Below are 922,746 nucleotides of genomic sequence, written 5' to 3'. Positions count from 1 at the left end.
TGATGCAATAAGTGTGTTGCTGTGTGATTACATTCTGTTCTATGACGTTGTTTAGAATCTACAACGGCTTTTAAAGTTTCATTTAAATGTTTTGGTAAATTTTTAGTAAAATGGATGACCACATTATTTTCTTTCTTAGTATCCAAAATATATACCACATCACCACGCACATCTTCCAAATAACCTTTATCGCCTACCTGTCCGCCACCTTCTGCATAAAAAGGTGTTAAATTAAAAACCAATTGATACATTTCACCGTCCTTTTTAGAGGTTACTTTTCTATACCTGGTAATTTTTACATTAGATTCTAATGTATCATAGCCTACAAATTCTTGTTCGGCATCTTCAATTAAAACAGTCCAATCATCAGATTTTAAGGCAGAAGATTCTCTACCACGACTTTTTTGTTTTTCAAGCTCAGCATTAAATGCTTCTACATTATAAGTATATCCTTTTTCACGAAGAATAAGATCTGTTAAATCTTCAGGGAAACCGTAGGTATCTTTTAATTCAAAAACCTTAGCACCTAAAACTTCTTTCCCTTTTGTTGTTTCTACAATGCGGTCCAATAACAACAACCCTTGATCTAAAGTTCTTAAAAAAGACGCTTCCTCTTCTTTAATTACATTTTCAATCAATTGCTTTTGTGTCTTTAATTCTGGAAATGCCGTTCCCATCTTCTTAGCCAAAACATCAACTAATCTGTAAATAAAGGGTTCTTTTTTATCTAAAAAGGTAAAACCATAACGTACTGCCCGACGTAAAATTCTTCTAATCACATAACCTGCCCCTGTATTACTTGGCAATTGTCCATCGGCAATAGAAAATGCTACTGCACGCACATGATCACAAATCACACGAATGGCGATATCTATTTTCTCTCCCGAAGCCCCAGAAGCGCCGTACTGTTTATCTGTAATGGTTTCAACCTCACGAATAATAGGGGTGAAAACATCGGTGTCATAGTTAGATTTCACATCCTGTAAGACCATACACAAGCGTTCAAAGCCCATTCCAGTATCGATGTGTTTATTGGGTAGGTTTTCAAGAGAACCATCTGCTTTTCGATTGTATTGCATGAATACTAAATTCCAAACTTCCACCACTTGTGGATGATCCATATTCACCAAATCCTTTCCAGGAACCTTAGCTTTTTCTTCTGGAGTACGAATATCGACGTGAATTTCACTACAAGGTCCGCAAGGGCCCTGCTCTCCCATTTCCCAGAAATTATCTTTTTTATTTCCTTTTAAAATGCGATCTTCACTGATGTACTGTTTCCATATATTATAAGCTTCATCATCCATTTCAAGCTTATCGGCATCATCACTCCCCTCAAAAACACTAACATAAAGAATATCTTTGTCAATTTTATAGACCTCCGTTAGTAATTCCCAGGCCCAAGCGATTGCTTCGGTTTTAAAATAATCACCAAAAGACCAATTTCCTAACATTTCGAATAATGTATGGTGGTAGGTATCATAACCAACCTCCTCTAAATCGTTATGTTTCCCTGAAACTCTTAAGCATTTTTGAGAGTCTGTTAAGCGATTATTTTTTGGTTCGGCATTACCCAAAAAGAATTCCTTAAATGGTGCCATTCCTGAATTTACAAACATTAAAGTAGGGTCATCCTTTAGTACCATTGGCGCAGAAGGAACGATGCTGTGTTGCTTATTTTCAAAAAAACTTAAAAATGTTGAGCGAATATCTTGAGATTTCATTTATTATTTTTTTATTTTTAGTATCAGATGACATTCACCTGTGAACATTTTAGTTAAGATTAACGTCATTGTTCTGGTGCATTTGATAGCGTATTGTTTATAATCTTGTTTCAGCTAATATTGAGCGTTAAAAAACAATTTATATATTTGTTTTACGTTTTTTGTTCATGTCGCTACTTTTTTAAGCTACATTTAACTGCAAAAATAGTATAAATTAGATAATGAGTAAGGTAAAATATTATTATGATTCAGATACGTTGTCGTATCGAAAGATAACACGAAAAAAACGCCGTACGTTTAAATACCTAATTGCGTTCTTATTCTCCACAGCTCTGTTTGCGATGCTTGCCGTTTTTATAGCCAGTCAGTTTTTAGAATCACCTAAAGAAAAAGCCTTGAAGCGGGAGTTAAGTAATATGGAGTTACAGTTTGAGCTGCTTAATAAAAAAATGGAGGAAGCTGAAGCTGTGTTGACCAATGTAGAAGATCGTGATAACAATATTTATCGTTTGTATTTTGAGTCAAACCCTATTCCTGAAGAACAGCGTAAAGCTGGATTTGGCGGAATAAACAGATACAGAACCTTTGAAGGTTTTGATAATTCAAAACTCATAATTGAGAGTAATAAACGTATTGATATACTACAAAAACGTATCGTAGTACAATCTAAATCTTTGGATGAAATCGCCATTTTAGCTAAAGAAAAAGAGAAATTACTGGCCTCTATTCCTGCCATACAACCCGTTACTAATGAGGATTTAACACGAATGGCCTCAGGTTACGGCATGCGAACAGACCCCTTTAATAAGACTAGAAAAATGCATTGGGGCATGGACTTTACCGCTCCTCGTGGAACCCCAATTTATGCAGCAGGTGATGGCGTTGTTTTACGTGCAGATAGTAACTCAACTGGCTATGGAAACCACATACGTATTGATCATGGCTATGGTTACATATCCTTGTATGCCCACCTTTACAAATACAATGTAGGTAAAAACCAAAAAGTAAAACGTGGTGATCTCATTGGGTTTGTTGGTAGCACAGGGCGCTCTGAAGCACCACATTTGCATTACGAAATTTTTAAAGATGGTGATCGCATAAATCCTATAAACTTCTATTACGGCAGTTTAACCGCTGAAGAGTTTAGTAAGTTATTGGACCGTTCATCTATAGAAAATCAATCTTTAGATTAATGCAAATCGAACTTCCAGAAAAACGGTATTATGCCATTGGTGAAGTTGCTAAAGCTTTCGATGTTAATACGTCATTAATACGTTTTTGGGAAAAAGAATTTGATGTTTTAAAGCCTAAAAAAAATGCCAAAGGCAACCGCAAGTTCACACCCGAAGATATAAATAATCTCAAGTTTATCTACCATTTAGTCAAAGAACGTGGCTTTACTTTAGAAGGTGCAAAAACACATTTAAAAGAAGAAAAAAAGAAAAGCCTTACTAATTTTGAAATTATTAGTAAATTAGAAGGTGTGAAAGCAGAACTTATAAAATTAAAAGATCAACTATAAAAATTACCTATTATGAAAAAATGGATTGTACCTATATTATTAGTATTTCTTTTTGCGTTGTTTGGAATGAAAGTATACAACTCAACGATTAGGCTAGATGAAGCTGTAAATGAAGCCTGGGGACAAGTAGAGAGCTCATATCAGAGAAGAAATGATCTTATTGGTAACTTAGTAAAGACCGTTCAAGGTGCAGCAGATTTTGAAAAAGGGACCTTAGAATCTGTTATTAAAGCAAGAGCACAAGCCACAGCTGTAACTATAGACCCCTCGAATATCACTCCAGAGCAATTACAAGAGTTTAACAAAGCACAAGGTAATGTATCGAGCGCGCTATCAAGACTTTTGGTTACCGTTGAACGTTATCCTGAATTAAAAGCAAACCAGAATTTCTTAGAATTACAGTCGCAATTAGAAGGTACTGAAAACCGAATTATGGTTGCCAGAAATCGTTTTAACATGGCAGTAAAGCCTTATAACGAACACATTCGGAAATTTCCAAATAATTTATTAGCTGGTCTATTTGGCTTTGATAAAAGAGTCTATTTTGAATCTGATGAAGGTAGTGAGAAAGCACCTGACGTTGAGTTTGATTTCCAATAAAATGACACAGAATCCTGTTGAAACATTTTTAACGCCTACTGAAGAACAAGCGGTTTTAACTGCCATACGTAAAGCAGAAAGCCATACCTCTGGTGAAATTAGGGTACATATTGAGAATACTTCTAATACACCAATTGATACCCGTGTATTAGACGTTTTTTCTATTTTAAAAATGCATAATACCGAATTGCATAATGCCGTTTTAATTTACGTTGCTATTCAAGATAAAACTTTTGCTATATATGGAGACAAAGGTATTAATGCTGTAGTTTCTGACACTTTTTGGGATGAAACGAAAAACACCATCCAAGCACATTTTAAACAAGGGCATTTTAAACAAGGTTTGGTTGATGGTATTTTATCAGCTGGACAACAATTGAAAACTTATTTTCCATACAAAGCCACAGATACAGACGAATTACCTAACACCATATCAAAAGGATGAAAACAAGGGTCTTCAGTCGTAGTCGTCCTTTTCAATGTTTACTTGGACTAAAAAAAACGGCACTCATTTTATTATTTGGTGGTTTCTTTTTAATTGGTCATTTTTCTTTTGCACAGTATAACATTCCAGAGAAACCTTCAAAAGCAGCTGGAGGGCAAACCAGTGTTTATGATTATATTAATCTGCTTTCTAAAACACAAAAGCAGACCCTTGAGAATAAACTTATTAAATACTCTGACACAACCTCAACACAAATTGTAGTCGCCATTATTAATTCTACCAATGGCGAATACATCAACTATTTAGGGACCCAATGGGCCGATAAATGGGGAATTGGAGATAAAGATAAAGACAATGGCATCTTTATTCTTCTCGCCAAAGACGATAGAAAAATAAATATCAGTACAGGTTATGGTACAGAACACTTAATGACTGATGCTATGTCTCGTCGCATTATTGAGCGTGATATCATCCCCTACTTCAAGCAAAATGATTATTATGGAGGACTCAATCGCGGTGCAGATGCCGTTTTTGAAGTCATGCAAGGCGAATACAAAGGCAGTAAGCCATCTAATAGCGGAAATACCTTTCCATTTGGATTCCTCTTTTTCCTATTTATTGTTTTTATTATTATTCTTATTTCTATTTCGAAAAAGAGAGGTGGCGGCGGTAATAATGGTCGTGGTTTTAGACAGAATTCTACTGCTGAAAGCATTTTACAAGCAATTATTTTGAGTAGTATAGGACGCGGTAGCTATAGCAGTGGTTCTGGAAGTTTTGGAGGCGGTTCTAGTGGCGGCGGATTTGGTGGTGGTTTTGGCGGAGGCGGTTTTGGCGGCGGTGGTGCCTCAGGCAGTTGGTGATACGGTTTTAAATCACATTTCTTAGTGCTTACTCTAGCAAAATAAATCACACAAACCGTTTTATTCTTTTAGTTTAAAATGAAAAACCTTTTAATCTTACTTGTCGTTTTTCTTTGTTTTGCTTGTAAAAACGAGAATTCAAAAATGGCCCTTTCTCAAGCAGTTGTTCAAGACTACAGCAATTTATTTGATGAAATAGCAATAGAAAAGCTTACAGAAAAAATAATTGCTTACGAACAAAAAACAAGCAATCAAATTTGTATTTATACTATAGATTCGCTTCCTAACAATGAAAATATGTTAGATAAGGCAACAACAATAGCTAATACACTTGGAGTTGGAACTGAAGATAAATCCAATGGTCTATTAATACTCATTTCTAATTACGATAGAAGAATTGCTATCGCCACTGGTTACGGCACAGAAAAAATAATTACTGATTCTATTGCTCAAGCTATTATAAGTACTACACTAATTCCTAAGTTTAAAAACGCGCTTTATTTTGAGGGAATTGATAATGCATTAGATTCTCTTTTTGTGAAGTGGAATTAATGGAATCGCATACTGCCGCCATTACTTTCACCTTTAGAGCCTAGACTATTAAACTTCCAGCTCAGGCTTAACATGAAGTATTGCCTTAAAACAGTACTTTGAGAATCTTCAATATAATCTTGTGTAGCATTACGAACTGCATTCGTATTTTGATTTAACAAATCATATACTTTTAAAGTTATTGCACCTTGATCTTTTAACACAGAATACGCCAGTGTAGCATTCCAAAACCATGCACTATTTTGAAAACCCTCTGCAACATCGGGGTTATAATTAAAACTAATATCGTTACGCCATTCTAGATTTTTAGGCATAAAAGTAGCCGTTCTTACACCAGCTGCATGCCTTGTAAATTTTCTGTCTTCAAACGCATTAATGTCATAGGCGTTATTGGTAAAAGTCACTCTATAATAGGGCTTAAATTCAAAGACCTTATCCCATATAAAATCGACCCCAACGTTTGGTGTTAATGAGCTAACATTACTAGCGTATTTTACATCATTATTAAAGTTGATGGTTTTAGCAAAACTAGATGATCCGCCTACATTCACCTTAATATTTCTAAGTGAATCTATTTTAAAATTTTTGGTATAATTCCCAGAAACACTATAGTTATAATTACCATTAACATTAACATAAGTGGTTGTTCGTTTTAAGGTTTCAGGATCAACAATAGATTTTGATACTATTTGATTGTTAGTAACATTTGCATTGATATTTACATAAACGCCTGTTCGTTTTTGCCAATCGAAACCATTATAGCCAGCATACAACAAATGCCTGTTCGATGGGACTAAATCAGAGTTTCCAGTAACCGTATTTAAAGGATTAGAAACATCTGCAAAAGCCTGTAACTGCCTTAAGGGCGGCGTGTCATTACTCAACCTATAGCCCATGTATATTGAAGATTTTGGACTAAACATGTAGTTCAGGTTGTAACGCATTTGAATATTTTTAAAATCACGTTCTACATTAAATTGAGGTCTTAATAAATCTTCGTTTTTTAGTGTTCTAAAATTATAACTAAGGTTAAAACGAGTAGACCATTTTTCACCTCTGTAAGTCAAACCTATTCCTGGGGTAACCTGCGAATCTGTATACTCAAAATCTGTGCTTAACTCGGTATTGAAGTCTGTAAATGTTTGTTCTGTAGTATTAAAATCGAATGTACTTTGTCTATTTTCATTTTCATTTAAGGCATATTCATACTCAAAATTAAGGAATAATTTATTTGCAACTATAGGTAAACGGTAGGTTATTTCAGAGTTTAATCCGTTTCTTGCATTATCACCAATGGTGAGTTGATCTCTATTTATGGTTTCAGGAGATGTACCAAAGATTTCGGTAACAGAATTTAAAAAATCTTCCTTTTCATCATGACTCGTGTTGTTTTTTAATTCTAAACGTAAAAAAGAACCTTTACTCCCAAAACGTTTGGTTAAGTTTATTTCGTTCGTGAATTCTTTAGCAAAACTCTCAACATTAGACCCCACAGACGATTGATTTGTTAACATACGTGCTTCGTCTAAAGTTTCAATATTATTATTAAAAATGGTGTTTGATTTTGAATAGCTAAATGACGGCTCTATATTTATTTGCAATGTGGAATCAATCTCTATCTGAAACTCTACATTGGCTTGATGGCTCTCGGTATCATTAGTTGACTGCGATTTGGAATTGGTAAAAAAACGAGCATCTGATAATATGGTTTCCCGTTGAGAAGACGCTTCGTTTTCTGAATTACTTGACGCATAGAAGTAGTCGCCTGAAACGTCTGTAACTTCACCTATTTTATCGGCATAATTAACACCTGCATTTTCAGAAGTTGTAATCCCCTGCCCGGCACCAAACGAACGTCCTCCAATTGAAAAAGACCCATTACTATTAAAATTCATTCCGCCGCCTCTTCCAAACATTTCAGAAATTTCTCCAAAACTAAATCCAGGGGAATTTGTATTATTACCTCCAGCCAGAAGACTTACACGTTGGTCATTATCAAACACGTTTAACATGCCAGCAAACTCATAGCGTTCGTTGGTTCCTGCTCCTGCAGAGACCCGCCCAAAAACACCTTTATTGTTTTCTTCTTTAATCGTTAAATTAATGGTCTTATTTTCTTTATCTCCAACTTCACCTGTAAAAGCTTCAGATTTTGTTTTAGTATCAACAATTTGAACTTTTTCAATAATGTCTTTGGTTAGATTCTTTGTTGTAATAGTAGGATCATTTCCGAAAAATGGCTTTCCATTTACCAAAATTTTATTCACCTCTTTACCATTTATTGTAATCTTGCCTTCTGCATTTATTTCAACACCGGGTAATTCTTTTAACAAATCTTCAACGTTCGCATCTTTACGGGTTTTAAAGGAACTTACATTAAATTCTAAAGTATCTTTCTTAATCGTTACTGGCGCTGTAGATTGCAATATAACTTCACCCAACACATTTGAATTTATTTCTAATGGAAGAGTCTCGAGATTAATTTCAGTCTCATCTATTTTTAATTTTTTGAAATAGGTTTTATAACCAACATACGAAACAAATAGATTTAAGTATTCATCTCCTGTTTCACCTGCTAAAGAAAATACGCCCGTTCTATCAGAAATTGTGTAAGTCACTAATGAACTATCTTTTACGCGCTGTACATAAACCGTTGCTGCTTCAAGTGGCACCTTATCCACCTCATCTATTAATTTACCAGTTACTTTGAATTCTTTAACTTGAGAAAAGGATAAGGAAATACATAAAAGCGTAACGAAAAATAATAATTGGCGCATAATAGTGGGTTAATTTGAAGTCTTAGTCTAGCGTATTTTATAAAAGAACGAAAATAGGTTCTCAAACCCACGCTTTTTTTAAAATAATTATAAAATTTATAGGATTATTATTAATTACGTTTTGAGGTAAAGTGACGTTTAATAGGCTATCTCCTATTTAGAAAAATGGTAAATCAATACCTTGAAGCTGGTGAATTTTAGCCATTATATGTTACACCCCTAGGTTCTTATGATAGAGTATTGCCCTCACAAATTTGAATCACGCTTCCCAGACAATAATCGCCAGCTTGATTTGTAACCATAGAAGGTGGATTTTTTTTGAGCGGTCCTATAAAAACAGTTGCTATAAAAACCAGGACTATTATTACTAATTTATGGTGCATAAAAACAAGTGCTTTTATGACTACTTCTTGATTGCCCACCTGCCCTTTAAAACAATAGCATGAGTATTGTGTTCTTACAATACTCATGCTATTAAAAAAAAACTCGCTAATTTTAGAACCTTACTTTTTACGCATGTAAACACTAACGGGCACGCCATTAAAGTCAAAAAGATCTCTTAATTTGTTTTCTAAGAAACGTTTGTAAGGGTCCCGGACGTATTGCGGAAGATTACAAAAGAATGCAAATTGTGGTTGCGGTGTAGGCAACTGCATGATGTACTTAATCTTTACAAACTTACCTTTATATGCTGGTGGCGGATAATTTTCAATAATTGGTAACATCGTGTCATTGAGGACACTTGTTTTAATTTTCTTACTTCTATTTTTATAGACTTCAACAGCCGTTTCCATTGCTTTGTATATACGTTGTTTTGTCAACGCCGAAATAAACACAATAGGCACATCTGTAAAAGGCTCCATTTGAGACCTAATCTGTTTCTCAAACTCAATAGTCGTTTTATGATCTTTCTCTACTAAATCCCATTTATTAACTAATATCACGATGCCTTTACGGTTTCTTTCCGCTAACCAAAAGATGTTTTGCACTTGTCCGTCGAAACCTCGATTTGCATCAAGCACTATTAAACAGACATCACTGTGTTCAATGGCACGAACACTTCGCATTACAGAATAAAATTCTAAATCTTCTTTTACTTTAGATTTTTTACGAATTCCTGCAGTATCCACCAGGTTAAAATCAAAACCAAAACGATTGTATTTTGTATCAATCGAATCTCTTGTTGTACCAGCAATATCAGTAACAATGTATCTATCTTTCCCTATAAGCGCATTAATAAAAGAGGACTTTCCCGCATTTGGACGTCCCACTACTGCGAAGCGTGGTAATATCTCTTCTTCTTCATCACGTGCCACCACCTCGGGTAAGGCTTTAACTAATGCATCCAATAGGTCTCCTGTTCCACTTCCATTAATACTGGCGATTGTGAAATAATCACCTAAACCTAGGTTATAAAATTCAACAGCATCTTCTTCTCGTTTACCGTTATCCACTTTATTAACGACTAAAAACACAGGTTTTGTCACCTTTCTTAGTAATCTTGCTACATCTTCATCCATTCCTGTAACGCCATCTTCAACATTAACCATAAAAATGATGGCATCTGCCTCTTCAATAGCTAATACTACTTGCTTGTCGATTTCTGCTTCAAAAACATCATCACTCCCTTTTACATAACCTCCAGTGTCAATTAAGGAGAACTCTCTACCATTCCAATCGCTTTTACCATAATGACGATCACGCGTTACTCCACTAACGGCGTCCACTATGGCCTCTCTACGTTGAATTAAACGGTTAAAAAATGTTGATTTTCCTACATTAGGTCTTCCTACTATGGCTACTATACTATTCATATCTTATTATTTATCTGCTTTACATATCCTGTAAGCGCGCGCAAAGGTAGTGTTTAGTTTGAGAAAAAATAGTATTTTACATTCATTATGAGTTAATTATGAATGAAATGCTAAATGACGTTGTACTACGTCCCCGATTTAAAATAGAATTAAACAAAAAAAGCCAATCGGTTTTAAATGCTTTTGAGATAAAAAAACAGAATCAAAAACAGTTTATAGTCTCAAGAGTTGATGATCATATTTTTATAAAATTACCAAAAAACAAACAACAATTCTGGTCTCCTCAATTGCATTTAGAAATTAATGAAACTGAAGACAATAAAAGTATGCTTTATGGTTTATTTGGTCCTAGCCCAACCGTCTGGACCCTTTTTATTTTTCTTCATTTTGCTGTTGCTGGACTATTCATCGCTTTCGCGATTTGGGCCTATTCCAATTGGACTCTAAAAGCAGCTTACAATCTGCAAATTTGGGGAATGGTATTTATGCTTATCCTGTGGATTGTATTATATATTTCAGGTCGCGTGAGCAAGACCTCTAACCAACAAGAAATGCAAGATTTACATGATTTTATGACTACTGTTATAAAGGAGTAATACATGCTATAAAAGGAGTAATAGTATTACTGGTTGTACCCAAAACGTCTTAACTGACGTTGATCGCTTCGCCAGTTCTTATTCACTTTTACGTATAGTTCTAAATGAATTTGCTTACCAAAGAATTTCTCTAAATCTTTTCTTGCTTCAACGCCTACACGCTTTAAGGCACTGCCTTTATGACCAATTATTATGCCTTTTTGTGTTTCACGCTCCACCATAATAACCGACCGTATTCTGATAATTTCTGCTTCTTCAAAAAACTCTTCAGTATCTATTTCTACAGCATAAGGAATTTCCTTTTTGTAGTGCATTAATATTTTTTCGCGTATGGTTTCGTTTATAAAAAAACGCTCTGGCTTATCTGTAAGCTGGTCTTTAGGATAATACGCTGGAGATTCTGGCAAAAGTTCTATGATTTTTTCAAAGACTTCTTTTACATTAAATCCTTCTAAAGCAGAAATGGCTATAATTTCGGCATTTGGCACTTTTTCTGCCCACCACTGCACTTGCTCTTCCAGTTGCTCTTGATTAGATTTATCAATTTTATTTAGTAGTAATAAAACGGGAATTTTAGCATTGGTGATTTTTTTAAAAAACGCCTCGTCTTTCAATTCCTTCTCCCCTATTTCAACCATGTAAATAAGCACATCTGCATCATCAAAAGCCGATTTTACAAAATCCATCATTGAGGCTTGCAATTCGTATGCTGGTTTTATAATGCCTGGTGTGTCACTTAAAATAACCTGAAAGTCTTCACCATTTACAATTCCTAATATACGATGACGGGTGGTTTGTGCTTTTGATGTGATAATCGATAATTTTTCACCAACAAAGGCATTCATCAATGTTGATTTACCAACATTTGGATTCCCTATTATATTTACAAAACCTGCTTTATGAGCCATCTTCAACTTTTTTATAGTGCAAATTTACAATCTTAATCACTAAGTAAGAGATTATTCATTAACAATGTTGTAACTCCTAATAATAAAATGGATTTTACTACCTGTAGAAAAGTTTGATTTATAAAAATTAGTATTGGACTATGTGGCCCAATACTAATCATTTAAAAGGACTTAAAACCTCTTTAATTTAAGCCTTTTTGCCGCCCAAAAAACTGGAAATAAGCGCAACTAAACCCAAGCCTATTATGATATAAGCATTTGTGTTGTCTTGTGCTTCCATACTTAACGAACCTATACTTACTGAAGCCTCAGGCGCTATTAAGGTATACACTCCATATCCTAATAGAACAATTCCGGCTATTAAAAGGACACTTTTTATTGTTTTATTCATCGTTCAATTAATTGGTTTATATAAATGTAAGCATTAATTATGACCAGTATTCACAAAAACGGCCGGTATTTAACAAACTTTTAAAAAAAGAAAATAAACTAATATCTATCTTTACATTATAATTAAAACCAATGATAAACATAAGTATTACTGCTGAGAATACTGCCGATACAGTTAAACAACTACAAGAAGTAATTGGTGGACAAATTGTAGAACGTTGGGGTGTGTTTACTTTAAGTGTCGATAATGACATGGCTAAAGGGACTATTCGGTTTATTACTTTTGACTGGGGAGGAAGTCTTTTAGATTATGATATTATATTTTTTGAAGAGATCATTTTAAAAATGGATACCTCGCAATATAATCCCATTCGTTTTACTTATTGTTTAAATGGTTATTGCGAGCATAGGTTTGAACTGCAGAACCAAAAAAAGCGCTTGGAGCAGTTTCAATCTGTAATTATTACCAGCAAAGATGGTGGCCATAATTATGATTACTTTCCAAAAGGTATTAAATTAGAAATTAATGTCATTCAAATTAGCAGAATTAAATTCATTAACAAACGCTTAAATGATGCTTCTCAACTAAACAAAAAATTATATGAGGTTTTTCATGACACAACTCATGAAAATACATTTTCTTATTTTGGCACTTATAATTTGAAACTAGCCGATAGAATTTCTGCCCTAAGAAAGGTTAAGCAAAAAGGTATGATGCGGTTGTTATTAATCGAAGGCCAAGTGTATCAAATTTTAGCGCTACACATGTCTCAACATAATAAAGATATTAGTAACGAAAAACATAAAACGTCACTATCAAAAAGAGAGTTAAATACCATTAGAACCATTGCGAAAAACATTTCAAATCATGTTTCAAAAGATTACAGCTTAGATGATATATCATCTGCGTCTGGTTTATCTCAAGCAAAGCTTCAAGAAGGATTTAAACTACTCTACGCCAGAACAGTTACAGAATATATAAGACATACTAGATTAGAAGAAGCCAGAGATTTAATGAATACAAGCGATATGAATATCTCTGAAATTGTCTACACCATAGGGTTTAGTAGTAGAAGTTATTTTTCTAAAATATTCAAGAAAAAATATAAGATAAGCCCTAGTAAATATTTAAAAAACAAACAACCTAGTTTTAAGCTAGAACCACCTGCATTTCTCTAGAATTTAAAGCATTATTATTTAAAAATATTTTAATATCCTTTTCCGCTGTACTATTATTTAACCAAGCGTCAAAAAGGTTCTTTTTCAATGTTATTGGTGCGCTATCATCCAGGTTTTTAATGCTATTATCATTATTCCATTTTTTGTTAGTAATTATAGAACAGGTAATAAAACCATCTTTAGTTGTGTTGTAAATCCCAGCAATATAGAGCAAAGTGTTGTCTATGTTTTTTACAAGACAGGATTTTAACTTGCCATTGTCTAGATATGAGGTATAAAATCCAGTTGCCAAAATGATACAACGCCTCTCTTTTATAGCTTCTTCATACAAAATATGATCATAGAGGTTATTAACTTTTACCGTAAGGGTATTAACCCTTTTTTGAAACTTTGACCATTTACCTTTATAATTATTAGGTAATATTCCCCAAATAGCCTGACTTATTTCCGAATTATTTCCCATCGTAACAATAGGAATTGAGGTTTCCTTCAAGCCATCAATTATAGGTTTAGGCTTATACAAATGTGGATATTTAAATTTAAGATTTAACGCTTTCTGTATCGTTGCTTGACTAGCAGTATTTGAAAGTCTATAATTCATAACCCGTTTTTTACAAAGCTAATTTTTACTTTCTTAGTACATGTGTTCAAATGCAATTCTCATTGACTTAGATAATAAAAAATGCACATTATAAACGTTTATTGACAAACAACTAACACTGTGTTTTCTGTTAAATTAACTTAAACCTAAGATTACGTTTGTTAAAAACTCATAAATTTATTTTGCATTTATCAAATGAGTTAAGCCGCTTTGCTTTTGAGCCAAATTAAAACCTCTTCTCTTTGTAGTTTTGTACTAAACATATTAAAAATCTCCTATCTGGAGTATTTCAGTTTTCTGAAATTTTATTAACTTAAAACTATAGACATGAAAAATTTATTATACACACTTGCAATATTATTAGGAACAGTAGCATACGCTCAGGACAGCGACGCTCCTGTAGATAATATGGAAAGCACAAAAGTGAAAACCAAAACGGTAAAAAAGAATGGAGAGATGACGGAAACGAAAGTAAAAGTTATCACGAATAAAGAACAGGAAGTTAAAACCGATCCAGATCAAGCAGACCAGTATAATGCCAATCAAATTGTTCCACCTACAAAAGTAACTAAAACAATTATGGTAGATAGTGACAAAGATGCCGCTTATGAGACTAAAAGTGTCATTTCTTATTATACTTATAATGATATGAAATACGCCTTTAAAACTGGCAGAAATGGCTTTGTGGTTTATACTGTGGATGGAGACAAAGAAATCATACTTGGTACCGCTATAAAATCATCAAAAGAAGATTTATACATTTTTACGACCTCAACCTATTCAGGCGTTGGGTATTTTGACAACAATCATTTTGTAGTCGAGTATTACAACAAGGAAGACAATGTATTAATGACTCAAAAATTTAAACAAACTAAGTTCTAATACTTATTTGATGAACTAAAAAACCTATCAATGATTTGATAGGTTTTTTTTGTGCAAGCAATAAGCCTTTCAATTCTTGAACTGAAAGGCTTTTACTAGTTATAATTACACCATTTACCAAAACATACTGTCTAATCTATGCCATTATTAGAAAATCTGGAACTATATAAAATTTCTAAGGATTCGTTTCTAAAGGCTAGTCTTCTTTAATTTCACCGGATTGATTCATCATCATGTCGTGATCGTATTTACAACAGCCTGGTAAATTCTCATAGGCTGCTTCATTTCCTGAGACTTTTGAAGTATCATAACCTGATGCAGCAATAGCGTTATGAATAGCCATGGCATCTGTTTTGCTATCGTCAAAAGACACGTCAATTTTCTTTTTGTCGACATCCCAAGTTGCACTAGCAACACCTTCAACGCCATTAGCGGCTTTTTCGATGGTATTTTTACACATGCCACAATTACCTCTTACTCCAAAAGACACCTCTGTTACCGTAACTTCTTTGGACATTTCAGTTTGCGGGGTTTCTGTTTCTTGTTTGGATTCGTTTTTACAACTTGTCAAACCAATCACTGCAATTACAGCGACACATAAAATTACATGCTTCATTATTTTAAAAATTTAATTGTTATTATTCTATTACTTGTTTTACTTCGCCACAGGTTAACATGGCATCACCAAAATAGGGATTGATTACTTTTTCTTCTTTACTCAACCAATACGCACCCTTATTATTATCTGCCATAGGACAAAATTGATGGTAGACCTTTTCATTGATACCAAATACTTCTAAAGCATTCGCGATATTTGACGATAATTTCTTAAAATAGTTTCTTTGTGCTTTGATATTAGCCGTTTTTGAAATTGAAGTTGCTGCTGCTTTTATCTCTTTTTCTAAGGACATCCAATGGCTGTGTGCTTCTGTACCTGATAATTGTTTCATATCAACTTTAGACAAACTAGCTACTAGTCTTTTTGATTCTGCCTTTACATTTTTTGAATCATCTTTTACTAGAGCATCTTTCAATTTGATATAATCATAAAAAACAGTTTTTAACTGATTTTGAAAGTCCTTTGACACTTTCACTCTTTCATTCATATTAAAAGGACTGTCGTTGCTTGCTGAAGCCGTTTCTTCCATTCCAAGATGACCCTCGTGACCCGATGTTGTTTTGTCACCTCCTTTATTCATCATTGATTTTTTACCATTTAATTGCGCTGCTGCATCAACTGTAAATGTGCCATTAGTAACTATTTCATTGCCAACAAATAAGCCTTCCAAAACTTCATATGCTTCACCTACTTGATTTCCTAAAACGATCTCTCGCATTTCAAAAACAGGTTGGTCTGGATTCGTTTTTAAATACACCACAGAGCGTTCACCCGTCCATAATACAGCTGATGATGGGATGGTTAATACTTTTTCTTTACGTGAAGGAATTCCCTGTATTTCTCCTTCAACAAACATTCCTGGTTTAAACACATTGTTTTGATTATTCAATACCACGCGTAAGGTTACCGTACGTGTTTTTGTGTTTAATACAGGATCTATAAAATCTACTTTTCCCTTAAATTCCTTATTGGGATAAGCATTTGTAGTCACAATAACGGCTTGTCCTTTTTTAAAACGGTCTATTTGATTTTCGTAAACATCAAAATTTCCCCAAACCGTATTCAGATTGGCAATTTTTAATAAAGGTTGCCCTTGTTTTATATAATCTCCTTGTGCTACTAATTTTTCGGTCACTGTCCCTGAAACGGTTGCGTATACAGGAAAGTTTTCTTTTACTTTACCCGAGATTTCAATTTGATTGATTTGATTTTCAGAGAGCTTCCATAATTTCAATTTATTACGTACCGCTTTGTATAATGCAGGTTGTGATTCTTTTAAAGACGCAGCTGTAATCAATTCTTGCTGTGCGGCATATAATTCTGGCGAATAAATGCTTGCTAATAATTGCCCTTTGCGCACTTCCTCGCCTGTAAAACTCACGTTCAATTGTTCTAAACGCCCTGAAAAATAACTCACTTGTACCGCATTAGATTTTTCATTTACAGCAATCTTCCCAGATAATGTGGTACCATTTTCTTCTACCATACCCTTACCTACAATCGTCGTTTGAATATTGGCTAATGCCATTGCATTTTCTGTTAGCTTAAATTGATCGGCTAATAAACCATCACTACCACTTTCAGCAGGAATTAGTTCCATACCGCAAATAGGACAATCGCCAGCTTGGGGTTGCATAATCTGTGGGTGCATAGAGCAGGTCCACATTTGATTAGTTTCTGTTACTGCCTCGTGATTGTGTTCTAATGCTTTCGTTGCTGAACCACCAAAGAGTAACCAGCCTAGAAGTAGTCCTAGAGCTAATACTCCTATATAAATTATGTGTTTTTTCATCGTTATTTTTTAATATTTAAAACCTACACGAAAAACCTCTTGCATAGACCATACCTAGTCATAAGTCAACTGTTTATTTTTCATTTTCCAATCGTTTAATCATGGCTTTCATTTCTCCAATTTCTTTTCGTTGTGCTTCAATAATCGCTTGTGCTAATTTTTTAACTTCCGGATCTTCAATATCTGCTCTTTCACTGGTTAATATCGCGATTGAATGGTGAGGTATCATTGCTTTCATCCATAGTACATCGCCTATAATTGGGCTTTGTGCTCTCACCAAACCTAAAGCACTAACAAAAAGCACAAAACTACCAATAAAGATGGCCCTATTTTTCTTTTTATTTTTATACATTTTTAGCATAAACAATAACATAATTACAGCCATCGCCGAAATACCCAAACAGGTCATATAAAAACGGGTTAAACTAAAATACACGTGGTCTATGGCATAAGTATTTAAATACATCGTAATGTACATGGTGACAAATGAGCAACCGAGCATTAAAAAGAATGTTTTGTAGTTTTTACTTTGTGAATGTTGGTTTGAATCTTCCATAATTGATTTGCTATTTAATATTAAACTTTAGTTGTTCTTAATCGCAAGGCATTGGCAATAACCGAAACCGAACTGAAACTCATCGCTAAGGCTGCAATCATAGGTGATAGTAATAATCCAAAAAACGGAAACAACACTCCCGCAGCAATAGGCACACCAAGCGTATTATAAACAAGTGCAAAAAACAGGTTTTGCTTAATATTTTTCATCACCGCATGACTTAAATTTCGTGCTTTTACTATGCCGTGTAAATCGCCTTTTACCAAGGTTATCATTGCGCTTTCAATAGCCACGTCTGTTCCAGTTCCCATGGCAATACCAACATCGCTTTTTGCCAATGCAGGCGCATCATTAATTCCATCGCCTGCCATCGCCACCACCTTTCCTTGATCTTGCAGTTTCTCTACTTCCTTCATTTTGTCTTCAGGCAACATGCTTGCTTTAAAATCTGCAAGCTTAAGTTCTGCTGCTACCGCTTGCGCCGTGTCGTGATTATCACCAGTTAACATGATCACCGCAATGCCCTTATCCTGAAGCTCTTTAATGGCTTTCGCACTGGTTGCCTTGATTTTATCACCAATGACTACGTAACCCACCACTGTTTTATCTACTGATAGATAGGATACTGTCTTCCCTTGTTTTTGATAGGTTTTAGCTTCTTCTTCCATTGGTGAAGTGATGGTTGCATTGGCATATTCCATCATTTTAGGATTTCCTAATGCTACTTTTTTGCTATTAATAGTCGCTTCTACACCTTTACCGGTAACGGCACTAAATGCGTCTGATTTTATAATTTTAGTATCGTGCTCTTTACCATATTTAACCGTTGCTTCGGCTAATGGATGTTCGCTATTACTATTTAATGATACGATGTATTGCAACACTTCGTTTTCACTAAAACTTACTTTGTCTTCAGGCAGGCCATCATTGAAAGCCCCTATTTTTTCTACAGTTGGTTTTCCTTCGGTAATCGTGCCTGTTTTATCAATGATAAGAATATCTACCTTATCTAATTTTTCAAGTGCTTCGGCATTTTTAATCAATACGCCATTTTGAGCTCCTTTACCCACGCCAACCATTACAGACATGGGTGTTGCCAATCCTAAGGCGCACGGACACGCAATAATCAATACAGCAATAGCATTTACAAAGGCATACACATAAACCGGTTCTGGCCCCCAAATAGCCCAAATTATAAAAGTTATTAAAGAAATTAGGACCACCACAGGCACAAAGTAACCCGATACTTTGTCTGCTAAATTTTGGATGGGTGCACGACTTCGGCTAGCATTGTTTACCATATGAATGATTTGAGAGAGTAAGGTATCGCTACCTACCTTTTCTGCTTTCATTAAAAAAGACTGGTTACCATTAATAGTACCACTACTCACTTTATCGTCTTTCGATTTGTTTACTGGAATGGGCTCTCCAGTAATCATCGATTCATCAATAGTTGTATCACCTTCGGTTATCACGCCATCTACAGGGATTTTATCGCCTGGTTTAACCCTTAGAATGTCATTTAATACGATCTTATCAATACTAACTTCCACTTCTTCACCATCTACTATTTTTATGGCCTTATTAGGCGCTAACTTTAGCAACTCTTTTACTGCAGAATTAGTTTTACTATGTGCACGCGCTTCTAAAAGCTGCCCTAAAAGCACTAGCGTAAGGATAACTGTTGCTGCTTCGAAATAAACGTGCACTGCGCCCGATTCTGTTTTGAATTGGTCTGGAAAAATATCTGGAAAGAACATCCCAAACACACTAAATAACCAAGCCACACCCGAACCAATACCTATGAGGGTAAACATATTGAGGTTCCATGTTTTGATACTTTTGTAGGCACGCTCAAAAAATATCCAAGTAGCATAAAACACAACTGGAATAGATAACGCAAATTGGATCCAATTCCACTGTTTTTGTTCTAAGATATCGTATAGCGGATTGTTAGAAAGCATTTCGCTCATTGCGATTAGGAATATTGGCAATGTGAAGACTACCGCAATCTTAAACTTTTTTAATAGTTTTTTATAGGTCTTCTCTTCTGCTGAACTATCGGGTTGCATGGGCACTAAATCCATCCCACATATAGGGCAGCTTCCTGGCTCATCCCTTACAATTTCTGGATGCATTGGGCAGGTCCATTGTTCTGTAGTAACATGTGATAGGTTTTGCTCTTCAACTAAATCCATACCGCAAACAGGACAGTCGCCAGGTTTATTATAAGTTTTATCGCCTTCGCAGTGCATTGGACAGTAAAAGGTTCCGGTGCCTTTTCCTTTTGTTTGTTCTTCTTTCTTTTCTGTTGAATGATGGTGTTCTCCCTGTTTATGGATACTATAGGTTCCACCGTCCTTTTTCAAAGTTTCTTGAAATTTATCAATAGGAATATGGGTTTCCATTGTAATACTTGCTTCAGCCTTTTCTAAATCGACCGTTACTTTTGAAACGCCTGCTACTTTAGAAAGTGTCTCTTCTACGTGACTGCGACAACCATTGCAGGTCATTCCGTGTATGTGATACGTATGTTTCATAGGTTTTTCTTCTTTTTCAGATTTAGAATGGTTCTGCTGCTCACTTAATTTATGAATACTATAGCGCCCACCATCTTTTTTCAATGCTTCTTGAAATTCTTCAATAGGCATATGAGATTCCATTACGATAGTAGCTTCAGCCTTTTCTAAATCGACAGTAACTTTTGAAACGCCTGCTACTTTAGAAAGTGTCTCTTCTAAGTGACTACGACAACCATTGCAGGTCATACCGTGTATGTGATACGTATGTTTCATTTTTAAAGAATAAAGAATTTAACCATTAATCCGCCACCAAGCCAAACGTAACACACTAAAGCAGCATACTTCAAAACATTTTCTAACAATTGACTTTTTGGTGCCATTTCCTTCATTTGTTTTACCGCTGTGCTTTTGAAAAATCCGAGATAAATTAAAAACCCTGAAAGTGCTAAAAAGGCTATGTTTAAAAAGAAAGTGTAATCAATCTTGAAATAGTCACTATCCTGAATTTTCACCTGTGACGGGTCGGGTAAAATATTCAAAAAATCAAAAGAATAATGTAAAATTAAAGAGGTGCCTATTAGAGCAGTAAATAATAAAAAGACGATAAATAATGACATTTTCCAACCATAGTATTTTGCATTGATACGCAGTACTGGAAAAACGACTAAATCACTAAATATAAATGCCATAACACCTGCAAAACTTACGCCTTTACCAAACAGCAGCGCAGCCAAAGGAATGTTTCCCATGGAGCCAATAAAGGTCATAAAGGCAGCAACTGGCCCAACAATAATATGCTCTAGGATTTCAAAAAATGTAAAATCGGTGTTTCCGTTGCCACTATTAATAAACAAGGTTTGAAAGAATGCATCGGGTACAAAGGCAGCGACGATTCCTGCTATTGTAAAACCTACGGTTACGTCTTTCCATACCATTTTCCACTCCATTCCGTATTGTTTGGACACTTTTGCCCAACCTTTTTCGGATTGTATTTTCTTTTTCCAAGATTTCGAAGTGTCCATATCATCATCGTCTTGGTTCTTTAAGTTTTTCCGGGCATTTTCAATGAGTTTCTTGGGGTTTATCAATCGGATTAAAATCCAAGAAATCAAAATTAATAATAGGCCTCCAACATATTCACCAACGACAAATTGCCAGCCGAGGAAAATGGAAATGATGATTCCAAGCTCGATGACCAAATTGGTGGATGCCAACAAAAAGGCAATCGACGAGATAAAACTTGCTCCTTTTTTAAATAAGGATTTTGTAGATGCCAAAGCGGCAAAACTGCAGGAACTGCTGATAAACCCAAAAAACGTACCGAGTAAAACACCTTTGCCCTCATTTTTACCCATGGTTTCCTGCATCTTTTTTTCGGTTACAAAAACCTGTATCATACTGCTTATGATATAGCCGAGTGCAAATGCCCAAAGCGCCATCCAGAAAAATCCAGTGGTCGTAAAGGCTGCTTCGGACCATTGTTTTAGAAAGTTGTTCATATTAAGCGGTGTTTAATTCAATTAAAGCCCTTCTATTATTGCCTTAAGTTTATCTGTAATCTCCTCTGCAATTTCTTTTAATTCCGTATTATTAACTGCTTGCATTGATGCCATCGGGTTTACTGCCGCGACCTCAATGACCCCAGCTTCAATTTCCTGTAAAATAACATTACATGGCAACATGGTTCCAATTTTATCTTCTGCCTGCAAAGCTTTATAGGCATAAGGCGGATTGCAGGCACCCAGAATTTTGTACTTCTTAAAATCCACATCAAGTTTCTTTTTCATGGTTTCTTTAACATCAATCTCAGTGAGAATACCAAAACCCTCATCTTTTAATCCTTCTGTGACCCTTTCAATAACCGCTTCAAAAGTGCCTTTTATTGTTTTATTAAAATAATAGTCCATCGTTTTTGAATTTAAATTAATACTCGTTTTTACTTTTTTCAAATACCAGAGTGCCCAGAATAAAATTAGAACTGATACAATCCATAATTATAACATAGTTGCTTCATTTTAATGTTCGCATTCGTTTGATTTCTAATTATGCATGCCTCCCATATTCATTCCTTTATCGTCCATCATCTTCATACTGGATTGCATACAATCGTTACTCATCATGCCTTCATTATGCATCATTTGCATCATGTGATTCATCATTTTACCGTCCTTCATTATTGAATGCATCATATCCATTCTCATCGTACTATCTTTCATCATGCTCATACGCTCGCCATGCATCATATCCATCATATGTTTATTACCTCGCATCATTTGCATTGCATTATTATTGTTTTGCATGTTCTCCATAAATTCATCCATGTAATTTTGATCATTGGCAATTGTTTGCATAATCTCATTTCTTGTTTCTGTGTTTTCAAGCATTTCAGGCACGTTTGTTTCTTGCTGACAGCTGTTTAGTGCCATTAAGCCCACTACTGAAAAAATAATTCCTAATGTTCTCATAATATTTAATTTAATTATTAATAAATTATTGAATTTTAGTTTGTTATGTAATTGATTATTGCCGTTTGCACATAATAGGTTTTCACCGATTCGATTTGGTTCATTTGAAATTTCAATTGTAATTCCTGTATGTCTAACACATCATTAAAATCAATCGTTCCGGTTTCATAGCTTCTAATTAAAATGTTTTCTGCATCTTGAGCTTGCTTTAAGTTTTTTGATTGTGTTACATAACTTATTCTTGCAGAAACCCTCTCGTTAATGGCTTTATCTAAAAGCGTTTCTAAGGTATTTAAGCGTTCTTGCTTTTGTGCTACAACCTCTTGTTTTTGCAGCTCATTTTGCTTTGTTTGTGATTTGTATTTATTATTAAATATGGGAATGGAGACGGATACCATGGGCATAATAATGTCTTTTCCGTTATCACTAAAAATCATATTTGGTCGCCTTTCAACATTGATATAGTCCAATCCAAATCCAATCATTGGACTGTTTTCTTTTTGGTTCAATACTTCCGATTGTTCTACAGATTGATAGAGTTTCTCGTATTTAATTAACTCCGGATGTAATGCTAAATTTTTAGTGTTTATTTCCGTTTCTTCTAAAGGAATCATCAAATCGTCTACACTAGTTACCACAATATCCTTCTCGCGATTTAAAAGCTTATTAAAAGTAGTCTGTTCTGTTAGATAGTGTTGACCCAAAACCTCTTTTAATTGTTGCATTTCATTTTGGCGCATTTGTAAACGCAACACATCTACAGCAGATGCTTTACCTACCTCAACAGATGTTAGTGCCAAGGTTTCGTAGGTTTCTAATAGTTTGATGTTTTCGGTTAGCACCTCTTGTTTAGCTTTGTTGGCGTATAAATTATAATAGGATTGTGATACCGAAGCCATCAATTTTCGCTTTGCGATAACAATGTCCTCGTATTTAGCATCGGCCAACGAACTCACATAATTTTCTCTTGATGTAATGGTCCCAAACCACGGTAACATTTGTTTAGCCGATACTTTAAAACGTTGCGCTCCTGTTCGTGTTTCTGGCTCACTCACAAAGTAACCGACACCAAATTCGGTGTTAGGCAAGGTGTTGACTTCATTCACTTTTTCGGAAGCAATACCGTATTGTAATTCAAACTTTTGAAGTTCTGGATTATTTGTTAATGCTTCATCAATAAGGGTTCCCAATTGCTGTGCATTGCCATTAAGAACAAAGAGAAAAGCACAAAGAAAAACCCCTTCTTTTATATTCAATTTAATATGTTTCATTTTGCTGCTCTTTTAAGTTGAAATTCCTGTTTCCAGCTATACAATACAGGAACCAAAAAATAGGACGTCACATCTATAATCATGCCTCCGAAAATAGGTATAGACATGGGTATCATAATATCACTCCCCTTGCCTGTAGAGGTTAATACTGGTAGTAATGCCAAAGTAGTGGTTACCGTTGTCATTAAACAGGGTCTTATACGTTTTGAAGCAGCTTCTACCACAGACTTTCGTATGCCCAGTTTACTTTCTGGTTTGTTTTTATCAAAGACTTGATTGAGGTAGGTTGCCATAATCACACCATCATCTGTAGAAATACCAAACAACGCAATAAACCCAACCCAAACAGCAACACTTAAGTTTACGGTACGGATTTGAAATAAATCACGCAGGTTTTCTCCAAACACATTAAAGTTTAAAAACCAATCCTGACCATATAACCAAATCATAATAAACCCACCTGCAAAAGCCACTGTAATACCTGTAAACACCATAAATGATGTCGCCACAGAACGGAACTGAAAATACAAAATCAAGAAAATAATAAACAGTGCTAAGGGCACTACAACAGACAAGGTTTTTTCTGCCCGTAATTGATTTTCATAGGTTCCTGTAAAGGTATAGTTCATGCCTTTTGGCACTACTAATTCGCCTGAATCTATTTTTTGTTGAATAAGCGCTTGTGCATTTTCAACGACATTTACTTCTGCAAAGCCATCCAATTTATCGAACAACACATAACCAACTAAAAAAGTGTCTTCACTTTTAATCACTTGAGGTCCTTTTTCATAGCGAATGCTTGCCAATTCACTTAAGGGTACGGGACTGCCTTTTGAAACCGGAATATAAATTTGCTTTAAATCGGTTGGATTGGCTCTTAATTCTCTTGGGTAACGTACACGTACACCATAACGTTCTCGACCTTCAACCGTTTGCGTTAACACCATGCCTCCAACAGCAATTTTTAACACCTCTTGCACATCTTGTATAGAGATACCATAACGTGCAATTTTTTCGCGATCAATATCAATTAGCAAATACGGCTTACCTACAATACGGTCTGCAAAAACAGCCTCTTTTTTTACGCCTTCCGCTTGTTTTATAATATTTTCTAATTGGATACCAAACGCTTCTATTTGCTTTAAATCTTGTCCTTTCACCTTTATACCCATTGGTGCGCGCATGCCCGTTTGTAGCATGACCAATCGGGTTTCAATAGGCTGTAGTTTAGGGGCTGATGTGACACCAGGTAATTTGGTGACGCGTACAATTTCATTCCAAATATCGTCAGGTGATTGTATTTCTGGTCGCCAATTACGGTAAAACTCACCATCATTGTCTGGAATGAGTTGTTCTTTTGCATTTAGAGATTGCCAAGCTTCACGCTGTTCTGCTCGCAATGCCATTCCATTTTTTAGCACATATTCACCATCAGTATTTACTTTATAGCGCTGGCGTTCGCGGTTTTCATTCAGCATATATTCTGGTTTATACTGAATGATATTCTCATACATTGATAATGGTGCAGGATCTAAAGCCGATTCTGTTCTACCAGCCTTTCCCACAACCGTTTTAATTTCTGGAATACTCGCTACCGCCATATCCAACTGCTGTAATACCCGTTTATTCTCTTCAACGCCAGAATGTGGCATTGAGGTAGGCATTAAAAGAAACGAACCTTCATTTAAAGCAGGCATAAATTCTTTACCTGTGTTTTTCATGATGACAAAACCAAGTACAACGAGTGTTGTTGGTATAATTAAGAATACTAGTTTATGAGCTAAAGCCCATTGCAAGATCTTACTATAGAATTTTCTTAATAATGAAAAAACTCCTAATAAGCCAAAACAAATAACACTCACAAAAATGAGATTCCAAAAGATATTTTTATCGACTCCTAGAGGCCTCCAATATTCAGCTAAAAAAAATACGATTGTAAATGCTGAAATGATAATATTGATTGCGTTTTTTGAAAGCGAATAGTGAAAAGCAGCTAGTGCTATGTTGATCTCGGATTTTTCGAAATAAAGACTCCATAGTGACAATGCTCCAAATGCTATTACAATGAATCCTAACCAAAACCCATATAAAATCGCAGTGACACCCAATCCTATTAAAACTAAATTTAAAATATAGTTGAAACTCTTTTTAAGCGTTCTTTTTCTAAATAAATAGGCAGCAAAAGGGGGGATTAAGAACAAGGCAATCACTAAGGAAGCCGCTAAAGCAAAGGTTTTTGTAAAGGCTAATGGTCTGAATAATTTGCCTTCTGCACCAATCATCGTAAATACAGGAATGAAACTTATTATTGTTGTCATCACTGCAGTTACGATTGCACCAGACACTTCGGCTGTTGCGTTATAAACGATTTGATTAGTTGTTAGTTGTTGGTTGTTAGTTGTTGATTGTTGTTCTTCTTCATCAAGGTGCCTAATAATATTTTCTGAAAGTATGACGCCCACGTCAACCATGGTACCAATCGCAATAGCGATACCTGACAATGCTACGATATTAGCATCAACACCAAATAGTTTCATTGCTATGAATACCATTACTATAGCTACAGGTAATAACCCAGAAATTAATAAGGACGCGCGAAGATTAAATACCATAATGATAATAACGAGAATGGTTATTAAAATTTCTAAGGTTAAAGCTTCGTTTAGTGTACTTAATGTTTCTTCAATGAGTTCTGTTCTGTCGTAAAAAGGAACAATGGTTACCTGTGACCTTCTACCATCTGCCAACACTTTTGATGGTAATCCTGCGCTTAGTTCTTTAATTTTTTCTTTAACGTTGGTAATCACTTCCATAGGGTTTGCACCATATCTTGCCACCACGACAGCACCAACAACTTCAGCACCTTCTTTATCTAAAATACCTCTACGTGCTGCAGGTCCTAATGAGACTTTACCAATATCTTTAATTTTTATTGACGTATAATCTTCGGAAGTGACTACCGCATTTTCAATGTCTTCGATAGACTTCACATAGCCTAAACCACGCACTAAATATTCGGCTTGATTAATTTCCAACGTTTGTGCACCTATATCTTTATTGCTTTCCTTGACTGCTTTTACGACTTCATTTAAACCAATATTGTATTGTCGCATCAATTCTGGATTAACATCCACTTGATATTCCTGAACATAACCACCAATAGAGGCTACTTCAGAAACGCCACTTGCAGAGGATAGCGCATATTTTACGTAATAGTCTTGAATGCTCCGTAATTCTTGTAAATCCCAACCACCGGTTACATTCCCTTTGTCGTCACGCCCTTCTAAGGTATACCAAAATATTTGCCCTAAACCTGTAGCATCTGGACCTAAAGTTGGGTTAACATCTTCCGGAAGTAAACCGCTTGGTAATGAGTTTAATTTTTCTAGGATGCGACTGCGACTCCAATAGAACTCAATGTTTTCTTCAAAAATGATATAGATACTTGAAAAACCAAACATTGAAGAGCTGCGAATGGTTTTTACACCTGGAATACCTAATAAAGAAGTGGTTAGCGGGTAGGTGACTTGATCTTCAATGTCTTGTGGTGAACGTCCCTCCCATTTAGTAAATACAATCTGTTGGTTTTCTCCAATATCTGGAATAGCATCTACCGCTACAGGGTTACTTGGTAAAAATCCTGTATCCCAATTAAAAGGCGCATTAACGGTTCCCCATCCTACAAAAAGGACGAGTAGTAGTACCGCTACGAGTTTATTCTCGATAAGGAATTTAATAGCTTTATTAAGCATATAATTTGATTATTAAACAGTTATAAAAGGATTGAACTTCTGAAAAACAGAAAAACAAACACAACATAAAACGCAACACATTGAGCCCAAAACGATAGTTATCGAAGGGCTTCGTTAATAGTGTTTAAAAATCAAATTAAATAGGTCTCGTCCATCTTGAAGATTTGCCTTATGACGAGTGGTGGTTTATAGTCTTTGTAAGAAGCTACATTTGCATTTAAGCCTTTAAAAAGATTACTATAGGTGTGAACAAATAAAGTTATAAAAAGATGTTGTTCAAAAGAAATCGTTTCAAAGGATAGTTGTAATTCATCCTGACCATCAATCACTAATTGTTTATCCTCGCAGCAATTTTTTTTTGTAATGTCACAGCCTTTGGCGACAGAATTCCCCATTTCCATCCCGCAGCCTTTTACTTTGCGAAATACAACCGTTTCTACCAAGGTATTACCACAATAATGCTTATTCACAGTGAAGGATAATGTAGAGCATAACACTACAAAAACCATTACCATTGCCATTATTTTATGGAATACTTGTTTCATGCTAATTGCTAAGTTACACAATTTTGAAATACGATTAATTAAAAGGCCTTCAGAAGTTGAAAACCCATAAAAAATAAATGCTTATTTTTAATAAGAAGCTTTCTAAAATTTCTTCCATAAATCTTTAGAACATCAAAATGTAGCATTATTAGTTGTTATAATTAACCATCCATCCAATGCCATACTTATCTGTGCAACGCCCAAAATAACCCCAATCTCTCTCTCGATATTCATGATATACTTGACCGCCGTGAGCAAGTTTCTCAAAAAGTTCTTTCCCTTCATTTTTACTGGAAACGTCAACACTCATATTAATTTGATTGCCGTTATTGAGCGGTGTGTCGGGAGAAACGTCGTAAGCCATAAAGTGAATACCCTCCCCCTTTAACTCAGCATGCTGTAATTTACCTCTATATGAAGAAGGAACATCTATTTTTTTATCTTCATAGGTTTGACGGTTGATAACCTTGGCGTTAAAGAGATCGCTATAATAATGTAATGCCTCCTGACAATTTCCATTAAATGATAAATAGGCTTGTACTTTCATATTTTTACTTTTTTTTTAAATTCAACAATTAATAGGTATAAATGTATACTAATCAACTATTAAACTTTAGCTTATTTAATTTTTTTCATAGCTCTATTCCGAATTCTGATACTCCAATGCTGTTGAAGATCATTTAGTTTATCGATTACACCCATAACCAAGTTAAACATGGTCTCAGTAAAAACCTGGCATAAACCTAATCTTCTAAAACGCTAAATTCCTGTTTCATATAATGACTTTCCAGAATGGCTGTTGTTAGCATTTATTGCGGTATTGCTGTCTGTTAGAATATTGGGCTTTTTATTGTGCTCTTCAAAGTGTTCTAAGAACTCAAACCCGCATTTTTTAGGTCAGAGATGCCAATAATTTTATTTAATCTCTTTAGAATCAGCAGCATTTACAAAAAGCACGTTCCCAACATTGTCATAACCATCAAAGGCTTTGGCACCTAGGTGCTCAACGACCTTTTCAATCAACCCAACAATCGTTAAATCGGCATCTTTCGATTTCTCATTGATTATATGTTTGGTACTCAAGGCCGCTTTTTGGGAGATAAACTCGATGTTTTTTGGCGAAATTGGCAATTGCCCTGTTTGTATCAAAAGTAATAGCCGTTGTCGTTCCTCATCAATAGAATCTTCAGGAAAGATGGCGTAAATATTTATTGTCGCTTCTTTCCAGTCGGGATGCCCCATTAAAATATAGGCAAGTAAAATCATAAGATTGGCGTTTTGAAAATCATAAGGTGAAATCCAAAGGTGAATCTGCTTCTTTAAACCAAAGCCCCTTTCTGAACTGGCCAGTATAATAAGGTCAAAATCAACAGATTTAATAAGCCCCATATTATCAACTATGTCCAGAAGGTTGTCTGGATGGTTTTTGTGATACTCGAAAAGAAGGAGATTATTTTCTTTACCTGCAATACCCGGCAACTGGATAATCTGTGCAACGGTAGAGGTAAATGATGGCGAGACTAATGTATCGATAAAAACATTGCTTTTACTGGCATCTGCCATGGCTATCAACTGCTTCTTACAGCGGGTAGCCTCCAAGTTAGTCTCTTTGGATAAGTAGCCCTTAATATAATGAATGTAGGTACCAAAACCATAGCGATGTGCTATCCAACTTAATAACTGGAACGCGGAGAATCGTTTAAAACTATCTTCTGAAATGGCAATGGTTGAAGGTCTCCAGCTTTGTGATTGTTCTTTTTCCGATTTTTGAAGAAAAATCTGCAATTGCCGACTTACCTGAAAAATAGCCCCTTGAAATATAACGGCGAGGTTTCTTTTTTCCTTATTATAGTGCGCCACCCAAGCAAACAATACCAAAATCATAATGATTGCCGAAACAGCATAGGCAGCATTCATAAAAAACATAAGGGCGAAGCAACTTATGGCGCCAAATAAGGACAAATACCAACGGGATTTAAATTTAGGGCGGTACGAAGGGTCAGCGGCAAAATGGTTAAGAAAGGAAATCAGGCATAGCGAACCATAGGTTACCATAAAAAACATAGAAATAATCTGTGCAACACTATCTAGGGCACCCATAAGGATAAATACACCAGCAATTACTATTGTTATTACGGAGGCATTATAGGGCTCATCTTCAGCGCCCTTTCCTTTTGATAACCAGATGTTGAATTTTGGAGTGGGAAAAATCCCGTCTCGCGCAATAGCCTGCAGTGTGCGGGGAGCAACCATAATACTTCCCAAAGCTGATGATATTGTCGCTGCGGCCAAGCCTAAAGGAATTATCCACCAACCTTGCCAGGCAATATCTGCCATGACCAATCGTGAGGTATCTGCTAAGGCTTCTGGTGGTGCGGATATGGACAGCTTCCATGCAATTAAAAAGTACATAAACATTCCGCAGAGCGTTCCCGCCAATGTGCCCAGCGGTATGGATTTACCTGGGTTTTTAAGATTACCGGACAACCCCACACCTGCAGTCATCCCCGTAAATGCCGGGAATATAATGGAAAAAACAATAAAAAAACCGATCGCTTCAGGAAGGCCGTTATCAGTTTCAGTGGTTGCTTCTTGCGAAATTTTTGGCTGCTTGTCTTTATTGGATATATCCCCTACCGAAAGACTGTCGGACCCATACCCAGCATCTTCCGCCACTATGAACCTGTCCTCTTCGATCATCACGGATTCTTCTTTTACATCGTACAAGGTTTCAAAAGGCGAAAAATCATGAGTTTTGCTGTATTCTGTTGTTCCTATAAAGAATGCACCTAACGAAAGGGCAAGAACAGCAACAACAGTGTAGAGAACTTTGACTCCCAAGTCCGCACCCTTGGTCAACATGACATAAGTAAGCAATAGCAAACCAGGGATTCCGATGGTTTGTTTCTGACTAAACAACCACACGAGCCAGTCTGGCATAGACAAGCTAGCAATTAACCAATCAATTAAGATCGTGAAGGCTTCCGAAAAAGCCATCACGTAAAAAGCGATACTGATAGCTTGTGAAAAATATAAGGCAATACCAATGGTCGAGCCTATAACCAGTCCAAAGGAACGAGAAATAATATAGTACTCTCCTCCACCCTCTACTTTTTGGTTGGTCGCAATTTCTGCGATGGCCATTGCAGTAGGAATAGTGACCGCATGACCAATGACAATAATGGCTATAGCTCCCATAAACCCTACCTGCCCTACCGCAAAACCAAACCGCAGAAACATGATAGCACCTAAAATCGTGGCTATTGAAGTGAAAAAAACAGGAGTAGCTCCAAAAGTGCGGGCTTGATTGACAAAGTTCTGCGGCATATTGTTTTTATTTAGACTTTATAATTAGGGTACCAAATACAAGTTTTCCATTCATTATTAATTTTATATAAATAGCATGCTCTAGTGCTTATTTTAATGAACTATTATTTTGAAACAGTCAATTATTTATATCCAAGTTTAAGGTTTTATTCCATATAACGTTCCATAAACTAAACCTGTGCATTTTCCTTGCCTGAATCCAGAGTTAAGAGAAATGAAGTCCTAAAAAGCTTTACTTCTTCCATCATTGCGGCTATGTTTATCTCCTTTCGTGTAGGAAATATATTGATATCCGGTTGCGGTACCAAATCCCATTTGTCGATAGCATCGGGATCTACAACATAGGCGTTGGTCTCTTTTGGCAAACGGACAAAGGAAATAATCTTCTCAAGTTCCCTCATCGCACTTTTATCTTTGGTTTCCCGTTTCTCAAGAATTATGTTTAAAGTGCCTTTCCAATTTTCATGTAATAATAGAGCCGTCAAAATGGCTAAATCATTATTACCCAACTCTACTTTTTCAACCCAGTCATCAGGCACATCTCTCAGCCACAAATTGATGGTTCTTTCAAGGCCAGTCCCGACTCTGGCAAATGGCATATAAACCAGAGCGCCCCATTGATTTTTATCGGCAGTGTTGAGTATATCTTCATAATCTTCAGGATTATTGACTGTGGTGTCCAACTTTAAAAATATGGTGTTTGGACTAAAGTGAGCAGCCCCCAGTGCTTCGGTGCTTATTTTGACACTATTACCAAAATTATTGTTTTCTACCAGTGAAAAACTAATGGTGTTTTTTGCTTTCTCAAATGCTGCAACAACATCTGGGAGATACTTTTTAAGCCTCATCAGCTTTTTACCAGTGCCAATTCCGAGAATTTTAATCGACCCTTTTGGGTGCACCAGCGAATGTAATAACTTGTAGCAGGCCCTAACTTCTCTCACATGGGCAATAGGAAACAACAAATCGGGTTGCCAAGCTCTGGGTTCATTTTCCTTGGTGAGATTTTTAGATTTTTTGGTCGCCCACTGCGCCATGGCCGTGAATAAGCCACTTCTGGCATAACCATCATCAGAGACGATATGTCGTTGACTAAAGAAAATGTAAAGTGCAATGGCGCCTATAATCGCTACGATTGAAAAAGTAGGATTTACGATAAACATAACAAAGAGACAACTCAAAGACCCTATTAGCGGGATATAAATAGGTATTTTAAATGTTGGCCTGAAACTAGGAAGTGATAAACTTTGCTCAATTAATACCACTAAATTAATCATGGCATAGGTTATCAGGAAAAACATGGTTATTAAGGGAGCAATCACATTTAGTTCCCGTAATAATATGGCAGAAATAACGATGACACCGGTAAACCATATGGATGCTAACGGTTCTCCCCTATTATTAGTAGTGCCAAGCCGTTTACTATATGGTATAATTTCTTTTTCTGCTATGGCATAAAGCACTCTTGGAGCACCCACAAATGAGGTAAGTGCCGATGAGAACGTTGCACCAAGAACGCCTGCAAGTACTAACTCGGGTAAAAAAGAGTTGTCTATAAAAAACGTATAGTTATTAAGCAATTGATCGGGTGTTCCTAAATAGCCGGCAATAACGGCAAGGCCAATATAAACCAACGTGGTGATTCCCACCGCCCAAAGGGTGCCTTTAGGAATGCTCTTTCTGGGATTTTTTAATTCCCCCGACATATTTAAACCTCCCATAATGCCTGTTACAGCAGGAAAAAAAACGGCAAAAACAACCCAAAACTGTGCGCCAATCAGTTCACCCTCTTTCGCCTTCACAAATTCACCAATAACCTGAGGATGAAAAAAATATTCTGTTGCAAAAAGCCCAAAAACAATGGAACCTATTGCTATCACTACAATCAATAAGATAAAATATTGAACCTTAAAGGCGAGGTTTGTGCTAATTATCGCAAAAAGAAACACAATACCAAAAGTCAAAAGGTCAACGATAATGGCCGAATGATCAGGGAATATCCATAACCATCCCTCTCTAAAACCAAAGATATACATAGCAACAGCTATAGCTTGTGATAAATAAAGAGGAATACCGATGCTCCCCCCTATTTCAAGCCCTAAAGATCTGGAAATAATAGAGAAGGCGCCCCCAGCACCTATCCTGATATTTGTTATAATCGAGGAGAGCGAGAGACTTGTAATAAGAGTGATCCCAGCAGAAACCAGGATGATAATAATAGCGCCACCAACACCTGCATTACCAACAACCCAGGGCAACCTCAAGAAGAGTATGATACCTAAAATTGTAAGAAAAGTTGGAACAAATACACCTTTAAAAGTACCGAAGAATGTTTTACTTGACTTCATCTCATAAAGTTTAATGTCAGTTCAAAGTTAACAGGTCAATTGTAAGCTATTCATAGGTTACCAGAAACAGCCATTGATAATACCAGACATAAGCTTCAAACCATTGCATTTAAGAGTTTATGTAATTCATTACGCTCCTTGATTTAGCAATTCAATAGTCATTAACTATGTTTTCTCCAAATTTTGAAACTATCAACGGATGATGCGAGCCCTTTTTTTTCTAATTTCTTCTAATATTTTGAAGATTTGTTTTGGATGATTTTCTTTCCGACCTGATTATTATTCTTTCTTTTTATTAGTGCTTGGCTTTAATACTACCCCCAAAATCCTAATACTATCAAATTTAATAAATCCATATTTGTATTCCTACTGTATTAGCGTTCAATTGAGTAGACAATTGAATTTAAGTCATTATTTTTATTTTGCTCTCTCTTGACCCAACGAGTGAACTAAACAAAAAATAGGAAACGGCCGTTTTCAAAACAATGCGACAGCTAAAACTCTCTTAATAGGGATTCCATTCATTCCTATAGAAATAAATAAGATTTAAACATTAAAAACTAGGATTTAGCACAAAATTTAAAGGTGGCTAAGGCTATAAAATAATATAACGTGAATTTGTATCCGTCAAAAATATATTTATATCAGCTAACCCAATTTTACTAAAAAATTAACTTTGTAACCTACTAATAATCATTAAACTAAAAATTTAAAAATTATGGAAACAATTTATACGCATGTAGAAACAGCAAAAAACAGATTCTCTAGAATATCTTGGGGAGGCGTAATTGCTGGTGCATTAGTCGCTATTACAATTTCATTTCTTCTTAATTTATTGGGGATTGGAATTGGTCTAACCTCAATAGATCCCGTAACCGATAGTCAACCTTTTGACGGATTAGCGACGGGAACAATTATATGGTGGATACTATCCAATTTAGCAGCATTGTATGTGGGTGGTCTTGTAGCTGCTAGAGCTTCAGGATTAACAAGTGCCACAGATGGTGGTATTCATGGATTTTTAGCTTGGGGGCTTTATTTAATGATTTCCATCCTATTGATAACGTCAATTACTGGAAGTGTTTTTTCAGGAATGGGTACTTTAGTCTCTTCAGTATTTGAAGGAGATGACTCGAAAGAAGTCGTAATAAATTTAGAAAACGCTAAAAAAGGTATTGAACAAGATAGTAAGACAACTATTGAAGGCATCAAAAACGAAATGTTTGAAATTATTGAAACTGCCGAAACTTACAATATCCTACCTAATGACAGTGAACAAAGCGTTAGACAAACGCTTAATAAGGTTGAGAATAGTACTACGAAAGCAATCAAGCAACTGAATTTAAAGAATGCTGTCTCAGAATTTGTAAACGACCTATCTGTTGATCTCGATGAAAATGGAGATTTAGATATTAGTGTAAAAGGTAATAAAGACTACATTAATGAAGCCAAATTAAAAGTTTATTTAACTGAGAACACAGCGTTAACTGAAGAAGAAATTAATGGCGTAATAACCAAATGGAATACTAAAATTGATGAGGCTATTAAAGCTCTTGAACAAACCTACATTGAGGCAAAACAAGAGGCTTTAAAAGCAAGTGAGGCCATTTCAGATAATTTAGGCCAAGCAAGCATTTATCTCTTTTTAATATTACTTCTAGGAGCACTTGCAGCATCTTTTGGTGGTACAACAGGTGTACCAGCTTTAAGTGTTAGCGAAGAACATAATAGAGATTTAGCTAACGAAAATAAATAATAATAATAAACTAAAATTATAAACTATGTCAATACTTACCATTATACTTAGCATATTACTTCCACCAGTAGCTGTTTTTATGAAAAGAGGATTAGGGGGTGCGTTTTTACTAAACATATTACTAACTCTAATAGGATGGCTTCCAGGTGTTATCCATGCTTTAATCGTAAATGATAATTAGCCCCATTCACCTTTTAATATTAAATGGTCGATGCTTAAGATTAACTAAATCTAGTATCGACCATAATTTTTTTGAAGTGTTTTGGAAATTACTTTTGATACTTTATAAGAGCATAGCAACTCATTTCATCAACCAAAGCTAAACCCTCAATAATCTTTTAGTAACAAAACAACGGTTTTATAAGCGCGTTAATAGCCATTAAAAATAAAGTCGTTTTTCTATAGAGGTCTAACCTCTTTTTTTTTACAAAAGAGCACCAAAGCGAGTGTGATGCATCCTGATATTGAAGTGACCACTAATTTTATAACATAAACTTAAATTAGTTAAAACCTATAAAATTGATGTCTCAAGCAATTAGCTCACAAAAATTGTTGAACCATTTCACTTCGCTCGTGTCAAGCAGATTTTTGATTCAGTTTGTATTTACTAAATTTGCTGCACGATATAAAAAATGGCTCTCGTTGGTATTATATTAAGTAAGGAGAGCTTCAAGCACTACTTTTCAATTTTGCCCAGTATCAATTGTAAAGACTAAGGATTTATATATAGAGCGGCGTCGAGAGCCGTTTAAATAAAGAAGAAGCAAAAGATGAAAAATGAAGCGGCTCGCTGGACAATTTGTCAAGAATGCCAGGGACAAGGCAAAAAAAGCCGGAAGCACGCCAAGAAAGTTCGACGCCGCTACCAGATTGCATTAGATGAATTTAAAAAAAAGAAGGACAAAGGCACAGCCCCAGTCCTTCTTAAGAGACCGTTACATCCATGCTTGAACTGTGGTGGCACTGGTTTACTTCATGCTGTTAGCCATCCAATAGCAGATAAGGCAAACTACCCACACGTTGCTATTATTGGTGGCGGTATAGGAGGAGTCGCTCTGGCTGTAGGCTGTTTGCACCGTGGCATCCCTTTTACCCTATATGAACGTGATAGCGGCTTCGATGAGCGCTCTCAGGGCTATGGACTCACTTTGCAACAAGGGAATAAAGCGATAGAGGGATTGGGTATTTTGTCGTTAGAAAAAGGGGTGATTTCAACAAGGCATTTGGTTCATACTACAACTGGAAAAGTGATTGGGGAATGGGGCATGCGCAAATGGAAACCTTCAGAGGCCAAAACCTCACAGAAACGCACAAATGTACATATTGCACGACAATCTATGCGTTTGGCACTGCTTGAGCAACTTGGTGGACACGATGTGGTGCAGTGGGGACACCAATTGGTAGGATTTAAGTCATGTGAAGGTGACGGCGTTGCTCTGAGCTTTCAAGTAAATGGAGCCCTAAAAAGCGTCACCGCAGATCTTGTAGTTGGAGCAGATGGTATTCGAAGTACTCTACGAAAGTTTCTAATTGGTGAAAACCTTACCCCTTTACGTTACCTAGGCTGTATTGTAATATTGGGCATTTGTCCTTTAAAAGCTCTCGAGGATCTTGATAGTTCTTTACTTGACTCGGCAACAGTATTTCAGACCGCCAATGGCAATGAGCGAATATACGTGATGCCGTATGCATCAGACGCGGTGATGTGGCAACTTAGTTTCACTTTGCCAGAAAATGAAGCTAAGTTACTAAGTGATCAAGGCCCGAAAGCACTCAAGGAAGAAGCGTGTCGTAGAACGCAGTGGCACACTCCAATTCCTCAGATTTTAGCAGCGACCCTAGAAGCTCAGGTTTCTGGTTATCCCGTATATGACCGAGAATTACTCAAATCAGAATTATTAGAGAAAGCAGGGCAAGTGACTTTGATTGGAGATGCGGCGCACCCTATGAGTCCATTTAAAGGACAGGGCGCCAATCAAGCCCTGTTAGATGCGCTAGCCCTGGCTAGAGGTATCTCAATAGGATGTAGACCCAAATCTCAATGGAGAGAAGCTGGAATCAGAGCACGCGTGCTCACTGGGTTTGAATCAGAAATGCTGGAACGCAGCGCTTCAAAAGTAAAAGATTCGGAAAAGGCAGCACACTTACTACATTCTAAAATTATACTCCATGAGGGTGACGCGCCGAGAGGGCGGTATGTAAAAAAGGAAAAGGCATAACTAAGTATTGAGATTAGGAACGCATATAATGCATTGAGAATTAAATGAAATCAAAAGAACACCCTGCTTTATATTATTTTAAATACTGTTTTAGTATTTTTTTAAGAAGCGCAACGTCTTTAGCCTTATCGCGACTTAAATTCTTTTTAGTATCGGTTTCAAATAAAGAATAATCAATTTCAATTAAATTGATATCCTTTTTTTGAAGCACCTCTCTGCGTCTTTTGTTGTACTTTATTATCTGTTCTTTTCTCGATGTGTCGACTACTGTCGCATCATCCGTTTTGTCTATATGCTGTGCTGTGTAATTCTGTTTTTCTAAAAACTCAATCACTAAATTAACGTCTTCATAAAAAGCCGCTAAAGGTAATTTTGTTCTTGTTTTTCCTTTTTTATGCATATCCCCTAGCAAAAAAGAAAAGGTATGTTTACGTGATGCTTTTTCTTTAAGCAATTCGTCGCAAAGATCTAAAATATAGAATTCATCACTGTTTTCTCTTATTGCTTTCGTGCGTTCCTTCTTTGAAACAGTACTTATAGGTTCAATTGGTGTGAACTTAGCGCCTTCCCTAACCAAATACCAATAAACAGCAGTTTCTGTACGTTCAGTGTGCACAGATGGTACGGTCTTTAGTAGATTCTCTTTATCAAGAGCGCGTAATACTTTTCGAAGGGGTAAACCTTTTTTTTGATCCTTTGTAAAAACCCCCGCTTTTATCAAATCTGGCATAATGTCCTTTGCTGGAATCCAATCTTTATCTGTATTTGTACTAAAGTAATTTTCTATTACTTCATTTATTTGCGCTACTTTATCTTTGCTATTATTATTCTCCATGATTATGCGTTCTAAATATTACTTGCATGTACTACAACTAAAACGCTGCAAGATAAGTCAATATTATTATGAAATAATTATACTCCCTGATTTAATTAATGACTAAATATTAAAGGCACTTTTTGATATTACCCCGTTCTTGTATTATTTACAATTTAAATTGTTACCAAAAGAAAAGGGGCTTGATTTCTCAAGTAGCTTTTTAGTAGCGGGAACTAGACTCCCTTCGACTGCGCTCAGGATAAAGGTCTCGTCCACTATCATTTAAGTTTACTGCAAAAAAAAAGAGTAACCATTTCTGATTACTCTTACTTAGTAGCGGGAACTGGACTCGAACCAGTGACCTTCGGGTTATGAGCCCGACGAGCTACCTACTGCTCTATCCCGCGATTTAATATCTAAATACTCTTTTTAGCTTTTAACTATTGGCTCATAATACCAATCTGATTATTTAGGACTGCAAATATACGATGCTTTTTATATATTACAAGTATTTATTTATAAAAAATTATTGTTCATTATTTAAAGCCTCAAAACCAAAGAGTTCCGCATCTTCAAAATGTGGTGATACCTGTATAGGATTGCAACAAACCTCACAATCTTCAACATAGGTTTGCTTATTTACGCTTGGATCTAATAACATAGAAATGGTTTCCCAACAATAAGGACATTGGAAAAAATGCTCAAACATCTTTTAAATTTTTATGAAAATAAAAAAAGCCAACCTAAAGTTGACTGTTTTATCTAAAATATTTTACTTTTATTTTAATCTCTTTGCACAACATAGGTATCATTGTAAGTTGTTATCATTTGTTTAATATAAGCATTATCATCAACCACAGTAACATACTCTGAATCCATGTTATTATCACTCACCATTAAAGTGCTCAACTTAGATAATTTGCTAAACTGTAGTGGCAAATTACCCGTAAGTTTATTTTCTGATAAAATGAGCTCTTCTAAATTAGACAACTCACTTAACTCTACAGGTATAATACCTTCGAATTTATTATCAATTAAACTTAATTTCTTAAGTTTTGTAAGTGCCATAATTTCATTTGGAATAGTACCCGTTAAAAAGTTACTTCCTAATTGTAGTATTTCCAGATTATCTAAAGTCATTAATTCTACCGGAATCGGACCAGAAAAAGCATTACTATACAGTGATAACGTTTCTAGATTTTTAAGTTCTGCTACAAAAATAGGAATAGTACCACTAAAATGATTTAAAAACAATTCTAACGACGTTAGCGACTGCAACTTAGACAAGGTCTCAGGAATTTTTCCTTCTAACTTATTTAATCCTAAATTAAGTTCACGTAAATGTGTTAAATTTCCTAATTCCTGTGGTAATGTACCTCTCAAATTGTTGAATGACAAATCGATTGCAACAACATTATTATTCTCTAATGTAATACCATACCAGGTATCAACAGGTTTCGTAATATCCCATGTTGTGTTCCAGTCTGAACCATTAGTCGCACTATGTAATGCAATTAAAGCAGATTTTTCTGTGTCGGAAACTTGAGCAAAGCTAAAAAGCGTTGTGAATAAGCAAACAAAAGTAGTTTTCAAAATGTTCATGTAGGTTCAGTTTTAGTCATTTACAATGTAAACCTAAACTTTATTAGGTTAAAATGCAAAAATTTTCGACGAACGACAATCATTAAATATTGATTTTATCTAAAAAACCCCGTATTTACTACATTCATCGATAAACGGTCTTAATTTTATTTTTTATTAAAAAATATCTAAAACTGAACATTTAACAACTCACCCGCTAATTGCAACACTATAAGTTCTGACAACTTAGCGTCATACTTTGCTTGATTCCTACTTAATTCAGCATTGATTAAGTTTAGTTGTGCTTGTCTGAATTCTATCGAGTTAACCTGACCAATTTTAAATTGCTCCTGAGATCTATCAAAATTGCTTTGTGCAGTTTTAATATTCTTTTCCTGTACTCTAAAAATGGTTAATTTATTTTGATAATCATCCCAGGCGTTTTCAAAATCGCGTTCCACTGAAATCAATAGCTGCTCTTTTTGTAATTGCTGATTTTCTAGATTTATTTTCGCATTACGAACACGGGTTAACGTACTTCCACCATCAAATAAGTTCCATGTAAGATTAATACCAGCAGATAGCCCCGTATTCGTTGAAACAGCCACAAAAGATGCCGCATTGTTATTATTTTCATTCCATCCATAGGAGCCCGTTAAGCCCAGTGTAGGAAGATAGGCTGATTTGCCTGTCTTTATATCTAATTCACTAATTTGTATATTTTTATTGACTTGTAATAATGAGACATTTCTAGCTTTAGCCTTCTCATACAATTCTTCTCTATTTAAATTTAAAACAAAGTCAATATCAGTATTTACCTTAAAATTATGATCTATAGCATTCCCTAAAACCACATTTAAGTCTCGGGAAGTATTTTTTAATTCTTGTTCAATACTTATTAAATTAATACTGTCATTATTAATATCTACTTCAGCATTTAATACCGCTAATTTTGTGCTTTGCCCATAATCAAATTGATATCCAGCACGTGTTAGTCTATCTTTTGAAATAACGAGAGTTTGTTCCAATACCTCTGTATTTTCTGTAAGTTGGGCCACCGTATAATAAATAGAAAACAATTGAATGATTGTTGTCTCTATCGTTTCACGGACTTGCAATTCAGAGAGTTGATACTCTTCTTTCAGACGTTTATAATTATAATGTCTTCCTAATCCATCAAATAAAACATAATTAACATTTATTGAGGCATTGTAACGATTACTTTTTGCTCCGTTTAATACAGCATCAGGCCTACTATCTGAAAATTCAACTTCTGTATTATCCAAATTATAAGTTGCACCCGCATTACCAGTAAGCGTTGGCAGGTATCCTGAATTTAAAACACTCGTATTGTTTTCAGCAACTTCATTATTTTTATTGGCTATTTTAATACCATAATTATTCTCTAAGGCCAGTGCAACCGCCTCTTCTGGTGTTAAAATTTGCTGAGCTGTCAAGCATTGCAATCCTACAAAAACACTAAAAAGAATACTATATTTAATCTTCATTTTCTTCATTTTGTTCTTTAATAGCGCGTTCTACTTCTTCTTTAGTCACTTTTTTTCCAGTATATAACCATTTGGTGTTTTTCTTAATATCATTACTAAATGCTAAAAAAAGCGGTAATACTAAAAGCGTTAAAATGGTAGCGTAAGCAATACCAAAGGATATGGAAATGGCCATAGGCTTTAAAAATTGGGCTTGCCTGCTTTTCTCCATTAACAATGGGGCTAAACCAGCAACGGTCGTTAATGAGGTCAAAAATATCGCTCTAAAACGTGATCTGCCAGCTTCAGACAAGGCTATATCGAAGGTCATGCCTTCTTTTAGGTTACTATTAAACTTACCTATCAATACTAAGCCATCATTTACCATAATACCAATGAGCGCAATAATACCGAGGAGCGATAATACATTAACTGGAAAACCAAGTAACCAATGCCCCCAAGCTACGGCCGTTAAACTAAATGGCACTAAAAGAATTAAAAGTAACGGTTGGGAATAACTTCGAAAGGTAAATGCTATTGTTATGTAAATAAGTATTAAAATTGGAATTCCGGCTGCACCTAGCGACCCTACTAATTTATCTTTCTCTCTATTCTGGCCTTCAAAAGCGACTGAAATGGTTGGGTATTTAGATTGCAATTCTGGAATCGTGACTGTTTTAATGTCCTCTAAAATATCTGTTGCACTTGTGCTCGGATTTTTTAAATCTGCAGACACTTTAATCTCGCGCTGTCCTTCCAAGTGATTTATGGCTACATCACCCCGCGCTATAGAATACACGGCTATATCTTTTAAAGTGACCCGTTGCCCTGTTGGTGTCACAATTCGCATATCGTCCAAATCATTAATTGAGGCCCGGTTACTCTTATCGTAACGCACCCAAACGCGTATTTCATCCTGCCCACGTTGAAAACGTTGTGCCTGAACTCCAAAAAACCCAGAACGCACTTGACTCATAACCGTTCTTAAATCTAGACCTAATAAATACGCACTTTCTTTAAGTTTTATTCGGATTTCTTTAATTCCAGCAGGGTCATTATCTTCAATGTCTTTTAATAAGGGATTCGATTCTAAGATTTGTTTTAAATCTATTTTGGCGGCTTTTAATTCTTCTATATTATTGCCTAAAAGCGCTACAGCAACCGGGCTACCTCCAAAATTACCTCCAGATCCAAAAATCAAACGCTCGGTTCCTATTACCGGCCCCACCAACTCTCTTAATCTATTGGCAACTAATGACGATTGAATGGCGTCTGGCCGTTCTTCACCTGGCAACATATTAATACGTAATCTGGCACTTGAACTGCTGTTAAGTGTTAAGATTGTATTTTCAAAAAGCTGTTTATCACTATCTTTAAAATATGTCTCACTAAACTCTTTATTAACAATCAATGCTTTTTCTTCAATCATTGAAATAATAGAATCTGTCACTCTTACATTAGTACCATTAGGCATATCCAGTTCAATTGAAACCGTATCACTAGCAATGGAAGGAAATAAGGTCACCCCTATTACACCACCCCCAATGGCTCCAAAAGTTAATACCAGCAAGGCCACAAAGATACCAAGAGACAACATTTTAAATTTGAGGACAAACCTTATGGCGGGTGTATACACTTTATCTCTTAAGTAGATCATAAAATTATCACCAGCCTTATTTACAATACGCATTTTAGAAAAGAATTGCTTCATTTTCGAGGGATTCTCCTCTACAACTTGTGGTCTTAAGGCTTTAGAATGTGCTAAATGCGCTGGTAGAATAATAAGTGCTTCTATTAGTGACACTACTAGTGTTAAGATTACAATTACTGACACCTCACTAAAAAACTCACCAATACGACTGTCTAAAAACAGAAACAAGGAGAAGGCCAGTAGCGTGGTAATAATAGCAGAAACCACTGGAGGAATCACTTCCATGGTTCCATCTATAGCTGCTTGTTTTGGTGTTTTTCCTTTTTCGTAATGTTGGTAGATGTTTTCAGCAATGACAATACCATCATCTACCAGAATACCTATAACGATGATCATTCCGAACAATGACAAGACATTAATGGTAACATCAAACTGACCTGCAAAAATAAACATCCCTAAAAAAGAAATAGGCAAACCAAAAGCAACCCAGAATGCCAAACGTGTATTTAAGAATAACGAAAGAAAAATCAATACTAAACCAATACCTGCTGCGGCATTCCAAAGTAACAATTCTGTACGTTGATTAAGCGTGATTGATAAATCTCTCACCACATCTAACCGAACATTATTATATTTCTCATTATAGTCTTCTATATAGGCTTTTACCTTATCTGCGGAAGAAATTAAATCTTCATTATTGGTACTGGTAACCGTGATATCAAGAGATAACTTCTGATTAAAATACGTGGCATTTGGTGTTTCAGAAAAGCGATCACGAATAATCGCTACATCTTTTAACCGCACCGTTTTTCCATCATTGGAAGCTCTAATGATAATATTGGACAACTCATCGCCATAATACGCACGGTTGTTTGCTCTAATTAAAAATTCTTCAGCCTCCGTTTTAATGGTTCCACCTGTGACTAATATATTGGCTGCACTTACGGCTTGAGCCACTTCATTAAAAGTAAGATTGTAAGCTAATAAATTAGCCTCATTCACTGCAATCTCAATTTCTTCAGCAGGATAACCAGACACTTCTATTTGAGAAATACCATCAATACGACGTAGGTCGTTTTCTACCTGTCGCCCAATTTGCTTTAAAGTCGCCAGCGGTATGTCATCACCACTCAAAGCAAAAGAAATGGTCTGACGTATTTCTTCTTGCTTAGCCACGATTAGCGGCTCCATTCCTGTAGGAAAGGAAGGCACGCGATCTACAGCGTTTTTAACTTCAAGTAACATAAAGTCGATATTCTCTCCTTTTTCAATCTCTACGGTAATCGTTCCACTATTTTCTCGCGAGACTGAAGTTACCCGGTCAATCCCTCTTAATCCTTTTAAATTATCTTCAATTTGAAGTACAATCCCTTCTTCAATTTCTTGTGGAGAAGCACCAGGGTAAGTAATATTTACATTTATAATTTTGGAATCTACTAACGGAAAAAAAGACGATTTTAAAGACAACACGCCGATAATACCAAAAGCGAAAAACGCCAAAATAAAAACATTGACCGCGACGTGGTATTTAATGAAGTAAGCAATTAGTTTTCTCATGATTACTTTTTAGCCTTTGATTCTTCTGTTTGTTTTTCTTCAAAACCCTTTACCAACATTCCAGAATACGCACCGGGCACTGGACGCTTAAGAATTACGGTTCCGTTTGGCACTGTTTTTAAAACGACTTTCGTGTCAGAAAAATAAACTGGCTTTACATCTATAACATCCAGTATGCTATCCTTAACCACAAAAATTTGCTGGTTCTCTAATAATAAATTCCGGTCTATTTCAATGGCATCTGTTTCTTGTTTGGCGTCTAATTGTGCTTCTAAATACATTCCTTCTTTAAGCGCCTCATTTTTCACTTCAATGTAAGCGGTAATGGTTTGTGTCGTGGCATCAATACTCCCGTTAACTCTTGAGATTGTTCCGGTATAGGTTTCTGTACCGTTTAGATTATTAAGGACCACGGCTTCCCCTTCTTTAAGTAAACCAGCATAGGTTTTACTTAGTGCCACCTCCATTTCGTAAATGGATGGATCTATAAACTCACCTAGTTTTTGTCCGCTTCTAATTAAGGAACCCTCAGTTACCAAAGCTTCGGTTAAAATCCCTGTGAAGGGTGCATTGATGTTATATTTTGAAAGGCGTTGTTCTAAATTCTTAACATTGTAGTAGTTTGTAACAATACCTCTACCGGTAATAAAATAATTTTCCTTTTCGGAAGTCATTTCTGGCAACTTAGGTGTTGTTTTATTTAAATCGAAACCATTGAGATAGTTTTGCCATTTACCAAAGACCTCTGGAAAATCTAAGCGTAAATCTGGCATTATAGCAGCAAGAGCATTGTAGAGGTTGCTTTTTGCAGATTGCACACTGGCATAATATTCGGCTGCATCTATTCGAATGAGTGTTTGTCCTGCACTATATCTTTGCCCTGGCTTAAAGAGTTTGCTGCCGTTTCTAAAAACACCCTGAACTTCAGCATATAATTCTACGCGGCGCTTGGCTGTTAAACTTCCATTTGCAGGTATAATTATTGGTATGGTTGCGTTTTGTACAGTATCTGTAAATACTGTTTTAACTACTTTTGCCTGTACAGGTTTTGGTTTGTTTTTATTGGCTATAAGACTTTTAGCTATAAAAAAAGAAGCTACAATAAGTAAAACCCCTAAAATGGAAAGTATAATTTTGCGCATTAAACTGTTTTTGATTGAAAAACAACAAAATTAACGCTTAGTTTAGCGGCTATACGTTAAAAAAAACTTAAAACTATTAAGCGTAATCTTCTAATTCTAAGGTAATCTCTTCCCATTTCTCCATTAAACGCTCCAACTCCTTTTTCTTTTTCTGGTAATTAGCAAAAAAGTTTTCCTTAGCAACAGCAATATCGTAATTTGTAGCTAATTCTACATCAATCTCCTTAATTTCCTTTTCTAACTGATTAATTTTAGATTCTGTATTACTGAGTTTATTATTTAAAGATTTTAATTTTTTCTGGTCTTCGTAGGACTGTTTATTTTTTTCTTTAGGCGCATCTTTTATTACTGTGCGTTTTTCGACTTCACGAAGATTTTCAACCTGACGTTGTTCTAAATAATAATCTACATCTCCTAAATACTTCTTTATTTTCTCATCTTTAAATTCGTAAACAGTAGAGGTTAATCCTTGTAAAAAATCACGATCATGAGACACTAGAATAAGTGTGCCTTCAAAACGTTTCAAGGCGTCTTTTAAAACGTTTTTAGACTTTATATCTAGATGGTTTGTGGGCTCATCCATAATAAGCACATTAAACGGCTGCAACATTAATTTAGCCAACGCTAAACGGTTTCGTTCTCCACCAGAGAGTACTCTAACATACTTTTCTGCTTCATCGCCTCTAAATAAAAACGATCCTAAAATATCACGGACCTTGCTTCTATTAGTTTCATTGGCTGCGTCTATCATCGTGTCTAAAACGGTTTTGCTGCCGTCCAGATATTCTGCTTGGTTTTGAGCAAAATAACCAATTTGAACATTGTGTCCTAACTTTAAATGACCGTCATGCTTCAAGTCGCCCACTAAAATTTTTGCTAAAGTCGATTTCCCTTGTCCGTTTTGTCCAACAAACGCGGTTTTTGCATCCCGTTCAATTAATAAATCGATGTTAGATAACACTTGATTGTCTCCATAATTTTTAGAAACGCCATTGGTTTCTACCACTATTTTACCTGGAGTAATAGATACAGGAAAATTTAAAGTCATCACACTATTGTCATCTTCATCAACTTCAATACGATCTATTTTGTCTAATTTTTTAATAAGTGATTGAGCCATGGTTGCCTTGCTCGCTTTGGCTCTAAACTTTTCTATGAGTTTTTCGGTCTGTTCAATTTGCTTCTGCTGGTTTTTCTGAGAAGCCAATTGTTGAGTTCTCAATTCTTCTCGAAGAACCAGATATTTTGTATAAGGTTTAGGGTAATCATAAATTCGTCCTAATGAAATTTCAATCGTACGATTCGTCACGTTATCTAAAAACATTTTATCGTGTGACACAATCACTACCGCACCAAAATAATTCTTCAAAAAGCCTTCCAACCAGATAATCGATTCAATATCCAGGTGGTTTGTAGGCTCATCCAGTAATAGTACATCATTATTTTGTAATAATAATTTTGCTAGCTCAATACGCATACGCCAACCACCAGAAAAGGTATCGGTTAAATTATTAAACTGTTCGCGTTTAAAACCTAAACCTTGTAGTATTTTTTCTGTTTCTCCTTTGTAATTATAACCACCTACAATCTCATATTGGTGCTGTACCTCATTGAGGTCAATCATTAATTGATTATACCCTTCACTTTCGTAATCTGTGCGCTCGGCCAATTGGTGATTAATAGTATCCATTTGTGCTTCAAGGGCCTTTATTTCGGTAAAAGCCTGATAAGACTCGTCTAAAACAGTACGTCCTAAAACAAAATCGATATCTTGTTTAAGAAATCCGATTTTCAATTCTTTATCCGAAGCAATTTGCCCTGTATCTGGTTCTAATTCCTTAGAAAGGATTTTTAACATCGTCGATTTTCCAGCGCCGTTTTTACCTATAAGACCAATACGGTCACCATTACCTAACTTGAATGTGATGTCTTCAAATAAAAATTCGCCTTGAAAGGAAATGGATAAATTATGAATGTTAAGCATAGAAAGGTGACTAATGTTATTAAGTTTTAAACTATTAAAACTTATTTTTGTATCTTATTATAAAATGCAAAAGTACATTAAATTATATGTTTAAAAAAGGCTCAAAATTATATAGTATAATTACAGGTGTTTGTCCTAAATGCCATGAAGAATCTATGTACATTAATAAAAACCCATTTGCACTGTCTCAGCTTTTTGAAATGCATGAACGTTGCTCTAATTGCAATACGAAATATAAAATAGAACCTTCGTTTTTCTATGGCTCAATGTATGTGAGTTATGGTGTTGGCATTGCTTTCGCTGTTGCGGCCTTTGTTATTAGTTATTTCTTTATTGGGAGCACACTCACCGTTGGTTTTATTTCTATTGTTACGGTGATGCTTATTTTCTACCCAATAATTGTTAGAATTTCACGTAATATCTGGATTAATCTTTTTATTAACTACGATAAATCTAGGGCAAAACCTTAGATTATTTTGGTGTCACCTGCAAGTCAGCCTTTACACTGTATCTTTTTTTCACCTAAGCCGCGCACAAAAAAATACCTTTTTCATCCTTAACTATAAACGACCTCTGCTTTGCTTGAGAAAGCAGTCCGTCTTATAAGGGAACATTAAACTTAAAGGCTATCGAAACGATTGCTGTCAATATCAGCTTCTATTGGTGTATTATGTTCAACTAACTCATAGAGTTGTTTCGCAACATATGGTGCAATCATTACCCCACGAGTACCTAAGCCATTGAGCACGTGATATTTTTTATAATTTTGATGTGTTCCTACTAACGCTCTCCTGTCTTTAACTGTTGGCCGTATGCCAGCAACTTGATTGACCACCTCAAATTCGCAATCTATAAAGGTTTTAAGCTTCTTCAATAACTGTTCTCTTGCTTCTGTTGAAATAGTGTTGGTTTTATCTTTATGCTCGTAAGTGGATCCTATTCTATATAAATCATTTCCTAAGGGAATTACAAACACACTTGATTTTAATACAAAATCTAATTTTAGATGGGGTGCATGAATGGTAATAAGCTCCCCTTTGGTACCTTCGAGTGGCAAATGATTAAAATACGGATTCTTATTTATACCAAAGCCTTCAGCAAAGATGAGATGCCTCGCTTCAAAATTCTTATATTTTATTATAGGGTCTTCAGGAGCTAGAGTATCATACTCAAAAGCTTCTTCTACCAGTAGCCCCTGCTGCTTTAAAAAGACTTTATATTCTGAGATCAATAGCTTAGTATCTATTCTTCCTGTTTGCAGGACTTCGCCGAAACCGTATGTTGCATCAATACACGCATTAGTGTTCTTCTGGATCGTAGTAGACAAATACTCTTCAAGACCTATTTTATCTGAAGCTAAAAACCAGTTGTTCTGTTCTTCTAATGAGGTAAACCGTCTTAAAACTGGAATTTTATAATCTAATGTGACCTTTAAACGTTCTTCTATTTTTTTATAAGTCGCTAACGCAATTTCCAGTTGTTCTTTACTCCTCCATACTGGTGTAAAGCGCTTTAAAGTCACAGGGTTATATAGCCCGCCTGCTACCGTGGACGATTGCTGAGAGTTATTATCAAAAACAACAAACGTTTTTTTATTAGCTAATAATTGCTCGCAAAAAGCAATTCCTGCTAAACCACTGCCCACTATGATATAATCAACCCTTCTAAATCCTCCCGAGGAGGCAACTGTGTTCAACTTACTCATTATATTTATTTAATTTGCTAAGGTAGTAGATTCCAGCATTTTTTATTGATCCTCATTTTAAATAATGATATCCCTAAAATTAGTATTTCAAAAGAATGACAGTAAAATGATACCCATTGGAGTACTCCATATAAAAAAAAACGCCCACTTAAAAAGTGAGCGTTTAAAATATACTATCATTTTAAATTAATATGACCACATATCTAATTCAAAGTTTCTAATTTTATCTTTGATACGTCTAGACTCTAAGAGTTGCATCAATGCATTTTCAGCAATATATTCTTCAACTTTACGGTCACCGTATACGTTTTCTTCTCTTGTAATGATTCCATTAAAACGTCTTGAGTTTAAAATGTGATCGAATGAAAATGGAACGGCACTGTTTTTAGAGTTAAACGATTTAGCATCATGTAATACTTGTCTAGCATCTGGATAGAACACCCAAAATAATGCATTAGGTTTTCTGTTGGCCTCATCTTTAGAATCAATAAAGTTAACATCTGGTGCAGCTGGTGCAATACCTAATAGACGGTACTTTAATTCTCCTTGACGTTTATCAAAATACCACATCCCTTTAATTAAGTAGGCGCTAATATCATAAGAAGCAATTTTCCGAGTAGTAATATACTCTGGATCTACAAAACCATCTGCATTAAATTGGTCGTAACCAATATCTAAAGTATCTATTTTAGTTGTGATGTCTGCTAATTCTACAGCGGTACGTTTACCAGTAAAATAAGAATCGTTATAAACGTTTTCTATTTTACCTTCGACAATTGCTTTTGTCAATACATCGTATAATGAACGTCTGTTATTTCCAATATTATTAGTATCCACAGGATAATATAATGGAAAGTTAACACGTTCATCTAAAATCACTTTTTCCCAAGTCATTTTAGCAAACATGATATCTCTATCATCAACATACCCATATTCTAGGGGTTTATCGTTATCTAAAGCTTTTTGTTGGTCAGTTCTCACGCCAATCTCTTTTGGAGTTTTAGCATTTAGAATGTTAGCCTGAGCAAAGGTAGTAGAAGTAAATACTACACCACATACGATTGCTAATAAAGATTTATAGTTCATTTTACTGTGTTTTTTTAAATTTAATTAATTACAAAGTGATTAGTTAGACAACTCTATAACTATTGGGGCAGCTGGCTTAATTCTAGGTCCATTAGACTTAGACTTAATATCAAATATTTGAATAGAAGACCCTCTTTTAGCCTTACCAATAGCAGCTTTAGCTTGACTATTCATTCTGTTACCAGAAACACTTACACTTGGTAATCCTTCAACTTTCATTTTAAATCCAGTTACTGTTAGTGGTAAATCAAAATCAAATTCTTCTAAAACGGCCTCTACTTTACCAATTTCCACATTGTTTCTTGGTAATGTAGCTGTTCCTATTTGACCAGCAATTTGACCTGATGGTTTAGGTATGTCTTTAATTCTAAAACTAGCTTTATCATTAACTTTAGAACCGTCATCTAATGTAGCAGTTACACTAATAGTCACTTCTCTACCTGAACCTGGCACCATAGAATATTGACCAGTTTTACTTCCTTTTTTTAAGCCTGGAGCACTAGCAGATACCTTATTATCTGGTACACCAGCAAAAGAAATTGTCATTGGATTTGAAACACCACGGTATACAACGTTCATTTTATCTGCAGAAATAGTTGCAGAGTTAGGTCTTGGCACTACAACGTAGTTAGCTACGATTGGAATTTCTAGCGGCTTACCGTCTTCTAAGAAAGTAAACTTACCTTCAATCTGATGCTCACCAACATTTCCAACATTAAAATCTAAATTAGCAGCTCCTGTAGAATCAATGGCTTCTGAAATATCAATTTCTTTCCCTTGAACTGTTAATTTTGTTGGCGTTACGTTTGCATATTTACCTAATACAACGCGTCCTTGAAATTTTTCACCTGCAAAAAATGCAGATTTATCAGCTAATACGATTGCCTTAAACTTATTTAGTGATACTGCAGCATCTAAGGTATTCCCTAAAAACAGGTTGAACATATTTGCTTCAGTAACCATAACGTCATTTTGCATCGCAGTTAACTTTGTGTATGATGCAATTGCTGGGAATCCTTGATAATGGTAATTTAACCAATCGATTTTCTTACCATCATTATTAACTACTTTATCAGTATCAAAACGCTTTTTAAAACTCGCTATTGCTGTCTGGTATTTAACGTCTGTTCCTAAAATATCAAGTATATCTTTTTTATACTGTTCAATTTTAGCCATGACCTCTTTACCGTCTTTAGTTAAATCATCTCCTGTAAACCATTTTTCATCAAGAATATCAGTCTTGTCCATCTCTTCGAATGGTAATTTACCAGTCTTAGGATCTACTTTATAATCTCCAGACTTTAACAACTCCACTTTTATAGTTTCGATGTATTTAAAAAATCGTTCTGAAACTATATTTACCTGTTTAGCTTTTTCCGCTGGAACAGCAAAATCTTCTGGTTTTTCTTCAGCCTTAACTAACAAGTTTGCTAATAGTGCTTCATTTTTTGCTTCAGTATCTTCGTTTGCATTAGCAAACTTCACTTCCATAAGTCCAAATGCCGATAGCACTTCTTTTGACATATTCATAGCCATCATTGCGATGAATACTAAATACATCAAGTTAATCATTTTCTGCCTTGCAGATGCTTTTCCTCCTGCCATATCTAATTAGTTTTTAAGTTATTAATTATACTAATTACTAATTAGTTTTTGTTCATTGCAGATAACATGCCACCATATACTCCATTTAATGAAGATAAATTAGACGCTAAAGATTGCATTTGTTCTTTTAATTTAGTTGCATTTTCAACTGACTCTTCATTAATAAGAGACTGACGATTAACGCTTTCCATTTGCACTTTGTACAAGCTATTTAATGATTCCATTTGTGCAGCAGCTAATGATAGTTCTTCACCATATCGCTTTTGTGCAGCCATAGAATCTACAGTTGGAGAAATGCCTTTTGCAGCCCCTTCAAAGTTTTTGATACTAGTACCTAAGCTTGCCATTAATTCACCATCGATCTTAGCTTCTTTTAATAAGCTATCTAATTTTTTAGATAACATGCCTTCAGCATCTTGAGGTTCTTCTTTTACACCTTTTTTAGTCAATGCACCACCAGCTAATTCCGGGTATACTAATGACCAATCTAAATCTGAATTTTGTTTTTCGAATGCAGAGTAAGTAAATACTAGAGCTTCTACAATCATACCTAATGTTAAAATCTCTGAAGCCAGTGGCCAGTGTTGTATTTTGAATAATGCACCTACGATTACGATTGCTGCTCCTAATCCGTAGATCATATTAGTTATTGTCATTTTTCCTTGTTGTGCCATAATTTCTTAGTTTTACGTAGTTAATTTATTTTTTAAGTAGGGTTTATAATTTAATATTTTATTTATCTTCTTGCATTAGAGGTTACTTCTGTTCCCATATAATCTTGTACTGTTCTGAAACCTATATAACTTCTTGCAGAATCTGCATATTCATAATCTCTTGAACTTACTTGTAAGAAATAGGCAACATCTTTCCAAGAACCACCTCTAACCACTTTTCGTTGGTTGTTTTCATCGTTAACACTTGGATTTATAGTTGACACAAACTCATATGAACCTGGATCGTAAGACCCATTCACCCATTCTGAGACATTACCAGCCATATTATATAGGTTATAATCATTAGGCTCGTAAGCGTCCGCTTCTACAGTATATAATGCTTGATCTGCGGCATAATCACCACGTAATGGTTTAAAATTCGCCATAAAACAACCTCTGTCATTCTTAGCATACGGTCCGCCCCAAGGGAAGGTTGCCGCTTGTAAGCCACCTCTTGCTGCATACTCCCATTCTGCCTCACTAGGTAAACGGTAAGAATTCACATAATGTCTCTTACGCTCTTTTCTATACGTATTGTGATGCTGTGTTCTCCATTGGCAAAATGCTTTTGCCTGTTTCCAAGACACTCCAACTACTGGATAATCACTGTAAGCGTCATGCCAGAAATAATCATTATGCATTGGCTCATTATAAGAGTACGCAAAATCACGAATCCATGCTGTAGTATCAGGATAGATCGCTACTTCTTCTTTATGGATAACATCTTTACGACGTAAATTTTTATTTTTTGCCGCTTTAGCTATGTCCATGTAGGTGAATTGGAACTTAAACTTTGTGACATCCCAAGTACGTTGGCCGTTATAAGACTCTTCGATAGGCAAGTACATCGTATCCATAACTTCTACATAGTACTCATCTGGGTAGTCAGCCGTATCGAAAACCAAGTCAATATCTCTATTTAACTTTCTTCCTTCGTAACCTGTTTCACCGAGACCACTATAGTTATCAATCATATACTTTTCGTAAGCAGACATATTAGAAGAATCGGCATCTTTAAATGCAAATTCACCAATCCCTCCGTTACCTGGAACTTCTCCCACTTCATCCGCTAAGATTGCGAGTTTTGTTCTAATGGTTGAATCTCTCACCCATTCTACGAACTGGCGATACTCACTGTTTGTGATTTCTGTTTCATCCATATAGAATGCTCTAACAGTAACCGTTTTTGCAGGCGCATCTTGAATTCCAGCTAAATCATCATCAGCTTTACCCATAATAAATGCACCTCCTGGTACTAATGTCATACCATAAGGTTTTTCTGGATGCCATTTTTTACCTTTAACACCTACTAATTGTCCCTTGTCCTTAGACCCGCAACTAAGTAAAAGTGCTAAAACTGCCGTTAATACTATAAATTTCTTCATATTCATTGTAAAACTCGAGGTTAATTTTATACTCTTGATTTTTTTAAGACCGTAAACATATTTATATATTTCCTAAAAAACAACTTTTTAACTAAAAAATTTACGTTTCATCGTAAAAAAAACGCTTTTTAACGATAAATATTATGTTAAAATCGATAGTTGTTCAATTACTAGACACTATTTTTCTGATATGCCTTATACCATCTATTTGGAATTTCACCGTCACATGCATCAAGATAGTCTTTTTGCGTGCAAGGTAATAACGTATGCTTCTTTAATTTATTATTAACATTTACTAAAAAAGGTATTTCTATCCACCAACGTCCTGTTTTAGTGCTTTTATAAAATATTAATTCTTCTGAATCTGCTAATGTAGTAAATTTCTGATGACTATCATCGTTCAGAAAATCATCATCCTTTATTCTACAATTAACACCTTCAACGAAATACCATAGCATTTGCGAGATTAACATCGCAGTGACTTCGTCGTCATAAGAGGGCTTGTATTCAAAAATCCCAAAAGCAGATACTTTGTTACTAATCCCTGCGTAACGCGCAACTGCACAAATTTCTTTTCCATCCAGACCATTGGGAGACACCCGTTGCTTTAAGCTAACTTCACTTGCTTTAACAGCACCTAAATCGATACTTACAATATTAGCATCACGCATCACTGGCTCAACTAAAGTAATATCATTAGAAACCTCACCTAAGCGATAGGCTTCAAAATATAAGCGCTCCATTAAGTCTATTTCTTCCTGAGAATTAAAATAGGTTTGATAACCAACAGTTGCATAATTGAATAAATTATAAGGTTGATCTAATATCACCTTACCCACAAAGCTGTTATTCTTAATTGGTTTTGTAGAATCTCCTAGATCGAAACACGAATCGACATTCACAATATTTACCATTGGCATTAAATGATCGTAAGCACGATACATTGCGTAAGTTAAATCCTGGCTACCACCCAATACAATAGGGATGATTTTTTTTTGAACTAAAATCGAAACTGTAGTTTTAAGCGCAAAGTAGGTATCTTCAACAGACTCTCCTTTGTTTATATCACCTAAATCGGCAATAGTGGTATTCCAACTCCCGGGAAATAAGGCATAGAAAGATTTTCTAACTTCATTAAGCTGAAATGTCTCCCCTATATAATTTATGTCATTACGATTTTCTAATACGCCAATAATAGCAATAGAAACACCTTCTAAATCTGGCATGCCATTATGTTGCGAATGAATTTTTAATTTCCTCCCCAACGCTTGCATGGATAACAACTCATTATGAGCCAATACTGCATCTTGAACAGGCGATAAAAAATTAAAATTCATAACTTATTTCTTTTTAGTTGCCGTTTTCTTTTTAGCAGCTGGTTTTTTCTTTGCTGCCTTTTTCTTTGGTGCATTTTTTTCTATGATACCCTTCACTTCATCCAAAGTCAATGCTGCTGCATCTACTGTTTTTGGTAGTTCAATTTTCACCTTACCTTTTAAGATGTTGAATCTCCCCCAACGGGCTTTCTCCACACGAATACCTTCTTCTTCCCAATTGTGAATAACCTTATCTATTTCCTTCTGAATCTTCGTTTCAATCAATTCAACTAGTTCTGCTTCAGATAAATTATCCCAATCGTATTTTTTATTCACGTTAATAAACATACCATCCCATTTAATGAATGGTCCAAATCGTCCTTTTCCTTTGGTTACCCCTTTACCTTTATAAGTATAAATAGGTGCATCTGCGATTTCTTTTTCTTTAATCAACGCAATCGCTTCCTCTTTTTCTATACTTAGTGGATCTTGACCTGGTGCTAAAGAAATAAATTTCTCCCCATATTTTACATAAGGTCCAAATCGGCCATTGTTTACTTCAACTGGCTCGCCTTTATACTCTCCTAATTGTTTCGGAAGTTTAAACAAGTCCATAGCCTCTTCGAAAGTAATACTCCCTAGTTGTTGCTCTGGGCCTAAACTTGCAAACGTTGGTTTTTCTTCATCATCTACAGTTCCCATTTGGACCATTGGTCCAAATTTACCTAAACGAACACTTACCCGTTTTCCTGTTTTTGGATCTTCTCCTAGAATACGTTCTCCAGACTCACGCTCAGCATTTTCTTGTACATCCACAACTTTAGGATGAAAGTCCTTATAGAATGCCTTCATAACATTCTTCCAGTCTGCTTTACCTTCTGCGATATCATCAAACTGATCTTCTACATTTGCAGTAAAACTGTAATCTAAGATACTCTCAAAATGATTTACCAAGAAATCAGTCACAATCATTCCAATATCTGTAGGCACAAGTTTACCTTTATCTGAACCAACTTTTTCGGTTAGTAGATTGTCTTTTACTTTATCATGCTTTAAAACGAGTTGTGTATACTCCCGCTCTTTACCATCAATGGTTCCCTTTTCAACATAATTTCTGTTCTGAATGGTAGAAATAGTTGGCGCATAAGTAGACGGTCGACCAATACCTAATTCTTCTAATTTTTTCACCAAAGAAGCTTCAGTATATCTATATGGTGGTCTTGAATAACGCTCTGTTGCATTAATGTAATTATTAAGTAAAGTTTCGTTTACTTTCATGGCTGGCAACATGCCTTCCTGCTCAACATCTTCATCATCGGTGCCTTCTAAATACACTTTTAAAAAGCCATCAAAAGTAATAACCTCTCCGTTTGCTGTGAAGGTTTCATTATGTGCTGCTGCGTTTATTTTTACATTGGTACGCTCTAGTTTTGCTTCACTCATTTGTGAGGCAATGGCACGTTTCCAAATTAAATCGTATAATCTTGCCTGGTCTCTGTCTATAGCAACAGAATGTACTGAAAAATCTGTAGGACGAATGGCTTCGTGGGCTTCTTGTGCGCCCTTAGACTTACCTTTATATTTACGCTCTTTTGAATACTCTTTTCCGTAAGCCGCTGTAATTTCTTTCTCTGCTCCTTTTCTAGCTTCATCACTTAAGTTTACACTATCGGTTCTCATATAAGTTATTAAACCGGCTTCGTATAAACGCTGTGCCATGTTCATGGTTTTACTTACTGAAAAATACAATTTTCGTGAGGCTTCCTGTTGTAATGTAGACGTTGTAAATGGTGCAGCAGGTGCTTTTTTAGCTGGTTTTTTTTCTAAATCGGAAACCTTAAATGTAGTGTTTGCATTTTGCTCTAAGAATTTTAAAGCCTGTGCTTTCGTTTTTATGGTCTTAGGAAGCTTGGCTTTAAAAGACTGGCCTTCTTCATTTGAAAATTCAGCATCAACTCTATAAGACGCTTCAGGTTCGAAATCATTTATCTCACGTTCGCGCTCAACAATTAAACGTACAGAGACAGACTGTACACGTCCAGCAGACAAACCGCCTTTTACTTTACGCCATAATACAGGAGACAATTCATAACCTACAATTCTATCTAATACACGACGTGCTTGTTGCGCATCGACTAAATCGTAATCTATTTGCCTTGGGTTCTCTACCGCTTTCTGGATTGCGGCTTTTGTAATCTCATGAAATACAATTCGCTTTGTTTTGTTTTTATCCAGACCTAAAGATTCTGCTAAATGCCATGCAATAGCTTCTCCTTCTCGATCTTCATCACTAGCTAACCAAACCATTTCTGCCTTCTTAGCCAAATCTTTTAGCTTTTTAACTACGGCTTTCTTATCTGTAGAAACTTCATATTTTGGATCGAAATCACCTTCTACATCTACTCCTAATTCTTTAGAAGGCAAGTCGGATATATGTCCGTAACTTGACTCAACTTTAAAGTCTTTTCCTAAAAATTTTTCAATTGTTTTAGCCTTTGCAGGTGACTCAACTATAACTAAATTCTTCGCCATTCTTCGATTTTTTGAAGCTACAAAGGTATATGAAAAAAAATTTATCAACCTAATTTAATCTGTTTTAGCATAATTTAACACACTGTCATATTGTCATAACACATAAAATAATATATCTTTGCATACTTATTGAATGATAGACTTTTCAGGACATCTATGGAAAAAACAATTGACGAAAGCAAACAAGGAAACGCACTTGTTTTAAAGGAGAAGGAGAAAAACACCAAAAAACTTTTTATAGAAAGCTATGGCTGTGCTATGAATTTTAGTGACAGTGAAATTGTCGCTTCCATTTTAGACAAAGAAGGCTATAACACGACCAATAATCTTGAAGAAGCCGATTTAGTTTTAGTTAATACCTGTTCTATTAGAGACAAAGCAGAACAAACCGTTCGTAAGCGCTTAGAAAAATATAATGCGGTAAAGCGTATAAATTCGAAAATGAAAGTTGGGGTTTTAGGCTGTATGGCAGAACGTTTGAAAAGCAAATTTTTAGAAGAAGAAAAAATTGTTGATCTGGTTGTAGGACCAGATGCTTATAAGGATTTACCTAATTTATTAGCTGAAATTGAAGATGGCCGCGATGCCATTAATGTGATTTTATCTAAGGATGAAACCTATGGCGATATTTCTCCGGTGCGCTTAAATAGTAATGGCGTTACCGCCCTTGTTTCTATTACTCGTGGTTGTGATAACATGTGCACGTTTTGCGTCGTACCTTTTACCAGAGGCCGTGAACGTAGTCGTGACCCACAAAGCATAATAGAAGAGGTTAACGATTTATGGCTGAGAGGGTTTAAAGAAATCACCTTGCTCGGGCAGAATGTTGACAGTTACCTTTGGTATGGTGGCGGAATGAAGAAAGACTTTGTTAAAGCGTCAGAAATACAAAAGGCAACTGCTGTAGATTTTTCAAAATTATTACAAATATGTGCTGAAACTCAGCCCAAGATGCGCATTCGTTTTTCGACTTCAAATCCTCAGGATATGAGTTTAGAGGTGATACGTACCATGGCGAAGTATGATAACATTTGTAATCACATTCATCTCCCTGTACAAAGTGGAAGTAACCGTATTTTGAAAGAAATGAATAGACTACACACCCGAGAGGAGTATTTTACTTTGATCGATAATATTCGTGAGATTATTCCTGGTTGTTCTATAAGTCAAGACATGATCGCTGGTTTCCCTACTGAAACTGAAGAAGACCATCAAGACACCTGCTCTTTAATGTCTTACGTAAAATATAATTTTGGTTATATGTTTACCTATTCTGAAAGACCAGGAACGCTAGCAGAACGCAAACTAGAAGACGATATTCCTGAAACGGTAAAGAGTAGACGATTAAGTGAAATTATTGCTCTTCAACTTAAGCATAGTGAATTTAGAACCCGTGAGCATTTAGGCAAAACCGTAGAGATTCTTATTGAAAAAGAATCTAAAAAATCTAAAGACCAATGGTCTGGACGCAGCGAACATAATATTGTTTGTGTATTTCCAAAAGAAAATTACACTATTGGAGATTTTGTTAATGTGAAAGTAACAGATTGTACTAAAGCGACACTAATAGGTGAAGCAATTAGTTTAAGTAAAAACAATTAATTTTATGGAATCCATTCAAGCAACAAAACAACGATTCGGGATTATAGGCAATAGCGCTGCATTAAATCGCGCTGTTGAAAAAGCAATCCAAGTGTCGCCAACAGACATTTCTGTTTTAGTCACAGGAGAGAGTGGTGTTGGTAAAGAGAGTATTCCTAAGATTATTCATCAACTCTCTCATAGAAAACACAATAAATATATAGCGGTTAACTGCGGGGCCATACCAGAAGGCACCATTGACAGTGAACTTTTCGGACATGAAAAAGGGTCGTTTACTGGTGCAACGGCAACCAGAAATGGTTACTTTGAAGTTGCCGATGGCGGGACTATTTTTTTAGATGAAGTAGGCGAATTACCCTTAACTACGCAAGTACGCTTGCTACGTGTCCTTGAAAATGGTGAGTTTTTAAAAGTGGGGTCAAGTAAAGTTCAAAAAACGAATGTACGCATCGTCGCAGCTACAAACGTTAATATGTTTGACGCCATTAAAAAGGATCAGTTTCGCGAAGACTTATACTATAGATTAAGTACCGTAGATATTAATTTACCGCCTTTACGTGAGCGACAAGAAGACATTCATTTGTTATTTAGAAAATTTGCCAGTGATTTTGCGTTGAAGTACAAAATGCCTACCATTAAATTAACTGATGAAGCCATTCCTGTTTTACTTAAATTTCGTTGGAGTGGAAACATAAGACAATTACGAAATGTAGCAGAACAGATCTCCGTTTTAGAGCAAAACAGAATGATTTCTGCAGATACACTAAGAGGCTATCTGCCATCTGGTAGTTCTAATTTACCCGCTGTAATTAAAACTTCCAAATCTGAAAGCGATTTTAGTAGCGAACGCGAAATTCTATACAAAGTCTTGTTTGATATGAAAGCCGATTTAAATGATTTAAAGAAGCTCACCATGGAATTAATGAAAAGCGGAAATACAAAAGATGTTGAAAAAGACAACGAAAGTTTAATTGAGAAAATTTATGGTGACAATACTAACGATTCCGATTATGAAGATGCGATAGAGGATTTACAGGTACTGTCTATTCCGCAAAATGCAGAGCCAGCAAAAACATATCCTACAGAAACTAACGACAAGTATCATTTCGCTGAAGAAATTGAAGAAGAGGAAACGCTTTCGCTCCATGATAAAGAGTTAGAACTCATTAAGAAATCGCTAGAACGCCACCAAGGCAAACGCAAGTTAGCAGCAGATGAATTAGGTATTAGTGAGCGTACCTTGTACCGAAAGATTAAACAATTTGATTTGTGATTATACGTTAATACCAAAAAGACTTTCGCTCCCGAAGTTACGGGGCAAGAAATGACAAAAAATAGTTAATGAAATACATTAAAACCCTTTTCCTTCTAGCAATAGTAACTACAGTTTTAGGCTGTGGTGCTTATTCATTAAGTGGAACCAACATAGATTCTTCAGTAAAAACCTATCAAGTTAATTACTTTCAAAACAATGCACAGTTAATTGAGCCCGGCTTGGACCGAGATTTTACTAACGCTCTTGCAGATTTAATTCAGAATCAAACCAATTTAGAGTTAGTTACCTCAAATGGTGACCTGGTTTACGAAGGAGAAATTACAGAATATCGTATTTCGCCAACTACAGCTACCGCAAATAATACCGCTGCACAAAACCGATTAACCATTGGTATTTTAGTGCGTTTTTATAATAAGCAAAATGAAGAAGACGATTTTGAGAAAACCTTTTCTTTCTTTTACGATTACGAAGGAAGTTCTCAATTATCTGGTAGTATAAAAGCGACAGCATTCGAAGAAATTTTCGATCGTATTACACAAGATGTTTTTAATGACTCACTAGCTAAATGGTAAGTTAATGAATAAGGCTACCTATATAGAATTACTGCGCGAACCCAAACGGGTGACTCAATCTCAAACGGAAGACTTAAAAACCGTTATGGAGGCGTTTCCGTATTTTCAATCGGCAAGAGCCTTATACCTTAAAGGTCTAAAAAACACAGAGAGCTTCAAATATAATCAAGCCCTAAAAACCACCGCTGCCTATACCACAGATCGCAGTATTTTGTTTGATTTTATTACCTCAGAAAGCTTTCAACAAAACGAAATATCACAGTATATAAAACAAAACACCTCGCATGCTTTAGACCTTGAAGTCGCTTCAGAAGATATTTCTGCTAGCAAAAAGAGGACTATTGATGCTATGTTAAAGCAACATCTGGAAGACACAAAAAAAACATTAGATCCCGAATTATTTCAACCAAAAATCAAGATTAAGGAAGTCGCTAATTTTGACTTAGATACTTCTGAAAAGCCTTTAGAAAAAACCGAGCTTTTAAAACCAAAATCACAATCTGCTGAACAGGTCTTAAACCTGGGAAAGCCTTTAGATTTTGACAAATCAGAAACACATTCCTTTAACGAATGGCTAAGTTTAACCTGTTTTAAACCTATTGATCGCGAAGAAAATAGAACGAAAAACACTTCCGAAGAAAGCAAAGAAGAAGAAGAAGAAGGCAAAGAAAATACTGGGTTAACTAAAGCAAAAAAGTTTGCTCTGATAGAGAGATTTATAGAAAAAAACCCAAAATTAGAAGCAAAAAGAACCTCAGCTTCAAAGCACAATATTGCTAAGGCTCAAATGATACAACCCGAAGCCTTGATGACAGAGACTTTAGCACGCATTTATGTAGAGCAGAAAAACTACACTAAGGCAATTCAATCTTACAAGATTTTAATTTTGAAATATCCAGAAAAAAGTGGTTTCTTTGCAGACCAAATTAAAGCAATAAAACAATTACAAGAATAAATTAAAGAATAATGGGACAGTTTACAATATTTTTAGCACTCATCGTAGTAGTCGCTTTTTTACTAATAGTTGTAATTATGGTACAAAACCCTAAAGGAGGCGGACTATCTTCTTCTTTTGGTGGTGGCGGAACACAACAATTAGGTGGTGTAAAGAAAACGACAGACTTTTTAGACAAAAGCACATGGACGTTAAGTACTATTTTAGTTGTCTTGATTTTATTATCTAGTTTAGCGATACCAAGAGCCGGAATTGCTCAGGAAGATTCAACAGCTTTAGATCCAGATGCTCTTGAAGCTCCTGCTCCAGTAAATACTACTCCAAGCGCTAACGATACAGCAAAACCCGCAGATAGCACAAAATAAAACGAGTACTACTAACAACTATACAAAATGCCAACGCTACCGTTGGCATTTTTTTGTTTCTACCCTTTCCGTTAGGCAGGTCTGTAAGTTTGTCAGGAACCTGCTATTGGCACATTTTTAGCTTCCTCTTAAAGTATTAAACAATCTTAATTAATAAAAACTTATAATAATGAGTAAAATAAACATTAAACCATTAGCAGACCGAGTGCTTATCGAGCCTCTACCAGCAGAAACGCAAACAGCTTCTGGATTATTCATTCCTGATAGCGCTCAAGAAAAACAACATAAAGGAACAGTTATGGCAGTTGGCAAAGGTAAAAAAGACGAACCAATGACTGTTAAAGTTGGAGACACTGTCCTTTACGGAAAATATTCTGGATCAGAATTAAAATTAGAAGGTACAGAGTACTTAATGATGCGCGAAGAAGACATCATGGCTGTTATCTAGCCAAAAATTTCAAAAACAAAAAAACAAATTACATAATGTCACACCGAGTGTTCCCAAAATATCATGAGAAGCACTTAGTAAAATGACATTGTATTAATACGTTTTCCGCTTCTGCGGAAACACTAAAATTAAAATCTTAAAGATGGCAAAAGACATAAAGTTTGATATAGAAGCACGTGACGGATTAAAACGTGGCGTTGATGCATTGGCAAATGCAGTAAAAGTAACATTAGGCCCTAAAGGTAGAAACGTTATTATTGGTCGTTCTTTTGGAGCACCAATAGTAACAAAAGATGGTGTTAGTGTTGCTAAAGAAATAGAATTAGAAAACCCATTAGAAAACATGGGCGCACAAATGGTTAAAGAAGTAGCCTCTAAAACCAACGATTTAGCTGGTGATGGTACTACTACTGCAACTGTTTTAGCTCAGGCTATTGTAAAAGAAGGCTTAAAAAATGTTGCTGCGGGTGCAAACCCAATGGATTTAAAGCGCGGTATTGACAAAGCGGTTAAAGCGATTGTTGAAGACTTAGGAAAGCAAGCTAAAGAGGTTAAAAACTCTTCTGATATGATTAAGCAAGTCGCTTCAATTTCTGCAAATAACGATGAGCTAATTGGAGATTTAATAGCCAAAGCTTTTGGGAAAGTTGGAAAAGAAGGAGTGATTACTGTTGAAGAATCTAAAGGCACAGATACCTACGTAGATGTTGTTGAAGGGATGCAGTTTGACAGAGGTTACTTATCGCCATACTTTGTTACCGATAGCGAAAAAATGATTTCAGACTTAGAAAATCCTTATGTGTTATTATATGACAAAAAGATTTCTACGATGAAGGATTTATTACCCATTTTAGAGCCAGTAGCTCAAACTGGAAAACCTTTATTAATTATTGCAGAAGATGTAGATAGTGAAGCATTAGCAACTCTAGTGGTGAACAAATTACGTGGTTCTCTTAAAATTGCTGCTGTAAAAGCGCCTGGTTTTGGAGACAGACGTAAGGCCATGTTAGAAGATATTGCTATTTTAACTGGTGGTACAGTAATTTCTGAAGAACGCGGTTTTACACTTGAGAATACCACTTTAGAAATGCTTGGTACTGCTGAACGTATTTCTATTGACAAAGACAACACGACCGTTGTAAATGGTGCTGGAGATAAGAGCTTAATTAAGAATAGAGTCAACCAGATTAAATCTCAAATTGAATCGACGACTAGCGATTATGATAAAGAAAAACTTCAAGAACGCTTAGCAAAATTAGCTGGCGGAGTAGCTGTACTATATGTAGGAGCTGCCAGTGAAGTAGAAATGAAAGAAAAGAAAGACCGTGTTGACGATGCTTTAAATGCTACAAGAGCAGCTGTAGAAGAAGGTATTGTTGCTGGTGGTGGTGTCGCCTTCATAAGAGCTAAATCTGTTTTAGAAAAGATTGCTACTGAAAACATGGACGAAACTACAGGTATTCAAATTGTAGCAAGAGCTATAGAAGCACCTTTAAGAACGATTGTTGAAAATGCAGGTGGTGAAGGAAGTGTTGTGGTTAACAAAGTATCAGAAGGCAAAAAAGATTTTGGTTATGATGCCAAAACGGAAACCTATGTAGATATGCTGAAAGCTGGAATTATAGACCCTAAAAAAGTAACACGTATCGCATTAGAAAATGCAGCTTCTGTAGCTGGCATGATTCTAACTACGGAGTGTGCTTTAATAGATATTAAAGAAGATGCTCCTTCAGGTATGCCAGGAGGCATGGGTGGCGGTATGCCAGGCATGATGTAATCATTCTTAAAATAAATAAAAAGAGCCTCATTCTAAACTTATAGAATGAGGCTTTTTCAATTTAGCTTGTTATTATTAAAAGTATTAAAAGATACTTAATCCTTATGCGCTTCCTTAACAGCTTCCTCTCTATACTTGCAACATGGATGTACCGTAGCATAAGCGGCATCAGTTGCTTTTAATTCTTTGGTATCATGGCCAACAGCAGTAATGCCTTTCTGAATGGTTTCAAGTGTCGTTTTACGTGCATCAAAAATTAATTTCAACTCATGCGTTTCCACATTCCAAATTGCCGATTTCACGCCTTTAGTATTTAAACTTGCCTTTTCAATACGTTTTTTACACATCAGGCAAACACCATCGACTTCAATAGACGCTTTGGCGTTTTTATCTTGAGCAAAAGCCGTTGCACTCATAAATGTTACTAATAGTACTACTACTAATTTTTTCATATTATATTATTTTATTTTAAATCTTAATCCTGTATAATAATTTGCTCCAAAAATTGGACCATATACAAACGTAGTATCAAAACTTGAACCAAACGGATCATTTGCAGCTAAAATAGGATTATTTTGTTTTGTATTTGTAATGTTTTCTGCCCCTATATAAACTTCGAATTTTGGAGAGAACACTCTTGTTATCTGTGTATTTAAAGTACCCACGCTTGGCGAATAGTCTGGTAATTGATATGGCAATGGATTACCACGTGTTGAAGAAAAGCGTTGTTCACCCAACCAATTAAATGTGGCATCAAATTTCCATTTTGAGTTATTATTCACCTGTGTTTCATAAGAAACATTGGCAAAAAACCGATGCTTCGGCGTTAAGGGCTTTTCCAATTTCCCAGAATTATACTGTGTATTTACATCATAATTTTTATACGCTAGTCTTACATCAAATTGATCAAAAGGCTCATAATTCACTTCAATTTGAAAACTATTTGCATAACTATCCCCTTTTAAATTATAGAAATTTACTTCCTGCGGATTTTCGTAATCAACAACCACCTGATTTTTAAAATCGGTTCTGTAATAATCCAGTGTCACGTCTCCTTTTCTATCAAATAATCTAAAGCCCTGCAAAAAAGACACGCCATAATTCCATGCTATTTCTGGATTAAGCCCATAAATCTTCCCATTAGAGTCTACAATGTTTATTGCACGTGCCGTGGCAAATAACTTTTGATTTTCAGCAAAAATATTAGCACTACGCTTACCTCTACCAAACGAGGCTCTAAACACTCCTTTTTCCCAGGCTGTATAGCGCAAATGGAAACGAGGTGTCACAAATGTCCCTAGCAAATTATGATGATCTACACGTAAACCTGCCGTAAGATTTAATTTTTCTAAACTATCATAATTGTATTCGAAAAAAGCACCAATTGAATTTTCTGTTCTTTCAAACGCCTCAGCATCCACAACTTCATCATAATGATCATAAGTATAGCTTAATCCTGTTTTAATTTTGTGCCTAGAATCGCTAATTATGCTGTTATAAATCGCATTTGTATACAAACTATTATGATTAATATCATACACGTTTAAACCAAAATAGGAGTTTTGTTCATGGCCACTAAAAGCCGTTTGGAAGCCTATCGTTTGCCAAGGCAACTCAGCATTTACATACCCTAATTTTGCTGAAATCTCATACCGTTCCGTATCTATTTCACTTCCCCAATTATTAATGGTTAATTTATCGGTTTCTGGATTAAAATTAGTTTGTCCTGTTTGCTTTTGATCGTTTAAATATTTAAAATTAATAAAACTAACCAATCCTTTTTCTTGGTTTGTATACTGCCAGCGATTCATCACATTAACTTGTTTTGCCAATGGCATATCTAAAAAAGAATCGTCATTTCCATCAAATTTTTCATGCCTCGAATTGCCATGTAAATACAAACCTGTCTGCCATTTATCACTCACTTTTGTGTTAAAATGTGTATTTAACTCTAATCTCCCATTGGCAGCACCGTAGGCATTAACAAAAAACTTATTGTCGGTGGTTGGTTTTACCAACTCGGTATTAATTTGACCTGCGATACTTTCGTAACCATTAACCACACTACCAGCGCCTTTTGTAATTTGAATACTTTCTACCCAGGTTCCTGGTATAAAACTGAGACCAAAGGCTTGCGATGCACCACGAATAGATGGCATATTTTCTGTGGCAATTAATATATACGGACTGGTTAACCCCAACATTTTTATTTCTCGCGTACCAGTAACGGCATCAGCAAAATTAACATCAATGGACGGATTGGTTTCAAAACTTTCAGCCAGGTTACAACAGGCCGCTTTTAATAATTCATCGCTACTCACAGTCAATATGTTTTGTGATTGTAAATAGGATTTTGCTGTTGCTTTACTCCTCGCCGAAATGTTAACTTCATCCAACGCGCTTGTTGCCTTCAAAATATGTTTAATATACTTTGGCGTATTGACTGTAATCGTGTCGGTTTTATAACCTACATAACTAACTATTAGTTTTGAATACGCGTTCTTATATTCAAGAGAAAACTTACCATTAAAATCGGTTACCGTTCCAACATTAGTGTTTAACCAATAGACATTAGCACCTACTAAAGCAGAAATCTCGTTACTAGAATCAAGCTCAGTAATAATGCCGCTTACCTCATTTTGAGAAAACATAAAAACAGGTAATAAAACAAATATGATTAGTAACTTTTTCATAAGCTAAACGTTTTTAGTAACATGAGTATCGCCATGATAATCATAATTGTGTTTTCAATAAAAGTAGCTTTAGTCATAGGCAATTTTAAGGCCGTACCTAAACAGGCACATTGCATCGATTGCTTACTCAATAGTGCTTTTGAAACTCCAAAAGTGGTAATGCCTAAAATAACAATAGTTGCAATTAAAGCTAGTGGAATTTGAAGCCGCATTAAGAAGGACAGTCCTAAAACCAGTTCCACAAAAGGGTACACTTTGGCATAAGCAGGAATTGCTTTTGCCAAAGGGTCGTACATTTTAAAAGATTCTGGGAATCCTTTTAAATCTAAAATTTTAAAGAAGCTAAAAACGATATAAAATAGTCCCATAAAATCGAGCATAAAGCTAGCCCAATCCCAAGCCTTATAATGCATTAATATTGAGGCGATAGTAATATAACCAAAGATTAAAAATAATGGTTTTAATTGTTGAAGGTCGCTTTTATCGTCTTCTGTTTCTGATGTTTTAGAGCCCTTTTGAACTGGCTTTTTGGAAATTAAATAGGTCTTAGGTAATGCGTCCTCTAATTCTTTTATTGAAATAGGTTCAGACATTTCTATCGTTGCTTGAGCACTGTCTAAATCTACAAAAGCATTTTTTACGTTTGGTAATGCATTCAGGTGTTTTTCAACTGAAGCTTTACAGCCATTACAGGTCATGCCTGTAACGGTATAGGTATGTATCATTTTAAAATAGTTGATTATTAAATATTCTTTTTCATTTCCGAGAAGGCGAAAATATTATAATAAGAAGCTATTTAATCAAATCAGGAAAGTACCATCTAAAACAGTGATATCGTAAATAAGATTGGGTGGCGTGTAATGTTCATGAGGAATGGTTTGCTTTGGCAAGCTTTCAAAAAAACTATTATTTACCAAAACAAAAGCCAGTAAAATAGTGTGTTGGTCAAAATCTAAAGTATCAAAACTACTGCGTTTTAATTCATCTTGACCTTTTAGAACCTCTACTTTATCATGACAACATCCTTTTTTTATGGGTGTTTTAGCTGACGTTTCTATACCACCACAGCTTTTAACCTTTGTAAAAACAGCAGTATCTACCAAACGGCTACCACAGTAATGAGATTCAACAGTAAAAGATAGCGTTGAAAACAATACGGCGAAAGCCATAACGAAAGAGAGCACTTTATGTAGAGACTTTTGTTTCACGCTACAAAGGTAATAAAAACCAAAAATCACAAAGCCCCTTTGCACAAATTTAACAGTAACTACACTGTTTTTCTGTTGTAATAAAATGCTGGTAGTAAAAGCAACAACAACAACGGCTGAATTAAAAAACGACGAATATTAAAAAACGTAACATAATCTTCCTGTTTAGGGTTGGTTACAAAATAAAGAAACAGCAAAATAAGTACGACATAGCTAAAACCATAAACTAAAACTGAAAATTTAATAATGGTCCAATCTTTAAAAAACACATATAAAATAGCTAACGAAACCACTGTATTTATCAAAAACCGAAGCGTAGTATAAAGCGTCAGCTTAAATACTTCACGGCGTGGAGAATCGATGTAGAGATAGTCACTTTGAAAAAACGTTAAGTACGGGTCGTAAAACAATTCATTTTCAAAGGCACGCACCAAAACGAGCAAACCGACTAAGAAAAACAATCCTATGTATTTTTTAGAAATCATCACTTAGTTGTCCCTATGTTAGAAAATTTATTAACCCATAGCATCCATAATACAAAAACAAACCCATAAATAAGGGCTGGAAAAATCACAACATGTAGTATTTCGCTGCGCTCAGGATAATGGTATAACCCAATGGAAAGCACAACTATCCTTAACACATTTACAATGTAAATGATAAGACTTCCAAAGATTAAAAAGAGTGCTGTTGTTTTAAATCTACCTGAAAATGCCACGATAAAAGAAATAAAGAGAACAATTACGCTTAACGCATTACAACCTTCCACCACTCTCGCTAGATATTTACCACGAATTATTAATTTCATGGAAAGTTCTTCGGGATGCTTAACAACTTCCGCCTTATACCCTATTGCGTTTAAAAGTAATTCTGACTGTTTAGCGACCTGATGCGTTACGTAATCTGGATAATATGAAGAATCTTCAGAAGCATTTAAATACCATCTATACCCAAAAGACAAAACAATATAGACCACCAAAAAGGTGAGAATAAACTTAATTACAGACTTGTATTTTAAAATGAGGGCTTTCAATAAATTTTTATTAATATTTATAGATTTTGAAAGGTTGAAATTAAGCCTTTTTAAATACTTTTACCAAAATTTTTATCACAATGACTTTTGACACATTAAAACTACAAGCTGAAACTATTCTTTCCAATACCGAAAAAACAGTCAATCAACGTTTAATGCAAATCTGCGAACTTCTTGAAGCCAATATAGAGCATTATAATTGGGTGGGCTTTTATTTTAAGAATGGTGATAAAAATGAATTAAAATTAGGGCCTTATGTAGGCGAGCCTACAGATCACACCATTATTCCGTTTGGAAAGGGTATTTGCGGGCAAGTAGCGCTTAGTAATAAGAATTTTGTTGTCCCAGACGTTGCAGCGCAAGACAACTATATCGCCTGTAGTATTACTGTGAAGGCAGAAATAGTGATCCCTATTTTTGTTAATGGAGAAAATATTGGACAAATCGATATTGATTCGAACACACCAGACCCTTTTACTGAAGCCGATGAGCGCTTCTTAGAGTTTGTTTGTGAAAAGGTTTCTGAAATAATTTAGTCCCTTTTTAATTCCCTTTTAAAGAAAGCCGAAAAGAAAAGGAATAAAAAAACAACAAGAATAAATAACTTGAAATAACCAATAATCAGATAATTCACCTCATCAGTATTATCATACAAAAAAACTATTCCCAAAGAAGTAATAAAAACTCCTGATAAGGTTCTATTTGTTATTTTTTTACAAAGTAAAAGGATTAAAGTCCCTTTAAAATAAACCACTAAAGTGTAATAGGTTAAGATAACATCTATAGACGTTAGAAGACACTTCCATCCTAGAGTTCTATTTATTAAAATAAGTATAAACTCCGTTAGCAAAAACAAAATTAACAGCACTACATAAGCATGGAATAGCCTATTGTCTATGTACTACCCCAAAGTTCTTTTCTACTTAAGTCCCATGCTCTAAAATATAGAGTGTTTTTTAAGTATTGACAACTCTTGTTAATAACTCCCACTTTTAGTTAAAAAGACATTACCATTTTTTAAAAAAACTACTTCCTTTTGCGTAAATTTGACGGCTTATTAACACAACTACTAATGAGCAATAACAAAACAATTAAATCTGCATTAATTTCTGTATTTAGCAAAGAAGGCTTAGCACCAATTGTTAAAGAACTAGACCAACAAGGCGTTACTATCTATTCTACTGGTGGCACCGAAAAATTCATTAATGATCTAGGAATCAAAGTCGTTCCTGTTGAAGAAGTAACCTCGTATCCTTCTATTCTTGGCGGCCGTGTAAAAACATTACACCCTAAAGTATTTGGAGGTATTCTCAACCGGCAGAATCACGACGGCGATGTTACAGAGATGAAAGAATATAACATACCGCAAATTGATGTGGTGATTGTAGATTTATACCCTTTTGAAAAAACAGTGGCTTCTGGAGCAAGTAACCAAGATATTATTGAAAAAATAGACATTGGCGGTATTTCATTAATTCGTGCAGCGGCTAAAAACTATGCAGATGTTATTTGCGTCTCTTCTGTTAATGATTATGCTCAGTTTTTAGAATTAATTACAGACAAAAAAGGCAATTTATCTGAAGACGACAGAAAAACATTTGCAGCAAAAGCCTTTAATGTGTCGTCACATTATGACTCGGCAATCTTTAATTACTTCAATAAAAACCAAGAGATTCCAACTTTAAAAATTTCTGAAACCGACGGAAAAGTATTACGCTATGGTGAAAACCCACATCAACGTGGTTTTTTCTTTGGCGATTTTGAGGCCATGTTCACACAACTTCATGGTAAAGAATTAAGCTATAACAACCTTTTAGATGTTGATGCCGCTGTGAATTTAATGGACGAATTTAAAAATGACGCACCAACTTTTGCTATTTTAAAACATAACAATGCCTGTGGTTTAGCACAACGCGACACTTTGCACCAAGCTTATGTTGATGCTTTAGCTGGCGATCCTGTTTCTGCGTTTGGTGGTGTTTTAATTGCAAATTCTGAAATTGATGCCGCTACAGCAGAAGACATTCATAACTTATTTTGTGAAGTGGTTATTGCACCTTCATTTTCAACTGAAGCTGAAACAATCCTAAAAGGAAAAAAGAATCGTATTCTTTTAGTTTTAAAAGAGGCAGCATTAGCACAAACAACCGTAAGAACCTGTTTGAACGGTGTCTTAGTTCAAGATAGAAATACGGTCACAGACCAAAAAGAAAACACTACAAAAGCAACAGAAAAAGCGCCCACATCTGCAGAGTTAGATGATTTAATTTTTGCTTCAAAAATTTGTAAACATACGAAGTCGAATACGATTGTTTTAGTGAAAGACAAACAATTATGTGCTAGTGGCACCGGACAAACCAGTCGTGTAGACGCCTTAAATCAAGCCATTCACAAAGCACAAGCTTTCAATTTTGATTTAAAAGGCAGTGTGATGGCGAGTGATGCTTTTTTTCCGTTTCCTGACTGTGTTGAAATTGCCGATAAGGCTGGCATTACCTCTGTTATTCAACCTGGTGGTTCAATAAAAGATCAATTGAGTATCGATTATTGTAATGATAATGGCGTATCTATGGTATTCACAGGAACGAGACATTTTAAGCACTAAACAAAAAAAGTAGTATTCATTATTATAAATTCATTAAAGCTTCAGCTAAAACTGAGGCTTTTTTTATTCAGTTTCCCCCTTTAAAGTATACGGTAATTTTAAAAAATTATATCTTTATAAATTATTTATACAACAAAGTGTAATAAACTGTATTTTTTTGCTCAATTTTATTACTTTTACACATACTTTTTTTTAACCCAAATAATTACACGAACATATGGGATTTTTTGACTTCTTAACTGAGGAAATCGCTATAGATTTAGGAACGGCAAACACGCTAATAATTCATAATGATAAAGTGGTTGTTGACGCGCCGTCTATTGTTGCTCGTGATCGTATTTCGGGAAAAATTATTGCTGTCGGCCAGCAAGCCAATATGATGCAAGGTAAAACGCATGAAAACATTAAGACGATTAGACCATTAAAAGATGGTGTTATTGCCGATTTTGATGCTTCGGAGCAAATGATTAGCATGTTTATAAAAAACATTCCTGCTTTAAAAAAGAAATTATTTACACCCGCATTACGTATGGTTATTTGTATTCCTTCTGGAATTACAGAAGTAGAAATGCGTGCGGTGAAAGAAAGTGCTGAACGTGTAAATGGTAAAGAAGTCTACCTCATTCACGAACCTATGGCCGCTGCTATTGGTATTGGCATCGATATTATGCAGCCTAAAGGAAATATGATTGTAGACATTGGAGGTGGAACCACAGAAATTGCAGTAATCGCCTTAGGTGGAATTGTATGTGACAAGTCGGTGAAGATTGCAGGCGACGTTTTCACTAATGATATCATTTATTACATGCGTACACAGCACAACTTATATGTTGGTGAACGTACTGCTGAAAAAATAAAAATTCAGATTGGAGCAGCTACTGAAGATTTAGATCTTCCTCCTGAAGACATGAGCGTTCAAGGTCGTGATTTATTAACAGGAAAGCCTAAACAGGTACAAATTTCTTATCGTGAAATTGCAAAAGCTCTAGATAAATCTATATTGCGAGTAGAAGATGCGGTAATGGAAACCTTATCTCAAACACCTCCTGAATTAGCAGCAGACATTTACAACACAGGTATTTATTTAGCGGGTGGTGGCTCAATGCTTCGTGGTTTAGATAAGCGTTTGTCTCAAAAAACAGATTTACCCGTTTACATTGCGGAAGACCCTTTACGTGCTGTAGTGCGTGGAACAGGAATAACACTTAAAAACATACCAAAATACAAGAGTGTATTGATAAAATAAATCTCCCCAATTAAATGCAACAAATAGTAAACTTCATACTGCGAAACAAAACGTTTCTGTTGTTTGCATTTTTATTGTTTATTGCCGTCACACTCACCATTCAGTCTCATAGTTACCATAAAAGCAGATTTATTAGCTCTGCAAATTTTTTAAGTGGTGGTATTTATGATGTTTCGAATAATATTAGTGCTTATTTTGGGCTAAGAGAACAAAACCTATTGCTTCAGGAAGAAAACAACAGACTTAGATCTGCTCTTTTTAATGCAGAGATCCTTTCTGATTCAACCACTATAGACAGCCTGCATTTTGCTAAAAATTATAAATTCACCGAAGCATTGGTTATTAGAAATAACTACGCTTTTACAAATAACGTTCTTTTAATAAATAAAGGTAAGAAAGACAGTGTTAAGCAAGATTTAGGGGTCGTCTCTTCAAAGGGTATTGTTGGTATTATAGAAAACACAAATAAAAATTATGCCACTGTAATTTCGGTTTTAAATACTACAAATCGTATTAGTGCACAGCTCAAAAAAACAAATCACTTTGGATCGTTGCACTGGAATGCTAAATCCCCCAAATTTATTCAGCTCACAGAAATTCCCAAAATCGCTCCCGTAGTTAAAGGGGATACTATTATTACATCAGGTCGTTCGACCATTTTTCCAAAAGGGATTCTAATTGGCACAGTGTCTTCATTTAAATTAGATGTCGCTGAGAATTATTATGAAATTGAAATCGCCCTTTTTAACGACATGACCAACGTAGAGCATGTTTATGTAATAGAAAACAAAGACAAAGTAGCGATTGAAACACTTTTAGAAACGACAGATGAATAGTATATTGTCAACACATATTGTCCGTTTTATAGTGCTACTGCTGGTGCAAGTCTTGGTATTGAGCCAAATCAATTTTATGGGTTTTATAAATCCCTATTTATATATTTTATTTATCATTTTGTACCCTATAAAAAACAACAGGATGTTATTTATTCTATTGAGTTTTTTACTAGGCTTACTTGTAGATATGTTTTTAGACTCTGGAGGTATTCACGCAGCAGCTTCGGTAACTATTGCTTTTATAAGACCCGCTGCTTTAAAAACAAGCTTTGGCGCCGTATATGAATATCAGGCGGTAAAGTTTAACACTGCGAGCATTGGTCAACGTATCACCTATATAACCATTTTAACTTTTATCCATCATCTTTTATTATTCTCGCTTGAATTTTTTAACTTATCAAAAATACTATTAGTCCTAAAAAATACGTTATTCTCTAGTATCTTTACTATTATTTTATGTGTTTTAGTGACTATAATTTTTAGTAGGACAAATAAAAGATGAGACAATTATTACTTTTTCTTACTGTTATTTTCGTTGGTCTTGTATTTACAGGACGGTTATTCTATTTACAAATATATCAGTCAAACCCTGATAGTTTATACGAAGACAATGCTATTAGAAAGGTCTATGACTACCCAAAGCGCGGTTATGTGTACGACAGGGACGGCAAGCTTTTAGTAGCTAATCAACCTTCATACGATGTCATGGTAATACCCCGTGAGGTAGAGCCCTTAGACACCTTAGAATTTTGCTCACTTTTGAAAATAGATAAAACACGCTTTCTAACTCAATTTGAAAAAGCAAAGCATTATTCGCAGAGGTTACCATCGGTTTTTGTATCACACCTCTCTAAAGAAGATTATGCAGTATTACAAGAAAAAATGCGCAAATATGAGGGTTTTTATATTCAAAAACGTTCATTAAGACAATACGAAACGACTATTGGAGCAAATGTTTTAGGAGATATTGGAGAGGTTAACCAAGCATTGCTAAACGAAGATGCCTATTATAAAAGCGGTGATTTAATAGGCAAACAAGGAATAGAAGTCTCCTATGAAAAAATATTAAGAGGTCAAAAAGGGATTAAATTCATTCAGAAAGACAGATTTAATCGTAACATTGGCCCTTATAAAGATGGGGATTATGATACCTTGCCAATCCCTGGTAAAGACATTAAAATAACTATTGATTCAGAGTTGCAAGCTTATGGCGAATGGTTGATGCAAAATAAACGCGGTGGTATTATTGCTATTGAACCAAGTACAGGTGAGATTTTAGCAATGATTTCCGCACCAACTTACGACCCTAATAACCTGGTGGGCAGAATACGCTCTAAAAATTTCAATAAACTATTGAGAGACACCATAGCAAAACCATTATTTAACAGAAGTTTACAAGGCGTTTACGAGCCAGGATCTCCTTTTAAGTTGATGAATGCTTTGGTAGGATTACAAGAAGGCGTTATTGGTACAGAAGAAAAAATAACCTGCTATGGTGGCTATAAATATGCAAATCGTTTTATGAAATGTCACTGTAATTACGGTGCCCGTAATGACTTAGTTCGTGGTATAGAACAATCTTGTAACGCATACTTTGCAACAACTTACAGACGTATTTTAGACAAAACAGGAAATGCCTCAGTTGGTATTGATACTTGGAGTAATCATGTTCAAAGCTTTGGTATGGGCAACTATTTACATAATGATTTAGCCGTAGGACAAAAAGGGCGCATTCCAGATAGAGCCTATTATAAAAGTATTTACCCGAATACCTTTTATTCTACCTATACTATTTCTAATGCTATTGGCCAAGGTGAAGTGGCAACAACACCTATTCAATTAGCAAACATGGTTGCAGCTATTGCTAATCGCGGCTATTATTTTACACCTCACATTATAAAATCTATTGAAAATGAAACGCTACCGTTGGAATTTACAACCCCAAAATACACCACGATAGATAAAAAACACTTTGAGCCTGTGATTGAAGGCATGCATCAAGTGTATAAAAAAGGAACTGCACAATACCTACAAGTAAAAGACCTTGAGATTTGTGGAAAAACAGGTACTGTAGAGAATTTTATAAATATCGATAGTACTCGAGTACAATTGACCGATCATTCTATTTTTGTTGCTTTTGCACCAAAAGACAACCCAAAAATCGCCATAGCTGTTTTTGTTGAAAACGGTTATTTTGGAAGTCGTTTTGCTGGAAAAGTTGCGAGTTTAATGATTGAAAAATACGTAAACGGGACGATCACACGTAAAGATCTAGAGCGTTGGTTATTGAGTCATAGTTTAGAAGATGAATACGCGAAGCCCTATTCCGGAAAACCCTTTAAGATAAATAGAGAAGCCCAATTACAAGTCATTCCACTCCCTACAGATTATGAGACAGACTGATAGATATTATAAATTTGACTGGATCACTATTCTCCTGTTCTTTTTATTGGTTGGTTTTGGATGGTTAAACATCTTATCAGCTTCGCAAACTGGTGAAACTATAGACTATTTCAGTTTTAGTAATTCTTATGGGAAACAACTTATTTTTATTATACTCTCATTAGTACTTATCATATTTATATTATCGATTGATTCTAAGTTTTACGAACGGTTTACTAGTATCATCTATCTGGTATCCATGCTGTCCTTAGTAGGACTCTTTATTTTTGGAAAAAATATTAACGGAGCTACTTCATGGTATGATTTAGGCGGTATAACTTTACAACCCAGTGAATTTGCTAAAGTGGCAACAGCCTTGGCCGTTGCGAAATATGTTAGTGATTTACAAACCGATATTAAATACTTTAAAGACCAATTACGGTTGTTTGGTATCATCTTACTTCCTGCTTTTTTGATTTTACTACAAAAAGATGCAGGAAGCACTTTGGTTTACGGGGCTTTCTTTTTTGTACTCTATCGTGAAGGCTTACCAAAAATCTATTTAATTATTGGTTCATTATTGATCATTTTGTCAGTAGCCGCATTAAAATTTGGCGTGACAGTAACGATGTTAACTGGCGCACTTATTGTTTTTGGTTACTATTTTACCCGAAGAAAGAAGCCTCCTTTTTACAAACCCATTTTCGCTTTAATTATTGGACTAGGACTGGCTTTTCTTGTTCGTTATGTCTATGAAAATCAGTTGCCTTTTCATCAAAAAGATCGTATTACCATTTGGTTGAGTTTAGAAAAAGATGCCGCTACACTTGAAAGCATGAAAAAGAAAGCCGCTTATAACCTCTTAGAAAGTGAAAAAGCCATTAGCTCAGGTGGATTTACAGGCAAAGGGTTCTTGGAAGGCACACGTACAACAGGTAAGTTTGTACCCGAGCAACACACCGATTACATTTTTAGTACGGTTGGTGAAGAATGGGGGTTTATAGGTAGTTTTGGAGTGGTACTGGTTTTCGTTTTGCTTATTTTACGACTACTTCATCTTGCTGAATTACAAAAGTCTCAATTCAGCCGCGTCTATGGCTACTCTGTCGCTGCTATCTTTTTTCTACACTTTCTAATTAATATAGGCATGGTAATGGGTTTAATACCAACTATTGGTATTCCGTTACCCTTTTTTAGTTATGGGGGCTCAGGACTCTGGGGATTCACCATTCTACTCTTTATTTTTATTAAGCTGGATTCTAATCGTATTAATCAATGGTAGTTTGCGTTTAATGCTTTTTTTTTAAAAATTACTAAAAAAGACAGGATTAAGACAACTCGCTCGAAGCTTTTGATCTAATTACCAAGAGCGTTAAAAACATTAAAAAAGCCTTTTCAAAGGCATTGAAAAGACTTTTTTATAAGTATTCATTAGTAAAATTAATCCAAATCTATTCGCACTCCCAAAGACACATTATTTTGTTTAAACGTGTTATTTCTAAAGGTGTCTGATAAATCATATTTGGCATACAAACTAATATCACCAACACCAACATAGGCGCCTACTCCATAAACAAAAGGGTTTACATTATAATCCTTTTTTATTTTTTGCTTTACACGGTCTCCATCTTCTTCGTACAACAGCTTTTGTTTAGCACCTATGTTAAAGCCACCGTAGCCACCAATGCCAAACTTAAAGTGATCATCCGTGAAATAACGAATTCTATCTTTTTTCTCTACTCTTTTTGATGGACCAAACTCAAAATACAATGGAAACACCAAATTAGTAGTTCTAAATTTTGCTTGTTTTAAATCTGAAGGAAAAGTTTCGATAGTCGTCGTATTACCCGTTTGAACAAAGAATTTATTATCCTTTAAATCATACTTATTCCATTGAAAAGAAAAACCATATTTAACTCTAGCAAAATTGGAGTCTCTAAATAGTCTCGTTTTCCAGTTCCATCCTAATTCAACAAAACCAGACCCCCCTAGCTTATACGGAGAATCACTTAAACTTTGCCCATCTATTATAGCATTGTTAATGCCTGCTGCAAAAACAAAATCGTTAGACGTACGAATGTCATATTTTACTGGTTCTTGTTTGCCTTTAATACCAAAATCTTTCTTTCCAGCACCTATTGTTATTAAAAACCTGTTATCTTCTTCGGTTCCAATAGCTTCGTCATAGCCATTACGCCTTACTAAATCGATATGATTTGCAATTATTATTTGACGACTTTCTATGTTTAACGCCCGCTTTTTAGCAACTTCCTGCTTTAAATTTTCTGCTTCTTCATAAGTGATTTCTTTTGCCTCCACACGTTTATTAATCGCAGCTACTTCTTCTTTTAAAAATGCTTTTTCTTCGGTTTCAACCTCCAGTTTTAAGGCTTCCAAATCAGCAATTTGCTTCTCTTTTGGTTGCTCTTGAATGGTATCCTGTGCCACCGATTGCGTAACATAAAATCCTAAAATAATAGCTAATAAATACCTCGTAATTGTTTGCATAACTGTTCGTTTTTTGCCTCTCTGGTGTTTTTCTATATTGAAAAACCCAAAGAGATTTGTTTATAATTGATTTTAATTGATGATTGTATTAATTGTTACGATCTGCGATTTCCTCTCTAATAGAACTGTAACCTTTACGTACCGTTTTGAGTAATTTATCCCTGAAGGTTTCCTCCAAATCGTCTTCCACATCCTGAAGTAATGCATTATGATCTATTGGTACGTTTGTGTTTTTAATTAATGTACTCATGGCTATCTCTCGTCTCGCATTTGAGAGTAATGAATCTATGGTATTATCCTTGTTTTTAATATGCTCCTGTTTTGTATTTAAAACTAAAATATGATCTGCTGCTTTTTTACTTTGCGCTATTAAAAGAGTGTTTTCAATTAAACTCACTCCATTTATAGTAATACTAGCCAATACTTCCTTATTTTGTTTACTAGAGGTATTAGCTAGATTGCGCTGGTTATCCTCTTTTAAACTATTTGTTGTTTTATCTTCTGCTTTTTCAATAGCATTATTAACTAATACGCTCTTTGCTTGTTCCTCCTTTATTTTAGAAGGCACGGTAATCTTCTCTTCTATTTTGTTCGGCTTGTTTTTGTTATCTATAACAAGCGTTGGTGATTGCGGGTTTGTGACATCGTTCTTAACAAACGGATAACCAACTAATAGCAAACCAATAACACTTGCAGCTATAGCTAACCACCAAAACCCTGTTTTGCTTTCTTTTTGCTCTTCGGCATCTAAACGGCTTGACAAAGTTTCCCATGCTTGCTCTGATGGATTAATCAATCGTTTGTTAAGCGTATCCTTTAAGTCTTCTTCAAATTTAATTGGTGCCATAACTTGATGTATTTAATTTACTGACCTGGTCTTGAAGTAGTCTTCTTGCTTTAAATAATTGTGATTTTGAAGTGCCCTCGCTTATCTTTAAAATCTCGGCAATTTCCTGATGTTTATAACCTTCAATAGCATACATATTGAACACTATTTTGTAGCCTTCTGGTAGTGCGTCAATTATTTTTTGAAGGTGATCTACTTCAATCTCCGTTTGAATATTATTTGCGTACTCTTGATGCACTTCTACGTCATCTGTAGCAAATGCAATTTGCTTTTTTTGTCTTAAAAATGAAATCGCTTCCCTAACCATTATGCGTCTTATCCAACCTTCAAAACTACCTTCTCCCTTAAAGGTTTTAATATGTGTAAAGACTTTAAAGAATCCATTGAGCATTGCTTCCTCAGCTTGCTGCACATCTTTAATATAGTAACGGCAAACGCTTAACATTTTTGGCGCATGAAGCTCATACAACACGTGTTGTGCCCCACGATTGTTCTTTTGCGCTCGTTTGATGAGCTTCGTTTCGTTTTTATAGATTTGGATAACTTTCAAAATCTGTAGTTAGTTTTAGTCTTCATTTATAAAGACGCAAAAGTGTTGTAAAAGGTTGCCTAAGTAGTAAAAAAAAGTTTATTTTTTTCTTTCAATCACATAATTCACCATTAATTCTAAGGAAGATTTATAGTTAGATTCTGGGTAGTTTTGTAGTATTTGCATGGCTTCAGCTTGAAAGGCTTTCATTTTAGTCACAGCATAATCTAATCCGCCCTTATTTTTAACAAAAGCAATAACGTCGTCTACACGTTTTTTATCTTTATTGTGATTTTTAATAGAATTAATGAGCCACTTCTTTTCCTTTTTAGTACAGGTATTTAGAACATGAATTAAAGGCAAGGTCATTTTTTGTTCTTTAATATCAATACCAATAGGCTTGCCTATACTTTTGGAACCATAGTCGAACAAGTCATCTTTTATTTGAAACGCCATACCAATAAGTTCCCCAAACTTACGCATCGTTTCTACATCTGTTGCTTCAGGTTTAACAGACGCTGCACCTAAACTACAACAGGCAGCAATGAGTGTTGCTGTTTTTTGTCTAATAATTTCGTAATAAACGGCTTCTGTAATATCTAGTTTACGGGCTTTTTCAATTTGGAGTAATTCGCCTTCACTCATTTCCCGGACGGCTACTGAAATAATCTTTAACAAATCGAAATCATTGTTATCTATAGAGAGTAATAAGCCTTTAGACAGTAGATAATCACCTATAAGAACGGCAATTTTATTTTTCCACAGTGCATTAATAGAAAAGAAACCACGACGTTTATTACTATCGTCAACCACATCGTCGTGAACTAATGTCGCTGTATGTATCAATTCTATAACGGAAGCGCCACGATAGGTACGATCAAAAACCTCTCCATTAGAAACCATTTTAGCAACGAGAAAAACAAACATGGGTCGCATTTGTTTGCCTTTTCTATTCACTATATAGTGAGTAATACGATTAAGCAACGCCACTTTAGAAGCCATAGCTAAACGAAACTTTTGTTCGAAAAGCTCCATTTCGTAAGCAATGGGTTCTTTTATTTGTTCGGTTATTTTCACAGGTTACTAAAGATAGAACTTCACTAAATGATATTTAAAATTTTAACTTTTATTTGCCAATTGCCCACAGGCTGCATCAATATCTTTACCACGACTTCTGCGTACATTAACCACAATATTATTACGTTCTAAAACACGAATATAATCCTCTATCGCCTGATTTGATGCTTGTTGAAATGCGCCATCATCAATAGGATTATACTCTATAATATTCACTTTACATGGTACGTACTTACAAAACTTCACTAAGGCCTCTATATCTTTAAGGCTATCATTTATACCTTTCCAAACTATATACTCGTAGGTAATGGCCTTTTTTGTTTTCTCATACCAATATTCTAATGCTTCTTGTAAATCTTTAAGCGGAAAGGTTTCATTAAATGGCATAATAGAGGTTCTCACTTCATCTATTGCTGAGTGTAAAGAAACTGCTAAGTTAAATTTCACCTCATCATCTGCCATTTTTTTAATCATCTTTGGCACACCCGAAGTTGAGACCACAATCCGCTTTGGTGACATGCCTAGACCTTCTGGCGAGGTGATTTTATCTATGGCTTTTATCACATTATTATAGTTCATGAGTGGTTCCCCCATGCCCATAAATACGATATTACTTAATGGCCTATTAAAATAAAGTCTACTTTCGTTATCTATGGCGACTACCTGATCATAAATCTCATCTGGATTTAAGTTTCGCATCCGTTTTAAACGTGATGTTGCACAAAATGAGCAGTCTAAACTGCAACCAACTTGGCTAGAAACACAAGCTGTTGTTCGTGTTGGTGTTGGAATTAGAACAGATTCCACAATTAAGCCATCATGCAATCGTACGGCATTCTTAACCGTTCCATCGCTACTGCGTTGCATTGTATCAACTTTAATGTGATTAATCACAAAATTGTCTTCCAACATTTGTCGCGTTTCTTTAGAGATATTAGTCATATCCTCAAATGAATACGCGCTTTTACTCCATAACCATTCGTAAACCTGATTACCACGAAAGGCTTCATCGCCTTCTTTAATGAAGAAATCGCGTAGTTGCTCTTTGGTTAATGCTCTTATGTCTTTTTTCTTAACGTCCATTGTAGTGCAAAAATAGTGAAAGCATTAAAGAATTACGATTTTTGAATTGCGAATAATAAAAAAGCCTCAACTTTTAAAAAAAGAAGAGGCTAATAATTGCTTTTTAGTTTGGAATAAAATCTCAATAATTTTAAGAGATTCTCAATTTAATTGCGGGTTATATAATTAACATCGCATCTCCATAACTGTAAAACTTATACTTTTCTTTTACTGCTTCTTCGTAGGCACGCTTAATAAAATCGTGTCCAGCAAATGCTGAAGCCATCATTAATAATGTTGATTTTGGCGTATGAAAGTTAGTAATCATCGCGTTTGCAATACTAAAGTCGTACGGTGGGAAAATGAATTTGTTGGTCCAACCATCAATTTCATTAAGTGTATGACTAGAAGACACTGCGCTTTCTACAGCACGCATAGCAGTAGTACCTACGGCACAAATACGACGTCTTTCTTTTAAAGCTGTGTTAATTTGCTCGACTGCTTTTGGTTTAATAGTAACCTCTTCACTATCCATTTTATGTTTAGATAAATCTTCTACTTCTACTGGATTAAAAGTCCCTAAACCAACATGTAGTGTTACCTTTGCGAAATCAACACCTTTTATTTCTAAACGCTTTAATAGGTGTTTAGAAAAATGTAAGCCCGCAGTTGGGGCTGCTACTGCTCCTTCATTTTCAGCAAAAATAGTTTGATAACGTTCTTCATCTTCTGCTTCTACGCCTCGTTTAATATACTTTGGCAATGGGGTTTCACCGAGTTGCGTTAATTTCGTGCGAAATTCTTTATAAGAACCATCGTATAGAAAACGTAATGTTCTACCACGCGATGTTGTATTGTCTATAACCTCAGCGACTAATGTTTCATCATCACCAAAATAAAGCTTATTTCCTATTCTTATTTTACGAGCAGGATCTACTAAAACATCCCAAAGACGTTGTTCTTCGTTTAACTCACGTAATAAAAACACTTCGATTCTTGCTCCTGTTTTTTCTTTATTACCATAAAGACGCGCAGGAAAAACCTTTGTATCATTAAGAATCATTACATCTTTCTCATCAAAATAATCAATGATGTCTTTAAACATTTTGTGCTCGATGGTTTGCTCTTTACGGTTTAAAACCATTAATCGAGACTCATCTCTATTTTCGGCTGGATACTCTGCCAATAATTCCTCAGGCAATTCAAAGTTGAAGTGCGATAATTTCATTTTTACGTCTATCATATCTTATTTTGAAAGCTACAAATATACAATCTCGAGATAGGCCTTGTCAAGTAAATGACTGATTATTATTTATAATACCCAATATATCTTAACATAATTGATGAAATTTGTTCTTATTTTAGCTCCATTTCAATAAAAAAAGAGAGCCGTAACCGTTACTAAGCTTTAATTTTAGTCTACAATAGTGAGTACACGACCCTTCGATTTCAATCTTATCTAAAAAACATATAATTGCAATAATGTATTCTTTCTTTTAACTTTATTAGGCATTAAACTCAAAACCGATGGCTTTTAAATCGTCCCAAAATGTTGGATATGATTTTGAAACCACTCCTGCATCTTCAATTTCCAATGGTACTTTTATTGCTAAGGGCGCAAAGGCCATAGCCATTCTATGATCGTTATACGTAGCAATAGCTATATTTTTATTTATCTTATGCGAAGCCGAAAGACTAAGCGAGTCCTTTGTAATTTGAACGCTACCTCCTAATTTTTCAATTTCAGTTTTTAGAGCTTCTAGCCGATCTGTTTCTTTAATTTTTAAGGTATGCAGGCCTGTTAAGTGGCATTCTAAGCCTAAACCAAAAGCCGAAACAGTTATAGTTTGTGCGATATCTGGTGCATTTGCTAAATCGAAATTGATTTTAATATCCTGATTAATGGTCTTAGATTTACGAAGTATTATTGAGTGATTTTTAAAAGTGGTCTCTACTCCAAAAGCTTTATAAATCTTAGCTAAGGCCGAATCACCTTGTAAACTGTTTTCTTTATAAGCCGATAATGTAATGCTTGTTCCCAGGTCTGAAAGTGCTACGATACTATAATAATAAGAGGCTGAAGACCAATCTGACTCAACTGTTACCTGGTTTTTAGCTATTTCCTTTTTACTGTTCGCTATTACAGAAATTGTATTATTTTCAAATTTAGTTTCTACACCAATCTCATTTAATAAACTTAAAGTCATGTTTATGTAGGGTACCGATGTAATTTTTCCTTTCAGCGTTAACTCCAACCCGTTTTCTAATGTTGAAGCGATTAGCAATAATGCTGAAATGTATTGACTACTCACATTAGCTTCTAATGCCACTTCATTTTTTGTTAGCTTCGTTCCTTCAATAATTAGCGGCGGAAAACCGTCGTTTTCCTTATAACTTATTTTCGCTCCCAACTGATTTAAAGCATCGACCAAAATTTTTATGGGACGCTCTTTCATGCGTTTTGAACCCGTTAATTCTATTGTTCTACCCTCTTGTGTTGCAAAAAAAGCAGTTAAAAAGCGCATGGCTGTTCCGGCGTGATGAATATCGATAAGCTCACTTTTTGACGCTAATGCTTTCGTCATTAATTGTGAATCATCACTATTGGAAACATTTTCTATTCCTATCTCAGGAAAAAGTGCTTGTAGTAGTAATAATCGGTTAGACTCGCTTTTTGAACCCGTAATTTGAATGGTTGATTGTTGGTTTATTGTTGCTTTTTTGAGATGTAAATTCATAATGTAAAGATTTCCGCCTTCATGGAAATGAAAAAAATCTATTTGAGTTTTTCGTTATTATGGTGTCTGTCGTGATCGCGCTTAGTTTTGAAGTCTAATTTCTTATCAAACGCCTCTTGTAAATCCACGCCTGTTTGGTTTGCTAAGCATAAAACGACAAACATAACGTCTGCTAATTCTTCACCAAGGTCTTTGTTTTTATCACTTTCTTTTTCACTTTGTTCGCCATAGCGTCTGGCAATAATTCTGGCGACTTCCCCAACCTCTTCTGTTAGTTGTGCCATATTAGTGAGCTCATTAAAATAACGAACACCATGTGTTTTTATCCAATCATCAACGTCTTGTTGTGCATTTTTTATATTCATTGTTTTCGCTTTAAGAGATACAAAAATACTAAAACCAAGACGCATGGAATAGCAATATATTTTAATTCGCTAATAATCACTTGAAATCCCCAATTAGAGAAAAATTTACTCATACCAATTGGTGACACTTTTATTGGTCTGAACGGGAAAAAGAAACGCTCCATATTAAAGGGAATAAAAAAACCAACACCCCGACCACCAGTCGTTAAAGCATCAAGAATACCGTGCGATACGGTTGCAAAAAAGAGGGTTACAAAAAACAAGGGTTTTCTGCTTTTATCAACAGTTAAAGCCAACACTCCTGCCCAAAGTAATGCAAACACAATGGAATGTGTAAATCCACGATGACCAAAGGGATGCGAATAGGGAATACTAAAATTAAAAGCCAAGACATCGATATCTGGCAAAATGGCTGAACCTATTGCAAGAAGTACTAATAACCTATTAGATTTATTGTCTGCAATTTTAGAAAGTGTATAACCCAATAAACCATGACCGAAGAGTGATGCCATTGCTAATTTTACTGTTTTTTGGCTAGAACTATTTGCTCAGATTGCTTTTCAAAAGATAACGCAAAAAACGCTTTAAATTGATTGTACTCCATTGGTGAAATTATTGTCTTATTTAGGTTGAAATCAACTATTAATTGTATCGAATTTACATTCCCTTTTATTATATATGTGAACTCACCTTCACTCCCATTAAGTAAAAATTTTGCATTCTCTGGCAAGGATTCAATTTCATATCCTTCTGGCAGATTAATACTTATTCTGTATTTTGATGCTTGAGGATATATAAAATCTATTGGATATATGCGTTCTTCTTGTATGAATGGATTAGACTCTGAGTTTAAAAACAATAACGGAGAAAAATATAATTTATCTCCAATTGCTTCTATAGCATTTTCTGTAATGAAATCGTATGTTAATACAATTGGTTTCGCTACATCTTTACTATTCTTTACATCTAGGCCTTCAATAATTAAATCTCCTTTATCTTTTTCTAATTCTGAAATGATAGTTTCCGTGGTTGACTTCGCATATTTTTCTCTATAGTTTAATGCTAAATGATTAGAAAGAATTTCTCTTAGTTTTCCTTTGATTGAAAAATCATTTTGAATATTAATATTCAATTGTATTTTTTTACTTGATATCGTTGAAGGTTTTAAACTTACCCAATCTGAAGCACCTTGCTCATTAACGACTCTTCCTTGCCAATTTAGAGCTCTTTTAGGTAATATGTTTAATCCTGCAAATGGATCACTGGCATCTAAAAGAATTTCTTCTCCATCAATACTTACACGGGCAATAACATAATTAAACCCTTTAGAAGTTGCAATGATGGGAACACCATGATCTCTAGTACTCACTAAAACTGGGTTTGCATTTAAGCCGGCATATCTTAACATCGATACTAACATTAAATTTATATCTGCAATATTACCTGCCCCTGTTTTGTAGGCTTCCTTTACACCTGATTCTGAATAGTAACCAATAAAATTATTCCATTTAACTTTTGATTTCACAAAATTGAATAGCTTATTAAGCTTGATCTTTGAATCTTCTACCCCTAGTAACAATGCATCTACATCATTTTTAAAATAATTCTTTTTATCCAACTGTCCTCCAAAATTTGAGCTTTTAAAAATACGAGATACAATATCTTCCCAAGTGTTATTGAAAAATTGTACATCTCCATTTTGCCCAACTGCATTAGCAAATTCAAAAGTTATTTTAGCTCTGTAATTATTTATATTATCTACATAGGCTTCGTTTTTCAATGCTGGTATATTAGTATCCTCAGTTATTGTAATCCTTTCTAAAATATCTTTATAGGTTTGTTTCTTATTTGTTCCCGTCTGGAAACCACTACCACCACTACTAATACTAACTTGACTATTTGTAAATTCCAGTTTTCTGTTTACAGTAGTCTCTGTGAATTTTGGTTGATAAATGGCTTTTGGGTTTAATATTTTATTAAAGGTAAAACGATCTGGAATTTTTAATTTGATCGTTTGTTTTTTTACAGGAATATCATATTGCAAATCTATATCATCAATTGTCATAAAAGGAGATTCTATTCTATAAGTGTATTCTATTACCGAGCCTGCCTTAACATTAGGTAGAATAAACTTATGTTCTTTCCAATATTTATTCGTTTCAACCTCAAAAACCCCATCCTTTTTTAACTTAAAATCTTTAATTTTGTTATTCTCTAAATTATAAGTGTAAGCCTTTAAACCCTGAATGTGTTCCTCTGTCTCTCCGTTTTGATTATATAATTTATTCTCAACGGTAGCCCAGTTAAAGCCATTATTATTGTAGATTTTTATGCGCTCAAAAACTTCTGTTGTCCTAATAAAACCCTCACCCTGTCTAAATGGGTAATGTGTTGAATATTCCCTATATAGCACCACTGCATTTGCAGTACTATCTTCTTCGTAAAATTGCTCTTCAAGCTCCTCTTTACTAACTTTACCAAACTTGATATTTTGAGCGCTAATGCCCGTAACAAAGCACAATAGTAATATTAAGATTTTTTCTTTCATTATCTTATAATTGTTTTAATACTAATTTAGAATTATCATTTTTGACGATTTGAGAATTAAAATCTCTAAAAGCCTTGTAATCTTCTTTTGAATAATTTCCTTTATTGATAATTAGCTTTCTCTTGTATATAAAAGTCTGCTCTGAAAGTTTTTCGAAAGTGACCGTGTATTCTCCAAATTTATTATTGATTGAAACATTATCTTGTAAGGCTTCTATTTTTAGATTACTAGATAAGGTAAGTTCATACTCATCAACATCTGTATATCCTCTATCTATTTCAACATTTAAATTTCGATTAGGATATCTAGGAGGCACGCTTGTTTTTCTATTGAACATATTTGGTTTCAACAACAATCTTGTTCCTGCTTTTGCACCATATTTAGTAGCTGACAAATTGATACTTTCTTTAAAAACAATTTCATTTTTATCATTTTCAAAATCCATAGATTCTATGCTTAAATTATTTATGTTATCTAAATAATTTTTATAATAAAGCTTTCGACTTTTTTCTGTTTCGTTTTCAATTCGAGAGCTGTGATAAGCATACTGAGTCCCTTTTGATACAATACTAATCTTGGCTTTAAAATTCCCGCTTTCATCAAAAGACACGAATGCTTTTGTCGTTTGCAAATTATCCTTGGTTTCATAAGCTCTTGTATGCACAATCTCTCCGCCTTCAGGCTTAACAATTAACACATCTCTATCATCTGTAAAGTTAGCTATGTATCCGAATGGATCGGTTTGACTAGTGCATTCTAAAAAAATCAAGTCGCCTTGAATAGGAACCGCTAAAATAGCATGATTGCCTTGCTGAGAAGAAAAATCCTTGTCAATATTTTGAATATCACGACCGCCATAAATCAAAGTATAATAGGATTCTAAACCAACTGCTTTGAGCAATGATTTTGTATAATTAGACAACGCCTTACAATCTCCATACCCCAACCTATCTACATCTCCTGCCAACATGGGTTTCCATCCACCAATGCCAACCTGAACACTGATATAGCGTGTTTTATTTTGCATAAACTCATAAACAATTTTAGCCTTTTCATAATCCGTTTTGGCGTCTACCGTTAGTCTTTTAACTTCTTCAATAACTGCCTCAGGTAACTCTTGTGTATCACTAATTAGGCTTTCTCCTACCCACTTTCCAAAATTCTTCCAACTTGTATTAGTCCCTTTTACACCTTTCATATCGAACTCTTGTAAGGCAAACTTTAGATGAGGTGCAAAAGAAGTAAAGGATGGTGCGTAGGCTTCGTATCTAATAGCTGGAATATTTTCTGCCGAATAATAAAATTCAGAATGTTTAGAAATATTGAATCCTTCAAATCCTGAAGCTTTAGATACTAGTGTAATACCCGATTCATTATTAACCTTAATACTAGACCCTTCTGTACTTACATAATAGCCTTCTAAAGGATACCATTGTTGAATAAATGCTGTAGTAGACTGAATAGTTTCTTCAAAATACGCAACAGTATAAGGATATTGCGTAGCGGTGTAATTTATGTGTTTAATTCTGTCGTCAGTAAATATCGAGAAGCCATCATAAACACTAACGTCTTCAAAATCTTTTTTTCTGAACTTTTTAATTTCATCTCCTAAAAGATTATAGACAACTGCTTCAAGCTTTTTAATATTAACCGATTTGTCATACCTAATACTTGCATCAATATAACGTTCTCCTTCTTTATTAAGCACCGTCACTACTCTATGCTTTTTGACAATCATTTTATCGTATGACAAAATATCAATTTCAGTTTCATTTAGCCTTACTACAGCATTTGCATCTTTAGTAAGTTCCTCTTTCAAGGTTAATGAAGACAAATAATTTTGTGAAAAAACGGTAAGTGAACATAGTATTAAAGTAATACTGAATATACATTTGAGGCGCATTAGAATAATTTAGGGGCTCAAATATAAGACTTATCAGTACAAAAAGGGGTGAAAAAAGTTAATTACTAAACCCTGTCTTTAGAATCTACAATAATAGTAACGGGTCCATCATTTAATAATTCTACTTTCATATCTGCTCCAAACTGTCCCGTTTGAACTGGTTTATTTAAAACAGCTTCAGAAGCTTTAATAAATGCGTCATAAAGCGTAATAGCCGTTTCTGGTTTTGCCGCTTTACTGTAACTAGGCCTATTCCCTTTTTTAGTGCTGGCATGCAAAGTAAATTGGCTCACAACAATGAGGTCACCATTAGTTTCTATAAGCGATTGATTCATGATGCCATTTTGGTCAGAAAAAATACGAAGATTAGTGATTTTATTAACGAGCCAGTTAACATCTTCTTGTGTATCCTCAGAAACAATTCCTAATAAAACAAGCAAACCATTTTCAATTGAAGCTACTTTATCGTCTTCAATAGTAACGCTTGCTTTTAACACTCTTTGAATGACTACTTTCATCTATTCCTGATTCCAGATATCTGTTCTATAGTGCTGGTCGTCTCCTTCTATAATTTGCACATAACTTCTGTAACGTGACGCCGAAATTTCATCCTTTTCTAAAGCTTCTTTTACGGCACATTTAGGTTCTTCGATATGCAAGCAATTATTGAATTTACAGTCTTGTTTTAACTTAAAAAATTCTGGAAAGTAATCACTTATTTCTTCCTTTTCCATATCTACAACACCAAACCCTTTAATACCTGGTGTATCTATAATTTTTGCATTGAAGCTTAAATCAAACATTTCAGCAAAAGTCGTGGTATGCTGCCCTTGCATGTGTTGCGTTGAAATGGCTTTTGTTTTTAAGTCCAAGGTAGGTTCTATAGCATTAACTAGAGTCGATTTTCCAACTCCCGAATGCCCCGTAAACATGCTTACCTTGCCCTCCATTAGCGCTTTCACCTTTTCAATATTCTGTCCTGTTTTAGCTGAGATCTCAATACACTCATAGCCTATTTCCCGATACACGTGTGCTAAATATTTTACTTCTAAAATGGTGTCTTCATTATAGGTATCCATTTTATTAAACAATAAAACGGCTTTTATAGCATAAGCCTCTGCTGTGACTAAAAAGCGGTCTATGAAACTGGTAAATGTTGGGGGATTATCTATAGTTACCAATAAAAAAACCTGATCGATATTGGAGGCTATAATATGGGTTTGCTTAGACAGGTTTACCGATTTACGAACAATATAATTTTTGCGATCATGAATATTAGAAATAACACCAGTTTCTTGATCACTCTTTGTGTCTAATTCAAAATCTACATAATCTCCAACCGCAATGGGATTAGTGCTTTTTATACCCTGCAAACGGAATTTTCCTTTGATACGGCATTCATAAGTGGTTCCTAATTGGTTTTTAACCGTGTACCAACTTCCTGTAGATTTATATACTAGTCCTGTCATTTATACAAAGATGCCATTATTAATTAATGTTTTAATCTGTTTAGCTACCCTTTTATTACTTTTTCCTGATGATTAATAGATTCCTGGTGAATGGCTTTAAATAATTTTAAAATAAACTCTTCACTTAAGCCTTTGGTTTCTCCTTCTAACACCATTTTACCTAAAATCTCATTCCAACGTTTGCTTTGTAAAACGGCAACATTTTTCTCCTTTTTAAGTTCTCCAATACCATCTGCAACTTTCATACGCTTGCCTAATAATTCAATCACTTGATTATCTACAACGTCTATTTGGGCTCTTAAGTTAGCTAGCTCACTATTATATTCTGCTTCAGGATCACTTTCTTTTCTAATTTTTAAATCCTTCATCATTTGAATCAAAGCAGTAGGCGTTACTTGTTGAGCGGCATCACTCCAGGCATTATCCGGATCAAAATGTGTTTCTACCATTAATCCGTCAAAATTAAGATCTAAGGCCGTTTGAGAGACATCAAATACCATATCACGCTTTCCTGTGATGTGTGACGGATCATTAATTAACGGTAAATCTGGAAATCTATTTTGAAATTCGATAGCTATTTGCCATTCTGGAATATTTCTATATTTTGTTTTCTCATAGGTTGAAAACCCTCTATGTATCGCCCCTAAGTTTTTAATACCCGCAGTATATAATCTTTCTATACCCCCTAACCATAAGGCTAAATCTGGGTTTACTGGATTTTTAACCAGAACTATCTTATCTGTTCCAGCTAAAGCATCAGCTAATTCCTGCATGATAAAAGGGCTTACTGTTGAGCGTGCTCCAATCCAAAGTAAATCGACATCATTTTCTATCGCTAGCTTTACATGGGCTGCATTCGCCACCTCTGTACAGGTTTTCATTCCTGTTTCGGCTTTTACTTTCTTCAACCAATTTAAGCCTAAAGCGCCAACGCCTTCAAACATTCCTGGTCGTGTTCTAGGTTTCCAAATCCCAGCTCTAAAGTAGCTTACATCTGTTTCTTTTAGTTCATGTGCTATTCGCAACACTTGCTCTTCTGTCTCTGCACTACAAGGTCCAGCGATGACTAATGGATGCTCCAAATTCATAGCATCCAACCAGTTTCTCATTTCTTTTTTATTTTCCATATCCTTACTATATTGCACCTGTCAGGTTAAAAACCCTATTGGCTATTACTGTATTCCGTTTAATATTTGTTTGATGTAATTTGTATCTTTCATTTCATTAAAAACACCTTCAAAATCATCATTCACAATAAGGTCTTTAAATTGTGTGAGATTCTTTATATAATCCTCAAGGGTCTCTATAACGTTGTCTTTATTTTGTTTAAAAATTGGGGTCCACATCGCTGGTGAGCTTTTTGCCAAACGCACGGTACTTTCAAAACCAGAACCGGCCATATCGAAAATATCACGTTCGTTCTTTTCTTTTTCAATCACCGTTTTGCCAAGCATAAACGCACTAATATGAGATAAATGCGACATATAAGCGATGTGTTTGTCGTGTGATTCGGGGTTCATATAACGCATGCGCATGCCTATTTGAGCAAAAAGATTTAATGCTTTCTCCTGTAATTTAAAAGCTGTTTTCTCTACTTCACAAATGATATTTGTTTTATGCTGAAATAAATTGTGAATAGCGGCCTTAGGGCCTGAAAATTCAGTTCCCGCTATGGGATGCATGGCCAGAAAATTCCGGCGTTTAGGATGTGCTTCAACGGCTTTGCAAATGTCTTTCTTTGTGGAACCCACATCGACTACTAAGCCAAAATCTGAAACCGCATCCAGCACTCCTGGCAAAATTGTTACAGTAGCATCAACAGGAATCGCCAAAATCACTAAATCGGCTTTATCTAAAGCTTCAAAGCTTGCTTTTATATCTATTACACCTAATTCTAAAGCCATCGTTAGATTTTCTTCTGAATTATCTATCCCAAAAATAGTCGCATCTGGTCTTTTTGCTTTAATGTCTAAAGCCAAGCTCCCGCCTATTAATCCAACGCCTATTATGTATATATTATTTATCATACTCTCGAGATTGCTTCTTCAATAACTTCGTTTCCTGCGCATAGAGAAAACCGCACATACCCTTCGCCTTGTGAGCCAAAAACGGTTCCTGGTGTAATAAAAATGTGCTTTTCTTGTAGTAATTTATCTATAAAGGCTTCCGATTCAAAAGATGGTGGCAACTTTGCCCAAACGAATAAACCTACAGCGTTTTTATCGAAAGTACAATTAAGTCGTGTTGCTAATTCCCAAACCAGTTTGCGACGTTCCTCATACACACTATTTAGACTAGCAAACCAGAATTTCGAGCAGTTTAAAGCTTCAATAGCTCCTTTTTGTATACCATAAAACATTCCAGAATCCATATTACTTTTTACTTTAAGAATAGCATTTATAAACGCCGCTTTTCCTAAAACCATACCTACACGCCACCCTGCCATATTAAAGGTTTTACTTAATGAATTAAGCTCTAAACACACGTCTTTAGCGCCGTCAATGCTTAAAATACTCAATGGCTCTTCATTTAAAATAAAACTGTACGGATTGTCATTAACTAATAAAATATGGTGTCGTTTTGCAAAAGCAATAAGCGCTTTAAATGTCTCCTTAGTTGCCTTTGCTCCTGTTGGCATATGCGGATAGCTTAACCACATTAGCTTTACTTTACTTAAATCTGATTTTTCTAAGGCCGCTATATCTGGACACCAGTTGTTATTTTCTTCCAAATTATAAAATACAGGTTTAGCATGTAATAATTTTGTTACTGAAGTATAGGTTGGATATCCTGGATTAGGAATCAAAACTTCATCGCCCTCATCTAAAAAGGCCATAGCAATATGCATGATACCTTCTTTACTTCCCATTAATGGCAGCACTTCGGTATCCTTATTTACGAAAACATTAAAATGTGTACGATAAAAACCTGAAATCGCTTCACGTAACTCTGGTAAACCTTGGTAACTTTGGTATTTATGTGCATTCTCATCTTTAAAACTATCCGTAATGGCTTTTACTACTTTATCAGGCGGTTGTAAATCTGGACTACCAATACCTAAATTAATAATTGGCTTACCACTGGCTTTTAGGACATTCACTTCCTTTAACTTTTTAGAAAAGTAGTATTCTTCAACGCTATGTAATCTTTTTGAAACCTCCATTAGTGTTTTGCGTTTTTATATTCCCCCAATATTTTAAAATGTGTAGCCATAATTTTCATAATGGATTTTGCTTTTTCAAAATCTGAATAGTTCTCAAAAGTAACATCTACAAAAAAAGCGTACAACCATGGGGTTTCTATTTTTGGAAGTGATTGAATTTTGGTTAAATTCAACTTACAGTCACTCATCACATTCAAAATAGTCGCCAGGCTTCCACGCTTGTGATCGAGTTCAAACTTTACAGACGCCTTGTTAATTTCTTCTTTTGGAATTTCAGAATTACTTCTTTTTACGATTGCGAATCGTGTTTCATTATGCTTTATGGTTTGAATGCTTTCCGCGAGAATGGTTAAATCAAATAATTGAGAAGCCAATTTACTAGCTATTGCAGCAATACCTTTTATCTTTTGCTTACTTATACGTTTAGCAACTTCAGCGGTATCTTTAGCTTCAACTAACTTAATGTGTGGATAGTTTTTTAAAAACGTCTTACACTGTAATAAAGCCATAGGGTGTGAATGCACTTCTTTTATCGCTTCAATAGCCTGATTTGGCAATGCCATTAAATGATGCTGAATGTCTAAATAATACTCCCCTACAATGTGTAGGCTATTATTATCAATCAACGCATAATTTGGGATAATTGAACCTGCAATAGAGTTCTCTAAGGCCATAATAGCGGCTTCTGTTTTCCTACTTAAAAGCGCGTCTACAGTATCGTCAAAGGATAAACATTCGTTCACCTGCATGTTTTCTCCAAAATAGTCTTGCGACACAATATGGTGAAACGACCCTTTTACGCCTTGTATAGCTACTGATTTTATCACAATTTTATTGTTATTTACCCAACTTTCGATTGGATTAGTTAGCAAAATTTAATTTTAAAAAGTTTAAATTCTGGAAATAAAAAAAGTCCCGATATAATTATCGAGACTTGGTTTTAAATATATGTTTTTACAATTACATATATAGCGTCTCGTTCTCTTTGTTAAAAAAGAAATAAAACCAGCTATAATATGTGTTGTTTGCTATTTTCATAATGTAATACACTGCTAAAGTAAATAATAATTCGATATAACAAAATACTAAAGACTAATTTTTAGTGTTTTACTCGAAGATTTAAAGATTTGTCTACAAACCTTTATTTAAATTGCAGAATGATTATTTTTGAAGAAAGAATTAAAGATGTCTATAAAAGTTGAAAACATATCGAAGACTTACGGCGAACAAAAAGCCTTAAACAATATCTCTTTTGAAATTAAAAAACCAGAGATTGTCGGTTTTTTGGGTCCGAATGGTGCTGGGAAATCTACAATGATGAAAATTTTAACCACTTTTATTAGCCCAACAGCAGGTGAAGCTAAAGTAAATAACTATTCTATAAATACTGAAGCCAAGCAAGTACAGCAAAGTGTTGGGTATTTACCAGAACACAATCCGTTATATCTTGAGCAATATGTTCGCGAATATTTAGCGTTTAACGCCAATATCTTTAAGGTGAGTCAATCCCGTATTGAAGAAGTCATAACACTTACTGGTTTAACTCCTGAGTCTCACAAAAAAATTGGTCAGCTTTCTAAGGGTTTCAGACAACGTGTTGGTTTAGCCAATGCTTTATTACATAATCCTGATGTTTTAATTCTTGATGAACCTACAACTGGTTTAGATCCAAATCAATTAGTAGATATTAGAAACCTCATTAAATCTATAGGAAAAGAAAAAACGGTATTTCTTTCTACACACATTATGCAAGAGGTGGAAGCGATGTGTGATCGTGTGATTATTATTAATAAAGGCGAAATAGTAGCAAATAAAAAATTGAAAGAACTTCGTGAAGGGCAAGCGCAAATTGTTATTGTGGAATTTGATTATCGTGTGGAAGATGCTTTTTTACAAAAATTACCTCATGTTGAAAGTGTGAAAAATACGCATGATTTTGTATACGAAATTACATTTTCTACCCAAGAAGACATGCGTTCTCACGTGTTTGATTTTACTCATGATAATGCGTTGAAAATTTTGCAACTAAATCAAAAAAATGCTAGTTTAGAGAGTCTATTTAGGGATTTAACGGTTTAATTCAATTTGTAAAATTTTACCGCCACGAAATTTCTGCCTTCTCAGAAATAAAAAAACCAATTACTCAAAAATAACGCGACCGGTATATTGTTCTTGTACATCAACTATTGGTGGCGTATTAACCACAATAACATCTCCTGTACCCACTAAATTAGCTGTTAGAGATACTTGAGGGTTTATAGTAATATCATTCGACCCACGGTGATAGATATTTATATTTTGAGCGATTAAATTCCTGCCTTCAAAACGGGCATCTCCAGAGAAAAACTGGATATTTAAGTTTTCCACACTCCCTTCAATACTAGAAGTAGACAAATTATTTACTATTACCTTAAGAGTATTGCAATTAACTTGCAAGCGGAACAAGCCATCTGTATGATATGCTTCACTAAAATCTTCTGAAATCAATAAGAGACTCGGGTACGTTAAAACACCGTCACTACTCGTTTGCAACCCAGTACTACTGCGGATTTCAGTAAGATTTGGAGCCGTAATATAAATCTTAGTTATCCCAAAATCTCTGGTTAAATTGCAACCGTTATTATTATTTAACAGCAATTTTCCATTTTCTACTTTAACGTCAATTTCATCCATTAAAAACTCTCCAGTTTCGACAATGACTTCATGAACCGGTCCTTCTTTTACTATCAATTCAATACGCTCAAACACTGTTACTTTAGTGAATTCCTGAACTTCAAAAGTTTTAGTAATAACATCTCCAGAATTTTGGAAACAATCTGGCGCATTCTCACTATTACAGCTTACCAGAATGATCACACTTAATAGGTATATTATTTTTTTCATCTGTTCATGTTTATTTTTTTTCAAAGTGTAAATGGAATCGCCAATAATTACATCATTTGATATCTACCTAATTATTATGCCTTATTTATTGATTAATTATAAGCGGACACCAATTCCAAACTCTACACCTTCTGCTTTCGCGGCATGGGATTTTAATGTAATTGCAGCAAAATATTTATCTCCAAAATAACGTTTTAAGCCAATTCGATTATAGATACGACCTTCAAAATCATAGGGATAGTATACATAATAACCTAGCTGTGTGATAAAAGACATTTTATTAATAAATAACTCGTGCCCCACAAAAACACCTACTCGTTTATAATCTTCATTTCCCGAAACATTATCTTCAGGAAAAGCTACAGCATAGTATTTAATCAATTCTTTTAAAAAGGTAGAAAAGAAAATATCTGTTCCTACATGAACTGCTGTTTTTCTATTTAATCGTTTATCTGCATAAGCTGAAACAATATAGAAGGGATATTGTCCAGAATTATTGACATCACTCTCATTAATACCTGTCCTAAACGCAAGGTTATATTTTATTTTTTCTTTAAAATAGCGTTCTTCAGTTGAAGCAATATAGTCGGGCTGTGTATCGTAACCAAACATGTAGGTTGCACCTATATTAAACGTAAAGGTATTTGTTGAATTATTAGGTGCACGAAAATTCGCATTAGAATAATGAATGATAGAAACACCGCCTTGCAAACCAAAGCCCTTATAAATATTTTGCTTGTCGTAATTCAACTGTAAGTAGGTAGAACTCAGCAAATCTGAACCATAGGCGTTATTTCTATAGTTATTCACTTTATCGTATGGGTTAGTAGTATAGGCGATACCTTGCGCGATTCTAAATTTTAAGTTTCGGTTGAGAAAATAAAAATTAAAATGGGCATATAATCCGTAATTCTCGCCAAGAAATTCATTTTTCATGTCCTGGTAAAGAAAAGACGCACCATAATCTGGATAGTTAAACCTACTCTCCCATGCATTCTTACCAAAGGTTTTCTGATTAAAACTTAGAATAACTCCTGTTTGATGCTCTGTAATTAAATGCGCGATATCTGGGTTATGTTCCAGGATTGTGCCGTAGAAATAGTTGGCATCTATAGTAAATGGGCTCTTTTCCTCTTGCGCACTAATACACGTGAAACACAAAAAGGTTAAGTAGTAAAAAAAACACTTCATTAATTCGCTTTATTTGGCTGCAAAAGTAACTAAATTAAACAAAGCATAGCCCGCTTAAAACAGAATTACTATTCAAATAAATTTGAAGATAAATAGCGATCTCCTCGGTCACAAACGATGGCTACTACAACCCCTTTTTCTATAGTTTCAATGAGCTTTAAAGCTGATGCGATACAACCACCACTGCTCATACCTGCAAAAACACCTTCTTCTAGTGCCAGCCGTCGCGTCATGTTTTTAGCTTCGGTTTCACTAACTTCTATAATTTGATCCACCTTTGAAGAGTTAAAAATTTTAGGCACATACTCTGGTGACCATTTTCTAATGCCTGGAATACTAGAGCCCTCTTCTGGCTGAGCACCAACAATTTTAATAGCCTTATTTTTTTCTTTTAAAAAAGTAGAGGTTCCCATTATTGTACCAGTGGTTCCCATGGCTGCAACAAAATGAGTGACTGCTCCCTTTGTATCTCTCCAAATTTCTGGCCCTGTGGTTTTATAATGGGCTTTCCAGTTGTCATCGTTTTCAAACTGGTTTAATAAGAGGTAGCCTTTTTCATCTCTCATTTTAAAGGCCAGATCTCTGGAACCTTCAATACCTTCATTTGAAGCTGTTAAAACCACTTCCGCTCCATAAGCTCGCATTGTTTTCACACGCTCTTCGGTAGAATTTTCAGGCATTATTAAAGAGATTTTTAAGCCAAACAAACGCGCAACATAAGCCAATGCAATCCCTGTATTTCCACTTGTAGCTTCAACTAAATGCCCCCCTTTTTTTATATCACCTCGCTTTACTGCTTCGGCAATCATATTATAAGCCGGTCTATCTTTAAGGCTTCCGCCAGGGTTATTGCCTTCCAATTTAAAAAACAACCGTACCCCTTTTTTAGTAATCAAATTAACCGATTCAATTAAAGGTGTATTACCTACTTGACTTAAAATTCCTTTTCCTAACTCCATTATTTTCTAACACTTATTTTTATTTCAGATTGATAGGTAACCAGAGCATTTTCTGGAACAGACTGGGTTATCCAAACATTGGCACCAATAATACTATGAGCACCAATAACAATATCGCCTCCTAAAATAGTCGCGTTTGCATATATGATAACATCGTTTTCAATTGTTGGATGTCGTTTTGTTGCAGACATGCTTTTCTTGACTTGAATACCGCCTAAGGTAACCCCCTGAAAAATCTTTACTCTATCCTTTATAATAGATGTTTCACCAATGACGATTCCTGTTCCGTGGTCTATGAAAAAAGAATCTCCAATAGTAGCGCCTGGATGAATATCGATGCCCGTTACCCCATGAATATACTCACTCATCATTCTCGAAATAACGAAGCAATTCAACTTATAAAGCTCATGACTTAACCTGTAAATGGCAATGGCATGAAACCCCGGACTGGCTAGATAAACTTCTTCCAAGCTCTTAGTTGCAGGATCGTTTTTCTCCATTGCTAAAGCATCTAAATCTAATTTCTTTCTAATATTAGGAAATTCCTTTTTAAACAGATCCCAGATGTCCTGACCTTTATCATCGTGCAGTCTTTTAAAAATACTTAAAAAAGCATCTTCTATTGACACTATATTTTTCTCGTAGTACACGGCATCAAACAACGAATAAAATAGTCCTTTGGTAAAGCCTTTAACCGTACCCTTTAAGCAAACCTTATAACTTTTAAAAACAGTCTCATTTTCTGAAATCATACCAAATATTTTAACAGTAGTAGTTAACGACTCATTAATCTTACAATTTTAACCCGTTTTATACAAATTTAAGTCATTCAGTATTATTAACAGATCTTATTTTAAACGATGGCTTTCACCACTGCTTTTTCAGCCTCTTTTCGTGAACCATCAAACCCATCAATACCACTTACCGTTGTATATTTTAAAACAAACTTTTTGCCTGGATTTAATAGTCTATAAGCAGATTGACACATTAATGTCGCTTCATGAAAACCACAAAGAATAAGTTTCAATTTACCCTCATAAGTATTAACATCTCCAATCGCAAAGATGCCAGGAATGTTAGTTTGGTAATCTACCGTATTTACTTTTATTGCATTTTTCTCAATGTCTAACCCCCAATTTCCAATCGGTCCGAGTTTAGGCGATAAACCAAAAAGTGGGATAAAATAATCAGCCTCTAAAACGCGTTCAACACCTTCTTTTTCTATCTTAACGGCTTCTAAATGCGCCTCGCCTAATAATCCTGTCACTTCTGCAGGTGTGATTAAATTTATTTTACTCAGTAGTTTTAACTCCTGTACTTTCTCTACTGAATCTAAGGCGCCTCTAAATTCATTTCGTCTATGAATTAATGTAACTTCGGAAGCAATACCGCTTAAAAAAATACTCCAGTCTAATGCAGAATCTCCACCACCTGCAATCACCACTTTCTTATTACGATACACTTCTGGGTCTTTAATAAAATAAGAAACGCCTCTATCCTCATACTTTTCAATATTCAATACTTGTGGCTTTCTAGGTTCAAAACTCCCTAATCCACCGGCGATTGCTATAATAGGCGCGTGGTGTTTTGTACCTTTATTGGTTGTTACTATAAAACTCCCATCTTCTAATTTATCTATGGTTTCTGCACGTTCACCAAGCGTAAATCCCGGTTGAAACTGCTTCCCTTGCTCTAAAAGATTCGCGGTTAAATCTCCTGCTAAAATTTCGGGAAAACCAGGAATATCATAAATGGGTTTTTTGGGATATAATTCCGAACATTGACCACCCGCCTGAGGTAGCGCATCAATTAAATGGCACTTTAGTTTTAATAAGCCTGCCTCGAATACTGTAAATAACCCTGTTGGTCCTGCCCCAATTATTAGAATGTCTGTTTTTATCATTGTATTATACTTTTTCTACTAAACCTTTAGTGAATTCATTTAAAATTTCGACTTTTTGTTCAAAATTTCCTTTTATTTTTTTTCGGTAAACATTTAAATTTTTAACCAAATAATCTATGTTTTCTGGAATAACATCTTCAAAAAACTGTCGTAATCTTTTGGCTGTTGTTGGTGATTTGCCGTTTGTGGAAATGGCAACCTTTACATTCCCTTTTGTTACGATACCTCCCATATAAAAATCACAATAGGGTGGATTATCTGCAACATTAACCAATTTACTTTGTGCGCGACAGTCGTGATATACTTGTATGTTAACTTCAGGACTGTCTGTTGTTGCAACAACCATATGTTTCCCTTCTAAATACTTAATATTGTAGCTGTCTTCTATCCTTTTTACGTGTCCTGTTTCAGCAATTGCAAGCGTTCCTTTTCGAAATAACGGTGAAACCATGGTCACGTTCGCATCTGGGCTTGATTTTAATAAAAACGTTAGCTTTTCTTCAGCGACAAAGCCCCCGCCTATAATGAGAACTTCAAGGTTCCTGACTTTTAAGAACACTGGATATAAATTATTTCTTTCCATTGGTTTTAGGCTGAAATAGGTTTTGTAAACACCTCATGACTAATGGCATTAAGCAGGACACGTTGCTTTACTACATCACCGATAATGATTATTGCTGGCGATGACAGTTGTTTTTGGGTTACAATATGCTCAATGGTTCTAATCGTTCCTATGCCGACTTTTTCATCGGTTCTTGTGCCATTTTGAATGATTGCAATAGCGGTTTCCGCTTTTCCCTCTTTAGAAAAAACCTGAACAATTTCCGATAATTTCCCCATGCCCATTAAAATAACGACAGTAGCTGTCGATTGTGCTGCTAATGCAATATCACTTGAAATTTGATGCGCTTTAGTAGTGCCCGTTATCACCCAAAAACTTTCTGAAGCGCCACGCTTGGTTAAAGGAATCCCCTGATAAGCTGGCACAGCGGCCGATGATGATATTCCTGGCACAACCTGCGTTGCAATGCCAAACGGTTGCACATATTCTAATTCCTCTGCACCTCGTCCAAAAATAAAAGGATCGCCTCCTTTTAAACGTACCACATGACCGTATTTTAGGGCTCTCTTTACAATGAGTTCATTAATTTGCTCCTGTTGGTAGGCATAACATCCTTTTCGTTTACCCACAAATATTAATTCTGCATGTGGTGAAGCATACGCTAACAATACCTCATTAACTAAAGCATCGTACAAAATAACATTTGCAGAAGCTATTGCTTTAATTGCTTTTAAAGTAATTAAATCTGGATCCCCTGGTCCTGCGCCTACGACTGATAATTGTGGTTGTATCATAACTTCACTATTTTATTTTGCATTTTGGGTCATTTGCTTTGCTCTATACGCGCGCACGACTGTTAAAAATGCTTCTGCTGCATCAATATAATTTTTGGCGAAGCCTTCAGTTGGTGCCTGTTCTTTTATTTGGTAAATTAAATCTGAAAAAGAATGTCCTAATGCAATCTTTTTTGTTTCAACAAATAGTTCATCAAACTGACTTATTATTCCTGCTTGCGTATTGGTGCTAACCGCTTCTGAAAGCAAAATGGCTTTGGCTGAATTTACCATAGAACGATAGGCTTCGTAAATAGCTCCAGAATACACTTTGTTTTGAAAAGCAACTTTAGCGTCTTCAATCTTTTCGTCACTTTCTAAAAATAAAGTCGCTATTAAATCGATAACGACACCCGCACATTCTCCAATTCCAATGGCCTTTACGTAGACTTCCTGTGTTCCCCAGTCAATAAAATCTTCTGGTGTAAGAGTATCTACCCGCGACAAGTCTGTTAGTAAGTTGTAAAAGTACTTTTCTCCTTTTTCTTGATAATACGCTGCGAAAAGCTCCCCTTTTGCATTCGCTTCATAATCATTAAGAACCCGTCGTAATGCCTCGGGTCCTCTTCTGCTCGGAACCTTCACGACTTTATCTGCGAAAGCAGCACTCCCATTACCCTTATTCCCACCTCCTAAAAGGACTTGTAAAGCTGGCGCAACCAACTTATCTTTAGTACGAATAGACATGCCTTGAAAACCAATATTTGCCATATTATGCTGTCCGCAGGCATTCATACAACCACTTATTTTAATGACTAAATCTTCGTTTTCTAAATAGTGAGGGTATTCGGTTTTTATCACGCGTTCCAGTTCTTCAGCAATGCCTGTACTACTTGCTATGCCCAAATTACACGTATCGGTTCCTGGACAGGCCGTAATGTCTACCGCTTTATTATATCCAGGTTCAGCGAAACCTAATTTTTCCAATTCCTGATAAAAAAACGGAATCAAATCCGTTTTCACGAAAGGGATTAATATATTCTGTCTTAAGCTTAACCTTATTTCTCCTGCAGCATATTTTTCAACTAAATCAGCCAGCAAACGTGCTTTATCTGTGTAAAAATCACCCAACAACACTTTAATGCCAATAGCGAAATAGTCCTTTTGCTTTTGAGGTATGACATTTGTAGCTTTCCAAAGCTTGAAAGCCTCTTGATTTTTAATGTCTACTTGCGGCGCTTCAATAGTTACAGGAATGGAAGTGGAATACTTTGCTTCATCTATAATCACTGTTTTAAATGCTATCGCCTTTTGTTCAGCCTCAACTAAATTTTTAAAAGTTTCTAATCCAAAGTCTTTAATTAAGAATTTCATTCTTGCTTTCGCTCTGCTTTTACGTTCACCATAACGATCAAACACTCTTAAAACACCTTCCATTAATGGAATTATTTTATCTGAAGCTAAAAATGAATAAAACACATCAGCATGTCTTGGTTGTGATCCTAATCCGCCACCCAGCATTACTTTAAAACCTTTTACACCATTTTCAATTTTGGCAATAAAACCCAAATCATGCATATAAGACAATCCTGTATCTTGAGCTGTATTCGAAAATGACACTTTAAATTTCCGTCCCATTTCCTGACAAATAGGATTTCGTAAAAAGAACTTAAACACCGCATCTGCATAAGGCGATACATCGAAAATTTCATGAACATCAATACCTGAAGTTTCACTTGCGGTCACATTTCTTACCGTATTACCACAAGCTTCTCTTAAGGTTACTTGGTCGCGCTCTAGTTCTGCCCAAAGTTCAGGTGTACGATTTAAATCGACATAATGAATTTGAATGTCCTGGCGTGTTGTAATATGTAACCGACTTCTAGAATACTCGTCTGAAACCTCAGCGATACGACGTAATTGATGACTTGACACCTTCCCGTAAGGCAGTTTAATACGAATCATTTGTACCCCTTCCTGGCGTTGCCCGTAGACACCTCTTGCCAATCGTAAACTGCGAAACTTCTCTTCGTCGATTTGTCCTTTGTGAAAAAGTTCGATTTTATTAGCTAATTCTATGATATCCTTTTCTACTACAGGATTTTCAATTTCTGTTCTAAAACTTTGCATAACCTTGGTTACCTCCTCAAAAAAGAAAGGCTTTTATTGATTAATTTTATTGAATGAATCCTGCGCCAACCGTATTATTAGATTGTGAATCGATGAGAATAAAAGACCCGTTGGTTCTATGATTCTTAAACGCATCGTAAAAAATAGGTTTGTTCAATTTGAAAGACACCGTTGCAATGTCATTCATCCCTAAAGCATCAACAGTATCCTCTGTTCCAGAGTAATCTGGATTTATTTTATTGTGAATACACGCGACTTTTGCTAGCACTTTATTAACGCCGTGTTGCACAATATAGCGACTTGATGCTGTTAATTTTTGGTCATCCATCCAGGATATAATGGCTGTGAATTGTTTGTCTATGGTTGGTAAATCGTTTGCCTTAACAATCATATCACCCCGACTAATATTGACATCATCTTCCAGCGTTATTAAAACCGAAGAACGTCTCGAAGCGGTTTCCACGTTCTCATCGTGGAAATAAATTGCTTTGATTTTAGATTTTGTTTGTGAAGGTAGCACTACAACCTCATCACCAACACTTAATTCGCCGCCATATACTTTTCCAGCATAGCCTCTAAAATCATGAAAATCTTCTGTTTTAGGACGAATAACATATTGCACTGGAAATCTTGGCGCTCCCACATTATAGATGTCTTGCACCGCTATACTTTCTAAGTTTTCTAATAAGGTTTTACCTGTATACCAAGGCATTTTTTCTGACTTATTAACGACATTATCACCTTTTAAGGCACTAACAGGAACAAAAGAAATCTTTTGATCTTGATAATCTCTTTTACCCATTAACGTCTCAAAATCAGATTTAATAGTATTGTAGCGTTCTTCAGAAAAAGCAACCAAATCCATTTTGTTGATCGCTACAATAACTGTTTTGATACGCAATAAATTATTGATAAAAAAATGACGATTGGTTTGCTCAATCACCCCTTTTCTGGCATCTATTAAGATAATAGCTGCTTGAGAGGTTGATGCGCCAGTGACCATATTTCTGGTATATTCGACATGGCCAGGTGTATCTGCGATAATGTAACTTTTATTGGCTGTAGAAAAATAAATATGAGCCACGTCTATAGTAATACCTTGCTCCCGTTCTGCTACCAAACCATCTGTTGCCAATGAGAAATCCAAATAGTCATAGCCTAATTGCTTACTCTTTTTTTCTATGGCTTCTAACTTATCTGTAGTGAGTGATTTTGTATCGTACAAAAGTCTTCCTATTAATGTACTCTTACCATCATCTACACTTCCTGCTGTTGCTATTTTTAAAACTTCCATCTTTATTATTATTGGTTGCTGGTGTGTTGGTTGTTGGTTCTCTTCGAGAACCCTAAAACACACAACAACTTAAATTTTATTATTTTTTTGAAATATCTTATGACGCTGTTTTTACCAAAAACCAGTAACTAACAACTATTAACCATTTTAGAAATACCCTTGTTGCTTGCGTTTTTCCATGGCGGCTTCAGAACGTTTATCGTCTATTCGCGCACCGCGTTCTGAAATTGAAGATGCTCTAATCTCTTCAACAACTTTAGAAATTGTTGTTGCTCCAGACAACACAGCTGCCGTACAACTCATATCACCAACGGTTCTAAAACGAACTAATCTTTCTTCTACGACCTCATCTTCTTCTCTATAAACTACAGCATCTTCGGCTGACCATATTAGTCCGTCACGTAAAAAAGTGGCTCTAGTATGTGCGAAATAAATGGAAGGAATTTCAATTTGTTCTCTTTGTATGTATGACCACACATCTAATTCTGTCCAATTTGAAATAGGAAACACCCGTACATTTTGCCCTAATTCTATATTCCCATTTAACATATCGAACAATTCTGGTCTCTGGTTTTTCTCATCCCATTGCCCGAAATCATCACGTACAGAAAAGATACGTTCTTTAGCTCTTGCTTTTTCTTCATCACGTCTTGCACCACCAATACAGGCATCAAACTTGAATTCTTCAATAGCATCTAAAAGCGTTGTGGTTTGCAATACATTCCGACTAGCATATTTCCCAGACTCTTCTCTTACTTTTCCTTCATCTATAGCGTCCTGAACATGTCTAACAATAAGTTCTAAGCCTAATTCATTAACCAAGCGGTCTCTAAACGCTATGGTTTCAGGAAAGTTATGACCGGTATCTATATGCATGAGTGGAAATGGAATTTTCGCTGGATAGAAGGCTTTCTGGGCCAATCGCACCAAGGTTATCGAATCTTTTCCTCCTGAAAATAATAGCACAGGCTTTTCAAATTGCGCTGCCACTTCTCTAAAAATATAAATAGCCTCATTTTCCAAAGGGTTTACTTGTGATGTGTTCTTCATATCTAATAATTTAAGCGTGTAAGCCACACTCTCTATTTTCTAATTGTTTGGTTGGATCGAAATAGTTAAACTCATTTGGAAGTTTGTGTTCTTCCAAATAGGTATCTAATTTTTCATCTGAATGATAATAAAACGGACTAACTTTTAAAATGCCATCTGCTCCTTTTGAAACGATATCAATGCTGTTTCTAAAAGCCGTTTGCCCTTGACGTAAATTAGTAAACCATAAGTCTGGCTGATGCGCTGCCATAGCCCGTTTAAAGGGCTCCAATTTAACTTGCTCTGTAAACAGTTTATGATTAGGATCATTAACATCTGGCAGCCCTAAAACGACATCGCGATGGGCTGCTGTTTGCTTCGGAACGTATAACTGGATGTTAAGATTAAGCAGCGTAATTAATGCTTCGGCATGCTTATAGGTCTTTATTGTATTATAACCCGTATCACACCAAATCACATTTATATCACTTTTCTCTTTTGTAACCACGTGTAAAATAGCCGATTCATAAGGCCTGAAATTAGTGGTTATTACCGGTTTTACTGAAACGCCAAGTGCCCATTTCACAATCTCCGAAGGTGATTTAGTTTTTAATTGTTTGTTTATTTCTATTAAATTCAATTCCATTTTATTTTCCCCATTTTATATTATTCCAAGCACGTTCATGAAAAAAGTACAAGATCATTTTAGATACAAATTCGAAACTCCCAATAGACAAAGCCATTGCGATAGTGCCGGTTACTAAATAAGACACCAAAACAGTATCTAATGTTCCAATAACTCTCCAGCTAATTGTTTTAAGCAAGCTTCTTTTCACGTTTTCTTTAGAAGCACAAGCTACTTTTTCATAAGGAGCCCCTTGTTTCTTATCCGTATCTGTGTACGCTTTCTTATAGATAACATCTAACATAATTAATAAATAACTTTTACCCTATAGACTTAGTAGACTATTATGCAAACGTAAAGATTATATTGTTATAAATCAAACATAATAATTAAAAAATAAGGGGTTTAAATTGCGAATGTGTTAGTTTGCCAAATCTGCTAGGGCTGTATTTCTAAAAATTTCTAAAGTACTATCTCTTACCTTTAGCATGATTTTATGTACGGCACAAGCGTCTTCATCTGGGCAATCATCGCATTTTTCATAAAAATTCAAACTGACGCAAGGCACCATTGCTATTGGACCTTCTAAAGCGCGCATTACAGCAGTCATTGAAATTTCTTTCGGGTCTTTTAATAAATAATAACCACCACCCTTTCCTTTTTTCGAACCCAAAAAACCATTTTTACGCAGTGTTAATAAGATACTTTCCAAAAACTTGAGTGAAATGTTTTCACTTTCTGATATCGTAGCAATCTGTACAGGTATATTTCTATCTTGTCTAGCTAAATAAGTTAAAGCTTTAATCCCGTATTTTGTTTTCTTTGAAAGCATTACACAAATGTAATTATTTTCCAATTAAAACACTTGACTGGCGATATTCTTTATATTATCACTTTTTCCCATAGAGTAATAATGTAACACAGGAACATTTGCTTGCTTAAGCGCTTTCGATTGTTGTATCGCCCATTCAATACCAACCTGTCTTATCTCACTATTATTTTTACACGCTTCTACAGCTTTAATTAAATCTTCAGGTAAATCTATTTTAAAAACCTGTGGTAATACTTGTAAATGCCGTTTAATTGCTATGGGTTTAATGCCTGGAATAATAGGCACGTCTATTCCAATAGCTTTTGCAGCGTCTACAAATTCAAAATACTTTGCATTATCAAAAAACATTTGAGTCACCACATAGTCCGCACCTGCATCTACCTTTTCTTTTAATCGTTTTAAATCGGTTTGTAAAGAAGGTGCTTCGATATGTTTCTCTGGATACCCCGCAACGCCAATACAAAAATCAGATTTATCATCTGCTTCAATAACGTCATGCAAATATTTTCCTCTATTTAAATTTTGAATTTGAACAACCAATTCTTTTGCAAATTGATGTCCGCCTTGTGCGGCTTCAAAATATTTTTGATGACTCATGGCATCCCCTCTTAAAGCCATTACATTTTCAATGCCTAAATAATGACAATCCACTAACAGGTATTCTGTTTCCTCCTTTGAAAACCCACCACATAAAACATGCGGAACGGTATCAACATCGTATTTATGTTTTATGGCTGCACAAATGCCAACCGTTCCCGGGCGCATTCTGGTTATTTTCCGGTCTAATAAGCCCTCTTTTTCGATATATACATATTCTTCTCTGGAAGTCGTGACATCTATAAATGGCGGATTAAATTCCATTAAAGGATTGATATTACCATATAACTCCTCTATGTTTTTTCCTTTTTTAGGTGGAATGATTTCAAACGAAAACAATGTTTTACCCTTGGCTTTTTGTATGTGTTCTGTTATTTTCATAGCACTTCCTGCGTAAGCAGGACTTTTATTTATTGTTGTTTGGTTGTTATTATATGATCCCTTTTTTGTTTTTTCGTGCTTTTAGAGGCCTCACTGGTTTTAAAACCTGTGAGGTCTGTTTGCACTTATAAAAGTTAATCTGCTAAATTTGGATTCAACCATTTTCGCGCTTCTTCTTCTGGTATCTTTCTTCTTTTGGCGTAATCCTTTAATTGATCTTCAGTGATTTTCCCTAATCCAAAGTACTTCGCTTCTTTGTTTCCAAAATAATAACCACTTACACTTGCGGCTGGCCACATCGCTATGCTTTCGGTTAATTTCACACCTATTTGTTCTTCAACATCCAGTAGCTTCCAGATGGTTTGTTTCTCTAAATGATCGGGGCAGGCAGGATATCCCGGAGCTGGACGAATACCTTTATAACTTTCTTTTATTAGATCTTGGTTTGAAAGCGTTTCGTTTTCAGCATATCCCCAATATTTAGTCCTTACTTCTTTATGTAAATATTCGGCAAAAGCTTCGGCTAATCTGTCTGCTAAAGCTTTAATCATAATGGCATTATAATCGTCATTATCCGCCTCGAATTGTGCTGCTAATGCTGCGGTTCCAAAACCAGTAGAGACACAAAACGCACCTATATAATCTTGAATCCCTGTGTCTTTCGGCGCAATGAAATCGGCTAAAGCATGGTTTGGAATGCCTTCCCTTTTTTTAAGTTGTTGACGAAGTGTAAGGAAGGTTATATTTTCTGTAGGCATATTACCCAACTCTTTTTTAGAGGCTTCAAAAAGCTCAGCCTGACCTCTAGTTGTCACTTCAATATCATCCTCATTTACAGTATTTGCAGGAAACAGCCCAAAAATGGCTTTGGCTTTCAATAATTTGTCATTAAAAACACGTTTCAACAAGACTTGTGCATCAGCAAATAACTCAGTGGCTTGCTCACCCACAATAGTATCCGTTAGAATTTCTGGATATTTCCCATGTAAATCCCAACTCCTAAAAAACGGAGACCAATCGATATAGGCTTCTAATTTTGAAATATCAAAGTCCTGAATGTTTTGGATGCCTAATGCTTTAGGCTTTACAATTTCTGAAGACTCCCAATCTATTTTATACTTTCTATTTCTGGCTTGTTCAATAGTGATGTATTCCTTTTGTTTGGTTCTATTTAAAAATTGCTCCCGAAATTTATCATACTCTTCACGGATGCCTTCTTTAAAAATCTGATTATCTTTTTTTAATAAATTACCAACAACAGTCACTGCTCGAGAGGCATCATGAATATGCACCACAGTATTATTATAATGCGGCGCAATCTTAACAGAAGTATGCGCTTTTGAGGTGGTTGCGCCACCAATAATTAATGGAATATTAAAGTTTTGCTTTTCCATTTCTTTAGAGACATACACCATTTCATCCAGAGATGGGGTGATTAATCCGCTTAATCCAATTACATCTACCTGCTCCCGTTTTGCGACTTCAATAATTTTTTCTGGTGGTACCATCACGCCTAAATCGACAATCTCGTAGTTATTACAGCCTAAAACAACACTCACAATATTTTTACCAATATCATGTACATCACCTTTTACGGTGGCCATTAAAATCTTTCCTGCGAATTCCTGTTTGCCATCTTTTTCTGCTTCAATAAAGGGTTGTAAATAAGCAACGGCTTTTTTCATGACTCTAGCCGATTTTACTACTTGTGGTAAAAACATTTTCCCACTACCAAACAAATCGCCAACCACATTCATCCCAATCATTAAATGCCCCTCAATTACTTCAATAGGTCTGTTTGCTTCTTGCCTGGCTTCTTCAACATCTTCAAGGATAAACGCATCAATCCCTTTAACTAAACTATGGGTAATGCGTACTTGCAAAGGTGTACTTCGCCATTCTTGAATGGTAACCTGTTCTTCTTTTACATGACCCTTTACCGTTTCAGCATAAGTTATTAGACGTTCTGTTGCTTCATCATGTTTATCGAATAGAACATCTTCAACTAGCCTTAATAATTCAGGATTGATTTCATCATAAATTTCCAACATCGTAGGATTAACGATCCCTATATTCATGCCATTTTTAATAGCATGGTATAAAAAGGCAGAATGCATTGCTTCACGTACCGTATCATTACCCCGGAAAGAAAAAGACACATTACTCACACCGCCAGAGACATTAGCATAAGGTAAATTTTCTCGGATCCATTTTGTAGCCTTAAAGAAATCTAAAGCATTTTTTCGATGCTCGTCCATACCTGTAGCCACAGGAAAAATATTAGGATCGAAGATGATATCCTGTGGTTTAAATTTCACTTCATTTACCAAAATATAGTAGGAACGTTTACAAATATCTATGCGCCTTTGATACGTATCGGCTTGCCCATCTTCATCAAAAGCCATAACAATTACAGCTGCCCCATAGCGTCTTACTAATTTCGCCTGACGCTTAAATTCGGTTTCCCCTTCTTTTAAACTTATAGAATTTACAACGCATTTACCTTGCACGACTTGCAATCCCGCTTCAATAATTTCCCATTTTGAGCTGTCAATCATAATAGGAACTCTAGCAATATCTGGCTCAGACGCAATAAGATTTAAAAAGGTAGTCATGGCGTAAACACCATCAAGCATCCCTTCATCCATATTCACATCGATAATTTGTGCACCACCTTCAACCTGATCTCTCGCAACAGCTAATGCTTCTTCGTATTTTTCTTCTTTGATAAGTCGCAGAAATTTTCGAGAACCTGTTACATTGGTGCGTTCTCCAACATTTATAAAATTACTTTCTGGAGTAACTATCAAAGGTTCCAGTCCAGATAAGGTTAAATATCTTTCCTGGTCGTTAGTTATTGGTTGTTGGTTGTTGGTTTTTTTAGTCATCATAATTTTTTATAATAATTGATAAAACCATTTAATAGTTTTTTATTTGAAGTAAGTTTTTCAGAAATGTATCCAATGTCAAAAGATAAATATAGTTGTGTTTCTACTTCATTTAAAAAGCCCTTAGCGATATACAGAAAATGAATCGTTTCTTTATTGGAATGTCTACCAACGCCTTCTGCAATGTTTGAAGGCACGGAAACCGCACTTCGTCTCATCTGATTTGTTAATCCGTAAATTTCATCGTTAGGAAACGATTTTGTCAATAAGTAAACCAACTTAACTAAATCTCTTGAAAATTTCCAAACCTCTAATGCTGTATAATTCATGTTTATTTTCTTCTCTATTAACCGAAAACTAATAACTAACAACTAATTGTCTTGGTTTATATTTTTTTACTACTTCAGCAATGGCTTTAATATGCTCAGGACTTGTACCGCAACAGCCTCCAATAATATTTATTAAATCGTCTTTAAGATAAGCTTCTATATAGCCTTGCATTTCTTTTGGCGACTCATCGTATTCACCAAAAGCATTTGGTAAGCCTGCATTAGGATGTGCCGAAGTGTAAAATTTTGTTTCGTGTGCCAAGCGTTTTAAATACGGTTGTAATTGCTGCGCGCCAAGCGCACAATTAAAACCAACACTCAATAATTCGATATGGGAAATTGACGTTAAAAAGGCTTCCACCGTTTGGCCTGATAATGTCCGTCCCGAAGCGTCTGTAATCGTTCCAGAAATCATAATTGGAATGTTTAAATCGCGTTCTTCTTTAACTTCTTCTATTGCAAATAATGCTGCTTTTGCATTTAGCGTATCGAAAATTGTTTCTACTAGCAACACATCTACTCCGCCATCAATTAATGCCTCTACTTGTTGTTTGTAGGCTTTCCTTAATGCCTCAAAAGTTATGGCACGATATTCTGGCCTATTAACATCTGGCGATAAACTTGCCGTTCTGTTCGTTGGCCCAATACTCCCCGCTACAAAACGTGGTTTATTAGGTTCTTTATTCGTAAATTCCTGAGCAACTTGCTTTGCTATTTTAGCCGATTCATAATTGAGTTCGTACACCAGATCTTCCATGTTATAGTCTGCCATCGCAATCGTTGTTCCTGAAAAGGTATTCGTTTCTACGATATCTGCTCCTGCTTCAAAATACTTACGATGTATGTCGGCTATCGCGCTAGGCTGTGTAAGCGACAATAAGTCGTTATTACCTTTTAAGGATGAAGGATATGCTTTAAAACGTTCACCACGAAAATCGGCTTCAGAAAAATTGTACTGCTGAAGCATGGTACCCATAGCCCCATCTAGCACGAGAATTCTTTTTTGTATTTCATCTTTAATACTTGCCATTATTTAGTGCTTGGTTTATATCATTAATAATATCTTCTATATGCTCCAATCCAACAGAAATGCGTACCAAACCAGGAGTAATACCAGCATCGGCTCTTTCCTCTTCAGATACTTTTGCATGTGTTGTAGAGGCTGGATGCGTCACAATTGTTCTGGTATCGCCTAAGTTTGCCGACAACGATAATAGTTTGATCGCATTTAAAAAATTGCGGCCCGCCTCTATACCGCCTTCAATTTCGAAAGCGACAACATTACCTCCTGCTTTCATTTGCTTTTTTGCCAATGCGTATTGTGGGTGTGATTTTAAAAAAGGGTACTTTACGAATTTAACGTTAGGTTGACTTTCTAAAAACTCAGCGACGTTTAGCGCATTTTCACAATGTCTATCCACTCTTACCGCTAAGGTTTCTAAACTTTTAGATAACACCCAGGCATTAAAAGGAGATAATGCTGGGCCCGTATTTCTGGAAAACAAATAGATTTGTTTAATCAAATCTGCTTTTCCTACAGTGACACCACCTAGTACGCGACCTTGTCCATCGATTAATTTTGTTGCAGAATGGATGACTAAATCTGCTCCAAATGCCATGGGTTGTTGAAGATAGGGTGTCGCAAAACAATTGTCTATTATTAAAAGCAGCTGGTGTTTTTTCGCGATTTGACCCAATCGTTCTAAATCTAAAATATCAACGGTTGGATTTGTAGGGCTTTCGGCATAAATGAATTTCGTGTTGGGCTGAATGAGACTTTCTATTAGGTCTATTTCAGTAATTTTAAAATAACTAGTGGAGATGTTCCATTTTGGTAAAATATTTTTACATAGGGTTTGTGTAGAACCAAAAATACTCCGTGAAGACACAATATGATCGCCTGCATTAAGTAAAGCCGCAAATGTAGAAAAGACCGCAGACATACCACTTGCAAAAGCATAACCACCTTCTGCACCTTCCATTTTACAGATTTTATCTATAAATTCTGTGCTATTTGGATTAGAATACCTGCTATAAATATTACGCTGCTTTTCATCGGCAAAGGAAGCACGCATATCTTCAGCATCTTCAAAAAGATAACTTGAGGTAAGATATAATGGTGTGGAGTGTTCTAAAAACTGAGACCGCTCAGTTTGTATTCGTATCGCTTCTGTTTCTATATGTTTACTGCTCATTTTAAAACTAGTTGTTTTTTTCTGTTAACCTCAATATATCACCAAATACGCCTCTGGCTGTAACAGATGCACCTGCACCTGCGCCTTGAATAACAATCGGATTTTCGCCATAGCTTTCCGTATAAATTTCAAAAATAGAATCGGCTCCTTTTAATGCGCCTAAAGGTGATTGTTTAGGCACAGAGACTAATTTCACGTCCAACTTAGCACCATTTTCGTTGGCTAAATCACCATGTAAATCACCAATATACCTTAACACATGATCTCCTTCTTGAGCTTCTTTTTTCTTTTGAAACACGGCGTCCATCTCATCAAATCGTTTTAGAAAATTAGCCGTATCTATTTCTCTTAGCTGTTCTGGAATGAGATTTTCAATGTTGACATCGCTTAATTCATTGTGTAAATCTAACTCACGAGCCAGAATTAATAATTTTCTAGCGACATCATTCCCACTTAGATCTTCCCTAGGATTTGGTTCTGTATACCCCTTGTTTAAAGCCTCTTCTAATAGGCTTGAAAATGGTAGGGCCTCAGAAGAAAACCGATTGAACAAATAACTTAAAGAACCCGAAAAAACACCTCTAATTCTTACAATATTTTCGCCTGACAAATGCAATAATTTAATCGTATCAATTAATGGCAAACCTGCACCAACGTTGGTTTCATACAAATAGGTTTTTTGATGTTTCGCTAAGGCCTCACGTAAAGTAGCATAGAATTCTAAAGCGATAGTATTTGCAATTTTATTAGACGACACTAGATCAAAACCTGATGCTACCAACTTGATGTAATTGGACACAAAATCAATACTCGCTGTATTATCAATGGCAATTAAATTCTCTAAATGCTGTGTTTCTGCAAAATCGAAAACATCTTTTATAGTATAGTCTTTTCCTTCTTTTGAAAGTGTTGCTTTCCAATTTTTATCGACACCGTTTCTTTTGAATAGTGCCTTTTTAGAATTAGCAATTACGAAAATATTTAGCTTTACACCTTTCCGCTTTTCAATATCTTTAGCTGATGCAATAATTTGGTCAATGAGTGCACTCCCCACCAAACCGTGACCAAAAATGGCAAGGTTTATCTTTTTTGAAATTCCGAAAATTTCACCGTGAATAACATTTAGAGCCTTATGTAATTGTGATTTTTTAACCACAACGCTCACATTTTCACCTGTAATGGTGTTATTAAATAGTATTGGGATTATTTGATTTTTAATGAGCGCATTAAAGGGTTTATGAAAGGCGCTTAAATCTTGTCCAATGATAGATATAACAGCAACATTATCAACAACACTAATTTTATTAATGTCTTGAGAATAAAAATCGTTTTCAAATTCACGTTCTAAAGCGATGACTGCTTTACTTGCCTTTTCAGCATTAATTACCAGACCTATACCGCGCTCTGAAGAGCCTTGAGAAATAATACTAACACTAATGCTCTCTTGACTTAGTGCTTTAAAAATCCTTGCATCTACGCCAACTTTACCTAACAATCCACGCCCTTCGATATTTACCAAAGCCATATGGTCTAAAACGGACAATGAACGAATACCCTTTTTACTGGATTTTGAAGTAATAACGGTTCCTTTATCTTCTAGATTAAAAGTGTTTAAAATACGCAAAGGAATATTCTTTTCAATTAACGGGATGATGGTCTTTGCATGTAAAATGGTCGTTCCAAAGTTAGCTAGTTCATTAGCTTCAGTAAATGAGAGTTCCTCTATTTTCTTCGCATCTGCCACCAATTCTGGGTTTGCTGTATAAATACCATTAACATGCGTATAATTTTGTAATTCTTCGGCGTCTAGATAGTTGGCTAATAAAGAGGCTGTATAATTACTTCCATTTCTTCCTAAAGTTGTTGTTCTATTCTCATTATTTGAGGCAATAAAACCTGTCACAATATTTACAGTTGTACCATTATTTTGTTTAAAATACGCGATAACGTTCTTTTTAGATAAAGCATCGATTGGTTTTGCATTTCCATAAGTATTATCGGTCTTTATTAGCGTTCTGGCATCTGCTGTTTTTGCGTTAATATGTTTTTCTTTTAGCAAATATGAAATGAGTTTTGCCGACATTAATTCGCCTTGCGCCAAGACTTCGTCTTTAATTTTTTGACTGTAATCTCCCAATAAATTCACCCCTTCAAAAAGACTATCCAGTCTTGAAAATTCTTCTGAAAAGTCAGCACTATTTAATGCGTTTTGATAGTTTTTAAAAGTCGCTAACTGCTCTTGGTAACTTTCATTTTTAACTGCTTTTTCTAAGATTTCTTCGAGTTCATTTGTTGTGTTTCCTCTTGCAGAAACCACGACTACAATTTTCTCTTCAGCTTCCACTTTACTTTCTATAATAGAAATAACACGACTTAAGCCTTCTCCGTTAGCCAGAGATTTCCCTCCAAACTTCAATATTTTCATTCTTTTTTCTTCAGTATTAGGCTTAAAAACGCCTTTAATAATAGTTTCGAGTTGTTCAAATTCTATTAAAAACGCATCATGACCATGTATGGAATTAATTTCATTATAAGTTACATTTGGATGTGTTAGTGCTAATTGCTTTTGAGTTTCTCTGTTTTCTTCAGCTGTAAAAAACAAATCAGAATCTACCGCAACAATGGTAATCTTAGACTTAATAGTATCAAGAATGTTTGCGACATTCTCTTTCCCTTTAGTAACATCAATCGTTCGCAATAACTGATTCATTAATTTATAGGCAGACAACTGAAAACGCTCCTGTAATTTATTACCATGATGCAGCAACCAGCTCTCAACATTAAACAACTCTAATTCTTCATTTTTTGAGCGCTGAAAACGTTCCTTAAATGATTCTGGCGTACGATAACATAGCATGGCATGCATACGTGCATCATGCACAGGATTGCTAGAATTCACTAAAAACTGCTCTTGAATCTGGCAATTTGCCATCAACCAATCAGTCGATTTCCAGTCGGTTGCTACAGGAATTAAATGCTCAGCTAAATCTGGCTTTAAAACAGCCATTTCCCATGCGATACCTCCTCCTAATGAGCCACCAATTATAGCGAATAACTTTTCTATTCTTAGTTTTTCTAAACCAATTAAAAACAGTTTTGCTATATCTCTTGCCACAAAGTCTTTATAATTTTCAATACTGGTACCGTCGTATCCATTTCCTGGAATATTAAATGCTACAACAGTATATTTATTAGTGTCTATAACCTTAGCATCGCCAACGATTTCTTTCCACCATCCATTGTCTCCTGTAACATTACTGTTTCCTGTAAGGGCATGATTTACTAACACGACTGGCGCTGTATTTAATGCTTGGCCAAAGATTTGATAAGACAGTTTCAAGTTTGCCGCCTTCCCTCCATGGTTTACGTAATTTATAATGCTTAAGTATTGTAAGTCTTTCATTTTAATATATTAGAAATTCACTCCGCATCATTTATTGCTATAAGATGCGGAGCTGTTTCAATTAAATAACTAAAATTATTTTTAAGCTAAAACGGTCTTTTTAACGACTTCAAAGGCTTCTTTTAAATCTGCTTTTAAATCTTCGATATTTTCAATACCTACAGACAAACGAATTAAATCTTTAGTAACACCAGTACTCTCCTGTGCTTCATCGCTTAATTGTTGATGTGTTGTACTTGCTGGATGAATGATTAATGATTTGGTATCGCCTATATTCGCTAATAATGAAAACAATTTTGTGGTGTCTGCAATGGTTTTAGCCGATTCGTAGCCACCCGCTACTCCAAAAGTAACAATACCACTTTGACCATTTGGCAAATATCGATCTGCCAATTTCTTGTATTTACTGTCTTCTAAACCTGGATAATTTACCCAGGTGACTTCTGGCTGTTCTTGTAACCATTTAGCCAGCGCTAATGCATTACTACTATGTTTTAAGATACGCAGTTCTAAAGTTTCTAAACCTTGAATGATTTGAAACGCATTAAAGGGGCTCAATGCACCACCATAATCACGCAGCCCTTCAATTCTTATTTTTGCAATAAATGCCGCTGGGCCAATAGCTTCACTGTATACCAAACCATGATACCCTGCAGATGGCTCTGTGAATTCCGGGAATTTACCATTAGTCCAATCAAAAGTTCCAGCATCAACGATAATACCGCCAAGCGAGGTCCCGTTTCCGTTAATGTATTTTGTTAAAGAATGAATAACAATGTCTGCACCATACGCAATAGGGTTTAATAAGTAGGGCGTCGCCACTGTATTATCAACAATAAAAGGCACTTTGTGCGCTTTAGCTTGTTTAGCAATGGCTTCAATATCTAATACATCTAATTTAGGATTCCCTAAAGACTCCACAAAAATAGCGCGTGTATTTTCTTGGGCTGCTTTACTAAAATTTTCTGGATCTGATGGATCTACAAACGTGGTTGTAATTCCATGTCTAGGCAGGGTGACACTTAATAAATTGTACGTCCCGCCATACAAACTACTAGACGCTACAATATGATCACCCGCTTTTAAAAGCGTGAGCAATGTTGTTGAAATTGCTGCCGTACCAGAGGCCGTTGCCACTGCTGCAATACCCCCTTCTAAAGTGGCAATACGCTGTTCTAAAACAGCGTTTGTAGGATTGTTTAATCTGGTGTAAATAAAGCCTGGAATCGAGAGGTTAAAACGTCCTGCTGCATCATCGGAATCATCAAAAACATAAGCTGTAGATTGATAAATTGGCACTGCTCTGGTGCCTCCATTTTTAGTTGTGTCGTGTCCTGCGTGCAACGCTTTAGTTGCGAATTTTTGTGTACTCATCTTTCTAATTTTTTGAGTTAATAAATGGGTGCTAGTGAAAGCACGATTAAAACAAAAGTCAAATGCGTCATCACTGACGTATTTAATAGAAAAATGTTAAAAAGAAAATAATAACCACAGAGGAGTGATTACGTTTTGGTTATCTATCCAATTCGGCGATAAATGAATCGCGTCTTTAAGTAGAATTTAGCACCTTCTTTAATAAATTTAAAGGGTTGCTAAGGCTTCAATGGGTCTAATCCCTCGGCCTTTCTTGATAACATTTCAATAAATAATTGAACTTTGTGAGTGCAAATATTGCATCACAAAAAGTTATTATCCAAATATTTTTTGATAAACTTTTCAAAATAAATAATTACCGACTAGCAAACTCGGCCAAATACTTCTCTCTAATTACTTGATTAACAGGCTTATTGTCAATCTTACTTTCCAACCATGAAATAACGTCTAAATATAAAAATGCACGTCCCTCAAACGGATGGTCTTCATAGACTTTTAATTTTTTATGCAGTTCTATGAATGCTTTTTTAAGATCCTGGGGATAAATATCTTGTAATCCTCTAATGAACTTTATCATTTCTTTTTGAACTTCATGAAGGTCATTCATTTTAATTAAAAAAGTATAGGTGCTTTTTAATAAAGTTTCTAAATGAAAATCTAAACTGGCTTCATAATGCGCCACTAAATTTAATACGCGAGAAAAACACAATAAATCTTCTCTAATGGTCAAGGTTTTATTTGAGATGATTTTATCTAAATACGTGATGGCCTTTTTATTATTTCCAGCACCAAAATGTAAACTGGCAAATTTATAATAAAAGGTCATTTCATGATGCTCGTCTATTCGGTTTTTATACTGAATTAAATTAGATTCGATCTTCGGGATTAAAGACAAGCCGTCTTCAAAGGAGCCATCAATAAAATGTATATTAATTTTATTCAAATTAATATACAAAAACGCTAAAGACTCTACATTTTCATCTTTTGGAAAGGTTTTATTTGCAACAATAGTTTCAAATTTATTTAGAAATTCTTCAAATTTAGTTCTGTTTTTTAGAAAAAATAACGCTTCTAATAAATAGTTATTTCCCTTTAAAAAGAACACAGGATTCAACTGAATCATATTTGGGTTATCATAAAATAAGCTCACCCATTTTAAGGCATATTTATAACAGTTCAAAAAATCCTGCATCAAAAAACTATACCACAAATGCGCTTTGTAAAGCCATAATTTTTCTCTAAATCCTAATTTCTGAATGTCGTACTTAGGAAGCTTATCTTCAAAATAGTCACTTATCCATTTACTTTCTTCCTCACTTCTTACATAACCTGTTCTTAAAAAAATACTATACAATTGTAGCGATAAGTTTGACAACTTACTGGTTATCACATTGGCTTCACTTAATGCTTTGGCTTGTGTGGTCAACTCATCTGCACGCGTACTAATACTTCTGGTAATGTATTGTGATTCGATAACTTTTTCCAGTTCTACAATTTCGTAGGCGAGGTTTTTTTCTTCGTTAATAATGGCAATCTCTTTTGCTTTATCAAGAATTTTTAAGCTTTGTTTATAGAGCCCTTTATGATATAAAATAGAAGCAAAATCCAGTTGTTCTCTAATTTGAGAACGCACGTTTTGATGTGATGGATTTAATTTCAAGCTAATTAAAATCTGCTTATACAAATGTGCTTTTACATTTGCTAATTGCTGCTTTTTAACATTGGTGGTCTTTAAAATAGCGGCCTCATCATACACACTCATTTTATCTAAAACATTAAAAACGCTTAGAAATTTGGAGTCGGCATTGACATCCAATCGTCCCACGTACAATTTAAATTGTCGCTTTTCAGATTTAGTCAAGGACTTAACCAATAAAAACAAATTATCTTTTTGATCTCTAGTCATCAATCGAAAATGAGGTTATATATCTGATTATCAAGTGTTTTGATCCACTTTATTTAGTTGAACATCGTAAGAAACAAAAAACGAGCGCTTCTAAACTTTCAACCAAAGTATAACTTAGTACTACAATACAAAAATAATTTTTACAAAATGTCGAAAGAACACATCCAAATATTTGATACAACCCTTCGTGATGGTGAACAGGTTCCTGGTTGTAAATTAAATACAGAGCAAAAAGTCGTCATCGCAAAACAACTTGATCTGTTGGGTGTAGATGTAATAGAAGCGGGTTTCCCCGTCTCTAGTCCAGGAGATTTTAAATCGGTAGAAGCCATTGCTAAAATAATGAAACATGCTACCGTTTGCGGACTAACACGTGCCGTGAAAAATGACATAAAAGTTGCTGCGGAAGCCCTTCGATTTGCAAAAAAACCTAGAATACATACTGGAATTGGCACTTCAGACTCACATATTAAATTCAAATTCAAATCGAATAAAGAAGACATCATCAAACGTGCTTATGATGCTGTGGCTTATGCAAAATCTTTTGTCGAGGACGTAGAATTTTATGCCGAAGATGCTGGACGTACAGACAATGAATATCTTGCTCGCGTATGCGAAGCCGCTATAAAAGCTGGTGCTACGGTTTTAAATATTCCAGACACTACTGGTTATTGCTTACCCAGTGAATACGGTGCAAAAATGAAGTACCTCATGGAAAACGTGAAAGGTATAGAGAAAGCGATTTTATCCTGTCATTGCCATAACGATTTAGGTTTGGCCACCGCTAATTCTATTGAAGGTGTTATTAATGGTGCCCGACAAATTGAATGTACGATTAATGGTATTGGTGAACGTGCCGGTAATACGGCTTTAGAAGAAGTGGTTATGGTACTAAAGCAACACCCTTATTTGGATTTAGAAACGAATATAAATACCCAAATGCTTTATGGCTTAAGCCAATTAGTGAGTGAAAGTATGGCCATTTATACACAGCCAAATAAAGCTATTGTTGGTGCAAACGCGTTTGCTCATAGTTCTGGAATTCATCAAGATGGTATGATTAAAAATCGTGACACATATGAAATCATAAATCCAAAAGATGTAGGCGTTACAGACTCTGCAATAGTATTAACGGCGCGAAGCGGAAGAGCTGCTTTAGCCTACCGTGCAAAAAATGTAGGTTATGAATTAACCAAATTGCAATTAGATGATGTCTACGCGAATTTCCTTTATTTTGCTGATAAGAAAAAGGAAATTAACGATAATGATATTCATCAAATTATTGAGACGAGTACGGTTTACAGAGAAATTATTTCTGCATAAAAACTAAGATTACTCCTCTGAAATTCAAGAGAAAAATATAAGATTCCCGCACTCTTCCGTAAACTTCGGGATTGGGCTCGAGAGCAATAAAAAAAAATAAACAAATTGAAAAAAACACTTTTTGATAAAGTTTGGGATGCGCACGTAGTAGATACTATTGATAATGGTCCGCAAGTGCTTTATATAGATAAGCACTTAATTCACGAGGTGACAAGTCCGCAAGCTTTTAATGAATTAGAACAACGTCACATTCCTGTCTTTCGTCCTAATCAAATTGTGGCTACTGCAGACCACAATACGCCTACACAAGATCAACATTTACCAGTTAAAGATGCGCTGTCCAGAAACCAACTGAGGCAACTTTCTGAAAACTGCAAAAAAAATAATATTACCTTATACGAATTAGGTCATAAATACAATGGCATCGTTCACGTTATGGCTCCTGAATTAGGCATCACCCAACCAGGGATGACTATTGTTTGTGGTGACTCACACACCTCAACACACGGGGCTTTTGGCAGCATTGCTTTTGGTATTGGAACGAGTCAAGTCGCTCAAGTTTTTGCCAGCCAATGTTTATTATTATCAAAACCGAAAAGTTTGAGAGTATCGGTTAATGGTAAATTAAAGAACGGGGTTTTACCTAAAGATGTCATTCTTTATATTATAGCAAAATTAGGTACCAATGCAGGTACAGGCTATTTCTGCGAATATGCCGGAGAGGTGTTTGAAAACATGTCGATGGAAGGCAGAATGACCGTTTGTAATATGAGTATTGAAATGGGAGCACGTGGTGGCATGATAGCACCAGATAAAACTACTTATGAGTATGTAAAAGATCGAAAATTCGCTCCTAAAGGTGCTGCTTTCGATAAAAAAGTAGCCTATTGGAAAACCTTGCCAACTGATGAAGGTGCGACTTTTGATCAGGAATACAGCTTTGATGCTGAAGCTATCGAACCTATGGTAACGTATGGCACCAATCCAGGGATGGGTATAAAAATAACTGAAAATATTCCGACTTTAAATGATGCCTCTTTTGAAAAATCTTTAGCGTATATGGATTTCAAGAAAGGAGAATCTTTAATTGACAAACCTATTAATTTTGTGTTTATAGGCAGTTGTACTAATTCAAGAATCGAAGATTTTAGAGTCGCTGCCAACTACGTTAAAGGCAAACAAAAAGCTAACAACGTAACGGCTTGGTTAGTACCAGGAAGCAAACAAGTGGAAGCTCAAATTATTGAAGAGGGGTTGAAAGACATTTTTGATGCCGCTGGTTTTGAATTACGCCAACCAGGGTGTAGTGCTTGTTTAGCGATGAATGATGATAAAATTCCGCAAGGAGAATATTGCGTGTCAACATCTAATAGAAATTTTGAAGGACGTCAAGGTCAAGGGTCTCGTACTATTTTAGCGAGTCCGTTGGTGGCTGCTGCTACTGCAGTTGAAGGCAGGATTGTAGATATCATGAAACAATTAAATTAAGATGCGGATTCCCACTTTCGCAGGCATGATAAAAACGAATAAATGTCACACTGAGCTTGTCGAAGTGAATGTCACACTAAGCTTGTCGAAGTGAATGTCACACTGAGCTCGCCTGTATTGAGCGCAGTCGAAGTATATTTAAAAATTGAAGTATAATCAAACAGATTCCCACTGTGACGGGAACAAAGAATGGAAAAATTTACAACATTACAATCAAGAGCTATCCCATTAGCCATTGAAAACATCGATACAGATCAAATTATCCCTGCGCGCTTTTTAAAAGCAACAGATCGAAAAGGTTTTGGCGATAACCTTTTTAGAGATTGGCGTTATGATAAGGATGGCTCTGAAAACGAAAATTTTACTTTAAATAACCCGAAATACTCAGGCCGTATTTTAGTCGCTGGCGATAATTTTGGTTGCGGTTCTAGTAGAGAACATGCGGCTTGGGCTTTGAGTGATTTTGGCTTTAAAGTGATTGTGTCTAGTTTTTTTGCAGATATTTTTAAAGGCAATGCCCTAAATAATGGCTTGTTGCCTGTTCAGGTGTCACCAGAGTTCTTGAAGGTATTATTAGCCGAAGTAACAGAAAAACCAGACACTATTTTAGAGGTGAATTTGGAAGCACAGACCCTTTCTGTTAAGGGCACTTCTTTTAAAGAAACCTTCGATATTGATGCTTACAAGAAAACCTGTATGATCAATGGGTATGATGATATTGACTATTTATTAAGTAAAAAAGACAGCATTACTGCTTTTGAAAAAAAACGGAGTTATTAGTCTGCAGGAAAGATTAAGTCTGGAACATCAAGATTGCAGTGCCTTGAAAAGAGCGCCTGTGAAAAGCACCACTTTACGTGATCCTATTTCAGAAACTTCGGGATTAAAAACCTGACAGACAAGCGTAAAAGGTCATACAAAAAAGAATTAAAATATAAACTAAAAAAGATTCCCACTGTCGTGGGAATGACAAAAGAGATTACCTATGAAATTAAATATAGCTGTTTTATCAGGAGATGGCATTGGTCCAGAAGTCACTGACCAGGCCATAAAAGTATTAAAAGCGATTGCTTTAGAATTTGACCACGCTTTTTTATTTAAAGAGGCGTTAGTTGGCGCGGTTGCTATTGACGCACATAATAATCCGTTACCAGATGCTACATTAGATTTATGTAAATCGAGTGATGCCATTTTGTTTGGTGCCATTGGCGACCCAAAATATGACAATAATCCAAGTGCTTTGGTACGACCTGAACAAGGTTTGTTGAAATTACGAAAAGAATTAGGCCTATTTGCAAACATAAGACCTGTAAGGGCTTACGATACGCTTTTAGATAAATCGCCGCTAAAAGCAGAGATTATTGCCGATACAGATATTAGTATTTATAGGGAGTTAACAGGAGGTATTTATTTTGGTGAAAAGAAGTTAAGCGATGATGGCAATACGGCTTCCGATTTATGCGAATATTCGCGTTACGAAATAGAGCGTATAGCTCACTTGGCTTTTAAAGCAGCGCAAACACGACGCCATAAAGTCACTTTAGTAGACAAAGCAAACGTACTAGAAACGTCGCGTTTGTGGCGTAAAGTGGTTACTGAGTTAAAAAGTGAGTATCCAGATGTTGCACTCGACTTTTTATTTGTAGATAACGCAGCCATGCAAATGATTTTAAACCCAAGACAGTTTGATGTTATATTAACTGAAAACTTATTTGGTGATGTTATTAGTGACGAAGCGAGTGTGATTGGTGGCTCGATTGGCCTATTGGCCTCGGCATCGGTTGGAGACAAATATGCGCTATTTGAACCTATTCATGGGTCTTACCCGCAAGCAACAGGAAAAGGCATAGCTAATCCTATCGCTTCTATATTAAGTGCTGCCATGTTATTAGAACATTTTGAATTGCATGATGAAGCAGAAATGATAAGAACTGGTGTGGAAAAATCGTTAAAATTAAATATTACCACTCCCGATTTAAACAGCATTTATGACAATGTAACAACCTCAAAAGTCGGTGATTTTATTGCTGATTTTATTAGTAACCCAAATGATACGAGTATTAATTTTAGTAATATTCATTTAGGACAATCTACAATTATTTGATACTAGTCTATTGTATAAAAAAAGCACCTCTAGGCGAGGTGCTTTTTATTAACGTTATTGGGTCTTCATGTAGTGCCCCTATTTGAACGATAAGGGTATCATTTTAACACATAAATAGTATTTCAAACTCACATGCTTTCGGTTTTTATTTACTTTCCGTGATATTCCATATTTGGTAAAACTGCATCTGCCTTCAAAAATCTATCAAACCAGCTAATCACATCTTCATTCACCTCTTCTTTATATTCAGTAATTCCATGATCTCCCCCGTCAAAAATTGTTAGCCGATAGGGAATTCTATATTTCTCAAACTCAAAAGCCAATTTCAAAGAATTGGTGGACTTCACTCTCCAATCAGCATTACCATGAAGCACTAAAATTGGGGTGTTTTTCGGGAATTGATCAACCCATTTTATCGCAGATCTTTTTTCTAATTCAACAATTTTATTTTCTTTGTAATTGGGAATTAATTCTGCGTATACACCGCTTTCCATTTTCGGGCGATCTATAACTGTCAAGTCAGAAAGACCGCCGCCAACAACAGCTGCTTTAATTTTATTGGTTTTAGTGAGTGCTATATAGGTCATCATCCCTCCTCGACTCCAGCCATACATTCCAATATTATTGGTGTCTGCACCGTCTATTTCCTTAAGCACCTCTGTTAAAATGACAACATCGTTTACATCTTTACCACCAAACTCCTCTTGACCTTCACTGCCTCCATTACCTCTGTACTGACTGGCAATAACAACATAACCTTCTTTCGCAATTTGTCCCAAGGTGAGTATGCCATGAGCGATTTTAAGAGCACCAAAATCCCGGTTTCCTCCCCTATTATATATTACACATGGGTAATTTCCTTCTTTCTTTGGTTTCACCAATAATCCATTTACTTTGAGACCATCACTTAAATAAGTGATGCTATAAACTTCTATACTATCTATATATTTAAGCTGTTCTTTCCACTGAACTGCACCTCCAATATTTTCTGTTAATCTTGAATAAATAGGCGTTTCTGAAAAATTGGATATTAGTTTTTTCTTGATAAGAAGATTTGAATCTTGCGCTAGACCAGTTGAAAAGGTTAATATTGATATGAGAAATACGATAACTTGGTTTTTCATAAATAGCTTGGTTTTTTAAAATGGTTGTACTCTATGTTATTAAGACGACGCCGTTGCTGTTTTGTTACAAACCCCCTAACATGAACACTGAAAATCACAAAATGTCAATTCCAATTAAACTAAAGAGGAAACTTGGCTCTTATCTCCTCCAAACACAAATTACCAATACTACCAACATGGGTGTGTTGCTTTGAGGTATCTGGTGTGTACGTTCCTTTTTGGACCTCGCTTCCAATTTTTTGATACGCTTCTCTAAAAGACATCCCTTGCGCTACCAATGTATTAATATTATCCACAGTAAACAGATATTGATATTTGGCATCGTGTAAATCAATGTCATTGACTTCCACTTGCTGTATGGCGTAATTAAAAATCTCTAAAAGGTCTTTGACATCTTCAATCGCAGCAATCATGTTTTCTTTTAATAATTGATAATCTCTATGATAACCACTGGGCAGGTTATTGGTTATCAAAACCATTTCTGTGTGAAGCGCTTGAATTTTATTTGCCTTGCCACGAATCAATTCAAAAACATCGGGATTCTTTTTATGTGGCATGATACTACTGCCTGTCGTCAATTGATCTGGGAAAGAAATAAATCCAAAATTCTGACTGTTATACAAACAAATATCCATGGCAAAACGCGCCAGTGTATTACATAAACTCCCTAAAGCTAAAGCAATCGTTCGCTCGCTTTTTCCACGACTCATTTGCGCCGCCACCACATTATATTTTAAGGTTGAAAAGCCCAATTCCTGAGTAGTGAATGCTCTATCAATAGGAAATGAGCTACCATACCCCGCAGCTGAACCTAAGGGGTTTTGATCTACCGTTTTTAATGCTGCGTCTAGTAAATAGACATCGTCAATTAATACTTCGGCATAAGCGGAAAACCACAATCCAAAAGACGAGGGCATCGCGACTTGTAAATGTGTGTATCCAGGAAGCAAGCTCCCTTTATGCGTTTCGGCTAAATCTAAAAGGGTCTCAAAAAACGTCTTTGTTTTGTTCTGAATCTCCCTTAAACTGTCTTTGTAAAATAATTGAAGCGCCACTAAAACCTGATCGTTTCTCGAGCGTGCAGTATGAATTTTTTTACCCACTTCTCCCAAGGCTTTAGTCAGTTCGAATTCAATCTTTGAATGTACATCTTCAAATTGAGCCTCGATTTTAAACGTACGCGCTATAATTTGCTTTCCCAAGACCTCCAAGCCTTTTTCTAATTGCAACACTTCTTCTTTGGTTAATATTCCTATTTTATGCAACATTTTAGCATGCGCTAATGAGGCTTGCACATCGTATTTTGCAATATGTAAATCGATTTCCCTATCGTTACCCACAGTAAATTGTTCTATTTTTTTATCGATACTAATACCTTTGTCCCAAAGTTTCATCTTTTTCTTTTTTTTGTTTTTCCCGTGAAGGCGGGAATCTCTTTTAAATCTTACTTGTTTTTATGGATTCCTACTTTCGCAGGAATGACTAAACGTTTACAATACTTTTTCTAACAATTCAACATATATTTTTATACCTTCTTCAATCTCATGGATATAAATAAATTCATCTGCCGAATGTGAACGCGTGCTGTCGCCTGGTCCTAATTTTAAAGACGGACAACTCAAACAGGCCTGATCTGATAAGGTTGGTGAACCGTAAGTACTTCGCCCCATTTCCATTCCAGCAACTACTAAGGGATGCGCTATAGGAATAGACGATGCGTTCAGTTTCAAACTTCTTGGTATTATACTATGACAAGGCGCTTCTTTTTGAAGAATATTTACAATCTCTTGATTGGTATACCTATCATTCACACGCACATCAATCACTAGTTTCACTTCTGAAGGCACTGCATTATGTTGCTTACCCGCATTAATTTGAGTAACAGTGAGTTTAACCTCACCTAAGGTTTGAGATGTTTTTTCAAAGACATAGTCTTTAAACCATTGCAAAACAGTAATGGTATTATAAATGGCATTGTCCGTATTGGGATGTGCTGCATGACTTGGCGTGCCTTTTACTTCAGCATCCAAAACCACTAAACCTTTTTCAGCGATTGCTAAATGCATTAATGTGGGCTCTCCAACGATAGCCACATCAATTTTTGGAAGGAGGGACAACATACTATTCAATCCATAATCACCACTACTCTCTTCTTCTGCTGAAGCCACAATAACTAAATTGAACTTCAAATTTTTACGTGAATAGAAATGTGTAAATGTAGCCATTAGTGACACCAAGCAACCACCAGCGTCGTTGCTTCCTAAACCATAAAGTTTCCCGTCTTCAATAAGCGCTTTAAAAGGTGCTTTAGTATACCCATTATTTGGTTTTACGGTGTCGTGATGTGAGTTTAGAAGCAGCGTTGGTTTTGATGCCTCAAAATATTTATTGGTAGCCCAAACATTATTAACTGTTCTTTGACACGGAATATCATGCTCCTGAAACCAGTGTTCAATAAGCGTAGCTGTTTCAGCTTCTTCCGAAGAAAAAGACGGCGTTTCTATAAGCTGTTTTAATAAATTAATCGCTTGTGTGGTTAGTCTTTCTATCATTTTTGAATGGTTGTGTATTTTATTTGCGTATTAAAAAGCATGTCTGTTTTACCAATACAAACTTTGTTGACTTTGTGTTTAATAGCATGAAAACAATTGTTTAATTTTGGCAACATGCCCTCTGAAATACTATCAGTATCTATTAAATTTTGATAGGTTTTAACATCTATATTTTCAATCACAGAATCATCATTATTTACATCCAATAAAACCCCGTTTTTCTCGAAACAGTAATACAATTCTGTTTTATATTTTGACGCAAAACCTATCGCTAATTCTGAAGCAATGGTATCTGCATTCGTATTTAATAGCTGCCCATTCCCGTCATGTGTAATCGCACAAAAAACAGGTGTTGTATTCGTTTTAAGAAGTACTTCTAATAATGCTGTATTCACTTTTTTTACATCTCCGGCAAAACCATAATCAATGGTGTTAACGGCTCTTTTTTCTGAAACAATCGTGTTGCCATCTGCTCCAGTAAAACCCATAGCATTGCAATGATATGCTTGTAATTTAGCGACTATATTTTTATTGATTTTACCAGCATATACCATTGTAATAATATCTAAAGTTGCTTGATTTGTAATGCGTCTGCCTTCAATGACATTCACTTCAACCCCCATTTGTTCTGCCAGTTTTGTTGCCAGTTTCCCACCACCATGAACCAGAATTTTGGGTGCTTTTAAGCTTGCAAAACCCTTTAGAAATTGATTTAAAGCATTGTCATCATCGATGATATTGCCGCCTATTTTTATAACTTTTAGTGTTGTCATTGTTCTGTTCTTATAGCCTTAAAAGCTTTTTAAAACCTATTAAGGCTCCAATACTCGTTTATAAACCCTCTAAAATTTGTTTCAGTACCATCTGCGCTGCAAACGTTCGGTTATTCGCTTGCTCAATTACTACAGAATTCTTACTATCCAAGACTGCATCTTCAACGACTACATTTCGTCTTACTGGCAAGCAATGCATGAATTTCGCCTGACCTAATTTGGCCTGAGTCATCATCCAATTTGGATCCTGACTTAAAATTTTTCCGTAGTTATTATAACTACTCCAATTTTTAACATAAACAAAATCAGCTCCTTTTAAAGCGTCTTCCTGATTATAATTAATGCTTACTTCTTTTGTGATTTCAGGATTTAGCGCATACCCTTTTGGATGCGTAATCGTCAAATCGACTTCCAGATGTTGCATCATTTCTACAAAAGAGTTGGCAACGGCTTGCGGCAATGCTTTTGGGTGTGGCGCCCAGGACAGCACGACTTTAGCCCTCTTTTTTTCTGTTAATTCTGAAATCGTAATAGCATCCGCCAAAGCCTGTAAAGGATGCGCTGTAGCACTTTCCATATTTACAATGGGTACTGTTGCGTATTTCACGAAACTATTTAAGACTACTTCAGATTCATCTTTTTGCTTATCCGTCAACCCTGGAAATGCTCTTACAGCAATAATGTCTGCATATTGCGAAATCACCTGCGCTGCTTCTTTAATATGTTCCGAGGTATTCCCATTCATAATCGTTCCATCTCCAAACTCTAGTTGCCACGCCTCATTAACGTTTAGTACCATAACCGCCATTCCTAAATTTTTCGCCGCTTTTTCTGTACTTAGCCGTGTACGTAAACTGGCATTAAAGAATAGCATCACTAAGGTTTTATTTTTTCCTAAGTCTGAGTATTCAAAAGGATTCATTTTTAATAAAATGGCTTCTTTAATAGTTTCTGTAACGTTCGATAGGTCTTTTATTTCAGTGTATTTTTTCATGGAAAATTAAATTTTATTCGGCGTTCTTTATTTGAAAACTTACAAGGTTTTAAAACCTTCTAGACTAGTAAAAATGGCAAGTTCTTTCTCTAATGCTTCAAAAAACACATCTAGGTGGCTTTTTTTAATGGTTAATGGCGGAAGAATTCTAATTAAATTAGGATTTTTAGCATTTCCGGTAAATATGTGATGCGTATTAATGAGTGTTTTTCGTAATTGAGCAATAGGAAAATCAAATTCCAATCCCAACATCAACCCACGTCCTTTAACACGTTTTAAATTGGGTAATCCTTTCGCTTTTTCAATAAAATAGGCAGACATTTCTTTAGCATTTTGCATCAGATTCTCTTCCTCCAAAACTTCTAAAACAGCTAATGAGGCAATACAAGCCAAATGATTTCCACCAAAAGTGGTGCCTAGCAAACCAAAAGACGCTTCGATTGCAGGATGAATTAAAATCCCTCCAACGGGGAAGCCATTACCCATACCTTTTGCTATGGAAATAATATCTGGTGACAAGTTATGTTTTTGAAAGGCAAAAAAATCGCCTGTTCTACCAAAGCCAGATTGTACCTCATCTGCAATTAAAATGGTCTTGTACTGTTTGCAAAGTTTTTCTAAACCTTGATAAAAATCGGTTGTGCTTTCGTCTAATCCGCCAACACCTTGAATGCATTCAATAATCACTGCACAGGTTTTGTTTTCTTTTAAGATGCTTTCAACTGAAATTAAATCTCCTAAGGCTACAAAATCTACCGTTTGCTGAGCATTGATTGGCGCCACAATTTTAGCGTTATCAGTAGCCGCTACTGCTGCTGAAGTTCTCCCGTGAAATGCATTTTTAAAGGCGAGCACTTTATGCTTTCCATTGTGAAAAGATGCCAATTTCAAAGCATTTTCATTCGCTTCTGCCCCAGAACTGCATAAAAACAACTGGTAGTCTTTACAACCGGAAACGGCTTCTATCCTGTCTGCTAATGCGACCTGTAACGGATTTTGAATGGCATTACTATAAAAGCCTATTTTAGACACTTGATTAGAAATAGCAGTAACATATTTTGGGTGTGAATGCCCGATAGAAATTACGGCATGACCGCCGTATAAATCTAAGTATTCAGTATTGTTTTCATCATACACATAAACATCTTTTGCACTTATGGGTGTGATATCAAACAGTGGATAAACATTAAATAAACTCATATTTTAATTTTTAATCCTGCAAGGTCTCAAAAGCCTTGTAGGTGTTTTAAATGTAAAATCAGATCTTTCAGGATATAGAAAATCGTTTAACTCGGTTAAATTTGTTCCTTTTTAATGGTACTAATTTTATTGAAAGACGCCACCATGCCTTGAATTAAAGAAGAGCTGAGTCCTTTATGTTCCATTTCGTTTAAACCTTCAATAGTACAGCCTTTTGGCGTTGTTACTCTATCTATTTCCTGTTCTGGATGATTGCCATTTGCTATCAATAAATGTGCAGCTCCTTCACTAGTATACATGGCTAATTCCTGCGCTTCTTTAGCATCGAATCCCAATTGAATTGCGGCTTGTGTGGTGGCACGAATAAGTCGCATCCAAAAGGCAATTCCGCTGGCACAAACCACTGTCGCTGCTTGCATTTGAGATTCTGGGATAGCCAACGTGTGGCCGAGCCTATTAAAAATCGCTTCGGCTACTTTTATTCGTTTAGCGCCTTGTAGATTACTACACAAACAGGTCATGGATTTTCCAACCGCAATCGCCGTATTTGGCATGGCTCTAATGATAAACCGATGGGCTCCTACAAGCGCTTCAATTTTAGGAATTGTAAATCCTGTGATGGTTGAAATAATAATATGGTTTTCATTTAAATGAGGCGCAATAGCCTTTAAAACCAATTCAAAATGGGCAGGTTGCACTGCGAAAATCAAAATATCTGATTTTTGAACAGCCTCTAAGTTATCTGTAGTTAATATTACATTTTTATAACCCTCAAATTCTGCAATGGATTCTAAATTTCTTTTGGTTAGCACCAACGTTGTAATCGAATTGTTGGTAATTAATCCTTTCGCTATGGATTTACCTAAGTTCCCTGTTCCTATAATAGCTATTTTCATTTGTTCTTTTTTATTCTAGACTTGTCAGGCCTGAGTATTAGTTAAAAATAATTTGCTTTAAGCTGTAACCCTTCGGTTTCTTCAAATCCAAACATTAAGTTCATGTTTTGAACCGCTTGACCTGAAGCGCCTTTTAATAAATTATCGATAATACTTGTGATGATTAATTTGTTATTGTGCTTCTGTAAATAAAGAATGCATTTATTCGTGTTTACCACTTGCTTTAAATGAATAACGTCATCTGAAACAAACGTAAAAGCGGCCGCTTTATAATAGTTTTTATAGACTGTTTTTGCTTCTTCTAGACTACCGTCAAATTTTGTATAAACGGATGCGAAAATACCTCTTGAAAAATCACCTCGATTGGGAATGAAATTGATCTCAGAAGAGAAATCATTTTGCAATGCTTTTACAGATTGATAGATCTCATCTAAATGTTGATGGTTAAACACTTTGTAAGAAGAAAAATTATTATCGCGCCATGCAAAATGAGTGGTTTCAGACAATGCTGTTCCTGCACCCGTAGCTCCAGTTACTGCATTAACATGGAGGTCATTAGATAATAACCCGGAATTTGCTAAGGGCAGAATCGCTAACTGAATGGCGGTTGCAAAACAACCGGGATTAGCAATGTATTTGGCTTTTGAAATCGCTTCTTTTTGTAATTCTGGTAATCCGTAAACAAAGGTTTTTCTGTTAAATACTTTCGTTTTATCTAGTCTAAAATCATGACTCAAATCAATGATTTTTGTTTTTGCTTCAAACGTATATTGCTCTAAAAAGGCCGTAGAATTCCCATGCCCTAAACACAGAAACAACACCTCTATTTCAGGATTGATTTTACCGGTAAATTCTAAATCTGTAGCGCCCAACAAATCCTGATGTACTTTACTTATTTTATTTCCAGCATTAGAGGTACTAAACACAAAATTGATAGTGGTTTTTTTATGATTCAACAACAGCCTAATTAATTCACCAGCAGTATAGCCTGCGCCTCCAATAATACCAACTTCTAGTTTCATAATTCTGAATTTACTTGGTGATAAATCATATTCTGATTGCCTACAATTTTAATGAATCCTTTAGCTTCATCTGCGGTCCAGCCTTTGTTCATTTCTCCATAACTTCCAAATTTTGCATTCATTAAATCGTGGTCTGATACAATGCCATCTAAAGAAAAATGATACGGTTTTAATGTGACTATAACTGTTCCAGAAACCTGCTCCTGACTACTTTGTAAAAAAGCCTCAATATTTCGCATCACGGGATCTAAATATTGACCTTCGTGCAAATGCATGCCATAAAAACTAGACAAATATTCTTTGTGTTGTAATTGCCATTTGGTAAGCGTGTGTTTTTCTAATAAATGATGTGCTTTTATCGTTATTAAAGCTGCAGCAGCTTCAAAACCAACACGCCCTTTAATTCCTACAATAGTGTCTCCTACGTGAATATCTCTACCAATAGCATAAGCAGAGGCAATCGCATTTAATAATTCGATATTTTTTTCTGGAGTCTGTTCTATACCATTAAAAGCAACAAATTCTCCTTTCTTAAACCTTAGTTTTACTTTCTCTTGCTTATTCTTTGTTAATTGCGAAGGATATGCGGCTTCTGGTAGTGGTTTTTCTGAAGTCAAGGTCTCTTCTCCACCAACACTGGTTCCCCAAAGGCCTTTATTGAAAGAGTATTTTGCTTTATCCCAGGACATATCGATATTATTTGCTTTTAAATAATCGATTTCTTCCTGTCTTGATAATTTGTTATCTCTAATAGGTGTGATGATTTCAATGTCTGGAGCCAAGGTTTGAAAAATCATATCAAAACGAACCTGGTCATTTCCTGCACCTGTGCTTCCATGTGCAATACAATCTGCTTGGATACTTTTTGCATATTCAATAATTTCAATGGCTTGAATAATGCGCTCTGCGCTCACAGATAAAGGATAACTGTTATTTTTAAGCACATTACCAAAAATCAAATACTTTATCACTTTGTTATAATATGAAGCAACAGCATCTCTGTTTTTATAAGTTGTTACACCCATTTTATAAGCGTTAGATGCTATGCTTTTTAGTTCCTCCGAACTAAACCCGCCGGTATTGACGCTTAGAGCATGTACTTCGTACCCTGCTTTTGATAAACTAACTGCACAATATGAGGTATCTAACCCGCCACTATATGCTAAAACTAATGTCTTGCTCATTTTTTTTCTTTTTTTAAAAACATAGATTGTTTTATATTTCTTAATCTTGTCCACACTTTCTTATCGTAATCATGATTATGTGTTTTAGATTTTTCGATTTTATTTGGGTCGTAAAGCATTCCTGTGCACAGGCACATTTTTTGCTCGGTACGCTGTAATACATCATAGTTTTTACAGGTTTGACAACCATTCCAAAAGGTTTGATCTGTTGTCAATTCTGAAAAGGTGACTGGCTTATACCCCAATTCACTATTCATTTTCATGACGGCTAAACCTGTTGTAATACTGAATATCTTGGCCTCGGGAAATTTAGCTCGAGAATGCTCAAAAACTTTTGCTTTTATCTGTTTTGCCAGTCCTAGATTTCTATAATCTGGATGAACAATTAAACCAGAATTGGCAACGAATTTACCATGACTCCAGGCTTCTATGTAACAAAAACCGGCAAATGCATCTCCTTCTAAAGCGATAACAGCATTGCCATTTTCCATTTTAGTAATGATATATTCTGGTTTGCGCTTTGCAATACCAGTACCCCTAACCTGGGCAGCTTCTGCAATAGTTTCACAAATAATAGCTGCGTAAATACTATGCGATTTATTAGCAATAACAATTTCCATTGTAATTGATTTTGAATTAAAGAATGTGATAATTTATAGTTTTGAAAAGCAGAACCGGACGCACCTAAGTTCTATAAATAGAAGTACACCCTACGGGCGGCGACGGAAAAGTGGACGCAAGTAACTTTTGTTATTATATCTAATAACTAAATTCTGGAAGTATACTATGTGTTGTGAAAGATTCAATGTTAAATATAAAAATAGAAGTTAACTAAATGGCTTGAAGTTATAAGCATTAGCGACGTCGTCTGCGCGCTGGCAAACTTATGGGTCTTTCTATTCTCTTTTTATTGTTTTGACTTAACATAGGTTAAAAGTAAAAATTAATTTGATACAGCGGTTTATAAATTAGACTTATTTAATTATTTTTATCAAATTAATAGTGTAAAGTGCTGAAATTCAGAATAACACATTATAACACTGGCTTTATCTGTGAATAAAAACCTTTGGAATGGTTCTCTTGCTATTAAGCAGATTAGATTAAAAACTGAAACAACTCAGGCTTATCATTCAGGTAATCGCCATAAAAATTATTAAGCTTCATTTTAGTAATTAATGGTTCTAAATGTGCCGGCGATTTTAATTCTAAACCAACAACTGCAACATCATTTTCGCGATTGACTTTTTTGGTATATTCAAAGTGCGTAATATCATCTGTTGGTCCTAAAATATCAACTACAAATTCACGTAAAGCGCCAGCACGTTGTGGAAATTTTATAATAAAATAGTGTTTTAAATTCGCATAAAGCAATGCGCGTTCTTTTATTTCGGCCGTTCTGGTAATGTCATTATTACTTCCACTAACAATACACACCACGTTTTTACCTTTTATTTCTTCAGCATAAAAATCTAATGCCGCAATACTTAAAGCGCCTGCAGGCTCCACAACAATAGCATCTTTATTATATAAATCTAAAATAGTCTGACACACTTTACCTTCAGGTACCGTAATCATATCGGCTAAATACTCTTTACAAATCGCGAAATTTAAATCGCCAACACGCTGCACTGCCGCACCGTCTACAAATTTCTCAATGTATTTTAATTCGGTGTTTTTATTATTGCGAATTGAAGTGGTCATCGAAGGCGCACCTTCTGGCTCAACACCAATAACCTTGGTATGGGGTGATCTATTTTTGAAAATAGTAGACAACCCAGAGGATAGACCTCCGCCACCAACAGCAACAAATAGGTAATCAATTGGTAAATTGGTTTGATTTAATATTTCTAAGCCAACGGTTGCCTGCCCTTCAATCACTTTTTTGTCATTAAAAGGATGAATAAACGTTTTGTTTAATCGTTCGCATTCTATCATAGCCACGTGATACGAGTCATCGTAAGTATCTCCTTCTAAAATGATATTTATATAGTCTTCTCCAAACATTTTCACCTGCTCTATCTTTTGATTAGGTGTTGGCGCAGGCATATAAATAGTGCCTTGTATTTTTAATAATTTACAAGATAGCGCCACCCCTTGCGCGTGATTTCCAGCACTTGAGCATACAATTCCGTTTTCTATTTCGGTTGCTGTTAGTGAGGCCATTTTATTGTATGCGCCGCGAATTTTGTAAGAACGTACCACTTGTAAATCTTCGCGTTTAAAGAACACATTACAATCAAAGGCTTTCGAATACTGAAGGTTTTTAGTCAAAGGAGTAATTGAAGCGACCCCTTTTAATTTTTTGGCGGCAGCTTCAATGGCTTCTTGTGTTGGGAAATATGTGGTTTGAACTTCCATGAATTCCTGTGTCGGCAGGAATCTCATCCTGACTTTTTATAGTGTTGTTTTTTATTGACTTCTAGATACAATCCTCTTGCGCGGAATCACTCGACGTGACGTGACGCTCACTTAATAGTTATGCGAGCACTGAATCTTCAGTCTTTACCGCTTCTGATCTTATAATTTTCATTGCTGTCATTGCAGCTCTTAAGCGTTTTCCTACGGCTTCAATGGGGTGATTTCTAATCGCATCATTCACTGCAATTAACGCTATATTGTCCACAGCATTTGAACTTGAAAAGGGCTTACCAATAACATCTGTTTTCACCGTTTTCATAAAATTGTTTAATAAGGGTTTACAGGCATGATCGAATAAATAACAACCGTATTCTGCGGTGTCAGAAATAACTCTGTTCATTTCAAACAATTTCTTTCTGGCAATGGTATTTGCTATTAAGGGTAATTCGTGAAGAGATTCATAATAGGCAGAATCTTCTATAATTCCAGCACTTACCATGGTTTCGAACGCTAATTCTACTCCAGATTTAACAAAAGCAACTAACAATACCCCATGATCAAAATATTCTTGTTCCGAAATGTGTTTGGTTGTTAAAGGTGTTTTTTCAAAAGCAGTTTCGCCAGTTGCCGCTCTCCATTTTAATAAGTTTTCATCATCATTAGCCCAATCTTCCATCATTGTTTTTGAGAAATGACCAGAAATAATATCGTCCATATGCTTTTCAAACAAGGGTCTCATGATACCTTTTAATGCTTCAGACAATTCAAATGCTTTTATTTTTGCCGGATTAGATAATCGATCCATCATATTCGTGATTCCCCCATGCTTTAACGCTTCGGTTATTGTTTCCCAACCAAACTGAATTAGTTTTGCGGCATAACCTGATTCAATACCCTCTGCCACCATTTTATCGAAAGACAAAATCGCTCCAGTCTGCAATAAACCACACAAAATGGTTTGCTCTCCCATTAAATCACTTTTCACCTCCGCAATAAAAGACGATTCTAAAACACCTGCCTTATGGCCGCCAGTGGCTACTGCATAAGCCTTAGCTTGTGTCCAACCTTTATTTTCCGGATCATTTTCAGGATGTACCGCAATTAATGTAGGCACTCCAAAACCACGTTTGTATTCTTCGCGCACTTCAGTACCAGGACATTTAGGCGCTACCATAATTACGGTAATGTCTTTACGTATTTGCGCCCCTTCTTCAACAATATTAAAGCCGTGTGAGTAAGACAAGGTTGCGCCTTTTTTCATTAAAGGCATGACTGTTTTAACAACATCTGTATGTTGTTTATCTGGCGTTAAATTTAAAACCAAATCTGCTGCTGGAATTAAGTCTTCGTAAGTCCCAACATTAAAATCATTATCTGTTGCATTTATATAAGACGCTCTTTTCTCCTCTATTGCTTTTTGGCGTAGCGCATAAGAAATATTTAATCCAGAATCTCTCATGTTTAATCCTTGGTTTAAACCTTGTGCACCACAACCTACAATAACGATTTTTTTATCTTTTAATGCCTTTACGCCCTCTTCAAATTCTGAAGCGTCCATAAAACGACATTTTCCTAATTGTTCTAATTGATTTCTTAATGGTAATGTGTTAAAGTAATTTGCCATTTTTGATGTATTTAGTAGTTAAATGCTTCCAGCATTTTTGAAATTTCCATGGGTTCCTTTGTAACTGAAATACGCCCAGATCTTGTAAACTGAAGGATTCCAAAAGGTTTTAATTCTCTATATAACAATTCAATTTCTTCTCGTCTTCCTGACTTTTCAAGCACGAAAAAATTTTTGTTTACTGTAACTATTCTTGCATTGCTGTCTTTAATTATATTTTGAATCTGAGGCTCGTTGAATAGTAGTTCAGATTTAATTTTAAATATGCAAGATTCCTGATAAATGGTTTCTTCATCGGTATGATAGTAGGCTTTTATAACCTCCACTTGCTTTTCTATCTGCCCAATGATTTTTTTCATGTGTTCTTCGGAAAGATTGACAACGATAGTAAATCTTGACACCCCTTCTATTTCTGAAACCGAAGAATTAATACTCTCTATATTAATATGTCTACGCTGAAAAATAGCCGAAATACGATTGAGTAATCCGATATTATTTTCTGTATACACTGAAATGGTATATTGTTGTTCTTCCTGACTCATTTTTATTAATCTTTTAGCCTTTACTTTTTTCCTTTCTCTTTTGTCAACCTTACCAGAAGGTCTTTTAGCAGGTAACACCTTGCAGGCGTTATTCTAACCTAATATCTGAAACACTTGCTCCCGAAGGAATCATAGGGAATACATTAGCTTCTTTTTCTACTTTAACCTCTAAGAAATACGCCGCTTTCGATTCCATCATTTCCTTAACAGCATCCGCCAAATCTTCTCTTTTAGATACTTTTTTTGCTTCAATAGCATAACCCTTTGCAATGGCTACAAAATCTGGATTTTGGATTTCAGTAGATGCATAGCGTTTATCAAAAAAAAGCTGTTGCCATTGGCGCACCATGCCTAAGAAATCATTGTTTAAAACCACAATTTTAACGGGTACTTTAGTCTGAAAAATAGTTCCCAATTCCTGAATGGTCATCTGGTAACCTCCATCACCAATAATAGCGACAACCTCTCGGTCTGGAGCTGCCATTTTTGCACCAATTGCCGCTGGTAAAGCAAAACCCATAGTCCCTAAACCACCAGAAGTAATGTTGCTTTTGGTTTGATTAAACTCTGCATAACGGCATGCAATCATTTGATGTTGCCCCACATCACTCACTATGGCTGCTTGTCCCTTACTCTGTTTGTTTATTTCTTTTAAAACCTCTCCCATAGTCAAGCCTTCCTTGGTTGGGTACAAGTCATCGTTAATGACTTTCTCTACTTCAATTTTTAATAAATCTTTGAATTTTTGATGCCAATCGGCGTGTGAATTTTTATTTAATAAAGGAAGCATAGCTGCTAAACTTTCTTTAGCATTTCCTAAAACAGCCACATCCGTTTTTACATTTTTGTCGACCTCTGCCGGATCAATTTCAAAATGTATAATTTTTGCTTGCTTAGCATAGGTGTTTAAACTTCCCGTAACACGATCGTCAAAACGCATGCCTATTGCTATTAAAACATCACATTGATTCGTTAACATATTTGGTGCATAATTACCGTGCATTCCTACCATACCCACATTTAAGGGATGGCTAGTCGCAATGGCCGAAGCACCTAAAATGGTCCATGCAGCGGGTATCCCTGCTTTTTCTATCACCGCTTTAAATTCGGCTTCAGCTTCAGCTAAAATCACGCCTTGTCCCCAAACAACTAATGGTTGTTTGGCTTCGTTAATTAATTTTGCCGCTTGTATTAATGATTCTGGATCTGTTTCAGGCACTGGAATATAACTGCGTACGCCTTTGCATTTTTCATAAGCAAAATCAAATTCCTCAAACTGAGCATCTTTAGTAATATCTACTAATACCGGGCCTGGTCTTCCACTTTTAGCAATATAAAAGGCTTTTGCAATAGCTTCAGGAATTTGAGAGGCTTTAGTTACCTGGCAATTCCACTTCGTTACTGGTGTAGAAATACCTACGATATCTGTTTCCTGAAAGGCATCACTTCCTAATAAATTTGAGGCCACTTGACCTGTAATGCAAACCATTGGTGTAGAATCAATTTGCGCATCTGCAATGCCTGTAATTAAATTGGTTGCTCCAGGACCAGAAGTCGCCATGGCCACGCCAACTTTGCCAGAAATTCTAGCATAGCCTTGTGCGGCGTGTGTTGCTCCTTGTTCATGACGCACCAAGACGTGATGAATGTGATCTTGAAATTTATATAATTCATCATAAACTGGCATGATTGCGCCTCCTGGATAACCATAAAGAATATCAACTCCTTCAGCCATTAAACATCTTACGACTGCCTCACTACCAGTGATTCGGATTGTCTTTTTTGTATCTGAAGAATTTATTTTCACTGTTTCTGTATTCATATTTAATCTTGTTAGGATTATATTTTATTCTGAGATGCTTTCACTTATACTAGCACTCATTTTCTTTTGTTTAGAATTCATCGGTCACGCAGCCTTTAGAAGCCGATGAAACGGTTTTAGCATATTTGTATAAGACACCCCGTTTAAATTTTAACGCTGGTGCTGTCCATTGCGCTTTTCTTTTCTTTAATTCTGCTTCTGAAACCTCTAGAATAATAGAATTTGTTTCGGCATCAATAGTGATGATATCTCCATTTTTAACTAAAGCAATAGCACCACCTTCCTGTGCTTCTGGTGTGATATGCCCAACAACAAACCCATGTGTCCCACCAGAAAACCGTCCATCTGTTATTAAAGCAACCTCTTTACCTAAACCCGCCCCCATAATAGCTGCCGTTGGCTTTAACATTTCTGGCATGCCAGGACCTCCTTTTGGACCTTCGTAGCGAATAACAATAACATCTCCCTTTTCTACTTTTCCATCTCTAATGCCATCATTTGCATCATATTCTCCCTCAAACACTTTTGCTTTCCCTGAAAATTTTAAACCTTCTTTTCCTGTGATTTTAGCAACACTTCCGTCTTCCGCCAAGTTGCCATATAACATACGTAGGTGTCCAGAAATTTTAATTGGATTTTCGATAGGTTTGATAACGTCTTGACCTTCCGTTAAATCGGGAACATCCAATAAATTTTCAGCAATGGTCTTCCCTGTGACTGTTAAACAATCGCCATGAATCAATCCTTTCTTTAGTAAATATTTTAATACAGCAGGAATCCCTCCTACGGCATGCACATCTTCCATAAGGTATTTCCCACTAGGTTTTAAATCGGCTAAAAATGGCGTGGTATCACTTATTTTTTGAAAATCTTTGAGTGTAAAATCGATATCTGCTGCTCTGGCAATTGCTAAAAAATGCAATACTGCATTGGTAGAACCTCCTAAAATAGTCACCAACCGTATGGCATTTTCTAGTGATTTTCGAGTAATAACATCTGAAGGTTTAATATCTTTTTCGAGAAGCAATCGCATCGCTTCACCTGCTTTTACAGACTCTTTCTTTTTTGCATCACTTAGTGCTGGATTTGAAGAATTAAAAGGCAAGGTCATGCCCAAGGCTTCGATTGCAGAAGCCATTGTATTTGCAGTATACATACCACCACAAGCGCCAGCTCCCGGACAGGCTTTTTCAACGATGTTTTGATATTCATTTTCGGACATGGTGCCAGCAACTTTACTTCCCCAAGCTTCAAATGCAGATACAACATCTAATTTTTTACCATTATGACAGCCAGAATCGATAGTCCCGCCATAGACCAAAATTGAAGGACGGTTTAAACGTATCATTGCGATTAAAGCACCGGGCATATTTTTATCACAACCCACCACCGTAATTAAACCATCATAACTCATGGCCTGAACTACTGTTTCCATTGAATCTGCAATAATATCACGAGATGGTAATGAGTAACGCATGCCTGGAGTCCCCATAGAAATACCATCGCTTACGCCAATAGTATTAAAAATTAGTCCGACAATATCTTCATTTTTAGTGCCCTCTTTAGTTAATTTCGCTAAGTCATTTAGGTGCATATTACATGGGTTTCCTTCGTAACCTGTACTTGCAATACCTATGATTGGCTTGTAAAAATCTGCTTTTGTTAATCCAATCGCATGTAACATAGCTTGTGCAGCTGGTTGCGTAGGATCTTGAGTAACTGTTTTACTGTACTTATTTAATTCCATTTATGAATTTTCTGCTTTGTTCTTCGAAATTAAAAGTTTTATAGCCTTTTATTGTTTTAACACCTTACACACTCTTAAACTCAAAGCGCGTGTTAACTATTTAATTTACTGATTTTCAATTAATTATATTTAATTTAATGGTACAGTCAAGACCCCTTCTTTTTTGAATAAAATGACCTTTAAAATTAAAATCCACTAATTAGTCTTTCATTTTTAGAAAGGTAAATTAGTGGATTTCGCTATGTATCAATACTCATAAAACGCTACACTCTCGGCAGGTCACCTTCTCCTTTTAGTGGTAAATTAGAATGGCCCATTAAATATTTATCGACATGATGTGCTGCTTGACGTCCTTCTGAAATTGCCCAAACAATTAAGGATTGGCCGCGACGCATATCTCCAGCAGTAAAAATACCAGGCACATTTGTAGCATAGTCTTTTTCGGTTGCTTTAATATTGGTTCTAAAATCCATTTCGATCCCAAATTGTTCAGCTAAGGTTTTTTCTGAACCTGTAAAACCTAGTGCTAAAAGCACTAAATCGCAGTCCCACATTTTTTCTGTACCTGGAACTTCTTTTAATTCTGGCCGTTCTCCTTTTTTAAAAATCCATTCTACCTCAACTGTTTTTAAGCCTATTAAATCTCCATTTTTATTGCCCAAAAACTCTTTAGTAGAAATACTAAAAAAACGTTCTACACCTTCTTTATGCGACGAGCTCGTTCTTAACCTCATCGGCCAATAAGGCCAAGGCTGATGTGCTGGTCGCCCTTTAGAAGGCTTGCTTAAAATCTCGAAATTGGTAACCGATTTTGCGCCTTGACGATTTGAAGTTCCTATACAATCTGAACCTGTATCTCCCCCACCAATGACAATCACGTTTTTGTCTGTTGCTAAAATGTCTTCTTTAAAACCAGTAATGCCATCTACACGCTGGTTGTTTTGCTTTAAAAAATCCATAGCTTGTACTACGCCTTTTAAATGCGCCCCTTTTATAGGAATACCTCTTCTAACCGTTGCTCCGCCGCACAAGGCGATAGCATCAAAGTCACTTTTTAAAGTTTCAACGCTTGTATTTTTACCAACATGAGCGTCGGTTTTAAATTCAATTCCCTCTTCTACCAGGACCCTTACTCTTCGCGCTATAATCTCTTTTTCAAGTTTAAAATCTGGAATACCATAGCGTAATAATCCACCAACTTTAGCATCTCTTTCAAAAACAGTTACTAAATGTCCTGCGCGATTTAACTGCTGTGCCGCCGCTAATCCCGAAGGTCCAGAACCTACAACCGCGACTTTTTTTCCCGTTCTTACTTTTGGTGGTTTCGCAATAATCCAACCTTCTTTAAAAGCCGTTTCAACTATGTTTTTTTCGATGTTCTCTATCGCTACTGGATCTTCGTTAATACCTAAGACACAAGATTCTTCACAAGGGGCTGGGCACAAACGTCCAGTAAATTCTGGAAAATTATTAGTTGCATGCAATACTTTTGCCGCTTCTTTCCAACGTCCTTTATAAACATGATCGTTAAAATCAGGAATGAGGTTGCCGAGCGGACAGCCGCTTTGGCAAAACGGAACACCACAATCCATACATCTTGCACCTTGATCTTTAAGTGCTTTTTCTTTCATTGGAATTGTAAATTCCTTGTAGTTTTTCAGTCGGTTTTCAACGGTATCATAAGCTTCAACCTGTCTTTCAATTTCTAAAAATCCTGTTATCTTTCCCATCGTCTTAGGCTTTAATATTTTGTTCCTCTTCTAATCGCTTTAAGGCTTGCTTGTATTCTTCAGGCAAAACCTTGATGAATTTTGGCAATTCTTTTTCCCAATTTTCTAAAATACGCTGTGCCTGAGAACTTAAGGTTGCATTGTAATGGTTTTCAACTAATGCTTTTAATTCTAAAACATCTTTGGTTTCGGTAACTGGATCTAAGTTTAATCCCTCCTTATTACAATGCTTCTCAAACGTATTTTTTGTATCGTACACGTAGGCAACACCACCACTCATTCCTGCTCCAAAATTACGTCCTACTTCGCCTAAAATGACCGCAATTCCTCCGGTCATGTACTCACAACCGTGATCTCCAATACCCTCAACCACAGCTAATGCACCAGAGTTTCTTACACAAAACCGCTCACCCGCCTTTCCGTTTATATACGCCTCTCCAGACGTTGCACCATACAAGGCTACATTCCCGATAATGACATTATCTTCTGGAACAATGGTAGCTTCATCTGGTACTTTTACTGCTACTTTAGCTCCAGACAAGCCTTTTCCTAAGTAATCATTTGCATTCCCATTAATCACGAGATTCAGACCTTTTGTCGCAAATGCAGCAAAACTTTGCCCTGCAGAACCTGTGAAGTTGATTTTTAAAGTATTATCAGGCAAACCTTGAGCGCCATAAATTTTAGAAATCTCGTTACTAATAATCGCACCAAATGCACGATCCATATTATTGATTTTAGCATCAATCACTGTTCTCTCCTTGCGGAATAAAGCGGGATGTGCTTGTTTGATGATTTTAAAATCTAAGGCTTTTTCTAAATTGTGATCCTGCTTTTCCGTATTGTATAATTTGGTGCCTTCTGAAACGGCAACTTTATGTAAAATTGGAGATAAATCTAAACCGTTAGACTTATAGAAATCAATCGTTTTATTTCGGTTTAATTTTTGTGCCTGACCAACCATTTCATTAACCGTTCTAAATCCAAGTTGTGCCATTATTTCTCTTAATTCTTGTGCTACGAAATACATGAAGTTAACCACATGCTCGGGTTTTCCATTGAATTTTTTACGCAGTTCTGGGTTTTGGGTGGCAATACCTACGGGACAGGTATTTAGGTGACACACCCGCATCATAATACAACCCGAAGCGACTAATGGCGCTGTGGCAAAACCAAATTCCTCAGCACCTAATAGACAGGCGATGGCAACATCACGCCCCGTTTTTAGTTGTCCGTCACACTCCAAAACCACACGGTTTCTTAAATTATTCATAACCAACGTTTGCTGTGCTTCCGCCAACCCCAACTCCCACGGCAAACCTGCATGTTTTAAAGAGGTTAGTGGTGAAGCTCCTGTACCACCATCGTGACCAGAAATTAAAATAACATCGCCTTTTGCTTTAGCAACACCAGCAGCTACTGTACCAATGCCTACTTCGGAAACGAGCTTCACATTAATTCTAGCAGCTCTATTTGCTGATTTTAAATCGTATATCAATTGTGATAAATCTTCAATAGAATAAATATCGTGATGTGGTGGTGGCGAAATTAAACCAACATAAGGTGTGGAATTTCTGGTTTTTGCGATATCTGGATTTACTTTAGGACCAGGTAACTGACCACCTTCACCAGGTTTAGCACCTTGCGCCATTTTTATTTGAATCTCAGAAGCATTCGTCAAATAATTTGACGTAACACCAAATCGCCCTGAGGCTACTTGTTTGATTGCCGAGTTTTTCCAATCGCCATTTGGATCCTTATAAAAACGTTCTTCATCCTCACCGCCTTCACCAGAGTTACTCTTTCCTCCAATACGATTCATCGCAATTGCTAAATTCTCGTGCGCCTCTTTACTAATAGACCCATAAGACATGGCGCCTGTTTTAAAACGCTTTACGATTGCCGTCCAAGGCTCAACTTCTTCTATAGGAATTGGATCAAAATTGGTAAACTCAAACAAGCCACGAATGGTCATTAATTGTTTGGTCTGTTCGTTTATTAAATTGGAATATTCTTTATATGAACTGTGTTTATTACTCCTAACAGATTCTTGCAATTTTGAAATGCTTAAGGGATTAAATAAGTGTTTTTCTCCATCTCGCCTCCATTTGTATTGTCCGCCAAAATCTAAACTTAAATCAGCTTCCACCACTTCTGTTTTATAGGCTCTTTTATGGCGTTTATAGATTTCTTTTTCGATTTCACGCAAACCAATACCTTGAATTCTGGTCACTGTATTTGGGAAATAATCATTAACAACTTTTGTGTTTAATCCAATACATTCGAACAACTGCGAACCTCTGTAAGAATTTAATGTAGAAATTCCGATTTTGTTCATCACTTTAAGGATTCCCATGCCAACAGCTTTGTTGTAATTTTTAATAGCCGTTAAATAACTTAAGTCTTCAATATCTTTAGCCTGTACTTGATCATAAACAATTTCGTTTACGATATAGGGATTAATGGCACTAGCACCATAACCAAACAGTAATGCAAAATGATGTACTTCACGTGGCTCTGCAGACTCGATAATCAAACTAACTTTAGCACGCTTGCCTATTTTGTATAACTCGTGATTCACATACGAACAGGCTAAGAGCGCTGGAATTGGCGCAAGGTTTTTACTCACCCCTCGATCGGACAAAATGATAATATTTCCACCTTCATCTATAGCTTTAGACGCTTGCTTTACTAAATGCTCAAGTGCACTTTCTAATTCGTTTAACCCCTTATCGACTTCATATAAAATAGGAATTGTGGTTACGACGAAGTCTGGATTAGATTTGTAATTTTTTATCTTATCTAAATCGTGTTTTGAAATCACAGGATTTTGAATTTTCAATTTCCTACACTGGTCTTCGTTTATTTTAAATAGGTTCGTATCACTTCCTAAAGTCAAACTAATATCTGTAATTAATTGTTCACGAATACCGTCTAGAGGCGGATTAGTCACTTGCGCAAATAATTGCTTGAAATAATTATAAATGAGCTGCGGCCGCTCTGACAAAATCGCAATTGGCGTATCATTACCCATCGATCCGATAGGTTCTTTTCCCAATTGCGCCATAGGCTGAATAAGGACACGTAAATCTTCTTCGGTATAGCCAAATACCACTTGACGCGTTAGTAAATCGTCTTCTTTATGCTTAATCTCTCCTTTTTTTGCTGGAATATCACGAAGATGCACCAAGTTTTTATCTAACCATTCTTTATAAGGCTGTTTAGACACAATAGCCTCTTTAATTTCCTCATCATTAATAATTCGACCCTGATTCATGTCTACTAAAAACATCTTTCCAGGTTCTAATCGGCCGTGTTTTTCAATGTTTTTGGGATCAATTTCTATAACTCCTGTTTCTGAAGACATAATAACAAAACCATCTTTCGTAACCGAGTATCTTGATGGGCGTAATCCATTTCGGTCCAAAACGGCACCTATATAATTGCCGTCTGTAAAAGGAATTGAAGCCGGACCATCCCATGGCTCCATAATACACGAATTATACTCGTAGAATGCACGTTTAGCTTCAGACATATCTGGGTTTTTTTCCCAAGCTTCAGGCACCAAAATCATCATCACTTCTGGGAGCGATCGCCCAGTCATTAATAACAACTCGACCACCATATCCATTTGAGCAGAATCTGATTTTCCTGGCAATATAACTGGAAAAATACTTTTTATGTCTTCACCAAACCAGTCACTCTCCATTAACTCCTGACGTGAAAGCGTGCGTGACACATTTCCGCGGAGTGTATTAATTTCTCCATTATGACACATGTATCTAAAGGGTTGTGCTAAATCCCAAGTTGGAAAAGTATTGGTTGAAAAACGCTGATGCACCAAAGCCAATCGGGTTACTAAAGAAGGATCTTGTAAGTCTGTATAATACAGTTTAATATCTTCAGGAATCAAAAGCCCTTTAAAAATGATGATTTTTGTAGATAAACTAGGCACGTAAAAGCGAGCGCTTTCAGATAGTTTTGAATTATATATGTGATGTTCAGCTTGTTTTCTAGCCGTAAATAATTTTAAATTGAAGGTGAAATCTGTTTGTTCTTTATCAGACTTACCAATAAATAGTTGTTTTATAAACGGTTCTGTTTCTGCTGCAATTTCACCAATAACCAAGGAATCTACTGGCACATTTCTCCAACCCAAAATTTCTAACCCCTGACCTACGATATAAGACTCAAATTTTTCGATGCAATACTTCCGTTGATTCTCCCGCTTTGGCAAAAACACATTACTAACAGCATACGCTCCAAATTGAGGTAAATTAAAATCACAGTTTTTTACAAAAAACTCATGCGGAATATCTATTAAAATACCTGCGCCATCCCCTGTTTTGCCGTCGCTACTTACCGCACCACGATGCTCTAACTTTTCTAAAATTTCGAGTGCTTTATGAATGATATTATTAGACTTATTTCCTTTTAGACTGCATATAAATCCTGCACCACAATTATCGTGTTCAAATTCTGGTAAATACAAGCCTTGTTTTTTAAGCATAATGTTGAAATTTAAGAGATTATTTCTTGTCAGATTATCACTAATGTATAATGAAGAAATTGAACAAAAAAATATAAGATTCATTATTCCGAAATCAAAAATTTCAAGCCTTATAAACAACAATCCTTCAATTTAATCTTTATTAAATTGACAAATTTCTAACCCCCATTTAAACTGCAAGTCTTAAATACCTGAATTTAATTCAAAAATAACAGCAAATAGGTTCATAAAATTTATTGAAAATCAAATTTAACTAAGAATATTTCAATTTAAGCATTATGAAAATCTTAACATTTATACGTTTAAAATATTATACCCTATTTTTTTTAGGGTTAAAAATCTCATAATCGTAAAAATGAGTTTTATACCCTATAATTTTATGGGTTGTAAATACTTTTTGCATAGTTTTGATTTGCAAATCAATAAAAAACCAGCTTTATATGAAACCATTAAATTACATTCTAATTTTATTCTTGTCAACCAGTTTATTTGCTCAAGAAACAGCACCAGAACCTACAGAGAAAAAATTTAGTTTTGAAGGCAGTGTGGACGTCTATTATAGAGCCAATATTACTGCCCCAAATGACACCAATCAAATTGCACCCGGAACGTCTTTTGCCGACACCGCTGGGTTTTCTCTAGGCATGGGAAATCTCATTGCTTCCTACGAAAAGGGTAAGGTAGGCGCTGTTGCAGATCTAGTCTTTGGTCCCCGAGGAGAAGCAGCCAGTGCGACTGTATTGAATCAACTCTATGCTTTTTGGAATGTGAGTGAATCTACAAAGATAACCTTTGGTAAATTCAATACGTTTTTAGGCTACGAAGTCATCTCTCCTGTAGGGAATTTTAACTACAGCACCTCTTACCTGTTTTCTAATGGGCCTTTTTCGCATACGGGCGTTAAAGCTGATTTTTCATTATCAGAAGACCTTAGCTTAATGTTAGGTGTTTTTAACCAAACGGATGTCACAGAATTCAATCCAGACGGAAGCTATGCGGTTGGTGCACAAATGGGTTATTCAGGTCAGTATTTAAATCTTTTATACGATAAAGCTGGCTTAGGTTACGAAGTGGATTATACTGGTGGCTTTGATGCTACAGAAGATTTCTTTATTGGAATTAATGCTGCTTATACAGATAATGAAGGTGACGGTTTTTATGGCGCGGCACTTTACCCACAATACACTTTAAATAACGCTTTTGCTATAGGCTTACGTGGCGAATATTTTGCGACACAAAGCGATTTAGTGAGCGATGACCCCAGCGTTTTAGCAATCACTCTAACAGGAAGTTATAGTGTTGAAGATTTAATTATTAAACCAGAATTACGCTTAGACAATGGTTCAGAAGACATTTTTATAGACACCGATTTAATGCCTACAAAAAGCTTGGCCTCGTTTGTAATGGCAGCGATCTATAAATTTTAACTAACAACAAATTACTAAACACGTTTTTTATGAAAAAAGTAGAAGCAATTATTAGAAAATCTAAATTTTCTATAGTAAAAACAGCACTACATGAAGTAGGCATAAACTTTTTCTCTTACTGGGATGTTACTGGTCTTGGCAACGAAAAAACAGGACATGTATATAGAGGAGTCTCATACAGCACCAGCGATATCGAGCGTCGCTATTTATCAATTATTGTAAATGATGATTTTGAAGACATTGTTATAAAAACCATTATGGAATCTGCTAAAACAGGAGACGTTGGCGATGGTAAAATTTTTGTATCTGACATTAAAGAAGTCTACAGAATTAGAACTGGCGAAAAGGGCGGAGAAACTTTAAAATAAACTAACTCATTAATAAATTATTATGGAATTATTAACTATAAATAATGTATGGATGATGATCTGTACAGCACTTGTTTTCTTTATGCACTTAGGATTCTCTTTCCTAGAAATTGGTCTAACAAGACAAAAGAATACAATAAATATTTTATTTAAAAACACATTTATCATTTGCGTTGGTTTACTACTCTATTGTCTGGTAGGCTTTAATTTAATGTACCCTGGTTTTGCCGAAGGTTCGTCTGGAATATTTGGGTTCGCAGGTTTTGGATTAGACTCGCCGCAAGCCGCAGAAGGTGGATTAGACTTGGCTTATAATGAAGGCTACACCTATTGGACAGACTTCTTATTCCAAGGCATGTTTGCCGCTACAGCAGCTACTATTGTTTCTGGAGCAGTAGCTGAACGTGTAAAAATAGGACCGTTCATGATTTTTACTATTATTTATGTTGGCGTGGTATACCCAATTGCAGGTTCTTGGAAATGGGGCGCAGGTTGGTTAGACCAATTAGGGTTTTACGATTTTGCCGGATCTACGCTAGTACATTCTGTAGGTGGCTGGGCGGCTTTAGTGGCCGTATGGTTACTTGGCTCGCGTATTGGAAAATTCAAAGAAGGTAAATCGTTTGCTATTTTAGGACATAATATTCCCTTAGCCACCGCGGGTGTTCTCATTTTATGGCTAGGTTGGTTTGGCTTTAATGGTGGCTCTGTATTATCTGCAGACCCAGCATTAACGTCGCTAACCCTAGTAACAACTTCTTTAGCCGCTGCCGCCGGTGGTGTTAGCGCATTTATTATCTCAACTTTAGCGCATAAAAATTATGATTTAACCATGTTTTTAAATGGTATTTTAGGCGGCCTTGTTGGCATTACTGCTGGTGCGGATCAAATGTCACCAACAGATGCTATTCTAATAGGCCTTATTGCTGGTGGTATTATTGTAGCCGCTGTAGCCTTAATTGATAAATTGCGTTTAGATGATCCTGTAGGAGCCATAGCCGTACATTTAATTTGTGGTATTTGGGGAACCTTAGCTGTAGGTCTTTTTGGAAAAATGGCTGGTACAACTCAATTTTTACACCAATTAACTGGCGTAGGCGCTTATGCCGTATTCTGTATTACCACCTCTTTTATTATATTATTCATACTTAAGAAAACAGTAGGTATTCGCGTTAGTGAAAAAGAAGAATTAGAAGGCCTTGATGCTCATGAACATGGAATGGATGCCTATCCAGACTTTAGATTGAATGAACGTTAAGAACATGTTGTTTAGTTAGCAGAAACCTCGAAGTATTAAATAAGCTTCGAGGTTTTTTTATGATGACCATATTTTAAACAAGAAATAGTTATGATTCAAGAAGTACTGCCTCATAACCTTCTCACAAAAACACTAAAGTTATGCCGAATTACGGCTCGCATTAATATTACCAAACAAAGAGCGTGTGACCAGCTTCTCAAACACAGCAATACGGGCTGCATCACGCACCTCAGCTTTTTCTAATTCCTGAATCTGCTTTAATGCAAATTGCTGAATGGTTAATAAAGGCAACACAATAGACTCACGAACACTAATAGACGCCTTTCCTGTAGGCTCCTCTTCCATCAACTCTTGATAATCTGTTAGCTTTAAAATGAGACGCTTAGTCGTATTATATTCTGAATAAATCACATTCCAAAACGCGCCATATTCTTCATCTTCACTCATGTATTTCGTTAAATCAAAAAAGGACTTAGAGAGAGACATCATACTATTCTCTATTAGCGTCTTAAAAAAACTTGAGGTTTTAAATAACTGCTTTACTTTTTCAAACTCTCCCACATCTTCATAATACTTCAACGCCGTACCCACACCAAAAAACCCAGGAACATTTTGTTTTAATTGACTCCAAGACCCTACAAACGGAATCGCTCTTAAATCTTCAAAAACCAAACCTTCAGCCTTTCCTCTTTTCGAAGGGCGACTACCAATATTAGTTTTTGCGTAATATTTTAAAGTACTCATATGTTCTAAATACGGAATAAATTTTGGATGATTTTTAAAGTCTACATAGGCTTCATAACTCAACTTAGCCAAATTATCCATAACCACTCTGTTTTCTGGAATCATACGTAAATCGGAATCACTTAAGCTATTATGAATACCTGAACTAATCAATTGCTCTAAGTTATATTGTGAAGAATCCAATGTCCCAAAGTTGGAGCTAATGGTTTGTCCTTGAATGGTTAGCTGCACTTCTTTGTCTTCAATTGTTGGACCAAGCGAGGCATAGAAATTATGCGTTTTTCCACCACCTCTTGCTGGTGGTCCGCCACGACCATCAAAGAAAATAACAGTGATATCATATTTTCTTGAGATTGCCGTAAGACGCTCTTTTGCTTTATAAATCGCCCAATTCGCCATTAAATACCCCCCATCTTTTGTGCCATCGCTAAAACCAAGCATGATGGTTTGTTTGTTTCCCCGTTTCTTTAAATGCGCTGCGTATTGTGGATTTGTATACAAGTCTTCCATAACTTTATGCGATACTTCTAGATCTTTTATTGTTTCAAAAAGTGGCCCAATATCTACTGTTAAATCGTCTTGAAATGCCACTAATTTTAACATGGCAAACAACTGCATGACATTCAATGTGGTTTGATTGTTACTAATGATGTACCGGTTTGCTGCACGCTCACCATTAGACTGCTGAATGGTTTTTATAGCCTCCATAGTACGTAAAGCCTTGAGTGTTTCTTCATCTTTAATTAACGACAAATCTACTTTTCCTTTTACTTTTGAAAGCAGCTGTACCTGCTCCTGCTCTGAAAGGGCGTTATAATTTTTTGGGAAAATAGTGCTTCCGCTCTCAATCATAACATTTACCATGTCTGTAAACACTTTAGCATGCGCCCTGCTATCTTGACGAATATCGAGTGTAGAAAAATGAAATCCAAAAAGATGTATTTTATTAATTATGCTTGTTATTTCTGAAACATAAAGCGATTGGTGCTTCTCTATAATGAGTTCTTTTATCGACTTTAATTCCTGAGCAAAAGACTCTAGGCTTAAGTCTGAGCTCTCATGAAGCACAATCTTGTAAAGTTCTTTTTCAAGAAAAACTACGCGCTCCTCCACACCTTGAAACGTTAATTTTCGACTTAACTTTCTAATATCTCTATAGTAGTTTTTTATAATCGTTTCTCGCAATCTAGCTGCCACTTTCAGGGTGATTTCTGGTGTCACAAAGGGATTTCCATCTCTATCTCCACCTGGCCAGAACCCCACATTTATAATATCGTTAGCAATAGACTTCCCCTCAAAAATATTTTGCTGAATGTAATCGTAAATCTTTCCGAAGGATTGATAAAACACATTTTCTAAGTACCATATTAAACTTACCGCTTCATCATAAGGCGTTGGTTTTTCGTGCTTAAAAAATGGTGTTTTTCCCAGTTGCGCCAACAAATCATTTATTCGAAGTAAATCGTTATCCTTTAACGCTTCTGTTAAATCGGTGATAATGCCTAAAACGGCACCAGGATAGAATTGCGTAGGATGTGCGGTAAGTACGATTCGGACTTTAAATTCTTCTAAATACTCACGCAATTTATCTAATTTCCCTTCGGCAGACGCGCTTTCTTTTAAACTACGCAGTGTACCAATACCATCCATATTATTTACAATCGGAAAAGCAGCATCTTCAATAGCATCAAACAAAACTACTTGACGTTCAATATATTGAATAAAGCGGAATAATAAATTAATTTGACTTTCATCACCACGTCTCGCTTGGTATTTCTTAAAGAAACTAGCTACAATTGCCGTAGGGTTATCTCCGTTCTCAAAACCTTTTTTACAAGTTTCATGAAATAGCGGCAAAAGCACACCAGTTTTTGAAATAGTATCAAAAGGCAGGGTCATGAAAATACCATTATAAATTTGATATTTTGACAAAACATTTTGATTAAAACGCGTTAATTTTGGCTGTAATGGCATAATTTCTTTTTAGTTTAACCGATAGATAAAGTTACTAAAGAACAGCTTACTTATAACAGTCTCTAAAGAGATTTTATTAAAAATATCCTTAATTGGTTTTCTAATTAAGAATATTTGAATATAAGCGTCTTTTTTTGGTTTATATGAATTTATAAAAATGCCCTTCTCTGGATTTTAACGATTTTTAACTGACTCAAACTTTTTAAACTCCATTATTTTGTTACTTTTGTATTTCGAAAATTAAAGAGGACGGATTTGACTGATTGCAACCTCTTCAAACTGATAAATTACGGATGCAATAGATTCCAAATCAAGTTTGAAATTAAATGCTAAAGGCAGTGTAAACTTCCTTGGACGCTCTCGTCAAATCACAAGAAAACTTAATAAAAAAATATGGCGTATTTATTTACATCAGAAAGTGTGTCTGAAGGTCATCCAGACAAAGTAGCAGATCAAATTAGTGATGCCTTAATCGATAACTTTTTAGCATTCGACAAGGACTCGAAAGTTGCTTGTGAAACTTTAGTAACTACCGGCCAAGTCGTACTTGCAGGTGAAGTAAAGTCTAATACTTATTTAGATGTACAAAAGATTGCTAGAGATACGATAAACAAAATTGGATATACCAAAGGCGAATACATGTTTGACGGTAACTCATGCGGTGTTTTTAGTGCGATACATGAACAGTCAGACGATATTAATCGCGGTGTTGACAGAGCAAGCAAAGAAGAGCAAGGTGCGGGAGATCAAGGGATGATGTTTGGTTATGCGACTCGCGAAACTGAGAACTATATGCCTTTGGCTTTAGATTTGTCTCATAAAATTTTAATAGAATTAGCCGAATTACGTCGTGAAAACAAAGACATTACTTATTTAAGACCAGACTCTAAAAGTCAGGTGACTATAGAATATAGTGATGACAATGTCCCACAGCGTATTGATGCTATAGTAGTTTCTACACAACATGATGATTTTGATGCTGACGAGACTATGTTAGCCAAAATTAGAAAAGATATTGTTGACCTTTTAATTCCAAGAGTAGTTGCTAAATTACCGGAAGATTTAAAGCCGCTGTTTAATAATGATATAAAATACCACATTAACCCTACAGGAAAATTTGTTATTGGTGGACCTCATGGCGATACCGGATTAACAGGGCGTAAAATTATTGTAGATACTTATGGCGGAAAAGGGGCTCATGGTGGTGGTGCCTTCTCAGGAAAAGACCCAAGTAAAGTAGATAGAAGTGCCGCTTATGCGACAAGACACATTGCTAAAAACTTAGTTGCTGCAGGGGTTTGCGATGAAATCTTAGTACAAGTAAGTTATGCTATTGGTGTTGTTGAGCCTATGGGTATTTTTGTAGATACTTATGGCACTTGCCCATTTAATATGACCGATGGTGAAATTGCTGAAAAAATATCTAAAATATTCGATATGCGTCCAGCTTCAATTGAAGACCGTTTAAAACTAAGAAACCCAATTTATAGCGAAACTGCTGCTTATGGGCATATGGGAAGACAAAATGAAACGGTTACTAAAACCTTTTCTCAACCTAATGGTAATGATATTACTTTAGATGTCGAGCTATTTACCTGGGAGAAACTGGATTACGTAGATAAGGTGATAGCTGAATTTGGCATATAAATAAATTAAAAAAATCTTTGCGCAAACATAAAACAGGCTTATATTTGCGTTCAGTTTTGGGGAGATACTCAAGCGGCCAACGAGGGCAGACTGTAAATCTGCTGACTACGTCTTCGCAGGTTCGAATCCTGCTCTCCCCACTTTAACTCGAAAAGTTCAAACGCAAGTTTGGACTTTTTTTATTCTAAAAAACGAGCAAAGTTTACTTTAGCGAAGTATTTTAGAATAAAAAAAGAAGCTGCGTTAGCAGATTGACTTTTCATTTTCACGAAGTGGCAGCAAGGATCTGTAATCCTGCTCTCCCCACTTTAACTCGAAAAGAGCTAGTCTAATAAATCTTGAAAACTATTCGTTTGGGCGTAGTCGGAAACATTAATAATTTGATTTTAAATGCATTTCGACTGAGCTAAATGTGACAAAATAGCTCATTTTTGACTTTTCAGATACCCACTTTTTTTAGTGAGCTTGCTCAAAAGCAGGGATGCTAAATAAAATTACCGTTTCAAAGTAAAATGGCCGCGATACTGCTTACCATTTTGTCTGTTAACTACAAACCAATAGTCTGAGGTTGGTAATGGATTTCCATTAAATGTCCCATCCCAGCCATTACCCCCTGGATTTATTTGAGTGAGTAATTTTCCGTATCTGTCGTAGATGTAGGTTACATTATTTGGTTCTTTATCTGAATTAAAAATTTGCCAGGTCTCGTGTACGCCATCACCATTTGGAGTAAAGTAACTAGGATAGTATAACAAATACACTTCTTCTTCAGAAATGCCACAACCATTTTTATCTCGTACATAAACCGTATAATCATCTATACTTAGATTAGTAAATTGATTACTGTCTTGATAATTAAATCCATCAATAGAATATTCATAATCTCCATCACCTTCAACATTCACAATTATAGCATTATCATTTTGTGTCCAATCAATAGTTTCAATATCTGCTATGATTGCAATACTAGATTCAATAACACTTACTGTTTTGCTAGTCTCACAAATTAAACCGCCATAAGTGTTTGAAGCGGTAACAGTATAAGTTCCTGGATTTTCGACTGTAATAATTCTCGTTGTTTCTCCTGTTGCCCAGAAATAATTATCATAGCCTTCATCTGCTATTATTTCTACAGATTCATTTGCACAAATTGTCCATTGGTCAGACATATTTAAAACAGGCTGTTCATTTACAATTAATTCAAAAGACGTTGTTGCGAAACAGTTTGAATTATTAATATTCTCTACTCTTGCATATATGGTTTGCGCATTCGAGATATTAGTGTACGACGGATTCAATGCGTTTATATTAGCTTCTGCATCTACTTGAGACAAATGATAAGTAATTACATTTTCGGTACTTGATTGACCGTTTAAAATGGTTGTGTTTTGAATGCTTAAATCAAAAATTTCAAACCCATCATTCGTCGAATCATCACATAGGCTTATATTTTCCGGTTGCATTGCTGTTGGCGAATAGCTTACACCTATTTGAAACGAAGTGGTATCAAAACAAGTGGTATTGTTATTATTTTCAATTCTAACATAAATAGTTTCTGAAGTAACTGTACTTAAATAAGCATTTGGTAAGGGACTCGCATTTAAATCTGCATCCATTTGTGACCCATGATATGAAATATTGAATACGGTATTTAATTGACCGTTTAATACGTCAATATTATAATCTGATAGATTAAATACATGTTCTCCATCATTTGAAACATCGTCGCAAACAATAGCATCTTGAACTGTATTTGCGATAGGCTGAGGGTTTACAATAAAATTAATAGCCGTTTCAGCAAAACATAGTGGATTTAATGGGTTAATAACTGTAGCCGTTATTGTTTGTGTATTGGTAACAAATGGATTTGGTAACGGACTCGACAAAACAGTTCCGCTCCCGTCTCTATAACTAACCTCTGCACCTGTTTGCCCATTTAAAATGGTTGATGCGACACCAGAAGTATCAAAAGCAAATTGCCCATCGTTATTGTCATCACATACATTAAAGTCTGGAACGGCATTAGCAATCACTCCTGGATCTACAATAATATCAATAGTTGTCCAAACCGAACACGCGCCATCCAGATCTAACGATGTTGTATTAGTCATGGTTGCTGTTATCGATTGTGTGCCTGTTACTAATGGGTTTGGTAGCGGGTTAGACAACACTGTGCCATTAGCATCTGTAAATACGATTGAAACGTCTGTTTGGCCTTGAAGCAATTCTGCATTAATCGTAGAGGTATCTATTTCCTCTGTCCCATCATTTCCTATGTCACATTGCTGGATAATTATTGGTCCTGTAGCAAATGGCATTGCTTCTACATGCAAGGTAATATGTTGTCCTAAACCTAAACAATCGTTATTAACGGCGCTATCCACTCTTATAAAAATGTCTTGTGTGTTTGGATAGCCTATATTACTATAGTTCGAAATATCCAGTATAGGATCATTCTCTGCTAAAGCATCTGCCTGATTTCTATAATAATTGATAATAAGCTGTTGCCCGACAGGAAATAGTGCTTGAATTTCTGTATTTACGGTACTAAAATCAAATGTTGCAACGCCATCATAACCATCTATACCATCATCACACGCGTAGAAATCTCTGGTAAATGTTAATGGAATTTGAGTAGTAGAGACGAATAAATTTATTTGCGCTGTTCTAAAACAACCATTCGTGTTTTCTATTCTGGCAAACACAACATCAGCACTTACTAACTGATTGCTGTAAGTAGTCGTATTTGTTATTGTATTAATGCTATTTTCTGCTTCTGCTAGCGTTTCATGAAAGGTAATCGTTTCGCTAACTGCATTGGTGGTAATTTCATTAACAACCTCATTTAAATTAAAAGCACTAAAGCCGTCTAAATCATCATCACATTGGCTTAATAAAGCAGTAGGATTTACGACTGGCAATGCAAATACTTCAATATTGAATGCCGTTTGCGCTTCACACAACATGTTATTATTGTTTACGACTTGCATATAAATCGTTTCTGAAGTATTAGTATTTTGATAATTGCTTGGATTAGTTATTTGATTCATTAATGCAGCATCTGTATAATAACTTACTGTAAAAGCTGAAGCTGACTGCCCGTTTAAAATTGCTGTTTCATTTTGCGTTAAATCAAATAAAATGATACCATCTGTATCTGTACCAAAACTGGTATTATCACAAAATTCTAAAGCAGTTACATTTTGGTTTGGCGTTGCACTATCAAAAACCTGAATATTAAAACTGGTTGACGCTTCACAGTCTGGATTATTTATATTTCTAACACTTACAATAATGGTTTGGTTTGCATAAGCCGTTGTATTTGTATACGCCAATGGATTTGTTATTGGGTTCTCATTAGTGTAATCTGTTGCACTTGAATAATACAAGACTTCAAAATCTGTATTAGATTGCCCGTTTAAAATGGCTATGTCTTGATTAGTTAAATTAAAGGTATACAAGCCATCGTTATTGTTGTCACATATTAAAAGATCTTGCGGCTGTGTGGCTGTTGGTTGCTCGTAAATAGTTACGGTTGCAGTCGATGTTGCTGTTTGTGTACCTACTGTAACCGTTACAGAGACGTCATACGTTCCAGCTCCTGTAAAAACATGTGTTGGATTTAAACCTGTAGCTGTGTTATTTGTACCTGACGCTGAGTTACCAAAATTCCATACTGCCGCATCTACTGTATTGGATAGTGAAAACTGCGTTGTATCTCCATTACATACGTTTTCGAATTGAACGTCGTCTATTTGTAAAAAGCTTTGAATGAATGGTGGTAAACCTCTTTTAGATTGCTTACCATTTAAATACAAGCCTTCAAATTGATAATTACACGCCGCTCCCAGTGCATTTGGATTGTCAATATAATCTATATAAAAACGACTGGATTTTGCAACATATATTTTACCGTCTGAAGCTAATTGGAGTGCAGAATAGGGATGTGCTTGTGGTGATACTAAAATTTGCGAAGCAATAATAGCACCCACAGAACCTGCCTCAAGATCGTATTGATAAACACCTATTCCAGTTATAGACGCATAAAGCCGCTTACTGTTGGGAGAAAACTCTACACCATAAACAAATTCATCTGTAATATTAACATTTAAAACGGTTAAAGGATTGGAAACCACACCTGAGGTAGCATCAAAATCAAAGACTTGGACTTCAGATATTTCTCTTCTGGCAACAGCCAATTTTGTGCCATCTGGAGATACTTTTATTTGACCTATAGTAGCAAAATCATCACCATCAACGTAAGTCCCACTAGCACTAATTACCGGTATCATATTGATACCTATATCAGAAACATTATAAGCCACAAATTCGTCACTCTCCCATTTATGGCTGATTACCCAATATTCGTTTGCTATAGGATTTTTAATGGCTGTTAATTTCTCTGTGGTAGGTGTGATTAATAAGATATTTTTGTTACTTGTTACACCTCCTAAACCACCATCAAGAGTCATATCTACTTCAGAATATTGCAAACCATCTGCTCCAGCCTGAGCGTCTACCGTGAAAATATAATAAACGTTTGGATCATTTGGTTTAGGCACTATTAATGCAGAATGCGTACTCGAAAAATCCCCGTTTAATCCAGTACCATTAAGCATTACGGCATGTGTATTATTCCAAACTGTAACGCCATCTGTGTAAAACAGCAAATTGCCTGAAGCATTAGAAATGGTAGCACAGCCTTCGTCTGTGTTTAATTCTCCATCTAACAAAGGTACTGGAGCACCACTATTAAAATCTAAGCCTGCATTTACACCAAAATACCAAATATTGGTTTCGTTTTGAGCGAAACCAACACTTAAGGTTAAAAACAGTAGAAAAATTAAAGCTTGTTTCATGCTTTGTTTTTGGACTAAAAATAGATTTTAATTACCAATTGACTAATAATTCATATTCCAAATCAATATCTGCTTCATTAACTAGTATTGAGTTTGGCTGTGTATTGATGTAATCTAAGATTGGAACCACACGCTCAAATGGTGGGCCCAGCATTAAATCCTGACCAATATTATTTCCATCGTCATCTCCAAATCCAATAAATGGCATTAACTGGTTTAAATTAATGAGTAAGTTTTCATTTTGCATATCCCAGGTTAAATTAGTTTCATTAGCTCTAATTTCTGATCTATACCATACAGAATATATATTACTTCTTTCTCCGGTATACACATTTAATCTCCGTTTTAACAAGGCAAAAACAACATCTGCTAAACGTTGTGGGTTTGTGCTACCAAATTCATCATCCCAGGTACCACCCATATTAAAAAAGGAATTAAGTTGTAAGCTTTGTACTTGCACGGCATTGCCTCTTTCTACATCTATAGTTACTATGGTGTCTACAGTATCTCCAACCGCATTTTTAACTCTAAAAACTACTGTTTTAGTACCTACGCTCTCAAAATCCAAATATAAATTTGCTGTAGTACCAAAATCTGAGCCGTAGCTACTGGGAAAAGTAAGGCCTCCATCTTTAGAAAAGCTTATCTCATTAATAATTTCATTAGCTGTAGCCGTTAAAGTAACTATTTCGTCTATACCAACTGTTGTTGCATCTTGAGTCACTGAGACTTGTAAAGTTGACACTTCTGAATTATTGGTATCTGAATCATCAGAAGAACAACAAGCAAGACTTAATATTAAGAAAAGTAATACTATTTTTTTCATATTTATTTTTTTATTTAATTTATTATGAAAACATTAAATTTTCAGGTTTTTATATCATTTATTCTTTACCCATTTTATAAAACACATACCTTTTTTAATTTCCATTCTAGAAATTTGATTTCCTAACAAATATTAAGTGAATAAACTGGACACTTCATTTTGTTTATAAAATATCATTACAGCAAAAATATTATTTAGTATTTCAACAAATAAATTGAGTCTTGAATATAAACCCCAAAACTTAGATTTAAATCTGTAGGTATTAAAATAAAATTAGGCTCTAACCCAGGAAACCAATTCTCATCTAATTCCGAAACGATTATTTCTTTAGAAATCCTTCTTACTAATCTTTTATCAATTTTATTTTTTCCAATAGTTATGTATCTATTATAGATTAAATAGTACTCAATTTCTGGAAGGCTTTTAGAATAATCAAAATCTAAACTAACAGCACTGCCAATATTTTTAAACAATTCATAAATAAATTTCTCTGAAATATTTAAAATCTTATTGATAACTTCATTGTCATCAATTTTTTCTCCTAATAATACCATATTGATTCTTTTAATAAAATATATGTCCAGTTGTGTTACCATTATACCATTTAATATGGAATAAATCATGATATCCACCTTCTAAACCTTGCTGATGTACTTCGAAACCTTTTTTATATTTATTATTATACCTTGCATGATTTTTGTACCTATTCATATTACCCATCATATCTTTTAACAAACGATCTGCATCTGCCTTAGAACCAACTCTAGTTTGAAATCTCTGTCCTTTTTTCATAAAATCTACATTTTTAACCTGATCAACAATTGTATTCCATGTTTTTGTATTAGGCTTTGTTATTAACATACTCGATGCCTTTCTATTCAATTGCCCTTTTATGAGATTACAAGTATTATGTACTAAGACTCCTAAATTACTTACATAATAATTATGCAACCCTTCTACTTCGAAGTTGTATACTTTAACGTTTTTTTGAACTATTCTAATCTCGTTTATCGGTGATTTCTTACCACTTATTAAAGTTACTATATCACCTTGTTTTAAGTTTTTAGCAGCTAGCCATTTATTATTTATATAAAATGGATGTTCATCTGTAGTTTCCACAATTGTATTACCAATTTTCAATACATAAATGGTTTCTTTCTCTCTTATAAAAGTACGAACAACTTTTCGTAGCTCATTCTTTTTTGTGCTTTCATTATATGCCCAAACTTTATCGCCTACCTTTATGTTTTCAATAGCTTTATCTCCTTCAACAGTTTTCACGAGTGTACCTTCAACAAAACATGCACTTTTCTTAAGCGCTCCTTTTGCGATTGCCTTAGCACCTTGCTTGATTCCTGTTTTTATAGCTCCTTTCACCAAAGAAGCAGTTCCTAAAGTGGCAACATCAAGCGCTAACCCACCAACACCAGCGGCAAGTTGCCACCAATTTCCATCTCTAACGCCTTGGTAAATATCTTTTGCACTGCCAACTATGGGTATAAAATCTGTAACCGTATCTACTACATCTCCTGCTGTAATGCCTTCATCACCACCGCCATCTACAGCATTGCCGTTTGATAAGTTATTAAAAATAGCGCTAGTAATTGCTGCCGCTTGAGCTGTAGCTGCATTTATAGGTTGATTTTCAGCTTGCAAAGACATTGCCTGATATACGCCAATAGGCTTATCTAGTTTATAATCTAAACCATATGGCGTGACCCCGGAGGTGATTTCCTGAGAATTGTTCTGACTTGCAGATGAAATAGGGTTAGAAGGGCTAGATCCTGAACCACTGGATTGATCGTTTAAATTCTTAATTAATGCATAGGTACCGACAGTCGCAGAAGCCGTGACAGCAATTATGGCCACAATAACTAAAAATGAAAACGGCTCAATAACCTCACCCGTAGGGTCCGTATTAGATAGTGGATTATTTAAAACATAACCATACCTATTGAAGTTTTGAGTATTAGTGACATCTTGAATATAATTATCTGGTGCTAAAAAACGTCTTAATTTAGGGTCGTATAAACGCCCGTTCATGTGAATTAAACTAACACCTTGCAAATGTTCATGACCTGTGTAACCGCGATCTATAAACTCTAATTTTTCTAGAGTATTATTATTACCATCTGCTACTCTAACTATATTTCCCCAGGCATCGAAATGGCGTTTTTCTTCTACATTTCCATCTTTATCAGATATCATTAAAATACTCCCTAAGTAGTCACGGTGCAAAAAATAGAAATCATTAGTAGGTGATGAACCTTGTATTTCTGATCTCCATATAGCAGGTGCGGTATAGGCGTCACCACCAATATAAGTGACAAAAATTGTTTTATCTGTAACCGTGTCAAAATTAATCTCCATACTGCCTTCGTAAGAGTAATGTTTACGGTTTCTACGTTGTAAAACATCGTCTTGGTTATCGCCATAAAACATATGGGAGCGTCCCATAAACGCATTGTATTGAAACCCTACTTTCTCCTTTCCAATCTCGCTGATTTCAGTGGGTTTTTTAAAGGCATTGTATTTAACTACCTGCATCCTGTTTTGTTGATAGTATAAATCACCTTGGTTGTTTAAATCAACATTTCCTAACTGGTATGAATTGCCTGTATAATTATAATCGCCTATTGTATTATTTGAAACAATTCTACCACGAGAATCGTAGGTGTGCCCATTATTTCCGTTATTATCATTAAACGTTACTAATCTATCTAAATTATCGTACCCAAAAGTTTCAGACCAGGAAAACAAAGTATTGGTCCTGCTATTTAACAACCCTTTTTGAGTATCGAAATTAAAATTGAGCTTCATTATTTCTTCTGGAGCAGTAAGCGCATTCTTGTTAACCTTGGTCTCTGTTAAATAACCATACGAATTGTAAGTGTTTTGTTCTTTAATATTATTCCCCATAGTTGCAGAGGTTAACTGCCCTCTTGCATTAACAGCATCTATGTTCCATATTGTCTCATTGGTCACAAAATCTTTTATTGCTTTAATTTCACCGTATTGATAAACATTTCGAATTTTCTTTATGCTACTAGTATTATTTGCTAATAATCTAGCGTAGTATTCTTCAGTATCTATTCTCCCAAAACTATCATAAGTAAACGCTTTGGTAAACTCAGCATAAGTATTGTTTTCTGCTATATTGGTTACTCTATAGTAATTATCATAGGTATAGTTATACGTGCTATTGTTTCCATCGGCATTACTTAAAGTAACTGAGTTAAGAAACTTACTCGTTGAATCGTAGGCATATTGAATAGCCATATTTGTTTGATCTCCAGACACATTTTTCTCTAATAGTTTTCCTACAGGAGAGTATACATAGTCTGTTTCACCTTTGGGAGTGGTTTCATTTATTATCTCTCCAAAACCATTATAAGAATATTCAAAAACACCTGCCGAAGGGTCTGTTAACTTCTTTTTTCGGCCCCAACCATCTTGTTCTACAGATACGACAACTCCATTATAGTTTGAAGTTTTTAAATTTCCATTACCATAATAGGTGTAGTTTATTGTTCCACCTGGATCTGTAACAGAAACCTTATTACCCATGGCATCCAAATTAGTCGTTACGACTTTTGTGCCATCGTTAACCGACATTGACAATCCATTATACGAATAATTGATAACTCTACCGGTATACAGTGTTTTCGTAATTGGCCTACCATAAAAATCGTATTTTGTTTCATTCCATTGAGACGCAGATGCCCCAGTATATGGTTCACTTTCTTTCCATATACGATCGAATTTGTCATATAAATAACTAACGCTTACCCACTGACCAAGTATATTTTTTTCCTTAATGGTTGCTAATCTTCCTAAAGGATCAAATATTTTTATAGTGCTGCTGCCATCATCGGAAACATCTGTGACGGTATAAGAATAATTGGTCTCTACGAAATTGTTTGTTAGTTCATTACCTAAATAGTCTATTAATTTTATGGGTCTAAACCAAGAATCGTATTCATAACTGGTTTCCTGTCCAAATGGATTCGTCTCTTTCGTTAAGTTTCCAGTATTAACATTGTATTCGTAATTTATTTCTAATCCTTCAACATTTATCATCTTAGAAAGAAAACGACCAGAAGGATCATATTCAAGATTAATCTCTCGCGGTGTCGTATTATTAGGTATTGTTCTTTTTTTAGTAACGTTACCAAATACATCATATTCAAAAGTTTCTCTGTCAAAAGGTGTCCCATTACCTCTGGTCTTCTGTTCCGTTAATAGATAACCTGAATATATGTATTGCCTCTCTATACTAAATGTTTCCCCGCTTATTGTTTTAGTTTCGATCTCATTAATAGTCCTGCCAACGTAATAGTCTGTTCCTAGATTATTTTCATAAGTAATATCTACTACACTAGTTCCAGCTCCTAGATAATTCTTTGTTATTTTCGTTGGATTATTATAACTATCATATTGAAAAGTAGTATTCGTATTTGTTCCCGCTAGAGCATTCTGCGTTAAAATTGATGTCTCCCATAATTTGAATACTTTAGTTGCAGATAAAGAGAAGGCATTATTATAATTGGTTTTAATAATGTAATTAGATGTAGGCTCATTAAATGAAAAATTGTAATTTGTTGAATACTCTACAATTTTAGCTCCTCTTAACATTGGGTCATATTTTGAAACAGTATAAATGATATCACTAGTATTTGTATACCAATTACTTTCTGCCATCCCTTGAAAACCTAAAAAGCCTAAACCTTGAACATTATACACCGCACCTTGATAAAAATATACTTTCTTTAAGGTTTCTGTATTAGAACAGACTCGTTTTATCAGTGTGACGACATTAGTATCAGAATCGACTTGAACGTTAATATTTGGATAGTCTTCATTATAATTAGACGTGTAAATTGGATTATAATTGGCACCTGTATTATTATATTGCGACGGATCTAGAGTATTATAGTCTATTCTATAGGTAACTGCATTATTGACTACAGATTCTAATAACACATCTTGTCTATGATCCATATTAAAAGCGAATTTAGTAACCCATTTATTACTTATGGATGCAAATTCTAAACTTTTAGTTGGCTGATCTGAATTTAAAAATACTGGTATAGGGTAGTTTTCAAGGTTTCCCGATCTCGTTGCAGAACCACCAAATTCAAAATACGGGCTCCTAACACTTGATACGGAATGCATACCCTTATTTTTATATACTTTTACCGTTTGGCTACCATTTGAGTTTTTGGTAGATGTAATAGTACTATAATCAATAATATCTGTTCTACCATCGCCATTAATATCGGCAGCAACTAGATTATAACCATTAAATGTAGTACTGAAACCTGTTGGAAAATTTGAGACATTGCTTGTAGTTAACTCTCTGTAAACAAATGGAAAAGTATTATTTTGGGACTGTTTATGAAAACCAACTCCATTAGACATATAAGTATTAAACTTATTACTCCCATTTCCTACAGGATCCATAAAATCTGTTTTGCCATCACCATTAAAATCTCCTAATAAAAGATTTTGTCCTGGCTGGATTGAGGCATCATTTGTGATTTGCCATAATAAAGTTAAATAGCCACTGTCATTTAAACTAGATACAAAAAGCTTACCATCTGTTACATGCATGATATCTGTTTTTCCATCTCCATTGAAATCTCCTGTATATATCTTATCAGTATCTTTTACGACTTGTTGCATAAAGCCAGCGGCACCAGAGCCTCCTGAATTGACATCTTGTTTAAGATCAATAAAATAGACACCATTAAAGTTTACAGTATAATCATTGGAACAACTGTAACACGTACCTCCATCTGGATCATCATCTGGATCCAGATCAGGTATTTTATTACTCACATCACCAGTATTCTTGCATTCATATGAATAACAATATCTATTTTGATATGGTTTACCAATAGCAATAACATCTGTTAAGCCATCTCCGTTAAAATCGCCAGAAATATATTTTTTCGGAATTTTCTTCCGAACTGTCTTTGTAGGCGAAATAGCGTAATTATATGTTGGTGCATTCCATGTTTTTGTATATTGGAGATATATGGGCTGCACTGTACCATTAGCATACACCTTAAATTTAACATTATCGATATCTGTTTCTTGTACTACAGCTAGACCTTGACCACCATAATATTTATTATTTGAATTAATCCAGTTTACAGGAAAGATCTCTTCAAATGCTCCTGTATTTATTTCATAAGGTACATTATTTGTTGAAGGATCTAAATCTTTAAATAGCCAAAACTTATTTTTACTATTCGGCGTTACGAAAAAATCCATTCTCCCATTACCTGTAAGATCTAATGAGGTGACTGTCGAATTTCCCTGATTAATGTTTATTAGCCCTAAATTTGTTGTTATATCATCAGCCGTAACAGTTTCTGCTGTATTTGAGTAATTAAAATAAACAGGGCTGTGACTTAGAGTTCCATCTCCACTAAATTCTTTAATATTTGCTACTCTTGAATAACTAAGCTTGCTAAAATTATATGAGATCTCATACCTCCTATAAAGAATATTATTACTTTTTACTAATATAGTATTTATTCTACCTGCGGAGCGAAAAACTTTATCTTTAATGTAAGCCTCCTCTGGTCTACCGCTGGGTTCATAACGAAACTCAATCTCATTATTACTAGATCCGTTTAATAGACCTCCATAGTTGATTTTTCTTAAATACAAGGTGTTAGTACCACCATATTCATAGTTAATCCTAATCCCTTGAGGATCTTGCCAATAAGTCAATGCATATTTAGTTGGAGAACTTGAATTACTTGTAGCTCCATAATACCCAATAGACCCATTAGGATAATTAACAACAAAGTATGAAGGCCCGTATTCAGATCCCAATGAAGATACTCCGTATGAGGTTATCTTTAAATTTGAATATGTTTCGGTTTCATAAACTGCTCCGTTGGCGCCATAGGTGCCACTTTTTAATACAAGACGATTTCCATCTAAGGCAAAACGATCTAAATTATCAAAATCTACTTCATCTACTTCACCATCATGAAAAGTAGTTGAAGGTATTCTTCCAATGGATGAGACGCCATTAATACTCCAACCATATCCTACTATTCCATTACCTCTTTGACTATTATAAGTTAAGGAAACATCTGGCACTACTCCTTTAATTCCAGCGGGAACTGCAATAGGTAGATTATATACTGCCGCTCCTGTAGATGAAACCGATAATTCTCCTAAAGTTTCCCCAATGCCAGAATCTGAGTTCTTACTGGCTACAATTTCTTGATTCCCTTTTGTTTCTTTATTGTTAGAAATTCCTGAAAGCGTAAAACTCTCCTGTTTTCTTTCTAAAATATCTATTTTTTTATACGTGAAACTATCTCTGTCTGAGTTCATTTTAGATTTTGCTTTATCTTGAGCAAAGCCAATAATTACTGAAAATACTATTGCAAAAAGTGATATAATTTTTTTCATTTGATTCAAATTTTATTTTAAAAACGAACAGGTTTACTCTTTAATTATTTTTTTGGTTACACTTTCACTGCCATCATTAAAATGAATGTGAACAAAATATAAACCTGTGGGCTTTCCAGACAAATCAATCTGTAATTCGCCTTTTGAATCTTTAAATTTCACTTCTTGTATAAGCGATGAGTTTGCGTTATATATTTTGATAAATTCTACTTTAGATAATAATTTTGATTCTATGTTAATGGTTACTAATCCTTTTGTTGGATTTGGGTGTAAAACAATTTTAGCTATTGCATTATTATCCTCCATTGCGTCTTCTACCTGTCTAATTTCTTTTGCGAATTCTTCTTTATCTGGCTCAGCCATTTTACTTATAAAACAATCCCCATTTGGACAGTAATATCTTGTTTTTTGATTTCCAGCAGTGTCATATTCAAATTTTATTCTAGAGTTTTGATTGATGCTTCGCAATTGATTAATATTTGGAATAATAGTACTAGTATTAAATGTACCACCATCAATTCTTGGCTCACAAAAATATTGTCTATCATAAACATTTGAATCATAGTATAAATAAGAACGGTGGTACACATTGGTAGCCGTATTTTTAAATTTAAAATCTTTAACGACTATATTCGTATCTTCTCCAGTGACGCCATCATAAATTCTACCTAGATTAACCGTAGAACTATAATTACTCCCATGTATATAACCAACAATTAAATACCACCTGTCTAGTTTTGGTAAGTCGCCAACCCAAAAATAAGGATTGCCGTCTATTGTATTGTCCAATCTTAAAATACTGTTGTTAGAAGTTCTACAGCCTAAGTATGAGTGCCCGTCATTTGAATTCGTTTTCTTGAGCCACACTGAAAATCTATAGGTTTTAGTATGGTCTATGTTTATATAAGACGTATTCCATCCGCCACTAGCAGCCCCATCCGAGGTTGGGGAGGCTTTCCAAAGTACAACCTGCTCTCCAATGTGATTATAACCTAACTCTCTACTATTTTCTATAGTAGGACCATTTTGAGCAAAACCTGGAGCAGAACCAGATCCGACAGTCCAAGTAGCGTCGTTCAATAAATTTTGAGATGAAGCGATTGTTGTACATAATATACAGGTAAAGTATATTAAATTTCTGGTTGAAAAATTTAATTTCATAGAGGAATAGATTAATTAGTTAGTTCTTTTAAATTTATATATTTATTCTCGTAACGATTATAACACGTTGCTTTCTTATTTTTTTGATTCCAAAAACATGATTTCCTTTCCTTCTCTATAAATTTAAAATGAATACACCCTAATTTTTAATGAGCAATTCATATTTATTCCAAAAAAAGCGCAAACATCGATTATTCATTAATAATCTTCAAAACATTTCAGTCAAACGACTTGATTACTCGTTTAAATAATAGTTATGGTCACTTGTTATTCATCTTCTACAAATGTTACCCTTGTTATATATAAAAAGTTTAAACATTATAGCCTTTAAATTCACAGCAAACATAAATGAAGTCTATAATAAAAAACAAATGAAATATGTCGAAATTCATGAATTTCGACATATTAAAAAGAACAAAACCTTGGTATAATCAAGTGATTCAACACATAATATAGATAAATAAAACACTTTGTGACTATGCACTAAATAGCAATAATAAGTACTCGTATAGATATTTTTTACATGAAGACCTGTCAATTTGTAAAAATACGATAAACACTATGTGCTATTATTTACTCCTTTTCAAACATCAAAAATTTTGAAAAAATAACCTACATCTATAAAAATAAAAAAACGCTCTTTTTAAAGAACGTTTTTATCTGCGTTAGAGATGAAGGTCATGTCGAAACTTATTTGTTATATCGACTACCGAGAGCCCGACCTTTAGGTAGCACTCTAATTACAAACTATAAATCACTCTAAACGTTAAAAAGCGCGGCTGAATAAAATACTCTGTTGCACTCACTGAAAAATTACCAACATTAGTATTATTCTGTGATTGTGCGTTTAGCAAATTGGTTGCTTTTAGTTGATATTCGAACTTACTATCTTCATTTTTTCTGTACGCTAAAGACGCATTCCAAAATTCATAAGTATTAATAGAGGCTTCTTCGTTTCGGTAATCATTAAACGAGTAGTCGGTTCTAAAAGTAAACACTTTTAATAATAAAGCATCCATTTCTATGGATGGTGCATGCGTATAGAACTTAGAACTGTTACCACCCTGTTGGTTATCGTTAATGCTATAATCATATTTCACATCAAAATTAGGTGCTGTTTTAAAATTAGACCGCAAACCTATTTGATAATTTTGCGTATAATTATTATTAATTGAGACTCTTTCATTTATTATTTGATTAAATTTTGAATAATTAAATGTTCCTCTTGCTGAAGCTCTCAACTTTCCGAAAGCACGTTCAAACCGACCAAAAGCGGTGACACTTTCATCAGCAAAATTGGAATTGAAGGGCGAACTAAAATTAATGACACTTCCAGGCTCAAATTGAGAAGCACTTCTTATCCGGTCTATGTTTTTAGTATAAGAGACATTACCTACAACGTTAGTATAATTGAACATATTAAAGCTGAAATACGTTAAATTTAAATTATGGGCTATTGCGCTTTCCAACTCAGGGTTACCAGATGAAAATCTATTATAACTATCTAAAACCAAGCCTTTCGCCAAATTAGTAACGTCTGTAAATTGCGTTTGCATGCGATAATTAAATCGTAATGTTTCACTCTTTTTCAACTGCATGATCATATTAAAATCTGGTAATAGTCTGAAGAAATTATCTTTAAACTCGGTCCCAAATTGTGTGTTTTTAGAACTATAAGCATGGGCTGAAACACCGGGTGTTATGGTAAAAATACCCGTTTTAAATCGATAATGCATTCCTAAATACACATCGCTAAAATGATAAGCTGTATTATTCGTATCTAAGCCATCGTTTACTAATGGTGTTGGATTAAAACGTGCACCATTATCTAAAAACTGAAATATTTCTGAGTCAAAATCCTGACTACTTAAAATAGTCCCTAAGGTGAAATTAATATTACTTTTTGCGTTTAATACATTCCAGTAATCGAGTTTGGTATCTAACTGATTAGATTGCACGCGTTTTTCCTGATTAACGTTATAGCCTAACTGCGCTCCATTTAAGCCTAAACCAGCTGCTGTGTTATCATAAGGATCTCTCGTGTTTTCTGGAATATCATCATTATTGGATGGATCATTTCCTAATAATGCATTGTAAAACGGATCTTCATCTTGCAATTTATGCTGTGCCTGAAAAGCAAAAATATTGTTTTCGTCTGCCGTATAATAATAATTAACATCCTGATAAACACTATACGGATTGGTCTCTTCATTTTGTAAAACACCTCCTAAAACACTAGAAAAGGTACTGTTGCGTTGACTTTCTTTAGACACCCTTCCCAGGACTTCATAATCTAATTGATTGTCACCATTTGGTTTATACTTAGCCGTTAGTTTAAGCATCCCTAAATCACTAGATTGCTTTGTATTATCAAGGGTTATTTCATCTGGAATATTAAAATCCGGATCTGTATATTCAACACTTCTGTTCTCTTGCAATTCTATTCTTGAGTTTGAAAAAATAGCAAAACCGCCAAAATCTAGTGCTTTATTAGGTGCATAACTAAAATTAGCTGCACCAAATTTTGAATTTATATCTTTTGCTCTGTCATTCGTTAAGTTTGCAAAATTTAATCCATTACTACCTAAATTAATATTGGTACCGCTTTGCTGACTCGGGTTATTAAAACCACCTGAAAAATTAAAATAGTCACGGCGCGAAAAAGCAACTTCGCCAATGTTATTTAAATCTCCGATGGTATTGATGCTATACTTAGGGCTATAATAAAAGAGCTTAGGCTGTACTAAATACAAATTTTGACTTGTTGATTGTCCGCCACCAGCAGTCACCGTTCCAAACCAAAAATTCTTCTTCCCTTCTTTGAGCTTAATATTAATCGCTATATTATCTTGATTATTAGTAACACCTCCTAGTTGTCCAACTTCACTGTGATTTTTTAATACCTGAACTTTATCTACTGCATCAGCTGGAATATTCTCAGTTGCAATTTTAGAATCGCCATCGAAAAAATCCTTCCCTTCCACCATCACCTTTGTAACCACCTTGCCTTCTACCTCTATTTGGCCATCGGTATTAATTTGAACCCCTGGCAAATTTCTAAGAACATCTCCCAACTTGCGCTCGGTACCAGTTTTAAACGAGTCTGCATTATAAACAATAGTATCACCTTTTATGGTTACAGGCATTTCATACGACAACTCAACTTCATCTAATGCATTGTCTAACGTAAGCACAAAGTCTTTACTTAAGTCCGCTTCCTTAACCTCAATTGTTTCTTCGGCTGTTTTAAAACCAATATAACTTACTGAAATTTTATAAGTCGTGTTCTTACCTATATTTAACTTATAACGACCAGCATCATTTGTTACGGCATAGGATTCTAAAATTTTCGATTCTTGGTTAATAGCGACAACATTAGCAAACTCTAAAGGATTGCCTATACTATCTTTTACTACGCCTTCAAATTTAATTTGGGCAGTAGCCGTAGTTGTTACTACTAAAAGTAACAGTGTAAAAATGTGCTTCATGTGGTTTTTAGTTGGATTTTTATACGGGAACTATTTATTACCTTCTCCCATCGCGACCACGACCTCTTCCACCGTACATTTCTCGCATTTCTTCCATTTTATTTTTAACAATGTCGTTATATTCTTTTTTAGTCACTTCCTTGCCTTTAGTTGGCATTTTAATATCATTTTTCTCCGCAGGATTCATTACGATCTTTGAACAGAGTAATGTTGTTCTACCAGAACTCACTTCTAAAATCAATCCTGGTAATCCCCAGAATTCTCCAGGCCCGTTGTTTACTGGAATTTGCATCGTGTACCAAGCAACAACTTCTACTTCCTTCGGGATTTCAATATTCGCCATTGGATCATTAGCCTGCTCTTTATTTGATGCGACTACTGAAGAATCTTTTGCTTCTTCAGCTTTCTCTTCTGTTTTTTCAAAAGCATCTACGCTTCTATCTTTCTTTTCTTCTTCTTTTTTCTTATCCTCATCATTTTCGCCACGTTTTCTTCGCATGTTTGTCCAGTCAAATTCATCTACTTTTTTCATTGCAGTCGCTTTCATTGCTGTGTACTGACCAATTTGCCTGGTCTCTCCTGTCATCTTCCACTCCAACTTTTCTAAGTCATCTTTGATTAAAAATTGCTTTCCGAAGAATTCCTGATCTTGAATAAGCTTACCCTCCTTAATGTTCTTGTATTGCTCACCAGCTGTAAAGCTACTCATCATACCGCCCATCATACCGCCACCAGCACCTGGCGCTTCCAGTTTCTCATCTTCCTTATAGGTAGATTCTGTTCTATTAAAGGTAAGAATGTATGTTTTCTCGAACATGTTCTTCATTCTATCCATAATCATCTTTTTACGCTCTGGACTCATCTCTCGTCCTCCCCAATTATCCATATCTACAGTCGTTTTCGACATGTATGTGGCGACGCCTTGAAAATCATCTTGTGCAAAAGTAAGTGAAGTTGCGAATAGTGAAATACAAGTAAAAATGGCATTAATTGAAAATAGCTTCATTATGTGATGGTTTTAGTTTTAATAAAAATACAGTTTAATATTACTGTTAGACTCACAAAGACCTAAAACGTTTAACTTTCAAGTGTTAATTTTTTCACAAAAAAATGATGCTCCAATATTAACACTCTTTATGGCATTGAATTAAAATTAGGTCTGTAAAAATGGATTGATTTTTGTACTTTTCCACTTCATATGAAATACTTTTTTTGCCTTTTTTACTTTATCATTTGCTCAATATCTGCTCAGGAGACTATTGAAGCAAAACTGCTTTCAAAAATTGAAGTAAAAGCAGATTCAATAATAGGCATAGACAGTTTTAAAACGCTGTTTTTTATTAAAAACAACACCTTAATTAAACAACGAGAAGCCGTTAATCTTAAATACAGCAATCTACAGTTAGGAAATATCACTTCAGCCAATACTTTTAATCCTTTAAAAATCAACCTGTTTTACAAGGCTTTTAATACCGTAATTATTCTTGACAATCGTTTAGCTGAAATTTTTAAGATAGATTTCAACACGCTTCAAGCGTATAAAAATGTGACGCATGTGGCTACAGGAAGTGATAATACTATTTGGATTTTTAATCAGAATTTACAACAACTGGAATTATATGATTATAAAGCTAATAACATTCGCGCCAAAAGCTTACCTATTTCAAGCGAGGTTATAGACCTAACAAGCAATTACAATTCTTGCTGGTTACTAACCAAAGATTTTATCTATCAATACAACTATACTGGAAGCTTGATTTCTAAAATTGAAAATATAGGGTTTTCGTCTATTAAAGAAAGTGACGAAAATATTATATTAAAAAAAGAAAACACACTTTATCTCATTCCTGAAAAATCTAAAAAGATTCAAAAAATAGACCTCCCTAATTTGTTAATAAATCAGTTTTTAGTAACCAACCAAATCCTGTATATTTACACCGATGAAATGCTTCATCAATACCAACTAAAACCCAAATAATATGCATGTTGCCATTGCCGGAAACATTGGAGCTGGAAAAACTACGCTCACCAAATTACTTGCTAAACATTATAAATGGGAAGCACAATTAGAAGACGTAGTAGATAATCCATATCTGGATGATTTCTATAACCAAATGGAACGTTGGAGCTTTAACTTACAGGTTTACTTTTTAAATAGTCGCTTTCGCCAAATCGCTCAAATTCGCGAAAGTGGTAAAGACATTATTCAAGATCGCACCATTTACGAAGATGCTCATATTTTCGCACCCAATTTACACGCCATGGGCTTGATGACCAATCGTGATTTTGAAAACTACAAATCTCTTTTTGATTTGATGGAGAGTTTTGTTCAAGGTCCAGATTTACTTATTTACCTCCGCAGTTCTATTTCTAATCTAGTGGCTCAAATTCACAAACGCGGGCGTGATTATGAAAACTCAATTAGCATTGATTACCTCAGTAGATTAAACGAACGTTACGAGGCTTTTGTTCATGGTTATGATAAAGGAAAATTACTAATTATTGATGTTGATAATTTAGACTTTGTTGATAAACCTGAAGATTTAGGTGTCATATTAAATAAAATTGATGCTGAAATCAATGGTTTGTTTTAAACTTAACATTTTTCTCACATCCTTTTATTTTAAATCCTGTTCTTTTGTATTAAAAACTAATGGCAGCTCTTTATAATACTAAATATTTTCATCGCGACTTATCTTGGCTTCGTTTTAATCATCGGGTATTACAAGAGGCAGGAGATGAGCGTAACCTATTATACGAACGTATTAAGTTCTTAGCCATTTTTTCTTCTAACTTAGATGAGTTTTTTAAAGTGCGCGTATCTGATATTCGCCAAATAAAAGACATTGAAAAACCGCTTCGTAAAAAACTAATTACTAAACCTAATAAGGTTTTAAAGGAAATTAGGAAGCAGGTGCATTTGCAACAAGAGGCCTTTGGACGTATTTTTATTGGTGAGATTATTCCAGCATTAAAAAAGGAAAATATTCATTTAATTAATGTTGACGCCTTTTCTGAACGTCAAAGACAAATTGCAAAAGACTACTTCGATAAATCGTTGAAATCTAATATAGATTCAGACCTTTATACTATCCATGACAACAAATCTGTATTTGTAGAAAACGAAGCGCTGTACCTTGCTGCTTTGATTAATGATGAACAATTCGAAATTGTTTCAATACCTTCAGAACATGATCGCTTTTTTGTTTTTCCAACGGAAGACAACAAACATTATATCACTTTTATAGACGATATTATAAAATACAATTTCAGATTAAAACAGGCTAAGCCCGCTTTAAATTATTATGAATTAAAAGTATCACGTGATGCTGAGCTGTATATTGAAGATGAATTTTCGGGGAATTTGATGCAAAAAATAAAAGAAGCATTACCTAAACGGGAAACGGGTCAGGCCACACGAATTTTGTTAGACTCTAAGACACCTGAAGCACTTCAAAACCATTTAAAAAAAGCTTTAGATGTGTCTAATGCAGATATTATTTTAGGAGGACCACATCATAACTTTAAAGATTTTTTTGAATTTCCAAATCCAACCAACAAGCAACTATTAAATGCCGAATTAGCGCCTAAGCCACATCTTTTATTAAGTGAATACGACTCTATGTTCACCGCTATAGCTGCCAAAGACCAATTAATACATTACCCGTATCAATCTTTTGAGCCTGTTATTAGATTACTTGAAGAAGCTGCTAATGATGAACAAATCACCACAATAAAAATGACTTTATATCGTGTCGCAAAGACTTCGAGGTTAAATGATGCTATTGCTTTAGCCGCTAAAAAAGGAAAGACAGTGGTTATTTTTATTGAGGCAAAAGCACGATTTGATGAAGAAAACAATCTTAAATGGGGGAAAATATTTAAAGAGAATGGGGCTAAAGTTATTTATAGCTACCCAGGCATAAAGGTGCATTCCAAAATTCTTTACATAGAAAGAGAACTTAAAAACACCACGGAACGGTATTGCTATATTGGCACAGGAAACTTTAATGAGAACACCGCCAAACTCTATACAGATTTTGGTTTAATGACGACGAATAAAAAAATAACGAAAGAGCTTAACCGCGTATTTTTAGTTTTAGAAGGGGTGTTAATTGTACCAAAGGCCAAAAAATTATTAATTTCTCCTTTCACTTCACGCCATAAATTTTCAGTAATGGTTGAACGTGAAATCGCTTTTGCACATGCAGGGAAACAAGGGTTGATTATATTAAAAATGAATAGCCTTCAGGATAATAATATGATTAAGCTCTTGTATAAGGCGAGTAATGCTGGTGTAAAAATTAGGTTGCTCATTCGTGGTATTTGTTGTTTGGTTCCCGGCATAAAAGGACAAAGCGAAAACATTACAGTTACAAGTATTGTAGACCGTTTCTTAGAACATGGTCGCGTCTATTTATTTGGAAATAATGGTGATGAAAAACTCTTTATTGGGTCTGCAGATTGGATGACTCGTAATTTAAGTCACCGTATAGAAGTTATTGCGCCCATTCTAGATCCTGATAATTTTAAAATAATAAAAGAGGTGTTAGAATTACAATTAGAAGATAATGTAAAAGCTAGAATTATTGATGCCGAGCAAAAGAACGACTACGTAAAAAACAATAAAAAACCGTTACAGTCTCAATTAGCCACTTATAACTATTTCTAATAATGAAGTATGAAAAACTAATATCAAAAGGCTTTATAGCCGCTGGGCTTTCAAATGTAATTGGCGTTCCTTTATTTTCTAAACTTTTCACTAATGCTGTTATAACAACAATACAACCTGAGGTCATGTCTAACTTTGGTTTGTTAATGATTCTTGTTTGGGGATTAGCCTATATTGCCGTAAGCCAAAACTTTAAACATGTCAAATGGTTAATAGCCGTTTTTGCCATCGAAAAAATAATTTATGCTATAGTATGGCTACAGTGGCTATTAAAAAACGAATTAAGTAGGGTATTTGAGCAAGACACTCTAACCGGTATATTCTACTCTATTTATGGGATAAACGATTTCTTGTTTTTTATATTTTTTAGCATTGTTTTTTATAAACTTACTAAGCAATAAATCCATTTTGTCTTGCATGCACAATAGCCTCTTCACTACTTTCAACTAATAAGGCAGGCGTTGTTTTATAGTTTTCAAGCAAGCCTTTTACACGTATAATTTTCTTTTCGTGCTTTACGCTTCGTAAATAGATGGCTTTAATTCTCTCTGGATATAGTTCTGCTATCTCAATATAAATATCAGGGTCATGTTCACCGCTATCCCCTATTAAAATAAAGGGTAACTCTGGATAGGTTTTTAAAAGGTTAAGAATCTCTTTTTGCTTTTGAGGCTTCTCTCCCTGTGGTTTTTTGCGAATAAAATTACCTAAATTACGCAATAAAATGGGTCCTTTTGGAAAATTGTTCTGCCGTAAAAAAAGTTCAAGATACCGGTATAAATTCCATGGGCTATGACTCACATAAAAAATAGGGTTCGCATTCTTTCCAGATGCACCGCGATGCAGCATGTGGTAAAACTCTGCAGCCCCTTCTAAAGGCAATCTACTTTTAGCGTTTTTAAATAGGGAGTTATAAATTACGCGCCATTTTAAGGTGGATACTACTCCTGTATGTAAAATAGTATCATCAATATCACTTGCAACACCAAACTGGGCGCTCTTTGCGGGAATTAATAACTCACCGGGAAATCTGTTATCGTTTGTTATTTTTCTTTCTATAGTAACATCGTCATAAGACAATACAAAGGGAACCCATCCTTCGGAATTACATAAAGTGCTTAGATCTATTACGTTTTCTTCAATTTTAAAATAGCCGCGACTATCTGTCGTTGCCTTAATAATCGTATTATTTGGCAATTTAATCCTGATGGCAACATTAGCAATTTCGTCAGATTCAAAACGTTTCCAAGAATTAACAATTAAATGCAACATTTTTTGGGATTCTAAATCAATAGATTCATCTTCCAAAGCTCTTCCTCTGGCATAAAAATGTGTATTGGTTCCATAGCTTTGAAAGGCTATAATTTGTAAAGGGTCTTTTTTAAACATGTTATGTTTTTAGAAATGCCAAGATTCTGGCCAAAGCCACATAATTAATAATCCCGCTGTAATAATTACTCCAAAAGAAATAATAATCCATTTCGCAAGTGCTTTTGCGCCAAGGACCATTGCCATAACTCCTTTAAAGAGCATATTTGATAATCCTGCTAACAAAATTAATTTCCATCCAAATGTTGCTTTTAGGTTACCTTCTTTAATTAATTGAGACAAAGATAAGGTAATGGCATCAACATCTGTTAAACCACTAATTATAGAAACGATATAGAGTGCATTATTTCCAAATTTCTCTTTGGAAAATGCAACAGCTAGTAATATAATACCGTAAAGTAACCCAAAGATTAAGGCGCTTTTAAACTGCGCGGGATTTTCAGGCTCTGGCATTTCCTCACTCTTCGAAAGATCCTTATTAATAAAATAAAACAAGACCACGCAAGTCAATATCATAATTAAAATTAACGCTCCAATAGGCATTGCAATGATCGCTAACTGATTTGGAATAATGACACCTACTTCAAATAAAACCCTAAAAAAGGACACTGTGGACGCGATAGTAATAACAAAAGCAGCCAATTTACTAATGGATGCTGCCCCTGTAGTTTTACGAGCATAACTAATAGTAGTTGCTGTACTACTAATTAAACCGCCCAGAATACCGTTTGAAATAATTCCAACCTTTTTTCCAACAAATTTATAGATAAAGTAACCAAAAACGCTAATCCCAACAATTAAGGTTATCATCAACCAAATATTCCTTGGGTTTAAAACCTTAAAAGGGCCGTAGGCTTCATCAGGGAGTATGGGTAAAATCACCAAACTAATCCCTGTTAAAGTCATGATAGCGGACAAATCTTTAGACTTTAATTTGTCTATAAAATTGTGTAAGTGTTCTTTTAGATACAATAAAATGGCCATAGAAGCTCCAACCAAAACACCTATTAATTGACTTCCAAGCACAAGATAGGCACCAATAGCAAACATGAGTAATGCTGCTACTTCAGTGGTTTGACCAACATCTGCTTCTTCAAATTTTTTATACTTAATAACATTAGCCATTAATAACATTGCTGTTATTGCCAACCCTAGAACAGGTAGTATAAACGGATTGTCATAAGCTCGTGTTAAGAAACCAGCCATCACACCCAATATAGAAATAAGAGTAAATGTTCTAACGCCTGCCATATGATTATTAGTCTTTTCACGCTGCATCCCAACGAGAAGTCCTAAACCAAAAGCAATACCCAATGTGGTTAGATCGTCATAATTCATAAGGTATAAAGATAGAAAATTTAACAAAAAAAAACCACGATAAACGTGGCTTCTTTATGGTTTTGTGTTAAAACTATTATTTAATAACCTGTATTTTTTTGATCACTTTTTTAGTATCACCTTCATTTGTTGCGACCGACACTTCAAACGCTTTTAATTTGGCTTCAACTTCTGCTTGCGTTCCTAAAAATGTTTCTTCTTTAGTTACTTCTTGTCCATTTTCTATGGTTGCATAGGTAATCGTTGCCTCAGCTAAATCTTTGGAAGAATCGACAATAATTTCAACCTCTTGATTATTATTTGCCATACCTTCTTCAATATGCCCTCCTAAAATTGGCGCAATCACTAGTCCGATAAGACAGGTTAATTTAATCAATATATTCATTGAAGGACCAGACGTATCTTTAAAAGGATCACCAACAGTATCACCAGTTACTGCTGCTTTGTGCGCATCACTTCCTTTATAAGTCATTTCTCCGTTAATTTCAACACCTGCTTCAAAAGATTTTTTAGCATTATCCCAAGCACCACCAGCGTTGTTCTGGAAAATAGCCCAAAGTACACCAGATACAGTTACACCTGCCATATAACCCCCTAACATTTCAGCAATAGCCAGGTTATTCATTCCAAAAAGCATTGGAATAAATGCAATTACTAATGGAAATCCAATAGTTAGTAAACCTGGTAACATCATTTCTTTAAGTGACGCTTTTGTAGAAATGGCGACACACTTATCATATTCAGGTTTTCCTGTACCTTCCATAATCCCGGGAATTTCTCTAAACTGACGACGCACTTCTTCTACCATTTCCATAGCAGCCTTACCAACAGCATTCATTGCTAAAGCAGAAAATACCACTGGCACCATACCACCTACAAATAACATGGCTAATACGGGTGCTTTAAAGATATTAATACCATCAATTCCTGTAAAGGTTACATAAGCTGCAAATAAAGCTAATGACGTTAATGCTGCAGATGCAATAGCAAAACCTTTTCCTGTAGCTGCTGTAGTATTTCCAACAGAATCTAAGATATCTGTACGTTCTCTTACGATTGGGTCTTGTTCACTCATTTCAGCAATACCACCTGCATTATCAGATATAGGTCCGAAAGCATCGATCGCTAACTGCATCGCTGTTGTTGCCATCATTGCAGAAGCGGCTAATGCTACACCATAAAATCCTGCAAATGCGTAAGATGCCCATATTGCTCCAGCAAATAATAATACTGAAGGAAATGTAGAAATCATCCCTGTTGCTAAACCAGCGATAATGTTTGTTCCTGCTCCAGTACTCGATTGTTGAACAATTTTTAAGATTGGGCCTTTTCCTAATCCTGTATAATATTCAGTTACTGAAGAAATTCCTGCACCAACAAATAAACCAACAAGTGTGGCATAAAATACACGCATCGAAGAAATTTCTTGTAAGCCTTCACCAAAGAAGTTCATTTGCATGGTTTCTGGTAACATCCAAGTCACTAAACCAAAACATGAGAGCGCCACTAAACCTATAGACACCCAATTACCAACATTTAAAGCGCCCATGACATGAGATTCTTTAGCGTCGTTACTTTTTATTTTTACTAATAGGGTTCCAATTAAAGAAATAATAATCCCTACACCAGCTATGGACATAGGCAATAATATTGGCCCAATACCACCAAAGGCATCAGCAATGTTTCCCCCCATATCTTTAATCACATAGTTACCAAGAACCATTGCGGCTAATACAGTTGCTACGTAAGAACCAAATAAATCGGCTCCCATACCAGCAACATCCCCTACATTATCTCCAACATTATCTGCAATAGTGGCCGGATTACGAGGATCATCTTCCGGAATACCGGCTTCGACTTTACCTACTAAATCAGCGCCAACATCGGCTGCTTTGGTGTATATACCACCACCAACACGCGCAAATAATGCGATGGACTCAGCACCTAACGAGAATCCTGCTAGTGTTTCTAAGACAATAGTCATGTCCATTGTATTTGTCCATTCGCTTCCCATAAAGAACCAAAAGAAAAAGATAAAGAAACTTGTTAAGCCTAATACCGCTAAACCTGCAACACCAAGCCCCATTACAGTTCCTCCTCCAAAAGAGACTTTTAGTGCGTTTGGTAAACTCGTACGCGCAGCTTGCGTTGTTCTAACGTTGGTTTTAGTTGCTATTTTCATCCCCATGTTTCCTGCCCAAGCAGAAAAGAAAGCTCCAAAAATAAATGCTATTACAATTAACCAATGTGTTGTAGGTACAACAAATGAAACTATGGTTAATAAAACACTGACTATAACCACAAAGATGGCGAGTAATCTGTATTCAGCATTTAAAAAAGCTAGTGCGCCTTCGTAAATATGATCTGAAATTTCTTTCATTTTACCATCTCCAGCATCTTGTTTCATAACCCATGATTTTTTTATAACCATGTAAATTAATCCTATAAGCGCCAAAGCTATTGGCATGTAAATCATCATTGATTCCATATTAAATTTTTGTTTGATTAGTTTTTAATGTTCGCTAATGTAATAAAATCAAAACGAAGTAAAAAATATTTTAAAAATCACATATTTTTAACAGAAAACTAATGATATCATAAGTAAAATCCTTTTGACTACTGAAACAGAACACGTTATCTCTCTACTTCCAAAGAATGCTAATATCACCCTTAAACTTTCCTTGTTTTTTCACTAAAAAAAAAAGCCTATTCTTGCGAATAGGCTTTGTAAAGGATTTAAAAAACGATTCTTTAGTCTTTCGTTTTATTTTTAAATTTATCAAAATCAGACTCTTGTGTTTCTTGCGGCCAAGAATTATTAGAGGTATCGACATCTGCTGTTTCTAAATTTGGATCGACAGTAATTTTTACAATTTCTTTATCTGAAGCAATAGATTTACTCACTTCTTTGTCATTCAATCTCCAAATTTGTGCTGGATAGGTTTCGGTTTTCGAAGTGCCATCTTTATAAGTATACTCAACAATAATAGGCATTACTAATCCGCCTGGCTTTTCAAAACTTACACTATAAAAATACTTTGGCGCTTTCATTGTCGCTCTTTCTGCTGGTGTAAAATTATCCATAACATATTGTTTTAATGTTTTAGATTTCTCCATGATATCTTCATCTTTCATACCTGGTTTATCTTCTTCACTTCCTTCTTCAACAAAGTAGACACCATCTTTTGTATCCATCCCAAAACGGTTTGCCATAGCAGTTCCTTCTTTATTTGGAGTAGCAGTCACGTAATATTTTTTCACCTCTTTTACTCCAATATCAACGTAGTCTGTAGTATAGAACCAACCTCTCCAAAACCAATCTAAATCCATTGCAGACGCATCTTCCATCGTACGGAAAAAATCTTCTGGTGTAGGGTGTTTAAACATCCAACGATTAGAATACTCTCTAAACGCATAGTCAAAAAGCTCTTCTCCCATAACTGTTTCTCTTAAAATATTAAGTGCAGTTCCTGGTTTTCCGTAGGCATTATTTCCAAATTGATAGGTGTTTAAGCCTTTAGTCATGATTGGTGCAATATAGTTTTGATCACCGCCCATGTATCTTGTAATATTAGCAGCTGGTCCACGACGAGAAGGATAAGTACTTTGCCCTGGAGATAAGGCATCTGGATACCACTTACCAAAATCTTGCTCTGCCACATACTGTACAAAGGTGTTTAATCCTTCATCCATCCAAGTCCATTGACGCTCATCACTATTTACAATCATTGGAAAGAAATTATGTCCAACTTCATGAATAATTACAGACATCATACCAAATTTTACACGATCACTATATTTTCCATCTTTATCTGGTCGTCCATAATTCCAACAAATCATTGGGTACTCCATACCTTGATTTTTGGCATGAACTGAAATGGCTTTATGATATGGGTAATCGAAAGTCATACGAGAGTATGATTTTAAAGTACTGGCAACCGCTTTTGTAGACCATTGTTCCCAAAGCGGATTTCCTTCTTTTGGATACATTGACACGGCCATAACATCCTTATCTCCAATTTTCACAGCCATCATGTCCCAAATAAAACGTCTTGAGGTAGCAAAACCGAAATCACGTACATTTTCAGCATATAATTTCCAGGTTTTCTTATCTTTTGATTTTGATTTTTCTAATTTTTCAACTTCAGCTTGTGTTACAATGACTACAGGCTTATCGTAAGATTTCTTTGCTTCTTCGTAGCGTTTCATCATGTCTTTAGAAAAGACTTCTTTTCTATTCATTAACTTTCCTGTACCATCTAAAATATGATCAGCTGGCACGGTTATATTCACTTCAAAGTTTCCAAAAGGCAATGCAAATTCATCACGCCCCCAAAATTGAGAGTTTTGCCATCCTTCAACATCATTATATACCGCCATTCTTGGATAGAATTGTGCAATAACGTATGCTCTGTTGTCGTCCTCTGCGAAATATTCATAACCAGAACGCCCTCTACCATTTACATGATCATTAATGTTATACCACCATTTAATAGAAAAAGAAAATTGTCCTCCAGCAGCTAATGGTTTTGGCATTTCTACACGCATCATCGTACGATTAATCATATGCTGCAATGGGTTTCCGTTTTCGTCCTTAACAGCTTCTATTTTAAAACCACCATCAAAACCTTCACTCATATAATCATTGGCAAAAGAAGACACTTGTGCCGCAGGTCTTACACCGCTACCTTCAATTAAAGGTGATTTAGAATCTCTGGCACGCACGTTTTGATCTAATTGCACCCATAAGTATTTTAAAACATCTGGTGAATTATTAGTGTAGGTAATAGTCTCATATCCAGACAATCTTGCCTTTTCATCATCCAGTTCTAAGTCCATTTTATAATCTGCTTGCTGCTGATAATAAGCTGAACCCGGAGCTCCTGATGCTGCACGGTACCTGTTTGGTGTTGAAAACTCTTCGTAGAGTTGTTTGAATTTATTTTCGTTGGTGTGACCTTGTTGCGGCTCCCTCTTTTCTTGGTTCTGTTGGGCAAAAGCGCCAGCAGTAACAAAAAGGGCTAACAAGAAATAGTACTTTAAATTATTCATTATAAATTGTTGTTTGAGTATTGAGGCTGAAATTAACAATTTTTAACGTCTTCTAAATCCTTTTATTAGAAATTTAACATTCCTTTATCGTTTTGCGGAATTAGAATGAAAGACTTGTGTTTTGAATTAATATAGGTTCTCACCACATTTTTTTGCTCTTCAAATTGATCAAAAAGAACTTTATTGGTTATTTCAAAGGTCTGGATGTTTTCAATGTCTTTAATCTCAATAAAACACTGTACAATATCTTCGTCATATTCTTTGCCTAAAAAGGTATAATCAACGGCCTTACCATTTATCGAAATCTTGAGTTTTGATTTAATATACGTTTCAATATACTTATCAATGTGTTTTTCATCCTTGTTTGAAGCTAAAGTGATGGTCTGATCAAAACGCTCTCGCAGTAATTTTTCAAAATCATCTATAAAAATTCGTGTGGTAATTTGAACTGCTTTTTTCTCTTTAACATATTCAACTTGCGTGACACTTACATAATATTTATGTAGGACAGATGCAGACAGCATTAAAAAAAAACACGGTATTATTAAATAATTTACAGCTTTCATTCTTTTATATTTCGGATTCAAAACTAAAGGAATTGATTCAAAAAGTATTCCAAATCAAAATTAATCTTTAGATATTATATTTTTTTGATAGTTTTCGTATTTTTCTTTCATAAAATCCAAAGCTTCTAAATCGCTATTTTTGCAGCGTTTAGTAAAGTTTTCATCTTCTGCACAAAAGTAAAAAAAGTCCATTCTCAAGTCTTCTTTTAGAGGATTGTTCTTAAAAAAAGTTTCAGAGAGTCTTCCTTTGATGGCATACATTAATACCGTATTAGCTTCTAGTGCTACTTGTTTTTTAAGTGCTTTTGTTCTACCAGAAATGGCATTTAATAGGGGGTCAAACGGCATTGAGCCAGCAAGAAGACCAAGTAACATAATAGGTTTAAAATCACCAGCTGTTTGCAATTGTCTTTCACTTTTAGTCTTCCGTTTGCCTTTATATCCAGGAATACCCACATCATAGAAGTTAAGAGCTGGCTTAGCATCAGAATTCATAACATCTTTAGTTAAATCACCCGTTAACGTAAATCCAATGACCGCTTCTGGAAGCTCGTTAACTTGCTCTTCTAATAGAACATTAAGCGTTTTATTCTTTATGTTTTCTTTAGAGACCAGGACTGTTTGTAGTTTATATTGCACTGCTGAAAAAACGATAGTATCACCAGCTTTAGCGTCGACTTCAAAGGTACCAGAGACATCAGTCGTTGTAAATATGCTTTGTGATTTATTGATGACATGAATACTTTCTATGCTTGCGCCCTCTAAATCAACACTTGATACTTCACCAGAGAGTGTTGTGTTTTGAGAGTACCCGATACTTAAAATCAAGTATACTAGAAGTATGAGGCTATTCTTTTTCATTTACAGTCTTTAAAAACAGTTTGCTTTGTTGAAAAAAATATTCAATTAATTCAAGTTCTTTGTCTTCCTGTAATAGGCTAGTGTCAAAATTTTTCCCTTCTAAATAACTTATAAAAGGAAGTACTTGCTCTTTTGGAATACTAAAATACTTTACAAAATAATCTGCTTCAAATTTTTCAGACAATACAGAAATAGGTGTTTCAAATGCATCTCCAATTTTATTTTTAAAATCTTCTCCTTTCTTTCTTTTTTTCTCTTTTGTTTTAAAAATGGCATTTATTAGTCCACCAATAATTGCGGCGCCATTTAATTGATACCCAATACGATCGTTTTGTGAACCAACAGCGATATTATCTACTTTAGAATGCTGATCATCTGCAAATGCGAAATTCTCAAAACTTCCAAAAGAAAACACAAGAGGCTTAAAAACCTTAGCACTATCAATATCTGTTTGTAAATCACCTGTGAGTCCGTATTGTAAAAGCACCACTTCATCTAAACTATTGATGCGCTCGGATAAAAAAATATTTAGGTTTTCATTATCTAAAACGGGTTGTGTCACTTTTGTCTTAAAGGGAATAATTTGTAATGCAGACACCCGAATCTCGTCGTATAAACCGACTTCTATTTTAAATTCACCTTCTGCGTTAGTAATAGTCCCTTTGTTTGAAGAAGCATTGTAAATGGTTACATTTTCAAGATCATCAACAGCCACAAAAATCTTCCCTGAAACCTCAATACGCTTCTTATCCTGAGCATGAGTAAAAGAAAAGATTAGTGAAAATAAAATAAAGGTTAGTTTGTGTTTCAAGCGGGATTGGTTTATAGGGTATAAATAACGTTTTAAAACTCTTAATTAAAATCTAAAAGTCTTTTAAACTTTTGTTAAAACAAGAGTAGCATAAGCCCATCAACTAAAGTTTAACAAAAGGCACGCCTCTTCAAAAGCATAAATCAAACCCGCTTTAGTTTTTAATTCCGTAAGTCTTTTAGGTTCTTTAGTACTAGAAGAAATAATATTGACAAAATCTATCTCTGAAATTGGATCCCCGAAACTCCCAAATGAGTCACTTGATTTTGAAGATAAATCTCATAATGACACTCGACGTTTTTATTTCAATGTTATAACCTTCTAAATACCCTTTACCAGCATGAACCCCTTAAGTTCTAAAAAGGCCGACATTTGAATACTCGATTCACCCGAATTTATCTGGACAACGCTGTGTTTAGTAATACCCAATGATTAATATTATATAAGGATAGTAAGACTATTCTCTTTCATCTATCATCTTTAAAAACACCTTACTTTGTTGATGAAGATATTCAATTAATTCAAGTTCTTTGTCTTCTTTAAGGAGACTAGTATCAAAATCACTTTCTTCTATAAAAGCTATAAATGCTAGTATTTGGTCTTTTGGTATATTAAAATTCTTGATAAAATAATCTTCCGCAAATTTTTGAGATAAAACAGAAATAGGCGTTTCAAATTCCTCTCCAATTTTGTTTTTAAACTCTTCTCGTTGTTTTCTTTTTTCCTCTTTAGTTTTAAAAAGTGTATTTATTAATCCAACAATAATAGCTGTCCCATTTAATTGATAACGAATACGATCATTTTGTGAACCAACAGCTATATTGTCTACTCCTGTTTGATAATCATCTGCTAATTCGAAATTCTCGATACTCTCAAACGAAAATTCAAAAGGCTTAAATACTCTTGTGCTATCAATATCCGTTTTTAACTTGCCTGTTAAACCATATTGTAAAATCACAACTTCATTAAGACTGTTAATACGTTCTGAAAGAAAAATACTTAATCTTTTATTATCTAAAACGGGCTGTGTCACTTTTGTCGTAAACGGAATTAACTGCACTGCAGATACTTGAATTTCATCATTCAAGCCTACTTCAATTTTAAATTCACCCTCTGCATCGGTAATTGTGCCTTTATTTGAAGAGGTGTTGTAAATGGTTACATTTTCAAGATCATCGACAGCAACAAATATTTTACCTGAAACCTCCACACGCTTCTTATCCTGAGCTTGCGTAAAACAAAAGACCATTATAAATAGAAAAAAGGTTAGATTATATTTCATCATAGTTTAGTTTAATTAGTAGATTATAAATATCGGCTTAAAAGACCTAATTAAAAATCAAAAGCTGTGTAAACTTTTGTAAAAAACAAAGTTTACATAAATTTACAACAAATTCATGAATTCAAGTTTAACTAAAAGCTACTCGTTTTCTCGAGCATAAAATGAAAAATATTATTATCGCAAGTACTTCAACTGTCTTTGGAGGCAAACCTTTAGACTACTTATTAGAAGCGCTTAAGGTTTTATTTCAGGATACTTCAGACATTCTATTTATTCCTTATGCCAGACCTGGTGGCATTTCCCATGACGACTACACCAGTCGTATGGCAACGGTTTTTAGTACCATCAATAAAACCCTTAAAGGGATTCATGAGTTTAAAAATGCTTCGGAAGCTATAAAACAAGCTAAAGGTATTTTTATTGGTGGTGGCAACACCTTCGTTTTAGTGAGTCAGTTATATAAAAACGATTGCATCAATAGTTTAAAAACGGCTATTAATAATGGAATTCCCTATTTAGGCACGAGTGCTGGTAGTAATATTTGTGGCTTAACAATGAGTACCACTAACGACATGCCAGTGGTATATCCGCCAAGTTTTAAAACCTTAGGTTTTGTGCCTTTTAATATTAACCCGCATTACCTAGACCCCATTGAGAACAGTAAACATATGGGGGAAACGCGGGAAACGCGTATTAATGAGTTTCATCATTACAATACACAACCTGTAATTGGATTGCGAGAAGGGAGTTGGATTCAGGTAAAAGGCAATGAAATACAACTAAAAGGCACTTTAAAAGCACGTGTTTTTGAATATGAGCAGGATGCTTATGAGATTGAGACCAATACATTCTTAAATGAGTTGAAATAAAAAAAGCATCATCGGTTAGATGAAGCGCTTTGAGCGAGAGACCGGGTTTGCTTCGGCTATGCTCAGCATAAACTTCTCACCCTAAATAGTTAATTCTATTAAAGTAAAGGCATAAAAAAAAAGCCTCATCGGTTAGATGAAGCGCTTTGAGCGAGAGACCGGGTTTGCTTCGGCTATGCTCAGCATAAACTTCTCACCCTAAATAGTTAATTCTATTAAAGTAAAGGCATAAAAAAAAGCCTCATCGGTTAGATGAAGCGCTTTGAGCGAGAGACCGGGTTTGCTTCGGCTATGCTCAGCATAAACTTCTCACCCTAAATAGTTAATTCTATTAAAGTAAAGGCATAAAAAAAAAGCCTCATCGGTTAGATGAAGCGCTTTGAGCGAGAGACCGGGTTTGCTTCGGCTATGCTCAGCATAAACTTCTCACCCTAAATAGTTAATTCTATTAAAGTAAAGGCATAAAAAAAAGCCTCATCGGTTAGATGAAGCTCTTTGAGCGAGAGACCGGGTTCGAACCGGCGACATTCAGCTTGGAAGGCTGACGCTCTACCAACTGAGCTACTCTCGCATTTCTGATGGCAAATATATAAAGTATTCTACTTTCTACAATAAAAATTATAATGTTTTATAAAAATGATAGCCATAAATGTCATAACCCTCATTATAATAAAATTTATGCGACGGATAATTTTGTACGTAAGTATTTAATTCTGAAGTAGTACAGCCTTTACTTTTTGCATAATCATACAACCATTTAAAAAATTGTTTCCCTAAACCTTTGCTCTGATATTCCGGTTCAATATAAACATGATCGACTTCCATAGATTTTCCAGCATAATGCCTGGTTTGAAACCATAACCCACTAATACCTATTAATTTATCACCATCAAAAACACCTGCGCACTCATAATTTTCAGTAATCATTTGTGTGAAACGTTCTTTTAAAATACTATCCGAATTCTTATTATTCGTCAACTTTTGCACTAAAGGAATGATAGAATGGATCTCTTTTTTATCAATTATTTTAAAGCTGAAAGGCATACTCTTTTCTTTCAGTAAATTTAACTAAATTTGAAACACTTCAAAGACATTAAATGAAAATCAATAGCAACACTACTGATATACGCATTAAACGTATTTCAGCCTTAGAAACCTATCCTGTACGACATCCAGTTTTGCGCGAAGGCAGGCCTATTGACACCTGTAAAATGGAGGCGGATGACTTAGAAACCACCTTTCATTTTGGACTGATTTATAACGACAACCTTGTTGGTGTCGCAACATTTATGATTGATAAAAACCTACAGTTTACTGAAGAAAAGCAATACAGACTAAGAGGTATGGCTGTACTAAAAGCACATCAAGGGCATCACTTTGGCAAACAGCTATTACAGTTTGGAGAGTACTATTTAAAATCGAACAACGTGGAGCGTGTTTGGTTTAATGCCCGTATAAACGCTGTAAACTTTTATAAAAACAATGGTTATAAAACTTATGGTGCTATTTTTGATATTCCTGATATAGGATCACACTACATTATGAGTAAAACACTATGAAAAGAAAATACTTTATAAACTATTTAAGTCTGGCAAGTTTTTTCTTGTTAGCGTTTACACCATTCGCTTTTTCACAAAACAGTATTTCTTCGGAAGAACTAATAGGTAAAGGCTCGCCAACACTTTTTGGTGAGGGTTACAACCTCCGAGAAGAAGCACATTTGGCTTTTTTAAAGATGAAAGCGGAAGCTGAAAAAGAAGGTATTAACCTTGCTGCAGTTTCAAGTTACAGGAGTTACAGCCACCAAAAACGCATCTGGGAACGTAAATTCAAAATGTTTAAATCACAGGGGCTTTCAACAGAAAACAGCATTAACAAAATAATAGAATATTCAACAATTCCTGGAACTTCCAGACACCATTGGGGAACAGATATTGACATTTATGATGCTAATAAAAAACATTCCGGAGGCATTTTACAACCGGAAAACTATCATGGTAACGGTCCATTTTGCAAGCTTAAAGAATGGATGGATACGCATGCAAACACGTATGGTTTTTATTTAGTTTACACAGACAATGCGAATAGAAAAGGCTTTAATTATGAACCTTGGCATTATAGCTATAAAGCCCTTTCTTACGATTATTTAAAAGCATACAAAACACTTGATATTGCAGAAATATTGAGAAAAGACCAACTTTCTGGAAGTGCGCATTTTTCTAAAGCCTTTATCAAAAGCTATACAGACCAAAATATTTTAGATATTAATCCCGCGCTTTTATAACTTTAAATAGAAACGGCGGCAACTAGATCTTACCGAGTTCCAGAATTACAAAACGCAGCTCCAGCTCCTGAAGGCCCTATGGAATCCTTTAGAGAAAGGATAACTAGTTATAAATTCAACGCAATCGATTGCGCTTAATTATAGTAAAAATACCTATGTTTCAGGGCTATTGTTTTTATATTTGTTAAACGAAATATGCTTAAAATGAACAAAAAAGTCATCTTAATGATACTTGATGGTTGGGGTAAAAGCCCAGATCCTAAAGTATCTGCCATAGACCATGCAAAAACGCCTTTTATAGACAGTTTATATACTAAATATCCAAACGCACAATTGCGAACAGACGGCTTACATGTGGGTTTACCAGAAGGTCAAATGGGCAATAGCGAAGTAGGACACATGAATTTAGGTGCTGGACGTATTGTTTACCAAGACCTCGCCAAAATTAATCTAGCGGTTTACAACAAATCACTTTCAAAAGAACCTGTTTTAGAAAATGCCTTTCAATACGCTAAAAAGAATAAAAAAGCCGTTCATTTTTTGGGTCTACTAAGCAATGGCGGTGTACATTCTCATATTGATCATTTAAAAGGGTTAATAGAAGCCGCTGAAGCTGTTGGTATAGAACAGTCTTACATACATGGCTTTACTGATGGACGTGATGTCGATCCGCATTCTGGGAAATCCTTTATTCAGGATTTGGAAGATTTTAATGCAAATAAAAACAGTCAGATAGCATCAATTACAGGTCGGTATTATGCCATGGATCGCGATAAGCGCTGGGAACGTGTTAAGTTGGCCTATGATGGGATTGTAAAAGGTAAAGGCGAGTTATCTCGAAATCTTACAAAGAGCATACAAGACAAGTATGATGCAGGTATTACCGATGAATTTATTCAACCAATTATTAAAGTAGACGGTTACGGACTTCCGTTAGCCACAATAAAAGAGGATGATGTAGTTGTCTTTTTTAACTTTAGAACAGACCGGGGACGCCAGCTAACTGATGCTTTAACACAGCAGGATTTTCCTGAATATGACATGAAAAAATTAGATTTATATTATGTTACAATGACTAATTATGATGAAAAATTTAAAAATCTACATGTTGTTTTCAATAAGGATAATATCACTGAAACTTTAGGTGAAGTTTTGGAAAAAAATAATAAAATGCAAATTAGAATCGCAGAGACTGAAAAATATCCTCACGTCACTTTTTTCTTTTCTGGCGGAAGAGAGGAACCTTTTATAGGTGAATCACGGCTCTTAAAAAACTCGCCTAAAGTAGCCACTTACGACTTAAAGCCAGAAATGAGTGCCTTCGAATTAACCGATGCACTAGTCCCTGAATTACAAAAAGGCGCCGTCGATTTCGTCTGTTTAAATTTTGCCAATGGCGATATGGTTGGTCACACAGGCTCAATGCCTGCCGCCATAAAAGCATGTGAAGCAGTTGATACCTGCGTTGAAAAAGTAGTTTCAACGGCATTAGAAAATGGGTATACTACGCTGCTTATTGCAGATCACGGTAACTGTGAAACAATGATCAATCCGGACGGGTCACCCAATACAGCACACACCACAAATCCTGTCCCTATTATTTTAATTGACAAAACCTTAAAACATATTAAAGATGGCGTACTTGGCGATATCGCTCCTACTATTTTAATGTTAATGGGAATTGAACAACCTAAGGTAATGACCTGTGAGAGTTTGATATAAAAAATTGTATTTTTGCACTCAATTGTTTTTAAATGAATATTTCCAAAGGACTTATTATCGCTGTAGATTTCGATGGTACCATTGTAGAAGATAGCTACCCTGGTATTGGAGATGAGCGTATATTTGCTTTTGAAACGTTAAAACGTTTGCAGGCAGATGGTCACAGACTTATTTTGTGGACGTACAGACAAGGCAAAAAACTGGAAGAAGCTGTTGCTTATTGTAAAGCCAATGATCTTGAGTTTTATGCTGTTAACAAAAGTTTTCCAGAAGAAGACCTAACAGAAGACGTGAGTAGAAAAATTCATGCCGATTTATTTATAGACGACAGAAATATTGGGGGCATCCTGGGTTGGGGAGAGATATACCAGATGCTAACTAATGAAGCCCCGAAACGCCCCAAAGACAAAAAGAAAAAAGGTTTTTTTAGATTCTAAATTCACACTATGATTATAGCAAAAACAAGAGAAGAAATTGAATTAATGCGTGAAGCGGCACTTGTTGTTTCAAAAACATTAGGCGAAGTTGCAAAAGCGGTAAAGCCTGGTGTGACCACACTTCAATTAGATAAAATTGCAGAAGCTTGTATTCGTGACCAAGGTGCTATTCCTGGCTTTTTAGGCTTGTACGATTTTCCAAATACGCTTTGTATGAGTCCAAATTCTCAAGTGGTACATGGAATTCCGAATAACACACCATTAGTTGAAGGCGATATTATTTCTATAGATTGTGGGGCTATAAAACACGGATTTTATGGTGATCACGCGTATACTTTTGCTATAGGAGAAATAGATGTCGAAACTGAAAAACTACTACAGGTTACAAAAGAGTCTCTGTATGTTGGTATAAAAGAATTTAAAATCGGAAATCGTGTTGGAGATGTTGGCTATGCCATTCAGAAATATTGTGAAGACCATGGTTACGGTGTGGTTAGAGAATTAGTTGGCCATGGCTTAGGTCGCGTGATGCATGAAGATCCTGAAATGCCAAACTACGGTAAACGTGGGCGTGGTAAAAAATTCATTGAAGGGATGGTAGTGGCTATTGAGCCTATGATAAATATGGGAACACAACGCATAAAACAACATAAAGATGGCTGGACTATTACCACTTTAGACGGAAAACCTAGTGCACATTTTGAACATGATGTTGCTATTTTAGATGGTAAACCAGAGATATTATCGACGTTTGCCTATGTCTATGAGGCTTTAGGAATAACGTCTACAGAAGAGGACGCGTTTAGACAGAAAGCATTGGTATTATAAGTATGAACTATTTTTTATTAATTATCTATCTCTTTTCAATTTCCCTTATTAGTCAAAATAAAATTAAAAAAACTGAAAACCCACCAGGAACCATTCGCTTAAATGACAGCTTGTTTATCGATGTTGCACCCATCGACAACATAATGTATAAAGAGTTTTTAGATCGTTCCGATACCATTATGACATCGGAAGTTCCTGAAAAACTAAAAAAAGACAAGCTAAATATCATTTTTTTAGACGCAACTAATAACTATTCAAATAATCCTGCTTATTCTAACTACCCTGTTATTAATATTACTAAAAAGCAAGCTGAGATATATTGTACATGGCGAACACACATGGTTAAATTAGTCTGGTCCATGCAGTCTAAAAGCAAAGGAAAAAGGGTGAATTACCCAAAAAATATTAGTTACAGACTACCTAAGTTAGATGAGTTTAAGCAGGCTGTAAGCCTTTTTGGTTTCTCTAAAAAGAAACTACATCCCTATGATAAAAAACCGATATATCCTTATAGATTAAACTATTATAAGAGAGTAAAAAAAGCTGTATTCTTAAAAAATAATCTTTCAGAATACACATTAGACACTATACCTTTCGGATCAAATTGGAAAAAAGCATCCACTTTTAATGAATTCAATGACTATACTGGTTTTAGATGTGTTTGTGAAGTTGAAAATAAATGAAAAAAATATTCAAAATAATTCTAAATACCATTCCTAGACCCTTATTAATCAGGTTAAGCTACCTTGCACGCCCTATTTTAGCATTCTTTTTAAAAGGCAATAAATACACAGACCCCATAGATGGTAAAAGTTTCAAAACCTTTTTGCCATACGGTTACGGTACGCAGCGTACTAATGTGCTCTCGCCTTCTACCCTTTCTTTAGAGCGGCACCGCTTATTATGGCTCTATTTACAAAATGAAACAGACTTCTTTTCTGCTGAAAAAAAAGTGCTTCATTTCGCTCCAGAACAAGCGTTTTACAAACGTTTTAGACACCTAAAGCATCTCGATTACACAACTACAGACTTATTATCACCGCTTGCCGATATTAAAGCAGACATCTGCAATCTTCCCTTTGAAGATAATACATACGATATCATACTCTGTAATCATGTCTTAGAACACATTCCAGATGATACCAAAGCCATGCAAGAACTCTTTCGGGTTTTAAAGCCTAAAGGCATGGCCATACTTCAAATTCCACAGGATTTAAATCGTAACACGACTTTTGAAGACAATTCAATTACAGATAAAAAAGAGCGGGCTGAAATTTTTGGGCAATACGATCACGTACGTATTTATGGGCGCGACTATTTCGATAAATTGAGAGACATTGGTTTTAATGTTGAAGCTGTAGATTATACGGCCTCACTTTCAAAAGAAGAAATCATTACATATTGTTTAGCAGAAGGTGAGATTATACCTGTGGTTTACAAATCTTAGTTAACAGGAAAATTATTAAGTGACAAAGTCTCTAACTCTTGCTTTTCATTTTCAAAAATAAGATAAGCTTTTAACTCCTGATGATTGGATAAAAATTGTTTCACTTTATCAATGCCCATAGCCTGAAACGCAGTTGCATAACCATCTGCAAGCATACAGTTTTCTGCGATAACTGAAACACTTAGAATATTAGTTTTTGTTGGGTAACCGGTTTTAGTGTCTATAATATGCGCATAGCGATTGCCGCTTTCATCTAATTTGAATTTCCTATACGTTCCTGAGGTTGCCATCGCTTCATCTTTAAGTACAAAGACCTTGTCATAACTTTGAGAACCATCAAAGTTAGGATTTTCAATACCTACAGTCCAGCCCGATTGCTTTTCAAAATTCTCGCCTTTTGCACGTAATTCACCACCAATATTAACCATATAATTGCTAATGTTTTGTTGCTCCAAAAAAATACTAATAACATCTACGGCATAACCCTTAGCAATAGCATTAAAATCTATATAAGGTTTTGGCGTGGTTTTAATAAGCGTATTATTCTTTAGTCCTATTTTATCAAAACCAACAAACTGCATCAAGCTATCCACCTTAACACTATCCAGTTTTGTTTTATTCTGTTCTGAACCAAAATTCCAAGCATTCACGAGTTTTCCAATTGTAGGATCAAACACACCCTCTGTTTCATCATAGATTTGTTTTGAAATGTTAAAGACGGTCACGAAATGGGTATCAACCACTTCTAATTCGTGCCTATTAACTTTTGAAATATCAGAATTAGCTTGATAATTAGACATCGATTTATTGATAATATAAAACAGACTGTCTATTTGTTTTGTATAATTTGGGTTACTCTCAGAATAGTAAGTAATATCATAAAATGTGCCGAAAACCGGACCTGTAAGTTTCGTGTTTTGGGGTTTTTGTTTGCAAGCAACAAGAGAAAGGACAAGTAATAAGAGTACTATAGATTTCTTCATATTTACATTTAATTCGTTGTCTTAAACAGATTACTGGTTCTTGGTCTTCGCAATGACCTGCTAATTTAAATTAGTTTCTAATACCTGAATTCCATTGTATTCAATGAGATACTCTTCATTTAAAAAAATAGGCAACCCTTCACCATTAGGATTTCCTAAACCAACACCTGCATATAATACTTTAGCATCCTGTTCTCTTGCATGCGCTTTAAAGGACTCCATCCAAACGACGTCATAATTATTAGCATTTTCAGGAAGCAGGACGGCTTTAACAATCACAAAGAAATACTGTTTATTAGCATCCATACACACAAATTGCGGGTGTTTTTTCAATTTACTGTTTATCGCTATGAATTCGAATCCACGTTTTTCAAGATCCTTGCCAACGTGATTCATAGCTAAGTTATGAAGTTCTTGTTTTGTAAGTGCTTTACTCATTTTAATTCCGCGAAAGCGGTAACCTTTTTAATTCATGCAAAAATACAAAAAACTTTATCTCAAACCTGTCCGGTTTTTAAAACCAAGCAAAACTATTTAAATCTCACAACACTTGACCGACTAAAGGTGTAATTTGACACTGGAATAACAGCATCCATTTTTTAAATTATACCAAGGTGAGATCGCAGTATCTTCTAAATTCTTGACTAAATGAACACGCTGCGCTGGTGTATTACCTTGAAACAAAAGAAATCGTTTTTCGCCATTCCTATTAATAGCTTCATCTGCAATCATTACAATATGCCCTAGTGTTCCCCCACGAATAAGCATGTCTCCTATTTTTAAATTTTTACCCGCTTTCACTTTTTCTAATGCATTAAATAGTGACAACGTCCCAGAATACATGTAAATTAAATTCAAATAGTTATAAAAATTTTCTTTTGAATGATTGGCTCCAGTTGTTTTATTAAATACAACTTTATTACCGTTAATTTTTGGCCTGTAACCTTCTGCATATTTTATCCATGAGCAATAATGCCCTGAGGTAAAATTAAAGCCTATGCCATCTTTTCTATTAGCATTCCACAGGTATATCACTTCGCACTCTAATTAATGCGTCTGCACACTGTTGTAATCCGTTTTGAGGTACTGAAATATCAAAGATGCCAATACGGACCTTGTTGCCAATAGTATTCGCTATTATCATAATTTATAATTTTACTTCCGAAAGGTTTCAATGCATAGTTTCGTAAATAATCTTCAAAAGACCCCTCTGGATAAATCGCTCTTTCAAAACCTTCAGGAAGATTTACTCTAGATTTAATCGTGAGACTGTCTTTATTTATACCTTTAGATTTAGGTATAGCTACTGCTGTAGTAATTGTGTGTTATTCTAATATAAACGGATAAGTTAAAGCAATAATACTTCCAAGGAAAAAAACAAAGCACAGCATTTTTTTCAAACCAAGTAAGCTTAAATTAAAAGTCGTTTAACTAATAAAACATCCTTTTAAAGAAAATATTATCTGCCTGACCATTATTATTTGTAACTTAATACTGTAAAAATAATGCCCTATGAAACCCTCTCAACGTCTTGAATTCGCTTTAATTAAGTTATATAAAGCTTTTCATAATAATGAACTTCACCCAGAAATTTGTACAAAATGTGCCGTAGGCAATATTTGTAACAATTCTGATTCATGGCAATATCTTACCGACTTTCATGGGTCTGTGGTTCTAAACTATGTTGGCTTAGTAAATCAAAATTTCAATAGAAAATTTCACGGCTATTCACCTTTAGAGTTACTTAAAATTGAAGCGCACTTTTTAGCGGGCTGCGGTTATGAATTACCACTAAACGGAAAAAATAAAAAACCTAAAAACCCAAAAGATAAAGCCGTTTTATTTAATGGCCTTTGTGAAGTTGTGCGTTTCTTATGTGAATTGGATAATGTCCCAAATGTTATGGATTACACCCGGTTATTTGAGTATAAAGATGAAAAACCTAAGTATGCTTTAAGCAGTTTTCATTAACAACAAACCCTGTAAAACTAAAAAAACCAGAACTTTTAAGTTCTGGTTTTTTTTTAACTGTCTCCAGTAAAGAAAGACTTGTCTTAGCAAGACTATAATCTTAAATCGCTTATAGCTTATCCTCCAAAGTCATCAAATCTAATATGTTCATCTGGAATCCCAAAGTCTTCTCCCATTTTCTGAACCGCTTGATTCATTAAAGGTGGGCCACAGAAATACAATTCTATATCTTCTGGAGTTTCATGATGATTTAAATAGTTATCGATGACACAATTGTGAACAAAGCCAACAAAACCATCTCCCGGAGCATCAATATCTTCTTTTACTTTCCAGTTATCTTCTGGTAAAGGCTCAGATAATGCTAAGTAAAATTTAAAATTAGGGAAATCTTTCTCTAACTGATAGAAGTGATCCAAGTAAAATAACTCACGCTTAGAACGGCCGCCGTACCAATATGTTACTTTTCTACCTGTTTTCAAGGTTTTGAATAAGTGATACAAGTGAGAACGCATTGGCGCCATACCTGCTCCACCACCAACATAAAGCATTTCTGAATCAGATTCATTGATAAAGAACTCACCATAAGGTCCAGAGATAACCACTTTATCTCCTGGTTTTTGGTTAAATATATAAGACGAAGCAACTCCTGGATTTACATCCATCCAATCGCCTTTAGCGCGATCAAAGGGTGGTGTTGCAATACGTACATTTAGCATAATCTCACGACCTTCAGCAGGATAAGAAGCCATTGAATAGGCTCTTTCAACTGTCTCCGTGTTTTTCATTACCAAGGGCCATAATTTAAATTTATCCCATTCTGCCTGAAATTTATCTGGAGTTTCATGCTCTTCTGGGTGTGCAGTAATATCCATATCTTCAAACTTTACTGTACATTCTGGAATTTCAATTTGGATGTATCCACCAGCTTTATATCCCATATCTTCAGGGATTTCTACCACAAATTCCTTAATAAAAGAAGCCACATTATAATTACGTACAACAGTAGCGTCCCATTTTTTGATTCCAAACACTTCTTCAGGAATGGTAATTTCCATGTCTTGTTTTACTTTTACCTGACAAGATAAACGGGCGCCATGTGCCAATTCTTTTCTTGAAAAGTGAGGTGTTTCTGTTGGCAATGCTTCTCCTCCACCCGATAATACGTGGCATTCACACTGAATACATGTTCCACCACCACCGCAAGCAGATGGTAAAAATATTTTATTGCTTCCTAAGGTAGATAACAAGGTTCCACCAGAAGACACTTCTATTTCTCTTTCACCATTAATTAAGATCTTTACAGGACCTGATGGCGATAATTTTTGTTTTACAAATAATAATAAACTCACTAATATTAAAGCAATTAATAAAAATGAAACGACTGTTACTATTACAGTTCCTAATGTTCCTGCTGCTAAAATCATCTACTCTACAGTTTTAGTGTTATCCGCTAATTCCTTAGCCTTTTCTGTTTTTGCTTGTTCAACCTTCGCCGTTGGCTCTGTTGTTACTGCTCCATCTTCACCCCCAGTTAACATACCACCAAAACTTAAGAAACCAATGCCCATTAATCCGGTAATAATAAATGTTATGCCCAGACCTCTAAGTGGTGCTGGCACATTAGAGTATCTAATTTTTTCACGAATAGCGGCAATCGCTAAAATAGCTAAAAACCATCCTATTCCTGAAGATACTCCATAATTAAAGGCTAAACCTAAACTTTCTATTTCACGAGATTGCATGAATAGTGAGCCTCCTAAAATCGCACAGTTTACAGCGATAAGTGGTAAGAAAATACCAAGAGAATTATACAATGCTGGTGAGAATTTCTCTACCACAATTTCTACTAACTGCACCATGGTTGCAATAGTTGCTATAAACATAATAAACGATAAAAAACTTAAATCGTAATCTGCATACTCAGCACCTAACCACGATAAAGCGCCCGGTTGCAATAAATACTGGTCTAACAACCAGTTTAATGGTACTGTAATCGCTAATACAAATATTACCGCTGCACCAAGACCAACTGCTGTTGCTACTTTTTTAGATACCGCTAAGTACGAGCACATACCTAAAAATACCGCAAACACCATATTATCAATAAAAATTGACTTGAAAAATAATTCGATGTGTTCTATCATTGTCTTTTATTTTTTAATGCTTTAAAAGAAAAACTCAAGAGGATTTTTAGTCCTCGATTAATGCTTTGTTTCTACTACGTTGTACCCAAATAATAAGTCCAACAATAATTAATGCCATTGGCGGCATTAACATAAAACCGTTGTTTTCATAACCTATTGAATACACACCACTTTTTTCGATTGGATCGCCTAGTACTGGAACTCCGAAAAGTGTTCCAGAGCCAAGCAGTTCTCTAAAGAAACCTACTATTACTAGAATCACGGCATATCCTAAAGCGTTCCCAATACCATCTAAAAATGATTTCCACGGACCATTACCTAAGGCAAACGCCTCAAAACGTCCCATAATAATACAGTTTGTAATAATCAATCCAACAAATACTGAAAGTGTTTTACTCAATTCGTATGCGAAAGCCTTTAATACCTGATCAACTATAATTACTAAAGCAGCAACTACAATTAACTGAACTATAATTCTGATTTTTGAAGGAATAATATTTCGCATTAAAGAAATCACGACGTTACCAATACCTAGTACAAAAAGTACCGCCACACCCATTACTAATGAGGCTTTTAATTCTGCAGTAATTGCTAAAGCAGAACATATTCCTAATACTTGAATAGTAATTGGGTTATTATCTGCTAACGGATCTGTAATTAACTTACTGTCTTTTTTTGAAAGTAGTCTCATATTAGTTAGTTTGTGTTTTTAAATTTTGAAAGTATGGTAAATACAATTTTAAATCTTTCTTTATCATTGCAGATACACCATCACCAGTAATCGTTGCTCCAGCTAAGGCATCAACTTCATTATCGTCTTTTATTTCATTTTTAGGATCATTATTTCCTTTAGCGACTGTAATTCCTTTAAACACTCCTGCTTCAGTTAATAAACGTTCGCCATAAAAATCGTCCATAAAGTAACGCTGTTTAATGTTTGCTCCTAATCCTGGTGTTTCACCCGCATGATCAAAGAATGTCCCTCGAACAACCATATCTTCATCTACAGCTACATAACCCCAAATAGCATCCCACAGCCCTTTACCGCGAATGGGTGCAACATATACTTTTTCACCTTCTTTACTAGTCCCAACAAATAAGGGTAAAAATCTAGCTTCACCATTTTTGGCTTTGGTTTGTTCCTTTTTAATATCGATTAAATAAGGTTCATTACCATTATTAGCATCCATAAATTGCTGACGCGTCATTTCCTTTAAAATCTTGCCATCCTTTACTTCTAATACAATTTGCTCTGTCACTTTAGCAGAAAATTTCTCTTGCACTTTATCTGTTCCCACAAAAACAATATCAGAATCTCCATTTTCATTTATACCCATGGCATAAAGAATATTCTGTTGTTTTTCCATTCGCTTATTTTCAGTAATGGTTGGCTTTAAATAAGATGCTGTAAATGCCAGTACAGAACCAACAACTAAAACCATTGCTATAGCAAAGATTATAGTATATAAATTTTTATCTGTTCTATTTTCCATAGTTATGCTGTTTTAACTTTTAAACGTTTCATTCTACGCTTAATATTCCCTTGAATAACATAATGATCAATTGTTGGTGCGAACACGTTCATTAATAAAATCGCTAAAAACACACCTTCAGGATACGCTGGATTAAAGACACGAATCATTATGGAAATAAATCCAATTAAGAAACCGTAAATCCACTTCCCTTTATTGGTTTGCGAGGCCGTTACCGGATCTGTTGCCATATACACGGCTCCAAATAAGATACTTCCTATAATTAAATGTTGCCAAAACGGCACATTCATTAATCCGTAGAATTTACTTGATTCACCAATCCAACCCGCATCTACAACACCATTAAATATTAATCCCATGGCTAAAGCGCCAATAAGCGTCGAAAAAATAATTCTCCAGCTTCCAACCTTCGAAAAGATAAGTAACCCAGCACCTACTAAAATTAATAATTTTGATGTTTCTCCAACTGATCCCGGAATATACCCAAAGAACATATCCATATAATCAATACCTGCCAAAGAACTGTTTTGCGCATAAGCACCTAACAGTGTCTCGCCAGAAATCGCATCTGGTGTTCCAGCTAGTTCCGTAGCTTGGTGCACCCAAACCTTATCTCCAGACATCCATGTTGGGTAGGCGAAGAATAAAAATGCACGTATGGTTAAAGCAGGATTTAAAATGTTCATTCCTGTTCCACCAAACACCTCTTTACCTATTACCACACCAAAGATCACTGCCACTGCAAGCATCCATAATGGGATATCTACAGGCACAATTAATGGCACTAGCATTCCAGTTACCAAATAACCTTCTTCGACTTCATGACCTTTAATTACTGCGAAAATAAATTCAACAATTAGTCCAACACCATAAGACACAATAACTAATGGCAACACAGTCCATGCGCCAATTACAAAATTGTCCCATGTTAGGAAGTTTCCAAACAAGGACGCTTCACGAATGGTACCCGCTGCAGCATCTATAGCCGCATAGTGTTGGTAACCCGCGTTAAAAATTCCGAAGATTAAACAGGGTACCAATGCCATAATCACAATGTTCATGGTACGTTTTAAATCATCGGCTGCCTTAATATGAGTTCCACCATGGGTTGTCTCATTTGGCAAATATAAAAAAGTATGAATCGCATTAAATGCTGGTGCCATCTTGGTCCCTTTATACTTCTCTTTTAATTTATGTAAATTACTTTTTAAACCCATCTTGTGTATTTTTCATTTTACGTCGTGCAATGAATAATCTTGTTTATTTTAAAATTTGCTACTCAATTTGAATAATCTATCCGATTTCTTGTAGCATTAAATCTAAACCTTTTCTAATGATTTCTTGATGTGGCTGCTTAGACACACATACAAATTCTGTTAAGGCGAAATCTTCTGGCGCTACTTCATACATTCCTAAAGCTTCCATTTCATCTAAATCCTGATACATACAGGCTTTTAAAATTTGCATTGGATAAATATCTAAAGGAAACACTTCTTCGTAAGTGCCGGTAATTACAAAAGCTCTGTGCTCACCGTTTGTATTTGTATTTAAATCGAACTTTTTATTTGGTGTTAACCAAGAAAAAGTAAAAGCTCTTGATGTTGATACTTTATTAAAAATCGGTTTATTCCAACCAAAAAACTCATAATCATCACCTTCAGGAATTACAGAAATTACATTGCTGTAATAATCTAAATTACCATCTGGCTTTACTTGCTTTCCAGTCAATACATTTCCAGAAATAATACGATCGTTTCCATCTTTATCTACACCATTATCGTAAACCATAGTCGCGATTTCACTACCAATAACCGTTTTGAAATAGCGTGGCTTTTTAACAGAAGAACCTACTAATGCCACTGTACGTTGTGCATTGAATTTTCCAGTTAACAGCAACTCGCCAATAATCACTAAATCTTGTGCAGCAATGGTCCAAACGGTTTCTCCTTTATTAACAGGATCAATTTTATTAATTTGCGTACCAACATTTCCAGAAGGATGCGGACCAGACACTTTATGAATGGTAGCATTTGTTAAACCTGCTAAAGGTGAATTACCATTCTTGGCAATACTTACGTGCACTTGACCTAAAGTTAATTTAGACAACGCTGTAATTGCAGCTTGTAATTCTGCTTCCTTACCTTTTAGAACGTAATCTAAATCCGCAGCTAAAGGTGCACTTGCGTATGCCGAAATAAAAATAGCTTTAGGCGAATACTCAGGATTTGCAATAACATCGTAAGGACGTTGCTTTACAAAAGGCCAACATCCAGAGGCTAATAACTTCGCTTTAATATCTTCAGCTTTTGCAGACTCTACGGTCAAAGCACCAAAGTCATGATGCTCTTGCGCTTTGTCTGCTTGAATCTTTACTGCAAGAATTTTACGTTTTTCACCACGTGCAATTTCAATAACTTCGCCAGAAACTGGTGAAGCAAACTTTACGTTTTCGTTGGATTTATCAAAAAAGAGCGCTTGTCCAGCTTTTACTTTTTCTCCAACTTTTACTGATAATTTAGGAATTACACTGTGAAAGTCTTCTGGTCTAACTGTATAAAAGTTGCTTACAATTGCGTTTTCAGTCGCTAATTCTGCTGCACCTTTCAACTTTATATCTAGACCTTTTTTAATCTTAATGTCGTTTGACATGTGTATAAATCTATTTGTTAATAGTTTAGTGAACCGATTTTATGAGGGTAAAAAATCGGTGCAAAAATACGAATTAATAATAAAGATTTCACATAATTTCAATAGATTTTTGGTTAGTTATTTTGAGTTAGAGAGATAGGCATAGATTTTGTTTATCTTTACATGACTAAAACACCTCTAGATGCAAATTAGCCTTAAACACTTTTTACTATTCATTTTATACCCTTGTTTTGTTTTTTCTCAAGTTGAAGAAATAAATCCTCTAAAAGAAATAAAAACCATCACCTTTAAAGGGAATACTCCTGAAAGTCAGCTACCTGTTTTAAGATTAGGAGAGCAGCTTGTTTTAGAGTTTGATGTTTTAAATGGGAACGAAGATGATTATTACTATGAAATAAAACATTATAATTTTGACTGGACCCCCTCTGTACTCATGCAAGCAGAATACTTAAAAGGCTTTAACGAGCAGCGCATCAGACAGTGGGACAATTCATTCAACACCTATCAAATTTATTCGCATTACACACTAACCATCCCTAATGAACAAACGCAAGCCTTAACGAAATCTGGCAACTACCTCATCACTATTTATAATGAATATGATGAAATAGAATTTACCCGAAAGTTTATGATTTATGAAGACATTGCTGATGTAGGCGTTGCCATTAAACGCTCAAGGGACGTTGAGAATATTGAAGAGTTACAATCTGTTGACATTGTTATTAGCTCAAATAAACTCCAGTTTATTAACCCGAAGCAAACGATTAAAACGGTTGTCGTTCAAAATAATAACTTAAATACTGCCATTACAGATTTAGAACCGCAGTATATTTTAGGTAACGAATTACAATACCGATACGTTAAAGAATCTAATTTTTTTGGCGGAAATGAATACCGCTATTTCGAAAACAAAGATTTAAGAGGCGCAAATACTGGGGTTCAATTTATTAGATTAAAAGAACTATACAATAGCTATCTCTATTTGGATATTCCACGTGCAGAGGAGATTTACACGTATAACCCTGATATAAACGGCAATTTTTTAATCACCGCTTTAGATACTGATGCGCCTGAAATTTATGCCGATTACGCAAAAGTTCATTTTAGTTTAAAACTAAATAAATTTAAAAATGGACAAACGGTTCATGTCTATGGTAATTTTAACAACTATGCCGTTGATAAAAGTAACGAAATGATTTATAACGATGAAGCGCAGCTTTATGAAATACCCTTACTTTTAAAACAAGGTTTTTATAGCTATAAGTACGTTGTAAAAGACAAAAATGGTATTGTTGACGAAAATGTTATTGATGGAAATTTTTATCAAACTGAAAATAATTATAAAGTTTTAGTTTATTATAGAAACCTTGGCGCACGTTACGATAGAATTATAGGTGTTGGTGAAGGGAACTCTGTAAATATTACCAATTAATACCGACTAAAAGGTTAATTTTAAACACAATACGCTCTTAAGTTTTATAATAAGTTTATAAAATTTAGTACTTTAGCGCTAGATTACAAGAAAACAAATGGTTCAACAAGTTACACAAGGCATAAAGATTTCTGTAGAAACTAATTTTGAAGGCACATTTTATAAGAACTATAAAATACATTATGCTTTTGGATATCGGGTGACTATTGAAAACCAAAGTAAAGACTCTGTGCAGCTCAATGCAAGACAGTGGACGATTCTTGATGCGTTAAACAATGTTGAAACTGTTAGTGGCGAAGGGGTTATAGGTAAGAAGCCTGTTTTAAAACCCGGTGAATCCCATAGCTATAGTTCTGGATGCTTATTAACGTCCCCTTTCGGGGCCATGCAAGGTTTCTACAGCATGATAAATTTTACTACCACTAAAAAGTTTAATGTTACGATACCCACTTTTAAGTTGAGTGCTCCTTTTGCTATAAATTAATTCGATTTTCTTTCAAAACGAAACACGTTATTGTTTTGTTTAACATGAAAGAAATTACAATTTGAATAATGTACTATGTCATAGGCTTGTTCATAATCAAAATTATTTTCCTGACTTATAAAAAGCGCGTCACAATCTATATTACCATACGGCGAAATACGCCTGTATCTGAATTCTCTTGGCTTTTGCGTTTTATGCAATTCATACCAAGCGCCTGCCGCAATGCCAGACAGCCATTGTGCCTTTTCATGAAGCCCCTCAACACTTCTAGGCTCTAAAGTACCAACATAATTAGGCTTGTGCTCCTTTAATCTATCTAAAAAACATTTAAAATTCTCACTTTGTTGTGTGCCTTTAAATTCTGAAATCACACCTTCTTCAGAGACTTCAAAAGGATAGCTCCCTGTGCATGCCAATAACACATTACCAACCGTGCTTGGTGTAAACCATTTAGATTTTTTAAGAGCTTTCTTTATTTTAACATCATTTACAGAAGCAATTAAACTATCTGTCACAAAGCGGGCACAATTACTTGCTTCTTTTTTAAAAGCAGCATAATAAATAAATTCACGGCTTTGCATCATCGTGATATAGGTTCTGGCTTTTTTATAATCAATGCTATCACAAACAGAAGCCACTAATCTCCCATCACCATGTGTTAGTTTAGGGTGCGTGGCTAAACATCTTAAAATAGCCTCAAGATTTACAATTTTGTTGTTCTTAATCTCCGCTACTATTGGAAAAGCCAATTCATTATCTGTATGACTTCCGCGCACTCTCCCATTAGGCGCTGTAGTAATATAACGTCCGAAATCATGGTATTCCAACACCCCTGTTTCTTTACTAATTAAAACAAGAGCGGCATGACCAGCACGCACGTTTGTTTTACTCCCAATACCTATATATTTTAAATAGGGTGAGTACCATTCTTCAGCATGAGAAACAATAGTGTCTGGATACGCTAGCGTTAAAATAAAAGCGGTATTATTCATCAATAGTTTCTTGTAGATTCAACAATTGAACAGAAGTTTCTAATGTATTTAGGTTACTGAAACGCATTTCGATAACCTTACCAGTTTTTTCAATTTGTGTGATACTTGTGGTTTTTACAAATCCACGATTCATGACAACACCATAATCGTCATTGCCTTTACCCGCGGTTTTATGGAACTCTAAAAGTGTTTTAGACGATAATTTGTGTTTCGATGCAAAGGTTTCAAACCATTTGCGTCTTGCTTGTTTTTTTTCTTCGGTATACAATGTAGAGGATGACCATATTTTAGTTGCTAAAGGTAATTTTTCAAAATGCACACTGGCACCATCCCAAACCAACTCGTAGAAGTATAACTGTGTATTCCAATCTGCTATAACTAGTGTAAAGGGCTCGATGTCATTAAAATTATAGGATTGGATAGCAGATTCGATCGCTTTAGCCGATAGTAAATCTTTAACTACTACTCCGCGACTCTGTCTGTATTCAGCTTTTCTGTTATGGATTTCAAATCCGCCATTCAACAAACAAACGACTCTATTTTTATTGCTAGCTCCAATCCAACTGCCTCCAGACTGTTCGTCTTTAGGTAAAAGCACTTCGGTATCGTTTATGGTATAAAAATCTGGAGCCAAAGCAGTTCGATTTGGCGCTTCGTCTCTGTTTGAGGTGAGCACAAAATCTGTATTGCCTTTATAAAAAATAGTTACTGTACACATAGGTATGGTAGTCCTGAAATGGAGTGGCAACTTACAAAAAAATAGTAAATTATAACAATTGTTTCACAACTCCCCTGTCTAAAAATTCGTTAAATTTTACGTAACTTTGATTTTTTAAAATTCATCTTCGTTTAAGTGAAGATGAACATCAAAATTTACAAATAAAAAAACGCAAACTAAAATGGGAAAAGGATTTTTCAATGTGCCAATCGCCGTTAATGAACCTGTAAGAGCTTATGCTCCTGGAAGTGAACACCGCGAAGCGATTGCTAAGGCTTACAAAGACATGTACAACAGCAAATTAGATGTGCCAATGTATATTAATGGTAAGGACGTAACAACCGGTAACACGAAGCCAATGTCCCCTCCACATGATCATAAACACGTGATTGGGCAGTACCATTTAGCTGAAAAGTCTCATGTAGAAGATGCTATTTCCACTGCTTTGGAAGCACGTAAAACATGGTCTCAAATGCCATGGGAACACAGAGCTGGAATCTTTTTAAAAGCTGCTGAATTAATTGCTGGACCCTACAGATCTAGAATTAATGCGGCGACTATGATGGCGCAATCTAAAACCATTTATCAAGCTGAAATTGATTCGGCCTGTGAATTAATTGACTTTTTACGATTTAATGTCCAGTTCATGACAGAGATGTATCATGACCAACCAGAAAGCACAAGTGATGCCTGGAATCGTTTAGAATACAGACCCCTGGAAGGTTTTGTTTACGCAGTCTCTCCTTTTAACTTTACAGCGATTGCTGGAAACCTACCTTCTTGTATGGCATTGATGGGTAACGTTGTGGTTTGGAAACCTAGTGATTCTCAAATCTATTCTGCAAAAGTCATTATGGATGTTTTTGAAGAAGCAGGTGTGCCGCCAGGCGTTATTAACGTTGTTTTTGGTGATCCAAAAATGATTACTGATACTGTTTTGGCTAGTCCAGATTTTTCTGGCTTACACTTTACGGGTTCTACAGATGTTTTTAAAGCATTATGGAAACAAATAGGAAACAACATTGACAAGTATAAAACCTACCCAAAAATTGTAGGTGAAACGGGTGGAAAAGATTTTATCGTTGCTCATAAAACAGCGAATCCAATACAAGTGGCGACGGCTATTGCGCGTGGTGCTTTTGAGTTCCAAGGTCAAAAGTGTAGTGCTGCTTCTCGTGCTTATATTTCTAAAAGCATCTGGGAAGACGTGAAAGCGCAATTGGTTAAAGACGTTAAGTCTTTTAAAATGGGAGCTCCAGATAATATGGAAAACTTTATCACAGCTGTCATTCACGAAGGTTCTTTTGATAAGTTAGCAAAATATATTGATCAGGCAAAAGCAGATAAAAATGCTGAGATTATTGTTGGTGGTGGTTATGATAAAAGTAAAGGCTATTTTATTGAGCCTACAGTCATTCTAACTGATGATCCAAAATACACCACCATGTGTGACGAACTTTTTGGACCAGTTATTACCATTTACTTATATGATGACGCTAAATTTTCTGAAACATTAAAATTAGTAGATACAACTAGTGACTATGCATTAACAGGAGCTATAATAGCTGCAGATCGTTATGCCATTATTGAAGCAACACAAGCGCTACAAAACGCTGCGGGTAACTTCTATATTAATGATAAGCCAACTGGAGCTGTTGTTGGACAACAACCCTTTGGTGGCGCTCGTGGTAGTGGAACCAATGATAAAGCGGGAAGTATAATAAACTTACAACGTTGGGTATCTCCAAGAATGATTAAAGAAACTTTTGTAACGCCTACAGATTATCGCTATCCTTTTTTAGGGGAATAGTATTATATACTTAAAAATTTACTAAAAAACCTCAAGTAATTCTTGAGGTTTTTTTTTTGTCAATTATCTTGTACTCAAATAAAGTTATCACAAAGGATAAAACTATATTTTTGTTATCATAACACCTTCCATTCATTATAAAAACCACAAAAATTAAAGAACAGTGTATGAACAAAATAAGAATCATAGGAATAGTCATGTTAGCCATTGGAATTGTTTTTCATTTTACATTAAAAACTGAAGCAACAGATTTTCTTACAGGTATTTTAATGGGTATTGGCATTGGGTTACTTCTAACGGGGAGAATAGGTAAATCAGGCCAGTAATAAAATGCTACCAAACAGTTTCTAGCATCACATCTAAACAGAATGAATAAACCCTACGCCGTTATATTTTTTGGATTTTTAGCAGTATTAATGGGAATTGGAAAAGAGCAATCTGAACTCATTCCATCTGAACTAAAACTGAGCATTGGAATTTCACTTATTGCCTACGGTGTTTATTTGATTTACAAACCGACCAGTAAAAAGTCGGAGAATCAAATTCAGACTAAAAAACAACCGAAAAAAGGACGTTCATATATTTATTTGACTCTTGGAGTTTTATTGTTAAAATCACCTGATTTATTTACCCCAAACCATCCTTATGAAAATGAAATGAATCTGATAGAAATACTGGTCTTTGTTTTCGGATTTGGATTTGTGATTTATGGTCTGAACCTATTCTTTAAAGAAAAACGAAAGAAACGGGAAAGTGGCTCGATTGAATAATCACAACCTGAATTGAAGGCACCCATTTTATGCTTTATTTTTTCAATCTCACTGTATTATCTATCTAATAATACAATCGCTAAAACTAGTGAATCGAATCTAAAAAAAGCCGCAACCAATAAAAAGCCAAGCATTACCCTTTTAATAAACAGCTATCATATTTTTTTAACGTAAAACTTTTTTACTATTGAATTTATCTCAATATTTTTTATATTAGTTGTAATGAATTTAATAAATTAATGATACATCCTAAAACAGAATTACAGTACATAAATGACGCTATGGGCTACGGTGTTGTGGCTACAGAATTCATTCCAGCCGGAACAATAACCTGGGTTCTAGATAAATTAGACCGAGAATTTACGCCTAAAGATTTTAAATTGATGGCCCCTGCTTATCAAGACGTCTTAGACACCTATTGTTATAGAAATAATAAAGGAAATTTTGTGCTTTGTTGGGATCATGGTAAATATGTGAATCATAGTTTCAATTCAAATTGCCTTACAACCGCTTATGACTTTGAAATAGCAATAAGAGACATTCATCCCGGAGAACAATTAACCGATGATTATGGTTATTTAAATATCTGCGCTCCCTTTGAAGGCGTAGATGAGGGTACCGAACGAAAAGTTGTGTATCCCGATGATTTAGTGAAATATCATAAGGTATGGGATGAAAAAATTCTAAAGGTTTTTGGAAAAATAAATACTTTAGAACAACCTTTAAAAACCATGATTGAAAAAGAATTATGGAATAAAATACATCGTATCGCCGACGGAAAAGAGCAAATGGATTCTATCTTAAAGAATTATTATAATGAAAATAATCATGCAACAGTAATCAAGTAAATTACCACAATGGAAATTAGAACGCTATAAAAGCACTCTTTTATTACCCTACGATTATTCTTAACTATTAAAAATAAAGACCGCTTTAAGCGAGACCTATGTTATGATGACGCAGTCATTTATAACATTTTTAATGTGTTAATCTCCTGCTCTGTTAATAATTTCCAGTTTCCTCTTGGAATGTCTTTTTTAGTTAAGTGTGCAATTTGTACGCAGTCTATTCTAACCAGTTCATATTTTAAATAATCGAATATCGTATGTAAGATTGTGTTACCGGTATTTTTGATTTTTATACCCACTTCATTTTTCTTATTGTCTACATAATCCACCTCTTCAACATTTACCATTTTGCCTTCTATTTTAAAGCCTTCTCGGATTTTTTTCAAATCTTCCAACTTTAAATTTTTATCTAATTCTAAATGAAATAAACGCTCAACGCCTTTATTTGAATTCGTAAAACGTTCTACAATTTTTTCATCGTTAGTAAACAGCAATAAACCGGTAGAGTTTCTCCCTAAACGTCCAATAGGCTTAATACGAGATGGTGTGGCGTTAGCAACTAAATCCATAACTGTGCGTCCTTTGTATTCACTTGTTGTTGTTGCAAAACCTTTAGGTTTATTTAATAAGACATACTCTTTTTTCTCAGGATTTATACGTGCTCCATCGTAACGCACTTCGTCTTCCATCTTTACTTTGTACCCCATTTCGGTGACCACTTTACCATTTACGGTAACTAAGCCCGTTGCAATATGTACATCTGCATCACGACGCGAGCAAATACCAGAATTTGCTACGTATTTATTTAAACGAATTGCGTCTGAATTTGATGCCTTTTTAGGAGTCGCCGACGTCTTTTTAGAAGTCGTTGCTGTCTTTTTAGAAGTCGTCGCTTGCTTTTTTATTGGCGCATTTCCTCTTGCATAACTTTTAGATTTACTAGTGTTATTGCCTCGACCTGAAGTCTTTCCTTTATCGTTTCCGCCTTGTCTGCTCATTGTTTTAATTTTATATCCTCAACTATTTTTAAGGGTGCAAAGATAGCTTTTAATTTACGATTGATGATTTTTGATTACCAAATTGTTTTAATTATCAAATACTACGGTAGATTGTCTTTCTCTATTGACTGTTAATTTCGTCACATCTGGACGTGAATAATGTCCAACAGGATCAAAATTCTGCCGCTCTTCATACACCCGATTAAAATCTATAGTTTGCATAATTAACCCTTCTTTATGTAACACCGGTTCAATAATCCATTCACCATCTGGTCCCGCAATGCAACTTCCGCCATTGGCTAAAACCTCTGGACACTGTTCTAAAATCTTATCTAAATGTGGTGTCTCTTTTGGAAATAGGGCTTTGGTCATTATACAGGACACAGAAACCACGAACGACCGTGATTCTCTTGCAATAAATCGGGTGATATCCTTGGTGTTATGATCACTTCCCGGCCAAACAGCAATATGCAAATTTTCTCCCAGACCGTATAACGCAGTCCTGGGTAAAGGCATCCAATTTTCCCAACAGTTTAGTCCGCCTACAGTAAATTGTTTAAGCGTATGTACTTGTAAACCGTTACCATCACCGGGTGACCAGGTGAGTCTCTCATCATAAGTAGGTTGCAGTTTTCTGTGCACCGATTTAATTTCGCCACCAGCATTTATATAAACTAAAGACGCATAAATAGAATGTCCGCCACGATTTTTTGCCCGCTCTATAATGCCCAAATAAATAGCTATTTGATATTTATTTGCCAGTTTACAAACCGAATTTAATTCTCCCGCTTCAATTTGAATAGCATTTCTAACATATTCTGCATGCAACTCTTTATTAACTTTGGTATTCCATTCTGAACCTCCAGCTAAGGCTAACCAAAACGGATAACCTGGCACTAAAGCTTCACCAAAAACGATAAGTTCACAGCCACTTTCACCTGCTTCGATGATAGCTTGTTCTACTTTTTTAAGTGTTTCCGTTTTATTCAACAACACAGGAGAAATTTGTGCCATTGCTATTTTAAGCGTGTTTTCCATTTATAGAATGCGTTTTAAAACCAAGTCAATATCTATCAACAAGATACTAAAAACACCGGCTACAATGATGAACTTTAAAATATTATGTAGAATAAGATATTGTTTTTTTGTTTTAGATTTCCAAAGTAAAACTAAGAATACAAGGAGCAAAAAAGTACTTAAGAAAAAGTAGCCATTCATCTGTCCAATATCATAACGTTGTACTAACAAATAAGAGGGTATTAAAGTTACTGCCACTAAAAAGCTAATCATTTTCTTTGAGACTTTTTCACCATATTGAATGGGAATGGTATGATAATCTAAAGCCAAATCTCCTTTTAAATTCTCTAAATCTTTAGTTAGTTCCCGAATGGTAATAATCAAAAATAAAAACGTCGCATGCACAAAAATAACAGTATCGAAATTCTTGTAGTAAATGAAAATAATAAAAAAAGGAGTAATTGTTAGCAATGCCGAAGTGATGTTACCCACTATTTGCAGTTTTTTCAATTTATGTGAATAAAACCAAATACCAAAAATGTAAGCTGAAAAGAATACGACCGCATTAAATGACACGTAACTTGCCATAATAATGGCAGAAAAGTTGAGCACAAAATAAAAAGATAATTTGGTATTCTGACTCACTAATTTATCTAACATCGACTTGTTAGGCCTGTTAATTAAATCTTTTTCTGAATCGTAAAAATTATTAATAATATAACCGCCGGCAACGACCGCTGCTGACGCTAAAACAAGCATTAACAGATTAAGGTCGAATAACACGTTTCGCAACGGTTTTTCTGGCGCAAAAATATAAATTGAGGTTAGGTACTGTGCTATTACAATAACCAAGATATTATAGCCTCTTACCACAGAAAACATACTAAAAAACTTGAGTAGAATGAGTTTCTGTTTACGAGAGAACATAAGACTAGTTTAGAAATTATAAACGACTTCTAATTTGTAATCTTTTAGTGCTTTTTCAGCTTTATTTAAATCTTCTGTAAACCCTAAAATATAGCCACCACCACCAGAACCGCAAAGTTTAAGGTAGTAATCGTTAGTGTCTAAGCCATTTTTCCAGAGCGCATGAAACTGCTTCGGGATCATGGGTTTAAAGTGCTGCAAAACCGTTTTAGATAGTTTTTTTGTATTGCTAAACAACGATTTTATATCGCCTTTTAAAAAATCATCAACACAAGCATCAGTATGCTTTATAAATTGATTTTTAAGCATGTTGCGAAAACCCTCCTGCTTCATGTTTTCCATAAAAATACTTACCATTGGTGCGGTTTCACCAGTAACACCACTATCTAGTAAAAATACGGCGCCTTTGCCAGAAGTACTTTGTGTTGGAATACCAGTCGCTTCAATATTGTCTTGCGAATTGATAAGAATTGGCAAACTTAAGTAGCTATTTAATGGATCGAGACCTGAAGATTTGCCATGAAAAAACGATTCCATTTCAGCAAAAATAACTTTAAGTCTTAATAGTTTTTCGCGTGTTAAATTTTCAAGGACTGTAATTTTATTCGTAGCGTATTTATCATAGATTGCTGCGACTAATGCGCCACTACTACCAACCCCATAACCCTGTGGAATAGAAGAATCGAAATACATGCCAGATTCGACATCTGCCAACAATTTTTCAACTTCAAAAACGACTAGATCATTACTTATATTAGATAAATACTTTGCAAATCTTTTTAAGCTTTCGTTAGACTTTTTAGTATCTTCTAATAGATTTTCATCCATTTTTAAAGCACCGTTGTAAAAATTATAGGGTATAGATAATCCTTTAGAGTCTTTAATGATTCCGTACTCTCCGAAGAGTAAGATTTTTGAATAGAAAAGTGGGCCTTTCATAATATAGTATCCAGTGTTCGTTCTGCAGTTAGCAGTGTATTAGTTTAAATATACATCAATTTTACAACTTTTGAGCACCAAAACCAATTTGATCACAAATATAGTGACCGTTTTGACAATATGCAACTAACTCAGTCTTAATGAAATTGTAAATTTCTTCAGTTTCATTTTCAGGATACAAAACATGTACATTGGCTCCTGCATCTAGGGTAAAACTAATGTGTAAACCCGTTTCTTTTCTAAAACTCCAAATCTTATTAATTATTTCCAAGGTATTGGGTTTCATTAAAATAAAATAGGGCATGCTTGTCATCATCATCGCATGTAGCGTTAGCGCCTCACTTTCAATCAATGCAATAAACGCCTCTAAATCGCCAGATTTTAATATGGCTTTTAGTTTGGTGATATTTTCTTCCGCCTGCTTAAATCGCGTTTTAGCAAAAGGATGACTGTGCATCAAATTATGACCAACAGTACTACTCACTTGCTTTTCTCCTTTATCCACTAGTAAAATAGTATCGTTGTAGTTCTTGAAATTGTCATGTACTTCGTATGGGTATTTTATTCCAAATAAATCACTACTACCTTCAATAGCATTATGTTTTCCCCAAACGATTAAATCGCCTTCAATACTTCTACTTGCACTTCCAGATCCTAATCGTGCTAAAAACGATGCTTTTTTATTGAAATATTCCTGAGACATTTCTGGATTCATCAACTTTTCAACGCTCATTAAGCACAATGCCAAAGCACTCATGCCAGATGCCGAAGAAGCAATACCCGAACTGTGCGGAAACGTATTTGAAGTTTCAATCTTAAAATGATAGCTTTTAAGAAATGGTAAATAGGCTTCAATTCGGTTAAAAAAAGTATTTATTTTAGGCTTAAAATCAGGCTTGTTTTCGCCATCCAGCAAGATCTCAAAAGAGTAATTTTCATCGCTTGTATCTCGTTTTGAAAAATATAATTTTGTAATCGTTTTACAGGTATCGAGTGTAAAGCTAATGGATTGATTTTCTGGAATTTGATTTTCTTTTTTTCCCCAATACTTTACAAGAGCGATGTTACTTGGAGCACTCCAACTCACCACTCCAACAGGAATGCTACTTAATTTTAAATCGGGAATAAATTCGTTTTCAATCATTTAGATAAAAATTTTAGCAAATATAATCTTAATTATATGATTTTTTTTTACTTTAGCGATCAATTAGAATGTGTATTCGGTTCAGTGATGTTTATCGGATGTCTAGTAATTACTAGAAACATTTTAATTACTATTAAAAAACAACTAACTAAACATCGAGAGCCCTTAAACTTCCCTCATATTCTCTATGTTACAATGTTACAAACAGCCCTTATTTGGGTAGTTGATAAAATGGATAAAAAGAAAAGAATTATTCTTACTATGCTAGAACTAGTGGTTGAGCAAGGTGTGCATGCCACTCCCATGTCTCAAGTCGCTAAAGAAGCAGGCGTCGCCGTAGGCACTATTTACCATTACTTTAAGAATAAAGAAGAAATTATTGAAGAAATATACATCATGATCTGTCAGGATTTTGGGATTGTTTTAATTGCGAATGTGCCTAATGATGGTTTTAAAGAACAGTTTGCTGTTATTTGGCATAACCTTTATAATTACTTTATTGGTAACCCGATGGCTTTTAAGTTTATGGAATTTGTTGGTGTCCCTCCAATTATTAATGCTGAAATAAGATTAAAAAGCGTTAAACATTTCACTAATATTAGAGATTTGTTTCTCGCTGCAATTATAAAAAAAGAAATAAAGGATGCCAATTTAAGATTGGTTTTGCAAATGAGTTTTGGCAATGTCATCTCTGCTGCAAGATTAAAATTTAAAGAAGAGTTACCTATGAATGAGGAGCAAATAGAAGATGCTTTACAAATGTCTTGGAACTGTATTAAAGCTTAGTTTCAGACAACTCCAATAGCTTAATCATCGTTTTATAATTTCTTGTAGTCGCAGTAACCTTAAGTTTTCGTTCTATAAAATTAGTGTTACACTTTGCCTTCCCGTATCCCTTTTCTGAAAAAAAATACACCACATTTCGCGTTGCTACGATTTCTTCGTCATCAAAAGCAACAGTATTTAGACTGTCAATTAACTCTTTTTCAGGAGCTGAATTGAGCAATGTAAAATAGCTACTGACTTTCTTTTTTTCTGAGAAAGGACAGGCTCTAAATATGGCTTTCATTTCAAGATTTGTTTTTACTAAAACGGGCACTTCAAACCCAAACTGCTTCTTAATACTACTGAAAATTTTCACTTCTAAAATAGAGGTGTCTTTTTCCGAAGATTCAAAAACCACATTACCACTTTGAATATACGTGTGAATATTCTTAAAGGCTAAAGCGCTTAATGCTACTCGTAATTCTGCCATCGGAACTTTTTTTTGTCCGCCAACATTAATTCCTCTCAATAATGCGATGTAGCTTATCATTCTGAAATATTTTGTGCTAAGATGTAAGCACTTGTCCAGGCATTTTGAAAATTAAATCCTCCAGTTACCGCATCTATATTTAATACTTCGCCTGTAAAATAAAGATTTTCATGAAGCTTACTCTCAAAATTTTTAAAATTGACTTCCTTTAAATTAACACCTCCTGCGGTTACAAATTCTTCTTTAAAAGTACTTTTTCCATCCACTTTAAAAACCGCTTTTGTTAACTGGTTTGCTAACGCTTCTAACTGATTTTTGTTAAGGTCAGCCCAGCGCATTTCTGCGGTCATACCTGCTGCTAAAACAAGCTGTTGCCACAAGCGTTTTGGTAAATCGAATTGCGTATAATTGCTAACTGTTTTTTTAGATAATTCCTGTTTTAATTCTTTTAAGCGTGCTATTGCGACCTCACATTCTAAGGCTATAAAATTGATTTCAATTTCAAACTTATACTCTAATTTCGCAAACTCTAAGGCGCCAAAGGCAGAAAGCTTTAAAATGGAAGGCGCACTCATTCCCCAGTGCGTTATGAGTAACGGACCATGAGATTCTAGAGCCGTTCCTAACACTTTTATTTCTACATGTTGAGCCACTACTCCTGGTATGTCTTTTATACGGCTGTCTTGTATGTTAAACGTAAATAGTGAAGGTACTGGAGCCGCAACAGTATGGTCAATATTCTCTATTAACTTCCATATTTTAGGATTACTGCCCGTAGCAATAATTAATTTTTTACAACGAAAAACGTCTGATTTCGTTTCTACTTCCCAGTATTCATTTCGCTTTTCAAATTTAGTTACCGATTGATTGCGCAGGACCTCAACACCTTGTTTTTCTATTTCTGATAGAAAACAATCAATTATAGTCTGTGAAGAATTAGACACTGGAAACATTCTGCCATCCTCCTCTATTTTCAATGCCACGCCTCTGTTTTCAAACCATGCTATAGTATCTCCTGTCATAAAACTATGAAAAGGGCCTAAAAGTTCTTTTTCACCTCGTGGGTAGTTTTGTACTAATTCCTGCGGAATAAACTCGGCATGTGTAACATTACAGCGTCCGCCACCAGAGACTTTCACTTTAGTTAACACCTCTTTTCCACGTTCTAAAATAGCAACCTTAAACTCAGGATGCTTTTCTGCTATGTTAATCGCTGCAAAAAAACCTGCTGCACCACCGCCAACAATTATAATATCTTTTTCAATCATATTCTATCTGGAAAATCACTAATAATACCATCCACTTTATAGTGAACCATCCGCTCGATGTCTTTATATTCATTTACTGTCCATGCATACACCTTATAGCCTTCGGCCTTTATCTGAGCCACATTTTCTTTAGTTAACATGGTGAAATCTGGGTGTATTGCCGTTGCTTTTAATTCTTTAGCCACGTCTATGGCTTCCTTTAAATTAGTCTCTGTTAAGATTCCCAATGGCACTTCTTGATTTCTCTCGCGAAGTGTTGCCAATAAATTGTGCTGAAAACTTGAAACTAAAATATTTTTATAAGTCCACCTTTTAGTGTTCACATACGCCTCTATAATTTTGGCGACACCGTCTACGGTATCAATACCTTTTAATTCTATATTTAGCAGGCATTTGTCATGAACCAAATCTAACACTTCCACTAAAGTAGGGATTTCGTAAGCCCCTTTTAATTTGAGTGCTTTTAATTCTGAAAGCGTAAAATTAGTAATGTCTCCTTGACCATTGGACAACCTGTCTAAAGTAAAATCATGAAAAACCACCAATTCCCCTGTTTTGCAACGATGAATATCTATTTCAAGACCGTCAACATCCAAATCCATTGCTTTTTGAATGGAAGCAAGGGTGTTTTCGGTGACATGTCCTTTGGCCCCACGGTGTCCTATTTTTAACAGGTCTTCTTTCATACTATTACGCATTCTTATTACTTAGACGGTATCGGCAAATTTAGCACATAAAATACAAACTATAGAGTTGCATACGCTAAGTTTTAAGCATTATAATACTGTTGTTTTCTGATTTGAAGCCTATGGTCACGGAGCTCACAGAAGTGATTCTTTTGGGGCTTAAAAAGCTTTTATCTATAAAAAATAGTGCGCCTAAGAAAAGTGACGCTAACAATAAAAGCTAAGTTGTCAAGTTAGGCCTTATTTTCAATATACCCTTTAAGTCTATTCATAAAATAACTCCAACCTTGCTCACAACTTTCTCTTGAAAATTCAGGAATAGTGTCTGGAAATGTTTCTAAGCCAGTACAGGTAATTTTCAATGTAGATTGATTCTTATCCTCAGAAATTTCAAAGCTTGAGATTGATTTACCTGAGTACTCTTTATATTGCCATGTATAAGCTATTTTCTTATTAGGCATTACTTCAGTAACTTTCCAAAGGTGTGTGAAATCTCTTTCTTCTGAAGACACCAAAAAAGCAGTCTCAAAACCTACCTTAGGCTTAAATTCTGTAATATTATTAAAAACCACTGAATCATTTCATCCTTTTGGGTAATAGCACTCCAAAGCTGTTTTGTGGAGACGCTAAATACCTGCTCAATTATTATGGCGACCTTTCTATTATCCATTGTTTTTTTAAAAGCTCATTCCAAATCCAAAAGAAAACCGCAAACCTTCCGTGCTATTAAAGAAATTAAAAGTTCCTTGAATGGAATCTGCTGCAGACACCCAGAAACCACCGCCGTAATCGTTATGCCATTTATTTGAAAAATCGTCTTTAGTCCAAACGCGTCCAACATCTCCTCCAGCAAAAATACCTATTTGTAATGGTAAGGTATTTGTTCTGAATGATTTAAAACTATAGCGAACATCTGCACTACCAACTAATGAGTGATTACCCGTAAAACGCTCGGTCCTATACCCTCGCAATCCATTATCTCCCCCAATATTTGCTGCCTGATAAAAAACTAAATCATCACCAATTCTTACCTGACCTCTTAAATCTGTTTTCAGGACTAATTTTCTATTGGTAATTAATGCATTATAAAAACCTAAGCTGGAATTAAGATAACCATATGTGTTTTTAGTTTCTTCTGGTTCTGTTTTTATTCCGGTGTTTAATTTAAAAGTCATGCCTCGCGTAGGCACAATTTTATTATCGAAACTGGCATAATTATAATTCGCTTCTACAGCAGTAAAAAAACGTCTAGTATAAAAATCATTATCTAAAATGGAAGGCATAAAAGCGCCGACAAAACGATCTGGTGTTTCCCCTAGTTCTATGCCTTCTACAAGAAATCTAAAACCATAATCACTACCAAAACTTCCTTTTTTGAGTATGCCTATACTGGCTTTATAAATACTGGTTTTCACTCTATTAAAATCCAGACCTAAAGCATCATCGTTATTTTCAGTTTCATTCCCATAACCAAAGAAATTATTTGTAAAGTTTTCACTGGTAAGCTGGCCTGCAACATGTAGGTTCCATTCTTGAAAAAGATTAGCAAACTCTCCATTATAATCTATGCTAAAACCATTGGTGGCAAAAAAAAACCCCCCTTTAAACCGGTGCTGTTGTGAAAACGGATTACGTTGAAATCCTTTAGTTGTTTTAACCAGTGACACTCCTAAAGCGATGCCATCATCTGGATTAAACCCTACACTTGGAGTAATAGTGCTCGTTTTAACGATACCCTTATTAAAATCGAATAAGTTATTATTATAAATATCTGTAAAATTTATTTTTGCACCTTTATTTTCCTGAATGGTATTGGGTTTAGATTTGTGATCATAAACGCGAACACGTCTTCCCTTTTTTATGATGTAGGTATCGTTATTTTGACCTCCAATAATTCTTGTGAATATAAGATTATTAGCTTTACCTGTGACTTCAAAAACATCGTCATCATCCAAACCATAAACCCATAATTCCTTAGTGACATCTTTATTGAACGTTCTGTCAACTAAGACCTCTCCTTTTTTACCATCTATTATTCGTGAGATTTTAATGTTGGTCTCGTTATCACCACTGCGATTAATTTCAAAATAATCATCCTTATCAGTTCCTGTTATGATAACTAATTCATTTAAATAGTTATAATACCGTTCAGCGATATCTAACATATTAGAACGTCTCCCTTTCAAAAGTTCTTGGATTTCAGCAAGGGTTTTATCCTGTGCTTCCACTGGTACTTTTGAAAACGCTTTAGTAATGACTTCATCTGTGATGTTATCCTGTAGGTATTTAGCCTGCTTCATCCAAGCGGCCTTATCTGAATCTTGTATTAATACTCTATCCAGTTTAATCCCAGCACTATTCATCCACTCTATGTCTTTTAATTCACTGTCATAAACCTGTAATTGCTTGGTTGACCCAGAAAGTAATTTCATAATGTCTAATAAAGCACCATCAAAGTTAGAAAACACCTGATCGCGATCTCTTGGAATGGGCTTAAACAATTTATCTCCGTTTTCCTGATTAAATTGCGCCCAACGCCATTGGTCTTGGTGTCTGTCCCAATCGCCTATAAGCATATCAAACAAACGTGCTCTTATGTATGAGTTTTCATCTATTTTATATTTCTCGTCCTCTCTTACTTTCTGTATAATATCATGCGTACTTTCTATATCATCTGCATAACCAAAATTTCTTTCGTCAGTATAATTTTCTTCAGGACGCTCTTCTATCATATAAAGCTCGCCGCCATACGCTGCATTGTAATCGCCTAAATATTTGTGCTTAGGAATATAATATAATTTTGGATTGGTATGATAGACTTCTGCCGCATCAGACAAATCTGGAACTACAAAAAAAGCATAGGGATGTGCTGCAGTATAAAAATCAAGGACTAAATTTTCAATTTTTGTTTTTTCAAAATCATTTTCAACATAGGTTTCTTTAAACAATACTGTTTGCAAGTATTGGGTGGCACTTTTTCTTAAAGCACGCATATTTAGTTCCCGACCATCTTTAGTTTTTAATCTTAACGAACGTGTTTGGTGCCCACCTCCTGCTCTTACTATTTCTAAACCGCCGTAAAGTGTATCTAAAGTTGCAACTTGCGCTTTGATTTTCTTACTATATAAGTCTCTATATCTATCTCCCAACAATGTCTCATATACGCTAGATTTATCTGTTTCCAGTTTTGTATAAATAGAAGCATCTACAGTTGCTGGAAAGGTATCTGGCAAGTTTTCTGTATCAAAAACATCCTTTGTTTTTGGTAATACTTCCTTAGTATACATTAATTTTGGGTTCCCATCTTCTGAAATATAAAAGCTTACCCATGTACTTCCATCTTTAAAAACAGTAAGCTCAGCAAAGCCTTTCTTACCAACTGAAAAAAGACCGCTATGACTTAAAGTAGCAGCCGATGTTTTAGAACCAGAACCAGATACTATTTGCTTAATCCCGCCACTTTCTATGTATTGTAAAGAGTGTTCATGACCAGAAGCAAACACGATATTATCATATTCTAAAGCCATGGTTTCAATGCGATTCATGAGTTCGTTATAACGCTGATTATATCTGTCTTGAATAGAGACGCCACCTTGCGTTCTTACTTGCTTTATTAATGACGCTAAAACAGGAACGGGAATGTCTGATTGTGTTGGAAAAAGATGTTTACTGGCATCAAAAAATCCGCCATGGGTTCCATTGGTATACATAGGATGATGCATTGCAAAAACGACCCTTTTGTTTTGCGCTTTTTTTAATTCTCCTTCGAGTTCCTGAAAAAAACGCTCTCGTGTTTTAATTTCACACTCGTCGTTAATCGTGGGGTAATGGTTCCAATTTTCTAAATACCACTGTGTGTCGACAACTATGAGTTGTATTTTATCACCAATCTCTATGCTTTCCAGCGGACAACCATTTTCAGGCTGGAATGAATTTTCACCAAGTGCTTCTTCTATATACTTTTCTTCTCTTTTAAGACCTTTTACACCATCTGTATACCAATCATGGTTTCCAGGAATCATTACAGTGTTTCCTTTAAAATTTTTTACAGCATTTATTTGTGCGTTAAGTGCGTTTTCAGCGTTTTCTCTACCATTCCGCTCTTTTCTAACTAAGCCATCGGGATAAACATTATCCCCAAGAAAAACAACATAATCCTTTTCGGTATTTGTATTCGCAACATGTTTTTCAAAGGCCATTAAACCAAGAGACATACCATCCTTAGGAGACTTTCCTGCATCACCAATAAGATAAAATTTGCGATTAACTTCTTTTTCTGGAAGCGGTGTAAGCGCTTTTTCTACGTCTCTGTACTGTGCCTTAAAAGTAGTACAACTTGAAAAAATCAATAAAGTTATAAACGTTAGAATTATGTTATTTTTACTCATAGAGTCAATTGATTGATTTAATTTTTAGTAATTTGCTTCTCTTAAACAGATTTTATTTTATGGCTAACATTATTGAAAAGACGGATGCATTTGTGCTAGAGCTTTTAAAGGATAAACTGAGTAACAACATAGTATATCACAACTACACTCATGCCAAAAGAGTATTCAAAAGTACAAAAGAAATTATTGAAAATTCTGAAATTAATGTTAACGAGTCAGAAATATTATTATTAGCAGCGTTATTACACGATGTGGGTTATATAGAAAAGCGAGAAGGTCACGAAGAGGTAAGCGCGAGAATAGCCACAGACTTTCTAACAGCCGAAGAAGTAGACCCCAAAACGATTGAAGCTGTAAGCACTTGTATTAAGGCTACTAAATTTGACTCTGAACCTCAAAACAATCTGGAAGAAATAATTCGTGATGCTGACTCTTCTCATTTTGCTAAAGACTACTTTCAAGAAGCCAGTGAATTTTTACGTAAAGAATATGAATTGTGTGAAGTAAAAAACTTCACATCGAAAGAATGGCTAAATGAGAATATCGAGGTACTCTCAAAGAAACATAGATATTACACTGAATATGCAATAAAGAACTGGAAATCTAAAAAAGATAAAAACTTAGCCAAGCTAATAAAAACGAAAAAAAAGAAAAAGGCTAAAGACAATAAAGAAAAGCTAAAAGCAAAATACAAAGCCCAATACAAAAATGAGAGCCCAGAACGGGGGATACAAACGTTTTATCGTGTTGCCTTAAGAAACCATATAAAACTAAGTGATATCGCAGATACAAAAGCCAACATCTTACTCTCTGTAAACGCTATTATTATTTCTGTGGTTTTAGCAAATTTAATATCAAAGTTAGACACCAATCCTTATTTAACATGGCCAACAGTTATATTCACACTCTTTAGTGTTATCTCTATGATTATGTCTATTATTGCCACCCGCCCAAATGTGACCAGTGGGGAATTCACAAAAGAAGATGTTGAAAACAAAGAAGTGAATTTAACATTCTTTGGAAATTTCCATAAAATGGAATTAAAGGAATATGAATGGGCTGTAGAAGAACTCCTTAAAGACAAAGACTATGTTTACAAATCACTAACTAAAGATTTATATTTTTTAGGTGTCGTATTAAACAGAAAGTACAAAATATTACGCATTACCTATACTGTGTTTATGACTGGCATTATAGTCTCTGTATTTGCTTTTGGTATTGCGATTAAGAACAATCCAGGTGAAAATATTCAAGATGTTTTAGAACCTGATTCAAATGTTAGCACTGAAAATCGAACGATAAAAAGCATGTTTCTCTCTGAAAATAAAGCAACTTATATTGTCGCTAAACGTTAAGCTCTTTCATTAAATCGTCGTAGGTATAAAATTCCTTTTTCTCTTTTTTGTTATTCTTATATAATAAATTGACACGAATCGCTTTTAAACCTGTAATCCCTTGTAAATCTTGTAGCTCTAGAATTTCGACCGTATCACCTAAAACCTTTTTAGACTGAAGAAACTTTACATATTGTAAATACTCTATTTCATCTTCTTTTTGAGAATATACAATCGTTATTTTTCCCTGTGTAGTAGCACGTTCTTCTGTGCCTTTTATATTTGCTTTATCCACTCGCTTTTTAACAACTTCGTAGCGTGCATTGTAAGTTCCATCTACATCAAAAAGCTTTTCATCCATTCTAAAACGTATGGACAGTGGCTGATTGAACACTAAAATCATAGAAGCTACATCAAGCGATAGTGGATATTTATCACGATTGGTATAAAATTCATTCTCCATTTTACACATCACCTGTAACTGCCACAATCTCAAATTGTACAAATAAATCACATTAAAAGAATCTTCTTTTGTAATTGATTCACCGATGTAAATATTATGCTCTACACCGTCGGTTTTAAAACGCTCGAAGAAATGCGGGTACATTTTTTGAGCCTTTGTTTGCTCCTTATCAATAACACTTGACATGTTCTTATTAATGAGCATGATGGTATCATCGTAATTTTTTCTATAATAGTATATAAGACCTAAATTCCCATCAATTTTAGAATGGTAATCTTCAATAAGCGCTTTTAAATCTAATTTATTCTCAAGCTGAAATTTAAAAAGTGGTGCGATCTCATTTCTAAAAAAAGAAGTCGCTCTTTGCTCACTATCTACCTTGAAATTATTATTTATTTCTTCTGAAAGGTTATCGATTTCAAATTTCAGTTTTTCAAAAATCGGCAGTTTTTCAGTTTCAAATCCTTTTTTAATTATTTTTTCAATAAGCATGAGCTGAAGCGCCAAATCCTTCTGCGTGGCGTGATTTCTAGCATCTGAAGAGCCTTTGACATCTATTTGACCAAATAATGGATAAACGTCTCTAAATATTATTTTGCCAAAAGAAGCCTCTTCGCCATGTTCTTGTTGATCGATTAAAAACGTACGCGCTGCTGCTTCAAATTTCCACTTTACACTGGTATGGATTGCTGTACATTCCCGTTGAATAACCGCCTCAATTAAATGTTCTTCATCTTGACGAGAGCGCTTAACAGCAGCAGCTATATAAGGCATGACGTCTACTAGTTTATTGGCAACCACACTGTTTAAAGCGCGTTTCTTTTTTGATACTAATTCCAGCACACCCATTAAATCATCTCCATCTGCTATTGGTGCCAAAATCATACTCTTGTAGCCATTTCCACCTAGTATTGTAATTTGTGATGGGTGACCTTCAGCCTTTGCATTAAAACTATCAATATCTGAAACAGAATAGAATGTTTTATCCTTAAATAATGTTTTATATGACTCCCGACAAAATATTTTCTTACAGTCTTTAGCTTTGGCATTTGTTTCTAGTAAAAAACTATCGACTCCTGCATCGTAAACAGGCATCAATTCATCCGCTCTTTGATTATAGATAGAAAAACCGACCTCCAAGTCATTCATTCCTAAAAAAGATTGAAAAATAGATTTGAAATTAGACATGAACCGTTCGTCTTTCCGCTTCTCTTTCGCTATTAAGCTCGATTTTATATTTGAAATAGACTGATCTGCGGTTATGTCGAATATATTAGAAATAACAAAGCCATTAAAGTCATAACTTCCTGGAGGAAATTTTTCTTTCCATAAATTAATATTATCAAAATTATCCAGTAATTCTTTATAATCCGCCTTGGTTATTGATTTGGTATTTTTGTTGGGTGTTATCTCTATAAAATCTGCATTGTATAGGATTTTATACGTTTTTACAATCCCAGAAGCATCCGGAATTTCGTAATACAACGGCCGTGTATGGTTTGCTTTAAAATTATAACAATAGTCTAAAATAATAGTACAGGCAATGATGTATCTAGAATCATCCGGCATGTTCCGTATTTGTAATTCAAAATCTTTACCTGCTGCATTTAAGATATTTCGAAACCGTTCTGAAGAATTAAAAACAATGTTATGAAAAGGAACCGAAGCGGTTTTAATTTCATTTTTTGTCAATATTTCGCTAAAAGAATCCTGCAAAATAATATCAATCTCTTTTTGGTATTTACTAAGATTTGAGATTTGAGTAAAACCATTTCGTAATATTGGGATATTCTTTTGCACTTTCAATACCCTTCTTGCTTTTGCCGCAAGAAACTCATCATCACTTTCTGACAAGGTCTCATAGTAAGACAGCAGTTTATTAAAACCGATCTTAATCACGAATGGTAATTCTATATTATCATTAATATCTGCCATGGTACTTAAAATTACATAAAATTAATGAAACCCAATTTAAATATAATGGTTTTAACACTAAATTAAGCAGGCTAAAAAACAACTGTTTTAATCTGTTAACCTCTATATTTTATTGGTAAGTGCACCACTTTTTTAGTCTCATAAAAAGCTTCGTCATAAAAATCAGAAATGGCATAGATTTTTGCTGTTTCATAAGCTTGTAGCTCCTCAGTCAAATCACCGCCTTTTAAATAGAGAATCCCGTTTTTAAGTTCGTGATTTTGATCTTTAGCCACTTTTCCTTTTATCCAGTGCACAAAAGTTGGCATGGCTGCAACCGCTCTACTTATAATAAAATCATAATAGGCATCATTAATCTCTTCTACCCGAGAATGAGTTGTTTCCACATTATCAAGCTTTAAACCCTCAACAACTTCATTGACTACTTTTAATTTTTTAGCGATGCTGTCTACCAAATGGAAGTCACATTCTGGAAATAAAATAGCCAAAGGAATCCCTGGAAAACCACCACCCGTGCCTACATCCATAATTTTAGCCCCATTTTTAAAGGTGATTACTTTTGCGATGGCTAATGAATGCAATACATGACGCAGGTATAGCTCATCAATATCTTTACGTGACACAACATTTATTTTAAGATTCCAATCGTGATATAACGCAGATAACTTAGAAAACTTATCTATCTGGTCTTCAGTAAGGTTAGGGAAATATTTTAAAATGAGCTCCATTATTTATTTTTTTTGCAAAAATAAGACTTTTAGAAGCATAATTTTATGATTTTCTATATAAGTTGGCACGTTTTAATTAATTATCTTTGACGCAAATATGATTGGCATCATTTGTGCACTATCATACAAAACACATATTATGACAAGACAAACATTATCGTTCTCTAGAACAGATTCTGCAAAGTTTTTTAGAACACTTAATAAACGTGTGAATTCTTACTTTAAAGACAACGATATAAAACGAACTGGTAATTGGAAAATATGGCTTAAAACCATAGTAATGTTTACTTTGTTTTTAGCCCCTTATTTTTTAATACTAACTTTAAATATTCCTGGCTGGGCACAATTACTATTAACTATAATTATGGGAGTTGGCATGGCTGGTGTAGGCATGAATGTAATGCATGATGGTAACCATGGTTCGTTTTCTAATAAAGAATGGATTAACCGTTTAATGGGAAGTAGCATTTACATATTAGCTGGAAACGTTTATAATTGGAAAGTACAACATAACGTGCTACACCATACCTACACCAATATTCATGGTCACGATGAAGATTTAGAAGCTGGACGTGTTTTGCGTTTTTCACAGCACACTAAATGGCGTAAACACCATAAATTCCAACATTATTACTCGGTGTTATTATACGGGTTATTAACTATAAATTGGGCTATTACTACAGATTGGCAACAAATGAAACGCTTTATGAAACGTAAGTTATCATATGGTGAATTTCCCAATCCTGTTGCGAACTGGAGTAAATTAGTGATTTCTAAAATCATCTACATCGCGATGTGGATTGTATTACCAATGTTAATTTTAGATATGGCTTGGTGGAAAATCTTATTAGGATTCTTTATCATGCATTATACCGCTGGGCTTATTTTAAGTGTTGTGTTTCAATTGGCACACGTTATGGATGAAGCCGAGATGCCATTGCCAGAAGTAAATGGCACCATGAAAAACACTTGGGCCATTCACCAATTAAAAACAACTGTTAATTTTGGTGCAAAAAGCAAGATCGTTAACTGGTTTACAGGTGGCTTGAATCACCAAGTAGAACATCACATTTTCCCACATATTAGCCATGTTCATTATGGTAAAATTTCAGAAATTGTAAGAGAAACTGCAAAAGAATTTAACTTACCATATAACGAATATAAAACAACACGTAAAGCCATTATCGCCCATTTTAGATACTTAAGAGATATGGGAATGAAACCTGCTTTACAAGCATAACTACTACATTTTAATGAGCCAACCACTTTCTGAACGTATACTAAATATGTCCACGTCTGCCACTTTAGCTATGGCAGCAAAAACAAGAGAACTTAGAGCCGAAGGCAAAGATATTATTGGATTAAGTCTGGGTGAACCAGACTTTAATACTCCAGACTTTATTAAGGGCGCAGCAATTCAAGCGATTAATGACGATTATAATTCGTACTCACCAGTAGATGGGTATGTAGAATTAAAAGAGGCCGTTATCACTAAATTTAAGCGTGACAATGGCTTAACCTATACGTTACCACAAGTTGTGGTTTCCACTGGCGCTAAACAATCGTTGTATAACGTAGCGCAGGTCATGCTAAACAAAGGTGATGAAGTTATTTTACCTTGTCCGTATTGGGTAAGTTATAGTGACATTGTTAAGGTAGCAGAAGGCGTTCCTGTAGAAGTGCAAACCGCTATAGACAATGATTTTAAAATGACCGCCGCTCAATTAGAAGCTGCCATTACTCCAAAAACAAAAATGCTTTGGTTTAGTTCTCCTTGTAATCCTAGTGGTTCTATATATAGTAAAGAAGAACTAGAAGCCTTAGCGCAAGTGTTAAGAAAACATCCAAACATTTACGTCGTATCAGATGAGATCTATGAACACATCAACTATACAGAAAAACCACATGCAAGCATGGCTAGTATAGCAGGTATGTTTGATCGTACTATTACCGTTAATGGCGTCTCTAAAGCGTTTGCAATGACGGGATGGCGTGTTGGCTATATTGGTGCTCCAGACTGGATTGCACGTGCTTGTAACAAAATGCAAGGGCAAATTACCAGCGGAACAAATTGTATTGCACAACGTGCAGTGATCACCGCATTAAATGCTGAGCCAAGTACTGTAAAATATATGATTGACGAATTTAAAGAGCGTCGTGATTTAGTACTTGAGTTATTAAATGATATCGAAGGGTTTCAAACCAATATTCCGGAAGGTGCTTTTTATGTATTTCCAAATGTTTCTTCTTTCTTTGGAAAGACCTTACGGGGAAAAACAATAAATAATGCTAACGATTTTTCTTTGTATTTATTAGAAGAAGCTTTAGTAGCTACTGTTACTGGTGATGCATTTGGAAACCCCAACTGTATTCGCATAAGTTATGCTGCTTCACAAGAGCAAATTAAGGAAGCCGTAAAGCGTGTAAAAGAAGTATTGCGTTAATCACAGTGTAGAAAAATACACCTAAAACAAAAGTCCTATTGAAAACTATTAATAGGACTTTTTTGATTAAAAAATAGCGCGTGTTGTGCAAGCGACATCTTTTAATTAAAATAAAAAAGTAGGGTCACTAATAGACTGCCTACTACTCCAATCGCTACCAGTCGTTTTAACCTTCTACTTTTATTTTCTCTTTGGAGGGTCTCGCGAATTCCCTGAAGTGTTTCAGCTGTTGCCTTAGGCAAGTCATACTCGGCTTTTTCTGTGCTGGTATGCACAAAACTTAGTTCTTTCTCCCGTCGTTTCGATAACATACTCTTATTAGTTCGAATAACCGTTATCATAGCTAATGCTCCCATAATTTCTTAGATTTATACCGAATAATTTCGGAATTAAACATGTAATGAATTGAATAGAGACTCCAATTAAGAACTTGCAAATTCTTAGTGTCTCATTAGTTTCAACTGAATTGTAAATGCCTCAGTTAAAAAAAGAAAAGCTGCTTTATATATAGGTAGCATACATCTATAAAATGTTACAGATTTTAAACAAAATTAACGTCCTCCCTACTACATATGATAATGTTAGCTAAAATTTACTACATTTATATTACGCTAACTTAATAGCAAACATGACTGATAAAATATTCAACCTACTGCTAATCACCGGAGCTGTACATGGTATACTTTTCAATTGTATCACATTAACGTATCGTCGTCAAAAAAAAATAAGCAAAGCCATACTTTTTTTAAACCTTGTCGTTTTAAGCATCTCGTTAAATAACCTACAGGCCTGGTTAATTGCAAAAGGCTATTCATCCTCATGGTATTTTATAAAATATTTAGAAGTGCCGTGGTATGTTTTTATTGTACCTACATTTTACAGTTTTCTAATTCATTTTTTATTAATTGAAAAAAAATATAAGAACTATATTAAGAGTGTCTGTTATTTGTTTTTGGTAGAAATTATAATCAGACTCACGCTAATCACCTTCTGTTACTTAAACGAAACGAACGCGAACATAATAAATAGCTACACAAGATTTGAAGAAATAACAAATGCTTTAGTAGCCTTCTATATATTTTATAAATCATACAATATTATCTATAAGGAACGCTACAACTATAAATACGCCTTATCATTCGATGACACTAAGTGGTTGCAACAGTTTATGGTTTTAGGTAGTCTGGTTTTAATTTTCTGGCTCATTGCAATATTTTCAAATTTCTATCTCGAGATACCTCAAAAAAACTTTTACTATCCTTTAAGAGTGGGCAGCTCCCTGTTACTGTATTGGATTGGCTACCAAGGTTTTTTACGTTATAACATTATGACAGATAGGATCCAGCTTAGAAAAGAGATCCTTGTTAATAAGACAAATATAAACACTGATAAAACAAGTGATACAACTACCCATAAAACAGACTCCCAATCTAAGCTTTTTGATGACATTTGTTTACATATTGAAGCTAACAAGCTCTATTTAAATGAAAATTTGTCTCTTGACGAGGTTTCTAAAACTATGAATATTAGTACTAGTCATTTATCTAAGGTCATCAACACTCATGAAAATATAAACTTCACGAACCTCATCAACGAATACCGTGTCAATTATGCCAAAGCGGTATTAACGGATGCTCAATTTGCTCATTATACTATAATCGCAATAGGATTAGAGAGTGGCTTTAAATCGAAATCCAGTTTTTATAGTGCTTTTAAAAAATTCACGAATCAGACACCTTCTGAGTATCGGGCAGAACACAGCACATCATAACTTAATGTGTCCTATTATCAGCACTTTGCTGTTTTCAGGACATTTCTTTTTAAAAATCTAGTGATATTTAAATTCACTAAACTTTTTAATTATGAAAATCAGAGTTCTATGCGCCTGCCTCTTTATTTGTGTTTTCGCTTATTCACAAGAATCAGATTCTAAACTAGCATTTTACAGTATTTCGTTTTCTCCTATTAACATCTATTTTGATCATCATACAAGTGGTCTCGCAGCAAGTCTTGATATTAGTTTAAAAAAGGACAAGGATATATATAAACTTTTTGGTTTGACAGGAAGTGAATTTGTAGTTTCAGTATTGGGTCCTTCTAAAGTAGAAAGTTTTCATGAAATAGATATACTTTATGGTAAAGAACTAAGAGAGGGTAAATGGCTTTATTTCGATTTCTATAGTGGATTGAGCTATTTTTCTCATACTATAAATACTCCCGAAAAAATACCTGGATCAGGAACGAATAGTGGCGGGTTTTCATTTACAACATATGAATATAGCTACAATGAAGACAAGAACAACACCATTGGCTTAGTCCTACAAAGTAATATTCGATTTAGAACTGGAAAGCGTTTTTCAATGGGGCTTCAATTCCACTCCAATATAAATACTGTAAACACAATATTTAGTACTGGGCTTTTGTTACATTGGAAACTTGGAAGAAAATCAAAATTAGACTGAGTGTTTTTACATGCTGTTTATAACTCGTGGATATAAGCATTGAACTAAATAAAATGATCATTTTTAAAGCCTTTTCTTATGGTTATGGCTTTTGATTCGTTTTTTTATTCATCTTCAAATTTATAATCAAACAATCCGCATTTTCTCTTATACTTACCTTTAACTACTTCTGAATTTATGATAGTTCTTATAATAGTGTTTAGTTCTTTTTTCTCAACTTTACCAATAGCGGTGTGTGGATCCTTTTGTAGACTTTCTTCTATTGTCTGCTTCTCTATATTGTGTATTTCTGAACAGTCAACATAGGAATCGGTTAAAAGATATTCCTTTCCTTCACATTCTAAAGGTATTTGGTGCGATTGTAACTCTGAGTTATAATTTACATTTAGATTTAGTTCGGAATTAATTAATACAGAAGCTAACGTTATGTTGTCCTCATTAAAACCAATAACAATAAATCTTTTTATTTTTGGAGGGTTCGTAAAATCAACAAAAGCCCTTAAAACAGTACCAAGTACAATTCCCTCTGGTAGTAAAAGAGATTTTTTTTCTTTTTTTGAAAAATAATCTCCTAACCTCACTAAAACCTAATGTTTTTCAATTCGTCTTTGGAAGCAATATAGCTCAGCATGGATTCATCAGCACCTCCTGCTTTTGCAATTTCTAATTTATCCATATAATGGAATGCATTATCCCAAGCAGAATCGTGTGATTTATCGGTTAATTGTTTAAAGTTTAATTCAATATTATCTTCAAAAGATGCGTCTAAGCATTTCATTTCAGAATCCGATAACCATTCATTATCTGCTTCGTTTGTAGCTGTTACTTTATAACCACTAACTGATATTAATTTTGAAGCTTCAATTATTGACTCATCTAAAAAGGAATCTCCTTTACAACAATTAATGATATTAAAGGCGTTAGAAGGTACTGGTCCAAATTTCATAGCTACATAACTATCATCTGTAATTGGTTTTCCAAATAAAGATAAATGTTTTCTTTCAGCGAAATAAAGAATTTTGAACAACTGATGAGTATCTGTTGTTCTGTCGTCTATCTTATTAAGAATATATAAGAGACTATTTATAATAATTGCAATATTATCTTTCATATTAAAGGCTGTGCAAAGGTACATTATTCTGTTAAACTACAAAAATAATACCACTTAACTATGTAATTTAACACTTTAAGGTCAATTATTAGCAAGTCTCTTATAACTCATAACTCAATATACTTTCTACGTCCACTAAAAACTTATCAAAACGTTCATGTCTTGATAAATGACGAGTATTAAATCTCGTTGCATATTCATCTAAATAACGGCTTATATGTTTATCACTCACTTGGTGATATATTCCATATAATCCACGCTTTAAAACACTCCAATAGTTCTCAATAGTATTAATGTGTAATTTCCATCTACATAAATACTGAGTGCTTAACGTTATCATGTGTATACGTTTTATGCAGTTTACTATAGACTGTTGTTTCATCACTATAAATAGTTGACCCTTTAAGAACGTTCTTTTCAATAAATAAAACCATATTATCGGTATGAGCTCTGGGCACATGCTTTAAAACTACGTTTCCGTTTCGCTAGATAAGCCCTACGATTACTTTTTTATCTTTAAAGGGTTTACCATGGTTCATAATAGTTTAGTCCTTAGACGAACGCTTTTTGTTTAAAGACCTGTTCCCTTTTTTACCACCAACATAAGCTTCGTCAACTACTACCATATTGTTTTCGCCCAACATTTGTGATGTTTTGTCTTTCAGCATTTCTCTAATTCTATGTAATACAAACCATTCAGTTTTTTGAGTGACTACTAAAGCAATTGCTAATTGTACAGATGAAACACCTTTTTTGTGAGAAGTTTCTAACCAAATAGAAGCAAACCAGATTCTAAAAGGAATTTTAAAGTTTTCAAATATAGTCCCAACTTTTACAGATAATTTCTTATAACATTCGCTGTTAGCGCATTTATTACATCTATTAATTTTATATGTACGCTCACTACCACAACGAGGACAAACAACGTTACCATGCCAACGTGTTCGCTAACAGTAAGCTATACAAGTCTTTTCGTCCTTAAAATAGTCTAATAACTGTGGAGTGATTTAAAATTTATAATCTTATTATTAATTATAATACAATTATATCCGAATATATTGGTACATGCAAATAATTTCGAATATTTTTGTAGATTTGTATTATGACTACATATAAAGAAAGAAAAGAAAACCAATATAATTTCGTTTTAGTTAAAAACGATTTAGTATTAGGTACGTTTGGTAATCTAAGAAAGATTACAGAGTTCATAAATTATGATGGATTCCCTAGTTATTGGACATTAATAAGAAAGAAAAAATTTCCTATAAAAGCAGGAAATCACATGATATTTAAAGTTAAACACTACTGATTCAACTCAGTAAGACACAAAAGATATTAACATCTTGTTTTTTTAATAATTCATAATTAATCTAAATAATCGATTAAGTGCCTTAAAAAACAAATAAAAACCTCGAAATTATGCTTTTTAAATGATTTTAAATGCATTTGTACTACTTATTGTTAATAAGTCGGTTTTTTGTTTGTTTTTTATTTGTGTAAAACTCATTCATTTGATTACCTTTACAAATAATCTAGATTTAAATAAACAGATAATGCACACAACAAGAGCTCTTATATATGAATTAATTTCAGCAAAAGATAGCCTTATCGATCTAAGAAACATATTAAATAAGAAAATAACTAATATAATAGATGTTATTGAAGAACAGGGCTATGATGACAAAGGGAATAATATTGGGCATGCAAAAGAATTAAATGTTATTGATGTTGTAAGTGATACTGAAGTCTGGGCAAATTTCCCAAGACTTGCTAAGACTGATAAACAATTGCTTTGGTTATTTGAAAATTACTTTAAAAAAGGAGTTAAATTCTCAGAAATACAAAATGAATTTAACATGTTTGTAGGCAAAAAGCAAAGAGTAGACAATATTGCAAGAAGGCTAAAGAGAGAAGGAAAACTTGTAGTTGTTAAATACAATAACTCTAATAAGTTGAGTTATTGGGGATTGCCAAGCTGGATTAATGAGTTAAATAATGATTTTACACAAATAAACACACCAAGCAAAGAGAAGCTACCTCATGATATTTACGAAAAAAAAGTAGTAAGAAATTAAAAAAATAAGGAGATGCTTGAACATCTCCTTATTGCGGATTAGGATAGTCCTAATCTCTAAATTGTTTAACTTAATACCACGTCACATGGCCAAAGTTGTTAGAACAATTCGTGTAGTTCGTCGTCCTATTAGGATCACTACTACTCGTACGATTCGAGTTACAACGCGTATAATACGCAAGTAACTCTATTTTTTTAGTGGAGCTGAATAATAGTAAACTCCTCTATTTATTTTCAAGATTGTAATAATGGGAGGTTGAAGCCAGTCTCATTAGCTGAAAGAAGGTCTCATTAGCCTTGCTTAAGCCGAGTTTGATATACTCAATTCCATTATTTCAATTTTTATTACCAAACGTCGAAGTTCACACCTTCGGCGTTTTTTGCAATACAAATATACAATAAAAATTGATTTAACCAATAATTATTGCAAATATAATATATATGACTATATTTGATCATATATACTATATATGCATATTGGAAACAGCAACATAAGCAATCTATTTATTGTTATTCATCAAAATAAGGTTTTATTTATAAAGTCTTCTTTGGTTGATTTCGTTACTGAAATGAAAAAACACGAGCCTACTATAAAAAACAGAAATTACTTCACTAATTATTTTAGAGACTTCAACATTTACTATTACCAAAACCCAAAAACTGGTAAGCAATATACTTTTGAGAAAATAATAAACACTAAAGAATGAAAGATTTTAAAAGAGACAATCGCTTTTGGTGGGTAAACAACCCAGTAACTAAATGGATCATTAGGGTTTTTCTACTTATAGTCTTAGTCTCTGCTATTCTAAAATATTTTAATATTATTAATTAGGTTATTCTATTTCATTAACTTGTTGTTCATTACTTAAAAAAAATAAAACGTATGAGAACAATTGAGTTAACAGGTTCTAACGAACAAAAAATTACCTTTTTTATAGACAAGATTGAGTTTGTTTCTGATAGGATAGACGAAGGGGGTAACACAGTCATTCAAATATCATCAAAAACTATTCGTGTATTGGAAAGCTACAAAGATGTATTGTATTTAATTAATGCTTGATTGATTATCTAAATTTACCAAAATAAAGTTTAAAAGACTCGTTTACAGAGGCCAGTGTGAACTAGCTATTACAGGAATTGGCGGGCAATCCACAACCTATAAATGGCTCACAAAGTTCGAGTAGCGAATTTTTAAGTGGCCCAAACACCTTAAATGAGTGCCAAACTAGACAATATACCGCACCTTTCGTTCACAAAGTAAATGACTATGTATGGACCTTATCTGGTGATAATAGCGGGTATTGTGATTGGGAAATTGTTAGTGGCCAAGGGTCAAGAATTGTCACCATTAGATCTGGTGTTGGCTTTGGTATATTGACGTGCAGACCTCGAAATAGTTGTGGAAATGGCACAATGTTCTACAAGAATTTACATGGAAACGAAGTAACAGAGAGTAATTGTGGTCCACAATTAAGAATAAGTCCAAACCCTAATAAAGGAGAAACCATTTCAATTGCATTAAAGCTGCCTCCAAATGATCCTTGCAACCAGTTTAGAAGTGACACAGAGACTCTTGATTTTAGCAACTATATAGGTAAAAACCTATGGATTTATAACTTTTATGGCAATTTAATATATGAGAGTCTGGAAACCTCAAAAGAGACTCATATAAGAAGTCTTAATCTAACTGCTGGAATGTACGTGATAAAAAGATTAGACGCCTATGGCAAGCTGCATATTGGTAAATTAATAATAGAATAGATAAAAGAAATTAATAAAAATCCACTACCCTAATAGTTAGTGGATTTTCCATGTTTCCAATTAAACGGTTTTAGTCTTACTGTAGCAATCCTTTTCAAACAAAAGAGAAATAAGCTCTAATTGAATGCAATAATAAACGCTACTATAAACAACGTAACTTTTAAAGCGGTTTCAATACTGCTAGAGGTTTGAAATTGATTACTTCTTATGCGCTGTTTTAAGCTAAACAGAGAATTGCTTTTTAAATCTTTTAAATTTTGTTTTACAATGGCCTTGTAATTAGAATTTAAAAGGCCTGAGTACGATTTGTGATCTTGATTTGTGATGATTGATTCCATAATGATTGATTTTGTGGTTATACAAATACAACGATTCAAATCGAATTTTGTAACAACACGCTAACAAGCCAAAGCACTAAAAACCAACACAAAAGCGCTCAAACCTCAAGCGAAATCTATAAAAATATAAAGCTAAAAATAATTGAAAAATTATCGATTACGCCAAAAGAAAGGGGTGAATAAAATTAAAACCGTGAACAATTCTAAACGTCCAATAAGCATTAAAAAAGCAGACCACCACTTACCAACATCTGGTAAGGCATCATAGTTATTTACCGGTCCGAAATCTCCTAAAGCTGGCCCAACATTTCCTAGACTGGAAGCCGATAAACCAATGGCAGATACAAAATCAATTTGCATCATTGAAAACCCTAGAGTACCAATAATAAATGTTAAAAGATAGAGGATAAAAAATCCTAAAATATTAAATACAATCTCTCCTGAAACCGACCGTCTATTATAGCGCACGGGTAAAATAGCACTGGGGTGTAATGTGCGCTTAAATTCTAAAAACCCATTTTTAATGGTAATCAGGTGTCGCATTATTTTAATACCTCCAGAGGTACTTCCTGCAGAACCTCCTAAAAACATCATCCCAAAGAAAAATAGCGTTAAAAACGGCGTCCACAGGGTATAATCTGCACTTACAAATCCTGTAGTAGTCACAATAGTCAACACTTGAAATAAAGCATGCCTAAAAGCACTTTCACCCTCTCCCAACACCATTGGATGCTCAATAGATGAGAGGCTTGGATCTGCATTAAAATAAATGATAAGTGCGGCGATTATAGTAAACCCAGCAATAAATTTAAAATACAGTCTAAACTCTTCATCCTGAAATACTTTTTGTACTTTTCCTTTAAAAGCAAAGTAACTTAATACAAAGTTGGTTCCCGCTAAAAACATAAAAACCATAATGATGTATTGAATCATTGGCGCATCATTCCAAAACGCAACACTTGAATTTTTGGTTGAAAACCCTCCTGTTGACAAGGTGGTCATCGAATGATTTATAGCATCAAAAAAGGACATCCCTGCTACTTTAAGTAAAATCGTTTCAGCAGCGGTATAAGCAAAATAAATTAACCATAAACGCTTGGCGGTATCTGTAATACGGGGATGTAATTTATCTGCACTTGGGCCAGGGGCCTCTGCCGCAAATAACTGCATCCCACCAATGCCTAACAAGGGTAAAATGGCTACTGCCAGTACAATAATACCCATTCCACCAATCCAATGTGTTAAACTTCTCCAGAACAAGATCCCTTCTGGCATGATTTCAATATCATTCAAAATAGTAGCGCCAGTAGTGGTAAAACCAGACATGGTTTCAAAAAAAGCGTCTGTAAAACTAGGTATAGATTCCGTTAAAAGGTAAGGTAAGGTTCCAGACAAAGCCATAACTATCCAACCAAAAGAAACAACAATATAACCTTCGCGCTTATTCATTTCCTTTTCATGATCTTTGGTAGCATACATTGCAAAACCGCCGATAAGCACCGTAACAAGCCCTGATAAAAATAAATTTAGCGTAACCCCATCGTTATACGTTAAGCTTACTAAAGTAGCAAGCAACATAAAACCGCCATTAAACAGGAATAATAGCCCAAAAAAATGGAAAATAATTTTAAAATTGAGTTTTAATCTTTTACGCATTATAGGAAAAGTTTCTCTACTTCTTTTATAGATCTGGGTAAACAACAAACAACAATATAATCGCCTTCTTCGATTTTAAAACCACCTAATGCAATTAAGCCTGCGCCATCTCTAATGACACCTCCAATAATTGCAGAACGTGGAAACTGAATGTCTTTTATCTGCTTATTACAAATTTTAGAATCAGATTTGACTCTAAATTCTAATAATTCGGCATGTATGTTGTTCAATTTGGTCATAGCGACCACTTCACCTTTTCTAATGTATCTAAAAATATTATTTGCAGCTAGTAGTTTCTTATTCACTAAAGTATCAATACCTATAGACTGTGATAGCTCAAAATAATCCATATTTTCAACTAAAGCGATAGTTTTCTTTACGCCTTTAGACTTCGCAACAAGACAGGACATAATATTGGTTTCAGAATTTCCTGTTACCGCTATAAAAGCATCCATATCCTTTATATTTTCTTCTTCCAGAAGCTCCACATTCCTACCATCTCCATTAATAATCAACACATTAGATAAGCGATCTGCTAAATCCATCGCTTCCTCTCTGTTTTTCTCAATGAGTTTGACATTAAAATGTTTTGCACTTAAATCTCTAGCCGTTTTATAACCAATTTTACTACCACCAAGAATCATAACATCTTTGATAGCGGTATTTGCTCTACCAGTCATTTTACACAATTCCTGACCACCGCCTTCACTAGTAATAAAGACCACAGTATCGCCTTCTTTAAACTGTGTATCGCCCCTAGGTATAATAGTATATTGGGTACCAAAACGCTGCACTGCAATAGGCACAAAATGAATTTCACTAAACAGTTCCGCTGCTTCCTTTACTGTTCTACCAACAAAGGATGCCGTTCTAGACAAATTTAAACTTACCATGGTTAAAGCGCCTTCTTCAAACTCATAACTTTCATTAAAAGCAGACTGACTTAACAATAATTGAATTTCAGATGCCGCTAAAGACTCTGGCGAAATCAGTTCATCTATACCAAAGCGTGTAAAACCTACTTCATCTTTATGTGTAATAAACTCTGTGTTCGAAATTCTTGCTATCGTACGCTTGGCACCAAGTTGTTTTGCCAAGACACATACCGTAATATTTGTAGTTTCTGAAGCAGTAACACCTATAACCAAATCACTCTGTTCTACCCTAGCCTCTTTTAAAATAGCAATAGACGTGGCATCTCCCTTTATAACCCTAATATCTAAATGAGTGTCTGCATACGAAAGGCTCTCGCGATTCGTATCAATAAGTGTAATTTCCTGTGATTCGTACGACAGTAATTTAGCCAAATGAAATCCAACTTCACCAGCTCCAGCAATAATAATTTTCATTCTTTATTTTTCTGAAAAGTGATACAAAGATAACCAAAAAGATAACCAATTTATAATTTAAATACATTGAAAATGTTACACATTATATGCTTTTGACTTGTACATATATAAATTTTGAATTAATAATATCCCATCTTCAACTCCTATTAGTGTAAATTAAAGAAATCGCCTTAAATTTGTAAAAAAAATATTTTGGCAAAAGTAAAACCTTACAAAGACAGCGACCTTGGTAAAAAAGAACAGGTAACACAAATGTTCGATACGATTTCTGGTGATTATGATGGTTTAAATCGTGTTATTTCATTTGGTATTGATATCAAATGGAGAAAAAAAGTAGTGGCTATAGTAAAAGAAGCACAACCAAAAACGATTCTTGATATTGCGACCGGTACTGGTGATCTCGCTATTAATTTAGCTGAAACCAATGCCGAAAAAATAGTAGGTCTAGACATTAGTCGTGGAATGCTTGACATTGGAAAAGAAAAAATAAAGAAAAAAAACCTTTCTGCTAAAATAGAAATGATTTTAGGTGATAGCGAAAACATGCCTTTTGATGAGAATAGCTTTGATGCTATTACCGTCGCTTTTGGTGTGCGAAATTTTGAAACACTAGAAAATGGCTTAAAAGAAATCCTTCGCGTTCTCAAACCTGGCGGCACTTTTGTTATTCTAGAAACATCAATGCCAGATAAAACACCTTACAAACAAGGCTATAATTTTTACACTAAAAACATACTACCGCTAATAGGAAGAATCTTTTCTAAAGACAAAACAGCCTATAAATATTTGTGTGAATCTGCCTCACAATTTCCATATGGAGAAGCGTTGAACAATATTTTACGTAATATTGGGTTTATAAATGTTAAAGATTTGCCACAAACTTTTGGCGTGGCTACCATTTATAAAGCATCAAAACAATAAAATGACGCAAGCATTGCAAAAACGTATTAATTCTTTTAATATTAATAGCAAACTGCATGTGACCGTTTTAAGAAATATGTATTAGCACATGAAAAATATATTTGCCCTAATAACTTTACTATTTGTAGTATCTACAAGTTCTGCACAGCTATTTACTAAGAAAAAAGTGCAAAACAACCCAAATATGGATAAACAAATCCTGAGTTGGGGCTACTACTTTGGTGTAAATAATTTAGACTACAAAATAGATTACAAGACTAATGCCGAAGAGATTCAAACAGAAAAAACATTTGGTTTTAATGTGGGTTTAGTTGGTGATCTTCGCGTTAACGATTATATTAATTTAAGATTGGAACCAGGTTTAGTTATTGCTGGGAGAAATTTAATGTATCCTGAGAGCTACTTTGACGGTATCGATGATACTAACAAATCTGATTTCATACGAGAGGTTAAATCAACCTATGTTTACTTTCCCTTACTAGTGCGTTTTTCAACGCAAAGAATTAATAACTTTAAGCCGTTTATCACTTTTGGTGTCGCGACTTCCATCAATTTATCAAGTAACGAGAAAAACCCTGAAGACAACAGCGGAGGTGAATTCAGAACCACAACAAGTACGCAGTTTTTCGATATTGGTTTTGGTATTGATTTCTATTTATACTGGTTCAAATTCACACCATCCATAAGAGGTGTTTTTGCCATTAATGATGAGTTGGTACGTGATGTGGATCCTAACAGTCCATGGACCGGAAATATAAATTCCATGAAGACACGTGGTGTTTTTATAAACCTAACGTTTAGGTAGCCTTCAGGATTTCGTTTCCAGTTGCAGTTGCTCTTACCCACCTAAGCAAATAGGACAAAAAAGGTATTCCGTCTCAGATTTCAGCAAGAGTTCTTATAAAAAGGCCTATTGTTAAAGTTCCTTTACGTTTTAAGAAATGACGAATTCAGCTTTTTTTTACTGAAATAAAAGAAGGGTTACATAAAAACCTTGTGGCATTACCCCCTCTTAAATTCACTCAACAAAATAGCAGTGGCCGTAGCAACATTCAAACTTTCTGTAGCTTGTACGTCGCCAAACCGAGGAATTGCAATGCGTTGTGTGATTCGTTTTTCTATTGCTTCAGAAATTCCATTGGCTTCATTTCCCATAACGAGAATCCCTTTTTTAGGCAAGACACTTGTATAAACATTCTCGCCATCCATATAGGCACCAAATACTGGCACGTTGGTTTCCTTTAAAAATGTTTCTAAATCGGTATAAGTTACATTCACTCGCGTTATAGAGCCCATTGTAGCTTGTATTACTTTGGAATTATAACATTCTACCGTAGCTTCACTACACACCAATTCTTTAACACCAAACCAATCGCATAACCTAATAATCGTCCCCAAGTTTCCAGGATCTCTCACCGCATCTAAAGCGACAATAAGTCCCGTGTTTAAGATGGGCTTCGGTTCTGGAATTTTAAAAACCGCAAGCACTGTGTTTGGTGCTTTTAAACTACTAATTTTTTTTAGCTCAGCTTCAGAAATAATGGTTTGCTTTTCGGCATAACTATTGAAGCTATTGGTAGAGAATACATGATGAAGTTCTAAAGAAGACTCTAAAAGTTCGTTAACCGTTTTTAAACCTTCGGCTATAAAAAGACCTTCTTGTACTCTATATTTTTTTTGCTTTAATCGCGTTATAAATTTTATTTGGCTTTTTGATAGCATTTAAAAAATGTATTTTTGAATCCGATGTCATTTAAATTATAAACAACTTTAAAAATTAACCTTTTTAATCTTCAGCTATTTGAAACAGCAGTCTTCAAAAATACTATTATTAATTGTAATTATTGTTTTTTTTAGCTCTTGTAATTCGGTAAAAAGAGTAGCAGAAAACGAATATTTACTTACTAAAAACTCACTTACTGTAAATAATGAAAATGAAGACAGTGAAACGATTACTAACTTAATTTATCAGAAACCAAACAGCACTTTACCCCTTATTGGTACACCTTTAAGGTTGCATATCTATAATTTAGCAAGACCCAATATTGATTCTATTTTAAAAGCAAGGGCTAAAAGAAATCCAAAACGCCACAAACGCTGGGAGCATTTTTTATCTAAAAAACAACAAAATAAATATTATAAGTCACGATTGAGCTTTAATGATTGGATAAAGGAAACTGGTGAAGCTCCCGTTATTATTAATGATACACTCTCCAAAAAATCTATTAAACGTTTAAAAGATTACTATTTTAATTATGGCTGGTTTGATGTTAAAGCAGACTATGAAACCATAAGAGACAGCAACCAAAGAGGTCGCGTGGACTATAAGGTAACTACTGGAAAACCGTACATTATAGATTCAATATCTACAAGAATTTCAACACCCATAATAGATTCATTATACAAACTATCAGAAGACCAATCTTTAATAAAACTTAACAAACAGTATAAATCTATAGATGCCGTTAATGAGCGAGAGCGCATTAACGACTTCATGCTAAATTCAGGCGTGTACCATTTTTCTCAAGATCATATTTATCTAGAGTATGACACGATTGGTAAGACGAAAAAAGTAAAACTAGAAATTCAAATAAGCGATAGACAGATACGTTTTGAAGACACCACCTTAACCGAACCCTTTAAAATCTATAAGGTAAAGGATGTTAATATTTTTACAGATTCTGGTTATGAAAATCGAAATAAAGCCATTTCAGACTCTACAACTTATAACGGTATAAACATTTACAGTAAAGACCCATTACGTTACAGCCCAAAAACCTTAACTGATGTGGTTTTCATGAAACCTAACACCCTTTTTAAAGACAAACACAAGCCTCAAACATCACGTCGTATTAGCAATTTACGCACCTTTAAATACCCAAAAATTGATTATATTGAGAATGAGGCAGACACGACATTAACCACTAATATTTACCTCACGCCTTTAAAACGATTCTCTCTAGGTTTCAGTGCAGAAGCCTCCCAAAGTAACATTCAACGTATTGGGTTTGCATTAAATCCCAGCTTACTAATGCGTAATGTTTTTAAAGGAGCAGAAACACTAGAATTATCGGGTATTACTTCTATTGGCGCTTCAAAAGATGGCGCCAATGACCGCGATCAGTTTTTTGATATTAATGAAATTGGTGCCGACTTAAAATTAACCATCCCAAGACTATTCTCACCTTTTAATACAGAAAAAATTATTCCCTCGTATATGTTTCCCAGTACGAGAATTAGCCTTGCAGCAACAAGTCAAACTAACGTAGGTTTAGACAAACAAACCTTTACAGGTGTCTATAATTACAAATGGTTTCCTAATGACAAAGTCACCAATCGTTTAGACGTATTTAATATTCAGTTTGTACAAAATTTAAATACTGCCAATTATTTTAAAACCTATCAAGCTTCTTTTAATGCTTTAAATACTATTGCAATAAATTCTGGATATATAGATGAAAACCAAGCACTAAGCATTCCTAGTGGGGCAAATGCATTTATAGCAGAAGCTACTAGCGGAAGTTTAGGCGCTGCGATTTCCTCAAATGATTTACGAGCAATAAATGCTATAGAAGAAAGAAAGGATAGGTTAACTGAAGACAACCTTATTTTATCTTCAAGTTTTAATTATGTAAGAGATAGAAGAGATAATTTATTTGATAACGATTTTTCTATTTTAAGATTAAGACTAGAATTAGCAGGTAATGTACTGTCTACAGCTTCTGATATTTTTGGGTTACAAAAAAACACAAATAATAAATATGAAGTATTTAATGTCGCTTTTTCACAATATGTAAAAACGGAGTTAGACTATGTAAAATATTGGAATTTAGGAAATAAAAATGTTGTTGCAGTACGGTCTTATTTTGGTATTGCAATACCGTACGGTAATTCAACAAGTATTCCGTTTTTAAAAAGTTTTTTTGGTGGTGGCGCTAATGATATTAGGGCTTGGTCAGCCTACAATTTAGGCCCAGGTAGCTCGCAATCAACCAATGAGTTTAATGAAGCCAATATGAAAATCACATTAAGTGCTGAAAATCGTTTTAATGTTTTTGGTGCATTAAATGGCGCTGTTTTTATTGATGCTGGAAACATTTGGAATGTGTTAGATGAAATCAATGACGATGCCGCCACTTTTAATTCATTCTCCTCATTAAAAGATATAGCAATTGGCTCTGGTTTTGGACTGCGTTATGACTTTAATTTCTTTATCCTCAGAGGTGATATCGGTTTTAAAACCTATGACCCCTCGTACAGTTTGGGCAACCGCTGGTTTAATGACTATAACTTTAACAACGCGGTTTATAACATAGGAATTAACTATCCTTTTTAGATCTGAAATCTAAAAAAGCACTACAACGATTTCGGTGTTTTATCCATACTTTTCTTAGCCAATACTCAAAAATTGATTACTTTTGATATTCAATTCTTCAACTAAAAACATATTAAAATGGCACACCAAATAAAACCAGGAGTAGCAACAGGAAAAGAAGTACAAGCGATCTTTAAGTTAGCAAAAGAAAAAGGCTTTGCCCTACCAGCAGTTAACGTGATTGGATCTAATTCTATTAATGGGGTCTTAGAAACCGCAAAAGCGTTAAATGCGCCTGTAATTATCCAGTTTTCTAATGGCGGTGCAGTTTTTAATGCCGGAAAAAGTTTGAGCAATGAAAATCAAAAAGCGGCCATTGCAGGCAGTATAGCTGGTGCGAAACATGTACACTTAATGGCTGAAGCGTATGGTGTTCCTGTGATATTACACACAGACCATTGTGCTAAAGCGTTATTACCCTGGATAGATGGTTTACTAGAGGCCAGTGAGCAGCATTTTAAAGAAACAGGAAAGTCGCTTTACAGCTCTCACATGATTGATTTAAGTGAAGAGCCTCTTGAAGAAAACATAGAAATTTGTAAATCATATCTTAAGCGTATGAGCAAAATGGGGATGACTTTAGAGATCGAATTAGGTATTACTGGAGGTGAAGAAGATGGTGTTGACAATAGTGATGTAGACGAATCAAAACTTTACACACAGCCAGAAGAAGTGGCCTATGCCTACGAAGAATTAAGTAAAATAAGTGACCAGTTTACCATAGCAGCAGCTTTTGGGAATGTTCATGGGGTTTACAAACCTGGAAATGTAAAATTGACTCCGAAAATTTTAAAGAATTCTCAAGAATACATCACAAAAAAATATAATGTCCCGCACAATCATATTGATTTTGTTTTTCACGGTGGCTCTGGTTCAACCGAAGCCGAAATACAAGAAGCTATTGGCTATGGTGTGATTAAAATGAACATTGATACAGACATGCAATATGCCTTTACGAGCGGTGTACGAGATTATATGGGAGAAAAAGCAGACTATCTAAAATCTCAAATAGGAAGTCCTGATGGGCCAGAATCTCCAAATAAAAAGCATTATGATCCAAGAGTTTGGTTACGTAAAGGAGAAACTACTTTTGTTGAGCGACTTAAAAAAGCATTTGAAGATTTAAATAATGTTAACACGCTTTAAGCGTAACAGTCTTTAAATTAAGCAACTCTTATAATTTATAATCCCATTGTAACATCGTTTAGAATGGGATTCGTTTTTTTAAATCATCCTTGAAAAGAGATAGCCCCAACAAATTTTGAGTTTGAGTAATAAAAACAGTAATTTTGTACGCTTTATTAAAGCAAAAACAGAACTAATTAATAGCAACGATTGAGGCTTAGACCACTAATCTTCAATCAGATCTCCCAAAACTTTGGGATAAAATATAGAATCAATATGGCTTGGTTTAAAAGAAAAGAAAAAGGTATTACCACTTCTACAGAAGAAAAAAAGGACATCCCTAAAGGTCTTTGGTACAAATCTCCTACCGGAAAAATAGTAGACTCTAAAGAACTTGAAAAAAACTTCTATGTGAGTCCTGAAGATGATTACCATGTAAGAATTGGTAGTAAAGAATACTTCGAAATATTATTTGACGATAATGAATTTGAAGAATTAGACGCTAAATTAACGTCTAAAGATCCTTTAAAATTTGAGGATACAAAAAAATACCCAGACCGATTAAAAGCCGCACAAGACAAAACAAATTTAGTAGATGCTGTGCGTTGTGCTGTTGGTAAGTCTAAAGGAAAAGAACTCGTTATAGCCGCAATGGATTTTGCGTTTATTGGTGGTTCAATGGGTAGTGTTGTGGGTGAAAAAATTGCTCGTGCCGCAGATTACGCCTTAAAAAACAAGCTACCATTTATGATTATTTCAAAATCTGGTGGTGCACGAATGATGGAAGCGGCTTTATCTTTAATGCAACTGGCAAAAACCTCGGTTAAACTGGCACAATTAGCAGAAGCGAAATTACCATACATTTCGTTATGTACAGATCCAACCACTGGCGGAACAACAGCCTCTTTTGCGATGTTAGGCGATATTAATATTGCAGAACCAGGTGCTTTAATTGGATTTGCAGGACCAAGAATTGTTAGAGATACCACAGGAAAAGAATTACCAGACGGATTTCAAACTTCTGAGTTTTTATTAGAACATGGTTTCTTAGATTTTATTACCCATAGAAAAGCACTTAAAAATAAGGTGAATTTATATATCGATTTGATTACCAATCAACCCTTGAGAGCCTAATTATAAAAGGCTATTATGGGACTTTTTGTACCAATATAAAGCAATACGCATTTTGAAATAAAAATATTTGAAAATCAATTAAAAAGCGTATATTTGCCGCTTGAAAGATAAGCTTTCATATACATAACAATCATTTACAACAATATTAGAATGTATCTAACAAAAGAAGAAAAAGCAAAACTTTTTGCTAAACACGGTAAAGCTAAAAACGATACTGGTTCTGCAGAAGGACAAATTGCATTATTCACTCACAGAATTAAGCACTTAACAGAACACTTAAAAACCAATCGTAAAGATTATAATACAGAGCGTTCTTTAGTCATGTTAGTAGGTAAAAGAAGAAGCCTACTAGATTACTTAACTAAGAAAGATGTCTTAAGATATCGTGCAATAGTAAAGGAATTAGGATTAAGAAAATAATCTCAATAAAAAGACCACGCCTTCCAGCGTGGTTTTTTGGTATATAACAACTCGCTTTGGAAGAGTCTAAACTCCAAAATTGAAGAAGCTAATTATAGTTTTTCATTGGTCACAACTACTACTACACAACACAACTACCAATGTTTAATTAGTATTAAAACTTATTTATGATTCCAAAAGTTTTTAGAGAGGTCATTGACCTAGGTGATGGAAGAGAAATTTCTATCGAAACCGGAAAATTAGCAAAACAGGCACATGGTTCTGTTGTTGTACAGTCAGGAAAATGTATGTTATTATGTACAGTGGTTTCCAATTACGAACAAAAAGATCTTAATTTCCTACCCTTAACGGTAGACTACAGAGAGAAATTTGCAGCTGCAGGTCGTTATCCAGGTGGTTTCTTCAAGAGAGAAGCGAGACCAAGTGATGGCGAAGTACTAACCATGCGTTTAGTGGATCGTGTATTACGTCCATTATTCCCAAAAGATTATCATTCTGAAACACAGGTGATGATTCAATTAATGTCTCATGATGACGATGTTATGCCAGATGCAATGGCAGGTTTAGCCGCTTCGGCAGCTATTCAATTATCAGATTTCCCTTTTGAATGCCCAATTTCTGAAGCTAGAGTTGGTCGTGTTAATGGCGAGTTCATTATTAACCCAACACGTGCGCAATTATTAGAATCCGATTTAGATATGATGATTGGTGCTTCTGCAGATTCAGTAATGATGGTAGAAGGTGAAATGGATGAAATTTCTGAAGAAGAAATGGCAGACGCTATTAAATTTGCTCATGAAGCCATTAAAATACAATGTGCTGCACAGGTAAGATTAGCTGAAGCCTTTGGAAAAAAAGAGGTTCGTGAATATGAAGGTGAAAAAGAAGATGAAGCTTTAGAAAAGAAGGTGCATGATATGGCTTACGATAAAGTGTATGCTATTGCAAAAGCAGGCTCTGCTAAACACGAAAGAAGTGCTGCCTTCCAACAAATAAAAGAAGATATTAAAGCCACGTTTTCTGAAGAAGAATTAGAAGATTATGGCGGTTTAGTCTCTGATTATTATCGTAAAGCTGAAAAAGCGGCTATTCGTGATTTAACCTTAAATGAAGGGTTGCGTTTAGACGGTCGTAAGACAGACGAAATTAGACCCATTTGGTGTGAGGTAGATTACTTACCATCAACACATGGTTCTTCTATTTTTACACGTGGAGAAACACAAGCTTTAGCAACGGTAACTTTAGGAACCTCAAGAGATGCAAATCAATTAGATATGCCATCGTTTGAAGGTGAAGAGCGTTTCTATTTGCATTATAACTTCCCTCCTTTTTGTACTGGAGAGGCAAGACCAATTCGTGGAACCTCTCGTAGAGAAGTAGGTCACGGTAACTTAGCACAACGTGCTTTAAAAGGTATGATTCCTGCAGATTGCCCTTACACAGTAAGAGTTGTTTCTGAAGTGTTAGAATCTAACGGTTCGTCTTCTATGGCAACAGTTTGTTCTGGAACTATGGCGCTAATGGATGCTGGTGTGCAAATGATTAAGCCTGTTTCTGGTATTGCAATGGGATTAATTTCTGATGCAGCTTCAGGAAAATACGCTGTATTATCTGATATCTTAGGTGATGAAGATCATTTAGGAGATATGGACTTTAAAGTAACAGGTACTGCTGATGGTATTACCGCTTGCCAAATGGATATTAAAGTAAAAGGATTAAGCTACGAGATTTTAGTGAATGCACTAAAACAAGCGCGTGCAGGTCGTTTACATATATTAGAGAAGTTGGTTGAAACGATTGCTAAACCAAATGCAGAAGTTAAAGAGCATGCTCCTACAATGGTAACAAGACGTGTGCCTAACGAATTTATTGGCGCATTAATTGGCCCTGGTGGAAAAGTGATTCAGGAAATGCAAAAAGAAACGGATACGACTATCGTTATTAACGAAGATCCAGTAACCGAAGAAGGCATTGTTGAAATATTAGGTGTTGGAAAGAAAGGTATTGATGCTGTTATGGCAAAAATCGATGCTATTTTATTTAAGCCAACAGTTGGTAGCGTATATGAAGTGAAAGTAATTAAAATGTTAGATTTTGGTGCTGTTGTAGAATATTTAGATGCACCAGGAAACGAAGTGTTATTACACGTTAGTGAATTAGCATGGGAACGCACAGAAAACGTTAGTGACGTTGTAAATATGGGTGACGTTTTTGATGTGAAGTATTTTGGTCTGGATCCAAGAACTCGTAAAGAAAAAGTCTCTCGTAAAGCTATTTTACCAAAACCAGAAGGTTATGTTGCGAGACCACCAAGAGAAAGTAACGATCGTGGTGGACGCGACAATAAAGGGAGAGATAATCGCGGACGTGATAATCGTCGTGACGATAGAAAACCAAGAGAAGATAAAAAAGAAGAGTAATTCTTTTCGTTCTTAATATGTTTAAAAGCCCATCAACTATTTGATGGGCTTTTTTGTATTAAATTAATGCCAGATCCAGACCGCATCAATACTTTCTTAAAATCGTAACTTCCAAAAATCAAAGGAACTCCAATGATCCTTAACTATCTAACATTGTAATCTACTATTTCCATCATTTATTTTCGTATCTTAATCCTCTAACCATAACACAGGCTTTTCAATTGCGTTTACAATCTTAAATTATATGCGCAGCCCTGTTTTAGGATTTAAAGGTTATTTAACATAGAATACTTGAATTTACAATTTGCCAACATCTTTAATTTGAGCAAAAAAGAAAATATTAAACAAGTACTATCATAGCCTTCTTTATTTTTTACTAGCTCTAATACCGCCAATTTGTCATAAAACACAGAGACATATTCTCATGGAGAATTAAAGAATATATGGCTAAGACCCCTCATTTTTTCATAAATCATGAACAAAGTGACGTAAAATTATCAAATTGATGATTTTTAGAAAAAAACAAATAATCACCTCCTTCTGCATAATACTTGCACTAAAGAGGGTATAATAATATTAAAATCAACACCTTAATTAAATGAGAGTATTAGTAATTGGAGCAGGAAATATGGGTTTAACGTATGCTGAAGGTATGGCACAATCACCATTATTGAGCAAACACAATTTAAGAATTTATGATACCGATCCAAAAAAAATAAAAAAACTAAGCAAGTTGCCGTATTTCAATGTTTTTGATAACTTAGAAGACTGCCTACCAAAGGCCGATATTGTTTTCTTAGCGGTAAAACCTTACCACTGTGAAGCCTTATTTGAAACGATGAAACCAATGACTAATGACCACCAAATTTTCGTGTCATTAATGGCTGGTGTTACGTTAGATACCATTAAAGAACAGTTAGACAAGAAAAAAGTCATTAGAACCATGCCTAATTTACCTGCTAAAGTAGGTAAAGGGGTGACATCATATACAGAATCTAAAGCCGTTTCTAAAATAGAACTTATCATGGTTCGTAATCTTTTAGACACAACCGGGACTTCAATTCATGTAGAAAATGAAAATTTTATTGATGCTTCTACAGGAATTTCTGGAAGTGGTCCTGCCTATGTGTTCTATTTTATGCAATCGATGCTAGAGGCCGCAAAAAAAATGGGCTTTTCGGAGCACGACTCCAAAGTCCTAGTCAGCAGCACTTTCGAAGGCGCAATAGAACTATTCAACCAATCAGATATTTCACCAAAAACATGGATAGAACGGGTGGCTTCAAAAGGCGGAACAACGCAAGCAGCAATTGATTCTATGGATGATAATAATGTAAAACAGCTTATTGAAGATGCCGCTTATGCCGCTTTTGATAGAGCTATTGAATTGGGTAAAAAATAAATATGGACATTAAAAGAGTTGTAGTAAAGGTAGGTACAAATGTGCTAACGAATAAGGACAATCGTATTGTGGGTCCTGTACTAAAGGAATTAGTGAGGCAAATTGCAGAACTGTATGAGCGTGACATTATGGTGATTTTGGTGTCTTCAGGGTCTGCTATCGCTGGTAAAGAAGTTTTAGGCGATACAAGTATCACCGATAAATCTATAAGAAGACAAGTCTATTCTGCAGTTGGACAGCCAAGAATGATGCGGCATTATTATAGTTTATTTCACGACTATGGTATGCGATGTGCCCAAGTTTTGGCTACGAAAAGAGATTTTGATATGGGAAAGCATCGTGAAAATATGATTAACTGTTACGAAGGCTTATTATCTGAAGGTGTTATTCCTATTGCTAATGAAGACGATGCGGTTTCTTTAACCATGTCAATGTTCTCTGATAATGATGAACTTGCCAGTTTAGTTGCTGAGTTATTAGATGTAGATCGGTTGATTATATTATCTGATACCGATGGTCTTTACACAGGACACCCGGACGATGACGACTCAGTGAAATTAAATGAGGTTAAAGGCGATCAGAATGTAGAAAAATACGTTCAGGCCTCAGAAAAACAAGAAGGTGAAGGTCGCGGTGGAATGGCTTCGAAATTAAAAATAGCAAAAGGTACTGCCAAAAAAGACATCCCAACCTACATAGCCAATGGGAAACGTAAAAATGTTATAGTCGATATCATTGACAACAAACCAATAGGAACAAAATTTATTAATTAAAAACACAAAAACATGAAACTTTTAAGTTCAGATATAAAGAATAAGGTATTGAGTACCATGATGAAAATTCTGGATAGAGAACGAGATACTATTATTAAAGAGAACCAATTAGATTTAAAGGCTTTTGACAAAGAAGATCAAGCGCTATATGACAGATTGGTAGTCAATGAGGCTAAGGTAAATGGCATGATACAGGCCATTAAGGAAGTGCAAGCACAGGACGATCCCGTAGGACAAGAAATCTCAAACATTACCTTAGATAGCGGTCTAAACATTATCAATAAGACGGCTCCTTTTGGCACCATCATGATTATTTATGAATCACGGCCTGATGTCACGATTGAAGCAGCTGTAGTTGCCTTTAAAGCCAATAACAAGATATTATTAAAAGGAGGTAAGGAAGCTATAAACTCTAACTTGATTTTAGAGAAATGCTGGCATGAAGCACTTTTAGAAAACGGGCTGTCTAGAGATTGGATTAAGTTATTGCACTTAAAAAGAGAAGAAACCCAGGAATTCCTAAAAAATCCAACTGAAAAGTTAGATTTAATTGTGCCCCGAGGTGGCGAACGCCTTATAAAATTCGTGAAAGACAATGCATCTTGTGCTGTATTAATTAGCGGTCGTGGTAACAATTTTTTATATGTCGCTGAAGATGCCGACTGGAAAAAAACAGTAAAAGTCATCGTAAATGCTAAAACAGATAAAATTTCAGGATGTAATGCACTAGACAAAGTTTTGGTTGATAAAAACATCCCTGATTACGAAGCTAAAATCAAGGAGCTACAAACCATCTTGGAAAAATTAGAGGTCGACATATTAGTTGATGAGTCGCTGTCTAAAGTATTACCAGAGAAAACGAAGACCACCGATGAAAACGTTTGGCATGAAGAGTTTTTGGCTATGAAAATTTTACTTGGTGAGGTAGGAGATATAACACAAGCTATTGATATAATCAACAAGTACTCCGGCGGACATTCCTCAACAATCATGACTGAAGATAAAAACAATGCTACTTTATTTATGGAGCAGGTAGATAATGCGGCAGTATATCACAACGCCTCTACACGATTTACAGATGGTGGCCAAATGGGCGTTGGCGCAGAATTAGCCATAAGCACCGACAAGTTGCACCATAGAGGTCCATTAGGATTAAAACAATTGGTAACCAACAAATATTATGTGTTTGGTGATGGCCATATTAGAGAATAAACACAATCAAAAGCATCTTCAGATTACATTTGAAGATGCTTTTGTTTTAATATAGCAACCGTGATTCTCATTATAAATTAGAGAACTAAGGCATATAGTGAGGCTTTATCAAGAGTCGTAGTGCCACTTTCTTATTTAAATTTTTTGTAGTAAATACCTAAAAACCTGTGTTTTGCGTTCTAAAAGTGGTATCTTTTATGTTTTTTGCAAAAAAATATTCTTTTTGTTGTAACAAAATGTAACCTATTTACGTATAACTACTGATAGCAAATTATTCACTCCCGAAGTTCGGGATAAAAATCACACTTTTTAAATGAGACAACTTAAAATTACCAAGCAGGTTACCAACCGTGAGACCGCATCATTAGATAAATATCTACAGGAAATTGGAAAAGTTGACTTAATTACCGCAGACGAAGAAGTAGAATTAGCACAACGTATCAAGGCTGGCGATCAGTTAGCACTTGAGAAATTAACGAAGGCTAATTTACGTTTCGTAGTATCGGTAGCTAAGCAATACCAAAATCAAGGATTGACCCTACCCGATTTAATTAACGAAGGTAACTTAGGTTTAATTAAAGCTGCACAACGTTTTGATGAAACACGTGGTTTTAAATTTATCTCATATGCTGTATGGTGGATTCGTCAATCGATTTTACAAGCGTTAGCTGAGCAATCTCGTATTGTACGTTTACCGCTTAACAAAATTGGTTCTATCAACAAAATAAATAAAACCTTTGCTTTCTTAGAACAAGCACATGAGCGTCCGCCAAGTGCTGAAGAAATTGCAAAAGAATTAGATATGACTATTAACGACGTCAAGGAATCTATGAAGAATTCTGGACGTCACGTGAGTATGGATGCGCCTTTAGTTGAAGGTGAAGATTCTAACCTTTACGATGTATTAAATTCTGGTGAGTCACCAAATCCAGATCGTGAGTTATTACACGAATCTTTACGTACCGAAATAGAGCGTGCTTTAGAGACCTTAACCCCTCGTGAAGCAGATGTTATTCGTTTGTATTTTGGCTTAGGAAATCAGCACCCAATGACCTTAGAAGAAATAGGGGAAACGTTCGACTTAACCCGTGAGCGTGTAAGACAAATTAAAGAAAAGGCGATTCGTAGATTAAAACATACCTCTCGCAGTAAAATATTAAAAACATACTTAGGCTAAAACCTAAGTTACAGTAACAAACAGTTTATCATAACTGTTCGTTTTTTGATTGATGAAGAACCCGCGGCTGATTACCGCGGGTTCACTCATTTAAAACCTATTGTAAATCCTTTTTAGAAAAAAATTACTACCTTTATGTAGCTATTACTACTAATATCTGTTGTTAAATCATTTATAATGTTAAAGGCAATCTGTTATATTAGTACTATAAAAAGTAAAACATCCCAAGAGGATTTAGATAATTTATCTTATTTCGTATCCTCTAAAAACAACGAACTTGATATAACAGGCATTCTTATCATACAACAGGGGCATTTTTTTCAAATCATGGAGGGCGTTCAAACTAAAGTTGAAACCATATTTGATAAAATAAAAAAAGATTCACGTCATAGCGGCTTAATAAAGCTACTTGAAACCAAAATAGATTATCGCATATTTGAAGATTATGAAAGTGGAAATTTTTCTGTTATCAAAGATTTTTCAAATCTGAAAAAGTTACGCATTTACTTTAATTGGATTAAAGAAGCTAACATTTTAGAAGTTGACGAATTAATAACACTCACCAATACGTTCCTTAATTATAACCAGAGACTTTAAAAAGAAATCCAACTCAAATCCTCCCTTCTCATTTACAATTACATGCTAATATAATAGTTCGTATTTTATCAATTGTTAATCCCCAAGCAGTAGCATATGCTCAGCTATTAATGCTATTGCGTCTAATCTTACTCGCTAAAATCTGTAGTTTTAAATAATTAGTTATATTTGATGTAACCTTCAATTAATCAACTATGTATAAAACTGTTTGCTATCTCAGCACACCAAGCAGAAACCTGTCCATTTTAGACTACGAGAACCTATTCTTCACCACCAAACAGAATAATGACCGACTAAATATTTTTGGTGCCTTAATTAAAACCCAAGACGTTTTTTTTCAAATTATTGAAGGAGAAACACCAATTATTGATGCGCTTTATAATAAAATAAAAACGGACTCAAGACATAATCATGTTATTGAAATGCTCAATCAGCCCATTGAAAGCCCTACATTTTCCAATTTTGGTGCTGGCTACGCGATAATTAATAATGAAGACGCCATAAGAGCATTATACAATTATATCAACACCTTAGAAAGCAAAAACACAAAAAGCGATTCTCTTTTTCGTAATATTATTTCAAAACTAATAAATGTTGACGCTTAAAAATGTTAGTTTTGCAGAAACAACACAAACTACAATATTCATGTCTTCAAAATTAATTGCACCTTCCATGCTTGCTGCCGATTTTGGCAACCTACAACGGGATACAGAAATGGTTAATAATAGTGATGCCGATTGGTTTCACATAGATGTCATGGACGGACACTTCGTTCCCAACATTTCTTACGGGATGCCAGTAATTGCAGCTATTAAAAAGCACGCCACTAAGCCCTTAGATGTGCATTTAATGATTGAAAAGCCAGAACGCTACATTGAAGAATTCGCAAAAGTTGGTGCAGATATTATTACTGTGCATCATGAGTCCACGGTACACTTACATCGCACACTACGACAAATTAAAGACGCAGGTTGTAAAGCTGGAGTTGTTTTAAACATTTCGACACCAGTGTCTGTACTCGAAGATATATTACCAGAATGTTATATGGTTTTATTAATGTCTATTAATCCCGGTTTTGGCGGACAAAAATTTGAGGAAGTTACCTACGAACGTGTAAAAAAACTTCGAAAAATGATTGACGAGCAAGGCTTAGACACCCTTATAGAAATAGATGGAGGCGTTACAGATAAAAACATTAAACAACTGGTAGATGCTGGCGCTAATGCTTTTGTTGCTGGAAGTCATATCTTTAAAAGTGATGATCCTATTAAAACAACAGCTAAGCTTAAAGCTTTGGCTAACCAATAAAGCGGACTCATTTTTTAGCCTCTCCTAATTTACCAAGGTAAAAAGTAAACGAGCGAGGGGTTAATAACCCGCAAAATCGAAATTCAACATTTGTTTAACGTGTTTGTAAACGTTTGGATAACGACTTCTAAACTCGAGAGGTGTTTCAATAAAATTTTCGATGATTACCGCCGTAAATTCAAAATCGTTTTCAAAAGCGTAGTTTCTAAAATAGGCCGATTTTTGCATGTGTAACTTAAAATTTACTTTTGAATCTATATATTCATGTAATGCTTCTAAGCTGCTAATAAATATATGTGCACTAATATCGTTAGTTCGCTTGGAGCTCAAATAACTTAAGTGTAAAGCATGAACAAATTCGTGAATGCCTAAGTTTAAATTATCATCTTCAACTTTATGTCCATGTATAAAATCTTTCCATGATAATAATATGGCTCTATAACCTGGGTTAAAATGACCTTTATGATAATTTCTATCTAGCGTGGAGTAGAAAATCGAAGGATAAATTAAAATTTTATCTATTAAATTAATGGCATAATCTCTAAAACCAAAGGTGAGCATGATAGCCGTTGCTGCCACTAGAATTTTCTTTTCATCGTCTATTACTAAACCTTCTTTCCCTGTAAATTCTACTTGAGATAGGAATTTAAAAACACGATGTCTAAAATATTTCTGTTGCTTAACATCTAATCGCTTATAGAATTTAAAATCATTCTCCAATAATTTCTTTTGGCTTGGACTCAACTCTTTAGTCACTAGATAAAAATGTCTGAATAGCGGTTTTTTTGCTATAAAATCTATATAGAACCCTTCTATAAACTTAAAAACACCTATACCAATTATAAAAAGACCACAAGTGATTAGCACTACAGAAATGGTATTTAAAAAGGCTGGGTTTTCTGATTTGTTTTGGAGTAAAAAAAGGAAGTTAATCATAAATCATTGGGAGTGTATGTGTTAGCTATGTTACAACTTCAATATTTGCGTAACATGCTTATAGCCCTTTGGAAAATGAAGTAAAAAAAACATAAGCGCAGGCATAGTAAATATAGATTACGGGGCTTACTAAAGTATGAAAAATAAAAATAGCATTACTTAAAATTAAATTTTGTGTCGCATTACTATTGTATTAGTAGTATAAGTTGACGACTTAGCTTTGCTAGAGGCTCCACAGAGTTCATACCAAGCTTAGGGATTCAAAATTAAAAAGACTATACTTACAAATTCAAGCCCGCTTGATTTATACTATACTTTAAAAGGATTACTACGCTGCGCTACGTCATCCTCATAGCTCCGCTTTGATAAAAGAAAAGACTATACTTACAAATTCAAGCTCGCTTAATTGTTCCCATAGATTAAAAGGATTACTACGCTGCGCTACGTCATCCTCAAAGCTCCGCTTTGATAAAAGAAAAGACTAAAAAAATAAATTTCAAGCAAGCTTGATTTATTTTTTTAGTCTTTTCTTTTCATTCGTGACCGCGAGAGGATTCGAACCTCCAACCCTCAGAGCCGAAATCTGATATTCTATCCAGTTGAACTACGCAGCCATTTTATTCCCATGAAAGTGGGAATCTCAATATTTATAATCTCTTACCCTAATTTAGCTTTTACTATATTCGAAATGGTTTTCCCGTCTGCCCTTCCAGCAACTTCCGCACTTACCATCCCCATTACTTTACCCATATCTTTCATGCCTTCTGCTCCTGTTTTAGCAATAACAGTATCAACCAACTTGGCAACCGCGTCTTCACTCATGGCTTCTGGCAAAAACTGTTCTATAACTTTAGCTTCTGCTAATTCTGGAGTAGCTAAATCTTCTCTACCTTGCTCTAAAAAAATAGCGGCACTATCTTTTCTTTGCTTGACTTGTTTTTGAAGAATTTTTAATTCTTGTTCTTCAGTTAACGCTTCTTTTGCTCCATTTTCAGTTTGTGCTAATAATATTTCAGCCTTCACTGCTCGTAACGCTGCTAACGCCAAGGTGTCTTTACTTTTCATAGCCTCTTTTAAGGCCGTCATTATGTTAGCTGATAAACTCATTTTATATTCCTTTTTTCAAGTACGAAGATAGGAAATTCTAACAGGATTAAACCGCTCTACTTTGAAACTTCTGAACAGAAACAGGACTATTTTCAAAATCGATGAAAATTGATAACATTTGAATCCACTTAGAAACAAGCAAACCAATTAAAATCCAAAAAGTTATAGAACGCTCTGGATTTAATTTGATTAAAATTATCTACTTGCTATTAATCTACATTATCGTGCAAAAAAGAATTATTATTTCTTAATTGAATGTCGTCGTTATCATCTATACTTAGACTGGTTTTAGACACATTTGTTGCTGAAGAAGAATGTTTCGTTTCATCTAAAGTTGTTCCCTGTCTCTTGTAAGCCGGAATTTTCTCTATATCCTCAATTTTAGAGGTATTAAATTTATAGTTAAAATTCTTCATCTTTTCTCTTCTATCATCTGCACGCTCTTTTAAAATATCTGAAATCGAACAATTCATAGGATCAAAATCGCCCTCTGGCCTTGCCTGTTCTTCTTCTTTAGCTAATACTTTCTTTTCAAAAACAATTTCTGTGTCTATAAATTCCTGAACTTGAGTTTTCGTGTTTTTATTTAGTGCCGAATTTACTTCGGTATAATCGTCTAAAGCATAACGTACTTCTTCATGCTCTCTTATTTCAGTAACTGGAATCAATTCAACATGATCATTAACTTCATAGTCTTTTATCTCACTTGTTAAATCATGAATAATAGGCGTTTCAGTTTTAGATGTTTCTTCCACTGTTGGCTCATTAATAGGCAAGTCGAAACTCAATGTAATTTGCTTTCTTTCTTCCGCTTCTACTACTTCAGTATTTTCCGTTTTTGTTTCAGATGGTGTTATAACAAACTCTTCTTCATTTTCAAAATTTACAACAACTTCATCATATACAACATCCATGTTTCTGAGGCTTTCTGTCGTTGGAATCAATCCGAAATCTTCATAAACCACACTACGCTGTTTGTTCACTTGTTCCATTTCAAACTTGCTTAACGTATCTTCAGTATCGGCTTCAATATCTAAAGTGTGTTTTACAACTGGTATTTCTTTCTTTACTTCCAACGCTATAGCCGGAGTAGTATTAGCTGGTTTGCGCTCCTCTGAAGTTAAATCCTTCTCAAGACTCTGGTCTTCTTCCAAAGCATGTATTACTTTTTTTGCTTCCGTATTAGAAATCTCATCTTGCTGCTCTACATTAAAACCTGTAGCAATAATAGTAACTGCAATTGACTCTTCTAATGATTCATCTTCACCAACACCCATAATAATATTTGCACCATGGCCTGCTTCTATCTGAATGTGATCGTTAATTTCACCTATCTCATCAATAGTAATTTCCTGAGAACCAGAAACGATTAGCAACAATACGTTTTTAGCTCCTGTAATTTTATTATCGTTCAACAATGGTGAATCTAATGCTTTAGAAATGGCTTGCTGCGCACGGTTTTGACCAGCCGCAGTTGCAGAACCCATAATGGCTGTACCGCTATTGCTTAACACCGTTTTTGCATCACGTAAATCGATGTTTTGTGTATAGTGATGCGTTATTACTTCGGCTATACCACGAGACGCCGTTGATAACACCTCATCTGCTTTAGAAAACCCTGCTTTAAAACCAAGGTTACCATAAACCTCACGTAATTTATTATTATTAATAACAATTAATGAATCGACTTCTCCACGGAGTTTTTCAATACCAATTTGAGCTTGCTCGTTACGCATTTTTCCTTCAAACTGAAAGGGCATCGTCACAATTCCAACGGTTAAAATATCCATTTCTTTAGCCATTTTGGCTATTATTGGCGCTGCTCCTGTTCCTGTTCCTCCACCCATACCAGCAGTGATAAATACCATTTTAGTATTCGTCCCTAACATTTGCTGAATGTCTGAAAAACTCTCAACAGCAGATTGCATACCTACATCTGGATTGGCACCGGCGCCAAGACCTTCAGTTAAATTTACACCTAACTGAATTTTGTTTGGAACCCCACTGTTTTGTAATGCCTGCGCATCGGTATTACAAATAACAAAATCGACACCCTTGATGCCTTGCTGGAACATGTGATTAATAGCGTTACTCCCACCTCCTCCTACACCAATAACTTTGATGACATTGGATTGATTTTTAGGTAAATCAAAAGTGAAATTTTCGAATTCATTGTTGCTCATAAAATTCTATTTATTTAAATCAATTATTTTAGACGTTGCAATGCAACGTTTTTTATCTTTATTCGTTTAGACGCTGCACTACAACGTCTTTTTATTGTTTATAGTTGCTGTGCAAGCGTTATTCAGCATTATCAAGGAAATCCTTAACACGCTCAGTTAACGCATCTAAAAAAGAGCGCTTTTGTTTTTTTGGCAGTTCAACTGCTACGTCTTCTTCTTCTATCGTTTCATCATTTTCTATAGCCGCTACAAGCTCTTCTTCAATTTTTTCTGCTTTTATGCGTTCTTGGCGTTTTAAACCATCCATAACCAAACCAACTGCTGTAGCGAACAATGGACTGGTAACAGCATCATCGCTATCTCCAGCTAAATGCTCGTTTGGATACCCTACTCTAGTATCCATTCCTGTAATGTATTCTACTAATTGTTTGAGATGTTTTAACTGGCTACCACCACCAGTTAAAACAATTCCTGCAATTAATTTCTTCTTTTGTTCTTCGTGACCATAGTTTTTAATTTCTACGTAAACCTGTTCAACAATTTCCACCACTCTGGCATGAATAATTTTTGATAGGTTTTTAAGTGTTATTTCTTTTGGATCACGACCACGTAAGCCTGGAATAGATACAATCTCATTGTCTTTATTTTCTCCTGGCCATGCTGAACCAAATTTTATTTTTAATAACTCCGCTTGCTTTTCAATAATAGAACAGCCTTCTTTTATATCTTCTGTAATCACATTTCCACCAAACGGAATAACTGCTGTATGGCGAATAATTCCGTCTCTAAAAATGGCCAAATCTGTAGTTCCACCACCAATATCAATTAAGGCAACACCGGCTTCTTTTTCCTCCTGGCTTAATACCGCGTTTGCAGATGCAAGCGGCTCTAACGTGATCCCCTCTAATTCTAAACCTGCACTTTTAACACAGCGGCCAATGTTTCTAATAGAAGACACCTGACCCACAACGACATGAAAATTGGCTTCTAATCGACCACCATACATTCCTATTGGTTCTTTTATTTCAGCCTGACCATCAACCTTATATTCCTGCGGTAGAACATGAATGATTTCTTCTCCCGGCAGCATCACTAATTTATGAACTTGATTGACTAAACGTTCAATATCGTACTCATCAATTACAGTTTCAGAATCTGGTCGTGTAATGTAATCACTATGCTGTAAACTGCGAATATGCTGACCCGCTATTCCTACAGTCACCCCTTCAATTTTTAAAGCTGCAGCAGCTTCAGCCTCTTGGATAGCTAATTGAATAGATTGAATCGTTTGTGTTATATTATTAACCACACCACGATGCACACCTAAACTCTTAGACTTTCCAATGCCCAAAATCTCCACCTTTCCATACTCATTTTTGCGACCTATCATTGCCACAATCTTTGTGGTTCCGATGTCTAATCCTACTGCTAAATTCTGTTCCATAATTTATACTTTAGTACAAACAACTTGGTTTTCAAATTGCAAATTCACTTTGCTATATTTTTTTAAACTCTTATCCTTAATCGCTTTATTATAAAACGCCTTAAGGTTGTTTATTTTTTTATCTAAATAATTCAAGCTACCTAACTGCACCGTGAATTGACATTGCCTTAATTTTAAATCTATAGATTTATCATTATTCTGATGAATCTCAACCACGTTGGTTTTTAAAAACTCATCATTCATAATTCTGCTAGCAATGGTGTAAACCACTGCTAAATCATTTTGTTTTACATGACCGGTAACCATTGGTACACGTGCTGTATAATTTGTTGACAAAGGCATGTAACCACCTTTACTGTCTATGTAATAAGCACTTGGACTACTGACTCTTGCGATTGGCATTTTCTGTTTTATTTTCACTGAAAACCCACCATTTACTCGCAAAAAAACCTCAGCACTTTCAATCATTTTATGAGCATTTAGGGCCTGCTCTAAACCATTCAAATCTAAAGTTTCTTTGGGCACACTCGTAACAGGTCGTTGATTTTGTATTAACAATTTACTAACAGTCGCGTGCGTGACAAATGGTTTCTGATCATCAACAAATGTCACAATAGGCTCAGCGACCTTTCGCCTGTTATTTCGTTTTGAAGTAAAGGCATACAAAAACACTACAATCGCCAATAACCCTATGATCTTTATGTAGTTCCAATTAATTCTCATCAATTAAAGCGGCTTTAATATGTTTAACTTCTTCACCAATATCTCCTGCTCCAAGAGTGAGGATGATTCTGGCTTTACTTTCTTTTATTTTTGAAATGATCTGTTTTTTCTGAATTAATTCTTTCTTAGAGTTAATAATTTGGCCTAACAACCATTGTGAATCTATCCCTTCAATTGGTAATTCTCTTGCGGGGTAAATATCTAACAATAATAACTCATCAAATTGAGATAAACTTTTAGCAAAATCAGCTCCAAAGTCACGGGTTCGGCTAAATAAATGTGGCTGAAAAATGACCAAGACCTGATCTTTTGGATACATCTCTCTTACTGCTTGATGTGCTGCATCAATCTCTGTTGGATGATGTGCATAATCATCGATAAACACCAGATCATCTGTTTTAATGTGATAGGTAAAACGACGTTTAACCCCCTTATAAGATGCTAAAGCCATAGCGAGCTGCGGTTTGGGAAGGCCATATTCTACAGCCATCGCTAAAGCTATTAGTGCATTCGACAAATTATGTCTACCAGGTAGGTTAAATTGAACTTGTTTTAGCACCTCTTTTGGTGTTTTTACATCAAAACTATAAGTACCGTTATTTATTGTTATGTTTTGAGCTGAATAATCAGAGTCATCTTCTATCCCGTAAGTTATCCCTTTTAAAGGCAAGCCGTTTCTAACAAATAATTTTCCGTTCGGTTTAATTTTTTTTGAAAATGCCTCAAAGGACTCATGTAATGCCAAAGCATCACCATAGATATCTAAATGATCTGCATCCATTGAAGTTATACAAGCTAAATCTGGTGATAAGGTTAAAAACGAACGATCAAACTCATCAGCCTCTACAACACTTACTTCATCACCATTTTCAATTAAATTCGAATTATGGTTTTCACTAATGCCGCCTAAAAAAGCCGTTAGCTTTACATCACATTCATACAATAAATGTCCTAAAATACTAGAGGTCGTTGTTTTTCCATGTGTTCCTGCCACAGCTAAACAAAAAGTATTTTTTGTAATCAACCCTAACACCTCTGAACGTTTTAAAACAGCAAAACTATGGTCCCTAAAATAGGCTAACTCTTTATGATCTTTTGGTACCGCTGGTGTATAAACTACTAAAGTGTTTTCAGGATTTAAAAATGGACCATCGATAGCCTTGACCGCATCCTCATAATGAATGCTAATACCTAAACCCTCCAAAACTTCTGTAATTTCAGTTTGTGTTTTATCATAACCAGCCACAGCTTTTCCGTTCGCAATAAAATACCGTGCCAATGCAGACATACCAATCCCTCCAACACCAATAAAATAGACGTTATGTAACTTGTTTAGGTTCATTTATTTTTTTTGTTCAATGTGATACTACAGTACTCGTAAGCGCATCAAAATGACGTTGTTCTTATTTATATATTTTATTATTTTTTTAGAAGTTTTTCAACTTCATCAACTATTTCTTTTGTAGCATTTTCTAATGCTAGTTTTTTAATATTACTACTTAATTCATTTTGCCTTTCTACTGAAGCAACTAACTGTGAAAACTTATTCTCAAAATCTACATTCAAATCTTCCTGAGCAATCATCATTGCAGCATTTTCTTTAACCACAGCCATTGCATTTTTAGTTTGATGATCTTCTGCTACATAAGGAGAAGGCACAAAAATGACCGGTTTTCCAACGATACATAATTCTGAAACAGAGCCTGCTCCTGCGCGAGAAATAATAAAATCTGCCGCGGCATAAGCATAATCCATTTTATTTATAAAGGCATGTACCTGGACATTTTTTGTATGACCAACAATTTTGTAATCGTCGTAATACAATTTCCCGCATTGCCAAATGATTTGTAAATTCTGCATTTGCAGAAACTCTATTTCATTTTTTATTAATTCATTTATCGCTTTTGCCCCCAGACTTCCTCCTAGCACTAACAGTGTTTTTTTATCTTCAACTAAGTTGAAATGTTTTAAAGCTTCTGATTTTTTAGAATTAATATCTAATAAATCCTGTCGTACCGGATTTCCTGTTTTGATAATTTTATTCTTAGGGAAAAAACGCTCTAAACCATCATAAGCCACACAAATTTTCTGTACTTTTTTTGATAATAATTTGTTTGTGATTCCCGGATAGGAATTCTGCTCTTGTATTAAGCTTGGTATCCCTTTTAAAGCAGCCACATGTAATAACGGACCACTAGCAAACCCGCCTGTTCCAATCGCTACATCTGGCTTGAAATTGTTAACAATTTTTCTGGCATTCCAAAGGCTATTCACTAATTTAAAAGGAAACATCATGTTCTTCACCGTTAGTTTTCTTTGAATACCTGAAATCCACAAGCCTTTAATTTCATAACCTGCCTGTGGTACTTTCTCCATTTCCATACGGTCTTTTGCACCTACAAATAAAAATTCAGCGTCAGGAAAACGCGATTTCAATTCGTTCGCTATAGCTATTGCAGGATAGATGTGGCCACCAGTTCCGCCTCCAGATAATATGATTTTATAAGTGTTCATTATATTGCTTCCGAAAGAATTTCTAACGGATTATCTTCTGTATTTTCTTGTTCTTTAATTTCTTCTCTTTTCGCACTTACACTAAGAATGATTCCTATGGCTAAACAGGTCATCCAAATAGAGGTTCCCCCACTACTTACCAATGGTAAGGTTTGACCAGTTACTGGAAATAACTCTACAGCTACAGCCATATTTATCATGGCTTGAAATACGATTGGTAAACCAACCCCTAGTACTAATAATTTACCAAAAATAGTATCTGCTTTTTGTGAGACTATGACTATTCTAAATAACAACCACATATACATGGTCATTAAAAATATGCCCCCTATCAACCCAAACTCTTCAATAATAATCGCAAAAATAAAATCGGAAGAGGATTGTGGTAAAAAGTTTTTCTGCGTGCTTTTCCCAGGACCAACACCTGTAATATAGCCTGAGGCAATGGCTATTTTTGCTTTTTCTATTTGATAATCTGCCTCTGTATCTCCTTCATCTGTGAAGCTTTCTATACGACTCATCCAGGTATCAATCCTGTTTGGCATAGCCTCTGGGAATGCCTTAGCAACAACTACAAATAAAGCTAACCCTAAGATGCCTGCGCCAACAATAGCGACCAAATAACGAATAGGATACCCCCCTAAAAAAACCAGTATTACAACCATTAAAAAGATAAGCGCCGTTGTAGAAAAGTTAGACGGTAGTATTAATGCTAGCATTAAAAACACGGGCAACCAAAGGGGTAAAATAGAGTCTTTAAAAGTGATTTGTTCATCTTTCATTTTAGACATGTATCGCGCCACATACACCATGAGTACAACGGATGCCAAAGTAGAAGTTTGAAAAGACATATTAACAAAAGGGATACGAATCCAGCGACTAGCATTGGCGCCCGCAATTGTTGTGCCTTGCAAAACGGTAACCACTAATAAAATCAAAACAATAGGAATCATAACCATCGACAAGCCACGGAAATAACGATATGGTATTTTATGTACGCCGTACATAATTGAAAACCCTAAAAACAAATGCATAAAGTGCTTTACAAAAAAAGAAAAGGTATTTGTACTACCACCAACATATGCCAAATTACTCGCAGCACTGTACACAGGTAAAAATGAGAAAATAGCAAGTAAGGCTGCTATTGCCCAAATTAATCGGTCTCCTTTTATATTTTTGAATAGTTTTTGCATTCCCATTTGTACTTCAAACCTCTTAACGCACGCGTTATTAATTTATTTTTTTATTCGTTGATCTTCCATTTCTTAAAGGGAAGACTTATTTAATGTTAATTATATCATTCCTCAATTTCCTCATTAATGCATTCCCCTTAGAAAGAATGAAAAGGGGCTATAAATTTCTTACCGCATCTTTAAATTGACGCCCACGATCTTCATAGTTTTCAAATAAATCGAAACTTGCACAAGCAGGTGATAATAAAACGTTATCTCCAGCTTCAGCAATTCTATAGGCTATTTTCACCGCCTCACTCATAAACTGAGTTTCCACAATAATATCTACCATGTTACCGAAATTTTCCAAGAGCTTATCATTATCAACCCCTAAACAGATAATCGCTTTTACCTTTTCATTTACAAATGGAAATAACTCTGTATATTCATTCCCTTTATCTGTACCACCAACAATCCAAACGGTTGGCGCATCCATACTCTCTAAAGCATAATAGGTCGCATTAACATTTGTGGCCTTAGAGTCATTAATGTATTGTACTTTATTAATTTTAAGCACTTGCTCTAAACGATGCTCAACACCATGGAAATTCTCTAAGCTTTCACGAATGGTTTGCTTTCTAATTTTTAGCAAATGCGCTACCGTTGAGGCAGCCATTGCATTTTTTATATTGTGTTTTCCTTCTAAGGCTAAATCGTTTGTTGGCATAATTATCTGGTCGTTATTTATTGTTATTTTTATATTCTTTTTATCTAAATAAGCCCCATTTTCAATGGTTTTAACCAAAGAAAAGGGCAGTAATGTGGATTGAATGTCGTTTTCATCGAGCCACTTTTTAATGACCTCATCATCTGCATCATAAATTAAATAGTCGTCTTTGGTTTGATTTAGAGCAATTCTGAATTTTGAATTGATATAATTTTCAAACTTATACTCGTAGCGATCTAAATGATCTGGCGTAATATTGGTTAAGACAGCTATTTTTGGTTTAAAATCTACAATCCCATCTAACTGAAAACTACTAATCTCTAAGACGTAGTTTTCAAAATCAAAGTCTAAAATCTGTTTTGCAAAACTGTCACCAATATTCCCAGCCAAGCCTACATTTAATTCTTGTTTTAAAATATGATGTGTTAATGATGCGGTTGTTGTTTTTCCATTGCTTCCCGTAACCCCAATCAAAGTGGCATTCGTGTATTTTGAAGCAAATTCAATTTCAGAAATTACTGGGATTTCTTTTTTTATAAGCTGCTGCACTAAGGCAACGCTATCTGGAATCCCCGGACTCTTCATCACCACATCTGCATTTAAAATTTTAGCAGCGGTATGCTGTTCTTCTTCCCATTCAATCTCATGATGTCTAAGAACTTCTTTGTACTTTTCTTTTATCATTCCTTTATCCGAAACAAAAACCTCATACCCTTTTGCTACTCCTAAAAGCGCTGTACCTACTCCGCTTTCGCCTCCTCCTAATATGACTAACCTCTGTTTTTTCATTTCTAAAACGAAGCGTTTCAACTATGCTTCGTGTACTATTTAATTATCTTAATTTCAATGTCACTATTGACAGTATTGCTAGTAATATGCCTACAATCCAAAAGCGTGTTACTATTTTACTTTCATGATAGCCACCCTTTTGATAGTGGTGATGCAGTGGCGCCATTTTAAAAATACGCCGTCCTTCTCCAAGTTTCTTTTTCGTGTATTTAAACCATGTTACCTGTAAAATAACGGACAATGATTCCGCGAAAAAAATCCCACACAATAATGGAATTAGTAATTCTTTTCTAACAGCAATTGCGATTACTGCAATCACACCTCCAATAGTTAAACTACCTGTGTCTCCCATAAATACTTGTGCTGGATACGTATTGTACCACAGAAAACCGATAAGCGCACCAACAAATGCCGCTATAAACACTACTAATTCACCCAGTCGTGGAATAAACATCACATTGAGATAATCTGAAAAGACGAAGTTTCCTGAAATGAAAGCAAAAATGGCTAGCGCAAAGACAATTATGGCGGAACTCCCTGCTGCTAAGCCATCAATGCCATCAGTTAAATTAGCACCGTTGGATACTGCTGTAACGATGAATATAACAATTGGAATAAAAATTAACCAAGCATATTTACCAGTAGCGTCACCAAACCACGATGTAATTTGAGCATAATCGAACTCATTATCTTTTACAAAAGGAATGGTGGTTTTAAGCGATTGTTCCTCCGCTCTAAACTCTGCCTCAGAATTTTGTGTTATTCTTTCAGTTTCATAAACAGGATTTGTTTTTTCCTGTCTAATGGTTACATGGGGATGGAAATACATAATAGAACCCACAAAAACACCTAAACCAACTTGACCTAAAACTTTAAACTTACCACTTAAGCCTGCCTTATCTTTTTTGAATACTTTTATATAGTCGTCAGCAAAACCTACTAAGCCCATCCAAACCGTGGTAACGATTAGCAGAATAACATAAATATTGTCCAACTTTGCTAATAACAACACTGGTATCAACGTTGAAAAAATGATGATTAAGCCTCCCATTGTTGGGGTTCCAGCTTTTTCAACCTGCCCGTCTAAACCTAAATCTCTTACTGATTCTCCTACTTGTTTTTTCTGTAATAAGCGTATAATTTTCTTTCCGAAAATCGTAGAAAACAGCAACGACAGGATGATAGCCAAAGCAGCACGAAAGGTGATGAATTGAAACACACTCGCCCCTGTTAACTGAAATTCTTTTTCTAAATATTCGAATAGATAGTACAACATGTTATTTCTGTAATTGCTTTAATAATTCTTCTACTATTTGGTAATCATCAAAATCCGTACGCTTTCCATTTATTTCTTGGTAGGTTTCATGACCTTTACCAGCGATCAAAATAATATCACCTGACTCTGCTAATTGGCAAGCCGTTTTTATCGCTTGTTTCCTATCAACAATCGATAAGGTCTTTTTAAAATTCTCAGAGGCAACACCTTTTTCTATGTCCGCTATAATCACTTCAGGAACTTCTGTTCTTGGATTATCACTTGTAAAAATGACTTTCGTACTTAATGCCGAAGCAATGTGTCCCATTTTAGGTCGCTTGGTTGTATCACGATCCCCACCACAGCCTACAACAGTAATTAGCTTTTCGTTTTTAGTGCGAATGGCATTAATAGTTTCCAGTACATTTTTTAGCGCATCTGGTGTATGTGCATAATCTACAATAGCTGTAATTTTCTCATCGGAAACGAGATACTGAAAGCGCCCACTAACACTTTCCAATTCACTAATTAATCTTAAAATTTCTTCCGTTTTTAATCCCAATAATTCCGCAGTAGCATAAATAGCTAAGACATTGTATGCATTAAAATTCCCAATTAATCGGGTCCATACTTCATTATCATTTAGCTTTAACAACATGCCGCTAAACGAATTCTCTAAAATCTGAGCCTTATAATCTGCGTAACTTTTTAATGCATATTTATAGGCTTTAGCCTTAGTGTTCTGAAGCATTACTGCGCCATTTTTATCATCGGCATTTACCAACACGAACGCTTTTGAACTTAAATGATCAAAGAAGTACTTTTTAACATCACGATACTCAGCAAAGTTGTCGTGATAATCTAAATGATCATGGGATAGGTTTGTAAAAATACCCCCAGCGAATGCTAACCCTTCTGTTCTATTTTGATGAATACCGTGTGAGCTCACTTCCATAAAGCAAAACTCAACCCCTTCATCATTCATCTCTTTTAAATACCGATTAATGGTTAGAGAATCTGGTGTGGTATGCGTTGCCTTATAGTCCTTATCATTGACTTTTATAATAACCGTAGACAACAACCCTACTTTGTACCCTGCTTTTTTAAATAACTGATAAAGTAAGGTTGCAATTGTAGTCTTTCCATTTGTTCCAGTGACCCCTACTAATCTTAAATTAGACGACGGATTACCATAATAATTAGACGCCATTATAGCCAACGCTTTGCTCGAGTTATCTACAACAATATAACTTACACCTTCTTGTAACACCTTTGGTAAATGTTCACAGATTACAACCAATGCACCTTGCTGCACGGCATTTTCAATGTAATTATGACCATCTGAAACACTTCCTTTTATCGCCACGAATACATCATTTAACCCAATACTTTTTGAGTTAAAATGAATGTCGCGAACAGAAACAGTGGTGCTTCCAACCACTTTATTTATGGTCACTTTATATAATATGTCGATTAATGAGTTCACTAGATTTCTAAAACTATTATTTGATTTTTTTTAACTTTATCTCCTTTAGGTATGGATTGCGACTTCACAACACCCACACCAGCCATTTTTACTTTCAAACCCATATTTTCACATAAGGCCACAGCATCCATCGTTGGCAAACCAATAACATTTGGCATGATTGTTAAATAGACTTTTTCTGTCTTATAAAACTGCTGAAATTCTTTTTTTACTGAAACATTCGCCACTTCCAGTGACTCAATTTCATCAATAATCGGTGTGTCTGTAAAAATCTTTTGAGCAATACGTTTAAACACTGGACCCGTAACATCAGCACCATAATACCCGACCTCAATACTTGGCTTATGAATCACCACAATGCAGGAATATTTAGGATTTTCAACTGGAAAATACCCTACAAATGAAGAAATATATTTCTTATCCTTTTTCCATTCCTCAAAATTGCTATAATCCGTTCTAACCGTTCCTGTTTTTCCAGCCATAGAAAAATACTCCGAATACAAACTTCTACCTGTACCCTGAAGCACAACATTTTCCATCATTTTTTGAGCCTTCTCAATTGTTTCTTTAGAACAGATTTGTTTTACTCTTACTTCTTTTTTAAAGGTTTCGATCTCCCTGTCTAACTCTTTTACCTCTCTTAGAAATCGAGGTTTCACCATTTCACCTCCATTGGCAACAGCATTATAAAAGGTTAAGGTTTGTAATGGTGTTAACCTTAAATTATAACCATAAGCCATTGATGGTAGCGCATTGCGACTCCAGTTATTATCTCCTGGTCTTGGAATATTTGGCTTCCCTTCTCCTAGTATAGGAAGGCCTAATGTCTCATTCAGCCTCCATTTATCTAATATTTTGATAAACTTCATAGGGTTTTTAGAATAATGGTCATCTATTATTGTAGCCAAACCAATGTTTGAAGACTTTTCAAAAGCTTGGGCAGCAGATATTTTCCCATAACCTCGCGTATCTGTAATTGAGCGTCCATAAAAACGCTTAGATCCCATATGCGTATCAACAACCGTAGCGGTGTCAATAACTTTATCTTCTAAAGCCGCCATAATGGCCATTAGTTTGAAAGTAGAACCGGGCTCATGAGATTCCCAAACCGCATAATTCCGTTTTTCATAATAGGTTCCAGCTTTACTTTTTCCTAAGTTAGAAATGGCGCGAATCTCTCCTGTTTTTACTTCCATTACCACAACACAACCATGCTCTGCATCATACATTTCTAACTGCTCCAATAAAGCATGATGCGCAATGTCTTGCACATTCACATCGATAGTCGTGTATACATCATAACCATCTTCTGGCTCCACCTGATTATAATCTACGATAGGCTTCCATTGCCCTTTACCAATTTTTTGTTTCCAGCGTTGGCCGTCTTTTCCACGTAAATACTTAGCGCCAAAAGCACCATCGATACCTGCTCGTGTAATATTACCATCTTCATCTTCTCTCTCGTAGCCAATGGTTCGCATTGAGATGCCTCCCATTGGATGCTCACGTTTTGTATTTTGCTCAACAATTAATCCACCTTTAAAAGCACCCAATTCCAACAAAGGAAAGTTGCGTAGTCTTAAATAATCTGAATACCCTATATCCCGAGCCAACAAATAATATCTGTTTTCTTTTGCTTGCGCTTTTCTTAATTCTTCTCTGTGGTAACTTGAAGATTTTCCTGAAAAATTAGATAAGGAATCACAAAGCGGTCCTAGATTTTTTTGCCAAACGCTTTTCTTTGGTGCCTTTGTATCGATTCTAATATCGTATTTAGGAATAGAAGTCGCTAATAAGTTTCCGTTTACAGAATACACATTACCACGATTTGAAGGAATGGTAACGTTTTTAACCGTGCGCTCTTCTGCCAAAGCACGATAATCATCTCCATTAATAAATTGGATGGTTAATAATTTTACAACCACAGCCAAGCCGAAGATGAACATACATCCAGCTACAAAATACAATCGGTTTAATATGTTCGTTTCGTTTACTGCCACGAGTGAACTTAGTTTTGTTGTGGTTTAACTTTTATTTTTTGAGGCGGAACCTCTGAGGTTTTTAAGCCTTTCGCTTTCATTTTTTGAGAGACCACTGATTCTTTTTTCAATTCCATCAACCGCCCTCTACCATCTATAAAAGCACTTCTCAATTCTTTTGCCTCATTACCTAATCTTGCAATATCATACACTTTTTTATCGGCGCTATGCGAACTAGCAATCATCACTATAGCCAATACAGAAACAAAGAGGATCATTCTCCAATTCTTAAAGGAGTCGTCACTCACCAGAAAAGTTCCTCTTAATATGCTATAGATGTTTTTTTTCATACCTTCTCTCGCTTTGCGACATCCTCCCTAAAGAGACCAATTAATAATTATTAAAGCTTTTCAGCAATGCGCAACTTCGCACTTCTTGCTCTATTGTTCATTTTTATTTCTTCAGAAGAAGGAACTATCAAACCACCAACTTTTTTAAGTGGCACTTCAAAATTGCCAAACATGTCGCGCTCGGGTTCTCCTTCAAACAATCCATTTCTTATAAATCGTTTTACTAATCGATCTTCTAAAGAGTGGTAGCTTATTAAGCTCACTCGCCCTTTAGGCTTAAGTATTTCTGGTGTTTGTTGCAAAAACTCTTTTAAAGCTTCTATTTCCTGATTCACCTCAATTCGAATGGCTTGGTATATCTGAGCCAATATTTTGTTCTCGTATTTTGGAGATAAAAATGATTTCAAAACGCTTTTAAGTTGATCACTGGTTTTTATCACTTCGGTTTCGCGATACTCTACTATCATTTTTGCCATTGCAGGCGCAGCTCTTAACTCCCCATATTGCAATAAAACCTGCTTAATCTGAGCTTCATCGTATTCATTTATTACATGGTAAGCAGATAATTGATTGTTTTGATTCATTCGCATATCTAACTCTGCTTCAAAACGGGTTGAAAAACCACGTGACGCAACATCAAATTGATGTGATGAGACTCCAAAATCAGCTAAGATGCCATCCACTTCTTTAACACCATGAAATCTTAAAAAACGCTTAATGTATCTAAAATTCTCATGTATAAGGGTAAATCTGGAATCGTCAATTGTATTTTCTAGCGCATCTACATCTTGGTCAAACGCAAATAATCTCCCTTTATCACCAAGTCGCTTTAATATTTCTTTACTGTGCCCGCCACCACCAAAAGTAACATCCACATAAACGCCGGCTTCTTTAATATTTAAACCATCAACAGTTTCTTTTAATAATACTGGGTTATGATATTCCATCGTCGCTTTCATCTTGGCCCATAACTTCTTCAGCTAAATCTGCAAAATCTACAGTCGCATCATCTATGGCTTGTTCATACTTTTCTTTATCCCAAATCTCTACTATGTTAACCGCTGAAGACACTACAATATCTTTGGAAATAGCAGCGAAATTGATTAAGTCTTTCGGAATTAACAATCTCCCATTAGTATCAACCTCAACCATTTTTACACCTGCCGTAAAACGACGAATAAAATCGTTATTTTTCTTTTTGAATCGGTTGAGCTTATTCACTTTTTGCATCAACAGTTCCCACTCCGCCATTGGATACAATTCCAAACAAGGCTGAAAAACAGCACGCTTTAATACAAACCCATTTTGCAACACAGGCGTCAACTGCTTTTTAAGCGCAGCAGGCAGCATTAACCTTCCTTTGGCATCTGCTTTACATTCGTATGTTCCTATTAATGAGTTCAAAACGTATTTTTGAGTCGTTGAGATTTTAAATTCAAATATATCGAAATTTTACCACTATTTACCACATTTTACCACTTTGTTGATAAATAGTCTTTAGAGTAATACTTTTTAAAAGAGATTTCGCACGCTTTTAAAGCTTAAAACGATAGTTTTCAGGCGATTAAAAAGCGTGCGAAATACCAATGAACACTTGTTAATATGTCTGCAAAATTCATTTTTTTAAGTATCTAAAGATTACTATCATTTTTTAAAGGAATTACCTATATTTGCTTTCAACTGATTGACTAAAAACTGAATGTCTCACACACTTAAAACCGAAGGAAGGTACAACTACATCGAAGCTGGAGAAGGCACACCAATTATAGTATTACATGGCTTAATGGGTGGTTTAAGCAATTTTGATGCGGTGATTGATTACTTTAGTGATAAAGGCTATAAAGTCATTATTCCCGAGCTTCCTGTTTATTCAATGTCGCTTATTAAAACCAATGTTAAAGCCTTTGCTAAATATTTGGGTGAATTCATAACTTTTAAGGGTTATGACAAAGTGATTCTGTTAGGAAATTCTCTAGGCGGACATATTGGTTTATACTACACAAAGTTAAACCCGGAGAATGTTAAAGCTTTAATTATCACTGGCAGTTCTGGCTTATACGAAAGCGCCTTGGGTGGCGGCTATACAAAACGTAGCGATTACGAAGTGATTAAGAAAAAAGCGCAAGACGTTTTTTATGATCCCGCCGTAGCCACTAAAGAAATAGTTGATGAAGTCTATGATACGGTAAACGACAGAAGTAAACTTATAAAAACCTTAGCCATTGCAAAAAGTGCCATTAGGCATAATATGGCGAAAGATTTACCAGACATGCATACTCCTACTTGTATTGTCTGGGGAAAAAATGATGCCGTTACACCTCCTGAGGTTGCCGATGAATTTAACAGACTGCTCCCAAATTCTGATTTATTTTGGATTGACAAATGCGGCCATGCCGCAATGATGGAACATCCTCAAGAGTTCAATCAAATTCTTCATGAGTGGTTTAAGAGCAGAGGACTTTAGTTTTCTAATCTTAGCTTAAAATTCTGTATCTCCCATTTTAAATTTCGAAATTAACTACTATTCCAGTAATTCTTGGGTTATTTAAGCGAGTGACTTTTTGCTTTTAATTACTTACTCTTGTTTGCTTACTCTTAACTGCTTACTTTTGTGGCTTAGTTTTTTTGGCTTAGTCTATTAATAAGTCTGATTATTGCTGAAAAAAAATAGTTTAATTAAAAAAATTCCTGCCCTAGTAGGAATGACAAGATGAAGATAAAATCTGCAGAGTTTGTAATCAGTAATTCCGATGTGGAACGCTGTCCTAAAGGAAAAATCCCCGAATATGCTTTTATAGGCAGAAGTAACGTTGGGAAATCATCATTAATTAATATGTTAACCAGCAAAAAGAGTTTAGCAAAAACTTCTGGAAGGCCGGGAAAAACACAACTTATCAATCATTTTATTATAAACCAAGAATGGTATTTGGTAGATTTACCAGGGTATGGTTACGCGAAAGTTTCTAAGAGTGCAAAGAAAGTGTTTCAGAAGTTTATTACGCAGTATTTTAAGTTTAGAGAACAATTAGTTTGTGCATTTGTTTTAGTCGATATTCGTCACGAGCCACAGCCTATAGACTTGGAATTCATGCAGTATTTAGGTGAAAATGGCGTTCCTTTTTGTATTATTTTCACCAAGGCCGACAAGTTAAAGCCTAAAGCGATAGAAAAGCATGTGGAAGACTATAAATCTGTTCTTTTAGAAACCTGGGAAGACATGCCTCAGTATTTTATCACCTCTTCTTCTAAAGACATAGGCAAAGATGAAGTGCTTGATTTTATTGGAGAATTGAATAGCAATATGATTATTGATTAATTCTAAAATACGCCCTGGTTTTGCAATGCTTTAAATACCAGAAACAAGAAATACTATAGCTACAATTTAATAACTACAGGAATGACAAAATTTTTAATAGAATATAACTTATACTTTATACTTCTTGCTGTAGTTACTATTATAATTGTGGGTTTTGTTTTTGTAAAAAAACTAAATACTGAAAAAGATAGAAAGCTTGAACTCATTATTGGAATCACTGCAGGAGTATCAATAATAATGGTCATGTATAATCTCATATTAAATACCCATTCAAACAATCGTATTGAAGAAAACAGAACGGCACATATTACTTTAGAAAACATCCAAAGAAATTGGCTTTCACCTCAAATTGAACTCTCTCAAGCCTATCCTGAAGGATTCTTTCTTTTTAAATCGATGACTCCAGATCTTAGTCATGATCGCTTTGAACCTGCTGATTATGACCCTGCAAAAAGAAATCAAATTGAAATTGTTAGTTCTATAAGGGTTTTTCAGGCTATGGAAGATTTTTTAACTATTGGCTCTCATGATCTCACTGGAAGTAATGTGTGGATTAATAATTTTTTAATGTGGCTACAATCTCCAATATTACAGAAAAACTGGAAGGCGCTGTCTTTTAATTATTCAAAAGATACGCGAGAAATGATTGCGCGTTTAATTTTAGAAAGTGACAAATTAGTGTTGAAAAGGCTGAAAAAAGGCCATTTAACAAACCAAGACTATGATGAAGTGTCTGAAAACTTTAAAGTTATATTTCGTTAATTAAGCGCTAAAAAAAAAATCAACTCTTTACATCTAGAGCATCACGAAGCGCGTTTCCAATTAACATGAAAGCCATTACTAAGGTCATAATACACAAGCCTGGAATAATGGCTAAATAAGGCTTTCCTAAAATAATATAATTATAGTGGTCTTTTATCATCGCTCCCCAACTCGCCATTGGTGGCTGTGCGCCAATACCTAAAAAACTTAAACCAGATTCTATTAAAATTGCTGCTGCAAAATTAGCTGCACAAATAACAATAACTGGTGCCATAATATTAGGTAAAATATGCTTGGTGATAATGCGGTAATTATTATAACCCAAAGCGCGTGCTGCAGTAACATACTGCAACTCTTTAGCACTTATGATTTGTCCACGAACGACTCTGGCGACTTCCACCCACATCGTTAAACCCACTGCAATAAACACTTGCCAAAACCCTTTTCCCAAAGCTAAGGTGATTGCAATAACCAACAATAATGTTGGAATCGACCAGGTGACGTTAATAATCCACATAATGAACGCGTCTGCCTTGCCACCAAAGTAACCTGCAATACTTCCCATGAATATTCCAATAACTAAAGAAATAAATACAGCCACAAAACCTATAAAAAAGGAAATACGCGCACCAACTAAGACACGACTTAATAAATCACGACCATATTTATCGGTTCCTAGGTAGAATGTTTTTTCTGTAATTAAAGTTTCTGGTGGTTGAGCTGTTTTAGTTAAATACGTTTTGTCTAAACCTTCCATCCCATCTGCAGCATATTCGGTATAGTTGATCGTTTGGCCCTGAATTTCATAATTTGAAATAGGTATTTCGGTTTCCGTATTTACGGTTCCAAAGAAGAGCTTGTCAAAGACATTTTGCTGGTTTTTTATTTCTGAAGGTTGCGTAAGCATTGTCACCTTAAAACCAGGTCTTTTCGAATGAATAGACACATGCATTTGGTTGGCATTCTGCGAATTATCAGGTGCAAATACGTAAGCAAAAACAGAGACACTCCCAATAAATACGATAAACCAAAAACTAAAAACGCCCCAAAAATTCCTTTTGAATTTTTGGAGCGCTAATGTGCTTAATGAGTTCGTACTTGCACTCATTCTTATTTTAGTTTTTTAAGGTCGCTACTTTCTTTATTTCGTAAGTCATTTTTAAATCGTTAAGCACATTTAATGCTTCATCCATATAAACATCCTGACTTAAACTTTCATGCCAGCGCACACGCTTTTCCTTTAAAACAGTGTCTTTTTTAAAAAGTTGTTTTTCGTATGGTAGTGATTCAAATGTTAAATTAGTTTTATACTTACCAATCGCATCATACTCTTCTGCTTCTTTCTCATTTGCTTTTTGTTCCGCCTTATAAATAGCATAGTTAAGTGAGTATGTATTATCATCCATTTGTGTTTTTATCCACCTAGCATTTTTCTCAATTAATTTTAACTGTTCATTATTAGCCATTCGTGCTTTACTGTTACTTATGGTTGTGTCATAATCGAAATAACTATTCCAGAAATCATAATCTACTGCCTCAATCTTATCCCAAGGCAATGGGTTATGCTGGTCGCGTTCTCCAATCTCTACAAAACTGTAGCGATCTGGAACAACAACATCACTCTTTACACCTTCTAATTGTGTAGAACCTCCATTTATTCTATAAAACTTCTGCCTTGTAATTTTAATGGCGCCTAAATCGCCATGGGAACTGTTTCTCACCATTCGATTTAAATCTAAAATATTTTGAACGGTTCCTTTACCATAGGTTTGCTTACTTCCAATAATAATGGCGCGTTTGTAATCCTGCATTGCTGCCGCCAAAATCTCTGAAGCAGAAGCTGATAACTCATTAACTAGAATTACTAATGGGCCGTCCCAAACAATTGATTCGTCTTCATCTTCCAATACTTCTTTTGGTTCATTTGTAGAACGCACCTGAACAATTGGTCCGTCTTTTATAAATAATCCAGCAATATCTACAACTGTTTTTAATGAGCCCCCTCCATTGTTTCTTAGGTCTAAAACTAAACCTTCAATGTTTTGCTCCTTTAGTCTTTCAATTTCCTGCCTAACATCTGAAGCCGAATTACGCTTATTATAATCTTCAAAATCGATATAGAATTTTGGGAGATTAATAACGCCAAAGTTTTTTCCATCTTTTACAACAGTTGAAGACTTAGCATAGGTTTCTTCTAACTCTACTAAGTCACGGGTGATGGTAATATCTTTAATCGTACCATCCACTTTTTTAACGGTTAAGATGACTTTCGTTCCTTTTGGTCCTTTTATTAATTTAATAGCGTCATCAATACGCATCCCAACAATACTCACTGCTGCTGCCTCTCCTTCTTGTCTCACTTTTAAAATAATGTCACCTACTTCTAGCTGCTGACCTCTCCAGGCTGGACCACCAGAAATAACCTCAACTATTTTAGTATAGTCCATACGTTTTTGAAGCCTTGCGCCAATCCCTTCTAATTTCCCAGACATTTGCTGATCAAAACGATCTTTATCCACTGGTGCTAAATATGAGGTATGCGGGTCAAATTCTTCAACGATAACATTCACATACATAGAAAACCAATCTTTTCGCTCCATGTCATTAATGTAATCTGTATAATAAACATCAAGATTCTTTAATGTTTCGCCTCTAGCCTCTACTTCTATTTCTTTAAATGATTTTTTAGCTTTTAATGCCTTACCATCAACTTTTATAGTATCTGTTTCCTGTTGTGTGATTAATTCATCATAACTGGCAATAGTACTAAACTTTAACAGCTTTCTCCAGCGCTCTTTTAATTGCTTTTTAGTTTTTACATACTCATGGTTTTCATAATCTGTATCAAAATCTTCACTAGCAGTAAAATCAAAAGGTTCTTCCAAGACCTCCTTGTAATAGGTTTGAGCTTCCAGCATTCTTTGAACTAAGCGTTCATGTGTAATATTGAAAAACGTAATTTCATAGTCACGAAGTTGATTATCAATCATCAACTCATATTTTTGAAATTCTTCTATATCTGATTTTAAGAAAAATCGTTTTAAAGGGTCAAGTCTTTCTAAGTATGTCTTGTAAACATCTTTTGAGAAATCGTTATTAAAATCTTTTGGCTGAAAATGTAACTGCGCTAAAGCCATCGTTACAATTTGAATTAAAAGTTTATCTTTATTTGGGTCGTTATCAACTTTGGCTGTAAAACTACATGAACCAAATGCCAGTAAAAGTACCAGCATGAGAATTTTATATTTCCTTTTCATAAGCGTTCTTAATCTTTTGTTTCGTTATTCTAAACGTAAAGTTTTACTAAAATAGTAGAAAAAACCGTGCCAACAATTTAATGATGCGCTAATTTTTTGTTAAACCACTTAAAATTAAAGATTCCTTAAGAAATTATGTATTTTTGCTAATAATTTAAGGCCTTTTAATGACTAAAAAACCGCTTATTTTAGTAACCAATGATGATGGCATTACTGCCCCAGGAATTGTGACATTAGTGGCTATCATGAAAACACTTGGAGATGTTCTCGTTGTAGCTCCCGATAGTCCTCAAAGTGGCATGGGACATGCCATTACTTTAAACTCAACGTTACATATTGAAAAGATCAGAGTTGCCAAGGGTGACTATGAAGCTTACAGTTGCTCTGGCACACCGGCAGACTGTGTAAAAATTGCTGTTAATGAAATTTTAGACAGAAAGCCAGATTTATGTGTTTCTGGCATTAACCATGGTTCAAATTCTTCTATAAATGTTATTTATTCTGGAACGATGAGCGCCGCTATAGAAGCAGGAATTGAAAGCATTCCTGCTATTGGCTTTTCGTTATTGGATTATAGTTGGAACGCCAATTTTGAAGCGTCAAAAAACTATGTCAGACAAATAGCAAAACATGTTTTAGAAAAAGGCATCGCAAAAAATACAGTGCTTAACGTTAATATTCCTAAATTAGAAAAAGAGGCTATAAAAGGCGTGAAGATCTGCAGACAAGCACGTGCTAATTGGGAAGAGAAATTTGATAAACGCCAAACACCGTATGGTAAAGACTATTATTGGCTAACTGGCACCTTTGTAAATTACGATGAAGGCACAGATACAGACGAATGGGCTTTAGAAAACGGTTATATTTCTGTAGTGCCTGTACAATTTGATTTGACCGCACACCATGCGATACAACAACTAAATACCTGGGAATTTAATGATTAATAAACAGATCATTATAGGATTAGTCATTGGTTTAATTACTACTTTTATTGGCATCACCATGTACACTCTTTTTATTGGTTTCCAATTAAATTTAAGTACAGACCAAATCATTAATAAAATAGTATCTCCCAGCGTTTTGGGCAAACGCGCAAGTATTGGAGTGCTTTTAAATATTCCCGTTTTTTATTTATTTTTAAATAAAAAAAAGGAAGCGCATGCAAAAGGCATACTCCTTGGTATTATTATTGTAGCCCTTATATTTATGATCGATAAATTTTAACTAATGAAGTACTACATCATTTCTGGAGAAGCCTCAGGCGATTTGCATGGCTCGAACCTTATGAAAGCCATACAACGTGAAGATGTTGAAGCTGATTTTAGGTTTTGGGGAGGTGATTTAATGCAAGCTGTTGGCGGGACACTAGTTAAGCATTATCGCGATTTAGCTTTTATGGGCTTTATAGAAGTGGTTCAAAATTTAAGAACCATCGCTAAAAACTTGTCTTTTTGTAAAGAAGATATCAAAGCCTACAACCCTGATGTTATTATTTACATCGATTATCCTGGTTTTAATTTACGTATTGCCAAATGGGCAAAACAAAAAGGTTTAAAAAACCATTATTACATTTCGCCTCAAATCTGGGCGTGGAAAGAAAACCGGATCAAAGCCATTAAAAATGACATTGATGCGATGTATGTGATTTTACCTTTTGAAAAAACGTTTTATGAAAACAAGCATCATTTTCCAGTACAATTTGTTGGCCATCCTTTAATTGATGCCATTGGAGATAGACATCAGGTCGATGAATACACCTTTAGAGCTGAAAACGGATTAAGCGAAAAACCAATTATTGCGCTATTACCAGGAAGCCGAAAACAAGAGATCACCAAAATCCTTTCTATAATGCTAAGCGTTGTCGATGACTACGCAGACTATCAATTTGTTATAGCAGGAGCACCAAGTCAAGATTATACGTTTTACGAGCAATTTATAAAAAAAGCGAACGTGCATTTTCTATCTAATAAAACCTACGATTTATTAAGTGTTTCAACTGCCGCTTTAGTTACCTCTGGAACAGCCACTTTAGAAACTGGATTGTTTAAAGTACCACAAGTCGTTTGCTACAAAGGCAGTTGGATTTCTTATCAGATTGGGAAACGTGTGGTGAATTTAGATTACATTTCTTTAGTTAATTTAATTTTGAATAAAGAAGCCGTAACCGAATTAATTCAAGACGATTTTAATACGAAAAACCTAAAAAAAGAGTTAAATAGAATCCTAGACCCTTATGAACGGACCAAATTTTTTATCAATTATTACGATTTAGAAAAAGCTTTGGGCGGAAAAGGTGCTAGTGAAAATACTGCTAAACTCATTTATGATTCAATAAAAGCTTAAACTTAAGATGAGACAGATTGCCCTAATGTTACTTATCGTTTTTTCACTTTCTTCTTGCGGAAGTGCAAAAAACAGGCGGGTCATTACAACGAAATCAAAGACCACAAAAGCAACACGACCTGTTAAAAGAACACAAACGGTTGTGAGATCTGCTACTCTAGAGCTACCTTTAGCTAAGGACATTATTAAAAATGCTGAGAAGTATGAAGGGACGCGTTATAAATATGGTGGCACCACTAAGAAAGGTATGGACTGCTCAGGATTAATCTATACTGCTTTTAAAGAAGAAAATATTACTATTCCACGCGTGTCTCATGCTATGGCAACATCTGGCGACTGGATAGATTTAAAAGAAGTGCAAAAAGGGGACTTGCTTTTTTTCGCCACTAAAAAAAACAATAGAAGTGTTAACCATGTAGGATTGGTGACTGCTATCAAAGATGATGACGTAGAATTTATTCACGCCACAACTAGTAGAGGCGTTATTACTTCAAAACTCAAAGAAAAATACTGGTATTTTGCGTTTGTACAGGCCCGACGTGTATTATAATATAAATTTTTCGTATCTTCAATAGGTGAAACCCCCAAAATTCACTGTTATAGAACTAATGGCTTGCCTAGTTTTAGGAATATTGATTGCTTATTTTTTTGCTATTCCTACTGCGATTTCTTTGTATGCCACAGTTTTTCATATCGCTGCTTTAGCCACACTCTTTTATTTTTATAAACAAAAAAAAATAACATCGATTCGGCTTGTGATTTTTAGCTTTTTGTCAATACTTTTTATTGATGGGTTAACTACGGGTTTTCATCAAGAAAAACATATGCCTACAGTTGCTCTTGCTCTAATTAAAAACGCTGAAAAATACGAGGGCACACGTTATAAACATGGTGGTACCACAAAAAAAGGTATGGATTGTTCTGGTTTAATTCGCACCGTATTTAAGGAAGAGAATATTCCGTTACCGCGTGCTTCGCATGAGATGGCAAAAACGGGTGAATGGATCGCTTTAAAAGAAATAAAAGTTGGTGATTTGTTATTTTTTACTACTAAAAAAAGAAATCCGCGCATTAACCATGTTGGCTTGGTCACCACTATAAAAGGTGATACTATAGCATTTATTCACGCCACCACGAGTCAAGGGGTTATTACCTCTAAATTGACAGAAAAATACTGGCTTTTTGCGTTTGTGCAGGCGCGACGCGTATTGTAGAATTTTTTTTACTATCTTCAAGGAGTGAAACTCCTAAACTTCACTATAATTAAGCTCACTGCTTGCTTAGTTTTAGGAATATTAATTGCTCATTTTTTTGCTATTCCTTTAGCTTGGTCTCTGTATGCAACGGTTTTTTTCATCGCCATTTTAGGTGTTATTTATTTTATATCGAAACAAAATAAATTAAAAACAATTTGGTTTGGTATGTTTAGCTTTCTCACCATGATTTCAATTGGTGTATTAACCACAAATAGTCATGAAGAACAGCAAGGTCCTTTACATTATACCGCTATAAATTCTGCAGAAAATCAAATTACATTTAGAATCCGAAAACGGTTAAAGTCTGGTCATTATAATGATAAATATATTGTTGATATTTTAAAAATAAATGCGGTTATGACCTCTGGCAAAGCTTTATTAAATGTTTCAAAAGACAGTTTGACAGAACACTTAAAAGTGGATGATGTATTGATTACCTCAGAAAATTTTAAAGAGATTACTGGTATTATCAATCCGCATCAATTTAATTATAAAAGCTACTTAGAAAAACAATACGTTTATAAACAGTTAACGGTAAACCCTGAACGCCTTTTTAGTGTAAGCAATAAAAAACACACCATTTATGGTTACGCTGATGCCGTTCGAGAACAAATTAACACCAAACTTAAAAACTACAACTTTCCACCAGATGTTTTAGCAATTCTCAATGCGTTGATTTTAGGCCAAAGACAAGATTTAAGTAAAGATATTTATGAGAATTATACAGATGCAGGTGCGATACATATTCTGGCCGTTTCAGGACTTCATGTTGCCCTCATTTTAGTGCTACTAAATACGCTATTTAAACCATTAAAGCGCTTTAAATATGGGAGACAAACTACCATCGCCTTACTAGTTCTTCTCATGTGGTGTTTTGCAGTAATTGCGGGCTTAACAGCTTCAGTAACACGTGCGGTAACCATGTTTAGCATTATTGCTATTGGCATGCACTTAAAGCGCCCAACGAACATTTACAATACCTTAGCAATTTCTGTATTTGTATTATTACTGTTTAAACCCTTATTTTTATTTGACGTCGGCTTTCAATTAAGTTATTTAGCGGTAATAGCCATTGTTGCCATACAACCAAAACTAGTTAAGCTATGGCAACCTAAAAATTATGTCTTATCAAAGCTATGGATTTACTTTACGGTTGGACTCGCGGCTCAATTGGGTGTTTTACCCGTTAGCCTCTATTACTTTCATCAATTTCCTGGCTTATTTTTTGTCGCTAATATTGTTATCATTCCTTTTTTGGGGATTATTCTGGGTGTTGGCATTTTAGTTATTGTACTTGCTTTGCTTAACGTTTTACCCGAATGGTTAGTAGAGGTATTCAGTTTAATTATATCTGGCATGAATAGTCTCATGAAATGGCTATCACTCCAAGAATCTTTTTTATTTAAGGATATTTCATTTACCCTGTTTCAGTTGTTTGCGGCTTATTTACTAATTATAGCGGCAGTCCAATTTGCGATGAAGCCTAACTATAAATGGTTGCGCTTCACCTTAGTTACCGTTCTATTATTTCAAGGGACTTATCTATTTTCAAAACTAAAAAACAGCTCACGTGAATTCGCCATTTTTCATAAAACGAGATATACTATTATTGGAGAAAAAACAGCTAATGCTTTTAAGGTCTATTCTAATTTGGATAGTCTTCAGCAGTTTTATAATTTGAAAGATTATAGCGTAGGAAACAACATTAAAAGTATTCAGAAAAACACCTTACCTTCCGTTTTAAAACTTAGTAAAAAACAACATTTACTAATTATCGATAGTCTGGGAGCGTATCAAATTAAAGGTTTTAAAGTAGATTACATATTACTTACACAATCCCCAAAATTGAATATGATTCGCCTGATTGATTCTCTTCAACCTAAAATGATTATTGCAGATGGGAGTAATTATAAGTCTTACATTTCACGCTGGAAGACGACTTGCATAAAACAAAACACCCCTTTTCACTATACTGGTGAAAGGGGTGCTTTTGTACTACCTATAGATTGAGTGTATTACTCTGAAAATTCTGCCGTAAAGTTTTTGGCGTACTCACCAAATTTGGCTTGCGTATCCATTGCTAAGTGGTCATCTTTTTTAAACATTTTTAAATACAACTCTAATTGCTTTGGTGTTTTATACCCAGAAATTGGTGCTATAAACTCTGCTTTTTCATCTAAAAACACTAATGTTGGGTAGGCACGCACGCTAAAGAAACGTGACAATTCATGCCCTGAATTTCTGCTTTTAGCTTTCGCAGGATTATAGCTTGGATTACCAAAGGTTTTATCCTTAAATTTTACTGTGTCGTTACCTTCTGCGTTGAATTTTACAGCATAATAATGTTTGTTAACATAGGTTGCAACATCTTTATTACTAAACGTATTACGATCGAGCATTTTACAGGGACCACACCAAACGGTATACATGTCCATCATAATTTTTTTAGGATTCTTCTTTTGAAGCTCAACAGCTTTTTCTAGTGTCACCCAATTGATTTCTTGTGCAACTAATGTTGCTGTTGCAAAAAAACCAATAAAAGCTAAAACAATGTATTTTTTCATTTCTATATATTTTATAAACCTAATTGCAAATAGTGTTCCAAAGTTACAAAAATACAAAACGCCCCAAAGAGGCGTTTTGTTAAATTTTGTATTGTACTGTTTTATTTTATACCATGCATCATTTTTAATAATGTACGATTAAGAGCTAACATTATCAAAGCCGCAACTATTGGTATTATAGTAAATATTAAAAAGAAAGTAGACAACCCATGCTCTTCAGAAATTGGATCAATATAACTTCCCGTAACACCACCTAAAAGATTTGCAAAGAAATTAGCTGTGAACCAAATTCCAAACATAAGACTTACAAATTTCACTGGTGCTAATTTACTAACATAGCTTAATCCCACTGGTGAAACGCATAGTTCCCCCATGGTATGAAGAAAATATGCAATAACCAAGAAAACTAAACTAACAGATGCCGTTTTAGCACCATCTGGTATTCCTGAAGCTCCATAAGCCAAAGCTGCAAACCCTAGACCTACTAAAAACAATCCGATGGCGAATTTAACTGGTCCTGAAGGATTGAATTTACTTTCCCATACCTTAGAAAATAAAGGAGCAAATAAAATAATAAATAAAGAGTTTAAGACTGAGAACCATGAAGCAGGAACTTCTGTAGTATCTGATTGAAACTCTCTATTTAACATCCAAATCACAATGCCCCAAATTATAACAAAACTAAATCCTAAGATAATATTAGCAAGGGCATATTTGCTGAAAGTTTGTTTAAACAACATAGCTAAAACCCATGTAATAACCAACATAGGAATAACAGTTATTATTGTATTTATAATTTTAAATGATGTAGCAGCACTACCTTCTAGAGCCCTGTCTGTATAGTCTGCAGCAAAAACGGTCATAGAACCACCTGCTTGCTCGAAGGCCCACCAAAAGAACACTACGAATAATGATAAAACACCAATAACAATCATTCTGTCTCTCACAACTTTAGAATTTTCTACACCTTCTACCACAGCTTCAATATCCTCTCCTATTTTTTCTACACTGTCTTCTATTACCTCATCAACAGCTCCAGTTTTAACAGGTGTTAATCCTATTTTACCAAATATTTTTTGAGAGAAATAAAATTGTAACATTCCGAAAAACATAAACACACCAGCGAGACCAAAACCATAATGCCAATTAACATTTTCTCCTATATATCCGCACAAAAGAATACCTAAAAAAGCGCCAGCATTAATACCCATATAAAAAATGGTGTACCCAGCATCTTTCTCTTTTCCTTGTGATTTATATAGTTGCCCAACCATTGAAGAAATATTCGGCTTAAATAAGCCATTACCAATAATTAAAAAAGTTAAACCTGCATAAAAGAAAACAGAAGTTATTCCTTCTAAAGCCATAGATGCGTGCCCAAGTGTCATAATAAATGCACCTAAAATAATTGCCTTTCTATAGCCCATAAATTTATCAGCAATAAAACCACCAATAATTGGTGTTAAATAAACCAATCCAGTATACCAACCATATAGTACTAAAGCATCAGCTCTATCCCATTCCCAGCCACCATCTATTAAAGTCGAGACTAAAAATAATACTAAAAGTGCGCGCATACCGTAGTAAGAAAAGCGTTCCCACATTTCTGTAAAAAACAACACAAATAATCCTGACGGATGACCTAATACTGTTTTTTGATTGGTTTCTGAACCTCCAAATTTAAATTCCATGTTTATAAATAATTTAATAGTTAGTTTATCCTTTAACTTTTACTGCTTCCATTTTTACGCTTGTGGTGCCTATTTTATCACCTAATGTGCGATCAATAAAATTAGTCATCTTTTTATATAAGTGTAAGCGCGTGTTGCCACCATAAATACCGTGATTTTTATCTGGATAAATCATCCATTCAAACTGCTTATCGGCTTGAATTAAAGCCTCAACCATACGCATTGTGTTTTGTACATGTACATTATCATCACCCGTGCCATGAATTAATAAGAAATCGCCTTTTAATTTATCGACATGATTAATGGGTGAATTGTCATCATAACCACTTGCGTTTTCCTGCGGTGTAGTCATGTAACGTTCTGTATAAATAGAATCATAAAATCTCCAACTGGTCACTGGTGCAACTGCAATGGCCATTTTAAAGACGTCATTTCCTTTAAATAAGGCATTACTACTCATAAACCCACCATAACTCCATCCCCAAATACCAATGCGCGCTTCATCTATGTACGGGCGTTGTCCTAATTGTTTTGCCGCTTCGATTTGATCTTCTAATTCGTATTTACCTAGTTCGTTTTGTGTTACTTTTTTGAAGTCCGCGCCTTTTAACCCCGTACCTCTTCCATCTACGCAGGCTACTATATAGCCTTTTTGCGCTAACATTTGGTACCAATAATCGTTTGCAACATTCCAGCGATTAGCCACTTGTTGTGATCCTGGTCCTGAATATTGATACATGAATAAAGGATATTCTTTATTGGCATCAAAATCAGCAGGCTTTATCGTCCACATGTTCAAATCATTACCATTAACACGAATAGTAGAAAATTCTTTTGGTACTATTTTATATTCTGAAACAACCTCTAAAACTTCAGCGTTATCTTTTATGGTTTTTATTACATCACCATTTGAAGCGTCATTTAATGTGTACAAAGGAGGTGTTGTAGCACTTGAATACGTGTTGATAAAGTAGGTGAAATCAGCACTAAAGTCGGCATTATTTGTACCTTGAGCTTTAGACAATCGTTGCTTATCTGTACCATCCAATTTTATAGAATACACATCACGATTTATAGAGCCATTCTCTACAGATTGATAATATATTTTATCTGTTTCTTCATCGTAGCCATAATAATTAGTCACTTCCCAATTACCTTTGGTCACTTGATTAATGAGTTTTCCTTTTTTAGTATAATGGTAGATATGGTTATAGCCGTCCTTTTCACTGGTCCAGATAATGCTGTTATCTTTTAGAAAGGTTAAATTGTCTGTTACATCAACATAGGCTTTATCTGTTTCTGCGATCGTCAAGGTCGCTTCCTTAGTCTTTGCATTAACCAACCATAAATCTAAGGCGTCCTGATGACGATTCATGTATTGTGCACTTAAGACCTCTGGATCATTAGTCCATTCAATTCTTGGAATATAAAAATCGCTGTAGGTTTTATCGACCGTTACTGCTTGCGTTTCATTTTTCTTCAAATCGTAAACATGCAGTGATACTATGGCATTCGCTTCACCGGCTTTTGGATATTTAAAAACGTTTTGGGTTTGGTATAAATCCTTACCATATACATCCATTGAAAATTCTGGCACAGCAGTTTCATCAAAACGAATAAATGCAATTTTATCGCTATCTGCATTCCACTCGAAGGCACGAACAAAACCAAATTCTTCTTCGTAAACCCAATCTGTAATGCCATTAATGATTTTATTCTTTACACCATCAGCAGTTACTTGTGTGGTTTTTCCTGAGGCTAAGTCTTTAATGTATAGATTATTGTTTAAACCATAAGCAACCATTTTTCCATTAGGAGAAAAGGTTGGCTCTTGTATTTTGTCTTCAGCAACTAATAGTAATGTCTCAGATTTAACATTGTAAACGTAGTATTTCGCTAACGTAGAACGCCTAAAAATAGCGGCTTCCTCTGTTGCTAAAAGCACCTGATTTTCATCGTCACTAAACGTATAGTTTGTAAAATAGTTTAAGTCTTTAATCGCCGAAGAATTCACCAATGTTTTTACCTTCTCTAGTGTTTTATAATCATAAACATCTATAGTAGTCATCCCGTTATCTCTATCAAGGTTCAAAACGGAGTATTCTTGTCCGTTATTCATAGAGTGCAGCGCATCTAGTCTTTCGGTTCTAAAAGTACCATCATTCCAGATGTCTTCTAATGTAATTAATTTGTTTTGTGCTGAGGATAAAGCGCTTGCTAAAAAGCAGAAAAGTAGTAAATATTTATAATATTGCATTCAGAATATTTTTATCTTAAAAGAATGCCAAGTTTACTAAAAAATAAGCAAAAAACCCTATTTATTAACAGTTAAATATGCAAACTACATTTCATATTCGAAATATGATTATGAGAACAGTATCTTTGCAAACATAATACCTATTGAATGAGCACATCAATTTCTGGCTTTTCTAAGCTTACAAAATCTGAAAAAATAGATTGGATTGTCACCAATTACCTTTCTAATTCAAGCACAGCAAAAGAAACTATAGTACAATACTTTAATGAAGATAAAAAACTTCAGCAATTACATGATGAGTTTATAGAAAATACGATTTCTAATTACTACTTACCCTTTGGAGTGGCACCAAACTTTTTAATCAATGGCAAGACCTACGCGATACCGATGGCCATTGAAGAAAGTTCTGTAGTCGCCGCTGCCAGTAAAGCGGCAAAGTTTTGGATGGATCGTGGTGGGTTTAAAACCACTGTTATTTCCACTACTAAAATTGGGCAAGTTCATTTTATATATGCTGGTGATTTTAATGTGTTGACTGCTTTTTTTAAAAACGTAAAATCACAATTAATTGCTGATGCAAAGCCTATTACCAGAAACATGGAAAAACGTGGCGGTGGTATTCTAGATATTGAATTACGAAATAAAACTGAAGCAATAAATGGGTATTACCAGCTGCATGCTACCTTTGAAACACTGGATGCCATGGGAGCGAATTTTATAAACTCTTGTTTAGAGCAATTTGCAAAAACGTTTAAAACTGAAGCAAAAAAACAACGCAATGTTTCTATAGAAATTATTATGAGTATTCTCTCTAACTACGTTCCCGATTGTTTGGTTAGAGCAGAAGTATCGTGTAAAGTTGAAGCATTAAAAGACAAGCATATCCCGGCTGAAACATTTGCCCAAAAGTTTGTACAAGCCGTAGCCATTGCCGAAGTTGAGCCCTATAGAGCGGTCACTCATAATAAAGGCATTATGAATGGTATTGACGCTGTCGTTTTAGCGACTGGCAATGATTTTAGAGCGGTTGAAGCCGGAGTACACGCCTATGCTTCTAAAGATGGAAAATACACAAGCTTAACGCATGCAAAAATTGAAAACGGCATTTTCACTTTTTGGATGGAAATTCCATTAGCACTTGGAACCGTTGGCGGATTGACCAATTTACATCCTTTAGTGAAAGTCGCATTAGATATTTTAGGAAAACCAACAGCGAAAGAACTCATGCAAATTGTAGCGGTTGCTGGTCTGGCTCAAAATTTTGGCGCTCTGCGTTCATTAACAACAACAGGGATTCAAGAGGGCCACATGAAAATGCATTTGATGAATATTTTAAACCAGTTTGAAGCCACAACTACTGAAAAAGAGACCATTGTTAATCATTTTAAAACCAATATAGTGACCCATAGCGCTGTTGTTTCTGAAATTGAAAAACTAAGACGCTAATGGAAAGGTTCTACAGCCACGGTAAATTGTTGCTTACTGGAGAATATGTGGTTCTTGATGGCGCAAAAGCCTTAGCTTTACCTACAACATTCGGGCAAACATTAACGGTAGAAGGTATTGATGAACCCAAATTGAGTTGGCGAAGTTTAGATGAAAAAGGGGCCGTTTGGTTTGAAGATGAATTTGCTCTTCTTAACGAACAGTTTGCCAGGCTGCTCACGACTCAAAATGATAACCCAGTATCAAAACGGTTGATTAACATATTGCACGCTGCTAAAAAGCTAAATCCGGAATTTCTGAGCACTAAAAAAGGGTACAGTGTCACTTCTAAATTAGAGTTTCCTAATGATTGGGGATTGGGGTCTTCATCCACATTACTCAATAATATAGCCCAGTGGGCAAAAATTGATGCCTTCGCATTGTCGCATGCCACTTTTGGTGGTAGTGGGTACGACATTGCCTGTGCGCAACATGATTCGGCAATTGTTTATGAATTAAATAAAACAATATCAAAAATCACACCTGTTGCTTTTAATAAAGCCTTTGAAAATAAGTTGTTTTTTATTCATTTAAATCAAAAACAAAACAGTCGTGAGGCTATAAAAACCTATCAAGAAAATAAAAAAAATAGTAAAGCAATCATTGTTAAAATAAATGCTCTCACTCAGCAAATTTTGGAATGTGATTCACTAAAGGCGTTTGAACTACTTATTGATGCACATGAAACCTTAATTGGAACAATCACGAATCAAACCCCAGTTAAGCAGCGCCTCTTTGATGATTATAAATATGCCATTAAAAGCCTTGGAGGTTGGGGAGGCGATTTTATCTTAGCAACAGGCACAAAAAATGAGGTTAGCACTTATTTTAAAGGCAAAGGCTACCACACTATTATTCCTTTTACAGAAATGATTCTAGAATCGCATTAACTTCTTATCAAATAGAAAGGTCTCGCAATGCGAGACCTTTCTATTTGATAAGAAGTATTAGTTAGCTTTAATTATCTTCACTAAACATATATTCTATTTCTAGGATCTGACCTTGTTCTGTTACACTAAAATTTTGAGACTTCACAATGTTATCAATGTCTAGAATTTTCAAAGTTGCTTCGTAAGGCTGAAAAGGCATAGGACTTATATCTACGTATTCTAATTTAAACACAGTTTGCAAGCTCACCACGATGTTTTCATAAGATTTAGAGAAGTTAGCAGTACTTGACAATTCCAAAACCTCAACATCATTAATCGTTGTTGTAATATTAGCATCTCTTACCGTTGTTAAATCAACTTCAAATTTCATCGTAGTTGTTTTAGGAAATGGAGAATCTGTAGTTGCTGTATCATCATCTTTTGAGCAACTAAATGCCAAAACGAGGAAACAAAGTAATAATAATTTTTTCATAACACTATTTTTATTGAACCGTATTCGCCCTATTATCCTCAATTTCTGCCGATACTTTTAAAGCATTATATAGCCTCGTATTGATTTCAGTGGCCTTTTTAGTGGATACTTGATTAGCGAATGACTGGTAATTATCTAATTTAGTTGCTGGTGTCTTTTTTATTAATTTCACCATATAAACACCCTTATTTCCTGTGATTAATCTGGAAGTTTTCCCTTCTTTTAATCCAAAAGCAGTACCTACTACTACAGGTTCTAATCCTGCTCCAGCAACTGTTGGGTTCTTCATATTAATGGCTAAAGCAGATTTAATAGCTTGTTTTTCAGCAGCAGCTAAATCTGTTATATTCGTTGCACTAACTCTGTCTTTAATCAACTTCGCTTTTTTCTCTTTTCTAATTTCTGGTAATGCCGTTACAGAAGCATCTTCAACATTCATTAAACCAGCTTCGTTCTTCTTTGTTAATTGTGCAACAATATAACCATCAGTTGTTTTAAAACGCTTCACATCGCCAACCTCTGTTCCGTCTTCAAACATCCAACGCACAAGACCTCTTTGTGGGCCTGCACCTGGAATGTTTTCGTCTAAAACTTTTACGGTATTTACAGGATTCACTTTTAAGTTTTCAGCCTTAGCAGCCTCTTGAAAATCTTTATCGCCAACCAAAACCTCAAAATTAGAAGCTTCTCTAAATATAGCATCTTCCGTTTCTATTGATGGTTCGATTTTTCGTTCAATAGTTGCTAGTTTGTAAGCCTCTTTTGGAGATTTTCTATCCAATAATTCCATGATATGAAATCCAAACTGTGTTTTTACAACACCTAAATCACCTACATTCTTAGTTATTTCAAAGGCGTTAAATTCTTCAACCATTGTTCCTTCTGGATGCCAATCATAAACACCTTCATTAGCCAAGCTCCCTTGATCTGAAGACATGGTTTGAACTAATTCTGAGAATTTAGAGTTATCCTTTTTCACTATAGCTAATATACTATCTGCTGTTTTTTCAGCTTGCAGTTCTGTTTTAACAACTCCAGGCGCAGGATTTAATGAATCTTTAAAAGGTATTAATATGTGTCTTACCTTTAAAGAATCGTATGCTTTTTTAACAGCTAGTAATTTTGTAACCTTAAGGCTTTGAGCGTCTTTATAAGGCCCATAAACAGCCCCTACCTTTAAGCTTGTTATACTGTCCTTAAGATTAGGAGAAAGATTGTTTACAAACACAAACCTGTCTTGATACTTAACCGCTGCATCAGAATTCTCATTAACAAAATCTTCAGCATTTTCTACAGAAACAGCCGCAAAACCTGGGGCTTTCTCAGTTTCTTTAGTAGCCTCATTGTATACCTCACGACCTTTAATTAATGTTATTAAAGCATCTTGAATCTCATCTTCGTCTTTTTTAGAAGCGACTTCTTCAAACTTTACATATTGAAAATTTCTAGAAGCTTCAACTTCGTATTTTGAACTGTTTTTTGTCATATAATCTTTAATTTCAGATTTAGACACAGACACCGTACTGTCTGGTATAGAAGCAAAGGGAATTTGGACGAATTGAATATCTACTTTATCATTCTCTAACTTATATTCTAGTTCACCTTCTGCTACAGTAGCTGTTGTAGCACCTTTAATCATGTTTATGTAATTTTGCTGCATAGCATTTGCCGCTATTTCCTTTTCTCCTTCAATCCATCTTTGATAAAACTGTGGTGATGATTTTTTTAAATCGGCAATGTATTGGTTCATTAGAGACTCATCAAAAACGCCCTCTGCATTTAAAAACTGAGGACTGTTAGCATAACGTTGCTTTAGCAAATCACGCATTTGCTCTCTACCCACTTTTAATCCTAATTTATCATATTGCGCTTCCATGACCGCTTTTCTAACCATTGCATCAAATACTTGATTCATGATTTGAGATTGTGTTGCGTTTGGGTTTTGTCTTGCTTCCACCTGAGCCATAAATTGCTCGCGAGAAATATCTTTACCATTAACAGTAACTACTGTGTTTGGTGACTTAGAGAACAAAACATCTTTGTTATCTAAAAGCCCTGATAATATAAACGCAAATAATGCTAATGCGATTACTAAAATAAGTACGACTGTTTTTTCTCTAATTTTATTTAAAATTGCCATTTTTAGTATTGATTTTAGGTAATATAGTGGGCGAAAATACCATTTTCTGTTTAATAAAAAAAGTAGAAAATCGCATTAATTATAATTATTTAAAATTGGGTAGCATTTTTAATAAAAATACTCCATAAACTCACGATATAGTGGTTAATCGTCTGTTTTAATTTTGAGTGAGACTAAATCTATTTTGGTGTTTGAAACTTCTAAGATTTTAAACTGAAATTTATCCATTATAACAATTTCATTTTGCTGCGGAATTTCTTCCGTAAAATCGACTATCATACCTCCAAGTGTTTCATAATTCTCACCTTCAGGTAAATTCAATTTATAGGTTTCGTTTATATAATCTACTTCTAATCGCGCTGAAAACGTATAGTTCTCCTCATCTACTCTTTCTTCTATTAATATGACGGTATCATGTTCATCATGAATTTCACCAAAGAGTTCTTCAACAATATCTTCAACCGTCATTATACCAGAAGTTCCGCCGTACTCATCTAAAACTACAGCAATACTTTTACGTTTTTTAATAAGTGCGTTTAGAATATCATTTGCCAGCATGGTCTCGGGCACAAACTCAACAGGCAAAATCATCGATTTGATGGTTTTTGGAGTTTTAAACAGTTCGAAAGCGTGCGCATAACCTACAATATCATCTATAGTTTCTTTATAAATCAATATTTTTGACATCCCTGTTTCTGTAAACAACGCACTTAGGTTAGCTACAGAATCATTAAGTTCTAAAGCCACTATTTCTGTTCGCGGAATCATGACCTCTCTCGCTTTGACCTCTGCAAACTCTAGCGCATTCTGAAAAATTTGAATCTCGGTATCAATATCATCGTGTGACTCAATAGATTCCATTTGTTCACTAATGTAATTTCCCAATTCTACTTTAGTAAACGCGAGTTGTACCTGATCACCTTCTGTTTTAAAAAAACGCTTCAGTACAAAGTCTGAAATCCAAAGCACAAACCATGATATATGCCAAAATGCTAAATAAAACACATAGGCAGGAAAGGCAAATATCTTTATAAATGTGTTACTATAAATTTGAAAGAATACTTTAGGCAGGAATTCCGCAGTAAATAAAATCACTAAGGTCGAAATGATCGTTTGTGAGAGTAAATCAAAATCGGTAAATAAAACATCTATAAAACCAAATCCCGTAGGCACTATTGTTTTAAACCAATTCATGAGTAAATCTCCCATAAAAAAACCATAGATCACCAGGGCTATGTTATTGCCAATAAGCATTGTGGCAATAAATTTTGAGGGTTTTGCGGTTAACCTAGACAAAATTTTGGCTAAAAAATCGCCTTGCTTCTTTTCAATTTCAATGTGAATTTTATTAGCAGAAACATACGCTATTTCCATTCCTGAAAAGAAAGCAGATAATAGTAAGGATACTATAATAACGATAATTGCCGTTATAGACATCTATTGTTTTTTGTTTTTGTCTTCATATTTTTTATGAAAACGCCTCCTAAAGAAAAACATAAAAGCGGCTAAAATGCATAGAAACAAAGATAGATAGGCGTGATTTCTATCGCTATTCCAAGTCACTATGGCATCGTATAAAAAAAACACACCTGCTACAAGGTAGATGTATTGAAAGATCTTTAAATATTTTAACATGTAAAATGATTTGTGCTGTAAAGATATATAAAAAATAATACAGAAGCTAAACCAATAGTTCTCTAATCTTCCTGAACCGCAAAAAGACCACTAATTTCAAGAACTTCGGCCTTTTTAAAATCCCTATCCGAATCAAAACCACTCCCTTTAGTGAGGTAGTCTTTAGATTTATAAGTCACAGGTAAATTGGTAAATAACCATTGCTTGTTTTGGTCAAAGTACAATTGCTCTGCAAATAAAGAATCTTTTTCAGAAGAGGCGACGATAACATTGCCTTGTAAGTCTACTAAATCTGTAGCGCTATAGATAATGGCATAATCTGCAATAACCCTGGTTTTTTGATTGTTTTCATCAAAAATATCTAAAACAACACCCTGTGGACATTCTGAATACCCAAACTTTCGGTTTTCAAAATCCAGCATTTTTGGAGTCATCAAATTAGCCACTACACGACCAGAGTCTGTACGTTTGGCGTTAATATCGATACCAACCCCTTGAGGCTCATTTTCTGAAACACCAATGTTTTTAATCTCTTGAAAGTTGTTTTTACAAGAAAAAAACAAAGTCATAGCTAATGCTATGACTCCGTTTTTGAATATATATTGTTTATTAATAATCATTAGTTAGGCACTGTTACACTTCTTTGAATCCAACATCCTATTTTTATTGTTTTACCACTCATGTTTTTATCAAAAATATCAACCTTGGTTGGTGCATAACCTCTATATGAAGCCGCTGCAGATGCGCTTCCTCCTTTATCTGCTTCTTGTGCAGCTAACCAATACACTGCTCTTTGATTAAAAGCATCAGAACCACAATCTTTAGCGCTACTTGCATACATGTTTGCTATTTGTAAGTATGGCTTTCTATTAGAAGGGTTTAGTTCAACAGATTTCATATAGTAATTTCTCGCTTGACTATAATTCCCTTTAGACTTATAATCATTAGCCTGTTGGTAATACAACTTCGCTTTTTTAATTGGATTTTTTTCTAGTCTAAACGTTTCGTCTAAATATTTTTGTTCTCCAGTAATTACGTATAAATAACGGGCGGTATCTGCATTTGGCTCTAAAGAATACTTTTGTTTTACAATTTTCACAAACATTGGATCTTCTTTACAATCTTTAGCATACAACTTGTTCATTGCTCTTTGTAACCATTGTGCGTCATTTTTCTTAGACTCATAGTCTTTTTGATACAATGGAATTAAGTTTTCACAATTGGCTCTATCTCCTAATTCTTGATCTACGCTACCAGAAATCTTATCTAAAACTTCTATCATTCGCTCATAAAAGGGCTTGTACTGCTTATCCTTTTTTGTTAACGGTGTTCCTGCCTCTTCTTTAGCCACTAACTTATTCAGCTCAGAAGCATTTTCAGCAACTTCAGTTTCTATTTTATCTACAACATCATCATATTTATCAAATAATTGTTGTGGTGTTTTCTTTCCAGCATCATAAAGGTTTACCATCATTTTAAAGTAAACATATAATCCCTTTGGACTGCTAAAGTTTTTTAAATCTGAAGTGTATACCGCATCAAATTCATTATAAATTTGTTCGTCTGTTAAACCTAACAATTCTCTGTTATCATATTTCAACTCAGCAATTTTTGAACCGTACTTCCCTTTAGGAGATTTACTGGCATAATTTACCATTCTTGATTCCCACAGACTAATTAACTCATTAATGTACTTCTTTTTTGCCTCTCCAGAAGACTCATCAATACAAAGTTCAAACATATCTTCTCCATATTTATATATGGCAGATTGATTATACTTTGGACAATCTTTTATTGCTTTTTGATAATAAGGATAAGCTTCTTTACAATTTTTTCCTTTTACCGCCTCTGTAAACAACGACAAGTTATTATTACACGCTTCATTGTCCTGAGCGAAACTTGTTGTTAGACCTAAAAATAAAAAGGCTATAAGTAGTGTCATGTTAGTTTTCATAATCTTTAATTTTAATGTTTTGTTAGTCGTATTTTCTTTTATCAAACCATCTATCGTTTAACGACAGACTCAATTGGACTTTTATAAAATTCTCTTGAATAAGATTCGCATTTGTTGTACCGCGTTGTCCTATTTCAAAACCTATATTGGCGTTAGAGAATGGATTTCTAATTGTACCAACTGGTATACCTATTCCAAAAGCTATGCCAAACTCTTTAATAGATTCGTTTTCTATTTTCAAACCGGTGTTCTCAAAGCGCAGGCCACCTCTATAAACTACTCTTTTCCAATAGCTTGTAAACGAATTGTATTCTGGAATATAAAATCCGCCGATAGACAAGGTTGAAGCATCTTCAAAAGTAGATCCTGTGTTTTGGTATAAGACATTTGAAAACTCACTTGTATTTTGCGCTGTATATTCTAAGCCAGCAAACCATTTTCTTGGTTCTCCTATTCCAGCTCCAAACGAGACTCTTGAAGGTAAGGTTAAGCTAGTTTCTTCTAAACCAGATGCTGCTAAATCACCTTCCATAGTTTCTATAGGACTTTCAGCTCCTGTTGTAGGATTAATAATGATACTTGAAAATGAGCGCTCATTTTTAGAATTTAAATCACTTGAAGGCGCATAGGTAAATGAAGATTGCAGCTCTAATTTATTAGTTATCATACGTTGGTAATGCAATCCAATATTAAGACTGAGACCACTTAAATCTGATCTGTTATTCTCACGAGACTGCGTTTGCAGCGGTTCATTTTGAGCATTATAATTAAACTGTATGGTACTATTTTGAATGTTTCCAAAATTATAATTAGCATCAATACCAGCACTTAATTCATCAGTAATTTGATATCCTGCAGATAAAAAGGCCTTGTTCAACCCGCCTTCTCCTCTAAACCTTGTATCAATATTTCCAACATCATTATTGGTCTCTAAGCGATAGCCAACAGCTGTATAGGGCAATAAACCAAAGCCGAAACCTAGTTTTCCCACCGGAATAGACAATGCTAAATAATCAAACGTCGAGGCTTTTACGCGATCGCTACCAAAATTACTTTCTAGTTCAGTTGATGTATGGCTACCGCCTACAGTAAACGTCACAGGGCGACTTTCGTTTTTAAAGGACTGAATATTTAAGCCACCGTAAGTTGCAGGATTTCTAAAATTAATATGAATACTGTCTTTATAGATGCTCAAGCCACCCATACTCTTATTTTCTACAGATCCTTTAAATTTTAAGGTTCCTATACCATAAAATGAATACGGTGAAGCAGTAGTTTCTTGGGCGTAACTTTGAATTGCGAAAAGTGCAATAAAAACTAATACAAGTTTTTTTATCATTAGTGTGAGTTATATTGTAAAATAAAATTTAATCCTTTTAAAAGGAAATCCGAGTCCGCAAATATGCTACTTTTAAATTGTTTAGACAACATTTTAGTATCTCCTCCTGTTAAAATTACTGTTAAATCTGAATATTTTTCGAGATACCTTTCAATATTCCCGTCTATTTCACTTATGACTCCATAAAAAACACCAGAATGCATAGATGTTGCTGTAGAATTACCAATAATATGATTTGGAATTCCGGTATCTAATAACGGTAAATTAGCCGTTTGATTGTGCATCGCTTTGTAACGCATACGAATGCCAGGTGATATTGCACCACCAAGATATTCATTTTCTGCAGTTATAAAATCGAAAGTGATACAGGTTCCAGCATCAATAATTAATACGTTTCTATCTGGAAATTGTTTTACAGCAGCACAAACCAAGGCCATACGATCGATACCTAATGTTTTTGGTGTCGCATATAAATTCTTAAATGGTAAATTAGTTTCGTGCGTTAAAATTTGTAGCTGAAACGCTTTTTTTAAAAAATTTATAGCCGTTTCATCTAGTTTTCCTACCGAAGAAACGATTGCAAACTCAAAATTCTCATAAATGTTCTGAAGTTTTTTTATTTCTTTTACACAATCTTCTGTTTCAATACGCACTTTGAGTAACATGCTACTCTGCTCAAAAACAGCTAGTTTAGTAAAACTATTACCAACATCAACGATTAAATTCATAGTTCAATTTAAAAAATGTAAATTTAGTAAATGAAATTTTATAAATTTTCTTTTGCAAGTATTAAAATTGAAACTATATTTGCACTCGCAATTTAATGCAACTGGTGCCTTAGCTCAGTTGGTAGAGCAAAGGACTGAAAATCCTTGTGTCCCTGGTTCGATTCCTGGAGGCACCACCACTAAAAACCCAATCTGAAAAGATTGGGTTTTTTGGTTTGTATGATTTTGTTTAAAAATCTATATTGAATTCTCACAACTTTTGAAATTGATCTTTGATCCGTTTTGGGCAAATAACAAAAGTAAATTACTCCTTTTTAACCGTGATAGGAATACTAGTTTGAGAGCCGTAAAGCTTAATTTCTGTAATATCAGCAGGCATGTTCAATCCGTTTTTCAAAATAACTTGCTTGACATTTTTAATCACATCGCTACGCACTTCTAAAGCTACACGCCTATATTCCTTGGTTTTAGTCCAGAATAATATTTTAAGATTCACAGTGCTTACCCCTAAAGAGTCTACAGTTACAAAACACTCATGTGTCTCTGTGTTAATAACCCCTTCAGATTTAAGAACAGCATCAAGGATGACTTGTTTTGCAATATCAATATCATCATCATAATCAATACCCACAATAAAATCTAGCCTGAAAAAACCATCTTCTGTGTAATTAAATACCGCTTTTTTGATGATGTCACTGTTTGGGATATACACGTCTCTACCATCAAAGGTTTTGAGTTTGGTATAACGAAATTGCATGGTCTTTACCTTACCAAAAATATCATCTATTTTAACAGTATCATTTAAGTTAAAAGGCCTATTAAATGATAATATAATTCCTGCAATGAAGTTTTCTCCTATATCCTTAAAAGCGAACCCAATCACAATAGCAGATGCTCCGGCCGCTGTTAAAAGCCCTGTCGCTATACCACCTAAACCTGCAATATTAAGAGCCAATAAAATAACTAAAATAATAAGGCCAAGTTTTATGGTTTTAGCCAGGAAATTAGTCATGAGTGGATCTTGCGTCCTTGCAGCTATAATTTTTTTAAAAAAGAGCGCTACACTATTAGAAAGTAAAAACCCAAAGGTTACGATTAATATTGCTATTATAATGTTTGGAACCTGATAAATAAAATCGTTCCAGTGCTCCAGTAATGAATCTTTCAATTTAGAAAGCGTCGTGTTATTATCCATATGTTTTAGTTTAAATCAAGGCCCTTTTTTTTCCTGATATTAACCAATTTTATAAGAACTCAAAGATAAAAGAGGTTAATAAGTTCAAATAAAATTTTGGCAACACCACTATGCTTCTTATTTTTTGACCTTTACACCAGCGACTAGACTTTAAAGATTTAGAAACAGTAGCTAATTTAAACATTTATATAATTTCAGACACTATTTCTTCATCCTATCATACATTCTAAAAAATATAGTTAAGGTAAAATCACTTTTAATACTAGATAAAATTAAATAATAAATTTAAACTAAAATAACCGAAATAGAAACATTTATAGGGCAACACATTGTTAACTAAGTACTATCTAATTATTTTAGACAACTCTGATTTCGCTTGATGTTGTTACCACAAACAAGTACAATTATAACTGCTTTTAACCCAAGAACATTACAGAATAAAAACTAGTAAAACACACTAAAATTAAGGGAAATAATAAATTATATAGGTTTAAACAATTTGGCTATAAAATAGTTTTATGATTTTCTTAGCATAATTTTATAGGTGTTTAATTATTTTTATGAAAATTTAAACAAAATTAACTATGGATTTATTATTAGAAGCTGAGAAGTTTGAAAAAGCTAAAATGAGTCATATGTCTACAAGTGATCGCGTTGTAGCCTCGAGAAAAGCTAAAAAATTAATTTTAGCAATAAATGAAGTTTATAAAAAGACCAAAGACGCTCACTTAATGGATGTTATGAAAGTCTTAACAGAGAAAAAACGTAAAATCGAAAAACGAATAAAAGGTGTTCCCCGAGTTTAAGGGCGCTTTTAAAACATTACCTATAATGGATTTGATTTTTTAATACTGAAAATCAAATCCATTCTTATTATAAGTGAATTATGAAAAAAAAACCTGATAATATAGTTTTTGATGAGGCTTCCCAAAAGTATAACGCGTCACTAAAGCCCTATGCTACAAATGTTGGAGCTCCAGCCATAATAGCAACAGATAATATCACTTGGAAAAACAAAAACATACTAAAAGCCAATAAACAAATTGAGGCAAAATACTTAGAATTAAAAGCCGAATATGATAAAATGATGGAAGAACTAGAATATAACAATTTGGTTTATAACGCTAAGTTTAATTTCGAACCCATTATTGGCCAGACCTATCATCTTTACAGAGACAACTCTCAAAATCCATTTTTATCTATCATTGCGCCTGATGAATGCAATTTTGATTTTATCGGGAGTTTCTATTTAAATTCAGAACAAATATGGAAAAAAACGAGTAATAAACACTCTAATGTACCTCGCGCTAAATAAGCAGATTTGTTATCATTTCTTGGTATTAATAAAACTTTTAGAGCACCTTTGTTAATCTGTAATTTAATAAATTTGTAGATTATTAGTGTTGCTATTGGAAAACAAAAAAGATAAAATACCTAAATCTAAAAAGAAGGTCAACCGCATTTTAAAGGTCATAGGAAAGATTTTTCTTAGCCTTTTGCTTCTTTTCATTATCCTTATACTATTCATTCGCAGTCCTTTTGGTCAAAACATAATAGTTAATAAGGCTATTTCCTATGTATCAAACAAAACCAAGACTAAGATCGAGATAAAAAAGCTCTTCGTTACTTTTGATGGTGATATTCAATTGGATGGTCTCTACCTTGAAGACAAAAAGGGGGACACCTTAATTTATTCGAAAACCTTAGAAGCCAACGTACCGTTATGGTCAATGATTAAAGGGAATGGTGTTGGAGTTGATGACTTACAGGTGCAAGGGCTTCGCGCCAATATTATAAGAAAAGACACGATTAACGGATTTAACTTTCAGTTTTTAATTGATGCCTTTGCGACTAAACCTGATACCATACAAACCCAAACCGCTAAGCCTTTAAATCTAATCATTGGCCAGTTGGATTTTAAAAACATTGCTATTCTTTACGATGACGCTGTTTCCGGTATAGATAGTCGCTTTGATATAGGAAAACTCCAATTAGAAATGGATCAAATAAATCTGGAGGCCATGGATTTTAAAGCTTCGGAAATTGAATTGTCCAATGCGAAAATTAGATTCTTTCAAAGTCCTGTGCCCAGAGACCCTAACGCAGAAAACATACCTTTACCTAAACTCTCCACAGAAAAATTAACACTAAAAAACGTCTTTGCGAACTATAAATCGCAAGCGGATAGAATTACTGTAAATGTAGATGTTGCCGATTTCTATGCTGAAATTCCAACCGCTAATCTCCCAGATAATACCTTTGAAATTAACACTCTAGATTTAAGAAATTCAGTCATTACCGTTTATACAGAAACAGAAGACAATGCTATAACAGAAAAGGTTAAAGAAGTTTCAGAAGGCATCAAAAAAGACATCAAAAATTTCGAATGGCCAGATTTAAGAGTTTCTATTGGAAGCATTAATTTGGAGAACGATAACTTCAGTTATTTTGTTGGTAACGCTAAACCAAGCAAAAAGCAATTCAATCCGAATGCTATCGTATTAAAAACCATAAACTTAGAAGGACATTCTATTTTTCTAAAAGAAAAAAAAGGCAGATTAAACCTAGAGGCTTTAAGTTTTAACGAAACTTCAGGTTTAAACTTAAAGGATTTAGCGCTTAATTTTAATATTTCAGATCAAGAACTAAAGATAGATGGTCTAAAATTAAAATTGAATAACAATGCTCTTAATGGGACACTTAAATTGGATTACAACTCGTTAAAAGCCTTAATAGAAAAACCAGAAAACGCAAAAATCGCTGTAGACTTTCCCAGCTTTAATTTGGATTTAAATGAACTGTTTAAATTTCAACCAGCACTTGAGCAAAACGCGTATTTAAAAAAATTAAGCAAAAAACCTCTAACTGGACATCTTCAAGCTTCAGGGTATTTATCAAATGTTTCTATTCCAAAAGTATTAGTTAACTGGGGTAAAACAACTCGAATTTCTGCCAGCGGAACCCTTAAAAACACAACAGATCCTGACAATCTTCAATTTAATATTCCAAAATTTTCAGCAGAAACGATTAAAAAAGACCTCGTAACCTTTGTCGATGAAACCGCATTAGGTGTTTCTCTTCCAGAAAACATAAAGATAGCGGGAACTGTTAAAGGTAATTTAAAAAACATATATACAAACTCTAAAATCACCACTTCTCAAGGCATCGCTACGATAGCTGGTCGCTTTAATAGTGAAAACACCATTGCTTTTGATGCAACCTTAAAAGTGGAAGATTACAAACTAAGTGAACTCCTAAAAAATAAAACTTTAGGGGAAGTAAGTCTTACAATTAAGGCCAACGGCAAAGGCCAAACGATTAACACACTTGACGCAAGAGCAGAAGCCACCATTTCTAGTTTTAACTACGATACCTATGCTATAAAAGACCTTAAAATTCTTGGGGACATTAAAAATGGGAAAGGGACTATTACCTCACAATACAAAGACGAGAATCTTAATTTAGAGCTCAACACTTTTGTTATACTGGATTCTATTGCACCTGAGGCTAAGGTAAATCTAAACGTCATTGGTGCAAATATAAAAGGCCTTGGCTTAATGCAGCGCGACGTTAGAACAGGCTTAAAACTAAAGGCCGATTTTAAAGGTAATGCCGAAAAATATACCTTTGATGCTCAAATTGATGATGGCGTTGTTGTGTACGACAATAAAACCTATCTCCTGGGACGTATTGATGCTAAAGGTTTAGTAAGGCAAGACACCACTTCGGTACGTTTTGAAAATAAATTGGTCGACTTAGATCTACAGTCTAATACAGACCCAAAAACCTTTGGTGTTGCTATTAAAGCGCATTTGTATAGCTATTTCTATAAAGATGAAGTGATTCAAGACAGTATTAATGATGTACAATTAAAATTAAGAGGTCATATCGCGCAATCCCCTTTACTTAATGAAGTATTTTTGGTTAATGTAAAAGATTTAGACACCATTGCTATTTCTGTTGATTTTAAACAAAAAGAACGCCAGTTATCGGCAAACATTACTGCCCCGCATATTAATTATAGTGGCAATGAATTAGACAGTTTAGCTTTTACCTTAAACACTACCAAAAACGATTTAAATTTTGATTTAAGTTTTAAGGCCCTAAAGGCTGGCCCCATTGCTATTCAAAAAACCATGATTTCTGGTGCTCAGAAAAATAACGAAATGGCACTTAACATTACTGCCTATAACGACGATAAAAAACTCATTAATGTATTATCCCAAATTACAGGCTCACGAGATGAATTACGGTATCATGTGCTTCAAAAAGACTTGATATTTAATGAAGAGTCTTGGATCACACCTGAGAATAACGAAATTATATACACCACAGGTAAACTTGAATTTAATAATTTTAGTATTAGTAATGGCACACAACAAGTAAGGATTACCGATAAATTACCAAACATTAGCAAAGCACATGTCGCTTTGGATTTTAATAATTTTAGATTAGACGATTTTCTAAGTTATTTTAATGCAGATAAAACCTTAGCCTCCGGAAAAATTAATGGTGAGTTTGTTATAGAAGACCCTTTTAAAGATACTGGAATCATAGCCGATGTTACTATATCTGAGTTAGAAATTCTAAAATCAAAATTAGGCACATTCACCCTTGATGCCAAGTCTTTAGGTGGTAACAGTTATGATTTTAATGCTAAACTAAAAGAGGGGGCCATAGATCTTGATCTAACAGGTGATTATTTAGCTAATGAGAATGGTGCGAATCTCGATTTGGATTTAAAGCTAAATAGCTTTAAAATGAAAGCTTTAGAAAATTTTTCACAAGGGCTATTAAAAGAAACTAGCGGGAGCTTCTCTGGTCGTTTTAAAGTAAATGGTACTACTGCATCGCCGCAGTATAAAGGCCAACTTAATTTCAATAATGCCGCTTTTAATATCAGCATGTTTAACGCTGCTTTTATGTTAGAGAATGAAGACTTAAGCATTGACAATAAAGGCATAACATTATCTAACTTCACTATTCGTGATAAAAACAAAAACAGTCTCATCGTTTCAGGAGCGCTATTTACTAAAAATATTTTTAATCCCAAATTTGATTTAAAACTAAATGCTAAAAACTTTCAGTTTCTAAATGCGACTAAGAAAGATAATAATTTCCTTTATGGCGTAGCTAGTTTTGATGCTGATGCTAATTTAAATGGCGATTTACAAATCCCGAAATTAGATGCAAATATAAGTCTTAGTGAAAATACAGATGTTACTTACGTGATGCCTTCAGCGGCTGTAAATGTTGAACAGCGCGACGGCGTCGTTATATTTGTCAATCGCGAAAACCCCGATGCCATTCTAACACAAACAGAAGAAGCTACAGCAACGATTAAAGGTTTCGATATTAAAAGCTTTTTAAAAGTTGGAAAGAAAGCAACCGTTACCATTATTATTGATGAGGAGACCGGCGATTATTTTAAAGTATCTGGTCATGGTGATTTTAACTTTACTATGAAACCAAACGGGCGTATGAATTTGGTAGGAACCTATAATGTTGATGCTGGGTTATATGAATTAAACCTTTACAACTTAGTTAACAGAAAGTTTGAATTGGCTCCTGGAAGCAAAGTCAGCTGGTCTGGCGATCCGTTTGATGCTAAGTTAGATGTGCGTGCTATCTATAACCTAAAAGCTTCAGCTTCTCCGCTTATGGCGGCACAAACTTCTGGAGCAGACCCCGCTATACAAAGTAAATACAGACAAGTCTTACCTTTTTATGTGTACTTAAACATTAATGGCGAATTACTTCAGCCTAAAATTTCATTTAAATTAGACATGCCAGAAAATGAGCAAGGTGCTATTGGTGGTCAGGTTTATGGGCGTGTGCAACAGGTAAACCAGCAAGAAGGTGAATTAAACAGACAGGTGTTTTCTTTATTAGTATTAAATCGATTTTACCCAGAACCTGGAAGTGATGGCAGCAAAGGTGGTTTTGCCACAGTTGCCAGAAGCAATTTAAACGATGCGGTGTCCGACCAATTGAACGTTTTTTCAAATAAATTTTTAGAAGACACCGGCTTTGAACTTGATTTTGGTTTAGACAGTTATACAGACTACCAAGGTGACGCACCACAAGACCGCACACAACTTAATATTGCCGCACAAAAACGTTTGTTTGATGACCGATTGATTGTTCGTGTTGGTAGCGAAGTAGACATACAAGGCAGTAGCTCAACTGGCGAGGCAACTCCTTTAATTGGGAATGTGAGTCTAGAATATTTATTGACTGAAAACGGACGCTATAAGCTAAAAGGTTTTAGAAGGAATGAGTTTGAAAATGTTATTGACGGTCAAACCATCGTTAGTGGGATTGGACTTATATTTACTCAAGAATTCAATAAATTTAAGGAGCTTTGGGATGCTGTTTTTTATAATGAAACCAAAGAAGAGAAATCAGAAAGAGAGCGTTTAAAAGCTCAACAGAAGCAAAAAGACAAGGAAAAAATTGATCCTGAAAACGAAGAAATAAATAACAAGTAGTGACTTATCAATCTAGAAATCTCAGAAGTATTTTTATGCTCTTCAGCATTAGTTTTGCAATTTTCATTGCACAATCCTGTGCTGTAAAAAAATACATTCCAGAAGGTGCGTTATTATATACTGGAGCCACTATTGAAGTTAATGCCGATAGTCTGGTAGAAAATCCTTCCGATTTAAAAACTGAATTAGAAACCATTTTGCGCCCAGAACCCAATTCAAAATTTCTGGGTCTGCGACCTGGTTTACATTATTACTATAAAGTGCAACAAGAAAAACCGGGATTTCTCAATAAATGGTTGTACAAACAGTTTGGCGAAGAACCCGTGTACCAAAGTGATGTTAAACCTTATGAAATAGAAGACATCCTTGTCAATAAACTAGAAAATAATGGGTTTTTCTACAGTCTTGCAACCTCATCCTTCACCGAAGATCAAGAGGCAAAAGAAGCTGCTATAACTTATACCGTGCAAGTCCCTACACCGTATAAAATTGAAACCTATCAAATAGATTCTGTGCCTTCCCCTTTATATGAAGCATTGAAAGCTAGCGTTGCCGAATCAAATTTTAAAAAAGACATTCGTTTTGATTTAAAGGCTATGAAGTTAGAGCGTGAACGCCTGGATGCGATGCTAAAACGCAAAGGCTATTATAATTTTAATTCTGATTTTTTAATTTTTGAAGCAGACAGTAATCGTTACGATAATAAGCGTATTGATTTGTTTTTGAAGCTGAAAGCCGAAGTACCACAAAAAGCTATTATCCCCTATCGTTTAGAGCGGGTGACTATTTATCCTGACTATGATTTAACAAAAGATTCAAAAATTTCTGATGATGAACGCTATAATAATAAAACGTACATACAAGATTCTGTTTTTTTCAAACCAGAACATTTAGATCCTTTTATTACATTAAAAGAAGGGCAATTATATAGCCCGGTAACCTCAAAAAATACCGCTAGACGTTTATCATCTATAGGGGCATACAAATTTGTAAACATCCAATATAAAGAAACAGATTCTTTAGCTGAAAATGGCCTAGGACTTTTAGAAGCAAATATCTATCTCTCTCCATTAAACAAACGGGCCATTAGAGCAGAATTACGGGCGGTAACAAAATCTAATAATTTTGCAGGTCCCGCATTGGTTTTAACTTATAGTAATCGGAATTTATTTAAAGGTGGTGAAACATTAAATATAAGCACAAAGGCAGGCTATGAAACTCAAATTGCCAGTGGCAATCAAGCTGGATTAAGTAGTTTGGAATTGGGCTTGGAAGGCGAATTAATTTTTCCAAGAGTTATTTCGCCATTCAAAATTAGTGCAGATTTTTTCGAATACTCCATTCCTAAAACCATAACATCTCTAGGTTTCGATTATTTAAACCGAAGTAAATTGTACACGCTCTTGTCTGCTAACACACTGTTTGGCTATGTATGGGATGCCAATCGTTTTGTAACCCATAAAGTCAATCCTATTTCTGTTTACTATACCCGTCTTTCTAACACGACTCCAGAATTTCAAAAGATATTAGACGACAACCCGTTTTTACAACGCAGTTTTGATCAGGAGTTTATCTCTGGGCTTACCTACTCTTTTACTTACAACGGGTTAGTTGATGCTGGTAAAACACATAACTTTTATGCCAATTTTACTTTTGATATTGCCGGAAATTCCGTTAGTTTACTAGGCAAAGAAAAAGAGCCTGGTACACCCAAGGAATTTTTAGGTTTAGAATACGCGCAATATGCAAAAGCAGATATCGATTTACGCTATCACTTTAATTTTGGAAAAGAGCAAACAGTCGCCACGAGATTGTTTGCAGGCTACGGCCTGGCTTATGGCAATTCAGACGTTTTACCATTTACAAAACAATATTATTCTGGCGGCCCTTACAGCGTGCGTGCCTTTAGAATTCGCTCCTTGGGTCCTGGAACTTATAACGAGCAAGGCACAGAAGAAGGTGCGTTTTTTGACCAGACTGGAAACATCCGCTTGGAAGCGAATATAGAGTACCGTTTTCCTATTTTCGGTTTCTTTAAAGGCGCCGTATTTACAGATGCTGGTAATATTTGGAACTCAGAGGAAAATCCTGCTTTACCAGGCGGTAAATTTTCTGGAGACTTTTTAAGCGAATTAGGAATGGGAGCTGGAGTTGGTTTACGGGTAGATGTCCAGGGTTTTGTTATCCGTTTAGATTTAGCCGCACCATTTCATGATCCTGCTCAACCAAAAGGACAACGTTTTGATTTTGAAGCAGACGAGCCTATTCTAAATTTTGCTATTGGTTATCCGTTTTAGCGTATTTCAATTCAATTTTCTTCACCAATTTACCAACGGTTAAGCCTTGAACCAAGATAGAGAACACGACTACAATATAAGTAACCACCAAAAATAAATCCCGATGCATGGCCTCTGTTAAACCTAATGCCAAGGCAATAGAGATACCCCCACGCAAGCCTCCCCAGGTCATAATCAGATTAGTTTTTGGAACAAAATTTAATTTCTTTTTGAAAAAATTGATGGGTAGTAATAAAGATGCGTAACGGCATAATAATACTATTGGAATTGCTAATAAACCTGCTAAAATATATTTTCCTTCTAAAGCCAGAACCAACATTTCCATACCTATTAAAACAAATAGAATCGTATTTAATAAAATGTCTATTAATTCCCAGAACTTATCTACATAGGTTTCTGTAGTTGCAGACATGGCACTACTTCTAACCGTATCGTTTCCAATAATTAAACCCGCTGTAACCACTGCTAGTGGTGCAGAAACATGAAATTCGTGCGCTAGTAATGTACCACCCATAACCGCAGCTAGTGTGATGATGACTTCTATATCATAATCATCTATAGACCGCATTAATCTAAAAGTAATCCAACCTAAAGCACCACCTAAAAGAATCCCACCGATTACTTCCTGAACAAAAAGTTTAGCAACATCTAGGGTTTCAATATTGGCAATACCTAAATCGGCAATCTGAAAAATGGTTAAAAAGATAACAACACCAACACCATCATTAAAAAGAGATTCCCCTACAATTTTGGTTTCCAATTTTTTTGGAACCCCCGCTTTTTTTAGGATTCCTAAAACAGCGATAGGATCTGTAGGTGAAATTAATGCTCCAAATAAAAGACAGTAGATAAATTGCACTTGTAACCCAATAATTTGCAGCATGAAATACACAACTGTACCCACTAAAAATGTTGACACTAATACCCCTAAAGTTGAGAATACCAATACCGGCCAACGTTGTACTTTTAGCTGTTCAAAATTGGTATGTAAGGCTCCTGCAAACAGTAAAAAACTCAACATAATATCTAACAAAACACTCTTGAAATCAATTTGTCTAATAATGTAGCGTTCGGCATCTAAAAGTGTAGAATCAAAATAACTTATTGCAAAAATACCTAAGGTAAAAAGAATCGTAATCAACATTAAACCAATGGCATTTGGCAGCTTAAAAAAGCGCACATTTATATAACCAAAAGCTGCTGCTAATATTACAAGTATAGCTATTATAAAAAAGTAATCATTCATGATAAAACTGTTTATTGTGCTAATTTAAAATATATATGGGAATATTTGTTATGAACGATTTCTATTTCCGACTTTAGACATTAGATTTATATCTTAGCTAAAATTTTATTAACATGCAGAAAACATATTATGATCCGGCTGACCTTAGAAAATTTGGAAAAATAAGCGAATGGAATCAGGAATTAGGCGATAAATTTTTCGATTATTACGGGAAAGTCTTTGAAGAAGGGGCACTTACAGCACGAGAAAAATCGTTAATAGCCCTAGCGGTGGCACATACAGAACAGTGCCCGTATTGCATTGACGCCTATACAAAAGACGGTTTACAACGCGGCATTACTAAGGAAGAAATGATGGAAGCCTTACATGTGGGTGCTGCTATTAAAAGTGGTGCCACATTAGTACACGGGGTACAAATGATGAATAAAGTTAATAAACTTGAAATGTAAGCGCCCTATAGTTTTTAACGAATAAATAGGTTTTCACTAAGTTGAATACCCAAAAATAGTCCCGAAAACAAAACTTACTTTACAAATTTTACGTAAAGATTATGTAAAACATAATTAATGACGAAAGTAAAAACACAATCACTACACAAAAGAGATAGTGATTTAGCAAATAGTAATAGACAATTGGAAATACTCTCTAATGGTATTTTTCAAAGTGGTGAATTACCTAAGTTTAAAGATAAAATTTCTGAAACCAACCAGTTTCCTTTAAAAGCAAAAAAGCTTGAAATTCTACAAATCAATGTTGGTTATATGTGTAATCAAGTATGTGAACATTGTCATGTAGATGCCGGTCCAGACAGAAAAGAGATCATGACAAGGGAAACCATGCAGCAAATTCTCGAGGTTATTAAAACAACAGGCGCTCATACCCTGGATTTAACGGGTGGCGCTCCTGAAATGAATCCGCACTTTAGGTGGTTTGTAGAAGAAGCGTCCAAAGTTGGCGTTAAAGATTTTATTGTACGCTCTAACTTAACTATTATTCGCGCCAATAAAAAATATTACGACCTACCCGATTTCTTTAAAAAACACAACATACACGTGGTGTCGTCTATGCCACACTGGACCAGGGGCAAAACCGACAAACAAAGAGGCGAAGGGGTTTTTGACTTATCTATTAAAGCCCTACAAGAATTAAATGCCAGAGGCTATGGCATGCCGGACAGTGATTTAAAACTCGACTTAGTTTACAATCCAAATGGCGCCTATTTACCAGGAAATCAGGCCACCATGGAAAAAGATTTCAAAAAAGCCCTGAAAGAAGATTTTGATATTCAATTTCATAATTTATTTGCCATCACCAATTTACCAATTGCTCGTTTTTTGGATTATTTAATTGCATCAGAAAATTATGAAGATTATATGCACGCCCTAGTAGACGCTTACAATCCCGCTGCTGTAAAAAACGTGATGTGCACCAATACACTTTCAGTAAGTTGGGACGGTTATTTATATGATTGTGATTTTAACCAGATGTTAGCGCTACCAGTGAATAGCAAATCAAAACACATTTCGCAATACCAAGAAGATTTATTAGAAGGTAGAAACATCGTCATTTCCCAACACTGCTATGGGTGTACAGCGGGCGCAGGAAGCAGTTGTCAAGGTGTTGTAACAGATTAATATAAGTACTTAAACTTCAAAGTAGCTCATGAAACACCTCTTTTTGTTATTATTTAGTTTTATCTCTGTGGAAGCGATTGCACAAAAAACACTCGATGCCTTACTAAAACAACACAATACTAATGAGGTGCCTTATATATCGGTTGAAGCGTTAGCCATGCCTAAAACCAAAGCTATTATTTTTGATTCCCGTGAGCCGCAAGAATATGCTGTAAGCCATTTAAAAGAGGCCGTTTTTGTTGGTTATAATACATTTAACATTGATTCAATTCAAGAAAAATATCCAGATAAAAATGAAAAAATAGTAGTGTATTGTTCTCTCGGTATTCGTTCTGAAACTACTGGTAAAAAATTAAAAAAGGCAGGTTACACTAATGTTTATAATCTTTACGGCGGTATTTTTGAATGGAAGAATAAAGGCTTTAGTCTCATAGATTCGGAAGCGAAAGAAACCGAGAAAGTACATACTTTTAATAAAGCATGGAGCAAATGGCTGAAAAACGGTGAGAAAATTTATGAAACTGAAGACACTAAAAAATAAATTCACAGTCTCGGTATCCTTTACAATACACTCAAATAAATAAAACGAATTGAATTCAAGAAATCTTATCATAACATTCACTCGAAATCCAGAGTTAGGCAAATGTAAAACACGTTTGGCTAAAACAGTTGGAGATGCAGCTGCTTTGCGTGTTTATAAGTATTTGCTACAACATACCAAACAGGTAATCAAACAAATTGACGCAGATAAGGCCGTGTACTATTCTATTAAAGTTAGAGAGAATGACATTTGGGATGGGTCGGCTTTTCAAAAGTACCAACAAGTTGGAGACGACTTAGGTGAACGCATGCAAAAAGCATTTGAGGACGGTTTTAATAAAGGTTATGAGAAAATAGTAATTGTTGGTAGTGATTTGTTTCATCTTCAACCAAACCATATTAATGAAGCCTTTATAGCTTTAGATGAAAATGACGTGGTCATTGGACCTGCAGAAGATGGAGGCTATTATTTATTAGGCATGAAAACGATGCACGCTTCCATATTTAAAAATAAAAACTGGGGCACTGAAACCGTTTTTAATGACACAATTGTAAATTTAAAACAAAATAAAATCCGATTGCTTGAGATCTTAAATGATATTGATTTATACGAAGACTTGGAGTATATTGAACCTTTGCAAAATATTATAAAACAGAATGATTAATTACATTAATAAAACAGTCGAGTATTTACAAAATAAAGGCTTTGAGAAACCTGAAATTGGAATTATTCTAGGAACTGGATTAGGTCAATTTACTAATGAAATTGAAGTTATTGAACAAGTAAGCTATAACGATATTCCACATTTTCCTACGGCAACAGTGGAGTTCCATAAAGGAAAATTAATCTACGGAACCTTAGAAGGTAAAACCGTAATTGTTATGCAAGGCCGTTTTCATTTATACGAAGGTTATACGCTTCAAGACGTTACCTATCCTGTGCGTGTTATGGAAAAATTGGGCATTAAAACGTTGTTAGTTTCTAATGCCGCCGGGGCAATAAATCTCAATTTCAAGAAAGGAGAATTGATGCTCATAGACGACCATATTAATCTACAAGGCAATTCCCCATTAGCTTTTAAAGGAGTTGAAGCTTTAGGCGAACGTTTTACAGATATGAGTGCACCTTATGACATGAGTATAAACACCAAATTTGAAACCATAGCAAAAGCAAATAACATCACATTGCACAAAGGCGTATATGCTAGCGTTTTTGGACCCCAACTTGAAACAAGGGCAGAGTACCGAATGCTAAAAATTATTGGTGCAGATGCTGTGGGGATGAGCACCGTACCTGAAATTATAGTCGCCAATCATCTCAATTTAAAAGTGGCTGCTGTGTCTGTTTTAACAGATGAATGCGACCCAGAGCATCTAAAACCTGTAGATATTGCTGAAATTATTGCTATGGCGGCAAAAGCAGAACCTAATATGATTACCCTTTTTAAAGAATTAATAAAAACAATTTAAAACTAGTAAGCAGTCTTCAATAAGCAATTTTCAGTCACACTGAAACTGTAAACTGAAAACTTAACATTTCAAACTAAAAAATATGAGTTACTTAGACGCAACAAACGATTTATATAAAGAAGCAGCATTAACCCCAGACGTTGGTCTATGCTGTACAACCAATCCTATCTGGGAGTTACCTGGTTTAAAAATTCCGCGTATCATGCAGGAAATGAACTATGGTTGTGGGAGTACAGTGAATGCTCGCGATTTAACTAACAATCCTAAAATGTTATATGTTGGCGTTGGTGGTGGTATGGAACTGTTACAATTCGCCTATTTTAATCGTCAAAAAGGTGGTGTCATTGGTATTGATGTGGTTGATGAGATGTTGGAGGCCTCACGTAAAAACTTTATCGAAGCAGAGGCTCAAAATGATTGGTTTAAAAGTGACTTTGTAGATCTTATAAAAGGAGACGCTTTAAACCTTAATGTAGAAGACAACTCTATTGATGTTGCTGCACAAAACTGTTTATTCAACATTTTTAAAGCTGAAGATTTAAAGAAAGCCATCGAAGAAATGTACCGTGTTTTGAAACCACATGGTAAATTAGTAATGAGTGATCCTACTTGTGAACAAGAAATGAATGACACTTTACGTAACGATGATAGATTGCGTGCCCTATGTTTAAGTGGCAGTCTACCAATAGCAGAATACGTAAAAGCATTAACCGATGCTGGTTTTGGTACTATTGAAATTCGAGCTAGAAAACCATACAGAATCTTAGATCCTAAAAATTATCCAACTGAAGAACTCATTTATATTGAATCTATAGAAGTAGCTGCTATTAAAGATCCAATGCCAGAAGATGGGCCTTGTGTTTTTACAGGGAAAGCCGCTATTTATTATGGTAATCAGGATTTTTTCGATGATAATAAAGGCCACATCTTACTAAAAAACCAACCTATCGCTATTTGCGATAAAACAGCTGGAGCTCTTTCTGATTTAGGAAGAGATGATATTTTTATTAGCGAATCGACTTTCCATTACGATGGTGGTGGATGTTGCTAGACCATAATCCTAATTTATTTTTTTATCATTAGTATAGAAGGAACAACGATCTATAAAAAACAAAAGCCCTAACTATGATTTTAATTTTACTGTTTATTTCTGCATGTTTCTTAGCATATAGTAATGGGGCTAATGATAATTTCAAGGGTGTAGCAACGCTCTTTGGAAGTGGTACAACTAATTATAAAAAAGCAATAAATTGGGCTACTGTTACAACCTTCACTGGATCTGTAACTGCCATTTTTTTTGCTAACGCATTAGTTAAAAACTTTTCTGGTAAAGGACTAGTGCCAAATGAATTAATAACCATGCCTATTTTTGCAATTTCTATTGCATTTGGTGCTGCTTTAACTGTATTTATTGCAACTAAAATAGGCATGCCTATTTCTACAACTCACAGTTTGGTTGGCGCTTTATTTGGCGCAGGTATTATGGCTGTTGGCTCGCAATTTAATTTCGTAAAATTAGGTGGCACTTTTTTAATGCCGTTAATTGTAAGCCCCTTAATGGCTGCCTTAGTTAGTTTTATTGCTTACCTTATTTTTAGATTTTTTAGAAAAAAACTACACATTACAAAAAAGACAAACCTTAATATTCATGAAAAACACACGCCTGAAATTGCGTCTTATAACATGGATAATACCGCGACTTTAAAAACGAATACAACAATAGAAGCCTCCATAAATAACAAAACAGAAACTTATGATGGCCTAATTTTTGGACTAAGCGCTCAAAAAGTACTAGATACACTTCATTACTTAAGTGCTGGAATTGTTAGTTTCGCCCGTGGCTTAAACGATACTCCGAAAATTGTAGGTTTACTATTAATAATCAATGCTATGGATATTAAATGGAGTATGATTATCATTGCGCTTGTTATGGCTGTTGGTGGATTACTTAATTCAAAAAAAGTAGGCGTAACCATGAGCAAAAAAATAACCCCTATGAATTCTGGTCAGGGATTTACTGCAAATATGGTTACTGGTTTATTAGTAACAACTGCAAGTATTCATGGTATGCCAGTTTCTACAACACATGTATCTGTAGGCTCAATTTTTGGAATTGGAACCGTGACTAAAAAAGCCGATTATAGAATGATTGGTAAAATATTATTATCTTGGTTACTAACACTTCCAATGGCAGCTATTGTAAGTGGCTTACTATTTAAAGTATTAGAAACACTGTCTTAATCTTGAACCCTATCGAAAAATATTTAGATATCATTAAAAATGCGTATTCTGGTTACTGGAATTATCTCAAAAATGAGATTATCACTATTAACCATTGGGATAACTATTTTTATGGCTTGATTGCCATTTCTCTTTTCGTTTGGATTCTTGAAATCATTTTCCCTTGGCGAAAACAACAGTCCATATTTAGAAAAGATTTTTGGTTGGACACCTTTTATATGTTCTTTAATTTCTTTTTACTGAATTTAATGATACTCATTGCATTATCAGAAACAGCCTCTGAATTTTTTAATGATATCCTTGGACTCGTTGGACTCTCAGTATCAAATTTTCAACTATTCGATGTCGATAAACTCCCACTTTGGCTAGGCTTGCTTATCTTTTTTATTGTTAGCGATTTTACACAATGGAACACGCACAGGTTATTACATCGTATACCTTTTCTATGGAATTTTCACAAAGTACATCATAGTGTTAAAGAAATGGGGTTTGCCGCGCATTTGCGCTACCATTGGATGGAGCCTATCGTTTATAAGTCCCTTCTTTACATTCCAATCGCTATAATTGGCGGTTTTGATGCGCAACATGTTGCCATCGTACATTTTTTTAGTATTGCTATTGGACATTTAAATCATGCAAATCTGGGCTGGGATTATGGTGTTTTAAAGTATGTATTTAATAATCCAAAAATGCACATTTGGCATCACGCTAAAAAATTACCTGAAAAAGCAAAATATGGAGTGAATTTTGGCTTAACATTAAGTGTTTGGGATTTTATATTTAACACCAATCACGTACCTTACAATGGCAAAACTATTGAACTGGGATTTAGTGGCGACGAAGATTTCCCGAAAAATTTTATTCATCAAGAACTGTATCCTTTAAAATTTAAAAAATAATTAGACTTCCAACTTCACCGAAATGATAAAGCCATTTGCAATGAAAAAAATACTAATAGTATCCGTTATCGTTATAACCCTTAATAGCTGTTTTTCGGCCAAAGGATTACCTGTAAAAACAGTTAATGAAAGTGATGAAACGGCTATGCCAAAACAAACAAACACTTCAAATTTAGACCATTCTACTTGGGATAGTTTACTAAAAAAATACGTCGCTACAAATGGAGACGTGGATTATAAAGGCCTTAAAAATGATGCTAATAAGCTAAACGAATACATTAGCTATTTAGAACAGCAAGTACCTAAAGACGACTGGAGTATTAACACACAATTAGCTTACTTTATAAATGTTTATAATGCCAATACCATTAAATTAATATTGGAAAATTACCCAGTAAAAAGCATAAAAGACATTTACAATCCGTGGTTAAAAAATCGTTTTATAATTGGTGGAAAAGCCTTTTCACTAGCAGGATTAGAAAACGGGATATTACGTAAGATGAACGAACCTAGAATTCATTTTGCCATTAATTGTGCATCAGTATCATGTCCTAAATTATTAAATGAAGCCTACACTGAAAAAAATGTCATGGCATTAATGGAACGTGCGACCAAGGGTTTTATTAATAATTCTAAGAAGAATGAATTAGGCATAAACAAAGCAAAAGTGTCCGAAATTTTTAAATGGTATAAAGGCGATTTCAAGGAAGATGGCAGTATCATTGACTATATTAACATGTATAGCGATGTTAAGGTTAGCGCAACTACTGAAATACAATATTTAGAGTACGACTGGAGTTTAAATAAACAAAATTAACTAACCGATTTTCGCACACCATTCTATGATTAGCATTGTTATTCCCATTATTAATGAAGCAAAAACTATTGAATCTTTATTGTTTCATTTAATAGATCATGCAACGCTACAAAACATTTCTGAAATCATTGTGGTTGATGGTGGTAGTACCGATGGCTCTCAGGACATCATAAAAAAACTAGGCCTTAATATTAATTTGTTGTCGTCCAAAAAGGGCAGAGCCAAACAAATGAATACCGGAGCAAAAGCGGCAAAGGGGCACATTCTTTATTTTCTGCATGCCGATTCTTTTCCGCCTTTAAACTACGACCAGCTTATTATTGATGAAGTTAAAAAAGGAAATTCCGCAGGTTGTTTCAGACTAAAATTTGACACTAATCACTGGTGGTTATGTCTTACCAGTTGGTTAACACAATTTTCCTGGCGCGCCTGTCGCGGTGGTGATCAAAGTCAGTTTATCACCAAGGCACTGTTTGAAGATATTGGTGGTTTTGATGAAACCTATACGATTTATGAGGATAATATTTTAATTAATGAGCTCTATAAACGCAACGAATTTGTCGTAATTAATGAAAAGCTTAAAACCTCAGCGCGCCGTTACGAACGTCATGGCATCTGGAAATTACAATATTATTTTTGCATGATTTATATAAAGCAATGGTTTGGTGCTAGTGCAGACGACCTCTATTCTTACTACAAAAAAAACATAAACTAATCTGCTTGGTACTAGTGTCTATAATTTGTTTAACTATTATAAGAAGCACCTTACTAAATGGGTGTTTTTAACTCTTGTTTCTTCCTAATTCCTCTGGATACAAATCCTTTAAAGTATCACTTTGGAAGACCTCCTTTGTTTCAATATCTATAGCAGATAATTTACCAGTAAAGGCCGCTCCAGTATCTACATTCCAAACATTTACAGCATGCATCGGTTTCACCTTAGAATAATTAATAGTTGGTGTATGACCAATGTAAATCTCTTTATAATGTTTCAATCGGTTAGGATATAATTCTGAATCTTTTTTTATTCGTTTATCCATTATTAAGGCCATTTCCCAAAGGGTTCTGTCAAAATAAAAATTTCTTGTAGAATACTCATATTCAACACCATGAACCGAAGTAAAACCTGCATGAACAAACAAGCGTTTTTCAGTATCAATATAATACAAACGCATGGCTTCAAAAAAGTTAAGATGTTGTTTCTTTTCAGCTTCGGAAAACAACTTATAACTATCAACCGTTCCCTTACCCCCATGCTCCAACCAAACGGAGTCACATTCATGAGTTCTTAACCAATCTTCACACCAGACATCATGATTTCCTTTGATAAAAACACAGGTGTACGTTTTAGACAATTCCATTAAATACTGAATCACTTGTGCAGACTCACTCCAACCATCAATATAATCCCCTAAAAAAATGAGTGTATCCTGTTTTGTGATTTTCAGCCGCTCTATAAGCTGAATTAAGGCTTTTAACCCACCGTGAATGTCTCCAATTGCTAGTGTCTTCATAACGTCATGCTCTAAAAACTATAAATTTATAAGGTAAAAATCAGATAACCAAATACCATTATCTAAACAGAAAATAAATGCTGTACTCCTAAAATCCCCTCTGTTTTTTTATATCATTAACTTTTAGGGACTAGACACTTCAGCTATACTTTTTAAATTTCTATTTAATTAAAGATACTGTGTTTGGTTATCATTTGTAACTCTTTTTTTAGAACACAAAAAAAAAGGAACATCCTTAATAGAAGCTAGTTAAAATAAAAAAGGCGCATTTAAAAAATGCGCCTTTTTTTATTCGTTTTGTAAGATTAAAGTTTTGTAAGTGTAAAACTTTGATTCGCAAATGGTGAATCATAAAAATCAGAACAAGACCCATAAGCATCATCTATAACATAAACCGTTATTGAGGTATCATCGTTTATATCGTAAGATGAAGGCCTGTTGAAGTCGTTATCTATTGTTAACAATCTAAGACCATCACAACTTAATTCAGTAGCTACTGGATTGATAAGTGAGGCTTGGCCACAAGTTAAAATGATTTCAAATTGATAAGGACCGTTAAATCCATCACAAGAACCAGGGGCATAAGAAGCTTGAAAAATGCGTGAGTTAGATAAGCTCCCTTCAGTAACTTCTACATTTACTCCGTCTCCAATAAAAGAAGGCTGAGGATCTGTACACCATATATTTGCCAAAGGACTGGTTAACACATACGTTCCTGTCATATATGTTTCCGGAATTGTACAGGCACTTACAAAAACATTTGTACTTGTAATTTTAGAATTATCACTAATTCCAATGGAAAAAGCGCCATCATTAGTTCCTACTAAATTAACTTTAAATACATATTCACTATCGCTCTCTGCTATATTTAATTTAATAATCCCTAAATCTGCTCCTGCTTCAATAAGTATACTTCCATTAGTGATATCTTGAAAATTACTAGGTAACGCGCCACTAACAACCTCAATAGCATATGTTACTGCTACGCCGTTAGGGTTAGTAGAAGTATTTAAATTTACTGGTAATTCAAGAATTCCACTGGCCTGAATGAATTCGTTCTCGGTTTCTAAAGCAACATACCCTGACTTTGGATTATTACCCCCAAAAGTATCATCTTCATTACAAGCCAAGGCAGTAATTAGAAGAATAAAAACACTAAAAATCGGTATTAGTTTGTTATATATTTTCATGATTTATAATTTTGTTAAGGTAAAACTTTGGTTTTCAAAAGGAACACTATTACAAGATCCATTGATGTCATCAATAACATTAATGGTTATTGATGTATCATCATTAATATCATACGTGGAAGGTCTGTTAGGGTCATTTACTACAGTAATATTAGTAATACCATTACAGCTTAAATCTGTAATCACTTGATTTGAAAGCAATGCAGTTCCACCACAAGATAAGTCAATAACAAATTCGAAAGGCCCATTAAAACCATCACAAGAACCTGGAGCATAGCGCGCTTCAAAAACACGTTTAGATTGAGACTCTCCTATAGACACTTCTACTTCTACATTATCTCCAATAAAAGATGGAAGTGGACCTCCACAAGAGATATTAGCAAGAGGACTGTTTAATAAATAGGTTCCCACTAAATAATTCTCAGGAATGGGACATATTTGTATGATTTTAAGGGTATGCGTTTGATCTACAATGCTAATGTTATCAAAACTTGCTGAAGTGATTTCAAATTGCACCGTAAGTGTTTCATCGCTTTCCAAGCCTGAAGAATCTATAGTAAAAGTAAGATTACCTTTAAGTTCATTAGCTGGAATAGTAACGACCCCATTAAAGCTATACTGATTTGGATTAGCAGGTGTTAGGTTAGTCCCTGTGATAGGAGTTACCTCAACATTTACTGTTCTATCTGAAGGCGCATAAGTACTTACACTTAAAGGTATTTCAATAACAGCTTGTCCCCCGTCTGAGAGTTCTAATATCGATATATTAGATTCAAATTGGATTAAGGATTGACTATTATTCACGTCATATTGTGGTGTTTCTTGTTCTCCGCAAGAAGCGATAAGCAAACAAGAAATAATGATAAAAGCTATTTTTTTCATTTTATAATTGGATTTAAAATATTAATATCCCGGATTTTGTTGACCACTAATTGCTGAGTTACCAGCGATTTCCGATTGTGGTATTGGGAAAGTATATTTATAAAATTCATTAGTATTAAGCGTACAAGCATTAAGAGGTAGACAATCTACTGGATCTCTGTCTATGCCAGACGGTGATAGTCTTTTAAGATCTAAATATCTGTGCCCTTCAAAAGCAAGCTCTATACGTCTTTCTTTTAAAACGGCTGTTAAAGCTTCTTCACTATTAGCATATGTATCTAATACCGTAGTATTTAAAGATCTAGCATCTCTTAGTTCTTTTAATGTCTGTGCTGCAGTAGTGAAATCTGTTCTTGCTTGCGCTTCTGCTTTAATAAGGTACATTTCTGATATTCTAAAATACTTGTAATCATTAACTGTAGAACCATCAGACCCTGGATATTTTCCAATTAACAAAATGTCATTAACACCACCATTAGTATCATAAGAAGGATCGATTTCAGATTGAAATTGCACAATCATATTGTATCTTATATCTGTTGGGTCTAATTGGTTAAATAATGCGCGTCCTAGTTCCATAAATGGACCTCCATTAATACCTGGGCTAGAAAAATAAAAATTACCACTAATAGCTGCACCATTACTTATGTTACGATCTCCAGTAAAAATCGATTCAATTCTATTGGCATCTTGAAAAAACTCAAAGTATTCTATTCTAGAAGCTAAAGGAAACACATCTATTAATGCTTGTGCTTTGGTATTCGACAAAGGATAGTCGCCTCTATACAATGCCATTCTTGCTTCTAAAGCAGTAATAAAATAGCTCGTGATATATATGGAATTGGTTCTCGTTGCATCTAAATTCTCTTTAGCAAAACTAAGATCACTATTTATAAAATCGAAAATCTCTCCATTAGAAACTCTAGGGAATTCTTCAGATGTTGAAGGCACACGATCAATTTTCATGACTCCTAATGCATTATCATCTGTAAGATCTGTAGAAAAATAGCTAAGGAGCTCAAAATATTCTGCTGCTCTAATAGTATATAATTGAGCTAAAATATCATTAAATTCAGCTTCTTCTTCTTCTGTAACTGTTAAAAGGTTTCCAGCTTCAATAATTCTGTTAACTCTATTAATAGTTCTGTAATTGTTAAGCCATAAATTGGTAGGAATTTCACTAACTGCGTTTAATTGAAATTGTAATAATTCTACATTTTGCCCTCCGTTTTCAAAACCTAATGCCGTTTCGTCTGTGAAAAAACTACTTATTTGTATAGCTTCATCTGTATTTAGGCCATAATAAACATCATTTAAGCCCAACTGTAAGTCAGCGACACTATTAAATGTGTTTTCTGCAGGTATTTCACCTGGTTGCTCAAAGTTTACTGAATCCTCACAGGATACAATTGTAAGACTAAAGAGTATTATAAATAAATTATATATTGTTTTCATTTTATTTTTTTTATAATTTAACATCAAGTCCGAAAGTTATTATTCGAGGCGTAGGATAATTAGCAAAATCAAATCTTCTACCAATATTTGACTCGACGTCTAAAGCTTGCCATTTTGACCATGTTATTAAATTTTCGCCTTGCAAATACAAGCGTAAGCCTTTTAAACGGACTTCTTTAAGATATTTTTCTGGTAAATTATACCCAATAGATAAGTACCTCAACCTAACATAAGAGGCATCATGTAAAAACTTATCAGATCCAAAATTATTTTGCTTACTATTTAAACCTTCCACAGTTGTGATTGCGTTTTCTGGAGTCCAAGCTTGGTTGTAATTAGCAGAGACATTAAAATTTTGTGCCTGCAAAGGACTTTGTTGGAAGAATCGCTGTTGGTCATTATATCTTTTGTAATTACCTACAAAAGAAAAGTTAGACTGTAAGAAAAAACCTTTGTAACCTAAGTCGAAACCAAAGCCACCTTGAATTTTAGGAAGGGCATCATCATTAATAACACGATCACTAGAATTAAATTCTTCAGTAATATTTCCTTCTTTATCTCTATATAATGCATTACCATTTGCTGGATTCACACCAACGTAAGGCACTAAGTAATGTGCCCCTACTGGGTGACCTACAGCATTTATGGTTGCTCCAAAATCCTGATCTCCTGATTCAAGAGAAAGAATTTCATTTTCATTATAAGAGACATTCCCTCTAAGTGTAAGGGTTACTTTCTTACCAGAAATGACATCATATTCCGTGTTAAATTCAACCCCTCTGTTTCTTAATTCACCGCCATTGGTATTGATTGCATATTGACCATTAGCCGCAGAAATATTACTAGCGGTAAAGAGGTCTTCAGTATTTTTACTGTAAACATCTAAAGCGCCGCGAAACCTGTTATTGAATAAGCCGTAATCGATTCCTATGTTCGTTTGTTTAATTGTTTCCCATTTAGTATCTGGAGAACCTAAAGAAAGGAAATTATAACTAACGGTGTTGTTGTAACCATTACCAGTATCATAAAGTGTTCTTGTAACGTCTGCTTGTCCTAAAATATCAGAGCCTCCAATTCTTTCATTACCACTACTACCGTAAGACGCTCTTAATTTTAGGTCACTTATGATAGACTCAGGACCTATAAAAGTCTCTCTTCCAATGTTCCATCTAGCAGATACCGAATAAAAAGTCCCCCATTTGTTATCTCCTACAAACCTAAATGAAGCATCTCTTCTTAAGTTTGCAAAAATTCCAAAGCGATTATCAAAATCGTATTCTACAAGTGCAAAATAAGAGTATAACCCTGATTTGTTTTTTCCAGAATTCACTAGAGGTATGTAAGGATAAATTCCATTTTCTTCTCTATCGCCGTTAACAAAACTATTACCGTCACCAGGAGAAAAATTTATAGCATTAAGTCCAAATTGTGTAAAACCAAAGCTTTTTCTAGAAAAATTATAGTTTTCGAAGAAAACAGACGTTTCTAATTCGTGTTTCCCAAAACGTTTATTATAAACAAGAGAAAGGTTGGTATTAACCCCTAAATCTCTGGCGAAAGATTCTCCTTGTTTTCCTTGAATATCTGCGCCTCCAATATAGAAACGGCTGTTAGAAGATTCTGGGTGTACAACATCAAGAGATTCTGTCTGATTATAATCTGCTCCTATATTGGCATTGAATGTTAAATCTTTTAATAATTTATAGCTAATATTAGCATTGATAACGGTTTTTAAGTTTTTATTAAAAACACCATTTTTATAGCGTATACTATTAAGAATCACATAAGGTGACAATGAAAATGGATAGGCAGCATCGCTATCAATGGAGTCATCATTAATACTCCCATCTAGACGATAAGGGTTTAAATACGGTTGTCCAAATATAGCTCCTACAATAGGATTTGAAAAAACTGAACCACTACCAATATCTGTAGCTGTATCAGACTCAGACAACGCTGTACTAGCGTGTATCGCATAGCTAAATTTATCGTTTTCATTTTTACCACTTAAGTTCGCTCTAAAGGTATAGCGCTCTAAGCCAGTTCCTCTGATAATCCCTTCTTGTTTTGAGTACCCAAGAGAAACATACGATTTATGGTTTTCGCCTCCTGTGGTAATGCCTATTTGATGATTTGCGGTCTCCCCTTCCTGAAAAATAAAATCGGTCCAGTCTGTATTGTTTTGATTTGCTAAAATGTCTATTTCAGCAGCTGTAAGTTCTGAACCTGTACCAATATTAAGCCTTTTTTGAAAATTCAATAAATCTCTAGAATTCATTAAATTAAAATTGTTTTTTTGCTTAAATGACTTACCAAAAGAAGTAGAATAATCAACCTGTAAACCGGTTTCATATTTTCCATTTTTAGTGGTTATAATGATAACACCATTGGCGCCTCTATTTCCATAAGCAGCAGCAGAGGCGGCATCTTTTAAAACAGTAACACTTTCCACATCGTTAGGGTTTATTCCTGAAAAACTAAAAGAATCTACAGGAACACCATCGATAACAAATAAGGGTCTTAAGTTTCCACTTAAAGAACCTACGCCTCTAATAATAACCGAAGGAGAAGCACCTGGCTGACCAGACCCGCTACTCACATTTAATCCAGAAACTTTTGCCTGTAATGCGTTTAACACTAAAATATTTGGTTTGTTCTCTATTTCAGATGACGATACGGTTGCAATCGCTGATGTATTTTTTGAAGTTGTCGTGTTTCGATACGCCTGAACAACCACCTCTTCTAATTGCTCTAATCGTTCTTCTAATTCAACAACAATGTTTTGTCGGTCAAAAACGGTTCTTTCTATAGTTACATAGCCCATGTACGAAAACACAAGTACATTATCAGACGTAGCTTCTATTTCAAAGCCCCCATCAAAACCTGTTGTTACACCCATATCGGTGCCTTTAATTAAAACAGCAACACCTACTAATGGCATGCCATTAGTATCGGTCACCTTACCGCTTACTTGTCTTTGTACACTATAAGTTTGCATCTGATAAGTAGTTTGTAAAACAGAAGCATAAACTATTGTTTTGTTTTTTAAAGCAAAACTATTGTCCGTCTGACCAAATAGGGTGACAAACAAAAAAATACTAATAGATTTAGTTTTTAAATCTAATTTGAAGAACACGGAGTTTTTCCCTATTCCTTCAAGAAGGTTTTTCATAATTTTAAGTATTATTGGAGTGAATGGTTTTTAATATTTTATTTAAATGGTTAAGTAAGGTATCCTTTACTCTTGTTAATAGTGTTTATTAATAATTCGAATTTGACTGTTCTTTTTTTAAAAACTAAATAGGTATGTAGTTCTTGAAGAAAAAATTCAGCGTGCGAAATTACATGTTTTTTTTAATGATTTAGTAAACAAGCCGACAGCCACGTCTGTTAGAAGTAATCCTGAAAAGATGTTAATTAATTAATTAATTCTAACTAGGAACTTATTTTTTTACTAAAAAACACGTGTTTTTAACTAAAAAACAACTGAATAACTCTAGAAAAGTGTGTTAATTAAATAAGTGAAAAAGATCAAAAACCATGACTAATAATCAATAATTCGTGGGTTTATACCACGAAAAGCATTAGTATATACGAGTTGTAAAAGCTAAGCTTACCTGTTTATCTATATTTGTGTTAAAATTATTGGAATTATGTTAATTCGATGATAAGTAACATCTGAACGACAAATAGACACATGTCTCGAAACTCAATAGCATAGGTCTCTCCAATTTCAAACATCGGCTAAAAAACTTTCGCCCTTTTTGGTAACCGATTTATGCTAAAAAAGCATAACTCCTCCATTGAAAAAAGAATATTAAAAAAAATCAAATAAATACTATTAAAGTAATTTATTGTAACGAAAAGATTTTAAACCAGGCACAGAATTAGGAGTTAATCCCATTTAAAAATGGGAACCACCACAAAAAATTAAATCATGAATAGATTATAAGGTCACTCCGAATAATAAAAAATAATTTTTGTAAGACTTTAAGAGACACTTTCTTAAACTAACATCACTTAAAGCTATGATGACTCCTAGTATATTAATCATACTTCCTTTAGTTTAAAATATAGTAATCTTTTATTACTTTCTCAACCGGTTTATTTTGCGGTGTAAATTGTGAATTACTTTGACCTCCGCTGGATTGATGATCATGAAACCACTTCCAAACAAATCCGCCAGCAAACCAATCTTCTTTCCAAAAAGTTTCAAATAATGCTTTTGTGGTGTTGGTTTGTGCTTCTAAATTTACGTTAGTCATACTACGATCAAATTTCCAAGGTTCCTTTCCCGTAAAATCAACACTTCTATAGCCAAACTCTGTAAAAACTACAGGTTTTTTATAGCGATCTGATACGTCTTTTATCGCTACTTTATGTGTTTTCCAACCTTCTAAACACTCAGCAACTGTTGGCGTTTTACTATTGCTCACTGGAAAATAGGCATCTATGCCAATATAATCTAAGGTCGACCAAAACGGAGTACGTTTATATTCATCCCAATTGGCAGCATAAGTAAGTTTGCCTTTATATATTTTCTTAACATTAGTTATTAACTTTGTCCAATACCCCGGTCTATTCTCCACAAATTGCTCTAATTCTGTTCCAATACAAAAACTTTCTGCTTTAATTTCTTGAGCTAAATCTGCATATTCTAAAATAAAAACTGAATAGGAATCTTCTAGTGTTTTCCAATGCGCTTCAGTATCCATTTTAATATACCCCGTAAATTCACCATGAGAAACCCAAATTTGAGGTTTTAACATTATTTTAATGCCCTTAGCTTTTAGGCTTTCAGCATATTGTTTGGCTCCCGCTCTCGTTTCTCCATACCATTGTCTTTCGGTATTATGAATAATTTCTGGGTTTTTTAGGTCTTTTATAAACCCGAAAGGCATGATTGCGGCATAATTGGCATTAACAGACACGACTGGGTTAATGTGTTCCTCTGTCACAGGGATTCTTGAAGCTACAAAACTAACTCCATTAATTTTTGATGTTTGTGCAGTACAGGATTGTGCCAAACAAAAAAAGAATAAAAAAAGGCGTTTGACGTATTTCATACAGAATAAAATTTCTCTAAAGATACTAAAAGATCTCACTAAAAAAGGGGCTCAATTCAATGAATCATTGTGTATTGTTTTGTGTGCTTCCGTTTCATAAATCAACGAGAAAATCTTGGCTGGATATTTACAACTAATGCTGACTAGCCTAGATGACAATGCATTAGGGCAACTACAGGCTGTAATAAACTATCGTTTTAAAAAGCTGTATTTAATTTACTCTCACTTAATTAAAAGTACTAAATACTTATCATAAAGAAAGGTCGTTTTCAAGAACCTGCTACGCTTATTTTAATTAGCAAAACCTAAGGTTATTTTTGTTTGTTTAGGCTCCAGTTATAAGTAAAATAGGTGAGTGTATAGTCTGTTGGAATTTTTTTTGTGCGATAGGTATTTATAAAATCTATTTCTGTTAGCCCATTCCTAGTAAAATCTGTTTTGTACCATTTTAATAGTTCTGAACCTTCTACCTTTTTGTTCGCAGTATCTACTTTTAAAAAACGGCCATTTAAAGCCAATCTGGTTTGTGTTTCTAACTGCAATTCTAAAGTGTCTGGTAAATAAGCCTTACTAATTAACGGCGGACAACCCAAAGCCCCGCAAACCAACACAAAATGGAACCTTGGGTCTTTAAAATTTTCTCTTAACAGCTTATTTTCAATAGCATTAAGGGTAACGGCCATTCCACCTAAATTATAGGTCGTTTTGTCAAAAAATCCTTTATGATCTAAAGGGGAGTTTATAGGGTAGTTATCAACAATGCCTTTAATTACAGATAGATTATAGGCATTAATCCAAAAGGCCTGATAATTTGCTGCCGCCCCTTTTTGGACTGAGATGCCTTCCGCTATTTTTAGCACTTCATTTAAAGCCGTTTGATCTTTTTTAATCGCATCATAAGCTACTTTACCATTAATTACATTGGCTTTAAAAAAAGCCTCTGTCTTATTAAAAAAGCGGTCTAAATTTTGTGCCTGGACAGAAAAATCCCCCAAGAAAAGCACGACCATCACTATTGCTATTTTTTTCATATCCATTTCCCGAAAAAGCGACTATTTATTTAATATTGTTATAAACAAAAGGCTCAATTATTAAACCCTTTTAATCTTTGTTAACTTCGGCTTCAGTCTGAATTTCTGCTGTAAACTTTCAAAAAAAAGAGGATATCTTTTCTAGTGATGTCTAATCGCTGAAAGCTTACAAAACAATCTTAATTTATAAGCATTCTAAATATCTTACTAATCATTAAGTTCTTATCTTTAAACACGACAGATTGACAATACAGATTCAAAAATCAAACCAAATATATGGAACACGTTGTTATTATAGGAAATGGAATTTCTGGTGTAACCCTTGCACGACACATTAGAAAGCTATCTGACAAAAAGATTACAATCGTTTCTGCTGAAAGTGACTATTTCTTCTCAAGAACAGCCCTCATGTACATCTATATGGGACACATGAAGTTTAAACACACGCAACCTTACGAAAATTGGTTTTGGGAAAAGAATAGAATCGTACTTAAAAAGGGCTATGTCAAAACAATTGAAACAGCCTCTAAAACACTTCATTTTGCAGCAGGCGATTCACTAAAATATGACAAATTAGTCATTGCCACTGGTAGTAAACCGAATAAATTTGGTTGGCCGGGTCAAGATTTAGAGGGCGTTCAAGGTTTATACAGCAAACAGGATTTAGAAACCTTAGAGCTTAATGCCCCAAATAATGAAGTTTGTAAGCGTGCGGTAATCGTTGGTGGTGGATTAATAGGTATTGAATTAGCCGAAATGCTGGTTAGCCGAAACATTCCCGTGACCTTTCTAGTGCGTGAGTCGAGTTTTTGGAACACGATCTTACCTCAAGGTGAAAGCGAAATGATTAATAGGCACATTAAAAGTCATCATATCGATTTACGATTATCTACCAATTTAAAAGAAATCAAGTCTGACGAAAATGGGCGTGCAAAATCCATAATTATTGAAGAAACTGGCGAAGAAATTGAATGTAATGTTGTGGGTTTAACAGCTGGTGTGTCGCCAAATATTGATTTTATAAAAGACTCAGACATTGAAACCGATAAAGGCGTATTAGTCAATCGTTTTTTAGAAACTAATAGTAAAGATATTTATGCCATAGGAGATTGCGCGCAACAACGTGACCCTATTGGGCAGCGCAGACCTATTGAAGCGGTTTGGTACACAGGTCGTATGATGGGTGAAGTTTTAGCACAAACCATTTGCGATAACAAAATGCAATATAATCCAGGCCATTGGTTTAACAGCGCTAAATTTTTAGATATAGAATATCAAACGTATGGTTGGGTTTTTGGAGAAAACGGCAGACCAGATTATGAGCAGCACTTTCATTGGAAACATGAAGATGACACCAAATGTATTACCATTGCTTTTGATAAAAACACCAATATTTTTTTAGGAATAAACACCTTTGGAATTAGAATGCGTCATGAGGTCTGTGACCGCTGGCTGACAGAAAAACGAACTATAGATTATGTCATGAATCATTTAACTGAAGCCAATTTCGATCCGGAGCTTTATAGCCATTTTGAGAAAGACATCCTTAAAACTTACAGGACCCAATTTCAAACCGTGTAAATTACTTAACAGGTTTAAAAAAAAATCTAACATAAACCAATGGGTTCTTAAAACCACGCTGGTTAAAACAACAAAGATGAGTAATAAATTAAATCATAACATGTCTTTAGCTAATGCTAAGGACCTCTCTGCGAAACAAAAATTAGCTTCTGGAATAGGCCTTGTTGGCTTATTTATTCTGGTCCTCGCTACATTTAATGTCAATTTTGGTAATAAAACACTTTGGCTCACTATAGCCTTACTACTTATTTTTGCAGGTACGGTATGGTTTGCCAATATCGCCTACTTAAACAAAAGTAAAGGCATTAAAAATGATGGAGTATGGTTTAAATCCCTGTCATCCCGAGGCTTAATAGGCTGGCTTACTGGTTTGGCCCTTACCGGTTTTTATATCGTGCTATATTTTAAACCGGTTTGGTTAGGATTGGGCGTAGATGGGGCTGAAAACACTGGTTTAGTCGCGCTTTTCGATCCTTTGAGTCAACTCCTTAGCGGACGTCCAGCCAGCCAATGGTTTGTTTACGGGACATTGTATACCATGGCTATACTGGCCTTTGGCTATAAATTCATGTTAAAATACCGTCATAATCGTTACGAGCAAATTCGTACCGTTTCTGTGATGTTCTTTCAATTAGCCTTTGCCTTTTTAATCCCTGAATTCATGTATGTTATGAACTCAGACTTACCGTATTACGATTTAAAAAGTATTTGGCCTTTAAACTATTATAATTTTCAGCAATATCGTGTTGATGCGTTTATAGATGCTGGAACCATAGGCGTGGCCATGATTATATTTGGTGTGGTTTCTATTTTTATTATCACACCCATCCTCACCTTTAAATACGGGAAACGCTGGTATTGCTCATGGGTTTGTGGCTGTGGTGGCCTTGCAGAAACGGCGGGAGATTCTTTTAGACATTTAAGTGACAAGTCTCAAGCCGCATGGAAAGTAGAACGTTGGGTCGTGCATAGTGTTGTTGTTTTTGTGGTACTTATGACGACCGCAGTAATTTATTCTTATTTAGGTGATGATTCCAGTAAATACTGGTTAACAAAAAGCACTTTTTTATATAGCGTTGCAGGTTTACTTACCTTGGTTTTTGCTTTGACTATGATTTTTAAACGCGATGCATTAGCTAAAGACGCCAAATTTGGAGCAGTAGGCTACTTCGTTATCATACTCGCATTAATAGGTTTCCACATCTTTAGTGGTGATGGTAAAATATTTCTTTTTAATGCGGCAACATTACGCAGTAGTTATGGTTTTTTAATTGGTTCAATATTCTCTGGTGTCATTGGCACTGGCTTCTACCCTATTTTTGGTAATCGTGTGTGGTGTCGTTTTGGCTGCCCTATGGCTGCTATTTTAGGTTTTCAGCAGCGTTTGTTTTCAAGATTTAGAATTACTACCAATGGGGGACAATGTATTTCTTGCGGCAATTGTTCAACGTATTGCGAAATGGGAATCGATGTACGGGCGTATGCTCAAAAAGGTGAAAACATTGTGCGCTCAAGTTGTGTGGGTTGCGGCATTTGCGCTGCGGTTTGTCCGCGCGGTGTTTTAAAATTAGAAAACGATAGTATGGATGGGAGAATTAATGCGAAAGAAGTGTTATTAGGAAACGATGTAGATCTCATGGATTTATTAAATAAAAAGTAGCATTCAGTCGCCGTATTAGTGTCCAGTTCTACTAAAATTAAACAAAGTTAAGTCTGAGCACGACAAAAAAAGGAAAGCCATCTTTATGGTAAAGCAGCTGATTGTCTGAAATTTTATTTTCATATTGGAAAACTCGAAAAAGAAAGTACATTTGCAATAAATAAACCTACGGATTACTACGACGTTATAACCAGCATTGAACAGCGGAAAAAGACGGTTGTTTTGTCAACGGTAAAACAAGTCATCGGTAATTATTTTATGATACCGTGTAACAAATGAGTCAGGCGTACCCCAAAAAAGAAATCAAAAACGCTTATTATTTATCCTATGACAATGAGACATTAATTTCTTTTACTACGTATTCCGAAGAAAAAAAATAAAAGATGGACAGCTTTAGCGCCATTCAAAAAAGAAAATAAATTGAGCGCCCCTAAATGACCAAAATAAAAGTCATCATCCCTGCCTACAATGAGCAAGATTCTATTGCGCTTGTTATTCATGACATTCCAGAAATCGTTGATGAAATTATTGTAGTCAATAACAATTCTACAGACAACACGGTAGAACATGCTAAAAATGCTGGAGCAACGGTACTTACAGAAAATCGCAAAGGCTACGGCTATGCCTGTTTAAAAGGTATGGATTACCTCTCTAAACACTCTCAAAAACCTGATATTATTGTTTTTTTAGATGGCGATTATAGCGATTACCCTGAAGAATTAACAAAATTAATAGCGCCGATTATAAATAAAAACATCGATTTTGTAATTGGCGCCAGAGTAAAAAGACTGCGCGAAAGTGGTTCGATGACCCCACAACAAGTCTTTGGTAATTGGCTGGCTACGTTTCTAATGAAATTGCTCTTTAGTGCTGAATTCACAGACTTAGGCCCTTTTAGAGCTATTAAATACGATAAGCTATTAGGCTTAAATATGGAAGACAAAACCTACGGCTGGACTGTAGAAATGCAGCTTAAAGCTTTGAAACAGAAACTATCATATATAGAAGTACCCGTAAAATATAAACAAAGAATTGGCGTAAGTAAGGTGTCTGGCACAATAAAAGGAACTATATTTGCAGGCTTTAAGATATTAGGTTGGATCTTTAAATACAGTTTTAAAAAGTGATTATAGAAATTAGCATTATAGTAATTTACACGATAGCATTAATACTCATATTTATGTATTCGTTGGCGCAGCTTAACTTACTATTTAATTATCTCGGTGCGCAAAAGAAAAATAAAAAAACACCCTTTATGGATTTTAATAATCCTGATGAAGTGCCTTACGTTACCATTCAACTTCCCGTATTTAATGAGTTGTATGTTATGGAGCGGCTTTTAGAAAATATTGCACGCATTGATTATCCAAAAAACAAGCTAGAAATACAGGTTTTAGATGATTCTACAGACGAAACAGTGAAAACGACTTTCGATCAAATAGAAGGTTTAAAGACGCAAGGTTTAGACATTGTACACATTTGCAGATCAAATCGTGAAGGTTTTAAAGCCGGAGCATTAAAAGAAGGTTTAAAAATTGCCAAAGGTGAGTTTATCGCCATTTTTGATGCCGATTTCCTACCCAAAGAAGATTGGTTAAAGCGCACGATTCCGCATTTTGTAAATCGTAATGTTGGCGTGGTACAAACCCGTTGGGGACATATCAATCGTGATTATTCAACATTAACAAAAATTCAGGCCTTCGCACTCGATGCGCATTTTACTTTAGAGCAAGTGGGAAGAAATAGTAAAGGTCATTTTATCAATTTTAACGGTACAGCAGGCATTTGGCGTAAGCAATGCATCTTAGACGCTGGCAATTGGGAAGGCGACACATTAACTGAAGATTTGGATCTTAGCTACCGTGCACAATTAAAAAACTGGAAATTCAAGTATCTTGAAGATGTAGAAACGCCTGCCGAATTACCTGTCGTTATTAGTGCAGCACGTTCTCAGCAATTTCGCTGGAATAAAGGAGGTGCAGAAAACTTTAGAAAAATGATGTGGAAAGTTCTTAAAAGCAAGAACATCTCCAAAAAGACAAAACTACATGGTATCATGCATTTATTAAACAGCACGATGTTTTTGAATGTGTTAATCGTTGGTGTGTTAAGCATCCCAATGTTATATATTAAAAACGAATATGCGCATTTGAAACCCTATTTCTATATCATGAGTTTCTTTGTCATTAGCACCATTATCTTCTTTATCTGTTATTGGTTTATGTACAAACGCACCTATGGTAGCGGCCTCAAAAATTTCGCGCAGTACATCGTACTCTTTTTTACTTTTTTCTCAATAGCCATGGGCTTTTCATTACACAATTCTATAGCGGTATTAGAAGGTCACGTAGGAAAACGTAGTGAATTTGTACGCACACCAAAATTCAATATCAGCACCTTAAAAGACAGCTGGAAAGGCAATAAGTATTTAAAGAATAACATCTCAATCAACGTGATTTTTGAAGGTTTATTAATGCTTTATTTCGCTTTTGGAATGTACAGTGCTTTTGTGGTTGGTGATCAAGGTGGCGATTTCGGACTGTTTCCATTTCACCTCATGTTGTTTTTAGGTTTTGGTTATGTATTCTTCAAATCCTTAACTTCGAAAGTATAAATTTTAATTTTTTTAAAACTTAAACCGCTATAAGTGGGGCGTTTCTTTTTGTTTGCCTACTAGGTTTGCCAAAACCTTGCAAGCAAACAAAAAGTCGCGCTTTCACTACTCGCTCTCTGCGAGGAGCTCAAACAGACCGCTCAATCGCTAACGCGGTCCAGCCAATGTTTTAATCTTTAAATTATCCTTATTTTTACACGATACGATAAAGGACCTCACCCGTTTTGAAAACCCGTGCGATCTTAAACAAAATAAACCGTGCGCCATTTTTCCTTACTAAGAACAAACAAGCTACCGCTTCTACTCACTGTTATTAGTGTGCTGCTTTACGTTACTTTTGCATACGATTTAATGCGAACAGACTACATAAAGCTCATGTCGCTTTATGTTGCTTTATTTTTTATATTTTATAAACTCATACAATTAGAAAAGTACAATACGCGTTTTTTAACAGCCATTGCCTTTATATTCAGAGCGGTTTTTATTTTTTCTATTCCCAATCTCTCACAAGATTTTTACCGCTTTATTTGGGATGGGCGTATGCTTTTGGAAGGCTTCAACCCTTATTTGTATACCCCAGAATCGTTTATTTTAAAGGGAGCGTTCCCCGTGGCCCAAACACAGGAATTGTACCTTGGCATGGGAGAACTTAATGCCAGTCACTTTACTAACTATCCGCCAGTAAATCAATTATGCTTTGTAATTGCGGGCTTTTTTGCAGGCAAAAGTATTCTTGGCTCAGTATTCGTCTTACGGCTGCTAATTATTGCCGCAGATTTTGGTACCCTATACTTTGGTAAAAAACTACTGAAAAAGCTGAAGCTGCCAGTTCACAACCTCTTTTTTTACATCTTAAATCCGTTTATAATTATAGAGCTTACAGGAAACCTCCATTTTGAAGGGGTTATGGTATTCTTCCTAGTCTGGAGTTTGTATTTATTGCATGCTGGACAATGGAAGTTTGCCGCAGTGATTTTTGCACTCTCCATTGCTACAAAGTTAATTCCGCTACTATTTTTACCACTGTTTTTTGGGTGGTTTTTAAAGCGTACTGTCTTTGCGCGTACTGCACAACAATCTGTTAAACAGGCTGAGATTGCTAGGTCACATAAAGGGACTCACATTGCCTTTTGGAAAAGGATAAGAACACTGTTAGTTTTCTATGTAATCGTTGGGCTTACAACACTACTCCTATTCGCACCCTTTTTATCCATACAATTTATAGAACTCTATTTTAAAACCGTTGGCCTATGGTTTAGTGATTTTGAATTTAATGCCAGCATGTACTATATCTTTCGTGAGATTGGTTATTTGTTTAGAGGCTGGAATGAGATTGGTGTTATTGGAAGCCTACTCCCTGTTCTCGTTCTGCTATTCGTGTTATACTTGTCTTTTTTCAAGAAAAACAGAACAACAAAACAGCTTCTTGTTGCTATGCTTTTCGCATTCACCTTTTACCTGTTTGCAAGCACGACCGTACACCCATGGTATTTGGCTACTTTATTATTTTTAAGTGTCTTTACCAACTATAAATTTCCATTGGTTTGGAGTTTCATAATTATAATAAGCTACCTCGCTTATGCAAATACAGATAATACCGAGAATCTCTGGATTATTGCTTTGGAGTATGTAGTCGTTTATGGGTTTTTAATTTGGGAGCTTTTTATAAAACAAAAAAGATTGGAAAGCTCAGATTTGTAATTTGTATCAAAGTCTAACACTCAATACTATTGTGCCTGTTTCTTTAAGACGGTCTTTATTACCCGTACTGAGTCTTATACAGACCATTCGTATATTCGAGTTTTAAGTTTATGGTTTAATGATAGCCCTTAGTTCATTTTTAGAGTGCCTATTTTTTTTAAAAGAAGTTTTAAAAAAATTGAAACTACAGCATTTAAAAACGAACCGTTTGTTTAATATCTAGAGGGTTTATTAATACCTCTGGATATTTGAAACCTTGCATCTCAGAAAGTTGATTTAACAATACTTCATATACTTTTTCCGAATGAATTCCAGAGCTCACTTGCGCGAGATAGGTGTCGCAAAACTCCTTTTCAATATGTTTTGCTTGTTCAATAATACTTATTGGATTATGCACCACAACCATTGCTTTTAAATCGAACCATAATCTGGAAATACCTCCAGAAACCGTGCCTTGTTCCAAGGGTTGAATCTTCATTTCTTTTAGGAGGCTAACAACGGTTAATGAAAACTCGTTGATTATATTAATTTTTTTAATCAGGTAGTGTTTTGTAACCTCATCTGTTGATTTTTCTAATAACTGCTCATAGGCAGCGCCCGAATCATAAATAGCTCTAAGCGCATTTTGTAATGCTTCTGCTCCGACTTCGTAAGTGATTATATTACCCATAATTAATAACTTTAATGTGATATACTAAATTTACAACAGTGCTATGAACTATTCTCTTAACAAGTATACAATTATGACGTATTTAACATAGCAAACTTTATTACCTGCCCTTGTTATTGGATAAAAAAACAGCGTATGAGATAGTCTATAACATACTTAGCATAATTATTTTACCATCTTTAAGACACTATGCTCTCAGACATGTCACCCTGATTACATATATCGTTATCTGTGATTCTGGGTATTAAAAAAAGCTCATAAAAAAGGTCAAATTTACCGTGGTAAAAATGACCTTTTAAAAGCTTTTGATAAAATTAATTAAAAAACCGCCACTAATTTTGTGATGGTTTTAGTTTCTACTTCTTCTTCAAAATCATTCTCATCCATAATGGTTTCTGTAGTTATGGTATAGGTTACGTTAAAATGCCCACCAATTAAATCCTCAGATTCCAAATCGTGAGCCTTAAGTACGTCTGCTTCTGCTATTTGAAAAGTCATCGTCCGTTCTTTACCATCGCTAAGTTTATAAATAAAATTGTACCCATAATCTTCATGACCGTCATAGACGCCAGTGATTGTCTTTTCTTCTTGATTTTTAGTATTCATTACGCCATCCTTTGGTGTAGTAAAACTGGATAAGCCAAAAAAAGATAAAACAAAGACAAACACTCCTATTTTTAATATTGCTTTCATAATGTTATTTATTTAATTAGTGCTACTTATTTTCCGGAAACGTTTTTAACCATAAGTCCGAAGGCTTTTAGTCCCTTTATTCCTAAAGTTACTGGTTATCTCTTATAAAACTATATACGCTTTAACATGGTCTTTAGACTAAAACAATTTAAGCATTAACATGTCGAAAACCTCAATAATAATTAAAATTATAATAATCCACTCTAATCTACTGCTTTCCTTATGATCCATAATATCCTTAAAGAGCTCTAAATTTTCCTTTATGATGTCTATTCGATCATGAATAATGCGGTAACGGTCTTTTAAATCAAATACATTTTTAAGTTCAATGTTTAGTTTATTTAAAATTTCATTCTCCCAGGTAATATCTGGTGAGTCGAAGATATAAAGATTCTCTGAAATCTTGTTTTTAATATTTAAAATTTTACCAATAAAACGCTTTAACTTGTTCCCTGAAATATTAATTCGACCATATTTTTCAAGAAATAAGGTGTGTCTGTTCGTTTCGATGATTAGGTTTTCTGTAATTTCTGAATACCGATCTAATGCCACAGACTGTGAGGCGTTCAGCATGACCAATCGAATCATCTCTTGGTCTAATTCTGGTAAAACAATAAGATTAAATTGAACATTTAATTTATTGGGTTCAATTTTAATATCTACGTTTTCTGAAAAATTTTCAGTAAAATAGTCACTGCAAAACGGTTTTATTTGCGCTAACAGGGTATTTATTTCTTCCGTTTTTAAATTAAAGAAACTCACCATTCCATATTGAAACAAGTACAGAAAGGCATGCTCTGAAATCTGGTAATACAATTCGTCACTATCCTGAAAAAGCAATTGCCAAGGCAATTGCTTTTTACTTTCTTTTAGGTTAATAGTGCCTGCAACTTGATAAGCTACAACGTTATACATTAGAAATCGTCTTCTTCACTTTCACTTTCTTCTAGCATTGGATCTTGAATTGCTTCTGGATCATCATCTTCAAATGCTTCATAATCATCTTCATCATAATTTTCCATCGTCATTTCTAATTTCGTACTCACTTTAACAAGATACTTTGTATCCTCTGTAATAATTTCTACAGCTTCAATAAGTTCGTTTTTAGCATTTTTAAAAGAAATAATATGACGGTCATCATAACCATCAGGAAATTTTTCTACCAACATGGCTAAAATTTCTGGTGTTAACTTTTTGAAGTCAACTATCACTCGTTTTAAATTGTCCTTTTTCCTTTCCATAACTTCGTTTTATAAGCCTAATAAATAGGCGAAAATTAATGGTGCCACAATAGTAGCATCACTTTCAATAATAAATTTAGGTGTATCAATATCTAGTTTTCCCCAAGTGATTTTTTCATTAGGCACTGCCCCCGAATAAGAACCATAACTGGTTGTAGAATCACTTATCTGGCAGAAATAGCTCCAAAAAGGCGTGTCTGTTCGCTCCATATCCTGATATAACATAGGCACTACGCAAATTGGAAAATCACCAGCAATACCACCACCAATTTGGAAGAAACCAATACCTTTAGAGGCGTTATTGGTATACCAGTCTGCTAAAAAGGTCATGTATTCAATCCCAGATTTCATGGTCGTTGCTTTTAGTTCGCCTTTAAGAACATAGCTGGCAAAAATATTTCCCATCGTGCTGTCTTCCCAACCTGGGCAAACAATTGGTAAATTCTTTTCAGCAGCAGCATACATCCATGAATCTTTTAAATCGATTTCATAGTACTGTTCTAAAACACCAGACAATAACATTTTGTACATGTACTCATGTGGTAAATAGCGTTCGCCATTTGCTTCAGCATCTTTCCATAATTTAACAATATGCTCTTGTAAGCGTCTAAACGCCTCTTCTTCAGGAATGCAGGTATCTGTTACACGGTTTAACCCTTTTTCAAGTAACTCCCACTCATCTTTAGGCGTTAAATCGCGATAATTTGGCACCCGTTTATAATGTGAATGTGCTACCAAATTCATAATATCCTCTTCTAAATTGGCACCAGTACATGAAATGATTTGCACTTTATCCTGGCGAATCATTTCAGCAAAACTCTTGCCTAATTCTGCCGTACTCATTGCCCCTGCTAAAGACACTAACATTTTAGCTCCAGAAGCTAATTGTGCTTCATACCCTTTTGCTGCATCTACTAAAGCGGCTGCATTAAAATGCAAGTAATGTTTTTCTATAAATTGAGAAATTGGTCCTTTAGTACTCATCTTCTTCTTCTTTAAATTTAGAATTATTGTTTTTAGATTTTGATGACTCATACATGTTGTCAAAATCATCGGCCGCAGCCGCATTTTTAAATTTATAACTTAGCATTTTATAATACAACTTAGCGGCAAGAAAATCTGAAGACTTTTCCTTTGGATTAGGACATAATTCTACGATATCAAAACCTACCACATTTTTCTCTTCAAACACTTGTTTTAGAAACTCTAATGTTTCATACCAAAGCAAGCCCCCTGGTTCTGGAGTACCGGTACTTGGCATAATTGAATGATCGAAAGCATCTAAGTCTATGGTAATAAATACATTATTTGTCATCTGGTCAATAGCAGAATCCATCCAAGTATCATCTAGTGCCATCTCATGTGCAAAATACGTTTTCTCTTTATCCATGACTGTGGTTTCTATCACATCCATAGAACGAATACCCACTTGAATTAAATTCGTTGTCTGGCTCGCTTCATAAACAGCACAGGCATGATTGCATTTTGACCCCTGATACTCTTTTCTTAAATCGGCATGCGCATCTAATTGCAGTACGGTTAAGCTGGTGTAATAATCTCTAAAGGCACGAATAGTTCCAATAGAAATGGAGTGTTCACCACCAAAAATAGTTACAAACTTGTTCTTTTTAATATAACGTTTTGTCGCTTGGTGTACGGCATCCACCATGGCTTCTGGCGAACTTGCTTCGGTAACAGCATCAGCTAAAAAGATGCCTTGTTTGTAGACTTCCGTTTCTGTTTCAATATCGTATAACTCCATGTTTTCTGAGGCATGTAAAAAAGCCTCAGGCCCTTTATCTGCCCCTTTTTGAAAGGTACTTGTACCATCGTAAGGCACAGGAATTAATACAATTTTTGATGTTTCTAATTTCGAGAATTCGTCTGGAATTCCAGCATAAGTTTTAGTTTGCATAGCCTAAAATTTTAAGTAAGTCTTCACTTTTTTGTTGTTCACTAAATAATTTTGTTGTCAAGTTGCCGTCTTCATCTCTATCAATTAAAATATGCTTTGGCGACGGTATTAAACAGTGTTGTAAACCACCAAACCCTCCTATGGTTTCTTGGTACGCTCCTGTATTAAAAAAGCCAATATATAAAGGTTTGTCTCTGTTGTATTTTGGTAAATAAATGGCATTCATATGTTGCTCACTATTGTAATAATCATCACTATCGCAAGTTAAACCACCCAGTAAAACGCGTTCATAAGAGTCGTTCCAACGGTTTATTGGCAACATGATAAAACGCTTATTAATTGCCCAGGTATCTGGTAATGTGGTAATAAACGACGAGTTAATCATATTCCACTTTTCACGATCGTTTTGTTGTTTTTGGTAAAGCACTTCATAAATGGCACCACCACTTTCGCCAACAGTAAAGCTACCAAACTCTGTAAAAATGTTTGGCACTGCAACATCTTCTGCCTCACAGGTTGTTTTAATTTGATGTACAATTTCATCAATCATGTATTCATAATCAAAGTCAAAGGCTAATGAATTTTTAATTGGAAATCCGCCACCAATGTTTAAGCTATCTAAGCTAGGACATATTTTCTTTAAACTCGTATAAACCTTTAAACATTTGTGCAACTCATTCCAGTAATAGGCATTATCACGAATTCCTGTATTAATAAAAAAGTGTAACATTTTAAGTTTTACTTTCTTATTACCTTTCACTAGTTTATTGTAAAAAGGAACAATATTTTTATAACCAATACCTAAGCGCGAGGTATAAAACTCGAATTTTGGTTCTTCTTCTGAAGCGATACGAATCCCAATATTAAACTTACCCTTTACCTCCTCTGAAAGCAAATCGATTTCTTCGTAATTGTCTATTATAGGGATACAGTTTTTATGGCCTTCATTTATTAATCTGGCAATATTGGTGACATATTGCGCACGCTTAAAACCGTTACTTATCACATAAGTATCGTTTGTAATTTTGCCTTCTGCTTTTAGATTTTCTACAATATCAATATCAAAAGCCGAAGAGGTCTCGATATGAATGTCATTTTTTAATGCTTCATTTAACACATGTTTAAAATGTGAGCTTTTGGTACAGTAGCAGTAATTGTATTTCCCTTTATAATTGTTTTTTTCTATAGCATCAGCAAACCATTGTTTTGCACGGTTGATGTTATTAGAAATTTGAGGGAGATAGGTGAATTTCAAAGGACCGCCATATTCTTCGACTAAGCCCATTAAATCAATGTCGTGAAAACTTAATTTGTTATTATCGACTTTAAATTCTTCTTGAGGGAAATCGAATGTTTGACTAATTAAATCTATGTATTTTGTATTCATTTATTATGTTTAATAGTAGTATGAGTGAGATTTAGAAGCTAAAAGCGCTCCAGTATAAACAATAATAGTGGAAAATCAAACTTGAATTTGATTTTCTGTCGTAGCTACAAACCCATAGTGATGCTGACTCGCAACAATAGATGCAAAAGCAGAAGTTAATTTTAAAATTCGGTCACTTAAACGATAAGCAGCTTTTGAATATGACTTCTTAGCGTTCAAAAGCCCGAACACAGAAACGGGTTTCAAATTGTCCAACTATTATAATATGTTATAAAAATAAGCATAAAATTTTAAAGGCAAATGAAATACATTTTTTTCAATTAAAAATTAATTTAATATGATTTTTTTTAATGGCATTCAGGCTAAAATTAAATCTGTAAGTTTATTGCTACGACTCACTTCCCCATTGTAAAGTTATAACAATTGAATCCTAGAGAAAACCAGTACATTCTTGTCGTTTTTAAATCTCATAAAACGGCTATCGTACTAAAAAACCGTAATCTTTTTATTATAAATACCTTAGATTTGTATATATAAAAGAGATAATGAACCTAATGTTCATTATACTGCTGTTAGGTGCAAGCTGAAAAGTCCAACGCACAGTCAAGCACATTGTATTTTTCTCGTGCCTTAAAAAACAAAAAGAGCTTGCCTTTTCCCACCACACAATCCGAAAAATAATCCGAATTAAATCTTGGAAATTCAAAATGTTTTTATAAATTTGGACAATATTTGTCTAAAACAATTTTGACCAATGAAAACATTAGGCGACACTTTAAAATGTGCCAGAGAGGAAAAAGAATTGATACTGCGAAAAGTTGCGGCTGAAGTAGATATTGACCAATCTCTGATTAGTAAATTCGAGAAAAACGAAAGAAAACCGACAATGGAACAAATCGTAAGACTTGCAAAGTTTTACGGACTTCCCGAAAGTGAACTGATAATAAATTGGTACTCTGAAAAAATTGCGGAAGAATTAAAATACACAGAATCTACTTCCGAGATTCTGAAAGTAGCAGAAGAAAAAATCAACTATTATAAAGCTCAAGAAAATGGAAAATAAGAAAATGAAAGTTGCTGAATTATTTGCAGGAGTTGGAGGATTTCGTCTTGGACTTGAAAAAAGCAATTACGAAGTGGTTTGGAGCAACCAATGGGAACCGTCAACCAAATTGCAGCACGCTTCCAAAGTTTATGAAGAGAGGTTCGGAAAAGAAAATCACTCAAACGAAGATATTAATGAAGTTGTAACGAGAAACGTAGAAGAAATTCCTGATCACGATTTATTGGTTGGTGGATTTCCTTGTCAAGATTATTCTGTGGCAACCACATTGCATAACTCAAAAGGTTTAAAAGGTAAAAAAGGTGTTCTTTGGTGGTCAATTCACCAAATTTTAGAAAACAAAAAAAACAAACCGAAATACTTGTTTTTAGAAAATGTTGATAGACTTTTAAAATCGCCAGCAAAACAAAGAGGTCGCGATTTTGCAGTTATGCTACAAAGTTTAAATGATTTAGGTTACGCAGTAGAGTGGCGTGTAATAAATGCAGCGGAATATGGAATGCCACAAAGAAGAAGACGTGTTTTCTTTATTGGCTATCATAAATCCACAGACGTTTACAAAAGACTTCAAAAAGCTAAAAAAATAAATTGGCTAACAGAAGAAGGAACTATTGCAAATGCTTTTCCTGTAGTTAAAACAGATTCAATTCAAGAAGTTGAATTAACAGGAGATTTAGTAGAAATAACTAACGATTTCAATAAAAACGGAAAATTATCACCTTTTCAAAATACTGGTTTACTTATAAAAGGTAAAGTTTATACAACTAAAACAGTCCCAAATTATGACGGAGAAAAAACTGTTTTAGGAGATGTTTTACAAAATGGAGAAGTAACTTCTGAATTTTTCATAGATGAAAAAGATAAAGATAAGTGGGAATATCTAAAAGGTGCTAAAACCATAGAGCGTAAATCACCAGATGGTTTTGTTTACAAATATTCAGAAGGCGGAATGATTTATCCAGACGCTTTAGATAATGCGTCAAGAACTATTATAACTGGAGAAGGTGGAAAATCAGCTTCAAGATTTAAACACGTAATTGTTTCTGATCGAGGTTTGCGAAGATTAACACCAATAGAATTGGAAAGATTAAATATGTTTCCAGATAATCACACAAAACTTGAAGGAATTACAGATACAAAACGTGCATTTTTTATGGGAAATGCTTTAGTTGTTGGAGTAATTGAAAAAATTGGAGAAGAACTTTATAAACAGATAAATCAATTTAAGTATGTATAATGTAAATTCAGCAGATTCAATTATAGATTTTGCTAAATTACTAAAAGACCAAACTTTAAGACAAGCTTGTGGAGTAGAAATTGAGAAACACGGATATAAAGGAAAAGGGAACTTTGGTCAGATATTAGAAAAATTTTATTTTGGATACGAACCAAATTCAGATGCTGAACCCGATTTTAAAGAAGTTGGAATGGAACTTAAGACAAGTCCATTGAAAACTTTGAAAAACGGAGAATTCCGTTCTAAAGAAAGACTTGTTTTAAACATTATAAATTATTTAGAAGTTCATAAAGAAGATTTTGAAACGAGTTCATTTTGGAAGAAAAATGCTCATTTGCTTTTAGTTTTCTATTTACACGACAGAGATTTAGATTTACTTGATTACGTCATTAAATTAGTTAACGGTTGGAAATACCCAAATGAAGATTTAAAAATTATAAAACAAGATTGGCAATTTATCAATCAGAAAATAAAAGATGGAAAAGCTCACGAATTATCAGAAGGAGATACATTTTATCTTGGAGCTTGTACAAAAGGTTCTACTGCTCTAAAATCATTTAGAAACCAACCTTTTAACGAAGAACAAGCAAAACAAAGAGCTTATTCTTTAAAACAAGGTTATGTAAATCACATAATTGCAAATATTGCTCAAGAAGAAACTGCGATTTATGGAAAAATAATTGAACGACCAGAAATTTTAGATAAAGTTCAATCATTAGAAGAAATAGTAATATTAAAGTTCCACCCATTTTATGGAAAATCCGCAAATCAAATTGAACAAGAATTAGGTTTAGACTTAAATAAAAATGCAAAAAGCTATTTTGCTAACCTAACAAATGCAATTTTAGGACTTAAACTCGGTCAAAAAATAGAGGAATTTGAAAAAGCAGATATTCGAGTAAAAACCATTAGGCTTAAAGAAAATAATTTACCAAAAGAAGATATTTCATTTCCGACATTTGAATATCAAGAACTTGTTGAAACGGACTGGGAAGATTCAGATTTTAAAAATATTTTAGAAAGTAAATTTTTCTTTGTGTTTTATCAATTTGAGGGAGAGAATTTGATTTTGCGAAAAGTAAAGTTTTGGAATATGCCTTATTCTGATATTCTTGAGGCAAAAAATGTTTGGGAAGAAATGGTTAAAACTGTTTCAAAAGGAGAAATCGTAAAAGAAGTAACCAACAAAGGAATACGAAAAACATTTTTTCCAAAGAAAACTGAAAATAGAATCAGTCACGTTAGACCACACGCAAGAAATGCAGAAGACACTTATGAATTACCTGTTGCGGATAAATTGACTAGACTAGCTGAATATACTAAACATTGTTTTTGGCTAAACGCAAGTTATGTGAAAGATGAAATATACCTGAAATAAGCCAACGCTAAAAGCCATATACATTTACAATTCGCTTCAGCCACACCATAACCCCATACGAATTTTGCTCCGCCAGTTCGCTTCGCTCGGGGCTATTCGGTTTCTATTTACTAAATTAGCGCTTTAACCTGTAGCCCTATTTAAGGACAAGCCCCCTACATAAATAATGAACAACGAAAATACAGAGCTCCACTTTTTTTGGGAGCATACCACCCTTTAAAACGCCATTAACTTAAACTGCACAGATCTTATTTTAATTAAACATCTATTAATGCAAAGTCTATAAATAAATGTGGCTCTACTTGTGGCCATCCATTAAATCCAATAAAAAAAGCAATTGGATCTACACCTAAGCCATCAGGACCAAAAAGTTTTTGTAATACACTTTTTGGTGCATCTGTTGTACATGCTAATACAATATGTCCGGTCATAATATTTTGAGATACATCGTACCATCGTGCAGGTAGTGTATACATAAACGTTCCTGCTAAAGCATCCAATTTACAAATTGGACCATTATACGTATAATCCATACCACAATCTACTGTATGTTTAGCAGCAAAAAGTGCTTGATAAAATATTATGGACCACGCATTTGCGCCTGCAACAATAAATTCTGATGGTAAAGCAGTTTTCTTCGTAGCAAAAAATTCAGTTCCAAAAGCATGTTCTGGTAAATAATGTCGTGCTATAGCGTCCTCTGCAAATGTGTTTAACTTGCCCCAATTACTAGCTATATTTTTATACATCATAGCCGAAGAATCTATTAGACCAACCAAACTGTCCGATAGCTTATTCGCCATTTCTGAGACAGTAGATTTTATTGGTTCATTTGGATCACCTAATTTTCCCTTATATTTTGCAACATTCCAACCCGAATTTATAGCTGCAGCAATTGGAGGTCCAATATCTGGAATTGCACCAATTAACGAATTTATAATAGAAAAAATAAGACCTAAGGTCGTTTCTACACTTCTACCTGTATCAATAGACATTTCACTACTAGCTGCTTCTAAATTAAGTGACGAAACCAATGCAATTTCCCTTATCAACACATCAAAATGACCATCGTCTGCATACCAATCATTTAAATACCCAAAGCTAGAACAGACAGTTCCTAAATGTGTTTTTACTTTTAAGAATATTTTTTCTGAAAACGGTTGGTCTCCAGAAGGCATACTAATGTTATGTATTGTAGAAGGATGTACCGTATTATCTTTTGGTACTTTGCCTCCAGAAATCTGAGAAAGGATATAAGCATAAGCACTGGCTTCTTCTCCTACATAATGATCTTCTGGCCAATCTAAATCATAGGTGTTAGTAAACAATAAATCATTTAACCATTTTGCTAATGGTGTTTCCACTGTAAATTCATTACTTTTTGAAAGATTAATAGATACTGAACCATCTGTAATTTGTGGTATGGCTACACTAGGCTTTGGAAAACTAGAATTTACAGCATAGTGCCTCTCATAATTTGTATTTTTAAAACGAAAAACACCAGTACTTTTTTGAAATACATACGTTAATTTATTAGACGAAGTAAACGATTCTTGAGGTTTTACCGTATTTTTTAGATTAAAATAAGAGTCCGAATAATAAGCATCTTTAGCATCTTTATTTAATACAGACATAGCGGTCTTCATTTTTGGACTCGTTGCTGCTTTACATAACGAATCATTAGGCGCTGTTGTATTAGAAGTATCCAACTTCATCTCAAGAAACGTCTGCATAGGCATGGCATCCATTAAACACAGATTTTTATTAGTAGTATTTTGCTTACCAAAACTCATCGCAGCCTTAGCACATGTTGCCTGTAATAGGTATAAACTTGAAAATTCATCATGTGCTTCAAAATCTACTTTTGCATGTTCTTTTATAGCATCTGCAGATACTTTAGCCAATTGGCTAAATGCTGTTTGCAAAGGATCATGACCAATACAAATACAGTAGTTAAATGCGTTTACTGTTGTATTTACAGCTATATCACTTACTGGACGAATTTGTATTTTAAAATGGTTTTTATAATCTTTAACATAAGACTCTAAAGCTGTTGTTGCATCTGTTTTAAGAATAACAAGTGCACAATACTCTTGACCTAACGGAAATACAGCATCACTTATAATGGTAATTGCTGCGTTGCCTTTTTGTTTTAAAAATTGCTTTAAAAGCACTAAGCGTTGGTTGTTTATGTCTTTCTTTTTAAGCTGTAAAAGCAAAAGAAAGGTGTTGTCTTTAAGTGGTGAAGCCATATCTATAATTGGTTTAATTGAACATGAATGATACAGATAGTGACGTAATCTTACTACACATCTGATGATAACAACAAGATACATAGATTTTTATGTTATAAACTAGGTAGAACTACCTGAATAAAACATTAGTAATACTACCCATTGATTTTTGAAAAAATTATCAAACTTCGGTAACTGTTGATATAAAATATTAAAACGATTCCATATCAACTTTACATTAGCCACAATTCTTCCTTTTTCGGGAGAAAAGAATTATGCTATGGTTACGTTTAGTTTGCCAAGAAAAGACAAAAAAAGCGCTAAAAACAAGAATTTTAAACTATGATTTTCAGAACATTATAAAACGTTACTTAGAACTTGAGAAATGACGTTCCCAATAATAAATATATCGACTGAAAAATGGAATGATAACGATATTCTTGATTACATTTTATTCAGTAATCTGATATACACAGACAAAAAATCAATCTGTAACACGTATTATCGGAATAAAATGTTTTGTAATTACAATGGAAACGTCTTTAAAGCAAGTGGACTTGAAAAACCGATAGAAAAATGGCGGAATTGGTTAAAATTTTATCGAGAATTAATAAGTGTAAAATTAAATTTGAACCAACTCAAAGGGAAATGACTGTGACTGAATTGCGGAACTATTACGTAAATGGAATTTCCAACTTAACAAAAAATGAGTACACAGAAGAATGGATTTCGGACATAAAAAATGCTAAAATCGCTCTGAATTAATTAATGGAAAAAAAAGTTGCTAACACCATATAAAATATATGGCTAGTACTAGCCTACTTACGAAAACCCAAACGAATGTTGCTTCGCCAGTTCGTTTCGCTCGCGTCTATTCGGTTTCTATTTACTAAATTAGCGGTTTAACCTTTAGCCCTATTTAAGGACAAGCCCCCAACAAAAATAATGAACAACGAAAAAACTGCAATACAAACAACCTATTTCAGCATCATTGGAAATATTGCCTTAGCCTTGATAAAAGGACTTGCCGGATTTTTTGGAAATTCTTATGCTTTAATTGCAGATGCCATTGAATCGACAACTGATATTTTTGCTTCATTTTTAGTTTTATTAGGATTTAAATATGCCAAACGACCCGCCGACGAAAACCACCCGTATGGGCACGGAAAAATTGAACCCTTAATTACATTCGGAGTTGTGGCTTTTCTTGTTGTTTCTGCTACAATTATTGCATATGAAAGTATCCAAAACATTCAAACCCCTCATAAAATTCCGAAATCATGGACTTTGATTGTTTTGGGTCTCATAATCGTTTGGAAAGAAATATCATTTCAAATCGTAATCAAGAAAAGTAAACAAACCAATAGTTCTTCTCTAAAAGCAGATGCTTGGCATCATAGAAGTGATGCTATAACTTCGATAATGGCATTTATTGGAATTTCAATAGCAGTATTATTTGGAAAAGGTTTTGAAACTGCTGATGATTGGGCAGCACTATTTGCTTCTGCGTTTATCTTATATAACAGTTATTTAATATTACGGCCAGCATTAGGAGAAGTTATGGACGAACAACTTTATGACGACTTAATACTTCAAATTAGAGAAAAATCAACAGAAGTTACAGGTGTTCTAGACACAGAGAAATGTTTTATTAGAAAATCCGGAATGAAATTCCACGTTGATTTACACGCCATTGTCAATAGTGAAATTACAGTAAAATCCGGTCACGACATTGCCCATAAATTAAAAGACTATTTACGAAAAGAAATACCAAATTTAGGACATGTACTCATTCATATTGAACCGCATGAAGAACAAGTACAACACCGGACAAAGAACTGAGTTAAAAAACAAGCCATTTTAACTAATGTTTAAACAAAAGCGGAAAACGCTATTACGTTTCATCAATTTAGAAAAACAATTCATCACGTTATTGCTCCTATAATTATTGGTTTATATACTGTTGGATTTTATATGATTACACCTGAATTTAGTTTATACATAGCGTTTTGAACTTTAGTTTTATTCGATGTTTCGTATGTAACTATTGGAATAATCCTTTTTATTATAATTAGGAAAAGCGTCAAAAAAGAGATGCAAAAACTGAAAGATAGTGTGACCTTAAAAAACGATATAACCGCTTAAAATAGTAAAAACGAAAGGCCAACTTAAGAAGTATATCATGTATTACTGGTTCTAGTTTACTTACAAAAATTGCTTACACCAGTAAACTGCCCATGTCTTTCTCAGGTGCAATATTCGGTTTATATTTCCTAAATTAGTACCTTAACTAACTTGGTACCTTCCAAACATTGAAAACACTATCATGAAAAAATGGAATTTTAAATCAAAAAGTAATCCTAAAGTAATTAGTAAACGTTTAGAAGCCGCCGTTGGACCTGTTAACGGGTTTGTATTTAATATGAACCACGAAAAAAACAATTTCATAACTTTTAAAATGCGTAAACGTATTCTATATGCGTGGTACTTGTTCTTTTTAAACAGCATTGTTGTACATGGAAAACTATCACAAACAGATATTGAAAATGAAACCGATGTAGAAATTTCTTTTAATCAACACTTTTTGTGGAAATTAGTAATAGTTACAAATATAATTGCGGGTTTCAGCATTCTAATTGCCGTATTCTCTAGAGAAAATAGCAGTGTGTACATGTATTTAATTGGAGCCATACTTTTAGCCATTGGTCTTTTGTTGTGGATTAGAGTACAGAAAAAATACGAAAGAAATATTCAAGAATATCAGATCCTGATTTCTGAAATATTAGAGGCTTAAGCCGCAATTACCCCCTACGATTATTTCTCATGAATTTTTATTTTACAAATACACTGAGATTCAATAAAATATAATGTAATACGCGATGACAAATATTCATAAAATATCGTTTGGTAATTTCTACACAGGACTACATATAAACAAAAATGAGAATAAAACAGATAAATCTATTGAGACTAAAGACCTCGTAAAATAGCCAGAGTTCCTCATATAAATACCCTTAGGTTTCAAGAAATAATGGATTTACGCAATCTATATGCATCGATTAAAACAGGAATGGGTTCTAATGGATGGAGAACAATTATTTACTTGTGATTTACTATTCCTCCCTAGGCGAATTTTAATTTAACAAATTCTAAATTAGCTGGATATGAAGAATTAGCTAATTGTTTCCAACCATAGTTCAGAAAATAATTATTTTTTTTAGCTTAACTTATAATAAATAAATAAGATTCCCCAAACCAACAACACCTGTTAAACAACCCAAAATAAAATTCATTTTAGTTGCTATAAAAGTTAATTTGTGTTCAATTTTACTAGCGCCTATGGCATACAAGGCATATAAGGAAAATGAGCCCATGGTAGAACCTATTGAAAAATAAAAACCATTTAGGACAGAATACTCAAAATAATCTAGGCCTATTAGCAAAGAAATAGACGTGAAATAAAATGGAATAGCAAATGTGTTGAGTAAGGCCATACCAACACCATGTAAATAGGCTTTCGACTTATCAATTTTGGTTTTCTTTTTTTGTATTTTCAAAGTGAAATGCAATCTAAAAAAATGAATAGCCAAAAGAATAAGAATTCCTGTTCCCACTTTTTGAATGAGTGTAATGTATTCTGAATTTTTCATCAAAACACTCGATAGATAAGCACCAATATTGGCATGAAAAAACAACACGGTAGCAAAACCTCCTATCAAAAAAAAAGCCGCTTTTCTGCCACTTTTTAAACTAAATTTAACAACGGTTAAATTTAAAAAACTTGGTGTAATACTACCAAGAAAGGCAACAGTAAATCCCAAAAGAACACAAGTAAAAACGCTCATAAATTATTTCTAAGTACAAATAAACAACTTAAAGCGCTAACATATTGCTGCGTTTCGTCTTTAATTTAATCCGAAAAGATTTGCTTGTGTTAGGCATACATTTACCAAATAACATTTTAGAGACCTAATATAAGCCACACCTTTTAATAAGGTCTATTGAATCCTCCAGGTGGTGCTCGACCCTTTTCTCATTCCCATAATGTCTTGAAATTTTCGCTGCGTTAGATTTTTATAACTATTTTTTTTCTACCCATAAGTCCAACAAAATTCTAAAAACAGCACCAAAGCCATGCAGGGAAATCGCTTCACAGTCCCCCATATACTTTAGCGTTCACCTTAAAAGACATGAGGTATAATTTTTAGCTTTAACAACTTATGAATCTTACTGGCGAACTATTTTGTTTTGCGAAAAACAATATTTAGCGAACGTTCGCTTGTTTTATTAAAAAGTTTGTTTTAATATTGTACTATAAAATTACAACAATATGGGAACCACACTTTTAAAACTACCTAAAATCACGTTTTCTAGAGAAGTAAATAATTACTATCCAGAAATACTTACAGATGAAGCCTTCAATTTTTTAACAGCACTTCATGAAAAATTTAACGCCCCGCGTTTAGCCTTGTTAGAAAAAAGAGAACAACAACAAAAGGTGTTTGATGAAGGTAAATTTCCAGAATTCCCAAAAGAAACTAAAGCCATTAGAGCGGGCGATTGGAAAGCTGGAAGTATCCCACATGACTTGCAAGACAGACGTGTAGAAATAACAGGACCTGTAGATAGGAAAATGATTATTAACGCGCTTAATTCTGGCACCAAAACCTTTATGGCCGACTTAGAAGACAGTAATTCTCCTACCTGGAAAAATGCCATTGAAGGCCAACAAAATTTAATAGATGCCAATACTAAAACCATCTCATTAACAGATACTAAACGCAATAAATCATACAAACTAAATCCTGAAACTGCCGTATTACTTGTTAGACCAAGAGGCTTACATTTAAACGAAAGACATCTTCTTATTAATAATGAAGAAAGCTCTGGTAGCCTAGTTGATTTTGGTTTATATGCCTTCCATAATACAAAAACAATGATGGAAAATGGTACAGCACCTTATTTCTACTTGCCAAAATTAGAACACTATTTAGAAGCGCGCTGGTGGAATGACGTCTTTACTTTTGCCCAAGACTATTTAGAAGTTCCTAAGGGCACTTTTAAAGCGACTGTTTTAATAGAAACAATTACTGCAAGTTTTCAGCTAGATGAAATCATCTACGAACTTAAAGACCATATTGTGGGATTAAATTGCGGGCGCTGGGATTACATTTTCTCTTATATTAAAAAATTTAGAAATCATCCTAATTTTGTAGTGCCAAACCGTGATCAAGTCACCATGACCACTCCTTTTATGGATGCGTATTCAAAATTGGTGATACAACGTTGCCACAAAAGAGGCATTTTAGCCATTGGCGGAATGGCAGCGCAAATTCCTATTAAAAATGACGAAGCTGCAAATGCAGTCGCTCTAGAAAAAGTGCGAAAAGATAAAGAACGTGAAGCAAAAAACGGACATGATGGTACTTGGGTGGCACACCCAGCTTTAGTAGAGGTTGCCATGGCAGAATTTAACAAATACATGCCAACACCAAACCAAATGCATGTTACACGTAACGATATAAACATAACCGAACAAGATTTAGTAGAACTACCAAAAGGTACGGTAACAGAAGCCGGCATAAGAAAAAACATTAATGTTGGTATTTTATATACCGAAGCTTGGCTAAGAGGTCATGGCGCTGTAGCTCTTTACAATTTAATGGAAGATGCCGCTACTGCCGAAATTTCAAGAACTCAAGTATGGCAATGGTTAAAAAACGAAGTCGTCCTTGAGGATGGAAGAACATTCAACAATGAATTGTACACGGAATTATTTGATGACGAAGTAGAAAAAATCATTTCAGAATTTGGCGAAAACAACCTGAAGAACAGCAAGTTCGAATTAGCCATAGATTTATTTAATACCCTAGTAATTTCAGAAAAATTCGAAGAGTTTTTAACCCTTCCAGCATACCAATACATATAAAAAAAACAATCCTGCGCTTGCGACAACAAACAACAGGATCTAATTATTAATACTAAATAACGTAGCCCAAAATTATGAAAAATTTATCACAATCAAATTATAGCTCTGCATTAGAGACCGTAAGAAACCTAAAAGCAAAGTATGGAAAAACTTGGAACGCAATAAATCCAGAAAGTGCAGCAAGAATGGTTACTCAAAACCGTTTTAAAACAGGTTTAGATATCGCTAGATATACGGCTGGTATCATGAGAGAAGATATGGCAGCATACGATGCAGATGCTTCAAACTATACACAATCACTAGGTTGCTGGCATGGTTTTGTGGCACAGCAAAAAATGATTGCAGTTAAAAAACACCACAAAACAACTAGCAAAAGATATTTATACCTTTCAGGTTGGATGGTAGCGGCATTACGTTCAGAATTTGGACCATTACCAGACCAATCAATGCACGAAAAAACAGCGGTTCCTAGTCTTATCGCAGAAATCTATGATTTTCTACGTCAAGCAGATGCTATAGAGTTAAATGATTTGTTTAAAAGACTTGAAAAAGGAGAAGATGTACAAGATCAAATTGACAACTTTGAAACACATATCGTTCCAATTATTGCTGATATTGATGCTGGTTTTGGTAATGAAGAGGCCACTTATTTATTAACAAAAAAAATGATTGAAGCTGGCGCTTGCGCTATTCAGATAGAAAACCAAGTTTCTGATGCTAAGCAATGTGGTCACCAAGACGGAAAGGTAACCGTACCTCATGAAGATTTTATTGCTAAATTAAATGCCATTCGTTATGCGTTTTTAGAATTAGGAGTAGATGACGGTATTATCGTTGCCAGAACAGATTCTGAAGGTGCTGGATTAACTCAAAAATTACCAGTGAGTCAAGAACCTGGAGATTTAGCTTCTCAGTACTTAGCGTTTGTAGAGGCCGAAGAAATAGCTATTACTGATGCCCAAGAAGACGATGTACTTCTTAAACGAGATGGTAAATTAGTGCGTCCTGTAAGATTAGCAAATGGTTTATATAAATTTAAAGAGGGTTCTAATATAGATCGCGTTGTTTTAGATTGCGTTACTAGTCTTCAAAATGGTGCAGACCTATTATGGATTGAAACACCAACACCAAATGTGAAGCAAATTGCGCATATGGTAAATAGAGTTAAAGAAGTGATACCAAATGCTAAACTTGTTTACAATAACTCACCATCGTTTAACTGGACTTTAAACTTCCGTAACCAAGCGTATGAAGAAATGCTTGCAGAAGGTGAAAACATGACCGCTTACGATAGAAATAATTTAATGGCTGTAGAATATGACAATTCAGAATTGTGCCATCGTGCAGATGAAAAAATTAAAACCTTCCAAATAGATGGTGCAAGAGAAGCGGGTATTTTTCATCACTTAATAACCTTACCAACGTATCATACAACAGCCCTTCATATGAATGATTTAACTGAAGGCTATTTTGGTGAAGAAGGTATGTTAGCTTACGTAAAAGGGGTGCAAAGACAAGAAATTCGCAAAGGTGTTTCTTGTGTAAAACACCAAAGAATGGCAGGATCTGACTTAGGGGATGACCATAAGACATTCTTTGCAGGAGAAAAAGCTTTAAAAGCTGGAGGTGAAAATAACACTTCAAACCAGTTTGAAGTTAAAATAAATGAGCCAAAACGAGAGCTTGTTCTAGACAAATAATTGGTATTTCAATATTTCAAAAAAGGCAACGTGTTACATGTTGCCTTTTTACTATTACCACTTAAAGCAACCTATTTAAATAAACCCTATAACCATGTTTACAACAGCAGATCTTTGGGATGCCCACCACGAACAACTGAGTTGTGTTGCTCCTATTTTTAATTCGTTTGGGGCTAAAAAGGCGTTTTCAGGAAAAATAACAACACTAAAGTTATTTGAAGACAATACCCTAGTTAGAAAGCAATTAGAATCCGACGGAAAAGGCAAAGTACTCGTTATTGATGGCGGCGCCTCATTACGCTGCGCCTTAGTAGGCGATCAATTAGCAGCATTAGCCATACAAAACAATTGGAAAGGCATTGTAGTAAACGGTTGTATTCGCGATAGTGATCTTATTAATACTATGAATATTGGCATAAGAGCATTAAACACCTCTCCTGTTAAAAGTATTAAACAAAATATAGGAGCGGTTGATGTACCAGTTAAATTTGGAGGTGTTACCTTTATTCCTCATGATTATATTTATGTAGATTTAGATGGCATACTTATAAGCAAAATTAATTTGGTTAACTAATATAAAAAATAATGAAAGGCAGAAAATTACTTATGATCCCTGGTCCTATTGAGTTTGAGCCAGACGTATTACACGCGATGAGCATCCCTACAACAAGTCATGTTGCTCCAGATTTTATTGCTGTTTTTGCAAACAGCCTTGAGCTAATGAGAACCGTATGGAAATCGCCTAAAGGACAACCTTTTATCGTTTCAGGAACAGGCACATTGGCTATGGATATGGCTGCTGCCAATCTTATAGAGACAGACGATGATGTCTTGGTCATTTCTTCAGGATACTTTGGCAAACGGTTTAAGGATATCTTAGAGCGTTATGGTGCAAATACAACGCTTTTAGAAGCGCCTCTTGGCGAGGTTGTAAGTCCTGAAGCCATTGAAAAAGAATTAAAAACAAGAGCTTATAAAGCCTTAACATTTACTCATGTAGACACCTCTACAGGACTTTTAGTAGACCCAAAACCCATAGCCCATTTAGCCAAAAAATATAATGTTTTAAGCATTTTAGATGGCGTATGCTCGGTTGCAGGAGAAGAAATAAATCAAGACGAATGGGAACTTGACGTGGTCTTAACAGCCTCTCAAAAAGCCATTGGTGTGCCTCCAGGACTTGCGCTCTTAATGGCATCGCAAAGTGCAATACAGGTTTGGGAAAACAGAAAAACACCTGTAAGTAATTACTACGCAGATTGGACTAATTGGCTACCCATAATGACCGCTTATGAAGCCAGACGACCTTCGTATTTTGGAACACCTGCCGTTAACTTGATTGTAGCCTTAGAAACTAGCCTGAAAATAATAGTTCAAGAAGGCATGGACACGCGCATAAAAAGGCATCAAAATTTAGCAAAGGCCTTTAGAGCAGGAATAGCCGCATTAAACCTAGAGATTTTACCAAAAACAAATGCAATAGCAGCCAATACTTTATCAGCAGTGTACTATCCTAAAGGCATAGACGGCGGTGCATTGAGTGCTAAAATGGTGGCTAATAATGTGATTATTGCCGGAGGTTTGCTTCCAGAAATAAAAGCCGATTATTTTAGAATCGGCCACATGGGCTCAGTCTCAGCAAACGATCTTATCGCTGTATTGAGCACTTTAGAGCGTGCTTTGATAGCCTTAGAGCATTCTGTGGTCCCTGGAAAAAGCTTACAAGCATTTCAAAATGAGCTTTTAAAAATGAATTAGTTAGACCAGGTTAGTAAAACAAGTCAAAATATGTAAGTATGACCAGAGTAAAGAACATCCTACCCTTCTTATTTGATAAATTGCTTTCTGAGGTGACGCGTAGAAAAATTGAAAAGAACATTCTCTACATTGCCATCATTAGTTTTTTTATTCACTTATTGGTTATTTACCTATTGAAATTCGGTTTTATAGACCTACCGTCAGACCCAGAATTATTAAACAATCCTATATCTGCAATTTACACCCCCTTTTCTTTTATTCTAATTTATGAAGTTTATCTCTTAGTTTACTATTTACCCAAATCGTTTACAAATTATATAATAAAGCAGTATGAAATTATCACACTTATTATTATTCGTAAATTGTTTAAAGACTTATCGTCTTTAGAACTGTCATCTCACTGGTTCGAAATAAAAGAAGACCTTCAATTTACTTACGACTTGGTAGGATCACTTTTGCTTTTCTATTTAATATTTCAATTTCAAAAACAAGGCAAACTAAAATTCGAACAAAAAGTAGATTTAAAGCCTATACTTAAAAGGTTTATAAGAAAGAAAAAAATAATTGCGATTATTTTGGTGCCATTGTTCTCATGCATGGCCATATACACGCTCTTAGATTGGTTTCAAGAAATGTCTCTATCTTCCGAAAAATTCCCAGGATTTGATAGTATTAACAATCTCTTTTTCGATCAAATCTTTACGGTATTAATCCTTGTTGACGTCGTATTGCTTTTAATTACCTTTTTCTATACCGATCAATTTCATAAAATTATAAGGAACTCTGGTTTTATAATTTCAACGATTTTAATCCGAATTTCATTTGGTGTTAGTGGTATCGTTAATACGATACTTATTATAGTCGCTGTTCTTTTTGGACTCGCAATAATTACCATTCACAACAAATACGAAAGAGATAATTTACCCAATAAGGCTACAAAAAATAGTGGCGGACGCTTCTAACAATAGAAAATACGACCATTAACACAGCAGCATCACTCCTTTCTTTTAATCAAATAAGCATAGGCTTCCATGCCTTTGGTATGTTCGAATATTACTTTTAATACTCCAATAATGGGGAGGGCGATAATAGCACCCACTGTACCCCAAAGCATACTAAAAAGAATAATACCAAACACCGTAATAAACGGATTCAAGTCTGTTTCATCACCAAGAATCCAAGGCGTAAGAATGTAATTTTCTAGCAGCTGCGCTGCAGAAATCACTCCAATCACAATAAGTGCTGGAGTGCTGCCGGCGTACAAATAGGACAAAACCACAGCAATACCACCACCAATAATATTTCCAACATAAGGAATAATTGAAAAAAGCGCCGCAAACACTGCCAAAAATAAGGCATACGGTACGGAGCCAATAGTAAAACCAAGATAATAGATCGCGAACAAAAAAAACATAATCTTACTTTTTCCAAAAAGATAACTCCTAATAATGCTTGAAGACGCACTTAAAAGAGAAGACATTGCAGCCGTATTAGCCGTGATTTTTTTAAAGAAATTGATGAACATTTGTTTCTGCATCAATAAAAGAACAATGTACACAAAAATGATAAGAGATTGCGACAGCAAATTCATTATTGACGAAACAAAAGCCTGTGCCAAACCCTCAATCTTTTCAACCAAGCGTTTGTTATTGTCTACATAATCCTTATAGTCCCAATTCAAATTCTGGTTAGCCCATTCAGTCAAGTTGTTCAATTTTACTGTTGCCTTTTCCTTAATTGTTGGCCAATCGCCTGCCATGGTGTTTATCTGTGAACTAACCAACCAGGTTAGCAGCAGAAAAATCACCACCATTAAAAGAATAGACAACGTTATGGCTAGCCAATTGGGCAGGCCCCACTGCTGCATTTTTTGGGTAGGCTGGTCTAATAGCAGCGCAATAATAGCCGCAACCACTAAAGGCAACAACAGGTTAGACCCCATGTAGAGAAGCGTCAAAACACCTCCAACAATAAGGAGCATTTTTATTAAATAACTCCCAGAAATTTCGATTTTAGAGTGGCTCATAAGTTCGTCTTTTGTTAAAACATTGGTCTTCTTGGAAAGACACGCGATGTAAAGTTAGAATATTTTTTTTTACGCTTCGGTTTTGCTGTTTATTTTGAAGGCTTTACCTGTTTTAAAAACATAACAGTAGAGGCTTTTTTCTGTTAAGACCATACCTTTTAAAAAAGAATGAATAGGGCATACTATTTTACTAAATCAGGAAGAGCGGCTTTAAAACCAAGTGCTTTAGGTGATTTGGAAACAAATTTTTACACCCATTAAAAGAAATAGCCTTTGCTAAATAAATTTAAGCAAAGGCTATCAGGTAATTTTAAAATAAGTAATATATCTTGTAATCTCTATCTATTTAATGTCTACCACTTCAAGATCAAAAATAAGGTCTTTTCCCGCTAATGGATGATTTCCGTCTACGACAATACTTTCTTCGCTAACTTCAACCACACGTAAATTCATTTCTTGTCCATCTGGAGATTTAGAAACTAGTCCCATCCCAACTTCTGGCTTAATATCTTCAGGAAGTTCGGTTTTTTTAACTTCTTGTCTTAGTTGCTCATTAATGTCTCCGTACGCTTCCTCTTTAGCTATTGTAATGGTCTTTTTTTCATTTAACTTCATATCAATTAACCCTTTTTCAAAACCAGGTATAATCTGTCCTTGTCCTAAAGTAAATTCTAATGGTTCTTTTCCTTCAGAACTGTCAAAAACTTGTCCGTCAGCTAATTTACCTGTGTAATTTACTTTTACCGTGTTGTTCTCTTTAACTTGCGTCATACTATACTTTTTAATTTTAAAAAATACTTTTTGCATAATTCTTACGCAGCAAATATTTTAGTTTAAACTTATGCCACCATAGCCGCCAAAACCACGCCAAAACCAAAAAAAATTGCAACGGATAATTATAAACAAATAAATTTATAATGCCAATAGCGTTGTATTCCTCTATTGGCAACAGAACTCAACTTTAAAACCTTTTTCAAAATCAATCTCAAGAAAATTAAATTCATCTGCAAATCTGTCAGTTAATGATGAAAATCATGATAAATTTACATCCATTTCCTAAACCAAATAAACGCTAGTTAATTTATAAATGGTTCCTCAGGGCTAAAAACATAACTATGCAAACACATTTCGCTATTTAAAACCAGAAGCCTGCTCTGTTTTTGTATGGCCGTGGAAATTTTAATAAATACCTATCATCTCTTTTTATTACCAATTATCAGCATAGATTTTGGTGAATATTTCAACTAATTTATCTTCTTCTATAGGCTTAACAACATATCCGGTTAACTCTTTAAATTGTGCCGCTCGTTGCACGTCCTCTTCTCTTGAAGAGGAACTAACCATATAGATGTTTATTTTTTTATGAATTTTGGATTTTAATTTTTTAAATTCCGCCAAAAACCCCCAACCATCTAAAAAAGGCATGTTGATATCTAGAAAAATGACTTCTGGTAGTTTTATATCTTCTTCTGTACACCGCTCTAAAAATTTAACAGCTTGCTCCCCATCAGTAAAGGAACTCACTTCCAATTCACTGGAAAGCGCACTAATTATTTTATTCATGATAAAAAGATATACTTTATCGTCATCTACTAGCAGTATATTAGACTTTTTCATAATAATTAAAATTGTATTTTAAAGGTGGTCCCTTTATTTTCTTCGCTTTCAACAGTGATGGTTGCGTTCAAGGTCTCTAATTGCGATTTTACCAAAAATAATCCAACCCCATTTCCTGAAATGTCTCTATGAAATCTTTTATAAAGTTTAAAAATATTCTCTCCGTGCTTTTCAAGATTGATCCCTATTCCATTGTCCTTGACTAACAATACTTTGTTCTGACCCTCAAATGCGGTCTCAAAATGAATAAAAGAAGTGACATCGCTACGTCTGTATTTTATGGCATTAGAAAGTAGATTTTGTAAGATACTTTGCATATAAAATTTAGAAAACACAACCTCCTGCCAAGCTTTAAAATCAACGGACACTTTAAAATCCACAGCATCTAATAGCGTTTCAAAGCATTCCTTTTTTACTTGATTGATGAGCTTGCTAAGCTCTACCTCCTCTACTTTTAAGTTTTTTTCGTTTAACACAGACACATAATTGCCCATATCTTTTGTCAGGTCACTTATACTTTCTGCTACTTGACTTAGCTTAGGTAGGAGTTCATTTATTTTTTCTTGTTCCTGCTCTTTTTCAATCATAGAAACAATTACAGACATACTTGATACTGGAGCCTTAAGATTATGTGAAACCAGATAATTAAATTCATTTAACTGTTTATTTCTGATTTCTAATCGCCGATTAATTTTTGAAATTTGCTTATTATTATTTTGTAACTGAATACTTTTTTGAGAGAGTATTGCATTATTCGCTTCCATTTCTTTAAAGTACCTTTCCTTTTCTATTCTATTCTTTATAAAAAAATATGCCACCGTCATGAGTAAGGCTATAGCTAACACATTAAAAACGCCAACACTAAAATAAAGCAGCATTAAACTGGAATGTAAAAATTTTGGAGGTAACTCTTGAACCACAGCCCAATTAGCAGGTGTTACTATTTCTATTGGAGATCTAGAACCAAAATCAGATGTCAGATCGGGCCCATTTAAATTTAAGGTTTTTATAGACCAGATATGGTTGTTCTTAAAAAAGGTTGTGTCTTTCTTAAATACGGCTTCGGAAAGCCCATACTTCTTATTCAAAGGAACCACTGAGTCCGATATTTCAAATGGAATATGTTCTCTATCCGTATTGGATGTAATAATATTTAGGTTGTCATCTACTAAATAAAAATTATTATCAACGATGTTAGATTTTAATCGATTAAGGATGCGCTCCATCTTAAAATTTATAACGACTACTCCAATCTTCTTTTTATCAATATCAAAAACAGGAGCAACGACTCGCAACACAGGCTTATAAGGCCTTTCGATATAACCATACTCTCTATTTAAATTAATTTGAGACAAGTAAAGCTTACCAGAGCTCAACTCGACACCCTCTTTAAAATAGCGCCGATTGTGTTTATCCTGCAAGTCTTCTAACACTATTGAATCAATCCCTTTCCGTTCTGCTCGAAAAATCTCCTTTCCACTCAAGTCTATAAATCGAAACTGATCATAATCTGTAACACCTTTAATAATTTCGATATAAGGCTTCATGAAAACGGCATGGGTATTCAACGGATCAAATCCCCTTGGGTATTGCAATTTTGACCAGTAATTGGCATTTTGAATAGGTGTGCGGAAAAGATCTATAAAAAACTCTTTCTTAATTCTGGTTTCACGCTTTTGTAACTGCGAGAAATATTTTATTTGTTCTCTTTTTTGAGAAACAAAAAAAACTAGAGATAATATAAAAAGTGGGAGATAAAGTATTACAAAACATTTAAAAATCCTTTTCCACATAAAAAATCACCCATTAGTTGTTACAAAGTATAAGAATAATCACTCTTAAATTTTTACAGCCCCACTCTTAAGCTAATTTATAAAAAAAAAAGTTAGAGTACTCTCATTTGAGAACAAAACATTACTATAATAATAGCTTAAAACGACACGACTTTCCATCAACAAACAAAATAACATTTTTTAATAGTACAGAAGAATTTGACTCAAAATTCTTGGTCTTTAAAGTAGCTCCAGTTCCTATTTGGTATAATACCCTATTGTACCTCAACACCTAATTCTTCCTCTCAGATTAGATTTAAACTAGAACATGCAGATCCCCAAGAGCGAAAATTCAGGAAAACCATACGGGATTGATTCATTTTATTTAATTTTAAAAAAACAGGCATACCTTCTTTGCTCTTTTTACTGAACGGTAAAATTAATCTTATAAAAATCCAATACCTCTGCACATATGCCAGTTAAAGCTAAATTTATGAGAGTGTTACACAGACCTGAATAAAAAATAGAGGGTATTAAACTCACTATTGGTATCTGTATTAAAAAAATGAACCGACATTATTTAACGGAAGAGTACCGGAAAAACATTTATATTTTATGCTTAATTTGTAACACAGATCAAAAATAATAGTCTCTATTACTAAAGAACAACATGAATAAACCACTGAAGTTTTTACTACCTATTCTAGTCACACTATTAGTGACCACTAAAGTTAGTGCTCAAAGTTCGTTTAAACTGGAATCTATAGATCCGATTGAAAAAAAATTTTCAAAAGCAAAACTCGATTCATTAGGCCTTTTTTTGGAACAAGCGGGCTCTTCTTCCCTCATGATTTTAGTCGATGGAAAAATAGTTTATCAATGGGGAAACACGCACGAAAAACTGTTGGTGCATTCTATAAGAAAAGCGCTCTTAAATTCCCTCTACGGCATTTATACAAACAACGGAACGATTGACACAACTTGGACATTAAAAGATCTAGGCATTAAAGATATTGCTCCTGAGTTAAGTTCTTTAGAAAAATCTGCTACAATCGCCGATTTATTAAAATCAAGATCAGGAATCTATCATAATGCTGCAGCGGTTTCAGAAGGCATGGTAAAAAACAGACCAGAAAGAGGCCTTCATAGGCCCAATGAATTTTATTACTATAACAATTGGGACTTTAACACCTTAGGTTATATTCTAGAAAAATGTTCTGGCGAAACCATTTACAATCTGTTTTACAAACACATAGCACAGCCTTTAGGAATGGCTTATGATAACAAATACATAACAGTAACAGACCCAGGCGAGAACTGGGAAATCCCAGATGTCGATGGTTTTTATCAATATGAAACCAGCAAATCTAGATTTCCTGCGTATCACTTTCGATTATCGACAAGAGATTTAGCCTTATATGGTGAACTGTATCTAAACAAAGGCAAATGGGGAGACGAACAAATTGTTCCTGAACAATGGATAGAACAATCTACAAAGCCATATTCCCTTACTAACAAGTTCTACGGTATTGCCTATGGTATGCTTTGGAATGTGTTAATTCCAAATGAAAACAGACAAACAAAATCCTTTTATCATACAGGTACAGGTGTCCATATGTTAGGGATTTATCCAGGGTCCAAATTGGTTTTAATACATAGAGTAAATACCGAAAAGCACTATACGTTTAATAAAGATGACTTTTATAAAATGATTGCCATGGTTTGGGACTCCAAGGAGGATTAAAGCGTAAGGACGTTACCATTCTTACTAAATAATTTTTAGAATCTCCCCACACAACCCAAGGCAATAGGATTTGTAAATACTTTTTTTGTAGCTTAGTGCCTCCCTATTTCTTTAGAGCCTTTTTACTATAAACTAAAAAACACATGATGTAAAACATATGAATACTACAGATTGGACTGGTTTTATTGGCGTTTTCCTTATACTTCTTGCTTATATATTAAATGTCATTGGTACATTAACAAATAAAGATTTACCGTTTATTTTACTCAATTTCATTGGAGCTGGCTTGGCCTGTTTTGCTTCTATACTAATGAAATATCTTCCCTTTATCATATTAGAAGGCGTATGGGCTTTTGTATCCCTTATATCTTTATTAAGATATAAAAAAACCTCACACTAATTAAAATGTGAGGCTAAAAGCTAATTAATGGTTGGCATTAATTAGATACTAATATTTTATATTCCCAAGGTTTTAGAGCCAGGGCGACTCCTTTTAATTCTATAGGCTCTCCAGAAAAATAGTCTGTATATTTTCCAGTTGCAGGCGTGTTTGTTTTTAAAGGGGCATCAGTAACGTTTGCTAAAAAAACAACCTTATTATTTCCTTTTGTTCTACTAAACGCAATCACGTCTTTGCTGTCACTCAGGTTTTTATAAGCCGCTGCATTTTTTCCACCGTTTAGCGCTTCATTTTCGACCTTTAGCTGACCTAACTTTTCTAATATTTTCCACATGTTTCCTTTCGTATGTGGAAACGAATCTTTTTCAAAAAACAACAATCTGTGGTCTAAATCGTATTCCTGACCAGAATAAATTAAAGGCATTCCAGGTGTCATATAACTTAAAGCTGTCATGACTTCACTTGCTTTACCCATACGTTCTTTGATGGTGCCATTCCATGAGTTTTCATCGTGATTAGTCACAAAGTTCATCAAGATATCATTCGCTTCATAACGTGCACTATCTTGCGCTATAACTGCATGCCAAGCTGTGGCCTCTTGTTCTCCTTTAGCTATCGCATTCATTATGTGATGGCGATCCCAAGCATAGCCCATATCAAACAAACCGTCTTTTAATAATTCTGGCTCCCAAGCTTCGGCCAGCATAAAAATATCTTTTTGTGCTCTTAATTTCGGGATGGCTTGTTCCCAAAAATCAGTAGGTACTGAGCTGGCAACATCACATCTAAAGCCATCAACATTTTCTTTAGTTATCCAATAACTCATCGCATCAATCATGGCATTCCGCATGTTTTGATTCTCGTAATTTAAATCGGCAACATCGCTCCAATCCGTGTCTTTTGGATGAATAACCTCGCCCTTCTCATTTTGCGTATAATATTCTGGATGCTCTTTCAACCAAATATGATCCCAACCGGTATGGTTTGGCACCCAATCTAAAATTACATAAATGTTATTCTCATGCGCTGTTTTTACCAAAGTTCTAAAGTCTTCAATGGTTCCGAATTCTGGGTTTATTTTTGTGAAATCTGATACGGCATAGTAACTACCTAGGTATTTAGATTGTTCGGCTTCTGGAAATTCGGATGCAAATTTACTATCGGCGCCTCCAGTTGCTTTACGTTTCGTTTCTGAAATAGGAAATACAGGCATTAACCAAATGGTATTAACACCTAATGTTTTTAACTGCGGAATGTCTTTTGTAAATGCCTTAAAAGTACCTTCAGGTGAATATTGACGAATATTAGCTTCGTAAATAATCCCAGTCTCCATCATTTCGGGAGATACTGGCGCTAAGGTTTTAACAGTAGCGGTTTCCATTATTTGTGTTTGTGTTTCTTCCCTACATCCTAAAAATGACACCACCGCAAGTAATACTATGATTTGTTTGTTCATGTAAATTTGTTTTTATTCTATGATCCCGAAGCTGCGCTAGGAAATCTATTGTTATTTCTTTTCTAATAATACGAGGTTGAATGCTGAAGAGAAGGTTGCTTTACCGTCTACCACTTCAATCACTTGCTTTGAATAAGCATCATGCAATAGGTCTCCATTTTTAAAAACGGCAGACAGGTTTATTTCTTTTTCTCCTAGGTTTAAATCTAATCCAACCACTACTACATCCTTATAATTGTCTTTTGAAAACTGTCTTGAAAACACATAAGGCTGTTCACTAATCATTTGATGTATTCCTGCGCCAACTGCCGGGTGATTTGCTCTAAATTGCCCTAGTTTTTGCCAATGCTTTAATACCTTTTGGGTTTCAGGATTGGTTTTAATCTCCTCCCAATTCATGAATGAACGTAAGGTAGCATCTCCAACGGTTCCATCAATAACTAAAGAACGTGCAGACTCATCGCCATAATATATTTGTGAAGCCCCTGGTGTTAACAGCAACATGGTTGCCGTTTCGTATGGTTTTTCGCGATTAGGATCGAAAGGTTGCCCGTCGTCATGTGAACTCATATAGTTTAAGGTTCCGAAGCCTTTTAAATCACTACTTAGCATGTTTGAATACCGACTAAAAACAGTCTCTTTACTTTGCTGCTTGACATTCCATTTCAATTCAAAATTAATGAGTTGATGGAAAGCCTCGTCAAAATAATTTACCTTTTTATCACCCATATCAAACGCTGTTCCAGAGGAAATGCCATAGTTATAAACTTCACCAACTAAATAAAACCCTGTCGTGTCTAAAATAGCCTCTGGATTATTCTCCTTCCATTCCGCGAAAGCGAAATCACATTGATCCTTAAATTCTTGCCACACATATTCTTCGGTATGCTTTACGGTATCTGCTCTATAACCATCAATACCAAAATCTAAAATATAATCCGTGAGCCATTTCATAATATAAAATCGTGGTGCTCGTGGATGTCCTGTTCGTTTAAAAAAAGCATTCAACTCTGCAACTTCTTGATCGTATCTTCCTTCGGCTTTCCATTTTGCAACCAATTGGGGTGGTAATGCTACATTCTCGTTACTTTCGGTTTTTATGTCTGGTAAATTTTTAACTAAAGTACAAGTAATCGTATTTTCGTAATTCGTGTATGTACATTCTGGGCCAGTTCTCACCCATTCATCAGGCCACACCGGATCTTTTTCCGTTACTGGTCCTGTATGATTAATAACTGCATCTAAAACCACGCGAATACCTTTAGCATGCGCAGAGGCTATAAGCAGTTTTAAATCTTCACGAGTTCCAAAATTAGCATCTAAGGCCGTCCAATCTTTAGTCCAATAGCCATGATAGCCATACGTTTTTCCTGTACCTTCATCTGTGCCCCCATGAATTTGTTCGAAAATGGGCGACATCCATATGGCGTTAACACCTAAATTTGTAAAATACCCTTCGTTAATTTTTTGTGTTATCCCTTTTAAATCTCCGCCTTCAAAACCGCGTAACTTCCCCGTTTTATCTGTACGGTTATAATTAATATCATTACTGGAATCCCCATTATTAAAACGGTCAGTCAATAAAAAATATAAGTTTGCGCCTTCCCATACAAAAGGTGTTTTTTCGACTATAGGTTTTACTGGTTGCGCGTCTGCATTTTTGGAATTGTCTTTTGATTTACATCCCAAAATGGCCATTATAGTTATTAAAGTAAGTAGCGTTTTTTTCATGTGTTTAATGATAGAAGTAGATTCCTAGGTAGCAGGAACGACACGTGTTTTAAAATCTGATTTTAGTTTCTAGTTCTTTTGTCGTATGCCATGTTATCGGAAAAGTGAGGGTCTTAGATGATGCCTCATAATTAAACGCAAGCTTTTTTCTATGACTTTTAATGCGTTTTGGTTGTTTTGGAAAATTATGAACAATAACGTTTATCGCCTTCGTTGATTCCGAATAATGTTCACCTAGTTCTGCTTCAAATTCTAGCTCTAAAACTCTTTTTTTAGTTTCGGCTTCAAAGGTCATACGCTCATAATTCCCTTTTTGAAATGCATTTCTGGTTTTACCATCATCATTATATAATTCCCTTTCACTTTCTTTGACTGAGGCGTCAAAATAATAATGTAAATCGAAGGTATTGCCGTCATACTCATTTGTACTTTGCATTGGTTTTGCTGTTGGTATAAATGCACCTCCGCGAACAAAAGTAGGAATTGTGTTTTCTTTAGTTTTAATTGTTTTTGTTTGTCCTCCAGACACTTTTTCATCTGTATAAAAATTGAACCAATTACTGGTACTTGGAAAATACATGTCTACAGACGCAAGCCCTTTTTGCGTTATTGGCGTTACCAAAAAATCCTGCCCCCATAAATAGGTTGAAGCGTTTGTTAATACTTGCCGATTATCGGCTTCTTCAAAAAACAATGGACGCATTAATGGTTCGCCGGTTTGTGAATTATAAAAGGCTAATGTGTAATTATAGGGCAATAATTTATAACGTAACATGATGGCTTCTTTAGCTAATGCTTTTGCCTTTGGGGCTCTAAACACGGGCTCGGCTGCCACTTCCTCTTGCCCGTGTGGCCTATAAATAGGCTGAAAAACGCCATATTGTAACCAACGAGTGTAGAGGGCGTCATCAAGATTCGCACCAGCAAAACCTCCTAAATCGCTATGCATATAAGCCAAACCCTGCATTCCCATTTGTAATGCGATTTCAGTTTGACTTTGTAAGCCACCCCATGTTCTATTGACATCACCAGACCATGGTATCATACCAAAACGTTGTGAACCAGCAGCACCAGAACGCATTAAGATAAAAGGTCTTTGGTTTGGATATGCTTTGGCATAAAATTCTTGCACTAAACCCGCCCAATCGTGACCGTAGGTATTATGAACCTCATCGGCAGTGCCTGTAGCGTGTAATAGGTTGGACGGATGCACTTCGGGTTCTCCTAAATCTCCCCACACACCAGAAACACCTAAAGCAGCCATTTCTTTATATATGTTTTGAAACCACGCTTTGCCTTTTGGGTTATAGATATCTATTAAACCTGTGTTTCCGAAGTAAAAATCATATCGGTAGGGGTTTCCAATAGCGTCTTTTGCTAAAACAGCTTGATCTACAGCTTCCTGCCAACGCTTTGACGTGGTTAAAATAAAAGGCTCTGTTATCGTGATGGTCTTGACGCCTTGCTGTTTTAGCCTAGAGGTCATTGCTTTAAAATCTGGAAAGGAATCTTTGTGAACCTGTAGATTTCCCATCGTGCCTTTAATCTCTTTTCCAAACCAATATAAATCCAAAATAACAGCATCTACGGGAATTTGGTCTTCTTTAAACTTCGCAATAGTTGCTTCGGTTTCAGCTTGTGAATGGTACCCAAATCGACTTGCAAAATTACCTAAGGCCCAACGTGGCGGCAAGGGTTGTCGCCCTGTTAAACTGGTATAATTCTCTAGTAGGTCTAACCATGAATCACCCACAATAACCTGATACGTTTTTCTGCCAGAAATCGTTTCATAGCTTAGGGTGTTATCGTTATGACTATCTAAATCTAAAAAACCAATGGGTGCGTTATCAAAATGCATCATGTATTTATTAGACGATAGTACAATTGGCAATGTAAAGTTCATTAACTCACTTCGGTTTTCGTAACCGTAATGGGCTTTATTGTATAATTGTAATCTATGCCCACGACGATTCATCCCTAAAGCTCGGGCACCACCACCATATAAAATTTCATCACTTTTTAAATTGAAACTTATGGTTTCCAGGCTGTCGTTTTTTATGTAGCCTCCTTTTTCTGAAATAATTGGTTTCCCTTTATAACTATAAGAAATTTTAAAAGGTTCTTTTTGAATGGTTAATTTAATTCCATCGGTAATGATATAAACATTTTGACCATCTTCTCTGGATATCGTATTACTATTATCTCCTTTTAGCACTACTGCATGAGATTTATTATTGTATGTTTCTCCTTTAGGAATAAAAGTTGTTTCTAAAATTTTAGCGGAATACCTAACTATTCTATAGGTTCCATCACTCACCGTTATTTGAAAAAATCCTGGTTTTTCCTCAAAATTTTTATAGGTTCTTTTTTCATTTTGTGCGAATGAAAAAAATGAAGCCATCAAAATATAGACCAGAACTATTTCAGGTTTTTTAATTTTTAAAAAAGGCTTCATTTTTCTCAAAACAACAATTACTTACCGAGTAAAAAAGTTAATGGTATATCAAATCGCTTTTGCCACGCGTTTTCGCTATGATCGGCCCCTTCAAATTTTACATTTCTAAAATTTGAATAGTCATAACCTGCATCAGTAAATATTTTTGTTACTGTGTCTTCATATTGCGGATAATATTGATCCATGGTTTTGGTACCAAAGTCAAAATAAAATTTATGGTCTTTAGGGCTCGGCAAACTTTTAGATAAATAAGCAAAAATAGCTTTTGGAACAGGGTTATCTTTTTCAGGTGTGGTTCCAGTCCAATGTGTTGACAAACAAGCCGCGCCTGCAAATACTTTAGGGTACTCACAAACGGCATAGGCAGCCATTAGTCCACCCATACCTGATCCAGAAACAAAGGTGTTAGCTTGATCTTTTTTTGTTGAATACGTGGCGTCTATAAAAGGTTTCACTTCGCCTACCATAAATTTTAAGTAGTCGTCCCCTTTTAATTTGGCGTCAACATTTGCATTTATTGCTACTTGAAAAATTGAATCATTCACTCCCGCTTTGAGATACCCTAAAGCTTTTTCTGGAAACAAATCCCTCCAACGTGTTTTCGCAATACTATGTACCCCCACCACTATAAAATCTTTCACATTATTATCATCCATTAACTTTGTAGCAACCTCATCAACCATCCACTCTTGTTGGTTCTCTGTGGTATTAGAATCAAATAAATTTTGACCGTCGTGCATGTATAAAACGCTATATTTTTTATCTTCAGAATAATTTCTAGGCAACCAAACATCAACGGGTCTTGGTGTGGTATATACAGAAGGAAAATTATCAATTCTCTCTATTTCTCCTCCTGCGATAACAGCAGTTTTAAGTGTCTCCGCCTTAATGTTTGAAAGATTATTTTCTGCTCTATTTTGTTTAGAGACGGTCTCTTGATCGAATGGTTTACACGATGCCAATAGGATAGCGATAACGAGTATTAAGTAGTTTTTTTTCATTATTTTTCTATTTTAGTTAAAGGGTTAAAATGAAGCTGCCTTTCTGAGTTAATTTTAAAGTATCATTCCAAAATATTGGTTCGTCAGTTATGACTTTTTTAAAAGTTTTTACTTGTGATTTTAACTCTTTAGAACGATTTAAATCTAATGTTTCTTTTTCATTTTTACCCAAAATAATTACTACTATTTCATTTTTAATAGTCTAAACGTGAGCCTCTATTACTTTTTTTTCAGTATCAAACCCACTAATATTCTCTTTACTTGACTTACTTAAAAGCATAATATAATTTTAAAGAAACCGATAAACGAGACCTCTTTAGTGTTTTAAATCAACTATACCGTTGTTAGATTATTAGGAACTAATTTTAGCGCTTTTCCATTAACTACAATGCCTAATTCCTGAGTTCCATCAAGCTCAAAAGTGGTTTTCTTTTGATTAACCTTTACTCTAATCACTTGATTTCTAAAATTCACTTTAAACGAATAGCCTTCCCATTGCTTAGGGATTTTTGGCTCAAAGGACAGGGTGTTTTCTTTAATACGCATTCCTCCAAAACCTTCTACAATACTCATCCAGGTTCCTGCCATAGACGTAATATGTAAGCCTTCTTCTACTTCATGGTTGTAATCGTCTAAATCTAAGCGAGACGTACGCAAATAGAAGGTATACGCCTGTTCCATTCGCCCAAGTTTAGCAGCTTGTATACTATGAACACATGGCGACAACGAACTTTCGTGTACTGTAAATGGCTCATAAAAATCAAAGTGTCGTTTTAATACTTCCATTGAAAAATCGTCTTCAAAAAAGTAGAACCCTTGTAAGGTGTCTGCCTGTTTTATGTATGGTGAACGCAAGATCCTGTCCCAAGACCATTTCTGATTTATTGGCCTTTCTTCATTAGGTAAATCGGCAACGGTTACAAGTTCTTTGTCTAAAAACCCATCTTGCTGAAGATAAATCTGATGTTTTTCAGAATAAGGAAAATACATCCCATCTGCTACCTTTTTCCATTGTAGTAGTTCCTGATCTGAAATTTTAGTTTTTCCTTCTATTCTTTTGAAATCTTCTGGATACCCTTCTTTTACTTTTTCAATACTTTCTAAAGCGTAATTAATACACCATTTTGCTATGTAATTGGTATACCAATTGTTATTGACGTTGTTTTCATATTCATTAGGGCCTGTAACGCCTAAAATAACATAATGCTCTTTTAGTGTTGAAAAGGTAGCACGTTGCTGCCAAAAACGAGCGATACCAATAAGTACTTCTAAGCCCATTTCTGGGATATAAGAAAAATCACCGGTGTAACGATAGTAATTAAAAATAGCAAACGCGATGGCTCCATTTCTATGAATCTCTTCAAAAGTAATTTCCCATTCGTTATGGCTTTCTTCACCATTCATAGTTACCATGGGATACAGTGCCGCTCCATTTGAAAACCCTAACTTCTGAGCATTTTCAATCGCTTTTTCTAAATGATGGTAACGGTATTCTAAAAGATTTCTGGCGACATCTTGGTCTTTGGTTGCCATGTAAAATGGGATACAATAGGCTTCGGTATCCCAATAGGTACTTCCGCCATACTTTTCACCCGTAAAACCTTTTGGTCCAATATTTAAGGTCGCATCTTTACCCGAATAGGTCTGATTTAAATGAAAGATATTAAAACGAATGCCTTGTTGTGCTTTAACATCCCCTTGAATAGTAATATCTGCCATATTCCAGATTTTAGCCCACGCTTGTTTTTGCTTGTCTAAAAGTCCGTGAAAGCCTAATTCTTTTACTTTTTCAAGTGCGTTTTTTGACGCTGAAACCAATGCGTTCTTATCATGGTTTCTATCTACAGTATAGCCACCAAATTTATGAATAGTATAGGTATCTCCTTCTTTTACCGCATAGTCATAACTAAAAGAAGCATAAGTAGCGTCTGCATTTATATTGGGCTCTATTAACACCAAATTTCCATTTATAAATACTTGAGACTCCATAAAAGTACAGGTGTAAAAATCGGTCTTCATGGTTTTCGCCTGAATAAATGCCTGGTGATTTTCATGACTTACATGTATAGTATCCCAAAACTTATCATCCCAATTCGTATCTTCATTGGTAATCCCAGAGTCTAAATAGGGTAGAAATGAAATTTCAGCATTACTATTTAATGGGGTAATGGCATAATTTATAGCGCCTACTTCATCAATATCTAAACTTAAAAAACGTTTGGCCTCCACTTTAATAGCCATGTCATTTTGAAGTGTCGCTATAAAACTTCTGGATAACCACCCTTCTTTCATATTTAACTCACGACGAAAATGTTCTACTTTTTTGCAGGTGAATAAATCTAGCTTTTCCTTGTTTATAATCACATTAATCCCAATCCAATTGGGCGCATTTAGAACTTTGGCGAAGTATTCCGGATAGCCGTTTTTCCACCAGCCTACTCTGGTTTTATCTGGATAATATACGCCGGCAATATAACTGCCTTGAAAGCTAGGACCTGAATAATCTTCTTCAAAATTAGCACGCTGTCCCATGGCTCCGTTTCCAATACTAAACAAGCTCTCTGAAGATTTTACACGGTCGGTATTAAAGCCTTCTTCTATAATTGACCAGTGGTCGGTTTTTATATAATCTAAATTCATTGTTTTAAAGATAATTGAGCTAAGACCCTAAAGCGTTTCGCATCTAGAGGACCCAAGCTCTTGAATTTATTATTTTCTATTTATTAGGTTTGTTAAAAATTCCCGAGATATTTCTGTGAAATCATTGTATATAAAGTGGGCTTCGTGAAGCACACTTTTTTCACCTATCCCTATAGCTATCATTCCAGCAGTATTCGCTGCCTGTACTCCTGCTACTGAATCCTCAAATACGATACAGTCTTCTGGTTTTATTTTAAGTTGTTTTGCGGCCATTAAAAACACCTCTGGATCTGGTTTTGCTTTAGAAACGTCATTACCATCTACAATGGCCTCAAACTTTTCTAAAAGCTTTACTTTTTTAAGTATTTCTCTTGCATTTTTACTTGCAGAACCAAGGGCTATTGACTGTTTTTGATCTATTAAAAAATCTAATATTTTTGGCACATCTGGTAAAATTTCTGAGGCGTCCATTTTAGAAATATATCCCAGATACTCCTCATTCTTTTTTGCCATGAGTGCCCTAAATTGATCTTCTGAAATCGCTTTATTACTCCAGCTTAATATTTTCTCTAAAGATTTTACACGACTCACGCCTTTAAGTTGTTCGTTTTGTAGGTGCGTAAAATCGATACCAATACTATTGGCTAATTTTTTCCATGCCAAAAAATGATATTTCGCCGTATCTACGATAACACCATCTAAATCAAATATGAATCCTTTTTTAGTCATTTTTATAGTACTTCGGGTTGATAGGTAATGGCATTTTTATTTGTAATTAATAAATTACAAAGGCCAGCAATTATTAAACTTATTCCAGCTACGGTCATCGCATTAATGGTTTCATCTCCTAGTAATCCAGAGATAAAATTAATCCCTCCTAATGCAGCAATAATTTGAGGAATGACAATAAACATGTTAAATATTCCCATGATCACTCCCATTTTCTTTGGATCTACTGAACTTGACAGCATGGCATAAGGCATTGACAGAATACTTCCCCAAGCAAAACCGATAAGAATGAAACAATATTTTAAATACTCGGGTGATGTGTAATTCATTAGTATAAACCCAAAGCCTCCTAAAACTAATGAAAACATATGCACTAGTTTTCTATTAATTCTTCTTTTAGCGGTGTATAATACCAAAAGGAGTGCAAATGCCATAGATGACAAACCATAAACACCCATTGCCGATCCTACTAAATTTGAAGATTTTTGAAAAGCGGTATTCGCAACGCTAAACGCTTCCGCTTGCGCTGAGACCGTCATATCATAAGCTGACTCTATTGGCGCAGGGGTATTAAAAACATGTTCTGTTAAGGCAGGATTTGCTAAACTCCACATAGTAAAAAATGCAAACCATGAAAAGAACTGAATAACCCCTAACTTTTTCATCGTTAGTGGCATATTGCCAATATTGTTTAAAATATCTGGTATGAAGTTGTTTTTTTTAGCTTTTTCTTTTTCAAACGCCTCCATATCCTCTGGAGGGTATTCACTTGTTGTAAAAACCGTATAAAGTATACTTAATAAAAACACAAAAGCACCAATAGCAAAGGCTATTTTAACAGACATAGGAACAACGCCTAGCGCTGCAGAATCACTTACTCCAAGCTTAGAAACTAACCATGGTAAATTACTGGCTACCCAGGTGCCTATTCCAATAATTAAGGTTTGGATAACGAACCCATATGACCGTTGAGATTCAGGTAATTTATCTGCCACTAGAGCCCTAAAGGGCTCCATTGAAATATTAATTGAAGCATCTAAAATCCATAAAAAGCCTGCTGCCATCCAGAGTATTGGAGAGTAAGGCACAAAAAACAAAGCGATGGAACTCAAAATGGCTCCCAAAAGAAAGTAAGGTCTTCGTCTTCCCCATTTTGGACTCCATGTTCGGTCACTCAAATAACCAATAATAGGCTGAACCAACAAACCTGTTAAAGGTGCAGCAATCCACAACAGAGGAATAGCCTCTTTTTCTGCTCCTAGTGTTTGAAATATTCGGGACATAAAGCCTCCCTGTAGTGCAAAACCAAATTGAATTCCGAGAAAACCGAAACTCATATTCCAGATTTCCCAGAAACCTAGCGTGCGTTTTTTCATTATAGTATGTTTAAATTTATACTATTTGATAAGCGAAAAAACTTATCAAAACTATTTTCGTTGAGAAGTGAAAATATTTGTTTTGATCTGCCGTAAAGATATAAAAGATTTTAAAATACCTGCGAAAAATTTCTATTTTGTTGAATCACGTTCAATTAATTCGGTCTCTATAACCACAGTTTGATAGGTTTCCTCCTCTTCTTCTACCTCTAAATTATCTATGAGTAGTTGCGCCGCTTTCTCTCCCATTTCTTGGGCGTGCTGACTCACCGTTGTTAAACTTGGACTTGCATGTTTTGAGAGTACACCATCTGTAAACCCAACGACTTGTATGTCTTCAGGGATATTACGCTTTAATTTTTTGGCCACTTTCATGGCAGAGATGGCATACAATTCATTAACCGCAAAAATACCATCTATCTTAGGATTGTTTTTTAACATGTGTTCAATCTCCTGCTCTAATACTTCTAAATTCTCATCTGAAACCAAGTTGTCATCCACTTTAAGAATTAAATCTGCTTTTGGTTTTATATTATGCGCTTCTAATGCCTCTAAATAGCCTTGTGTTCTTAGCTTTCCTACACTTACATAATCTTTAGTGGTAATAATCGCTATAGTTGTACAACCATTTTCCACTAATTTATTCACCACCTTTTTAGAGCCCTTTAAATCATCTACAATCACTTTATCACAGTTAATTTCATTAACAACACGATCAAACATCACAATGGGCATCCCTTGATTAATGGTTTCTGTAAAATGATGGTAATCTTGAAGTTTAAGGGTTTCCTTAGAAACCGATAAGATAAAACCATCGATACTACCATTCGCCAACATTTCCATATTTATCACCTCCTTTGAAAAAGACTCATTAGATAAACCTACAATAACATTATACCCTCTTTTATTTGCGACCAGCTCTATGCCCCTAATCACCTTAGAGAAGAAATGGTGTACTATTTCTGGGATAATAATTCCTATTGTTTTTGTTTTCCTGTTTTTTAAACTCAGTGCAATATTATTAGGCCTGTAATTATATAGTTTAGCAAAGGCTTGAACCTTCTCTCTTGTGTCTTCACTAATTTCAACACTATTTCTAAGCGCTTTAGATACTGTAGATATTGAAACATCTAGTTCTCTGGCTATTTGTTTAAGGGTAACTTTTCGTTTCATTTTTAAGTAAATAAGTGTAGATATGCTCAAAAATACAAGCTTTTATTGCTCAATTCCTAAAATCACAGCTTAAAGTTGCAAAAAATCAAAAAAAGAATGCCAAAAATTGTTAAAAACACAGCAATCAGAAAAAGTTGTCAACACGAAAACGTTTGCGTTGCTTGTTATTACTGGGGGAACTCTTTTTTTAACATAAAATTTACATAGATTTAACACCGAGAAGTGAAAGTATAAACTATAAATTTTAGAAACTAACGCAATAGTATTTATGAAAACAATTTTTAATTGTCTACTGTTTGTCTTATTAATTTTGCCCACCTATTTGATGGCGCAAAATACAATTACGGGTACAGTAACAGAACAATCTTCAGGCCTATCCTTACCTGGCGTAAATGTGATTGTTAAAGACTCAAATAAAGGGACATCAACAGATTTTGACGGAAATTATGAAATTACTGCTTACTCTGGTAATGTTTTAGAATTCTCTTATATAGGTTATGTCACGCAAAGCATTACCTATACAGGCCAACCGACTCTTAACATTGCACTTGTTGATGATGCTTCACAATTAGAGGAGGTCGTTATTATTGGTTACGGTAGCGTTAAAAAAGAGGACTTAACAGGCTCTGTAGATGTTGTTAGTAGCAAGGATTTTAATAAAGGCGCTATAACTTCAACAGACCAATTGCTTCGTGGTAAAGCTGCTGGTGTTAGAATAACAGATAGTGGCGGATCTCCAGATTCTGCTCCTAATATTAGAATTAGAGGTGGCGCATCCTTGAATGCTGATAGTAGTCCGTTAATTGTAATTGACGGTGTGCCTATTGGAAATCAAAATCCTGCTGGTGTAAGCAACCCACTAACGTTAGTAAATCCTAATGATGTAGCGAGTTTTACCATTTTAAAAGATGCTTCTGCAACAGCTATTTATGGTTCTCGAGCCTCAAACGGTGTTATTATTATTACCACTAAAAGAGGGACTTCTGGTGAAGCACAATATAATTTTTCAACTTCTGTGACTTCAAATACTCCAGGCAATGGTCTAGACATGATGACCAGTGATGAGTATGTTCGTTTTATTAAACAATACCATCCCAATTTAGAAGAAAATTTAGGGGTCGAAATTGGTTCTGTGGTTACTAGTGAACCTTCAACCATAATTCAGGTAAATAGTTATGACACTGACGGAAACATAACGGGAACAGAAAATAGAGAAATCTACGATACCAATTGGAGAGATGCCATTTTAAGAACGGCTATTACCTCTAATACCAATTTTTCTGTACGCGCCAATTTAGGAGAGAATCTACCATTTAGAGCCTCTTTAGGTTACAGTAATTCTGAGGGCGTGGTTAGAACAGATGATTACGAACGTATAAGTGCTTCATTTAAATTATCTCCCACGTTTTTAGAGGATAACTTAAAAGTAGATACTAATGCTAAAATTACGCTTGCAGATAAAAATGCAGCAGATGCCGGAGGCGCGCTCGGTGGTGCACTCGTTTTCGATCCTACAAAGCCTGTTTATAATGAAGCTGGTATTTTTGGCGGATTTTACACAAACACGAATGGAAACTTAATTGATGGACAGTTTAATCCGTTAGCTTTATTAGAGCAAAGAGAACGTCCAGAACAAGCGTTCAGATTTTTAGGTAATATTGAGTTAGATTATACCATGCCGTTTTTACCTGAACTTAAAGCAGTCGTTAATTTAGGCTTAGACGCTTCACGTTCTAAAATTGAAGAAACCTTTAGTAATAATGCTTTAGCAACTTACCGATTAGATGCCAATGGCGGTTATTTATTTAATTCAGGATTAAATTATGCTGAAAGACAACACATTACCAATACTACTTTTGATGCGTATTTACAATATGCTAAAAGCCTAGAAGATAATTTTGTTACCAGTTATGATTTACAATTAGGATATGCTTACCAAAATTTTAAAACGGATGGTAACAAAGAAAATTTTGTCTATTATGTTCAAGATAATGACGATACTACAGATGATGAAGCTTTAGTAGGTACAAGAGTCGTTAACTTTAATCCTAATAACCCAAATAACAGATATTTTAATAGCCAAAACTTACAATCCTTTTTTGGGCGTTCAAATATTAATTTAAATGATAAATACTTATTGACCTTGTCTTTAAGAGCAGATGCTTCTTCTTTATTCGTATCTGATGATATTTGGGGCGATGGCGTTTGGGGATTTTTTCCAGCTGCTGCTTTAGCTTGGAAAGTTAAAGACGAGTCTTTCTTAAAAAATGTAAATTTTATAGACGACTTAAAAATACGTGTTGGTTGGGGTAAAACTGGACAACAAAACGTGACTAGTGCTGCTGGTTTTTATCCAACAAGCCCTTTATTTGTAATAGGAGATCAAAACAGTCAATACTTACCTGGTGTGAATTTGTATTCAGCCAGTCCTTTTCAAACAGGATTAACTTGGGAAAAAACCACCACATATAACGCGGGGATCGATTTTGCTTTTTTTAAAAGCAGAATACTTACAGGTTCTTTTGACATCTTTAGAAGAGAAACCAGAGACTTATTAACACAAATAGACCTTCCTCCTGGACAAGAATTAAGAAACAATTTTATTGCTAATAGAGGTTCTACAGATAGTGAAGGATTTGAATTCTCATTAAACCTTAATCCTATTAGGAATGAAAATTTCAATCTAAGTCTTAACGGTAATATCGCTTATGCTCAAACAGAAGTAACAGATTTAGGTGGCATTAACAGACTCCCTATTGGTGGTCAGCTTCTAGGAACGGGTTCTAATTTATTATTCAATATATTAGGTGAAGAACCATACCAAGCGGGTGTGTTCAAGCAGATTTATGATACTGAAGGTAATCCAATACCAAATGCCTTTGTAGACATAAATGGTGATAGTCAAATCACTGAAGATGATAAGTACTATCAGTCTTTGAGACCGAATTGGAATTTTGGTTTTGGCTTTAATGTTGACTATAAAAACTGGGACTTAGGCGCTAGTTTTAGAGGTCAATTAGATGGTAAAGTTTACGATTTAAATGAATTACGCTTTGGAAACATTGAGAGCGCTGCGCCAACTAATAATACAAGTAGCACCAACGTCTTAAATTTTTATAACGGTGCTGCTAATCCAGTCTTCGATGACGCCAATGGTAATATTCAGTTTTCCGATTACTTCCTTAGAAATGCTAGTTTCATGAGATGTGAAAACATTGTGCTGGGTTATCGTTTGCCACAAAATTTTATCCCAAACACGAACATGAGATTATACGCTTCGGTTAACAATCCTTTTATCATTACAGAATATGAAGGACAAGATCCAGAAAATTTTGGCGGTATCGATGGGGCTTTTTACCCAAGACCACAGGCCTATACTTTTGGAGTAAATATTGATTTTTAAAATATGACTATGAAAAAAATAATTTTAACATTTTTTGGTTTGGCGTTATTAACTACGCTATCGTCATGTGTCAATGATTTAGACACAGAACCAAAAGTGGAGTTAACACTCCAACAATTACTTGAGCAAGATCCAAATGCTATTGAAGGTATTTTATCACGGCTATACGCATCCTTTGCTCTTTCAGGCCCAAGCGGACCAGGAAGCTCAGACATCTCAGATGATCCCGGTGAATCCCCTTTTCTTAGAGGAATTATAAACCTGCAGGATTTTACTGCAGACGGCATGAAAAACCGCTGGGGTGATGATGGTTTAGACCAGTTAACAACTACCTCGCAATGGGATAGTAATAACAAATTTTTTAGATACCTTTATAACAGAGCCTATTACACTATCCCACAGTGTAATAACTTATTAAATGTATTGCCTAATGCTGGAGTGGCAATTCCAGAATCTATTGAAAGTGAAGTTCGGTTTTTAAGAGCTTTAGCCTATTTCTATGTGATTGATGCATTTGGAAAGGGTGTTTTAGCTACTGATGAAAATTTTGGAACTTCTGAATTCTTACCAGAAGCTTCCAGAGAAGAGTTATTTAGTTATGTGGAAACAGAATTATTAGCTATCGAACCAACCATAGGTGATAATAATGGTTATGGTAGAGCAAACACCTATGTTGTAGATATGCTTTTAAGTAAATTATATCTTAATGCTGAAGTATACACTGGAACACCAAGATATAATGCTGCCGTTACTTACTTAAATAAAGTAATTACTGAAGGTGGCTATTCCCTAGAAGGTAATTTTCTTCAAAATTTTTCTGGAGACAATGATAGCTCTTCTGAGATAATCTACCCTCTAATTGCCGATCCTGTAGTGAGCCAAAGTTTTGGTAATACCACCTATATCGTAAACGGAAATTTAAGTCCAGATACCATACCTATTTTAGAATTTGGTGCTGCTGAAGGTTGGCAAGGACATCGCGCAACAAGCGCTTGGTATGGCTTATTTGGAGACTTAAGCACCTCTAATGATCAAAGAGCAAGTTTATTCTGGACAGAAGGACACAGCTATGTAATGACAGATTACAGAGAATGGACCGATGGTTACCCTTCAATTAAATTTAGAAATAACGATTTGAATGAAACACCAATGAGCGGGACTACCTTTTCAGGAACAGATTTCCCATTATACCGTCTTGCTGATGCTTATTTAATGTATGCTGAATGCGCTATAAATAGTGCGCCAAATGCCAATATGAACGATGCTTTAACCTATGTGAATTTGGTGCGAACGCGATCAAACGCAGATCCTATTATACTCTCTGAGTTAGATTTAGATTTTATAATGGATGAAAGAGGCCGTGAATTAAATCTAGAAGGTCATAGAAGAACTGACCTTATTCGTTTTAATAAATTCACTGGAGGGAACTACTTGTGGCCCTGGAAAGGAGGAACTGCAAATGGCTCATCAATTCCTGATACTTACAAAGTATTCCCTATTCCACAATCTGCATTGGATGCAAATACCAATTTAACACAAAACCCAGGTTACTAATTAAAAAATACATAATCATGAAAAGAATACAAATTTTAACGCTTGCTCTTTTTGCCTTTTTAGGTTTCAATTCGTGCAGTGAAGATGATGAAAAATTCACAATAAGTGCAGCAGGTGCAACAGAGGCCGTCTTACAACTGCCTACTAGCGGTACAGCCATTGTTTTGGATATTGCCAGCCCGCAAGCTATAGCAACGACACTTGTGTGGGATGCTGCAAGTTACGAATTACCTACGGAAATAACTTATACCGTACAATTAGCAAATTCAGGAACCGAATTTGCTAACCCTGTTGATGCTAGCGTAACTAGTGATACTTTTTTAGCATGGACTAATACTGCACTTAATGGCATCGCTTTATCTAGTCTTTCCCTTACCCCGTTTACGCCTGGTGATGTGGATATAAGAATAAAATCAACGACGGGTAGTACAGGGGCAGAAGCTACTTTTTCTGAGCCAGTTACTGTTTCAATAACGCCATATACCACCGAAAATCCAAAAGTATACGTCGTGGGTAACTTTTTAGGTGCTAGTGGCTATGGAAATGACTGGACGCCTGCAGATGCTGTAGCTCTTGAAGCTTCTGGTTTTGGTGAAACAGATTTTGAAGGTTATGTTTATCTAAACGTCACTAGCCCTGAATTTAAAATTCTACCAACAAATGAAAGTTTTGATGGCGATTATGGTGATGATGGTACTTTTTCAGGAACTTTAGTACAAGAAGGTGAATCCAATATTTTATTAGCTAATTCAGGTTACTATTGGATTAAAGCAAATACTGATCCGTTGGTATCAACCTATAGCGCACAGCAAACCCGTTGGGCGATTACCGGTAGTGCAACACCAGCAGGATGGCCAAGCGCGACTGCTGAAGACCAAGACATGACTTACAATGCTACTACGAAAAAATGGGAAATTACTATTGATTTAACAGCTAATCCAGATGATGCTTTCAAATTTAGAGCTAATGATGATTGGGCCATCAATTACGGGGATGCAGGCTCAGATGGTACTCTAGATTTTAACGATGGTACGAATATGACGGTAACAACATCAGGAACCTATTTTGTTGAAGTGGATTTTAGTAATCCAAGAGCATATACCTACACAGCCACGCTACTGTAGATTTCTAGATTAAAAAAGCTGGTTCTATTTTTAAAAACCAACTTTTTAATTTCAATGCTTATTAAACGCTCATTTAAACTAACATTTTAATATGAAAAAAAAGATACTCAGTCTTAGCTGTATACTCACCGCTTTATTTTTTGTAAGCCTTCTAAGTGCTCAAATTTCTATTTCACCAGATCCATTTCAAGTGGATGCATCCATTACTATAACAGTAGATATTAATAGTGGTGCTTCTAATTGTAATAGCTTGTCAAATCCAACAAAGGTATACATGCATTCAGGGATAGGCGATAATACAAATGCTTTTGGGTTTAGTGTTGTCGGGAACTATGGTCAAGACGATGGTGTCGGACAAATGACCAATAATGGCAATGGTATTTACAGTATTACCATTGTACCAGAAACGTATTATTCTTTAACAGCTACTCAAGCGGCTGACGCTACTAAGCTGGGAATGGTTATTAGAAACGAAGACGGGTCTCAGGAATTAAAAGCCAGTGGTTGTAGTGACTTTATATTTAATGTTGGCGTTTTCCAAGCGACGGTAACCAATCCAACAGCGACTACCACTATTTTAAATAGTGGCGAAGATTTAATAATCAACGCCAATAATACCAATGGCTTAGCAGACTATAGTTTAAAAGCTAATGGTGCAGTAATTAACAGCAATACTAATGTGTCTACATACGCTTATACAGATGCTAACATAACAGAAAATAAAAATTATGCGTTAGAGATTACGCAATCTGGAACAACAATCACTAAAACGTTTTCAGTTTTGGTTAATCCAGGAGTCATAGTACAGCAAATACCAGCCAACTTAGTGAATGGTATAAATTATGATGCTTCAGACCCAACCAAAGTTGTTCTCGTATTAGATGCACCACTAAAAGATTTTATATATGTCGCAGGAAGTTTTAATAATTGGAATCCGGATTCTAGTTATTCTATGAAAAAAGATGCTACTGCAGGTTCAACAAAATTTTGGTTAGAATTAACTGGTTTAACAGCTGGACAAATTGAAACGTTTCAATATTGGGTGGTAGATCAAACACCCGCTGCAAACTCACCAATGATGGTAAAAACAGCAGATCCCTATTCAACATTAGTGTTATCACCCTTTGACGATCCTTTTATCCCTGCGAATACCTATCCAAACTTACCCGCTTATCCTGCTGGACAAGAACGCGAGGTTACGGTCTTACAAACGGGACAAGCAGACTACCAATGGCAAGTGACCAACTTTCAAAAACCAAAAAAAGAAGATCTGATAATCTACGAAGTGTTAGTTAGAGATTTTGACGGTGATAGAAATTTTCAAGATTTAATAGATAAAATAGATTATTTCAAGAACTTAAACGTCAACGCCATCCAACTGATGCCGGTTATGGAATTTGAAGGCAATGAAAGTTGGGGTTATAACACGTCATATCATATGGCTTTAGATAAATTTTATGGTACAGAAGCTAAGTTAAAAGAGTTTGTAGATGTGTGTCATCAAAATGGTATTGCAGTCATTTTAGATGTGGCTTTAAATCATGCTTTCGGGAGAAACCCAATGGTTCGTATGTGGATGGATGATCCAGATAATGATGGTTGGGGAGAACCAAGTAGCGAAAACCCTTATTTTAACCAAGTCGCCACACATAGTTACAGTGTCGGCTCCGATTTTAATCATTCCAATGCCATTACTAAGGCTTATGTAAAACAGGTGGTTGCTCACTGGGTTAACGCCTTTAAGATTGATGGTTTCCGCTGGGACTTAACTAAAGGGTTTACTCAAAACTGTACGGCTAGTGATGAAAACTGTACTAATGTTTATCAAGCTGATCGCGTCGCTGTACTAAAAGAATACGCAGATTATTCGTGGAGTTTAGATGCTCAACACTATGTGATTTTTGAACACCTTGGAGGTAATCAGGAAGAAAAAGAATGGGCAGATTATCGGGTTTCTGGTCAGGCTGATGGTATTTCAAAAGGCATTATGCTTTGGGGAAAAATGACAGGTTCTTACGCAGAACTATCAAAAGGCTACGCAGCACAAGGGGATATTTCTGGAGTAGGTCATAATAGTCGTAATTTTAATGCAAAGCGTCTTATTGGATATGCCGAGAGTCATGATGAGGAACGCATTATGTATACCACGCAAACCGAAGGTAATACCGCAGTTCAAAATGCAACCCTCTTACCCTCCGCCTTACTTAGAGCCTCTACAGTGGCTGCAACATTAATAACAGTGCCAGGACCTAAAATGATTTGGCATTTTGGCGCTTTAGGCATGAACAATTCAATATTTACCTGCAGTGACGGTTCTGTAAACTTACCAGGAGGCGGTAACGGCGATTGCAAATTAGATACGAAGCCGCAACCACAATGGACGCAAAACTGGCTTGCAGACGCTAATAGGTCACAGGTATATAATGACTATGCGCGTATAAATGCTTTAAAAATAAATGAACCAGTCTTTGAAGGCGACTATGAAATACTTCCCGATGGCAACAATATTAGACAACGAATATATGTTTGGGATGATACCTTACCAGCAGCAACACTAAAGAACGTTGTTGTATTAGCAAACTTTTCAGTAGCAAATTTATCGATAGTTCCAAATTTTCCGTACACAGGAAGATGGTACGATTTAATGGATCCTACTGGTAATACTTTTGTTGACGTTACTAATACTAGTGATCCAATTAATGTGTCTGCCGGACAGTTCAAAATGTATGGCAATGCACAACCTCAAACGCTAAGTACAACTGCGTTTGCTTCTAATGACAATGTGGCTTTATATCCAAATCCTGCACAAACCGCTTTCTCAATAAATAAGGACGTAAAAAAACTATCTATTTATGATGTTTCAGGAAAATTGATTAAAACATTTAAAGGCAATTTCACAAAAGCATCGGCTTTTAATATTGAAAATATTTCAAAAGGTCTGTACTTAGTACAGATAGAAAACGAATTAGGAGCAACGACCACCACTAAACTTATTAAGTTGTAATCCCTTTTTAATTGGCCTTCTGAAAAATAAAAGCTTCCGCATTGTCGGAAGCTTTTTGTTTTTTTAAGTGTCTGGTTTTAACTTTATTATTTTTTAGGCGTTTCGAAGTTTGCCACTTAAAAAACAAAATATTATGCACCCTAAATATTAGAAAATTCTTTACTCTACGGAGTCAAAGACTTCTCAGAGCAGAAATAAACTGCGCTCTTCGAAGTATATATAAAACTTAATATAAAAAACCCTCGCTCCCGTTAGTTTCCAAAACTCGTGGCATTACGAGTAACTATAGTTTAGTAGCTGTACGTCCACTAAGCGCAGCTTAGCGGTAGCGAGGAAAGCCATCGTATATTTCCAAGAGTTGAAATACGTGTAAAGACTAAAAAAATAGGCTGTCTAAAAAGACTTTCAAATTCACTTTGTCAGGTTGAGCCTGTCGAAACTAAACTTGATTATCAAAAGCTTAAACTATTTCGACAGGCTCAATATGACTATGAACGAGTCTTTTTAGACAGCCTCTTTATCTCATATCGTACGGGCGAAGAGACTTACTTCGGCTGCGCTCAGCATAAACTTCTCGTCTCTCCCCAAAATCAAGATAGTATAAAACCAAAAAAGCTAACCGCTTAAAGTTAGCTTTTGTCTTTGTTAGTACGGGCGGAGAGACTTACTTCGGCTACGCTCAGCATAAACTTCTCGTCTCTCCCCAAAATCAAGATAGTATAAAACCAAAAAAGCTAACCGGTTAAAGTTAGCTTTTGTCTTTGTTAGTACGGGCGGAGAGACTTACTTCGGCTACGCTCAGCATAAACTTCTCGTCTCTCCCCAAAATCAAGATAGTATAAAACCAAAAAAGCTAACCGGTTAAAGTTAGCTTTTGTCTTTGTTAGTACGGGCGGAGAGACTTACTTCGGCTACGCTCAGCATAAACTTCTCGTCTCTCCCCAAAATCAAGATAGTATAAAACCAAAAAAGCTAACCGGTTAAAGTTAGCTTTTGTCTTTGTTAGTACGGGCGGAGAGACTCGAACTCTCACACCTCGCGGCACTAGATCCTAAGTCTAGCGTGTCTACCAATTCCACCACGCCCGCAAAAGAAGTGCAAATATACAAATAGTTTCAACATTCAAACAATTCTTTTATAGAAAAAGTTTATGTCTTTTTGTACTTTTACTCAAATTCAAAAAAAGACGATGCAAAATATCCAATCTTACATTCAAGAACACCAAGACAGATTTTTAAACGAACTTATAGAATTACTTAAAATTCCATCGATTAGCGCCGACTCAGCCTATAAAAAAGAGGTGATTAAAACGGCCGAAGTTGTTATGGACAGCTTAAAAAAGGCGGGTTGTGATACCGTTGAACTTTGTGAAACCAATGGCTATCCCATTATTTACGGTGAAAAAATAATCGATAAAAACCTGCCAACCGTTCTCGTTTACGGACATTACGATGTACAACCACCAGATCCTATTAATTTATGGAATTCTCCACCTTTTGAGCCTGTAATAAAAAAGACAGAATTGCATCCGGAAGGTGCTATTTTCGCACGTGGTGCTTGTGATGACAAGGGACAAATGTACATGCATGTCAAAGCTCTAGAGTTTATGACCACCCAAAACCAATTACCGTGTAACGTTAAATTCATGATTGAAGGAGAAGAGGAAGTTGGTAGTGTGAATTTAGCCAAATACGTAAAAGAAAATCAAGAAAAATTAAGTAACGATGTTATTTTAATTAGTGACACCGGTATGATTGCTAAAGACGTGCCATCGATTACTACTGGTTTACGCGGCTTGAGTTATGTTGAAGTTGAAGTTACTGGACCCAATCGTGATTTACACTCCGGTTTATATGGAGGTGCCGTTGCAAATCCTATAAATGTACTAACCAAAATGATTGCCTCGCTTCATGATGAAAACAATCACATTACCATTCCTGGTTTTTATGATCAGGTAGAAGAACTATCCAAAGAAGAGCGTGAACAAATGGCAAAAGCACCGTTTTCATTAGACAATTATAAAAAAGCATTAGATATTGATGCCGTTTATGGCGAAGCAGAATACACCACAAACGAGCGTAACTCTATTAGACCAACACTAGACGTTAATGGTATTTGGGGCGGCTATACTGGAGAAGGTGCAAAAACCGTTATTGCAAGTAAAGCCTATGCTAAAATCTCAATGCGTTTGGTGCCCAATCAAGATTGGGAAACCATTACAGCGTTGTTTAAAAAACACTTTGAAAGTATTGCGCCTAAAGGGGTTAAAGTAAAGGTGAATCCGCACCACGGTGGTCAAGGTTATGTCACACCAATAGATAGTATAGGCTATGAAGCCGCAAGTAAAGCTTATGAAGATACGTTTGGCAAAACACCTATTCCACAACGTAGCGGTGGTAGTATTCCTATTGTCTCCTTATTTGAACAGGAATTAAAAAGCAAGACTATTTTAATGGGCTTTGGTTTAGATAGCGATGCTATTCATTCGCCAAACGAGCATTTTGGAATTTGGAATTACCTAAAGGGCATCGAAACCATTCCAGGGTTTTACAAACATTTTACAGAACTTTTTAAATAATAGTTGGGCGATCCCTACTTATACTTTCTGTATTAAAGTATAAGTAGGGCGCGTCTTCCACTGTATCTTTTTTGCGTCACACTTACAAATTAGGCTTGGCATTTTATTAAACAGTTACTTGTTTAAAATAATTTCAAATCATCAGAACTTCACAAAAAAGGATGCCGTTACAACCGCTATCGCAAAACAGAACTACATGAAAAACCAACACCTTAAGCATGTTTTAGAATTAACGCTTGCGACGCTTTTAATAAGTACCTCTGGCGCTTTAGGCAGGTATATAGACATGCCAGCACCAGTAACTATTTGGTGGCGCAGTGCTTTGGCGATGGTTATTTTACTCCTTTTTTGTAAATTCAAAAATATAAATCTAAAGATTCAATCTAAAAAAGACTTCGGTGCATTTATACTAAGCGCCCTGTTTATGGCATCGCATTGGATTACCTATTTTTATGCGCTGCAACTCTCCAGCGTAGCTATTGGTATGCTATCATTGTTCACGTTTCCAATTATGACCGCATTATTAGAACCCTTTTTCTTAAGAACCAAGTTAGATTACATGCACCTGGTTTTAGGGTTGATGGTGCTTTTAGGCATCTACATCCTCTCTCCCGAATTAAATTTTGAGAGTGACGCCGTAAGAGGCATACTATTTGGTTTGTTTTCTGCCTTGTGTTATGCCTTACGTATTTTAATACTCAAACAATACGTTTCAAGGTATCATGGCAGTAGTTTAATGTTCTATCAATTGCTAATTATGAGTATTGTTTTAATTCCTGCGTTGTTTCTTTTAGATACCTCGAATATTACAACACAATTCCCCTATGTTATTCTCTTAGCACTAGTCACTACCGCTATTGGGCATACGCTTTTTGTTCAAAGTTTAAAACATTTTAAAGTGAGTACTGCAAGTATTATAGGAAGTACACAACCCATTTTTGGTATCATCATCGCCTTTTTCTTTTTAAATGAAATCCCCACCTGGAACACCTTTTTTGGCGGGTTATTAATCCTTTCCACAGTGGTTATTGAGAGTTTGCGCTCAAGAAAACTGAAATAGCAGGAGACCTTTCTGGGCAATCATTTAAATCATAAACCAAGGTTATAAGCGCAATACCCACATGGTTTTAATAATCTTGCAGGATAAACTTTGATTAAAAAATTTAAAAAAAACGTCTCTATGTTTGTAGAATCGAATTTTTATTCTACATTTGTAGAGAACGCTCTAAAAGTGTAGACTATGAAATTATCAAAAACTGAAGAAGAATTAATGAGTCACCTCTGGAAACTAGAGCGTGCGTTTATGAAAGACCTGCTCGACGCCTATCCAGAGCCTAAGCCAGCAAATACAACTGTAGCTACCCTTTTAAAACGTATGGCTGACAAAGGTTTTATAGACCATAAAAAATACGGTAATTCACGCGAATATTTCCCTTTGGTTAAAAAGAAAGACTATTTCTCGAAGCACGTTAACGGGCTCATAAAAAACTTTTTTAATGACAGCAGTTCACAATTTGCTTCCTTTTTCACTAAAGAAACCAATTTAACCAAAGCAGAATTGGAAGATTTACAAGCCATTATTGCTAACGAAATTAAAAATAAGTAATTATGCTATTGATCCTTTTAAAATCGACTGCTTGTCTCGCTATTTTTATTGTGTTTTATAAGCTACTGCTCGAACGCGAAAAAATGCATCACTTTAAACGTTATTATTTATTAGCGGCATTAGTCGTTTCCTTTGCGATTCCGTTTATCACCTTTATAAAATATGTAGAACCAACAATCGCTGTGAGCTATTTTCAAGTAGACGATTCTGTTGCCTTAAACCTTGAACCAGTCGATGCACCTGCTCAAGCACCAATTAACTATTTACCAACCCTACTATGGAGTCTATACGGTTTGGGTGTTTTATTGTTTGGAATAAAATTCGGACTTAATCTCTTCAGAATATTTTCAAAAATCAACAAAAACGAAAAGCAAAATTACGGAAATTTTATTACGGTTCTATTACAAGATTTGGTATCTCCGCATACATTTTTCAGTTACATCTTTTTAAATAAGACTAAGTTTGAAACTAAGGCCATTCCGCAGGAAGTATTATTACACGAAGCAACACACGCCAGACAGAAACACAGTTTAGATGTGTTATTTATAGAGCTATTACAAGTACTCTTTTGGTTTAATCCACTACTGTATTTCATTAAAAAAGACATTAGACTAAACCACGAGTTTTTAGCAGACGAAGCGGTTTTAAAACAAGGTACAGACTCATCAACTTACCAAAACATGCTATTGGCATTCTCATCACATGCCACAGAACCAGAATTGGCAAATGCCATAAATTATTCATTAATCAAAAAACGATTTACAATTATGAAAACAAAAACCTCAAGAAAAGCCATCTGGCTTAGAAGTTTATTATTGCTGCCGCTATTGGGTGGATTGCTTTTTAGTTTCAGCAGTACAAAAGAAGTGGAGAAAGATGTTTTACCTGAAGTTAAAATTGACACAACTCAAGAACTTTTAGACTCGGAAAAACAACAAAGTAACAGATTAAATACATTAACCGATGCAGAAAATGAGTTAGAGAAGATTAATAATTTGAGAGTAGAATACACAACACCGCAAAGAAAAAAACCCTCAAAAGCTCAATTTGAAGGTTGGAAAAATGAAACTCTATTTGCACTTTGGCTGGATGGTAAACACATTAAAAACAGTGAATTAAATAAGCTTACTAATCACGATATAGTATATTACAATGGTTTATTGATAAAGCCAGATGCCAAAAATGAAAAATTTCCACAACATTATTATACATATCTCTATACAGAAATAGGCTTTGAAAATGCATATTCTAAATCAAATGTTGGAAAAGAAGCTGAATTTCAAAACATCGTTAATGACATTTTGGAAAGAGATATTAAAGAAAAATCTTCAAATCAAGATGGTGCTACACAAAAACAAATAGCAGAATACAATAAACTGGCAAAAAAATATAATACTATGTCTCAGGATGATATGAGAGTACGATCTAAAGATGTAGAAAGATTGGAATACCTTTATCGTATTATGACTGTCAAACAACGCAAAAATGCTGAACCATATCCAGTATTCCCTCCACCACCGCCTGCTCCTCCTGCTCCAAAAGTGCTTAGGGGCCAAAACTCAAATATTCCACCACCACCTGCTCCAGGGGTACCAGACTATCCTAAGGTGAAAAAAGGTGAGGCGTCTAATATTCCACCCCCGCCACCACCAACTCGAATGAATCCAACAGAACATATTGTATACATGACGAACAAAGGAGCTGCCTTTTACTACAATGGTGATAAAATCACATCAGACCAAGCGATTGAATTAGTGAAGGAAAATCCAAAACTGAATATTTCATCACAAAGTAATAATGGTGTATCTACTGTTCATTTGTCCAACAAAGGAATAAAAACGGTTAATGGGAAATTAATCAAACAATCTGCCTCTGCAGAAAAGTCTAAAAATCCATAGGGTATTCAAACTGCTGTAATGGAAATCCCGAAAGGAGAGACTCATCCTGTTAAATATGAAAACAACAAAGAGCTACTAAAAGACTTTTCAAAGAAAGGCGCTACTTTATATTTTCAAAATGAAAAAATTAATTTAGAAACGGCCTTAAGCTATGTTGATAAATACAAAAATCTACATATTTCTACTTCACATTACAGTACTCCTAATCCAATAGTCAACCTTTATGAAAATAAGGCTGTCGCATACCCTAAAAATTAAGCGATATATAAGTACAAAAACTATTAGAGCCTCCGAAAGGAGGCTTTTTTATGTTAAATAATGTAACAAAACACCCCCTTTAGCGTTCTAACAGTCACATCATCAATCAAATCTATTCTAATTATGCTAAAACAATTCTTCATTATTTGCTCTGGCGCAGATACCGATATACTAAAAAACAGCGCCATAGGCGAACAAAATAAATATGCAGGCATTGGCGCTACGGTTTTTTTTACCGCCTTAATGGCTTTTATTGCTTCTAGCTACGCGCTGTACACCGTTTTTGATAATCTCTTTGCTTCCATTGGTTTTGGATTTGTTTGGGGCTTACTCATTTTTAATTTAGACCGCTTTATTGTGTCCACCATAAAAAAAAGAGACCATTTTGTAGACGAAATTATTCAGGCCACTCCAAGATTGCTATTAGCACTTATTATCGCTGTGGTGATTTCAAAGCCCTTAGAACTAAAGATTTTTGAAAAAGAAATCAATCAGGTTTTACTGGAACAAAAAAACGAGTTAACACTGGCTAATCAGGATCAAATTGCGCTTCAATTTACACCTAAAACAGAAGCGCTTGAACAGGATATTACAACACTTAAAAATGAAATACTCACGAAAGAGGCAGAAGTAAATGCGCTTTACGGCACGTACATTAAAGAAGCTGAAGGCACAGCGGGCACAAAGCGACTAGGAAAAGGGCCCGTTTACAAAGAAAAGCGTGATAAGCACGATGCCGCTTTAGCCGAACTACAAACGCTAAAAGAAGCTAACGCAGCTAAAATAGCAACTACTGAAACAGCGCTAGCACAACTTAAGGCAAATTATGATGCACAAGTCACCACGACGCAACCTATTATTGATGGTTTTGATGGGTTAATGGCTAGAGTTACTGCTTTAGGAACATTACCCTGGTTGCCCTCGTTCTTTATTTTCCTATTATTCTTAGCCATTGAAACCTCTCCTATTTTTGCCAAACTATTATCCCCTAAGGGTGAATATGATTTTAAATTAGAAGATCAGGAAACGGCCATAAAAAGTTTAGTAGAGCAAAAAGTGCAAGAACGTAAATTAGCGATTAAAGCAGACTTTACTATTAATGACCGGGTATACACCAATCTTGCTGAAGAAGATGAATTATACGAGTACAAACGTAAAAAAGCTCGTGAACTCATGCAATTACAAGCGGATGCCTTTTATAAAGCGCAGCAGAAATTATTCTAGTTAAAAGACTCTGTCTGGATGAAACGGCTGTAGATTTAAACTCGGTTTTTTATCTGAAATTATTTCAGAAACTAAAAGCCCTGTCGCTGGTCCTAAACTCCAACCCATCATGGCATGCCCGGTAGCCACCGTCAGGTTTTTACATTTTGAAGATTTACCAATGTATGGCAATCCGTCTGGTGAACAGGGTCTTAAACCTACATTGGCTTTCGCTTTGTCTTCATTTGAAATAATTAAGCCTTTGTAATACGATGCACTAGCATTGGCAATCGCTGCTACCCGTAAAGGATTTATAGTGTTATTAATACCACCAATTTCCATGGTGCCAGCAAAACGCGTGAAGCCATCCATTGGTGTTACAGCAACTTTTGCTTCACATAAAATAGCTGGAATAGTAATGTTTGTTACGTTTTCTGTATTAATACTATAGCCTTTTCCCGCTTGAATTGGTATTTTTAATCCTAATTTTTTGGTTAATAACGGACTCCAAGTACCTGCCGCTAAAACAACTTCATCTGCAGTTAGTTCTTGTTTATTAGTAATGACCTTAGTAATAACGCCATTAGAAAACACAATATCTTTTACGGTTTCATCATTAAAAAAAGTAACTCCTATAGCCTTTAGATATTTTGTCATTTCTAACATGAAACTATTTGGTGTCATGTGAGCATCTGAGTCGTAGTAAACAGCGCCTTTTATATCTAAATTTGCAAGGGGTTCCATTAGGTTTACGTCTTCCTGAGATAAATGTTTTACGCCTAAGCCTTCTTCTATACCGCGTTTACCAATACGCCATTCCGCTTCACCTGCGCGATCTGTTTTATAACACATAAGCAGCCCTTTCCTTTGGTAGTGAAAATCAAAATCATTTGACGCTTTTAAGGTTTCATATAAATGCCTGCTCAATAAATTAATATCCTTTATTACCGGAATGGCTTGCTCTACTTTTTTCGCTGTTGCGGCTTTTTTGAAGGCCCAACTCCATTTTAGAAAATCGGAATCCAAACGCGGTTTTACGTAGAACGGACTAGACGCATCAAACATCCATTTGATGCCTTTTGTAATTATACCAGGTGCTGCCAAAGAAATAAAATGACTCGGTGTAATGTAACCCGCATTCACATAAGAAGCCCCTTCAGGGCGATTCGATTTATCGATAATCGTCACGTGATGTCCCGCTTTTTTAAGATAATACGCGGTGCATACCCCTATAATCCCACCTCCTATTATTACAACAGTCTTACTCATTCTTTTTAGAATTATTTAATTTTAAAAGATTCGCAATCAAATGACCTGAAAGCCAAAAGCGTAAGGGTCATCCTTAGGATCGATTGTTATTGTATTGTGACCATAAATTTTAGCCCAACCTTTAATACTAGGCACAATCGCTACTTTATCTTTTATCATAACCACTTCCTCAACGCGTCCTGTAAATTTACTCCCAATAAAACTCTCATGTATAAAGTCTTCGCCAATTTTCAATTTTCCTTTAGCAAATAATTGTGCCAAACGCGCAGAGGTTCCTGTTCCACACGGACTTCTGTCTATTGCTTTATCGCCATAAAATACAGCATTTCTCCCTGAAGATGTTGGATCTATAGGGTTCCCCGTCCACAATAGATGTGTGACATCACGAATGGTTTCATTGTCAGGATGCACGAATGCATTAGGATATTTCTCGTTAATACGTTGCCTAAGCACTTGTGAATAGTGAACAATTTGTCCAGCAGAAAAGTCATGTACTCCAGAAAAATTAGTTTGTGGGTCTACTATTGCATAATAGTTACCTCCATAAGCAACATCAAAAGTAAGCGTTCCTAATGTTGGGCAATCGACCGTTAAACCTTCTGCAGCTAAATAACTTCTAACATTAGTGAACTTCACCCAATCTACTTTATTTCCCGTTTGCTGGTATTCAATATGTACCAAGCCTGCAGGTGCTTCCATTTTAATTTCTCCTGGCGTTTTAGGTTTAATTAATCCTTCCTCTATAGCAATGGTAATGGTTCCAATGGTTCCATGACCGCACATAGGCAAACAACCTGAAGTTTCAATAAATAAGATGGCAAAATCATTTTCTGGATCGTGTGGTGGATACAAAATGCTTCCACTCATCATATCATGGCCTCGAGGTTCAAACATTAAGCCTTTTCGAATCCAATCGTATTCTCTTAAAAAGTGCTGCCGTTTTTCACTCATAGAATTTCCAACCAAATTTGGACCACCTGTTTTAATTACTCTTACAGGGTTGCCACAAGTATGTGCGTCTATGCAAACAAAAGTGTGTTTCATTTTATTTGATCTCTGGTTTGCTGCCCATCTATTACTCTATTAATACTAAGCGGGTTTTCATTTTTAAGTGCCTCTGGAAGCAAGGCGTTTGGCCAGTCTTGATAACTAAACGGGCGTACCCAGCGTTTTATGGAATGAATCCCGATTGCCGTAAAACGACTGTCGGTTGATGCTGGGTAAGGTCCGCCGTGAGTCATAGCCGCGCAAACCTCAACCCCTGTTGGCACTCCATTAAAAATCAAGCGCCCGACTCTATTTTGTAGTGCTGCGATGACTTCAGGATATGTTGAAGCCTCTTGATTATCTGCAATTACAGTAGCTGTTAGTTGTCCTTCTAATTTTGAAATAATGCGTTCCAGTTGTTTTGCGTTTGCACATTGTACCACTATAGAATAAGGCCCAAAAACCTCTTGATGTAAGCTTTGGTTTTCTAAAAAAGTTTGACCTTCAACTGTTGTAATTGTTTGTCTTGCATAGTTAGCGTTTACTTTAGTAGTATAGGCTGCAGTAACGGTAATTCCGCTTTGCGCTACTGCTTTTTCTTTTTTATTCTCATAAGCTTCAACAATATTGGGATGCAACATGCATGAGGGCTCTACCTTTACAATTTCATTGGAAAGCTCTTGAATAAAACTGCTTAGCGCTTCAGATTTAATTGCTAACAGCAGTCCTGGATTCGTACAAAACTGTCCCGTACCTACTGTAATTGAACCCGCATAAGTTTTAGCAAGTGCTTTACCTCTGTTTTTTAAAGCTTCGGGTAGAATCACTACTGGATTTATGCTCCCCATTTCTGCAAAGACTGGAATGGGTTCCTCTCGTTTTGCTGCTAAATCATACAACGCGCGCCCCCCTTTAATACTTCCTGTAAAACCAACGGCCTTTACCCCTGGATGTTTTACTAACTGTGACCCCACTTCGATACCACTGCTGTTTAAATTGGAAAATACGCCGTTTGGCATCCCCGTCTTTTTAGCGGCTTGTAGTATTGCTGAAGCTACTAATTCTCCTGTACCTGAATGCATAGGGTGCGACTTCACGATTACCGGACATCCAGCGGCTAATGCAGCGGCAGTATCACCACCAGCCGTTGAGAATGCTAAGGGGAAGTTACTCGCTCCAAAAACAACAACCGGACCAAGGGGTACTAATAATTTACGTAGGTCTGGTTTTGGTTGTGGTTCTCTATTTGGCTGAGCAGTGTCTATAGTCGCTTCAACCCAAGACCCCTCTAATAGTAGTTTTGCAAAACTTTGAAGTTGCCCCACTGTTCGCCCTCTTTCCCCAATTGCGCGACCTTCTGGGAGACCAGACTCTTTACAATAGGTTTTAATAAGCGCCTCTCCCAACACCAAAATCTCATCTGCTATCGCATTTAAAAACGCCGCCTTTTTTACTCCAGAGACATTTCTAAAAGCAATAAAAGCTTCTGATGCCAGCTGAACAGCTTCCTTAATTTCTTCTGATGTGGCTTCTATGAAAACAGTCTCATTCTCAATATTTAATTGCGGATTAAATGTTTTATAGGTAGTACTTCCCTTTGCTGAAAGCTGGTTTCCAATGTAGTTTTTTCCTGTTATCATGTGACTTATTTAACACCTCCAAAGGAGGCAAATTCTTAGTTAAGTTTATAAATTCTTATACTCTGGCAATGTCGGTCTGAGCTTCAGGGCATTTTCTATGATGTTTATCACCTGCTGCCGTTCTTCACCATACAAGGGTAATCGCGGTTCACGCACTTGTTCTGATCCAATTTTTGTATAGACCTCAGCTAATTTAATGTTCTGAACTAATTTAGGGTTTATATCTAACTCCAACAATGGTAAAAACCATCTAAAAATGGCTATGGCTTCTTTTATGCGTCCTACCCTTTGCAACTCATAAATAGCTACGGTTTCTGCAGGAAATGCACACACCAAACCAGCAATCCATCCATCTGCTCCCATGATTAAACTTTCTAGCGCAATCGTATCTACACCTGTCATAATTTTCAAGCGATCCCCAAAACGATTTTTAATGCGCGTCACATTAGTAATGTCGCGGGTCGATTCTTTTACGGCCTCTATATTTTTACAGGCCATTAATTCTTCAAACATATCTAGGTTGACTTCAATTTTATAATCTACAGGGTTGTTGTAAATCATAATTGGCAATGTCGTACTATTAGCAACTGTTTTAAAATATGCTACGGTTTCTCTATCGCATGATTTATAGCGCATGGGCGGCAACATCATTAGACCGTTTGCCCCATCTTCCTCTGCATATTGTGCCGCTAAAATAGCCCCTTTCGTGGTTTGCTCAGCAATATTCATTAGCACTGGTACTTTACCTTTTACCATAGCCACGGTTTCTTTTGTTAAAACGCGCTTTTCGGTTTCTGATAAAGTACTTGCTTCTCCTAAACTGCCCCCTAAAACCAAACCATGAACACCTTCATCTAATTGTGCTTGTATATTTACTTTAAAGAGGTCTATATCTAAAGTGTCTTCCGTCGTAAATTTTGTTGTAACTGCTGGCATGACACCTTTCCATTCTAAACTCATAATTCTATTTTTTTATAAAGTAAATTTACCTCACTACAGATGGTATAAATGATGCTTTTTTATCTTAATTTGATACTATATTATCCTATTTAAAGCTTAGTATACATATTATGAATATTATTTGCGTTACTTTAGGCTATAATTATGAAAGTATTTCCCTTTAAAATACCAAAACCCGAACAAAACGCTTTAGTCTTTCAAGAAGATTACGACCTTGCCTTTTACGACAAACTTCACCAGCATGAAGACATACAACTCAGTTATATTGTTGAAGGCGAAGGCACCTTAATTGTGGGCGATACCGTAAATGATTATAAGACTGGTGATGTTTTAGTTATAGGCAGTCATTTACCTCATGTTTTTAAAAGTGACAGGCAAGCTAGCGAACACTCACATATGCTAACGTTATTCTTTACTAAAACCTCCTTTGGTAAAGACTTTTTTGAATTAGAAGCACTTAATGAGTTAAAGGTGTTTTTTAAACGCTCAATAAACGGGTTTAAAATGACCGCTCATCAAAACGCAATGCAGGACTATTTTTTTCAGTTGAAAACGGCTTCAAAATTATCACAATTTATTATTTTTTTAGAATTGTTGAAAACAGCGTCTAAAGGAAACTACAAGAGTCTCTCCTCTTTTGTTTATGATAAAAAATATACTGATATCGAAGGGAAGCGCTTAGCCCAAGTCTTTGAGTATACCCTGTCTAATTTTGAGAACGAAATTATGCTGAACCAAATAGCTGATGTTGCCAATATGACCAAAAATGCCTTTTGTAAATACTTTAAAAAAAGAACGAACAAAACCTATGTTCGGTTTTTAAATGAACTCCGTATTGAACAAGCTTGTAAATTAATGCGTGCTTCTAGTGAATTAATAATTTGTGATATTGCTTATCAGTCCGGTTTTAACAACTTATCTAATTTTAACCGACAGTTTAAAGCTATTAAATCGATAAGTCCTTCGGACTATAGGAAACGATTATAAATTAAATATCACAGTTATGTAGTCGTCCCAATTTTTTTTATAAAAATAAGTTTTACTTTAGATGAAAATTTAACGTATTAAGTAATGATCCATAAAAACAAACCCTCAACACGCTTTAGCTGCCAATTTCTATTGCTTCTTTTTATTCTTTTATTTTCAAAACATATAAATGCTCAACAAACCATCAACGGTACTTTGATGCACGGTGGCATACAGAGGAGTTATATCCTTTATGTGCCTCAAGCTTACAACCCAACAATTCCTGCACCATTAGTATTTAATTTCCACGGCTATACGTCTAGTGCTGAAGTTCAAATAAACTATGGTGACTTCCGACCAATGGCAGATCTGGATGGGTTTTTACTAGTCGTACCACAAGGAACGGTAGATGGTGCAGGAAACACGCATTTTAATGTTGGTTGGGGAACAAGTACTGTTGACGATGTTGGCTTTATTAATGCATTATTAGATGACCTTGCGACTCAGTATACTATAAATCAAGACCGGATTTATAGTGCTGGCATGTCTAACGGCGGCTTTATGAGTTACCGACTGGCTTGTGAATTAAGCGAACGTATTGCAGCGATAGCTTCTGTTACTGGCTCAATGACCTTGGGCACTGTAAGCACTTGTAGTCCATCGCACCCTACTCCAGTATTAGAAATTCATGGCACATCAGATGGTACTGTGAATTATAATGGAAGTAATTTTGCTACTGCAATTCCAGATGTTTTAACCTATTGGTCCGAATATAATAATACTGATGTCACTCCATCAGTAACGAGCTTACCAGACACAAATACTACCGATGGTTCAACAGTAGAACATATTGTATACGCTAATGGCGATAATAATGTAACCGTGGAACACTTTAAAGTTATTGGAGGAGGTCATACTTGGCCAGGCAATAGTTTTGCCCCAGCAAATCAAGATATTAATGCGTCTCAGGAAATATGGAATTTCTTTTCCAGATATGATATTAATGGTGAGATAAATGCTTTGTCAAATGAAACATTTGAAAGATCCAACATTAAAATTTATCCTAATCCGGCTGTTTCAGAATTGGTAATATCAAATAAGAATTTCACAACTCATTTAGATTACAAAATTATATCCTTACCAGGTCATTTACTCAACATTGGAAAAATTACCTCTAATAATCAAACCATTGATATCTCTTATCTACCTGGGGGTTTATATTTTTTAATGATAGAAAATACGATCTATAAAATTTTAAAAACAAACTAAACCCTATTTTTAAAATTTATCTTACAAAGAAAAAGCCTTAATTAATATACTAATTAAGGCTTTTTGTATTTTTATAATTTGTTTCTTAGCTATTATAACTTTTTAACATACTCGGTAATAATTACGATTTGCGTTGGTCCTACTTTACCTTCAATATAGGTCGCATTTTCACGATCTAAACGTATGTTCCTAACTGGAGTTCCTTGCTTTGCGACCATACTAGACCCTTTTACCTTTAAATCTTTTACTAACACCACAGAATCTCCGTTTTCTAAAATAACACCATTTACATCTCTATGTATGATTTTTTCAGATTCATCTTTATGTTCTCCCGTTGCTCTTGCTAAAGCTAATGCTTCATCCTCTAAATACATCATGTCTAATAAATCTTTAGGCCAACCTTCACCACGCAATCTTTGTAGCATACGCCAAGCCATAATTTGTACCGCTACGTGCTCACTCCACATGCTATCGTTAAGACACCTCCAGTGGTTAGCATCCATTTCAGTATTTCCTTCAATTTGATCATGACAGTTCGCACAAACCAACAGGCTGTTGTCAACCGTTTCGGTTAAAGCTGGTGGAATGTTATATTGTCTTATGTCTGTAGTAGAGGTGCATAACTCGCAGGCAGCATTACTTCTGTCTTCTAGCATTTGTAATAGGCTCATAATAGTTGCTTTTTAGTCTGCTGCAATATTACATTTAATTATAAGCTTATGCAAGATTACCTTAAAGTGTTACGTAGCTTTTTAGTCATACTCTCAACAACCATAGCATAAGAATGGTCAATGAGTGCTCTAATAAATGTGGGTGGTAGTTCTCCTAGGTAAATATAGATAGAATTCCAATGGTTTTTATTCATGTGAAAACCGGGTTGAATACTTTCGTACGCTCCTCTAAGTTCTAAGGCATACTCAGGATTAGCTTTTAAATTTACTGAAGCCAAACCTTTTTCCCATTGGTCTAATGGCACTAAAGCAAACATTTTCCCTGCAACTTTAAATACTAGCGTATTTTGATCAAACGGAAAATCTTCTGTAGTATGTGGTTTGCTTAAACAGTAATCACGAAGTTCTTCAATATTCATAGGGGATGACATTGAGAAAACTAATCTTTTTCGTTTAGTTGATTTTCGTTTTTATTGTTTGACTTATGTCGTCTTTGTTTTAAAGTGTTTTCTTTACTTATGACTGGAATATCCAGACTTTCAAGAACTTCATTGAGGTAATTTACTATGATATTCATGCTCCGTACTTTTTTTGATTCAATCAAATAACAATTCTAACGCGTTCTATCTAGGGAGACTTAAATTTAAAAAACAAATAAGAAAGCACACAAATTAATCGCTGAAACGCTTATATTTTGCTTAAAGCTACTCATTTGATAATTTATTTATTTCACTTTCTTCTATTTTTAATGCGGTGTAGTCTAATTTCCAGCCAATCGTTTGCACAATGCCTTCTATAAGTAGTACAGATTCTAAAGCTTCTTTTTGAGCAATTAGAAACAAGCCACTTGCTGGCACTTTTTCTCTAATATGTGATTTAGCTTCATTGTGTAATGCCGTTAAATCGTGCGCTTCAAACTTATTAAACAGGCCATCTTTTTTATCGTAATATTTAAGATTTGTTTCAATAGACAATATTTCAGGTTTTGGAAAATGATTTAAAACAACTGTTTTTGTAATGGCATTAGCAGTCATATCAATTTTTGCTAAATCGAAACCCACGTAAGCTTTTGCATCGATAATAACTAAGGCGCGCTTTCGGCTTGATACTAATTTTAAAAAACGTTCTTTGACGTTTTCATAGTGATAGATTTCAGCAAAATCACCTTCAACAGTAATAAACTTGCAGACTTTTTTAATCTTGTCTAATAGAATAACAGATTGCGATTGTGCTAATTTTTTAGTCTCAATATGTTTTACATAAGTGGTCACTCCCAAAGAAGCTATAATCCCAAAAATGATTGCAAATATAATATCCATTATTCTTTTTTTCTTTACTGCTCTAAATGCGTATTGTAAAAACTATCAGCATATTTTAACCCAAAGCCAAACATTCTATCCATAGCAGCATGCGTAAACAAAATGATCCCAATCAACTCAACGACGCCTATATCTATGTAAATACCTATAAGCCAAAACACTATAGCAACCGCTTTATTGTGCATGAAATTATAGGTAACTGCTCCAATTTTTGAATTTATAATATAGCCTATCATCCCAATATCTGGCAGCAAAATTAGAACTAAAAACCACCACCATTGATAATCTAAAACACTAAAAAAGTAAATCCCTAATATAAACTGTAAGAGTTCTTCAATTCGCAACGTATTTTTCATTACTCTATCTTATATAAAATAGGTTTGCTAGGGGTGGCATCATTTTCGAATGGCGCAATTTGCAAGTTCAAAATATAACTGCCATCTTTCACTTTATTAGGCACATAAATAAATTCTGTTATCGTCGCTTCGGTTCGTATTTTACCTTTAACATCCCAAAAAGCATTGTGTGCTAACAGTTGTCCCTTATCTTTTTCTTTATCAACACTTGGTAAATCTATAAGTAAATGCTGAATGCCTTTCTCGCGGATGAAAATAGCGGCTTCTTCGGTTAAATACGGCCAATTCGTATTAGAATACTGTCTTGATTTCTTTTCTTTTGTATTAGGCATGCTTCTAATAACTAAAGCTTCTGGTGTTTTTCGTTTTAATAAAAATTGAATTTGTTTTTTAGAAATCACCTGGTCTTCACCAATAAATTCAGGCGCGACACTTATCACCTCGGCAGTAAACATAAAACGCTTTAAGCTTTTATTAATACTATAAGCTTTTTCTGTAATATGCCCCACACACTCTGTGTGCGTGCCGTGCGCATGAGGATTAAAAACAATGGTATTAAAGTTTACCGAAGCTCCTTTATCTACGCTTGCAATCCATTTACCCAAGACTACGGGTTCTATTTTTGGCTCCTCTATGTACCATGCATTGGTGTTCGATTTTGATGCACGAAGTGGCATTGAAATATCTAAAGGTTTAGAAAAATCGATTTTGTGTTTTTTGTTGTCAAATTGTATTACTGTAATCAAGCTATATTAATTTTAAATAAATCTGAAGCGATGCCATCGCTCAGAAACTTTCCTTTTTTAGTGACTAATAACGTTCCATCTTCAATATACAACAATTGTTCCTTTATGTACTTTTGAGAGTGTTCTAAAATATAGTTTTCAAAGGTCGCTCCAAATTCTGTTCTTACTTTCTCTATCGAAACACCCCATACCGTTCGTAAACCGGTCATAACATACTCATTGTATTGATCGGTTTTTGTTAATTTTTCAATTTCCAAGGGTAACTCATTAGTCTCAATTGCCTTTATATATTTTGAATTATTCCGCACATTCCAACCGCGCTGTTTCCCATCAAAAGAATGCGCTGAAGGACCAATACCTATATAAGGTTTACCTTGCCAATAGGCAGAATTATTTCTGCTAAAATAACCTTCTTTTCCAAAATTTGAAAGCTCATAATGCACAAAATTATGCGCTACCAAGGTATCAATCAAAATATGAAATTGTTGTTCTGCTAAGTCATCATCTACAGCATCAATTATTCCTTTTGCTATAAAAGCAGCTAAAGCTGTTTTGGGTTCTACAGTAAGTGCATAACTAGAAATATGATTGACTCCAAAACCTAAAGCGATAGCAATATTCTCTTCCCATTCTTTGGTTGATGTGCCAGGAATCCCATAGATTAAATCGACTGAAATATTATCAAAATACTTGGTTGCCGCTTCTAAACAGGCCTTTGCTTCGTTTGCATTGTGCGCACGATTCATGAGTTTTAAGTCTTTTTCAAAGAAAGATTGAATACCAATAGATAAGCGATTGATTCCTATCGCCTTGTAAGATTTAAAAACTGAATTCGATTGTCTGTCTCCAGAGGTTTCGGGAGCACGCAATGCTCCCTTCTCATTTGCCTGGATTAAATCGTCTGGATTCGCCTCTAAAGTGATTTCTGGATTATTTGAAACTTTATAATTTTTGTAAACAGCATCTATGATCTGTTTTAACTCTTTGGCAGATAAAAGACTTGGTGTACCACCTCCAAAGTAAATGGTTTCTACAGTAATATTTTCAAACTCCTTTTTTCGTAATTCAATTTCTAAAATTAAGGCCCCAATTAGCTCTTCTTTCTTTTTTAAAGACGTAGAAAAATGAAAGTCACAGTAGTGACAGGCTTGTTTGCAGAATGGTATGTGGATGTAGATGCCGCTCAAATTAGTATTCAGTTTTTGGTGGCAGTATGCAATACATACTATCAATTTTAAGAATAAGACTCGTTTTAAAACACATTTTATATCTATTTTTTATGAATTAACCAAAGGTTGCGACTGAGAAGGACTGTGACTAAAACTACCTACTTCTTCACCCGCTTCTCATTCTGCTTTACAAAAGCACTCCAACCCGTATAATTTTTACCAACCTCCACACGACCTTGGTTATAAAAATGACAAACGGCAGCAGCCAAACCATCCATAGAATCTAAGTTTTTTGGTAATGTTTTTAAGCCTAGCATGCTTTGTAACATCTTCGCCACTTGCTCTTTGCTAGCATTACCATTGCCTGTAATAGCCATTTTTATTTTTTTAGGCGCATACTCCGTAATTGGGATTTCACGTGATAATCCTGCAGCCATAGCCACGCCTTGCGCGCGCCCTAATTTGAGCATGCTCTGTACGTTCTTTCCAAAAAACGGTGCTTCTATAGCGATTTCATCAGGGTGATGCGTATCTATCAATTCTATAGTCCGCTCAAAAATGAGCTTTAACTTTAAATAATGGTCGTCATATTTTTTTAGATCGAGTTCATTAAGCTGCAGAAAATGCATCTTTTTCTTTACCACTTTTATGAGACCGAAACCCATAATCGTCGTACCAGGATCAATACCTAAAATAATTTTGTCCTCTGTCATTTAGTTACAATATGCGCATCCACTTAACGAAACCGACACACCAACAGTCGCTGTAAATAAATTACCATTAAATGATCCAAAACCCTCTGATATGGGATCAAATGCTTTTCCAAAACCTAAAATATAAGAGCCGTCAAAAAATACAGACACCGTTCTAGATAGCGTTTTATGCAATTCTACTCCACCCATAACATTTAAAAAAGCCGTTTTATTCTCTTTATAAAACCCTAAGGGCTTAATACTGGAATACCCAGGACCTGCATGAAAAACCAAGCCCATTCCCATTGGTAAAAACGTAAAATCTGACGTGCTATCGTAAACCAATTGTGCGTTAATGCGGGTGTAGTTGATTTTAAATTCTGGCGAATTATCTGCACTAGAAAAACGGTTATATCCAAAATCAAGTTTAACCCCTAACTTCCTTTTCAGCATGAGTTGCACGCCTAAAGAAATGGTTGGGAAATTGATGGTATTGGCAACGAAAGGTTCTACTAATCCGTCTTGTGCCGGTCCATTTACACCAACAGCAAATAGTGCTTTCCATTTACTCTGTTCACTTTGAGCATTACTTTGATTCACAACAAAGAATAATAGGCTAAAAAAAGTAAGATATTTAATTAAGGCTTTCATTATCTAATATTTGGTTTAATTTGCGTTGTAAAAAAACCTAATACTTGTACAACGCTGTATCCTACAAAACTAAACAATTCTTTTTTGTACTTATTAAATTAAGTCTAGTTGTTGTTGCCTTTTATTTTATCTACCACAAATTAGTAAATAATGGCACACTTGATTTTAATGATTTTATTCAGTTTTTAAATAACAATCGGGTTTTTTCAATTAAAAACAGTCTGTTTTTACTAGTTTTAACCCTAATAAACTGGTTTTTTGAAATTCTAAAATGGAAAACCTTAGTCTCTTCTGTTAAAACGATCACTTTTTTTGAAGCACTCCAGCAAAACTTAGGAGCACTAACGGCATCACTTTTTACACCAAACCGTATAGGTGAATACGGTGCAAAAGCAATCTATTACGCCAAGCCATATCGTAAGAAAGTATTACTATTAAACTTAATTAGTAATGTCATGCAAATGGGAATAACAGTGCTTTTGGGCTGTATTGGGTTTTGGTTATTCACTTCTAAATACGCTCTAAACATTGACTATCTTAAAGCCTTAAGACTTATCATTATTTGTCTTGTTATTTCTTTCCTATTTGTTTTCGGACTCAAAAAAATCCGTTATAAAATAAAAGGGTTTCCTATTGAAAAAATTAAAGTTTTCCTGAAAAATCTGAGCTTAAAGCTCAAAGTTTTAGGGGTTTTATTTTCCTTTATCCGTTATGCAGTATTCTCGTTTCAGTTTTATTTTTTATTGACCCTTTTTGGGGTGCCATTAGCCTATTACGACGCGATGATTATTGTTACCACACTCTATTTATTAGCTTCAGTAATACCCTCCCTATTTTTATTAGATGTCGTAATAAAAGGTAGTGTCGCTGTTTATTTGTTTTCTTTTACTGGCGTTAATGAATTCACTGTACTCTGTGTAATTACCTTGATGTGGTTACTAAATTTTGTGATTCCAAGTTTATTTGGCAGCTATTATGTGCTTCGTTTTAACTTACCAAAACAGGACGATCCATGTTGAATTTAACTTTTATTGTCATAACCGTCTTATACTTTGTTTTGATCCTAAGCTTTGTTTATGGTTTTAGTAAAGTAAAAACGTTTAAGCGGAAAGGCACCAAGCAAAAAACAACATTCTCTGTGGTTATTCCGTTTAGAAATGAAGCTGAAAACTTAGAAGCCTTATTAGCTTCTATTTTATCGCTTCGTTACGATAAAGCGCAGTATGAAGTGATTTTAATTAACGATGAGTCTGAAGATGATTCGGTTGCCATTATAGAAAACCTTCTCAATGCTTCCGAGGTTTCACAACAGAATACCGTTGGAATCACTCAAACCGACATCACAATTATTCAAAACAACAGAACCTCAAACGCGCCTAAAAAGGACGCCATCACCTCGGCCATTTCCATTGCTAAACACGACTGGATCGTTACCACAGATGCCGATTGTATTATACCAAACTATTGGCTCTCCGATTTTGATGCCTTCATTCAGGAACATGAGCCTAAAATGATTGTTGCTCCGGTTAGCTACAATACAATGACTTCTTTTTTAAAACGCTTTCAATTACTGGATTTTTTAAGTCTCATTGGCGCGACTATTGGTGGGTTTGGCATGCAGAGGCCCTTTTTATGTAATGGTGCGAATTTGGCGTATCACAAATCGCTTTTTAAAGCGTTAAAGGGTTTTGATGGCAATACCAATATTGCCAGTGGTGATGATATTTTTTTAATGGAAAAGGCTTTAAAAGCAGACAAGAACAGTGTGCATTATTTAAAATCTGAATCTGCAATTATACTCACAAAGCCACAACCAAATTGGAAAAGTCTTGTATCACAACGTAAACGTTGGGCAGCAAAAACATCAAACTACCAGTCTGCCTTTGGCAAATTAACGGGCTTGATTGTTTTGTTTATGAATGCTTCACTAATTATTAGCTTGATTTTAGCAGTGATAACAGTAGGCAATTGGCCTACTTTTTTACTTATTTTTCTTTTAAAAATAACAGCAGATTTTCTGTTATTATATAAAACCAGTGCGTTTTTTAGTCAGACCCGCTATCTCGCTTCATTTCCAGTTTCGGCTTTAATTTACCCCTTTTTTAGTGTCTATATTGCTATGAGTTCATTGTTTACGAGCTATAAGTGGAAAGAAAGACGTTTTAAGAAATAGTTCATTATTCGGCTAAAATTTTTACATTTACAATCAATCCAAATCTAGGTTATAATGAAAAAATTAGTTCTTATTTTAATTTGCATGGCCTCTAGCAGTTTTGCATTTGCCCAACAAACCTACACCGTTAATAACGAAACGCTTGCATTAAAAACGGAAGTTGAAGGTACATTAGATTTACTTTGGAATACATTTGATGGTACTTATCGCTACTTCATTAAAAACGCTGATGACTCTATTATTGAGCTAAAGAACACCAAGGGTAGTGACAATAAATTTCAGAATGATTATCAAACGACATTAAGTCGCTTGACCAATACCGATGCGTCTCAAGTAAAGTTAACGACCTACAGCTTGAAACAGTTTATTAACAACTATAATGCTCAGGAAGATTCCAATTATATCATTTCAGATTCTAGAAGCAAACTTAAACTGCGTTTAGGTGTTTTTGGCGGCCTCACTAACAACCCCTTTGTTGAGAACCCTAATAATGAAACCGTTCCTTTCTTTGGTTCGGAATTAGAAATGGCATCTGATAATATGTCTTCAAGGCATGCTGGTTTTTTAAGTGTAAAGTATGGTACAGAAAGTGATGCCTTTAAGTACTCTGCTACGCAAATTGCTTTAGGTTATCGCTATAGATTTGTTAACACAGCAGGTTTTAATCTATACGGACAAACAAAATTTGCCACGTTTACATTATCTAAGGTAACAGTTGCCTCTATTACTTCTGCTGAAGGCGAACCAGTAATCATTCAAACAGAAGCGGTTTCTAGTTCCGCTTTCGATACACCTTTAATCTTTGGTTTAGGAGCAGATATTAAACTTGGTAATGGTTATTTATCCTTCGTTTACGATTCGCTTGTTGCTGTGTTTATTGATAATCAAGGGAATTTTCCTGTAGATTTCGCCGTTGGTTATAAATTTAACTTGTAAACGCTTGTGTTTTGTAAAACACTCAGTGTTTAAATTAACTCTTAAAAGTTCTAAGAAAGATGATATCATATCAACAAAAGAGTGGTAGGTCGTATTAAATCTGCAGAAGACAGGTGAAAAAGAATCGTTTTATAAAACCACGCCAACTACTCACTTTAGCCTCAATTAACCTCGATAACAATTGGTAGGGTGAATGCAGATTTTACAGGTTGATCACGTTTAATGGCTGGTAATAACGCAGGCAAATTGCTTAAACTATGAGTCAAAATAGTTTCTATATTAGGAATTGCTTCTTTTGTTTTATCGTTTGCTGAAATGTTTTTAAGTCGCAGGACGCCCTTATCAGAAATTAAGAACTCTAGATTAATAGTATCGTTTAGGTCTTCGTGTACAACAATTGTTTCTTGCGCCAACGCATTAGAAATATGATTAGACAAGGTCGTTTCGAAACAGGTTTTCAATAGCTCCTTTGAGGCTTCTGCATCACAGGTTTCAAACACGGGATAGATATCGATAGCATTCCAATTAAACGTCTTAAGCTCTTCTTCTAAAATAGTTTCTGAAGCTATTTTTTTAGCATTAAAATACTCACACGATGTGAGCGTTGTTAGCAATATGACAAGTAATACGTTTCGCATAGGGTAATTAGATGCTGAAAAGTACAATATTTTATTCACTTTTTATCGCCTTCGTCAGACATGAATTTTTCAGTTTTTAAACGGGTAAGAGCATCTTCTGCCCATTTTGTATACTGGCTACCTGGATCCGTTTTAAGATACGCTTCATATAATTTAATTCTCGCTTCTATATCTTTGTAATAACTGTCCTTAGTTATCACTAAAGAAAACCGTGTGTTTTCATTTTCAGGATTTTCCTTCAATGCTTTTTTATAATAGGCAACAGCTTCCTCTGGCCTCTTTAAGTAGTTATAAATACTTGCTAATCTGTTATATTCTTTATCTAAAGGCGTGTCTTGAAGTTCTAAGGCATATTTTATATATTTTTCTGCATTTACGTAATCTTCCGCTTTAAAATAGAGATCACCCAATTTGTATACATTAGAGGCGTTCTTAGGCTCTAATTTAAGCACTTCTTCTAAATTAGAAATTGCTTTTTCGTATTCTAGCTCCCTAGCATAGGCAACACTCAATTTTTCATAAATAAAGGAACTCCTTTCTCCTAATGCAATGAGCTTTTCGAACCAAACAATGGCTTGATTAAAATACATGCTATTGTAAAAACTTTGTGCTTTCAAACTGATTAATAAGGTATTCCTTGGATAGGATTTAAGACCAACATCCACCAGACGAATGACCGCTTCATGCTGCCCTTTTTTAAGTTGGAATCTCGCCAATCTGTAAATCGCTTTTTGATGGGTAGAATCTATTATAAAAGCCTTTTCAAAATGCTCTTGAGCCGCTTGTTCCTCATCTATAGCATCCAAATTTACACCAAGCTCGTAATGATAATTTGAATTTAAAGAGTCTGCATTTACTAATACTCTAAACAGTTTTGAAGCCTTTCTATATTGCTTCGTTTTGCCTAATAATTTCCCGTAATCATAGGCTAAAAGCCTATTATCCTGATCACTATCAAGCGCTTTATCGTAATGAGTTAAAGCCGCGTCGTAATGACCTATGGCATGATAGGCTTTTGCTAATTTATAGTAGACTTCGTTTTGGTTGCTGTGTGTTTGTAAAATGGTAATCGCTTTGGCATAATTACCATACGCTAGCAAACTGTCTCCAATAGTTAAAACCGAAGACTGTGCTTCGGCTTTAAAAATTATTACAAGTACTAGTACTAGAAATTTATTCTTCAATGTTGAAATTTATTGGTAAAAAGAAAGTCACGTTTACTGGTTTGCCGTCTTTTGTTCCTGGATTAGGCTTTGGCAAAGCTCTTATAACCCGGTATGCTTCTCTTTCTAATGACGGATGCGGTGCTCTTACTTTAATATTTGCTATTTCACCGGTGGCTGTTATAGTAAAGAAGGCACTTATTCTCTGTTCACCTACTAACCCCGTTTTTTTACCTGAAGTGCTATCAAAGTTTGTGGCAACAAATTTATTTACAGACTTACTAAAGCAGTCCTTCTTTTCTTCGTTACTTGAAAGGCCTTCACATTCTAAGTATGCTGGCACATTTTCAACCACCGCAAAAGAGATGGCATCATCAAAATTTAAAGCCGAGGTCTCATTTTCTTGTTTTACTTCTGTTTTATTATGCCTAAAACCGTCGGAAATGATTAACGTATTGTAGTACTCGTCAGTATGTAATAGACTTGTAAGACTGTCAATAATTTTCTGCTCTTCAGCAGTTATATTATCTAAATCAGCAACATGTTTTCTAAGTTGAAAACTTTTCGACCAGTTTTCCCAGTTTTTAATGGCTTCTGGTTTTTTCTTCGCTTCTAAATAATCCTGATAACTTTCATTTGTAATGTTACCAAGTACATCTTCTTTAAACTTCTTTTTTTGTTCTTTCTTATCTTCCCCCTCAAAGTTTCTTTTGATCATGTCATTACATCTAACTATCCTTTGCGCTTTATTACGAATGTATTTGTCTCGTTTTTGAATATAATCTTCCGTTTCTTGAAATTCTGAGTAATGAGCAATTTTATCAGGGCCAGAAAGGCCTCCCACTTTTGCGTCAATATCCATTACCTCTTGTACATACTTTTGTAATAAAGCTTCTTCAGTAAGATCAGAAGTCGCAACTTTCGATTCGTTTATATCACTCTCTGATAGTTGTGAATCACAAGACGTGTATATCAGCATCCCCGTGATTAAAGGGATTAATAAGGCATACTTTAATAAATGGATTTGTTTTGATTTGTTTTTACTTAACATAATGATTCGTTTTTTGATTAATGATTCTTTAAAAAATGGATTGATGAAGGATACCGTTTTGGTATCAAAAACTTGAGCGAGTAGATTCTCGTAATATGATTTTTTATTATGGTATTTAATGGCTTCGGCATCTGCAATAAATTCATGCACAATAGATATTCGTTTTTGGTAAAAATAGATAAGCGGGTTGAACCAGAAAAGAATTCGGAGCAGTTCAAAAAACAATAAATCCAAGCTATGTCTTTGAATCACATGTACTTGTTCATGTGCGATAATAGCCTGTTTTTCTGCTGCAGCAATCTTATCTCCTAGAAAAATAAAGTTAAAAAAAGAAAATGCTGAATTACTATTTTTAAGCACTACAATGGATATGTTTTCATGCCTATGCTTTGGGCTTTTGTAAAACAGTACTATGATTTTACACAATTTAAAAAGAAAAAGCAATAAGGCTGCTACACAGCCTACGTAAATGAGGTGATTCCAAGACCATGACCAGGTATTCGCCGCTTCAGCTGCTTGAGTCATTGCTGAAGCCGTTTCTTTGGTATTTCCAATAAAAACTTCAGGCAAAGTAAATATATATTGTTGTGGCACAACCTCCTTAAAACTATTAATTTTTATAAATGGAAGCGCTAGGGATAATAGGGCGGATATTAGTAAATACGCTCTATTATAATTAAAAAAAGTTTCTTTTTTAAGAAAAAGATCAAAAATGCACAGAAATAATAACTGAAACGCTAAAGTTTGAAGGATATAATGTATCATAACTATTCTTTTTTATTAATATCTTTTAAAATGGACTCCATCTCGTTTAAACTAATGTCATTCTTTTTCATAAAAAATGAGACCATACTTTTAAAAGACCCTTGAAAATAATTATCTACTAACTTATTAATAGATTGATTACTATAGACTTCTTTTTTTAACAATGGGAAATAAATATGACCCTTACCTTGTTTTTTATAGTCTACAAAACCTTTACTTTCCAAAATTCTAACAATAGTTGATACCGTATTATAGGCTGGTTTAGGTTCTGGAAGCTGCTCTATTATTTGTTTCACATTAGCCGCGTCCAATTGCCACAATACGTGCATGATGTCCTCTTCTGCCTTTGTCAATTGTTTCATACGATTATATTTAAAATTTGAGCTTTTAGCCACATTACTAAATTCAAATATAACTAAAATTTTAGTTCAAACTAATTTTATAGTTTAAAAATGTCGCTTTTTTTTAGCGTACTCACCATATTGATTGAATTTAGCGGCGTAAATTTCGCAGAGCATATTACTTTTAATTCCAGTATGTTAACCTCTTAGAAGCAATATCATTGAGTTATCACACCAGAAGTAAAGGCGTTTAAATAAATTACATAACAACGCTAAAATTACCATTAGACGCTTCTTTTGGTATTAATATGAGAAGCTTTAATACAATCCACTGTTTCCATTGGAATTATTACCTGCTACTTTTGGCAGTATTGCTAAGCTCTGGCCTGAACTGATTTATTCTAAAAAGAAGAAACCTTATGGATTTCGAGCGAAAACCATAAGGTTAGTGTAAATGTGCTATTACCAACTAAATCCTAATTTGAATTTAGCTAATGATTGTTGATACTTCAAATATACTAAACGAAATATAGTGCTTTACGGAAAAAACCGTAAGTGTTTTACGGAAAAAACCGTAGATATTAATAAAGACAAGGCTTTTCTACCAATAAAAAAAACAGAAATAATTAAAACTTTAACATTTCGACTATTTTTTATGCCAATCTAGCTAATAAATCCTTTACTTTTTGCTTCTTCCATTAAGGTTTCATCTTTTCCATCATCGACAGCAAAAATAATTTTAAGCTGCTTTTTTCGTTTTTCGACAGCACTTAAAGACATATTTACGTGCTTAGCAATATCTTTTGTTTTAATACCCGTAGAAATAAGGTATAAAATTTCATGATTGATACTATCAATATCAATTTTGTAGGGCTGCATTTTTCTAATTGTTGTGTTTACAGTGCTACTATAAAAAACTTCATGGTTTAATACCCGCTGAAAAGCACTCGACAGTTCGCTTGCTGTTAAATCACTTTTTATTAAAAAGCCTTCTGGATTAATTTCGTTTAAAATTTTAGTAATTCTGTACGCTTCCTCAAACATCGTCAGAATAATCACTTTAGATTGCGGTGAACGGTCATTTACATACGCTGCTAAATCAATTCCTGATTGATAGCGACCATCACTAGAGGCTGGAATGCTAACATCAAAAAAGTAAATATCGTATGGCTTTTTAGTATCTATAGAGTATTTAATGGCTTTAATAGATTCGTCTGCATTTGATGCAACATCAATAATAAGGTTTTGAGACTCTTTTTTAGTGGCAAGTAAGGTGTTTTGATAACCTTCTATAATCATTGGATGATCGTCGGTCATTAAAATTCTAATGGTTCTTTGCTCCATGTTGTGAGGGATTTATAAGGGCTTATTATATAGGTATTTCTATTTCAACGGTGGTTCCTTCGTTTTTAGTTGTTTTTATATTGAATTTAGCGTTAATTTCTTGTACTCTAGATTTGATGTTTTTTAGGCCAATACCGTCTTTAATTTTATCACTTTCGAAGCCCTTCCCATCATCACTAATAGCTAAAGATAATGAATTATTATCTTCATCAATTGTTATAGAAACTAAACTTGCCTCGGCATGTTTATAAATGTTTTGCAGTGACTCCTGCGTAATTCTATAGATGTGCACTTTTGTTTTATTAGAAACCAGTTCCCAATTAATAGAATTTGCAATGGAAATGGCATATTCTAGACCGTAAGCGTCGCACTGGTTTTCTACCAATGTTTTAATAATTCCAGAGAAGCTAGAATTAGTGACAAAATCTGTATTTAAGTCGTGCGATACTTTACGAATATCAAATTCAATCTCTTTAAGTTCATTAATATAATTACTACGCCTAGTAATCCCATCATCTGTTTTTATGAAGTTTAAATTATCTAAATTGAGTCGCACGCCAAACAATCGCCCTAAAATACCGTCGTGAATGTCCTGAGAAATTCGCTTTTTTTCAACCGCTCTGGCCTCATCCATTTTATCCTGTTGCGAGAGCATGAGGTTGTAAATTTCTTCGTTTGCCTGTTGTTGTTGCTGTGCTAATTGTAATTCTTTTATTTTCTCACGTCTTGTTTTAATGACGTATAACAAAAGTAAGGTAATCGCTAATATTGAGGAGGCAATAATTAATAAGATGTTTTGCCTTGAGACGATCTCTTTTTGCTGTTTAAACGCTTCTGTCTCGTAATCTATTCTAGCAAATTTATTACGAATGGAACGTTCTGCCAAAACCAAACTATCGCTAAGTTTTATGTGCTCCATTAGAAACTGCTGTGACGAATCTTTAGCTAAAGAGGCCTTTAAAATTAAACTTTCTAATAATACATCATTAGTTTTAGTAGCCTTAGCTATATCGTAAGCTTTATTAATATATTTTTTAGCTGAATCGCTTTGCTTAATAGCCTCAAAATATTTGCTTAAATAGAGATATGTATATATTTCAATTACGTTATTATTTATATCTTTAGCTATATGCATAGCCTCTCTATATGGTTTCTCTATCTCAACCCTGTTTTTAATACCGCTTAAGAATTTAGCATAAGCGATATTGGAAATAGTGCTAGCATATGATGCAGAATCATAAGTAATAAGATTTTTATTTTCTAGTATCTCGTTATATTTATCGACAGCTACATTATACTGTGCTTTCTTTCTATAGATTGATGCTATATTACTAGAAGTTGTAATTTTATAATAATAACCGTTTGTCATTTTACTAGCAAACTTATACGCCAGAGCGTGATACTCTAAAGCCTTATCATACAATTTAAGCTTTCCAGAAACAACACCCAACAGATTATGTATTAACCACAAAGTATCCAGGTTATAGTTGGTTTCTGGAAGCTGTTCAATTAGTTTTTTAGCTTCAATGGCATTAATTTCACTACCTATATAATCTCTTTCTATATTTTGAATATTTGCCATATTCAAGATTACTTCACCCGACTTTGTGTTATTATTTAGCTTTTTATAAACTTTAGCCGCTCTAAAATAGTGATAATAAGCGCTATCATACTTTACCTCTTCCTCGTATGCATAACCCAATATATAATCTGCATTAGCCATAACTAAAGAATCTTTTAAAGCTTTCGCTAATTCAAAATTCTCAAGACTGATCTCTTTTAACTCATACATTTCCCCACTTTCAAGGTATAGAGATGATAATGCTCTCTTACTACCTAATAATGTAGAATCATATCCAGTTTTTTTTGATAATTCAATTGCATTTTTCGCATAATCAATTCTCTTGTTTATTTCAAACTTATCAACCTTAGATAGGTTTCTTAGCTTATAAATAGAGTCAAGTAGTTTTGTATCATTTCTATTTTGACAAAAAACAGAAGTAATAGAGAAAAAAAATAAAACAATAAAATGTTTGTACAATGTCTATTCTAATTTATTTAAATCAAATTTATAATAAATATTCTATCCAGAAATTATTTTACAAATTCAGAGGTGCTTATAGGGTAAAATTAAGATATTTCTTTTTAAGCACCACTCGGTCTCTTACCATTTGTAATTTCAATCATGGCCGTTAAATCAATAGCTGGCTTAGAAATCTCATGATTCATAGATTCCACTGTCGGTTCTATACTATCTGATGGTAATACTGCTGTTAATAATCCGATTGAAAAAAGGGCTACTGCTGTAATTTTAAGGGTTTTCATAAGGGTGTGTTTTAAATTGTTGCTATTAATTTTAATAAGAATATTGATCATTTCACAAACGGCGACATGCTTGTAAACCATCATTGCGTGGTTACTTTTTAAGCACCACTCGGTCTCTTACCATTTGTAATTTCAATCATGGCCGTTAAATCAATAGCTGGCTTAGAAATCTCATGATTCGAAGATTCCACTGTCGGCTCTATACTATCTGATGGTAATACTGCTGTTAATAATCCGATTGAAAAAAGGGCTACTGCTGTAATTTTAAGGGTTTTCATAAGGGTGTGTTTTAAATTGTTGCTATTAATTTTAATAAGAATATTGATCATTTCACAAACGGCGACATGCTTGTAAACCATCATTGCGTGGTTACTTTTTAAGCACCACTCGGTCTCTTACCATTTGTAATTTCAATCATGGCCGTTAAATCAATAGCTGGCTTAGAAATCTCATGATTCGAAGATTCCACTGTCGGTTCTATACTATCTGATGGTAATACTGCTGTTAATAATCCGATTGAAAAAAGGGCTATTGCTGTAATTTTAAGGGTTTTCATAAGGGTGTGTTTTAAATTGTTGCTATTAATTTTAATAAGAATATTGATCATTTCACAAACAGCGACATGCTTGTAAAACATCATTGCGTGGTTACTTTTTAAGCACCACTCGGTCTCTTACCATTTGTAATTTCAATCATGGCCGTTAAATCAATAGCTGGCTTAGAAATCTCATGATTCGAAGATTCCACTGTCGGCTCTATACTATCCGATGGTAATACTGCTGTTAATAATCCAATTGAAAAAAGTGCTACTGCTGTAATTTTAAGGGTTTTCATAAGGGTGTGTTTTAAATTGTTGCTATTAATTTTTAGTAATTGTAATTTATTGTTTTTGTATGCTTCAACCTAACGCTTAGCTATCCAAAGTTTATCGTAGGGTTTAAAACTTGTTACTTAGAAAAGTCATGATTTGGGGTTGTGATAAACTCAGTTCTCAAGAAGGTAATACTGTCGTTTATGACGCAATTTTTCAAATTGCTGCTAATTTAAGTTTGAGGGGTTTCATAATTATTATTTTTATGGATTACTATTAATTTAATACAAAGTTAACGAAATACCTCACAAAATGTTTGTTTTAGCACTCGAAAACGTAGATTTTGGCAGAAATGAAACGAGAATTCCGCGCAATTACCAGTGCTTAAAGACAAATCGCTGACCATGCAATATAATAAGATAATCTAATATATCTTAATGATTATCAAGTAATTGAAAAAATCAGCAAACTACACGTATCCTGTGTTTTTAGACTGGCTCCCAATTATTGGCAGATAAAAAGGATGTAAAACAAAAAAGCATCCCAATTTTCTTGTCCGAAAAACGGAAGAAAAAAGGAAAGCTTTCCATCGGTTTAAGCTATTTAACTAGCTCTCTACCAGTTTGATGGACTACTACATCCATCAAAACAACACAACTAAATTTTATTGCCAAAAAAAGCTTCAACAGAGTTGAAGCTTTTAGCAATTTTGCGGTCTGGACGGGAAGACATCAGTCTTAATATTCCGCCCTATATCTTATACATAATTTCAAAAGCTACAAGTATTAAAGGGGTTTTTACAGGGGTGCTTTCTGTAAAAATTATTTCTTTAAGCGGAAGCAAATATACAATCAATTTTTAATTAAACAAGCAAAAAATATAAATTTAGTTTCACTCATTTTAAAGGACTAAATTTTAACGATTATCTTTCATAAGAACACTTTTACTTTATTATGATTTAAGTTCAAAAAACAAACACTAAAATCAGTTTTTAAGCCATTAACGATTCAACTTTCATTTTCTACTTATTACTTTTCGTCGCTGGCTAAAAAAATATTACTCTTCTTTATCTTTAACTCATCTATTAGCTTATAAGGTCAACATTCATATAACTTATATTAAATACTCCTATATGTTATTACATTTATCTACTTGTCATTTTCATAATAGTTATATGTCCAATATTTATGTTTACTTGTTAATTCATTTATATTATTATATGTGATACCTTTATTTAGGGTTTAGATTACTCTTATTATATAACTAGCTATTTCCTGCAAACGAAAAATAATTTTTCTAATAGTTTTTGACGAAATATGTCCTCATAATTTTGCCTATCTTCTATTAAGTGTTTTTCATAAATACCATTATATTTTTTTCTACACTTAGTCCTTTTTTTAGGGTTTAAAGTTTCTATCAATAATCGTGTTTTTTCTATACCAATAGCTTTTATTCCTTTGTATATTAAAAATTCTGACATTTCAGTAATTGCACCACCTCTAAGATTTATATAAGCTTCTGGCGATATAACATCTATAAATTCGACTTTGTCAAGTGTCATAATCAAATTGTCTCCTAAGTACTTCCAGTTGTTTTTTACCTTTAATAGAGTATCTACTTTATTTTTAAACATCTTCATGCCGCTTACTTTATGACCTTGTATCTCATATCTAAACAAAAAATTGTTTTTTGTTATTTTATCGTAAGACCGTTCCAACTTGTCTTTATCGTTGTAAATCTCCCTAATTTTATCATAAAAAATTACATGATAATTTTTCCCTTTAAACTTTACACCTTTGTCTTCATAAGTATTCTTTTTAAAGTTCTTATATCGAGACACACAAAGTGCAATACCCTCAAACTCTTTTGTAAACCTAATTGTTACACCTGTTTCTAATTTTGTTATCTCTGCATTCCATAAAATATTTTCTTCTATTTCTAATCTTTTACTCAAAAGACTAATACATTGGCAAAAATCTTTGTAATTAAAATCTCTGATATTATATTTTCCGTAATACCATTTTCTAATACTGCCCTCTATATATAATTTATGATTTCCGTGTTTTGTATCATAAGCTAATGTCAACTTTAAAGAATGTTTTTTGTTTTTCTTGCATAAGTTTTCCTCTCTTGTCAAATATTTAACCAATACATTAATTTCTGGGTTAAATCTTGACTTTCCAAATTTCCTATAAGAATTACGCATTTCTTCATTAACAGGGTAGTTTCTTAATAAGAATTTTATTTTATCTATCATAATTATCCATTTAAAAAGCTTACTAATTCATTTCTTTCTACAAGGATTTTTCCATTCCTTTTTGGTTGAGAAACTTTTAAACCTTTTTCTCTTAACCTATCAAATGTTTTACGACTAATATTAAAGTCTTTAACAACTTCGTTTACTGTAAGCCAGTCTTTTTTATTGTTATTTTCTTCAATGAGTTTTTGTAAAGATTTTAATTTCTTAATCGTATAAACTTTTAGCTTGTGTATTTCAACATCTCTTTTCATAATAAGTAAGTATTAAATTAATAGGAATATTCCATACTATACTAATACCTCCAAACGTCTTTTTTGTTCGCAAGAACGTGTTAATATTTTGTTAAACTTTCACTTTTAAGCATAAAAAAACAACCTATTATGGTTGTGAATTATTTAAGATTTGATTAAAATTTAATTATAAAAAGGAATTGTCTCTAACCTCAAAACTATCATTATTAATATTACTTTTTTGTATTATTTCCGTGAATGTTAAACTCAAATCAATCTTGTAATTTTCAAAACTGTTATATAGAAACTCTCTACTATCCATAGTTTTGAATAACTTATTAATGACCTTATAATCATTCTTTTGTTTCTTAAATTCCTTTAACATTAAATTTATGTAATCTTCTTCAATAAATTGATTAAAAAAAACCTGAGAACTACTATTTAAGTATTGTAAAGAATTCAACTGATGCACATCTTCAACAGAATCAGTTGAGATACAATTGTTATTATCACTTTTTCCATAATTATACTCTTTGGTATCATAGTAACAAATCATTAGTCTAGGATGTATAGGATAAAATATTTGAAGTCCTTTCGACACTAAAGCAGTAGCTCCATTGTACTGATTAGTTTTTTCCTTGAATTGATTGTAAAATATTACTGGTGCATCAGATGTTATGAATGGTAAATATGAGAGGTTAACTAAAAACTTACAAGAAAGAAATCCTAATAAATGTTCCTTATCAGAAGAATGTAATAATGCAGTCAAAACTGGATCAGAATTGACTAATTTACTTTCTTTTATTTTTTCCCATATTTTTGGGTAATATTTCTTGGCTATAACTCTAAAAGTATCATTTATTGTTATATTTAATAAATCTCCAGCTCTTGGAGTTCTAAAATACTGATAAAGTATAAACCTCTTTAACAACTTATCAGCATTTGTATTTTCATTAGGTGGGACGAGAATTTTCTCATTAGTCCAAAAATGAAATAGTTTAGAAATTTTGCTTTCAAGTTTAGATAGATATAATTCCACCTCATCATCTTTACCATATAGATAATTTTTAGCAGCTTGATGCTTTATAGGTGCTCGCCTTACAAAAACATCATTTTGATGGTTAAATACACCTATGTGTAGACCTTTCTCCTCAAATGAAAATCTTTTGAGATAAAATCGAGGTACATAATGATGTTTTTTATATTGACCCAAAATTAACTAAGAAATTACATCATCTATCAAACCATACTTATAACCTCTTGTACCATCTCCGTCGAATTGAATAACTATATCTGATTCTTTTACATCTTCTGTATAGTCATTATTTATAACAAATAGCTGCATTTGATCTTTATATTTTTCAGAAAACTCTACTAAGTATTTAAATACAGATTTGAATATTTTAGTATCTCTAAATTCATCATCTCCATCCTCAACCTCTCGTGTTCCAAGGTTTTTACCAACTGTATCAAGTAGCAAAAGCTTTGGGTGATACGACTTTTTTAGTTCTAAACTTAATTCCAAAATAGATAAAAAGTACGCAATATTCACTAAAGTAACAGCACCTAAACTTCCTATTTCATCGTACTTTGTACCTCTTACATATGGCAAATAGTTTTTCTCACTTATATAAGCATTATTCAATTTTGGGAATTCAAAATTTTTCAAGATGTTACTAAACCTTTTACTTAATCTATTAACGATATTTGAAAAATCAGTGCTATCATTTTCTATATCAGAAATTTGCACACGAATATCATTAAGCTTATTCTCATTTTTCTGTATATTATCAGACAAGGTGGTTAATTCTTCTTGAACATTAGTACTTAACTCCAAGTTTTCAATCTTTTTATCTAATTCTCCAATACTTCTGTTTAACAACTCTATTTTCTCAATAAAAGGGCTAATATATTGTTTCTGTATAGTGTTAATTTTATCCTCAATCTCGTAAATTTCTCTTTTCCTTTTTTCTTTTAGCTTACTCTTGTCATAGAGTAATTCATTTTGTTCTTCAATGAAATCTTTAAGGGAATTCAGCCTCATATTTAATCTTTTCCTTTCTAATTTTATAGCTTTTTCTTCTTCTTCATTGTATTCAGTTAGAATATTTCCGCATAAATCACAATTATTATGCGCTTTTTTATCTATTTCACTACTGCATGAAGGGCATGAAGAAAATTCTATACTTTGTAATTTTCCATTAGATAATATTAAATAATCCAATTTAATAATCTCATTAGAATACTGATTTAACAACAAATTAAGTTTAGTTATATATTTCCTAATCTCATTTTCTTCTTCACTAAGGCTTTCAATTCTATCCCTTAATTTAAATAATTGAAACTCTAAAGATTTTGTGTTGTCATTTTTAAGTTTTCCATTGTTTTTTACTTCAATCAATTCAGATAAATGCTCAGTCCTTTTTATTATTAATGCCGCTTTTCTATCTTCATTTTGAGATTTTGTAGAAAATAATTCTACATCTCTAAGAAACTTAACAATAGCTTCTTTTCTATCTAACAATTCATTAATTAATTGTGATTGTTCCTTTTTATCATTTTTTAATTCATTAAGTAGTTGATTTAAAGAATTAAGTATAATTTCTAAGGTTGGCTTCCTTTTAAAAGCTTTAACATAATTTTTCTCATCCAATATATTTTCACTATCAATGTTAGTTTGCGAAACATAGGAGTACTTAAATAAATCTCTAAAACTAAATGTTTGCCCTGATAGTTTCATTTCAGGTATTTCAAGTTTGTCCTGTAAAAACCTTGCTAATGAGTTTTCTTCCTTAGGCATTGTAACAATAAAGAAATCGAAGTCATCCTCAAAACTATTACTTTCTTCATTCCAATTATAAATCTTAACTGGTAAGTCAAAAGAAAATAGTGGTCGTTCAATTAAAAATCTCTGATTATTTAGATAAAGGTCTAAAGCAACATATTTACATTTTAATCTAACCTCTTCATAATTTTTATGGCGTTTTTTTCCAAGACAATAATCAATTAGTTCAAGAATTGTAGATTTTCCTGTAGATATTGGACCAGTAATAAAGTTTAAACCGTTTTTAAACTTAACCTCGTAGTGCTTATCGTCGCCAATCAATAATAATTTATTTAACCTTAACCTCATAAAAGATGTATGTTATTTAGACTTTTAGAATTAATTTCTTCTTTTATTTTTGTTTCACTCATTTTAGAAATATTCTTTTTAATTAGTAGTGCATTAGCTCTCATTCTAAGAGAAAATGGGTTTTGTATATCATTAACAACATCAATTCCACTATCACTTATTTTGTAAATAAAAGAAGAATTTAAAATCTCCTTAGAAACAAGATTTTTAGATAAAATAAAATTTAATATTCTATGGTAATTATCTCTATCAGGATGAGCGTGAAAAAAAGAATATAACTCTTCAAAATCAAAATTTGACATATCATCCCCCTCTCTTATCATAGTTTGGGGAAACTTCATATAAAAATCGAACAAGATGATTTTATCAAATGTCATTTGATATGTTTTGTTTTTTTTAAAAGCTTCAAGTAAGGTCAAAACTCTCATTGAACTTATTACAAGCTCATATTTTTCTCCAATAGCTATCATTTGTTTTCTTCTAAAAATTCAATTAGTCTATTTTTATAATTCCTCACCCAACCAATTGTACATTCATCAGCAAGCTGATGTAGAATTCCTTTTTTTTCAGAAGAACTAACTTCAAGATTGGTTTTTAGAGTGTCAGTACCATTTAAATCTTCAATTCTTTTGTTCACCATAGCTAAAAGCCTATTGCCATCAAATACATCATCATACAACATATACTGGGTTAGCCAAACTTCATTTAATACTGATTTTAAACTTTTTAATTCTTTTAGTTCATTTTCAATATTTCGACTTTCAACTTCTTTTGTCAAAATTTCAGCATTAAAAAACTGCTTATTAAAAACATCTAAATGTTCATTAATCTTAGCTGATTTAAGCTTTAAAGTAAATAGTTTATCAGAAAAATCCATTTCAATAGGAATATCAAAAATCTCTTTTAAACTTTGCTTTTTACTCGCTAATTCTTCTAATATTTGATTAAGCATTATCAGCTCTTCCTCATCAAATAATTCTAAATGTAAATCATGCTTTTTTATGAGGTTTAAAAGTTTAACGCTATCCATTAAACCTACCTCTACCTTAAATTTTTTTTCCTTTCTTTTTTTCCAATTACTCCACCATTTAGCCTCATCAATTGTTAAACTTTTAGGCACACATAAAAACCACTTTTTTAGTTTGTATTTTTTAGATTCAATTGCTTTTTTAAAAGAAGCATTAATTTGATTAATTTGACTATCTCCAATCTCATAGAAAAAACATTTACATTGGTAAACAACTATTTCATCTGAAAAATCACCAACGAAAACATCAATACCTTCATCTCCAGGATTACATTCTATAGGATAAGCATCTTCAAATTCTTTTGAAAACGCTTTTGCACAAGAATCTTCAAAAACCTGTCTTGAACCCTCTCGACCGTGCTTCTTTAATAAATAATCAAAGTCTCTTGCCATTTTACAGTAATAATTAAACTTTGAATTTACAAATTATCAATATGTTAAACTAAAGATTTTTATTTAAAACTGTTTAAAGATTATCTTACCATAAACAAAAATGAGCTTGGAGAAAATATAACTTAACTCCAAACTCATCTTAAATCAAAGAAAAACAATTAAATCAATGCGTTTCTATACGTTCAAATATTTACTCGCTTGATGAAAATCTTCTTTCCATAATTTTTCATATTCTCTTTTAAGAATTTTATAAACTTTCTTTTCTTGTGCATTTTTGATATTTAAATCCTCAGATTGATAAAATCCTAATTTTAATTCATAATTATTATCCCAAGGTAAAAAAGTATCCAAGTAATAAATCTTGTTTTTAAATGAATTTTGAAAAGGACTGTAATGAAGTCCTGAATGTAAATCCCCATAACAAGTGGGATAAAATTCGTCAATGGAAGTAATCGTTTTATTATCAAAATCACAAGTTTTATTACCTATTTTACTAATAAAATCCGCCTTAATATATTTAGAATTAATTTTTTTATTTTTTAATAAATCTAATATTTCTAAACTGACCCCTACATAGCCTTTAAACTCTTTTTCTACAAGAACCAACTCAATACCTCTAATAAATTTTGATGTGTAAAATTTGCCGCCTTCTTTTCTTTTAAACACAGGACAAGGGGTGTCTTCCCAACTAAGATTTGAAAATGTATAAAGTAGCTTAAAAGCTTCGCTAAATTCTGGATAAGTAAAGTTCATAACTTAATAATTATTTAATTAATTATCTCAAAACAAGCTCATTGTACAATTAAAAACAAATTTTCAAAAGATTATTTTTTTTGATTTAGAGGCAGTTTATATTCAATCTAAATAATATTAAGTGAATTTTTAAAAAATAAAAAAATTAATACTCAAATATTAAAACAGTTGATGATGAGTTATTTGTCGTATTTTTTTTCCATTTGTATTTTTTAGCTAGGCTTAACGAATGCTGAGTTAGACAGGGATTTGTAGTTGTAGTACCTTTCGTAATTTTAGCACCTTCATAATTACCCTCATTATTTATCAAGACTGATAATACAATTTTACCTTTTTCACCACAACGGTTACCATTATCCTTTGGCTTATAAACTATTTCTCTAACGCTTTTTTCATTCATTAATCTACCTCCACCTGAACCAACACTTATTTTATTATTTTCTATAACATTTTCAACTATTTTATCTTTTGCAGGCTCAATAATTTCTTCATCTGTTGTCATATAGTCAAAACTTACATCATTCCCTAATATATCGATATTTGCGTCTACCAATTCTGGTGTAGAATATTCAATGCTCAAAGTATCTGTTTTACTCACTAAAAGAGCTGTTTCATTCTCACTATCACACTTACTGGATTTGTAAAGTTTTCCTTTTATGTATAACTCAATATAACAATCCCAATTTTCATAAACTTTCAAATTAAAAGTCCCTAAGTCATCTTCTTCTATTCCTTTAATATTCCACTTTTGATTTACACGAATATTATCGCTTTTTATAGTGCTTTCAGATTTACTATTATTACTTTTTTCAGCGTAAAGAATAAAATCATCCTTATACATAACTGTAATTTTATACAGCCCTATAGCTTTTTTATGAAAATCTCTTTCAATAAACAACATTCTATTTCCATCTTCATATAGCTTTTTTCCGTCTTCATTACCAACCTCAAAAAATTCTTTAGCTGACAAACTCTTTTCAATTCGGTCTAAAAAAGATAAATCATCGGAGATAAAAGTTGTACTTCTTATTTTATAAGCAGTATTTAAATCCATATTAATAACTCGTTTTAAAACTTGTTTTTTCTGATTGTAGTTGTAAGTAAAAGTATGAGTAGAAATAGCTCTTCCATTTTCTATAGTTTCTGTAGGTTGATGTAATTCCCAATTTACCTCTAAGTATTTTGTTAAAACAAATTCTGGAAGTTCAGATAAATCAAGAAATTCGGTTAAATTATTTACTTGAGAATTACTTTTTTGAACAAAAAATACTGTAGATAACAGTATTAAAATAAGGTGTTTTTTCATTGTTAGTTTTATAAACTCTATCAGTTCCGAAAAGAGTGTTAACAATAAAAAAATAAGCGTGGAACTGTAGCTTATCGATAGAGAGGTACTGGAATACCCATATGCAAACAAACTAAGCCCACGCCATAGCGTGAGCATTAATCTATTCTTCCTGCATATGATAAATTTCCAGTTTTCTCTATCAGTGAATAGCTAACGCTAACTTATATGTATTTTCTTCTTTTTTTATTTCATGTCGCCAATTTACAAATTTTAAGTATCAGTTTCTAAAATTATCTAAAACTAACCATTTGCATAGTTTCTTTTAACGTATTTACATCAGTATTTACATAGATAGCTGATGTACTAATCTTTTTATGTCCCATTAATTTCATTATAGTAAAAGCGTTTTGGTCTTTTCCTAATATCGTTCCAAACGTATGTCGAGCAAGATGAAAGGACACATTTTTATCGACTTCTGCCAAATCAGCTATATCTTTAAGTATATAATTAGTTTTCTGATTGCTAACCACTTTAAAAACAGTATTTCGCTCTCGTTTCATCTTAACATTTTTAGCAATAATTCTTTTTGCTTCTTTATTTAGCGGTATCTGAACAGGGTTTTTAGTTTTCTCTTGTATTATTTGCATTACGCCATTTTTAATATCTCCCCATTTTAAATTCATTACATCTCCAAACCGTAAACCTGTATAACAAGCAAACAAAAATTTATCTTTAGTTTCATCTAATCTCTTATTAAAGCTAACATCTAAATCCACAATAGCGTTTAATTCTTGTTTTGTTAAAGCCTCATTTTTAGATTTTGGTTTATCTAATTTAAAATTTCTGTATGGATAGTCATCAATTAGTTTTAAATCATAGGCTAATTTTAAAGTCGTTCTAAAATTCTTATGTCTATTCCAAACCCCACCTTTTCCAGTCTTTTTATCAACTAGTAGAAAATAATTAAAATCTTGTATTAGCTTTAAATCTATATCACTTAACCTTAAATTAGGCTTAAATTCTTTTAATCGCTTTCTTAACAATAGATAACTTTCTTTAGTGTACTGGGAGATTTCGGTAAACTTATTTTTACAGAAAACCTCATCGAAATACTTGTAATAACATTCGGTATCTTCTTTTTTAAACAGACTTACAATTTCATCACGAGAAACTGCTTTACCTCTTGCTTTCTTATCGCTAATTAAATCCTCTATTTCTAAAACAGAGCGATTTAAATGGGCGTTAAATGTTCCATAACCCTTACCAATAGCTTTTTGGTGTTTACTATCCCAATGTTCTTTGTTAATACTTTCTCCCATAGACAGCTTTACTAAAGGCTTGCCATTTAAGGTTATTTTTAAATACAAAGGACAAGTGTTGTCATTTCTTATTTTATCCTTTCTAATAACTATCCTTACATTGTAATTTAATTTCATAATATTAAGTTTTTACGTTCTACTATATAATATCCAGTAGGAAAATTTTTGTAGCTAAGTTCTATGTCCTTTTTGTAAAATCAATGAGAAAGTCAATAATAATAAGTCTTTCAAAAAATGTTAAAATTTAAAGAATAGAAAAAACCTAAGTAATCTACACTCTTTTTTAGGGAGTAAACAAGAAAATAAAATAGAGGGGTTCTATAAGGGGTTTATATTTTGTCGAACTATGACTAAAGGTGACGAAATAAGGTTTTTCAAACAAATCAATATTTATAAGAGATTAACAAGCGAAGCACCTAATAAATCTAACTTTTAGGCATAAAAAAAGCCTTAAATTTCTTTAAGGCTTTAAACAATTTGCGGTCTGGACGGGACTCGAACCCGCGACCTTCGCCGTGACAGGGCGACATTCTAACCAACTGAACTACCAGACCGTTGCATATTGCGAGGGCAAATATACACCCCTATTTTAATATGACAAACCTTTTTCAAGGTTTTTTTATAAAAAAATGACTAAATAAATTTTTGCCGCTCCAACATGTAACTTGTTAAAATGGCATCAAAATTGGTATTAATGTCAGCCTCAACGTATTTGATTCGGTTTTGACCACACTTTACACGCAATTCATCAAAATAATTTCCAACCAATTTTTCGTAATTATCTTTAACTTGATCGCTATATAAGTTAATATGCTCTCCCGTTTCGACATCTACAAACCGTTTTGGGGTATTTTTAAAATCAAAACTAAGCTCCTTAGAGCGATCAAAAACATGAAACAATACTACCTCATGCTTATTGTGCTTTAAATGCCTTAAGGCTTCAAACAACTTAACCTCATCGGTACTCGTTTGAAACATATCGGTAAACACAAAAATCAATGAGCGCCTATGAATTTTTTCTGCTATTTGATGCAAATAGGCATAAGTTTCCGTTTGTTTATGCTTGGGGGTCTCTAAAACGGCATTGCTTAATTGCGCTAACAACATTTGATGGTGTCGTTCGCTACCTTTTTCTGAAGCATAAAAATCGTAAGCGTCACTATAGATACTTAATCCAACAGCATCACGTTGCTTTTTTAAAATATGCATTAAAGCAGCAGCAGCCAAGGCAGAAAAGCCAATCTTATTTAAATGGTCTATCGCGAAATTACTCATTTCAGGATAGTGCATCGAGCTACTATTGTCTAAAATAATATGACAGCGTAAGTTGGTTTCGTCATCATAACGTTTGGTATACAGTTTATCTGTTTTTGCAAAGAGTTTCCAATCTATGTGACGTGTGCTCTCCCCTTGATTGTAAATTTTATGTTCTGCAAATTCTGCTGAAAACCCATGAAACGGACTCTTGTGCATGCCAGAAATAAAACCCTCAACCACTTGTTTTGCCAAGTGCTCGAGGTTTTTAAATCCGCCAGCTTTATTAAGTTCGTCTTGTAAATTCATTTATTCTAAAACACCATCTACAATACCATAGGCTTTAGATTCATCTGCTCCCATCCAATGGTCACGGTTAAAATCTTTCATTACTTTATCGTAATCTTGCCCACAGTTTTCGGCTAGTATTTTTGCACTTAATTCTTTAGTTTTTATAATTTCCTGAGCCGTAATTTCAATATCACTGGCTTGTCCACGTGCACCCCCGCTTGGCTGATGAATCATGACACGTGCATGTGGTTGAATAAAACGTTTTCCTTTAGTTCCTACAGATAAAAGTATAGATCCCATAGAGGCTGCCAAACCTGTACAAACGGTAGACACATCACTTTTTAAGGACTTAATGGTATCGTAAATAGCGAACCCTGCAGTAACATAACCCCCAGGACTATTAATATACAAGGTAATATCTTTAGTTTCTAGACTATCTAAATAGAGCAACCTGTCAATAACATGTTTTGCACTCTTGTCTTCTACCATTCCCCAAAGAAATACCTTTCTTTCGTCTAATAACTTACTATCTATTGCGTCTTGCGCTTTTGTTGTTTTACTCATTATCATTTACTTTTTTACTAAAATAAATAAAGGTTTACCATAAAAGCAAACCTTTATCAATTCTTTATGAAATATATTTCTAATTTCTATAATAAAGCGTCAATCGCTTCTGAATATGCGTTCTTAGGTGCTACTCCTACTTGTCTGCCAACAACTTCTCCGTTTTGAAACACTAACACAGTAGGGATATTTCTCACCCCGTATTTCGCTGCAAATTCTTGGTTTGCATCTACATCTAATTTTCCAACAATGGCTTTACCATCATACTCTTCACTAATTTGGTCAATGATTGGCCCAACCATTCTACAAGGTCCACACCAAGCTGCCCAAAAGTCTACCATCACTGGCTTATCGCTTTTTAATACTGTTTCTTCAAAATTTGCGTCTGTGATTTCTAATGCCATAATATTATTCTTTAATTGTGTTTTATTCACTGTTAAGATACAAAATTACTCAAAAATTTTGCCAAAGCTTGCAAACTTATTATTTGTTTAACTTATGGCAGTATTGGCATGACTTATTTTCATTTATATGGCCAAGAACCAGACCTTCCTCATTCTCTTTTTGCTTTTAATGATAAAAAAAGCACTTTAACTAAATTTAAAGGATGTTATAAGGGTGAAGACTTTATCTTCAATTCACTTATAAAATGTAGTTAGTTTGCTAAGATTCCTGCCTTCGTAGGAACTTATTAATTCAACTTATAATAAACCTGTTGTTCCTCCAACTCTCCTAGTAATTCCTGACTTACTTTAATCTTTTGTCTTCGGCTTGACATTTCAAGTTTAATTTGCTCACGGTTATCATAAACCACAAAATCGAGTAAATGGCTTCCCGGATGCATCGCAATTAAGTCTTTTAAACCTCGAATTTTATCAGATTCCAATTCTTTGATATTCAATTGTATTGAAAGTTTTCGCACATACTTATCCATCACATCATGCAATAATTGAAAACTATTAAATTGCAATCGCGGATCACTCTTTTTACCAGTATCCCTGTTGACCCAGCCTTCTCTAACAAAGGTTTTAACATGCACAAAATTATTCTTCATTAAAAAGTGACGGTGCTTTAAATACTCCTCACCAAAAATGTGAAATTCAAAGGTATCGGTATAATCTTCAACAGTAAATAAGGCCCAACCTTTACCTTGTTTACTCACACGGTGTTGCACATCGGTCACCACCCCTCCAAAAGTTATTTCTTTATTAACGTGAGGATATAAATCATTAAAATAAGCGATGGTTCCAGTACAGAAACTCTTCATTTCTGTTCTAAAATCGTCTAATGGATGCCCAGAAATATAAACGCCAACCACTTCGCGTTCTTGAGCCAGCTTTTCCATCGTTCCCCAAGTCTCACAAGGCGGCACTAAAGGCTCTGCAATTTGAATATCGCTGGCAGCACCAAACAAACTTACCTGTGATGAGTTTTCATTCTCCTGGTGTTTTGCCCCATACTTTATAGCCTTTTCTAAAAACGTGGAATCACCCCCTTCTTTTTGAAAATACTGCGCTCTATGTGTATCTTCAAAACAATCAAAACCTCCCGCCAAGGCTAAATTTTCAAAGGCTTTTTTGTTAGCGGCACGCAAATCAATACGTTTAGCCAAATCGAAAATGGATTTGTAGTGCCCGTCTTTTTTTCGGTTTTCAACAATAGTCATTACTGCACCATGACCAACACCTTTAATGGCTCCCATACCAAAACGAACCGCATTGTCTTTATTTACAGAAAACTTGTAGTAGGATTCATTAACATCCGGACCAAGAACAGGTAGCTTCATACGCTTACATTCCTCCATAAAGAAAGTTACCTGCTTGATGTCATTCATATTATTTGACAGCACAGAAGCCATATATTCGGCTGGATAATGTGCTTTTAAATACGCTGTTTGATAGGCGATCCACGCATAACAAGTAGAGTGTGATTTATTAAACGCATAACTCGCAAAAGCTTCCCAATCTTTCCAGATTTTTTCTAATTTCTTAGCATCATGACCTTTGGCACTCGCTTGCTCGATAAATTTTGGTTTCATTTTATCGAGTACCGCAATCTGCTTTTTCCCCATGGCTTTACGCAACACATCGGCTTCACCTTTGGTGAAATCTGCAAGCTTTTGTGAGAGTAACATCACTTGCTCTTGATAAACCGTAATACCATAAGTCTCCTGCAGGTATTCTTCCATGGCAGGTAAATCGTACTCAATATCTTCATCCCCATGTTTCCGGCGAACGAAACTCGGAATGTATTCCATTGGCCCGGGACGATAGAGTGCATTCATAGCAATTAAATCGTCAAAAACTGTAGGCTTTAAATCTTTTAAATGCTTTTGCATTCCAGGTGATTCATATTGAAACACCCCAACGGTTTCTCCTCTTTGGAAAAGCGCATAAGTCTTTTCATCATCAAGCGGAAAACTATCTGGATCTAATAGGATATCATGCTTGGCTTTTACAATTTTTACGGTGTCTTTAATTAGCGTTAACGTTTTTAAACCCAAGAAATCCATTTTCAGCAAGCCTGCATCTTCTACTACCGAATTATCAAATTGTGTAACATATAAATCAGAATCCTTCGCCGTAGATACCGGTACGAACTTCGTAATATCGTCTGGCGTAATAATCACACCACACGCATGAATACCAGTGTTTCTCACCGATCCCTCTAAAATCCTTGCCAGGTTAACGGTTTCGGCTTGGAGATCTTCACCTTCAGAAATGTTCAACAATTCGTTGACTTTTTCTAAATCTTCAGCTCTAAATTTAGACGCTAATTCTTTTTCACTTAAACCAAAGATCTTACTCAACTTAGACATCGTTGGGATTAACTTGGCTATCCTATCGGCATCAAATAATGGTAAGTCTAAAACACGAGCTGTATCTCGAATGGATGACTTTGCTGCCATCGTACCGTAAGTAATAATTTGCGCAACCTGATTACTTCCGTATTTTTCAATCACATAATCCATAACGCGACTTCGCCCTTCATCATCAAAATCGATATCAATATCTGGCATGCTTACACGATCCGGATTTAAAAAACGCTCAAAAAGTAAGTTATACTTTAAGGGATCTATATTGGTAATCCATAAGCAATAGGCTACCACTGATCCTGCAGCCGAACCCCGTCCTGGCCCAACCGAAACGTCCATATTTCGTGCTTCACGAATAAAATCTTCTACAATTAAAAAATAACCAGGATAGCCCGTGTTTTCAATAACACTTAGTTCAAAATCCAAACGCTCTGTAACCTCGTCACTGAGTACTTCTCCATAGCGTTTCTTTGCACCTTCAAAAGTTAAATGTCGTAAATAGGCATTCTCTCCTCTTTTACCGCCACCGTTTTCATCTTCTTTATTTATAAATTCTTGAGGAATATCAAAGGCTGGCAATAAGACATCTCGTGCGAGTTGAAATCCTTCAATTTTATCGACCACTTCTTGTACATTACTAATCGCTTCCGGCACATCTTTAAAGATGTTTTTCATGGCCGCTGCCGATTTGAAATAGTACTCTTGGTTTGGCATACCGTAACGATAACCGCGCCCTCTTCCTATAGGTGTTGCCTGCTTTTCACCATCCTTTACACATAATAAAATATCATGCGCGTTGGCATCTTCTTTTTTAGCGTAATAGGTATTGTTTGTTGCAACCAGCTTAATATTATGCCTTTCAGAAAATTTAATAAGCGTTGGATTAACACGGTTTTCGTCTTCCTGATTGTGACGCATTAATTCAATATACAGATCCTCTTGAAATTGTTCTTTCCACCAAAGCAAGGCTTCTTCCGCTTGATTTTCACCAACATTTAAAACTTTACTGGGCACTTCCCCATATAAGTTTCCTGTTAAACAAATTAAATCGGCTTTATACTCCTGGATTAGTTTTTTATCAATTCTCGGTAAATAGTAAAAGCCATTAACAAAGGCATGTGAAGATAATTTTGCCAAATTATGGTAGCCCTTTTTATTTTTTGCAATTAAAACAATCTGGTAACCATTATCCTTTCTGGTTTTATCTAAATGGTCTTCACAAACAAAAAACTCACAACCAATGATTGGCTTAATCATTTTTGCAGTTGTTGTTTTTCCTTCAGCTTCTGCCGCTTCAATCTTTGCTTTAACACCACTGTTATGCTTATTTACAGCGTTCACAAAGTGGAAAGCCCCCATCATATTAGCATGATCGGTTAACGCAACCGCAGGCATATTGTTTTCGGCAGCAACCTCTACAATAGCTGCAACACTCATTGTGGATTGTAATACAGAAAATTGGGAGTGGTTATGCAAATGCACAAAATCTACCTCCTGTAATTCCTTTATGTTTTCTTTTATTTCTTCGGAAGAAATATCAGTTGCTTCAGCTTTTTGCAATCTGGCATTAATTCTAGCACTTTCCTGTTTGAGATTGATGTGCTTTAAGCCGATTAGTTTTATGGGCTGCGGATTGGCTTCAGAAAAATTCTCGAAATAATCTGGCTGAACGTCTAATTGTTCTTTGGTGAATTCTTTTCTTCGAATGAGCTCTAAAAAACAACGTGTCGTTGCTTCAACATCAGCAGTTGCATTGTGTGCTTCAGCGAATGGCTGATTGAATAAATACTGATGCAACTCGGTTAATGTCGGCAGTTTAAACTTCCCGTAACGACCACCCGTTATTTGGCACAATGCTGCGGTATGCTCAGTACAGGTATCTAAAACGGGTAACTCCTGAAGTTGATTTGCGATGTCTTCACGCACAAACTCAGCCCCCATAATGTTTAGGTCAAACTTAACATTTTGTCCAACGACAAATTTTGTTTTGCTTAAAGCAATATTAAACTTCTCTAAAACTTCGGCTAGTGCTATCCCCTGTTCCTGAGCTAATCCGGTAGAAATACCATGAATTTTTTCAGCATCATAAGGTATATTAAACCCCTCTGGTTTAACCAAATAATCCTGACTTTCGATACAGTTACCCATCGCATCATGTAATTGCCATGCGATTTGAATACATCTAGGCCAATTATCGGTATCGGTAATTGGCGCATCCCAGCGTTTTGGCAAACCTGTAGTTTCTGTATCGAAAATTAAGTACATTCTTTGTGTTTAGAGTATTGTTTTTCAGTCGTTTATAAATATCAAACGCAGCTCATAAAAATAGGAAAAATTGACGCCTTGTAAAAGCTAAAGTTATAAACAGTTGTAAACAAAAAGAAAGTCAATGTAAAACATTGACTTTCTTTCTTTTCATAACAATTTTAGTATTATGACACTAGCTCTAATTTAGCTTTCTCAGTGTTAATTGAGGCCTGTATTGCGTTTCTGTGCTTCGCAATCAAACTATCTATAGTTGGTGGCAAATTCTTCTCGGTTAACAAGTCGTTATATTCTTCAAGACTTGCTTCCTCACCTCTAATAGCTTCCTCTAAAATGGCTTCATCATCGTTTGAGGTAAAAGTCGCTTTCAAGTTCATCCAATTCCTATGCATGGTCCCTTTAAAAGAACCAGAATCTTCTGGAATCTCCCCGTATTGTAAGATTTCTGTTCTCAGTTCTTTTGCAAAATCACTTCTCTCGGAAGCTCTTCTTTTAAAAAACATTTTCAAATCATTACTTTCTACGTTTTTATAAGCATCAATATAGCCCTTTTCAGCGTCATAATTTTTAATTAATAATTTGTTTAATTTGTTTGAAATTTCTTCTGTGTACTTCATAATATCCTTTTCATTTTTAAATTTCAATACTTTTTTTTATGATGCGTATTGTTTCACATCAACACCTTCAATATAATAGAAATGAGAGGCCATGTCAAGTGATTTAACACACTTTGTGAGTGTTTTCTTCCAGTTTAAGAGTATTTAACAAAAAACAAGGAGTAAACCCAATGCCAAAGCATCTATAGCGGGAGTTATAATCTATAAGTTGTGAGTAATGAATAACGCTTAGGCGCATTAAAACGCACCAAATAAGCAGCGGCTCATAGATTAATCGCTATAAGCTTTAACCCTATTCCTAACTATTGTGCATGTGCAGAACCAAATTAAAGTGAGGAGATTTGCTACTTATAATTGGAGCACTTTATAATGGTACTTTAAAAAATATGCCTTCGTTAAAAGTAACAGCCGTTAAGCCATAGCTATTGAATGCATAAAAACTAAAAGCCCCTGAAACATAACCTGCTTCGGTATTGACATCTTTTAATTCGATTATTCCATCTGCAGGATACAATTGAACACTTGGATCTGGCATATTATTAGTTGAAAATTCAAGGTCATTAATATCCAATAATGCTCCAGATGAAGTTGTTTCCAAAATATCATGAATTCCTAATTCTGTATTATTTACAACTAAGGTTACTGTCTCTAAATTATTAGACCCAATAATAGTAAGTGCGCCACCAGCATCAATACTTGCAGTAAAAGTTACCGCTTCCCATAAATTTCTATCTTTTTTTGCTTGAAAAGAAGGGCTGTTAAATGCCACATCGTCACTACACCCTAAAAGCGCAAAAAAGGTAAGTATTAAAACAATAATTTTTTTCATAATACAGGTGCTACTAAGATTCAAAAATAAAACAAAAATGCGCAATGCGATAGATTCGAACTAAAAACTTGTTATTTAAATAAATATTGTATCTTTGCAGACTTATTAATAATAGAGGTCGCGTACCTCACAAATTAATTTTTATGCCTGTAAAAATAAGATTACAAAGACACGGTAAAAAAGGAAAACCTTATTACTGGATCGTAGCAGCTGATGCTCGCGCGACAAGAGATGGTAAATACCTAGAAAAATTAGGTGCTTACAATCCAAATACTAACCCAGCAACAATCGAATTAGATGTTGATGGCGCAGTAAAATGGCTACAGAATGGTGCACAACCAACTGATACTGCCAAAGCATTATTATCTTACAAAGGCGCTTTATTGAAAAATCACCTTGCTGGTGGTGTTCGTAAAGGGGCTTTAACTGAAGAGCAAGCTGAGAAGAAATTCGCAACTTGGTTAGAGGAAAAAACTGGAAAGGTAGACGCTAAAAAAGAAGGCTTAACTAAAGCAGAAGCGGAAGCTAAAGCTAAAGCATTTGAAGCTGAAAAAGCAGCAAATGAAGCAAGAATTGCAGCAGCCGCACCAGTTGTTGAAGAAGAAGCAGTTGCAGATGAAGCTCCGGCTGAAGCAGCAGCGACAAACGAAGAAGAATAGAAAATTAATTTTTTATACTTTTAAACTCCGATAACACGTTATCGGAGTTTTTTTATGTTAAATAGTATTCTACTAATAAAACAAAATACATAATTGAAAACATTCGGTTAAAGAATGTGATCTACATTTAAATATTAATGAGATTTCCGTTTTCACGGAAACCACAAAATAATTTTTTCCGATGACTAAAGAAGAATGCTTTTTTTTAGGTAAAATTGTAAAAAAATACAGTTTTAAAGGTGAACTTTTAATTAAGTTAGATACAGACGAACCAGATTTGTACGAAAATCTGGACTCTATTTTTATCGATTTGCGTGGCAATCTTATTCCCTTTTTCTTGGAAAGTTCTCAATTACACAAAAGTGAATTACTTCGTGTAAAGTTTGAAGATGTTGAAACCGAAGCTGATGCTGATGCTTTGATTAAGAGCGACTGTTATTTGCCTTTATCTTTTTTACCAGAATTAGAAGACGACAAGTTTTACTTTCATGAAATAATCGGTTATAAAGTTGAAGACAAAAATTTTGGCTCTGTTGGCATTATTACAGGGGTAAATGACACTACCGCTCAATCTCTTTTTGAAATTGATAGAGATGGTGTTCAAATTTTAATACCAATGAATGACGCGTTTATTTCGAAAGTAGATAAAAAAAATAAGACCATTTTTGTTGATACGCCTGAAGGCCTTATAGATTTATATTTAGAAGAATAAGGCTTATCATTGGTGTAACGGTAGAGGCTCTAAAAACAATTTCTAACTTAAACTGAATTTCTGGCTCCATAGGAAAGACAACACATGAGTAATCAAACATTTAAATTCAAACAGTTCGAGGTTAACCAAGACCAATGTGCCATGAAAATAGGTACCGATGGCGTTTTACTTGGCGCTTGGGCTAGCATTGAAAAACAACCTTTTGCCATTTTAGATATTGGTTCTGGTACTGGTGTTTTATCTTTGATGCTTGCGCAACGCAGTAGTGCTGAAGTTCTTGATGCTTTAGAAATTGATGCTATGGCTTATGAACAATGCGTCGATAATTTTGAAGGGTCTCCATGGGGTGACAGATTATTTTGTTATCATGCCGATTTAGCTGAATTTACAGAAGAAATTGATGATCAGTATGACTTAATTGTCTGCAATCCACCATTCTATTCTGAAGATTATAAAACCGAAAACACCCAACGCGACTTAGCGCGTTTTCAAGAGGCCATGCCTTTCGAACATCTTATTGAGAGTGTTTCAAAATTATTAATGAAAGATGGTGTCTTTTGTACCATTATTCCCTTTAAAGAAGAAGACCAATTTATAGCCTTGGCTTCCGCTCTAAATCTAAAAGTAGATAAACGCACGCGTGTTAGAGGCACTATAAATTCTGAAATAAAGCGTTCATTACTAGAAATGTCTTTCTGCGAACCTGCCCGTTCGGACGACAAGAACGTTATAAACACTACAGAACTTATTATTGAAACCACAAGACACAACTACACAGAGGACTACATTAATTTGACGAAAGACTTTTATGTGAAAATGTAAACTTATTTCAGTTTAAAAATTGGGCAATGCTTTAGTTTTCGTTATTTTTGTGACACTTATAAAATAAGGTCTTCTATTTTGAGGATTTCTCAAATTCGAAGGCAGAATACGGATAGATCAACCATCCATAATTGAAATTTAGTCATTAAATGGATGCGAGATGTGGCCATTAAAAAAATAATAAAGAGCAATACATGAAACCAGATTTATTTGAAGCACCAGATTATTATAATCTAGACGAACTTTTAACCGAAGAACATAAATTAGTGCGTAATGCAGCCAGAGAATGGGTAAAGCGTGACGTGTCGCCCATTATAGAAGAAGCTGCACAAAAAGCAGAATTTCCTAAACAAATAATTAAAGGCTTAGCAGAAATTGGTGCCTTTGGACCTTATATTCCAGAGGAATATGGCGGTGCTGGTTTAGACCAAATTTCTTATGGCTTAATCATGCAGGAAATTGAGCGTGGTGATTCTGGTGTTCGTAGTACAGCTTCGGTCCAATCGTCTTTAGTTATGTATCCGATATGGAAATATGGAAACGAAGCACAACGCCATAAATACTTACCCAAATTAGCCAGTGGTGAATGGATTGGTAGTTTTGGTTTAACGGAGCCAGATCATGGGTCTAATCCTGCAGGCATGGTTACCAATTTTAAAGATATGGGAGACCATTACCTTTTGAATGGTGCAAAAATGTGGATTTCAAATTCGCCCTTTTGCAATGTAGCTGTTGTTTGGGCTAAAAATGAAGAAGGACGTATTCATGGTTTAATTGTAGAACGCGGTATGGAAGGCTTTACTACACCAGAGACACATAACAAATGGTCCCTTCGTGCTAGTGCTACTGGCGAACTTATTTTTGACAATGTAAAAGTGCCTAAGGAAAACTTATTACCTAACAAATCTGGTTTAGGTGCGCCACTAGGCTGTTTAGATTCTGCCCGATTTGGTATCGCTTGGGGAGCAATAGGAGCAGCAATGGATTGTTACGATACGGCTTTAAGATATAGCAAAGAGCGCATGCAATTTGGAAAACCCATTGGACAGTTTCAATTACAACAAAAGAAATTAGCCGAAATGATTACCGAAATCACAAAAGCACAGCTTTTAGCTTGGCGTTTAGGAGTCATGCGTGAAAATGGCACTGCAACCTCAGCACAGATTTCTATGGCAAAACGCAATAACGTGGATATGGCACTTACCATTGCTCGTGACGCCAGACAAATGCTTGGCGGTATGGGTATTAGCGGCGAATATTCTATTATGAGACACATGATGAACCTTGAAAGTGTCGTGACCTATGAAGGAACTCATGACATTCACTTATTAATTACAGGTTTAGATGTGACTGGACTTAACGCCTTCAAATAAGTCACTAAGCGACATTTGAAAACTTATTCTAGCATATTTAATTATAACTTTAAAATTAAAAAAAAGCACTTCAGGGTTGAAGTGCTTTTTTTATTTCTGCTATTAGCCAGTATCTTTAATACTGTGAAAAAGATAATTTTATTAAGACTCTGGTGCCAACTCCACCTCTAAACCTTCCATTTCTGGAGTCATTTGTATCTGGCAACCTAAACGGGAATTCTCTTTAACATGAAAAGCCTCTGAAAGCATGGCTTCTTCATCGTCTTGCATTTCTGGCAACTCCGTAGTACTTGTTACGTAACATTGACAAGAGGCGCACATCGCCATGCCGCCGCAAACACCGATAGTCCCTTCTTCAGCAAGCTCATAGGAGCGTACCACTTCCATTAAATTCATGGCCATATCTGTTGGTGCCAGAATTTTATGAATAGTGCCTTGTCTGTCTGTAATTGTTATGTTTATGTCCTGTTCCAAATGGCATCTGTTTTTTGACCTGCAAGGTTTCTAAAACCATGTAGGTATTAAATCAAAGTACAAATTACGTCTTTTTCTTATTTTGATCCCTGCGAGATTTTATAATCTTGCGGGATAGCCTAAATTTATTCTATTTTTTTTACCACCGCTTTTGGCGCTTCTTTTCTTGTCCCATCAAAACCATCAACACCAGAGACTGTTGTATATTTCATAACATAGCGTTTTCCTGGGTTTATAATTTGATAAGCCGACTGGCACATTAATGTCGCTTCATGAAAGCCACAAAGAATTAATTTTAGCTTTCCAGGATAGGTGTTGACGTCTCCAATCGCAAAAATACCTGGAATATTGGTTTGATAATCTAAACTATTATCCACTTTAATGGCATTTTTCTCAATCTCTAATCCCCAATTTGCTATTGGACCCAGTTTTGGAGATAGGCCAAATAATGGAATAAAATGGTCACATTCTAACTCGTATTCCTTTTCTATGTGAATGTCATCTGACTCTTTAACCACCACTGCTTTTAGCTCATAATCACCTACAATCCCCATGACTTCAGCTGGAGTTATCAACTTAATTTTACCCGCATTTTTTAATTCTTGCACTTTATCTACAGAATCTAAATGGCCTCGAAATTCATTTCGTCTGTGAATTAAGGTGACTTGTTTGGCAACATCACTTAAGAAAATACTCCAATCTAATGCCGAGTCACCGCCACCAGCGATAACCACTTTTTTATTCCTATAAATTTCAGGGTCTTTAATAATATATTCGACCCCTTTATCTTCAAAATCCTTAATGTTATGAATTAAAGGTTTTCTTGGTTCAAAACTTCCAAGTCCGCCCGCAATTGCAACTACTGGCGCTTGATGTTTGGTTCCTTTATTAGTGGTTACAATGAAACTTCCATCCTCTTGTTTTTCAATCGTTTCTGCACGTTCTCCTAAGGTAAAACCAGGTTCAAACTGTTTACATTGTTCTAAAAGTCTTTCGGTGAGATCCCCCGCTAGAATTTCAGGATACGCTGGAATGTCATAAATGGGTTTTTTAGGGTAAATTTCTGAGCATTGTCCGCCAGGCTGCGGCAAAGCGTCAATTAAATGGCATTTTAATTTTAATAAACCAGCTTCAAATACTGTAAATAAGCCTGTTGGGCCGGCTCCAATAATTAGTATATCTGTTGTAATCATCTTGTTCCTGTAAAAGCAGTTTCTAAACCTCGGGGTAATTGATAACTGCTTTGGTTTTAAATTTCACTTTAAAACCTACAAGGTTTTAAAAACCCTGCAGGTTGTCTTTATGTTTTTATTTGCGTGAAGGATGGAGGCTTTGTTGGAGCTCCTCGAAGAGAGCGACTGCCGAGAGCCTGACCTTTAGGTCACGCCCTAGTTCTAATTTTCAATGTTTATAACTTGCTCTATTTGAGGCGCGTACTTTTTAATCGTCATTTCAACACCAGATTTTAAGGTCATCTGGTTAACACTACAACCAACACAAGCCCCTTCTAACTGCACTCTCACCAATTTATCATCTTCAATAGACAATAATGAGATGTCTCCACCATCACTTTGTAAAAACGGACGAATTTCATCGAGCGCTTTTTCTACATTTAGTCTTAGTTCTTCTGTTGTCATCTCTTATTTTTTAACGGCTGAACAACCAGCCATTGTTGTAATTTTTATTGCCTCTGTAGGCGGTAAGTCAGTGTTACGGTTTACCACTTCTTGCACTATATTTTGTGTCAGTTTCTCAAAGGCTTTCTCCAAAGGTGTTCCGGTTTGCATCGCTGCAGGTCGACCAATATCCCCTGCCTCACGAATGCTTTGTACTAAGGGTATTTCTCCTAAAAGCGGCACATTTAAATCTTCAGCTAAATGCTTAGCACCTTCTTTTCCGAAGATATAATATTTATTATCTGGTAATTCTTCTGGTGTAAAGTAAGCCATGTTCTCTATAATTCCTAAAACGGGAACGTTAATACTTTCTTGTTGAAACATAGAAACGCCTTTTTTAGCATCAGCTAAAGCTACATTTTGCGGTGTGCTTACGACAACAGCGCCAGTAATTGGTAAGGCTTGCATAATACTCAGGTGAATATCTCCTGTTCCAGGAGGCAAATCAATTAACAAGAAATCGAGTGTTCCCCAAGCCGCATCAAAAATCATTTGATTTAGTGCTTTTGATGCCATTGGACCTCGCCAAACAACGGCTTGATCTGGTTTTGTAAAGAAACCAATAGAGAGTATTTTAACGCCGTAATTTTCAACAGGTTTCATTTTAGATTTTCCATCGACTGTCACAGATAGTGGTTTTTCCATTTCCACATCGAACATAATTGGCATAGACGGCCCGTAAATATCGGCATCAAGAACCCCAACTTTAAAACCCATTTTAGCCAAAGTAACAGCTAAGTTTGCGGTGACTGTAGATTTACCCACACCGCCTTTTCCTGAAGCAACTGCTACAATATTCTGTATGCCAGGTATGTTTTTACCCTTTATCTGGTTCGTTTCAGTTTTTGCCGGCGCATTAACAGTCATATTAACTTTTACCTGCGCTTTATTATATACTTTTTCGTGAATGACTTGAAGTATTTCAACTTCTGTTTTTTTACGTGCCTGCAATGCCGGATTCGTAATCGTAATATCAACAATTACCTCATCTGCAAAAGTGACTACGTTTTTAACAGCACCACTTTCAACCATATTTCGTCCTTCGCCAGGTACTGTTATTGTTTCGAGTGCTTTTAATATGTCTTGCTTTGTAAATTTCATAAACTTTCCTTAAAAAAAGGAATATCCTTTAAATTATTAAATCAGTTTCAGAGCGCCCTATTTATTCAAGGCCATTAGTTCAATTACCGCCTTTTAATACGCTTCGCATTAAAAAGAGGCAGCTTACTAATTTAGATTTATTCTAAAGTGCAAATATACTACATAAACCTTGAAGAATGAAGTGCGTAGTTTTAAGTTTTTTTATGCAACTATTTGCAAAATTTATAGCGCTTTTGCCGGATCCCAATAGACCGATTCCAAATCCTGAATTTGATTATCAATGATAACGATACCTTCACTCTCCAAAAGCTGTTGCATTAAATTTGTACCCTCAAAATGATGCTTCCCGGTTAGCAAGCCTTTTCTATTCACTACCCGATGTGCAGGAATATCTTTACCGTGAGACCCGTTCATGGCATAGCCTACCATTCTTGCACTTCTTGGCGCTCCAAGGTAGTTTCCTATGGCACCATAACTTGTGACTTTCCCAAAAGGTATTTGTTTAGCTACTGCATAAACTTTTTCGAAGAAATTGAGGGTTTCTGCTTTCATTTGATCACTCTTACTGTATTCTATTTGCCAGTTGGTGTCGTCTTACTTTTCAAAATTTAATTTTAAATCCTTGAGCAATAATGACTCCTACTACCATTCTTTTATAATATTGATTAAGGTAAAAACAGCAATGATTCCCGTAATTATTCCAATACTATAATTGATGTTTTTTTGAGATCTAAGCTTTTTATTCTTTATGCGTTTAAAAAAGAAAATATAAATATAGAGCATAACAAAAGTACCTGTTGCTGCTCCTGCCACATAAGAAAAAATACTCGTTTTATTTAAGACCAATAAACCGGCTGTCGCTAAAGTTGTTCCCATATAGGCTTGATATGGAATTGGAAACACATTTAAACTCGACAAAAGCATCCCTTGAAAAAAAAGCCCCCGCTTACTCTTCACGATAGGGTCTAGATCCTGCGTTGTTTGCTTGTTTGCTAGTACTAAAAAATAAATAGTCAATAAAACAAAAATAACAAAAGCGACACGCTGAAGAATATCTGTAATATCTGGATGATTTGTTAAATAACTAGCAAATAGCAGGGCTATTAAAGTTTGAACGACGACTATAGTACATACACCAACAGAAAACATAAGCGCCCTAACATAACCATCTTTTATGCTAACTTTTACTGCAGTCATGTTTAATAAGCCTGGAGGAATAACACCAAGTAATGCTATCACTAATCCGAGTCCAAAGGTGATTGTAATTTCCACTATTACTTGATTTTAAATCTAATATACGTAATTGGTTTGTTTTGTTCTAAATAGATGCTTTCGTAATGGGTTTGAATACTGGTAACCTCTTCTGGAGACCCCTCTTGTTTGTAGACGTTATGGTTCGCGTATAAGACTTCATGACCTTCACCATGTAACAAGCCTAGTGTGTAACCGTGCATAAATTCACTGTCTGTTTTTAGGTTCATTATACCCTCTGGTTTTAGAATGGTTTTATACCGTTTTAAAAACTCAGAATTTGTCATTCTGTGTTTGGTACGCTTATATTTTATTTGTGGGTCAGGAAAGGTGATCCATATTTCATCAACCTCATTCTCTGCAAAAGCATGATCTACGAGTTCAATTTGTGTTCGCAAAAAAGCAACATTTGAAATGTTTTCTTCGATAGCCGTTTTTGCGCCTCTCCAAAATCGCGCGCCTTTTATATCAATACCAATAAAGTTTTTATTAGGATATTTTTTAGCCAGTTCTACGGAGTACTCTCCTTTCCCACATCCTAATTCCAGAACTAACGGATTGCTATTTTTAAAATAGTGTTTATTCCAATTCCCTTTGAGCTTGTATTGTGCATCAACTAATTCATTTCTTTTTGGTTGAAATACATTTTCGAAGGTATCATTTTCGTTAAATCGCTTAAGCTTATTCTTACTTCCCACTACTTTAATTTAAATTTTTGGTAAAATTAAGGAAATATACGAGAGTGCAATTATGATTACCTTTGAAATTAGGACTTTAAATGCTAACTTTTGAAAAAACGAATTCTAATTGCTCCACTAAATTGGGGTTTAGGCCATGCCACGCGTTGCATCCCGATAATACATGCACTTTTAGGACATGGCTTTACACCAGTTATTGCCAGTGATGGAGCTGCTTTAGTTTTACTAAAAAAAGAATTCCCAGATTTAGTTTTTGATGAACTACCAGGATATAATGTCACGTATTCTGCAAAAGCAAGTCAATTTAGGTGGAAACTCTTTAAGGAGTCTCCTAAACTGTTAAGGGCCATTACTGCAGAAAAAAAAGCGACACAGTTTTTAGTTGATACTTATAAAATTGATGGCATTATCTCAGACAATAGACTTGGCGTGTACTGCAAAAAAGTGCCCTGTGTTTTTATAACTCATCAATTAAATGTGCTAAGCGGTAACACAACCTGGTTTAGTACTAAAATTCATCAAAACATAATAAAAAAATTTGATGAATGTTGGATTCCAGATCATGAGTTTGAACCTAATTTAAGCGGAAAATTAGGTCATGAGGATAACACGCGTATTGTAAAAAAATATTTAGGTCCATTAAGTCGGTTAAAAAAACAAAAACAAGACAACCAATATGATGTAATGGTTTTATTATCTGGCCCTGAACCACAGCGTACACTTCTGGAAAAAAAAATAATAAATGAATTAAAAGCCTATAACGGAAAAGTGCTTTTTGTTAAAGGCATTATGGAAAAAGAACAAACCATTACTCGCGTTGGATTAGTTTGTTATTATAATTTTATGCAAAGTCACCAACTCGAAAAAGCGATAAACAGTAGCTCTGTTGTACTCTCCCGATCGGGCTATACAACTGTTATGGATTTAGCTAAAATTGGCAAAAAAGCCTTCTTCATCCCTACGCCTGGACAATTTGAACAGGAATATCTCGCGAAACGTTTTGAGGATTTAAAAATGGTCCCTACTTGTAATCAAGTGGATTTTAAAATTGAAATGCTTGAGCAGGTTAAAAAATATTCTGGATTAGAGATTAATAGTGTGTCCTTAAATTTTAGCACCCTATTTCGCCTTTTCCAGAGTGAATGAGAATTCACTACCCACACCAAATTCACTTTCAATATATATTTTTTCGTCGTGCGCCTCTATAATATGCTTTACAATAGCCAGACCCAATCCAGAGCCGCCTTCTTTTCTTGATCCGCTTTTATCAACCCGAAAGAAGCGTTCAAATAACCTTGGAATATTCTTCTTCTCTATACCTTCTCCATTGTCTGTTATGCGAACAATGACTTTGTTTTTGATTAAGTTTTCTATACTTACTTCTGTTGTTCCTTTTTCTCTCCCATATTTAATAGAATTTACGATAAGGTTTGTTAATACTTGTTGTATTTTATCCTTATCGCCTTTCACCATTATGGGTTGCGTATAATCAATATCAAACGCTAAAGAAATTCGCTTTTTATGGGCTTTCATCTCAAACAAATCAAACACATTTTCTATTAGTTCAACAATATCAAAACGCTCCAACTCCATACTTAAATTCCCCACCTCTAAGCTTGTAATCATATCTAAATCTTTAACAATATAGATTAGTCTTTCAACCCCTTTATTGGCCCGGTCTAGATATTTGTCACGTATTTTTTTATCTTTCGCGGCACCATCAATCAATGTTTCTAAATACCCCTGAACGGTAAATAATGGTGTTTTTAATTCGTGAGAAACGTTTCCTAAAAATTCTTTTCTATACTCTTCTCTTACCTTTAACGTTTCAATTTCTATTTTTTTATCTCTTGCATATTTATCAATTTCCTGTGTTAGCGTCGCCATATCTGTAGTAATTCGTTCCTTCTTAAAAGAAGTAGACTCTAATAATTTCAAGTCATCGTATATTTTTTTAACCCGTTTATAGATAAAGTTCTGAACACGATATTGAATGACAAAAAAGGAGATAAGGTAACAGAGTATTCCAAAAGCCAGTAGTGGCAACCATTTTACCTCATAAAAAACAGCTAAAAAAACGCCCAAAATGAGCGTCAATAATAGTGTAATTAAAAACGTGGTTTTTAAAGCAAATTTATATGATTTTTTTATTTGCATTACTCTACAAACTTATAGCCAACACCTTTTGTTGTTTTTAAATAGTGATCCCCAATTTTTTCTCTTAATTTCCTAATATGAACATCTATAGTCCGCCCTCCAACAATTACTTCGTTACCCCAAACAGCATCCAAAATATCCCCTCTTTTAAATACTTTTCCTGGTTTTGAGGCCAATAAAGATAACAGTTCAAACTCTTTTCTTGGCAATATTAATTCTTTGCCTTTTAAAACAACCTTATACTCTTCTCTATTAATTACTATGTCTCCTATCCTAACTTCTGCAACAGCCGCATCTTCTGCTTTTAAGCGTCTTAATAATGCTTTGACTTTGCTTACTAAAACTTTTGGTTTAATAGGCTTGGTAATATAATCATCTGCACCGGCATCAAAACCAGCTACCTGAGAATAATCTTCACCTCTGGCGGTTAAAAAAGTGATAATGGTATTTTTTAGCTCTGGAATTTTTCTAATTTGCTCACAGGCTTCTATACCATCCATTTCTGGCATCATAACATCAAGTATGATAAGTTCGGGTTTTTCTTTCTTCGCTTTTTTAACGCCTTCTATGCCGTTACTTGCTGTAATTACTCTATAACCTTCCGATGACAAATTATAAGACACTATTTCTAGTATATCTGGCTCGTCATCTACTAATAAAATGGTAATGTCTTTTTTGTTCATCTTAAGACTGATTTTTTATGGTAAAGATAAAACTAATAACATAATAACTAAAAGAACCTGTATTGATAACAATATGTTAACATTGAAGCCCCGAATGGAACTTACAAAAGGGAAATCATGAACTATAGATAAATTATGAATGGTAAGATGTTATGTTATCGTTAAAAACCAGCCAGACAACTATTAAAAGAGATTCCATTTGTATAATATTAGTATTTTTACAGTCTAATTTAAAATCTATAATTATGAAGAAAATTTACTTTTTATTATTATCCATTTTTTCATTGTCTTTAGTTTCTGCTCAAGGCACTGAGAATTTCGCAAACTCTAACGCTACGACGAGTTATGCTAATGGTAGTTTCGTTGGCGCCGCAGGAATAACGTGGACATATGTTGCCTCTAGAGATGCAAATGGGGACGCAAACGGTTCTGGAATCAATTTACCTGCATTAATGCTTAGAAGAGTCTCAGACGGAAGTAAAATTACATCTAGCTCTATTTCTGGTGGTATATCTGATTTTTCAGTAAAACTTTACAAAGGTTTTACAGGAGGTGGCAACCGACAAGTTGAATTATTTGTTAATGGCGTGTCTCGTGGACTGTCAACACCTTTTGATAATTTTACAGAACAAACCTTTACTGTAACTGGAATTAACGTTGCTGGAAATATAACCATTGAACTAGTAAACACAACTTCAACTCAAGTTATAATTGACGATATTACATGGACAGGTTTTTCTACTTCATGCGGTGTTGTACTAGGACAACCTTCATATTCATGTTTATCTAACACTGTTGGAGACAACAACGATACTGTGACAGTTAATATACCTTATACTGGTTTTGATGCTGGCATAACATCTGTAACAACAAGTTCAGGAGGTACGGTTCAAGGCGACGATCCTTCTACCACACCAAATGGTATAATTACCGTTACTGGACTAACAGAAGGAGATGCTTGGGATATAGTATTAAACGGTGGGGACTGCGACACTTTTACTTCTAATGGAACTGTTGCTCCAGCAGAATGTGATCCTATTCCTAACACCTGTTTTGATTTAAGTAATGGGACTGAAACTTTCGAAATAGTAACCGTTACTCCTAACACAGCTGGAGATGAGTGGACTTTAAACTCGGGAACTTACAGTCTAAATGCTTTTTGTGGTAGTGGCTGTCAAGAAGCTATCGATGCCTGGATGGTTTTTGGACCTTTAGACATGACAGGAGTAACAGATTTAAGTTTAGCGCTTAATGCTGCTGAAAATTTTGGTGTAACAGATTTAAATATTAATTATACAAGTGCTTACACAGGGTGTCCTTCTTCAACATCATGGACTACTGCTCAAACCTTAACAGATGCAGGGTCTTATAACATAGATTTGTCTACTGCCACAGGAACAGAAGTATTTATTGGCGTGCAATATAGTGATGATGGTGTAGATGGTTATTCTGGATGGGAGTTGTCTGACGTAAACTTAAATGCTTTTAACGCTTGCCCTTCACTTGGAATGCGACCAACTTCAGACTGTGCTATTTGTGATGTAATTTTACAAACCGAATCTTACGTTTGTGCGACAAATACAGAGGGAGATAACAATGACCAAGTAACAATTAATATCCCGTACACAGGTAGTGATAATACTATTACTTCTGTTACAACTACAACAACAGCAACCATAAGTGGAGATGATCCTGCAACAACTGTTGGTGGAACAATAATATTAACCGGATTAGGTGAAGGTGACTCTTGGAATATTACTTTAAATGGTGGTGATTGTGATGGTACATCCTTATCTGGAACTGTTCCTGCGGCAAATTGTGATCCTGTATTTTTAATTATTAACGAAATTCATGCAGATCCAGATGCTACCAACGGAGATGCTAATGGCGATGGTACTGTAAACACTTCTGACGATGAATTTATTGAAATCTATAATTCTGGTACAGTTGCTATTGACCTAAGTGACTATGTGATAGCAGACGCTGTTTCAGACAGACATACTTTCCCTTCAGGAACTATTTTACCTCCTAATAATTTTATTACTGTTTTTGGTGGAGGAACGCCAACAGGAATTGATTTTATAGCTCAAACAGCATCTACTACAGGCTTAGGCCTTAATAATGGCGGTGATACTGTTACAATTAGAGATAATAATGGTGTAAACTTAATTGTTGAAACTTATGGAGCTGCAGGAAACAATCAATCTATTGCTCGTAACCCTGATTTCACTGGTGTATTTGTAGATCATAGTACCATTGCATCAAACCCTGTGTTGTTTTCTCCTGGAGCTAAGAATGATGGAACAACTCTTTCTACCAAAGGATTTAATATCACAAACTTTTCTATCTACCCTAATCCAGTTTCTAACGGTACGGTAACTATTAAAACAACTGCTAACGATGTTGTTACTGTAAACGTATTTAATGTATTGGGTAAACGAGTTATTTCTAAAGCATTAACAAATGACACTTTAGATGTGTCTCAATTAAGTACAGGCCTTTATTTAATTAAATTAACTCAAAATGGAGCGTCTACCACTAAAAAATTAGTAGTAGAGTAATACAAACCATTTATAATTTTTAAAAGAGCGTTACCAATGGTAACGCTCTTTTTTATTTTATTTACTTTTGCTAAACAATGATGGATTCCAAAGCTATTTTTAATATAAAAACTGAAGCTGAGTTTAACACTTTAGCCTTAGAAGTTTTTAAATTTCAGTTTGAAAATAATTTGGTATATCGTTCCTTTTGCGATTTGTTATATAAGCATCCCAGTGATGTAAAACACATTGAAGACATTCCCTTTTTACCCATTCAGTTTTTTAAGTCCCATCAAATTTTAAGCAGTTCAGAAGCCGTTGAACAAACCTTTACTAGTAGTGGCACTACAGGAGCTAAAACAAGCAAACATCATGTCACTAATTTAAAAATTTATGAAAACAGTTTCAAAAAAGCGTTTAACCACTTTTATGGCGCTATTGAAGACGCTGTTGTTCTTGCTTTATTGCCTAGCTATTTAGAGCGTGATGGCTCTTCTTTAATATACATGGTTGATGCCTTGATAAAAACATCACAGCATCCAGAAAGCGGTTTCTACTTAGATAATCTTGATGCTTTAAGTAAAACACTCAACAAATTAGATGCTGATGGTAAAAAAGTATTACTAATTGGTGTCTCCTTTGCGCTTTTAAACTTAGTTGAAGCACACACGTTTAACCTCAATAACACGATTATTATGGAAACTGGCGGGATGAAGGGCAGGCGTAAAGAACTCATTAGAGAAGAACTACACCAGATTCTTAAAACGGGCTTTGGTGTTGAAAGTATTCACAGTGAATATGGGATGACCGAGTTACTTAGTCAAGCCTATTCTAAAGGACAGGGTGTTTTTGAATGCCCGCGTTGGATGAAAATCTTAACCCGAGAAACTGAAGATGCTTTAACCATTCAAGCTAAAGGTAAAACAGGCGGTATAAATATTATTGATCTTGCAAATGTTAACTCCTGCTCTTTTATTGCTACTCAGGATTTAGGGCGGGTACTTTCGGAAAGTACTTTTGAAATCATTGGACGCTTCGACACCAGTGATATTCGTGGTTGTAACTTAATGGTGCTTTAAAAATTAATATTTAAAACCAAATTCGTAATCTTTTCTCATCTATAACGACAAACTGGTTATGAAACCATTCGTTTATATTTTTATTTTCTTCGGAATAGTCGCTGTACAGGCACAAACAGATTACAATACTAAAAAAGGGTATGCTGCCGAAGGTTATGACGTTGTTTCCTATTTTGATAATAAAGCAGAAGCTGGTAATAAACAATTTACCACAATGCATGATGGTGTAAATTATGCGTTTGTCTCTCAAAAGCATTTAAAGGCATTCAAAACAAACCCAAAACAATACCTACCACAATACGGCGGGTATTGTGCTTATGCCATAGCAGAAAAAGGTAAAAAGGTCTCAATAGATCCTGAAACGTTCGAAATACGCGATGGAAAACTCTATTTATTCTATAATTCTTGGGGCATAAACACCTTAAAATTATGGAAAAAAGAAGATGTGAAAGGTTTGCAACAAAAAGCCGACCAAAATTGGAGATTGATTAGAAAAAAAGATTGATTAAGTGTTATGTTAGAGAAAAATTAGTTTTAGTTGGTTGACTAATTTTTAGAAGTCCGTTTGCAGATTTGCAAGCGGGCTTCTTGTTTTACAGATGCCCCACTTTGGAAGTCCTTTGCTATAAATATATGATGATCTAGTTAAAAAACCAATAGACCTCACAGGTTTCTCAATGCTGTGAGGTCTAATCGCATGTTTACAACTCTTTTATACTACTTTAATAATATAAGTATTCTTCTTGCCTTTATTCAAAACAATATATTTATCGTTAATTAAGTCTGTAGCAGTAATTTTATAATCTTCTTTTACCTTCTCTTTATTTACCGACACTGCATTCTCTTTCAATGCTCGTCTTGCTTCAGAGTTACTGGCTAAAAAATTGGTTTTATCGGCAAGTGCTGCTATCATATCTAATCCTTCGGCTAAATCTGCTTTAGAAACCTCGGCTTGTGACACCCCTTCAAAAACATCTAAAAAGAGTTTCTCATCCAGTGTTCTAATCTCTTCATTAAAGTTTTTACTAAACAAAATGTTAGACGCTTTTTGGGCGTTATTAAAATCGTCTTTAGAATGAACCATTACTGTAATCTCTTCGGCTAACCGCTTTTGTAAAACTCTTAAATGTGGTGCTTCAGCATGCTCTTTTATAATAGTTTTAATGTCTTCCTCTGTTAAAAAAGTAAAGATCTTAATGTATTTCTCAGCATCTTCATCACTAGAATTCAACCAATATTGATAAAACTTGTATGGTGATGTTCTATTGGCATCTAACCAGACATTACCACCTTCACTTTTACCAAATTTAGAACCATCACTTTTAGTAATTAAAGGACAGGTAATAGCATACCCTTTACCTTGGTCGATACGACGAATAAGTTCTGTGCCTGTTGTTATATTTCCCCATTGGTCGCTGCCTCCCATTTGTAAGGTACAGTCGTGTTCTTTATATAAATGTAAAAAATCATAACCTTGAACAAGCTGGTAAGTAAACTCTGTAAAACTCATGCCATCTGTTGACTCTGAAGAAATTCTGTTTTTTACAGAATCTTTTGCCATCATGTAGTTTACCGTGATATGTTTTCCAACATCACGAATGAATTCTAAAAACGAAAAGTCCTTCATCCAGTCGTAGTTGTTCACTAAAACGGCTGCATTTTTTACATCACTTTTAAAGTCTAAAAAGTGCGCCAACTGTGTTTTTATAGCTTCCTGATTATGTCTTAAAGTCGCCTCATTTAGTAAATTACGTTCTGACGATTTCCCTGAAGGGTCACCAATCATACCTGTTGCACCACCCACTAATGCTACTGGTTTGTGACCGCAACGTTGGTAATGTGCCAAGAGCATAATAGGCACTAAGTTTCCTATATGTAAAGAATCTGCAGTTGGATCAAACCCAACATACGCACTTCTCATTGCTTCGTTTAAATGCGCTTCTGTTCCAGGCATTTCAGTATGCAACATCCCTCTCCAACGTAATTCTTCTACAAATGTATTTGCCATTTTTTCTCTGCTTTTGTGTATAGATGCGCAAAGATAAAAATAGCTGTATAATTAAGATACAATATTGAATATTTCTTAACTTGGACGCATGATATTAATTACAGGTGGTACAGGATTTCTAGGTGCTCATTTACTATTTAAGTTGTTAAATGAAAAACAAAGCGTTCGGGCGATATACCGAAATGAAAAAAAACTAGAACATGTAAAACATATCTTTTCCTATTATACTGAAGATGCTGATGCTCTTTTTAATGCTATCGATTGGGTGAAAGCAGATTTGAACGACATACCCTCTTTAAGTGAAGCCTTCAAATCTATAACCCATGTTTATCACTGTGCCGCTTTTGTTTCTTTTGAGCCTGACAAATTTGATAGACTTCAAAAAACGAATATTGAAGGTACTGCTAATATTGTGAATTTATGTATATCAGAAAATATAAAAAAACTGTGTTATGTAAGTTCTATAGCAGCTATTGGCGCGTCTAAACTAGGAATTATAGCTACCGAAGAAACCGAGTGGAACCCTGAAGCAGATAATAGCGTATATGCCATTACCAAATATGGAGCAGAGCTTGAAGTGTGGCGTGGCACTCAAGAGGGTGTAGATGCTGTAATCGTTAATCCCGGTGTGATTATAGGTCCTGGAATCTGGGCCTATGGCAGCGGCTCAATTTTCAAAACGATTTACAAAGGCGCAACGTATTATACCTCAGGAACAATTGCTTTGGTCGCTGTTGATGATGTGGTAAAAAGCATGATGCAACTGATGAAAAGTAAGCTAATAAATGAACGCTTTATACTTGTTGCCGAGAATTGGACTTATAAGAAATTTATGAAAACGATTGCAGACGCTCTAAACACGCAACCCCCAGAAAAAGAGGCTAAAATATGGCTATTACAACTGGGCTGGAGACTCGATTGGTTAACATACCAGCTTTTTGGAAAACGCAGAAAACTCACCAAACAACTTGCCCATTCTTTAGTTTCTAAGACAGAGTATAGCAGCTCTAAATTAAAAACACATTTAAAAACCCAATTTGCATCCATTCATGAAAGCATAAGAGAAACCGCATCTTTGTTTTTAAAGGATAAAACTAATTAGATTTTAAGGGATTGAGCTGACCGTTTATAATAGGCTTTGCTTTTTTAGTCGGGCTACCTTGCTCATATTTTAAATTCTTTTCAGAGGCTATTTTAGCCCGCTTAACAGAATCTACTTTTTCTTTTTCCTTTTTCTCTTTAGTTTCAATAGCCTTGTATTTGTCTCTTAAAACTGTTAAACTGTCTTTTACTTTTGTATAAATAACATCGTAGGTTTTAATATCGAAGGCATAGTAAGCATTACTTTCTGAAAAAATGGTACTGTCTATATTGTGTCTTTCATAAATATAGTCCTCTGGAACAACACCATTCATTTCTAATTTCTTTTTATTCACCCCTTTAGCCGAAGACATAATCGCCATATCTACCAAAACAGCCACCATTTTATCTTTAGGGATTAAATTAGCGGGTTTCTTAGGTTTCTTTACGTCGTAACAAGCAACCAAAAGCAAACTCATTAAAAGAACTATAATTAGCTTTTTTTTCATCTGTCGAATGTTAACTGTTTTGCATATTTATTATCGTAAAACTTAAAGTTTTTATAGGCTAACCCACCATTAACAAAAGTATGTGAGATTCTTGATTTGAAAGTAGTCCCTTCAAATGGAGACCAGCCACATTTGTATAAAATATTATCTTTATTTACGGTCCAAGGATTATTTAAATCTACAACCACTAAATCTGCATAATAGCCTTCCTTTACATAGCCTCTTTTTTCTATTTCAAACAAAATCGCTGGATTATGACATAATTTTTCCACTATTTTTTCAATAGAAATTTTTCCTTGGTGATGCATTTCCAATAAAGCAGGCAAAGCATGCTGCACTAATGGTCCGCCTGATGGTGCTTTAGTATACACATTTTGTTTTTCTTCTAATGTATGCGGTGCATGATCTGTAGCGATAACATCTATTCTATCATCCAGTAAAGCTTCTAGCAATTGTGCTCTATCTTTTTCGGTTTTAACCGCTGGATTCCATTTTATTAGCGTGCCTTTTTCGTCGTAGTCTTTATCGCTAAACCACAAATGATGAATGCAAACCTCTGCCGTTATTTTTTTGTCTTTTAAAGGCATCTTATTGCTAAACAATTTAGTTTCTTTACCTGTAGACAAATGAAACACGTGTAAACGTGCCCCTGTTTTCTTTGCTAATTCTATAGCTTTTGAAGAGGAAATATAACAGGCTTCTTCACTCCGAATAATAGGATGTAAATTTAAAGGAATGTCATCACCGTAGCGTTCTTTATAAATTGCTGTGTTTTTTCTAATCGTGGCTTCATCTTCACAATGAACAGCGATTAATAACTTAGTACTAGCAAATATTTTCTCTAAAACTTCAGGATTATCAACCAACATATTTCCTGTTGAAGACCCTAAAAACAATTTTAAAGCAGCCACTTGTTTTGGGTCTAATTTTAAAATTTCGTCTAAATTATCATTAGTCCCACCAAACATAAAAGAGTAATTCGCATACGAGGTGGCTTTGGCGATGGCAAATTTATCATTTAGTTTTTCTATGGTTGTGGTCTGCGGGTTTGTGTTTGGCATTTCAATAAAGGAAGTAATCCCGCCAGCAATAGCTGCACGAGATTCGGTTTCAATATTGGCTTTATGCGTTAAACCTGGTTCTCGAAAATGTACTTGATCGTCTATTGCTCCAGGTAAGACATATTTACCTTCTACATCGAACACGTTAACATCGGCTGACTTCGCACTAATTGAGGTATCGATTTTAATAATTTTTTCGCCCTCAATTAAAATATCACCATTAAAAATAGTGCCCTCGTTTACAATCTTCGCATTTTTTATAAGTGTTATTCTATTGTTCATCTAGCGTTCTTTGTTAAATATACTTTTTATTTTCATGGTAATAACACCAAAAATGGCCTCAGAGATGATACTTGAGCTCAATTTAGATTTACCTTTAATTCTGTCGATAAAAATAACAGGAACTTCGACTATTTTAAAATGCATTAAATGCGCTTTAAATTTCATTTCAATTTGAAACGCATACCCTATAAACTTTATACTATCAAGGTTTATTGCTTCTAGGACTTTTCGTTTGTAACATACAAAACCGGCTGTCGCATCCTGAATACGCATCCCTGTTATCAGCTTTACATAAATAGAAGCACCATAAGACAATATGATACGGCCTAAGGGCCAGTTTACGACATTTACCCCTTTAACATAGCGAGAACCTATACTCACATCTGCTCCTCCTTTTTGGCAAGTCTCATACAATCTGATTAAGTCTTTTGGATTGTGAGAGAAATCGGCATCCATTTCAAAAATAAAGTCATAATGCCGCTCTAAACTCCATTTAAAGCCGTGAATATAGGCGGTACCTAAGCCTAATTTTTCTTGCCTTACTTCCAAAAATAACCGATTCTTGTACTCTTGCTGAAGTAAGCTTACCTTTTCTGCTGTTTTGTCTGGTGAATTATCATCAACGACCAAAATATCATACGCTTTATCTAGTGCAAAGACAGCTTTAATAATAGCTTCAATGTTTTCGATTTCGTTGTATGTTGGAATAATAACTACAGCGTCTTGCATTAACTCATTTTCATTTATAAGGCAAATGTACATATTTGAAGGCTACTTTTTTCTAAATATTTCTTAATAATGATGCTTCATCTCTAATTTTTTATAATAATTTTACAACATGCTTAGAGAAACGATATCAACCGAAATTTATACTGTTTTATTAGTGGTTTGTTTACTACTCGTTAGTGTCACTAAGTTGTTATTCCCAAAACGGTTTTATGACTTTGCTTCTATCTTGCTTAATTATAGATACTTAAAAATTTATGCCCGCGACCAGAAATTCTTAGACACTTTTGAAGGGCTTCTGTTTTCCAATCTAATAATTGGCCTTTCTATTTTAGGCTTTATTAGTTATAATTTGAGCAGTCATATTGATAGCAGCTCACAAATAACTTTATATAAACTGGGGTTTGCAATCACTATCATTATTATTATAAAAATCTTAATTGAACGCCTTGTAAGTAGTATTCTAAAAATTGACAGCATCATAAGCGAATATTTACTTATGAAAACCAGCTACAAAAATTTTTTAGGCCTATTATTGATTCCTATAAACGCCTTGCTTATCTATACTCTTAATGTCTCACAGGCTATTATTATAGTTTTTGTAAGCCTTTTACTTTTAATTAATTTGATAGGTGTTTTAATCTTTATTAAAGATAATCTTAGACTCATAAAAAACAACTTCTTTTATTTTATTTTGTATCTTTGCACACTTGAAATTTCACCTTATTTCATTTTGTATAAATTAATCACAAAATGAGTGAGTTAAACAAAACTAAAAAAAATATGAAAGTGAAAACAATTTTAGTCTCGCAACCAGAACCTAAAATAGAAAATTCGCCATATTTCGATTTGTCTGAAAGACAGAAGGTTAAAATAGACTTTAGACCTTTTATTCACGTAGAAGGGGTACCTTCGAAAGAAATCAGACAACAAAAAATTGACCTCTCTAAATTTACGGCTATTGTTTTAACCAGCAGAAATGCTGTAGATCATTATTTTAGAGTAGCAGAAGAAATGCGCTTTAAAGTACCTGATAGTATGAAGTATTTTTGCCAGAGTGAAGCTGTTGCTTATTATCTTCAAAAGTACGTTGTTTATAGAAAGCGTAAAATTTATGTAGGAAAGAGAACTTTTGAAGAATTATCCCCTTTAATAAAAAAGTATAAAGACGAAGTGTTTTTATTACCTACTACAGATAAATTAAAACCAGAAGTTCCTGAAGTTTTAAACGCTTTAGATGTAAAGTGGAAAGAAGCCGTTTTTTATAGAACGGTAATAAGTGATTTATCGGACTTAGAAAATGTAACGTATGACATTTTGGTGTTTTTTAGTCCAAGTGGTATAGATTCTTTATTCCATAATTTCCCTGATTTTAAACAAAACGATACCCGCATTGCTGTTTTTGGTAATTCTACCATAAAAGCGGTTGAAGCTAAAGGCTTAAGAGTAGATATTTCTGCTCCAACACCAGAGACCCCTTCAATGACGATGGCTTTAAAGAAATATATAGATTCGGTTAACAAAAAATAACTCGAATTAAAGACCTAAAAAAAGCGACCAATTGGTCGCTTTTTTTTAGGTTTACTTGTATATAATTAATAGGAATAACGCTGTGGTCCGCCTCTTCTTATTTCTTCGCTAGCGTTTTCTTCAAATTTATTAAAATTTTCTCTAAACGCATTAGCCAATTTAAATGCCGTATCGTAATAGGCTTTATCATTATTCCATGTTGTTCTTGGACTCAATACTTCAGATGGAACGCCAGGACAAGACCTTGGTTGCGCCACTCCAAATACAGAGTGAATGTGATAATCGTCGTAATTATACAGCCCTAAATCACCATTTAATACTGCAGTTATCATGGCACGTGTGTATTTTAGTTTCATACGACTTCCTACACCGTAAGATCCACCAGACCATCCCGTATTTACTAACCATACATTTACATTAGAATCTTTCATTTTCTTACTTAACATCTCGGCGTATTTTGTGGGATGTAAAGGCATAAATGGTGCCCCAAAACATGCTGAAAACGACGGCTGTGGTTCTACTATACCCGCTTCTGTTCCTGCTACTTTAGCCGTATAACCAGAGATAAAGTGGTAGGCTGCTTGTGCTGGTGTTAACTTAGAAATTGGAGGCAATACACCAAACGCATCTGCTGTTAAAAAGAAGATGTTCTTTGGGTTTTCACCTATAGATGGCACTCTAATGTTTTCGATGTAATCAATAGGATAGCTTACACGTGTATTCTCCGTAATCGAGGTATCTTCAAAATCAACCGCTCCCTTATCATTTAAAATAACGTTTTCAAGAATGGCCCCTTTTTTAATCGCATCATAAATTTCTGGCTCTTGTTCACGAGATAAGTTTATAACCTTAGCATAACAACCCCCTTCAAAATTAAATACTGTATTTTCTTTTGTCCAACCATGCTCGTCATCACCAATTAAACTTCTATCTGGATCTGTTGACAAGGTTGTTTTTCCTGTACCAGATAAACCAAAGAAAATAGCTGTATCACCATCTTTTCCAACATTTGCACTACAGTGCATTGGCAACGTTTCTTTAAATACTGGTAAAATAAAATTAAGTGCAGAAAAAATACCTTTCTTAATTTCTCCTGTATAACCAGTTCCTCCAATTAAGGCGATTTTTTTTGTAAAGTTTAGAATAGCAAAATTATGCTGGCGCGTACCATCTTCTTCCGGATTTGCCATAAAACCAGGCGCATTTACAACAGTCCATTCTGGAGAGAAGTTTTGTAACTCAGCTTCAGTTGGGCGTAAAAACATGTTGTAAGCGAACATGTTACTCCAAGGATACTCGTTAATTACACGAATGTTTAATTTATAGTTCTCATCTGCGCAAGCATAACTATCTCTAACGAACACCTCTTTTTCTGATAAGTAAGTCGTTACTTTATCGTAAAGCTTATCAAATTTATCCGAATCAAAAGGAATATTTATATTACTCCACCACACGCGGTCTTTTGTAATATCATCCTTTACAATAAAGCGGTCTTTAGGAGAACGGCCTGTAAATTCTCCAGTGTTAACCGCTAAGGCGCCGGAGGAAGCCGCGACACCTTGGCCCTTTTCTATTGTAATCTCCTGTAGATCTTTAGGTGATAATTGATATCGAATAGTAGCATTCTTAATACCGTATTGTTCTAACGAAATCGATTTCGCAGAGTCTGTATGGTTTACCATAATTTAGTTTGTTGTTTAAGAGACAAAATTAATGATTATTATAAAAAAAGCGACGTTAAATTAAAGATTAATTCATTTTAAAATTTTTAAACTTAAAAAACCCGATAATCATTGCTATCCAGGCACCTACTAAAAAAAGTCCTCCTATTGGGGTAATAAAAGCTATTGTTTTAAAATCGAAACCTGATAATGTATTCGTTGCTAAGCCATAAATAGAACCTGAAAAGCAAAGGATACCGACAATCACTAAATAGAAAATAGTTTTTTTAACTTTTAAGGAAAGCATAGAAGACCCTCCAACGTATAATAATAGTAAGGCATGATACATCTGGTAACGCACGCCCGTTTCAAAAGATTGTATCGCCTCGATGGAGATTATAGATTTTAATCCATGGGCTGCAAAAGCACCAATTAAAACGGCTAATATACCAAGAACCCCTCCTGAAATCAGTACTTTTTTATTCATATTTTTTTTGTGTTTGAGTTTTAATAACGTTTCAATTTTACTACATTCGCCATCTCACTGCAATGCATTTTATGTATTCATAGAATTAAATTACTAAACGCAAAACTACTCAACAATTCTCATTATGCGAAAGATTTTGGTCATAGGTTCGGGAAAATCCACTTCCTATTTAATTAAATATTTATTAGAAAAATCTAAAAGTGAAGCCCTTCATATTACTGTTGGTGATTTAGATATTGCCACTGCTTTAAAACTAATAAACAATCACGAAAATGCAACGGCCATTACTTTAGATGTTTTTAATAAAAAATCTAGAGCAGAAGCCGTGCAAAATGCAGACCTCGTTATTTCAATGCTGCCTGCTCGTTTTCATATTGAAGTAGCTAAAGACTGCATCACCTATGATAAAAATATGGTGACCGCTTCCTATGTGAGTGACGAAATGCAGGCTTTAGACACACAAGTAAAGAAAAAAGGCTTAGTATTTATGAACGAGATTGGTGTAGATCCTGGTATTGACCATATGAGTGCGATGCAGGTCATAGATCGTATTAGAGATAAAGGTGGTAAAATAATTTTATTCGAATCGTTTACTGGTGGTTTAGTCGCACCAGAAAGCGACAACAACCTATGGAATTATAAATTTACCTGGAACCCAAGAAATGTTGTGGTTGCAGGACAAGGTAGTGCTGCTAAATTTCTGCAGGAAGGCACTTATAAGTACATACCTTATAATCGCTTATTTAGACGAACAGAATTTTTAGATGTTGAAGGTTTTGGACGTTTTGAAGGCTATGCTAACCGTGATTCGCTAAAATACCAGAGTATTTATGCCCTCGATAATGTAAAGACACTCTACCGCGGTACGATTCGTCGTGTTGGCTTTAGCCGGGCATGGAATATATTTGTCGCACTTGGTCTCACCGATGACAGCTACACTATAGACGATAGTGAAAACATGAGTTATCGTGATTTTGTGAACTCTTTTTTAGCCTATAGCCCAACAGACTCTGTAGAATTAAAATTCAGACATGCCTTAAAAATCGATCAGGACGATATTATTTGGGACAAATTTGAAGAGTTGGATATTTTTAGTTCTACAAAAATGGTAGGTCTTAAAAAAGCAACGCCAGCACAAATCTTACAAAAGATTTTAATGGATAGCTGGACTTTAGATAAAACGGACAAAGATATGATTGTCATGTATCACAAATTTGGCTATGAATTAAACGGCGAAAAACATCAAATTGACTCAACAATGGTCACTTTAGGAGAAGACCAAACCTATACTGCTATGGCAAAAACGGTAGGTTTACCGGTGGCTATTGCAGCTTTAGCTATTTTGAACAAAAAAATAACAATACCTGGTGTTCTAAGACCCATCAACAAAGAGGTTTACAATCCTATTTTAAAAGAATTAGAAACTTATGGTATTGCTTTTAAAGAGAAAGAGGTACCGTATTTAGGATACAATCCTTTAAACGCTTAAAATTAAGGCGCCTGCCTGACGGTCGTTAGGCTACCACACAGCCTCAACACGATTTTTAAAATTGCGTTGAGGTTTTTTTAGATTGGGGCTGTACACGATATATTTTTCCTTTTTAGTATAAAAATGGAAGCCATTTCCATTCCTGAAGGGAAATGTCATTTCAAATTAAAATCATTTGATTACTTTTATGTTTTAGATTAAAGCATCATTCGCTTTAATTATAACAAATTAAAACTTAATCATTTTCTGCCGTCGCAGAAAGGATAAAAGACTCATATGAAAGTTATAAACCAAAACATACACATAGACGGTATCGATAAAAAGATACTGCGCGCGTTAATGCAAGATGCCAGAACTTCCGTTTTAGAAATAGCGCGTCAAGTTGGTATCTCGGGAGCAGCGATACATCAACGTCTAAGAAAGCTTGAAAAATCTAATTTAATTGCAGGTTCTAAATTTGTAATCAATCCCAAAGTTCTGGGCTATACAACGATGGCTTTTGTTGGTATTTATCTGGATAAAGCCATGAGTAATCCTGAAGCTGTAAAACAGCTTAAAAAAATTCCCGAAGTTTTAGAATGTCATTACACAACTGGAAACTGGAGTATTCTTATCAAAATGTTATGTAAGGACAATGCCCATTTAATGCATTTATTAAATAGTGAGATTCAATCTATAGCGGGTGTATCACGCACTGAAACGTTTATTTCTTTAGACCAGCAGATTGAGCGGCAAATTAAAATTTAATAGGCCTTAATTTATTGAAAAAATCAAATGCCTCTTGATAAACTATTTAATCTATTTACCTTGTAGGCTGAATACTCAAGACAAAAACATCTGTAGATTTATTTTTTTTTTAAAGAATATAGCATAAATTAGTCTCCTTTTTTTATTGAAATTAAGCCATTAAAACAGACCCAAATCAAAACATCAAGTAGCTACAAAAGAACATACTTCTCACTGACACGTAACTTAAACCCCAAAAACATGAAAAACCTTCGTCTTTTCTCTTTATTATTTTTATCTATTATCACACTATCATGCAATAAGGATGATGATGATGCTATTGACAACACTCCTGCACAAGAAGCTGCATTTCAAGCCGTAATTAATGGCGGTGCGTATTCCGACTATTCATATATAGTAGGCGTTTATAACATTACAAAAGGAACAAATGGCAACACCTTAAGCATTGATATTGCAGATATTAACGGAGAAATGATTACACTGTTTTTAAATGGAACAGGGGGTTTTAGCGCTGGTACTATTAAAGAAATGGGAAATATAGATTCAAATAGTTTTACGACCTACACCCTGATAAGACAGCAACAACCTCAGATTTCATATTTTTCAACAAGCGGTAGCGCCACTATTACTAATAATAGACAACACCCAACAGCACCTGGACATCGTTTAATTTCAGGACATTTTAGTATTACCGCTTCCTCTATAGATGGCAATAATACCACAGCAATGACCGGCTCTTTTACAGAGTTGGATTATGTTGATTAAACGTCCAAAGACAACACTATTTTTATTAAAAAACAAAGCGTGAATTCTATAAAGAATTCACGCTTTTTATATAAACTACTTATTAAGTTACTTTTTTATAATTAATTTTTTGCTAGCTATATTAGAACGATCCGTCGCTTTAACAAGATACAAGCCTTCACTTAACTCTCCAATAAAAACCGTAGTCTCTACATTGGCTTTAACTCTAAATGCTTTTACCTTTTGGCCTAGTAAATTAACAATTTCAAAAGTACCACCAATAGTAGACTTAATTTTCACCTGTTCATTACTAGGGTTTGGATACATAGAAAATTTAGATTCTACGTCAAAGGTATCGAGACCTAATGTCGTTACTGAAATACATGCTGATTCAACAACACAATTCCCATTGGTTACCACCACTTTGTAATCACCAAGGGCAGGCGCTGTAAAACTCTGGCTAATCTCTCCCGATAATAAAGTGTTGGGGCACTCGTACCACTGGTACGTGGCTCCAGCTTGATTCGCTGTTAACACATCAACAACTTGAGAAACCGTATTGTCTGCATTTAATACTTCAATATCATCAGAAGCAGCATTTGTACAACCGTTACCATTTGTAAAGGTATACGTTAGGGTATGTACACCAACACCAGCTGCTGCTGGATCGAAAGAATAGGTTGTTCCATTTCCATCATCAGTAACACCTGTTCCTGAATATACACCGCCTGTAGCTGTTCCGCCACCTAAACCAGGTTGAACACCAGCATCAACACATAAATCTGCAGGTGCAGTAAATGTTACGGTTGGTAAAGCGAATACTTCTACAGCATCAGAAGCTGCGTTTGTACAACCGTTAGCATTTGTAAAGGTATACGTTAGGGTATGTACACCAACACCAGCTGCTGCGGGATCGAAAGAATAGGTTGTTCCGTTACCATCATCAGTAACACCTGTTCCAGAATAGACACCACCTGTAGCTGTTCCGCCACCTAAACCAGCTTGAACACCAGCATCGAGACATAAATCGGCAAGTGCAGTATAGTTTACTGTTGGCAAGCCATTAACCGTTACACTCACATTAGATGAATTCGGGCAAGTTCCAGAAGTCGTATAAGTAACCGTATACGTTCCAGGTGTTGATGCTGAAACATCAATAACTCCTGTACCCGCATTAATAGAAAGACCAGCAGTAGATGTAAATGTACCGCCAGCTAAACCTGTAATCGTTGGTGTTGAATCTGTAGCGTTTGAGCAATACGCTGCTGCTGAATAACTAAATGAAGCATTGTCTAACCCATTAATTGTTACGCTTACGCCAGATGAATTCGGGCAAGTTCCAGAAGTCGTATAAGTAACTGTATACGTTCCAGGTGTTGATGCTGAAACATCAATAACTCCTGTACCCGCATTAATAGAAAGACCAGCAGTAGATGTAAATGTACCGCCAGCTAAACCTGTAACCGTTGGTGTTGGATCTGTAGCGTTTGAGCAATACGCTGCTGCTGAATAACTAAATGAAGCATTGTCTAACCCATTAATTGTTACGCTTACGCCAGATGAATTCGGGCAAGTTCCAGAAGTCGTATAAGTAACCGTATACGTTCCAGGTGTTGATGCTGAAACATCAATAACTCCTGTACCCGCATTAATAGAAAGACCAGCAGTAGATGTAAATGTACCGCCAGCTAAACCTGTAACCGTTGGTGTTGGATCTATAGCGTTTGAGCAATACGCTGCTGCTGAATAACTAAATGAAGCATTGTCTAACCCATTAATCGTTACGCTTACGCCAGATGAATTCGGGCAAGTTCCAGAAGTCGTATAAGTAACCGTATACGTTCCAGGTGTTGATGCTGAAACATCAATAACTCCTGTACCCGCATTAATAGAAAGACCAGCAGTAGATGAGAATGTACCACCAGCTAAACCAGTAACCGTTGGCGTTGGATCTGTAGCGTTTGAGCAATACGCTGCTGCTGAATAACTAAATGAAGCATCGTCTAAAGCATTAATTGTTACGCTTACGCCAGATGAATTCGGACAAGTGCCTGAAGTCGTATAAGTAACCGTATACGTTCCAGGTGTTGATGCCGAAACATCAATAACTCCTGTACCCGCATTAATAGAAAGACCAGCAGTAGATGTAAATGTACCGCCAGCTAAACCTGTAATCGTTGGTGTTGGATCTGTAGCGTTTGAGCAATACGCTGCTGCTGAATAACTAAATGAAGCATTGTCTAACCCATTAATTGTTACGCTTACGCCAGATGAATTCGGGCAAGTTCCAGAAGTCGTATAAGTAACCGTATACGTTCCAGGTGTTGATGCTGAAACATCAATAACTCCTGTACCCGCATTAATAGAAAGACCAGCAGTAGATGAGAATGTACCACCAGTTAAACCTGTAATCGTTGGCGTTGGATCTGTAGCGTTTGAGCAATACGCTGCTGCTGAATAACTAAATGAAGCATCGTCTAAAGCATTAATTGTTACGCTTACGCCAGATGAATTCGGACAAGTGCCTGAAGTTGTATAAGTAACGGTATATGTACTAGGCGTTGAAGCCGAAACATCAATAACTCCTGTACCCGCATTAATAGAAAGACCAGCAGTAGATGTAAATGTACCGCCAGCTAAACCAGTAATCGTTGGTGTTGGATCTGTAGCGTTTGAGCAGTACGCTGCTGCTGAATAACTAAATGAAGCATTGTCTAACCCATTAATCGTTACGCTTACGCCAGATGAATTCGGGCAAGTTCCAGAAGTCGTATAAGTAACCGTATACGTTCCAGGTGTTGACGCTGAAACATCAATAACTCCTGTACCCGAATTAATAGAAAGACCAGCAGTAGATGAGAATGTACCACCAGCTAAACCAGTAACCGTTGGCGTTGGATCTGTAGCGTTTGAGCAATACGCAGCAGCGCTATAACTAAAGCTTGCATCGTCTAAGGTTGTTGTCACTGTGACTGAACCACAACTACCTGCGGATTCATCCACACATCCAGCACCATCTTCACCTCTTACATAGTAAGTCGTTGCTCCTGTTGGAGGCGTAACCACAAATGAAGAAGTAGTGGTGGTTCCCACTATTGTGCCGCCACATGAACCTGTATAAATAGCCCATTCTGTGGCATCATTAAGAGTGCCTGAAATAGTTAAGGTCGTAGAGCTTCCTGCGCAAACAGTTGTTGGTGTATAAGTGACCGTTGGCACCGTTGGATCTGTACAAGCTGCAGCACAGGTTACTGAAACTCCAGTATAACCAGAACTAGAATTAATATCATATGCTGGATCAATATTTACATCCCAATTTGATGGGTCATTTATAGCCGCTCTTAAAGCTGTTGATGTTCCTGTAAGCGTTCCTGTATATTTAAAATTATCAGATTCAGTTGTTGCCCCTGAACCAAAATCAAATGAAAGACAATTAGTACCATTCGTTAAGCCAGGAGGCAAAGCACTCTCTGAAGTGCTAGATACTACTGCTGAATTTGTCCAGCCAGTGGTCCCATCGACATCCACTGGCTCATAATTAGTATGTATACCTGTGATAAATGTTACATCTCCAGGAGTTGCGGGAGCTGCAGTTGCAGATTGATACGCCAACATCTGGTCTCCAGGACCATGATTAATAATAGGTACTGCACCTGAACCTGAAATCCAAGTCATTGAAGCGCCAGAAACCCCAGAAATAGTGTAAGTATCTGGTGCTCCTTCTATCATTGAAATTACCGTACCACAAGATATAGCCGCACCAGATGGTGCCGTAAAACGCCAAACTTCTTCAGAAGCTAGGCTCCAATTCGATGAATCCACTACACCCCTATCGGTGAAATAAATAATTTCACCAGCAGGGATTTCTGTTAAAGTTATAAAAGAAAAACCTTCTGGGCCATCTGTGTTAAAGCCAACAAAGGCAATATCCCCTGCAGCCAATTGTGCAAAAGATTTAGGAATATAAAGCATTCCTATAAGGGTTAAAAAAAGTAGTAGTCTTTTCATATTAAATTAATTAAAGATTAGTATCTATTGATATTGCTTTTTTAAGTGATAATCAATGACATAAATAAGAGTTGTGCCACCCATTTCCTTCTTTTTTACTTAAATAATCAATAGCAATGGTTTGTTTTAATTCTTCTAAACAATCAAATTTATAAGTATTATTTACCCAATTAAGGTTCCATAAATACTGCTTAACAACTGTTCTATTATTCTTATGGATAGCATTATTTAATTCCCCCCTAGGACCAATGATGCTTTCACTAGAGAACGCGTTCTTGTTTTTTAAATAATTATAAATTAATAATCCGTTTTCGTAGCCAAGCACAGAAAATACACTTGGTGTTTTATTATATTTTTGTTGATACTCCTGTATGAATTTTTTGTTTTCTTTTGTTTCTAAATCAATAAACCAAGAAGAGATGCATTTTGTATTATTAAAAATTTCAGGAAATTTAGCTAAAATTTTATCATCTACAGAAAAAGGTAAGGTATAAAGAGGCGTTTGGCTATTTATTTTATTTTCACTTAAAAAAGTAGCATGCTCTTCTGCATAGATTCCATTATGAAAAGCAAACAATGCATCTGGTTTCGTTTCAGATACAAATTGTGACATCAGTTCTGATTCATTATCTCTAGGATGTAAAGGTGTTATAAAGTGACCTGAAAACTTACCCGCTTTATCTTTTTCTAAAGCATTTTCCATGGCCTCTATAAATCCATAGCCAGATTCGTAATAACATGTAGAGGTCCCAATATTAAAGATGCCATTGTCTAAAAAATATTTTCCGAGCGTTCTGGTAGCATCATACAGGTTGAGAGAATTACAATAAATATTTTCTCTTTTAGAGAGATCTAAAGGGCATGTCGCTCCAAAATCTGAATAAATAAACGGTTCTTCAATGCCTTCAATAAAATCCAATATATCGTCAAGTCCTTTATGCCCCATTAAGCCTGTGGTAAGATGGACATCTTCTTGATTAACAAATTTCTGAATAGCGTTGATAATATGTTCTGGATCATTACCAAATCCAATGCCTTCAACAACTAAACTGTAATCCGCATTAGGTAAGGTTAATTTAAGCCCATTCATAAACTCTTTGCCCATGGTGGGATATTCTTTAGATTGCGGGAGTAAAACGCCTATTTTTTTCAAAATTTTTGTTTTTTAAGATAAAAGGAGCCATATAAAATAGCTCCTTAACAATGATTTTTAAACTAGCTTCTAGATGGAAAAATACCCTCCATGGCGATACATACATTTATTCCTAAAAAAGGATTCCTACTTTCCATTGGCATGCTCCCTCCAGACGCTGTTGTTGTTCCAGAAATATTGACGCCTCCAAGCTTATCGGCCGTAGTTGGTGACTCGCGAAAAATGTCGGGCATTTCTGTTCCTGTACCTAATGCATTTGCTCCCCCATCAGTATCTGCTGTCGCACTTGCACTGTCTGTTGTAAAAATATCAACATTGGCTGTACCATTAACTAATGCATGTGCATGTGAAGGCATATTTGCTTGTGTCATGTAAAGTTGCTCGACTCCTCCTTTTTCTCCCCAAGATATATTAGAGAGTCCAGGACCGTTGCCTATATGTACAATGCTTCTTCCTCTTAAATCAGGAAGACCGAAAGTTGTTCTGCCATCTCCTCCGTAGGTTGTTCCTAATAAGGAAAATAATGCACTATAAGATGATATTGCTAGTAATTGTCCGTCACATTTTGACCAACCCCGAGGATTAAAGTTAAAACCGAAGGGTTGTATTTGTCCTATAAATGGATCCATAATGATGCTTTTTATTTATTTAAAAAAATACTTTGTTTGCTTTTGACAAATTCTTCTCAAAAGCGATTTAAATTAACTTCTTGAAGGAAAAATACCTACCTGCGCAATACATACATTTATTCCTAAAAAAGGATTTCTGCTTTGCATTGGAATGCTCCCTCCAGAGGCCGTTGTTGTTCCAGAAATATTAACACCTCCAAGCTTATCGGCCGAAGTTGGTGACTCACGAAAAATATCGGGCATTTCTGTTCCTGTACCTAATGCATTTGCTCCCCCATCAGTATCTGCTGTCGCGCTTGCACTGTCTGTTGTAAAAACATCAACATTAGCTGTGCCATTAACTAATGCATGTGAATGTGAAGGCATATTTGCCTGTGTAATATTAAGTTGCTCAACACCTCCTTTTTCTCCCCAAGTCACCGTTGAGAGTCCAGGGCCATGCCCAATATGGACGATACTTCTTCCACGTAAATCCGGAAGGGCAAAAGTTGTTCTACCATCACCTCCAAATGTTGCTCCTAATAAAGAAAATAAAGCGGTATTGCTACTAATAGCAATTAGTGTTCCGTCGCATTTTGCCCAACCACGCGGTGCAAAATTAAAACCGAACGGTTGAATTTGTCCTATAAATGGATCCATAATTTTTGGTTTTTTTAATGATTAATAAGTTAATTTTATTTAATTAGATTCTATTATAAATTCTGGTAATGCTATTGGTATTATTGACCCATTACTGGTCGTTAATGTACAGGTTCCAAGGTTATCAAATGTTGCGGTAAGCGCACCACTACCCTCATATCTGTAATACGCTTCAATATTACTATAGCGTACTAATACCCCCCATGTTTCTTTAGGCATGGGAAATCCTGGTAATTTTTTGTCCCCTAAATCGATAAAATTCATGTCTACCATCCCTGGAATAGTTAAAACTAGTGACCCTCGGTCCTTAAAGATATGATTTTTATTTTTAGAAATGGTCACACCGTTAGAAGCAGCAATATTTTGAATATAATTATTAGTTACTGTAAGGGTATACATAAGTTGTTGACATTTATTGACTTCACAAAGCTATAGCAAACATTCCATTTCCATTAACGTAAAATCACGGCGTATTAAAATCCAGTAGAAACCCCTGTTTTTACGAATAGTGTTTTTTATGTGAATTAGTATGCCTAGCTTTATCTCTTATTAATTAAAACCAAAATTTATGAGTAAGAATGAAGTAAAACTAAAGCCCGCTAAAAATTGGGCTAAAAATTGGCAACAGAAATATAAAAAGGAATGCAAGGCCTTTTTAATGCCAGCAATAGATTTAATAGAGGCACTCGAAGAAATGAACGTGCTGGTAAAACAAAAAGATGGTCACTACAGTATTCAAAATGTTGATTCTTCGGGCGTTCGTGCCTACATGGCCATTGATGAAGACATACAGGAAGGTAGAGGTGAAAAATTACTAATTGTTGGTACTAAAGTAGATTGTAAAGGCATTCATAGGGACATTATTGAGGGTGAGAAACCTACTGGTTGTGACGCATGCGAAGTAGATGCCACTGTAGCTGAATTGGAAGGTAGTGGTATTTTTGATTTTACAGACCCTTGTCCTAACACTTGTGATCCAAACAGTCCGTTATTCAATCCATAATATTCAAAACATCAAATGATGGAGGTAAAAGATTACCAACTGTTTTTTTCTAATCTTAGTAAATTATTATTATTTATTAATGCCATTCTATTTTTTAAATACTACATAAAACAAAAGAAAGTGTTTAAAATTTTTACTTGGTATTTACTTTTCATCTTTATACTACAAATTATATCATTTATATTTTGGTATAAAGGTAAAAATAATCTTTACCTCTCTCATTTCTATTTTATTATACAGTTTCTTTTCTTAAGTCTCTTTTATGCGACGCTTTTTAAAAGTAAAAAGCAAAAGATAACTGTTTTACTATCAGCTACCGTAGTGATATTGATAATTACAGTTCAATATGTTCAAACCCCTTCACTCTACCATAAATTTAACTTGTTAGAAATAGTATTAACCTCTTTAGTTATCGTTTCTTTCAGCGTCATTCATTTTTATAATTCTTTAACAGAAAAAACTGATTTCATTTATATCAACTCAGGAATTTTTATTTATCTTTTAAGTAGCACATTAATATTTTGTTCTGGTAATTTTGTAAACGAATCTAATGCTAGTTTGAACAAGTTTTTATGGTTATTTAATTCCATTCTTTTTGTTTTATATCAAGTGTTAATTTTTACCGAATGGTTCAAAAGCTATAGAAATAAGTAAAAATACAACCATTGAACGACAACACATTTATAAGTATAATTGGAATAAGTATTAGTTTACTTATTATCATGGCTGTTACACTCATTGCTTTTTTCCACCATACCAAAAAAAAGATTATTGAAAAGGAACAAGAAAAAGCCAGTTTAAAAATAACGCACCAACAAAAAATCTTACAAACTGCTATTGCTATTCAAGAGCGGGAGCGTAAGCGCATTGCTCAAGATTTACACGATGCCATTAGTTCTAAACTAAATATCATAAGCCTGTGCACAAACGTTTTACTTATAGATAAAACCATTAACGATAAACAAAAAACAGCCTTAGAACAAATACTAAACATCACCACGGGTACTTTAGAAAGCGCTCGTAAAATAGCGCATGACCTCTTACCTCCCATTTTAAATGAATTTGGTCTAAAAGCAGCTTTACAAGAATTGTTCGAAGACTGTTCTAAGCACACCAAAATAGCGATTGAAGATGATATTGAAGCCTTAACACGGCTCTCAAAAAACAATCAATTACATGTGTTTAGAATCGTCCAAGAACTCATTAACAATTCGGTAAGACATGGCAAAGCCAATGAGTTAGTGGTGTATATGGAGCAAAATGAGACCGGTTTTGTACTGCGTTATCAAGACAATGGTAAAGGGTTTGACGTTGATAAAATTAACGGAAATTCCGGTATCGGGCTACAAAACATAAAAAGTAGAATTAAGATTTTAAACGGCACTTTAAAAATAGAAAGCACGCCTAATAAAGGAAGCCAATTTATGATACGTTGCAATTATGACAAATAAAATAAAAATAGCATTAGCAGATGACGAACTTTTGTTTAGACAAGGTCTAAAAGCCATTTTAGAAAGCAATGAAACAATAGAAGTACTTTTTGATGTTGAAAACGGCGAGTACCTGATAAAAGAATTGCGCACTACGGAAATCTTGCCTGAGATCGTAATTACCGACCTTAAAATGCCGGAGCTTAATGGCGTAGAAGTCACTAAATTGATTAAAAAAGAGTTCCCAGAAATAAAAGTCATTGCGTTAACCAGTTACTTTAGTAAACCCTTTATTTTAAATATGATTTCTATTGGTGCGGTCGCTTACTTAGCAAAAAACAGCACGCCTGCTTTAATGATAAAGACTATTGAAGAGGTTGCAACCAAGGGGTTTTACTACGACGAACAGGTCATGCAATACATTCATGAAAGCATTGTTAATCCTGCAGATAAAAAAGTAAAGTCTAGTTTTGACACCACCTATTTCACCAAGCGTGAGACTGAAGTATTGACACTTATATGCAAACAATTAACCACTGGTGATATTGCTGAAAAACTGTTTATTAGTCCCAGAACAGTAGAGGGACACCGCAATAATTTACTGCTAAAAACAGAATCTAAAAACGTTGCTGGCCTGGTTATTTATGCGCTTAAAAATAAATTGGTGTCTTTAGAAAGTGATCGCTTTGATTAGACTGGTCTAGCTATAAACAATCAATACCATTTAATTAAATTTGCCATAGTAAAAAGGCCGACTAAAAATTACTTTTTAATCAACCTCTGTGATATAATACGGGCTTACTCTGCTTAACCTTAATTGAAAAAGTCAATCACCTAAAGCTTTAAAATAAAATAGTTGAGCTCCCCTAGTTATTGTTTTTAATATTACGGAGTGGATACTGGACTGTTTTAATCACAGGTCGTAGGACAAGGCGCCGTAAAATCTAAAACAGGACTGTCATCGGTCTTAGAAGACAACAATGCTCCTGCTCTATTTTTACCATAAAAAACGGTAGTCATTTTATTTTCCTTATTTAATCCCAATACCAGAGCAACACTTGCTACATTATCGTTATTTATTAAATAGGCTATCGCTTCTTGACCTATGGTAAAATGCTTTATACGCGTCCCGTCGTAAGACACTTTATCTTCTAAAGTAGCGCTGTCATTAATTGCTACTTCCCAATTTTTAAGGTAATCTGTTGCTGCACTTTTGTCTAAAATATGTTTCCTTACTGCTGCACTTTTAACACTCGTGATATCAAAAGCAGATTTACTATTGGTTTCTTCTTTAAGATTAAAACTACATACCTGCTGCTCCCCTTTTTGTAAGGCATCTACTGTCTGTCTTTCTTTTGTAAGACCTGAACAATAGATTTCTAATGTATTATTTTGAACACCTAAGAAAAAACGAAAAAAAGCAGTCTCTTCATTGTTTATAAGCTGTTGTAATACTTCTTTATCAAACGTATAAGAATACATTTTCTGTTCAGCATTAGAAAATAATGTTTTCAAATCTGCACTTTGCCAAGCCTCGTATTGATTAAGTATTTCTGTATTGGAAATTGGCACAGCAACTTCTTGTACGGTATCTTTAGAATCATCAGATGTTGAGCTACAGCCAAACAAGGCTAGGACAACAGAGGTTAATATTACTGGAATTAATTTTTTAATAAGGTTTACGTTTAATTGGTTTATGATTAAGTAACCAAAGAAAACGAAAACATTTCAATTCTTTAAACTAATTCTTAAATAATACAAAAGCTCCTGAGCGTATCAGGAGCCTTTGTGTTCTTATATATAAAGAGTTTTAGTTTCTAGACATAAAAATTCTTAATATATACCAGAATAGCAGCATTAACGAAGCAAATAAGCCCAATGCAGCGGGAATGTAATCGTCTTCGGTATATTTATTAATCATATTAGAGGTTTGATACAAGATACTGCCACCAGCCAGTAAACACATGCCTACTGAAAACCATAATCCCATATTAAATCCGAATAGACTACCAGCGACAATCAAACCTAAAGCAATAAAAAAACCAATGGTTAGTCCTGTTTTCAAAAAAGAAAAGTCCTTTTTGGTCACAAACACTACGGCAGATAAGCCTGCAAACAACCCCAAGGTTACAATTGCGGCCTGCTGCAAAATTTCAGTGCCTTGATCCATATAATAAGCCGCAACATAGATCATGGGTATAAAAATAAAAGCTTCTGCCAATATATACAGCCCGAAAGCTAAGTATTGTTTGTTTTTATCGGCTGTTCGCATGGCCATGCCTTCAGCATAATTAGTAATTAGCATAAAACCGCCAAGCATTAATAGCCATTTTATGCCTTCGGTCATTGAAAGCGCAAACTTCACAATCATGTCACTTTGCAATAACATATATTCAAAAACAATAAAGGCTAAAACACCAAAAGCAACATGGGTATAGGTTTTTTTATAAAAAGCAACGCGATCTTGTTCCGCCAAGGCGCTAACCGCCACTTTTGTTTGCGGCACATGATTTTCAAAAGAATTATCCATAAAATAGGTTTTTTAGATTTAGGGTTTAAATATAAAAAAAAAGAAACCGAATCATTTATAAACGATTCGGTTTTAGATTTAATAAATACACATTTCTATATACTTAGGTTTGGTATTGGCTTAAAATACTAAGACCAGCTTCCAGAACCACCACCTATACCAGCGACCGTACTTACAGCGCCTGCTTGAAACGTTCCTAGCACATTGCTATTACCATCAAAAAATATAAGGCTTGTATACACTGGTGTCGCATTAAACTGAAAGCTTTTAGTGTCTTTATACAAGCGATTAATATCACTCGTATACACATCTCCTATTAAAGCACCGCCTCCAGGAGTAGATGCGCCTCCAGCATTACCATTAAATGATTTTCCTCCAGTGACATTTACTTGAAACTTCAAGTAAAAAATAAAACTTGCCACGCTGCCATTCGCCGGATAAGATTGTGTAGTAGCTGTAATCGATTCTACTGCAGCATCAATTTTTTTCTGATCTAAAACACCTGTGTTTTTAGTCATAAAGTCGTGAGCAATGAGGGTGCTCATTTGTTCTTGTGTTGTTTCCATAATTCAATGTTTAAATGATTAATATGAAAACAAAGTTGCAAAGAAATAAAGTGCATTTTCAGCGTAGTTTCCCTGAAAGTTAAAACCAGGTATAATTCCGTAGTTGCTCATTATTCTAAGGAAAACAAATTGTATTCCACCCAAAGCAAAACCCTATTTTAAACATTAGTCTCTGCCACCAAAAACCTGCAACGCCCAAAATAATAATGAAGCAATGGCACCAATGGCTGCAACTAAATACGTTCTTGCCGCCCATTTTAAAGCGTCTTCAGACCCTTTATATTCTTCTGGTGTTACCATATTCTTGTTTTTCAACCAAGCTAAGGCTCTATGACTTGCGTCATATTCCACAGGCAATGTAATGACACTAAATAAGGTCGCAAAGCCCATCATTATTAATCCGGCAATGGCGATGTATTGTCCGGTGCCGCCCAGCATATTAGTCGCCATCAATATAATACCACCAATAATAACAAATTGAGACATGCTAGATGTTATTTGCACGACAGGAACTAATTTTGAGCGCATGGTTAACCACTGGTAAGCCGTAGCATGTTGTACGGCATGGCCACATTCGTGAGCTGCAACCGCTGCAGCTGCTGCATTCTTTTGATTGTAAACCGCTTCACTTAAATTCACTGTTTTATTCACTGGATTATAGTGATCTGTTAATCGACCCGGTGTAGAAATCACCTCGACATTACGAATACCGTGATCTGCGAGCATTTTTCTTGCTATTTCTGCGCCACTCATACCATTGCGTAAATGCACTTTAGAGTACTTGGCAAACTTTTTCTTCAATTGATTACTCACCAGCCAGCTCACCAAAGAAATAGCGCCAATTAGAATGTAGTAACCCATATATCCTGAAATCATAATTTTAGTTTTAAATTCTATATAAATATAGCAAAAAGCAAGCCATTCTTTAACAGGAAATTTTGTCAGTTTTAGGGTCTTAATTGGTTAAAATATTAGGCGATTATCAGGCTTTCTATGGTGCTTTAGTGTCAGTACTACGTGTGAAAAGGATATGCAAAGCTTAGGGTTTTTTACAAAAAAATCAATGCTTCTCTTTCAAAAGGTTTTAATAAGAAAAAAGCGCAGTAATCTTTTGAAATTTAGTTTATTACAAAAAGATTACTGCGCTTATTATTCGCTCGCAATGCCGTTAAATTAATGTTTTACTCAACAATATTTACAATCTTACCAGGAACCACAATTACTTTTTTAGGGCTACGCCCTTCTAATTGGGCAATGGTTTTCTCGTGAGCGAGTACTGTTTTTTCAATCTCGTCTTTACTCATATCTAATGGCAACTCTAGGGTAAAACGCATTTTACCATTAAAAGAAATGGGATAATTTTTACTGCTTTCTACTAAATGACTTGGGTCAAATTTTGGAAAAGGAGCTGTTGCTATCGATTCCGAATTTCCTAGCATGTTATATAATTCCTCAGCAATATGAGGCGCATAAGGCGAAATCAACACCAATAAAGGTTCTAATATGTCCTTGCTTGTACACTTTTGTGCCGTTAACTCATTTACAGCAATCATAAAGGTAGACACCGAGGTGTTAAAAGAGAAATGCTCAATATCTTCTTGTACTTTTTTGATGGTTTTGTGTAATGTTTTTAGGTTGTCTTTTGTGGCTTCTGCGTTGTTTACATTGACACCATTTTCACCAACATAGAGTTTCCATAGCTTTTTAAGAAAACTGTGTACGCCTGTGATACCAGCCGTATTCCATGGTTTGTATTGCTCTAATGGCCCCAAAAACATTTCGTAGAGCCTAAGGCTGTCTGCGCCATAATCGACACAAATCTGGTCTGGATTGACTACGTTGTATTTGGATTTAGACATTTTTTCGACGTCTCTTCCAACTTTATAAACGCTATCTTCTAAAATGAATTCTGCTTTTGCATAATCTTCACCAAATTCACTATCATTTTTTAGTCCTTCAATATCTAATTCATCTGATGCATTGACATATTTAACTTTAACATGAATATGCAATACTTTTCTACCTTCGGTTAAACCTTTAGAAAAATATTTGTTAGTGTTTTCTTCTCTATATACAAAAGCACTAGTCCCCAAAATCATACCTTGATTAATCAACTTCTTAAAAGGTTCTTCAACGTTTACAAATCCGCGATCTTTTAGTAATTTCACCCAAAAACGGGAGTATAATAAATGCCCTGTAGCATGCTCTGCACCGCCAATATATAAATCGACGTTTTCCCAGTATTTTAGAGCATCTTCGCTTGCAAAAACAGCATCTCTTTTGCTTTCTGCACCTGTCGTTTGACCAGGTTCCATATAACGGAAAAAGTACCACGAACTTCCTGCCCAACCCGGCATGGTGTTTAGTTCTAAGGGGTGAATGCTTGTATTATTTATTTTATCGTTGCTAACGACTGTATTACTTTCGGTATCCCAAGCCCAAACATCGGCACGACCTAAAGGTGGCTCGCCTGCTTCGGTTGGTAAATATTTTTCTACTTCTGGCAAAGTGATTGGCAAATGTTGTTTGGCAATCATTTGTGGCATGCCGTTAACATAATACACAGGAAAAGGTTCTCCCCAATACCGTTGTCTTGAAAACACGGCATCACGCAAACGGTAATTGGTTTTACCTTCGCCCTGACCTAATTGTTCTAATTCAAAAATAGCACGCTTTGTGGCTTTTTTATAGTTCATGCCATTAAGGAAATCGCTATTTCCAATCACCGTTTTCTCTTTGTCTGCAAAGGCTGCTTCGCTAATGTCTACCCCTTCAAAAATATTAGGGATTTCTATATTAAAATGTTTTGCAAAATCGTAGTCCCTTTGGTCACCACAGGGCACAGACATTACGGCTCCAGTGCCGTAACCCGCTAACACATAGTCCCCAATCCAAATGGGAATGGGTTCTTTTGTAAAAGGATGTTCTGCGTAAGCTCCTGTGAAGACTCCCGAGATTGTTTTTACATCGGCCATGCGTTCGCGTTCGCTACGTTTGGCTGTTTTTTCTATATACGCTTCAACTTCGGCTTTTTGTTCTACTGTTGTGATTTTAGATACCAGTTCGTGTTCTGGTGCAAGCGTCATGAAAGACACACCAAAGATCGTGTCTGGACGGGTCGTAAATACTTCTATTTTGTGAGGTGCTTCGACAGGCTCAGCATGACTTTTGGTTTCACTCGCAAAGACGTTAAAAGTAACACTGGCCCCTACTGATTTCCCAATCCAGTTACGCTGTGTTTCCTTAAGAGAATCTGTCCAATCGAGGCCTTCTAAGCCTTGAAGTAAACGCTCTGCATACGCAGAAATACGCATGCTCCATTGGGTCATTTTTTTACGTACTACCGTATGCCCGCCACGTTCAGACACTCCATTTACAATTTCATCATTCGCTAAAACGGTTCCTAAAGCCGGACACCAATTAACTTCAGTTTCAGCTAAATAGGTTAATCTATATTTTAAAAGAATTTCTTGTTTCTTTTCAGATGAAAAACCTTTCCAGTCTTCAGCAGTAAATGTTTCCACGTCATCATCACAAGCGACATTAACTTCTGCGGTACCATTTAAAGAAAACACATAGATTAGTTCGTTGATGTGCTTTGCTTTATTATCATTATAGCAATAATACGATTCGAATAATTGAATAAAAATCCATTGGGTCCATTTATAGTATTCCGGACTTGAGGTACGTACTTCTCTACTCCAATCGAATGAAAAACCTATTTGATCCAATTGCCGTCTATAGGTTTTGATATTTGTTTCTGTTGTTAGTGCAGGATGTTGACCTGTTTGAATGGCGTACTGCTCTGCAGGCAACCCAAAACTATCATACCCTTGTGGGTGTAATACATTAAACCCTTTATGACGCTTGTAACGTGCATAGATATCACTCGCAATATAACCCAACGGATGCCCAACATGCAACCCTGCACCTGAAGGATAAGGAAACATGTCTAAAACATAATATTTTGGTTTTTCACTGGTGTTTGAAGCTATAAACGTTTGGTTTTTTGCCCAATAATCTTGCCACTTCTTTTCGATTTGATTGAAATCGTATTTCATTTGATTCTATATAAACTTAATATATTGACGGATGGAATGCACATAAACCCAACCTCAAAAAATTGAGGTTTACACAAAAGCATTTCATTGTATTTTCTTCTTTTAACAAGGAACAAATTTAAACTTTACTAGTCAAATAGCCTATAGCTTCGAGAAGTTATTAAATAAAAAAGGTGCCTTGAATTCAAGGCACCTTTTTTATTTGGGTAGTACTCCTTAAAACTTATAGCCCAATGAAACTTGAAATACACTATTTTTAATATCTGGATTCTCTGCTACAGTAGTAATACCATAATTATAGCGGGTTTGAATAAATAGATTAGAGGAAACAGCATAACCTAAACCAATATTTAATCCAAAATCAAAACTAGAAGCATCGGTCTCTGCATCAGGAATAGCGCTGTCATTAAAGACAGCTTTATCATTGACTAAAAATGACATTTGAGGACCAGCTTCTAAACTAAATTTATCAGACAGATAATACTTAGCCATTAGCGGTAAGGCTAAATAATCTACTTTAATTTTTACAAAGTTATTGGCTTCTGAACCTTGTCTGGAATATAATAATTCTGGCTGAAGTGAAAATTTATCACTTAGTTTAATCTCAGCAAATGTGCCAATATGAAACCCTATAAGGTTGTTTCTATCAGCTTCTCCTCCCGTGAAGTTTGAAATATTAAGTCCTGTTTTTACTCCAAAATCTACATCTTGGGCATTCATTGCATTCGATAATCCAAAAACTGCGGTAATTACTAGTAATACTTTTTTCATAATTTATGTTTTAATTAATATGAAGAGGGCTGACCCAAAAACTGTGCCAACGGTAAAAACTAAATATCTTCATATAATAATACAACACTATTAAAACTTTAAGCGTTGTAAACTGATAGGTATTCATTTTCTTTATTATTTTTACACGATAAACCAATATACTTTTATGAGCTCATCTTACGAACAATATCAAAAACGTCGCTTAATTTCTTCATACATTTCTGTAGTATTAAGTATTGCTTTGGTTTTGTTTCTGTTGGGTATATTGGGTCTTTTTGTTTTAAACGCTAAAAAAGTAGCCGATCATTTTAAGGAAAAAGTAACCGTAACTATTTTTTTAAAAGATACGGCCAAGGATGTTGAAGTCAAGCAGCTTGAAAAAAGTTTGGCGATGGCAGACTATGTAAAATCAACTGCTTATGTGTCAAAAGATCAGGCTTTAGAGTCTATGAAAGCTGAAAGTGGTGAAGATGTGTTGGATTTTTTAGGGTTTAATCCGTTAAAGAATTCGATTGATGTAAACTTAAAAGCAGATTTTGTGACCTCGGAAAAACTGGAAAGCATTACAACAGAAGCCTTATCTAAAAACTTTGTTGATGAGATAAGTTATGATAAAGATTTGGTTGCGCAAATGAATGATAATGTAAAGAAAATTAGTTTTTGGATTTTACTTATTAGCGGTTTGTTTACTTTAATTGCCGTGTTACTTATAAATAGTTCTATTCGTTTAGCCGTCTATTCTAAACGTTTCACCATTAAAACCATGCAAATGGTAGGCGCAACCAAGCATTTTATTCGTCGCCCTTTTGTGTGGCAAAGTGTAAAACTAGGTGCTATTGGCGCTGCTTTAGCCTTAATAGGCATGGCTATTGTACTCTATTTCGTGGATAAAACATTCCCTGAGTTGGCCTTTGTAAAACAACCTGCATTAATTATTGTTTTGTTTGTTTTTGTTTTTGCCTTAGGGATCTTTATTACCTGGATTTCTACGTTTATTGCTACCCAGCGTTTTTTGAATTTGAATACTGATAAATTGTACTATTAATAGTAACAATCTTTAACTTTATTATCAACACTATATAAACGGTTTTGTAGTTCTCTTTATTTAATTAAAAAAAATGTATATTGACCCCATCAATATTTTTATTGACCTTGTTAAAAACAAAACCAATGTACCGGCTAATCTTTGTTTAGTATTAAATTGATAGAAACCAATTAGGGGTCAAATAGAACAATTTTGAAAAAAAATAGCATCCATATGAAACGAGTAACCTTTGTATTTCTGGGTATTTTAGTCATTACTGCTTCAGTGCTGTTGACGCAAAATAAAACGCACCAACAAGAATCCGCTAGCATCGTTAAAGCAGATTTGAAAAAAAATAAATTACCTGAAGTATTTGATTAAGTTTTAAGGCTTTGCAAGTCATCGCTTTGGTGACAACTATGCATAAAACCACTTTTAATTTAGCGCAGTGTTGCCTTATTAAGGTTGCTGCTATTTCGGCACATTAAGTTCAAGTATTATTGTTTTTAAAACAGGCAGACTACACGTTTAAAGTATTGGTAGTTAACAATTAGCTATATCGTAGCTATTATGGAAAATCCTTTAAAAGATATACGCTTTCATAATAATCATAGCGCATACCACTAAGTTAACCTGGTTTCGAACTCCGATTAAATTTAGGCACACGACACGCAAAAGTTTTAAATAAAACCGTTACTTTGCAGGAGTCAAAAAATTTGGGTACTATAGTAACCTAAGAACATAGCACACAACGTACTGTTGTGATCATATTATTTTTTCAGAACTTAAGTAAATACTACTGTGGGAGAACAAAAACGTAAAGAAATAGACACACAAGATAATAGTGAATTTATCTTTGGAAGACGTAACTATAAATTCATGTTTATAGGTTTAGCATGCATCGTTATTGGTTTTATTTTAATGTCTGGTGGCGGGAGTGACGACCCAAATGTATTTAACGAAGACATATTTCATTGGAGACGTATTCGTCTCGCACCAACTTTAGTTTTAATAGGCTTTGGCATTCAGATTTATGCGATATTAACGCGATCTAAAAATCCGGAAGCTAAAAACTAACTACAGAACATTATTTTCTTTATTCTATTTTGATAGTTTTGCCCAATGAATATCATCGATTCAATTATTTTAGGTATTGTACAAGGACTCACTGAGTTTTTACCCGTTTCTTCAAGTGGTCATTTAGAACTTGGCAAAGCCATTTTGGGTGATCATTCTGTGCCAGAAGAAAGCCTTTTATTTACTGTAGTCTTGCACTTCGCGACAGCCTTAAGTACCCTCGTTATTTTTAGAAAAGATATTTTAGAAATTATTAAGGGGCTATTTAAACCTCAATTTAATGAAGACCGCCAATTTGTAATAAAAATTATTATCTCAATGTTACCCGCCGTTTTTGTTGGTTTGTTTTTTGAAGAACAACTTGAACAATTTTTTGGAGGGAACATCCTATTAGTTGGTTTTATGCTACTTATTACTGGTTTATTGCTCTATCTAGCTGATAAAGCGAAAGACACAAACAAAAAGATTTCTTTTAAAAACGCGCTTATAATAGGGGTTTCGCAAGCCATAGCCATGCTTCCTGGTATTTCACGTTCTGGAGCAACAATATCTACCTCGGTATTATTAGGAAACGATAAAACAAAAGCTGCACGCTTTTCCTTTTTAATGGTCGTGCCTTTAATTTTTGGAAAAATTGCAAAAGATATCATGAGTGGTGATTTGTCTTTTGAAAGCAATAATATTATGTCACTTTCAGCTGGTTTTATTGCTGCTTTTATCGCAGGATTATTTGCGTGTACATGGATGATTGCTATCGTAAAGAAAAGTAAATTACAGTACTTTGCTATTTACTGTTTCATCGTAGGGCTAATCGCTATTGGCTTTTCATTATTTAATTAAATTCATGACTGCAGAAGACTACCAAGCCGGACAGGTTTTATTAATAGATAAGCCGTTACACTGGACTTCTTTTCAGGCAGTAAACAAACTGCGCTGGGAAATTCGTCAAGCCTACAATATTAAAAAAATAAAAGTGGGTCACGCTGGTACTTTAGACCCATTAGCGACTGGTTTATTAGTGATTTGCACGGGCAAAATGACCAAGCAAATTGATAGCTTTCAAGGTCAAACTAAAGAATACACAGGTACTATTGTTTTGGGCAGTACCACACCTTCTTTTGATTTAGAAACCGAAATAAACGAAACCTTTGCAACAGAACATATTACAGAAGCTTTAATACATGAAACCACCAAACAATTTATTGGGGAGATCGATCAGTTTCCACCAGTCTTTTCTGCACTAAAAAAGGACGGGAAACGCTTATATGAATTTGCAAGAGCAGGAGAAGCCGTTGACATAAAATCTCGAAAAATCACTATTGAAGCTTTTGAAATCACCCATATTAATAACAATACTATCGCTTTTAGAGTGGTGTGTAGTAAAGGGACTTACATTCGCTCATTAGCGCATGATTTTGGCAAAGCTTTAAACTCTGGTGGGCATCTTTCAGCATTGCGTCGCACAAAAATTGGCAACTTTACTGTTGATGATGCACTATCCATTGAAGAATTTATTAAAAAGTTAAAACCTTAATAATTAGACGATTTAGTCTTTTTTTTCGTTTTAATCGTATATATTGCACTCGCTACTTAATCTATAATTAATTTTTACCTACTTGAAATTGAATAATTCAAATAAAGCTTTAGCCATCACGATCTTAATAGTCTGTACTATGACCCTTTCTGTGGTTAGTATTGAATTCCGCACCTACAACAAAGACGTTGCTGAAATGATTATTGACGTTACTCCTGAAACTATTTTAGAAGAGACTGAAGAAACAGCGGACATCAATAATGACAATTCCCCAAAAACCAATAAAGGCTTTAACGAAACAGAAAACTATAAGCATTTTGCAGAGGCCTATAAACCCATTGCACCACCAAAAGATTTTGAGGATCCACGGTTAACGAATAGCAAAGAAGAGCCTTATGAAATTAAGACCGCACCAAAAAACACTGCGGATGCTTCCATGCAAAATGAAGAACTTACTGCTTTTGAAAGTGTTAACAGTATTTTAAAGAAGCGCTCAAATGCGGCTCAGAATAGTAAATCTCAAGCTGTAGCAAATAAAAACAGTTCTATTAGTTATTCACTTAAAGACAGAACGGCTGGGTTTTTACCCATTCCAATTTATTTATGTGATGCCAATGGAAAAATTGTAGTAAACATTACAGTAAATGCGAATGGTAAAGTAATAGACACCTCTATAAATAATGCCTCAAATTCTAATAACGAATGCTTGCAGGAACATGCTTTAGAATTTGCTAAAAAAGCACGATTTAACGGTGCTTCGAAAGCGTCTCAGATAGGTACAATTACCTTCAACTTTGAAGGAAGATAACCCCCGTTTTATCACTTACAGTACTTTTGATGGTTCTCAAAATGGTCTCGAGAAGTACTTCGTATGAGCAAAAAGTTTTGACACTAAATACTTGAAAAAGCATACCACTCCAAATGTTACAAACACTTACTTTATTATGCTAAGTAAATCATTAATGGCGGTTTGACCTTTATCTTTGTTGTACCAAAGCTGTAACGCTTCTTTAAATTCTGGTGTTAAAGTAAGATGTTCTGCTTTGTATGCGTTTACTAATCTCGTGGCCTCACTTGGTCGTGGCCCAAAGGTGTTTTTTATAGTACCTGTTTCATTATCAATATGTATTAACATTGGAATGGCCTGCCCTCCGTTGGTTAAAAACTGATGCATCAATTCAGGATTCTCGTCACGTAAAACGACCTTAAAATCAATCCCATCATTTAATGCTGCTATTTTATGCATTACAGGTAATAAATGCGCCGCATCACCGCACCAACTTTCAGTTAAAACTAACCAGGTTTGATTTATTTTTAACTTTTCTATCTCCTTTTTAATGCCTTCTGAAACTTTAATTGTTTTATCCCAACGCTTCATACGCCTGTCATTAAGCATGGTGTAATTCGCTAAAGCTTCGGTTTTTTCGTTTCCCGTTGTAGATCCTGCTTCAACTAATCGTGTTACCAACGCCCTATAGTCCTCATAGCTTGTCGCTTTCAGTAAACTATTGGTTATAATTGTCTTTAAATCTATGTTCTTAGTGGCTTCCATACTACAAAAATAAGGTTACTTTTATAACTATTAAGTAACAGTTGTTACATTAGTAGCACAATATAAATTTCCTTACAACCCATAATGGACATAAAATAAAAAGCGATGACAACACACAAATGCGGCTGGTGTATTGGAGATGATTTGTACGAGGCCTATCACGATAACGAATGGGGCGTTCCCATTTATAATGACCACCAGTTATTCGAATTTTTAATTTTGGAAACCTTTCAGGCTGGATTAAGCTGGATTACCATTTTACGTAAGCGTGAAAACTTTCGTTTAGCTTTTGATTTTTTCGATTACAAAAAAATTGCAAAATACGGTGAGACTAAAAAAGAATCTTTACTGCAAAATGCAGGTATCATAAGAAATAAGTTAAAGATAAATGCGACCATATCTAATGCCCAAGCGTTTATGGAAGTTCAAGAAGAGTTTGGCAGTTTTAGCAAATACATTTGGAGCTTTGTTGATGGGAAACCGATAAAAAACAAAGTGAAGCATTATAAAGCAGCACCTGCAAACACCCCTTTAAGCGATACCTTAAGTAAAGATTTAAAAAAACGCGGGTTTAAATTTGTAGGCAGCACAGTTGTTTATGCATATATGCAAGCCACGGGCATGGTCAATGATCATGAGATTGGGTGTTTTAGGTATCATAAAGCGTGAGTGCTTTGGTAAATATAACTATTGTTCGTTCGCATGAAATTATTTATTAAGAATTCTATATCGAGAACTAAATATTAAAGACGCCTCAATATGCTTTTTTGTCCTGTATCAAAAATCTCTTACAGTGACGTGGTTTAGTCTAAATACTCCAAAAAGGCCCCTCTAGAAATCTCCTTGGCTCCCAAGCTTTCCAAATGACTGGTATACACCTGGCAGTCGATTAACTTATACTCTGAGTTTTGAATAAACGTGATAAATGCTGCTTTACTGGCATTACTTTCTTTAGCAAACATACTCTCACCACAAAAAACACCATTATTTAAATCGACACCATATAAGCCACCTATTAGTTCATTTTGTTTCCAGACTTCTATGGATTTTGCTAGGCCAAGTTCATGGAGTTCACAATAGGCTTCTATCATATTATTCGTAATCCAGGTACCTGATTGTCCGTCGCGTTTTGCTTTGGCACATGCGGTAATAACAGCTTTAAAGTCTTTGTTTACGGTGACCTCATAATCGCAATTTCTCATGAATTGCTGCATGCTTTTTGACACTTTTAAATCTTTAGGAAACAAAACAAACCGTGGATCTGGTGACCACCATAAAATCAGCTCATCTTCATTAAACCAAGGAAAAATACCACTGTTGTAAGCGATAATTAAGCGCGCAACAGACAAATCACCACCTACAGCAAGCAAGCCTTCTTCGTCGGCCTCATTGACCTCTGGGAATATGAGTTGTTGGGTTAAGAGCTGCATATACTTTATTAATTTACTAAAATAAAAAAACCCCGATGAAAAGTATCACCGAGGTAAAGTTTTATAAGATTTCCGCGTTTGCGGAAATGACAAATCTACTAAAAAGGTAAATCGTCGTGATCTTCTTCTTTTAAGTCGGTTGCTGGCTCAAAAGCAGCTGGTGGTACTTCTGGGGCTCCTGTAGGCGCTCCAGCTTGCACACCTTCTATTCTCCATCCTTGAATAGAATTAAAATATTTAGTTTCTCCTTGTGGATTAACCCATTCTCTACCGCGTAAGTTGATGTTTACTTTTACATCTTGACCTTCTTTGTAGTTATTTAATAAATCGCATTTATCTTGAACAAATTCCACCAAAATGTGCTGTGGATATTGTTCTTCTGTCGTTACAACCAATTCTCTTTTTCTAAACCCATTACTTCCAAATGTCTGAGTTTCTCCAATTAACTTTACTTTACCTTGTACTTCCATTATCTATATAATTATTAAATATTCGTCTCATTTATAATGCACTCGTTTAAGCAGCAACCCTTAAATAAGCTCAATCGTACTGTTATAATAACAATACTTTCCACGCACTTTCTACATCTCCAAAACTCAGCAAATGTTGTGCCTTTTTATGTCTCTCTACTTCAGAGAGTGATGAAATGTCATGTTTTTCACCAAATGCTGTAATGACAGCTTTACTTGGCAGCTTTTCAACATTACCCAGCAAACCTAAATCGTTACCTGTAAGAATTTTGCTTGTTCTCACGCTATTTGGCAACGCATCAACACCAATGCCTAATGTAGACAATGGCTTAGGAATTTCAAAAAAACCATTTTTCGCTCGGCTATAATAACTGCCACCCGCACGTGCGACTAAATCCAGTTTTTCCTGATCTATACTTCCGTTTTCGGCTAGAACATCAGTATTAATATGCAATTTAACCACTTCACAAACAATTAAATTACCAGCTCCACCTTGAGTGCCTAGTTTGATAATCTCATTGACCTTACATTCAAACTGTATAGGCGATTCTGCAACGCGAAAGGGTTTGACCAAATCGCTTTTCAGCATGGTTAATCCCGCCTTTTCAAACTCATTTACGCCCTCTGCATACTCTGTACTGCTTAAGGACATTTGCTGAACGATGTTGAAATTTACCACGTTAATCACAACTTCTTTTGTGCTTTCCGCATTTTCCAATGTATGTTTCGTGGTATTATCTCTCACACGGCGTGCGGGTGAAAAAATCATAATTGGTGGATTAGCGCTAAACACATTAAAAAAGCTAAATGGCGATAAATTCGGGTTTCCGTTTTCGTCTATTGTACTAGCAAATGCTATAGGTCTAGGTGCTACTGCACTTAATAAATACCCGTGTAATGCTGCGGTTTCTAATTCCTTTGGTTCAAAAGACGTCATGGACTAATTTTATGCCACAAATGTAGCCAATCTGTAAATGTTATAAAAATGATTTGGGAGACTATAGCACAATATTATTAACAGTTTTACATTATATTACCACACAAAAATAAAACTGTATGTTTTTTACAAGACACAGACAACTTATTCGCTGGATTATAATTATCGCTTCATTTGCTATTATCTCTCTTATCTTGTGGAATACGTATATATTCTTCCAAAAATTTAAGGAAGAACAACGTATTAAAATGGATATTTGGAGCATGGCTCAGGCTGAATTTCAAAAAGGCTTCTTAACAGATGACGTAAACCCCATCGTTGATAAGATCATACTCTCAGACAGTTTGATTCCTAAAATTTTAGTGAATTCTGAACGACAAATAAGCACCATGAATATTGATGAGCAAAAAGTCAAAGACACGACGTATGTTAATCAATTAATTCAGCAGTTTGAGAAAGAAAATACGCCCATTACACTGTCTTATGTTGATCCTGAAACAAATGAAACTATAGAAATAGGTAAATTATATTATGGTGATTCTATGGTTTTAAACAAACTAAAATACTATCCTCTCGCTTTACTGCTCATCATTTTTTTATTTGGCGCTGTTGTTTACTTCTTTTACCGAAGCTCTAAAATAGCAACACAAAACAAGCTATGGTCTGGAATGGCAAAAGAAACGGCACACCAAATTGGCACCCCTTTGTCCTCCTTAATAGGTTGGGCTGAAATTTTGAAGATAGAACAGGTAAACCCAGAATATATTAAAGAAATTGAAAAAGATATTGATAGGCTACAAACCATTACCGAGCGTTTTAGTAAAATTGGATCCCTGCCTACGCTTAAAAAAGCAGATATTGTCGCTGAAACGATAACCTCTTATGAATACCTAAAAACGCGTTCGTCTAAGCTCATTAATTTTAGTATAAACGTCCCTAACCAACCTATTTACGTAAATTTAAATAGCCAACTGTATAGTTGGACGATTGAAAATTTAGTAAAAAATGCTATTGATGCTATGAAAGGAAAAGGCAATTTAAAGGTTGAAATCTCTCAACTTGAAAACCGTGTAAAAATAAATGTGATTGATTCTGGAAAAGGGTTGTCAAAAAATGAATTTAATACTATTTTTGAACCAGGCTACACGAGTAAAAAACGTGGCTGGGGATTAGGCTTATCTTTAGCCAAACGTATCGTTGAAGATTTTCACGATGGAAAAATTAGAGTAGTATATTCAGAAATTGGAAAAGGAACCACTATGCAAATCAGTCTTAAAACTTTGTGATTTATGAAGGACCAATGGATTACCATAAAAGCAGTCTCGCTTATCAATAACTGCCCAGAATGTTATAGTACAGACGGTTTAGAATTGACGCTTAAACAGGAGTTTATTGATACTAAATTCTCAAAGTCAATCACTCAGAATATTTCAACACAAATGCATTGCACTACCTGTAATACTGAAATCTATCCTGAGCGTTGGACGGAAGATATTGAGCGCATTTACGACTATCAAATGAAAGCTTTTGAGCCAAAACAATCCTCAAAAAAAATGAAGCCTTTATTTTGGGTTTTGCTTGGTAGTGCAGCCATTACAATAGCTATTTTAGTCGCATTTATTACGACTTATAAATTAGCCTGAATCGCTTGTGCCAAAGCTTTAAAGTCCTCTTCTTCTAAAGCTACTTTATTTATAAAACGAGCATCTTCCATTGAATTTAAGGGAATTAAATGCACATGCACGTGAGGGACTTCTAATCCAATAACCGAAAGACCTATACGCTTACAAGGCACGGTCTTTTCTATAGCAATAGCAACTAAACGTGAAAACTCCATTAAACCGGCATATTCCACCCTATCTAAATCGAATAGTTTGTTCGTTTCTTTCTTTGGAATACATAAGGTATGCCCTTTAGCATTTGGATTCACATCTAGAAAGGCCAAAAACGAATCGGTTTCTGCAACTTTATAACATGGGATTTCTCCGTTAACGATTTTAGTAAATATAGAGGCCATACTGTTGGTTTTTCAGATTAAAATTAAAGATAAAAAAAGATTCCTGCATTACTGAAGTTTTTCAGTGAAAACAGGAATTATATTAAGATTGTGTTGTTTTAAATACCGTCTAGTACGGAAAAGAAAAATTACCGTTTTATTTCAATAATATCAAACTTAACAGTTCCATTTGGCACTTTAATTTCTGCGACATCGCCCACCGTTTTACCCAACAACCCTTGACCAATAGGAGAGTTTACAGAAATTTTGCCTGAGGCCAAATCTGCTTCTCCATCGGCAACCAATGTGTAATTCATTTCCATGCCATTGGTTTGGTTTTTAATTTTGACTTTAGACAATACTAATATTTTTGAGGTATCCATTTGAGATTCGTCGATCACTCGTGCACCAGCCAATTGGTCTTCCAATTTAGAAATACGCATTTCCAGCATACCCTGTGCTTCTTTTGCTGCATCGTATTCTGCATTTTCACTCAAATCACCTTTATCACGTGCTTCGCCAATAGCCTTTGATGCTTTTACACGCTCAACGTCTTTTAATTGTTTTAGCTCGTCTCTTAATTTCTTTAGGCCTTCTGGCGTATAATAGGATACTTTACTCATAACTTCTTCGTTTAATAAACAAAAAGAGGCTGAATCTTGTTCAGCATAAAAAAATCTCGCACACACGAGATCCTAATACAAATATACAAAATATTTAACTCTCTAATGAGATTATTGTAAATTGCATTGCTAAAAAAGAAACCTTAAAATGAAAAATAAAACGCCCTTATTCATTCTTATTATTGCAGTAATATTGTCTGCGTGTAGCAAGAATGATGACGATAACAATCAAAGTAACAACCCAAATATTCCACGCGCTGTTTTTGATACTGGCACCAGCATAAACACAAATTTACCTCAGTATAATCAATTGCAATTTCCAAACAATAATGTGATTATAGATAATGCAGGCATTAATGGCGTCATCCTTCATTTTAGCGGTAATGCCTATAGTGCTTTTGAATTAAGCGATCCAAACCATCCAATAAATTCCTGCACTACGCTTTCTGTTAATGGCATAATAGCTACTTGTGGTTGCGACGATGGAAACGCTTATGAAGTTTTAGGTGGAGCTCCACAACAAGGCACAACAGGACAATATACTTTAGTGCGCTATAACGTTGAAGTTAGCGGAGCTATTATTCGCGTGTTTAACAACTAAAAAAGACAGCCCTTAGGACTGTCTTTTATTAGGTGAGTTTTTGGTTAAAACTGATTAATTATACTTTATCTAAAACTTTAAGGTAGCTCCTAATAAGAAGTTTCGCTTAGCCTGCGGGTAATAGCCTGCACCTTCAATGGTTGTTATTGTTCCTGGTACTGAAAAATCGTCATCATAGCTATAGTAGTAACCATTAGAGACATATGCTTCACCAAAAATATTATTAACCAGCCCCGATAATAGAATAGATTTGAAAATTTTAGTCATTTTAATCTCATACGTGACATTAAAATCATTCACAAAATAGCTTTCCAGTTTTGACGCTTCAGAATCTGTATTTCCCATAAATTGTTCTCCCACATATTTACTTAAAAATGAAAGCTGAAGGTTTTCTATTGGTTGAAAAACCAAGGCATTGCTTGCAATAACTTCTGGTGAGAACGAAATATTAGTTTCCCCTAAGTTAACCAAAGCACCATCTCTAGACACCACGGTTTCATCATTTTTGTTAGAACTCAATGTCATATTTGGTTGCAGACTAAACTTATCAGTCACTTTTATAAGCCCTTCTAATTCTATTCCTAAACGCGAACTATTACCAGAATTACCACGAATAGGAGCTCCTACATCATCAATTCCGCCTGTTAATACTAATTGCTCGTTATAAAGCATGTAGTACATATTAGCATTAAATGTAAATGTATTTGCTTTATGTCTCCAGCCTAATTCGAAGTCATTTAATTGCTCTGGCTTGATGTCTGGGTTACCTTCAAAATCACTCCTACTGGCTTCTCTATTCGCTCTTGCATAGGAAAAATAGAAGTTGTTTTGGTCATTTAAATTGTATGACAATCCTGCTTTTGGGTTGAAGAAACTGTAGGTTTTATCAATTTCAAACAACACCAAGTCCGAATTTATTCCACTAGTATCATAATTTACGGTACGCACCTGCAAATCACCATATAAACTTAGTTTATCGTTTAGTTGGTAGGTTGCTTTGGCAAAAGCACTAAAATCGTATTTGTCCCCATCGCCATCGTAATAACGGTCTCTAATGTTAGAGTTCATGGCGTATTGCGACCAAATTACCTCACCAAAATGATCACCATGATAGGTACTGTAAGAAAAACCCGCTGTTAAATTTAGTGCTTCGTCTTTATAATTTATATTCGTATTTATTACATAGAAATTATTGTCTAGCCAGCGTCTTCTCACATAATCTTGAGAATCTACTGTTTCACCATTTACAGTAATTGGTTCTAGACTTAGAAAACTAAATTGAGCATCTGGTCCAAAATAAATATTAGAATATAAATAATTATCTACATATTCTTCATAATAACCTCTTCCGTAGGTATAATTTAACCCTATGTTAGAGGACCAATTATTGTCCCACTTTTCGTTCCAGTGTAGTTGGTAATGGTCTTGATTATAATTATCAACTTGATTGTCATAATAGCCTTCAAAATTACCAGCGTCGTCAAACTGTATTCCTGCAATATTAAAAGTTCTGTTTTCGTCTAAATTAGGATTCTCTCCAATTGCAGCAATAGATGCTGGATCAAAACCATACCAAGATTGGTAAGTAACTTCTTTACCACCAAAAGCAATCGCTTTAATTAAAGTATTATCATCAACGTATGACCCTTGTAAAAAATATGATTTCAAATCTGAAGACGCGCGATCTATATAACCATCTGAATTTACTTGAGACAACCTTCCCGCTATTTCAAAATGGTCATTTAATAAACCTGTACTGTATTTTACAGTATGTTTTCTGGTATTAAAACTCCCAAAACTGTTTGCAATTTCACCATTAGCCGCTTTAGACACAGCATCTGTTAGTACATTTATACTAGCTCCAAAAGCACCAGAACCATTAGTAGACGTTCCCACACCGCGTTGGAGTTGCAAACTTTCTATCGAAGAGGTAAAATCTCCCAAATTAACCCAAAAGGTTCCTAAACTTTCAGCATCGTTATATGGAATACCATTGATCGTAACATTTGTAGATTGTGAACTAATACCACGCACGCGAATACCCGTGTAACCAATTCCTGCTCCTGCATCACTGGTAGTCACAACAGATGGCAAATAATTAAGAAGAATAGGAATGTCCTGACCTAAATTACGCTTTTCAAGGGCTTCTTTACTTATATTAGAGTGCGTGATTGGCGAATCGGCGTCTACGCGAATAGACTGGATTAACACTTCTTCTAAGGTTTCAACTTTAGTGGAGTCTTGCTTTATTTCCTGAGCTGATAGAACATCTGCTGCTACTAAAAGCACTAAAAATAAAACTGGTTTTTTGAAATTAAATTTCATTCGAAATACATTTAAATTACGAATAAAAAGAGGTGATTATTCTTTAATATAAAAATTAACTGGAATTATAATAGAAACTTTGCGCTGACCTGACATTGTACTTTCAATGAAAAAATAGTTTCATTTCAATCTTGCTCGAAGAGACATTTATAATTCTTAATATTCCTAAACAGCATTACCTGTTCTAGGTTCAGTGGGTATGATCTCAGCCGATATTATGGCACCCCTTTTTTGAGAACATTACAAAGGTAGGATAGATTTTTTGATTTTAAATGCTAAGTAACTCCTTTTTGCTACTTTATAGTCTTTTGGTTCAAAAACTGACGCTATTCGAAGGGAAAAAACTAATCCAAATCTGGTTTTCGTCGAGTCGCTTTTCTTTCTGATTTCACACGTTTGTTTTTGAGTCTTTTCATAACGACAGCCTTAGGTATTTTTGTTCGCAAACGCTTTTTTTGAATGATTAAGGCCGATTTTAGTAACTGAATTGCCCTGACAATCGCTAAATTCTTATTTCTATATTGGCTTCTACTTTCACCACATTGTAGCATTAACACCCCGTCTTTTGTGAGTCGGTTTGATAGTTTTTCTAAAATTGTAGCTTTTTGTTCTTCCGTTAATACTGAAGATTGTAATACATTGATAGACAGTTCAATTTTAGTAGAGACTTTGTTTACATGTTGCCCGCCGCTTCCTGAACTCCGTATGCCTTTGAAATTAAATTCTTTTATGAGTGCTTCTTCGTTAAACATTAGTCTACCTGATGTGTTGGTTTTAGTAAGTTAGTAACTGTTTTTACTGGATTAAAAGTAATAATTGGTACTTCAACAAAAATAGTATTCCAATTGGCCATACTCCCATTCCAAAGTCCAGGCAATTCTAATGCTTTAATATCTTTTCCTGTTTTTGTTTTCATGGTAATAAATGCACTTTTTTCATCTACGAACTGGGCTAAATCAAAAACGTTACCTTGATAATCTTTTATGCCACAAACCAAATCAACTGGATTAAAATAGACGGCATTTTTTAGAATGTTTTTTTGATAACTATTTTTTTTATCGATTTGTGCAGATTCCACAATTTGTAAAGAGACTTCCCCACTTTCACCTTTAACCCAGAACGGTCCCCCACCAGGTTCCCCCTCATTTTTCACCATACCACAAACACGAATAGGTCTGTTTAATTTTTCTTTTAAATAAGCTACTTGGTGTTTTTTAGAAAATTTTTCAAACGCATCAGGAAAAATGACGTTTAACTTTTTACGTACAAATCTTGAGATTTCTAATAAATCCTTTTCAGAACTCTCCTCTTCTTCCAATACTTTTAAATATTTGAAGGCTTGACCTTGGATTTCTAAAAGGATACCTGCCAATATTTTTTTATGTTTAGCAACCTCAGCTTCATATTTAAAAACAACAACATTATCTATGTTTTTTATAAAAATAATATCTGCTGCTATAGCATTTAAATTTTCTAACAAAGCGCCGTGTCCAGAAGGTCGAAAATGCAGACTATCATCTGCAGCTATTACCACTTCATTTTCTGAATTTACGGCGATAGTATCTGTAGATTCCTTTTGACAAGAAAAACTAATATCAAACTTTGTTTTGGTTTTACGTTCAACAACCTCTTTTATTCTTTTAAATTCGTTTTCAAAAATAGGTTTATGACTTTCTGAAATGGTAAAATGAAGTTTTGCTCTATTATTTGTAGCCGCGTAAAGTGCGGATTCAAATAAATGTTCCTCGAAAGCAGTAGCTAAATGGTCTCTATACTTATGAAAAGGCAACAGCCCCTTAGGATAAAAACTATAATTCAACTGATCTTCGGCTAACAAGGTTTTTACTAAAATCAACACTTGTTCATCTCTAGGTAATACGCTGTAATCAGGACAATTAGTTTTAACTGCCTCTATAAGTGTCTCGTAGAACGGCAATTTTTCTAAACCAACCAAAAATAGTGATAACTCTGAGTCCTTATGTTTATTAATATAGGCGTTGATACTTTCTTTTTTTACTGAATAGCTTTCTAAGAACTCAAATAAAAACTCAAACATTCTGGTGGCTGCCCCGGAGGCTGGAACAAATTTTACAATATCTAACGTGTCTTTTTTATTTTCGTAATACACTGAAAAATACTGGCTCTCTTTTTCTGAAAATTGTATAATACCATCACCTAAAACTGCTGCAGACTTTAAATTCACATAAGGTAAACCCGTTTTAAATAACTCTAATTGCTTTCTAACTTTAGCAACAGTTAAACCTTTACTTTCAATCTGTTTTATATGTGTTTCTGTAAAATTCAATGCTTATTATTCAATAATTTATCAATATGTTTTATCGCCATTTCCAAACGTGTTTTTTTATCGCCCTTTAACAAAACATAAGGTTTATTATGCTTTTCTAAAGTCACTTCAAATGCCTTAAACATCTTTGCTCTCTCTTCGGGTTTATCTCGCAAATCGTCACCTTCCCAAGGCGTGTCAATATACGTTAAAAAGTATAAATCGTAGGTGTTCTTTAACGCGTATTTTTCTATAACGGGATCACAGATCCCTGAGTAATACTCTTCGGAATACACTTTAGTTTCCAGCAAATTAGTATCGCAAATCAATACCGTATCTGTTTTTTTTGCCAGCGCATTTTCTTGTTTCATTTGACCCATTGCTATGGGCAATAAATCTACTGGTTCACAAGTTTTACGTTCATTGTTCCATTTTTTCTGAAGGTATTCACGCGCATACTCAGGCACCCAAACCGAATTATAATAACGCGCTAACTGCCTAGACAATGTTGTTTTTCCCGTAGATTCCGGACCTACCAAAACGATTTTTATACAGTTTGTAGGTTCTTGTTTAAGATTTTCTTCCATTGTAAATAGCCATATATCGCAACAATTGTAAATACTAAATATTGAAAACTGGTAAATGTAAAGCCTTTATACAAATATAAAGGAATAGAAATAAGATCACCAATAATCCAAAGTAACCAGTTTTCTATTTTACGCTTAGCCATGAGCCACATCCCGACAAAGAAAATAGCAGTTGTTAAGGTATCTACATAAGCAATCCAACTTGTCCACTTCCCAAATGCGTTATATATAATAAAAACGAAAAGTAAGGTCGTTATAAATAGCACAATCCCCCATTTTTTTTCCTTTCTCGTTGTGGCGGAAATTGGAGTAACTTGAGTGTGACCTACTTTACTACTCCAAATATACCATCCATAAACACTCATGATAAAATAGTATGCATTAATCATCATATCGCCCAAAAGTTCCCATTTAAGCAAGAGATAGACAAAAATAAGCGTACTTACAATACCTGTTGGAAACACAAGAATGTTATTCTGTTTAGAATACAAAACCGACAAAAAACCAAAAATAACAGCCACAATTTCTAAAACAATGTCTACAGTTTCGTAATCGGCATACTGACTAAAGAGTAAATCAAAAATGTGATTCATAGTCGTGCCTATCAGTTTTTACAATCTTCATGAATAGTAATCCTTTGTCCATTAACGCGAAGGCTTCTTTTATTTCTGTATTAAGCACCTGCATCACGCTATCATAGTCCCCATAGACTTGAGTGCTTAAAGGGTTTTCCAGTACTTTTAAATTTGAAGCTCTAAGTTTTTTTATAAAATGAATAATTGCTGGCTCAAATTCATTTTGTAACGGACTAAGTGTTAACTCTACTGATATTTTCATGTTTTTATAAGCTATTAGAGATTAGAAAAAAGAGGTTTAGACTGCTCACGCATCCTTTTGAGTACAACCCCTTATCTATTCCGTTGGTTATTTTATATCACTTAATTCTTCGAAAAAACCTGCGTTGTCTTCAAAAGCAGTTCCAATGACTACTAAATCTGCTCCAGCGCTATAGGCGTTTTCAAGTTGCACTTTACTTCTTATGCCTCCACCTACTAGTAGCGGGATTTTAATATCTTCTTTTACTGCTTTTATTGTTTTAGCCGAAACTTCCAGATGTGCGCCACTTCCCGCTTCAAGATAAATCAATTTCATACCTAATAATTCGGAAGCTTTTGCAGTGTCTACAATATGTTGTTGTTCTTTTAATGGTTTTGTATTTGTGACCTTTAATGTTGCTGTTTCTTTACCGCCTTCAATTAAGATATAGCCCGTTGGAATCACCTCTAAATCCATGTTTCGTAATTTCGAAACTGACTTTACATGTTGCTCTATTAAGTATTCTGGATTTCTACCAGAGACCAATGATAAAAATAAAATAGCATCCGCATCATTAGAAATCTGAGAGACATCGCCTGGGAATAAAACAATAGGTAACGCTGTTAATGGTTTTATAGCAGAAACTAAAGCTTGAGTAATATTATCTTCTACCGCACTTCCTCCAACAAAAACATGCGTTATAATAGAATTATTTACCTGCTCTATAAACTGTGCTAATTCTTTTATTATAAACTTATCTGGGTCAATTAAAACAGCTAATAACCGCTCCTTTCTTTCTGCTGAAGCTCTTATGTTTTCTAAAATACTTTTCATTCTGCCAAAGTATAAGCACAGGTAAAACCTTCAAACTCTAAAAACTGTGCATTGAAGTCTTTTTTTAGTCCTTTATAATCTATCCAAGCTTTGGTTTTTTTGTCTTCAAGCACAAATGGAATAACTAAAAAGTGCGCTTTAAACAACATACCTGGCGTAGCAAAAAGCTTGTAAAGCGACTCTTTAATGCCCCAAATAACTGTTAGTTTTTTTATATAATCTTCATCAGTTTCAGACAAATACTGAAACTCATACGCCACAAACTTCTTTGCTATTATGGCGATTTTTTCGCGTTGCTTTTCAATATCAATTCCCACTTCAACAGCACTAATAATGACTGCAGAAAATGTAAAAGAGTGTGTTATAGAAATGTGCTTTCCGTCTTTAAGATGTGGTTTTCCATTATCATCATAAAACAAGTCTAAATCGCTATAACCAAATTCGGCTAACAAATGACGAACACTTAAAAATCCACGTTGATGTAATTCACTTTTCATTCCTAATACACGTAATTCGCTTTCAGGTTTTAATGCTATTGGTGCTATTAAATCACTGTAAGACTCTTCAATCTTCCATATTTTAACAGTAGTTTGTGAATTTACACTAATGGTTTTATACAGTGGCATTTAGTTTTCTTAATGTTATTGATTATCTTTGCACTGCCTTGGCAGATTTTGCATTTTGGTAGCGAATTTAACCATTTTAAGTGCTAATCCCAAAGGCGTTTCATTTTATAAAAATTAAGAACTAAAGAATATGAGTACTAAAACAGTTGTCTACGTACCTAATAAGGTAAAAGATATGTCGCTTGCGGCGTGGGGAAGAAAAGAAATTGAATTAGCTGAAGCAGAAATGCCAGGTTTAATGAGTTTACGTGAAGAATATAACAATGAGCAACCTTTAAAAGGTGCGCGTATTGCTGGTTGCTTGCACATGACGATTCAAACTGCTGTTTTAATTGAAACACTACAAGCTTTAGGTGCAGAAGTAACTTGGAGTTCTTGTAACATTTTCTCTACACAAGATCAAGCTGCTGCAGCAATTGCAGCGGCAGGAACTGCTGTTTATGCATGGAAAGACATGACGGAAGAAGAATTTGATTGGTGTATTGAGCAAACCTTATTCTTTGGTGAAGATCGTAAGCCGTTAAACATGATTCTTGATGACGGTGGTGATTTAACCAATATGGTTTTAGATAAATATCCTGAATTATCAGCAGGTATTAAAGGTTTATCTGAAGAAACAACCACAGGTGTTCACAGACTTTATGAACGTGTTAAAAACGGCACGTTAACAATGCCAGCTATTAACGTAAATGATTCTGTAACAAAATCAAAATTTGATAATAAATACGGTTGTAAAGAAAGTGCAGTAGATGCTATTCGTCGTGCAACAGATATTATGCTTGCCGGAAAACGCGTAACGGTATGTGGTTATGGTGATGTTGGAAAAGGTACTGCTGCCTCTTTTAAAGGTGCTGGTAGTATTGTAACAGTTACAGAAATAGATCCTATTTGTGCTTTACAAGCGGCTATGGACGGTTTCGAGGTTAAAAAATTAGAAACGGTTGTTGGCAATAGTGATATTGTAATTACTACAACAGGAAATAAAGATATTGTTCGTGCTGAGCATTTTGAGGCTATGAAAGACAAAGTTATTGTTTGTAACATTGGCCACTTTGATAACGAAATACAAATGGGTTGGTTGAACAAAAATCATGGTCATACTAAAGACACCATTAAACCTCAAGTTGACAAGTACACTATTGATGGAAAAGACATTATTCTTTTAGCTGAGGGGCGTTTAGTAAATCTTGGCTGTGCAACAGGTCACCCAAGTTTTGTAATGAGTAACTCTTTTACTAACCAGACGTTAGCACAAATCGAATTATGGAAAAACAGCGGTAAATACGAAAATGACGTCTATATGTTACCAAAGCATTTAGATGAAAAAGTAGCTAAATTACACTTAGAAAAAATTGGTGTTGAATTAACTGAATTGAAAAAAGACCAGGCAGACTATATTGGTGTAAAAGTAGAGGGACCATACAAACCAGAACACTACAGATATTAAAAATAATATCACAAAAATAAAAAACACCCAAACCTTTCGGTTTGGGTGTTTTATTTTATAATCTATTTTTATTTAGATTAGAAGCGATAACCTAAAGAAATACCGCCGCGACCTACAACATTCACGTCTATTGATTGTCCTCCTAAATTTCTACCTATACCCAAATAAACCTCTGCTATAAAACCTCTTCTGCTAACAAATTTACCACCAACTGAAACACCTAAAGCAAAGTCTGTATACTCGTTTTCTTCATAGCGTCCTCCAAAACCATCAACTTCATTATAGGCTACATATACATCTTCTGTCGCTTGATGTAACATACCAAAACCTTCAACAAAAAAGCCTTTTGCATATTTTTTAGAAAAGAAGTGTCTATAGAAACCTGTTGCAGAAGATGTTCTGTAGTAATCAAAATCGTTTTCATCATTATTATCAGTTGCAAACAATATACTTAAACCTACAGAGGACTCTTCGTTTAATAAACGCTCATAAGCCAAATCAACAAAACCAAAAATAATGAGGTTTGTAGTATTAATTTTAAGTTCATTTTGACTCTCAGAGCTTGTCTCGAAGCCTGCTTCTTCCTGAGCTTGAGCATGCATTGAAAATAATAAGGCAAAAATGGATACTACGACTAATTTCTTCATAAAATGTTTCGTTTTTAAATTGATTCAGGTATGATTATCAATACTCATACCCTATTAGATACAGAAAGACCCATAAGGTTGCGTTAGAAAAGAAAACTTATTTTTAATTGTGTTCTTGAAATTAAAACTACTTTTTATAGGCTAATAATCGCAGTGCATTCAAAACTACGACTACTGTTGAACCTTCATGAAATAAAACGGCTAAGCCAATATTAGTCAATCCCAAAATAGTCACAGGAACCAATACCACAACAACGCCCAAACTAATAAAAATGTTTTCTTTTATAATGCGTTTTGAAGCCCTACTCAAACCTATTACAAAAGGTAAGTTTTCAATTTTATCAGACATGAGTGCGACATCTGCAGTTTCTAAAGCCACATCACTTCCTGCTGCTCCCATAGCTATACTAACTGTGCTTAAAGCCATTGCAGGAGCGTCATTTACCCCATCTCCGATCATTGCGATTTTTCCATCTCTTGCTAATAGTTTCTTAATTTCAGCGACCTTATCTTCTGGCAACAAATTACCTTTTACTTCTGTTAAACCTATTTGTTTTGCAATAGCATCTCCTACGTTTTGATGGTCTCCAGTAAGCATTATCATGCGTTTAATGCCAATAGACTTTAATTTCTTAAGTGTGTTGGCTGCGGTCTTTCTAGGCACATCCATAACGCCAATTAAACCAATGAGTTCGTTCTTAAAGGCAACTAACATCATGGTGTGTCCATCGCGTAAGAGCCCCTCCATTTTTGATTTTACAATAGTATCTACAGTTATTCCTTCGTCATACATTAATTTTAAATTTCCAATAAAAACTTTCGAATCCTTATATTTAGCAGTAATTCCCTTTCCTTGGATCCCTTCTATTTCACGCGCAAGATCTTTAAATTGTATATTGTGGAGTGCTTCAATATCTTTGGCTATAGCTTTAGCCAAAGGATGATTACTTAAACTTTCAACCTCCAAAACGATTTGTAGCAACTCTTGTTCTTCAAAATTATTTAAAGCAATTACGTTTGTTAATTTAGGCTTACCTTCTGTTAAGGTTCCTGTTTTATCAAATGCAATAGTGCTAATAGTCCCCAAATCCTCTAAGGCTTTTCCTCCTTTAATCAACACTCCTTTTTGCGCTGCTCGTGCAATACCACTAAGCACTGCGCTCGGTGTGGAAATAGCCAAGGCACAGGGACTGGCTGCAACCAAAACCGTTATGGCTCTGTATAAACTTTCTTTAAAGGTTTCGTCAACAACTACATAGGCAAAACATAAAAGAGTAACTACAATTAGCACAATAGGCACATACCACTTTTCGAATTTTTTGGTCAAGCGCTGTGTTGGTGATTTTTGGGTTTCAACCTCACTTACCATTTTAATTAATCTTGCAACTGTCGAATCTTGACTCAATTTTAACACCCGAACTTCTAAGTTACTATCGCCATTAATGGTTCCTGTAAATACGACATGAGTTTTATCAATGTGTTTAAATTCTGGTAAATTATCTATTGACGTAATTGCGGTTTTGTCTACTGGCATGCTCTCGCCTGTGATTGGTGCTTGATCTATACTACTATTACCCATTATTATAACGCCGTCTGCAGCAATTTTAGAGTTGGGCTTTATTACTATAGTGTCTCCAACTTTTAAATCTTCAATTGGAGTTTCAATAATTTGACCGTTCTTTTTAACCAATGCTACTTTGGGTGATAAATCGCTTAAGGCTTCAATAGATTTTTGAGCTTTATTCATAGCGTAATGTTCTAAAGCGTGTCCTAAACTAAAAAGAAATAAAAGTAAAGCTCCTTCTGCCCAGCTATCAATATAAGCAGCTCCAATAGCCGCAGCAATCATTAAAAAATCAATATCAAACCCTCCTTTAGTAATTTTCTTATAGGCCTCAATAGAAATAAAATACCCCCCAAAAAAGTAAGCCATTCCATAGCTTAATATTGCAATCCAACGTGGAAGGTCAAGCCCTTTTTCTATAAAAAAACCTAAGCTTAAGAACACCCCACAAAGGATGGCAAAATAGAGTTCTGTTCGTTTACCAAAGATGAGATTTTCACTATGACTTATGTCCTTTACTTTATCCATTGACTACTTTATTTAAATTAGTGATTTCTATAAGATTATAGACGTCCCTTTTGCTATAATTTGCCCGCCTTTTAAATCTTATCAGCATATAATTTCAATAAAATTTTTGGTTTTTCTTCCAATGTTAAGCTTTATTTTTTCAAAATAATACTGATTTGACTTAACTTCCAGAAGCCTTAAGGCGTAGGCATCTATTAAAGTCCCGCCCTCTCAACATTATTTGTTATGATGGCTTTATATAAGCCTTGTTAATATAAGTGAAAAGGAATTATATTGGGCTGCACACTATATTTAGAATCTCGTTGTTGTTCTACAACCATACCTTTAGCCATTTTTGAAGCATTACCAGAACAATACGGGAATTAAAATCTATCAAAAATAGGCTTTCAATTGCACATTACCGGTATGTATCGTTTTACTTGTCTCCGTTTTTCTTCCAAAGTAAGTGAGATTCAAATCTAAAAACTTAGTGATTTTTTGTTGTGCCAAAAGACTCCAAGTAAAGTTTTTACCCCGTTGTAAGCCTTCTAACATTTGATAGCCTACGGGTGAATTTGAATTCCCTTCAAAAGTGTTTGAAAACACATTAAACTCTCCAGACAATGCCGATTTTGCGTTTTTATTTAAAGCAAAAGAGACCCCATATTTTTGCTGTTTTAACTGTTCCCTACTACCAATAGTATTGTCTTTATTGGTATATTGATAGAACACATCAAAACGGGCATCATCGTTAATTAAATAAGACAACTTCGGGTTAAAGCGCGACTCGTTAATCTTATAGTTTTTACTTGTAAAACTCTCGCTTTCGCTTTCATTCTCATCAAAGCCTGTTAGAAAATTAAACAACCAACTGGTTGCAAATTTATGATTAAAATTCAATTGATGACTCTTTAAAGTATTGGCTATAAAACCAACAGACAAGGTGTTTCTAGAGGAATTATTTAAAAAAGTATAAGACGTTGTGTAATGTTGCTTCCCTCGATTATAAAACAACACATTCCTTAAGTTAAGTTGAAGTCCTAACTGCTTGTCATCATCACTTTCAAAGGGATTGATATTAAAATTATTTCCCTCACGTTTTATTTTTCTATCTATTAAATAACTGGTCTGATTATAAAAATGAGACCAGAATTGCTTGGTCTTAGCTTCAGAATTTATCCAATTCCCTGGATTCAAGGTCAAGGTTTGACTCAATCTGTTTTGATGCGTTTTTATAAAAATCTGATTTGGCAACAATACGCGAATGTAACTGCCTTGATCTTGAAATTGAGCAATCTCAAACTCCTCTAGTTCTTGAATTCCATTCCCATTATAATCGTTCCAAGTATAAGCCCCTTGTCCAGGCTCTACTTCAACATAAGTAAAATCCTGTTGTGGTAGTGTGCCAGAATTGGTTTCAAAAACAGTAGTCCATTGTACTTTGTTTTCGAAAAATTGCTGACTGTATTGCAATCTAGAATTTAGTGATGGCTCATCTTCAACCGTTTTCTCCTCATTTTTCAAAATTCTATAATTAAGGTAAAGTGAGAGATTAGTTCGCTTGTTTTTAATAAATCGTGAATCTAAGTAATAGGTATTAGATGTATTCACCCGTTTTAAAGTATTGTTCCGTAAACTATCATTAACGCGATATTTATAACCCACTTCAGTAAAAACAGTCGTACTATCACCAATACCCGTAAAAATCTCGTACGCTTTAAAGCGCTGACTTAAATTGGTAAGGGTATCTGTAACTACAGTTCTTTGTTCGTTATTTTCTGCCGAAAAGCGTCCGCCAAGCCATGCTTTTTTAAAGCTGTAACGTCCTTCATTTCGTGTTCGTAAAAAAGTAGAGGTTGTTTGTATAGCATTACTATTTAAAATACTGGTGCTACTGTTTAAAGTAACCCTTTTTTTTAACAATAATCGGGCATTTACCGAATGTCTATTGCCATTAAACCCATTTGAAAAACTTAAATGTTCAAATAAATAATTAGCATGCCCTTTTTTATTATGAAACGACTTAGCTCCCGCCGAGAACAATAATTGATTTCCTAGAGCACTGTTAAGCCCAGTAAGTGACGGTGCGTCTATATTCCAATCCCGATTAAACTCAGGGTTATAGAGTCCTTGAATGTTTCTAAATTCCTGCTGAATAAAATCTGTATCAATAAAAGCTTCCAAATTCCATAAACTATCTTGTTTTACTAAGGATTGCCTAACACTCAGTTTTGTGGCCAAGCCATTATTATCATGGTCATCAATTTCTGAAAACAGATTCAAATCATTTTTACTCGCAGCGACTTCAAAATTGATACTTGTTTTTTCTGAAGGTGAATAACTACCATTTATAACTGCCAACTGCAATTTAACTGGTGCCACCAATTGTACAATAGGTTCAAAATTACCTTGCGGAACGCCTAAAACCGGCGCTACATATTCATAAATAGTATTGATGGCATTGATACTACTAACCCTATAATCCCCTTGGTTTTCACCAACATTTGTAAAACGTACACTAAATAAGGTGTCTTCAGGATTGTTTGAAAACACAAAAGCTTCGACAGCATTAATAATTTCCTTTTTATATAAAATACGGTTTTCATTAAAGGCTTCTTCTACTTCTGAAGGCGCTACCATTTCACTCTTTTCATCACCTGCGTCACTTAAAATAGCGACTTGTTCTGAAGACAGATTTTGTTGTAAGGGATTATTTTTTACATCATTTTCTGAAAAAACAGACACACCAATATCAAATTTTTCGCTGTTATAATTTCCGCCACCATACGCGACAATTCGCGAATAATTGCGATCGCTAAATTGGTAATCTACCGTAATACGCATCTCTGACGTAATGGGAAACGTGGCATTAAATATAATTTCTCCAGCATTATAATCAATAATATAATCTTCGCTTTCACCCCGATTTACAACAATACCATTCACATAAACGGTTTCACTGCCAGAAACAATAAGCACAAATAATTCACCATTTGGACCTTTTAATTTGTAGGGGCCTTGATTGCCTTCCTGCGCTGTAAACTGACTCGTTGTAAACTGGCCACGTACAATGGCGCCAGCTGCAAATAAATTGGTCTGGGAATCGTCTTCTCCTAATCGGGCCTGCAAAGACAAACCTTGCACCCGCTTAGAAAATTCAGCAAAATAAGACGCGTTATTCTCTAAATCTATATCGCCTGCACGAATATTCCAACGGTCACTAAAAATCTCAACAAAAACCTGATCAAACTCATCAAGGCGTTGCGTATACCCACTTTCCTGTAATGGAATATTCGCATCTTGAATAGAGGCTCGCAGTGATACTTTATCATTTAGTTTTCCTGTTATTTGAAGATCTAACTCACTATTTAATACCGAGTTTTGATTGTTCCCAATGGTGACGCCCCGCGATATACTGCCGCTAGTGGTTAAACCATCAAAAGGCTTATAGTTATTTTCAGTATTCGGTTGAGAAATACGGTACAATTGATTTAGTTTACTATTATTTTCCACTATAATAGCCTCATCAAACTGTTTGTAGGTTTTGGTTAAAAAGTCAGGATATTTTAAATACTGAATACGAATGGAATCGGCTTCAACAGGGGTTTTAAATTTCAGAATGGCTTTACTAAAATCAACATCGTAAAAAGTACTGTCTAAAACTGTGGCGTCCTTTAAGGTTACTTTAAAGTCTTTCGGATTAATACTCACACTATCAATGGCAATCGTTTGAGTAAATGCAACCGTTTTCTGCTTATAATTGGACTCCTGTTCTTGCGCGATGGCAAAAACTCCAAATAAAAAGAATAAAACTGAAACGGTAAACTTCATATACATAGTAAACTAAAAACGAAGGTTTATATTTTGTTGATAGTTTGTGTTTAAAATCGTGAGCATTTAATGGTGTAAAAGTAAGGCATTATTTATTTTAGCTAAAATTAGTTAGCTTTAAACTAAAGCTAATGACCCCAATCTGAATTGGGATCTCATCAATTTTATTTAAAAAGTAATGAAAATCATCTCATACAACGTAAATGGTATACGCGCTGCGCTTAATAAAGGTTTTATAGATTGGTTAAAAAGTGCCAATCCAGATGTCGTTTGCCTACAGGAAATTAAAGCCATGGAAGAGCAATTAGACCTTACTTTATTTGAAGAAGCAGGTTATAAATACCATTATTGGTACAGTGCACAAAAAAAAGGTTATAGTGGTGTTGCCATTTTAAGTAAAACCAAGCCTAATCATGTAGCATATGGTACGGGTATTGAAACTATGGATTTTGAAGGTAGAAATCTGCGCGTCGACTTTGACAATGTCTCTATTATGAGTATGTATTTACCCTCTGGCACAAATCTCGATCGTCTAGATTTTAAGCTTAATTATATGGCAGAAATTCAAGACTACGTGACTAATTTGCATGAGACAATTCCTAATTTAGTGGTCTGTGGCGATTATAATATTTGTCATGAAGCCATAGATATTCATAACCCTAAAATGAAAAACGTTTCAGGTTTTCTACCAGTAGAACGCGAATGGATTGGTGGTTTTATCGATAGTGGCCTTATAGATTCTTTCCGTTTTCTTAATCCCGATCGTGTAGAATACACATGGTGGAGCTATCGTGCAAATGCGCGTGCAAACAATAAAGGCTGGCGTATAGATTATGCAATGGTTACAAAACCGTTACAGGATAAAATTAAACGATCTGTTATTTTAACCGAAGCTAAACATAGCGATCACTGTCCTATTTTGTTAGAATTAGACCTCTAGCATTTAAGCGCCTTATTGATGGCAGAAGGGTTCCCTAAAGCTTAAGCTAACCGCTTATCTTTTTCTGCAATGCAGTCTCAAAATTGATTTGAGATCTCACAAAAAGGGGTGTACAGCAAACTTGAACTTAACATATTTAATGTTTCATAATAAAGGACGCCACTTCATTAAAGAAGTACTTACGATTTCTTTCTAAAAAACAATTATGAGTTATCCTTAAAGCAGGATCTTAACAAAGATTTAAATAATTTAGTTCACATTAAAAAAAGCAGGTTTTATCTTTATATAAAAATTAAATAGCATCAATTATGAAATACACCACACTACCAAACACTTCTATTAAAGTTAGTAAGATTTGTTTAGGCTCAATGACTTGGGGAAACCAAAATACTGAAGCCGAAGGACATTTGCAACTTGACTATGCCTTGGACCAAGGTGTTAATTTCATTGATACTGCAGAACTATATCCTGTTCCTGCCACAGCCGAAACATCTGGCAGAACCAGTAAAATTATAGGCACCTGGTTAAAAAAATCCAGAAATAGAGATAAGGTAGTATTGGCCTCAAAAATAGCTGGTCCGGGAGATTACACAGCTCACATTCGTACGACTGGATTCAGTAAAAGCGCTATAAAAGAAGCCGTTGATTTAGAATTAAAAAGATTACAAACAGATTATATTGACTTATACCAATTACATTGGCCAGAACGTGACACAAATACATTTGGTATTAGAGATTACAAACATAACCCTGATGACCAATGGAAAGATAATTTTAAAGAGGTTTTAGAAGGTCTCGATCAGGTAATCAAAGAAGGGAAAGTGCGTCATATTGGTTTATCTAATGAAAAAGCTTGGGGAACGATGCGCTATCTTGAAGAATCAACAAACAGTAACTTACCGAGACCAATTACTATACAAAATGCTTACTCACTAATAAACCGTGTTTTTGAAGGCGATATGGCAGAAATTTCAATGCGAGAAAACATTGGCTTATTAGTGTACTCTCCTATGGCGTTTGGCGTACTTTCTGGAAAATATATAAAAAATACAGCAGCAGATAACGCACGTTTAAAATTATTTCCCCGTTTTTCTCGTTATAGCAGCGAACAAGCTACAATGGCAACAAAACAATACATGAGCTTAGCAGAGAAAAACAACCTGTCTCTTGCTCAAATGTCTTTAGCTTTTGTAAATCAAAGAACATTTGTTACCAGTAATATTATAGGAGCAACAAATTTGGAACAGCTCAAAGAAAATATTGCTAGTATCTCTATAGATTTAAGCGATACATTATTAGATGATATAAATGCGATACACTCCAACATTCCTAATCCAGCACCCTAATTATTTTAAACTAAATATATTATAACTCTAAGTAAACTTAGGCCTTAGTCGTTAATAAAAGCACTTAACCCATTATATTTTTCTGATTTTACTCGTCATTTTTAATAGTTTAGTAATAACTTGATTACGTAGTCCTGAAAAGGATAAAAAAGCGGCTAGAAAAACCAATATATAACATGAAAAAGCTATTTTATCTCGTTATCCTAGTCGGTTTAGCCGTACAAGCCCAACAAGATCCACAATACACGCAGTACATGTACAACATGAATGTGGTGAATCCTGCCTATGCCGGCTCAAGTGAAATTCTCTCTATAGGCGCACTCTACCGCAGCCAGTGGGTGGGTCTAGAAGGCGCACCAAGCACTGCAACCCTAGCCATACATTCTCCTGTAGGGAATCGTGTAGGTATAGGATTCTCTCTCATTAGTGATGAAGTAGGGCCTGTAAATGAAACCAATGCTTATGTGGATTTCTCATACACCTTACCGATAAGTAGTAATACAAAAATGGCCTTTGGCTTAAAAGCTGGAGCAACCTTTCACGATATTGGGACTGGATCTATAGACACTATTGATGAGAACGATCCGTTATTTTCTCAGGATATTAACGAAACCACACCTAATATTGGCGCGGGTCTCTATTTCTACACTCCAAATAAATTCTATGTCTCTTTCTCGATGCCAAACATTCTAAACAGTACGCATTTAGATTTTAATGGAAACAAAATAGGCTCTGAGGTAGAACATCTCTTTGCCACCGCTGGGTATGTGTTTGACCTCTCGGAGCATTTTAAATTAAAACCACACGCGCTTTTAAAATTTGCTTTTGATGCGCCTGTGAGTTACGATATTAACCTAAACCTATTCATGTACGACCTCGTTGAAGTGGGTGCTGGTTACAGAGTTGACGATTCCTTCATTGGAATGATCAACTTTATGATATCGCCTAATATGCGCATAGGCTATGCCTACGATGCCATACAGTCTGAACTCAATGTGGTTACTAACACATCACATGAGATCTTTATAAATTTCGATATCAATCTTCCTAGAAAAGTTTCACGCTCGCCTCGTTATTTTTAATCACTCTAAGCTAACTAAAAATGAAACAATTACAATTAATTATAGCCCTCATCATTCTTACCAGCTTTAGTGTAACAGCACAAAATAAAGACACTAAAAATGCCGACAAACATTTTGCTAAACTTGAATTCGTAGAAGCTATCGCAGCCTATGAAAAATTAGTTGAAAAGGGAACAGCAGATGCTTATGTCTACGGCAGATTAGCAGAGGCCAATTACAATATATTCAACACCACTGAAGCCGAACGCTATTTTGCGAAAACCTTAAAAACAAACGCTGAACCTGAACTAATATTTAAGTATTCTGAAATGCTTAAGGCCAATGGAAAATATGAAGCTTCAAACGAGCAGATGCAAAAGTTTGCATCCATGCGTCCAAGTGATGATAGAGCCATGATGTTTATGGCTAATCCCAATTATCTACCAAAAATATTAGATAGAGGTAAAAAATTTAACATCCAGAATTTGGCTCTCAACTCTGCCGTTTCAGATTTTGGTGGCACGTTTCAGGAGGGCAAACTATACATTACAACCGCCAGAAATAGTGCCAGAAAAACCTATGGTTGGAACCAACAGCCCTTTTTAGACCTCTATGAATTTACCTTAGCAGAAGATAGTACTTACCATAATGAAACACTTCTGGGTGACCAGATGAATACCAAATACCATGAAGGATTGATGTCATTTACACCTGATGGAAAAACAGTATACTTCTCGCGTGAGAGTTTCTTTGAAGATGTCTATGTAAAAGATTACGTATCAAACACCAACTACAGTGTCCTACACCTGTATAAGGCTTCAAAAAGCGGTGGTACATTTTCTAAGATAGAACCACTTTCTATTAACAGTCGTAACTACTCTATTAAAAATCCTAGTGTGAGCCCAGATGGCAGTACCTTATATTTTGCTTCCGATAGGCCTGGAGGCTTTGGAAAGTTTGACATCTACAAAGCACCTATTAGCCCTAATGGGCACTTGGGAACCCCCGTAAATATGGGACAAAAAGTAAATACTGAAAGCCAGGAAATGTTTCCATTTATTAGCAGCAACAACACCTTATACTTCTCTTCTATCGGGCATCTAGGACTTGGTGGAATGGACGTGTTTTATACCAAAGAAATTGACGGTAAACTAGCACCTATTCGCAATGTTGGGATTCCTGTGAACTCTAATGGTGATGATTTTGCATTCCGTATAAATGAAGTCACCAAAGATGGTTTTGTGTCCTCAAACCGAGATGGCGGTAAAGGTGGTGATGATATTTATGCTATTAAAAAAATACGCCCGCTTTGCGATGTTTTAATTGTAGCAACGGTAGTCGATACTAAAACGAAAAAAACTGTTACTGGTGCTACTACTTCTTTATTAGATGGCGAAGGCAATATACTTTCTACTAAAACCACCGATAGCGAAGGTAAAGCAGAATACATAATCGCGTGCGAGCAAGGCACAGCATTGCAAGTCACCATGAGTGAGTATGAAAACAACACATTAACTATTCCTGGTAGTAATGAAGAAGAAGTAGCTGTGGTGATTGCTTTAGATCCTATCGAGAAAATAATTGAAATAGAACAAGTGGTGTTAAATCCAATCTATTTTGATTTTGACAAATCTAACATCACTGCCAAAGCTGCATTTGAATTAGACAATCTGGTACAGGCCATGACAAAGTACCCTAATATGGTGATCTATGCCACATCTCATACAGATATTCGTGGTTCTAACGCGTATAACAATGCACTCTCAGACCGTCGTGCTAAAACCTCGGTGCAGTACATTATCTCTAAAGGTATTGACCCTAAAAGAATATCAGGTGCCGGAAAAGGTGAAAATGAATTAACTGTAAATTGTGCTAATAACTGCACCGAAGAGCAGCACCAGCTTAACCGTAGAACCGAATTTAGGATCCTTAGTGGTGGACCACATTCTAATAATTAAACACTTTTGAATTATAACCAATTCTTAAAAAGAGCATTAAACCAACTGCAACAAAAAAAGCCACATCAAATGATGTGGCTTTTTTATTGTTATTTAATTTGTTTACCATTTTTATCAAAAAAATGATATTCTAAATATGTGTAAGCATCTCTAGGTTGAATTTTGACCCATTTTTTGTGTTCAAAAAACCATTTTGAACGAATAGATGGAAAACCTTTTGTAAGAAAGGCTGCTATAAAAGGATGTGTGTTTAAAGTCACCTTAGTATAGTCTTTTTTTAATAAAATTTCTAAATCATGATTGATTTTAGATAATATTCCTATTGGAGCTTCGACCTCCACTCCATTAACAGCATCCGGATTTTCCTCCCTAGTCTTAATGTTCATTTCTGGTCTTACTCTTTGTCTTGTAATTTGAATCAATCCAAACTTACTTGGCGGTAATATTTTGTGTTTGGCTCTATCATCTTTCATTTCATCACGAAGATGATTATAGAGTTTTTTTCTGTTATCAGCTTTATTTAAGTCAATAAAATCGACAACAATTATACCTCCCATGTCACGAAGGCGAAGTTGCCTTGCAACCTCTGTAGCAGAAATTAAATTAACTTCTAAGGCTGTGTCTTCTTGAGAGTTGGACTTATTGGATCTATTACCACTATTTACATCTACAACGTGAAGGGCTTCAGTATGTTCTATTACTAAATAGGCTCCTTTTGCCATTGAAACCGTTTTTCCAAACGCGGTTTTAATTTGTCTTTCCACTCCAAATTTTTCATAAATTGGAACATTAGACTGATGTAGTTTAACTATTGATTCTTTGTTTGGTGCAATTTCTTGCACATAATCTTTAATTTGAATATAAAGCGCTTCGTCGTCTACATAAATTCCTGTAAAACTGTCGTTAAAAATATCTCTTAAAATTGAAGAGGCCTTATTTAACTCACCTAATACCTTGGTCGGGTGATGTGCTTTATTTAATTTTTTACACATTGCGGTCCAACGACCAAGCAAATTCTGTAAATCTTTGTCTAATTCGGCTACTTTTTTGCCTTCGGCTACTGTACGTACAATAACTCCAAAACCTTTTGGAGTTATGCTTTGAACCAAGCGTTTAAGTCTGTCTTTTTCAGCTTTATCTTCTATTTTTTGTGAAATAGAAATACGGTCTGAAAAAGGGACTAAAACAATATATCTACCAGCAATAGAAAGCTCAGAGCTTATTCTAGGGCCTTTTGTAGATATCGGTTCTTTAACAATTTGTACCAGCATCGATTGATTTGATTTTAAGACATTAGCAATTTTGCCGTCTTTATCAATATCTTTTTCAAATGGGTAGTCTTTTAAAGAAAAGTCATTTAATTTACCTGTGCTTACACTTTTTGTGAATTTTAAGAGTGAAGATATTTTTGGGCCTAAATCATGATAATGCAAAAAAGCATCTTTTTCATAACCTACATTTACAAATGCAGCATTTAGTCCAGGAACAGCTTTTCTAATTTTGGCAATAAACACATCACCAACAGCAAAGTTGTTACTATCTTCGTCCTTATGTAATTCTACTAGTTTTCCATCTTTTAATAAGGCAAAATCAACACCTTCAGAATTAGATCTAATAATCAATTCTTTATTCATACTGTTAATTTTAATCCGTTATACCGTTAGATACAACAGATGGATTATACATATTTTATTCGGTAAATTTTACCGAATAGTCATGTCTCACGCAAATGAGACAATCACAGGATTTTGAAAAAATCCGAAGAACCTAACCCACACGCAAGGTTTTACATGAGTACTGTTAAGTTCGTTTTCAAAGAACATTGTTTTTAACAAACCAAAAAAGTAGTTTAAAAAACTACTTTTTTGAATTATTTTTTCTTTTTGTGACGATTAGCGCGTCTTCTCTTCTTGCGCTTGTGCGTTGCAACCTTGTGTCTTTTTCTTTTTTTACCACTTGGCATAAGATCTTTGGTTTTAAATTAATAATTCGTTTATGTTGTAATTACTTTACGTCAACGTTAGTTTTCACTCCTTCTACAAACACTTTTGCAGGTTTGAATGCCGGAATGTTATGTGCTGGAATTTTGATAGTTGTATTTTTAGAAATGTTTCTACCTGTCTTTTCAGCTCTTGTTTTAATGATAAAGCTACCAAATCCTCTTAGGTATACGTTATCGCCAGCTTCTAAAGATGTTTTTACTTCTTCCATGAATGTTTCAACAGTTGCCTGCACATCTCCTTTTTCAATTCCTAATTTCTCAGAAATTTTTGCTACTAAATCAGCTTTAGTCATTTTCTTTTCTTATTTGGGTTATTATTTCTTTTTAAGGGTGGGCAAATATAGGCATTTAATATTCAATATTTCAAACCTAATTCATTAAAATTTAATACTATAAAGATTTACTTTTGCAATCGAATCTTTTCATATAAATGAACGTATCTAAGAAATTAATCTCCTGGTATTCAGTTAATAAGCGCAACCTCCCTTGGCGTAACACTACAAATCCCTACTATATTTGGCTGTCTGAAATCATTTTACAACAAACCCAAGTTGCTCAAGGGTTACCCTATTACGACGCGTTTATCACCAATTATCCAACCGTTTTTGATCTTGCTAAAGCCGAAGAATCTCAAGTACTAAAATTATGGCAAGGCCTGGGTTACTATTCCAGAGCACGTAATTTACATGCCTCAGCAAAATATATAGTCTCAGAACTAAACGGCATGTTCCCCAACACCTTTACTGAAATACTAAAACTAAAAGGTGTAGGTGATTATACTGCTAGTGCCATAGCCTCCATAAGCTTTAATGAGCCAACAGCAGTCGTTGATGGTAATGTATACAGAGTTTTAGCAAGGGTTTATGGTATTTACACCCCTATTAATACAGGTAAAGGTTTTAAAGAATTTAAAGCGTTGGCTCAAGAATTGATTGACAAGAAGCAACCAGCGACGTTTAACCAAGCGGTTATGGAGTTTGGCGCGAGATTATGCAGACCAAAAAATCCGGACTGCCCAAACTGTCCTTTTAATAACGCATGCATCGCACTCGAAAAAAACGACATTGGTGTTTTACCTGTTAAGCTTAAGGCTTTAAAAGTAAAAAAGAAATATTTTAATTTTATTGTCATCCTTTCTGAAGATGAAAAAACCATTGTAGAGCAACGAGAGGGCAGCGGCATTTGGCAAAACTTATACCAATTCCCTTTAATAGAGTCGAAAAAAGCAGTCGAATTCTCAGTAATAGCAGACCACCTGAAAGATTTTATTCCACTAAAAAATAAGGTTTTTGACCTTTCCCTATATAATGAAAAAGCGATCATTCACAAATTATCCCATCAGCATTTGTACACTAAATTTTGGATTGTATCTCTAAAATCCAGTCTGCCTGAAGGTATTTCAGTAAAAAAAATACATGATTTTCCTGTTCCTATTCTTATTAGTAATTTTATTGAACAATTTAATTTTTAAGTTTTAAAACACTTAAGTCTTTCTTTTTTTCTTAAATTTAAGTTTATCAATAGTAAAACTGTAATTTTGCTGTCATAACTAAAAGTAAATTATGTCTGGAACCTTAAATAAAGTGATGCTCATTGGGCATTTAGGAGATGAAGTGAAGATGCATTATTTCGAGGGTGGTGGCTGTGTAGGCCGTTTTCCATTAGCAACAAATGAAACCTACACCAATAAAAGCACCAATGAAAAAGTAACCAATACGGAATGGCACAATATTGTGCTTCGTAATAAAGCTGCCGAAATTTGCGAAAAGTATTTAAGCAAAGGAGATAAAGTCTATATAGAGGGGCGTTTAAAAACCCGCAAATGGCAAGATGATTCTGGAAATGATCGCTATAGCACAGAAATTCAAGCCACCGACTTTACTTTTTTGACTACTAAAAAGGAAAGTGAATCTGCTGTAACACAAAAACCAACAGAAGCGAAGTCTGAAACCATGGGTAAAGCAGAAAGTGATGACGATTTACCATTCTAATTTAATAACTAAACCTTCAACTATTGGATCCTGATCCCACGTCCTTATATTTCATAATAACATCCATCGATTATTCGATAATTCCCAGTGTTATTCTGCTGTTTGTATTGCTGTTTTGCTCTGCATTAATTTCTGGAGCAGAAGTCGCACTCTTTTCATTAACACGTTCGGATATAGAACCGGAAGACCACCAGAATTCTAAAGCACTATCCATAATAACCAAGCTACTGGAAAAACCTAAAAAACTATTGGCCACCATTTTAGTTGCCAATAATTTTATCAATATTGCCATTGTTATCCTTTTTGCTTTTTTAGGTAATATTATGTTTGGCGGCATAACCAATCTGCTTATAAAGTTTGTTTTAGAGGTTGTTGTGGTTACTTTTTTAATTTTACTCTTTGGTGAAATTTTACCAAAGGTCTATGCCAGCAGAAACAGCCTAAAGTTTGCTATTTTTATGGCATTCCCGCTTCGTGTATTAGATTTTTTAATCTCTCCTTTAAGTATACCCATGCGGGCTATAACTTTAGGGATCCATAATAAATTAGGGAGACAAAAGTATAACCTCAGCGTCAACCAACTCTCTCAAGCCTTAGAATTAACTAGTGAACATGATACCACACAAGAAGAGCATAAAATATTAAAAGGGATTGTTTCGTTTGGAAATACAGACACCAAACAGGTTATGCGCCCACGTTTAGATATTTTTGCGCTAAACAAAACACAGAGTTATGCTGAAATTATAACTGAAGTCATTGAAAATGGTTTTTCCAGAATCCCAGTGTATATAGACAGTATAGATACTATAGAAGGTATTTTATACGTGAAAGATTTACTACCACATATTGATAAAATAGAGTTTGATTGGACGAGCTTATTACGTGATCCTTTTTTCGTGCCAGAAAATAAAAAGTTGGATGATTTAATGGCTGAGTTTCAAGAAAAGAAAGTGCACTTGGCCGTTGTAGTTGATGAGTACGGAGGCACCTCTGGCTTAGTCTCATTAGAAGATATTATTGAAGAAATTGTTGGTGATATTAGTGACGAATTTGATGATGAGAACATTATCTATTCAAAACTAGATGATAAAAACTATGTTTTTGAAGGTAAAACCACCTTAAAAGACTTTTATAAAATTATAAAACTAGAAGAAGACTCTCTTTTTGAAGATAAAAAAGGAGAAGCAGAGACCATTGCTGGCTTTATTTTAGAAATCTCAGGAAGCTTCCCGCGCCAAGGTGGTAAAATACATTATGAAAATTATATTTTTACTATTGAGGCACTAGATAAAAAACGCATTAAACGCGTAAAAATCTCGCTGCCGTAATCTAGAATAGAGCATTAATAAAAGAGACGTGCTGTTGTCTAAGTAAGACTGAACACTACAAATGAGACCATAAACTTCATGAAAAAAATCTTTAGCTATTTTATTATAACACTAGTCTTTAGTGTCCAATTAACATCCTGTAACGAGGATCCTACACCTAAACCAAAAGCATATTTGCGTTTAGACTATCCTGAAGCCATTTATAAAACAGAAGACCTTGCCAAAATGCCATTCACCTTCGACCGTAATGCCTTAGGCAAAAATCTAAAAACAAAAACTTTAGGAGGAGAAACAACTAGTTATGGCGTTAATATTGAATACCCAAAATTAAAAGGCACCATTTATTTAACGTATAAAGCCATTGAAAACAACCCGAAAAACTTAAATAACTTTCTTCGAGATGCCCAAAATTTTACGCAAGAGCACACGCAGAAAGCAGATGCTATTGAAGAGTTTTTATATGAAAACCCCGAGCGTCGTGTCTATGGTATGTTTTACGATGTTGGTGGTAATGCCGCTTCACAATCTCAGTTTTATGTGACCGATAGTATTAATCACTTCTTAACGGGTTCACTCTATTTTTACGCCAAACCAAATTACGATTCAATTCTTCCAGCAGCACACTATTTACAAAAAGATATTAGACAGATTATGGAGAGTTTGGAGTGGAAAGAATAGTGAAGTAAGGCGTGGTTTAAGTCAAGTTTTATTAGTTCGCATTTTTTCTAATTCATAGGCAAGTTATGCAATCCACCAACTAACTTTTTACTATGTTACTCTAGGGGTTGAACGCACTTTTAATTAAAAATGACTCTTCCGATTATTAAAATTAAAAGAACAAACAATAGTATTCCAACAATTACTATTTGAAATTTTATATAGTTTGATATTGTATCCCAAAAAGATTTTTTTTTCATTTAAACTATTTTGATCAGTCTGTTGGCATTTCTTTTAGACTTATTAAGTCAGCTAACGCTTTTCCAAGTATAGTTTTTCTTCTAACTCCGTTTTTGAGTAAAACATGCCATTAAATATTATGCCATTTATATTTTTTGTGTTTTCAATATTTTTAAGAGGATTAGTATTTAGTAATACCATATCTGATTTTGCACCTACCTTAATAGTGCCCCATTCGTTTTGTGAAGACAGCATTTCTGATAAATTATAGCAAGTCGCTTTAAGAATATCAAAATTCGAAATGCCCGCATTTGCATAATGTTTCATTTCTGTATGAATGCCAAACCCAGGAATGCCATAAATTCCTGAAGCGTCCGGGCTTAATAGCAACTTCCCGCCTTGCCTGTATATGTATTTCAAGTAATCTAACCGCTTATTAAATTGATTTTCGCTCTTTTTTCTTTCGGTCTCTCTTTCATCTTTGGTCGTTTTTTCATAGTGAGCAGCTATTTTACTCTCCCAATTTTTCACCATTTTAGTTGGCAAAAACGGAACTCCAGAACGGTGTCGTAATTCTTCTTCTGAAACCTGTCCAGTAAAGTACCAATCTAAGGTTGGACAGTGGTAAACATTTTTTGTAATAGATAAGTTGATGGCTGAATTAATTTCTGCTACATTGGTAAGTTGAAAAAAACCGCCCAAATGTTCAATACTTTGAAAAACATTGGTTTTACAGGTTTTAAATATTCCCACACTGGATGGACAATGCCCAGCAAGCTGAAAATCATTAGCTTTCGCAGATGCTACTAAATAGTCAAATGTTTGTTCATCTTTTACAGAGAGGATTTTCATAAAATCAAAGCCAGCCTTTTTGTACGCTGAAATCATGTTATTAGCCTCTATTCCCGATAGGTTATCGTTTCTTGAACTTGGCGGAGAAGAAAGAATAAGTTTTGGGGTGAAGGCCCCCTTTTTATTTATTTCTAAATGCCACATTTCCCCCCGCATTGAACGTAGAGTAGTAACACCATTAAGTAAATTCATTAAGAAATAAGCGTTTAGGTTTTCCTTTTCTGAAAGATGCGCATGTGCATCTGCGTATGCTGGAATTAGATATTTTTCATGTCCATCAATTATTCCTAAATCGTAGGTGGTCGTATCTTTTTCTATATGATCTCTAATTTCTTTAATTTCTCCATTTATTAAAATGACATCTTTATTTTCTAATAACTGATTAATATGTAGTGGTATAATGGTTACATTTTTAATCAGTATTTTTTTGTTTTGACTGAATACTTGAAAAGTAAAAAGAAGTGTAATGATTGTGATACTTATTTTTTTCATTCTTGGTGTTGTTTTTTTAATGATTGCTAACGTTCCGTTTAGCAATAAATATATGGTTTTCCATGTGTATTTACAGGATAAAACACGTCTTGTTATTCACGACCTCTTAATTATAAAGAACTAAATTTAGTGTCGATAAAAGATGTAATCGTTTCATAATCTTTAGTACAGGTCCTGTTATTGACCACAAATAGTATGAGAAACACACTAGGATGCATAGTGTTTTGAAAGACTACAGCGCCCCGTTTAGCAATCCGTCTTTTAAATTTACAAGGGTTTCTTTAAAACCATTATTTTGAAGTATCTCAATAGCTAATTTGCCTCTTACTCCCGACTTACAAAACACTAATAGCGACTTGTCTTGAGGAATTTCATGAACTCTTAAAGCCAATTCAGCCAAAGGAATATGGATACTCTCTATATGGAATTCATCGCGTTCAGTCTGTGTTCTAACATCGAGAAGATTGAAGTGTGAAGCTTGTGCTTTGTATTCTTCAAAACTTATTTCTTTTACTGCTTTAGGCATGCCACAAAATGTTTCATAATCATCTTGTAATGCGTCTATAGACATTGACGAATTCCTCCCAAAAGAAAACAGTAATTGTTGCATAGACAACGCATTAAGCGTTAACAACTTGCCTGACAACACGTTGCCCAAACCCAATATGATTTTAAGTACTTCATTGGCTTGAAAACTTCCTATGATTCCCGGCAGCACGCCTAGCACGCCTATTTCAGAACAATTGGGGACCTCATTTGATTTTGGAGGTGTTGGATATAAACATCTATACGTCGGTCCATTCCTATAATTAAAGACAGAAACTTGTCCTTCAAACTTAAAAACAGAACCAAATACGACTGGTCTGTTTAGCATTACCGCAGCATCATTAATCAAATAGCGCGTAGGGAAGTTGTCTGTACCATCCACAATAATACTGTGTTTTTTGAATAGCGCTAAGGCATTCTCTTTTGTCAGTCTTGTATTATAGGTATCAAAGGAGATAAACGGATTTAATAATTGTAAATGCGCAGCAGCAGCTTCAGCTTTATTTATTCCAATATCCTTATGATTGTATAGTATTTGACGCTGAAGATTGGACTGGTCTACAGTATCGTCATCTACAATACCAATTTTGCCCACGCCCGCAGCCGTTAAATACTGTAACACTGGGCAACTCAATCCACCAGCACCTATTACCAGCACACTAGCTTGCTTCAATTTTAATTGTCCTTCTAACCCGATATCTTCAAGAATGAGATGGCGATTGTATTGTTGTTTTTCTGCTGTTGATAAATTCATTTGACATTCATTCAGAATAATTTCGCTCCCAGTCTTTCCAAATTACTTGATATCCTTGCGATTGTATCATTTGTTTTATGGCTTCGGTATTTCTTTCATCTGAAATTTCAAATTGCTCCAAAGATTCTGGCGCAACCGCATAACCACCAGGGTTTGTTTTAGATTCGGCACTTATAGAAGTGATTCCGAGGTTGATGCAATTATTTCTGAAAATTTCACTTTCTCGTGTAGACATCGATAATTCCAAGTCTTCATCTAATAAGCGGTAAGCACAAATTAATTGTACTAAATCAGCATCTGTCATTTCTACTTTTGGCTCAACTTCACCTTGGTGTGGCCGCAGTCTAGGGAAAGATATTGAGTATTTCGTTTTCCAATAGGTCTTCTGCAAATATTTTAAATGAAGTGCTGTGTAAAAACTATCGACTCTCCAGTCTTCCAAACCAAATAAAGCACCCAATCCAATTTTATGAATCCCAGCTTTACCTAAGCGATCTGGAGTATCTAGGCGATAATCAAAATTAGATTTTTTACCTTTTGGATGGTGTGTTTTATAGGTTGCTTTATGATAGGTTTCTTGATAGACTAGTACGGCATATAAGCCTTCCTTTATAAGGGTTTCGTACTCTTCCTGATCCAGGGGTTGCACTTCAATACTGATATTTGAGAAGTGTTCACGAATTAAACGAATTGCGTTTTTTAAATACGAAACGCCCACAGTTCTATTTGCTTCACCGGTGACTAAAAGAATATGATCGTACCCCAAGCTTTTAATATGGGTGACTTCTTGAAGTATTTCCTTATCTGAAAGTGTTTTTCTTTTGATTTTATTCGTCATACTGAAGCCGCAATACGTACAAATATTCTGGCATTCATTTGATAGGTACATTGGGATATACATCTGGATTGTATTTCCAAAACGCTTCTTCGTTAACGCATGACTTCGTTGCGCCATTTGCTCAATAAAAGGCTTTGCCGCAGGAGAAATCAGGACTTTGAAATCGTCTAATGTGATTTTATCTTTAGACAATACTGCTTGAACCTCCTGAGCAGAGCAATCGTAAATTTCTTTTTCGAGAGTATCCCAATCGTATAAGTCAAAAACTGCTTTAAAATTATGCATCTAAAAAAGAGGTTAAAGGGCTACTTGCTTCTGCCCGTTGTTTTACTGGAGCTAATTTCGCATTAAACGCCATTCTACCCGATTCTACAGCCATTTTAAAGGCAATTCCCATTGCTACCGGGTTTTGTGACACAGCAATAGCTGTGTTAACTAGTACTGCATCTGCCCCTAATTCCATCGCATAAGCTGCGTGAGAAGGTGCGCCAATGCCCGCATCTACAATTACAGGAACATTACTTTGTTCTATGATGATTTCTAAAAAATCAACCGTCTTTAATCCCTTGTTACTTCCTATGGGTGCTCCTAATGGCATGACGCATTGCACACCAACGTCTTCCAGTCTTTTACATAAAACCGGGTCGGCATGAATATAAGGCATCACCACAAAACCTAGTTTTACTAGTGCTTCGGCAGCTTTAAGTGTTTCAATAGGGTCTGGCAACAAGTACCTAGGATCTGGATGAATTTCTAATTTTACCCAATGCGTCCCCAAAGCTTCTCTGGCCAATTCTGCAGCAAATATTGCTTCCTTTGCTGTTCTCACTCCTGAGGTATTGGGCAACAAGTTAATGTGGTTGTCTTTGAGATGCACCAGCATGTCATCTGCGTCATTATTCAGGTCTACTCGTTTTAAAGCTACTGTAACGAGTTCGCTTTTAGAAGCGCTAATCGCTTCACGCATTTGTTCTGAGCTTTTAAACTTACCAGTGCCTGTAAACAACCTGGAATTAAAAGTTTTATCTGCTATTTTAAGTACGTCTGTCATGCTATTCTTTTTTATCTGGTTGATCCGGTTGATCTGGTTTCCACAATTGTTCATAAAGTGACGTGCCTCGTAATAAGGTGTTAAACTCACTAATTATATTGAAGTTTTTTGTGATTTCTTCTGAGACAGCAACCCCATGAATCCCCGTTTTTAAAAGTTCAGGAACAGCCTCTAAGGTAATACCACCTACAGCGATAATAGGTGTTGTTGTTTTTAAGGCTTCTAGAATTTCTGAATATGCTTGTTGCCCTAAAACCGGAGCCAAGTTCTCTTTTGTTTTCGTAAAACGAAAAGGTCCCAAACCTATATAATCGACTTTTTTATCAATAAGTGATTTACAATCGGCTACCGTATTTGCTGTACCGCCAATAATTTGCCAAGGCTCCATATAGGCTCTCGCCACGGTAGGACAACTATCATTTTTGCCCAAATGAACACCATCTGCTTTTACGGCTTTAGCAATTTTATAATAATCATTGATAATTAAACGTGTTTGAAAATGGCTCGTGATTGCTCTCGCTTTTTCGGCCGCTTCGAGAAGCGCAGCTTCGTCTATAGCTTTTAAACGCAACTGTACTAACTCTGCTCCAGAAGCACAAGCATTTTGAATGTTATCAATATGTTCTTGAACACTCTGGCCTTGGGATATATAATGAAGTTTTGGAATCATTTTTATAGTCTTTTACTTGTTTTATACGCTGAAGATAATGGGAAATGATCTCCTAAAAGCGTTTTGTTTGAACTTAAAAACTGTTCGATATATTTTTTACTTTGCAGTGCTGCGGCTTCAATGGGGTATCCTAATAAGATAGTACTCGCTAAAGCTGAAGATAATACACAGCCACTGCCATGTTTTGGAAAAACGACTGTTTCACTAGGCATCATGCTTAATTGCATTGTTTTATTGTAATATAGCTCATCTAAACCTAAGCTATGCTCGCGATGCCCTCCTTTTAAATACAGCTTTGTTTTGCTACTGATGTGCGCAATGGTTTCTTTAATAGACTTATCAGCATACAAGCTTTGTATCTCTTCATAATTTGGAGTGATTAAATAAATACGCTCTAAAATAGTATCCAGTGTGCTGAGATCATCTTCACTGTGAAAAGCATATCCTGCACTTGCTTTTAAAACAGGGTCTAACACAACTTTTATCGTTGGATTATATTGATATAACTGCTCGAGTATACTCACTAATGATTCCCAATTTTTTACAAGTCCAATTTTCACCACTTCAATAGTAAAGCGTTCAAACAAGGTATCAATTTGCTTAAGAATAACCTCAGTGTCTACCCAATGGGCGGCTTTAAAATCGATATCATTTTGAACAGTCACCGCTGTACATACAGATAAGCCATACAAACCAAAGGCCTGAAAGGTTTTTATATCGGCAGTAAGTCCTGCACCACTTGAAGGATCAAAACCTGCTATAGTTAGTATGTATTGTTGGGTACCCACTTAGTTTTTATTGTTTTGCAAAAAATAGTCTTTCATGGTGTTAAAATCTAATATTGGAGTAGCACTATTCCAGACCCCGCCTAAAACACCAACACCTTTATATCCTAGTTTTATAAACTCAGCCAGATTGCTTGTAGTAACTCCTCCCATCCCTATAATTCTCTTATCTATGTGGTTGACATCGAAACCTCTTCCTTCATATCCTTTCTTAGATACGGAAGAAAAAACAGGACTTAATAAATGGTAATCAAATTCAAACTCGCAAGTCGCTAATTCCTCTAGTTCATGAAACGAGGAGCTAATGGTTTTACCAAACATATTTAAAGCCTTAAAATAGCGGCCAGGATTATCGATGTTATCTCTCCTTTTTTGTTCTTGAAAATGAATGCCTTTTAAATTGAATTCATTTATCAACTCATGAAAATAATGAACTACAATTCTGTTGTGGTATTTTGAATCCACTTGGCTCAAATATGTACAATGTTCCAGGTAGTTCTTTTCCGGTTTTCGCAAATGGTAATATTCTAAACCAGCTTCAAAAAGCTGATTCAGAATTAATATTTCATCTCTGACATCTTGTTCCGGAGCGATAACTACTATCATAAATTAGCATTTTCTTAAAATTACTAGTTATAAATATACTTCCGAGCCTTTATCTTTAAATTCCTGAGATTTTTCTTCCATCCCTTTCTTAATCACTTCATTGTCAACAATGTCGTTTGCAGCTGCGAAGTCACGTACTTCTTGTGAGATTTTCATAGAACAGAATTTAGGACCACACATAGAACAGAAGTGGGCTATTTTTGCACCATCTGCAGGCAGTGTTTCATCATGGTATTCACGCGCACGCTCTGGGTCTAAGCCTAAATTGAACTGATCTTCCCATCGAAATTCAAAACGCGCCATACTCAAAGCATTATCTCTGTGTTGCGATCCTGGATGTCCTTTAGCCAAATCAGCCGCATGAGCCGCCAATTTATAGGTAACGACACCAACACGTACATCTTCTTTATTGGGTAATCCTAAATGCTCTTTTGGCGTGACGTAGCATAACATAGCACAACCATACCAACCAATCATGGCCGCTCCAATACCAGAGGTAATATGATCGTATCCTGGCGCAATATCTGTTGTTAGAGGGCCTAAAGTGTAGAAGGGCGCTTCGTCACAAACTTCAATTTGACGTTCCATATTTTCTTTAATCATGTGCATAGGCACGTGACCTGGACCTTCAATAAAACACTGTACCTCATGTTTACGCGCAATTTTTGTTAATTCCCCCAGTGTCTCTAATTCGGCAAACTGCGCTTCATCATTTGCATCTGCTACAGATCCCGGACGTAAACCATCACCTAAAGAAAAGGCGACATCGTAAGATTTTAAGATTTCACAAATGTCTTCAAAATGCGTATATAAGAAACTCTCTTTGTGATGCGCCAAACACCACTTCGCCATAATAGAACCACCACGAGACACAATTCCTGTAACACGGTTAGCGGTCATTGGGACATAACGCAACAATACGCCAGCGTGAATGGTAAAATAATCAACCCCTTGTTCTGCTTGCTCAATTAAGGTGTCGCGATAAATTTCCCATGTTAAATCTTCTGCTACCCCGTTTACTTTTTCTAAAGCTTGGTAAATGGGCACAGTACCAACCGGCACTGGTGAATTTCTTATAATCCACTCGCGTGTTTCGTGAATGTTCTCACCAGTAGATAGATCCATAATATTATCTGCACCCCAACGGCACGCCCAAACCGCTTTTTCTACTTCCTCTTCAATTGATGATGTGGTTGCTGAATTCCCAATATTGGCATTTATTTTCACTAAGAAGTTTCTTCCTAAAATCATAGGTTCTGCTTCAGGGTGGTTTATGTTTGAAGGGATGACTGCGCGCCCTCTTGCCACTTCGTCGCGTACAAACTCAGGGGTGATTTTCGCAGGAATAGCAGCTCCAAAGTGTTCCCCTTTATGTTGTTTTCTAATTTCGGTCATCTCATCAATACGCTGGTTTTCACGAATAGCGATGTATTCCATCTCAGGAGTAATAATGCCTTTTTTAGCATAATGCAATTGCGTTACGTTTTGTCCTTTTTTAGCACGCATAGGTTTTTTTAATAAAGAAAAACGCATGTGGTCTAGGCGCGTATCATTTAAACGTTGGTTGCAATAGTCTGATGAAAACCCCTCTAACTGCTCAACATCACCACGGTCTAAAATCCATTGTTCACGAATTCTTTCAATACCATTATGAATATTGATTTCTTTTTCAGGGTCTGTATAAGGCCCTGAAGTATCATAGACAGTCACCGGTTCGTTAGGCGTCCATTTTCCTGTCATTGAATTTTTGGTATCACTCAAAGTGATTTCACGCATGGCCACTTTAATTTCTGGATACAGTTTGCCTTCAACATATATCTTATTAGAATTGGGAAAAGCTTGTCTTGAAATCGTGCCTTGTTTTGGAGCAGTGTCTTTATTTTTCATAGTCAAAAAATGTTTTTATAAATCAGTAATGGTTTGGGATTTTTGTCTTTAGCCGCCTTGAGTGGCTTGAATGACTAGCACTTGGTCTCCAGACTGTAACTTTGCTGTTTCCCAATGCGCTTGACGAATAATCTCAGAATTTACAGCCACAGCAACACCCTGCAAGGGCGCATTAATTTGTTGCAATACTTGTAAAATAGTAAAGTCGGAGTCAATGTTAAGGGGAGAATCGTTAATACCAATAGTTATCATAGCTACAGTTATATTTTAATACTGTAAACAATAGGGCATTAATGACTTTGAAAGGAAGAAAGTGCTTTAGGAAAAGACTATCCAAATGAAAATTTGTAGATTTATATTACAATAAATCATTCAACTTTTCCCTTCGACGGTACTAACCGCATCAGGTTCAAAGGGTTTTTCTCAGTTCTAAATACACTTACTTAGAACACCCCTAAAGTTTACTATACAAAAGTATTAAAAAAAAAAGATTTGGTATTGTTTTAAATGTAAATTCTAGTTTTAAAGCGTTTGTTTTTAAGTAAAACAATAAGCCTTAGCTATTTAAAATAGCGCGTGATAATGACTGGCTCGCTTTAGTCCAAAAAAAAAGGTTTCGTTATACGAAACCTTTTTATAAATTATATTCTATAACTATTATGCCTTTACTTCCTTCGCACAACATGCTTTTTTACAATCTTTAGCACAAGCCATTTTTTCTCCTTCTGTTTTTTCTTTACAGCACTCCATTTTACAGGCTGCTTTTTCAGCATCGGTTTTTCCTTCGCAACAGGCCATCGTGCAAGATTTTACTGTAGAAAATTCAGCCACTGTTTTCATGTCTTTTACTTTGTAAGTATCTGCAACACTTGTTACCGTGCCTTCTAAACTTGCTGGTGTTACTTTAGCTTCGTCGTATTCTACCATAGCTAACTCACGTTCAAAATCTACTTTTGCAGATTTTACACCTTCCATTTTAGCCATTTTATTCTCAATGGTTTTTGCACAACCCATCGCGCAGGTCATCCCTTCAATTTTAAACTCTGCTTTTGCATAAGTAGCATTCGCGTCTACTATTGATTCTGTTTCTTCAACGGCAGTCTCCACTGTCATTATCTCTGGTTGTGCTTCGTTTTTACAACTAAAAGCAGTCATTGCGATTACTGCAACTAATAATACCTTTTTTATGTTCTTCATTTTAATCAATTTTAATTATTGAATTATAGATTACAAATCTAACAATAATAGCGGTTTATTCTCTTAAAAAATCGATTTTTGCACCGCTAAATGATGTGATATGCCAAATAACAATACCAAATGGGTTTACTTACTTATATTATCAGTCATTTGGGGCACCAGTTTTATTCTTATTAAAAAAGGATTATTAGGATTAACACCCTATCAATTAGGTGCTTTAAGAACTTTTTTTACTGGTTTATTTTTATTTTCGGTTGGTTTTAACCGTATTAAAACAATTAAAAAAAAGGATTGGAAGTGGATTATCATTTCTGGATTCCTAGGTTCTTTTATTCCGGCTTTTTTATTTGCTATAGCAGAGACAGAAATTGATAGTGCCGTTGTTTCGGTTTTAAATTCTTTAGTCCCATTAAATACGGTATTAATGGGACTAGCCGTTTTTAAAATTACCTCAACAAAACGTCAGATTTTGGGGGTTATTATTGGCTTTATTGGGACTTCGATTCTAATTTTAAAAGGTGCCGAATTGAATCCGAATCAGAATTATCTGTTTGCTGGCTTTGTGATTGTCTCAACAGTAATGTATGCTGCGAATGTAAACATCATTAAACGGTATCTACAAGACGTAAAACCATTAACTATTGCTGTTGGTAATTATGTGCCAATAATCATTCCTGCGCTTGCCATACTCTTTTTTACAGATTTCTTTTCTCCTGAAAATTTTAGCGCTTCGTTATTTCGCACTTCTATTTTGTACGTTATTGTTTTATCATTATTCGGCACAGCTATGGCCAAAGTCCTTTTTAATAAATTAGTACAACTATCTACACCTGTTTTTGCCTCTTCAGTGACTTATATAATGCCCATTGTTGCGCTTAGCTGGGGCGTGTTGGATGGTGAAAAATTCACTTTGATTCAAGGTTTTGCAACACTAATTATTCTTATTGGTGTTTGGTTGGCGAATAAGAAGAAACAGCCAATTTCGAGATTACAGGAAAAGACTAAGTATAACTAATGATTTAAAAAGACCTCCTTAGTTTTTAAGCATAAAAAAATCCGAAATCTCTCGACTTCGGATTTTTAATTATATCCTACTTTTAATTATTCAAAATCACTCTTCGTTAAAGGCTCATTGACTTTTACAGCCACTGTTTTAAGCTCGATACTTTGTCCAGCCATAGGTACTACCATAGTATATGGAAACTTAATCCCGTCAACCTCTTGGTAATCACCATAAGTTGTTTCTTGAACAAGATCCTGACCTCCTGGGCCTTTTACAGTAGCAACACTTTTTATTTTCAAGCCTGATGCTACATCATAATAATTCTTAGACGTTTCGCCAGCCTCATCCTCTATCGTAATCACATAAGCGTCTTTACCATCTACAGTCTCTATTGAAGCTAAGCTTACTTTTTTAGAAGCATCAGTACTTAGGTTTAACTCAGCAAACAATCCTTTTTTAGCTTTCATTTCAGAAAGCATTTCAGCTGGCATAGGCTGTTTATTTCCCATTTGCGCCATATAGCCGTTCTCACCATCAAAAGCTTGCTTAAACACAGTTCCCATACCTACGATGTTAACATCATTTAACATTAAATTAGGACTTTTCTGTTTAACAGTCATAACCATGTTTTGGCCTTGAAAAGAAGCACTCATTTCTTGAACCAAAGTAGTTACATTCTCTAGGGCTGCCATACCTCCAACTGCTTTGATATAATCATTCATTACAGTTTGTGCTGTAACGCCTTCAGGAATTGGTTTAGAAAATACAGGCTTCTCTACAGGAGTTGCATATTTATCAAAATACTTAACCGGAATACCCGTTTTCTCTAAATTAGAGACCACTTCACTTCCTTTACCAACAACAATAATTCTGGCATTTTGCTCTGTAAAGTATTTGTTAGCTACACGCTCAACATCTTCTACCGTTACAGCATTGATTTTTGTTAAATACGTCTTGTAGAAATCTTTTGGTAAGTTGTTTAACTTAATATTTAAGGCGTAGTTAGCAATCGTTTGTGGACGCTCTAAAGCCAATACAAAATCACCTACGTATTTTGCTTTAGCGTTGCTTAGATCTTCAGCAGAAACCTTTTCTGCTTTAATTCTTTTAATTTCTTTTAAAGACTCAACTACTGCACTATCTGTTACTGCATTTCTTACAGCAGTAGATGCGTCAAAACGAGAAGCGCCATAACGATCTACCCCAACACTTGAACGTGCACCATAAGTATACCCGTGCTCTTCACGTAAATTCATGTTTAGGTAAGAACCAAAGCCTCCGCCTAAAATTTTGTTTGCAATTAAAACCGCATGATAATCTGGATCACCCATTTTTAATTTCACATTAGTTGTAACCGAAATATTAGATTGTACGGCATTTGGCATATCGATAAAATCGATTTCTGTTGTACTTACATTTTGATAAGGCTCTGGAATCGTTTTGGAAACATCGATACCCTTTTCCCATTTTTTGAAGTACTTTTTTACTTGCTTTTCTACTGTTAGAAAGTCTACATCTCCAACAACCACTAAATAGGCATTGTTTGGATTGAAATTTTCTTGGTAGAAAGCACGTACATTATCTAAAGTAATTGCATTTAAAGTTTCTTCTGTAATAAACTCGCCATAAGGATGTTTTTTACCAAAAGATAAAGCACCACCAACACGAGATGCAACTGCATCTACACTTTTTTCGCTCGATTTTAAACCTTCAATAGCTTTTTCTTTTTCTTTTTGAAATTCTTCTTCGGTCAACAATGGATTCATTGCTGCATCTGCCATTAATTCTAAAATACGATCAGAATATTTAGTTAATGAACTCCCGTAAGCACTACTTGAACCAAAATTTAAACTTGCTCCTAGAAAATCAATTTCTTCATTAAATTCATCTTTAGGAATACTTGTTGTTCCGTTCCCTAACATTGCGCCCAGAATACCAGTAACTCCAGCTATTTCTCCTTCAACTTTTGGTTGGTTGTCAATAACTAAAGAGTATGATACTCTCGGTAATTTATGGTTTACGACTACAAGAACTTTAAGTCCGTTTTTGAGTTCAAATTCTCCAGGAACTTCCAAGGTAATGGTTGGTGCTGGTCCTGGTTTTGGTTGCACAGATCTATCAATTTGAGCAGTAACTGAAATTGATAATAAAAACAGTGCTATAAATGCTGTTATTTTTGTTTTCATTTGTATTTGTTATTTTTTAAAAGTTGTCACATGTTGCTTTCATTTAAAAAGGCCTTTTTCTAATTAAGCTTCGTATTATGAAAGGGTCATCTGTCTTGTTTTATTTTTTAAATTATAAACGATTGCTTTAATTGTAGGCTTATATAATTAAAGGGGCATTCGCTTTTATTATTCTTCCGCTTTAACTTCTGGCAAATACTCTAATACTAAACGTTGATTAGGATTTAAGTATTTTTTAGCAACGTCTTGAATTTCCTGTCTTGTAATAGATCTGTAAATATCAATTTCATTGTTAATTAAATTCACATCTTTATACAACATGTAGTAACTTGCTAAAGAATTTGCTATACCAGCAATACTTGAATTTGAATTAACAAAATTATTTTCAAATTTATTTTGAAGCTTTTGGTAATCTCTTTCAGTCATTAATTCTGTTTGTACTTTAACCAATTCTTCATCCATTTCTTTAAGTAAACTCTCTAAAGAAACATCACCTAATGGTAACCCGTATAAAATATAAGTACCATAATCTTCTTGGCTTTGATTAATTGCACCCACTTGTAATGCCATTTTTTTATCATCAACAAGTTTCTTGTATAATTTAGACGTTTTACCAGAGCTTAAATAGCTCGATAACATGTCTAGAACATAGGCATCTCTTTCAGTCATTGCAGGTGTTCTATAGGCTGCCATGATAGCGGGAACCTGAATGTTAGCATCATAAGCCTTTGCTCTTATAGTCTCTGTAATAGGGTCTTCTTTAGGAAAATCTCTAACAATATCTTCTCCTCTTGGAATAGGTCCAAAATAGTCTTCAATCATTTTTTTAGTTGAAGCGATGTCTATATCACCTGCAACCACTAAAACAGCATTGTTAGGTACATAGAATTTTTTATTAAAGGCTTGAAACTCTTCTAAGGAAGCAGCATCTAAATGCGCCATTTTACCAATAGTGGTTCCTTTATAAGGGTGCTTTTTAAAGATGTTGAGTTTAACATTTTCGATAAACTTTCCATAAGGCGCATTATCAACACGCAAACGTTTTTCTTCTTTTACGACTTCATTTTGTGTATCTACACCAATTTGGTTAATAATAGGGTGCATTAAACGCTCAGATTCCATCCACAATCCCAGTTCTAGACTGTTAGAAGGGAAAACTTCATAATAATAAGTTCTGTCGTCTGTGGTGTTAGCATTGTTACTTCCCCCATTAGATGTCACGATATTAAACCACTCGCCACGTTCTATGTTTTCGGTTCCTTCGAACAAAAGGTGCTCAAAAAAGTGAGCCATACCTGTACGTTCTGGGTTTTCATCTTTAGCACCTACATGGTACATTACAGATGTTGTTACTACTGGAGCAGTGTTGTCTTGATGTAAAATAACGTGCATACCGTTACTTAAATCATACTCTTCAAATTTAACTTCTTGTGCATTAGCTGCAAATCCAGCTAAAAGCAAAGCCGTTAACGAGAATAAACTTTTTTTCATTTTTGCGATGGTTTTTTTGTTAATGTCCTATAGGTCTATAACTCCTTTAAAATGTTACAGAATTTTAACAAAAATAATAATCGAATAACCGTTTTGCGTTACTGAAATGTTAAAAATTAACATTGATTTATAATTTCTGTAGCATTTTTTCACGAACTTTATGTCTGTCAGAAATTATAAAAACAACTTAAATATGAAAAACTTTACACTCCCAATACGCTTTGGCTTAGTAATGAGTGCATCCCTAATTGCTTTCTTTTTATTTCTCGCACTCTTTAATTTACATACTAATCCCCTTTTTAGTTTAGGGAATGGACTTATTACAGGTTTTGGTATTTTTGAAACCATTCGTTATCATAAGTTAGAAAAAGGAAAGGATTTTTCTTATTCTAGTGGGTTTACTGTAGGTATAGTCTCTGGATTTATAGCGACTATTATATTCACACTATTTTTTTTACTCTATGCTACAGAAATAAATAAAGATTTCCTTTTAGAATTACTCACCGTATTTGAAAGAGATTATGAAGTTGGCATTGGATTAGTCGTTTTTGTTGTCGCTATTATGGGGTTTTCAACTACAGTCGTATTGACCTTAACTGGGATGCAATATTTTAAGAATAGTGGCAACATCCCAAAAACCAAAGAAAAATCAGACCGAGACACGAATTTAAAGGAAGTCTCTTAACGATTCTTTTTTATGTTAGAATTATTAATCACATTACTCAAAAAAACGCGTAATACTATATAAAACGTTTGTAGATTAATTAATTAGAAGTATATTTGCATCCGCTTTCAAGTATGGAAGTGATTATTTAGTACAAATTAATTAATAAAAACGTTACGCTATGTACGCAATTGTAGAGATAGCAGGGCATCAATTTAAAGTTGAAAAAGACCAAAAAGTTTTTGTTAATCGTTTAGCAACAGAAGAAGGTAAGAAAGTAGATTTCGATAACGTTCTTTTAATTGCAGATGGTGACAATATTACTTTAGGCGCCCCAGCTATAGGCGGAGCACTAGTAAGTGCAAAAGTCTTAAAGCACCTTCAAGGTGATAAAGTTATTGTTTTCAAAAAGAAAAGAAGAAAAGGTTACCGTGTGAAAAACGGTCACAGACAAGCCCTTTCTGAAATCGTAATTGAAAGCATTGTAGCTTCAGGAGCAAAAAAATCTGAAAAGAAAGCTGAAAAAGCCGCTCCGAAAAAAGAATCAACCGCTACTAAAGCAAAGGTTGAGACAACTAAAAAAGCTGAACCAAAAGCAGAAGCAAAAGCTACTACTAAGGCAAAGAAAGACGTTGAAGTTAGCGAAAATCTTGTAACTCGTGCTGAACACCGTGCAGAAGACAAAGATCTTGAAATTAACATCGACAAGGTACTTCACAGTATCGGAACAGCTTTAAAAGCTGATGCCCAAGATTTAAAAAAAATCAACGGTATTGGTCCAGCGTATGAAAAGAGACTTAACGCAGTTGGCATTTACACTTACGAGCAAATTAGTAAGTTAAAAGCAGCAGACCGTGATGAGCTTTCGGCTATCGATGGTATTACTCGTGAGAAGATAGAATCTGAAGAATGGGTAAAGCAAGCAAAAGAATTGCTTAAGAAACAATAAATCGAGTATTAACAAAATAAAACCTTAAGACAATGGCTCACAAAAAAGGAGTTGGTAGTTCTAAAAACGGTAGAGAATCAGAATCAAAACGCTTAGGTGTTAAGATATTTGGTGGTCAAGCAGCTATCGCGGGGAACATTATCATAAGACAAAGAGGTAATACACACCACCCAGGTGAAAATGTATACCAAGGAAAAGATCATACTTTACACGCTAGAGTTGATGGTCTTGTAAAATTCACAAAGAAAAGAGACGATAAGTCTTATGTTTCTATTGAGCCTTTCGAGGCTTAGGAATTTTCAGTCCTAAACAAGTTTAAAAACGCCTTTCTTTTTAGAGAGGCGTTTTTTATTTTCAGTTTATAAAATCTAATAAGGACGGAGGCTTATTAAGCAATGTCCAATTAATATCTTCTGGATAGTGACTTTTTATAAAGGTATTAGGGGGTGTTAAATACCAATACGCATCAGGATTCCCAGGATTACCATTGCTAACAGACCACGTAATATCTAAAAGGTGCCATTTACCATCCAGCCTAACAGCGCTCCAAGAATGATTAGGTTTATCATAGGCCATTGCTAGTTTAGTAAACCCATGAATTGTTTTTGCTTCTATACCAGCCTGCTCACATAACTGCTCAAATAAAAAGGCAAACCCACCACAAAGTGCTTTCTGGCGTTGCAGTACTTTTTGAATGACGTTCTCTCTTGAAGTATAAAATTCTTTTTGAAGTTTTTTATTAACTCTCAACTCATGATCATAGCTAATGTTTTTGGTAATCCAAAGATAAATTGCCTGTGCTTTTTCCACTTGACTTTCCTTGCCTTTAGTAATGCTGTATGCCAATTTTTCTAAGACCAGGTTATGCGTAACACGATCTTTTCTGGTTTTACTTTGTTGTATTATTGCATTGTTTTTATGCCCAATTACAGAACCAATTTGTGATTGAGCCCCTAAGGAAAATAAGAACAGGAAAGACAGCAGGTATTTAACAAACATGATATTAGGCGTTTTATCTTACCTTTATAAACGTTAATAGCCTCAAAATATTGGCTATAAAAAAACCCAAACAGTTTTGTTTGGGTTTTCTATTTATGAAATTTCTGTTTTCACAGGAATTTATTACATCTTCATTAACCAAGTTCTCACATCAACCGCTTCTTTAATAATCGCTCTAAGGGCATCTATTTTAACCCGTTTTTGTTCCATAGAGTCTCTATATCTAATGGTTACTGTATTATCTTCTAACGTATCATGATCTACAGTAATACAAAATGGTGTTCCGTTCGCATCTTGACGCCTGTAACGTCTTCCTACAGCATCTTTCTCATCATAAGCGACATTGAAATCCCATTTTAAGTCATCAACAATTTGTTGTGCGATTTCTGGTAAACCATCTTTTTTAACTAGTGGAAGTACCGCGGCTTTAAAAGGGGCTAAAACTGCCGGCAATTTTAAAACGGTTCTAACACTTCCATCCTCTAGCGTTTCATCTTCTAAAGCATTCGAAAAGACGGCTAAAAACATACGATCTAGACCTATTGAAGTCTCTAAAACATACGGCGTGTAGCTCTTGTTTTCTTCATGATCGAAGTATTGAAGCTTTTTACCTGAGTGTTTTTCATGCTGACTCAAATCAAAATCTGTACGTGAGTGAATCCCTTCCAACTCTTTAAATCCGAACGGGAATTTAAACTCTATATCTGTCGCTGCATCTGCATAATGTGCTAATTTTTCATGATCATGGAAACGGTAATTATCTTCACCAAGTCCTAATGACAAATGCCATTTCATTCTGGTTTCTTTCCAATGCTCAAACCATTTTTGTTGGGTTCCTGGTTTAATAAAAAATTGCATTTCCATTTGCTCAAACTCACGCATTCTAAAAATAAACTGTCTTGCCACAATTTCATTTCTAAACGCTTTTCCTGTTTGCGCAATACCAAATGGAATTTTCATTCGTCCCGATTTTTGCACGTTTAAGAAATTCACAAAAATTCCTTGTGCTGTTTCTGGTCGTAAATAGAGATCCATAGCGCTTTCTGCACTGGCTCCTAATTTAGTGCCAAACATTAAATTAAATTGTTTAACATCTGTCCAGTTCTTACTTCCACTTACGGGGCAGCCAATCTCCAATTCTTCAATGAGCCCTTTTACATCTGCTAAATCTTCTTTCTCAAGAGATTGTCCCATACGTTTTAGGATACTATCAATTTTTTCCTGGTAACCAATAACACGTGGATTGGTAGAAAGAAACTCCTGTTTATTAAAGGCTTCCCCAAAACGTTTTGCCGCCTTGGCTACTTCTTTATCAATTTTTGCTTCAATTTTAGCGCAGTAATCTTCAATTAAAACATCTGCTCTATAGCGTTTTTTAGAATCTTTATTATCAATTAACGGATCGTTAAAGGCGTCAACGTGCCCTGAAGCTTTCCATGTGGTTGGATGCATAAAAATTGAAGCATCTAAACCAACAATATTATCATGCATTTGCACCATGGCTTTCCACCAATAGTCACGAATGTTCTTTTTTAACTCTACTCCGTTTTGTGCGTAATCATAGACGGCGCTTAGTCCGTCATATATTTCACTACTCTGGAATACATAACCATATTCTTTTGCATGTGAGATTACCTTTTTAAATTTATCGTCTTGATTTGCCATAGCTACAAAAATATAAAACCGCTTCAATTAATTGGAGCGGTTTAGTAAAAATATTATCAGTTATTTTATTTTAAGGTCATTGATGTTTTAGAAATCAAACTCCCCTTGTGAAAGATGGAGATATAATAATCGCCCTTGCTCAATTCTTCTTCGTTATTTTTATCAATTATAGCAGATACTGTTAATTCATCTCCTCTATAATTTACTGTGATTTTACCAGAATAATTAAGCGATGTATTGCCAAAGTTAACTGTACCTTGATCTGAGATAATGTGCCTATTAGAATCCATGATTTGAAAATAAAACGTTTTTGGTCCTTTTATTAAAAATTCATTTTTTACGATAGTAAATGTAATGTGAAATTTATTGGTTCTCCTAGCATATCTAGTATCTACTACTCTATTTCTAGATGTGACACGCTTTGCAGCCTCTGCACTCAGATTACTTACAAAAAGCTTTCTATACTCGGATAATTTATCATTTTCATCTAAAAGGTGAGTGTATTTCGATTCAATTAATTCTGTAAGGGAATCTCTTGCTTTAAGTGTTTTCTCAAACGCTCGCCTTTCATTTTTAAGCGATTGGTTTTCTGACTCAAGGCCGTCAATAAAAGAAAGAATCTTTTTGTTTTCAACTTTAAGAATTTTTATTTGATCTCTGAATTTAGCAATTAACGCTTGGTTTAGTTTTACTGTTCTCACAGAATCCCTGACTATAACCATCTTCTCTTTTGATTGCTCTAGCTGAAGTCTTAACGTGTCGTTTAGTACCTCAACAGAATTATAGCTCTCAATCATTTCGGAAAGCTCGTTTAAAACCAGATTTTTTTCCTGCTCAAAACGGATATTATCATCTTTAACTTTAAAGTATTTCAAAAGCGTTAAAATGGTCAAAATCAAAAAGAAAAACACAGCAACAATTACGGCTGGTCTCAAACTACGGATTTGTGGGATAACCATCATAATTAATTCAAATTGGATTCTGTTTTTTCCAAACAGAAGTTATAATATAATAATAAATGACTAGGAGCCATAAACATTTGTTTGATTGGCAGTATAACAATCATAAATTAGTACTGTAATATTAGAATAATTTATTAAGCCACGAAAACGTTTCCTTATTTTAAATCAATACTTGTTTTCCCTAATGTTTCGCCATTATGAATAACAGTGACAAAGTATAATCCCTTCTCCAACTCACTCTCAAGTCGTTTTTCAATCATTGAACACACCTCAATATCTTCATTATTATAAAAAATCGTTTTCTTTTCAGAATAAACAAGGGATTTTTTTCCAAAGTGAACGGTACCTTTATCTGCAATAACATTCATTTTAGAATCTAAAACCTGAATGTATAATTCTTTTTCTCCTGCCTCTATAAACTTATTATTTATAACTTTAAAACACACCTGAAACTTATTCGCTTTTCTAGCAAATTTAGTAGCTACGATACGCCTAGATGTAACACGTTTTACACCTTCAGCAACGACATTAGTAACGATTAACTTTTTGGCTTTTTCTAAATCAAAATTCAGGTCTGAATTACGTTTAGAAAGTGTTTTATTCTCTGTTTTAAGGGATTGTGAAACCGCTTCTTTTCTGGAAATTACATTTTCAAAACGTTCGCTTTCTTTTTTGAGTGCCACATTTTCCTCCTCAAGAATATTAACCATGGCTAATACCTGTGCATTCTCTTGTTTAAGCAATCTAATCTGCGATTTATACTTTGAAATTAAGGATGCATTGGGCTTTAAATGTTTAACAGAATCTAAGATACTTGTGAGTTTAGATTTTGTTTTTTTCAGCTGAAGACGCATTGCTATATTTCCAATTTTTACGTCATCATAGCTGGAAATCATTTCAGACAATTCATTTTCAACAAGACCTTTTTCTTGTTCAATAAATACCTGATTCTCTTCCAATTTACTGTAACTCGAATAGCTAAAAGAACTAAGAATTAAAATTGCTATCACCAATGAACCAATAATTAATCTGTAGTTAAATAATTGAGGGTTAACTATCATTTTAATTTTTTAAAAAACCAAATTTATGCAAATAGATAATCATAAGTTATAAAAGTCGATGAACTGATAAAATAATTGACAAAGCCCTGATAATCCCTTAAAAACTCATAAAAAAACAAAACAATGCTTTATAACAACTTTAAAACACCCTTTCCAATTAATAAATTAAGCGGCTATTTTAAAGTCAAGGTTGTATTTAACACAAGCCCTTCGGTATTGTAAAGACCTACATAATAAAGGCCTGGGATAAATTTATCTTTATTTGAATATTCTATAAACTCACAATGTTCAATCTTTTCATTAGCATAGTCTACACTAACCGTTTTACTCCTGATCAAATTAGAGTCGCCAATTGAAATCGCTCCTAAATCACCCACTACATTACTATTGGGATCTATAACCTGCAAATAATAGGTTTGTTTACCTTTTTTTGTTAGGTGATTTTTTGGAAGTGTAAAACAAAGATTCAATTTTTTTGTGCGTCTGGCACTTGTTGTGTTTACTATTATCGTATTAGGTTTTAAACGCTTTACAGCCGAAATTGACATGGTAATTGGCAATATTTTTGCTGCCTTATCAAGCCGTTCAGTTATGCCTTTATTGTCTTTTTTTAAGGCTGAGTTATTTCGTTTGTACTTAGCGACTGCATATTTGTATTTAGAAACTGTAGTCTGATGTTTCTCTTCATTAGATTTATAATATTCTAATTCTGAGCCAACGGAATTAACCTCTTTTTTAAGAAAATCATTCTCTCTGTCTAACGCTTTTACCAGGTTCAGAATACGCTTGTTTTCCTCTTTTAATATCGAAAGTTGGTTTTTATAACTTGTTACCAAATCTATATCTGGCTTTCTATTTTGGATGGAATCCAAAATATTAAAAATCTTAGCCTTGGTTAATTCCAACTGATTTAAAATAGAAACATTTTCGATTTCTAGGTCGTGATAAGACAGTATCATGTCTCCTAATTCCTGTTCAATTAATTCATTTTCATGAATAATATATTCTTGATAATTTTCAAGAGCTCTATAGCTCTCATACGAGTAATATCCAAGTGCTAATAGTAGCGTGGTTAACGGCACTAATATTAGCCTTAGACTGTTGATGGGAGGGTTAACAATCATAGCGATAAGAAATTACATTTACACCGTAAAACTAAAACTAAACATCTAAAAATCAGTAATTTTAGAGTACTTTTCGATAAAATGATTAAATCATCTGACAAACCATATAATTTTACCGACCAAATGCTAAATACTATTATTAATCTATTTTTTCCCCAGGTTTGTTACGCTTGCAAGTTACAATTAACTGATAATGAGCAATACGTTTGCACAACATGCAGACACCATTTACCTGTAACGAACTTTCACAAGAACAATGATGATTCAGTGAGTAAACTATTTTACGGACGGGCTAAAATTATAAATGGCACAGCACTACTTAGGTTTGAAAAAAAAGGAAGCGTGCAGCAACTAATACATGAGTTAAAATATAGAGAACAGCAAGATGTTGGGCTTTTTTTAGGCAATTGGCTTGGCGAAGAATTAAAGACAATAGAAGCCTATAAAAGCATCGATTTAGTGATACCAGTACCATTGCATAAAAACAAGTTGAGACGTCGTGGTTATAACCAAGTGACCAAATTTGGACAACAAATTGCAAAAGCTCTAAATACGGATTACGATGAGTCCGTACTTATTAAAATCACAAATACGACCTCTCAAGTTAATAAAAAACGATTTGCACGATGGAGTAACAACGATGAATTATTCTCATTAATAAACAAAGAAAAAATAGAAAATAAACACATTCTCTTGGTCGATGATATCATCACCACAGGTGCCACAATCGAAGCCTGTATTCAAGTGCTCAACAGAGCAGATCACGTAACTATTAGTATAGCAACTATGGCAATTGCCTAATTCTCCTTTTATAAAAGTTAAATTCTTTATAAACCTGTTGTATATAACGAGCCGATTTATGTTTCTTTACAAATATGTTGTTACTTTGTCACACATTAAAATTAGGCATGCAAAATAGGCTTTATAACTTTCTTTTCTTTTTAGTAATCGCAATTATAATTGGTAGTTGTGCTAATCGTGGCACTCCAAATGGCGGAGAAAAAGATATTTTACCACCAAAAATTGTAAAATCAGTTCCTGAAAATTACAGCACTAATTTTGCAGGAAAAGAAATACGTATTTACTTTGATGAATATATAAAAACAAAAAACTTAAGTAAACAGCTGGTTATTTCACCTCCCATGAAAACACAGCCTGAAATTACACCTTTAGGTTCTGCAAGTAAATATATAACCATTAAAATTTTTGATACGTTAAAGCCTAATACTACATATGCTTTTAATTTTGGGAATAGTATTGTGGATAATAATGAAGAAAATCCATTTAAGTTTTACAGATATGTGTTCTCTACGGGTAGTTATATCGATTCCCTATCTGTAAAAGGAAGCATTAAAGATGCTCTAAAGTTTGAAACGGATGATTTTGTATCCGTTGCTTTATATGAAGTCGATTCTACCTATTCCGATTCCTTAATTTATAAGGAAACACCAGACTACATCACCAATACTTTAGACAGTACAACAAACTTTAAAATTGAAAATGTAAAAGCGGGGACCTATATGCTTCGTGCTTTAAAAGATAAGAATGGGAACAATACGTTTCAGCAAAAGACAGAGAAGATTGCTTTTTACGAAAAACCAATTACACTACCTCAGGATTCTACTGGTTTTGAGCTGAGATTATTTAAAGAAGAAGTCAATTACAGAGCCGTAAAACCCAGTTTGATTAGTGGTGAAAACCTTGCTTTTGGTTTTGAAGGCGATTATAACAATATGACTATTGAATTGCTGTCTAAAGTCCCTGACACCTTTAGGTCACGCTACTACAAGCAGGAAGAAAAAGACACTCTCCTTTATTTTTACAGTCCAAAGTTGGAAGTAGACTCACTAATCTTTAAAGTTTCAAATTTAAAAAAGCAAGTCATCGACACTTTTACTGTAAAAATTAGAGATAATGTACGTGACTCGTTAATTTTAAAACCAAGTCCGAGAAGCATAATAAAGTTCAATCAAGATTATACCATTTCTGGAAATATTCCTTTTGAAACATTTGATGTAAACAAAATAAGTATTCGCAGCAAAGATTCACTCCTTGTCGATTTCACAACAGCTTATGATTCGCTTAAGAACGACTTCAAAATAAAATTTAAAAAAGAGGAAGACAATAAATATAACATTGAATTATTGCCAGGGGCCATCACAGATTTGTTTCAAAACACTAATGATACGCTAAGAAATTCAGTAAGAACACAAACTAAATATAGCTATTATACTTCAAGAGTTATTTTAGACAATGCCAAATATCCTGTAATTGTTCAATTAACCAATAACAAATACGAAGTCGTTGCAGAACAATATCTTGAAGCACCCAAGCCCGTAGACTTTGAGGATTTAGATTCAGGCATGTACTATTTACGGGTTATTTATGACGAAAACAAAAACGGCAAATACGACACAGGAGACTATTTAAAGGGGACTCAACCTGAACGCGTAAGCTATAGTCCAAAACAGGTGGAAGCCATCGCTGGTTTCGACGCTATCACTGAGTTTACATTGTTAGATTAAAAGCATCCTTATCATTTAAAAAACCAAGATGTTTTCTGTTTTTTTCAATATGCGTTTTAGAGAGTTCAATGACTTCGATGCCTTCCGTATTAGCTTCTAAATGCGTTAGTTTTTCTCCTAACACATCATAAGCAGCAGAATGCCCAGGATACTCATGTTTTTTTGCATCTAAACCTACACGGTTAACACCAATACAGTAACTCATATTTTCTATAGCGCGGGCTTTAAGCAAAGCATCCCAAGCTGCAATTCTAGGTTTTGGCCAATTGGCAACATAAAGCAACAGATCATAATTTTCTGTGTTTCTTGAGAATACTGGAAAACGAAGGTCGTAACATACTTGCGGACAAATTTTCCATCCTTTATATGCGACAATAACTTTCTCTTTTCCCGCTTCGTAAACCTTGTTTTCACCGGCCAATGTAAAGGTGTGGCGCTTGTTATAAATAGCTATCGTTTCGTTTGGGTGAACAAAAGCAAGACGGTTATAATAGCTATTGTTTTCTTCAATGATAAGACTTCCTGTTACCGCGCAGTTCTTTTCCTTAGCCATACGCTTCATCCATCTTATTGTTTCCCCTTCCATTGTTTCTGCAACAGTCTCTGCATTCATGGTAAAACCAGTAGTAAACATTTCTGGTAGAATGATTAAGTCTACCTGCTTCGTGATAGCGTTCATTTTTTCAGTAAAATTAGTACGGTTTTCAACCGGGTTTTCCCAAACTAAATTAGATTGTATAATTGCTATATTTAATACGTCACTCATTTAAAATTACTTTAATCGTTTTTTGGCTTTAGCAATATTACTTCTTAGGCTTTCAAACTTTTTCTGCCATTTCTCATAATCTTCAGGCGCTATTTTTCCTTTACGTTCTAATTTGTCGAATTTCTTTTTTTCTGACCTTAATTTAGATTCTGCGCTTTCAAGTTTTTTCTCGGCCTTTTCTTTTTGCTTAATCGCCTTTTCTTTCTTTTTAAGCTCTTTTTCAGCCTCTTTCTGTTGCTTTTCAGCTTTTTTTTGTTGTTTTTCTGCCTCTTTCTGTTGTTTTTCTGCCTTTTTCTGTTGCTTTTCGGCCTCTTTCATATGTTTTTCTGCCTTCTCCAGTACTCTCTCTTGCTTTTCAATACGCTCAAAACGGGTTCTAATTTCTTCTTGAGCAGAGACGGTTAGTAGTTTAGATTGGTCTTTACCGTCTTTATAAACTGTTTTTCCTTTAACAGTATAGACTTCATTATTATAGGTAACGTCTTGGGCAAAAGTGAAATTTATTGCAAAAATAAATAGCACTAAACCATAGTGTAGTGATTTCATAAACTTATAAATTATGTTATTGTTTGTTTAACTCCCTCTGAGCAGATTCTAAATCTTCCTCTAATGATTCAATTTTTTTCGCCCATTCTTCTTCATCATTAGGCGAAAGTTTTCCTTTTTTATATGCGCGCTCATACGCTTCTTTTGCGCTTTGTAACTTCTCTTTAGCTTTAAAAAAAGTTTGTCTCGCCTTTTCTTTTCTTTCTAATGCCCTTTCAATCGCTTCTTGCTTTTCTATGGCTTCTTCTTTTGTTTTTTCGGCCTCTTTCACTACCTCCTCCAAAGCTTTTTTCTGCTTTAATGCTTCTTTTTCTGCGTCTAGGCGTTCATCCAGCTGAGACATAATAGTGTCTTTTTCATCATCTGTCAATGTTTCTGTAACCTCCTCTCCATTCGAGTAAAAGTGATTCCCTCTTACCTCATAAACGGCACCAGCGTCCGTAATTACTTTCTCTGTTGAGCCACAAGATGCAACAATAAACACTAAAAAGATTATAAATAGCAAATTTGAATGTTTCATAGTCTGTTTAATTCTTTAATTGAAGATACTAATTAAATATGATTTAAAATTTGGGCTGCCTTTTTTAATGTGTCTTCTGTTTTAGCAAAACAAAAACGCAGCACTTTATAATCTTTATTATTTTCATTAAAAACCGATAAAGGGATAGCGGCCAAACCTTTCTCTATGGTTAATTCCTTAGCAAAAGCAACATCATTCTCTTGAGTAATTTCAGAAAAATCTAACACCTGAAAATAAGTCCCTTTTGCTGGAATACTTTTAAACCGAGAAGGCGCTATTAAGTTCAAAAACAGATCTCTTTTTTGTTGATAGAATTGCGACAATTCCAGATAATGATCAGGTTCTTTTAAATAGTCTGCAAATGCCTTCTGCATGGGATTATTGACACTAAACACATTAAATTGGTGAACTTTTCTAAATTCATCCATGAGTACTTTTGGCGCACAACAATACCCCACTTTCCAACCCGTGTTATGAAATGTTTTACCAAAGGAAGCCGTTATAAAACTCCTAGATTTTAAATCTGGAAACTTACAAATACTTTGATGTTGTAAACCATCAAAAATAATGTGTTCATACACTTCATCACTTAACACGATGCAATTGGTGTTTTTTGTTAGCTTTTGAAGTGCCAACATATCATCTTCTAACAAAACACTTCCACTAGGGTTTTGCGGTGTATTGATAATAATCAATTTTGTTTTCGCAGAAAAATGTTTATTAACGTTATTCCAGTCTATTTTATAATGGGGTGCTTCTAGTTGTATTCCTATTGTTTTTCCACCGTTAACTTCAACTGCTGGTTCATAACAATCATAGGCTGGTCTAAAAATAATAACCTCATCATTTTGTCTTATAAAAGTAGAAATTATGGTATAAATAGCCTGCGTTGCCCCTGCAGTTATTGTAATCTCGGTTTCAGGAGTATAAATAGCATTATAAAGTAAGTGTATTTTGTCGGCAATCGCTTCACGCAATTCCATATTTCCTGGCATTGGTGCATATTGGTTATAACCAGAACCCATTGCTTTAGTGACTAAATCCTTTAATTTTTGGTCACTATTAAAATCTGGAAAGCCTTGAGATAGATTAATCGCATTGTGCTTATTTGCCAATGTACTCATGACAGAGAAAATAGTCGTGCCTATAGTTGGTAGTTTTGATTGGTGCTGCATTTTATTTTTTCAGAATAACTAAAGATACAATATCATGAATTTATTTTGGTCCTTTTTTATTTTAAATAGGACTTGTGTTAAAGTTTAGAACTATTCTTAAAATCGTATTAATTAAAAAAGGCAATGTTTTATATTTGATATTGTCCTAAATAAAACAACAGTTATGAAACTCTTAAAATTCCTACTCCTTTTTATTACCTTTAACCTTTCTGCCCAACAAGGCGGCATGTGGATTCCTTCTCTCTTAGAAGGCATGAACGAAGATGAGATGGCTACCCTTGGTAGCAAACTCACCGCTAAAGATATTTATGATATCAATACTTCCAGTTTAAAAGATGCTATAGGTCATTTTAACGGGGGTTGCACCAGTGAAGTCATTAGTGATCAAGGCTTAATTTTAACGAATCATCACTGTGGATTTTCTCAAATTCAATCACATTCTTCATTAGAAAACGATTATTTAAAAGATGGCTTTTGGGCAATGAATCTGGAAGATGAATTACCAAATGAAGGCTTATTTATAGAATTTATAGTACGCATTGAGGATGTTACTTTTCAAGTTCTAAAAGGTGTAGAGGATGCGATGCCCGAAAATGAAAAACAATCCATAATCTCTAAGAATAGTAATGCGGTTGAGGCTGCTACAACCAGGGAAGCATGGCAAAACACGAAAGTGAAGTCGTTTTACAAGGGCAATCAATATTTTTTGTTTGTAACCGAACGCTTTGAAGACATCCGTTTAGTTGGTGCACCGCCTACCAGTATAGGTAAATTTGGAAGCGATACAGACAACTGGGTGTTCCCAAGACACACTGGAGATTTCTCAATGTTCCGTATTTATGCAGATGCCAATAATCGTCCTGCGAAATATAGTAAAGATAATAAACCTTATAAGCCAAAACATTTTTTACCCATCTCTTTAGATGGTGTTGAAGAAGGCGATTTTACTCTCGTTTTTGGCTTCCCTGGCAGAACAAACGAATATTTACCAGCGGTTGCGATAGCGCATATAACTGAAGATTTTAATCCCAGTAATATTGCGATTCGTGAAGCAGCTTTAAAGGTAATAGATGCTGCCATGAAGTCTAGTGATGCCGTAAGAATTAAATATGCGTCTAAACAAGCACGAATCGCCAACGCATGGAAAAAATGGATAGGTGAAAATTTAGGCATTAAAAAAAGTGGTGCTATTGCGGAACGCCGTAAATTTGAAACCGCCTTTACTAATGCATTAATTGAGAAAAATTTAGTCGCTAAATACGGGGCTATTCTACCTGAATTTGACCGTTTGTATAATGATTTTGCTGCAATAAATATTAAACGTCGAAACTTTATTGAAGTCTTTATGGTCACTAATGAACTCATGCAAATGACGTATAGAGCCTTCCAACTGGAGCAAGCAATAATGGCAAATCCCGATAATTTTGAAAAGGCAAAAGCAGACCTCATTGGACGACTAAAAGGTATTCATAAAAATTATGATGTAGCAGTAGATAAAGGTGTTTACAATAATGTGATGCCGCTTTATGCTCCAAATAACGTAACTGCTTCAATCTTTGAAAAAACAGCATTTACAGATTTAAAATCTGCATTAGCCCTTTTAGATGGCAAACCAAAAGAAGTCCTTAAAAAATTAAATAAAGATGCGGCTTATGCGTATGCAAAGCCAATTATAGAAGCCTATACTACTAAAATTGATCCGGAATTTCAACAAAAAAACGAAGCGATTACTGCTTTGCAAACAAAATACATGACGGCACTAATGGAAGCCTTACCTGAGGCACGCTACTTTCCAGACGCCAATGGCACACTCCGGGTAACCTATGGTCAGGTGCGCGGTTACTCTCCTAGAGATGCGGTGTATTATGAACCTGTTAGCCACTTACAAGGTGTCATAGAAAAATATGTGCCTGGTGATTACGAATTTGATGTGCCACAAAAGCTATTGGATTTATATGAAACTAAAGATTACGGACCCTATGCCGACTCAAAAGGTAAAATGCCATTGTGCTTTTTAGGAACCAATCACACCACTGGTGGCAACTCTGGAAGTCCAGCTATTGATGCAAATGGCAATCTTGTTGGTTTAAATTTTGATCGCGTTTGGGAAGGCACCATGAGCGACATGAATTACGATCCTGAGATTTGCAGAAATATCATGGTCGATGCGCGTTACATTTTATTTATTGTCGATAAGTTTGCTGGCGCCACACGATTGATTGAGGAGATGACCTTAGTGCACCCTAAAAAGAGTAAGTAGTAACATTATTCAGTAACCTTTACCATTTATAATTTTCCAGACCTCACTAGTTTTAAAAACCTGTGAGGTTTTTTTTACTTTCACAATAGAAGCGCATTCAAGGCTCGCTTTTAAGTTTGCCATTCCCACGTTTAATACTAATATCTCTTTTAGTAACATGCTTGATTTTTGAAACGATTACTGGAAACGAAATTCCTGGATTTGAATTTGTAATGTGCGTTGAATTTCTGTAAAATGGTATTGTATTGCTATTTATCACGCTTTAAAAGAGGCACAACCATCTACTTCCCTTTCTTAGCAAAAAAGCAAGCCGAATTTTTTAATAAGCTGCTAGAATTTTTAATTTACGATATTTCAGCCTTCGCAAGCATTTAGACGATCTCCATTTTCTTCAATAAGAAACTCGCATTCATATTCTGGCAAATGCCCTTTTTAAAGGTATAATCGAAATAAAGTTCATCATCAATTATCTGAGCATCAAAATAATAATTCTCAACTTCGTCTAATTCTTTTTCTATTTCACATAAACTTAAATCGTGTGTAGCAATAATGCCTGTGGCATGACTAGCTACGAGTTTCTCTACGAATTTCCTCGACCCAATCGCTTTATCGGTACTATTGGTGCCTTTTAGAATTTCATCTAGAATAATAAAGTAATTATCCTCCTTAATAGCATCAACAATGTATTTTAACCGTGTTAACTCACTAAAAAAGTACGAACTGTCATCAGTTAAAGAATCGGACGTTCGCATGCTGGTTATTAATTTTATCGGGCTGTAAACACTTGAATGCGCACAAACCGGCAACCCCATGTTCGCCATGACCATATGTAAAGAAACGGTACGCAAAAACGTGCTCTTTCCAGCCATATTTGCACCTGTGATAATAAAAAACTGTTGGTTTTCTATCTCAAAATCATTATCAATACGCTTCTCTTTTTTTAGCAAAGGATGGCCTAATTGTGTTACACTTGTATTGCCTTTTTCTGCTACAATCTCCGGATAAATATACTGCTCGTGGTTAAAGGCATAATTGCCCAAACTATTATAAGCATCAAAAAAGGAAACCACTTCAAACCAGTCTTCCACTTTGTCTTTGTACGTTTCTATCCATTGTTCTATGGCAAAACTGTTTCGCAGGTCGGTTAAAAAATAGCCGTTTCCAAAAATAGCAGAAATAAGATTACTCCTATTATCCAAAGCATCCATCGCTTTAGAGAGTTCTTTTAAAATAGCCGACGCTTTCTTGTCTTTAAGCTGAATTTGTTGTTGTTTTTGCTGAAGTATTCCTGAAGTAAAGGGTTCATTCTCTATGACTTCTAACAACTGCGCATATTGCCTAAAGGTATCTCGAATGTTATCGGTATGCGACGCTAAATTGTTTATTTTTTTTAAATAACGCCCAGTTACAAAAAGGCCAAGCATTAACCAAAAACCCACGTATAGTGCCGGAACTATTCCTGTAAAACCTAAAATGAGTATTATCAAAGACGCTAACGAAAAGCCTAATGGTATCCCTTTCATTATTTTTGGTAAAAACGATTTATGAGATTGTAACCATGTTATAATAGTGATCACCTTGGTCTCCACTTTAATTAAACTAGCTTTTGCTTGATAATCTTGTCTCCAATCTGATTTTGAAGCTAATTCTTTAATCGCTTCCTGACGTTTTACGATGTCTTTTATATTGTTTGCCAATAAAGACTTGGCTAAATCTTGAGTGCCTTCATTAATACCCGTTCTATCTATAAACTGAAAAAAGGAGCCACGACCAAATAAGTCGATATCCAACGCAAAATTATGGTTGGGATCCTGAAACGCTAGCCCTTGATTTTTATGATGAAAGTCTCCTGAAGCAATTTTTAGTTCTTCCTCATTAATCACCACTAATGCCCTTGTAAGATTGTATTTCGCTTTTAAATTAGTGTATTTATTCAGAAGGAATAAGAATGAAATAAGTCCAGCTAAGCCAATACCAACTGCTATTTGCCAATTATTAAAAGTAAAATAGAGCCCTGTAATTGTCGCCAAAAAAACCAATAACCGTGCAGTACTTAAGCCTGACAGCTGTTTGTATCGTTTAGAAACCTCTGCTTTATATTTTTCTATATTTAACTTGTAAAAAGCACTTGAATTCGTCATAAAATAATTACTTAAAGTTTCATTGCATCATAAGTTTCAAACAAGCGAATGATGGTTTGCACGGCATCTATATAAAATTGGTTATGGATGCGTTCAAAATCATCAGTTGGTTTATGATAGTCCTCATGATCTGCAACACCCAAATAGAGAAATGGAATTTTAGCTTTATGAAATGCGGCATGGTCACTCGAGTTGGTCCAGTTATCACCACTGTCTAAGCCTTCATGACCAATTACAAGCTTTACTTGTCCTAAATTTTGAAAGCCTTCAATCGCTGGTTTTAATTGTGGATAGTACCGTGAGCCAACAGCAAATAATTCCTTTTTATCACTTCGGCTTATCATATCCATATTTAAATTAAGGGCGATATTTTCTTTTGGTATCATTGAATTTTCAACAAAATGGTATGCCCCTTTTAAACCTAATTCCTCTGCATCGAAAGCGGCTAAAATCACATTGTGTTTTGGAGGATTAGTTTTAAAATATGTTGCAAAGGCAAATAATGCACTTATCCCAGACGCATCGTCATCTGCGCCATTATAAATGTCGCCGTTTTTTATCCCTTCATGATCGTAATGCGCCGATAATACTATGTATTTATTGGTATGTTCTGTCCCTGGTACAATTCCTAAAATATTTTCAGCGTCATAATTCCCGAATTTGAATGCTTGTTCATAACCGGATCCTAAAGGGGTAACTCCTAACTGTAAGAAACGCTCAATAATATAGATTCTCGCCTTTTCAGCACCCTTAGTTCCCGTTCTTCTGCCTTCATACGCATCAGATGATAATTCTTTAACATCTTTTAAAAGTGCTTCAGTATCAAAAAGGTAATTCTCAATTTTAGTATTAACTTCAATTGGGTTGGCATCAGGTGTTGTTTGTGTTTGTTGTCCTTTACAATTCAGTAAAACTAGAGCAAAACAAACGATTAGCGTATAACGATTCATACTATTTATTTTTATGTAAATGTAATAAAAAACCCAAGTGTTTAAACTTGGGTTTTTTTTTAATTACGATTCTTCGACTACTCTTAGAACACAAATATTATCCTTTTAAGCTGGCTGCTAAATACTCACGATTCATACGTGCAATATTTTCTAACGAAATACCTTTAGGGCATTCCACTTCGCACGCTCCAGTATTAGTACAGTTACCAAAACCTTCATCATCCATTTGTTTTACCATGTTTAAAACACGATCTGTAGCTTCTACCTGACCCTGTGGTAATAATGCAAATTGAGAGACTTTAGCCCCTACAAATAACATCGCACTAGAGTTCTTACAAGAAGCAACACAAGCACCACAACCAATGCAGGTTGCCGCAGAAAAAGCTTCATCTGCATCTTCTTTGTTAATTGGAATGGTATTCGCATCAATGGTATTTCCTGACGTATTTACAGAAATAAATCCTCCTGCATGTTGAATGCGATCAAAAGCAGTTCTATCAACTACTAAATCCTTTATTACAGGAAACGCTTTTGCTCTAAAGGGCTCTATAAAAATGGTATCACCATCCTTAAACATACGCATGTGCAGCTGACAAGTAGTTATACCCCGATCTGGACCATGCGCCTCGCCGTTTATATATAGTGAACACGAGCCACATATCCCTTCACGACAATCATGGTCGAAAGATACAGGTTCATCTCCTTTTTCAATCAATTCGTTATTTAAGACGTCTAACATTTCAAGAAAAGACATATCTGGAGATATATCGCTGATTTTATAATCAACCATTTTTCCTTTATCGTTAGCATCTTTTTGACGCCAAATTTTTAACGTTAAATTCATAGCTTTTCTTTATTTATAACTTCTTTCTTTAACTTCTATATTCTCGTATGCCAACGCTTCTTTATGAAGCACAGCATCTTTTGGCTCTCCTTTGTACTCCCATGCAGAAACGTACTGGAATTCTTTACGACGCATCGCTTCCCCTTCTGGAGTTTGATATTCTTCTCTAAAGTGACCTCCCGCAGATTCTTCTCTTTCTAAAGCATCTTTAGCGAACAGTTCGCCAAGTTCTAAGAAATCAGCCACACGACCAGCTTTTGCTAATTCTTCGTTGAATTCGTTAGCTGTTCCAGGTACGCGAACGTCTTTCCAAAATTCTGCTCTCAAGTCTGAAATTTCAGTAATAGCTGATTTTAAATCTTCAGCATTTCTAGCCATTCCACATTTGTTCCACATGATTTTCCCTAATTTTTTATGGAAATAATCTACTGAATGCGACCCCTTATTATTAATTAAGTGATCAATGTTTTTTCGTACTTCAGCTTCAGCGTCTTCAAATTCTTTTGTGTCCGTTGAAATTGGTCCTGTACGAATATCATTAGATAAATAATCTCCAATCGTATAAGGTAATACAAAATAACCATCGGCTAAACCTTGCATTAATGCCGAAGCACCCAGCCTGTTTGCACCGTGATCTGAGAAATTCGCTTCGCCTATGGCATATAAGCCAGGTACCGTTGTCATTAAATTGTAATCAACCCATACACCTCCCATGGTATAATGCACGGCAGGATAAATCATCATTGGTGTTTCGTATGGATTCTCATCTACGATTTTCTCATACATCTGGAATAAGTTTCCATACTTATTTTTAACAACCTCCTGACCTAATTTCTTAACTAAAACTGCATCATTTTCATTTAATCCTTTAACATGTGCTTGTTCTTTTCCATAACGTTCAATGGCTGAAGCGAAATCTAAATATACCGCTTCTCCCGTTGCATTTACACCAAAACCAGCATCACAACGTTCTTTTGCTGCACGAGACGCTACATCACGTGGCACTAAGTTACCAAACGCAGGATAACGACGCTCTAAGTAATAATCACGATCATCTTCAGCGAGTTGTGTTGGTTTCAAGGTCTTATTTCTAATCGCCTCAACGTCTTTTTTATGTTTTGGCACCCAGATACGTCCGTCATTTCTAAGTGACTCAGACATCAAAGTTAATTTAGACTGGTGGTCTCCCGAAACAGGAATACAAGTGGGGTGAATTTGCGTATAACATGGGTTTGCAAAATATGCACCTCGCTTATGCGCTTTCCATGCCGCGGTTACATTACTTCCCATCGCATTTGTTGATAAAAAGAATACATTACCATAACCACCTGTTCCAAGCACTACTGCATGAGCAGAATGACGTTCGATTTCTCCAGTGATTAAGTTACGTGTTATAATCCCTCGTGCTTTACCATCAACTTTTACAACGTCTAACATTTCGTGACGGTTGTACATTTTAATTTTACCACGGCCTATTTGACGGTTCATAGCAGAATAAGCCCCTAATAGTAATTGTTGCCCTGTTTGTCCTGCAGCATAAAAGGTTCTTGATACTAAAACCCCACCAAACGAGCGGTTATCTAACAATCCACCATATTCTCTAGCAAACGGAACTCCTTGTGCAACACATTGATCGATAATATTTGCAGAAACCTCAGCTAAACGATACACGTTTGCTTCACGCGAACGGTAATCACCCCCTTTTACAGTATCATAAAATAAACGATACGTTGAATCGCCATCGCCTTGGTAATTTTTAGCTGCGTTAATTCCCCCTTGGGCAGCAATAGAGTGTGCACGTCTTGGGGAATCTTGAAAACAGAACGCTTTTACGTTATATCCAAGTTCTGCTAAAGTTGCTGCAGCAGAACCACCAGCTAAACCTGTACCAACAACAATAACATCAATGTTACGTTTGTTAGCAGGGTTAACTAAATCGATATGATTTTTATAATTGGTCCACTTGTCTGCAATTGGACCTTGAGGTATTTTAGAATCTAAAGCCATAAATCTCTCTGTTATTTAGTGATTAAAATGATGAAACAATGCAATAAAGATGAATCCTAATGGAATTCCAATGGCATAAATTTTACTAAATCCTTTTAATCCTTTTGTGTATTTGTTGTTTGCTCCAACCGACTGGAATGCCGAATTGAAACCATGTAATAAGTGTAACGCTAAGAATACAAACGCAAGTACATAAGCACCAACTCTAATTGGGTTTACAAATTTGTGAGTTAGTTCTTCATAATAGCGAAAATCGCCATTTGGCAATAATCCTGTCATATCACCTTCTATATATTTTGTATTTATCTCTGGCAACCAAAAATCAATAAAATGTAGTACTATAAAAGCTAAAATCGCCAAACCACTCCAAATCATATTGCGGCTCATCCATGTTGAATTCGCTGCACCATTATTTTTAGCATAGCTAATTTGTCTGGCCTTATTGTTTCTAATCTCTAAAACAAAACCCATAACGAAGTGAAAAATAACTCCGAAAATTAATACAGGTTGCAATAAATACTGCACCGCCCAAAACGTACCCATAAAATGAGACGCTTCGTTAAAAGCATCTGGGCTAAATACCGATAGAATATTAATTGCAAAATGTTGAAGTAAAAAAACCATTAGAAAGAGTGCCGAAAGTGCCATGGCAAACTTTCTTCCTATTGACGAATTTAAAATTCCGCTCATTATGTATGTAGTTAATTATTTGTTGCACAAAGATAACCCCTGTTAGCTGGTGAAACAAATTTTAAATACAGTTTTCGTTGAAATTTAGAATGGGTATAAGTTAAATTAAAACTAAGATCGAATAACCTTTAAAACTTGGAAATTAAAAAGCATCAATTCGAGTATGGAACCGATGCTTTTATCTTAAAAAAAGACTTTATATTCTAATTTCACTTGGATTAAAATAAATCCAAATTTGGCCATGCCCCAATGGCATTAATCCCTTCTTCTATAGCTGTTGTCAAAGCACCTCCTTGACCATCTCCATTCCCAGTCGAATTAGAAAGAATTGCATAGCTAATGCTGTTATTCATTTTCTTTAAAGCTGTACTGGTTCCTGACATTCCTCCGCCATGAGACATTCTTGACGCCGAACTATTAACGCCCCATCCTTTAGCATATCCATTGTTTAAAGTAGAGGTGGTCATGGTGTTAAAAGAGGATTCTTTAATAATATCCTTTTTAGAATTTTGCCCATCCACACGAACCATAAATCGCATTAAATCTACAGACGAGGCAATCCAACCGCCATGCGCATCCATTTTACGCATTTTTAAGTTATAGGGATTACCTTCTGTATTATAATACGCTACTTCTTTGTAAACACGATCTGTTTTATCACTAGGACCAATTTGCATTTTACTTATTCCACAAGGTTTCAAAACATTATTTTTTACATAACTTTCATACGATAAGCCAGATTTTTTACTTATAATGCGCCCTAACACGCAGTATCCATAATTTGAATACTCATAAAAAGTCCCAGGCGTGTGTGTTGGATTTCTATCATCTAAAATTCTTTTAAATAAGTCTGCGTAGCTTTCTTCTTTAGTCAATTGCATTGCTGCACTCCAGGTATCCACATTTTTCGGAGTCATATTATTATCCCACGAATGACCTCCTGCAATATGTTCTAAAAGGTGTTGCACTGTAATTTCTTTTTCTCTATTGCCATAAGCCTTTGTCCCGTATGTCGTCCCTAGTATCTTTCCAGTACCAAATACCTTATCTGACAGCTTTACTTTTCCTTGTTCTACAAGTTTCATAATAGCAACGCTGGTAATTGGTTTTGATACACTTGCCAAACGAAACAAACTGGTTGCCGATGCAATTTCTTTTTCATCTTTCTCGCCATAGCCATAGCCTTTTGCATAGACTAATTTTCCATCTTTTACTATGGCGATAGAAACACCAGGAATCTTAAACTTTTTTTGTACTGCTTTAATCTTTGCATCCAGTTGTTTTACGTCTGCATATTTCCATCCACCAACCGCTTTAAAAGAGGCTGCGTATCCTGCTCCTTTCCCTGCATCATGACCACTAACACTAATGGGAACAAAGCCCTGATAGTGATGATTGTCGTATTGCAGCTGGTAGTTAGTATTATTCATTCCATGACGTGCACTATATCTTCCCGATACTTTTTCCATAATACAAGCATAATACACTTTACCATCTGCATCATAACTATCCACTTGTGTTAGTTTAAATCCTTTTTTAGAATAATCACTAAACACCTCCTGATATTGTTGACTACTTAAGCCATGTCTGGCAATGTAATTATTGTTTTTTTCTTTTTTCCAAATAGCAGCATAATACACCTTACCTTTTACGCCATAGCCGCTAACATGAATTAATCTATATCCTGCTTTGTGGTTTGCACTAAATTCATCTTGATATTGTTTTCCAGTCATGCCATGTCTTGCCTTTAAACCAGCTTGACTTCCTTTTTGCCAAATGGCGGCGTATCTTGCTTGATTTCCATCTGAGTAGCCATCTACATGTATTAATCGGTAGCCTTTTCCACTCCATTCATTAAACTCATCCTGGTACTGCTTTCCTGTCAACCCATGTCTTGCAACTAACCCAGATGTATTTCCTTTTTCCCACAAAGCCGCATAATAAATCTTACCATTTACCAAATAACCATCTACAGCGGTCAACCGAAACCCTTTATTATTTAATTTACTAAAATTATCCTGATATTGTTTTGAGGACATACCATGCCTTGCTACCCAATTCGTTAATGTTTTTGTTGCTACTGGTTTTTCAGTTCTGGAAAATCCTTCAATGTTCTTTTCGTTTGCATATGAGAAACTAAAGACTAGTAATCCTACCCATAATGCTAATTTAAATTTTGTTTTCATCATTTTTATTTTTTAATTAATAACGATGCAAACCTAGAAGAAACGAAGCGTATGAGCGTCCTGTACTATTTAAACTAAAAGAATCAGGACGATTAAGGGTGTTTTTCCTGAAAGGCAGTGGGTGTCATTCCTGTATGCTTTTTAAAAGCGTTGTAGAAAGCTGATTTAGAATTAAAACCTGATTCCAGACCAATAGATAACATAGGATATCCTAAAAAGTCAGAATCGGTTAATTTTGATTTCACCTCATCAATACGATACGCATTTACAAAATCTGAAAAATTATGACCACTTAGCGTATTGATTATCTGAGAAAGATAATTGGTACTGATTTGTATTTTTTCTGAAACAGTAATCAACTTTATATCAGGATTGTGGTATATCTTTTCTTTCTCCATCAAATAACATACCTGTTTATAATACGCATTATCCTCGGTGATATTTAATGCTTTTTTTTGATCTAGTTGTAGTAATTTTTTCTCAGTCAATTTCGCTATAAGCTGAAATAGATACAGATGACTCTCTGTAAAAAAAAACCTTTTTGAATGCTCGGCATCTAAGACACCTATTAATTTTTCTTCTAGATAAATTGGAACTGTCAGTTCAGATTTTCTCTTTTTATCATCAACAATGTAACGAGCATCTTTAGTTGTATCTTTAATTAATTCATATTTGCCGGTTTTTGCAACACTGCCAACGATACCTTTACCAACTGGAATTTGTTTTGGGAGTAGAATTTCCTTTTCTCCTTTTAGCTTATTGCCAAAAGCGGCAACCTGACATAATTCTTGTTGTTTTTCATCTAAAAGATACAACACACAATCTTCAAGTTTTAACTTAGAAATACAGTTTTCAATAATATCCCACAACACTTCTTTGGTTTTATATTTATCAAATAAAGCCATAGCAAAATAACCTAATATGGCTGTAACTTCATATTGATTTCTGTGTAATACTGAAAGGGCATGAGCATCGAAGAACTCATTTAAACTGGACAAGTTGATCTCTTGCTGTTTATCCTTCTTTTTAGAAACTAAAATTTTGTATAATACCAATATTAAAAGTACCACAGCAACAATAAATGTAGAGACGCTATACAAGTTAGAAAGTAACATTATGGCAGGCTATTTAGTATAAAAATACGATTAAAATAAGTGTTTAATCTTTGTTTAAAGCTATTTTCAACAATAAGCTACGAATAAATGTGTTTTTTAGATTATTTTCTAAAAAGGATGTCTTAGGTGGATTCAGATAAAAAACAAGTCTAATACTAAAAGAAATCAGATTACAGTTGCCAGTGTATTGGCAAAAAATATTTTAAGTTAGAAACGTTCTATTTAACCATGGTTTAATTAATAACCATTGGAATTAATCCTCGAAGTCCCATATCAACCACTTGTTCTCCAGCACTAGGTTCATATTTACCATCGGCATTAACCTCTGTCCATTCAAAACTGTTATTTACAGAGAACGATAAGGTCACCTCGACATCCTGTGTTTCAGCTCCTGTTATTGTAAAGCTATTTTCAAATTGCCCTGTAACCACACACGAGCCTTGAGTAATTGGAGACGTTTGAAATAAAGGGTTAGGTACTGTGGTTGCTCCAACTGGAGCTTGACCTTGAAAGGTTAAGCCTAAAGTTTCAAAAGCCCAATATCCTTGCAATTTATTTGTATTTAAATCAATATTGCTATTGTTTAAACTCAAAGATGAAATGTAAGTATTATAGCCTACAAAACTGGCTAATGTTCCTGTATATTCATTACCATCCTCTGCTAGGAAATCTATATCCCCCTCTTGGTAAGCTAAAGAAACGCGTACCCAATCGTAATTTCCTACAGCAACTTGGCTTAACGGAATAGTTATAAACGTTTCATTATTTCCGGCGAAATCAGCATTTTGAAAATCTATTGCTATGGTTCCTCCCTGTTCTGTTTCCAACCCTTTGTATATGATCTCACCTTGCCCTAGCAATGTGTTTGCGTTTGGAGCAAGCTCAATATAATTAGCACTCATTTTTTCAAAAACGGGTGACTGTGCAGCATTACCTGAAGGAATAACTGCTGGCTGACCCAAATTATTTAAACGCTCTTGGGAGGAATCAAACTTAAATTTAATAATTAAATTGGCTTGAGTATCGTTATTTTGAACAGGCTCATCATTATCGCTACAAGCTGTTAACCCTATTAACACGAATAGGATTGGTATCATTTTTAAAACTTTCATTCTTTTGGGGTTTTGATATAAAACTAAAAAAATAAGAAAATAGTATTTACTCGACCTCTAAGCCCGTTGTAAAACCATCAACATAAACTGAATACTTCCCTTTAGGAAGATAATATTTATCGTTCTTTGCTTTTTTTACATCAATACTTGTATTTTCTTTTAGCAGCTTTTTTCTTCCTTTTTCGGTAATGCTTAAATCGTACTCCATGTAATTAAAGCCTTCATCTAACTCAACTTCTATAGTGTGTAAAACAGAATTTTGATCACTTCGAATTTCAATTGTTTTTTTTGCTGAAGCATTGGCATATAACTTAATTGTGGTCGCTGGTTCATAGGGCTGCATCCATTTACTCCAGCTATTTCCCCAACGGTTGCTGTGATTAATATTTTCAATAGCGAATAAGGTGATAGGCGAGTTCATTTCAGCACCATTCATTTTTTGTAATGGTTCAATATTCGTTTTGTAAATACTCCGACCGTGTGTTCCTATTAATAAATCATTAGCACCTTCCTGAATCACGATATCATGCACTGCCACAGCAGGCAATCCTTTTGAAAAGGCTTCCCATGTTTTACCACCATTAAAAGAGACGTAAGCACCATTGTCTGTACCTAAGTAGACTATAGCATCGCTAACTGGATCTTCACGAATAACATTTACTGGCGCATCTGGCACATTGTCACTCAGGTCCTGCCAGGTTTTTCCATAATCTGAACTTACATATACATAAGCTTTAAAATCATCCCAACGGTAACCGTTTAGTGTTGCATAGACCTTTGCTTTATCATGTTTTGAAGCAACAACTCTACTCACCCACAAGTCTTTTGGCAACCCTTCACTTATGTTCTCCCATGATCCGCCGGCGTTTTTACTAACATGAATTAACCCATCGTCACTACCAACATAGAGCAAGCCAAACTCAAAAGGCGATTCACTAATACTGGTTAATGTACCGTACGCTACATTACCTTGTTTACCCCCTTGGGTTAAATCGTCACTAATCGCTTTCCAGGTGTCACCTTTATCCATAGAACGCATAAGTTTATTACCCCCAAAGTATAAGATATCCTGGTTGTGTTTTGATAAATGAATGGGTGTTTGCCAATTAAATCTATACGGATTTTCACCTAATTCGTGTTTAGGCTGTATGTATTTTTGCTCGTCTGTACCACGATTTAGTCTATAGTAATTCCCAAACTGAAACCCTGTATAAACGATATTAGCATTGCGGTTATCAATTTCAATTTGCATGCCATCGCCACCCATAATACTTTCCCATGGGTATTGACCACTTTGATGCCAAGCTTTGTTTTCTGGTGCATTATTCGCACCAACCCACACGCCATTGTCTTGCAAACCACCATAAACGTTGTATGGCTTCGCATTGTCGACATTAATAGCATAAAATTGACCAACCGCTGGCGTATTATTTTTTATCCAATTTTCTCCATCGTCGTAAGTAATATTAACGCCACCATCGTTACCATTAATCAAGTGGTTTGTGTTTTTAGGGTTTATCCATAACGCGTGATGGTCTGCATGTACATTTTCTGCACTAATAGAAGTAAATGTCTTTCCGCCATCTTTAGATTTTAAAATAGGCACACCATATACATAAATGTTATCGCTATTATCTGGAGCAACATAAATATGTCCAAAATAATAGCCGTAGCTATAATACAAGTCATCTAAATAGCCCTCATGTGTTTTTTGCCATGTCTTTCCGCCATCCGTACTTTTATAAACCTCAGCACCAATTACGGGCGTATCAAACAACATCGTATTAGCATCTTCTAGATAGTGTGCTAAATCAACTGGTTTCACATTGCCACTGCGCACCATTTGTTTTACATTTTCAGCACGGTATTTTTCTTGAAAGCCATTGGTTTTCAAAAACCCATTGAGCTTTTTATCCTCAAGATTTAAAAACGTTTCAGTATCCATCGTTTTAAAATCCTCTTTTTGCAGCCCTCTAGTGTCTTCTTTTTTCTCTTCGGAAGGTCTTCGGAATTGACTATCGTGAATGGCATAAATCGTCTTATCATCGTAAAGTGCCAATCCTATTCTGCCCACACCGTTCCCTAAAGGAAAACCGCTTGCTTCAGTAGATACTTTTGTCCACGTATCGCCAGCATCTGTGCTTTTATAAATCGCTGAATTGTTTCCACTACCACCAAAATTCCATGCTTTTCTCTCTTTAGTCCATGAAGTGGCAAACATCACATTAAAGTTATTAGGCGCATATTGCAGATCAATTATACCGCTTGTAGCATCTACAAACAATGTTTGCTCCCAGGTTTTTCCTCCATCTTTACTTTTATAAATCCCTCTATTTTTATTTGAAGAGTATAAATGACCTGTTACACCAACAACGATCTCAGTTGGATCACCAGGGTTCAATAAAATACGTCCAATATGATGCGAGTCTGGTAAGCCCATATGCGACCATGTCACTCCATTATCGGTAGATTTTAACAACCCGATCCCTGCATAAGACGATCGTGAGGCATTATTCTCTCCTGTTCCCACCCAAATGGTTCTTGTTTTCCAGTCTACCGCAATATCACCAACATTTTGTGTTTGTGAGTTGTCTAAAATTGGGACGAACGTAGTGCCATTATTTTCAGTATACCACACGCCTCCAGAAGCGTAACCCACATAAAACTCTGTTGGATCTTCTGGGTTTACTGCCAAATCTACCACACGACCACTCATAACCGTTGGCCCAATATTTTCAAAAGGAATGTTCTTTACTAGCGAATGCTTTTGATTGTTTGTTTTCTGCTGGAGTGCTTGTTGCAAATCATCAGCCGTTGTAGCCAATTGTTGGGCTTCTGTTTTAAAAATAAAAGCAAAAAGTAACAGGAAAAGAAATCTGAATGTCATAGAATATGGATTAAACGTGTAAGGTAAGAATTCTACCAAAATCAACAAAAGAGATTAACAAATGTTAGCTAGAATTTCTTTTAGCGGTATAAATATTGTTATTTTTACAAAAATCAAATAATACTTTAAATAATGGGGTTTCTGCTTTTTTACTTTCGGAAATCAAATTAATAAAACACAGTTTAAATAGATTCCCACTTTCGTGAGAATGAATAAAAATCTTATCCAATGAAATACCATAAAATTGATTCGAAACTCTTTATAAAAAACCGTAAAAATTTTGCTGCACAAATGCAAGCTAAAAGTTTAGCGGTGTTTAACTCGAACGACATCTACCCAATAGGAGCCGATAGCACAATGCCCTTTGAGCAAAGTAGAGATATTTTTTATTTAAGCGGGGTGGATCAAGAGGAAAGCATTCTGGTACTGTTTCCAGACTGTCCAAATGAAAAGCATCGTGAAATTCTGTTTTTAAGTGAAACTAACGATCATATTGCGGTTTGGGAAGGTGAAAAACTAACCAAAGACGCCGCCTTCGAAACCAGTGGTATTAAAACCGTCTATTGGCTAAAAGAGATGGAAAAAATCATGTTCGAGATCATGACGCAAGCCGAAACGGTGTATATAAATACCAATGAACATTATCGCGCCAATGTAGAAACAGAAACCAGAGAAGATCGCTTTACGAAGTGGCTAAAAAATAAATATCCTGCACATCGTGTCGCTAAAAGTAATCCTATTTTACAACGTTTACGCTCTGTAAAAGATCAAATCGAAATTGATTTAATGCAACAGGCTTGCGACATTACAGAGAAAGGCTTTAGGCGTGTTTTAGGTTTTGTAAAACCTGGCGTTTGGGAATTTGAGATTGAAGCAGAATTTATGCACGAATTCTTAAGAAACCGTTCTAAAAAATTCGCTTACACTCCAATTGTTGCTTCAGGTAATAACGCGAATGTGTTGCATTACATTGAGAATAACCAACAGTGTAAAGCTGGCGATTTAATTTTACTAGATGTTGGTGCTGAATATGCCAACTATTCTAGCGATATGTCACGTACCATTCCTGTTTCTGGAAAATTTACAGACCGACAAAAGCAAGTATATAATGCCGTTAATCGTGTAAAAAATGATGCGACAAAACTATTGGTACCAGGAACGCTTTGGGCTGAATACCACGTTGAAGTTGGCAAATTAATGACTAAAGAATTACTCGATTTAGGGTTACTAGACAAAGCCGATGTTAAAAACGAAAATCCAGATTGGCCGGCCTACAAAAAATACTTTATGCATGGTACCTCACACCACATTGGATTAGACACACACGATTATGGCATTTTAACAGAGCCAATGAAAGAAGACATGGTCTTTACAGTAGAACCAGGCATTTATATTCCTGAAGAAGGTTTTGGTATTCGTTTGGAAGACGATTTGGTCATACAAAAAAACGGAGAACCATTTAACTTGATGCGTAATATTCCAATTGAGGTTGAAGAAATAGAGGATATAATGAACTCTTAAAAAAAATATTAAAAAAGCGAGCTGAAAAGCTCGCTTTTTTAATATTAGCTAAACACTAAACGATCACTATTCTCAAAAACATAACGCTGTAACTTTCGCAACGTTTCCTGTTTATCACTAGTGTTAACAAGTAACGAAATATTGTTATTGCTACCACCGTAGGCAATCATTCGTACATTAACGTCTTGTAATATTTGAAACAATTGTGGTGTATCTTGATGGTAAATAATATTGTTTCCAACTAGGCAGACAATACTCATAAAATCATCGACTTCTACATGAGCTACTTTTTTAAGTGCTTCTACTATCGCCTCTAAATGCGTGTCATTATCAATGGTTAACGATACCGCTATTTCCGAAGTGGTTACCATGTCTATGGACGTTTGGTAGGTTTCAAAAATTTCAAATACTTTTTTTAAGAAGCCATAGGCTTGTAGCATTCTTGCCGATTTAATTTTAATCGCCGTAATACCGTCTTTCGCTGCAATCGCTTTGATGCCTTCTCCATGAATTTGATTTGTAATTAAGGTGCCAAATGAATCTGGTGACAGCGTGTTTTTTAAGCGCACTGGTATGTTTAACTCCCGAACGGGCATAACCGTTTGCGGATGCAGCACTTTAGCTCCAAAATAAGCCAACTCTGCGGCCTCATCAAAAGAGAGGTTTGAAATCGCTTTTGTTTTTTCTACAAAACGCGGATCGTTGTTATGAAAGCCGTCAATATCGGTCCAAATTTGAACCTCCTGAGCACCTATTGCTGCCCCAATAATAGTTGCTGTATAATCGCTTCCGCCACGCTGTAAATTAGAAATACGCTCTTCAGTATCTAAACAAATAAAACCTTGTGTTATGTAAATATCTGCATCAGCAACTTCATTAAGCATCCTATTTAAATTTTGTTTAATATAGGCCATGTCTGGCTCATTATTGTCATCAATTCTCATAAAATCTAATGCTGGTAACAAGGCCACTTTTTTATGGTCTTGAAACAAAAACCTACTGAATAAAAAGGTAGACAGCAACTCACCTTGGGCAACAATTTTATTATATGACAAAACAGAATACGGCGTGTTTGAGAGCGCTCTCAACCCTGAAAATATAGTGTTGACGTAAGCCTTAGCTTCAATGACTAAAAAGGGATTACTAATTAAACTTGAGACGGTTTTTTTATAGCTGTCGTGTAAAACCTCTATTTTAAGTACGGCCTGCTCGAGTTCACCATTTTTTATAAATTCTGAAATAGTAACTAAGGCATTTGTAGTACCCGACATTGCAGATAAAACAACGACTTTTTTTTCGCCATCATTTATAATGTTTTTTACACGGGTCATGTTTTCAACAGACCCAACAGAGGTTCCTCCAAACTTTAATACTAGCATGCGCTTTTTGTTCGTTTAGCTGGCTAAATTATACGGAAGTGTCTTTAAATAAATGAAAATTAAAAAATTAGTCTATTTTTACACAAAATGTTATATAATTAACAAAATGAAAACTATTGCTACCTGTGTTGAAGAAATTTTAGTAACACAACCCTTTCTTGAAGAAGCCTTGTCGCGAAGCATTATTAATTTTTCGGCATTAGCTGAAGAGTTGCAGACTCCTATTAGCGTCATGTTAAAAAAACCAGTGAAAACGGGTGCCATCATGATGGCTTTACGACGGTACAATCCGCCCAAAGACTTAAGGCATTCGACTAAACTAAAGGCTGTTTTAAAAAATCTAGGGGACATTACAGTACGTTCTCATTTGGTTGATTTCACCTTTCAGAATTCAAAAACATTAATTAACAGTCACAGCCAACTCATGGAAACCATAGACACCAATGCATTTTACGGATTTTCAAGAGGTATTCATGAAAGCAATATGGTGATTTCTACTTCCGAAAAACAAAAGATACAAGAGCACTTTAAGAATGAAACTATGATTGGATTACAGGAAAACCTATCAGCCATTAGTATTCGTTTACCAGAAAATAATTCGAAAATCTCTGGTTTGTATTATCAAATATTTAAGCGTTTTGCTTGGGAAGGTATTTCATTATACGAAGTCATTTCTACCACCAATGAGTTTACCGTTTTAGTGGAAGATCATGTTGTTGATAAGGCTTTTTCGGCTATAAAGCGGTTGAATTAAAGACTTAAACCTAAGCATGTTTTAACTATTTTTTAAAGATAGTTCTCCAGAACTTAAGGCTTCAGCATAGTTGGCTTCTACACGAACCATAAAACCGAAAAATTTACTGCCGTCTTTCTTTTTAAGAACAACATACGTTTTATCATTGTCTTTGGTTATGACTTCTTCTACGACCAATTCATTACCATAAACAGATTTATAACTTGGGGTATTCCCTCTTTTAACTAAGATATTGATCTGTGGAAAAGACACATGATTGTAAAATTGTCCTGATGGTTCATTTACGATTAACAAATCGCCTACTTTTGGTTGCTCTTGCGCATGAGAAAAGAAACAAATCGCTAAAGAACATACTAATAAGAAAATATTTTTCATGATTTTTGATGCATTATTTACAACATAAAGCTACTAATTAAAAGGTCTAAAAGCAACTTTTTAAAATTAATTTAACACGCAAAGCATCAAGACTCAATCTTTACGTTTCAGAGTTACATTCGCTAAAATAAAACCAATGCAGGTTGGCAAAATCCAACCCAAACTGTATTTGGCGAGCGGAATTATATTAATCAGGCTACTTAACGCTTCTGAAGGCATTAGAAAGTTCAAAACGTCTGGAATACTAAACAGAAAAGTAAGGCAGACTACTGCTCTAAAAACTAATGTTGAGGCCCATTTATCAGGAATAGCATTCAATAGAATTAGCACAATAGTTATTGGATAGATAAACAATAATACTGGCAAAGCAATAACAATTATAGCGTTGAAATTTAATTGTCCTACGACAACACCAAACACACAGGCAATAAAAGCGGTTACCCCATAAACAGTTTTAGAATCACGCATTAAACCCTTAAAATAATCTGCTGTACCTGTGACTATACCAACGGCTGTAGTGAAACAGGCTAAAGAAATTAATACACTTAAAACAGTGTTTCCAAAAGCACCTAAAGATTTAATACTAACGCCCCGCAATAAATAGGCGCGTTGCATGTCACTGCTTAAATCTTTATTTATATTAATTTCTGACCCATAAAATGCACCAACCGAAATTAATCCTGCATAAATGATAAACAATCCGAGTCCTGCTATTAACCCAGATTTTTTAATGAGCGCTTTTTTAGATTCAAAAGAAGCATCCGTCTTTATATTAATAGATATAATAATAACCGCTCCAACCACTACTGCCCCAATAGCATCAAAAGTTTGGTAGCCTTCTAAAATACCGCTAACGATGGGCGCTTCAAATTGGGAAGTATTCGTAATCATTTGAGAAGAACCCAACCCAATACCTATAACGATTAAAAGCATAATGACTATTAATGGCGTTAAATATTTACCTATAAAATTTAATATTTTTGATCGATTTAAAGCAAATACAAAAACCAAAATAAAGTAAATACTACTGGTTAATAGCGGCGAGGTACCAAAGGCGGGATGTATTGCAATTTCGTGAGTTGCAGCTGCGGTTCTAGGTGAAGGTATGGCTACAGCAATGAGGTAAATAAGGATACAGTAAATAAAACTGAAGACTGGTGATACTTTTTTTCCAAAATCAAATAAGGTGCCTTGTAATTTAGCATGAGAATAAATTCCTATAATGGGGATCACTACTGCTGTAATTACAAAACCTAGGATTACCCAAAACCAATCGCTACCCGCATTATAACCCAAAAGGGGCGGTAGCAACAAATTTCCTGCACCAAAAAATAATGAAAACAATGCAAAACTAGTTATTAAAAGCTCTTTGGTCTTATTCAAAACATTCAATTTATATTTGTCGAATATACTTTAAAAATGATTTTAGATTACAAAGGCATCACTATTTTTTATACAGACCAGGGCAAAGGTTCAGCAATCGTTTTATTGCATGGTTTTCTTGAAGACGCATCAATGTGGTCTGATTTAGTTGCTGAGTTATCACAGAAGCACAGAGTTATATGCATCGATTTATTAGGTCATGGAAAAACAGAGTCTTTAGGCTATGTTCACACCATGGAAGTCATGGCGACTGCTGTAAAAGCTGTTTTAAATCATTTAAAATTAAGAAAGCACACGTTTATAGGCCACTCCATGGGCGGTTATGTTGCATTAGCTTTTGCAAAATTGCATCCTGAAAGGATAAAAGGTTTATGCTTATTAAATTCTACCTATGAAGCAGATGACGCTGAAAGGAAACAATTAAGAACCCGAGCTAATAAAATGGTACAAACTAATTTTGAAAATATGGTGCGTATGAGTTTTACAAATCTATTTAGCGCCAAAAGCAAGCTAAAACACAAAGCAGCATTTGACGCTGCACTACAAATCGCACTTAAAACGTCCCTTCAAGGCTATATGGCTGCTCAAGAAGGCATGAAGTTACGTGAAGATCTCTCAATCTTCTTTGCTGAAGCGCCTTTTAAAAAAGCTATAATTTTAGGAAAAAAAGATTCTGTAATTAATGTTAAAAATACTTTAGAATTTGCTAAAAATCAAAACATTGAAATTCAGGTTTTTTCCGAGGGACATATGAGTCATATAGAAAATAAAACAGACTTTATTAAAGAAATCATGCATTTCATCGAAAAAACATAGCTTATTGGCGGAGATTTGTTTTTTTTGATTATGTTTAACTTCCTATTAATCACAACTATAAAAACTTAATCCTAAAACCTCCCTAAATTATGCAGATATATTGTAATATATTCGGTCACAAATTTGAAGTCTCTAAAAAAGTAACCTACCATGTTAAAGAATACAAATGTTGCCATTGCAGCAAAGAGTTGACGACCAATAGTAATGGTAACCTTACGCCACTAACACCTAAATACAAGGAAATTAATTCTATTTTAAGTCGCGTACACGCAAAACGCCAAGAACGATTACGCCGTGAAGAGCTATTAACCACTTATAAATTAAGCTCCTAGCTATCAAAATTCTTCCAACCTTGTGCTTTTAGTGGAATTTTAGTTTCTGCTCTAGTCACCAAATGTGCCCCAGCATTTTCTTCGGTTATAAAACCAATAACCGTTAAGTTAGGATTTGCTTTAATTTTCGGAAAATCCTCTTGAGATATAGTCATTAATAACTCATAATCTTCACCCCCACTCAATGCTACTGTTGTACTGTCTATATCAAATTCTTCGCAAGTTGAAATTACTTGAGGGTCTAAAGGAATCTTATCCTCATATAGATCACATCCTACACGACTTGCCTTACAAATATGTAAGATTTCTGAAGACAGTCCGTCGCTAATATCAATCATAGCTGTTGGTTTTACCTCTAAATCTTTGAGTAGTTTTATAATATCTTTTCGTGCTTCTGGTTTTAACTGGCGCTCCATGATATAAGTATAGGCATCTAAATCTGGTTGATTATTAGGGTTAACCTTAAAGACTTCCTTTTCACGTTCTAAAATTTGAAGCCCCATATAAGCCCCACCTAAATCTCCAGTAACAACCAACAAGTCATTAGGTTTTGCCCCACTTCTATACACCTCATCTCCCGAATTCACCTCTCCAATTGCTGTAACAGAAATTAATAATCCCGAAGTAGAAGACGTCGTGTCTCCACCAACCACATCAACATTATATATTTTTGCTGCCGTTTCTATACCCGCATATAATTCTTCTAATGCTTCTAAGGGAAACCGGTTGGATACTGCAATCGATACCGTAATTTGAGTCGCCTCTGCATTCATTGCATAAACGTCAGACAAATTTACCACAACCGCCTTGTAACCTAAATGCTTTAACGGCACATAACTTAAATCAAAATGCACCCCTTCAACCAAAAAATCTGTGGTAACTACGATTCGTTTGTTTTTCGGATCAATCACTGCTGCATCATCTCCAATAGCTTTTATTGTTGACTGTTGCTTTATTTCAAAATTGTTAGTTAAGTGCTCTATGAGTCCAAATTCTCCTAATTCACTCAAAGGCGTGCGCTGTTGGTTTTTATCTTCTATCATACTGCAAAAATAAGAAGCTTTATTACATAGCCCTTTAATTATAGATAATATTAATTTAAATAACATCTGTTAGTGTATTTTAACACAGATAGTCAGCATTTTATCGTTTTTTTATTATAATTTCGTCCAGTTCATTAATACTTAAACCCTATGTTAAAAAATTACGCTTTAGCAATTCTTATTAGTTTTCTGTTTCAAGGAACAGCATTTGCACAAACGCCTTGTGAAAACGGAATGGCGGGTATTTACCCTTGTAATGATTACGACTTAATGTCTAATTTACCTATTTCTACTTTAGCGACTACGCTGGGTACCGAAGAAGGTAGTGATATCTGGGGTTGGACAGACCCATTAAACGGCAAAGAGTATGCTATCGTTGGAACGACGAATAGTACTGCTTTTGTAGATGTCTCAGATCCCTTAAACCCAATTTTTTTAGGAAGAATTGAAACTGCAAACGGGAACACCTCTTTTTGGAGAGATGTAAAGGTATATAATAATTATGCATTTATTGTTGCAGATAGTGTTGGAGATCATGGTATGCAAGTTTTTGATTTAACGATACTTAGAAATGGAGTAGATGCTGATTTAACCTATGACGGGGCTCAAGTAATAAGATATACAGGCGATGGCGGAGCAGGAGACTTAGTCATAGGAAGTTGTCATAACATCGTAATAAACGAATCTGAAGGCATGGCTTACTTAGTAGGTTGTGGTTCAGCAAATGGAGGCGGCCCTATTTTCGTAGACATAACCAACCCTACTAACCCAACAACTCTAGGAGACTACACCACTGCTGGATATACACATGATGCACAAGTCGTTACTTACAACGGCCCTGATACAGACCATACTGGAAAACAAATCTATATTGGTAGCAATGGAAATACAGACAAAGTGGTAATCTTGGACGTTACTAATAAAGCTAATGTACTTCCTATTAATAGTTTTACTTACCCACAAACAGCATATGCTCACCAAGGTTGGTTTACAGAAGATCAACGTTACTTTGTTTTAGGAGATGAAGTTGATGAACAAAGCTTTGGAAACAACACAAGAACACTCGTTTTTGATATGATAGATTTAGATGCGGACTTTAGTAATACGGCATTACTTAACACCTATATGGGTCCTACTTTAGCAATAGATCATAACGGTTACGTGAAAGGAGATAAATTCTATTTGGCTAATTACAGAGCTGGAATGCGAGTACTTGACGTTCCAACACTTATTTCTTCAAATAATACCGCTTCAGAAATAGGCTATTTTGACACCTACCCGAGCAGTAACAGTGCTAATTTTAATGGCGCCTGGAGCATCTACCCATACTTTGCGAGTGGAAACATCATTATCAGTGACATTGAACGTGGTTTATTCGTGGTTAGACAGAGCAATACGCTTAGCACTATTCAATACGATGAAACAGGCTCCTTTTCACTATCACCAAATCCTACAAGCTCAGTCTCTGTTATAAAAAGCAACAGCAATTCGAAGATTAATAGTGTTCAAATCTATAATATACTGGGGCAAAAAGTCTATGAGAATAACAATATTAATACAAACGAATTCGTTTTACCTGTAAATAATTATGCTAAAGGCCTTTTTCTTATTAAAATAAACCACTCAAAAACCAAGAAATTGGTTATTAAATAAAATTACCTAAATGAAAAAATTAATTCAAATTAATGTATTCATCCTGTTATTTGTTGCCTCTTTTACCGGCTGTTCTGATGAGCCAATTTTAATAGGAGATACCGTAACCCCAATCGCAGATGCCGATGGAGATGGTGTACCCGATACGCAAGACAATTGTATTAACACCCCCAATGTTAATCAAGAAGATGATAACAATAATGGCATTGGTGATGTTTGCGAAAGCAATATAACACCTCTTTTACCATGCGAAAATGGCATGGCAGGAATTTATCCTTGTAGTGGTATAGATTTGCTTGCTATAATTGATGCAGTTACTTTAGGGGGAAGTACTCAAGCTAAAGGTAGTGATATATGGGGGTGGACAGACCCAAACAATGGAAATGAATATGCTTTGATTGGTCTAACTAATAGTACCGCTTTTGTAAATGTAACTGATTCAGCAAACCCTATCTTTTTAGGTCGTTTGAATTCTAATGAAGGAACTAGTGTTTGGAGAGATATAAAAGTGTATAACAATTACGCTTTTATTGTAGCTGATGGCAATCAAAACGCAAATCATGGCATGCAGGTATTCGATTTAACACGCTTAAGAAATGTGCCAAATATTCCAGAAATTTTTACGGCTGATACTATTTATACTGATGTTGGCGCTTGTCATAATATTGTTATCAACGAAAGTGAAGCAGTTGCCTATTTAGTAGGCTGTGGTGTAACCAATGGAGGCGGCCCTATATTTCTTGATATTTCAAACCCTCTTAACCCGACTTTCTTAGGAGATTATACCGCTGGTGGTTACTCTCACGATGCACAAGTAGTAACTTACAATGGTCCAGATACAGACTATTCAGGAAAGGAAATATATATTGGAAGCAACGGTAGTACAGATAAAGTTGTCGTTTTAGATGTAACAGACAAAACAAACGTTATTCCTATCAGTGAATTTTCTTATCCTCAACCTGCTTATACCCACCAAGGTTGGTTTACAGATGATCAGGCCTACTTTATTTTAGGTGATGAAGTTGACGAACAAACCTTTGGATTTAACACCAAAACCTTAGTTTTTAATCTCACAGATTTAGACAACCCTACATTATCGTCTACTTATACAGGCGTCACACCTGCGATAGACCACAATGGTTATGTAAAAGGAAATGAATACTACCTGTCTAACTATAGCGCTGGAATGAGAATTTTAGATATCACTAATATTTCTGCACCTACAAACAGTATGACAGAAACAGCGTTTTTTGATACTTATCCATCCAATGACAGTGCTAATTTCAATGGTGTCTGGAGTGTATACCCCTATTTTGCTAGTGGAAATATTATCATTAGTGATACTGAAAGAGGGTTGTTTGTCGTTAGAAAAAGTAATTAAAAATATAAAACGTGGGACACCAAATAAAATCTTTATTATTATTTATTTCATTTTCGTTACTAATAATTGGATGTTCTGACGATGAAAACTCAAAAAAAGTAGACAGCGATGGTGATGGTATTGAAGACCGCTTTGACAACTGTCCATCATTAGCAAATCCAAATCAATTAGACACCGATGCGGACGGCATAGGTGATGCTTGTGAAATAGATAGTGATGATGATGGTGTTTTAAATGATATAGATAATTGTATCTATTTAGCAAATCCAGACCAAATAGATATAGATAACAACGGTATTGGTGATGCTTGTGAAGTTGATACAGATTTGGACGGCTATCCAGATCAAAGTGACAACTGTCCTACCACAGAAAATCCAGATCAGGCAGATGTAGATAATGATGGTATTGGAGACGCTTGTGATAATGACAGTGACAACGATGGAATACCAGATGATTTAGACAACTGCTTAATGGTAGAAAACCCAGAACAATTAGACACCGATAATGATGGTTTAGGGGATATGTGTGACGACGATGACGATAATGATGGTGTTTTAGACACCTTAGACAACTGTCCACTTGTAAGTAATTCAGATCAAGTCGACTTGAACGCTAATGGTGTTGGTGACAGCTGTGAAAATTTTACGCCTTTAGCGCTTTGTGAAGGAGGTATGGCTGGAGAATTTCCTTGTAGTGGTTATGATTTATTATCTACTATTGGAACAGATGTTTTAGGAAACTCTGCAGCTGCTGAAGGTAGTGATATTTGGGGCTGGACAGATCCTTTAAATGGAAATGAATATGCTATTATCGCACTAACCAATAGTACTGCCTTTGTAAATATCGCAAATCCTACAAATCCCGTATTTCTTGGAAGAATAGAGACCTCTGCCGGTACTAATTTCTGGAGAGATGTTAAAGTGTATAATAATTATGCATTTATTGTTGCTGATGGTGTTGGTGAGCATGGCATGCAGGTTTTCGATTTAACACGATTAAGAGATGTTTCTAATACACCACAAACATTTACTGCAGATGCTATTTATAATGGCGTTGGAAGTTGTCATAATATTGTAATCAATGAAAGTGAAGCGGTGGCTTATTTAGTAGGTTGTGGTTCTACAAATGGAGGTGGCCCAATTTTCGTAGACATTTCAAACCCTATGAGCCCCTCCTTTTTAGGCGATTATACGGCCGGTGGATATTCTCATGATGCGCAAGTGATTACTTACAATGGACCTGACTCAGATTACTCCGGCAAAGAAATTTATGTTGGGAGCAATGGGAATTCGGATAAAGTGGTAATTTTAGACGTTACCGATAAAACAAACGTTATTCCAATTAGTGAATTTACGTATCCTCAAACAGACTATGCGCATCAAGGATGGTTTACAGAAGATCAACGTTATTTTATTTTAGGTGATGAAACCGATGAACAAGCATTTGGTTTCAATACAAGAACTTTGGTTTTTGATTTTAATGATTTGGACAATCCACAACTATCTTATACTTACACTGGACCAACAGCTGCAATAGATCACAATGGCTATGTTAAAGGCAACGAGTATTTTCTTGCAAATTATAGGGCAGGATTGAGAGTACTTAATATTTCAAATATTGGAGCCGCTTCAAATGCTATGACAGAAACTGGGTATTTCGATACTTTTCCTGAAAATGATAGCGCCAATTTTAATGGAGCCTGGAGTGTCTATCCGTATTTTATAAGTGGTAATATTATAATAAGTGATATTGAACGTGGCCTAATAATTGTAAAAAAAAGTAACTAGTAGCGAATATGATGTTGTCTAAAAAAATAGTTCTTTTGATTCAAGTTTTTTTTGTAATGCTTTCAAGCTGCAAAAAGGATGATGATGCTTTGGCTACTCCAACTCCAGAAACAACCATCTCTGGCGCTTTAAATTTTGCAAGAATCTACGGTGGCACAAAAAACGAAAGCGCCCAATCCATTGTAAGCACTTTAGATGGTGGCTATGCCGTTTTAGGTTTCACACAGAGCATGGATGGTGATATAACAGATAAAACAAACGAAAGCTATGACTATTGGCTTTTAAAATTCAATTCAGAAAGTGAACTCCAATGGAATAAAACCTATGGTGGTACAGCAGACGATCGTGGAAAAGATATTATTCAGACCCAAGATGGTGGTTATGCTATTTTAGGATCTAGTTATAGCAACGACCAAGACGTTAGCGGTAATGCAGGTCAGGAAGATTATTGGATAGCTAAGCTAGATGCCTCAGGCACCATTTCTTGGCAAAAGTCTTTTGGGTATTCTGGAACAGATTCTGGTATTTCTGTTATTCAAACAAGCGATGAAGGCTACTTGGTCTCAGGAGTTTTAGATGTGACTGCTTCAGGTGGTGAAGGCAATACCTCTAAAAACAGTAACAAGCATGCTGGTGGCGACTATTGGGTTTTAAAGCTCAGTGCTTCCGGAGACCTCCAATGGAGCAAGTTCTTTGGTGGATTGTTTACAGATACACCCGAAGGTATTATTGAGACAGATGACAATGAATTCATTATCGCTGGTGGTTCAGATAGTGCAGACACAGACATTTCGAACAATAAAGGATCTTATGATTTTTGGGTTATTAGAGTATCTGCTAATGGTAGTTTAGTATGGGAAAAGTCGTTTGGAGGAGACGAGATTGACGAAGCCAGAGCAATCACAAATTCTGGAGATGGCAATTATATTATCGCTGGAGATACCAGAAGTATGGATCAGGACGTTTCTAATAATATAGGCGCTGCAGATTTATGGCTTATTAAAATTTCACCAGCAGGTGAATTACTTTGGGAAAAAACCATAGGCGGCACTAGTTTTGACGTTGCAAGAGCTATAGTTAAAACTCAGGATAATGGTTTTCTGTTGGCTGGGAGCTCAAGAAGTTCAGATGTTGATGTCAGTGAAAATAAAGGTCAAAATGATGCCTGGGTTTTAAAAGTGAATAGTAACGGAGTATTGCAATGGGAAACTACCGTTGGTGGCTCTAATATTGATTTCGCTTATGGTGTAACCGAACTAAACGATAGAACAGTCGTCGCCGTTGGAGAAACCTCTAGTAATGATGGAGATATTATAGGAAACAAAGGTTTTACAGACCTTTTAATTATAAAAATTAAATAATAAAAATGAAAAAGACTTTCACCCTTTTTGTAATGTCAACTCTTATTTTATCTTCATGCAATGAAGATAACGATGACAACATAGTTTTAAATACTCAAGCAAAAACAGGCTTTAGTTTTTCTCATGATTGGGATGGAACAGCAATTACAAGTTCAGATTTTGAAAATACAGCCTACACCAATGCTAATGGAGAAGTAATTACCATAACACGATTGCGCTATGTTATATCATCTGTAACATTTACAAATGCAAGCGATGAAATTACTACTATTGATGGTCATAAGTTAGTAGATGTTACTAATGATGATTTAGACTATAATCCTGAGATAGAAATAGCCACAGGCGTTTATTCTAACGTCTCTTTTACTTACGGTTTAAATCATGAAGATAATATTGACGGCGCATACACAGATTTAAACGCTGCAAACTTTAATGTTCCCGCCATGCTAGGCGGTGGGTATCACTATATGCAATTTGATGGAAAATACAGCAATGCTACAGTAACAGACGCTCCGTTTAATTATCATAATATTAGAGCAGCCAATATGGGTGCTAACCCAACATTTCCAGAGCAACCAACGTTTATTACTGTAGACTTAGGACCAATGACCATCGCTAATGACATTGCAATTGAAATAAAAATGAATGTGGCAGAATGGTTTAAAAATCCTAATACATGGGATTTAAATGTAGATAATCAAACATTAATGCCTAATACTAATGCACAATTAAGGATGAATCAAAACGGACAAAATGTTTTTAGCTTAGGTGCTGTAACCCAGTAAATACTTGAAAAACGCGTATACATATATACTATTAATTGTTTTTGTTATGGCCTGCTCAAAAGAGAATAGCCCAGAAACAGAAGTGTATGAACCTACACCTCAACCCATAGCAATCCCTGCTATATTTGAGCAAAATATTATAGCACCAGTTATTCCAAATAACAATCCACAGACTGTTGAAGGTGTTGCATTAGGGAAAAAGTTGTTCTTTGATCCAATTTTATCTGATGATGAAACGATGTCCTGTGCCACCTGCCATAAGCCACAAAATGCCTTTACAGATAATACGGCTACAAGTGACGGTATTGATGGTGTTTTTGGAATAAGAAACTCAATGCCACTGTTTAATTTGGCTTGGAATTATGGAGAGCGTTTTGCATGGGACGGTAAAGAACTAAGTTTAGAACGCCAAGCACTAGAGCCAGTTCAAAATCCCATAGAAATGCATAGTGATTGGGAGGACGTCATTGCCAAATTAGCAGCACATCCAGACTATCCAGAATTATTCCGACTAGCATTTAAAACCACGACAATCACTAAAGAATTAACAACCAAAGCCATTGCACAATTTGAACGTACACTGATATCGGCGAATTCAAAATTCGATAACTACTCATTAAGTCAAGCCTCGTTAACACCACAAGAACAAAATGGATTAAATGTGTTTTTAGACGAATCGCGAGGCGACTGTTTTCATTGCCATGGTAACCCTAACAATCCGTTATGGACAGATAATGACTTCCATAACAATGGTTTAGACGGAACTTTTTCAGATTTAGGTTTAGGCGGTGTGACAGGAGATCCAAACGATAATGGCAAATTTAGAAGTCCGTCATTGAGAAACCTAGAATACACCGCACCCTATATGCATGACGGCCGTTTTGAGACTTTAGATGACGTTATTAATTTTTATTCTGAAGGCCTTCAAAATTCCCCAACCATAGACCCTTTAATGAAAAAAGTATCAGAAGGCGGTGTCCAACTTTCCCCGCAGGACAAAGCAGATTTAAAAGCCTTTCTTTTAACATTATCCGACCCTTCTTTTCTTACTAATCCTGACTTTCAGAATTAAGCCCAGCCCAGGAAAATAATTCATAGGAAAAACCTATGGTTACATATGCTAATATAATGCTAGATTACATTGTTGTAATTGATGAAGCTGGTTATAAAGGGAGTAGTTGAGTTAATGACTAAAAAAGGCTTTAATCCTACAGCGTGTTAAATTCGTTTAAACATAAAATTTGTAGTTGCCTAGGCTATCAAACGATTTAAAGTTAGATAAAATACATGAAGAGGAGAATAAAGTTTTTGAATACAATGACTCAAGAAATAAGTGTTGACAAAAAGTAATTATTACATCTCGTTGGCAGCATCTTATAAGACTCTAGTAAATTTAACATATCCATTTTCTTTTTGACAATTAATCTCTCAGTGACTAAATTTTTAAAATAAATAGTACTTGTATTTATTAACCGGTAAACATAGTCTAGAATCTAGATCATCAAGAAAGGAGAAATGAAATTTGAAGGCAAAATAGGAGAGTTCAATACAAAAGATATGATAGAAAAGAAGATGAACAAACTTACCTAAAATCTTTAAGATTGTCGAGATAGTGATTCTTAAAGAGACCTTTAATTAAAAAACACCACTTAAAATTAATGGTGTTTTTATAGATTTTCCTAAACAAAAGTTTAATTGTTACTATTTATTTTTCAATTCATAGGTAATTTTCAGCGTCAACTCTTCTATTTCAAAAGGTTCCTCGATTTTGTTGTCATGAATTTGGAGGCTGAGCATGGAAGTAGCACTTGGTAAATGCTCTCGGTATTTTATTTCTGCATTCTCATCAATTCTGGTTAACAGTGCTGTTAATGCCTCTTCATCTTGAACCACATGCTTACTATTTGTCAACCCGTTTTCCCCTTTTGCCGGATTAATATCTGCGCGGTTGAAGGTAGCATCCCAATTTCTGGTATAAGAAATTCCATTATCTGCCGAATCGGCGGCATGCACTGTCGTGAAATAATAATATTGTTTGTCTCGTATGTTTCGAATAACCGATTCTCCTGAATGACTAATGCCAAATCGGAAAGAAAGATCGTTGACGGCTGTTTTTACTGAAATATTCTGGAATTCAATATTGGCAATTCTGTAATTGAAATATTCGTCACTGCCTTTTGAACTACCTCCTCTTAAGGTATGTAATCGAAAATCAACATGACCAATTCTATTGAGCATACTTAACAAACTCACCCCATTATGGTTTTTTGTTTTATGATCGATGGTCAAGGTAAAATGGTCTTGCGTAGGTGCGGAAAACCCTTGCATATCAGCTAACAGCTTTCTCGCTAGTGCATTGAATTGACTTTGAAGAGCAAAATCATAGGCATTCTCAAACGTTTGTCGGTTAGGAATTGTACTTCCCTTGTCCTCAAAAGTGCGAATATCCTTTACTAATTGATGGATCTGGTAAAATTGACTATCCACCCGTTGTAAGTATCGGTACTGAAAAGATTTAACAAGATTATCGACATGTTCCAATAACAATTCACGCGAATCCTCCATTACTTTTTGCAAATACAATCGGGTATTTGCTGTCAATACGCCAGCAGTCATTTGTGCCCGCTGGTCACTAAAAGTGGCAATTTGCACCATCTTTTTCATGATGCTTCCTGAATGCGAATCGATAATCTGCTGAACTTTTATCATGCGATTAATAACAGGCATTTTCTTGTCATTCAGTTCATTCAGTTCCGTATTTAACAGCGTAAATTCCTCTTTGTATTTTCCCGAAAGGGCTTTAGTCATCGCCTCTTTAAACTTCGAATCATCTTTATCGACACTTACCATCATACCTTGAAGCCCTTGGGATACTTTGCTCAAAGATTCGCCTACTGCATGTGTTACTTTCCCCGCTTTCTCAAGTGTTTTTGTTCTGCTGTCGCGTGTAGCTTCCAGTTTTTCTTTTTCTTTTTTTAGTGTTTTTTGTGATGCTAAAACCTTGCCGAGGTCATCAATAATGATGCTTTTATCCGCATTGGATGCCTTCGACATTGTTTTGATTTCATCTTTAAGATAGTTGATGTTATCCATTAATGCAGCATAGTCAGTACTCGAGTAAAACTCTAGTTTCTCGAAACTGTCAATCTGTTGAGCAGTAGCAAGTTCTTCTTTCAACTTTTTGAATAGCTTGGATTCAAAAGCACTTTCAAAGGTTGGTTTATGCTCTTTCAGCATTTGAGTGAATACATCCGCTTTCTTTTGCGTTTCACCAATACTACTTTGGTTGCTTGTTAAGCTTTTATCAAGGTCAGCAGTAAGTGACTTCGTTAAATCCCCTTTATTATCATTGATAAAGTCTCCCAGTTTACTCGACAGCGAATCAGTAACGCCTAATGCTTCTTTAAAAGGTGTATCAGAATGAATATCAATATTGCCAACCACGTCTAAAATACCTCCCGCAATTTGCCCTACAAAGGGTTGCCCTACAGGGATTAAATGGCATAATCCTGAACAGATTTTTAGAGCACTAGTAAATAATGCCTGTTCTTGCTCATCTTTTATTACGTCATTGGTCACTTTATCATTCAGCGCCCTAATTTTTGTGTGGACTTTGTCTGTTTCACGCTGGATAGCATTAAGTTCATCCTTAATTTTAGGTAATTCTTTATGAGCGTTAGCTAAGATATTTCTATCATTTTTTATTTCTTCGTTCAAATGGTTGATTGCAAAGTTTAATTGCTTCCTAACATCTGCCTCGCTTATATCTTTGCTCAGGAGTGTATCTGCGTAGAATAACGCCTGAACCGTATTTCGTTTTATGAATTTGATTAATTGAATATTGGTAAGCGTAGAAAGTCGAGGAACCCAGCCAATAGGTTTTCCGAAATAATCGAGTCTAGATGCTAAGCGATTATTCATTATCCTGATTTCATTCATTAGATCTGCAAGCTGTATATCATGGTTGACAAGCGCATCGGGTTTCTCCGGCAATTCTTTTCGATAACTATCAACCATCCAAGTGGCTGTATGCCGATTACCCTGCATAAATTCATTCTTAGCAAATTGTACTGCCCGCTCCAACATAAAGGGGTGAATCCAAGCATTGTTTTGTTTGTTAATCTTTTTTATACTCCCCGATTGTCCCATGCTCCCATTTTCACCCACACCATCTTTACCATGACGACTATCGATGGTTTTAATTACGTTTTCAATTAAGTACCCATCTGTTTCTCCCTTTTTTACCCCTCCTAAAGTTCTTGAGTCTGGATCATTATGAACAAATTTGTACTCCATGTGAAAGGCAGGATAGTTCAGCATTCCCCTTCCTCCGCTAATGACAGGGGAAATGCCTAATGCGCCGGGTAAGGTATCAATTCCTGCTTTATCACAGCAGGCTGCTGAATAATGCAATGTTCCACTATTTCCGCCATTTCCACCAGTACCCGAGGCGAATGCGTCAGCACCGTTGCTAGGATTTTCTGCTTCACGATTACCCAACTCTACTACTTTCTTTTTTCCTAGTCCATGTACATTATAAATGGTAGCTTTTACAAAAAGTATAGGGTAATTATTGTGATAATTCATGGGAGGTCTAAACCACATTAACTTATTGCTTCCTTTAACGAAATCAAAATCAAATACTCGCTCCCAAAGCTTTTCGACTGTAACCGGGTGTGCCAAATCTCCCGTTTGATCAGCTTTTGGAATAGGTTTCAAGTCTCCCAATTGTCCATTTTGCCCTTTGGCACCATTTAAACTAAAAAGTGGAGGAATTCTTTTAATAGTGAGACTTGCGCTGAGAATATGATCAATACCTGAATCGGTATTCGCAAATCCCACAAAGTGGGAATTTTTCAATCCATCACTTTTAAGCACACCTATTTCTTTATAAGCCCCACGTCTCGAAGCACCCATAATTATGAGTTTTCCTGATTCGTGTATCATTTTTATTTTAACAGAAACTTCTTTTTTCTGGGGATAATAGACAGGATAAGACTTCTCATAACCAACAGCCGACGCATGTAGTGAAAATCCACGATCCGGATGGTTGTCAATCATAATTCCATGAAACTTGTCGGGCAACTTTGTATTCAGTTTCTTAGGACACTCCTCTACCAGCATTATATTCAGTGTATGGTAAGTAGCATCAGAAAACTCAAATTCCAACACACTTCCATTCGAAAACATACGAAAAGAGGGGTGCATATTAGGTGTCTTAAAATCTTTTTGTGTACTAAACAGATAGTCTGGAATGGTTAATTCTTCTGTCAACAGACTCTCTTCATTCCTGCTCGAAGAAAATTCCTTTACGTGCAAAAACACATCTCCTGCAGCAGGTGCATTTTTTCCATTGGCAACATTACCCTCTGTGCCTGCTTTGTCAAAATTTTCAAGGGGATTAGGTGTTGTTCTAATTTCTCCACGATCGGACATAATTAACCTTCGGGCATAAATATAAACATTGGTTTGAGGGAAGTGAAGCTGACGTTGAATAATAATGGTGTCGGCATAGAGGTATAAATTTTCAACATTCGGCCTACCTGTGAGACCTTCCAGCGGAGATGTTTCATTATCCGTTTCTTCTGAAGCCGAAACTATTTTGTTGTTGCCTCCCCCTTCAGTTAATGGTCCAAACAACATGTTCAATCCGGTAACGCGAACGTTTACCGTCGAAACATTCGACATTCCATTAAATAACGAGCGTCTTCCAGGATTGGGACGTTCAGAAATTTGAATGTAAGAACTGTATTCTTTTTCCAATAAAGGGTCTTCATTTTCGTTGATTTCTACGGAGCGGTCTTGTTCTATCAGTTTCCAACTAGTATTTGTGTTAAGCATGAGTCTATTTGTTGTAAAAATTAGCCTTATAAATATAGATATATTTACTTTTATAAATACAGGTATATTTACTCTTATAAATAGGTAGGTATATATACTCTTAAATAGATGCTGTATTTTAAAGGGTTCATTTTTATTACGAATGTTTTTTTAATGAAAAAAGTATCAGAAGGCGGTGTCCAACTTTCCGCGCAGGACAAAACAGATTTAAAAGCCTTTCTTTTAACATTATCCGACCCTTCTTTTCTTACTAATCCTGACTTTCAGAATTAAGCCCAGCCCAGGAAAATAATTCATAGGAAAAACCTATGGTTACATATGCTAATATAATGTTAGGTTGTATGGTAAAAACAGACATATATCGTATATTTGCACTCTATTTAGAGTTAATCTATATAAGAATATGATAAAAGTTTCTGAAACAGCTAAAAAGAAAGTCATTGAATTAATGACTGACGATGGGTATAATCCTGGTGAGCATTACGTGCGTGTAGGCGTTAAAAGTGGTGGTTGCTCTGGGTTATCTTATGATCTAAAGTTTGATAAATCACAAGAAGAAGAGGACAAGGTTTTTGAAGATAATGGTGTAAAAATTATTGTTGACAAAAAAAGCTTCCTCTACCTCATAGGTACCACTTTAGAATATTCTGGTGGTTTAAACGGTGCTGGTTTCGTTTTCAATAACCCGAACGCAAACCGAACTTGCGGTTGCGGCGAATCATTTTCGCTTTAGACCAACCAACCTTCAAAATGAAGGCGTATAAAAATGTAAATCAAATTATGTCAAAATATACCGAAGACGATTTAAGAGAAGAATTAAAAACCAAAGAATACGAGTATGGTTTTTACACAGACATGAAATCTGAAACCTTTCCTATTGGTTTAAATGAAGATATTGTTCGTGCTATTTCTAAGAAAAAAGAAGAGCCTGAATGGATGACTGAATGGCGACTAGAAGCTTTTCGTTATTGGGAAACCATGAAAGAGCCTGAATGGGCTAACGTACATTATAAAAAGCCAGATTTTCAGGCCATAGCCTATTATTCTGCGCCAGTTGCAGTTGATCCTAACAAGACATTAGACGATGTAGATCCCGATTTACTCGCGATGTATAAAAAATTAGGAATATCTATAGATGAGCAAAAGAAAATGAACAACGTTGCCATGGATATTGTTGTCGACTCTGTTTCGGTGGCTACGACTTTCAAAAAATCTTTAGGCGAAAAAGGTATCATTTTCATGAGTATCTCAGAAGCTATTAAAGAACACCCAGAATTGGTCAAAAAATATATAGGAACTGTCGTTCCGAAAACAGATAATTTTTATGCGGCTTTAAACTCGGCAGTGTTTAGTGATGGCTCCTTCTGTTACATTCCAAAAGGCGTGCGTTGCCCAATGGAATTATCAACGTATTTTAGAATTAACCAAGGAGGAACAGGCCAATTTGAACGCACACTACTTATCGCAGACGAAGGTAGCTACGTCTCTTATTTAGAAGGCTGTACGGCGCCAAGTCGTGATGAAAACCAATTACATGCCGCCGTTGTAGAGCTTATTGCTTTAGATGATGCCGAAATAAAATACTCAACAGTACAAAACTGGTATCCGGGAAACGCTGAAGGAAAAGGTGGTGTTTTCAATTTTGTGACTAAAAGAGGAATATGTGAGAAAAACGCAAAAATCTCTTGGACCCAAGTGGAAACTGGAAGTGCAGTTACCTGGAAATACCCTAGCTGTATTTTAAAAGGGGATAATTCTGTTGGAGAGTTCTACTCTATTGCAGTCACTAATAATTACCAGCAGGCAGATACTGGAACAAAAATGATCCATCTGGGAAAAAATACCAAATCCACTATTATTTCAAAAGGGATTTCCGCTGGTAAATCACAAAATTCCTATCGCGGCTTAGTGCAAATAAATTCTAGAGCAGACAATGCGCGTAACTTCTCACAGTGTGATAGTTTGCTTATGGGCAATGAATGTGGCGCACACACTTTCCCCTACATTGAAGCAAAAAACAAAACAGCAATGATAGAGCACGAGGCGACAACCAGTAAAATTGGTGAAGACCAAATTTTCTATTGTAACCAACGTGGCATTGATACAGAAAAAGCCATTGCACTTATTGTAAATGGTTTTAGTAAAGAAGTCCTTAACAAGTTACCAATGGAGTTTGCTGTTGAAGCCCAAAAATTACTGGAAATTAGCCTTGAAGGCTCTGTAGGTTAATTGATAATTGAAGTTTAATTAAAAATTACTCGCCTTCGCGAGCTCAGAATGAAAAAAACACTGTTATTATTAGTACTAATTATTGGTTTCTCATCTTGTAAAGATTTTAAAAAAGGAGTTGAAGACGGCTATAAAACTGCACAAGAAGCAGAAGAAGCGGAAACAAAACAAACTGAAGTTAAACTATATACCTTAGATGGCGGAAAAATTCTAGTCAATAAATTAGAAATATTTTCTCAGGACACCACGTACCAAGGCCAAAGCAAAACATTTGCTGATGCTTTTTACATTATTGAACATCCTAAAGGACGCTTGCTATGGGATGCAGGTTTAGCCGAAGGTTTAGTGGGTCAAGCCCCCTTTAGCACCCCAGATGGCGCTTTTAGAGTGTCTAGAAAAGATTCGATAGTCTCGCAATTAAAAGCGTTGAATTTAGCTCCAAAAGATTTTGATTATATCGCCTTGTCACACACCCATTTTGATCACACCGGTTCAGCTTCAAAATTTGCAGATGCTACCTGGTTAGTACAAGAAGCGGAATATGATTTTATTACTAGTGAAACCCAGAAAAAAGGAGACAATTACCAACCTATTGCTATGTTAACTAAGGTAAAAAAATTAAATGGTGATTATGATGTATTCGCCGATGGCACTGTAATCATTAAATCTATGCCTGGCCATACACCAGGACATCAAGCATTATATTTAAACTTAGTTGAAGCTGGACCAGTTTTGTTAACGGGTGATTTATACCATTTTGAAGAAAACAGAGACACCCGTGGTGTGCCAAGTTTCAATTACAGTGTAGAAGAAACGCTAAAAAGCATGGATGACTTTGAGGCTTTTGCTAAAGAGAAAAACGCTAAAGTTTATATTCAGCATTCCGCTGATGATTTTAATGCATTGCCTAAATACCCTAAATTTTTAAAATAATGATGAAGCCTGTTTTTATTTTAATATTATGTGTGTCACTTTTTACAAGTTGTAAAAACGACACAAAACCAAAAGCATTAGAAATTGGTGCAGATGGCCCAGAAAAAACAGCTAAGCAAAGCGACGGGTTAACCTTGTTAAGAGGCGAGTTTATTTACTATTCAGATGCAGCAGTACTCCAAGCTGGCAACTCTGTTTATGGCGTGGTAATAGATGATAAAATGCACGAATTGTATAATCTAGGAGAAGCATACAGAGTAGAACCTACAGATGGTATACTTGCTGAAGTAAGAGGCAAGCTCATTCCTAAGCCAGAAGGCAAAGAAGGCTGGCCATTTAATGTAGAGATAAAAGAAATTATAAACGTCAAAAAATTAAATCCAAAACAAAACGAAGTCGTTAAAATTGGAAAATAAGCATATGTTACAGATAAAAGATTTACACGCAAGTGTTGAAGGAAAGTCAATTTTAAAAGGAATTAATCTTGAAGTAAAAGCGGGCGAAGTTCATGCTATCATGGGACCAAATGGTTCTGGTAAAAGTACTTTAGCTTCCGTAATTGCTGGAAAAGAAGAATATGAAGTAGATAAAGGAGAAATTATTCTTGAAGGTCAAGACATTGAAGAGTTAGCTGCTGAAGAGCGTGCACATAAAGGCATTTTCTTATCATTTCAATACCCTGTTGAGATTCCAGGCGTATCGGTAACTAACTTTATAAAAACCGCAATCAATGCCAATCGCAAAGCCAAAGGTCTTGAAGACATGCCCGCAAAAGACATGTTGAAAATGATAAAGGAAAAGGCTGAAATGCTAGAAATCGATCGTAAATTCTTATCACGCTCCTTAAACGAAGGCTTTTCTGGTGGAGAAAAGAAACGTAATGAGATTTTCCAACTGGCGATGTTAGAACCTAAGTTAGCCATCTTAGATGAGACAGATTCTGGTTTAGATATTGATGCGCTTCGTATTGTAGCAAACGGTGTAAATAAATTAAAATCTAAAGACAACGCAGTAATAGTAATCACACACTACCAACGTTTATTAGATTATATCGTTCCAGATTTCGTTCATGTTTTACACAATGGTAAAATTGTAAAATCTGGCGGAAAAGAATTAGCACACGAGCTGGAAGAAAAAGGATACGATTGGATAAAAGAAGAAGCAAACGCATAGATTACTAAGTAGTGGTCAATCTTTAGTAGGCAGTAGCTTACTCAAGCATGATTACTCTTAAAACAATAAAAGTAGTCAATCTTATAAATAAAACAGTTGACCATTGCGTGGACTGAAAAATAAATACTGATTACTGAAGACTTACAACATGGATTTAAAAGAAAAATTAGTAACCTCATTTTTAGCATTCGAAAATGATATCGATATGGACTCCCCTTTACACGATATCCGTAGCGAAGCCATCAAAACATTTGAAACCGTTGGTTTTCCTTCTAAAAAACAGGAAGACTGGAAATACACCTCACTAAAAAGTATTTTAAAAGAGGATTATAGCGTGTTCCCAAGACAGGAAAATGCCCTAGAATATAAAGATGTAAAAAAGTATTTCCTTCATGATATCGATACTTATAAAATAGTATTTATTGACGGAAAATACTCATCACATTTATCCCAGACCACACATGATGGTATTGATGTTTGTTTGATGTCTTCAGCTTTAAATAAGCCAAAATACAGATTGATTATTGAAAATTACTTCAATAAAGTCGCAACAAAAGACAGTTTAGCATCTTTGAACACTGCGTTTTCCAACGAAGGCGCTTACATACATATTCCGAAGAATAAAATGGTTGAAAAACCGATTCAAATCTTACACTTTTCAACAGGAAATGAAGCGGCGTTACTATTACAACCTCGTAATTTAATTGTAGTCGACGAGAATTCTCATGTTCAAATTATTGAACGTCATCAAAGTTTAACTGACAATCCTGTATTAACAAACAGTGTTACAGAAATCTTTGGAAACAAACGGGCCATTGTTGACTATTATAAAATACAAAATGATAACGGAAACGCCTCTTTAATAGATAACACCTTTATAAATCAAAAGGACCAAAGCCACTGTTTAGTGCATACTTTTTCTTTTGGCGGTAAACTTATACGTAACAACCTTAACTTTTACCAAAATGGGGAACGTATTGATTCTACGATGAAAGGCATTACGATTATTGGTGAGAAACAGCATGTCGATCACAATACATTAGTACATCATATTGAGCCAAACTGTGAAAGTCACCAAGATTACAAAGGTATTTTTGGCGATAGTGCTACTGGTGTTTTTAATGGTAAAGTAGTCGTTAATAAGGAAGCGCAAAAAACCAATGCCTTTCAATCGAATAATAACATTTTAGTAAGTGACAAAGCCTCTATAAATACAAAACCGCAATTAGAAATTTTTGCCGATGACGTTAAATGCTCTCACGGTTGTACTATTGGGCAATTAGATGAAAGCGCCATGTTTTATATGCGTTCTCGTGGTATTCCAGAGAAAGAAGCTAAAGCCTTATTGATGTTTGCCTTTAGTAACAACGTACTCAGTTCAGTCAAAATTCCTGAATTGAAGCAACGTATTACTAAGTTAATTGCAAACAAACTAGGTGTTAATCTGGGGTTTGATCTTTAATGCTAGATTTAAAAAACATAAGAAAAGATTTCCCTATACTTAACCGCAAAGTTAATGGTAAACCGTTAGTGTATTTTGACAACGCAGCAACCTCGCAAACACCGCAACAGGTTATAGACGTTATCGTTGATTACTATTCTAACTACAACGCAAACATTCACCGTGGCGTTCACACATTAAGCCAAGAAGCCACAGATAAATATGAAGCGGCCAGAAATACCATTCAACAGCATTTCAATGCCAAACACGCTTACGAGATTATATTAACTTCTGGGACTACCGAAAGTATCAATTTAGTTGCTCATGGATTTGCGTCTTTAATAAAGGAAGGGGATGAAATTATAGTCTCTGCTTTAGAGCATCACAGTAACATTGTGCCTTGGCAAATGCTATGTGAAAAAACTGGGGCCCTATTAAAAGTGATTCCTATGAACCTAAATGGTGAATTGGAAATGGATACGTATTCCCAATTACTTTCAGATAAAACAAAACTGGTTTTTGTTAATCATATTTCTAATGCTTTAGGCACCATAAACCCCATAACAAAGATAATCGAACAAGCACATGCGTTTGGTGCTGCAGTTCTAATCGATGGTGCACAAGCGGCTCCACACATAAAACCAGACCTTCAGGCATTAGATGTTGATTTTTACGTCACTTCTGCTCATAAAATCTGTGGACCAACGGGTATTGGTATGCTCTACGGAAAAGAAGAATGGCTGGAAAAATTACCACCTTATCAAGGGGGTGGCGAAATGATTGCCACCGTAAGTTTTGAAAAAACGACCTATGCGGGTTTACCACATAAATTTGAAGCAGGCACCCCAAACATTTGCGGCGGTATTGCCTTTGGCGCAGCCATAGATTACATGAACAATATAGGCTTTGATACTATCGCTAACTACGAAAACGAACTATTGGTCTATGGTACAGAAAAGCTTTTAGAAATAGAAGGCTTAAAAATCTACGGCACTTCAAAAAATAAAACCTCAGTGATCTCCTTTAATTTACAAGGTATTCATCCCTACGATGTTGGTACGCTTTTAGATAAAATGGGTATAGCCGTTAGAACCGGTCACCACTGTGCACAACCCATTATGGATTTCTACAACATTCCCGGAACCGTTCGTGCTTCTTTCGCCTTTTATAACACTAAAGCGGAAATCGACGCTTTAGTTACTGGTGTAAAGAAAGCAAAGATGATGTTGTCTTAACACAAAACTATTTTTTTATTATTAAATTTTTAATAATATATAGGTCTACTGAAAGCAATCGCTTATTAGCATACCCTTTGGTAGAAAAGCTAATTATTCCTGAATGCACTTCCATTATTAAACTAGGTATCTACTACTAATTTTTTGAGAACCATGGCGTGTGAATCTTGGACTAAGTTTAGGGTTTAATCTCGAGTATGTCTTAAATTCAACAGCCCTCCTTTATTACTAACTCATGACTTCCTATTAATAAGCTTATGGACAACAGTTATAATCATAAGCAATTACAATAATTTGTTTAATTAAGAAGCATATTTTATATACACACTAATTTTTGTCAAAATTAATAGAACAACAACACGAGGCTTAAATTAATAACAAAAAAAAAAGACAAACAAGACATTCTATTACACAATCCTCTAACAAACAGATGTTTAAGACGTATTCCCCGTTTATCTAATAGATTGAGTACTTTTCTACAAATACACTTTATCTAAAAGTTGGTTTAGTCTCAGCGTTTTAACATTTTTTCTGAGATATTTTCATATATTCGGCACACATTAAACCCTTATATTTAAAAAATAATGAAAAAATTAGTCCTAAGTATGGCTGTTTTAGCCTTAGTATTTACCTCATGTAATGAAGACCAAACACAAGAATTAAAAGACGAACAATCTAAAATAGATATGAGCGACTTTTACGTTTACACCGATGCCGATGTAGACGAAGCAAATAGAGCGGCGGAAGGAAAAGCCTCTTGTTATTCTATGGTAAACCTAAACAGACAGTTAAATAAAGATCCAAAATTAGCTGACAAAATGTACGATGTTGAGTACAATACTAGAAAATTTCTTGCAGCTAAAGGAAAGCCTGCTAACGGCGGTGGCCCAGGAGGTGGTGGAGGATCAGGTAATACTGATGTTCTTCCTGTAGACGATGGCTTCGGAATCGTAAATATTCCTGTTTATGTACATGTTGTTTACAGCAACTCAAGTGAAAATATTAGCAATGCACAGGTTACCTCTCAAATCTCTGTCTTAAATGAAGATTTTAGAAAGACGAATAGTGATGCCAACCAATTACCATCAGAATTTGATAATGCTATAACAGATACAGAAATAGAATTTACATTAGCAGGAACCTTCAGACATGCAAATTCTAACACATCTTGGGGAACCAATGATGCTGTAAAATCAGCTTATCCACCTGTAACGCCAGAAACACACTTAAACATCTGGGTATGTAATATTGGTGGCGGAATTTTAGGTTATGCACAGTTTCCTGGAGGGAATTCAAGTACAGACGGTGTTGTAGTAGGTACTCAGTATTTTGGTAACACTGGAAACGTATCGGCGCCTTTTGATAAAGGAAGAACTGGAACTCACGAAGTTGGTCACTACTTAAACTTACGTCACATTTGGGGAGATGGAAGATGTCGTCAAGACGATTTTGTTGCCGATACACCTTCTTCTGACGGTCCAAACTACGGTTGTCCTTCTTACCCAACACTTAACTGTAAGTCAAATGATATGACAATGAACTATATGGATTACACTAATGACGAATGTATGTATATGTTCTCTGACGGTCAAAGAAACAGAATGCGTGCTATTTTTGCTCCAGGTGGATCAAGAGCTGCATTAGCTGGAAACTAAGTTTTCTAAACATAAAAAAATAAAAGACGCCAACTTTGGCGTCTTTTTTGTATTATTATAAAAAGCAAACAAATAATTACTAAGATGAAAACATTCACGATTATATTATTTACAATTATTTTAAACACCTGTGGCACGGCTAAAACCGCTACTACCGAGCCTTCAGAAGGGGCAAATTCTACTTCTGAAGAACAAATAGAGATGAGCAAGACAGCGCAAAAAAGTATTAAAATTGAGTATAAAGCACATACCAGAGGGAGCTTTAAAAAAATAGTTATAGAAAATAAAACGGTTAGCGTTCAAAACGTCATTGATGGAAAAGCAGAAGTAAAAACCTGTAGCGATGCAGATTGGAATGCTTTAATGGCGCTAATTGAAAAAACAGATTTAAAAGACATAACTAATTTGGAAGCGCCAACTAAGGCACACCAATACGATGGTGCTCCAATGGTTGACTTTACAGTTACTAAAAACGGAGAAACCTATACTGTTCCAGGATTTGATGCTGGAAATCCAAATAAAGCTATTGAACCATTAGTAACTATGGTTTTAAATATTGCTGCTGAAACTAAGGGATAAATCTACAAGATTTCCGTAATTTTGTAGCAGAACTAAGAAACATAAAATGCAAAGCATACAGGAGATACAAGCTGAAATTATTGACGAGTTTTCAATGTTTGAAGATTGGGAAGAGCGCTATCAATATATGATAGACTTAGGTAAGGATTTACCTTTAATAGACGACCAATATAAAACCGAAAGCAACATCATTAAAGGCTGCCAAAGTAAAGTATGGGTGCATGCTGAAATGAAAGATGATAAAATAACATTTACAGCAGATAGCGATGCCATTATAACCAAAGGTATTATAGCCATACTCATTAGAACATTTTCTAATCAACATCCTAAAGCTATTATCGAAGCAGATACAGATTTTATAGATGAGATTGGATTAAAAGAGCACTTATCGCTTACCCGAGCCAATGGATTAGTGAGTATGATTAAACAATTAAAATTGTATGCCATTGCGTACCAAACACAACTTAATTAGGCTTTGTTACACTGAGCATTACTGAAGTAAAAATATTGAAAAGACGTCCACTGACGTGGAAATGAAAAATTTAAGATGAGCGATACAGTTATAGATACCACAGAACTAGGAGAAAAAATAGTAAAGGTTTTAAAAACCATTTTCGATCCGGAAATCCCAGTTGACATATATGAACTAGGACTAATTTACGACGTTTTCGTAAATGAAGAATATGATGTTAAAATCTTAATGACTTTAACCACCCCTAATTGCCCAGTTGCAGAAACCTTACCTCTTGAAGTAGAAGAAAAAGTAAAATCACTTAAGGACGTGAAAAACGCTGAAGTTGAAATCACTTTTGATCCGCCATGGACACAAGAGTTAATGAGCGAAGAGGCGAAGTTAGAACTCGGCATGCTATAAGTTAGCATCCCTGATGCTTTAGCTACCTCAGTAATTACCATAAATATTAATGCCAAGACAGACACCAAAATCATTAAAAGACGGGAACAAAACCAGCTTAAAAAAGTCTTTTAGTGCATTGGTTTTCATTCCAAGATTCTTTAAAGAAATTTGGAATACCAATAAAAAACTCTTTTTACTCTCTGCTTTTTGTAGACTCATTGGTGCTGTTTTACCAGTCATCGTATTATGGATAGGTAAAATCATCATTGATGAAATCATATTACAAACCAAACTAGAAAATTCAGATTTATCTCAGCTGTGGACCTATGTTGCCATAGAATTGGGCTTGATTATTCTTTCAGATTTAGTAAGTAGAGCCATTCAACTTACCGATGGCCTACTAGGCGATGCTTATTCTATTGATAGCTCGGTAAGAATCATTAAAAAAACCAATCAGATAGATATTAGTCTACTCGAAGACTCCGAGTTTTACGACAAGCTAGAGCGTGCCAGGACCCAAACCACAGGAAGGGTTGGCTTAATGTCAAATGCCTTAGGCGAAGTGCAAAGTCTTATCTCCATTGCTACTTTAGTAGCCGGTTTAATCTATTTTGAACCTTATCTTATTATTTTACTGGTACTTAGTATTATCCCCTCTTTTATCAATGAAATTTGGTTTAGCCAACAGCAATACTCCTTAGCAAGAGGCTGGACGGCCGAGCGAAGAGAACTAGACTACCTTAGGTATATTGGTGCTAATGATCAAACGGCTAAAGAAATTAAACTCTTTGGACTCACAGATTTTGTTGTAGACCGTTTTAAAAACCTGTCTCAGGAATATTATGAGCTTAATAAAAAATTAGCGGTCAAGCGTTCTGCACTGGGCTTTGTATTTAATGTTCTTGGGACCCTAAGTTATTATGGTGCTTATGTGTTTATTATTTACAGAGTGATCTCTGGAGTCATTACTTTAGGGGAACTCACCTTCTTATCTGGTGCCTTTAATAGGCTAACACGAAACTTGCAGGACTTTTTTTCAAAGTTTACGCGTATCTCTGAAAGTGCTTTATATCTCAAGGACTATTTCGATTTTATCGATATTTCGGTCGCCTCTAAATATGTGGAAGACATGCCGCTTCCAGAAAAAATCACCCTTGGATTTGAGTTCAAAGACGTCACCTTTTCTTATCCCGAATCGGATAACGAAATTTTAAAAGGCATCAGCTTTAAAATTAAAGCCGGTGAAAAACTAGCCTTTGTAGGTCAAAATGGCGCTGGAAAAACCACCTTAACGAAGTTATTATTGCGCTTTTATGAACCTACCACCGGTGAAATTTTATTGGACGGCGTAAATATTAACCGCTATAATAAAGCAGCGTATCAAGCGCTTTTTGGCGTTATTTTTCAGGATTTCTTTAAATACGAATTCACCGTTAAAGAAAACATTGCCATTGGTGATATCACTCAAATAGACAATCAGAAGAAAATTGAAAAAGCTGCAGAATTAAGTTTAGCGAATGAGGTGGTTTCTGAATTGAAACGGGGATACAACCAACAATTAGGCAAGCGTTTTTATAAGGGGCAAGAATTATCTGGCGGTCAATGGCAAAAAATAGCCTTGGCTAGAGCCTATATGAAAGATGCTAAGGTGATGATCCTAGACGAACCCACCTCAGCATTAGATGCCAAAGCAGAAAGCGAGGTATTTGAGCGTTTTATAGGTCTAACCGAAGATAAAACAAGTATTATTATCTCCCATCGATTTAGCACCGTTAGGCAGGCCAATAAAATTCTTGTTCTTGATGAAGGCCGTGTTTTAGAAATGGGAACCCACGACGCACTAATGGCAAACCAATCGCTTTATGCCCAACTTTTTCAGTTACAAGCCGAAGGTTATCAATAAATTCAGTAAAAAATACTTAACTTTGAACTATGGCAGATGAAATAATCAATCGCGTAGCGAATAGCAAATTAGTAACCTTTAATCTTGAGGATTTTTATCCTGAAGGAGATCGTGTCTTGTTTGATATTAAAGATTGGCTGATGGAAGGTTTGGTTTTACGTGAAAAAGCCTTTCGCGAGAGTGTAAAAAACCATGATTGGTCCCAATATAAAAACAACTATGTTGCTTTAACCTGCTCAACAGATGCTATTGTTCCAGCCTGGGCATTTATGCTGTTAACAGTAAGCTTGGAACCTTTTGTTGAAAAAGTGGTTATTGGAACCTTGGCCGATTTGGAAACCTCCATATATCAAGACATTTTAGCCACCATAGACGTGGCTTCATTTAAAGATATGCCTGTAATTATTAAAGGCTGTTCTAACAAGCCTGTACCGGTAAATGCGTATACTATGCTTATAAAAAAGCTAAAGCCTGTTGTAAAATCTTTAATGTATGGTGAAGCCTGCTCTTCTGTCCCCCTATACAAACGTTAACAACGCCATTGATTAACTTTAAATCTACTAATCAACAGCTTAGCTCTTACTTTATTTTTGATAAAAATGGTAACAAATCCTATCTTTGTAACCATTATATTTTAACTACAATTAATCCACACATGAAAAAATTAATACTAGTGTCTGCCCTACTCATCGGCATGACTGCTATGCAAGCACAAACTAAAGAAGAACTTAAAACTGAAAAAGCAGAGAAACAAGCGCAAGCAGATAAATTTCAAGCGGAAGCAGATGCCCTTCAAGCAAAAATAGAGGCCTTACCAGGCTGGAGAAAAGGCGCTTTTGGGACTATTGGAGGGAGTTATTCAGAATTTAATAATTGGTACTCACAGGGGTCGCCAAATAACACTTCGGCAAACCTCGGTTTTACGGTAAATGCCTTTGCTAACTTAAAACAGGATAAATTTTTCTGGAGAAATGCTTTAAACGTCAATTTAGCATGGGTTAAACTAGACGACAAAGACGATCCTACTGACAGTGCTGCATTTAGAGAAGCCACAGATGTGTTTAATATTTCGTCTTTATATGGTAGAAATATTAGTAAAACCTTTGCTATTTCTGGTTTAACAGAATACAGAACAACATTATTAAATAATTTTAATGATCCAGGGTATTTAGACGTGGGTGTCGGTGGGACTTGGAATCCTACAGAAAATCTTTTTGTTGTTATTCATCCCTTAAATTACAACTTTGTATTTGCTAAAGAAGACACTGTTTTCGAATCTTCTCTAGGCGCTAAAATCGTTGCCGACTATACTGCAAAATTTGGAAAAGTGAATTTTAAATCTACCTTTTCTACTTTCCAAAGCTATGATAGTAGTGATTTATCAAACTTTACTTGGATAAATTCTTTGGGTTATACATTATGGAAAAAAATTGGTATTGGTTTTGATTTTGGGTTAAGAAGCAACAAACAAGAAGCTTTAAGTTATGCGCTTGGTCAATATGATCCTATGGCTATTCCTCCAGCAGTTGTACCTACATTTGACAACGTGGATAATAAATTACAAACCTATTGGGTGCTTGGGTTGAGTTATAATTTGTAACTAGACATACTAAATCAATAAAAAAAGCAAGTAGAACATATGTTCTACTTGCTTTTTTAGTCTTGTATTCTTGCTGTTTTTATTGTCACAATAAGCTTCTTGAAGTATTTTAATTTACAGATAATCAATACTGGTTTCGACAAGCTCAACCTGACATAGTCCTTTAAATAGTCTTTCTAGACAGCTTCTTTTTTTCTAAACTGCTCTGTTAAAGCATTTAGTCCTCTGCATCAAATTCCCGTTCTTTCTTCTTATTCCCAAACAAGCGTTTTAAAAACCCATCTCTTTTTTCTTTACTACATTCTAAATCTGCTAATACTTCAGCTGAGGGTTTTTCAAACGTCGCTTTAGTAATGGTATTATATTTGGCCTCTGCATTCAGTTTTTGATAAAATCCAGCAAAAATAGGTAAGGCTGAATTGGCGCCCTGCCCTATTCCTGTCGTTTTAAATCCAATAGCATAATTATCATTCCCTACCCAATTAACGACCACTAAATTAGGGGTTATACCCACAAACCAACCATCTTTATTATCTTGTGTCGTTCCCGTTTTACCTGCAATTTCATTTTTGAGATTGTACGTTTTTCGTAATCTGGAGGCGGTACCCGTATTCACTGTAGCTTGCATAAACTGTAAAAGCACTTGTCTCGTATAATCGCTATAGGCTTGCGCTTTCCCAATTTCTGGCTCAAAGGTCACGATTTCGTTACCGTTTTTGTCTTCAATTTTAGTTATGTAATAAGGTTTAACAGGTTTGCTATTATTAACATAACTAGCATAAGCCCCGGCAAGTTCACTCATATTGATTTCAGCAACACCTAAAGCCAATGAAGGTTCTTCAGGTAATGTTGTAGTGATGCCTAATTGCTTAGCTTGTGCGATTACCTTTGCGATGCCTACCTCATCTAACACTTTAACAGCGATCGTATTTAGTGATTCACTCAAAGCCTTTTCAAGATTGTAATTAAGATGTGGATCTTCCTCTTCGGTTCCAGAATTTTCAGGGGTCCAATTTTTGTAGTTGGAATACGTTATCGCTGCAGGAGAAAAATACGTGCAGGGCTCCATTCCGTTTTCAATGGCTGCTGTATAAACAAAGGGCTTAAACGTCGATCCTACTTGCCGTTCACTTTGTGAGACATGATCGTACTTAAAATAACGATAATCTATACCGCCTATATAGGTTCTAATCGCTCCTGTTTTGGGCTCTATAGCAAGCATTCCCGTATTTAAAAGCTTTAAATAATGCTTTAAGCTGTCTATAGGCGAGGCTTGTTTTGTGATGTTTCCCTCCCATTCAAACAACTCGATGTCTCGTTTAACAGCTAGAGAATCTGCTATTTGAACCTCGGTTAAACCCAACTTTTTATACTTTTTATAAACAACTAATGCTTTTGTAGCGGTATTGATTAGGGTTTGATTTGTTTCCCAAGGTGCGTTTTTGCCATAAGACGCTTCATATGCTTTCTGTAACGCCGTAAGATGCTCGCCCATGGAGGCTTCTGCAAGCAGCTGCATGCTGTAATCTAAAGTGGTGTGAATGATGAGTCCGTCTTTATAAAGGTCATAGGAATCGCCATTCGGTTTTTTATACGCTTTTAAAATGATTTGTAATTCCTTTTTTACCTGCGCCCTAAAATAGGGGGCCGTCCCTAAATCATGATTAAAGGACTGGTAATCTAAAATCACGGCTTGCGCCTTGGTTGTTTCGTATTTATCTTTAGCGATGTAGTCATATTTTAGCATTTGGTGTAATACCACATCACGCCGTTTTTGACTTTCTTTTAAATGTCGTCTCGGATTGTAATAATTGTTAGCCTTTAAAGTCCCTACAAGTGTCGCAGCTTCAGAGAGTGATAATGATGCCGCTGACTTATTAAAAAATTTACGCGACGCACTCTCTATGCCATAGGTATTGTCTGGAAAGGGCACCGTATTTAGATATAATGTTAAGATTTCTTTTTTAGAATACAGGTTTTCAATGCGTTTGGCAACAATCCCTTCCTTTAATTTATTAATGAGCGTCCCTAATACCACCTGATTTTGTCTACCATATAAGTTTTTAGCCAATTGTAAGGTAATGGTACTTCCGCCTCCAGAAGATTGGTCTTGAAAAAGAATGGTTTTAAAAAAAACACGAAGCAAACTAATGTTGTCTACACCATCGTGTTCGTAAAAACGCACATCTTCAGTAGCAATTAGTGCCTCAATAAGATGTTCGGGAAAATCGGTATAGGCCAAAGGCTGTCTGTCGTAAATATAATATTTACCAATTAATTTGCCCTCTTTATCCAGTACCTGAGTCGCCTCGGCTTGTTTTAAATGACTCAGCTCATTGGATGTTGGAAGTTTCCCAAAGGCGCCAAAATAAATACTAAGAAAAAATACAATTACTAAAAATGAAGCTACAGCTATTGCAAACAGTGACCATTTAATCCATTTATTTTTTAGATATATGGCAATCTTTTTTTTAATCATGATAAGTATAACGTGAAATAATCAGGATTATTAGAATTTAAAACAATTTTAAAACGTTACTCTTCTTCTCCCATCGCGTCATAATCATAATCTGGGTATAGAAAATTATTGTATGGAAAACGGGTCACGTGAATCTCACGAACCTCATCATAAATACGTTTTTTAAAATCTTCAAGATTTTTGTTGTTTAACGCTGAAATAAAAAGCGCATTGTCTTCTCCTACTCTATTCATCCATGTTTTTTTCCATTCTGCTAAGCTATAATGCTCTTCAGTACGTTCGGCAATTAAATCGCTGTCATCAAAAGGTTTCGCTTGGTAAGCATCAATCTTGTTAAACACCATGATGGTTGGTTTATCGCTACTCCCAATCTCACCTAAAACCTTATTTACAGACGCAATGTGTTCTTCAAAGTTAGGATGAGAGATGTCTACGACGTGCAATAACAAATCGGCCTCACGCACCTCATCTAGAGTACTTTTAAAACTATCTACAAGTTGTGTTGGCAGTTTCCGAATAAACCCAACCGTGTCACTTAATAAAAAAGGAAGGTTTTGAATCACCACTTTTCTTACCGTTGTATCTAAAGTTGCAAAGAGTTTGTTCTCTGCAAAGACCTCACTTTTACTTACGGTATTCATCAATGTCGATTTACCAACATTGGTATACCCAACTAAAGCTACACGCACCATTTGGCCGCGATTACCACGTTGTACAGACATTTGCTTGTCTATGGTTTTTATTTTATTTTTAAGTAAGGTAATACGATCGCGTACAATACGTCTATCGGTTTCTATTTCGGTTTCCCCTGGTCCGCGCATTCCAATCCCCCCTTTTTGACGTTCAAGGTGGGTCCACATCCCTCGCAAACGCGGCAATAGATACTCACATTGTGCTAATTCTACTTGTGTTCTGGCGTAACTGGTTTGCGCACGTTGTGCAAAGATGTCTAAAATGAGATTGGTTCTATCTAGTACTTTACATTCTAATATTTTACTAATATTGCGTTCTTGTGATGATGATAATTCATCATCAAAAATGGCAGTACCAATGTCATTTTCTGCAATGTACTTGCGCACATCTTCCATTTTACCCGTACCTATGTAGGTTTTAGGGTTTGGCATCTCCATTTTCTGAGTAAAACGTTTCTTAACTTCTCCACCAGCTGTATAGGTTAAAAACTCTAACTCATCTAAATATTCTTTAGATTTTTCTTCGTTCTGCTCTTTGGTTACTACACCTATTAAAACTGCTTTCTCAAGTTCTATATCTTTTTTTTCTAGCATATTTGTGTTTAAAAAACAAAGTTACGCAATTGTAATGATTTTAAATTTGGTTAGCTCTCGATTAAAAGCGCAAATTTATATTTTCATTTTTACCCTGATAAAAAAAGGTAACAAAAAACTCAAGACTTCATAGCCCCTTGGTAAAAATTTCTTTTGCTACGACTCCTAAATAAAGTACTGCTAAGTCTGGCCTAAAGTTGTCCACAGCGGATTATTAGAGGTTTAGTCACTAGTTAAAAGCTATGATTTTTGATTAATCCTACGCTGTTATTCATTGTTTACATAAAGTCCGCGTAGGTTAATCTACATTTTAATTTCACAGTCCATAGTATAACAATTAGCAAATAAATAGTGTCTCATAAAGTTAATCCCTTTTTCTAGTTTGAAAGTATCTTAAGAAAAAATGATGTCTTTAATTTTGTTCAAAGACAAAAGTATCTTACTATGGGTTTTTGAACCAGTTATAAAATTATAAAATTGAAAGCAGATTAATTTCCCTATTTTTAACGCTATAAATTAAAACTTTGACACTAAACTTCTTTAAAAAGAAAGACATAAGCCATACGATAGCTTTCTATAATATTGAAAACCTGTTCGATATTTACGATGATGCATTCACTCGGGATGATGACCTTATTCCAACGGCTGAAAAACGTTGGAGCATTAAACGTTATCAAAATAAGCTTAGAAAAATAGCTTATGTTATTGCTAATATTGGTAAAAAAGACACTCAAAAGCACCCTGTAATTGTTGGCTTAGCCGAAATTGAAAATGAAGCGGTGCTGAAAGACTTAGTTAATACTGAGCATCTAGCCGGTTTGAACTATGATTTTGTGCACTACAATTCACCAGATGAACGCGGTATTGATGTCGCCTTCATCTACGACACCACTGTCTTTAAAGTCGCTTATTCTAAGACGTATACTCTAGAATTGATTGATGAATTTGGTGTTGTCGACTTAACCCGGGACATCCTATTAGTTAGTGGTTTACTTGAGGGCTTAGAGCTACATTGCATAGTAAACCATTGGCCTTCCAGACGTACCGGAAATGCTGAAACTGAACATAAAAGAATAAAAGCATCAGAAAAAGTTACTCAAATTATTTCGGAGATAAAAGAAAAAAACCCTGAAGCTAAAATTGTTATTATGGGAGATTTTAATGATGATCCCTCAAGTAAAAGTATTAAAGCCTTAGAACTAAGTCATGGTTTGTATAACCCAATGGGTACCTTATTATCTCAAGATAGAGGGACAACGAGCCACCGTCACGAATGGAATTTATTTGACCAGTTTTTAGTGACCCCTAATTTCTTTGAACGCAAAAAAAACACCTTGCGCTATGTGAATACAAACATATTTGATGAAGATTTTTTAAAGGAAATGGAAGGCAAATATAAAGGAAGCCCGTATAGAACCTATGTAGGCAAACGCTATAAAGGCGGTTATAGCGATCATTTTCCTATTTATTTAATTCTCAGAAAATAAATAGAGTACTAACTTTTGCTTCCTGCTAAATGAGTTTGTACTTTGCTATTTCACAAAGGTTTCGCGTTTTACACGGAACATGAAGACGAACCACTTATTAATTGTGCTGACCAATTATTACATGACCTTTAGTACAATTTTTTAATTGTTATATATTTAATATCAAAACCAACGCACTATTGCCTAACCAAACATTAAATAGAGTCTCCCGTTCAGCTATTAAGAATGTACTTTTACCGTTGTTCATGTTTCAACTGTTTTTGGGTTTTAGCCAAGATTATGACATTGGTACTATAAAAGTAAATAACAATAATTTTAGTGTTTACTTAGAAAAAAAACTATACCTGGATGACGATGGTTTTTTATGGTACTCAACAAAAGATGGTGTTGTTAAAGAAATGGGCAATGGAAAATCGTTCTTTTTCGAGTACGCCTTTGATAAAGAAAAACACGATCAGGTTTTAATAACCTCAAAACTATTTAAATCTAGTAAAAACAAACTTTGGGCTTGCACAGAGAAAGGTCTCAATTGTTTAGATTTAAAGACGGCAACTTCAAAATGGATAGAATTAAAATACCCAAAAACCAATCTTGATGTCATTTTTACAGATATCGCTGAAGATGAATTGGGCAACATATGGTTAGGCACAGACAAAAACTTTATCTACCGTATTACACCAAATGGCAATATTTTATATTATAAAATAGAGTCTAGTGAATTCCCAGCAACAGATAGCAATAGATATCGAAATGCACAGATGGAACTCTCCATGCTATTAGAAGATAACTCACTAGTAATTCATCAAGATAACCAATGGATTCAATTTAAAAATGAACAATCAAAGTTATTAAACATTGACGAAAGTGCCTCAAGCGTTCTATTACCAAACGGTACTCTATTTGATTCCAACACGTCTGGGGTGTATACCTATAAAGATGAAATTTACAATTACACGTATCTTAAAGCCATAGATCGCCAAGTTTTAAATATGCCTTTTAGTACGACCCAGTACATTCCAGAAAAAGCTAGCAAAAACTTTTATCATAATCTAAACTTTATCGCCACGGATGAAAACCTGCTTTTGGGTTTTAAAATGAAAAAAAACAATAATAAGCATGAATTAATTTTAAAAGATTTCATCCCTTTTAAGCATAACATTACGAATGCAATTTATAATCCAGCGGGTCACTTCTGGTTACATAATGAAGATGGTTTAAAAAAAATAAAATATAACGATGTTGGTTTTAAAAAACACATAGATTACCAAGATATTAGTTGTAGAGGTTTTACAGAAAACGCCGAAGGCACCATTTATGTTTTTACAAATCAAGGGCTTTTTGAAAAAAATAAAGGATCAAAAAAATTTCAACCCATAGATTTAGATAATATTAAGGACTTAAAAACGTATGACTATGTAAAAAATAACTCTTATAATTTCTATAACCAGAATGACGACATATTTTGGTTCTATGGTTTTCATGATTCTTTAATTGCTTTTAATATTAAAGCAGGCACTTTTGAAACCTATCCTTTTCCCTTATCTGGAGTTTCCATTGCTGATGCACAAATTATAAATGGTGATGTTCTAATGCTTGCCTCCTCTAAAGGCCTGTACGCTTTCAGTTTAAAAACAAAAAGCTTTAAAAATGAAAGCATCTTGAATGACGACATTGATTTAAATAATGTAGCTATCAAATGTATTACCCTGTCTAAAGACCAAAAGACTTTATGGATTGGAACTTCTGGTAAAAACGCACTGATTAAGCAAGATTTAAAAACGAAACGCTCCGCATTCTTCAACACGTCTTCTAAATTAATCCCACTAATAGATAATGACGTTAAGATTATATATGAAGATTCTGCTAATAATTTATGGATTGGCACTCCAAATGGCTTACAGTATGTCAATCAGAACGCGCTTTTAAGTATCAATTTTAATGCATTAAAGGGCTTCTCAAACGGTAATATTGCTGGCATTTTAGAAGGCAGTAAAAATATTTGGGTAAGCACGTTTAATGGCTTAGTAAAAGTGGACAAAAAGACTCAGGCTGTACAAACGTACTATGAGGTCGATGGTTTGATGCATAACGAATTTAATGCCAAATCCTACTTTAAATCCAGTGACAGTCTATTCTACTTTGGTGGCATAAAAGGCGTTACTAGCTTTAATCCCAATGATATTGCTGCTAAGAGTAAAAGTTACAAGATTGTACTAACAGATTATCAAATGTATAATGAAGCATTGGAGAAAAATGTATCGGTTAGAACCCTATTAGATGAAGGTCAAACGATAAAAGAATTCAACATACCGTATGAACAAAATTACCTCACCTTAAATTTTAGTATTAATGACCTGTTTAATGCCGAAAATAATGTCTATCAGTACCGTATTAAAGAACTTTCTGAAGAGTGGATTGATTTAGAGAATTATTCGAAGTTAGATCTGCGAGGAATGAATCCAGGAAATTACGTTATAGAAATTAAGGGCTTTTCTTCTAACGGAAACCCAACGAACACATTAAAATATAGCGTTCACATCGAACAAATATTTTACAAAGAACTTTGGTTTGTAAGTTTAAATATATTTATGATTTTCAGTTTTATATCCATTAGAAATAATCGCCGCAGAAAACGAGTAAAAAAAGAATTTGACCTTAAAGGAAAAATTCAAGCCCTTGAATCTAAAGCCGTGCGTGCACAAATGAATCCTCATTTTATATTTAATACCTTAAATGGGATGCAAAGCGTCATGATTTTAAAAGGTGAGCGAGCAGCTAATAAATACTTTACCGCCTTTTCAAAATTGCTTCGCCTCACTTTAGACATGAGTAATAGTGAGTATGTTTTATTAAAGAATGAAATTACCTATTTAAAATCTTATTTAGAACTCGAAAATTTAAGATTAGATAACAAAATTAATATCCAGTTTAATGTTGATCCTGATTTGGATATTGACAACAAAAGTATTCCCTGTATGCTGTTTCAACCCATCATAGAAAATGCTATAATCCATGGTCTATCGCCTAAAAAAGAAGATTTAAATCTGACGATTAACTTTAAAAAACACAAAAATAGTTTATTAGCAGAAGTCATAGATAATGGTATTGGCAGAAGTCTGGCAATGAAAATAAAACAAAAGTCCCAAGGCAATCATAAGTCATGGGCCACACACATCATGAAAGAGCGAATTAATATAAGCAATAGTATTAATAAGGAAAAGATTACTTGGGCTATAATTGATTTAAAGGATGAAACCCAAAATGCACAAGGCACAAAAGTTGTTATGTGTATCCCTCTAAAAGAAAATTTATGGGTTGAAAAAACAGAATAATTTTACGTACCTTAGTGTTATACTAGTTAGTCTCCCATAAATTTAACACAATGAATAAGGTAACCGCCATCGTAATTGATGATGAAATAAACAATTTAGACTTGTTAGTTCATTTTATTAATCAATATTGCCCGCAATTAAATATTGTAGGTAAAGCCATTACGAAGAACGAAGGCATTGCGCTTATTAACAAACTAAAACCACAATTACTTTTTTTAGACATCATGTTAGATGAAGGTACGGGATTTGATTTACTTGAAGAGGCAACCTTTACAGAAACAAAGGTGATTTTTGTTACCGCTTTTGATGAATTCGCAATAAAAGCTTTTAAATATAATGCCGTAGATTACTTACTAAAACCCATAGAAATTGATGAACTCATCGTGGCAGTAAATAAAGCATGTATGGCTATTGCAAATCATAAATTTACTGAAGCACAACAAATACAAAACCTCTATAGAACAGTTACCAACAACAATTTACCAATAAATTTAATTGCGATTCCTTCAACCGAAAAAATAGATTTTGTTAAAGTTGACGATATCATTTATATAAAATCTGAAGGGCGGTATTCTATTTTTAACCTGACTAATAATAGGCAAATTGTAGCCACTAAAAACTTAGGTGAGTACGAAACGATGTTAGATGCTAATACCTTCTTTAGAATACACAACAGCTACCTCATTAATCTTACAAAAGTAACGAGTATTAATAAAGCCGGAGGAAATTACTGTGTTATGGAAAACTCAGAACAACTACCTATTGCCAAACGTAGACAAGATCGATTACATCGCTTTCTAAAAATTAAATAACACATTCAATACCAAGTATTTACACACAGTAATTACACAATTACTTCCGTTTATTTAAATAAACTACCACTTATATCACACCCCTTTTTATAAGCGTGATAAGGTATTACCTTTATGCTTGCTAAGATAGTTTTCATTTTTTAGTTGATTAGTCTAATGGTTGTAGAATAGTACAGAAACCCTTAATCTCTAGTATTCTAAAGATTGTAAATCCAAATTTAAAAGAGGTCCTAAAGGACCTCTTTTATTATTAGGTAACATGACGTAAGCAGAAACAGCCTATATAACGTTATAGTTTTCCATCTATTACACAAAAACCTACACCTATTACACGCCAACAATTTATAAGGCGAATCGCCCTTATCTTTGTTTTAGAAATGAGCTGGTTACTCATTTTTGGTTTAGTTAGTATAAAATGCTTTCATTAGGATTTTTACTGATAAATTGATTAATAGCGGAAAAAGGCTCACTTAGGTGAGCCTTTTTTATTTTTGTTAATTCTCCCGTACACAACAGCGCTTATTATACCTACAAATAGCAATTACACCCTAAGGACCTTACCCGAACGTATAAATGGTATTCGATAACAGGTGTTGTAAATCTTTAAAAGGAATAAGGAGAAACCAGGAGTAAAAGACGCTTTAGAAATCTTCAGAAACAGAGGACCTGCTTTGGGTCTTAACATGAAAACCGCTATTTATACACCACAAAATAGCTCAAGCCAACTTCAATTTATTAGTTAATTTTAAACCTATTAATTATATAGACTCAGATCACTAAAAGACAGGCATCCTTACCGTTTCCCATTTATTTCACTGTAACAGCCGCCTATTACATCCCAACATGTTAACCCTTTAATCCCCCTTACCTTTGTTTTAGAAATGAGCTAATTACTCATTTTAATCAGTTAGTATATCATTCTGCCCTGAGAATTTTTACTAACAAATTGATTAATAGCGAAAAAGGCTCACTTTTGTGGGCCTTTTTTATTTTTCTTAAGTTGATGAAATACTTATTTACTCCCTAACATTAATAGTTCACTACAAACCACTTCTGTTGTGTAACGCTTCATACCATCTTTATCTTCCCATGAGCGTGTCGTTAATTTACCTTCTATAGCAATCTCTTTTCCTTTGGTTACATACTTTTCTATAATTTCAGCTGTTTTACCAAAAGCAACGATTCTGTGCCATTGCGTGTCGGTTACTTTTTCTCCACTAGCATTTTTATAACTATCGTTGGTAGCAATAGAAAATTTAGCTAGCATTTTACCTGATTCTAAATTGATGATTTCTGGATCTTGCCCTAGGTTACCAATCAACTGTACTTTGTTTTTAAGCGTGTTCATAATTTTAAATTTTAATGTTAAACAGTTAATGAAATCGAGTTCTTATGTTTCGACACTGCAAAGATGTGACAGATTGTAAATGGGAATCGGTACATACGCACTTAATGTCGATTGTATTCGTTTGTAAACGTTTAAAAACGCATAGCCCTTCGTAAAAAAAGGGAAACACCTTAGTTATTGTAAGGGGTTCTATGAGTTGTATTCAAATATTAACTATAGATTTATAAGACTAAAAAAAAGGTATTTTGAATAGTTATTATATCATTGATAATTCTGATAAATTATTTAGTAGTATAAATAATGTATTAGAAGATTTTCCAGTATTTAGCTCTATTGGTCGTTCTTCGTGCAGTAATGAAGCCATGAATACTATTTTAAAAAGAAAGCCAGATTTGGTTTTTCTAAACCTAGATAACGTTTTAGACAATGCTTTTCATTTTGTTAATGAGCTTAAAAATTATGCCGAAATTCTTCCCGATTTTGTTGCCATATCGGCAACTAAAGAAAACGCTTATGAAGCTTTAAAGCATGATTTTTTAGATTACCTAACCCTGCCTTTAGCAGAATTAGACCTACGAAAACTAGCCTTAAAATTTAAAAAAAAACGTACAACTACGCTTAATAGAACCTTATGTTTAAAATCTTATCAAGATTATAGATACTTAAACACAGATGAAATCATCTTTCTTAAAGCAGATAATAACACCACAGATTTTTATATAAATGATGGCACCGTTATAAGCGCCTTTAAAACCCTAAAAACTTTTGAAGCTGTGATGCCAAAAAATTTTTTTAGAATTCATAAAAGTTATATTGTCAATCAAAATTACGTGTGTCGCATAAATTATAGTAAATCAAAATGTACTGTAGACCAAACGCCTCACAAAATTCCCTTTACAAAAACGTATATTGATAATATTGACTTTATTAAAAATAGCTTATCAGATCTATTTATAGCCAGTTCAAATTAACGTTCCCTCACACAATGTAGTCATACGCTAACAGACTATCGTCTTTCACTAAAGTACACTCAAAACGCTGTTTTACCCTATAACAAGTACTTACTTTAGCCGTGTAAGAAGCTTCTTCATTTTTAAATTGAGACCTCAAAAATCTCTGTTCCCCAAATAGTTACACCCAATTTTAGGTAGTAACTGCATGTATAATCTAAAACTTAAAATTATTATGAAGAATGCCACAAAATTATTAGCACTAACACTTTTTACAACATTTATATTTTCATGTTCTGTAGAAGATATTAACGAAGACGATACCACAAATACCACAGAAACTATTTTCGCAACTGGTGGAGATGAATCAGCAGAAGCAGATAATGATAGAGGTGGTGACTAATAAAAAATTAATTATATTAAAAAAAGCCTTAAATTTATATTTAAGGCTTTTTTAGTATATTATGAATAACTAACATGCGCACTTCTTGAACATAAAATCAATAGCACCCATTTTTTTTTACGCATTACTACTTATTGTTTTTAATGTGTGTTTTAGTTGCCATAATGAAAATGAAGGCGCTCAAAAAAAATCAAATACTATTTTATTAAAAGAAGCCTATGACAGCTTTAAAACAAATGATTCCTTATCTTTTAAAAGAGCTAATGAAAAAGCTTATCTCTCTTCTTTAAAATTAAAAGACACCTCTGGCATTGCAGAAACCGATTGGAATTATGCTTATTACTATACAGAACAAGAAATTTATGACTCTGCCTATTATTACTATTATAAGTCCTACAAGGGATACGAATCTATAAACGACAATTATCATGCGGGTAAAATGCTATACAACATGGCTTTTATACAAAGTAGATTTAATGATTATTCTAATAGTGAAGAAAACTTATTTCAAGCCATCGCTAAATTAAAACCTCTAGAAAAAAACACCTCGCTTTACCGGTGCTATAATCTTCTTGGGACCATCTATAAAAATTTAGGAGATTATGACAATGCTATTAACTTTTATAACATCTCGCTAGAGTATTTGAAAAAAGCAGACGACAAAAAAACCTTTAAGTCTGGCACATTAAATGACTTGGCACTAACCTATCAACAGCAAAATAAATACACTGAAGCTATAGCTTCATTAGAATTAGCGTTAAAAACAGATAGCCTTTATTTCAAAAACAAAAAGCTATATGCCATGATATTAGACAATTTAGGGCATACTAAGCTAATAAATAACGACACTGCAAATGTAAAACCTGCCCTTGTTGAAGCTTTGAAGATAAGAGCAGCCATTGAAGATAACTCTGGAACAATAGTAAACAAACTGCATCTAGCAGATTATTATATAAAGATAAAGGATACAAAAACTGCTGTAAATTATGCCAAAGAAGCAAATGTTTTAGCGACGAGTATTAATAATAACAGAGACATCTTATCATCTTTACTGCTGCTGTCTAAAATAGATAAGAGTAATACAAATGCACACCTCAATAAATATCTCGCTCTCAACAATGATTTAGAAATCAATGAGCGTCAAATAAAAAATAAATTTGCCCGTATTCGTTTTGAAACAGACAAATATATTGATGAAACAAAACGCTTAACATTTAAAAACACAATACTCCTAATTTCGGCGTTCGCCATTATAGCGATACTATCGCTTCTTTATTTCCTCAAATTACAACGCTCAAAAAACAAGCGATTATTTCTTGAAACCCAGCAGCAACAAGCTAATGAAGAAATATATAAATTAATGCTTAACCAGCAAACCAAACTAGAAGAGGGAAGACTAAAAGAACGCAACAGGATTTCTGAAGAATTACACGACGGTGTTTTGGGTAAGATTTTTGGTACACGCATGGGCTTAGGTTTTCTGGATATTCAAGGCGATGCTGAAGCTAAAAAGAAACAACAAAATTATATTGACGAATTACAAGACATTGAAAAAGAAATTAGAACCATTTCTCATGATTTAAAAAATGAGCTTTTGTTATCAAAGCAAGACTATACACAACTCTTGAAAACATTAATTGAAACTCAAAGTCACATTGGTAAGTTTAGTTATAGCCTAGAGAATAATGCCTCAACTTATCTAAATGAAGCGACAGACGGCATTAAAATCAATTTCTATCGCATCGTTCAAGAAGCACTTTTAAATATTACCAAACATGCGAATGCGCAGTCTGTAAAAATTAGTTTTAATTTTCAAAATGGCAATATTAGCTGTATAATACATGACGATGGTATCGGATTTAAAAGTGAAAAAGCAACTAAAGGCATTGGTTTATCCAATATAGCTTCAAGGGTAGAAACACTACATGGAAAATACTCTATAAAATCAAATCGTGATATCGGCACAAAATTAACTATATTAATACCTTTTAAGACGAAAACAGATGACAACCATTAATGTTCTTATAATAGATGATCACCCAATAATTGCAGATGCCTATAAGAGTGCTCTTATGAAAATAAGCCGTGATGACGACCAATATGAATTTTCAATTTTTGAAGCAAATACAATAGACAAAGCGTTACTTGAACTATCAAAAAAAATTACTTTTGACCTTATTTTTTTAGACATCAAGCTTCCTAAGTCTAAAGACAATAAATTTTTATCTGGTGAAGATTTGGGTTTAGAAATAAGACGTGTTTCTCCAAAATCGAAAATTATTGTGGCCACCACCTACAACGATAATTACAGGTTAAACAACATACTTAAAAGTGTTAATCCAGATGGCTTTATCATTAAAAATGACATTACTCCTAATGAGTTAGTCAGTGCCATTGAAATCGTATTAGATAAACCGCCTTATTATAGTAAAACTGTTTTACAATTGTTGCGTAAACAGTTTGCAAACAATTTCAATTTAGATAAAATAGACCGACAAATTCTTTTCGAATTATCTAAAGGAACGAAAATGGTAGACCTCCCAAATAAAATACCAATGTCTATTGGCGGTATTGAAAGAAGAAAACGACAATTAAAGGAAGTCTTTGGTATCATTAAGGAAGAAGATAAAGTCCTCGTCCAAATGGCTAAAGAAAAAGGCTTCGTGTAAACTCTAAAACCTTACAAACTGTAAGGGAACTCCCTTACACATCCTAAGGATAAACCGTACTTCCATTCCAGAATTATAGTGTAAATTGCACCAGATTAAAGTCATACTTACTACAGATTGTATCTGATAAAGTTATGATCTCTTTAATAGCATAACATATCTAACTAACAACAGTTGAATTATCTTGGGAGAAATAATTTATCTGGTTAGTTAGATTTTTTTTTATGTATTGAGCGTCATAAAAAGCGCCGTTAAAAATACATTTCAACGCTAAAAATTCTTGTAAAGTTTAGTATATTAGATTCATAACCACAAGCTATTGCTATGAAACAAATACTAATCATTCTAAGTGTTCTCTTTTTCTTTAGCTGTAAAGCACAAAACAACACCCTTCAATTTCCAGAAAACGGAACAGCTCCAAAAGCGACACTAAATCAAGTAGCATGGATTTCTGGTCATTGGAAGGGCGAAGCTTTTGGTGGTATTACTGAAGAAATATGGAGTCCGCCATTAGGAAAATCAATGTTCTTTTCTTTTAAATTAGTAGCCGAAGGTGAAGTCGTTTTTTACGAATTTGGTGGTATTAGGGAACTTGACGAGACACTCATTCTTCAACTCAAACATTTTGGAAAAGACTTTAAAGGTTGGGAAGAAAAAGACGAAACAATAGCTGCAAAATTGGTGAAAATTGAAGGAAATCGTGCCTATTTTGATCAATTTACTTTTGAAAACGTCAGTGCTACCGAACTAAACATTTATGTTGTAATTTCAGAAGAAGGAGAAACTAAAGAAGTGAAATTTAATTACATCAAGCAAGAATGCTCTTCTCTATAAACACCAAAATAGGGCTACTTGACGATTTAAAAAAGCTGCAAAAAGTTAATTTTTACTATTTCAATAATTTTTATTTTGAGCTATAAAAATCAAATGGCCGTTGGTACACCATAAAAACCAGAAATTATGAATAAAACATGCCCAGAATGTGGTGATAAAATTGTTGGTAGAATAGATAAAAAATTCTGTAGTGATGGCTGTCGTAATGCACATAATAATAAAATTAATAAAGACGGAAAAAATCTCATTCGCAATATTAATAACCGCCTGCGTAAGAACTGGCGCATTTTAGAAAGTCTTAATCCTGATCAAAAAACAAAAACGACCAAAACAAAATTGGTCTCAAAAGGATTCGATTTCAATTACTTTACAAGTATTTATACTACTAAAGCTGGTACGATTTATTACTTTGTTTATGACCAAGGCTATTTGCCATTGGAAGGTGAGTTTTATGCTTTGGTAAAACGAGATTCTTAAATAAAAAAGAGAACAAGTTGTTCTGTTTATCACTAATGCGCCTAAAAATTTTTATGCCTAGTTAGCTACAGAAAAGACTACAAGTTCGGGCAGGTTTAATAATCACTCTCCACAATTTCAAAAACTTTTAAAATTTTACACTATTGAAATTACAGCTTTTTTGGCTTCAACAAACAACAAAGTTGTTAAGAGGCAATCATTGCAGTTGAAAAACGTATCAAAATTGTTCAACATTTAAAATGGATGGCCCTAGAAAACCTATCGTAGCTTATAACTATTGATAGTATCGTTAGCATTAAAGAGAAGGAGCACCAGAAAGTCGAAGAACAGACTGCCCTAGAGCACTTAAAAAAACGAAAAGTATAATTGGTATTACTTCCAGTTTTGTTGCTTTAATTGCATCGCCGCTTTGAGGATGTCTTTTTGACTAATTTGCCCGACGAGTTTGCCATCTTCAACAATTGGAAAGCGTCTACGTTTAGATTCTAAAAACTGTTTAGCAGCGTCAAACACATTAAGGTTACCGTCAATAGTTTCTACATTGGTAACCATATGGCTTTCGATCGTATTATTATCCATTGGCATATTGTAATAACGACTATCACTAATTTGTTTGATGCAATCCCCTTCAGAAATAATCCCAATCAATTCATCGTTGTCATTCACTACCGGGCCACCAGAAATACGCTGTTTAATTAGTATGTCTATAACATCTTCCACCGATTGATTTGCCTTAAAAGTGATTAAGTCTCTTGTCATAAAATCACTCACTTTAAAGTTTGGCTGCGCCGTGTTATTTTGCTGTTGTGTCACCTTTCGTGCACCTTGAAAACTTTTTATGCCCATAATATCCTGTTTTTAGAGTGATATTAAAGTTACTTGTTTTTAACGAGTTATCCTAAAAATATCCACGCAACAACTTTATTAGCATTGTTTTAAGATAATACGTGAATAATTTTTATAGTTTTGACCTCATTAAATCTATAACAATGAAAAATATACTTTATGTATTCGCTTTAACTTTTAGCATGAACCTTTTTGCTCAAAATAATACTGAATTGGTGAACCATTACGAAGCTTATTACCAGCAAATGAAAACACAGGGTGACACACAAGGCATTATAAACGCCATGACACACTTAAACATTTTAAAGCCTTTAGAAGCAAGAAAAGACACCTTGGCTTATATTTATTTAAATGAAGGAAAATTTAATCAGGCGTTGAACACTATTGGTTTTGAACAAAAAGCGACAGACTCAAAAATTGCTTTAGAAGTAAAAGCGGTAGCCTTAAAATCTCTAGGTGAAGTAGCACTGGCGCTTCCCTTTTATCAAACCATTTACATCACATCAAAAAATGCTGGATTAGCTTATGAAATTGCCGAAATTAATTTGCAACTCAACAACTTAGCTGAAGCAAAAAAATACGTCGATTTGGGTTTAAACAGCGTAACAGACAAACAAGGAAAAGCATTTTACGAAAAGCAACAACCCTATCAAGTGCCTTTAAAAGCGGCACTCTATTATCTTGATGCTTTAATAAAATTCAATGAAGATAAAGCGACGAACATTGATGCTGCAGTCCTTATTTTAGATAAGGCTTTAGCCATTGAACCACAATTTAATATGGCTACCATTACTAAAAATGCGCTAAATGCACAAAAAGAAAAAACGACTGAAACAAAAAATTAAATCCTATTTTTAATAAAAGAAAAATGCTTCCTAAAACAGGAAGCATTTTTTTTATAATGTAACGTTTATTACCAGATTCTTACACGGTCCTCTGGAGCAATATACATGTTATCCCCTTCTTTAATATCGAATGCTTCATAAAAAGCATCAACATTTAAAAGTGGCTGCACCGCTCTATTCATTCCTGGAGAATGTGGATCTGTTTTAATTCTTGTTTTTAAAGCGTCATCACGCATTTTTATTCTCCAAACTGTAGCCCAACTCATAAAGAAGCGTTGCTCAGGTGTAAAACCATCAATTGGTTCTGGTCTTCCGTTTTCTTCAAAACTCATTTGTAAAGCATCGTAAGCTGCTAAAACGCCTCCTAAATCACCAATATTTTCCCCTAAAGTAAATTTACCATTAATATTAACTTCCGGTAAAACTTCTATTGCAGAATATTGGTCTGCCAATGCAGTACCTAAGTTTTCAAATTGTTTTTTATCTTCATCTGTCCACCAATTATTAAGGTTTCCATCCTTATCGTACTTCGCTCCAGAATCATCAAAACTATGAGAAATTTCGTGACCTATTACCGCACCAATACCGCCATAATTTACAGCATCATCTGCAGTATAATTATAAAAAGGAGGCTGTAAAATAGCTGCAGGAAATACAATTTCGTTAAACGCAGGATTAAAATAGGCATTCACTACTTGTGGTGCCATATACCATTCGCTTTTATCTACTGGTTTCCCTAATTTATCTATATCTTTTTTAAAATTCCAAGCTTGTGCATTTAATGTGTTTTGAAGGTATGATCCACCAGCTTCTACACTCTTAATTTCCAAATCTGAATAATCCTTCCATTGGTCTGGATAAGCAATTTTTATTGTTGTTGCTTTTAGTTTTTCGATGGCTTTCATTTTAGTTTCTTCACTCATCCAATCCAGCTTATTGATCCTTGCTTCGAATGCTAAAATAACATTCTTAATCATTTTTTCAGCCTTAACTTTTGCTTCCGGCGGGAATTTTCGGTCAACATATAATTTTCCTAGAGCTTCACCAATAGTACCATTTAAACTCCCTAGAGCACGTTCGTCTCTTGCACGTTGCTTTTTAGCACCGTTTAATTCCTTACTGTAGAAATCCCAGTTTGCATTGTCCAATTCTGTAGTTAATAGTGCTGCAGTATTATTAAAAGCATTCCAACGTAAATATGCTTTCCAGTTGTCAACATTGTTTTCTGCTAACACATCTTGTAACCTCTTAAAGTAACCTAAATCTCCCACAATTACTGTATCTAATTCTTTAGCGCCTATGCCGTTAAAGAAATTTTTCCAATCTACTGCTGGCACCATTTTTTGTAAATCGCCAATAGATCTTGGATTATAGCGATTGTCTGGATTACGACGCTCTACCTTATCCATTTTTGCTTCTGCTAACCGCGTTTCGAAGGCTAAAATTTGTTCGGCTTCTTCTGCCGCTTCAGTTTCACTTTCTCCTAAATACTGTAACATTCTAGTGATGTGCTTTACATATTTTTCTCTTTTTTCTTTTGAATCTGCATCATCTTTTACGTAATAATCACGATCTGGTAAACCTAAACTACCGCCACCAACATAAGCAACATTTCGATTGCTGTCTTTTGGGTCTGCTCCAACACCAAAACCATAGAGTCCGCCGCCACCTTTAGGCTCCATCTCAATCATATACGCTTGTAAATCATCACTGTTCTCTATCGCATTAATTTTAGTTAAGTAGGGCTTTAAAGGCTTGATTCCTTGTTCATCGCGACCTACTGTATCCATTATCGTTTGATAGTAGTGCACCGCCTTTTCCTGATCTGACCCTGGAATAACGGTAATCGTTTCCATATCTTTATCTGTATTCATGGCCGCTTTTAAAATTGCTAAAGCATCGTTATCGGTCTTCTCTCTTAACTCTGCGAAACTTCCCCAACTGGTTTGATCGTCTGGAATTTCGTTGGTCTCAAGCCATTTTCCGTTAACATAGTTAAAAAAGTCTTCATTAGGCTTTATCTCTGGATTCATAAAACCCACATTAATCCCCGGAACTTCTTCTAACATTACCATCTCTTTTTTTTCTTCTTCTTCTTTGCAAGCGATTATACTAACGAATGCTAAAGCGCCCAAAAAAGACCATTTACTAAAATTTGTTTTCATTACTTCTAGTTTTATTTTTTGTTGATTATCAGCTACTAAGTTACAGAGATATTTCTAGCATAAAATAATTTTTAACAAAAAAAAACGCATTCAAATCAATGAATGCGCTTTTATGGTTTTTAAAATAGCCCTTAATTTAGTATTAATTTCTTTGTAATTTCACTAGTTCCATTTGACATGTTCAGAAAATACATTCCTGCAGAATAACCAGACATATCCAATTGATAGTGTTGGTTATTTGAAGTGACCTTATTACGTTTAAGAATTAATTTCCCCGAAACGTCATAAATTGCTATATCAAAAGCTTCAGCGGTTTTTGTTTTGATATTGAAAAGGCCTTCAGATGGATTAGGGAATACTGAGAAGTTACTCGTTTCAAACTCATCAATACTCAAAGAATTACCAGCAATTACTAAGTTATCTACAATGACACCTTCTTTAGTCTCTGCTTGATCTGAATGGAAGACAAATCGAAACATCATACTGGTCTCTGCAGCAAAGGCAGCTAAATTATAACTATATTGAGTTAAGGTGGTAACTTGACCTGTCCATTGTGCTCCCGGACAATTTAAACAATTTGCCCCTGGAACAGTATCACTATTGTACCAGTTAGGATCTGTTGCTGCACCTAAAACTTGCCAGCTCACGCCTTGATTTGTTGAATATTCCATGTAAACTAAATCCCAATCTAGTTCTAACTGAAATGCCATATCAAATTGTATTTCTGGATTTGAAACGGTCGTTAAATCATAGCAATCGCTCACTAAATAGCTTTTGGTATTATTGCTATATTGACCTCCTAAATTTGTACCATATACTTGATTTGACGGATTTGAAGCATCATTTAATACAATTCCTGTTGGAATGCCGCGCACCCAGTACTGCGTTGATGCGCCTTCATCGAAAACTAAAAGTTCTTCGCTAACAGTTTGAAAAGTATTTACAACTTGTGCCGCACCCGGAGCATTGGCAAGAATTACTTTCTCTCCTGAATCATTATTTGTTGCATAAGCATCATTAGCCGTGTTTACGACCGTTTTAAACGTATGCACCCCTTTAGATAAAGAAAATTGTGGCAAGGATACAGTCGTTGAAGTTTCTGAAGCTAAACTACCTGTCCAATTATAAACAGAATCTACGCCGTCAATAGTATAAGTAAAATCTACACTAGTAAGTGTTGAAACACCGTTATTTAGAATTTCAATTTCTGGAGTCACCATAGCATTACATTCGATTGCATCACTAATCCCTGAAACTGAAACCAATTTCACGTCTGTTGGCGCTAATTGAGTTTGAATCAGCGATTGCCAAATGCCTCTTCCATAAGTCGCTGCTGTAATTTTATTATCGTAAACATTAATTTCCAAGTCTCTAACCGATACGTTCGGTAATCCAATATTAAATTGCTCCCATTGTAAGGTGTCATCATCATAGCGATACACGCCTAAGCTCGTACCTAAATATAATGGGTTCTTAGAATGTAAATTCTGGTGTTTAATGCTGTTTTTAGTAACTGATGGTAAGCCAGCAGAAATATTAGTAAAATTAAGACCGCCATCGTTAGATTGATAGACTTGGCCATTAGTTCCAGAAGTAGTGACATAAACGATGTTACTATCTTGGGTATTCACCTCAATAGAAGTAATGTCTCTAGAAAAGGTTTCCGTCACAGAAAAGGTAACCCCTCTATCTGTGCTTTTTCTTAGACTCCCATTTAGGGCGATAAAAATGTTGTCAGGATTGATGTCGTCTATTTCTAAAACATCAATATTAAAATTAGCTCCAAAATTTTGAGACACCGGTGTCCAAGCACTGTTTTCTAATTTATATAAGCTCGAATAACCAGCGTATAAATCGCCATCCTTATTCATCAGCAAAGGTGTAATCCAATTTCCACCACTATCATTATTTGCTGCATCTTTTTCAGCAGTTGGTGCTCCTACGCTTCCATTAGAACTTCCTCCAGATGTATTGGAGATATATAAACCGCCTCCAAATTGCGTAAACCCATAATATTTATTTGAATCAGTAGGGTCTATTGCAGTATCCATACCATCTGCGCCATAATAATTTTGCCAAATACTATTATTATAGGCGTGACCTCCATTATCCTGTAAACCACCAACCATTTTATCTGAAGTTTGCTTTGAAACCGCAATACGATAAAACTGACTAATTTGCATTCCCGCTGTTAAATCTGAAAAACTTACTGCCGCGTTATCCGACTTGTAAAAACCACCATCTGAACCTACTAACAACTCGCCATTAAAAAAGCGCAAAAAGTGAATATCGGCATGTGTGTAAGTTGAGCTAGATGGGGAACTCCAGTTATTAATTTTAGTAAAACTCGCTTGATTACTTGTTGTGCTTACAATCCCTTTCCAAACATTTAGTACACCGGTGTAAATTTCGTTTTCATTAGTATCAGAAACAGCAAACGCCATGTCATAGTTACTTTGTCCTGACTCAAAAATATCTCCAGCCGTTGTAAAATCAGCAACTGTTACAAATGTACTACCAGAATTTACAGATTTATAAACGCCTTTAAAATCTCTACCGCTATCAGAAGCCAATACATAAACCACTTCTGGGTTTATTGGTGTTACATCTATTACATACCTCGAAATACTTGATAATGGCAAGCCAGAAGCTGTAGTATTATATTCGGTATAACTCTCTCCAGCATCTGTAGATTTCCAAAAACGATTGCTACTTACCGCATAAATGGTATTAGAATCTCCAGGCTTAATTTTTATATCACGCATGTTTTCACCTTGAGTCCCATTACTATTGCTCCAGGTCGCTCCAGCGTTAATTGATTTATATATCCCATTATTTGTAGCTACCCAAAGCATATTAGAATCGTTTGGGTTGATATAAATATCATTCATATAATAAGGCGAGTTGCCCGCATTTAATCCAGTAGTATTCCACGTTAAACCACCATCTACAGATTTCATGACCCCTACACTATAAGAATCACCACCATCATCATCACCTGTAGCAATATAAACAGTTCCTGGATTCCCATAATCTACTGCAATTCCGGACACCCCTATTTGAGGTAAATCATCTGTAGTTGTTTCCCAGGTTGCACCCCCATCTGTTGAGCGCCAAAAACCGCCTGCAGGTGCTCCAGCATAATAGGTATTGGTAAGCACAGCATCTTTAACAACTACATTTACACGCCCTTGTCCAGAAGACCATGATCCTGTATTTGAATGCGAGAAAGGCCCAATGGCCTGCCAGTCACTCAAATCTGCCATGCGACTTTTATTCGCTGAATTCTTTTTAGTACTTAAGTACGTATTCCATAATTCTAGATTTGAAGGTAAGGTACCGTCCTTTTTAACAAAGTTAGACCAATACGTCTCCCAACGTTTAAACGGTTTATAACCACTACCTCTTACGGTTTCGTCTTTGTTTACCCAATAAGCGTTAAAAGCATCAACGACTTCTTGAAATGTAACTGGCTTGTTTGTGTTTTTTCTAGCTTCTATATTAATATTTTCCATCCAAGGGGCATTTTGATTGTATTGCGCTTGAACGAAACTCAATGATAAAAAGAATACTAAGAATACTAATTTCTTCATGTTTTTTAATTTTGGTTGGCTAAAATAAAAGATAAAGCTGTAACTGTTATACTTTTACATCACAAATATTTAAAAATTAAAGGTTTTATTTTTTTATTAGTAGTCTTTTAGTGTAGATACTGTCAAAAGACGTTTTTATTTTTACGACTTCAGAAACATTCTCATTCGGAATCGCTATAGAGAGCACATAATGCGCTACTTTCCACTGGTTATTCACTAATTTTAGAACCCCTGAGCCTCTACAAAGCTTCATTTGAGTATCTAAAAGCTCATCAAACCAAGCTATTTTTTTATCCTCATAAAGATAGATATTTCTCTCAATGGCAGTAAAATCCCAAGCTTTACCCGTATCAAAATAGGGTTTCGAAAATGCTCTAAAGGCGTCATTTTGCCAATTTTCAGTGGCATCAGTCCCTATAAATACGCCATCAGTAGTCATTAAATTAAAATAGTTCTCGAAATTAGCTTCAGCTGCTGCCTTATGCCAATCGTTAAGCGCTACATTAATTTCTGCTTTTAGTTCTTCTGGAGATTTTTGATTTTCAACTTTAATCTCTGTTTCACACGACCCTAAAAGTATTGAAAAGATAAGTAGTTTTAAAAATTTCATACTGAATCTGGTTTTATAATGTTTTGTGCTTCCTTTTCAAACTTTTTATTAACTTGAAGTGTAACGTAAGAAAACGCCTGAAACAACTCCTTTATGGCTTTAAGCCGGTCTTCCTTTTCTATTGTTTCTAAATAAATAGCTTCTCTGAGTTTCAATAGCTTAGTTCGTAAGACTAATACTCTTGCCTGAACTGGCTCACTATTAATAGTTAATGGCATGGTACCTTCTAAATCTTTTAAAATCGTATTAAACTCTTCATCATCTGTTTTAAAAAACTCAAAATTTGCCGTTTTAAGCTTACCAATGGCAGCAGATACAGTAGCATACGCCTGCCAAGAGTCTAAAGTATTCTTGGCTTTTCCGTCTACACCAAAATCAAGATAAGTTATTTTAGAAATGTCTTCACTTGTAATTTTAGTAGAGTCGTTAACAATAGTCACCTGATCTACTCCAATACTCACTTCTTTTTTACAGGCCACTGTGGAGATTAAGACAAAAAAAATGATAAAATATTTCATATATAAAAATTGGTTAGGCTACAAATATATTGTATTCGAAGTTTTTAGGTCTTAGGAATATCATAAAAATAGATTTACAGACTTAATATTGGTAAATTCCCTTTTAAATGAGCAAAAACTTAGTATTTTTGAACAGATTTAAAAATCCAAATCATATTATGTCTTCAAAAATTTTAATTATTGGCGCTTGCGGTCAAATAGGATCAGAACTCACTTTTAAATTAAGAGAACTCTATGGCGATACTAATGTTATCGCTAGTGATATTAGTTATAATAATTTAGATATTGTAAACTCTGGATTATTCGAAATTATAGATGCTATGGATTATAAATCCATACAGGTTTGTGTTGAAAAACACAATATAGACACCATTTACCTTATGGCTGCCATGCTAAGTGCTACTGGAGAAAAATATCCAATGAAAGCATGGGATTTAAATATGACCTCTTTATTTCACGTCTTAGATTTAGCGAAAGCAAAATTTATTAAAAAAGTGTTCTGGCCTTCTAGTATTGCTGTTTTCGGACCATCAACCCCTAAAGACAACACCCCACAATATACCACCATGGAGCCAACAACCGTTTATGGCATCACCAAACAAGTTGGTGAACGTTGGTGTGAATACTACCACCAAAAATATGATGTAGACGTGCGTTCTATTCGCTATCCAGGTATTATTAGTTGGAAAACCTTACCTGGTGGCGGCACAACAGATTATGCTGTTGAAATTTATCACGAAGCGCTAAAAAACAAAAAATACGACTGTTTTTTATCTGAAAAAACAGCCTTACCGATGTTATTTATGGATGACGCCATTAAAGCGACTGTAGACATCATGCAAGCCAAAGCTTCTGATATCAAAATTAGATCCTCTTATAATTTGTCAGGTATTTCATTTACGCCTGAAGACATCACTGCTTCAATAAAAAAACACATTCCTGAGTTTGAGATCACATATTCTCCAGATTTTAGACAGCAGATTGCAGATTCTTGGCCAAGTAGTATTGCCGATTCGCATGCAAGAAAAGACTGGAACTGGAAACATAGTTTCGATTTGGAAGCGATTACAAAAGAAATGCTGTCACAACTTAAAAGCAAAAACTAGCGAACGGTCATTCGGTTTTTCTCTTTCCGTTCTTATTTAAAAGTTACCTATTGCAGCTTTCAAAACATGAGATAAAGGATTTTAATATGACCCGCTTGACAATCGTAGGTTTTTAAGAGCTCATTATTCGCTTGCCGCCCAACCACGTGTTCTTTTAACAGCTTCATGCCATTTTTTAATTTTTTGATCGGCTTCATTTTGAGGCATTTCAGCTTTAAAAACCCGGTCAATGCTCCATTGTGCTTGTAACGCATCCAGAGACTCCCAATAACCTACCGCTAAACCTGCTAAATAAGCCGCGCCTAGCGCAGTGGTTTCAAGCATTTTAGGTCTGATTACCTCAAAACCAAAAATATCACTTTGAAACTGTAGCAATAAATTATTAGCAGAGGCACCACCGTCAACTCTTAATTCTGTACATTTTTCATGAGCATCCTCTTCCATGGCTCTAACAATATCATAGACTTGATAGGCAATCCCTTCTAAAGTAGCTCGAGCGATATGTGCTTGGGTCGTTCCACGAGAAATTCCAAAAATAGCACCCCGAGCATACGGATCCCAATGAGGCGCTCCCAATCCTGTGAGTGCCGGAACAAAATAAACACCTTCATTATCTTCTAAAGTACCCGCTAACGTCTCTATAGACTTTGAGGCTGCTATTAGCTTTAAGCCATCACGCAACCATTGTACCGCGGCACCACCAACAAAAACACTACCCTCTATAGCGTAGTGCACTTTTCCATTTATTTGCCAGGCAATAGTTGTTAATAAATTGTTTTTTGACACTATTGGGGTTTCGCCAGTATTCATTAGTAAAAAACAGCCTGTACCATAGGTGTTTTTTGCCATGCCTTTTTTAGTACATAACTGCCCGAATAATGCGGCCTGCTGGTCGCCTGCAATACCAGCGATTTTAACAGGCTTGTCAAATATAGCAATCGCCGTTTCTGCATAAACCATAGAACTTTCACAAACTTCGGGCAGGATGCTTTTGGGAATGTCTAACAGCTCTAAAAGCGCATCATCCCATTCTAAACGGTGAATATTGAACAATAGGGTTCTGCTGGCATTACTTACATCTGTAATATGCTTCTTCCCATTGGTTAACTTATAGACTAACCACGAGTCAATAGTACCAAAACAGAGGGTTCCCGCTTTAGCTTTTATTCTGGCCCCTTTTACGTTATCTAAAATCCATTTAATTTTTGTAGCCGAAAAATAGGAATCAATTAATAAACCTGTTTTTTGTTTAATAGTTTCAGAATGTCCTTTCTCTTTTAAACTATTACAGTATTGCGCTGTACGACGATCCTGCCAAACAATAGCATTGTATATTGGTTCTCCTGTGGTTCTATCCCACAGTACTGTCGTTTCTCTTTGATTGGTAATCCCAATTGCAGCAATAGCTTTAGAAGTAATCTTTGCTTTTTTGAGTACACTTTTAATCGTATGTAATTGTGATTCCCAGAGGGTATTTGCATTATGTTCTACCCAACCCGATTGTGGTAAAATCTGTTCAAAATCTTGGTGAGCCACTGCTATCATTTCACCTTTACGATTAAAAAGAATGGCTCGTGAAGCCGTGGTCCCTTGATCTAATGCTAAAATGAATTGGTCTTTTATCATCCTTACTGTTCTATTAAATAGCCTTTGGCTAAGACTATAAATTCGTCCGCTTTTTCTTTAGCCCATGTTAGGTCTTTTTGAAGTATTTCTGCTAAAATACCTGCAACCTTTGGTGCCACATCTATGGCGGCTTGTGCATCTAAAAAGAGTAAACGTATCCGTCGTGCTAAAATATCTTCTACCGTTCTTGCCATTTCATTCGTAATCGCGAAAATAACTTCGGAAACTGTATAATCATACTTGGGGTGCAGTTTTTCAGCAGAACCTTTTACTTTTTTTTCTAAAGTTTCTAAAGTAAGCAAATCGCTGCCGTAGACATAACGATGGCTTGGAGATTTTAAAGCATTTTCAGAAACATTTCCGAAGAGCGACAAATGTTCAGTAACACAAGGCTTGGCTTCTAATTGGTGCTCTACTATGGCTTTGTCTACTGTATCTTCTGCCATTTTACGATAGGTTGTCCATTTACCACCAACCAAGGATAGTAGTCCGGTTTCCGACACTATAATTTTGTGCCCTCGGGAAATTTCTTTCGTGACACTTTTGTCGCCTGATGGCGCAACCAAGGGCCGCAGTCCAACAAAAACAGATAAGACATCTTTTCGCTCTGGCGCCTTCCTTAAATAGGTTTTACATGTAGTTAGAATAAATTCAATTTCTTCTGTTAGTGGTTTAGGTTCATATTTAGGTTTTACGTTTGGCGTGTCTGTTGTTCCTACCACTACTTTTCCATGCCAGGGAATAATGAATAACACACGACCATCACTCGTTTTTGGAATCATAATTGCCGTGTCACTTTGCAAAAAAGAAGCGTCTAAAACTAAATGAATGCCTTGACTTGGTACAATTTTTAAGGGCTCACGTTCTCTTCCGTTAAGTTTTAAAATCGTATTCGCAAAAACACCTGTTGCGTTAATGACCACTTTAGATTTTATGTCGTGTATTCTGTTCGTTTCAATATCTAAAACTTTAACACCGCAGACTTTATTAGCCTCATCTTTTAGCAAATCGACGACTTTAAAATAATTTAAAACAACAGCATGATGCCGTAATGCCGTTTGCGCTAAATTTAATGCTAAACGCGAATCATCAAACTGTCCATCCTGATAAGACACACCATTTTGAAGGTTTTTAGTCTTTAAAACAGGAATCGTAATTTGAGTTTTTTCTTTACCAATAAGTCTAGATTTCCCCAAACTCAATCGACCAGAAAGCACATCGTAAACCTTAAGTCCAAAAGCATAGTACAAACCTTGCCACCATTTATAATTTGGAATAATAAACATCTGATTTTTAAATAAATGTCTTGCGTTTTTTAACAATAAGCCACGTTCCTTTAAAGCCTCCATCACGAGGGCTATATTGCCTTGCGCAAGATAACGCACACCACCATGTATTAATTTTGTGCTGCGACTAGAGGTTCCTTTTGCAAAATCAACACTTTCAAAAAGCCCTGTTTTATACCCTCGTGAAGCGGCATCTACAGCAATACCGAGACCACTAGCTCCTCCTCCAATAATAACAAAATCGAATAAGGCTGTTTCTTTTAGTTGCGTAATGAGTAGGTCGCGATCCATGAACTGTTTTTAATTTGAGCATGAAAATATTGCTTTTATATTGAAAACGGAAAATTAAGGACCTAAAAGGCATGTTTAGATTTTTGATATGGCTTATACGGTAACTATTATGATAAAAATAAACCTTACCGAAAGTAAAGGTGTAGGTCTTGTTGAGATTATATTTCTTTGGGGCTTGAAACATATTAAATTAAAACGTACAAATAAAAAATCTGAGCTTCACAACTAAATCACATTTATAACTTGTTCTTCCAATACTCTACTAATAAATCGTATTATTTTAAAAACTAGATGGCGTTAGCATAAACGCTGAATTTTGTTAAACATTAAAACATTTTTTTTTAATCTTCTTTTCAGATTTTAGACTGAAATTTACGCTTACTTCAATTTATTTTTAAAGTGAATCACGTACGTTGCGTTAAAACCAAAATGGAGATTAGGATTCTTGAAGTTAAAGTTGTTACGGGTTTGCGTGATAAAAGCATCTTCTACCATATTTACCGCATTCGTAAGCATGAATTGAAGTAAAACATCACCAATTTCCCAATTTACACCTAGTGCAAAAGGGCCATAAGTATCAAATGATTCTATGGGATTAAACGTTTTATAGTATTCAGAGACTACCGAAAGATGACTACCTATTTTATAGCGCGCTCCGATACCTAACGCAAAAAAATCTTGTTGATCCTCCTCAGAAAGTTTAAGCCCTCTATGTACATATGTTGGTGCGATTTGAAATGAAAAATCCGACGATATTTTTCTTGAAATCAATACTTGAGAGGTAAAAGATAACCGATCAGAAAAATCATCTTTAATTTCTGGGTTTACTATAGAACTACTATTGTAACTCGAACTTTGAAAGAGTGTAATGTTCAAAGGCGTGGTTTTTATGCCTTTTTTTTGTGCTAGCAATTTATATTTTAAATAGCCATCAAAAAGCCCATCAAAGGTTGTTCCTCCAAACCCTACAGACAAACGATCTAACAAACCATATTCCAGTGCAATTCGTGTACTCATTTTATCTGCCGCAAAACTCTGAGATTTTTCTGTTGGTAAATTCCAAAAACGGTTAGCCGTAAAAATCTCTAAAATCCCTTTACTTCTTACCTCGGTTGAATGTCCAAATGCTATTCTAGTCATTTTAAATGTAGCAGGCAAATACCCTAAGGAGTCCTGTTGTTCATTTTCTAAAATCTCCAAAAGGTTCTGGGATTTAGAAAAGTGAACACAGCCTAAAAGTAAAAAACAGGTGAATAGTATCTTTTTAGTTTTCATAAGGTCGATATTCGAATCTAAAGTTAATTGAAATACTTTTTGCAATATTACCTGCCAATAATGGTGGGATATTTATGTTATAGTCCTTAACCAAAGCTTCAAAACTACCTGAAAGAATATACGTCCCTCCAGAATTCTCAATTTTAGTCTTTACCGTGAGTTCTTGGGAAACACCGTGCATATAAAAAGTGCCCTTAACCATTCTGGTTTGCTCACCTTCTTTATTTGGATCAAATTCTAATATCTTTCCTTCAAAAGTTGCTTTTGGGTAGATATCAGATTCGATATAACTCTCATTAAAGTGTTCTTTCATCAAAGCCTTTTCAAAAACAAAGGTATTCATAAGCATACTTATCGCAATGTCCCCATCTTCAAAATTGATAATACTCAACACCTGATTATTCTCGGCCTTTATATTTTCTACGGATGTATATGAAAAAAAAGAAACCTGCCCTTGTCTTGCAATTATTTTTTTAGGTTCTTCAATCGAACTAAAGTTCAAAATTAAGAACAATACCAAAAAAGATCTAGTCATTGGTTTTTTGTTTGGTGATTATACAATTTAACAGGATAACATCTTTTAATGAGCCTTTCAAAACACCTTTTACTGTAACAGCTTGGCCTAGCACTAAATTCTCAAGGATAACAGTTTGACCTTTTTGCATATCACATATAACGGATTTATTAATATTTTCTTTTCCTTTTAAAACAATGGTCTCCCGGTTATTTAGATAATTAACCTCTTCAACAAAACCTTCTACCGAAACAATACTTTCTTTAACATCTGATGTATTGAAACTAAGTTCTTCAATAAGTTTCTCGACATTAAACTGCTTAACAGATTTTTGGTCATTAACCATTTGATCTGAATTATCTTTACAGCTATTTAAACCTAGTATAACAGTTAGGCTTCCTAAGAGTATTAGCGCTTTTGAAAGAACCAATCGTTTTCTTATATTAGTTGTTGGTTTTTGCATTACCATTCAAATTTACTACTTGATATTCTATACCTTTCGATTTAGATTGAAAAAATTTAATTCCCAAGATAGCAAAATGCCTTGGGAATCAAATCCAAAAACCAAAAAACTAATACTCTAGTCTATTATCGTTATAATTCCTGTCATAGACCCATGGAACTCACAATTATAAAATAATGTATCCGGCGCATTTTGAGGCACCTGAAACGTTATTAAATCGGCAGAGGCACCATTATTAGTTACACCATTATTATAAGCGTTACCCGTTCCTGTTCCTTGAACAGATTTGATAATAAAAGGATGACCAGGTGTGGTAACATTAAAGGTATAGGTTTTACCTCTCTTAAAAGTAAAATTGGCGTTTTCAACTGTATTAAATCCGTCTCCACTAAAGACATAAGAAGTTGCCCCATTATTACCTACCTGGAAAGATCTGGTATCATCTTCATCTACAATTCTAATTCTTCCAGTCATAGACCCATGAAATTCACAATTATAAAATAAAATATCCGGTGCATTATTTGGTACGGTAAACATAAGGGTTCCATTAGAAGTTCCATTATTGGTCACCCCATTGTTAAATGCATTGTTAGTACCTGTGCTCTCAATAGATTTTATATAGAACGGATGACCAGGTGAATTAACATTAAATTCATATGTTTTACCTCTTGTTAATTCCAATTCTGGGTTCTCAACAGTAGTAAAATCAAATAGATAAGCAGATGCTCCAACATTTGTAACCTCAAATATTTGATCAGGTTGATTAACCTCTTGAGGTGCTATCTCAGTATCAAGATTTAAAATAGGCCAGACACCTGCTACTGGAAAGCCTACGCCAAAATTATCCCCTCTATTATTATCGCCTCCAAAATTGTAAAGTGGCCAGCCTTTGTAGGTTAACTGAGGCTCACCAAATACATCTATAGTACCAAAACCATTACTATTTAATGCACTTGGTACTTTTTGCAGTTGCGTGTGAAAGATAGGCCATACCGCGTTGTTTGAAAAATCAGAAGCAGTAAAATTATTGTTTCCGTTTTCATCATTTGAAAAGTGGTAAAGCGTGTTTCCCCAATCGTCAGTAATATAAAAGGTTTGCTCATCACCTGGTTCGAAAGCGCTATTCAAGTTGGTCTCGTTACCATTACTATCTCTACCTACCAATTGGGAACGCACTAACATCACTGAGTAATCAGGCTTAGCCACAAACCATACGCCATTAGCACCATCACCATTAATTTGTCCTGCTTCGTTATCGTTCGAGAATTTGTAAAGTGGCCATCCCTTGTATGTGGTTTGGCTTTGGCCATCGGTACGAGTGATGCTACTAAAGTCAGCTGAGTTTAGACCGGCATCAAGTGTAAGGTTTTCTGCAAAAAATGATGGCCAAGCATTAGCACAGCCGCCAAGACAATTGGCTTCGCCTTTGGCATCTGGCGCAAAAAAGTAAAGGGTGAACCCATCAGTATCTGTAAGTACATTTCCAAATGTGGTGTCTGAACGGAGTCGTACTGAGTTCAGCACATTAGGTTCTGGGTTGGGATCACTGTAATCGTCTGTGCTGCAACTGAACACTAATACACTAATAGCTAAAAGAAAAAAATTTTTCATTGTTATTTATTTATAATTAATAGCGCAAAGAACACTATGCTTTGGGCGTTTTACCTTATAAATTTTGGCGAAGCGGAAAATCAAGCTTTAAAAGGGAATGCTTATTTGTTAAAAGCGTACCATTATTAAAACTTTCCATACGCATGTTGTTATAGATGATTGACATTAAGAGAGCGTTGCAAGGGTTTTACTTGATTTCACCAGATTTCGTGCCTTTTTATTATGGCGTTAGTGAAACACCCAACCTTTTATAGACATCAAGGTTTGGTTTTAGAAGTATTATAACTACAAAAGCAAGTGCGAATGAACTGGATAATTTGTAAGCTATTTTATACGGTAACTTTACTAGGAGAACTTTCCTAAAAAAAGAAAGACCCTATTAAATGGAAACCTCGCTTACTCGCGAAAATTATAGTATAGTGTTTCGGAAATAAAAAACATCTACTTCGTGTTATGTAACCTTTTTGAAGTAGGCAAGGACTAGTTAGAAGATGGCATACTGCCTATTTGGATGCTCTATAAACAATAAAAATACCGCATCGTGACGATGCGGTTTGAAAAATAGGATACCCTACTAAAATAACCCTACTCAGAAATATGTCTTATTAACAATTCTACGCGGCGATCTTCACTAGCCTCTCCACCTAAATTATAGTATCCTTTTAAACCTTGGTAACGGATTCTTTTAGCATCTACACCCGCTTTTACTAAGTAATCACGAATGTACTTTGCTCTTACTAAGCTTAAATTAATTTTCCCCGTTTCTTTATCTCTTGATTCTCTTCCATTTTTTGTACAACAAACATGACCATTAATGGTGAAAAATAAATCTGTCCGTTTTGTTAAGTAATTTGCGAGTTCTTTTAATGTCTCTGTAGATTCTGGAGTTAGATAACGTAATCCTCTTTCAAAGTTTAACTTTTTTAAGTTTATTAAATCTCCTTTTCTTAAATCTTCACCATAAAAAGAATCTGCTATTAATTTTTTAGGAGCCATAACAACAGTTACTTTTCTATTTAAACTTCTTAATTCATTAAATAATGATGTTTCTGAAGTAGATAATATTATTTCTCCTTTACCAATAGTATTAACAACCTCTGGTTTTTTTAAGCTGTTTCTGTAATTGGCAATAATAACCCTAATAACGTTTGCTCTTTTATTAGATAAGGTTTTGTTGTATTCATTACTTCCTCTATCGTCACAGTAACCAATAATAGTGATTCTTTTGATATCTAATTTTTCAGAAGCCTTGATAAAAGCTAATAACCTTGAAAACTCTTCCGTAGTAATTTGGTACTTATCTGTATCAAAAAAAACATCATGACTAACAACGGTTGTAGTATTTTCTAATTTGTCCTTTTTTAAATGATCTGATGCGAAAGCAATATTTAAAGTGCAGATAAAAACGAGCAGGTAACTTAAGTTTTTCATTGTTATTCTTTTTATAATTAACAATACAAAGAACACTATGCTTTGCGCATTATACCCTATAAATGTTGGTGAAGACGAAAAACTAGCTTTAAAAGGGAATACCTATTTAATAAACGATTAGCCTATTTAAGACGTTTCATCTTAGTGTTATTAGACGCGATTGAGGTTTTATTCAATGAGCACTATTTCGAGGTTGTTTGTGCTTTTTTCAATTAAACCACTGTAGCTATTTATTATGCATTATATTTTCGTCGTCTTTAACGCAAGAGGGTGTTAAAAAGAAAAGACCCTCCGAAGAGGGTCCTTACCTTAAAAATTAAAATCAAACCTAAAACAACTCACTTTTTAGCAACGACAGAATGATTTAGAAAATCGTTCTGTATTAATGCGTTCTCCTTTTTCAGGATATCCTATTTCAGATAAAGCATTCAAGGCATTAGAAAGCGCATTAGCTTTGATAAAATTGAACGTGACTATTGATTCTTTTGGGTAAAACCTAATATTACTTAAGTTACTAATTTTCTGTAGTTCTTTTTTAATACAAAAAGAGCACCCCTCACAAAAGTGATGTTGTAGTTCTATTCTCGCCATTGTCGCTTTATTTTTTTCTACTAACATATTTAAAACACTCTTGATAGATTAAATCCAAAGAAAATATCTCCTTTACCCCAATCTCCTGTTGCTTGACCTAAAAACCCATTTGTATTCATGGGTTGGGCATTTGTAAAATGGAGTTGAAATACATGACCACCTGTCTCTAGATCAAAACCTATCGAAAGCGGATTTACAAATGGTGAGTACTCTGCTCTGTTCATGTGTAAACCATAATCAAGATTGATTGACCATCTTTTAGTCAATTTGTGTCGCCCACCTATACCAATAACATACTGAGAATTATGCTGCTCATCAATGTCCACATAATTATCGTGAAAAAAAGTAGGCATTAGCTGCAATGAAAAATCCTTATTGAACTTTTTTGAGAGGAGTAGTTGCATAGTATAGCCCAATCGATTTTTGAATTTTAAACCAGGTAATATTTGATCATCCAGAGACGTGTTAATCAAAATATTATTTGAGCTTACAACCGTAAAAGGGAACCCTCCTTTTTTTTCTCGTATCAACCTCATCTTCAAAGAAGATTCATAAATTTTTCTGAACGAACTTCGTGACACACCTATGTTGATGCCATCTGATATTCCATATATAAGATTAAGTCTGGTCACTGCTTGATCAAGACCAAAGAAATCTTTGAATCCAGTTTCAATAGACCCAAATCTATGAGAAACAACGAAATACATCTCATTAGCTGACACCATTTTTGTTGATTCAAAATTTACAATCTTTAGCCCCTTAAAAGCAGCGCTTTTATAGTCCTCTTCTACCTCACTACTTATTTCAGATAACAAATCGTTTTGTGCAAGAAGCACTATTGGTATTAGAAAAATTAATAGATATACATATTTCATCTGTTAAATATTTATTGTTTTTTAATTGTTAGAAAGAACTTCCAAATTATGATCACTCTATAGAATTAAAGTGTAAACATGGCTGTTTTATTTCAGTTTTCTTTATTAATTACTACTGCTTGATCAATTTTAACCATTTCAAGAAGCTCGTCATAACCAACGCATCATCCTTTAATTGAAATTGACTCTTGCTCTTTGTATTTCAGAACCCCTTCAGAAATAAAACTTACCTGTATTTTATCACTTAAAGCGACATTGTTTGTTTCCACAGAAGTAATTTTACCGCTAACAGCAATTACTTTATCCAAATAATTAGTCGTGGCCAATGACTCATTATTTAAAAAATAAGAATGAAGTTCATTAGCAGATAAGGTTATGGTCGCTTCTTCATTGACAATGTTTCTATGTTTACTATTAAATGTATAATTGTAAACCAGACCAGCTATAAGTATGGCGAGAAACAGTGTTAGAATTATTACTTGCTTTTTCTTCATTTTTGACTCAGTTTAAAAGCCAAAGACACATTTATTTCTTTGGCTATTTTGTTTTTTACAATGTTTGGAATTTCAATATCAAAATCATCAGGAGTCACGTTGAATGACCCCTGAATGATTATTGAATCACCGGATTTCTTAATCTTTAGGGTAGTACGAATTTCTTTTTCTTTTCCATGCAATTCTAATTTCCCATCAACGGCGATATCTGTCATGTTTTCCGACAAATCCGAAAAGTTGAAATCCAATAATTTTCCTCTAAAAGTAGCCTTCGGATAGGTTTCCGATTCGATATAGTTTTCATTGAAATGCTCTTCCATTAAAGCATTCTTAAATCGAAAACCTTTAACGAGGCCTAATGAGGCAATTTCATTTGTGTCGATGTTTAAAATCGCAGTTACCGATGCGTTGGTAGCTTTTACTTCTTCAAAAAGTTCTTCTGAAGCCTCAAAGGTTAGTGTACCATTTTTATCAATATACTTTGACTGTGCTTGAGCTGACCCTATTGACGATAAGACTATCAATAATACAAGTGATAGAATACAATTTGTTTTTTTCATAATGATCTAATTTTTTTTGTTGTTATTAATTCTCTGGTTTCCCATTGTTTCTCCACTGTTGTAGTCAAAAATCTATGGTTGCCTGAGGTAGTTCTAATGAAGACATATCAACAGCCGAGTCAATGCCACTAATGACGTTTAAGACGCGCGCTCGTTGGTTTGTTTATCTGACTAATTTTACTTAGGAAAAAGGCTTATCGTTAGTAGGAAGACCTGAATGAAAACCCATGCACCTAAGACAAAAACTATAATCCTATCCGTTTTTTTCATGATTGTCTAATTTTCTGGTTTCCCATTGTTTATCCATTCTTGTACTAAATCTATAGTAGCCTGAGGTAGTCTTCCAGATGGAGGCATGGCACCAGCTGAGCCGCTCTGACTCCTCATAACATTCAATATAGACCCAGATTGTTGACTAACTTGACTAAAGTTTATTAAAGCAAAAGGTGCTCCGTTTACAGGTGGACTTGAATGACAACCAATACAACTGCTTTGCATTATAGACTTAATGTTATTTATATAATTCACTGTAATCCCAGAGCCATTATTATCAGGGTTATTAATTTGCCCTGTCTCGTTCGTAACTTCAATCAAGTCACTTTCGCTATCATAGCTACAGCTAAAAATTAAAAGTGCTAATACTGATGAAAAAATTAGTTTACTTGCCTTCATTTTGTGTTATGTTTTATATTCTTTAATACTTATTTATAGACCTATTGATGCGACTTGTCTATGGCACAAAGTAATTGTATTCAAAGGATTGATAAAGCAGAAAACTGGGTGAAAGGGAATAATTAATCTTGACAGGGAAATTTTAACCTTAAAGCGTTTTAGGCGAAACGGCTCACTTCATTTCGAAGTAATTATACTTGCTTATATTTTGTATATTCGTTTCATCATTAATAATGAACATGCGTAAAGACAGACTGTACTTACTAACTTTTTTATCGATTTCTCTAATTTTCTTAGTTATCTCAACTGTATCCATTAGATATTTTGTCAAGGTTGCAGCTGATGGTGTTCTTGAAACCCAATTGGAATTCAGTAAGCGTGAGGCACGACAAGTAGCCTTATTAATTGGTAATCAATTTCAGAATGGTATTTCTAAGGAAACAATCATTTCAGGCACACAGCGGAGTATTGAAAATTTGAACCCAGAGTCTGGTTTTGTTAGTCTGTTTGATTGGTCAGGTAAAATTATATGTCACCCAGATATAAAACAATTAGGGCAACAAATAAGTACTAAAGAATCTTTTGTGTCATCCATTTCAGATGAGCTAACCTCAAAAGATTTATACGAATTGTTGCTAAAGGCTGAAGACAGTTTGGAAACACGCGATATTAGGGGTAGTAAACCAAATTCGGAAGTAGTGTATCTTTACCCTGTTGAAAACACAGATTGGATCGTTGCTGCCCACGCCAACACACATAGAGTTTCACAACAGATTAAAGTGCTCCGTAATAATTTTCAAAACATTCTGCTTGTTATGGGATTTGTACTCATTCTCACTTCCGTTGCAACAGTAAGATTGATTGGCAGCACTTATGAAAAAAAGCTTGAGGTAAAAAACGAAAAACTTTCTGACGAGGTCATTAATCTTTCAAAGTTAAACAGAGCTGTTGGTGTATATCAGCAAAAAGTGATTGCATCACCTTTAAAAGATGACGATACTGAGAACTTGGCGAAAAAGAGAATTCTGACCTATATAAGAAATGAGCTTTTATCTATAGCTACCCAGGACATTGCTTATATTTATATGGAAAACACGATTACCTATGTTGTCTGTTTTGATGGTAAGCGCTCTACATCAAACTCAAGCTTAGATGAATTATTCTCTAATTTAGACAACGCTTATTTTTTTAGAGCAAATCGACAATTCATCATTGCCATTTCGGCCATTGATAAGATTGTTCGCTATGGTAACAATCAACTAAAAATATTAATTAATCCTGATTCTGAAGTCGATATTATTATTAGCAAAAACAAGGCAGCCGAGTTTAAACAATGGCTGAATCTTTAATAAGTAGGGTTTGAAAACCCCATTTTAAAAATGATTTCAAAAAAATGGTGTCCTTGTCCTCTTTTACGAAAGATTAGTGCTTTGGTCTGATTAAAACCTATTGATAACCTTAATTGGCTAGGAGATTTTTTTGCGTGCGCTATTAGTTTAGGCTGTAATACCTCTAAAACCATTGTTTTCGTTTTTCACGAAAGGGTATTACTTTCTTGATACATTAAAAATTAAGAACTTAAAACTAGAGTTTAGATTGGCACCAAGCAACAGCCTCCTCCATAGAATTAAAATTCTTTAAAAACCCATTAAGAAAATTATTTTCAACTTCTATCATGTTTTCTTGTATAACGGTGTAGGTGACAGCAGCGAACACTGCTATTGTTGGAAACACCTCTTTTATTTTCAAATAATTCATGGGAATTAAGGAGTACGAGTTCACTCTATTTGAAATATAAGCAAAGGGCTTGTCTCGAAAGTGTAAAGTAACGAGTTCAGAAATTTTGAGCGCCTCTTCAATATCAAAACAGAAGCCTTCACTAATTTCGGTAACTAAAAAATTCTCGTAAAAATCCACCTTACCAAAATTGAACCTGTAAGTTTTAACTAATTTGTAAGGATTTAATGCTTGCGACATATAGGGTAAAGCTATCTGCTTATAATTAAAAAAAGCCACTATTTCTAGTGGCTTCTCTAAACTTGCTCCTCCTCTTAGGCTCGAACTAAGGACCCTCTGATTAACAGTCAGATGCTCTAACCAACTGAGCTAAGGAGGAGTGTTTTCGCTGTTGCGAGCGCAAATATATATTGTTTTTTAGTTTCTACAAAACAATAATTAATTTTTTTATCTAAAAATTGCTTTAAAAATATCGTTTCCGTTGGCAAACAGCACTAAAGCAATTAAAATAAAGAAGCCTATCATTTGAGCATACTCCATAAATTTATCTCCTGGCTTACGTCCTGTAACCATTTCATATAGTAAAAACATAACGTGCCCACCGTCTAGTGCCGGTATTGGCAGTAAGTTAAGCACCCCTAACATAATGGACAAAAAGGCCGTTAACGCCCAAAAAGATTGCCAATCCCATGCTGGAGGAAATAATTGACCAATAGCAGCAAAACCGCCAATTTGTGAAGCACCCTTCTTGGTGAAAATGTATTGAAACTGGGCTAGGTAGTCTTTTACTTTCCAATAGCCTTCAGACATTCCTCCTGTAATACTTTCTCCAATAGAATAATCTTTGTGTCTTAATTCTGGAAAAGCGTCAGTGATAGGATTATAAACAATTCCTATTTCATTTTTATCATTAGGTTGAACTTCTAAAATTTCATTAGCACCGTTCCTTACAACTTCCAAGGTCACACTCTCAGCAGATTTATTATGTAATCCATAACTGAAGTCTGTCATGTATTCAACCTTTCTATCATCTATAGACACTATTTTATCTCCAACCAACAAGCCCGCCTTCTCAGCTGGTGATTGCGGCACAATAGAATCAATTTTAAAGGGGTATCTCTCAGTTAATGCTGGATAATCCCCTGCCTCAAACAGTTGAGTGCCGATATCTTCAGGAAAGGTTAGCGTTTCTATAGTACCATCTTGATGTTTAACCGTAACACTTTCAGTATCACGAAACATTAAATAGGTATTTACGTTATCTGCTTCGGCATGAGAAATGCCATTTATAGATAAAATTTTATCGCCTTGTTGGAAACCATATTGTTCCATTGTTTTAGTCACACCATAACCAAACACAACATCCTCTGCAGCCCTATAGTCTTTTCCCCATACAAAAAGGATCATCATGTATAATACAAAAGCTAAAATGAAATTGACAATCACACCACCAAGCATGATAATTAATCGCTGCCATGTTGGTTTCGATCTGAATTCCCAAGGTTGTGGTGGTTGAGCCATAGCCTCAGTATCCATACTTTCATCAATCATTCCAGATATCTTAACATACCCACCTAGAGGCAACCAACCAATACCATAGACTGTATCTCCTATTTTCTTTTTAAATAGTGAAAATTTTACATCAAAAAACAAATAGAATTTTTCTACCCGTGTTTTAAATAATTTTGCTGGTATAAAGTGACCTAGTTCATGGAGAATGACTAGTATAGATAAACTTAAAAGTAATTGGGCTCCTTTTATTAAAAATACACTCATTTATAATTTTTATTTTTATAACGCCCAAAAGTAAGTATTTAGACTTAGTTTAAAAAGCTATTACACCAGTTATTCTTTGCTTTTCGATGTTATAGCAAATTATGCGCCAAAACATTTAGAAACGATTAGTTTCCGTTGTATTTTTGTACTTTAAAAGAATACACCCAAAACACATGCTTTCCTTTTTTAAAGATTATAAATACTTCGCCATTGGCTTTTTAATACTTTCGGCCGTCATTATTTCTATTTTCTATTCTATATTAAAGGTTGAAAAACCCTTACCTATATATAATCCGGCTAACGTTGAAACCACTCTGGTCGATAGCACGATTCAGCATGTAAAAAAATATCATAAAATTGCCGATTTTAGTCTCACGAATCAAAACGGTAAAACCATTACCCAAGACGATTATAAAGACAAAATATATGTCGCCGATTTCTTTTTCACGACCTGTCCGACGATTTGTCCGATTATGACAGATCACATGTATAAGATACAACAAACACTCCTTGACGATAATGAAGTAATGTTACTCTCACATTCTGTAACTCCTGTTATTGATAGTGTGGCTCAATTAAAAAAATACGCAGTGCGCAAAGGTGTAAATGACAAAAAATGGAACCTGGTAACAGGCGACAAAAAACAAATCTACGCCCTAGCGAGAAAAAGTTATTTAGCCGTAAAATCTGTTGGCAACGGTGACCAATATGATATGATCCATACCGAAAACTTTATGCTTATCGATAAGAAACGTCAAATTCGCGGGTTTTATGATGGCACAAACCCTAGAGCGATAGATTCGCTGCTCTTAGATATTAAAAAGTTAAAAAAAGAATACCAAGACTAGTTTTCTCTCTACAATTTTTTAGCCTTAATTATTTGCCTTATTTTTGCTTCTTTAAAATCAATCTAAATAAGCTTGACTACAACACTTGCAGACTTAAAACGTGGTGAACGCGCCGTAATTACTGATGTTTCATCAGACTTAATCCCATTGAAATTACTTGAAATGGGGTGTTTGCCAGGTAACAGTGTAGAATTAGTTCAAGTGGCACCATTTGCAGACCCCATGTATTTAAACATTAACGGAACACATCTGGCGATTAGAAAAGAAACGGCTATTCATGTTTTAATCGAAAAATTATGAGCAAGCAAATAAATGTCGCACTAATAGGTAATCCCAACACAGGGAAAACCTCTGTTTTTAATGCTTTAACGGGCTTAAATCAACAAGTCGGCAATTACCCTGGTATTACTGTTGAAAAAAAAGAAGGCATTTGCAAACTCCCACGTGGGGTTAAAGCCCATATAATAGATTTACCAGGAACGTATAGTTTAAATGCCTCTTCGCTTGATGAGAATGTGGTTATAGAGTTACTTCTAAACCGAAACGATAAAGATTTTCCTGATGTGGCCGTTGTGGTTAGTGATGTAGAAAACCTAAAGCGCAATTTATTACTGTTTACACAAATTAAAGATTTAGAAATCCCCTGTTTATTGGTTATAAATATGGCCGATCGTATGCGTCGTAAAGGGATTTCTTTAGATATTGGTTATTTAGAGCAACAACTAGAAACTAAAATCGCCTTGGTTAGCACGCGTAAAAATGAAGGTATTGTGTTGCTAAAACAACTCATTAGCAATTATAAAGACCTCTCTATTTCGCCTTGCCTTAGTGCCTCAGACATTGATCCAGATTATTTTAACAAATTACGCAAAGCATTTCCTAATCAGCTATTATATAAACTATGGCTCGTTATTACACAAGATGTAAACTTTGGCAAAACTGATCGTAAAGAAATTGATGCGATTAACAGTTTCAAAACAAAATCTAAAAGCGACTTAAAACGACTGCAGCAAAAGGAAACCATTAAAAGGTATCAGTTTATTAATGAAGTGTTAAAAAAAGGACAAACCGTAGATGTATCTCAAGCTAAAGATTTGCGAACCAGATTTGATCGCATATTAACTCACAAAGTTTGGGGGTATATAATTTTCTTTCTTATCCTTCTAACTATTTTCCAAGCCATTTACGACTGGTCCACCGTACCCATGGATTTAATTGATGGTGCTTTTGCTTCTTTAAGTGAGTGGTTAAAAAACACCTTACCAGAAGGAGCAGCAACTAATTTGTTAGCCGAAGGGATTATTCCAGGATTAGGTGGTATCGTAATTTTTATACCTCAAATCGCCTTTCTCTTTTTATTTATTGCCGTTTTAGAAGAAACAGGCTACATGAGTCGCGTGGTGTTTTTAATGGATAGAATTATGCGCCGTTTTGGGTTAAGCGGAAAAAGTATCGTGCCACTTATTTCTGGAACAGCCTGCGCCATTCCAGCGATTATGGCCACCCGAAATATAGAGAGTTGGAAAGAGCGTTTAATCACTATTTTAGTGACGCCTTTTACAACCTGTTCTGCACGATTACCTGTTTATTTAATTATTATCTCATTAGTCATTCCCGAAGGTAACTTTTTGGGCTTAGGCTATCAGGCATTAACTTTAATGCTACTCTATTTGCTAGGCTTTGCAGCTGCGATTGTTTCTGCTTATATTTTGAATAAAATTCTTAAAATTAAAAGTAAAACATTTTTTGTCATAGAAATGCCAAATTATAAGCTACCCATGATTAAAAATGTCGCGATTACCGTTTTAGAAAAAACGAAATCCTTCATTTTTGGTGCCGGTAAAATAATTCTAGCCATTTCAATTGTGTTATGGTTTTTAGCTTCTTATGGTCCAGGAGACCAATTTAATAAAGCTGAAAGCATCATATCTGAGCAATATGCTTCTGATAATCTGACAGATGACGTTTTACAACAAAAAATTGCGGCTTATAAATTAGAACACTCTTTTATTGGTATTACAGGAAGAGCCATTGAGCCAGCCATAAGACCCTTGGGCTATGATTGGAAAATAGGTATTGCCATTGTAAGTTCGTTTGCTGCCCGTGAGGTGTTTGTTGGTACATTAGCCACAATATACAGTGTTGGGAGCGATGATGAGGAAACGATTAAGAACAGAATGGCTGGAGAGGTAAACCCAATTCTAGGCGGACGCCTTTTTAATTTTGCATCAGGCATTTCTTTATTATTGTTTTATGCTTTTGCCATGCAGTGCATGAGTACTTTAGCCATTGTAAAACGAGAAACAAACAGTTGGAAATGGCCAACCTACCAATTTGTAATCATGACTGCCATTGCATATGTTGCTGCATTAATTGCTTATCAGTTTTTAAAATAAAAGGTTTATCTTTATATAACGACTAAAAGAACATGAACACGATTATTCAAAACATATTAGTATTTATAACTTTAGGTTTCGCGCTGACATTTTTAGTTAGGAAATTTGTCTTTAAAAAGAAATCCAAAAAAGCGTGTGGCACAGACGATTGTGGTTGTCATTAACGCTCTTTTACAAAGGGACACATCCCTCAATTCGTGACATACAGTTCCATCTTATAGTCCTCTAGGGCGATTTTTTTTTCATAAACAGGATAAGGTGTGACCTTTAATCCAGAAATAGTTAAATCTTCAGACACATAAATATCCTTAGCCTCTCCTCGTGCATTAAACGTTATTTTCTTACGCTCCAATTTTTCTCCATCCTTAAAAACAGCTACTAAAACAACAACTTCACCAGCCCAAACACAAGTAACTCCTTCAGGACAACGCGAATCACCAACCAGTTCAACGAACTTAATGGTAATAGTATCGAATGTAGCTGCTTCCCCCAATGGTAATTGGGATACAATTTTTGGTGTTTCCACATTGACTTTTATAGAATCCTGAGCAAAGCTAAATGCCGAAATAAGTACTAATAATACAGTGATTGTGTGTTTCATTTCTAATTAATTAGGGTTTAGACTTTAAATATAACCTAAATCATGCCAAATTGTGTAGGATAATTAAAATTTTAGTTATCTTTGAAAAAAATTTAAGCTTACTTAAAAATTAATTAAAGCACTAAGAAATGTCTGTAGCTATTGAAAATTTTGTAAAAGCCATTTACAAAAACGATCACCACGATACCAAGGATACTAAGCCTGGTAACATTGCAAAAAAACTGGGAATTTCTAATGCTGCTGCCACAGACATGGCAAAGAAACTAGCGACAAAAGATTTACTAAACTACGAAAAATATCAAGCATTGCGCTTGACCGAGAAAGGAGAAAAAATGGCCTTAAATGTCATTAGGAAACACCGGCTTTGGGAAGCCTTATTGCATAAAATGTTTGATATGTCTTTACACGAAATTCATCGTGAGGCTGAATTATTAGAGCACGAAACGTCTAATTTCTTAGCGAATAAAATAAGTGATTATTTAGGCAATCCAAAATTCGATCCACACGGCGATCCAATACCAAATGAAGCTGGTGAAATAACGACTGTTGACACTTCTATCACTTTATTTAACACGAAAGAAAATAAAAACTATATCATTTCTCGTTTGATGAGTGATGACAAAGAGTTTTTCGATTTCTGTGCACAAAACGGTTTAAAATATGGTAATACTGTTTCTATAGTTAAACAATTCACCAGCACAAAAATGACGCAACTTTTAATCAACAATAAAACAATTCTATTAAATGAAGACTTTACAAAAATCATCTATGTCAATGAACTTTAAACACTACACAAAACAGCTCTTAACTGGGGCCTTCATGGCACTATCCCTCTCACTTTATGCACAAGAAGAAAACACACTTGGTACTTTAATAACAGACCGTCCAGATGCTACTGAGTCTCCTTCTGTAGTACCTAAAAACTACATACAAGTAGAAACTGGTGCCTTTTAAGACAGTTTTGAAGAAAACAATTTCAGAACAGAAAATTTCACATACAATACAATGCTCATTCGCTATGGTGTATTAGATAATTTAGAATTCCGTTTAGGCTGGGACTACACCAATACTAAAACAAAATTTAATGACACTGAAATACGATCTACAGATAGCTTTTCACCATTACTTCTAGGTTTTAAAGTTAGCATTGCAGAAGAGCGTGGCATAATACCAGAAATTGGATTTCTTGGTCATTTAAATTTACCATTTTCAGTAAAAAAAGACCTGAGACCAGAGAACACGGGAGTAGATTTTAGATTTTCATTTGCACATACATTAAACGAAAAATCAAGTTTATCTTATAATTTAGGTGCTGCCTGGGAAAACGATTCGCCAGAAGCAGCTTATTTATATACGCTTGCTTATGGTTATAGCTTGAGTGATACATGGGGAGCTTATGTAGAACTTTATGGTGATTTCCCCGAAAACAACAAAGCCAATCATTTGTGGGATGCAGGAATTACCTACTTACTATCCAACAACGTCCAACTAGATGCAACCGTTGGTTCAAGTATTACAAAAGGACAAGATCTTTTGCTAAGTGCCGGTGTAAGCTTTAGGTTGCCAAATTAGAAAGAGAATCAAAAACACCCTGATCAGAATTCATAAAGCAAAAATAAAATTTATTGAAAGCTGATGCGAGAAGCATCTTATATAAATACAAGTCTAATTAAAAAAAAGTTCCTTTTTCAAGGAAAATAAATATGAAAAAATACAGCGTACTATTTATCATTACACTTATATTATTTAACTGTAAAAAAGAAACAAAGCCAGACAATGGAAAACTAAATATTGTAACCACCACTTCCATGATCACGGACTTAGTTAAAAACATTGGCGGAGATTTAATAAACGTGCAAGGCCTAATGGGAAGTGGTATTGATCCACACTTATACAAAGCAAGCGAAGGGGACGTTTCTAAACTTGTTAATGCTGATATTATTTTCTATAACGGTTTGCATTTAGAAGGCAAACTCGTAGAGGTCTTTGAGAAAATGGGAAGCAAGACCAAAACACCAATTGCTTTAGGTGAGAGTTTAGACAAATCTGAATTGATTGGTTCTGAATATTTCGCTTCAAATTACGATCCGCATGTATGGTTCAATATTGCGTTTTTTAAACAATTTGCAAAAAAAGCAACTTTAGTTCTGTCTGAAAAAGATCCAAAAAACGCTATGCAATACAATGCAAACATGACCGCATACCTGAGTAAGTTAGATGCATTACAAACCAACGTTTTAGCGATAATTGAAACCCTTCCTAAAGAGAAAAGAGTATTAGTTACTGCTCATGATGCCTTTAACTACTTTGGAAAAAACTACGGTTTTAACGTAGTAGGATTACAAGGCTTAAGCACTGCAACTGAGGCTGGCGTGCAAGACGTACAAAAATTAGCTACATTTATAATAGAGAACAAAGTAAAAGCCATTTTTGTGGAAAGCTCTGTGCCAAAACGCACCATTGAAGCGCTTCAAGCTGCCGTTCAATCTAAGAATCATGATGTACAAATTGGAGGCACATTATTCTCCGATGCGTTAGGAAACCTTGGAACCGATGAAGGAACATATATTGGCATGTTTGAATATAATGTAAATACAATTGTGAATGCATTGAAATAATACAGCCGTTGGCAGTGCTAATTCAGGGGTTAAAAAGTTATCAGTATCAGCTCATAGTGCTTAATCAACGCTAACTTAATCGTTAAAAAAAAATATGAATAATTAAAAGCGCCTTTGCTTTGTATAAGGAAAGGTGGTTTTGAATTTAGGAAAAGAAATTCGGAAGCTAGAAAGCTTAGAATTCTTTAAAATAAACGAATAATCCTGAAGATTCGGGACGGCATAAGAAAAAAGGGGGAAAAGATGGAAAACAAAATAGCAGTTAAAGTAGATGACCTTACTGTAGCCTACAATTACAAACCGGTCCTTTGGGATATTGATCTGGAAATTCCAGAAGGTGTTTTAATGGCAATTGTTGGGCCTAACGGCGCTGGGAAATCGACATTAATTAAATCAATTTTGGGCATATTAAAACCAATTGCAGGAAGCGTAACCATTTATGGAAAACCTTACGAAAAACAACGGCAATTAGTAGCTTATGTCCCTCAAAAAGGAAGTGTAGACTGGGATTTTCCAACGACTGCTTTAGATGTTGTCATGATGGGCACCTATGGTAGTTTAGGGTGGATAAAACGTCCTGGACAAAAAGAGAAAAAAACTGCTTTAGAGGCTTTGGAAAAAGTGGGCATGTTAGCTTTTAAAAGCCGACAAATTAGTCAGTTATCTGGCGGTCAACAACAGCGTATATTTTTAGCGCGTGCCTTGGTTCAAAATGCATCCATCTACTTTATGGATGAACCCTTTCAAGGCGTAGATGCTACTACCGAAATTGCGATTATCAATATATTAAAAGAGTTGCGAAAAGCAGGGAAAACAGTCATTGTCGTTCATCACGATTTACAAACCGTTCCAGAATACTTTGATTGGGTAACGTTTTTAAACGTGAAAAAAATTGCCACAGGTCCAGTAAAAGACATTTTTAACGACGATAATTTGACAAAAACATACGGTATTAATTATAAAGTAAGCATTCAAGAATAATGGATATTCAAGACTATTTTTCATTAGTTTTTAGCGATTACACGCTACGCACCATCACATTAGGCACAGCTATTTTAGGAGCTGTAACTGGCATGCTAGGTAGTTTTGCCGTCTTGAGAAAGCAAAGTTTACTTGGCGATGCTATTTCACATGCTGCTTTGCCAGGAATCGCGATTGCCTTTTTAATTACAGGAGCTAAAGACACCAATGTTTTATTATTAGGCGCATTGGTAAGTGGTTTAATTGGCACCTTTTGGATTCGGGGCATTGTGAAGAAAACACATTTGAAAAGTGACACGGCTTTGGGTTTAATTTTGTCGCTGTTTTTTGGTTTTGGTATGCTGTTGCTTACGTTTATACAAAAGCAACCCAATGCTAATCAAGCCGGTTTAGATAAATATTTATTTGGTCAAGCTGCAACTTTAGTGGAAAGCGATGTGTGGCTAATGGCCATCGTTACAGGGTTCTGCCTGTTCGTTTTACTATTATTCTGGAAAGAGTTCAAATTGCTATTATTTGATGCAGATTACACCAAAACATTAGGTTTCAACACCACTTTTATAGATATATTAATAACCAGTTTCATCGTATTAGCCATTGTTTTAGGGTTGCAAACCGTAGGTGTTGTTCTAATGAGCGCCATGTTGTTAGCGCCGGCGGCTGCAGCAAGACAATGGACCAACAGCTTAAGCACTATGGTGATTCTTGCGGCATTATTTGGTGCCTTTTCTGGTGTTTTTGGAACAGCGATAAGTGCTAGTCAAAATAATTTATCTACAGGCCCAGTAATTGTTCTTGTTGCTGCTGTGTTTGTTATTTTCTCCTTTATTTTTTCGCCTGGCCGTGGTTTATTATTTAAAAAAATCCGTTTTATTAAAAACAGACGTGATTTAGAATTGCATAAAACACTTGCTTTCATGCATCATATTGCTGCAACACATGAGGATATTTCACACCCGCACGCCATAAAACTATTGAATAATTTCCAGGGCTATACCCGTGCCACCCTTCAAAAATTAGTAGAGAAAGATTATGTAAGGCTTGAAGGCAACCTATGGTGCTTAACCGAAACTGGCTTTGAAACGGCAGCCAATTTATATACTAAACAAAGTACAAAAGATGAATAGTGCTCAAATAGAAATACAACTGATTGCAAGTTTAGTGGCCATTGCATGCGCCATTCCAGGTACGTTTTTAGTGCTTAGGAAGATGGCCATGATAAGCGATGCGATTAGCCATTCTATTTTGCCTGGTATTGTTATTGGATTTTTTATAACGCAAGACCTCAACTCCCCCCTATTAATTCTTTTAGCTGCTTTTACAGGTGTTATTACAGTGGTTTTGGTAGAATACATACAGAAAACCGGACTTGTTAAAGAAGACACCGCCATTGGCTTGGTGTTTCCCGCCCTGTTTAGTATTGGCGTGATTCTCATCGCAAAAAATGCTAATGACGTCCATTTAGATATTGATGCCGTTCTATTAGGTGAATTAGCCTTTGCGCCTTTTGACAGATTACTGATTGCTAACGTAGATGTTGGCCCAAAATCTTTATGGATTATTGGTAGTATTTTATTAATAACGCTTTCCCTTCTAATAGCCTTTTTTAAAGAATTAAAAGTAAGCACCTTTGATGCTGGCTTGGCAGCTTCTTTAGGATTTTCACCCGCGATTATCCACTACGGACTCATGTCTGTAGCATCAGTGACCACTGTTGGTGCTTTTGATGCTGTTGGCGCTATTTTAGTGGTCGCTTTAATGATTGCACCTGCTGCAACTGCTTATTTATTAACTACAAATTTAAAGAAAATGCTCGGTTTAGCCATTGGTTTTGGTGTGCTCAGTGCTATTTCTGGCTATTGGTTTGCGCATTGGCTAGATGCATCTATTGCTGGTTCTATAACTACTATGCTAGGGTTACTATTTTTAATGGTCTATTTATTTGCCCCTAGCAAAGGCGTAATTGCCGTTTTGTATAGAGAAAAACAACAACGTACCGAAGTGTCATTATTAACTTTTCTGCTCCATTTAAAAAATCATGATGAAGCCGAAGAACGCCATGTAAATCATCTTCGAGAACACATTAACTGGCAAAAAGTAAGAGCCAAAACGGTTTTAGAATTGGCACTTAAAAATAATATGATTGTGGTTGAAAAAAATATCGTGTCACTCACCGAAAAAGGAGATACCTTTACATCAAAGGCCATTGACTATATTATTACTAATCGCGATGCGCAGATTGAAGACATGAAGGATGATTTCTTTTTGTTTAGAGGGTAATTGAAATAAAAATGTTTTGTCATTACTGCGGCGAAGGACATACCAATCTCATGAAAAGGAATGCTTATAATAATTTAAACAAGTCCTCATAGCTTTTAAAAAACGGTGAGGGCTGAAAAGCATTAAATGCTATATTTAAAGATATTATTTTTAAATCAATCGTTAACTTGATACAGTGTTTTCCCTTTCATCCAAAAAATTTCAGAGTCATAAAACCGGATGAAAGTTTTAATATCTCTGTCAGATTTATCTCTAGGCGATTTTGTTTCAAATCGTGCTTTAGAATTATTAAAATCTAAAGTATACTTTTCGTCAAAATCACTTGCCTTTGCTAAAAAATAAATGCTTTTCTTATCTTGCTTCCAATAGCCCTTAGCATATTTGTTTATTTCTTTAGGAATACCAGCATCGTGATATTCATATGAACGAAACGCAAAAGTGCCATCTGGATTTAAACTTAGGTTTTGAACAAATTTAGCATTACCGGCCTCCAGTTTAAATTCATAGTTTCCTGCATAATTTTTAGTTTGGGCTAAACTATTTAAACTAAAAATTATAAAGAAAGATACTATTAGGTGTTTCATTTTTGTAGTTGTATTTTCATTTTTAAGATTATTTTTACTAGTCCTTTCCGACTTTCAAATTTCTAAAAAGAAATTCAAAATTAAAACCCGCGCTCCTTCTGCAACTGCTCATAAGCTTCAAGCACTTGCTTGAACTTCTTTTCGGCTCCTTTTTTGTGCTCTTCGCCCAAGTGTTCTACTTTATCTGGATGGTATTTTTTAGCCATGTGTCGGTAGGCTTTTTTAATTTCATCTATTGAGGCTGTCTTTGTGATTTCCAAAATTTTATAAGCATTATCCTGACTGTTATAAAACATCGCTTTAATACTATTATAATCACGAGAACTTATACCCAAATACCCTGAAATGGTATAAATTTGGCGTTCTTCATCTGCGGTTACCATTCCGTCGGCTTTAGCAATACCATAGAGGAAATGTAAAAGCTGAAGCCGTGATGCATGATCCATCATCTGCTGTATTTGCATACACACCTCACGTAAAGGTACCGTTTGGCTACTTATGCCTTTAAACAACCTAAAGGCTTTGTTGGCTCTGTCCTTTCCGTACATACTCACAAATTGCTGACGCACAAAATCTAACTCACGTTGGTCCTGATTCCCATCTGCTTTGATAACCACAGAGGCTAATATGAGTAAGCTCACTTCAAAATCACCCGATGTGGTTTGCGCACGACGCTGCTGTTGTGTTCTGTAATCTGTTTGCCTTCTATAATTAGGTTGCTGTCTTTGCTGTTGTCTTCCACGTGTTTGTTCTGATCTCTCACCTAAAAAAAAGCCTTCTTTTCCTGCAAAAGCATCACCTAAACTACCTAACGCTACACCTATAATTGCCCCAATTGGCCCTCCAAACGACCAACCCAATACTGCCCCTATCCATTTTAATCCACTCATTTTTTATAAATTCTTTAAGCCTGTAAATATAATACTTTGTTAGTTGTAAAAAAGTTACTTTTGTTACGAAACTATCCCAGAGTCTGGGTTAAACATCTGTTAGCCGACAAAGATTAAAACCCTACGACTGCCCTAAGTATAACCGTTGTTTTTTTAACAACAAGAGACAGCCTATATGCTGACCTTATGACACCTTAATGGCATAAGATACCGCCCAAAACAACATTAGCATGAAAATTGCTTAACTTTGTAAAGTAAATATTAATAAATAAAATTTTAAAAGATATGTATCCAGCAGAATTAGTAAAACCTATGAGCGAAGATTTAACGAACGCAGGTTTTGAAGCATTGCATACAGCAGAAGCAGTAGATGCCGCAATTGCTAAAGAAGGCACAACACTAGTCGTTGTGAATTCGGTATGCGGTTGTGCAGCAGCAAATGCCCGTCCAGGAGCAAAAATGAGTTTAAAGAATGATAAAAAACCAACGACTATCGTTACTGTATTTGCAGGAGTAGATAAAGAAGCCGTTGATCGTGCACGTGGGCACATGGTGCCTTTTCCTCCAAGTTCGCCATGTATGGCTTTATTTAAAAACGGAGAATTAGTACACATGTTAGAGCGCCACCATATTGAAGGACGTCCAGCAGAATTAATTGCTGAAAACCTTGTAGATGCTTATAATGAGTATTGTTAATCTGTATATATAAACGGAATGAAGCAATTTAATACTGCTTCAATGCAAGTACACATGACAAAAAAGAGATTAAACCACGTTATATTGACGTGGTTTTTTTATTTTTGATATGCGACAGAACTAAACAAATGAGAAAACTACTAGCCTATCCTTTAACCTGTATTTATTACCTGTTTTTTGGGTTTTTCTTACTCTTATTCCACCCCATACAATGGGTTTGCTTCACCTTTTTTGGATATCAGGCGCATAAAATAAGTGTGGATTATCTCAACTTTTTTTTAACGCACTGTTTACATATTTTAGGGGTTCGGTTTTCTGTCTCTGGTCGGGAACATATTCCTGAAAATGCACCTGTAATTTTGGTAGCGAATCACCAGAGCATGAACGACATTCCACCAATCATATGGTTTATGCGCAGATGCCACCCAAAATTTATTAGCAAGAAAGAGCTGGGTAAAGGGATTCCAAGTGTGAGTTATAATTTACGTCATGGTGGTTCTGTTTTAATTAATAGAAAAGATCCTAGGCAAGCTGTTCAAGCTATTAAAACAATGGCTGCTTATATTGAAGAACATAAGCGCGGTGTTGTTATTTTCCCTGAAGGCACCCGAAGTAGGACTGGAACTCCAAAACCATTTCAAACCAGAGGATTAAAAACACTCTTTGAAGAAGCGCCAAATGCTCTAGTATTACCTATTTCAGTTAACAATTCCTGGAAAACTCTAAGGTATGGAAAATTCCCAATGGGTATTGGAGCTCATATCACATTTACCATCCACAAACCATTAAAAGTAAACGATTTTGAAATTAAAGCGCTTTTAACCCTAGTGGAATCTACCATTGTAAATGCTGTTGTAAATGAATAATGAGGCACTAATTCAAGCAACAAAAACTTACGTAAAACAAGAATTAGTAAATGCTGAAGGTGGTCACGATTGGTTTCATACGCTACGCGTGTTTAAAAACGCCAAACTTATTGCTGAAAAAGAAAACGTAAACGCCTTAGTCGTTGCGTTAGGCGCCTTGTTACACGATATTGCCGACAGTAAGTTTTATGGTGGAGATGACACCATTGGTCCAAAAAAGGCGCGTGAATTCTTATTTAAACACAATGTTGATACTGCCGTTATAGAACACGTGGTGAAAATTATTCAACACATTTCTTATAGCTCTAACATTGATAAAACTGAAGGTTTTAAATCTTTAGAACTCGATGTTATTCAAGATGCCGATCGTTTAGATGCACTTGGCGCTATTGGTATTTCCCGCACGTTTAACTACGGCGGTTTTAAAAACAGAGCTATTTATAATCCAGATATAACCCCAAATTTAAATATGTCAAAAGCTGAATATAAGACTTCGGAGGCGCCTACAATCAATCATTTTTATGAAAAACTATTGCTTTTAAAAGATAAAATGAATACTAAAACGGGGAAACAAATTGCTCAAGCACGGCATGATTATATGGTTTCTTTTTTAGACCAATTTTATGCTGAATGGCATGGTGAAGCTTAAAAAATTACTCTTGAATCATCAAGCTAGTTTCACTTCTATACTTTGAAGGACTCTTTCCTGTTATTTCTTTGAACGATTTATTAAAGTGTGAGAAATTATTGAAGCCGCACTCAAAACAAATATCTGTGATACTACTTTTACTTTCTAAAAGTAACTTTGTAGCATAAACCACCCGATATTCATTAACTAATTGCGTGAAGGTTTTGCCTGTCACTTTCTTGAAATAGCGACAAAAGGCAGGAACAGTCATACTTACTTTGTCTGAGATCTCATCAAGACTAATGTGGTTTTGAAAATTACTATTAATGTGTTTAAAAATGATATCGATTTTAGTACTGTCTTGTCGTTGCGTTTCAAAAGCAAACCCATCTGCATTTAACAAGATATAATCTTTAGATACAGCCAACAGTTCAAGTATCTCCAGCAACTTCGTCATGCGTTTTAAGCCCTGGTATTTGGGAAGTTTTTCAATTTTAGGACCTACTATTTTTTTAATTTCTGGTTTATATAAAATCCCTTTTTTCGCTTTTTCTAGTAAAAGTGAAATGTTTTTCATTTCCGGTAAATCATAAAAATCTGCGCCAAAAAAGTCAGGTTTAAACTGGACCAATGTTTCCCTTCCTTTAGACGTGAGCCTGTCTGTAAAACCATTATGCGGTAAATTAGAACCTATTAATATCAACTGACTATTATTAAAGTAAGACAAATGATTACCTATATGCCTTCTTCCCTTCCCTTTATTCACATACACCAATTCTAATTCTGGATGAAAATGCCAAAACGCCTGATTACGCTTTCTTTTTTTAGTTTTCTGTACTACAAAAATTGAGCTTCCAAAGCTTGGTGTAATCTTTTCGTATGTTGGTTTAGTGTTCAAATGTGTCCTTTACGTAAAATTACTATTTATTTGAAGGAATACCTATGTTAATTTAACTGAAATATGTTCTATATTAACCTATTGCCTGTCTTAAAAAGTTAATACTGTTAATATAACACATATATTAGTCAAAACTGTTGTTTTCTAAACGGGGCTTTACTGATAACTTTGTCTTATTATTATTAATCTCAAATTATTAGGTTATGAAAAAAATATTTAAAAACAGTATCGTATTAGTCCTGCTATTTACTACGCTAAGTAGCAACGCAACAGAAATTTCTTCTCTAAAAAATGTAGAAGATGGAAAAACAATCTTATTCTTAACGGATGTTGAAGAAGGAGAGCAACTTATCATTAAAGATGATTTAGGGCTTATCGTTTATAAAGAATCAATTTCAAAAGATGGCAATTACTCTAAAGCGTTTGATTTAACTGAACTTCCAGATGGGAAATATAATTTTGAATTAGATAAGCACTTGCGCATTCAAATTATTCCTTTTAAAGTGGAATCTAACGCGGTGACGTTCAATAAAAAAGCGGAGACCGTTATTCATAAGCCTCTTGTTAAAGAGAGTGAGCAATCCCTTTATATCACAAAATTAGCTTTAGAGAAAGAGCCGCTTAAAATTGCGCTGTATTATAATAACACTTTGATACATGCTGAAACGATTGAAAACACACAAAAGATTCAGAGAATTTACAAACTTTCAGAAGGCAAAATTGGGGTGTATAAATTGGTTTTTGAGACTAACGGAAGAACATTCGTGAAAAAGGTAACATTATAACAGCACCATGAATTTGGGTTTGGCTAATGCTATTGCCAAATAAACAGAAAAAGTGAGTCCTAGCATAGGACCCACTTTTTTATTGATAAAATTTATGGAAACACAAGCTTGTGTAAGTAGTGGGTGATTCCCTTTTATGCTAGGAAGTAAAAACGTCACACAGCCTACTATGTTGAACTATATTGAGTTTACAAACAAATAATGGATAAAGGCGTCAAGTAAATTAGTCATACTTGTGTAAAAAACTTCAACAAACGACAGCTCGATTTACTTACTTAAAAAACAATCAATCCCTATTTCCCAGGAAACTCCGCTTTTCGTTTTTCTAAAAACGCTGTCGTTCCTTCTTTAAAATCGGCAGTGCCAAAGCACGCACCAAATTGTTCTATTTCTGTTTCGAAGCCGTTTACACCATCTTTATAGTTTGCATTTATCGCTTTAATGGCTTTACCAATGGCCACTGAAGAATTACGCATAATCTTGCTCGCTATTTTCTCGGCTAAAGGCAGTAACTCCTCTTGTGGCACGACGTGATTTACTAATCCGTAGTCTTTTGCAGTATTCGCATCAATCATACCTGCGGTCATGACCATTTCCATAGCGCGGCCTTTACCTATCAATTGAGGTAAGCGTTGTGTGCCACCGTAACCAGGAATAACCCCTAAAGACACTTCTGGCAAGCCCATTTTAGCCGTATCACTTGCTATTCTAAAATGTGCAGCCATGGCTAACTCGAGTCCGCCACCCAATGCGAAACCATTAATTGCAGCAATCACTGGAGTCTCTAGATTTTCAACAAAATCAAATAATAAGGCCTGCCCTTTAGCTGCCAATTTACCGCCATTAGCAACATCAAAATTTGCAAATTCACTAATATCTGCCCCTGCTACAAAGGCTTTTTCTCCATTTCCGGTTATAACAATTACTTTTGTTTCAGCATCTTTATTTGCAGTATCAAAAGCCTTGTGCAGTTCTTCTATGGTCGCTTTGTTTAACGCATTTAATTTTGTTGGTCTGTTAATGGTGATGGTTGTTATTCCATTTTGCGTGTTCGATAGTACGTTTTCGTATGTCATAAAAAATATTTTTTGTTCCCTTTCAAAAAGGGAATCCGTTTAATGTATATTATACTTCAATTTGAAAGACTTAGAGATCCTGTTTTTGTTTACCTAGATACCATTTTTTGCGCCTTAAAAACCACTCAAAATGAAAGCTGATATAAGCCTATTCTTTAGGAAAAGAAACTGTAAATAGGGTGCCTTTTCCTTTTTGAGATACAAAGGTAATCGTTCCGCCGTAAGTTTCCACAATATTTTTTACCATGGCCAAACCTAATCCCATACCACTGGTTTTTGTGGTGAATTTTGGTTCGAAAACTTTGGATTTATTCTCTTCGGCAATGCCTATGCCATTATCTGACACGGTGATTTTTACAGTATTGTTTGCTTCAGAAACATTAACGATAATTTTTGGTTGTTGTCCTTCTGGAATCGCTTGAATACCGTTTTTAATTAGGTTTGTGACCACACGAATTAACTGTGTTCTATCAAATTTAGCGATAATTTCTTCCCTATCAGATTCAAAGGTAATGTAGTCTTCATTAAAGATATCCAATGCTAAATCTACAATTTTTACGACGTTAAGCATTTCGTTTTTCTGTGCAGGCATTTTTGCGAAATTTGAAAAAGCACCGGCAATTGAGCTCATCGTATCTATTTGTTGTATAAGCGTATCTGTATACTCATCTACCTTTTGATGAATTTTGGGGTCTTGGGGATCAAATTTACGTTGAAAACTTTGGACACTTAATCGCATAGGGGTAAGTGGATTTTTAATCTCATGAGCGACTTGTTTTGCCATTTCTCGCCAAGCCTGCTCCCGTTCGCTTTTTGCTAATTGTACTGCGCTTTCTTCCAACTCATCAATCATTCTATTGTAAGAATTCACCAATGTTGTAATTTCCTCGCTACCATCTGTAATTTCAATTTTTTCATTACGCTTTTCTAAGCGCGTGGCATTGATTTTTTCGCTTATCGTTTTTAATGACCTTGTAATATATTTGGAAACAATAAAAGCCAGAGCAATTGCAAACAACAGCACCAATAGCGTTGTGTAAGATAATCTTTCCAGGAATTCATCAAGCTCTTTTGCTAAAAAATCATCATTTTCTAAATAGGGTAAGTTTATAATGGCTAATGGCTTGAATTTACCATCTGTAATATAACGGTAAGAAGACCTCCATGCTTCCCCGTTTTCTTCTCTTCGCTCTTCGTAGCGGTGTTCTACTGTATTCATAAGAGTGTTTAAGACTATTGGGTCCAAACACTTTTCAGTCACCTCTTGTTTTAAATCTGCTTTAGACGAGATAAGCAGTGAGCCTTCTAAATCGTAAAGATTTATTTGAATGTTATGCACGTCTGCAACCTCATAAATTTTGGTTTTAAAGATGCTCGGCACATTATCTGTAATAACAGGAAATGTGGTTTCACGGATAACAAAATCTAAACTCCTTATAATCGCTATTTCTTTACGCTCTAAACGTTGTTTGTGATAATCTTGCGTTTCTTCTGTATACTGATAAATAGCAACTGCTGCAATTAGTATAGATGATAATATCACCAACATAATCATGGCTAAGAAAATTCGGGTACGTAAAGACAGTTTTTTAAGTTTCATCTAAAAAATTAAGTTGCCATCAATATAACAATAATCGCACCATTATTTTGTATTAACTATAGAAACGGTATCCTTTTTCGATGTGCACACAGGCACAAAAAAAGATAGATTAGAACAAGCGACCGTAGTAGAACCCCTCCTAATCCTAACGCTGGCGACAAAAGATTAAGCGTCAGGGTTTTTACTACGTATGCGTTTATAAACTTTAAAACCTAACATTAACAGCACACCCAGTACCACAATTCCAATCACTCCAAAAATCCAACTCAAGGCATTCTTTAAAATGACTAAAAACACAACTGCAAAGAGAATAAAAGTGGCGCCTTCGTTCCATAGACGCATGAAATTAGAACTCTTTTTTACGATGTCTTTTTGTAGTTGTTTGTAATAGTTATGTGTTTGAATATGGTATAGGATAAGTACTATAACAAACCCTAACTTAACATGCATCCAAGATTGCTCTAACCATGATGGTACTAAAATAATGAGCCAGACAGCAAAACCTATCGCTAAAATTGCTGATGGCCAGGTGATGATGGTCCATAAGCGTTTGGCCATAAGCTTTAATTGCTTGCCTAATATTTCCTTTTCTGGCGAGGACTTGTGAAAGGCTTCTATTTGATACACAAACAATCGTGGAATGTAAAATAAGCCCGCAAACCAGGTAATTACAAAAATGAGGTGCAGTGATTTTATGTAGTTATAATAGTCCATTATGAGTCTGTAGTTGGTTCCACTAAATTAGTCTTTACTTCGCGATTTAAAAAGTAGGCGGTTATTATAGTTGACAAAAAATCACTAATAGGAAAGGCTATCCAAACGCCCAATTCCCCATAAAATCTTGGGAGTATAAAAATTAACGGAATAAAAATAAAACCTTGTCGTGTTAAGGTTAATAATAGCGCTGGCACTGCTTTACCCACGGCCTGAAAATAAGCAGCTCCAATAAGTTGAATGGCAACTATTGGCGTAACCGCAAACACCCACCGCATCGCAGTTGGTGTTTCCTTTAGGACTTCGGCGTCTGAAGTAAATAACTTAGTAATCGCTTCTGGAAATACCATTAAAACAATAAAAACCAAAATAGCCAATCCTATGGCATACTTTATAGCCGTACCAATAGACTCCTTTAAACGATCATACTTATTTGCACCATAATTATAACCTGCAATAGGCAAGAAACCTTGGGTGATGCCATAAACGGGAAACAAGGCAAACATTAACATACGGCCTACAATAGCATACGCGGTTACGGAGGTTTCACCTCCCAAATCGAATAGAATGTTATTCATAAACAAATAGGTGATGCTAACAACTGCTTGCCTTGCTAGCGTTACAAAACCTAAACTTCCTATTTCTGAAACAATAGGTCTGTTAAGTCCAAAATGTGAAATATTAATTTTTAATTCTGAATGTTTTGAGAAAAAAAACCAAAGGATAAATAAAAAACAAAGCAAATAAGAACCCGTGGTTGCCCATGCAGCTCCAGCCATTCCTAAGTCTAAAGTATTAATAAATAGATAATCTAAAATTAAGTTACCCACGGAAGGAAATAACATCGCGTACATGGCAAATTTGGGCTTTCCTTCGGCACGAATAACCGTATTTCCCATCATACATAAGGCTAAAAAAGGAACCCCATAAAGAACGATGGTATAATAGGTTTTTGCTGGTTCAAATATTGCGCCTTTCCCACCAAAAGCAGGGATGATACTATCTATAAACCACAGGCCAGGAATGACTAAGGTTACGGTAAAAAGTATGGTTAAGGTAATTTGATTTCCAAAAACCTTTAGTGCTTTTTGATAATTATCTGCACCTAAAGCACGAGAAATAATAGAAGATCCGCCAATACCAATAGACATTCCTAAAGCAGCAATAAAAAAGGAAACGGGGAGCACAACGTTAATAGCGGCGATCGCGGTGGAACCTATCCATTGTCCAACAAAAATAGTATCCACCAAGATATTTAGTGACATGACTAAAATGCCTATCGATGCTGGTACGGCTTGTTTTATTAGGAGTTTGCTAATAGATTCTGTGCCTAAAGTTGCTGAATTGCTTTTTCGCATAGTATTTTCCGTGAAAACGGAACCTTTTTCCTTATAAAAATATTAGGCTTCTATAGCGGTATTAGACCATTCATTAATCCATTGTGCCATTAATTTCACCCAAGACTTATTGGTATTTAAACAAGGAACGGTTGTAAATTCTTTCCCACCTACTTCATGAAAAATCTCTTCACCTTCCATGGCTATTTCTTCTAGAGTCTCTAAACAGTCGCTCACAAAAGCTGGTGTCACAATAGCCATTTTTTTTATGCCTTTTTTACCCAAACGTTCAATAGTCCTGTCCGTATAAGGTTGCAACCAAGGATCAAACCCTAAGCGTGACTGAAAAGATGTTGAATACGTATCTGGTGCTAATTCTAAATACTCCGCAACCAACCTAGTCACTTCTTTACACTGGTGTCTGTAGCAAAATTCATGAGCGATACTTGGGGTTTCGCAACAGCTTCCATCTATTTTACAATGTGATTTTGTAATGTCACTTTTGCGAATGTGACGTTCCGGCACACCGTGATAAGAAAATAATAAGTGTTCGTACGCTTTATTTTCTAAATCAGTTTTTATAGATTCCGCTAGTACAGCAATATAATTAGGATTATTATAGAATGCTGGAAGTGAGTCAATTTTTAAATTTGGAAAATACTCTTGTCTTATTTCTTCAGTTAAAACCAAAATCGTTTCTGTAGTTGCCATTGCGAATTGTGGATACAGCGGGATTAAAAACACCTCATCTACACCTTTGTCTACCAATTCCTGCAGCCCTTTTTTGATAGTCATACTACCATAGCGCATCGCTAAAGCAACCGGAAAATCAACCTGCTCTTGCACTTTTTCCTGTAATTGCTCTGATAGCACGATTAAAGGCGACCCCTCTTCCCACCAGATCTTTTTATAGGCTTTAGCTGAAGCTTTTGGCCGTGTATTTAAGATAATTCCTTTTACGAGTAATGTTCTCGCCCAAAATGGAACGTCTATGACACGCTCATCCATTAAAAATTCTCCTAAATACTTTTTAACATCCTTAGGCTCAGGACTGTCTGGCGAACCTAAATTAACTAATAATACTCCTTTCATATGCACCTACTGGTATTGCTATACTCTAATTTTTTAATTTTCGTGGAGACCAAAACTTCATCTTTCCCACACGCTAATTCACATTACAAAAATACAACTCTAAACGCGAATATGCCTAATGAAAGGATGTTCTAATTAGGTTTATTAGCGTAAAATTCCCATATTAAACCCAAAGTTTCAGTGAATTATATATATTTACTATGTTATATAATACCCTAGCAATGCAAAAATTATTTCTATTTATAATAACTTTTTCCTGTTTATTTGGTCACGCCCAAGAACAGGAACAGAGTTTACTATGGGAAATTTCGGGTAACGGATTAACCAAATCCTCATACATTTACGGCACCATGCATGTGAGTAAAAAAGTAGCATTCCGTTTAGATGATGTCTTTTTTGAAGCCTTAGCAAAGAGCGAAAGTATCGCTTTAGAGAGCGACCCCTCGACCTGGTTAGAACACAGCTATAATAACGCCGTTGTGTCGCCTCAAAACATTGCTAATACTTATGATAAAGGGTTTTATAGCGCATTATTCAATTTTGATCATCCCGAAGAGTTAATGGTTAGAAGTGCGATACGCCAAGACAACCGGATGATTAACGGTTATTTATATAGAAAAAATTCTCAAGCAGATAATTTTGAAGAAGAAACGTATTTAGATATGTTTATTTATCAAGCGGGTAAAAAGAAAAATAAGCCGATTATAAGTCTTGAAGATTTGAATGAAGCTGAATATCTTACAACAATGGCCAGCGCTAATACTTACAAGAAAAAAATAGATCCGTGGCTAACTGAAATTTACGAGAAGGAAAGCCCCTATATTTTACAGGAAAACACCTATCGAGACCGAAATCTTTCTTTATTAGATTCTATTGGTGAAGCGTCTAATACTGATTTTTTTAGAGAGCACATGCTTTATAAACGCAACGACAACATGGTTACCGTTTTAGACACCTTAATTCAAAAACAATCTGTATTTGCCGGTGTTGGTGCGGCACATTTACCGGGAGAACAAGGCTTGCTAAATGCCTTAAGAAAGAAAGGGTATACTGTAAACGCTTTAACGTCAAAACAAACACAAAAAGGACAAGAAGCCAAACAAAATATTGAGGATTTTATTGCTGTTCCGGAAATGAAAAGGCATACTACAGCAGATGGTTTTTTATCGCTTAAAAGCTTTACTGAGTTACGAGAATTTTACTACAACGGCCAAAAATTTATTGTTTCTCCAGACATGACCAATGGCGCTTACTTAACGATTAACCGTTTTAACTTATATGAGTATCTACCTAGCGAACAAGAGATTACTTTAGAGCGCTTAGAAAATTTTTTATTTGAAGATATTCCTGGAGACATTATTAGTAAAGAACAACTTTCAAGTCCGTTTCCTGGTTTGAGCGTCCTTAATAAAACCAAAAAAGGGGACTATCAAAAATACCATATTTACAAAACACCTTTAGAAGTTATAATCATCAAATTTGGCGGTCCTAAAAACTATGTTTTAGATTATGAAAAAGCTATTTTCAATGCTATTGAGTTTAAAACAACTACAGATAGCATCACCCCTTTCAGTTCGCCAAATGGGAAGTATAGTGTAGCGTTTCCACGTTTTAATACACAGGATAATATGCTGAATGCAGGAAATAAATTCATTCAAGGTGTTGCGGGTGATGCGTATTACTTTTTGAGTGAAGCGGTTAATCAAGACACCTATTATATTGAAGAAGATGCTTTTGAAGCGAAATATATTATCAGTAATTTTTACAAACAATTAAAGATTGAAACAGGACTTTCAGGTGCTTTCAATAATGGCCTCTATAAAAGCTACGAATCTCAGGCTAAATTTGATGGGACAGCGACAAAAAACATCCATTTAAAATCCATTGTAAAAGATGGTAGCTATTATTTATTGGGTTATGTAGGAGATGACAAAGCCAAAGCTGAAACGTATTTTAAGTCTTTCAAATTTAATACTATTAATTATTCTGATTTTGAAACGACTGTAGATACGTCTTTACATTTTTCGGTTTTAACGAACACGAAACCCATGTTTTCATCACATTATGGCTATGACCAAAAAAAGAAAAAGCATTATGCTGCTGAATCTAAGGAGACCAGTTACTACTCGAAAGCCAACGAGCAAATTTTTGTAACCCGTATGAAGTTTCATGACCTTCAAATGTATAAAAGTATAGATAGTTTATGGGAAGAAATAGACCCCTCTAAATTACCGAATGACACCGAGGGTGAATTTGAGTCCTTAAAAGTAACAAACAAGAAAAAAACCAAAGAAAACAACACGTACACCTTTAGCTACACACTAACAGACTCATTTAGTTCAAAGGCTATTCGTGTAAAACATATTCAACAAAAGGGCGTGTTATTCACAATAAAGTCCTTGTCTGATTCTGTGGCAAAACCATCAACATTTGTTACTCATTTTTATGATACGTTCAAGCCTATTGATACCTTGATGGGCGAATCTATTTTTAAAGATAAGACAGCCCGCTTTTTCACTGCATTAAAAGCTGATGATAGTATTGTAATGAATACTTACAATCTCATCAAATTCAATAAAACACATACCAATAAAATTATTGATTTGATTGAAAATTTTGAGTTCCCAGAGAACAAACAAAATATAAAGATTAATTTAATTCGTGAACTTATTACGATAGATGATGATGCAAGAGTGTTACCGTTTTTAAAGCAATTGTATACCAATTCGTATTCAGATCCTAAAATACAAGCGACTATTTTAAAGGCTTTGTTAAACAAAAAAGAAGCCGCTGTTTATGAAGATTTCTTGTTTTTATTAAGGAAGGATTTACCATTGGAAAAATACGGTATCCGGTCATTATTTTACACCCAAAATGACTCATTAGCACTAAAAAAGGAGCTCTTTCCAGAGCTATTAGAATACTCAAGTATTCAGGAATACAAAGCGCCCATTTATAATTTACTAGCCATGCTTATGGATAGCAGCCAAATAAAACCTAAAAATTACAAAAGCTTCAAAAAAACCATTATTAACGATGGAAAAATTGAGATAAAGCGCAGTTTAAGTGAAACGAGCTACAGAGCTAAATCAAGTTCTTTATATACTTATGTAAAACTTATTTTCCCTTTTAGAAATGAAAATTATGCCCAACCGTTCTTCGAAAAATTACTGGATAGTGATAATGCTGATGCTCTAGCCACTTATTATGTGCTACTGGAAAAAGCCGATGAAGCTATTCCTAAAAAACTTAGGGAAAAAACACTTGACTATTATAAAAACCAAGCACTTTTAGTAAATAAATTATACAAACAAAATTTAAAAAAACCCTATTTAGCAAAAGTTATTTCGCAGAAAATGTATGCCAAATCGTACCTCTTCTCTAGCGTTACTGTTGAAAAAGGAAGAGATTCTATTTCCTTCTTGACCACAAAGCCGTTTGAAACAGACGCTGGCAAAAAAGGAAGCATGTATTTCTTTATGCTCCATCAAAATAACGATTATGATGCTTCTAAAAAGCTGTACTATGCTGCGTTTTTAGAGCCAGAAAAGTCGGGAGAATTAGTAACCTCTGTTTTTTACAAATCTGGTTATAGTGGTAATTATATTAGCGAAACTGACAAAGAAGACGAACTCATAGCGGAGGCTTTAGAAGGTATTAAATACAAAACCCGAAAACGGGTTAACGACAAGTATTAATTGACATTTATCGAAGTAATATATTTTTTAGGCGTCGTTCCATATTTCTTTTTAAACGCAGCAATAAAATGGCTTGACGTACTGTACCCTACTCTTAATCCTACTTCATTCACGTTATGACTTCCTGTTTCCAGTAACTTACGCGCCACTTCCATTTTATAATCAAATAAAAAGCTATATACCGAATCCCCATAAACCTGTTTAAAGCCTTCTTTTAGCTTCTTTAACGTTAAGCCAATTTCATCTGCTAACTCCTGTAAACTAGGCGGCTCTGCCATTCGTGAGATCACAATATCTTTTGCTTTTCTAATTTTTAAAACATTAGACTCGTCAACCAAAAACGGGCATTGTTCCACATCAGTCTCTTCACTCCTGTGAAAATACAAGCTTAATATTTCGTAAGCTTTGGCTTTAAAATAGATATTTTTAATAGATTGGTTTAAATTATAATTCACCAATTGATTCAAGGCAATAGCCATAGATGGTGATATTTTTCCGTCTTTATAATATTTTTTATCGCGATTGTCTGCACTTAAAAAGGTGATGTAATCGGCTTCCTGAGAAAATAGCCCATGGAACTTTTTAATAGAAATAATAACAGAAACCAACCATGATTTTGGCTTAACATCCAAATGGATTGGCAAATCGCGTTGCGGATTATACAAAAGCAAAGAGGTTTCTTCGGCCACATTCAACGTATAATCGCCATTATTAAATTTAAAAAGACTCTCCCCTTTTAAACAAAAATGAAACTGAATATAACTACTATCTATCTCACGCTCAATAGCTTTTGTGTCATTAGAATCATTTTGATGTGTTAAAATAAAAACACCATCATCTATTCTGGTTTCTACAAAAAACCCTTTAGCGTTACTTTCTACTGTTTTACTTTCTGAATTGTTCATGTCCTTATTTAGATTTATTCTAAACTACCACAACGCGAAACGCTGTAACTATTACAAAAATATGATATTTATCATTGTTCACACAAAAACTAAGTTTAAAAACCACAAACGATATTAATAGTTCTTTGAGCGTTACTTTTTAAGAAGGTCTCGCAGTATTTTTGCTTCCGATAGATTTTAAATCTTTTAATGCAACAATATCATATTTCTCGAAATACGTCTTTCTACGCCATTGGCTTAAGTTATAAAAAAGCTGATGCCGAGATTCGTGGACACTTTAGTTTGACTGAGGATGCAAAAATAAATTTGCTTAATCAGGCAAAAACAAATGGTATTGAAAGTATCATCGTAAGTTCGACTTGTAACAGAACTGAAATTTTTGGTTTTGCGGAACACCCTTTTCAACTCATTCAACTCCTTTGTGAAAACACCAATGGAACTGTTGAAGAATTTCAAAAAGTGGCTTATGTCTATAAAAACAAAGACGCCATTTCGCACATGTTTCGTGTGGGCTCTGGTTTAGATAGTCAGATTTTAGGCGATTTTGAAATTATTAGTCAGTTAAAAACCAGTGCGCGTATTTCAAAAAAACAAGGGTTGTTGAATCCTTTTATTGAGCGTTTAGTAAATGCGGTGATTCAAGCGAGCAAACGTATTAAAACAGAAACCAATATTTCTTCAGGCGCAACCTCTGTGTCATTTGCCTCGGTACAATATATTATGAGGCGTTTTGAAAACGTTTCTGAAAAAAACATTTTGCTTTTTGGAACAGGGAAAATAGGAAGAAACACTTGTGAAAACTTGGTGAAACACACCAAAAATGAGCATATCACTTTAATTAATAGAACCAAAGGCAAAGCGGAAGCTGTTGCTGGTAAATTTAACCTTATCGTTAAAGATTACGCCAATCTTCAGGAAGAGATTAATGCTTCCGACATCTTGATTGTAGCTACTGGCGCGCAAAACCCAACAATTGACAAACACATTATACAGTCTAAAAAAGAGTTATTAATTTTAGATTTATCGATTCCCAAAAACGTTAATAACAATGTTTCTGAGTTGAGCAATGTCACCTTAATTCACTTAGATGATTTGTCGCAGATTACTGATGAAACCTTAGAAAACAGAAAACAACACATCCCATTAGCTGAAAGCATTATTGAAGACGTAAAAAGCGAATTCAATAGCTGGTTAGAAACCAGAAAGTTTGCACCAACAATAAAAGCACTAAAAAGTAAGTTGCATGATTTTAAAAACGCTGAATTAGATACGCAGCGCAAGAAAATGGCTGGCTTTAACGAAGAACAAGCCGAATTGATTAGCAATAAACTCATTCAAAAAATAACAAACCATTTCGCCCATCACTTAAAAGATGACGCGTTTTCTACAAACGAAAGTCTGGAACTTATCCAAAAAGTATTTCAGTTACAACCAACAAAGCATGTCTAAAATAATAAGAATTGGTACGCGTGATAGCGAATTAGCCCTCTATCAGGCCAATGCTGTAAAACAACAATTAGAATTTTTAGGACACAAAACTGTTTTAGTACCTATAAAATCTACAGGTGATTTAGTGCTCGACAAACCCTTGTACGAACTCGGAATTACGGGTATTTTTACACGCACTTTAGACATTGCGATGCTTAATGGAGATATTGATATTGCGGTACATTCGCTAAAAGATGTGCCCACCGTTTTACCAAAAGGCATTGTTCAAGCTGCCGTTTTAAAACGGGGTAACGTACGCGACACTTTAGTCTACAAAAACACTGAAGAGTTTTTAGGCTATAGAGAAGCCGTGATTGCTACTGGCAGTTTACGTCGTCGTGCACAATGGCTTAACCGCTATCCAACACATACTATCGAGGAGATTCGTGGTAACGTAAACACAAGACTCCAAAAACTAGAAGATACAGCACATTGGAATGGTGCTATTTTCGCTGCCGCTGGTATTGGCAGATTAGAGTTAAGACCTGAAGAAGCTGTTAATTTAGAGTGGATGATTCCGGCACCAGCACAAGGCGCTATCATGATTGCTGCTTTAGAAGAAGATCAAGAGACGAGAACCATTCTCTCTGAAATTAATCACGAAGAAACAGAAATTTGCACAGGCATAGAGCGCGAATTTTTAAACCGGTTAGAAGGAGGTTGTACGGCACCAATAGGAGCTTTAGCTTATATAAAAGATGAGGTAGTAAACTTTGACGCTGTGCTTTTAAGTAATGACGGTAGTAAAAAAATAACCGTGTCTCGTGTTAAAAAAGTAGGAGAGCATTACGATTTAGCCGAATGGTGTGCCAATTATGTGATTGAAAAGGGCGGCAAACGCCTCATGGATGATCTTAGAAAATCAAGTAAGCCAACCAATATCTATTCTACAAAATCGTTTACAGAAGCCCAAAAACAACTCTTTCACGAAAAAGTTGTGGCAGAAAGCAGCGATTTTATTAAAATTAGTTTGAATCGTATCCCTCCGAGATTTTTAAAACATGAGATTCAGAATGTAGTTATTACTAGTCAAAATGCGGTGGAAGCCTTACTTACTAATTTCTCAGCAATAGAATTACAATTTAAAAACATTTATTGCGTAGGTCGTCGCACAAAGCGCAGCATAGAAAACAGAATCGGTAAAGTAACCCATAGTGAAAAGAATGCTAAAAAACTTTCTGAATATTTAGTCGAATTTATGGAAGGAAGCGAAGTTACTTATTTCTGTAGTGATTTAAGACTAGACGAGTTACCTACCATATTAGCAGAAAATAACATTAAGGTTAACGAGGTTGAAGCCTACCAAACAAAGATGGATGGTGTAAACATAAATGAAAGTATTGAAGGGGTTCTATTTTATAGCCCATCTACAGTACAAAGTTTTAAACAAGAAAACACTGTTGATGAGGGTATGATTGCTTTTTGCATTGGAGAAACCACGGCTAAAGAAGCAAGTAAACATTTTAAAGATGTAAGAGTTGCCAAAGTACCCACTGTGGAAAGTGTGATAGAGTTGGTTAATGCCCATTATGTTTAAAAACTTTTAGGTTTTTAACTTTAGGCAAGAATAAGTAATGAAAGACTTTAGAATCCTTGGAAATTTTAATAACATTGTTGAAATTTTCAAGCAAGTTTAGAAGACATCAAATAGAGAGTTGACAGAGCGGCCGATCGTGCTACCTTGGAAAGGTAGTGTACTTGCAAAGGTACCAAGGGTTCGAATCCCTTACTCTCTGCAATAGCTAACATAGTTACCACTATTAATTTTATAGTATAAACTAGGTTAGCTTTTAATAGTATAAAACAGCTGAAACTTATAAAAAACATAAGCAGCCAAGAGTTAAAAGCTAGCAATGATAAAAAACGATTTATTTTTAAGAGCATTAAAAGGAGAAACAGTTGAGCGCCCACCAGTTTGGATGATGCGTCAAGCAGGTCGTTACTTACCAGAATTCATGGAAATAAAGGCAAAGTACGATTTCTTCACCCGTTGCCAAACACCAGAATTAGCAAGTGAAATCACAGTACAACCTATTCGCCGTTACGGTATGGATGCTGCTATTTTGTTTTGCGATATTTTAGTAATACCGCAAGCCATGAATATCGAGGTACAAATGAAACCCAACTTTGGCCCGTATTTACCAAACCCTATACGCACTCAAAAAGACGTTGACACTGTCATTGTTCCAGATGTAAAAGAAAGTTTAAGTTACGTTTACGAAGCGATAAAAGCAACCAAGGAAAAGCTGAATGACGAAGTGCCATTAATTGGTTTCGCGGGTTCACCATGGACAATCCTTTGCTATTGCGTACAAGGCCAAGGCAGTAAAAACTTTGATAAGGCTAAAGAATTTTGTTTTACAAATCCAGTCGCTGCACATCAATTATTACAAAAAATCACAGATACAACCATTGCCTATTTAAAAGAAAAAGTGAAAGCGGGTGTTAATGCCGTTCAAGTATTTGATTCTTGGGGAGGTATGTTGTCTCCCGTAGATTACCAAGAGTTTTCTTGGCAGTATATTCAACAAATTATTAATGCGTTAAAAGACGAAACGCCGGTTATCGCTTTTGGTAAAGGCTGTTGGTTTGCACTTAATGAAATGTCAAAATCTGGTGCTGCTGCTTTGGGTATCGATTGGACATGTTCTGCGCGAAATGCAAGGTATTTAACAGGTGGTAATATTACACTACAAGGCAACTTTGATCCTACAAGATTGTTCTCGCCACCTAGTGAAATTAAAAAAATGGTAAACCAAATGATTAATGAATTTGGAAAAGACAAATACATTGTAAATTTAGGTCATGGTATTTTACCAAACATCCCGTTAGACCATGCAAAAGCCTTTATTGACGCAGTGAAAGAGTACAAAAGCCCTTCTTAACCTTCCCAAAAGGAAGACGCTACTACCGTTAAGAAAGCTAAATATATGAGTTTCCTTTCCGAGCTTGTGCTGAGCGCAGTCGAAGTGGAAAGGATTAAGGACAGGATTATGATAAAAAACATTTTAAAAGGGATTAAAGCCTATACCGGAACGTTTGCCTTAATCTCAAAATTAAAACTTTGGAAATACTTCTTAGTCCCAATAATCATTAGCATTCTAACGGCAACGATTATTGGTATTACCGCTTACGGTTTATCTGATAATATAGGACGACTCATCGCTAAAATTTGGATTTGGGATTGGGGAAAAGAAACATTCACCTCAATTTCTAGTGTAATTGGTGCGATTGCAATTTTGGCGATTGGACTAATTGTATATAAACATATCATCATGGCGTTATCGGCGCCTTTTATGAGTCCTGTCTCAGAAAAAATCGAAATGCATTTAACAGGAATTGAAAATCAAGAGCGCCGCAAGACCTCTTTTAAAGAACAGCTTTGGCGAGGTATTCGTATTAACCTTAGAAACCTTTTAAAGGAACTTCTAATTTCCATTCCGCTTTTATTATTAAAATTTATTCCCGGCGTTAATATAATTTCTACACTAGTATTATTATTAGTACAAGCTTATTATGCTGGTTTTGGAAACATGGATTACACTTTAGAACGGCATTTTAAATACCATGAAAGTATTCGGTTTGTTAGAAAACATCGTGGAATAGCTATAGGAAATGGCATTGTTTTTATATTGGTTTTATTCATTCCTTTTATTGGTATTATACTCGTCCTACCTTTGAGTGTCACTGCAGCATCATTAAAAACAGTTAACATTTTAAAGGAAGAAAAGGTAGTGCTATCAAAAGAAATTTCTGGGCAATGATTGCACAATTTGACGCATATTCTATAGACCAAATTCAAGAAAAGGATGCTTGGAAAATTTGTGATTTTATGGTAGCCAATGAAGCACGATTCAAACACTATTTCCCAAAAACATTAGAGCAAAACCTAACACCAACATTATCTGAGTTATTTGTTCAAAAAATGCTGAAACAATCCCGATTAAAAGAAGCGTTTCTGTTCACTTTAAAACATGAAGAGACCAGAGAGCTTGCAGGTATTATTTATATCAAAAAAATCGATTGGCATAAAAAACAAGGCGAATTCTCCTATTGTATTGGGTATTCTTTTGAAGGGCAAAACCTAACCTCAAGAGCTATAAAAACACTATCAGATTACGCCTTCGTAACATTAGGTTTGCAAACGCTTCAAATTATCTCACACAAGGACAACCTAGGAAGTATAAAAGTGGCCTTGAAAAACCATTTTAAATGGCAAAAAACATTAGAAAATGAATTTACTCCAGTTGGTGGACAACCATTAAACATGGAGCTATATGAATTATATCGCAATCATTAAATTACAGAGAACCTGCAAGGTTTTGAAAGCCTTCAACGTCCAAAAAGTAAATAGAATACTATTACCATGAAAGATAAATTCTTCAACTACATACACGAATTACAAGACACCATTACTTCTGCTTTTGAAACCATGGATGGGAAAGCGAAATTTAAAGAAGATATTTGGGAGCGCCCGGAAGGCGGCGGCGGACGAACACGTGTCATTGAAAACGGAAACCTCATCGAAAAAGGTGGTGTCAACATTTCTGGCGTGCACGGAAAACTACCAGATAGTATGCAACAGTACTTTGGAGTCGAAGATGCTGATTTTTTTGCTTGTGGATTAAGCTTAGTGATTCACCCAAAGAGCCCAATGATTCCAACAGTTCACGCCAATTGGCGTTACTTTGAAATGTATGATCAAGACGGCAATATTGTAGACCAATGGTTTGGTGGCGGTCAAGATCTTACTCCCTATTATTTGTTTGAAGAAGATGCAATACACTTTCATCAAACCTGCAAAACCGCTTGTAACAAGCATAATGATGAGTTTTACAAAACATACAAGGCACGTTGCGACGATTATTTTTATAATACACATCGCAATGAGGGCCGTGGTGTTGGCGGACTGTTTTTCGATTATTGTAAGGCATCAGATGACATGAGCATGCAAAACTGGTACGATTTCGTAACTGAAGTTGGCAACAGTTTCGTAGAAGCCTATCTTCCTATAATGGAAAAGCGAAAAGCGTTGCCCTATACTGAAGCGCAACGTACATGGCAGGAAATTCGTCGTGGGCGTTATGTAGAATTCAATTTAGTGCATGACAAAGGCACCCTTTTCGGATTAAAAACCAACGGAAGGATAGAAAGTATACTAATGAGTTTACCGCCACATGTTCAGTGGGTTTACGACCACCATCCAGAAGCGGGAAGTGAAGAAGAAAAACTAATTAAAGTATTACAAAACCCCATCGATTGGGTTTAATAGAATAAAATGAATTGTTACTGCGGAAGTTTAAAAACCTATAGCGAATGTTGTGAAAAAGCACATAAAGACAGCAGGCAGGCGGTTACTGCCGAGCAACTTATGCGTTCCCGATATAGCGCGTTTGTATTGGCTAATGGTGAATATTTAATGCATACGCATCACGTTTCTACCCGACCAGTAAAAGAAAAGAAAGCTATAGTCGCATGGGCAAAATCAGTGCAATGGATAACATTAGAAGTGTTAGAAACCTTTAAAGGTCTGGAGAATGATACTGAAGGCACTGTAACATTTAATGCCTATTTTTATGAAAACGGAAAAGTGGATAGCATTCATGAAAAATCTGCTTTTGTAAAAGAAAACAACCACTGGAAATACTTAGGCCTAAGTCATTAAAAAACAACTGCAGAGCTCATCTGCAAACTGAAAACTTTATATATGTATCCCATAAGAAGAAACCGAAGATTAAGAACCAACGAAGCCATTAGAAGCTTAGTTAGAGAGACCATTATTTCACCAAACGACTTTTTAGTGCCCTTATTTATCGTGGAAGGCAAAGGCATAAAGGAAGAAATTGCTTCTATGCCCAATTACTACCGTTTCAGTTTAGATTTATTGGAAGCTGAAGTCAAAGAACTATGGAACCTCGGTTTAAAATCGGTGCTACTTTTTGTAAAAGTCCCCAATAATTTAAAAGACAATAAAGGCACAGAAGCCTTAAACTCGAACGGATTAATGCAACGTGCTATTAAAACAGTGAAGAGTGTTTGTCCAGAGATGTTAGTCATGACCGATGTAGCCCTTGACCCTTACTCCTCTTATGGTCATGATGGCATTATTGAAAACGGAAAAATAGTTAATGATACTACCGTTCACGTTTTAGCAGAAATGAGCTTGTCTCATGCACAGGCTGGTGCCGATTTTGTCGCACCAAGCGATATGATGGATGGTCGTATTTTGGCTATTCGTGAAACCCTAGAAGATGAAGGCTTTACAGATACAGGTATTATGAGTTATTCGGCGAAATATGCTTCAGCTTTTTATGGGCCTTTTCGTGATGCTCTAGATTCTGCGCCTGCCGCTATAAAAGACATTCCGAAAGACAAAAAAACCTACCAAATGGATTATGCCAATCGTTTTGAAGCCATAAAGGAAACGGAAATGGATATAGACGAAGGCGCAGACATCGTAATGGTAAAACCAGGTTTATGCTATTTAGATATCGTTCGTGAAATTAAAAATGCAGTAGATGTGCCTGTTGCAGTGTATCAGGTCTCTGGTGAATATGCGATGCTAAAAGCGGCCTCTGAAAGAGGTTGGTTAGATCATGATGCTGTAATGATGGAGCAAGTAACCGCGATTAAACGTGCTGGCGCCGATGTGATTGCTAGTTATTTTGCTAAAGATGTTGTGAAATTAATTTCGTAACCCGGGAACGTTTGCTTCTTTTAGTTTTACAGAATATGCTTTCAGGATGACTTTTGAGGAAAAAAAGTAAAATAAAACGCCCATGTTATCATAAGTATTGCTTAAAATTTAGAACGCTAGCAATAAAATGCTTTCTAATATTATTTCGTACACAGATAGTAATTAATAATTTTTAACTTAGCAACAAACTCTAAACACACAATGACCTTACTCCTCCTTTACGGAATCATTTCAATAGTCTTCTCTTTTTTATGCTCTATTCTGGAAGCCGTTTTACTAACGGTGACCCCAACTTTTGTAAATTTAAAAAAGAAAGAAGGTAAAAATTATGCACTCGCTCTCGAGGCTTTAAAAAAAGATGTTGACCGTCCGTTAATTGCTATTCTAACACTAAATACTATTGCGCATACTGTGGGTGCTATTTTAGTTGGTAAAGAGGCGGAACAATTGTATGGTGATGGCGAAAGTTACGGAGTCTTTATTGTATCGGCAGTCATGACGCTTTTAATACTGGTGGCTTCAGAGATTATCCCAAAAACAATAGGCGCCACCTATTGGAAAAGTCTGGCAAATTTTACCACTAAAGCATTAAGAGTTTTAATATTTCCTTTAAAATATACTGGTTTACTGTGGTTGATGCAATTAACAACACGCTTAGTTGGCGGCAAAGGTCATGGTAGTGTTTTTAGTAGAGAAGGCTTTTTAGTTATGGCAGATATAGCGCATGAAGAAGGCGTATTCTTAGAAAATGAAAGTAAGATAATAAAGAACTTACTAACCTTTAAAGAGATTTATGCTAAAGATGTAATGACACCACGAACGGTTATGAAGACGGTAAATGAGGACTGCACTGTCGAAGATTTCTTTAACAACAACATGAACGTTCGTTTTTCAAGAATTCCTATATATACGGGGAACGAAGACAACATTAAAGGCCTCGTTTTAAAAGATGAAGTCTTTAAAGAAATGGCTCTGGGAAACGGTTCTAAAAAGTTATTAGATTTAAAACGAAACATTATTATCGTGACTCGCGATTTACCAATTCCGAAATTATTTGAACAACTGGTAGAAAGCCGAAACCATTTGGCCCTAGTGGTTGATGAATATGGAACAGTAAGTGGTTTGGTTACTATGGAAGATGTGATTGAAACCTTGTTAGGTCTAGAAATAATGGATGAGAGTGATAATGTGTCTGACTTACAATTACAAGCCCGACAAAACTGGGAAGCCAGAGCAAAGAAACTCGGTATTATAGATAATATAGAAGACGAAAACTAATGGAAACCTGCTACATCAACTCGCCATTAGGAATCACAAAGATTATGGGTGATGAGGAGGGTGTTGTTTCCGTTACAGTATTAAATTATAACACATTCGAAGAGGCTAGCGAAGACGCGCCAGATAATCTATCCTTCCAGCGAAAGCGGGAATCCAAGGAAAAAGTTTCAGACGTTATTCCCGAAGTTCTAGAAGATTGTGTTCTTCAGCTTAATGAATATTTTCAGGGCACACGAGAGCAATTCAGCTTAAAACTCAATCCGCAAGGCACAGTGTTTCAAGAACGCGTTTGGGATGCTTTGCTAAGCATTCCGTATGGTAAAACAACGTCCTATTTAGAACTCTCAAAGCAATTAGGTGATGTTAAAGCTATTCGTGCGGTCGCTAGTGCCAACGGTAAAAATCCTTTATGGATTATTGTGCCTTGTCACCGTGTGATAGGTAGTGATGGTCGTTTAACGGGATACGCTGGTGGATTACATAGAAAAAAATGGCTTCTGGAACATGAAAGTCCTTACAAACAACAATCCTTATTCTAAATGTATAGAGTCATCACAAACATTCTTAAGCGCTTTTTAAAAGCGTCAACTATCTACAAATATGGATTCAATTGGTCGCCAATGTACCGACGATCTACTGGGCGACTCGTTGAAGTTAGTGACGATTTACATTATGTTAAAATCCAAATAAAGCTCAGTTGGAAAAATAGAAACTATGCCGGCTCTCTATTTGGTGGCAGTATGTTGGCTGCGACAGATCCTATTTACATGATTCAGCTCATTCAAATTTTAGGCGATGATTATGTCGTTTGGGATAAAGCCGTGACGGCAAACTATAAACGCCCGGGTAAAGGTGTGCTTAGCGGTGATTTCGCTTTTTCGGCTGAAGAAATAACAGAGCTCAAAAAAAAAGTAGCTGAAAACAATCAAATGGACCTCATTAAAACCATGAAACTAATTAACGCAAAAGATGAAGTCGTAGCTGAGTTTTCAAAAACGATTTACGTTGCTCAAAAAGCATTTTATAAAGAGAAATTGAAGCTTAGAAAAGCAGAAACCACTCGCTAAACAAGATTTTTTTAAATCTAGAGACGAGGTAAATTTAATTTCCTATATTTATTACTCTAAACTAAATTATTTCAATGACGTTCCTAAAAAAGTTTCTTGCCGTTTTAGTGATCCTTTTTGGATTGCTAATTGCCACACTATATATTACAGATACAGACTATTTAATAAAAGCCGTGCGTACTATTTACCTACGAGGGTACACGACTGCTTTTTTAGACGATTATAAAAAGTTTGATAACAGAACCGTTCCTAATGGTACGCCGCAACCTTGGCCAAATCACAATGACTATAATTCTGTTGCAGAAACTGAATCTTTAGACAAAGCGAATAATGACTGGGGCACCGTCGCTTACGTCATTATTAAAAATGATAGTATTTGGTATGAAAAATATTACGATAACTATAGCGACAGTTCAAAATCGAACTCTTTTTCTATGGCAAAAAGCTATGTCTCTGGTTTATTAGGGAAAGCAATAATGGATGGGGACATTAAAAGTTTAGACCAACCAGTTTGCGATTTTCTTCCAGCATTTTGTGAGGGCTTAGCCGCTAAAATGACCGTTGGCGATCTCTCTTCTATGAGTTCTGGCACCAATTGGGATGAAGCTTATTATTCGCCATTATCGATTACTACGCGCGCTTATTTTGATGATGATTTAGCCAAAGTTATGAATGGTTTAAAAGTTGTAACAGAACCTGGACAAGCGTTTAAGTATGCCAGTGGAGACACCCAAATGTTAGCCATGGTTATTGAAAAAGCAACGGGTAAAAAAATGTATGACTATTTAGCAGAAAGCTTCTGGAAACCCTTAGGCTCAGAACACCCAACCCTCTGGCAAGTGGACAGTGACGAAAACGATCTGGTAAAAGCCTATTGTTGTATCGCGAGCAATGCTAAAGATTTTGCGCGTTTTGGAAAATTGTATAAAGATCATGGCAAGTGGAATGGTAAACAAGTTTTAGATTCTGCTTTTGTAGCGAAATCACTCAAGCCGCGTCATAGCAAGATGTATGGCTATGGTTGGTGGTTAAAAACACACAAAGGCAAAGACTTTAAAATGATGCGTGGTCACTTAGGACAGTATGTTATCGTACAGCCAGAAGACAACGTGATTATCGTGCGCTTAGGGCACCAAAAATCGCCAGATGCCGGCGTTGGCCGCTTTACAGACGATATCTCTCTATATATTGATGAGGCTTACGAGATGTTAAATAAATAAACTTATTAATGCGAGTCCTCTCAAAAACTTCAGGAAAAGTGACATGCTATGATATCAAAACTTAATCTTGAACACATTCTCTTTTTAGACATTGAAACCGTTCCGGAAACACAACATTTTTCTGAATTAGATAAAACGAAGCAAGAGCTTTGGGAAGCCAAATCGCGGTACCAGAGAAAAGAAGAGTTTAATGCTGAAGAATTCTACGACCGCGCAGGCATTTGGGCAGAGTTTGGGAAGATCATTTGTATTTCGGTTGGATATTTTACCCTGCAAGGTGACACCCGTTTGTTTCGTACGACCTCTTTTTATGGCGAAGAACCTGATTTGTTAAGAGACTTTAAAAACTTATTGATTTCGCATTTTAGCCAAGCGAAACACTTGCTTTGTGCGCATAATGGTAAAGAATTCGATTTCCCATATATTGCCAGACGCATGATTATTCATAATATCGAATTGCCATATAAACTCAATCTCTTCGGTAAAAAACCTTGGGAAGTGCCACATTTAGACACATTAGAACTCTGGAAATTTGGTGATTACAAAACCTATACCTCTTTAAAACTCATGACTAATGTTCTAGGGATTCCTTCGCCTAAAGATGATATTGATGGTAGTGAGGTGTATAAAACCTATTATGAAGAAAAAGACATCGACCGCATTATTACCTACTGTGAAAAAGATACGATTGCGGTGGCTCAAATTTTCTTGAGATTGCGCGGTGATACTATTTTATCCGCAGATGAGATTATTCATGTATAAGTAATAATAGGGGTTACAATACTTCTTTTCTGGAAAAAATTGCGATGAAGCGTCTATTTCTCTCAATACAACTAGCCAAATCAACTTACAAGAAGCATTTTACTATCATTAATTATTTCGATTTCCTCTTTATGTTGTAACCAAGAAATCAACTATTATAATGATGCCGAATTATCCACACTATTAACTGAAAAGATTATAAGTGACCAAAGTATTCAGGTCTTACCTGAACTGACTGATCCCTTTTTTGAAATTTTAGACGCCATTAAAGTTTCGAATAATTTGACGCGTCAATACTATTACTTCTAAAGTATAGACCACTTCTTTTTCTATGTCAAAACTATAGATATTATCTTTGAGTTTACTTTAAAAACTAACCTAGCGCAAAAAGGATGGAACGGTATGTTTGAAATCCTTTTTGGCACAAAAAGATTGAGTAGTGACCGCCTGGTTTTTGCCTTTTTCTGGCAAAAATTTGCCCAAAAAAAATACAAATAAAAAGCCCAAACTTTCGCTTGGACTTTTCACATAATTAGTAGTTGGTTAGAATACTATAATTATTCTTTAATAAATCTTTTTATTTTGGTTTTCTCTCCAATATTCAACTGTATGATATACATTCCTGCTTCTAATTTTGAAACATCAATCGTATCACTATATCTCCCTTTAATTACGGTTTGTCCTAACATATTATTAATTTCAAAACTTTGTGCTCTAAAGCCCATTAATGCTATTTTTAGTTCTTGCTCAACTGGGTTTGGATATAATTTAAACTGTTGGTCTAAATTATCTGCTCTAGTAGTTACTGAAGCTAACCCAGAAGCAAAGCCTGAACTTGCTAAACAGAAGTTCGTGGTCTCAGAGCTTGTAAAAGCCCCTCCAGAAGCTAACGTGACTCCTGTATCAGAATTAGTTAATGTGTATGAACCATTCCCATACGCACAACAAATACCATCTCCATAAGTATCAGTGACGATTAAATTATAACAGCCATCATCTAAACAGCCAACAGCAATATTTAAAGTTGAACCATCTGGTTGTGATCCATAAGTGCCTCCAGAGGCAACAGTTGATCCCGATCCATTTACAATAGACCATGCCGTTTCTTCTGGATAATTATCAAACGTAAAAGAAAGCGTTACATTAGAACAGCCTGGTGGTGGTCCTCCATCAGAGGATACGCCAACATTATCAATAGCGATATCTGCTTGCCAAGTATTGCCGGTTAAACGATTAAATCGCAGTTGCACACTGTCTCCAACATAATTGGCAAGGTCTAAATTAACAGATTGCCATGCATTTCCTTGTGAAGCACCAGATTCAGACCAAATCGTAGTCCAGGTTGCTCCGTCATTATCACTAGCTTCTACAGAAATACTACCGAGATCATTGGCGCCGTTCATATGGTAATCAAAAGTGAAATTAGCTTGAGAAACCGAACTCAGATCAAAACAAGGGGAATTCAAAATAGCCCTTTTACTTGGGTAATTAGGAGAAGATGCTTCTACATATACATACCAAGATCCCGATGACCCCGATGCAGGTCCTGTGTTAGAAGAAGGTGTTCCTCCACTATCACGTGTCCAGTTTAAATCGTCTCCACTGGCTTGCGTCCAAGCGCCTAATCCGCTCTCGAAACTTTCACTATATGGAAAAGCGGAAACACCCGCAGTACATCCTGAGCTCACCGCTGTCACATTAATAGTTCTTATTTCGGGTGTCGCTGCATTTCCTGCCGCATCGCTTACATTATAAGTAATTATATACGTGCCTGCAACGGTCGTATTTACCGTTCCTGTAGTAACAATACTTGATGTTATGTTTCCATCAACATTATCTGTTGCAGTAGCTCCTTGATCGTTATACGAATCTCCAACTAATAGGTTAATAGTAGCACTGCCTATTAATGTAATTACTGGAGCAATGGTATCTACTGCTCCTGCTTGAATATTTACGGTGTAATCTTCCACTTCTCCATACTGGAACGATTCACAAGCGGCAGGTGCCGCATTATACTTCATTGAAACCCGCATTCTTGTTGGGCCATTAGTAGCCGTATTTGGTACTGTAAAGGTTCCACTTACTGGTGTTGCTTGTGTGGGTGCTTGAGAAAACACTTGTTCTCCGGCATCTGTAAAATCACCATCTTTATTATAATCAATCCAAACGGCATAAGCTTCATTATAAACGGTACCTGTCCAAGTTGGCGTAATTGTAATAGTAGATGCTGATCCTTTTGCTAAATTTGTGGATTGTGCAGTAAAATCTGAATAGAACTGTGCTCCAGAGCTATTGTTAATAGTCCCTAATTGTACTCTAGAGATATACTCATCGTTAACATTTGTACTTGCAGAAGCACAGTAATTTAACTGTATTTGAGTTGTTGTGAAACTAACAGAGGCACTATAGGCTGAATTACTTCCGCCTGAACATTTACTTCTTACCTGCGCTTCATATTGCGTTAAAGCCGTTAGTCCCGATAAAGCTAGAGACGTTCCTGTCACCGCATTCGTTGTCCAGGTTGTTGTTCCTGTTTTTCTATAACGCAAATCGTATGTTGCAGCAGGTACCGCTGTCCAGCTTAAAGTTGCTGTTGAAGCCCCAACATTTGACGCCGCTAAACTTACCGGCACAGTAGCTACACAAGATACTGGCGTTCCAATAGTAAAATTATTATTAGAAATATCAAAGAAAATATTATTAGCGCCTTTTACCATGATTCTGTTTTGAGACCCTTGGTTATTAGGTACAACAATATCCTGCGCGCCATCATTTGGTACGCCCGTAGCCAAAGAAATTGGATAGGTATTCCCGCCATCTGTAGACAGAAAAATATCAACATTAGCGGCGTTTACGCCATTTCCTGTTGTTCCCGCAACATTCCAAGTTACCGACTGCGTTGTTCCTGCGTTCCAGGTTACATTTGTATTTGGCGTATTAACAATAAATGGTCCGGCCGCACCATTGACTGATATTGCCATATCATCACTATTATTATTGGCGCCGCCAGCTCTATTATCTCGAACAGTTAACCTAAAATTTAAACTTCTTGCCACATTAGGAACCGCTTCCCATTCCCAAGCTGTTGCGCCTGTTTTAATGGTTGCTAATCTTGGAAAATACCTTTTAGTGTTCGTCGTAGGGAGGTAAGACCTAAAAGCTGGGCCAGTCGTAGCGGTTACACTAGGTTTTTGTGTGGCTGAATTATTTTCATCTATTTGCTCCCAGCAATAAGTTAATACATCTTGTGAATTCGCATCAGAACCTGCTCCTGTTAATACAAAAGCTGTTCCTTTTGGAATCGTATAATTGGATCCAGCGTTAGCTGTAGGCACAGCATTACCTGTATTGGTATTTATTTGACAGCTTGTTGACTTTACATAATCTGTTATCTGTTCTATAGTAATCGCATGAAAATACGGATCGCTATTTTGTTGTACATCTGTATTGGCTCCTGTAATTCCGGCATAACCCATTATTGTGCTTCCACTTCCTGGTTCCATTTGTACATTCGTGCCTTCATTTCCCCCATGTGTCCAGGTATGGTTTCCACCAAACTGATGTCCAAGTTCATGTGCAACATAATCTACATCAAAAGGATCACCTTCTGGATCTTGTCTTGAAGTAAATCCGCTACCTTTTTGTCCATTAACACAGACACAGCCTATACAACCGGCATTACCATTATTAGAGGCTTTTGCAAACAAGTGCCCTACATCATAATTTGCTTCACCAATAACATTAGTTAAAGTGTTTTGTAAAGCACTATTAAAACCACCAGAAGTAGAGCCATAGGGGTCTGTAGACGCATTGGTGTAAATAACGGCGTCTGTATTAGCAATTAATATCATGGTGACATTAAAATCATTTTCAAAAATACCGTTGACTCTCGTCATGGTTGTATTAATAGCGGCTAATGCTAATGTTTTTGTGCCGCCATGATACGTCGTATATTCTGCAGTAGTAGATACGGCTAATCTATAGGTTCTTAAAATAGAATCATCTGCATTTCTAAATGCAGCATTATTACCCAACAATGTTTTATTAGCGGCATCAGTAACTTGGCATTCAAAATCATCATACGTGGTTGTTTTGTCTTCTCTTTTGTAGACTGTATAATGTAAACCATCATTAGTATAGGGCTCAATAAAAGCGGCAGGTTTTCCCGCAGATAGCCGCATACTCTGCAAACCTAGGGGTGAAACGCTAAAACGAATTCTTGATGAAGGATCGCTTATACCTTGTCCTGCATAAGATTTAATTCCTGGATATTTAGCTTCTAAATCAGGATGCATTACTGAGGCTTCAAAGATTCTAAAACTCTCAAATTCTCCTTTCTCGTTAGGAAACGCAATAATAACATTAGAGTTTTTAGTTGCTGAATCTCTTTTGGGCGCTTTGGTTAACGCTTGTTTTAAACCTTCAAGGTTTAAATGGTAAGTTGCCGTTGTTGGCAAGTTTTGTTTACTTGCTTTAACTTGAGAAATTGCTGCTGGCGCTTTTTTTTGCCACAGTGATTTGCTTTGAGAAAAAGCAAACGCTGTAGACATAAAAAAAGCTAATAGTAATAGTTTTTTCATGAGGGTGGTTTAAAAGATTAATTAACTTTATGTGATATTTTTAATTAAATTATCACTTTTTTAACAAATATTAACAGATTAAATCAGAAATTTTGATAAAACAGGCAAAATAAATAAACATGCCATACAAATTACGGTGTTTACCGTAATGAGTTGTTTAAAAAACATAAAAAAGCCCAAGCTTTCGCTTGGGCTTTAAACCTAATTATGAGTTAATTAGAATACTTTAATTATTCTTTTATAAATCTTTTTATTTTGGTTTTCTCTCCAATATTCAACTGCATGATATATATTCCTGCTTCTAATTTTGAAACATCAATAGTATCACTATATCTCCCTTTAATTACGGTTTGTCCTAGCATATTATTAATTTCAAAACTTTGTGCTCTAAAGCCCATTAATGATATTTTTAGTTCTTCCTCAACAGGGTTTGGATATAATTTAAAGTGTTGGTCTAAATTATCTGCTCTAACAGGTTCTGACGTTAACCCAGCAGCAAAGCCTGAACTTGCTAAACAGAAGTTAGTGGTCTCAGAGCTTGTAAAAGCTCCCCCAGAAGCTAACGTCCCTCCTGTATCAGAATTAGTTAATGTGTATGAACCACTCCCGTAAGCACAACAAATACCATCTCCATAAGTATCAGTGACAATTAAATTATAACAGCCATCATCTAAACATCCAACAGCAATATTTAAAGTTGAGCCATCTGGTTGAGATCCGTAGGTCCCTCCAGAGGCAACAGTCGTCCCCGATCCATTTACAATAGACCATGCCGTTTCTTCTGGATAATTATCAAACGTAAAAGAAAGCGTTACATTAGAACAGCTTGTTGGTGGTCCTCCATCAGTGGATACGCCAACATTATCAATAGCGATATCTGCTTGCCAAGTATTACCGGTTAAACGATTAAATCGTAGTTGCACACTGTCTCCAACATAATTGGCAAGGTCTAAATTAACAGATTGCCATACATTTCCTTGTGAAGCACCAGATTCAGACCAAATAGTTGTCCAGGTTGCTCCGTCATTATCACTCGCTTCTACTGAAATACTACCTAAATCATTGGCGCCGTTCATATGGTAATCAAAAGTGAAATTAGCTTGAGAAACCGAACTCAGATTAAAACAAGGCGAATTCAAAATAGCCCTTTTACTTGGGTAATTAGGAGAAGATGCTTCTACATATACATACCAAGATCCCGATGACCCCGATGCAGGTCCTGTACTAGAAGAAGGTGTTCCACCACTATCACGTGTCCAGTTTAAATCGTCTCCACTAGCTTGCGTCCAAGCGCCTAATCCGCTCTCGAAACTTTCACTATATGGAAAAGCACTAATACCTCCTGCACATCCTCCCGGTGGTGTGTCTGATAATGTGGTTACACTAACAGCATTACTTGCCGCCGATTCATTTCCTGCCGCATCTTGCGCTTTAACAGTAAACGAATAGGTTGTATTCGCTGTTAAACCTGTTACAATCGATGACGTTGCAGTTACTGTTCCTAAACTTGTAGCTCCCTGAAAAACTTCGTAACCTGTAACACCCACGTTATCTGTAGACGCGGTCCAAGATAAATTAGTTGTTGTTTGCGTTGTTCCTGAAGCGGCTAAGCTTGTAGGAGCAGTTGGTGCTTGCGTATCTTGATTGGTTGTAGTAACGCTAAACGCATCAATTGCAATATCGCCTTGCCAAGAGGTATTTGTTGTTCCTCTAAATCTTAATTGCACTGTTTCTCCAGCATAAGCCGAAAGACCTACATTCTCACTCACCCAGGCAGCACCTTGATCTCCCGTTTTAATCCATACTTCTGTCCAGGTTTGTTCGCCATCTAATCTGGCTTCCAGTCTAATCGTTCCTACTGAATCTCCTGTCATTTGATAATGAAAATTCGCAGTTGGACTAGCGACTCCTGTAAAGTCGAAACAAGGTGAATTTAGAATGGTGTTTTTTCCTCCAAAATTTGGGCTAGAAGCTTCGACGTATATATAATGTGTTCCTTCAAAAGCTCCTGCTGGACCTGTATTGCTAGAAGGTGTTCCTCCGGTTCTAAGTGTCCAATCAAAATCGTCTCCAGTGCCTTGAGACCATGAGCCTAAAGTATTTTCAAAACCTTCATTGTAAGGAAAACTTGCAATAGTAGAATCACAATCTACGGGTATTGGGTCACCACATCCACTTGTAAATGAAATTATTTGATCATTATTAGTATTTGTACCACCATTTGAATTTTCTACAGCATCTATTCCAACCCCTCTTTTGGCAAAAGCATCCCAAATTAAACAATTGTATTGTCCGCCATAAAGATCTTGATCAGCTTGAAGAATACCATCACGCCCAGAAACAAAGCCCGGATTATTTGCTGTATTCTTAAGGCCTTCAATAACGAGTGCCATTGCTATATTATTTCCTCCATTACCTGTATATAAATTTGAATCATACCCTACCAAATCTATAAGATCCCAGGTCATATCCCAAAGAATAGTTGCAAAACCATAGCCTACACCATGAGGTACTGATAGACCAGAAATATCGCCATAATCTGTGCTATTAACTGCAAAATCTGTAGAATATCGCGTAGGGCGAATTCCTGCACCATTTGTAGCTTGACCTATAGCATAGGTTCCAACCCCACGAGCAGTATTTCTATCATCGCCTTGACGTATTGTAAGTACTAGACCTAACCAGTCTGACCAGCCTTCTCCCATTTGCTCAGAACCTCCTAATACATTAGAGTTTGGCCCACCTACTAAACGTGTTGAAATACCATGCCCATACTCATGAGCAATAATTACATTGTCCAAATCACCATCTCTAGTAGGATTTGTAAATAGAAACATTTGCATTCTAGGGTTACTACCATCTGGTGGCGTCGCGAAGTTTGCATTATTCGTACCACTTCCATCTTGAGCGTCTGCGTTTACAGAATCACTACCAGCCCCGCCTTTACCATAATTGTTTTCTTGAAAATTTCCAGAAGCTTCAGTAAAACCATATTGATAAAATACATCATGCATAATATTATTCCAATAGAATAGATTTGTTGTTGCAGCCGGTAAAAATGTTGAAGGACTATTATTCAAATTTAATGCGAAATCAAAATTTAATGCGCTACCTCCATTAGGAGAAACACCAGTTCCATTATTTCCATTGGTGTCTTCTTGTGCCCATACATTGTTTCCTCTAGTTATTGTAAATTCTGCTCCAGAACTACCGTTCGTATCATGCCATCCAAAAGGCGAGGCCAAGGCATTAGCAGGATCTGTTACTATCGTTCTGTTTCCGTGATTTGGACTTTCTATCCCTATCGGGAATACATTATAAGAACCTCCGCCAACTAAAGCCTCCGCTGTTGTAGTCGCTTCATAAAAGAAGGGGGCAGCTTTTTCTAATGTGGGCGTAGCCTCACTATTGTGATTGTGGTTTTTATGATTAGGATCCTCAAAATTACAAGAGACAACCCAGTCTTCAGTATACAGTACTTGCCCTGTGCTTGCGTCTACGTTTTCGCTCCACCAATGTTTCCCGTCGGCTTGATATAGATTCACATTCCAGACCAACTTCAGCTTACCGTCATAAACTTGATACATTAACTTAGCTTTAATAGGCTCTTCACTTATTCCTGAGTTTCTGTACTCGTTAACACCTTCCTTGTTTTTAGTGCCTCTAAGTGTTGGGCTCTGTAAACCATGCTTCCTAATTGTTTTTAATATCGCGGTTTCTGGTGTAATTGAGGGAATTGACGTCGCTGTTTTGGATGCTATATCTGTAACAAATTGATTAAGCTTATAAGTCACTTGGTTATTTTTAACTGTTAACTTATAACTAGCAAATTGAATGGGAATGTTGTTGTGGTACTGCTGTACATAAACATGCTGAATTTCCGGATTCAAGGAGGGAACGACATCTGAAATTTTCCATTCAGATAAATCTGCTTTTTTTGAATCTGATACTTCAGAAATACTATTAAAATAGTTCTGAACGACACCATCCAATTGCTTTTGGCAGAATGAGGTTTGTACTGCAAAAATTAGCAGTAAAAACAATTTGTAACTGTTTTTCATAATGATAATAAATTAATGGATTAATACGTTTTTTAAGATATTATTGTTAAATCTTCATTGAATTTATTAAATCTTTATTAAATGCTAAATAATATCCCATCCTTTTCGATGAACAACAAAAAAACAGGTTTACTTTTAAAATAATTACGGTTAAACCCGTAATTTTCAACTTTTTAGAATAAAAAAAGTCTCAACTTCCGTTGAGACTTTTTTACTAAAATTAGTTTTCAAAAATAAGTGTCTATTGCTTTATAAACTTTCTTGTTTCTAATGTATCATTTACGTTAAATTGTATTAAATATAAACCAGATTCAAGCTCTGAAACATCAACACCATTTGCAGAAGTTCTTCCTTTAGCAACTTGCTGACCTAACATATTAACCACAATAAACGGTAAGTTTTCTGCAGACGTTCTAACATACAGTGTATTTCCTTTTACCGGATTAGGATATAATGAAATCTCTAACGCCTTTGGTGGATAGTTAACTGTGTCTGTAACAATAGCGTTCACTGTTGCTCCACAAGCACCTAAGTTTGTCCAGCCCGATGCTGTTCTTTCAAATAAATTACCTTGATATGTTACTCTATCACCTGTACTATAAGATTGTGTACTTACATATTCTGATACGCCAGCACAAATATCTGTACTAGGTGCCGAATTTAAAAGCTTCACATTATCGATTGCAATATCTGCTTGCCATGTATCTCCTGTGATACGCACAAATCTTAGCTGTACTGAACCACCAACATAAGCCGATAAATCTAAACTAACAGATTGCCAAGCATTCCCTTGTGACGCTCCAGACTGATTCCAGATTGAAGCCCATGAAACCCCACTATTGTTACTTGCTTCTACAGCAATACTTCCCAAGTTATTAGCACCATACATATGGTAATCAAAGGTAAAGTTCGCTGTAGTCAAACTACTTAAGTTAAAACAAGGCGAGTTTAAAATCGCACTCTTACTTGGGTAGTTTGGCGAAGATGCTTCAACGAATAAATACCAAGAGCCTGCTGAACCTGATGTTGGTCCTGTATTACCTGATGGCGTACCGCCACTATCTCTAGTCCAGTTTAAATCGTCTCCAGTAGCTTGAGTCCAAGCACCTAATCCGCTTTCGAAACTTTCTCCATAAGGGAAAGACGCAATACCTCCTGTACAACCTCCAGATGGTGTATCTGACAATGTGGTTACACTAACCGCATTACTTGACGCTGATGTATTTCCTGCAGCATCTTTAGCTTTAACTGTAAATGAATAGGTTGTACTAGCGGTTAAACCTGTTACATTCGCTGATGTTGCAGTGACTGTTCCTAAACTTGTACTCCCTTGGAAGACTTCGTAACCTGTTACACCCACGTTATCTGTAGACGCCGTCCACGATAAATTGGTTGTTGTTTGTGTAGTTCCTGAAGCTGATAAGCTGCCAGGAGCACTTGGTGCTTGAGTATCTGAAGCTGTACCCCCAATGTTAATAGTGTAATCTTCTACTTCTCCGTATGTGAATGACTGACATGCCGTTGGCACAGCATTATATTGCATAGACACTCGCATTCTAGTTGACGTTGCACTTGCCGTTGTTGGCACAGTAAACGTAATACTAGAGGTCGCATTTTGGTTTGGAGCCACAGTACCTAATTGTTCTCCTGAATCATCAAAATCTTTATCACCGTTATAATCAATCCAAACAGCAAAAGCTTCATTGTACTTTGTCCCTGTCCAAGTTGGAGTAATAGTTACTGTGTGAGTAGATCCTTTTGCTAAAGTCGTCGCAACAGCTGTGAAATTTGAATAGCTTTGTGCCCCTGAAGCGTTATTAATTGTATTTAATTGTACTCTAGAAATGTACTCATCATTAACATTAGAACTTGTAGAAGCACAATAAGATGTGCCTCCGCCACCACCGAATGCTGCTCCAACACCCACGGCATGCCATGCGTTTGTTACCGCAATTTCTTCTGCTCCTCCTGCACCATATAAATCTCTTGCTGACTGTATGGCTCCTGTTCTCGCATTTGCAAATGTTGAGTTAGCAGATAAATACTGTGTTAATGTTCTGTACGCGATTTTAGCAGATTTAGTCATGCCGATTCCAGAAACATTAAATGCATTTCCAATATCGTTAGTACCACTTCCTCCGGCCACACTTAAGTAAAACCAGTAGTTTAAAACACCTGAGTTTGTATGTACACCACAATAGTCATTAGATTGCGTTGGTGTACCACAATTAGGATTTTTCCAGTACGTTCCACCGTATGTATCTGGTTGATTGCGAGACGTTGGATTACTCATAGACCGCAGTGCTGAAGACCCTGTTCTTCTATCAATTTCATCACCAATTAACCAGATAATTGATGCTGGTGCTGCATCATTTCCATTACCTTTAGCGAAATGCTCAACAGCCGCTCCCCAAATATCTGAAAACCCTTCATTAAGTCCACCTGACTCTCTTTGATAAGCTAGGTTTGCCGAACTACTTGTAACCGCGTGACCTATTTCATGAGCAGCAACATCTATCGAAGTTAAAGCATCAAAATAACCATTGCCTTCTGCTCCAGTAGAGGAACCATCACCATAGGTCATAACACTTCCATTCCAAAAGGCATTGTCATAACCTAAGCCGCCTGCGACATCATCATAATGCACCCAACTATTAATCGCCGCTCCAGAACCGTTATATGAATTTCTTGAATGTACTGATGACAAGTAATCGTATGTTTTTTCAGCTCCCCAATGCGCGTCTAATGCAGCGTTGTCTTTATTTGTATTATTAAATTCTGCAGCTGTCCAATCATTATTGGCATCTGTGAAGTTAGTTGATGGATAAGAAGGCTGTCTTCCACTATTGTAGGTATTCACACCGTTGCCACGAGTATCATCCCTTAGGGCGTAGGTAGAACCTACAATACGTGTTGTAATTTGTTTTGTACCACTATAACGTGTCGCTGCATTCCCAGTGGCTCTGTAAGCAACTGGTGCTTCAACACTATGCTCTGTAGCAACAGAGATTAAATTTTTAGAAGAGTTTGCATGCTCATCTAAGTGCTTGATGATACTATTATAAAACAAAACTTTGCCTGTAACTGCATCTACATATATAACCCCTCTACTGATTGGCTGAGTGGCATAGATATCATATTTATAAGCTAGTTGTGCATTTTTAGAAGTCTCTTTTCCCTGAGCATCTAAATTAGGGAGTAAAACTAATTCACCCACTGGTTTAGAATAATTCATTTGATTTGCCATAACAACATTGTCCCATAAGTAACTTTGAGCACCTATGTGATTTACTGCAGACTGAAAGCCTTGTAATTTATTTATTGCCGGCGTTGTATTCACACCTTCCAAATCGTAATATTCTCCACTAATTGAAACGACTTTTCCATTTCTACCATGTAAAGTATAGGTTCCAAATTCTACAGGAATTCCGTTATATGATTGTTGGTATTTTTGATGTAAAAAACCAATATTGTCAGATTCAGATTTAATTTGAAAAAAGCCATCGCTTTCTCTTGTCTTTAACTGTTCTGCCAAAACAGTGTTAACCTCTTGCATAGAATAAGAAGCCTCTTTATTAAAGATAACTAAAGAGGGCTGCCCATTATCACCATTAACTTTTTGCTGGACTTTATCTTGTGCAAAACCTGACGCACAGACACCTGCCGCAAAAATGGATAAGAACAATGCTTTGAAGGAGTTTTTTTTCATAATACTAATGGATTAATTAAGAGTTAATTACTTTTTTTGATTTGTATTATTAAATCTGCAAGAAATGTATTAAAAGTTTGTTAAATACGTAGTTTTACGAAAGGGTTTTCGATGTATAACATCAAGTAGAAAAATATTCTACTTGATGTACGGTTTTAACCGTAGTTCATCGGATTATATAACTGAAAAAAGCCTCAACTTTCGTTGAGGCTTTTATGATATAATTTAGCTTTTAAAGAATAGCTATGTTTGCTTTATAAAGTTTCTCGTTTCTATTTTATCATTCACATTAAATTGGTCACGTATAGTCCTGTTTCAAGATTACTACCATTAACACCGTTAGTCGATGTTCCTCTTGCTACATGTTGATCTAACATATTCTGCGAGATTTACGGTTTTAACCAGAGATAGTTGCAACTAATTTAATTAAGGTATAAGGCCTAAAAAAAAAGTCCAGATTTTAAATCTGGACTTTTTAAATAATAACTGAATTAAAACTATTCTTTTATAAATCGTTTTAATTTCGTTTTCTCTCCAATATTTAATTGAATCATATACATGCCACCGTTTAATTCAGAAACATCTATAGATTCTGTGAAATCACCTTTTAACACAACCTGTCCAAGCATATTTATTACTTGATAGCTTTGTGCTTCCAATCCTCTTAAAGATAAGTTTAGCGATTGTTTCACTGGATTTGGATATAGTACGAATGTATCATCTAAAGTAGACGTAGTTACTCTAGTATAAGATCTTGAAGCTCCACCAACACAGAAATTAGTTGTTTGAGAACTTGAGAAAGAGCCTCCACTAGCAAGTGTTGTGCCTCCATCAGACAATCTGTAAGAACCATTTCCATATGAACAACACATACCATCTCCATATGCATCCTTAACAACTAATGAATAACAACCTGCTGGTAAATCTACATCTATATTCAAGGTAGAACCGTCTGCTTGTGAACCATAAGTACCTCCTGATGCAACTGTAGAGCCTCCATCAAGAATTGTCCATGAGGTTTCTTCTGGATAGTTATCAAATGTTAGACTTAATCTTACTGTTGTATCAGGAGAACCTCCACCGCTTACAACATTTACAGTATAGTCTTCAACTTCACCATAACTAAAAGTTTCGCATGATGATGGAATACCATTGTATTTCATAGAAACTCGCAATCTTTTGTTTCCTACTACAGTACCAGATGGTACAGTAAAGCTTCCACTTACTGGTGTTGTTTGTGAAGCTGATTTAGAGAAAACTAGCTCTCCTGCATCAGTAAAATCTCCATCACCATTATAATCAATCCAAGCTGCATAGCCTTCATTATATTTTGTTCCAGTCCAAGTTGGTGTTACGGTAATCGTGTAAGAAGACCCTATGCTTAAATCGGTTGAAGTACTCGTAAAGTTTGAATATAATTGTCCTCCAGACGATTTATTAATACTTCCTACTTGTACTCTTGAAATATACTCATCATTAACACTATTTCCTTGAGAGGCACAGTATTGATTTCCTGTTTGGCAAGGTGCACAAGAACCGCCACAATCTACGCCTGTTTCATTTCCATTTTGAATACCGTCATTACATGTTGGTGTTGTTGTTGTACCTTCACATTTTTCTGATAACGCTAAAGCTCTTCTTGATCCTCCTGCAGCTAAAACCGCACGCATTCTATTTTTTTGTCCTGTTGTAAATAAGTTCATACAAGAATCGTTTGTGTAATCCATATAGTTTTGAACCATATCTACAGATCCACAAGACACTTTTCCAGTAGGACAACCTCCATTAGAGGTTTGATGTGTTGGTGTATCGCTAACAAAATCGTTACCACAATTTGCATCTCCCCAAATATGACGCAGGTTAAAAAAGTGACCTACTTCGTGAGTTGCTGTTCTGCCTTCGTCAAAAGGTGCTGCTAAATAAAACCCTGAACCTTCATTTTTAGATCCAAAATATTGTGATCCCATCACTACACCATCAGTAGAAGCACTACCTCCAGGAAATTGTGCATAGCCAAGAATTCCTCCGCCAATATTACAAACCCACATATTCAGATATTGTGAGGTATCCCATGGATTTACTCCACCTTGCGATGATTTTTTCATGGCATCATTGGTTCCCCAAGATGTTTTAGAAGATGCCTTTCTTGTAATCCCATTAGTAGCATTCCCATTAGGATCTACAGAAGCCATACAGAATTCAATTTGAGAATCTGCAGCTTGAGACCAAGTATTATCTGCATCAGAATTTAGTCTTCTAAAATCGTCATTTAAAACTTTTATTTGAGATAAAATTTGAGCTTCACTAATGTTTTCATTAGAATTGCTATAAATCACATGCACTACAACTGGAATCGTTATAATACTACCCACTATTTTACTTTGAGCGTCTTGTGACTCTAATTCTTTTACTTTTTGTTCTGTAAAAGCTTCAATTTGGGCCATTCTAGATTCCAATTGGGGATCTTGTTGTTTCCTGTACTCCAAATTTTCCATCACACCACATTCTCTTTGCTGTTGAGCAAAGGCGAACACCGTGAAAATAAAACTCAATAATGTTAAAGTAATTGTTTTTTTCATGAGGATTGTTTAATAGATTAATTAATTTTTTACTATATCGGCAGCGAAAGTATTAAAATAAAACCTAAACCATTATCAACTTCATAAAGTTTTCGATGAAATACTGTTAAAATTTTAACGTTCGGTTTTAATTTCGGCTAAAAACATATTAAAATAGCAAGTAATTCCTACATTTACATAATTTATGAAATCAGTGCTCTCTATAAATCACTTATCCATTTCTTTTTTGTCTAACGGAAAAGAAAATGAAATCATCCATTCCATATCTTACCATTTAAATACCAATGAAATATTAGGTATAGTTGGTGAGTCTGGTTCAGGCAAATCTGTCGCTTCATTAGCTATTTTAGGCTTGCTTCCGAAGAAAATCTCAAAAATTACTAGTGGTGAGATTGTTTTTGAAGCTGACGATCTTACCAAAATTAGCCCTAAAGCCTTTCAGAGCATCAGAGGCAAAAAAATAGCCATGATTTTTCAAGAACCCATGAGTTCTTTAAATCCATCAATGCGCTGTGGAAAGCAGGTGGAAGAAGTTTTAAAACAACACACCAGCCTTTCAAAAAAACAAATAAAAGAAGAAACCCTTTCGCTTTTAACAAAGGTGAAACTCCCAGAACCAGAGCGCGTTTATACTTCCTATCCTCATGAAATTTCTGGTGGACAAAAGCAGCGCGTTATGATTGCGATAGCTATTGCCTGCAAACCGAAAATTTTAATTGCAGACGAGCCTACGACCGCTTTAGACGTTACTGTTCAAAAAGAAATTATCGACTTGCTTAAAACCTTACAGGCCGAAACTCAAATGAGCATTATTTTTATCACACACGACTTGTCTTTAATTTCTCAAATTGCAAACCGTGTGCTAGTTATGTATAAAGGACATATTGTAGAACAAAATACTGTAGAAGCTATTTTTAAATCACCTCAGCATAAATACACTCAGGCACTTATTAAGTCAAAGCCCTCATTAACTCAGCGGCAAAAAACCTTACCAACCATCGATGATGTGATGCATGATACTGTTTCGAAAACGATTATAACAGCTGAAATGCGCGCACTAAATCATGAAAAGATATACAGCAAACCGCCTTTATTAGAAGTGATTAATCTGGAAAAGGAATATGTGTCAAAATCTGGATGGTTTACAAAACCGACTACTTTTAAAGCTGTAAATGATGTAAGTTTTAAATTATATGAAGGTGAAACTCTTGGTTTGGTTGGTGAGTCGGGATGCGGAAAATCGACTTTAGGAAATGCCATTTTACTTCTAGACAAGCCTACTGCTGGATCGATACGCTACAAAGGAAACGATATTACCTCCTTATCTTCATCTGAAATAAGGTCCTTAAGAAAAGACATTCAAATTATATTTCAAGACCCCTACTCTTCTTTAAACCCTAGGTTAACTGTTGGTAACGCCATCATGGAGCCCATGGAAGTACACAACCTCTATAAAACCGATAAAGAACGAAAAGAAAAAGCGATTTCTATTTTAAATCGTGTGGGCTTAAATGAAGGTTACTTTAATCGTTATCCTCACGAATTTTCTGGAGGTCAAAGACAACGAATAGGTATTGCACGCACAGTCGCCTTACAACCCAAACTGATTATTTGTGATGAATCTGTTTCTGCGCTTGATATTTCAGTGCAGGCTCAAGTATTAAATTTACTAAATGAATTGAAAGAAAAATTCGGATTTACCTACATTTTTATTTCTCATGATCTGTCTGTTGTGAAATACATGAGTGATCAACTGTTGGTAATGAATAAGGGGAAAATTGAAGAAATTGATGATGCGGATGTGATTTACAGCGCACCAAAAAAAGACTATACTAAAAAATTGATTGGCGCTATCCCGAAAGCCCTGCAGTAATACCTTTCTTATTGCGGTACCCATGCCTTTCGAAAGCGGAAAGTAATGCATTAGCTTTTGTATCTAATTTAAAAACAAACAAATCGGTATTCATGAATGTAAGCCAAGTTACCGTGTTAATTTATAAATGCTAATAAAAAAGTCTTACAACATAAATACTTTTCTAGTTAGATATAAAACGCTTTTAGTAAAACGGAACGTGTTTTTAATTCCATCAAAGGTTCTGTTCATAATTGTAGTTTGTTCAGGTAGATTTGCAGCTGTATTCATTTTTAGTCGTTTTTAATAATTATTTTAAAATTAGTAAACCGGGGTTAAATAATAACATAAAAGGTTAAGTTATGGTACATTTGGTTAAATAGTTTTGGGTAGACCAATATAGAATTCATTTTCAAATTATCAGTTAAAAAGCACTAAAATTCGATGAAATACACTAAATTTTAACATTTTAAACGCAATCTATATGTTTAAGTCAACAACATAATACAAAACCCTATCAAAATTTAGTGTTTTTGCCGTTGTAATTAATAAGATTGACCATGACCACATAGCCTCTGCTTTTAGCAATATAAATTAAATTAAAACTACAAACGCATTTCAGGAATATCGCCTTCTACTATTAAAGTCCCTTCTGTAGCTTTCTGTATGTCTTCCACTGAAACACCCGGTGCACGTTCTAATAATTTAAAGCCTTTAGTAGTGACTTCTAATACGGCGAGGTTAGTTACCACTTTCTTAACACAGCCAACCCCTGTTAAGGGTAGAGAGCATTTCTTGAGCAGTTTAGATTCTCCTGCTCTATTGGTATGCATCATCGCCACGATAATATTCTCTGCACTGGCAACTAAATCCATAGCACCACCCATACCCTTAACCATTTTTCCTGGTATTTTCCAGTTCGCAATGTCCCCGTTTTCAGCAACTTCCATAGCTCCTAAAATAGTCAAGTCTACATGTTGCCCTCTAATCATAGCAAAACTCATGGCACTGTCGAAAAAACTAGCCCCTGGTAAGGTCGTTATGGTCTGCTTTCCTGCGTTAATAATATCGGCATCTTCTTCGCCTTCAAAAGGGAATGGACCCATACCAAGTACGCCATTTTCGCTTTGAAATTCTACCTCTATATCATCACGTACATAATTGGCTACTAACGTTGGAATTCCAATGCCTAAGTTAACATAGTATCCATCTTTTACTTCTTTTGCTATACGTTTTGCTATTCCTGTTTTATCTAACATATTACCTTGTTTTTTTATCATTCCCTTGTTCTGGTCCTTTTTCAAAGGTTTCGAGAGCGGGAATCTTACAAATTGAATAAAATACTACCTGTCGCTTCCTGCCTGCGCAGGACTAACAAGAGTCTCTTTAGTCTCTCTTTCTAACCGTGCGTTGTTCTATACGTTTTTCATAAGTTTCCCCTTGAAAAATACGCTGTACAAAAATGCCTGGAATATGAATTTGGTTTGGATCTAAAGTGCCAACAGGTACTAATTCTTCAACCTCAGCAACCGTAATTTTTGCAGCACCAGCCATACACGGATTGAAATTTCTTGCGGTACCTTTAAATACTAAATTTCCAGCGGCATCTCCTTTCCATGCTTTTACAAAAGCGAAATCGGCTTTAAAAGCACGCTCTAAAACATACATTTTACCATCAAATTCTCGTGTTTCTTTACCTTCGGCTACTTCTGTGCCATAGCCGGCAGGCGTATAAATAGCTGGAAATCCGGCTTGTGCTGCACGACAACGCTCGGCTAAAGTACCTTGAGGAATGAGTTCTACGTCCAACTCTCCAGATAACATTTGACGTTCAAACTCATCATTTTCACCCACATAAGACGACACCATTTTCTTTATTTGACGTTGATGTAATAATAAGCCTAAGCCAAAATCGTCTACCCCCGCATTATTTGAGATACAGGTAAGTCCTTTTACACCACTTTTTACCAAAGCGGCGATGGCATTTTCTGGAATACCCGAAAGGCCAAAACCACCTAGCATAAAGGTCATATTATCTGCAATACCTTTTACCGCTTCGCTTACACCATTTACTTTTTTATTAATCATAAGACTGTGTTTCTTTATTGGTTTAAAATTAAGAAATAAAAAAGCCATTCGGTAAAGAATGGCTTCAAATATTTATTGTTTTTTATTTAGATTATAATTCTAACCCATCAGGCAGTTCTTCTTTAGGTGTATTAGCATCTCCATTAGGATTGTCCGCTTCATAATTAGCACAATCTACAGCGATGGATAAATTTGACGGTCTTTCAAAATCTTCTTTCGAAATGTCTAGTGTTTCATCTTTGTAACAACTTTTCATATACATGCCCCACATAGGTAAGGCCATTGTGGCGCCCTGCCCATAGGTAATAGAACCAAAATGTGCTGCTCTATCTTCGGCACCTACCCAAACACCTGTAACTAAATTTGGTACCATACCCATAAACCAGCCATCACTTTGGTTTTGTGTGGTTCCTGTTTTTCCTGCGATAGGATTTGTTAATTCATATGGGTAACCGGTAACTACTTCTTCGTAAGACTTATCCCACTGGTCTCTACCTGTGGTTCTCAGGCGACTCCCTGAACCTGATTCCACAACACCTTGCATTAATTTAACGGTGACATAAGCAGACTCCGCACTTAATACATCTTTACTTTCTGGTTTAAATTGATATAAGGTCGTTCCGTTTTTGTCTTCTATACGTTCTATCATTACGGGTTTTGTATAGACGCCTTTATTTGCAAAAGCAGAATATGCAGCAACCATTTCCAAAACACTCACGTCTGGGGTTCCTAAAGCAATAGATGGGACTTCTGGAATATAAGAAGTGATGCCTAAACGCCTCGCTAAATCTGCTACGGGTTGTGGTCCCACTTTATCCATTAAACGGGCTGTTACGGTGTTTACAGAACCTGCTAAGGCTTGTTTTAGTGTGATTTCTCCCCCATAATCTCCATCTGAATTGCTTGGAGACCAAGGCTCTGGATTACCATATTTATTGGCCTCAATCGTAATTTGAGACCGTGGCAATTTGTCGCAAGGCGACATGTGTAATTGGTCTATTGCCGTAGCATAAACAAATGGTTTAAAGGTAGAACCCACTTGACGTTTTCCTTGATTAACATGATCGTATTGAAAATGTCTATAGTTCATACCACCTACCCAGGCTTTTACATGTCCTGTTTGCGGGTCCATACTCATCATACCTGGATGTAAAAATGACTTATAATAACGCATAGAGTCCATTGGTTTCATAATGGTATCTACCTCACTTGCTTTGCCTTTTTCCCATTTAAAAACAGTCATTTTTGTTGGCTTCTCAAAAGAAGCTATAATCTCTTTATCAGATTTCCCTTCATCCTTTAGTACTCTCCAACGTTCGCCTCTTCGCATAGAGCGATTCATTAAATCGTCTATTTGAGATTTGTCTAATTCTAAAAAAGGCGCCGTTTTATTACGATCTGGGGTGTTTTGATGAAAAAATTCTGCCTGCAACCGTGGCATATGTTTGTAAACAGCCTCCTCTGCATATTTTTGCATACGAGAATCTATGGTTACAAATACTTTTAAGCCTTCACTATTAATATTGTATTTTGATCCATCTGGTTTTCTGTTGGCCTTGTCATTAATCCAATCTTTCATCCACCCTCTTAAATATTCTCTAAAATAAGTAGCGGTACCGTCTCTATGAGACTGTGGTGAATAATTTAAATCTAATTCTGTTTTTTGAAGTGAGTCCTTAACTTCTTTAGTTATGTAATCATATTTATACATTTGTGCCAATACTACATCTCTTCTGTTTTTAACGCCAACAGGGTTCCTTCTCGGGTTATACAAAGAAGAATTTTTAAACATCCCGACCAACATCGCAGATTCCTTTATATTTAATTCATTTGGCTCTTTGTCAAAATAAATATTAGCTGCAGAACGAATACCGTCTCCATTATTACCAAAATCGTAAATATTAAAATATTGAGCAATAATCTCTTCTTTCGTATACTGGCGTTCAAGTTTCGTTGCAATCACCCATTCTTTTACTTTTTGAAGACCACCTTCAAAAGTCCCTCTAGCACGTACACCAACAAAGAGCTGTCTTGCTAATTGTTGTGAAATGGTACTAGCACCTCCTTTAGATCCTAGAAAGAAAAAGGCTCTTAAAGTGCTTCTTGCATCAATACCGGAGTGCTCATGGAAACGAGCATCTTCTGTAGCGACCAGCGCATCTACTAAATTCTTTGGTAATTCATCATAATCAACAGGCGTTCTATTATCATCAAAATAAAATTTTCCTAATGTTTTACCATCACTTGAGATAATTTCTGTTGCCAAATTAGTTTCAGGGTTTTCTAATTGGGTATAATCTGGAAGCTCTCCTAAACCGCCAAGTGAGGCAATAAAAAATAATAATCCTACTGAAACTATTCCACCTAAAAATAGCATCCAAAACCAACGGACATAGTTGTCGAAGTTTTGTGATTCGTTTTTTTGTTTTGTTTTGTTATTTGCCATTAATTCATCTTTTCTTCTCGAGACTCCCGCAGCTTCGGGATTGCTAATCTACTATCACTAGAAGTGACCACTATTTTTACTCTGGTTTTTCAATTCTAAACCCCACATCTGTAATTCCTTCTAAATTCTCAACACCATTCACTTTGCCACTTTCTCTCATGACATGCTGAATATTAACGGTGTACTCCCCACCTTCATTAAACACAACCCCTTCTTTATACCACAGCTTGTTTTCTTTTAAGCTTCCTAATCCTGTACCTAAAAATGTACCATCAGGTGCTGTCATTTTATACTCTAAAGTATCTCTCAAGGTTTTACCATGAGGGAAATTCATTTCAACAATTAAAAATAAATTACTGTATTTATAATCACTTGTATTTCTTAAATTAACAAATAGATTATAAGGCTTCGTTGAATCTGGTGCTTTAACAGTGAAACTAATCACTTCATTTTTATTCCAAACTTTTGGTACGGTCTGGTACTCATCATACACCCTTTTAGAATCACAAGATGCTAAACTTAAAAAAACAATACACCAAAAAATAAGGCTACTTCTCATTGTTAGATTGTGGTTTTGGCTTGTTGTTTCTGTTGCGATTATTTTTATTTCTTTTATTTTTATTCGCTGGTTTATTCGCCGGTTTATTTGGGTTTGTTGGTTTGTTTTGAGTCTCCGTTTTATTTTGAGTTGCCGGTTTGTTAGGATTACGTCTCTTATTGTTTCTACGTTTTTTGTTCCCTTTTGCAACATCAAAACGCGTTAAACTATCTTGACCTACAACGTTTTCAAATTCTACTTTAGTATCTTCAATTAAATCTGTAGCATATTCTTCAAGACTAGCAATCTTTTCTTTCTTTTTATTTAACTCTATAATTTCTCTGGCTTGGTCTGTTGTGATTTTATGCCAGTTCATCCATTCGCCTTCGTAAGCATACCACATATGGCCTTTAAAAATATCTGTTTTCTGGCAGACCGCGGTTCCTTTTTCTGTATATAGTTTTGTTTCGTTTTTTGGAAACGCTTTTAATGCATCTAGGTAAGAATCTAATTCATAATTTAAACAGCATTTTAACTTTCCACATTGCCCTGCTAGTTTTTGTGGATTTAATGATAATTGCTGGTAACGTGCTGCACTGGTACTCACCGAACGAAAATCTGTTAGCCAGGTAGAACAACAGAGCTCTCTGCCACAAGAGCCTATTCCGCCTAATCGTGAAGCTTCTTGTCTGAAACCTACTTGTTTCATCTCAATTCGCGTTCTAAATTCTTTAGCAAATAGCTTAATTAATTCTCTGAAATCTACACGTTCTTCGGCTGTATAATAAAAGGTTGCTTTGCTAGCATCTCCTTGAAATTCAATATCGGAGATCTTCATATGCAGTTTTAGATCAATAGCAAATTGACGTGCTTTAACCTTCATTGGTTCTTCTTTATCACGCGCATCACTCCAAATATCGATGTCTCTTTGGGAGGCTTTTCGGTATATTTTTAATACGTCCTCAGGTTTTTCATTGATTTTTTTGCGCTTCATTTGCACCCGAACCAATTCACCAGTAAGTGTGACCATACCAATATCATGCCCAGATTGTGCTTGTGTTGCCACAACGTCACCAATACTTAAAGAGAGGTTTTCTGTATTTTGATAGTAATGTTTTCTTCCGTTTTTAAAGCGAACTTCTACGAAATCGAAAGGTTTTTCCCCATTTGGAATAGCCATGTTAGCTAACCAATCGAAAACGGTTAGTTTATTACAGCTATCTGTTCCACAGGTACCGTTATTTTTGCAGCCTTTAGGTTGGCCGTCTTTAGTTGAGCAACTTGCACAAGCCATATATGTATGTATATTGATTCTGAATGCTTTAGCACCAGAAGACGATTAATAAAAAACTTTGTTTGGAGTGGATTACAAAACCCAGCTCTCATGTCGTAAATATACCACTATTCTATAGACTTAAAAAAATAAGATTAGTATTCGTCTCTTTGCAAATAGTATACGTTTACTTAATAATATTATTTGTTTTTAAGAGTTTCAAAAATATTCCGCAAGTCTTTTTTATAAGATAAGTGATCTGCTCTTCCCTTTTTGAAAATATCATTACTATTCCCTTGTCCTTTGCGTAACGCTTTTTGGGCTTCAAAAGGCAAGGCTTTTATCTCTTTACACCCTGTTGAACAACAATTATCCAGCTCTGTTTTACAGGCTTCACATTGTATAAAAAGCAGGTGACATGCATCATTAGCACAATTTACGTGCGTGTCGCATGGTGTTCCACATTGGTGACAGTTGGCTATGACATCGTCACTTATTTTTTCGGCACGACGATCGTCAAACACGAAATTTTTACCTATAAATTTATTCTCTAGACTGTTTTCGTTGACTTGTCTGGTGTATTCTATAATTCCGCCTTCTAATTGATACACGTTCTTAAAACCTTTGTGTTTAAAATACGCGCTTGCTTTTTCGCACCTGATCCCACCAGTGCAATACATCACAAGATTTCTATCTTCTTTATGTGCTTTTAAATCGTCTTCAATAATATCTAATGATTCACGAAAAGTATCCACATCTGGAGTGATTGCATTTTTAAAATGACCGATTTCACTTTCATAGTGATTTCGCATATCTACCAAAACGGTCTTCTCATCTTCAATGAGTGCATTAAACGTCTCAGCAGCTACATGAACTCCTTTGTTGGTGACATCGAAAGTGTTGTCTTCTAAACCATCGGCAACAATTTTGTCTCGCACTTTGACTTTCAGTTTTAAAAAAGAGAGGTTATCTTGCTCTACAGCAATATTTAAACGAATATCTTTTAAAAAAGCGATACTATCTAAATGTGTTTTAAACGCATTAAAGCGATCGGCTGGCAATGACAATTGTGCATTAATACCTTCGGTCGCCACATAAATTCGTCCTAAAACGTCTAGTGCATTCCATGTAAGAAATAAATGATCTCTAAGAATTTGCGGGTTGCCAATCTTCGCATATTGATAAAACGAAAGCGTTAAACGCTCTTTTCCAGCACTTTCAATAAGTTCTGTTCGTTCTTTGGCGCTTAGTTTATTGTACAGTTGCATGCTATACTAATGTATTAAGGTTAAAGAATTACCATTCTAACATTCCGTGAGGAAGAAAAATGAATTTAAAAATACAAAAGTACTGTTTTTGTTGGATTTGGCAAGTATAATATTATTTTGAAACGCTTTACAATATTTCAGTATCCTCTAAGAAGACGGTGTTAATTTCAAGTTTTGCAACACAATCTCGTTTTCATGCCAATTTAATCTATAGTTTGTTACTTCGCTATAAATTAAAAACAAAAAAAGTCCGTTGTTTGCGCAACGGACTTTTAATAGACTAACTCGTTAATAATTTTTTATTTCTAAAAAACTAAACGAGCTAACCTCCATCGGCTTTACAGCTACTGTTTATAAAAACAGTGACTGAAACACCTAATGCCTTCGAGGTGATTGTTTTTTTAATATATTTCATCGTTTAACACTTAAAAATTAATGATGAATCCTTTAAAAAACAGGGCTAATTTTTCTTTTTCACAGCAAATCTTTTCCCGCTTTTATTAGTAGATGCAGAAAGTATAAAAAGGTTGCGTGAGAAAGTAAAAAAAAGTTAAAAAAAGTAGTATTTTAGCAAGCACAATTGATAAAATCAAGATAAAATGGCAAATGAAAAAGAAGCAAAATTAAAAGCTCTAAAGTTAACCTTAGATAAATTAGACAAAGCATACGGTAAAGGAACCGTAATGAAAATGAGCGATGCTGCTATTGTAGATGTAGAAGCTATTCCATCTGGTTCACTAGGTTTAGATATTGCTTTGGGAGTTGGTGGCTACCCAAGAGGAAGAGTGATAGAGATATACGGTCCAGAATCTTCTGGTAAAACAACATTAACGTTACACGCCATTGCTGAAGCACAAAAAGCGGGTGGTATAGCAGCATTTATTGATGCCGAACATGCTTTTGATCGTTTTTATGCTGAAAAATTAGGTGTTGATATTGATAATTTAATTATCTCTCAACCTGATAATGGTGAACAAGCTCTAGAAATTACAGATAATTTAATTCGTTCGGGCGCTATTGACATTGTTGTCATCGATTCTGTAGCTGCTTTAACGCCTAAAAGTGAAATTGAAGGAGAAATGGGGGACAGTAAAATGGGCTTGCATGCGCGTTTAATGTCTCAAGCTTTAAGAAAATTAACGGCATCAATTAGTAAAACAAATTGTACCGTAATATTTATTAACCAATTACGTGAAAAAATTGGTGTGATGTTTGGTAATCCAGAAACAACAACTGGTGGTAACGCCTTAAAGTTTTATGCTTCTGTAAGATTAGACATTCGTCGTTCTACACAAATTAAGAGTACCGATGGCGAAGTTTTAGGTAATAAAACACGCGTGAAGGTTGTTAAAAATAAAGTTGCACCACCATTTAAGTTAGCAGAATTCGACATTATGTACGGAGAAGGCATCAGTAAAGTTGGTGAAGTATTAGATGTAGCGGTAGAAAAAGAAATTATAAAAAAGAGCGGCTCTTGGTTTAGCTACGAGGACACCAAATTAGGACAAGGTCGCGATGCCGTTAAGTCAATAATAAAAGATAATCCAGAGCTTTTTGAAGAGCTTGAAGGAAAAATTAAAAAAGCGATTAAAGAAGCTGTTTAATTTAAAAAATCCCGAAACTTTCGGGATTTTTTTGTTTTTAGACGCAACCCTTTTACCTTTTAAGCATCTATACAATAGATACACCACGTATAATATTGAATTAAAATGAAAAAGCTCCTTATTTTATTAGTAACCTTAACTGTGTTTTCCTGTAGTCTAGATAACGATTCACTCGAAAATTATCAAGATCCAATGCCAATAGAAACCGCGGTATTGCCAGACGAATTTACGGTTGGTGAGACGTATGAGATTACTGTTACTTATTTAAGGCCTACAACTTGCCATGCTTTTAATGATATTTATTATCAAAAGCATAATAATGAGAGAACAGTAGTAGTCATTGGCACTGTTTTTCAGAGTAATGGCAACTGCACAGCGTTAAACTCCGAATTAGAAGCTACGTTTAATTTTAAAGCAACAGAAACAGGGTCTTATATTTTTAAATTTTGGCAAGGTGAAGATGAAAATGGAGCGGACAATTATTTAATAGTAGAAGTTCCAGCAGTAGAATAATAACAATTAATATGTGTATTTCATTTGAGTTTAGATGAGCTCATACATAAATGTAAGATTAATGATACTAAAGCGCAAAGCGAACTCTACAAACTCTTTTCGAGTAAATTGTTTTCTGTATGCCTTAAGTATTCAAGAAATTATGTCGAAGCGGAAGATAATTTGCAGGATGCTTTTGTAACTATTTTTAAGAAAATAGAACAATATAAAAATAAAGGTTCTTTTGAAGGTTGGTTAAAACGAGTAACGATAAACACCGCATTACAGCGCTATCGTAGTCAAGGCGTTTTTGATATAGTAAACGAGGCGTTAATTGAAGATGAAACTATTGTTATTGAAGATGATAATGATATCTCTATTGAATATTTATTAAAAATCATCCAGGAATTACCAGACAGATACCGGTTGGTCTTTAACCTTTATGTATTGGATGGTTATTCGCACAAGGAAATCGCAGATCTATTGAAAATAAATACGGGAACCTCAAAATCGAACTTAGCAAGAGCAAGACAGATTTTAAAAACTAAAGTAACGGACTATAAAATGGGTAACCAATCCCAATCTTTATAAGTATGAGTGAAAAAAAACACATCGACAGACTTTTTCAAGAAAAGTTTAAAGATTTTGAAGCAAAGCCAAAGGATACGGTTTGGAATGCTATTCAAAATCAACTAGAGCCAGCAGTAGTTCAGCCTAAAGTGATGCCTTTATGGTTACGTCTAGCAGGAGTTGCTGCATTGGTCGTACTTTTATTTACCATAGGAAACACGTTCCTAAAAAGCAATACTTCTGAAGGCAACACAGAAACAATTGTAGACACTAAAATAGACACTAATGGTAATCCTGAGAACACCAATGGTACTTCAAAGACGAATAACACGGCTGCAACAGAAAACGAAAGCGTTTCAGAAAAAGACCCTAAGAATAATGCGTTAAATAGAAACACGACTACTACTGTTCCTACTACTCAAGGTTCAAATTCCATTGTAAATACAAACAACACAACTTCAGGTAATACAGATAAGACCAGCACCAATTCTATTATTACAAAAAAACAAACACCTGTTAATGCTTTATCGGCTTCTGAACCCCTTCAGAAGAACACGAAAACACGATCTAATGACACGGCTTTAGAATCAACAGCTGCAAACACAGCAGTTACAAAGGCTGTTAACAAAAAAACGGCTTTTCAAAATGCTGAAAGTCATACTGCAGCTAAGACTATAAATAAAGCGAACAGGTCTTCACAAGAAGCAAACGCATCAACGCACTATAACCCAATTGCAAATAATAAAGCCTCTCAAAATGCTTCTCACAAGAACGCCAAAAGCACTTCTAATTCGCCACTATACGCACAAAACAAAGCGGATAATAATGAGCGTTTAAACAACAATGGCATTGCAGATAATACTGAGACATCAGAAGAAAATCAGACAAACCAAAACACGATAAATAGTAAAATAAAAGCTAATACTTCAAAAGAAGCTTTAGCACAATCCCATAGTGAAGAAGAAAAAACGAATATGAACCCACAGGATGAGGAAGCGCAAACTCCAAATCCGCTAGAAGAGGCAGCCCTTGCCAACACCGAAGATGCTATCGAAAAAGAGAAAGAGGAAACGGTAATGAACAGGTGGACAGTGAACGCAAATGTTGCGCCTGTTTATTACAACACACTTGGCAAGGGTTCCCATATTCACGATCAATTTACTGACAACCCAAAAAATGGAGAAATTAATACCAGTTATGGTATTACTATTGGCTACGCCTTAAACGATAGATTTAAAGTGCGCTCTGGTATTAGTAAACTTAATTTAAGTTACGATACCGCGAATGTTATTATATACGAGAATGTTTCTAATACACCTAGTAGTGCACCTTTAAGAAATATTAATTTTGCGCCTGCAAATCAAGGCCAAAGCATCGGTGTTTTAAGTGCTAGCAACCTCTCGGTACAGCAAATAGATGGCGTGACAAATGACGCTCTGAATGCCGCACTAAGTCAGCGATTAAGTTATGTTGAAGTGCCTGTTGAAGTAGAATATGCTTTAATTAATACGCGTGTAGGCGTCAATATTATTGGTGGTGTTAGCACCTTTATTCTAGATGGCAATGAAGTGGTAACAGAAGTAGAAAACAGAAAAACATCAATTGGGGAAGCCAATAATATAAATAATGTGAGTTTTACCACAAATCTTGGTCTTGGATTAGATTATAAGTTTAGTGATACTTTTAAGTTCAATTTAGAACCCACCTTTAAGTATCAGGTAAATGCTTACACCGAAACATCTGGTAATTTTAAGCCTTACATCATTGGCGTTTATACTGGTTTTAGTTATAAATTTTAAGTTTTAAGTTTTTTAGTTGGTTAGACTTTTACCGAGTAAACGAGAAACCCATGATGACTAAAAGCTGCTCTGTGCCAAGAGCAGCTTTTTTTTTGGGCCTCTTAATTATTTTGAGCCAAACGCTTTTAATTGATTGTAAATAATAGCTCTCGCTTTTTCATTTACTGTAGCAGTATCCGTAGTCTTTAAACCTTTGGTTTCAATAAACTTATGAACCTTGACGCGCATTTTTCCTGGCCCGCCACTAAAAAACGAATAAGAAAAACGGGCTTTGTTATCGCCAAAAGTAATAGGGATTATTGGTATTTGATGGTTGATTGCTAATCGGAAAGCACCAGCTTTAAATTCGGTGAGTAAGATGTCTTCTTCAGGCACTAAGCCCTCTGGAAAAATACAAATACTTGAACCTTGTTTTAATCTACGCTGTGCTCTTAAAAATACCGCTTGCCTGCTTTTTGCACTATTTCTATCGACTAAGATACAGGTGCGTTTATAGAAAAAGCCAAACAACGGAATTTTTGCTAATTCTGCTTTCCCAACAAACACAAACGGATTCTTAAACGTGACTAACATGAGCATAATATCGGCCATAGACGTGTGATTGGCGACCAACATATAACTCGCTGTTTTACTTGGCTTTTGCTCCCATTCTATTTTGGTTTTAAAACCCATACCAATAAGAATGGTTTTCGCCCAAATTCTGGCTAATTTAAAAAAGTATGGGTACCAGGACTCTTTTAAAATAGAAATAATAAGTAGTGGAAATAATACGATAATAGGTAAAGCAACCAGTATATAAAACCAAATGCGATAGAGCAACCAAAACATGTATTTAAATACAATCATAGCCACCAAAAATACACAAATGTTTTGAGCTATTTTAATTGAAAAAAAATACCTTTGTTTTTTTACATATTAAGTTCAATTAATACGATTCCCAGCTACGCGGGAAGTGCTATGGCAAGAATACTCACAGGAATACAAAGTACAGGAACACCACATTTAGGCAATATCTTAGGCGCACTCATGCCAGCGATAGAGATGTCTCAAGACGAAAAAAACAACTCGTTTTTATTTATTGCAGACATGCATTCGCTCACGCAAATAAAAGATGCCGAAACATTACGACATAACACCTATTCTACCGCTGCCACTTGGTTGGCCTTTGGATTAGACATTGAAAAAACGGTGTTTTACAGACAGAGTGATGTTCCTCAAGTCACAGAACTCTCTTGGTATTTAAGTTGTTTTTTTCCCTACCAACGCTTAACCTTAGCGCATAGTTTTAAAGACAAAGCAGACCGATTGGAAGATGTTAACTCTGGCCTATTTACCTATCCCATGTTAATGGCTGCAGATATTTTGTTGTATGACGCCAATATTATTCCGGTAGGCAAAGACCAGTTACAACACATAGAAATGACCCGCGATGTGGCGTCTCGCTTTCATGCACAACTTGGTGACACTTTTGTCTTACCAGAAGCTAAAATTCAGGAAAACACCATGTTGATTCCTGGAACAGACGGGGCGAAAATGAGTAAAAGCAAGGGCAATATTATCGATATCTTTTTACCAGAAAAGAAATTGCGCAAACAAATCATGAGTATTGAAACCGATAGCACTCCTCTTGAGGACCCAAAAGATTGGAGCACTTGTAACTGTTTTGCGCTTTATAGTTTATTAGCTTCAGAAGCCGAAAAAGCAGCTATGAAAACCAATTATGAAACTGGTAATTATGGTTACGGCCATGCGAAACAAGCATTGTTTGAGTTGCTTTTAAAAACCTTTGAAACACAACGTGAGCGTTATGATTTTTATATGAATAACCTAGATAAAATTGATGAAGCTTTAGCTAAAGGTGCTGAAAAAGCAACACTTATAGCTGATGCTGTTTTGACTCGTGTTCGTGGGAAGCTTGGGTATTAGTGTTGTCATTCCTGTGGAAGTATAAATCTGCCCAGCTGTTCCCTGGTATGTGCTTCCGCTTGTTTATAACTAGTGGCATATTGAGTAATCAAACATAAGCTGTTTAGAAATAAACAGTTTTTGTGTTTTAGGTCTACGAGAAGGAACTCAGTCTCAAAATAATGTAATAATTTTTCTTTTTAGTGATAAAAAAACAAGTATTACCGCAACTAAATAAAACTTAGCGGTAGCAGAGAAGGAAAACATAAAAGCAAACTTGAAGGAGATTTTTTAGAGGCGTTTAATAAAAGAGTAATACTTCTCAGGAATAATTTTAAAAGACACCTGCTTTCGCAAGAATGACAAATTCAAATCACTTCAAACAACTTACCTGGCAGAGGTCTCACCACGCCCTTCAATTCCATATTCAATAGCAATCCTGCGAGTTTATAAGTTGGCATATCACATCGTAACGCAATTACATCTAGGAGTTGCTTATCGTTCTCTTTTAGGTAATTATAAATCACTTTTTCATTAGCATCCAATTCTACGAATAACTGCTTTTGCACAACAGGTTTTTGGTCATCCTCTAATTGCCAATTGAGTAAATAGGGCACATCTAATGGTGTAGAAAGTAAATGGGCTTTTTGCTGTTTTATTAAATCGTTGCAACCCACACTTTGAGAGTCGGTGGTGCGACCAGGAACAGCGAATACATCACGATTGTAGGAGTTGGCAATATCGGCAGTGACTAAGCTGCCCCCTTTTTCGGCGCTCTCAATAACTATTGTAGCTTCACTTATGCCTGCGATAATGCGATTCCGTTTTAAAAAGTTGTTTCTGTCAAAAGCATGGGTACTCCAGAAATCAGTAAAAAACCCGCCTTTGTTTTCTACCTCAGCCATATACTTTTTATGGTTTTTTGGGTAAATTTGGTTTAATCCGTGTGCTAAACAGGCTATGGTTTGCAGTTTGTTTTGTATTGCCGCCTTATGCGCAGTAATGTCTGTTCCATAGGCGAAACCAGAAACAATAATAGGGTTATAAATAGCCAATTCTTCAATTAACTTTTCACAAAATGCAATACCAGAGGTCGTAATTTTTCGTGCACCAACCACACTTATAATATGCTTGTTGTTCAAATTAATATTCCCCGCTTCAAAAAGCAAAATCGGACTGTCAATACAGTGTTTTAGTTTTTCAGGGTAACTTTCAGAAGCAAAATAATGTGTTTTAATACCTTCTTCTTTAATAAATGTTAGCTCAGCTTCTGCAGCTTCCAGATGATTACTTGAAAACAAATCTGTAATGGTCAGACTTCCTATACCATCAATTTTAAGCAGGTTATGACGCTTTTCTTTTAGCACACCTTCGGCAGAACCGCAATGCGCGATTAGTTTTTTGGCCGTGGTATCCCCTATTTTTGGCACATTTTGAAGCGCTAAAATGTATAGCAAATCATTTTCTGTCATTTTATTTTACTGATTTTAAGACTACAAGAAAAGAATTTTCGTTCTGTTAATAACTAATACCCCTTAAGTATTATTCACAAACAAAAAATTTTAACTTTGTTTCCATGCAATTAGAACACTACATAAGCGATTTATTATACCGTTACGAATGTGTGGCTGTACCTAACTTTGGTGCTTTTTTGTCACAGCGCATTAGTGCCACCGTTCACGAGTCTACCAATGCGTTTTATCCGCCAAAGAAGAGCTTAGCTTTTAACGAGCAAATACAAACAAATGATGGTTTGTTAGCCCGTTACATTGCAGATGTTGAAAACATTTCTTTTGAAACGGCTACAGAAAAAATTGCAAAACGTGTGAAATCGTTAAAATCCCATTTAATTGAAGGCGAAACTTTAGCTTTTGAAAACATTGGCGATTTAAAGCTAAATAGCGAAGGAAAAATAGCGTTTTCGCCCTCGTATCATTTAAATTATTTAACGGATGCTTTTGGGTTATCACAATTGGTTTCACCGGCTGTGACTCGTGAAGTTTATAAGCAAGAAGTTGAAGCCATTGAAAAGGTTATCCCAATTACTGTAACAGCCGAAAAACGTAAGACGAAACATTATCTTAAATATGCCGCCGTTGCTTTCATCGCTTTAACTTTAAGTGGTTTCGTGGTAAGCCATTACCATATGAATGACATCGCTGCTCAAAACGAAGTGGCTCAGGAAGAAGCAAGTGCTCAGCTAGACTCAAAAATCCAAGAAGCGACTTTTATTATTAGTAACCCATTGCCTTCAGCAACTTTAAAGGTCACAAAACAAACTGGCAACTATCATATCGTGGCTGGTGCCTTTAGAGTAGAAGCCAATTCTGATAAAAAAGTAGAACAACTTAAAGCCGAAGGTTTTAAAGCTAGAAAAATTGGTGTGAACAGATATGGTTTACATCAAGTCGCATATGCTACTTACGAAGATCGCTTTGAAGCGCTAAGCGCACTTAATGCCGTGCGTAAAACGAGTAATAGTGACGCTTGGTTATTAGTTAAACAACTCGATTAATTCTTTTCTTAACGTACTTAAATAATTTCCCTATAAGCCATAAGCTTTAGGTTATTTTACAGTTAATTATATCTAAAATTTAAGGCTGAAAATCTAAATCGGCTTACCTTTGCATCTTTAAAAGATTCTCACCTTCACGGGAATCACAACCTTCCCCATGTCCATGGGAACAAAAAATGGAAACAAAAAATAAAAATTTTGATGGAAGCAAAGACACCTAAAGAATCAAGAACAATCATGACCGACATGGTTTTACCAGGTGAAACCAACCCAATCAACAACCTTTTTGGAGGCGAATTATTGGCCAGAATGGATCGCGCTGCTGGTATTAGTGCCCGTCGTCATTCGCGTCGTATTGTAGTGACTGCTTCTGTTAATCATGTGGCTTTTAACCGTGCCATTCCCTTGGGAAGTGTTGTTACTGTTGACGCAAAGGTTTCTCGTGCTTTTAAAAGCTCTATGGAAATCTATATTGATGTTTGGATTGAAGATAGAGAATCTGGTATTAAAGATAAAGCAAATGAAGCCATTTATACTTTTGTCGCTGTAGATGAAACCGGAAGACCTGTACATGTACCAGAGTTAAAACCTGAAACAGCTTTAGAAATCACACGTTTTGAAGGTGCGCTAAGACGTAAACAACTTAGTTTAGTTTTGGCTGGAAAAATGAAACCCAATGATGCTACAGAGTTAAAAGCATTGTTTGACTAAAACAACATTTATTCATAAGGGCCCTGCTTTCTCAGGAATGCTACATCTTATAAATCCAAGACGTTGGGTTTTGTGTATGACTGTCTTTATAAATACTAAAGTTTAACACCGTCTCTCCAGTGGATGGATTGGTAAACACTTCTCCAATATCCTGTTTTGTAGTCACTTTATCTCCAGCTTTCACATATAATTTACCAACATTTCTATAGGCTGTAATGTAATTACCGTGTTTAATTAATACAATAGGATTACTACGTTTTGGCTGTATAATGCGCCATACTTCACCATTAAAAACGGCTCTTATTTTTGCATTCTTTTCGGTCGCAATTCTAACACCATTACTATTTATGGTTACCGATGGGTCAATGGGCGAGGGCTGCTTTCCATAGCGCAACTTTACGACCCCCTTTTCTACCGGCCATGGCAATTTGCCTTTACTGCCTAAAAAGTCATTAGCGAGTGCCTTAGCCTCTGCTGTTAAAGCAAATCCTTTAGCACTTACCCGCTTTGTTTTGGGAGCAGCTTCATTCGATTTTGCGATAGCATCACGGATAATTTTATCTATTTCATTATCAATTCTGGAGACTTCCTTCTCTTTGGCTTTTACCTGTGCACTGTATTTGTTTAAGTTCTTTCTAATAGAACTCATGATTTCTTCGTGTTCTTTGCGCTCACGCTCTAGAGTTCTTTGCGCAACCTTATTTTCGGCTATAAGTTTGCTCTTTTTTTCTTTTTGCGCTAATAATTCCAAATTTGCCTCTTGTAACTCTTTTGTTTTTTCTTTAATCGTTTCGCCTTGTTGTTTTTGGTAATCTGCATATTGATTTAAATACTGAATGCGTTTATAGGCTTGTTTGAAGTTAGAAGATGACAATAAAAACATTACCCGATTTTGTTTGTTTTTATTCTTATAGGATTTCTCAAGCATTTTACCGTAATTCACTTTTAACAGGGTTAACTCATCACGATTGGACGTAATTTCCTTTTGATTGGTATTAATTTCACGCGTCAACAAATTGGCTTGTTGATTGGTCACTTTAATTAAATTCTCTCTTACGGCAAGCTTGTGGTTTAGGTCTTCAATTAAGGACACTTCAGATTTTTGTTTGGATTTGTTAGACGCCAGTAGTGTATTAATTTTCTTAATTTCATTTCGTAATTCTACACGTCTTGCCTCCAATTCCTTTTGTTTTCCGCTTTGCGAAAAACTACTTGTTGTACTTAATACTACTAAGCAAAATAAAAAATATGTAAGGTGTTTATGCATTAATCGAGTTTAATTTCGTCGTATCCTGAAGGAATTCTAAACGGAAAACGAAACGCTTCGTTTAATTCTACCGATTTGTATTCCAGGTTTATTCGTAATTCTTCGTCTTTTTCAACCGCTAAAATAGCAATCTGTTCTGGTAGTATTTGTGTTTCTACTTTTTGATATTTTAAATAGTCTACCTGCAATATACGCCTGTCTTCAAGTTGCGATATTTGCTGCGAATCTAGTTTAAAATGTGCAGGGTTAAAAAGAAAAAACAGCTCATAAACAGCTAATTGCTTTTTAGGCTGTAACATATAAGATTTGTCGAATACATCACTTTTGTATTCTTTAGCATCAACCTCTAAAACAGCTTCTCCTAGAAGCATGTTTTGTACTTTATTATAATCTAATTCAGTGCCTAAAAGCTTACTTAAATAACTAAAGTCACCGTCAAAATAAGTGCCATCCAACTTATTATAAAAAGCTACTCTGGTTGGTGTTATTAATGCTTTAACAACAGAAATTGGTGTAGAAGACAATAAAATTTGCTTGTCTCTTTCTATTCTTAAATTTACAGTGTAACTTTTAGACTTATTCGTTTCTTCAATCTCTATTTTTACACGGGACGCTAATGTATTAAATTTAGACTTCCCATTATTAATTTCTTTTACTAACTGCTTAGTTGAAATATTTTTATTTAAAGCGCCAGTATTTGTAACTGTTTTTGCTGATTTACAGCCAGACAGGAACATAGCAAGAAATAGTATTGAATATATTGAAATAGGTTTCGCTCTCATTTAGTTTGGAAGTTCTAGCCTTTTAGCTTTATCACTAAACGTCTTTGCCTTAGTTAAATTGTTTAAGCTCGTGTAGGCTTTAGCTAGTTGTTTGTAAAAATCGGCTTCCATTTTATTATCCTCAATAATATAATCTAAACCTGCTTCTAAGTTTTCTACAGCCTCTTGTGGGCGATCTAACCGATTTAGAGCAACACCGTTAATGAGGTATAAAACAGGTTGAGAAGGATGCTTTTCTAAATTCTCTTCACTTTTTTGCTGTGCTTCTGCGTATTGTTCCAAATCAATATGGAGTAATAGAATATTTCTTAATATCCCGAAATTTTCGGTTTCCAGGGCTTCCGCCTTTAAATAATACTTAATCGCTTTGCTTTTGTCGCCCTTTGCAAGATAGTATTGTGCAATCTCAACAAATGTTTTGCCGTCTGTAGCATTTTCAGAAACTAACGTGGTAATTTCTACCAAATCTGTTTCATATTGTGGATTTTTATCTACAAAATTTACAAAATCTGCCAGTACTTTTATTTTGGCCTCTGGTTTAATAATTCTACTATTTAATACCACTTTCATTGATTCAATAGCCTTTTCTGAATCCTCGTCATCTAAATAAAACTTATACAACGCTAGGTGTACTAACTGAGATTCTGGGTTAATTTCAACAAGCTTTACAGCTGTTTCAAATGCCTTTTTTTTGTCTCCATTTTCACTATATCTAAAGATTAGCGCCAGGTAATTTTTTTCTGCATCTGGATTTTCATCCACGCGATCTTCAAGATTTCTTATCTGCTCTTTCTTTCTACCCGTGACATTATAAATTTGATTACGCAAACGATCCCTTATGTCTGAAACGCCCAATTCTTCATCTAATTCATCTAATACCTTTAAAGCATCTTTATATTTTTTTGTACGCACATACAGTGCCGCCAAATCCTCTTTGTAGTCCGGATGATGTTTTACCAACTGCTTGATGGTCTTTATCGCTTTATCAAAATCTTTTTGTTGTGAATAGGTTTCATACAATTCGTCTAAGTACCATTCATTTTCTGGCTCTTTACTTACGGCTTCTTTAAGTGCATCTTCAGCTTCGCCGAAATTCTTTAGAATGTTGTAATTTTTTCCTAGTTCGAAATATAAAATAGATTCTGAGTCGTCAATTTCAATCGCTTTTTGAAGTGATGTGATTGCTTTGTCATAGTTTTCAATTGCTTTTTGCTTTAACGCCTCATAAAATAACTCTTGAAATTCATCTGAAACATTTCCCAAATCATCATCTGGCACAGCGTTGAAATCTACCTGTGCATAATTATGCTGCGGGATGAATAGCATTCCGAAAATAAAAATAAAGAGATATCGTTGTTTTTTCATAGTTTTCTTCCTTGAAATAGGAAGTCTTAAAATGGTTGTTTGAGATAAATTAATCAAATTTTATTCCAAAACCGAATAATCACCTATACTAATTTTCGTGAATTTTCCATCGTACTTTACATGGTTACCAATCATTGCTTCCTCTAAATTAGCATTTTTTATCTGAGTATTATTCTGAATTAGGCTATTTTTAACGGATGTGTTCTCGATCACACAGTTATTTCCAATGGAAACATTAGGTCCTATTGTGGCATTTTTTAACAGGACATTTTCACCAATATAGCAGGGCGCAATAATTTTAGAGTTTTCATTTTTAACTGATGCGGCTACTAATTGTTCTTCGCCGTCTGCTTCTAAAAATCCTAACATGCGTTGATTTGTTTCTAAAGTGACCGCTTTGTTCCCGCAATCCATCCATTCGGCAACCTCGCCTGTTTTAAAAACGTTCCCTTTGGCCATCATGCCTTTAATCCCATCATTAATCTGGTATTCACCGCCATGAATAATGTTATCATCCAACACTTTTTGTAACTCCTCTTTTAATACCGAAACGTCTTTAAAATAGTAAATGCCTATAACGGCTAAATCACTAACAAATTGCGCTGGTTTCTCTACCAATTCAACAATTTCCTGCTGGTCGTTTAGTTCCACTACTCCATAGGCTTCAGGTTGGTCAACTTGTTTTACCCAAATAACAGCATCTGCCTCTGGGTCTAAATTAAAGTCGGCACGAATTAAAGTATCTGCATAAGCAATAACCGCTGGGCCTGAAAGCGAGTCTTTCGCACACATAATGGCATGACCCGTGCCTAATGGTTGGTCTTGTCTGTAAATAGAAGCTTTAGCTCCTAAACTTTTTGCTAAGTCCTGCAAACTTGACACCACATCATCACCAAACCAAGCTGGATCTCCTAAAACGAAAGCAATTTCTTCAATAGGCTCATTTAAAATCTTGGCAATATCTTTAACCAAACGGTGCACGATGGGTTGACCAGCAACAGGAATTAATGGTTTTGGGACTGTTAAACTGTGTGGGCGCAGTCGAGAACCTCGGCCTGCCATTGGTACTATTATCTTCATATTGTTGCCTGCAAAAGCAGGTGTCTTTTATAGGTTTGTTTCTTTATTCTCTTAATATTTAGTCTTGCATTTTAGGTTTGTGCTTAAGTCTACTTGCCCTTGATTCAGGGCTACAAGTACAAGCTGCACTTAAGCTTTTAGACTACTATTTTAATTTCTATTCATTAACTTAGTAAACGTTTGGTGCATGTTTAAGCGCTTGTCGCTTTGGCATGAATTTGTCTATTTCACTCCTGTACTACCAAAACCGCCTTCGCCTCTATCGGTTTCAGAAAGTGTTTCTACTTCAAGCCATTCTGCTCGCTCATGTTTTGCAATGACCAATTGCGCAATACGTTCCCCATTTTCAATAGTAAAGCTTTCTGTAGATAAGTTAACCAAAATCACGCCTACCTCGCCTCTATAATCTGCATCTACCGTTCCTGGCGCATTAAGCACTGTAACGCCCTTTTTCGCAGCCAAACCACTTCTTGGTCTCACTTGTGCTTCTACGCCAATAGGCAGCTCTAAAAATAAGCCTGTGGGCACAATTTTACGCGCCATGGGTTGCAAAATGATATTTTCTGAAATGTTTGCTCTTAAATCCATACCAGCTGAAGCTATAGTCTCGTAATGCGGTAATGCGTGGTTGGATTTGTTTATTATTTTTATATTCATTCTTTAATATGCTTCAAGTGTTCTTGCTAGTTATTTTAAATTGAAATCTATATTAGCTTAATAGTGCCTAACAGGACCATTTATTTCTTTAGTAACTGTTTTAATTCTTTTTTTTCAAGTTGAAAAACTAAGGTTAAAAATACGATTAATGCTGCAACTCCAATAAAATAATTACCTCTAAAATTATAGAAATAGACCATAGAAAAAACTGTAGAAAGGCCTAAGTATAATACAATTTTTTTTAAATTATAAGGAATAGGATAATACTTCCTTCCGAAGAAAAAAGATAAAAACATCATTATGGCATAAGCCGCCAATGTTGCTATAGCAGATCCTTTAAATCCAATCTTTGGAATCAACATGTAATTTAGCACTAGCGTAATTATTGCACCTAAAACAGAAATGTAAGCTCCAAATTTAGTACGATCTGTAATTTTATACCAAACAGAGAGGTTGTGATAAATGCCTAAACATAAATAAGCTAGTAATAAAATAGGCACAATCCACATGGCCTCCCAATAAGCTTCGTCTCCTATAAATATAACTTTTAAAACATCTGCAAAAACGACCACAACTAATAAAATTACAGAGCCACAAATAACGAAGAACTCTAAAATCTTAGCATAATTTTTTTGAGGGTTTTCAGATTTTGAATGACTAAAGAAATAAGGCTCAATTCCCAATCTATATGCTGTAGCAAACAAAGTCATAAATAAAGCCAGTTTATAACATGCCGAATACATTCCCACCTGTGTTTTTCCAATATTTTCTGGCAATAATTTATCCAATAAAATACGATCAAACGTTTCATTTATTGAAAAAGCAATACCAGCAACTAATACTGGAAAAGCATAATTGAGCATCTTTTTTAACAGGAGCGAACTGAAAATATATTTGATTTTGGTATAAAAAGGAATTAATAATATAAGCGTAATTGCACTCGCTATTAGATTTGCAATAAATATATAATTGATTTCAAAATTAGGCTGATATATACTTTCAAAAATTGAAATGTTTGTTGCTAAACCTTTTAAATAAAGCAATAAGAATACATTTAAACCTAGATTAACTCCTACATTAACTATCTTTAAAATAGCATAGCGCATAGGTTTTTCGTTTGCTCTTAACCAAGCAAAAGGAATAATGACTAAAGCATCAAATAATAAAATCCAAATAACAAGATTTATATATTCTACTTTTAATTCAGTTAACAAAGCAATTTCATTATTAAATACAAACGCAAAAAAGAAGAATAAAAAAGAAGATATAATTAATGCTATTGTTGAAGTTCCGACAACTTTATCCTGGTTGTTTTCTTTATGGAAAAAGCGAAAAAAAGCAGTTTCCATTCCATAAGCTAAAATGACATTAAATAAAACAAAATAGGCATAGATTAAAGAGACACTTCCATAATCTGCTACAGAATCTAAAACACTTTCGTCTGTATGCAATCTAACCAGCAAAAAGCTCAACATTCTAGGAAGCACAGTCGCTAAACCATAAATAAATGTTTGTTTAAAAAGAGATTTAAATCCGCTCAACGTTGGTGTATAATAATTGCTCTAAATGTATTGATTTTGTAAGACCTAAAAAAGTTTCAGCTTAGGGTAAATTTTCTTGTTCACCACGATTTGGTGGTGCACTTGGATATTCTACTCTGGGTTTTTCGATTATATTCTCAATTTTGTAGTACTTGGTTTGGCTATTATCTTTGTAGCTAACCACACATTCATCATTTTTTAATTGAAATGGGAAATTTCCTGAAAGGCCTGTGGCTGTATTACCATATTCACCGTTAGGTTCATTAGTCATTTTAATGTCTTTTTGCTGATTAGCAGGTGTTGAAAACCGCCCAACATAAAGTCTATCATCTGTTTTGGTTTCCAATTTAGCCACTTTACCTCTAAAATAAACGCTATCCAATTTAATATGACCTAGCGCAGTTTCCTCTACAGGAATGAATATGTTAATTCCAGAACCGCCGCCTTCTATTCCTGCAACCCATTCCTGATAATAGACTTTTCCAAAAGTAATAGGTGCCTTTTCCTGTAATTCTTTGGAACTAGAACACTGTGAAAAACTTGCCACAACAAAAAGAATTAAGAATACAAATAAAGCTGTTTTAAATAATTTCATTTTTAAGTCCATTTATAGTTTATAAAGATACTAAATCAAAGCCTATTCCATAAAAAAGCCTCATTCCATTTGAATAAGGCTTTTAAAGCTTTTATGTGCTTAATTAATTTAAGATTAATTCCCCTAAAGCGTTTCCTTCTTTATTACCACCATAAATTAAATAAGTGTTTGAACTCTTACTGTATTTAGTTGCTGGTCTCACTACAATTTGCTTTTTTTCAAACGCTGTAGGATCTGTTCTTGTTAAGGCCCCTGTTTCTGAATTAAACGAAAAGGCAACCGGGATCATTTTATTAACGTTTCTTACCTTTTTAACATCGTCCATTACAGTAATCCCTATATTTTTAGGATCATCATTAACGACCACTGTTAATTGACCGTTGTGATAAATAGGAATTGCACTTAAAAATTCTGGTCCATTCCCTAATACGGCTAAAGGAAAATACAAGCCTGCAGATACGGAAACACCTCCTGAACCTCCTAAAAACGACAAAGAAAAGCCAAGTTCGGAAACGGTTACTTGTTGTTCTTTTGGTATTACATTACTCCAATCTAAGGTGCCGTCTTTCTTTAACGCAGTAACAATAATTTCGTTTGTAATATAGGTATAAGGTGTAATAGTTAACGGACCAAAACCAGCATTTTTCCCTTCAACAACCAAATTGTATTCTGATAGTACGATTACGCCACCATTGTCTCTTTCTACAAACGCTATGTTCCTATAAAAAGGCTTCAAGTCTTTTCCTTTTTTAGCTCTTCTTTCTCCTATAAGTTGCTTCTTAACATCAAAAGTAAAGGGGTTAAAGGTTTTCTTAATGACTTCTCCAGTGCCATAGTTAAAGGTGACGTCGTAAATGCCTTCTACTGTAGCCTCTGCTTTTCCACTTTTCTTAATATCTGAATAAAAACCAATCACATGTAAGGTGTTATCTTTAGTTTCCATTAAGTTACAATTTAAAGCACGCTTACCAGATAAGCTCACATTGGTAACTTGTTTTTGATAGTCCTTTTTTGACAAATAAGAATGTATGGTAATATTATTAACGCTTGTTTTCTTTTTTTTGTCTCTATAACTTTCTGTTGTAGCGATTAACACATCACCGTGTTCGTTAACCTGAACATCCGAAAAATCAAATAATTGTCTGTTTTTTTCTTCAAATACAATCTCGTAAGTATCATTTAAAACAGCTGTTAAATTATCATCTAATAATGTTACGGAGTACTTTAACTGTTCTTTTTTAGAGTTTATACCAACATGTGCAATGAGGTAATTAAATTCATCATAAGAGGTTGTAAATACAAAACTACCTTGTTTTCTTTTGCTCTCTACAGGAACCGATAATACATTTGTTGTTTTTACAATTTTATTATCCTTAATTTCTTTAGCTAAAAAATTATTTGTTTTCTCTTTCTTATCATAATAAGATAACATTAAAAAAACTTTTTCGCCTACAATCGTTAAATCTTCAATTTGCAGTTTATTACCATTAATTTTATCGAATTCTAATAAAGCACTCGTTTTAAAGGCTTTGTTTGACGCATCAAACGTTTGTAAGAAGAAGTCTTTTTTCTTTCTGGCTAAGGCATAGATAATATTGTCCTTTTCACCAGCGATTTGAATAACGTCTCCATCTTTAGACACTATCGTTTCTCCAAAATTAAGATCAATATTGCCCACTTGTAATTGAGCCGACACGGCTGAACAAATTAACAATAGTAGTAGGGGTATCATTTTTTTCATAAGTAGTTTGGGTATAAGTTTTATGTTTTTTTATAAAGGCAGCTAAAATAGCCTTTTTATGCTATTAAGGTGCCTTAATAAAAAAAACCTTGTTCAAATTGAACAAGGTTTCTATAAATTAAGTTTTAAATTTCTTTAAATAAGGAAAATAAAATTAGTTATTCAATGCTTCCGCACCTCCAACAATCTCAAGGATTTCGTTAGTAATAGCTGCTTGACGCGCTTTATTATACGTTAGTTTCAATTGATCCCTCAACTCAGTTGCATTGTCTGTTGCCTTGTGCATTGCCGTCATACGTGCGCCGTGCTCGCTAGCAAAACTATCTCTTATTCCTTTAAATAATTGTGTTTTTAAAGACTTCGGAATTAACTGCTCTACAATTTCCAATTTTGATGGCTCAAAAATATAGTCTGCATTGACGTTAACAGCGCCTTCCATAGGTACAATTGGCAAAAACTGTTCAGTCATTACGATTTGTGTGGCTGCATTTTTGAACTTGTTGTAAACAATTTCAATTTTATCATACTTTCCTTCAACAAACATGTCCATAATACGTTCTGCTACATGCGCCACGTTATCGAATGTTAGGTCATCAAAAAGTTCACTGTAATTTCCAATAACAATATTTCGTTTAGCGAAAGCATCATTACCTTTTTTTCCTATCGCAAGGATAGACACGTTTTTACCCGCATAAACAGTATTTAATAAATGCTGCGTTTGCTTGATAATATTAGAATTAAATGCTCCTGCTAAACCTCTATTTGAAGTAATAGGAACAATCAACACGTTTTTTACCTGGCGCTGTTCTGAAAATTTACTTCCAGAATCATCATCTAAAGTCGCGCTTAAACTCTGTAAAAGCTCAGATAATTTATCTGAATACGGTCGCATTGCTGTAATAGCATCTTGTGCTTTCTTTAACTTAGCAGCAGACACCATTTTCATGGCACTGGTAATCTGCATGGTTGAAGATACCGATGATATTCTATTACGTATTTCTTTTAAGTTTGCCATTTCTTCCTATTCTAAATCCCTTCTTCTTCGACTGCGCTATGCACAATTATGGAAAGGACTTTTTAAAATGTTATACTTTATAAACGCTCAGTTTCTCTCCCTTTACTTCGGAGAGCTTAAGAGCATATTATGCTCTGTATTTAGCCGAAAGCTCTTTTGCTACATTCGATAAGGTATCAGTCACCTCATCCGTTAATTTTCCAGCTTTTAAAGTGTCTAATACATCTCTGTGTTTTGCATTTAAAAACTCTAAATAGTCACGCTCAAATTCTTTTACTTTTTCAACAGGAACATCTCTTAATAAGTTTTTAGAACCCGCATAAATAATTGCGACTTGATCTTCAACTTTAAAAGGATCATTTTGTGCCTGCTTTAAAATCTCAACGTTACGCTTCCCTTTTTCAATCACGTTTAAAGTTACTGCATCTAAATCTGAACCAAACTTAGCAAACGCTTCTAATTCACGATACTGTGCTTGATCTAGTTTTAAAGTACCAGCTACTTTTTTCATGGACTTAATTTGTGCGTTACCACCAACACGAGATACCGAAATACCTACGTTAATTGCCGGGCGTACACCAGAGTTAAATAAATCTCCATCTAAGAAAATTTGTCCATCCGTAATTGAAATTACGTTTGTTGGTATATAAGCCGAAACGTCACCTGCTTGTGTTTCAATAATTGGTAATGCCGTTAAAGAACCACCACCTTTTACGATTGGCTTTAATGAATCTGGTAAGTCATTCATTTCTTTAGCAATGGCATCATTATTAATGATTTTTGCAGAACGTTCTAATAATCTTGAGTGTAAGTAAAACACGTCACCTGGATACGCTTCACGTCCCGGTGGTCTTCTTAATAATAAAGAAACCTCACGGTAAGCAACTGCTTGTTTTGATAAATCATCAAATACAATTAAAGCTGGTCTCCCTGTATCTCTAAAGTATTCTCCAATAGAAGCTCCTGTAAACGGTGCGTATACTTGCATTGCAGCAGGATCTGACGCGTTAGCAGCTACTATAGTAGTATAGGCTAAAGCTCCTTTTTCTTCTAAAGTTTTAGCAATTAAAGCTACTGTAGAAGCTTTTTGGCCTACGGCAACATATATACAATATACAGGCTCACCTGCATCGTAAAATTCTTTTTGATTTAAGATAGCATCGATACAAACGGCAGTTTTACCTGTTTGTCTGTCACCAATTACCAACTCACGTTGTCCTCTACCTACTGGAATCATCGCATCAATAGCCTTAATTCCTGTTTGTAACGGCTCAGTTACAGGCTCACGATAGATAACCCCAGGTGCTTTACGCTCTAAAGGCATCTCGTAAGTTTCACCAGTTATAGGTCCTTTACCATCAATAGGATTTCCTAAAGTATCTACCACACGCCCAACAATACCTTCACCTACTTTAATAGATGCGATACGCTCTGTACGCTTTACGATAGATCCTTCTCTTACTCCTACTGAAGTTCCTAATAATACAATACCTACATTATCTTCTTCTAGGTTTAGTACAATACCTTCTAAGCCACCATCGAATTCAACTAATTCTCCATACTGAGCATTAGCTAATCCGTAAGCACGTACGATACCATCACCTACAGTTAATACTGTTCCAACCTCGTCTAGTGAAGCGCTTGCTTCAAGACCTGAAAGTTGTTGTTTTAAGATTGCTGATATTTCAGCTGGTTTTACTTCTGCCATCTTATTATTTATTTAGATATATAAATACCTTAGTTTAATGTGAATTCTCTTTTAATTTTATTTAGCTGATTTGCGATACTTGCATTGTATTGTAAATCGCCTACTCGTAAAATGAAACCTCCTAAGATGTTTTCATCTACGATATTTTCTACCGTTACCTTTTTTCCAGTTAATTCTTTAGCCTTAGCCAAAACCTTCGCTTTTAAATCATCTGTTAATGGAATCGCCGTGGTAACTGTTCCCGATTCAATACCTTTTGAAGTCGCGTACAATTCATTGAATTTTGATGCCACATCTCCAAAAATATCTATTCTCTTATTCGTAATCAACGTATCAATTACGTTACCTGTTAAGGCATTCGTGTCTTTAAAAATTGCTTGTAAAGCAGATTTTTTAATAGACGGGCTAATTACAGGACTTTGAAGCATATCGCTTAAGTCTTTATTTTCGGCAATAGTATTCGCGATTAGCTTCATATCATCATTTACAGCCTCGGCTGAATTTTGATCATTTGCTAAACTTAATACTGCTTTTGCGTAACGTATTGCTGCTCTTGCCATATTCTTGTTCTAAGTCCGTTCTACTTCGACTGCGGTCAGCACAGACTCTGAAAGGACTATAATTTAATTATTATTAATTTAATTTTGCTTCACCTAACATAGAGTCAACTAATTCTAATTGTCTGTCTTTGTTTGATAATTCCTGACGCACTACTTTTTCTGCTATCTCAATAGATAAACTTGCCACGTGATTTTTAAGCTCAGCCATAGCCGCTTTCTTTTCACTCTCGATTGCTGCTTGTGCTTGTTCGATCATTTTGTTCGCTTGTGCCGTCGCTTCATCTTTAGCATCTTCAATCATTTTGTTTTTCATCTCACGCGCATCTTTTAACATCCCTTCACGTTCTGCACGTGCTTCCTTTAAAAGGTTTTCATTATCCGCTTTAAGATTTTGCATTTCTAATTTCGCCATTTCAGCTGAAGCCAATGCGTTATTAATGGAGTCTTCACGGCTTTTAACAGCGCCTAAAATAGGTTTCCATGCAAACTTTTTTAATAAGAAAAAGAACACGACAAAGATTATCGTTGTCCAAAAAATCAAACTTTCTGGTGCAGTAAAGTTCATATCTGTATTATTATTTAATTATTTTTTAATTTTAAAATAGTCCCAGAACCAACCGTTCTGGAACTATTTAATTTTTTTTCAAAAATTATTTTGCAATTAAAGCAACTACAACTGCGAAAAGTGCAACACCTTCAATAAGTGCAGCAGCAATAATCATCGCTGTTTGAATTTTTGAAGTAGCTTCAGGTTGACGAGCAATTGCATCCATTGCAGATCCACCAATTTTTCCAATACCGATTCCTGCACCAATTGCAGCTAAACCAGCTCCGATTCCAGCTAATACCATAAGTAATAAAATTTATTTAGTTAATAATTAAAAAACTCTTGTTTAAATAAAATCCCCACGCACATCTTCTGCGTCTGGAATTTCGTGACCAGCTGCATCATGCGCATGATCGTGGTCGTGCTCTGCTACCGCCTGACCTATAAATAGCGCTGATAACAAGGTAAATACATACGCTTGCAAGGCAGCAACTAGCATCTCTAATACACTCATAAATAAAACAAACACTCCAGAAACTGGTGCAATAAATACGCTTTTAAATATGAATATTAAAGAAATCAAACTTAATATAATAATATGCCCGGCCGTGATGTTTGCAAATAAACGAATCATTAAAGCGAAAGGCTTAGTAAAGATCCCTATGATTTCAATAGGCACCATAATAGGATATAATGCTTTTGGCACTGGAGGCGTCAAAATATGTTTCCAATAATCTTTATTCCCACTAAATGACGTTACTATAAATGTAATAAATGATAGTACAAAAGTGAAAAATATATTCCCTGTTAAATTTGAACTAAAGGGAAAGAAAGGGATTAATCCAAATAAGTTATTTACCCAGATAAAGAAAAATATAGTTAATAAATACGGCATAAATCTAGCGTATTTCTTTTCCCCAATGTTTGGAATAGCAATATCATCTCTTACAAATAACACCAATGGCTCTAGAAAAGCAGCTAAACCTTTAGGCGCTTTATTGTTTTTCTTATAAGAGCGACCAACTGCACTAAACAAAATGAATAGTAATAGGACTGAAAACAACATAGAGAAGACCAGCTTCGTAATCGAGAAATCTAAAGGTCTTACTGAATAATCAACAGGGACCATAGCTTCTTTTTCTTCCTGAGTCATTGTTTCGAATTTATCCTTATAATAAATTCTTTCATGATGTCTCACAAATTCTTGACCATTTGCTTCTACAACATGCTCCCCAGAGTTATCGTGATGAAATTTTTCTGAAGAAAAGAATGTTAGACCATTATCTGTCCAAAGTATCACAGGCAAGTAAAAAGAAATGGGATGCCCATTCCAATCTGCTATATGAAACTCGTGAGAATCGCCAATGTGATCATTAATTAATTCACTTGCATTGAATTCTTTATCCTCACCATGTTGATCACCTTCTAATGCCAATGAAACCATTGGAATCAAGGCTAATACTACTATTGTGATCAGTTTGATAGATTTTTGTGCTATCGTCATACCTTATCTAATAAAAAATTAACGTCCTAAAAATTCGGTGCAAAGGTATGCTTTTTCTTTAAATTTTTAAGTTATTCAGAAGAAAAAAAAATTAGCATGTAACTCCTTAATTTTTAAGACTTAAAAAGCGCCTATTTATTTAAAATTTTAACGACGTAAATTGTTTCTAAAAATAAGAAAAGAAAGTAAGGAATAAAGAAGGCTATGACGTCGTTAACAGCGTCTAGTTCTTTGTTTTGGATAAGCGGTAGTAAAAAAATAATGGCAGCCATCATTTTTAATAATCCGCAGGCCATAAAAGCAAAGCCTGTTTTATCAGAAAATGTTTTGTTTACAAATACAACAAATAAATACACGATAAAGGTTGCCGAAAAATTAAAGACATAGACCTTCCAAGTCTCGTAATATAACGCTTTTGTGTCTGCTATTAAATCAGCAATAAAATATTGTAGTGAAAAAAAAACGAGTGTAAATGGAATTAATACGAAAAGAAACTTAATTAATTTTTGCTTCATTATTTATCTTTTGACATGTCTATAACCTGTTTAATGACTTGGTAAATGGCAAGAAATACTCCTAAAAGCGAAAAAATCACAGTATACGCACTATAATTATTCGGGAATTTAGAGTCCAGCCACCAACCAACAAAAGACAATAGCCCAATTGTGGCAATCATCTGAAACGCAATGGTCGTGAATTTAATGTAATTATTTAGTTGTTTTTTCGGTTTTTGAGTCACCTTTAATACCTTTTGTTGTGTTTTTCATATCACAGGTCACATTAAATATTGCCCCTGGCTCTATGGCTAGTTTTGCAATCACTACTTCGCCTTCAATATTTGCCGATGGTTTTAAAGTTAGTGTTTCTGTGAGTATGAGTTTTCCTTTTAAAGTCCCTTCAAAATAGGCATTACTGCTCTGTAATGATCCGTGGATTTCTCCAGTCTTACCGACCACTACTTTTCCGGGTGTTCTTACCTCACCCTCAACAATACCATCGATCCTTATATCGCCTTCACTTTCAAAAGTACCCACTATTTTAGTTCCCTTAGCGATAAGGTTTTGTACTGAATTTTGACTTAGTTCTGTTTTGCTCTTTTTACTGTCAGGAAACATATTTTATTCTTTTTATTGATTGGTTAAATACGATTCTAAATTCTTATGAATTTGAAGAATCCTGTAATTGGCTGTTGAAATACCAAAAAATGGTCTTGATAGCTCTACTTGTTCTGGTTTTTCAAAAAGCGACGTAAAGGCTCTGGCCGTTTCAATACTTCTTAAACCATGAACCACAACAAATGTTTTTTCCGGATTATATAAGTCTACAGAAACATACATATTATGGTATTTCATTTTATCTATTGCTTTTTCAATGGCTTCTTTAAGCGTCTTTAATTCCTCTGCTGTGGGTTTTGTGAATTCAAATACCACCTTTGCGCTTAATGCTGTTGTTTCATCTTCAAATGCGTTACTCTCTATGCCTTTTAATGCGTTGTCTAAAATGGATTGTGCCTGAATACCTTCAGCGGTATTCGCATAATTTGCAGCAACAGTATTGATTGCTTTCTTGTATTCAATAAAACCATACAGTCTGCCTATGGCATACGCTTTTAGTAATTCAAATTTAGGAACGATAGCCTCGCCATCAAACACAGCAATGTATTCCTCGCTTTTGGAAATCGTTTCAGCAAATTGCTGTTGTTCAAAAAGCTTGTACGTGGCTTCATAAACACTTTCCGGACTATTTTCATCTTTTGCTAGTGCTAATTCTGGGTTGCTTAAAATCTGAGCGTAGCGCGTGTCTGGATAGTTAGAAATAATTTCAGTTTTAAGCCGTTCCATCTCTTCTGTACGGCCTAAAATTTCGTAAATTTTAAAAAGATTATACTTTGAAGGCAGGACTAAGCGTGCCTCAGGATTATTATTTAATAAAGTGGTAAACTTGGTTTTTGAGAGTTCGTATTCTTTAAATTTTTCCTTATAAATCAAACCTAATTGGTAATACGCAAAATTACGTTCTTTAGCAATGCTATCAATAACCTTTTCGTCTGTAGGTATTTGTGCTATATAAAATTCCACATCAAACAATTCGCTGTCTTCCGTAATGTCATTTCCTGCAAGTGTATTTGAAACAACTTGGGAGGAGCCTATGCCACTAGACCAACGCCAATTGTCTTTGTTTTCTCTATCGCCCCAAATTCTAGTAAATTCATTTTTACCGTAAGCTACCGTCTGGTCATTGTAGAAATAAAATGAAGAGGCTCCTGGTGGACCGCCTGCTGGTTTAAAACCACCAGAATTATTTTGTCCTGCAATATTTTGAGCCAAGCCCTGCTTTTGTAGTGCAATCGCGGCTTTTTCTTTCTCTTCTTCGGCCTTTGCTTTTAATCTCGCAACGTAATCATTAAAATAGGTTAATCGCTCTGCTTCCGGCATGTTTACAAAACGTAAGATACTGTCATTAACCTCAGCGATGCCTTCATAATTAATAACATCATCAAGGTTTTCTCTTTTGCGTCTTATTATTCTAAATGGCTTACTGTTTTCAACCATTTTTGTCATGGTACTATCGTAATAAGCACCCGCAACTTTAAAATTATTCTTGTCGAAATTCATATCGCCAAGTGTTTCATAATTTTTTGCAATAAGTATCTTATCTTGAGAATTCGTGCGAATGGACTTATTATAATAAACAACCGCAAGCGAATCTCTATTCTGGTTACTATGATATTGTGCAATTTGGTGATAAATGTGGTCTAAAAACGGCCTGTTTTCTCTGTCTTTTTCAAGTTCTGTTAAATGCTCAATAAATTCTAATTTATTTCCTTTTTCGTAATCAAAATTCTTAGCTTTTTCAACATATGCACTGATTAAGTATTTACGTGGGATTTTTCGGTTTAAATCTATAACTTTATCAAAGGCTAAATTAGCACTGTCTTTATCCTGTAACGCATTGTATAACTGACCTTGAATAAAGTAGAACCGTCCTTCTTCGTTAGATTTTTTAGTCGTTTTTGCAGCAATACCAATTTGTGTTAAAGCACTGTCTAAAGCTTTCGTATTTATATAAGCCTGTGCCAAAATAGAGGTGGCATCTGCTAAATCCTGACCCTGTAATTCTTCTTGTTTTAAAAGACGCTTTAAGTTCTTAATCGCCAGCGCATCATTATCTAATCGCATGTTTGTTTTTTCACGCCAAACCTTTGCACGATTAATATTACTACTTGCTGGGTATTTATATAAAATGTAATTAAAGGCTTCTAAAGCAGGTATAAATCGTTGATCGAAGTAACGGGATTTCCCTAATAAGAGATAGGCTTCATCAATTTGCGGATTGTATTCCTTGCCTTCGATGTTCATGCCATGTTTTTGTATGGCTTTTACCGCTTTTTCTTCGGCAGTAACAAAGTCTGCATTTTTAGACTGCCCTGGCAGAATAACATCTTCTGCAATTTGCATGCGCTCCACAGGTAAAATATCCCAATAATTGTCTTTGTAAGCACTATTAAGATTTTCTCTTCCTTTTTCTAAGGCAATGTTACCATTAAATAAGGTGTTGTATTCAGCGGTTACCGCATGAAAATTTCGACTAACAAAACTGTCGTTCTTTCGCGAACAACCCGTTATGGTTAGTGCAGAAATTACTACTATAAATATTGCTTTTAATGTTATTTTCAACGGTCTTGTATTTAGTCTAATACATAACTTTAAACTTTTGTAAATAGTATTTAACTATTGCAAAAGCACGTAAAAATAAGCATCTTTTTGAGTTTACACCAATTAATCAAGAAAATGTGCCTTAAATAGAAACGAACTAAACCACAGCTACCCCAGAAAAATGCGCCTCTAATTCTCTTAACGTTGCTGGGTTGGTCTCTAAATCCTTCACGACTTCTCCTTTCTCAAGCACCACAATACGCTCGCAAACATCTGTAACATGAGATAAATCATGACTTGAAACTAAAACGGTAACACCTTTCGTTTTTGCCAAATCTCTTAAAATGCTTTTTAATCTAATTTGTGTTGTTGGGTCTAAATTCGCAAAAGGTTCATCGAGAATTATAACTTCTGGATTGCCTATTAAAGCCGCTACGATTCCTACCTTCTTCTGGTTTCCTTTACTTAAATCGCGCAGATATTTTTTTTGCTGAAGAATTTCGCCGTGGAAAAAGTCTTCAAACTGAGCGAGTAAAGCATCAACATCTCCTTTGTTTTGTCCGCGAAGTTCACCAATAAAGTAAAAGTATTCTTCAGGTGTTAAGTACCCAATTAAAAACGTTTCATCTATAAAAGCAGCAGTAAAGGGTTTCCAATCTTCACTTTCGTGAACCCTTACCTTGTTATTTTCAATATAACCCGATGTTGGCTGAATTAAATCTAAAAGCAAACTGAAATACGTGGTTTTTCCTGCACCATTATTACCAACCAGACCAAAGCTCTGCCCTTTTGGAATCTCTAAATGCTCAATATTTAATACCGTGTTTGTATTATATGTTTTTGAAAGGTTTGAAGTAATTATCATCGTTTTTAGTTTGTTTGTTTGTAAGCAACCAGTGTTTTATATTTTTCAACTTTATAAATCTTTTCTATAATGCTAAATACCTTATTTTTAAATAATAATCCTGCTAATCCAAATATTGCTACCAAAGCAAAACCTAAAATTTCGCCTTGTAAAAAATGACCAACAGCATAAATAACCATGGGTAGTAATAATTTAGGAATCGTTAATAATAGTGTTTTCACATTAAACGCTTTTTTATCCCCAAAAGCCTTTTTCCCAGAGGTTAAATCTATAGGTGTTTTTATATACGCTCCTCCCCACAGCACAATATGAGAATTAACACCTATATTATAGATGGCACCTACTACAATGGCGGCATAAGCTTGCCAGCCAAAAAACAAATAGAAGGACGCTAAAATGGTTGAGAAAATCGTAGCAATGACCATTAAATACCATTTAGACTCCAAATATTCTTTATAACGAATATTTTGACTCATTAATAATGGATAGTAGGCGCTATCCCAGCTTGGTACGAATTGACCAAAACTAAACAGAAACCCACCAGAGACAAAAATACCAGCAAAAACACGCCAAAAGGGACCCTCATAAGTTTCTATAGCACCAGTAAAAAAGAGTAATCCATAAAAGAGAAAAACAAAGCTCATAAACACGGTCATCTTAGAACGCTTGTTTCTCTTTATTAATTTAATATCATTTTTTAAGAATGTAGCCACACTCCCAAAACGATCCAACCAGGTCATATTATCGGTTTCTGCGACATCTATTTTTTTAGCTAAACCGGCATCTAAATAGAAGTTTTTTCTAAAATAGCTAAAGGCCATTTTATAAAGCACAACAGCCAATACTAATGGAATAATAGCCAAATATGGGTACTTGTAAAATGCTGAAAAAACTGGAGCTGTGTATTGTGTGATATCAAAAACCTCATAATACATTAACGCCATTAAGGCTACAATACCCCCTAAAACAGCGTAAAAAGCAAAGTCCTTATTATTTATAAAAATATTAATAAAATTATTACAATACACAAGTGCTAGCATAGCCAAATGCCATCCTAAGACATTAATAAAATCATGCCCTTCAACTAAAAGCACAATTGAAAACGGAATAAAAAAGAAAGCATGCCAGATATTAAAGAATGACACCATTGTTTTATTAATACCAAACCTAACCACTTGATCCTTTTTTAAGGGCAAATATAAAAGCGGTTTAATATTGACTATTGGCATTTTCTGTAGAAAATACCTAAAAACCAAATCGCCAATAAAGTAAAAAATTAAAAATTTATTAATGATTTTAAACGGGTCTGGATCCACCAATTCTTCAATAATATAATAGGCGCCAACACCTAAGCCTAAAGCATAGAGCAACATAAAAAATGCGCCAATTAGCATTAAGATTTTAAGCGCCATATTCATTTTAAATGAGGCTGAGCGCGTAAATCCTTTCCACTCTAAACTTATAAAACGTTTAATCATTTTTGGTTGGGTTTACTCCATTAGTAATATTAACACACTTTTTGTTACAAAAAAACAGATTTAATTTCTTGTTGCTTATTTTTGTAAAAAAAATAATGGCGCAATTCCACACCCTTTCAATAAAAAACATCCATCGTGAAACAGCTCAATGTGTCACCTTAAGTTTCGATATCCCTGGGCACTTAAAACAAAATTTTAGTTTTAAAGCCGGACAATACATCACTTTAAAAACCATTATCAATGGTGAAGCAATACGTCGTGATTATTCCCTTTGTTCTTCTCCTAAAAGTGGCGACATTACTGTTGCTGTTAAAGAAGTAGAACATGGAACCTTTTCAAAACATGTTAATAGTACTTTAAAAATTGGTGATACATTAGAGGTTGCAGAACCTAAAGGGCGCTTCACTTTTGAGCCTTTAGCTACTGAATCCAGAACGATTGCTGCCTTTGTTGCGGGAAGTGGTATTACACCGGTTATGAGCATTGTTACAACTGTTTTAGAAGAAGAACCAAATAGTAAATTCATTTTAGTTTACGGAAACAAAACAACACAAGACACTATTTTTTTTGAGGCACTACTAAAACTACATCATCACTATAAAGACCGCTTAGATATTCAGTTTTTGTTTAGTCAAGCACAAGAACCTGATGCCCTTTTTGGTCGCATTGAAAAAAGCACGGTAAACCTCATTGTAAAAAACAGATACAAAGACATTGCAATAGATGCCTTTTACCTTTGCGGTCCAGAAGCTATGATTAATACCATTACGTCTGTTTTAGAAGAAAATAACGTTGCGAAAGACAAAATACACTTTGAATTATTTACGGTTGCTAATACTTCTAAACCTGTTGAATCAATAGGTATAGTTGATGGTAAGACAAAAATAACGGTTATTGTTGATGATGAAGAAGACAGTTTTGAAATGGAACAATCACAAACCATATTAGAAGCTGCTTTAGCTCAAGATTTAGATGCGCCTTATTCTTGTCAAGGGGGTATTTGTAGTAGTTGTATTGCGCGTGTTACTGAAGGTAGTGCCACGATGAGACAAAACAATATTTTAACGGATAGTGAAGTTGCAGAAGGCTTAATTTTAACCTGCCAGGCACAACCTACAACAGCGCAAATTACTGTTGATTATGATGATGTTTAACGATTATGGTAACGCCAACAGCCTCTTTTGAGCGTTGGTTTCCCCGCTTTCATCGATTTTATAAAATGTTTAACATCTAAAAAATTTTAGAGACTCTTATCGTTATATTTTTGCAGAGATTATAACGCTAAAATTTGTTAGTTAAGGGATAATATATTTATGTGCTGTTATAATGTAATGCCTTGCTTAACTGCGAGGCATTTTTTATAGCACACTTTCTATCTTTTTTATAATGGTCTCTGGTGCAATAGTTCGGGAAGCTTCTTTATAATGTTCTGGATATCTATTTCCATATATTGAGGTTGGAATTAATGGAAACTGCGTTCTGTTTGCTAAAACAGCATGTTCTTCTGGCTGATTAAAAGCAGAAAAACCAGCAAATGGGTGTGTTACATTCCATATTGTAATCACTTTTTTTCCTAACATCGCTGCTAGGTGTGCATTACCCGAATCCATAGACACCATAACATCTAAATTTGAAATGATGTTGAGTTCTTCATTTAAATCGAATTGTCCAGCAACATTAACTACGTTTTCATATTTATTTTGAAACTGGTTTAAGATTTTCACTTCTTGTTTTCCGCCACCAAAAAGTATGACTTTATGCGTTCTAGAGAGTTTATGTATTACTTTTTCAAGTAAATCCAAGGGGTACATTTTAGAGTCGTACTGAGCAAAAGGAGCCATGCCAATCCAGTGTTTAGTATTGCTTTCCAAAAGCTCTTGTGTCCCTAATTTAAGTTTTGCTAGTTCAGGAAACGAGGGATTCTTTAAGGTTAAAGAATAACCTAAGGCTCTGAATACATCTGCATAGCGCTCATGCGTTGTTTTTAATTGCTGAAAAACACGCCCTTCGGTCAATGCTTTCTTTTCGTTTCGGCCTTTATCGATTTGTACAAACCTTTTTCCGAAGAAAAATAATTTTAAAATATTAGTTCGTAACACATTGTGCAAATCTGCTACTGCATCAATCTTTAATGTTTTGAGTTCTTTAGAGAGTTTGAATAACCCAAAAACACCTTTGTGTTTCCCTTTTAAATCGGGAGCAAAAACGGTTACCTGAGGTATGTCTCTAAAAAAAGGAGTAAAAAATGCCCGTGTTAAAACCGTTAGTTTTATCTCTGGATGTTGCTCACAAAATGCACGTAATACGGGTACACACATAGCCACGTCTCCCATTGCTGACAGTCTGATCACTAAGATGTGTTTCTGTTTTTTTAACATTAGCCTTTTCGTCCTATACGCCTACTGTCCTTCAATTTATTATACCATTAAATCAACCTTTGCTTGATAACCCAATGAATTAACGCTTTGCTTAACTTCTATTTCTGTCCGCGAAGTACAGGGTTTAGCTCATTGTCATTATACATTTTCATTTGTTTATACACTTTCATATATTTATCCCCTTTACTAATATCGTCTAACAAGGTGTCAATCGCTGTCGATAAATCAACGCGTTGTTCTAGTAATATCTCTAATTTTTTCTGGCATGCCGCTCTATGTGCATCTGTCGCATTAGTGCGCGTTGCCTCCTCTTCCATGTGGTATACTTTCAAGGCCAAAATTGAGAGTCTATCTACTCCCCAAGCAGGACTTTCGGTATTAATTGTTGCCTTAGGCTTTGGTGTTACCTCTTGATACTTTTCTAGGAAATAACTATCAATATACTCTACCATGTCTGTTCTATCCTGATTAGAGGCATCAATCTTTCGCTTTAAGGTTAAAGCTGCGACCGGATCAATTTGCGGATCACGAATAATATCCTCATAATGCCATTGCACCGTATCTATCCAACATTTTCTGTAGAGCAAATGTTCAAGCGTTTGCGTGTTTTTGTCGTAGTTATTAGTAAACGGCTGATCTACCGTATTTATTTCATGATATTTCTTTATAACGTCTTGAAAAATGGCATTTGCCTTATCTGTAAACATAGGTATATTATTTTAAGACTTCAAAATTACGTAAATTATATAAGAAACATTAAAATGGTATTGTAACTTTACTCTTCTAAAAGCCTTTTAAAGCCATGACCATTCATAATCTTTCTGAAAACAACTCGATTCTAAATACGTTTTTAGCTGAAATTAGAGACACGACTATTCAAAAAGACAGCATGCGTTTTCGTCGTAATATAGAACGTATAGGCGAAATTTTGGCTTATGAAATGAGTAAGTCCTTCAACTATACGTCTAAAATAGTAGAAACCCCTTTAGCTAAAGCAGAAGTAAGTATTCATGACAATGAAATGGTCTTATGTTCTGTTTTAAGAGCTGGTATACCCTTGCATAATGGGTTAATAAATTACTTCGACAAAGCAGAAAATGCCTTTATATCTGCATACAGACACCATTTAAAAAACCCAGAGACCTTTGAAATTATTGTGGAATATCTAGCCTGTCCAAATTTGGAAGGTAAAACCTTAATACTTGCAGATCCCATGGTCGCTACTGGCCAGTCGCTATTAGCCACTTTTGAAGCATTAAAACCATTTGGAACCCCTAAAGCAATACATTTGGCGGCTGTTATTGGTGCCCAAGAAGGTCTTAATTTTGTAAAAAAGCACTTTCCAAAAAACACCACCTTATGGATTGGTGCTGTAGACAAAGATCTTAATTCTAAGGGTTATATAGTACCAGGTTTAGGAGATGCCGGTGATTTAGCCTTTGGCCAAAAATTACAAAAATAAAAGTATAAACGGAATCACTAATAAGGCAAATAAAAACACTTCTTTAAACCATTTTTCTGCTATGGTTTCAATATAATTAGTAATAATTATTGCTAATGGCGCAAAGAGAAAAAGGAATTCACTGCCATTTTTATTTGGTGCAATTACGATAATACTACTTGCAATAAGACAGGCTGAAAATATTACACTATAGGATGGCCTGAAGGTTTTCTTTTTGTTTTTTATACCTCTTAAATAAAAAATGGAAGACCACAAACCAAAAGACAAGAACATTGTAATGGCTATTATAAACTGAGCACTATTAAAAGCGCTCAAATCAAAACTAATGCTTGGTGACCAAGTGAATGCCGAGAAAAAGGCATCATCAACAATTAAAGAATAAGTTATTGCAACAATATAAATCGAAATAAATCCTAAAAAAGGCGTTATTACTTTTTTTATCTCAGCTTCTGCATAGAAAAAAATAGCTATAAAAATAAGCACAAAGAATAAAATTGACCAAAAGTAAAAAAGGCTAGCTAACCCAATCAAAAATCCCGAATCAAAGAGTTTTTTAAGGGTGTCTTTTTGTTTTTGAATACTAATGATGCGCCGTAACGCTAAGAGTATGATCAGATTTGAAAACACAAGGTTTTGATGTAAAAACAATTGTGGAATGGCTAAGACAAACACACTAAATAATACTACTTCGAAGTTGCTTTTTTGGGATAGAGAATTCTTGTTTACTATAAAATCTAATAGCAGGATACTCAAATAACAAACGATGAAAACAGGTAATAATTTAAAAATAGATAGCGCATTTATTTCCGATTCCGGATCGAGATAGAGCGCAGCCAATAAAGCGATAATCGTTATAAAAAAGACGATTAAAAAATTTATTGGCTTAGATTTACTAAAAATACTTGCAATCATTAGTAGTTTTTGTATTTTTGCTTTATAAATATACTATAAATTATGAAGGATTTATTTGAAGCGATAGAAGACTTATTTGTAAACGTTCTTTTTGCACCTTTTGATGCCCTAAGAGCCTTAGAATTAGAAAGCTGGTTTACAGCGAATATCATGAGTTGGTTATTTACAATTATTGGCTTAGTTGCTTTTGTATACTGGATGCTTCAGCTAAAGAAATTTAACGACAACAACGAAGAAGACAAAAGTATTTCTTCGCATTCTTACTTATAAATCGAAACCAATATCTTTTCGATAATTCATCTTATCAAAATGTAATTTTTCTATATTTTGATAAGATTTTTTTATGGCTTCCTGATACGTGGTACCGTAACTGGTAATCGCCATAACGCGTCCTCCAGAGGTTACAATTTTATTGTCCTCTACCTGTGCCCCAGCATGAAAAGCGATAGAACCTTCAATATTTTCAAGCCCAGTGATCTCTTTTCCTTTCTCGTAAGCCTCTGGATATCCACCAGAAACTAACATTACCGTTGTTGCTGCACGTTCATCGATTTCAAGGGTTATTTTATCTAAAGTTTGGTTTGCAACCGCCTGAAAAAGGGTTACTAAATCATTCTTTAAACGGGGTAAAACGACTTCCGTTTCAGGATCTCCTAAACGCACGTTATATTCAATAACCTTTGGATCATCACCCACTTTTATTAAGCCTATAAACACAAAGCCTTTATACGGTAAATTATCTTTTTGGAGTCCGTTTATGGTTGGAATTACAATGCGCTCTCTTATTTTAGACATAAAAGCTTCATCTGCGAAAGGGACCGGAGACACTGCTCCCATTCCCCCTGTATTTAAACCTGTATCACCTTCACCAATACGCTTGTAATCTTTTGCTGTTGGTAAAATCTTATAATTTTTACCATCTGTTAACACAAAACAACTTAATTCTATACCGTCTAAAAACTCTTCAATGACTACTTTGGTACTCGCCGTTCCAAATTTTGCATCAATAAGCATGGCTTTTAATTCGGCTTTCGCTTCATCAATATCATTTAAAATCACAACCCCTTTTCCTGCGGCTAACCCGTCTGCCTTTAAAACGTATGGTGGCTTTAAAGTGTCTAAAAAAGCATAGCCCTTTTCAACTGTTTTAGCATTAAAACATTCGTAAGCAGCCGTTGGTATGTTGTGTTTGTATAAAAACTCTTTAGCAAACTCTTTACTGCCTTCCAACTCAGCAGCTGCTTTTTGTGGCCCAATAACCGCGACATTTTTAAGTGCTTCATCTGCTAAAAAGAAGTCATGAATACCTAAAACTAAAGGGTCTTCCGGCCCAACAACAACCATCATGATTTTATTATTTAAAACGACTGCTTTAATCGCTTCAAAATCGGTTACACTTACGGGAACATTTGTTGCTATTTTAGCGGTACCTGAGTTTCCAGGTGCAACAAATAAGTTTCTGCATTTATCGCTTGGAGCAATTTTCCATGCGATTGTATGTTCTCTTCCGCCAGAACCTAGTATTAAAATGTTCATTGTTGTTGGTATTGTTTTGACAAAAATAGCCTTTTGCGTTTTAGATATAAAAGGTTTGTTTGTTTCATTTTAGAAAATTTTTACAAGCCTTCTATTTCAGCCTAAAAGCGCTTTTGCTTTAAAAGGAAAATTATGGAAAACCCATTTTATTTGTTTAATTTCGATGTTATATAATAAAATTTCTTTTGAATCTATTTGAGCTTTCTTTAAAATTGAAAGGTTTCCCTATACAGGAAGCCAAAAAGAAATTGAAAGCTATCACTAGCTTAAATAGTCCTGACCTTGAAGCACATATTTTAAAGCAGAGAAAAAAAATAGTTAACCATCATTTAGCTCACAACCCCTTTTATAAAGCGTTTGCAACGAAAGCTGATGCGTCTCACTGGAACACCATTCCCATTCTATCAAAACGCGATTTACAACAGCCTTTAAGACACCGATTGTCTCATGGTTTTACGAAAAAGAACTGCCTGACAAATAATACCTCTGGCTCTTCTGGTAATCCCTTAAGTTTCGCAAAAGACCCCTTTTGCCATGCATTATCGTGGGCTGTTTTTATGGACAGATACCGTTGGTATGATCTAGACTTGAATACTTCGAAACAAGGGCGATTTTACGGTATTCCTTTAAATAAAATGAGTTACTATAAGGAACGTTTAAAGGATAGACTTAGCAACCGTTTTAGGTTTTCAGTGTTTGATATGAGTGATGTTCAGCTAGAGAAAAACGTAACACTATTTAGTCGTACTTCATATGAATATCTCTACGGTTATTCGAATGCTCTGGCGATTTTCGGTAAGTATTTAGAGCGCAAGCATCTTGTTTTAAAGTCCATTTGCCCAACGCTAAAAGCCTGTATAGCCACCTCTGAAACACTATTTGAAGAAGACCGAAAATTACTAGAAAAAGCCTTTGGTGTTCCTGTAATTAATGAATATGGCTCCGCCGAATTAGGCTTGATTGCTTTTCAAAACCCAAATGGTGAATGGCAAATAAACAGCCATGATTTGTATGTTGAAGTTTTAGATGAAAATGACACTGTCTTGCCTTATGGGGTACAAGGACGGTTAGTGATCACTTCTTTATATAATAAAGCCCATCCTTTTATTCGCTACGATTTAGGTGATATCGGTACTTTGTCTAAACACAGTACCGTAAGCAAACCTATACTAGAGTCACTCGCAGGTAGAACCAATGATATTTTAAGATTGCCAAGCGGGAAAACAGCCGCGGGTTTCACGATGTATTATGTGACTAAGACCGTTATCGATGACGCCTCTAATGTTAAGGAATTTATGATTGAGCAATTGGCTTTAGATACTTTTAAAGTAAGTTATGTCTCAGACAAGGTCTTTACTACCAATGACAAAAACATAGTAAAAAAAGCTTTAGATGATTATTTAGAACCTGGATTAACCATTTCTTTTGAAAGAAAAGAAGCTTTAGAACGCAGCAAAAGCGGAAAGGTTAAACAGTTTATTTCTTATGTAAAGTAATGGTCTGTTTCGATTTCACAAAGAAGTGTTCCCATAAAAAGACGACCATAGACCACATTGATTTGGGCACCGAAAAGCCGAGTCCTTTTCTATACACCCAGTAATTATATTTTATCAAATTGAATTTATTTGATGACATAGAGTCGTTGCGAACACGATAAAACGCTAAAGATTCTTGTACACTTTTAGCGGGTTTACCAGAGCTTTTAATGGCTACTAACCAGAGTAACCAATCCTGCCGCTTACGTAAGTTGGGCGAGGTGATTTTACCTAAACGCTTGGCGTTATAAATCCCTGTAAGATTTCCAATGTAATTACTTTTTAAATACTTTTTATAGGTTAAAACAGGTAAGGCTTTTATTAATTTATTTAAAGGCTTTCCCGTTTCATCCATTTGCTCATAGCTACTAAAGCATACCTCACACTTTTCGGTTTCCATAAAAGCGAGTTGCTTTTCTAGTTTTTCTGGTTTCCATAAATCGTCGGCATCTAAAAAGGCGATATAATCCCCTTTTGCTTCCGCAATTCCTTTATTTCTTGAGATTGCTGCTCCAGCATTGACTTTGTTTTTAAGCAGTATGATATTATTGTGTTTACTCGTAAACCTGTCAGCAATTGTTCTGGTGTTATCGGTAGAACAATCATCTATGAGTAGTAATTCCCAATTGGAATAGGTTTGCTTTAAAACAGAGTGTATGGTTTGAGAAATGAAGGCTTCAGAATTATAAAGTGGTGTAATTATAGAAACAAGTGCTTTCACGATTAATACGCCTTTTCTTGGCCTTTAAAGATATTGAAAATGGTTTGAAAAATAATTTTTATGTCTAATAAAATCGACCAGTTTTCAATATAAAATATATCATATTTAATCCGGTTAATAATATCCTCATCACTTTTAATTTCCCCTCTATAGCCTTTTATTTGAGCTAATCCAGTAACGCCTGGTTTTACATGATGACGAAAAATAAAATTATACTTATCCACTTTTTTAGAATAATCTTCAGTATAAGATAACATGTGCGGTCTTGGCCCAACAACAGACATGTCTCCTATGAGTACATTAATAAATTGTGGTAGCTCATCTATACTAGTGCGTCTTAAAAAGCGACCTATCTTAGTGACCCTATGGTCATCTTGCTTAACGTAAGTGCCTTGAACTTCTTGAATCGTTCTTAGTGATCTAAATTTATAACAAACGAATTCTTTATAGTTAATACCATGACGTTTATGCCTGAAAAATAAGGGCCCTTTAGATTCGCTTTTTATTAAAAAAAATAAAATAAGCGTAATCCAGGACAATATAAAAATGATGATAAAAAGAGAGAAGATCACATCAAAAGTACGTTTTAACAACTTATTAAAATCATGGTTCAGTGCCACTTTCTGAATGGACAATACGGGTAGGTAATTATAAAAGTCCGTTTTAAGCCGTTTGGTAAACAGTTTTTTAGAATTAGGGATAAATTTAATATTGCAATGGTGCGTATTTGCGTATTTTACAAAATCATTAACTTGGTTCTCGGTAAGCTCATCAATAGCGCAATAAATTTCATCTATGCCATTGTTTTCTTCTAAAAACTTATAGCTGTCTTTGATTGTGCCCTTATTTTCTTTTAGATTATCATTTCCAAAGATTGCCAATAAATCATACCCTAATTCTTTTTTATTATTGAAAATAAATTTCAATTCTTTTGCGCCGTCACTGTTTCCAATAATAACAACGTGTCTTACATTTCCATGTAATATTTTACGAAAAGTCTTTAACAAAAAATAACTTATCAACTTGATTGCGCCAATGGCGAAAAAGCTATAAGTCAAGTACCTAAAGGTAGCAAAGGTCTCGACATTAACACTTCTAAACAAGCCAATAAAGGCGAACACAGCTAGGGTATAAATAGAAAACTGCTTCACTAAAAGCGAAATGATATTTAAAACTGAGGTATAGCGGTAGACGTTATAAAAACTGATAAAAGAAGTTGAGAACAACCAGAATAGTACTGAATATATAATATACAGTAAATGCTTACTATTTAAAAAACCTGAGGAGAAAAAAGACAGATTCTCTTCATTAAAGCTGAAAAAATAAAACGCTAGGACGTTAATAATCGTAACATCAAGAACCATTAAAACGGGTCTTAATAACCAAGAATACCGACCACGTTGATACTCCATATTCTATTTGTTATAGCTTGTGAAATCTTTATGCTCACTTTTATATAGCTCTTCTTCACTTAAGCTTTTAAAGTAATTAAAGGTCACTTTCATACCTTCTTCCCTACCTACTTTTGGTTCCCAACCCAATAGCTTTTTTGCTAAAGAAATGTCTGGTTGACGTTGCATAGGATCATCAATAGGTAACGCTTTATAAATAACTTTCTGTTTTGTCCCAGTAAGTTTTATAATTTCTTCTGCAAACCCCCTAATGGTAATTTCATGCGGGTTTCCAATATTAACCGGATTGGAATAATCGCTCAATAATAATTTATAAATCCCTTCTACTTGGTCATCAACATAACAAAACGAACGAGTTTGCATCCCGTTTCCAAAAACAGTTAAATCTTCCCCTCTTAGTGCTTGCCCCATAAAAGCTGGGATAACGCGACCGTCATTAAGTCGCATTCTTGGTCCATACGTATTAAAAATACGTACAATTCTTGTTTCTATACCATGAAAGCGGTGGTATGCCATGGTTATAGACTCTTGAAAACGTTTTGCCTCGTCATAAACGCCTCTTGGACCTATAGTATTTACGTTTCCGTAATACTCTTCTGTTTGTGGGTGCACTAATGGATCTCCATAAACTTCAGACGTTGAAGCTATTAACAGTCTTGCTTTTTTTGCTTTTGCTAAACCTAATAAATTGTGCGTCCCTAAAGAGCCTACTTTTAGGGTTTGAATAGGAATTTTTAAATAATCTATTGGGCTGGCAGGTGATGCAAAGTGCAAGATATAATCTAGTGCTCCCTCGATTTTAATAAACTCTGTGATATCGTGATTTATAAAACTAAATTTTTGATTATTATCGAGGTGAGCAATATTTTTTTTGTCCCCCGTTATAAAATTATCCATACCAATAACACTGTGACCTTCTTTAAGAAAGCGGTCACATAAATGAGAGCCTAAAAATCCAGCTGCACCCGTTATTAATACTTTTTTTGAACCCATTATCTTCCTATTGATATATATTTGAATCCTTCATTTTCAACATCTTTTACATCGTATAGATTTCTACCATCAAAAATAACATGAGCATGCATTAAAGACTTTATTTTATCAAAATTTGGTGTTCTAAAGATACTCCATTCTGTACATATTACTAAAGCATCTGCCTTTTCAAGGGCTTCATACATGCTTTCAGCAAAACGTATTTTATTAGCTAGTTTACGTTTTACATTCGGCATGGCTTCTGGGTCGAATGCTGTTACGTTGGCTCCAGATGCCAATAAACTATCAATAATATATAATGCGGGTGCTTCACGAATATCATCTGTTTCTGGTTTAAAAGCTAAGCCCCAAACCGCTATATTTTTTCCTTTTAAAGTGTTATTAAAATGTTTTTCAATTTTGGGAATTAAAACCAGCTTTTGTTTTGCATTAACATTTATTACCGCATCTAAAATTTGGAAATTGTAGTTGTTGTCTAATCCTGATTTGTGTAGTGCTTTTACATCTTTGGGAAAACAAGAACCACCATAACCTATCCCTGGAAACAAGAAGCGCTTACCAATTCGAGAATCGGTACCCATCCCTATTCTAACCTTATCGACGTCTGCTCCCACCTTTTCGCAAAAGTTAGCAATCTCATTCATGAAGGTTATTTTTGCGGCTAAGAACGCATTTGAAGCGTATTTAGTGAGCTCTGCAGACTTTTCATCCATAATAATAATTGGATTGCCTGAACGCACATAGGGCTTATAGAGTTTTTCCATAAGTTTTATTGCTTTATCACTGCTTGCTCCAATAACAATTCGCTCCGGCTTTAAAAAGTCGTCTACTGCGAAACCTTCTCTTAAAAACTCTGGATTAGAAACCACATCAAAGGCGACGCTTGCATTTTTGGCGATGGCAGCTTGTACCTTTTTTGAGGTTCCAACGGGCACGGTGCTTTTATCTACAATCACCTTATACGCCGTCATTAATTTACCAATATCCTCTGCAACGCCTAAGATGTATTTTAAATCTGCAGAGCCATCCTCATCTTCAGGTGTTGGAAGGGCAAGAAAAATAATATCGCCATGATTTAGACCTTCTTCTAAGCTTGTAGAAAACTTAAGCCGGTTGGCTTTAATATTTCTATCAAACAACACGTCTAAATGCGGCTCATAAATAGGCACCTTACCAGCCTGCATTTGTTTTACTTTACTCTTATCTATGTCTATACACAATACGTCATTTCCGGTTTCTGCTAAACAGGTTCCTGTTACTAAACCGACGTATCCTGTGCCTATTACTGCTATTTTCATTGATAAATGATTCGGTATTTTATTTAATAAATAACTTAAACAATTTTTTTGTCAAGTCTTTCAAAGTCAGAGTTCATACTCAAAAATTCTGGCACAAGATCTTTCATTTTCAAAACAATTTCATTTTTGGTTCCTTCTTTGGCTGTTTCCGCTAATTCTAAAATCAATGTATTAACCTCTTCGTAATCATGACAATCGATTTTTGCAATCATTATTTTATCATTATAAGTTGGCAATGTTTCAGACGTATCGTTTAACAATTCTTCATACAATTTCTCCCCTGGTCTTAAACCGATAACCTTAATATCGATATCTTTATAGGGGGTAAAACCCGCGAGACGAATAATTTTTTTAGCCAAATCTATAATTTTCACGGCTTTACCCATATCGAAAATAAATACCTCCCCACCATTTCCCATGGCTCCCGCTTCAATTACCAATTGACAGGCTTCTGGAATGGTCATAAAATAACGGATAATGTCTGGATGCGTTATGGTTAAAGGGCCTCCTTTTTCTATTTGTTTTTTAAATAGTGGAACGACAGAACCATTAGAACCTAAAACATTCCCAAATCTGGTAGTGACATACTGCGTTTTTGAACTATTATCTATTTTTAATTTTTTTTGTAGCGCATGAATATAAATCTCTGCAATGCGTTTTGACGCGCCCATTACATTACTTGGGTTCACTGCTTTATCTGTAGAAACCATTACAAATTTCTCAGCCTTATATTCATGTGCTAAATCAGCAATATTTTTAGACCCTATAATATTTGTAAATACCGCTTCTGACGGATGGCTTTCCATTAAGGGCACGTGTTTGTATGCAGCTGCGTGGTATACAACATCTGGTAAATGTTCTTTAAAAACCTCATCTATAATCGTTTTATTCCTTATATCAGCAATAATGACTTCAAAATCAAGCTCTGGAAAATTATTCTTTATTTCCAATTGAATACGATACAGCGGGGATTCTGCTTGATCTATAATAATTAGTTTTTTAGGATTATAATTTGATACTTGCCTAGCAATCTCACTTCCTATTGAACCGGCACCTCCTGTAACTAAAACACATTTATTATAAATTTCTTTAGCGACTAATTTATTATCTAATTTAATGGGCTCACGCTCAAGGATGTCTTCAATTTGAATTTTCTCAATTTGATTAGACAGACTTTTATTGGTTTCTATATCTGATATTAGTGGCGCCCTAAAGACCTTAAAATTATACTCAATACAATTATCTATTATTGCAATACTTTCATCTTTAGTTAAGTTATTGTCTGCAATTATTAAAGCATGTGCTTTATGTGCCCTTAAGATAGTCGCCATTTTTCGCTTTAAATGAATTATTGGCAAACCTAATATTTCTTTACTCCTGTTTTTTCCATCTTTATCAACAAAACCCAGCACTTTATATCTTGATGGTTTTTCAGATTTTAGAGCACTAGCTATTGCTATGGCGTTCTCATCTGTACCATAAACTAAAACATTTAATTGATCTTCTTCATGTTGATAATTAAGATAAGTTTCAAACACTTGTTTTACCAATATTCTAAAAAGGAATAAGCCACAAAAGGATATGATAGCATATAATAGTATTTCTGAAAGGACGAATAAAGGCTCTTTTGTAACAAGATAATACGTAAAGTATATGGCTAAAACTGTAATTAGAGTAGAAACAGAAGCTAAAAAAAACTTAACAGCATCAATAAAAGTAGAATGCCTTATTAAGCCAGCGTAGGTTCTAAATAGAATGAAAAATAAGACATTAACGAAAATGACTATTAATTCTTGCTTAGTAGGAAAAAAAGAAAAATAGCTAATATTCTTCAAGCTACTTACTATAAGCTTCGTGGTCATTAAAGCAATGATTAAAATGATAGTATCAAAACATAAAATAGCCCAACGTGGTAAATAGTTTATGGTCTTGAAATCAATCTTTTTGCGACTTGATTCTAAGACTTGAAATATCGCTTGTTTTAATTTTTTAAGCATTTAGGTGATAATAATTCGATTTACAAATATCTTAATTATAATTACAATATAGAAATATAAGGTGGTAATACCTCTAAAACATGTTAAATTAACCTTGTATTAGCCTGTTTATTACTTTTGTAATTCGGTTTAAATCATCATGAACTAAATTAGACCCACTAGGTAAGCACAATCCCGTATTAAATAAGGTTTCACTAATGTTTGCACCATAATATGGCGCCTCTTGAAAAACAGGCTGTAAATGCATAGGCTTCCAAAGCGGTCTAGTTTCTATATTCGCTAGTAGCATATTATCATAAAGCGCTTCTCTGGTAAATGGAGCACGCTCATTAATAAGAATACAACTTAGCCAGTGGTTTGAAAACACTTCTGTATTAGATTCTCCTAAAACTGTGACGCCTTCAATATCTTTAAATATTGTCTTATAAAAAGCATTCATTTCACGTCTTAAATTAACGTGTTTATCAAGAACTTCCATTTGACCACGACCAATGCCCGCACTAACATTACTCATTCTATAGTTGTATCCTACTTGAGAATGTTCATAATGAGGTGCTTGATCTCTGGCTTGAGTAGCCAAAAAGATGGTGTTATCCTTTTTATCCTTTGTATTACATACCATAGCCCCACCACCAGAAGTTGTTATTATTTTGTTTCCATTAAATGATAATATTGAAAAATCTCCAAAAGTACCACATTTCCTCCCTTTGTAAGTCGAGCCTAAGGCTTCTGCTGCGTCTTCGACTAAAGGTATATTATATTCTTTTGAAATAGCTTTAATCTCATCCATTTTGGCAGGCATGCCATATAAATGTACGACAATGATGGCTTTTGGCTTGGTGCCTTTTTTTATTCTATCCTTAATTGCTCTTTCTAGGTGTATGGGGCACATATTCCAGCTCTCCTTCTCACTGTCAATAAACACCGGGGTCGCTCCTTGGTATTTTATTGGGTTTGCTGAAGCTGAAAATGTCATGCTTTGACAAATAACTTCGTCATTTAAACCGACCCCTAATTGTACTAATGCCAAATGGATGGCTGCTGTTCCCGAAGACAGACAAGCCACGTGTACCTCTTCATTTAAATACTTTTGTAAATCGTTTTCAAAACCTGTAACGTTTGGGCCCAGAGGCGCTATCCAATTCGTGTCAAAAGCCTCTTTTATGTAGTGTTGTTCTGTGCCACCCATATGCGGTGAAGACAACCATATTTTTGGATTCATAAGTTCTAAGTTACTGTTTTAATAATATATTTTATGTCTTTAAATAAAGAATAGGTTTTAATATATGCCTTATTTATTATTACTTTTTCGGGCCAAATAACAGTATCGTTATACGCCACAGGATCTTGTTGTTTTTCAAGTATATCTTCTTCATTTTTAAAATAAATTGACGCGGGACCAGTTATTCCTGGTTTTACAGTTAATATAACCCTGTCTTCACCGGTTAATTTATCGGCATAACCTTGAACGTCTGGTCTAGGGCCAACAAAACTCATGTTCCCAATTAATACATTAATAATTTGTGGGAGTTCGTCTAATTTATATCGTCTTATAAACCTACCTATTGGGGTTATCCTTTTATCTTGTCGTGATGTTACTGTTGACTCATTTTTATTATTAGAAGATTTCATCGTTCTAATTTTATAGATACTAAATGGCAGTCCTTTATATCCTATTCTTTTTTGAATTATAATTCCAGATTGTTTGGTGTCAAAAAAACTAATTACAGCTAGTGCTACCATTAGCCACCAGATGAGAAACAAGAGTATTGCTGCCAATATAAAATCAAAAACACGTTTTATTATTTTTTGGTTTTTTCTTAGCACTTTAGAGGGCTTTATTTATTTGATTTAATAAATTTTGCTGGAGATCCTACAACAATTGAAAAATCGGGAATATCTTCAAGAACTGTTGAACCCGCACCAATAATACACCATTTACCAATAGTGATTCCCGGGATGACATGGCACCCTAAACCTATTTGAGTCCCCTCTCCAACGGTTACATTTCCGGCTAACGCCGCATTTGGTGAAATGTGAACGTAATCTTCAATTTTACAATCATGCTCTACTAGCGCAGACGTATTTATTATACAATGTTTACCAATGGTTGAGTTGGGATTTACAACAGCGTTTGCCATCACAACAGTTCCCGCTCCAATAAAAACTTCTAATTTAGAAATAACCGCCTTTTCATGAATGACAGTAATGTATTTCGCCACAAATGATTGGGCAATTTTTTTTCTTATACTATTATTTCCAATGCTAATAACAACTTCCCTATCAGTGTTTTTCTCTGTACATGCATTAATTATAGGAATATGGTGTAGAAATTTATCAGATGAAAAATTGTCGTAAACACCCTCAATGTGATAATTTGTCGAACACTGAATGATATCGATTATAACTCTTGCATGACCGCCAGCACCATATAAAAACATACACTTAATTTTAGTTATTGAAAGCTTCCAATTGCTGAATTGAATTAATACCAACAATAGTTGTTAGTAACGATTTATGAGTAGAGATATACCTTAAACAATCGTCTATATTTTTTTTTACATCATCAGAGTTTTTTAATAATGCGCCCGCGTTAAAAGGTCTTATAGCAATAAAGGGATTGTTGGTCGCAAACTTAGAATACTCTTGTTCTTGTCTATTTAAATAAGAAATAATCCCATCTATTTGGCTAAGTTTTTCAACTTCTTCAGCAAAAGGAACAGAATATGGAAAGCTAAAAACAGATTTTATCTTGCCTTTTTGTTTCAAATTAAAAAAACAGTCTTCAATTTCTAATTCATAATTTTTTAAAGTATTTAATCGCTCTAAATCGTTAATTGGTTTAGATCTTAAAAGCCATTGTAACACATCTAAACACTCTACATTTAAATTAACAAGTTCTTGGTTTACCCGTTCCTCTAATAGTTTTGCAGAGAAGTTGGTGTCTTCAAAATGCGGAGCAGATAATTTAACGATATGTTTTATGTTTTTAGCACAACTAGTACGTTTTATCGCTTCGGTATATAACGGATAAGAACTGTATTCTATAGAGGAATGGTGTGTGTTTATTCCCGAGTTATATGCCGCTTCAATTAAATCCACTACTTCTCTCGTAGTTAGTGATTTATCGAAAAACCGCATCGTTCCTAAAGTAATTGAACTTAAGTTTAAAGTGGTTCTCAATTTTTCCACTTGAAACCCGTTTTCCAGATAAACCTATCGTTCGTTTTCTCTGCTTCGTAAGATGTACGCCCATGTAACACCAATTCATCCCACCACAAAACGGCTTCACCAGGATTTAATGTTACTTTTTCTACCATGTGTGAATGTGCGACAAAGTTTTCAAGAAAATCAAAAAACTCCTTATTTAAGGCTTTATTTTCCTCTGTTTCATCTGTGTCTACACAGTAGTAGTTATAATTAAAGTGAACTTGACCATCTGCTTTAGAATCGATTATTCTTTCTGTTCGCTCTTCATTTGCCTTCTTATATCTAACATCAGTGTTCTTCAACCGACTTAATAAATCGGGTACATTTTCTTCCATATATTTAAGCAATACCTTACTATCAATAAAAGTAGTAGCTCCGCCTTTTGCCGCCTTATTAACCCCATAAAACATCATAACGTCAGCAGGATTAGAAATATAAGATTCATCTGTGTGTAATGGTTGTGCATTTTTACTGTGTCTATATGCTGCCAAATCAGGAATATCTGCATCGTATCTAATTTCCAACCACTTTTCTTGTGTTTGTTCTCCTCCTTTTGTGAAATCTTCACCAATATTTATTGGGTCTCCTAAGTTATCTACGAAGACATCATAAAACGCTCTTAAGTCCCCCAAATACCATTCTGGAATAATTTTAATAACCTTGTGTTTTGCTAATACCTCTTTAACAATTTTCGCGGCTTCTATGGGATTATCTGTTCTTAATTTTACGTCTGTTATAAATTCCATTCTCTCTAATTTTTACCATTAAATTTAACTGTAGTCGCTTCACCAATTTGATTAACATCTGTAGGTTTTACAATTTTTAGCAAAGTTAAAAAAAGTATTTTAACATCAAGCAAAAACTGCTGTCTATCAACATACCAAATGTCCAATTCAAATTTTTGCTGCCAACTTATACTGTTTCTACCATTTACTTGTGCCCAACCGGTAATTCCCGGTTTTACTTCGTGTCTTCTTTTTTGGTAATCTGTATATAGTTCTAAATACTCAGACATAAAGGGTCTTGGCCCAACTAAACTCATATCTCCTTTTAATACATTTAAAAGCTGCGGTAACTCGTCTAAGGATTTCTTTCTAACAAAATTGCCTACTTTCGTTAACCTAAGGTCATCTGGCAATAATACCCCGTTGGCATCTAATTTGTCATTCATGGTTTTAAACTTAATGACACGAAATATTTTGTTGTTTTTTCCGCCTCTAGTTTGTGTAAAAAAGGGTTTCCCATCATTATTTATGAATAACAGAATAACTAGAATAATGAAAATTGGAGCTATCATTAATAGAATCAATAGTGCTGAAAAAAAATCTAATAATGGTTTTACTAAAGTTTTATACATTTTCTGTTTTTTTTACTACTTTAATTAGGCTCTCAAGATACTTTAAAGCAAGGTGTTTTCTTTCAAAATGAAGCTTAGCATAATTGTATCCATTTTGGCCATAAGCCGTATAGTTTTCAATATTAGCAATGTAATGTTTTATTTTACCGGCAATATCTTCTGCGTTTTCTGGTTCAACATAAATACCACATGCTGCCTCTTCTATAAGTTGCTTTGACACACCTTCAATAGCGAGCAATACTGGTTTTTTACAAGACATATAATCAAAAGTCTTATTAGAATAAATGGTTTTAAATGTGTCTACTCTTTTTAATACAGAAGCCCCCATATCTGAAGCTAAAATATATTTAAAAACCTCAGCCTTTGAAACTGGATCTCTAAAGATAACATTATCTAATTTTCTGTTTAAAACTTCTTGTTGTAGCATCTCTTTTTCCATTCCAGAACCAATTAATTGAAATACAACATGCGTCTCCGTCAATTTTTCTGCAGAATCAACCAACTGAATCAAATGGTTAGCAACACCATGAGCACCTACATAAGTAATTACAAATTTGTCTTGTAAATTTAATTCTGTTCTAAATTTAGTCGCATCAAAATTATTTTGGATGGTTTCTGCTAAAGTAAAGTCCGCAGCATTCGGAATGCATAGAATTTTATTTTCAGGTACGTTTTTCTTTGCAATTAATGTTGTTTTAAATGCTGGTGTTAGTACATTTATAAGTTTTGCTCTTTTATAAATAAAACCCTCAAACCAATACGCGAATTTAATAATTGCTTTGTTTTGTAAGACCCCTGTATCTATTGCTGATTCTGGCCATAAGTCTCTAATTTCAAAAACAAAAGGGGTTCTTTTCAATATGGAAAGGATATACGCTGTAATTCCTACAAAAAGTGGCGGTGAAGTAACTACGATGATATCAAAATCACCTTTTACTTTAAATAAACCTGCATAAATACTTGAAAAAACAAACGAAAAATAAGCCCATAATCTTCCTATGAAGTTTACGTTATAACTTTCAGACACATGACATCTAAAAACGTCGACTCCCTTATAAAACTGTTGGTCTGTGTGAAAATATTTACCTTTATACCGGTCGTTTTTCTTTCCCGTGGCGTAATGCACCATCCCAGCCAAAACACTTACCTCATGTCCATGGTTTGCCCAAACTTGAGTCATTTCATTAAAACGAGAACCTCCACCGTCATTTTTTTCTAAAAAAGCGTGATGAATTAAAAGAATGCGCATATACTAACTATCTATTATAATTGTAGTTTTAAAACTACTTTTAGCGGTTACAAAAGTAACCCTTATTGACTTTTCTTTTATACCATAATAACCAGAAAACCATTTTTCTTCTATTATGGGCTCTAATTTATGATTATCGGCATCAAAAGACTCAATTATAATACTGTCATGAAACTCTGGGTTTATATGCCAATATTGGTATATTTCTTTACCGATAACGTTTTCTATACTATCTATAACATTCCATTTATTTTCGCCTGTTTCTTTAGTAACACTTCGGTGATGAGAAATATTATTTCCTATATTTTTAAAGGCTTTTATTTTTCCTTTAAAGCTAAATGTAGTTTCGTTTTTAACTAAGGTGGCCTGAGCGTCTTTTACCCAATTATACCAAATAAAACGATTCCCTTTTAACATTTGGTTTTCGCCTAAAACACTTACGGTATTATGACCTTCACACCCATTGAAATAATTTAAATAGGCTTTTTCTGTATTGTATTTATAAGAGCCTGAATCTCTTAAAATATTTTTACCATTAACCCATATATCCATATGTAAATTATCGCTTTGAAATGGTCTGTCTTTGTATTTACCACATCGTATAAACGTTTTCACATCCTTATCCTGCATGATGTAGTAGCCGCCAATATTAAAGCTATTTGTTTCTTTTGGCGAAACATACTCTACAACTTCGTCTGTTTTTAAGCCATACCAAAAAGCACTCTCACTTTTAACAAAAGTGTTATTAACCAATGCCAACCTGAGGTCATTTAATTGTGATTTATAGTTCCTGAAATCGCAATTTGTTAGTTTAAAGAATAAAGCGCCATCATTTGACCCATAATTTGGAAGTTCTCCAGAAATTGGATCTAGACAAGTATCTAAAAAGTCTAAGGACTTCTTTGCTCTATCATAAACCACTGGTTTAAATTTGTCTTTATTTAATTTTGAAAGCTGCATTGCCCACGTTAGTAACTGTAAAACTACACGATGATAGTTCATGGAAAACTGGAGAAATGTACCATCTTTATATATTTGATATTCTATCTCTTGCTCGAACCATGCTTTGCCTTTAACACTCCACTTTTTGGTGTCTGTTATAAACGGAAATAGTTTCGCTGATAAATATAATGTTAGTGTTTCAGTAATCGCATGATTATTTCTTACTGCAATTCTTGAAAAATGAATATTCTTATATACGTGATGCAATTGCCAATAGATTGCATTTATTATTTTCTGAAATAAAGCATCGTTTAAATGCTCTGAATCTTTATAGTAATACAATGCAAATGTCCAGTTTAATAAGCGTAAGCTTATTTCTTGGCTACATTTATAATTTGGGCCTTGATTGATTGGGTTTTTTTCTATAAAGTCTTCAATTTCATTGAAAACTAATTGTGACTGGTCCTCTTCAAAATGATAATCATAACGAATAATATCAAATAAAAAGGAAAAGCGTGCTTTTTCCCACACAAATTTAATATCTCCAGCTTCAATAGAAATATCTTGAATTTCGCTCCAATGTTGTGAGCTGTTGTATTTGTGATTGGTAACGGGATTAGTCATCCAATCGTAATTTTTGCCTAAGTCAAATTTCTGTTTACTAAAAAAAGTAAAGCGTCCATTTTCAATCTCTTCAAAAGTCTTTTTTAATTTTTCGTCTTTTTCTCTAGGAAGGTTGTTTATATTTTTACCAAAGAAAAAAAAGGGCGGTAAATTTTTCCGCCATTCATCTAAAGTGATGAATTTTTCAAATTTAGGCTGGGTAGGAAACGCTATTTTTTGCCAACCTAATTTTGTCGAAATCGCGTAATAAGTTCTATATAAAACATATCGCAACCCCATGTTTTTCAATAGGTTGAAAACTAATTTTGTTTTTTGAATCATTCTTAAAATATTAAATAACCTATGTTATTTTACTTCGATCCATTGTCCTTCTTTTAAACTTTTTATAGCCGCAAAACTTGCTTTAGTCACGTTTATTAATTCATCATAAGGAATTAATTCTATACTTCCTTTTTTAAGCTCGCTTAGTATGGTTGCAAATTGTTTTTTATGACCTTTATCTAACTTTGTTTTTAACTTAGAAAAACCTTTTGTACCATAACCCGTAGTTTTAATAAAGTTATCCATGGTCAACGTCTTTTCTTGAGAATAGACTTCTAAACGCTCTTTTGAGTACGATTTTGCACCATTTGAAAAATAATTAATAACGCCTGTCGAGCCATTTTCTAATTTTACTAAAATGGATGCGTTATCGGTATTCTCTTCGGGATTTTCTCCTAAGGCATTCATACAAACTGCTTTAATTTTACTTCCTGTTAAGAAGACTATTAAATCCAAATAATGGCAAGCTTCACCTATTATTCGTCCTCCACCAACAGCCATGTCATGTACCCAAACGTTTGAAGGTATTGCCCCAGCATTCATAGTAGCAATGACATTCATTGGTGCATCTCCAATGATAGATTTCATTTTTTGTGTATGTGGAGAAAAACGTCTGTTAAATCCAATCATTAATGTTCCCTTGCTTTGTTTATAAGATTCTTCAATACTTTGAAGCTCTTCAGCATTTAAAGCTAGGGGCTTTTCAACAAAAACATGTTTTCCTTTATTTAACGCTTGTATTACCATATTGGCATGCAAGTTATGTCTCGTAGTAATCATAACGAGGTTAACCTCTTCATCATCTAAAACCAAGTCGTAATCCGTTGTGCTTTGTGCTATATTATGTTTTTGTGCTAAAGCTGTACCATTTACACCTCCAGAGGAAACAATATGCTTAATTTGCGCATCTGTACCTTTAAAAGCTGGTAATAGGGTCATTTTAGTAAAATTACCTGCCCCTATTAAACCGATTACCCCATTTTTAACTTCTAATTCTTTTTTGTTTACAACGATACTGTGTTCAGGAACATTATTTTCGTCGTATTTTAGTATAGACGCGATAGCTTTGGACTGCCCGATGTTGCCATAAATTTTATCGTAGTCCTCTAAAGGAGTGATATCTGAAATTAATTCTTTAACTTTTAATTTTCCAGTTTCTATAAGTTGTAATACCGTTTCAAAATTTCTTTTTTCTGTCCAACGCACAAATGGTAATGGATAATCTCTTCCTTTTTGTTCGTAATCATCGTCGTACCTACCTGGTCCATAGGAACAAGAAACTTGGAAGCTTAATTCTTTTTCATAAAAATCTGCTCTGGAAATATTTAAGCCAATAACACCAACGAGTACAATTCTACCGCGCTGTCTGCTCATATTTGCAGCTTGTGAAATAATATCATTTGACTTGGTAGATGCTGTAATAATTACTCCGTCTGCTCCAACATTATTTGTGTTCTCAAGCACAAATTTAACTGGGTCATTGCCCTTTATAGGATTAAAGGCCTGTACGCCTTTAGATTTGGCCATGGAGACTTTAGCATCGTCGAGATCGTAACCTATTACCTTACAACCATTCGCAATAAGCATTTCGGCTGTTAATAACCCTATTAAACCAAGCCCTATAACCACTATGGTTTCACCCATTGTTGGTTTCACCAATCGAATACCCTGCAAACCAATAGCTCCAATAACCGTAAAAGCAGCTTCCTCATCGGTTAAACAATCTGGTATGTGAGCTACTAAATTTTCAGGAATACAAACAAATTCACCGTGTTGTCCATTGGAAGCTACACGATCACCCATTTTAAAACTTGCAACTCCTTCTCCAACAGCAATTACTTTTCCAACATTACAATAACCCAGTGGTAATGGTTGCTCTAATTTATTAAAAACGGTTTCCAAAGTAGGCATTAGCCCCTCAGCTTTAATTTTATCTAAAACCATTTTAACCTTGTCTGGCTGTTGTCTTGCTTTTTGTATAAGTGACGCTTTTCCAAACTCTACCAACATGCGTTCTGTACCAAGAGAGACTAAACTTCTAGTAGTTCGTATAAGCACTTGTCCTCTTTTAACTTTTGGAGCAGGAACATCTGCAAGTTCTGTATTACCTGTTTTGAAAGACTGTAATATTTGCTTCATGAAAAATATATTCTTTTTAATACCGTTGCAAAGGTAGTTATTACGATTAAATTAAGCGTTGTGATTTGTAACCATCACTTTATTAATTACAATATAAAATAATAAAGTTGCTGTAATACTTAATAATAAACCGCCTCCAAAGAAGCTGGTCAAAAATAGAATAATGACCAGTCTTGTTTTTAAGTTATTTGATTCTTTAAGGAAGTGATTTCTAAGAAGGTAAACATAAAAAAACACTCCTGATATGCCTAAAAATATATAAAGGTCGACAACCTCAAATTCTACTTTATATTTATTAAAATCGACGCCTCCAAACACGTAATTCGCGATATTCCAATTTTCTCTTATATGAGAAATTGCTAATTTCAACAGTTGATCTCTATTGGATGTTATGGTTGACAGAAAACCATTTTCTATATAAACTCTGGACCAAAAAGGAGAAGAACCAAATATAAAAGTCGCAATTTGGGTTCTAAAAAACAGAACTACAAGAGATGAAAACAGTATCAATACCCTAAATATTTTCTTGTGATTAGTTTCATATACTAAGTGTGCACATAATAATAAGCAAACAAATAAAAACATTTTTTTTTGCCCTAACAATAGTATTACTATTATAAAAAGAAGTGTTTTAAGAAAATGAGTCCTACTTTTTTTAAGTACCCAGAAATAATAATTATAAATAATTGCAATACAATATATAAAGGCGGCTTCTTCTGGTTTAGAAAACAAGCCAGCATACCCAAATCTTGCGGTATACTCGTAGGATTTAAATACATCAACCCCAAATAATATTCCTATAGAAATCGCAAGGCAGTTAAAAAATAAAAGTCCTTCAAGGTACTTATATGCTTTGCGGTATGATTGTATTGACGGATTTATAGTGTTTAGGAAAAGGATAAAAATTAAAATGTAGATGTACCTATTAAAAAAATAAATATTCCCGGTAGAAATATGATAACTAAAATCATAAGCGTTAGAATAGCCTAATAATTGACTAGCAATAAATACTAGAAACAGCCCTAACACTACTTTATGTAACTTACTAAGTGATTTAAAGTTATATACTATTACAGCGACCATAATTATTTCAAAAAACAATTTAAAGTATCCAGAATATCTATAAAAAGGAGACAGGGAAAGTTTATAAACCATACTAGTAATAAAATCACTTACAAGTAAGCTTATTATTAAAAATGGAAGGATATGACCTGTATAATCTTTAATTTTTTGCACTAGCGTAATTTAATTTTTATTCCTTTTTGCAACCACACCCAAGTAAGCACGAAAAAGAAGAAACCGTAACCTAAAAGGGACCTTGCCAAACTAGCTTGAGACAAATAATATGCAAAAACAAAGCAAAATATTATAAAAACAATATTAACGACATTTTTTTCTAATTTATCTAAAAAAGTATCTAAAATAGATAAGAAAGCGCCAAGCATTACACTCCCAATAACAAGGCCATAATAACCAAAAGCGCCATAAAAATCCATAATAGATGATATAGCTAACGACCCGCCTTTTTTATTAGAGGAAAAGTAATCGAAAAGTATGCGACTGTCTAAAAACACATCATAACCAAAAATCTTACTTAATGTTCCAATATTACTTATACCATAATGCGCATCAACATTTGGAAAATAATGCACATAAAAAAATGCAGGAATAGATAATCTACCAAAAATTCTAGTTAAAGATACTTCTGTTAATTTTTTTATAGCTTCGAACACATTTTGAAACTCGTATTTAGTAGAAGAATAATACAATAACATTAAGAGGGAGAACAGTGCTACCCCAATTAAAATAAAACGTCTTCGTGTTGCTTTCTTGCTTCTAACCTTTTTTATTTTCTTAACTATTGCATGCCTTTTAAATATAAAACCGGCTATGGCTAAACACATTAAAAACAAAATTAAAGGGCGCTTTTGAAACAATAACAAAATCAATATTATGGAAGTAAAAAGTAAAGTGTAAAATATAAATTTGTTTAAAAGACTTTTACTATTAATTGATATGTAGAGTGATATAATGGTTAGAAAAGGTAATAAATTATACGTTATAATTACATACAAATAATTTGAGGTTATGCTTCGCCTTGAGATTAATAGAGCGTCAGGGCTTCTACCTATTAAGCCGTCAAAAATCCCAGTAATAAGAGTGTTTCTTTTAATCAAAATATAAAACAACAAAAAAACACTAATACAGAAAAGAATAAAATAGTAATTAGATTTACTCAAATTATTAGTGATTGGTCCATCTATTTTTAAAAGATTAATACATTTTATTTTACCATGGATAAGCATTAAAACGAAGGAATAGGAATACAAAACTAATAAGAGCCCTATTAAGGCGATGCACTGTGTTTTAATTATTTGAGTATCGGTTATAAGATGTAATCTAAAGGTCCAAAAAGTTTCTATAACCAACGTTTTAACAAATGGAAAAATTAATATCCCGGATATAGAAAAAATAGTTGTTGCTATAAAAAAAACACTAAAGACATTCCATTTAAAAATGAGCTTTCTAAATAGATAAATATGTAAAAATAAAATAAATATTAGTATATATGTTATTCCCATTTAATGGTTTTTGTTGCTGTAAGGTAGAGTAAATAGTTAAAGGTCGCGAAAAAAGTAACCCCCCATTGTCTACTTAATATATTCTCTGTAAAACAACTGCCTAAAATTAGTGTTAAAAAACAAAAGTATACATAATTATTTAGTTTAACCGATTGGTATAGCGCGTAACTAAACACACCTAAAAAGATTAATAAGCCCACTACACCAAAGCGCAACAAGTAATCTAAATATTGATTATGCACATTAGTATTTGTTTTAAGACCTTCACTTTTATACTTGCTAATTAAAACATTGTTTGCGTCACCTGTTCCCAGTCCAATAACAATATTGTTTTTAATTAATGGCAAGGCCGATTTCCATATTATCGGTCTTGTTTCTCTTTCTTTCTGGTTAGAATTACTTAACTCCTCTACGCGATCTAAGATTCTATTTAAAGGCAGATCAAACTTGGTTATCGTAAAGTAGCCAAGACCCATAACTATTGTAGCAAAAAAAACTAACATCTTAATTCTTTTTTGAAGAATTAACAAATAAACTAATGAGGGAATTATTATTAAACCATTTAGTATTATGGCTGTTTTAGCAACCATTTGCATTAAGAATAAGGATTGAAAAACAATTAATAGTAACAGTAAAATACTGTGATAATTCTTTTTTGTGGTTTTTAAAAAAGAAACAATTAAAATATTAGACATTATTATATAAATGCCCAAATAGGCATTATGTATGTCTATTAATTTTGTTAATTCTGCCCCTGTATATCTAAAGGATAAAAACAACTCTAGGTCTAAAGGAAAGATAGCACTCTGATAGAAAAAACGGTATACTGTGTAAGCTTCAAATACGACTAGAAAAATAAAAATAGAAATGCAATATGTTTTAAATAACAATTTCACTCTATTTATGTTATAGCTAGCATAAAAAATAGGGAACAATACTAAACTAATTTGCCTTGTAATAACGGCAAATCCTTTGTCTAAATTTTCAGTATAAAAAAGCCCAAAAAAGTTGAGACTAAAAAGAGCCATTAACATCCAAAAAAAAGGGGTAGTTTTTAACCTAAACTCGCGCTTTTTAAACACTAAAAATAACTGTGCTATAAATAAACCTAAAATAAATTTTGGATTCCATTTCTCTAATGGAAATGTACACAGCACTCCAATTAACAAAAGAAAAACTAGGTCAACATCTTTAAAATAGTCTTTATATTTAGCTCTAATTGCTGTCATTTATTTCCCTAAAAAGACTTCCATTGCTATATAATCATTATCTCCCAAGTAAGCATCTTTAGGTAAAGCTGTAAACGCCTCTTTAATATCTTTATTATCTACCAATTGTGAGACAGCCTCTTCAATAGCATTTTCTTCTTTATAATTAATTGCTACTCCTATGTTATCTTTTTCTACCAATTCGGCTAAGTATGTGTCCTTACTGCATATTAAGGGCACTTTATAATACATACATTCGTATAACTTATTAGGTAGTGCTAACTTATTATTTAACGAGACTTGATCCGTATCATACACCAAATAAATAATATCTAGTGACTTATATATCTTTTCAGCATCTGTAAACGCATTATAAGGGCCAAAATAAGTTATGTTATCATATTTCAAAGCATAATCTTCAACTATGTTTTGGTGTTGTCCTTTTCCATGAATATGAATAGCTACCGTTTCGCTGTTTTTATAAGTTTCAAAGAGTTTTATATATTCATTTTTCCTTAATAATAAACCTACTATTCCTATGATCGTTATTTTGTTTTTTATAGGTTCAGTTATTTTATTTACTTTAATTTCTTTTGATAACAATTTGTTTTCTAATACAAAAACCTCCTTATTAAAAAACGTACTAAAGTGATACTCATAATACTTTTTTGAAGTTACTATCAGTTTATCTATATACTTATTATACAATCTTTTTTCTAAACTTCTCATGCGTTTTGCTGATGCGGTTTCGCTAAAAACAAATTCGCGTAAGTCCGAAATTTCAATGGTTACTTTTGCGGTTTTTTTCTTAAAAATAGTCGCGGCGTTATATAATAACAACACATCTATATTATTAATCAAAAGCACTTCAAAATTAGTTACTTTAAAGAGTTGTTTCAGTTTTTTAATGGTTTTTAAATAAACCCCTATTCGCTTGATGGGCCGCGATGCATTGGGGATTTCACCTAAATCATGAATGACCACGTTACGGTCTATAGACTCGTTTAAATTGGCTAGAGTTTTCCGTTTAAAAAATAATAACGTCACGGTATTGTTCTTTGCCAAATAGTTTATTTGTTTAATAAACCGTGGATTTGGCTGGTGTGAGATAAAGAATAATATGTTCATTTTTAAGTGATCTTTCGTTTTAATAAGACATTAATTGCCTCTTTTATAAATAAAGGCTTAGCTTTAAATAGCACTGCAGCGTATAGAATTGCAGAAAGCAAACTACATAATACAAAACCAATTAAATTATTAAAATATTGGTTGGCGATGTAATTCGCTATAAATAGAAAAACACCTAGAAGGATTAGGATTTCGAATCTAAAATATTGATTCCCAAAAAAATCTTTTCGGCACCAAATAACAGTTGTTATTCCCAAAGAAACAAAGGCTATAGCCAAAGAAATGGATAAGGACAATAAGGTGTCATAATAGCGTCTCAACACTAAAAATAATATCACATGTAATGCTATTGCAAGCACTAAGGAGTATAAATTATATGGTTTAAAATATTTAATTTCGATAATGCCTTTTAAGCCTTGAAAAAACGCATAAGGTATGAGTCCAAAAGCAATAAAGCCAAAGGCGTATAATACGTCAGTTATCGTTTCTGGATTTGTTAACCAATACCTCAGTAAAACATCTAACCAAGTAGATAATAGGACCACAAATAACAAAGTAAGGTAAACAATTGCGCCAGTCATCAAATTAATAGCTTGTTGCTGTTTTTTAATGACATTATCATTTCCAATGATTACAGATGATAATTTAGAAACTGGTTGTAAAACTACTAAAACCATTCTTGCTAAAACTAAAGCAATAAGAAAGGAGGCAATTACTGTATTCTCTTTAGAGATTAATAGGGATCCAATGGTAAGTAAAAACATGTCTGAAAATGTAATTAGCGCCCGAGGAATACTATAGGTATAAAATGGTTTCCATTCTTGTTTTAGTTCCTTTATTGATGGTATCTTATAAAGTTTTAATTTAACAATAATATATAGCATAAGCACTATTTGTAATACAGACATCACAAATAATGCACTATATAAAATAGATTCTAAATTTGGTTTTTTAGAAAAATAATAGAATACAAAAAGTAGAATAACACTGGCATTTAATGTACTTATCAAATTATAAGTAATTATTTTCCGCTGTGTTAAAAAATACGGCTGAACTAAATAACTTAAATGTAAAACAGCGATATACCACAAGGTTAATTGCATATACATTTTGCTGTTTTCATTTTCGTTATAAGTAATATTTCCAAGATATTCTCCCAGAAAATAATAAAGCCCAATTAAAATGAGAACACTTACAAACCAACCTAAAAATGAAATCAAGAAATAAACTTTCTTTTTTTCTAAATTGTTTTTGTTTACGCTTACAAATCGAATAATAGCTTGCGAAGTACCTAACTGACTTAAATTGGTGAATGTTGCACTAACCCTACGCATTAGTAAAAAAACACCTAGCGCTACTGCGCTAAGCATGAACTCTGCCTCTTTTATGAGCCACATATTAAACAACACGTTTAATACTGAAAATGCAGTACTAAAAAATAAGTCACGACTTAGTTTGTTCATTTATTCATTTGTTATGTTGAAGTAGAGCACAATATTATTAGTGACTTTTGTTTTTAAAACAGCCCTCTTTGCTATTACTTTGGAACCATAATTAGGGCTTAAATAATAATCATCAAGAGCTACTTCAGTCTCTGGGTCAAATGTAATAAGATATTGCTTCTTCTCTACTTTTACAACTATACTTTTATTTTGAACAGTAAGATTAACATGGGCAGCGAAATGCAGACTTCTAGTGATTTCATGTTTGGAGTTACAAAACACCTCGTCTTCACAAAGTATCTCATTAAAATCTTTTGCAATAGTAAACGTGCGTTTGTGTTTTACTGGGCTTTCTAATCTTTGGTAGCCATTGTGCTCTCCCGAAATTGTAGTAGAATTTTCGTTTTCATCACAACTAACTTTTTGCGGCTCAGCCATGTTACTAATGCCCCATTCACCAATTTGTGGTGCAATTTCTTCATTGTCTACAACTAAACCATTATGATACGATGACGATTTCATCTCGCTTTTAAGATCTAAATTTCCAGTATACGTGTAGCAACCAGGATCTACTATAATATCCTGTCCATCAAGCATTAGTTCAAAACTAAACAAATCGTTATGCCCATGACCCCCTTTTCCATTCATACCAACTTCACCATAATCCGCTATAAAATAATCTGATTTGGTTTTAGCTGAAATAAAGCCGCCTTTTTCAAAGTAATTTAGCTGAAATGCTACGTTTTTTGTTGATGAAGTAATGCTGTTAATTCCGAAGCATTCCATTGAAGAATGATATGCCTCATTTGAAATATTTAAACGTTCATCTTCTAAAAACAAACTTGCCAATTGTAGCATGTTTGAATGATTGTTTAAAGACAAGTTATCATTTTGAAATACCGAAGCACTATCATTATCGCCAATAATTGGCGTTTCTAAATTGGGTTTTGTTATGCTTTTAATAAAACTATTCGCACTTTTAAAAATAGTTAGTGTTTCTGTTTCTAATTTAACACCTGTTCGTTTCATTACTAAAAACGAAATAAAAAACAACTCTACAACTAATCTGTGATACGGTATTGATTTTTCGAAATTTACACCATCTTTTAAAAACTGTAAATGAAACTCTTTTTCGGTTTTAGAAATGGCATAATGATACCATTCCTTTGCTTCTTTATAAAACCCTTTAAACACTTTCCCTAATAATAAAAGTGCTGTTACGTTTGCAGCGTAGTGGTTACCACGAACATCAGTGTATTCAACAGTTCGCCATAAAAAAACGCCTTGAAGTAACAATACTTCATTTAACAAATTAATGGTCTTATCTGTTTCTGGGCTAAGTAATAATAACTCTCGTAATTGTATTAAGTTTACTGTACGCACAGCAACTTCCATGGGATACCAATTTACAGAATGTGCCATTGGGTTTTTGGTTTTCCAGTCTTGCAAAGTGGTGTTTACAAACGCTAAATACTTGGCATCATTATTTATTAAATAGGCTCTAGCAACAGTGATTAAAAAACTAAGCCTAGATAATTCCCATGGAAATTTAACATCGAATTCCTTTTCCTTATTGGGTTTATAAAAACGATACCCCTTAAAATACTTGTTTTCCCAAGTTTCATTAGCTCTCCAATCTACATTCCATTGTAATGGAAATGTAAATTGATAGTCTACATCAAAAACGCTAATTGTACCTTCTAAGATACGATTAGCCTTATCTAATGTAATGTTGTTTAAAACTGAAGTTAATTCGTTATAACCATTAAAAGTGTCATGAAACAAATTGCTTTTAGTTTTAAAAGCAGTTCCTTTAGACACTTTAGTCGCTATTTGTTTTTCGACCTTAGACCAAAACTGAGTCTTAAAGTAATATTTAAGTTTTAATAATTGCTTAAAACGATACCATACTACTGGGATAGGTTTAGATACTACTGTTTCAATATTCATTTTTTGAACATTAATTATCCTGAATCAAAAAAGTAGCTTGTGTTGTTTCTACCATGTTATCAAAATCTATAGCCCATTTATTATTGGCGATAGCATCATAAAAATGAACCAACTCTTCGTATTGTCCTTTTTCAGGTGTTTTAGAATTAATGTCTTTTACCTTTACGCCGTAACCTGTAAGCTTAGTAAAATCATCCATAATAATGGTTTTTTCATCATAATGTACTTCTAAATTCTCTTTTTGATACCCTTTATTTCCAACAGCAAAATATTGCAAGTTAGCCACCGAGCCATCCTTGTATTTTAATAAAACAGAGACATTATCGTCTGCTCTAATCTGACTGTTTTTTGGCGAGAGTTTTTCAACACTAACAGAAACAATACTAGAATCTGTTAGAAAAGAAATCAAATCTATAAAGTGACATACTTCGCCTACAACACGTCCACCATGTTCGTGCAAAGCATCAGTCGCTGGTCTAAAACCTGCATTAATTCTATAACTAACGTATAATGGATTTGTACGTGTATCTGTATGTGTTTTTATTTCTTGAGCGTATTTACTAAAACGTCTGTTAAAACCGGTAAGTAACATTGGCTTTTTAGCAATGCTCTCATCATTATAAAACGCAATAATTTTATCAAGATCTTCTTGTGTTGTGGCTAACGGTTTTTCAACAAAAACATGTTTTCCTGCTTGTAAAGATTGTAAAACCAATGAAGCATGATCTTTGTGTTGCGTAGTAACAAAAACTAAATCTACATTATCATCTACTAAAACATCGTTAATCTCTGAGGTTGTATATTTTGCATCAAAATGAGTAGCAACCGTTTTACTTTTATGCCCCGTTCTATTAACTACCGCATATAAAGCATACTTGTCTTTCATTTTTTGCATGTTTGGCAAATGCATGGCAGTCGCAAAACTACCTGCACCAACAAGTGCAACGTTTAACGCTGAATTTGGTTTTGTATAATTTGTGTTTACTGCAACTTTATTATCTGTTGGTACTTCTGTAGTCGTATCATAAGACAATAACACAATAATTGGCTTTTCTAGGCTTTGTAGAGATGCGTAAGCTTCTTCTACTTCTTCAATTGGATATACTTTGCTTATTAGTGGTTGTAAATTAACCTTACCTTCATGAAGCATCTTTAGATACTCTGTCATGTTTCGGTTTTCTGTCCAACGCACATAAGCATAAGGATAGTCGTTACCATTATCTTCATAACTTCTATCGTATCGTCCAGGGCCATAAGAGGTAGACACTAAGAAATCTAGTTCTTTTTGGTAAATGTCTTCTCGTTTAATTTCCATTCCAGAGACACCAACTAAAATAACCCGTCCTTTTTTCTTACAGGCTTTAAAAGCTTCAGATAAAGGTTCACTGCTTCCTGTAGCTGCTGTAAAAATTACAGCATCTGCTCCAAAACCACCTGTAAAACTAGTAATGGTTTTTACAACATCCCCTTTTGTGGGATTGATAATTAAATCGGCTCCAAGTTCTTCGGCAATCTTTAATCTGTCGTCATTAATATCTGTTACAATAGTACGAACGCCAGAGTTTTTTAAATATTGAACCGTTAATAAACCTAAGATCCCCGCGCCAATAACTACTGCATATTCTCCCAATCGTAAATCTGCTCGACGCACACCTTGTAAGGCAATACCGCCTAATGTTACCGTTGATGCTAGTTTTAAATCTAAACCTTCTGGCACTTTCATGACTAAATTTTGTGGCACAACCACAAATTCTGCGTGATTAGCAATACCTGCTCCAGCAGCAGCTACTTTATCGCCAACTTGAAACTTAGATACACCTTCGCCAACAGCAATTACAATACCTGAATTTGAATAACCTGTTGGCGTCCCATACTTTACTTTTTGCTGCACTTTAGAGAACGCTCTAGAAATGCCTTGAGCCTTTGCCATGGCAATGACCTTTTTAAGGTTTTCGGGTTGTTTAATGGCTCTTATTAAAAGATTCTCACCACTATTTCCAACACTTTTAAGTTCTGTTCCTGCCGAAATACAACTATGCGATACACTAATTAAAACTTCTCCTGCAGATAAGATTGGTGCCGAAACTTCTTCTGCAACTACTTTTCCTTTTTTTATTATGGCTTGTAACATTCTTAATTTAAATTTTCTATTATATATTTTGCTAATACTTCATGTGATTGTGCGTCAAAATGCAAAACATCTATTTAGCCTTTAACCCTTGCTTTGGTCTAGACAACAAAATTGGATTTATTTAAAACAAAAGAGTTCGTCTTTATTCATTTATTTGTAACGAATGAATTTTAACCTTTAATACTAAGTCTAGTAACTACAAAAATATTAAGATTCGAAAAAAATCATTTAAAATGATACTTATTTAGGTAAGTCGATATTTCTTATGGTTAACATTTTATCATTTTCTACTCCTTTGTCTGAATAAAAATAAAATTTTATTTGCTCATGCTTTTTTGGCAATAATGTAAATTCTTGAGAAATTACTGGTTCGTTGTCCAATATCATAATCTTACAAAGAGCAGGAATTTGTCTTGATTTTCTGTCTTGATATAATTTTTCTTTAAATAATTTTGGGTTTTCTGCGTAAAATACTGCTGAGACCTTTAATGTTTCCAGACGCTCCAGATTAGTTTTTTCATTTAAACCGTAAATTAATTGATAGTTATCTCCTCCTTTAGACTGTAATGCGATGTAATTAACTTTGATATCTTCTGCAAACTCAAAGCCATTTTCAAAAATATAATTCAGTTGCGACGGAGCACCTTCTAATGCAGGATAAATTGCGGCTGTCGCTTCTTCAACTATAGGAGTGGTCTCTTCATTAACCGTTTCCTGTTTAGCTTCATTTTTACATGAAATAACCACTATAAATAGTACTAATAATAAAATATTTTTCATTTTTCCTTAATTTATTGATTCGTAACGTTACAAAAATCTAACACTAATTTATTAGACTTTAGTGTTTTAAATTGATCATGAGCAACTAAGTAAACAATAATATCGGCGTCATTTAGTGCTTGATCTATAGAAAATATTTCTAAAGTTTTATGCGACTCAATATTTGGTTCAACCGCTAAAATACTTAAAGTCGTATTTTGGAGTGCTGTAACCACATTTAGTGCTGGAGACTCTCTTAAGTCGTCTATATTTGGCTTAAAAGCTAAGCCCATGGCTGCAATTTTAGGCTTCTTACCATTATCTAATTCAAATTGCAAAGCTGTATTTTTAATTTTTTCAATAACCCATTCTGTTTTGTAGTTATTGATTTCTCTTGCAATACGAATAATTTTAGCCTGCTCAGGAAACTCACTAACTATAAACCATGGATCTACAGCAATACAATGCCCACCAACACCTGTTCCCGGTTGTAATATATTAACTCTAGGGTGTTTATTTGCTAACCTTATTAGCTCCCAAACATTTATTCCTGCTTCATCACAAATCATAGAAAGTTCATTAGCAAAAGCAATTTGCGCATCTCTTGAAGAGTTTTCAACTAATTTACACATTTCAGCAGTTTTAGCATTGGTTTTATGTAATTCTCCTTTTACAAAATGCTTGTAAAACCAAACTGCTTTTTCTGTTGATTCTTCATTAATTCCCCCAATAGCTCTATCGTTATGCTCTAGCTCGTATATAACATTTCCAGGCAATACACGCTCTGGACAGTAGGCCATGAATATTTTTCCTTTAAGTTCTGGTCTTTCAGAAAAAATAACCGCTTCCATTTTTTCAGTGGTACCTACTGGGCTGGTTGACTCTATAATAACTAAGACCCCTTCTTTAAGCGTGGGTAAAATAGCACGTGTAGCAGATTCTACATAAGATATATCGGGTTCATGATCGCCCTTAAAGGGTGTCGGGACCGCAATTAAGTACACATCTGCTTCAACAGGAGTGGTACTCGCCGTTAAAAACTTGTCTTTTACCACATGATGCACTAAACCGTCTAAATCAGGTTCAATAATGTGAATTTCTCCCTTGTTAATCGTATCTACTACATGTTGATGAATATCAACACCAGTGACTTTAATGTTTCTACTCGCTATCAATGCGGCTGTAGGCAAACCAATGTAGCCTAAGCCCACCATTACAACGTTTGGTTTATTACTCATATTTATAAATTAGAAATGAAACTTACTATTTTCTGACAAGCGGTACCATCTCCATAAGGATTATGTAATTTGCTCATTTTTAAATAGGCAGATTCATTATTCAGTAAATTATTTGTTTCTTTTACTATTTTATCTTTGTCTGTTCCTACTAAAAAAACCGTTCCCGCATCAACTGCTTCTGGTCTTTCTGTAGTATCACGCATTACCAAAACAGGTTTCCCTAAACTAGGTGCTTCTTCTTGCACACCACCACTATCAGTAATAATAAGATGCGATTTATTCATTAACCATACAAATGCAGGATAGGACAATGGATCAATAAGTTTTACATTTTCAATACCCGCTAAAAGTTCATATACTGGCTTTTGAACATTTGGATTTAAATGTACTGGGTAAATGATTTGAACATTATTGTTTTCTTCTGCTATCTCCTTTAAAGCACTACAAATATTAATAAATCCTTGCCCATGATTTTCACGTCTATGACCAGTAACGAGTATTATTTTTTTTGAATCATCAACCATATTCTTTAGCTTTTCAACCTCATTATCTGAGTATAGTGCTGACGTTACTTTTCCTGAGCTAAAGTCTAATGCATCGATAACAGTATTACCAGTAACAAGAATGTTTTCTTCTGAAATATTTTCGTTTAGTAAATTCTGTTTTGAAGTGGTAGTTGGAGCAAAGTGGTAATCTGATATGCTCCCAGCAATACTTCTATTCACTTCTTCTGGAAACGGAGACCGTTTGTTAAATGTCCTTAAACCTGCCTCGACATGACACACTTTTGCTCCAGAATAAAATGAAGCTATACTTGCCGCCATTGTCGTGGTTGTATCACCATGAACGTATACATAGTCTGGTTTAAATTCCTCTAAAATTGGTTTTAAATTTGTTATAATATCTGCGGTAAGCGAATAAAGGTTTTGATTTGGTTTCATTAAATCCAAATCGTAATCTGGTTTAATTTCAAAAAACGTCAATACTTGATCTAACATTTCTCTATGCTGAGCTGTTATACAAACTTTAGTTTCAAATTCATTTTTGCTTTTAAGAAACTCCTTAACCAATGGTGCCATTTTTATAGCTTCTGGTCTGGTACCGAATATAATAAGGTTTTTTTTCATTTTTTATAGAGGCTAAGCATGCTATTAATATCGTGCTTTTTTTCGGTTGCAAAAGTAGTATTTTAAATGGACAATCGTAATTTAATGATGGATAAAGTTATTCCAATTATACTTTCAGTCGGTTCAATACTCTAATAATTGTATTATGAGGCTTTTGAGTTAAACAACTGAAATATTGTGTTTTAAGCTTGCATCACTTTAACCATTTTCTCTAAACTTTCTTCCCAAGCAGGAATTTCTATCCCGAAAGTATTCATAATCTTTGTTTTGTCCAATATACTATATTTTGGACGCTCAGCTTTTGTTCTAAACTGACTAGAGTCTACTGGGTTAACCTTAATTTTAGTATGGGTCATTTCAAATATGGCTTTAGCGAATTCAAACCAAGTAGCATGGCCTAAATTACTGTAATGATAAACGCCATAGGAAGATGCATTCGAATTAATAATTTTTAAAATTACGCCAGCCAAGTCATGTGCATTTGTAGGTGTTCCTTTTTGGTCATTTACGATACTCAGTTCTTTTCTGCCTTTCGCTAATTTAAGCATGGTTTTAACGAAATTACTACCATGCACTGAATACAACCATGAGGTTCTAATAATGAAATAATTTTTTAAATGTATAGCAATTTCTTTTTCTCCAGCGAGTTTACTCGCGCCGTACACCCCTAAAGGGTTTTCTTTATCCTCTTCCTTATACGGCATCGTACTTTTTCCATCAAAAACAAAGTCTGTTGAAATGTGTATTAAAGTCACCTGATGCTTTTTACAAGACTCCGCTAAAAATTTAACACCAAGCGTATTAATTTTATAGGCTAATTCTTTTTCATCCTCTGCCTTATCAACCGCAGTGTATGCAGCACAATTGATGCAATAATCAAACGGCGTACTTTTAAATAGTGTTTCTACTTGTTTGGCACTTGAAACATCCAATGCTTTACTATCTAAAAACAAAAAATCTAACCCTGGATACGCGTTAGATAGTTCTTGTATGCACAATCCTAATTGACCTTTGGCTCCTAAGACTACAACTCTTTTCATTTAAACAATTCATTAATAGTAGGAAGTACTTTATCTTTTTCTGAAACAATAAGTTGTTCTGGCTTAAGTTGCCAATCTATGTTCAGGTCTTTATCATCGTAAATAACCCCATTTTCTGATGCTTTATTGTAGCCATTATCGCATTTATAATTAAACACTGCTGTTTCACTTAGTACAATATACCCGTGGGCAAAGCCTCTAGGGACAAATAATTGCTTTTTATTTTCTGAAGATAATTCTACGGCGATATGTTTTAAGAAGGTTTCCGACTTGGGTCTTAAATCTACAGCAACATCGATTACTGTTCCTTGTGTTACTCTAACTAATTTTGCTTGTGCATGCTCACCTTCTTGAAAATGAAGCCCCCTTAGCGCCCCTTTATTAGAAAACGCCTCATTATCCTGGATAAAATTTACTGTTTCACCGATAAGTGATTCAAATCGCTTTTTATTATAACTTTCAAAAAAGTAGCCTCTTTCATCACCAAAAATAGTTGGTTCCAAAATGTAGCAGCCTTTAAGACTTGTTTCTTTTGCTTGCATTTACTCTTGATTTACTAAACTAATTAAATGCTCCCCGTAACCGCTTTTAAGTAGTGGGGTCGCCAAATCTAATAGTTGTTTTTTAGAAACAAAACCGCTACTATAGGCGGCTTCTTCTATTGCGCCAATTTTTAAACCTTGACGCTCTTCAATAACTTGCACAAACTGAGAGGCTTGCATGAGTGAGTTAAAGGTGCCCGTATCTAACCAAGCCGTTCCTTTATCTAATATAGAAACTTTTAATCTGCCTTGTTTTAAATATTCTTTATTAACATCTGTTATTTCGAGCTCACCCCGATCGCTTGGTTTGATGTTTTTGGCTATTTCAATAACAGAATTATCGTAAAAATAAATCCCTGGCACAGCGTAATTTGATTTTGGTTTTTCTGGTTTTTCTTCAATAGCTAATGCTTTTCCATCCTTATCGAAATTGACCACACCATAGCGCTCTGGATCCGTTACGTGATACGCATAAACAATACCTCCTTCTGGATCATTATTAGATTTTAAAAGCTCGGACAAGCCTGTACCGTAGAAAATATTGTCGCCTAAAATTAGTGCAACCTTATCTTTACCAACAAAATCTGCCCCAATAATAAAGGCTTCTGCAAGCCCGTTAGGCGCCTCCTGCACAGCGTATTGAAAGTTACAGCCTAGATGACTTCCGTCTCCTAATAGTGCTTTAAAAAGCGGTAAATGTTCTGGTGTAGAAATGATTAATATTTCGTTTATTCCGGCATGCATTAACGTAGATAATGGATAATAAATCATCGGTTTATCATAAATAGGCATCAACTGCTTACTTAGCACTTTTGTTAATGGGTGTAATCTTGTTCCTGAACCTCCTGCTAATATGATTCCTTTCATCTGGATAGTTTATTGTTCTTTGTTAGTTACAGGTTGCTTCCAATTAGAAATTACCTTAGGAAAAGACTTTCGATTCGGAAGGCCTATTAACTATTGTATTTTTCTAAATACCAATCGATGGTTTTTCGTATTCCTGATTCGAAGTCTTCATCGGCTTTCCAACCGAGTTCCTTTTCAATTTTTGAAGCATCTATAGCGTACCTAAAATCATGCCCTGCCCTATCCTGCACAAAGGTTATTTGTTCTTTATAGGATGCTGAAGCTGGTTTCAATTCATCTAAAATAGAACAGATGGCATCTACAATATAAAGATTATTTCTTTCGTTTCTACCGCCAATGTTATAAGTTTCTCCCGAGTTTCCTGTTTTAAATACTAAATCAATGCCTTTGCAATGGTCTAATACATATAACCAGTCTCTAATATTTGTTCCATCGCCATAGATAGGAATTGCTTCTCCTGAAATAGCTTTTCTTATAATTGTAGGAATAAGCTTTTCATCGTGCTGTTTCGGGCCATAATTGTTAGAGCAATTTGTTGTGACTACGTTCATTCCATAGGTATGAAAATAACTTCTAACGATAAAATCTGAAGCTGCTTTTGAAGCGCTATATGGGCTATTAGGTGCGTAAGGCGTGTCTTCACTAAACAATCCTGTTTCACCTAAAGTGCCATACACCTCATCTGTAGATATGTGATGAAATCTGGCCTGCTCAAACCCTTTTTTACATTCATTAGGGCCATACATCCAATGGTTTTTTGCCACATCCAATAAATTGAAGGTTCCTGTAATGTTGGTGTCGATAAAAGCCCCTGGGTTTTTAATTGAATTATCTACATGAGACTCCGCTGCAAAATGAATAACACCATCAAAATTATACTCATTGAATAAATTCTCTATTAAGTTTCTATCGCATATATCTCCTTTTATAAAAGTATAATTTACATTACTCTTAATATCCTCAACATTAGAAAGCGCACCTGCATAAGTTAGATTATCTAAATTTATAAGGTTATACTCAGGATATTTATTGATGAAATAGTGAATAAAATTTGATCCTATAAATCCAAGTCCTCCTGTTATAAGTATAGTCATTTAAAAGTTAATTAGATTTCTCACGTTTTTTTAGAAATTTCCCCAAGCCTATAAAAAGGAATATAAAGAGTAATAAGCCTATAGCTAGTATCGGTATTTGAACTTTTTTTTCTTGATACCATTCGCTCATATCATATCCAGAAGAAGGGAAATCAGAAATTACAGATATAATATTCTCTCCCTTTACCATATTAGTAATGACTGCTCTTCTCTCTTCTTCTAATTCTAATTTGGTCTTTAACAAGCTAGCCTCATCAACTAGTAATTCGTTTTTTTGAGCATTTCCTAAATATAGATTAGTCCCTGATCCTGGAGTCCCTAGTTTACCTGACTGATCGGATCTAATTTGTAAATACACCTCAACTAAAGAATCTATTTTGTTTTGTTGCGCCGCTAAGGTTTCTTCTTCTCTTTTAAAATTCTCTTGACCTACTTCTTTTAATTTAATTAGATAGGGGTTTTCTGATAAAAAAGTAGGTAGGGTTTTATTTAACTTAGTATATATTTTTTTATTAGTAGAGGCAACTCCAATCTGATGATTTTTGAAATTAAATTTACTAACACTTGCTAAAAAAGACTCATATTCCAATTCTTTCCTCGCTGTAGAATCCAACTCCTTTTTAAAATCAATAAACATTTTCATACTAGTACTTGGATCTCTCTCTGGTTGAATATAAAACCCTTTAAGAGAAGCTGCATCACTGCTATCAAGCCCTAATACTCTTGCTAACTCAATGGCGTCTTTATCTACACCGGCTAATTCGTTTAAATTTTTAATATTTTCATATACCTGAAACCCTGAGTTATAATTGGTTTCAATAAACATGTTGGCGCCATAACGTTTTTCAGATGTTTTGTCTAAATAAACACCAATGACAAAACCTAAAACCAGAGCCCCTAAATACCATATGACTCGTTTATAAAAGTGGGATAAGATGAAGATGAAGGCATCAAAAAGCACTTTAAATATAGAGGCTATAAAGTTAAACAACTTAGAAAATGCGTTTCCAATAAGATTAAAAAACACAACTAAATCTACTTCCTCATTTGTGTTTTTATTTGGTGGTAATTCTTTACTCATAAGTCTTGTTAATTTTTAACTAAAAATTTGTTGTAATATTTTTCTTGTTATTAAATAAGTTGGTCTCACGCCAGACGTTCCCAATCCACCTGAGGCTAATGTACTTCCCGTTTCTAAAGGATTATCACTAGCATAATACGCATACCGCACTTTTACGTCTGGATTAATGCTACCTCTTACTCTTGAAGCGGCTTGTATGGCCTTTTGATAATGTGCTCCTTCCATTTCGAGTCCAATAACGTTCCATGTAGAGTTAAAAAAGAACTTTAAAATATCTTTGTTTTGAAGTGATGTTCCCAACACAGAAACCATTGTGCCTTCATAAATATCAACACCTTGCCCTTCTAAATCTGCTTTACTTAATTCGTTTTTAAACGGGTAATTATCTGCAGTCCCTTCAAAAATATGTGCAGAAGGTATCATAATATCTCCTTTACCTCCTTCTAAGATCCCTGCTTTTCCCATTATGGAAATAGATTCGATATTGAGGTGTATCTTATTGTTTTTAGACCCGTAGGGCTTTAACAGTTCGTCTATGGTTTCATACGCTTGCTCTCCAAACGCATAATCCATAACAAAAATAACTGGTTTCTCAACTTCTTTTTTAGAGGTGTCAAGCCCTAAATCTGTTTTACTTAAATCCAGTTTTTCTGTGTCAAAAATTTGAACGTCAATGTTTGTCCCAGAGGTATCTGGAACAAAAATCATGCCTTGCTGTAACGCTTTTTGTGTTACTTTATTGCGCATTTCAGCATTTTCAGAACTACTAAGCGCTTCATACACTTGAAAAATGTCTTTCTTCGTTGCTAAATTTTTGAGTGCTTGCGGCGCATATAACGTATTCATCACACTATGTAGGTTCGCACTTATAATATGAATGGGTCTGGTTAATAAATTGTTTTTTTGTAGTACTTCCTTTATATTATCTGCCCACACTTCTCCGTGAATGTGATGGCCTAATCTTTCGCGCAATACGGGACTAAAAGTGACTGTGCGCTTATTGTTATTTATAATTTCATCAATGGCCAATTTTCCTAACCAGTAGATAATTTGTAATAACCGCTCTGGATGTTTAGGCGTGGCAAAGAGCACATAGGCTTCTGATAATTCTTTAAACGTTCGTCCTAAAATATTTGCGGTATGCGTAATCGCTATTTCGCGTTCCTTTTGTGTAAGCTTGTTTTTGTTTAAAACAGCATCTTCAAGTTTCAACCAATCGCGGGTTGTAGTTCCTTTCTCATCTATAATAATGCGTTTACTAATTTTATGAGATTCAATAAATAGGAACGTTAAATGTGTTAAAATATCGTAAATTTCTGAGCGCCCACGCGTAATTTCAATATTCATTTGCTCTTCATCAATACGATAGCAATTACGTCTCCTCTTAGGAGGAATAATAGGTTCAAAATGAGAGTTTGTATAACCCTCATCGCTGGTTAAGTTAATAAAGCGACACTCCTCTATACCCGTTGGCAGTCTATCAATAACGTAAAGCAAGCCTTCCAACTCCGCTTTTTCTTCTGAAATAGAGCCATAAATCTCTGGGCGCAAAACCAGTAAAGCCTCACGTAAGGTCTCCCCTGAAATTCCCATTGGTTTATAAAACCCACGATTAAAAAGATGTCGCATAGTTATGTACATTCTTTCTATAGCATTTGAACTCTCTTGTGCTCGCGTTCTTTCGTGTCGTTTTATATTACTCATTTAGTCCTTTTAACTGGCAAATATACTATTATTTACTGATAATTTCTGTAATTAACGCATCTGCAATTTTACGATCGTTTGCCAATCTTGGTATTTTATTTTGTCCGCCTAATTTACCTACCGCTTTCATAAAATTTTGGAATCCGTTTTTTCTAACAACAGAAATTTTTAGTGGCTGTAGGACTTTACCAACTATTAAATCCAGATAGTAACTGTTTTGCTTTTGTAAGGCCTGATCTATTTTTTGCGCTAAAGCGGAAAGGCTTTCCGGCTCGTTTTCAAATTCGATAAACCATTCATGATATGGCAAACCCGATTCTGGATTAATTTGAGGCGCCACTGTAAATTCATTAATTCTTACTAAAGAGCCTTCCGTTGCAGTTTTTAAAGCAGATTCCACTTCTTTTCCAATAACGTGCTCACCAAAAGCAGAAATGAAGTGTTTAATGCGGCCCGAAACGATAATACGATAGGGTTTTGTGCTAGTAAACTGTATGGTATCTCCAAGGTTATAGGCCCATAGACCAGCATTGGTTGAAATAATCATGACGTAATTTACACCTATAGCAACCTCTGCTAAGGTCATACGTTTTGGTTTTTTATCAAAAAACTCATCGGCTTTTACAAACTCATAAAACATGCCTGAATCTAACAGTAATAGCATGCCTTTTACATTTTGTTTGTCTTGAAAGGCAAAAAAACCCTCACTTGCAGGATAGAGCTCAATACTATCCACCTTTCTACCTATTAGGTTTTCGAATTTTGCTCTGTAAGGCTCGTAATTAACACCTCCAAAAATAAAAAGGTTGAAATTCTTAAAAATATCGCCTACTTTTTTACCTGTTCTCTTCTGAAGTTTTTCAAAATACATTTGTACCCAGGATGGAATACCAGAAATAATGGTCATGTTTTCATTTAGGGTTTCTTCAACAATAGCATCAACTTTAGTTTCCCAATCTTCTATACAATTAGTCTCCCAAGACGGCAGCCGGTTTTTTTGAAGGTATTTTGGTATGTAGTGTGCCACAATACCAGAAAGTCGTCCTAATTGCACACCATTTTCTTCTTTTAGAACAGGGCTGCCTTGAAGGAAAATCATTTTGCCATCTACAAATTTTGAATGGCCTGTTTCATGAATGTAAAGTAAAATTGCATTTCGTGCAGCGTTCACATGATTTGGCATGCTTTCGCTAGTAATAGGAATATATTTTGCACCAGAAGTCGTGCCTGAGGTTTTAGCAAAATATAAGGGTTTACCTTTCCAAAGAATATTTTGTTCACCAGCGACAACACGCTCTACATAAGGTTTTAATGCTTCGTAATCACGAATGGGTACTTGTTCTACGAAATCTTTATAAGTGTGAATACTATTAAACTTATGATCTTTACCAAATTGCGTTTCTGCGGCTTCAGAAATTAACTTTCGAAATACATTTTCTTGAGTTTCAATAGGATTATTAGCCCATTTTTCTATTTTTTTGTATATATAAAGTGCAAATGGTTTGGCAAAAAAAGACTTCAGTGACATATTATTTAAAATCTATAAAATTAGTAGGATTTACAGGGTAACCGTCACTCCAAAGTTCAAAATGCAAATGGGTTCCCGTGGTGAGTTCGCCAGTATTTCCTGCGGTCGCAATGACCTCGCCTGCTTTTACTAAATCTCCTTGAGCCTTTGTCAAAGAGGCGTTGTGTTTATACACCGAAATTAAACCATGGCTATGCTCAATTAATATCACGAAACCTGTTTGGGCAGTCCATTCTGAGAAAATAACAGTGCCATCTGCCGTGGCTTTTATAGGGGTGTTTTTAGCCACTATAATATCTACCGCATAATGCTTTTCTTTAACATTGTACGCTTCACTAATTTCACCATTAACTGGTGGAAAAAGCACAAAATTTATTTTAGACCTTGCTGAATCAAACAGGCTATATTTATCTTCCTTATCTACCATAGCCCTTAAAATAGAATCTTCCTTTATAGGATTTAAATCAATCTCATTTAAATCAATACTAGCCGCATCTATAATTGAATCTCTATTAATTTCTACACTACTTACTTCTCCTTTTAATACTTTTTTAATAGAAGCGTAGTATCTATCATTATTCGTTAGGATTTGTTGTAATGAATCTGTTTTATAATTGAGTTCAAGTGCTTGTTTTTTTAAAGCAGTAGAGGAATATCCAGGTATATATTCTCGCAATGACGTGAAGGCAATAAGCAAAACAGTAAAGCCTACTAATATAATAGAAGAAATACCTAACAAAATAAAAACATTTAGTCGCGTTAGTTTTAAAGCCAAGCGTTCTTCGAAGGTGTCTTCATTGAGAATTACCAAACGGTATTTATGAAGTAACTTTTTAGATATTTTTTTAGATTTATTTTTTTCCATAATCAAATATTGACAAATATAAACAAGGCATTTTTGTAAAGCATTTTAAAAATAATATTTTTTAATTCCTCACTTTAAAATTTACAATTAATATTCTGTTTTTGAACTGTTTATAACGATTATAGACAACCCGATTTTATAAAAGTGAGGACGCTTGCCTTGTATTTGTTCTTTATTATATGTTGCTTTGACTCAAATACTCAAGCACATGTTACATTTATTAATTAGAGTTTCATTCATAATAACTCTTAATAAAAAAGACATATTATTATTAACTTATTAATGGTCTAAAAATTATGAATGAAAATAATATTTTCCCTGAAGATATTCTTCACAATACTGTAGAATATCATATCGCCAAACATAGTAAAAAAACAAATCTCATTTTTTGGATTATATTTTTGGCCCTCTTATGCACTATAACAGCACTTCCCTTTGTTGAAGTAGATATTTATACGACCAGTCGTGGTGTCATTACCTCTCATGAAAGGCCTGTTTCTCTTTTTGCTCCTGTAAGCGGAAGAATAACCTATTTCAATCTTATTGAAAACAAATCGGTTTTAAAAGGAGACACTTTGCTTATCATAAACCAAAGAATGTTAGACGAACGCGACCATCTTATCGATTCTCAAAAGGAGGACATTGAAGATTTTATAGTAGACTTAAATTATTTAATTAAAGGCAAGTATACTCTTATTAAAACGAATCAATACCAGAAGGAATATAACCAATTTCAGCAGCAACTCTTTAATATAAATACAATAATAAAAAACACCCAAGCAGAATATGATAGATCTAATTCCTTATATAAAAGTGGTGTTATTGCGAAAGCAGAATACGAGCGTGCGCTACTGGATTTGAATAAATTGAAAAATGACAGGACTAATATTATTAAACAATCTCAATTAACTTGGCAAAATCAACTTACAGACTATAAGCGTGCACTAGAAGATTTAGAATCGAATAAAAAACAGATTAAGGAAGAAAAAGAGATGTATGTTTTAATTGCGCCTATAGATGGTGAACTCATAGACGTACAAGGCTATAATGAAGGTAGTTTTTTAAATCCCGGAAGTACGCTTGCCAATATTTCTCCTAGTAAAAACTTAGAAATAGAATCCTTTTTATCACCCTCTGACATTGGCTATATCAAAGAAGGTATTACTGCAAAATATCAAGTAGATTCCTATAACTCTAACCAATGGGGGTTTGCCACCGGGAAAATTACTGAAGTTGGTAAAGATTTAGTTCAAGTAAATAACACCAGTGGTTTTAAAGTGCGCAGTTCCTTAAATGAAACCTATTTATCATTAGTAAATGGTGCTCAAGGCCAGTTAAAAAAAGGAATGACATTAACCAGTAGATTCTTCTTAATCCGAAGAAGTCTTTACGATTTATTATTTGACAGTATAGACGATTGGTTTAACCCTTACAACCCTACAAATGAGTAAAATAGAAATAAAACAACATGATTTTAGCGACTGTGGTGCAGCTTGTTTAGCTTCTATTTCAGAACATTACAAACTAAGCCTCCCTATTTCAAGAATTAGACAATATGCGAGTACAAACCAAAAGGGGACAACACTTTTAGGTTTAAGAGAAGCAGCAATAAAACTTGATTTTATTGCAAAAGGAGTTAAGGCTTCTATGGATAGCTTAGAGGAAATTCCGCTTCCTGCTATCGCCCATGTTATGATTAAACTCGAAGAACATGAGTTTCCGCATTATATGGTGATTTATAAAGTAACTAAGACTTATGTTAAGGTCATGGATCCTGCTTCTGGTAAACTAGAAAAGAAAAGCAGAGCAGAATTCGAAAAAATCTTTACTGGTTATATGCTTATTCTTATACCAGATGAAGATATTTTTAAAGAACGAAACGAAAAGTTCTCTAATCTTAAACGTATGTCTTTTCTTTTAAACCCGCACAAGCACATTTTAATTCAAGCTTTAATTGGCTCAATTTTATATACTATTCTAGGTTTTTCAGTATCTATTTATATTGAAAAGATTACAGACTTTGTTCTGGTAAGTGGTAACAAAAGCTTACTTAATTTAATGAGTGTTATTGTATTGGTATGTATTGTACTGCAGTTCCTGTTTGGCGCCCTCAAAGATGTATTTATGCTAAAAACAAGTCAACAAATTGATTCCAGACTTATTTTAGGCTACTATAAGCACCTATTTACTATGCCTCAAAAATTCTTTGACACTATGCGAATAGGAGAAATCATGTCTAGAATTGGAGATGCTGTAAAAATTAGATTACTTATTAATGAAACAGCTTTAAATATATTGGTTAACATATTTATTGTTGTCTTTTCATTCATCTTTATGTTTACCTACAATGTAAAATTGGCAGGTATTATAATGCTCATTATTCCTGTATACATTATTATCTACTTCATTGTTAATAAATTAAACAAAAAAGTGGAGCGTGAAGTTATGGAAAAGAATGCTTTACTTGAATCCCAATTAGTTGAATCCATTAAAAACATTGGCACAGTCAAAAGATTGTCTCTCGAAGAATTTACAAAAAACAAAACAGAATTAAAGTTTATAGATTTATTAAAAACCATCTATAAATCTGGTTTAAATAATGTCTTTTCTACGGTTTCAACGGGGTTTGTATCAAGAGTATTTACTATTGTTCTATTGTGGGCAGGAACCTATTACGTGATTGATGGAGAAATTACTCCAGGAGAATTATTCTCTTTTTACTCTATTATTGGATACTTTACAGGCCCAGCCTCTCAGCTTATTGGTACTAATAAATCGATTCAAAACGCCATGATTGCTGCAGATCGATTATTCGGGATTATGGATCTTGAAACGGAAGCTAACGAAGCTAATATAGCTATTAGCGAGCATTCCTTTGGAGACATCCAGTTCGATAGTGTACGTTTTCACTATGAATTGGGCCGAGATATTTTTAAAGACATTAGTTTAACGATTCCTAGAGGTAAGTTTACGGCTTTGGTTGGAGAAAGTGGTAGTGGGAAAAGTACAATTGCTTCACTTATTCAAAATATATACCAGCCTTCTGAAGGTAAAATCCTTATTGGAGATTACGATTTAAAATACATTACCAAAGACAGTATTAATGACTTAGTAACTACTGTTCCTCAAACTGTTGAACTCTTTGATGGTTCAATAATTTCAAACATTGCAATAGGCGAGTACAGTCCAGATATGGAAAAAATCATCAAAGTCTCTAAACAAGTTGGTGCCTATGAGTTTATTGAATCACTACCTAATGGTTTCGAAACCTATTTAGGTGAATTTGGCGCCAACCTTTCAGGGGGTGAAAGACAGCGTATTGCCTTCGCCAGAGCACTTTATAAAGAACCTGAAATACTCATTTTAGATGAAGCCACTTCAGCATTAGATTCAGAATCTGAATTAGTGATTAAAGACCTCATCGATGATTTAGCATCACAAGGAAAAACGATAATAATTATTGCCCACAAACTACAATCTATTGTTAAAGCAGATAAGATCATTGCCATGAAAAAAGGCGAAGTTGTCGAAACTGGAACACATAAAGAGCTTTTAGCCAAAGATGGCTACTACAACAAAATGTGGCAAAATTTTAATGTATAACTAAAAAAAATCCGTCATTTATGAAAAATCATTCATTTGCAAACCAAGCGGTTGTTAGAACCCCGTTAAGTGTTAAGAAAATTGATATTACTTGGGAGGAAATTCAGGAAATATTCAAAGTCCCTAAACACAGAGAAGCCTTATTTATTGGTTCACCAAATATTTTTAAGGCATTAGAGCTATGGGAAAAAGGTGAAGCCTTTCAAACCGAAGATGAGCTTAAAAATCTTAAAGGCTCTCTTTATAAATACACCTCTCGCTTAGCGAATCGCTGCACGCCTTTTGGACTTTGGGCCTCTGTAAGTACTATTAGCTTAGCCAAGGAAACCAATATTGACGTTGCTGGGGCTGAACTTAAACGCACCACTAAATTCGACATGTATTTTTTAGGTGAGATTTTACCAGAAATAACAAAACATAAGGAAATTAGAGACGTTTTAAAATACTACCCAAATAATTCTATGTATAAAGTGATGGATAAGTACCGCTTTGTAGAATACTACTTTAAAGACCAAGCGAGGTGCCACAAAATATCAGAAGTCGATATTAATGACTATTTAGAAAAGACCATTGCCATTGCTCAAAAAGGCGCTACCATAAATGAATTAATTAAGCCCATTACCGATGATAATATTAGTACTGAAGATGCTAGAGCTTTTATCAACCAAGTTATTGATAGTCAGTTCTTTGTTAATGAATTAGAATTTACCCTAACCGGAGACGATTATTTAGAAAGCCTTTTAGATGTTTTAACAGAAAAGCGTTTTGATTTTTATGAAGCTAATGTGGTAAAAAAACTACTGCTATCGCTAAAAAGTAAAATACGCGCTATAGACGCCTCTGTGTGCAATAGTCCTGAAAAGTATAGAGATATTCATAAGGAAATTGAAAAGGAAATTCAAGAAGCAGATATTACAAAACTCTTTCAGGTGGATAGCTTTAAAGATTTATCAACCGCTACTTTAAGTTATAATACCGTAAAAAAGTTACGAAGTGCCATTGTTGTTTTAAACAAACTGCAGAGCAAAAGAGAAAATCCAACTTTAGATGATTTTAAAACCAAATTTCAAGAACGTTATGAGGAATACGAACAACCCTTGATTAATGTTTTAGATCCAGATTTAGGTATTGGTTATGGTCGGGGCTCAGGAGCAAAAACCCCTTTAGTAGATAAATTAGCTATACGCGGTAAAAGCGCCACAAGCAGACAAATAAACTGGAGTAAAAAGACTGGCTTTTTATTTAAAAAAGCGCTTCACGCGCTCCAACATAATGTCACTGAAATTAGTTTAACCGATGATGAAATTAATCAGTTTAAAGAAAACGAGGCGTTGTATCCAGATAGTTTTTCAACTTTCTTTAATGTCTTCCATGAAAATGGAGAAGAAAAAGTGTGTTTAAAGTCGGTTTGGGGACCTTCGGCTAATGGCTTAATTGGACGTTTTGCACATTTAGATGATTCCATCGAAACCATGTGTAATGAGATTCAAGACTATGAAAAAGCATTATATCCAGATAAAATATTAGCAGAAATTATTCATTTACCACAAGCGAGAACAGGAAATATTTTATACAGAAAGTTCCAAAGAGATTATGAAATTCCTTATTTAGGAAATTCGTCTTTAGACAAGGAGCACCAGCTAGACGTTGCAGATTTATATGTTTCAGTCCGCAGAGGTAAAATCATTTTACGCTCAAAACGCTTAAATAAAGAGATTATTCCTCGTTTAGGTAATGCGCACAATTATAGCGCCAATGCCTTACCTATTTATCACTTTTTATGTGATTTACAAGATCAGGAACAATCGGGATTAAGTTTTAGTTGGGGAAGTTTACAACATGAATTTGACTATTTACCACGAGTAAGTTATAAAGACATTGTTTTGTCTCGTGCTACTTGGACTCTCAACCATGATACAATTAAGACTATTTTAGACACTAAGGAAGAAGATGTTATTAGCTATGTTAGAGCGTTTCGAAAGGAAAGAAACATTCCTAACGTAGTTGCTTTTACCCAAGGAGATAACGAAGTGGTAGTTAATTTTGAAAACGACTTGAGTTGTACGGTTTTCTTTTTTATGTTAAAAGGTGAACGCATGATTCAACTAAAAGAATTCTTTTTTGAAGAAGACACGATAACAGGAGCTTACTGTAATGAGTTTGTGTTGCCGTCCTATAAGAATGCACCTAAAGCGTCAGACCTGTTAAACGCTCAACCTTTAGAAGCTCAAAAAGGCACCTTACAAAAAGCCTCTTATTCTACGGGAGATGAGTGGTTATACTACAAGTTTTACTGTGGGGAACGCGTAGGTGAAAAATTATTAAACCACGCCATTAAGCCAATAGTTGACGAACTGGAAGCTAATAACCTAATCGATAAATGGTTCTTTATTCGTTATGGCGATAAAGATGGTCACCATTTACGTTTTAGAATTCATTTAAACGATCAAACAAAATTCTCTCAGTGTGTATTTATCATCAAAAAACACATTCAACCGTTCGAAAACAACCTGTTAATTTGGAAAACACAAACAGATACGTACTTAAGAGAATTACAACGTTATGGTTTTGATTCTATAGATGCCACTGAAGAATTATATTATAACGACAGCGAAGCTACCGTCAAATTCGCAGACTTAATTGAAGGCGATGCAGGAGAGCGCGTGCGTTGGTTGTTTTCATTACTCTCTATGGATCATTTACTCAATGACTTTGGGTTTGATGTAAAACAAAAAATGCAGCTCTTAAATGTAGCAAAAACAGGTTTTGGAAAGGAGTTTAACAAAACTGGTGCCCTTAACAAACAGGTTAATGAATTGTACAGCGAAAACATGTCAAATATCGAAGCTTTTTTAGATGAAGATGCTAAAGCAGACATGTATGCTCCACTTTGGGATATATTAAAAGAGCGTTCTGTTAAAAACAAAGTCGTGGTTGACCAACTAAAAGAATTAGCAGAAAAAAATATCCTGCCTGGAGGGCTCCAAAATACGGTACTAAGCTATTTACACATGGTTTGTAACCGTATTTTCTTAGCGAAGCAGCGTGTGCATGAAATGGTTGTATATGATATGTTATTTAAATATTATAGCAAGCAACTCCATACTCAGAAAAAAAGCAAAACAAAAGTAACCGCTTAAATTAATAGCCAATTCACTTAAAAGAGAACTACAGTGGCTCTCTTTTTTTAAACTTTAGAAACAAATAAATTATGAGAGCATTAGGCGTATTAAGTCCGTCGCTGGCGGCAAAACTAGAAAATGAAGATAAATATATCTTGGAAATAGATTCTTTAAAAATTCCATTAGCTTTAATACATATTCCAGATACAGAATTTGACGAAAATGATGATCAACAAGCAAATATTGTTTTGGTTAAGAAAAAAGGGTTTTCATTGAACTATCGCGATTTTGGTATTATCGAAAACGCATGGAATAAATTAAAAAACACAGATCAAGACACCTACTATCCAATAGGCTCAGAATTTTGCGGTGAAGTACTTAAGATTGGTAAAAATGTTGAAAATTTGAGGGTTGGTGATTTTGTGATTGCTAATTGTTCTTATCCCTTAGCACCTTTAGGCGCACCTGCAGGTATACCTAGTAACCATGGTAGTAAAGAGCTTGAAATGTTTCATAAAGGAAAGTTGATTAAAGTTCCTGAAAACATACCTGTAGAACAAGCCTCTGGAATAAGTATTGGTATTCAAACCGCTATGTCCATGATACGAAAAGCAGACATAAAAGAAGGAAATAAGATCCTTGTAACCTCTATAACCTCCAATACTTCTTTAATTATACTTAACTATTTAAAAGATAAAAAGTGTGACATTTATGGTCTGTCTTATTCTGGAAAAGACACCAATAAAGTAAAAACAATGTTTCCGTTTATTAAAACAATATATAATTTTAAAGACAATAACCTCCCTAAAGATTTGCTTTTTGACGCTGTTTTAGACCCCTTTGCAGACACACATTTGGTCGCTTTACAGCCTAATCTAAATTTTGAGGCGCGGTATGTAACTTGCGGTATGTTTAATCAATCTTCTGAGAAGATAAGAAGCAAAGAGTCTTATGTAAACTTTCCATCATTTATAGGCAGATTAATATCTAAAAACATTCAAATTAAAGCAAACTGTTTAGGTACCACTGAAGATTTAGAGCAGGGACTAAAAATACTAAGTGAAGATCCTAATAGTATTATTCCTGTGGATGAGGCTTTTAGTAAAGAAGAGGATATTAACTTATTTTTAGATAAGTCTTTTTTGAAGACAAAGAAGACTGGAAAGGTTTCTTTTATTTACAGTTAAATAAAAAGCATTAAAAAGGCTGTCTTTTCAGACAGCCTTTTTTTATTAGACTATTGTCATCTTTAAAATAATATGGTGTGTTATTTGTAAATCAACTATAAACACAAATTTAACCCTTTATAATATTAAAAAAGAGTTACTTACTAACTCTAAATGCTCTGTTTTTTTAGCATTATTTCTGAATTGTATGTACAACCATGCTGACTTAAATAATGTTCATTAAATCACTTTTTGTGATAGAGTCTCTTAAAAGGTATTGGATTACTTAACAAAATATAAATAAATTAGATTTTATTTTAATAAAAAAAGGCATTACAAGTCTAAAAACAGACTAACAAAATTAGCTAATGTTTCAAGATTTAGTGTTTTCTCCCTTTTGATTTAAATAATTACCTATTGCAACACCTGACATTAAACCAATTCCTACAAATAACGCAAGATTTCCTGTTATAACTCCAATACCCGCACCAATTCCAACTCCTATGCTTATTCCAAAAGCAAGTTTTTTTCCTTTTTTCATATAATTTTAATTAATAGCTCATTTTCACTTAATTAGTTCCTCAACTCTTCATTATTTTCTGCATTTTACTTCGAGATATTTCACCTTCCAGCAACTGAACTCAAGCTAATTAGTTTTGTTTAAAACAAATTGAAGTATCAAAAAGAATTGGGTTAAAGAGCAACTGTTTTTCAAAATGTTTTTTGTTAAACTACTCTTCCAATTATAATTTATCAATGTCTTTTAATAATGCCAATGTGCTTCAAATAGTGTTTTTTCAAGATAACAAATCAAAAATATTGACATTTATTAAATAAAAACTACATAAAAAAACGGTGCTGAATATAATAGCTGGAATAATTTTATGCTCTTTATTGTAAATCTCTATTCCAAAAAACAAACCACCAACAACGATAAGAAATATATTAATAGACGAATTATAAAAATACCAATAGGTATTATGTAGTTGTTGAATAACATCTCCCGAAAAATCAAATTTTTCAATTTCATCTAACAAAACAAAATAAACTAGAAAAACACGAAATAACTCAATAAAGATGAACAATATAATAACCGTTTTAATAGAACCAAATATACTTTCGCGTTTTACTTCCTCAAAAAAAATTTCTTTTATAAAATAACAGATTGTAATTACAATTATTAAAAGTAAAATAACAAACATTGATGATATAATTGAACTCATATAACCTGAAAACAAAACAACATCCCCACTTTCAGACACTAAGGAATTTACTATGTTGCTAGTTCTAATAAAATTATTTATTAGCATTACAATAAAATAGATCAAAAGGTATTTTATAAAATTAGATTCTTTTAATTGAATTACATTTTTCATATTGTTTCTAAAATTGATGCAAGAATTAATAAAATAGTTGGATAGATTAAATTTTTAAAATTTGGAATTAGTGTAAAATCAATTTCATTTTTATTTAAAATTCTTTTTATAAAAAAACGTCCTTTCAAACCAAAGTCGGCAAATATTAAAAATGCAAATATTTCTATTGGTGCGTGCTTAGAGGCATATAAAATAGTGTCTACAGGCAATTTATATATTGCCATGTTATAAACAATAGCAATTAAAAAACCATTCCAAAGTAGAATTATTAATGTTAACAATCCACCAGTAAAATAACCAACAAAAGATAATAAAAAAGCAACGCCTAAATTGTAAATAAATATTCCAAAAACTTCATAACCTTTAAAAAAGGCCATTTTATCAAAAAAACTAATGTTAGTATTGCTGTTTTCTGAGGTTAATTCTAAAGTCATTATAGATGTATCCTTAGATATAAAAAAAAGTAATATTCCAAATACAAAAAATACTAATGCAATAAGTCTATTTTTCATTTAAAATTTTTAATTTTATTTAGAACAGAATAAATAATTAAATCTTAGCTTTTTTTTAGTTTGTCTACTAATCTAATTATTACCAACTTGTTTAAGTTTAATAAAACTTAACATTATAAATATTTCTGAATTAAAATTAAAGCAATAGATAAATAATATAAGCATCTCTCAAAATTTAAAAGATGCTCATATTATATTACTAATTACAATCCACCTACAACGGCTCCAATAGCAATACCAGCTAAACCACCAACTAAACCAATTTCTGCACCTATTTCTGCACCAGCTATAGCAGATGCTACAGCAGCACCGCCCATTGCAGCACCGCCCATTACATTAGTGGAAGTAGTATTATTATCTGCATCAAATAATGCAGATACTCCCCATCCTATATTTGCTTCTGTAGCTTGGTGCATACTATTCATACCTAATAACATTCCTGCGCTTAGCGCTAGACCTAAAATTGCTTTTTTAATTTTCATAATTTTAAAATTTGTGTTAATTTTTATCTCAAACTTGTTTTAAGTGAGTTTAAGTTTCTCACTATATCTGTTTAAAAATATTCTAGATCCAGTTTTTTTATGCTCGATAAAGTCGATATCTTTTGGTTTTAAATTATAATTAAACACGATAATATTCTGTTTTTAATTCCCTAATAATAAATCTGGTATAACTAAAGATGTATTATTTAATGATGTGTTATTATCTATAATAGAGAACTTGATGTCTTTTGTAGGTCCAGATGAATCGCTAAATTGACATCCTCCATTAATCCCTTTTATTTGAGGGTCTGTAAGCTCAGTAATTGAGTTTTTTAAAAACTGTAATTTCTTGTTTTGTTTTTTCATAATGATTTAATTTTAAGGTTTATGTTTGTTTTTAAGTTTACTCGAAAGCTTAACCATCCAACTTTTGTTTTTCAGATAGCTCTACTTCTTTTTTTTTATCTAAAGTCTTTTATGTAACTCGCTTTTTCTTTCATGTTATTAATAATTACAACATTGTCTAAATAAAGATTAACATCTAGAAATTCTTTTTTTAATTCGATTGAGACGAATTCAAAAGAATTCAAAATTCTGGATTTTGCTATCTTTAATTTATTGCTTGAAAGTAATTATTAGAACCTTTAGTTTGATGGTTCAAAGTAATCTCTAAAAAAAGGAGTATCAAAGCGAAGAGAACTACAATTTATAAATGAAGTCTGTTTTTTTTAATATCAAAAACCTATCATTCAGTTAGTTATATTAAAATATAGATTTTTTATATTTCTTGTATTTTTTTAATGTAAACATAAGGCGTAATACCGGTTGCAGCTCTAAAATAACGGGAAAAAGCATCTGCACTTTTATAGCCCATTTCTTCTGCTATGCCTTTAATAGAGTATGATCTTAATCTTTTATTGTTTTTTAACTCTATGATAGCATAATTAATTCTGAGTTCATTTATATAGATGCTAAAAGATTTATCCAGATGTGTATTTATTATTTTAGATAAATAAGAAGTATTAGTTTTAAGCTTTTTAGCCATATTATGAAGTGTGCAATCTTGGCGTAAAAAATACTGTTTTTCTTCAAGTTTTTGAATTTTTATTAAGATCTCTTCTACTTTTTTAACATCAATAGTATTGATGGTGTCTGTATCTTCTTCATGCAGCTTATAGTTTATATCTTTTACAACATTTTTTTCTACAAATTTTGGTTGTTCTATATCCTGCTCTTCTAATATAGGATCTTGTATTGCTACTTTAGTAAGTTTCAATTTGTTTTCTTCGCCTTTTCGTGCTTCAAAAGCATTAATCTTTATCATCAAGTCATCAAAACGCTTTTGGTTGACTTTAGATTTATTTTTAAAAAAGAAAAACAACAAAATTATTAACAATAACAACACGCCACTAATTCCAGTCCACGCCCATTTTGTTTTTTTTTGTTCTTCTTTTTTTAAAATTTCTTCCCTAAGTTCTTCTTCATGCATACTTTGAACATCTGAAAGTTGTTCTTTTAGTGTAATATCATGAATACTAGCTATAGCTACGAGATATTCTTGAGTTGCCTTTTCTTTTTCTTCAATGTATTTATAATAGAATTTATATGATAGCTTAGTACTATCTATTCTCTTGTATATATCTGCTATTAGCTTATAATACTTAGCTGCTTGGTGGGCTGGTTTATTAGCATCTTTTTTTAAAATTGCTTTTAAATAGGATAAAGCTTCTTCATAATTATTTTCTTTAGATGAAATGTCTGATAACCTATAATTTATTTCGTTAAGAAACGCATTGTTAGTCAGTTTTGTTGCATATCTTTTTGCTTCTAGGGCGTCAAGCTTTGCCTTTGCCAGATCTCCTTTCAAAAAATGACTTCTTGACCTAAACTCAAACATATAATATAAAAATAGCATGTTTTCACTTTGCAATGCCACCTCCAGACCTTCTTTAATAAGAGGTTCTGCCTTATCAATTTCATTTTTATGTAAATAAACCTCTATAAGTCTTTTTCTATTATATCTTACAAAAGAACCTGTTCGATCGCCTTTTTGTGCGCTATATGATTCCTTCAAATAATTAAATGCTCCTGTAGATATACCATCTTTATTCAGACCTAGTTTCATTTTAAGCAGCTCAATAGACAACCTTAAATGAGATATATGGGCATCATTATTTTCCTTTTTTGCTAAATCTAATGCTTGACTGTAAAGTTGCAAGGCCTCATTATAATTATAACTATTGTCATATGTTCTAGCTAAATAAAATTTATTATTAATAATATCTAATGGGTGCTCTGCTAAACTTAACCTTTTATGATAATAGTATAAAACACTATCGCTTTGATTGGTAACTTCATTACAAACAGCTAAAAGAGAATATGCTAATTTTATTTTTTCAGTATCTCCCGTCTCCAAATTTTGTTGAAGGTATTTTTTACTAAATACTATCGCCTTTTTGGGTTTACTATAAATATATTTTTTAATAGAATCCTCAATAGGTGAATTTATCTCTTGACTATATGCTGAATACTTGAAAAAAATGAAAACCAGGAGAAAAATGAATTTAATTTTCATTATTTAGTGAATCTTTAAGCAACTGTTGTTAAGTTAAACCACGTTTTTTTGTTAAAAAAATTACCTGTTAAGTGTTTGTTTTTAAATAAATTATAAGTCTTAAAGATTGCGCTTATTTATAAATAAAAGTTCTTACTTTTTGTAGGATTCAAATTTAATAATAATATTTGTTCAATAAATAAATAAACCTATATAATTTATGAAAACTCAAGCAAACAAAAAGTTAGTCTTTAAAAAAAATAATATTGTGGAACTTAACGACTCAGACATTTTTAAGATAAACGGTGGTACTGGGTCAGTAACAGATTCAGGAATTGATGATGGTAATGGTACTGGTGGAGGTGATTCTGTTCCTCCTGATATTTTAGGAACTAGAAATATTTGCCTTTCAGTGAATATTATCGCCGGCTTAGGCTAGTTACTAGTATAAAAATAATTAGTCCTCACTTATTAAAACAAAAAGAGCGTGTTATTTTAAAATAACACGCTCTTTTTGTTTCAATTTTATAATCAATGTTTTTATTAAATCACTAACCAATAGGGTCTCATTAAAGATTCTGGGTTATTTAAATTATAAATAAACACAATTTATTTTTCCATTTAAAAGGCATTACAAGTCTAAAAACAGACTAACAAAATTATGTATTTTAGTTTCATAGCATCGGCAGTTAAACTTTTGATTTGCAGTTTTTTAAAAACTATTAAAGCGTTGTTTTTTTATAAATTATAGTTTACTGTTTTTGTATCCCTATAAAATATTAATGTAATTTGTTTAACTGTTAAAGTGATACGTGTAATGGCGTTATAAAGCGAAAATCTATATACTATAGAAACCTTTTTAAATTTAGCGGCCACAGCAGAAAGGCGTATACCATTACAGGGCATTTTAAAAGAAGGTTTTATTAAAAATAAAAGCAGTATTAAATTATTTACATATGGTTTTGTCATTGAGTATTCTTATCAAAACCACGCTTGAATAAAATGATGGTTCACGACATCCTTTTTAATACTATAGCAAAGCACTACATAGACAAAAACAAACTTAAAAAAAATGAAAACACTAGCAGTACTAAGTCCATCTTTAGATAAAAAAATCGAAGACAAACACAAAAGTTATATTCCAATTGACTCTTTAAAAATACCCCTAGCTCTAATTGATGTGCCCGATGAGGAGTTTCTAGAAAATGATGAACGCTATAATGATACTGTATTAGTAAGAAAAAAGGGGTTTTCTTTAAACTATAGAGATTTAGGGATTATAGAAAATGCATGGAACAAGCTGAAAGATTTTGATGGAGACACCTATTATCCTATTGGTTCAGATTTTTGTGGTGAAGTCGTTAAGATTGGTAAAAACGTAGATAATCTTAAAATTGGTGATTTTGTAATACAGGATGGTTTTTATCCAAATTACCAAGGTAGCGGGAAACCAGGTATCCCAACAAATCATGGTAGTAAAGAATTAGAAGTTCTTCATAAAAAAAAGCTGATGAAGTTACCAAAAGGATTTCCTGTAAATATAGCATCTGGTATTGGAATTGGAGCTCAAACAGGCATGTCAATGATTAAAAAAGCGCAGATTAAAAAAGGAGAAAATATTTTAGTTACTTCTGTAACATCGTATACCTCCCTTTTTCTTCTGAGTATTTTAAAAGATTATGACTGTAATATTTATGGGTTGTCCTATTCCGGCAGTGAAATTGGCTCCGTAAAAGAGAAGTTTCCATTTATTAAAGAAGTATTTTCATTTAAAGACGATTCAATTCCAAAAAACATAACTTTTGATGTCGTTTTCGATCCGTTTTCAGACACTTATTTTCCATATTTATTATTAAATAAAAAATTAAATTATAATTGCAAATACTTGACTTGTGGATTTTTTAGTCAATCTTCTGAAAAAAAATTAGGAGATAAAGGCATTAAATTACCATTATTATTATCTCATTTAATTTTATACAATGTTCACCTTATAGGAAATTGTTTAGGATCTACTGAAGATTTGAAAGATGGTATTAAAATACTAAACAAAGAAAACTCAGTTCCAATTGATAGCGAGTTTTCAGAAAATGACAATATTAATGATTTTGTTTTAAAATCATTTAATTTGGAAAAGAATCGATTTGGAAAAGTTTGTTTTATATACTAATTAAAAGGTCCTAAATATTGGGGTGTCATATATGTCTTTCTATAGCGGGTTGTTTTTAATACGTAAATGATCCAGAGGAAGTGTTTAAGACACTTTATGCAAAACTTCAGTCTCTAAATACAGACAAACATATTTGAATCTAAATATAATAAAAAACCAGAACATTTAAACGTTCTGGTTTTTTATCATATCGACCTATTCTGGAAAACATAATTGATATAAATCAAAAAGAACTTAGAAACACTTAATGAGCACCATAGTTAAAATTAATATCAAACTGAGTCAGTAAAATAACAAATAAAATAACAAGTAGAACAACAGCTGTTCCATATCGCCAGCTATATACTCTTGCTATAATTGTTTCTCCTCTTTTAATTTGATTCGTGTTGTCATCTGTTAATTCTATAACTGAACGCATTACGGAATTTAATTTTGAGTTTTTAGTTTTCATAATAATTTACTTTTATTATTTATTTCTAAAGTATAATGCAAAGCAAGACCTGGTGTTATTTGATCTAAAAAAACATCCATACCATTTAGCAACATATTAAACAGTCAATTTATGTAAAAAAGACTGCCTTAAATTTAAGACAGCCTTTTTAAAAAACATTAAATAAAATTTAATGAGCATCATAGTTTAAATTGATTTCAAACTGAGTAAATAAACTAACAGCTGCACTACATAGCCAACTAGAGACTGTTACAGTGGTTGTTGGGTTTCCTCCTTTAATTTGATTCATGTTGTTGTCTGTTAATTCTACAACTGAATGCTTTTGGAAATTTAATTTTGCGTTTTTGGTTTTCATAAGTATTTAATTTACTAATTAATATTAATGGTGAACTACTGAAATAACTTGTTCATCTGAAACTGTTACAGTTACTGCAACAACAAGAATAGCGCTTACACAATACCATGCTGTTCCTCCTTCAATGTCTCTTGCTTCTACATCACCTAACTCGATTACTGTAGACTTATCAAAATTTAATTTTTTGTTTTGTGTTTTCATAATATGTATTGTTTTTAAATGTTAATCATCAATTGCTACTGAAATCCAGAATATAAGATCCCCTTTACTATTTTCAACAAAAGAGAATGTTACTGCATCCCCACCGTTTACACCAATCATTTGTTGGTCATTTAATTCAGAAATTGAATCTTTTTTAAACTGTAATTTTGTGTTTTGTGTTTTCATAATATTTGTTTTTAAAAGTTAACTGTTACCAAAAAATTGTAACATCTATTTCTAATTGTGTTTCATCGTCATGTCCAACAAAAATGGTTATGCTTCCTCCTCCTGCGTTGATGTCACGCATGTCTTTGTCATTTAGTTCAACGATAGCGCTTTTTGTGAAATTTAATTCTGTGTTTTGTGTTTTCATAATTTTAACTTTTATAAATGGTTGAGACTATTGTAAGGTTGTTCTCATTTACCTCTGCTATTACGTTATAGTTTATTCATATCTAGATAAAAAATCGAAAAAGTCGAGGGCTATATTAAATAAACTTATAAATTTTCGCATGTTATTATTGTTTGTCTATTTACCGTAAACTGTTTTAACTTAATTTATCTCAAGAATAAGGCTAACTGCTGGCCAGTACCAACTGGTAACTTCGTGGAAAGAAATTGATAAACCTACAGAGTCTCCTCCACCAGCTACTCCTGTTAACTGTTGGTCGTTCAATTCTAAAATAGAGTTCTTGCTAAAGTCTAGTTTTCTATTTTGTGTTTTCATATTTATATATTGTATTAAAAATTGCGGTATTTGAAAGGTTTAACTTTACTTTAATTAGAGTTCTTTAATATCAAGTGTTAAAAATCGAAAAAGTTGAGGCTATATTAAATAAACAATAATTTTTAGCGTATTAGGTTTGTGAATTCTAATTGTTTTGACCTATTTTATTTCAATAATAAGACTAATTGCCGGCCAATAAAAGCTAGTAACTTCGTTAAAAGAAATTGATAAACCTATAGAGTCTCCACCAGCAACGCCATTCAATTCTAGATCGTTTAATTCGATAATAGAATTCTTACTAAAGTCTAATTTTGTGTTTTGTGTTTTCATAATTCTTGTTTTAATTTATTAATAATTATTTTTGAACTTCTTTTGTTATTGTAAAGACATCTGTAATTGAAAGGCAATTTGAGCATACATAACCCGTACCTCCATTAACTGAAGCCGATTCAACGTCTGTCAATTGGATGATAGATTTTTTTGTAAAATCTAATACCTGTTTTGTGTTTTGTGTTTTCATAAATTTGTGTTTTTAATTGTTAATGTAATTGTTGTATTTTAATTACGGCTACAACCTTTAACTTCTTGAGATTATTTGTAAGTGCTAAAAATGTTTTAATCGATAAAGTCGATGGCTATAGCAAACGAAAAATCTTCAATGGTTGACATTTATACCCTTATAAACAAGAGCAATACTTCTGTTTTATTTAATTAAGAGTGTATTATTTAGTAATGTTTCGAATACTTGTTGGAACCAAAATACAGTCTCCACAGACTAATGTTGTCTGTTCGTTACCATCTGTAGTAGTCCCTCCTCCTTTTACATTATTAAGTGTTTCGCTCGACAGCTCAACTAATGATACTTTTTTTAAACTCAATTTTTGTGTTTGTGTTTTCATTTTAAAATTGTTTAGTGTACACTCTGTTAATGTTTTAAGAACTATTCGATTTATGCATCATGAAATATCTAACGCACAACTCTTTTTGCCATTAATTTTGTGTAATTAATTGTTTTTTAATTCTACAATAGACTGCTTACTAAAATTAGTTTATTAGATTGTTTCATCATCCGTTGTAAGAGCCTTTTAATTTTTTCCTTTAGACAACGAAGTCAAACCACGTTCCATAAGTAGTTGCTCTCGTAATCACTTCAATAGCATCTGTAATAGGAGATCCCCCTACAACAGTATTCAAGTGAGAATCATTCAATTCTAATACAGAAGTAGATTTAAAATTTAGTTTTATGTTTTGTGTTTTCATAATGATCTATTTTTCAATATTTTCAAATATGCTAATTGATCCTGTAATACTTAAATTCCCAGTATTACCATTACTACTACTAATACAAAAGGAGCAGCTCAATAGCGTCATAGGAGATGTTCCCCCGTTTACTTTACTTACCTCTGTTTCGTTAAGCTCTGTGATGACATGTTTTGAAAAATGTAATCCATTTTTATTTTGTTTGTTCATAATTCTAATTTATTTCGAAGTCAATAGTTGGTGTAGGGTCTTTTATAATGGAAATATTCAATGTTAATGTAGGACCAGAAGATTGGCTCCATTGGCACCCTCCATTAACAGCTTTGGTCTGGTTATCATTAAGTTCTGTTATTGAACTTTTTCCGAATTGTAATTCTGTTTTTTGTGTTTTCATAATAAAGTGTTTAATTTAAGTTTAATAATGTTTTAAAATTGATAGTTATATCCAGATTGAAGACCTAAATATTTCTTACGTACTTCCTTTCAATTCAATAGCTGTTTTTTGAGAGTTTAAAACGCTGTTCTAGCTTTAAATAATAAAAACGCGTTCGATTTGAATCTCATACATCAAGATTTAGTTTGTTTAGTGGAATAACCAGCTACCGTAGGTGTTTTCAATTAAAATATCTTCAGCGAAATCTATTATATCTGTTAATGAACCCCCATTAATTCTCTGTAAATCTGAAGGTTGCAGCTCTACAATTGCGCTCTTATTAAGTATTAATTTTGTGTTTTGTGTTTTCATAAAAGTTGTTTTAAGTTATGTGATTTGTTATCTAGTTACGCAGCTGTCTTCGCCACCGCCACAAGTTATTTGCCTTGTTAACTCGGTAATATTAACTGTAACAATTGTCCCTCCGTTAACAGACAGGAGTACATCATTTTGAAGCTCAACTACGGCACGTATACCAAATACAAGTTCTGATTTTTTTGTTTTCATATATATGGTTTAAAAATTAATTGTATCGTCTTAACGCTATTTGGCGTCTGAAGTACACAGTGTATTGGTTGAATAGTTAATCGTTGGTATTTGTATTGATGTTGTTAACCCTAAAATTAGTGATGTCCCACCTTTTACTTCGTTAAGTGTGCTTGTATTTAATTCTAAAATAGAACGTGTATCAAATGATAATTTTGATGTTTTTGTTTTCATGGTATTAAATTTTAATTAGTGTATGTAATTGCGCTCTACCTTGTAAATAATTTCGATATAATCTCTGCCATATCGCAAAGTGGGCCACTTTCTGAATTGGTACTAAAGGTGCCTCCAAACACTTTATGTAAATCATTGTTGTTTAATTCTACAATTGCGTTTTTGGAAAAATTTAAATCCGCTTTTTTATTTCGTGTTTTCATAATATTAGTATTTAAGTAGTTAATAAATTAAGCCTGTGTAAGATCTTCTAGTATTATACTTCCTGGACCATTACTTGTTCTAATGCATAGAAAGCAACCTCCAATAGTTACTGTTCCTCCAACAACCGTACTAAGGGTGTCTTTGTTTAGCTCAACGATTGTACTTTTTTTGAATTGAAATCTTGTGTTTTGTGTTTTCATAATATTATAATTTAAATGTTACTTGATTTTGTATTTAATACTCTCAATAGCTTTTTCCACCAACTTTTATTGTTAGTTAGTTCTACTATAGTTCTCTTCTGTAATTTGACCTTAGGAGACTGCTTACCTTCTACCATTTAATTCTCCTAATTATGATTAATCAATAATAATTGCGTCGTCTAATGAATGATAGACATTATCAAATTCTTCAAATAATTCACTTGAGATAAAGTCTAAGGAATTTAAATAGAGATCTGTGTTACCTTGCGTTGTTTTCATTATTCAAAATTTTAATTAAACTAATATCGTAAAGAACTGATTACTAACTAAAAACATAGGGTTCATCAGTTCTTTAACCCAAGCGCTGTTATGCCTTAAGCTAAATCTTATTTTAATCTTGTATTCCGAAAAATGTAGTGAAGTACTCTTGAGATATATTATCTTTTGTGATGACACAAAAAAAATATATATTTGCAGAGTATTCAATGTTGACGGACACGGAATACATGAAAATTTGTGTTTTCAAAATTAACAGGGCTTTACAGAGCTCTGTTTTTTTATGTCTAATAATTAAAAATGCTTGATTTAAATTATTAGATATGTTTAATTTCTTGTCCCAAAGTAATCTCAATTAAAAGTAGTATCCAAAGGAAGTAGCCAACAATTTATAAAAAAAACGGTGTTTTTTACAGTGTAAAACACTATAAATCAAAAAGTTGAACTAAAATGTGTTTTTCTAAATTTCTTCAATCTTTTTAATGTAAACAGAAGGAGAAATCCCTGTTGCGTGTCTAAAATATCTAGAAAAAGCATCGGCATTTTTATAGCCCATTTCTCCAGCAATACCTTTAACTGAATAAGAGCGTAATCGTTTGTTGTTTTTTAACTCAAGAATAGCGTGATTAATCCTAAGCTCGTTTATATAGGTGCTAAAGGATTTATCTAGGTGTGTATTTACTATTTTTGAAAGGTAAGAAGTATTGGTTTTAAGTTTTTTTGCCATGTTATGTAGTGTGCAGTCCTGGCGTAAGTAATATTGTTTTTCTTCAAGTTTTTGAAGTTTTACCAGTATTTCTTCCACTTTTTTATCATCAATAATATAAGTAGTCTCTGTTTCTTCTTCCACCTGATCATCTTCTTTCTGATTATCTTCTTTCTGATCATTACTTAACACCTCAACACTACTTTTTTCTATGGTTTGAGATAATTCTACAACCTCTTCTTTAGGTTTTATTTTCTCTTTTTTATCTCGACTAGATTTATTTTCTTCTGCTTTTCGTTGTTCAAAAGCATTGATTTTTATCATTAAATCGTCAAAACGTTTTTGATTTACTTTAGATTTATTTCTAAAAAATGAAAATATCGCAATTGATAATACTAGTAGAATTCCGCTAATGACCGTCCATAACCATTTTGTTTTCTTTAGTTTTTCCTTTTCAGAAATTTCTCCCATGAGTTCTTCTTCATATGACTTTTGAACATCTGAGAGTTCTTCTTTAAGCGTTATATCATGAATACTTTGTATTGCAGACAAATACCCTTGAGTGGCTTTTTCTCTTTCTTCAATGTATTGAGAATAAAATGTATTTGAGAGTCTAATACTATCTAAACTCTCGTATACATTGGCTGTTAATTTAAAGTATTTTGAAGCTTGAAGCGCGGATTTATCAATATCACTTTTTAATACCGTTTTTAAATTGTTTAGTGCTTCTTTAAATTTTTTGTTTACAACAGCAATCTCAGCTAATCTATAATTTATTTCATTAATAAATTCCTCGTTTTTAAGCTGTAAAGCGTAATCCATAGCTTCATTAGCATCACTTGTAGCCCTATTTAAATCTTTTAACTCTAAGTAAGCCGCAGACCTATAATCGTACATGTAGAAAAGAAACAGTACATTATTAGTATCCCTCGCTTGATTTATGCCTTCATTAATTAGTGAAAGCGCTTCAGTTATATTGTTTTCATTTAAATAAACCTCTATAAGACTTTTTCTATTGTATCTAAGAATTAGGTTGTCATTCTCTTTTTGTTTAATATAGGCCTCTTTTAGATATTTAAACGCTTCTTTAGAAAGTCCTTTTCTATTTAAACCCACTTTAGTTTTAATAAGCTCTATTGAAAATTTAATGTCCTCTACTATGGTATCATTTTTTTCCGCCTTTGCTAAATCTATTATTTGACCATACAGCTGTAAAGCCTCATTATAATCATAGTTATTGTCAAATATTCTGGCAATGTAGTACTTGTTTTGTATAATTTCTATTGGTTTATTGACTAAGCTCAATCTTTTGTAGTAATAATATAGGGTACTATCAATTTCATTCATTATCTCATGAGAAAAAGCTAAAACGGAATATCCCAATATTATATTTTCTGTATTATTCTCGGCCTGGTTTAGCTTGACAAACTTATGACTGTATATAATTGCTTTTTCTGGATTGTTATAAATATATTTTTTTATAGAATCACCTGTAGAAGCGATTGTCTCTTGACCAAATATTGGATTATGAAAAAACAATACGAAAAAAATGAAGAAAAACAGTTTACTTTTCATTAGCGGAGGGATCTTTGGACTAAATATTACTGGTAAAACTACGTTTTTTTTTTTAATTTAAAAACCGATGCAACTCCTTGATTTTGTGGTGTTTAAAATAAATAAGTAAATCTTTTTTTTATAAATCATAGCATATCAATTTTTGGGCTATGAAAATAATTAATCATATTTGTTAAGTACAAACGAATAATTAATCTATATCAAACTATTCCTCATGAAAACTCAAGCAAACAGAAAACTACAATTTAACAAAAAAAACATTGTTGAACTTAATGACTCAACCCTTAATAGCGTACATGGAGGTACAGACACTACTAGTGTAGCAATACAAAGTCACCTGTCTCCAATAAACACGTCTTGGTTATGTGATCAAAATCATGCCATTTTAGCGCAAAGTAATTAAACTATTTTTTGAAACCTTTGTTACCAAATTAAGGATTCAATAAAAAAGCGTGTAACAGTTAAGTTACACGCTTTTTTTAGACCATAATTAAGTCTATGGCTTATTTGCAAAAATGCTCTGCTTATTCTCTTGTTATTAATAAGCTAATGATAATGCCTACACACAATGGAGACGTTCCACCGTTTACATCCATTAATTGATTATCGTTTAAGTCTACTACTGAACTTTTGTTAAATGCTAAATTTTTGTTTTGTGTTCTCATAATATTTGTGTTTTATTTTGGTTAATTTTATTCTCTTGTTATTAATAAGCTAATGATAATGCCTACACATAATGGAGACGTTCCACCGTTTACATCCATTAATTGATTATCGTTTAAGTCTACTACTGAACTTTTGTTAAATGCTAAATTTTTGTTTTGTGTTCTCATAATATTTGTGTTTTATTTTGGTTAATTTTATTCTCTTGTTATTAATAAGCTAATGATAATGCCTACACATAATGGAGACGTTCCACCGTTTACATCCATTAATTGATTATCGTTTAAGTCTACTACTGAACTTTTGTTAAATGCTAAATTTTTGTTTTGTGTTTTCATAATATTTGTGTTTTATTTTGGTTAATTTTATTCTCTTGTTATTAATAAGCTAATGATAATGCCTACACATAATGGAGACGTTCCACCGTTTACATCCATTAATTGATTATCGTTTAAGTCTACTACTGAACTTTTGTTAAATGCTAAATTTTTGTTTTGTGTTTTCATAATATTTAGGTTTTATTTTGGTTAATTTTATTCTCTTGTTATTAATAAGCTAATGATAATGCCTACACATAATGGAGACGTTCCACCGTTTACATCCATTAATTGATTATCGTTTAAGTCTACTACTGCGCTTTTGTTAAAGGCTAAATTTTTGTTCTGTGTTTTCATAATATTTAGGTTTTATTTTGGTTAATTTTATTCTCTTGTTATTAATAAGCTAATGATAATGCCTACACATAATGGAGACGTTCCACCGTTTACATCCATTAATTGATTATCGTTTAAGTCTACTACTGCGCTTTTGTTAAAGGCTAAATTTTTGTTCTGTGTTTTCATAATATTTGTGTTTTATATTGGTTAATTTTACTTTCTCGTAATTAATAAGCTAATGATAATACCTGTGCATAAAGGAGATGATCCGCCATTTACATCCATTAATTGATTATCGTTTAAGTCTACTACTGCGCTTTTGTTAAAGGCTAAATTTTTGTTCTGTGTTTTCATAATTTGTGTTTTAAATATTAATTTGTTTTGCTTCTTGAAAATTAAAGTGAGTCAAGAAATATCACTTAAAGCATTTATCATAAATTTGCTATTGGTAACTTTACTTTATCGAGAAAGTCGATGGCTTTTACCAAAATAAGCGGTTATAATATCTGCATATATTAATTGTTATTTTTGAGTCATAATTACGATAGTAGCAATGATAGTCCCAGTACATAATGTCGTCGTTCCTCCATTTACACTTTGTAATTGGTCATCGTTTAAATCTACTACTGCGCTTTTGTTAAAGGCTAAGTTTTTGTTTTGTGTTTTCATAATTTTTGTGTTTAAAAATTAATTTATTTTACCTTCTTGAAAATTAAAGTGATTCAAGGAATATCACATAAAGCATTTAGCATAAACGTGTTATGGTAACTTTATTTTTTAAAACTGTCGATTGCTATTAACTAAACAGTTATAATTCCTGCTTGTGCTTAAAAACATGACAATCAAAAGTTTCGTTTTTTAATTGGCTAAAAAAACGATAGTCCAAACAATCGTTGGTAGGCAAAGTGGGCTAGACCCTCCGTTAACATCATATAACTCATCATTACTTAATTCTACTAATGAACTCCTGTTGAATGCTAAATTTTTGTTTTGTGTTTTCATAATTTGTGTTTTTAATTGTTATTGTTTATTCAAATAAATTTAAAATGCTATTAAGATCCCTGCGTTTTTAGGAGCAGGTATTGGATTGTTTTATTCTAATCGCTAAAGGCAATGATTACATCCAATTTTTTGTTCCAAAGTGGGCTTATTTTAAAATAAAAAGTTTCGTTTGCTTTGATTTGATTAGAAAAGGTGGCTACTAATTAAAATACAATTTTCACCACCACTTCATCTCAAGCATCTTTAGACTATTTAGTTACTAGCGTTAACGCTATTAAACTTGTAGTTCCTATGAGTGTTGCCGTACCGCCATTTACATTTTGTAATTGCTCTTTATTTAATTCTACAACTGATTCCTTTTTAAGTACTAAGTGGTTGCTTTGTGTTTTCATAATAGTTATTGAATTATAGTTATTGATTTTTCAGAAATAGTCATGCAGTTTGAGCAAATAAAGCCTGTTCCTCCATTAATTGAAGCGGCTTCTGTTACCGTTAATTCTGTGATAGATTTTTTGGTAAAATCTAAGGTCTGTTTTGTTTGTGTTTTCATACTAATTACTATTTATTGTGTTATTGTTACTGTTTCTAATTTGTCATTTATATAGTCTACCACAACGGTCCAACTACCACCATTAACCCTTGATAAGTTTTTCGTGTTTAATTCAACAATAGTGTTCTTTCCTAGAACTAATTTTTTCTTTTGTGTTTTCATAATTTCTGATTTTATATACTATTAATTTCTATTAGTTTCTTGTAAGTCTGTAGAATATGTGGTCTCCAAAGACAATACCTACATCTGTTCTAATATCTGGCTTGTTTTAATCGTTTTATTTAACGTCTGATGTACATAAAGTGTCCTTAGAAAAATTGATTATTGTTGTTATGTTAGAAACGGTAGTTGTCCAACCGCCCTTAATGACCTTCAATGCTTCAGAATTAAGTTCTATAATATCTCTTTTTGTTAGTCTTAGCTTGGTGTCTTGAGTTTTCATAAGTATTTCTATTAAGGGTTAAAATTAAGCTTGTTTTAGCTGCTCCAGGACTGTTCCTCCAGGACCGTTACTCGTTCTAATGCATAGAAAACATTCGCCTATAGTGGCCGTTCCTCCAACCACATGCTCTAACTTCGTGTCATTTAATTCTACAATTGATTTTTTCTTAAACTCAAATAATGTCTTTTGTGTTTTCATAATGTTTTGTTTTAAAAATTACTATTTAATATATACTCGGTATATCGCGCCTTGATAAACAATTGTTATCCTCGAACAAGAATTAAATGGTCACTAGATCTATTTCCATTCTTTCCTCAAGATTTAAATTGTGAAAGCATTGATGTGAATTGTTCTAAAAGTTCCCAAGGTTTGTGAGCATACCTAAACTTATAAACGCTCCAGGTCATGGTGTTTAAATAACGGCTTGTTTGGTAAGCTGGTGATCTTCTTTTTCTGTTTTCATTTCTTACAAAATTTAGATTAATAGTTTTTAATAAAGAGCTGACTACTGGCCAATTATAGTTTTCGCCAACTCTTCATCTCAAGCTTCTTTAAGCTTAAGCTAATTTGAAATTTTGTATCGCTTTTTGTGAAGTACCTTAAAATAGTCTTTTTGCAATTTTGGATAAAGATGCTAAAAAGTATATCTTTGAAGAGTACAACATGTTTGCCGACATGGATACAAAATTTTTATACTAAGCAGAGCTTTCACGAGCTCTGTTTTTTTTGATGAATTTTCGACTTAACTATATTTAGAAATCAAATACAATTTTCGACTTTCAACACTTCAAAGGAATTTAAAAAGAAAGTATAAAACAAGTGTGTAAGCACGAATTTTATAAAATACGCGACTTTAAATATGGTTTAAGTGGTTGTTATTAAAGCACTTAAGACAAAGTGCCTATTTTTTTAATATAAACTGAAGGTGTAAGTCCTGTGGCTTCTTTAAAGTACTTTGAGAAGGAATCTGCACTTTTATAACCGATCTCTTCAGAGATGGCTTTTACAGAATAAGACCGCAGTCTTTTATTATTCTTTAATTCAACAATAGCATAATTTATTCGCAATTCATTTATATAATTACTGAAGGTTTTATTTAAATGATTATTGATAATACTGGATAGATACGACGTGTTCGTTTTTAGGCGTTTAGCCATATTATGCATGGTACACTCTTGTTTTAAGTAATATTTTTTCTCTTCCAGGTATTCAATTTTAGATAGAATCTCTTGTATTTTTTCGTCATCAATAATGTATGCTGAGCTTTCAGAATCCGCTTCTATGCTATAGTTTAATTCTTTTACCGCCTCAGGTAACTCATCTTTTTCTTCGCTATCTTCTTCTAATTCATCAATATTAGCTATTTCGGTTAGATGAATGGACTGGTCTAGGTTATTATTGCCTGCTTTATTTTTTTCAAAATTGTTAATCTTAACCATCAATTCTTCAAAGCGCTTTTGATTATTTTTCTGTTTTATTTTTATCCAGATAAAAAAAACGAAACCTAAAAGGCCTAGAATGATAAAAGCGATTAACCAAAATTCTGTTTTGCTCTTTTGTTTTTCCTTATCGTTAATTTTTTCATTTAAATCGATGTGATAGATATTATCTAAGGTGGCTAAGCGTTTTTCTGTAACCTCTTGTTCTGTTTTTGTAAATTTTTTAAAGTAAACAACAGATTGTTCACTACTATCAACTGCATCATAACAACTAGCAAGTAGCTTATAGTATTTAGACAAATCTTCAGTTGTTTTAACTGTTTCACTGTTTAAAATACCTTTTATAGTTGCTATTGACTCTCCATATTTCTTCTGTTCCTTATTAACCAAAGACACTATATAGTTCGCCTCATTTTTAAACTTTACATTATCCAAGCCATTGGCGCTTTTTAAAGCTTTGTAAGCTTCCTCCTCCGCTTCGCTATACCGTTTTTTCTCTAAATATGCTCGTGCTTTTAAGCTATGGAAATGATACTGAAATTCGATGTTATTATTATTTTTTGCTGCTTTTAACCCCTCATTTATAACCAGAATAGCACTGTCTGGTTCATTTATGTTTAAATAGGTTTCTGATAGGTTTTTTCTTGTAAATTTTAAATTTTTAATCTCTTTTCCTATGCTATTTTCCGCTTTGTACATTTCTTTTAGCAATATCAAAGCTTTGTTTGGCTGCCCAATCTTATTCTCCATCAAGGCCAAGGAATGTTTAATCTTATTGTACTCTTCTAATAGTCTCTCTTTCTTAGCTAAATCATAACATTGCTTGTATAGCAGTAACGCGTATTCAAAATTATACTGTTTTTCATAGGTCTTTCCTATGTCATATTTAAAGGCGATAATGTCACTAGGATTTTCACATAGCATGAGTCCTTTATTAAGGTAAAATAAAGTGCTATCTGTATTATTCTTTAAATCATGAGCAACACCCAAAGCACCATAAGCCATTAAAACTTTATCTTTTTTCTTAGTCTGCTTTAGATACTTATGAATAAAAAAAATCGCTTTATCTGGATTATTATAAATATTTTTTCTAATTGAATCTTCTAATGCTGACTTTTGGTACTGAACAAGAGATTGGTCTCTTTTTGAGGATATTGTCGTCAAGATGATAACAAAAGAGAAGAGCGTTAAGGATAAAGGCTTTTTTATATTCATTAGGGATCTAATCTTATTTATATCAATGTTTTAAGGGTTTAAGAGCCTTTATTAAACGCATTATATTATTAATGTACTGCCGAATTTTATAAAAATAGGGAATCTTGATTTCTCTTTCAATTTTTATTAAGATAAGTTTACACTGAAACACAAAATAAATAACATTATGAAATCTCAAGCAAACACAAGATTATTTTTAAAAAAACAAACGATTACAGAACTTTCTGTAAAACAATTAATTAGAATTAAGGGCGGTAGCAATACTATGATTATCCTTAATGATGCTACTAGTTGTATTCCTAATGAAAACCATGTTACTACATCAGAGAATACAGCTTCAACCATTCTTTGTAAAAATTAATTTATTTTTACACCTCACAAATAAATATAAAGTTACTCATTAAGGCTTTTTAAGGAAATTACTTTTTTAACGCATTATAAATACTTTAATTAGTAACTTTGTACTTTAAATCTATTATTATGATTTCAGGAAGTATATTTTTAGGAATGATTGGGCCTTGGCAAATTGCACTAATCGTGGTTTTAATATTACTCTTATTTGGAGGTAAAAAAATTCCAGAATTAATGCGCGGATTAGGAAGTGGCATTAAGGAGTTTAAAGATGCAAGTAAAGAGGAAGACGAAGAAAACGTTAAAGAGAAATAATTTCTTTTTACGAGATAATAATAAAAAACCCAACGCTATGCGTTGGGTTTTTTGTTAATAACAGTTAACATTTATTAAATTTTACTAAAACCCATCTTCGAAAATAACATCACCAGTTGGACCTTGGTCTCCTGGAATAGTTGTTATAATCGATACTATTATTATCGAGCATAACAAAGTAGTTGGTGTGCTTCCTCCATTTACATCAAGTAACTGACTATCGTTCAACTCTAGTAAATCTCTTTTAATAAATTCTAATTTATTTGTGTTTTGTGTTTTCATAATTTGTGTTTTGAAAATTTAACTTGTATAGTATTTTGATTTGTGATAGTATAGATCAAAACGTTATAAAATTCAGACTCATGGACTCTATTACTCTTGATCTCTAGTTATATTATAACTTAGAGCTATACTAGCAACACCTATTCCTACGCACTTCACTGATGATGCAATAGCTATGATACAAATAGGAGAAGTCCCACCATCGATCTCCATTAATTGTCCTTCGTTTAGTTCTATTATACTCTTTTTTGTAAAATCTAATTTGTTTGATTCTTGTTTTTTCATAATGTATATATATTAATTAGTTGCAATTGTAGCGCCGGCAATTGCACCTGTTATAGCTGCTCCAACAGCACCACAGCCAGCAGATGACATCATCGCAGCTACGTTTACACAGCCCATTGAAGATACGACTAAAGGCGTTGTACCTCCTTTTATGTCTAGTAACTGAGCATCGTTTAATTCTAATACAGAACTTTTGTTAAACCCTAATCTTTTGTTTAAGCTTTGTGTTTTCATAATTTGTGTTTTAAAAATTAATTAAATCCTTTACTTTTCTATGGTAAAGGTGTATTTAATCAGGCGATTACAATTAAAACAGATATTAGCAGTATTCATTATTAACGAAAAAGTCGTTGTCTTTAACTAATAGGTTTTAAAAAACCACCTAATACCTACTATTTAGTATCTAATGTTGGAATGCACGCAGAGCAGATGTAAGTCGTTGCGCCTCCATTAATAGAGATAGACTCTAAACTCGTTAATTCTACAATTAGTTTTTTTGTAAAATCTAACGTTTTCTTGTTTTGTGTTTTCATAACGTGCTTTTGTTTAGTTAGTTTGGTAATTCGTTCCATTCCTTGTCATTGCTGAAGCAATAAAAGATAATGAAACTATTGCGACGCAAACTAATGTTGTTATTGACATACAACCAGCTGTAGAACCTCCATTGACTTCTTTTAATTGAAAATCGTTTAATTCAACTAAACTATGCTTTCTAAAGTCTAATTTGTTTTTTTTTTGTGTTTTCATAATTAAGCCTTTAAAGTTTAGTGTGTTGATCCATGTATCCCGTATATCCTCCCCCGTTATTCGCATGGTCGATCGCAGCTCCAATTAAAAAATTGACAACGTGTGAGACTACAAACCCACAGACTGCTCCTGTTCCTCCCTGTACTTTTGTGAGTTGAGTATCGTTTAGCTCTACGATTGACTTTTTTTCAAACTGTATTATTTTTTTGTGTGCTTTCATGATAGTGTTTTTAATATTAATAAAGTTTTTGTACTTTTTAGTGGTACCTTGTAATTATCACTTTAGGTAACTTTTATATACTAACTAGTCTGGTATACTTTTTATATAGCGATAGAGCCGATGGCATTATCCATACCGTTTTGTAAAAATTTGTTTAACCATTTAGTTGTTACTATACTTTTTTTAAAACTAATTGATAATAACCGGAAAAGGAACAATTGAAAAGACTGAGAAAAAACCACTCCTAACCGATATAAAATAAGAGGTTCCACCATTTACCTCATGCATTCTCTCATCATTAAGTTCTACAATAGCATTTTTTCTAAAATCCAATTTATTATGTTTTTGTGTTTTCATAATTTGTGTTTTTAATTTGTTATTATTACTGAAATGACCCTTATTGTTACTCTCAAACATACTGAAGAAGACGTAATAGCTATTGGTGATGTCCCACCATTTACATCCTGTAATTGTGTGTCATTTAACTCAACTAAACTTTGCTTTCTTAAGTCTAATTTGTTATTGTTTTGTGTTTTCATAATTTGTAATTAAAATGTTAAATAAGCCATTAAACAAGCAATTCCTGAATCTTTAGAACAAATCTCTGTCGACCCGCCTTTTACCCGATTTAAGTCTTTGTTATTCAATTCTACAATGTTGTTTTTTCTAAAACCTAGCCTGTTTTCGTGTTGTGTTTTCATGATAATTGTTTCTTTATTAAGTTTATGTTATTTTAAAAAATGAATATGTATTACTCAAAAACCATTTTTAAATATTCCGTCTTGACATCTTGCTGACGACTCTTGAATAATTGCATCTATACATGGCTGAGAAGAATTTATAATTGAAACTGTCCCTCCATTAATGCCTAATAATTGAATGTTATTTAATTCTGATATAGAGTTCTTTTCAAAATCTAAAGGGTTATTCTTTTGTGCTTTCATAAGGTTCCTTTTTTTATTCTTGTTGATTATCTGATGTACATAAAGTATCTTTTGAAAAATTAGTTATTGTAGACACATTAGATAACAAACTTGTCGTCCAGCCCCCTCTTATATTATTCAGGCTAGTATTATTTAACTCAATAATATTATTTTTTACTAAATTCAATTGTTGTTTTGTACTTTGTGTTTTCATGAGCTGTTATTTTATAATTGTATCGTGCGTTCCTCCGCTGCTTGTTACTAAAAAAGTACATCTAATGTCGCTGGGTAGTGTTGTGTGCGTCCCGCCTTTAATTTCTTTTAATTTATTGTAACCAAGTTGGGTTATTGTGCTTTTACTAAATTCCAATGCGTGTTTGCTTTTTGTTTTCATAAAGTTTCTGTTTTTAAAAATTAGTGTTTGTTTACGATTTTCTGAACTCTTTTTATAATTAACAGGTAGTGATAAACAGGCTTTAAATCAATCTTTTTATCCATTGAAAACGAAGTCGTTATCACTGTTTTGATGATTCAAAGTAATTTTAAAAAAAAAGGTTGTGCAAGTGAAGACCTGTCATTTTTATAAAAACGACAAGCAAAAAAAAACAGCAAGCCGCTGTTTTTTAGTATATTATGTTTAATTCTAAGACCGCTCTTTTATATTCTTAATATAGACCGCAGGTGTAATGCCTGTGGCTTCTTTAAAATATTTAGAAAAAGAATTTGCTTTTTTATAACCCAATTCTTGAGCAATCGCTTTAGTAGAATAAGCGCGTAGTTGTTTGTTGTTTTTTAATTCTATAACAGCATAGTTAATTCTAAGCTCGTTTATATAAGTACTAAACGTTTTATTTAAGTGGTTATTAACGACTTTAGAAAGATAGGAGGTGTTGGTCTTTAATCGCTTTGCCATATTGTGTAAGGTGCAATCCTGACGCAAAAAGTAATGCTGGTCTTCCAGGTTTTTGAGTTTTACCAGTATCTCATTAACCTTTTCATCATCAATTATGTAGACTGCTGGCGTTTCGTCAAAAACTTCATGGTTAACATTGCTAACCTTATCGTCTTCTTCTATTTTACGTTGTGTGTTTTCTTCTGCACTATTTTCATTTTCGTAAGCATCAACTTTTAGCATCAACTCATTAAACAGCTTTTTATTTCTTTTTTGTGCCTTTTTATTTCGAATATAAACAAAAGTAGAAACGCTAAATAGTACTATAAAAGCAGCAACCCAGTACCACTTTTTTAGTATTTGTTGCTTTGTCTCTTGCTTTTCTTCTTCAAGAAAAACATTATGAATATTACTTATTATTTTGAATTTCTCTTTCGCTATTTTTGAAGATGCAACATCATATTTATCTCTATAATTTATATGTAGATCATTTTCACCTAATGATTTATATGCTTCTGCTAATAGTTTATAGTATTTTGTAAGTTGCGCTGTCTTATTTTTAGATGTTTTTTCTATTATGCTTTTCAACAATTCGATTTGCTCATCATACTTTCCTTGTTTTCCTTTTATTATTGCGGTTGTGTATTTTGCTTCGTTTTGAAAACCAATATTGCCTAATTGCACTGCTTTTTTTGTGGCTTCATTTATAGAATTAATGGCTTGAACTAATTCCTGTTTTTTAATGTAAGCTCTAGCCTCTAATTCATATAGGTAATACTGAAATTCTAGATTCTTATTATCTTCGGCTTCAAGGATGCCTTCTTTGATTAAATTAAAAGCCGCGTCTATTTTATTCGCTTTTAAATACGCTTGTATTAAATTCTTACGATTAAATTTCAAATCTGTATTCCCTATCTTTCCTTTCGTCTCATTATATCTAACTAAATAAAGATTAAGTGCTTTTTCATTTTCTAGCAATATATACTCGATTTCTTTTATGGCAGAACGTAAGGCTTCTATAACGCTACTAAAGTCTTTCTTTTTAGCGAGTATTAAGGCTTCTATGTATATATCTAATGCGCTTTGGTATTTGTATTGCCTTTCATAAATACGTGCAATACTATATTTATATTGAATAATATCGATTGGATTATCGATGCTTTTTAATGTCTTTTCGTAGTAGTGAATCGTACTATCAAGAATATTTAAAACATCGTATGCTACTGCTTTGTATGTGTTAGATAAAATTATCCCTTCAACATTATTTATTGATTTACTTTTTATTAGAAAACTATCAGATAGCGTTATTGCTTTATTAGGATTATTGTAAATCGTTTTTTTTATCTGATCTCGATAGTGTTGGTTTTCTTCCTTAAAAAGATCCTTATTTTTACAAGATGCAACTATTACGAATAAAATAGCTAAAAACAGAAATGCCGATTTATTTTTAAAAGCCATATAATCAGGGTGGTTATTTATAGTAGATGCTGTAAAAATACATTTTATAAAAACTTTATTACTATTAGGAGAGCGATTATTTACACCCTTTTTAATGATCCTTTTTTATAAATAGGGTCAAATTCAACGCATCAGAAAGCTCAAATTAATTTATATTTGATAATAGAGAAACTATAATAACACCTAATTATGAAAAGTAAAAAAGTAAACGTATCCTTTTTCGCAAAACTATCTGTTATTGAACTTAACGACCAACAATCTCTATCTATTCATGGAGGAACTGTTACAGCTACAGGAGCGGGACAAAATTCAACAAATTGCCAGATAGTGACAAGACCTACAACTATTGTTACCAATCAATCACATTAGCTGAATACGCTTTATTAGTAAGCACGTAATCCTATTGTCAATACAAATTAATAGTTTTATCTATAGTCCTTCTTTAAATGGATACCCAAACTTGGGTTTAGTATTGCACTGTTTTCAGAATTAAGTAAATTAATAATTATAATAAAATCTATATGAAAACTAAAAAACTAACAGTATCGCTTTTCTCAAAGTTATCCATTACTGAACTTAACGACCAAGAGTTATTAAGCATAAATGGAGGGGCAGGTGATGGATTTATAAACCTTTCACTGCTTTTTAGAACTACAACGATACAAACCAATCAAATTAACTAAATAAATTATGCTAGTTTATTTAAAAAAATAAAACCTATATGAAAACAAGAAAACAAAAAGTATTGGATTTCACAAAAAATTCAATAATTGAACTTAATGACCAAAAATCTTTAACTGTTAATGGTGGTGCTCAAGAAACCAGTTTAAATGTTAGACCCACAACTGTGACAAATTGTGATACGTTAACTCCATCTGGTACTGGTGGTAATATTGGCGGCGAAACAGGCGGTGATATAGGTGGCGGTACAGCTGGCGGTACAGGCGGCGGTACAGGTGGCGGTCTTACTACAAATATGCAAAACTAGTTTTATAATATGATTATCCAGATTTTGAAATATTCTTAAACAAAAAAACCCAACGCAATCCGTTGGGTTTTTTTGATATCTCACTTTTTAATCATCCCTATTTTACCTCAATAGACTTAATCATAGCCTCCAACTCGAACATAAAATCACGTTTAGACACTGAAGGTGCAAATGCAAATCCTTCTGCGACAATATATCTTTCGTTCACCTTATCTTCAATGAAATAGGTAATAAAGGGTCCAGACATAATGGCGCCTTCTTTCACAATCCAAAGTCCTTTAACTTCAACGGTGGGTTTGTTATCTATAATAGTTTCGTAGATGTGAGGTGCATACATGCTTTCTGTTGCCATATAACTGCCTTCTACTGGCCCTCCAATATATTTTCTACCAATGGAGTCTCTTATTTTTAAAACTTGACTCACCAGGCTGTCGTCCTTTTTTAAGGCATCTAAAGGAACTTCATATAAAAGAACATTTGTATAACCTGTAGGAATATCGCGTCTTATCCAAAAGAATTTGTCTTCTGGCTTTGCTATCGTTGTGGCTATTCTAAAAGTATTCGGAAACGCTATTTCAATTCCTAAAGCTTTTTCAATCACTTGGGCGTCTTGCAATGCTTTTTTGTGATCTTTTTGTGTTTTTCTAATGTCTGACTCCTTGAAGGCCTTCACGATATTCTCTTGGTGTGTATTAATCTGTTCTTTTATTTCAGCAACATCCTTTCCACTTATTAAAATCATAGTTTGTGGTCTGGCAAAAACATCTTTTGTAATTTTAAAATCTGCCGGTCCTTGTTCTATTTTTAAAGTATTTCTACTTTCTTTAACAAAACCAGAAAACACTTGTGGTGGAATTTGATTTATTGAAAATAGCGGTTCTTCCTGATTAAGACCATCTATTGGAGCTGCTAAAACATCTCGTATCGTTTCACCAACTGTGTTTTCCCAGAGTTCATTATCTATCACGATGGAGACATTGTTAATTGGTCCTGCTGAGTCTGGAAGAATTCTCTGGCTTTCTTTACTCCCTTCTTTACAAGAAAAAAGAGAAAATACAAGGGCTACTAAAAGTATTGTTTTACGCATAATTTATTTGTTTTTTGTGATAGATTAACCCTTAGAAACTCTTAAGGTCATTCCTGGTTTTAAATTAGTACCACTAATATCGTTCCATTCTTTTATATTTTCAACAGAAACGCCTGAAAATTTTTGTGAAATACTCCAAAGAGAATCGCCGCTTTCAACCGTATAGGTCTTTCCTGTGAAATTTGCAGTGCTTTTTGTATTCACTTTTATAGCGTTATTTGTTACCCCTGATGGGTTTCTTGGATAAATAGTTAAGCGTTGACCAACATTAAGATTATTACTTCTTAAGCCATTCCACTGTTTAATTTGACTCACACGAACACCAAATTTTCTCGCAATTTTACCTAAATAATCACCTGGTCTTACGCTATAGCGTGTTTTAGTCTCGGCTTGTAATAATTGTGGTAATGGTTTTTCGCGTTTATCAAACTCTGCTTTAGCGAAAGCATACATTTCTGCTTCATTATTTACAAAAGTCCCAACCACTTCCCTAGGCAAACGTAAAGTATAAGTTTTTCCTTTGATATATGGGATAATATCTAATTTGTAAGACGGGTTTAAAAACTGAAGGGTTTCAATATTGACGTTGGTAAACTCAGAGACCTGATCTAAGGTAATCATTTGTTTCACGTGAATTGTATCAGTCTCAACATAATTAAATTCCGGTTTATGTTGCACAAAACCATGCGCTTCTGCATATTCAAAAATATACATCGTTGCTAAAAATGCAGGAACATAGCCTGCTGTTTCACGTGGCAAATTGGGTCTTATATTCCAATAGTTTCTATACCCGCCAGAGCGTCTAATCGCTTTACCCACGTTACCTGGACCAGAATTATAGGCCGCTAAAGCAAGGTCCCAATCTCCAAAAATCTCATAAAGTTTAGCCAGGTATTTCGCTGCAGCTTCTGTAGATTTTATAGGATCGCTGCGCTCATCGACATAACTGCTTACATCTAAACCATATTGTTTACCTGTAGCAAACATAAACTGCCATAAACCAGTGGCTCCAACACGAGATTTTGCTCTTGGTTTTAAAGCAGACTCTACAATAGCGAGATATTTCATCTCTAAAGGAATGTTATAATTGTCTAATTCGCGCTCAAACATTGGAAAGTAATACTTACTTAAGCCCATTAAACGCTCCATAGAATGATGCCTTCTTTTTAACCAGCCTTTTATTACGCTTTCTAATTGCGGATTATATTCAACATTAAATGGCGTCTTGGCATTCAATCTTTCTAATCTTGCCTTGAGCGTATCTGTAGATAATTCAGGATAGTAAACAGCATCATATTTTAAGTCTGAGACCTCACGATAAATGGTGTCGAAAAGCGAATTGCTGTACAGCTCTTCCATCCATTTTTCATCAATCTCTGATGCAAATTGATGATCTTCCAAGGCTTTTTTCAAGTCTATTGGAACAACTGGCTCAATTTGCTTTTTAACTAAGGTTTCACCCGCAATAATAGTGTCTGTGACATAATTTTCGCCAGCTACTAATTTAGATTCGCTAGCTCCTTCGGTTTTAATATGCGTCGCGTCTTGTGCGTAACTAAAAACGGCACAACATGATGCGTATAAAAGAATACTGTAAGTTTTAAATTTTCTCATGAAATATAATTGTCTACAAAAGTAACGCCACGTTAATGAATATGGTATCCGAAAATTAGTTTTACTTTAAAATAGCAGCAACTCCGGGTAAGGTTTTGCCTTCTAAACTCTCCAACATGGCGCCTCCGCCTGTACTAACATAACTCACTTTTTTCTCGAATCCAAATTGCTTAACTGCAGCTACTGAGTCACCACCACCTACAAGTGAAAAGGCGCCTTCTTTAGTCGCTTCTGCAATAGATTCACCCAAAGCAATTGTACCAGCAGCAAAATTTTCCATTTCAAAAACACCCAAAGGGCCATTCCATAAAATAGTTTTACATTGCATCACGACTTCATGAAAATTAGTTCTCGATTTTGGTCCGGCATCTAAACCTTGCCAACCGTCTGGAATTTTTGTAATATCCACATTTTGCGTGTTTGCATCGTTTTTAAAAGCATCTGCCGCAACAACGTCTACTGGAAGATGAACAACGACCTTTTTTTCTTTGGCTTGTTTTAAAATACTTAAAGCTAAGTCCATTTTATCATCCTCACAGATAGAATCACCAACGCTTCCTCCCTGAGCCTTTATAAAGGTAAAAGCCATTCCGCCACCAATAATTAAATGGTCTACTGCATCAAGAATGTTTTCTATAATAGTGATTTTTGAAGACACTTTTGCGCCTCCAAGTATTGCTAAAACAGGCTTTTCTCCCGTTTTCAAAACTTTATCTATACTTTTTATTTCTTGTTCCATCAAGTAACCAAAACACTTGTTTTCGGGAAAAAAATCGGCAACTATTGTAGTAGAAGCATGCGCTCTATGGGCCGTACCAAAAGCATCGTTCACATATATGTCTCCCAGTTTAGAAAGTTGTTCAGCAAATCCGCTATCCCCTTGAGTCTCCGTGTCGTGAAAACGCAAATTCTCAAGAATTAAAATTTCACCTGGTTTTAAATTGGCAACAGCTTCTTCAGCTTCACTTCCAACACAATCAGAAACAAATTTCGTTTCCACTCCAATAATATATTCTACTTTATCCGTAATGTGTTTTAATGAGAACGCCTCATCTACCCCTTTTGGTCTGCCTAAATGCGTCATTAAAACACAGCTGCCTCCATCTTCTAAAACCTTTATTATTGTTGGTTTTGCAGAGGTAATTCGCGTAGTATCTGTAACATTAAATGCATCATCCAGAGGCACATTAAAATCGACACGGATTAATGCTTTTTTATCTTTAAAGTTAAAGTCGTTTAAGGTTTTCATTATCTATTATATAAATTTATTTTTAAATCTTCAATATCAAAGGGCCTGTGGTTGTAAACATCACAGTTATTAACGCTTATACCACTGTTTCCTATAGTTCTAAAATGAACATAAGTGTAACGTTTTTTCAGTGATTTAACCTTTTTTCACTGCAGAAAACCAAGTCTCTTTTATCACTATTGTTTCTAAAGTTAGCCCTTGCAAACTGCAGAAACAGCTCAGATATAGAGTAAAGACTAGAGTGACTATAATGATTTTCTTCTGTAAAATAGTGTATTCCGTTTTCATCTCAAAGATATATAATTACGATGAGACCGTTTTTGCAAAAAAGGACTAAAATAACGCTGTAACTTATACGACACAAATAATAGCTTTTATTTAAAGGACATGTTATATTTGCTACATGCTTTTTAATACTATCATCGGACAGCAACATATAAAAAACCATCTCACTATAAGTGTAGACAATGGTCGTATACCTCATGCTCAACTTTTTGTTGGTCCTGAAGGTTCTGGCACATTACCTATGGCCATTGCCTATGCTCAATATCTTTTATGTAATAATACAGAAGGAGAAAACACCAATGGAAATGCTGCATGCAACTTAAAGTTTAAAAACTTTTCTCATCCTGATTTACATTTTGCTTTTCCAGTAACGAGTAATGATAAAGTTAAAAAACACCCTGTTTCAAGTCATTTTTTAGAAGAATGGCGCGAAGTATTAAAGAAACAACCGTATGGCAATTTGTTTGATTGGTACAAAGCCTTAGGCGTTGATAACAAACAAGGTCAAATAGGTGTCGATGAAGCACTTGATATTGTTAAGGCTTTAGCACTAAAACCTTACGAAGGCGGTTATAAAATTATGATCATTTGGATGGCCGAGAAAATGAACACAGCGGCAGCCAACAAGCTATTAAAGCTCATTGAAGAACCCCCTAATAAAACGGTTTTTATCTTAATTGCTGAAGATGAAGAGCAAATAATTAGTACAATTAGATCACGCTGTCAAACCTTACATTTCCCGCCTTTAGCTGAAGTAGATATCAAAAATGCACTGATTAAAAACTACAATTTAAACGAAGCTGTTGCTACAAATTTAGCTCATCAAGCCAACGGAAACTACAACAAAGCCTGTGATTTGGTTTATCATGATAGTGAAGATACACAGTTTGAAAATTGGTTTATTTTTTGGATTCGTGCTGCTTTTAAAGCGAAAGGGAATAAAGCCGCCATTCATGACTTAATTTCCTGGAGTGAAGACATTGCAAAAACAGGAAGGGAAACTCAAAAACTGTTTTTAAATTTCTGTCTGGATTTTTTCAGACAAGCCCTATTATTGAATTATAATGCAGAAGCACTCGTTTATATGGATATTAAAAATGAAAAATTCGATTTAAAGAATTTTGCACCCTTTGTTCATAATAACAATATTCTTGAAATTTCGAGTGAACTACAGGATGCTATTTATCATATAGAGCGCAATGGAAATTCAAAGATTATCTTAACAGATTTATCTATAAAACTAACGCGGTTACTTCATAAAAAATCTGAATAACTGATTGTTTTGAGTCGGTTGTCTTTTACCGTTGGTGGTGAAATAAAAGAGGCATAGGTGGACTTTTGATTACATTAAAACAACTCTATTATATTGAAATACAGCTTTTTAACGGATTATTTCTCCATATTAAGGTTTAAAATCCATACCTCTTTTAAAAAGGGACTCTTTATAAATGCTTTTCTAAGCATAAACACATCGTAAAAGTTTTCAGAATTAAAAAGATAGATGTAATATTTTTCTTGCGACGTGTCTTTAAAGATCTTAGAATTAAGCCCTTTTTCTAATAATTCTTTCTGGTTCTTCACTGCATTGTCTAAATCATAGACTAAACTTGCAATAATATAGTAGCCTCTAGCCACACCTTCAATAAATGTTGGTTCTTGGTTAAGAATACGCTTAAAATTCTGTGTTTCGTAAATGTAATCGTCTTTGGTAAGTAATTTCTTATAATTTTCTCTATTTAAGACTAAACTACTCACTAATGGTGTTTTAAAAGCTGCTTCTGGCTGGTAAATGGTGGTGTCTCTAGCCAAATCTGCTCCTTGTTTCTTTCTAAGCCATATGGGCAGTGTTTTTTCTTTCTCTACAACCTTAGGTATATAATCACTTTTTGTTTCGTTGGTTTTACTTTGAGGTGATTCTGCACTGTTTATTGGTCGAAACACTCTTTTATCTTCATTTTGTTTTTTAGGACTAAACTTTTGATAGCCTTCGCTATGGTCTTTGTTTTTTAGTGCTTCTTTTTTACTTTTCTTTGGCGCAGCTTCTGCTATAGTAATCGTCTTTTCAAATTCTGAAATAGAAACAATTTCTACCGCTTTCTGTTCTTTGTAATAGGTTTGACTTATTTCAGTTTGAAAGGCTGTAAAGAATAAATAAAACCGATCTGCTTTAGTATTAAAGGACATTTCTACTTCTGTAGTATTATTATCGACTAAAGGTTGTGAAGACTCTGGTAAATCCATGGAAATAATATCAAATCCTAAGGTGTTTTCACTATTAGGAAAACGTTTTAATGAAACATTATTTTCATAAGTAATTTTACTATTAAAAAAGTTGTTTCTGGGTCTTTCATTAGTATTCAATAGCAAGACACGTTTAGCTGCTGGATTAACAAAAAGGCACTCATCCTCCTTTAGAGCAGAGTCTCCCTCTAATGCCGCAAAAGTTAATGCTGTTTTAACGTCTCCCTTTTCTAATGACTTGAAATTACTAAATTTTAGTTTTACAGGTTCTCCACTCACGTGTGCAAACCCATTATAAGTGGTTATGTATTTAGGGTTTTTTGTTGGTGCTTCGTAAACGACGTATAGCAGCCATCCTGCTGCACTTCCCCCAGAAACAAACCCCTGTGTAGCAGCAACATTAGCGACAGTATATTCACCATTTATAGTCCCTATATTTTTAAGTAATTTAGTAACATCTGCCATACACGCATAAGGAGAATTAAGTGTAAAAGCAACCTCTCTAGCTCCATCAAAAATGACTGTTCCGTCAATGTCTTTATAAGTACCGTTTGGTGTTTTGAACTTAATCTTACTAATTTTATCCCGTTTATGTTCTCGTTTTCCCTGAAAGAGAAATTGCCCGTTAGATTCTTTTCTAGACCCCTTTTCATAACTATAAGTAGCACTCCAGTATAAAGCAGCATACTTAATATTTGTTTGGTTTTTAGGTAGTGTTAAATGTGCCGTACTTGAGCTGAATGTTGTTGTATCGTTATCCACATCAACATAGACCATGTCGATATCATCATTAGTTAAAGTGGTGTCGTTAAAAGGTTCTTTTGCATCTTTACTTAAAATATTGTTACCAATAACCACAGCATCTCCATAAATATAAAACTCATTTTGAGTTTTAAATGGAATAGCCTCTTGAGCGATTAGATAACCAAACAAAGTAAAGAGAACGAGAGACAGCCAAGTGGTTTTACTCATCATCTTAAAATAGAATAATTAATAGCGTTAAATTATACTACCTAAATATAGTTAAATATTCAATGCCTTTGAAATGTATGAGATTAATGCATAAAAAAAGCGCTGAACGGTAAGTTCAGCGCTTTTAAGACAATGTTTATAATTCTATTTTTTGTACTGAGCATCAATCTCTTTCAAAATAACCGCTGTTAAATCTGCAGCTTCATCGCCATATAAAACGGTTCCAGCAGCTTCATTAGTTCCTAAAATAAACTTGTACCCATTAGTTTTACCATATTCTTTTACTGTGGTTTTCATTTTAGAAATAACCGAATCAATTTCTGTTTGGTAAGCCGTTTGCAATTGCTGCTGCTCTCCCTGCATTCTTTGTTGATACTGTTGAGCTTTCATTTGAAACGGTTGCATCATCTCTTGTTGCTTTTCTTGAGATAACTTTGCCGCCTGACTTTGTAATGCCTGGTATTCCATTTGGTAACTTTTACCAATACTATCTACTCGCTTTTTAAACGATTCGTTTAAAGCTTCATATTTAGACTCGATGTCTTTTTTCTCTTGGATGTCATTAATGACTTTTCCATTATCAACATAACCTATTTTCTGTTGTTGACAAGAGGCTAATGTTACAATTGCTATTACCGCTAAAATTAAATTTTTCATTTTTATGTTTTTAAGTGTGGTGCAAAAGTATAAAAGTAGATTTACATTTTCTGAAATAAATGAGTCAGAATTTTAGACTATAAGCATTTATTATAGTAAAATTTAGATTTAATAATTATCTCCTATTGAAAACGACTTCAAATAAAGCCTTTTAAGCCTTTATTAAAAAACCTTAAGGCGTTACGTTGTTTTGGCACAAGTACTAAGCACAATAATTCTAAAAATAAGTTTTAGCTGTTTTTAATCACATAAATGAGCGAAGAATACTCTCCAGAGTGTTTTGCTTTCAAATTTGATTGTAAACCAACAAAAAAAGCGCGAACAAGATTCATGGATTTATTTTTATATTTTTCAGAAAGCAGACTCACATAAAAAGCATCGAAAACCATAGGATGCGTTTCAACGACCTTCATCTGTTCTTTTTTAAATAATGCTTTAATCGAGGTTTGAGAAAAGTGCCAAAGATGTCTTGGCACATCATAAGCGGCCCAGAAATTTTTATAAAAGATCGCATCGTGGCTTTTGTAATTAGGCACCGCAATAACTAATGTGCCTTTTGGTTTTAGTAAACGTTTAAAAACAGAAATCTGTTCTTCAAGATTTGGTAGATGTTCTAAAACATGCCAAAGTGTAATCACATCGAAACTCTGGCTTTCAAATTTTGATAATTGCTCAGTACTAAAAACGTTGTTATTTGAATTCGTATTAGCGATAGATCTTGCTGCTTCATTTGGCTCTACCCCAAAAACACGCCACTGACCAGTTTGAGCCGTCTTTAAAAAGTCCCCCGTACCACAGCCAATATCTAAAAGCGTTTTGTCTTCAGTATTAAAACTATTAATCAACTTTAGTTTTCGTTTTAAAGAAATAGTTCTAATCTGATGATATGCTTTTTCAAACAAGTTACGTTTTGCATTTGTATGAGAAATATAATCTTCACTTTTATAATAGTCTGGTAATTTTTCTAGAGAAGGTTGTGGTGTCGTTTCTAAATAATCCATCTCTTGATTATGGATTAATTGAAACGTTTCTCCTGAAACAGAATGGTCTTGTACTTTGATGTAAGGTTGGTTTTTTGACGACACTAGTTAATGATTTTTTGAATCTTACTTTTAAAAATATACTCCGTAAAAAGCACAGTATTAAAAAATATACTGTTTTATGGTTTTAAACAACTCCTCTTTTGTTTTCCTTTTGATTTACTCCCATAAAATATTTCATAATTATAAGGAATTTGTTTTTAATACACCCAAGATATTCTTCAAAAGTAGATGTTGATACCAACATTGTTTTTACTGAACGCCTTGAACTTTGGTTGAACAACTTCAACGCTTTCTTCTCCTATACTAATTTTACATGCGATCAAACCAGTTTTATTTAGCATTTGAACCATCTAAAATTACTGATCCGAAATTATTAAACTAGGCTAATCGCGCAAAAGCCTTTTGCTAAAAAACAAACAACAAGCGTCCTCACAAAACTATAAAGACACTTTTTTAGATTACAACCATTACAATTTGAATCGTTATTTAAGGCTTTTAAAACAAACACTGTTTGAGTTCCACGTGGAACAAATATATTTTTTTCTAAATTATAATGTCATGCAAAGTAATAATAAAAACACATTAACTCGGTTAAAACCCCCGAATTTATAACGTTTAAAAACTAGCAAATCCCACGTTTCAATTAATTGATTACTCCCTAAAAAAGTATAATTTGCACTGTTGTGTAAATAAAATCAAGACGAAATTCCATGCTTTTTATAACATTAAATTTGTGTAAATTCTTTTTTTCTTCTCAATATATTCAGAATATTTCAATTGAATTTATGTTAGTGCTAGCTCGTCTTTATCAAAATTATATTATTGAAGATAGTTCTATAAGCCTTTAAATTGACCTAAATATTCTGCACTCATATTTGGTCTTACGAACAATTTAAACCTCCCCAATTATCCCGAAACATATCCTCATTCATTAGCATATAAAACAAAAATCGCCTCTACAACTATTAGCCCAATCGCTTTAAAATACTGAGCAAATTATAAAGAACGTTCTGTTTTTACTTCAATTATGCATAGATGTTTAACTAGTTAATACTAAATAACAAACTTTAAACCACAATCTAAAATCAGGAATACCCTGTATTAGCTTAGCTCTATTCCCTACTCTAAAGATGCTTTTTAGTTTAGGTTCCACGTGGAACAAATACATTCTAACGCAACTTATCGTCCCATATAAACTAACAACACAGAAACATCACTAGGTGAGACTCCACTAATTCTTGATGCCTGAGAAATCGTGACAGGCTGAATTTTGTTTAATTTTTCTCTCGCCTCTAAGCTCATAGACTGCAACTTTGAGTAATCAAAATTGGTTGGAATTTTAATATTCTCTAGTCGATTAAGTTTATCTGCATTGTTTTTTTCCTTCTCAATATAGCCAGAATACTTCACCTGAATTTCTGTTTGTTCTATCACTTCTCTATCCAAATCATGCTCTTGAATATAATTCTCAACAGCTTCAAATTGTCTTACATCTTCAATACCAATATTTGGTCTAGCAAACAATTTAAACATCTTTCCTTGCTGCGAAACCGTCGCAGAATCTTTAGCCTCTAACACCGGATTTGCCTCTTCAGCGGTTATACTAGTGTCTTTAAAAAACTGAACAAACTTTTCAGACTGCGCTCTTTTTTCTTCCATTCTGCGCAGACGCTTTTCGCTCGCTAAACCTAACTCATAACCTTTAGCTGTTAACCTGAAATCTGCATTATCTTGTCTTAGTAAGGTTCTATATTCTGCCCTCGAGGTAAACATTCTATAAGGCTCTTCTGTGCCTTTTGTAATTAAATCATCAACCAAAACACCAATATAAGCTTCGTCTCTTCTTAAGATAAAAGGATCCTTTTCCTGTACCTTTAAAGCTGCATTTATTCCCGCCATTAACCCTTGAGACGCGGCCTCTTCATAACCTGTAGTCCCATTAATCTGTCCAGCAAAATACAAGCCTTCAATTAACTTAGTCTCTAATGTATGTCTCAACTGTGTCGGCGGAAAATAATCATATTCTATGGCATAACCAGGCCTAAAGAATTTGACATTTTCAAAACCAACAATAGAACGCATGGCTTTAAATTGTACATCTTCTGGTAACGAAGTTGAAAAACCGTTAACATACATTTCACAGGTATCCCACCCTTCTGGCTCAACAAATAATTGATGCCTGTCTTTATCTGCAAAACGATTAATTTTATCTTCAATACTAGGACAATATCTAGGCCCTAAACTTTTAATTCTACCATTAAACATTGGAGAACGATCAAAACCTTCGCGCAATAAATCATGCACCAAAGCACTCGTATAGGTCATGTGACAAGAGCGCTGTTTCTCTAAAGGTTTTGTTATATCTAAATAAGAAAATTTCTCTGGATTAACATCCCCAGGCTGTTCAACCATTTTAGAATAATCTAAAGAACGACCATCAACTCTTGGTGGTGTTCCGGTTTTCATTCTCCCAGATTCAAAACCCAAACCTACAAGCTGTTCTGTAATTCCTGTCGCCGCTCTTTCACCGGCTCTACCCCCTCCAAAATTTTTATCTCCTATGTGAATTAATCCGTTTAAAAAAGTTCCATTTGTTAGCACCACGCTTCTTCCTTTCACTTCAATTCCCAGAGAGGTTTTTACACCTACAACAGTTCCATTTTCCACGATCAAACCAGAAACCATTTCTTGATAAAAATCAAGGTTTGGAGTTTGCTCCAAAAGCAACCGCCAATCTTCAGCAAAACGCATACGGTCACTTTGAACTCTCGGGCTCCACATGGCAGGTCCCTTAGATTTATTCAACATCTTAAATTGAATGGCAGAGGTGTCGCTCACGATTCCTGAGTAACCCCCAAGCGCATCAATCTCCCGAACAATCTGTCCTTTAGCAATACCTCCCATAGCAGGGTTACAAGACATTTGAGCAATGTTTTGAAGACTCATAGTAATAAGCAACGTTTTGCTACCCATATTTGCTGCTGCTGCAGCTGCCTCACTTCCTGCGTGACCAGCTCCAACGACAATAACATCATATACTTCGTTAAACATAATATTCTCTATTTGCGAAACGTTTCAATTAAATGAAACGCAACATATAAAACTTCAATTAACTGTTCCACGTGAAACAATTAAACCTTGTTATTCTTTAAAAATGGCTAACTAACTTGTTAGCCTATTACATAGTAATTGTTCCACGTGAAACAATTGGGATTTCTTAAAATTTCAGTTTGCAAATATACATCTAATTAGGAAACTTTAATTTAGCTCATTAAGATAGAAATTTTCTTTCTCCCGCATTAACTTTGCATCCGCTTCAGATTTATCTTTATAGCCACAATAATGTAAAATGCCATGAATAATAACGCGATGCAATTCAGTTTCAAAATCAACCTCAAAATCATTAGCGTTATCTGCTACTCTCTCAGTAGATATAAAAATATCGCCATGTAGTGTTTTTCCTACTGAGTAGTCAAAGCTAATAATATCGGTAAAGGTGTCGTGATTTAGAAATTCAACGTTGAGTTTATATAAATAATCATCGTCACAAAACACATAATTAATCTCCTCTTCTGTACAGCCTTCTAATCTAATTACACTAGAAATCCAGTTTGACACACGAACCTCATTTGGTAATTTAAAATCGTTCTCGTAATTAAAACTAATCATTCTTTTTTTTAAAATACTCTTGTACTTTCTCTTTATAAATTTGCTGCAAAGGTAAGGCTTGTTTATTCAAAATTTCAGTCGTGTTAAAATATTCTTTTGCAGTAGGCAATTGATTATTCGTTGTGTTTTCAAACACTTTTTTATTCGTTTCAGATTTACGTTTTGTATCTTGACCTTGTTCAAAAGTTGCCTTTTCTAGCTTTAATAACTGATGCTGCAAATTCATCATTTTCGTTAATGTTTCATTAGTAAATCCTTTATTTATTAAATCCATTTCCACATTTTCCATGTCTTTTAATAATTGCTTTGCTTCTCTAGAATCCCCTTCACCCATTTTATCTTCCAACAAACGTTCTTCAAGAGCCTGACGAATAAGTTGTTGTTGTTGATAAATGCGATACAATTCACCATTTACATCTTCATTAAATCCATCTTTTCCTAATGTATTACCTCCTTTACCTTCACCTTGTTTACTACCCTCTTTAGCACCCTTGCCTTTCTGTCCTTCCTTACCGTCCTCACCACTTTCTCCCTTTTCGCCAGGCTCTCCCTGATCTCCCGGTTTCTCTCCTTTCCCTTCTTGCTCTCCTGGTTTATCTCCAGGCTTATCACCAGAACCATCTTTAGGTTTGCCCTGGTCGCTCTTTTTCATGCCCTCTTCCATTTGTTTATTAAGCTCTTCTTGACTCATAATAATATCTGGTAATGGCATGCCGCCCTCACCACTTCCAGAACCAGGAGAGGGCATCGCATTTTGAAGATTGTCTAAAGTTTCACTTAAAAAGTCGGCCAAATTATTTGCCGCTGTTACTGTATACTGCTGTGCGCTAACCCCTCGATATAAATCATTTTCCGCCAATAAATCTAAAGCCTTATCTATATTAAAATAAACCTCTGATATTTCAGTATTAACCTGCTCTGATATTTTTGGTTGACGCAGCGACATCGCAAACAGACTATCATCTACATGCTCAAAATGGGTGCGCAATTCTTTTTGTCTTTTTAAATAGTTTGCATACTCATTATGGTTAATTTCTATAGTACTAAACTGATTCATAACCTTTTCTTCATCAAAAGAGAATAGTACCAGATTGTCCAAAATTTGCCGCAACATTTCGATATCTTCTTCTAAACCTTCCTGACTCGCTTGCCCCATTTGAGCTTGCATTTGCATACTCAGTTGTTTCATTTTTTGTGCCGCCGCTTTCTGACTTTTTTTAGCCTTTTCGTTACTCTCCTGCTTTTGTTTATCAGTTGGTGCCTGCTCTTTTTTATCTAATGCCTCAATCGCTTCTTTTTGATCTTCCTTAACATTCTCCTCTACATTTTCATTCCTTGGAAGCTTTAGCGGTTGCTTTAATGATTTGTTTTCTTTTTCAAGCGCCTCTAGTTGCTTCTGGATCTCCTTAAATTTTTGGTTTAGCTTTTCCTGTTTTTCCTTTGTATTCTTATCCTGCTCTTCATTCGCTAATTTATCTTGCTCTTTAGCTAAAGCATCTAACTCACTACCAATCTTTTCCATCTTTTTACTGATGTAATACCGCTTGGTCAGTTCTAACATTTGCTCTAAACTTCGCTTTTGGGTCTTCGCTTTTTTAGCTAACTGATCTAATTTTTCAGAGAAGGCTTCTTTATTAATTTTATCTTTTAGTTTTTCAAGTTCTTCTAAAAGCTTTTCGTCTTCTTTAAGTTGTTTTTCATTTTCTTTTAAACGTTCCTTTAAATCTTCTTTAAAGGCATCTTCTTTCTCATCATCTTTTTGAAAATCCTCTAAATTGTCTTGAAGCTTTTTATTGAATTCCTGCATCATTTGTTCTTGTTGCTTTTGACGCTTAATGAAATTCTCTAACTTTTTTTTATCATTAAAGTTAAGTTCAGATTTTTCCTTTTGAATTTTAGAAATTTCCTCTAATTCCTTTTCTTGTTTCTGAAATTGCTCTAAGGACTTATTCAGATCCTGAATGGTTTCCTTTTGCTCCTGTAACTGCTTTTTCTCCTCTTCATCACCCGTACGCTTTCTGTAACTAAACACACTGCTTTTTGTGCTTTTGTTACGACCCACAGCATCATTATCAAAAACTTCAAAATATAAATCATACACAATACCTTCAGTAACATTCAATTGATTGGGAAACGCGCTCACAAACTCACCAAAATTAGAACCAGAAATAGGAATCGGCTCATATTCTTTCCCAGTATCGCTTCCACTAGGATAATACACTAATTGCAGTTTACTTAATCCATAATCATCACTTACCTGTCCAAAAAAATATAAGGATTGCTGATCTAAAGAGTCCACTTTAGATTGCAATTTTAACTCTGGATACTCATCACGAACCACGGAAATATTAAATGCTAAATTCTCATAATCTTTCAAATGCTTATTACTCGTAGCTATGCTGTAATCATAATCACTCAGCAAGCGTTTACTCGACACGTATTCACCCTTTTTAACGTTAGTAAATGCTAACGTGTCGCTTCCGTATAAGCGCACCTCGTCAGTCGCTTTCGTTTTTAATTTCCAGGTTACCGACGTACCTACTGGTACTATTGCGTTTCCTGTGCTCTTTAATACTTCATCCCGTTTATTGGTATAGCTTGGATAATCTAAAACCATATCAAAGCTCAAAAGCGTTGGTACCTCTGCCACCTTTATGGTATAAGGCTTTGAAGTCACATTATTAGCCATTAAATTAAAAGTAATATCATTTTTGGGCTGCTCGAAAACATACTCAAAATTCCCTAAATCTTGCTGTTGCAAATAATACGTTTCATTATTAAATCTAATTTGAGCCGTTTCTGGAATGACCTCTCCTGCTGTTTTAACAATCAATCTAAAGGTTTTATTCTCTACAGCTTCCAAATCTTCATTTAAAACAAAAAATTGAAATGGTGCTGGCGGTTCATAAGCCGTTTGATAATTAACCACACGCTCATAACTGTCACTAAACCAATTCGTTTTTCCTGATAACACGACGATTGCTATAATTAATAATGGTATTGCCGCATATTTCAAATATTTGGCGTTTTTCTTAAAATTAATGGCCAGTTTGAAAGGAATCGGACTTAACTCGTCTGATTTCTGGTTGATACTCGCTAATAGCAGCTCAGAATCAGAAGTCCCGGCATTCAATTGAAGCACATTTAATAGTTTGTCATTTACTTCTGGAAAATGATTTCCAATAAGTTTTGAAGCCGCTTCATAATCAATGCCTTTTTGAAGCTTAAATAGCTTCCCTAATGGCGTAATAATAAACTTAATGAACAAAGCAAATTCCACCAAAACAAATAACCAAAACAGTACCGTTCTTGCTGAAGAATTCAACCATAGGAAATGCTCAATTAATAAGGTCATTATAAAATACAATAGCCCTATGCTAAAAAACAGAATGGTTCCTTTAATGAGTTCGTTAGTATAATATTTACTAATAAACTGTTCTAATTTTGATTGTATGGTTTTGAAATTATTCAATATGATATGAATTTTAAGTGTCTCTTTGGGCGGAATAAAAGTATCTAAAACTACGCCGTAATAAGACATAATATGTTGTTTCTTATGTTCTAACTTACTAAAATACAGTTTTATTTTATAAAAAAATTGTTTAGATTTATAATCTATTGTTAATATTAAACAGCGTTCCATTATAGCGGAAACGCAGAAATATAATTTTTAAATGAAAGATTTAAAATACATCGCTGCTTTTTCGATACCTCTAGTGGCTTTAATTGGCTTATATTTTCAAGGAATATATACTTTTTTAACGCCTATTTACGCCTTTGGAATCATTCCGGTTTTAGAATTGCTACTACCAATACAAACTAAAAATTTAACAGAAGATGAAGTGGCATCCAGTCTAAAAAGAAAAGTCTTCGATTGGCTGCTATATCTCAATTTACCAGTGGTTATGGCTTTAATTATCTATGGCTTAACCATCGTTTCAAATGATGCTTTAGCAACCTACGAATTTATTGGGTTGATTATTTCCTTGGGTATTGTTCTAGGCACAAATGGCATTAATGTTGCTCACGAATTAGGACATAGACAAGCTACAAACGAACGTTTTATTGGCAAAGCTTTGCTTCTCCCTTCATTTTACATGCACTTTTATATTGAGCATAATTTCGGCCATCATTTACACGCTGCAACACCTGAAGATCCTGCAACAGCACGCTACAATCAAAGTGTGTATTCTTTTTGGTTAACCTCTACAGTGAGACAATATTTTAACGCGTGGACCATTCAAAAGCAGCGGCTTAAAAACAACAATCAATCCTTCCTTTCTGTAAAAAACGATATGCTTTGGTATACTGTTCTTCAATTAAGTTATTTGGCTGTTATTTTTACTTTCTTTGGTAAAATAGGGCTCATTTTTGCTGTGCTATCAGGAATTGGCGGTTTTATTATGTTAGAAACTGTTAATTACATCGAACATTACGGTTTATTAAGGCATAAAACAAAATCAGGCCGCTACGAACGTGTTCGCGAAATGCACTCGTGGAATTCTAACCATGTTGTTGGACGAATTGTGCTTTATGAACTAACAAGACATAGCGATCACCACTATAAATCATCTAAAAAGTATCAAATTTTAGATTGCCACGATGAGAGTCCGCAAATGCCTTATGGTTATCCAACCTCTATGGTATTAGCTTTAATCCCTCCTTTATGGTTTAAAATTATGAATAAACGCGTGCCGCGCCAAATGGTTGCAGGATAGACCCGCTATAAATAATTGCACGTGATTTTATAAATCTTGTACACGCTCTCTTTCATCTTTAGACTTATCACTCTATCTTTGTGGTTATAAAACAACGCTTCGGCTGCGCTTCGTGTGACAGTTGTTGATTAAAATTAAAACATGTCTAAAAACGTTCGTGTGCGCTTTGCACCAAGTCCAACTGGGCCTTTACATATTGGAGGCGTCAGAACAGCCCTTTTCAATTACTTATTTGCTAAAAAACATCAGGGAACTTTTATTCTAAGAATAGAAGATACCGATCAAACCCGCTATGTTGAAAGCGCAGAAAACTATATTGTAAACGCTTTAAACTGGTGTAATATCCCATTCGATGAAGGACCAGGTAAAAACGAAAAATTTGGACCTTATAGACAAAGTGAGCGAAAGCATTTATACAAGCAATACGCCGATGCATTAATCATTAGTGGCAATGCTTATTACGCCTTTGATACTACTGAAGGGCTTGATTACCATAGAGCAGATCACGAAGCGAAAGGGAAAACCTTTATCTATAATTGGCATAACCGCTTAAAGTTAAATAACTCATTATCACTCACTTCAGAAGAAGTCAATGCAAAATTAGAGGCAGGGGATGATTATGTGATTCGTTTTAAATCACCTCAAGATGAAACCCTTCATTTAAAAGATATTATTCGCGGTGATATAAAAATAGATACGAATGTTTTAGATGATAAAGTCTTGTTTAAAAGTGATGGAATGCCAACCTATCACCTTGCAAATATTGTAGACGATCATTTAATGGAAATCTCTCACGTTATCCGCGGTGAAGAATGGTTGCCAAGCTTAGCGTTACATATGCAATTATATACTGCTTTTGGTTGGCAAGCCCCACAGTTTGCACATTTACCTCTAATTTTAAAACCTACAGGTAAAGGAAAGCTAAGTAAGCGAGATGGGGATAAATTAGGCTTCCCGGTATTTCCTCTAGAATGGCACCCTGAAGAAGGTGACGCCTCTAAAGGTTATAAAGAAGAAGGTTATTTCGCTGATGCCGTTATTAATTTTCTCGCCTTTTTAGGCTGGAACCCTGGTACAGAACAAGAGCTTTTTGACTTAGAGCAATTAACGCATGCTTTTGAATTAGAACGTGTGAATAAAGCGGGCGCTCGTTTTGATCCAGATAAAATTAAGTGGTTTAATCATCATTATATGCAGGAGCAGGATAATGCGGTTTTAGCTGAAGCATTTCAGAAACAGCATTCAGAACTAAAAACTATTGATGTTAATTATATTGCATTAGTAATAGGCTTAATAAAAGAACGCGCTACGTTTATAAGCGACTTTTGGGAGTTAAGTAGCTTCTTCTTTAAAGCACCAGAAAACTTTGAGGCAAAAGCGTCAAAAAAAGCATTTAAAGACGATACAAAAGGTTTGATGACAGAATTAGTAGCCATCATTTCTAAAATTGATGCTTTTGAAATAGAAACCCTTCAAAAAGAGATCAAAGGATGGATTACAGGAAATGACATTGGCTTTGGCAAAGTAATGATGCCGCTGCGAATAGCATTAGTTGGTGATTTAAAAGGTCCTGATGTTTTTGATATTATGTTTATGATAGGCAAAAGCGAAACGATTAGCCGTATCGAAAAAGTTATAGCAACACTTTAGTCTGCTTATCAGTAAACCTCTTACTTAGAAAATATTTAAATAGAAAAGAGGCTGTCTAAAAAGACTTTTAAATTTACTTTGTCAGGTTGCCCTTGTCGAAACTAATATTGATTACCAGTAGGTTAAAATATTTCGACAGGCTCAATATGACAATGAACTCGTCTTTTTAGACAACCTCTTTTTTTATTTTAAAGGGCATTACATTAAAATTATTCTTTTACAAACTTCAGTATCGTCTCTACGCCATTAAATTTAATAAAATAAGTACCTGTTGCTAAGCTTGAAACATCTAAGGTGTTTTCTGAAACATTTACTTTTTCTTCTTTCACTTTTTGACCTAACATGTTAAAAATAGTAACATCATACTCTTGCGTAATATTCATAAAAGTAAGCCTTCCGTTTGTAGGGTTTGGAAAAATTGAAATTGAAGTCGTTTCAAATTCATCTACGCTCAAATTACAAGTATATGATGGTAAGCTATAACCTTGTGCTGTAAATCTAGTGGTCATTGCCTGAATATCTTCACAGGTGAAACCTTGTGCTGTTCCCATATCTATTGCGGCTTGTCTTACGGCAATTGCAGCATTTTGTTGGTTCGTACTACTGTTAGTCATTCCTAAACCTAACAAAAAGGCTTTATCTGTTTTTTCACGACCTATATCCTCCCATATTTCCATTAGTGTCGTCGCCCACATTTGTCCGTCTGAATGAATCGAGCCAGTTAAACCACCAGGATATTGTGCACCATAAACAGTAGATCTCCCATTCCAACAGACATTGTGTCCGTCCCATCCAAAAACCCAATTTTTAGCTGGATCACTAATAGACCATAACCCCAAACTTCTTTTGTACGAATTTGCCCAATAATCACCAGAACCTTCACTTAAACCATCCACTTGAGAAAGTCCTCCATTAGTCATCCAATCGTGTAAACCGTGTCCTAATTCATGTAAAATAACATCGGCGTCTTCTGCATCATCAACACAACCTTCTCCAAACACTAAGGTCCCACCAGAATAAAATGAATTATCGGCTCCATTAGCTCCATGAGGATCAAAACGAATAACTCCACCATTTTGCGAAGGGGCAAGATTAATTCCTAAGTCAATATTAATGTAGCGCATACTTTTATCTGTATGATAATAGGTGTTCACTGCTTCAAAGCCATCTTGTTGCCTGTTAAATTCAAAATTATTTGTTGATTGAATAAATAAGCCTTTATTAGGTGCATCTAATTCTGCTATTTCAGTATATGGCCCTCTCAGTCTGTATTGGCCAGCAGAAAGTTCTATATCCAATAGTGTTACCGCAGTTCTAGCCGCATCTAAACTAGCGTTTGTAGCATCATTACCGTCCACATATTGTCCGCCATAAGAATTTTGAGTTGCCGTTAAAGGATCTGTCTCAAAAACTAGTGCTGTGCCTGTAACCCTTGACACAGGAGTGTTTCGTTTCTTCTTATTTTTATCTTTATGATAATAAATTGCTACATCTTTAGCGCTTAATATAGCTCCTGTATGTGCATCAACAATTACTTCCCATGCTCCCGTTTTTTCATATGACAACACATAAATTCGGTATCCTAATTTGGTTTCTTTTAATTTGTTGTAAACAAAAAGTTGGTTTTCCTGTTGAATAACATCTGATGCCTTAACAACTAAATTATGTAATGCTAATTGCATTGCTTCGTCTTCAGAAATACTTGGAACAGTATTAATATCTAAAACTGTTTTATCATAACTACTTAAGTGATATGTCACTTTATCGCTATTAGAAACATGTACAGTGACTTCAGCATCATACACCTGAACCCCATTTAGCATTTGGTAAAAACGAAAAGTTTCTCCAGCCAAACTTGCTTTACTAAATAACATATCAAAGCTGTGATTCGGTTTCACTTCAAGCTTTACCTTATTGTTTTCGAGCCAATTTCGAGCAGTAATTTGTTTCTTACTTTGTGCAGATAAAAGCGTTATGCTGCTTACTATTGCAATGACTATAAAGCGTAATTTTTGTTTCATTGCTGTATAATTTTAATTAATTCTTGTGATATAAGTAAATAAGATATAAAGTCAGCTCTTTAATATTCTATTTACTAAAACGTAATCATAGCTGTAAAAGCCAACATCGATTGATTACCTTTAAACTTTCTATCATTCCCGCTTAAATCTAAATCGTTATTAGAATTTAGCTTGTTTAACATATTGGTTACACCATATATATATTGTGCTTTAACTTTAAAATGACTAAGTCCCACCGTAAAACCTACTGCTCCATTAAAGTTAACATTAGAAATTTCTGTAATGTCGTTCGCTGTTAAGTTATTATAACTTTTAATTAAATACGATTCCTGAGCATCCTCTTTTAATTCTAAGTCACTATTATATTGTAGCATTGGGCCAACATCAAAAGTCACAAAATCACTAATTAATTTTACATGACATAAAAAAGCGACTTGTGCCGTAAATATTTTATATTCTAATACTCTTGGGCTTAAGTCTGTTAAAGAGGTATACCCCGAGATTCCAATAGTATTTTCAGAAAGTTGCATCCCATAACTTACACCATATGCTTTGTATGGTGGCATCACCGTTGCACTCATACCAACAATCCAACCCTCACCTTTTGTGGTTTCGAAGTTATCAGTAATAATATCAAACTGTGTGATCCCTCCACCTATAGCAAAACCGTTTTTAATGACAAATTTGTTACTTTGTGCAACACTTTTTGTAACAAAACAGGTAGCTATAGCTACTAATAAAATAAATACTGTGCTTTTCATAATAACTTAAGCGCTTTATGCATAAATATAACCTAATTTCGTGATTAACAAACTTATATTGTTTTAATCACTCACATAACAATTATAATAATACTGTTTACATACTATTTAGCACTAACTAATTACTAACCCACTAATTTTAAAACTTATGCTTTATTTAATACCTATTGTCTTTCTTGGATTAATCATTTTACTCTCCGCTTTCTTTACCGTAAAACAACAAACCGCGGCCATTGTTGAACGCTTTGGTAAATTTCAAGCTATCCGTCAATCTGGATTACAGTTTAAAATCCCTTTAGTTGATAAAATTGCTGGTCGTTTGAGCTTAAAAATTCAGCAATTAGATGTGATTATTGAAACAAAGACTAAAGATGATGTGTTTGTACGCTTAAAAGTTTCTGTCCAATATAAAGTAATAAGAGATAAGGTTGAAGATGCTTTTTATAAGTTAGATTATCCACATGATCAAATTACAAGTTATGTTTTTGATGTTGTGCGCGCCGAAGTACCAAAAATGATTTTAGATGATGTTTTTTTAAAGAAAGACGATATTGCCATTGCAGTGAAATCTGAACTTAACGAAGCCATGTTAGATTACGGTTACGATATTATCAAAACCCTAGTTACAGACATAGATCCTGACGCTCAAGTTAAAGAAGCAATGAACCGAATTAATGCTGCCGATCGCGAAAAAACTGCGGCACAATATGAGGGTGATGCACAACGTATTTTAATTGTAGAAAAAGCAAAAGCTGAAGCAGAAAGTAAACGTTTACAAGGTCAAGGAATTGCTGATCAAAGGCGTGAAATTGCACGAGGACTAGAGGAGTCTGTAGAGGTTTTAAATAAAGTGGGTATTAACAGTCAAGAAGCATCTGCTTTAATCGTAGTAACACAACATTATGATACATTACAAGCGATTGGACAACATACCAATAGTAATTTAATTTTAATGCCTAATTCGCCACAAGCAGGAAGTCAGATGTTAAATGACATGGTCGCAAGTTTTACGGCAAGTAACCAAATTGGTGAGGCTATGAAAAATGCTGAAAAAAAGAAAAAAGAGTAATTGTAACACCAAATATAAAAAAAAACCTCAAGTACAATCCTTGAGGTTTTTTTATACACTGGTGTTTCTCTATTTAATCTTCTCTTTATATTTTTCGATAAGCGACTTCAAACTATCTCTATGGTCTTTTAAAGACTCTATATCTATGCCTTCTTCTACAGATCCCTGGGGAAGCGTTTCGCGAGTTTCTTGTAGGTATTTTTGTAGTTCTGGGTAGTTTTCTTCTATCGTTCTGCTTAGGGTAGAAATTTCCGTGAGAATATCTTGTTGTTCTTTTTTCATGATTTCACCTATTTAAATTTAACTAAAGATATTTAAACTTAAAAAGAACCTCAAAAATATAATGCTAATCTTTTACTAAATTTAATTAAAGGGATGCCGTTCTTGCCAAACGGTTATCGGATTTAGGTATTTCACAATAAACTTCAATAGTGTATTTGCAACCAAATTATTTGTGTGTTTCATGTAAATGTACATGGTTCTCGGTTTGGCACCCACAGAACTTTTAATTTCCATTGCGGTTCTTGCATATATTATGGCACTGTATTTATTTTCTATAGCAAACGAAGCCATATCGTAAAGCATGTTTAAATACAATTGGTGTTTATATTGTAATGCTTTATTATAGCCTAAAAAGTAAGTCTCTAATCTATTATTATTTAAAATGAGGGTATAAAAACCAACGAGTATGTCCTCTAAAAAATAAGCGAATATTTTAAACTGGTTTTCTAATTCTTGCTTTAATCGACTAAAATGATGGTCACATAATACAAAAGAATTGACCCCTGCATTATCTGAGACGGTTTTATAAAGTTGAAATAATTCTGTTTCCTTGCTTTTTATTTCAGCCAGTGTTAATTCTTTTTTAATAATGTTTAATCCTTTTTTTCGAGCTGTTTTATAGCGATCTCTATATTTCTTTTTAAGACTTGAAGTATAATCATCTACACTATTCCAAGATTCAGGAAGCTCAAAAATCATATTAGGTTGCATTTCTACTTTATACATGTTATGCTTTTTAAAAAAGGCCCGATTTTGATGCATCACATCATCTTCAAAATAATCCTTAAAAGCTATAATCCTTATTTTTTTACCCTGTTTATCTTTAATCTCAGCTTTTATTTTACAAATGGCACTGTCTAATGTATTAAGATAGGTTTCAAAAGTGATAACCTGGGTGTTACAATATAAACCATGCTGCCCTGTATGCATTAAATTACCAATAATCAAGGCGTTTCCCCTAACAATTTTAGCCACAATTTGCTTTGCTTTTCGGTACAAATACTTATCAGAAGTATCTCTAAAAATATCATCAAAATACATTTCTACGCGTTGAATGATCGCAATACCAACAAGGGCTTCTGCTTTAAATATCCCAACATAAAAAGGCGTAATATTATCAGGACAGGAATACTCTAAACCTTTAAGAAAATTTGTTTTTAAAAAAAGGTCGTGAGCTTGTAATCTGTCCCAGGAATCTGGAAGATTGTTTACGGTATCATATAATTTATAGTGTATCAAAGGCACAAAAAAAAAGACTGTAAACCTAAAGCTTGCAGTCTTTGTAAATATACTTTATTTTATCATTACCTCCAACCGCAAACAATAGCGCCCATTACTGCCAAAGACACAATCCAGTACCCTGAATTAATTAGAATATATTTCCAACTTTTACGTTCAAAAAGGCCATTTATAGCTATCACTGGAAAAAACAGAAATAGCCCTGCTAATACTCCGTGAAGTGCACCATGTTTAAAGGTTCTAAAAGCGTCTTTATAATCATTCATAAAGGCTTCGTAGGAAGGTTTAGCCAGTTCCGGATCTCCACCCATTAAGCTAGCAGCACTCATTTGATGAATGGTTAATGTTTGAACAAAGAAGGCCAGTATAAAAGACAAGATTAACGTGACTATAAAAATAACAGCCATGTTTCCCGACTTCATTTTTTCTTCAGTCATTTCAGCTTCTCGCATCCAAGTGGTTCCAAATAGTTTTGGATTATACCAAGCAAAGCCAATAATAAAAGGTACAATTGCGGCAACAAGAATTGCCATATAATTAAAGTCTGCCATAATATTTTGGTTTATAAATTAGTAGTTTAAATGTACAAAAAAATATTCTCTCTTTTTATAATCCTTCTATTTACACCACTCCTATTGCCATTCTTATTGGACTTAACCTCAAAAAAATAGTTATGCTATCCTTTTAGCTTCAGCAACTAATAACTCATTTTTATCCTCTAATGCTTTAGAAACAAAAGCGTTTATCGCCTCATTCTTCTCTAAACCATTCTCTAATAAAACACCTAATGTAATCATTGTGATAATGCGCGTTCCTGCTTTTTTTAGAGCCGTTCCAAACAAAGGTTCTAACTCATCATAGCTTACGTTTTTAGCCAGTTCCTGAATTTCGGATTTCGCTTTTGCTTGCTGCTCATCAGTCATTCTATCATACTTCTTACCGTATGATTTTATTTGTTCAATCGCTGGACGGTTATTTTGTTGCGGTTGTTTTGGCTGATTATTCTGTGGTGACTTTGGTGCCTGTTTCGTCCAAGAATCTCGTAATCCCACCGTTTTATTAAAAACTAATTTGTTTTCTAAAGCATCTTCATCTACATTAAAATACCCTAAACGTTGAAACTGAAACTGTTCACCCACTTCAGCAGTTAATAAACTTGGCTCAACAAAAGCTTCTATAATTTTAAGTGAATTCGGGTTTATGAACTCCATAAAATCTTTATCACCGTGACTGTCTGGTGCTTCATCTAAAAACAAGCGATCATATTCTCTAACCTCGGCCTTAACCGCGTGATTTATAGAAACCCAATGTAGTGTTCCTTTTACTTTTTTCTCGGTATCTTCAGAATAAGTACAGTGAATCTCAGTAATACTTCCATTCCCATCTTTCACAACAGCTTCTGCTTTGATAATGTAAGCGTTTTTTAATCGGACTTCTCCACCTAATTTTAATCTAAAGAATTTACTTCCAGCTTCTTCTTTAAAATCTTCTTTTTCAATATATAATTCACGTGAAAATGGTACTTTTCTAAAACCAGCAGTTTCATCCTCAGGGTTGTTTTCTGCTTCTAACCATTCTACTTTATCTTCTGGATAGTTAGTAATAACCAACTTTACAGGGTCTAAAACCGCCATAACACGTGGTGCAATTTTATTTAAATCCTCTCGAATACAAAATTCTAAAAGAGACACATCAATGACGTTTTCGCGTTTGGCAACACCTACAGTTTCTACAAATTTTCGAATCGCATTTGGCGTATACCCCCGACGACGTAAAGCAGAAATAGTTGGCATTCTTGGATCATCCCACCCTTTTACAATCCCTTCTTCAACTAATTTAAGTAGCTTACGCTTACTCATAATAGTGTAACTTAAGTTTAAACGTGCAAATTCACGTTGTTTAGGACGTAATTTATCTTTATCTACCACTTGGTCCAAAAACCAATCGTAAAGCTCTCTATGCGGCTTAAATTCAAGCGAACATAAGGAGTGTGAAATTTGTTCAATGTAATCACTTTCTCCATGTGTCCAATCGTACATTGGGTAAATACACCAGTCGTTTCCTGTGCGGTGGTGATGCTTTTTTAAAATACGATAAATTAAAGGATCCCGCATTAACATGTTAGGGTGCTGCATATCTATTTTAGCACGTAAGATGTGTTCCCCTTCATTAAATTTTCCAGCTTTCATACCCTCGAATAAGTCAAGATTTTCTTTAACTGACCTATTTCTATACGGTCCATCTACACCGGGTTGTGTAGGTGTTCCCTTTTGCTCTGCCATAGCTTCGCTAGATTGCGAATCGACGTAGGCCTTCCCATCATTAATAAGTTCAACGGCCCAGTCGTAAAGTTGCTGAAAATAATCTGAAGAATAACATTCTTCAGCCCACTGATAACCTAACCAAGACACATCTTTTTTAATGGCATCTACATATTCCTGTTCTTCTTTTGCCGGATTGGTATCATCAAAACGAAGGTTTACCGGCGCATTGTATTTCTCGCCTAAACCAAAACTAATACCTATGGCTTTGGTATGACCAATGTGTAAATATCCATTTGGCTCAGGTGGAAAACGAAAACGAAGGTCGTTCTTAGAGGTTCCATTTGCTAAATCTTCTTCTATAATATGCTCTAAAAAATTGAGCGCTTTTTTTTCTTCAGACATAAAAACTACTATTGATTACTGCTATTAAATCAATTTATAATACGCTGTAAAATTAGTGAAAAAACCATTCATTTTAAGTATAATTCAACTAAATGAGGCAACGATGAAAACTGATACTTTTTAAATAAACTATTGAAACCAGGAATACAGGCAAGAACATTCTTTAAAAATATTAATTCCTGAAGCCATCTAAATTTATAAAAGCAAATACCCTTTTAGTAAAGGGTTAAGAGTCTATTAATCTTAATTCTAAAGTAAAAATTTTTGAGTCCTGCTTTAGTATTATACCTTATAGAAAAGAAAACGAACGGTTTGTTTTTTTAACAAAAGGTAACTGGTTTGTAGTTATCTTTGGTGCCATAATAAATAACTATGGGAATTATAAAAGTTGAAAATATTCGCGTTTATGCGCATCATGGCTGCTTAAGAGAAGAAACAGCGATTGGTAGTGATTATCGTGTGGATTTAAAAGTTAAAGCTGATTTACAAAAAAGCGCATCAAGCGATAAACTACAAGATACTGTAGATTATGTTTTTTTAAATAAAGTTGTTGTTGAAGAAATGGCAAAACCTAGTGCGCTTTTAGAGCATGTTGCTAAGCGTATTTTAGATAGAATTTTTGCCGAAGATACCCTAGTTACTATTGCGACTATTGCTGTAAGTAAAATCAATCCTCCTATAGGTGGTGATGTTGAAATGGTTACGATAGAAATAACGGAAAAAAGAAAAGTAGGCAGTAAATAGTGTAAAAAGGGAAAAGTTTTTATATTTGTCTTCTCGTTCTAATTAATGAGATTCCTACTTTTGTAGGAACTAAAGGGTGTCGTGGCCGAGTGGCTAGGCTTTGGTCTGCAACACCAACTACAGCGGTTCGAATCCGCTCGACACCTCAACAAACCTCTAAGATTTTCTTGGAGGTTTTTTTGTTATTAATTTTTATAAAAATTTAAGGGTAAATATTTTCAACTACAACGGTTCGAAATATAAAATTCGACACTTCGCGAAAAGAGTTACAATTCTGTAGCTCTTTTTTTATGTTTATTTTTAAAAAAAATAATTTAAAGCTTATACACCAACTACAGCGGTTATCACGATATTTAGGGTGGTTCGACACCTAAAGAAACCTTTAACGTAAATTGGAGTTTTTTTATTTCTAATGTTATAAGAAAACCACCGCAGCAACTAAAACAATTTTCCAAAAATTTAAGGACATTAACAAGTCATCAAAAAGTTACTTAAAAACAAAGTCAAATAACATATTCGTTTTTGAAATTAACTGGATAGACTACCATATAAGGTTATATCATGGTTATAAATAGTGGCTATTGATTATAAATTTAACTTTAAAAAGGACTCATTTTTGCAACATTCTAATACCACGGCTCTGCTATTTAAATTTAAGCCGCTCCAAAACTATTCGTTTCTTTGATGTTCAATATCTTCAATAATATCTTTAGGGTTAAATTGATCTTTAGGTAAAAATCCTTTAACAATTAAAATAGTACCACAGACCACTAAAATAAGACCTAGTAACCGTTTTATTTTAATAATTATAGCACCCGTAAGTTTGTTTTTTAACTGTTTTGCTAATACTATTTTTACTAAATCTGTAATAAAATAAGCACCAAGCATGGCGCCGAAAAAAGTAAGAAATCGATTCGTATCATTATCTAAATTTGGACTCACAACGATAATAACACCCAACCAAAACACGAGAACCCCTATATTTATGAAGTTTAAAAAGAATCCTTTAATAAATAATCTAATGTAATTTGTTTTAGGTACGATAATATCAACGGTAGTTTCCAAATCTTTTTTTGACCTTTTAAAATAGATTATTAGTCCGTAAACAGCTAAAATAGTACCCCCAAACACATATAAACCGGGTTGATTACTTAGGTTTTCTAGGAGTTGAAAGCTTGAGAAATAGGCCACTGCAATAAATAAAGCATCAGCAACAATAACACCTAAATCAAAAGCAACAGCTGCACGAAAGCCTTTTATAACACTGGTTTCTAGTAAAACAAAGAAAACAGGACCAATCATAAAGGCTAAGAAAAAGCCTAGTGGGATTGCTGCCTGGATATCTTCGATCATAAGAAAGTAAGTATTTCCTACAAAGTAAAGAAAATAATTGATGTTATTAAAGTTTTATTACCATTGACTACATTCGGCATCCACTAAGAATAAGATATAAAAAAAGCTTCAAATTAAATATTGAAGCTTTTTACTGCTTTATAAAATCTTTATTTATCTATTGTCACGTATTTCAATTCTACCACCAAAGGTTTGCTTTTTGTTTACCTTTTTAGGATTCCCGTAGATATAAACATCGCCCCCAGCTGTTATTTTCACATCTACTAAATCACTGGCTTTTATTTCGGCTACACCCGCAGCTCTTACCTTAACATAGGTTGTTTTCGTATCAAAATCCCGACCTTCAAAAATACCACCAGTATTTAAAGTAATGTCCTGCATTTCAGCCTTACCTTTTGGTTCTACAACGCCTCCAGAAACCGCTCTTACTATTAATTCTTTAACATCTAATCCTATTTTTAAAATAGCACCTTCCTGCGCTCTTAATTCTATTTTATCTTGTTCAATAAGTTCATTTGAAAAGATTTTAGAACCTTCATTACCATCAATTACTTCAATATTTTTATAGTGTACAGCGACAAATGTTTTAGTCCCATCAAAGCCACGCTCCCATTTCATTCTAACTTTTAATGTTCCGTTTTTAGAGAGTACTTCTACATCTTCTGCGTCCTGACCAGTGATAATGACTTTGTTTTCACTTGATTTAACTAAACTGATGTGAATTAAATCGAAGACTTTTACCGTTGTAAAATCTTCAACTTTTATATCAATAGGATTTTGAGAAAAGCTAAGCAATGTCCCACACAAAAAAAGTGCTGATAATAAATATTTCATTATTTTAAGAGTTATGTTCCTAATAAAGAGGCGTTATTTTTTAGAGTGTTACAGTTTAAAATAAATTATTTATTTGGAACGACATGAACAGCCGTTCCAGTCACCGAAACCATTGTCATTGCCAAGTTAGGATTGGTTTCTAAATCTAATTTAATACCAACCACTGCATTTGCATCTAGTTTCTTAGCATTATCTGTTAGTCTCTGAAAAGCCTCTTCTTTAGCATCGTTCATAGTCGCTTCAACAGAAGCGTAATACTTATCCATTTTAAAAGAAAAAGATGCCTTCTTCGCATTTACACTTACGCCAGTTACGATGCCCTTATATTCTAAAATTTTAAAGCCTTCTATTGAATTTGTTGTTGTTAAAACCATGATTCTTATTTACTATTGGTTGCTAATGTTGCATAAATGTTACCATATTAATCTTCAGCTTTACCTATTAATTCAAAATCTAAGTGACGTTTTATTAAATCGGCTTGTTTTACTTTCACGATAATCTCATCACCTAATTGGTACATGGTTTTTGTATCACGACCAATTAATGCAAATTGGCTTTCATCAAACTCATAGTAATCTCCTTTAATATCGCGGGTTCTCACCATACCTTCACATTTATTATCAATAATTTCTACATAAATTCCCCAATCAGTCACACCGGATATAACCCCTCTGAATGGTTCATCTAAATGATCTTGCATAAAACGAATTTGCATGTATTTAATAGAATCTCTTTCCGCTTTTGTGGCTAAGTATTCCATATTACTAGAATGCTTACATTTCTCTTCGTAAACTTCTGCATTAGCCGATTTTTCGCCATCTAAATACCGTTGTAATAAACGATGTGCCATTACATCTGGATAACGACGAATTGGTGAAGTAAAATGACTGTAATACTCAAAAGCTAAACCGTAATGCCCAATATTGTTTGTGGTATATTCTGCTTTAGACATGGTTCTAATAGCTAAAGTATCGACTAAATTTTGTTCTTTTTTACCTTGAACATCACTTAATAATTTATTTAATGAGGAGGCAATACCTGCTTTACTATTAAAGTTTAGTTTGTGTCCAAATTTAGCCACAACCCCTTGCAACGCCATTAATTTACTTTCATCTGGCTCATCATGCACTCTATAAACAAATGTTTTTTCGGGTTTTTGTTTCCCAACGAACTCTGAAACCTTTCGGTTTGCTAGCAGCATAAATTCTTCAATGAGTTTATTAGCATCTTTACTCGTTTTAAAGAATACACCCACTGGGTTTGACTCTTGATCTAAATCAAATTTTACTTCTACCTTATCAAAAGAAATAGCACCCTCTCGCATACGTTTACCACGCATTATTTTTGCCAGATCATCCATTTTTAATACAGCATCAGCAATCGCTTGATCTGTTTTATATGCTTTACCTGTTAAAGAAACTTCAGCAGGAATTAGGTTTGTTTTAGATTCTATAATAGCCTGTGCTTCTTCATAAGCAAAACGGGCATCAGAATAGGTCACCGTTCTACCAAACCACTGGTTTTTAAGTTCAGCTTTATTATTCAATTCAAATACTGCTGAAAACGTATATTTCTCCTCATGGGGTCGTAAGGAACAAGCCCCATTTGAAAGTATTTCTGGTAACATAGGTACCACACGATCTACTAAATAAACAGAAGTAGCACGCTCATATGCTTCATCATCTAAAACAGTACCTTCTTGTAAATAATGAGAAACGTCTGCAATATGAATTCCTATTTCGAAATTACCATTATCTAAAACGGTAAAGGATAAGGCATCATCAAAATCTTTGGCATCTTTTGGATCTATAGTAAAGGTTAAATCTTTACGCATGTCACGACGTTTAGCTATTTCTTCAGCTTTAATATCTAAATCAATACTATTTGCATACTCTTCAACCTCTTTTGTGAACTCATACGGTAACCCATAATCTGCCAAAATCGCGTGAATTTCGGTGTTGTGTTCTCCTGCTTTTCCTAAAACTTTAATCACTTTTCCGTTAGGAGAATCAGCTTTCTCCGGCCATTCTTCCATAGTAACTAGGACTTTATCCCCATCTTCAGCCCCCATTGTTTTATTAATTGGTACAAAAATGTCAGTCTTCATTTTGTTGCCATCAACCACCACAAAAGCAAAGTTTTTACCTTTGTGTAGTTGAATAATTCCAACATAATCCGTCTTTGCCCGTTTTATAATATTGGTAATTTCACCTTCTAATTTACCACGTTTTCTACGTTTATAAACATACAATTCTACTTCATCACCATTTAATGCTTTATTAACATTGTTTGAAGCGATGTAAATATCATCTTCAAAATCATCACAAATAACATAGCCGTTGCCACGTTGTGCAGCATCAAAGATACCTGTATGGTATTCGGTGTTATTAATAATTTTAAACTTGCCACGTTCTATTTCTTCAATCTCTTTCTTCGCTTTAAGCTCGGCCAGTTTTTTTATAATTTGATTGCGACTATTAGCATCGTTAACCCCTAGTTTTGCAGCGATTTGTTTGTAGTTAAAAGTTGAATTTCTCTCTTTTTTTAAAATACTTAAGATTGTATTGGTTAGGTTAGAAATCTTATTATGTGAAGGTTTCCTGTGTTTCTTATTTGTCATTGAATTTGTAATCTATATCGATCTTATAATCCCGAAGTATCGGGGTAAATCTTATTATTTTAAGGGTAAGGCATGGAGAAGGTTGCCTATAACCTTTTTACAAAGCTACGTTTTTAATATTAAATCATTGTTTCTTTAAGTTTAACTTAACGAAAACACTTATAAACATTTATAGTATATACTATTATTTTTCTTTTAAAATTTAAAAAAAAATGGTGATGATGATGGGTTGTGAATAGCGGTATAACTTTTTACAGGTTCTGTTGTGTAAATGACTTGTCTCTTTCTATTAACAGGTTATACAGGTGTTAAAGCACTCATTTTAATAAGGTTTACTTTCACTATTAACAACTGTTTATAACTCAAGTTCACTGTCTTTCTTTAATAACTATTCTCTTTTTTTATGTTGGTATCTGTTCTTTTTTGTTTTATAAATCACCCAAAGAAAAAGGTTAACTTTTTTGGTAGTTCACATTCAATTTTGGTTTGGAAAATTAACCGGATAAACCTAATAAAAGTTTTAAAAAACTATGATTAGATATTAACAAGTAGTCATTATTAAAAAGGGTCTTATTAACAACTGCTTTAAACACTGTTTTAATTTGAATTTATAAAATTATAAATTTTGAATAAGTTCGCTGTTATTACTTATTAATAGTTGCAAGCAATTATTAACTTTACATTTTAATACACACACAACTACATTTTCGTTTTAACGGAAATAAAAAACAAAACTAATTATGACTCTTTCAATAGGAAACGATCACGCAGGCACAGACTATAAATTTGCCATCTTAAAGCATTTAGAGGCAAAAGGCTACACGGTTAATAATTATGGAACAAATGCTACGGATAGTGTAGATTATCCAGATTTTGTGCACCCCGTAGCAACAGATGTTGAAAACGGTAAAGCAACTTTTGGTATTTTAATTTGTGGAAGCGCAAATGGTGTAGCCATGACCGCAAACAAACATCAAAAAGTGCGTGCTGGTATTTGCTGGACTAAAGAGATTACTGAGTTAACAAGACAACATAATAACGCTAATATTATTTGTATTCCAGCACGTTATACGGCATTGCAACAAGCTATTGCTATGGTGGACATTTTTTTAGAAACAAAATTTGAAGGTGGAAGACACCAAGATCGCGTGGATAAAATTCCTTTATCGTGTTAAATGGGTCGCAGGCATTCTCATAATCACAGGCAAGATCATAGCGACTTAAAGGGACGTCATCTTTTTATTTCTATTCTTTTAAATATTGTAATCACAGTTGCTCAAGTTGTTGGTGGATTACTTTCAGGAAGTTTAGCTTTATTAAGCGATGCTTTGCATAACTTTAGTGATGTTATTTCATTAATCATAAGTTATGTTGCTAATTATTTATCTAAACAAAAGGCCTCTTTAAATAAAACCTTTGGTTATAAACGGGCTGAAATATTAGCTGCCTTTATAAATGCTTCAACCCTAATAATAGTTGCTGTTTTATTAATAAAGGAAGCTATTGAGCGTTTTAAAAATCCGCAGGAGATTGAAACTGATTTAGTTATTTGGTTGTCTATAATTGCTATTTTAGGCAACGGTTTTAGTGTATTATTACTTAAAAAAGACAGCAATTCTAATATGAATCTGCGCAGTGCCTACCTGCATTTAATAACCGACATGATGGCTAGTGTTGCTGTTTTAGTTGGCGGATTATTAATGAAATTCTATCGCATTTTTTGGGTCGATAGTGCACTTACTTTAGCCATCGCTTTATATCTTGTTTATATGGGGTATGACTTACTAAAAGCATCGACTAAAGTATTGATGCTGTTTACACCAGAAGATATTCCTATAGATGCAATAGTAAAGGAAATTAACGGGTTTAAAGAGATAAAAAATGTACATCACATTCACGTGTGGCAATTAAACGAAGATGAAGTTCATTTTGAAGCGCATATCGATTTTGAAAATGACATTAGTTTGTCTGAGTTTGATAAAATTCTCCATAAAGTTGAAGCTCTGTTATTTGATAAATTTGAAATCAACCATGTTAATATTCAACCAGAATATGGAAAAGATGATGTTAAAGATTTGATTGTGCAAGATTGATGTTATTGAATACACAGCACTTCGCATTAAAATCTTAGTAAGAATTTTGTATAGCGAAGTCATTAAATAAAATGTTCTTGATCTGTTTTCTATGAAAAAACACATGAACGAAGTAAAAACAAGCATATGTTAGAAATTACCACTAAAACCTTTCAACAGTTAAACATTCAAGAACTTTACGCTTTACTTAAATTACGCAGTGAAGTCTTTGTTGTAGAGCAAGATTGTGTTTATCAAGACCTGGATGGAAAGGACGAGAAAGCATTACATGTTATTGGTTTTAAAAACGATAAAATTGTTGCCTACACGAGACTATTTAAACCTGGTGATTATTTTGAAGAAGCTAGTATTGGTAGGGTAGTCGTGGCTAAAAAAGAAAGAGCACATAAATACGGTTACGTTATTATGGAAGCGTCTATTGAAGCTATAAAAAAACAATTTAAGGTTTCGGAAATTAAAATATCTGCACAGTGTTATTTAAAACATTTTTATAACACGTTAGGCTTCGAAGAAATAGGAGAAGCCTATTTAGAAGATGGGATACCACACGTTGGGATGCTTTATAAACCATAAAAAAAAAGCCAGCGCAATGCGCTGGCTGTATAAGTAATAAACCCTACTAAAAATAAATTACTTAGAAATATATCTTACTTCTAACTCTACTCTTCTGTCCTTACTATCACCTTCACCTAAGTTATATTGTCCTGCCAAACCTTGATATTTTACTCGATTTGCATCTACACCAGCTTTTACAAGATAATCGCGAACAAATTTTGCTCTTACAACGCTTAAGTTAACGTTACCTGTTTCTCTATCTCTCGAATCTTTTCCGTTGATTGTACAACAAACGTGACCGTTGATTGTGAAAAAAATATCTGTACGTCTAACCAAGTAATCTGCCAATTCTTTTAATGATTCTGTAGATTCTGGAGTTAAGTAACGTAAGCCTTTTTTAAAGTTTAAGTTTTTCAAGTTGATAACATCACCTTTTCTTAAATCTTCACCATAAAAAGAACCAGCTATGAATTTTTTTGGAGCCACAATAATAGTTACTCTCCTATTTAAACTTCTTAACTCATTAAATAATGCCGATTCTGAAGTCGATAAAGCTACTTCTCCTTTGCCATTAACAGTTACAACTTCTGGCTTATCTAAACCGTTTCTGTAGTTTGCTATAATATCTCTAATCGTTTTTGCTCTTTTATTGGATAATGCTTTGTTATATGTAGTACTTCCTCTATCGTCACAATACCCAACAATAGTTATTCTTTCAATATCTATTGTTTCTGTAGCTTTAATAAAAGTTACTAATTTTGAAAATTCCTCGTTAGACACTTCAGCCACATCGGTATCAAAAAAAACATCATGACTAACAACAGTAGTCTCTCTCTTTAACGTCTCGTTATTTGAGTAATCTACTGCAAACGCAAAATTTAATGTGAAGATAACAGCGAGTATGTAGGTTAAACTTTTCATTTTAATAGATTTATAGGTTATACCAAACATAGAACTAGATTAGCTTCTTCCGAAAAATTTTAGACCAATTTCATATTTATTTGGTTTAAATGCATAAGTTCTGTTGAAAAGCATTCTTTTTCCGATAAAAAGGAGTGCTAATCAGCTGGTTTTGTGTGCGTTTCATGGATAGTTTAAAAATGAGACAAAAAAAAGCGATCAAATTCAGATCGCTTTTTGAGTATTTTAAAGGGCTGTTTTAATTTGCTTTACCGACATAGGTCACTAAAATTTCAACGCGCCTATCATATTTAGCTTCGCCACCAAGTGGAAATTTACGTCGTAAACCAATGTACTTCATACGTTTTTTATCGACGCCTTTTTTAGCTAAATAATCATAAATGTATTTTGCTCTAGCAACAGATAAGTTTCTTTTTTTTGTTTTTTTATCTACTGCATCACGGCTGTTTTGTGTACAACATACATGACCCTGAATAGTGAAGTAGATCTTCTTCTTTTCAACTAAAACCTTGGCAAGTGATTCTAAAGTTTTCTTAGATTCTGAAGTAACATAACTATAACTGGTTTTAAAATAAATCTTATCTAAACGTATTTTATCTCCTTTTACAAGTGTTCCGTTTTTGATATCCTCTATTGTTTTTTCAATAGGTGCCGCTTCTGTTTTAGTGCCTTCTGAGGCTTTTAAAATCGGTTTTTTAGGCGAGACAATAACTTCTACCTTGCGGTTGAGACCACGAATTTGATGTACTTCATCTTTGTTTAAAATTTTAAGTAGTATTTCTCCTTTTCCATTGACATTAGTAATTAAATTTGGATCAATACCATATCCCGAAAGCAGGTCTTTAATAGTATTAGCTCGATTTTGTGAAAGCTCTAAATTATATTTACTGCTTCCGCTATCGTCTGTAAACCCATAGATAGAAACTTTTTCTATGGTAATGGTGTCTAATGAAGAAATAAAGAGGAGTAAGCGGTTTTCTTCAGTTAAAGGCACAACATACTTATCGGTGCCAAAATAGACATCGTGAGTGACTTCTTTTTGCGAAAAGGCAAAGGAAGAAACCAGGAATAGGTACGCTACTATAAGTTGTTTCATATAAAGTTAAAATCTAAGTCATATATCAATTTTAACTGCTTTATATCTTTTTGTTTACTTTAAATAACTGTTGTATTTTGAAGGGTCCTCTAAAATTTCAGTCGCTTTTTTTATTTCAGCATTATGCACTTTATAATAATCATATAAGCCCTCTCTGTAAACATAGCGCTTAATGATCTCGTCGCTTAATAAGCTCATTAATTGCGATTTATTATCATCTACCGCTTTTAATTTAGAATCACTTAAATTCTGAAGCAACGAATTAAAGTCGCGTCGAATATCATTATCTAGGTTTTCAGATTTTGCAACCTCAAAGGCTTTGTAAAGAGCCATTTCAGTGTCTGTTTCAAAAGAAAAATGAGATGATTTCAAAAAGCTTTTAAAACTTCGGAAATCTGAATCAGATAATTTAAATTCATTAATATCATCAATTTCATGATTGTAATAGTACTTAGTAGCGTAATCAAAGATACTTTGATTACTTAAAATCGCTTTGGTAATAGCAGAGTTTTTAGAATAGTCTAAAGCTTCGTCAGGAAACACACCACCGCCATCATAAACCTTTCTTCCTTTTTTGGTTTTAAAAACGTTATAATCTTTTTGTTTAACTCTAACCGCATTTCCTTTTTCATCTTTATTCCAATAATCTAAAGCTTGAATACAACGACCAGAAGGTGTATAGTAGCGAGAAATGGTTACTTTTAACTGCGTACCATAAGTTAATTCTTTAGGGCGCTGTACTAAACCTTTTCCAAAACTCCTTGCGCCAACAATTACAGCGCGATCTAAATCCTGAAGCGTTCCTGAAACAATTTCACTAGCTGATGCGCTTTGCCCATTTATTAAAACCACCACAGGAATTTCAGTGTCTATAGGATCGCTTTTTGTATAATACGTACGATTGTATTTTTTAACCTTAGACTTTGTAGTGACAACTAATTGTCCTTTTGGCACAAATAAATTCACAATACTCACTGCTTCGCGCAATAGGCCACCAGGGTTACTACGTAAGTCTAAAATAATAGATTTTGCGCCTTGTGCTTTTAAATCTCTAAGTGCATATTCGGTTTGTTGTGAGGCCTTTTCATTAAATTTCTTTAAAACGATATAACCTGTAGTAGCATTAACCATAGAAAAATGAGGAACAGCATCTATCGCAATTTCAGAACGTTTTACTTCAGCTTTATAAGTTTTACCTTGTCTTACATAAACTAATACAACAGTTGAGTTTGGAGTGCCTTTAAGCAGGTTTCCTGCATCCCCTTCGTAGCCTTCAACACTGTGGCCATCTACATTAATGATTTCATCACCCGCTTTTAAGCCCGCTTTGTCTGCTGGATAGCCCTTATAAGGCTCAATAACTAATAATTTGTCTTTTAATGTTTTAATACTTGCACCAACTCCAGTATAATCTCCTGTTTGTTTTATTCTAGCCGCTTCAACATCTTGCTCATTATAGAATGTTGTGTAAGGATCTAACTCATTCAACATGTTTTTAATGGCAGTATCCATTAAATCTGCAGGATTTGTTTCATCTACATAATTCATATTCAATTCTTTAAAAAGCGTAGTAAATATTTCTATTTGCTTCGCAATTTCGAAGAAATCGTTATTGTATTTTTGAAAAGCAGAACCCGTTAATAAAATAACCAGAGCAACTATTGGAATGAGTACTTTTCGTTTGAGTATATTTTTCATGACTTCAGGTTTTTGGAAGTTTTGTCTTTAAATTTAAGGAATATGCTTTTCATTTTAGTATCAACCAACGCAAAATCGGGCATTTCTTTACTATTATATAAAATCATAAACGAGTAAGGCGCACTGTTGTTGTCTATTAACAGGTTTTTATTGAGCCGGTAGGCTTCTCGAAGTAAACGTTTTATTCTTATACGGTCTACAGCTCTTTTAAAATTACGCTTGCTCACAGAAACACCAACCTTCGTTTTATCTCCATTTATGTGGTAAACTAACCGCAAAGGGTATGCCGAAACACTTTGGCCTTCAAGAAATAAATGCGCAATAGCTTTTTGGCTTTTAAGTTTTTCGTTTTTGTTGTAGGTAAATTTCATGTTAGTCGAACCAATGTCATTTTTATTTTTTTGGTATTTACAGAGGCTTTAAGCTCTAGTCGCTGATTTTGTAATTCATGTAAACGGCTGTATTTTCCACCATTGGTTTAGAGAGAAACGCAGCAAAATTTCATAGCGTTAAAAGGTTTTTTCTTAATATAATAGTACGTTTTAAAAATAAATAGCACGATTAATATTAGCAGAAAACACTTTGTAGTCGATTTTTTTTTCGAAGACCATTTTTTTTGAAGCCTCCCGTTAATAATATTATCTATAGTTTTTCTCGTAACACCAATTCGTTTTTAAAAGGCCCAATTATTATTTAAACTAAAGTGGTCACTATTGGTTCTGTTTTTTTATCAATAGCAATAATAAGTCTTTGATATAAATTTTTTCAGTAAACCTCTTAGGCTTACACGGCAAATAAGACGCAAATATACAAAGTTATCGCTAATTTAATCAGTTGTATGAATCTCATAATAAAAACAGGGTTTTGTTGTTTGAAAACCCACATAGCAAAGCATTAAATTATTTATTTTTTCAATGAGTAGGCGGTTTGCAATTTGTTTTTAGTCTTAATACCTTTGAGTTCTTTTTTCTAAAATAATGTATGCTACTGATATTATATAAATAAAAAAACCTCATCAATCGATGAGGTTTTTTCTGTTAACAAATGTAAAGCGTTACATTTTATTGTTTTCTTTATTCACGTCTGCCATTAAACCTTTAGGGTCAATTTCAACACTTTTTACTGCCTTTTTAGTTTCAAAAGTATAGCTTGGGTATGCCCAAGCCCAATCTGGTTTAATAGTCGCAGTCGTTGGCTTTTCACCACGCATCATCTGCAACGGTATATAAATACTTTCGGTTGAACCATCTGTATAGGTTACTGTAATATCTAAAGGCATTGGCATTAAACCAATACGCTCTAAAGTCACGGTATTACCATCAATATTTTTTACGCCGTAGTCTATAGTGTTTGTAGTCATCGTCCAGTCCATTAAGTACCAATCCAGTTCTAATCCAGATACTTTTTCTGCCACACGAATAAAAGCGTTTGGTGTGGGATGTTTAAATGCCCAATCCTTAAAATATTGCTTCAGGGTTTTCTTTAAATTATCTTGACCTATTACATACCCTAATTGTGACAAAAAGACTTCTCCTTTGTTATATGCCGCAATACCATAAGCCATGTTTGTTTCAAAGCGATCGGCATGTGTGGTTTGTGGTTTTTCTTTACCAGAATTTACTAAATAGTAGTAGCCTTTATAACCACCTTCTGCTGGATTATCGGCATTCTTTTTTGTAATGTAATCCATTGCATAATCACTAATATAGCTAGTAAAACCCTCGTCCATCCATTCGTGCTTGCCTTCATTAGTTGCTAATAAAAACTGAAACCAGGTATGCGCTAATTCGTGAGCGGTTACACCCATAAGACTACCAAACTTCCGTTTTCCTGTAATTAAAGTACACATCGCATACTCCATACCGCCATCACCCCCTTGAATAACAGAGTATTGTTCGTAAGGATATTTGCCAATATTTTCACTGAAATACTGCATCATTTCCACCGTTTTAGGCTGTAGGTCTTTCCAAAACTGAAGGTTTTCAGCAGGGAGTGTCTTTTTATAATAGAAATGAAGCATTGGCCCATTTGGTACTTGCATGGTATCGTGAATGTATTCAGGATCTGCGGCCCAAGTAAAATCATGTACGTTAGGTGCTGTTATATGCAAGGTTTTTTTGTCGCCGCTTATAGTTTCCTTTTGAAGATACCCAGTACCGCCAACAACGTAATCCTTGTCAATTGTTAAGTTTAGGTCAAAATCTCCCCAAACCCCATGAAATTCTCTTCCAATATAGGGATCGGCATGCCAGCCTTCAAAATCGTACTCCGCTAATTTAGGATACCATTGTGTCATTGATAGGGCAACGCCCTCCTCGTTATTTCTACCCGAACGACGAATTTGTGCTGGTACCTGTGCATCAAAAGCCATGTCGAAAGTAACACTTTCACCAGGTTGGATAACCTTGTTTAATTGTACTTCTAAAACAGTACCAACGGTTTCGTATTTTACACCTTTCCCATTTTGCTTTAAAGCGGTTACATTGATGTAGCCAATTTCGTTTGGTTTTAAACGTCCTATTCTACTGCCAACTCTAGCATCTGGATCAGCAATGGTTTGAGAACGAATATCCATTTCGCTACCAGGTTGAAACGCATTAAAGTATAAGTGATAGAATACTTTGTCTAAAACATCAGGAGAGTTATTGGTGTACACTAATACCTGTTTGCCTTGATATTGGTAGTTATTCACATCCATATCAATATCCATTTTATAGTCAACATGCTGTTGCCAATACGTTGATTTAGCAGAAGCAGCTGTTACAGCTGTCGGGCTACCTTGAGACGTGGTTGAACTGTTAGAAATACTTTTGGTGGAGCCACAAGAGGATAAAAAAAGTGAAACAGTAACACCGAAGAAAAAAATCTTTTTCATTTGAATTTAGTTTAAAAAGAAACCGCCTAATCGTTAGCCAAGCGGGTAATAGATTAAGCGGTTTATTAATTATTTAGATAATTGCGCAGCCATAACCAATGCATTGTATGCATTTACCATTTTAGCCGATTTTGTCAAGTTTCCAAAGGCTTGTATATCGTTAGGATCACCACCAACAACGACCTTAGTTGTTACCGCCAAACCAGAATCTAAAATAATTTGCTTAACCTGAGCAGCAGTTAATTTAGGATATTGAGACCACACTAAAGCAGCAACACCAGCAACTGCAGGTGAAGCCATAGATGTCCCTCCAAAAGTGCTATACTCATTTTCTGGTGTAGTAGAATATATTTGAGCACCAGGCGCAAAAACATCTACGTTTTTCTTTCCGTAGTTAGAAAAATCAGCAACCATATTGGTGCCATAGCTAGGCGCTAAAGCCCCAACACGAATATAAGTGTTACTCACCTCTACACCATTCACATTATCATCTGGAAAATTTGGTGTTTTATCGACATCTTTACCATCATTTCCTGCAGCATGAACAAAAATAACACCCTTATCACTCGCGTACTTAATAGCATCTCTTACCCAATCCGCATGTGGAGAAAAACTTTTTCCAAAACTACCATTAATTACTTTTGCACCATTATCAACAGCATAGCGAATCGCTTTTGCTACATCTTTATCATACTCATCACCATTTGGAACAGCACGAATACTCATAATTTCAACATTGTTAGCAACGCCATTTGCTCCTTTTCCATTATTGCGTTCTGCCGCAATAATACCAGCAACGTGCGTACCATGGGCTTCAGATTTTTTTACCGGTAAAACGTTTCCGTTTCCATACCCTGGTTTATCGTTAAAATCATTAGGATTATCTTCTGTTTTTCTTCCTTTAAAGTCTTTATTCAAATTATAGTTAACTTGATCTGTATAATATTCAACCCCACCTTTTACTTGTTTAAGCACTTCTGGTAAAGAAGGCGCACCTCTTTCGTACATGCTGTTTGCTGTATCAATAGCGGCCTTTAGTTCATCGTTAGGATTAGTAATTGCGGCTACTTCTTTTGCGGTGTAATCTTCTTTTTTAAAGTGAGCTGTTAATGTTTTGTGAGCGTTACCTACAGTTAAATTTATTTGATCCATCTGCTGTTTTCCAGCTAAGGCCTGCGCGTAATCGGCGTCATATTTCGCTTTTGCTTCAGCGTATCTTGGCGCACTTGTATCTCCACTTGCTATTAATCTTACAAATTCTAATTGCTCATCGTAGCCAGTACCTAGAAAGTTCCAACCGTGGATGTCATCTACATAACCATTACCGTCATCATCTTTTCCATTACCAGCGATTTCTTTTTTATTGGTCCAAAGTACGCCATCCAGATCTTCATGAGTAATATCAATTCCAGAATCGATAACAGCAACAATAATTGTTTGTCCCTTCTTACCTTTTATAATTTCGTTGTAAGCCTTGTCAACACTCATGCCAGGAACCGTATCTTTTACCAAATCTAAGTGTCCCCAGTTTTGTTTTTCGGCAGTGGTTAAGGCTTGTTCTTTGATAGGTGTTGTGTCAATATTTTCAATTGGTGTTGATAATATTGGAGCCCCACCACCACAACTTGATAAAATAGCTGCTGAAAATAGGGAGAGTAAAAGTGTTCTATTAATGAATTTCATTGTTTAAGTGTTTAGTTGTTTTATAAATTAAATAGGTCTTTGCAAGTGTGAGACTCGTTTAAACGCACACCCTTATCTGTATGTTGCAACGTAATGAGTTCGTTGTGTGCATCGTGTTCCAAAAATAAGTAATAATTATTATCCGCAGCTAAATTGAGAAATTTTTCTTTTTCATCTAAAGTCAACAATGGTCTCGTATCATAGCCCATAACAAACGGGATTGGTAAATGTCCAACCGTTGGTAACAGATCGGCCATAAAACAAATGGTTTTGTCCTGATAACGAATCATAGGTATCATTTGTTTATCAGTATGACCATTAGCGAAAAAAATATCAAATCCTAATGCCGAATTTTTTAAAAGGTCTTGTTCAGGAAGCGCAGTAAATTTTAAATGCCCGCTCTCTTCCATTGGTAAAATATTTTCTTTTAAAAAAGACGCTGCTTCTCTTCGGTTAGGCTGTGTTGCCCATTCCCAGTGTTTCTCATTGCTCCAAAAGGCTGCGTTTTTAAAAGCAGGTTCTAAAAGCGTTTTGTCTTTGTTATATTGAATGCTCCCGCCACAATGATCAAAATGTAAATGCGTCATAAAAACATCGGTAATATCATCACGGTTAAACCCGTATTTTGCTAAGGATTTATCTATAGTATCGTCTCCCCAAAGGTGGTAATATCCATAAAACTTATCGCTTTGCTTATCTCCCATTCCTGTATCGATTAAAATTAACCGATTACCCTCTTCAATTAATAGGCAGCGTGCCGCAATATCAATCATGTTATTACTATCTGCGGGATTTGTGCGTGACCATAGCGATTTTGGGACTACGCCAAACATAGCACCACCATCAAGTTTAAAATTACCTGCGTTAATTGGATATAAATTCATTCTTGCAAATTATGAAAAAGGAAAGAAAAGTTAATGAATATTATGTTTTTCTTAAGAAACAATAGCTTTTAAACGTTTCCCAAAATCATAAAGCGCTTTTATTTCTTTAATACTAGCTAATCGTTCGCGACCAAAAATAAGTAAATCGTTCCCATTAGATTCTACATGATAGTAAGGATTGCTTTCAAAGAAGTGGGTGATTTCATCTGTAAAAAAAGTTTGAATCGCCTGAGTGTCTTCACCTAACAAATAGAAGCGTCTTGAGAAATCGCTATGATTTTCAATAGGAATATCTTTAAAGCCGGCAAAAGCATAGACTTTTTCTAAAAAGCCTTCACGATCTAATGTAAACTCAGGAATATCTTTATTAAGTTTAATATGAAGCATGGTCGAGCGAATTTCTTCTTTGGCTATAAATTCGCCTTCAGAAAACTCAATATCAAAGGTGTTTAGCGCTCCATTTTCACTGGTGAGTTGATTGTAGATATAATTTATTTTCTTAGTTCTGAAAAATAAAAAATCATCCAGAAAACGGGTCTCTCTCTTTTTTATAGCGTCGTAATTTATAGCATAATCTTCTGCAAACTCTTCAATAGTGGTTTGTCTTCGTGTTAAGCTCTTTTTAATCACATTTGGCACCGGTAATAAACGCCTAAGTGCAAAAGGGTGTTTAGAGTCTGTGTCGTGCAAATCGAGACCTAACACTTCAAAATGACCGCCGCGTTTACTAAATAATTCTTGATAATTATTCAGGTTTTCCATAACGGTGTGATCTACAAACGGACAGAGTGAAAAATCAACAATAAGATCTTCCGTTTCAGGAACAGCATCTAATTTTTCTTTTAGTTTAAAAAAGTTTAAAAAACTACAAAAGTGTTTAACACTTACATAATAATTGCCGTCTTCCTGAAACATTAAAACATTTGGCTTTAATAGGTTTCTAGCAAAAAGCGCAACACTTTTATTGATAAAAACATGAATGATAAAAGTGACTAAAACACCCGATGTAATACCAGATATTAAACCAATTTTAAGGGTAACAATAAGGGTAACAAAAAAGATAATGAGTTGTTCCCTACCTACTTTAAAAATCTTTTTTATGTTCTCTGGGGAGGCGAGTTTGTAACCCGTATATACCAAAATAGCCATTAAAGCTGGTAATGGAATACGCGTTAATTGCGTGCTAAATAGAACGATGAAAATCACTAAAAATGCCGCATGAAAAAAGTTAGAAGAACGATTGCTACCCCCGTTATTAACATTTACAGAACTTCGGGCAATAACCGTTACTACGTTTAAACCCCCCAAAAAACCACTCCCAACAGTTGCTAAACCAAGGGCTTTTAGATCTCTGTTAACATTACTACGTCGTTTTTCAGGATCTAATTTATCGACGGCTTTTATACTTAAAAGCGATTCGATACTTGCTATCAAGGTGAGCGCTAAAACGCTTATCCAAAAGGGTAAAGTGCCGACTTTACTAAAGTCTACCGCTGGTATTTGTAATATAATTTCTGAAAATTCAGGGATTCCAGAAATCATATATGCTCTGTCAATAGGGTTGTTTTCATGCACTATAAACTGAAAATAATAACTAAAACCAATAGAGAGTAAAACAATCCACATTGGCGCAGGAATTAACTGCAAATACTTGTTTCTAATTTTAGAGTAAAAACTCATAATTAGAAAACTGATAACACCAGCTAATGCGGCATAAATTAGTGCTGTTTTGTTGTAATGGATGGCGTCGTTTATAGTAAAGGGAATCTCGAAAAGATAATCTATGGTATTCTCACGTTTTATTCTATGCGCTAACATGATGTGAAATTGTTTCCCTAAAATGATAAGACCAATGGCGGCTAACATCCCTTGTATGGCACTTGACGGAAAGAAATTGGCTAAGGTTCCTAAACGTAAAAAGCCTAATATTAAAAGCAGTATTCCAGAACAAATGATGGCGGCGAAAGCACTTTCTAAGCCTAAAGTGGCGATGGCTACTAAAAGTACACCAACCAATCCGTTTCCTGGTCCAGAGATAGTAACGTGACTTCCACCTAAAATAGAGACTACCACACCTCCAACTACGGCTGCGATTACTCCAGAAATTGGAGGCGCATCACTAGCCATTGCTAAGCCTAAACCTAGGGGTAGAGCGATAAGACTTACAACGAAACCAGAAAAAATATTTCTAGGCAGCATTGTAAAAAATGCTTTTATGTTATTCTTTTTTGGACTCATTGAATAATTAAAACATCGGTTGGTAGCTCGGTTAAGATATGCTCTATATCATGTGGAAATAATCGGTCCCAAAAGGTCATTTTTGTTGGGGCATTCATTATTAATAAATCGGCGCGCTTAATTTGTGCGTAATGACCAATAGAATAGCCTTGTGTTCCAAAAATAGGTTGCGATTTAATTGCTATATTTTCGGTATATTCCTTTGGAATATCTTCTATAATATGATTGATTCTGGAACGCTCACGATTACGTAAACGTTCTTTTAAAATGGTTGCTTTTCGTAAAGATTTATCATCTTCAACTTTTACTGCGATTTCGTTTTGATTAATTTCTTCAACTATGGTAAGCTTTTCAGACTTTAGTTTTGAAGCAATGTAAAAAGCAGTAGCTATGGTTCTTTCGGTTTTTGGGTCTTTCAATCCGTTAACCACAATGTGTTTGCAAGGTATACGGTCTACTGATGGATTGATTAATAGCAGCAATGAACAGGTTGCCTGTCTTGTTATTTTACGAGCAATAGACCCCACATAATAGGTTAGGAATTTTTCACGTTTTGCTGCACCAATAACTAATAGATCTATGTTTTTTTCTATTGAAGCACTTAAAATAACATCAACCGGATTCCCTGTCTTGAAAACAACTTCATAGTCAAGATTATCTTTTTTAAACGTATTTAAAATAATTTTTAGTGTCTTTATTTTGTCTTCAGATTCCGCTCCAACATGAATAAGTACCAATTTAGCATCTAGATATAAAGACAGTCTAGCAGCTTCATATAAATTCGGTTTTAAATTTGGTGAAAAAGCGACACCTATTCCTATACTTTTAAATGGTTTTAAAGACACTATTTTGTTGTTTTTCTAAAAAATTGAAAGATAACATTTTTTTCAGTTTTAAAAAACGCTGAAACACAGGCGCTTTTAAGATATCTTATCCTAATTTTTGCTTAATATTACTTTTGATTACCATTATAAATGTTAATTTCACGAAAAAAACAAACTTATGTTAGAGTTAGGAGGCATTATCATTTTAGGAATCTTGGCACAGTGGGTCGCTTGGAAACTTAAAATCCCTGCCATTTTACCGTTAATTTTAATTGGACTATTAGTTGGCCCGATTGCTGCTGAATTTTTAAGTGAAGATGGTACTAAGTGGATAGAACCAATCTGGAACGGGGAGGAAGGTTTATTCCCCGGTGAAAGTTTGTTTTATTTTGTGTCGCTAGCGATTAGTATTATTCTTTTTGAGGGTGGTTTGACTCTAAGAATGGGAGAAATTAAAAATCTTGGTCCAGTAATTACAAAATTAATTTCTGTTGGCTCACTGATTACTTTTTTTGCAGCTGCGGTTACGGCTCATTTTACCTTTAACTTAAGTTGGAAGATTTCATTTTTATTCTCAGCATTAATTATTGTTACAGGACCAACCGTTATTACGCCTATTTTAAGAAATATTCCATTAACAAAAAATGTGTCTGCTGTATTAAAATGGGAAGGGATTCTAATTGATCCCATCGGCGCATTAGTTGCGGTCTTAGTTTTTGAGTTTATAAGTGTCGATGCTGGTGGAGAGTTTACGAAAACAGCTTTGATTGAATTTAGTAAAATCATATTATTTGGCGCTACTTTTGGCTTTACTTTTGCGCATGCACTAAATATAATATTGAACAGAAAATTAGTACCACATTATTTAATGAATGTCTTTACTTTAGCATCTGTTTTAGGTGTTTTTGTTTTATCAGACGCATTTGCACATGAATCTGGATTACTGGCTGTTGTTGTAATGGGTATGGTTTTGGGTAATTCGAAATCGCCATATTTAAAAGACCTACTTTACTTTAAGGAATCATTAAGCGTACTCCTTATTTCTATTCTTTTTATATTGTTGGCGGCCAATATTAATATGGAAGAGCTGTATCTTATTTACAATTGGAAAACAGTCGTTTTATTTGCCGTTATTGTTTTTTTAATAAGGCCTTTGGGTGTCTTTTTAAGCACGCATGGCTCCGCTTTAAAACTCAACGAAAAACTCTTTATAAGTTGGGTGGGACCAAGAGGTATTGTTGCAGCGGGTATTGCTTCTCTTTTTGGGTTAAAATTAGCAAGAGAAGGTGTGCCGGGCGCAGAGTATATCACCCCTTTGGTCTTTATGATTGTGCTGGGAACAGTTTTACTAAATGCAACTACAGCACGATTATTCGCTAAATTAGTTGGTGTGTTTTTAACCAAATCTAATGGCATCCTAATTGTAGGTGCTTCTAAAGTTTCGCGATTAATTGGACATTATTTAGAAACTAACGGAAGACACGTTGTCTTAATTGATAGTAACCCAAGTAATATCGCCAAAGCGAAAGAGCTAGGTCTTGAAGCGCTTACCACGAATATTTATTCTGATACTTTGATGGATAATATTGAATTAAATGATGTTGGTTATTTAATGGCTTTAACAGGAAGTAACGATATTAATAAATATGCGATTAATAAATTTGGTAAGCAATTTGGAGAAAATGGCTCCTTTAGATTGGTTAGTGTAGATGAAATGCGTGATGAACAAAACAACCCGAAAGAAGGGCTGTTTTCCCATACCGATGATTTTACAACCTTAATGAATGTGACACGAAAATACCCAAGCATTCAGGAAATCGAACTTAAAGATAAATCGCACTATGATGATTTGATAAAAACAACAAATGCCGATAAGGATATTATACCTTTATTTTTAAAAAATACAGAAGGAGAGATTTTAATTATTTCTTCTTACAATACTCAGGTTGAAGATATTAAAGAAGGGTATCACTTAGTTTATTTGGGTAAGCCATTAGATGTAGAAAAAGTTGAAACCGTTTAATGTTAATCAAACGGTTTCAACCAATTTTTTAATTACATAATATGTAGTTCAGTAAAACGTTTATCAATAATCATTGCATTATCTTTTGTGAACTTAATGTCTTTGTAGAGCACCTCAACGTTGTCAATTTCAATCTTTTTAATTTCAAAAGGCAATCCAATTAAATTTAATTTAAAGGTTTTATAAGGCGAAACATAGGATCCAGATTTATGTTGCTGAATAATTAACTCCTTAGATTTTCCTGTTAATTTAAAAGTACGTAAGCTATAGCGTCCTTTTGTATAATCGTAACCATCGTGGGCATCATCATACAAGTCTGAATTTTCTTTCCCCTTTTTATAATAAACATCTAAAGTCACCTGGTCTACCTCAAGCTCGCCAACATACTGTTGAATAGGGTACTTAGGAATGATAGCACCAGCTTTTACAAAAATAGGCATGCTGTCTAATCTTGCATCCACCCAAACTTCTTTTCCGCCTTCAAAAGATTCATTTTTCCAGTAATCGTACCAAATTCCCTTTGGGACATAGAGTCGTCTACCTAGAGAATTTGATTCCAAAATAGGGCACACAAGTATTTGTTTACCAAAGATAAACTCGTCTGTTCTATAGTGGGTTTGTATGTCATGCTGATCGTAAAGCACCAGTGATTTTAGCATGGGCGTGCCTTGATTCAAATAATGCCAGAACGAGGTGTATAAATAGGGTAATAATTGGTAACGCAATTCTATAAATTTTCTTACCACGTTTGTAATCTCATCACCAAACATCCAAGGTTCTTGTTCGCCATGATCTCCCGAAGAGTGTGTACGACAAAAAGGATGAAACACACCTAGTTGAATCCAGCGCGCGTAAAGCTCCCCATTGGGTTGCTCTGCAAAACCGCCAATATCACTTCCAATAAACGAAAAGCCGGACAAGGCCATACGCTGTGCTTGCACATTTGCAATCCATAAGTGCTCCCAGGTGGCTATATTGTCACCAGTCCAAGAAGAAGTATAACGTTGTGTACCAGAATAAGCGGCACGCGTTATGGCAAAGGGACGTTTTGGATACGAGTATTTTTTTAAGCCATGATAGGTAGCACGAACCATTTGCATCCCATAAATGTTATGTGCTTTTCTATGGCTACATGGGTTGCCATCGTAATCGTGCCTTACGTCGTTTGGAAATGTTTTATTAGGGACTTCCATGACCGCAGGTTCATTCATATCATTCCATACCCCTTTTACACCAATATCTTCAATTAATTCTTTGAACAATCCAGACCACCAATCCCGTACTTCTGGTTTTGTAAAATCAGGAAAATAACAGTCTCCAGGCCACACTTTGCCCTTCATATATGGACCATCAGCACGCTTACAGAAATAGTCATTGTCTAAACCTTCTTTAAAGACACTGTAATTTAAATCAATTTTAATCCCTGGATCAATAATGACTATGGTTTTAAAACCATCCGCTAACAACTCCTGAACCATACGTTTTGGATCTGGAAAATACTCTTTATTCCAAGTAAAGCACCTAAAACCGTCCATATAGTCGATATCTAAATAAATAGCATCACAAGGGATTTTTAGTTCTCTAAATTTATTAGCAACCTCTTTTACTTTAGATTCTGGATAATAACTCCATTTACACTGGTGGTAGCCCAAGGCCCAAAGCGCTGGTAATTGATGCGGTTTTCCTGTTAAATCGGTATAGCTTTCAACAACATCTGTCATTTCTGGACCATAAATAAAGTAGTAATTCATTTCGCCACCTTGCGCCCAAAAACTGGTTACATTTTTACGTTCGTGTGCAAAATCAAAATAGGAATGAAAGGTATTATCAAAGAAAACACCATAAGATTTGCCATGATGTAACCCTGTAAAGAAAGGGATGGCCTTATAAATAGGGTCTGTTTGCTTACCATAAGCATAAGAATCGGTTACCCAATTTTGAAAGCGCTTTCCTTTTAAGTTTAAGTGCTCAGGCTTATCACCTAATCCATAATAACTCTCACCATCTTGAGCAGTTTTACTCATTTTTACGACGGCACCTCCAAATTCATAACTTTCTTCCCAGTGAAAACCTAACTCGTCTTGATTAATTAAACTGTTATCTTTAGCATCGTAAAGTGTAATTTTTAAATCAGACTTATTCACTTTACAAATTAATTTCTGAGTGGTGACGGTATACTGTTTTTCGTCTTCAGTAATTTCCAGATGATTGTACCCCCGACCTCCATAGCGCGTTATGGCATAAGAAAAATCTTTTTCAAAACTTAAATCTGTTGAATATCTAAAACGTAAAACACTATCGCGAATTACCGTAATTTGAAGTGCTACATTGTTTTCTGTTTTAAAGTGGAGTACATCAATATTTTTTGAATAAGAAATTACTTTTGAAGGAAACTGATTGCCTTTTTTTTCAAGCTCTGTATTTGTAATCATTTTCGAAAGTTTTAATTGTAAACCTAATGATTTACAAGAGTATAACAGGTTTTAATTCTTTAAAAATAGGTGCGATTTATTATGTAAAAATGAATTTTGATGAGATAAAAATTTATATTATTCATACTTGAATAGGGTTGCTGCAAGTGGCGGAACCATAATTTCGGCAGAAAACGGCAGGTTATTCCAGCTTAATTTTGTTGTTTTAATGGGTTTCGTATTTAAGGTATTGCTCCCACCAAACCCTTCAGCATCACTATTAAAAACCTCGATAAGACTTCCTTTTTTTAATACGCCTATTTTATATTTTTTATAGGTATTTGGTGTGAAATTACAGACCACAATGATATCGTTTTCTGGGTCATGCCCTTTTCTAATATATGAAATCACACTGTTTTGAGCATCGTCGTGGTTTATCCATTCAAAACCGTCTACACTAAATCCTTTTTCATAAAGTGCTGGGTTGCTTTTATAAAAAGCATTGAGCGCTTTCACATGGTTTTTTATCCCAATATGTGGTAAATACTCCAATAAATTCCAGTCTAAACTCTTTTGAAAATTCCATTCCTCATACTGCCCAAATTCATTACCCATAAAGAGCAATTTTGTACCAGGATGTGTAAACATATAGGTGTAAAGCAATCTTAAGTTTGCAAAACGTTGCCACTCATCTCCGGGCAGTCTTCCTAAGATTGAATGCTTACCATAAACCACTTCGTCATGCGACAAAGGGAGCATAAAATTTTCAGTAAATGCATAGGCTAAGCTAAACGTAATTTCATTTTGATGGTGTTGTCTGTAAATGGGATCTCGAGCAAAATAGTGGAGTGTATCATGCATCCAGCCCATCATCCATTTCATGCCAAAACCTAAACCGCCTGCACTTACTGGTTTTGTCACTGCAGGAAATGCTGTAGATTCTTCCGCAATGGTTTGAACGTCGTCATAACGACTATAAACAGCTTCGTTAAATTCTTTTAAAAAGGAAACAGCAGCCAAATTTTCGTTCCCCCCAAATTCATTGGGATCCCATTCGCCATGTTCTCTTGAATAATCTAAATAAATCATAGAAGCTACAGCGTCTACGCGTAAACCATCAATATGATAATATTCTAGCCAAAACAGTGCGTTACTTATTAAAAAGGAACGGACTTCATTACGTTCATAATTAAAAATAAGGCTTTTCCAATCGGGGTGATAGCCTTTTTTTGTATCTGGATGTTCATATAAATGGGTGCCATCAAAAAAGCCTAAACCGTGCGCATCAGATGGAAAATGAGAAGGCACCCAATCTAAAATCACACCAATATCATTTTGATGAAAAGCATCGATAAGTTGCATAAACTCTTGTGGATTTCCAAAGCGAGACGTTGGTGCAAAGTAGCCTACCAATTGGTATCCCCAAGAGGGATTGTAAGGATATTCCATAATAGGCATAAATTCTACATGCGTAAAATTCATTTCTTTTACATAGTCTACTAATTGTTTGGCAAACGTATTATAAGTGAGGCTTTTTCCATCCTCATTTTTACGCCAAGAATCTAAATGAATTTCATAGACAGAATATGGCTTGTCAAGGGCGTTTTTATCTTTCCGGTAGCCAAGCCACTGTTTGTCTTTCCATTGATAGTCTGAAATGTCCCAGATTATCGCGGCTGTATTTGGTGATTTTTCAAAATACAGTGCATACGGATCTATTTTTTCGGTTACAACACCAGCGTTATTTGATACAATTTTGTACTTATAGCGCATGCCTTTTTTGGCCTCAGGAATAAAGCCTTCCCAGATGCCTGAGGCATCCCAGCGCACATTTAAAACATGCTGCGCGTCATCCCACAAATTAAAATCACCAATAACAGAAACCGTTTTTGCAGAAGGTGCCCAAACAGCAAAATAAACACCTTCTTCAGCGTCGTGCGTTACAAGATGTGCTCCAAATTTTTCGTATAAATTATAATGCTTTCCAGATTTGAAAAGCGTAATATCCAACGCTGTAAAAAGACTATATACTTTCGTTTTGTTCATTAAACTATTTTAAACCCAGCAGGGATTATGGCGCCTTTTTTGATCACTACAATACCGTCTTTTATTAAATAATTATCGGTTTCAGTATCTTCAAGGTGTTTACCGCCTTTAATTTCAACATCGTTACCAATACTGCAATTTTTGTCTAAAATAGCATGGCTAATTTTACAGCGTTTTCCAATACCTATTAGCACTTTAGTGTCATCAGACAGATCTTCAAGACTCTGGTAATGGTCGCTTCCCATAGTATAGACATGGCTAATAATACTGTCGTCTCCAATTCTGGAGCGGATACCTATAACGGAGCGTTCTATGCTTTCTGCGCTTATAATACACCCTTCAGCAATGACCGTTTTAGTTAACTTGGTTCCAGATATTTTTGAAGTGGGCAATATCCTGGCTCTTGTATAAATACGATTTTTTATATCGTAAAGGTCAAATTTTGGGATGTCATCTGTTAAACCAATATTAGCCTCAAAGAATGAATCTATATTTCCAATATCGGTCCAATAGCCCTCAAATTGATAACTTAATACTTTGTGTTTATGTATGGATTGCGGAATGATTTCTTTTCCAAAATCGATAGTATTCGGATTGGCCATAAGCTCTTCTAAAAGGGTTTTATTGAAAATATAAATACCCATCGAAGCTAAATGATTACGGTCTTGGGCTTTCATTTCATGACTAACCTCAGAGGTCCAATCTGGCAAAAGGGCTTTGGCAGGCTTTTCAATAAAAGACGTAATCACGTTTTCAGTATTGGTTTTTAAAATACCAAAGGAGGTCGCCTCTTTTTCTTTTACTGGTAAAGTCGCTATAGAAATAGCGGCGTTGCTCGCTATATGCTTATCGAGCATATCATTAAAATCCATGTTGTACAATTGATCACCCGATAGAATGAGCGCATATTCATAATCATGCCTTTTAAAATGGTGCATGCTCTGTCTCACAGCATCAGCGGTACCTTGAAACCAGGTTTTGTTTTCTGGTGTTTGCTCTGCGGCTAAAACATCTACAAAGCCAGAGCTAAAAAAACTAAAATGGTAGGTGTTTGAAATGTGTCTGTTTAAGGATGCCGAATTGAATTGCGTTAACACAAACATGCGTTTAATGTCTGAATTTATACAGTTGGAAATTGGGATATCTACCAAACGGTATTTTCCAGCAATGGGGACAGCTGGTTTTGAGCGTGCTTCGGTTAGCGGATACAAACGCGAACCTTGTCCGCCTCCTAAAATAATTGAAATGACCTTGTTGTTTATCATTCTAGCTGATGTTTTTATAAAGTTCCTGATATGTTTTAGCCGATTGTAGCCAAGAGTGATTAATAGCCATGATGTGTTTTTGTGTTGTTTTAAAGGCTTCTTTTTTTGTGTAAAATGTTTTTGCTCTTAAAATACCTGTAACCGTAGCTTCTATTGTAGCTGAAGGGATAATAATTCCAAAACCATCATTAGAGAGATCTGTAATGGTATCTTTTAAACCTCCAATATTGTTTACAATGGCAACTGTGCCATAGCGTAAAGCATACAATTGATTGAGGCCACAAGGCTCTACACGCGATGGCATGATTAAAAAATCGGCTCCAGCGTAAAGGATATGTGAGAGTTTCTCGTCGTAACCAATAAAATGGTTGTAATTTTTATAGTCTGCAGATAAGTCTTTTAGTGCCTGTTCTGTTTCTGTTTCTCCAGAACCTAATAGTAAAATTGAAATCGCGTTATTTTTTAGGACCTCACTAAAAATCTCAGGAAATAAATCGGCGCCTTTTTCACCAACTAGTCTACCTATAAAGACAAATAGCGGTTTTTTATCATCTAAATCGAATGTATCACATAGCCATTTTTTATTCGCTTTTTTTCCAGCGCTAACCGACGTGCTGTTATAATTTTTAATAATAAATTCATCCGTTTCTGGGTTCCATACAGCAGTATCAATGCCATTTAAAATACCAACACATTTTTCATGTTCATGTGCTAAAAGCCATTCTAAACCGTTGGCTTTTTCTTTTAACTCTTCCATGTAACTTGGAGAAACGGTGGTCACCTGCCAAGCGCATTTTATTGCTGCCGCTAAGGGGTTAATTTGGTGATTCCAGTCGATTAAACCCACATGATCGAAATTAAATTTTGGAATTAAGTGTACCAAATCATGAGAAAACCACCCTTGATATTGTGCATTATGAATGGTAAAAACCACAGGGATGTTATTTAGTGACTTATACTCAAAAGATTCCTGAAGCATAAACGGGATTAAACCCGTATGGTGATCGTGACAATGTATAATATCTGGCTTATTATCTTGGGATTTCAGCCAATCTAAAGCCGCAATTTGAAAGGCTAAAAACCGTTCAGTATCTGTATTGGAGTATACATAGTCTTTATAAAGTAGTGGTTCTATGTGTATAAAAAAAATAGCGAAACCTAAAGTGTTTTCAACCAAAGTTAAAACTTCAAAAGGTATTTTTTTTCCAGCTAAATTTAGTTCAGCATTAAAAACGGAGGAAAAGGTATGAGATTGGGTAAATTTATTATTGTAAAAAGGCATAATAACAGAGGCCGTGTTGCCTAAGTCATTTTGATATTTGGGTAGTGCACCAACAACATCTGCTAAGCCACCAACTTTGGCAACTGGATAACATTCTGCACTAAGATGAATAATGGTCATTAAGAAAGTTTAAAAGCGTCCTATAAAGCTAATGATATAAACTTAAAAAAAAGAATGTTTGTTAAATATTGTGGGCTTTTTATGAATGAAAACGTTTTCGTAGCAATTTTCAAACTCATGCAACACCGTGTTCCCCGAAAAGGGGGTATCTACTGCAGGAACCTTATCGGAAAGAATCGTTTCAATAGCATTTTTTTAAGCCAAGTTTCAATTTTTTTGGCCTAATCTAATGTTGGAAATTTCCTAAATATTGAGAACTCTTTTCAGGTTAATCATTCAACTTTAAAACAGCCATAAACGCTTGCTGAGGGATTTCTACATTACCTACTTGACGCATACGTTTTTTACCTTTTTTCTGCTTTTCCAAAAGTTTACGTTTACGCGAAATATCGCCACCGTAACATTTTGCGGTTACATCTTTACGTAAGGCTTTAATTGTTTCACGAGAAATAATTTTAGCGCCAACAGCCGCTTGAATAGGAATATCGAACTGCTGACGAGGGATTAATTCTTTTAATTTTTCGCACATTTTTTTACCAATGTGCTGTGCATTATCTGCATGAATTAATGCCGAAAGGGCATCAACAGGTTGTGCATTTAATAAGATATCTAAACGCACTAATTTTGAGGTACGCATACCAATTGGCGAATAATCGAAAGAGGCATACCCTTTAGAAACCGTTTTTAAACGGTCGTAAAAATCGAAAACAATTTCAGCTAGAGGCATATCGAAAGTAAGCTCAACACGTTCAGATGTTAAATAGGTTTGATTGGTAATCATCCCACGTTTTTCAATACATAAAGACATTACGTTACCAACAAAGTCGGCTTTAGTAATAATGGTTGCCTTAATAAAGGGTTCTTCAACACGATTAATGGTTGTCGGTTCTGGCAAATCACTCGGGTTATTAACCACAAAGGGTACTTCTGGTGCTTTATTAGTATACGCGAAATAGGACACGTTGGGAACTGTTGTTATTACCGTCATATCAAACTCACGCTCTAAACGCTCTTGAATAATTTCCATATGCAGCATGCCTAAGAAGCCACAACGAAAGCCAAAGCCCAAAGCCGCAGAGCTTTCAGGCTGAAAGACTAAGGAGGCATCGTTTAATTGCAGCTTCTCCATCGAATTTCTAAGCTCCTCATAATCTTCTGTGTCTACGGGGTATATACCCGCAAAAACCATAGGTTTTACATCTTCAAAACCTTGTACGATATTAGTTGTTGGGTTTGCAAAATCGGTAATGGTATCTCCAACTTTAACCTCTTTAGCGGTTTTAATACCAGTGATTAAATACCCAACATCTCCCGTTTTTACACTCTGTTTTGCAACTTGTGTTAGCTTTAAGGTACCAACTTCATCTGCGTAGTATTCTTTTTCTGTAGCGACAAATTTAATTTTTTGTCCTTTTTTAATTTCACCGTTAAAAACTCTAAAATAGGTTTCAATACCTCTAAACGTATTGTAAACCGAGTCAAAAATTAACGCTTGAAGTGGTGCATCTGGATCGCCCTTAGGCGCTGGAATACGTTCTATAATAGCTTTTAGAATATTTTCTACACCAAAACCTGTTTTTCCACTAGCATGAATGACCTCACTTGGGTCGCAGCCTAAAAGCTCGACAATATCGTCTGTAACTTCTTCAGGGTTTGCACTTGGTAGATCGACTTTATTTAAAACGGGAATAATTTCTAAATCATTTTCCAGTGCTAAATATAAATTTGAAATCGTTTGTGCTTGAATACTTTGCGCGGCATCAACAATTAATAAGGCGCCTTCACAAGCAGCAATAGAACGTGAAACCTCGTAAGAGAAATCTACGTGTCCAGGGGTGTCTATTAAGTTTAAAGTGTACTTTTCACCTTCATAAGTATAATCCATTTGTATGGCGTGCGACTTAATGGTAATACCACGCTCACGCTCTAAATCCATACTATCTAATAACTGATTTTGCTGCTCACGAGCCGTCACAGAACCAGTAGCATCGAGTAAACGATCGGCCAGTGTGCTTTTACCGTGATCAATATGTGCAATAATGCAAAAATTTCTAATGTGCTTCATAATCGTATCTTTCTCTAGAAATTAAAAATAAAGAGTGTGCAAATATAATGCATTTATTGGCGATTTTTCCTTTTTTATTGGGAATAGAACGGGCTTTAAAATTACGGTTTTAACCTTACCAAAAAGTAAAAAACAATTGGTATCTTGCTGTTAAATTAATCCCTTTATTGCGATACATACTATACATATTTATTTTTCTTTTTGCTTCGGAAATTCTTGCACAAGAATTTACTGTTTCAGGGACTTTGGTTGATGAAAACAATGCCCCTATAGCTTTCGCTTCTGTTTTACTTTTAGCAGAAAACGAAACGATTATAACGGGTATTAGCTCTAATGAATCAGGCGCTTTTTTGTTGAAAAACCTCTCCGCAAATACCTATACCTTAAAAATCACTTTTGTTGGTTACAACGAAGTTTTAGAGAATTTTAAGCTTTCTGCCAACAAGAATTTTGGCACCATTATACTTAAGGAAGGTGCTGAAGCTTTAAAGGAAGTGAACATCACTTCAACAAAACCAACGCTAATAAAAGAATCCGATAGGTTAATTTTTAATGTTGAAAATACCGCATTAAGCGAAGGTAACTTGCTAGAAGTTTTACGGAGTGCACCAGGTGTTTTAATTTTAGATAATGCCATAACGGTTAAAAATAGTACACCAACGGTTTATATTAATGATCGGAAAGTGAATCTCTCGGCAAGTGAGATTACCCAACTGCTGGAGAACTCACCAGCAAATACCATTAAAAAAGTAGAGGTGATTACTAATCCGCCAGCAAAATATGATGCAGAAAGTGGCGCTGTCTTAAACATCGTGATGACTAGAAACTTAATTACAGGGTATCGCGGCACTATTTTTTCTAATTACACACAAGGCGTCTTCCCGAGATATAATGCAGGACTCAATCAGTTTTATAAAACAAACAAAATCAATGTTAATTTAAACTATAGTTACTCGCAAAATAAAATCAACAGAGATAGTGATGAACGTATTAACTATTTTGATGCTGGTAGTATTGATGAAAAATGGCTAACCAATACTAATCGAAATACCTACTCAAAAACGCATAACGTTAATTTAAATTTTGATTATTTTCTTGATGATAAAAACACCTTAAGTTTTGCAACCAATGCATTATTACTTCCGTTTTTCGATTATTTTATCAATGGAAAAACGATTATTTCAGATGCAGAAAACACAAGACTTTATAGTTTTAATGTTTTTAATCATTCTGAGGATGATAAATATAATTTAGGTTTCGATTTAGATTTTGTGCATCTCTTCAAAAAGAAAGCAAAGCTAACGTTTAATGCACATGTAACCGATTATGATTATAGAAGAAATCAACGGGTTAATAGCAATTATTTTCTTCCAGATAACACCTATGATTTTAGCACCGCATTTAATACCTTGAGCAACCAAGACACTCAAATTTTCACCACACAAGTAGATTATGTTTTACCTTTAAGTGACAGTGCTGAGTTTACTTCAGGGCTTAAATCATCGAACATTGAAACAGTAAGTGACATTGTACAATTTGACATTGACCAAAGCACAGGCGAGTCTACACTCAATACTGCGAATTCAAATGGTTATGATTATGAAGAGTCTGTTTTTGCTGCTTATTTAAGTTATAATAAAAGCTGGCAAAAATGGAGTTTTTCAGGGGGTTTAAGAGCTGAAAACACACAAATAAAAGGGCTTTCGATTGCCGATAACGAAAGAAATAATCAAGATTATTTTAAACTGTTTCCAACAGTAAATCTTAGCTTGGAAGTTACTGAAAAGGCTACTATTTATACGAATTACAAACGCAGTATTTCAAGACCAAATTATCAATCATTGAATCCGTTTAAGTTTTTTTTAAATGATAACACGATAGTTACAGGTAACCCAACCTTGCTGCCTTCTTTTACCAGTAAATATTTATTAGGTTCAAGTTTATATGATTTTTTAACAATTGAAGTGTTTTATGTAGATACTGTTAATACAATTTCAGAAATACCCATTCAAAATAATGACAATTCTATTTTAACATTTACCTCGACTAATCTTGATAAAAGAATAGATTTTGGTTTGGATGTTGAGTTTTATAAAAGTTTAAGTGATAGATGGTTTCTATATGTAGGTAACTCACTTAGGAAAATAAAGGAAGAATCATTAATAAATAATGTCATTTCAAGACAAAGAATATGGAGCAATTACTTCATTTGTAGTAACGACTTCTCCTTTTTAAAAAATAAGAGTTTGTCTTTAAACATGACCATTATCCATATTGGGAAAAACACCCAAGAATTGCAAATAGTTGATCCTAGATTGTTAACCAATGTTTCAATAAAAAAACAGTTGTTTAACGACCGAGCAACGTTATCTTTAGCCATTGCAGATTTATTTAATACACAAGATTTTAATGTGAGTTACAAAAACGGGAATCAAGATAATGCTCGTTTTACAAATTTGGACAATCGCTACATAAAATTAGGATTTAGTTATAAATTTGGCAACACGACCTTAAAAACTAATGAACAAACGAAGTCACGGGCTGAGCGTGAGCGTTTAGAGAAGTAAACACGCTCTACCTTCAAAAAAACCGTTAATCCTGCCATTCAGCAATAAATAAGTTGGTATCTCGGCCGCCGCCATTATTTCTATTTGAAGAAAAGGCCAGTTTTTTACCATCGTTTGAAAACACAGGAAAGGCATCAAAAGTTTCACTGTGAGTTACGCGTTCTAAATTTTTTCCATCTAAATCAATCAAGTATAAATTAAAGGGGAAACCACGCTCTGCTTCAAAGTTTGATGAAAACAATATTTTCTTACCACTTGGGTGAAAAAACGGACTCCAATTAGCGTTTCCTAAGTCGGTTAATTGGCGTAGCTCACTACCATCTGCATTACAGATATATAGTTCCATGTCTGTAGGTTCAACCAAGCCTTCAGCCAATAACGCTTTATACTCTTTAATTTCTTTTTCGGTTTTTGGTCGCGACGATCGGAAGATAATTTTAGTCCCATCGGGTGAGAAAAAGGCACCGCCATCGTAGCCTAATTCGTCTGTAATTTGCTTAACCTCACTACCGTCTAAATTCATGGTATATAATTCTAAATCGCCACTTCTTGTTGAGGTAAATACAATTTTGTCACCTTTAGGAGAGACCGTTGGCTCAGCATCATACCCTTTTTCATGAGTTAATTGCTTTACGATGTTACCTTGTAAGTCTGCAACAAAAATATCGAAGGTATCATAGACGGGCCAAATGTATTTTCCGTTTTTACGTAAAGGTGTCTCTGGACATACTTCATCGCTCAAATGAGTGGATGCATAGACAATATGTTTATTGTCTGGCAGGAAATAGGAGCAAGTCGCACGGCCTTTTCCAGTGCTCACCATTGGGGGCGGCACACTATCAAAAGTAGCATTAGCATTCATTAAAAACATTTGGTCACAAGAGACGTTCCACTTTTCATAATTAGACTGAAACACCAACTGTTTATCATCAAAACTCCAATATGCTTCTGCATTATCACCACCAAAAGTGACTTGACGTAAGTCTTTAAAATGAACTTCGTCTGGATAGATTAACGGGTTTTTCGTTTTTGAAACTTCAGTTTTTAAAGGCGTGTTTTTTGCTTTGTCTTCATTTTTACATGAACATAAAAGCAGAAAAAAGAAGAGTAAGTAAGTGATTTTCATGATGGATAAAGTGGGGATTATTGTCTAATTTTGAACAAAACTAATACTTATAACAATGAAAAAAGAAATTACAATCATTTTTCTACTGCTATTGATGGCGTGCCAACAAGAAAAAACACAAACAATCACCATTAAAGAAGATGTCACTTTTTTGTCATCTGATGCTTTAGAAGGGCGGCAAACCGGAAGTAATGGCGAGCAAAAGGCAGCAGAATATATTGCTGAGCGTTTTCAAAATATAGGCCTGCAAGCCAAAGGAACAAAAAACTATTTTCAACCTTTTTCTTTTCGACCAAAAACAGATCCGCACCAAGACGTGAATTACACAGTAAAGGACGGCGATAGTACCATTACAGGAACTAATGTAATTGGGTATATAGATAATAAAGCAGAAAACACAATCATTATCGGGGCGCATTACGACCACTTAGGTTTAGGTGCAGAGGGCTCATTACATAGAGGTGAAACGGCGATTCATAATGGAGCAGATGATAATGCAAGCGGTGTTGCGGTTCTTTTAAATTTAGCCGAAAAGCTAAAAACTAAAAACACAAACAACAATTATGTATTCATCACTTTTTCTGGAGAAGAGATGGGATTATTGGGCTCAAATTATTTTGTAAAAAACCCAACGATTGCTACTCAAAAAGCAAACTACATGATTAACATGGATATGGTTGGTCGCTTAAAAACGGATAGTACTTTAGCTGTTTATGGTGTTGGAACGTCTCCTATTTTAAAACAAACAGTAAAAGCGAATAACTCTAATTTTAAATTAATAGAAAAAGAATCCGGTGTTGGACCGAGTGATCATACCTCTTTTTATAACGCTGACATTCCTGTACTCCATTTTTTTACCGGACAGCATGAAGATTATCACAAGCCAAGTGACGATTTTGAAAAACTCAATTACGAAGGCATGCAAAAGATTTCAAACTATATTTATGAAATCATTACAGATTTAGACAATAACGGCAAATTACCTTTTAGAGCTACAAAGAATGAAAGCGATGCCGTGCCAAAATTTGAGGTGGGTCTGGGTGTTACGCCAGATTATTTATTTGATGGTATCGGTATGCGAATAGATGGTACAAGGGCCGATACTCCAGCAACAAACGCAGGGATTCAAAAAGGTGATATTGTAGTAAAAATGGGAGCTTATGACATCTCAGATATGATGAGTTATATGAAAGCCTTATCAAACTATAAAAAAGGCGATACAACCGATGTAACTGTGAAAAGAGGGGGTGAATTGGTTGTGGTTGCGGTAACATTTTAAAAGAAGTAATTAAAAACATGTTGAATTTTGGTCATTTCTAAACCATAAGAAATCATATCGAGAAGTAGAATTATGATTAAAACTAAGGACGACTTCATTAATAAAATCCACCTCATTATTTCGGTGTGTATTGTTATTCCTGTAGCCTTTGTTTACGGTTTTAAACCAGAATTAAGTTTCGATATGCTTTTAGAAACCACCGACGAGCATAATTTTCACAAAGCCATTATGGGATTGTATTTGGGGTTTTCAGCGTTATGGATTTTGGGCCTCTTTAAAATACGATATTTTAAAACAGCAATAATTACCAATCTCATTTTTATGCTAGGCTTGGGTTTTGGAAGACTGCTAAGCTTTATTGTAGATGGCATGCCCACTTCAGCATACGTTTTTGGAACCGTTGCAGAATTGTTTCTGGGTTGTTATGGGCTTTGGGTTTTAAAGCGATTTAACCAGTAAGAAGCGCCCCACAAACCCCCAAACTAACAATAACATATACGGCAGCTAGAATAAATAAAATTTTGGCTGCTTTTTTGTTTTTATTTTTCACAGCAAAACCAATGATTGCTAATACAATGGCTGGACCAAGCATGATGGCGATAAGCAAAAATACCAAGCCATTAAGATTCCCGACTTCTAATAGTAAATACTTCATATCATTTCGTTTCTAAGGCGTTCTAAGTGCTCTTTTTTATCATCACGATAAAACAAATTCATGGTTTCAAAAGGAATGATTTTATTGTCTTTGTTTACAATATGAACACAGGATTTTTTAATCGCGCGTACATCAAAATTATAAGCGTCAATAAATTGCATAATGATGACCCGAAATAAATTATCATAGCCTAAGTTTGGCGCATCAATATTGGGTAAACAACACATAATAGATTTCAAATTTTCTTCTGCAACTTCTACGGAATTCGCGGTGCTAAACAATGCAATCATTTTATCTTGAAGCTGTTCATCTTGCTCGTAAATAATAGTGTTTTTACTATTGTCTAATAAATCTGCAGGATTGATATAACGGGTTAACGGAAACACCGCTTCGCCTAATTTAAGCGCGTAACCCATAACCAAAGCATCTGGATTACATGGTACAGGAATAAGATCATCACTATTAAATATAGTGGTTTGCTCAATGATTTTTCTACGAACCTCTGTGAGTGTCATGCGATCGGTCTCAGGATTAAAATGCTCTAAGCGTCCGGCAATTTGTGTAGGTTGAAGTGTTACGCCACGAACACATTTTTGCAGTAGCGCGTAATCGATAATTTTTCCAATTTCATGGTCATTCAATCCCTTTTGAAGCGTTACGACCAAGGTCGTTGAGAGGTTCACGGTATTCAAATTTGCAATGGCTTGGGTTCTTACGTCATTCAAATCGGCACCACGTAATTCACGAAGCACGCTATTTTCGAAAGAATCAAATTGTAAATACACTTCAAAATCTGGAGCATAGGTTTTTAGTCGTTCTGCGAAAGCGAGATCTTTAGCAATTTTTATACCATTGGTATTCAGCATTAAATGCCGGATGGGTAATGATTTTGCATAATCCATAATCTCCCAAAACTGTGGATGAATGGTAGGTTCTCCTCCAGAAATTTGTACCACATCTGGCTCTTTTTCATTGCGAACAATCGTATCTAACATCGCTTTGACTTCATCTAAAGTACGATGTCTCCCATACGTTGGTGATGAACCGGCATAACACGTTGGGCAGGTTAAATTACAACGATCGGTCACTTCAACAACTGTTAAGCAACTGTGTTGTTCGTGGTCTGGACACAACCCGCAATCGTAAGGACACCCATAGTCTGTTTTAGTATTAAAAGTATAAGGCGTTTCGCTAGGTTTATTGTAGTTTCTTATATTTTTGTAGTATTCAATATCATCGGCAATCAACACCTTAGAACTCCCGTGTTCTTTACAGCGTTTTAACATGTAAACATTGCCATCTTCAAATACGATTTTAGCATCTATACGACGCAAACATTCTGGACAAAGGCTTAAGGTAAAATCGTAGTACGTATAGTTTCTAACTGGCATAATTTAGTTTTTGAAGTATAAATCGAGAATAGTATAACCAACAAATTACACATAAAATTTGAATCGTGCTCAAACCTATAATATAAAACACATTCGGTTTTAAAAATTCAATACAGAAGCGAAATGTGAAATATAAAACCATAAACCATTTAAACACCTCGCCATTGTTTAAAGTTGAAGTACTTTGCAGTCGTTTTAAACTGAAAAATAAAACAACAAGAAATACTAGTTCATATAATGCCGTGGGGTGTCTTAATAGTCCATCGCCCAAATCCATTCCAAGAACAGAGGTTGTTTCTTTGCCGTAAGTAAATTCGTTGATTCCCGATAAAAAGCAACCCATACGACCTATAAAAATTCCCAGAATAATGGGAAATACAAACAAATCGCCCGAGGACTCCGTTTCGCCAATACGCTTTTTTGCGAGTTCTACACCTAGCAATCCGCCAAACAATCCACCCATAATGGTCTTAGTGTTTAAAAGAGTGATAAGATTTTCCTGAGACCATGCCACAAGCGGGTTTTCTAATAGCCCAATGAGTCGCGATCCCAGTAAAGCGCCAATGGCCGCACCTAAAATTATAGAGAGTCTATTGCTTCCAGAAATAGTATCGTAAGACTGCTTTCTTAAAAACAGGTAGTAACGAAAGGCCACAAAGAACGCGAGATACTCTAAAATGAGATGGCTATTTATGTGGTAACCTAAAAGTGTGGGTTCGAAAGGAATAGTCAATGAGTTGCGTTTTGAGGTTTAAAAATACAATAATTATCTAGCGAATAGTAGGTTTACCTAAAAAGCACTAATTTTGCATAAAAATCAAACACTTTGGTAAAAATAGACAACATAGAACTTCCGGATTTCCCTTTGCTTTTAGCACCAATGGAAGATGTTAGTGATCCGCCGTTTCGCGCCTTGTGCAAAGAACAAGGCGCAGATGTTGTGTATACAGAGTTTGTGTCTAGCGAAGGCCTCATTCGTAACGCAGCTAAAAGCGTTATGAAGTTAGACATTTATGAAAAAGAACGTCCTGTTGGCATTCAAATTTTTGGTGCCAATATGGAAAGTATGTTAGAAACCATTGATATCGTTTCGGCATCAAAACCAGATATTATTGATATTAATTTTGGTTGTCCGGTAAAAAAAGTGGTGAGTAAAGGCGCAGGTGCAGGTATTTTAAAAGATGTGTGTCTCATGGAACAACTGACTGCTGAAATGGTAAAACGCACCAATATTCCTATTACTGTAAAAACGAGATTAGGCTGGGATCACGATTCTATACGCATTCTTGAAGTGGCGGAAAGACTTCAGGATGTAGGGTGTAAGGCCATTGCTATTCACGGGAGAACCAGAGCACAAATGTATAAAGGAGAAGCTGATTGGAAACCTATTGCTGAGGTGAAAAACAACCCAAGAATGCATATTCCTGTTTTTGGAAATGGCGATGTCACGACGCCTGAGCGGGCTATGGAAATGCGAGATGTTTACGGCTTGGACGGTTGTATGATTGGCCGTGCGACTATTGGTAATCCTTGGTTTTTTAAACAAGTAAAACACTTTTTTGAAACAGGTGCGCACTTAGCGCCAATTTCTCTAGCAGAGCGTGTTGATGCTGCTCGTAGACATTTACAAATGGCAATTGATTGGAAAGGTGAAACCCTTGGTGTTTTTGAAACTAGAAGACACTACACCAACTATTTTAAAGGCATTCCACATTTTAAAGAACACCGCATGAAAATGGTTACTAGCGATGCTTCAAAAGATGTGTTTGCAGCCTTTGATGAGGTTGAAGCATTATTTAGTGATTATCAGTTTACAGAATAGTAAATTATTTTATTTTCACCATGGCTTTCGTAATACGAACAGACGCAATTTTCGAAGCAATAATGCCTAAAATCGTAATTGTTAAAAATACAATAACGAAGTTTTGGGCATGAACAGAGACGGGATACGCGAGAGTCGGTGTGATCATCACTAAAGAAAAAGTCTGTTGAATAATCACAACTAAATACCCTATAAAAAGCCCAATTACTGTGCCTACAGTGGTCATTATGGTACCTTGTAAAAAGAAGATTTTTCTTATATCTTTTAAAGTAGCACCCATGTTATATAGCGTAGATAGTGTTTGTTTTTTATCTAAAATCATCATGATTAAAGAGCCAATAACATTAAATATTAAAATGATAGACACCAGTGTTAGTAGTAGATAAACGAACAGGTTTTCGGTATTTAGCATTTTGTGTAAGGAGGCGTTGAGTTCTTCTTTATTTTTAATCAGTATCTTATCTCCAAGAATACTTTGAAGCTCTTGTTTTATTAACACTTCATCAGCATTTTCTGCTAAGCGAAACTCAATAGCTGAGATTTGATGTTTAGGAAAGCTAAACAATTCCTGAGCCAGTCCAATAGAAGAGAAAATATAGGTGTCGTCGAACTTTTCATTAACCGAAAAAACACCAACATTAATAGCATCGACTTGCGTGAACGCTTGCTGTACAGACGTTATTTGTCCTTTGCCAGCTTTTGGCACATATAGCGATAAGCGCTTACCATAATCTAAAACACCAATATTTAAACTTCGTGAAACGCCCCAACCCACAACGACTTGAGAGGTGTTTTTAGTTAACCAACTTCCCAATTCTATAATGGAATCTACTTTATTTACTTTGCTATAATTTTCATCAACGCCTTTAATGTAACAGGTTTGTTTATTACCATCAAAAGAAGCGATAACCCGTTCTTCAATGATTTTAGAATATGAAGCGATGCCATTAACGGTACTCAGTTTTTCTTCAATGTCGGGTGTTAAAATAAACGATTTCCCAATAGTGGTTTCGGCTTTTAAATCGGGATCTATAATACTCGTAAATTCTAGAGTAAAATCCTTTAAACCGGCAAAACCAGAAAGCACAATAAAAAGAGAGGCTGCACCTAAAATGATGCCACCAATGGCAATATACGTGATGAAATTTATGGCATTATTACTGCTTTTGGAGCGCAGATAGCGTTTAGCAATGTAATAAGGAAAACTCAAAATAAGTTAAGATTTTTTGTGCTTATCTAAAAGGTCTGGGTCTTTTATAGGGTTGTCTTTTCCTTTTAAAGACTGCTCAATTTTATCAATATGCTCCAGCGAGTCGTCTACGAAAAAGTAGAGCTGTGGCATTCTGCGCAGCTGATTTCTAGTACGCTGTGCCAGTTCATGACGAATAAACGGCTGATTAGACTTAATACCTTCAACTAACTCCTTTGCTTTATCATTTGGAAAAATACTCAAATAGACTTTCGCTACAGATAGATCTACAGTGACTGAAACTTTAGATACCGAAATAATAACACCGCGCATACCGCCTTGTGTGGCAGCTGTTTGTAAGATGTCTACTAAATCACGTTGTAAAACCGATCCTATTTTTTTTTGTCTTTGACTTTCTTCTGTTTTCATTTTTTTGTTGCGTTTTCGCAAGAATATAGTGCAAAAATACGCTTATTTAAAGTTAATACCAATTTAACTATGAAATGTGCTAAAGAAAACAACAGTTCTTGTATCGTATATGCCGCTGTGAGGGATTTATATACCCTTAGATATTGGATATACGAAAAAGAAAATAGAACGGAAAAGGAACCCGTTAAACGCGATAGTTCATCGTTATAGTAATATACTTCCATTTACCAACTGTATTTATTACTTTTGAAAGTAAAAGGCGTGTCTTTTTAAAGGCGAACAGTAAGTTACGAAGTAATAATAATTAGTTTCCGTTTTCACGGAAACAAAAAACTCAGTTTTTTGATGAATAAAATAGAGCACATAGGCATTGCTGTAAAAAGTCTAGAGCAGTCAAACGATTTGTTTGCCAAGTTGTTTGGAGCACCACATTATAAAATAGAGGAAGTAGCCTCTGAAGGTGTAAACACCTCGTTTTTTAAAGTTGGAGACAATAAAATAGAACTATTGGAAGCGACAAAAGACGACAGCCCAATAGCCAAATTTATAGAGAAAAAAGGGGAAGGCATTCACCACATTGCTTTTGATGTGGATGATATTGAAGCCGAAATTAAAAGACTAAAAGCCGAAGGGTTTATCGTTTTAAATGATAGACCAAAAAAAGGCGCAGATAATAAGTTAGTGGCTTTTTTACATCCAAAATCGGCTAACGGGGTGTTAATCGAGCTTTGCCAAGAAATTAAAGATGATATAAAGGAATAAAAATCTTGTAGAGTTTTAAAAATAATATTAGATTTGCAGCCGATTTCGGTCCCATAGCTCAGTTGGTTAGAGCACCTGACTCATAATCAGGTGGTCCTTGGTTCGAGCCCAAGTGGGACCACACTTAAAACCCTTCTTTTTAGAAGGGTTTTTTGTTTGGTGTTTTATTGTCTCATAATAGTACACAGGTCCACGATTCGTTATAAAATATAATGAATACGTGTATAAAGTTATGGCGTACGCTTCAAAAGGAATCTATACCAAGTTTTAGAAAGCTCCTGTCTTAGAATTAAATCTCACCTAAAACTATTTTTTTTGTAACCGTTTCTTCCCCTTCAGTTTCTAAAGTTATTAAATAGAGACCTGCACTAAGTTGTAATTTCTTAGAAGAAAAGGCATTCACACCATAGGATAAGGATTTTTTAAAAACCGCTCGCCCATTAATAGTGTACAGAGTGGCAGTGAGGGGGTTGGTTGTTTTTTGCGTTACATTAATATTAAAAATGTTAGTAACAGGATTTGGGCTTACGCGTATATAAGGTAAAACACCTTCTGGTTCATTGCCTAAATTGGGTATTGTTATGGCAAACGTTATCTTTTGGGATACAGAAGTGTCGCATGCGCCTTCATAAATTTTGACTTGGCTTATGGTAGAGTTGTTGCCGGCGCCACCGTCATTATCGTTAATAAAAACCAATCGATCCATGGAACCAGAATAAAAATTACCAACAGGTATCGTATAGGTTTTTGTACTTCCAGCATAAGTATCGTAGTTCGTTATGCCATAATTTTGGGTGCCATACACTTTAAAATACCGGTTACTGGTCAGGGTATTATCGTTTTCAAAGCCTACGCCATGAATTTCTCCTTCAGAAGTACTGCTGAATGTAAATTCAATAACCGTTTGAGCAGTAACAATATAGTTTAAATTGATGTGTTTCCAGGTGTTATTATTTAGAATTAATGTCGCGCCAGAGTTAACAACACTGTATGTGCCATCAGTATCTTGATTAGAAAAAGAATTTATGGTGTAGTTATTAAAATTAAGAGTTTCACAAGTTGGATTTGTGGTTGTAGCATTTTTTATAGAGATCGCATCGAGAGCGATGTCGCTTTGCCAGCCGCTACTTCCGCTTCCCGTCAAGATAGTAACGCGGAATTGAACAGCAGATTCGTTGCCGTAAGAACTTAAATTGATGTTAGCGGTCTTCCAATTGCTACCTTGGTCTCCAGATTTGCTATATATAGCATTCCAAGTCCCAGTATTACTCGTTCTAATGTCAACATTTAACGAAGCAATAGCACTTCCTGACATGTGGTAGTCAAAACTTAATTCAGGAGTTGCAAGTGTGGTGAGGTTGTAGCAAGGAGAGTTTAAAGTGGCTGTCTTATTAGGAAAGCCGGTGCCACTGCCTGAAGCTTCAACATAGATATAATAAGAACCATTAGAAGCGTTAGTGGGACCTGTACCACTTGAAGGTGTCCCGCCTGAGTTTCTAGAATAGTCTAAATCATCAGCTGTACCTTGGGACCAAGCTCCAAACGACGACTCAAAACTTTCCTGATACGGATAGATTGCGATCGTTTCAGTACATGCCTCACCATTAGGGTTGCCTGTATTGCTGCCATTTGAGATTTCTATTAAGTACTCTAATGCTAGTTTTGCAAATTTTGCTGCGTGTGTCGCATTCGGGGTTGGCGATCTGTCAAACGTGTCGTTTCTAGTATGGATGTAAGGATTGCTTTGGTTAAAAGTAGCTTCAAAGGGAAAGGCAACGTCATAACCTTGTTGTGCCCAACTATAATGATCAGAACAACCGTAGTTACAAATGGAAGTGCCATAAGTTATTTTGTGTACTCCAGAGGCGTTGTAAAAATCCATAAGCTCGATTAAGAAATTATTCAAATTATCATCGTTATAAGAATCTGTTGATATGTATACGTCGTTAGCAGAACCTTTATAGTTGGTCATGTCTAATTGCATATAGCTAATCACGTTGACGTTCCTAGACTTGTAGTCTTGGGCAATTTCTTTAGAGCCCCTTAAACCTACTTCCTCAGCGGCAAAAGCCATGAATTCTATAGTGCGCTTTGGTTTAAAATTCATTTCAAACAACACCCTCGCGGCTTCGGTAATGGTTGCTATTCCTGATGCATTATCATCTGCTCCTGGAGCATCATTGTTATTCGCACTATTTGTGGAGTCTATATGACCACCAATAATTACAAATTCATCTGGGTTTTCTGAGCCTGTAATGGTCATCACAACCGAGGGCATACTGGTACTTGTGTGGTTTACAATCCTAACAGAAACATCAGTTCTTCCTGAAGCAAGCGTTTCCCATTTCGTTTTTAAGTCGAAAACAGCTTGTGCTGCACTGTTTTTCGTGTGGTATCTGGTCACATAGCTTTCTAATTCTTGTATTTGATTTGCAATGTTTAGGTTGTTCACTAAATCTAAACTTTGTAGTACCAATGGTTGCTGGGTAATGCTATAGAGAGAATTTGCCCGTTTGGTAGTTGCCTGGGACGCTATGAGACTGGATTTGTAAATGGCCGCTATAGCATTTTCCTTAGAGGCTTCGTAAATAAAACCGGGACCATGAACTAAAACTTTATGGTGAAGTTCTTCTGCAGCATCATCAGTCAGCATTACAGCACTATAGCCATTTAATGACTCAATTATTCGAACAGCTTCTGGGTGATTGATCTGTAATTCTTTAGCATCTTGTGTCTGCATGGTTGCATAAAACAGACCCTTCTTTTCTAGGGACTGGCTGTTTTGAGATTCTGAGATTTGTGGATTCAAAGCCATACAAAAGAATAGCATGGATAACATTGTTAATTGGAGGGATTTCATACGTAATGGATTTTTGAGATTAATTGGATTCTAGTGGTTTGATAATCAGTACCTAAGTTAGAACAAATAACGGTCCTAAAATTATTTAAAATGAAATATTTTAACTTAACCATTGGTTTTATTTAAAATTTTTAACAAAAAAGAATTTTATTTTACAGTGCAATTAGTGTTTTTTAATAGCTTATTAAGGGTGCTCTGTGTTGTTTGTTTTTTTTTTTGAGTCTTAATCGATTTTATCTCCATTCTAGAGTAAAGGTTGTGCGCTTATAACGAATTCTAGTTTAACGGCTACGAATACTAAAACCGTCCAAATTAAAGGGGATCCTCATGATACCTTTGAAGTGTAAACAAACAATAACACTCTAAAACAAATTATCATGAAAAATCTAAGAAACACAATCGCCGCAGTAGTAGTATTAATTGCCACTAACGTATTTGCTCAAAACAAAGAAGTGACTTTCGACACTTATGCACATGCCACAGTAACAAAATCTTCAAAATATTTATTGGCCAACGATGTGGCTTTAAGAGATTGCCCAGCAACGCAATGCCAGAAAATAACAACCTTACCAATTGGTATGAAAGTAAGATTGTTAGAAAAAAGTAAAAACGCCATTACTTTAAATGGGGTAACCAGTAGCTTCTATAAAATAACAGTCGGTCCAGACACAGGTTGGATTTGGGGCGGACTAATTTCGCAAAAAACTATGAGCAGCACTGCAGACCCAGCCATTATGTTTGTCTTTGGTGAAAAAGGAATAAAAGGAAGCGACGATGCAGACGCCACAAAAAACTACCAGATAAGAGCGGTGAAAAACGGTGTGGAAATCGATAGACTAACCATTACATCCCAAGCATTAAACTACGAAAACGTAACAAACTTAGGGAATAAAGGGATGCAAGGTGTAGACGATATTATAAGCTTAAGTCTTATTGACGGCGAAACTTGTGACACGATAGAAAACGCACTTTATGTGGTGTGGAAAAACAATACATTCAAAAAAACGACTGAAGTAGTGGCGCTGGTTGACGCTATTTCTGGAACAGATTCTTGTTCACTTTTTGATAATTAGGGGGTTAAAGTATTTAAATTATCAAAAACTAAACACTACGTGCTTTCATTAGTTCGTAGTGTTTTTAACGTTTACCTCCTTCTATAGGACAAACGCTAAAGCGTGAAAATAAATTAAAACGGGATACTATAGGTTTGCCTATATTTGTTTCTATTATATAATACATTGCATTTGAAACGACTGCTCACATTTTTAATCCTTTTAATTAGTACTAGTGCTGTTTTTTCGCAAAACAAAAAACTAAGAGGCTATACTATTGAAGATGGTTTGCCACAATCTCAGGTTTACGATGTGATTCAAGACGAGAGGGGGTATTTGTGGTTAGGCACACAGGGTGGCGGATTGAGTCGTTTTAATGGCAGTACTTTTGACGTATGGAATGAAAGCGACGGTCTGCAATCTAATTATATTTTTGCATTATTAGCTTTAAATGAAAAGCTTTACATAGGAACCAAAAACGGGTTGTCTATTAAAACTAAAGCGACGTTTTTAAATCGTGAAGCGCCGCAGGTGAATAAAATATATCATTTTAACAACACCATTTATCTCGCTACAAAACGCGGCATTTATAAACTTACTAATGCAGAAACACTTACTAAGGTTACTATAAACCCAGAGATTGACTCCAGTTCAATTAACGCGATTATTTTTAAAAATGATTTTTTCTGGATCGCTACAAACCAAGGGTTTTATAAGTTGAAAGCTTTACAAAGCGCAATGAAAAGCTTCAAAAAATTAGAGTCTAATAACTTCTCTGCGGCACTTTCATACCAAAATAAAATCTATGCGTCAACCTTTGACGATGGCACCTTTGTTTTTGACCTTGAAGATCTGGAAAATCCTATTTTACTGCGGGAACCCTTACGCATTAATAGTTTGTCTATTCAAAACGAAACAGAACTTTGGGTAGCGACAGACAACGACGGTATTTTAATTATTGATACAAAAACAAATAATGAGAAGGCCTTTTTAAATGCGAAAAACGGTTTGAATGTGGCCCACATTAGAAAGGTTATTGTAGATAAACAAGGTAATATTTGGATTGCAACTTCTGGTGGTGGCTTGTATAAATATTTTCAAAATAATTTTAAACATTACTCGGTTAACTCAGGTCTAAAAGGGAATCGTGTGTATGCTCTACATCAAGCCAACGACGGTCTTTATTTCTCAAGTTCGGAGGCCGGTTTGAGCCGGATGGATTCAGCAGGCATTCACCATATTAAACCATACAAGCATTTTGCTGATGTAAAAATAAAAACCATCACTAGCGATGCTAATGGAAACATTTGGGCAGGATCAGACGGTCGTGGTTTATTATTTCGAGAGACGAAAACGGGCGATAGTTTGTCTGCAGATTCTACCGAGGTCTTCAAAATAGAAACCATTAAAAACCATCTGCTCAATACAGATACTGGTTTTCCTAACGATTGGATTCGTAAAATACAAGTGGATAAACAGGCGATCTACGCAGCGACCTATTCTAGTGGCATTATCAAGTTTAACTACTATCCTGAAAATGATAGCCTAGTCATTAGAAAAACATTTGGAATAAATGAGGGTATAGAAGACCTATATATAAAGGATATGATTGCGCGAGACCATCAACTTTGGTATGCCACAAAAAACGGACAAATAGGTTATATAGAAAATAGTAAGGTGCACCACTTAGGAGCGGTTTTAAATAACCAAACAACTATAAACTCTTTAGTATTTAATAATGAAACGCTGTTTATTGGTACTGCCGGTCAAGGCATCTGGTTTAATAAAACAAACGACTATACTAATTTTGAAAAACTCAAGGGAGATAAAACACTGAGTTCAAAAAATATATATCAACTTATTTTCGATAACCAGGGTAATTTATGGGCTGGAAGCGAGCGCGGTGTCGATAAAATTTTACTAAATCAAGAGCATACTATTCTAGATGTGTTCCATTTTGGTAGAAATGATGGTTTTTTAGGTATTGAAACCTGCTTAAACGCTGTTGAAAAAGACGCGAATGGAAACCTGTGGTTTGGTACTATTTATGGGTTAACAAAATTTCAGCCAAGTGAAAGCAATCAAAAAAGCCGGAAGCCTAACCTCTTTTTTCAAGAGCTTAAAATAGATTATAAAAGTGTGGATTCCATTAACTTAAAAACATGGACAAATAGTAACAAAACACTTCAGCTAAACCCCAACCAACGGCAAGTTAGTTTTCAATATGCGAGTGTGGATTTAGATCACCCAAACGACATACAATTCCGTACAAAACTTAACGATACAGAATGGAGTCCTTGGACGGGAGATACGACTCAAAACCTTTCCGGATTGGCTTTTGGTGCACACACATTTTTTGTACAGTCACGAAATTACCGTTGGGAAGAAAGCGACCCGATTAGTTTTGGATTTTATATAGAGAGTCCGTTGTATAAAAAAGCAGGATTTCAATGGTTGGTAATTCTGTCCACAATTTCACTTTTGTCAATTTTAGCCTTAGGCTATATTAAAAGAGTGAAAAAAGAGAATGCAGCCGAAACTGAGCGATTAGAGCTCGCCAATCACTTGTTAACTTTAGAACAAAAGGCGTTGCGCTTACAAATGAATCCGCATTTCATTTTTAATGTGCTCAATGGTATTAAAGCGATGGCCACCACAAAGCCTGAGAAGATGAATACAACCATTAATAGTTTTGCGACCTTGTTACGCAACACTTTAATGAATTCAAGAAAAGACACGATTAGTTTAGCACAGGAAATTAAAACATTGCAGGATTATATTGAAGTAGAAAAACTTATGGCAGCTAAAGATTTTAATTATGAAATTAAAGTGCATTCAGATTTAGATCCCGAAGAAATTCTTGTGCCTCCCATGCTTATTCAGCCTTTTGTAGAAAATGCAATCAGGCATGGTATTTTAAAAGGAAAACGTGATGGAGTGCTTAAAATAGTTTTCAATACGACTAAAAACCAGCTGCACTGTTCTATTTCAGACAATGGTATTGGTATTTATGAATCGCAAAAAAACAAACCAAAGACCGATCATCAATCTATGGCGCTGACTGTGACTGAAGAACGCCTGGAGTCCCTTTCTGGGAAAAATGTACTGAAAATTAAGGAAATTGTAAACCAAGAGGGTATCATTTCGGGTACAAATATTACCTTTAATATACCACTAGAAACAGATTATTAAATGACACTTACAGCCATTATTATAGAAGATTTATTAGATGCTATGCAGCTTTTAAAAAGAGATATAGAAGTCAGACATCCAGAGATTAAAATTATAGATACGGCGCAAAGCGTTGTTGAAGCAGCCAAGTCTTTAAGAAAACAGCAGCCAGATATTTTGTTTTTAGATATTATGTTAGGAGATGGTACTGGTTTTGATGTTTTAGAGATTTTTCCAGACTTAAAAGCGAAAATCATTTTTGTTACAGCGAGTGATGAGTTTGCGATTAAAGCGTTTAAGTTTGCCGCTATAGATTATGTTTTAAAACCCTATACTCATGAAGAGTTAGATCAAGCCATAAAACGCGCCAAAGCACAAATTCAACCCTCGCAAGAGCGCTTGAATATTTTAAAAGACACCTTATCTGCGCCCGAAAAAAAGCCAGATAAAATATCGTTACATACCCTTGATAAAATTATAATTGTTAACCTCGATGATATTGTGCGTTGTGAGTCAGACAGTAATAACACGATTTTCCATTTACAAAATGGTAAAAAGGTTTTTGTTACTAAAACCTTAAAATACTTTAGCGATATGCTACAACCATATGAGTTCTTGCGTGTACACCAAAGTCACTTGGTCAATTTACAGTGTATTAGTGCTTTTATAAAAACAGATGGCGGTTATTTAATGTTAAAAAATGGCGAAAATGTACCGGTATCTGTTAGAAAGAAAAGCGATGTTATTGAAATATTAGATCAAATGCATCGTTAATAGTACAAGCATTTTTGAATCTCTTAAGAATCGAAAACTAGAAATTGTAAATTTAGAAAGCTGTGCCGTTGAATTTCAATATTTTAAGATTAGAGTTATTTAATAATCAAAAAGTAAATAACAATTAATAATCTGTTTTGAGTGAATATGAGTGAACAGAAACGGGTGGTTTTAGTGATCATTGGGTAGTTTATCGAAAAAAACTACCGTTCGTAGAGTTTTTTCAACGAATAAAGTGTTGAAAAGTTTTGTTTAAATGCTTTTTTTTATACATTTACGCCTGATTATGATAAAATATAAAAAGACATTCGCCTCAGTCTTATTAATATTAATAAGTTTTGTGTGCTCATCCCAATCGCCTCCGGAGCCGCTGCAGCAGCGTCCACCTTCACCTCCACAGTTGGTGCCAATAGATGATGGTGTTTACTTATTATTGGTGGCTGGTTTTCTTTATGGTATATATAAAATGTATCAACTAAAAAGAAAAAGTATTTAATTATTTAATGCGTTTAATCTGGAAACGTATTTACCAATAACATCAAATTCTAAGTTTACTTCTGTGCCCACTTGAAACGTATTAAAGTTTGTGTTTTCAAAGGTATAAGGAATTATAGCCACACTAAATTCATCTGTTTTAGAATCAACAACAGTTAGACTCACACCATTAACGGTTATAGAGCCTTTTTCAATGGTAATATTATTTAAAGAAGAATCATACTTAAAAGTATAAGCCCAACTTCCTTTGGTTTCTTGTGCTTTAGTGCAGGTCGCCGTTTGATCCACATGGCCTTGAACTAAGTGCCCATCCAGGCGGTCTCCTAACTTCATCGCGCGTTCTAGGTTTACGTGTTCACCAATAGTAAGTTTTCCAATGGTCGTTTTTTGTAATGTTTCTTGAATAGCCGTTACAGTATATTCATCACCACTGATGTTAACAACGGTTAAACAAACCCCATTGTGCGCAACGCTTTGATCAATTTTTAATTCAGAAGTGATCGTGCTTTTAAGAGAAATATGAAGGTTAGTGGCTTCTTTTTGTAATTGAGTTACAGTTCCTATCGTTTCAATAATTCCGGTAAACATACTTTTAACTGTATTATTTGGTTAAATTTGTGACTATAAAATTACGAACAATAGTTATCATTATTAATGAAGAAAGAAGAAAAAATAATCGCAGGTATTTCTATAGGGGATTTAAACGGTGTTGGCGCAGAAATCGTACTTAAAATTTTTGAAGATTCAAGAATGTTAGAGTTTTTTACGCCCGTTATCTTTGCCTCAATTAAAACGATGACTTTTGTTAAAAACCATTTCAATCTAGAGGTTAATTTAAATAGCATTCAAAGTGCCAATCAAATTATACATGGCAAGGTTAATGTTTTTAACTGTTGGAAGGAAAATGTAGATATAAGTTTTGGAAAAGAAGACCCTAAAATTGGAGCTTATGCCATTAAATCTTTGGAAGCAGCAACAAAGGCATTAAAAGGTGACGATATAGATGTCTTGGTAACCGCCCCAATTAATAAAAGCAATATACAGTCTGAAACCTTTAAATTCCCTGGCCATACAGATTATTTAAATCAGGAGTTAGAAGGCGATAGTTTAATGTTTATGGTAACCGATACTTTGCGCGTGGGCTTATTAACAGACCATGTACCAGTAAAAGATATTTCAAGTCATATTTCGCCAGAGCTAATTACTAAAAAAATTGAAACAGTTTATCATTCACTTAAAAAGGATTTTAGAATTAGAAAACCGCGCATCGCTGTTTTAGGAATAAATCCACATACAGGAGATAATGGTGTTATTGGAAATGAAGACGATGTGGTCATGCGTCCAACACTACAAAAAATTAAAGAAAGTGGTAAATTGGTTTTCGGTCCTTATGCAGCAGACAGTTTTTTTGGCTCTGATAATTATAAGAGTTTTGATGCCATTATTGCCGCTTATCATGATCAAGGTTTAATCCCTTTTAAGACCCTCTCTTTTGGTCAGGGTGTTAATTTTACGGCAGGATTAAATAAGATAAGAACCTCTCCAGATCATGGAACCGCTTATGAAATTGCAGGAAAAGGGACGGCAGATACGGGTTCTTTTAAAGAAGCACTCTTTACAGCCGTTAGTATATACAACAATAGAAGAGAGTATGAGGTCTTACATAAAAACCCTTTGGCAATATCAAAAAGAAAGCGATTTGAAGATCAAAAAAGAGCTTAAAAAAGGAGAATATAAAAAATTGTTCATAAGTCTGTTGAATAAATAAAAATTTGTATATTTGCAGGCTCAAAATAGATGTGAAAATGAAGCCATTGAAAGCGTTTACAATTCCATTTGTAGGTTTAAAAGTAGGAAAACATCATTTTGATTACGATATTGACAATAAGTTCTTTGAATATTTTGAGTATGAAGACTTCAATAGAAGTGATTTAAAAGTGAATGTAATTTTAGAAAAAAAGACAACACTTTTAGAACTGCATTTTGAAGTTTCAGGAACCGTTAACGTCAATTGTGATGTTACTAATGAACCTTATGATCAACCTCTAGAAAATGAGTTTGATTTAGTAGTTAAGTTTGGTGACGAATACAATGATGAGAATATAGATATATTAATAATACCTCATGGGGAGTATGAAGTTAATATTCAACAATACGTTTATGAATTAATTGTATTGGCCATGCCAAGCAAACGGATGCATCCAGGTGTTGAAGATGGTACATTAGATTCAGACATACTTGAAAAATTAGAAGAATTAAGTCCTAAAATAAAGGACATAAAAGAAGACGAAGAGGAAGCAGATCCTCGTTGGAATACATTAAAGAAACTATTAACGGATAAATAAAATAATAAAATGGCACATCCTAAAAGAAAAATCTCGAAAACAAGAAGAGATAAGAGAAGAACACATTACAAAGCAACTGCGCCACAAGTTGCAACTTGCCCAACAACAGGTGAAGCACACTTATACCATAGAGCACACTGGTTTGAAGGTAAACTATATTACAGAGGTCAAGTATTAATTGACAATGCTGTTGCTGAAGAAAATTTAGCATAATTTATTATGCGTGCATACAGAAAACGCTCACTTGTGGGCGTTTTTTTTATGAAATATTTTTCTATGCGTTAAAAACAACTTAATTTGCGCATTATTGACGAGAAATGATTAATTTCATTAAGATTTCGTCATTTTTGAACGATTTTGAACCATTTTTGGTCGAATTAACTCGAAAAGTATGAGTAAAATCTCAGCAGCAATCACAGCTGTAGGTGCCTATGTGCCAGAATACGTATTAACGAATAAGATTTTAGAATCTATGGTTGATACAAACGACGAATGGATAACCTCTAGAACGGGGATCAAAGAACGTCGTATCCTTAAAGGTGAAGGCAAAGGCACGTCTTATATGGCAATTAAAGCGGCAAACCAGCTTATTGCTAAAAGACAAATCAATCCCAAAGATATAGAATTAGTTATCGTTGCTACTGCAACACCCGATATGCAAGCGGCTTCAACTGCGGCTTATACGGCTACAGCAATAGGAGCGGTTAACGCCTTTTCTTTCGATTTAGAGGCAGCTTGTTCAAGCTTCCTTTTTGGCATGTCTACTGCAGCCAAATATATTGAGTCCGGACGCTATAAAAATGTACTACTTATTGGTGCAGATAAAAATTCTTCAATGATTAATTATGAAGACCGCTCAACATGTATCATCTTTGGAGATGGTGCCGGAGCTGTTTTGTTTGAACCAAATGAAGATGGTCTTGGGCTACAAGATGAATATCTAAGAAGTAATGGTGCGGGAAGAGAATTTCTACAAGTAAAATCTAGCGGCTCCTCTTATCCTGTTACTGCGGAAACGCTTGCAAAAAAGGAGAATTTCGTTTTTCAAGACGGAAAAACAGTCTTTAAAAATGCAGTCTTTAACATGGCTGATGTTACTGTAAAAATATTAGAAAGAAACCATCTAAATAAAAGTGACATCGCTTGGTTGGCTGCGCATCAAGCCAATAAGCGTATTATTGATGCCACAGCAAATCGTATAGCGCTGGAACCAGAAAAAGTGATGATGAATATTGAGAAGTACGGCAATACGACTTCAGCAACATTACCATTATTACTAAGCGATTACGAAACGCAACTTAAAAAAGGAGACAATATTATTTTTGCTGCCTTTGGCGGTGGCTTTACTTGGGGTTCAATCTATTTAAAGTGGGCCTATAACTCATAATAAACTAACTAAAAAACACTTAAAATAACTCTTAATTATGGATTTAAAAGACATTCAAAACTTAATCAAATTTGTGGCTAAATCTGGTGCAAGTGAGGTTAAGTTGGAAACAGAAGACGTTAAGATTACGATAAAAACAGGTCCTGACACAGAAACAACATATGTTCAGCATATGCCAATGACAACACAAATGCCACACATGCAAATGCAAGCGGCACAACCACCTGTAGCAGGAGCTCCTGAAGCATCAGTTGCTGAGGCCGCTGCGACAGCTGCAGCAAAAGAAGATGCCAAGTATATAACTATAAAATCTCCAATTATTGGAACGTTTTATAGAAAGCCTTCTCCAGATAAGCCATTATTTGTTGAGGTCGGTCAAACCATAGCTGAAGGTGATGTACTTTGTATCATCGAAGCCATGAAATTATTTAACGAAATTGAATCTGAAGTATCAGGTAAAGTCGTTAAAATATTAGTGGACGATTCTTCTCCTGTAGAGTTTGATCAACCCTTATTTTTAGTAGATCCATCATAACCCAATTTTAAAATTCCAAAAAACAAATCCAATTTGTTGGAATTTGGAATTTGAATTTTAATTTTTTAAAAATGTTATGTTTAAAAAAATACTTATTGCAAATAGAGGAGAAATAGCGCTGCGCGTTATTAGAACCTGTAAAGAAATGGGCATTAAAACGGTCGCAGTCTATTCTACTGCAGATGCCGAAAGTCTCCACGTTAAATTTGCAGACGAAGCAGTTTGTATCGGACCTCCGGCAAGCAGTGAATCTTATTTAAAAATGTCTAATATTATAGCAGCTGCTGAGATTACTAATGCAGATGCCATACACCCAGGTTACGGATTTTTATCTGAAAACGCTAAGTTTTCAAAAATATGTGAAGAACATGGCATCAAGTTCATTGGCGCTTCAGAAGAAATGATTTCCAAAATGGGAGACAAAGCCACTGCAAAAGCCACAATGAAAGAAGCTGGCGTGCCTTGTGTGCCGGGAAGTGAAGGGATTATTAAAGATTTTAAAGAGTGCGAAAAGCTAGCTAAAGATACAGGTTATCCAGTAATGCTTAAAGCAACTGCTGGTGGTGGAGGAAAAGGTATGCGTGCCGTTTGGGCACCAGAAAAGCTTAAAGATGCTTGGGACTCTGCAAGACAAGAGTCTAAAGCCGCCTTTGGAAATGATGATATGTATATGGAAAAGCTTATTGAAGAGCCACGCCATATCGAAATACAAATTGTAGGAGATTCTAACGGCAAAGCATGCCATTTGTCAGAAAGAGATTGCTCTATACAACGACGTCACCAAAAATTAACCGAAGAAGTTCCGTCTCCTTTTATGACAGATGCACTGCGTAAAAAAATGGGAAAAGCAGCGGTTAAAGCAGCCGAATACATTAAATATGAAGGCGCAGGAACCATTGAATTTCTGGTAGACAAGCACAGAAATTTCTATTTCATGGAAATGAATACGCGTATTCAGGTAGAACATCCAATTACGGAACAAGTCATCGATTTTGATTTAATTCGAGAACAAATTCTAGTCGCTGCGGGTGTACCAATTTCTGGTAAAAATTATTTACCTCAATTACACTCTATTGAATGTAGAATAAATGCAGAAGACCCTTTTAATGACTTTAGACCATCACCAGGAAAAATAACCACACTTCATGCCCCAGGAGGTCATGGTGTGCGTTTAGATACACATGTTTATGCAGGGTACTCTATTCCACCTAATTACGACTCTATGATTGCCAAGTTAATTACTACGGCACAAACAAGAGATGAAGCCATTAATAAAATGAAACGTGCCTTAGATGAATTCGTTATCGAAGGCATAAAAACAACAATACCATTTCATAGGCAACTCATGGATCACCCAGATTATTTAGCTGGAAATTATACCACTAAATTTATGGAAGATTTTGTGATTCAAAAACCAACCGAAGCCTAAAACTAAAAAAGCGACTTAAAATTTTAAGTCGCTTTTTTTATGTTTTGTGCTGCTTTGTTATAAAGTAAAAGATTCTTCTATGCTCGTAATCACTTGTGGTACTTCAGTGACTTTAAAATTTAGTTTAAAAGAATAGCTTTTATCATCGTTTTTAGAAATTGATAATTGGCCTTCCGTAACAGGATAATACCCCGTTTGTCCTCTGCAAAAACACAATCTACCAAAAGAAACTTTAGCTTTGACAAGGTTTTTACCTTCTAACTCAAGCGCATCTATATTAGAATCGATTTCTACATAAATTAACTCTCGATAACCACTATCTTGAGTGTCTGGGATTAAATTCCGAACGTACTCGAACTTTAATATCGTTTTCGTGCCATCAGACAATTCAGGATATGTATTTCCAAATTTACTTTCAATAGAAAATGTTTTGTTTTTTAGAATTTCAAAGTTACAAACGCCATTTTCAGGACATGGTGATTTAGTAATTGTTGGGTCCAAATGCGTATCTTTTTTAATGTTTTTTTGAGAATTACAGGATAAAACAATTAAGGAAACTAAAAAATATAAGACGTTTTTCATACTACGAAGATATGCTATTTCACTTTGTTTTTTTGGTAATTTATTACTAGAGAGGTATCTTTAGCGCTAAAACTAAATTAAAAATTAATGTTTATGAAACAATTTTACTCAAAATTTGTTTTAATACTAGTAACTATTTTGATGTTTTCGGCATTCAGTTTTGCTCAAAACGGGAAATCGTTATGGTCTAAGACAACACAAAACGAAGTGTCTAAAAAAGCGCAAGTTTTTAGAAAAACACAACCGAATAAAGCAAATTATTATCAGTTAGATATTAATAGTCTTAAAGGATTATTACAAAATGCACCCGATAGAAAAACGACTCAAAACTCTAATCTTATAATCAGTTTTCCAACTGCTGATAATACCTTTGAATCTTTTAGAGTTAGTGAAGCTTCGGTAATGGCTCCAGAATTACAAGCTAAATATCCTGGGCTTCGTTCTTATGCAGGACAAAGTATAGAGAACCCGAGTACATTAGTACGTTTTTCTATAACCTCACAAGGATTACATGCGATGTTTCTGTCTGCAGAGAAAGGCACGCAATTTATTGATCCTTTTACAAAAAGTGATAATAACTATATTGTTTATGCTAAACGTGATTTACCTGCATTAGAACAATCTTGGGAATGTCTTGTTGTTGATAGTGATTATAATATAGATGAAAAAACACAGGGAAATAGTTACCTCTTAAGAGATACTGGTGATGGTATGATGCGTGACTTTAGAACGGCTATAGCAACGACTATAGAGTATTCTGCTTTCCATTGGGGTGCTGCTGGCTTAACAGCTGGTGATACAGAAGCAGCTAAAAGAACTGCAGTTATGGCGGCAATCGTAGTAACTATGACACGTAATAATTTTGTTTACGAAAGAGATTTTTCTATTACCATGACCTTGGTAGCTAATAACGATCTTATTGTTTTTATAAACTCAGACAGTTTTAGTAATAATAACGCTAATGCCTTAATTAATGAAAGCCAAACCGTTATTGATGGTGCCATTGGTTCTGCAAATTATGATGTGGGACATACCTTTAGTACTGGTGGTGGAGGTTTAGCACAATTAAACTCCCCTTGTACAGGTAGTAAAGCAAGAGGAATTACTGGGGGACCTTCTCCAGTTGGGGATTCTTATGATATTGATTTTGTTGCTCATGAGTTAGGGCATCAATTTGGTGCACCACATACCTTTAATGGTAATCAAGGAAATTGTGCCGGAGGAAATAGAGAAGGAACTAACGCTTACGAAGTAGGTAGTGGAACAACTATTATGGCGTATGCTGGTATTTGTGGTAGTGATAATGTACAAGGCAACAGTGATGCTTATTTCCATCAAAAAAGTTTACAAATGATTTGGGATAATGTTACGACAGGAAACAGTACCTGTGCAACTCAAACATCTACAGGTAATGGTGCGCCAACCGCTGAGGCAGGAGCTAACTATGTAATGCCAGTTTCAACGCCTTATAAATTAACAGGATCCTCGACAGATCCAGATGGCACTTCGCTACATACCTATACTTGGGAGCAATATGATTTAGGTCCTGCTGGTTTGCCTGCAGAGACGAATCCATCTGGACCAATGGTTAGGTCTTTTGAAGGCACTGAGAATCCTACGAGATATATTCCAAGATTACAGGACTTAGCAATAAGTGGCGGTTCTACAACATGGGAAAAACTAGCTTCTGTTGCAAGATCTCAAGATTTTAGATTAACAGTTAGAGATAATGATACTAATGGTGGTCGTACTGCTGTAGATAATATGTCTACAGTTACAGTAGCTGCAGCCGGGCCATTTTTAGTTACCTCTCAAAATACAGCTGGTATTTCTTGGACAACAGGTTCAACAGAAACCATTACATGGGATGTAGCGGGAACAACAACGAATGGTGTTGATACTGCGAGTGTTAATATTTTACTTTCTTCTGATGGAGGATTAACTTATGATACTACATTAGCCACAAACGTACCTAATGACGGAAGTCAAGATATTACTGTTCCAGGAGGTGTTTATTCTGGTTACTGTAGGGTTATGGTAGAAGCTGTTGGAAATATTTTCTTTAATATTAATACGGTTGATTTTGCTGTGAATGCGACAGTGGTTACAACCTGTAATGTGTATACCACAGGACCAATTTCTACACCTATTCCAGATAGTGCTGGAACTAATCAGCAAGGGGCACCAGTATTTATTCCTGTAACGGTAACAGAATCTACTCCAATAACTGATATTCGAGTGAGAGCAGATGCCTCACATGGTAATATTGGTGACTTAGTTATGCAATTACAAGCGCCAAATGGTCTTGGTTTTTCTAACCTATGGTCAAGAACATGTAATTCTGGTTTATTTCAAGATCTAGATGTTACTTTTAAAGATGGGTCTCCAGCAATTGCGTGTGCTTCTCCAACAACAGGTACTTATAGCCCAGCAAACCCTATGACCGGTTTTAATAACGGTAATCCGTCTGGTACTTGGAATTTAGTTTTTGTAGATTTTAATAATGGAAATACAGGAATGGTTAATGAGTGGTCTATTGAGCTCTGTACAACTACTGTAACTTTAGGTGTGGAAGCGTTTAATATCGAGAATTCTTTATCAATATACCCTAATCCTAATAATGGTGAGTTTACCGTTAAGTTTAATGGCGCAACAAATAAAGTTCAAGTTCAAGTATTCGACATTAGAGGACGCTCAGTATTAAATAATGCTTTTGAAAATACGTCTGGAGTATTCAATGAAACTATTAATTTAGGCAACGTACAATCTGGAATGTACTTATTAAATGTAAATGATGGTTCAAGAACAATAACTAAAAAGATTATTGTAGAATAAGACCAATTTCTTTTTATAATATTAAAAACTCCGGATGTGTTTTCGGAGTTTTTTTATGGTGTTACCTCACTATGGTGAGGTCAGGCTATAGGCTATATCTTTTTGTGGAAAACAAAAAGGATGCCGCTGCCATCCTTAACACGAAAACAGTAACTTCGTAATATGAATCTATCCTACTGGGAAATAAAATCATGGCTTACTAATATAGATTATACTATTGTTGGTAGCGGCATTGTGGGGCTAAACTGCGCCTTGCAATTAAAAATACGCTTTCCCAAAGCCAACATACTTATTCTAGAAAAAGGCATATTGCCTCAAGGCGCCAGTACAAAAAATGCTGGTTTTGCCTGTTTTGGTAGTCTTAGTGAAATCATAGATGATCTTAAAACACATAGCGAACAAGAGGTTATAGAATTAGTAAAAAAAAGGGTCAACGGACTCCAAAGATTAAGACAAAATTTAGGTGATAAAACAATAGACTATCAGCAATTAGGCGGTTACGAGTTGTTTGCTGAAAATGAAGCTTTGTTTGAGCATTGTTTAGCACAAAAAGAGCATATAAATAACTTACTAAAACCCGTTTTTAAGGCTTCCGTTTTTAGTTTAAAAGAGAACGTATTTGGCTTTGAAAACATAAAAAAAGACTACAGTTTTAATCAATTTGAAGGACAAATTGACACTGGGAAAATGATGGAAGCCTTACTACAAAAAGTACTGTCCAAAGGCATTAAAATCCTTAATAATGTTTTCGTTAAGCGTTTTTCAGAAGACCATAATGCAGTTAAAATTGAAACAGATCAATTTAGTTTTTCTACGTCAAAGCTATTAATAGCCACCAATGGCTTTGCTTCTGTTTTAAATATTCCTGAAGTAAAACCAGCTAGAGCTCAAGTGCTAATTACAAAACCCATTAAAAACTTAGCTATAAAAGGTACCTTTCATTTAGATGAAGGCTATTATTATTTTAGAAACATCAATGATAGAATCCTTTTTGGAGGTGGGCGTCATCTGGATTTTAAAGCGGAAGAAACCACAGTGCTTTTACAAACAAAGCTAGTTCAAAACAAACTAGAAGAACTTCTTAAAACCACAATCTTACCGAAGACACCTTTTGAAATTGACCAACGATGGAGCGGCATTATGGGGGTTGGCAATCAAAAAAAACCAATCTTAAAACAATTAAGCAACCATGTGTATTGCGGGGTGCGCTTAGGGGGAATGGGTGTTGCCATTGGTAGTTTAGTTGGAGAAGAACTCGCAAATCTAATAGAATAATATGTTTATAAAAGTACTCAGGTGTATTGTTAAAACGATGCTATGGTTTCTTATGATATCTGTTGGACTGGTTATATGTTTTAAATGGGTGCCTGTACCCATTACGCCTTTAATGGTCATTAGGGGTTTTGAATCGGGCAGCTCTAAAACCTTAAAACACGATTGGGAACCCATAGAAAACATTTCAGAAAACTTACAGTTAGCGGTCATTTGTAGTGAAGATCAAAACTTTGTAAAACACAATGGGTTCGATTTAATAGCCATTGAAAAAGCGTATAAAAACAATAAAAAAGGCAGACGCGTAAAAGGGGCTAGTAGTATTAGTCAGCAAACAGCTAAAAATGTGTTTTTATGGCCACAACGCAGTTGGTTACGTAAAGGGTTAGAAGCTTATTTCACCTTTTTAATTGAATTATTTTGGTCTAAAGAGCGTATTATGGAAGTGTATTTAAACAGCATAGAAATGGGAAACGGGGTTTATGGCGCAGAAGCTGCTGCGCAACATTGGTTTAAAAAGTCAGCGTCGAAACTGTCAAAATATGAGGCATCAGCAATTGCAGCCATATTGCCTAACCCTAGAAGATATAAAGCCAATCCCGCATCTAATTACATCGCTCTTAGAAAAGCCTGGATTATGAATCAGATGCATTTTTATGGTGTTTTAACGTATAACAATAAAGATGAATAAAGCCGAAAACTTAAAACAAGCGCTTTATAATAAATGCACTGTGTTTACTCAAAACCGATTAAATACAATCAATAAAACCATTGAAGAACTGCAGGAATCTTTAACCTCTGAGACCAAAAGTAGTGCTGGTGATAAACACGAAACGGGTCGCGCGATGTTGCAACTCGAGCGTGAAAAAGCAGGACAGCAGTTGGCTGAAGTTCAGAAAGTGAATCAGTTGTTAGCAAAAATAGAGCTGTTTAAAACATCAAAAACAGTGGCTCTAGGTAGCCTTGTTTTTACCTCTAAAGCCAATTATTTTATTGCAATAAGTGCTGGAGAATTTGAGGTTGAAAATCAAAAATTCTATGCCATCGCGGCAAATACGCCAATTGCGCAATTATTATTAGGTAAAACTATTAATGATGACATCACCTTTAGAGACCAGAATTTTAAGATTACCGACGTTATCTAATTTTAATCTAAACTAAATTCGACTTACCTTTAGTAAAAATGAATGGCTAGATAAAAATTGAAAACAAATCCCTCAACTTTCGATATTATTATTATTGGTGGTGGCTTAGCTGGCTTGACCAGTGCGATTCATTTATCAAAAAATAACAGGAGCGTTTTGCTTATCGAAAAAAACGACTACCCAAAACATAAGGTTTGTGGTGAATATATTTCTAATGAAGTGTTACCCTATTTAGAGGCTTTAGATATAGATGTTTTTAAGCTTAACGCAGAAAAAATCAATCGGTTTGAGCTTTCAACACCAAAAAACAGGGTCATTAAATCCAATTTGCCGCTTGGTGGTTTTGGAATTAGCAGATTCTGCTTAGACTATGCATTAGCCAAAAAGGCGATTCAAAATAAAGCGCGCATTATTCAAGATACCGTGACCGATATTCAGTTTGCGAACGATAGCTTTTCAGTTAAAACAAAACAAGCGACCTACCTTTCAAAAATAGTTATCGGTGCTTATGGTAAACGCGCCAATTTAGACGTACAATTAGAACGGGATTTCATAAAAAACAAGTCTCCTTTTTTGGCCGTTAAAACACATGTTAAAGGCGAATTCCCTGAAGATTTAGTGGCGCTTCATAATTTTGAAGGCGGGTATTGTGGCGTTTCTAAAGTCGAAAATGACACGATTAATTTATGCTATATTACAGATTTTGAAGCCTTTAAAAAATATAAAGACATAGCTGAATTTCAGCAGAAAGTCATTTATAAAAACACGGCTTTAAAAACCATTTTTGAAAACTCGAAACCGCTATTCGACGTCCCTTTAACCATCAGCCAAATTTCATTTGAAACCAAAAACCCTATAGAAAATCACATGCTAATGTGTGGTGATACGGCTGGAATGATTCATCCTTTATGTGGTAATGGCATGAGCATGGCCATTCGTAGTGCACAAATGGCTTCGTTATTAATTATCAAGTTTTTTGATGGAGACCTAAAAACAAGAGAAGCACTTGAAAAGGCGTATCTTAAAAAATGGAATGCTGAGTTTAAGTCACGTTTGAGACTAGGACATGTCGTGGCCAAGTTGTTTAGTAAAAATAAATTGGCCGAAATTTTAATACAAGGCTTAAAAGTGTTTCCTTTTCTCCTACCTTATATTATAAAACGAACCCATGGAAAAATGATGGAAGTAAAATGAGTCTATTAGTGAGTACCAAATACAGGAGCGAGGAAGAAGAAATCATGGACGATTTGGACTATAAAGGCCCAATCCTGCATGATGCTTTAGATAAATTAGCGCAGATAAATCGATGGTTAGGTGGAAATAAAGTAACCCTTAACGGCCTAAAAAAAGCATTACAAAACCATCCTAAAAAAGAACCAATTACCATTGTCGATTTAGGTTGTGGCGGCGGAGATATTTTACGAGACCTGTCACGATATGGAAAGCAAAAGGGTTATGAGTTTAAATTAATAGGTATAGATGCCAACCCAAATACGGTAAGTTACGCAAGTCAATTATCGCAAAATTATGATAATATAGAATTTAAAGTTGTCGATATCTTTTCAGACGTATTTCAAACTTTGAAATATGATCTTGTTATAGCGACCTTGTTCTTACATCATTTTAAAGAAAATGAATTGGTGTCTTTTTTAAAGCCTGTTTTAGAAAAAGCGAAATTAGGTGTTGTAGTTAATGATTTACACAGAACCAAATTGGCGTATTACCTCTTTAAACTATTATGTACAACAATAAAAAACAAAACGATTGTTGAAGATGGGTTAACCTCTGTATTAAGAGGCTTTAAGCGACAAGAATTAAACAACATATCACAAGAATTAAAAGCGCATTATCAAATACAGTGGAAATGGGCTTTTCGTTTTCAATGGGTTTTGAGGCAAAAATAATAACTAAAATAAATCACGTTTTAAAAACCTCGCTGGTTTTTAGAACTTCTGAGGTCTAAAATATGAGTGTAAAAATAACAGCAGTAGCAAAACAGTTACCTAAATATACCAGAGATACTAAGGACATTATCCCGTATTTAAACCTTTGGATGACTGGTCAAGACGAACGTTTTCAACGTAAAGTCATTAAACTTTTTGAAAATGCAGGGGTTGACAGACGGTATTCTATAATGGACGCTGAAGAAGTGTTTAACAAGTCCTCTTTTGAAGAAAAGAATGCTATTTACTCGCGAGAAGTTGTAAAATTAGCAGAAAAATCCTTGGTTAAGGCTTTAGATAAAGCTAAACTTAAACCAACAGACATCGATTATATCATCACGGTAAGTTGTACAGGCATTATGATTCCATCAATGGACGCTTATCTCATTAACAATCTAAAAATGAAACAAGATATTGTGCGATTGCCCGTAACAGAAATGGGTTGTGCCGCAGGTGTTTCAGGAATAATTTATGCGAATAATTTTTTAAAAGCGAACCCAAACAAACGCGCAGCAGTTATTGCGGTCGAGTCACCAACAGCAACGTTTCAGTTAGACGATTTTTCTATGGTGAATATTGTAAGTGCTGCTATTTTTGGTGATGGCGCAGCTAGTGTGATTTTGTCTTCTTACGAAGATGAAGAAGGCCCTAAAATTAGAGATGAAGGGATGTATCATTTTTATGATGCTGAAACCATGATGGGTTTCAAATTGGTAAATACAGGCTTACAAATGATTTTAGATAAAGCGGTACCCGAAACGATTTCAGAACATTTTCCTAAAATTGTACATCCTTTTTTAGAACGTAATAATATGAGCATTAAAGACGTGGACCACTTGATTTTTCATCCTGGTGGAAAGAAAATTGTACAAACCGTAGAAGACTTATTTGGGTCACTAGGCAAGAATATTGATGATACTAAAGATGTTCTTAAACAGTACGGGAATATGAGTAGTGCTACAGTACTATATGTGTTAGAACGCTTTATGGACAAACAATTGCCAAAAGGAGATCTAGGCTTGATGTTAAGTTTTGGCCCTGGATTTTCGGCACAACGAATATTGTTAGAATGGTAAGTCTTCGACAAGCTGAGATTGACACAAAACTATAAGTTGTATTTTGGTAGTATTGTAATACTACTTTATAAATAAGACAAATAGAAACTAAATATCACACTGCGCTTGGCCTGTACTAAGCTAAGTCGAAGTATCGAAGTGTTGTTGAAATGAATATTTAAATAAAAATGAAAGACTTTCAAAATAAAAATTATTGGGCACTCATTTTAGGAGGCTCAAGTGGATTGGGCCTGGCAACAGCAAAAAAGTTAGCCAAACACGGGATGAATATCTGTATTATTCACCGAAACTCAAGAGCTCAGGAAGAAACCATTAACTCAGAATTTGAAACGATTAAATCGGAAGGCATTCAGTTTAAATCTTACAATGTGGATGCCTTTAAAGAAGAAAAACGAAACGCGATTATTTCAGAATTAAAAGTTCTTTTAGGCGTTGAAGGAAAAATAAGAACCTTAGTGCATAGTGTGGCTAAAGGAAACTTGAAACCCATGCTTGATGATGAAAAACCAACCCTAAAAAACGATGATTTCAATTTAACAATAAATGCGATGGCCATTAGTTTATACGATTGGACTAAAGCTGTTTTTGACGAACAGTTATTTGAAGAAGATTCGAGAATTATCAGTTTTACAAGTGAAGGCAATACTAAAGCCTGGAAAAACTACGCAGCAGTATCTGCCGCAAAAGTAACTTTAGAAGCCATTACCAGAAATATTGCTTTGGAGTTCGCGCCTTTTGGAATTCGTGCCAATTGTATTCAAGCTGGAGTGACAGATACTGCTTCATTACGCATGATTCCAGGGAGTGAAAAAATTAAAGAACATAGCTTAATGCGCAATCCGTTTAAACGATTAACACTGCCTGAAGATGTTGCTAATGCGGTTTACCTTTTGTGTAAAGATGAAGCGGGTTGGATTAACGGTTGTGTGATTCCTGTGGATGGTGGTGAGCATATTAGTTAAGTAAATTATTGAATGCAGAACTCACCCGTTTTCAAAATGGTTGAGGTCTTATTAAGAAAACACAATGACATCAAATCAAATCATTAAACTGTTACCATACAAACATCCGTTTCTGTTTGTAGATGAATTAACTGAAATTTATTCGGAAGGTATTACAGGCCATTACCATTTCAGAACAGACGAATACTTTTACCAAGGGCATTTCAAAAAGACCGCAGTCACTCCAGGAGTGATTCTAACAGAATGTATGGCGCAAATCGGTCTTGTGTGTTTAGGTATTTATATGCTCAAAGCAGAATTGTCAGAAGAAAAACAGCTTCAAATAGCTTTAACGTCGAGTCAAGTTGATTTTTTTATTCCAGTGTATCCAGATGACATAGTGACTGTGATTTCAGAAAAAGAGGTGTTTCGGTTTAATAAATTGAAGTGTAAAGTAAAGATGTTAAATGAAAAAGGAGAGTTGGTGTGTCGTGGCCAAATTTCAGGGATGATAAAAACGTAATCAAAAGATAAATAAATTGAAATGTCACACTGAGCTCTGCCTGTACTGAGCGCAGTCGAAGAATCGAAGTGTGCTACGAACTAAAATTAATTAGATTTCCATCTTCTCGAAAATAGAAAAATGAATAAAAAAAGAGTCGTGATTACAGGTTTAGGAGTCGTTGCACCAAATGGTGTAGGTCTCCATGCATTTACGGAAGCCATAAAAAACGGAGCCTCCGGAATTACGTTTCATCAACAGTTAGCCGACTTAAATTTCTCCTGCTGCATTGGCGGGATTCCACAAATTTCCGAAGAAAAAAAATTAGAGTATCTCACACCTTTACAACTGCGCGGATTCAATAGTTCTGGAATACTCTATGGTTGCATGGCTGGAATGGATGCCTGGAGAGATGCTGGATTTGAGGTGGATTCTGATAGTACATTAGATTTTGATAGCGGCACCGTTTTTGGAACAGGAACTTCTGGTGTAGAAAAATTTAGAGAAGCCATTTATAAGTTGGACGACAAACAAGTTAAACGCTTAGGAAGCACAGTCGTTGTGCAAACCATGGCAAGTGGAATTAGTGCGTTTTTAGGCGGTATTTTAGGCTTAGGGAATCAAGTGACCACGAATTCTTCGGCGTGTACCACAGGAACTGAAGCGATTTTAATGGGTTACGAACGCATCAAAAACGGACAAGCAAAACGCATGCTCGTTGGTAGTTGTAGTGATGACGGCCCTTATATTTGGGGCGGCTTTGATGCCATGCGTGTTATGACCTATAAACATAACGAATCCCCAGAACAAGGCTCACGACCAATGAGTGCCACTGCCTCTGGTTTTGTGCCAGGAAGTGGTGCTGGTGCTTTAGTTTTAGAAAGCTTAGAAAGTGCTTTAGCGCGAAAAGCGAACATTTATGCTGAGGTTTTAGGTGGTAACATCAATTCTGGTGGACAACGAAACGGAGGCACCATGACAGCCCCCAATGCTGAAGCTGTACAGCGTTGCATAAAAGATGCTCTAAAAGATTCAAAAATTTCTGCGGAAGCTATTGATACGATTAACGGTCATCTAACGGCAACTTCAAAAGATAGCTTAGAGATTGAAAACTGGACCAAAGCGTTAAACCGAAAAGGCAATGGTTTCCCTTATATTAATTCCTTAAAATCGATGGTTGGACATTGTTTAGCTGCAGCTGGAAGTATAGAAAGTGTGGCTACAGTATTGCAAATTAAAGAACAGTTTGTCTTTCCAAATAGTAATTGTGACGATGTACATCCCGAGATTTTAGCACTTATTTCTGAAGAAAAAATAGTAAAAAAAATGTTGAAAACAGAACTTAATATTGCGGCGAAAGCGAGCTTTGGTTTTGGCGATGTCAATGCTTGTGTTATCTTTAAGAAGTATAATTAATGGAGTCTTCGATACTCAGTACAGGCTAGCTCAGACGGACATTCAATTTCAGCATTGGCCTTATAACCCATTAAACAAAAAAGAATATTAACAAATAAAAATACAGCTGTCACACTGAGCTTGTCGAAGTGTATCTATCGCTATTGACAAATTAAATTATGAATGTCAAACTTAGCTAAGTAAAGATTAGCTCAGACTGCCCAGTTATTTCAGTGCTGTCTGTTTACAACATTGCCAATTAGGAGTACCGTTGTCACACTGAGCTTGTCGAAGTGTATCTACCGCTAGTGACAAAAAAAATCATGAATGTCAAACTTATCTAAGTAAAGATTAGCTCAGACTGGCCAGTTATTTCAGTATTGTCGGTTTTACAACATTGCCAATTGGGAGTACCGTTGTCACACTGAGCCTGTCGAAGTGCTACTAGACATAATTAAGGGAGTCTTCGATACTTCGCCTGTGCTCAGTACAGGCTGGCTCAGACGGACATCTAGTTCCAGCTTTGTCTTTAAACCGAAATAGACAAATAAATTTATAATGTCACACTGAGCTTGTCGAAGTGAAAGCAGATATAATTATTAAAGTATCGAAGTGCTCATAATATGTAATATAACAGCCAATTATAAGTTAAGCTGTCACACTGAGCTTGTCGAAGTGTATAATCCAAATAAAGAATTATTAAAATGAAATTCTATTACGTCTATATCCTTTCATGCGCAGATAAAACCTATTATACAGGAATGACGAACGATTTAGAAAGACGACTCATGCAACATAAATCTGGTCACAAAAAAGAATCGTATACAGCGTCTAGATTACCTGTTAAGCTACTTTGGTATTTACCCTGTGAAAACCCAAAAGAAGCTATTAAAATTGAAAAGCAAATAAAAGGATGGTCTCAAAGGAAGAAAAAAGCATTGATTGATGAAAATTGGCAAGATTTGATTGAATTCTCAAAAAACTATACTCAAAATAATAACCGTATTTAGTTAATTATCGAAGTGCAAATAGATTTCATTAATCAAGTCTTCGACAGGCTCAGACTGACTTCTAGTTCCAGCTTTGTCTTTAGAACGAAATTAAACAAAAACCGAAATAGACAAATAAATCTATAATGTCACACTGAGCTTGTCGAAGTGAAAGCAGACATAATTATTAAAGTATCGAAGTGATCATAATATGTAATATAACAGCCAATTAGGAGTACCGTTGTCACACTGAGCTTGTCGAAGTGCTACTAGACATAATTAAGGCAGTCTTCGGTACTTCGACTACGCTCAGTACAGGCTATCTCAGACTGACATTTAGTTCCTGTTTTGTCTATACAACTAAATCAAGTTGCTATCGACATTGACAAATAAAATTATGAATGTCACACTGAGCTTGTCGAAGTGTTTTTCTTATATTTACTAAAACCCTTAAACTAAAAAGAATATTATTTTCTTAGAAATAAATATGACCAAAGACACACTAATCGCCAAATTAAAAACCATCGTCCAACCTTATATTCAAGACGAAGACGCCTTTAAAAATCTTAATGAAAACACAGATTTCATTAACGATTTAAAAATAAACTCTGCCAATTTAGTAGATGTAATCTTAGATGTCGAAGATGAATTTGACATTCGCATTGAAAATGACGATATGGAAAAAATGATCTCCGTAAAAGCAGCCATGGACCTTGTAAATGAAAAGTTAGCTGCTAAATGATTGGCAATGACATTATTGATTTAAAACAAGCGGCTAAAGATTCTCCCGATAGCTATCGAGATGGTAAAAGATACCAGCGTTTTTTAGACAAAGTATTTACTAAAAAAGAACAACAACTTATTTCTAATTCTAAAGACCAATACCAAGTGGTTTGGTTGCTTTGGAGTATGAAAGAAGCGGCTTATAAAGTGAATGTACAGCAGTTTGGGAAACGGTTTTTTAATCCGAAACGGTTGGAGTGTGAGTTGTTTTATAATAATAAAGGGCAAGTTACTATTGATGGAAACCTATATTTTACACTGTCAATGGCTACAGAGGAGTTTATTCATTCTATTGCGACTTTAGAACCTGAACATTATTTTAAAAGTGCATGGTTTAAAGTTGAAAGCTTAGATTATAAAACACAAAGCAAAACACTCAAAAAAAAATTGTTAGAGTCTTTAAATATTGATTTTTTGGAACTTAGAAAAGATAGTTTAGGAGTGCCAATATTATTTCTAGAGTCACAAGAATTAGATATATCTATTTCTTTCTCACATCATGGGAGTTTTAGTTCTTACTCTATTTTATGATTTCTAAATAAAGGGAAGAATTGATTTTTAGATCTTTTTTACTCTCAAAAAACACGGTTTCACCATCCAAATCTGCTTCAATTAAATAATAAGCACCTTTAAAATAGCTTTGTTTTACTGTTACTTTTAAAGGAGAATGCGTTATCATTTTTAGCTGGTGGGCATAGACAATAGTGCCATTTATAACATTAAACTCCCCAAAGAAGGCTGCGATTAATGGTGTTTTAGGATTTTTATATAAATGTTCAGGAGTCTCGTTTGCTTCAATTTTATTATTATTTAAAACAAACATCCGGTCTGCAAAACCCAAAACATCGTCTTTATCATGAGTCGCTACAATACAGGTGATGTTTTTTTCTTTTAGATAGCTAAAAACATTCCGACGTAACGATTGTTTTTTAAAATTATCAATATGGCTAAATGGCTCATCTAATAATAGAATCTCGGGCGCATTAGCTAACGCTCTCGCCAAAGCGACCCGCTGTTTTTGTCCGCCACTTAAGCGTTTTACTTTAGTATTTGCAAAAGCTTTTAATTCTACAACATCAAGTAATTCGTCAACACGTTGTTGCTTCTCCTCTTTATAAAAGTTAGACAGGTGTTTTCCTATGTTTTCTGCTACAGAAATAAAAGGCATGAGTTCAAATTCTTGGGCGACGTATTTCATGAAATCGTTACCAATAACTAGATTATATTTAGGTCCTAGAATGGCTTCAGTTTTCCAAAATATTTGTCCGTGATCTAAATCGTATTCACCACGTAACACTTTTAATAAGGTGCTTTTTCCAGAGCCACTTTCGCCAATGATAGCGATAGACTCCCCTGGTTCAGCTTGAAAAGAAAGGTTTTTTAAAACCGGTGTTTTTTGATAAGAAAAAGAGAGGTTTTTTACTTTTAACATGGTCAAGCAAAAATAAAACAAAAAAGTCGTTCTAAATTAGAACGACTCTTTTTTTAATCAAAGGGATAGAATGACTATTCAACAACAATATTGCTATTGTATATTTTGTAGGTGCCATCTTCTTGTTTTATACAGGCTTTGTATTCGCCTTTATAAACTTTAAAAATAATTTCATCCCCTTCATTAGTTGTAATGACATTCTTTCCGTCGCCAAAATGGCGTAAGGTTTTTACATCATTTTCATAAATATAAATTTCGGGTTTAACGTAAAGGTCTAAGGACGCGATTCCAGACAGAACATTAGGAACGAAATTTTGAATCTCTATTTTAGAATAGGTGATGGGATCTTTTTCTTTATAAGTATAAATTCCCGCTGGAATCGTTAGAAGATAAGCCGAGTTAGGCGTTACCTTAACAGTGATTAAATTTTCGGGGCTTTCAAGTGTTTTAGCGCTTTCAAAACGACTGAATACCGGTTTATAATCTGAAGTCCACAAGTCGAAAAAGCCAGTATTATCTTTAACTAATTCTAAATAGTTGTTTGCCGCTTCTAAATCTTTTTTTAACAAACTAGCAGAGGTTAAATTGGCATAAATTACTCGATGCTTTATTTTGTCTTTTACTTTTTTCCCAAAATCAACGTCTAGTTGAGCCTTCCAAAACGCTATGGCTTTATCTAAGTTAGCGGTATCATTAGTGTTTGCTATTATGGCATCGATTAAAGGTTGAGACGCTACAGTAAAACGCTCTGCAGCATCATCCTTGGTTTTTTTAAAGACACCGAAAGGTATTTTTAAATCTGCACTCCCAGAAAATAAATGTTCATAATTTTTAAGTAAATTCTCTACATGTTCTGTGACAATTTTTGCTTTAGCAACATTTCTGGTATCCCTATTGGCCATGCTATATTTTTCGGGATTGTCAGTAACATGTTTTTCAACAACATCTTCAATTGTAAGTAATAACTTATCGTTTTTATCTAAAACCATAATAAGGTACGAGCCATTTAAAATAAGTTCAGCTTGTCCTGTTTTAAGTTGGTTACCGGAAAAACCAACGATGATTTGTAGATCTCCATTTTCGTTTACTTGTTGTAAACCACTTAATTTTAAGCCATCTGTATTAGAGGCTAATGCAGGGAATGCTTCGGTTGGCGTGTAATTCCAATAGGCGCCATCATCTTGAATGGTATAACTGAAGGTTTTAGTATTTTTAAGAAAATCAGGTTGCTCAAAAGAAGCGGTTACTGCTTGAGAAGTTACATCTGCTTTTTGTGCATGAGATAGCGTTGCGCAAAATATAGCAGCTATTGATAATAGTTTTTTCATATAAGATAGGTTTTTTAAAAAATTCAGGCAAAAATACTATAAAAAGGGTTGCGCCAAACATAGGCGGAACCCTTTTAAAAATTGTATTTTATAATTATGCTTTTTAGAATTAATCTTTAAACGTTTCTATTTTGGTTGGCAGCACATCAAAACCCATATTGTATAAGGTGAAGCCAAAAATATCTGCGGCTTGTTCTATCGTTTTACTTACTGGTGTTCCTGCACCATGTCCGGCATCTGTCTCAATACGAATGAGTGTTGGGTTATTTCCTGTTTGTTTGCTCTGTAACTCAGCAGCAAACTTAAAGCTATGTGCTGGTACCACACGGTCATCATGATCCCCTGTGGTAATTAAGGTTGCGGGATAGTGTACTCCTGCTTTTACATTATGAACTGGCGAGTAGCCTTTTAAATAGTCAAACA

General features: G+C 34.7%; 823 protein-coding genes, 11 tRNA genes, 1 pseudogene and 3 riboswitches (2 of these 838 cut by a window edge). Of the genes and pseudogenes, 310 read left to right on the top strand and 525 right to left on the bottom strand.

Annotated features, from left to right (window positions below):
* Positions 1-1,724 carry the 5' portion of an alanine--tRNA ligase gene (gene alaS, locus GQ46_RS13455; protein WP_044403021.1) on the bottom strand. 904 nt of this gene lie to the left of the window's left edge, so the window shows 1,724 of its 2,628 coding nt (coding positions 1-1,724); it begins with the start codon at positions 1,722-1,724; the stop codon falls past the left edge of the window.
* Between the two features lie 221 nt (positions 1,725-1,945).
* Between alaS and GQ46_RS13450 the strand changes: the two genes are divergently transcribed.
* The 6 genes from GQ46_RS13450 (at position 1,946) to GQ46_RS13425 (ending at position 5,706) form a co-directional block, all read left to right on the top strand.
* Positions 1,946-2,917, top strand: a complete 972-nt coding sequence (locus GQ46_RS13450) for a M23 family metallopeptidase (protein WP_044403019.1) — start codon at positions 1,946-1,948, stop codon at positions 2,915-2,917.
* On the top strand, positions 2,917-3,246 hold the full coding sequence (locus GQ46_RS13445; RefSeq protein ID WP_044403016.1) for a MerR family transcriptional regulator: 330 nt from the start codon (positions 2,917-2,919) through the stop codon (positions 3,244-3,246). Before GQ46_RS13450 ends, GQ46_RS13445 begins: the two co-directional genes overlap by 1 nt.
* Positions 3,247-3,258: 12 nt before the next feature.
* The gene (locus GQ46_RS13440; RefSeq protein ID WP_044403013.1) at positions 3,259-3,846 is read left to right on the top strand and encodes a LemA family protein; all 588 of its coding nucleotides are present in this window, start codon (positions 3,259-3,261) and stop codon (positions 3,844-3,846) included.
* Position 3,847: 1 nt separating this feature from the next.
* Complete coding sequence (locus GQ46_RS13435; RefSeq protein WP_044403011.1) at positions 3,848-4,291, top strand: TPM domain-containing protein; 444 nt, start codon at positions 3,848-3,850, stop codon at positions 4,289-4,291.
* The gene (locus GQ46_RS13430; protein WP_052503485.1) at positions 4,288-5,154 is read left to right on the top strand and encodes a YgcG family protein; all 867 of its coding nucleotides are present in this window, start codon (positions 4,288-4,290) and stop codon (positions 5,152-5,154) included. Before GQ46_RS13435 ends, GQ46_RS13430 begins: the two co-directional genes overlap by 4 nt.
* 78 nt (positions 5,155-5,232) lie before the next feature.
* Positions 5,233-5,706 (top strand): YgcG family protein, encoded by a 474-nt coding sequence (locus GQ46_RS13425; RefSeq protein ID WP_052503484.1) that lies wholly within the window; start codon positions 5,233-5,235, stop codon positions 5,704-5,706.
* Here the strand turns inward: GQ46_RS13425 and GQ46_RS13420 are convergent.
* Positions 5,703-8,483, bottom strand: coding sequence for an outer membrane beta-barrel protein (locus GQ46_RS13420; RefSeq protein WP_044403008.1), 2,781 nt, complete (start codon positions 8,481-8,483; stop codon positions 5,703-5,705). The two genes, GQ46_RS13425 and GQ46_RS13420, sit on opposite strands and share 4 nt — an antisense overlap.
* A 503-nt stretch (positions 8,484-8,986) precedes the next feature.
* Positions 8,987-10,297 (bottom strand): ribosome biogenesis GTPase Der, encoded by a 1,311-nt coding sequence (gene der, locus GQ46_RS13410; RefSeq protein ID WP_044403003.1) that lies wholly within the window; start codon positions 10,295-10,297, stop codon positions 8,987-8,989.
* A 98-nt stretch (positions 10,298-10,395) separates the two neighbouring features.
* Between der and GQ46_RS13405 the strand changes: the two genes are divergently transcribed.
* Entirely contained in the window at positions 10,396-10,893 is a 498-nt protein-coding gene (locus GQ46_RS13405; protein WP_044403000.1) for a GTP-binding protein, read from the top strand.
* A gap of 26 nt (positions 10,894-10,919) precedes the next feature.
* Here the strand turns inward: GQ46_RS13405 and era are convergent, their stop codons facing one another.
* Together era and GQ46_RS13395 are read right to left on the bottom strand one after the other, a co-directional pair.
* Entirely contained in the window at positions 10,920-11,801 is an 882-nt protein-coding gene (gene era, locus GQ46_RS13400) for a GTPase Era (RefSeq protein ID WP_044402998.1), read from the bottom strand.
* A 187-nt stretch (positions 11,802-11,988) separates the two neighbouring features.
* A complete protein-coding gene (locus GQ46_RS13395; protein WP_044402995.1) occupies positions 11,989-12,192 on the bottom strand; it encodes a hypothetical protein in 204 nt (67 codons plus the stop codon).
* A gap of 131 nt (positions 12,193-12,323) precedes the next feature.
* On the opposite strand from GQ46_RS13395, the gene GQ46_RS13390 reads away from it, so the two are divergent.
* A complete protein-coding gene (locus GQ46_RS13390; protein WP_044402993.1) occupies positions 12,324-13,370 on the top strand; it encodes an AraC family transcriptional regulator in 1,047 nt (348 codons plus the stop codon).
* Here the strand turns inward: GQ46_RS13390 and GQ46_RS13385 are convergent.
* Positions 13,342-13,971 (bottom strand): SOS response-associated peptidase family protein, encoded by a 630-nt coding sequence (locus GQ46_RS13385; protein WP_044402991.1) that lies wholly within the window; start codon positions 13,969-13,971, stop codon positions 13,342-13,344. The genes GQ46_RS13390 and GQ46_RS13385 overlap by 29 nt on opposite strands.
* Positions 13,972-14,298: 327 nt before the next feature.
* Here GQ46_RS13385 and GQ46_RS13380 point away from each other — a divergent pair, with 327 nt between their 5' ends.
* Positions 14,299-14,853 (top strand): hypothetical protein, encoded by a 555-nt coding sequence (locus GQ46_RS13380; protein ID WP_044402989.1) that lies wholly within the window; start codon positions 14,299-14,301, stop codon positions 14,851-14,853.
* A 196-nt stretch (positions 14,854-15,049) separates the two neighbouring features.
* Here the strand turns inward: GQ46_RS13380 and GQ46_RS13375 are convergent, their stop codons facing one another.
* From GQ46_RS13375 to GQ46_RS13315, 13 genes are all read right to left on the bottom strand, one after another.
* A complete protein-coding gene (locus GQ46_RS13375) occupies positions 15,050-15,469 on the bottom strand; it encodes a heavy-metal-associated domain-containing protein (protein WP_044402986.1) in 420 nt (139 codons plus the stop codon).
* A 22-nt stretch (positions 15,470-15,491) separates the two neighbouring features.
* Positions 15,492-17,264, bottom strand: coding sequence for an efflux RND transporter periplasmic adaptor subunit (locus tag GQ46_RS13370; RefSeq protein ID WP_044402983.1), 1,773 nt, complete (start codon positions 17,262-17,264; stop codon positions 15,492-15,494).
* Between the two features lie 73 nt (positions 17,265-17,337).
* The gene (locus GQ46_RS13365) at positions 17,338-17,820 is read right to left on the bottom strand and encodes a DUF305 domain-containing protein (RefSeq protein ID WP_044402980.1); all 483 of its coding nucleotides are present in this window, start codon (positions 17,818-17,820) and stop codon (positions 17,338-17,340) included.
* A 20-nt stretch (positions 17,821-17,840) separates the two neighbouring features.
* Positions 17,841-20,615: a heavy metal translocating P-type ATPase gene (locus GQ46_RS13360; RefSeq protein ID WP_044402977.1), complete on the bottom strand. Its 2,775-nt coding sequence runs from the start codon at positions 20,613-20,615 to the stop codon at positions 17,841-17,843.
* 2 nt (positions 20,616-20,617) lie between these two features.
* A complete protein-coding gene (locus GQ46_RS13355; protein ID WP_044402974.1) occupies positions 20,618-21,841 on the bottom strand; it encodes a permease in 1,224 nt (407 codons plus the stop codon).
* 21 nt (positions 21,842-21,862) lie between these two features.
* Positions 21,863-22,249 carry a DUF302 domain-containing protein gene (locus GQ46_RS13350; RefSeq protein ID WP_044405076.1) on the bottom strand — a complete coding sequence of 129 codons (387 nt, stop codon included), beginning with the start codon at positions 22,247-22,249 and terminating at the stop codon, positions 21,863-21,865.
* Between the two features lie 132 nt (positions 22,250-22,381).
* On the bottom strand, positions 22,382-22,807 hold the full coding sequence (locus GQ46_RS13345; RefSeq protein WP_044402971.1) for a hypothetical protein: 426 nt from the start codon (positions 22,805-22,807) through the stop codon (positions 22,382-22,384).
* Positions 22,808-22,842: 35 nt separating this feature from the next.
* Positions 22,843-24,078 (bottom strand): TolC family protein, encoded by a 1,236-nt coding sequence (locus tag GQ46_RS13340; RefSeq protein WP_044402969.1) that lies wholly within the window; start codon positions 24,076-24,078, stop codon positions 22,843-22,845.
* A complete protein-coding gene (locus GQ46_RS13335) occupies positions 24,075-27,830 on the bottom strand; it encodes an efflux RND transporter permease subunit (RefSeq protein ID WP_044402965.1) in 3,756 nt (1,251 codons plus the stop codon). Before GQ46_RS13335 ends, GQ46_RS13340 begins: the two co-directional genes overlap by 4 nt.
* 131 nt (positions 27,831-27,961) lie before the next feature.
* Entirely contained in the window at positions 27,962-28,375 is a 414-nt protein-coding gene (locus GQ46_RS13330) for a hypothetical protein (RefSeq protein WP_044402962.1), read from the bottom strand.
* A gap of 148 nt (positions 28,376-28,523) precedes the next feature.
* A complete protein-coding gene (locus GQ46_RS13325; protein ID WP_044402959.1) occupies positions 28,524-28,922 on the bottom strand; it encodes a VOC family protein in 399 nt (132 codons plus the stop codon).
* Positions 28,923-29,290: 368 nt separating this feature from the next.
* The gene (locus tag GQ46_RS13320) at positions 29,291-31,702 is read right to left on the bottom strand and encodes an amino acid permease (RefSeq protein ID WP_044402957.1); all 2,412 of its coding nucleotides are present in this window, start codon (positions 31,700-31,702) and stop codon (positions 29,291-29,293) included.
* 170 nt (positions 31,703-31,872) lie between these two features.
* Positions 31,873-34,050, bottom strand: coding sequence for an amino acid permease (locus GQ46_RS13315; protein ID WP_044402954.1), 2,178 nt, complete (start codon positions 34,048-34,050; stop codon positions 31,873-31,875).
* Positions 34,051-34,768: 718 nt separating this feature from the next.
* Here GQ46_RS13315 and GQ46_RS13310 point away from each other — a divergent pair.
* The 3 genes from GQ46_RS13310 (at position 34,769) to GQ46_RS13305 (ending at position 38,025) form a co-directional block, all read left to right on the top strand.
* Positions 34,769-35,806: a hypothetical protein gene (locus GQ46_RS13310; protein ID WP_044402952.1), complete on the top strand. Its 1,038-nt coding sequence runs from the start codon at positions 34,769-34,771 to the stop codon at positions 35,804-35,806.
* Positions 35,807-35,831: 25 nt separating this feature from the next.
* Positions 35,832-35,987, top strand: a complete 156-nt coding sequence (locus tag GQ46_RS17465; protein WP_082041764.1) for a YqaE/Pmp3 family membrane protein — start codon at positions 35,832-35,834, stop codon at positions 35,985-35,987.
* Between the two features lie 589 nt (positions 35,988-36,576).
* Positions 36,577-38,025 (top strand): NAD(P)/FAD-dependent oxidoreductase, encoded by a 1,449-nt coding sequence (locus GQ46_RS13305; RefSeq protein WP_044402949.1) that lies wholly within the window; start codon positions 36,577-36,579, stop codon positions 38,023-38,025.
* A gap of 73 nt (positions 38,026-38,098) precedes the next feature.
* Here the strand turns inward: GQ46_RS13305 and GQ46_RS17220 are convergent, their stop codons facing one another.
* From GQ46_RS17220 to GQ46_RS13265, 8 genes are all read right to left on the bottom strand, one after another.
* Complete coding sequence (locus GQ46_RS17220; protein ID WP_052503483.1) at positions 38,099-38,860, bottom strand: hypothetical protein; 762 nt, start codon at positions 38,858-38,860, stop codon at positions 38,099-38,101.
* 316 nt (positions 38,861-39,176) lie between these two features.
* A tRNA-Met gene (locus tag GQ46_RS13295) sits at positions 39,177-39,249 on the bottom strand.
* 119 nt (positions 39,250-39,368) lie between these two features.
* Positions 39,369-39,551: a CPXCG motif-containing cysteine-rich protein gene (locus GQ46_RS13290; RefSeq protein ID WP_044402946.1), complete on the bottom strand. Its 183-nt coding sequence runs from the start codon at positions 39,549-39,551 to the stop codon at positions 39,369-39,371.
* A gap of 74 nt (positions 39,552-39,625) precedes the next feature.
* Positions 39,626-40,444, bottom strand: a complete 819-nt coding sequence (locus GQ46_RS13285) for a Two component regulator three Y domain protein (protein WP_044402944.1) — start codon at positions 40,442-40,444, stop codon at positions 39,626-39,628.
* 167 nt (positions 40,445-40,611) lie between these two features.
* On the bottom strand, positions 40,612-41,931 hold the full coding sequence (locus GQ46_RS13280) for a TolC family protein (RefSeq protein WP_044402941.1): 1,320 nt from the start codon (positions 41,929-41,931) through the stop codon (positions 40,612-40,614).
* Complete coding sequence (locus GQ46_RS13275) at positions 41,921-45,118, bottom strand: efflux RND transporter permease subunit (RefSeq protein ID WP_044402938.1); 3,198 nt, start codon at positions 45,116-45,118, stop codon at positions 41,921-41,923. Before GQ46_RS13275 ends, GQ46_RS13280 begins: the two co-directional genes overlap by 11 nt.
* Positions 45,119-45,120: 2 nt before the next feature.
* Complete coding sequence (locus tag GQ46_RS13270) at positions 45,121-46,260, bottom strand: efflux RND transporter periplasmic adaptor subunit (RefSeq protein ID WP_044402935.1); 1,140 nt, start codon at positions 46,258-46,260, stop codon at positions 45,121-45,123.
* Between the two features lie 76 nt (positions 46,261-46,336).
* Positions 46,337-48,244: an ABC-F family ATP-binding cassette domain-containing protein gene (locus GQ46_RS13265; protein WP_044402933.1), complete on the bottom strand. Its 1,908-nt coding sequence runs from the start codon at positions 48,242-48,244 to the stop codon at positions 46,337-46,339.
* Between the two features lie 86 nt (positions 48,245-48,330).
* On the opposite strand from GQ46_RS13265, the gene GQ46_RS13260 reads away from it, so the two are divergent.
* Positions 48,331-48,714, top strand: a complete 384-nt coding sequence (locus tag GQ46_RS13260) for a DUF983 domain-containing protein (RefSeq protein WP_044402932.1) — start codon at positions 48,331-48,333, stop codon at positions 48,712-48,714.
* 149 nt (positions 48,715-48,863) lie between these two features.
* On the opposite strand, the gene GQ46_RS13255 is transcribed toward GQ46_RS13260, so the two are convergent.
* From GQ46_RS13255 to topA, 7 genes are all read right to left on the bottom strand, one after another.
* Positions 48,864-49,949, bottom strand: coding sequence for an FAD-binding oxidoreductase (locus GQ46_RS13255; protein ID WP_044402929.1), 1,086 nt, complete (start codon positions 49,947-49,949; stop codon positions 48,864-48,866).
* 186 nt (positions 49,950-50,135) lie between these two features.
* Positions 50,136-51,035: a gliding motility protein GldN gene (gene gldN, locus GQ46_RS13250; RefSeq protein WP_044402926.1), complete on the bottom strand. Its 900-nt coding sequence runs from the start codon at positions 51,033-51,035 to the stop codon at positions 50,136-50,138.
* A gap of 39 nt (positions 51,036-51,074) precedes the next feature.
* Positions 51,075-52,640, bottom strand: coding sequence for a gliding motility protein GldM (gene gldM / locus GQ46_RS13245; protein ID WP_044402923.1), 1,566 nt, complete (start codon positions 52,638-52,640; stop codon positions 51,075-51,077).
* Positions 52,641-52,681: 41 nt separating this feature from the next.
* The gene (gene gldL, locus GQ46_RS13240) at positions 52,682-53,314 is read right to left on the bottom strand and encodes a gliding motility protein GldL (protein ID WP_044402920.1); all 633 of its coding nucleotides are present in this window, start codon (positions 53,312-53,314) and stop codon (positions 52,682-52,684) included.
* A 62-nt stretch (positions 53,315-53,376) separates the two neighbouring features.
* Positions 53,377-54,744: a gliding motility lipoprotein GldK gene (gldK, locus tag GQ46_RS13235; RefSeq protein ID WP_082041763.1), complete on the bottom strand. Its 1,368-nt coding sequence runs from the start codon at positions 54,742-54,744 to the stop codon at positions 53,377-53,379.
* A gap of 164 nt (positions 54,745-54,908) precedes the next feature.
* A complete protein-coding gene (locus GQ46_RS13230; protein ID WP_044402917.1) occupies positions 54,909-56,075 on the bottom strand; it encodes a formimidoylglutamase in 1,167 nt (388 codons plus the stop codon).
* 3 nt (positions 56,076-56,078) lie between these two features.
* The gene (topA, locus tag GQ46_RS13225) at positions 56,079-58,586 is read right to left on the bottom strand and encodes a type I DNA topoisomerase (protein WP_044402915.1); all 2,508 of its coding nucleotides are present in this window, start codon (positions 58,584-58,586) and stop codon (positions 56,079-56,081) included.
* A gap of 156 nt (positions 58,587-58,742) precedes the next feature.
* Here topA and miaB point away from each other — a divergent pair, with 156 nt between their 5' ends.
* From miaB to groL, 7 genes are all read left to right on the top strand, one after another.
* Positions 58,743-60,188 (top strand): tRNA (N6-isopentenyl adenosine(37)-C2)-methylthiotransferase MiaB, encoded by a 1,446-nt coding sequence (gene miaB / locus GQ46_RS13220; RefSeq protein WP_044402912.1) that lies wholly within the window; start codon positions 58,743-58,745, stop codon positions 60,186-60,188.
* A 4-nt stretch (positions 60,189-60,192) separates the two neighbouring features.
* Entirely contained in the window at positions 60,193-61,461 is a 1,269-nt protein-coding gene (locus GQ46_RS13215) for a sigma 54-interacting transcriptional regulator (protein WP_044402910.1), read from the top strand.
* 68 nt (positions 61,462-61,529) lie between these two features.
* Positions 61,530-62,036 carry an LPS assembly lipoprotein LptE gene (gene lptE, locus GQ46_RS13210; RefSeq protein ID WP_044402907.1) on the top strand — a complete coding sequence of 169 codons (507 nt, stop codon included), beginning with the start codon at positions 61,530-61,532 and terminating at the stop codon, positions 62,034-62,036.
* Between the two features lie 4 nt (positions 62,037-62,040).
* Complete coding sequence (locus tag GQ46_RS13205) at positions 62,041-62,991, top strand: hypothetical protein (protein ID WP_044402904.1); 951 nt, start codon at positions 62,041-62,043, stop codon at positions 62,989-62,991.
* Positions 62,992-63,002: 11 nt separating this feature from the next.
* A complete protein-coding gene (gene secG, locus GQ46_RS13200) occupies positions 63,003-63,356 on the top strand; it encodes a preprotein translocase subunit SecG (RefSeq protein ID WP_044402901.1) in 354 nt (117 codons plus the stop codon).
* Between the two features lie 169 nt (positions 63,357-63,525).
* On the top strand, positions 63,526-63,804 hold the full coding sequence (groES, locus tag GQ46_RS13195; protein WP_044402898.1) for a co-chaperone GroES: 279 nt from the start codon (positions 63,526-63,528) through the stop codon (positions 63,802-63,804).
* Positions 63,805-63,946: 142 nt separating this feature from the next.
* Positions 63,947-65,581, top strand: a complete 1,635-nt coding sequence (gene groL, locus GQ46_RS13190; protein ID WP_044402895.1) for a chaperonin GroEL — start codon at positions 63,947-63,949, stop codon at positions 65,579-65,581.
* Positions 65,582-65,676: 95 nt separating this feature from the next.
* Here the strand turns inward: groL and GQ46_RS13185 are convergent, their stop codons facing one another.
* The 6 genes from GQ46_RS13185 to xrtF all read right to left on the bottom strand — a co-directional run bounded on the left by GQ46_RS13185 (position 65,677) and on the right by xrtF (position 70,515).
* Positions 65,677-66,033 (bottom strand): heavy-metal-associated domain-containing protein, encoded by a 357-nt coding sequence (locus tag GQ46_RS13185; RefSeq protein ID WP_044402892.1) that lies wholly within the window; start codon positions 66,031-66,033, stop codon positions 65,677-65,679.
* Between the two features lie 6 nt (positions 66,034-66,039).
* Positions 66,040-68,274 carry a TonB-dependent siderophore receptor gene (locus GQ46_RS13180; protein ID WP_044402889.1) on the bottom strand — a complete coding sequence of 745 codons (2,235 nt, stop codon included), beginning with the start codon at positions 68,272-68,274 and terminating at the stop codon, positions 66,040-66,042.
* Positions 68,271-68,999 carry a heavy-metal-associated domain-containing protein gene (locus GQ46_RS13175; protein ID WP_044402886.1) on the bottom strand — a complete coding sequence of 243 codons (729 nt, stop codon included), beginning with the start codon at positions 68,997-68,999 and terminating at the stop codon, positions 68,271-68,273. The genes GQ46_RS13180 and GQ46_RS13175 overlap by 4 nt, the downstream gene beginning before the upstream one ends.
* 75 nt (positions 69,000-69,074) lie before the next feature.
* Positions 69,075-69,482, bottom strand: coding sequence for a hypothetical protein (locus GQ46_RS13170; RefSeq protein WP_231567357.1), 408 nt, complete (start codon positions 69,480-69,482; stop codon positions 69,075-69,077).
* A 59-nt stretch (positions 69,483-69,541) separates the two neighbouring features.
* Positions 69,542-69,967 carry an exosortase F system-associated protein gene (locus tag GQ46_RS13165; RefSeq protein ID WP_044402883.1) on the bottom strand — a complete coding sequence of 142 codons (426 nt, stop codon included), beginning with the start codon at positions 69,965-69,967 and terminating at the stop codon, positions 69,542-69,544.
* Entirely contained in the window at positions 69,967-70,515 is a 549-nt protein-coding gene (gene xrtF / locus GQ46_RS13160; RefSeq protein ID WP_044402880.1) for an exosortase family protein XrtF, read from the bottom strand. The genes GQ46_RS13165 and xrtF overlap by 1 nt, the downstream gene beginning before the upstream one ends.
* An 80-nt stretch (positions 70,516-70,595) precedes the next feature.
* Here xrtF and GQ46_RS13155 point away from each other — a divergent pair, with 80 nt between their 5' ends.
* The 7 genes from GQ46_RS13155 to rodA all read left to right on the top strand — a co-directional run bounded on the left by GQ46_RS13155 (position 70,596) and on the right by rodA (position 78,866).
* Positions 70,596-71,051: a GAF domain-containing protein gene (locus GQ46_RS13155; protein ID WP_044402877.1), complete on the top strand. Its 456-nt coding sequence runs from the start codon at positions 70,596-70,598 to the stop codon at positions 71,049-71,051.
* A gap of 536 nt (positions 71,052-71,587) precedes the next feature.
* Positions 71,588-73,120 carry a bifunctional phosphoribosylaminoimidazolecarboxamide formyltransferase/IMP cyclohydrolase gene (gene purH, locus GQ46_RS13145; RefSeq protein ID WP_044402871.1) on the top strand — a complete coding sequence of 511 codons (1,533 nt, stop codon included), beginning with the start codon at positions 71,588-71,590 and terminating at the stop codon, positions 73,118-73,120.
* A gap of 217 nt (positions 73,121-73,337) precedes the next feature.
* Positions 73,338-74,366: a rod shape-determining protein gene (locus tag GQ46_RS13140; protein WP_044402868.1), complete on the top strand. Its 1,029-nt coding sequence runs from the start codon at positions 73,338-73,340 to the stop codon at positions 74,364-74,366.
* 14 nt (positions 74,367-74,380) lie between these two features.
* The gene (mreC, locus tag GQ46_RS13135) at positions 74,381-75,202 is read left to right on the top strand and encodes a rod shape-determining protein MreC (RefSeq protein ID WP_044402865.1); all 822 of its coding nucleotides are present in this window, start codon (positions 74,381-74,383) and stop codon (positions 75,200-75,202) included.
* Complete coding sequence (mreD, locus tag GQ46_RS13130) at positions 75,195-75,704, top strand: rod shape-determining protein MreD (protein WP_044402863.1); 510 nt, start codon at positions 75,195-75,197, stop codon at positions 75,702-75,704. Before mreC ends, mreD begins: the two co-directional genes overlap by 8 nt.
* On the top strand, positions 75,701-77,605 hold the full coding sequence (gene mrdA, locus GQ46_RS13125) for a penicillin-binding protein 2 (protein WP_044402861.1): 1,905 nt from the start codon (positions 75,701-75,703) through the stop codon (positions 77,603-77,605). The genes mreD and mrdA overlap by 4 nt, the downstream gene beginning before the upstream one ends.
* Positions 77,589-78,866 carry a rod shape-determining protein RodA gene (gene rodA, locus GQ46_RS13120; RefSeq protein WP_369793459.1) on the top strand — a complete coding sequence of 426 codons (1,278 nt, stop codon included), beginning with the start codon at positions 77,589-77,591 and terminating at the stop codon, positions 78,864-78,866. Before mrdA ends, rodA begins: the two co-directional genes overlap by 17 nt.
* Before the next feature lie 158 nt (positions 78,867-79,024).
* On the opposite strand, the gene GQ46_RS13115 is transcribed toward rodA, so the two are convergent.
* From GQ46_RS13115 to GQ46_RS13035, 17 genes are all read right to left on the bottom strand, one after another.
* Positions 79,025-80,092, bottom strand: a complete 1,068-nt coding sequence (locus tag GQ46_RS13115) for a hypothetical protein (protein WP_044402855.1) — start codon at positions 80,090-80,092, stop codon at positions 79,025-79,027.
* 88 nt (positions 80,093-80,180) lie between these two features.
* Positions 80,181-80,939 carry a hypothetical protein gene (locus GQ46_RS13110; RefSeq protein ID WP_044402852.1) on the bottom strand — a complete coding sequence of 253 codons (759 nt, stop codon included), beginning with the start codon at positions 80,937-80,939 and terminating at the stop codon, positions 80,181-80,183.
* Positions 80,926-81,489: an RNA polymerase sigma factor gene (locus tag GQ46_RS13105; RefSeq protein ID WP_044402849.1), complete on the bottom strand. Its 564-nt coding sequence runs from the start codon at positions 81,487-81,489 to the stop codon at positions 80,926-80,928. Before GQ46_RS13105 ends, GQ46_RS13110 begins: the two co-directional genes overlap by 14 nt.
* Before the next feature lie 78 nt (positions 81,490-81,567).
* The gene (locus tag GQ46_RS13100) at positions 81,568-82,545 is read right to left on the bottom strand and encodes a polyprenyl synthetase family protein (RefSeq protein WP_044402847.1); all 978 of its coding nucleotides are present in this window, start codon (positions 82,543-82,545) and stop codon (positions 81,568-81,570) included.
* Positions 82,546-82,587: 42 nt separating this feature from the next.
* Positions 82,588-83,628, bottom strand: a complete 1,041-nt coding sequence (gene rlmN / locus GQ46_RS13095) for a 23S rRNA (adenine(2503)-C(2))-methyltransferase RlmN (RefSeq protein WP_044402844.1) — start codon at positions 83,626-83,628, stop codon at positions 82,588-82,590.
* A 157-nt stretch (positions 83,629-83,785) separates the two neighbouring features.
* Positions 83,786-84,835 (bottom strand): tRNA preQ1(34) S-adenosylmethionine ribosyltransferase-isomerase QueA, encoded by a 1,050-nt coding sequence (gene queA, locus GQ46_RS13090; protein WP_044402842.1) that lies wholly within the window; start codon positions 84,833-84,835, stop codon positions 83,786-83,788.
* 277 nt (positions 84,836-85,112) lie between these two features.
* On the bottom strand, positions 85,113-86,345 hold the full coding sequence (gene aroA / locus GQ46_RS13085) for a 3-phosphoshikimate 1-carboxyvinyltransferase (RefSeq protein ID WP_044402840.1): 1,233 nt from the start codon (positions 86,343-86,345) through the stop codon (positions 85,113-85,115).
* Positions 86,346-86,383: 38 nt separating this feature from the next.
* On the bottom strand, positions 86,384-86,710 hold the full coding sequence (locus tag GQ46_RS13080) for a nucleotide pyrophosphohydrolase (RefSeq protein ID WP_044402838.1): 327 nt from the start codon (positions 86,708-86,710) through the stop codon (positions 86,384-86,386).
* Positions 86,707-87,222, bottom strand: a complete 516-nt coding sequence (locus GQ46_RS13075; protein WP_044402835.1) for a metal-dependent hydrolase — start codon at positions 87,220-87,222, stop codon at positions 86,707-86,709. Before GQ46_RS13075 ends, GQ46_RS13080 begins: the two co-directional genes overlap by 4 nt.
* 8 nt (positions 87,223-87,230) lie before the next feature.
* Positions 87,231-89,258: a DUF3857 domain-containing protein gene (locus tag GQ46_RS13070; RefSeq protein ID WP_044402833.1), complete on the bottom strand. Its 2,028-nt coding sequence runs from the start codon at positions 89,256-89,258 to the stop codon at positions 87,231-87,233.
* 4 nt (positions 89,259-89,262) lie between these two features.
* Positions 89,263-91,077, bottom strand: coding sequence for a DUF3857 domain-containing protein (locus GQ46_RS13065; RefSeq protein ID WP_231567356.1), 1,815 nt, complete (start codon positions 91,075-91,077; stop codon positions 89,263-89,265).
* Positions 91,078-91,226: 149 nt separating this feature from the next.
* Positions 91,227-91,679 carry a D-aminoacyl-tRNA deacylase gene (gene dtd, locus GQ46_RS13060; protein WP_044402827.1) on the bottom strand — a complete coding sequence of 151 codons (453 nt, stop codon included), beginning with the start codon at positions 91,677-91,679 and terminating at the stop codon, positions 91,227-91,229.
* Positions 91,680-92,630, bottom strand: coding sequence for a ribosome small subunit-dependent GTPase A (gene rsgA, locus GQ46_RS13055; protein WP_044402824.1), 951 nt, complete (start codon positions 92,628-92,630; stop codon positions 91,680-91,682).
* Between the two features lie 44 nt (positions 92,631-92,674).
* Positions 92,675-93,757 carry a bifunctional 3-deoxy-7-phosphoheptulonate synthase/chorismate mutase type II gene (locus GQ46_RS13050; RefSeq protein ID WP_044402821.1) on the bottom strand — a complete coding sequence of 361 codons (1,083 nt, stop codon included), beginning with the start codon at positions 93,755-93,757 and terminating at the stop codon, positions 92,675-92,677.
* A gap of 45 nt (positions 93,758-93,802) precedes the next feature.
* Positions 93,803-94,657 carry a prephenate dehydrogenase gene (locus tag GQ46_RS13045; protein WP_044402818.1) on the bottom strand — a complete coding sequence of 285 codons (855 nt, stop codon included), beginning with the start codon at positions 94,655-94,657 and terminating at the stop codon, positions 93,803-93,805.
* Positions 94,654-95,793, bottom strand: a complete 1,140-nt coding sequence (locus GQ46_RS13040) for a pyridoxal phosphate-dependent aminotransferase (RefSeq protein ID WP_044402815.1) — start codon at positions 95,791-95,793, stop codon at positions 94,654-94,656. Before GQ46_RS13040 ends, GQ46_RS13045 begins: the two co-directional genes overlap by 4 nt.
* Positions 95,793-96,620: a prephenate dehydratase gene (locus GQ46_RS13035; RefSeq protein ID WP_044405063.1), complete on the bottom strand. Its 828-nt coding sequence runs from the start codon at positions 96,618-96,620 to the stop codon at positions 95,793-95,795. Before GQ46_RS13035 ends, GQ46_RS13040 begins: the two co-directional genes overlap by 1 nt.
* Positions 96,621-96,978: 358 nt before the next feature.
* Between GQ46_RS13035 and gldA the strand changes: the two genes are divergently transcribed.
* Complete coding sequence (gene gldA / locus GQ46_RS13030) at positions 96,979-97,872, top strand: gliding motility-associated ABC transporter ATP-binding subunit GldA (RefSeq protein WP_044402812.1); 894 nt, start codon at positions 96,979-96,981, stop codon at positions 97,870-97,872.
* Positions 97,873-97,932: 60 nt separating this feature from the next.
* Here gldA and GQ46_RS13025 read toward each other — a convergent pair whose 3' ends face one another.
* The 21 genes from GQ46_RS13025 to GQ46_RS12925 all read right to left on the bottom strand — a co-directional run bounded on the left by GQ46_RS13025 (position 97,933) and on the right by GQ46_RS12925 (position 123,047).
* A complete protein-coding gene (locus GQ46_RS13025) occupies positions 97,933-98,676 on the bottom strand; it encodes a head GIN domain-containing protein (RefSeq protein WP_044402809.1) in 744 nt (247 codons plus the stop codon).
* A gap of 96 nt (positions 98,677-98,772) precedes the next feature.
* Positions 98,773-99,867 carry an acyloxyacyl hydrolase gene (locus GQ46_RS13020; RefSeq protein ID WP_044402806.1) on the bottom strand — a complete coding sequence of 365 codons (1,095 nt, stop codon included), beginning with the start codon at positions 99,865-99,867 and terminating at the stop codon, positions 98,773-98,775.
* A 68-nt stretch (positions 99,868-99,935) separates the two neighbouring features.
* On the bottom strand, positions 99,936-100,826 hold the full coding sequence (gene cysM / locus GQ46_RS13015; RefSeq protein WP_044402803.1) for a cysteine synthase CysM: 891 nt from the start codon (positions 100,824-100,826) through the stop codon (positions 99,936-99,938).
* Positions 100,826-101,578, bottom strand: coding sequence for a serine O-acetyltransferase EpsC (gene epsC / locus GQ46_RS13010; RefSeq protein ID WP_044402799.1), 753 nt, complete (start codon positions 101,576-101,578; stop codon positions 100,826-100,828). Before epsC ends, cysM begins: the two co-directional genes overlap by 1 nt.
* A gap of 101 nt (positions 101,579-101,679) precedes the next feature.
* Complete coding sequence (locus GQ46_RS13005) at positions 101,680-102,729, bottom strand: NAD(P)/FAD-dependent oxidoreductase (RefSeq protein WP_044402795.1); 1,050 nt, start codon at positions 102,727-102,729, stop codon at positions 101,680-101,682.
* Positions 102,730-102,733: 4 nt separating this feature from the next.
* Entirely contained in the window at positions 102,734-103,312 is a 579-nt protein-coding gene (locus GQ46_RS13000; RefSeq protein WP_044402791.1) for a bifunctional precorrin-2 dehydrogenase/sirohydrochlorin ferrochelatase, read from the bottom strand.
* A 5-nt stretch (positions 103,313-103,317) separates the two neighbouring features.
* Positions 103,318-104,085: a uroporphyrinogen-III C-methyltransferase gene (gene cobA, locus GQ46_RS12995; protein WP_044402787.1), complete on the bottom strand. Its 768-nt coding sequence runs from the start codon at positions 104,083-104,085 to the stop codon at positions 103,318-103,320.
* Between the two features lie 12 nt (positions 104,086-104,097).
* The gene (locus tag GQ46_RS12990; RefSeq protein ID WP_044402783.1) at positions 104,098-106,194 is read right to left on the bottom strand and encodes a HEPN domain-containing protein; all 2,097 of its coding nucleotides are present in this window, start codon (positions 106,192-106,194) and stop codon (positions 104,098-104,100) included.
* 46 nt (positions 106,195-106,240) lie between these two features.
* The gene (locus GQ46_RS12985; protein ID WP_044402780.1) at positions 106,241-107,488 is read right to left on the bottom strand and encodes a sulfate adenylyltransferase subunit 1; all 1,248 of its coding nucleotides are present in this window, start codon (positions 107,486-107,488) and stop codon (positions 106,241-106,243) included.
* 147 nt (positions 107,489-107,635) lie between these two features.
* A complete protein-coding gene (cysD, locus tag GQ46_RS12980) occupies positions 107,636-108,538 on the bottom strand; it encodes a sulfate adenylyltransferase subunit CysD (protein ID WP_044405060.1) in 903 nt (300 codons plus the stop codon).
* A gap of 10 nt (positions 108,539-108,548) precedes the next feature.
* Entirely contained in the window at positions 108,549-109,163 is a 615-nt protein-coding gene (locus GQ46_RS12975) for a phosphoadenosine phosphosulfate reductase family protein (protein ID WP_044402778.1), read from the bottom strand.
* Between the two features lies 1 nt (position 109,164).
* Positions 109,165-109,449, bottom strand: a complete 285-nt coding sequence (locus GQ46_RS12970; protein ID WP_369793458.1) for a DUF2061 domain-containing protein — start codon at positions 109,447-109,449, stop codon at positions 109,165-109,167.
* Positions 109,450-109,563: 114 nt separating this feature from the next.
* Positions 109,564-109,974: an Rrf2 family transcriptional regulator gene (locus GQ46_RS12965; RefSeq protein WP_044402772.1), complete on the bottom strand. Its 411-nt coding sequence runs from the start codon at positions 109,972-109,974 to the stop codon at positions 109,564-109,566.
* 24 nt (positions 109,975-109,998) lie between these two features.
* Positions 109,999-110,952, bottom strand: coding sequence for a methylenetetrahydrofolate reductase [NAD(P)H] (metF, locus tag GQ46_RS12960; RefSeq protein ID WP_044402769.1), 954 nt, complete (start codon positions 110,950-110,952; stop codon positions 109,999-110,001).
* Positions 110,953-111,086: 134 nt separating this feature from the next.
* Complete coding sequence (gene metH, locus GQ46_RS12955) at positions 111,087-113,843, bottom strand: methionine synthase (RefSeq protein ID WP_369793444.1); 2,757 nt, start codon at positions 113,841-113,843, stop codon at positions 111,087-111,089.
* Complete coding sequence (locus GQ46_RS12950; protein ID WP_044402766.1) at positions 113,840-114,169, bottom strand: four helix bundle protein; 330 nt, start codon at positions 114,167-114,169, stop codon at positions 113,840-113,842. The genes metH and GQ46_RS12950 overlap by 4 nt, the downstream gene beginning before the upstream one ends.
* Before the next feature lie 28 nt (positions 114,170-114,197).
* A complete protein-coding gene (locus GQ46_RS12945) occupies positions 114,198-115,199 on the bottom strand; it encodes a homocysteine S-methyltransferase family protein (RefSeq protein WP_044402763.1) in 1,002 nt (333 codons plus the stop codon).
* Entirely contained in the window at positions 115,186-116,364 is a 1,179-nt protein-coding gene (locus GQ46_RS12940) for a PLP-dependent aspartate aminotransferase family protein (RefSeq protein ID WP_044402760.1), read from the bottom strand. Before GQ46_RS12940 ends, GQ46_RS12945 begins: the two co-directional genes overlap by 14 nt.
* A gap of 7 nt (positions 116,365-116,371) precedes the next feature.
* Complete coding sequence (thrA, locus tag GQ46_RS12935; protein WP_044402757.1) at positions 116,372-119,767, bottom strand: bifunctional aspartate kinase/homoserine dehydrogenase I; 3,396 nt, start codon at positions 119,765-119,767, stop codon at positions 116,372-116,374.
* 81 nt (positions 119,768-119,848) lie between these two features.
* The gene (locus GQ46_RS12930) at positions 119,849-121,141 is read right to left on the bottom strand and encodes an O-acetylhomoserine aminocarboxypropyltransferase/cysteine synthase family protein (protein ID WP_044402754.1); all 1,293 of its coding nucleotides are present in this window, start codon (positions 121,139-121,141) and stop codon (positions 119,849-119,851) included.
* Between the two features lie 136 nt (positions 121,142-121,277).
* Positions 121,278-121,404, bottom strand: a riboswitch (SAM riboswitch).
* 92 nt (positions 121,405-121,496) lie between these two features.
* On the bottom strand, positions 121,497-123,047 hold the full coding sequence (locus GQ46_RS12925; protein WP_044402751.1) for a hypothetical protein: 1,551 nt from the start codon (positions 123,045-123,047) through the stop codon (positions 121,497-121,499).
* A 147-nt stretch (positions 123,048-123,194) separates the two neighbouring features.
* On the opposite strand from GQ46_RS12925, the gene GQ46_RS12920 reads away from it, so the two are divergent.
* The 4 genes from GQ46_RS12920 to leuB all read left to right on the top strand — a co-directional run bounded on the left by GQ46_RS12920 (position 123,195) and on the right by leuB (position 127,962).
* Complete coding sequence (locus GQ46_RS12920; RefSeq protein ID WP_082041762.1) at positions 123,195-124,370, top strand: 2-isopropylmalate synthase; 1,176 nt, start codon at positions 123,195-123,197, stop codon at positions 124,368-124,370.
* Positions 124,371-124,475: 105 nt separating this feature from the next.
* On the top strand, positions 124,476-125,858 hold the full coding sequence (gene leuC, locus GQ46_RS12915) for a 3-isopropylmalate dehydratase large subunit (protein WP_044402748.1): 1,383 nt from the start codon (positions 124,476-124,478) through the stop codon (positions 125,856-125,858).
* A gap of 189 nt (positions 125,859-126,047) precedes the next feature.
* Positions 126,048-126,638 carry a 3-isopropylmalate dehydratase small subunit gene (gene leuD / locus GQ46_RS12910; protein ID WP_044402745.1) on the top strand — a complete coding sequence of 197 codons (591 nt, stop codon included), beginning with the start codon at positions 126,048-126,050 and terminating at the stop codon, positions 126,636-126,638.
* A 205-nt stretch (positions 126,639-126,843) separates the two neighbouring features.
* A complete protein-coding gene (gene leuB, locus GQ46_RS12905; protein WP_044402742.1) occupies positions 126,844-127,962 on the top strand; it encodes a 3-isopropylmalate dehydrogenase in 1,119 nt (372 codons plus the stop codon).
* A 149-nt stretch (positions 127,963-128,111) separates the two neighbouring features.
* Here the strand turns inward: leuB and GQ46_RS12900 are convergent, their stop codons facing one another.
* The 17 genes from GQ46_RS12900 to gltB all read right to left on the bottom strand — a co-directional run bounded on the left by GQ46_RS12900 (position 128,112) and on the right by gltB (position 152,040).
* Complete coding sequence (locus GQ46_RS12900) at positions 128,112-129,086, bottom strand: S9 family peptidase (RefSeq protein WP_044402739.1); 975 nt, start codon at positions 129,084-129,086, stop codon at positions 128,112-128,114.
* A 119-nt stretch (positions 129,087-129,205) separates the two neighbouring features.
* A complete protein-coding gene (gene argH, locus GQ46_RS12895; RefSeq protein WP_044402736.1) occupies positions 129,206-130,480 on the bottom strand; it encodes an argininosuccinate lyase in 1,275 nt (424 codons plus the stop codon).
* 96 nt (positions 130,481-130,576) lie between these two features.
* Entirely contained in the window at positions 130,577-131,638 is a 1,062-nt protein-coding gene (locus GQ46_RS12890) for a M20 family metallo-hydrolase (RefSeq protein ID WP_044402734.1), read from the bottom strand.
* Positions 131,635-132,411 carry an acetylglutamate kinase gene (argB, locus tag GQ46_RS12885; RefSeq protein ID WP_044402732.1) on the bottom strand — a complete coding sequence of 259 codons (777 nt, stop codon included), beginning with the start codon at positions 132,409-132,411 and terminating at the stop codon, positions 131,635-131,637. The genes GQ46_RS12890 and argB overlap by 4 nt, the downstream gene beginning before the upstream one ends.
* A gap of 58 nt (positions 132,412-132,469) precedes the next feature.
* The gene (locus tag GQ46_RS12880; RefSeq protein ID WP_044402729.1) at positions 132,470-133,405 is read right to left on the bottom strand and encodes an N-acetylornithine carbamoyltransferase; all 936 of its coding nucleotides are present in this window, start codon (positions 133,403-133,405) and stop codon (positions 132,470-132,472) included.
* A 39-nt stretch (positions 133,406-133,444) separates the two neighbouring features.
* Positions 133,445-134,605 carry an aspartate aminotransferase family protein gene (locus tag GQ46_RS12875; protein WP_044402726.1) on the bottom strand — a complete coding sequence of 387 codons (1,161 nt, stop codon included), beginning with the start codon at positions 134,603-134,605 and terminating at the stop codon, positions 133,445-133,447.
* Between the two features lie 95 nt (positions 134,606-134,700).
* On the bottom strand, positions 134,701-135,501 hold the full coding sequence (gene proC / locus GQ46_RS12870) for a pyrroline-5-carboxylate reductase (RefSeq protein ID WP_044402723.1): 801 nt from the start codon (positions 135,499-135,501) through the stop codon (positions 134,701-134,703).
* Positions 135,502-135,542: 41 nt separating this feature from the next.
* Complete coding sequence (argC, locus tag GQ46_RS12865) at positions 135,543-136,523, bottom strand: N-acetyl-gamma-glutamyl-phosphate reductase (protein WP_044402720.1); 981 nt, start codon at positions 136,521-136,523, stop codon at positions 135,543-135,545.
* Entirely contained in the window at positions 136,520-137,707 is a 1,188-nt protein-coding gene (locus GQ46_RS12860; RefSeq protein ID WP_044402717.1) for an argininosuccinate synthase, read from the bottom strand. The genes argC and GQ46_RS12860 overlap by 4 nt, the downstream gene beginning before the upstream one ends.
* Positions 137,704-138,327, bottom strand: coding sequence for a GNAT family N-acetyltransferase (locus GQ46_RS12855; RefSeq protein ID WP_044402714.1), 624 nt, complete (start codon positions 138,325-138,327; stop codon positions 137,704-137,706). Before GQ46_RS12855 ends, GQ46_RS12860 begins: the two co-directional genes overlap by 4 nt.
* 475 nt (positions 138,328-138,802) lie before the next feature.
* A complete protein-coding gene (gene ilvA / locus GQ46_RS12850) occupies positions 138,803-140,065 on the bottom strand; it encodes a threonine ammonia-lyase IlvA (protein WP_044402711.1) in 1,263 nt (420 codons plus the stop codon).
* Positions 140,066-140,183: 118 nt separating this feature from the next.
* Positions 140,184-141,689, bottom strand: coding sequence for a ketol-acid reductoisomerase (ilvC, locus tag GQ46_RS12845; RefSeq protein WP_044402708.1), 1,506 nt, complete (start codon positions 141,687-141,689; stop codon positions 140,184-140,186).
* 11 nt (positions 141,690-141,700) lie between these two features.
* A complete protein-coding gene (gene ilvN / locus GQ46_RS12840) occupies positions 141,701-142,231 on the bottom strand; it encodes an acetolactate synthase small subunit (protein ID WP_044405051.1) in 531 nt (176 codons plus the stop codon).
* Between the two features lie 88 nt (positions 142,232-142,319).
* Positions 142,320-144,053: a biosynthetic-type acetolactate synthase large subunit gene (gene ilvB, locus GQ46_RS12835; protein WP_044402704.1), complete on the bottom strand. Its 1,734-nt coding sequence runs from the start codon at positions 144,051-144,053 to the stop codon at positions 142,320-142,322.
* Positions 144,054-144,123: 70 nt separating this feature from the next.
* Positions 144,124-145,800 carry a dihydroxy-acid dehydratase gene (gene ilvD / locus GQ46_RS12830; protein WP_044402701.1) on the bottom strand — a complete coding sequence of 559 codons (1,677 nt, stop codon included), beginning with the start codon at positions 145,798-145,800 and terminating at the stop codon, positions 144,124-144,126.
* A 263-nt stretch (positions 145,801-146,063) separates the two neighbouring features.
* Complete coding sequence (locus GQ46_RS12825) at positions 146,064-147,530, bottom strand: glutamate synthase subunit beta (protein WP_044402699.1); 1,467 nt, start codon at positions 147,528-147,530, stop codon at positions 146,064-146,066.
* Between the two features lie 4 nt (positions 147,531-147,534).
* Positions 147,535-152,040 carry a glutamate synthase large subunit gene (gene gltB, locus GQ46_RS12820; protein WP_044405048.1) on the bottom strand — a complete coding sequence of 1,502 codons (4,506 nt, stop codon included), beginning with the start codon at positions 152,038-152,040 and terminating at the stop codon, positions 147,535-147,537.
* Between the two features lie 440 nt (positions 152,041-152,480).
* Between gltB and GQ46_RS12815 the strand changes: the two genes are divergently transcribed.
* The 3 genes from GQ46_RS12815 to GQ46_RS12805 are packed head-to-tail and all read left to right on the top strand — an operon-like array spanning position 152,481 to position 155,093.
* Entirely contained in the window at positions 152,481-153,467 is a 987-nt protein-coding gene (locus tag GQ46_RS12815; RefSeq protein WP_044402696.1) for an outer membrane beta-barrel protein, read from the top strand.
* A gap of 29 nt (positions 153,468-153,496) precedes the next feature.
* The gene (locus GQ46_RS12810; RefSeq protein WP_044402693.1) at positions 153,497-153,835 is read left to right on the top strand and encodes a P-II family nitrogen regulator; all 339 of its coding nucleotides are present in this window, start codon (positions 153,497-153,499) and stop codon (positions 153,833-153,835) included.
* Positions 153,836-153,857: 22 nt separating this feature from the next.
* Positions 153,858-155,093: an ammonium transporter gene (locus tag GQ46_RS12805; RefSeq protein ID WP_044402690.1), complete on the top strand. Its 1,236-nt coding sequence runs from the start codon at positions 153,858-153,860 to the stop codon at positions 155,091-155,093.
* Between the two features lie 138 nt (positions 155,094-155,231).
* Here the strand turns inward: GQ46_RS12805 and GQ46_RS12800 are convergent, their stop codons facing one another.
* Complete coding sequence (locus GQ46_RS12800; protein ID WP_044402687.1) at positions 155,232-157,811, bottom strand: phosphoenolpyruvate carboxylase; 2,580 nt, start codon at positions 157,809-157,811, stop codon at positions 155,232-155,234.
* Between the two features lie 393 nt (positions 157,812-158,204).
* On the opposite strand from GQ46_RS12800, the gene metK reads away from it, so the two are divergent.
* Positions 158,205-159,458 carry a methionine adenosyltransferase gene (metK, locus tag GQ46_RS12795; protein ID WP_044402684.1) on the top strand — a complete coding sequence of 418 codons (1,254 nt, stop codon included), beginning with the start codon at positions 158,205-158,207 and terminating at the stop codon, positions 159,456-159,458.
* Between the two features lie 58 nt (positions 159,459-159,516).
* Positions 159,517-159,598 (top strand) — tRNA-Tyr (locus GQ46_RS12790).
* A 354-nt stretch (positions 159,599-159,952) separates the two neighbouring features.
* Here the strand turns inward: GQ46_RS12790 and GQ46_RS12785 are convergent.
* The 7 genes from GQ46_RS12785 to GQ46_RS12755 all read right to left on the bottom strand — a co-directional run bounded on the left by GQ46_RS12785 (position 159,953) and on the right by GQ46_RS12755 (position 178,238).
* On the bottom strand, positions 159,953-164,317 hold the full coding sequence (locus GQ46_RS12785; RefSeq protein ID WP_044402681.1) for a T9SS type B sorting domain-containing protein: 4,365 nt from the start codon (positions 164,315-164,317) through the stop codon (positions 159,953-159,955).
* Positions 164,318-164,348: 31 nt separating this feature from the next.
* Complete coding sequence (locus tag GQ46_RS12780) at positions 164,349-165,143, bottom strand: hypothetical protein (protein WP_044402678.1); 795 nt, start codon at positions 165,141-165,143, stop codon at positions 164,349-164,351.
* Positions 165,144-165,337: 194 nt separating this feature from the next.
* Entirely contained in the window at positions 165,338-165,697 is a 360-nt protein-coding gene (locus tag GQ46_RS12775) for a hypothetical protein (protein ID WP_156133208.1), read from the bottom strand.
* Between the two features lie 10 nt (positions 165,698-165,707).
* Positions 165,708-172,583 (bottom strand): polymorphic toxin-type HINT domain-containing protein, encoded by a 6,876-nt coding sequence (locus GQ46_RS12770; protein WP_044402673.1) that lies wholly within the window; start codon positions 172,581-172,583, stop codon positions 165,708-165,710.
* Between the two features lie 33 nt (positions 172,584-172,616).
* The gene (locus tag GQ46_RS12765) at positions 172,617-173,744 is read right to left on the bottom strand and encodes a T9SS type A sorting domain-containing protein (RefSeq protein ID WP_044402669.1); all 1,128 of its coding nucleotides are present in this window, start codon (positions 173,742-173,744) and stop codon (positions 172,617-172,619) included.
* A gap of 740 nt (positions 173,745-174,484) precedes the next feature.
* A complete protein-coding gene (locus GQ46_RS12760) occupies positions 174,485-177,232 on the bottom strand; it encodes a carboxypeptidase regulatory-like domain-containing protein (protein ID WP_044402665.1) in 2,748 nt (915 codons plus the stop codon).
* A 37-nt stretch (positions 177,233-177,269) separates the two neighbouring features.
* Entirely contained in the window at positions 177,270-178,238 is a 969-nt protein-coding gene (locus tag GQ46_RS12755; RefSeq protein ID WP_044402663.1) for a GLPGLI family protein, read from the bottom strand.
* Between the two features lie 192 nt (positions 178,239-178,430).
* On the opposite strand from GQ46_RS12755, the gene GQ46_RS12750 reads away from it, so the two are divergent.
* The 4 genes from GQ46_RS12750 to GQ46_RS12735 are packed head-to-tail and all read left to right on the top strand — an operon-like array spanning position 178,431 to position 182,305.
* Complete coding sequence (locus GQ46_RS12750) at positions 178,431-179,210, top strand: hypothetical protein (protein ID WP_044402660.1); 780 nt, start codon at positions 178,431-178,433, stop codon at positions 179,208-179,210.
* 1 nt (position 179,211) lies between these two features.
* Complete coding sequence (locus GQ46_RS12745) at positions 179,212-179,826, top strand: deoxynucleoside kinase (protein WP_044402657.1); 615 nt, start codon at positions 179,212-179,214, stop codon at positions 179,824-179,826.
* 59 nt (positions 179,827-179,885) lie between these two features.
* Entirely contained in the window at positions 179,886-181,904 is a 2,019-nt protein-coding gene (gene ppk1, locus GQ46_RS12740) for a polyphosphate kinase 1 (RefSeq protein WP_044402654.1), read from the top strand.
* A 2-nt stretch (positions 181,905-181,906) separates the two neighbouring features.
* Positions 181,907-182,305 carry a hypothetical protein gene (locus GQ46_RS12735; protein ID WP_044402651.1) on the top strand — a complete coding sequence of 133 codons (399 nt, stop codon included), beginning with the start codon at positions 181,907-181,909 and terminating at the stop codon, positions 182,303-182,305.
* Here the strand turns inward: GQ46_RS12735 and GQ46_RS12730 are convergent.
* From GQ46_RS12730 to GQ46_RS12695, 8 genes are all read right to left on the bottom strand, one after another.
* Positions 182,295-183,293 carry an App1 family protein gene (locus GQ46_RS12730; protein WP_044402649.1) on the bottom strand — a complete coding sequence of 333 codons (999 nt, stop codon included), beginning with the start codon at positions 183,291-183,293 and terminating at the stop codon, positions 182,295-182,297. The genes GQ46_RS12735 and GQ46_RS12730 overlap by 11 nt on opposite strands.
* A gap of 9 nt (positions 183,294-183,302) precedes the next feature.
* On the bottom strand, positions 183,303-184,571 hold the full coding sequence (locus tag GQ46_RS12725; protein ID WP_044402645.1) for an MgtC/SapB family protein: 1,269 nt from the start codon (positions 184,569-184,571) through the stop codon (positions 183,303-183,305).
* 76 nt (positions 184,572-184,647) lie between these two features.
* Positions 184,648-187,059, bottom strand: a complete 2,412-nt coding sequence (locus tag GQ46_RS12720; RefSeq protein WP_044402642.1) for a sodium-translocating pyrophosphatase — start codon at positions 187,057-187,059, stop codon at positions 184,648-184,650.
* Positions 187,060-187,322: 263 nt separating this feature from the next.
* The gene (locus tag GQ46_RS12715) at positions 187,323-189,623 is read right to left on the bottom strand and encodes a M1 family metallopeptidase (RefSeq protein ID WP_044402638.1); all 2,301 of its coding nucleotides are present in this window, start codon (positions 189,621-189,623) and stop codon (positions 187,323-187,325) included.
* A 65-nt stretch (positions 189,624-189,688) separates the two neighbouring features.
* Positions 189,689-190,189 (bottom strand): DUF6702 family protein, encoded by a 501-nt coding sequence (locus GQ46_RS12710; RefSeq protein WP_044402635.1) that lies wholly within the window; start codon positions 190,187-190,189, stop codon positions 189,689-189,691.
* A gap of 60 nt (positions 190,190-190,249) precedes the next feature.
* Positions 190,250-191,050, bottom strand: a complete 801-nt coding sequence (locus GQ46_RS12705; RefSeq protein WP_044402633.1) for a carboxypeptidase-like regulatory domain-containing protein — start codon at positions 191,048-191,050, stop codon at positions 190,250-190,252.
* On the bottom strand, positions 191,037-191,861 hold the full coding sequence (locus GQ46_RS12700) for a carboxypeptidase-like regulatory domain-containing protein (protein WP_044402630.1): 825 nt from the start codon (positions 191,859-191,861) through the stop codon (positions 191,037-191,039). The genes GQ46_RS12705 and GQ46_RS12700 overlap by 14 nt, the downstream gene beginning before the upstream one ends.
* Before the next feature lie 457 nt (positions 191,862-192,318).
* Positions 192,319-193,146 (bottom strand): carboxypeptidase-like regulatory domain-containing protein, encoded by an 828-nt coding sequence (locus tag GQ46_RS12695; RefSeq protein ID WP_082041760.1) that lies wholly within the window; start codon positions 193,144-193,146, stop codon positions 192,319-192,321.
* A 158-nt stretch (positions 193,147-193,304) separates the two neighbouring features.
* Between GQ46_RS12695 and pepE the strand changes: the two genes are divergently transcribed.
* A complete protein-coding gene (pepE, locus tag GQ46_RS12690; RefSeq protein WP_044402624.1) occupies positions 193,305-194,012 on the top strand; it encodes a dipeptidase PepE in 708 nt (235 codons plus the stop codon).
* A gap of 498 nt (positions 194,013-194,510) precedes the next feature.
* Here the strand turns inward: pepE and GQ46_RS12685 are convergent.
* Together GQ46_RS12685 and GQ46_RS12680 are read right to left on the bottom strand one after the other, a co-directional pair.
* A tRNA-Gly gene (locus GQ46_RS12685) sits at positions 194,511-194,583 on the bottom strand.
* A gap of 47 nt (positions 194,584-194,630) precedes the next feature.
* Positions 194,631-195,056, bottom strand: a complete 426-nt coding sequence (locus GQ46_RS12680) for a GNAT family N-acetyltransferase (protein ID WP_044402621.1) — start codon at positions 195,054-195,056, stop codon at positions 194,631-194,633.
* 53 nt (positions 195,057-195,109) lie between these two features.
* Here GQ46_RS12680 and GQ46_RS12675 point away from each other — a divergent pair, with 53 nt between their 5' ends.
* The 7 genes from GQ46_RS12675 to GQ46_RS12645 all read left to right on the top strand — a co-directional run bounded on the left by GQ46_RS12675 (position 195,110) and on the right by GQ46_RS12645 (position 200,730).
* Entirely contained in the window at positions 195,110-195,571 is a 462-nt protein-coding gene (locus tag GQ46_RS12675) for a GNAT family N-acetyltransferase (RefSeq protein ID WP_044402619.1), read from the top strand.
* On the top strand, positions 195,568-196,296 hold the full coding sequence (locus GQ46_RS12670; RefSeq protein WP_044402616.1) for a M15 family metallopeptidase: 729 nt from the start codon (positions 195,568-195,570) through the stop codon (positions 196,294-196,296). The genes GQ46_RS12675 and GQ46_RS12670 overlap by 4 nt, the downstream gene beginning before the upstream one ends.
* A gap of 204 nt (positions 196,297-196,500) precedes the next feature.
* Positions 196,501-198,018 (top strand): 2,3-bisphosphoglycerate-independent phosphoglycerate mutase, encoded by a 1,518-nt coding sequence (gpmI, locus tag GQ46_RS12665; RefSeq protein ID WP_044402614.1) that lies wholly within the window; start codon positions 196,501-196,503, stop codon positions 198,016-198,018.
* 32 nt (positions 198,019-198,050) lie between these two features.
* The gene (locus tag GQ46_RS12660) at positions 198,051-198,455 is read left to right on the top strand and encodes a BT0820 family HAD-type phosphatase (RefSeq protein WP_044402611.1); all 405 of its coding nucleotides are present in this window, start codon (positions 198,051-198,053) and stop codon (positions 198,453-198,455) included.
* A 9-nt stretch (positions 198,456-198,464) separates the two neighbouring features.
* Positions 198,465-199,283 carry a type I methionyl aminopeptidase gene (map, locus tag GQ46_RS12655; protein ID WP_044402608.1) on the top strand — a complete coding sequence of 273 codons (819 nt, stop codon included), beginning with the start codon at positions 198,465-198,467 and terminating at the stop codon, positions 199,281-199,283.
* A 2-nt stretch (positions 199,284-199,285) separates the two neighbouring features.
* Entirely contained in the window at positions 199,286-199,966 is a 681-nt protein-coding gene (locus tag GQ46_RS12650) for an SUMF1/EgtB/PvdO family nonheme iron enzyme (protein WP_044402605.1), read from the top strand.
* Entirely contained in the window at positions 199,963-200,730 is a 768-nt protein-coding gene (locus GQ46_RS12645) for a class I SAM-dependent methyltransferase (RefSeq protein WP_044402603.1), read from the top strand. The genes GQ46_RS12650 and GQ46_RS12645 overlap by 4 nt, the downstream gene beginning before the upstream one ends.
* On the opposite strand, the gene GQ46_RS12640 is transcribed toward GQ46_RS12645, so the two are convergent.
* The 4 genes from GQ46_RS12640 to GQ46_RS18075 all read right to left on the bottom strand — a co-directional run bounded on the left by GQ46_RS12640 (position 200,727) and on the right by GQ46_RS18075 (position 202,975).
* Positions 200,727-201,713 (bottom strand): FAD:protein FMN transferase, encoded by a 987-nt coding sequence (locus GQ46_RS12640; protein WP_044402600.1) that lies wholly within the window; start codon positions 201,711-201,713, stop codon positions 200,727-200,729. The genes GQ46_RS12645 and GQ46_RS12640 overlap by 4 nt on opposite strands.
* 60 nt (positions 201,714-201,773) lie before the next feature.
* A complete protein-coding gene (locus GQ46_RS12635; RefSeq protein ID WP_044402598.1) occupies positions 201,774-202,151 on the bottom strand; it encodes a hypothetical protein in 378 nt (125 codons plus the stop codon).
* A 120-nt stretch (positions 202,152-202,271) separates the two neighbouring features.
* The gene (locus GQ46_RS17460) at positions 202,272-202,748 is read right to left on the bottom strand and encodes a DUF4846 domain-containing protein (protein ID WP_052503481.1); all 477 of its coding nucleotides are present in this window, start codon (positions 202,746-202,748) and stop codon (positions 202,272-202,274) included.
* Between the two features lie 59 nt (positions 202,749-202,807).
* Positions 202,808-202,975, bottom strand: coding sequence for a DUF4846 domain-containing protein (locus GQ46_RS18075; protein ID WP_255350652.1), 168 nt, complete (start codon positions 202,973-202,975; stop codon positions 202,808-202,810).
* 250 nt (positions 202,976-203,225) lie between these two features.
* Between GQ46_RS18075 and GQ46_RS12625 the strand changes: the two genes are divergently transcribed.
* Entirely contained in the window at positions 203,226-203,684 is a 459-nt protein-coding gene (locus tag GQ46_RS12625) for a hypothetical protein (protein ID WP_044402596.1), read from the top strand.
* Between the two features lie 116 nt (positions 203,685-203,800).
* On the opposite strand, the gene nqrF is transcribed toward GQ46_RS12625, so the two are convergent.
* The 6 genes from nqrF to GQ46_RS12595 all read right to left on the bottom strand — a co-directional run bounded on the left by nqrF (position 203,801) and on the right by GQ46_RS12595 (position 209,970).
* Complete coding sequence (gene nqrF / locus GQ46_RS12620) at positions 203,801-205,108, bottom strand: NADH:ubiquinone reductase (Na(+)-transporting) subunit F (protein WP_044402594.1); 1,308 nt, start codon at positions 205,106-205,108, stop codon at positions 203,801-203,803.
* The gene (gene nqrE, locus GQ46_RS12615) at positions 205,109-205,828 is read right to left on the bottom strand and encodes an NADH:ubiquinone reductase (Na(+)-transporting) subunit E (RefSeq protein WP_044402593.1); all 720 of its coding nucleotides are present in this window, start codon (positions 205,826-205,828) and stop codon (positions 205,109-205,111) included. It abuts the gene before it with no gap.
* 46 nt (positions 205,829-205,874) lie between these two features.
* Positions 205,875-206,519 carry an NADH:ubiquinone reductase (Na(+)-transporting) subunit D gene (locus tag GQ46_RS12610; RefSeq protein ID WP_044402592.1) on the bottom strand — a complete coding sequence of 215 codons (645 nt, stop codon included), beginning with the start codon at positions 206,517-206,519 and terminating at the stop codon, positions 205,875-205,877.
* A gap of 1 nt (position 206,520) precedes the next feature.
* Positions 206,521-207,321, bottom strand: a complete 801-nt coding sequence (locus GQ46_RS12605) for a Na(+)-translocating NADH-quinone reductase subunit C (protein ID WP_044402589.1) — start codon at positions 207,319-207,321, stop codon at positions 206,521-206,523.
* 2 nt (positions 207,322-207,323) lie between these two features.
* Positions 207,324-208,538 (bottom strand): NADH:ubiquinone reductase (Na(+)-transporting) subunit B, encoded by a 1,215-nt coding sequence (locus tag GQ46_RS12600; RefSeq protein ID WP_044402586.1) that lies wholly within the window; start codon positions 208,536-208,538, stop codon positions 207,324-207,326.
* Positions 208,539-208,614: 76 nt separating this feature from the next.
* On the bottom strand, positions 208,615-209,970 hold the full coding sequence (locus GQ46_RS12595; RefSeq protein ID WP_044402583.1) for a Na(+)-translocating NADH-quinone reductase subunit A: 1,356 nt from the start codon (positions 209,968-209,970) through the stop codon (positions 208,615-208,617).
* Between the two features lie 181 nt (positions 209,971-210,151).
* On the opposite strand from GQ46_RS12595, the gene GQ46_RS12590 reads away from it, so the two are divergent.
* Together GQ46_RS12590 and apaG are read left to right on the top strand one after the other, a co-directional pair.
* Complete coding sequence (locus GQ46_RS12590) at positions 210,152-211,402, top strand: DUF5103 domain-containing protein (RefSeq protein WP_044402579.1); 1,251 nt, start codon at positions 210,152-210,154, stop codon at positions 211,400-211,402.
* Positions 211,403-211,499: 97 nt separating this feature from the next.
* Positions 211,500-211,886, top strand: a complete 387-nt coding sequence (gene apaG / locus GQ46_RS12585) for a Co2+/Mg2+ efflux protein ApaG (RefSeq protein ID WP_044402577.1) — start codon at positions 211,500-211,502, stop codon at positions 211,884-211,886.
* On the opposite strand, the gene GQ46_RS12580 is transcribed toward apaG, so the two are convergent.
* Both GQ46_RS12580 and GQ46_RS12575 read right to left on the bottom strand, forming a co-directional pair.
* Positions 211,883-212,878, bottom strand: a complete 996-nt coding sequence (locus tag GQ46_RS12580; protein WP_044402575.1) for a DUF6695 family protein — start codon at positions 212,876-212,878, stop codon at positions 211,883-211,885. The genes apaG and GQ46_RS12580 overlap by 4 nt on opposite strands.
* Positions 212,871-213,596, bottom strand: coding sequence for an NRDE family protein (locus tag GQ46_RS12575; protein ID WP_044402572.1), 726 nt, complete (start codon positions 213,594-213,596; stop codon positions 212,871-212,873). Before GQ46_RS12575 ends, GQ46_RS12580 begins: the two co-directional genes overlap by 8 nt.
* Positions 213,597-213,777: 181 nt before the next feature.
* Here GQ46_RS12575 and pruA point away from each other — a divergent pair, with 181 nt between their 5' ends.
* The 4 genes from pruA to GQ46_RS12560 all read left to right on the top strand — a co-directional run bounded on the left by pruA (position 213,778) and on the right by GQ46_RS12560 (position 217,024).
* Positions 213,778-215,406, top strand: a complete 1,629-nt coding sequence (gene pruA, locus GQ46_RS12570; RefSeq protein ID WP_044402570.1) for an L-glutamate gamma-semialdehyde dehydrogenase — start codon at positions 213,778-213,780, stop codon at positions 215,404-215,406.
* A 167-nt stretch (positions 215,407-215,573) separates the two neighbouring features.
* Positions 215,574-215,732 carry a hypothetical protein gene (locus GQ46_RS17775; RefSeq protein ID WP_156133206.1) on the top strand — a complete coding sequence of 53 codons (159 nt, stop codon included), beginning with the start codon at positions 215,574-215,576 and terminating at the stop codon, positions 215,730-215,732.
* Positions 215,733-215,774: 42 nt separating this feature from the next.
* Complete coding sequence (locus GQ46_RS12565; protein WP_044402568.1) at positions 215,775-216,176, top strand: hypothetical protein; 402 nt, start codon at positions 215,775-215,777, stop codon at positions 216,174-216,176.
* Between the two features lie 239 nt (positions 216,177-216,415).
* The gene (locus GQ46_RS12560; RefSeq protein WP_044402565.1) at positions 216,416-217,024 is read left to right on the top strand and encodes an SET domain-containing protein; all 609 of its coding nucleotides are present in this window, start codon (positions 216,416-216,418) and stop codon (positions 217,022-217,024) included.
* 119 nt (positions 217,025-217,143) lie between these two features.
* Here GQ46_RS12560 and GQ46_RS12555 read toward each other — a convergent pair whose 3' ends face one another.
* From GQ46_RS12555 to GQ46_RS12535, 5 genes are all read right to left on the bottom strand, one after another.
* Entirely contained in the window at positions 217,144-218,022 is an 879-nt protein-coding gene (locus tag GQ46_RS12555; RefSeq protein WP_044402562.1) for a pseudouridine synthase, read from the bottom strand.
* A gap of 87 nt (positions 218,023-218,109) precedes the next feature.
* A complete protein-coding gene (locus tag GQ46_RS12550; protein ID WP_044402559.1) occupies positions 218,110-219,060 on the bottom strand; it encodes a carbon-nitrogen hydrolase family protein in 951 nt (316 codons plus the stop codon).
* Positions 219,061-219,966 carry a geranylgeranylglycerol-phosphate geranylgeranyltransferase gene (locus GQ46_RS12545; protein ID WP_044402556.1) on the bottom strand — a complete coding sequence of 302 codons (906 nt, stop codon included), beginning with the start codon at positions 219,964-219,966 and terminating at the stop codon, positions 219,061-219,063.
* 9 nt (positions 219,967-219,975) lie between these two features.
* Positions 219,976-220,905: a mevalonate kinase gene (locus tag GQ46_RS12540; RefSeq protein ID WP_044402553.1), complete on the bottom strand. Its 930-nt coding sequence runs from the start codon at positions 220,903-220,905 to the stop codon at positions 219,976-219,978.
* A 61-nt stretch (positions 220,906-220,966) separates the two neighbouring features.
* The gene (locus GQ46_RS12535; RefSeq protein ID WP_044402550.1) at positions 220,967-222,049 is read right to left on the bottom strand and encodes a diphosphomevalonate/mevalonate 3,5-bisphosphate decarboxylase family protein; all 1,083 of its coding nucleotides are present in this window, start codon (positions 222,047-222,049) and stop codon (positions 220,967-220,969) included.
* Positions 222,050-222,280: 231 nt separating this feature from the next.
* Here GQ46_RS12535 and GQ46_RS17210 point away from each other — a divergent pair, with 231 nt between their 5' ends.
* Positions 222,281-222,835 (top strand): TetR/AcrR family transcriptional regulator, encoded by a 555-nt coding sequence (locus GQ46_RS17210; RefSeq protein ID WP_197077358.1) that lies wholly within the window; start codon positions 222,281-222,283, stop codon positions 222,833-222,835.
* Here the strand turns inward: GQ46_RS17210 and GQ46_RS12525 are convergent.
* The 5 genes from GQ46_RS12525 to GQ46_RS12505 all read right to left on the bottom strand — a co-directional run bounded on the left by GQ46_RS12525 (position 222,825) and on the right by GQ46_RS12505 (position 229,646).
* Positions 222,825-223,364 (bottom strand): DUF1697 domain-containing protein, encoded by a 540-nt coding sequence (locus GQ46_RS12525; RefSeq protein WP_044402547.1) that lies wholly within the window; start codon positions 223,362-223,364, stop codon positions 222,825-222,827. The two genes, GQ46_RS17210 and GQ46_RS12525, sit on opposite strands and share 11 nt — an antisense overlap.
* Positions 223,361-224,572 (bottom strand): NAD(P)/FAD-dependent oxidoreductase, encoded by a 1,212-nt coding sequence (locus tag GQ46_RS12520; RefSeq protein WP_044402544.1) that lies wholly within the window; start codon positions 224,570-224,572, stop codon positions 223,361-223,363. The genes GQ46_RS12525 and GQ46_RS12520 overlap by 4 nt, the downstream gene beginning before the upstream one ends.
* Positions 224,569-225,258, bottom strand: a complete 690-nt coding sequence (locus GQ46_RS12515) for a glycerophosphodiester phosphodiesterase family protein (RefSeq protein ID WP_044402541.1) — start codon at positions 225,256-225,258, stop codon at positions 224,569-224,571. Before GQ46_RS12515 ends, GQ46_RS12520 begins: the two co-directional genes overlap by 4 nt.
* 233 nt (positions 225,259-225,491) lie before the next feature.
* Positions 225,492-225,830, bottom strand: coding sequence for an SRPBCC domain-containing protein (locus GQ46_RS12510; protein WP_052503479.1), 339 nt, complete (start codon positions 225,828-225,830; stop codon positions 225,492-225,494).
* Positions 225,831-225,935: 105 nt separating this feature from the next.
* Positions 225,936-229,646, bottom strand: coding sequence for a metallophosphoesterase (locus tag GQ46_RS12505; protein WP_044402538.1), 3,711 nt, complete (start codon positions 229,644-229,646; stop codon positions 225,936-225,938).
* Between the two features lie 59 nt (positions 229,647-229,705).
* On the opposite strand from GQ46_RS12505, the gene GQ46_RS12500 reads away from it, so the two are divergent.
* Positions 229,706-231,001, top strand: coding sequence for a Pycsar system effector family protein (locus GQ46_RS12500; protein ID WP_044402535.1), 1,296 nt, complete (start codon positions 229,706-229,708; stop codon positions 230,999-231,001).
* Here GQ46_RS12500 and GQ46_RS12495 read toward each other — a convergent pair.
* Positions 230,991-233,378 (bottom strand): cell surface protein, encoded by a 2,388-nt coding sequence (locus GQ46_RS12495; protein WP_044402532.1) that lies wholly within the window; start codon positions 233,376-233,378, stop codon positions 230,991-230,993. The genes GQ46_RS12500 and GQ46_RS12495 overlap by 11 nt on opposite strands.
* 95 nt (positions 233,379-233,473) lie before the next feature.
* Positions 233,474-234,106, bottom strand: coding sequence for a 16S rRNA (guanine(527)-N(7))-methyltransferase RsmG (rsmG, locus tag GQ46_RS12490; protein WP_044402529.1), 633 nt, complete (start codon positions 234,104-234,106; stop codon positions 233,474-233,476).
* A gap of 139 nt (positions 234,107-234,245) precedes the next feature.
* Between rsmG and GQ46_RS12485 the strand changes: the two genes are divergently transcribed.
* A complete protein-coding gene (locus tag GQ46_RS12485) occupies positions 234,246-235,346 on the top strand; it encodes an acyl-CoA desaturase (RefSeq protein ID WP_044402526.1) in 1,101 nt (366 codons plus the stop codon).
* 13 nt (positions 235,347-235,359) lie between these two features.
* On the top strand, positions 235,360-236,550 hold the full coding sequence (locus GQ46_RS12480) for a pyridoxal phosphate-dependent aminotransferase (protein ID WP_044402523.1): 1,191 nt from the start codon (positions 235,360-235,362) through the stop codon (positions 236,548-236,550).
* 101 nt (positions 236,551-236,651) lie between these two features.
* Here the strand turns inward: GQ46_RS12480 and GQ46_RS12475 are convergent, their stop codons facing one another.
* Positions 236,652-236,906, bottom strand: a complete 255-nt coding sequence (locus GQ46_RS12475; protein WP_044402520.1) for a hypothetical protein — start codon at positions 236,904-236,906, stop codon at positions 236,652-236,654.
* A 272-nt stretch (positions 236,907-237,178) separates the two neighbouring features.
* Here GQ46_RS12475 and GQ46_RS12470 point away from each other — a divergent pair, with 272 nt between their 5' ends.
* Complete coding sequence (locus GQ46_RS12470) at positions 237,179-238,321, top strand: AraC family transcriptional regulator (RefSeq protein WP_044402517.1); 1,143 nt, start codon at positions 237,179-237,181, stop codon at positions 238,319-238,321.
* A gap of 91 nt (positions 238,322-238,412) precedes the next feature.
* Positions 238,413-239,012, top strand: coding sequence for a hypothetical protein (locus GQ46_RS12465; RefSeq protein ID WP_044402514.1), 600 nt, complete (start codon positions 238,413-238,415; stop codon positions 239,010-239,012).
* A 104-nt stretch (positions 239,013-239,116) separates the two neighbouring features.
* Here the strand turns inward: GQ46_RS12465 and GQ46_RS12460 are convergent, their stop codons facing one another.
* The 4 genes and pseudogenes from GQ46_RS12460 to GQ46_RS18070 all read right to left on the bottom strand — a co-directional run bounded on the left by GQ46_RS12460 (position 239,117) and on the right by GQ46_RS18070 (position 240,791).
* The gene (locus GQ46_RS12460; RefSeq protein WP_052503478.1) at positions 239,117-239,593 is read right to left on the bottom strand and encodes a hypothetical protein; all 477 of its coding nucleotides are present in this window, start codon (positions 239,591-239,593) and stop codon (positions 239,117-239,119) included.
* Positions 239,593-240,147, bottom strand: a complete 555-nt coding sequence (locus tag GQ46_RS12455) for a Panacea domain-containing protein (RefSeq protein ID WP_082041759.1) — start codon at positions 240,145-240,147, stop codon at positions 239,593-239,595. The genes GQ46_RS12460 and GQ46_RS12455 overlap by 1 nt, the downstream gene beginning before the upstream one ends.
* A 76-nt stretch (positions 240,148-240,223) precedes the next feature.
* Positions 240,224-240,593 (bottom strand): annotated as a pseudogene (locus GQ46_RS18145) (transposase); the annotation flags it as partial.
* 75 nt (positions 240,594-240,668) lie between these two features.
* Entirely contained in the window at positions 240,669-240,791 is a 123-nt protein-coding gene (locus GQ46_RS18070; protein ID WP_255350638.1) for a hypothetical protein, read from the bottom strand.
* 434 nt (positions 240,792-241,225) lie between these two features.
* On the opposite strand from GQ46_RS18070, the gene GQ46_RS12450 reads away from it, so the two are divergent.
* From GQ46_RS12450 to GQ46_RS12435, 5 genes are all read left to right on the top strand, one after another.
* On the top strand, positions 241,226-241,432 hold the full coding sequence (locus GQ46_RS12450; protein WP_044402508.1) for a hypothetical protein: 207 nt from the start codon (positions 241,226-241,228) through the stop codon (positions 241,430-241,432).
* A gap of 202 nt (positions 241,433-241,634) precedes the next feature.
* Positions 241,635-242,198: a hypothetical protein gene (locus GQ46_RS12445; RefSeq protein ID WP_156133202.1), complete on the top strand. Its 564-nt coding sequence runs from the start codon at positions 241,635-241,637 to the stop codon at positions 242,196-242,198.
* 702 nt (positions 242,199-242,900) lie between these two features.
* Positions 242,901-243,029 carry a hypothetical protein gene (locus GQ46_RS18065; RefSeq protein WP_255350637.1) on the top strand — a complete coding sequence of 43 codons (129 nt, stop codon included), beginning with the start codon at positions 242,901-242,903 and terminating at the stop codon, positions 243,027-243,029.
* A 51-nt stretch (positions 243,030-243,080) separates the two neighbouring features.
* Positions 243,081-243,257: a hypothetical protein gene (locus GQ46_RS17770; RefSeq protein WP_156133200.1), complete on the top strand. Its 177-nt coding sequence runs from the start codon at positions 243,081-243,083 to the stop codon at positions 243,255-243,257.
* 77 nt (positions 243,258-243,334) lie between these two features.
* On the top strand, positions 243,335-243,958 hold the full coding sequence (locus GQ46_RS12435; protein ID WP_044402500.1) for a T9SS type A sorting domain-containing protein: 624 nt from the start codon (positions 243,335-243,337) through the stop codon (positions 243,956-243,958).
* Between the two features lie 116 nt (positions 243,959-244,074).
* On the opposite strand, the gene GQ46_RS12430 is transcribed toward GQ46_RS12435, so the two are convergent.
* The 3 genes from GQ46_RS12430 to trkA all read right to left on the bottom strand — a co-directional run bounded on the left by GQ46_RS12430 (position 244,075) and on the right by trkA (position 247,301).
* Positions 244,075-244,296: a hypothetical protein gene (locus GQ46_RS12430; RefSeq protein ID WP_044402497.1), complete on the bottom strand. Its 222-nt coding sequence runs from the start codon at positions 244,294-244,296 to the stop codon at positions 244,075-244,077.
* Between the two features lie 150 nt (positions 244,297-244,446).
* Positions 244,447-245,952, bottom strand: a complete 1,506-nt coding sequence (locus GQ46_RS12425) for a TrkH family potassium uptake protein (protein ID WP_044405039.1) — start codon at positions 245,950-245,952, stop codon at positions 244,447-244,449.
* Positions 245,952-247,301 carry a Trk system potassium transporter TrkA gene (trkA, locus tag GQ46_RS12420; RefSeq protein ID WP_044402494.1) on the bottom strand — a complete coding sequence of 450 codons (1,350 nt, stop codon included), beginning with the start codon at positions 247,299-247,301 and terminating at the stop codon, positions 245,952-245,954. The genes GQ46_RS12425 and trkA overlap by 1 nt, the downstream gene beginning before the upstream one ends.
* A 192-nt stretch (positions 247,302-247,493) precedes the next feature.
* Here trkA and ubiE point away from each other — a divergent pair, with 192 nt between their 5' ends.
* Positions 247,494-248,222, top strand: coding sequence for a bifunctional demethylmenaquinone methyltransferase/2-methoxy-6-polyprenyl-1,4-benzoquinol methylase UbiE (gene ubiE / locus GQ46_RS12415; protein WP_044402491.1), 729 nt, complete (start codon positions 247,494-247,496; stop codon positions 248,220-248,222).
* A gap of 88 nt (positions 248,223-248,310) precedes the next feature.
* Positions 248,311-249,027 carry a porin family protein gene (locus GQ46_RS12410; protein WP_044402488.1) on the top strand — a complete coding sequence of 239 codons (717 nt, stop codon included), beginning with the start codon at positions 248,311-248,313 and terminating at the stop codon, positions 249,025-249,027.
* 197 nt (positions 249,028-249,224) lie between these two features.
* Here the strand turns inward: GQ46_RS12410 and GQ46_RS12405 are convergent, their stop codons facing one another.
* Positions 249,225-249,944, bottom strand: coding sequence for an RNA methyltransferase (locus tag GQ46_RS12405; RefSeq protein ID WP_044402485.1), 720 nt, complete (start codon positions 249,942-249,944; stop codon positions 249,225-249,227).
* A gap of 79 nt (positions 249,945-250,023) precedes the next feature.
* On the opposite strand from GQ46_RS12405, the gene GQ46_RS12400 reads away from it, so the two are divergent.
* The 12 genes from GQ46_RS12400 (at position 250,024) to rpe (ending at position 264,165) form a co-directional block, all read left to right on the top strand.
* Positions 250,024-252,558, top strand: coding sequence for a BamA/TamA family outer membrane protein (locus GQ46_RS12400; protein WP_044402482.1), 2,535 nt, complete (start codon positions 250,024-250,026; stop codon positions 252,556-252,558).
* A gap of 117 nt (positions 252,559-252,675) precedes the next feature.
* A complete protein-coding gene (gene fbaA / locus GQ46_RS12395; RefSeq protein WP_044402480.1) occupies positions 252,676-253,743 on the top strand; it encodes a class II fructose-bisphosphate aldolase in 1,068 nt (355 codons plus the stop codon).
* Between the two features lie 255 nt (positions 253,744-253,998).
* Positions 253,999-254,856 carry an acetyl-CoA carboxylase, carboxyltransferase subunit beta gene (gene accD / locus GQ46_RS12390; RefSeq protein ID WP_044402477.1) on the top strand — a complete coding sequence of 286 codons (858 nt, stop codon included), beginning with the start codon at positions 253,999-254,001 and terminating at the stop codon, positions 254,854-254,856.
* A gap of 150 nt (positions 254,857-255,006) precedes the next feature.
* Complete coding sequence (gene rpsO / locus GQ46_RS12385) at positions 255,007-255,276, top strand: 30S ribosomal protein S15 (RefSeq protein ID WP_044402475.1); 270 nt, start codon at positions 255,007-255,009, stop codon at positions 255,274-255,276.
* A 167-nt stretch (positions 255,277-255,443) separates the two neighbouring features.
* Positions 255,444-257,696, top strand: a complete 2,253-nt coding sequence (locus GQ46_RS12380; RefSeq protein WP_044402473.1) for a polyribonucleotide nucleotidyltransferase — start codon at positions 255,444-255,446, stop codon at positions 257,694-257,696.
* Positions 257,697-258,294: 598 nt separating this feature from the next.
* The gene (gene proC / locus GQ46_RS12375) at positions 258,295-259,098 is read left to right on the top strand and encodes a pyrroline-5-carboxylate reductase (protein ID WP_044402470.1); all 804 of its coding nucleotides are present in this window, start codon (positions 258,295-258,297) and stop codon (positions 259,096-259,098) included.
* Between the two features lie 2 nt (positions 259,099-259,100).
* A complete protein-coding gene (proB, locus tag GQ46_RS12370) occupies positions 259,101-259,871 on the top strand; it encodes a glutamate 5-kinase (RefSeq protein WP_044402467.1) in 771 nt (256 codons plus the stop codon).
* Positions 259,872-259,883: 12 nt separating this feature from the next.
* A complete protein-coding gene (locus tag GQ46_RS12365; RefSeq protein WP_044402464.1) occupies positions 259,884-261,083 on the top strand; it encodes a glutamate-5-semialdehyde dehydrogenase in 1,200 nt (399 codons plus the stop codon).
* A gap of 313 nt (positions 261,084-261,396) precedes the next feature.
* On the top strand, positions 261,397-262,260 hold the full coding sequence (locus GQ46_RS12360) for an RNA polymerase sigma factor RpoD/SigA (RefSeq protein ID WP_044402461.1): 864 nt from the start codon (positions 261,397-261,399) through the stop codon (positions 262,258-262,260).
* Positions 262,261-262,437: 177 nt separating this feature from the next.
* Positions 262,438-262,857 (top strand): BLUF domain-containing protein, encoded by a 420-nt coding sequence (locus tag GQ46_RS17205; protein ID WP_052503477.1) that lies wholly within the window; start codon positions 262,438-262,440, stop codon positions 262,855-262,857.
* 194 nt (positions 262,858-263,051) lie between these two features.
* Positions 263,052-263,462: a BLUF domain-containing protein gene (locus GQ46_RS12350; protein WP_044402457.1), complete on the top strand. Its 411-nt coding sequence runs from the start codon at positions 263,052-263,054 to the stop codon at positions 263,460-263,462.
* Between the two features lie 40 nt (positions 263,463-263,502).
* Positions 263,503-264,165 (top strand): ribulose-phosphate 3-epimerase, encoded by a 663-nt coding sequence (rpe, locus tag GQ46_RS12345; protein ID WP_044405033.1) that lies wholly within the window; start codon positions 263,503-263,505, stop codon positions 264,163-264,165.
* A 60-nt stretch (positions 264,166-264,225) separates the two neighbouring features.
* On the opposite strand, the gene GQ46_RS12340 is transcribed toward rpe, so the two are convergent.
* The 16 genes from GQ46_RS12340 to mraZ form a co-directional block, all read right to left on the bottom strand.
* A complete protein-coding gene (locus GQ46_RS12340) occupies positions 264,226-265,101 on the bottom strand; it encodes a zinc-dependent peptidase (protein ID WP_044402454.1) in 876 nt (291 codons plus the stop codon).
* Positions 265,102-265,641: 540 nt separating this feature from the next.
* Positions 265,642-265,715 (bottom strand) — tRNA-Arg (locus GQ46_RS12335).
* 43 nt (positions 265,716-265,758) lie between these two features.
* Complete coding sequence (locus GQ46_RS12330; protein WP_044402451.1) at positions 265,759-266,208, bottom strand: GatB/YqeY domain-containing protein; 450 nt, start codon at positions 266,206-266,208, stop codon at positions 265,759-265,761.
* 209 nt (positions 266,209-266,417) lie between these two features.
* Positions 266,418-268,391, bottom strand: a complete 1,974-nt coding sequence (ftsZ, locus tag GQ46_RS12325) for a cell division protein FtsZ (protein WP_044402448.1) — start codon at positions 268,389-268,391, stop codon at positions 266,418-266,420.
* 118 nt (positions 268,392-268,509) lie between these two features.
* The gene (gene ftsA, locus GQ46_RS12320) at positions 268,510-269,835 is read right to left on the bottom strand and encodes a cell division protein FtsA (protein ID WP_044402445.1); all 1,326 of its coding nucleotides are present in this window, start codon (positions 269,833-269,835) and stop codon (positions 268,510-268,512) included.
* A 3-nt stretch (positions 269,836-269,838) separates the two neighbouring features.
* A complete protein-coding gene (locus GQ46_RS12315; RefSeq protein WP_044402442.1) occupies positions 269,839-270,558 on the bottom strand; it encodes a cell division protein FtsQ/DivIB in 720 nt (239 codons plus the stop codon).
* A complete protein-coding gene (gene murC, locus GQ46_RS12310; protein WP_044402439.1) occupies positions 270,548-271,900 on the bottom strand; it encodes a UDP-N-acetylmuramate--L-alanine ligase in 1,353 nt (450 codons plus the stop codon). The genes GQ46_RS12315 and murC overlap by 11 nt, the downstream gene beginning before the upstream one ends.
* A 77-nt stretch (positions 271,901-271,977) precedes the next feature.
* Positions 271,978-273,072, bottom strand: a complete 1,095-nt coding sequence (gene murG, locus GQ46_RS12305) for an undecaprenyldiphospho-muramoylpentapeptide beta-N-acetylglucosaminyltransferase (protein WP_197077356.1) — start codon at positions 273,070-273,072, stop codon at positions 271,978-271,980.
* A complete protein-coding gene (locus GQ46_RS12300) occupies positions 273,072-274,265 on the bottom strand; it encodes an FtsW/RodA/SpoVE family cell cycle protein (RefSeq protein ID WP_044405030.1) in 1,194 nt (397 codons plus the stop codon). Before GQ46_RS12300 ends, murG begins: the two co-directional genes overlap by 1 nt.
* A gap of 157 nt (positions 274,266-274,422) precedes the next feature.
* Positions 274,423-275,760 (bottom strand): UDP-N-acetylmuramoyl-L-alanine--D-glutamate ligase, encoded by a 1,338-nt coding sequence (gene murD / locus GQ46_RS12295; protein ID WP_044402433.1) that lies wholly within the window; start codon positions 275,758-275,760, stop codon positions 274,423-274,425.
* Between the two features lie 43 nt (positions 275,761-275,803).
* Positions 275,804-277,036 (bottom strand): phospho-N-acetylmuramoyl-pentapeptide-transferase, encoded by a 1,233-nt coding sequence (gene mraY, locus GQ46_RS12290; protein WP_044402430.1) that lies wholly within the window; start codon positions 277,034-277,036, stop codon positions 275,804-275,806.
* Position 277,037: 1 nt separating this feature from the next.
* Complete coding sequence (locus tag GQ46_RS12285) at positions 277,038-278,501, bottom strand: UDP-N-acetylmuramoyl-L-alanyl-D-glutamate--2,6-diaminopimelate ligase (RefSeq protein ID WP_044402427.1); 1,464 nt, start codon at positions 278,499-278,501, stop codon at positions 277,038-277,040.
* The gene (locus GQ46_RS12280) at positions 278,501-280,447 is read right to left on the bottom strand and encodes a penicillin-binding protein (RefSeq protein WP_044402423.1); all 1,947 of its coding nucleotides are present in this window, start codon (positions 280,445-280,447) and stop codon (positions 278,501-278,503) included. Before GQ46_RS12280 ends, GQ46_RS12285 begins: the two co-directional genes overlap by 1 nt.
* A 62-nt stretch (positions 280,448-280,509) precedes the next feature.
* Positions 280,510-280,830, bottom strand: coding sequence for an FtsL-like putative cell division protein (locus tag GQ46_RS12275; protein WP_044402422.1), 321 nt, complete (start codon positions 280,828-280,830; stop codon positions 280,510-280,512).
* Between the two features lie 50 nt (positions 280,831-280,880).
* Positions 280,881-281,789 (bottom strand): 16S rRNA (cytosine(1402)-N(4))-methyltransferase RsmH, encoded by a 909-nt coding sequence (rsmH, locus tag GQ46_RS12270; RefSeq protein ID WP_082041756.1) that lies wholly within the window; start codon positions 281,787-281,789, stop codon positions 280,881-280,883.
* Complete coding sequence (gene mraZ / locus GQ46_RS12265) at positions 281,764-282,234, bottom strand: division/cell wall cluster transcriptional repressor MraZ (protein ID WP_044402419.1); 471 nt, start codon at positions 282,232-282,234, stop codon at positions 281,764-281,766. The genes rsmH and mraZ overlap by 26 nt, the downstream gene beginning before the upstream one ends.
* A 295-nt stretch (positions 282,235-282,529) precedes the next feature.
* Between mraZ and GQ46_RS12260 the strand changes: the two genes are divergently transcribed.
* From GQ46_RS12260 to GQ46_RS12250, 3 genes are all read left to right on the top strand, one after another.
* Positions 282,530-283,294, top strand: coding sequence for an alpha/beta fold hydrolase (locus tag GQ46_RS12260; RefSeq protein ID WP_044402416.1), 765 nt, complete (start codon positions 282,530-282,532; stop codon positions 283,292-283,294).
* 246 nt (positions 283,295-283,540) lie between these two features.
* Positions 283,541-284,146 (top strand): ribosome biogenesis GTP-binding protein YihA/YsxC, encoded by a 606-nt coding sequence (gene yihA, locus GQ46_RS12255; RefSeq protein ID WP_044402413.1) that lies wholly within the window; start codon positions 283,541-283,543, stop codon positions 284,144-284,146.
* A gap of 81 nt (positions 284,147-284,227) precedes the next feature.
* Positions 284,228-284,908 (top strand): hypothetical protein, encoded by a 681-nt coding sequence (locus GQ46_RS12250; protein WP_044402410.1) that lies wholly within the window; start codon positions 284,228-284,230, stop codon positions 284,906-284,908.
* A 19-nt stretch (positions 284,909-284,927) separates the two neighbouring features.
* On the opposite strand, the gene GQ46_RS12245 is transcribed toward GQ46_RS12250, so the two are convergent.
* A complete protein-coding gene (locus tag GQ46_RS12245) occupies positions 284,928-286,016 on the bottom strand; it encodes an ABC transporter permease (protein WP_044402407.1) in 1,089 nt (362 codons plus the stop codon).
* Between the two features lie 7 nt (positions 286,017-286,023).
* Positions 286,024-288,165, bottom strand: coding sequence for a carboxy terminal-processing peptidase (locus tag GQ46_RS12240; RefSeq protein WP_044402403.1), 2,142 nt, complete (start codon positions 288,163-288,165; stop codon positions 286,024-286,026).
* A 167-nt stretch (positions 288,166-288,332) separates the two neighbouring features.
* Here GQ46_RS12240 and surE point away from each other — a divergent pair, with 167 nt between their 5' ends.
* From surE to GQ46_RS12210, 6 genes are read left to right on the top strand one after another with little or no spacing between them, the layout of a single operon-like run.
* Positions 288,333-289,109 (top strand): 5'/3'-nucleotidase SurE, encoded by a 777-nt coding sequence (gene surE / locus GQ46_RS12235; RefSeq protein WP_044402399.1) that lies wholly within the window; start codon positions 288,333-288,335, stop codon positions 289,107-289,109.
* On the top strand, positions 289,102-289,389 hold the full coding sequence (locus tag GQ46_RS12230; RefSeq protein ID WP_044402396.1) for a hypothetical protein: 288 nt from the start codon (positions 289,102-289,104) through the stop codon (positions 289,387-289,389). The genes surE and GQ46_RS12230 overlap by 8 nt, the downstream gene beginning before the upstream one ends.
* 3 nt (positions 289,390-289,392) lie before the next feature.
* The gene (gene lpxB / locus GQ46_RS12225) at positions 289,393-290,508 is read left to right on the top strand and encodes a lipid-A-disaccharide synthase (RefSeq protein WP_044402392.1); all 1,116 of its coding nucleotides are present in this window, start codon (positions 289,393-289,395) and stop codon (positions 290,506-290,508) included.
* Between the two features lie 7 nt (positions 290,509-290,515).
* Positions 290,516-291,058, top strand: a complete 543-nt coding sequence (locus tag GQ46_RS12220; RefSeq protein ID WP_044402389.1) for a C40 family peptidase — start codon at positions 290,516-290,518, stop codon at positions 291,056-291,058.
* A gap of 58 nt (positions 291,059-291,116) precedes the next feature.
* Positions 291,117-291,722: a C40 family peptidase gene (locus GQ46_RS12215; protein WP_082041807.1), complete on the top strand. Its 606-nt coding sequence runs from the start codon at positions 291,117-291,119 to the stop codon at positions 291,720-291,722.
* Positions 291,723-291,746: 24 nt separating this feature from the next.
* On the top strand, positions 291,747-293,774 hold the full coding sequence (locus GQ46_RS12210; protein WP_044402387.1) for a ComEC/Rec2 family competence protein: 2,028 nt from the start codon (positions 291,747-291,749) through the stop codon (positions 293,772-293,774).
* Between the two features lie 5 nt (positions 293,775-293,779).
* Here the strand turns inward: GQ46_RS12210 and GQ46_RS12205 are convergent, their stop codons facing one another.
* From GQ46_RS12205 to GQ46_RS12195, 3 genes are all read right to left on the bottom strand, one after another.
* On the bottom strand, positions 293,780-294,328 hold the full coding sequence (locus GQ46_RS12205) for a thioredoxin fold domain-containing protein (RefSeq protein ID WP_044402385.1): 549 nt from the start codon (positions 294,326-294,328) through the stop codon (positions 293,780-293,782).
* A gap of 101 nt (positions 294,329-294,429) precedes the next feature.
* Positions 294,430-296,019 carry a peptide MFS transporter gene (locus GQ46_RS12200; protein WP_044402384.1) on the bottom strand — a complete coding sequence of 530 codons (1,590 nt, stop codon included), beginning with the start codon at positions 296,017-296,019 and terminating at the stop codon, positions 294,430-294,432.
* A gap of 25 nt (positions 296,020-296,044) precedes the next feature.
* On the bottom strand, positions 296,045-298,276 hold the full coding sequence (locus tag GQ46_RS12195; protein WP_044402381.1) for a S9 family peptidase: 2,232 nt from the start codon (positions 298,274-298,276) through the stop codon (positions 296,045-296,047).
* Between the two features lie 147 nt (positions 298,277-298,423).
* Here GQ46_RS12195 and GQ46_RS12190 point away from each other — a divergent pair, with 147 nt between their 5' ends.
* Entirely contained in the window at positions 298,424-299,722 is a 1,299-nt protein-coding gene (locus tag GQ46_RS12190) for a hydroxymethylglutaryl-CoA reductase, degradative (RefSeq protein ID WP_044402378.1), read from the top strand.
* Positions 299,722-300,651 (top strand): GYDIA family GHMP kinase, encoded by a 930-nt coding sequence (locus GQ46_RS12185; RefSeq protein WP_044402375.1) that lies wholly within the window; start codon positions 299,722-299,724, stop codon positions 300,649-300,651. Before GQ46_RS12190 ends, GQ46_RS12185 begins: the two co-directional genes overlap by 1 nt.
* Before the next feature lie 67 nt (positions 300,652-300,718).
* Here the strand turns inward: GQ46_RS12185 and GQ46_RS12180 are convergent, their stop codons facing one another.
* The 7 genes from GQ46_RS12180 to GQ46_RS12145 form a co-directional block, all read right to left on the bottom strand.
* Positions 300,719-301,123, bottom strand: coding sequence for a hypothetical protein (locus tag GQ46_RS12180; RefSeq protein WP_156133198.1), 405 nt, complete (start codon positions 301,121-301,123; stop codon positions 300,719-300,721).
* Positions 301,124-301,133: 10 nt separating this feature from the next.
* Entirely contained in the window at positions 301,134-303,263 is a 2,130-nt protein-coding gene (locus GQ46_RS12175; RefSeq protein WP_044402368.1) for a peptidylprolyl isomerase, read from the bottom strand.
* Between the two features lie 144 nt (positions 303,264-303,407).
* Positions 303,408-304,700: a hemolysin family protein gene (locus GQ46_RS12170; protein WP_044402365.1), complete on the bottom strand. Its 1,293-nt coding sequence runs from the start codon at positions 304,698-304,700 to the stop codon at positions 303,408-303,410.
* Positions 304,701-304,960: 260 nt separating this feature from the next.
* Complete coding sequence (lptC, locus tag GQ46_RS12160; protein WP_044402360.1) at positions 304,961-305,518, bottom strand: LPS export ABC transporter periplasmic protein LptC; 558 nt, start codon at positions 305,516-305,518, stop codon at positions 304,961-304,963.
* Positions 305,518-306,852 (bottom strand): tetratricopeptide repeat protein, encoded by a 1,335-nt coding sequence (locus tag GQ46_RS12155; protein ID WP_044405021.1) that lies wholly within the window; start codon positions 306,850-306,852, stop codon positions 305,518-305,520. Before GQ46_RS12155 ends, lptC begins: the two co-directional genes overlap by 1 nt.
* Positions 306,853-306,874: 22 nt before the next feature.
* Positions 306,875-308,191, bottom strand: a complete 1,317-nt coding sequence (locus GQ46_RS12150; protein ID WP_044402357.1) for a membrane protein — start codon at positions 308,189-308,191, stop codon at positions 306,875-306,877.
* Entirely contained in the window at positions 308,191-308,919 is a 729-nt protein-coding gene (locus tag GQ46_RS12145; protein ID WP_044402354.1) for a type III pantothenate kinase, read from the bottom strand. Before GQ46_RS12145 ends, GQ46_RS12150 begins: the two co-directional genes overlap by 1 nt.
* A 103-nt stretch (positions 308,920-309,022) precedes the next feature.
* Between GQ46_RS12145 and GQ46_RS12140 the strand changes: the two genes are divergently transcribed.
* Positions 309,023-309,098, top strand: a tRNA-Phe gene (locus GQ46_RS12140).
* A 125-nt stretch (positions 309,099-309,223) separates the two neighbouring features.
* On the opposite strand, the gene GQ46_RS12135 is transcribed toward GQ46_RS12140, so the two are convergent.
* The gene (locus tag GQ46_RS12135) at positions 309,224-310,114 is read right to left on the bottom strand and encodes a mechanosensitive ion channel family protein (RefSeq protein WP_044402351.1); all 891 of its coding nucleotides are present in this window, start codon (positions 310,112-310,114) and stop codon (positions 309,224-309,226) included.
* Between the two features lie 584 nt (positions 310,115-310,698).
* Between GQ46_RS12135 and GQ46_RS12130 the strand changes: the two genes are divergently transcribed.
* The 4 genes from GQ46_RS12130 (at position 310,699) to GQ46_RS12115 (ending at position 318,902) form a co-directional block, all read left to right on the top strand.
* Positions 310,699-310,920, top strand: coding sequence for a hypothetical protein (locus tag GQ46_RS12130; protein WP_044402349.1), 222 nt, complete (start codon positions 310,699-310,701; stop codon positions 310,918-310,920).
* Between the two features lie 80 nt (positions 310,921-311,000).
* Positions 311,001-311,429: a DUF2452 domain-containing protein gene (locus GQ46_RS12125; protein ID WP_044402347.1), complete on the top strand. Its 429-nt coding sequence runs from the start codon at positions 311,001-311,003 to the stop codon at positions 311,427-311,429.
* An 85-nt stretch (positions 311,430-311,514) separates the two neighbouring features.
* Positions 311,515-316,605, top strand: a complete 5,091-nt coding sequence (locus GQ46_RS12120; protein WP_369793442.1) for a translocation/assembly module TamB domain-containing protein — start codon at positions 311,515-311,517, stop codon at positions 316,603-316,605.
* A gap of 35 nt (positions 316,606-316,640) precedes the next feature.
* Positions 316,641-318,902, top strand: a complete 2,262-nt coding sequence (locus GQ46_RS12115) for a BamA/TamA family outer membrane protein (RefSeq protein ID WP_044402345.1) — start codon at positions 316,641-316,643, stop codon at positions 318,900-318,902.
* Here GQ46_RS12115 and GQ46_RS12110 read toward each other — a convergent pair.
* A complete protein-coding gene (locus GQ46_RS12110) occupies positions 318,883-320,148 on the bottom strand; it encodes a sodium:proton antiporter (RefSeq protein ID WP_044402343.1) in 1,266 nt (421 codons plus the stop codon). The genes GQ46_RS12115 and GQ46_RS12110 overlap by 20 nt on opposite strands.
* Positions 320,149-320,261: 113 nt before the next feature.
* Here GQ46_RS12110 and GQ46_RS12105 point away from each other — a divergent pair, with 113 nt between their 5' ends.
* The 10 genes from GQ46_RS12105 to GQ46_RS12060 all read left to right on the top strand — a co-directional run bounded on the left by GQ46_RS12105 (position 320,262) and on the right by GQ46_RS12060 (position 328,464).
* Positions 320,262-320,597, top strand: coding sequence for an arsenosugar biosynthesis-associated peroxidase-like protein (locus GQ46_RS12105; RefSeq protein WP_044402341.1), 336 nt, complete (start codon positions 320,262-320,264; stop codon positions 320,595-320,597).
* 117 nt (positions 320,598-320,714) lie between these two features.
* Complete coding sequence (gene arsS, locus GQ46_RS12100) at positions 320,715-321,782, top strand: arsenosugar biosynthesis radical SAM (seleno)protein ArsS (protein WP_044402338.1); 1,068 nt, start codon at positions 320,715-320,717, stop codon at positions 321,780-321,782.
* 28 nt (positions 321,783-321,810) lie between these two features.
* A complete protein-coding gene (locus GQ46_RS12095; RefSeq protein WP_044402334.1) occupies positions 321,811-322,323 on the top strand; it encodes a rhodanese-like domain-containing protein in 513 nt (170 codons plus the stop codon).
* A gap of 49 nt (positions 322,324-322,372) precedes the next feature.
* Positions 322,373-322,987, top strand: coding sequence for a TIGR04282 family arsenosugar biosynthesis glycosyltransferase (locus GQ46_RS12090; protein WP_044402331.1), 615 nt, complete (start codon positions 322,373-322,375; stop codon positions 322,985-322,987).
* On the top strand, positions 322,980-323,792 hold the full coding sequence (locus tag GQ46_RS12085) for a purine-nucleoside phosphorylase (RefSeq protein WP_044402327.1): 813 nt from the start codon (positions 322,980-322,982) through the stop codon (positions 323,790-323,792). The genes GQ46_RS12090 and GQ46_RS12085 overlap by 8 nt, the downstream gene beginning before the upstream one ends.
* Before the next feature lie 82 nt (positions 323,793-323,874).
* Positions 323,875-324,843 carry an arsenosugar biosynthesis arsenite methyltransferase ArsM gene (gene arsM / locus GQ46_RS12080; protein WP_044402324.1) on the top strand — a complete coding sequence of 323 codons (969 nt, stop codon included), beginning with the start codon at positions 323,875-323,877 and terminating at the stop codon, positions 324,841-324,843.
* Between the two features lie 74 nt (positions 324,844-324,917).
* Complete coding sequence (locus GQ46_RS12075) at positions 324,918-326,033, top strand: inorganic phosphate transporter (protein WP_044402321.1); 1,116 nt, start codon at positions 324,918-324,920, stop codon at positions 326,031-326,033.
* Positions 326,034-326,044: 11 nt separating this feature from the next.
* Positions 326,045-326,932, top strand: coding sequence for a sterol desaturase family protein (locus GQ46_RS12070; RefSeq protein WP_044405015.1), 888 nt, complete (start codon positions 326,045-326,047; stop codon positions 326,930-326,932).
* A gap of 40 nt (positions 326,933-326,972) precedes the next feature.
* Positions 326,973-327,749 (top strand): DUF547 domain-containing protein, encoded by a 777-nt coding sequence (locus GQ46_RS12065; RefSeq protein WP_044402319.1) that lies wholly within the window; start codon positions 326,973-326,975, stop codon positions 327,747-327,749.
* Between the two features lie 25 nt (positions 327,750-327,774).
* On the top strand, positions 327,775-328,464 hold the full coding sequence (locus GQ46_RS12060) for a TIGR04283 family arsenosugar biosynthesis glycosyltransferase (RefSeq protein ID WP_044402316.1): 690 nt from the start codon (positions 327,775-327,777) through the stop codon (positions 328,462-328,464).
* A 67-nt stretch (positions 328,465-328,531) separates the two neighbouring features.
* Here GQ46_RS12060 and GQ46_RS12055 read toward each other — a convergent pair whose 3' ends face one another.
* The 7 genes from GQ46_RS12055 to GQ46_RS12025 form a co-directional block, all read right to left on the bottom strand.
* The gene (locus GQ46_RS12055; protein WP_044402313.1) at positions 328,532-329,263 is read right to left on the bottom strand and encodes a metallophosphoesterase family protein; all 732 of its coding nucleotides are present in this window, start codon (positions 329,261-329,263) and stop codon (positions 328,532-328,534) included.
* A gap of 305 nt (positions 329,264-329,568) precedes the next feature.
* The gene (locus GQ46_RS12050) at positions 329,569-330,453 is read right to left on the bottom strand and encodes a hypothetical protein (protein WP_044402310.1); all 885 of its coding nucleotides are present in this window, start codon (positions 330,451-330,453) and stop codon (positions 329,569-329,571) included.
* A 3-nt stretch (positions 330,454-330,456) separates the two neighbouring features.
* On the bottom strand, positions 330,457-331,335 hold the full coding sequence (locus tag GQ46_RS12045; RefSeq protein WP_044402307.1) for a DUF1735 domain-containing protein: 879 nt from the start codon (positions 331,333-331,335) through the stop codon (positions 330,457-330,459).
* A 21-nt stretch (positions 331,336-331,356) separates the two neighbouring features.
* Complete coding sequence (locus tag GQ46_RS17200; RefSeq protein WP_197077355.1) at positions 331,357-332,790, bottom strand: RagB/SusD family nutrient uptake outer membrane protein; 1,434 nt, start codon at positions 332,788-332,790, stop codon at positions 331,357-331,359.
* Between the two features lie 10 nt (positions 332,791-332,800).
* Positions 332,801-335,962, bottom strand: a complete 3,162-nt coding sequence (locus tag GQ46_RS12035) for a SusC/RagA family TonB-linked outer membrane protein (protein WP_052503475.1) — start codon at positions 335,960-335,962, stop codon at positions 332,801-332,803.
* 889 nt (positions 335,963-336,851) lie between these two features.
* Positions 336,852-337,856: a glycoside hydrolase gene (locus tag GQ46_RS12030; RefSeq protein WP_044402304.1), complete on the bottom strand. Its 1,005-nt coding sequence runs from the start codon at positions 337,854-337,856 to the stop codon at positions 336,852-336,854.
* A gap of 311 nt (positions 337,857-338,167) precedes the next feature.
* Positions 338,168-338,887: a DUF547 domain-containing protein gene (locus GQ46_RS12025; RefSeq protein WP_044405006.1), complete on the bottom strand. Its 720-nt coding sequence runs from the start codon at positions 338,885-338,887 to the stop codon at positions 338,168-338,170.
* A 276-nt stretch (positions 338,888-339,163) separates the two neighbouring features.
* On the opposite strand from GQ46_RS12025, the gene GQ46_RS12020 reads away from it, so the two are divergent.
* The 5 genes from GQ46_RS12020 (at position 339,164) to GQ46_RS12000 (ending at position 346,443) form a co-directional block, all read left to right on the top strand.
* Positions 339,164-340,468: an NAD(P)/FAD-dependent oxidoreductase gene (locus tag GQ46_RS12020; protein ID WP_044402302.1), complete on the top strand. Its 1,305-nt coding sequence runs from the start codon at positions 339,164-339,166 to the stop codon at positions 340,466-340,468.
* 76 nt (positions 340,469-340,544) lie between these two features.
* Positions 340,545-342,128, top strand: coding sequence for a 4Fe-4S dicluster domain-containing protein (locus GQ46_RS12015; RefSeq protein WP_044402300.1), 1,584 nt, complete (start codon positions 340,545-340,547; stop codon positions 342,126-342,128).
* 434 nt (positions 342,129-342,562) lie between these two features.
* Positions 342,563-343,255 (top strand): glycosyltransferase family 2 protein, encoded by a 693-nt coding sequence (locus GQ46_RS12010; RefSeq protein ID WP_044402298.1) that lies wholly within the window; start codon positions 342,563-342,565, stop codon positions 343,253-343,255.
* Between the two features lie 53 nt (positions 343,256-343,308).
* A complete protein-coding gene (locus GQ46_RS12005; protein WP_044402296.1) occupies positions 343,309-344,742 on the top strand; it encodes a cellulose synthase family protein in 1,434 nt (477 codons plus the stop codon).
* Positions 344,743-345,000: 258 nt separating this feature from the next.
* Entirely contained in the window at positions 345,001-346,443 is a 1,443-nt protein-coding gene (locus tag GQ46_RS12000; protein ID WP_044402293.1) for a hypothetical protein, read from the top strand.
* 193 nt (positions 346,444-346,636) lie between these two features.
* On the opposite strand, the gene GQ46_RS11995 is transcribed toward GQ46_RS12000, so the two are convergent.
* From GQ46_RS11995 to GQ46_RS11965, 7 genes are all read right to left on the bottom strand, one after another.
* A complete protein-coding gene (locus tag GQ46_RS11995) occupies positions 346,637-347,113 on the bottom strand; it encodes a DUF2383 domain-containing protein (protein ID WP_044402290.1) in 477 nt (158 codons plus the stop codon).
* Between the two features lie 318 nt (positions 347,114-347,431).
* The gene (locus GQ46_RS11990; RefSeq protein WP_044402287.1) at positions 347,432-347,806 is read right to left on the bottom strand and encodes a hypothetical protein; all 375 of its coding nucleotides are present in this window, start codon (positions 347,804-347,806) and stop codon (positions 347,432-347,434) included.
* Between the two features lie 138 nt (positions 347,807-347,944).
* Positions 347,945-348,721: an RMD1 family protein gene (locus GQ46_RS11985; protein ID WP_044402284.1), complete on the bottom strand. Its 777-nt coding sequence runs from the start codon at positions 348,719-348,721 to the stop codon at positions 347,945-347,947.
* Complete coding sequence (locus GQ46_RS11980) at positions 348,721-349,047, bottom strand: hypothetical protein (protein WP_044402281.1); 327 nt, start codon at positions 349,045-349,047, stop codon at positions 348,721-348,723. Before GQ46_RS11980 ends, GQ46_RS11985 begins: the two co-directional genes overlap by 1 nt.
* Before the next feature lie 9 nt (positions 349,048-349,056).
* Positions 349,057-350,031, bottom strand: a complete 975-nt coding sequence (locus GQ46_RS11975) for a deoxyhypusine synthase family protein (protein WP_044402278.1) — start codon at positions 350,029-350,031, stop codon at positions 349,057-349,059.
* On the bottom strand, positions 350,021-350,962 hold the full coding sequence (speB, locus tag GQ46_RS11970) for an agmatinase (protein ID WP_044402275.1): 942 nt from the start codon (positions 350,960-350,962) through the stop codon (positions 350,021-350,023). The genes GQ46_RS11975 and speB overlap by 11 nt, the downstream gene beginning before the upstream one ends.
* Positions 350,952-352,349: an arginine decarboxylase gene (locus GQ46_RS11965; protein WP_044402272.1), complete on the bottom strand. Its 1,398-nt coding sequence runs from the start codon at positions 352,347-352,349 to the stop codon at positions 350,952-350,954. The genes speB and GQ46_RS11965 overlap by 11 nt, the downstream gene beginning before the upstream one ends.
* A 754-nt stretch (positions 352,350-353,103) precedes the next feature.
* Between GQ46_RS11965 and GQ46_RS11955 the strand changes: the two genes are divergently transcribed.
* The 3 genes from GQ46_RS11955 to GQ46_RS11945 are packed head-to-tail and all read left to right on the top strand — an operon-like array spanning position 353,104 to position 356,027.
* A complete protein-coding gene (locus GQ46_RS11955; protein ID WP_036119666.1) occupies positions 353,104-353,412 on the top strand; it encodes a helix-turn-helix domain-containing protein in 309 nt (102 codons plus the stop codon).
* Complete coding sequence (locus GQ46_RS11950; protein WP_044402209.1) at positions 353,402-354,649, top strand: DNA cytosine methyltransferase; 1,248 nt, start codon at positions 353,402-353,404, stop codon at positions 354,647-354,649. The genes GQ46_RS11955 and GQ46_RS11950 overlap by 11 nt, the downstream gene beginning before the upstream one ends.
* Positions 354,642-356,027, top strand: coding sequence for a Sau3AI family type II restriction endonuclease (locus GQ46_RS11945; protein WP_044402206.1), 1,386 nt, complete (start codon positions 354,642-354,644; stop codon positions 356,025-356,027). Before GQ46_RS11950 ends, GQ46_RS11945 begins: the two co-directional genes overlap by 8 nt.
* 257 nt (positions 356,028-356,284) lie before the next feature.
* Here GQ46_RS11945 and GQ46_RS11940 read toward each other — a convergent pair whose 3' ends face one another.
* Complete coding sequence (locus GQ46_RS11940) at positions 356,285-358,279, bottom strand: hypothetical protein (RefSeq protein WP_044402203.1); 1,995 nt, start codon at positions 358,277-358,279, stop codon at positions 356,285-356,287.
* 927 nt (positions 358,280-359,206) lie between these two features.
* On the opposite strand from GQ46_RS11940, the gene GQ46_RS11930 reads away from it, so the two are divergent.
* The gene (locus tag GQ46_RS11930) at positions 359,207-360,103 is read left to right on the top strand and encodes a cation diffusion facilitator family transporter (protein WP_044402198.1); all 897 of its coding nucleotides are present in this window, start codon (positions 359,207-359,209) and stop codon (positions 360,101-360,103) included.
* A 484-nt stretch (positions 360,104-360,587) separates the two neighbouring features.
* On the top strand, positions 360,588-361,055 hold the full coding sequence (locus GQ46_RS11925) for a hypothetical protein (RefSeq protein ID WP_044402195.1): 468 nt from the start codon (positions 360,588-360,590) through the stop codon (positions 361,053-361,055).
* A 433-nt stretch (positions 361,056-361,488) separates the two neighbouring features.
* On the opposite strand, the gene GQ46_RS11920 is transcribed toward GQ46_RS11925, so the two are convergent.
* Positions 361,489-362,106 (bottom strand): LysE family transporter, encoded by a 618-nt coding sequence (locus GQ46_RS11920; RefSeq protein WP_044402192.1) that lies wholly within the window; start codon positions 362,104-362,106, stop codon positions 361,489-361,491.
* Positions 362,107-362,591: 485 nt separating this feature from the next.
* On the opposite strand from GQ46_RS11920, the gene aceB reads away from it, so the two are divergent.
* The 5 genes from aceB to GQ46_RS11895 all read left to right on the top strand — a co-directional run bounded on the left by aceB (position 362,592) and on the right by GQ46_RS11895 (position 368,610).
* Positions 362,592-364,190 carry a malate synthase A gene (gene aceB, locus GQ46_RS11915; RefSeq protein ID WP_044402189.1) on the top strand — a complete coding sequence of 533 codons (1,599 nt, stop codon included), beginning with the start codon at positions 362,592-362,594 and terminating at the stop codon, positions 364,188-364,190.
* 74 nt (positions 364,191-364,264) lie between these two features.
* Positions 364,265-365,890: an isocitrate lyase gene (locus GQ46_RS11910; protein ID WP_044402185.1), complete on the top strand. Its 1,626-nt coding sequence runs from the start codon at positions 364,265-364,267 to the stop codon at positions 365,888-365,890.
* A gap of 94 nt (positions 365,891-365,984) precedes the next feature.
* The gene (rraA, locus tag GQ46_RS11905; protein WP_044402182.1) at positions 365,985-366,464 is read left to right on the top strand and encodes a ribonuclease E activity regulator RraA; all 480 of its coding nucleotides are present in this window, start codon (positions 365,985-365,987) and stop codon (positions 366,462-366,464) included.
* Between the two features lie 11 nt (positions 366,465-366,475).
* Positions 366,476-367,648 (top strand): alanine--glyoxylate aminotransferase family protein, encoded by a 1,173-nt coding sequence (locus GQ46_RS11900; protein ID WP_044402179.1) that lies wholly within the window; start codon positions 366,476-366,478, stop codon positions 367,646-367,648.
* Positions 367,649-367,686: 38 nt separating this feature from the next.
* Positions 367,687-368,610, top strand: coding sequence for a hypothetical protein (locus GQ46_RS11895; RefSeq protein ID WP_044402176.1), 924 nt, complete (start codon positions 367,687-367,689; stop codon positions 368,608-368,610).
* Positions 368,611-368,642: 32 nt separating this feature from the next.
* Here GQ46_RS11895 and GQ46_RS11890 read toward each other — a convergent pair whose 3' ends face one another.
* From GQ46_RS11890 to GQ46_RS11875, 4 genes are all read right to left on the bottom strand, one after another.
* On the bottom strand, positions 368,643-369,674 hold the full coding sequence (locus GQ46_RS11890) for an AI-2E family transporter (protein WP_044402173.1): 1,032 nt from the start codon (positions 369,672-369,674) through the stop codon (positions 368,643-368,645).
* A gap of 342 nt (positions 369,675-370,016) precedes the next feature.
* A complete protein-coding gene (locus GQ46_RS11885) occupies positions 370,017-370,445 on the bottom strand; it encodes a peptidylprolyl isomerase (RefSeq protein ID WP_044405004.1) in 429 nt (142 codons plus the stop codon).
* A gap of 435 nt (positions 370,446-370,880) precedes the next feature.
* On the bottom strand, positions 370,881-371,291 hold the full coding sequence (locus GQ46_RS11880; RefSeq protein ID WP_044402170.1) for a response regulator: 411 nt from the start codon (positions 371,289-371,291) through the stop codon (positions 370,881-370,883).
* Positions 371,292-371,296: 5 nt separating this feature from the next.
* Positions 371,297-372,838 carry a sensor histidine kinase gene (locus tag GQ46_RS11875; protein WP_197077354.1) on the bottom strand — a complete coding sequence of 514 codons (1,542 nt, stop codon included), beginning with the start codon at positions 372,836-372,838 and terminating at the stop codon, positions 371,297-371,299.
* 895 nt (positions 372,839-373,733) lie between these two features.
* Between GQ46_RS11875 and GQ46_RS11870 the strand changes: the two genes are divergently transcribed.
* The gene (locus GQ46_RS11870; protein WP_044402163.1) at positions 373,734-374,807 is read left to right on the top strand and encodes a serine hydrolase; all 1,074 of its coding nucleotides are present in this window, start codon (positions 373,734-373,736) and stop codon (positions 374,805-374,807) included.
* Between the two features lie 157 nt (positions 374,808-374,964).
* A complete protein-coding gene (locus GQ46_RS11865) occupies positions 374,965-375,207 on the top strand; it encodes a hypothetical protein (RefSeq protein WP_044402161.1) in 243 nt (80 codons plus the stop codon).
* Between the two features lie 37 nt (positions 375,208-375,244).
* On the opposite strand, the gene GQ46_RS11860 is transcribed toward GQ46_RS11865, so the two are convergent.
* The 9 genes from GQ46_RS11860 to GQ46_RS11825 all read right to left on the bottom strand — a co-directional run bounded on the left by GQ46_RS11860 (position 375,245) and on the right by GQ46_RS11825 (position 387,768).
* Entirely contained in the window at positions 375,245-376,663 is a 1,419-nt protein-coding gene (locus GQ46_RS11860; RefSeq protein WP_044402159.1) for an alpha-amylase family glycosyl hydrolase, read from the bottom strand.
* 51 nt (positions 376,664-376,714) lie between these two features.
* Positions 376,715-378,394, bottom strand: a complete 1,680-nt coding sequence (locus GQ46_RS11855) for an alpha-amylase family glycosyl hydrolase (RefSeq protein ID WP_044402156.1) — start codon at positions 378,392-378,394, stop codon at positions 376,715-376,717.
* Positions 378,395-378,443: 49 nt separating this feature from the next.
* Positions 378,444-380,849, bottom strand: coding sequence for a TIM-barrel domain-containing protein (locus GQ46_RS11850; RefSeq protein ID WP_044402153.1), 2,406 nt, complete (start codon positions 380,847-380,849; stop codon positions 378,444-378,446).
* Between the two features lie 17 nt (positions 380,850-380,866).
* Positions 380,867-381,850, bottom strand: a complete 984-nt coding sequence (locus tag GQ46_RS11845) for an alpha/beta hydrolase (protein WP_044402150.1) — start codon at positions 381,848-381,850, stop codon at positions 380,867-380,869.
* Positions 381,851-381,866: 16 nt separating this feature from the next.
* Entirely contained in the window at positions 381,867-382,037 is a 171-nt protein-coding gene (locus GQ46_RS18140; protein WP_369793457.1) for a cyclomaltodextrinase C-terminal domain-containing protein, read from the bottom strand.
* 146 nt (positions 382,038-382,183) lie between these two features.
* The gene (locus tag GQ46_RS11840) at positions 382,184-384,490 is read right to left on the bottom strand and encodes a glycoside hydrolase family 65 protein (RefSeq protein ID WP_044402145.1); all 2,307 of its coding nucleotides are present in this window, start codon (positions 384,488-384,490) and stop codon (positions 382,184-382,186) included.
* 69 nt (positions 384,491-384,559) lie between these two features.
* Positions 384,560-385,219, bottom strand: coding sequence for a beta-phosphoglucomutase (gene pgmB, locus GQ46_RS11835; RefSeq protein ID WP_044402142.1), 660 nt, complete (start codon positions 385,217-385,219; stop codon positions 384,560-384,562).
* A 2-nt stretch (positions 385,220-385,221) separates the two neighbouring features.
* On the bottom strand, positions 385,222-386,595 hold the full coding sequence (locus GQ46_RS11830) for an MFS transporter (protein WP_044402139.1): 1,374 nt from the start codon (positions 386,593-386,595) through the stop codon (positions 385,222-385,224).
* 132 nt (positions 386,596-386,727) lie between these two features.
* Positions 386,728-387,768, bottom strand: a complete 1,041-nt coding sequence (locus tag GQ46_RS11825; protein ID WP_044402136.1) for a LacI family DNA-binding transcriptional regulator — start codon at positions 387,766-387,768, stop codon at positions 386,728-386,730.
* A 268-nt stretch (positions 387,769-388,036) separates the two neighbouring features.
* On the opposite strand from GQ46_RS11825, the gene GQ46_RS11820 reads away from it, so the two are divergent.
* The 4 genes from GQ46_RS11820 (at position 388,037) to GQ46_RS11805 (ending at position 396,853) form a co-directional block, all read left to right on the top strand.
* A complete protein-coding gene (locus GQ46_RS11820; protein WP_044402133.1) occupies positions 388,037-391,171 on the top strand; it encodes a SusC/RagA family TonB-linked outer membrane protein in 3,135 nt (1,044 codons plus the stop codon).
* A gap of 9 nt (positions 391,172-391,180) precedes the next feature.
* Positions 391,181-392,725: a RagB/SusD family nutrient uptake outer membrane protein gene (locus GQ46_RS11815; protein WP_044402130.1), complete on the top strand. Its 1,545-nt coding sequence runs from the start codon at positions 391,181-391,183 to the stop codon at positions 392,723-392,725.
* A gap of 17 nt (positions 392,726-392,742) precedes the next feature.
* Entirely contained in the window at positions 392,743-393,849 is a 1,107-nt protein-coding gene (locus GQ46_RS11810) for a SusE domain-containing protein (RefSeq protein WP_044402127.1), read from the top strand.
* A gap of 91 nt (positions 393,850-393,940) precedes the next feature.
* Positions 393,941-396,853: an alpha-amylase family glycosyl hydrolase gene (locus tag GQ46_RS11805; protein ID WP_044402126.1), complete on the top strand. Its 2,913-nt coding sequence runs from the start codon at positions 393,941-393,943 to the stop codon at positions 396,851-396,853.
* A 1,006-nt stretch (positions 396,854-397,859) separates the two neighbouring features.
* Here the strand turns inward: GQ46_RS11805 and GQ46_RS11800 are convergent.
* Positions 397,860-397,941, bottom strand: a tRNA-Leu gene (locus tag GQ46_RS11800).
* Positions 397,942-398,042: 101 nt separating this feature from the next.
* Between GQ46_RS11800 and GQ46_RS11795 the strand changes: the two genes are divergently transcribed.
* From GQ46_RS11795 to GQ46_RS11770, 6 genes are all read left to right on the top strand, one after another.
* Positions 398,043-399,431 carry a dipeptidase gene (locus tag GQ46_RS11795; RefSeq protein ID WP_044402124.1) on the top strand — a complete coding sequence of 463 codons (1,389 nt, stop codon included), beginning with the start codon at positions 398,043-398,045 and terminating at the stop codon, positions 399,429-399,431.
* Between the two features lie 196 nt (positions 399,432-399,627).
* Entirely contained in the window at positions 399,628-400,491 is an 864-nt protein-coding gene (locus GQ46_RS11790; protein WP_044402122.1) for a DMT family transporter, read from the top strand.
* A gap of 180 nt (positions 400,492-400,671) precedes the next feature.
* The gene (locus GQ46_RS11785; protein WP_044402119.1) at positions 400,672-401,037 is read left to right on the top strand and encodes a BlaI/MecI/CopY family transcriptional regulator; all 366 of its coding nucleotides are present in this window, start codon (positions 400,672-400,674) and stop codon (positions 401,035-401,037) included.
* 2 nt (positions 401,038-401,039) lie between these two features.
* Positions 401,040-402,935 (top strand): M56 family metallopeptidase, encoded by a 1,896-nt coding sequence (locus tag GQ46_RS11780; protein ID WP_082041752.1) that lies wholly within the window; start codon positions 401,040-401,042, stop codon positions 402,933-402,935.
* Positions 402,936-402,953: 18 nt separating this feature from the next.
* Entirely contained in the window at positions 402,954-403,193 is a 240-nt protein-coding gene (locus tag GQ46_RS11775) for a hypothetical protein (RefSeq protein WP_044402116.1), read from the top strand.
* Between the two features lie 123 nt (positions 403,194-403,316).
* Positions 403,317-404,417 carry a DUF4407 domain-containing protein gene (locus tag GQ46_RS11770; protein ID WP_044402113.1) on the top strand — a complete coding sequence of 367 codons (1,101 nt, stop codon included), beginning with the start codon at positions 403,317-403,319 and terminating at the stop codon, positions 404,415-404,417.
* Here the strand turns inward: GQ46_RS11770 and GQ46_RS11765 are convergent, their stop codons facing one another.
* The 4 genes from GQ46_RS11765 to GQ46_RS11750 are packed head-to-tail and all read right to left on the bottom strand — an operon-like array spanning position 404,418 to position 409,252.
* Entirely contained in the window at positions 404,418-405,665 is a 1,248-nt protein-coding gene (locus GQ46_RS11765; RefSeq protein WP_044402110.1) for an FAD-binding oxidoreductase, read from the bottom strand.
* A 36-nt stretch (positions 405,666-405,701) separates the two neighbouring features.
* Positions 405,702-406,709: a 4-hydroxyproline epimerase gene (locus tag GQ46_RS11760; protein WP_044402107.1), complete on the bottom strand. Its 1,008-nt coding sequence runs from the start codon at positions 406,707-406,709 to the stop codon at positions 405,702-405,704.
* Positions 406,706-408,292: an aldehyde dehydrogenase (NADP(+)) gene (locus GQ46_RS11755; protein ID WP_044402104.1), complete on the bottom strand. Its 1,587-nt coding sequence runs from the start codon at positions 408,290-408,292 to the stop codon at positions 406,706-406,708. Before GQ46_RS11755 ends, GQ46_RS11760 begins: the two co-directional genes overlap by 4 nt.
* Positions 408,293-408,337: 45 nt before the next feature.
* On the bottom strand, positions 408,338-409,252 hold the full coding sequence (locus tag GQ46_RS11750) for a dihydrodipicolinate synthase family protein (RefSeq protein ID WP_044402102.1): 915 nt from the start codon (positions 409,250-409,252) through the stop codon (positions 408,338-408,340).
* Between the two features lie 144 nt (positions 409,253-409,396).
* Here GQ46_RS11750 and GQ46_RS11745 point away from each other — a divergent pair, with 144 nt between their 5' ends.
* A complete protein-coding gene (locus GQ46_RS11745; protein ID WP_044402099.1) occupies positions 409,397-410,239 on the top strand; it encodes an AraC family transcriptional regulator in 843 nt (280 codons plus the stop codon).
* Between the two features lie 84 nt (positions 410,240-410,323).
* Positions 410,324-411,487: a T9SS type A sorting domain-containing protein gene (locus tag GQ46_RS11740; protein WP_082041751.1), complete on the top strand. Its 1,164-nt coding sequence runs from the start codon at positions 410,324-410,326 to the stop codon at positions 411,485-411,487.
* A 92-nt stretch (positions 411,488-411,579) separates the two neighbouring features.
* On the opposite strand, the gene GQ46_RS11735 is transcribed toward GQ46_RS11740, so the two are convergent.
* From GQ46_RS11735 to GQ46_RS11700, 9 genes are all read right to left on the bottom strand, one after another.
* Positions 411,580-412,158, bottom strand: a complete 579-nt coding sequence (locus GQ46_RS11735; RefSeq protein WP_044402097.1) for an alkylphosphonate utilization protein — start codon at positions 412,156-412,158, stop codon at positions 411,580-411,582.
* Between the two features lie 56 nt (positions 412,159-412,214).
* Positions 412,215-412,577 carry an MmcQ/YjbR family DNA-binding protein gene (locus GQ46_RS11730; RefSeq protein WP_044402095.1) on the bottom strand — a complete coding sequence of 121 codons (363 nt, stop codon included), beginning with the start codon at positions 412,575-412,577 and terminating at the stop codon, positions 412,215-412,217.
* 20 nt (positions 412,578-412,597) lie between these two features.
* Positions 412,598-412,735 (bottom strand): hypothetical protein, encoded by a 138-nt coding sequence (locus GQ46_RS17765; protein ID WP_156133196.1) that lies wholly within the window; start codon positions 412,733-412,735, stop codon positions 412,598-412,600.
* A 127-nt stretch (positions 412,736-412,862) separates the two neighbouring features.
* Complete coding sequence (locus GQ46_RS11725) at positions 412,863-413,477, bottom strand: DUF4230 domain-containing protein (RefSeq protein WP_044402092.1); 615 nt, start codon at positions 413,475-413,477, stop codon at positions 412,863-412,865.
* 14 nt (positions 413,478-413,491) lie between these two features.
* A complete protein-coding gene (locus tag GQ46_RS11720; RefSeq protein WP_044402090.1) occupies positions 413,492-413,833 on the bottom strand; it encodes a DUF4260 domain-containing protein in 342 nt (113 codons plus the stop codon).
* Entirely contained in the window at positions 413,833-414,579 is a 747-nt protein-coding gene (locus GQ46_RS11715; protein WP_044402088.1) for a cyclase family protein, read from the bottom strand. Before GQ46_RS11715 ends, GQ46_RS11720 begins: the two co-directional genes overlap by 1 nt.
* Positions 414,576-415,766 (bottom strand): coproporphyrinogen-III oxidase family protein, encoded by a 1,191-nt coding sequence (locus GQ46_RS11710; RefSeq protein ID WP_044402086.1) that lies wholly within the window; start codon positions 415,764-415,766, stop codon positions 414,576-414,578. The genes GQ46_RS11715 and GQ46_RS11710 overlap by 4 nt, the downstream gene beginning before the upstream one ends.
* Before the next feature lie 140 nt (positions 415,767-415,906).
* A complete protein-coding gene (gene ruvC, locus GQ46_RS11705) occupies positions 415,907-416,461 on the bottom strand; it encodes a crossover junction endodeoxyribonuclease RuvC (protein ID WP_044402084.1) in 555 nt (184 codons plus the stop codon).
* Positions 416,462-417,091 carry a hypothetical protein gene (locus GQ46_RS11700; RefSeq protein WP_044402081.1) on the bottom strand — a complete coding sequence of 210 codons (630 nt, stop codon included), beginning with the start codon at positions 417,089-417,091 and terminating at the stop codon, positions 416,462-416,464.
* Between the two features lie 44 nt (positions 417,092-417,135).
* Between GQ46_RS11700 and GQ46_RS11695 the strand changes: the two genes are divergently transcribed.
* The 3 genes from GQ46_RS11695 to GQ46_RS11685 are packed head-to-tail and all read left to right on the top strand — an operon-like array spanning position 417,136 to position 420,200.
* Positions 417,136-418,110 (top strand): lysylphosphatidylglycerol synthase domain-containing protein, encoded by a 975-nt coding sequence (locus GQ46_RS11695; RefSeq protein ID WP_044402078.1) that lies wholly within the window; start codon positions 417,136-417,138, stop codon positions 418,108-418,110.
* The gene (locus GQ46_RS11690; protein WP_044402075.1) at positions 418,104-419,264 is read left to right on the top strand and encodes a glycosyltransferase; all 1,161 of its coding nucleotides are present in this window, start codon (positions 418,104-418,106) and stop codon (positions 419,262-419,264) included. Before GQ46_RS11695 ends, GQ46_RS11690 begins: the two co-directional genes overlap by 7 nt.
* Positions 419,265-419,318: 54 nt before the next feature.
* Positions 419,319-420,200, top strand: coding sequence for a hypothetical protein (locus tag GQ46_RS11685; protein WP_044402072.1), 882 nt, complete (start codon positions 419,319-419,321; stop codon positions 420,198-420,200).
* Between the two features lie 161 nt (positions 420,201-420,361).
* Here GQ46_RS11685 and GQ46_RS11680 read toward each other — a convergent pair whose 3' ends face one another.
* The 26 genes from GQ46_RS11680 to GQ46_RS11550 all read right to left on the bottom strand — a co-directional run bounded on the left by GQ46_RS11680 (position 420,362) and on the right by GQ46_RS11550 (position 447,676).
* Positions 420,362-420,877: a hypothetical protein gene (locus GQ46_RS11680; protein WP_231567355.1), complete on the bottom strand. Its 516-nt coding sequence runs from the start codon at positions 420,875-420,877 to the stop codon at positions 420,362-420,364.
* Positions 420,874-422,022: a lipopolysaccharide assembly protein LapB gene (locus GQ46_RS11675; protein WP_044402066.1), complete on the bottom strand. Its 1,149-nt coding sequence runs from the start codon at positions 422,020-422,022 to the stop codon at positions 420,874-420,876. The genes GQ46_RS11680 and GQ46_RS11675 overlap by 4 nt, the downstream gene beginning before the upstream one ends.
* A complete protein-coding gene (locus tag GQ46_RS17880) occupies positions 422,012-423,817 on the bottom strand; it encodes a M56 family metallopeptidase (protein WP_044402063.1) in 1,806 nt (601 codons plus the stop codon). The genes GQ46_RS11675 and GQ46_RS17880 overlap by 11 nt, the downstream gene beginning before the upstream one ends.
* Before the next feature lie 2 nt (positions 423,818-423,819).
* Positions 423,820-424,179 carry a BlaI/MecI/CopY family transcriptional regulator gene (locus GQ46_RS11665; protein WP_044404998.1) on the bottom strand — a complete coding sequence of 120 codons (360 nt, stop codon included), beginning with the start codon at positions 424,177-424,179 and terminating at the stop codon, positions 423,820-423,822.
* A 642-nt stretch (positions 424,180-424,821) separates the two neighbouring features.
* Positions 424,822-425,502: a response regulator gene (locus GQ46_RS11660; protein WP_044402060.1), complete on the bottom strand. Its 681-nt coding sequence runs from the start codon at positions 425,500-425,502 to the stop codon at positions 424,822-424,824.
* A 25-nt stretch (positions 425,503-425,527) separates the two neighbouring features.
* Positions 425,528-427,294: a sensor histidine kinase gene (locus GQ46_RS11655; protein ID WP_156133194.1), complete on the bottom strand. Its 1,767-nt coding sequence runs from the start codon at positions 427,292-427,294 to the stop codon at positions 425,528-425,530.
* Between the two features lie 353 nt (positions 427,295-427,647).
* A complete protein-coding gene (locus tag GQ46_RS11650; protein WP_082041805.1) occupies positions 427,648-427,827 on the bottom strand; it encodes a hypothetical protein in 180 nt (59 codons plus the stop codon).
* A 98-nt stretch (positions 427,828-427,925) separates the two neighbouring features.
* Positions 427,926-428,105: a hypothetical protein gene (locus tag GQ46_RS11645; protein WP_044402050.1), complete on the bottom strand. Its 180-nt coding sequence runs from the start codon at positions 428,103-428,105 to the stop codon at positions 427,926-427,928.
* Positions 428,106-428,203: 98 nt separating this feature from the next.
* On the bottom strand, positions 428,204-428,383 hold the full coding sequence (locus GQ46_RS11640; protein ID WP_082041804.1) for a hypothetical protein: 180 nt from the start codon (positions 428,381-428,383) through the stop codon (positions 428,204-428,206).
* A gap of 98 nt (positions 428,384-428,481) precedes the next feature.
* Positions 428,482-428,661 carry a hypothetical protein gene (locus tag GQ46_RS11635; protein ID WP_044402050.1) on the bottom strand — a complete coding sequence of 60 codons (180 nt, stop codon included), beginning with the start codon at positions 428,659-428,661 and terminating at the stop codon, positions 428,482-428,484.
* A 1,244-nt stretch (positions 428,662-429,905) separates the two neighbouring features.
* Positions 429,906-430,895, bottom strand: coding sequence for a hypothetical protein (locus GQ46_RS11625; protein WP_044402045.1), 990 nt, complete (start codon positions 430,893-430,895; stop codon positions 429,906-429,908).
* Between the two features lie 2 nt (positions 430,896-430,897).
* Positions 430,898-431,149 carry a hypothetical protein gene (locus tag GQ46_RS11620; protein WP_044402042.1) on the bottom strand — a complete coding sequence of 84 codons (252 nt, stop codon included), beginning with the start codon at positions 431,147-431,149 and terminating at the stop codon, positions 430,898-430,900.
* 166 nt (positions 431,150-431,315) lie between these two features.
* A complete protein-coding gene (locus GQ46_RS11615; RefSeq protein WP_044402039.1) occupies positions 431,316-432,341 on the bottom strand; it encodes a DUF4238 domain-containing protein in 1,026 nt (341 codons plus the stop codon).
* Positions 432,342-432,347: 6 nt separating this feature from the next.
* Positions 432,348-434,234, bottom strand: a complete 1,887-nt coding sequence (locus tag GQ46_RS11610; protein ID WP_156133192.1) for a hypothetical protein — start codon at positions 434,232-434,234, stop codon at positions 432,348-432,350.
* Positions 434,235-434,257: 23 nt separating this feature from the next.
* Positions 434,258-434,731, bottom strand: coding sequence for an ABC-three component system middle component 2 (locus tag GQ46_RS11605; RefSeq protein WP_044402032.1), 474 nt, complete (start codon positions 434,729-434,731; stop codon positions 434,258-434,260).
* Positions 434,728-435,681 carry a hypothetical protein gene (locus tag GQ46_RS11600; RefSeq protein ID WP_044402029.1) on the bottom strand — a complete coding sequence of 318 codons (954 nt, stop codon included), beginning with the start codon at positions 435,679-435,681 and terminating at the stop codon, positions 434,728-434,730. The genes GQ46_RS11605 and GQ46_RS11600 overlap by 4 nt, the downstream gene beginning before the upstream one ends.
* A gap of 174 nt (positions 435,682-435,855) precedes the next feature.
* Positions 435,856-436,434: a hypothetical protein gene (locus GQ46_RS11595; protein ID WP_044402026.1), complete on the bottom strand. Its 579-nt coding sequence runs from the start codon at positions 436,432-436,434 to the stop codon at positions 435,856-435,858.
* Between the two features lie 145 nt (positions 436,435-436,579).
* A complete protein-coding gene (locus tag GQ46_RS11590; RefSeq protein ID WP_044402023.1) occupies positions 436,580-437,740 on the bottom strand; it encodes a hypothetical protein in 1,161 nt (386 codons plus the stop codon).
* A 272-nt stretch (positions 437,741-438,012) separates the two neighbouring features.
* Entirely contained in the window at positions 438,013-439,158 is a 1,146-nt protein-coding gene (locus tag GQ46_RS17195; protein ID WP_052503471.1) for a site-specific integrase, read from the bottom strand.
* Positions 439,159-439,521: 363 nt separating this feature from the next.
* Positions 439,522-439,595, bottom strand: a tRNA-Asp gene (locus GQ46_RS11580).
* 79 nt (positions 439,596-439,674) lie between these two features.
* Positions 439,675-440,604 carry a DUF58 domain-containing protein gene (locus tag GQ46_RS11575; RefSeq protein ID WP_044402020.1) on the bottom strand — a complete coding sequence of 310 codons (930 nt, stop codon included), beginning with the start codon at positions 440,602-440,604 and terminating at the stop codon, positions 439,675-439,677.
* The gene (locus GQ46_RS11570; protein ID WP_197077352.1) at positions 440,605-441,150 is read right to left on the bottom strand and encodes a ClpP family protease; all 546 of its coding nucleotides are present in this window, start codon (positions 441,148-441,150) and stop codon (positions 440,605-440,607) included.
* A gap of 86 nt (positions 441,151-441,236) precedes the next feature.
* Positions 441,237-441,584 carry a thioredoxin gene (gene trxA / locus GQ46_RS11565; RefSeq protein ID WP_255350634.1) on the bottom strand — a complete coding sequence of 116 codons (348 nt, stop codon included), beginning with the start codon at positions 441,582-441,584 and terminating at the stop codon, positions 441,237-441,239.
* Between the two features lie 257 nt (positions 441,585-441,841).
* The gene (dnaE, locus tag GQ46_RS11560) at positions 441,842-446,230 is read right to left on the bottom strand and encodes a DNA polymerase III subunit alpha (RefSeq protein WP_044402017.1); all 4,389 of its coding nucleotides are present in this window, start codon (positions 446,228-446,230) and stop codon (positions 441,842-441,844) included.
* A gap of 167 nt (positions 446,231-446,397) precedes the next feature.
* On the bottom strand, positions 446,398-446,847 hold the full coding sequence (locus GQ46_RS11555; protein ID WP_044402014.1) for a PA2169 family four-helix-bundle protein: 450 nt from the start codon (positions 446,845-446,847) through the stop codon (positions 446,398-446,400).
* Between the two features lie 364 nt (positions 446,848-447,211).
* Entirely contained in the window at positions 447,212-447,676 is a 465-nt protein-coding gene (locus GQ46_RS11550) for a DUF6252 family protein (protein ID WP_044402010.1), read from the bottom strand.
* 143 nt (positions 447,677-447,819) lie between these two features.
* Between GQ46_RS11550 and GQ46_RS11545 the strand changes: the two genes are divergently transcribed.
* From GQ46_RS11545 to GQ46_RS11530, 4 genes are all read left to right on the top strand, one after another.
* Positions 447,820-448,335: a 30S ribosomal protein S16 gene (locus tag GQ46_RS11545; protein ID WP_044402007.1), complete on the top strand. Its 516-nt coding sequence runs from the start codon at positions 447,820-447,822 to the stop codon at positions 448,333-448,335.
* Between the two features lie 181 nt (positions 448,336-448,516).
* On the top strand, positions 448,517-449,047 hold the full coding sequence (rimM, locus tag GQ46_RS11540; protein WP_044402004.1) for a ribosome maturation factor RimM: 531 nt from the start codon (positions 448,517-448,519) through the stop codon (positions 449,045-449,047).
* An 84-nt stretch (positions 449,048-449,131) separates the two neighbouring features.
* The gene (locus GQ46_RS11535; protein WP_044402002.1) at positions 449,132-449,869 is read left to right on the top strand and encodes a tRNA1(Val) (adenine(37)-N6)-methyltransferase; all 738 of its coding nucleotides are present in this window, start codon (positions 449,132-449,134) and stop codon (positions 449,867-449,869) included.
* Between the two features lie 194 nt (positions 449,870-450,063).
* Complete coding sequence (locus tag GQ46_RS11530) at positions 450,064-451,242, top strand: acyl-CoA dehydrogenase family protein (RefSeq protein ID WP_044401999.1); 1,179 nt, start codon at positions 450,064-450,066, stop codon at positions 451,240-451,242.
* 141 nt (positions 451,243-451,383) lie between these two features.
* On the opposite strand, the gene GQ46_RS11525 is transcribed toward GQ46_RS11530, so the two are convergent.
* From GQ46_RS11525 to trmB, 7 genes are all read right to left on the bottom strand, one after another.
* Positions 451,384-451,716, bottom strand: a complete 333-nt coding sequence (locus tag GQ46_RS11525; protein WP_044401995.1) for a 2Fe-2S iron-sulfur cluster-binding protein — start codon at positions 451,714-451,716, stop codon at positions 451,384-451,386.
* A gap of 125 nt (positions 451,717-451,841) precedes the next feature.
* The gene (locus GQ46_RS11520; protein WP_044401993.1) at positions 451,842-452,909 is read right to left on the bottom strand and encodes an NAD(P)/FAD-dependent oxidoreductase; all 1,068 of its coding nucleotides are present in this window, start codon (positions 452,907-452,909) and stop codon (positions 451,842-451,844) included.
* A gap of 201 nt (positions 452,910-453,110) precedes the next feature.
* Complete coding sequence (locus GQ46_RS11515; RefSeq protein ID WP_044401990.1) at positions 453,111-453,353, bottom strand: NifU family protein; 243 nt, start codon at positions 453,351-453,353, stop codon at positions 453,111-453,113.
* A 3-nt stretch (positions 453,354-453,356) separates the two neighbouring features.
* Positions 453,357-454,493, bottom strand: coding sequence for an Mrp/NBP35 family ATP-binding protein (locus GQ46_RS11510; protein WP_044401987.1), 1,137 nt, complete (start codon positions 454,491-454,493; stop codon positions 453,357-453,359).
* Positions 454,494-454,715: 222 nt separating this feature from the next.
* Entirely contained in the window at positions 454,716-455,045 is a 330-nt protein-coding gene (locus tag GQ46_RS11505; RefSeq protein WP_044401984.1) for an MGMT family protein, read from the bottom strand.
* A 90-nt stretch (positions 455,046-455,135) separates the two neighbouring features.
* Complete coding sequence (locus tag GQ46_RS11500; protein ID WP_044401981.1) at positions 455,136-455,765, bottom strand: LysE family translocator; 630 nt, start codon at positions 455,763-455,765, stop codon at positions 455,136-455,138.
* Between the two features lie 2 nt (positions 455,766-455,767).
* Positions 455,768-456,442 (bottom strand): tRNA (guanosine(46)-N7)-methyltransferase TrmB, encoded by a 675-nt coding sequence (trmB, locus tag GQ46_RS11495; RefSeq protein ID WP_044401977.1) that lies wholly within the window; start codon positions 456,440-456,442, stop codon positions 455,768-455,770.
* 90 nt (positions 456,443-456,532) lie between these two features.
* Here trmB and GQ46_RS11490 point away from each other — a divergent pair, with 90 nt between their 5' ends.
* The gene (locus GQ46_RS11490) at positions 456,533-457,588 is read left to right on the top strand and encodes a glycosyltransferase (RefSeq protein ID WP_044401975.1); all 1,056 of its coding nucleotides are present in this window, start codon (positions 456,533-456,535) and stop codon (positions 457,586-457,588) included.
* Here the strand turns inward: GQ46_RS11490 and GQ46_RS11485 are convergent.
* Entirely contained in the window at positions 457,562-458,599 is a 1,038-nt protein-coding gene (locus GQ46_RS11485; protein WP_044401972.1) for a cell wall metabolism sensor histidine kinase WalK, read from the bottom strand. The genes GQ46_RS11490 and GQ46_RS11485 overlap by 27 nt on opposite strands.
* Entirely contained in the window at positions 458,599-459,282 is a 684-nt protein-coding gene (locus GQ46_RS11480) for a response regulator transcription factor (RefSeq protein ID WP_044401970.1), read from the bottom strand. Before GQ46_RS11480 ends, GQ46_RS11485 begins: the two co-directional genes overlap by 1 nt.
* A 245-nt stretch (positions 459,283-459,527) precedes the next feature.
* On the opposite strand from GQ46_RS11480, the gene GQ46_RS17190 reads away from it, so the two are divergent.
* The 3 genes from GQ46_RS17190 to GQ46_RS11465 all read left to right on the top strand — a co-directional run bounded on the left by GQ46_RS17190 (position 459,528) and on the right by GQ46_RS11465 (position 463,406).
* Entirely contained in the window at positions 459,528-461,843 is a 2,316-nt protein-coding gene (locus GQ46_RS17190) for a lamin tail domain-containing protein (RefSeq protein WP_052503470.1), read from the top strand.
* A 77-nt stretch (positions 461,844-461,920) separates the two neighbouring features.
* On the top strand, positions 461,921-462,901 hold the full coding sequence (locus GQ46_RS11470; protein ID WP_044401967.1) for an acyltransferase: 981 nt from the start codon (positions 461,921-461,923) through the stop codon (positions 462,899-462,901).
* 58 nt (positions 462,902-462,959) lie between these two features.
* Positions 462,960-463,406, top strand: a complete 447-nt coding sequence (locus tag GQ46_RS11465) for a YHS domain-containing (seleno)protein (protein WP_044401965.1) — start codon at positions 462,960-462,962, stop codon at positions 463,404-463,406.
* A 207-nt stretch (positions 463,407-463,613) separates the two neighbouring features.
* On the opposite strand, the gene tyrS is transcribed toward GQ46_RS11465, so the two are convergent.
* The gene (gene tyrS, locus GQ46_RS11460) at positions 463,614-464,909 is read right to left on the bottom strand and encodes a tyrosine--tRNA ligase (protein ID WP_044401962.1); all 1,296 of its coding nucleotides are present in this window, start codon (positions 464,907-464,909) and stop codon (positions 463,614-463,616) included.
* 88 nt (positions 464,910-464,997) lie between these two features.
* Here tyrS and GQ46_RS11455 point away from each other — a divergent pair, with 88 nt between their 5' ends.
* A complete protein-coding gene (locus tag GQ46_RS11455) occupies positions 464,998-466,011 on the top strand; it encodes an NAD-dependent epimerase/dehydratase family protein (RefSeq protein ID WP_044401959.1) in 1,014 nt (337 codons plus the stop codon).
* Here GQ46_RS11455 and GQ46_RS17185 read toward each other — a convergent pair.
* From GQ46_RS17185 to GQ46_RS11440, 3 genes are read right to left on the bottom strand one after another with little or no spacing between them, the layout of a single operon-like run.
* Positions 466,004-466,498: a DUF4296 domain-containing protein gene (locus GQ46_RS17185; protein WP_052503469.1), complete on the bottom strand. Its 495-nt coding sequence runs from the start codon at positions 466,496-466,498 to the stop codon at positions 466,004-466,006. The two genes, GQ46_RS11455 and GQ46_RS17185, sit on opposite strands and share 8 nt — an antisense overlap.
* Positions 466,495-467,841 (bottom strand): dihydroorotase, encoded by a 1,347-nt coding sequence (locus GQ46_RS11445; RefSeq protein WP_044401956.1) that lies wholly within the window; start codon positions 467,839-467,841, stop codon positions 466,495-466,497. Before GQ46_RS11445 ends, GQ46_RS17185 begins: the two co-directional genes overlap by 4 nt.
* Positions 467,842-468,570 (bottom strand): polyprenol monophosphomannose synthase, encoded by a 729-nt coding sequence (locus GQ46_RS11440; RefSeq protein WP_044401954.1) that lies wholly within the window; start codon positions 468,568-468,570, stop codon positions 467,842-467,844. It abuts the gene before it with no gap.
* 109 nt (positions 468,571-468,679) lie between these two features.
* On the opposite strand from GQ46_RS11440, the gene GQ46_RS11435 reads away from it, so the two are divergent.
* Together GQ46_RS11435 and GQ46_RS11430 are read left to right on the top strand one after the other, a co-directional pair.
* Positions 468,680-469,324 (top strand): DUF4271 domain-containing protein, encoded by a 645-nt coding sequence (locus GQ46_RS11435; protein ID WP_044401952.1) that lies wholly within the window; start codon positions 468,680-468,682, stop codon positions 469,322-469,324.
* A gap of 26 nt (positions 469,325-469,350) precedes the next feature.
* Complete coding sequence (locus GQ46_RS11430) at positions 469,351-470,097, top strand: uroporphyrinogen-III synthase (protein WP_044404982.1); 747 nt, start codon at positions 469,351-469,353, stop codon at positions 470,095-470,097.
* A 65-nt stretch (positions 470,098-470,162) separates the two neighbouring features.
* Here GQ46_RS11430 and pckA read toward each other — a convergent pair whose 3' ends face one another.
* Entirely contained in the window at positions 470,163-471,779 is a 1,617-nt protein-coding gene (gene pckA, locus GQ46_RS11425) for a phosphoenolpyruvate carboxykinase (ATP) (RefSeq protein WP_044401949.1), read from the bottom strand.
* A 67-nt stretch (positions 471,780-471,846) separates the two neighbouring features.
* A complete protein-coding gene (locus GQ46_RS11420; protein WP_044401946.1) occupies positions 471,847-472,245 on the bottom strand; it encodes a DUF423 domain-containing protein in 399 nt (132 codons plus the stop codon).
* Between the two features lie 124 nt (positions 472,246-472,369).
* Between GQ46_RS11420 and GQ46_RS11415 the strand changes: the two genes are divergently transcribed.
* From GQ46_RS11415 to GQ46_RS11405, 3 genes are all read left to right on the top strand, one after another.
* Positions 472,370-473,734 (top strand): saccharopine dehydrogenase family protein, encoded by a 1,365-nt coding sequence (locus GQ46_RS11415; RefSeq protein ID WP_044401943.1) that lies wholly within the window; start codon positions 472,370-472,372, stop codon positions 473,732-473,734.
* Between the two features lie 276 nt (positions 473,735-474,010).
* Positions 474,011-474,481: an Lrp/AsnC family transcriptional regulator gene (locus GQ46_RS11410; RefSeq protein ID WP_044401940.1), complete on the top strand. Its 471-nt coding sequence runs from the start codon at positions 474,011-474,013 to the stop codon at positions 474,479-474,481.
* A 240-nt stretch (positions 474,482-474,721) separates the two neighbouring features.
* Positions 474,722-475,246, top strand: a complete 525-nt coding sequence (locus tag GQ46_RS11405) for a hypothetical protein (RefSeq protein ID WP_044401938.1) — start codon at positions 474,722-474,724, stop codon at positions 475,244-475,246.
* An 87-nt stretch (positions 475,247-475,333) separates the two neighbouring features.
* On the opposite strand, the gene GQ46_RS11400 is transcribed toward GQ46_RS11405, so the two are convergent.
* The 5 genes from GQ46_RS11400 to GQ46_RS11380 form a co-directional block, all read right to left on the bottom strand.
* Positions 475,334-479,233, bottom strand: coding sequence for a T9SS type A sorting domain-containing protein (locus GQ46_RS11400; protein WP_082041748.1), 3,900 nt, complete (start codon positions 479,231-479,233; stop codon positions 475,334-475,336).
* Positions 479,234-479,285: 52 nt separating this feature from the next.
* Positions 479,286-480,386, bottom strand: coding sequence for an ABC transporter substrate-binding protein (locus tag GQ46_RS11395; protein ID WP_044401932.1), 1,101 nt, complete (start codon positions 480,384-480,386; stop codon positions 479,286-479,288).
* A gap of 62 nt (positions 480,387-480,448) precedes the next feature.
* Positions 480,449-481,015 carry a phage tail protein gene (locus GQ46_RS11390; RefSeq protein ID WP_044401930.1) on the bottom strand — a complete coding sequence of 189 codons (567 nt, stop codon included), beginning with the start codon at positions 481,013-481,015 and terminating at the stop codon, positions 480,449-480,451.
* A 72-nt stretch (positions 481,016-481,087) separates the two neighbouring features.
* Positions 481,088-481,654 carry a phage tail protein gene (locus tag GQ46_RS11385; RefSeq protein WP_044401928.1) on the bottom strand — a complete coding sequence of 189 codons (567 nt, stop codon included), beginning with the start codon at positions 481,652-481,654 and terminating at the stop codon, positions 481,088-481,090.
* A gap of 39 nt (positions 481,655-481,693) precedes the next feature.
* Positions 481,694-482,053, bottom strand: coding sequence for a hypothetical protein (locus tag GQ46_RS11380; protein ID WP_044401926.1), 360 nt, complete (start codon positions 482,051-482,053; stop codon positions 481,694-481,696).
* Between the two features lie 169 nt (positions 482,054-482,222).
* On the opposite strand from GQ46_RS11380, the gene GQ46_RS11375 reads away from it, so the two are divergent.
* From GQ46_RS11375 to GQ46_RS11360, 3 genes are all read left to right on the top strand, one after another.
* On the top strand, positions 482,223-482,657 hold the full coding sequence (locus GQ46_RS11375; protein WP_044401924.1) for a hypothetical protein: 435 nt from the start codon (positions 482,223-482,225) through the stop codon (positions 482,655-482,657).
* A 665-nt stretch (positions 482,658-483,322) separates the two neighbouring features.
* Positions 483,323-484,108, top strand: coding sequence for a sensor histidine kinase (locus tag GQ46_RS11365; RefSeq protein WP_231567354.1), 786 nt, complete (start codon positions 483,323-483,325; stop codon positions 484,106-484,108).
* Complete coding sequence (locus tag GQ46_RS11360; RefSeq protein WP_044401918.1) at positions 484,098-484,781, top strand: response regulator transcription factor; 684 nt, start codon at positions 484,098-484,100, stop codon at positions 484,779-484,781. The genes GQ46_RS11365 and GQ46_RS11360 overlap by 11 nt, the downstream gene beginning before the upstream one ends.
* Before the next feature lie 215 nt (positions 484,782-484,996).
* Here GQ46_RS11360 and GQ46_RS11355 read toward each other — a convergent pair whose 3' ends face one another.
* The 6 genes from GQ46_RS11355 to GQ46_RS11330 all read right to left on the bottom strand — a co-directional run bounded on the left by GQ46_RS11355 (position 484,997) and on the right by GQ46_RS11330 (position 492,015).
* A complete protein-coding gene (locus tag GQ46_RS11355; protein ID WP_044401916.1) occupies positions 484,997-485,716 on the bottom strand; it encodes a hypothetical protein in 720 nt (239 codons plus the stop codon).
* A 181-nt stretch (positions 485,717-485,897) separates the two neighbouring features.
* Positions 485,898-486,617, bottom strand: coding sequence for a Bax inhibitor-1 family protein (locus GQ46_RS11350; protein ID WP_044401914.1), 720 nt, complete (start codon positions 486,615-486,617; stop codon positions 485,898-485,900).
* Positions 486,618-486,745: 128 nt separating this feature from the next.
* Positions 486,746-487,183 carry a VapA/VapB family virulence-associated protein gene (locus GQ46_RS11345; protein ID WP_044401912.1) on the bottom strand — a complete coding sequence of 146 codons (438 nt, stop codon included), beginning with the start codon at positions 487,181-487,183 and terminating at the stop codon, positions 486,746-486,748.
* A 165-nt stretch (positions 487,184-487,348) separates the two neighbouring features.
* Positions 487,349-488,059 (bottom strand): zinc metallopeptidase, encoded by a 711-nt coding sequence (locus GQ46_RS11340; protein ID WP_231567353.1) that lies wholly within the window; start codon positions 488,057-488,059, stop codon positions 487,349-487,351.
* Between the two features lie 305 nt (positions 488,060-488,364).
* Entirely contained in the window at positions 488,365-491,244 is a 2,880-nt protein-coding gene (gene leuS, locus GQ46_RS11335) for a leucine--tRNA ligase (protein ID WP_044401910.1), read from the bottom strand.
* 216 nt (positions 491,245-491,460) lie between these two features.
* Positions 491,461-492,015, bottom strand: coding sequence for a porin family protein (locus tag GQ46_RS11330; protein WP_044401908.1), 555 nt, complete (start codon positions 492,013-492,015; stop codon positions 491,461-491,463).
* A 166-nt stretch (positions 492,016-492,181) separates the two neighbouring features.
* On the opposite strand from GQ46_RS11330, the gene GQ46_RS11325 reads away from it, so the two are divergent.
* The 6 genes from GQ46_RS11325 (at position 492,182) to GQ46_RS11305 (ending at position 496,458) form a co-directional block, all read left to right on the top strand.
* A complete protein-coding gene (locus GQ46_RS11325) occupies positions 492,182-493,060 on the top strand; it encodes an ABC transporter permease (protein WP_044401906.1) in 879 nt (292 codons plus the stop codon).
* Between the two features lie 213 nt (positions 493,061-493,273).
* Entirely contained in the window at positions 493,274-493,420 is a 147-nt protein-coding gene (locus tag GQ46_RS17755; RefSeq protein WP_156133190.1) for a hypothetical protein, read from the top strand.
* 420 nt (positions 493,421-493,840) lie between these two features.
* Entirely contained in the window at positions 493,841-494,116 is a 276-nt protein-coding gene (locus tag GQ46_RS11320; RefSeq protein WP_044401903.1) for a DUF3098 domain-containing protein, read from the top strand.
* 45 nt (positions 494,117-494,161) lie between these two features.
* Positions 494,162-494,956: an undecaprenyl-diphosphate phosphatase gene (locus GQ46_RS11315; protein WP_044401901.1), complete on the top strand. Its 795-nt coding sequence runs from the start codon at positions 494,162-494,164 to the stop codon at positions 494,954-494,956.
* Positions 494,957-494,960: 4 nt separating this feature from the next.
* Positions 494,961-495,650, top strand: coding sequence for a tRNA pseudouridine(55) synthase TruB (gene truB, locus GQ46_RS11310; protein ID WP_044404975.1), 690 nt, complete (start codon positions 494,961-494,963; stop codon positions 495,648-495,650).
* 88 nt (positions 495,651-495,738) lie between these two features.
* On the top strand, positions 495,739-496,458 hold the full coding sequence (locus GQ46_RS11305; protein WP_052503467.1) for a TonB family protein: 720 nt from the start codon (positions 495,739-495,741) through the stop codon (positions 496,456-496,458).
* A 126-nt stretch (positions 496,459-496,584) separates the two neighbouring features.
* On the opposite strand, the gene GQ46_RS11300 is transcribed toward GQ46_RS11305, so the two are convergent.
* A complete protein-coding gene (locus GQ46_RS11300) occupies positions 496,585-497,202 on the bottom strand; it encodes a thioredoxin family protein (RefSeq protein WP_044401897.1) in 618 nt (205 codons plus the stop codon).
* 105 nt (positions 497,203-497,307) lie between these two features.
* Between GQ46_RS11300 and GQ46_RS11295 the strand changes: the two genes are divergently transcribed.
* Positions 497,308-497,871 carry a DNA-3-methyladenine glycosylase I gene (locus GQ46_RS11295; RefSeq protein WP_044401894.1) on the top strand — a complete coding sequence of 188 codons (564 nt, stop codon included), beginning with the start codon at positions 497,308-497,310 and terminating at the stop codon, positions 497,869-497,871.
* Between the two features lie 134 nt (positions 497,872-498,005).
* Here GQ46_RS11295 and aat read toward each other — a convergent pair whose 3' ends face one another.
* The 3 genes from aat to GQ46_RS11280 all read right to left on the bottom strand — a co-directional run bounded on the left by aat (position 498,006) and on the right by GQ46_RS11280 (position 500,039).
* Entirely contained in the window at positions 498,006-498,632 is a 627-nt protein-coding gene (aat, locus tag GQ46_RS11290; protein ID WP_044401892.1) for a leucyl/phenylalanyl-tRNA--protein transferase, read from the bottom strand.
* A gap of 98 nt (positions 498,633-498,730) precedes the next feature.
* Positions 498,731-499,102: a DUF3127 domain-containing protein gene (locus GQ46_RS11285; protein ID WP_044401889.1), complete on the bottom strand. Its 372-nt coding sequence runs from the start codon at positions 499,100-499,102 to the stop codon at positions 498,731-498,733.
* 82 nt (positions 499,103-499,184) lie between these two features.
* A complete protein-coding gene (locus GQ46_RS11280; protein ID WP_044401886.1) occupies positions 499,185-500,039 on the bottom strand; it encodes a flavin reductase family protein in 855 nt (284 codons plus the stop codon).
* A gap of 119 nt (positions 500,040-500,158) precedes the next feature.
* On the opposite strand from GQ46_RS11280, the gene GQ46_RS11275 reads away from it, so the two are divergent.
* Positions 500,159-501,325 carry a PAS domain-containing sensor histidine kinase gene (locus GQ46_RS11275; RefSeq protein ID WP_044401884.1) on the top strand — a complete coding sequence of 389 codons (1,167 nt, stop codon included), beginning with the start codon at positions 500,159-500,161 and terminating at the stop codon, positions 501,323-501,325.
* Between the two features lie 3 nt (positions 501,326-501,328).
* Positions 501,329-501,682 (top strand): hypothetical protein, encoded by a 354-nt coding sequence (locus GQ46_RS11270; protein ID WP_044401881.1) that lies wholly within the window; start codon positions 501,329-501,331, stop codon positions 501,680-501,682.
* On the opposite strand, the gene GQ46_RS11265 is transcribed toward GQ46_RS11270, so the two are convergent.
* Together GQ46_RS11265 and greA are read right to left on the bottom strand one after the other, a co-directional pair.
* Positions 501,667-502,056: an HIT family protein gene (locus GQ46_RS11265; RefSeq protein WP_044401879.1), complete on the bottom strand. Its 390-nt coding sequence runs from the start codon at positions 502,054-502,056 to the stop codon at positions 501,667-501,669. The two genes, GQ46_RS11270 and GQ46_RS11265, sit on opposite strands and share 16 nt — an antisense overlap.
* A 128-nt stretch (positions 502,057-502,184) precedes the next feature.
* The gene (greA, locus tag GQ46_RS11260) at positions 502,185-502,658 is read right to left on the bottom strand and encodes a transcription elongation factor GreA (RefSeq protein ID WP_044404972.1); all 474 of its coding nucleotides are present in this window, start codon (positions 502,656-502,658) and stop codon (positions 502,185-502,187) included.
* 148 nt (positions 502,659-502,806) lie between these two features.
* Here greA and GQ46_RS11255 point away from each other — a divergent pair, with 148 nt between their 5' ends.
* Positions 502,807-503,259, top strand: coding sequence for a hypothetical protein (locus tag GQ46_RS11255; protein ID WP_044401878.1), 453 nt, complete (start codon positions 502,807-502,809; stop codon positions 503,257-503,259).
* Between the two features lie 69 nt (positions 503,260-503,328).
* Here GQ46_RS11255 and GQ46_RS11250 read toward each other — a convergent pair whose 3' ends face one another.
* The 8 genes from GQ46_RS11250 to GQ46_RS11215 all read right to left on the bottom strand — a co-directional run bounded on the left by GQ46_RS11250 (position 503,329) and on the right by GQ46_RS11215 (position 510,731).
* Positions 503,329-505,584, bottom strand: a complete 2,256-nt coding sequence (locus GQ46_RS11250; RefSeq protein WP_044401877.1) for a TonB-dependent receptor — start codon at positions 505,582-505,584, stop codon at positions 503,329-503,331.
* Positions 505,585-505,729: 145 nt separating this feature from the next.
* Positions 505,730-505,822, bottom strand: a riboswitch (TPP riboswitch).
* A gap of 106 nt (positions 505,823-505,928) precedes the next feature.
* On the bottom strand, positions 505,929-506,336 hold the full coding sequence (gene arfB, locus GQ46_RS11245; protein ID WP_044401876.1) for an alternative ribosome rescue aminoacyl-tRNA hydrolase ArfB: 408 nt from the start codon (positions 506,334-506,336) through the stop codon (positions 505,929-505,931).
* Positions 506,336-507,889 (bottom strand): DUF4301 family protein, encoded by a 1,554-nt coding sequence (locus GQ46_RS11240; protein WP_044401875.1) that lies wholly within the window; start codon positions 507,887-507,889, stop codon positions 506,336-506,338. Before GQ46_RS11240 ends, arfB begins: the two co-directional genes overlap by 1 nt.
* A complete protein-coding gene (locus GQ46_RS11235) occupies positions 507,886-508,455 on the bottom strand; it encodes an AAA family ATPase (protein WP_044401874.1) in 570 nt (189 codons plus the stop codon). The genes GQ46_RS11240 and GQ46_RS11235 overlap by 4 nt, the downstream gene beginning before the upstream one ends.
* Positions 508,416-509,048 carry a nicotinamide riboside transporter PnuC gene (pnuC, locus tag GQ46_RS11230; RefSeq protein WP_044401872.1) on the bottom strand — a complete coding sequence of 211 codons (633 nt, stop codon included), beginning with the start codon at positions 509,046-509,048 and terminating at the stop codon, positions 508,416-508,418. The genes GQ46_RS11235 and pnuC overlap by 40 nt, the downstream gene beginning before the upstream one ends.
* A complete protein-coding gene (locus GQ46_RS11225; RefSeq protein ID WP_044401870.1) occupies positions 509,032-509,292 on the bottom strand; it encodes a thiamine-binding protein in 261 nt (86 codons plus the stop codon). Before GQ46_RS11225 ends, pnuC begins: the two co-directional genes overlap by 17 nt.
* An 87-nt stretch (positions 509,293-509,379) precedes the next feature.
* The gene (locus tag GQ46_RS11220; RefSeq protein ID WP_044401869.1) at positions 509,380-510,105 is read right to left on the bottom strand and encodes a geranylgeranylglyceryl/heptaprenylglyceryl phosphate synthase; all 726 of its coding nucleotides are present in this window, start codon (positions 510,103-510,105) and stop codon (positions 509,380-509,382) included.
* The gene (locus GQ46_RS11215; protein WP_044401868.1) at positions 510,102-510,731 is read right to left on the bottom strand and encodes a 4'-phosphopantetheinyl transferase superfamily protein; all 630 of its coding nucleotides are present in this window, start codon (positions 510,729-510,731) and stop codon (positions 510,102-510,104) included. Before GQ46_RS11215 ends, GQ46_RS11220 begins: the two co-directional genes overlap by 4 nt.
* 130 nt (positions 510,732-510,861) lie before the next feature.
* Here GQ46_RS11215 and ahcY point away from each other — a divergent pair, with 130 nt between their 5' ends.
* Complete coding sequence (ahcY, locus tag GQ46_RS11210) at positions 510,862-512,178, top strand: adenosylhomocysteinase (RefSeq protein ID WP_044401865.1); 1,317 nt, start codon at positions 510,862-510,864, stop codon at positions 512,176-512,178.
* Positions 512,179-512,255: 77 nt separating this feature from the next.
* Here the strand turns inward: ahcY and GQ46_RS11205 are convergent, their stop codons facing one another.
* The 3 genes from GQ46_RS11205 to GQ46_RS11195 all read right to left on the bottom strand — a co-directional run bounded on the left by GQ46_RS11205 (position 512,256) and on the right by GQ46_RS11195 (position 518,727).
* On the bottom strand, positions 512,256-512,825 hold the full coding sequence (locus GQ46_RS11205; protein WP_044401863.1) for a hypothetical protein: 570 nt from the start codon (positions 512,823-512,825) through the stop codon (positions 512,256-512,258).
* Positions 512,826-512,952: 127 nt separating this feature from the next.
* Entirely contained in the window at positions 512,953-514,917 is a 1,965-nt protein-coding gene (locus tag GQ46_RS11200) for a heavy metal translocating P-type ATPase (protein ID WP_044401861.1), read from the bottom strand.
* A gap of 372 nt (positions 514,918-515,289) precedes the next feature.
* Positions 515,290-518,727 (bottom strand): hypothetical protein, encoded by a 3,438-nt coding sequence (locus GQ46_RS11195; RefSeq protein WP_044401859.1) that lies wholly within the window; start codon positions 518,725-518,727, stop codon positions 515,290-515,292.
* Between the two features lie 178 nt (positions 518,728-518,905).
* Between GQ46_RS11195 and GQ46_RS11190 the strand changes: the two genes are divergently transcribed.
* The 4 genes from GQ46_RS11190 (at position 518,906) to GQ46_RS11175 (ending at position 524,032) form a co-directional block, all read left to right on the top strand.
* Positions 518,906-519,667 (top strand): exodeoxyribonuclease III, encoded by a 762-nt coding sequence (locus GQ46_RS11190; RefSeq protein WP_044401857.1) that lies wholly within the window; start codon positions 518,906-518,908, stop codon positions 519,665-519,667.
* A 308-nt stretch (positions 519,668-519,975) separates the two neighbouring features.
* Positions 519,976-521,013: an aldo/keto reductase gene (locus tag GQ46_RS11185; protein ID WP_044401854.1), complete on the top strand. Its 1,038-nt coding sequence runs from the start codon at positions 519,976-519,978 to the stop codon at positions 521,011-521,013.
* Positions 521,014-521,189: 176 nt separating this feature from the next.
* On the top strand, positions 521,190-522,095 hold the full coding sequence (locus GQ46_RS11180) for a type IX secretion system membrane protein PorP/SprF (RefSeq protein ID WP_044401851.1): 906 nt from the start codon (positions 521,190-521,192) through the stop codon (positions 522,093-522,095).
* A gap of 20 nt (positions 522,096-522,115) precedes the next feature.
* Positions 522,116-524,032, top strand: a complete 1,917-nt coding sequence (locus GQ46_RS11175) for an OmpA family protein (protein ID WP_044401848.1) — start codon at positions 522,116-522,118, stop codon at positions 524,030-524,032.
* An 89-nt stretch (positions 524,033-524,121) separates the two neighbouring features.
* On the opposite strand, the gene GQ46_RS11170 is transcribed toward GQ46_RS11175, so the two are convergent.
* Both GQ46_RS11170 and GQ46_RS11165 read right to left on the bottom strand, forming a co-directional pair.
* Complete coding sequence (locus GQ46_RS11170) at positions 524,122-525,666, bottom strand: ribonuclease E/G (protein WP_044401846.1); 1,545 nt, start codon at positions 525,664-525,666, stop codon at positions 524,122-524,124.
* Between the two features lie 370 nt (positions 525,667-526,036).
* The gene (locus GQ46_RS11165) at positions 526,037-526,327 is read right to left on the bottom strand and encodes an HU family DNA-binding protein (protein WP_013869848.1); all 291 of its coding nucleotides are present in this window, start codon (positions 526,325-526,327) and stop codon (positions 526,037-526,039) included.
* Positions 526,328-526,464: 137 nt separating this feature from the next.
* Here GQ46_RS11165 and mutY point away from each other — a divergent pair, with 137 nt between their 5' ends.
* From mutY to gldD, 4 genes are all read left to right on the top strand, one after another.
* Complete coding sequence (mutY, locus tag GQ46_RS11160) at positions 526,465-527,505, top strand: A/G-specific adenine glycosylase (protein WP_044401841.1); 1,041 nt, start codon at positions 526,465-526,467, stop codon at positions 527,503-527,505.
* Between the two features lie 91 nt (positions 527,506-527,596).
* The gene (locus GQ46_RS11155; RefSeq protein ID WP_044401838.1) at positions 527,597-528,025 is read left to right on the top strand and encodes a single-stranded DNA-binding protein; all 429 of its coding nucleotides are present in this window, start codon (positions 527,597-527,599) and stop codon (positions 528,023-528,025) included.
* Positions 528,026-528,048: 23 nt separating this feature from the next.
* Complete coding sequence (locus GQ46_RS11150; protein WP_044401835.1) at positions 528,049-529,353, top strand: gliding motility-associated protein GldE; 1,305 nt, start codon at positions 528,049-528,051, stop codon at positions 529,351-529,353.
* A 78-nt stretch (positions 529,354-529,431) separates the two neighbouring features.
* The gene (gene gldD / locus GQ46_RS11145; RefSeq protein WP_044401832.1) at positions 529,432-530,031 is read left to right on the top strand and encodes a gliding motility lipoprotein GldD; all 600 of its coding nucleotides are present in this window, start codon (positions 529,432-529,434) and stop codon (positions 530,029-530,031) included.
* 291 nt (positions 530,032-530,322) lie between these two features.
* Here the strand turns inward: gldD and GQ46_RS11140 are convergent, their stop codons facing one another.
* From GQ46_RS11140 to GQ46_RS11095, 10 genes are all read right to left on the bottom strand, one after another.
* Complete coding sequence (locus tag GQ46_RS11140; protein ID WP_156133188.1) at positions 530,323-531,594, bottom strand: hypothetical protein; 1,272 nt, start codon at positions 531,592-531,594, stop codon at positions 530,323-530,325.
* Positions 531,595-531,826: 232 nt separating this feature from the next.
* Positions 531,827-532,894: a molybdopterin-synthase adenylyltransferase MoeB gene (gene moeB / locus GQ46_RS11135; protein WP_044401826.1), complete on the bottom strand. Its 1,068-nt coding sequence runs from the start codon at positions 532,892-532,894 to the stop codon at positions 531,827-531,829.
* 7 nt (positions 532,895-532,901) lie between these two features.
* Complete coding sequence (gene thiH / locus GQ46_RS11130) at positions 532,902-534,017, bottom strand: 2-iminoacetate synthase ThiH (protein ID WP_044401823.1); 1,116 nt, start codon at positions 534,015-534,017, stop codon at positions 532,902-532,904.
* The gene (locus tag GQ46_RS11125) at positions 534,010-534,783 is read right to left on the bottom strand and encodes a thiazole synthase (RefSeq protein WP_044401820.1); all 774 of its coding nucleotides are present in this window, start codon (positions 534,781-534,783) and stop codon (positions 534,010-534,012) included. Before GQ46_RS11125 ends, thiH begins: the two co-directional genes overlap by 8 nt.
* 1 nt (position 534,784) lies before the next feature.
* A complete protein-coding gene (gene thiE, locus GQ46_RS11120; RefSeq protein ID WP_044401817.1) occupies positions 534,785-535,453 on the bottom strand; it encodes a thiamine phosphate synthase in 669 nt (222 codons plus the stop codon).
* A 2-nt stretch (positions 535,454-535,455) separates the two neighbouring features.
* The gene (locus tag GQ46_RS11115; RefSeq protein ID WP_044401814.1) at positions 535,456-536,241 is read right to left on the bottom strand and encodes a hydroxymethylpyrimidine/phosphomethylpyrimidine kinase; all 786 of its coding nucleotides are present in this window, start codon (positions 536,239-536,241) and stop codon (positions 535,456-535,458) included.
* On the bottom strand, positions 536,242-536,844 hold the full coding sequence (locus GQ46_RS11110) for a thiamine phosphate synthase (RefSeq protein ID WP_044401811.1): 603 nt from the start codon (positions 536,842-536,844) through the stop codon (positions 536,242-536,244).
* Positions 536,845-536,871: 27 nt separating this feature from the next.
* Complete coding sequence (gene thiC, locus GQ46_RS11105) at positions 536,872-538,731, bottom strand: phosphomethylpyrimidine synthase ThiC (protein WP_044401808.1); 1,860 nt, start codon at positions 538,729-538,731, stop codon at positions 536,872-536,874.
* Between the two features lie 48 nt (positions 538,732-538,779).
* Positions 538,780-538,983 (bottom strand): sulfur carrier protein ThiS, encoded by a 204-nt coding sequence (gene thiS, locus GQ46_RS11100; protein ID WP_044401805.1) that lies wholly within the window; start codon positions 538,981-538,983, stop codon positions 538,780-538,782.
* A 111-nt stretch (positions 538,984-539,094) separates the two neighbouring features.
* Positions 539,095-539,197: riboswitch (TPP riboswitch) on the bottom strand.
* Positions 539,198-539,388: 191 nt separating this feature from the next.
* Positions 539,389-539,928 (bottom strand): cation transporter, encoded by a 540-nt coding sequence (locus tag GQ46_RS11095; RefSeq protein ID WP_044401802.1) that lies wholly within the window; start codon positions 539,926-539,928, stop codon positions 539,389-539,391.
* Between the two features lie 100 nt (positions 539,929-540,028).
* Between GQ46_RS11095 and GQ46_RS11090 the strand changes: the two genes are divergently transcribed.
* Entirely contained in the window at positions 540,029-540,943 is a 915-nt protein-coding gene (locus tag GQ46_RS11090) for a DMT family transporter (RefSeq protein ID WP_044401799.1), read from the top strand.
* Between the two features lie 86 nt (positions 540,944-541,029).
* Here the strand turns inward: GQ46_RS11090 and GQ46_RS11085 are convergent, their stop codons facing one another.
* Together GQ46_RS11085 and GQ46_RS11080 are read right to left on the bottom strand one after the other, a co-directional pair.
* Positions 541,030-543,117 (bottom strand): pitrilysin family protein, encoded by a 2,088-nt coding sequence (locus GQ46_RS11085; protein WP_044401796.1) that lies wholly within the window; start codon positions 543,115-543,117, stop codon positions 541,030-541,032.
* A 168-nt stretch (positions 543,118-543,285) separates the two neighbouring features.
* Positions 543,286-544,608 carry a pitrilysin family protein gene (locus GQ46_RS11080; RefSeq protein WP_044401793.1) on the bottom strand — a complete coding sequence of 441 codons (1,323 nt, stop codon included), beginning with the start codon at positions 544,606-544,608 and terminating at the stop codon, positions 543,286-543,288.
* Positions 544,609-544,801: 193 nt separating this feature from the next.
* Between GQ46_RS11080 and GQ46_RS11075 the strand changes: the two genes are divergently transcribed.
* From GQ46_RS11075 to rpmA, 3 genes are all read left to right on the top strand, one after another.
* Entirely contained in the window at positions 544,802-545,293 is a 492-nt protein-coding gene (locus GQ46_RS11075) for a DUF4199 domain-containing protein (protein ID WP_044404970.1), read from the top strand.
* Between the two features lie 160 nt (positions 545,294-545,453).
* Positions 545,454-546,221, top strand: coding sequence for a 50S ribosomal protein L21 (gene rplU / locus GQ46_RS11070; protein ID WP_044401790.1), 768 nt, complete (start codon positions 545,454-545,456; stop codon positions 546,219-546,221).
* Positions 546,222-546,253: 32 nt separating this feature from the next.
* On the top strand, positions 546,254-546,514 hold the full coding sequence (gene rpmA / locus GQ46_RS11065) for a 50S ribosomal protein L27 (protein WP_044401786.1): 261 nt from the start codon (positions 546,254-546,256) through the stop codon (positions 546,512-546,514).
* 61 nt (positions 546,515-546,575) lie between these two features.
* Here the strand turns inward: rpmA and GQ46_RS11060 are convergent, their stop codons facing one another.
* The 5 genes from GQ46_RS11060 to GQ46_RS11040 all read right to left on the bottom strand — a co-directional run bounded on the left by GQ46_RS11060 (position 546,576) and on the right by GQ46_RS11040 (position 552,032).
* On the bottom strand, positions 546,576-547,220 hold the full coding sequence (locus GQ46_RS11060) for a transglutaminase domain-containing protein (RefSeq protein ID WP_044401783.1): 645 nt from the start codon (positions 547,218-547,220) through the stop codon (positions 546,576-546,578).
* A gap of 123 nt (positions 547,221-547,343) precedes the next feature.
* Positions 547,344-548,885, bottom strand: a complete 1,542-nt coding sequence (locus GQ46_RS11055; RefSeq protein ID WP_044401780.1) for a glycine--tRNA ligase — start codon at positions 548,883-548,885, stop codon at positions 547,344-547,346.
* Positions 548,886-548,950: 65 nt separating this feature from the next.
* A complete protein-coding gene (locus GQ46_RS11050; RefSeq protein WP_044401777.1) occupies positions 548,951-549,847 on the bottom strand; it encodes a hypothetical protein in 897 nt (298 codons plus the stop codon).
* A gap of 155 nt (positions 549,848-550,002) precedes the next feature.
* A complete protein-coding gene (locus GQ46_RS11045; RefSeq protein WP_044401774.1) occupies positions 550,003-550,908 on the bottom strand; it encodes a hypothetical protein in 906 nt (301 codons plus the stop codon).
* 173 nt (positions 550,909-551,081) lie between these two features.
* Positions 551,082-552,032 carry a hypothetical protein gene (locus GQ46_RS11040; protein ID WP_044401772.1) on the bottom strand — a complete coding sequence of 317 codons (951 nt, stop codon included), beginning with the start codon at positions 552,030-552,032 and terminating at the stop codon, positions 551,082-551,084.
* A gap of 267 nt (positions 552,033-552,299) precedes the next feature.
* On the opposite strand from GQ46_RS11040, the gene GQ46_RS11035 reads away from it, so the two are divergent.
* Positions 552,300-552,833 carry a ComF family protein gene (locus GQ46_RS11035; RefSeq protein WP_369793439.1) on the top strand — a complete coding sequence of 178 codons (534 nt, stop codon included), beginning with the start codon at positions 552,300-552,302 and terminating at the stop codon, positions 552,831-552,833.
* A gap of 107 nt (positions 552,834-552,940) precedes the next feature.
* Positions 552,941-554,557 carry an Ig-like domain-containing protein gene (locus GQ46_RS11030; RefSeq protein WP_044404964.1) on the top strand — a complete coding sequence of 539 codons (1,617 nt, stop codon included), beginning with the start codon at positions 552,941-552,943 and terminating at the stop codon, positions 554,555-554,557.
* On the opposite strand, the gene GQ46_RS11025 is transcribed toward GQ46_RS11030, so the two are convergent.
* The 4 genes from GQ46_RS11025 to GQ46_RS11010 are packed head-to-tail and all read right to left on the bottom strand — an operon-like array spanning position 554,541 to position 557,564.
* Complete coding sequence (locus tag GQ46_RS11025; protein ID WP_044401769.1) at positions 554,541-555,323, bottom strand: amidohydrolase; 783 nt, start codon at positions 555,321-555,323, stop codon at positions 554,541-554,543. The genes GQ46_RS11030 and GQ46_RS11025 overlap by 17 nt on opposite strands.
* Positions 555,324-555,329: 6 nt before the next feature.
* On the bottom strand, positions 555,330-555,869 hold the full coding sequence (locus GQ46_RS17180) for a hypothetical protein (protein ID WP_052503466.1): 540 nt from the start codon (positions 555,867-555,869) through the stop codon (positions 555,330-555,332).
* A 16-nt stretch (positions 555,870-555,885) separates the two neighbouring features.
* Positions 555,886-556,389 carry a hypothetical protein gene (locus GQ46_RS11015; protein ID WP_044401766.1) on the bottom strand — a complete coding sequence of 168 codons (504 nt, stop codon included), beginning with the start codon at positions 556,387-556,389 and terminating at the stop codon, positions 555,886-555,888.
* A 32-nt stretch (positions 556,390-556,421) separates the two neighbouring features.
* Positions 556,422-557,564 (bottom strand): methionine aminotransferase, encoded by a 1,143-nt coding sequence (locus GQ46_RS11010; RefSeq protein ID WP_044401763.1) that lies wholly within the window; start codon positions 557,562-557,564, stop codon positions 556,422-556,424.
* A 163-nt stretch (positions 557,565-557,727) separates the two neighbouring features.
* On the opposite strand from GQ46_RS11010, the gene GQ46_RS11005 reads away from it, so the two are divergent.
* On the top strand, positions 557,728-559,824 hold the full coding sequence (locus GQ46_RS11005; RefSeq protein ID WP_044401759.1) for a S46 family peptidase: 2,097 nt from the start codon (positions 557,728-557,730) through the stop codon (positions 559,822-559,824).
* Positions 559,825-560,195: 371 nt separating this feature from the next.
* On the opposite strand, the gene GQ46_RS11000 is transcribed toward GQ46_RS11005, so the two are convergent.
* The 9 genes from GQ46_RS11000 to GQ46_RS10960 form a co-directional block, all read right to left on the bottom strand.
* Positions 560,196-561,965: a DNA mismatch repair protein MutS gene (locus tag GQ46_RS11000; RefSeq protein ID WP_044401756.1), complete on the bottom strand. Its 1,770-nt coding sequence runs from the start codon at positions 561,963-561,965 to the stop codon at positions 560,196-560,198.
* An 11-nt stretch (positions 561,966-561,976) separates the two neighbouring features.
* Positions 561,977-562,915, bottom strand: a complete 939-nt coding sequence (locus tag GQ46_RS10995) for a M28 family peptidase (protein WP_052503465.1) — start codon at positions 562,913-562,915, stop codon at positions 561,977-561,979.
* A 97-nt stretch (positions 562,916-563,012) separates the two neighbouring features.
* Complete coding sequence (locus GQ46_RS10990) at positions 563,013-563,759, bottom strand: succinate dehydrogenase/fumarate reductase iron-sulfur subunit (protein WP_044401753.1); 747 nt, start codon at positions 563,757-563,759, stop codon at positions 563,013-563,015.
* 9 nt (positions 563,760-563,768) lie between these two features.
* The gene (locus GQ46_RS10985) at positions 563,769-565,766 is read right to left on the bottom strand and encodes a fumarate reductase/succinate dehydrogenase flavoprotein subunit (RefSeq protein WP_044401750.1); all 1,998 of its coding nucleotides are present in this window, start codon (positions 565,764-565,766) and stop codon (positions 563,769-563,771) included.
* A 15-nt stretch (positions 565,767-565,781) separates the two neighbouring features.
* Complete coding sequence (locus GQ46_RS10980; protein WP_044401747.1) at positions 565,782-566,456, bottom strand: succinate dehydrogenase cytochrome b subunit; 675 nt, start codon at positions 566,454-566,456, stop codon at positions 565,782-565,784.
* A gap of 218 nt (positions 566,457-566,674) precedes the next feature.
* Complete coding sequence (locus GQ46_RS10975) at positions 566,675-568,645, bottom strand: serine hydrolase (RefSeq protein ID WP_082041747.1); 1,971 nt, start codon at positions 568,643-568,645, stop codon at positions 566,675-566,677.
* An 89-nt stretch (positions 568,646-568,734) separates the two neighbouring features.
* Complete coding sequence (locus tag GQ46_RS17175) at positions 568,735-569,757, bottom strand: helix-turn-helix domain-containing protein (protein ID WP_052503463.1); 1,023 nt, start codon at positions 569,755-569,757, stop codon at positions 568,735-568,737.
* Positions 569,758-569,990: 233 nt separating this feature from the next.
* Entirely contained in the window at positions 569,991-570,869 is an 879-nt protein-coding gene (locus GQ46_RS10965) for a hypothetical protein (protein ID WP_052503462.1), read from the bottom strand.
* A 46-nt stretch (positions 570,870-570,915) separates the two neighbouring features.
* Entirely contained in the window at positions 570,916-573,756 is a 2,841-nt protein-coding gene (locus tag GQ46_RS10960) for a glycosyl hydrolase (protein ID WP_044401743.1), read from the bottom strand.
* 228 nt (positions 573,757-573,984) lie between these two features.
* On the opposite strand from GQ46_RS10960, the gene GQ46_RS10955 reads away from it, so the two are divergent.
* A complete protein-coding gene (locus tag GQ46_RS10955) occupies positions 573,985-575,277 on the top strand; it encodes an aminopeptidase P family protein (protein ID WP_044401739.1) in 1,293 nt (430 codons plus the stop codon).
* 44 nt (positions 575,278-575,321) lie between these two features.
* Here GQ46_RS10955 and GQ46_RS10950 read toward each other — a convergent pair whose 3' ends face one another.
* A complete protein-coding gene (locus GQ46_RS10950) occupies positions 575,322-576,656 on the bottom strand; it encodes an aspartate kinase (RefSeq protein WP_044401737.1) in 1,335 nt (444 codons plus the stop codon).
* 106 nt (positions 576,657-576,762) lie between these two features.
* Here GQ46_RS10950 and GQ46_RS10945 point away from each other — a divergent pair, with 106 nt between their 5' ends.
* The gene (locus GQ46_RS10945) at positions 576,763-577,410 is read left to right on the top strand and encodes a hypothetical protein (RefSeq protein WP_044404947.1); all 648 of its coding nucleotides are present in this window, start codon (positions 576,763-576,765) and stop codon (positions 577,408-577,410) included.
* 21 nt (positions 577,411-577,431) lie between these two features.
* Here GQ46_RS10945 and GQ46_RS10940 read toward each other — a convergent pair whose 3' ends face one another.
* Both GQ46_RS10940 and brnQ read right to left on the bottom strand, forming a co-directional pair.
* Entirely contained in the window at positions 577,432-577,785 is a 354-nt protein-coding gene (locus GQ46_RS10940) for a hypothetical protein (protein ID WP_052503461.1), read from the bottom strand.
* 93 nt (positions 577,786-577,878) lie between these two features.
* Complete coding sequence (gene brnQ, locus GQ46_RS10935; protein WP_044404944.1) at positions 577,879-579,168, bottom strand: branched-chain amino acid transport system II carrier protein; 1,290 nt, start codon at positions 579,166-579,168, stop codon at positions 577,879-577,881.
* A 36-nt stretch (positions 579,169-579,204) separates the two neighbouring features.
* Here brnQ and GQ46_RS10930 point away from each other — a divergent pair, with 36 nt between their 5' ends.
* Positions 579,205-579,984, top strand: a complete 780-nt coding sequence (locus GQ46_RS10930) for an alpha/beta fold hydrolase (RefSeq protein ID WP_044401732.1) — start codon at positions 579,205-579,207, stop codon at positions 579,982-579,984.
* An 89-nt stretch (positions 579,985-580,073) separates the two neighbouring features.
* On the top strand, positions 580,074-580,316 hold the full coding sequence (locus GQ46_RS17440) for a hypothetical protein (RefSeq protein ID WP_082041746.1): 243 nt from the start codon (positions 580,074-580,076) through the stop codon (positions 580,314-580,316).
* Here GQ46_RS17440 and thiL read toward each other — a convergent pair.
* Positions 580,313-581,359 carry a thiamine-phosphate kinase gene (thiL, locus tag GQ46_RS10925; protein ID WP_044401728.1) on the bottom strand — a complete coding sequence of 349 codons (1,047 nt, stop codon included), beginning with the start codon at positions 581,357-581,359 and terminating at the stop codon, positions 580,313-580,315. The two genes, GQ46_RS17440 and thiL, sit on opposite strands and share 4 nt — an antisense overlap.
* 150 nt (positions 581,360-581,509) lie before the next feature.
* On the opposite strand from thiL, the gene GQ46_RS10920 reads away from it, so the two are divergent.
* The 6 genes from GQ46_RS10920 to GQ46_RS10895 are packed head-to-tail and all read left to right on the top strand — an operon-like array spanning position 581,510 to position 589,398.
* Positions 581,510-583,012 (top strand): choice-of-anchor B family protein, encoded by a 1,503-nt coding sequence (locus GQ46_RS10920; protein WP_044401724.1) that lies wholly within the window; start codon positions 581,510-581,512, stop codon positions 583,010-583,012.
* Between the two features lie 10 nt (positions 583,013-583,022).
* Positions 583,023-584,393 (top strand): choice-of-anchor B family protein, encoded by a 1,371-nt coding sequence (locus GQ46_RS10915; protein ID WP_082041745.1) that lies wholly within the window; start codon positions 583,023-583,025, stop codon positions 584,391-584,393.
* An 11-nt stretch (positions 584,394-584,404) separates the two neighbouring features.
* Positions 584,405-586,180: a choice-of-anchor B family protein gene (locus GQ46_RS10910; protein WP_052503460.1), complete on the top strand. Its 1,776-nt coding sequence runs from the start codon at positions 584,405-584,407 to the stop codon at positions 586,178-586,180.
* Positions 586,181-586,215: 35 nt separating this feature from the next.
* On the top strand, positions 586,216-587,541 hold the full coding sequence (locus GQ46_RS10905) for a hypothetical protein (protein WP_231567352.1): 1,326 nt from the start codon (positions 586,216-586,218) through the stop codon (positions 587,539-587,541).
* A gap of 5 nt (positions 587,542-587,546) precedes the next feature.
* Positions 587,547-588,326 (top strand): MbnP family protein, encoded by a 780-nt coding sequence (locus GQ46_RS10900; protein WP_044401721.1) that lies wholly within the window; start codon positions 587,547-587,549, stop codon positions 588,324-588,326.
* A gap of 46 nt (positions 588,327-588,372) precedes the next feature.
* A complete protein-coding gene (locus GQ46_RS10895) occupies positions 588,373-589,398 on the top strand; it encodes a cytochrome-c peroxidase (protein WP_044401718.1) in 1,026 nt (341 codons plus the stop codon).
* A 629-nt stretch (positions 589,399-590,027) separates the two neighbouring features.
* On the opposite strand, the gene GQ46_RS10890 is transcribed toward GQ46_RS10895, so the two are convergent.
* Positions 590,028-594,167, bottom strand: coding sequence for a hypothetical protein (locus GQ46_RS10890; protein WP_044401715.1), 4,140 nt, complete (start codon positions 594,165-594,167; stop codon positions 590,028-590,030).
* A gap of 403 nt (positions 594,168-594,570) precedes the next feature.
* Here GQ46_RS10890 and GQ46_RS10885 point away from each other — a divergent pair, with 403 nt between their 5' ends.
* The 14 genes from GQ46_RS10885 (at position 594,571) to GQ46_RS10820 (ending at position 607,771) form a co-directional block, all read left to right on the top strand.
* Positions 594,571-594,900 (top strand): iron-sulfur cluster assembly accessory protein, encoded by a 330-nt coding sequence (locus GQ46_RS10885; protein ID WP_044401711.1) that lies wholly within the window; start codon positions 594,571-594,573, stop codon positions 594,898-594,900.
* 47 nt (positions 594,901-594,947) lie between these two features.
* Complete coding sequence (gene sufB, locus GQ46_RS10880) at positions 594,948-596,396, top strand: Fe-S cluster assembly protein SufB (RefSeq protein ID WP_044404930.1); 1,449 nt, start codon at positions 594,948-594,950, stop codon at positions 596,394-596,396.
* Positions 596,397-596,444: 48 nt separating this feature from the next.
* Positions 596,445-597,329, top strand: coding sequence for an N-acyl homoserine lactonase family protein (locus tag GQ46_RS10875; RefSeq protein ID WP_044401708.1), 885 nt, complete (start codon positions 596,445-596,447; stop codon positions 597,327-597,329).
* Complete coding sequence (locus GQ46_RS10870; protein WP_052503459.1) at positions 597,329-597,745, top strand: hypothetical protein; 417 nt, start codon at positions 597,329-597,331, stop codon at positions 597,743-597,745. Before GQ46_RS10875 ends, GQ46_RS10870 begins: the two co-directional genes overlap by 1 nt.
* A gap of 4 nt (positions 597,746-597,749) precedes the next feature.
* Positions 597,750-598,502, top strand: a complete 753-nt coding sequence (gene sufC, locus GQ46_RS10865; protein WP_044404927.1) for a Fe-S cluster assembly ATPase SufC — start codon at positions 597,750-597,752, stop codon at positions 598,500-598,502.
* Positions 598,503-598,650: 148 nt separating this feature from the next.
* On the top strand, positions 598,651-599,964 hold the full coding sequence (gene sufD / locus GQ46_RS10860; protein WP_044401705.1) for a Fe-S cluster assembly protein SufD: 1,314 nt from the start codon (positions 598,651-598,653) through the stop codon (positions 599,962-599,964).
* On the top strand, positions 599,964-601,178 hold the full coding sequence (locus GQ46_RS10855) for an aminotransferase class V-fold PLP-dependent enzyme (RefSeq protein WP_044401702.1): 1,215 nt from the start codon (positions 599,964-599,966) through the stop codon (positions 601,176-601,178). Before sufD ends, GQ46_RS10855 begins: the two co-directional genes overlap by 1 nt.
* A gap of 584 nt (positions 601,179-601,762) precedes the next feature.
* Entirely contained in the window at positions 601,763-602,833 is a 1,071-nt protein-coding gene (locus GQ46_RS10850; protein WP_044401699.1) for a zinc metalloprotease, read from the top strand.
* 84 nt (positions 602,834-602,917) lie between these two features.
* Entirely contained in the window at positions 602,918-603,412 is a 495-nt protein-coding gene (locus GQ46_RS10845; protein ID WP_052503458.1) for a hypothetical protein, read from the top strand.
* A gap of 46 nt (positions 603,413-603,458) precedes the next feature.
* The gene (locus GQ46_RS10840) at positions 603,459-603,884 is read left to right on the top strand and encodes a SufE family protein (RefSeq protein ID WP_044401696.1); all 426 of its coding nucleotides are present in this window, start codon (positions 603,459-603,461) and stop codon (positions 603,882-603,884) included.
* Positions 603,885-603,959: 75 nt separating this feature from the next.
* Positions 603,960-604,286, top strand: coding sequence for a DUF59 domain-containing protein (locus GQ46_RS10835; RefSeq protein WP_044401693.1), 327 nt, complete (start codon positions 603,960-603,962; stop codon positions 604,284-604,286).
* A gap of 49 nt (positions 604,287-604,335) precedes the next feature.
* Positions 604,336-606,171 (top strand): ABC transporter ATP-binding protein, encoded by a 1,836-nt coding sequence (locus GQ46_RS10830; protein ID WP_044401690.1) that lies wholly within the window; start codon positions 604,336-604,338, stop codon positions 606,169-606,171.
* 29 nt (positions 606,172-606,200) lie between these two features.
* Positions 606,201-606,704 (top strand): DUF2480 family protein, encoded by a 504-nt coding sequence (locus GQ46_RS10825; protein ID WP_044401687.1) that lies wholly within the window; start codon positions 606,201-606,203, stop codon positions 606,702-606,704.
* A 122-nt stretch (positions 606,705-606,826) separates the two neighbouring features.
* Entirely contained in the window at positions 606,827-607,771 is a 945-nt protein-coding gene (locus tag GQ46_RS10820) for a DUF3078 domain-containing protein (protein WP_044401684.1), read from the top strand.
* A gap of 217 nt (positions 607,772-607,988) precedes the next feature.
* Here GQ46_RS10820 and GQ46_RS10815 read toward each other — a convergent pair whose 3' ends face one another.
* Both GQ46_RS10815 and hflX read right to left on the bottom strand, forming a co-directional pair.
* Positions 607,989-610,250, bottom strand: a complete 2,262-nt coding sequence (locus GQ46_RS10815; protein WP_044401681.1) for a transglycosylase domain-containing protein — start codon at positions 610,248-610,250, stop codon at positions 607,989-607,991.
* A gap of 56 nt (positions 610,251-610,306) precedes the next feature.
* The gene (gene hflX, locus GQ46_RS10810; protein ID WP_044401678.1) at positions 610,307-611,536 is read right to left on the bottom strand and encodes a GTPase HflX; all 1,230 of its coding nucleotides are present in this window, start codon (positions 611,534-611,536) and stop codon (positions 610,307-610,309) included.
* A gap of 524 nt (positions 611,537-612,060) precedes the next feature.
* Here hflX and GQ46_RS10805 point away from each other — a divergent pair.
* The 3 genes from GQ46_RS10805 (at position 612,061) to GQ46_RS10795 (ending at position 617,167) form a co-directional block, all read left to right on the top strand.
* Positions 612,061-613,023, top strand: coding sequence for an endonuclease/exonuclease/phosphatase family protein (locus GQ46_RS10805; RefSeq protein ID WP_044401675.1), 963 nt, complete (start codon positions 612,061-612,063; stop codon positions 613,021-613,023).
* A gap of 245 nt (positions 613,024-613,268) precedes the next feature.
* Positions 613,269-616,355: a histidine kinase gene (locus GQ46_RS10800; protein ID WP_044401672.1), complete on the top strand. Its 3,087-nt coding sequence runs from the start codon at positions 613,269-613,271 to the stop codon at positions 616,353-616,355.
* 50 nt (positions 616,356-616,405) lie between these two features.
* Positions 616,406-617,167, top strand: a complete 762-nt coding sequence (locus tag GQ46_RS10795) for a LytTR family DNA-binding domain-containing protein (RefSeq protein WP_044401669.1) — start codon at positions 616,406-616,408, stop codon at positions 617,165-617,167.
* 1,012 nt (positions 617,168-618,179) lie between these two features.
* Here the strand turns inward: GQ46_RS10795 and GQ46_RS10790 are convergent.
* Positions 618,180-618,515 carry a single-stranded DNA-binding protein gene (locus tag GQ46_RS10790; protein WP_044401666.1) on the bottom strand — a complete coding sequence of 112 codons (336 nt, stop codon included), beginning with the start codon at positions 618,513-618,515 and terminating at the stop codon, positions 618,180-618,182.
* A 245-nt stretch (positions 618,516-618,760) separates the two neighbouring features.
* Here GQ46_RS10790 and GQ46_RS10785 point away from each other — a divergent pair, with 245 nt between their 5' ends.
* From GQ46_RS10785 to GQ46_RS10760, 6 genes are all read left to right on the top strand, one after another.
* Positions 618,761-619,486, top strand: coding sequence for a LytTR family DNA-binding domain-containing protein (locus GQ46_RS10785; protein WP_044401663.1), 726 nt, complete (start codon positions 618,761-618,763; stop codon positions 619,484-619,486).
* A gap of 214 nt (positions 619,487-619,700) precedes the next feature.
* Positions 619,701-619,868 (top strand): hypothetical protein, encoded by a 168-nt coding sequence (locus GQ46_RS10780; protein WP_156133184.1) that lies wholly within the window; start codon positions 619,701-619,703, stop codon positions 619,866-619,868.
* Between the two features lie 85 nt (positions 619,869-619,953).
* Positions 619,954-621,885 (top strand): tetratricopeptide repeat-containing sensor histidine kinase, encoded by a 1,932-nt coding sequence (locus GQ46_RS10775; protein ID WP_044401657.1) that lies wholly within the window; start codon positions 619,954-619,956, stop codon positions 621,883-621,885.
* Positions 621,872-622,537 carry a response regulator gene (locus GQ46_RS10770; RefSeq protein WP_044401654.1) on the top strand — a complete coding sequence of 222 codons (666 nt, stop codon included), beginning with the start codon at positions 621,872-621,874 and terminating at the stop codon, positions 622,535-622,537. The genes GQ46_RS10775 and GQ46_RS10770 overlap by 14 nt, the downstream gene beginning before the upstream one ends.
* A 324-nt stretch (positions 622,538-622,861) precedes the next feature.
* Positions 622,862-623,371: a DUF6265 family protein gene (locus GQ46_RS10765; RefSeq protein WP_044401651.1), complete on the top strand. Its 510-nt coding sequence runs from the start codon at positions 622,862-622,864 to the stop codon at positions 623,369-623,371.
* A gap of 126 nt (positions 623,372-623,497) precedes the next feature.
* Entirely contained in the window at positions 623,498-623,848 is a 351-nt protein-coding gene (locus GQ46_RS10760; protein WP_044401648.1) for a hypothetical protein, read from the top strand.
* Between the two features lie 372 nt (positions 623,849-624,220).
* On the opposite strand, the gene GQ46_RS10755 is transcribed toward GQ46_RS10760, so the two are convergent.
* Complete coding sequence (locus GQ46_RS10755; RefSeq protein ID WP_044401645.1) at positions 624,221-624,694, bottom strand: CBS domain-containing protein; 474 nt, start codon at positions 624,692-624,694, stop codon at positions 624,221-624,223.
* 143 nt (positions 624,695-624,837) lie between these two features.
* Between GQ46_RS10755 and GQ46_RS10750 the strand changes: the two genes are divergently transcribed.
* A complete protein-coding gene (locus GQ46_RS10750; protein WP_044401642.1) occupies positions 624,838-625,539 on the top strand; it encodes a hypothetical protein in 702 nt (233 codons plus the stop codon).
* 68 nt (positions 625,540-625,607) lie between these two features.
* On the opposite strand, the gene GQ46_RS10745 is transcribed toward GQ46_RS10750, so the two are convergent.
* The 4 genes from GQ46_RS10745 to GQ46_RS10730 form a co-directional block, all read right to left on the bottom strand.
* Positions 625,608-627,704 carry a M13 family metallopeptidase gene (locus tag GQ46_RS10745; RefSeq protein WP_044401639.1) on the bottom strand — a complete coding sequence of 699 codons (2,097 nt, stop codon included), beginning with the start codon at positions 627,702-627,704 and terminating at the stop codon, positions 625,608-625,610.
* A 131-nt stretch (positions 627,705-627,835) separates the two neighbouring features.
* Complete coding sequence (locus GQ46_RS10740; protein WP_044401636.1) at positions 627,836-631,297, bottom strand: T9SS type A sorting domain-containing protein; 3,462 nt, start codon at positions 631,295-631,297, stop codon at positions 627,836-627,838.
* Between the two features lie 85 nt (positions 631,298-631,382).
* Positions 631,383-631,907 (bottom strand): nuclear transport factor 2 family protein, encoded by a 525-nt coding sequence (locus GQ46_RS10735; protein ID WP_044401633.1) that lies wholly within the window; start codon positions 631,905-631,907, stop codon positions 631,383-631,385.
* Complete coding sequence (locus GQ46_RS10730; RefSeq protein WP_044401630.1) at positions 631,904-632,425, bottom strand: hypothetical protein; 522 nt, start codon at positions 632,423-632,425, stop codon at positions 631,904-631,906. Before GQ46_RS10730 ends, GQ46_RS10735 begins: the two co-directional genes overlap by 4 nt.
* A 158-nt stretch (positions 632,426-632,583) precedes the next feature.
* On the opposite strand from GQ46_RS10730, the gene GQ46_RS10725 reads away from it, so the two are divergent.
* On the top strand, positions 632,584-633,531 hold the full coding sequence (locus tag GQ46_RS10725) for an NAD-dependent epimerase/dehydratase family protein (protein WP_044404921.1): 948 nt from the start codon (positions 632,584-632,586) through the stop codon (positions 633,529-633,531).
* 123 nt (positions 633,532-633,654) lie between these two features.
* Here the strand turns inward: GQ46_RS10725 and glpK are convergent, their stop codons facing one another.
* The 12 genes from glpK to GQ46_RS10665 all read right to left on the bottom strand — a co-directional run bounded on the left by glpK (position 633,655) and on the right by GQ46_RS10665 (position 645,220).
* On the bottom strand, positions 633,655-635,157 hold the full coding sequence (gene glpK, locus GQ46_RS10720; protein WP_231567351.1) for a glycerol kinase GlpK: 1,503 nt from the start codon (positions 635,155-635,157) through the stop codon (positions 633,655-633,657).
* A gap of 2 nt (positions 635,158-635,159) precedes the next feature.
* A complete protein-coding gene (locus tag GQ46_RS10715; protein WP_044401626.1) occupies positions 635,160-636,734 on the bottom strand; it encodes a glycerol-3-phosphate dehydrogenase/oxidase in 1,575 nt (524 codons plus the stop codon).
* Between the two features lie 378 nt (positions 636,735-637,112).
* Positions 637,113-638,009: a DUF5777 family beta-barrel protein gene (locus GQ46_RS10710; RefSeq protein WP_044401623.1), complete on the bottom strand. Its 897-nt coding sequence runs from the start codon at positions 638,007-638,009 to the stop codon at positions 637,113-637,115.
* A complete protein-coding gene (locus tag GQ46_RS10705) occupies positions 637,999-638,544 on the bottom strand; it encodes a YceI family protein (RefSeq protein WP_044401620.1) in 546 nt (181 codons plus the stop codon). The genes GQ46_RS10710 and GQ46_RS10705 overlap by 11 nt, the downstream gene beginning before the upstream one ends.
* Positions 638,537-638,986 carry a hypothetical protein gene (locus tag GQ46_RS10700; RefSeq protein ID WP_044401617.1) on the bottom strand — a complete coding sequence of 150 codons (450 nt, stop codon included), beginning with the start codon at positions 638,984-638,986 and terminating at the stop codon, positions 638,537-638,539. Before GQ46_RS10700 ends, GQ46_RS10705 begins: the two co-directional genes overlap by 8 nt.
* A 117-nt stretch (positions 638,987-639,103) precedes the next feature.
* Positions 639,104-640,597, bottom strand: a complete 1,494-nt coding sequence (locus GQ46_RS17995; RefSeq protein ID WP_231567350.1) for a hypothetical protein — start codon at positions 640,595-640,597, stop codon at positions 639,104-639,106.
* 585 nt (positions 640,598-641,182) lie between these two features.
* Entirely contained in the window at positions 641,183-642,028 is an 846-nt protein-coding gene (locus GQ46_RS10690; protein ID WP_052503457.1) for an OmpA family protein, read from the bottom strand.
* Positions 642,029-642,373: 345 nt separating this feature from the next.
* The gene (locus GQ46_RS10685; protein ID WP_044401614.1) at positions 642,374-642,646 is read right to left on the bottom strand and encodes a hypothetical protein; all 273 of its coding nucleotides are present in this window, start codon (positions 642,644-642,646) and stop codon (positions 642,374-642,376) included.
* 2 nt (positions 642,647-642,648) lie between these two features.
* Positions 642,649-643,494 (bottom strand): DUF5777 family beta-barrel protein, encoded by an 846-nt coding sequence (locus GQ46_RS10680; RefSeq protein ID WP_044401611.1) that lies wholly within the window; start codon positions 643,492-643,494, stop codon positions 642,649-642,651.
* A 164-nt stretch (positions 643,495-643,658) separates the two neighbouring features.
* On the bottom strand, positions 643,659-643,988 hold the full coding sequence (locus GQ46_RS10675) for a hypothetical protein (protein ID WP_044401608.1): 330 nt from the start codon (positions 643,986-643,988) through the stop codon (positions 643,659-643,661).
* Complete coding sequence (locus tag GQ46_RS10670; RefSeq protein WP_044401605.1) at positions 643,985-644,548, bottom strand: YceI family protein; 564 nt, start codon at positions 644,546-644,548, stop codon at positions 643,985-643,987. Before GQ46_RS10670 ends, GQ46_RS10675 begins: the two co-directional genes overlap by 4 nt.
* Positions 644,549-644,824: 276 nt before the next feature.
* On the bottom strand, positions 644,825-645,220 hold the full coding sequence (locus GQ46_RS10665; protein ID WP_044401601.1) for a hypothetical protein: 396 nt from the start codon (positions 645,218-645,220) through the stop codon (positions 644,825-644,827).
* A gap of 239 nt (positions 645,221-645,459) precedes the next feature.
* On the opposite strand from GQ46_RS10665, the gene GQ46_RS10660 reads away from it, so the two are divergent.
* Positions 645,460-646,569, top strand: a complete 1,110-nt coding sequence (locus tag GQ46_RS10660) for a LytTR family transcriptional regulator (protein ID WP_044404909.1) — start codon at positions 645,460-645,462, stop codon at positions 646,567-646,569.
* Between the two features lie 235 nt (positions 646,570-646,804).
* Here the strand turns inward: GQ46_RS10660 and GQ46_RS17170 are convergent, their stop codons facing one another.
* From GQ46_RS17170 to rseP, 3 genes are all read right to left on the bottom strand, one after another.
* Positions 646,805-647,197 (bottom strand): hypothetical protein, encoded by a 393-nt coding sequence (locus tag GQ46_RS17170; RefSeq protein ID WP_052503456.1) that lies wholly within the window; start codon positions 647,195-647,197, stop codon positions 646,805-646,807.
* 65 nt (positions 647,198-647,262) lie between these two features.
* Positions 647,263-647,336: transfer RNA gene (locus GQ46_RS10650), tRNA-Asn, on the bottom strand.
* Positions 647,337-647,404: 68 nt separating this feature from the next.
* Positions 647,405-648,733 carry an RIP metalloprotease RseP gene (gene rseP / locus GQ46_RS10645; RefSeq protein ID WP_044401598.1) on the bottom strand — a complete coding sequence of 443 codons (1,329 nt, stop codon included), beginning with the start codon at positions 648,731-648,733 and terminating at the stop codon, positions 647,405-647,407.
* Positions 648,734-648,906: 173 nt separating this feature from the next.
* Between rseP and GQ46_RS10640 the strand changes: the two genes are divergently transcribed.
* The 3 genes from GQ46_RS10640 (at position 648,907) to feoB (ending at position 651,977) form a co-directional block, all read left to right on the top strand.
* Positions 648,907-649,581, top strand: a complete 675-nt coding sequence (locus GQ46_RS10640; protein ID WP_044401595.1) for an SCO family protein — start codon at positions 648,907-648,909, stop codon at positions 649,579-649,581.
* A gap of 72 nt (positions 649,582-649,653) precedes the next feature.
* A complete protein-coding gene (locus tag GQ46_RS10635) occupies positions 649,654-649,881 on the top strand; it encodes a FeoA family protein (protein ID WP_044401592.1) in 228 nt (75 codons plus the stop codon).
* Positions 649,878-651,977, top strand: a complete 2,100-nt coding sequence (gene feoB / locus GQ46_RS10630) for a ferrous iron transport protein B (protein WP_044401588.1) — start codon at positions 649,878-649,880, stop codon at positions 651,975-651,977. The genes GQ46_RS10635 and feoB overlap by 4 nt, the downstream gene beginning before the upstream one ends.
* A gap of 190 nt (positions 651,978-652,167) precedes the next feature.
* Here the strand turns inward: feoB and GQ46_RS17165 are convergent, their stop codons facing one another.
* Entirely contained in the window at positions 652,168-652,578 is a 411-nt protein-coding gene (locus GQ46_RS17165) for a hypothetical protein (RefSeq protein ID WP_052503455.1), read from the bottom strand.
* A gap of 128 nt (positions 652,579-652,706) precedes the next feature.
* Here GQ46_RS17165 and GQ46_RS10620 point away from each other — a divergent pair, with 128 nt between their 5' ends.
* From GQ46_RS10620 to GQ46_RS10595, 7 genes are all read left to right on the top strand, one after another.
* Entirely contained in the window at positions 652,707-653,363 is a 657-nt protein-coding gene (locus GQ46_RS10620) for a metal-dependent transcriptional regulator (protein ID WP_044401585.1), read from the top strand.
* The gene (locus GQ46_RS17985) at positions 653,353-653,532 is read left to right on the top strand and encodes a hypothetical protein (RefSeq protein WP_231567348.1); all 180 of its coding nucleotides are present in this window, start codon (positions 653,353-653,355) and stop codon (positions 653,530-653,532) included. The genes GQ46_RS10620 and GQ46_RS17985 overlap by 11 nt, the downstream gene beginning before the upstream one ends.
* Positions 653,533-653,583: 51 nt before the next feature.
* Positions 653,584-654,150 (top strand): transporter, encoded by a 567-nt coding sequence (locus GQ46_RS10615; RefSeq protein WP_231567347.1) that lies wholly within the window; start codon positions 653,584-653,586, stop codon positions 654,148-654,150.
* A gap of 131 nt (positions 654,151-654,281) precedes the next feature.
* Complete coding sequence (locus GQ46_RS10610; RefSeq protein ID WP_044401582.1) at positions 654,282-655,196, top strand: metal ABC transporter solute-binding protein, Zn/Mn family; 915 nt, start codon at positions 654,282-654,284, stop codon at positions 655,194-655,196.
* Between the two features lie 243 nt (positions 655,197-655,439).
* The gene (locus tag GQ46_RS10605) at positions 655,440-656,177 is read left to right on the top strand and encodes a metal ABC transporter ATP-binding protein (RefSeq protein ID WP_044401579.1); all 738 of its coding nucleotides are present in this window, start codon (positions 655,440-655,442) and stop codon (positions 656,175-656,177) included.
* Positions 656,177-657,304 carry a metal ABC transporter permease gene (locus GQ46_RS10600; protein WP_044401576.1) on the top strand — a complete coding sequence of 376 codons (1,128 nt, stop codon included), beginning with the start codon at positions 656,177-656,179 and terminating at the stop codon, positions 657,302-657,304. Before GQ46_RS10605 ends, GQ46_RS10600 begins: the two co-directional genes overlap by 1 nt.
* The gene (locus tag GQ46_RS10595; protein WP_044401573.1) at positions 657,297-658,457 is read left to right on the top strand and encodes a metal ABC transporter permease; all 1,161 of its coding nucleotides are present in this window, start codon (positions 657,297-657,299) and stop codon (positions 658,455-658,457) included. Before GQ46_RS10600 ends, GQ46_RS10595 begins: the two co-directional genes overlap by 8 nt.
* Positions 658,458-658,612: 155 nt before the next feature.
* Here GQ46_RS10595 and GQ46_RS10590 read toward each other — a convergent pair whose 3' ends face one another.
* Both GQ46_RS10590 and GQ46_RS10585 read right to left on the bottom strand, forming a co-directional pair.
* A complete protein-coding gene (locus GQ46_RS10590) occupies positions 658,613-659,041 on the bottom strand; it encodes a hypothetical protein (protein ID WP_044401569.1) in 429 nt (142 codons plus the stop codon).
* 80 nt (positions 659,042-659,121) lie between these two features.
* The gene (locus GQ46_RS10585; protein ID WP_044401566.1) at positions 659,122-659,931 is read right to left on the bottom strand and encodes a TerB family tellurite resistance protein; all 810 of its coding nucleotides are present in this window, start codon (positions 659,929-659,931) and stop codon (positions 659,122-659,124) included.
* Between the two features lie 285 nt (positions 659,932-660,216).
* Between GQ46_RS10585 and GQ46_RS10580 the strand changes: the two genes are divergently transcribed.
* The 3 genes from GQ46_RS10580 (at position 660,217) to GQ46_RS10570 (ending at position 662,142) form a co-directional block, all read left to right on the top strand.
* Entirely contained in the window at positions 660,217-660,627 is a 411-nt protein-coding gene (locus GQ46_RS10580; RefSeq protein WP_044401562.1) for a BrxA/BrxB family bacilliredoxin, read from the top strand.
* Between the two features lie 128 nt (positions 660,628-660,755).
* Positions 660,756-661,493 carry a 1-acyl-sn-glycerol-3-phosphate acyltransferase gene (locus tag GQ46_RS10575; protein WP_044401558.1) on the top strand — a complete coding sequence of 246 codons (738 nt, stop codon included), beginning with the start codon at positions 660,756-660,758 and terminating at the stop codon, positions 661,491-661,493.
* The gene (locus GQ46_RS10570) at positions 661,486-662,142 is read left to right on the top strand and encodes an HD domain-containing protein (protein ID WP_044401555.1); all 657 of its coding nucleotides are present in this window, start codon (positions 661,486-661,488) and stop codon (positions 662,140-662,142) included. Before GQ46_RS10575 ends, GQ46_RS10570 begins: the two co-directional genes overlap by 8 nt.
* Positions 662,143-662,146: 4 nt before the next feature.
* Here the strand turns inward: GQ46_RS10570 and GQ46_RS10565 are convergent, their stop codons facing one another.
* Positions 662,147-663,019 carry an AraC family transcriptional regulator gene (locus GQ46_RS10565; protein ID WP_044401552.1) on the bottom strand — a complete coding sequence of 291 codons (873 nt, stop codon included), beginning with the start codon at positions 663,017-663,019 and terminating at the stop codon, positions 662,147-662,149.
* 203 nt (positions 663,020-663,222) lie between these two features.
* Here GQ46_RS10565 and GQ46_RS10560 point away from each other — a divergent pair, with 203 nt between their 5' ends.
* Positions 663,223-663,804: a hypothetical protein gene (locus tag GQ46_RS10560; protein ID WP_044401549.1), complete on the top strand. Its 582-nt coding sequence runs from the start codon at positions 663,223-663,225 to the stop codon at positions 663,802-663,804.
* A 293-nt stretch (positions 663,805-664,097) separates the two neighbouring features.
* Here GQ46_RS10560 and GQ46_RS10555 read toward each other — a convergent pair whose 3' ends face one another.
* From GQ46_RS10555 to hemH, 5 genes are all read right to left on the bottom strand, one after another.
* Positions 664,098-664,880 carry an enoyl-CoA hydratase/isomerase family protein gene (locus GQ46_RS10555; protein ID WP_044401546.1) on the bottom strand — a complete coding sequence of 261 codons (783 nt, stop codon included), beginning with the start codon at positions 664,878-664,880 and terminating at the stop codon, positions 664,098-664,100.
* Positions 664,881-665,028: 148 nt separating this feature from the next.
* Entirely contained in the window at positions 665,029-666,480 is a 1,452-nt protein-coding gene (locus GQ46_RS10550; RefSeq protein WP_044401544.1) for an ATP-binding protein, read from the bottom strand.
* 165 nt (positions 666,481-666,645) lie between these two features.
* A complete protein-coding gene (locus tag GQ46_RS10545; RefSeq protein WP_044401542.1) occupies positions 666,646-667,194 on the bottom strand; it encodes a CopD family protein in 549 nt (182 codons plus the stop codon).
* Positions 667,194-668,552: an MATE family efflux transporter gene (locus GQ46_RS10540; protein ID WP_044401541.1), complete on the bottom strand. Its 1,359-nt coding sequence runs from the start codon at positions 668,550-668,552 to the stop codon at positions 667,194-667,196. Before GQ46_RS10540 ends, GQ46_RS10545 begins: the two co-directional genes overlap by 1 nt.
* Positions 668,553-668,594: 42 nt before the next feature.
* Positions 668,595-669,623 (bottom strand): ferrochelatase, encoded by a 1,029-nt coding sequence (hemH, locus tag GQ46_RS10535; RefSeq protein WP_044401539.1) that lies wholly within the window; start codon positions 669,621-669,623, stop codon positions 668,595-668,597.
* 221 nt (positions 669,624-669,844) lie between these two features.
* On the opposite strand from hemH, the gene GQ46_RS10530 reads away from it, so the two are divergent.
* Positions 669,845-673,321, top strand: a complete 3,477-nt coding sequence (locus GQ46_RS10530; protein ID WP_044404900.1) for a TraB/GumN family protein — start codon at positions 669,845-669,847, stop codon at positions 673,319-673,321.
* Here GQ46_RS10530 and GQ46_RS10525 read toward each other — a convergent pair.
* Entirely contained in the window at positions 673,318-674,226 is a 909-nt protein-coding gene (locus tag GQ46_RS10525; RefSeq protein ID WP_044401538.1) for a helix-turn-helix transcriptional regulator, read from the bottom strand. The genes GQ46_RS10530 and GQ46_RS10525 overlap by 4 nt on opposite strands.
* Before the next feature lie 189 nt (positions 674,227-674,415).
* Here GQ46_RS10525 and hemA point away from each other — a divergent pair, with 189 nt between their 5' ends.
* The 14 genes from hemA (at position 674,416) to GQ46_RS10455 (ending at position 686,738) form a co-directional block, all read left to right on the top strand.
* Positions 674,416-675,675 carry a glutamyl-tRNA reductase gene (gene hemA / locus GQ46_RS10520; RefSeq protein WP_044401537.1) on the top strand — a complete coding sequence of 420 codons (1,260 nt, stop codon included), beginning with the start codon at positions 674,416-674,418 and terminating at the stop codon, positions 675,673-675,675.
* Positions 675,668-677,251, top strand: coding sequence for a hydroxymethylbilane synthase (gene hemC / locus GQ46_RS10515; protein ID WP_044401536.1), 1,584 nt, complete (start codon positions 675,668-675,670; stop codon positions 677,249-677,251). Before hemA ends, hemC begins: the two co-directional genes overlap by 8 nt.
* A gap of 112 nt (positions 677,252-677,363) precedes the next feature.
* A tRNA-Ser gene (locus GQ46_RS17750) sits at positions 677,364-677,450 on the top strand.
* A gap of 117 nt (positions 677,451-677,567) precedes the next feature.
* Complete coding sequence (hemE, locus tag GQ46_RS10505; RefSeq protein ID WP_044401533.1) at positions 677,568-678,599, top strand: uroporphyrinogen decarboxylase; 1,032 nt, start codon at positions 677,568-677,570, stop codon at positions 678,597-678,599.
* Between the two features lie 108 nt (positions 678,600-678,707).
* Complete coding sequence (locus GQ46_RS10500) at positions 678,708-679,478, top strand: EI24 domain-containing protein (protein WP_044401531.1); 771 nt, start codon at positions 678,708-678,710, stop codon at positions 679,476-679,478.
* Positions 679,475-680,014, top strand: a complete 540-nt coding sequence (locus tag GQ46_RS10495; RefSeq protein WP_044401529.1) for a GNAT family N-acetyltransferase — start codon at positions 679,475-679,477, stop codon at positions 680,012-680,014. The genes GQ46_RS10500 and GQ46_RS10495 overlap by 4 nt, the downstream gene beginning before the upstream one ends.
* 66 nt (positions 680,015-680,080) lie before the next feature.
* Positions 680,081-680,983: an oxygen-dependent coproporphyrinogen oxidase gene (gene hemF / locus GQ46_RS10490; RefSeq protein WP_044401527.1), complete on the top strand. Its 903-nt coding sequence runs from the start codon at positions 680,081-680,083 to the stop codon at positions 680,981-680,983.
* Between the two features lie 9 nt (positions 680,984-680,992).
* On the top strand, positions 680,993-681,379 hold the full coding sequence (locus GQ46_RS10485) for a YchJ family protein (protein WP_044401523.1): 387 nt from the start codon (positions 680,993-680,995) through the stop codon (positions 681,377-681,379).
* Positions 681,380-681,421: 42 nt separating this feature from the next.
* On the top strand, positions 681,422-682,411 hold the full coding sequence (gene hemB, locus GQ46_RS10480) for a porphobilinogen synthase (RefSeq protein ID WP_044401520.1): 990 nt from the start codon (positions 681,422-681,424) through the stop codon (positions 682,409-682,411).
* A 201-nt stretch (positions 682,412-682,612) separates the two neighbouring features.
* Complete coding sequence (locus tag GQ46_RS10475; RefSeq protein ID WP_044401517.1) at positions 682,613-683,689, top strand: CNNM domain-containing protein; 1,077 nt, start codon at positions 682,613-682,615, stop codon at positions 683,687-683,689.
* Entirely contained in the window at positions 683,689-684,228 is a 540-nt protein-coding gene (locus GQ46_RS10470; protein WP_044401514.1) for a methylated-DNA--[protein]-cysteine S-methyltransferase, read from the top strand. The genes GQ46_RS10475 and GQ46_RS10470 overlap by 1 nt, the downstream gene beginning before the upstream one ends.
* Complete coding sequence (locus GQ46_RS10465; protein WP_044401511.1) at positions 684,229-684,756, top strand: DUF4442 domain-containing protein; 528 nt, start codon at positions 684,229-684,231, stop codon at positions 684,754-684,756.
* Between the two features lie 74 nt (positions 684,757-684,830).
* Positions 684,831-685,976, top strand: a complete 1,146-nt coding sequence (locus GQ46_RS10460) for a serine hydrolase (protein ID WP_044401508.1) — start codon at positions 684,831-684,833, stop codon at positions 685,974-685,976.
* A gap of 48 nt (positions 685,977-686,024) precedes the next feature.
* The gene (locus tag GQ46_RS10455; RefSeq protein WP_044401505.1) at positions 686,025-686,738 is read left to right on the top strand and encodes a 3'-5' exonuclease; all 714 of its coding nucleotides are present in this window, start codon (positions 686,025-686,027) and stop codon (positions 686,736-686,738) included.
* Positions 686,739-687,295: 557 nt separating this feature from the next.
* Here the strand turns inward: GQ46_RS10455 and GQ46_RS10450 are convergent.
* The 4 genes from GQ46_RS10450 to GQ46_RS17980 all read right to left on the bottom strand — a co-directional run bounded on the left by GQ46_RS10450 (position 687,296) and on the right by GQ46_RS17980 (position 701,667).
* Positions 687,296-691,318 carry a reprolysin-like metallopeptidase gene (locus GQ46_RS10450; RefSeq protein WP_052503454.1) on the bottom strand — a complete coding sequence of 1,341 codons (4,023 nt, stop codon included), beginning with the start codon at positions 691,316-691,318 and terminating at the stop codon, positions 687,296-687,298.
* Between the two features lie 230 nt (positions 691,319-691,548).
* The gene (locus GQ46_RS17160) at positions 691,549-695,361 is read right to left on the bottom strand and encodes a M36 family metallopeptidase (protein WP_197077351.1); all 3,813 of its coding nucleotides are present in this window, start codon (positions 695,359-695,361) and stop codon (positions 691,549-691,551) included.
* Positions 695,362-695,620: 259 nt separating this feature from the next.
* A complete protein-coding gene (locus GQ46_RS17155) occupies positions 695,621-699,088 on the bottom strand; it encodes a M4 family metallopeptidase (RefSeq protein WP_052503452.1) in 3,468 nt (1,155 codons plus the stop codon).
* A gap of 497 nt (positions 699,089-699,585) precedes the next feature.
* A complete protein-coding gene (locus tag GQ46_RS17980; RefSeq protein ID WP_044401502.1) occupies positions 699,586-701,667 on the bottom strand; it encodes a GEVED domain-containing protein in 2,082 nt (693 codons plus the stop codon).
* Between the two features lie 184 nt (positions 701,668-701,851).
* Between GQ46_RS17980 and GQ46_RS10420 the strand changes: the two genes are divergently transcribed.
* A complete protein-coding gene (locus tag GQ46_RS10420) occupies positions 701,852-703,540 on the top strand; it encodes an ABC transporter ATP-binding protein (RefSeq protein WP_044401500.1) in 1,689 nt (562 codons plus the stop codon).
* A 144-nt stretch (positions 703,541-703,684) separates the two neighbouring features.
* Here GQ46_RS10420 and GQ46_RS18060 read toward each other — a convergent pair whose 3' ends face one another.
* The 7 genes from GQ46_RS18060 to GQ46_RS10390 all read right to left on the bottom strand — a co-directional run bounded on the left by GQ46_RS18060 (position 703,685) and on the right by GQ46_RS10390 (position 711,132).
* The gene (locus tag GQ46_RS18060; RefSeq protein WP_255350631.1) at positions 703,685-703,810 is read right to left on the bottom strand and encodes a hypothetical protein; all 126 of its coding nucleotides are present in this window, start codon (positions 703,808-703,810) and stop codon (positions 703,685-703,687) included.
* A 314-nt stretch (positions 703,811-704,124) separates the two neighbouring features.
* Positions 704,125-704,778 (bottom strand): CoA transferase subunit B, encoded by a 654-nt coding sequence (locus GQ46_RS10415; protein ID WP_044404882.1) that lies wholly within the window; start codon positions 704,776-704,778, stop codon positions 704,125-704,127.
* 127 nt (positions 704,779-704,905) lie between these two features.
* Positions 704,906-705,607 carry a CoA transferase subunit A gene (locus tag GQ46_RS10410; protein WP_044404879.1) on the bottom strand — a complete coding sequence of 234 codons (702 nt, stop codon included), beginning with the start codon at positions 705,605-705,607 and terminating at the stop codon, positions 704,906-704,908.
* 91 nt (positions 705,608-705,698) lie between these two features.
* The gene (locus GQ46_RS10405; RefSeq protein ID WP_044401497.1) at positions 705,699-708,053 is read right to left on the bottom strand and encodes a penicillin-binding protein 1A; all 2,355 of its coding nucleotides are present in this window, start codon (positions 708,051-708,053) and stop codon (positions 705,699-705,701) included.
* Between the two features lie 76 nt (positions 708,054-708,129).
* Positions 708,130-708,612, bottom strand: a complete 483-nt coding sequence (locus GQ46_RS10400; RefSeq protein ID WP_044401494.1) for a gliding motility lipoprotein GldH — start codon at positions 708,610-708,612, stop codon at positions 708,130-708,132.
* Positions 708,602-709,885 carry a regulatory iron-sulfur-containing complex subunit RicT gene (locus tag GQ46_RS10395; RefSeq protein ID WP_044401491.1) on the bottom strand — a complete coding sequence of 428 codons (1,284 nt, stop codon included), beginning with the start codon at positions 709,883-709,885 and terminating at the stop codon, positions 708,602-708,604. The genes GQ46_RS10400 and GQ46_RS10395 overlap by 11 nt, the downstream gene beginning before the upstream one ends.
* Before the next feature lie 179 nt (positions 709,886-710,064).
* On the bottom strand, positions 710,065-711,132 hold the full coding sequence (locus GQ46_RS10390) for a rhodanese-related sulfurtransferase (protein ID WP_044401488.1): 1,068 nt from the start codon (positions 711,130-711,132) through the stop codon (positions 710,065-710,067).
* 599 nt (positions 711,133-711,731) lie between these two features.
* Here GQ46_RS10390 and recA point away from each other — a divergent pair.
* The 4 genes from recA (at position 711,732) to GQ46_RS17150 (ending at position 715,597) form a co-directional block, all read left to right on the top strand.
* A complete protein-coding gene (gene recA, locus GQ46_RS10385; RefSeq protein ID WP_044401485.1) occupies positions 711,732-712,736 on the top strand; it encodes a recombinase RecA in 1,005 nt (334 codons plus the stop codon).
* 105 nt (positions 712,737-712,841) lie between these two features.
* A complete protein-coding gene (locus GQ46_RS10380) occupies positions 712,842-713,249 on the top strand; it encodes a hypothetical protein (RefSeq protein WP_044401482.1) in 408 nt (135 codons plus the stop codon).
* Between the two features lie 24 nt (positions 713,250-713,273).
* Positions 713,274-713,819: an RNA polymerase sigma factor gene (locus tag GQ46_RS10375; RefSeq protein WP_044401479.1), complete on the top strand. Its 546-nt coding sequence runs from the start codon at positions 713,274-713,276 to the stop codon at positions 713,817-713,819.
* A 2-nt stretch (positions 713,820-713,821) separates the two neighbouring features.
* Entirely contained in the window at positions 713,822-715,597 is a 1,776-nt protein-coding gene (locus GQ46_RS17150; protein WP_052503451.1) for a hypothetical protein, read from the top strand.
* 105 nt (positions 715,598-715,702) lie between these two features.
* On the opposite strand, the gene GQ46_RS10365 is transcribed toward GQ46_RS17150, so the two are convergent.
* A complete protein-coding gene (locus GQ46_RS10365; protein ID WP_044401476.1) occupies positions 715,703-716,443 on the bottom strand; it encodes a 1-acyl-sn-glycerol-3-phosphate acyltransferase in 741 nt (246 codons plus the stop codon).
* A gap of 111 nt (positions 716,444-716,554) precedes the next feature.
* On the opposite strand from GQ46_RS10365, the gene trpS reads away from it, so the two are divergent.
* Positions 716,555-717,523: a tryptophan--tRNA ligase gene (gene trpS / locus GQ46_RS10360; protein WP_044404872.1), complete on the top strand. Its 969-nt coding sequence runs from the start codon at positions 716,555-716,557 to the stop codon at positions 717,521-717,523.
* Positions 717,524-717,870: 347 nt separating this feature from the next.
* Here the strand turns inward: trpS and dprA are convergent, their stop codons facing one another.
* Positions 717,871-718,974, bottom strand: a complete 1,104-nt coding sequence (gene dprA, locus GQ46_RS10355; protein WP_044401473.1) for a DNA-processing protein DprA — start codon at positions 718,972-718,974, stop codon at positions 717,871-717,873.
* Between the two features lie 104 nt (positions 718,975-719,078).
* Between dprA and GQ46_RS10350 the strand changes: the two genes are divergently transcribed.
* Both GQ46_RS10350 and GQ46_RS10345 read left to right on the top strand, forming a co-directional pair.
* A complete protein-coding gene (locus GQ46_RS10350; protein ID WP_044401470.1) occupies positions 719,079-720,017 on the top strand; it encodes an SPOR domain-containing protein in 939 nt (312 codons plus the stop codon).
* A 201-nt stretch (positions 720,018-720,218) separates the two neighbouring features.
* Positions 720,219-720,728, top strand: coding sequence for an acyl-CoA thioesterase (locus GQ46_RS10345; RefSeq protein WP_044401467.1), 510 nt, complete (start codon positions 720,219-720,221; stop codon positions 720,726-720,728).
* Positions 720,729-720,768: 40 nt separating this feature from the next.
* Here GQ46_RS10345 and GQ46_RS10340 read toward each other — a convergent pair whose 3' ends face one another.
* The 20 genes from GQ46_RS10340 to GQ46_RS10245 all read right to left on the bottom strand — a co-directional run bounded on the left by GQ46_RS10340 (position 720,769) and on the right by GQ46_RS10245 (position 741,089).
* A complete protein-coding gene (locus GQ46_RS10340; RefSeq protein ID WP_044401464.1) occupies positions 720,769-721,995 on the bottom strand; it encodes a murein hydrolase activator EnvC in 1,227 nt (408 codons plus the stop codon).
* Entirely contained in the window at positions 721,995-722,777 is a 783-nt protein-coding gene (locus GQ46_RS10335; RefSeq protein WP_044401461.1) for a DUF4292 domain-containing protein, read from the bottom strand. The genes GQ46_RS10340 and GQ46_RS10335 overlap by 1 nt, the downstream gene beginning before the upstream one ends.
* Complete coding sequence (locus tag GQ46_RS10330) at positions 722,778-724,142, bottom strand: lipopolysaccharide assembly protein LapB (RefSeq protein ID WP_044401458.1); 1,365 nt, start codon at positions 724,140-724,142, stop codon at positions 722,778-722,780.
* Positions 724,143-724,202: 60 nt separating this feature from the next.
* Positions 724,203-725,222 carry a sugar phosphate nucleotidyltransferase gene (locus GQ46_RS10325; RefSeq protein ID WP_044401455.1) on the bottom strand — a complete coding sequence of 340 codons (1,020 nt, stop codon included), beginning with the start codon at positions 725,220-725,222 and terminating at the stop codon, positions 724,203-724,205.
* 222 nt (positions 725,223-725,444) lie between these two features.
* Positions 725,445-725,879, bottom strand: coding sequence for a dUTP diphosphatase (dut, locus tag GQ46_RS10320; protein ID WP_044401452.1), 435 nt, complete (start codon positions 725,877-725,879; stop codon positions 725,445-725,447).
* Positions 725,880-725,959: 80 nt separating this feature from the next.
* Positions 725,960-727,420 carry a lipopolysaccharide biosynthesis protein gene (locus GQ46_RS10315; RefSeq protein WP_044401449.1) on the bottom strand — a complete coding sequence of 487 codons (1,461 nt, stop codon included), beginning with the start codon at positions 727,418-727,420 and terminating at the stop codon, positions 725,960-725,962.
* Between the two features lie 61 nt (positions 727,421-727,481).
* Positions 727,482-728,015 carry a hypothetical protein gene (locus tag GQ46_RS10310; protein WP_156133182.1) on the bottom strand — a complete coding sequence of 178 codons (534 nt, stop codon included), beginning with the start codon at positions 728,013-728,015 and terminating at the stop codon, positions 727,482-727,484.
* A 103-nt stretch (positions 728,016-728,118) separates the two neighbouring features.
* Positions 728,119-729,747 (bottom strand): hypothetical protein, encoded by a 1,629-nt coding sequence (locus GQ46_RS10305; RefSeq protein WP_156133180.1) that lies wholly within the window; start codon positions 729,745-729,747, stop codon positions 728,119-728,121.
* Between the two features lie 163 nt (positions 729,748-729,910).
* Positions 729,911-730,771, bottom strand: coding sequence for an ATP synthase F1 subunit gamma (gene atpG, locus GQ46_RS10300; RefSeq protein ID WP_044401441.1), 861 nt, complete (start codon positions 730,769-730,771; stop codon positions 729,911-729,913).
* Positions 730,772-730,898: 127 nt separating this feature from the next.
* Positions 730,899-732,479 carry a F0F1 ATP synthase subunit alpha gene (gene atpA, locus GQ46_RS10295; RefSeq protein ID WP_044401438.1) on the bottom strand — a complete coding sequence of 527 codons (1,581 nt, stop codon included), beginning with the start codon at positions 732,477-732,479 and terminating at the stop codon, positions 730,899-730,901.
* 29 nt (positions 732,480-732,508) lie between these two features.
* Positions 732,509-733,039: an ATP synthase F1 subunit delta gene (atpH, locus tag GQ46_RS10290; RefSeq protein WP_044401434.1), complete on the bottom strand. Its 531-nt coding sequence runs from the start codon at positions 733,037-733,039 to the stop codon at positions 732,509-732,511.
* 73 nt (positions 733,040-733,112) lie between these two features.
* Entirely contained in the window at positions 733,113-733,604 is a 492-nt protein-coding gene (locus GQ46_RS10285; RefSeq protein WP_044401431.1) for a F0F1 ATP synthase subunit B, read from the bottom strand.
* 85 nt (positions 733,605-733,689) lie between these two features.
* Positions 733,690-733,890 carry an ATP synthase F0 subunit C gene (gene atpE / locus GQ46_RS10280; RefSeq protein ID WP_044401428.1) on the bottom strand — a complete coding sequence of 67 codons (201 nt, stop codon included), beginning with the start codon at positions 733,888-733,890 and terminating at the stop codon, positions 733,690-733,692.
* Between the two features lie 42 nt (positions 733,891-733,932).
* Positions 733,933-735,090 (bottom strand): F0F1 ATP synthase subunit A, encoded by a 1,158-nt coding sequence (atpB, locus tag GQ46_RS10275; RefSeq protein ID WP_082041742.1) that lies wholly within the window; start codon positions 735,088-735,090, stop codon positions 733,933-733,935.
* A gap of 131 nt (positions 735,091-735,221) precedes the next feature.
* Complete coding sequence (locus tag GQ46_RS10270; RefSeq protein ID WP_044401425.1) at positions 735,222-735,605, bottom strand: DUF6168 family protein; 384 nt, start codon at positions 735,603-735,605, stop codon at positions 735,222-735,224.
* Positions 735,605-735,829 (bottom strand): AtpZ/AtpI family protein, encoded by a 225-nt coding sequence (locus GQ46_RS10265; protein ID WP_156133178.1) that lies wholly within the window; start codon positions 735,827-735,829, stop codon positions 735,605-735,607. The genes GQ46_RS10270 and GQ46_RS10265 overlap by 1 nt, the downstream gene beginning before the upstream one ends.
* Positions 735,798-736,205: a polymer-forming cytoskeletal protein gene (locus GQ46_RS10260; protein ID WP_044401419.1), complete on the bottom strand. Its 408-nt coding sequence runs from the start codon at positions 736,203-736,205 to the stop codon at positions 735,798-735,800. Before GQ46_RS10260 ends, GQ46_RS10265 begins: the two co-directional genes overlap by 32 nt.
* A gap of 12 nt (positions 736,206-736,217) precedes the next feature.
* Positions 736,218-738,767 (bottom strand): hypothetical protein, encoded by a 2,550-nt coding sequence (locus GQ46_RS10255; RefSeq protein WP_044401416.1) that lies wholly within the window; start codon positions 738,765-738,767, stop codon positions 736,218-736,220.
* 136 nt (positions 738,768-738,903) lie between these two features.
* Complete coding sequence (locus tag GQ46_RS10250) at positions 738,904-739,611, bottom strand: ABC transporter ATP-binding protein (protein WP_044401414.1); 708 nt, start codon at positions 739,609-739,611, stop codon at positions 738,904-738,906.
* 5 nt (positions 739,612-739,616) lie between these two features.
* A complete protein-coding gene (locus GQ46_RS10245) occupies positions 739,617-741,089 on the bottom strand; it encodes a DUF5687 family protein (protein ID WP_044401411.1) in 1,473 nt (490 codons plus the stop codon).
* Between the two features lie 95 nt (positions 741,090-741,184).
* Here GQ46_RS10245 and GQ46_RS10240 point away from each other — a divergent pair, with 95 nt between their 5' ends.
* Positions 741,185-742,243: a ferredoxin--NADP reductase gene (locus tag GQ46_RS10240; RefSeq protein WP_044401409.1), complete on the top strand. Its 1,059-nt coding sequence runs from the start codon at positions 741,185-741,187 to the stop codon at positions 742,241-742,243.
* 204 nt (positions 742,244-742,447) lie between these two features.
* Here GQ46_RS10240 and GQ46_RS10235 read toward each other — a convergent pair whose 3' ends face one another.
* Both GQ46_RS10235 and GQ46_RS10230 read right to left on the bottom strand, forming a co-directional pair.
* Complete coding sequence (locus tag GQ46_RS10235) at positions 742,448-743,440, bottom strand: glycosyltransferase family 9 protein (protein WP_369793437.1); 993 nt, start codon at positions 743,438-743,440, stop codon at positions 742,448-742,450.
* 125 nt (positions 743,441-743,565) lie between these two features.
* Positions 743,566-744,174, bottom strand: coding sequence for a DUF4254 domain-containing protein (locus GQ46_RS10230; RefSeq protein ID WP_044401404.1), 609 nt, complete (start codon positions 744,172-744,174; stop codon positions 743,566-743,568).
* 95 nt (positions 744,175-744,269) lie between these two features.
* Here GQ46_RS10230 and upp point away from each other — a divergent pair, with 95 nt between their 5' ends.
* Positions 744,270-744,929: a uracil phosphoribosyltransferase gene (upp, locus tag GQ46_RS10225; RefSeq protein ID WP_044401402.1), complete on the top strand. Its 660-nt coding sequence runs from the start codon at positions 744,270-744,272 to the stop codon at positions 744,927-744,929.
* Here the strand turns inward: upp and GQ46_RS10220 are convergent.
* Positions 744,918-745,841: a DUF6427 family protein gene (locus tag GQ46_RS10220; RefSeq protein WP_044401400.1), complete on the bottom strand. Its 924-nt coding sequence runs from the start codon at positions 745,839-745,841 to the stop codon at positions 744,918-744,920. The genes upp and GQ46_RS10220 overlap by 12 nt on opposite strands.
* A gap of 42 nt (positions 745,842-745,883) precedes the next feature.
* On the opposite strand from GQ46_RS10220, the gene GQ46_RS10215 reads away from it, so the two are divergent.
* Entirely contained in the window at positions 745,884-746,111 is a 228-nt protein-coding gene (locus tag GQ46_RS10215; protein WP_044401397.1) for a hypothetical protein, read from the top strand.
* Here the strand turns inward: GQ46_RS10215 and purD are convergent.
* Positions 746,106-747,377: a phosphoribosylamine--glycine ligase gene (purD, locus tag GQ46_RS10210; protein WP_044401394.1), complete on the bottom strand. Its 1,272-nt coding sequence runs from the start codon at positions 747,375-747,377 to the stop codon at positions 746,106-746,108. The genes GQ46_RS10215 and purD overlap by 6 nt on opposite strands.
* A gap of 212 nt (positions 747,378-747,589) precedes the next feature.
* Here purD and GQ46_RS10205 point away from each other — a divergent pair, with 212 nt between their 5' ends.
* Positions 747,590-748,873, top strand: a complete 1,284-nt coding sequence (locus tag GQ46_RS10205) for a phenylacetate--CoA ligase family protein (RefSeq protein ID WP_231567346.1) — start codon at positions 747,590-747,592, stop codon at positions 748,871-748,873.
* On the opposite strand, the gene GQ46_RS10200 is transcribed toward GQ46_RS10205, so the two are convergent.
* The 32 genes from GQ46_RS10200 to GQ46_RS10045 form a co-directional block, all read right to left on the bottom strand.
* The gene (locus GQ46_RS10200; protein WP_044401387.1) at positions 748,854-749,633 is read right to left on the bottom strand and encodes a glycosyltransferase family 2 protein; all 780 of its coding nucleotides are present in this window, start codon (positions 749,631-749,633) and stop codon (positions 748,854-748,856) included. The genes GQ46_RS10205 and GQ46_RS10200 overlap by 20 nt on opposite strands.
* 2 nt (positions 749,634-749,635) lie before the next feature.
* Positions 749,636-751,045 (bottom strand): exopolysaccharide biosynthesis polyprenyl glycosylphosphotransferase, encoded by a 1,410-nt coding sequence (locus GQ46_RS10195; protein ID WP_044401385.1) that lies wholly within the window; start codon positions 751,043-751,045, stop codon positions 749,636-749,638.
* Between the two features lie 3 nt (positions 751,046-751,048).
* A complete protein-coding gene (locus GQ46_RS10190; protein ID WP_044401381.1) occupies positions 751,049-752,038 on the bottom strand; it encodes a UDP-glucuronic acid decarboxylase family protein in 990 nt (329 codons plus the stop codon).
* Positions 752,038-753,336, bottom strand: coding sequence for a UDP-glucose/GDP-mannose dehydrogenase family protein (locus GQ46_RS10185; protein ID WP_044401378.1), 1,299 nt, complete (start codon positions 753,334-753,336; stop codon positions 752,038-752,040). Before GQ46_RS10185 ends, GQ46_RS10190 begins: the two co-directional genes overlap by 1 nt.
* 35 nt (positions 753,337-753,371) lie before the next feature.
* The gene (locus GQ46_RS10180) at positions 753,372-755,333 is read right to left on the bottom strand and encodes a nucleoside-diphosphate sugar epimerase/dehydratase (protein WP_052503450.1); all 1,962 of its coding nucleotides are present in this window, start codon (positions 755,331-755,333) and stop codon (positions 753,372-753,374) included.
* An 88-nt stretch (positions 755,334-755,421) separates the two neighbouring features.
* Complete coding sequence (locus GQ46_RS10175) at positions 755,422-756,555, bottom strand: DegT/DnrJ/EryC1/StrS aminotransferase family protein (protein WP_082041741.1); 1,134 nt, start codon at positions 756,553-756,555, stop codon at positions 755,422-755,424.
* 5 nt (positions 756,556-756,560) lie between these two features.
* Complete coding sequence (locus GQ46_RS10170) at positions 756,561-757,160, bottom strand: sugar transferase (protein ID WP_044401371.1); 600 nt, start codon at positions 757,158-757,160, stop codon at positions 756,561-756,563.
* Between the two features lie 11 nt (positions 757,161-757,171).
* Positions 757,172-757,774, bottom strand: coding sequence for an acetyltransferase (locus tag GQ46_RS10165; protein ID WP_044401368.1), 603 nt, complete (start codon positions 757,772-757,774; stop codon positions 757,172-757,174).
* A 10-nt stretch (positions 757,775-757,784) separates the two neighbouring features.
* Positions 757,785-758,525 carry an aldo/keto reductase gene (locus tag GQ46_RS10160; protein WP_044401365.1) on the bottom strand — a complete coding sequence of 247 codons (741 nt, stop codon included), beginning with the start codon at positions 758,523-758,525 and terminating at the stop codon, positions 757,785-757,787.
* Positions 758,513-759,289, bottom strand: a complete 777-nt coding sequence (locus GQ46_RS10155) for a TauD/TfdA family dioxygenase (RefSeq protein WP_044401362.1) — start codon at positions 759,287-759,289, stop codon at positions 758,513-758,515. Before GQ46_RS10155 ends, GQ46_RS10160 begins: the two co-directional genes overlap by 13 nt.
* A 5-nt stretch (positions 759,290-759,294) precedes the next feature.
* The gene (locus GQ46_RS10150) at positions 759,295-759,900 is read right to left on the bottom strand and encodes a sugar transferase (RefSeq protein ID WP_044401359.1); all 606 of its coding nucleotides are present in this window, start codon (positions 759,898-759,900) and stop codon (positions 759,295-759,297) included.
* Complete coding sequence (locus GQ46_RS10145; protein WP_044401356.1) at positions 759,893-761,149, bottom strand: glycosyltransferase family 4 protein; 1,257 nt, start codon at positions 761,147-761,149, stop codon at positions 759,893-759,895. The genes GQ46_RS10150 and GQ46_RS10145 overlap by 8 nt, the downstream gene beginning before the upstream one ends.
* 3 nt (positions 761,150-761,152) lie before the next feature.
* The gene (locus tag GQ46_RS10140) at positions 761,153-763,036 is read right to left on the bottom strand and encodes a heparinase II/III family protein (protein WP_044401353.1); all 1,884 of its coding nucleotides are present in this window, start codon (positions 763,034-763,036) and stop codon (positions 761,153-761,155) included.
* A 24-nt stretch (positions 763,037-763,060) separates the two neighbouring features.
* Positions 763,061-765,175 carry a bi-domain-containing oxidoreductase gene (locus GQ46_RS10135; protein WP_044401350.1) on the bottom strand — a complete coding sequence of 705 codons (2,115 nt, stop codon included), beginning with the start codon at positions 765,173-765,175 and terminating at the stop codon, positions 763,061-763,063.
* A 51-nt stretch (positions 765,176-765,226) separates the two neighbouring features.
* Positions 765,227-766,411 carry a hypothetical protein gene (locus tag GQ46_RS10130; RefSeq protein WP_044401347.1) on the bottom strand — a complete coding sequence of 395 codons (1,185 nt, stop codon included), beginning with the start codon at positions 766,409-766,411 and terminating at the stop codon, positions 765,227-765,229.
* Positions 766,411-767,079: a hypothetical protein gene (locus GQ46_RS17740; RefSeq protein WP_156133176.1), complete on the bottom strand. Its 669-nt coding sequence runs from the start codon at positions 767,077-767,079 to the stop codon at positions 766,411-766,413. The genes GQ46_RS10130 and GQ46_RS17740 overlap by 1 nt, the downstream gene beginning before the upstream one ends.
* Before the next feature lie 668 nt (positions 767,080-767,747).
* Positions 767,748-768,986 carry an O-antigen ligase gene (locus GQ46_RS10120; RefSeq protein ID WP_044401341.1) on the bottom strand — a complete coding sequence of 413 codons (1,239 nt, stop codon included), beginning with the start codon at positions 768,984-768,986 and terminating at the stop codon, positions 767,748-767,750.
* Complete coding sequence (locus GQ46_RS10115; protein WP_044401338.1) at positions 768,987-770,093, bottom strand: glycosyltransferase; 1,107 nt, start codon at positions 770,091-770,093, stop codon at positions 768,987-768,989.
* Between the two features lie 2 nt (positions 770,094-770,095).
* Complete coding sequence (locus GQ46_RS10110; RefSeq protein ID WP_044401335.1) at positions 770,096-771,556, bottom strand: oligosaccharide flippase family protein; 1,461 nt, start codon at positions 771,554-771,556, stop codon at positions 770,096-770,098.
* Complete coding sequence (locus GQ46_RS10105) at positions 771,557-773,485, bottom strand: alginate lyase family protein (protein WP_044401332.1); 1,929 nt, start codon at positions 773,483-773,485, stop codon at positions 771,557-771,559. It lies immediately after the preceding gene.
* Positions 773,486-773,495: 10 nt separating this feature from the next.
* Positions 773,496-775,616 (bottom strand): bi-domain-containing oxidoreductase, encoded by a 2,121-nt coding sequence (locus tag GQ46_RS10100; RefSeq protein WP_044401329.1) that lies wholly within the window; start codon positions 775,614-775,616, stop codon positions 773,496-773,498.
* Between the two features lie 240 nt (positions 775,617-775,856).
* The gene (locus tag GQ46_RS10095; protein ID WP_044401326.1) at positions 775,857-776,396 is read right to left on the bottom strand and encodes a hypothetical protein; all 540 of its coding nucleotides are present in this window, start codon (positions 776,394-776,396) and stop codon (positions 775,857-775,859) included.
* Between the two features lie 11 nt (positions 776,397-776,407).
* Entirely contained in the window at positions 776,408-777,613 is a 1,206-nt protein-coding gene (gene wecC, locus GQ46_RS10090) for a UDP-N-acetyl-D-mannosamine dehydrogenase (RefSeq protein ID WP_044401323.1), read from the bottom strand.
* Between the two features lie 2 nt (positions 777,614-777,615).
* On the bottom strand, positions 777,616-778,740 hold the full coding sequence (gene wecB, locus GQ46_RS10085) for a non-hydrolyzing UDP-N-acetylglucosamine 2-epimerase (RefSeq protein WP_044401321.1): 1,125 nt from the start codon (positions 778,738-778,740) through the stop codon (positions 777,616-777,618).
* Between the two features lie 182 nt (positions 778,741-778,922).
* Positions 778,923-779,780 carry a dTDP-4-dehydrorhamnose reductase gene (gene rfbD, locus GQ46_RS10080; RefSeq protein ID WP_044401318.1) on the bottom strand — a complete coding sequence of 286 codons (858 nt, stop codon included), beginning with the start codon at positions 779,778-779,780 and terminating at the stop codon, positions 778,923-778,925.
* Positions 779,777-780,322, bottom strand: coding sequence for a dTDP-4-dehydrorhamnose 3,5-epimerase (gene rfbC / locus GQ46_RS10075; RefSeq protein WP_044401315.1), 546 nt, complete (start codon positions 780,320-780,322; stop codon positions 779,777-779,779). The genes rfbD and rfbC overlap by 4 nt, the downstream gene beginning before the upstream one ends.
* Positions 780,323-781,189, bottom strand: a complete 867-nt coding sequence (rfbA, locus tag GQ46_RS10070; RefSeq protein WP_044401312.1) for a glucose-1-phosphate thymidylyltransferase RfbA — start codon at positions 781,187-781,189, stop codon at positions 780,323-780,325. It abuts the gene before it with no gap.
* A gap of 86 nt (positions 781,190-781,275) precedes the next feature.
* Positions 781,276-782,283: a dTDP-glucose 4,6-dehydratase gene (gene rfbB / locus GQ46_RS10065; protein ID WP_044401309.1), complete on the bottom strand. Its 1,008-nt coding sequence runs from the start codon at positions 782,281-782,283 to the stop codon at positions 781,276-781,278.
* Positions 782,284-782,290: 7 nt separating this feature from the next.
* Positions 782,291-783,364: a hypothetical protein gene (locus tag GQ46_RS10060; RefSeq protein ID WP_044401306.1), complete on the bottom strand. Its 1,074-nt coding sequence runs from the start codon at positions 783,362-783,364 to the stop codon at positions 782,291-782,293.
* Between the two features lie 15 nt (positions 783,365-783,379).
* Positions 783,380-785,068, bottom strand: a complete 1,689-nt coding sequence (locus GQ46_RS10055; RefSeq protein ID WP_044401304.1) for a hypothetical protein — start codon at positions 785,066-785,068, stop codon at positions 783,380-783,382.
* Between the two features lie 28 nt (positions 785,069-785,096).
* Positions 785,097-786,596 (bottom strand): GH3 auxin-responsive promoter family protein, encoded by a 1,500-nt coding sequence (locus GQ46_RS10050; protein WP_044401301.1) that lies wholly within the window; start codon positions 786,594-786,596, stop codon positions 785,097-785,099.
* 1 nt (position 786,597) lies between these two features.
* On the bottom strand, positions 786,598-787,461 hold the full coding sequence (locus GQ46_RS10045) for a M23 family metallopeptidase (RefSeq protein ID WP_044401298.1): 864 nt from the start codon (positions 787,459-787,461) through the stop codon (positions 786,598-786,600).
* Between the two features lie 296 nt (positions 787,462-787,757).
* Here GQ46_RS10045 and GQ46_RS10040 point away from each other — a divergent pair, with 296 nt between their 5' ends.
* From GQ46_RS10040 to GQ46_RS10025, 4 genes are all read left to right on the top strand, one after another.
* On the top strand, positions 787,758-788,912 hold the full coding sequence (locus GQ46_RS10040) for an HlyD family secretion protein (protein WP_052503449.1): 1,155 nt from the start codon (positions 787,758-787,760) through the stop codon (positions 788,910-788,912).
* Positions 788,905-791,064: a peptidase domain-containing ABC transporter gene (locus GQ46_RS10035; RefSeq protein ID WP_044401295.1), complete on the top strand. Its 2,160-nt coding sequence runs from the start codon at positions 788,905-788,907 to the stop codon at positions 791,062-791,064. The genes GQ46_RS10040 and GQ46_RS10035 overlap by 8 nt, the downstream gene beginning before the upstream one ends.
* 20 nt (positions 791,065-791,084) lie before the next feature.
* Entirely contained in the window at positions 791,085-794,204 is a 3,120-nt protein-coding gene (locus GQ46_RS10030; RefSeq protein WP_044401293.1) for a lantibiotic dehydratase, read from the top strand.
* 71 nt (positions 794,205-794,275) lie between these two features.
* On the top strand, positions 794,276-795,373 hold the full coding sequence (locus GQ46_RS10025; protein WP_044401290.1) for an alcohol dehydrogenase catalytic domain-containing protein: 1,098 nt from the start codon (positions 794,276-794,278) through the stop codon (positions 795,371-795,373).
* A gap of 352 nt (positions 795,374-795,725) precedes the next feature.
* On the opposite strand, the gene GQ46_RS17875 is transcribed toward GQ46_RS10025, so the two are convergent.
* The 6 genes from GQ46_RS17875 to GQ46_RS10000 all read right to left on the bottom strand — a co-directional run bounded on the left by GQ46_RS17875 (position 795,726) and on the right by GQ46_RS10000 (position 800,297).
* Entirely contained in the window at positions 795,726-795,893 is a 168-nt protein-coding gene (locus GQ46_RS17875) for a hypothetical protein (protein ID WP_197077350.1), read from the bottom strand.
* A gap of 256 nt (positions 795,894-796,149) precedes the next feature.
* Positions 796,150-796,728 (bottom strand): hypothetical protein, encoded by a 579-nt coding sequence (locus GQ46_RS10020; protein WP_044401287.1) that lies wholly within the window; start codon positions 796,726-796,728, stop codon positions 796,150-796,152.
* Complete coding sequence (locus tag GQ46_RS10015) at positions 796,725-797,240, bottom strand: stage II sporulation protein M (protein WP_044401284.1); 516 nt, start codon at positions 797,238-797,240, stop codon at positions 796,725-796,727. Before GQ46_RS10015 ends, GQ46_RS10020 begins: the two co-directional genes overlap by 4 nt.
* A 203-nt stretch (positions 797,241-797,443) precedes the next feature.
* Entirely contained in the window at positions 797,444-797,722 is a 279-nt protein-coding gene (locus GQ46_RS10010) for a hypothetical protein (RefSeq protein WP_044401281.1), read from the bottom strand.
* A gap of 162 nt (positions 797,723-797,884) precedes the next feature.
* Positions 797,885-798,088 (bottom strand): class I lanthipeptide, encoded by a 204-nt coding sequence (locus GQ46_RS10005; protein WP_044401278.1) that lies wholly within the window; start codon positions 798,086-798,088, stop codon positions 797,885-797,887.
* Between the two features lie 412 nt (positions 798,089-798,500).
* The gene (locus GQ46_RS10000; RefSeq protein ID WP_044401275.1) at positions 798,501-800,297 is read right to left on the bottom strand and encodes a helix-turn-helix domain-containing protein; all 1,797 of its coding nucleotides are present in this window, start codon (positions 800,295-800,297) and stop codon (positions 798,501-798,503) included.
* A 199-nt stretch (positions 800,298-800,496) separates the two neighbouring features.
* Between GQ46_RS10000 and GQ46_RS09995 the strand changes: the two genes are divergently transcribed.
* Complete coding sequence (locus GQ46_RS09995) at positions 800,497-800,715, top strand: class I lanthipeptide (protein WP_044401272.1); 219 nt, start codon at positions 800,497-800,499, stop codon at positions 800,713-800,715.
* A gap of 633 nt (positions 800,716-801,348) precedes the next feature.
* Positions 801,349-802,443, top strand: a complete 1,095-nt coding sequence (locus GQ46_RS09985; protein WP_044401266.1) for an alcohol dehydrogenase catalytic domain-containing protein — start codon at positions 801,349-801,351, stop codon at positions 802,441-802,443.
* Positions 802,444-802,687: 244 nt separating this feature from the next.
* On the opposite strand, the gene GQ46_RS09980 is transcribed toward GQ46_RS09985, so the two are convergent.
* From GQ46_RS09980 to GQ46_RS09960, 19 genes are all read right to left on the bottom strand, one after another.
* A complete protein-coding gene (locus tag GQ46_RS09980) occupies positions 802,688-802,894 on the bottom strand; it encodes a hypothetical protein (RefSeq protein ID WP_044401263.1) in 207 nt (68 codons plus the stop codon).
* Positions 802,895-803,063: 169 nt separating this feature from the next.
* On the bottom strand, positions 803,064-803,249 hold the full coding sequence (locus GQ46_RS09975) for a class I lanthipeptide (RefSeq protein WP_044401259.1): 186 nt from the start codon (positions 803,247-803,249) through the stop codon (positions 803,064-803,066).
* A 24-nt stretch (positions 803,250-803,273) separates the two neighbouring features.
* A complete protein-coding gene (locus GQ46_RS17735; RefSeq protein WP_156133172.1) occupies positions 803,274-803,450 on the bottom strand; it encodes a hypothetical protein in 177 nt (58 codons plus the stop codon).
* A gap of 21 nt (positions 803,451-803,471) precedes the next feature.
* Complete coding sequence (locus GQ46_RS17730) at positions 803,472-803,636, bottom strand: class I lanthipeptide (protein WP_156133170.1); 165 nt, start codon at positions 803,634-803,636, stop codon at positions 803,472-803,474.
* A gap of 25 nt (positions 803,637-803,661) precedes the next feature.
* The gene (locus tag GQ46_RS17725) at positions 803,662-803,823 is read right to left on the bottom strand and encodes a hypothetical protein (protein WP_156133168.1); all 162 of its coding nucleotides are present in this window, start codon (positions 803,821-803,823) and stop codon (positions 803,662-803,664) included.
* A 180-nt stretch (positions 803,824-804,003) separates the two neighbouring features.
* On the bottom strand, positions 804,004-804,177 hold the full coding sequence (locus tag GQ46_RS17720; RefSeq protein ID WP_156133166.1) for a class I lanthipeptide: 174 nt from the start codon (positions 804,175-804,177) through the stop codon (positions 804,004-804,006).
* Between the two features lie 159 nt (positions 804,178-804,336).
* Positions 804,337-804,507: a class I lanthipeptide gene (locus tag GQ46_RS17715; RefSeq protein WP_156133164.1), complete on the bottom strand. Its 171-nt coding sequence runs from the start codon at positions 804,505-804,507 to the stop codon at positions 804,337-804,339.
* A 25-nt stretch (positions 804,508-804,532) separates the two neighbouring features.
* Entirely contained in the window at positions 804,533-804,697 is a 165-nt protein-coding gene (locus tag GQ46_RS17710) for a hypothetical protein (protein ID WP_156133162.1), read from the bottom strand.
* Between the two features lie 202 nt (positions 804,698-804,899).
* Positions 804,900-805,076 (bottom strand): class I lanthipeptide, encoded by a 177-nt coding sequence (locus GQ46_RS17705; protein ID WP_156133160.1) that lies wholly within the window; start codon positions 805,074-805,076, stop codon positions 804,900-804,902.
* Positions 805,077-805,275: 199 nt separating this feature from the next.
* Positions 805,276-805,437, bottom strand: coding sequence for a hypothetical protein (locus GQ46_RS17700; RefSeq protein ID WP_156133158.1), 162 nt, complete (start codon positions 805,435-805,437; stop codon positions 805,276-805,278).
* A 6-nt stretch (positions 805,438-805,443) separates the two neighbouring features.
* Positions 805,444-805,647, bottom strand: coding sequence for a class I lanthipeptide (locus GQ46_RS09970; protein WP_044401256.1), 204 nt, complete (start codon positions 805,645-805,647; stop codon positions 805,444-805,446).
* Between the two features lie 4 nt (positions 805,648-805,651).
* The gene (locus GQ46_RS09965; protein ID WP_044401253.1) at positions 805,652-805,831 is read right to left on the bottom strand and encodes a class I lanthipeptide; all 180 of its coding nucleotides are present in this window, start codon (positions 805,829-805,831) and stop codon (positions 805,652-805,654) included.
* Between the two features lie 189 nt (positions 805,832-806,020).
* Positions 806,021-806,182: a class I lanthipeptide gene (locus GQ46_RS17695; RefSeq protein WP_156133156.1), complete on the bottom strand. Its 162-nt coding sequence runs from the start codon at positions 806,180-806,182 to the stop codon at positions 806,021-806,023.
* 27 nt (positions 806,183-806,209) lie between these two features.
* Positions 806,210-806,377 carry a hypothetical protein gene (locus tag GQ46_RS17690; RefSeq protein WP_156133154.1) on the bottom strand — a complete coding sequence of 56 codons (168 nt, stop codon included), beginning with the start codon at positions 806,375-806,377 and terminating at the stop codon, positions 806,210-806,212.
* A 36-nt stretch (positions 806,378-806,413) separates the two neighbouring features.
* Positions 806,414-806,590 (bottom strand): hypothetical protein, encoded by a 177-nt coding sequence (locus GQ46_RS17685; RefSeq protein WP_156133152.1) that lies wholly within the window; start codon positions 806,588-806,590, stop codon positions 806,414-806,416.
* Between the two features lie 35 nt (positions 806,591-806,625).
* A complete protein-coding gene (locus GQ46_RS17680; RefSeq protein ID WP_156133151.1) occupies positions 806,626-806,793 on the bottom strand; it encodes a hypothetical protein in 168 nt (55 codons plus the stop codon).
* A gap of 27 nt (positions 806,794-806,820) precedes the next feature.
* Positions 806,821-806,994, bottom strand: a complete 174-nt coding sequence (locus tag GQ46_RS17675) for a hypothetical protein (protein ID WP_156133150.1) — start codon at positions 806,992-806,994, stop codon at positions 806,821-806,823.
* A 156-nt stretch (positions 806,995-807,150) separates the two neighbouring features.
* Complete coding sequence (locus GQ46_RS18055) at positions 807,151-807,273, bottom strand: hypothetical protein (protein WP_255350630.1); 123 nt, start codon at positions 807,271-807,273, stop codon at positions 807,151-807,153.
* 457 nt (positions 807,274-807,730) lie between these two features.
* Positions 807,731-809,551, bottom strand: coding sequence for a helix-turn-helix domain-containing protein (locus GQ46_RS09960; protein ID WP_044401249.1), 1,821 nt, complete (start codon positions 809,549-809,551; stop codon positions 807,731-807,733).
* Between the two features lie 214 nt (positions 809,552-809,765).
* On the opposite strand from GQ46_RS09960, the gene GQ46_RS09955 reads away from it, so the two are divergent.
* Complete coding sequence (locus GQ46_RS09955) at positions 809,766-809,954, top strand: class I lanthipeptide (protein ID WP_044401246.1); 189 nt, start codon at positions 809,766-809,768, stop codon at positions 809,952-809,954.
* 121 nt (positions 809,955-810,075) lie between these two features.
* Here the strand turns inward: GQ46_RS09955 and GQ46_RS17435 are convergent, their stop codons facing one another.
* The 15 genes from GQ46_RS17435 to GQ46_RS09950 form a co-directional block, all read right to left on the bottom strand.
* Positions 810,076-810,216: a class IIb bacteriocin, lactobin A/cerein 7B family gene (locus GQ46_RS17435; RefSeq protein WP_082041740.1), complete on the bottom strand. Its 141-nt coding sequence runs from the start codon at positions 810,214-810,216 to the stop codon at positions 810,076-810,078.
* A 27-nt stretch (positions 810,217-810,243) separates the two neighbouring features.
* A complete protein-coding gene (locus tag GQ46_RS17430; protein WP_082041740.1) occupies positions 810,244-810,384 on the bottom strand; it encodes a class IIb bacteriocin, lactobin A/cerein 7B family in 141 nt (46 codons plus the stop codon).
* A gap of 27 nt (positions 810,385-810,411) precedes the next feature.
* Complete coding sequence (locus GQ46_RS17425; RefSeq protein ID WP_082041739.1) at positions 810,412-810,552, bottom strand: class IIb bacteriocin, lactobin A/cerein 7B family; 141 nt, start codon at positions 810,550-810,552, stop codon at positions 810,412-810,414.
* 27 nt (positions 810,553-810,579) lie between these two features.
* Complete coding sequence (locus GQ46_RS17420) at positions 810,580-810,720, bottom strand: class IIb bacteriocin, lactobin A/cerein 7B family (protein WP_082041739.1); 141 nt, start codon at positions 810,718-810,720, stop codon at positions 810,580-810,582.
* A gap of 27 nt (positions 810,721-810,747) precedes the next feature.
* The gene (locus GQ46_RS17415; RefSeq protein ID WP_082041738.1) at positions 810,748-810,888 is read right to left on the bottom strand and encodes a class IIb bacteriocin, lactobin A/cerein 7B family; all 141 of its coding nucleotides are present in this window, start codon (positions 810,886-810,888) and stop codon (positions 810,748-810,750) included.
* Positions 810,889-810,915: 27 nt separating this feature from the next.
* Positions 810,916-811,056, bottom strand: coding sequence for a class IIb bacteriocin, lactobin A/cerein 7B family (locus GQ46_RS17410; RefSeq protein ID WP_082041738.1), 141 nt, complete (start codon positions 811,054-811,056; stop codon positions 810,916-810,918).
* 27 nt (positions 811,057-811,083) lie between these two features.
* Positions 811,084-811,224, bottom strand: coding sequence for a class IIb bacteriocin, lactobin A/cerein 7B family (locus tag GQ46_RS17670; RefSeq protein WP_156133149.1), 141 nt, complete (start codon positions 811,222-811,224; stop codon positions 811,084-811,086).
* A gap of 168 nt (positions 811,225-811,392) precedes the next feature.
* A complete protein-coding gene (locus tag GQ46_RS17665; RefSeq protein ID WP_156133148.1) occupies positions 811,393-811,539 on the bottom strand; it encodes a class I lanthipeptide in 147 nt (48 codons plus the stop codon).
* A gap of 189 nt (positions 811,540-811,728) precedes the next feature.
* Complete coding sequence (locus GQ46_RS17660) at positions 811,729-811,872, bottom strand: hypothetical protein (RefSeq protein WP_156133147.1); 144 nt, start codon at positions 811,870-811,872, stop codon at positions 811,729-811,731.
* A gap of 248 nt (positions 811,873-812,120) precedes the next feature.
* On the bottom strand, positions 812,121-812,264 hold the full coding sequence (locus GQ46_RS17655) for a class IIb bacteriocin, lactobin A/cerein 7B family (protein WP_156133146.1): 144 nt from the start codon (positions 812,262-812,264) through the stop codon (positions 812,121-812,123).
* A gap of 5 nt (positions 812,265-812,269) precedes the next feature.
* The gene (locus GQ46_RS17650; protein WP_156133145.1) at positions 812,270-812,422 is read right to left on the bottom strand and encodes a hypothetical protein; all 153 of its coding nucleotides are present in this window, start codon (positions 812,420-812,422) and stop codon (positions 812,270-812,272) included.
* A 12-nt stretch (positions 812,423-812,434) separates the two neighbouring features.
* Positions 812,435-812,584: a class I lanthipeptide gene (locus tag GQ46_RS17645; RefSeq protein ID WP_156133144.1), complete on the bottom strand. Its 150-nt coding sequence runs from the start codon at positions 812,582-812,584 to the stop codon at positions 812,435-812,437.
* A gap of 115 nt (positions 812,585-812,699) precedes the next feature.
* Positions 812,700-812,864: a hypothetical protein gene (locus tag GQ46_RS17640; RefSeq protein ID WP_156133143.1), complete on the bottom strand. Its 165-nt coding sequence runs from the start codon at positions 812,862-812,864 to the stop codon at positions 812,700-812,702.
* 24 nt (positions 812,865-812,888) lie between these two features.
* Positions 812,889-813,062: a hypothetical protein gene (locus GQ46_RS17635; RefSeq protein ID WP_156133142.1), complete on the bottom strand. Its 174-nt coding sequence runs from the start codon at positions 813,060-813,062 to the stop codon at positions 812,889-812,891.
* 689 nt (positions 813,063-813,751) lie between these two features.
* Positions 813,752-815,518 (bottom strand): response regulator transcription factor, encoded by a 1,767-nt coding sequence (locus GQ46_RS09950; protein WP_044401245.1) that lies wholly within the window; start codon positions 815,516-815,518, stop codon positions 813,752-813,754.
* A 166-nt stretch (positions 815,519-815,684) separates the two neighbouring features.
* Between GQ46_RS09950 and GQ46_RS09945 the strand changes: the two genes are divergently transcribed.
* Both GQ46_RS09945 and tatA read left to right on the top strand, forming a co-directional pair.
* Complete coding sequence (locus tag GQ46_RS09945; protein WP_044401244.1) at positions 815,685-815,879, top strand: class I lanthipeptide; 195 nt, start codon at positions 815,685-815,687, stop codon at positions 815,877-815,879.
* 119 nt (positions 815,880-815,998) lie between these two features.
* Entirely contained in the window at positions 815,999-816,184 is a 186-nt protein-coding gene (gene tatA, locus GQ46_RS09940) for a twin-arginine translocase TatA/TatE family subunit (protein WP_044401242.1), read from the top strand.
* Positions 816,185-816,268: 84 nt separating this feature from the next.
* Here tatA and GQ46_RS09935 read toward each other — a convergent pair whose 3' ends face one another.
* The 13 genes from GQ46_RS09935 to GQ46_RS09895 form a co-directional block, all read right to left on the bottom strand.
* Positions 816,269-816,466: a hypothetical protein gene (locus GQ46_RS09935; RefSeq protein WP_044401240.1), complete on the bottom strand. Its 198-nt coding sequence runs from the start codon at positions 816,464-816,466 to the stop codon at positions 816,269-816,271.
* A gap of 90 nt (positions 816,467-816,556) precedes the next feature.
* Positions 816,557-816,751 (bottom strand): class I lanthipeptide, encoded by a 195-nt coding sequence (locus GQ46_RS09930; RefSeq protein ID WP_044401236.1) that lies wholly within the window; start codon positions 816,749-816,751, stop codon positions 816,557-816,559.
* A 12-nt stretch (positions 816,752-816,763) separates the two neighbouring features.
* Positions 816,764-816,985, bottom strand: a complete 222-nt coding sequence (locus GQ46_RS09925) for a class I lanthipeptide (protein ID WP_044401222.1) — start codon at positions 816,983-816,985, stop codon at positions 816,764-816,766.
* Between the two features lie 158 nt (positions 816,986-817,143).
* Entirely contained in the window at positions 817,144-817,284 is a 141-nt protein-coding gene (locus GQ46_RS17630; protein WP_156133141.1) for a hypothetical protein, read from the bottom strand.
* A gap of 13 nt (positions 817,285-817,297) precedes the next feature.
* Positions 817,298-817,498, bottom strand: a complete 201-nt coding sequence (locus GQ46_RS09920) for a class I lanthipeptide (protein WP_044401219.1) — start codon at positions 817,496-817,498, stop codon at positions 817,298-817,300.
* A gap of 10 nt (positions 817,499-817,508) precedes the next feature.
* Positions 817,509-817,718: a class I lanthipeptide gene (locus GQ46_RS09915; RefSeq protein ID WP_044401216.1), complete on the bottom strand. Its 210-nt coding sequence runs from the start codon at positions 817,716-817,718 to the stop codon at positions 817,509-817,511.
* 189 nt (positions 817,719-817,907) lie between these two features.
* Positions 817,908-818,075 carry a class I lanthipeptide gene (locus GQ46_RS09910; protein ID WP_156133140.1) on the bottom strand — a complete coding sequence of 56 codons (168 nt, stop codon included), beginning with the start codon at positions 818,073-818,075 and terminating at the stop codon, positions 817,908-817,910.
* Between the two features lie 11 nt (positions 818,076-818,086).
* Positions 818,087-818,257 (bottom strand): class I lanthipeptide, encoded by a 171-nt coding sequence (locus GQ46_RS17625; protein ID WP_156133139.1) that lies wholly within the window; start codon positions 818,255-818,257, stop codon positions 818,087-818,089.
* A gap of 9 nt (positions 818,258-818,266) precedes the next feature.
* Positions 818,267-818,419 carry a hypothetical protein gene (locus GQ46_RS17620; RefSeq protein WP_156133138.1) on the bottom strand — a complete coding sequence of 51 codons (153 nt, stop codon included), beginning with the start codon at positions 818,417-818,419 and terminating at the stop codon, positions 818,267-818,269.
* 54 nt (positions 818,420-818,473) lie between these two features.
* Complete coding sequence (locus tag GQ46_RS09905) at positions 818,474-818,662, bottom strand: hypothetical protein (protein WP_044401209.1); 189 nt, start codon at positions 818,660-818,662, stop codon at positions 818,474-818,476.
* A 13-nt stretch (positions 818,663-818,675) separates the two neighbouring features.
* Positions 818,676-818,855, bottom strand: coding sequence for a hypothetical protein (locus GQ46_RS09900; RefSeq protein ID WP_044401206.1), 180 nt, complete (start codon positions 818,853-818,855; stop codon positions 818,676-818,678).
* Between the two features lie 6 nt (positions 818,856-818,861).
* Positions 818,862-819,035 carry a hypothetical protein gene (locus GQ46_RS17615; RefSeq protein WP_156133137.1) on the bottom strand — a complete coding sequence of 58 codons (174 nt, stop codon included), beginning with the start codon at positions 819,033-819,035 and terminating at the stop codon, positions 818,862-818,864.
* Between the two features lie 249 nt (positions 819,036-819,284).
* Positions 819,285-820,991: a helix-turn-helix transcriptional regulator gene (locus tag GQ46_RS09895; protein ID WP_044401202.1), complete on the bottom strand. Its 1,707-nt coding sequence runs from the start codon at positions 820,989-820,991 to the stop codon at positions 819,285-819,287.
* 189 nt (positions 820,992-821,180) lie between these two features.
* On the opposite strand from GQ46_RS09895, the gene GQ46_RS09890 reads away from it, so the two are divergent.
* From GQ46_RS09890 to GQ46_RS09885, 3 genes are all read left to right on the top strand, one after another.
* Entirely contained in the window at positions 821,181-821,360 is a 180-nt protein-coding gene (locus tag GQ46_RS09890) for a hypothetical protein (protein ID WP_044401199.1), read from the top strand.
* 152 nt (positions 821,361-821,512) lie between these two features.
* Positions 821,513-821,674: a hypothetical protein gene (locus GQ46_RS17610; RefSeq protein ID WP_156133136.1), complete on the top strand. Its 162-nt coding sequence runs from the start codon at positions 821,513-821,515 to the stop codon at positions 821,672-821,674.
* Between the two features lie 38 nt (positions 821,675-821,712).
* Positions 821,713-821,979, top strand: a complete 267-nt coding sequence (locus GQ46_RS09885; protein ID WP_044401196.1) for a hypothetical protein — start codon at positions 821,713-821,715, stop codon at positions 821,977-821,979.
* Between the two features lie 97 nt (positions 821,980-822,076).
* On the opposite strand, the gene GQ46_RS09880 is transcribed toward GQ46_RS09885, so the two are convergent.
* From GQ46_RS09880 to pgk, 3 genes are all read right to left on the bottom strand, one after another.
* Complete coding sequence (locus GQ46_RS09880; RefSeq protein ID WP_044401191.1) at positions 822,077-823,066, bottom strand: DUF4837 family protein; 990 nt, start codon at positions 823,064-823,066, stop codon at positions 822,077-822,079.
* Between the two features lie 24 nt (positions 823,067-823,090).
* On the bottom strand, positions 823,091-824,680 hold the full coding sequence (locus tag GQ46_RS09875) for a lytic transglycosylase domain-containing protein (protein ID WP_044401188.1): 1,590 nt from the start codon (positions 824,678-824,680) through the stop codon (positions 823,091-823,093).
* 61 nt (positions 824,681-824,741) lie between these two features.
* Positions 824,742-825,929: a phosphoglycerate kinase gene (gene pgk, locus GQ46_RS09870; RefSeq protein WP_044401186.1), complete on the bottom strand. Its 1,188-nt coding sequence runs from the start codon at positions 825,927-825,929 to the stop codon at positions 824,742-824,744.
* Positions 825,930-826,332: 403 nt separating this feature from the next.
* On the opposite strand from pgk, the gene GQ46_RS09865 reads away from it, so the two are divergent.
* The gene (locus tag GQ46_RS09865; protein ID WP_044401183.1) at positions 826,333-827,487 is read left to right on the top strand and encodes an ATP-binding protein; all 1,155 of its coding nucleotides are present in this window, start codon (positions 826,333-826,335) and stop codon (positions 827,485-827,487) included.
* Between the two features lie 116 nt (positions 827,488-827,603).
* Here the strand turns inward: GQ46_RS09865 and GQ46_RS17145 are convergent, their stop codons facing one another.
* The 6 genes from GQ46_RS17145 to GQ46_RS09835 form a co-directional block, all read right to left on the bottom strand.
* Entirely contained in the window at positions 827,604-829,427 is a 1,824-nt protein-coding gene (locus GQ46_RS17145) for a hypothetical protein (protein WP_156133135.1), read from the bottom strand.
* A gap of 144 nt (positions 829,428-829,571) precedes the next feature.
* Positions 829,572-830,084, bottom strand: a complete 513-nt coding sequence (locus GQ46_RS09855; RefSeq protein ID WP_044401181.1) for an OmpH family outer membrane protein — start codon at positions 830,082-830,084, stop codon at positions 829,572-829,574.
* A 230-nt stretch (positions 830,085-830,314) separates the two neighbouring features.
* Entirely contained in the window at positions 830,315-831,169 is an 855-nt protein-coding gene (locus tag GQ46_RS09850; protein WP_044401179.1) for a class I SAM-dependent methyltransferase, read from the bottom strand.
* A gap of 1,137 nt (positions 831,170-832,306) precedes the next feature.
* Positions 832,307-834,178 (bottom strand): tRNA uridine-5-carboxymethylaminomethyl(34) synthesis enzyme MnmG, encoded by a 1,872-nt coding sequence (mnmG, locus tag GQ46_RS09845; RefSeq protein WP_044401177.1) that lies wholly within the window; start codon positions 834,176-834,178, stop codon positions 832,307-832,309.
* Positions 834,179-834,385: 207 nt separating this feature from the next.
* Entirely contained in the window at positions 834,386-834,796 is a 411-nt protein-coding gene (ybeY, locus tag GQ46_RS09840) for an rRNA maturation RNase YbeY (RefSeq protein WP_044401175.1), read from the bottom strand.
* Complete coding sequence (locus tag GQ46_RS09835; RefSeq protein WP_044404863.1) at positions 834,789-838,268, bottom strand: DUF4175 family protein; 3,480 nt, start codon at positions 838,266-838,268, stop codon at positions 834,789-834,791. The genes ybeY and GQ46_RS09835 overlap by 8 nt, the downstream gene beginning before the upstream one ends.
* A gap of 202 nt (positions 838,269-838,470) precedes the next feature.
* Between GQ46_RS09835 and GQ46_RS09830 the strand changes: the two genes are divergently transcribed.
* Both GQ46_RS09830 and gltX read left to right on the top strand, forming a co-directional pair.
* Entirely contained in the window at positions 838,471-839,514 is a 1,044-nt protein-coding gene (locus tag GQ46_RS09830; RefSeq protein ID WP_044401174.1) for an alkane 1-monooxygenase, read from the top strand.
* A gap of 141 nt (positions 839,515-839,655) precedes the next feature.
* Positions 839,656-841,164 carry a glutamate--tRNA ligase gene (gene gltX / locus GQ46_RS09825; protein WP_044401173.1) on the top strand — a complete coding sequence of 503 codons (1,509 nt, stop codon included), beginning with the start codon at positions 839,656-839,658 and terminating at the stop codon, positions 841,162-841,164.
* Positions 841,165-841,373: 209 nt separating this feature from the next.
* Here the strand turns inward: gltX and GQ46_RS09820 are convergent, their stop codons facing one another.
* Together GQ46_RS09820 and GQ46_RS09815 are read right to left on the bottom strand one after the other, a co-directional pair.
* Complete coding sequence (locus tag GQ46_RS09820; protein ID WP_052503447.1) at positions 841,374-843,185, bottom strand: T9SS type A sorting domain-containing protein; 1,812 nt, start codon at positions 843,183-843,185, stop codon at positions 841,374-841,376.
* Positions 843,186-843,259: 74 nt separating this feature from the next.
* Positions 843,260-843,946 carry a hypothetical protein gene (locus GQ46_RS09815; protein WP_044401172.1) on the bottom strand — a complete coding sequence of 229 codons (687 nt, stop codon included), beginning with the start codon at positions 843,944-843,946 and terminating at the stop codon, positions 843,260-843,262.
* Positions 843,947-844,094: 148 nt separating this feature from the next.
* Between GQ46_RS09815 and GQ46_RS09810 the strand changes: the two genes are divergently transcribed.
* On the top strand, positions 844,095-845,015 hold the full coding sequence (locus GQ46_RS09810) for an SPFH domain-containing protein (protein ID WP_044401171.1): 921 nt from the start codon (positions 844,095-844,097) through the stop codon (positions 845,013-845,015).
* Positions 845,016-845,084: 69 nt separating this feature from the next.
* On the opposite strand, the gene GQ46_RS09805 is transcribed toward GQ46_RS09810, so the two are convergent.
* From GQ46_RS09805 to GQ46_RS09790, 4 genes are all read right to left on the bottom strand, one after another.
* Positions 845,085-845,297 (bottom strand): hypothetical protein, encoded by a 213-nt coding sequence (locus GQ46_RS09805; protein ID WP_044401170.1) that lies wholly within the window; start codon positions 845,295-845,297, stop codon positions 845,085-845,087.
* Positions 845,298-845,378: 81 nt separating this feature from the next.
* Entirely contained in the window at positions 845,379-846,542 is a 1,164-nt protein-coding gene (locus GQ46_RS09800; protein ID WP_231567345.1) for a GNAT family N-acetyltransferase, read from the bottom strand.
* A 59-nt stretch (positions 846,543-846,601) separates the two neighbouring features.
* On the bottom strand, positions 846,602-847,087 hold the full coding sequence (locus GQ46_RS09795) for a DUF1761 domain-containing protein (RefSeq protein ID WP_044401169.1): 486 nt from the start codon (positions 847,085-847,087) through the stop codon (positions 846,602-846,604).
* Between the two features lie 120 nt (positions 847,088-847,207).
* Positions 847,208-849,202: a glutamine--tRNA ligase/YqeY domain fusion protein gene (locus GQ46_RS09790; protein ID WP_044401168.1), complete on the bottom strand. Its 1,995-nt coding sequence runs from the start codon at positions 849,200-849,202 to the stop codon at positions 847,208-847,210.
* A gap of 372 nt (positions 849,203-849,574) precedes the next feature.
* Here GQ46_RS09790 and folB point away from each other — a divergent pair, with 372 nt between their 5' ends.
* Both folB and GQ46_RS09780 read left to right on the top strand, forming a co-directional pair.
* Entirely contained in the window at positions 849,575-849,946 is a 372-nt protein-coding gene (folB, locus tag GQ46_RS09785) for a dihydroneopterin aldolase (protein ID WP_044401167.1), read from the top strand.
* A gap of 75 nt (positions 849,947-850,021) precedes the next feature.
* Positions 850,022-850,092 (top strand) — tRNA-Cys (locus GQ46_RS09780).
* A 523-nt stretch (positions 850,093-850,615) separates the two neighbouring features.
* Here the strand turns inward: GQ46_RS09780 and GQ46_RS09775 are convergent.
* From GQ46_RS09775 to rnr, 4 genes are all read right to left on the bottom strand, one after another.
* Complete coding sequence (locus GQ46_RS09775; RefSeq protein WP_044401166.1) at positions 850,616-851,299, bottom strand: LysE family translocator; 684 nt, start codon at positions 851,297-851,299, stop codon at positions 850,616-850,618.
* 153 nt (positions 851,300-851,452) lie between these two features.
* Positions 851,453-852,133: a head GIN domain-containing protein gene (locus GQ46_RS09770; protein WP_044401165.1), complete on the bottom strand. Its 681-nt coding sequence runs from the start codon at positions 852,131-852,133 to the stop codon at positions 851,453-851,455.
* A gap of 65 nt (positions 852,134-852,198) precedes the next feature.
* Positions 852,199-852,507 carry a YbjQ family protein gene (locus tag GQ46_RS09765; RefSeq protein WP_044401164.1) on the bottom strand — a complete coding sequence of 103 codons (309 nt, stop codon included), beginning with the start codon at positions 852,505-852,507 and terminating at the stop codon, positions 852,199-852,201.
* 47 nt (positions 852,508-852,554) lie between these two features.
* The gene (gene rnr / locus GQ46_RS09760; RefSeq protein ID WP_044401163.1) at positions 852,555-854,753 is read right to left on the bottom strand and encodes a ribonuclease R; all 2,199 of its coding nucleotides are present in this window, start codon (positions 854,751-854,753) and stop codon (positions 852,555-852,557) included.
* 740 nt (positions 854,754-855,493) lie between these two features.
* Here rnr and rpiB point away from each other — a divergent pair.
* From rpiB to GQ46_RS09745, 3 genes are all read left to right on the top strand, one after another.
* Positions 855,494-855,928 carry a ribose 5-phosphate isomerase B gene (gene rpiB, locus GQ46_RS09755; protein ID WP_044401162.1) on the top strand — a complete coding sequence of 145 codons (435 nt, stop codon included), beginning with the start codon at positions 855,494-855,496 and terminating at the stop codon, positions 855,926-855,928.
* Positions 855,929-856,846, top strand: a complete 918-nt coding sequence (locus GQ46_RS09750; RefSeq protein WP_044401161.1) for a cation diffusion facilitator family transporter — start codon at positions 855,929-855,931, stop codon at positions 856,844-856,846.
* A 126-nt stretch (positions 856,847-856,972) separates the two neighbouring features.
* A complete protein-coding gene (locus tag GQ46_RS09745; RefSeq protein WP_044401160.1) occupies positions 856,973-857,419 on the top strand; it encodes a GNAT family N-acetyltransferase in 447 nt (148 codons plus the stop codon).
* 57 nt (positions 857,420-857,476) lie between these two features.
* On the opposite strand, the gene GQ46_RS09740 is transcribed toward GQ46_RS09745, so the two are convergent.
* The 9 genes from GQ46_RS09740 to GQ46_RS09700 all read right to left on the bottom strand — a co-directional run bounded on the left by GQ46_RS09740 (position 857,477) and on the right by GQ46_RS09700 (position 869,641).
* Positions 857,477-858,322, bottom strand: coding sequence for an OmpA family protein (locus tag GQ46_RS09740; protein ID WP_197077349.1), 846 nt, complete (start codon positions 858,320-858,322; stop codon positions 857,477-857,479).
* Between the two features lie 238 nt (positions 858,323-858,560).
* Complete coding sequence (locus GQ46_RS09735) at positions 858,561-859,418, bottom strand: OmpA family protein (protein ID WP_044401159.1); 858 nt, start codon at positions 859,416-859,418, stop codon at positions 858,561-858,563.
* A gap of 54 nt (positions 859,419-859,472) precedes the next feature.
* Positions 859,473-861,116, bottom strand: coding sequence for a S41 family peptidase (locus tag GQ46_RS09730; protein WP_044401158.1), 1,644 nt, complete (start codon positions 861,114-861,116; stop codon positions 859,473-859,475).
* A complete protein-coding gene (gene rnpA / locus GQ46_RS09725) occupies positions 861,113-861,487 on the bottom strand; it encodes a ribonuclease P protein component (RefSeq protein ID WP_044401157.1) in 375 nt (124 codons plus the stop codon). The genes GQ46_RS09730 and rnpA overlap by 4 nt, the downstream gene beginning before the upstream one ends.
* A gap of 683 nt (positions 861,488-862,170) precedes the next feature.
* Positions 862,171-863,991, bottom strand: coding sequence for a M1 family metallopeptidase (locus tag GQ46_RS09720; RefSeq protein ID WP_044401156.1), 1,821 nt, complete (start codon positions 863,989-863,991; stop codon positions 862,171-862,173).
* A 69-nt stretch (positions 863,992-864,060) separates the two neighbouring features.
* The gene (locus GQ46_RS09715) at positions 864,061-865,674 is read right to left on the bottom strand and encodes a S8 family peptidase (protein WP_044401155.1); all 1,614 of its coding nucleotides are present in this window, start codon (positions 865,672-865,674) and stop codon (positions 864,061-864,063) included.
* Between the two features lie 20 nt (positions 865,675-865,694).
* On the bottom strand, positions 865,695-866,558 hold the full coding sequence (locus GQ46_RS09710) for an MBL fold metallo-hydrolase (protein WP_044401154.1): 864 nt from the start codon (positions 866,556-866,558) through the stop codon (positions 865,695-865,697).
* A gap of 51 nt (positions 866,559-866,609) precedes the next feature.
* The gene (locus GQ46_RS09705; RefSeq protein WP_044401153.1) at positions 866,610-868,796 is read right to left on the bottom strand and encodes a SulP family inorganic anion transporter; all 2,187 of its coding nucleotides are present in this window, start codon (positions 868,794-868,796) and stop codon (positions 866,610-866,612) included.
* A complete protein-coding gene (locus tag GQ46_RS09700) occupies positions 868,793-869,641 on the bottom strand; it encodes a universal stress protein (RefSeq protein ID WP_044401152.1) in 849 nt (282 codons plus the stop codon). Before GQ46_RS09700 ends, GQ46_RS09705 begins: the two co-directional genes overlap by 4 nt.
* Before the next feature lie 157 nt (positions 869,642-869,798).
* Between GQ46_RS09700 and GQ46_RS09695 the strand changes: the two genes are divergently transcribed.
* The gene (locus tag GQ46_RS09695; protein WP_044401151.1) at positions 869,799-871,643 is read left to right on the top strand and encodes a sodium:proton antiporter; all 1,845 of its coding nucleotides are present in this window, start codon (positions 869,799-869,801) and stop codon (positions 871,641-871,643) included.
* Positions 871,644-871,675: 32 nt separating this feature from the next.
* Here the strand turns inward: GQ46_RS09695 and GQ46_RS09690 are convergent, their stop codons facing one another.
* From GQ46_RS09690 to lepA, 5 genes are all read right to left on the bottom strand, one after another.
* Complete coding sequence (locus GQ46_RS09690; protein ID WP_044401149.1) at positions 871,676-874,075, bottom strand: glycoside hydrolase family 31 protein; 2,400 nt, start codon at positions 874,073-874,075, stop codon at positions 871,676-871,678.
* A gap of 117 nt (positions 874,076-874,192) precedes the next feature.
* Positions 874,193-876,100 (bottom strand): 1,4-alpha-glucan branching protein GlgB, encoded by a 1,908-nt coding sequence (gene glgB, locus GQ46_RS09685; RefSeq protein WP_044401147.1) that lies wholly within the window; start codon positions 876,098-876,100, stop codon positions 874,193-874,195.
* A complete protein-coding gene (locus tag GQ46_RS09680; protein WP_044401144.1) occupies positions 876,100-877,365 on the bottom strand; it encodes a glucose-1-phosphate adenylyltransferase in 1,266 nt (421 codons plus the stop codon). The genes glgB and GQ46_RS09680 overlap by 1 nt, the downstream gene beginning before the upstream one ends.
* A 1-nt stretch (position 877,366) precedes the next feature.
* Positions 877,367-878,767 carry a glycogen synthase gene (locus GQ46_RS09675; protein ID WP_044401141.1) on the bottom strand — a complete coding sequence of 467 codons (1,401 nt, stop codon included), beginning with the start codon at positions 878,765-878,767 and terminating at the stop codon, positions 877,367-877,369.
* A 268-nt stretch (positions 878,768-879,035) separates the two neighbouring features.
* A complete protein-coding gene (gene lepA / locus GQ46_RS09670) occupies positions 879,036-880,832 on the bottom strand; it encodes a translation elongation factor 4 (RefSeq protein ID WP_044401138.1) in 1,797 nt (598 codons plus the stop codon).
* A gap of 167 nt (positions 880,833-880,999) precedes the next feature.
* Here lepA and GQ46_RS09665 point away from each other — a divergent pair, with 167 nt between their 5' ends.
* Positions 881,000-883,399, top strand: a complete 2,400-nt coding sequence (locus tag GQ46_RS09665; protein WP_231567344.1) for an outer membrane beta-barrel family protein — start codon at positions 881,000-881,002, stop codon at positions 883,397-883,399.
* A gap of 25 nt (positions 883,400-883,424) precedes the next feature.
* On the opposite strand, the gene GQ46_RS09660 is transcribed toward GQ46_RS09665, so the two are convergent.
* Positions 883,425-884,525 carry a PD40 domain-containing protein gene (locus tag GQ46_RS09660; protein ID WP_044401132.1) on the bottom strand — a complete coding sequence of 367 codons (1,101 nt, stop codon included), beginning with the start codon at positions 884,523-884,525 and terminating at the stop codon, positions 883,425-883,427.
* Between the two features lie 55 nt (positions 884,526-884,580).
* Here GQ46_RS09660 and GQ46_RS09655 point away from each other — a divergent pair, with 55 nt between their 5' ends.
* Both GQ46_RS09655 and GQ46_RS09650 read left to right on the top strand, forming a co-directional pair.
* Positions 884,581-885,804: a M20/M25/M40 family metallo-hydrolase gene (locus tag GQ46_RS09655; protein WP_044401130.1), complete on the top strand. Its 1,224-nt coding sequence runs from the start codon at positions 884,581-884,583 to the stop codon at positions 885,802-885,804.
* Between the two features lie 72 nt (positions 885,805-885,876).
* Positions 885,877-886,263, top strand: coding sequence for a DUF4345 domain-containing protein (locus tag GQ46_RS09650; protein ID WP_044401127.1), 387 nt, complete (start codon positions 885,877-885,879; stop codon positions 886,261-886,263).
* Here GQ46_RS09650 and GQ46_RS09645 read toward each other — a convergent pair.
* Genes GQ46_RS09645 through GQ46_RS09635 form a run of 3 tightly spaced genes read right to left on the bottom strand, consistent with a single transcriptional unit; the run spans position 886,253 to position 888,583 of the window.
* Complete coding sequence (locus GQ46_RS09645) at positions 886,253-886,459, bottom strand: hypothetical protein (protein ID WP_044401124.1); 207 nt, start codon at positions 886,457-886,459, stop codon at positions 886,253-886,255. The two genes, GQ46_RS09650 and GQ46_RS09645, sit on opposite strands and share 11 nt — an antisense overlap.
* Complete coding sequence (locus GQ46_RS09640; RefSeq protein WP_044401121.1) at positions 886,456-887,850, bottom strand: radical SAM protein; 1,395 nt, start codon at positions 887,848-887,850, stop codon at positions 886,456-886,458. Before GQ46_RS09640 ends, GQ46_RS09645 begins: the two co-directional genes overlap by 4 nt.
* Positions 887,840-888,583, bottom strand: a complete 744-nt coding sequence (locus GQ46_RS09635; RefSeq protein WP_044401118.1) for a prolipoprotein diacylglyceryl transferase — start codon at positions 888,581-888,583, stop codon at positions 887,840-887,842. Before GQ46_RS09635 ends, GQ46_RS09640 begins: the two co-directional genes overlap by 11 nt.
* A 93-nt stretch (positions 888,584-888,676) precedes the next feature.
* Here GQ46_RS09635 and dusB point away from each other — a divergent pair, with 93 nt between their 5' ends.
* Positions 888,677-889,672 carry a tRNA dihydrouridine synthase DusB gene (gene dusB, locus GQ46_RS09630; RefSeq protein ID WP_044401115.1) on the top strand — a complete coding sequence of 332 codons (996 nt, stop codon included), beginning with the start codon at positions 888,677-888,679 and terminating at the stop codon, positions 889,670-889,672.
* A gap of 4 nt (positions 889,673-889,676) precedes the next feature.
* Here the strand turns inward: dusB and GQ46_RS09625 are convergent, their stop codons facing one another.
* Entirely contained in the window at positions 889,677-890,882 is a 1,206-nt protein-coding gene (locus GQ46_RS09625) for an ABC transporter permease (protein WP_044401112.1), read from the bottom strand.
* 6 nt (positions 890,883-890,888) lie between these two features.
* On the bottom strand, positions 890,889-891,290 hold the full coding sequence (gene rbfA / locus GQ46_RS09620) for a 30S ribosome-binding factor RbfA (protein WP_044401109.1): 402 nt from the start codon (positions 891,288-891,290) through the stop codon (positions 890,889-890,891).
* A 345-nt stretch (positions 891,291-891,635) separates the two neighbouring features.
* On the opposite strand from rbfA, the gene mce reads away from it, so the two are divergent.
* Together mce and GQ46_RS09610 are read left to right on the top strand one after the other, a co-directional pair.
* Complete coding sequence (gene mce, locus GQ46_RS09615; RefSeq protein WP_044401106.1) at positions 891,636-892,052, top strand: methylmalonyl-CoA epimerase; 417 nt, start codon at positions 891,636-891,638, stop codon at positions 892,050-892,052.
* Positions 892,053-892,099: 47 nt separating this feature from the next.
* A tRNA-Ile gene (locus GQ46_RS09610) sits at positions 892,100-892,173 on the top strand.
* A gap of 168 nt (positions 892,174-892,341) precedes the next feature.
* Here the strand turns inward: GQ46_RS09610 and GQ46_RS17140 are convergent.
* On the bottom strand, positions 892,342-894,912 hold the full coding sequence (locus GQ46_RS17140) for a M20/M25/M40 family metallo-hydrolase (RefSeq protein WP_082041737.1): 2,571 nt from the start codon (positions 894,910-894,912) through the stop codon (positions 892,342-892,344).
* Between the two features lie 377 nt (positions 894,913-895,289).
* Here GQ46_RS17140 and GQ46_RS09600 point away from each other — a divergent pair, with 377 nt between their 5' ends.
* From GQ46_RS09600 to GQ46_RS18135, 4 genes are all read left to right on the top strand, one after another.
* Entirely contained in the window at positions 895,290-895,985 is a 696-nt protein-coding gene (locus tag GQ46_RS09600) for an SH3 domain-containing protein (RefSeq protein ID WP_044401103.1), read from the top strand.
* Positions 895,986-896,156: 171 nt separating this feature from the next.
* On the top strand, positions 896,157-899,156 hold the full coding sequence (locus GQ46_RS09595) for a two-component regulator propeller domain-containing protein (RefSeq protein ID WP_044401100.1): 3,000 nt from the start codon (positions 896,157-896,159) through the stop codon (positions 899,154-899,156).
* Positions 899,157-899,909, top strand: coding sequence for a LytTR family DNA-binding domain-containing protein (locus GQ46_RS09590; RefSeq protein WP_044401097.1), 753 nt, complete (start codon positions 899,157-899,159; stop codon positions 899,907-899,909).
* Between the two features lie 256 nt (positions 899,910-900,165).
* Positions 900,166-900,405 carry a PID-CTERM protein-sorting domain-containing protein gene (locus GQ46_RS18135; protein ID WP_369793436.1) on the top strand — a complete coding sequence of 80 codons (240 nt, stop codon included), beginning with the start codon at positions 900,166-900,168 and terminating at the stop codon, positions 900,403-900,405.
* On the opposite strand, the gene GQ46_RS09580 is transcribed toward GQ46_RS18135, so the two are convergent.
* A complete protein-coding gene (locus tag GQ46_RS09580) occupies positions 900,402-900,992 on the bottom strand; it encodes a riboflavin synthase (protein ID WP_044401094.1) in 591 nt (196 codons plus the stop codon). The two genes, GQ46_RS18135 and GQ46_RS09580, sit on opposite strands and share 4 nt — an antisense overlap.
* Before the next feature lie 66 nt (positions 900,993-901,058).
* Between GQ46_RS09580 and pdxA the strand changes: the two genes are divergently transcribed.
* From pdxA to accC, 6 genes are all read left to right on the top strand, one after another.
* On the top strand, positions 901,059-902,126 hold the full coding sequence (gene pdxA / locus GQ46_RS09575; RefSeq protein WP_044401091.1) for a 4-hydroxythreonine-4-phosphate dehydrogenase PdxA: 1,068 nt from the start codon (positions 901,059-901,061) through the stop codon (positions 902,124-902,126).
* Positions 902,127-902,209: 83 nt separating this feature from the next.
* Positions 902,210-902,749, top strand: coding sequence for a DUF177 domain-containing protein (locus GQ46_RS09570; RefSeq protein WP_044401088.1), 540 nt, complete (start codon positions 902,210-902,212; stop codon positions 902,747-902,749).
* Positions 902,750-902,758: 9 nt separating this feature from the next.
* The gene (rpmF, locus tag GQ46_RS09565; RefSeq protein WP_044401085.1) at positions 902,759-902,962 is read left to right on the top strand and encodes a 50S ribosomal protein L32; all 204 of its coding nucleotides are present in this window, start codon (positions 902,759-902,761) and stop codon (positions 902,960-902,962) included.
* A gap of 178 nt (positions 902,963-903,140) precedes the next feature.
* Entirely contained in the window at positions 903,141-904,136 is a 996-nt protein-coding gene (locus GQ46_RS09560) for a beta-ketoacyl-ACP synthase III (RefSeq protein ID WP_044401083.1), read from the top strand.
* A 37-nt stretch (positions 904,137-904,173) separates the two neighbouring features.
* Positions 904,174-904,671 (top strand): acetyl-CoA carboxylase biotin carboxyl carrier protein, encoded by a 498-nt coding sequence (gene accB, locus GQ46_RS09555; protein ID WP_044401081.1) that lies wholly within the window; start codon positions 904,174-904,176, stop codon positions 904,669-904,671.
* A 76-nt stretch (positions 904,672-904,747) separates the two neighbouring features.
* Positions 904,748-906,100 (top strand): acetyl-CoA carboxylase biotin carboxylase subunit, encoded by a 1,353-nt coding sequence (gene accC / locus GQ46_RS09550; RefSeq protein ID WP_044401079.1) that lies wholly within the window; start codon positions 904,748-904,750, stop codon positions 906,098-906,100.
* 57 nt (positions 906,101-906,157) lie between these two features.
* On the opposite strand, the gene GQ46_RS09545 is transcribed toward accC, so the two are convergent.
* The gene (locus tag GQ46_RS09545; protein WP_044401076.1) at positions 906,158-906,682 is read right to left on the bottom strand and encodes a hypothetical protein; all 525 of its coding nucleotides are present in this window, start codon (positions 906,680-906,682) and stop codon (positions 906,158-906,160) included.
* A 93-nt stretch (positions 906,683-906,775) separates the two neighbouring features.
* Between GQ46_RS09545 and GQ46_RS09540 the strand changes: the two genes are divergently transcribed.
* The 13 genes from GQ46_RS09540 to GQ46_RS17135 all read left to right on the top strand — a co-directional run bounded on the left by GQ46_RS09540 (position 906,776) and on the right by GQ46_RS17135 (position 920,094).
* Positions 906,776-909,517 (top strand): zinc-dependent metalloprotease family protein, encoded by a 2,742-nt coding sequence (locus GQ46_RS09540; protein WP_197077348.1) that lies wholly within the window; start codon positions 906,776-906,778, stop codon positions 909,515-909,517.
* Positions 909,518-909,679: 162 nt separating this feature from the next.
* The gene (locus tag GQ46_RS09535; RefSeq protein ID WP_044401073.1) at positions 909,680-910,792 is read left to right on the top strand and encodes an FAD-binding oxidoreductase; all 1,113 of its coding nucleotides are present in this window, start codon (positions 909,680-909,682) and stop codon (positions 910,790-910,792) included.
* 1 nt (position 910,793) lies between these two features.
* Positions 910,794-911,480: a monofunctional biosynthetic peptidoglycan transglycosylase gene (mtgA, locus tag GQ46_RS09530; RefSeq protein ID WP_044401071.1), complete on the top strand. Its 687-nt coding sequence runs from the start codon at positions 910,794-910,796 to the stop codon at positions 911,478-911,480.
* Entirely contained in the window at positions 911,473-911,934 is a 462-nt protein-coding gene (locus GQ46_RS09525) for a 3-oxoacyl-ACP synthase (protein WP_044401069.1), read from the top strand. Before mtgA ends, GQ46_RS09525 begins: the two co-directional genes overlap by 8 nt.
* 57 nt (positions 911,935-911,991) lie before the next feature.
* Positions 911,992-913,128, top strand: coding sequence for an NAD(P)/FAD-dependent oxidoreductase (locus tag GQ46_RS09520; protein ID WP_044401067.1), 1,137 nt, complete (start codon positions 911,992-911,994; stop codon positions 913,126-913,128).
* Positions 913,125-913,838, top strand: coding sequence for a methyltransferase domain-containing protein (locus tag GQ46_RS09515; RefSeq protein ID WP_044401064.1), 714 nt, complete (start codon positions 913,125-913,127; stop codon positions 913,836-913,838). The genes GQ46_RS09520 and GQ46_RS09515 overlap by 4 nt, the downstream gene beginning before the upstream one ends.
* A 62-nt stretch (positions 913,839-913,900) precedes the next feature.
* Positions 913,901-914,953 carry a type III polyketide synthase gene (locus tag GQ46_RS09510; RefSeq protein ID WP_044401061.1) on the top strand — a complete coding sequence of 351 codons (1,053 nt, stop codon included), beginning with the start codon at positions 913,901-913,903 and terminating at the stop codon, positions 914,951-914,953.
* 167 nt (positions 914,954-915,120) lie between these two features.
* Positions 915,121-915,915: an SDR family NAD(P)-dependent oxidoreductase gene (locus tag GQ46_RS09505; RefSeq protein WP_044401058.1), complete on the top strand. Its 795-nt coding sequence runs from the start codon at positions 915,121-915,123 to the stop codon at positions 915,913-915,915.
* 64 nt (positions 915,916-915,979) lie between these two features.
* Complete coding sequence (locus GQ46_RS09500; protein ID WP_044401055.1) at positions 915,980-916,417, top strand: 3-hydroxyacyl-ACP dehydratase FabZ family protein; 438 nt, start codon at positions 915,980-915,982, stop codon at positions 916,415-916,417.
* A 120-nt stretch (positions 916,418-916,537) separates the two neighbouring features.
* Positions 916,538-917,812 carry a beta-ketoacyl synthase gene (locus GQ46_RS09495; RefSeq protein ID WP_044401053.1) on the top strand — a complete coding sequence of 425 codons (1,275 nt, stop codon included), beginning with the start codon at positions 916,538-916,540 and terminating at the stop codon, positions 917,810-917,812.
* 683 nt (positions 917,813-918,495) lie between these two features.
* Positions 918,496-918,801 carry a GIY-YIG nuclease family protein gene (locus GQ46_RS09490; protein WP_044401050.1) on the top strand — a complete coding sequence of 102 codons (306 nt, stop codon included), beginning with the start codon at positions 918,496-918,498 and terminating at the stop codon, positions 918,799-918,801.
* A 466-nt stretch (positions 918,802-919,267) separates the two neighbouring features.
* The gene (locus GQ46_RS09485) at positions 919,268-919,522 is read left to right on the top strand and encodes an acyl carrier protein (RefSeq protein WP_044401047.1); all 255 of its coding nucleotides are present in this window, start codon (positions 919,268-919,270) and stop codon (positions 919,520-919,522) included.
* Entirely contained in the window at positions 919,519-920,094 is a 576-nt protein-coding gene (locus GQ46_RS17135) for a 4'-phosphopantetheinyl transferase superfamily protein (protein ID WP_052503443.1), read from the top strand. Before GQ46_RS09485 ends, GQ46_RS17135 begins: the two co-directional genes overlap by 4 nt.
* Here GQ46_RS17135 and GQ46_RS09475 read toward each other — a convergent pair.
* The 3 genes from GQ46_RS09475 to GQ46_RS09465 all read right to left on the bottom strand — a co-directional run.
* Positions 920,084-920,995 (bottom strand): ABC transporter ATP-binding protein, encoded by a 912-nt coding sequence (locus tag GQ46_RS09475; RefSeq protein WP_044401044.1) that lies wholly within the window; start codon positions 920,993-920,995, stop codon positions 920,084-920,086. The two genes, GQ46_RS17135 and GQ46_RS09475, sit on opposite strands and share 11 nt — an antisense overlap.
* Before the next feature lie 74 nt (positions 920,996-921,069).
* Positions 921,070-922,323, bottom strand: a complete 1,254-nt coding sequence (locus GQ46_RS09470) for a hypothetical protein (RefSeq protein WP_044401041.1) — start codon at positions 922,321-922,323, stop codon at positions 921,070-921,072.
* A 109-nt stretch (positions 922,324-922,432) separates the two neighbouring features.
* On the bottom strand, positions 922,433-922,746 hold the final stretch of the coding sequence (locus tag GQ46_RS09465; protein ID WP_044401038.1) for a prolyl oligopeptidase family protein. It continues 1,849 nt past the right edge of the window; only the last 314 of its 2,163 coding nucleotides appear in the window; the start codon falls outside the window, past its right edge; its stop codon occupies positions 922,433-922,435.

Origin of the sequence: Lacinutrix sp. Hel_I_90, assembly GCF_000934685.1 — a bacterium.
Lineage (GTDB): Bacteria > Bacteroidota > Bacteroidia > Flavobacteriales > Flavobacteriaceae > Lacinutrix.
Note: the sequence above shows the minus strand (reverse complement) of the source record. Positions and strands in the feature narration are given on the sequence as shown.

Bases quoted from the DNA above. Each gene is read 5' to 3' on its own strand.
- GQ46_RS13450 (WP_044403019.1), top strand. From the start codon at position 1,946: ATGAGTAAGGTAAAATATTATTATGATTCAGATACGTTGTCGTATCGA.
- GQ46_RS13445 (WP_044403016.1), top strand. From the start codon at position 2,917: ATGCAAATCGAACTTCCAGAAAAACGGTATTATGCCATTGGTGAAGTT.
- GQ46_RS13440 (WP_044403013.1), top strand. From the start codon at position 3,259: ATGAAAAAATGGATTGTACCTATATTATTAGTATTTCTTTTTGCGTTG.
- GQ46_RS13435 (WP_044403011.1), top strand. From the start codon at position 3,848: ATGACACAGAATCCTGTTGAAACATTTTTAACGCCTACTGAAGAACAA.
- GQ46_RS13430 (WP_052503485.1), top strand. From the start codon at position 4,288: ATGAAAACAAGGGTCTTCAGTCGTAGTCGTCCTTTTCAATGTTTACTT.
- GQ46_RS13425 (WP_052503484.1), top strand. From the start codon at position 5,233: ATGAAAAACCTTTTAATCTTACTTGTCGTTTTTCTTTGTTTTGCTTGT.
- GQ46_RS13420 (WP_044403008.1), bottom strand. From the start codon at position 8,483: ATGCGCCAATTATTATTTTTCGTTACGCTTTTATGTATTTCCTTATCC.
- der (WP_044403003.1), bottom strand. From the start codon at position 10,297: ATGAATAGTATAGTAGCCATAGTAGGAAGACCTAATGTAGGAAAATCA.
- GQ46_RS13405 (WP_044403000.1), top strand. From the start codon at position 10,396: ATGAATGAAATGCTAAATGACGTTGTACTACGTCCCCGATTTAAAATA.
- era (WP_044402998.1), bottom strand. From the start codon at position 11,801: ATGGCTCATAAAGCAGGTTTTGTAAATATAATAGGGAATCCAAATGTT.
- GQ46_RS13395 (WP_044402995.1), bottom strand. From the start codon at position 12,192: ATGAATAAAACAATAAAAAGTGTCCTTTTAATAGCCGGAATTGTTCTA.
- GQ46_RS13390 (WP_044402993.1), top strand. From the start codon at position 12,324: ATGATAAACATAAGTATTACTGCTGAGAATACTGCCGATACAGTTAAA.
- GQ46_RS13385 (WP_044402991.1), bottom strand. From the start codon at position 13,971: ATGAATTATAGACTTTCAAATACTGCTAGTCAAGCAACGATACAGAAA.
- GQ46_RS13380 (WP_044402989.1), top strand. From the start codon at position 14,299: ATGAAAAATTTATTATACACACTTGCAATATTATTAGGAACAGTAGCA.
- GQ46_RS13375 (WP_044402986.1), bottom strand. From the start codon at position 15,469: ATGAAGCATGTAATTTTATGTGTCGCTGTAATTGCAGTGATTGGTTTG.
- GQ46_RS13370 (WP_044402983.1), bottom strand. From the start codon at position 17,264: ATGAAAAAACACATAATTTATATAGGAGTATTAGCTCTAGGACTACTT.
- GQ46_RS13365 (WP_044402980.1), bottom strand. From the start codon at position 17,820: ATGGAAGATTCAAACCAACATTCACAAAGTAAAAACTACAAAACATTC.
- GQ46_RS13360 (WP_044402977.1), bottom strand. From the start codon at position 20,615: ATGAAACATACGTATCACATACACGGTATGACCTGCAATGGTTGTCGT.
- GQ46_RS13355 (WP_044402974.1), bottom strand. From the start codon at position 21,841: ATGAACAACTTTCTAAAACAATGGTCCGAAGCAGCCTTTACGACCACT.
- GQ46_RS13350 (WP_044405076.1), bottom strand. From the start codon at position 22,249: ATGGACTATTATTTTAATAAAACAATAAAAGGCACTTTTGAAGCGGTT.
- GQ46_RS13345 (WP_044402971.1), bottom strand. From the start codon at position 22,807: ATGAGAACATTAGGAATTATTTTTTCAGTAGTGGGCTTAATGGCACTA.
- GQ46_RS13340 (WP_044402969.1), bottom strand. From the start codon at position 24,078: ATGAAACATATTAAATTGAATATAAAAGAAGGGGTTTTTCTTTGTGCT.
- GQ46_RS13335 (WP_044402965.1), bottom strand. From the start codon at position 27,830: ATGCTTAATAAAGCTATTAAATTCCTTATCGAGAATAAACTCGTAGCG.
- GQ46_RS13330 (WP_044402962.1), bottom strand. From the start codon at position 28,375: ATGAAACAAGTATTCCATAAAATAATGGCAATGGTAATGGTTTTTGTA.
- GQ46_RS13325 (WP_044402959.1), bottom strand. From the start codon at position 28,922: ATGAAAGTACAAGCCTATTTATCATTTAATGGAAATTGTCAGGAGGCA.
- GQ46_RS13320 (WP_044402957.1), bottom strand. From the start codon at position 31,702: ATGCCGCAGAACTTTGTCAATCAAGCCCGCACTTTTGGAGCTACTCCT.
- GQ46_RS13315 (WP_044402954.1), bottom strand. From the start codon at position 34,050: ATGAAGTCAAGTAAAACATTCTTCGGTACTTTTAAAGGTGTATTTGTT.
- GQ46_RS13310 (WP_044402952.1), top strand. From the start codon at position 34,769: ATGGAAACAATTTATACGCATGTAGAAACAGCAAAAAACAGATTCTCT.
- GQ46_RS17465 (WP_082041764.1), top strand. From the start codon at position 35,832: ATGTCAATACTTACCATTATACTTAGCATATTACTTCCACCAGTAGCT.
- GQ46_RS13305 (WP_044402949.1), top strand. From the start codon at position 36,577: ATGAAAAATGAAGCGGCTCGCTGGACAATTTGTCAAGAATGCCAGGGA.
- GQ46_RS17220 (WP_052503483.1), bottom strand. From the start codon at position 38,860: ATGGAGAATAATAATAGCAAAGATAAAGTAGCGCAAATAAATGAAGTA.
- GQ46_RS13290 (WP_044402946.1), bottom strand. From the start codon at position 39,551: ATGTTTGAGCATTTTTTCCAATGTCCTTATTGTTGGGAAACCATTTCT.
- GQ46_RS13285 (WP_044402944.1), bottom strand. From the start codon at position 40,444: ATGAACATTTTGAAAACTACTTTTGTTTGCTTATTCACAACGCTTTTT.
- GQ46_RS13280 (WP_044402941.1), bottom strand. From the start codon at position 41,931: ATGAAGATTAAATATAGTATTCTTTTTAGTGTTTTTGTAGGATTGCAA.
- GQ46_RS13275 (WP_044402938.1), bottom strand. From the start codon at position 45,118: ATGAGAAAACTAATTGCTTACTTCATTAAATACCACGTCGCGGTCAAT.
- GQ46_RS13270 (WP_044402935.1), bottom strand. From the start codon at position 46,260: ATGCGCAAAATTATACTTTCCATTTTAGGGGTTTTACTTATTGTAGCT.
- GQ46_RS13265 (WP_044402933.1), bottom strand. From the start codon at position 48,244: ATGCTTAACATTCATAATTTATCCATTTCCTTTCAAGGCGAATTTTTA.
- GQ46_RS13260 (WP_044402932.1), top strand. From the start codon at position 48,331: ATGTTTAAAAAAGGCTCAAAATTATATAGTATAATTACAGGTGTTTGT.
- GQ46_RS13255 (WP_044402929.1), bottom strand. From the start codon at position 49,949: ATGAGTAAGTTGAACACAGTTGCCTCCTCGGGAGGATTTAGAAGGGTT.
- gldN (WP_044402926.1), bottom strand. From the start codon at position 51,035: ATGAACTATAAATCTTTATTAGCAATCGTATGTGGTGTAGTATTTACT.
- gldM (WP_044402923.1), bottom strand. From the start codon at position 52,640: ATGGCAGGAGGAAAAGCATCTGCAAGGCAGAAAATGATTAACTTGATG.
- gldL (WP_044402920.1), bottom strand. From the start codon at position 53,314: ATGGCACAACAAGGAAAAATGACAATAACTAATATGATCTACGGATTA.
- gldK (WP_082041763.1), bottom strand. From the start codon at position 54,744: ATGAATATGAAGAAATTTATAGTATTAACGGCAGTTTTAGCACTTTTA.
- GQ46_RS13230 (WP_044402917.1), bottom strand. From the start codon at position 56,075: ATGAATTTTAATTTTTTATCGCCTGTTCAAGATGCAGTATTGGCTCAT.
- topA (WP_044402915.1), bottom strand. From the start codon at position 58,586: ATGGCGAAGAATTTAGTTATAGTTGAGTCACCTGCAAAGGCTAAAACA.
- miaB (WP_044402912.1), top strand. From the start codon at position 58,743: ATGGAAAAAACAATTGACGAAAGCAAACAAGGAAACGCACTTGTTTTA.
- GQ46_RS13215 (WP_044402910.1), top strand. From the start codon at position 60,193: ATGGAATCCATTCAAGCAACAAAACAACGATTCGGGATTATAGGCAAT.
- lptE (WP_044402907.1), top strand. From the start codon at position 61,530: ATGAAATACATTAAAACCCTTTTCCTTCTAGCAATAGTAACTACAGTT.
- GQ46_RS13205 (WP_044402904.1), top strand. From the start codon at position 62,041: ATGAATAAGGCTACCTATATAGAATTACTGCGCGAACCCAAACGGGTG.
- secG (WP_044402901.1), top strand. From the start codon at position 63,003: ATGGGACAGTTTACAATATTTTTAGCACTCATCGTAGTAGTCGCTTTT.
- groES (WP_044402898.1), top strand. From the start codon at position 63,526: ATGAGTAAAATAAACATTAAACCATTAGCAGACCGAGTGCTTATCGAG.
- groL (WP_044402895.1), top strand. From the start codon at position 63,947: ATGGCAAAAGACATAAAGTTTGATATAGAAGCACGTGACGGATTAAAA.
- GQ46_RS13185 (WP_044402892.1), bottom strand. From the start codon at position 66,033: ATGAAAAAATTAGTAGTAGTACTATTAGTAACATTTATGAGTGCAACG.
- GQ46_RS13180 (WP_044402889.1), bottom strand. From the start codon at position 68,274: ATGAAAAAGTTACTAATCATATTTGTTTTATTACCTGTTTTTATGTTT.
- GQ46_RS13175 (WP_044402886.1), bottom strand. From the start codon at position 68,999: ATGATACATACCTATACCGTTACAGGCATGACCTGTAATGGCTGTAAA.
- GQ46_RS13165 (WP_044402883.1), bottom strand. From the start codon at position 69,967: ATGATTTCTAAAAAATACATAGGATTGTTTTTCTTAGTCGGTTTGCTC.
- GQ46_RS13155 (WP_044402877.1), top strand. From the start codon at position 70,596: ATGACTTTTGACACATTAAAACTACAAGCTGAAACTATTCTTTCCAAT.
- purH (WP_044402871.1), top strand. From the start codon at position 71,588: ATGAGCAATAACAAAACAATTAAATCTGCATTAATTTCTGTATTTAGC.
- GQ46_RS13140 (WP_044402868.1), top strand. From the start codon at position 73,338: ATGGGATTTTTTGACTTCTTAACTGAGGAAATCGCTATAGATTTAGGA.
- mreC (WP_044402865.1), top strand. From the start codon at position 74,381: ATGCAACAAATAGTAAACTTCATACTGCGAAACAAAACGTTTCTGTTG.
- mreD (WP_044402863.1), top strand. From the start codon at position 75,195: ATGAATAGTATATTGTCAACACATATTGTCCGTTTTATAGTGCTACTG.
- mrdA (WP_044402861.1), top strand. From the start codon at position 75,701: ATGAGACAATTATTACTTTTTCTTACTGTTATTTTCGTTGGTCTTGTA.
- GQ46_RS13115 (WP_044402855.1), bottom strand. From the start codon at position 80,092: ATGCAAACAATTACGAGGTATTTATTAGCTATTATTTTAGGATTTTAT.
- GQ46_RS13110 (WP_044402852.1), bottom strand. From the start codon at position 80,939: ATGGCACCAATTAAATTTGAAGAAGACTTAAAGGATACGCTTAACAAA.
- rlmN (WP_044402844.1), bottom strand. From the start codon at position 83,628: ATGGACGTTAAGAAAAAAGACATAAGAGCATTAACCAAAGAGCAACTA.
- queA (WP_044402842.1), bottom strand. From the start codon at position 84,835: ATGAAATTATCGCACTTCAACTTTGAATTGCCTGAGGAATTATTGGCA.
- aroA (WP_044402840.1), bottom strand. From the start codon at position 86,345: ATGAATTTACATCTCAAAAAAGCAACAATAAACCAACAATCAACCATT.
- GQ46_RS13080 (WP_044402838.1), bottom strand. From the start codon at position 86,710: ATGAATATAAAAAATGCACAACAAGACGTTGATGATTGGATAAAAACA.
- GQ46_RS13075 (WP_044402835.1), bottom strand. From the start codon at position 87,222: ATGGCATCACTCTTCGGTCATGGTTTATTGGGTTATACACTTTCTAAA.
- GQ46_RS13070 (WP_044402833.1), bottom strand. From the start codon at position 89,258: ATGAAAGAAAAAATCTTAATATTACTATTGTGCTTTGTTACGGGCATT.
- dtd (WP_044402827.1), bottom strand. From the start codon at position 91,679: ATGAAAGTAGTCATTCAAAGAGTGTTAAAAGCAAGCGTTACTATTGAA.
- rsgA (WP_044402824.1), bottom strand. From the start codon at position 92,630: ATGACAGGACTAGTATATAAATCTACAGGAAGTTGGTACACGGTTAAA.
- GQ46_RS13050 (WP_044402821.1), bottom strand. From the start codon at position 93,757: ATGGAAAATAAAAAAGAAATGAGAAACTGGTTGGATGCTATGAATTTG.
- GQ46_RS13045 (WP_044402818.1), bottom strand. From the start codon at position 94,657: ATGATAAATAATATATACATAATAGGCGTTGGATTAATAGGCGGGAGC.
- GQ46_RS13040 (WP_044402815.1), bottom strand. From the start codon at position 95,793: ATGGAGGTTTCAAAAAGATTACATAGCGTTGAAGAATACTACTTTTCT.
- gldA (WP_044402812.1), top strand. From the start codon at position 96,979: ATGTCTATAAAAGTTGAAAACATATCGAAGACTTACGGCGAACAAAAA.
- GQ46_RS13025 (WP_044402809.1), bottom strand. From the start codon at position 98,676: ATGAAAAAAATAATATACCTATTAAGTGTGATCATTCTGGTAAGCTGT.
- GQ46_RS13020 (WP_044402806.1), bottom strand. From the start codon at position 99,867: ATGAAGTGTTTTTTTTACTACTTAACCTTTTTGTGTTTCACGTGTATT.
- cysM (WP_044402803.1), bottom strand. From the start codon at position 100,826: ATGGAGTTAGGAAAAGGAATTTTAAGTCAAGTAGGTAATACACCTTTA.
- epsC (WP_044402799.1), bottom strand. From the start codon at position 101,578: ATGATTTCAGAAAATGAGACTGTTTTTAAAAGTTATAAGGTTTGCTTA.
- GQ46_RS13005 (WP_044402795.1), bottom strand. From the start codon at position 102,729: ATGATAAAAACAGACATTCTAATAATTGGGGCAGGACCAACAGGGTTA.
- GQ46_RS13000 (WP_044402791.1), bottom strand. From the start codon at position 103,312: ATGGAAAGAAATAATTTATATCCAGTGTTCTTAAAAGTCAGGAACCTT.
- cobA (WP_044402787.1), bottom strand. From the start codon at position 104,085: ATGATACAACCACAATTATCAGTCGTAGGCGCAGGACCAGGGGATCCA.
- GQ46_RS12990 (WP_044402783.1), bottom strand. From the start codon at position 106,194: ATGCAAAGTTTTAGAACAGAAATTGAAAATCCTGTAGTAGAAAAGGAT.
- GQ46_RS12985 (WP_044402780.1), bottom strand. From the start codon at position 107,488: ATGGAAGTTTTAAAAATAGCAACAGCAGGAAGTGTAGATGATGGTAAG.
- cysD (WP_044405060.1), bottom strand. From the start codon at position 108,538: ATGAAGAACACATCACAAGTAAACCCTTTGGAAAATGAGGCTATTTAT.
- GQ46_RS12975 (WP_044402778.1), bottom strand. From the start codon at position 109,163: ATGGAATTGAATTTAATAGAAATAAACAAACAATTAAAAACTAAATCA.
- GQ46_RS12965 (WP_044402772.1), bottom strand. From the start codon at position 109,974: ATGCTTTCAAAGAAAACAAAATACGGGATTAAAGCTTTAACTTATTTA.
- metF (WP_044402769.1), bottom strand. From the start codon at position 110,952: ATGAAAATAACAGAACACATACAAAAAGCCAAGGGTAAAACATTGTTT.
- metH (WP_369793444.1), bottom strand. From the start codon at position 113,843: ATGATGACTAAAAAAACCAACAACCAACAACCAATAACTAACGACCAG.
- GQ46_RS12950 (WP_044402766.1), bottom strand. From the start codon at position 114,169: ATGAATTATACAGCATTAGAGGTTTGGAAATTTTCAAGAGATTTAGTT.
- GQ46_RS12945 (WP_044402763.1), bottom strand. From the start codon at position 115,199: ATGGCAAGTATTAAAGATGAAATACAAAAAAGAATTCTCGTGCTAGAT.
- GQ46_RS12940 (WP_044402760.1), bottom strand. From the start codon at position 116,364: ATGAGCAGTAAACATATAGAAACAGAAGCGATACGAATACAAACTGAG.
- thrA (WP_044402757.1), bottom strand. From the start codon at position 119,767: ATGAAAGACTTACAATACTTAAGCATTATAAATTACGTAAACCATGGA.
- GQ46_RS12930 (WP_044402754.1), bottom strand. From the start codon at position 121,141: ATGAGTACACAAAAATTCGCAACTAAAGCGTTGCACGCAGGACACGAC.
- GQ46_RS12925 (WP_044402751.1), bottom strand. From the start codon at position 123,047: ATGACTAGAGATCAAAAAGATAATTTGTTTTTATTGGTTAAGTCCTTG.
- GQ46_RS12920 (WP_082041762.1), top strand. From the start codon at position 123,195: ATGTCGAAAGAACACATCCAAATATTTGATACAACCCTTCGTGATGGT.
- leuD (WP_044402745.1), top strand. From the start codon at position 126,048: ATGGAAAAATTTACAACATTACAATCAAGAGCTATCCCATTAGCCATT.
- leuB (WP_044402742.1), top strand. From the start codon at position 126,844: ATGAAATTAAATATAGCTGTTTTATCAGGAGATGGCATTGGTCCAGAA.
- GQ46_RS12900 (WP_044402739.1), bottom strand. From the start codon at position 129,086: ATGAAAAACCAAGTTATCGTATTTCTCATATCAATATTAACCTTTTCA.
- argH (WP_044402736.1), bottom strand. From the start codon at position 130,480: ATGAAACTTTGGGACAAAGGTATTAGTATCGATAAAAAAATAGAACAA.
- GQ46_RS12890 (WP_044402734.1), bottom strand. From the start codon at position 131,638: ATGATAGAAAGACTAACCACACAAGCGATTAATTTATTAAAACAGCTT.
- argB (WP_044402732.1), bottom strand. From the start codon at position 132,411: ATGACAACACTAAAAGTTATAAAAATAGGCGGCAATATCATCGATGAT.
- GQ46_RS12880 (WP_044402729.1), bottom strand. From the start codon at position 133,405: ATGAAAAAATACACTGAAATAAAAGACCTATCGAACGTTACAGAAACT.
- GQ46_RS12875 (WP_044402726.1), bottom strand. From the start codon at position 134,605: ATGAGTTTATTTAATGTTTATCCACTGTTTGATATCACACCCATAAGT.
- proC (WP_044402723.1), bottom strand. From the start codon at position 135,501: ATGAAAATAGCTATTATAGGAACAGGGAACTTAGGTAAATCCATAGCG.
- argC (WP_044402720.1), bottom strand. From the start codon at position 136,523: ATGAAACTAGAAGTTGGTATTATTGGAGGCGCAGGCTATACTGCTGGT.
- GQ46_RS12860 (WP_044402717.1), bottom strand. From the start codon at position 137,707: ATGAGCAAGACATTAGTTTTAGCATATAGTGGCGGGTTAGATACCTCA.
- GQ46_RS12855 (WP_044402714.1), bottom strand. From the start codon at position 138,327: ATGGAAATTGTTATTGCTAATAAATCGCATAGTATTTACGCAGCTATT.
- ilvA (WP_044402711.1), bottom strand. From the start codon at position 140,065: ATGGAAGTTCAAACCACATATTTCCCAACACAAGAAGCCATTGAAGCT.
- ilvC (WP_044402708.1), bottom strand. From the start codon at position 141,689: ATGGCAAATTACTTTAACACATTACCATTAAGAAATCAATTAGAACAA.
- ilvN (WP_044405051.1), bottom strand. From the start codon at position 142,231: ATGAGTCAGGAAGAACAACAATATACCATTTCAGTGTATACAGAAAAT.
- ilvB (WP_044402704.1), bottom strand. From the start codon at position 144,053: ATGAATACAGAAACAGTGAAAATAAATTCTTCAGATACAAAAAAGACA.
- ilvD (WP_044402701.1), bottom strand. From the start codon at position 145,800: ATGGAATTAAATAAGTACAGTAAAACAGTTACTCAAGATCCTACGCAA.
- GQ46_RS12825 (WP_044402699.1), bottom strand. From the start codon at position 147,530: ATGGGAAAGATAACAGGATTTTTAGAAATTGAAAGACAGGTTGAAGCT.
- gltB (WP_044405048.1), bottom strand. From the start codon at position 152,040: ATGCTTAAAAAACAAGGCTTGTATTTACCAGAATTTGAACACGATAAT.
- GQ46_RS12815 (WP_044402696.1), top strand. From the start codon at position 152,481: ATGAAACCATTAAATTACATTCTAATTTTATTCTTGTCAACCAGTTTA.
- GQ46_RS12810 (WP_044402693.1), top strand. From the start codon at position 153,497: ATGAAAAAAGTAGAAGCAATTATTAGAAAATCTAAATTTTCTATAGTA.
- GQ46_RS12805 (WP_044402690.1), top strand. From the start codon at position 153,858: ATGGAATTATTAACTATAAATAATGTATGGATGATGATCTGTACAGCA.
- GQ46_RS12800 (WP_044402687.1), bottom strand. From the start codon at position 157,811: ATGCCATTACAGCCAAAATTAACGCGTTTTAATCAAAATGTTTTGTCA.
- metK (WP_044402684.1), top strand. From the start codon at position 158,205: ATGGCGTATTTATTTACATCAGAAAGTGTGTCTGAAGGTCATCCAGAC.
- GQ46_RS12785 (WP_044402681.1), bottom strand. From the start codon at position 164,317: ATGAAACAAGCTTTAATTTTTCTACTGTTTTTAACCTTAAGTGTTGGT.
- GQ46_RS12780 (WP_044402678.1), bottom strand. From the start codon at position 165,143: ATGAAAAAAATAGTATTACTTTTCTTAATATTAAGTCTTGCTTGTTGT.
- GQ46_RS12775 (WP_156133208.1), bottom strand. From the start codon at position 165,697: ATGGTATTATTAGGAGAAAAAATTGATGACAATGAAGTTATCAATAAG.
- GQ46_RS12770 (WP_044402673.1), bottom strand. From the start codon at position 172,583: ATGAAAAAAATTATATCACTTTTTGCAATAGTATTTTCAGTAATTATT.
- GQ46_RS12765 (WP_044402669.1), bottom strand. From the start codon at position 173,744: ATGAAATTAAATTTTTCAACCAGAAATTTAATATACTTTACCTGTATA.
- GQ46_RS12760 (WP_044402665.1), bottom strand. From the start codon at position 177,232: ATGAAGCACATTTTTACACTGTTACTTTTAGTAGTAACAACTACGGCT.
- GQ46_RS12755 (WP_044402663.1), bottom strand. From the start codon at position 178,238: ATGAAGCTATTTTCAATTAATGCCATTTTTACTTGTATTTCACTATTC.
- GQ46_RS12750 (WP_044402660.1), top strand. From the start codon at position 178,431: ATGAAATACTTTTTTTGCCTTTTTTACTTTATCATTTGCTCAATATCT.
- GQ46_RS12745 (WP_044402657.1), top strand. From the start codon at position 179,212: ATGCATGTTGCCATTGCCGGAAACATTGGAGCTGGAAAAACTACGCTC.
- ppk1 (WP_044402654.1), top strand. From the start codon at position 179,886: ATGGCAGCTCTTTATAATACTAAATATTTTCATCGCGACTTATCTTGG.
- GQ46_RS12735 (WP_044402651.1), top strand. From the start codon at position 181,907: ATGAAGTATGAAAAACTAATATCAAAAGGCTTTATAGCCGCTGGGCTT.
- GQ46_RS12730 (WP_044402649.1), bottom strand. From the start codon at position 183,293: ATGTTTAAAAAAGACCCTTTACAAATTATAGCCTTTCAAAGCTATGGA.
- GQ46_RS12725 (WP_044402645.1), bottom strand. From the start codon at position 184,571: ATGAATTATGACGATCTAACCACATTGGGTATTGCTTTTGGTTTAGGA.
- GQ46_RS12720 (WP_044402642.1), bottom strand. From the start codon at position 187,059: ATGGAATCAATGATGATTTACATGCCAATAGCTTTGGCGCTTATAGGA.
- GQ46_RS12715 (WP_044402638.1), bottom strand. From the start codon at position 189,623: ATGAATAATTTAAAGTACTATTTCTTGTTAGCCCTTTTTGTTACTGCT.
- GQ46_RS12710 (WP_044402635.1), bottom strand. From the start codon at position 190,189: ATGAAAGCTGTAAATTATTTAATAATACCGTGTTTTTTTTTAATGCTG.
- GQ46_RS12705 (WP_044402633.1), bottom strand. From the start codon at position 191,050: ATGAAAAAGAATAGCCTCATACTTCTAGTATACTTGATTTTAAGTATC.
- GQ46_RS12695 (WP_082041760.1), bottom strand. From the start codon at position 193,146: ATGATGAAATATAATCTAACCTTTTTTCTATTTATAATGGTCTTTTGT.
- pepE (WP_044402624.1), top strand. From the start codon at position 193,305: ATGAAAAATATTATTATCGCAAGTACTTCAACTGTCTTTGGAGGCAAA.
- GQ46_RS12680 (WP_044402621.1), bottom strand. From the start codon at position 195,056: ATGCCTTTCAGCTTTAAAATAATTGATAAAAAAGAGATCCATTCTATC.
- GQ46_RS12675 (WP_044402619.1), top strand. From the start codon at position 195,110: ATGAAAATCAATAGCAACACTACTGATATACGCATTAAACGTATTTCA.
- GQ46_RS12670 (WP_044402616.1), top strand. From the start codon at position 195,568: ATGAAAAGAAAATACTTTATAAACTATTTAAGTCTGGCAAGTTTTTTC.
- gpmI (WP_044402614.1), top strand. From the start codon at position 196,501: ATGAACAAAAAAGTCATCTTAATGATACTTGATGGTTGGGGTAAAAGC.
- GQ46_RS12660 (WP_044402611.1), top strand. From the start codon at position 198,051: ATGAATATTTCCAAAGGACTTATTATCGCTGTAGATTTCGATGGTACC.
- map (WP_044402608.1), top strand. From the start codon at position 198,465: ATGATTATAGCAAAAACAAGAGAAGAAATTGAATTAATGCGTGAAGCG.
- GQ46_RS12650 (WP_044402605.1), top strand. From the start codon at position 199,286: ATGAACTATTTTTTATTAATTATCTATCTCTTTTCAATTTCCCTTATT.
- GQ46_RS12645 (WP_044402603.1), top strand. From the start codon at position 199,963: ATGAAAAAAATATTCAAAATAATTCTAAATACCATTCCTAGACCCTTA.
- GQ46_RS12640 (WP_044402600.1), bottom strand. From the start codon at position 201,713: ATGAAGAAATCTATAGTACTCTTATTACTTGTCCTTTCTCTTGTTGCT.
- GQ46_RS12635 (WP_044402598.1), bottom strand. From the start codon at position 202,151: ATGAGTAAAGCACTTACAAAACAAGAACTTCATAACTTAGCTATGAAT.
- GQ46_RS12625 (WP_044402596.1), top strand. From the start codon at position 203,226: ATGAAACCCTCTCAACGTCTTGAATTCGCTTTAATTAAGTTATATAAA.
- nqrF (WP_044402594.1), bottom strand. From the start codon at position 205,108: ATGATTTTAGCAGCAGGAACATTAGGAACTGTAATAGTAACAGTCGTT.
- nqrE (WP_044402593.1), bottom strand. From the start codon at position 205,828: ATGATAGAACACATCGAATTATTTTTCAAGTCAATTTTTATTGATAAT.
- GQ46_RS12610 (WP_044402592.1), bottom strand. From the start codon at position 206,519: ATGAGACTACTTTCAAAAAAAGACAGTAAGTTAATTACAGATCCGTTA.
- GQ46_RS12605 (WP_044402589.1), bottom strand. From the start codon at position 207,321: ATGGAAAATAGAACAGATAAAAATTTATATACTATAATCTTTGCTATA.
- GQ46_RS12600 (WP_044402586.1), bottom strand. From the start codon at position 208,538: ATGGGTTTAAAAAGTAATTTACATAAATTAAAAGAGAAGTATAAAGGG.
- GQ46_RS12595 (WP_044402583.1), bottom strand. From the start codon at position 209,970: ATGTCAAACGACATTAAGATTAAAAAAGGTCTAGATATAAAGTTGAAA.
- GQ46_RS12590 (WP_044402579.1), top strand. From the start codon at position 210,152: ATGCAAATTAGCCTTAAACACTTTTTACTATTCATTTTATACCCTTGT.
- apaG (WP_044402577.1), top strand. From the start codon at position 211,500: ATGGTTCAACAAGTTACACAAGGCATAAAGATTTCTGTAGAAACTAAT.
- GQ46_RS12580 (WP_044402575.1), bottom strand. From the start codon at position 212,878: ATGAATAATACCGCTTTTATTTTAACGCTAGCGTATCCAGACACTATT.
- GQ46_RS12575 (WP_044402572.1), bottom strand. From the start codon at position 213,596: ATGTGTACAGTAACTATTTTTTATAAAGGCAATACAGATTTTGTGCTC.
- pruA (WP_044402570.1), top strand. From the start codon at position 213,778: ATGGGAAAAGGATTTTTCAATGTGCCAATCGCCGTTAATGAACCTGTA.
- GQ46_RS17775 (WP_156133206.1), top strand. From the start codon at position 215,574: ATGAACAAAATAAGAATCATAGGAATAGTCATGTTAGCCATTGGAATT.
- GQ46_RS12565 (WP_044402568.1), top strand. From the start codon at position 215,775: ATGAATAAACCCTACGCCGTTATATTTTTTGGATTTTTAGCAGTATTA.
- GQ46_RS12560 (WP_044402565.1), top strand. From the start codon at position 216,416: ATGATACATCCTAAAACAGAATTACAGTACATAAATGACGCTATGGGC.
- GQ46_RS12555 (WP_044402562.1), bottom strand. From the start codon at position 218,022: ATGAGCAGACAAGGCGGAAACGATAAAGGAAAGACTTCAGGTCGAGGC.
- GQ46_RS12550 (WP_044402559.1), bottom strand. From the start codon at position 219,060: ATGGAAAACACGCTTAAAATAGCAATGGCACAAATTTCTCCTGTGTTG.
- GQ46_RS12545 (WP_044402556.1), bottom strand. From the start codon at position 219,966: ATGTTCTCTCGTAAACAGAAACTCATTCTACTCAAGTTTTTTAGTATG.
- GQ46_RS12540 (WP_044402553.1), bottom strand. From the start codon at position 220,905: ATGAAAGGCCCACTTTTCTATTCAAAAATCTTACTCTTCGGAGAGTAC.
- GQ46_RS12535 (WP_044402550.1), bottom strand. From the start codon at position 222,049: ATGATTGAAAACGAATTTATTCCCGATTTAAAATTAAGTAGCATTCCT.
- GQ46_RS17210 (WP_197077358.1), top strand. From the start codon at position 222,281: ATGGATAAAAAGAAAAGAATTATTCTTACTATGCTAGAACTAGTGGTT.
- GQ46_RS12525 (WP_044402547.1), bottom strand. From the start codon at position 223,364: ATGATAAGCTACATCGCATTATTGAGAGGAATTAATGTTGGCGGACAA.
- GQ46_RS12520 (WP_044402544.1), bottom strand. From the start codon at position 224,572: ATGATTGAAAAAGATATTATAATTGTTGGCGGTGGTGCAGCAGGTTTT.
- GQ46_RS12515 (WP_044402541.1), bottom strand. From the start codon at position 225,258: ATGAAAGAAGACCTGTTAAAAATAGGACACCGTGGGGCCAAAGGACAT.
- GQ46_RS12505 (WP_044402538.1), bottom strand. From the start codon at position 229,646: ATGAGTAAAAATAACATAATTCTAACGTTTATAACTTTATTGATTTTT.
- GQ46_RS12500 (WP_044402535.1), top strand. From the start codon at position 229,706: ATGGCTAACATTATTGAAAAGACGGATGCATTTGTGCTAGAGCTTTTA.
- GQ46_RS12495 (WP_044402532.1), bottom strand. From the start codon at position 233,378: ATGGCAGATATTAATGATAATATAGAATTACCATTCGTGATTAAGATC.
- rsmG (WP_044402529.1), bottom strand. From the start codon at position 234,106: ATGGAGCTCATTTTAAAATATTTCCCTAACCTTACTGAAGACCAGATA.
- GQ46_RS12485 (WP_044402526.1), top strand. From the start codon at position 234,246: ATGACAAGACAAACATTATCGTTCTCTAGAACAGATTCTGCAAAGTTT.
- GQ46_RS12480 (WP_044402523.1), top strand. From the start codon at position 235,360: ATGAGCCAACCACTTTCTGAACGTATACTAAATATGTCCACGTCTGCC.
- GQ46_RS12475 (WP_044402520.1), bottom strand. From the start codon at position 236,906: ATGGGAGCATTAGCTATGATAACGGTTATTCGAACTAATAAGAGTATG.
- GQ46_RS12470 (WP_044402517.1), top strand. From the start codon at position 237,179: ATGACTGATAAAATATTCAACCTACTGCTAATCACCGGAGCTGTACAT.
- GQ46_RS12465 (WP_044402514.1), top strand. From the start codon at position 238,413: ATGAAAATCAGAGTTCTATGCGCCTGCCTCTTTATTTGTGTTTTCGCT.
- GQ46_RS12455 (WP_082041759.1), bottom strand. From the start codon at position 240,147: ATGTACCTTTGCACAGCCTTTAATATGAAAGATAATATTGCAATTATT.
- GQ46_RS18070 (WP_255350638.1), bottom strand. From the start codon at position 240,791: ATGCTGAAAGACAAAACATCACAAATGTTGGGCGAAAACAATATGGTA.
- GQ46_RS12450 (WP_044402508.1), top strand. From the start codon at position 241,226: ATGACTACATATAAAGAAAGAAAAGAAAACCAATATAATTTCGTTTTA.
- GQ46_RS18065 (WP_255350637.1), top strand. From the start codon at position 242,901: ATGAAAGATTTTAAAAGAGACAATCGCTTTTGGTGGGTAAACAACCCA.
- GQ46_RS17770 (WP_156133200.1), top strand. From the start codon at position 243,081: ATGAGAACAATTGAGTTAACAGGTTCTAACGAACAAAAAATTACCTTT.
- GQ46_RS12430 (WP_044402497.1), bottom strand. From the start codon at position 244,296: ATGGAATCAATCATCACAAATCAAGATCACAAATCGTACTCAGGCCTT.
- GQ46_RS12425 (WP_044405039.1), bottom strand. From the start codon at position 245,952: ATGCGTAAAAGATTAAAACTCAATTTTAAAATTATTTTCCATTTTTTT.
- trkA (WP_044402494.1), bottom strand. From the start codon at position 247,301: ATGAAAATTATTATTGCTGGAGCTGGTGAAGTTGGATTTCATTTGGCT.
- GQ46_RS12410 (WP_044402488.1), top strand. From the start codon at position 248,311: ATGAAAAATATATTTGCCCTAATAACTTTACTATTTGTAGTATCTACA.
- GQ46_RS12405 (WP_044402485.1), bottom strand. From the start codon at position 249,944: ATGCTATCAAAAAGCCAAATAAAATTTATAACGCGATTAAAGCAAAAA.
- fbaA (WP_044402480.1), top strand. From the start codon at position 252,676: ATGGCACACCAAATAAAACCAGGAGTAGCAACAGGAAAAGAAGTACAA.
- accD (WP_044402477.1), top strand. From the start codon at position 253,999: ATGGCTTGGTTTAAAAGAAAAGAAAAAGGTATTACCACTTCTACAGAA.
- rpsO (WP_044402475.1), top strand. From the start codon at position 255,007: ATGTATCTAACAAAAGAAGAAAAAGCAAAACTTTTTGCTAAACACGGT.
- GQ46_RS12380 (WP_044402473.1), top strand. From the start codon at position 255,444: ATGATTCCAAAAGTTTTTAGAGAGGTCATTGACCTAGGTGATGGAAGA.
- proC (WP_044402470.1), top strand. From the start codon at position 258,295: ATGAGAGTATTAGTAATTGGAGCAGGAAATATGGGTTTAACGTATGCT.
- proB (WP_044402467.1), top strand. From the start codon at position 259,101: ATGGACATTAAAAGAGTTGTAGTAAAGGTAGGTACAAATGTGCTAACG.
- GQ46_RS12365 (WP_044402464.1), top strand. From the start codon at position 259,884: ATGAAACTTTTAAGTTCAGATATAAAGAATAAGGTATTGAGTACCATG.
- GQ46_RS12360 (WP_044402461.1), top strand. From the start codon at position 261,397: ATGAGACAACTTAAAATTACCAAGCAGGTTACCAACCGTGAGACCGCA.
- GQ46_RS17205 (WP_052503477.1), top strand. From the start codon at position 262,438: ATGTTAAAGGCAATCTGTTATATTAGTACTATAAAAAGTAAAACATCC.
- GQ46_RS12350 (WP_044402457.1), top strand. From the start codon at position 263,052: ATGTATAAAACTGTTTGCTATCTCAGCACACCAAGCAGAAACCTGTCC.
- rpe (WP_044405033.1), top strand. From the start codon at position 263,503: ATGTCTTCAAAATTAATTGCACCTTCCATGCTTGCTGCCGATTTTGGC.
- GQ46_RS12340 (WP_044402454.1), bottom strand. From the start codon at position 265,101: ATGATTAACTTCCTTTTTTTACTCCAAAACAAATCAGAAAACCCAGCC.
- GQ46_RS12330 (WP_044402451.1), bottom strand. From the start codon at position 266,208: ATGAGTTTATCAGCTAACATAATGACGGCCTTAAAAGAGGCTATGAAA.
- ftsZ (WP_044402448.1), bottom strand. From the start codon at position 268,391: ATGAGCAACAATGAATTCGAAAATTTCACTTTTGATTTACCTAAAAAT.
- ftsA (WP_044402445.1), bottom strand. From the start codon at position 269,835: ATGGAACAGAATTTAGCAGTAGGATTAGACATCGGAACCACAAAGATT.
- GQ46_RS12315 (WP_044402442.1), bottom strand. From the start codon at position 270,558: ATGAGAATTAATTGGAACTACATAAAGATCATAGGGTTATTGGCGATT.
- murC (WP_044402439.1), bottom strand. From the start codon at position 271,900: ATGAACCTAAACAAGTTACATAACGTCTATTTTATTGGTGTTGGAGGG.
- murG (WP_197077356.1), bottom strand. From the start codon at position 273,072: ATGAACACTTATAAAATCATATTATCTGGAGGCGGAACTGGTGGCCAC.
- GQ46_RS12300 (WP_044405030.1), bottom strand. From the start codon at position 274,265: ATGCAAAAACTATTCAAAAATATAAAAGGAGACCGATTAATTTGGGCA.
- murD (WP_044402433.1), bottom strand. From the start codon at position 275,760: ATGAAAAAACAGAGGTTAGTCATATTAGGAGGAGGCGAAAGCGGAGTA.
- mraY (WP_044402430.1), bottom strand. From the start codon at position 277,036: ATGTTGTACTATCTATTCGAATATTTAGAAAAAGAATTTCAGTTAACA.
- GQ46_RS12280 (WP_044402423.1), bottom strand. From the start codon at position 280,447: ATGTTCATCTTCGGCTTGGCTGTGGTTGTAAAATTATTAACCATCCAA.
- GQ46_RS12275 (WP_044402422.1), bottom strand. From the start codon at position 280,830: ATGAAAAAAAACATCTATAGCATATTAAGAGGAACTTTTCTGGTGAGT.
- rsmH (WP_082041756.1), bottom strand. From the start codon at position 281,789: ATGAAAGCGACGATGGAATATCATAACCCAGTATTATTAAAAGAAACT.
- GQ46_RS12260 (WP_044402416.1), top strand. From the start codon at position 282,530: ATGTCTCACACACTTAAAACCGAAGGAAGGTACAACTACATCGAAGCT.
- yihA (WP_044402413.1), top strand. From the start codon at position 283,541: ATGAAGATAAAATCTGCAGAGTTTGTAATCAGTAATTCCGATGTGGAA.
- GQ46_RS12250 (WP_044402410.1), top strand. From the start codon at position 284,228: ATGACAAAATTTTTAATAGAATATAACTTATACTTTATACTTCTTGCT.
- GQ46_RS12245 (WP_044402407.1), bottom strand. From the start codon at position 286,016: ATGAGTGCAAGTACGAACTCATTAAGCACATTAGCGCTCCAAAAATTC.
- GQ46_RS12240 (WP_044402403.1), bottom strand. From the start codon at position 288,165: ATGAAAAGGAAATATAAAATTCTCATGCTGGTACTTTTACTGGCATTT.
- surE (WP_044402399.1), top strand. From the start codon at position 288,333: ATGACTAAAAAACCGCTTATTTTAGTAACCAATGATGATGGCATTACT.
- GQ46_RS12230 (WP_044402396.1), top strand. From the start codon at position 289,102: ATGATTAATAAACAGATCATTATAGGATTAGTCATTGGTTTAATTACT.
- lpxB (WP_044402392.1), top strand. From the start codon at position 289,393: ATGAAGTACTACATCATTTCTGGAGAAGCCTCAGGCGATTTGCATGGC.
- GQ46_RS12220 (WP_044402389.1), top strand. From the start codon at position 290,516: ATGAGACAGATTGCCCTAATGTTACTTATCGTTTTTTCACTTTCTTCT.
- GQ46_RS12215 (WP_082041807.1), top strand. From the start codon at position 291,117: ATGGCTTGCCTAGTTTTAGGAATATTGATTGCTTATTTTTTTGCTATT.
- GQ46_RS12205 (WP_044402385.1), bottom strand. From the start codon at position 294,328: ATGAAAAAATACATTGTTTTAGCTTTTATTGGTTTTTTTGCAACAGCA.
- GQ46_RS12200 (WP_044402384.1), bottom strand. From the start codon at position 296,019: ATGGAATTTAAATTTGGAGGTTCAGAAACCAATCAAAAAACAGTATTA.
- GQ46_RS12195 (WP_044402381.1), bottom strand. From the start codon at position 298,276: ATGCAATATTATAAATATTTACTACTTTTCTGCTTTTTAGCAAGCGCT.
- GQ46_RS12190 (WP_044402378.1), top strand. From the start codon at position 298,424: ATGAGCACATCAATTTCTGGCTTTTCTAAGCTTACAAAATCTGAAAAA.
- GQ46_RS12185 (WP_044402375.1), top strand. From the start codon at position 299,722: ATGGAAAGGTTCTACAGCCACGGTAAATTGTTGCTTACTGGAGAATAT.
- GQ46_RS12180 (WP_156133198.1), bottom strand. From the start codon at position 301,123: ATGAAAAAATTATTATTACTTTGTTTCCTCGTTTTGGCATTTAGTTGC.
- GQ46_RS12175 (WP_044402368.1), bottom strand. From the start codon at position 303,263: ATGGCAATTTTAAATAAAATTAGAGAAAAAACAGTCGTACTTATTTTA.
- GQ46_RS12170 (WP_044402365.1), bottom strand. From the start codon at position 304,700: ATGTCTATAACGGCAATTATCGTTATTATAGTATCCTTACTATTATCT.
- lptC (WP_044402360.1), bottom strand. From the start codon at position 305,518: ATGATTATTAATAAACAATATATATTCAAAAACGGAGTCATAGCATTA.
- GQ46_RS12155 (WP_044405021.1), bottom strand. From the start codon at position 306,852: ATGAAAACTAACATGACACTACTTATAGCCTTTTTATTTTTAGGTCTA.
- GQ46_RS12150 (WP_044402357.1), bottom strand. From the start codon at position 308,191: ATGATAAAAAAACTTGTATTAGTTTTTATTGCACTTTTCGCAATTCAA.
- GQ46_RS12145 (WP_044402354.1), bottom strand. From the start codon at position 308,919: ATGAATTTAATCGTTGATGTTGGTAATAGTTTTACTAAACTAGCTGTT.
- GQ46_RS12135 (WP_044402351.1), bottom strand. From the start codon at position 310,114: ATGGATAATAACACGACGCTTTCTAAATTGAAAGATTCATTACTGGAG.
- GQ46_RS12130 (WP_044402349.1), top strand. From the start codon at position 310,699: ATGGATTTATTATTAGAAGCTGAGAAGTTTGAAAAAGCTAAAATGAGT.
- GQ46_RS12125 (WP_044402347.1), top strand. From the start codon at position 311,001: ATGAAAAAAAAACCTGATAATATAGTTTTTGATGAGGCTTCCCAAAAG.
- GQ46_RS12115 (WP_044402345.1), top strand. From the start codon at position 316,641: ATGCTCTTCAGCATTAGTTTTGCAATTTTCATTGCACAATCCTGTGCT.
- GQ46_RS12110 (WP_044402343.1), bottom strand. From the start codon at position 320,148: ATGAATGATTACTTTTTTATAATAGCTATACTTGTAATATTAGCAGCA.
- GQ46_RS12105 (WP_044402341.1), top strand. From the start codon at position 320,262: ATGCAGAAAACATATTATGATCCGGCTGACCTTAGAAAATTTGGAAAA.
- arsS (WP_044402338.1), top strand. From the start codon at position 320,715: ATGACGAAAGTAAAAACACAATCACTACACAAAAGAGATAGTGATTTA.
- GQ46_RS12095 (WP_044402334.1), top strand. From the start codon at position 321,811: ATGAAACACCTCTTTTTGTTATTATTTAGTTTTATCTCTGTGGAAGCG.
- GQ46_RS12085 (WP_044402327.1), top strand. From the start codon at position 322,980: ATGATTAATTACATTAATAAAACAGTCGAGTATTTACAAAATAAAGGC.
- arsM (WP_044402324.1), top strand. From the start codon at position 323,875: ATGAGTTACTTAGACGCAACAAACGATTTATATAAAGAAGCAGCATTA.
- GQ46_RS12075 (WP_044402321.1), top strand. From the start codon at position 324,918: ATGATTTTAATTTTACTGTTTATTTCTGCATGTTTCTTAGCATATAGT.
- GQ46_RS12065 (WP_044402319.1), top strand. From the start codon at position 326,973: ATGAAAAAAATACTAATAGTATCCGTTATCGTTATAACCCTTAATAGC.
- GQ46_RS12060 (WP_044402316.1), top strand. From the start codon at position 327,775: ATGATTAGCATTGTTATTCCCATTATTAATGAAGCAAAAACTATTGAA.
- GQ46_RS12055 (WP_044402313.1), bottom strand. From the start codon at position 329,263: ATGAAGACACTAGCAATTGGAGACATTCACGGTGGGTTAAAAGCCTTA.
- GQ46_RS12050 (WP_044402310.1), bottom strand. From the start codon at position 330,453: ATGAAAATATATAACAAACTAATACCGATTTTTAGTGTTTTTATTCTT.
- GQ46_RS12045 (WP_044402307.1), bottom strand. From the start codon at position 331,335: ATGAAAAAAATAGCTTTTATCATTATTTCTTGTTTGCTTATCGCTTCT.
- GQ46_RS17200 (WP_197077355.1), bottom strand. From the start codon at position 332,790: ATGAAAACAATATATAATTTATTTATAATACTCTTTAGTCTTACAATT.
- GQ46_RS12035 (WP_052503475.1), bottom strand. From the start codon at position 335,962: ATGAAAAACCTTCTTGAAGGAATAGGGAAAAACTCCGTGTTCTTCAAA.
- GQ46_RS12030 (WP_044402304.1), bottom strand. From the start codon at position 337,856: ATGAAATACGTCAAACGCCTTTTTTTATTCTTTTTTTGTTTGGCACAA.
- GQ46_RS12025 (WP_044405006.1), bottom strand. From the start codon at position 338,887: ATGAAAAAAATAGCAATAGTGATGGTCGTGCTTTTCTTGGGGGATTTT.
- GQ46_RS12020 (WP_044402302.1), top strand. From the start codon at position 339,164: ATGGAACACGTTGTTATTATAGGAAATGGAATTTCTGGTGTAACCCTT.
- GQ46_RS12015 (WP_044402300.1), top strand. From the start codon at position 340,545: ATGAGTAATAAATTAAATCATAACATGTCTTTAGCTAATGCTAAGGAC.
- GQ46_RS12010 (WP_044402298.1), top strand. From the start codon at position 342,563: ATGACCAAAATAAAAGTCATCATCCCTGCCTACAATGAGCAAGATTCT.
- GQ46_RS12005 (WP_044402296.1), top strand. From the start codon at position 343,309: ATGTATTCGTTGGCGCAGCTTAACTTACTATTTAATTATCTCGGTGCG.
- GQ46_RS11995 (WP_044402290.1), bottom strand. From the start codon at position 347,113: ATGGGTAATATAATCACTTACGAAGTCGGAGCAGAAGCATTACAAAAT.
- GQ46_RS11990 (WP_044402287.1), bottom strand. From the start codon at position 347,806: ATGAAAGCAATATTAAAAATAGGAGTGTTTGTCTTTGTTTTATCTTTT.
- GQ46_RS11985 (WP_044402284.1), bottom strand. From the start codon at position 348,721: ATGTATAACGTTGTAGCTTATCAAGTTGCAGGCACTATTAACCTAAAA.
- GQ46_RS11980 (WP_044402281.1), bottom strand. From the start codon at position 349,047: ATGGAAAGGAAAAAGGACAATTTAAAACGAGTGATAGTTGACTTCAAA.
- GQ46_RS11975 (WP_044402278.1), bottom strand. From the start codon at position 350,031: ATGAGTACTAAAGGACCAATTTCTCAATTTATAGAAAAACATTACTTG.
- speB (WP_044402275.1), bottom strand. From the start codon at position 350,962: ATGCAAACTAAAACTTATGCTGGAATTCCAGACGAATTCTCGAAATTA.
- GQ46_RS11965 (WP_044402272.1), bottom strand. From the start codon at position 352,349: ATGAATACAAAATACATAGATTTAATTAGTCAAACATTCGATTTCCCT.
- GQ46_RS11955 (WP_036119666.1), top strand. From the start codon at position 353,104: ATGAAAACATTAGGCGACACTTTAAAATGTGCCAGAGAGGAAAAAGAA.
- GQ46_RS11950 (WP_044402209.1), top strand. From the start codon at position 353,402: ATGGAAAATAAGAAAATGAAAGTTGCTGAATTATTTGCAGGAGTTGGA.
- GQ46_RS11945 (WP_044402206.1), top strand. From the start codon at position 354,642: ATGTATAATGTAAATTCAGCAGATTCAATTATAGATTTTGCTAAATTA.
- GQ46_RS11940 (WP_044402203.1), bottom strand. From the start codon at position 358,279: ATGGCTTCACCACTTAAAGACAACACCTTTCTTTTGCTTTTACAGCTT.
- GQ46_RS11930 (WP_044402198.1), top strand. From the start codon at position 359,207: ATGAACAACGAAAAAACTGCAATACAAACAACCTATTTCAGCATCATT.
- GQ46_RS11925 (WP_044402195.1), top strand. From the start codon at position 360,588: ATGAAAAAATGGAATTTTAAATCAAAAAGTAATCCTAAAGTAATTAGT.
- GQ46_RS11920 (WP_044402192.1), bottom strand. From the start codon at position 362,106: ATGAGCGTTTTTACTTGTGTTCTTTTGGGATTTACTGTTGCCTTTCTT.
- aceB (WP_044402189.1), top strand. From the start codon at position 362,592: ATGGGAACCACACTTTTAAAACTACCTAAAATCACGTTTTCTAGAGAA.
- GQ46_RS11910 (WP_044402185.1), top strand. From the start codon at position 364,265: ATGAAAAATTTATCACAATCAAATTATAGCTCTGCATTAGAGACCGTA.
- rraA (WP_044402182.1), top strand. From the start codon at position 365,985: ATGTTTACAACAGCAGATCTTTGGGATGCCCACCACGAACAACTGAGT.
- GQ46_RS11900 (WP_044402179.1), top strand. From the start codon at position 366,476: ATGAAAGGCAGAAAATTACTTATGATCCCTGGTCCTATTGAGTTTGAG.
- GQ46_RS11895 (WP_044402176.1), top strand. From the start codon at position 367,687: ATGACCAGAGTAAAGAACATCCTACCCTTCTTATTTGATAAATTGCTT.
- GQ46_RS11890 (WP_044402173.1), bottom strand. From the start codon at position 369,674: ATGAGCCACTCTAAAATCGAAATTTCTGGGAGTTATTTAATAAAAATG.
- GQ46_RS11885 (WP_044405004.1), bottom strand. From the start codon at position 370,445: ATGACGCAAGTTAAAGAGAACAACACGGTAAAAGTAAATTACACAGGT.
- GQ46_RS11880 (WP_044402170.1), bottom strand. From the start codon at position 371,291: ATGAAAAAGTCTAATATACTGCTAGTAGATGACGATAAAGTATATCTT.
- GQ46_RS11875 (WP_197077354.1), bottom strand. From the start codon at position 372,838: ATGAAGCCTTATATCGAAATTATTAAAGGTGTTACAGATTATGATCAG.
- GQ46_RS11870 (WP_044402163.1), top strand. From the start codon at position 373,734: ATGAATAAACCACTGAAGTTTTTACTACCTATTCTAGTCACACTATTA.
- GQ46_RS11865 (WP_044402161.1), top strand. From the start codon at position 374,965: ATGAATACTACAGATTGGACTGGTTTTATTGGCGTTTTCCTTATACTT.
- GQ46_RS11860 (WP_044402159.1), bottom strand. From the start codon at position 376,663: ATGAACAAACAAATCATAGTATTACTTGCGGTGGTGTCATTTTTAGGA.
- GQ46_RS11855 (WP_044402156.1), bottom strand. From the start codon at position 378,394: ATGAAAAAAACGCTACTTACTTTAATAACTATAATGGCCATTTTGGGA.
- GQ46_RS11850 (WP_044402153.1), bottom strand. From the start codon at position 380,849: ATGAAGCCTTTTTTAAAAATTAAAAAACCTGAAATAGTTCTGGTCTAT.
- GQ46_RS11845 (WP_044402150.1), bottom strand. From the start codon at position 381,850: ATGAAAAAAAACTACTTAATACTCGTTATCGCTATCCTATTGGCATCG.
- GQ46_RS11840 (WP_044402145.1), bottom strand. From the start codon at position 384,490: ATGAATTTAGATTATATAAAAACCGACCACTGGTCAATTATAGAAGAA.
- pgmB (WP_044402142.1), bottom strand. From the start codon at position 385,219: ATGACTAAAAAAGGATTCATATTTGATTTAGATGGTGTTATCGTAGAT.
- GQ46_RS11830 (WP_044402139.1), bottom strand. From the start codon at position 386,595: ATGAAAAAACGCACGCTAGGTTTCTGGGAAATCTGGAATATGAGTTTC.
- GQ46_RS11825 (WP_044402136.1), bottom strand. From the start codon at position 387,768: ATGAAACGAAAAGTTACCCTTAAACAAATAGCCAGAGAACTAGATGTT.
- GQ46_RS11820 (WP_044402133.1), top strand. From the start codon at position 388,037: ATGAAAACAATTTTTAATTGTCTACTGTTTGTCTTATTAATTTTGCCC.
- GQ46_RS11815 (WP_044402130.1), top strand. From the start codon at position 391,181: ATGAAAAAAATAATTTTAACATTTTTTGGTTTGGCGTTATTAACTACG.
- GQ46_RS11810 (WP_044402127.1), top strand. From the start codon at position 392,743: ATGAAAAGAATACAAATTTTAACGCTTGCTCTTTTTGCCTTTTTAGGT.
- GQ46_RS11805 (WP_044402126.1), top strand. From the start codon at position 393,941: ATGAAAAAAAAGATACTCAGTCTTAGCTGTATACTCACCGCTTTATTT.
- GQ46_RS11795 (WP_044402124.1), top strand. From the start codon at position 398,043: ATGCAAAATATCCAATCTTACATTCAAGAACACCAAGACAGATTTTTA.
- GQ46_RS11790 (WP_044402122.1), top strand. From the start codon at position 399,628: ATGAAAAACCAACACCTTAAGCATGTTTTAGAATTAACGCTTGCGACG.
- GQ46_RS11785 (WP_044402119.1), top strand. From the start codon at position 400,672: ATGAAATTATCAAAAACTGAAGAAGAATTAATGAGTCACCTCTGGAAA.
- GQ46_RS11780 (WP_082041752.1), top strand. From the start codon at position 401,040: ATGCTATTGATCCTTTTAAAATCGACTGCTTGTCTCGCTATTTTTATT.
- GQ46_RS11775 (WP_044402116.1), top strand. From the start codon at position 402,954: ATGGAAATCCCGAAAGGAGAGACTCATCCTGTTAAATATGAAAACAAC.
- GQ46_RS11770 (WP_044402113.1), top strand. From the start codon at position 403,317: ATGCTAAAACAATTCTTCATTATTTGCTCTGGCGCAGATACCGATATA.
- GQ46_RS11765 (WP_044402110.1), bottom strand. From the start codon at position 405,665: ATGAGTAAGACTGTTGTAATAATAGGAGGTGGGATTATAGGGGTATGC.
- GQ46_RS11760 (WP_044402107.1), bottom strand. From the start codon at position 406,709: ATGAAACACACTTTTGTTTGCATAGACGCACATACTTGTGGCAACCCT.
- GQ46_RS11755 (WP_044402104.1), bottom strand. From the start codon at position 408,292: ATGATAACAGGAAAAAACTACATTGGAAACCAGCTTTCAGCAAAGGGA.
- GQ46_RS11750 (WP_044402102.1), bottom strand. From the start codon at position 409,252: ATGAGTTTAGAATGGAAAGGTGTCATGCCAGCAGTTACAACAAAATTT.
- GQ46_RS11745 (WP_044402099.1), top strand. From the start codon at position 409,397: ATGAAAGTATTTCCCTTTAAAATACCAAAACCCGAACAAAACGCTTTA.
- GQ46_RS11740 (WP_082041751.1), top strand. From the start codon at position 410,324: ATGATCCATAAAAACAAACCCTCAACACGCTTTAGCTGCCAATTTCTA.
- GQ46_RS11735 (WP_044402097.1), bottom strand. From the start codon at position 412,158: ATGAGCCTATTACAAATGCTAGAAGACAGAAGTAATGCTGCCTGCGAG.
- GQ46_RS11730 (WP_044402095.1), bottom strand. From the start codon at position 412,577: ATGAATATTGAAGAACTTCGTGATTACTGTTTAAGCAAACCACATACT.
- GQ46_RS17765 (WP_156133196.1), bottom strand. From the start codon at position 412,735: ATGAATATCATAGTAAATTACCTCAATGAAGTTCTTGAAAGTCTGGAT.
- GQ46_RS11725 (WP_044402092.1), bottom strand. From the start codon at position 413,477: ATGGATATTATATTTGCAATCATTTTTGGGATTATAGCTTCTTTGGGA.
- GQ46_RS11720 (WP_044402090.1), bottom strand. From the start codon at position 413,833: ATGAAAAATACGTTGCGAATTGAAGAACTCTTACAGTTTATATTAGGG.
- ruvC (WP_044402084.1), bottom strand. From the start codon at position 416,461: ATGACAGAGGACAAAATTATTTTAGGTATTGATCCTGGTACGACGATT.
- GQ46_RS11700 (WP_044402081.1), bottom strand. From the start codon at position 417,091: ATGAAAGCCTTAATTAAATATCTTACTTTTTTTAGCCTATTATTCTTT.
- GQ46_RS11690 (WP_044402075.1), top strand. From the start codon at position 418,104: ATGTTGAATTTAACTTTTATTGTCATAACCGTCTTATACTTTGTTTTG.
- GQ46_RS11685 (WP_044402072.1), top strand. From the start codon at position 419,319: ATGAAAAAATTAGTTCTTATTTTAATTTGCATGGCCTCTAGCAGTTTT.
- GQ46_RS17880 (WP_044402063.1), bottom strand. From the start codon at position 423,817: ATGATACATTATATCCTTCAAACTTTAGCGTTTCAGTTATTATTTCTG.
- GQ46_RS11665 (WP_044404998.1), bottom strand. From the start codon at position 424,179: ATGAAACAATTGACAAAGGCAGAAGAGGACATCATGCACGTATTGTGG.
- GQ46_RS11660 (WP_044402060.1), bottom strand. From the start codon at position 425,502: ATGGAGCAAAGAACCATTAGAATTTTAATGACCGACGATCATCCAATG.
- GQ46_RS11655 (WP_156133194.1), bottom strand. From the start codon at position 427,294: ATGTATGAGTTAAAAGAGATCAGTCTTGAGAATTTTGAATTAGCGAAA.
- GQ46_RS11650 (WP_082041805.1), bottom strand. From the start codon at position 427,827: ATGAAAACCCTTAAAATTACAGCAGTAGCCCTTTTTTCAATCGGATTA.
- GQ46_RS11645 (WP_044402050.1), bottom strand. From the start codon at position 428,105: ATGAAAACCCTTAAAATTACAGCAGTAGCCCTTTTTTCAATCGGATTA.
- GQ46_RS11640 (WP_082041804.1), bottom strand. From the start codon at position 428,383: ATGAAAACCCTTAAAATTACAGCAATAGCCCTTTTTTCAATCGGATTA.
- GQ46_RS11635 (WP_044402050.1), bottom strand. From the start codon at position 428,661: ATGAAAACCCTTAAAATTACAGCAGTAGCACTTTTTTCAATTGGATTA.
- GQ46_RS11625 (WP_044402045.1), bottom strand. From the start codon at position 430,895: ATGATAGATAAAATAAAATTCTTATTAAGAAACTACCCTGTTAATGAA.
- GQ46_RS11620 (WP_044402042.1), bottom strand. From the start codon at position 431,149: ATGAAAAGAGATGTTGAAATACACAAGCTAAAAGTTTATACGATTAAG.
- GQ46_RS11605 (WP_044402032.1), bottom strand. From the start codon at position 434,731: ATGATAGCTATTGGAGAAAAATATGAGCTTGTAATAAGTTCAATGAGA.
- GQ46_RS11600 (WP_044402029.1), bottom strand. From the start codon at position 435,681: ATGGCAAGAGACTTTGATTATTTATTAAAGAAGCACGGTCGAGAGGGT.
- GQ46_RS11595 (WP_044402026.1), bottom strand. From the start codon at position 436,434: ATGAACTTTACTTATCCAGAATTTAGCGAAGCTTTTAAGCTACTTTAT.
- GQ46_RS11590 (WP_044402023.1), bottom strand. From the start codon at position 437,740: ATGAAAAAACACCTTATTTTAATACTGTTATCTACAGTATTTTTTGTT.
- GQ46_RS17195 (WP_052503471.1), bottom strand. From the start codon at position 439,158: ATGAAATTAAATTACAATGTAAGGATAGTTATTAGAAAGGATAAAATA.
- GQ46_RS11575 (WP_044402020.1), bottom strand. From the start codon at position 440,604: ATGAATTTACAAGACGAACTTAATAAAGCTGGCGGATTTAAAAACCTC.
- GQ46_RS11570 (WP_197077352.1), bottom strand. From the start codon at position 441,150: ATGAGTAAAACAACAAAAGCGCAAGACGCAATAGATAGTAAGTTATTA.
- dnaE (WP_044402017.1), bottom strand. From the start codon at position 446,230: ATGTACTTAATTTTCGATACAGAAACTACAGGTTTGCCAAAACGCTGG.
- GQ46_RS11555 (WP_044402014.1), bottom strand. From the start codon at position 446,847: ATGAAGTACACAGAAGAAATTTCAAACAAATTAAACAAATTATTAATT.
- GQ46_RS11550 (WP_044402010.1), bottom strand. From the start codon at position 447,676: ATGAAAAAAATTATTGTTTTAATACTTACCTTTTTTGCGCTTTTAGGG.
- GQ46_RS11545 (WP_044402007.1), top strand. From the start codon at position 447,820: ATGCCTGTAAAAATAAGATTACAAAGACACGGTAAAAAAGGAAAACCT.
- rimM (WP_044402004.1), top strand. From the start codon at position 448,517: ATGACTAAAGAAGAATGCTTTTTTTTAGGTAAAATTGTAAAAAAATAC.
- GQ46_RS11535 (WP_044402002.1), top strand. From the start codon at position 449,132: ATGAGTAATCAAACATTTAAATTCAAACAGTTCGAGGTTAACCAAGAC.
- GQ46_RS11530 (WP_044401999.1), top strand. From the start codon at position 450,064: ATGAAACCAGATTTATTTGAAGCACCAGATTATTATAATCTAGACGAA.
- GQ46_RS11520 (WP_044401993.1), bottom strand. From the start codon at position 452,909: ATGATTACAACAGATATACTAATTATTGGAGCCGGCCCAACAGGCTTA.
- GQ46_RS11515 (WP_044401990.1), bottom strand. From the start codon at position 453,353: ATGACAACAGAAGAACTAAGACTAAATGTAGAAAAAGCGCTCGATGAA.
- GQ46_RS11510 (WP_044401987.1), bottom strand. From the start codon at position 454,493: ATGAAATTTACAAAGCAAGACATATTAAAAGCACTCGAAACAATAACA.
- GQ46_RS11505 (WP_044401984.1), bottom strand. From the start codon at position 455,045: ATGAAAGCAGAAACCCTCAATTTCTTCGAAAAAGTTTATGCAGTAGCT.
- GQ46_RS11485 (WP_044401972.1), bottom strand. From the start codon at position 458,599: ATGCAAATAAAAAAATCATATAAATTTGCTTTAAAAACCACGTTTTTA.
- GQ46_RS11480 (WP_044401970.1), bottom strand. From the start codon at position 459,282: ATGAACAAAAAAGACATTACCATTTTATTAGTAGATGACGAGCCAGAT.
- GQ46_RS17190 (WP_052503470.1), top strand. From the start codon at position 459,528: ATGAAGAAAATTTACTTTTTATTATTATCCATTTTTTCATTGTCTTTA.
- GQ46_RS11470 (WP_044401967.1), top strand. From the start codon at position 461,921: ATGATGGATTCCAAAGCTATTTTTAATATAAAAACTGAAGCTGAGTTT.
- GQ46_RS11465 (WP_044401965.1), top strand. From the start codon at position 462,960: ATGAAACCATTCGTTTATATTTTTATTTTCTTCGGAATAGTCGCTGTA.
- tyrS (WP_044401962.1), bottom strand. From the start codon at position 464,909: ATGGCAAATACATTTGTAGAAGAATTACGTTGGAGAGGGATGTTGCAT.
- GQ46_RS11455 (WP_044401959.1), top strand. From the start codon at position 464,998: ATGATATTAATTACAGGTGGTACAGGATTTCTAGGTGCTCATTTACTA.
- GQ46_RS17185 (WP_052503469.1), bottom strand. From the start codon at position 466,498: ATGAAAAAAAAGCTAATTATAGTTCTTTTAATGAGTTTGCTTTTGGTT.
- GQ46_RS11445 (WP_044401956.1), bottom strand. From the start codon at position 467,841: ATGAACAATAGAATAACACTTATAAAAAATGCGAAGATTGTAAACGAG.
- GQ46_RS11440 (WP_044401954.1), bottom strand. From the start codon at position 468,570: ATGCAAGACGCTGTAGTTATTATTCCAACATACAACGAAATCGAAAAC.
- GQ46_RS11435 (WP_044401952.1), top strand. From the start codon at position 468,680: ATGCTTAGAGAAACGATATCAACCGAAATTTATACTGTTTTATTAGTG.
- GQ46_RS11430 (WP_044404982.1), top strand. From the start codon at position 469,351: ATGAAAGTGAAAACAATTTTAGTCTCGCAACCAGAACCTAAAATAGAA.
- pckA (WP_044401949.1), bottom strand. From the start codon at position 471,779: ATGGTAAACCATACAGACTCTGCGAAATCGATTTCGTTAGAACAATAC.
- GQ46_RS11420 (WP_044401946.1), bottom strand. From the start codon at position 472,245: ATGAATAAAAAAGTACTGATTTCAGGAGGGGTTCTTGGTATATTAGCC.
- GQ46_RS11415 (WP_044401943.1), top strand. From the start codon at position 472,370: ATGCGAAAGATTTTGGTCATAGGTTCGGGAAAATCCACTTCCTATTTA.
- GQ46_RS11410 (WP_044401940.1), top strand. From the start codon at position 474,011: ATGAAAGTTATAAACCAAAACATACACATAGACGGTATCGATAAAAAG.
- GQ46_RS11405 (WP_044401938.1), top strand. From the start codon at position 474,722: ATGAAAAACCTTCGTCTTTTCTCTTTATTATTTTTATCTATTATCACA.
- GQ46_RS11400 (WP_082041748.1), bottom strand. From the start codon at position 479,233: ATGAAAAGACTACTACTTTTTTTAACCCTTATAGGAATGCTTTATATT.
- GQ46_RS11390 (WP_044401930.1), bottom strand. From the start codon at position 481,015: ATGGATCCATTTATAGGACAAATACAACCCTTCGGTTTTAACTTTAAT.
- GQ46_RS11385 (WP_044401928.1), bottom strand. From the start codon at position 481,654: ATGGATCCATTTATAGGACAAATTCAACCGTTCGGTTTTAATTTTGCA.
- GQ46_RS11380 (WP_044401926.1), bottom strand. From the start codon at position 482,053: ATGTATACCCTTACAGTAACTAATAATTATATTCAAAATATTGCTGCT.
- GQ46_RS11375 (WP_044401924.1), top strand. From the start codon at position 482,223: ATGAGTAAGAATGAAGTAAAACTAAAGCCCGCTAAAAATTGGGCTAAA.
- GQ46_RS11360 (WP_044401918.1), top strand. From the start codon at position 484,098: ATGACAAATAAAATAAAAATAGCATTAGCAGATGACGAACTTTTGTTT.
- GQ46_RS11350 (WP_044401914.1), bottom strand. From the start codon at position 486,617: ATGGATAATTCTTTTGAAAATCATGTGCCGCAAACAAAAGTGGCGGTT.
- GQ46_RS11345 (WP_044401912.1), bottom strand. From the start codon at position 487,183: ATGGAAACAACACAAGAACAAATGAGCACCCTCATTGCTCACGACTTT.
- GQ46_RS11340 (WP_231567353.1), bottom strand. From the start codon at position 488,059: ATGATTTCAGGATATATGGGTTACTACATTCTAATTGGCGCTATTTCT.
- leuS (WP_044401910.1), bottom strand. From the start codon at position 491,244: ATGAAATACGATTTCAATCAAATCGAAAAGAAGTGGCAAGATTATTGG.
- GQ46_RS11330 (WP_044401908.1), bottom strand. From the start codon at position 492,015: ATGAAAAAAGTATTACTAGTAATTACCGCAGTTTTTGGATTATCGAAT.
- GQ46_RS11325 (WP_044401906.1), top strand. From the start codon at position 492,182: ATGAGCTCATCTTACGAACAATATCAAAAACGTCGCTTAATTTCTTCA.
- GQ46_RS17755 (WP_156133190.1), top strand. From the start codon at position 493,274: ATGAAACGAGTAACCTTTGTATTTCTGGGTATTTTAGTCATTACTGCT.
- GQ46_RS11315 (WP_044401901.1), top strand. From the start codon at position 494,162: ATGAATATCATCGATTCAATTATTTTAGGTATTGTACAAGGACTCACT.
- truB (WP_044404975.1), top strand. From the start codon at position 494,961: ATGACTGCAGAAGACTACCAAGCCGGACAGGTTTTATTAATAGATAAG.
- GQ46_RS11300 (WP_044401897.1), bottom strand. From the start codon at position 497,202: ATGGAAGCCACTAAGAACATAGATTTAAAGACAATTATAACCAATAGT.
- GQ46_RS11295 (WP_044401894.1), top strand. From the start codon at position 497,308: ATGACAACACACAAATGCGGCTGGTGTATTGGAGATGATTTGTACGAG.
- aat (WP_044401892.1), bottom strand. From the start codon at position 498,632: ATGCAGCTCTTAACCCAACAACTCATATTCCCAGAGGTCAATGAGGCC.
- GQ46_RS11285 (WP_044401889.1), bottom strand. From the start codon at position 499,102: ATGGAAGTACAAGGTAAAGTAAAGTTAATTGGAGAAACTCAGACATTT.
- GQ46_RS11280 (WP_044401886.1), bottom strand. From the start codon at position 500,039: ATGACGTCTTTTGAACCAAAGGAATTAGAAACCGCAGCATTACACGGG.
- GQ46_RS11275 (WP_044401884.1), top strand. From the start codon at position 500,159: ATGTTTTTTACAAGACACAGACAACTTATTCGCTGGATTATAATTATC.
- GQ46_RS11270 (WP_044401881.1), top strand. From the start codon at position 501,329: ATGAAGGACCAATGGATTACCATAAAAGCAGTCTCGCTTATCAATAAC.
- GQ46_RS11265 (WP_044401879.1), bottom strand. From the start codon at position 502,056: ATGGCCTCTATATTTACTAAAATCGTTAACGGAGAAATCCCATGTTAT.
- greA (WP_044404972.1), bottom strand. From the start codon at position 502,658: ATGAGTAAAGTATCCTATTATACGCCAGAAGGCCTAAAGAAATTAAGA.
- GQ46_RS11255 (WP_044401878.1), top strand. From the start codon at position 502,807: ATGAAAAATAAAACGCCCTTATTCATTCTTATTATTGCAGTAATATTG.
- GQ46_RS11250 (WP_044401877.1), bottom strand. From the start codon at position 505,584: ATGAAATTTAATTTCAAAAAACCAGTTTTATTTTTAGTGCTTTTAGTA.
- arfB (WP_044401876.1), bottom strand. From the start codon at position 506,336: ATGTTTAACGAAGAAGCACTCATAAAAGAATTTAATTTCAAAGGCATA.
- GQ46_RS11235 (WP_044401874.1), bottom strand. From the start codon at position 508,455: ATGGAAGAAAATCTTAAACAAGAACCTACAAACTGTATAAAAATCGTT.
- pnuC (WP_044401872.1), bottom strand. From the start codon at position 509,048: ATGAATCACATTTTTGATTTACTCTTTAGTCAGTATGCCGATTACGAA.
- GQ46_RS11225 (WP_044401870.1), bottom strand. From the start codon at position 509,292: ATGAAAATATCAGTAGAGTTAACACTTAGTCCGTTACAAAATGAATTT.
- GQ46_RS11220 (WP_044401869.1), bottom strand. From the start codon at position 510,105: ATGAAAAGTATTTTAGAAAACATAAGAGCTTCAGCAGAAAGAAAGGAG.
- GQ46_RS11215 (WP_044401868.1), bottom strand. From the start codon at position 510,731: ATGCCACTGTATAAAACCATTAGTGTAAATTCACAAACTACTGTTAAA.
- ahcY (WP_044401865.1), top strand. From the start codon at position 510,862: ATGAGTACTAAAACAGTTGTCTACGTACCTAATAAGGTAAAAGATATG.
- GQ46_RS11205 (WP_044401863.1), bottom strand. From the start codon at position 512,825: ATGAAGAAATTAGTCGTAGTATCCATTTTTGCCTTATTATTTTCAATG.
- GQ46_RS11200 (WP_044401861.1), bottom strand. From the start codon at position 514,917: ATGGATAAAGTAAAGGACATAAGTCATAGTGAAAATCTCATCTTTGGT.
- GQ46_RS11195 (WP_044401859.1), bottom strand. From the start codon at position 518,727: ATGAAGTTTACCGTTTCAGTTTTATTCTTTTTATTTGGAGTTTTTGCC.
- GQ46_RS11190 (WP_044401857.1), top strand. From the start codon at position 518,906: ATGAAAATCATCTCATACAACGTAAATGGTATACGCGCTGCGCTTAAT.
- GQ46_RS11185 (WP_044401854.1), top strand. From the start codon at position 519,976: ATGAAATACACCACACTACCAAACACTTCTATTAAAGTTAGTAAGATT.
- GQ46_RS11180 (WP_044401851.1), top strand. From the start codon at position 521,190: ATGAAAAAGCTATTTTATCTCGTTATCCTAGTCGGTTTAGCCGTACAA.
- GQ46_RS11175 (WP_044401848.1), top strand. From the start codon at position 522,116: ATGAAACAATTACAATTAATTATAGCCCTCATCATTCTTACCAGCTTT.
- GQ46_RS11170 (WP_044401846.1), bottom strand. From the start codon at position 525,666: ATGAATAAAGAATTGATTATTAGATCTAATTCTGAAGGTGTTGATTTT.
- GQ46_RS11165 (WP_013869848.1), bottom strand. From the start codon at position 526,327: ATGACTAAAGCTGATTTAGTAGCAAAAATTTCTGAGAAATTAGGAATT.
- mutY (WP_044401841.1), top strand. From the start codon at position 526,465: ATGAACGTATCTAAGAAATTAATCTCCTGGTATTCAGTTAATAAGCGC.
- GQ46_RS11155 (WP_044401838.1), top strand. From the start codon at position 527,597: ATGTCTGGAACCTTAAATAAAGTGATGCTCATTGGGCATTTAGGAGAT.
- gldD (WP_044401832.1), top strand. From the start codon at position 529,432: ATGAAAAAAATCTTTAGCTATTTTATTATAACACTAGTCTTTAGTGTC.
- GQ46_RS11140 (WP_156133188.1), bottom strand. From the start codon at position 531,594: ATGAAAAAAATAAGTATCACAATCATTACACTTCTTTTTACTTTTCAA.
- moeB (WP_044401826.1), bottom strand. From the start codon at position 532,894: ATGAATTTATCAACAGCAGAAAAACAACAATACAATCGCCATCTCATT.
- thiH (WP_044401823.1), bottom strand. From the start codon at position 534,017: ATGCATAATTTTAAAGCAGTTTTTGACTTATACGATTGGGATACTCTC.
- GQ46_RS11125 (WP_044401820.1), bottom strand. From the start codon at position 534,783: ATGACAGACGTACTTAAAATAGCAGATAAAACTTTTAATTCCAGGTTG.
- thiE (WP_044401817.1), bottom strand. From the start codon at position 535,453: ATGATTCCAAAACTTCATTATATATCCCAAGGCCAGAGTGTTCAAGAA.
- GQ46_RS11110 (WP_044401811.1), bottom strand. From the start codon at position 536,844: ATGATAGTAGTTATCGCTCCGGAACAAGATGTCAGAGATGAAATATTA.
- thiC (WP_044401808.1), bottom strand. From the start codon at position 538,731: ATGAAAAATAAAGACACTGCTCCAAAACAAGGCACGATTTCAAGACAA.
- thiS (WP_044401805.1), bottom strand. From the start codon at position 538,983: ATGATAACTATTGGTATTAACGATTCTCCCCTTAACATTGACTCCGAC.
- GQ46_RS11095 (WP_044401802.1), bottom strand. From the start codon at position 539,928: ATGAAGAACATAAAAAAGGTATTATTAGTTGCAGTAATCGCAATGACT.
- GQ46_RS11090 (WP_044401799.1), top strand. From the start codon at position 540,029: ATGCCAAATAACAATACCAAATGGGTTTACTTACTTATATTATCAGTC.
- GQ46_RS11085 (WP_044401796.1), bottom strand. From the start codon at position 543,117: ATGAAAACAAAAATAACAGCATTTATAGCACTGTTTTTATTATCAATT.
- GQ46_RS11080 (WP_044401793.1), bottom strand. From the start codon at position 544,608: ATGAAAAAAAGTTTATTCTCGTTAACGGCTTTGCTTTTAGCTGGATTT.
- GQ46_RS11075 (WP_044404970.1), top strand. From the start codon at position 544,802: ATGAAAAACTTTACACTCCCAATACGCTTTGGCTTAGTAATGAGTGCA.
- rplU (WP_044401790.1), top strand. From the start codon at position 545,454: ATGTACGCAATTGTAGAGATAGCAGGGCATCAATTTAAAGTTGAAAAA.
- rpmA (WP_044401786.1), top strand. From the start codon at position 546,254: ATGGCTCACAAAAAAGGAGTTGGTAGTTCTAAAAACGGTAGAGAATCA.
- GQ46_RS11060 (WP_044401783.1), bottom strand. From the start codon at position 547,220: ATGTTTGTTAAATACCTGCTGTCTTTCCTGTTCTTATTTTCCTTAGGG.
- GQ46_RS11055 (WP_044401780.1), bottom strand. From the start codon at position 548,885: ATGGCAAATCAAGACGATAAATTTAAAAAGGTAATCTCACATGCAAAA.
- GQ46_RS11050 (WP_044401777.1), bottom strand. From the start codon at position 549,847: ATGATGGTTATCCCACAAATCCGTAGTTTGAGACCAGCCGTAATTGTT.
- GQ46_RS11045 (WP_044401774.1), bottom strand. From the start codon at position 550,908: ATGATAGTTAACCCTCAATTATTTAACTACAGATTAATTATTGGTTCA.
- GQ46_RS11040 (WP_044401772.1), bottom strand. From the start codon at position 552,032: ATGATTGTTAACCCTCCCATCAACAGTCTAAGGCTAATATTAGTGCCG.
- GQ46_RS11030 (WP_044404964.1), top strand. From the start codon at position 552,941: ATGCAAAATAGGCTTTATAACTTTCTTTTCTTTTTAGTAATCGCAATT.
- GQ46_RS11025 (WP_044401769.1), bottom strand. From the start codon at position 555,323: ATGAGTGACGTATTAAATATAGCAATTATACAATCTAATTTAGTTTGG.
- GQ46_RS17180 (WP_052503466.1), bottom strand. From the start codon at position 555,869: ATGAAATCACTACACTATGGTTTAGTGCTATTTATTTTTGCAATAAAT.
- GQ46_RS11015 (WP_044401766.1), bottom strand. From the start codon at position 556,389: ATGAAACATTCAAATTTGCTATTTATAATCTTTTTAGTGTTTATTGTT.
- GQ46_RS11010 (WP_044401763.1), bottom strand. From the start codon at position 557,564: ATGCAGCACCAATCAAAACTACCAACTATAGGCACGACTATTTTCTCT.
- GQ46_RS11005 (WP_044401759.1), top strand. From the start codon at position 557,728: ATGAAACTCTTAAAATTCCTACTCCTTTTTATTACCTTTAACCTTTCT.
- GQ46_RS11000 (WP_044401756.1), bottom strand. From the start codon at position 561,965: ATGACGAATTCAAGTGCTTTTTACAAGTTAAATATAGAAAAATATAAA.
- GQ46_RS10995 (WP_052503465.1), bottom strand. From the start codon at position 562,915: ATGAATCGTTATACGCTAATCGTTTGTTTTGCTCTAGTTTTACTGAAT.
- GQ46_RS10990 (WP_044401753.1), bottom strand. From the start codon at position 563,759: ATGAATTTAACGTTAAAAATTTGGCGTCAAAAAGATGCTAACGATAAA.
- GQ46_RS10985 (WP_044401750.1), bottom strand. From the start codon at position 565,766: ATGGCTTTAGATTCTAAAATACCTCAAGGTCCAATTGCAGACAAGTGG.
- GQ46_RS10980 (WP_044401747.1), bottom strand. From the start codon at position 566,456: ATGAGCGGAATTTTAAATTCGTCAATAGGAAGAAAGTTTGCCATGGCA.
- GQ46_RS10975 (WP_082041747.1), bottom strand. From the start codon at position 568,645: ATGATGAAAACAAAATTTAAATTAGCATTATGGGTAGGATTACTAGTC.
- GQ46_RS17175 (WP_052503463.1), bottom strand. From the start codon at position 569,757: ATGTTACTTTCTAACTTGTATAGCGTCTCTACATTTATTGTTGCTGTG.
- GQ46_RS10965 (WP_052503462.1), bottom strand. From the start codon at position 570,869: ATGAAAGTTTTAAAAATGATACCAATCCTATTCGTGTTAATAGGGTTA.
- GQ46_RS10960 (WP_044401743.1), bottom strand. From the start codon at position 573,756: ATGACATTCAGATTTCTTTTCCTGTTACTTTTTGCTTTTATTTTTAAA.
- GQ46_RS10955 (WP_044401739.1), top strand. From the start codon at position 573,985: ATGAAATACCATAAAATTGATTCGAAACTCTTTATAAAAAACCGTAAA.
- GQ46_RS10950 (WP_044401737.1), bottom strand. From the start codon at position 576,656: ATGCTAGTATTAAAGTTTGGAGGAACCTCTGTTGGGTCTGTTGAAAAC.
- GQ46_RS10945 (WP_044404947.1), top strand. From the start codon at position 576,763: ATGAAAACTATTGCTACCTGTGTTGAAGAAATTTTAGTAACACAACCC.
- GQ46_RS10940 (WP_052503461.1), bottom strand. From the start codon at position 577,785: ATGAAAAATATTTTCTTATTAGTATGTTCTTTAGCGATTTGTTTCTTT.
- GQ46_RS10930 (WP_044401732.1), top strand. From the start codon at position 579,205: ATGATTTTAGATTACAAAGGCATCACTATTTTTTATACAGACCAGGGC.
- GQ46_RS17440 (WP_082041746.1), top strand. From the start codon at position 580,074: ATGCAGATATATTGTAATATATTCGGTCACAAATTTGAAGTCTCTAAA.
- thiL (WP_044401728.1), bottom strand. From the start codon at position 581,359: ATGATAGAAGATAAAAACCAACAGCGCACGCCTTTGAGTGAATTAGGA.
- GQ46_RS10920 (WP_044401724.1), top strand. From the start codon at position 581,510: ATGTTAAAAAATTACGCTTTAGCAATTCTTATTAGTTTTCTGTTTCAA.
- GQ46_RS10915 (WP_082041745.1), top strand. From the start codon at position 583,023: ATGAAAAAATTAATTCAAATTAATGTATTCATCCTGTTATTTGTTGCC.
- GQ46_RS10900 (WP_044401721.1), top strand. From the start codon at position 587,547: ATGAAAAAGACTTTCACCCTTTTTGTAATGTCAACTCTTATTTTATCT.
- GQ46_RS10895 (WP_044401718.1), top strand. From the start codon at position 588,373: ATGGCCTGCTCAAAAGAGAATAGCCCAGAAACAGAAGTGTATGAACCT.
- GQ46_RS10890 (WP_044401715.1), bottom strand. From the start codon at position 594,167: ATGCTTAACACAAATACTAGTTGGAAACTGATAGAACAAGACCGCTCC.
- GQ46_RS10885 (WP_044401711.1), top strand. From the start codon at position 594,571: ATGATAAAAGTTTCTGAAACAGCTAAAAAGAAAGTCATTGAATTAATG.
- sufB (WP_044404930.1), top strand. From the start codon at position 594,948: ATGTCAAAATATACCGAAGACGATTTAAGAGAAGAATTAAAAACCAAA.
- GQ46_RS10875 (WP_044401708.1), top strand. From the start codon at position 596,445: ATGAAAAAAACACTGTTATTATTAGTACTAATTATTGGTTTCTCATCT.
- GQ46_RS10870 (WP_052503459.1), top strand. From the start codon at position 597,329: ATGATGAAGCCTGTTTTTATTTTAATATTATGTGTGTCACTTTTTACA.
- sufC (WP_044404927.1), top strand. From the start codon at position 597,750: ATGTTACAGATAAAAGATTTACACGCAAGTGTTGAAGGAAAGTCAATT.
- sufD (WP_044401705.1), top strand. From the start codon at position 598,651: ATGGATTTAAAAGAAAAATTAGTAACCTCATTTTTAGCATTCGAAAAT.
- GQ46_RS10855 (WP_044401702.1), top strand. From the start codon at position 599,964: ATGCTAGATTTAAAAAACATAAGAAAAGATTTCCCTATACTTAACCGC.
- GQ46_RS10850 (WP_044401699.1), top strand. From the start codon at position 601,763: ATGAAAAAATTAGTCCTAAGTATGGCTGTTTTAGCCTTAGTATTTACC.
- GQ46_RS10845 (WP_052503458.1), top strand. From the start codon at position 602,918: ATGAAAACATTCACGATTATATTATTTACAATTATTTTAAACACCTGT.
- GQ46_RS10840 (WP_044401696.1), top strand. From the start codon at position 603,459: ATGCAAAGCATACAGGAGATACAAGCTGAAATTATTGACGAGTTTTCA.
- GQ46_RS10835 (WP_044401693.1), top strand. From the start codon at position 603,960: ATGAGCGATACAGTTATAGATACCACAGAACTAGGAGAAAAAATAGTA.
- GQ46_RS10830 (WP_044401690.1), top strand. From the start codon at position 604,336: ATGCCAAGACAGACACCAAAATCATTAAAAGACGGGAACAAAACCAGC.
- GQ46_RS10825 (WP_044401687.1), top strand. From the start codon at position 606,201: ATGGCAGATGAAATAATCAATCGCGTAGCGAATAGCAAATTAGTAACC.
- GQ46_RS10820 (WP_044401684.1), top strand. From the start codon at position 606,827: ATGAAAAAATTAATACTAGTGTCTGCCCTACTCATCGGCATGACTGCT.
- GQ46_RS10815 (WP_044401681.1), bottom strand. From the start codon at position 610,250: ATGATTAAAAAAAAGATTGCCATATATCTAAAAAATAAATGGATTAAA.
- hflX (WP_044401678.1), bottom strand. From the start codon at position 611,536: ATGCTAGAAAAAAAAGATATAGAACTTGAGAAAGCAGTTTTAATAGGT.
- GQ46_RS10800 (WP_044401672.1), top strand. From the start codon at position 613,269: ATGTTTCAACTGTTTTTGGGTTTTAGCCAAGATTATGACATTGGTACT.
- GQ46_RS10795 (WP_044401669.1), top strand. From the start codon at position 616,406: ATGAATAAGGTAACCGCCATCGTAATTGATGATGAAATAAACAATTTA.
- GQ46_RS10790 (WP_044401666.1), bottom strand. From the start codon at position 618,515: ATGAACACGCTTAAAAACAAAGTACAGTTGATTGGTAACCTAGGGCAA.
- GQ46_RS10780 (WP_156133184.1), top strand. From the start codon at position 619,701: ATGAAGAATGCCACAAAATTATTAGCACTAACACTTTTTACAACATTT.
- GQ46_RS10770 (WP_044401654.1), top strand. From the start codon at position 621,872: ATGACAACCATTAATGTTCTTATAATAGATGATCACCCAATAATTGCA.
- GQ46_RS10765 (WP_044401651.1), top strand. From the start codon at position 622,862: ATGAAACAAATACTAATCATTCTAAGTGTTCTCTTTTTCTTTAGCTGT.
- GQ46_RS10760 (WP_044401648.1), top strand. From the start codon at position 623,498: ATGAATAAAACATGCCCAGAATGTGGTGATAAAATTGTTGGTAGAATA.
- GQ46_RS10755 (WP_044401645.1), bottom strand. From the start codon at position 624,694: ATGGGCATAAAAAGTTTTCAAGGTGCACGAAAGGTGACACAACAGCAA.
- GQ46_RS10750 (WP_044401642.1), top strand. From the start codon at position 624,838: ATGAAAAATATACTTTATGTATTCGCTTTAACTTTTAGCATGAACCTT.
- GQ46_RS10745 (WP_044401639.1), bottom strand. From the start codon at position 627,704: ATGAAAACAAATTTTAGTAAATGGTCTTTTTTGGGCGCTTTAGCATTC.
- GQ46_RS10740 (WP_044401636.1), bottom strand. From the start codon at position 631,297: ATGAAGAAATTAGTATTCTTAGTATTCTTTTTATCATTGAGTTTCGTT.
- GQ46_RS10735 (WP_044401633.1), bottom strand. From the start codon at position 631,907: ATGAAATTTTTAAAACTACTTATCTTTTCAATACTTTTAGGGTCGTGT.
- GQ46_RS10730 (WP_044401630.1), bottom strand. From the start codon at position 632,425: ATGAAATATTTTATCATTTTTTTTGTCTTAATCTCCACAGTGGCCTGT.
- GQ46_RS10725 (WP_044404921.1), top strand. From the start codon at position 632,584: ATGTCTTCAAAAATTTTAATTATTGGCGCTTGCGGTCAAATAGGATCA.
- glpK (WP_231567351.1), bottom strand. From the start codon at position 635,157: ATGATAAAAGACCAATTCATTTTAGCATTAGATCAAGGGACCACGGCT.
- GQ46_RS10715 (WP_044401626.1), bottom strand. From the start codon at position 636,734: ATGGATCGCGACCTACTCATTACGCAACTAAAAGAAACAGCCTTATTC.
- GQ46_RS10710 (WP_044401623.1), bottom strand. From the start codon at position 638,009: ATGAAAACTAAAAAGATACTATTCACCTGTTTTTTACTTTTAGGCTGT.
- GQ46_RS10705 (WP_044401620.1), bottom strand. From the start codon at position 638,544: ATGACTAGATCTTTTTTGGTATTGTTCTTAATTTTGAACTTTAGTTCG.
- GQ46_RS10700 (WP_044401617.1), bottom strand. From the start codon at position 638,986: ATGCAAAAACCAACAACTAATATAAGAAAACGATTGGTTCTTTCAAAA.
- GQ46_RS17995 (WP_231567350.1), bottom strand. From the start codon at position 640,597: ATGAAAAATTTTTTTCTTTTAGCTATTAGTGTATTAGTGTTCAGTTGC.
- GQ46_RS10690 (WP_052503457.1), bottom strand. From the start codon at position 642,028: ATGAAAAACTTAAGTTACCTGCTCGTTTTTATCTGCACTTTAAATATT.
- GQ46_RS10685 (WP_044401614.1), bottom strand. From the start codon at position 642,646: ATGTTAGTAGAAAAAAATAAAGCGACAATGGCGAGAATAGAACTACAA.
- GQ46_RS10680 (WP_044401611.1), bottom strand. From the start codon at position 643,494: ATGAAATATGTATATCTATTAATTTTTCTAATACCAATAGTGCTTCTT.
- GQ46_RS10675 (WP_044401608.1), bottom strand. From the start codon at position 643,988: ATGAAGAAAAAGCAAGTAATAATTCTAACACTGTTTCTCGCCATACTT.
- GQ46_RS10670 (WP_044401605.1), bottom strand. From the start codon at position 644,548: ATGAAAAAAACAAATTGTATTCTATCACTTGTATTATTGATAGTCTTA.
- GQ46_RS10665 (WP_044401601.1), bottom strand. From the start codon at position 645,220: ATGAAGGCAAGTAAACTAATTTTTTCATCAGTATTAGCACTTTTAATT.
- GQ46_RS10660 (WP_044404909.1), top strand. From the start codon at position 645,460: ATGCGTAAAGACAGACTGTACTTACTAACTTTTTTATCGATTTCTCTA.
- GQ46_RS17170 (WP_052503456.1), bottom strand. From the start codon at position 647,197: ATGTCGCAAGCATTAAATCCTTACAAATTAGTTAAAACTTACAGGTTC.
- rseP (WP_044401598.1), bottom strand. From the start codon at position 648,733: ATGAGTGTATTTTTAATAAAAGGAGCCCAATTACTTTTAAGTTTATCT.
- GQ46_RS10640 (WP_044401595.1), top strand. From the start codon at position 648,907: ATGCTTTCCTTTTTTAAAGATTATAAATACTTCGCCATTGGCTTTTTA.
- feoB (WP_044401588.1), top strand. From the start codon at position 649,878: ATGAGCAAGCAAATAAATGTCGCACTAATAGGTAATCCCAACACAGGG.
- GQ46_RS17165 (WP_052503455.1), bottom strand. From the start codon at position 652,578: ATGAAACACACAATCACTGTATTATTAGTACTTATTTCGGCATTTAGC.
- GQ46_RS10620 (WP_044401585.1), top strand. From the start codon at position 652,707: ATGTCTGTAGCTATTGAAAATTTTGTAAAAGCCATTTACAAAAACGAT.
- GQ46_RS17985 (WP_231567348.1), top strand. From the start codon at position 653,353: ATGAACTTTAAACACTACACAAAACAGCTCTTAACTGGGGCCTTCATG.
- GQ46_RS10615 (WP_231567347.1), top strand. From the start codon at position 653,584: ATGCTCATTCGCTATGGTGTATTAGATAATTTAGAATTCCGTTTAGGC.
- GQ46_RS10610 (WP_044401582.1), top strand. From the start codon at position 654,282: ATGAAAAAATACAGCGTACTATTTATCATTACACTTATATTATTTAAC.
- GQ46_RS10605 (WP_044401579.1), top strand. From the start codon at position 655,440: ATGGAAAACAAAATAGCAGTTAAAGTAGATGACCTTACTGTAGCCTAC.
- GQ46_RS10600 (WP_044401576.1), top strand. From the start codon at position 656,177: ATGGATATTCAAGACTATTTTTCATTAGTTTTTAGCGATTACACGCTA.
- GQ46_RS10595 (WP_044401573.1), top strand. From the start codon at position 657,297: ATGAATAGTGCTCAAATAGAAATACAACTGATTGCAAGTTTAGTGGCC.
- GQ46_RS10590 (WP_044401569.1), bottom strand. From the start codon at position 659,041: ATGAAACACCTAATAGTATCTTTCTTTATAATTTTTAGTTTAAATAGT.
- GQ46_RS10585 (WP_044401566.1), bottom strand. From the start codon at position 659,931: ATGAGTGGATTAAAATGGATAGGGGCAGTATTGGGTTGGTCGTTTGGA.
- GQ46_RS10580 (WP_044401562.1), top strand. From the start codon at position 660,217: ATGTATCCAGCAGAATTAGTAAAACCTATGAGCGAAGATTTAACGAAC.
- GQ46_RS10575 (WP_044401558.1), top strand. From the start codon at position 660,756: ATGAGAAAACTACTAGCCTATCCTTTAACCTGTATTTATTACCTGTTT.
- GQ46_RS10570 (WP_044401555.1), top strand. From the start codon at position 661,486: ATGAATAATGAGGCACTAATTCAAGCAACAAAAACTTACGTAAAACAA.
- GQ46_RS10560 (WP_044401549.1), top strand. From the start codon at position 663,223: ATGAAAAAAATATTTAAAAACAGTATCGTATTAGTCCTGCTATTTACT.
- GQ46_RS10555 (WP_044401546.1), bottom strand. From the start codon at position 664,880: ATGACATACGAAAACGTACTATCGAACACGCAAAATGGAATAACAACC.
- GQ46_RS10550 (WP_044401544.1), bottom strand. From the start codon at position 666,480: ATGAAACTTAAAAAACTGTCTTTACGTACCCGAATTTTCTTAGCCATG.
- GQ46_RS10545 (WP_044401542.1), bottom strand. From the start codon at position 667,194: ATGGACTATTATAACTACATAAAATCACTGCACCTCATTTTTGTAATT.
- GQ46_RS10540 (WP_044401541.1), bottom strand. From the start codon at position 668,552: ATGCGAAAAAGCAATTCAGCAACTTTAGGCACAGAATCTATTAGCAAA.
- hemH (WP_044401539.1), bottom strand. From the start codon at position 669,623: ATGAAAGGAGTATTATTAGTTAATTTAGGTTCGCCAGACAGTCCTGAG.
- GQ46_RS10530 (WP_044404900.1), top strand. From the start codon at position 669,845: ATGCAAAAATTATTTCTATTTATAATAACTTTTTCCTGTTTATTTGGT.
- GQ46_RS10525 (WP_044401538.1), bottom strand. From the start codon at position 674,226: ATGAACAATTCAGAAAGTAAAACAGTAGAAAGTAACGCTAAAGGGTTT.
- hemA (WP_044401537.1), top strand. From the start codon at position 674,416: ATGCAACAATATCATATTTCTCGAAATACGTCTTTCTACGCCATTGGC.
- hemC (WP_044401536.1), top strand. From the start codon at position 675,668: ATGTCTAAAATAATAAGAATTGGTACGCGTGATAGCGAATTAGCCCTC.
- hemE (WP_044401533.1), top strand. From the start codon at position 677,568: ATGATAAAAAACGATTTATTTTTAAGAGCATTAAAAGGAGAAACAGTT.
- GQ46_RS10500 (WP_044401531.1), top strand. From the start codon at position 678,708: ATGATAAAAAACATTTTAAAAGGGATTAAAGCCTATACCGGAACGTTT.
- GQ46_RS10495 (WP_044401529.1), top strand. From the start codon at position 679,475: ATGATTGCACAATTTGACGCATATTCTATAGACCAAATTCAAGAAAAG.
- hemF (WP_044401527.1), top strand. From the start codon at position 680,081: ATGAAAGATAAATTCTTCAACTACATACACGAATTACAAGACACCATT.
- GQ46_RS10485 (WP_044401523.1), top strand. From the start codon at position 680,993: ATGAATTGTTACTGCGGAAGTTTAAAAACCTATAGCGAATGTTGTGAA.
- hemB (WP_044401520.1), top strand. From the start codon at position 681,422: ATGTATCCCATAAGAAGAAACCGAAGATTAAGAACCAACGAAGCCATT.
- GQ46_RS10475 (WP_044401517.1), top strand. From the start codon at position 682,613: ATGACCTTACTCCTCCTTTACGGAATCATTTCAATAGTCTTCTCTTTT.
- GQ46_RS10470 (WP_044401514.1), top strand. From the start codon at position 683,689: ATGGAAACCTGCTACATCAACTCGCCATTAGGAATCACAAAGATTATG.
- GQ46_RS10465 (WP_044401511.1), top strand. From the start codon at position 684,229: ATGTATAGAGTCATCACAAACATTCTTAAGCGCTTTTTAAAAGCGTCA.
- GQ46_RS10460 (WP_044401508.1), top strand. From the start codon at position 684,831: ATGACGTTCCTAAAAAAGTTTCTTGCCGTTTTAGTGATCCTTTTTGGA.
- GQ46_RS10455 (WP_044401505.1), top strand. From the start codon at position 686,025: ATGATATCAAAACTTAATCTTGAACACATTCTCTTTTTAGACATTGAA.
- GQ46_RS10450 (WP_052503454.1), bottom strand. From the start codon at position 691,318: ATGAAAAAACTATTACTATTAGCTTTTTTTATGTCTACAGCGTTTGCT.
- GQ46_RS17155 (WP_052503452.1), bottom strand. From the start codon at position 699,088: ATGAAAAAAAACTCCTTCAAAGCATTGTTCTTATCCATTTTTGCGGCA.
- GQ46_RS17980 (WP_044401502.1), bottom strand. From the start codon at position 701,667: ATGAAAAAAACAATTACTTTAACATTATTGAGTTTTATTTTCACGGTG.
- GQ46_RS10420 (WP_044401500.1), top strand. From the start codon at position 701,852: ATGAAATCAGTGCTCTCTATAAATCACTTATCCATTTCTTTTTTGTCT.
- GQ46_RS18060 (WP_255350631.1), bottom strand. From the start codon at position 703,810: ATGAATACAGCTGCAAATCTACCTGAACAAACTACAATTATGAACAGA.
- GQ46_RS10415 (WP_044404882.1), bottom strand. From the start codon at position 704,778: ATGTTAGATAAAACAGGAATAGCAAAACGTATAGCAAAAGAAGTAAAA.
- GQ46_RS10410 (WP_044404879.1), bottom strand. From the start codon at position 705,607: ATGATTAATAAAAAAGTAAATGGTGTAAGCGAAGCGGTAAAAGGTATT.
- GQ46_RS10405 (WP_044401497.1), bottom strand. From the start codon at position 708,053: ATGGCAAATAACAAAACAAAACAAAAAAACGAATCACAAAACTTCGAC.
- GQ46_RS10400 (WP_044401494.1), bottom strand. From the start codon at position 708,612: ATGAGAAGTAGCCTTATTTTTTGGTGTATTGTTTTTTTAAGTTTAGCA.
- GQ46_RS10395 (WP_044401491.1), bottom strand. From the start codon at position 709,885: ATGGCTTGTGCAAGTTGCTCAACTAAAGACGGCCAACCTAAAGGCTGC.
- GQ46_RS10390 (WP_044401488.1), bottom strand. From the start codon at position 711,132: ATGCAACTGTACAATAAACTAAGCGCCAAAGAACGAACAGAACTTATT.
- recA (WP_044401485.1), top strand. From the start codon at position 711,732: ATGGCAAATGAAAAAGAAGCAAAATTAAAAGCTCTAAAGTTAACCTTA.
- GQ46_RS10380 (WP_044401482.1), top strand. From the start codon at position 712,842: ATGAAAAAGCTCCTTATTTTATTAGTAACCTTAACTGTGTTTTCCTGT.
- GQ46_RS17150 (WP_052503451.1), top strand. From the start codon at position 713,822: ATGAGTGAAAAAAAACACATCGACAGACTTTTTCAAGAAAAGTTTAAA.
- GQ46_RS10365 (WP_044401476.1), bottom strand. From the start codon at position 716,443: ATGATTGTATTTAAATACATGTTTTGGTTGCTCTATCGCATTTGGTTT.
- trpS (WP_044404872.1), top strand. From the start codon at position 716,555: ATGGCAAGAATACTCACAGGAATACAAAGTACAGGAACACCACATTTA.
- dprA (WP_044401473.1), bottom strand. From the start codon at position 718,974: ATGACAGAAAATGATTTGCTATACATTTTAGCGCTTCAAAATGTGCCA.
- GQ46_RS10350 (WP_044401470.1), top strand. From the start codon at position 719,079: ATGCAATTAGAACACTACATAAGCGATTTATTATACCGTTACGAATGT.
- GQ46_RS10345 (WP_044401467.1), top strand. From the start codon at position 720,219: ATGGAAGCAAAGACACCTAAAGAATCAAGAACAATCATGACCGACATG.
- GQ46_RS10340 (WP_044401464.1), bottom strand. From the start codon at position 721,995: ATGCATAAACACCTTACATATTTTTTATTTTGCTTAGTAGTATTAAGT.
- GQ46_RS10335 (WP_044401461.1), bottom strand. From the start codon at position 722,777: ATGAGAGCGAAACCTATTTCAATATATTCAATACTATTTCTTGCTATG.
- GQ46_RS10330 (WP_044401458.1), bottom strand. From the start codon at position 724,142: ATGAAAAAACAACGATATCTCTTTATTTTTATTTTCGGAATGCTATTC.
- GQ46_RS10325 (WP_044401455.1), bottom strand. From the start codon at position 725,222: ATGAAGATAATAGTACCAATGGCAGGCCGAGGTTCTCGACTGCGCCCA.
- dut (WP_044401452.1), bottom strand. From the start codon at position 725,879: ATGAATATAAAAATAATAAACAAATCCAACCACGCATTACCGCATTAC.
- GQ46_RS10310 (WP_156133182.1), bottom strand. From the start codon at position 728,015: ATGAAATTATTTAAAACAGCTTTATTTGTATTCTTAATTCTTTTTGTT.
- GQ46_RS10305 (WP_156133180.1), bottom strand. From the start codon at position 729,747: ATGATACCCCTACTACTATTGTTAATTTGTTCAGCCGTGTCGGCTCAA.
- atpG (WP_044401441.1), bottom strand. From the start codon at position 730,771: ATGGCAAACTTAAAAGAAATACGTAATAGAATATCATCGGTATCTTCA.
- atpA (WP_044401438.1), bottom strand. From the start codon at position 732,479: ATGGCAGAAGTAAAACCAGCTGAAATATCAGCAATCTTAAAACAACAA.
- atpH (WP_044401434.1), bottom strand. From the start codon at position 733,039: ATGGCAAGAGCAGCAATACGTTACGCAAAAGCAGTATTAAGTTTAGCA.
- GQ46_RS10285 (WP_044401431.1), bottom strand. From the start codon at position 733,604: ATGAACTTTACTGCACCAGAAAGTTTGATTTTTTGGACAACGATAATC.
- atpE (WP_044401428.1), bottom strand. From the start codon at position 733,890: ATGGTATTAGCTGGAATCGGAGCTGGTTTAGCTGCAATTGGTGCAGGA.
- atpB (WP_082041742.1), bottom strand. From the start codon at position 735,090: ATGACGATAGCACAAAAATCTATCAAACTGATCACAATAGTAGTATTA.
- GQ46_RS10270 (WP_044401425.1), bottom strand. From the start codon at position 735,605: ATGAAGCAAAAATTAATTAAGTTTCTTTTCGTATTAATTCCATTTACA.
- GQ46_RS10260 (WP_044401419.1), bottom strand. From the start codon at position 736,205: ATGTTTCCTGACAGTAAAAAGAGCAAAACAGAACTAAGTCAAAATTCA.
- GQ46_RS10250 (WP_044401414.1), bottom strand. From the start codon at position 739,611: ATGATAATTACTTCAAACCTTTCAAAAACATATAATACAAACACGGTA.
- GQ46_RS10245 (WP_044401411.1), bottom strand. From the start codon at position 741,089: ATGATTAAACGTTTTATAAGTTTAGAGTGGAAAGGATTTACGCGCTCA.
- GQ46_RS10240 (WP_044401409.1), top strand. From the start codon at position 741,185: ATGGCGCAATTCCACACCCTTTCAATAAAAAACATCCATCGTGAAACA.
- GQ46_RS10230 (WP_044401404.1), bottom strand. From the start codon at position 744,174: ATGTTTACAGATAAGGCAAATGCCATTTTTCAAGACGTTATAAAGAAA.
- upp (WP_044401402.1), top strand. From the start codon at position 744,270: ATGACCATTCATAATCTTTCTGAAAACAACTCGATTCTAAATACGTTT.
- GQ46_RS10220 (WP_044401400.1), bottom strand. From the start codon at position 745,841: ATGATTGCAAGTATTTTTAGTAAATCTAAGCCAATAAATTTTTTAATC.
- GQ46_RS10215 (WP_044401397.1), top strand. From the start codon at position 745,884: ATGAAGGATTTATTTGAAGCGATAGAAGACTTATTTGTAAACGTTCTT.
- purD (WP_044401394.1), bottom strand. From the start codon at position 747,377: ATGAACATTTTAATACTAGGTTCTGGCGGAAGAGAACATACAATCGCA.
- GQ46_RS10195 (WP_044401385.1), bottom strand. From the start codon at position 751,045: ATGGAGTATCAACGTGGTCGGTATTCTTGGTTATTAAGACCCGTTTTA.
- GQ46_RS10190 (WP_044401381.1), bottom strand. From the start codon at position 752,038: ATGGGTTCAAAAAAAGTATTAATAACGGGTGCAGCTGGATTTTTAGGC.
- GQ46_RS10185 (WP_044401378.1), bottom strand. From the start codon at position 753,336: ATGAAAATAGCAGTAATAGGCACAGGATACGTCGGTTTAGTAACAGGA.
- GQ46_RS10180 (WP_052503450.1), bottom strand. From the start codon at position 755,333: ATGCTTAAAAAATTAAAACAAGCGATATTTCAAGTCTTAGAATCAAGT.
- GQ46_RS10175 (WP_082041741.1), bottom strand. From the start codon at position 756,555: ATGAATCCAAAAATATGGTTGTCTTCACCGCATATGGGTGGCACAGAA.
- GQ46_RS10165 (WP_044401368.1), bottom strand. From the start codon at position 757,774: ATGTTTTTATATGGTGCTGGCGGTCATGCAAGAGTTATAATCGATATC.
- GQ46_RS10155 (WP_044401362.1), bottom strand. From the start codon at position 759,289: ATGGAATTTATAACAGACGTAAAATTAAGAACAGATAATCCCATAGAA.
- GQ46_RS10150 (WP_044401359.1), bottom strand. From the start codon at position 759,900: ATGTATAAAACTTTAGTAAAACCATTATTAGATTTTTTTTCAGCACTA.
- GQ46_RS10145 (WP_044401356.1), bottom strand. From the start codon at position 761,149: ATGCGCATTCTTTTAATTCATCACGCTTTTTTAGAAAAAAATGACGGT.
- GQ46_RS10140 (WP_044401353.1), bottom strand. From the start codon at position 763,036: ATGATTCAAAAAACAAAATTAGTTTTCAACCTATTGAAAAACATGGGG.
- GQ46_RS10135 (WP_044401350.1), bottom strand. From the start codon at position 765,175: ATGAAGCAAATATTACAGTCTTTCAAAACAGGTAATACAGAACTTGCA.
- GQ46_RS17740 (WP_156133176.1), bottom strand. From the start codon at position 767,079: ATGTGTTTAGCCATAGCCGGTTTTATATTTAAAAGGCATGCAATAGTT.
- GQ46_RS10120 (WP_044401341.1), bottom strand. From the start codon at position 768,986: ATGACAGCAATTAGAGCTAAATATAAAGACTATTTTAAAGATGTTGAC.
- GQ46_RS10115 (WP_044401338.1), bottom strand. From the start codon at position 770,093: ATGAACATATTATTCTTTATCTCACACCAGCCAAATCCACGGTTTATT.
- GQ46_RS10110 (WP_044401335.1), bottom strand. From the start codon at position 771,556: ATGAACAAACTAAGTCGTGACTTATTTTTTAGTACTGCATTTTCAGTA.
- GQ46_RS10105 (WP_044401332.1), bottom strand. From the start codon at position 773,485: ATGAATATTGAAACAGTAGTATCTAAACCTATCCCAGTAGTATGGTAT.
- GQ46_RS10100 (WP_044401329.1), bottom strand. From the start codon at position 775,616: ATGTTACAAGCCATAATAAAAAAAGGAAAAGTAGTTGCAGAAGAAGTT.
- GQ46_RS10095 (WP_044401326.1), bottom strand. From the start codon at position 776,396: ATGAAAAATATTTTATTATTAGTACTATTTATAGTGGTTATTTCATGT.
- wecC (WP_044401323.1), bottom strand. From the start codon at position 777,613: ATGAGTAATAAACCAAACGTTGTAATGGTGGGCTTAGGCTACATTGGT.
- wecB (WP_044401321.1), bottom strand. From the start codon at position 778,740: ATGAAAAAAAACCTTATTATATTCGGTACCAGACCAGAAGCTATAAAA.
- rfbD (WP_044401318.1), bottom strand. From the start codon at position 779,780: ATGAAAAGAGTTGTAGTCTTAGGAGCCAAAGGTCAATTAGGATTGTGC.
- rfbC (WP_044401315.1), bottom strand. From the start codon at position 780,322: ATGCAAGCAAAAGAAACAAGTCTTAAAGGCTGCTACATTTTGGAACCA.
- rfbA (WP_044401312.1), bottom strand. From the start codon at position 781,189: ATGAAAGGAATCATATTAGCAGGAGGTTCAGGAACAAGATTACACCCA.
- rfbB (WP_044401309.1), bottom strand. From the start codon at position 782,283: ATGACTATACTTATAACAGGAGGACTTGGATTTATAGGATCAAATTTT.
- GQ46_RS10060 (WP_044401306.1), bottom strand. From the start codon at position 783,364: ATGAGTAAAGAATTACCACCAAATAAAAACACAAATGAGGAAGTAGAT.
- GQ46_RS10055 (WP_044401304.1), bottom strand. From the start codon at position 785,068: ATGAGTAATATAAAACGACACGAAAGAACGCGAGCACAAGAGAGTTCA.
- GQ46_RS10050 (WP_044401301.1), bottom strand. From the start codon at position 786,596: ATGTCACTGAAGTCTTTTTTTGCCAAACCATTTGCACTTTATATATAC.
- GQ46_RS10045 (WP_044401298.1), bottom strand. From the start codon at position 787,461: ATGGAAAAAAATAAATCTAAAAAAATATCTAAAAAGTTACTTCATAAA.
- GQ46_RS10040 (WP_052503449.1), top strand. From the start codon at position 787,758: ATGAATGAAAATAATATTTTCCCTGAAGATATTCTTCACAATACTGTA.
- GQ46_RS10035 (WP_044401295.1), top strand. From the start codon at position 788,905: ATGAGTAAAATAGAAATAAAACAACATGATTTTAGCGACTGTGGTGCA.
- GQ46_RS10030 (WP_044401293.1), top strand. From the start codon at position 791,085: ATGAAAAATCATTCATTTGCAAACCAAGCGGTTGTTAGAACCCCGTTA.
- GQ46_RS10025 (WP_044401290.1), top strand. From the start codon at position 794,276: ATGAGAGCATTAGGCGTATTAAGTCCGTCGCTGGCGGCAAAACTAGAA.
- GQ46_RS17875 (WP_197077350.1), bottom strand. From the start codon at position 795,893: ATGAAAAAAGGAAAAAAACTTGCTTTTGGAATAAGCATAGGAGTTGGA.
- GQ46_RS10020 (WP_044401287.1), bottom strand. From the start codon at position 796,728: ATGAAAAATGTAATTCAATTAAAAGAATCTAATTTTATAAAATACCTT.
- GQ46_RS10015 (WP_044401284.1), bottom strand. From the start codon at position 797,240: ATGAAAAATAGACTTATTGCATTAGTATTTTTTGTATTTGGAATATTA.
- GQ46_RS10010 (WP_044401281.1), bottom strand. From the start codon at position 797,722: ATGAAAATTAAAAAAGCAATTTTAGGTCTAGCGCTAAGCGCAGGAATG.
- GQ46_RS10005 (WP_044401278.1), bottom strand. From the start codon at position 798,088: ATGAAAAAACAAAACAAGAAATTACAGTTTTTAAAAAACTCAATTACT.
- GQ46_RS10000 (WP_044401275.1), bottom strand. From the start codon at position 800,297: ATGAAAATTAAATTCATTTTTCTCCTGGTTTTCATTTTTTTCAAGTAT.
- GQ46_RS09995 (WP_044401272.1), top strand. From the start codon at position 800,497: ATGAAAACTCAAGCAAACAAAAAGTTAGTCTTTAAAAAAAATAATATT.
- GQ46_RS09985 (WP_044401266.1), top strand. From the start codon at position 801,349: ATGAAAACACTAGCAGTACTAAGTCCATCTTTAGATAAAAAAATCGAA.
- GQ46_RS09980 (WP_044401263.1), bottom strand. From the start codon at position 802,894: ATGAAAACTAAAAACTCAAAATTAAATTCCGTAATGCGTTCAGTTATA.
- GQ46_RS09975 (WP_044401259.1), bottom strand. From the start codon at position 803,249: ATGAAAACCAAAAACGCAAAATTAAATTTCCAAAAGCATTCAGTTGTA.
- GQ46_RS17735 (WP_156133172.1), bottom strand. From the start codon at position 803,450: ATGAAAACACAAAACAAAAAATTAAATTTTGATAAGTCTACAGTAATC.
- GQ46_RS17730 (WP_156133170.1), bottom strand. From the start codon at position 803,636: ATGAAAACACAAAACACAAAATTACAGTTTAAAAAAGATTCAATTTCT.
- GQ46_RS17725 (WP_156133168.1), bottom strand. From the start codon at position 803,823: ATGAAAACACAAAACACAGAATTAAATTTCACAAAAAGCGCTATCGTT.
- GQ46_RS17720 (WP_156133166.1), bottom strand. From the start codon at position 804,177: ATGAAAACACAAAATAGAAAACTAGACTTTAGCAAGAACTCTATTTTA.
- GQ46_RS17715 (WP_156133164.1), bottom strand. From the start codon at position 804,507: ATGAAAACACAAAACACAAAATTAGACTTTAGTAAGAATTCTATTATC.
- GQ46_RS17710 (WP_156133162.1), bottom strand. From the start codon at position 804,697: ATGAAAACACAAAACACAAAACAGGTATTAGATTTTACAAAAAAATCT.
- GQ46_RS17705 (WP_156133160.1), bottom strand. From the start codon at position 805,076: ATGAAAACACAAACACAAAAATTGAGTTTAAAAAAAGTATCATTAGTT.
- GQ46_RS17700 (WP_156133158.1), bottom strand. From the start codon at position 805,437: ATGAAAACACAAAACATAAAACTAAATTTTAAATCTACTTCTGTATTA.
- GQ46_RS09970 (WP_044401256.1), bottom strand. From the start codon at position 805,647: ATGAACAAACAAAATAAAAATGGATTACATTTTTCAAAACATGTCATC.
- GQ46_RS09965 (WP_044401253.1), bottom strand. From the start codon at position 805,831: ATGAAAACACAAAAAACAGAATTACAATTCGGAAAAAGTTCAATAACA.
- GQ46_RS17695 (WP_156133156.1), bottom strand. From the start codon at position 806,182: ATGAAAACACAAAACACAAAATTAATACTTAATAAGAGCGCAATTGTA.
- GQ46_RS17690 (WP_156133154.1), bottom strand. From the start codon at position 806,377: ATGAAAACAAAAAAATCAGAACTTGTATTTGGTATACGTGCCGTAGTT.
- GQ46_RS17685 (WP_156133152.1), bottom strand. From the start codon at position 806,590: ATGAAAACAAAAACATCAAAATTATCATTTGATACACGTTCTATTTTA.
- GQ46_RS17680 (WP_156133151.1), bottom strand. From the start codon at position 806,793: ATGAAAACACGAAATAAAAAAGCGGATTTAAATTTTTCCAAAAACGCA.
- GQ46_RS17675 (WP_156133150.1), bottom strand. From the start codon at position 806,994: ATGAAAACACAAAACACAAGATTTCAATTCAAAAAAAGTACAATCGTT.
- GQ46_RS18055 (WP_255350630.1), bottom strand. From the start codon at position 807,273: ATGAAAACAACGCAAGGTAACACAGATCTCTATTTAAATTCCTTAGAC.
- GQ46_RS09960 (WP_044401249.1), bottom strand. From the start codon at position 809,551: ATGAAAAGTAAACTGTTTTTCTTCATTTTTTTCGTATTGTTTTTTCAT.
- GQ46_RS09955 (WP_044401246.1), top strand. From the start codon at position 809,766: ATGAAAACTCAAGCAAACAGAAAACTACAATTTAACAAAAAAAACATT.
- GQ46_RS17435 (WP_082041740.1), bottom strand. From the start codon at position 810,216: ATGAGAACACAAAACAAAAATTTAGCATTTAACAAAAGTTCAGTAGTA.
- GQ46_RS17430 (WP_082041740.1), bottom strand. From the start codon at position 810,384: ATGAGAACACAAAACAAAAATTTAGCATTTAACAAAAGTTCAGTAGTA.
- GQ46_RS17425 (WP_082041739.1), bottom strand. From the start codon at position 810,552: ATGAAAACACAAAACAAAAATTTAGCATTTAACAAAAGTTCAGTAGTA.
- GQ46_RS17420 (WP_082041739.1), bottom strand. From the start codon at position 810,720: ATGAAAACACAAAACAAAAATTTAGCATTTAACAAAAGTTCAGTAGTA.
- GQ46_RS17415 (WP_082041738.1), bottom strand. From the start codon at position 810,888: ATGAAAACACAGAACAAAAATTTAGCCTTTAACAAAAGCGCAGTAGTA.
- GQ46_RS17410 (WP_082041738.1), bottom strand. From the start codon at position 811,056: ATGAAAACACAGAACAAAAATTTAGCCTTTAACAAAAGCGCAGTAGTA.
- GQ46_RS17670 (WP_156133149.1), bottom strand. From the start codon at position 811,224: ATGAAAACACAGAACAAAAATTTAGCCTTTAACAAAAGCGCAGTAGTA.
- GQ46_RS17665 (WP_156133148.1), bottom strand. From the start codon at position 811,539: ATGAAAACACAAAACAAAAACTTAGCCTTTAACAAAAGCGCAGTAGTA.
- GQ46_RS17660 (WP_156133147.1), bottom strand. From the start codon at position 811,872: ATGAAAACACAAAACAAAAATTTAGCATTCAACAGGAGTTCATTAGTA.
- GQ46_RS17655 (WP_156133146.1), bottom strand. From the start codon at position 812,264: ATGAAAACACAAAGCAACCACTTAGTACTTAAAAAGGAATCAGTTGTA.
- GQ46_RS17650 (WP_156133145.1), bottom strand. From the start codon at position 812,422: ATGAAAACACAAACAAAACAGACCTTAGATTTTACCAAAAAATCTATC.
- GQ46_RS17645 (WP_156133144.1), bottom strand. From the start codon at position 812,584: ATGAAAACACAAAAGAAAAAATTAGTTCTAGGAAAGAACACTATTGTT.
- GQ46_RS17640 (WP_156133143.1), bottom strand. From the start codon at position 812,864: ATGAAAACTCAAGACACCAAGCTAAGACTAACAAAAAGAGATATTATA.
- GQ46_RS17635 (WP_156133142.1), bottom strand. From the start codon at position 813,062: ATGAAAACACAAAAGACATTATTTGAGTTTAAGAAAAAATCAATTGTA.
- GQ46_RS09950 (WP_044401245.1), bottom strand. From the start codon at position 815,518: ATGAATATAAAAAAGCCTTTATCCTTAACGCTCTTCTCTTTTGTTATC.
- GQ46_RS09945 (WP_044401244.1), top strand. From the start codon at position 815,685: ATGAAATCTCAAGCAAACACAAGATTATTTTTAAAAAAACAAACGATT.
- tatA (WP_044401242.1), top strand. From the start codon at position 815,999: ATGATTTCAGGAAGTATATTTTTAGGAATGATTGGGCCTTGGCAAATT.
- GQ46_RS09935 (WP_044401240.1), bottom strand. From the start codon at position 816,466: ATGAAAACACAAAACACAAATAAATTAGAATTTATTAAAAGAGATTTA.
- GQ46_RS09930 (WP_044401236.1), bottom strand. From the start codon at position 816,751: ATGAAAAAACAAGAATCAAACAAATTAGATTTTACAAAAAAGAGTATA.
- GQ46_RS09925 (WP_044401222.1), bottom strand. From the start codon at position 816,985: ATGAAAACACAAAGCTTAAACAAAAGATTAGGGTTTAACAAAAGTTCT.
- GQ46_RS17630 (WP_156133141.1), bottom strand. From the start codon at position 817,284: ATGAAAACACAAAACAAGAAAACGTTAGATTTTACAAAAAAACTAATT.
- GQ46_RS09920 (WP_044401219.1), bottom strand. From the start codon at position 817,498: ATGAAAACACAAAAAAAAAACAAATTAGACTTTAGAAAGCATAGTTTA.
- GQ46_RS09915 (WP_044401216.1), bottom strand. From the start codon at position 817,718: ATGAAAGCACACAAAAAAATAATACAGTTTGAAAAAAAGTCAATCGTA.
- GQ46_RS09910 (WP_156133140.1), bottom strand. From the start codon at position 818,075: ATGAAAACACAAAAACATAATAAATTGGATTTTAGAAAAAATGCTATT.
- GQ46_RS17625 (WP_156133139.1), bottom strand. From the start codon at position 818,257: ATGAAAACACAAAACAATAACAAATTAGACTTAAGAAAGCAAAGTTTA.
- GQ46_RS17620 (WP_156133138.1), bottom strand. From the start codon at position 818,419: ATGAAAACACAACACGAAAACAGGCTAGGTTTTAGAAAAAACAACATT.
- GQ46_RS09905 (WP_044401209.1), bottom strand. From the start codon at position 818,662: ATGAAAGCACAAAAGAATAACCCTTTAGATTTTGAAAAGAACTCTATA.
- GQ46_RS09900 (WP_044401206.1), bottom strand. From the start codon at position 818,855: ATGAAAACACAAAGTACAAAACAACAATTGAATTTAGTAAAAAATAAT.
- GQ46_RS17615 (WP_156133137.1), bottom strand. From the start codon at position 819,035: ATGAAAACAAAAAGCAAACACGCATTGGAATTTAGTAAAAGCACAATA.
- GQ46_RS09895 (WP_044401202.1), bottom strand. From the start codon at position 820,991: ATGGCTTTTAAAAATAAATCGGCATTTCTGTTTTTAGCTATTTTATTC.
- GQ46_RS09890 (WP_044401199.1), top strand. From the start codon at position 821,181: ATGAAAAGTAAAAAAGTAAACGTATCCTTTTTCGCAAAACTATCTGTT.
- GQ46_RS17610 (WP_156133136.1), top strand. From the start codon at position 821,513: ATGAAAACTAAAAAACTAACAGTATCGCTTTTCTCAAAGTTATCCATT.
- GQ46_RS09885 (WP_044401196.1), top strand. From the start codon at position 821,713: ATGAAAACAAGAAAACAAAAAGTATTGGATTTCACAAAAAATTCAATA.
- GQ46_RS09880 (WP_044401191.1), bottom strand. From the start codon at position 823,066: ATGCGTAAAACAATACTTTTAGTAGCCCTTGTATTTTCTCTTTTTTCT.
- GQ46_RS09875 (WP_044401188.1), bottom strand. From the start codon at position 824,680: ATGAGAAAATTTAAAACTTACAGTATTCTTTTATACGCATCATGTTGT.
- pgk (WP_044401186.1), bottom strand. From the start codon at position 825,929: ATGAAAACCTTAAACGACTTTAACTTTAAAGATAAAAAAGCATTAATC.
- GQ46_RS09865 (WP_044401183.1), top strand. From the start codon at position 826,333: ATGCTTTTTAATACTATCATCGGACAGCAACATATAAAAAACCATCTC.
- GQ46_RS17145 (WP_156133135.1), bottom strand. From the start codon at position 829,427: ATGAGTAAAACCACTTGGCTGTCTCTCGTTCTCTTTACTTTGTTTGGT.
- GQ46_RS09855 (WP_044401181.1), bottom strand. From the start codon at position 830,084: ATGAAAAATTTAATTTTAGCGGTAATAGCAATTGTAACATTAGCCTCT.
- mnmG (WP_044401177.1), bottom strand. From the start codon at position 834,178: ATGTTTAACGAAGTATATGATGTTATTGTCGTTGGAGCTGGTCACGCA.
- ybeY (WP_044401175.1), bottom strand. From the start codon at position 834,796: ATGATTAGTTTTAATTACGAGAACGATTTTAAATTACCAAATGAGGTT.
- GQ46_RS09830 (WP_044401174.1), top strand. From the start codon at position 838,471: ATGAAAGATTTAAAATACATCGCTGCTTTTTCGATACCTCTAGTGGCT.
- gltX (WP_044401173.1), top strand. From the start codon at position 839,656: ATGTCTAAAAACGTTCGTGTGCGCTTTGCACCAAGTCCAACTGGGCCT.
- GQ46_RS09820 (WP_052503447.1), bottom strand. From the start codon at position 843,185: ATGAAACAAAAATTACGCTTTATAGTCATTGCAATAGTAAGCAGCATA.
- GQ46_RS09815 (WP_044401172.1), bottom strand. From the start codon at position 843,946: ATGAAAAGCACAGTATTTATTTTATTAGTAGCTATAGCTACCTGTTTT.
- GQ46_RS09810 (WP_044401171.1), top strand. From the start codon at position 844,095: ATGCTTTATTTAATACCTATTGTCTTTCTTGGATTAATCATTTTACTC.
- GQ46_RS09805 (WP_044401170.1), bottom strand. From the start codon at position 845,297: ATGAAAAAAGAACAACAAGATATTCTCACGGAAATTTCTACCCTAAGC.
- GQ46_RS09795 (WP_044401169.1), bottom strand. From the start codon at position 847,087: ATGGCAGACTTTAATTATATGGCAATTCTTGTTGCCGCAATTGTACCT.
- GQ46_RS09790 (WP_044401168.1), bottom strand. From the start codon at position 849,202: ATGTCTGAAGAAAAAAAAGCGCTCAATTTTTTAGAGCATATTATAGAA.
- folB (WP_044401167.1), top strand. From the start codon at position 849,575: ATGGGAATTATAAAAGTTGAAAATATTCGCGTTTATGCGCATCATGGC.
- GQ46_RS09775 (WP_044401166.1), bottom strand. From the start codon at position 851,299: ATGATCGAAGATATCCAGGCAGCAATCCCACTAGGCTTTTTCTTAGCC.
- GQ46_RS09770 (WP_044401165.1), bottom strand. From the start codon at position 852,133: ATGAAATATTTATTATCAGCACTTTTTTTGTGTGGGACATTGCTTAGC.
- GQ46_RS09765 (WP_044401164.1), bottom strand. From the start codon at position 852,507: ATGGTTTTAACAACAACAAATTCAATAGAAGGCTTTAAAATTTTAGAA.
- rnr (WP_044401163.1), bottom strand. From the start codon at position 854,753: ATGACAAATAAGAAACACAGGAAACCTTCACATAATAAGATTTCTAAC.
- rpiB (WP_044401162.1), top strand. From the start codon at position 855,494: ATGACTCTTTCAATAGGAAACGATCACGCAGGCACAGACTATAAATTT.
- GQ46_RS09750 (WP_044401161.1), top strand. From the start codon at position 855,929: ATGGGTCGCAGGCATTCTCATAATCACAGGCAAGATCATAGCGACTTA.
- GQ46_RS09745 (WP_044401160.1), top strand. From the start codon at position 856,973: ATGTTAGAAATTACCACTAAAACCTTTCAACAGTTAAACATTCAAGAA.
- GQ46_RS09740 (WP_197077349.1), bottom strand. From the start codon at position 858,322: ATGAAAAGTTTAACCTACATACTCGCTGTTATCTTCACATTAAATTTT.
- GQ46_RS09735 (WP_044401159.1), bottom strand. From the start codon at position 859,418: ATGAAACAACTTATAGTAGCGTACCTATTCCTGGTTTCTTCCTTTGCC.
- GQ46_RS09730 (WP_044401158.1), bottom strand. From the start codon at position 861,116: ATGAAAAATATACTCAAACGAAAAGTACTCATTCCAATAGTTGCTCTG.
- rnpA (WP_044401157.1), bottom strand. From the start codon at position 861,487: ATGAAATTTACCTACAACAAAAACGAAAAACTTAAAAGCCAAAAAGCT.
- GQ46_RS09720 (WP_044401156.1), bottom strand. From the start codon at position 863,991: ATGAAAAAGATTTTTTTCTTCGGTGTTACTGTTTCACTTTTTTTATCC.
- GQ46_RS09715 (WP_044401155.1), bottom strand. From the start codon at position 865,674: ATGAAATTCATTAATAGAACACTTTTACTCTCCCTATTTTCAGCAGCT.
- GQ46_RS09710 (WP_044401154.1), bottom strand. From the start codon at position 866,558: ATGAATTTATATCCAATTAACGCAGGTAATTTTAAACTTGATGGTGGT.
- GQ46_RS09705 (WP_044401153.1), bottom strand. From the start codon at position 868,796: ATGAGTCCAAAAAAGAATAACATAAAAGCATTTTTTACAATGCTGCCT.
- GQ46_RS09695 (WP_044401151.1), top strand. From the start codon at position 869,799: ATGTTAGAGTTAGGAGGCATTATCATTTTAGGAATCTTGGCACAGTGG.
- GQ46_RS09690 (WP_044401149.1), bottom strand. From the start codon at position 874,075: ATGATTACAAATACAGAGCTTGAAAAAAAAGGCAATCAGTTTCCTTCA.
- glgB (WP_044401147.1), bottom strand. From the start codon at position 876,100: ATGAACAAAACGAAAGTATATAGTCTTTTTACAGCGTTGGATATTACG.
- GQ46_RS09680 (WP_044401144.1), bottom strand. From the start codon at position 877,365: ATGATAAACAACAAGGTCATTTCAATTATTTTAGGAGGCGGACAAGGT.
- GQ46_RS09675 (WP_044401141.1), bottom strand. From the start codon at position 878,767: ATGACCATTATTCATCTTAGTGCAGAATGTTATCCAGTTGCCAAAGTT.
- lepA (WP_044401138.1), bottom strand. From the start codon at position 880,832: ATGAAGCACATTAGAAATTTTTGCATTATTGCACATATTGATCACGGT.
- GQ46_RS09660 (WP_044401132.1), bottom strand. From the start codon at position 884,525: ATGAAAATCACTTACTTACTCTTCTTTTTTCTGCTTTTATGTTCATGT.
- GQ46_RS09655 (WP_044401130.1), top strand. From the start codon at position 884,581: ATGAAAAAAGAAATTACAATCATTTTTCTACTGCTATTGATGGCGTGC.
- GQ46_RS09650 (WP_044401127.1), top strand. From the start codon at position 885,877: ATGATTAAAACTAAGGACGACTTCATTAATAAAATCCACCTCATTATT.
- GQ46_RS09645 (WP_044401124.1), bottom strand. From the start codon at position 886,459: ATGAAGTATTTACTATTAGAAGTCGGGAATCTTAATGGCTTGGTATTT.
- GQ46_RS09640 (WP_044401121.1), bottom strand. From the start codon at position 887,850: ATGCCAGTTAGAAACTATACGTACTACGATTTTACCTTAAGCCTTTGT.
- rbfA (WP_044401109.1), bottom strand. From the start codon at position 891,290: ATGAAAACAGAAGAAAGTCAAAGACAAAAAAAAATAGGATCGGTTTTA.
- mce (WP_044401106.1), top strand. From the start codon at position 891,636: ATGAATAAAATAGAGCACATAGGCATTGCTGTAAAAAGTCTAGAGCAG.
- GQ46_RS17140 (WP_082041737.1), bottom strand. From the start codon at position 894,912: ATGAAATCCCTCCAATTAACAATGTTATCCATGCTATTCTTTTGTATG.
- GQ46_RS09600 (WP_044401103.1), top strand. From the start codon at position 895,290: ATGAAAAATCTAAGAAACACAATCGCCGCAGTAGTAGTATTAATTGCC.
- GQ46_RS09590 (WP_044401097.1), top strand. From the start codon at position 899,157: ATGACACTTACAGCCATTATTATAGAAGATTTATTAGATGCTATGCAG.
- GQ46_RS18135 (WP_369793436.1), top strand. From the start codon at position 900,166: ATGCTTTTTTTTATACATTTACGCCTGATTATGATAAAATATAAAAAG.
- GQ46_RS09580 (WP_044401094.1), bottom strand. From the start codon at position 900,992: ATGTTTACCGGAATTATTGAAACGATAGGAACTGTAACTCAATTACAA.
- pdxA (WP_044401091.1), top strand. From the start codon at position 901,059: ATGAAGAAAGAAGAAAAAATAATCGCAGGTATTTCTATAGGGGATTTA.
- GQ46_RS09570 (WP_044401088.1), top strand. From the start codon at position 902,210: ATGAAGCCATTGAAAGCGTTTACAATTCCATTTGTAGGTTTAAAAGTA.
- rpmF (WP_044401085.1), top strand. From the start codon at position 902,759: ATGGCACATCCTAAAAGAAAAATCTCGAAAACAAGAAGAGATAAGAGA.
- GQ46_RS09560 (WP_044401083.1), top strand. From the start codon at position 903,141: ATGAGTAAAATCTCAGCAGCAATCACAGCTGTAGGTGCCTATGTGCCA.
- accB (WP_044401081.1), top strand. From the start codon at position 904,174: ATGGATTTAAAAGACATTCAAAACTTAATCAAATTTGTGGCTAAATCT.
- accC (WP_044401079.1), top strand. From the start codon at position 904,748: ATGTTTAAAAAAATACTTATTGCAAATAGAGGAGAAATAGCGCTGCGC.
- GQ46_RS09545 (WP_044401076.1), bottom strand. From the start codon at position 906,682: ATGAAAAACGTCTTATATTTTTTAGTTTCCTTAATTGTTTTATCCTGT.
- GQ46_RS09540 (WP_197077348.1), top strand. From the start codon at position 906,776: ATGAAACAATTTTACTCAAAATTTGTTTTAATACTAGTAACTATTTTG.
- GQ46_RS09535 (WP_044401073.1), top strand. From the start codon at position 909,680: ATGAATCTATCCTACTGGGAAATAAAATCATGGCTTACTAATATAGAT.
- mtgA (WP_044401071.1), top strand. From the start codon at position 910,794: ATGTTTATAAAAGTACTCAGGTGTATTGTTAAAACGATGCTATGGTTT.
- GQ46_RS09525 (WP_044401069.1), top strand. From the start codon at position 911,473: ATGAATAAAGCCGAAAACTTAAAACAAGCGCTTTATAATAAATGCACT.
- GQ46_RS09515 (WP_044401064.1), top strand. From the start codon at position 913,125: ATGAGTCTATTAGTGAGTACCAAATACAGGAGCGAGGAAGAAGAAATC.
- GQ46_RS09510 (WP_044401061.1), top strand. From the start codon at position 913,901: ATGAGTGTAAAAATAACAGCAGTAGCAAAACAGTTACCTAAATATACC.
- GQ46_RS09505 (WP_044401058.1), top strand. From the start codon at position 915,121: ATGAAAGACTTTCAAAATAAAAATTATTGGGCACTCATTTTAGGAGGC.
- GQ46_RS09500 (WP_044401055.1), top strand. From the start codon at position 915,980: ATGACATCAAATCAAATCATTAAACTGTTACCATACAAACATCCGTTT.
- GQ46_RS09495 (WP_044401053.1), top strand. From the start codon at position 916,538: ATGAATAAAAAAAGAGTCGTGATTACAGGTTTAGGAGTCGTTGCACCA.
- GQ46_RS09490 (WP_044401050.1), top strand. From the start codon at position 918,496: ATGAAATTCTATTACGTCTATATCCTTTCATGCGCAGATAAAACCTAT.
- GQ46_RS09485 (WP_044401047.1), top strand. From the start codon at position 919,268: ATGACCAAAGACACACTAATCGCCAAATTAAAAACCATCGTCCAACCT.
- GQ46_RS17135 (WP_052503443.1), top strand. From the start codon at position 919,519: ATGATTGGCAATGACATTATTGATTTAAAACAAGCGGCTAAAGATTCT.
- GQ46_RS09475 (WP_044401044.1), bottom strand. From the start codon at position 920,995: ATGTTAAAAGTAAAAAACCTCTCTTTTTCTTATCAAAAAACACCGGTT.
- GQ46_RS09470 (WP_044401041.1), bottom strand. From the start codon at position 922,323: ATGAAAAAACTATTATCAATAGCTGCTATATTTTGCGCAACGCTATCT.